Below are 922,746 nucleotides of genomic sequence, written 5' to 3'. Positions count from 1 at the left end.
TCGGCTCGCTCGCCGACGTCGGGATCCTGCACCCCTTCCCGATCCAGGCCCTGACGCTCCCGGTCGCGCTGCAGCGGCACGACATCATCGGCCAGGCGAAGACCGGAACGGGCAAGACGCTCGGCTTCGGCGTCCCGCTGCTCATGGACGTCGTCGCCCCCGGCGAGCCTGGCTGGGACGAGCTCGCCGCACCCGGCAAGCCGCAGGCCGTGGTCATCGTCCCCACGCGCGAGCTCGCCGTTCAGGTCGCGGGTGACCTCGCGACGGCCGCGCGCCGTCGGTCCGTGCGCATCGTGCAGGTCTACGGCGGGCGGGCCTACGAGCCGCAGATCGACCAGCTCACCAAGGGCGTCGAGGTCGTGGTCGGCACGCCGGGTCGCATGATCGACCTGCTCAAGCAGCGTCACCTCGACCTGTCGCAGGTGCGCACCGCGGTGCTCGACGAGGCCGACGAGATGCTCGACCTCGGCTTCCTGCCCGACGTCGAGACGCTCATGGCGGCCACGTCGCCGAACCGCCACACGATGCTGTTCTCGGCCACGATGCCGGGCGCCGTGGTCGCGCTCGCGCGGCGCTACATGAGCCACCCCACCCACATCCGCGCGCACGACCCCGACGACGACGGCGTCACGCTCAAGGCGATCACGCAGTTCGTCTACCGCGCGCACGCGCTCGACAAGGTCGAGATGCTCAGCCGCATCCTGCAGGCGCGCGGGCGCGGGCTCACGATCGTCTTCACGCGCACCAAGCGGACCGCGGCGAAGGTGGCCGACGAGCTCACCGAGCGCGGGTTCGCCGCCGCGGCGATCCACGGCGACCTCGGCCAGGGTGCGCGCGAGCAGGCGCTGCGCGCGTTCCGCCACGGCAAGGTCGACGTCCTGGTGGCGACCGACGTCGCCGCGCGCGGCATCGACGTCGACGACGTCACCCACGTCGTGAACTACCAGTGCCCCGAGGACGCCAAGATCTACCTGCACCGCGTCGGCCGCACCGGCCGCGCGGGCAACACCGGCACGGCCGTGACCTTCGTGGACTGGGACGACGTGCCGAAGTGGGCGCTCATCGACCGCGACCTCGGCCTGGACACGCCCAACCCGCCCGAGACCTACTCCTCCTCCCCGCAGCTCTACGCCGACCTCGACATCCCCGAGGGGACGAAGGGCCGCCTGCCGCGCTCCGAGCGCACGCGCGCCGGCCTCGAGGCCGAGCAGCTCGAGGACCTCGGCGAGACCGGCAAGCGCGGCGGTCGCGGCGGGGCGCACGACGGCGAGCACGGCTCCCGCGGCGGTCGCACCGGTGGTGCGGGTCGCGACGGCGAGCGCCGCTCAGGCGGCGGCCGCGCCGAGCGGTCCGAGCGCAGCGACCGCAGTGACCGAGCTGAGCGCCCGGCTCGCGCCGAGGGTGACTCCGACGGTGAGTCGGGCGGCGAGCGTCGGCCCCGCCGTCGTCGCCGCGGCGGTGGCGGTGGCGGTGGCGCCGAGGGCGCGCACGCGTCCGCGTCGAACGGCTCCGCCGCGCCGAGCCCGTCGACCGAGTCCGCCGGTGCGAGCAGCAGCGTCGAGGTCGGCGGCGTGAGCATCCAGCTCCCGGACCGCTCCGGTCCGGCGCCCGACGGCGAGCGCGCGCCGCGCCGTCGTCGTCGCCGTCGCGGGGGCTCGGGTCAAGGTGGCGACTCCACCGCCGCGAGCACGAGCGGGCCGGTCGCGACGCCGGCCGACTAGCCCGGGCCGCTCAGCGCCCGAGCCGCCACACGGCCAGCACGAACGGGGGACCGCCGCACCACGCGGCGGTCCCCCTTCGTTCGTGCAGCCGTTCGTTCGTGCAGCCGTTCGTTCGTGCAGCCGTTCGTCTCAGCGGCCGATCACCGCGCGGCTCACTCGAACGGCGTCGGGTCCCCCGCGCCCACGCGCACGACCTCGGGCGCGCCGCTGGAGAGGTCGACCACCGTGGTCGGCTGGGTGCCGCACTCGCCCGAGTCGAGCACGATGTCGACCACGTGCCCGAGCTCCTCGTTGATCTGCCACCCGTCGGTGAGCGGCTCCTCGTGCCCGGGCAGGATGAGGGTGGAGGACAGCAGCGGCTCGCCGAGCTCGCGCAGCAGCGCGCGCACGACCGCGTTGTCGGGGATGCGCACGCCCACCGTCTTCTTCTTCGGGTGGTGCAGGCGCCGCGGCACCTCCTTCGTCGCGGGCAGGATGAAGGTGTACGCGCCCGGCGTGGCCGCCTTGATCGCGCGGAACGCCGAGTTGTCCAGGTGAACGAGCGCCCCGAGCTGGTGGAAGTCCGAGCACACGAGCGTGAAGTCGTGCTTCGCGTCGAGGTGCCGGATCTCGCGGATGCGCTCGGGCCCGTGCACCGAGTCCAGGCGCGCGCCGAGCGCGTAGCAGGAGTCCGTCGGATAGGCGATGAGCGCGTCGTCGTCGCGGAGGGCGGCGACGGTCTGCGCGATCGCGCGCGCCTGCGGGTTGACCGGGTGGACCTCGAGGAACCGTGCCATCGCCCCAGCCTAGGCAGTGCGCCACGCGCTGCACCACGACGCCGCAGCCCCCGCCCGGACCCGGGCGGGGGCTGCGTACGTCGTGCGGTCGTGCTCGGTGCGGAGCGGGTCAGCGCGTGACGCGCACCTGCAGCGGCTGACTCGTGGTCTCACCCGCCGCGTTGGCGAGCACGGCCGTGTAGGTGTACGTCCCCGGCGCGCGACCCGTCAGCGTGCTGTGCACGATCTGGGCGTTGCGGCCGTTCGGGACGAGCGCCCGGGTGTCCACCAGGACGCCGTTCTCGTACAGCCGGTAGGACGTCGCGTTGGTGCCCCACCACATCGAGGTCGTGACGGTGTAGGAGCCGTCGCCGTCCCAGTTGTCGCTGCTGAGCACCGGTGCGCCCGGGTTGGCGGTGGTCACCTGGACCGTGAGCGGCGCCGTCGTGGTCTGACCGTGCTGGTTGGACAGCACCGCGGTGAACACGTACGTGCCGTTGCGCAGCCCCGCGATCGGGAACGTCGCCTGCTGGGCCGACGGCGTGGCGTCCGTGAGGTCCTTGCTCGCCACGAGCACGCCGTCCTGGAACAGGTCCACGGACCAGGCGTTCTGACCCCACCACATGTTCATGGTGAGGGCGAAGTCGCCGTCGCCGTCCCAGTTGTCGCTGCTGAGCACCCCGCGGGCGGGAGCGGCGGTCGCCGGGCCGGGGACGCGCGGTGCGGTGACCGTGAGCGCCTCCGTGTCCGAGCCGTTGCCCATGCCCTTGGAGCTGGCCGACACCTTGATCCGGTACTCCCCGACCGGCAGCGACGAGAGCGTGAACGTGGTGGTCCACGCGCCGTCGGTCACCGGCACGGACTGGCCGAGCACCTTCTTGCCGGCGGCGTTCTGCAGCTCGGCGTAGACGAGGGCCTTGTCCTCCTTCCAGCCGGTGTCACCCGGCTGCGCGGTGCCGGTCACGGTGACGGTGTCCGCCGTCGTGGCCGTGCCCCCGCCCGAGGTGATGACCACGGTCGGTGACGTGACCGGCGAAGGGGTGCCTGCGCCGTCGCCGACGTACGCGATCGACGGCGTCGGCGGGGTCGCCATGCCCTCACCGAGGAAGTAGGACGTCTGCGGCGGCTGGTTGTAGGCGGTGTTCTGCCACGCCACCGAGAGCCGGTAGACCGGGTCGGACTGCAGGGTGCGCAGGCGGTGGGACGTGAGGTCCACCGTCGTCGCGATCCGCAGCGCCGTCGAGTCGTCCGTGCGCGTGACGATCTCCTCGCGCCAGTCCCCGAACAGGTCCGCCTGGAGGGCCGGGTTGCCCTTGGTGTCGTTGCTCGTGAGCGTGCCCTCGGCGCGGTAGATCTCCACCGACTGCTCGTTCTCGTAGTCCCACTTGGAGATGGTCGGGACGCCCGTGCGGGTCGCCTCGTCCCAGTCGTGGTCGGTGATCTCGCGCAGCAGGTCGCCGTCCCACCAGGTGGTGAAGTTGGCGGCCGGGATCTCGTTCGAGATCAGCTCACCGTCGGCCGCGTGCAGGAACCCGGCGACGTCGTTCCACGCCCCGCCGTCGGAGATGTTCCACGCCTCGGCGCCCTCGTAGCGCGGGTCGATGTCCGCGGCGGTGCCGCGGCCGGTGTCCTTCGTCCCGGACACGGACCACAGGATCTCGCCCGTGGCGGCGTCGCGGAAGGAGGAGATGATCCCGCCGTTGCCGCTCGGGCCCTCGTGCACCGCGAAGACCTCCAGGCCCTCGCGCGAGGGGTCCAGGTCGGTCACCGTGAGCGCGTCACCGTGGCCGAGGCCGGTGCTGTAGAGCACCTCGCCGTCGTCGTCCACCGTGAGCGAGCCGTAGACGATCTCGTCCTTCTGGTCCCCGTCCACGTCCGCGACGGAGATCTGGTGGTTGCCCTGGTGCTCGTACTGCGAGCCGGCCTCGTCGGTGTCGAAGACCCACCGCTGCACGAGCTGCGAGCCGTCGAAGTCCCACGTCGCCACGACCATCCGGGTGTAGTACCCGCGGGCCATCACGAGCGAGGGGTGCTCGCCGTCGAGGTAGGCCGTCCCGGCGAGGAAGCGGTCCACGCGGTTGCCGTAGGTGTCACCCCAGGAGCCGACGTCCCCGCGGGCGGGCAAGTAGTCGACCGTGTCGATCGCCGCACCCGTGGCCCCGTCGAAGATCGTGAGGTACTCCGGGCCGGTGAGCACGTAGCCGGAGGAGTTGCGGTAGTCCGCCCGCGCGTCCCCGATGACCGTGCCCTGGCCGTCGACCGTGCCGTCGGCGGTCTTCATGGCCACCTCGGCCCGACCGTCGCCGTCGTAGTCGTACACCTGGAACTGCGTGTAGTGCGCGCCGGCCCGGATGTTCACCCCGAGGTCGATCCGCCACAGCCGGGTGCCGTCGAGCTCGTACGCGTCCACGTACACCGTGCCGGTGTAGCCGGCCTGGGAGTTGTCCTTGGAGTTGGACGGATCCCACTTGACGATGAGCTCGTAAGCACCGTCGCCGTCGACGTCACCGATCGAGGTGTCGTTGGCCCGGTAGGTGTAGGGCTGACCGTCCTTGGTGTAGGCGTCCGCGGGCTTGTCCAGCGCCACGTCGAGGGTCTGGGAGTCCCAGACGCCGAACGACTCGGTCACCCACGTCTGCACGCCGCCCGTGACGGACGCGATCCGGTAGGTGGAGTCCACCGTGCCGGCCGGGTCCAGGACGTTCGTGGTGTCGGTGACCGGGTCCTTCGTCACGCGCACACCGTCGCGGTAGACGTAGAAGCCGAGGTCGGCCGGGTCGAGGCCGAGCAGGCGCCAGCCCACGTACACGCCGTCGTCCGTGGCCACCGCGACCGGCGCCCGGTCGAGGTTCTCCGCCTGGCGCACGAGCGTCGTCGTGCCGGCCGAGGCGACCGTCGCCGACCGCTCGGAGACGCCGCCGGCGTTCACCGCCGCCACCGCGTAGTAGTACGGGATGGTGGTGAGCACGTCGGTGTCGTCGAAGGACGTGGCGCTCGCGCGGCCGACCAGCTCGAGCTCGCCGTCGGCGGACTCGGCGCGGTAGACCTGGTAGAACAGCGCGCCGTCCACCGGCTGCCACGCGAGGGAGACGAGGTTCTTCTCCTCCTTCGTCACCGCCAGGCCCGACGGCGTGGCCGCGGTCGGGATGCTCGGGTCCACCGTGGTCACGGCGAGGGTGTTCGTCGCGAGCGAGGCGTTGCCCGCGGCGTCGAGCGCGACCACCGAGTAGGTGTACTCGAGGCCGACGTCGGCCGAGGTGTCGGTGAACGACGCCTCGGTCGTCTCCCCCACCGTGACCGGCGCCGTCGCGCCGACCGACTGCCGCAGCACCCGGTAGCTCGCCGCACCCTCCGCGCCCTGCCAGGACAGGTCGACGGCCACCTGCGTGCCGTCCACGTGCACGCCGTCGAGCACGAGCGCGGTCGGCGCGTACTGCAGCGGCGTGATCTCCAGGCCGTTGAGCCAGCCGGTGGCGACCAGCGTGAGCTGGCCGTCGGTGACGGCGACCGGCTGCATCAGCTTGGTCGTCACCGCGTTGCGGCCCGTGCGGCCGGTGCCGTAGTCGACACCCTCGATGACGGCGCCGAGCTGTGCGGTGCCGATCATGTCGCCCGAGTAGGCGGTCACGGAGTACGTGCCCACGGGCAGGTCGACGACGAACGTGTTGCCCGTGCCCGGGAGCAGGAAGTCGCGCTCGAGCGCCGTGGGCACCGGCGTGAAGGCCACGCCCCGGTCACGTCCGCCCGGTCCGGGCAGGGCCGTCCAGCCGTAGCCGGTCGACGCGCTGTAGAGCGTGTTCTGGTTGACCTCGAGGTAGCCCGGCTGCACGACGTTGCCGGCGAGCTGGAAGTCGAAGGAGCGGATCGGCGCCTTCGTCGTCACGGCCACGACCCCCGAGCGCGGGGAGTCGCCCGCGCCGTTCGTCGCGACCACGACGAGCTCGTAGGACGTGCCGCGGGTCAGGCCCGCGACGAGCGCCTGCGGCAGCGTGGAAGTGGTGGCGAGGCGGTAGGCGTCGTCACCGGCGCCGGCCTCCCGCACGTACACCGAGTAGACGTCGGTGCCGGGCGATGCCGTCCACGTCAGCTGGGCGCTGGAGTCCGAGACGGCTCCGACGAGCACGCCGGCCGGAGCCAGGGGGGCCTCGCTGGGCGCCTCGGCCGCCACGACGTGGTCGGCGAGCGGGATGTCGAGCTCGGCGACGTCACCGGCCACGAGCCGGGCCATCTGGATAGCGCCGTACTCCTGGAAGTGCGTGTCGTCCGTGGTCCCGGTCGGCCGGCCCGGGTAGACCCCGGCCGGCACGTGCAGGAACACCGACTTCGCGCGCTCCGGGCCGATCTCGTCGAGGTAGGCCCGGCTGGTGGCGGACAGGTCCACCAGCGGGGTGTCCGTCTCCTGCGCGAGCGCCGTCGCGGCGTCGACGTAGGCGGGGAAGGACACGTTCGCCTTGCCCGTCGTCGCGTTGAAGTCGCGGCGCGAGACCGGCGTCACGACGATCGGCACGGCGCCGCGCTGGCGCGCGCCGTCCACGAACGTGCGCAGGTAGTTGGCGTAGTCCGCCGGGGCGGCCCAGCGGTCGTCCACGCCACGGGAGTTGTCGTTGTGGCCGAACTGGACGAAGAGGTAGTCCCCCGGCTTGATCTGCCGGAGCACCTCGTCCAGGCGGCCCTGGCTGATGAAGTTCTTCGAGGAGCGCCCGCCGATCGCCTTGTTCTCCACGGTCACGCCGTCGTCGAGGAACCGGTCGATCATCTGGCCCCAGCCGGCCTGCGGCGCGTAGTCGGCCGTGTAGGACTGGACCGTGGAGTCACCCGTGATCCACACGGTGGGCTCGGCACCGGCGGTGCGCGCGCTCTGCTGGCGCACCACGAGCTGGTTGAGCTTCGGCGCGGTGCCGGAGAGCTCGAGGTTGAGCTGGCCGTCGACGATCGCGATGTCGAACGACATCGCCAGGTACTCGCCGGCGTTCTTCGCCGTCGCCTGCACCTTGGCCATCTGCTCGGCCGTGATCGCGATGTTCGTGACGTCGGCGGCGTCGCCTGCGACGAGGTCGACCGTGTAGTCGCCGTTGGGCAGGTCGACCACGAGCTCGGTGTCGCCGACCGTGACGAAGTCGCTGCGCACGGCGTCGTCGGTGCCGCGGTCGGTCGCGCTCACCTGTGCGACGTCGACGAACCCGTAGCGCTGCTCGGCGCTGTACGCGGAGGTGGCGTCCAGGCGGATGCTGCCGGGCGCCGTCGCACCGCTGCCCAGGTCGAAGCTGAGGATGCCCGAGTCCGGGAGCTCGACGTCGGGCACGTCCGCGCCGGCGAGGGTCGCCACGGCGGCGGCCGACGGCGCGGACAGGCCGTCCGCGCCCTTGGCCTGGACGCGGTAGTAGTGCACGACGTCGGTCGCGACGGCGTCGGTGGCCCAGACCTGGTCACCGACCGAGGCGACCTCGGTGTACGGGCCGGCGACGTCGTCGCTGCGGCTGAGGACGTAGCCCGTCGCGCCGGTGATCTCGTTCCAGCGCAGCGTGATGCTGCCGTCGGTGACGTACGCGGTGCGCAGCGAGGTCGGGGCGGGCAGGCTGCCGTAGCCGGGGTCGGTCGGGGTGCCCGTGGGCTGCGCCGTCGGCTCGGTGGTGGGGGTGGCCGTCGGCTCGGTGGTGGGGGTCGCCGTCGGGCTCGTCGTCGGCTCGGGCGTCGGGGTGGACACCGCGACGACCTGGAGGCCGTTGAGGTAGGCGCCCGCGCCGGTGCCGGAGAGGTCCACCGTGAGCTGGCCGTCGGCCACCGTCGTGCGGTACGTCCCGGTCGCGACCGCAGCCTTGGCCGACAGCGTCCCCGCCGCCGCGCCCTCGAGGGTGATCGTGGTCTTCGTGGTGCCCGATCCGGTGGGGTCGCCGGACGTGGCCGTGACGTCGTACGTGCCGTTGGGCAGGTCGACGAGGAAGGTCCACGAGGTCGCGAGCAGGAAGTCGCGCGCGACGTCGTCGCCCACCGCCGCGCCGCGGTCGCGCGAGACCGGGCTCGAGCCCGCCGCGATGCCGAAGCCCGCGGCGGCGGTGTACGCCGTGGACTCGGAGACACGGGTCGAGCCCGCCGCCACCGGGCTCGTGGCGGTCCCGAAGTCGTACGACCAGGGCGCCGGCGCGTCGGCGACGGCCGGGAGTGCGGGTAGTGCGACGGCGCAGGCCGCCAGGGGGGCGACGAGCAGCGCGAGCCGCGGCCGTCGGGGGTGTCGACTGGTCATCCTCATCCTTCGCTTCGGCATTGAAACGATCTACTGACTCCCCAGACGCCGTTGAATCGATTTATGGGAGTCGGGCTCTATCTAAGCGGTCTGCCACGGGGAGCGCAACGTAGACAAAAGTCGATGCTCACGATGCGGGACGGTTTGGGGCCGGTAGCGGCGGGCGGGCGTGGGGCGGGCAGGCGCGGGCGGGTCCGGGCGGGCAGGCGTGCGGGCGGGCAGGCGTGCGGGCGGGCGTGGGGCGGGCAGGCGCGGGCGCGGGGGGCAGGTGCGGACGGGCCGCGGGCGGGCGCCGACCGCCCGTGCAGCCAACAATGGCGGCGGTTTCGGAGCCATACGCTCCGAAACCGCCGCCATTGTTGGTCGCCGGCGGACGGGGGCCCGCTCGATGCTACGCGGACGCTTTCGGATCGCAGCACTCCGGAAACGTCCGCACTCCGCCCGCGCCTCGTACGGCCACCGTCCGCACGCACGCTCGCAGAGCCGGAGGGCGGCGCTCGGGAAGCGTCCGCGGAAGCGCACGCGACCCGCGGCCCCGCGCCGAACCGTGGTCAGACGGTCCGGGCGAACGCGATGACGGCGTCGGCGATGAGCTGCACCGCGATCGCCGCGAGGAGCATGCCGGCCAGGCGGGTCACGACGGTCACGCCGCCGTCCTTGAGGATCCGGTGGATGATCCCGGCGAACCGCATCGCGAGGTAGAGACACGCGTGCACGAGCAGGATCGCGACCATGATGACGGCCCATGCGGCCGGACTGCGGTCGGAGTTCTCCACCGCGAGCATCGACGCGACGATCGCGCCGGGGCCCGCGAGCAGCGGAGTCCCGAGCGGCACGAGCGCCACGTTCACCCCCGTCGCCGACGGCGAGGGGTCCTCCGCCTTGCCGGTGAGCAGGTCGAGCGCGACGAGCAGGAGGAGCAGCCCGCCCGACGCCTGGAAGGCGGGCACCGAGACGTGCAGGAAGTCGAAGATGAGACGCCCGAACAGCGTGAACGCGATGATGACGCCGAGGGCGACGAGCACCGCCTGGCGTGCCGCGGAGATGCGCTGGGCGCGCTGCATGGAGGAGGTGAGCGCCAGGAACACCGGAACCGTGCCGGGGGGATCCATGATGACGACCAGCGTGAGGAAGGTCGTCACGCCGAGGGTGACCAGCTCGGGACTCATCGCACCACCGCCGTCCGGCCCAGCGCCTCGATCTGCGCGAGCACCTCGGGCGTAGTGAGGTTCTCCCCCAGCTCGTTCTTCTTGCCGGTGCCGTGGAAGTCGCTCGCGCCCGTCACGAGCAGGCCGAGGCTGCGGGCCACGGCGCGCATCCGACGGCGCTGCTGCGGCGTGTGGTCGCGGTGGTCGACCTCGAGGCCCACCAGGCCCGCGTCCGCGAGCCCGGCGATCTCCTCCCCCGTGAGCGTCGCGCCGCGCCTGCCCGCGGCGGGATGCGCGAGCACGGGCACGCCGCCCGCTGCCAGCACGAGGCGCACCGCCTCGAGCGACGTCGGAGCCTGGTAGGGGATGTCGTACGGGCCGTCGTTCGCGAGGATCGTCGCGAACAGCGCGTCACGGTGGGTGGCGACGCCGTTGGCGACCAGTGCGTCGGCGATGTGGGGCCGTCCGACGGTCGCGCCGGGCGGGGTGTGCGCGACGACGTCCGCCCAGGTCAGCGGGTAGTCCCGACCGATCAGCTCGGTCATCCGGCGCGCGCGGTGCTCCCGCGACGTGCGCGCCGCCGCCATGCTGTCGCGCAGCGGCGCGTCCTCGGGGTCGTGCAGGTACGACAGCAGGTGCACGCCGAGCGCGCCGTCCTGGCAGGACACCTCGGCACCGCGCACGAGCGCGATCCCGACGGCGAGCGCCGCCTCGGTCGCCTCGGCCCACCCCGCGGTGGTGTCGTGATCGGTGAGGGCGACGCCGTCCAGCCCGGCCTCGCTCGCGGCGCGCACGAGCGCCGCCGGGCTCAGCGTCCCGTCGGAGCAGGTGGAGTGGGTGTGCAGGTCCAGACGCACGAGGGTCTAGGCTACCGGCCGCCCCGCGGCGCCCCGCTCCGCGGATCTCGCCTCCTCCGGGTGCTCGGGCGCCCCCGGCGTGCCCCCTTCCCTCCCAGCAACGTCCAGAACGGCCTGTGGCGACGAGAACGGCCCGCTGCGGGCCGTTCTCGTCGCCACAGGCCGTTCTCGCTGCGACGGGACGGTCGGGGTCTTTCCCTGAAGACCGTTCTCGCCGCCACAGGCCGTTCTCGTTGCGCGTGGTGGTGGCCCGTCGGAGTGGGACCATGGAGGGCATGACGCAGGAGCACCCGGGGGCGTCCGCGAGCCACCACGCGCAGCCCCAGCCCGAGGACTTCACCTCCGACCAGCCGGTCGCCGATCGCGGCAGCAACCGCTCGCACCGACCCAGCTCGGACGCCTTCCGCGCGTTCATGCGCGAGTCGTGGGCACCGCGCGAGGCGACGTTGCCCGAACGCCACCCCGCGGCCGACCACGCCGCCGACCGACGCGCGCGCCTCGGTGCCGAGCTCGCCGGCAGCACCCTCGTCGTCCCCGCCGGCCCGCTCAAGGTCCGCTCCAACGACACCGACTACGCGTTCCGCCCGCACGCGGCGTTCGCGCACCTCACCGGGCTCGGCACCGACCTCGAGCCCGACGCCGTGCTCGTGCTCCACGCGCTGATCCCCGCCGAGTCAGACGAGTCCGACGAGACGGCAGACGACGCGACCGACGCGACGCCCACCGACTCCCACGCCGCGCCCACCCACGAAGCCGTCCTCTACACCCGCCCGATGGCCGGCCGCGACAGCGAGGAGTTCTACGGCGACGCCCGCTACGGGGAGTTCTGGGTCGGCCGGCGGTGGACGCTGGACGAGGCCGAGGCGCTCACCGGGCTGCGCGCGGCCCACATCGACGACCTGCGCGACGCGCTCGCCAAGGACGCGGGCAACCCCGAGATCACGGTGCGCGTCCTGCGTGGGGCGGACGACGCCGTCGCGAGCCTCGTCGACGTGGTGCTCGCCGAGCACGGGCGCTACGAGGAGGACCGCGAGCACGACGACGAGCTCGCGACCGCCGTCTCCGAGCTCCGCCTCGTCAAGGACGAGTGGGAGATCGACGAGCTCCGCGCGGCCGTGGCCGCCACCGTCGAGGGCTTCGAGAAGGTCGTGGCCGAGCTGCCGCGCGCCGTCGGGCACCACCGCGGCGAGCGCGTCGTGGAGGGGATCTTCGCGGCGAAGGCGCGCGAGGAGGGCAACGCCGTCGGGTACGACACGATCGCGGCCGGCGGCGACCACGCCACGACCCTGCACTGGATCCGCAACACGGGCGCGCTGCGCGAGGGCGAGCTGCTGCTGCTGGACGCGGGCGTCGAGGTCGACTCCCTCTACACGGCCGACGTCACGCGCACGATCCCGGTGGACGGCACGTTCACCGAGGTGCAGCGGCGGGTCTACGAGGCGGTGCGCGAGGCGGCGGACGCGGCGTTCGCCGTCGTGCGCCCCGGCGCGCACTTCCGCGACGTGCACGCCGCGGCCATGCGGGTGCTCGCGCACCGGCTCGAGGAGTGGGGCCTCCTGCCCGTCAGCGCCGAGGAGTCCCTCACGCCCGCGGGTCAGCAGCACCGCCGGTGGATGCCGCACGGCACGAGCCACCACCTCGGCCTCGACGTGCACGACTGCGCGCAGGCGCGCGCCGAGATGTACCTCGACGCCGTGCTCGAGCCGGGCATGGTCTTCACGATCGAGCCCGGCCTGTACTTCAAGGCCGACGACCTCGCCGTGCCGCCGGAGTACCGCGGCATCGGCGTGCGCATCGAGGACGACGTCCTCGTGACGGCGGACGGCTGGGAGAACCTCTCGGCGGCGCTGCCGCGCACGGCGGACGACGTCGAGGCCTGGCTCGCGCGTCTCCTCCCACCCGCGTGAGCCTCGGCGAGGCGCCGGGCGCGGCGTCCCGTGCGGTGACCACGCCCGACGGCGAGCCCGCCGTGGCGACGTCGGCTCGCCGTCGGGCGTGGGTCGCCGGGGCGGGTGCGGGCGCCGTCGTGACGGGCGTGCTGTGGCTGTTCTCCGCACGGCAGTGGGCCCTGTACCGCGTCCCGAGCTGGGACCTGGGGATCTTCACCCAGGTGCTGCGCGCCTACTCGGAGCTGCGCTCGCCCGTGGTCACCATCAAGGGCGAGGACTTCATGATCCTCGGCGACCACTTCCACCCCCTGCTCGTGGTGCTCGCGCCGTTCTACGCGCTGCACCCCTCGGGGTTCACCCTGCTCGCGGCACAGGCGGTGCTGTTCGGCCTCACCGCTGGGATCGTCACGTGGGCCGCCGTGAAGCACGTGGGGTGGTGGGGCGTCGCGATCGGGCTCGCGTGCGGCCTGAGCCACTTCGTGGTCGAGGCGCACGCCGCCCAGTTCCACGAGGTCGCGCTGGCGATGCCGCTCCTCGCGATGGCCATGGCGATGCTCGTCGACCGGCGCGGCGTCGCGGCGTGCGCCTGGGCCCTCCCGCTCGTCCTCGTGAAGGAGGACCTCGGGCTGACGGTCGCCGCGGTGGGCGTGGTGGTGGCGATCCGCGCGGCGTCCTCGCGCGAGCGCCGGGCGGGTCTCGCGACGGCGGCGTTCGGCGTGCTCGCGTTCGTGGTCATCACGCAGTGGGTGCTGCCGGCGCTCAACCCCGACGGCGTGTGGGACTACGCCGACGACTCGATCCTCTCGCTCGCGCTGTCCGACCCCGGGGCGGCCCTCACCCGCCTGGGCACGGGCTTCGGCGTCAAGGCCGGGACGGTGCTGCTGGCGCTCCTCGTGACCGGCGTCGTGTGCGTGCGCTCGCCGCTCGCGCTCGTCGCGCTCCCGACGCTGGCGTGGCGGGTGTCCTCCGACGTCGCCTACCACTGGGGCATGCACTTCCACTACGGCGCGGTGCTCGCGCCGATCCTCTACCTCGCGCTCGTGGACGCGCTGGGGCTGCTCACGCGCGACGGCTCCCGGGGCGTCCGACGGCGCTGGCTCGTGCCGGCCCTCGGCGCCGGCACGCTCGCGCTCACGCTCCTGCTGCAGCCCCGGTTCGCGCTGTGGACGCTGACGCAGTCCGACACCTGGGCGCCGAACGCGCGCGCTGCCACGCTGCGCGAGGCCGAAAACCAGGTGGCCGACGGCGAAGCCGTCGACATGGACATCACCCTCATGGCCTACCTCGCGCCGCGCGCCGAGGTGTACTGGATCGGCAACACCAACCCCGTGCCGGACGTCGTGGTCATCGACCGGTCCAGCGGGGTGCTGCACCCCCCGCCGGACGACGTCGCCGCGTATGCCGGGCAGCTGTTCCCCGGCACGACGTGGGAGACGGTCTGGGACACCTTCCCGGTCGGGGTCGCCCGGCCGGTCGGATAGGTCAGCGCTCGGGGCGCGGCTCGGGCTGGTCCGAGGTCTGCTCCGGCGTCTGCCCGGGCGCCTGCTGAGGCAAGCTCTCTGTCGGCGCCGCGTCCTCGATGCGCTGGCCGTAGCGCGGCGGCTCGGTCGCGGCCGCGGGCGGCACGACGGGCGCGCTCGGCGCGGCCGGACCGGTCGGCGCCGACGGGGCGCCCATCGACCCGAACTCGGGCTGGGACACCTGCGTCGGCCGCTGCGCGGCGGGCGGGTAGGCGGTCGCCCCGACAGGACCGGTGGGCCCGACCGGCGCGACCACGGCGGGCCGGGCGCCGTCCGACGTCGAGATGCCTGCCTGGCGCAGCCGGTTGCGGGCGTCCCCGGCGAGGTCGGGCAGGCACAGCACCGCGTACCGGCCGGCCACCACCTGTGACGAGGACGCGAAGTCCCGCCGCCCGCCGGTGAACGCGTACGACACCACGCCGAGCAGCATCCCGAACGCGCCGCCGATGAGGACGCAGGTGAGGATCGTGCCGAGGAGGTTGCTGCCGCCGAAGAGGCTGAACATTAGTCCCACGAAGAGGCCGAACCAGAGGCCGGACGCGGCCCCGGCGAGCGCGACGCGCGAGTACGTGAGGCGTCCGGTCACGCGCTCGACCATCTGCAGGTCGGACCCGACGATCGTGACGGCCTGGACCGTGAACGCACCGTCGGCAAGCACGTCCACCGCCTTCTGGGCCTCGAGGTAGGTGGCGAACGAGGCGATCTCGACACCCTGCGGCGGGGTCGGGACGCGCAGGGCACGGGAGTCGTTCATCGTCATGGCGCCCATTGTCCCCCGAAACACCGCCGCACGGCGGATCCACAGCCGATCCCGGCCGTTCGGGAGTGCCCGAGTAGGATCGCAGGGTCGACGAGAGGGGCTTGCGATGGCCACCACGGACACGAGAACGACGCGGCACACCGAGGCCGAGGCTGCCGACCGGCTGGCGTTCGCGGACGCCGCGCTGGGCGCCGCGGGCCACGAGGTCACCGACCCGGTGCTGAGAGAGCTGCTGGCGCAGCAGGCGAGCGGTGAGATCACCGGCGACGAGGCTCGCGAGCGAAGCCGTCGGCACATTCTCGGCCGCTGACCTCGTCGGTCGATGGCGCGCCGGAAGCCGCTCCACCGCACCTGGGACGACCGGGGATCACCCCGGCGCCGTCGACCGCGTGACGCACGGGCCTGCCGGGCGCGCACCGGCACCTAGGCTGGCCCCGTGAGCACTCCCTCCCGCGTCTTCGCGGCCCGCCTGGCGGGCACGGCGGTCTTCGACCCCAACCGCGACCGGGTGGGCAAGGTCCATGACGTCGTCGTGGTGGAGCGCACCAACGGTGCGCTGCGGGCGGTCGGGCTCGTCGTCGAGGTCGCCGGCCGGCGCCGGGTGTTCGTCCCGCTCTCCCGGGTCACGTCGATGGACCCCGGCGCGGTCATCACCACCGGCCTGCTCAACATGCGCCGCTTCGAGCAGCGCGGGAACGAGCGCCAAGTCGTCGCGGAGCTGCTCGACCGCACCATCACGCTCGCCGAGAAGGACGGCGGCGGGCAGGCGCGCCTGGAAGACATCGGTTTCGAGCTGCGCCGCGGTCGCGACTGGGACGCAACGAAGCTGTTCGTGCGCCGCACCGCCTCGCGCGGGCTGTTCCGCCGGGGCGAGACGCTCGTCGTCGAGGCCGACTCGGTGCTCGGCCTGCAGGGCACGCAGGAGAACCAGGGCGCGGCGTCGCTCATCGCGACGCTCGACGGCCTCAAGGCCGCCGACGTAGCCGAGGTGCTGCACGACCTCCCTGGCACGCGCCGGGTCGAGGTCGCCTCCGAGCTCGACGACGAACGCCTCGCGGACGTGCTCGAGGAGCTCTCCGAGGAGGACTCGGTGGAGATCCTCACCGCGCTGGAGTCCGACCGCGCGGCGCGCGTGCTCGACGCCATGCAGCCCGACGACGCCGCCGACCTCGTGGGCGAGCTGCCCGAGGACACCGCGCGCGAGCTGCTGGAGCTCATGGAGCCCGAGGAGGCCGACGACGTGCGCCGGCTGCTCGCCTACGGCGAGCACACCGCGGGTGGCCTCATGACGACCGAGCCCGTCATCCTCGGCCCGGAGGCGACGATCGCCTCCGCGCTCGCGCACGTGCGCCGTCGGGACCTCGCACCCGCGCTCGCGACGCTCGTCTTCGTCGCGCGGCCGCCGCTCGAGACGCCCACGGGGCGGTTCCTCGGCGTCGTGCACCTCCAAGCGATGCTGCGCGAACCGCCGCACGACGCCGTCGGGACGCTGCTGGACTCCGACGTCGAGTGGGTGCTGCCCACCGATCCGCTCGGCAAGGTGACCCGCCTCATGGCGACGTACAACATGACGGCACTGCCCGTGCTCGACGGCGAGCGCCGCCTGCTCGGCGCCGTGTCGGCGGACGACGTGCTCGACCGCCTGCTGCCGGACGACTGGCGCGACGCGGACGACGAGGTGACCGACGCGTCGCTGACCCCGGGGGTCACCCGTGGCCGGTGAGCGCGAACGCCTCGACACCCCGCTGGACCGGCGCGGCTCGATCCTGCGCTCGTTCCGGTCCTCCGACGGGGACTCGATGGGCCGGGTGTCGGAGAGCATCGCGCGCTTCCTCGGCACGCCGAGCTTCATCATCTGGCTCACGATGTTCTGCATCGTGTGGATCCTGTGGAACACCCTCGGTCCCGAGCTCATGCGGTTCGACTCCGCCTCCAACGGCTTCACCGCGCTCACGCTCATGCTCTCGCTGCAGGCGTCCTACGCGGCACCGCTGATCCTGCTCGCGCAGAACCGCCAGACCGACCGCGACCGCGTGGCCGCCGAGCAGGACCGCCAGCGCACCGAGCGCAACCTCGCCGACACCGAGTTCCTCGCCCGCGAGATGGCCGCGCTGCGCCTCGCGCTGCAGGACGTCGCGACCCGCGACTACCTGCGCGGCGAGCTGCGCGACCTGCTGGAGGAGGTGCGCGAGGAGATCCGCACCGAGGTGCGGGAGGAGATCCGCACCGAGGTGCGCGCAGACATCCGGGCGGCGCTGCGCGGCGAGGAGCCGGCGGAGCCCGAGGCGCCGCGCGAGCCCGACACCCGGCGCAAGAAGAAGCGCAAGCCGCGCCCGACGGCGGCGCCGGTCGTGGCGCCCGTCGAGCCGGCGACCGACGCCGCCGACGCACCCGCGCCCGACCCCGCGCCCTGAGCCACCCCACCCCACCGGTCTCCACCGGTCTCCACCGGTCTCCACCGATCGGTGGCTGCCCCCGCCGACACGGGGCGAGCACGCTGGGCCCATGACCAGCACACCACGCCACCCGAGCCCGACACCGCCCGCCGTCGTCGTCGCCGGGCTGCACAAGCACTACGGCGCCTTCCGCGCCGTCGACGGCCTCGACTTCACCGTGGCCGCCGGTGAGACGTTCGCCCTGCTCGGCCCGAACGGTGCGGGCAAGTCCACCACCGTGGAGATCCTCGAGGGCTTCCGCCGCCGCACGTCGGGCACCGTCTCGGTCCTCGGCGAGGACCCCGGTCAGGCCGGCCGGGGCTGGCGCGCCGACCTCGGCATGGTGCTACAGGAGCTGCCGGAGGGTGAGGTCTACGGCTCCTACACCGTGCGCGAGCAGCTCGCCCAGCAGGCGCGCTACTACCCGAACGCACGCGACGTCGACGAGGTGATCTCCGCCGTCGGGCTCACCGCCAAGGCGGGCACGCGCATCCGCACGCTCTCGGGCGGGCAGCGCCGCCGCGTGGACGTCGCGCTCGGGATCATCGGCCGCCCGCGCCTGCTGTTCCTCGACGAGCCGACCACCGGCTTCGACCCCGAGGCGCGCCGGGAGTTCTGGGACCTCATCCGGTCGCTGTCCTCCGACGGCACCACCATCCTGCTCACCACCCACTACCTCGACGAGGCGGCCGTGCTGGCCGACCGCGTCGGCGTCATCATCGGCGGGAAGATGCGGGCGCTTGGCCGCGTCGACGAGATCGGCGGCGAGGCCGCCCGTGTGCCCGTCGTCAGCTGGCGCGAGGACGACGGCGAGCACCGCTCCCAGCGCACCGAGACTCCCGCGGCGCTCGTCGCCGAGCTGCGGACGCGGCTCGGCGAGCCGCGCGACCTCGAGATCCGCCGGCCGACGCTCGAGGAGCTCTACCTCGACCTCGTCCGCGAGCACACCACCGCCACGAAGGAGCAGGCAGCATGAGCGCGAGCACCGGCACCACGACTAGCACCAACACCGGCACGGCACCCTCGCGCGGACGCACCGCGCACCCGGGCGGGCGTCCCGGCTCCCTCGCCACCGCGATCCGCCTGGCGCCGAGCCGCATCGGCTACGAGGTGCGCGGCTACTTCCGCCAGGGCGACACCGTCTTCTTCACGTTCCTCTTCCCGGTGCTCATGCTCGCGCTGTTCTCCTCGATCTTCTCCGGCGACCTCTCCCCCGCCGGCCTCACGGGCGACCCCGCGAACGGCACCGACACGGTCTCGATGTCCACGTACTACCTCGCGGGCATGGTCGCGGCCGGGCTGCTGCTGTCCGGGGTGCAGAACCTCGCGATCGACATCGCGCAGGAGAAGTACAACGGCCGCCTCAAGCGGCTCGGCGGCACCCCGATGAGCCCGGTCACCTACTTCCTCGGCAAGCTCGGCCAGGTCTTCGTGACCGGTGTGCTCCAGGCGGCGCTGACGATCTCGGTCGGCGTGCTCGCGTTCGGCGCGAGCCTGCCCACCGACGCCGGCAGCTGGCTCACGTTCGCGTGGGTGTTCGTGCTCGGGCTGACCGGCAGTGCGCTGCTCGGCGTCGCGCTCTCGTCCGTGCCCCGCTCGGGGCGCTCCGCGGGCGCCGTGGTGATCCCCGTGGTCCTCGCGCTGCAGTTCATCTCGGGCGTCTACGTGGCCTCGTTCCAGCTGCCCGAGTCGGTCCAGCACCTCGCGAACCTGTTCCCGCTGGCGTGGCTGGCCCGCGGGATGCGCTCGGTCTTCCTGCCGGACGACTTCGCCTCCCTCGAGCTCGGCGACTCGTGGAACCTCGGCCAGGGCGCGCTCGTGCTCGCGGCGTGGCTGATCGTCGGATTCGTCGCCTCGCGCCTGACGTTCCGGTGGAACCGACGCGACGCGTGAGGCGATGATCCCCCGCTCGCGGCGCCCGGCGCCGGCGGCAGAGTCGGGAACGACACTGCCGTCGGCGCCCGTGGCGCCGCACAATGGGCCCGTGCTCCTCATCTCGCGCTGGTGGGACGCCGGCGTGGTGGCCGCGGCCGTGCTGGTCGCGGCGCTCGCCGTCGCCACCACCGAGCCCACGCCCTGGGTGACCGTGACCGCGCTCGCCGCGCTCGCCGTCGCGCACGTGCTCCTCGGCCGGCGCGCAGTCCGCGCCGAGGGCACGGCGCTGGCCTACGGCTACGCCGCGATCGTGGTGGTGTGCGTGGGCGTCGCGTGCGCGGGCGCCCCGATCGCGGCGATGGTGCAGATGGTCGCCTACCCCGTGATCTGGATGGTCTCGCCGACCGTGCGGGTCGCGCTGGGCTGGAACGCCGCGATGGCGCTGGCCGTGTTCGTGGGCACAGGATGGACCGGGGACTGGACGGACGGCCTGCTCACGGCGCTGCTGTCGTGCGCGATGAGCGTCATGGTCGGGCTGTGGATCACCCGGATGGCGACCTACGGCGCCGAGCGGGACGCGCTCATCGCGGAGCTGCGCGCCACGCAGGACTCCGTCGCGGCGCTGGAGCGCCAGGCGGGTCAGGACGCCGAGCGCGAGCGGGTCGCCCGCGAGATCCACGACACGATCGCGCAGAGCCTCACCGGCCTGGTCATGGTGGCCCAGCGGGCGCAGCGCGAGGCCGCACAGCGCGAGGCCGGCGGGGAGGCCCCGGACGCCGCGCGCGGCGCCGAGAACCTCGCCGTCATCGCCGAGCTCGCCACGGAAGCGCTCGGCGAGGCGCGCGCGCTCGTCGCCGGGTACTCCCGCGGCGGCGCGCTGACCGAGTCGCTCGCGCGGCTGGCCGAGGGCTTCGAGCGCGAGACGGGCGTGCGCGTGACGCTGACCGACGAGCGCGTGGACCGCGCGCTGTCCCGCGAGCAGGAGGTCGTGCTGCTGCGGTGCGCCCAGGAGTCGCTCGCGAATGTCCGCAAGCACGCGCGCGCGAGCCATGTCCTCGTGCGCCTCACCGACACCCCGGCCGCGACGGCGCTGACCGTGACCGACGACGGCGTGGGGCTGGGTCCCGACGGCGCCGTGCCGTCGAGCTGCGCGCCGGGCGAGGGCCGCGGCCTGCCCGGCATGCGGCAGCGGCTCGCGCTCGCCGGCGGAACGCTCGAGATCGGCGCGGGCGACGGGGTGAGCCCGCGGGAGGGGACGCGCGTACGGGTGTCGCTGCCGCACGCCGTCGTGGCGCCGGCCGAGGCTCCCGGCGTCGCTGCACCACCGGTCGAACCACGCGCCGAGGCCGTCCGGTGACGGCGGGGCTGCGGGTGCTCGTCGTCGACGACCACCCGGTGGTGCGGTCGGGCATCGTCGGGCTGCTGCGCACCGAGCCGGGCATCGACGTCGTGGGCGAGGCGGGCGACGGCGCCAGCGCCGTGACCCTCGCGGCGCAGACGCGCCCCGACGTCGTGCTCATGGACCTGCGCATGCCCGTGCTCGACGGCGTGGCCGCCACGCGCCGGATCCTCGCCGACACCTCGGCCGGCCCACCGCCGCGGGTGCTCGTGCTCACGACGTACGAGTCCGACGAGCAGATTCTCGCCGCCATCGAGGCCGGCGCCAGCGGCTACCTGCTCAAGGCCGCGCCGCCGGAGGAGATCCTCGCGGGGCTGCGGGCCGTGGCCGCGGGCAGCGCCGCCCTCTCTCCGTCAGTCGCCGCGACGCTCGTGGCGCAGGTGCGGACCGCGCGCTCGAGTGCGGGTGAGGGCACCCCCGGGCGAGGCGGGCCGGAGGACCGGGGCGGGCTCGCCGTCGGGCTCACGCCACGGGAGCTGGAGGTGCTGGCGCTCGTGGCGCAGGGCCGGTCCAACCCGGCGGTCGGGCGTGCGCTGCACATCGGTGAGGCGACCGTGAAGTCGCACCTGCTGCGCGTCTTCGCGAAGCTCGAGGTCTCCGACCGCACCCGCGCGGTGACCCGCGCCCAGGAGCTGGGCCTCCTGTGACGCACCCGTGCGGCGTGATCGCGCCGATCGGGGCGCCCGGGCCAAGTACCGTGGGTCTATGAGCTCAGCAGCATCGCCCGGCCCGATCACCGTCGCAGTCGTCAACGACTTCGAGCTGGTAGTCCGGGGCGTCGCGGCGATGCTGCAGCCGTACGCCGACCGGGTCACCATCGCCGAGCTCGACGCGAACGTCGGCGTCTCGCAGGACGTCGACATCGCGCTGTACGACACGTTCTCCATGCCCAACCTCGAGGAGCCCGTGACCGGCAACGGCGTCGAGGACGTCACGCACGACCCCAAGGTCCGCCGTACGGTGCTCTACACGTGGGGCACGGACCCGGCGCTCGTCGCCAAGGCGCGCGCCCGCGGCTTCGACGCGACGCTCGCCAAGAACCTCGACGCCCTCGAGCTCGTCGAGGCCCTCGAGCGCGTGCACGCGGGCTTGCCGATGCTCGAGCCCAGCGGCGACCCGGCGGCGGAGCCGCACACCGGGGACTGGCCCGGACGCCGCGAGGGCCTCACGGCCCGTGAGGCGGAGATCGTCGTGCTTGTCACCGAGGGCCTGTCGAACAACGAGATCGCGGCCCGGACGTACCTGTCGATCAACTCGGTGAAGTCCTACATCCGCACGGCCTACCGCACGATGGGCGTGACCACACGGAGCCAGGCGATCCTGTGGGGCATCGACCACGGGTTCGCGCGCGACCGCGCGCGCGTCCGCCCGATGAGCGACGCGCACTGAGCCGGATCGCCTGAACGGCCTCGTCCGGGCCGACCTCGCCTACGCGAACGGGTTCGCGGTGAGCGTGTACTTGGTCTGCAGGTACTCGTGGATGCCCTCGGCACCGCCCTCGCGCCCGAGTCCGGAGAACTTCCAACCGCCGAAGGGCGCGGCCGCGTTCGACACGACTCCCACGTTGAGTCCCATCATCCCGGTCTCGAGCCGCTCGATCATGCGCTGACCGCGCTCCAGACGCTCGGTGTAGACGTAGGAGACGAGGCCGTACTCGGTGTCGTTCGCGAGCCGCACCGCCTCGTCCTCGGTGTCGAACGGCACGACGGCGAGCACCGGTCCGAAGATCTCCTCGCGCAGGATCTCGCTGCCCGGGCGGACGTCCCCGACGACCGTCGGGGCGAAGAACGTGCCCGGCCCCTCGATCGCGCTGCCGCCCGTGTGCAGCGTCGCGCCGCGCGAGACGGCGTCCTCGACGAGCTGCGTGGCCTTGGCGACCGCGCGGTCGTCGATGAGCGGACCGATCGCGACGCCGTCCTGCGTGCCGCGGCCCACCCTGAGCTCCCGCACCTTCGCCGTCACCCGCGCGGTGAACTCGGCCACCACGCTGCGGTGCACGAGGAACCGGTTGGCGGCGGTGCACGCCTGCCCAATGTTGCGGAACTTGGCCGCCATCGCGCCCGCGACCGCCTTGTCCAGGTCCGCGTCGTCGAACACCACGAACGGCGCGTTGCCGCCGAGCTCCATGGAGGTGCGCAGCACGCCGTCGGCGGCCTGGCGCAGCAGCGCCTGCCCGACGGGGGTCGAGCCCGTGAACGAGAGCTTGCGCAGCCGCGGGTCGCGGATGATCGGCTCGGAGACCGCACCCGACGTCGAGGTCGTGAGCACGTTGACGACGCCGACCGGGAGCCCGGCCTCCTCGAGCAGCGCGACGAACGCGAGCGTGGTGAGCGGCGTGAGTTCGGCAGGCTTGACCACGACGGTGCAGCCGGCCGCGAGCGCCGGGGCGATCTTGCGCGTGGCCATCGCGAGCGGGAAGTTCCACGGCGTGATGAGGTAGCACGGGCCGACTGGGTGCTGCGTGACGACCACGCGACCGGTGCCCTCGGGGTTGGCGCCGTACCGGCCCGCGATGCGCGGCGCCTCCTCGCTGAACCAGCGCAGGAACTCGGCGCCGTAGGTCACCTCGCCGCGGGCCTCGGCCAGCGGCTTGCCCATCTCGATCGTCATGAGCAGCGCGAAGTCGTCGGCCCGCGCGGTGAGGAGGTCGAACACGCGGCGCAGCAGCTCCCCGCGCTCGCGGGCCGGGGTGGCGGCCCAGTCCGCCGCGGCGGCGCACGCGGCGTCGAGGGCGGCGCCGCCGTCGGCGACCGAGGCGTCCGCGATCTCCTTGACGACCTCGCCGGTGGCCGGGTCTCGCACCTGGAGCGTCGCGCCGTTCTCGGCTGCGCGCCACTGCCCGCCGATGAAGAGGCCGTCCGGCACGTTCGCCAGGACTTTGGCCTCGCTGTCCTCGCGGGCCTCGCCGTTGATGCCGTTGTCGGTCATGGGACTCCCTCGTCGCAGTCGTCGGCGTTTCCCCGATCCTAAGCAGCATGCCCGCGAGGCGCAGACAGGGAGCCGCACGTCCCGGCTCCCCGTCCGGGCGTCTGCCTAGACTCGAGCAGTGAGCGTCCTCGTCGAGTCCGTCCGGTCCGCCCTCGACGGCGTCCTGGACCCCGAGATCCGCCGTCCGATCACCGAGCTGGACATGGTCAAGGACATCGCCGTCGACGACGGCGACGTCCGCGTCACCGTCGCCCTCACCACCGCGGGTTGTCCGCTCCGCGACACCATTACCGCGAACGTCACCGACGCCGTCGAGGCGCTCGACGGCGTGCGCACCGTCGCCGTGACCCTCACCGTCATGACGGACGAGGAGCGCAAGGCGCTGCGCACCACGCTGCGCGGCACCGACGCCGAGCCCGTCATCCCGTTCGCGCAGCCGGACTCCCTCACCCGCGTGATCGCCGTGTCCTCGGGCAAGGGCGGCGTCGGCAAGTCGACGGTGACGGCGAACCTCGCCGTCGCGATGGCGCGCGAGGGGCTGCGCGTCGGCGTGCTCGACGCCGACATCTACGGCTTCTCCCTGCCTCTCATGCTGGGCGTCACGCACACCCCGACCAAGGTCGAGGACATGATCCTGCCGCCCGTCTCGCACGGGGTGAAGGTCATCTCGATCGGCATGTTCGCGCCCCCGGGACAGCCCATCGTCTGGCGCGGGCCGATGCTGCACCGCGCGCTGCAGCAGTTCCTCGCGGACGTCTTCTGGGGCGACCTCGACGTGCTCCTGCTCGACCTGCCCCCCGGGACCGGCGACATCGCCATCTCGGTCGCGCAGCTCGTCCCCGGTGCGGACCTCCTCGTCGTGACCACGCCGCAGCAGGCCGCCTCCGACGTCGCCGCGCGCGCCGGCGCGATGGCGCAGCAGACGCGCCAGCGCGTCATCGGCGTCGTCGAGAACATGTCCTGGCTCACCCAGCCCGACGGCTCACGGCTGGAGCTCTTCGGCTCAGGCGGTGGGGCCGCCGTCGCCGGCACGCTCACCACGACGCTCGGCTATCGGGTACCGCTGCTCGCCCAGATCCCCCTCGACGTCTCGGTCCGCGAGGGCGGCGATACGGGCCACCCGGCCGCCGGGGCCGAGGATCCCGCGGACGACGGCGAAGGTGCGGCCGCGCTGCGCGAGCTCGCCCGTTCGCTGGCCGCGACGCCGCGCGGCCTCGCCGGGCGTCGCCTCGGCCTCAGCGTCGTCTGAGAACGCCCGCCCCATCCCGCCGGATCGGGACGCGCGCGCCGTCGACCCGACGCCCGACCCGGAGCCCGACGGCGTGCCCGCCGGAGCGCCCGCACCGTCCCGTCCGCGGTCGACCAGGTGAGCGACGGCCGTGCTCGCCGCCGGTCATCGTCCCCTCGCGCGGCGGCCTTTTCGTGTTCGTCCAGCCGAGCGCCGCGGCCCTGCCCGCCATCGGCGCGGTTCAGCAGCGGTGGTAGCGGTTGGAGTGGCTAGGAGGCGCCCAGGAGCGGTGGTAGGTCGGGGTGAGTTCCGGGCCGGGGGTGATGGTGGGTGTGGCGCCGGGTCGTGGGGTGGTGATGGTCCAGTCGCCGGTGTGGATGAGGTGGTGGTGGTAGCCGCACAGGAGGGCGGCGTTGTCGGTGCTGGTGGCGCCGCCCTGGTACCAGGGGATGATGTGGTGGGCGTCGCACCAGGTGGCGGGGATGTGGCAGCCGGGGAAGAGGCAGCCGCCGTCGCGAGCGGTCAGAGCGGTGCGCATCCAGGCGGGAACGAGGCGGTGGCTGCGGCCGAGGTCGAGGACACGCGAACCGGTCCCGAGAACGACGGGGACGAGGTCGGCGTCGCACGCCAGGCGCCGCACAGAACGTAGCGACACGGGCCCCTCGTGGATCAGCCACGCGACACCGTCCAGATCCCGCTCACTGAACACGGGCGCGTCGGTGTCCGCGGGCGCGTTCGTGTCCGCATTCGGCGGACGGCCGGATCTGACGAGACCGGATGCGGGTGGGACCGGGTCGGCTGCGCGGGTCGAACGGTTCATCCGGCTCTGGGGTGTCAGGTGTGGCCGACGGCGCCCTGTCCCGAGCGTTCGGAGCGTGCCGGGTGCCCTGCGCGTTCCGGGCGTTCGCCGTTTCAGCGGGGGTCGGGGTCTGGTGGCGCAGGGCCGCGAGCAGGTCAGCGCCGTCGAGGGTGACGATGAACTGGGTGGGTGCTCCACCGGTGGTGGGCAGGACACCGGTGCGCAGGATGCACATCGTGGCGGCGATGAGGGTGTCGAGCATGATCTGGGGGCGGGTGCGCCGCTCCGGCGGCGCGAGCACCACTGGCGGCACAGCATCTGCCGCGTCCAGGTTCAGACGGTCTGCGCCGTCGGCGCCCGGTGCGACTCCGTCACCATCGACGCGGCCGCTGACGGCTGCCCCGACGCCAGCCGCGTTCGTACCCACGCCCGTCGCCCCGACGCCAGCCGCGTTCGCGCCCGCGCTGGTCGAGGCGGTGTCGGGTGAGGCGTCGCGGGTAGTCGAGTCCGGGCCGGCTGCCTCGACGCCGGTGCTGCTCGGGTCGCCCGTTCTGCTCGGGTCGCACGTTCTGGTGGGGGTGGTGGTGTGGGGGTTGGTGCCGGTGTCGAAGACGGTCTGGAGGATCTCGAGCTGGACGGCGTCGACGACGAGGCGGATGGTGGTCAGGCCTTTGCGGGTGGGTCCTGGACGCCCTGCTGGATGTGCTTGAGGCTTTCGCTGGGCGCTGCCCCGTCGGGATCGGCCACGGCCACGGCGTGGGTGGCGATCCGGCGCAGCTGGTCGGGATCGAACGTGGTGGCATGGGTGGTGAGGACCTGTTCGAGCTCGGTGACGTCCCCCTGCTCCAGCACGGCGGCGACGCGTTCGAGGGCGCGCAGGACCCCGGTGGTGGCTTCCCGGTCCAGGTGCGGCAGCGCCGACGCAAGGACGGGGCGCTCGGCAGGAACGACCTCCCCGCTGAGAGTGGTGCGGGGGGTCAGGGCGTGGCCCAGGCGGATGCGGCGGCCGGCTTCGGCGCCGCTGATCCGTAGCCGCATCCGCAGCAGGTCCCGCGCCCGCGCGTACGGGGTGCGCGGCCCCGACCGGCCGGTCGGGGTGCAACCCGCGTCCACCGCCTCTCCCGTGCCGGTGCCGCGCGTGCCGACGTCTTCCGCCCCACCTGTGCCGGCCGGGTCGCCGGTTCCGGCAACGTCGCGGCCACGGGCGCCGATGCTGCTGCTGCTGGTGTCGGGCAGGAGGGTGGGGCGGGGCAGGGTGCCGCTGTGGTCGACGAGCACGCCGTGGCCGGCCTCGGGTGCGGTGGTGGCGTGCTCGAGGGCGGCGGCGAGGTGGAGCTGCAGGCGGGTCAGGCGTCGGGTGGAGGTCTCGATGAGCTCGGCGAGGTGGAGGGTGAGTTCGGTCGTGGAGCCGATCAGGGTCTCGTGCTCGACGATGCTTTCGAGGGCGGTCAGGGCAGCGTCCAGGTCGGCCTGCGCGTTGTGCGCGGGGTCGATCAGGACGGGTGCGGCCATGCCCCGAGTCTAAGATACGAATGTGCGACCTACAAGCCCTGACCTGCACGAACATATCCACAAAGCGACTCTCGGGGAGACATCAGAGCCACCTGGGGACAACCCACGAAAACCCCCGCGTGCCGGATCCCGGCACGCGTCAGGTCGCCTCGTCGTCGAACGGCGCCGGCGCACCCGGCCGCGGGACGGGGCTGACCCCACCCGGCCCGCCCGCGGACACCGGCTTGGCCGGCGGGTCGTCCGCGAGCGCCTCGCGGATGATCCGCCGCGGGTCGTACTGGCGCGGGTCGAGAGTGCGCAGCTCGTCGAGCTCGTCGCCCATCTCCGCGCGGACCTTCTCCCCCGCGCCCTTGGCAAGGGCGCGCAGCTCGCGCACGAGGCGCCCGAGCTGGGCGGCGTAGGAGGGCAGCCGCTCCGGACCGATGACCAGCAGGGCGATCACGGTGAGGAGGACGAGCTCGTAGCCGTTGATCGAGCCGGTCACGCCCCCGCCCCGCTCACTCCGATCGCTCCGAGCCGAGCGTCACCGCGACCTCGCGCTCCGTCCCGCCCTCGCGGACGGTCAGCGTCACGACGTCGCCGGGTGCGTGCGCGCGGATCGCCACGATGAGCTCCTCCGGCAGCGTCACCGGCTGGCCGTCGATCGCGAGGATGACGTCGCCGGGCTGCACCCCGGCCGTCTCGGCCGGGCCACCCGGCGTCAGGGGCGGCGTGCCGTTGGACTCGGTGGTGGCCACGCGGACGCCCTCGCCCGTGTAGCCGCTGTCCAGCAGCACGCCGACCACCGGGTAGGTCGCGTAGCCGAAAGCGATGAGCTCCTCGGCCGTGCGCCGCGCCTGGTTCGCGGGGATCGCGAAGCCGAGCCCGATGCTGCCGGTCGCAGCCTGCCCGGACGCCTGCGCGATCGCGGAGTTGATGCCGATCACGGCACCGGTCGCGTCCAGCAGCGGACCGCCGGAGTTGCCCGGGTTGATCGCCGCATCGGTCTGGATCGCGTTGATGAACGAGACCTGCCCGGTGTCGCCGGCTGTGACGGGCCGGTTCAGCGCGCTCACGATGCCCGAGGTCACGGTGCCCTGCAGCCCCAGCGGTGCACCCACCGCGACGACCGGCTGGCCCACGACGAGCGCGTCCGAGTCGCCCAGCGAGAGCGGCACGAGGTCGGTCCGCTCCACGCGGAGCACCGCGAGGTCGTAGTCGACCGTCTGCCCGACGATCTGCGCCCCCGACTGGCTCCCGTCGGAGAAGATCACGGTCAGGGTCGAGCCCGCGGTGCTCGCGAGCGACACCACGTGTGCGTTCGTCAGCACGTAGCCGTCGGCGCGCAGCACCATGCCCGAACCCGAGGACCCGGTCCCGTCCGGCAGCGTGACGTCGATCGCGACGGTGCTGGGCAGCGCCTCGGCCGCGATCGCCACGATGTCGACCGCGCCCGCGGACCGGGTCGCACCGCCTGCGGTCGCCGTCGGCAGCGTCGACGGCGCGGGCGTCACCACCACCGGGGCGCCCGACGGCGAGCCCTCCCCGGGCGCGGCCGTCTCGATCCCGAAGCGTGGCGCGAGCAGCAGGCCGGTCAGCGTCCCGACGAGCAGGGCGAGCACCGCGACGGCGGCGACGGCCGGCACGCCGACACTGCGACGTCGCACGTCGGTCGACCCGGCGACGCGGCGCGGCGCGACCCGGCGGGTGCGCACCCGTCGTCGGCGTGGAGTATCGGCGACCGGGGCGAGCGCGACCGTGTCGGCGTGCTCGCCGTCGGGCGGGGGCTGGTCGTCGTGGGGGTGCGGCTCGCCGTCGGGCTCGGGCCACGGCCACGCCGCACCCGGCTCCACAACGCCCGGCTCGACCGCGTCACCGGCCTCGGAGGGCGCGCCGGACTTCGCCGGGACGCGCTCGGGCGTCTCGGGTCGCGTGTCAGTCACCCGTCACCACCCGCCAGCCCGCACCCATGCGGTCCAGGACGGCGGCCGGGAAGGTGGGTGTCGACGTCGAGAAGGACCGCAGCACCGTGAGGCACGCGTCGTCCGAGCCGCGCACGGCGACGACGTCGGTGCCGGCCTGCGCGACCCACCACTGCCCGACCCGGTGCGCCTCGACGTCGCCCACCCGGACCGATCGCGAGACGGATCCGGCGTCCACGTCGAGCATGCCGTGACTCTCGAGGAGGGTGACGGTCTCGCCGTCGACGTCGAGCTCGACCTGCACGATGTCGCCGGCGTCGGTGTCGCTCGCCGTCGTGCCCGTCACGGTGAGGGCGGACGCGGAGAGGTTCGCGGGCGCGCTGAACCCCGCGGGCCACGCGGCGCCCGGGTCTGCGGAGCTGTCCGTGGCGCCCGAGAGCGCGACGGCGGAGGTCGCGTCCACACTGACCGCCGCCTGGGCGATTGCCTCGGGGGTATGCACGCGAGGTGCGCCGATGCCGTACAGCACGCCGGAGGCCACGACCCCGAGCCCGACCACGGAGGCGGCCGACACGAGGACGAACCGGCCCGCCGAGCGGCGGCGCACGTCGGGGGTCTGGGACCACGGCGCGACGCTCGCGCCCCCCGCCGCGCCCGCGCCCTCCGCGGCACCCAGCGCGAGGAGGCGGTCCGCCAGGCCCGTCGGCACGCTCACCTGACCGAGCGTGGCGGTGAGCCGGCGCTGGCGGCGCTGCTCCGCCACGAGGCGGTCGCAGTCCGCGCAGTGCTCGAGGTGCTCGAGCGCGCGCCGGCGCTCCTCGGGCGCGAGGGTGTCGTCGACCAGCCCGCTCGCGAGCGGGCCGAGGTGACCGAAGGGGCCGATCACGGCGCCGGCCGGGGGGCCAGGCCGCCGAGCAGCGGTGCGGCGGGCGTGCTGGGTGCCGACGGCGAGCGGTGCGCGAGCGCGGTGCGCAGCTTCGCGCGGCCGCGGTGGATGCGCGAGCGCACCGTGCCGAGCGAGATGCCGAGGACCTCGGCGATCTCCTCGTAGGTGAGGTCCTCGATGTCGCGCAGCACGACGGCGGCGCGGTACTCGGGGGCGAGCGCGGCCAGCGCGGTCTGGATGTCGACGTCGAGGTTGGTCATCTCGAAGTGTCGCTCGGGCTCGTCGCCACGCGCCGCGCGGGGCGCGTCGGAGTCGTACTCACCGAGGGCGGAGGTGCGCTGACGCTGCTTGCGGCGCACCTGGTCGAGGAAGAGGTTGGTGGTGATGCGGTGCAGCCAGCCCGAGAACGTGCCCGGCTGGTAGGAGTCCAGCGAGCGGAACACCCGGATGAAGACCTCCTGCGTGAGGTCCTCGGCGTCGGCACGCTGCCCGGTCAGCCGGTAGGCAAGCCGGTAGACCTGAGGCGAGTACTCGCGCACGAGCTCGTCCCAGGCGGGTGGCTGCCAGTCGGCTGCCGGCGCTTCGATCTCGGGCACCAGGTCACCTCACGTGCTACGGAGCGTCCAGTCTACGGCGGACGGGGCCGCCACCTAGCATGGGCCGCAGGACGAGCGAGGAGACGCACGATGGCGGGAGCCGCGGACAAGGCGCAGAGCTGGACGTACGCCGAGGAGGTCGTCGCCGAGCCACCCGCCGCCGCGGCCGCCCGTGAACGCGCGGCCGAGCTGGGCGTACCGGCCGTGTCGGTCGGCGTCGGCGCCCTGCTCCGCGCGGTCGCCGCGGCGTCGTCGGCCAGGCACGTCGTGGAGATCGGGACCGGCGCGGGCGTCAGCGGGGTCTGGCTGCTGGCCGGCATGCCGTCCGACGGCGTGCTGACCACGATCGACGTCGACGTCGAGTACCAGCGCTCCGCCCGGGCGGCGTTCACGCAGGCGGGCGTTCCGGCGTCGCGCACCCGCACGATCGCGGGTCGCGCGCTCGAGGTGCTGCCGCGGCTGGCGAACGGCTCCTACGATCTCGTGGTGCTCGACGGCGAGGTGGCCGAGCTCTCCGACCTGCTCGTGCAGGCGACGCGCCTGCTGCGCAGCGGCGGCACCCTCGCGATCCCGCACGCGCTGTGGTTCGACCGCGTCGCGGACCCGGCTCGGCGCGACCCCGAGACGGTCGCGATGCGCGAGGTGGTGCGCACGCTGGCGGAGGACGAGGGCTGGCTCACGGCGCTGGTGCCCTCCGGCACGGGCGTGCTGCTCGCGGTCCGCCGCTGACGGTCGGATCGCCGGGACGAGGACGGCGCCCCACGAGACCGTGGGGCGCCGTCCTCAGGTCAGGGTGTCAGCCGACGACGCCGGCCAGAGCGTCGCGCAGGGCTGCGGCCTCGGCCGCGTTCAACTCGACCACGAGCCGGCCACCGCCCTCGAGCGGGACGCGCATGACGAGACCGCGACCCTCCTTGGTGACCTCGAGCGGTCCGTCCCCGGTCCTCGGCTTCATCGCGGCCATCGCGGTCGATCCCTCCGTCGTCGTGGCCCGGGTCGATCTCCGACCAGGGCTTGTTCGCAGCCCGCACGTGGCCGGTCGAAGTAGTCCCGACCGCCCGGCGAGCCCGCTCCAGTGTAATCCACACGTGAGCAACGATGCCGGTCGGGATGCCGGTCGACGGCCCGTCAGTGGCCGGTCACGGCGGCCACCCGTAGGCCAGCCCCAGACGCCAGAGCACCATCACCCACGCGACCTGGCACACCGCCGAGAACGTCGCGAGGGCGGCCAGCCGGACCCGCGAGTCGCCGACGAGCACCACCGGGATCCCGACGGCGAGCACGAGCTGGCGGATCGTGGAGCTGTGCGGCTGCACCGCCACGAGCAGCCAGCCGAGGTAGGCCGCGGTCCACGCCCGCAGGTCGGTGCCGAGCCGCCGCGCGGCCGGCACCGCGACCACCGCGACGCCCGCCGCGACGGCGAGGAGCACGGCCGGCACGCCCCACCCGCCGAGGTACCCGATCGCGAACGAGAACCACGCGGCGACGGGAGCCACGGCGTCGCCGGACCGCCACGCCTCCTGCACCACGAGGTAGGCGTCCCAGCGGCCCGCCGCGATCCCGGTCACGGCCGGCCAGGCAAGTCCCGCGACGACGCTCGCGAGCCCGAGCGTCACCAGGGCGCGCCACTCCCTGCGCGACGGCGGGTCGCAGCGCCGGCGACGGTGGGCGTGCCACGCCACGACGAGCACGAACGGCAGCGCCACCGGCCGGGTGAGACCGAGCGCGAGCACGGGCAGCACCGCGAGCAGGTACCGCCGCCGCCCGAGCAGCAGCAGGGCGAGGACCACCCACACCAGCGCGAGGGCGTCCGCGTACGCGGCCTGCAGCACCGGCGCGGCGGGGAACAGACCCAGCAGGAGCACGACGGCGAGCCCACGCCTGCGCGCGGCCGCCGGGGACACCCCGGCTCGCTCGCCCTGCTCCCGCACCACCCGAGCGAGCAACGCCGCCGCGACCGTCCCTGCGACGAGCGACAGGGTCGGCGCGACGACCGCGAACCCCGCGCCCGTGACCCACATGAGGGCGCGCACGAGCACCGGGTACAGCGGGAAGAAGGCCCAGGAGCTCTGGGTGCCGAGCGGGACCGGGAGGGGGTAGCCGCCGTCGGCGATGCGCTCGTACCAGCCGGCGTCCCACCACAGCCCGGTGAACTGGACGTAGGTGGGCTCCTGCGCCCACGGGTTGGGCCCCTGGTGCGCGGCGGCGATCAGCAGCAGCACCGCCGAGAACACCCGCGTCAGCAGGTACACCGCGACCACCCGCACGCCCCACGTGCGCAGCCGCGCCAGGCCGCGCGGGCCTGGCAGGTCGGGCACGGTGGCGGGCGGCTCCGCGCTCGCGCTCACGCCTCGCGCGGGGGCTCCGCCCGCGCCGTGTTGCTCGTCGAGTGCGTCGTGCCGGTGGGATCCGTGAGGTCCGCACTGTCGGCGCTGCCCGCGTCAGGCCGCCCGTCCGCCGCGGCGGGAGCGTCGGCCGGCGCGTTAGCGCCCGGCTCGGGGGCGCGCAGCACCGAGGTGCGCCGGAAGACCGGGCGGCGCTCGCCGTCGGGCGTCCCGCGGGTCGGCGCCGCCCAGGCGAGCGGATCGGCGTCGGCCGGGAGCGCCGGGTAGGGCGTGTCCAGGCCGTCCAGCTCCTCCAGCCGGCCGCGCAGCGCGACCACCGCGACGGCGAGCACGAGGAGCAGCAGCGGCACCCACCAGAGCACCGCCGCGAGGGTCGCGCTCACTCCGCCCCCTCGGCCGCGGCGGCGCGCTCGGCCTCCTGCTCGCGGGCCGCGAGCTCGGCCGCGGCGGCCGCGACGAACTCGACGGCGTCGGCCGGGTCGTCGGTGACGTGCAGGAGGTCGACGTCGCGCGGTCCGATCAGGCCGCGCCCGCCCAGCTGGTCGAGCAGCCAGTCCACGAGGCCGCCCCAGAACTCCGAGCCGACCAGCACGATCGGGAAGCGCTTGACCTTGCCGGTCTGGACGAGCGTCACGGCCTCGAAGAGCTCGTCCAGCGTGCCGAAGCCGCCCGGCAGCACGATGAACCCGCTGGCGTACTTCACGAACATCGTCTTGCGGGCGAAGAAGTAGCGGAAGTTGACCCCGAGGTCGACCCACTGGTTCATGCCCTGCTCGAACGGCAGCTCGATGCCGAGGCCGACCGAGACGCCGCCCGCCTCGTGCGCGCCCTTGTTCGCGGCCTCCATGAGGCCCGGCCCGCCGCCGGTGATGACGGCGTAGCCGGCCTGCGCGAGCAGCCGGGCCACCTCCTCGCCGAGCGCGTACTCGGCGTCGCCGGGCCGCACGCGCGCGGACCCGAACACGCTGACCGCGGGGCCGAGCTCAGCCAGCGCACCGAAGCCCTCGACGAACTCGGACTGGATGCGCAGCACGCGCCACGGGTCCTTGTGCAGCCAGTCCGCACCGTCCGGGCCCGACAGGAGGCGCTCGTCCGACGTGCTCGCCGGGACCATCTGGCCCCGCAGCGTGACGGAGCCCTTGCGGTAGGTGGGGCGGTCGGTCGTGCGGTCGCTCATGCGGTGCGCTCCTCGGTCGTGGCGGTCTCGTTCACGGGCAGATCGGTCTCGGCGGCGGCAGTGCCGTCAACGCCCTCAGCACCGGCAGCGCCGTCGGGGGAGGCCGGCCCGACGCCACGCAACCACTCCCCCAGTGCCGTCGCGACCGAGGCGATCTGCGCCGTCGGGCAGTGCTCGTCGTCGGCGTGCGCGAGGTTGGGGTCGCCGGGGCCGAAGTTCACGGCGGGCACGCCGAGCGCGGAGAAGCGCGCCACGTCGGTCCAGCCGTACTTGGGGCCGACCCCGGCGCCGGTCGCGGCGGCCGCGTCGACGAACGCGCGCGCGACCGGGTGGTCCAGCCCGGGGCGGGCGCCGGCGGCCGAGTCGACCACCGTGATCGTGAGGTGGTCGATCCCGGCGAGGACGTCGCGCACGTACTGCTCGGCCTGCTCGGGCGTGCGCGAGGGCGCGAACCGGAAGTTCACGGTGACGCCTGCGCGGTCGGGGATCATGTTGGTCGCGATGCCGCCGGAGATGCCCACGGCGTTGAGCCCCTCGCGGTAGTCCAGCCCGTCCACGGTGACGGTCTCGCTCTCGTGCGCCGCGAGCGCCGAGAGCACCGGGGCCAGGTCGTGCACCGCGTTGTGGCCGCGCCAGGCCCGCGCCGAGTGCGCGGTGCGGCCGGTGGTCGTGACCTCGACGCGCAGCGTGCCGTTGCAGCCGCCCTCGACGTTGCCGGCGGTGGGCTCGGCAAGGATCGCGAAGTCCGCGGCGAGCCAGTCGGGGTGGGTGCGCGCAACCCGGCCGAGGCCGTTGAGGCTCGCGTCGACCTCCTCGTGGTCGTAGAACACCCAGGTCACGTCGACCACCGGGTCCGTCACGGTCGCGGCGAGGTGGAGCGCGACGGCGACTCCGCCCTTCATGTCGACCGTGCCCCGACCGCACAGCACCTCCTGCGCGGAGCCGTCCGCGCCGTCGCGCGTCTCCAGCCAGGTGGGGAGGTTGTCCTTGATCGGGACGGTGTCCAGGTGCCCGGCCACGACGACCCGGGAGGGCCGGCCGAGGTGGGTGCGGGCCACGACGGTTTCGCCGTCACGCAGCACCTCGAGGTGGTCCAGGGCGCGCAGCGCGGTCTCGACGGCGTCCGCGAGCGCCCGCTCGTCCCCGCTCACGGACGGCACGTCGCACACGGCGCGCGTGAGGTCGGCGGGCGACGTGGCAGCGAGGTCGGGCAGCGTGGGGGCGCTCACCCTGCGAACCCTACTTCGGCGGCCCGCTCGCTCCCCCTCACTCCTCGTCGGGCTCCGGCACCGGGGAGTGCAGCTGCCGGGCGGCCTCGGCGATCGTGCCCGAGAGCGACGGGTAGATCGTCATGGCGCTGGCGATCTGGTCGACCGTGCGCCGGTTCGCGATCGCGATGGTGATCGAGTGGATGAGCTCGGACGCGCGCGGCGAGACGATCACCCCGCCCAGCACGGTGCCGGAGTTGTTGCGGCAGATGAGCTTCACGAACCCCTCGGTGATGCCGAGCATCTTGGCCCGCGGGTTGCGCGCCAGCGGGATCGTCACGACCCGAGCGTCCCGTTCGGGGGCCTCGGCCTCGCTGATCCCGACCGAGGCGATCTCGGGCTCGGTGAAGATCGTCGAGGGCACCTTGCGCACGTCCAGCGGGGAGACCGCGTCACCGAGCGCGTGCCACATCGCGATCCGGCCCTGGGTGGCCGCGACCGATGCGAGCGGCATCACGCCCGTGACGTCGCCTGCCGCGTAGATCCCGCGCACCGTGGTGCGAGAGACGCGGTCGACGAGAACGTGCCCGGAGTGCGAGGTCGCCACCCCCGCCTCCGCCAGGCCGAGCTCAGCCGTGTTGGGCACGCCGCCGACGGCGAGCAGGCAGTGCGAGCCGGTCACGGTGCGCCCGTCCGACAGCGTCACGACCACCTCGTCGCCCTGCCGCACGGCGGACTCGGCGCGGGCCCGCGCGACGATCGTGATGTTCCGGCGGCGGAACACCTCCTCGATGAGGGCGGCCGCGTCGGAGTCGTAGCCGGGCAGGACCTGGTCGCGGCTGGAGACCAGCACGACCTCGCAGCCGAGGGCGCCGAACGCGCCGGCGAACTCGGCACCCGTGACGCCGGACCCCACGACGATCAGCCGCTCGGGCAGGGCGTCGAGGTTGTAGACCTGGGTCCAGGTGAGGATGCGCTCGCCGTCGGGCACGGCTGTCGGCAGCACGCGCGGGGACGCACCCGTCGCGAGGAGGATCACGTCCGCGGGGAGGTGCTCCTCGCCGTCGGGCGTGGTCGCGACGACGGTGCTCGCGTCCGCGAGGTGACCCACGCCGTCGACGATCCGGATGCCGTCGCGCTCGAGCTTGCCGCGGATGTCCCGCGACTGCTGGCGGGCGAGCGCCAGGACGCGCGTGTTGACCTCGCCGAGGTCGACGTTGAGGGCCGCGTGCCGCAGCTCGCCCACGTGGATGCCGAGCTCCTCGGCGTTCTCCACGAAGGCGCGCCACTCGGCGGTCGCGATGAGGGTCTTGGACGGCACGACGTCGGTGAGCACCGCGGAGCCGCCGAGTCCCGCGCGCTCGACGAGGGTCACGCTCGCGCCCAGCTGGCGGGCGACGAGCGCCGCCTCGTAGCCGCCGGGGCCGCCGCCGACGATCACGACGTCGCTGCCGTGCCGGGTGGCGGACGCGCCGGCCACACCCGCCGACGGCGAGCCGGGCCCCACGGCCTCGGGCGTCGGCGCGGCGCCACCGCGGACGGGCTCACCGCTGCTGGGGTTCCCCGGGGAGGTCGGGGACGTCGGGCTCGGGCTGCTCGGGGCCGTCATGCGGCCCATTCTGTCCCGAACCGCCGCGAGGCGACGCCCGGGGGCGTGGGAGTGGCACCCGGCGGCGCCCACCACGCGCGCGGGTCGACCCGGTTCCGCACCGGGCACTACCGTGCAGACGTGACCGACGACGCGCTCGACCTCGACGATCCGACCACCGACCCCTTCGCCGTCGCGCGAGCCGCGGCCGCCCAGCTGGCCGAGGCGACCGGTGTCGCCCGCCACGACGTGGCCCTCGTGCTCGGCTCCGGCTGGGGCGGCGCGGCCGACCTGCTCGGCGAGACCGTCGCGGAGGTCCCGGCGGCGCAGATCGTGGGCTTCACGGCCCCTGCGGTCCAGGGCCACGGCGCCACCATCCGCTCGATCCGGATCACCGGCGGCGATGGCGGCGCGAGCGGCGGCGGTGACACCCACGCCCTCGTGCTCGGCTCCCGGACGCACTTCTACGAGAACCGCGGAGTACGGCGCGTCGCGCACGGCGTGCGCACGGCGGCCGCCGCCGGCGCCCGCACCGTGGTGCTCACGAACGGCTGCGGTGGCCTCGTGCCCGAGTGGGCGCCCGGGACCCCGGTCCTCATCAGCGACCACCTCAACCTCACCGCGGCTTCGCCCCTGGAGGGCGCGACGTTCGTGGACCTCACCGACCTGTACTCCTCACGGCTGCGCACGCTCGCCCGCACGATCGACCCCGACCTGCCCGAGGGCGTGTACGTGCAGTTCCGCGGGCCGCACTACGAGACTCCCGCCGAGGTGCGGATGGCCGGGATCCTCGGCGGCCACCTCGTCGGCATGAGCACCACGCTCGAGGCGATCGCCGCGCGGCACGCCGGCCTGGAGGTGCTCGGCATCTCGCTCGTCACGAACCAGGCCGCCGGCATCTCCCCGGTGCCGCTCTCGCACGCCGAGGTCCTCGAGGCCGGCGCCGCGGCCGGACCGCGGATCAGCGCGCTGCTCGCCGACATCGTGCGAGCCCTCTGATGGCCTCGGGTCTCGGACCGGTCGACGACGGCGCGCTCCCCGACTGGGTCGTCTCGCGCGTGCGCGCGTGGGTCCGCGACGATCCCGACGAAGCGACCGTCGCCGAGGTCACGGCGCTCTTCCACGCCGCCGAGCAGGGCGACCCGGCGGCCGCGGCGGAGCTCACCGACCGCTTCTCGGGCACGCTGCAGTTCGGCACCGCCGGCCTGCGCGGCCCGATCGGCGGCGGGTCGAACCGGATGAACCGCGCGGTCGTCATCCGCGCGGCGGCCGGGCTCACCACGTACCTGCTCGAAGCACTCGCCGACGGCGAGCACGACGGCGGGCACGAGCCCGACGGCGAGCCCACCTCGGGCGCAACGCGCCCCCCGCGCGTGGTCATCGGCTACGACGCCCGGCACTACAGCCGGGTCTTCGCCCGGGACACCGCGGCGGTGGTCACCGCGGCCGGCGGCGAGGCCCTGCTGCTGCGGCAGGAGTGGCCCACCCCCGTGCTGGCGTTCGCGGTGCGCCACCTCGACGCCGACGCGGGCGTCATGGTGACCGCCTCGCACAACCCCGCCGCCGACAACGGCTACAAGGTGTACCTCGGCGGCCGGGTCGTCACCGACTCCGGCCAGGGCGCCCAGATCGTGCCACCCTACGACGCCGCGATCGCCGCGCACATCGCGGCGATCAAGCAGATCGCGGACGTGCCGCGGGCCGAGAACGGCTGGACCGTGCTGGGCGACGACGTCCACCGCGCCTACCTCGACGCGCTCACCGCGCGCCCCGCCCACCCGGGCGTCGGGTCGCTGCGCGTCGTGACCACGGCGATGCACGGCGTCGGCGGCCCCACGCTCACCTCCGCGCTCGTCGCCGCGGGCGTCACCGACCTGCACACGGTCGGCGCGCAGGCCGACCCCGACCCCACGTTCCCCACCGTCGCGTTCCCCAACCCCGAGGAGGCGGGCGCGATGGATCTCGCGTTCGCGCTCGCGCGGGACCTGGACGCCGACGTGGTGATCGCCGTCGACCCCGACGCGGACCGGTGCGCCGTCGCCGTCCCCGACCCGGCCGCGGAGGGCGGCTGGCGCCGGCTCACGGGTGACGAGACCGGCGCGCTGCTGGGCGAGGCGGCCGCGGGCGCGCTCACCGGCCCCGCTCTGCCGGATGCCCCGCCACCAGCGGCGGACTCCCCCGTGCTGGCCTGCTCGATCGTCTCCTCGCGCCACCTCGAGGCCATCGCCCGCGCCCACGGCCTGCGCCACCGCGCGACCCTCACCGGCTTCAAGTGGATCTCCCGGGTCCCGGACCTCGCGTTCGGCTACGAGGAGGCCCTGGGCTACTGCGTCGCCCCGGACGTGGTGCGGGACAAGGACGGCGTCTCGGCCGCCGTCGCCGTCGTGAATCTCCTCGCGCAGGCGAAGGCGGACGGGACGGACCTGCGCGGCGTGCTCGACGCGCTCGCCCGCCGCGACGGCCTGTTCGCGAGCGCGCCGGTGACCGTGCGGGTCGAGGACCTCGCGCTCATCGCCGAGACGATGACGCGCCTGCGCACCGCTCCCCCGGCCACGCTCGGCGGCAGCGCCGTCACACGCGTCGTCGACCTCGCCGACGGGCTCGACGTGCCCGATCCGGACGGCAGGACCGGGGGCGCCTACCGCGTCCCGCCCACCGACGGCGTGTGGCTGGAGACGGGCGACGGCGTGCGCGTCGTCGTGCGGCCCAGCGGCACCGAGCCGAAGCTCAAGGCCTACCTCGACGTGCACGTCCCGATCGGCGACGCGCCGACGCTCGCGCACGGCGACGTCGTGACGAGCGCCCGGTCGCTGGCCGCCCGGCGCCTGGCGGCGATCGGCGCGGACGTGCGTGCCGCTGTCGGGCTCTAGCCCTAGCACCGACCGCGGGCCGAGTGCCCGACAGCGTCGCTCGCCGTGACGGGAGAGCGACTGGCCGTGCCGGGAGAGCGACTCACCGGGCGGCCACGCCGGCCGGTCGCGCTCTGACCTGCGGCGATGCTGGCCGCAGGGCGCCCGCCGACCGTGTGAGTCGCTCTGACGTCAGGCAGAGTCGCTGTGGCGTCGCGGACGCGCGCGCCGCCGTCGAGCCCGTGCCCGACGGCGAACCGCGCCTCAGCGCAGCGACTCAGCCCGCGCGGACGGCCTCGTAGCCGGGCAGGATCTGCTCGGCCACGATCCGCATCAGGACGTCGCGGTGCGCGAAGCCGTTCCAGGCGGCCACCAGCGTCGCGGCCTCGAGGTCGTCCAGCGTCCAGTCCGCCTCGGCAACCAGGAGGCTGAACTCGCGCGACATCGAGGTGGCCGAGACGAGCCGGTTGTCGGTGTTGACCGTGACGGCGAAGCCGAGGTCGCGCAGCGTGGTGATCGGGTGGGTGGCGATCGAGGCCGCGCCCCCGGTCTGCAGGTTCGAGCTCGGCGCGACCTCGAGCGGGATCTGCCGGTCCAGCACCCACTGCGCGAGTCGCCCGGGACGGGCGTGGCTGAGCGGCTCGTGCTCGGGCAGCTCGACGTCCTCCAGCAGCCGGATGCCGTGGCCCAGGCGCAGCGCGCCCACCTGCAGCGCGCCCCAGATCGACTCGGCGCCGTCCGCCTCGCCCGCGTGCACCGTGACCGGGAAGCTCTCGGCGCGCAGGAGCTCGAACGCCTCGCGGTGGCGGCCGGCCGGGAAGCCCAGCTCGGGGCCGGCGATGTCGAACCCGACCACGCCGCGGTCGCGGTTCTCCAGCGCGAGCCGGGCGATCGCCGGCGCGTTGTCCGCCTGGCGCATCGCGCACAGCAGCGTGCCCACCGTGATCGTGCAGCCGTTGGACTCGGCCTCGGCGACGCCGTCGTCGAAGCCCTGCTGCACGGCGTCGACGACCTGCTGCAGCGTGAGGCCCTGCTCGAGGTGCTGCTCGGGGGCGAAGCGCTGCTCGGCGTAGACCACGCCGTCGGCCGCGAGGTCCATCACGGCGTCGCGCGCCACGCGCCGCAGCGCCTCCGGGGTCTGCATGACCGCCGTCGTATGCGCGAACGTCTCGAGATACCTCTCCAGGGAGCCGGAGTCGGCGGCCGTGACGAACCACGTGGCGAGCGCGTCCGGGTCGGTCTCCGGCAGCGTGTGGCCGGCGTCCTCGGCGAGCTCCACGAGCGTCGCGGGCCGCAGCCCGCCGTCGAGGTGGTCGTGCAGGACGACCTTCGGCAGCGCGCGGATCGTCGCGGGGGTGAGGTCGGGGCCGGGCTCGAAGACGTCGTCGGTCATGCCGCTCACGGTAGTGCGGCGGAGGACCCGCGCAGGATCTTCGCCATCGGCCTGCCCTTCGCGATCTCGTCGACGAGCTTGTCCAGCTGGCGCACCCGGCGCATGAGCGGATCCTCGATCTCCTCCACCCGCATGCCGCAGATGACGCCCGTGACGAGCGCGGCGTCCGGGTTGATCCGAGGCGCGCGGTCGAAGAACCCCCGCACGTCCGTGCCGTCGGCCAGCACCTGCGCCAGCCCGGCCTCGCCGTACCCGGTCAGCCACTCGATCACGGTGTCCACCTCGGCCCGCGTGCGCCCCTTGCGCTCCACCTTCGCGACGTAGAGCGGGTAGATCCGCGCGAACGGCATCCCGAAGATCCTGTGCTCGCTCGTCGACCCCGCCGGCTGGCCCGTCATGCGCGCCATTCTCCTCGTCAGCGCGGGTAGGCGGAGGCGGGGAGCACGGCCCAGACCACGTGCGACCAGCCGCCCAGCGCGGCGCTGGGGGCGACGCGCGCGAGCAGTCGGTCGGGGTGCACGCCGTAGGTCCGCCCCGCGCCCGGCTCGTAGATCCGCAGCTCCGGCCGCGGCGTGCGCCACGGCAGCGCGAGCACCACGTGCCGCGGCACGGCGGCGCTGACGGTGCGCACCGGGGAGCGCACGAGGGAGCCGCCGAGGTCCCCGCCCGTGTACAGCGGGACGGGGATCCCCTGCCGCGTCGCCTCCTTCACCGCGGCGAGCAGCGTGCGGGTGGCCGCGACGTCGTGATCGTGCGCGACGGCGTGGGTGTAGGTCACGTCGCGGAACCTCGCCACGCGCGCGGCGCCCCACGGCGGGGTGCCCAGCGCTCGCGGCCACGGCAGCGCCGACCCAGCCGACCCAGCCGGCCCACCGAGCCCACCCGCGACGCGCGCGCGGGTGTGCACCGCGCGCTCGGCTGCCGCGACGCGCTCCGCCACGCCGTCGGCCTCGAGCTCCGCACGGCTCAGGCGCGCGAGCTCGGGCGGCGGGGTGGACCCGATCCGGCGCCCCGACGTCAGCCACGCGGCGAGCACCGGGTCGCCGGCCGCCGCGAGCAGCAGCAGGCACAGCGCCCCGCAGGTCACCTCGCTGCTCTGGCGCACGTGCACGCCGTTCCACCGCAGGTCCCCGGTCCGCGCGCCGAGCAGCGGCGCAGTCGCCAGCCGGCGCTGAGCTCCGGTGAGGTCGTTGTCCCGCGGCAGCCCGGCCGCGCGCGCGGGCACCGCGATCGCGGACGGGTCAGGCAGCCCGCGCTCCCCCGGTGCGACGCCGCGCAGCGGGCCGGCGAGCAGCCCGCTCAGCGTCCAGCTGCGTCGGTCCACGTGGCGGCTCAGGACGCGACCACCCGGTCGAGCACCACCGAGTCCGGCAGGTCGGGACGTGACCCCTCGGGCGCGATGGTGAACGCGTCCGCGAGCGCCTCTCGGGCCCGTGCGAACCGCTCGGGGGTGTCGGTGTGCAGCGTGAGCAGCGGCTCGCCCGCGCGCACGAGCGCGCCCGGCTTGGCGTGCAGCTCCACGCCCGCGCCGGCCTGGACCTCGTCCTCGCGCCGGGCCCGCCCGGCGCCCAGGCGCCACGCCGCCACGCCGACGGCGAGCGCGTCCAGCCGCACGAGCACCCCGTCGGCGGGGGCGAGGACGAGCTCGCTCTCGCGCGCCGTCGGGAGCTCGGCGTCGGGGTCGCCGCCCTGCGCGGCGATCATCCGCCGCCACACGTCCATCGCGCGACCGTCGGCGAGCGCGGCCGCCGGGTCGGCGTCGGGGCGGCCGGCGGCGTCGAGCATCTCGCGGGCGAGCGCGAGGGTGAGGTCCACGACGTCGGCGGGGCCGCCGCCGGCGAGCACCTCCACGCTCTCGCGCACCTCCAGGGCGTTGCCCGCGGTGAGGCCGAGCGGGGTGGACATGTCGGTGAGCAGCGCGCGCGTGTCGACGCCGGCGTCGGTGCCCAGGTCGACCATGGTGCGCGCGAGCTCCCGCGCCGCGTCGAGGTCCTTCATGAACGCGCCCGAGCCGACCTTGACGTCGAGCACGAGCGAGGCCGTGCCCTCGGCGATCTTCTTGCTCATGATCGAGGACGCGATGAGCGGGATCGCCTCGACCGTGCCGGTGACGTCACGCAGCGCGTACAGGCGGCGGTCCGCGGGCGCGAGGCCCGAGCCGGCCTGGCAGATCACCGCGCCGACGTCGTCGAGCTGCGCGAGCATCTCGGCGTTGCTGAGCGCCGCGCGCCAGCCGGGGATCGACTCGAGCTTGTCGAGCGTCCCGCCCGTGTGGCCGAGCCCGCGGCCGGACAGCTGGGGCACGGCGACATCGAACACCGCCACGAGCGGCGCGAGCGGGAGCGTGATCTTGTCGCCGACGCCGCCGGTGGAGTGCTTGTCCGACGTCGGGTGGCGCAGCGCGGAGAAGTCCATCCGCTCCCCGCTCGCGATCATCGCCGCGGTCCACCGGGCGATCTCGCGGCGGGTCATGCCGCGCAGCAGGATGGCCATCGCCAGGGCGGCCATCTGCTCCTCGGCGACGACGCTGCGCACGTAGGCGTCGATCACCCAGTCGATCTGCGCGTCGGTGAGTTCCCCACCGTCACGCTTGGTGCGGATGACGTCGACGGCGTCGAACTGCTCGGTCATGACTCCTCCTGAGCGCGGGGGTCCCCGGTCACCTTGTCCAGATCGTGCGGGCCGAACGCGCCGGGCAGCACCTGCGTCATCGGCACGACGCCGGCCCACGCGGTCTCCACGAGCAGCGCCGGCCCGCCGTGCTCCCACAGGAGCTGGCGGCAGCGCCCGCACGGGGCGATGACGTCGCCGTCGGCGTCCACGCACGTGAACGCGACGAGCCGGCCGCCGCCGCCGCGCACGAGGTCGCTCACGAGGCCGCACTCGGCGCACAGCGTGACGCCGTAGCCCGCGTTCTCGACGTTGCACCCCGTCACGACGCGACCGTCGTCCACGAGCGCGGCCGCGCCCACCGGGTAGCGGGAGTACGGGACGTAGGCGAACGTCATCGCCTCGGTGGCGGCGGCGCGCAGCGCGGCCCAGTCGGGCTCGACGTCGGACGCCCGCCCCTGGCCGGCAGCCGTCTCACTTGACATACGGGATGCCCTCCGCGGCCGGGGCGCGCACCTTCCCGGCGAAGCCCGCGACGGCGAGGATCGTCACCACGTACGGGAGCATGAGCAGGAACTGCGACGGCACCGGCACGGCGAGCGTGGCCATGAGGATGCGCAGCTGGTCCGACAGGCCGAACACGACGGCCGCCGCGACCGCACCCGTGGGGCTCCACCGGCCCAGGATCATCGCGGCCAGCGCGATGAAGCCGCGGCCCGCTGTCATCTCCTTGCCGAACGCCAGGCCCGAGGCGACCGTGAAGAACGCGCCGCCCAGGCCCGCGACCGCCCCGCCCAGGAGCGTGTTGCGCCACCGGGTGCGGTTGACGTCGATGCCGACCGTGTCGGCCGCCTTGGGGTGCTCGCCGACGGCGCGCAGGCGCAGGCCCCAGCGGCTGCGGAAGATGAGGATCTGCAGCGCGATCACGATCGCGTACATGAGGTAGACGAGCAGGTTCTGCCGGAACAGCACCGGACCCACGAGCGGGATCTCCGACAGCAGCGGGATCGGCAGCGTCGGCAGCGCGGTGCGGCTGTTGAGCTGCGGGTTCTCCCGCAGCACGGTGGAGAACAGGAAGCTCGTCAGGCCCACCACGAGCACGTTGAGCACCACGCCCACGATGATCTGGTTGACCTGGTAGCGGATGGAGAAGAACGCCAGCAGCGCCCCCACCGCGACGCCGGCGAGCGGCGCCGCGATCAGGCCGACGTAGGCCGAGCCCGCCATCGAGGCGACCACCGCGGCGGCGAACGCACCGGCCAGCAGCTGCCCCTCGATCGCGATGTTCACGATGCCGACGCGCTCGCACACCACGCCGGACAGCGCGCCGAACACGAGCGGGGTGGCGAGGAAGAGCGTGCCGGCCAGCAGCCCCGTCACCGGGACCACCTGCGTCTTGCCCGCGCTGATGAGGACGAGCAGCGCCAGCAGCGCGCACACGCCCGCCACCACGATCACCCACACCGGGATGCGCCGCCGCCCGCGCGCGAGCACGAACGCGTACGCCGCGGCGGCGAGCACGAGCACGGTGAGCAGCCACGCCGTCGCGCGTCCCGGCACCGCGAACACGGGGATCTGGAAGAGGTCGGTGTTCGTGGAGATGCGCACGTTGGTGGCGCCCGCGGGTGTCGCCAGCGCCATCACCGCGGTCACGACGGCGAGCACCGCCAGCACGATCGGCGTGCGGTAGGCGGGGGGCGGGGCGGGCAGGGCGGCCGCGGCCGTCGCGGCGGCGGGCGTGGGGGCGTCGAGTGTCGCGGTCATGCCACCGCTCCTGCCTGCTCGGCCGGCGCGTCGCCGCGCGCCGGGCGCTTCCTCGAGGGCTTCTTCTCCGGATCGGGCAGCCGGAGGATCGTGCGCACCAGCGGCGGCGCCGCGATGAACAGCACGATGAAGGACTGCAGCACGAGCACGAGGTCGAGCGGCGTGCCGGTCCGGGTCTGCATGAGGCGGCCGCCGGCCGACAGCGCGCCGAACAGGAGGCCGGCCAGGACGGTGCCGAGCGGACGGGACCGCCCGAGCAGCGCCACTGTGATCGCGTCGAACCCGATCGAGCCCGCGACCGACGCCGTGAGCATGCCCTCGGTGCCGAGCACCTGCGACGCGCCCGCGAGTCCCGCGAGCGCCCCCGCGATGGCCATCGCCACGATCGTCATCCGCGCGACCGAGATGCCGGCGGTCCGCGCCGCGCGCGCGTTCGCGCCGACCGCGCGCAGGCGGAACCCGAGCGTCGAGCGCTCCATGAGCCACCACACCCCGACGGCGAGCACGATCGCGAGGACGAAGCCCCAGTGCAGCCGGAACGGGGCGGGCAGCAGCGCCGGGAGCCGCGCGGTGTCGTGCACCGCCTTGGACACGCCGGGCGTCCCGCTCGCGAACAGGGTGGTCGTGACGATCCAGAGCACGAGGTAGCCGGCGATGTTGTTGAGCATGATCGTGACGATCACCTCGTGCGCACCGGTGCGCGCCTTGAGCACGCCCGCGATCCCGGCCCACAGGGCGCCGCCGAGCGCCGCGCCGAGCACGGCCAGGAGGACGTGCAGCGCGGCGGGGAGCTGGAACTGGAAGCCGAGCCACGCGGCGACGATGCCGCCGAGGATCACCTGCCCCTGGCCACCGATGTTGAACAGGCCGGACCGGAACGCCAGGCCCACCGAGAGGCCCGCGAGGATCAGCGGCGTCGCGATCGTGAGGGTCTCGGTGAGCGGTCGGATCGCGCGCGCGGGGTCCGAGGCCGTCCAGTCGTACACGGCCCCCTGGAACAGCGCGACGTACGCCGACGACGCCGCGTCCCAGGCCGCGGCGAACAGGTCACCGGGCCGGGCGAAGAAGTAGACCGCCGCGGCCTGCACGTCGGGGTCGGTGACGATCACGAGGATCGCGCCGAGGATCACCGCCAGGAGGATCGCGCCGAGAGTGAGCAGCCAGGAGGAGGAGAGCACCTGGTGCACGAACGACTCGCTGCGCGTGGGGCCCTCGGGCTCCACCAGTGCCGGCGCGGTCGAGGGCTCGGGCCCGAGGCCGCCGGGTTCGGGTGCCGTCGTCATCGCTGCTCCTCGCTCTCGTGGCTCGCGTCCTGCGCGACCGCGACGTCCTGAACGACCGCACCGTCCTGCACGACGGCGGGCTCGCCGTCGGGCGCCTGGAGCTCCGCGGCGAGGTCCGCCTCGCCGAGCAGGGTGTGGTGCTCGGCGGCCTGCCTGGCCGCCTCCTCGGGCGGCATCCCGGTCATCATGAGGCCCAGCACGTCGCGGCTCACGCCGCCGGGGACGATGCCGACGAGCCGGCCCCCGCACATCACCGCGATCCGGTCGCCGAGCGCGAGGACCTCGTCCAGCTCGGTCGAGACGATGAGGACGGCGGCGCCCTTGTCCCGCTCGGCGACGATCCGGCGGTGCAGGAACTCGATCGAGCCGACGTCGACGCCGCGCGTGGGCTGGGAGGCGACGAGCACCGAGAGGTCGCGGGAGAGCTCGCGCGCGAGCACGACCTTCTGCTGGTTGCCGCCCGAGAGCGTGCCGACCTCGCGGTCGATGGACGTGGTGCGCACGTCGAACTCCGCGACCCGCTCGGCGGCGTTGCGCCGCAGGTAGGCGACGTCGAGCGCGCCGCCGCGCGAGACCGGCGCCGCGCCGACGCGGTCGAGCACGAGGTTCTCGACGATGGAGAACTCCCCCACCACGCCGTCGGTGGAGCGGTCCTCGGGGATGAAGGCGAGGCCCGCGTCGAGCCGGTCGCGCACGCCGAGGCCGTCGATGGGGCGGCCGGCGAGCTCGATCGACCCGTGCTCGGGGGTGGTCACGCCGAGGATGGCCTCGACGAGCTCGGTCTGGCCGTTGCCCTGCACGCCGGCGACGGCGACGATCTCCCCGCGCGCGACGTCGAAGGACACGTCGTCCACGACGGGCACGCCGTGCGCGTCACGGACCACGAGGCCACGCACGGCGAGGCCGGCCTCCCCCGGCTGGGCGGGCGCGCGGTCGACCCCGAGGCTCACCGAGCGGCCGACCATGAGCGAGGCGAGCTCGGTCTCGGGCGTCGTCGGCTCGGCCGTGCCGACGACCCTGCCGTGCCGGATGATCGTGATGGTGTCCGCGACGGCGCGGATCTCCCGGAGCTTGTGCGTGATGAAGAGGATCGAGGTGCCGCTCGCCGCCAGCGTGCGCATGATCTCGATGAGCTCGTCGGTCTCCTGCGGCGTGAGCACGGCGGTCGGCTCGTCGAGGATGAGGAGCTCGGCCTTGCGCGAGAGCGCCTTGACGATCTCCACGCGCTGCTGCACGCCGACCGGCAGGTCGCCGACCAGGGCGTTCGGGTCGATGTGGAAGCCGAGCGACTCGGCCGTCTCGCGCACTACGGTGGCCGCGGAGCCGGCGTCGATGAGGCCGCGGGCCATCGGCTCCTGGCCGAGCACCACGTTCTCGGCCACCGTGAAGACGGGCACGAGCATGAAGTGCTGGTGCACCATGCCGATGCCGGCGGCCATCGCGTCGCCCGGCCCGGCGAAGGTGCGCGGCACGCCGTCGACGACGATCTCGCCCTCCTCCGGCGTGTACAGCCCGTAGAGGACGTTCATCAGCGTGCTCTTGCCGGCGCCGTTCTCCCCGAGGATCGCGTGGATCTGGCCGGGCTCGACCACGAGGTCGATCGCGTCGTTGGCCGTGAACGTGCCGAACCGCTTGGTGATGCCCCGCAGCTCCAGCCGCATCGGCGTGTCTCCCTCGATCAGGTGGCTCAGTCAGGTGGCTCAGTGAGGTGCCTCGGTGCGCCGCACCGATCGTGCCACGGGACGAGGACGGGGCGGGCCATCGCTGGCCCGCCCCGCCCTCGGCTGCGCCGGTCGTGCCCGGCGGCGGTCAGATCACGGGGTGTTCTCGGACTCCACCGTGAACGTGCCGTCGATGATCTGCTGCTTGTAGTCGTCGATCTTCGCGCTCAGCTCGGCCGGGACCTTGCTCTCGAAGTCGTGCCACGGGGCCAGGCCCACGCCGCCGTTCTCGAGCGTGCCGACGTACGCCTCGTTGGAGAAGTTGCCCTCGGCGGCGTCCTTGATGGAGTCGTGCACCGCCTGCCCGATCTGCTTCATCACCGAGGTGAGGGTGATGTCGCCGAAGTCGGTGGAGAGGAAGCCGTCGGAGTCGACCCAGATGAGCGTGCCGCCGCCGGACTGCAGCGCGGTCGCCGCACCGAGGCCGACCGGGCCGGCCACCGGCATGACGATGTCGGCGCCCTGGTCGATGAAGCCCTGGGTCACCGTGGTGCCGTTGGCCTGGTTGTCGAAGTCACCGGTGAACGAGCCGGTCTGCGCCGCCTTGTCCCAGCCGAGCAGGGTCACGGACGCGCCGTTGTCCTCGTTGTACTGCGTGATGCCGTCGGAGAAGCCGTCCATGAAGATCTCGACCGAGTCGATCGGGAGGCCGCCGAACGTGCCGACCGTGCCCGACTGGGTCATGCCCGCGGCCGCGTAGCCTGCGAGGAACGCCGCCTCGGCCGTGTTGAACAGCAGCGGCTTGACGTTGTCCAGCACGAGCGGGGAGAAGTCGGGGTTGCTCAGCGCGGAGTCGATGAGTCCGAACTCGATGTCCGGGTTCGCCTGGGCCGCCTCGGCGATCGCCGGGGCCAGCAGGAAGCCGACGCCGATGATGTACGTGCAGCCGTCGTCGATGAGGCTGTCGATGTTGGGGCCGTAGTCGGCGTCCGACGTCGACTCCACGGCGTTCGTCGCGATGCCCCAGTCGGCCGCGGCCCGGTCCAGGCCCTCCTTGCCGGACTGGTTGAACGACTGGTCGTCGTAGCCGCCGGCGTCCGAGACCATGCAGGCCTTGAAGCCGTCGACGACGTCGATCGCCTCGGCGGTGGTGGCCTCGGCGCCGCCGGTGGCCTCACCGGTGGCGTCGGAGCCGGAGTCGGGCGCGGAGCCGCAGGCGGCCAGGGTGAGCGCGAGAGCGGTGGCGCCGGCCACCGTGACGAGCGACTTATTCACGTGTTCTCCTCTTGGGTCGACGTCCCGGGTCCCCCCGGACGCAGGCGTGCGCCACCTCGTGGGTGGTCTGCTGGCCAGGGTATGCAGGCAATGTGTCGGGCGTGTCACGGCTTCCGCCGCGAGGCGGGAATCGTGACCGAACCGTTGCGATCCGACGCGGGCGCCCGGGAGAGTGGCTCGCCGTCGGGCGATGGTCCTGCTGCCGGCGTCAGGGGGTGGGGCGGCGGCGCGGCGGGGCGGCGTCGCCCGCGAGCACCGCGGCACGGGCCAGCACCCGCGCGCCGATCCCGATGGCGCGCTCGTCGACCGCGAGGTCGGCCCGGTGCAGGTCGGTCATCGGGGCGCCCGGCGTGCGCGCGCCGAGGCGCACCATCGCCCCGGGCACCTGGCGCAGGTACCAGCCGAAGTCCTCCCCGCCGAGCGACTGCTCGGTCAGGTGCACCCCGTCGGGTCCGACGACCTCGCGCGCGGCCGCCTCGAGGTGCGCCACGGCGAACTCGTCGTTGACCGTCGGCGGCACCCCGCGGACGTGGTGGACGTCGACCTCGACCCCGTAGGGGGCGACGATCTGCGCGATCGCCGCGTCGAGGATGACGCCGGCGCGCTCCCACTCGGTGACGTCGAGGACGCGCAGCGTGCCCATCAGCGTGCCGACAGTGGGGATCGCGTTGGTGGTGTTGCCCGCGTGCACCGCGCCCCAGGTGAGGTTGACGCCGGAGCGCGGGTCCATCCGTCGCCCGAGCACGCCCGCGGCCTGCGCGATGACCTGCCCGAGCGCGTACACCACGTCGCCCGTCATGTGCGGGCGCGAGGTGTGCCCGCCGTGCGAGCGCAGGGTCACCGTGACCGGGTCGGAGGCGCTCGTGATCGAGCCGATCCGCGAGCCGATGGTGCCGACCTCGATCTTCGGGTCGCAGTGCAGCGCGTAGATCTGCTCGACGCCCTCGAGCACGCCGGCCTCGATCGCGAACTCGGCGCCGCCGGGCTGGACCTCCTCCGCCGCCTGGAAGATCAGTCGTACCCCGGCCGGCAGCTCACCGCGCCCCGCGACGTCGGCGAGCGCGAGCGCGGCGCCGAGCACCGCGGTGGTGTGCACGTCGTGCCCGCACGCGTGCGAGATGCCCGGCCGTCGCGAGGCGTACGGCAGCCCGCTCTCCTCGGGGATCGGCAGGGCGTCCAGGTCGGCGCGCAGCCCGATCCGACGGTGCGAGGCGGCGTTGCGCCCGCCGGGAATGTCGCACACCACGCCCGTCGCACCGAGCCGACGAGGCTTGAGCCCGGCCTCGGTGAGCACCCGCATGACCGTCTCGCTCGTGCGGTGCTCGGTCCACGCCGTCTCGGGGTTGGCGTGGATGTCGCGGCGGACGTCGCGCAGGCGGTCCTGCGCGGCCTCGACCACGGTGTCCAGGCGCGAGAGGGTGGTGGAGAGGTCGACGGGCACGACCTCGAGGCTACCGCCGTCGCTCAGAGAAGGTCGGGACGTCCGCCCGCCGCGAGGGCGTCGACCACCGCCTTGACCCGCTGCGCGTGGTCGCGGTGCACCACGAGGACGGCGTCCCCGGTGCGCACGACGACGACGCCGGGCAGGCCCAGGACGGCCACGGCGCCGCCGTCGGAGGCGATCACGGCGTCGGGCGAGTCGATCGCGAGGAGCGGGCCCGCCGTCGTGGGCCGTGCCGCCCCGTTGTCGCCCGCGGACGTCGCGGCGGCGAGCGTGTGCGCGCCCGCCTCGTCGGCGGGCAGCAGCCCGCCGAGCGCGTCCCAGTCCCCGACGTCGTCCCACGAGAACGCCCCGGGCACGACGGCGACGCCGCCCTCGGCCGCGACCGGCTCGGCGATCGCGTGGTCGATGGCGATCTTCGTCAGCCCCGGCCAGACGCGCGCGAGCACCTCCTCGCGCGCTGGCGTGTCCCACGCGGCCGCGATCTCGCGCAGCCCCGCCTCGAGCGTGGGCTGGTGCCGGGCGAGGTGCCCGAGCAGCACGTCGGTGCGCACCACGAACATGCCCGCGTTCCAGGAGTACTCCCCGGTCGCGAGGTAGCCGCGTGCGGTGTCCTCGTCGGGCTTCTCCACGAAGCTCGCGACGGCGTACGCGCCCGGCACGCCCTCCAGGGGCGCGCCGCGCCGGACGTACCCGAACGCCGTGGACGGGCCGGTCGCCGCGATCCCGATGGTGGTGACGTACCCCGCCCGCGCTGCCTCGACCGCGGTGCGCACGGCGTCGTGGAACCCGCCCGGCTCGGGCACGACGTGGTCGGCCGCGAACGAGCCGACCACCGTGGGCCCGTGCCGGTGCTCGACCACCGCGGCCGCGAGCCCGATCGCCGCCATCGAGTCGCGCGGCGAGGGTTCGGTGAGGAGGTTCGCGGCGCCGTCGCCCGCGAGCTGCGGGAGCTGGTCGGCCACCGCGGCGGCGTGCGCGGTCCCGGTCACCACGAGCAGGCCGTCCGGACCGGTCAGCGGGGCGAGCCGGTCGGCGGTGTCCTGCAGCAGCGTGCGGCCCGTGCCGAGCAGGTCGAGGAGGAACTTGGGGCGGCTGCGGCGCGACAGCGGCCACAGGCGGGTGCCCGCCCCACCGGCGGGGACGATCGCGACGAGCTCGGGGGCGGAGGTCATGTCCGGGACCGTAGCGGCTCGGCGCCGCCTGCGTGGCGCTCCGGGAGCACGGGGCGCCGAGCAGGTCGGCCGCGTACCACGCGAGTCGAAGCCGAGGATCGCGCTGCGGGCGCCGATCCGCACGCCGTCGCCGATCCGGACCAGGCCCCGCGCCTCGGTGCCGACGTTGAGGGAGCAGTCCGCGCCGATCTCGACCTCGCCGCGCACGTGCATGTGGGCGGCGAGGTAGGAGCACTCACCGAGGGCGAACCGGCGCGCGTCGACCACCGCGCCGCGGGCCACGAACGCGGACTCGGCGACGTCGTGGCCGCGCTCGCGCAGCGCCGCCACCCGCGTGGCGTTGGCCACACGCTCGGCGGGTGCGGCGTCGCCGTTCATGACGTGCCAGGGGGCGTACTCCACGACGTCGCCCTCGTGCCGCGTGCTCGACTCCACCTGCGCTCCCTCGCTGCGGGCCCGCGGGCGGACGCCGCAGCGGCGCCGAACGCGGAAGAACTCGCGATCACCCTAGCCATCTGGCGCGCTCCGACCGCGCCTGGACCGCTCCGCGCGGAACGTCCGCCGGTCTTCCGGGGCCCGCACGTCCGGGCGGTTGTGAGGGTTCCCTTCGTCTCGATGGCGTCAGATCGTCATTACAGTGGGGAGGCAACGTCCGTTCTCATCCCCGGAGGCACGAGCATCGTGGCCAGCGCCCCAGCAGCCCCGCCGTCACCGGCGCCCGTCCCCGCGCCGCGCTCCGGGCGCAGCACGCTGTACCGCGGCACCGAGGGCATGTGGTCGTGGGTGCTGCACCGCATCACGGGCGTCGGACTGTTCCTCTTCCTCCTCGTGCACGTGCTCGACACCGCGATGGTGCGGGTGTCCCCGGAGGTCTACAACGACGTCATCGGCACCTACAAGACGCCGATCATGGGCGTGATGGAGGCCGGGCTCGTGGCCGCGGTGATCTTCCACGCGTTCAACGGGATCCGGATCATCCTCGTCGACTTCCTCGCCAAGGGGCCCCGCTACCAGCGCGTGATGTTCTGGGTGGTGATCGGCCTGACCGTGGTGCTCATGGCCGGCTTCCTGCCTCGTCACCTCGGCAACGTGTTCGGAGGGGGGCACTGATGACGAAGCTCGACGCGACCGACCTGCCTGCACCGCGCGCACGCCGCACCACCGCGCTGCGCGGCGGCGCCAACACCGAGCTGATCGCGTGGCTCTTCATGCGCATCTCCGGCGTGATCCTGCTCGTGCTCGTCTTCGGGCACCTCTTCGTCAACCTCATGGTGGGCGACGGCGTGCACGCGATCGACTTCGCCTTCGTCGGCGGCAAGTGGTCCGAGCCGTTCTGGCAGGTCTGGGACTTGCTCATGCTCTGGCTCGCGATGATCCACGGCACCAACGGCGTGCGGACGATCATCAACGACTACGCCGAGCGCACCGGGACCCGGCTCGTCCTGAAGTCACTGCTGTACCTCGCGTTCGTCGTGACCGTGGTGATGGGCACCCTGGTGATCTTCACCTTCGACCCGTGCCCGCCCGGCTCCCCCGCCGACCTGCTGCCCTCCTTCTGCGCGGCCTGACCGGCGAGCTCGCCCCACCGCCCGACCCGCCGCCTCCCGCGGCACCCGAAAGGAAGCACACGTGCAGACGCACAGCTACGACGTCGTGATCGTCGGCGCCGGAGGCGCCGGGATGCGCGCCGCGCTCGAGGCGTCGCCCCGCGCGCGCACCGCCGTGGTGTCCAAGCTGTACCCGACCCGTTCGCACACGGGGGCGGCCCAGGGCGGGATGTGCGCCGCGCTCGCGAACGTCGAGGACGACAACTGGGAGTGGCACACCTTCGACACGGTCAAGGGCGGGGACTACCTCGTCGACCAGGACGCGGCGGAGATCATGGCCAAGGAGGCCATCGACGCCGTGCTCGACCTCGAGCGCATGGGACTGCCGTTCAACCGCACCCCCGAGGGCCGGATCGACCAGCGCCGGTTCGGCGGCCACACGCGCAACCACGGCGAGGCGCCGGTGCGCCGCGCCTGCTACGCCGCCGACCGCACCGGCCACATGATCCTGCAGACGCTGTACCAGCAGTGCGTCAAGCAGGACGTGGAGTTCTTCAACGAGTTCTACGTGCTGGACGTCGTCCTCACGGGCGACCCCGCGACCGACCCGGGGGCCCGCGCCGCCGGCGTGGTGGCCTACGAGCTCGCGACCGGTGAGCTGCACGTGATCCGCGCCAAGTCGGTCGTCTTCGCCACGGGCGGGGCGGGCAAGGTCTACAAGACGACGTCGAACGCGCACACGCTCACCGGGGACGGCATGGCCGTGGCCTACCGCCGCGGCATCCCGCTGGAGGACATGGAGTTCTTCCAGTTCCACCCCACCGGCCTCGCGGGCCTCGGCATCCTGCTGTCCGAGGCCGCCCGCGGCGAGGGCGCGATCCTGCGCAACGCCTCCGGCGAGCGCTTCATGGAGCGCTACGCGCCCACCATCAAGGACCTGGCCCCGCGCGACATCGTGGCGCGCTCGATGGCGAACGAGGTGCGCGAGGGCCGCGGCGCCGGGCCGAACAAGGACTACGTGCTGCTCGACCTCACGCACCTCGAGCCCGCGCACATCGACGCCAAGCTGCCGGACATCACCGAGTTCGCCCGCACCTACCTCGGCGTCGAGCCCTACACCGAGCCCGTCCCGGTGTACCCCACGGCCCACTACGCGATGGGCGGCATCCCGACCAACGTGCGCACCGAGGTGCTGCGCAACAACACCGACGTGGTGCCCGGCCTCTTCGCCGCCGGCGAGGTGGCCTGCGTGTCGGTGCACGGCTCCAACCGCCTCGGCACCAACTCGCTCCTGGACATCAACGTCTTCGGCAAGCGCGCGGGCATCGCGGCGGCGGAGTACGCACAGACGGCCACGCTCGAGGAGATGCCCGAGGACGCCGCGCACGACGTCGAGGTCGCGATCGCCTCGATCCGTGCCGGGGCCGGCACCGAGAACGTCGCCAAGATCCGGCGCGAGCTGCAGGAGACCATGGACGCGAACGCCCAGGTGTTCCGCACCAAGGAGTCGCTCACCACGGTGCTGGCCGACATCGAGGCGCTGCGCGAGCGCTACGCGCGCGTCGGGGTCTCCGACCGCGGCTCGGTCTACAACACCGAGCTCGTCGAGGCGCTCGAGCTGGGCTTCCTGCTCGAGCTCGCCGAGGTCGTGGTCGTCGGGGCGCTCGCCCGCGAGGAGTCCCGCGGCGGTCACTTCCGCGAGGACTTCCCGAGCCGCGACGACGAGAAGTTCATGCTGCACACCATGGCCTACCGGGTCCCGCCGACGGCGCGCGTCGCGGGCGAGGCGGGCGAGGTCGTCGGGGCAGGCGAGATCGTCGAGGCCGGCGCGTCCGCCGGCGAGGGCACGCCGCCGAGGCCGACCTTCGAGGGCACCTCCGTGCGCCTGGACTACAAGCCCGTGACCGTGACGCGGTACCAGCCGATGGAGAGGAAGTACTGATGACGGCCACGCTGGAGAACCCGCAGACCGAGATGGGTGCGATCCCCTCGTTCCAGGTGACGATGCGGGTCGAGCGGTTCGACCCGGAGTCCGGCTCCGGCTCGTACTGGCAGGAGTTCACGCTCACGATGCACGGCACGGACCGCGTGCTCGACGCCCTGCACCAGATCAAGTGGGACCTCGACGGCTCGCTGGCCTTCCGTCGCTCGTGCGCGCACGGCGTGTGCGGGTCGGACGCGATGCGCATCAACGGCCGCAACCGGCTCGCGTGCAAGACGCTGCTCAAGGACCTGGACCTGGACAAGCCGGTCGTCGTCGAGCCGATCAAGGGCCTGCCGGTCAAGAAGGACCTCATCGTCGACATGGAGCCGTTCTTCGCCTCCTACCGCGAGGTCATGCCGTTCCTCGTCACCACGGGCAACCAGCCCTCGCGCGAGCGGCTGCAGTCGGTCGAGCAGCGTGCGGTCTTCGACGACACCACCAAGTGCATCCTGTGCGCGGCGTGCACCACCTCGTGCCCCGTGTTCTGGTCCGACGGGCAGTACTTCGGGCCGGCGGCCATCGTCAACGCGCACCGCTTCATCTTCGACAGCCGCGACGAGGGCGCGCAGCAGCGTCTGCAGATCCTCAACGACAAGGAGGGCGTCTGGCGCTGCCGGACCACCTTCAACTGCACCGAGGCGTGCCCCCGCGGCATCGAGATCACCAAGGCGATCGCCGAGGTCAAGCGCGCGATCGTGACGCGCTCGTTCTGACCTACCGGTCGGCGTCGCCTCTCGACTCGTCGCTGCTCGACTCGTTCTGCGCCCGCTCGCGCTGCGCCCGGACGGCCTTGCGCGCCCGGCGCGCGGCCCGCCGTCGGGCGAACCAGCCGTCCGGCTCCTCGAGGGCGGCGCCGAGCGCGGCCCCCAGCTCGCGGCGCTGGGCGTCCTTCTCCCGCTCCATCTCCTCGCGCTCGAGCCGCAGTCCCTCCGAGGCGAGCACGAGGCCGGTGCGCGGGTCGTGGTCCCACGCCAGCGTGTGCGGTGCGGACTGCGTGACGTAGTTGGGGCTCTCCTTCGCGTGCAGCGCCTCGGGCGACGCCTGCTCCAGCAGCGGCGACGGGGGGTTCGCCGTCCACGCGGCCACGTAGAGCGCGATGCGCGCCGCGAGGTTGACCCACAGCAGCAGCGTGACGATCACGGCGAACGACTGCAGCAACGGGTTGGCGTCGGCGCCGCCCACCACGGAGGTGCCGAGGAGGCGGAGCACGCCGGTGCCGACCGCTCCGATCATCGCGCCGACCCACAGGTCCTTGCGCGGCGGCCGCGCGCCGCCGACGAACCGGATCAGCCCCGCGAAGACACAGGTGTCGACGGCGAACGCGCCGACGAGCGCGAGGCCCCGCACGAGCAGGGCCGCGAGGGAGGACTCCAGGCCGAGCTGGTCGGTGACCCAGCCGCCGGCGGCGCCGGCGCCGATCCCGAGGACCGCCGTCGCGAGCACCGCCAGCGCGAGGAGGACGAACCCGCCGAGGTCGCGCAGCTTGGCCACCACGACGTTCCCCGGCGGCGCGGCGATGCCGAACATCGCGCGGAGCGACCCGCCGAGCGCCCCCATCACCGCGAGCGCCGCGAGCAGCAGGGTCACGGAGGCGACCACGCTCGTCCAGCTCAGCGTGGTGCTCATCTGCAGGTCGTCGGGGCTGATGACGCCGTCGTCGCCCGGCCCGGTGTTGATGATGCCGGGGATCGCGCTGTCCACGGCGCTGACGAACGCGTCGCGCAGCTCCTCGTTGTCGCCCAGCAGGGCCATGAAGATGGTGAAGGCGATCGTGAGGGCGGCGAACACCGAGAACAGGCCCGCGTAGGCGATGCCGCCGGCGAGCTGGGCCCCGTGCGCGGCGCCGTAGCGCGCGTTCGTCCGACCGAGCCGCGTCTCCTGCGCGCGACGCACCAGCTCCTGCACCCGTTCCATCAGGCTCTGCTGCGCCATCGGTTCACGCCCTTCCGGCAAGCGGGAAGGTCCGCATCGTATGCCAGACGTCGTCCGGGCCGAGCTCGTAGAGCTGGAACCCCGTCACGGCGAACACCGCGTGGAAGGCCTCCAGCGCGGCCTCCGCGGAGTCGAGCAGGTCGGGGGCCGCGTCCTGGGCGACGGTGACGTGCGGGTGGTAGTCGAACCGCAGGTCCTGGGCCAGCGGGCCGCGCCGCGCCGCACGCTGCAGCGCGTCGCACTCCTGGGCGCCCTGCGCGAGCGCGGCGTACACGACCTGCGTGGTCGGCCGGAACGTCCCCGGCCCGGCGAGCTCGACCCGGAACGGCGCGACGGTGCGCGCCGCGCGCGCGAGGTGGCGCTCCACGTCGGTGAGGTCGTAGGTGGGCAGCGTCGTGGGCGGCACCAGCGTGATGTGCGGCGGGATGATCTCCTGCCCGGCGTGCCCCTCGACCCGCTCGCGCAGTCCGCGCAGCGCCGTCGACCAGGGCGCCGGCACCTCGATCGCGACGCCGACGCTCGTCCCGCCCGCGAACGGGGAGAGGAAAGAGAGCGTCTCGTCGGTCATCGGGACGCGACCCGCGAGCGCGCGGGTGGGACGAGCCCGACGGCGTCGTAGACCCGGGCGAGCGTCTCGCGCGCGATGACGCGGGCGCGGGCGGCGCCGTCGGCGAGGATCTCGTCGAGCTCGGCGGGGTCGGCCATGAGCTCGGCGACGCGCTCGCGCAGCGGACGCAGCGCGGTCACCACGACGTCCGCGACCGCAACCTTGAGGTGGCCGTACATCTTGCCCTCGAACTCGGCCTCGAGCTCGGCCACGGGCACCCCGGACAGCGCCGAGTGGATGGTGAGGAGGTTGGACACGCCGGGCTTGTGCACCGGGTCGGACCGGACGACGGTCTCGGTGTCCGTCACGGCGGACCGGATCCGCTTCGCGACCACCTTCTCGTCGTCGAGCAGCTCGATGAGGCCCGACGGGTTGCCCGACTTGCTCATCTTCGCCGTCGGCTCCGCGAGGTCGTAGATCTTCGCGGTGGCCTTGACGATGTGCGCCTCGGGCACGGTCACCAGCGGGCCGAACCGCGCGTTGAGGCGCTGCGCGAGGTCACGGGAGAGCTCGAGGTGCTGACGCTGGTCCTCCCCGACCGGCACGACGTCGGTGTCGTAGAGCAGGATGTCGGCCGCCATCAGCACGGGGTAGGTGAACAGCCCGACGGTGGTGCCCTCGGCGCCCTGCTTGGCGGACTTGTCCTTGAACTGGGTCATCCGCGACGCCTCGCCGAAGCCCGTGAGGCAGCCCAGCACCCACGCGAGCTCGGCGTGCTCGGCGACGTGCGACTGGACGAACAGCACCGAGCGCTCGGGGTCCACGCCGGCCGCGAGGTACTGCGCGGCCGTGACGCGGCTGCGGGTGCGCAGCGCCTGCGGGTCGGGCGCCACGGTGAGCGCGTGCAGGTCCACCACCGAGTAGATCGCGTCGTGCGTCTCCTGCAGCGCGACCCACTGGCGCAGGGCGCCGAGGTAGTTGCCGAGATGGAGCGAGTCCGCCGTCGGCTGCATCGCCGAGAAGACGCGGGGACGGGGGTCGGTCATTGGTGCATCTTCTCAGGTCGGTCGGTCGGGACGGCAAATCGCCCGACGGCGTGGTGTGCGCATCTGCGTGGACGTGTCGGTTCGTGGGGGTTACCCGCCCGAGATGGCACAATTTCCACCGTGGACGCCCCCCTCCTCGCCGACCAGCGCCGCGCGCTGATCCGTGCGCAGGTCGCGCGCGAGGGCGCCGTCCGCGTCGCCGATCTCACCGAGTCGCTCGGGGTGTCGGAGATGACGGTGCGCCGGGACATCGCCGCGCTGGCCGACGAGGGGGTGCTCGCCCGGGTGCACGGCGGCGCGGTCGCGACGCGGACCGCCGCCGAGCCGGCCTTCGCGGAGAAGGCCGAGCGCTCCTTCGCCGAGAAGGCCGCCATCGCCCAGGCCGTCGCCGCGCTGATCGAGCCGGGCACGTCGCTCGGCATCACGGCCGGCACCACGACGGCGGCCGCCGCCCGAGCGATCGCCGCGCTGCCCCACGTCGCGACGCTCAGCGTGCTCACCAACTCCCTGCCCGCGACCGAGGCGCTGCTCGCCGCGGACCCCCGGCCCGCCCTCACCGTCACGGGCGGCGAGCCCACGCCGTCGGCCGCGCTCGTCGGGCCGCTCGCCGAGGCGGCCTGCCGGGACTTCCACCTCGACGTGCTCGTGCTCGGCGTGAGCGGGATGTCGCTGGCCGCGGGGCTCACCTCCCCCAACACGCTCGAGGTCGCGACCCTGCAGGCGTTCGTCGCCGCGGCCGGACGCGTCGTCGTGGCGGCCGACTCCGCCAAGTGGGGTACCGCGGCCCTGCGCACGATCGCCCGCTGGGACGCGGTCGACGTCCTCGTGACCGACGACGCCCTGCCCGCCGACGCGATCGAGGCGCTCGGCGGCGTCGAGGTCCGCACCGTGTCCGCCCACCCCTGATCCGCCCGCCCCGCCCCAGCCCCCCCAGCCCGCCCCGCCCGACCCGAACCGAAGGAAGACCATGGCCCTCACCTGGCTGCCCGCCTGGACCACGCAGGAGGGTGCCGCCCGGGTGCGCACCCAGTTCGAGGCGACCTTCGAGACGGCGCCCGACGGCGTGTGGTCCGCCCCCGGTCGGGTGAACCTCATCGGCGAGCACACCGACTACAACGGCGGGCTCTGCCTCCCGATCGCGCTCGAGCACCGCTGCTTCGTGGCGTTCGCCGCGCGCTCGGACGACCGCGTCCGGCTCGTGTCGGCGCAGGGCGACGGCACGCTCTGGGAGGCCGACCTCGCGCAGGTCGCCCCGGGGGCCGTCGACGGCTGGGGCGCCTACGTCGTCGGCGTCGCGTGGGCGCTGCGGGAGGCGGGGCTCGCCGTCGGCGGCTTCGACGCGGCGGTGGACAGCTGCGTGCCGTTCGGCGCGGGCCTGTCCTCCTCCGCCTCGCTCGAGGCGGCGTTCGCCGTCGCGCTCGACCATGCGGGCGACCTCGGGCTCGCCGCGAGCGACGAGGGTCGCGCCGCACTCGCCGCGGCCTGCGTGCGCGCCGAGAACGAGATCGCGGGCGCCGCCACGGGCGGCATGGATCAGGCGGCGTCCCTGCGCGCACGCGACGGGTACGCGCTCGCGCTGGACTGCCTCGACGACTCCGTGCACCACGAGCCGTTCGACCCGACGGGCTACGAGCTGCTCGTCGTCGACACGCGCGCGCCGCACAGCCTCAACGACGGCCAGTACGCCTCGCGTCGGGCGACGTGCGACGCGGCGGCCGCGGCGCTCGGCGTGCCGACCCTGCGGCAGTGGCTCGACGCCGCGCCCGACGCGTCCACCGCCGTCGCCGACGCGCTCACGCGCCTGACCGACGACGTCGCGCGCCGCCGGGTGCGGCACGTGCTCACCGAGATCGCCCGGACCCAGGAGGCCTTCGCCGCGATGCAGGCCGGGGACTGGACCACGTTCGGCGCGCTGATGAACGCCTCGCACGACTCCCTGCGCGACGACTACGAGGTGACGGTGGTCGAGCTCGACGTCGCCGTCGACACCGCGCGGGCGAGCGGCGCGGTGGGCGCCCGGATGACGGGCGGCGGGTTCGGCGGGTCGGCCATCGCGCTGGTCCCGGCCGGCACGTCCGACGCCGTGGCCTCGGCGATCGCGGCGGCGTTCGCCGATCGCGGGCTCGCCGAGCCGGCGTTCCTCACCTCGCGGGCGGCCGGCCCCGCCGCCTGACCCAGTCTCCGCCCGGGGGGTGACGGCGGGGTCAGCCGGTGGGGGGATGGCTCCGACACCCGGTGTCGCGACACTTTCCCTGTGAGATGCCAGTGTGTCGTGTACGTTCGAAAAGCCGCGACCCGCACCCGTGATCCCAGGTAGAAGGAGACCGCCATGCCGCTGCCCGTCCGTCGTCTGTCCGCCCTTGTCGCGCTGCCGACGGCGCTCGTCCTGGCCGGGGCGCTCACCGCCTGCTCCTCCGACGGCGGGGGCGGTGGTGGCGGCGACGACCTCAGCTACGAGGACTCCCCGCTGAACAAGGTCTTCTCGGACATCAGCTCGTGGAGCGACATGTCCGAGGAGGAGATGCAGGCGCTCAACGAGGAGCAGAACCGCAAGGTCGAGGAGCTCGTGGCCGCGTGCATGGCCGAGCAGGGCTTCGACTACGAGCCCAACGTGCAGTCCGCCGGCGTGAGCTACTCCAGCGAGCAGTACGAGGGCATGGAACCGCTCGAGTACGCGCAGCAGTACGGCTACGGCATCACCACGTGGGAGGACACCCCGACCGGGCAGGAGATGTCCCAGCAGGAGCCCGACGAGTACGTCGACCCCAACGCCGACGTGTACGAGACCATGAGCGAGACCGAGCGGGCCGCGTGGGACGCGGCGCTGTGGGGTGCGCCGCAGGAGTACGACGAGGAGGCCGACGCCGAGTCCTACGAGTACGACTGGGAGTCGGCGGGCTGCTACGGCTCCGCGCAGCACCAGGTCTACGAGGTGGACTCACCCGACGCCGCGCTCATCGCGCTGCAGCAGGACCCGCAGTACGCCGAGCTGTTCGACGGGATGAACGACCTGTACACCAACCTCGCGAGCGACCCCAAGATGAGCGACCTCAACAGCAAGTGGTCCTCCTGCATGGCCGACGCCGGCTACCCGGGCTTCAGCACGGTCGACGACGCGATGAACAGCATCAACGAGGCGCAGAACGCGCTGTACGAGGACGTCGACGAGGACGCCTGGGCCGACCCGAGCTACACCGGCCCGGACCTCACCGAGCTCAAGACGCAGGAGATCGCGACCGCGACCGCCGACTTCACGTGCCGTGCGGAGATCGACTACGAGGACGAGTCGCTGCGCATCCAGTTCGAGCTCGAGCAGGAGTTCCTCGACCAGAACCGGGACGCCATCGACTCCTACGTCGCCGCGGCCCAGGCCGCCCGAGGGTGAGGCTCCCGGGACGGCGCCGCGAGAGCGGCGCGGACGACGGGTCGACGCCCGCCGAACGCGGCGAGCCGGGTGAGGCGAACGAGACCGACGTGCTGGCCGAGCTGCGGCCCGACGGCGCACCCGCCCTGTCCCCCGACGCGCGGCGCTCGGCGGCGCAGGCCCGCACCCCGGTGAACCGCACCGTGTGGGTGATGGCGATCGTCGCCGTCGTGAGCCTGGCCGCCGGCATCGTCCTGTCCCGGTTCGTCATCTCCCCCGCCCAGGCGGCCGCCGAGGTGGCGCCGCCGGAGGCGGGGCCGATCACGGTCGAGGTGGAGCGGCGCGCGCTGTCCAGCGACGTCGTGGCGCGCGGCGACGCGGTGTACGACGACGCCGTGAGCCTCACGATCGAGACCGGCGACCTGGGCGGCCCCGCCGTGGTGACCGGGGCCGTCCCCGAGGTCGGCGCCGAGGTCGCGGCGGGGCGGGTGCTCCTCGAGATCGCGGGGCGGCCGGTCGTCGTGCTCCCCGGCGACCTGCCGGTGTACCGCACGCTGCGCTCGGGGGTCTCCGGGCCCGACGTCGTCCAGCTCCAGGGCGCGCTGGCCTCGCTCGGCATCGACGGCGGCAGCTCGGGCACCTACGACGCGGCGACCGCGGACGCCGTGGCCCAGCTCTTCACCCAGGCGGGCTACCCGGCCCCGGAGCCGCCGGAGGGTTCGCGCGAGGCGCTCACCGCCGCCGAGGAGGGGGTGCGCTCGGCCGAGGACGCCCTCGCCCAGGCCCGGGCGGCCGTCACGCAGGTCGGCCGGGGCGCGACGAGCTCGGAGCGCATCGCCGCCGACAACGCGGTGAACGCCGCCCAGCGCACCCTCGACGACGCCACGAGCTGCGCGAACGCGGCCGCGCCGATCGACCCCGAGACCGGGCAGGCGCTGCCGAAGGAGCCCTGCGCGACGAGCGTGGCCGACGCGCAGGACGCGCTGCGGCTCGCGAAGGCGCAGCGCGACGAGGCGCTCGCGGCGCCGGACACCTCCGCGGAAATCGCCTCCCGCGACGCGGCCGAACGGGCGCTCGGCGATGCGCAGGCCGCGCTCGCCCAGGCACAGCAGGACGTGCTGACCCCGCTGCCGGCGAGCGAGGTCGCGTTCGTCGCGAACCTGCCGCGCCGCGTGGACTCGGTCGCGGTGCAGCGCGGGTCCACGATCAACGGCCCGGTGATGTCGATCTCGGGCGCGACGGTCGAGATCGTCGCGAACGTCGCGGACGCGGACGCGGCGCTGCTCGCCGTCGGGCAGGGTGCCTCGCTCGCCGTCGGGGAGGAGACCCTCCCGGCGACGATCGCCGAGATCAACGCCACGCCCACGCGGGGCGCCGCCGCGACGGGCGGCGGCGACGGTCAGGACAGCACGGCGTCAGGGCGGACCGAGGTGGTGCTGCACCCCACGGAGCTGACCGAGGAGCAGCGCACCGCGCTGGTCGGCACGAACGTCCGCGTCACGATCCCCGTGAGCTCGACCGCCGGCGAGGTGCTCGCCGTGCCGATCGCCGCGCTCACCGCGGGCGCGGGCGGGGAGACCCGCGTCGAGGTGCTGCGCGACGGCGCGACCACGCCCGAGCTCGTCGTCGTCACCCTCGGGCTGTCGGCCGAGGGCTACGCGGAGATCACGAGCAGCGAGGCGCCGCTGGCGGAGGGCGACCTCGTCGTCGTCGGGCAGAGCGACGGGGCGAGCGGGGGCACGAGCGACGACGCCTCGGGCGGGGCGGGATGACCCCGGTCATCGAGCTGCGCGGGCTGACGCGCGAGTTCCCCGGGACTCCCCCGGTGGTCGCGCTGCACCCCACCGACCTCGTGGTCGAGCGCGGTGACTACCTCTCGATCGTCGGGCCGTCGGGCTCGGGCAAGTCGACGCTGCTCAATCTCCTGGGCCTGCTCGACCGCCCGACCGGCGGGGAGTACCTGCTCGACGGCGAGCCGAGCCTCGGCATCTCCGAGACGCGCCGCACCCAGCTGCGCGCGGGTCGGATCGGCTTCGTGTTCCAGGCCTTCCACCTCCTGCCGCACCGGACGGTCCTGGAGAACGTGGTGCTCGCGACGATCTACGCGGGCATCGACCGCGCCGAGCGCGTCCCGCGCGCGGTCGCCGCGCTGGAGCGCGTGCACCTCGGCCACCGCCTCTCCTTCCGCCCGCCGACCCTCTCGGGGGGCGAGCGTCAGCGCGTGGCCGTGGCACGCGCCGTCGCCACCTCGCCGCGGCTGCTGCTCGCGGACGAGCCGACGGGCAACCTGGACTCCGTGACCTCGGGCGAGGTGCTCGACCTCTTCGACGAGCTGCACGCGGACGGCCTCACGCTCGCCGTCATCACCCACGACGAGCACGTCGCCGCCCGGGCGCACCGGCAGGTGCGGATCAGCGACGGCGTGCTGGAGGTCGTGCGGTGAGCTCCCTGTCGGCGCGCGACCTGCTCGTCGAGGCCTCGCACGGCATCGGCTCGCGACCCGGACGGCTCGTGCTCACCATCCTGGGCACGGTGCTCGGCATCGCCGCCGTGGTCGTCACGCTCGGGATGGCGCAGACCGGGGCGGGCCAGATCGCCAAGCAGTTCGACGCCGTCGCGGCCACGCAGGCGGTCGCACAGCCGGCGACGACCCAGACCATGGGCGGTGACACCCGCGCCCGGACCACGCTGCCGTGGAACTCCCCCGACCGCGTGCTGCGCCTCAACGGGATCGAGGCGGCGGCACTGCTGGCCGACGTCGACGTGGCGGGCGCGCGGATCTCCGCGGTGCCCGTCGTGGACCCGACGGCTCCGCAGCTCGCTGCGCCCGCCGTCGTCGCCGCGTCCTCCGGACTGCTCGACGCCGTGCGCGGGACGCTGAGCACGGGTCGCCTGTTCGACGCCGGGCACGACGCGCGCGGTGACCGCGTCGTGGTCCTCGGGGCGGGCGCCGCCGAGCGGCTCGGCGTCAACCGCGTGGACTCCCAGCCGTCGATCTTCATCGGCGAGCGCGCCTACACCGTCATCGGGATCCTGGGCGACACCGCCCGACGTCGTGACCTGCTCGACGCCGTGATCCTCCCGCTCGGCACGGCGCGGGCCGACTTCGGCCTCGCGGCTCCGGGCGAGCTCCAGATGCGGATCGACGTCGGCGCCGGCTCCCTCGTCTCGGAGCAGGTGCCGATCGCGCTGTCGCCCAACACGCCCGAGAACGTCGAGGTGAGCGCGCCGCCGACCGGCGGGGAGCTCGCGCGGAACGTGCGCGGCGACATCAACGTCGTCTTCCTCGCGCTCGGGGCCGTCGCGCTCATCGTCGGCGGGCTGGGGATCGCCAACGTCACGCTGCTGTCGGTGATGGAGCGCGTCGGGGAGATCGGCCTTCGACGCGCGCTCGGTGCGACCCGAGCGCAGGTCGCGGCGCAGTTCATCGTGGAGTCGGTGGTGGTCGGGCTGCTCGGCGGGCTGATCGGCTCGGCGCTGGGCGTGTTCGTCGTGGTCGGGGTGAGCGCGTGGCAGGACTGGACGCCCATCGTCGACCTGCCGCTCGCCTTCGGGTCGGCGCTCCTGGGCGGGGTGATCGGCCTGCTCGCCGGGGCGTACCCCGCGATCAAGGCGGCCTCGCTCGAGCCCGTGACCGCGCTGCGCGGGGGGCTCTGACGCGGTCCGCCGTGCCGCGGCGGGCCGCGTGTCGGACCTCGGTCCTAGCGTGAGGCCACGATCACCGACGACACGGACGGCGGCCCGGACATGGACACGAACGACGACACGAACAACGGCACGACGGCGAGCAGCACCTCCGGTGCGCCGAGCTCGCGCGAGCGTGAGGACCTCGTCGCGGCGCTCGACCGCCATCACGGCTTCCTCCTCCAGACCGTCCAGGGCCTGGACGAGGCGCAGCTGCGGACGCGCTCGAGCGTCTCGGAGTTCACGCTCGCGGCGCTGCTCAAGCACGTCGCCGAGACCGAGGAGGCGTGGGCCGTGTTCGCCCGCGACGGGGCGCTCCCGGGCGCGGAGGGGTGGGCCGCGTGGGAGGACGACGCCGGGGACGGATCGGGGGCGGCCGAACCTGGCGCGACCGCTCAGGACCAGGCCCGCGTGGCGTGGGACTGGGGCGTCACGGACGCGGACACGCTGCCCGTGCTCACGGCGCGGCTCGCGGAGGCTGCGGCCGGCACGCGTGAGCTGGTGCGCACGCTCGACCTCGACTGCTCCTTCCCGCTGCCGAGCGCCCCCTGGTTCGAGGCGGGCGCGTCGTGGACCGTGCGCCGGGTGCTTCTCCACATCCTCGCCGAGGTGTCCCAGCACGCCGGGCACGCCGACATCATCCGGGAGGGCATCGACGGCGCCCGCACGATGGGGTGAGCTCAGAGGTCGTAGCGCACGACGAACGGGGCGTGGTCGCTGAACCGCTCGGCGTAGCTCGCGGCGCGGTCGACCCTCGCGTCGACCGCGGCCGCCGCAACGTCCGGCGCCGCGATCTGGACGTCGATCCGCCAGCCGGCGTCGTTGTCGAACGCCTTGCCGCGCCACGACCACCACGTGTACGGGCCGTCAGCCTCCCCCGCGTGCGCCCGACCGACGTCGACCAGCCCGAGCCCGCCCGCGTCGGCGTCGCCGTACCAGCGGTCCAGGTAGGCCCGCTCCTGAGGCAGGAAGCCCGCCGACTTGAGGTTGCCCTTCCAGTTGCGGATGTCGAGCTCACGGTGCGCGATGTTGATGTCGCCGCCGACCACGAGGCGTCCCGCGGCCCGCAGCACGTCGAGCCGGTCGGACACCCGGTCCAGGTGCGCGTACTTCGCGTCCATCGACGGCGTGCCCACGGTCCCGGAGTACAGGTAGGTGCTCACGAGCGTGAGCCGCTCTTCCCCGACCGTGACGTCCGCCTCGACCCAGCGGCCGACGTCGCCCTCGGGCTCGGGCTCGCCGTCGATGGTGTGCAGCCCCTCGCGGACGTCGGAGAACGGGAGCAGCGACGCGACGGCGACGCCCGCCCGGCCCTTCGCGCTCGCCTCGACGTGGGTCACGTGCCACTGCGGGCCGAGCAGCTCGCGGACGGTCTCGTCGGGCGCGCGGAGCTCCTGCAGGAGCAGCACGTCCGGGTTGCGCTCGGCGAGCCAGGCGGGCATCCCGCGGCGGACGGCGGCACGCAGGCCGTTGACGTTGACGGAGGCGATGGTCAGCACGGCACGAGACTCTGCCAGCACGCACCGACAAGGCCACCGTCGTGTCCACCCTCGGCCGCGATGTGAGCGGGACCGGCCCGTCAGCCCTGCTCGGGCGCGGCGTACCAGGCCGAGACCGTCAGCTCGGTGCCGTCGCGCAGGTCCATCGGCTCGGGCAGCACGGTGCGCAGCGCCCCGGCCCACGGCGCGAGCCACACCTCCTGGACGTCGAACACCCCACCGGGCGCGTCGCCTCGCCACTGCAGGTCCGCCGTCGCGCTCTGCCCCGGCGCGAGGGTGAGCGGCACGGCCTCCGCGCCCTCCCCCGACCAGCCGGGCCCCTCGACGAGCTCGGGGCGCACGGCGTCTCCGTCCGCGTCGGCGAACGCGAGGTCCGGTCGCCCCGTCAGCGTGCAGGGCAGTGCCGTGTCGTTGGTCGCCGTCACGGCTGCGGCCCGCCGCCCGCTCGCGGCGTCGAACCCGCCGATCGCCATCGTGAGCGACTCCTGCGCGCAGCTTCCCGGGTCGACGGTGGCGGGCGGCGCCACGCTCGCCCGCACGGCGGGCGGGTCGGTGGGCGTGGCCACCGCCTCGGACGGCTGAGCGACCTCGGTCGCCGTCGAGATCGACGCCGCTCGGCTCGCCCCCGCGAGCAGCACGAGCGTGACGAGGGCCAGCGCGCCGAGGACTCCGGCGGCGCGGCCCGCGCGGGGGGCGCGCTCCGCGAGCAGCCGCACCGTGAGGGCGGTCACGAGCCCGCCCCAGAGCACGCCCCACCGCACCGCCGCACCGAGCGCGGGCAGCGCGAACATCCGGACGTGGGCGCCGCCGCGTCCGCCGAAGCGCTCGATCTCGAGCACCACCTGGCCGACCTCGAACGCTCCGACCACGCACACGGCGGCGAGCACGAGACCCACCCACAGCACGAGCGCGCGCACCGCGCGCCCTCGCGCGACGCGCACGGCCACGAGGGCCGCGAGCGCCGCGAGCAGGCCGGTCCCGACCGTCACCAGCGTGACCAGCACCGCCGGGTGCGGCGGCACCGCGTACCCGGCGACGGCGGGCACCAGCGTGGCCCGCCAGCCGTCCAGGGTCGTGGACACGTCCCACGGCGCGGCGCGCCGCACGACGTCGCGCACGAGCGCGGCGAGCAGCACCGCGAGCGCCGTGGCCACCCCGACGACGGCGACGCCTCGCCGGCCCGAGGGGCGGCGAGGCGGCGCGCCGGGGGTGTGCTCGCCGTCGGTCGTCGTCGCCGGAGCCTCCTGCGCGGGCGTCACGCCGCGCGGCGCTCCGCGGCCTCGACCGCGTTGCGGAAGAGCATGGCGATCGTGGTGGGCCCCACGCCGCCCAAGCGCGGCGTGACCGCCCCCGCGACCTCGGCGCAGGACTCGTCGACGTCCGGGAGCAGGCGCTTGCCCTCGTACCGCACGCCGCCGCCGACCACCGTGACGCCCGGCGTGAGGTGCTCCGGGCGCAGGATGCCGGGCACGCCGACCGCCGCGATGACGACGTCGGCCCGCCGGGTGTACTCCGGCCAGTCCGGCACTCCGGTGTGGACCACGGTGACGGCCGCGTTCGCCGTCGGGCGCTTCTGGCTGAGCAGCAGCGCGAGGGGCCGCCCGAGCGTGGTGCCGCGACCCAGGATGACCACGTGGCGGCCCGAGACCGGGATCTCGTGGTGCGCGAGCAGCGCCTCGATCCCCGCCGGCGTGCACGGCACGGGCCCCGGCATCCCCAGCGCGAGGCGCCCCATGTTCACCGGGTGCAGGCCGTCCACGTCCTTGTCCGGGTCGAGCTCGAGCAGCGCGGCGTCGAAGTCGATCTGGGGCGGGGTGGGGTGCTGGATGAGCACGGCGTCGACGTCGCCGGCCGCGTTGAACTCGCGCACGACGGCGAGCAGATCCGCCTGCGTGGCGTCCTGCGGCAGGTGCACGTGCGGCGAGGTGAGGCCCAGCGCCGTCGCCTTCTCCATCTTCATCCGGATGTACCCGGCGCTCGCGGAGTCGTCGCCGACGAGGATCGTGCCGAGGCCGGGCCGGTGCCCGGCCGCGACGAGCGCCTCGATCCTGGGTCCGAGGTCGGCGAGCACCGCCTCGGCGACCGGCCCGCCGGGCAGCAGGCGGGCCGTCACTGCTGCAGCCCGGGGTAGAGCGGGAACGCCGCGGTGAGGGCGTCGACCCGGGAGCGCAGGGCGTCGACGTCGGCGCCCGGCTGGAGTGCGAGCGCGATGACGTCGGCCACCTCGGTGAACTCGGCGTCACCGAGACCCCGGGTGGCCAGCGCCGGCGTGCCGATCCGCAGACCGGAGGTCACCATGGGCGGACGCGGGTCGTTCGGGACCGCGTTGCGGTTCACGGTGATGTGGATCTCGTGCAGCAGGTCCTCGGCCTGCTTGCCGTCGATCGCGGCGTGCCGCAGGTCCACGAGCACGAGGTGGACGTCGGTGCCGCCGGAGCGGACCGAGATCCCGGCGTCGGCCACGTCCGGCTGCCCCAGCCGGTCGGCCAGGATCGCCGCACCGCGGACGACCCGCTCCTGCCGCTCGCGGAACTCCGGCGTGCCGGCGAGCTTGAACGCCGTGGCCTTGGCCGCGATGACGTGCATGAGCGGTCCGCCCTGCTGGCCCGGGAACACCGCCGAGTTGATCTTCTTCGCGATGTCGGCGTCGTTGGTGAGGATGAAGCCGGAGCGCGGGCCGCCGATCGTCTTGTGCACGGTGGAGGAGACGACGTGCGCGTGCGGCACGGGGCTGGGGTGAAGGCCCGCCGCCACGAGACCGGCGAAGTGCGCCATGTCGACCCAGAGGTAGGCACCGACCTCGTCGGCGATCGCACGGAAGGCCGCGAAGTCGAGCTGACGCGGGTAGGCCGACCAGCCGGCGATGATCACCTTCGGGCGGTGCTCCAGCGCGAGGCGACGCACCTCGGCCATGTCGATGACCGACGTCTCCGGGTCCACGCCGTACGCCACGATGTCGTACAGCCGCCCGGAGAAGTTGATCTTCATGCCGTGCGTGAGGTGGCCGCCCTGGTCGAGCGAGAGGCCGAGCAGGGTGTCCCCCGGGCGGGCGATGGCGTGCAGCACGGCGGCGTTCGCTGTCGCGCCCGAGTGGGGCTGGACGTTGGCGAACTCCGCCCCGAACAGCTCCTTGGCACGGGCGATCGCGAGCCGCTCGGCGACGTCCACCTCCTCGCACCCGCCGTAGTACCGGCGGCCGGGGTAGCCCTCGGCGTACTTGTTCGTGAGCACCGAGCCCTGCGACTGGAGCACCGAGACGGGCACGAAGTTCTCGGAGGCGATCATCTCGAGGTAGGTGCGCTGGCGGTTCAGCTCACGCTCGAGGACCTCGGCGATCTCGGGGTCGACCTCGGCGAGCGGGGCGTTGAGGAAGGAGTCGGTCACAGTGGTCTCCTGCGTCGAAGCGGGCCAGGTCGCGACGAGACGCTGCGATCGCGACCGGGCATGTCGGGTTCGTCCGTGACCGTGGGACCCAGGCGGGCGACCCCGCGGTCGGAGTACCTCGTCGCTCCCCGGTGGTGAGATCCACCCGGCGCCAGTCGCGACGCGCCCACACTACCCGGTGCCGGCAGCCGGGTGGTGAGGTGCAGCAGGTCGATCGCGACTGCGGCCTCAGGCGCCGGGCAGCCCGTGGGCGAGCTCGCCGTCGCCGAGGATCTTGCGCAGGTAGGCGTACGTGAGCTCCCCGGTGTGCTGGTCGAACTGGTGCTCGTAGCCCTGCTTCGCGTAGAGCGCGAGATTCTGCTTGGAGTCCTGGCCGGTGAACACCCACACCTCCTGCGTCTGCTCGGGCAGGTACTGCAGCACCGCGAGCAGGAGCTGGGTCCCGATGCCGAGGCCCTGCAGGTCCGGCACCACGGCGAGCCGGCCGAGCGTGGCCTTGTCGCCCTCGAGCTCCACGCGGATCGAGCCCACGAGGCGATGACCCTGCCACCCGCCGATGGTCACGACGTCCGGCCGCTGGAGGTCTGCCACGAGCTCACCGAGGGTCTGCGTCAGGGCGGGCAGGTGGGGGTCGCCGTAGCGCTGCGCCTCGGTGACGAAGGCGGCACGCCGCACGGTGAGGAGCTCGCCCGCGTGGGGCGCGCCGACGACGTCGATGCGCAGCGGCTCGTCCTGCTCGCCGTAGTGCTGCTCGCCGTCGTGCTGCTCGCCGTCGGGCTGCGCCGCGCCGTCGGCGCGCTCGGGGCCCGCGTGCTCGGCCTGCTCGGTGCTCATGTGCCGATCATGGCAGACCCGGCGCGCGCGGGGACGGGTAGCCTGCCCCGGTGACGAGATGGGTTCTCACGCTCTCCTGCCCCGACCGGCCCGGCATCGTGGCAGCCGTCGCCGGGGCGCTCGCCGGGCTCGCGGGGAACATCACCGAGTCCCAGCAGTTCGGGGCCGCGGAGTCAGGGCGGTTCTACATGCGCGTCGAGGCCGAGATCGACGACGCCGTGGCCGACCGGGCCGCCGTCGAGGCGGCCCTCGGAGCCGTCTCGGAGCAGTTCGGGATGGACTGGTCGCTCGACGTCGTGGGCCGGCCCGTGCGCACGGTCGTCATGGTCTCCACCGCGTCGCACTGCCTGCACGACCTGGCCTACCAGCAGCGGTCCGGCCGGCTCGAGGTGGACATCGTCGCCGTCGTGTCGAACCACGAGGCGCTGCGGCCGATCGCCGACTTCTACGGGCTGCCGTTCCACCACGTCCCCGTCACGCGCGACACCAAGGCCGAGGCCGAGGCGGCGTTGCTGCGGCTGGTCGAGGAGACCGAGGCCGAGCTCGTGGTCCTCGCGCGGTACATGCAGATCCTGTCCGACGACCTCTGCCGGGCCCTCGCGGGCCGGGTGATCAACATCCACCACTCGTTCCTCCCCTCGTTCAAGGGCGCGCGCCCGTACGCGCAGGCGCACCAGCGGGGCGTGAAGCTCATCGGCGCGACGGCGCACTACGCCACCGCCGACCTGGACGAGGGCCCGATCATCGAGCAGGACGTCGAGCGGGTCGAGCACGGCGACACCGTGGCCGAGCTCCAGGCGATGGGCGAGGACGTGGAGCGGCGCGTGCTCGCGCGGGCCGTGCGCTGGCACGCGGAGCACCGCGTGCTGCTCGACGGCGGTCGCACGGTCGTCTTCCGCTAGCCGCGGGCCGTGCGCTCGGGCGACGCGCTCAGTGCGAGTGGCGGTACGCCTCGAGGTGCTCCTCGGCGCGCGTCGCACCCGTGATCGCGGCGATCAGCTCCTCGTTCGTCGCCGTCGCCCCTGCGAAGGTGCCGTTGTTGCGGCCGTGCCGCAGCACCTCGATCCGGTCGGCGACGGCGCGCACGTCGTTGAGGTTGTGGCTGATCAGCACGACGCCGAGCCCGAGCTCGCGGAGGTTCTCGATGTGCTCCAGCACTTCCGCGGTCTGCGCGACCGAGAGCGACGCCGTCGGCTCGTCGAGCACCACGATGCGTGGATCCCCGATGAGCGTCCGGGCGATGGCCACCGCTTGTCGCTGACCTCCCGACAGCTCTCCCACCTTGGTGCGCACCGACGGGATGCGCGCGCCGAGGTCCCGCAGGAGGCGACGGGCGGTGGCCTCCATCGCACCGTCCGCGAGGATGAACCCGTCGCGCAGCCGCTGCTCCCGACCCAGGAAGAGGTTGGAGGTCACGTCGAGGTTCTCGGCCAGGGCGAGATCCTGGAACACCGTCGCCACGCCAAGGCGCTGGGCGGCCCCCGGCGAGGGGATGCTGACCTCATCGCCGTCGACGGCGATGAGTCCGGCGTCCGGTTGCAGCACACCGGCGATGACCTTCGCGAGGGTGGACTTGCCGGCGGCGTTGTCCCCCACCAGCCCGACGACCTCGTGATGGTGCACCTGGAAGTTCACCCCGGCGAGCGCCTCGACCGCCCCGAAGTGCTTCTCGATGCCGCGCAGCGAGATCAGCGGGACGCGCGCCGTCGTCGGCTCTGTCATCGACGACCTCCCGTCTGTCCACCATCGGAGCTCTGGTGCACGCTGGTGCGCTCGAGCACGGTTGCGAGGGCGCCCTTGACCTCGGCGTGCCTGCCCAGTGCGGCGGGGACCACCTGGAGCGGGGCGATGAGGTTCGGGAGCATGCTACGGCTCAGCTCGCGCCGCATCGGGTCCAGCAAGGTCTCGCCCGCCTCGGCGAGCTCTCCCCCGACGACGATGAGCTGAGGGTTGAGCGACTGGCACGTCGCCGCAAGCACGGTGCCGATCGTCTCACCCGCGTCCGCGATCACGCGGGTGCACCCTGGGTCGCCCTCGGCCGATCGAGACAGGACGTCGCGCAGGGTGAGGTTGCCGTGACTGACGAGCAGGGGCGCCAGCAGCGCATCGGCCCCGACCACCGTGTCGAGGCAGCCGCGTGACCCGCACCGGCAGATCGCACCCGCGGGATCCACGCGGACGTGCCCGATCTCCCCGGCCGTGCCGGCGTAGCCCCGGTGCAGCTGCCCGCTGACGATCACGCCGGCGCCGATCCCGTGGGAGGCGCGCACGTAGAGCATGTCGGAGTACCCACGCCCCGCACCGAGAGTGAGCTCGGCCAGCGCACCCAGGTTCGCGTCGTTCTCGACGAAGACGGGCTTTCCGAGGCGCTTGGCCATCACGTGCGCGATGTGCTCGTCGTCCCAGCCCCGCAGCACGCCGCGCACGGAGATCATCCCGGTCGCCGAGTCGACCGGCGCGGGGACGGCGATGGCGATTCCGAGCAGCTCCTCCAGCGGGGCCTCGATGCGCTCCAGCATGTCGACCAGGAGAATCGCGACCCGGTCCAGCGTGGTGTCGACCCGGTGCTCGAACGGGAGGGGAAGGGTCTGCGCCGCCAGCTCCTCGCCGCCGAAGTCGCCGAGCACGACGCGGGCGAACCGAGGCCCGACCTGGACCCCGGCAGCGAGACCCACCCGGCGGGCGATCGTCACCAGCTGCGCACGTCGCCCGCTGCGGGACGTGCGGCGGACATCGACGATGCCGGCCGCGGCGAGCTCCTTGACGATCGTTGACACGGTCGCGGCGGAGAGGCCGGTCGCCGACGCAAGCTCCACCTGGGTCAGCCCGCCGTAACGCTTGACGGTGTCGACGATCGAGACACGGTTCGCCTCGCGCAGCGACGTCTGCGACCCGGGCGACCACGAACTCACGATGTCACCCTAGAGCGGGCCGGCGCGTGCGGTGGGCGGTGGCGCACGACTCCCCCTCTCCGCGGGCCGCGCCGAACGCGCGGCGGGCCGACCGACTCCGGATCGGCTGCCGCCGCGCGTTCGGCGAGTCCCGCACCACGCCGGGTGTCAGGAACCGCCGCGCCGCTTGTTGATCAGGTCGAACGCCACCGCCACGAGGAGGACGAGGCCCTTGATCGCCATCTGCCACGACGGGTCGACCGTGAGGATGGACAACCCCATGTTGAGCACGCCCATGATCAGCGCACCGACGATCGCCCCGGCCACGCGTCCGACGCCGCCGGTCACCGCAGCACCACCGATGAAGCAGGCGGCTATGGCGTCGAGCTCGTAGTTCTGCCCCGCGGCGGCGATCGCCGCCCCGGCGCGTGCCGTCGTCACGACCGCCGCCACACCGGCCAGAAGACCCATGTTCGCGAAGATCCAGAAGTCCACCCGGGCGTTGTCGACGCCCGAGAGGGCAGCCGCCTGACGGTTCCCGCCGATCGCGTAGATGTGTCGACCGAACACCGTGCGGCCCATGACGAACGAGTACAGGACGATCAGCACGCCGCAGATGACGAGCACGATCGGCGTGCCCCCGGCGGAGTACGACAGGATCACCGTGACGATCGCGATGGCCGCCGCGGTGGCCACGCACTTGATCACGAGCACGGCGAACGACTCCGTGCTCAGGCCGTGCTTGCGGCGCGAGCGGCGCGAGCGGACGAAGGAGTACACGGCGAACGCGATCGCGAGCGCGCCGATCAGCAGCGTGACGACGTCGGCATTGCCGATGAAGCCCAGCACGTTCGGCAGGGATCCCTTGGAGACGGCCACGAACCCGGCCGGCAGGCCGGATATCGTCTCGCCCACCACGACGAGAGCCAGGCCACGGAAGAGAAGCATCCCGGCGAGCGTGACGATGAAGGCCGGCACCTTGACATACGCGACCCAGAAGCCCTGCCACATGCCGACCAGGAGGCCGATCGCAAGGCCGACGACGACCGCTGCGAGCCACGGGAGTCCCCAGTCGCGGATGCTCACCGCGACCACGCCGCCGACGAACGCCACGACCGAACCGACGGACAGGTCGATGTGGCCGGCCACGATCACCATGACCATGCCGATCGCCAGGATCATCACGTAGGCGTTCTGCTGGAACAGCGCCGCGACGTTGTTCGGCATGAGCAGCCGGCCGTCGGTGAGGACCTGGAACAGGAGCACGATGACGATCAGCGCCCCGAAGATCCCGTACTGCCGGGCGTTCCCGGACATCCCGACGAGCCTGCGCATCCCGGAGGTCAGGCCGCCGGGTCCCTGCGGGCTCGGAGTAGTGGCGTCAGCAGTCATCGCGCGTTCACGTCCCTGTCCATGGTCATGAGTTCCATCAGTCGTTCCTGAGTCGCATCGGTGCGGTCCACGACGCCGGTGATGCGTCCCTCGGCGAAGGCGTAGATGCGGTCACACGTGCCGAGCAGCTCGGGCAGCTCGGAGGAGATCACCAGCACCGCCTTGCCCTCCTCGGCGAGGCGGTTGATGATCGTGTAGATCTCGAACTTGGCGCCGACGTCGATGCCGCGCGTCGGCTCGTCGAGGATCAGCACGTCGGGGTCGGCGAAGATCCACTTGCTGAGCACGACCTTCTGCTGATTCCCGCCGGAGAGCTTCCCGGCCAGCGCGTCGACGTTGGGCGTCCGGATCCGCAGGTCCTCGCGAAACCGCTCCGCCACGCCGGTCTCGGCGTCGCGGTCCACCACGCCCCGACTCGACACCTTTCCGAGCGCCGCCAGCGTGATGTTGTGCTGGATGCTGTCGATCAGGTTGAGCCCGTAGCGCTTGCGGTCCTCGGTCGCGTAGACGATCCCGTGCCCGATCGCGGCGCCGACGGTCCGGGTGTCGATCTCCACGCCGTCCTTGAGGACCCGACCGGAGGCGTCCACGCCGTACGACCGCCCGAACACGCTCATGACGAACTCGGTGCGTCCGGCTCCCATGAGCCCCGCGAGCCCGACCACCTCGCCCCGGTGCACGGTCACGCTGGCGTCGTCGACCACCTTGCGTGCGCGGTCGATCGGGTGGTGGACCGTCCAGTTCTCGATCCGGAGGATCTCCGACCCCACCACCGCGGTCCGCTCGGGGAAGCGGTTGTCGAGCGAGCGACCCACCATCCCGCGGATGATCCGGTCCTGCGTCACGGGCTCGTCGCCGTGCACCGCCATCATCTCGATCGTGTGACCGTCGCGCAGGATGGTCACGGTGTCCGCGATCTCCTCGATCTCGTTGAGCTTGTGACTGATGATGATCGAGGTGAGACCCTCCTGCTTGAGCTGCCGCAGGAGGGCCAGCAGGTGCTCGCTGTCCTCGTCGTTGAGCGCGGCCGTCGGCTCGTCGAGGATCAGCAGCCGGACCTCCTTGGAGATCGCCTTGGCAATCTCCACGAGCTGCTGCTTGCCGACACCGATGTCTGCGATCCGGGTCTCGGGCCGCTCCGGGAGGCCGACCCGACGGAGGTACTCGGCGGCCCGGGAGTTGGTGGTGTTCCAGTCGATCACTCCGTGCGTCGCCTGCTCGTTCCCGAGGAAGATGTTCTCGGCGATCGAGAGGTACGGGCTCAGGGCGAGCTCCTGATGGATGATGACCACGCCCAGCGCCTCGGAGTCGCGAATGCTGCGGAAGGCGACCTGTTCGCTGTCGATGACGATCTCGCCCTCGTACGTGCCGTGCGGGTACACGCCCGAGAGCACCTTCATGAGCGTCGACTTGCCTGCGCCGTTCTCCCCGCAGATCGCGTGCACCTCGCCACGCCGGACCTCGAGGTTGACGTCGCTGAGCGCCTTCACGCCCGGGAAGGTCTTGGTGATCCCCCGCATCTGCAGGATCGCGGTGCCAGAGGTGCCAGGGGTGCCAGGGGTGCCAGGGGTGCCAGGGGTGTCTGAGTTGTCCATGATTTCCTCACTGCGTCGTCTCGGCCCCGGTGTCGATCCTGGGAACCGGTGAGCGGGCGGGCGCTGCGACCGCAGCGCCCGCCCTGGTCTCACAGACCGAGGTCGGCCGCGGTGTAGAAGCCGGAGTCGACGAGGACGTTGACGGTGTCCGGCGTGATGACCTGCGGCGGCAGGAGATAGGTCGGGACGACCTTGTTGCCGTTGTCGTAGCTCTCGGTGTCGTTCACCGTGACCTCCTGGCCGGCAGCGATCTCGCTGACCATCGTGGCCACCTGGTCACCCAGCGTGCGGGTGTCCTTCCAGACCGTCATCGCCTGCTTGCCGGCGAGCATGTTGAGCACGTTCGCCTTGTCGGCGTCCTGGCCCGTGAGGATCGGGTAGCCGTCGCCGGGCGTGTAGCCCGCACCGGCGAGGGCCTGCGCGATGCCGAGCGCGAGCGAGTCGTTCGGCGACAGGACGACGTCGACCTTCTCCCCTCCGCTGTAGAAGGAGTTGAGCCGGTTCTCCATCTCGGACTGAGCGGTGTCGGAGCTCCAGCCCTGGATGCCGATGCTCTGCCAGTCGTCGTCCGAGGCGGGCGCCTTGCCGGACGGGACCACGAGCGTCCCGGACTCGACGTACGGCTGCAGCACGTCCCAGGCGCCGGCGAAGAAGAACTTCGCGTTGTTGTCGTCCGGCGAACCGGCGAACGGCTCGAGGTTGTAGGTCTCGGTGGTGTTCTCGAGGTCGAGCTGGTCCACGATGAACTCACCCTGCATCTGACCGACGCCGTAGTTGTCGAACGTGGCGTAGTAGTCCACGTTGTCGGTGCCGTTGATGAGGCGGTCGTAGGCGATCACCGTGATCCCCGCGTCAGCGGCGGTCTGCAGGACCGGCGCCAGAGCGGTGCCGTCGATAGACGCGACGACCAGGATGTCCGCGCCGTCGTTGATCATGTTCTCGACCTGCGAGATCTGCTGGTCGACCTTGTTGTCGGCGTACTGGAGGCTCGTGCTGAAACCGTCGTCCTTGAGCAGCTCCTCGAGGTGGGCACCGTCGCGGTTCCACCTCTCCAGGCTCTTGGTGGGCATGGCGATCCCGACCAGCACATCCCCCGGGTCGGCGCTCGCCGCCCCGCCATCGGCCGACGCGTCACCGGTCGAGCCCGAGTCCCCCCGCTCGGAGCTGCAAGCCGTGAGCGCCCCGAACGAGAGCGCCGCCACCGCCCCCATCGCGGCGACGCGTCGCCAGGTGAATGTCGTGTTCGACATCGTTGTCTCCTCCTGTGTTGCCCCCGGGGCTCGAGCTTCCTCTCGACGCGAGCCTCCGCGCTCGCCGTCGACCCCGAGGATCGTGGCTTGAGTTTAGTTCTCGAAGCCACTGGCTCCGCAACCCCGTACGTCGCTTCGAGTCGCAAACGAGACCGAATCGTTACCGATCGATGCGAGGGGGGTCGCGGGGGTAGGGCGAGACCTCGGCGCAGCCGCAGACGCGAGGCGCCGAGCGAGCCCCGAGCCGAGGGCCGAGGGGTCGAAGCGATCGAGACCCGCGTCAGCGCAGCAGCCCGAGCGCGCGCACCGCGTCGCGCTCGTCGATGAGCTCCGCCACGGAGGCGTCGATCCGCGCGCGCGAGAACGCGTCGATCTCGAGCCCCTGCACGATCTCCCACCGGCCGTCCACGGAGATCACCGGGAACGAGCAGACCAGCCCCTCGGGCACGCCGTAGGACCCGTCGGAGATGCGCGCGGCCGACGTCCAGTCCCCCTCCGGCACCCCGCGCCGGCGCAGGTGGCCGTGATCGATGATCGCGCTCACGGTCGACGCCACCGACGAGCCGCCGCGCGCAGCGATGATCGCGCCACCTCGGGCTGCGACGGTGTCGATGAACGGTCCCTCCGCCCAGGCCCGGTCCACCACCTCGAGGGCCGGCATGTCGGCGATCAGCGCGTGCCGCAGGTCGGGGTACTGCGTCCGGGAGTGGTTGCCCCACACGGTGACGCGGGAGATGTCGCCCACGCTGAGCCCGGTCCGCAGCGCGAGCTGGGCGAGCGCGCGGTTGTGGTCCAGCCGCGTGAGCGCGGTGAAGCGCTCCCCCGGCACGTCGGGCGCGTGCGCCGCCGCGATCATCGCGTTGGTGTTGGCCGGGTTGCCGATGACGAGCACGCGGATGTCCTGCGCCGCGACGTCGTTGATCGCCGCACCCTGCGGCCCGAAGATGCCCGCGTTGGCCTCGAGCAGGTCGGACCGCTCCATGCCCGCGGTGCGCGGCCGGGCGCCGACGAGGATCGCGATGTTCGCGCCGTCGAACCCGATCCGGGGATCGGCGGTGACGTCGACGTCGAGCAGCAGCGGCGACGCGGCGTCCTGCAGCTCCATCGCGACGCCCGCGGCCGCGGCCACGGCACGCGGGTGCTCGAGCATCCGGACCCGCACCGGGGTGTGCGGGCCGAACATCTCCCCGCTGGCGACGCGGAACAGCAGGGCGTAGCCGATCTGCCCCGCCGCTCCGGACAGCGTCAGCGTCACCGTCTGCCGCATGCTTCGGTCACGCACTCGAGGTCCTCCCGCCACTGGCCGACACCCGCGATGGCGCCTGGCGTCGGCCGCACCGCCGGGAGCCTCCCCGGCTCGTCGCGAGGAGGTCCGTCCCGAGGGTAGCGAGGATCGCCCGCCGCGTCCGCCCGACGGCGCACCCACCGCCCCCGAGCGAGGTTCGGTATCTTGACGTCGAGAGTTCTCATCCACCCCGAGCACCCCCGGGAGTCCTCACATGGCCACGATCATCTACACGCACACCGACGAGGCACCGCTGCTCGCGACCTACTCCCTCCTGCCGATCGTCGCGGCGTACGCCTCGACGGCCGGGGTGGAGGTGGACTCCCGCGACATCTCCCTGGCCGCGCGCATCCTCGCGAAGTTCCCCGACGCGCTGACCCCGGAGCAGCGGGTCGGCGACGCCCTCGCCGAGCTGGGCGAGCTCGCCACGACGCCCGAGGCGAACATCATCAAGCTGCCCAACATCTCCGCGTCGATCCCGCAGCTCAAGGCGGCGATCGCCGAGCTCCAGGGCCAGGGCTTCGCCGTCCCGGACTACCCCGAGAGCCCGGCCACCGACGACGAGCGCGCCGTCCGCGCCGCGTACGACAAGGTCAAGGGCTCCGCGGTGAACCCGGTGCTGCGCGAGGGCAACTCCGACCGCCGCGCACCCGCCTCGGTGAAGAGCTACGCCAAGGCCCACCCGCACCGCATGGGCGCGTGGAGCCCGGACTCGCGCACGCGCGTGGCGACCATGGGTCAGGACGACTTCTTCGCCAACGAGCGCTCGGTGGTCATCCCCGCCGACGACACCCTCACGATCACCCTCGTGGGCGCCGACGGCACGCGCACCGTGCTCAAGGAGAGTCTCCCGGTCCTCGCGGGCGAGGTCGTCGACGCCACGTTCATGAACGTCGCCGCGCTGGACCGCTTCCTGGCCGAGCAGATCGCCGCGGCCAAGGCCGAGGGCGTGCTGTTCTCCGCCCACCTCAAGGCCACGATGATGAAGGTCTCGGACCCGATCCTGTTCGGCCACGTCGTCAAGGCGTTCTTCCCCGCCCTTTTCGAGGAGTACGGCGACCAGCTCGCCGCCGCGGGCGTCTCCCCCAACGACGGCCTCGGCGCTCTGCTCGCCGCCGTCGACCGGCTGCCCGACGGCGAGGCCATCAAGGCGGCGGTCGCACAGGGACTCGCGGACGGCCCGGCCCTGGCGATGGTCGACTCCGACAAGGGCATCACCAACCTGCACGTCCCCAGCGACATCATCATCGACGCCTCGATGCCCGCGATGATCCGCGGCGGCGGCAAGATGTGGGGCCCGGACGGCAAGGAGGCGGACACGCTCGCCGTCATCCCGGACTCCTCCTACGCCGGCATCTACCAGGCGGCGATCGACGACTGCCGCACGCACGGCGCCCTCGACCCGGCGACGATGGGCTCGGTCCCGAACGTCGGCCTCATGGCGAAGGCAGCCGAGGAGTACGGCTCGCACGACAAGACGTTCGAGATCCCGGTGGCCGGCACCGTCGAGGTCACTGACAGCGCCGGTCACGTGCTGCTGCGCCACGACGTGCAGCCGGGCGACATCTGGCGCGCCTGCCAGACCAAGGACGCCCCGATCCGGGACTGGGTCAAGCTCGCCGTGACGCGCGCCCGGGCCACCGGGGCGCCGGCGGTCTTCTGGCTCGACGAGGCGCGCGCCCACGACGCGGTGCTCATCGCCAAGGTGCGCGAGTACCTGCCCGAGCACGACACGAGCGGCCTCCAGATCGAGATCATGGACCCCGCCAGCGCGTGCGCGCTGTCCCTGCAGCGTGCCCGCCGCGGCGAGGACACCATCTCGGTCACCGGGAACGTCCTGCGCGACTACAACACCGACCTGTTCCCTATCCTCGAGCTCGGCACGAGCGCGAAGATGCTGTCGGTCGTCCCGCTGATGAACGGCGGCGGCCTCTTCGAGACCGGAGCCGGCGGCTCGGCGCCCAAGCACGTCCAGCAGCTGCTCAAGGAGAACTACCTGCGCTGGGACAGCCTCGGGGAGTTCTTCGCGCTCGCGGCCTCGTTCGAGCACCTCGCGACGACGACGGGCAACGCCCGCGCGCAGATCCTCGCCGACACGCTCGACCGCGCCACGGGAACGTTCCTCGACCGCGACAAGTCGCCCACGCGCCGCCTCGGCGGCATCGACAACCGCGGCTCGCACTTCTACCTCGCCCTCTACTGGGCGCAGGAGCTCACCCGCCAGACGGCCGACGGCGAGCTCGCCGCCGCGTTCGCCGACCTGGCCGCGACGCTCGCGGCGCAGGAGGAGGCGATCGTGGCGGAGCTCGTCGCCGTGCAGGGCAGCCCCGTCGACCTCGGCGGCTACTACCGCCCCGATCCGGCGAAGGCCGAGGCGGTCATGCGTCCGAGCGCGACCCTCAACGAGGCGATCGACTCGCTCACCCGCTAGCCCGCCCGCAGGCCCCTGGGACGCGGGTCTCGCGACCCGGGACGCCTCGACTTCCAGGTTGCACACAGGCTGCGCGTGGAAGGATGTCCGACGGCGTCGCCGCGCGCCCACCCGATCTCTCCCGTCAGGAGCACCATGTCCACCACCCTTCCGCCCGAGTCCGACGCCGAGGCGTCGGCCGTCCTGATCGACGAGGTCGCCGTCGAGCCCGGCTACTCCCTCTTCGCCCGCGTGGGCGCCGAGGTGTTCGGCACGTTCGTCCTCGTCCTCGTCGGCGTCGGTACCGCGCTCTGGTCCGCCGTCAGCGGCGTCGCCGGTTCCGGCCTCGCCGTCCCGCTGGGCTTCGGCATCGCGGTGCTCGGCGCGGCGAGCGCCGTCGGCCACGTGTCCGGCGGCCACTTCAACCCGGCCGTGTCGCTCGGCGCCGCGATCGGCGGTCGCATCGGCTGGCTCGACATGCTCGTCTACTGGCTCGCCCAGATCGTCGGCGGGACGGCCGCCGCCGCGCTGCTGTTCTTCCTCATCCCGTCCGGCCTCGCGGACATCACGGGCAGCTCGAACCGGGCGTGGTTCTCCTCCACGAGCAACGGCTTCGGCGACCACTCCCCGTTCTCGACGGCGGCCCAGGGCGCTGCGACCTTCGGCCTCGGCGCCGCGATCATCATCGAGGTCGTGGCGACCGCGGTGTTCGTCGGCGTCATCATGGGCGTGACCGACAAGCGCGCCAACGTCACGAACGCACCCGTCGCGATCGGCTTCACGCTGTCGGCGCTCATCGCGCTCACCGTGCCGTTCACGAACGGCTCGCTCAACCCGGCCCGCTCGCTCGCCACCGCCCTGTTCTCCGAGGGCTGGGCCATCCAGCAGGTGTGGGTGTTCTGGCTCGCACCCCTGCTCGGCGGCGCGATCGCCGCGCTCGTCTACCGACTCGTGACGCCGGTCCCCGTGATCGCTGGCGAGTGGCCGGAGACCGAGATCACCGAGGAGGTCGTGCTGGCCGAGGAGAGCGACCCCGAGCCCGACGCGCTCGACGCCCTCCTGGCCCGTCAGGCCGCCGCGGTCCCCACGACCGAGGAGACGCCCGAGGTCGAGACGCCCGAGGTCGAGACGCCCGAGCAGCGCGACGGCGAGGCGCCCCGCGCGTAGCCCGCTCGGCACACCGAGCACCACGGCGAAGGGCCGCGGCGAGTCACCTCGCCGCGGCCCTTCGTCGTCCCGCGCCTCAGCCGAGCGGCACGAGGTCCGGCCCGAACGACAGGTAGCCGATCCCGACGGCGAGCAGCACCAGCGCCGTGACGTCCCACCAGCGCGCCCGCGCGATCACCCCGCGCCCCGGCGTGGCGAGCCGTGCGGCGGCCAGGACGAGGAGGCCGATCGCGAAGGTGCGCAACGCCGTCGGGACGTCCGCGACCACTGTGAGCGGCACGAGGAGCGCCGCGAGGAGCAGGCAGGCCCAGCCCAGGCGGTTGAGCCGACGCGACGCGGCGAGCGCGGCCGTCTCGGCCGCGGCGCGCTCGGCCGGATCGGTCGCCGCAGGCGTGGGGTCGGTCACGCCACCCACGGTATCCGTCTCGCTCAGTGCGCGAAGTGCCGCGTGCCGGTGAGGTACATCGTCACGCCGGCGGCCTGCGCCGCCGCGACCACCTCGGCGTCGCGCACCGACCCGCCCGGCTGCACGATCGCGCGCACCCCGGCGTCGATGAGGACCTGCGCGCCGTCGGCGAACGGGAAGAACGCGTCCGACGCCGCCACGGCGCCCCGCGCGCGCTCCTCACCGTGCCCGTTGGCGCGCTCGACGGCGAGGCGGCAGGAGTCGACGCGGTTCACCTGACCCATGCCCACCCCAACCGAGGCGACGACCGCGGAGTCCTCGCTCGCCGTCGCGAGCAGGATCGCGTTCGACTTCACGGCGCGCACCGCGGTCCACGCGAACTGGAGGGCGTGCAGGACACCCTCGTCGGCGGCCTCCCCCGCTACGAGCGTCCAGCGCTCGGCGGAGTCGGAGGCGCCGTCGAGCTCGGCATCGACCGTGTCGACGTCCTGCACGAGCAGGCCGCCGGAGATGGGCCGCAGCTCGCGCCCGCCACGGTGCGGCTGCGGCACCGTGAGCACGCGCACGTTCTTCTTCCGGGTGAGGACCTCGAGCGCGCCGTCGGCGTAGGAGGGCGCGAGCACCACCTCGGTGAACACCTCCGCGATCCGCTCGGCCATCGCGACGGTGACCTCGCGGTTGCTCGCGATCACGCCGCCGAACGCCGAGACGGGGTCGCACGCGTGCGCGGCGGTGTAGACGTCCTCGATCGCCGCGTCCGGCGCGCCGGTCGCGATGCCGCACGAGTTGGCGTGCTTGATGATCGCGACGGCGGGCCCGGCCTGGTCCCACGCGGCGCGCCACGCGGCGTCGGAGTCGACGTAGTTGTTGAAGCTCATCTCCTTGCCGTGCAGCTGCGTGGCCTGCGCGAGGCCAGGGGCGGCGGCGTCGGAGGTGTAGAGCGCGGCGCGCTGGTGCGGGTTCTCGCCGTAGCGCAGCACCGAGGCGCGCTCCCACGTCGCCCCCACCCACGCGGGCGAGTCGCCGTCGCCCGCGACCTGCGCGCCCATCCAGGTCGCGACGGCGACGTCGTAGCTCGCGGTGTGCCGGAAGGCCTGGGCGGCGAGCGTGCGGCGCTGGGCGAGCGTGAAGCCGCCGGCCTCGACCGCCGTCGCGACGTCGTCGTACGCCGCGGGGTCGACGACGACGGCGACGCTCGGGTGGTTCTTCGCGGCCGCGCGGACCATGGACGGCCCGCCGATGTCGATGAGCTCGATGCACTCGTCCTGGCTCGCGCCGGAGGCGACCGTCGCCGTGAACGGGTAGAGGTTGACGACCACGAGGTCGAACGGCTCGATGCCCTGCTCCGCGAGGGCCGCGACGTGGCTCTCGAGGCGGCGGTCGGCGAGGATCCCGGCGTGCACGCGGGGGTGCAGGGTCTTGACGCGGCCGTCGAGCATCTCGGGGAAGCCGGTGAGGTCCTCGACCTTCGTGACCGGCAGGCCGGCGCCGGCGATGGTGCTCGCCGTCGAGCCGGTGGACACGAGCTCGACGCCGGCGGCGACGAGCCGCGTGGCGAGCTCGACGAGCCCCGTCTTGTCGTAGACCGAGACGAGGGCGCGCGCTACCCGGACGACGTCGGGGGCGGTGGCGGTGAACGAGGCGTGCACAGGGACAGGCTGAGACATGGTGCTCCAGACGACCGGATCGGTGAGGTCGGGCTGCGGGCCCAGGCGATCGGCTCCGCAGGGTCTCGAGCCGCCGTGCGACTCACCCAGCACTGGGCCGCTCCCCGGTGGTGCTCCACCCGTTCGCCAGTCACGGCCCGGGGCAACTCTACCGGCCGAGTCGGACCCGGCGTCCCTCGACCCTCCAGCCCTCGCGCGCCATCCGCCCGACGACGTCGACCAGTTGGGCCCGCTCGGCGACCTTGATCCGCTCGGTGAGGGCGTCGACGTCGTCGTCGTCGAGCACCGGCACGACGGTCTGAGCGATGATCGGCCCGGTGTCCACGCCCGCGTCGACGATGAAGAGGGTGGCGCCCGCGACCTTGACGCCGTGCGCCAGGGCGTCGGCGGGGGCATGCATTCCCGGAAAGGCCGGGAGCAGCGCGTTGTGGGTGTTGAGATACCGCCCCGGGAACGCCTCGAGGAACGCGGCGCCGACCAGCTTGAGGAAGCCCGCCGAGATGACGAGGTCGGGCTGGTGCTGCGCGACCGCCGCCGTCAGCGCGCGGTCCCAGTCGGCCCGCTCGGCGTAGTCGGACACGCGCTCGACGAACGTGGGGATGCCGCGCTCGACGGCGAGCGCGAGTCCCGCAGCGGACGTGCGGTCCGCGCCCACCGCCACGATCTCGACGCCGTACCCGGGATCCTCCGCGGCGGTCAGCAGGGCCGCGAGGTTCGACCCGCCCCCGGAGATGAGAACGACGACGCGGGTGGGATTCACGCAGGCGAGGTTACCGCGAGCGCCTGCGGCGCAGCCGCGGGAGGCGCGGCCGAGGCACGGCGGCCAGCGCGGTGTCGATGATCGCCGCGACGTCGACCCCGCGGCGCTCCGCGACCATCAGGACTGCACCGACGCCCGCGACAGCGACGGCGACCACGGCCGCGACCGCGAGGCCGAGCGCCGCGGTGGTGCCGACGACGGCTAACGGGCCCACCGAACCCCCCGAGAGGCCGCCCAGGACGGCGGCGGCGAGGCCCGCCGTCGTGGCGGCGACGGCGCCGACGACGCCGCGCACACGCCAGTCGCGGGCCCGCGCGAGCGGCGCCACGAGGGCACCCGCCGCAACGAGGACCGCCAGGACGAGGATCCATCGCCCCGGGCCGGGCCCGGTGTCCGGCACGGCGGCGAGCACGGGCAGGGCGGGCAGGGGTCCGGCGGTCGCGGCGTCGCTGGTCACGACCACGGCGCCGATCGAGAACCCCGGCCCGACGAGCCACGAGAGCGCCCAGACCACGAGCGTGGGCAGGGCCAGCAGCTGGGTCGCCAGCAGCAGCAGGGTGCTCACGACGTCGGCGCCGAAGCTCTGCTGCACCGCGAGCACGGCGCTCGCCCGGACGACGAGCGCCAGGACGAGCGTGGCGGCGGCGGTGCCGAGCAGCGCGAGGAGCACGCGTCGACCGGCTCGCAGGCCCGCGAGACACCACGTGGGCCACCCCTCGCGGGCCGTGACCGGCGTGGACCGCAGCCACCCGGCGACCGCGCCGCCCACGAGCACGAGCGCCGTGGTGAGGACGGCGCCGAGGGTCGGGGTAACGCCCGCAAGGCGGTAGCCGCCGGCGACCACGCCGCCGGCCGCGAGCACGGTGGCCAGCAGCGACACGGGATTCGCGATCATCGCGCGGCGCACGGCACCCGCCAGGAGCGCTGCCGTGACGAGCGTGAGACCGATCGGCACGAGGGTGACCACGGTGCTGCTCGCGGGGGCGATCGCCGTGGCGGGGGTCGTCACCACCAGGGGCTGGCCGAAGGAGAGCAGCCAGCCCGAGGTCGCGTTGCGCGCCGCGTCGAACCAGCTCGCCTCACCCAGCACGGGGGCGGCGACGGTCGCGATGTACGCCGCGACCACGGGCACCACGAGCACGAGCCACGAGAGCACGCTCGCCTCGAGGCCGGCGCGCACGGCGCGCCCGATCTCGCGCGCGACGGCGCCGAGGTCGCGCCTCGCCCGGACGGCGGGACGCACGACCGAGCGGCCGTACTCCCCCGTGCCACCGACGGTCGCGAGCTCCTGGGTGCTCGTCGGGTCGGCTTGCTCTCCGTCGCCGTCGGCCCACTCGCCCTGGTCCGGCCACTCGCTCTCGTCGGCCCACTCGCCCTGGTCCGACCACTCGCTCTCGAGGTCGTCACCGCGTGACCAGGCGTCCGCACGCTCGGACCGGGTGAGCTCGCCGGTGTCGTCCGCCGAGGTCGCCGGCGCGCCGCCCGGCCCGGCGATGCGAGGCCGGGCGGGGCGGACACGGGGAGCGGGAGGTCTGGCCATCGCGACCATGCTGCAACCCCCATCCGGAAGCGGGCGGGTGCCACGCCGTCGGGCGCGCGGGTCGCCCACCCCACGAGCACGACGCAGAACGGCCCTCGCCACGAGGGCGAGGGCCGTTCTGCGCGTGCGGGGCGACTCAGCCGAGCAGCTCGCGTGCGAGCTGGGCGGTCTCGCTCGGCGTCGTGCCGACCTTGACCCCCGCGGCCTCGAGCGCGACCTTCTTCGCGGCGGCCGTGCCGGAGGAGCCGGACACGATCGCGCCCGCGTGCCCCATCGTCTTGCCCTCGGGTGCGGTGAAGCCGGCGACATACCCCACGACGGGCTTGGTCACGTGCTCCTTGATGTAGTCGGCGGCGCGCTCCTCGGCGTCGCCCCCGATCTCGCCGATCATCACGATGACCTCGGTCTCGGGGTCGGCCTCGAACGCCTCGAGGGCGTCGATGTGCGTGGTGCCGATGATCGGGTCGCCGCCGATGCCGATGGCGGTGGAGAACCCGTGCTCGCGCAGCTCGTACATCATCTGGTAGGTCAGGGTGCCGGACTTCGAGACGAGGCCGACCTTGCCGGGACCGGTGATGTTCGCCGGGATGATCCCGACGTTCGACTTGCCCGGGCTGATGATGCCGGGGCAGTTCGGGCCGATCAGCCGCACGCCCTTGGCCTGCGCGAGCGTGAAGAACTCGGCGGTGTCCGCGACGGGCACGCCCTCGGTGATGATCACGACGAGCGGGATGCCTGCCTCGATCGCCTCGACGACCGCGCCCTTGGTGTGCGCGGGCGGCACGAAGATCACGGAGACGTCGGCGCCCGTGGCGGCCATCGCCTCGGCGACCGACCCGAAGACCGGGACGTCGACGGACGAACCGCGGGAGTCGCCGTCGGGCAGGTCGAACGACACGGACGTGCCCGCCTTGCGCGGGTTCACCCCGCCCACGATCTGGGTGCCGGACGCGAGCATCCGGGTGGTGTGCTTGGTGCCCTCGGAGCCGGTCATGCCCTGGACGACGACGCGGGAGCTGGAGTCGATGAAGATCGCCATGGTGGTTCGGAAGTCCTTCTGTTCGGTCCGGTCGGCGGGGGTCAGGAGGCGTTGGCCAGCTCGGCAGCCTTGTCGGCGCCGCCGTCCATCGTGTCGGCGAGCGTGACGAGCGGGTGGGCGGCCTCGGCGAGGATCCGCCGGCCCTCCTCGACGTTGTTGCCGTCCAGGCGCACGACGAGCGGCTTGGTCGCCTCGTCGCCGAGGATGCCGAGCGCCGCGACGATGCCGTTCGCGACGGCGTCGCACGCCGTGATGCCGCCGAAGACGTTGACGAAGACGCTCTTGACCTGCGGGTCGCCGAGGATGACGTCGAGGCCCGCGGCCATCACCTCGGCGGACGCGCCGCCGCCGATGTCGAGGAAGTTCGCCGGCGTCACGTCGCCGTGCTTCTCACCCGCGAGGGCCACGACGTCGAGCGTGCTCATCACGAGGCCCGCACCGTTGCCGATCACGCCGACCGAGCCGTCCAGCTTGACGTAGTTGAGGTCGTTCTCCTTGGCCTTCGCCTCGAGCGGGTCGGCCGCGGCCTTGTCCTCCAGCTCGGCGTGGTCGGCGTGGCGGAAGTCAGCGTTCGCGTCGAGCGACACCTTGCCGTCCAGCGCGACGATGCGGCCGTCACCGGTCTTGACCAGCGGGTTCACCTCGACGAGGGTCGCGTCCTCGGCCTGGTAGACGCCCCAGAGCTTCTGCAGCACGTCGGCGACCTGGTCCGCGACGTCCGCGTCGAACCCCGCGGTCGCGACGATCTCCGCTGCCTTCGCCGCGTCGATGCCCACGGTCGGGTCGACCGGGACGCGCGCCAGCGCCTCGGGACGTTCGACGGCGAGCTGCTCGATCTCCATGCCGCCCTCCTTGCTGGCCATCGCCAGGTAAGAGCGGTTCGCGCGGTCCAGCAGGACCGAGAAGTAGTACTCCTCGGCGATGTCGGCGCCCTGCGCGATCATCACGCGGTGCACGGTGTGTCCCTTGATGTCCATGCCGAGGATCTCCGCGGCGCGGTCCGCGGCCTCCTGCGGCGAGCGTGCGAGCTTGACGCCGCCCGCCTTGCCGCGGCCGCCGGTCTTCACCTGCGCCTTCACGACGACGACGGCGGAGCCCAGCTTCTCCGCTGCGGCGCGCGCCTCCTCGGGCGTGGTGGCGACGATGCCGCCGAGCACGGGCACACCGTGCTTCTCGAACATGTCTCGCGCCTGGTACTCGAACAGGTCCACCGGGTTCCTTCCGTCGGGCGAACAACTCCGTCCGTCGAGGTCTCTCGACGTCAAGAGATTCCGCGTCCCAGCCTATCCCCTCGCCTGAGCCCGCCCCAGCCCGCGTCGATCCAGGGGGTGTGCCGTCCGCCACGTCGCGCCTACGGTGGTGGCACGCCGTGCGTGACCGAGCAACGACCCGAGCTGCGAGCGAGAGGGAGCGAGCATGTCCGAGAGCACACCCGAGGGCACCCACCAGCAGGCCGAGCCTTCGGTGTGGTGGGAGCTGCCCACCACGAACCTCGCCGAGTCCGCCGCGTTCTACGACGCCGTCTTCGGGTGGCGCACCGAGCCCTTCGGAGAGGGCTACCTGGTCCTCTACCTCGGCGAGCGGATGATCGGCGGGCTGTTCGAGGTCGCCGAGGGATCGATCGGGGACGGTGCGCGGGTCACCTTCGACGTCGTCGACCTCGAGGCCACGCTCGCCCGCGTCCAGGGCGAGGGCGGCACGGTCGTGACCGAGCGCGCCGAGATCGGCGGCGACATGGGCTGGTGGGCGACGTTCCGCGACCCCGTCGGCCTGCTTGTCGGCGTCTCGACGTCGAACCCTGCCTGACCCGCCCCCGCCCCGCGCCCCACCCCGCGCCTCACCGTTCGGGGTGGAACGCCGCTCGAGGGCGAGGGGTTACCCTCGCCCAGCACCGGGCGAACCCTGCCCGATCACCCGACCCCTCACGAAGGAGCCGTTCATGTCCATCATCGGTTCGATCATCGCCGGCATCATCGTCGGCGGTCTCGCCCGGCTCGTGATGCCCGGCAAGCAGAACATCTCCGTGCTCGTGACCATCCTGCTCGGCATCGTCGGCGCTCTGCTCGGCTGGCTCATCGCCGGCTGGCTCGGGGTGCAGCAGACCGACGGGCTCGACTGGATCCGCTGGATCATCTCCATCGTCGTGGCCGCGATCGCGATCAGCGTCTACCTCGGGATCCGGGGCCGCAGCAGCACCACCCGCTGAACCGCAGGACGACGGTGGCCCCGCGCCGACCTCACGGTCGGCGTGGGGCCTGCGGCGGACAGCCTCATGGCGCGAGGAGCTCTCCCACTCTCGCAACGAGTCGAGCGAAACTCGTAGAGTTCTCCCGGACCACACCGAGGTCGACCTGCGCTGTCATGGCCGGTTGGTGGCGGACCTCTGAGTACTTTCCGTTCATCGCCCGACCGACCGCGCCCTTGCAGTCACGAATAGACTCCACGTCATCCACCGACGTCACCGGACTCGCAATTCCGTACTTTCCGATAAGGGAAGGCAACCCGGCAAGAAACCACGCCTCGTACTCACGGACCGCACACGCAACGCGCACCGAGGCGCCGAACCCCGACAGTTCTCTCCCCAACCCCTGTTCGATCATCATCGGGTCGTCGTCGTCGGAGTCCAGTAGGACCAGGACTCCTCCGCCAACAGCCTTGCGCGACTGGAGTTCTACCGCCCGAACTAGCTCGACCGGGCGTTTCAGCATGGTCCCACGCGGCACTCGATGCCCAGGGGTGGCGACAATCGGGACGCCGAGTAGTTCGACCGCGATACGTCTGATCAGAATTGGCGCAGCTTGAACTTCTCCGTGCCCCTCGACTACGCACGCGACTGTCGGGAGTGTCACGTGAACAACTCGAGAGAAGGTTGATCGAATCGCGGCGTTAGTTGATTAGCGCGAAGCAACTCACCAGCCGTGTAGAGCGAATCCCGTAGGGCGCCTTCGGTCACCTCGTCGAGGTCAGAAATGCGGGTAACACCACCATCGGCACTGACCGCCCGGATCTGATCGGGCCTCACTGCCGGGTCGTCCAGGAGATCGGGGCTGTGACTGGTCGCGATCACTTGCCGACTCTCGCTTGCCGAGCGAAGCGCATCCATGAGGGCCCCCGAAGCGGCTGGGTGAAGGGCCGACTCTGGCTCCTCAATCGCGATGGGCGAGTACACCTGATCCGACGGAGCAAACAATGCGACAAGGACACCCAGCGCCCGCAGCGTGCCGTCGCTCATTGACGTGGCGGGAAAGGTCCATGGCGAGTCAGCGCCTTGGACTTCCTGCCTGAACTCTACTGTCTCCCAGGACCCAAACCCCTTCCGGTCCGCACTAACGACCCCTGGGACGATGACTCGAAGGTACTCCTCGATCTCCTCCTTGACCGACGCGTCCACGCGGCGGAGTCGCTCCAGTACGCTCGCGATGTTGGAACCATCCCGACGCAAGACATCTCCGGCATCAGGAGTCTGGAGGCGCCGCATGGCTTCGGGATTGAGATTGAATACATTGAGCGCACTGAGCCCGTCGAAAACAGGCCGGAAATCGGGCAGCGCCGATGCCAGAACCAAGTAGAGACGATCGGCGGACGGCGAAGGGAGCGGCGTCTTGAACGAAGAGTCGACGAGCCGCCCATCCCTTATCACGAACCTTGAGTCTTCTCCGCCGAACTCGACGGATCGGACGATGCACTCCTCGTGCGAGAGGCGATAGTCGCCACCTTTGACGGCTGCAACCTGAAATCCATACTCACCCGACATCCCATCCCCCTGGAAGTCCAGTCGAATTCCAAAGTGCGTCGGGTGCCCCGTTGATCGCCTTCGGACCTCCGCATGCCCGCCTCGCTCGCGGAGAGCATTGTCCAAATTCTCTCCCAAGGCCTGGGAAACAAATCGAAGACTATCTACGAAGTTGGACTTGCCTGACCCGTTTGGGCCAACCAGAAAGGTTAGTTCGGAGAGACGCACATCGCAGGCAGCGATACTCCGATAGTGACGCAAGCGAACGCGAGTGACGCGAAAGCTCGAGGTGCTGGGCATAGTGGACTGTACCGCGTCAGAGCCGCGTGACCGGTGAGTACCGCAGCAGCAGCCGCTTGGTCCCGGCGCCGCCGAAGTCGATCTTGGCCACGGAGCTCGCACCGGCGCCCTCGAGCGCGACGACGGTGCCCAGCCCGTAGGAGTCGTGCGTGACGCGGTCCCCGACGGCGAGACTCGGCACGTCGGCGGCCGCGCCGCCGCGTTCGCTCACCCCGCGCGCCCCGCCGCCGGTGCCGGCGCCCACCCCGCCGTCCGCACGCGTGCGGGGTCCGGTCCCACCACGCTCGCCGCGCGAACCGGACCCGAACGCGGGGGCGAAGTCGCCGTCGCCGTCGTGGTCGCCACCCCGGCTGCGCCCTCCGTGCCCGGCAGCCCACCCGCGCCGCATGGCCTCGGTGGCGGACTCCTCCCGGCGCCACTCGAGCGACTCGCGCGGGATGTCGTCGATGAACCGAGACGCCGGCAGCTGGTTCGGGACGCCGAAGGAGGTGCGCACGGCCGCGCGCGTGAGGTACAGCCTCTGCCGCGCGCGGGTGAGCGCGACGTACGCCAGGCGGCGCTCCTCGCTCAGCTCCTCGGGGTCGGCGAGCGAGCGCTGGTGCGGGAAGGTGCCGTCCTCCAGGCCGGTGACGAACACCACCGGGAACTCCAGGCCCTTCGCGGTGTGCACCGTCATGAGCGTGACCACGCCGCGCCCGCCGTCGTCGAGCGGGATCTGGTCCGCGTCGGCGACGAGCGACACCCGCTCGAGGAAGTCCACGAGCGTCCCGTCGGGGGCGGCGTCGCGGAACTCGGCCGCGACCGCGTGCAGCTCGGCGAGGTTCTCCACCCGCGAGGCGTCCTGCGGGTCGTCGGAGGCCCGCAGCTCGGCGAGGTAGCCGGACCGGTCGAGCGCGGCGTCGAGGATCTCGGCAGGCGAGCTGCCGCCGTCGACCATCGCCCGCAGACCGGCGAGCAGCTCCGCGAAGCCGGCGACCGCCGTCGCCGCCCGCGTCGGCAGGCCGACCTCCTCGTGGCGCTCCACCGCGGCGGCGAAGGAGATCCGCTCGCGCTCGGCGAACCAGGCGAGCTGGCCCTCGGTGCGGTCACCGAGTCCGCGCTTCGGCACGTTGAGGATGCGGCGCACGTTGACGGCGTCGTCCGGGTTGGCGACGGCGTGCAGGTACGCGATCGCGTCCTTGACCTCGCGGCGCTCGTAGAAGCGGGTGCCGCCGACCACCTTGTAGGGGATACCAGCCCGGATCAGCACCTCCTCGAGCGACCGGGACTGCGCGTTCGTGCGGTAGAAGACGGCGACGTCGCCGGGCTTGACGCCGTCGGAGTCGCCGAGCCGGTCGATCTCGTCGGCGACGAACCGCGACTCGTCGTGGTCGGAGTCCGCGACGTACCCCACGATGCGCGGGCCGGCGCCCTCCGCGGTCCACAGGTTCTTCGCCCGCCGCCCGCTGTTGCGCGCGATCACCGCGTTGGCGGCGTTGAGGATGTTCTGGGTCGAGCGGTAGTTCTGCTCGAGCAGGATCGTCCGGGCGTCGGGGTAGTCCTCCTCGAACTCGAGGATGTTGCGGATGGTCGCGCCGCGGAAGGCGTAGATGGACTGGTCGGCGTCGCCGACGACGGTGAGCTGCGCGGGCGGGAGCGCCGCGCCGGGCGCGCCGCCCTGCTCGCTCGTCTCGTCCACGGCGGCCCAGTCCGCCTGGGCGCGCTCGCGCACGTCCCAGCCCTCGCTCGCCACGCCGGCGAGCTCACGCACGAGCACGTACTGCGCGTGGTTGGTGTCCTGGTACTCGTCGACGAGCACGTGGCGGAAGCGTCGCCGGTAGCTCTCGCGGATGGCGGGGAAGGTACGCAGCAGATGCACGGTCCGACCGATGAGGTCGTCGAAGTCGAGGGCGTGCGCCTGCTGGAGGCGCTGCGTGTAGGAGCGGTAGGCCGAGGCGAGCGCCTGGTCGAAGGCGTTGGAGTCGCTCACCGTCGCCGCGAAGTCCTCGGCGTCGATGAGCTCGTTCTTGAGGTCGGACACCTTGTGGCTGAATGCCTTCGGCGGATACCTCTTCGGGTCGAGGTCGAGCGAGCGGCAGACGAGCTGCATGAGGCGCTGGGAGTCGGCGGCGTCGTAGATGGAGAAGCTCGACCGCATCCCGAGCGCCGCGTGCTCGCGCCGGAGGATGCGCACGCACGCGGAGTGGAAGGTCGACACCCACATCGTGCGCGCCGCGGGGCCCACGAGCTGCTCGACCCGCTCGCGCATCTCGGCAGCGGCCTTGTTGGTGAACGTGATGGCGAGGATCTCTCCGGGCCGCGCCTCGCGGGTGGCGAGCAGGTGCGCGATGCGGTGGGTCAGCACGCGGGTCTTGCCCGAGCCGGCGCCGGCGACGATGAGCAGGGGCTCGCCCCGGTGCTCCACCGCGGCTCGCTGCTGGGGGTTGAGCCCCTCGACCAGGTGCTCCGGAGACGGACGACGGCGAGCATCACCCGGGCGCGCAGGCTCACCCTCGCGGGCGCTTGCCACCGGGCGCCTGCCCGCCAGCTCGCCCGCGTGCTCCTCGGTCCCGTCCGGAGGGCTGGCGTCTCGGCCGGCGGGGACGATGCCGGGCAGGGCGGCGCCCGGCGCGGTCACGCCGCGTCCGCCGGGCAGGGGGAGGTTCTCGAAGAGCGTGGTCATGTCGGTCCCAGGGTAGGCGCCGCCGCCGACACCCGCGCTCCCCCGCCGCTCACTGCGCGCACAGGCTCAGCGGTGCCGCTCGCCGCTCGCACCAGACCCGCGGCGCCGCTCGCCGCGTGCACAGTCCCAGCACCGCCGCCGCTCGCCGCACGCACCAGCCCCGTGGCGCCGCTCGCGGCATGCACCAGCCAGACGACCATCCGGGAGACCGCTGAGACGACCCTCGTCATCAGCCGCTCCGATGACGAGGAGCCCACCTCCACCCCCTTCGTCGATGCGGTCGGTCGCGCTCTCACCACAGGGCAGGCTTGCCCCCGGGCAGTCCTCCGCCAGGAGCCGCGCCACCGCCGGTTCCGCCGCTGGGCGGGGCTCCGCCAGGAGTTGCGCCACCTCGTGCGCCACCACCGCTGGACCCGCTGCCACCGCCTCGTCCGCCGCCGGGTCCGTCGTCGCTCGATCCGTTGGTGGGCGGAGTTCTCCCCACGCCGGTGGGTCGGCGTTTCGGGACGAGGAGCTCGTCGTCCAAACGGGTGGTGGTGCCGATGCGCTGACCTTGGGCGGTGGTGAAGGTGAACCCGCCGCGGGTGGGGGTGATGGTGGTGTGGTCGCGGTGGAGGCGGTGGTGATGCTCGCGACACAACGTCACGGCGTTCACCAGGCTCGTGTCACCACCCTGGTTCCACTCGATGACGTGGTGCACCTCGCACCACGCCGCCCTCATCACGCATCCGGGCCACTGACAGTGCCGGTCCCGCACCAGCACCGCGCGGCGCAGGTCCCCCGTGTAGGTGCGCTGCGTGCGCCCCACGCCCAGTGGTTCACCCTCGGGGTCCAGGACGACGCGCTGCCACATCGCGTCACACGCCACCACGTCCAACGCCGCGAAGGGCACGAGGGTCCCGTCCATCAGCTCCGCCAACACCGGCTCACGTTCGAGCCCCGACCGCTCGTAGGCCACCGACAACCCCGACCCCGACCCCGCCGACCGCGACCCCGCCGAGCCAGTCGTCGCGCCAGGACCGCCGGAGCGGCCGAAGGCATCCGACCGTGATGCCGCTGCGGCAGCCTCACCGCCCGCCGCGCAGGAGTAGGTGCGGCGCAGACGGTGCAGGAGGAGCCAGGTGTCCTGGCGGACCAGGATGCTCAGGTGGGGTCGGACCTGCGCGCCGGCCTTGTCGACCCCGACGCCCAGGGCACGGTCGGCGAGCAGGACGAGCGCGTCCGCGTGTCGCGCGTCAGACTTTGTGGCAGGGCTGTTGGTTGTGTCCTGAGTGGAGGGTCCGACATGGGAAGACCACCCCAGATTCCGGTGGAGAAGAAGACGAGGATCGTGCTGAGCGTCCTTGCTGGTGAGATTACGATCGCGGAGGCCGCGAGGCGCGAGAAGGTGTCCGAGCAGTCGATCGGGCGGTGGAAGCTCGACTTCCTCGAGGGCGGGAAGACGGCTCTGGTCGCGGGGAAGTCCGGGCCTTCCAGCCGTGAGGAGCAGCTGGAGGCGGAGGTCGCGGAGCTGACCCAGGCGCTCGGTGAGGCGGCGGTCGAGATCCGCGTCTGGAAGAAGAGCGCGGAGGGCCGATTGGGCCCTTCGAGGACCTCGAGGTGATCCGCGTCGAGGCGGGCATGTCGACCGCGAGGTTCTGCCAGCTGATCGACATGCCCGAACGCACCTGGCGCCGTTGGCAGGCCAGGGCGAAGCAGGAGCGGCCGCCGAAGGGCCCGTGGCCGCGGCCGGCCCGGGACGCCGCCCGGCCACTTGTCACGAAGCACGCCTTGGCGAAGCCGGCGTGGGGTCACCGGAAGATCTGGGCGCTGACCCGCCACGACGGTCACGAGGTCTCGCAAGCGACCGTGCTGCGGCTGCTGCGCGATGACGGGCTGATCCTGCCCTCGGAGTATCAGAAGCAGCGCCGTGAGCTCGCGAGGAACCGCAAGGCGGCGTTCGCGACGAACCCGACCGGCCCGAACCAGGTCTGGCAGCTGGACTTCAGCGAGTTCGAGACCACGACCGGTGGGACGTGGCGGATCGCGGGGTGCCGGGACTGGTTCTCGAAGGTCGAGCACCCGTTCCACGTGTCACCGACCGCGAACCAGCACGATGCGATCGCGGCGATCGAGCTCGCCCTGGCCGAGTACGAGCGCCTGTTCGGGCACCCGCTCCTCCAGGAGTGTCAGGTCGATCCGGAGACGGGCGACCTGCTGCCCGTGGTGAGGATCGTCACCGATAACGGCGGCCCGTTCCGGTCACTGAACTTCGAGCTGTTCATCACGCGCCACCCCGAGCTGCGACACGTGCGCACCAAAGTGAAGTCGCCCGGGCAGAACGGGTCACGCGAACGCGGGTTCGGGACGCTGAAGTACGAGAGGCTGTTCCTCGACGAGATCCCCGACGCACTCACCCTGGTCGAGCGTGCCGAGGACTACCGGCTCGAGTACAACACCGAGCGGCCCCACGAGGCGATCGCCTGGAACCGGCCAATGGAGGTGCACCTGGGCCTGGCCGACCCGACCATCCCCAACTTCGAAAGAGAACAAACCCTGCCAACTACTTGACGCGGGACACGCGCGACGCTGATCCGGGTTGCGCTCATCCCCGTCCGCCGGCACCGGGGTCACGGCGTCCAGCGCGGTGCGCAGCGTCGCCGCCGACAACACATCCAACGCCCCCTCCACCCGCACGACCTCTCCCCGCGCGGTGAGGCGGAGGAACCGCGCCTTGCGCGCAGCCTCATAGGACGCGTCGGTCTTCTCCGCCTCCAGGGCGGCGGCCTGACCCTGCAGCTCCCGCCGCAGCACCGGCACCGCCACACTCTTGGCCCGTGCCACGATCTCCACCTCACGCCCCGCAAGGCGCTCCCGCGTCGAAGGGTCGACCCCGGCCAGGACGGTCGCAACGACCTGGATATGACCCTCGGTCACCTCACCCCGCCCCGCGGCGTCCCGCAACCGGGGCAGCAGCTCCAGAATCTCCCCGGCCTGCTCCTCACCCCGAGCCACCCCCACACCCTGACGGGAGGCCTCCGCCCGCCACCGCGTGAAGTCCCCCACCCGACGACCCGCCGGAGTCCGCCGCCACGACCCCGAGGACCGCACCACCCCCGCCACCTCAGCCCGCGCCACCCCCAGGACCGTGGCGACCTCATCCAGCACCCCGAGAACCTCCACAGCCGCCGCACCCACCGCTGCAGCGCCGACACCCGGATCAGCCGCCGCAGCCGCACGCGCCACACCAGCCGCGGCGACGACCTCACCCACCACCACCCGCAACCGCGACACACACTCCACCAACCCCGACACACCCGGCGCACCCGACGCGGCACCGAACGCCGACGACGCGGGCAACGGCAGCGCAGACGACGGCGACGGCGACGGCGACACCAGCGACGCAGACGCCACCGACGACTGCGGGAGCGTCTGCGGAACACCCGAGGCACGCCGGACTTCGGACGACTCCGGCGCGAGAGAGGGCCGAGGCGCACTCGCCAGCCTCGGCACGAGCGACGACGCCGACACTGCGGTGGGCCGCCCACCGTCCGGCGCCACAACCATCGACATCGACATCGACATCGACGCCCCCGCGGACGCCCGCGCGGGCGAACGGCGCGGCCCACGACCAGCACCAACCGGCTCTGCCGCCACCCCGCTCACCCCCTCGTCAGCCAACCCCACGCAAATCGAACGCGTGTACCGAGAGTAAATCCGAACACCGACAAACGCACCCCCCAACGTGCGCCTGAGGACACGGCGACACACCACCGGCCTGGGGACAACCGACCGCCGCTAGCTGCCGGGGTGCGGGACGCCGCGCCGCTGTCCTCCCTGCATGACGTGCCACGGATGTGACGCGATGGAACGCTCCCGAGTGGACAGAGCTGAACGCCTGGCCTACGGCCCGTTGACGCGATAGGGACCGGACGAGTCGTCGGGGTAGAGGGCCGCCCCGTGACGCGGTCGGGACCGGACCAGTGGCCGGGGTGGAGGACCGACCCGACCCGGGCGACGCCTGCGTCGCGCCACATGCTGGGGGCCGGAGCGAGATCACTCGCAACCCGTCGCGCACCGAACCGCCTCGCGACGCACCAGGACCGCCCACGAAGGTTCGCCGTCGTGCGCCCCGGCGCTCCCCGAGGACCACGCACCCGGCGCGTATCACCCACCCCCCACGGTGCTCCTCATCCACGACGGACGCGCCGCGAGCACCGCCCCGCGCCGGAGACAGCAGCGAAGGAGCACCCATGAGCACCACCGCACCCGCGCGCACCACCCGGACGCGCACCTCGGCGGCCAAGGCGGCCAAGGCGGCCACCGCCACCACCGCGACGACCACCAAGCCCCACAAGGCAGGCAAGGCCACGAGGCTCACGAAGCCCGACACGACGGTCAAGGCCACCGACCTCGAGCGGGTCCACCCCGGCGGCGTCCCGCGCATCCTCAACGTGGTCCCGTCCACCGGCACCGAGACCGACTGGAGCGCCGACGACGCGCTCGAGGCCGGCCTCCTCACCGCCGTCCGCCGCCCCGACGCCGTCGATCTGCGCCAGGACTGGTGGACCGTCGGCGACCAGGGCTCCACCGGCTCGTGCGTCGGCTGGGCCACGGCGGACGGCGTCGGGCGCTACCTCATGGTCACCGGCGGACGCCTCGCCTCCGACCAGCGCCTCTCGCCCCGGTTCATCTGGATGTCCTCGAAGGAGACGGACGAGTTCGACTCCCGTCCGACGTCCTTCGTCGAGGGCTCGGGCACCTCGCTCAAGTCCGCGATGGACGTGGCGCGCAAGTTCGGCTTCGCGCTCGAGACCGATCTCCCCTTCGCCATCGCCACGACCATGTACCTCGGTCAGGAGAACGCGTTCTACGCGGCCGCGGCGCAGCGCCGGGTCAGCTACGTCAACCTCGACCGCGACCTGGAGAAGTGGAAGGACTGGCTGCACCAGAACGGCCCGATCCTCGCCGGGCTCTCCGTGGACGAGAACTGGATGCGCCTGGGCGCCCGCGGCAAGCTCGACGCCTACGCCGGCTCCCACATCTACGGCGGGCACGCGGTGTGCATCGTCGGGTACCGCAAGGACGGCACGTTCGTCGTGCGCAACTCCTGGGGCACCGGCTGGGGCGCGCACGGCTTCGCCTACGTCACCCCGGCCTACCTCGAGGCGGCGTTCTACCCCGAGAGCTACGGCGCGAAGCTCTCCTAGCCGCACGACGGCGAGCCCGCCATCGCGAAGCCACTCACCTCCGCGGTGCGTCCGTCTCCTCCCCCGCGCGGCCGCCCCGGCCTCCGCCGCGCGGGGGAGGTCCCGCCCGCCGTCGGCTGGCTAGGTTGGGCTCGTGCCCACCGTCGACGCCCACGCCGCGCAGGCGGGGCCTGACGTGCGCAGCCCGGCCCCGACCCCGCCGCCCGCACGCCCGCGTCCCGCGACCGATCCCCCACCCGCCGCCGACCCGGAGTCAGCGGCGTGGCGCCGTCCGCCCGCGTCGCCCGAGGAGCGCCACAGCGACGCCCTCGCCGCGGGCCTGCTGTGCGCCGTCGGGATCCTCTCGCTCCTGCTCACCCGCACGTACGGGCTGTACGGGCAGGACGCCGCACCGCTCGCGCTCGCGGCCCCCCTCGTGCTGGCAGCGATCGCGCCGCTCGCGGTGCGCCGCCGGTGGCCGAGCGCCGTCGCGGTCGCCGTCGCGGCGGTGTTCATCGCGGCGGGCGAGCTCTCCGTCCCGGAGACCCTCATCCTCAACGTCGCGCTGTTCTGCGCGCTCTACACCGTGGGCGCGTGGGAGCCGGACCGCCGGCGCGCCACCTGGACGCGCGGCGGCATCGTCGCCGTCATGGCCGTGTGGTTGTTCCTCTCGTTCTTCCGGGCCACGACCCAGGACGTGGACCTCGGCCTGCCCGGCAGCGCCCTCGGCGCGCTGACTCCGACCGCGGCGTTCTGGCTCCAGCAGGTGCTCATCAACGTCCTGTACTTCGCCGGCGCGTGGTGGTTCGGCAACACCGCGTGGAGCTCCGCGCGGCAGCGCGCCCTCATCGAGCACCGCACCGAGCAGCTCGCGCAGGCCCAGGCCCGCGCGGCCCGTCAGGCCGTCACGATCGAACGGCTCCGGATCGCGCGCGAGCTGCACGACGCCGTCGCGCACCACGTCTCCCTCATGGGCGTCCAGGCTGCGGCGGCGCGTGCCCTGCTCCCCCGCGACGCCCCGGCGCAGTCGACGCAGGCCTCCAGAGACCAGCTCACGGCACTCGAGGACTCCGCGCGCTCTGCCGTCGCCGAGCTCTACCAGCTGCTCGGGACCCTGCGGGACGAGGAGGCCGAGCACGACGCCGCGGGCGACTCCGCCTCCGCCTCCCTCTCCCTGGCCGACCTCGCCCCGCTCGTCGCCGACGCCGAGGCCGCCGGCCTGCACGTGTCCGTGACCGAGGTCGGCGAGCCACGCCCGCTGCCGCCGCTCGTCGGTCTCAACCTCTTCCGCATCGCGCAGGAGTCGCTCACGAACGTCGCCAAGCACGCCGGCCCCGGCACCACGACGCGGATCGCGGTGCGCTACCTGCCCGGCGCGGTCGAGCTCGAGGTCAGCGACGACGGCCGCGGCCGCCCCGGTCCCCCGCCCGCCGGCGGCGGGCTCGGCCAGCGCGGCATGCGCGAACGCGTCGCCAGCATGCGCGGCGAGCTCCTCGCCGAGCCGCGCTCGGGCTCGGGCTACGTCGTGCGCGCCCGCGTCCCGCTCGAGGGGAGCCGGCCGTGACCACCGCCGCGACGCACGACGGCGAGCCCACCCCCCGCGATCGCGTCACCGTGGTCCTCGTCGACGACCACGCGCTCATGCGCGAGGGCATCCGCACGATCCTGCAGGCGCAGGGCGACCTCGACGTCGTGGGGCAGGCCGGCACCGGCGAGGAGGCCCTCGCGGTGGTGCGCCGCACCCGCCCCGACGTCGTCTGCATGGACGTGGAGATGCCCGGCATGGGCGGGCTCGAGGCGACCCGACGACTCGTCGCCGACCCCGACGTCGACGCCCGCATCCTCGTCCTGACCACCTTCGAGCGTGAGGACTACCTGCTCGCGGCCCTTCGGGCCGGGGCGAGCGGCTTCCTGCTCAAGAACTCCCGGCCGGAGCAGCTCGCCGACGGCATCCGCGCGGTCGCGGCGGGCGAGGCGCTGCTGTCCCCGGAGGTCACGCGCGCGGTGATCGAGCGCGCGGTCGCGGCCGAGCGCACGACGGCGAGCGCACCTCGGGAGGTCGGCTCGCCGTCGTCCGCGCTGCCGTCCGCGCTGAGCCCGCAGGCGCTGGTCGTCCCGCTCACCGAGCGCGAGCTCGAGGTGCTGCGCCTCGTGGCGCGCGGGCTGTCGAACGAGGAGATCGCCGCCGAGCTCGTGGTGGGCCGCGCGACGGTCAAGACACACGTGTCGAACCTGCTCGCCAAGCTCGGGCTGCGCGACCGCGTCCAGGCCGTGGCCTACGCGTTCCGCGCCGGCCTCGCCGACTGACCCGAGCCGCTCACTCCCGCGGCGCGTGCGCCTCGAGGAACTGGTACACCTCGGTCGTGTCGACGCCCGGGAACGACCCGGTCGGCAGCGCCGCGAGCAGGCTCGTCGGCGTGCGCGCCGAGGGCCAGGCCGCGTCGCGCCAGCGGCGCTCGAGCTGCTCGGGCGGGCGGCGGCAGCACGCCTCGTCCGGGCAGCGCGACTTCGTCCGGTGCGGCGTCTCACGGCCGCGGAACCACTTGACCTGGTCGAACGGCACCCCGACCGAGACCGAGTACTCCCCCTCCTTGGCCTTCTCCACCCGCGAGGTGCACCAGTAGGTGCCGGTCGGGGTGTCGGTGTACTGGTACCAGGGGCTGTACCGGTCGTCGACGTCGAACACCGTGCGCGCCGTCCAGAACCGGCACACCGTGGTGCCCTCGATCGCGCCGAGCGCGTCCGAGGGGAACCGGACGGCGTCGTTCTCGTACGCCTTGATGATCGTGCCGGACTCGTGGACCTTCATGAAGTGCACCGGGATGCCCAGGTGCGAGGTCGCGAGGTTGGTGAACCGGTGCGCGGCGGTCTCGTACGACACGGCGAAGTGGTCGCGCAGCTCCTCCATCGAGATGCGCCGCGCCGCCTTGGCCTCCGTGAGGTACCGCACCGTGACCGTCTCCGGCAGCAGGATCGCGGCCGTGAGGTAGTTCGTCTGGATGCGCTGGCGCAGGAACTCCGGGTAGTCGGCCGGCTCGGCGTGCTCGAGGATCCGGCTCGCGAGCGCCTGCAGGATCGGCGAGCGCGAGTCGCGCGCCGGCGAGTTCTCGGTCGGCAGGTAGATCCGCCCGTGCTCGCGGTCGGTCACCGACCGGGTGGAGTGCGGCAGGTCGCTCACGTAGTGCAGCGAGTAGCCGAGGTGGTGGGCGATGTCCGCGACGAGCTGGTGCGAGACGGGTCCTCCGGTGTGCCCCACGGCGTCGAGCAGCTCGCCCGCCACGCGCTCGAGGTCGGCGAAGTAGTTGCCCCGCTCGCGCATCTCCGCGCGCAGCACGGCGTTCGCGCGGCGCGCCTCCTCGGGCGTCGCCGCGCGCTCGGAGTGCAGGTGCACGATCTCGCGGTGCAGGGCGAGCATCGCGCGCAGCACCTCGTCGCTCGTGCCCTTGCCCACGCGGAACGGCCGCACCCCGAGCGCCGCGAACACGCCGCCGCGCTGCGCGCGCTCGACCTCGATCTCCAGGCGCGCCCGGGCGTTGGGGGCCTGGGGCTTCATGAGGTCGTCGACCGTGGTGCCGAGCGCCTGCGCGATGGACCGGAGCATCGAGAGCTTGGGCTCGCGGTGTCCGTTCTCGATCGCGGACAGCTGCGACGGCGCGCGGTCGACCGCCTCCGCGAGCTGGCTCAGCGTGAGACCGGCGCGGGTGCGCCGGTCCCGGATCCGAGCGCCGATCGTGAGGGCGTCGACGTCGTCGGGATCGGTGGCCGACGGCGAGGGCAGCGGACGCGGCAGGCCCGCCCGGGGGTTGGTGGCGGCGGGCGGGCGGCCCGAGCCGGTGCGTGCCGGCGCGGCTGTCGTCGCCGTCTGCGGCGGGGAAACTCTCGCGATCCTGCGGTCCACGGTGACCATGACTCGAGGATCACACGGGCCTCGGTTCCCGTCCAGCCGAAGAACCACGATTCTTCCCGCCGCCCGACCGCCTCGAGGCGCGCTTCGCCGTCGGGTGCGACGGAGGGCCGAGCAGGACCACGCTTCTTTGTCTCGCGAGAACCACGTCGAACCTTCCCCACCGCACCCCGGGCGTGACAGGCGTCACACGCTCGAGGCTGGAGCTCCCACCGATGAAGGAGGAGCCATGAGCACGAACCACCCCGGCGACCAGTCCCAGACCGCGGCCGAGCTCGAGCTGGAGTGGCGCGCCGACGCCCGCTGGGAGGGCATCCGCCGCGACTACACCGCGCAGGACGTCGTCGACCTGCGCGGGCCGGTCCGCGAGGAGCGCACGCTGGCGCGCCGCGGCGCCGAACGGCTCTGGCGGCAGCTGCGCCGCAACTCCGGCCAGGCGGCCTCCCCCATGGCCGAGCCGACCTGGACGGCCGCGCTCGGCGCGCTCACCGGCAACCAGGCGGTGCAGCAGGTCCGGGCCGGCCTGCAGGCGATCTACCTCTCCGGCTGGCAGGTCGCCGCCGATGCCAACCTGTCCGGCCAGACCTACCCCGACCAGTCCCTGTACCCCGCGAACTCGGTGCCCGCCGTCGTGCGCCGGATCAACAACGCGCTGCTGCGGGCCGGCCAGATCGAGGGCACCGACGGCGACGTCGCCGACTGGATGGCGCCGATCGTCGCCGACGCCGAGGCCGGCTTCGGCGGCCCGCTGAACGCCTACGAGCTCATGCACCAGATGATCGAGGCGGGCGCCGCGGGCGTGCACTTCGAGGACCAGCTCGCGAGCGAGAAGAAGTGCGGTCACATGGGCGGCAAGGTCCTCGTGCCGACGTCGCAGCACGTGCGCACGCTGAACGCGGCGCGCCTCGCGGCCGACGTCGCCGGCGTGCCAACCATCGTCATCGCTCGCACCGACGCGCTCGCCGCGACCCTGATCACGTCCGACCACGACGAGCGCGACGCGCCCTTCGTCACGGGCGAGCGCACGGCCGAGGGCTTCTACAAGGTGCGCAACGGGCTGGAGCCGGTGATCGCGCGCGGGCTCGCCTACGCCGAGTACGCCGACCTCATCTGGGTCGAGACCGGAACGCCCGACCTCGACGCCGCGCGCCAGTTCGCCGAGGCCATCCAGGCCCGCTTCCCGGGCAAGCAGATGGCGTACAACTGCTCGCCGTCGTTCAACTGGCGCGCGCACCTGGACGACGCGACGATCGCGCGGTTCCAGCGCGAGCTCGCCGCGATGGGCTACGCGTTCCAGTTCATCACCCTCGCGGGCTTCCACGCGCTCAACCACTCGATGTTCGAGCTCGCCCGCGGCTACCGGGACCGCCAGATGTCGGCGTACGTCGACCTGCAGGAGGCCGAGTTCGCCTCCGAGCCCTTCGGCTACACGGCCACGCGCCACCAGCGCGAGGTCGGCACGGGCTACTTCGACGCGATCGCGACGGCGCTCAACCCCGCCAGCGCCACGCTCGCGCTCGTCGGCTCGACCGAGGAGGAGCAGTTCCAGCACTGACCCGCACGGGACATCTCCTCCCCGACACTCCTGCCACCTTTGCCACCTCCGCCACCACTGCCACCACACCGCGAAGGACACCCACCATGACCACGACGATGACCCGCTCGGGCCCCGGCCCTGCGTCGGCAACCCGCCCGACGGCAAGCCCGACGACCCGCGCCGTCCCGCCGGAGTGCGAGGGCCTCACCCCGCCGGACGCGGACACCTACCGCGACCGGATCGAGATCGCCGGCGAGCTCGGCGAGCGCTACGAGGAGATCCTCACCCCGGCGGCGCTGGACTTCCTCGCCCTGCTGCACGCGCGGTTCGCCTACCGCCGGTGCGAGGTGCTCGGCGCCCGGCAGGCCCGGCGCGCCAAGATCGCCGGCGGCGCCAACCCGCACTTCGACCCCGCCACCGAGCACATCCGCACGGACCCGACGTGGCGCGTCGCGCCGCCCGCGCCCGGCCTGGGGGACCGCCGCGTGGAGATCACGGGCCCGACCGACCGGAAGATGGCCATCAACGCCCTCAACTCCGGCGCGAAGGTCTGGCTCGCGGACCAGGAGGACGCGACCAGCCCCACGTGGTCGGGCGTCGTCGAGGGTCAGCTCACGCTGCGCGACTTCCTGCGGGGCGACCTCGAGTACACCTAGCCCGAGGGCAAGGAGTACCGCGTCACCGTGCCGGCGGAGCAGACGCCCACGATCGTCATGCGGCCCCGCGGCTGGCACCTGGTCGAGAAGCACCTCGTCCACCTCGACGCGGACGGCGTGCGCCGCCCGGCCTCGGGCTCGCTCGTCGACTTCGGCCTGTACGCCTTCCACAACGCCCGCGCTCTCGTCGACGCCGGCCGCGGACCGTACTTCTACCTGCCCAAGCTCGAGTCCCCGGCCGAGGCGCGGCTGTGGAACGACGTCTTCGTCCTCGCGCAGGAGGAGCTCGGGCTGCCACGCGGCACGATCCGCGCCACGGTGCTCATCGAGACGATCCATGCCGCGTTCTGCATGGAGGAGATCCTCTACGAGCTGCGCGAGCACTGCTCGGGGCTCAACGCGGGGCGCTGGGACTACCTGTTCTCCATCATCAAGACCTTCCGCGACCGCGGTGGCCGGTGGATCCTGCCCGACCGGTCCGCCCTCACCATGACCGTGCCCTTCATGCGGGCCTACACCGAGCTGCTCGTGCAGACGTGCCACAAGCGCGGCGCGATGGCGATCGGCGGCATGAGCGCCTTCATCCCCAACCGGCGCGACCCCGAGGCGACCGCCCGCGCACTGGCCGCCGTCGCCGCGGACAAGCGGCGCGAGGCCGGCGACGGCTTCGACGGCACCTGGGTGGCGCACCCGGACCTCATCGAGACGGCGCGCGCCGAGCTCGACGCGGTGCTCGGCGACCGGCCCAACCAGCTGGACCGGCAGCGCCCCGACGTCCACGTGGGCGCGAGCGACCTGCTCTCCCTCGACTGCCCCGGCGCCATCACGGACGCGGGCGTGCGGGCGAACACCTCGGTCGCGCTGCGCTACCTGGCCGCCTGGCTGGGCGGGCTGGGCGCCGTCGCCATCGACGGGCTGATGGAGGACGCGGCCACCGCCGAGATCTCCCGCTCCCAGCTGTGGCAGTGGCGCACCCAGGGGTGCACGACGGCGGAGGGCACCCTGGTCGACGACGCGCACCTGGACGCGGTGCTCGACGACGTGCTCGCCGCTCTGCCGCGCACCGACGGCGACCGCCTGGACGACGCCGCGCGGCTGATGCGCGAGCTCGTCCACGCGGAGGACTTCCCGTCCTTCCTCACGCTGCCGGCGTACTCGCGCTACCTCGCCTGAGCCGGCGCGTTCACGCACGCGCTGCACCGATCCGCCGCGTGGCCGAGAGAAGATCTCGGCCACGCGGCGGATCCGCACCCGGGGGCGCCTGCGTAGCGTCGAGGCATGCTCCAGATCAGCGAGGTCACCAAGTCCTTCGGTCAACGGCGCGTCCTCACCGATGTGTCCTTCGACGTCGCCCGCGGCCGGCTCACGGGCTTCGTCGGCGGCAACGGCGCCGGCAAGACCACCACGATGCGGATCGTGCTGGGGGTGCTGCACGCCGACTCCGGCACGGTCTCGCTCGACGGTCACGCGATCGGGGGCGAGGACCTGCGCGGCGTCGGGTACATGCCCGAGGAGCGCGGCCTCTACCCGAAGATGAGCGTGCTGGACCAGCTCGTCTACCTCGCGCGCCTGCACGGCATCGACAAGGCCGGCGCCACCCGCCGCGCCGACGCCCTGCTGGACCGCCTCGGCCTCGCCGAGCGCCGCAAGGACGCGCTGGAGTCGCTCTCCCTCGGCAACCAGCAGCGCGTCCAGATCGCGGCCGCGCTCGTGCACGACCCGGACGTGCTCATCCTCGACGAGCCGTTCTCCGGCCTCGACCCGCTGGCCGTCGACGAGGTCGTGACCGTGGTCGCCGAGCACGCCGCCCGCGGCATCCCCGTGCTGTTCTCCTCCCACCAGCTCGACGTCGTCGAGCGCCTGTGCGACGACGTCGTCGTGATCGCGGGCGGGGCGATCCGCGCTCGCGGCACCCGCGAGGAGCTGCGCGAGCGGTACGCCGGGGACCGCTGGCGGATGACCGCGACGACCGACGCCGGCTGGGTGCGCACCGTGCCTGGCGTCCGCGTCGAGGAGCTCGCCGGCGTTGCCGTGACCTTCGGCGCACCCGAGGCGGCGGCGCAGGAGGTCCTGCGCGGCGCCGTCGAGCGCGGGGGTGTCACCGCCTTCGCCCCCGTGCGACCCACGCTCGGGGAGATCTTCCGCGACGTCGTCGTGGACCACGCCCGCAGCGAGAAGGAGACGGCAGCATGAGCACCCAGGTCAGCACGAACCGGCAGAGCGCGCCCCGCGGATCGACGACGCCGACCGACCAGGGCCGGCCCGAGCGCCCGCGTCCGCTCACGACCGCGCAGGCGACGACGCTCGTCGCCGAGCGCGAGATCCTCACGCAGGTGCGCTCGAGGTCCTTCATCATCTCCACGCTCATCACGGTGGTGCTCATCTTCGGTGGGATCGTGGCGGCCCAGCTCGTCGGCGGCTCCGGCTTCGGCGGCGGGGACACCCCGAGCGTCGCGGTGGTCGACGGCGTGCCCACCGACGCGTACGAGGCCGCGGCCGACGCGGGCGCTCTCACTCCCCAGGACGTGCCCGACCGCGCGGCAGCCGAGGAGCTCCTGCGCGACGGCGACGTCGACGCAGCGCTCGTGCCCTCGGCCCAGGCGCCCGGCGGCTTCGTGGTCCTCGGGCTGGACTCCGAGCCGGGCTCGGTCGTCACCGCGCTCACGGTGGCGCCGCAGGTCGAGCTGCTCGAGCCGCAGACCACCTCGGACGGCCTGCGCTACCTCGTGGCGCTGGCGTTCGGGCTCGTGTTCATGATCTCCGCGCTCGGCTCGGGCTCGATGATCATGCAGAACACGATCACGGAGAAGCAGTCCCGGATCGTCGAGATCCTGCTCGCCGCCGTGCCGGCCCGCGCGCTGCTGGCGGGCAAGATCCTGGGCAACTCCGTGATCGGGGTCGGCAACGCCGTCGTGATGGCGGCCGCCGCCGCGCTCGGGCTCGTCGTCACCGGTCAGACCGAGCTGCTGGACATGCTCACCGCGCCGATGGTCTGGTTCGTCGTGTTCTTCGTCTTCGGGTTCGTGCTGGTCGCGAGCATCTTCGCGGCGGGCGCCTCGCTCGTCTCGCGCCAGGAGGACGCCGGCTCGGTGATGACCCCGGCGATGATGCTCATCATGATCCCGTACTTCGGGGTCGCCTTCTTCGGTACCAACGCCACGGTGATGACCGTGCTCAGCTACGTCCCGTTCAGCGCCCCGGTGGCGATGCCGACCCGGCTGTTCTTCGGCGATGCCGTGTGGTGGGAGCCCCTGGCCTCCCTCGCGATTCTCGTGCTGTGCACGCTCGCCGTGGTCGCCGTCGCCGCGAGGATCTACACCGGGTCGCTGCTGCGGACCGGCGCGCGGGTCAAGGTGCGCGACGCCCTGCGCGGGGAGTGAGCCGGAGCGGACCGGAGGTGGCCGGGCGACTCAGCGCAGGAGGAGCCCGGCCACCCAGGCCGTCGCCACGATCAGCGAGGCGGCGAGCTCGACGAGGATCGTGAGGCCGCTGGCCTTCATGGACGCCACCGTCGAGCGCCACGCTGCGGCGTGCTGGCGCCGCCGGACCCGCTCGGCGAGGTACACACCGAGCGGGAAGCCGATGAACACCCCGACCACCGGGATGACGAAGAAGCCGACGACGCCGATAACTGCGCCGATCAGCGTCGAGGAGCTCGGCACCCCCTGGCGCTGCAGGTAGCGTCCCGCGACGACGAGCTTGACCACCATCGCCACGAGCGTGAGCACGACGGCGAGCACCGCCACGGTCCACCCGACCCGCCCACCCGTGACCACGCCCCAGACGGCGACGGCGCCGCCGACCATCGTGGCGCCGGGCAGCACCTGGACGACGACGCCCACCAGGCCGACGAGGATGACGATCCCGACGAGGACGTCACCCCAGACCGGCACCGTCAGCCCTCAGCTCTCACCCGACCACAGCACCGCGAGGAACACGTTGACGACGATGAGCCCGGCCATCCCGCCGAGCCAGCCCTTCGTCACGCGCTCGGGCTGGTTCTTCCCGACGATGCCGAGGGCGAGGACGACCACGGCGATCACGAGCTTGATCCCGAGCTTGACGTAGTTGAGGTCCCAGCCCTGGGCGCCGCCGATGCCCGTCACCGCGAGGCCCGTGGCCAGCGCGAGGTACAGCCCGTGCAGCACACCGCTCAGGATGCGCGGCTGCTTCATGGTGGCGAGGAGGGCGCCGAGGGAGATGGCCCAGCCGATCAGGTGGAGGGCGATGAGGATGCCGACGAGCACGTGCATGGGTTTCTCCTATGTCAAGCCGCGGCGGCGACGGTGGTCGTGGTGGGCTGGTGGAGGGGTTGGGTGGTGGTCTTGAGGGTGGTGAACACGACTCGGATGAGGTGCCGCTTCAAGCAGCGCAGGGCCTCTCGGTTCGACATGCCTTGGGCCTTCTTCTTGTCGTAGTACGCCCGCCCGAGAGAGCGGGGCAGCCTGATCTGGGTGACGGCAACGCGGTGGACCGCACAGTTGATCTGGCGGTTCCCGCTACGGGTCATGCGGACTCTGCCCTCGGTGCTTCCGGACCAGACCGGGATCGGCGCGATGCCGGCGTGGCGGGCGAGCTGGGCGTCGGTGCTGAAACGTGCGATGCCACCGATCTCCCCGACGAGCTTCGCGGCCGTCAGCTCCGCGCACCCAGGCACCGCGACCAGGGCCGGAGCCCGAACGCTCACCAACGCAGCGATCCGCTTCTCCAGGTCCTTGATCCGCACACTCACGGCGCAGATGTCGCTCAACTCATCCAGGGCGAGCTCGACCACCACACCCTCGCCTCGACCCTCCAACCACGCCTGCAACGCACGCTGATGCTTGATCCGGTCCATCGCCCCGGCCGGGATCTCGTGCTCGGGGTCGAGCTCGTGCACCCGCCACAACAGGCTGTTGATCGTTGCCGTGCGCTGCTTGACCAGCGTGTCGCGCCGATCCACCAGCAGCTTCAGCTCACGAGCCTGCTCATCGTGCACGGCCCGGGGAAGACCGGGCTCCGCCAACGCGGCACGAGCCACCGCCAGGGCGTCGATCGGGTCGGACTTGCCGCGGGTGCGCGCGCTCGCACGGGCGTGCGCCATCATCTTCGGCGGAACCCGCACCACGACCTGACCAGCCGCGAGAAGATCCATCTCCAGCCGGGTCGAGAGGTGACGGCAGTCCTCGATCGCCCACTCCAGCTCATCACCGAACTGGCGCCGCGCCCACCGCAACGCCTCCCGGTGACCAGGAGTGGTCGCCCTGACCGTGAACTGCCCGATCTTGCGGGCCCGCTCATCGACCGCGACGAACGTGTGGCTCTTCTTGTGTACATCGGCTCCAACGACAACCATGAGGGTTGCCTCCTTCCACCCGATCAGTGCAGGGACGGTTGGGCCGGCCGGCGGACACATCTCAGTGGGGGCGATGCCACGCTCCTATCAAGTCACGCCGGCCGGTCCGTCACACCAGACGCCGACAAAACCCATGCACGCCACGAAGGCAGCGACCCTACGAGTCAGACGACTGGTGATCAGGACCCAACCACCGCGAAGCGGCACTGTCACCCTGACACTGACTCGACCCTAACCGTCACAGCAGCCGCCGCTGCGCCGCCCACCGGGTGAGCTCGTGCCGCGAGGAGAGCTGCAGCTTGCGCAGCACCGCCGAGACGTGCGTCTCGACCGTCTTGACCGAGATGAACAGCTCCCCCGCCACCTCGCGGTAGGACCGCCCGCGCGCGATGAGCCGCATCACCTCGCGCTCGCGGGCGGTGAGGCGGTCGAGCTCGTGGTCGTCGACGGCCTCCTGCGCGCCCGCCCCGGTCGCGCCGAACGCGTCGAGCACGAAGCCCGCCAGGCGGGGAGAGAACACGGCGTCGCCGCCGGCCACCCGCACCACGGCGTCCGAGAGCGCCTCGGGGCTGATCGACTTCGTGACGTAGCCGCGTGCGCCGGCCCGGATGACGGCGACGACGTCCTCTGCCGCGTCGGACACGGACAGCGCGAGCATCCGCACGCGCGGCTCGGTGCGCACGAGGTCGGCGCAGGCCCGCGCCACCTCGGCCCCGCCCCCGCCGTCGCCGCCGGGCAGGTGCACGTCGAGGAGCACGACGGCGGGCCGCGCCTCGTGCACGACGCGCACCGCAGTCGGCACGTCGGCCGCCTCGCCGACCACCCGCACGCGCGAGTCCAGGCTCGCGCGTACCCCGGTGCGGAACATGTCGTGGTCGTCCACGAGCACGACGGTGACGGGCAGCGCCGGCCCGACCGGCTCGTCCGGTCCTGGTGCTGATCCTGGTCCTGGGGCCGTGCTCACGTCTCCTCCTGGTGCTGGGCTGGGGTGAGGTACAGGCGAACCTCCGTGCCGCCGTCGGGCACGCGCGTCACGCTCGCCTCGCCGCCGCGGCGGTGGAGTCGACCGAGGATCGACTCGCGGACGCCGAACCGGTCGGTCGGGACGTCGTCGAGCGCGAACCCCGCGCCGTGGTCGCGCACGAACACCTCGACGGCGCGCGGTGAGGCCTCGAGGTAGAGCGAGACGGGCGGGGCGCCGTGCGCGACGGCGTTGAGCAGGGCCTCACGCGTCGCGGCGAGCAGCGCGGTGGCCGCGTCCTCGGGGAGGTCGTCGGGGGCGACGTCGCCGACGACGACGGTCTCGATCTCGGGCGCGGTGCCGTCGGGGAAGGTCCGGGTGTCCTCGATGACGGCCACGACCTCGGCGATCGCGGCCGCCAGGGAGGTGGCGGCGGGGGCGCGGTCGTCGTAGAGCCAGGCGCGCAGGTCGCGCTCCTGGGCGCGCGCCAGCCGGACCACCTCGGGCTCGGTGGACCGGGCCTTGATGAGGGCGAGGGTCTGCAGCACGGAGTCGTGCAGGTGCGCGGCGATGTCGGCGCGCTCGGACTCGCGCTCGCGCTCGGCGCGCGCGTCGCCGAGCTCGCGGACCAGGCGCAGCCACCACGGCGCGAGCACGAGGCCGACGCCGCACAGCACCGCGACGGCCGCGAGCGCCGACTGCACGATGACGGCCGGGTCGGCGCGCTGGGTGACCAGGAGCACGGCGCCCGTGACCGCGATCGCGGCGCCGCCGACCAGCCGCAGCGTGCGCACGCGCCCGCTCGAGCCGCCGCGCCGCGCGTCGAGCTCGCTCCAGGCGAGCAGCGTGCCCGCCACCAGCAGCAGCACCGGGACGAGCCAGCTCTGGGTGCGGCCCTCGCCCATCCGCGAGGCGAGCAGCAGGGCCGCGACGGCGAGCAGGCCGAGCGCGACGACGACGTCGCTCAGGCGCAGGCCGCGTCGCCCGGGGGTCGCGGTGAGCGGCTTGGCGACGCGACTCCACACCGCGGGGCGCTCGGCGTGGCCGGTGCCCTCGGGAATCGTGACCCACCAGAAGACGTAGGCGAGGACGCCGACCCCGCCCAGCAGCGCGGCGCCGACGAACACCGCGCGCACGATCCGCACGTCGGCGCCGAGGTGCTCGGCGACTCCCGCGGCGACGCCGGCGACCCAGCGACCGCGCGCGGGTCGGCGCAGCGGCGGTCGGGTCGACGCCGGCGCCGCGGGGGCAGGCGTCGGGGCGGTGGTCACCCCTGGATCGTGTCATGCCGACCCACCGCGCGCAGGGGCGCGGGCGTGATCTCCGGTGCGATCCCAGGGTCGGCCTCAGGGACCTCCCCCACCCGCCACCGGCAGGGTCGGGTGCTCGCGGTGCCCGGCGGTCGGCCGATTTCCGGGGCATCCCCGATGGTCGGTCCCCGCGCGGCCCGGCAGGGTGGAGCCATGACCTCCACCGGCCCCTCCCCTGACTCGACCGGCACGTCTGGCGCGACCGGCGCGACCGGCGCGACCGGCCGCCCCGCCGTGACCGACGTCCACTCGTTCTTCGCGTGGGTGCGCAGCCTCGGGGTGACGCGAAGCCAGGAGCGCTGGATCGGCGGCGTCGCCGGCGGGCTCGCCGCCCGCTGGAACCTCGACCCGCTCGTGGTCCGCGGCGCGTTCGCCGCCTCGATCCTGCTCGGCGGCATCGGCTTCCTCGTCTACGGCCTGGCGTGGGCGCTGCTGCCCGAGCCCGACGGCCGCATCCACGCCCAGGGCGTCCTGCGCGGGAGCGTCGACCAGGCGGTCTGGGGCATCGCCGCGTTCGTGATCGCGGGCCTCGGCCCCGCGAACTGGTTCGGCCTCGCCGACGGCTGGTTCTGGGGCGTGCTCAAGGGCCTCGGCTGGGCGGCCCTGGCGCTCGGGGTGCTCTGGCTCGTCCAGCAGCACCGCGCCGGGACGCTCGGCACCACCGGCTGCTCGCCTGCCTCCACGCCCACCTCCGCTCCCCCCGCGAGCCCACCGCCCGGCTCGACCACGACCGGGCCGGCGCCGTTCGCGACGGCGAGCTCGCCGTCGGGCACGGTGTCCGACGGCGCACCTGCCGTTGCGACAACGTCGCCGACGTGGGGCTCGCCCGAGCCGCCGGTCGCCCTCGCCGGCGACGTCACGGACGCGCCCGCGCCGGCCTCGGCGCCCGCGCCGGCCTCGGCGCCCGCGCCGGCGTCGGTCCCGACGCCGGCGACGCGTCCGACGGCGCAGGCCCACCCGAAGAAGGCGCGCCCCGGCCCCGGCGGCGTCACCGTGGCCCTCGTGCTCGGCGCGGCGGGCCTCACCGCGGCGGCCCTGCTCATCGCCGACCGCACCGGCGCCCTCGACGTCACGCGCGCCGTCGTCATCGGTGCCGTGCTGGCGGTGCTCGGCCTCGGCATCGTCGTCTCGGGCATCCGCGGCCGCCGCGGAGGTGTGCTCAGCACGCTCGCGATCGTCGGCCTCGTCCTCGCCCCGGCGTCCCTGGCCCAGCAGAACGCACTGGGTGTCGACTGGGACGGCCCCACGTCGTTCTCGTCCACCGAGCTCACACCCACCACCCGCTCCGCGGCCGAGGACGGCGTGCGCGTCGTCGCCGGGAACGCCGTCGTCGACCTCACGCAGGTCCCGCTCACGGACGACCCCGTCGTGGTGCCCATCCGGGTGGGCGCGGGCGAGGCCGTCGTGACGATCCCCGAGGACGCCGCCGTCCGTGCCGACGTGTCCATCGGCGCCGGCGAGGTCGTCTGGGACGTCGAGGGAGCCCCGCGCACCGTCGACGACGACGGCGTGGGCCGCACCCTCACCTACCGCACCACCGCAGCCGGCGACGGCGAGGCCCAGCTGGTCCTCGACGTGCAGGTCGGCGCGGGTACCGTCACGATCCAGGGAGCCTCCTCATGACCTCGCCCCTCGAGCCCGACGCGGGCGCGGCGCCTGCGACCGCACCGACCCCGCCGACGTCTCAGCCGACGACCCCGGCCGTGCGGCCGGAACACCCGGCGCGCTCCGGCCCTCGCACGGGCACCGTCCTGTGGGGCGTGATCGTCCTCGGACTCGGACTCCTCGTGGTCGCGACCGCCGCGGGGTACGCGATCGACCTGCAGCTCGCGGCGATCGTCGGGCTCGTGGTCGCGGGCGTGGCGCTGCTGCTCGCGGCGGTGGTGGGGGCCGCGCGCGGCCGACGGTAGCCGCCCGCGGTCGGCTTCTTGTCGCCCCTTCTCCGCGAGGGACCTCTGCCGCTACGGTCATGGTCACGGCACGTACCGGTCGGGGGGCCCTGAGTCGTGAGCACCGGAAGGCAGCCCCCGCATGTCCGAGCACACCGCTACCCCAGCCACCCGCTCTCGCGCGCGCGCCGCCGTCGTGGTGACCGTGATCGCCGTCGTGATCGCCGGCGGTCTCTGGTTCCGCTCGACGCTGGCCGTGCCGCAGGCGGACGGCGAGGCAGCACCTGGCGTCCTGCGTCTCGATCCGGCGACGTCGGCAGGCGACGACCCGTTCACGGCGTCGGTGGTCAGCCCGGAGCACGACGCCGGGGCGGTGCTCACCGAGGTGATCGTCGCCCGCACCGTGGCGATCACGCAGGACACCGCGACCGACGGCACGACCGGGGCCGCGCAGGTGGCGGCGACGGCGCCCGGTCTGTACGGCGGTTCCGGTCGACTGAGCTCGTGCGAGCCGCAGGCGCTCACGGACTTCCTGGCGGCCGATGCCGCCAAGGCGGCCGCGTGGGCCGGCGTGCTCGGCATCTCGGTCGAGTCGATCCCGGCGTTCGTCGCCGGCCTCACGTCGGTGGTGCTCACGGTGGACACCCTGGTCACCAACCACGGGTTCGCGGCGGGGGTGGCCACGGCTCACCCGTCGCTGCTGCAGGCCGGGACGGCAGTCCTGATCGACGCACGCGGCAACCCCGTGGTGCGGTGCGCCTGCGGCAACCCGCTGCTCCCTTCGCAGCTCAACGCGGACGTGGGCGAGGTCGAGCTCGTCGGGACCGCGTGGGACGGTCTGGACCTGCAGCGCGTGGTCACGGTCGCGGCCGCGGCGAAGGACGTCTCCGTGTTCACGGTCGCCGACCTGTCGACCGGTGAGCTCGTCGATCTCCCGGTCGGCGCCGGTCTCGCCGCGGGGGTCTACGTCGCGACCTCGTCCAACCACGCGCAGGTCGCCTACGAGCCCGAGCCGTACCGCGGGACACTCCAGACGAGCCCCGACGGTGCGACCTGGACCGTCGCCCTGGAGACCACGCCGATGCTCGACGTCGCCACCGGGGGCGGGCTCGCCGTCGCCGTCGGGATGGACGCGCAGTCCGGCGGCGCGATCCACACCTCGACCGACGGCGAGACCTGGACGCCGGCCGTCGGCGTCATCGACCCCCTCACCGCCGTGACGTACGGCGACGGCACCTGGGTCGCGGTCGGGAACCGGTCCTTCACCGAGGAGGGCGGCGAAGGAGACGGCTCCAGCGGGGCGATCTACCGCAGTGACGATGCCGTCACGTGGGAGCGCGTCGCGACCACGGACCCGTACGAGAACAGCGAGCTCGCCGGGTCGGGCGAGATGCTCTACCAGAGCATGACCTCGGTGGCCTACGGGGACGGTCGGTGGATCGCCGGCGCGACCGAGTGTGCGTACCGGACGTGCATGCGGGTGCTGTTCACGAGCAGCGACGCGGTGACGTGGACCCGCACGGCCCTCGACGACCGGATCGTGCTCGTCGACCTCGCGCACGACGGCGAGGAGTGGGCCTTCGTGGGCGGCACACCCAAGCCGAACCCGGCGAACAACGCCGAGATCGACTTCCCGATCGGCGCTGCAGGCACCAGCCCGGACGGCGTCACCTGGGCGGTCGGCGCAACCTCACCGCAGGGCCTGGTGCTCACCGGCCTCAACCCCGGCGACGGGGCGTGGCTCGCCGTCGACGCCTACGTGCCCGCTTCCGCCGACGCGGCCCCGCCCGGGGGCGGCGTCTACCGCAGCACCGACCTCTTTGCCTGGGAGCGGATCGGGGCGGCCGACCCGTGGACGACGAGCGTGGCGCTGCTGGACGCCGGCGGGACGGCGCCGGCGGTCGATCCGGTCGACGACACCGGGGCCGAGAGCGTCCGGATCCGCACGGCCGGGCTCGAGGTCGTCTCCTCCGACGGGACGACCGTGCAGACGCTCCCCTTCCAGGAGTCAGCCGCTGCCGCGATCGAGGCGGTCACCGGCCTGCTCGGTGCCTCCGTCAGCGAGCTCACGCCCGGCGACGGCTACTGCTCGGCGGACCGCACCCGTGTGACGTGGGGCGCCCTGTGGCTCACGCACGAGGGCACCGACGTCGCCGCGAGCGGCTGGTGGGTGGGACTCGACAGCGACGTCGCCGGCGTGACCGGGCCCGACGGCGTCACCGTCGGGCAGAGCGTCGCCGACGTCCGCGCCGCCCACCCGGAGGCCCCGAGCGAGTCGTACGGCTACGAGGGGGTGCAGTACGACCTCGTCTACCTCGACGTGACGAGCACCGACGGCGGTACGGAAGACATGGCCGTCGAGGTGGTCGGCGAGGACGGCGTCGTGGTCGGGCTGCGCGCGCCGGTCTACGTCATGGGCGACTGCTGAGCTCACGCCGGCACCCCTCGGCCCGCGAGCCGGGTGCGGCACGGCGGGCGACACGCCGACGGGCGTTCCCGCGGGAACGCCTCGCGACCCTCGGGTGACGTTCCAGCGGGGGCGTCGTCCGCACGGCGCCGCGCGCGACGCACCGCGACCGGTCGAATCGCGCGGGCGTTGTCGGTGGTGGGGCTTACGGTTCGGACATCTGTTGGAGCAGGTGTCTGGATCGGGCGAAGGGGACCACCATGGCGGCGAGGTTCGGTGCTGTCAGGCGGGCGGACGGGCCTGCCGACGCCGTGGACGCCACGGTGGGTGTGGCGCCGGTGAGGCTGCCGCCCAGCGAGGCCGAGGAACGCGCCCGATGGCAGGAGCAGCAGACCCGCGAGGCCGGCGGCGACCACGCAGGTGAGACGCCGGTGTGGATGCTGCGTCGCGACCTCGGGATGCTCGCCGCGCGCCTGGCCGCGGGAGAGGCCGAGTTCCTCACCCTCCTGGCCGAGCTCGACCACCGAGGCGGGTGGGCCGAAGCCGGGATCGTGTCCTGCGCCCACTGGCTCAGCCTGCACTGCGCCATGACCACCGGCACCGCCCGCGAACACGTCCGCATCGCCCGCGCCCTCACCCAGCTGCCCCAGATCCGCGCCGCGTTCGCCGCCGGACGCCTGTCCTACTCCAAAGTCCGCGCCCTGACCCGCATCGCCACCCCCACCGACGAAGCAGACCTGCTCGGCGTAGCCCTATGCGCGACCGCGAACCAGCTCGACCGGTTCGTCGCCGGCGTCCGCACCGCCGAAACCCTCACCGACATCAACCTGCGCCACCAGCGCAGGTCGTTGACCTGGCGCACCGACACCGACGGATCCATCCTCATCAGCCTGCGCTGCAGCCCCGAAGACGGCGCCACCATCCTCGAAGCCATCCACCACACCCACGACCACCTCACCACCACCAGCGGCGGCACCGGCGCGAGCGGCACCGCGGCCGAGACCGACGCCGAGCCCACCGGCAAGTCAGCCGGCCCGGACGACTCCGGGGGCGAGGCCGGACGGCTGGCCGCCTCCCGGCTCGATGCCCTCGTGCTGCTGTGCGCCGAGGCGACCCTGCCCGGTGAGGAACCCGGCACCTGGAAACAAGCCCTCGGATCCCGCCGCAGCGAGACCATCCTGCACGTCACCCTCGACGACCTCGCCACCGCCGTACAACCCCGCACGCGCACACCGAACGCCCAGGCGCGCGACACGCCGGGCGACGTTCCCGCGGGAACGCCCAATACTCCCGCGGGGCTCGGAAGCGACGGGGCTGACGCGGCGGGCGACACGCCGAACAGCGTTCCCGCGGGAACGTCGAGCGCATCACGAGCGGGCGGCGCGAGCCGGCTGATCGGGCCAAGGCTCGAGCTGGGACCCGCACTCCACCCCGAGACCGCCCGACGCCTGACCTGCGGCACCGGCATCACCCTCATGCTCCACCAACCCGGACCCGACACCAGCGCCGGCGTCGGGTCCGGCGCCGCGGCAGCAGGCACTACAGGTGGTGCGGCGTTCACCGTCATGCCCGCCGCGAGGCCGGGCGCCACCATCGACGTCGGACGACGCCGCCGCCTGGCCACCCCCGCCCAGCTCAAAGCCCTCTGGGAACGAGACCACGGCTGCCGCGTCCCCGGCTGCGAACGCCGCCGCTACCTGCACGCCCACCACCTCATCCACTGGGCCGACGGCGGACCCACCACCCTGACCAACCTCGTCCTCGTCTGCAGCCAGCACCACCGCCTCCTCCACGAAGACACCTACGCCCTGCACCTGCACCACCAAGGCCGCGGCGTGACCCTCACCGACCCCAACGGCCGCGTCGTCGCCACCAGCGGACCCACCACCGCGACCGGCTGGGCCGGCGCCATGAGCGCAGCCGCCGCACGAGCCGAGCAGAACCAGGACGGCGAGCAGGGCCACCTCGCAGCGGCCCTGCCACCCGTCCCCCTGCCCACCCGACCCGGCGACCTGCCCCTCGACCCCGTCAACGGCGGGCCCCTCAACCTCGCCTGGGCCACCACCATCACAGCCACCAACCGCGACGTGACCCGAGCCACCCCCGGCGCCGCCTGAGGCCGCCCACCGCACGGGACCGGCACGGCAGCGCACTCACCGTCCCGCGCCGGAGGAGACCTTCAGCTCCGGCACCCCTCGACACCTCGCAGGAGCGCGTCCGGAGACGAGAGCGCATCCCGATCGAGCGCGCAGTGCTTCCACTCGTGGGTGTTCGTATGGGGGTTCTGCTGCACGAAGACCTCGACGTCGCCGCCGGGCAGTGCGCGGACGTGATAGATCACGGGGCCGTCCGTCTCCCCGAAGCTCGCGCGGAGCTCGGCGCCCGCGCCGGGCGCACCGTCGTCGAGGCAGTCGAGGCCCGCCTGGGAGAACGCGGGCAGCTCGGTCAGGTCGACCCGGATCTCCTCGCACTGGGGCAGAGGCTCACGGTCGTCGAAGTCGGCCTTCGCCGCGTTGAGCGGCACGGCCGCGCAGGACACGAGGAGCAGGACCACCGACAGCGACAGCCACGCCGGCCGCCGAGCCGCTCGCACCGCCCGATGAGTCGACGCGTGCACGCGCGCCGTCCCTCCCGGTCGCCGTCGACGCGCGCGCTCGACGGCGAGCGGCTGGCACGACGACGTCGCACCATCCTGGGGCAGCAACCGCGACGAGGACATCGGCACACAGTCAGGGCACGAACGGCAGCAGCCGGCGCGCGCGGGCGTACTCGCGCTCCGCGGCGGACAGCACGTCCGCCCAGTCCGCGGCGGGCGCCACGGTGCGGTTGTGGTCGCGGATCGCCTCGCGCAGCGCGTCGTCCCGCGCGAGGCGTACGACGGCGGCCGCGAGCCCCGCGTCGTCGTCGGCCAGGAGACCGTCGGTGCCGTCCGCGACGAACGAGGCGACCCCGGTCCCGGCTCGGGCCACGATCGGCAGGCCGGCGGTGCGCGCCTCGAGCGCGGCGATCCCGAACGCCTCCAGCCGCGCGGGCGAGACGAACACGTCGCGCCCGGCGTAGAGCTGCGGCAGCGAGGTGCGCGGCACGCGGCCCAGCAGCGTCGTCGCGTCCGCGACGCCGCGCCGCCGCGCGTGCCGACGAACTGCGCCTGCGTCGGGCCCGTCCCCCGCCACGGTGAGGGACACCGCGCCGCGGCCGAGCTCCGCCGTCGCGTCGGCGAGCACGTCGACCAGCACCCGGGTGCGCTTGCGCGGCGCGACCCGCTGCGTCGCGACCAGCCGGAGCACGCCGTCGGCCGCTCGCGGTGGACCGCTGGGACGCCAGTCGGAGATCGTGAGCCCGTTGGGCAGCACGCCCACCTCGGCGGGCGCACCCTCGACCGGGAACGACCGCGCCACGCGCTCGGCGGCGACCTCGCTCACCGCCGACAGCGCGGCGCTCTCACCGTCCCAGCCCAACGCGTCGGCGCCGCGGCGCACGAGGGGCTCCACGCCGTCGAGCATGCAGTGCCACGTGATCGCAAGGGGCCGGCGCAGCGCGCGCGCGACGCGGGCGCCCTGGTACGCGAAGGGTGAGACGACCCCGGCGTGCACGTGCACCACGTCGGGCGCGAGCTCCTCGATGACCTCGTGCAGCAACGTGGTTCCGCGCGGGTTGACGGGCAGGCCCCCGACCCAGCGCGACGCCAGCCGGTGCACCACGACCCCGCGCGAGTCCGTGCCCGTCCCGCTCCACCGCGCGGCGGCCCCGGGGCTCGCGGCCGTCGCGGTGAGCACGTGCACCTCGTGCCCGGCGGCCACCTGGTGCGCCGCGAGGTCCCCGACCTGCGTCTCGATGCCACCCACCCGGGGCGCGAAGCAGTCGCTGACGTGCGCGATCCTCATCGCCGCGCGCTCACTCCCACTCGATGGTCCCCGGCGGCTTGCTCGTGACGTCGAGGGTCACCCGGTTCACGTCCGCGACCTCGTTGGTCACGCGGGTGGAGATCCGGGCCAGCACGTCGTACGGCAGCCGGGTCCAGTCCGCGGTCATCGCGTCCTCGGACGAGACCGGCCGCAGCACCACGGGGTGGCCGTACGTGCGGCCGTCGCCCTGGACGCCCACCGAGCGGACGTCGGCGAGCAGCACCACGGGGCACTGCCAGATCTCGCGGTCCAGGCCCGCGAGCGTGAGCTCCTCGCGCGCGATCGCGTCCGCCGCACGCAGGGTGTCCAGCCGTTCGCGGGTGACCTCGCCGATGATCCGGATGCCGAGGCCGGGCCCGGGGAACGGCTGGCGCCACACGATCGCCTCGGGCACGCCGAGCTCGAGGCCGACGGCGCGCACCTCGTCCTTGAACAGCGTACGCAGCGGCTCGATGAGCGAGAACTGCAGGTCCTCGGGCAGCCCGCCGACGTTGTGATGGCTCTTGATGTTGGCCGCACCCTCGCCGCCGCCGGACTCCACGACGTCGGGGTAGAGCGTGCCCTGCACGAGGAACTCCACCTCCTCGCCGTGCGCACCCGCGGCGGTCACGACGTCGCGCGCGGCCTGCTCGAACACGCGGATGAACTCGCGCCCGATGATCTTGCGCTTGGTCTCCGGGTCGGTCACGCCCGCGAGCGCCTCGAGGAAGCGCTCCTGCGCGTCCACGACGACGAGGTTGACGCCTGTCGCGGCCACGAAGTCCTGCTCGACCTGCTCCGCCTCGCCGCTGCGCAGCAGCCCGTGATCGACGAAGACGCACGTGAGCTGGTCGCCGACGGCGCGCTGCACGAGGGCCGCCGCGACCGAGGAGTCCACGCCGCCGGACAGGCCGCAGATGACGCGCTTGTCCCCGACCTGCGCCCGGATCGCCTCGACCTGCTCGGCGATGACGTTGCCGGGCGTCCAGTCGGGAGCCAGCCCTGCGCCGTCGTACAGGAAGTGCTCGAGCACGGCCTGGCCGTGCGCGGAGTGCTTGACCTCGGGGTGCCACTGGACGCCGTAGAGGCGCCGCGTGGTGTCCTCGAACGCCGCGACCGGTGAGCCGGGCGAGGTGGCCAGGACGTCGAAGCCGTCGGGGGCGCGGTGCACGGCGTCGCCGTGGCTCATCCACGCCGTCTGGTGCTCGGGGGTGCCCGAGAGCAGCACGCCGGCCTCGCAGACGGCGACCTCGGTGCCGCCGTACTCGCGCAGGCCGGTCTGGGCGACCTCGCCGCCGAGCGCCTTGGCCATCGCCTGGAAGCCGTAGCAGATGCCGAGCACCGGGACCCCCGCCTCGAACAGCGCGGGGTCGACGAACGGTGCACCGTCGGCATACACCGAGGCGGGCCCGCCGGACAGGATGATCGCCGCCGGGTCCTTCGCGAGCATCGCCTCGGCCGAGGTGGAGTGCGGCACGATCTCGGAGTAGACCCGCGCCTCGCGCACCCGGCGGGCGATGAGCTGGGCGTACTGGGCGCCGAAGTCGACGACGAGGACGGGACGGTGCGCGGGGGGCGCGGGGGTCTGCGTCACGTCGTCCAGGATAGGCGCGGTCATGCGCGCCGGGTCGCGACGGGCCAGCGCGCGGCGCGGCCCTCGACGACGAACGACAGCACCGGAACGACGCCGCCCGCCACCATGACGACGAGGCGCCCGAACGACCACCGCGCCTGGCTCCACAGCTGCAGGCAGGTGACGGCGTAGATCAGGTAGATCCAGCCGTGCACGAACGGCACCCAGCCGAGTGCGGAGTCGACCCAGTCGACCTTGAGCACGTACTTGAGCAGCATCTCCACGCACAGCAGCAGGAGGAACGAGCCGGTCACGAACGCCATCACCTTGAACCGGGTGAACGCGCTGCGTGTGCTGGGGGCGGTCGAGGCGGGCTGAGGAGCGGGGCGGGTCGAGTCGGTCGAGTCGGCCGGCGCGGGCACTGCAGTCATCACGGTCCTTCCACGGGAGGTTCACCCATTGTCGCAAGATCCCGGCGCTCGCCTGTCAGGATGTCCGCGTGCCAGCACAGCCGACGCACGGCGTTCGCAAGCTCCGCTCCCGATGGACGTGGATCGCCGCCGGTGTGGCTGCTCTCCTCGTCGTGGTCCTCGCGGTCGTGCTCGTCGTCCGCAGCCGGGACCAGGCCGAGCAGCGCGACCTCGCGGCGCAGTGGCGCTCCGACGTGACCGCCTGGTCCGGCGACGTCGTGACCTCGCTGCCCGATCCCGCGGTGCGACTCGCGCCGCTCGCCACGGGCGCCGCGAACGAGACGGCCGACCAGGTCGCGGCGCTGCGCGCGGAGTGCGACCGCGCCGCGACGACGGCGAGCGACGTCGCCGCGCTCGCCGGTCCACCCGCCCCGCCCGCGGACCTGCGCGAGAGCACGCCGGGCTACGACGAGCTCGCGGCCGAGGTCACCTCCGACGCCGCGGCGCTGACCACCTACCAGGGCGCCGTGGCCGACGCGGCCGCGGCGCAGGCGACGTGGTGCGCCGGCCACCCCGACCTCGCCCAGGTCACCCTCGACCAGCAGGCCGGGCTCGCGACCTACCAGGCTCTTCTCGGGGCGTGCTCGGTCGCCGACACCGGGTGCCTGCCCGCCGACACCGCGCAGTGGGCCGCGGTCGCCGACGCGATCGGCCCCGCGTACGCCGAACCCGCGCGCTCGCGCGCCACGCTCTACGGCTCCGTCTGCCCGGTGCCCACGCTCGCCGACGTGTGCGCGCTGCTCGCGCAGCAGAACACCGAGCTCGGTGACCTCTACGACGCCTACGCGCAGGCGCTGCGCGGCGGCGTGCCGGCCGACGTCGACGCGGCCCGCTCCGCGATCCAGGCCGCCCGGACCGCCCAGGACGCGGCCCTGGGCGAGGCGCTGACCACGGCCGTGCCCGGCGCCACCGGCGCGCCGACGGCGGTCCTCGCCGCCGCGGTCGCGCAGGCCGCGATCGACGCGGACCTCGCCCGGGCGCAGGCGGAGGACCCGTTGCTCGTCGCGATCGGCTGAGCGAGTCACGGGCAGGTCAACGCCGGACCGTCCGCACGTGTGGCTCGCACCATCTCAAGACCAACGGGGCACCAGATCCTCGAATCGTTTCGAAATGGCTTGGTGAGGGGCCCCCGACCCACCTAGCGTGGTCACGTGCTCGAGCTCCACCGCCCCTTCCCCGACCGCGCCCCGACCCGCGGCGCCGGCCGCTACCTCGGCTGGGTCGCGGCCCGGCAACCCGCGCTGCTCGCGGCCTGCGTCGGGTTCGGCATCGTCAACGCGCTCACCCAGGCGATCGCCCCCTACATCCTCGGCCGGGCCATCGACGACGGCCTCGGTCACGGCTTCGGGCCGGAGCTGTGGACCTGGTGCGGCGTCCTGCTCGGCGTGTGGGTGATCCGCGCTGCCAACGGCGCGATCAGTCACCGCGCCGACGTCGCCGCCTGGCTGCGCGCGTGCCTGGGCACCGTCGGCCTCCTGGACCGCACCGTGACCCGCAGCGGAGAGTCCCTGCGGCGCACCGTCCCCACCGGCGAGGTGCTCGCGACCGTCGCGTCGGACGCGCCTCGGATCGCGGAGGTCTACGCCTTCGCGGGCCGGTTCGTCGGCAGCCTCGTCGCGTACGTCGTCGTGGCCGCGATCCTCATGTCCAGCTCCGTGCCGCTCGGCGTCGCGGTGCTGCTCGGCATCCCGCTCGTCGCGGGCCTGCTCGCGCTCGTCGTGCGACCGCTGCAGAAGCGCCAGGCGGAGCACCGCGAGCAGAACGGCCGGCTCACCACGCTCGGCTCCGACACCGTCGCGGGCCTGCGCGTTCTGCGCGGCATCGGCGGCGAGGACGTCTTCACCGCGCGGTACGCACAGCAGAGCCAGCGCGTGCGCGAGGCGGGCGTCCGAGTCGCGGGGACGCAGTCGATCCTCGACTCCCTCCAGACCCTCCTGCCCGGGCTCTTCCTCGCGGGCGTGATCTGGTACGGCGCGCGGCTCGCCGTCGCGGGCGAGATCCAGCCCGGCGAGCTCGTGGCGTTCTACGGCTACGCCGCGTACCTCACCAACCCGCTCAGCTCGGCCACGCAGGGGGTCTCGATCCTCACCCGCGCGCGGATCGCCGTCGCGCGCGTGCAGCGCGTCCTCACGGTCACGCCGCGCACGAGCGACGAGGGCACCACCGACCGGCCGCTGCCGCGCCGGGGCGATCTCGTCGACCCGGCGAGCGGTCTCGCCGTCGCACCCGGGACGTTCGTCGCGCTCGTGAGCGCCGACCCGGACGCGAGCGCCGAGGTGGCCACCCGCCTGGGCCGGTTCGACGACTCCGACCCCGCGCCGTCGCCCACGTTGGGCGGCGTGCGGCTGCGCGAGGTGCCGCTGTCCCGCGTGCGCGAGCGCGTCGTGGTCTCCGAGGCGACCCCGACGCTGTTCACCGGCGTGCTCGCCGAGGAGCTCGACGTGCGCGCCACCGGCGCACCCGACCTCGACCGCGTCGCGGCCGCGCTCGCGGTGGCAGACGCGGGCGACGTGCTCGACTCCGTGCCGGACGGCCTCGCCGGCCGGCTGGAGGAGAAGGGCCGGTCGCTGTCCGGCGGGCAGCGACAGCGCGTCGCGCTGGCCCGCGCCCTGCTCACCGAGGCGGACGTGCTCGTCCTCGTGGAGCCGACCTCCGCCGTCGACGCCCACACCGAGGAGCGCATCGCGGCCTCGCTGCACCAGGCGCGGGAGGGCCGCACCACGGTGGTCGTCACCGCGAGCCCGCTCGTGCTGGACAAGGCCGACGAGGTGGTCCTGCTCGACGGCGGTCGGGTGCGCGCCCGCGGCACCCACCACTCCCTCATGCACGACGCCGAACGCGCCGCCCGCGGTGACCTCACCGGGGAGCCCGCCGCTGCCGCGGTGGCCTACCGCCGGATCGTCAACCGCAGCGTCGACGACAGCCCGGCCGAGACGCCGGGCAACCGCGACGGCGCGACCGAACCCGACCCCGCGATGGCAGGTGAGACCCGATGAGCACGACGCTTCCCGTCGCCGACGCAGCCCAGCTGCGCACGCAGTCGGCGGCGCTGATGCGCCGCCACCTGCGCGGCTTCGTCGGCATGGCCGCGCTCCAGGCCGCCGCCGCGTGCGCCGGCCTGGCCGGCCCGTTCCTGCTCGGCCGGATCATCGACGGGGTCGTGGCGGGCAGCCCGGTGTCGGCGCTTGACCAGGCGGTGGCGATCCTCGTCGTCGCCGTCGTCGCCCAGTCCGTCACCGTGCGCTACGCCCAGCGCGCCTCGATGGTGCTCGGTGAGCGCGTCTTCGCCGAGCTGCGCGAGCAGTTCATCGAGACCGTGACGTCGCTGCCGCTGTCGACCGTGGAGAAGGCCGGCACGGGCGACCTCGTCAGCCGCACCACGAACGACGTCGACCGCGTGCAGCACACGATCCGGTTCGGCATCCCCCGGGTGCTCGTGGCCGTCTCGACCATCGCGCTCACCGTCGTCGCCACCGTGCTCGTCAGCTGGGTCACGGCGCTCGCGCTGCTCACCGCGCTGCCGCTGCTCATCGGCGCTGTGCGGTGGTACCTGCGCCGCGCGACCCCGCGCTACCTCGAGGAGTCGGCGGCCTGGGCCGCGATGAACGGCACGTTCACCGAGTCGGTCGAGGGGGCGCGCACCGTCGAGGCGCTCGCGCTCGCGGCCCGACGCCGGGCTCGCGGTGAGGCGGACATCGACCGCATCGTGGAGAAGGAGTCCCGGACGCTCACGCTGCGTCAGGTGCTTTTCCCCGCCGTCGACATGGCGTTCGGCATCCCGAGCGTCGTGGTGCTGCTGTGGGGCGGCTGGCTCGCGTCCCAGGGGCACGTCACGATCGGCGCCGTCACGACGGTGGCGATCTACACCGTGCAGCTCATGGGCCCGGTCTGGGAGCTCATCTTCTGGGTCGACGAGATCCAGGTCGCGACCGTCTCCCTCGCCCGCATCTTCGGCGTGAGCGACGTCGCGCCCGACCGCACGGCGACCGACGAGGAGCCGCACGACGAGCACATGGTCGCGCGCGACGTCGAGTACGCCTACCGCGAGGGCGTGCCGGTGCTGCACGGCATCGACCTCGACCTCGCGATCGGCGAGCGGCTCGCGATCGTCGGACCCTCGGGTGCCGGCAAGTCGACGTTCGGCCGGATGCTCGCCGGCGTGCACCCGCCCACCGCGGGGCGCGTGACGGTGGGCGGCGTGCCGCTCGTGCACCTGCCGCTGGAGGACCTGCGCGGCCACGTCGCGCTCGTCACGCAGGAGCACCACGTGTTCGTCGGCACCGTGGCGGACAACCTCCGCCTCGCCCGCGCCCAGGCGACCGAGCGCGAGATGGACGAGGCGCTGCTCGCCGTCGATGCTCTCGGCTGGGTCCGCGACCTGCCCGAGGGACTGGAGACGGCGGTGGGCTCGGGCGGCCTCGAGCTGACGCCCGCCCAGGCTCAGCAGGTGGCGCTCGCGCGGCTGGTGCTGCTCGACCCGCACACCCTCGTGCTGGACGAGGCGACCTCGCTCATCGACCCGCGCCAGGCGCGCGACCTGGAGTCCTCCCTCGCGGGGGTGCTCGAGGGCCGCACCGTGGTCGCGATCGCGCACCGCCTCTACACCGCGCACGACGCGGACCGGGTGGCCGTGGTCGACGGCGGGCGGATCACGGAGATCGGGTCGCACCACGAGCTCGTGGCGGCCGGGGGTGCGTACGCGCGGCTCTGGCACTCCTGGCAGAGCGAGTAGCGGCGCGCGGCGCGACGGCGAGCATCCAGGACGGCGGGGACGCACCGGCTACGGCCGGGCGTCCTCGCCGTCCTCGCGCCGCGCGAGCGCCTCGTCGCGCACCAGCCGGTACCAGACCACGAGCGCGAACAGGCCGAAGACGTACCACTCCACCGCGTAGGCGAGGTTGCGCAGGTCGACGCCGCCGCCGTCGTCCAGCGTCGGCCGCGGCACGGTCTCCATCGGGGCGTCGGCGTCGGTGAGCACGAGGTAGGCGTTGTAGATCGGCAGCCCCCACTCCCCCGCGAAGTAGGCGGGCGAGATCGAGCCGAGCTCGCCGGCCGCGAGGCCGGCCCTCGGCACGTACGCCTCGCCCGCGTCGAGCCCGCCCACGAGGGTGAGCTCGCCGTCGGGCGCCGCAGGCACGTCCGCGGGATCGGTGACGAACCCGCGCACGACGGCGAGCCACGGCGAGTCCGGATCGTCCGTCCGCAGGGGGGTCACCACGAGGTACCCCTCCTGGCCGTCGACCACCCGGCCGGGGACGAGGACCCCCTCCTGCGGCTCGTAGGTGCCGGTCACGGTGACGGGGACGCCGACGTGCACGCCCATGAGGTGGGCGCCGGGCTCGAAGACGGACGCGAGCGGCACGGGGTCGGCGCCGCTGGTCGCGGCCTCCTCCGACGCCCGGGCGGCCTCGGCGCGCTCGAACGCACGGTCGATCTGCCAGGCGCCGAGCCGCGCGCAGACCACGGCCGCCACGACGAGGAGGGCCAGCAGCCCGAGCATCCGCCGGGTGCCGGCGGCGGCGAGCAGCTCGCGCCACGAGGGGCGCGGTGGCTTGGGCGGCTGGGGTGAGCGCACCCCCGGTTCGCGCGACGGCGCGCCTGGCGGGGCTGGCTGACTCACCCCTCCAGCCTACGTTCCGGCCGGGCGCCGGGCGGCCCGGCGCTGTGAGGCGCGCCACGCCGTCGTGCCTCCGCTGGGCCGCAGCCACGCGACGGGATGTGAGCCGCGCCACCGTTCGCCTAGGAGCTACCGCATCGGCGGGTTTCGCGCGCGGGACGAACAACCCTCGCCCCGGGGAGCGAAACAGTGCAGGCTAGGCCCCATGGCTACGGTGCAGACGCCCCCCTCGGACACGACGACCTCTGGGTGGCACAGCCGCCCCGACTCCGAGCTCGACCCCGCGACGCTGGAACGCATCGACAAGTGGTGGCGCGCCGCCAACTACCTGTCGGTCGGTCAGATCTACCTCATCGCCAACCCGCTGCTGCGCACGCCGCTGACGCGTGACGACGTCAAGCCGCGTCTGCTGGGCCACTGGGGCACCACGCCCGGCCTGAACTTCCTCTACGCGCACATGAACCGCGCCATCGCGGAGCGGTCGCTGTCGACCGTCTACATCACCGGCCCCGGGCACGGCGGCCCCGGCCTGGTGGCGAACTCCTACCTCGAGGGCACGTACAGCGACACGTACACCCACATCACCCAGGACGAGGAGGGGCTGCAGCGGCTGTTCAAGCAGTTCTCCTTCCCCGGCGGCATCCCGAGCCACGTCGCGCCCGAGACGCCCGGGTCGATCCACGAGGGCGGTGAGCTCGGCTACGCGCTCTCGCACGCCTACGGCGCCGCCTTCGACAACCCGGACCTGCTGCTGTTCACCGTCGTCGGCGACGGCGAGGCCGAGACCGGCCCGCTCGCCACGAGCTGGCACTCCAACAAGTTCCTCAACCCCGCCACCGACGGCGTGGTGCTGCCGGTGCTGCACCTCAACGGCTACAAGATCGCCAACCCCACGGTGCTGGCGCGCATCTCCGACGACGAGCTGCACTCCCTCATGAAGGGCTACGGCCACAAGCCGCACGAGTTCGTCGCCGGGTTCGACGACGAGGACTTCGCCTCCATCCACGGCCGGTTCGCCGCGCTGCTGGACGAGGTGCTCGACGAGATCGTCGCGATCAAGGAGCGCGCGGCCGCGGGCGACGAGACGCGGCCCGAGTGGCCGATGATCATCTTCCGCACGCCCAAGGGCTGGACCTGCCCCGCCTACATCGACGGCAAGAAGGCGCAGGACTCCTGGCGCGCGCACCAGGTGCCGCTCGCGAGCGCCCGGGACACCCCCGAGCACCTCCAGGTGCTGGCCGACTGGCTGCAGTCCTACAAGGCCGAGGAGCTGTTCGACGAGAACGGCGTGCTCGATGAGGACATCGCCGCGCTCGCCCCGGCCGGCGAGCTGCGGATGAGCGCCAACCCGCACGCCAATGGTGGCCTGCTCACCAAGGACCTGCGCCTGCCGGACTTCCGCGACTTCGCCGTGCCGGTCCCCGTGCCCGGCTCCGGCATCCACGAGAACACCAAGGTGCTCGGCGAGTGGCTGCGCGAGGTGGTCCGCCTCAACCCGGACAACTTCCGCATCTTCGGCCCCGACGAGACCGCGTCCAACCGCCTGCAGAACGTGTTCGAGGTGACGAAGAAGGTCTGGAACGCGGACTACCACGAGGGCGACACCGACGACCTGCTCGCGCTGCGCGGCCGGGTCGTGGAGATGCTGTCCGAGCACCAGTGCCAGGGCTGGCTCGAGGGCTACCTGCTGACCGGTCGGCACGGCCTGTTCAGCTGCTACGAGGCCTTCATCCACATCATCGACGCGATGTTCAACCAGCACGCCAAGTGGCTCAAGGTCACGTCCGACATCCCGTGGCGCCGACCCATCCCGTCGCTGAACTACCTCCTGTCCAGCCACGTGTGGCGTCAGGACCACAACGGCTTCAGCCATCAGGACCCCGGCTTCATCGACCACGTCGTGAACAAGAAGCCCGAGGTGGTGCGCGTCTACCTGCCGGCGGACGCCAACACCCTGCTGTCCACCTACGACCACTGCCTGCGCAGCCGCGACTACGTCAACGTCGTCGTGGCGGGCAAGCAGCCCGCGCCGCAGTTCCTCACGATGGACCAGGCGATCGCGCACTGCACGCGCGGCCTCGGCATCTGGGAGTGGGCGGGCAGCGAGGTCGACGGCGAGCGGCCCGACGTCGTGCTCGGCTGCGCGGGCGACGTGCCCACGCTCGAGGTGCTCGCCGCGGCGGACCTGCTGCGCAAGAACATCCCCGACCTGAAGATCCGCGTGGTCAACGTCGTCGACCTCATGCGTCTCATGGACGACACCGAGCACCCGCACGGGCTGAACCACCGCGACTTCGACGCCGTGTTCGGTACGGACGTGCCCGTGATCTTCGCGTACCACGGCTACCCGTGGCTCATCCACCGCCTCACCTACCGCCGCACCACGCACGCGAACATCCACGTGCGCGGCTACAAGGAGGAGGGCACCACGACCACGCCCTTCGACATGGTCATGCTCAACGACCTCGACCGGTTCAAGCTCGTCATCGACGTCATCGACCGGGTGCCCGGTCTGGCCGACCGGCACGCCGCGCTGCGCCAGCGGATGGAGGACAAGCGGATCGAGGCTCGCGCCTACACCCGCACGCACGGCGAGGACCTGCCCGAGGTGTCCCAGTGGGTGTGGCCGGACGCCCAGGACCAGTCCGACTCCAGCGCCGTCGACGCCACCGTCGCGACCGGGGGTGACAACGAGTGAGCGCCCGTTCCGTCTACGTGCTCTCCCCGGAGGGCAACGTCGGCAAGTCGACCGTCGCGCTCGGCCTGCTCGACCTGTTCAGCACCCGCGTGCAGCGCGTCGGGGTGTTCCGCCCGATGGTCTCCTCCGACGACGACGCCGTGCTGCAGATGCTCCTGCGCCACGACGGCGTGGACTTCCCGTACTCCGACTGCGTGGGAGTGCGCTACGAGGACGTGCACGCCGACGCCGACGCCGCCATGGACACGATCCTCACCAAGGCGCGCGCCCTGAGCGAGCGGTGCGAGGTGCTCGTCGTGGTCGGGTCGGACTACACCGACGTCGCCGGGCCCACCGAGCTGGCGTTCAACGCCCGCATCGCGGCCAACCTCAGCGCACCCGTGCTGCTCGTCGTCGGGGGCCAGGGCCGCACGCCCGGCCAGGTCCGCCAGGTCGCCGAGGTCGCGAGCAGCGAGGTGCACGCGCACCACGCCCACGTCGCGGCGATCGTCGCGAACCGGTGCGAGCCGGACGAGCTCGCGCAGGTCGCGGACGAGCTGTCCGGCGACGTGCCGGTGTGGACGCTCCCGGAGATCCCGCTCCTGTCGGCGCCGTCGGTCCGCGACCTCATGGAGTCCCTGGACGGCACGCTCGTCTCGGGCGAGGAGGGCCTGCTGGACCGCGAGGCCGAGCACATGCTGGTCGGTGCCATGGGCATCGACCACCTGCTCGACCGGCTCAAGGAGGGCTCGTTCGTCCTCACCCCGGCCGACCGGTCCGACGCCATCGTGGCGCTGCTCGCCGCGCAGAGCGCCGGGGACTTCCCCACGCTGTCCGGGGTCGCGCTCAACGGCGGCTTCGAACTCGCGCCGCAGGTGGAGCGTCTGGTCGCCAGCCTCGGCCGGCGGCTGCCCATCATGCGGACCGAGCTCGGCACGTTCACAGCCGCCAAGCTGGTGGCCGGCACGCGTGGCCTCATCAGCTCGGGCTCGCAGCGCAAGGTCGACCTCGCGCGGCGCACGTTCGAGCAGAACGTGAACGGCGACGCCGTGCTCGAGGCGCTCGACGTCGAACCGTCCGACGTCGTCACGCCGCTCATGTTCGAGCACACGCTCTACGAGCGCGCCCGCGCCGAGCGCCGGCACATCGTCCTGCCGGAGGGCGGCGACGACCGCGTCCTGCGCGCGGCGTCCACCGTGCTGTCCCGCGGCGTGGCCGACCTGACGATCCTCGGCGTCGAGTCCGAGGTGCGCACGCGCGCCTCGGCCCTCGGCCTCGACATCTCCGCGGCCACGGTGCTCGACCCCGCGACGTCGGACCACCTCGAGCCGTTCGCCCAGGAGTACACCCGGCTGCGGGCCCACAAGGGCATGACGGTCGAGCGGGCGCGCGAGATCATCGTCGACGTCTCCTACTTCGGCACGCTCATGGTGCACCTCGGGCTCGCCGACGGCATGGTCTCGGGCGCGCAGCACACCACGGCGCACACGATCAAGCCGTCGTTCGAGACGATCAAGACCGCTCCCGGCGTCTCGATCGTGTCCTCGTGCTTCTTCATGTGCCTCGCGGACAAGGTGCTGGTCTACGCCGACTGCGCGGTCAACCCCGACCCGAACGCCGAGCAGCTCGCGGACATCGCGATCTCCTCGGCCCGCTCCGCGGTGCAGTTCGGCGTCGAGCCCCGGGTCGCGATGCTGTCCTACTCCACCGGGGAGTCCGGGCACGGCGCGGACGTGGACAAGGTGCGCCAGGCGACGGAGATCGTCCGCACGCGCTCACCCGAGCTCGTCGTCGAGGGGCCGATCCAGTACGACGCGGCGGTCGACCCGGGCGTCGCGGCCTCGAAGATGCCGGGCTCGCCCGTCGCCGGCAAGGCCACCGTGCTGATCTTCCCCGACCTCAACACCGGTAACAACACGTACAAGGCGGTGCAGCGCTCGGCCGGCGCCGTCGCCGTCGGACCGGTGCTCCAGGGCCTGAACAAGCCCGTCAACGACCTGTCCCGCGGGGCGACCGTCAAGGACATCATCACCACCGTCGCCATCACCGCGATCCAGGCCCAGGGATCCGGCGAACCTGCCGCGCAGGCAGCCGCCGACGCACCCGCCCTCCAGGAGGCCACCGCATGACCGCCCGTTCCGTTCTCGTCCTCAACTCCGGCTCCTCGTCGCTGAAGTACCAGCTCGTCGACGCCGACTCGGAAGAGGCGCTCGCCTCCGGCATCATCGACCGGGTCGGGGAGGAGTGGTCGAACGTCCAGCACGTCGTCGGCGACTACAAGGCGACCCGGACCCTGCCGGTGGCCGACCACACCGCCGCCCTCGAGACCGTGCTCGGCCTCTTCGCCGAGCTCGGACCGCACCTGGAGGACGCGGGGATCGTCGCCGTCGGGCACCGCGTGGTGCACGGCGGGACGTTCTTCACGAGGGCGACCGTGGTCGACGACGCCGTCGAGGCCGCCATCGAGTCCCTCGTGCCGCTCGCGCCGCTGCACAACTCGGCCAACCTCACCGGCGTGCGGGTGGCGCGCCGCCTGCTGCCCGGCGTGCCGCACGCGGTGGTCTGCGACACCGCGTTCTTCGCCGGCCTGCCGCCGGAGACGGCGACGTACGCGATCGACCGCGAAGTCGCGCGGGAGCACCAGGTCCGCCGCTACGGCGCGCACGGCACGTCGCACAAGTTCGTCTCGACCGAGGTGGCCGCGTTCCTGGGCCGCGACCTCGCCGAGCTGCGCACGATTGTGCTGCACCTGGGCAACGGCGCGTCCGCGTCCGCGGTCCGGGGCGGCGCGGCGATCGACACCTCGATGGGCCTGACGCCGCTCGAGGGGCTCGTCATGGGCACCCGCTCGGGCGACATCGACCCGGCGGTCGTGTTCCACCTGCACCGCAACGCCGGCATGTCGGTCGACGAGATCGACGACCTGCTCAACCGCCGCTCGGGCGTGCGCGGCCTGTCCGGCGTCACGGACATGCGCGAGCTGCACGCGCTGCGCGCGTCCGGCGACGCCGACGCCGAGCTCACGCTCGCCGTCTACGCGCAGCGCCTCAAGAAGTACATCGGGTCCTACCTCGCCGAGCTCGGCGGCCTCGACGTCGTCGTGTTCACGGCCGGCATCGGCGAGAACGACGACGTCGTGCGCGCGCGAGCGCTCGAGGGGCTCGAGCACCTCGGCATCGAACTGGACCCCGAGCGCAACGCCGGTCGCGTGAAGCAGCCGACCGTGATCTCGCGCGAGGGGTCTCCGGTGACGGTCGCCGTCGTGCCGACGAACGAGGAGCTCGAGATCACGCGGCAGGTGCTCGCGGTCGTGTAGCGGCGGTTCCGCTGCAGACGCACACGCGGACACAGACGTACGACGGCGAGGAGCGGGTTGCGCTCCTCGCCGTCGTACGTTCGTGGGTGCGTCCGCCGGGCGCGCGCCGGTCAGCCGAGGATGACGTCCTTGACCGGCCGACGCGGGGTCCGCACGTGGGCCAGCTCGCCGGCCGGGTGGCCGAGCCGCAGCACCTGGTGCACCACGACCGGCTCGGGCGAGGCGAGCGCCTCGGACACCGCGGCGTCCACCTTCTCGCGCGAGTCGGGCTCCTCGAGCGCCTGGCCCAGCACGCCGATGCCGAGCCCGAGCGCGGTCGCCTCGAGCATGACGCGCTGCATCGCGTAGCCGCCGAGCAGCTGGTCCACCGGGGCGTCCGAGGCCGAGGTCAGCACGAGCAGCGCGGCGGGGTCCTCGAAGAAGGTCGCCTCACCGCTCGCCGCCGAGCCCATCGGGGTCTGCGTGAAGTCCCGCAGCGGGATCTTGCCCTCCGCGTCGGGCAGTCCGATGGCCGCCGAGGGGATGCCCGTGTGGGACTCGTTGTCGACCCAGCGCTCGATCTCCTCGAGGTAGTCGGGGTCGTCCTGGCGTGCGACCTCCGCCTCGGCCGTGAGGGCGAGCAGGGTGCGCACGAGCGGCTCGGGTGCGGGCGTGCCGGTGACGAGCTCGGACGCGCCGGCCGCCGCGCTGAGCGCGGCCCACTCGGCCTGCGTCGGGGCGCCGCCGGTGAGCGGTGCGCGCGTCGTGAAGCGCTCGCGGACGGTCGGGGCGAGGCGCTCCGCCTGCGCCTTGACGGCCGCGGGGGCCGCGTCGTCGCCGACCTGCACGATGGCGAGCGGACGGCCACCGTACGCCTGGCCCCCGGCGAGCTCGCCGTCGCTCGGCGCGTCCCCCACCCGCAGCTCCGTGCTCGTCGCGAGCCCGGTGCGGGCGACGAGCGCGATCTCGAGCGTGGCGAGCACGGCCCCGATCGACGCGAGCGCCCAGCGGCCCGACGGGTCGACCGTGCGGGGGGTGGCGTCGGGGTCGAGGCTCACGGCCACGGCGTCGCCGAGCACCGTGAACCGCCACGGCTGGCTGTTGTGGATCGAGGACGCGTACGTGGCGTCCTCGATGGCGCTGATGATGCGGTCCTGCTCGACCATCGGTCCTCCGAACCTGGCTTGCCTGGGGGCGCCGGTCGCCCCTGTTCACCGTAGGGGTGGTGTGCACCCCTACTGTCCACCGTAGGGGCTGCGGACCCGAGGGGGTCGGGCACTAGGGCCCGGGTCCGCCGTGTCCCGGGGGGTGCGGGCGGCACGAGGGCTCGGGACGCACGAGGGTCCGGGTCCGCACCTGCGGACCCGGACCCTCCTCCCCCGGGGGCTGACGCGTCGACGCACCGACGCGACCGGGGGTCCGCCCCGACGGAGCAGGGGCGGCGTCGCGATGAGCGCTGGGCTCAGGCCGTGGCGGCGATCGGGTCGACGACCTCCTCCTCGGCGACCGCGCGGGCGTCGCGCATGCTCTTGAGCACGATGACGATCGCGGCCGTGACGAGGGTGCCGATCACCAGCGCGACGAGGAACCCGAACGCGTTCCCGATCAGCGGGAGGACCCAGATGCCGCCGTGCGGGGCGACGAGAGTGGACCCGAAGGCCATCGTGATCCCGCCGGTGACGGCCGAGCCGACGACCGAGGAGACGATGACGCGCCACGGGTCGGCCGCCGCGAACGGAATCGCGCCCTCGGAGATGAACGACGCACCGAGCAGCCAGGCCGCCTTGCCGTTCTCGCGCTCGATCTCGGTGAAGAGGTTCTTGCGCACGGTCGTGGCGAGCGCCATCGCGAGCGGGGCCACCATGCCGGCCGCCATGACCGCAGCCATGATCTTGTACTGCGTGGCGTCGGCCGCGAGGCCCTCGGTCGCCAGGCCGGTGACGGCGAACGCGTAGGCCACCTTGTTCACCGGGCCGCCGAGGTCGAAGCCCATCATGGCGCCGAGCAGCAGGCCGAGCAGCACGCTGCTGCCGCCGGACAGACCGGTGAGCCAGCTGGACAGTCCCTCCATCGCGGACGCGATCGGCCGCCCGATCACCACGAGCATGAGGATGCCGATGACGAACGAGGACAGCAGCGGGATGACGACCACCGGCATCACGCCGCGCAGGCCCTTCGGGACCTTCCAGCGGCTGATCCACAGCGCGAGGAAGCCGGCCGCGAAGCCCGTGACGAGACCGCCGAGGAAGCCGGCCCCGACGAATCCCGCCGCTGCGCCGCCGACGAAGCCGGGCACGAGGCCGGGCCGGTCCGCGATCGCGTAGGCGATGAAGCCCGACAGCACCGGCACGAGGAAGCCGAAGGCGAGCTGGCCGGTCTTGAGCAGCACCACCGACCACTCCTGCAGCGAGGTGGGGTCGAAGCTCGAGAACACGGTGGCGGCGTCGAGCTTGGTGACCTCGATGGCGCCCTCCGCACCACCCCACGCGACCTGGGCGAGCATGAAGCTGAGCGCGATGAGGATGCCGCCCGCGGCGACGAACGGAATCATGTAGGACACGCCCGTCATGAGCCACTGACGCACCTTGGTGAGCGTGCTGGCGTTCTTGTCGACCTTGGTGCCGGGGCCGCCCGAGACGGCGCCCGCGGCGGGCACGGTCACGACGCCGGACTCGACGGCGGCCACGGCCTCCGCGACGACCTTCGCCGGCTCGTGCACGGCGCGCTTGACGCCCACGTCGATCGTGGGCTTGCCGGCGAACCGCTCGCGACCCTTGACCTCGAGGTCGGCGGCGAAGATCACGCCGTCGGCCGCGTCGATGACCGCCTGGTCGATCGGGTCGGAGCCGATCGAGCCCTGGGTCTCGACGACGACCTCGTGGCCGGCCGCCTTCCCGGTCTGCTCGAGGGCCTCGGCCGCCATGTAGGTGTGGGCGATGCCCGTGGGGCAGGAGGTGACAGCAACGAACTTCATCAGGCGACCGCCTCGTTGACGATGTCGGACACGGACTGGGCGTCGCCGGCGTCGCGCAGCGACCCGGTGAACGTGGGGTTCACGAGCTTGCGGGCCAGCTTCGCCAGGATCTGCAGGTGCTCGTTGGCACCCTCGGCGGGCGCCGCGATGAGGAAGACCAGGGTGGCCGCGCCGTCGGGCCCGCCGAAGTCGACGCCGTTCGGGACGGTCGCGACGGCGAGGCTCGGGGCGAGCACAGCGGCGGACTTCGCGTGCGGGAGACCGATCTTCCCGGGCATGCCCGTGGCGGTCTGCGCCTCGCGCGCCTTGACGTCGGCCGCGAAGGCGGCGGCGTCGCTCACGCGCCCGGCGGCGGCGAGCTTGTCGGCGAGGACGGCGACGACGGCTTCCTTGTCGGTCGCGTCCAGGTCGACGGCCACGAGGTCGGCGGTGATCAGCGGCGTTGCCATGTCACATCTCCTTGATGGGGGTGGTGGGATCGGGGGTCGTGAGGATCCGGACCTCGTCGGCCCGGACGAGATCGGGGGTCGGCACCGCGGTGCCAGGAAGCTGGACGGCGGCCCGGCCCCACGCGACGGCGGTGCGCAGCGCGTGGGCGGAGTCGGCGGCCAGGTCGGTGCGCGAGTCGGCGCCGTGCCCGCTGGTGCAGGCCGCGAGGTAGCCCGCGAGCGTGGTGTCGCCCGCGCCGACCGTCGAGGCTGCGACGAGCGCGGGTCCGCCGGCCCACCACGAGCCGTCGGCGCTCACGAGGAGCGCGCCGTGCGCGCCGAGGCTCACGAGGACCCGGTCGGTGCCGGTGGCGACGAGCTCGCGAGCGGCGGTCACGACGTCCCCCACGGTGGGCAGCTCGCGGCCGACGAGCTCGGCGAGCTCTTCGTCGTTCGGCTTGATGAGCGCAAGCCCGCCGGCGGCGACCGCCTGCTGCAGCGCCGGCCCGGAGGTGTCCAGCACGAGGCCCGCGCCGCGCTCGCGCACGAGCCCGCCGAGGCGGACGTAGAGGTCGGGGGCCACGCCCGCGGGCAGGCTGCCCGCGGCGACGACTACGTCGCCCGGGGCGACGGCGTCCGCGACGGCGCGCAGGAGCCGGTCGCGAGCAGCGTCGTCGAGGTTCGGGCCAGGCGCGTTGACCTTCGTGGTGTCGCCGGCGACGAGCGTGATGTTGGAGCGGGTGGCGCCCTCGACGGGGACGGGGACGGTGGGCACGCGGAGCTGCGCGAGGAGCGCGAGGAGGAGCTCGCCGTCGGGCCCGCCCACGGGCAGGACCGCACGGGTCGGGATGCTCGCGGCGTGCAGCGCGCGGGAGACGTTGATGCCCTTGCCGCCCGCGTCCACGTGCACCGCGGCGGCGCGGTTGACCTCACCGACGAGCAGGTGGTCCAGGTCGTAGGCGCGGTCGATGCTCGGGTTGGGGGTGAGGGTGACGATCATCGCTGCTCGTCCATCGCTGGGCTCCTTCGGCTGGCGCTGCTTCGCGCCGATTCGGTCCGACTCTCGTTGTCGCGTGTCCGAGTCTGCCCGTATAGCGCACAGGCGTCAAGAGTCCCGGCGAAAGTGGGGTCGTCCGGTCCGTTTCGGACAGAAACGGGCAAGGCCAGGGTTCAGCGGTCGCGGAAGGGAACCGTGCTAGCGCCCCACGGTGTCGGGGGCGATCACTCCGTGAGCCGGCCAGTCAGCGGCCGTGGACCTCGACGTCCTGCCGTTCGTACCCCAGATGCCCGTAGCGCGTCGCCGCGGGGTGCCGGCGCGCACCATGAGCTGCACCTTCCGGGCACCCTGCGCCGCGAGTCACCCCTCGGCGGCCGTCACCAGGGCACGCGATCCCCGCGCCGCGTCGCCCGCGCGTCTCAGCGCGGGGAGTACGGCGAGACGACGACCTCGACCCGCTGGAACTCCTTGACGTCGGAGAAGCCCGTGGTCGCCATCGCCTTGCGCAGCGCGCCGATGAGGTTGAGGGTGCCGTCGGCCCGGCCGCCGGGGCCGTGCAGGATCTCCTCCATCGTGCCGACCGTGCCGACCCGCACCCGCTCGCCGCGCGGCAGGTCGGGGTGGTGGGCCTCGCTCCCCCAGTGCCAGCCGCGGCCGGGCGCCTCGGTCGAGCGCGCGAGCGCGGCGCCGAGCATCACGGCGTCGGCGCCGCAGGCGATGGCCTTGACGAGGTCGCCGGACCGGCCGACCGATCCGTCGGCGATCACGTGGACGTACCGGCCGCCGGACTCGTCGAGGTAGTCGCGGCGCGCGGCCGCGACGTCCGCGACGGCGGTGGCCATCGGCGCGTGGATGCCGAGGCTGAGTCGGGTCGTCATCGCGGCGCCGCCGCCGAACCCGACGAGGACGCCTGCGGCGCCGGTGCGCATCAGGTGCAGGGCGGCGGTGTACGTCGAGGCGCCGCCGACGATCACGGGGACGTCGAGCTCGTAGATGAAGCGCTTGAGGTTGAGCGGCTCGGCGGACGTCGACACGTGCTCCGCCGAGACGGTCGTGCCGCGGATGACGAACAGGTCCACGCCCGCCCCGACGACCGCGCGCCAGTGCTCCTGCGTGCGCTGCGGCGAGAGCGCACCCGCGACGGTGACGCCGGCGGCGCGAATCTCCCGGATCCGCTCGGTGACGAGCTCGGGCACGATCGGCGAGGAGTACAGCTCCTGCATCCGCCGGGTCGCGTCGCCCGCGGGAATGGTCGCGATCTCCTCGAGCAGCGGCTCGGGGTCCTCGTACCGGGTCCACAGGCCCTCGAGGTCGAGCACGCCGATGCCGCCGAGGCGACCGAGCTCGATCGCGGTGCTGGGGCTCATGACGGAGTCCATCGGGGCCGCCACGACGGGCAGATCCACCTGGTACGCGTCGATCTGCCACGAGACCGAGACGTCCGAGGGCGTCCGCGTGCGCCGGCTCGGGACGACGGCGATGTCGTCGAAGGTGTACGCGCGGCGTCCGCGCTTGCCGCGACCGATCTCGATCTCGTTGCTCACGGTGACCCAGGCTAGTGGGTCGCTCCGGCACGCACCGGGCGGGTCGTCCCCACGGTGTCGGTGGCCGGTGCGAGAGTGTGGGCATGACGGTGACGAGTGCAGCGCGCGAGGGCCGCGCGGTCGGCTGGGCGGCCGGCCGACTGGTCGGGTTCGACACGGAGACCACCGGGGTCGACGTGACGAACGACCGGATCGTCACCGCCGCGCTCGTCATCCGCGAGGGCCTGCACGGCCTGTCCCGCACGCGCACCTGGGTGATCGACCCCGGCGTGGAGATCCCCGAGGCCGCGAGCGCCATCCACGGCATCACCACCGAGTACGCACGCCGCCACGGCCGTCCGCCCGCGGAGGTGCTCGAGGAGCTCGCCGTCGCGATCTCGGGAGCGATGGCCGACGGCGTGCCCGTCGTCGCGTACAACGCCGCCTTCGATCTGACGATCCTCGAGTACGAGCTCGCGCGGCACGGCCTGCGCACCGTGACCGAGCGGCTGGGCCGGACGCCGGGACCCGCGATCGACCCGCTCGTGCTCGACCGCGCGCTGGACCGCTACCGGCCCGGCAAGCGGCGCCTGGAGAACCTCGCGCAGTTCTACGGCGTGGTCGCCTCGGGCGACCTGCACGCCGCTGACGTCGACGTCGAGGCGACGCTCGACGTGCTGGGCGCGCTCGTGGCCCGCTTCCCCGAGCTGGCCGAGGTGGACCTCGTCGCGATGCACGAGCGGCAGGTCCGCGCGCACTGGCGCTGGGCGCAGGGCTTCAACGCCTGGCTGCTGGAGAACGGGTTCGAGCGTCCGCCGGCGGACGGCAGCTGGCCGCTGCAGGGCGCGTACGCGCTGCCCGCCGACGTCGTCGCGGACATCGTGGCGCGGGCTCGCGCGGCCGCCGCGGCCCACCGCGTCGACCGGCCCGTGGCTGACCTGGTCGCGGGCTGAACCGCCCACCGCCCCGCCCTCAGCGCAGCACGACCTCGCTCACCGGCCGCCGCTGGGTGTGCCCCGGCGACAGCGGCTGGTCGGGGTGGCCGAGCCGCAGGATCTGGTGCACCACGGCGCGGTGCCCGAGCGACCCCGAGGCCGCGGCGTCCACCGCGGCGTGCGACGCGGGCTCCTCGAGCGCCTGGCCGAGCACGCCGGTGCCGAGACCGAGCGACGTCGCCGCGAGCATGGCCCGCAGCATCCCGTACCCGCCGAGAACCTGGTCCAGCGGACCGTCCTCGCTCGTGGTCACCAGCAGCAGCGACGGCGGGAACTCGAACTCCTTCTCCCCCGCCTCACCGGCCCGTCCGGACAGGCTCTGCGCGAAGTCGCGCCCCGGGTAGTGGTGGGCGGAGTCGGCCGGGCCCGCGGACTGGTGCGGGATCCCGACGCGGCCCTCGCGGTCGATCCAGGCCTGGACCTCGGCGAGGTACGCCGGGTCGTCGACGCGCTCGGCGTCCGCGCGTGCGGTGAGCTCCACCAGCGTGATCGTGAGCGCGCTCTCAGCGCGCTCGGCGCGGAGCCCCGACCGCGCGGTGGCCGCGGCCGGGCCGGCCGCGGACGCCAGCACGAACGCCCACTCCTCGTTCGTGGGTCCGCCGGCGCGCAGCGGCTCCCGGGTCGTGTGGCGCTGGGGCATCGCGGCGGCGAGCCGGCTCGCGTCGCCGGGCTCGCCGTCGCCCGTGCGCACGACGGCGAGCGTCGCGCCGTCCCACGCCTGACCCCCGGCGGTGGGTCCGCCGGGCGCCTCGGTGCCCTCGGGGAAGAAGGTGGTCTCGCTGGCGTGGCCGGTGCGCGCCGCGAGCGCGATCTCGAGACCGGCGACGACGGCGCCGATCGACGCGAGCGCCCAGCGGCCCGACGGGTCGACCAACCGGGGCGTCACCGACGCGTCCAGGCTGACGTGGACCTCCTCGCCCACGATCCGGAACCGCCACGGCTGGGAGTTGTGGATGGAGGGTGCGAGCACCGCGTCCTCCAGAGCCGCCATGATCCGGCGACGTTCGAACACGAGGGCCTCCTTGGGTCGCGGACGATGAGTCCGACGATATCGGTGCCGCGCCACGCCGGACGACGGCCGGAGGTCCCGGCGCACGCCGCCCGGCACCGCTGCGCGCAGGACGCGCCACCCGCGTCAGGACGTGGCGGCCTCGACGAGGAACAGCGAGTACCCGATCGCCGGCGCGAGCAGCGCGACGCCGTAGATCACCACGCGCACGATCTCCGGCGGGTGGATCTTGAGGTCGTGCAGGGAGTGGAAGAACCGGTGCGCGGCGTGCCACAGCACGAGCGCGAGCACGACGAACAGCACGAGCGCCACGAACCAGTTCGTCAGCACGCCGTGCATCGTCTCGTAGGTGCCCTCGGCGCCCCCGAACACCCCGAACGGCACGAGGAACGCGAAGATCACGATGAGCACCGGCATGAGGAAGACCGACACCATGCCGCCGCCGCCGAACAGACCCCAGAACAGCGGCTCGTTCGTCCGCCCCGCCCAGCGCCTCATGACCACGCACCTCCCAGCCAGGCCACCATGACCGCGGCGAAGATCACCAGCAGCAGCACCTGCTGCGCGATGATCCAGCCGTCCGCGAGGAACCGGGTGCCTCGCTGCACCTTGATGATCGACGGCGTGAGCTGGTCCCAGCTCACGGTGTGCAGCACGGCGGCGGCAAGCGCGAGCACGTTGAGCACGAGGACGAACGGGTTGCGCTGCAGCTCCACCCACCACGTCCAGGAGTCCAGTCCCGCGGCCATCGAGACCATGCCCAGCATGAGGTTGAGCACGAACAGGCCGACGACGACGGCGGCGCCCTCCCGCAGGAAGTACGCGCGGTACTCCTTGGTCGCGAGGAACCAGGTCCGCTTCATGGTCGGGCGGTAGGGGTTGCGCTGGCTCACCGTGCCGTCCCCCGCGCCGGTGCCCTCCTCGCGCCGCCGGGCCACGCGGTCCGCCTGCGCGAGCCGTCCGACGTCCAGGGTGCGCGCCGGCGCGGGTCGGGTGTCCTCGGGCCTCGGGCCGGTCGGGCCCGAGGTCGGTGTTCCGGTCATGCGTGACCACCGTCCTTCGCTCCGGGTGCGCCGTGGTGCGGCATCACGAACTCGGTGGCCCAGTCCATCGTCGCCGCGAACTTGGCCTGCTGGATGGCGGCGGCTGGGTCGACACCCTTGGGGCACGCCGTCGAGCACGCGCCGACGAACGTGCACGGCCACAGGCCGTCCTCCTGGTCCAGGAGCGGCAGCCGCTGCGCGTTGCCGAAGTCGCGGGAGTCCTTGTTGTAGCGGACCGCCGCGGTGATGGCCGCCGGGCCGAGGAAGTCCGTGGCGAGCCCGACCTGCGGGCACGCGGCGTAGCAGAGCATGCAGTTGATGCACGCCGCGAACTGGCCGTAGCGGGTCATCTGCTCGGGCGTCTGGAGGTTGCCCGGCTCGGGCGTCCCCGTCGGATCCGGGTGCAGGTACGGCTCGACGGCGGCGAGCTTCGTCATGAACGGCTCGAGGTCCACCACGAGGTCGCGCTCGACGGCGTGGTTCGCCAACGGCTCGATCCGCAGCGGGCCGGGCGCGTACGTGCGCAGGAACTGCTCGCAGCCGAGCTTCGGCTCGCCGTTGAGCATGAACCCGCACGAGCCGCAGATCGCCATCCGGCAGCTCCACCGGAACGTGATCGAGGAGTCCAGCTCGTCCTTGATGTAGTTGAGGGCGTCCAGCACGGACGTGTCCTGGGTCCAGGGGACCTCGTAGGACACGAGCCGCGGGGCGTCGTCGACGTCGGGGCGGTAACGCTGCACCTCCACGGTCATGACGCCGCCGGCCTCGCTGTGAGCCATCACGCCTCCTTCGGGATCGTCGGGGTCTCAGCGGTCGCCGCCTTGCCGGGCGCCTGCCCGGCCGCACCGTACGCGCGGGTGGCGGGCTGCGACGTCGTGATCACGACCGGTTCGTAGGACACGACCGGGTGGCCCTGCACGTCGCGGGTGGCGAGCGTGTGCGCGAGGAAGCGTTCGTCGTCGCGCTTGTCGAAGCCGTCGAGACGCTGGTGCGCGCCGCGCGACTCCTCGCGCGCCAGGGCGGAGGCGGCCATGGCGTGCGCGACGTCGAGCATGTGCCCGAGCTCGATCGCCTGCGTCCAGTCCGTGTTGTAGACGGGGCAGGTGTCCGACACGCGGACGTCGGCGTAGCGCTCCTGCAGCGCCGCGATCCGCGACACCGCCTCGCGCATCCCGTCGCCCGTGCGGTAGATGCCGAGCCCGGCGTCCATCGCGGCGTTCATCTCGCGGCGGATCGCCGCGGGGTCCTCGGTGCCGGCGCCCATCATCGCGACGTACCGGTCGGCGACGTCGGCCGCGCGCGAGCGCACGCCGATCGAGGGCCGCACCGGGTCGAGCACCGCGAACGCGCCCGCCTGCTCGCCCGCGACCTTGCCGAGCACGCACAGCTCGGCGAGGGAGTTGGAGCCGAGCCGGTTCGCCCCGTGCAGCCCCGAGGACGAGCACTCGCCCGCGGCGTAGAGGCCGGGCAGCGACGAGGAGGCGTCGAGCCCGACCCGGATGCCGCCCATCGTGTAGTGCACGGCGGGCCGGACGGGGATGACGTCCTTGACCGGGTCCAGGCCCAGGTACTGCTCGGCGAGCTCGACGATGAGCGGGAGCCGCTCGTGGATGTAGGCCGCACCGAGGTGGCGCAGGTCGAGCCCGACGGCGGGGCCGTGCGCGGTCTCGAGCGTGCGGCCCTTCTGCAGCTCGTGCCAGTAGGCCTGGGACACGCGGTCACGCGGCCCGAGCTCCATGAACTTGTTCTCGGGGTGGCCCAGCGGTGTCTCGGGGCCGAGGCCGTAGTCCTGCAGGTAGCGGTAGCCGTCCTTGTTCACGAGGATGCCGCCCTCGCCGCGGGCGCCCTCAGTGAGCAGGACGCCCGAGCCGGGCAGCGCCGTCGGGTGGTACTGCACGAACTCCATGTCGCGCAGCGGAACCCCGGCGCGGTAGGCCATGCCCATGCCGTCGGCGGTGCAGATCGCCCCGTTGGTGTTGCTGCCGTAGATCCGCCCCGCACCGCCGGTGGTGATGACCAGCGCACCCGCCTCGAACAGCACCGGGTAGCCGTCGCGCATCGTGTACGCGAGCACGCCGCGCGCCCGCTCGGTGCCGCCCTCGTCGTCCGTGACGACCTCGAGTGCGAAGAACTCGTCGTACCGCACGATCTGCGGGTACTTGAGCGAGGTCTGGAACATCGAGTGCAGCATGTAGAAGCCGGTCTTGTCCGCGGCGAACCACGTCCGCGGCTGGCTCATGCCGCCGAACCGGCGCACGTTGACGTGGCCGTCCGGACGCCGGCTCCACGGGATGCCCCACTTCTCCAGCTGGTACATCTCCTCGGTCGCGTGCTCCACGAAGTACTGCACGACGTCCTGGTCGCTCAGCCAGTCCCCGCCCGCCACCGTGTCGTTGAAGTGCTTCTCGAGGGAGTCGCCCTCTCCCACCACACCCGCGGAGCCACCCTCGGCGGCCACGGTGTGGGACCGCATCGGGTACACCTTCGAGATCAGGGCGATCGACAGGTCGGGGTAGCGCTCCGCCACCGCGATGGCGGCGCGCAGGCCCGCCCCACCACCTCCGACGATCGCGACGTCGACCCTGACGGTCTGCATGTGCTCTCCTCTTCGGGGGTGGGACGGTTGGTGCGCGGGGTGGGCGGTGCTAGTTGCGCGGTGCGGTCATCGCGGCGACGTCGAGCGCCGTCGCGAGCTGCTCCTCGGTGAGCTCGCCGCGCTCGACGTAGCCGAGCGCGCGTACGGCGTCGGCGATCGTCGAGTTGTCGGCGACCGACGTCTTCGCGATCTTCGCGGCCGCCTCATAGCCGATGAGGCGGTTGAGCGGCGTGACGATCGACGGCGAGGACTCCGCGAGCGCACGGCAGCGCTCGACGTGCGCGACGATCCCGTCGACGCAGCGCTCGGCGAGCACGCGCGAGGCGTTGCCGAGCAGCGTGATCGACTCGAGCAGGTTGCGCGCCATCATCGGGATCATGACGTTGAGCTCGAAGAGCCCGGACGCCCCGCCGTAGGTGATCGCGGTGTCGTTCCCGATGACCTGGGCGCAGACCTGCAGCGTGGCCTCGGGCAGGACCGGGTTCACCTTGCCGGGCATGATCGAGGAGCCCGGCTGGAGGTCGGGCAGCGCGATCTCGCCGAGGCCGGCGCGCGGTCCCGAGCCCATCCAGCGCAGGTCGTTGCACAGCTTGGTGAGGCTCACGGCGACCGTCTTGAGCGCGCCGGAGGTCTCCACGAACGCGTCCATCGCGCCCTGGGCCTCGAAGTGGTTCGTGGCCTCGACGACGGGCAGGCCCGTCTGCTCGGCCACGTAGGCGATGACCTTCTGCGGGAAGCCCGCGGGGGTGTTGATCCCGGTGCCCACCGCCGTCCCGCCCTGCGGCAGCTCGGCGAGGCGGCCGAGCGTCCCACGCACCCGCTCGACGCCGTAGCGCACCTGGGTGGCGTACCCGCCGAACTCCTGGCCGAGCATGACCGGCGTGGCGTCCATGAGGTGCGTGCGGCCGGACTTCACCACGTCGGCGAACTCCTCGGCCTTGGCCTCGAGCGAGGCCGCGAGGGTCTCCAGACCGGGCAGGAGCACCGTCGTCACGGCCTCGAGCGCCGCGATGTGCACCGAGGAGGGGAAGACGTCGTTGCTGGACTGCGAGGCGTTCACGTGGTCGTTGGGATGCACGGGGCGACCGAGCGAGCGCGTGGCGAGTGTCGCGATGACCTCGTTGGTGTTCATGTTCGAGGACGTGCCCGAGCCCGTCTGGAACACGTCGATCGGGAAGTCACGGTCGTAGCCGCCGGCGATGACCTCGTCGGCCGCGGCGGCGATCGCCCCCGCGACCTCGGCGTCCAGGACCCCGAGGTCGGCGTTGGCGCGGGCGGCCGCCTTCTTGATCTGCGCGAGGGCGGCGATGTGGTGCCGGGACAGGCCCGTCCCCGAGATCGGGAAGTTCTCCACCGCGCGCTGGGTCTGCGCGGCGTACGTCGCGTCCTTGGGGACACGCACCTCGCCCATGGTGTCGTGCTCGATGCGGTACTCGATCTCCGCCACTGTTCCTCTTCCTCTCCGTGTCCGGACGCCTCGTGGTCCGGGTCCGACTCGATCGTGTCAGGCGACGTGCGCCCGTGCCAGGCGTTCCAGGTGTGTCAGCCTCGGGCTCACAGGATCCCGATGAGGGCCATCCACCCCGTGCCGACCGAGGTCCAGATGACGATGAGCACGACGCTCATCACGAGGCCGTTCGTCCACCACCGGTTGAGCGGCACGTACCCGGTGCCGAACAGCACGGGCGCGGGGCCTGCGGCGTAGTGCGTGAGCGTCGCGAACAGGTTGGAGATGAAGGCGAAGACGAGAGCCGCGAACAGCGGCGGTGCCCCGGTGGCCACCGCGGTGGCGAGGAACGCCGCGTACATCGCCGAGATGTGGGCCGTGTTCGAGGCGAACAGGTAGTGGCTGTACCAGTAGACCATCGTGAGGATCGCGAAGGCCACCATCCACGGCAGCCCGCCGGTGAGCGCGCTCATCTCCGAACTCACCCACGGGATGAGGCCGAGGGTGTTGAGGAACGTGGCCATCATGACGAGCGCCGCGAACCACACGAGCGTGTCCCAGGCCTGCGTCTCCGTCTTGACGTCCTCCCAGGTGAGCACGTTCACCAGGAGCAGGACCGACAGGCCGATGAGGGCCGCCGTCGTGGCGCTCATGTCCATGAGCGGTCCGCCGAGGGTCCACAGCAGCAGGAGCACGACGATGGTGCCGGTCATGATCCACTCATTGCGGTGCAGCGGACCGAGCTCGGTGAGCTGGCGCTGCGCCTCGGCCGCGGCCTCGGGGGTCTCCTTGACCTCGGGCGGGAAGACCTTGAGCAGCACCCACGGCACGGCGATCAGCGAGACGAGCCCGGGCACGATCGCCGCGAGCGCCCAGTTGCCCCACGTGATCGTGATGTCCTGCCCGGCGGCCAGCTCCTGCGCCAGCGGGTTGCCCGCCATCGCGGTGAGGAACATCGCCGAGGTCACGCAGTTGACGATGTAGGCGGTCTGCATGAAGTAGGCGCCGACCTTGCGGGCCGAGGGCCCGTTCGGCTCCGAGCCGTACTGCTTAGAGATCGACGTGAGGATCGGCATGATGATGCCGCCCGCGCGGGCGGTGTTCGACGGGGTCGCCGGCGCGAGCACGAGGTCGGTGAGCGCCATGCCGTAGGCGACGCCGATCGGCCGCTTGCCGAGCCGCGCCACGAAGAACAGCGCGATGCGCCGGCCGAGGCCGGTCTTGACCACGCCGCGCGAGATGAAGAACGCCATCACGATGAGCCAGATCGTGGTGTTCGCGAAGCCCGACAGCGTGTCGCCGATGCTCAGCGTGCCGCCCGCGGCGATCACGGCCATGCCGATCATGCACAGGGCGCCCATGGGCAGCGGCTTGAGGATGATCGCGAGGATGGTGGCGACGAAGATCGCCAGCAGGGCCCAGGCGTGGGCCGCGGCGGCGGGGTCGTACTTCGGCTCACCGGTCGTGGAGTCCACGGCCTTCGCGACGAAGTCGACGAACCCGGCGGGTGCCCCGATGGCCCAGATGATCAGCCCGACCGCGACCGGGATGAGGAACAGCGCCCAGCGGGGCAGGCCGGTGCGGGCGGGTGGGGCGGCCTGCGCGGCCGGCGACGTTGCGGGAGCGCTCATGGATCCTCCTCGGTGAAGCGAGCTGACACCGGCAAGTCTCGTGACCGGCCGTCGAATGAGCCGAGGACCTACGTCCCGATTTGTGAGACCACAACGACCGCAACCCCATCCCTACTCCCTCTCGCTGCCCTCGGCAAGGGCTGGCGTCGATACTGGGCGCATGACGACGGCGTCCGCCTCCTCCGGCGACCCCCAGGGGCCCACCCGGTCGAGCCCGCCGACGCCGAGGGGCGGCTCGCTCGCTACGCGCGTGTTCCTCGCCCAGCTCGTCCTGCTCCTCGTCGCGCTCGTGCCGCTCGGCATCGCTGCGGTGCAGAACGCGCGCGAGGCCGAGCGCGCCCGCGCCGTGGAGGTCGCGCGCTCGGTCACGATGACCCTCGTCGACGACCCCTGGGTGCTCGAGAGCGTCACCGGCCCCGATCCCGTCGACGCGCTCGGCGCACGGATCGAGCAGATCCGCCGCGACACGGGCGTCGACTTCGTCGTCGTGATGGACACCGACGGCACGCGCTACACCCACCCTGACCCCGCGATGGTGGGGGGCACCTTCATCGGCGACATCGACGGCGCGCGCGCCGGTGAGGTCACGGTCGAGGACGCGCGCGGCACGCTCGGACCCTCGGTCCGCGTCGTCGCCCCCGTGCGCGACGCCGACGGCGAGATCGTCGCTCTCGTCTCCACCGGCGTCGTGCTGCGTGCGGTGCACGCACGGGTGATGGACTCCCTGGCCGACCTCGCCGTCGTGCTCGTGGTCGGGCTCGGTGTCTCCGTGGCCGCCGCGTGGTGGCTCTCGCGGACGGTGCGGCGGCAGACGTTCGGGCTCGGCGCGCAGGGCCTGGCCCGCCTGCACAGCTACTACGACGCGCTCATCGAGTCCGTGGGGTCGGGCCTGGTGCTCATGGCGAACGACGCCACGGTCGTGGTCGCCAACGACCAGGCCGTCACGCTGCTGGACCTCGCTCCTGTCCCGCCCGGCACCCCGGCCACCGCGCTGGCCGGCCTCGGGCTCGACGCCGAGCTCACCGAGCTGCTCGCCTCGGGCCGCCCGGCCGACGCCGAGCTCTTCGCGATCGGCGGGCGCACCCTCGTGGTGAGCCAGACCGAGGCGCTCAGCGAGGGGCGCCGGATGGGCTGGATCGCGACGATCGCCGACCGCACGGAGCTCGCCCGGGCGAGCGGCGAGCTGGACAACCTGCGCCAGTTCACCGACTCCCTGCGCGCCCGCTCGCACGAGGCGGACAACCGCCTGCACACCGTCGCGATGCTCGTGGAGCTCGGCCGCTACGACGACGCGATCGAGTTCGCGACGGCGAGCGCCCGGTCCTCCCAGGCCCTCACCGACACCGTGGTCGGCCAGGTCGCGGACTCGGCGCTCGCCGCGCTCGTGCTCGGCAAGTCGGCGCAGGGCGCGGAGCGCGGCGTGGCGGTCGTCGTCGCCGAGCTGGACGTGCCCGCCGGCGTCTTCGACTCGCAGGACCTCGTGACGATCGTGGGCAACCTGCTGGACAACGCGCTCGACGCCGCGTCCCACGCCCCGGCGCCGCGTCGCGTGAGCATCGCGGGGCACGTGGCCGGCGGCGAGCTCGTGCTGCGCGTGGCCGACTCGGGCCCCGGCGTGCCGACGGCGCTGCGCACCCGTATCTTCGAGCGGGGCTTCAGCACGAAGACCGGCTCGCCCGCCCGGCCGCACGGGCGCGGGATCGGCCTCTCGCTCGTCGAGCGGACGGTCCACCGGTGCGGTGGCACGATCGAGGTGACGGACGCCGTCGGGCACCTGAGCGCGGCCGAGGCCCCCTCGGAGCGGACCGGTCGAGACGCCGCGGCCCCCGGGCCCGCCGCCCGACCCGGCACGCTCATCGAGGTACGACTGCCCGTCCCGAGGGAGGACACGTGATCCGAACGCTGGTCGCCGACGACCAGGTCCTGGTGGCCCAGGCGCACGCGGCGCTGCTCGCGCGCGTGCCCGGGTTCGAGTGCATCGGCACCGTGCACGACGGCCGTGCGGTGCTGGCCCGGGTGGCGCGCGGCGACGTCGACCTCGTGCTCCTGGACCTGTCGATGCCTGCGGTGGGCGGGCTCGACGTGCTGCGCACGATGCGCTCGCAGCCCTCCTCCCCCGACGTCATCGTCATCTCCGCCGCGCGCGACGTCGACGCCGTGCGCGAGAGCGTCCGCTCCGGTGCCGTGCACTACCTCATCAAGCCGTTCACGTTCGCGGCGCTGCGCGAGAAGCTCGAGCACTACGCGTCCTACCGCGCGCTCGCCTCCCGTGAGGGCGCCGTGACGGACCAGGGCGAGATCGACGCCGCGCTCGCGACGCTGCGCGACACGGGCGCGTCCGTGCTGCCCAAGGGTCTCTCGCGCGAGACGCTCACCGTGGTGCGCCAGGCGCTCCGCGACGCGCCCGAGGGCGCAGGCGCCCAGGCGGTCGCGGACGCGGTCGGCGCTTCGCGCGTCACGGTGCGCCGCTACCTCGAGCACCTCGTGGAGATCGGGTCGGTGGAGCGCGTGCCGGTGTACGGCCGGGCAGGCCGGCCAGAGCTGGTCTACCGCCTGCGCTGACGCGAGCGCTGCGGTGCGGTCACGCGGGTCTCCCCGTGGCCGCACCGCAGCGCTCGCGGAGGCCTCGGCGGCCTCGCGGCCGCCCTCACCGGCGACTCAGAGCGTCATGACGAGGAGCGAGGACACCGCGATGACCGTGGTGACCCCGCCGAGCCGGGTCGAGATCTGCGCGAACGGCATGCGCACCATGCGCTGCGAGGCCGAGAGGATCGCGACGTCGCCGGTGCCGCCGAGCCCGGAGTGGCACACCGTCACGAGCGAGGCGTCCACGGGGTACATCCCGAGCCACCGGCCGACGAAGAAGCCGGTCGCGGCCATCGTGAGCACGACGGCCGCGCACGTCAGCACGTAGCCCGGCGTGAGGACGGAGAGCACGCCGTCGAGCGGGATGTAGAGCATGCCGAGGCCGACGAGTCGTCGGTGAGCACGGCGACCGCGTTGCGCTTGATCGCGTAGTCCCAGACGCGCTCGGGGTCGGTCGCGATCGCGGCGCTCACGCGGGCCACGCCCGGCGTATACGCGATGGACAGGTCGTCCCGCGTCTCTAGCGCGAACGACGGCGTGACCCGGATCTTGCCGCCCTCGTGCAGCGCGAACGTCTTGTCCGCGACGTCGAGCAGCGTGACGCCGCGCACCGCGCGGACCGCCTCGACGACCTCGGTGCCGTGCGCCTCGTCGCGGCACAGCACGTCGATCGTGCGGGTCACGGCGGGGCCGTTGCGATGGTGGGCGTCGATCCGGCCGAGGTTGGCGCCGGTCGTCCCGATCGCGGTGGTGAGCCGGCCGAGGGTGCCCGGGTCGAACGCGAGCTCCACGCGCAGCGTGAGCGTGTAGGCGGCCGACGGCGACGCGAGCGTCGGCGCAGCGGCGGATGTGGGTGTGCTGGTGCTGGCAGCGCCGACAGTGGCGCTGGTGATGGTGCTGGTCATTCCCCGGTCCTCTCCGACGGGTCCGACGTGTCGTCGGTCGTGACCAGCGTGGGCGCCGGCGTGAGCCAGGTCACCGGTCGTAAGGAGAGGCTGCGGAGCTTGTGGTCGCGGGTCAGCACCCGCCGCGGAGCGTCAGCGCCGCGCGTAGTTCGGCGAGTCGGCCACCATCTGCACGTCGTGCGGGTGGGACTCCTTGAGCCCGGCCGGGGTGATCCGGACGAACTTGCCGCGGCGCTGGAGCTCGGGCACGGTGCGCGCGCCGACGTAGAACATCGACTGGTGCAGTCCGCCGACGAGCTGGTGCGCGACGGCCGCGAGCGGGCCGCGGTAGGGCACCTGGCCCTCGATGCCCTCGGTGATGACCTCGTCGTCGGGCACGTCGCCCTGGAAGTAACGGTCCTTGGAGAAGCTGCGCCGGTCCCCGCGCGACTGCATCGCGCCCAGCGACGCCATCCCGCGGTAGCGCTTGTACTGCTTGCCGTTGACGAACACGAGGTCGCCCGGGCTCTCGTCGGTGCCGGCGAGCAGCCCGCCCAGCATCACCGACTCCGCGCCGGCGACCAGCGCCTTGGCGATGTCGCCCGAGTACTGCAGCCCGCCGTCGCCGATCACGGGGACGGCGGCCTCGCGGCAGGCGAGCCACGCCTGGTAGATCGCGGTGACCTGCGGGACGCCGACGCCCGCGACGACCCGGGTCGTGCAGATCGAGCCGGGCCCGACGCCAACCTTCACGGCGTCCACGCCGGCCGCCACGAGCGCCGCGGCGCCCTCGCGGGTCGCGACGTTGCCGCCGATCACCTGGACGTCGCGGGTGGCCGGGTCGGACTTGAGGCGGCGCACCATGTCGAGCATGAGGCGCGCGTGGCCGTTCGCCGTGTCGACGACGAGCACGTCCGCGCCGGCCTCGACGAGCGCCGTCGCGCGCTCCCAGGCGTCCCCGAAGAACCCGACCGCCGCACCGACGAGCAGGCGGCCGGCGGAGTCCTTCGACGCCATGGGGTACTGCTCGGACTTCACGAAGTCCTTGACCGTGATGAGGCCCGCGAGCAGGCCGTGCTCGTCGACGAGCGGGAGCTTCTCCACGCGGTGCTTGGCCAGCAGCGCGGCGGCATCCTCGCGCGCGATCCCGACGGGTGCGGTGACCAGCGGCGACGCCGTCATCACGCCCCGTACCCGAGTCCCCTCGAACCGGTCGCGGGGCACGAAGCGCAGGTCGCGGTTGGTGATGATGCCGACCAGCGTACCGTCGGGCTCCACGACGGGCAGGCCCGAGACGCGGTACTGGCCGCACAGCGTGTCGAGCTCGGCGAGCGTCGCGTCCGGGCCGACCGTGACGGGGTCGGTGATCATGCCGGACTCGGAGCGCTTGACGAGGTCGACCTGACCGGCCTGGTCGGCGATCGGCAGGTTGCGGTGCAGGATCCCGATGCCGCCCTGGCGCGCCATCGCGATGGCCATCCGGGACTCGGTCACCGTGTCCATCGCCGCAGACAGCAGCGGGATCCGGATCGAGATCTCGCGCGTGAGGCGCGTGGTGGTGTCGGCGTCGGACGGGATGACGTCCGTCTCGCCCGGGAGCAGCAGCACGTCGTCGTAGGTGAGGCCGACGAAGGAGAACTTGTCCTCGACGGACTCGGCGGCGGGGGCGCCGAGCGGCGCACTGGCGAGGGTGGACGAGGCGGGGGAAGCGTCGGTGACCGTCACCTGGTCATCCTAGTCGCCCGCGTGTCGGCGACCCTCGTACGCCCGGGTGGCGCGGGCCACACGGGGCGCACCCGGACGCGACGGGGCCCCGGACGCGCGATGCGTCCGGGGCCCCGTCGAGTGCGGGTCGAGCCCTACTTCTCCACGACGGCGAGCACGTCGCGCGCCGAGAGGATGAGGTACTCCTGGCCCGAGTACTTGACCTCGGTGCCGCCGTACTTGCTGTAGATGACGATGTCGCCGACGGCGACGTCGACCGGGATCCGGACGCCCTTGTCGTCGACGCGACCGGGGCCAACGGCCAGGACCTTGCCCTCCTGGGGCTTCTCCTTGGCGCTGTCCGGGATGACCAGACCGGACGCCGTGGTCTGCTCGGCCTCGAGCGTCTGGACGACGATCCGGTCCTCGAGCGGCTTGATGGAGACCGACACGTCGGACCTCCCCTTCCGTGATGAAAGATGACGATGGGTGAGGCGCGCCGCCCACGGCCCGTCCGCCGTCGCGGGGGTCGGCCGAGTGTGTCCGTCGCACCTGGTTCCACAACCTCGCGGTTGCGGTGCCGCCGTCCACTCTAGGAACGCGTTAGCACTCGGTCAAGGCGAGTGCCAGACGCGTGTCACACCGCGGGTGCCGCCGCGCGCCGGCGGTAGGGCAGGATCGCCCCGTGGACCCCGCGAGCATCGCCCCCCTGCTGGAGCCCGCGGGCTGGGCGCTGCTGGCGGAGCTGCCGCCGTACGACGCCTCCTCGAGCCTCGCGCTCGGCACCGCGCTGCGGGCCTCGGGCCTGGACGCCGACCTCGTCGCGGCCGCGCTGACCCAGTCCCGGCTGCGTGCGAAGGCACGGGCCAAGTTCGGCGACCTCGCCCGCGACATGCTCTTCACGCCCGAGGGACTCGAGCAGGCCACCCGGCTCCCCGTCGCGGCGCGGCACGCACACCGCTTCCGCACGGCCGGCGCGACGTACGTCGCCGACCTCGGCTGCGGCATCGGCGCCGACGCGATGGCGCTGGCGGGGATGGAGCTGCGCGTGCTCGCCGTCGAGCGGGACCCCGCGACGGCGCTGGTCGCCGGGATCAACCTGCGCGCCCTGCCCGAGGCGCGGGTCTGGCAGGGCGACGCGTTCGACGCCGACCTCACCGGCGTCGACGCCGTCTGGGCCGACCCGGCCCGGCGCACGACGAGCGGCGCCCGACTGCACCGGCTCGCGGACTACAGCCCCGCCGTCGAGCGCCTGCTGGCGCTGCGCACGACCGGGCCGCACCCGGTGGGCATGCTCGGCCTCAAGCTCTCCCCCGCGCTCGCGCACCGCGACATCCCGGTCGACGCGCGCGCGGAGTGGGTGAGCGTCGGGGGCGACGTCGTGGAGACCGGGCTGTGGTTCGGCGACCTCGCGCCCGAGGGGCCGGGGCGGACAGCGCTGCTGCTCGCCGTCGACGGCGTGCACGTGCTGGCCGAGCGAGGCGACCCGAGCGCGCCGGTCACGCCGGCGCCGACGGGTCCGCTCGGCGCCTACCTGTACGAGCCCGACGGCTCGGTGCTGCGCGCGGGCGTGGTGCACCGCGTGGCCGAGGAGACAGGCACGCACCTCATCGACCCGAGCATCGCGTTCCTCACCGGCGACCACCTGCGTCCCACGCCCTGGGCCACGGCGTTCCGGGTGCTCGACGCGATGCCGTTCTCGCTCAAGCGCCTGCGCGCCTACCTGCGCGAGCGCGACGTCGGGACGCTGGAGATCAAGAAGCGCGGCAGCGCGCTCGATCCCGCGAGACTGCGCGGCCAGCTCTCGCTTCGTGGCCGCGCATCCGCCACGATCGTGCTCACCCGGGTCGCGGGCGAGCAGCGCGTGCTGGTGGTGGAGCGCGTGGGTGATCGCCCCGAGCCGCTCGAACGGCCCGACATCCGACCCGACGACGAGAGAGGGGACGCCTGATGGCTCAGCCCGTGCGGATCCCGTTCGCGTCCTCACGCCGCGGCACGATCGGGCTGGAGTGGGAGCTCGCGCTCGTCGACGTCGACTCCGGCGACCTGCGCCAGGTCGCCTCGACCGTGCTCGACGCGCTCCGCCCGCCCGAGGCGAGCGAGCACCCCTACGTGAAGCAGGAGCTCCTGCTCAACACCGTCGAGGTGGTCTCGGGCGTCAACGAGACGGTCGACGGCGCGGCGCGCGACCTCGAGCGCGCGATCGGCGAGATCCGCGCGGTGACGGACCCGCTGCGCGTCGAGCTCATGTGCGCGGGCACCCACCCGTTCGCGCGCTGGAACCAGCAGAAGGTCACCGACAAGCAGCGCTACGCCACGCTCATCGACCGCACCCAGTGGTGGGGCCGGCAGATGCTCATCTACGGCGTGCACGTGCACGTCGGGATCGAGGACCGCGACAAGGTGCTGCCGATCATGCGCGCGCTGCTCACGGTGTTCGCGCACCTGCAGTCGCTCTCGGCGTCCTCGCCGTTCTGGGGCGGGGACACCACGGGCTACGCCTCGAACCGCGCGCTCATGTTCCAGCAGCTCCCGACGGCGGGCCTGCCCTTCCAGTTCCCGTCCTGGGCAGAGCTGGAGCAGTACGTGGGCGACATGCAGCACACCGGCGTGATCGACGACTTCACCGAGGTGCGCTGGGACATCCGGCCCTCGCCGCGGTTCGGCACGCTCGAGGTGCGGATCTGCGACGGGACCCCGACGATGCTGGAGCTGCGCGCGCTCGCGGCGCTGGTGCACTGCCTCGTCGAGCACTTCTCCAGCGAGCTCGACGCCGGGCGCGAGCTGCCCACGATGCCGACGTGGTTCGTCCAGGAGAACAAGTGGCGCTCGGCGCGCTACGGCATGGACGCGATCGTCATTCTCGACGCCGAGGGCAACGAGGAGCTCGTCACCGACTCCGTGGCGGGCTGGCTCACGGTGCTCGCACCGGTCGCGGAACGGCTCGGCTGCGCCGAGGACCTCGACGGCGTGCGCACCATCCTGCGCAAGGGCGCCTCCTACCAGCGGCAGCGGGCGGCCGCGCGGCGGGCCGGCGGGAGCCTCGGCGCGGTGGTGGACTCGCTCGTGCGCGAGATGCGCGCGGGCCGCCCCCTCTAGCTTCGCGAGAGGAAGTCCGTCCTTTCGCGAGAGGAAGTCCGTCCTTTCGCGAGAGGAAGTCCGTCCTTTCGCGAGAGGAAGTCCGTCCTTTCGCGAGAGGAAGTCCGTCCTTTCGCGAGAGGAAGTCCGTCCTTTCGCGAGAGGAAGTCCGTCCTTTCGCGAGAGGATCTCTGTTGCCCGCGAGCCCCTCGGCGCGGCCTCGTACGCCGCCTACTCCGCGAGCTGCTCGCGCAGGCGAGCGACGCCGTCGAGCACGATCGGGCCGGCGAGCAGCGCGAGGTTCGCCTCGCGCACCTGCTCCCACCGCGGCCGGGCCATCCGGTAGCCCTGGTTGATCGCGACGCCACCCTCGCGGACGAGCCGCCGCATGCCGTTGTCCTCGTACCCGACGCGGCGCGAGACCGCGTGGGACGCCGGGTTGTCGAGCCAGGCCGCCGACGTCACCTCCTCGGCGCCAAGTCCGTCGAAGAGCAGCGCGAGCATGAGCACGCGCATCCGCGTGCCGATGCCGCGTCCCTGGTGCTCGAGTCCGAGCCACGACCCGGTCTCCGCCGTGCGCATGACCGCCCAGTCGGCGCCGCCCGCGCCCTGGATGCCGACCGGCACGCCGTCGACGAGAACCGCGAGCTCGAGCCGAAGGTCGTCGGGACCGACGCGGCCGCGCGCGGCCCACTGGTAGGCGATCACGCTGCGCGCGACCTGCGTGGGAGTGCCGCGCGTCCACGGAACCGTGAACGGCATGGCGTCGGGCACGTGCACGCCGCGGGAGGCGAACTCGGCGAGGGCGACGAGCAGGTCGTCGTCGATCCACCGCAGCTCGAGGTCGCCGGCGCGGACGCGAACGCCCGCGGCCGGCCAGAGGTCGGTCAGCGACATGGCCCGATCGTGCCACCGGGGCCGCCTCGCTGACACATTGACTGGTCGCCTGCGCACACGGACTGGTCAGAGTTCTCCGCGGTCACCGCGACCTGGGGAAACACCGCCGTCGAGACGGCTCACGGCGATCTGGCCAGTCAATCCGTCGGGGCGACCAGTCAAAGCGTCGCGGAGGGCAGTCCTCAGCAGGCGGCTTCACTCCGCAGGCGGCAGCACCACCGGCACCGAGAGCGACATCTGCGAGTCGACCGCGAGGTCGAGCGGCGACGACGGCAGCCCCGCGCGCACGACGGCGGAGCCCAGCGCCGCGATCATCGCGCCGTTGTCGGTGCAGTAGCGGATCGGCGGGATCCGCAGCTCGACCCCCGCCTGCGCGCAGCGCTCCGCGGCGAGCTCGCGCAGCCGCGAGTTGGCGGAGAACCCGCCCCCGACGACGAGCGTGTCCGCCCCGTGCTCCTCGCACGCGCGCAGCGTCTTCGTCACGAGCACATCGGCCACCGCCTCGGAGAACGACGCCGCCACATCCGCCCGCGAGAACGGCTCACCCGACGCCTCGCGCGCCTCGAGGTAGCGCGCCACCGAGGTCTTCAGGCCCGAGAACGAGAAGTCGTACGGGTGGCGCAGCAGCTCGCGCCCCTTCGACAGGCCGCGCGGGAACGGGATCGCGGTCGGGTCGCCCTCGCGCGCCAGCCGGTCGACGTGCGGCCCGCCCGGATAGGGCAGACCCAGCAGCCGACCCACCTTGTCGAACGCCTCGCCCGCGGCGTCGTCCAGGGTCTGTCCGAGCTCGACGACGTCCGTCGCGATGTCCCGCACGAGCAGCAGCGAGGAGTGCCCTCCGGACACGACGAGTGCGAGGAACCGCTCGGGGAACGGGCCGTGCACGAGCTCGTCCACGGCGGCGTGGCCCACCACGTGGTTCACGCCGTACAGCGGCACCCCGAGGCCGAGCGCGAGCGCCTTCGCGCCCGCCGTCCCGACCGTCAGCGATCCCACGAGGCCAGGACCCGAGGCGACGGCGATCGCGTCCACGTCCGCGAGCGTCACCTCGGCGCTCGCGAGCGCCGCCTCCAGCGTCGGCAGCAGCGCCTCGAGGTGCGCGCGGGAGGCCACCTCGGGCACGATCCCGCCGTACCGGGCGTGCTCGTCCATGGACGACGCGGTCACGTCGGCGAGCAGCTCGCGACCCCGCACGAGGGCCACGCCCGTCTCGTCGCAGGTGGACTCGATGCCCAGGACCAACGGCGGTACCGAGGGGTCGACCAGAGGCTGGACCGGGGGCTGGCTCACGGCAGCCGAGCCTACCCGCGCCCCCTCGTGACCTCGCTCACAGCCCGAAATGACGTGCGCCCACGCGCGCGTTCCCCCGGCATGACCCTCGACCTCCTGGCGCCCGCCGCCCTCGACGACGACGCCCTCGCGCTCCTGTTCACCGACGCGCGCACCGTCAACACCTACGTCGACGGCGACGTCGACCCCGCCGAGATCCAGGCGGCCTACGAGGTCCTGCGCTGGGGCCCGACGGCGATGAATGTCTCGCCGCTGCGCCTCGCCGTCGTGCCTCAGGGCGAGTCCCGCGAGCGCCTCGCGGCCCACATGGCGGGCTTCAACCGCGACAAGACGCTCGCCGCCCCGCTCGTCGTGGTCGCCGTGGCGGACCCGGGCTTCCACCGCCACCTCGGCACGCTCGCCCCGCACCGCGTGGGGCTCGAGCAGGACCTGGAGCCGCAGGAGGAGCGCCGCCTCGAGATGGCGCGCACCAACACCCTCATCCAGATCGGCTACCTCATCGTCGCCCTGCGCGCCCGCGGCCTCAGCGTCGGCCCGATGGCCGGCTTCGACCGCGCCGGCCTGGACGCCGACCTCTTCGCCGGCAACGGCTGGCGCAGCGAGCTCGTGCTCACCGTCGGCTGGGCCGCCGCCGAGAACGGCACGCACCCGCGCGCGGCTCGCCTCGAGGTGAGCGACGCCGTCGTCGTCCTCTAGAGCCCGGTGGCGACCGGCCGCGTGGGGTCGCTGCTCCACTGCGAGAACGACCCCGGGTACAGCGCCGCGGTCACGCCGAGCGACGCGAGCACGGCGACCGTGTGCGACGCCGTCACGCCGGACCCGCAGTACACGGCGACCGGGCGCGAGCCGGGCTCGGGCGCACCCGCCGCCGGGACGTCGACCCCGAGCGCCGCGAACCGCTCGCGCAGCTCCTCGGCCTCCAGCAGCCACCCGCCTGCGGTGAGGTTCGCCAGGGTCGGCGCGCTCGTGGCGCCCGGAATGTGTCCGGGGCGCGGATCGACCGGCTCGACCTCGCCGCGGAACCGCTCCGCGGCCCGCGCGTCGAGCAGCACGCCGCCCCGCTCGGGCAGCACCGCGATGTCGTCGGCGGCCACCGTCGGCATCGCGCCGCTCGTCAGCGTGACGTCCCCCGGCCGCGGCCGCACGTGCCCGTCCTCGAGGTGGTGGCCCGCCTCGACCCAAGCGCGCAGGCCGCCGTCGAGCAGCACGACGTCGCGCACCCCCGCCCAGCGCAGCAGCCACCACGCGCGCGCCGCCGAGGTGCCGCCCGCGTCGTCGTAGACCAGGACGCGCGAGTCGCCGCGCACGCCCCACCGCCGCGCCGCGGCCTGCAGCACGTCCAGATCCGGCAGCGGGTGACGACCGGCCTCGGGCGACGCCGGACCGGCCAGCTCGGTGTCCAGGTCCACGAACACCGCGCCCGGCAGGTGCCCCTGCGCGTACTGCTCGCGCCCGTCGGTGCGCCCGAGCGCCCAGCGCACGTCGAGCACCACCGGCGCGTGCTCGCTCCACACCCAGGCGTACGCGGTGGCGACGTCGACGAATGGTCCGACTGCGGACCCGTCCCCTTCGACCGACCCGTCGTCCACCGCCTCCGCGCCGACCGGCCCGACCGGCCCGGCGTCCGTCGGGTCGAGCGCGAGTCGCATCACGACGGCGTCCGCGCCCTCCGGCTGGTAGTACCGCCGCCGCAGCCCCACCGGGGCGAACCCGGCGTTGCGGTAGAGCTGCTGCGCACCGCCGTCGTGCGCGCGCACCTCGAGGAACAGCTCGCGCCCGCCCGCGGACCGGGCCGCGTCGACGAGCGCCTCGACGAGCGCGGTGGCGACCCCACGCCGTCGTGCCTGCGGCGCGACGCCCACCGTCATGATGTCCCACTCCGGCTCCAGCGCGACGCCCGCATAGCCGGCGACCTCGCCGTCGAGCTCGGCCACGAGGTAGACCCGGTCGGTCCGCTCGATCTGGTCCTCGTACGTGCTGCGCGACCACGCGCCCGCCCCGAAGAGCTCCGGCTCGAGCGCGGCGACGACGTCCAGGTCGCGCGCCGTCATCGGGCGCAGCCTCGGCCCGCTCACCGCGCGGCCTCCGGGGCTCCGACGGCGAGCGCGTCCCCGAGCACGCCGTGCACGTCGGGCCGGCGCAGGTAGAGCGGCTCGACCGGCACGGGCTCGCCCGCCTGCGTCCGCAGCCAGGCGATCGCCGCGAGGTGGGCGACGTCGAACGGCACGTCCGCGACGTCGCCCAGCACGTCGGGGTACAGACCGGGGCCGACGACGGCGATCCCCGCCGCGCGCTCGCGCGTCACCTCGTCCGCGAGGTCGGCCGGGCGAACCACGCGCGGGCCGTCCACCGCGACCGGTCCGTGCTCGCCCGCGACGTAGCGCGCGGTGTAGACCTCGCGACGTCGCGCGTCGGTGGCGACGCGGACCTCGCCCGGGCCTGCGGCGGACGGGCCGGCAGCTCCGTCAGCGCAGCGTTCGAACCACCCCTGCGCCCATGCCTCGAGGCTCGGCACGCCGGCCACGGCCACCCCCGCGGCGCGGCCGAGGAGCTGGGCGCTGACGAGCCCGACCCGCAGCCCCGTGAAGGGCGCGGGTCCCGTGCCGACCGCGACGAGGTCGAGGTCGCGCGGCTCGAGTCCGCCCGCCGCGAGCACGTCGTGCACGAACGGCGTGGTGTGCTCGGCGTGGCCGCGTCCCTCGGGGGTGCCGGCCCGCGCCGCCACCACGCCGTCGACGACGAGCGCGACCTGCGTGCCCGCCGAGGTGTCGATCGCGAGGATCCTCACCGTTCTCCTTCGTCCACGACGGCGACGATCGCCGCCAGGTCCACGTCCGCCCAGCGCGGGCCGACCGCCCGCAGCCCGGCCCGACGACCCGAGTCCTCCTCGGCGCCGCGCGCCCGGTCGAGAGTCACCTCGAGCCTGTCCTCCGCGAGCGCCTCGGCAAGGCCGCCGCCCCACTCCACCACCGTGACCGACTCCTCGAGGGTGGAGTCCAGGTCCAGCGCGTCGAGCTCCGCCAGACCGCCGAGGCGGTAGGCGTCGACGTGCACGAGCGCCGGCCCGCCCACGGTGCTGGGGTGCTCCCGCGCGATGACGAACGTCGGCGAGGCGACCTGGCCGCGCACGCCCAGCGCCGCACCGAGGCCCTGCGTCAGGGTGGTCTTGCCGGCGCCAAGGTCGCCGACGAGCAGCACGAGGTCTCCCGCGCGCAGCTCGGCGGCGAGCGCCTCACCGAGCGCGCGGGTCGCGGCCGCCGAGGGCAGCTGCACGTGGACGGGCTCGCCGGCTGCCTGCTGCGTCGTGTCGCGCGTCGTCATGCCGGAAGCCCCGCCGTTCCCGTGTAGACGCGCGGGATGCGCGCGCCGAGCCTCGTGACGATCTCGTAGGAGATCGTGCCGGCCGCCTCCGCCCAGTCCTGGGCGGTGGGCTCGCCGTCGTCCCCCGGGCCGAACAGCACCGCGACGTCGCCCGCGCGCACTCCGCGGTCGCCCTCGAGGTCGACGACGACCTGGTCCATGCAGACCCGCCCCGCGATCCGGCGCACCCGCCCGCCCAGGAGCATCGGGCCCGCGTTCGAGGCGTGCCGCGGGATCCCGTCCGCGTAGCCCAGCGGGATGTCGGCGAGCACCGTGTCGGCGGCGGTCGTGTAGGTGTGGCCGTAGGAGACCCCCTGGCCGGCTCGCGCGTCCTTGACGAGCATCACCGCGGCCTCCACGCGCATCGCGGGCCGCAGTCCCAGCTCGGCGCTGGCGCGGCCTGGCACGGGGCTGAGCCCGAACACCGCGAGCCCGGGGCGGACGAGGTCGAACCGCATCGCCGGGTTCACGATCGTCGCGGCGGAGTTGGACAGGTGTCGCACCTCCAGGTGCGCCCCGCCCGCCTCGGCCCGCGCGACGGCCTCGGTGAACACCTCGAGCTGTGCGTCGGTGACCGGCGACGTGACGTCCTCGGCCGACGCGAGGTGCGACCACACGCCGACCACCTCGAGCACGCCCTCGGCCTGGGCGCGCAGCGCGTCCGCGAGCATGTCGCTCCAGGCCGGAAGGAACTGGCCGCCGCGGCCGAGCCCGGTGTCGACCTTGAGGTGCACGCGCGGCGTGCGACCCGTCGCCCGTGCGGCCGCTTCCACCTCCGCGAGCGCCCACGGCGCCCCGACCGAGAGGTCCAGGTCGAGCGCGAGGGCGCGGGCGAGATCCGCCCCCGGGGAGAAGATCCAGGTGAGGATGCGCCCCGCAACTCCGGCCTCGCGCAGGTCCATCGCCTCGGCGAGCTGGGCCACGCCCAGCCACGTCGCACCGCCCGCCTGCGCTGCCTGCGCCGCCGGCACCAGACCGTGCCCGTAGGCGTCCGCCTTCACCACCGCCATCACCTGCGCCCCGCGCGCGTAGCCGGCGAGCCTGGCCACGTTCCCTGCGATCGCGTCCAGGTCCACGACGGCGCGCGCCGGGAAGGAGTCGGGATGGCTCACCCGGGCATTCTCCCACCCGGGCCGGTGCGCAGCGGCGGCGCGAGCAGCGTGGCGACCACGCCGGGGACGGCTCGCGCGACGTCCAGCGCGACGAGCGGTCCGCCGGCCGACGCGGCGCGGGCCGCGCGGCCGTGCACGAGTGCGGCGGCCGCGGCGAGCCGCGCCGCGAGCGGCGGGTGCGCCATGACGTCCGCGCTCCGCCCGGCGAGCAGCGCGCCGAGCACGCCCGCCAGCACGTCGCCGGCGCCGGCGGTGGCCAGCCAGTCGGTCCCGTCGGCCTGCGCGTACACCGTGCCCGTTCCGTCCGATGAGCCCGCCACACCCTCCTCGGACGGCCCGACGACGAGCGTCGTGGCCCCCTTGAGCAGCACCGTCGCGCCGGTGAACGACACCGCGCGGCGCGCCGCACCCACCGGGTCCGCCTCGACGTCGGCGCGGCTCGTGGAGCGCCCCCACGCCGAGAGCAGGCGCGCGAGCTCGCCCGCATGCGGCGTGAGCACCGCGGTGGGCGCGACCCGCTCGGGCAGTGCGAGCAGCGCACCGGCGTCGACGACGACGGGCACGGTGCCGAGCCCTTCCGCGAGCGCCCGGCGCACGTCGCGCAGCCGCGCGGTGTCGTCGTCGCCCACTCCGGGGCCGACGACCCAGGCCTGCACCCGGCCCGACCCGACCACGACCTCCGGGCGCGCGTCGAGCACGTGCCGGGCTGCGCCGTCGGGCCCGACGTAGCGCACCATCCCGGCCAGCGGCGCGGCCGCCGACGTCGCGAGCACCGCGGCGCCCGGGTAGCGGTCCGACCCGGCCACGACCCCGAGGACGCCGCGGGAGTACTTGTGGTCCTCGCGGTGGGGCACGGGCCACAGGTCGGCCACGTCGGCGTCCGTGAGCCGCGCGGCCGCCGGCGTCCGACGCGTGAGGTCCAGGCCGAGGTCGACCACCTCGACGCGACCCGCGCAGACGGTCGCCGGCGGCAGCAGCAGGCCGGGCTTGGCGACCCCCATCGTCACGGTGACGTCGGCGGGCAGCACGTCACCGGGGAGCGCGCCGTCGTCCACCCCGATGCCGGAGGGGACGTCGACGGCGACGACGACCGGCGGCCGCGGAGCTGCCTCGACGGCCTCGCGCGTCGCGGCGACCACGGTCGCGGCCACGCCGCGCAGGCCGCCCGTCACGCCGGTGCCGGCGACCGCGTCCACCACGACGTCGGCCGGCCCGACCGCGTCGGCCACGGCCCGCAGCGCCTGCGCGGGCCACGCCTGCGCGAGCGGCACCAGGCGCGCGGTCCCGCCGCGCAGGGCGGCGAGCCCGCCGGCGTGCGGATGTTCCGACGTCGTGAGCACGTGCACGCCGACGCCGCGGCGCGCGAGCCCCGCGGCCGCGTACAGTCCGTCGCCGCCGTTGTTGCCGGCGCCGACGAGCACCACGACGCGTCCACCGGCCACGCCACCGGTGCGCTCACGCAGCGCGTGCACGACGGCGAGCTCCACCGCCCGCGCGGCCGTCGCCATGAGGGGAGCACCGGCCGCCAGGAGCGGCTCCTCGGCGGCCCGGACGTCCGCCGCGGGGTAGGCGCGCAGCACGGCTCAGCCCTCCGCGACCGCGACGGCCGAGGCGATCCCCGCGTCGTGGGAGAGCGAGAGGTGCCAGGCCGTGACCCCGAGCGCGTCGGCCCGGTCCGCGACGGTGCCGCGCAGCTCGACGGCAGGCGGGGCGCCGGGCGTGCGGCGCACGGTCGCGTCGTGCCAGCGCAGGCCCGGCGGGGCGCCGAGCGCCTTGGCGATCGCCTCCTTGGCGGCGAACCGCGCGGCGAGGGACGCGTCGGGCAGCTCGCGCTCGGGCGGGGTGAACAGCCGCTCGCGCAGCCGCGGGGTCCGGGCGAGCGCGGCGACGAACCGGCCCACGTCCACGACGTCGATGCCCACGCCGACGATCACGGCCGGGGCCGGCTCACTCGACCGTCACCGACTTGGCCAGGTTGCGCGGCTGGTCCACGTCCAAGCCCTTCGCCGTCGCGAGCGCGCACGCGAAGATCTGCAGCGGCACGACGGCGACGAGCGGCGCGAGCAGCGACGGCGTCTGCGGCACCCGGAACACGACGTCGGCGTAGGGCACGACCGCCTCGTCGCCGTCCTCGGCGATCACGAGCGTGCGGGCGCCGCGCGCGCGGACCTCCTGGATGTTGGAGACGACCTTGGCGTGCAGCTGGTCGCGCCCGCGCGGCGACGGCACGATGACGAAGACGGGCTGGCCCTCGTCGACGAGCGCGATCGGGCCGTGCTTGAGCTCGCCGGCGGCGAACCCCTCAGCGTGGATGTAGGCGATCTCCTTGAGCTTGAGCGCGCCCTCGAGCGCGACCGGGTAGCCCACGTGCCGGCCGAGGAACAGGAAGGACTCCTCGTCCGCCATCTTCTGCGCGACGTGCCGCACGGCCTCCTCGTCGTCGAGCACGCGCTGGATCTTGTCCGGCAGCGCGTGCAGGTCCTCGAGGATCTCGCGCAGCTCGTCGGGGAACTTCGTCCCGCGCAGCTGCGCGAGGTAGAGCCCGAGCAGGTAGCACGCGGCCACCTGCGCGAGGAACGCCTTGGTCGAGGCGACCGCGACCTCCGGGCCGGCGTGGGTGTAGAGGACCGCGTCGGACTCGCGCGGGATGGTCGAGCCGTGCGTGTTGCAGATCGCGAGCACGCTCGCGCCCTGCTCGCGGGCGTGCCGCACGGCCATGAGCGTGTCCATCGTCTCCCCCGACTGGGAGATCGCGACGACGAGCGTGCGCGGCCCGACGATCGGGTCGCGGTAGCGGAACTCGTGCGCGAGCTCGACCTCCACCGGGATGCGGCACCAGTGCTCGATCGCGTACTTCGCGACGTGCCCGGAGTAGGCGGCCGTGCCGCACGCGATGACGATGATCTTGTCGATGCTGCGCAGCGTGGCCTCGGGGATCCGCAGCTCGTCCAGCACGAGCGCGCCGCGCGGGTCGGTCCGGCCCAGCAGCGTGTCCGCGACCGCCTTGGGCTGGTCGTGGATCTCCTTGTCCATGAAGCTCGCGAAGCCGCCCTTGACGGCTGCGGTCGCGTCCCAGTCCACGGTGTAGGCGGTCGCGGTGGCGGGCTCGCCGTCGAACCCGATGACGTCGACCGAGTCGGCCGTGATCGTGACGATCTGGTCCTGGCCGAGCTCGAGCGCCTCCTTCGTCGAGGCGATGAAAGCGGCGACGTCGCTGCCGAGGAAGTTCTCCCCCTCCCCGAGCCCGACGACGAGCGGGGAGTTGCGCCGCGCGCCCACCACCCGCCCGGGTGCGTCCTCGTGCACGGCCAGGAGCGTGAACGCCCCCTCGAGCCGGGCGACGACAGCGCGCATCGCCTCGGTGAGATCGCCCTCGTACGCGCGGGCCAGGAGGTGCGCCACGACCTCGGTGTCGGTGTCGGAGAGGAACTCGGCGCCGTCCGCGAGCAGCTCGGCCTTGAGCGTCGCGAAGTTCTCGATGATGCCGTTGTGGATGACGGCGAGCCCGCCCACGCGGTGCGGGTGCGCGTTCCCGTCGGTCGGCCCGCCGTGCGTGGCCCACCGGGTGTGCCCGATCGCCGCCGAGCCCGGCGTGAGCGGGTGCTCGGCGAGGTCGTCGAGGAGGTTCGTGAGCTTGCCGGCGCGCTTCGCGGTCACCAGTCCGTCGGGGCAGACGACGGCGACGCCGGCCGAGTCGTAGCCGCGGTACTCCAGCCGGCCCAGCCCCGACAGCACCACCTCGAGCGGGCGCTGCGACGCCTGCGACCGGCCGACATAACCCACGATTCCACACATGGTGGCCACGATATCCCGGGGCCATGGGCCAGACTGTCCCGATGAGCAGCGAGGGCGTGGACGTCGTCGAGATCACCGACGCGACCGCGGGGACGCCGTTCGTCGAGCTCGACCGGGCCGACTGGAGCAGGCTCTCGGCGTCGACCCCGCTGCCCCTCACCGAGCAGGACGTGGTGCGGCTGCGGGGCATGACGGACCCCATCGACCTCGTCGAGGTGGACGAGGTGTACCGGCCGCTGTCCCGGCTCCTGGGCCTGTACGTGCAGGGCGTCGCGAGCGTGCACGACGCGACCTCGACGTTCCTCGGCGAGTGGGAGACCCGCACTCCCTTCGTCATCGGGATCGCCGGCTCGGTCGCGGTGGGCAAGTCGACCACGGCGCGCGTGCTCGTGGAGATGCTGCGCCGCTGGCCGGAGACGCCGCGGGTCGAGCTCGTCACGACCGACGGGTTCCTGCTGCCCAACGCCGAGCTCGCGCGGCGCGGGCTGATGGAGCGCAAGGGCTTCCCGGAGTCCTACGACCGCCGCGCGCTGCTGCGCTTCCTCGCGACGGTGAAGAGCGGCGCCCCGGTCGTCGAGGCGCCGGTGTACGACCACCTCACCTACGACGTCGTGCCGGACCGCCGCGTGGTGGTGCGGCGCCCGGACGTGCTCGTCGTGGAGGGCCTCAACGTGCTGCAGCCCGCCCGGGCCGGCGCGAGCACGACGCTGGCGGTGTCGGACTTCTTCGACTTCTCGATCTACGTCGACGCTCGCCCGCAGGACATCCGGCGCTGGTACGTCGAGCGGTTCCTGCGGCTGCGCCAGACGGCGTTCGCGCAGCCGGAGTCCTACTTCCACCGGTACGCGGGGCTCGACGACGAGGCAGCGCGCGCGACGGCGCAGGACATCTGGGCGCGGATCAACGAGCCGAACCTGCACCAGAACATCGCCTCGACCCGCTCGCGCGCGACCCTCGTGATGACGAAGGACGCCGACCACCGGATCCAGCGGATGCTGCTGCGCAAGCTCTGAGCGGCCACGGCGGCGGCTTGCTGTCAGGTCGTGCCGGGCTCTACGTGCTCTGCGGTGTCGCGTACCGGCCCGGTCTTCTCGGCCTCGATCGGTCCGGCGCCCTCGGTCTCGGCGTCCCTCCTGTCCGGCTCGCTGTCGGCCTGTGGCCCGCCGTCGCGCGGGTGCAGCTCGGCGGGCGCGATGCCGACGAGCTTGAGCACCTTGTCGAGCAGGAAGCCGATGAGGACGCCGCCGACGACGCCGACGCCGATCGACAGCAGCGAGTTGTCCTCGAAGATCGCCCCCGCGACCGTACCGATGAGCACGCCGTACACGGCCCACATGACGGCGGCCACCGCGTCGAACGCGATGAAGCGGCGCAGGGGGAACCCGACGGACCCGGCGGTCATGTTCACAGCGACGCGGCCCACGGGCACGTAGCGCGCGGAGAGGATGAAGACGCCGCCGCGCACGCGCAGCTGCTCCTCGGCCCAGTGGAGCATCGACCTCCCGCGGCCGCTGCGGAACCAGCGGACCCGGTGCAGCGGGATGCGGCGGCCGATCGCGAAGGCGATGAGGTCCCCCGTCATGGCGCCCGCCGCGGCGATCGGGACGACCCACCACAGCGAGACGGCGTCCCCGCTCACCGACAGGGAGGCAAGCGCGATGACGATGGACTCGCTCGGCAGGGGCGGGAAGAAGCCGTCGATGGTGCACAGCAGGTAGAGCACGAGAAGGATCCACCACTGGTCCGCGGCGTGCTCGATGGCGGCCGTGAGCGCGTCGAACAGGTGCACGGGTGGGACCTTCCGGGTCGGGGACGCCTCCCCACTCTCACACGGGCCGGCCAGGCCCCGGTTCCCCCCACGGGGGGATCCGCGCCGCCCCGACCCCGACCCGCGTCCCGGAGACGCCCTGGGGAGTCACCCTGACGTGCTCAGCAGAGGTCGTCAGAGCGAGAGCTGCTCCTTGACGACGGTCGCGAGGCGCTCCGCGGTGTCGGTGGCGCGGGCGGCCGTGTCGGCCTCGACCATGACCCGCACGAGCGGCTCGGTGCCCGAGGGCCGCAGCAGCACCCGCCCCGCGTCGCCCAGGTCGGCTGCCGCGGCGGCGACGGCCGCGGACAGCGTGGGGTCGGACTGCGCGCGCGTGCGGTCCACGCCGGAGACGTTGATGAGGACCTGCGGCAGGCGGCGCACGAACGAGGCCAGCTCGGCGAGCGGTCCCTCGCGCGCCACGAGCGCGGCGACCTGGAGCGCCGTGAGCGTCCCGTCCCCGGTGGTCGCGTGGTCGGACAGGATGATGTGCCCGGATTGCTCGCCGCCGAGGGAGTAGCCGCCGGCGCGCATCCGCTCGAGGACGTAGCGGTCCCCGACGGCCGTCTGCTCGACGGCGATGCCCTCGGCCCGCATCGCCTGCAGCAGCCCGAGGTTGCTCATCACGGTCACGACGAGGGTGTTGCGGGCGAGCCGGTCGCTGCGGTGCAGCGTCCGCGCCATGAGACCCATGATCTGGTCGCCGTCGACGAGGTTGCCGGACGCGTCCACCGCGAGGCAGCGGTCGGCGTCGCCGTCGAACGCGAATCCGAGGTCGGCGCCGGAGGCGACCACGGTCGCCTGGAGCTGCTCGGGGTGCGTGGAGCCGCACTTCTCGTTGATGTTGCGTCCGTCGGGCGAGGCGTTCACGACGACGACGTCGGCGCCCGCGTCACGCAGCGCGCGCGGCCCCACCTCGCTGGCTGCGCCGTTCGCGCAGTCCAGGGCGATCCGCAGGCCGTCCAGGGGGGTGTCGACGGTGTCGAGCAGGTGCTCGACGTACTCCTCACCGGACCGGCCCGAGTCGCGGCTGAGCCGCCCCACGGCCGGGCCGACCGGGCGCTCCCAGTCGGCGCCGAGCAGGCCGGCGATCTCGTCCTCGAGGTCGTCGGGCAGCTTGTGGCCGCCGCGGGACAGGAACTTGATCCCGTTGTCGGCCATCGGGTTGTGCGACGCCGAGACGACGACGCCGAGGTCGGCGTCACGCACGGCGGTCAGGTACGCGATCGCGGGGGTGGGCAGCACGCCCAGGTCGACCACGTCGACGCCGGCCGAGGCGAGCCCGGCCGCGAGCGCGGCGGACAGGAACTCCCCCGACGCGCGACCGTCGCGGCCGACCACGGCGCGCGCACGGTGGGACGGCGAGGACCCGGACCCCTCGAGGTCGCCTCGGTGCGCAGCCAGCACACGCGCCGCCGCGACGCCAAGCCCGAGCGCGAGCTCGGGCGTGACGTCGCGGTTCGCGAGCCCTCGGACGCCGTCGGTCCCGAAGATCCTCGCCACGTGCGAGATCAGCGCTTGCTGTACTGGGGGGCCTTGCGGGCCTTCTTGAGACCGGCCTTCTTGCGCTCGGTGACGCGGGCGTCACGGGTGAGGAAGCCGGCCTTCTTGAGCGCCGGGCGGTTCGCCTCGACGTCGATGCCGTTGAGCGCGCGGGCGATGCCCAGGCGCATGGCGCCGGCCTGACCGGACACGCCACCACCGTCGATGCGCGCGATCACGTCGAACCGGCCCTCGAGCTCGAGCAGCACGAACGGGCTGTTCACGAGCTGCTGGTGGAGCTTGTTCGGGAAGTAGTCCTCGAGCGTGCGCCCGTTCACGGTCACCTGGCCGGTGCCGGGGACGAGACGCACGCGGGCGACGGCCTCCTTGCGGCGACCCACGGCCTGACCCGGGGCGGTGATGCTCTGCCCGCGGTTCGAGGTCGCGAGCGGGGTCTCGGTGGTGTAGCTGCTGGGCGCGTTCTCGTCCAGCTCGTCGGTCAGAGGCTGAGCCACGATTCTCCTTGGATGTGTTTCTCTGGCGCTGCGGCGAAGTCGCGGGGCGACTACTGCGCGACCTGCGTCAGCTCGAAGGCCTGGGGCTGCTGAGCGGCGTGCGGGTGCTCGGCACCGGCGTACACCTTGAGCTTGCGCAGCTGCGCGCGCCCCAGCGAGTTCTTCGGGACCATCCCGGCCACGGCCTTCTCGACGGCGCGCTCGGGACGGGTGGCGAGGAGCTCGGCGTAGCTCGTCGCACGGAGGCCGCCCGGGTAGCCCGAGTGGCGGTAGGCGAACTTCTTCTCGGCCTTGGAGCCGGTGAGAGCCACCTTGTCGGCGTTGATCACGATGACGAAGTCACCGGTGTCGACGTGGTTGGCGAACGTCGCCTTGTGCTTGCCGCGCAGCAGGGACGCCACGTGGGTCGCGAGGCGCCCGAGGACGACGTCGGTCGCGTCCACGACGTACCAGGTGCGGTCGACGTCGGACGGCTTCGGGGTGAACGTACGCACAGTCGTAGCCTTCGTTTCGATGCAGGAGGCCCGAGGTCCGATGTACGCGGGCGTCGGCCTCGCGTGGCATCGCACCGGCGGAACCGATGGGTTGCGGCGTGTGCACCGGCGCCCGGGAACCTGGGCTCGGCCCTGGCTCTACTGAACTCCCCCCGCCCGACGGGCAGGGCTGTGCACAACGACGCTCCAGACTACCCCCGGCCGGCCGCGCGGTCAAAACCTCGGGAGGGCCGCCGGGGCGGCTGGCCGCCCCGTGTGTCCAGTGACACAGTAGGGACATGACCGAACGCACCGATCCCGAGCAGGCAGCCGAGCTCGACGGCGACCAGCTGGACGCCGCCGACACGCTGGAGCAGGTCGCCGTGGAGGACGTCCTCGACGAGGGCTACTCCCCCCAGGAGCGCGACACCCGCAGCCACTGGGGCGAGACGCCGCTGGAGGAGTCGCTCGGCGAACCCCTGGACTCCCGCCTCGCGCAGGAGGTCCCCGACACCTGGGACCACGCGCCGCGCGGACGCGAGAACGATCGCGCGGGCCGGCTCGAAGCGGTCGCGGAGGGCACGTGGGGCCAGGACTCCTACGCCCGCGACGCGGGTCTGGCCGGCGGCGCCGCGAGCGCCGAGGAGGCCGCGGTGCACACCGTGAGCCTGGACGACCTCGAGCGCATCGAGACCGCGGAGGCCGACGGCGAGGACCCGGTCTACGACGAGGCGGACTGACCCTCGCCCAGCGTGCGCACCGCCCGGGCGAGGCGGGCGCGCGCGGCGAGCTCGCCGTCGGGCGGGTAGCCCACCTCCTCCAGCACGAGGCCGTGCGCGGGGGCGACGGCGACCCCCGGGTCGCGCCGGACGGCGCGCAGCACGGCCAGTGGCCAGTCCACCTCGCGGCGCCCCTCCCCGACGGCGAGCAGCGCGCCCACGAGCGAGCGCACCATCGAGTGGCAGAACGCGTCCGCGCGCACGTGCACGACGGCGAGCCCGCCCTCGCGCACGACCCTCAGCTCCTGCAGCGTCCGGATCGTCGTGGCGCCCGCGCGGGGTTTGCAGTAGCCGAGGAAGTCGTGCTCGCCGAGCAGCGCGGCGCCGGCCCGTGCCATCGCGTCGACGTCGAGCGGGCGACGGTGCCGCAGGACCCAGGTGCGCCGCAGGGGGTCCGGGGCGACGCCGTCGTCGATCCGGTAGGCGTACCGCCGCCAGATCGCCGAGAACCGGGCGTCGAAGCCGGCCGGGGCGGGCGTCACCGCGCCGACGACGAGGTCCGTGGGCAGCACGCCGCCCAGGCGCGCGCGCAGGGCGTCGGGGGCGGTGCGGCTGCTGCGGCCGCGGACGGCGACGAGCGCCGCGGGGTCGACGTCGAGGTGCGCCACCTGGCCGCGCGCGTGCACGCCGGCGTCGGTGCGGCCCGCGACCGTGAGGCGGGCCGGCGTCCGCAGCACCGTCGCGAGGGCGTCCTCGAGGCAGCCCTGCACGGTGCGCAGGCCGGGCTGGGTGGCCCAGCCGGAGAAGGCGGTGCCGTCGTAGGCCACCGCGAGCCGCAGGCGCACGCCGGGCTGCGGCTCCGACGACGTCCCGGGCTCTGCGCCCGGCGCGCCCCCCGGCGTACTCCCCTCCTGGCTCACCCGGGCACCGTACCCTCATGGGTCATGGACGCCACGCTCGCGATCGACTGCGGCGGCGGCGGGATCAAGGCCTCCGTGCTGGACTCGGCCGGCACGCTGCGCGCGCCCGCCGTGCGCACGCCGACGCCCTACCCGCTCCCGCCGGACCGCCTCATCGGCGTCATCGTCGACCTCGCCGCGCAGCTCCCGCACGCCGACCGCGTGACGGTGGGCATGCCCGGGATGATCCGGCACGGCGTGGTGGTGAGGACGCCGCACTACGTGACCCGGTCCGGCCCGCGCACGCGCGTGCTGCCCGAGCTGGTCGAGGCGTGGTCGGGCTTCGACATCCAGGCGCACCTCGCGGACACGCTCGAGCGGCCCACCCTCGTGCTCAACGACGCCGAGGTGCATGGCGCCGGTGTGATCGCGGGCGCGGGGCTCGAGCTCGTCATCACGCTCGGCACCGGCCTCGGCAGCGCGCTGTTCGACGGCGGGCGCCTCGCGCCCCACCTTGAGCTCAGCCACGCCCCGGTCCGGTGGGGGCTGACGTACGACGGCTACATCGGCGAGCACGAGCGACTCCGGCTCGGCGACGCGCACTGGTCGCGGCGCGTGCGCACGGTGGTCGAGGCGCTCGAACCGGTGGTGCTGTGGGACCGGCTGTACATCGGCGGCGGCAACGGACGTCGGATCACCGCGACCACGCTCGCCCGGCTCGGCGACGACATCGTGGTGGTGCCGAACTCGGCGGGCATCGTGGGCGGCGTGCGGGCCTGGTCCCTGCAGCGCTGACCCCCGCGAGAGGGGTTCCGTCCTTTCGCGAGAGGATTTCCGTCCTTTCGCGAGAGGTTCTTCGCTAGAGCAGACTGCTGCCCGCCTCCCACGCCCGCCGCCCGGTCAGGGCGAGCAGGACCCGGCCCGCCACGTCGCCCCCGTCCTCCCCCGCCCGCACGGCGAGCTCGGTCAGCAGCCCGAGCGTCCTGCGCGCCGCCACGGCGGGCGGCGCCGGAGCGAGCCCCAGCGCGACGGCGAGGTCGCACCCGTGCACGGTCAGCTCCAGCGTGCGCGTGGGCAGGTAGTCCACCAGGCGAATGCCGCCCGCGATCGTCGTCGGCAGCTCCGAGCCGGTGCAGCGGTCGACGATCGTCCGGGCCTCGTCGGCCAGCGCCGCGAACGCGACGGCGGGGTCGGTCCCGAGCGCCCGGCCGGCCTCGACCCCGCGCTCGGCGACGCCGGCCTGCCGGGCGAGCTCCGCCGTCGCGCGGTAGTACGACGTCGCGTCCGGCACCGCGACCGACGCGGCGGGCCGAGCGAGGTACTCCGCCACGGTGCGGAACGAGCGCGAGAGGTGGCCGACGAGCGCACGGACGTCCCACACGCCCAGTCCGGGCTCCCCCCACCGGTCACCGACCTGGGCCACGAGGTCGACCGCCCACCCCGCCGCCGCCGCGTACGCGTCCCGTTCGCTGTCCCAGCCCGCCTCCGACGCCATGCTCGGACCCTAGGGCACCGGCCCCGGCTCATCCCCGGCGCGGTCGCCGTCGACCCGCCCGAGCGCGTCCAGCAGCGCCCGCGTGTACGCACGCGGCCGGTGCAGGCTCACGAGGTGGTGCGCGCGCCGCACGACCACCCACCGCGCGCGCCTCGCGGCCACCCGGCGGAAGGCGCGCTCGTCGATCCGGAAGTGGTCCCACTCCCCCTGCACGAACGTCACCGCGATGCCGCGGTCGAGCACCACCGCGAGGTCGGCGAGCGGGTCGAGCTCGCGCACCGCGAGCAGCGTCGGGACCTGGGCGGGCACGGCCACGCCGCCCGCGGCGATGTCGCGCGCACCGGCCACGCCGACGGCGAGCCGGGCGGCGACCTCGCTGACGCGGCGCGCACCGTCGCGCGGCAGCGCGGTGATCCCGCGCGAGAGTGCGACGAAACCCCCGTGCGCGAGCCCGCCGGTCAGTGCGGTGCACGAGGACAGCACGAGCGCCGCGGGCGGGTGCGTCGTGCGCGCCGCCCAGTGCAGCGCCACGTAGCCGCCCAGCGACAGGCCCACGACGGCGAGCCCACCCTCCCGCGCCACGCTCGCCTCAGCCGAGGCGCCGGTGAGGACCTCGTCGGCCGCCGCGAGCGTGAACGGGTCCCCCGCCCGGGTGCCGTGACCGGGAAGGTCGACGGCGACGGGACGGTAGCCCGCCGTCGTGAGCGCCGCGACCTGGTGGCGCCACATCGACGCGGAGGTGCGCACGCCGTGCACGAGAACCACCCGGGGCGAGCCGACCCGGGTGACCCGGGACGCGACGAGGCCCGGACCCCGAAGGGTCCGGGCCTCGTCGGCGGCCGTCATGCGGCCAGTGTGCCGCACGGGTCACTTGGTGTCGTCGGCGTCCTTCTCGGCGGGAACGTCCTCGGCGGGAACGTCCTGGGCCTCGGCCGGCGCGGCCTCGACCTCGGCGGTCTCCACGGGAGCCTCCTCGACGGGAGCGTCCTCGGCCTCGGCCGGAGCGGCCTCGACCGGAGCAGCAGCCTTCTTGGGCGCGTCCTTCTTGGCGGCGCGCTTGGTGGCGGCCGTCGCCTCGGCGACCGTGGCCTGCTTCGGGCTGAGCGGCTCGAGCACGAGCTCGATCACGGCCATGGGCGCGTTGTCGCCCTTGCGCGGACCGATCTTCGTGATCCGCGTGTAGCCGCCCGGGCGGTCGGCGACGAGCGGCGCGATCTCGGTGAAGAGCTCGTGCACGACGCCCTTGTCCTTCACGACCGTGAGGACGCGACGGCGAGCGGCGAGGTCACCGCGCTTGGCGAACGTCACGAGACGCTCGGCGAGCGGACGCAGGCGCTTGGCCTTGGCCTCCGTCGTGGTGATGCGACGGTGCTCGAACAGCGACGTGGCCAGGTTGCCGAGCAGCAGACGCTCGTGCGCCGGTCCGCCACCGAGGCGGGGGCCCTTGGTGGGCGTAGGCATGGTGTCTCCTTTGGTTCAGCGGGCGAGCGCCGTACCGGTTGCAGGGTGGGTCAGTTGTAGGTGTCGTCGCTGAAGTCGATGTCGCCGTCGTAGGCGTCGACGACCAGGGACGGGTCGAAGTCGATCGGGGAGTCCTTGAGCGCCAGGCCGAGGCTCGCGAGCCGCTCCTTGACCTCCACGATCGACTTCTGGCCGAAGTTGCGGATATCCAGGAGGTCCGCCTCGCTGCGCGCGACGAGCTCGCCCACCGTGTGGATGCCCTCTCGCTTGAGGCAGTTGTAGGACCGGATCGTGAGGTCGAGGTCCTCGATCGGCAGCGCGAGGTCCTGCGCCAGCTCGACGTCGGTCGGCGACGGGCCGATCTCGATGCCCTCGGCGGAGGAGTTCAGCTCACGGGCGAGGCCGAAGAGCTCCACGAGCGTCTTGCCGGCGGACGCCACGGCGTCGCGCGGGCTGATCGCGTGCTTGGTCTCGACGTCGACGATGAGGCGGTCGAAGTCGGTGCGCTGCTCGACGCGGGTCGCCTCGACCTTGTACGTCACCTTGAGCACCGGCGAGTAGATCGAGTCGATCGGGATGCGGCCGATCTCGGCGTCGAACGCCTTGTTCTGCGCCGCGGAGACGTAGCCGCGGCCACGCTCGACCGTGAGCTCGATCTCGAGCTTGCCCTTGCCGTTGACCGTGGCGAGGTGCAGGTCGGGGTTGTGGATCTCCACCCCGGCCGGCGGGGTGATGTCACCGGCGGTGACCGTCCCCGGGCCCTGCTTGCGCAGGTACATCACGACGGGCTCGTCGTTCTCCGAGGAGACGACGATGTTCTTGATGTTGAGGATGATCTCGGTGACGTCCTCCTTGACACCCTCGACGGTGGAGAACTCGTGCAGCACGCTGTCGAAGCGGATGCTGGTCACGGCGGCACCGGGGATCGAGGACAGCAGCGTGCGCCGCAGCGAGTTGCCGAGCGTGTAGCCGAAGCCGGGCTCGAGGGGCTCGATGACGAAGCGCGAGCGGAACTCGCTGACGACCTCTTCGGTCAGGGTGGGGCGCTGTGCGATGAGCACGGGCGGTCATTCCTTCCTTCGGCGTCCGCTATATGACGCCGTCCGGGAGCCGTCCGCGGGCGCGCGGACGGCGATGGGTCCGCCGGCCGGGCACGAGGCCCGGCCGGCGAGAGGATCAGACGCGGCGACGCTTCGGCGGCCGGACCCCGTTGTGCGCCTGCGGCGTCACGTCGGAGATCGAGCCGACCTCGAGGCCGGTGGCCTGGAGCGAGCGGATCGCGGTCTCGCGGCCCGAGCCCGGGCCCTTCACGAAGACGTCGACCTTCTTCATGCCGTGCTCCTGCGCGCGGCGGGCGGCGGCCTCGGCGGCGAGCTGGGCGGCGAAAGGGGTCGACTTGCGCGACCCCTTGAAGCCGACCTGGCCCGAGGAGGCCCACGCGATCACGGCACCCGTGGGGTCCGTGATCGACACGATCGTGTTGTTGAAGGTCGACTTGATGTAGGCGTGGCCGTGGGAGACGTTCTTCTTCTCCTTGCGGCGCGTCTTGCGAGCGCCGGACGCAGCGGCGCGAGTCTTGGGAGGCATGCTGTTCCTTCGTCGAGGTCGTCGGACCGGGTCCCGCCCGAGGGCGGGTCACCGGCTACTTGCGACCGGCCTTCTTCTTGCCGGCCACGGTCCGCTTGGGACCCTTGCGAGTACGCGCGTTGGTCTTCGTGCGCTGGCCGCGCACCGGGAGGCCGCGGCGGTGACGCAGACCCTCGTACGAACCGATCTCCACCTTGCGACGGATGTCAGCGGCGACCTCGCGGCGAAGGTCACCCTCGGTCTTGTAGCTGCCCTCGATGTGGTCACGAAGCGCGACGAGTTCGGCGTCACCGAGGTCGCGCACGCGCAGGTCCGGGCTCAGGCCGGTTGCGGCGAGGGTCTCGGCCGCGCGAGTACGGCCGATGCCGTAGATGTAGGTGAGTGCAACCTCGAGCCGCTTCTCGCGGGGGAGGTCGACTCCGACAAGACGTGCCATGTGCGGTGTTCTCCGTCACGGGAGTCCGGAGGTCGGTCGACGCACCGTCCCACGGGCCGTGGGCCCCGGCCTCCGGACCGGGGGGTCGCCCCTCGCGGGGCGGGTGGTGCATCGCTGGCGGCGTGACTGCCGCCGGTGCCGGCGTGGCCGGCGGGTGGATCGGGCGCAGCGGCCCGACCGGTCAGCGGGGGCTACTCAGCCCTGACGCTGCTTGTGGCGCAGGTTCTCGCAGATCACCATGACGCGACCGTGCCGGCGGATGACCTTGCACTTGTCGCAGATCGGCTTGACGCTGGGCTTGACCTTCATGATCGTTCCTTGCCGCCGCGCGCCCTGGCGGGCGACGGCTTGCTCGTTGCGGGGTGGCTTACTTGTAGCGGTAGACGATCCGGCCACGGGACAGGTCGTACGGCGTGAGCTCCACCACGACGCGGTCCTCCGGCAGGATCCGGATGTAGTTCTGGCGCATCTTGCCCGAGATCATCGCGAGCACCTTGTGCCCGTTGCTGAGCTCCACGCGAAACATCGCGTTCGGGAGCGCCTCGACCACGACGCCCTCGATCTCGATGACACCGTCCTTCTTCCCCATGTCCTCCGCTTACTCCTCGGGCTGGTCCTGCATGATGTGGCGACGAGGCGGAATCCCGCTCGACGCCGCCGCGTGCGCGGCTGCACCACGATCGGATGGTCGTGGGTGCGGTTCGCGTCGCGTCCAGCCGTTTACGGCACGCGAACCCAACGAGACATCATACGGCACGGGCCGAAATGCCCCAAACGACGCCGGCTCCGCGCACCCGAGTCACGAGGGGCCCGCGTGGAGTGCTCAGGCGGTCGCTCCCCCGTGCGCGCGCAGCGCGTCGAGGATCGCGTCCGTGATCGCGGCGACCTCGCCCGTCCCGGTGACCGGGACGTGCAGGCGGCGCTCGGCGTAGGTCGCCGCGAGCGGCGCGGTCTGCTCGTGGTACAGGTCGAGGCGACGACGGATCACCTCGGCCGTGTCGTCGGCGCGACCCTCCACCGCAGCCCGGTGGGCGAGCCGCTCGAGCAGCTCCTCGGTGGGCACCTCCAGCTCGATCACGGCGTCGAGCGCGACGCCGTGCTCGGCGAGGATCGCGTCCAGCTCGGTGACCTGCGCCGCGTTGCGGGGGTACCCGTCCAGCAGGAACCCGCCGGCGGCATCGGGCTGGGCGAGGCGGTCGCGCACCATCGCGTTGGTGACCTCGTCCGGCACGAGCTCACCGCGGTCGGAGTAGGAGCGGGCGAGCTGCCCGAGCTCCGTGCCGCCCTTGATGTTCGCGCGGAAGATGTCCCCCGTCGAGATCGCCGGGATGCCCAGCGCCTCGGCGATGCGCGCCGCCTGGGTGCCCTTGCCCGACCCCTGCGGGCCCATGATGACGAGACGGCTCACTTGAGGATCCCTTCGTAGTGGCGCTGCTGGAGCTGGGAGTCGATCTGCTTCACAGTCTCCAGGCCGACACCCACGATGATCAGCAGCGACGTGCCGCCGAACGGGATGTTCGAGATGCCGAGCAGCACGAAGGCGAGCGTCGGGATGAGCGCCACGAGCACGAGGTAGATCGAGCCTGCGGACGTGACGCGGTTGATCACGTAACGCAGGTACTCCGCCGTCGGGCGCCCGGCGCGGATGCCGGGGACGAAGCCGCCGTACCGCTTCATGTTGTCGGCGACCTCGTCCGGGTTGAACGTGATCGACGTGTAGAAGAACGCGAAGAACAGGATCAGCAGGGCGAACGTGATGAGGTAGAACGGCGAGGCCGGCGTGGCGAAGTGCCGCAGGATCCACTGCACCCAGCCCGCGTTCTGGTCCCCGAACTGCGCCAGCAGCGTGGGCAGCATGAGGATCGAGCTCGCGAAGATCACCGGGATCACGCCGGCCATGTTGATCTTGATCGGGATGTAGGTGCTGGTCCCGCCGTACACCCGACGCCCGACCATCCGCTTGGCGTACTGCACCGGGATCCGGCGCTGGGACTGCTCGACGAACACCACGACGGCGATGAGCAGCAGCGCGAGGAGCACCACGAGCAGGAAGGTCATGAACCCGCCCTGCGCGTTGGCCACGGTCCAGAGAGCGGCCGGGAACGACGCGGCGATCGAGATGAAGATGAGGAGCGACATGCCGTTGCCGACGCCGCGCTCGGTGATGAGCTCGGCGAGCCACATCACCAGGCCCGTGCCGGCCGTCATCGTGAGGATCGCCAGCAGGATCGTCACGGCCGAGTCGTCGGAGATCACGGGGATGGTTCCGCCGGCCTCACCGCACCCGCCGAAGAGCACACCGGTGCGCGCCGTCGTGATGATGGTGGTGGCCTGCAGGATCGCGAGGAAGATCGTGAGGTAGCGGGTGTACTGCGTGAGCTTCGCGGTACCCGCCTGGCCCTCCTTGTGCAGGGCCTCGAAGTGGGGGATCACCACGCGCAGGAGCTGCACGATGATGCTCGCCGTGATGTACGGCATGATCCCGAGCGCGAACACGGACAGCTGCAGCAGCGCACCGCCCGAGAAGAGGTTGATGAGGCCGAGGACGTCGTTGTCCGCGGACGCCGAGACACAGGTCTGGACGTTGGCGTAGTTCACTCCCGGGGTCGGCAGGAACGAGCCGATGCGGAAGATCACGATGATGCCCATCGTGAAGAGCAGCTTGCGCCGCAGGTCGGGCGTGCGGAACGCCTGAGCGAATGCCCTGAGCACACTTCCTCCAGGTCGCTGGACCGGGCACCTCCTGGCGCCCGGAGGGACGACGAACGGGTGGCGACGCTGCTGGAGCGTCGCCACCCGTGATCGTCAGGCCTGCGTCACCGAACCGCCGGCGGCCTCGATCTTCTCCTTGGCGGAGGCCGAGACCTTGTCGACCGTGACCTGGAGGGCCACGCCGCCCAGGTCGCCGTCGCCGAGGACCTTGACCGGGCGGTTGGCGCGCACGGCGCCCTTCGCCACGAGGTCCTCGACGCTCACGGCGCCACCCTGCGGGAACAGGGCGGCGAGCCGCTCGACGTTGACGACCTGGTACTCGGTCCGGAACGGGTTGGTGAACCCGCGGAGTTTGGGCAGCCGCATGTGCATCGGCATCTGCCCACCCTCGAACCCGGCAGGAACCTGGTAGCGCGCCTTGGTGCCCTTGGTACCGCGGCCCGCCGTCTTGCCCTTCGAGCCCTCACCACGACCGACGCGCGTCTTGGCCGTGTTCGAGCCGGGCGCGGGGCGCAGGTGGTGGAGCTTGAGCGTCGCGCCCGCCTGGGGAGCGTCGGCCGGAGCCTGCTCCTTGGCGGCCGCCTTCTTGGCCTCAGCCATCAGTCGACCTCCTCGACCTTCACCAGGTGGGAAACCACCTGGATCATGCCGCGCACCTGCGGGGAGTCCTCGTAGACGGCCGTGCGGCCGATCTTGCCGAGGCCCAGCGTGCGCAGCGTCTCACGCTGCTTGTGCTTGCCGCCGATGGCGGAGCGGGTCTGGGTGATCTCGAGCGAAGCCATCACGCCACCCCCACCTGCGTCTTGGCCGCAGCCTCGGCGCGCGCCTGGGCCTGGGCCCGCAGCAGCGGGGCCGGGACGACGTCCTCGACCGGCAGGCCACGACGGGCCGCGACGGCCTCGGGCTGCTCGAGCGAACGGAGCGCCGCGACGGTCGCGTGCACGATGTTGATCGCGTTCGACGAGCCGAGCGACTTGCTCAGCACGTCGTGGATGCCGGCGCAGTCCAGGACCGCGCGGACGGGACCGCCCGCGATGACCCCGGTACCCGGCGAGGCGGGACGCAGGAACACGACGCCCGCGGCGGCCTCACCCTGCACGATGTGCGGGATGGTGCGGCCGATGCGGGGCACGCGGAAGAAGTTCTTCTTGGCCTCCTCGACGCCCTTCGCGATCGCGGCGGGCACCTCCTTGGCCTTCCCGTAGCCGACACCGACGGTGCCGTCGCCGTCGCCCACGACCACGAGGGCCGTGAAGCTGAAGCGGCGTCCACCCTTGACGACCTTCGCGACGCGGTTGATCGTCACGACGCGCTCGACGAACTGGTTGCGCTCGGCCTCGCGGGCGTTGCGGTCGCCGCGACCACCACGGTCGTTGCGGCGCTCGCCGCGTCCACCGCGGTCGTTCGAGCGGTCGTTCTCGTTGCCGCCGGCCGCGCCGGCAGTCCTGCTGCGCTGCGGTGCAGCCATCAGACGTTCCTCTCCTGCTTCTGGGTCATCACAGCGTCAGGCCTCCCTCGCGGGCGCCGTCGGCGACGGCTGCGACGCGACCGTGGTAGGCGTTGCCACCCCGGTCGAACACCGCCACGGTGACGCCGGCGGCGGCAGCGCGCTTGGCCACCAGGCCGCCGACGACCTTCGCCTTGTCGACCTTGGCGTCGGTGTTGGCGCGCAGGTCGGCCTCGAGCGTCGAGGCCGAGGCGATCGTGGTGCCGGTGGAGTCGTCCACGAGCTGCGCGACGATGTGCCGCGCGCTGCGGGTGACGACCAGGCGCGGACGCTCGGACGTGCCGGCGATGCGCTTGCGCAGCCGGAGGTGGCGGCGCTGACGCGCCGTGGCCTTGGACTTCCCGGCCGACTTGATGGAGACAGCCATGGTCACTTACCAGCCTTTCCGACCTTGCGGCGGACCTGCTCGCCCGCGTACCGCACGCCCTTGCCCTTGTAGGGCTCCGGCTTGCGGATCTTCCTGATGTTGGCGGCGACCTCGCCCACCTGCTGCTTGTCGATGCCCACGACCGAGAACTTGGTCGGGGACTCGACGGCGAAGGTGATGCCCTCCGGCGCCTTGACGGTGACCGGGTGGCTGAAGCCGAGCGCGAACTCGAGGTCGCTGCCCTTGGCCGCCACGCGGTAACCGGTGCCGACGATCTCGAGCTTCTTCTCGTAGCCCTCGGTGACGCCCGTGACCAGGTTGGCCAGCAGCGTCCGGGTGAGGCCGTGGAGCGACCGCGCGGTGCGCTCGTCGTTCTCACGGGTCACCACGAGGGTGCCGTCGGTGTGCTCGACCGTAATGGTCGAGGGGATCGTGTGCGCCAGCGTGCCCTTGGGGCCCTTGACCGTCACGACGCCGTCGGCGAGCGTGACGTCGACGGCGGCGGGAACCACGACCGGGACCTTTCCGATGCGCGACATGGTTCTCCTCCTTTACCAGACGTAGGCGAGGACTTCCCCACCCACGCCCTTCGTTGCCGCCTGACGGTCCGTCAGCAGACCCGAGGAGGTGGACAGGATCGCCACCCCGAGGCCGCCGAGCACCTGGGGCAGGTTGGTCGACTTGGCGTACACCCGCAGACCGGGCTTGGACACCCGGCGCACGCCGGCGAGCGAGCGCTCGCGGTGCGGGCCGTACTTGAGGGACAGCACGAGGTTCTTGCCGACCTCGGCGTCCTCGACGCGCCACCCCGAGATGTAGCCCTCCGCCTGGAGGATCTCGGCGATGCGCGACTTGAGCTTCGAGTACGGCATGGTCACCGACTCGTGGTACGCGGAGTTCGCGTTGCGCAGACGCGTGAGCATGTCTGCGATCGGGTCTGTCATCGTCATCGGGCCTTCGCCCTTCCTCGCCGTGGTTTCCCCCACCTCAGCGGGTGGGGAACCTGCGGCGTAGTCGTGTTACCAGCTGCTCTTGGTGATGCCCGGGAGCTGACCCGCCAGGGCCATCTCGCGCAGGCAGATGCGGCACAGGCCGAACTTGCGGTACACCGAGCGGGGACGCCCGCAGCGGTTGCACCGCGTGTACGCGCGGACGCCGAACTTCGGCTTCGCGGCGGCCTTCTGCACCAGGGCGGTCTTCGCCATGTCAGTTCTCCTTGAACGGGAAGCCGAGGCGGCGCAGCAGCGACCGGCCCTCGTCGTCGGTCGTCGCGGTGGTCACCACGGTGATGTCCATGCCGCGCACGCGGTCGATCGAGTCCTGGTCGATCTCGTGGAACATCGACTGCTCGGTGAGCCCGAACGTGTAGTTCCCGCGACCGTCGAACTGCTTGGGCTCCAGCCCGCGGAAGTCACGGATGCGCGGGAGCGCGATCGACAGCAGCCGGTCCACGAACTCCCACATCCGGTCACCGCGCAGCGTGGTGTGCGCGCCGATCGGCTGACCCTCGCGCAGCTTGAACTGCGCGATGGACTTGCGGGCCTTGGTGACCTGCGGCTTCTGACCCGTGATGAGCGACAGGTCGCGCACGGCGCCGTCGATGAGCTTGGAGTCGCGCGCGGCGTCCCCCACACCCATGTTCACCACGACCTTGACGAGGCCGGGGACCTGCATGACGTTCGCGTACGCGAACTCCTCGCGCAGGGCGGGGACGATCTCCTCGCGGTAGCGGGTCTTCAGCCGCGGAGCGACCTTCTCCTCCGCGACCGTCTCCTGAAGCGTCTCGGTCATCTCACACGTCCTTACCGGAGCGCTTCGCGACGCGCACCCGAACGGTGCGCTTGCGGCCGTCGCGCTCGACTTCCTCGGTGCGGTAGCCCACCCGGGTGCCCTTCTTGGTCTCCGGGTCGACCAGCATCACGTTGCTGATGTGGATCGGGGCCTCGACGGTCTCGATGCCACCGGTGCGGGACCCGCGCTGGGTCTGCGACACCTTGGTGTGCTTCGTGACGCGGCGGACGCCCTCGACCACGATGCGGTTGCTCTCGGTGAGCACCTCGAGCACGCGGCCCTGCTTGCCACGGTCGTTACGGCTGCCGGAGATCACGACGACGAGGTCGCCCTTCTTGATCTTCGCCATCTCTCAGATCACCTCCGGGGCGAGCGACACGATGCGCATGAACTTCTTGTCACGCAGCTCGCGGCCCACCGGGCCGAAGATGCGGGTACCACGAGGCTCGCCGTCGGCCTTGAGGATGACGGCCGCGTTCTCGTCGAAGCGGATGTAGGAACCGTCGGCACGACGGCGCTCCTTGCGGGTACGAACCACCACGGCCTTGACGACGTCGCCCTTCTTGACGTTGCCGCCGGGGATGGCGTCCTTGACGGTGGCGACGATGACGTCACCGATGCCGGCGTAGCGACGGCCCGAACCGCCGAGAACGCGGATGCAGAGGATCTCCTTCGCACCCGTGTTGTCGGCGACCTTGAGTCGCGACTCCTGCTGGATCATGAAACTGCTCCTGTCGTCGTGCCGGTTCTCGGCAGCTGCTCGAGGCAACCACCAGCCTGGCCGAACGGATATTGACTGGTCAGCGGGCCTTCTCGAGGATCTCCACCACACGCCACCGCTTGGTGGCGGACAGCGGCCGCGTCTCCATGATGAGGACGAGGTCGCCGATGCCGGCCACCTGCTCCTCGTCGTGCGCCTTCACCTTGGTGGTGCGGCGGATGACCTTGCCGTAGAGCGGGTGCTTGACCCGGTCCTCGAGCTCGACCACGACGGTCTTGGTCATCTTGTCGCTGACGACGTAGCCCTGCCGCGTCTTGCGGTAGTTCCGGTCACCACCGTGCCCGAGGTGGTCCTCGGTGCTCTCGACGGCCTGAACCGTCTCGTCCTTCGCCATTGCTTCCTCGCTCACTTCACGCTCGTCGGAGCGGTACGGATGCCGAGCTCACGCTCGCGCAGGATCGTGTAGATCCGGGCGATGTCGCGACGGACCTCCTTGAGCCGGCCGTGGCTCTCCAGCTGACCGGTCGCCGAGGCGAACCGGAGGTGGAAGAGCTCGTCCTTGGCCTTGCGGAGCTCGGCGACGAGACGCTCGTCGTCCATGCCGTCCAGCTCGGATGCCTGCAGGTCCTTCGAACCCACTGCCATCACAGGTCACCACCCTCGCGCCGCACGAAGCGGGTCTTCATCGGGAGCTTGTGCTGGGCGCGGCGCATGGCCTCGCGAGCCAGCGGCTCAGGAACGCCGGCGAGCTCGAACAGCATCCGGCCGGGCTTGATGTTGGCGATCCACCACTCCACGGAGCCCTTGCCGGAACCCATGCGGGTCTCGGCCGGCTTCTTGGTGAGCGGGCGGTCGGGGTAGACGTTGATCCACACCTTTCCGCCACGCTTGATGTGACGGGTCATCGCGATACGAGCCGCCTCGATCTGGCGGTTCGTGAGGTACCCGCCCTCGACGGCCTGGATGCCGAAGTCGCCGAACGAGATCGCGGTGCCGCCCGTGGCGGCCCCCGTGCGACGGGGGTGGTGCTGCTTGCGGTGCTTGGTCCGCCGTGGGATAAGCATGGTGCTCAGCCCTCCGTTCCGGTGCCTGCCGAGGCCTCCGCAGCGGCCGGAGCCGCCTGGGCCTCGTCGCGACGGCCACGCGGGCGGTCGGAACCGCGCCGCGGACGGGGAGCCTGACCGGCCTGCTCGGCCGCGTACTCGCGCTCCGTCTGGTCGCCCTTGTAGATCCACACCTTCACGCCGATGCGGCCGAAGGTGGTACGAGCCTCGAAGAAGCCGTAGTCGATGTTCGCGCGCAGCGTGTGCAGCGGGACGCGACCCTCGCGGTAGAACTCCTTGCGGCTCATCTCGGCGCCGCCGAGACGGCCCGCGCACTGCACCCGGATGCCCTTGGCACCCGCGCGCTGCGCGGACTGGATGCCCTTGCGCATGGCGCGACGGAACGCGACACGGCTGGCGAGCTGCTCGGCGATGCCCTGCGCGACGAGCTGGGCGTTGAGCTCGGGGTTGGTGGCCTCGAGGATGTTGAGCGTGACCTGCTTGCCGGTGAGCTTCTCCAGCTCACCGCGCAGACGCTCGGCCTCGGCGCCACGGCGACCGATGACGATGCCAGGACGCGCGGTGTAGAGCGTCACGGACACGCGGTCACGCGTGCGCTCGATCTGCACCTTGGCGATGCCGGCGCGCTCGAGACCGGTGGTCAGGAGCTTGCGGATCTGCACGTCCTCGCGCACGAAGTCGCGGTAGCGCTGACCCGGCTTGGTCGAGTCCGCGAACCACTTGGAGCGGTGCTCGGTGGTGATGCCGAGCCGGAACCCGAGCGGGTTGACCTTCTGACCCATCAGCGAGCCCCTTCCTTCGACGCCACGATCACCGTGATGTGGCTGGTGCGCTTGAGGACGCGGTTGGCACGACCCTGAGCGCGCGGACGGATCCGCTTCAGGGTCGGGCCCTCGTCGACGAACGCCTCCGCGATGACGAGCTCGCTCGGGTCGAACCGCTCGCTGGCGGCATCGGCCTTCACGCGAGCGTTCGCGATCGCGCTCGAGACGAGCTTGCGCACGTCGACCGCCACCGCCTGCGGGGCGAACCCGAGCTGGGCCACGGCCTCCTCGGCTCGCTTGCCACGGATGGTGTCCACGACGCGGCGAGCCTTCTGGGGCGTGACGCGGACGTACCGCGCCTGCGCCTTGGCTTCCATGTGTCTGTCCTTCTTCTCTGGCCGTCAGGGCTCCGCGTGCTGACCGAGGTCAGCGGCGGCGCGCCTTCCGGTCGTCCTTGTCGTGTCCACGGTAGGTACGCGTCGGGGCGAACTCACCGAGCTTGTGCCCGACCATCGACTCGGTCACGAAGACCGGGACGTGCTTGCGGCCGTCGTGCACCGCGAACGTGTGGCCGAGGAAGTCCGGCGTGATCATCGAGCGGCGCGACCACGTCTTGATGACGTTCTTCGTGCCCTTCTCGTTCTGCACGTCCACCTTCTTCTGCAGGTGGCCGTCGACGAACGGGCCCTTCTTCAGGCTGCGAGGCATGCTCCGTACTCCCTATCAGCGCTTCTTGCCGGTACGCCGACGGCGCACGATGAGCTTGTCGCTCGGCTTGCCCGGGCGACGGGTGCGGCCCTCGGGCTGACCCCAGGGGCTGACCGGGTGGCGCCCACCGGAGGTCTTGCCCTCACCACCACCGTGCGGGTGGTCGACCGGGTTCATGGCGACACCACGGACGGTGGGGCGCTTGCCCTTCCAGCGCATGCGGCCGGCCTTGCCCCAGTTGATGTTCGACTGCTCGGCGTTGCCGACCTCGCCGACCGTCGCGCGGCAGCGCACGTCGACGTTGCGGATCTCGCCGGACGGCATGCGCAGCTGGGCGTAGGGGCCGTCCTTCGCGACGAGCTGCACCGAGACGCCGGCGGACCGGGCGATCTTGGCGCCGCCGCCGGGACGCAGCTCCACGGCGTGGATGACCGTACCGGTGGGAATGTTGCGCAGCGGCAGGTTGTTGCCGGGCTTGATGTCGGCCCCGGGCCCCTGCTCGATGCGGTCACCCTGCTGCAGACGGTTCGGCGCGATGATGTAGCGCTTCTCGCCGTCGGCGTAGTGCAGCAGCGCGATGCGCGCCGTGCGGTTCGGGTCGTACTCGATGTGCGCGACCTTGGCGGGCACGCCGTCCTTGTCGTGACGACGGAAGTCGATCACGCGGTAGGCGCGCTTGTGACCGCCACCCTTGTGGCGGGACGTCACGCGGCCGGTGGAGTTGCGGCCGCCGCTCTTGGAGAGCGGGCGGACCAGCGACTTCTCAGGCTCCGACCGGGTGATCTCGACGAAGTCGGCGACGGACGAACCGCGCCGGCCCGGCGTCGTCGGCTTGTACTTACGGATTCCCATGACTCAGCAGTCCTTCTTCCTCGGCCGGGGGCTCAGGCGCCGGTGCCGAAGATGTCGATCGAGCCCTCGCGCAGCGTGACGATCGCGCGCTTGGTGTCCTTGCGCTTGCCGAGGCCGTTACGCGTCCGACGGGTCTTGCCCGGTCGGTTCATCGTGTTGACGTCGGCGACCTTCACGCCGAACACCTGCTCGACCGCGATCTTGATCTCGGTCTTGTTGGCGTCCGGGTGGACGAGGAACGTGTACTTGCCCGCGTCGAGCAGGCCGTAGCTCTTCTCGGACACGACCGGCGCGAGCAGGATGTCGCGCGGGTCCTTCCCGACGGTGGCGCTCACTTGGCGTCCTCCTTCACGTCAGCGGGGCCCCCGGCGTTCGCGAGGAACGCCTCGAGCGCGGCCGAGGTGAACACGACGTCGTCGTTGACGAGGACGTCGTAGGTGTTCAGCTGGTCGGGCGTGATGAGGTGCACCTCGGGGGCGTTGCGCAGGCTCAGCCAGGCGAGGTCCTCCCCGCGCGACACGACCGTGAGGACGCGCGCCGAGGCGGTCGCGGAGCGGAGCGTGGCCAGCGCGTCCTTGGTGGACGCGACGTCGGTCACGAAGCCGGAGACCACGTGCACGCGGCCCGCGCGAGCGCGATCCGAGAGCGCGCCCCGCAGGGCGGCGGCCTTCATCTTCTTGGGGGTGCGCTGGCTGTAGTCGCGCGGCACGGGACCGTGCACGACGCCACCGCCGGCGAACTGAGGAGCGCGGGTCGAGCCCTGACGGGCGCGGCCGGTGCCCTTCTGCTTGTAGGGCTTCTTGCCGCCGCCGCGAACCTCGCCGCGCGTCTTGGTCTTGTGCGTGCCCTGGCGCGCCGCAGCGAGCTGGGCGACGACGACCTGGTGGATCAGCGGGACGTTGGTCGTCACGTCGAACACCTCGGCGGGCAGCTCGGCCGTGCCGGACTTCGCGCCCCCGGCGTCGATGACGTCGATGGTGGTCATCTCAGGCTCCCTTCACTGCGGAGCGGACGACGACGAGCGAGCCCTTGGCGCCGGGCACCGAGCCCGCGACCAGCAGCAGACCGGCCGCCGCGTCGACGGAGTGGATCGTGAGGTTGTGGACGGTCTTGCGGGCGTTGCCCATCCGACCGGCCATCCGAAGGCCACGGAACACGCGCGACGGCGTGGAGGCGCCACCGATCGAGCCCGGCTTGCGGTGGTTGCGGTGCGCACCGTGCGAGGCGCCGACACCGGAGAAGCCGTGGCGCTTCATGACGCCGGCGGTGCCCTTGCCCTTCGTGGTGCCGATGACGTCGACGCGCGCGCCGGCCTCGAACACCTCGGCGGTCAGCTCCTGACCGGGGGCGAAGTCGGCGGCGTCCGCCGTGCGGACCTCCGCGACGTGGCGACGCGGCGTGAGGCCGGCCTTGGCGAAGTGGCCCTTGACGGGCTGGGTGACCTTGCGCGGGTCGATCTGGCCGAAGGCCAGCTGGACGGCGGAGTACCCGTCCGTCTCCGGCGTGCGCACGGCCGAGACGACGTTGGTCCCGACCTGGACGACGGTGACGGGCACGAGCTTGCCGGCACCGTCCCAGACCTGGGTCATCCCGAGCTTCGTCCCGAGCAGCGCCGTCACGGCGGACGCGGCGGAAGTGGTGGAAGTCATGATCGGAACCTCAGAGCTTGATCTCGATGTTGACGTCGGCCGGCAGGTCGAGACGCATGAGCGAGTCGACGGCCTTGGGCGTCGGGTCGATGATGTCGATGAGGCGCTTGTGGGTGCGCATCTCGAAGTGGTCGCGGCTGTCCTTGTACTTGTGCGGAGAACGGATCACGCAGAACACGTTCTTCTCGGTCGGCAGCGGCACCGGGCCCACCACCGTCGCACCGGCCCGGGTCACCGTGTCGACGATCTTGCGCGCCGAGCTGTCGATGACCTCGTGGTCGTAGGACTTGAGCCGGATGCGGATCTTCTGTCCCGCCATGGCTGTCTGACTCTCTCTCGTCGTTACCGCTCGTTGAACTGCTTGACCGACCCCCGCGCTCGGGCGTGTCGCCGTTGCGACCTACCCCAGCGCCGCGCACTCGCGCAGCGAGTCGGTACTCGAGTCGGGGTCTGTGGCCCGTCGGCCCGGGGGCCGAGAACCGCGATGGCTGCCGGGTCGAGACCCGAGCGCACCGCGCGGACTGCTCCGACCGACTCTGTCGAGCCGCTCGTCGCGGTGCCCAGCGCGCACGCACGAGCCTCGTTCCCACGAGGCAACCTGGACAGTCTGCCACATCCCCCGGGATCGCGCCACTCGGGACGGGCCGGCGGCCGACCGTGCGCCGCCTCGCAGGGGTGAGATCGACCACGCCCCGGCGCGAGGGCCCCCCGCAGGGCCGGCCCGACACGGCGCGAGGGCCCGGCGGCAGTCGTGCCGCCGGGCCCTCGCCCGGTCGCGACGCTCAGTGCGCCGCACACCCCCTCGCGGGGGTCGGGGTCACTTGAGGATCTTGGTGACCGTGCCCGAACCGACCGTGCGGCCACCCTCGCGGATGGCGAAGCCCTGGCCCTCCTCGAGGGCGATCGGCTGGATGAGCTCGACCGTCATCTCGGTGGTGTCGCCGGGCAGGACCATCTCGGTGCCCTCGGGCAGCGAGATGACGCCGGTGACGTCGGTGGTGCGGATGTAGAACTGCGGACGGTAGTTCGTGTAGAAGGGGTTGTGGCGGCCGCCCTCCTCCTTCTTCAGGATGTAGGCCTGGCCCACGAACTGCGTGTGCGGGGTGACCGAGCCGGGCTTCACGACGACCTGGCCGCGCTCGACGTCGTCACGCTTGGTGCCGCGCAGGAGCAGACCGCAGTTCTCGCCGGCCCACGCCTCGTCCATCTGCTTGTGGAACATCTCGATGCCGGTGACAGTGGTCTTCTGCGGGGAACGCAGACCCACGATCTCGACCTCGGAGTTGATCGGCAGCTTGCCGCGCTCGACCTTGCCGGTCACGACGGTGCCGCGGCCGGTGATGGTGAAGACGTCCTCGATCGGCATGAGGAACGGCTTGTCCATGTCACGCACGGGCTCCGGGACGTTCTCGTCCACGGCGTCCATGAGCTCCTCGACGGTCTTGACCCACTCCGGGTCACCCTCGAGGGCCTTGAGGCCGGAGACGCGCACGACCGGCGCGTTGTCGCCGTCGAAGCCCTGCGCGGACAGCAGCTCACGGACCTCCATCTCGACGAGCTCGAGGATCTCCTCGTCGTCGACCATGTCGGACTTGTTGAGCGCGACGAGCAGGTACGGCACGCCGACCTGCTTGGCGAGCAGCACGTGCTCACGCGTCTGGGCCATCGGGCCGTCGGTCGCCGCGACCACCAGGATGGCGCCGTCCATCTGCGCCGCACCGGTGATCATGTTCTTGATGTAGTCGGCGTGACCGGGAGCGTCGACGTGCGCGTAGTGCCGCGCGGCCGTCTGGTACTCCACGTGCGCGATGTTGATCGTGATGCCGCGCTGCTTCTCCTCGGGCGCCTTGTCGATCTCGTCGAAAGGCGTGAAGGGGTTCAGGTCCGGGAACTTGTCGTGCAGGACCTTGGAGATGGCAGCGGTCAGCGTCGTCTTGCCGTGGTCGACGTGACCGATCGTGCCGATGTTGACGTGCGGCTTGGTCCGCTCGAACTTGGCCTTCGCCACTTCGTTCCTCCTGGAACTCGGGTAGTTGCTTCACCGGGCAGGTGTCCTGCTGGCGGTGTCCCTACGGGTCGGTTGGTGAATCGGGTGGAGCTGACGCCCCGTGGGACTACTCGCCCCGGGTCTTCTTGATGATCTCCTCGGCGACGTTCCGAGGAACCTCGGCGTAGCTGTCGAACTGCATCGAGTACACCGCGCGACCCTGGGTCTTCGACCGCAGGTCGCCGATGTAGCCGAACAGCTCCGACAGCGGCACCAGTGCGCGGACAACCTTAACGCCCGACGCGTCGCTCATCGACTGGATCTGGCCACGCCGGGAGTTCAGATCGCCGATGACGTCACCCATGTACTCCTCGGGCGTGCGCACCTCGACATCCATGAGCGGCTCGAGGAGCACGGGGTCCGCCTTGCGGACACCCTCCTTGAGCACCATCGAGCCGGCGATCTTGAAGGCCATCTCCGAGGAGTCGACCTCGTGGTAGGCGCCGTCGATCAGCGTCGCCTTGACCCCGACGAGCGGGTAGCCCGCGAGCACGCCGGCCTGCAGCGCGTCCTGGATGCCGGCGTCCACGCTGGGGATGTACTCGCGCGGCACGCGACCACCGGTCACGGCGTTGACGAACTCGTACATCTGGCCGTCGGTCGTGTCCAGCGGCTCGAAGGTCACCTGGACCTTGGCGAACTGGCCGGACCCACCGGTCTGCTTCTTGTGCGTGTAGTCGACCTTCTCCACCTTGCGGCGGATGGTCTCGCGGTAGGCGACCTGCGGCTTGCCGACGTTCGCCTCGACCTTGAACTCGCGCCGCATGCGGTCCACGAGGATGTCGAGGTGGAGCTCGCCCATGCCCTTGATCACGGTCTGGCCGGTGTCCTGGTCGAGCTGGACCTGGAACGTCGGGTCCTCCTCGGCCAGCTTCTGGATGGCCACGGAGAGCTTCTCCTGGTCACCCTTCGTCTTCGGCTCGATCGCGACCTCGATGACCGGGTCCGGGAACGTCATGGACTCGAGCACGATCGGGTTCGCGATGTCGCAGAGCGTGTCACCGGTGGTGACGTCCTTCAGCCCGATGAACGCGTAGATGTGACCGGCAGTCGCGCTGTCGATCGGGATCTCCTTGTTCGCGTGCATCTGGAACAGCTTGCCCACGCGCTCCTTCTTGCCCTTCGTCGCGTTGAGCACCTGCTGGCCCGGGGTGACCGAGCCGGAGTAGATGCGCACGAACGTGAGCTTGCCGAAGAACGGGTGCACGGCGATCTTGAACGCGAGCGCGGAGAACGGGTCGTCGACCGACGGGTGACGCTCGAGGATCTTCTCCTCGTCGCGCACGTCGTGGCCCTCGACGGCCGGCACGTCCAGCGGGGACGGCAGGTAGTCGACCACCGCGTCGAGCATGGGCTGGACGCCCTTGTTCTTGAACGCCGAACCGCACAGCACCGGGTAGGCCTGCGAGGAGACCGTGAGCTTGCGGATGCCGGCCTTGAGCTCCGCGACCGTCAGCTCCTCGCCGCCGAGGTACTTCTCGATGAGGTCCTCGGACGTCTCGGCGACGGCCTCGACGAGCGCGGCGCGGTACTCCTCGGCCTTGGCCTGGAGGTCGGCCGGGATCTCCTCGACCGTGTAGTTCGCACCCATGGCGGTCTCGCCGCGCCAGAGCAGCGCACGCATCTCGACCAGGTCGACGACGCCCTCGAAGTCGCTCTCGGACCCGATCGGCAGCTGGATGACCAGCGGCTTCGCGCCGAGGCGGGAGACGATGGTGTCGACGGTGAAGTAGAAGTCGGCGCCCAGCTTGTCCATCTTGTTGACGAAGCAGATGCGCGGCACGTCGTACTTGTCGGCCTGACGCCACACGGTCTCGGACTGGGGCTCGACACCCTCCTTGCCGTCGAAGACGGCGACGGCACCGTCGAGCACGCGCAGCGAGCGCTCGACCTCGACCGTGAAGTCGACGTGACCCGGCGTGTCGATGATGTTGATCTGGTTGTCGTTCCAGAAGCAGGTCACGGCGGCCGACGTGATCGTGATGCCGCGCTCCTTCTCCTGCTCCATCCAGTCGGTCGTCGAGGCGCCGTCGTGCGTCTCGCCGATCTTGTAGTTACGGCCGGTGTAGTACAGGATCCGCTCGGTCGTCGTCGTCTTGCCGGCGTCGATGTGCGCCATGATGCCGATGTTGCGGACCTTGTTCAGGTCGGTCAGCACGTCGAGTGCCACAGATGCTCTCTTCTTTCGTGACGAGCAGGGAGGGTGGCCGCGGCAGCGGCCCGGAGGGGTGGTCGGCGGCCCGGCGCCCCCGAGGAGGCGCCGGGCACCGAATCACCAGCGGTAGTGCGCGAAGGCCCGGTTCGACTCGGCCATCTTGTGCACGTCCTCGCGGCGCTTCACCGCGGCACCGAGGCCGTTGGAGGCGTCGAGGATCTCGTTCATGAGACGCTCGGTCATGGTCTTCTCGCGACGCTGGCGCGAGTAGTCCACGAGCCAGCGCATCGCGAGCGCGGTCGCGCGGGCGGGACGGACCTCGATCGGCACCTGGTAGGTCGAGCCACCGACGCGGCGGGACTTGACCTCGAGCGACGGGCGGACGTTGTCGAGCGCGCGCTTGAGCACGACGGCGGGGTCACCCTGCGTCTTCTCGCGCACACCCTCGAGGGCGTCGTAGACGATGCGCTCCGCGACGGACTTCTTGCCGTCGAGCAGGACGCGGTTGACGAGCTGCGTGACCGTCGGCGAGCCGTAGACCGGGTCGATGACGATGGGGCGCTTCGGAGCGGGACCCTTACGAGGCATTACTTCTTCTCCTTCTTGGCGCCGTAACGGCTGCGCGCCTGCTGACGCCCGCGCACGCCCTGCGTGTCGAGTGCGCCACGCACGATCTTGTAGCGGACACCGGGAAGGTCCTTCACACGGCCGCCGCGCACGAGCACGATCGAGTGCTCCTGGAGGTTGTGGCCGACGCCGGGAATGTACGCCGTGACCTCGATGCCCGAGGAGAGCTTCACGCGCGCCACCTTGCGGAGGGCGGAGTTCGGCTTCTTCGGGGTCGTGGTGTACACGCGCGTGCAGACACCGCGGCGCTGGGGCGAACCCTTGAGCGCCGGCGTCTTGGTCTTGCTGGCCTTCGCCGTCCGGCCCTTGCGGACCAGCTGCTGAATAGTGGGCACTGCGTCTCCGTCTTCGAAGGGGTGACTTCGTGGTCTGCCGTACGGACCGGCCCTCGCATCGAGCGCACGCCACCGCGCGCACACTCGTCCCCAGCCGTGGCTGGTCGAGGCAGCGCCGGTGGCAGAGCCACTCAGTGAGACCGGGCTCCGACCCCTGAGGGGAACCGTGATGAGCCGGTGTCACGCGCACGCAAAGGGCCCGAACGTGCGGGCACCGCAGGCGAGGTTACCCTCCAGCGCGCCCGAGGTCAACCGCGGCGCCCTGTGCGCCCGCCAGTCGGACGCCACCGCTCCCCCGCCGCGGCGGCAAAGGGCCCGACGGCGAACCTCGCCTCCGCGCACCGGCCACCGCTCCCCCGCCGTCAGCACGACGCACGACGCACGACGGCGGGCCGTCACCGTGAAGGTGACGGCCCGCCGTCGTGCGCTGGGTGCGGATCAGCGGTAGTCGTCGTACCCGCGGCCGAGATCGAGCTCCTCGAGGGCGATCGCCTCGCCCGAGCCCGAGCCGAGCGGCAGGTAGTCGATCTCGTCGTAGCCGAAGGCCGGGTACAGCTCGGCCTTCGCCTCCTCCGTCGGCTCCACCTGCACGTTGCGGTATCGGGCCAGGCCGGTGCCGGCCGGGATGAGCTTTCCGAGGATGACGTTCTCCTTCAGGCCGAGCAGCGAGTCGCTGCGACCGCTCATCGCCGCCTCGGTGAGCACCTTGGTGGTCTCCTGGAAGGAGGCCGCCGAGAGCCACGAGTCGGTCGCGAGCGAGGCCTTCGTGATCCCCATCAGCTCGGGGCGGCCGGAGGCGGGGGTACCGCCCTCGGACACCACGCGCCGGTTCTCGTCCTCGAACCGGCCGCGCTCGGCCAGCTCGCCGGGCAGAAGGTTGGAGTCACCCGAGTCGAGCACGGTCACGCGACGCAGCATCTGCCGCACGATGACCTCGATGTGCTTGTCGTGGATGTCCACGCCCTGGCTGCGGTAGGTCTCCTGGACCTGCTGCACCAGGTGCTTCTGCACGGACTGCGGACCGAGGATGCGCAGCACCTTCTTCGGGTCCACGGCGCCGGCCACGAGCTGCTGGCCGACCGTGACGTGCTGGCCGTCCTCGATCAGGAGGCGCGAGCGCTTCGAGATCGGGTAGGCGAGCTCCTCGGAGCCGTCGTCGGGCGTGACGATGAGGCGACGGGTGCGCTCGGTGTCGTCGATCCGGATGCGACCGGCGGCCTCGCTGATCGGGGCCTCACCCTTGGGGGTGCGTGCCTCGAACAGCTCCTGGACGCGCGGCAGACCCTGCGTGATGTCGTCGGCCGAGGCCACACCACCGGTGTGGAACGTCCGCATCGTCAGCTGGGTGCCGGGCTCACCGATCGACTGGGCCGCGATGATGCCCACGGCCTCGCCGACGTCGACGAGCTTGCCCGTCGCGAGGGACCGGCCGTAGCACTTCGCGCACGTGCCGACCCGCGAGGCGCAGGTGAGCACGGAGCGCACCTTGATCGTCTCGACGCCCGCCTCGACGAGGCGGTCGATGAGCACGTCGCCAACGTCGTCGCCCGCCGAGGCGAGCACCGTGCCGTCGTCGCCGAGCACGTCGGTCGCCATCGTGCGGGCGTAGGCCGAGGTCTCGACCGTCTCCGCACGCAGCGCCACGCCGTCGGCGCCCTTCTCGGCGATCACCGTGACGAGGCCACGCTCGCTGCCGCAGTCGTCCTCACGGATGATGACGTCCTGCGACACGTCGACGAGACGACGGGTCAGGTACCCGGAGTCCGCCGTCCGCAGCGCGGTGTCGGCCAGACCCTTGCGGGCGCCGTGGGTGGCGATGAAGTACTCGAGCACCGAGAGGCCCTCGCGGTAGTTCGAGGTGATCGGGCGCGGGATGATCTCGCCCTTCGGGTTCGCCACCAGACCACGCATACCGGCGATCTGACGCACCTGCATCCAGTTGCCTCGCGCACCCGAGCCGACCATCCGCTGGATGGTGTTGCGGGCGGGGAAGCTCTTGCGCATGGCGTCGGCGACCTCGTCGGTGGCCTTGGTCCACACGTCGATGAGCTCGCTGCGACGCTCCTCGTCCGTGATGAGACCACGCTCGTACTGGCTCTGGATCTTGGCGGCCTGACCCTCGTAGTTCTCGAGGATCTCGGCCTTGCCCTCCGGCGCGACGACGTCGGAGATCGCGATCGTGACGCCCGAGCGCGTGGCCCACTGGAAGCCGGCGGCCTTGAGCGCGTCCAGGCTCGCGGCCACCTCGACCTTCGGGTACCGCTCGGCGAGCTCGTTGACGATGCCCGACAGCTCGCGCTTGCCGACCACGCCGTTCACGAACGGGTAGTCCACCGGCAGCGTCTCGTTGAAGAGTGCGCGGCCCAGCGTGGTCTCGAACCGGATCGGCTGGCCGACCTCCCAGCCCTCGGGGGCCTCGAAGTCGACCGGCGGGACCAGGTCGTCCAGACGGATCGACACGACGGCGTTCAGGTCGAGCGTGCCGGAGTCGAACGCCATGATCGCCTCGGCGATCGAGCTGAACGCGCGGCCGGCGCCGAGTGCGTCGTCCTTGTCGCTCGTCAGGTGGTACAGGCCGATGATCATGTCCTGCGAGGGCATGGTCACCGGACGGCCGTCCGACGGCTTGAGGATGTTGTTGCTCGAGAGCATGAGGATGCGGGCCTCGGCCTGCGCCTCGGCGCTCAGGGGCAGGTGCACGGCCATCTGGTCGCCGTCGAAGTCGGCGTTGAACGCGCCGCAGACGAGCGGGTGCAGGTGGATCGCCTTGCCCTCGACGAGCTGCGGCTCGAACGCCTGGATGCCCAGGCGGTGCAGCGTGGGAGCGCGGTTGAGCAGCACGGGGTGCTCGGTGATGACCTCCTCGAGGACGTCCCACACGACCGACCGGGCGCGCTCGACCATCCGCTTGGCGCTCTTGATGTTCTGCGCGTGGTTGAGGTCCACGAGGCGCTTCATCACGAACGGCTTGAAGAGCTCCAGCGCCATCTGCTTGGGCAGACCGCACTGGTGCAGCTTCAGCTGCGGGCCGACCACGATGACGCTGCGGCCGGAGTAGTCCACGCGCTTGCCGAGCAGGTTCTGCCGGAACCGGCCCTGCTTGCCCTTGAGCATGTCGGAGATCGACTTGAGCGGGCGGTTGCCCGGGCCGGTCACCGGACGGCCACGGCGGCCGTTGTCGAACAGCGCGTCGACGGCCTCCTGGAGCATCCGCTTCTCGTTGTTCACGATGATCTCGGGCGCGCCGAGGTCGAGCAGCCGCTTGAGGCGGTTGTTGCGGTTGATGACGCGGCGGTACAGGTCGTTCAGGTCGGACGTGGCGAAGCGGCCACCGTCGAGCTGGACCATCGGACGCAGGTCCGGCGGGATCACCGGGATGCAGTCCAGGACCATGCCGAGCGGGCTGTTCGTCGTCGTCATGAACGCGTTGACGACCTTGAGGCGCTTGAGGGCACGCGTCTTGCGCTGGCCCTTGCCCGTGCGGATGATCTCGCGCAGGGTCTCGGCCTCGGCGTCCAGGTCGAAGGTCTCCAGGCGACGCTTGATCGCCTGCGCACCCATCGAGCCCGCGAAGTAGGCGCCGTAGCGGGTCTCGAGCTCGCGGTAGAGCATCTCGTCACCCTCGAGGTCGGCGACCTTGAGGTTCTTGAACCGGTCCCACACGCGCTGCAGGCGGTCCAGCTCGAGGTCACCGCGCTTGCGGATCTGAGCCATCTCGCGCTCGGCGGAGTCCTTGACCTTGCGGCGGGCGTCCGACTTCGCGCCCTCGGCCTCGAGCTCGGCGAGGTCCGCCTCGAGCTTCTTGGCGCGCGCGTCGATGTCGAGGTCGCGGCGGCGGGCGATCTGCTCGCGCTCGACGTCGATCTCGTTCTGCAGGCTCGGCAGGTCGTTGTGGCGCTGGTCCACGTCGACGTCCGTGATCATGTACGCGGCGAAGTAGATGACCTTCTCGAGGTCCTTCGGCGCGAGGTCGAGCAGGTAGCCCAGCCGCGACGGGACGCCCTTGAAGTACCAGATGTGGGTCACGGGCGCGGCGAGCTCGATGTGCCCCATGCGCTCACGGCGCACCTTGGAGCGGGTGACCTCGACGCCGCAGCGCTCGCAGATGATGCCCTTGAAGCGCACGCGCTTGTACTTGCCGCAGTTGCACTCCCAGTCCCGGGTGGGCCCGAAGATCTTCTCGCAGAAGAGCCCGTCCTTCTCCGGCTTGAGGGTGCGGTAGTTGATCGTCTCAGGCTTCTTGACCTCGCCGTGCGACCAGGTGCGCACGTCCTCGGCCGTCGCCAGGCCGATCCGCAGCTCGTCGAACAGGTTGACGTCGAGCAAGGTGTCCTACTTCCTTCGGTGTCTCACCGGTAAAGGTTCTTCGTGGGATCCGGGGCCGGCGCGCCCGGCCGTGGCCGGGCGCGCCGTCGTCCTCAGATCTCGTCGACGCTGCTCGCGTCGGGACGACGGGACAGGTCGATGCCGAGCTCCTCAGCCGCCCGGTAGACCTCCTCGTCGGTGTCGCGCATCTCGATGAGGGTGCCGTCCGCCGAGAGGACCTCGACGTTCAGGCAGAGCGACTGCATCTCCTTGATGAGCACCTTGAAGGACTCGGGGATGCCGGGCTCGGGGATGTTCTCCCCCTTCACGATGGCCTCGTAGACCTTCACGCGGCCCGGGACGTCGTCCGACTTGATGGTCAGGAGCTCCTGCAGCGCGTAGGCGGCGCCGTACGCCTCGAGGGCCCACACCTCCATCTCGCCGAACCGCTGGCCACCGAACTGGGCCTTACCGCCCAGGGGCTGCTGCGTGATCATCGAGTACGGGCCGGTCGAGCGCGCGTGGATCTTGTCGTCGACCAGGTGGTGGAGCTTGAGGATGTACATGTAGCCGACCGACACCGGCTCCGGGAACGGCTCGCCGGAGCGGCCGTCGAACAGCCGCGCCTTGCCGGTGGAGTCGATGAGCCGCTGGCCGTCGCGCGTGAGCAGCGTCGAGTCGAGCAGACCCGCAAGCTCCTCCTCGCGCACGCCGTCGAAGACGGGCGTGGCGACCGGCGTCCCGGGCGCACCCACGAGTGCGCTCTCGGGCAGCACCCGGGCCCACTCCGGCGTCCCGGCCTTCTCGTCCCGCGGACCCTCGTAGAGGGACGCGTCCCAGCCGGTCTTGGCGACCCAGCCGAGGTGCGTCTCGAGCACCTGGCCGACGTTCATGCGGCCGGGCACACCGAGCGGGTTGAGCACGACGTCCAGGGGCGTCCCGTCCTCGAGGAACGGCATGTCCTCGATCGGGAGGATCTTGGAGATGACGCCCTTGTTGCCGTGACGGCCGGCGAGCTTGTCGCCGTCGGTGATCTTGCGGCGCTGCGCCACGTACACCCGCACGAGCTGGTTCACGCCGGGGGGCAGCTCGTCGCCGTCCTCGCGGTTGAACTCGCGCACGCCGATGACCGTGCCGGACTCACCGTGCGGCACCTTGAGCGAGGTGTCGCGCACCTCGCGCGACTTCTCGCCGAAGATGGCGCGCAGCAGGCGCTCCTCCGGGGTCAGCTCGGTCTCACCCTTCGGCGTGACCTTGCCCACCAGCACGTCGCCGGCGCCGACCTCGGCACCGATCCGCACGATCCCGCGCTCGTCGAGGTCCGCGAGGACCTCGTCGGAGACGTTCGGGATGTCCCGGGTGATCTCCTCGGGGCCGAGCTTCGTGTCACGAGCGTCGACCTCGTGCTCCTCGATGTGGATCGAGGACAGGACGTCCTCGGACACCAGGCGCTGGCTGAGGATGATCGCGTCCTCGTAGTTGTGCCCCTCCCAGGACATGAAGCCCACGAGGAGGTTGCGGCCCAGGGCGAGCTCGCCCTCGTCCGTCGCCGGACCGTCCGCCAGCACCGAGCCGACCTCGACCCGCTGGCCCTCGTCGACCAGCACGCGCTGGTTGTAGGAGGTGCCCTGGTTCGAGCGCTGGAACTTGGCGACGCGGTACGTGTAGTACGTGCCGTCGTCGTGCGTGACGGTGATCGCGTCGGCCGAGACCTCGGAGACCACACCGGGCTTGGTCGCCACGATGACGTCCCCGGCGTCCACGGCCGCGCGCCGCTCCATGCCGGTGCCGACGAGGGGGGCCTCGCTGCGCACCAGCGGCACGGCCTGCCGCTGCATGTTCGCGCCCATGAGGGCGCGGTTGGCGTCGTCGTGCTCGAGGAACGGGATCATGGCCGTCGCGACGGACACCATCTGCCGCGGCGAGACGTCCATGTAGTCCACCTCGTCGGCGGGGACCAGGACGGCCTCCTCGCCACCGGCGCGGACGAGCACGTTCTTCTCCGCGAACGTGTTGTCCGCGGTGAGCGGGGCGTTCGCCTGCGCGATGACGTGACGGTCCTCGTCGTCGGCCGTCAGGTACTCGACGTCGTCGGACACCACACCGTCGACCACCTTGCGGTACGGCGTCTCGACGAACCCGAACGGGTTGATCCGCGCGTACGTCGCCAGCGAGCCGATGAGGCCGATGTTCGGACCCTCGGGGGTCTCGATCGGGCACATGCGGCCGTAGTGCGACGGGTGGACGTCACGGACCTCCATGCTCGCGCGGTCGCGGGAGAGACCACCCGGGCCGAGCGCCGACAGGCGACGCTTGTGCGTCAGGCCGGCGAGGGGGTTGTTCTGGTCCATGAACTGCGACAGCTGGCTCGTGCCGAAGAACTCCTTGATGGAGGCGACGACGGGCCGGATGTTGATGAGCGTCTGGGGCGTGATCGCCTCGACGTCCTGCGTGGTCATGCGCTCGCGCACGACGCGCTCCATCCGGGACAGGCCCGTGCGGACCTGGTTCTGGATGAGCTCGCCCACGGCGCGGATGCGCCGGTTGCCGAAGTGGTCGATGTCGTCGGTCTCGACGCGCACCACGACCGGCTCCTCGGGCGTGCCGAGCGTGAGCTCGTCGAGCCCGCGGTGCAGCGCCGCGAGGTACTTGACCGTCGCCACGATGTCGTCGACGCCGAGCACCGAGTCCGTGAGCGCGGCCTGCCGGCCCAGCTTCTTGTTCAGCTTGTAGCGGCCGACCTTCGCGAGGTCGTAGCGCTTGGGGTTGAAGTAGAAGTTGTCCAGCAGCGCGCCGCCGGCCTCGACCGTGGGCGGCTCGCCCGGACGGATCTTGCGGTAGATGTCCAGCAGCGCCTCGTCCTGGGTCTGGACGGAGTCCTTCTCCAGGGTCTCCAGCACGACCGGGAACTCGGCGAACTCCTCGCGGATCTGCGCCTCGGTGAGGCCGAGCGCCTTGAGGAAGACCGTGACCGACTGCTTGCGCTTGCGGTCGATGCGCACGCCGACGGCGTCACGCTTGTCGATCTCGAACTCGAGCCACGCGCCGCGGCTCGGGATCATCTTCGTGGTGAAGACGTCCTTGTCCGACGTCTTGTCCGCGAGGCGCTCGAAGTAGACGCCCGGGGAACGGACGAGCTGCGACACGACGACGCGCTCGGTGCCGTTGATGACGAACGTGCCGCGCTCGGTCATGAGCGGGAAGTCGCCCATGAACACGGTCTGCGACTTGATCTCACCGGTCGTGTAGTTGACGAACTCGGCGGTCACGTAGAGCGGCGCGGCGAAGGTGAAGTCCTTCTCCTTGCACTCCTCGGACGTGAACTTCGGCGACTCGAACCGGTGGTCCCGGAACGAGAGCGACATGGAGCCACCGAGGTCCTCGATCGGGGAGATCTCGGCGAAGATCTCCTCCAGGCCCGAGGTGGCGGGGACCGTCTGGTTGCGCTTGGCGGCCTCCTCCACGCGGGCCCGCCAGCGCTCGTTTCCGAGGAGCCAGTCGAAGCTGTCGGTCTGGAGACCGAGGAGGTCGGGGGCCTGAAGAGGCTCGGTGATCTTCGCGAACGAGACTCGTCGCGAGGCGGTGCGGTTAGCGATAGCGTCAGCGGTCGAGGAGGTGCTCGAGGCAGCCAAGAGGGATCCTTCCCTACGAAAAGGGTGTTCTCGCGCGCGGGCCTAGGCCCTCAGGGCACGACGACGAAGACCTGACCCACGCCGGGGTGGACGAGGGCAGCACAAGTCATCGAACGGGTTGGGGGGCACAGGACAGCGCAAAGCGCGAGCATACCGAAGTTGCCTAGCTCGGTCAACCCCGGGGCGGAGTGTGCGGGAAGCGGGTCGCCGGAGCCGGCAGCGACGCGCCGAGTCGTGCAGAATGGCGACACGGCCACGGGGCCCGCACCGGACGGTGCGGGCCCCGTGGGCTGCGGCCGAGGCCGCGGTGCTCAGCGAGCGGTCAGCGAGTGGTCGCTGAGGTCACTTGATCACGACGGTCGCGCCGGCGCCCTCGAGCTGCTCCTTGGCCTTGTCGGCAGCCTCCTTGGTGGCGGCCTCGAGAACCGGCTTGGGAGCGCCGTCAACGAGGTCCTTCGCCTCCTTCAGGCCGAGGCCGGTCAGGGTGCGCACCTCCTTGATGACGGCGATCTTCTGCGAGCCGACGGCCTCGAGGATGACGTCGAACTCCGTCTGCTCCTCGACCTCCTCGGCGGGAGCGGCGCCCGCGGGGGCGGCGACGGCGACGGCGGCCGGGGCGGCCGCGGTGACCTCGAAGACCTCCTCGAACTGCTTCACGAACTCGGAGAGCTCGATGAGGGTGAGCTCCTTGAAAGCGTCGATGAGCTCGTCGGTGGTGAGCTTCGCCATGGTCGGCGTTCCTTCCTGTGATGTGTCCTGCGCGTGGTGCGCGAGTACGGGGTGGTGGGATGACACCGCTGGTGCCTGAGGGCCGAGGCCCGCAGGTCTCAGGCGGCGTCGGCCTGCTTCTCGCGCAGGGCGTCGATGGTGCGGACCGCCTGCGATGCGGGAGCGGTGAAGAGGTACGCAGCCTGGTAGAGCTTCGCCTTCATCGCGCCGACCGCCTTGGCCAGCAGCACCTCACGGGACTCGAGGTCCGCGAGGGCAGTGATCTCGGCAGGAGTGATCTCCTTGCCGTCCAGCACTCCGGCCTTGACGACCAGTGCCGGGTTCGCCTTGGCGAAGTCACGCAGACCCTTGGCCGCGTTCACCGGGTCCCCGGTGACGAACGCGATGGCGGAGGGGCCGGCGAGCTTCTCGGCGAAGCCCTCCAGACCAGCCTCGCGCGCCGCGATCGCGGTCAGCGTGTTCTTCGCCACGGCGTAGTGCGCGTCGGCCCCGAGGGCCGTGCGCAGTGCCTTGAGCTGGGCGACCGTCAGCCCGCGGTACTCGGTGAGCACCGCCGCGCTGGAGCCGCGGAAGAGCTCGGTGAGCTCGGCGACGGCTGCCGCCTTGTCCGGCCTCGCCATGGCATTCCTTTCGAGTGACGACCCCCGGCTGCGTCGCCCACAGAGAAAGCCCCGTGCGCAGGCACGGGGCTCATCGGGTCATCGGCGCACGTGGCGCCGCACTCGCGAACTCGCACCTGCGCAGGCTTCCCTGAGGAACTTCGCTCCGGCGTGCTCGGGCGCTCGCGCGTCGAGGGCAGCCAGGATGACCGGCGGTCTGGGGTACGTCACCATCGTACACGACGGCGAGCACCGGTTCGTCCATCGCGTCCGGACGCCGCAGGGCCCGGACCGAGTCGGTCCGGGCCCTGCGAGCGTGGCGTGCGTGGCGCTGGAGCGCGTGGCTCAGGCGGCGTCCTCGGACGCGACGTTGCGCGTCTTGGTGACGTCGAGCGGGATGCCCGGGCCCATCGTCGTGGAGACCGTGCCCTTGGTGAGGTAGCGGCCCTTCGACGACGACGGCTTGAGACGCAGGATCTCCTCGAGCGCGGCGGCGTAGTTCTCGGCGAGCTGCTCGTCCGTGAAGGAGACCTTGCCGATGATGACGTGCAGGTTCGCGTGCTTGTCGACGCGGAACTCGATGCGGCCACCCTTGATCTCGGTGACGGCCTTGGCCACGTCCATCGTGACCGTGCCGGTGCGCGGGTTCGGCATGAGGCCGCGCGGGCCGAGCACGCGGCCGAGGCGGCCGACCTTGCCCATGAGGTCCGGCGTCGCGATCGCGGCGTCGAAGTCGGTGTAGCCGGCGGCGACCTTCTCGATCAGCTCGTCGCCGCCGACCTCGTCCGCGCCGGCCTCGAGGGCCTGCTGGGCGCGGTCGCCGACGGCGAACACGACGACGCGGGCGGTCTTGCCCGTGCCGTGGGGAAGGTTGACGGTGCCGCGCACCATCTGGTCCGCCTTGCGCGGGTCGACGCCGAGGCGGAAGGCGACCTCGACCGTGGAGTCGAACTTCGCCGTCGCCGTCTCCTTGGCGAGCCGGACGGCCGCGAGCGGGGCGTACGTGGTGGTGCGGTCGACCGCGGTCGCCGCCTTGCGGTAGCTCTTGCCGTGCGTGGCCATGCTGTCTGCTCCTTGGTTCGTCCGGGCGCTCGGCCCGGAACGGCAGTCGTGGTCCTCGGGCCCACGCGGGCCCTGCCACTCGTGACGGCCGGCGGCCGTCACGGTTGCGCCGACGGGTGTCAGCACGGATGTCTCACTCGGAGACGGTGATGCCCATCGAGCGCGCGGTGCCGGCGATGATCTTCTCGGCGGCGGCGAGATCGTTGGCGTTGAGGTCGGCGAGCTTGGTGGTGGCGATCTCGCGCACCTGCTCCTTGGTCAGCGACGCGACCTTCGTGGTGTGCGGCGTGGGCGAACCCTTGGCGACCCCGGCGGCCTTCTTGATGAGCTCGGCGGCCGGCGGCGTCTTGAGGATGAACGTGAACGAGCGGTCCTCGTAGACGGTGATCTCGACGGGGATCACGTTGCCGCGCTGCGACTCGGTCGCGGCGTTGTAGGCCTTGCAGAACTCCATGATGTTGACGCCGTGCTGACCGAGCGCGGGGCCGATCGGCGGGGCCGGGTTGGCGGCGCCCGCGTTGATCTGGAGCTTGATGAGGCCGGAGACCTTCTTCTTGGGAGGCATGCTGCGTTCCTTCGGTGTGATGGGCCGACGCCGTGGGCGATGACCCGGTTGCAGGGTGGCACGGCCGCCGCGAGGCGGTCGTGGCCGTCGGTCAGATCTTGGTGACCTGGCCGAACGACAGCTCGACCGGGGTGTCCCGGCCGAAGATGGAGACGAGCACCTTGAGCTTGGCCGACTCGGGCTGGATCTCCGAGATCGTGGCCGGCATGCCCTCGAAGGGGCCGTCGGTGACCGTGATGGACTCGCCCACCACGAAGTCGACCTCGATCGGCCGGCTCGCCTGGGTGGCGCCGCCACCGCCGCGCTGCGCGGCGGGCGTGCGCGCCTCGACCACGGGCGCCAGCATCGAGATGACCTCGGGGATCGTGAGCGGGACCGGGGAGTGGGTGTGCCCCACGAAGCCCGTGACGCCCGGGGTGTGCCGGACGGCGCCCCACGACTCGTCGGTGAGGTCCATCCGGACCAGGACGTAGCCGGGGATGCGGACGCGCTTGACGACCTTCTTCTGCGCGTTCGCCTTGATCTCGACGACCTCCTCCATCGGGACCTCGATCTGGAAGATGTACTCCTCCATGTTGAGGGTCGAGATGCGGGTCTCGAGGTTCGACTTCACGCGGTTCTCGTAGCCCGCGTAGGAGTGGATGACGTACCAGTCACCGGGCAGCGCGATGAGCTCGCGGCGGAAGGCCTCGACCGGGTCGACGTCCTCCTCGGACTCGGGCTCGGCGGCGTCTGCCGCGGCCTCGTCGGCGGTGGCGTCGTCGGACTCGGCCACCTCGACGGCGGACTCCTCGGGGGCGACGGTGTCGCCGCCGTCGATCGCGTCGGCCACCTCGGGGGCGTCGACGGCCTCGCTCGTGGCGACGTCGGTCTCCTCGACGTCCGTCGAGTGGGTCTCGGACACGTCCGGCCTGCTTTCTCTCGTGATCGTGCGGTCGTCGCGGTCCGTGGACCGCGCGGGGTCAGGCGCTCGGGGTGCCGAAGACCCACATGACGAGCTTGCCGATGCCGAAGTCGAGCACGAAGACGAACGCCATCACCAGGAGCACGAACACGAGCACCACGATGGTGTAGTTCACGAGCTCCGAGCGCGTCGGCGTGACGACCTTGCGCAGCTCGGCCACGACCTGACGGACGAAGAGGGCGATGCGGGCGAACAGCCCCGGCTGCTGCTCCTTGGAGCTCTTGCCCGGCCGGTTCGCCTCGGCGGTGCTGGACTCGCTCATGACCCCTCCTTCCGCGGTGCACGGACCGCGTTCGCGGCCCGGTGTGCAGGGCAGGCGGGACTCGAACCCACAACCGCCGGTTTTGGAGACCGGTGCGCTACCAATTGCGCCACTGCCCTACGGTGCCCGCGTTCGCCGTCGTCGCCGAACCGTAGCCGTCCCGCACCAGAAGGGGGGAAGGGGGCATGGTCGAGCATCGCGGCGGCAGGCACCGAGGAGACACTCTACGCGAGGTTGGCGGCCGGGTCGAACCGACCGGGGCCCGTCGATGCCACGATAGGACCGTGACCACCGCTTCGACCTCCGCGACCCCCGACCAGGCCCACGTCGAGCCCGCCGCCTCGTCCGCGACCGACTCGCCCACCGCCACCCCTCGCGCCCGCGTCTCCGCGCGCCTCGCCGCGATCGCCGAGTCGGCCACGCTCGCCGTCGACGCGAAGGCCAAGGCGCTCAAGGCCGCCGGCCGCCCCGTCATCGGGTTCGGTGCCGGCGAGCCGGACTTCCCGACGCCCGCGCACATCGTCGAGGCGGCCGCGGCGGCCTGCTACGACCCGGTCAACCACCGCTACAGCCCGGCCGCGGGCCTGCCCGCGCTGCGTGAGGCGATCGCGGCCGCGACGCTGCGCGACAGCGGGTACGAGGTCTCGCCGTCGAGCGTGCTGGTGACGAACGGCGGGAAGCAGGCCGTCTACCAGGCGTTCGCGGCCGTGGTCGACCCGGGCGACGAGGTGCTGCTGCCCGCGCCGTACTGGACCACCTACCCCGAGGCCATCCGGCTCGCGGGCGGCGTCCCGGTCGAGGTCTTCGCCGGTGCCGACGCGGGCTACCTCGTGACGGTCGACCAGCTCGAGGCGGCCCGCACCCCGGCGACGAAGGCGCTGCTGCTGTGCTCGCCGTCGAACCCCACCGGCGCGGTGTACGACGCGGCTCAGGTCGAGGCCATCGGGCGGTGGGCGCTCGAGCACGGCGTCTGGGTCATCACCGACGAGATCTACCAGCACCTCGTCTACGACGACGCGGTGTTCACGCCCGTGCTCGGCGTCGTGCCCGAGCTCGCCGACACCACCATCGTGCTCAACGGCGTCGCCAAGACGTACGCGATGACGGGCTGGCGGGTCGGCTGGATGCAGGGCCCGGCCGACGTCATCCGCGCCGCGACCAACCTGCAGTCGCACCTGACCTCGAACGTCAACAACGTGGCGCAGCGCGCGGCGATCGCCGCGCTCACCGGCGGGCTGGACGCCGTCGCGCAGATGCGCCAGGCCTTCGACCGTCGGCGACGGGCCATCGTGGCGGCCCTGGACGCGATCGACGGCGTGTCGTGCCCGACGCCGAAGGGCGCCTTCTACGTCTACCCCTCGGTCGAGGGGGTGCTGGGTCGGGAGATCCGCGGCGTGGTGCCCACGACGTCCGCCGCGCTGGCCGAGCTGATCCTCACGGAGGCGGAGGTCGCCGTCGTGCCCGGTGAGGCGTTCGGTCCGAGCGGCTACCTGCGGCTGTCCTACGCGCTCGGCGACGACGCGCTCGCCGAGGGCGTCGGACGGATCGCGGCGCTGCTCGGTGAGGCGCGCTGAGCCCACCGGGCGCCGCGGCCGGCGTCCCTAGACTCGGGACGATGCGCGACCTCACGACGCTTCCCAAGGCGCACCTGCACCTGCACTTCACGGGGTCGATGCGGCTCGCGACGCTCGTGGAGCTCGCCGAGGCGGCGGGCGTGCGCCTGCCGGCCGCGCTGCTGGACGGCGTGCCGGACGTGCCGGCCGACGTCCGCGGCTGGTTCCGGTTCCAGCGCCTGTACGACGCCGCGCGCGGGGTCGTACACAGCGAGCAGGCGATGCGCCGGGTGCTGCGCGAGGCGGTCGAGGACGACGCCGCCGAGGGTTCACGGCGCCTGGAGCTGCAGGTCGACCCGACCTCCTACGCGCCCCACGTCGGCGGCCTGACGCCCGCGCTGGAGATCGTGCTCGACGAGGCGCGCCGCGCCCAGGCCGCGACGGGCGTGTCGGTGGGGATCGTCGTCGCCTCCTCGCGCCTGCGCCACCCGCTCGAGGCACGCACGTTGGCGCGGCTCGCGGCGCGGCACGCGGGCGACGGGCCGGGCGAGGTGGTGGGGTTCGGGCTGTCCAACGACGAGCGCCGCGGCGTCACCGCGGAGTTCGCGCCCGCCTTCGCGATCGCCGCGCGGGCGGGTCTCGCGAGCGTGCCGCACGGCGGTGAGCTGCTCGGCCCGGAGCACGTGCGCGACGTCGTCACGCACCTGCGCCCGCGGCGTCTCGGACACGGCGTGCGCGCCGCCGAGGACCCCGCGCTGCTGGACGAGCTCGCAGCGGCCGGCATCGCGTGCGAGGTGTGCCCGGCGTCGAACGTCTCGCTCGGCGTGTTCCACGAGGCGCGGCACGTGCCGCTGCGCGCGCTGGTCGACGCGGGGGTTCCGGTGGCGCTCGGTGCCGACGACCCGCTGCTGTTCGGCTCGCGGCTCGTCGCGCAGTACGAGGCGGCCCGGCGGGTGCACGGCCTGTCCGACGGCGAGCTCGCCGCCCTCGCCCGGGACGCGATCGGCTCGAGCCTCGCGCCCGAGCGGGACCGGACCGCGTGGCTCGCCGAGGTCGCCGCGTGGGAGGCCGCGGCCCCGGCGTGAACTCGGCGCGCGCCTCTCTCCGTGACGGGAGAGCGACTCGCCGTGACGCGAGAGCGACTCCCGAGCCTGCTCGGACGACCGCCGCACGCGTCGGCGCAGGTCAGAGACACGCGTCCCGCGCGGAGGGCCGGCCGAGTCGCTGTGGCGTCACGGCGAGTCGCTGTGGCGTCACGGCGACCGGGCCTGCGATCGGGCTCAGGCCTCGTCGCCCGCGGTGATCGCGGCGGCCTCGTCCTGCGCGTCGGCGTGCGGACGCCCGATGCCCGCCAGGGTCCGGCCGCCGATCACGAGCACCAGCACGGCCACCACGAGCGCACCGACCGCGAACCAGTACGGCGCGCCGGCGCCGAAGGCGGTCGCGATCGAGCCGGCGACGGCGGGGGCGATCGCCCCGCCGAGGAAGCGCACCCCCGAGTAGGTCGAGGAGGCGACGCTGCGCGGCAGATCGGTCGCCTCCATGACGGTCTCGGTCAAGGCGGTGTTGAGCAAGCCGAGGAACAGACCGGCGACGACGACGGCCGTCACCAGCGCCGCGAACGACGTCACCGCCACCGCCATGACCGCCATCGTGACGCCGAGCAGCCCCAGCATCGCGAACAGCACCGGGCGCAGCCCGAACCGCCGGGTGAGCACCGGCGCGACGAACACCGAGGCGACGGCGAGCGCCAGCCCCCAGCCGAAGAACACCAGGCCGAGCTCGTGCGCACCGATCGCGAGGCCCTGGTCCGCGCCCGCGGCCTCGACCGGGTAGGGCGAGTAGGCCAGCAGCGTGAAGAACGCGTAGTTGTAGAACACCGCCGTCACCGCCAGCGTGCGCAGCGCGGGGTGGCGCAGTGCGGCGATCCCGGCGCCGAGGCCGACGTGCGCGGGCCGGGGCGTGTCGCGCAGCATCGCGACGATCGCGATGAACGCGATCGCCATGAGGCTCGCGGTGCCGAAGAACGGCGCGCGCCAGCTCACCTCGCCGAGCGCCCCGCCGAGCAGCGGTCCCACCGCCATGCCGACGCCGAGCGCGGCCTCGTAGAGGATGACCGCCTGGCCGCTGCCACCGGAGGCGGCACCGACGATCGCCGCGAGCGCCGTCGAGATGAACAGGGCGTTCCCCAGGCCCCAGCCACCGCGGAAGCCGATGATCGCCTCGACCGAGCCGGACGCGCCGGCCAGGGTGGCGAACACGACGACGAGCGCTAGCCCGACCAGCAGCGTGCGGCGCACGCCGAGCCGGCTCGAGACGAAGCCCGTGAAGAACATCGCGACGGCGGTGATGAGCAGGTAGCTGGTGAACAGCAGCATCGTCTGCGACGGTGTCGCGCCCAGCTCGGAGCTGATCGCCGGGAGGATCGGGTCGACGAGGCCGATGCCCATGAAGGACACGGCGCACGCGAAGGCGATCGCCCACACGGCGGCGGGCTGGTGCAGGATCGACGGCGCTCGCGTCGCCGCGGCCGGCGTCGCGGCGGACGACGCCGACTCGCGGGTCCGGGGAGCAGCGGGCGGCGCACTGGTCGTCTCGTCCGCGGTGGTCAGGGGCGGGTCGAGCCGGGTCACGGGTCCTCCTGAGTTGCTGATGGTGCTGAGAGTGCTCGCCGTCGGGCGGGCTGAGGCTCGCCGTCGGACGTGGTGCCGCTTAGGTGTGGGCGAGGCTCGCCGTCGGGCGGCCGTTAGCCGCGCGGGGCCGCACCGGCCACCGGTGCGCGGGCGTGCGCGACACCCGGGACCATGGCGTCGGTCATGTCCCGGAACAGCGCTCCGGCGCGACGCAGGACGTCGACGTCGTCAGGCCCGAGCGCGTCGAGCAGCGGGCGCACGTGGGCGGCCGCGCGGAGGCGGAAGTCCGCCACCTCCGCACGGCCTGCGTCCGTAAGCACGACGACGCTGGCACGCGCGTCCTCGGGGTCCGCCGTCCGGGCGACCAGCCCCTCCGCCTCGAGCCGGTTCACGGCCGAGGTCATCGCGGGCTGGGTGATCCCCTCGAGGTGCGTCAGCTCGCCGATGCGGAGCGGCCCCTCGTTGTGCAGGTTCCCGAGCACGCGGTGCGCGACGAGGGACCGGTGGGTCCCCGTGGCGCGGGAGGCGGTGCGGCCGAACCGGCTGGCGGAGACGACGAGGGTCGCGGCGAGGTCGTCGAGAGCGTCGGACACCCCTCAGTGTATCACTGCTCTATATATCTGATCTATGCGCAGGTCGTCGGGGCGGAGTGCTTCCGGGTGGGGTTTCCGCTCGGCGCGCCCCACGTCGACACCGCCGTCGCCACGTCCACCCCACACGCGGCACCACCCCGCCCAGGTCACGGGCAAGGTCGGAAGCGCGACCCGGGGCCCGGTCGCGTGGCCGGTCGTGCGACCGGCGAGGCGGCCGGCGCCGGGCACGGCGAGACGAGGCGATCCAGGACGGGGTGGTCCAGGACCAGGCGCGCGCGGCGTCAGAGCGTGAGGCCGACGAGCACCGGCTCCGGCTCCAGCACGACGCCGAAGGTGCGCGCCACGCCGTCGCGCACCTCACGAGCGAGCGCGACGATGTCGGCGGCGCGCGCTCCCCCGCGGTTGGTGAGCGCGAGCGAGTGCTTGGTCGACACCGCTGCCGGCCCCGGCAGCCCGTGCCCGCGTTCGAAGCCCGCGTGGCTGATGAGCCACGCGGCGGAGCTCTTGACCAGCCCGGTGTCCCCGATGGGGAACCGCGGGGCGTCGGCCGGAAGCGCGGCCGAGGCGCCGGCGTCGAGCACGGGATTGGTGAAGAACGAGCCGGCGCTCCAGGTGTCGTGGTCGGCCGCGTCGAGGACCATCCCCTTGCCGCGGCGCAGGCCGAGCACGGCCTCGCGGACCTCGCTCGAGGCGACGCGGGTGCCGACCGGCACGTCGAGGGTCCGCGCGAGCTCGGCGTACCTCACGGGTTGGGAGCGGTCGGCGAGCGGAAGCTGCAGGCCGACCTCGAGGACCACGTACCGCGGCGTCGGGCCCCAGGTCCGGCCGGAGTCGTCGGGCACCGTGAAGGTGCGCTTGAGGATCGAGGTGCGGTAGCCGAGCTCGAGCTGGGCGCGCGCGAACGTGCGGATCGCTCCCGCGCCGCGGTCCCAGGTCCGGACGAACGCGAGCGTGTCGCCGACCTCCTGGCCGTACGCGCCGACGTTCTGCACGGGCGTGGCGCCGACGCTGCCCGGGATGCCCGAGAGCGCCTCGACGCCGGACCACCCCTCGGCCACGGCGCGCACCACGACGTCGTCCCAGACCTCCCCCGCCGGGATCACGACGTCGGCGCCGCCGCACGCGGAGGACTCGCGGATCTGGATGCCACGCCGCCCGTCGCGGACCACCACGCCCGGGAAGGGGTCGTCGGAGGCGAGCACGTTCGACCCTCCGCCGAGCACCAGCACCGGGGTGCCGGCCTCGTCGGCCGTGCGCACGGCGTCGACGAGCTCGGCCTCGGTCTCGGCGGTGACGAGGGAGGCGACCTCGCCGCCGACGCGCAGCGTGGTGAGCTCAGCGAGGGTCGTCATGCGCTCGAGCCTACGGCTCCCGATCGGCGTCCGCCGGGTCGACGACCGCCCCGACCGACCCCGGCAGCGGACGCGTCGCGCCGGTGAGGAAGAGGCTGATGAGCAGCGGCACGGTGATCGCGAGCAGCGCGTTCGCGTAGCCGACGTGCTCGGCCAGCAGGCCGAGCAGCGGCGGGCCGGCGAGGAACGCCGTGTAGCCGATGGTCGAGACCACCGAGACGCGAGCGGCCGCGTGCTTCGGGTCGTCGGAGGCGGCCGACATGCCGACCGGGAACCCGAGCGCGGCGCCGAGGCCCCACAGCACGATGCCGACGATGCCGAGCGGCACCGAGGGCGCGAGCCCGAACAGCAGCAGCCCCGCGAGCGCCGACGCGATGCAGAACCGCAGGACCAACACGCGGCCGAAGACGTCGAGCAGCCGCGTGCCGATGAACCGCATCACCGTCATCGCGACGAGGAACACCGTGAGCATGAGCGCGGCGTCGGAGTTGGTGAGGTCGAACGACTCGATCGAGGCGAGGCTCAGCCAGTCGTTCGCGGCGCCCTCGGTGAGTGCGGCCGAGAGCACCACGAGGCCGATGAGCAGCGTGCGCGGCTCGAGCCACGCGGCGAAGGTCGCGCGGGCGCTCACCTTCTCCTCGCCGGTGCCGCCGTGGCCACCGACGGCGTCGGCGCCGACTCCCCCACCCTCGGGCGTGGTCGCCGCGTGCGGCGTCCCGCCCTCCTCGGGCAGGAACCACCGCACGGAGACCACGACGGCGAGCAGCGCCAGTCCCATCGCCACCGGCAGGTGCACCTGGAGCGGGACGTCGAGGCGCGCCATGAGCGCACCGATCGCGGCACCCAGCACGGTGCCGCCGGAGAACCCGGCGTGGTAGACGGGCATGATCGCGCGGCCGAGGCCCTGCTCGACCATCGCGCCCTCGATGTTCATCGCGACGTCCCACCCCGCGACGCCCACGTTGGCGATCGCCATCGCGACCGCCATCGCCGGGACGCTGCCGAGCAGGAAGCCCCCGACCACGAGGACGTACCCGATCGCGGCGATCGTGGCCGCAACCACGACGGTGCGTCGCGTCCCGAGCCGGGTCACCACGGCGCCCGTGAGGGGCAGTGCGCCCACCGACCCGATCGACCCGACGAGCAGGATCAGCCCGATCGTCGCGGGGCTCAGACTCAGGTCGTCGCGGACCGCGGGAATGCGCGACACCCACGAGGCGAACATGAAGCCGGAGAGCGCGAACACGGCCACGACCGACCAGGAGGCAGCGACGACGCGCGGCCGCCCGGGCACGCCAAGGGTCGAATCGATTCGAGGCATGGGTCTAGTCTGGGGCATCGATCGGGGTCCACGCGACCCCGACCACGAAGGAGGTCCTGTGTCCCGCGCCACGCTAGCCGACGTCGCACGCCTGGCCGGCGTGTCGCCGTCGACCGTGTCCCTGACGTTCTCCGGCTCCGGGCCCGTGTCCGCGGCCACCCGCGAGCGCGTGCTGACCGCAGCAGCCGAGCTCGGGTACTCCGGCCCGGACCCCCTCGCACGGTCGCTGCGGCGCGGGACCAGCGGCGTGGTCGGCGTCATCACCGGCGGCGAGCTCGCGGCCCACTTCCGCGATCCCGTCGCGATCCGCACCCTCGACGGCATCGCCGACACCCTCGGCGCGCACGACCTCGGCATGCTCCTCATCCGCGTCAACAACGGCGGCGAGGGCGTGGACCTGGCCACGCGCGCCGCGATGGACGCGGCCATCTTCCTGCGCAGCGTCGACGGCGCGGACGAGATCCTGCAGGCGCTCACCCGGCGCGGTACACCGGTCGTGCTCATGGAGTCGGCGCTGCCGGGCGCGGCCTCGGTCACCATGACCGACGAGGAGGGCATGGCCGAGCTCGGCGCCCGCGTGCTCGCCCTCGGCCACACGCGGGTCGCCGTCGTGACGCTGCCCTGGGGACGCGAGCGCCGCCGGGGCCCGCGGCACGGCCTCGACGCCGCGGCCGACGCCGCCACGTACCGCTTCACCCGCGACCGGATGACCGGCCTCGCCCGCGCCGGCGTGCGGCCGACGGCCGTCTACGAGACGTGCGGCTCACTCGTGGAGGAGGGTTTCGAGGCGGCGAAGGCGCTCCTCGACGTGCCCCCGAACGAGCGCCCGACGGCGATCATCGCCCTCTCCGACCTCCTCGCCGCGGGCGTCGTGCTCGCCGCCCGGGAGCTGGGACTGTCGATCCCCCACGACCTGTCGGTGACGGGGTTCGACGGCGTCGACCTGCCCTGGCTCGCGCCCGACGTCATCGACTCGGTCGAGCAGCCGGTGGCGCGCAAGGGGCAGCTGGCGGGCGAGATGGCGGTGGCGATGATGCGCGGCGAGCCGCCTGCGTCGGTCGAGCTCGGGGTGTGGCCGCGGGCGGGGACGACGCTCGGGCCGGTGCCTGAGTCGCGGTCGTCCGGCGAGGCGGGCTGAGCCCGCGCCCGACCGAGCCCAGGTCCGGCTGAGCCTTGGCGGCGCCAGGCCGACGGCCGGTCAGGGCTCAGACTCGGATGAACGCCTGAGCCTTGGCGAGCACCGTGACGCCCGCCGCCTCAGCCCGCAGGTCGACGCGGACGCAGGGCTCGCCGTCGGCGTCGGTCTGGTCCACGGCGCCGAGCGTGCCGGTGATCGTGAGCGTCACCGACCCGGTGGCCGGGACCTGGATGGGTCGGGAGAATCGCGTCGAGTATCGGGCGACCCGCGCGACGCCGCGGGGGTCGGACTCCTGCAGCCAGTCCGTGAGCGCTGAGCCGGCGAGGCCCATCGTGAGCATGCCGTGGGCGATGACCCCGGGGAGGCCGACCCGCTCGGCGACGGCGTCGTTGTAGTGGATCGCGTTGAAGTCGCGGCTCGCGCCGGCGTAGCGCACGAGGCGGTCGCGGGTCAGCTCGACCTCGCGGGTGAACAGCACGTCGCCGACTGCGGCGTCGGTCAGCGCTGACGGCGAGGTCGGCGCGCTCATGCGTCCGCCCCGCGCACGGCGAGGGTGGAGACCACGGTGGCCACGCCGTCGCCGGCGGCATCGGTGAGCTCGGTGCGGGTGGTGACCAGCGTCAGCGGGCCACGGGTGGTGACCGCGTCGACGTGCACCGCGGTGGTGACGCTCTCCCCCGCGACGAGCGGGCGGCGGTGCGCGAAGGACTCGTCGGCGTGCACGACGCGCGAGAAGTCGATGCCGGACGCGGGGTCCGCGATGTACTCGGACTCGGCCTCCTGGGCGACGACGACGGCGAACGTCACCGGCGCGACGAGGTCGGCGTACCCGGCGGCACGCGCGGCGTCGACGTCGCGGTGCACGGACGAGGTGGCCCCGACCGCGTCCGCGAACGCGACGACGTCCCGGCGCGTCACCTCGAAAGGCGGCGTGCCGGTGAACACGCTCCCGACGCGCGAGGCGTCGACGGCGCCGACCACCAGGGTCAGCGGGTCTCGCGGTGCGAGGTGGAGGCGTTGCAGCGCGAGCAGTACTTGTTCAGCTCGAGCCGGTCGGGGTTGTTCCGACGGTTCTTGCGCGTGATGTAGTTCCGCTCCTTGCACACCGAGCACGCGAGCGTGATCTTCGGGCGGATGTCAGAGGTCTTGCTGGCCACGGCCGTGTCCTTTGCTTGCGCGGTGCTGCGGTCTGGCACTCCTACCGTCGCTGCAGCGGGTCGACGGCACGCCGAAAGCGGCCCGAGGGCCGCTGGTGGTAGCGGGGGCGGGGATCGAACCCGCGACCTCACGATTATGAGTCGTGCGCTCTAACCGTCTGAGCTACCCCGCCTCGATCACCGGCACGCGTGACACGTGCGGTGATCAGAGCCCCGAAAGGGAATCGAACCCTTGACCTTCTCCTTACCATGGAGACGCTCTGCCGACTGAGCTATCGGGGCAGCCATGCGAGGGTACACGCTCGCGGCAGACATTGCGAAATCGGCGCCAGGATGCCGTTCGCGCTGCGCGAACCGTGTGTGATCCGGAGAGCTCATCGGCCCGGCGGGCAGCCCCGCGAGACGCGGATACCTGTGTCGGCGCGGGTCCGTACGCTGTCGGCGTGCCCCTCTTCCGCGACCGCGACCGCGCGTTCGGCGACGGCGCCACGGGGCTCGCCGCGGGCGCGGGCGCCTACCTGCTGTGGGGCGTCCTGCCGCTCTACATGGTCGCCCTCGCCCCGGCCAGCGCGCTGGAGATCGTCGCGCACCGCGTGCTGTGGAGCGCCCTGTTCTGCCTGCTGCTCCTCGCCGTGACGCGGACCATGCCCCAGCTGCTCCGCGTCCTGCGCAACCGTCGCGTGCTGGGCACGCTCGCCGTCGCCGCCGTGCTCATCGCGGCGAACTGGACCACGTACGTGCACGCGGTCTCCACGCAGCACGCGGCCGACGCGGCGCTGGGGTACTTCATCAACCCGATCGTCACGGCGCTGCTCGCGGTGCTCGTGCTGCGCGAGCGCCTCGCACCGGCCCAGTGGGTCGCGCTGGGGCTGACCGGCGTCGCGGTGGTGGTGATCGCCGTCGGGTACGGTCGCGTGCCGTGGATCGCGCTCGCGCTCGCGTTCTCGTTCGGGCTGTACGGGCTCATCAAGAACCGGGTGGGCGGCGAGGTGCCCGCGCTGCCGGGCCTCACCACCGAGACGCTCGTGCTCGCGCCGCTCGCGCTGGTCTACCTCGTCGTGCTCGCCGCCACCGGCGCGGGCGCGTTCGGCGGTCCGGGCGAGGTGGTGGGGCCGTTCTGGTTCGCTCTCCTGCTCGTGGCGGCGGGGCCGGTCACGGCCGTTCCGCTGCTGCTGTTCGCGTCGGCCGCGCGGCGACTGCCGCTGGCCACGCTGGGGTCGCTGCAGTACATCGCCCCGATCATGCAGCTGGGCGTGGCGGTGCTCGTGTTCCACGAGCCGATGCCGGTGGCGCGGTGGATCGGGTTCGGCCTGGTGTGGGTCGCGCTCGCGATCATCACGGTCGACGGCGTGCGCCGGCTTCGGCACGTACCCGCGCCGGAGGCGGTGGGTCGGGCCGGCGACGCCTGACCTCTCGTTCACCGCCCGCCCGGATTTCGTGGAACCGCTCCGGGGACGGTATGCTCGACCGGCCCTGCGGGGCACGGCGTCACACGGCAGGTTGCCCGAGCGGCCAAAGGGAGCTGACTGTAAATCAGCCGCGGAATGCTTCGGGGGTTCGAATCCCTCACCTGCCACCACGAAGGCCCGGAACCTGAAGAGGTTCCGGGCCTTCGCGTCGTGCCGGGACCTCGCCCCGGCGTCACGTCGGCGGCGGCGCGCGCTAGCGTGGATGCAGCCACCCACGGTCGCGTGACGCGACCCGCCCACCAAGGAGGACGCCATGGCCGACTCGTCGTTCGACGTCGTGAGCAAGGTCGACAAGCAGGAGGTCGACAACGCGCTGAACCAGGCGGCGAAGGAGATCGCGCAGCGCTACGACTTCAAGGGCGTGGGCGCGTCGATCGCGTGGAGCGGTGAGTCGATCGTGCTCGTGGCCAACTCCCCCGAGCGCGTGCTCGCGGTGCTGGACGTGTTCGAGACCAAGCTCGTCAAGCGCGGCGTCTCGCTCAAGTCGATCGACTTCGGTGAGGACAAGGAGCCGAAGCAGTCCGGCAAGGAGTACCGCCTGGCGGGCACCCTCAAGGAGGGCCTGAGCCAGGAGAACGCGAAGAAGATCACGAAGCTCATCCGCGACGAGGCGCCCAAGGCCGTCAAGACGCAGATCACGGGCGACGAGGTGCGCGTCTCGAGCAAGAGCCGCGACGACCTGCAGACGGTGATCGCGCTGCTCAAGGCCTCCGACATCGACGCCGCGCTGCAGTTCGTCAACTACCGCTGAAGTCAGGACTCGTCGCGTTCGTCAGTAGGGCGCGGACAGGCCGTCGAACATCGGAAAGTGCTTCACGTTCCGAGTCAGCACCCTGGCGTTCAGCACCATGGCGGTGGCAGCTATCGCGAGATCAGCGGAGTCGATGCCGCGGTTGCCCGGAAGCCATCGTCGACCGAGCTCGCCAGCGGTCTCGGCGACCTGCTCGTTCAGCGCGTGCCAGGTGAGGACACCGAGAAGGGCTCGGGTGGCCCCCTCCTCCCCCGCTCGCATGCCCGCAAGCACCTCGAGCCGCGTCACCTCGCTCGCGTGAAGCGGGCCCGCCACCCGGGCGTCCCGCAGCACGGCCGCGGCGGCGGCCTCTCCCCGCAGCACGTCGATGAGCACGGATGTGTCGACGAGCACGCTCACTGTGCGCCGAGGTCGCGGAGACGACCACCCGAGCGGAGCGCCTCGACGTAGGACTCACCGTCGACGTCGCGGTCCTTCCACGCACCGACCGCGTCGTCAATCGCTCGGACGTCCTCCTGGATGTCCCGCTTTCCGGCGTATGCCAGCGTCACGGCCTCGCGAATCAACGCGGAGACGGATCGACCGGTCCGTGCGGCCTCTTCGTCGAGGATGCGCCGGTCCTCTGCGGTGAGCGAGATCTGGGTGCGCAGCATGATGTAAGGCTACATCACCCAACCCCCAGGCGGGCACTCAGCGGTACTGCGCCACCAGCGGGCAGGTCCAGGTGTCGCGAACGCCGAGGCCGACCTCATTGAGGTGCCGGATGACCACGCCGTAGGAGCGCAGCAGCGACATCTCGGTGTACGTCACCCCGTGCTTCGCGCAGTACTCGCGCACCGTCGGCGCGACCTTGCGCAGATTCGGGCTCGGCATGCTCGGGAAGAGGTGGTGCTCCACCTGCAGGTTGAGCCCACCCATCGCGACGTCCATCAGGCGACCGCCCGTGACGTTGCGGCTCATCAGCACCTGACGGCTGAGGAAGTCGATCGAGACGTCCGGCGGCACGATCGGCATGCCCTTGTGGTTCGGCGCGAACGACGCGCCCATGTAGAAGCCGAACACCGCGAGCTCGACGGCGAGGAACGCCACCGCCTTCAGCGGCGACATCACCAGGAAGACGAGTGCGAGCGGCGCCAGCAGCCGGATCGCGAGGAAGGTGATCTCGATCCCGCGGCGCTTGACGGGCTCGCGGGACAACACCCGACGGGTGCTGGTGACGTGCAGGTCCAGGCCCTCGATGAGCAGCAGGGGGAAGAAGAACCAACCCTGGCGCTTCATGAACCACGCGGTGAAGCGGTTGCGCCGCTCGTCGGCCTGCGCGGAGGTGAACGTGATGACCGGGAGGTCGATGTCCGGGTCCACGCCGCGCTTGTTCGGGTTGGCGTGGTGCTTGGTGTGCTTGCCCTGCCACCAGCCGTAGCTCAGCCCCACGAGGAGGTTGGCGAGGACGAGGCTGGTCCAGTCGTTCCACCGGCCGGAGGCGAAGATCTGGCGGTGCGCGGCGTCGTGCCCGAGGAACGCGATCTGCGTCATCAGCACCCCGATGCCTGCCGCCAGCAGCAGCTGCCACCACGAGTCACCCACCCACACCACCGCGGCCACCGCCACGAGGACCGCGACGACCGACCCGACGAGGCGGGCCCAGTAGTGGCCGTACCGGCGACGCATGAGTCCGGTGCCCTGCACCGCCTTGCTCAGCTCGGTGAACAGGCTGAGCTGACGCTCGCGCGGGCGGGTCGAGGTGTGCTCCAAGGGGGGCTCCGATCGCCGTAGCGGCAGGGACGTGTCGTGCGGGCGTACAGCGGGCGGAGGCGCATGGGCACCTGTCCCGAACCGTACACGGGGAACCGGCTCGAGGCTACGGAACCGTAGGTTTCCCCGGCGCGGCGTGCCGCGGCGCGCCGCAGGTCGGCCGTCCACAGGCCGCCCTCGCTCAGCATCTGGACGGACGGCGACCTCTACCGTGGTGCCGTGACCCGAGACCGACGCCGCGGAGACCGCCACGCACGTGCCCAGGGCGAGGCACGCCGTCGGGCGCACGTCACGCCGGCGTCCGCACCGCCGCCCCCCGAGCCCGCTGACCTCCCGAGCCAGGAGATCGACCCGCCCGACCTGCCCGAGCTGCTCGCGAGCATCGACGGCGCGCTGCAGGAGCCCCACCCGATGGCCCTGCTCGAGCTCGTCAGCACGATGGTGGCGAGCCTCGAACCGGACGTCGACCCGATGGCCCGCGAGCAGGACGCCGACGGCCCGACGCTGGACGACATCGTCACGGCCCTGCGTGGGACCGCCCTGCGCCAGACCGACGCCGTGCTCCTGGTGCTCGCCGAGATGCTCCCCGACCCCGACCTGCGCACGCAGCTCCGCCGCGAGGTCGCGCAACGGCGGCATGCGCTGCCGGGCTGGCTGCTGCGCGCCGAGCGCATCCGACCGGTGCGCGCCGCGCTCTTCGCGGACGTGCTCGGCGACGGCGACGACGTCGTGCTCGAGATCGAGCTGCCGACGCGCCGGGCGCTCACGCTCGTCGTGTACATCGACACGAACCTCGGAACGATCGTCAAGACCGCATTCGCGATCGCGAGCTCGCTCGAGGACGTCATCGAGATCCACCACGAGAACGCGGTTGAGGGCCAGACGGTCGAGCCGCTCAGCCTCGCCGATGCGCGAGCGCGGATCGAGGAGGCGGTGGCGGCCGGGCGAGCAACGTTCCCGCCGGTCGAGGACGACGAGTGGCCCGCCCTGCGCCCGTTCACCGAGTGGATGGCACGGCTGCTGCCCGAGGGCGGGTCGGCGCCGCAGTGGGAGGAGCCGACGCAGGCGATCCTCGAGCGCTACCGCACGCAGTTCTTCGCCTCGCCGCACGCGCGTGGGCTCGACGGTTCGCCGGGCTCGGACGCCCGGTCGATCGTCGACATGCTCATGTCGTTCGGCTCCTCGCAGGGCACGGGCGACCCGCTGCGGGTCAGCCCGGTGACCACCGAGATCTTGCTGCTGGACTGGGTGCCGCGGAAGGTCGTCGCCGACGTGGCCTACCTCGACCAGGTCCCTACGGTGCACCGCGGGTTCGTCCGGTTCGCGCACGAGCAGCGGGGCGTGCCCGCGGAGCGGACCCGCGAGACGCTCGCCGCACTCGATCAGCTCGAGCCCGAGTACCGCACGATCATTCGGTCCCCGCGCCACCAGGGTCCGATGGCGCTGCTCGAACGCCTGGGCGCGATTCCGCCCGCAGGGCCCGACGGCGAGCCACCGGACCAGGCGACCTTCCTCGCCCAGCTCGCGGCGCAGCTGGGGCCGGAGGGCGCCGCGATGCTAGCGCAGCTCGGCATCGAGGACCCGGCCGAGCTCGACACCCCGACGTGGCTGCTGCGTCGACTCGCGAACGACGTCGGCGGCCGCGAGGCCCTCGACACACTCGACATCGAACGGCTGCCGCTCTCGGAACAGCTCGTGCTCGACGGCGTGCCGGCCGACATCCACGACCGCCTCCGGCGCATCGACGCGCTCCTCGCACCAGCGGCAGCGAGCCTCTACGGCGAGGAGCTGCGCACCGCGGCCCGCCGGGTCCTGGCGCGCGTCGCCGTCGGCGACCCCGCGATCTTCCGCCGCCGGAGCAAGGACGACACGACGGCGGCCGCCGTGCTCTGGATCGCCGCCAAGGTGAACCGCGAGGTCGCGTACGGCGAGACGGGACTGCTCGCCGAGGCGTTCGGCCTGACGGCCGTCCCCGTCCAGCGCGCGACCCCGATGCTCCGGGCGCTCGGGGTCGAGGACCGCACGTACTGGTCCTACGACGCCGCGCTCGGCGATCCCGACCTGCTCACCAGCGAGCGACGGCTCGCGATCGTGCAGCGGCGCGACGACCTGCTCGACTGGATCGAGGGCGACGAGGACGACTGACTCGACGGGCGAGACGGACGCGACCTGCGCCGGGCGAGTGGCCTACCCGCTGCTTCTCAGCGCAGCACGTTGCGGGCGAAGCCGTTCGAGGCGCGAGCGAGGCGCTCGTCGTTCGTCCAGAACTCACGGCAGCCCGAGAGCTGGGCGGCAGCAAGATGGAGAGCGTCGGGCGTCCGAACGCCGTGCAGCGCGCGGAGCTCGGCGGCGCGCACGAACGCCGACTGCTCCAGGTCGACGACGCTGAGCTCGCCGAACATGTGCTCATACCTCCCCCGCAGCGCGAAGTCGCCGGATCGCAGCGGGCCGACCAGACACTCCAGCATCACCAGCGGACTGATGGCCGGCCCGTCGGCCGACCGGATGGCTCGGCGCGCAGTCTCGCCTCGGTCACCTCGGTCCTCCGCCGCGTAGATGACGAGACAGGAGTCGAGGTAGATCACTCCCAGGCCTCTCGCTCCGCGCGAATCGCGGCCTCGATCTCCTCGGAGGACCGGCCGGCCCCTGCCGGAAGCGGGTTGCGCTCGAGCCAGTCGACGAGTCGCTCCCCCGCGTCGTCCGCAGCTCGTCCGAGGGGGACCACGCGAACCACCGGGACCCCGCGTCGCGCGATCGTGACGTCTTCGCCGGCCTCCGCCGCCGCGACGAGGCGCGAGAGCTGATCGCGCGCCTCGAGCATGTTGTAGGTCGCCATGGCCGTAGTCTAGCCAGGTATCTGGCTAGGAGGACCAGTTCTGCTGCTTGGCCCTCGTCCGGGGCGACGCCGGTGCCGCTCCCCGACTGAGCGGATGACGCTGCCGTCTCGATGGTGCTCGACGCCGATCGAGCGCCGTCGAGCACGTCGTCGAGGTGCGCTCGAGGTCGGTCTTGAGACGCACGCCCGCCGCGGCTCAGGCCTTCTCGTCCGAGCGGTGCTCGTTCGGTTCGGTGTACTCGAGAACCGCGCCCGATGCCGGCGGGAAGACCTCGACGACGACGTCCGCGAGCGGGATACCGACGGCGTTGCACAGGTTCAGCAGGACCGACAGGTGCGGGTTGAACGGCTTGCGTGACGCGCGGTCCGACAGACCGCTCTCGATGACCTGGAGGTGGTTCCGGCTGATACCGGCTGCGTGAGCGACCTGCTCCTGCGTCATTCCGGCGTCCTCACGAGCCATCCGGAGCCGGAGGCCGAGTCTCTGCGCGAGACGCGCATCGAGCGGCGGGACCTGCGGCATCCCAGCACGCTGTCGCTGGTCCGCGATAGTGTCAGCCAAGTGTTCATGGCCTTGTGTTCAAGGCCTCCTCTTGGCTGATCAGGAGTTCGCGTGCCCGCCCCGTCAACGTCGCCGTGGACGTCCGGCCAGTGGGGCACGGCGTGATGGATGCCTTCGCCGTCCATCGCCGACTGATCGAGGACTACCGGAGCTTCACCGAGGGGTTCGTCGACATCCGTGACGAACGGATCCGCGCGGCGGTGCGGACGCGGTCGAACGCCGGCTCGCAGTGGCCCGATCCGTGGTTGTCCCTGAACCCGTCGTTCGCCCCCGGGGGGACCGTCGACGATCTGGTGGCCGAGGGCCTGCTTCATCCGCTCGCCGCGGACATCTTCCGGCTGGGCAAGGGAGACGAAACTCCCACCCCTCTCGCCTTCCACAGGCATCAGCGCGACGCAATCGAGGCGGCTCGTACCGGTCGCTCATACGCCTTGACGACCGGGACGGGCTCGGGAAAGTCGCTCGCTTACATCGTGCCGATCGTCGACCACGTGCTACGGCAGGGAACCCGTGGGGGTGTCAGGGCGATCGTCGTCTACCCGATGAACGCGCTCGCGAACAGCCAGCGGGAAGAGCTCGCGAAGTTCCTCACAGAGGGCTTCGGCGACGGGAACGAACCGGTGACGTACGCGCGGTACACCGGCCAGGAATCGGAGGATGAGAGGGCCGCGATCCTCGCCGATCCGCCGGACATCCTGCTCACCAACTACGTCATGCTCGACCTCGTCCTCACCCGCCCACGCGAGCGACAGCGACTGCTCGGTGCGGCGCAGGGCCTGCGCTTCCTGGTCCTCGACGAGCTGCACACCTATCGGGGCCGTCAGGGCGCCGACGTCTCGATGCTCGTTCGGCGCGTCCGCGAGGCCACGGGTGCCGGTGCGGGCCTGCAGTGCATCGGCACCTCCGCCACCATGTCGACGGCGGACACCGTGGCCGAGCAGCGCGCGGAGGTCGCCCAGGTCGCATCCCGGATCTTCGGCGCGCAGGTCGCTCCCGAGCACGTCATCACCGAGACCCTCGTGCGGGCAACGACCGACCGCGCCCCCAGCACGCAGGCGCTGCGCCAGGCGGTTCGAAGTCGCGGCGAAGCCGAGTCAGTCGATCCTTCCCTGCAGGCCGGGTACGACGCGCTCCGCACCGACCCGCTCGCCTCGTGGATCGAGGACGTCTTCGGGCTGACCACCGAACCGGGCACCGGCACCCTGATCCGCAGCACGCCGACCACGATCGAGAAGGCCGGCGCCCTCCTGGCGGCACTGACCGGAACGGGGCCTGCCCGTGCCCGCTCTGCCATCCGGCAGACCCTCCTGGCCGGGTCCCGGACGAAGGGTCCGACCAACCGTCAGCTCTTCGCCTTCCGGCTGCACCAGTTCATCTCCAAGGGTGCCTCGGTCTACGTCACCGCCGAGCCGGAGGATCGCCGCGAGATCCGCGACGAGTACCAAGTAGTCGTCCCGGACCCCGAACGCCGCCTCTACCCGCTCGCGTTCTGCCGCGAGTGCGGCCAGGAGTACCTCATGGCCCGCTACGACGAGCGCCAGGGCGCGTTCGTCGTGCGCACCTCGCTCCAGATCAACGACGGCGGTGCCGGATACCTCTTCGTCGACTCCTCCGATCCGTGGCCGGCCGACCCGCTGGACCGCCTGCCAGCGTCCTGGCTCGAGGAGACGCCCTCCGGGACCAAGGTGATCCAGTCCCGCCGCAAGCGCGTGCCGCTCGCGGTCGTGGTGGGACCGCAGGGCGAGAAGCTCAGCGAGTCGGACGCGGAACCCCGGGATCTCCGCGCGGCCTGGATCCCCGGCGCGCTGCTGTTCTGCCTGCGCTGCGGGGTCACCTACAACCAGCCGCGCACCTCCGAGCTCACCAAAGTCGCGGCGCTCGATCAGGAGGGACGATCGAGCGCCCTGACCGTGCTCTCCACAAGCATCGTCCGCTCGCTCGACGCCGTCCCAGATCTCCCCAAGGAGGTCCGCAAGCTCCTGACGTTCGTCGACAACCGGCAGGACGCGAGCCTCCAGGCCGGCCACGTCAACGACTTCACCCTCGTGGGTCAGCTCCGCGCCGCCATCTACGCGGCCAGCCTCGCCAGCGGTGAGCAAGGGCTCGACCCGCTCGAGTTCGCCACCTCGCTGCCACCGGTCCTGGGGCTCGCACCCGCAGCCTTCGCCCAGCAGCCGGGAGCGTTCGACCTCGACCCGGCACGACGCGCACTGCGGCAGGTGATCGCGTACCGCGCCCTTCTCGACCTCAGGCGCGGCTGGCGCGTGACTCTTCCCGACCTGGAGCAGACGGGACTCATCCTCGTGCGGTACCCGACGGCGCAGCGCTTCACCGAGGCAGAGGACCGCTGGCAGGACGCCCACCCGCTGCTCCGCGCTGCAAGCCCCGAGCTGCGGTACGAGATCGTGCGCGTGCTCTTCGACGAGATGCGGCGCACCCTCGCGATCGACACCGACCTCTTCACCGCCGAACACGTCGACCGACTCAAGACGCTGAGTCGCGAGCACCTCACGGGTGTCTGGGCGGTCGAAGACAACGAGCAGGTGCCGTACACCGGTCTCCTCACGTTGGGCTCCCAGCCCCGGGGCACCGCGCGCAACGTCCTCACCGCGAACTCTCGAACCGCCTACGGGAGGTGGCTGTCCCGAGAGTTCCCCGGCCACGGGAAGCTCAGCACCGACGACGTGAACGACGTCCTCGCCTCCCTCGTTCCCCTGCTCGCTGAGAACGCGTTCCTGACGCCGGCTCGCGAGGGACAGGTCGACGGCTACCGGCTCAAAGCCCACCAGATCAGGCTCTTCCCTGGCGCGGGCGAGCACGGGGCACCCGACCCCGTCAGGCGAACCCTGGCGAACGAGACTGCACCGCGTGTGGTGCCGTTCTTCCGGGACCTGTACCGCGACGCCGGGAAGCAGCTGTCGGGCCTGGTCGCCCGCGAGCACACCGCGCAGGTCCCCGCAGCCGAGCGGGAGAAGCGCGAGCACGCCTTCCGCTCCGGGGACCTGAAGCTGCTCTACTGCTCTCCGACGATGGAGCTCGGGGTCGATATCGCCTCCCTCAACGCGGTCGCCATGCGCAACGTGCCACCCACACCCGCGAACTACGCCCAACGATCCGGGCGCGCCGGGCGGTCGGGTCAGCCCGCCCTCGTCGTGACCTACTGCGCAAGCGGTAACGCCCACGACTCCTACTACTTCGCCCGCAGCGACCAGATGGTCTCCGGGAGGGTGCTGCCTCCACGACTCGACCTCGCCAACGAGGACCTCATCCGCTCGCACGTTCACGCGATCTGGCTCGCCAGCACCTCTGTTGCCCTCGGCAGCTCGATGGCTGCGGTGCTCGACCTCTCGCAGGCCGAGTGCCCCGTCCGTCCCGGGATCGTCGCTGAGTTCGCCGACCCCGGCCTGGCCGAGCGCGCTGGATCCGCCGCCCGAGCGGTGCTGGACCCGATGGCCGAGGAGCTGGCCGAGGCTCCCTGGTGGACCCCGGACTGGGTCGACGAGGTCATGCGCGACGCCCCGGCAGCGTTCGCTGCGGCCTGCCTCAGGTGGCGTCAGCTCTACCGGACCGCCCTCACTGAGGCCGAGGCAGCTCAGGCACTCACGCGGGACGCCGCCCTGGCGAAGAAGGAACGCCAGAGCGCCGAGGCCCGGAGCCGAGACGCTCTGCGGCAGCGTGACCTGCTCCTGAACGACTCCGACGGGCAGGGCGGCGGCGACTTCTACCCCTACCGATACTTCGCCTCCGAGGGGTTCCTGCCCGGCTACTCCTTCCCGAGGCTGCCTCTCGCCGCCTACGTTCCGGGTCAGAAGGCAGCCGGAGCGACGTGGCTGCAGCGCCCCCGGTTCCTCGCACTGCGCGAGTTCGGCCCGCAGGCACTCGTCTACCACGAGGGTGCCCGCTACCAGGTCTATCGCGTCAACCTGCCGCGGACCGACGCCGTCGACGAGGCGGCCGGGGCCACGCTTGCCCTCACCGAGGCGAGGCTGTGCGAGTCGTGCGGGTACCACCACGACCGTGCCGCCGGTGTCGACGTGTGTGAGATGTGCGGTGTCGAGCTCGCCGAGGCGCTGCGCAACCTCCTGCCGATGACGACAGTCGTCACGCGCCGCCGCGACCGGATCAGCGCCGACGAGGAGGAACGGCAGCGAGCCGGGTTCGAGCTGACCACGTCCTACCGCTTCCTCCCGCACGGCACCTCCCCTGGCTACCTCGACGCGACGGCGACCCGGGCCGGCCGGACCCTCCTCGACCTCCGCTTCGGCGACGCCGCCGAGATTCGCGTGACGAACCTCGGCCCGCGCAAGCGGGCCGAGGGCTCGGCGAAGGGGTTCTGGCTCGACACCACCAAGGGCTCCTGGCTCTCGGACCAGAAGGCGAGTGAGCTCGAGTCGGACGACGAGACCCCCGCCGCCGACTCCGTGAACCGCAAGGCGCGAGTCATCCCGTTCGTCATCGACCGCCGCAACCTCGCCGTCGCGCGCTGGCCCGAGCGGCTCTCGGAGCACCAGAGCACCACCCTGAGGTACGCGCTGGAACGCGGGATCGAGGCGGTCTTCCAGCTGGAGGACTCCGAGCTCACGAGTGAGGCCCTGCCCGACCCCGACGACCGGGGCCGGTTCCTCCTGGTGGAGGCTGCGGAGGGTGGCGCCGGGGTGCTCCGGCGCCTCCACTCCGAACCGGACGCGCTCGCCCGGGTCGCTGCTGAGGCGCTGCGCATCATGCACGTGGATCCCGTATCGGGTATCGCGGACGACGCCGCATGCGTGCGTGGCTGCTACCGCTGCCTGCTCACCTACGGTAACCAGACCCACCACGAGCAGATCGATCGCCGCGTCGCGGTTCCGCTGCTGCTCGACCTCGCCCAGGCGGTCACGACACCCACCCAGGATGACGACCGCGGCGATTCCTCCACCGCCGCCAGCGACGCCGTCGACACCCCAGCCGTACCGCTCCCCCAGCACCCGCGCGCTGCGAGCCTGCTCGAGCACCTCGCGGCAGCAGGACTGCGAAGCCCGTCCCGAACCGACACGAGCGTCGAGGGAGTCCAGGTCGACCTCGCGTTCGATGCTCAACGCGCCGTCGTCGTCGTGACCTCAGCGACGAACGCGCGCGATGACGCCGACCTTCTCGCCTTCTCGGGCTGGCAGGTGATCCAGCTCGACGACGCCACCGACCTGGACCAGCTCGTCGCCCGCCACCCCAGCGTCTTCGGAAGGGCCTCATGACCACCTTCTCCGTTGGTACTCTCGTCCGCGCTCGCGGCCGGGAGTGGGTCGTCCTCCCCGACAGCACCGAGGACTTCCTCGTGCTGCGCCCGCTTGCCGGAGCAGACGCCGACATCGCAGGAGTGCTCCCCCAACTCGAGCCGGTGGTGCCAGCCTCGTTCCCCCCGCCGAGCGCCGACGACCTCGGCGACGCCCGCTCGGCCTCCCTGCTGCGCGACGCCTTGCGCATCGGGTTCCGCTCGACCGGCGGACCGTTCCGCTCGCTAGCCTCCCTCGCCGTGGACCCGCGGCCCTACCAGTACGTGCCGCTGATGCTCGCGCTGCGCCAGGAGACGGTCCGCCTGCTCATCGCCGACGACGTCGGCATCGGCAAGACGGTCGAGGCGGGTCTCGTGGCGGCCGAGCTGCTCGCCCAAGGCTCGGCCCGCGGCCTCACGGTGCTGTGCCCGCCGGCCCTCGCCGAGCAGTGGCAGGCCGAGCTGCGGGAGAAGTTCGGCCTGGAGGCGGAGCTGGTGCTGGGGTCCACCGTGCAGCGCCTGGAGCGGGGCCTCGAGTTCGGGCAGTCGATCTTCCAGCGCCACCCCTTCACGATCGTCTCGACCGACTTCATCAAGGCCGACCGTCGCCGCGACGACTTCCTCCGCGCTGCCCCTGACCTGGTCATCGTCGATGAGGCCCACGGTTGCGTGGTCGACGACGCCGCCTCGGGAGGCCGGTCGCGCACCCAGCGCTACCGGCTGCTCACCGACCTCGCCGCCGACGTCACCCGCCACCTGGTGCTCGTGACCGCCACGCCGCACTCCGGCAGCGAGGGGGCGTTCCGCAACATGCTCGGGCTGCTCGACCCGACGCTCCGCGAGGCGGACCTGGAGAGCTCAGCTGTCCGCGCTGACCTCGCTCGCCACCTCGTCCAGCGCCGTCGGGCCGACATCCGCAGCTACCTCGACCAGGACACCGTCTTCCCCAAGGACCGCCAGTCGCGAGAGGTCCCCTACCGGCTGACACCAAACTTCCGAGGTGTGTTCGACGACGCCGTCGCCTACGCTCGCGGTCAGGTCACCGACCGGACCGGCACCGCTCTCGAGCAGCGGGTGCGTTGGTGGTCGGCGCTCTCGCTGCTGCGGGCCATCTCCTCCTCGCCCGCGGCGGCCGCAGCGACCCTCGCAGCCCGTTCCGCCGCCGTCGCCGCCGACTCGGTCGAGTCAGCCGACCTGATCGGCCGGGCCACGGTGCTCGACCAGGGCGGTGACGACGTCGCCGAGGCCGACGACGCCTCCCCCGGCGCCATCACCACGCCGGTTGGTTCCGAGGCGCGGATCCTGGCCGACCTCGCCGTCCGTGCCCGCACGCTCGACACCGACGACGACGCCAAGCTCACCGCGCTGACGAAGCAGGTCACCATCCTCCTTCGCGAGGGCTTCTCGCCGATCGTGTTCTGCCGCTTCATTGCGACGGCGCACTACGTGGCCGAGCACCTGCGGGACAAACTGGTTCGGACCCCGGTCGAGGTGGTGACCGGCGAGCTCGCTCCGGAGGACCGCTCGCAGCGCGTGGCAGCGATGCTCGAGCTGGATTCCCCCAAGAGGGTGCTCGTCGCCACCGACTGCCTCTCCGAAGGCGTCAACCTCCAGGAGGGCTTCCAAGCCGTCGTCCACTACGACCTGGCCTGGAACCCCACCCGGCACGAGCAGCGTGAGGGCCGCGTGGACCGGTTCGGTCAGCGCGCCGACGTGGTGCGAGCCGTGACCCTGTACGGCGAGGACAACGGCATCGACGGGATCGTGCTCGACGTGCTACTGCGCAAGCACGCGCAGATCCGCAAGGACCTCGGCATCTCGGTGCCCGTCCCGTCCGAGACGAACGACCGCGTGATCGGCGCGCTGCTCGAGGGAGTGCTGCTGCGGGGCGGGCACGCCGAGCAGCTCTCCTTCGACCTCGGCCTGATCCCGGAGGCCGCGGCCTTCGAGGCGGAGTGGTCCTCTGCTGCAGAGCGTGAGAAGGCATCTCGCACGAGGTTCGCCCAGAACGCCCTGCGACCGGAGGAGGTGGCTCGCGAGGTCGAGGCCGCCCGGGCTCGGCTGGGCAGCCCGCGGGAGGTCGAGGCGTTCACCAAGGCCGCACTCACCGACCTCGGTGGCGCGATCGCCACCACGGGTACCGGCTTCACGCTGCCGCTGCACTCGCTCCCGCTCGCACTCCAACAGCCACTCGTCGGTGGCCGACGTGCGGAGGAGTCGGAAGAGTTGGCATGGTTCCGAGACCCGCCAGGTCCCCATCGGGCAGCGGTTCTTGTGCGATCGGACAACCACGTCGGCGCCGTCGCTCGTTTCGTGCTCGACGGCGCCCTAGACCCGAACCTTCCCGACGCCGTCCGCCCCGCCCGACGCACCGCCGTCGTGACGACGACCGACGTCCCCGTGGTGACGACGCTGCTGCTGGCTCGCTTCCGCGTGCACGTGACCCTCCCGGGACGACACGAGACCCGCACCGAAGTGGCCGAGGAGGCACGAGCCCTGGCGTTCACCGGCACGCCGGCCGCGGCCACCTGGCTCGACCCCGAGTCCGTCGAACGGCTGCTGGCCGCCCGCCCGACGGCGAACACCGCGCCAGATCGGGCGAGGGGGCTGGCAGCAGCCGTCCTGGGCGCTCTGCCTCAGCTTGAGTCGGCGCTGACGAGCGAGGCCGAGCGGGTCGCCGCCGACCTCCTCAACGCCCATACGCGGGTGCGTCAGTCGGCGCGAGGCCGAGACGGCGCCACCGGCCTCGGCGTCCGCGGTCTCGCCGTCCGACCAGAGCTGCCGGTCGATCTGCTCGGCGTCTTCGTCTACCTGCCAGGGAGCCCCTCGTGACCACGTGGCAGGCCGTCCGCCCCGAGGGCGGGATCGTTCCGCCGTCGCTCTTCCAGCACCTCGCGGCGCCACCGACCGACGGCGACGCGACCTGGCGGAGTTCGTTGGCACCGGAGTCTTACCACTTACCGCCCCAGACGACGCTGCGCGACGCCGCGAGCCGGTCCTGGACCTACCTCGTGGGGGCGTGGCAGTCCTGGCGCCGCGCGCAGGATCGCGAGCCTGGTGGCTTCGACGCCACGGCTGCAGCCCTGGTGCGCGAGCGCTGGCTGCTCGTACTGCTGCAGGAGCTCGGGTACGGACGACTCTCGCCGCACACCGGCGGAGTCCTCGTGGGTGAGCACACCTACCCGGTCTCACACCTGTGGCGGGACGTGCCGATCCACCTGCTCGGACCGGGGGTCGAGCTCGACAAGCGCAACTCCGGTGTGACCGGAGCGGTGCGCGCACCGCAGGCGATGGTCCAGGAGCTGCTGAACCGCTCCGACGACCACCTCTGGGCGATCCTGTCCAACGGGAAGCGACTGCGCCTGCTACGCGACTCGACGGCGCTGGCGGGGTCCGCGTACATCGAGTTCGACCTCGAGGCGATCTTCGAGGGTGAGCTCTTCGCCGACTTCCTCCTGCTCTGGCAGGTGTGCCACGAGTCCCGCTTCGAGCCGCGCACCTCGGGCAGCGGGGACCCGACGCTCGCCGAGAGCTGGCTCGAGGTGTGGCGTGCCGAGTCGGTGCGCTCGGGCGCCCGCGCGCTCGACCAGCTCCGCGGCGGTGTCGAGCGCGCGCTGGAGCATCTGGGCACCGGCTTCGTCTCGCACCCGGCCAACACGGACCTGCGGACCGCACTGGCCGCGGGCACTCTCAAGGCCGACGACGTACACCGCCACCTCCTGCGGCTTGTGTACCGACTGCTCTTCCTCTTCGTCACCGAGGACCGAGACCTGCTCCTGGATCGGGAGGCTCCGGAGGTCGCGACCCGTCGCTACCGCGACTACCTCTCCACAGCCAGGCTGCGCCGACACGCCCGCGAGCGGACGGGCTCGACCACCTACGGCGACCTGTGGCAGGGCCAGCGGCTCGTGCTCCACGCTCTCGGGGACGACGGCGAGGCGAGCCTCGGCCTTCCGGCTCTCGGCGGACTGTTCGACACGGACGACGGCACCGAGCCGCTGCTCGCCGCCGAGCTCACCAACCACGCCTTCCTTGAGGCGATCCGCGACCTCGCGTGGATCCGGCGCAGCGGCGAGCGGCTGCAGCCGGTCGACTACCGCAACCTCGGCGCCGAGGAGCTCGGCAGCGTGTACGAGGCGCTACTGGAACTCGTCCCGCAGGTCGACGTCGCCCGTGGCACCCTCACCTACCAGCGCCTGAGCGGAAACGAGCGCAAGACCACCGGTTCGTACTACACGCCTCCGGCGTTGGTCTCGGCCCTGCTCGACACGGCCCTCGACCCCGTCATCGACGAGGCGGTGGCGGGCGTCAGCACCGCCGCCGAAGCTGAGCAACGACTTCTCGACCTCAAGGTCTGCGACCCGGCCTGTGGTTCGGGGCACTTCCTTGTCGCTGCGGCCCGTCGGGTCGCTCAGCGACTGGCCGCTGTGCGGTCCGGGGAGAACCAGCCGACTCCGGCAGATGTGCGGCACGCCTTGCGCGACGTCATCGGGCGATGCGTCTACGGAGTCGACCTCAACCCCCTTGCGGCCGAGCTCGCGAAGGTCTCGCTGTGGCTCGAGGCGATGGAGCCCGGAAAGGCGCTGGGGTTCCTCGACGCACGGATCCGCATCGGCAACTCCCTGCTGGGAACGACGCCGACCCTGCTCGCGGGAGGTGTGCCCGACGGCGCGTTCAAGCCCCTGGAGGGCGACGACAAGGACGTGGTGCGCGAAGCGGCGAAGCGCAACAAGGCCGAGCGGGGCAAGACCACGGGCCTCGCGAGAGGCACGCGCGTGTCCGAGTGGATCGGACAGGACCAGCTCGATCTGTCCACAGATGCCGAGACATGGGAGGCGCTCGCCGAAGCGCGCGGATCCCTGCTCCAGCAGCAGGACAACGCGGATGCTGTCCGAGCGCAGGCCAAGCGGTGGCGCGAGTACGAGACGTCCGCCGACTACCTGGACCGGAGAGTGCAGGCCGACGCGTGGGTGGCGGCGTTCGTCTGGCCCTACACCCGCGTGACCAAGGTCGACGGCGCCTTCCGCACCACGCCGCAAGCGCCCACGAGCGCGGTGGTGCAGCGGCTCGGGCGCGAACCCCACGCAGCAGCCGTCGCGGCGACCCGTGCTCACGTTGAGAGACTTGCTACCGAGTACCGCTTCTTCCACTGGCACCTCGAGTTCCCTGAGGTGTTCACCCGTGGCACCGGTGCACCGGGTCCGCAGGGATGGACGGGCGGGTTCGATGCAGTACTGGGAAACCCGCCGTGGGAGCAACTCGAAATCGATGAAACCGAATACTTCTCGTCACGCGACCCGTCGATCTCACAAGAACAGGACGCCACGATCCGGGCCAAGCTCATCTCACGGCTAGAACTCGAAGATCCACAACTATGGAGGGAGTATGCCGAAGCGCGCGAAGAGTTGCAGAGGGTCGGGCGCTACGCTCGAGGGGCACTAACGCTCGCGCCGGGATCGAGGGGGCGAGTCAACTCATACAGGCTGTTCGCGGCACAGATCGATGCAATCGTTGCGGAATCTGGTCACGCGGGGTACATCTGTCCATCAGGCATGGTGACCGACGCCACGTCCTCTCTGCTTCTTCAGCGCTGGATCGAAAAAGGGACCCTTGGCTCGGTGGCTGAGTTCACAAATCGCAATCTCATATTCCCGGGGGTGCGTCGTCCCGTGCGATTCGCGCTTGTCACGATCGCGCCTCGCGGATCGCGTACGCAGGTGCTTGTCGCTTCACGACTGGAGTCGCTCACACAATATGCAGACAACAGCCGTTGGACCTTGCTGCCGTACGATACGCTCAAGCGGCTGAGCCCAGAGACCGGCGCAGTTCCGCTCTTTAGGTCACCCGTTGATGCGCGGACCACCACCACGGCCTACACCAAAGGCACATTGTTCGGGGCGACTACCCTCACCACTAAGCAAGGCTTCCTAAACCTCACCTCGGACGCCGCCGAGATGATACGCGACCCCGCAGCACTACCGGTGGGTGTCGCTCTGACGCCCGTGGTTGAATCCAAGATGACCGCCGCATTTGACTATGGCGCCTTCACCTTCGAAGACGTGCCCCCAGAGCGCATGTACAACCGCAAGGCCAGCCCCCTTCGATCTGCGAAAGGGCCAAACACTCCCACAAGACCTAGATACTGGGTCCGGAGCCGATGGTCGGACCCACAGTGGCCGTCAAAGCGTTCTTGGGTTCTAGCTGGCAAGGAACTGGCAAACGCGAACACAAGCGCCCGGACTTCTGTCTTCTGCGCACTGCCTAGGACGTGCCCGGCGTACACGCTGCAACTCGTTTATGACGATTCCATGTCCGCGTCCGATCTCACCGTAGCACTGGGAGTGCTCAACAGTTTGGCGTTCGACTACTTCGCGCGTCAGAAGCTGAGCGGTCCGCACCTAACAGCAACCGTCCTCCGCCAACTTCCGCTCCCTAGCCGCACCGCTGCGCCATTTCTGCGCGAAGTGGTGCTGCGCAACTCCGCTTTGCTCTCTTTCGACGTCTCTGAACTAGTGGCGGACCTCCTGCTCGAAGCCGTCGACGTGAGCGGTGCACCCGTCGACCGGATGGCCGCGCGTGACGAGATTGACGCTGCCGTGCTGCACCTGTACGGCTTCGACCGCGACAGTGCAGACCACGTAGTCGGGTCTTTCGACGTTCTCGCCCGAATGGAACTCAAGTCATTCGGCGAGTTTCGAACCGCGAGGCGCGTCCTCGAGATCTACGATGCGATGCAGCACGCCATCGACAGTGGCACCGAGTACCAGACGATCCTGGACCCGCCTCCCGGCGAAGGCCCGCGCCACCCTCCGAAGGAGTAGCCGATGTCCGCGACGGTTCCAGGTACTCGCCGCACCTTCGCAGGGTCCGCGTTTGACCTCGCCGACTCGCCGGACGGCTACCTCCTGAAGCGTGACTCCCGCATGCTGCACGTGCCGAACTGTCCCCACGAGCCCACCCTCGACGTCGAGCCGTGGACCGCCGAGCAGGTCGAGACAGCCTGGCGCAACGCGCCCGACCTCCCTCTCACAACCGTGACGGACCCTCGATTCTGCACCACGTGCGTGGCGAGGTCGGTGCCCGAGGATCTCCACAGCACCGCTCGCATCGCCAAGGTCTCCGCTGCCGCCAGGGTCGTGCTCGACCACCTGTTCGGCGACCGCCGCAGCGTCATAGACCCCATGGCCACCATCTGGACCGCAGAACTCGCCGAGACGGTCCGTGCGGCGCTCGAGGACAGTCCCGATGCAGGCGGGGGTTCGACCTTCGAACGACTCCACGCCCAACTCGCTCAGCAGCAGCGCGAGGTGGTCCTCCTGGCGGCCGAGCTCGTGTACCTCCGTGGCGTACCACTTGCGGGCGTCTCGGCGGCCAAGAAGCTGGAGCACGTCACGACCGTGCTTTCATGGCTGGCAGACCCGCCCCCGGTGCCCACGGTCATGGTCGAAGGCGCAAGCACCGGTGGCACGTTCAAGGGCGGCCAGGGCTACAACACGCAAATGTGGCAGCAGATCGCGTGGCTCGCTGCGTTCGTCGCGAGATGGGCCCGCCTCGATAAGGACGTACAGTCGGAGTTGCTCTCCGACCCGTGGACCTTCCGGGGCTTTCTCGGTGCCAACCCTCGCGAGCTGCCCTCGATGCGCAACGCGTTCGCGTTCATGGTCTTTCCGGGCGTGTTCGACGAGACGATCAACGAAGGACACAAGTACGCCATCCGGCGCGCGTTCGCCGACCTGATCGGTGGACCGTCGGGCAAGGACGCCATCTCGCTCGACCGCGATCTCCACGAGGTCCGCATGGCGATCGAGGCGCAGACCGGAGAGCGCATCAGCTGGTACCTCAAGCCGTGGCGTGACCACTGGTACCCGGAGGCGGACATTCTGGGTGACCGGGCGTGGGCGGTCCGGCCCCGCCCGGGCGGACGAGAGCTCGCCGAGCAGTGGGTCACCGAGGGCTTCGTCTCCCTCGCCGCGGCTCATCTGGGTGAGGTCCCCGCGGGGGCCGAGCTTGCCGAGGTGCGGAGTGCGGTCGGCGCCGGATACGACCATCAGGACTATGCGCAGCAGTACGAGCTGACCAACGACTACTTTGCCTTCCTCAGCCGGATGACCACTGGAGACATCGTGCTCGCACGGAGCGACGAAGACGTCTGGGTCGGCCGCATCACCGGTGAGCCCTCCTACTTCCCGGAAGCGCCGCGCCTGCGTCGCGAGGTCGAGTGGGACGACACGCCCCGTGCGCTCGCCGAACTGCCCCCGCCGGTACCTGCTCTGCTCGCCCAGACCGGCACCCTGCTCGATCTCACCGCCGGCCGAGGCGCGCTCGACGCCCTGATCGCGCAGCAGGCCGAGTCGTCCGAGACGCCCGTGCCCCCGCCACTCCCGCCGGCTCGCCTCACGCTCCCCCGAGCTACGCCCGAGCTCGCCGCCAGACTGCACATGCCGCAGCCGTGGCTGGGCGATCTGATCTCGACGCTCGATGCGCGGCGACAGGTCGTTCTCTACGGTCCCCCGGGAACGGGGAAGACCTTCACTGCGCGCGCGATCGCCCGGCACGTCGCGGGAGACGGCGTGCGTGTCGTGCAGTTCCACCCTTCGTACGCGTACGAGGACTTCTTCGAGGGCTTCCGACCAGCCGGTCAGGCTGACGGTCGGCTGTCGTTCGAGCTCCGACCCGGACCACTGCGGCAGATCGCCGCGCTCGCAGCCGACGATCCCACCGTGCCGTGGGTGCTCGTCATCGACGAGATCAACCGCGGCAACATCGCCAAGATCTTCGGGGAACTGTACTTCCTCCTGGAGTACCGCGACGCGGCGATCTCCCTGCAGTACTCCTCCGACCGGGAGTTCCGTCTGCCGGAGAACCTCTATCTCATCGGCACGATGAACACCGCCGACCGCTCCATCGCGATCGTCGACGCCGCCATCCGACGCCGGTTCGCGTTCCTCGAGATGCACCCCGATACCGAACCGGTCGGAGGCCTGCTCGAAAGGTGGCTCGAGGCGAACCTCAGGCCGCTCGAGCGGGCGGCGCTGTTGCGCAGCCTCAACGCCGAACTCGGGCAGGAGAACCGCGACTTCCAGATCGGGCCGTCCTACCTCATGCGGGCTGATGCCGAGACGGAAGAGGGGCTCCAGCGGATCTGGCGATACGACCTGCTCCCCCTGCTGGAGGAACAGTTCTACGGCCGCCTGTCGCCCGCCGAGATCGCAGAGCGGTTCGGTCTCGACGCGGTGCGTCGACGCACGCAGCCGACCGTCGACCGCACCATTCCGGATGCCGGGCTCGCTCTTGAGGTCGGCGACGGCGCACCGCACGCCCCGTCCTCCTGACCGATGGCGACGCGACTCGAGCTCGACGAGAACAGCGAGCCGGTTCCCGCTCGACTCGACCCCACGACCGCCTCCGACCTGGCCGCGCTCGACCTCGTCGAGGTCCGGCCCGGCATCGACGGCTCGTGGCTGCTGGTCCCTCGCCCCAACCGGGTCGGCGCGGTGCGCATCGGGGAGCTCGATCTCGTCGTCCGGCCCAAGGCATCGTTCGCCTCGATCCTGTTCATGCTGGGGTATGCCCGCGACCCGGGCTTCCGACCTGACATGTTCGACGGATCCGTTGACCGCGACCTCTGGCCGATGGTCGCTACAACGCTCACCCGCCTCGCGGAACGAGCGCTCCTGCGTGGCGTCATCCAGGGGTACGTCACGCGCGACGATGCCCTCTTCCTCCTTCGTGGCCGCATCCGTACGGCCGACCAGATGAACCGGCACCACGGGCTGCCGCTGCCGCTCGAGGTCACCTTCGATGAGTACGACGTGGACATCCCCGAGAACCGCCTGCTGCGCACGGCGCTCGTGCGCATGTCGCACGTCGCCCGGCTGCCGACCGCGCTGAGACGCCGACTGCTCCATCTCGTGGGCCGACTGGAGGGAGTGCAGGTCCTCGAGCGCGGTACGCCGCTGCCCGACTGGCGGCCGACTCGCCTGAACGCCGCGTACCACCCGGCGCTCCGGCTCGCCGACGTCGTGCTGCACCGGCTCGGTCTCGGCACCACCGAGGGCGGGCAACCCACGGCCTCGTTCATCGTCGACATGGCAGCAACGTTCGAGGACTTCGTGACCGCCGCCGTCCGCGAGTCACTCGTGCGGCACGCGGCCGGGGTGACGACCGGGCAGTTCCGCGACCACCTCGACGTCGGCCGTCGTGTCCCCATCCGACCCGACATCGTGCACAGTACGGGGAACCAGCCGGTGCTCGTGCTGGATGCGAAGTACAAGCTCGGCTCCGGCGTCGACGGCTACCCGAAGTCCGACGTGTACCAGATGCTCGCCTACTGCACCGCGCTGCGCCTGGGCCGCGGCTACCTCGTCTACGCCGGGTCACGCGCAGCCGACGCCCGACCCACGCGCCTGCCGATCCGGAACACGGACATCGAGGTGATCACCTGGCCGCTCGACGTCGAGGAGGCTCCGGTCGCGCTTCTCGGGCAGATCGACCAGCTCGCCTCTGTCGCTGCGGAGAGCATCGCGACCTGCTGACACCCGGTTCGGCGGCCCGACCACCCACCGGCGCTGGCTAGGCTCGAGGCGCACCCTCGCCGTCGACGTCGTGCACGCCCCCACGCCCGACGGCGTCCCGCCGGACGAAGGAGCCCGCATGCCCCGCACCAGCACCGCCGTCATCGCACGCGCCAAGAACGCGCCGGTAGAGCTCGCGACGATCCTCGTCCCCGATCCCGGCCCCGGCGAGGCCGTGGTCCGCGTGCAGGCGTGCGGTGTCTGCCACACCGACCTGCACTACCGCGAGGGCGGCATCGGCGAGGACTTCCCCTACCTGCTCGGCCACGAGGCCGCCGGCGTGGTCGAGGAGGTCGGCCCCGGCGTCACCGACGTCACGCCCGGCGACTACGTGGTCCTCAACTGGCGCGCCGTCTGCGGGCAGTGCCGCGCCTGCCGCCGCGGCCGCCCCTGGTACTGCTTCGCCACGCACAACGCGACTCAGAAGATGACCCTGGCGGACGGCGACCCGCAGGCCGGAACCGCCCTGTCTCCCGCCCTCGGCATCGGCGCGTTCACCGAGTTCACCCTCATCGCCGCCGGGCAGTGCACCAAGGTCGACCCGGCCGCCAAGCCCGAGGTGGCCGGCCTGCTCGGCTGCGGCGTCATGGCCGGCCTCGGCGCCGCGATCAACACCGGCGGCGTCACCCGCGGCGACTCCGTCGCCGTGATCGGCTGCGGCGGCGTCGGCGCGGCAGCGATCGCCGGGGCACGGCTCGCGGGCGCGAACCGGATCATCGCCGTCGACCTCGACGACCGCAAGCTCGCCACCGCCAAGCAGCTCGGCGCCACGCACGCGGTCAACGGCCGCAGCCAGGACGTCGTCGCCGCGATCCAGGCCCTCACCGACGGCCACGGCGCCGACGTGGTGATCGACGCCGTCGGGCGCCCCGAGACCTGGCAGCAGGCGTTCTACGCGCGCGACCTCGCCGGCACCGTCGTGCTCGTCGGCGTCCCGACGCCCGAGATGCGCATCCCCGACATCCCCCTCCTCGACGTGTTCGGCCGCGGCGGCGCCCTGAAGTCCTCCTGGTACGGCGACTGCCTGCCCTCGCGCGACTTCCCGCTGCTCATCGACCTCTACCTGCAGGGCCGCCTGCCGCTCGAGGCGTTCGTCACCGAGACCATCGGGATCGGCGACGTCGAGGCCGCCTTCGCGAAGATGCACGGCGGCGACGTCCTGCGCAGCGTGGTGACGCTCTGATGGCCGGCTCCTCCGTCGGTGGGGTCAGGATCGACCACGCCACGACATCGGGCACGTTCTCCCTGGACGGCCAGACGTTCGACGTCGAGAACAACGTGTGGGTCGTGGGTGACGACGACGAGTGCGTCGTCATCGACGCGCCGCACGACGTCGAGGGGATCCTCGCCGTCGTCGGCGATCGGCGGGTGCTGGCGATCGTGTGCACGCACGCGCACGACGACCACGTGCGCGTCGCGCCCGCCCTCGCCGGCGCGACCGGCGCGCCCGTGCTGCTGCACCCCGCGGACGCACCCGTCTGGGCGCTCACCCACCCTCTCGCCGCGCCCGACGGCGAGCTCGCCGACGGCCAGGAGCTCACCGTCGCGGGGACCACCCTCCGGGTGCTGCACACCCCCGGGCACGCCCCCGGCGCGGTGTGCCTCTACGCGCCCGAGCTCGGCGTCGTGTTCACCGGGGACACGCTGTTCCAGGGTGGGCCGGGCGCGACCGGCCGGTCGTTCTCCGACGCCGATCTCATCGTCGAGTCGATTCGCCGCGTGCTGTTCGCGCTGCCGGTGGAGACGGTGGTGCACACCGGGCACGGCGCGGACACCACGATCGGGGCAGAGGCGGACGCGCTGGGGCGGTGACGCTCCGGGGGTGACGCTTCGGAGGTGAGGCTCAGTCCGACCCCTCGCCCGTCGCCAGTCGGCTGTGCCGGCGCCCGTAGGTCAGGTAGATCGTCACCCCGATCAGGAGCCACACGGCGAACCGCACCCAGGTCAGCGTCGTGAGGTTGAGCATGAGCCAGAAGCACGCGAGCGCCGAGACGATCGGCAGCACCGGTGAGAACGGCATCCGGTAGGCGATCTGCCGGTTCGGGTACTTCCGGCGCAGCACCGGCACCGCGATGCTCACCAGCACGAACGCCGAGAGCGTGCCGATGTTGATCATCTCCTCGAGCACGCCCACGTCGGTGAGCCCGGCCAGCACGGCGACGACGATGCCGACGGCGATCTGCAGCCGCATCGGCGTCTTGCGCCGGTCGCTGGTGAGCGACCACTGCCGCGGGAACAGCCCGTCGCGGCTCATCGAGAACACCACGCGGGTGAGGCCGAGCAGCAGCACCATGATCACCGTGGTGAGGCCCAGCAGGATCGACAGCGAGATCACCTGCGCCGCCCAGTCGGCCCCGACCAGCGTGAACGCCGTTGCGAGCGAGGGGTTATCGGACGCCGCGAGGTCGGTGTAGGGCACCATCCCGGTCAGCACCACGCTCGTGGCGACGTAGAGGACCGTGACGAGCCCGAGGCCGGCGAAGATGCCGAGCGGGAGGTTGCGCTGCGGGTTGCGGACCTCCTCCGCGGAGGTCGCCACCACGTCGAACCCGATGAACGCGAAGAACACCAGCGAGGCGCCGGCGAGCAGGCCGAAGATGCCGTAGGTGGTCTGCGGCGCACCCGCGAGGAACTCCACGAGCGACTGGTGCCACACGGTCGCGTCCGCCTCGGCGACCGGCGTCGTCGGCGGGAGGAACGGGGTGTAGTTCGAGGCCCGCACGTAGAAGGCGCCCACCACGATGACGAAGACCACGGTCGCGACCTTGAGGACCGTGAACACCGCGCTCACCCGCGCGGACAGCTTCGTCCCGAGCACGAGCAGCGTGGTGAAGACCGCGACGATGAAGAACGGCCCCCACGTCACGCTGACCGGCCCGACGTCGAACGTCGCGGGCACGTCGAGCCCGCCGATCGCGAAGACCTCCTGCAGGTAGATGCCCCAGTACTTCGCGATCACGGCCGCGGCCGTCAGCGTCTCGAGGATGAGGTCCCAGCCGATGATCCACGCGAGGAACTCCCCGAGCGTGGCGTACGTGAACGTGTACGCCGACCCCGCCACGGGCACGGTGGAGGCGAACTCGGCGTAGGCCATCATCGCGAGCCCGCACGTGATCGCCGCGATGACGAAGCCGATCGAGATCGCGGGTCCGGCGTAGTTCGCCGCGGCCTTCGCGCCGACCGAGAAGATGCCGGCGCCCACCGCCACCGCGACGCCCATGATCGCGAGGTCCCACGGGCCGAGCGTGCGCTTGAGGGAGTGGTGGCGGGACTCGGCGTCGGCCAGCGACGCCTCGATGCTCTTGGTGCGGGTCATGAAGCTCATCGAGACGCCTTTCGCCGGACGCTTCAGGGGCGCACGAGTGCGCGCGCGCCACCCTAGCGGGGGCGGGTGCGCGCCGTCGGGCCCTAGGGCGTGTTGCTAAAGGCTTCGGCCGGAGCGATAGCTTGGTCGTGTGACTCGTAGTTCGGTGAGGGTGGTTGCGGACATTGATGCGTCCGTCGAGGTCGTCTGGCGATTCCTGACGACTGAACGAGGCGCATGGTGGCCCGAGATGCGCTTCGAGGCGGAGGTCGGCTCGCCGCTCGTCGAAACCTGGGTCGAGGAAGGCCAACAGGTAAGCGCGACGGGGAGCGTCACGCGATGCGACGAGCCGCATGTTCTCGGATTCGATTGGACCGAGCAGAGCTGGGACCATCCTCTCGACGTCGTGATAGAGCTCGTAGCGCACGGGCAGGGGACCTTAGTCACGCTCACCGAGTCAGGATTCTCCCGTGCTCGTGTTCCGCACTCTTTGCCTGCGGAACACGAAGAGGGGTGGCGATACCACCTGGCACGATTGAAGCGGACGAGCGAGGGTGAAGACGTCGACGTCGACGTCGATGTTCAGTGAACGCTGCTGGTGAGCCAGTGGAGTGTCGCGGCGAGGCAGAGACCGGCGTGGTAGTTGCGTGCGGTCTTGTCTGAGCGCATCGCGATCCCGCGCCACTGCTTGAGCTTGTTGAAGCATCGCTCGACGACGTTGCGGCCACGGTAGCGGACCCGCTGCTCCTGACCGAAGTCGATCGGTCGCCCGCGGCGCTTGCGGCGGTGAGCGATCTGATCGTCACGTTCAGGGATCGTCGCGGCAATCCCGCGCTCGCGCAGCCAGGCGCGATTCGCCTTCGACGGGTAACCCTTGTCCGCGAGCAGCCGATCCGGCCTCGACCGCGGCCTGCCTCTCGCGCCCGGGACGCGGATCTCGCTCAGCGTTGCGGTCAGCATGCTCGTGTCCGCCGCTTGTCCGGGCGTGAGGATGAACGCGAGAGCTCGTCCCTTGCCGTCGCAGACCAGGTGATTCTTCGTCGTCAACCCACCGCGGGAACGGCCGATCGCGTGATCGGGTGGCTCGTCACCGAATTTCTTGTAGTTCGCCAGAGCCCCCTGTGGCGCGGGGAAGGGTGGCGCCGTGCTGATGCACGCGCACGATCGTGGAGTCGATCGACGCGACCCAGTCCAGATCCCCGGACTGCTGCGCGAGAGCCTGCGTCTTCTCCAGCACCCGCGCCCACACGCCCAGCTCGGACCACCGGTTGAAGTTCTTATAGATCGTGTTCCAGTTCCCGAACCGCTCCGGCACGTCCCGCCACGGCGCACCAGTCCGGAACCGCCACGCCGTCGCCTCGACCACCGCGCGCCGATCCACCGGCGGCCGACCCGTCGACTTCGCAGTCGGGAACAGCGGACCGATCACAGCCCACGCTTCATCCGAGATCACGTCACGAAACACGCATCAAGACTCACCCACGAGGCAACCGCAGATGTTTAGCAACACGCCCTAGTGCCCACGCCGCTTGGCGCGTCGCGCGCGCTACTCGTACGAGACGGCGTCCAGCACGCGCAGCCGCGCGGCCCGCACGGCCGGCCACACCGCCGCCAGCACGCCGACCACGACGGCGAGCGCCAGCATCACCAGCAGCGTCGCCCAGGGCACGGCGAGCGTCGTGAGGCCGTCGGCCTCGAACACGGTCGGCATCGTCGCCGCCAGCCCGACGCCGACGGCCAGCCCGACCGCCGTGCCGAACACCGCGGTGAGCACCGACTCGATCGTCACCGTGCCCGCGAGCTGCAGCCGGCCCAGCCCGACGGCGCGCAGCAGCCCGATCTCCCTCGTCCGCTCGATCACCGACAGCGCGAGCGTGTTGACGATGCCGAGCACCGCGATGACCACCGACAGCCCGAGCAGCGCGTAGAGGATGACGAGGATCTGGTCGACCTGCGCCGACAGCTGCGAGACGAACTCCTCCTGCGTCAGCACCGAGACCACCACGTAGGGCGCGACGGCGGCGCTCACGTCGGTCTTGAGCGTCGCCGGGTCGGTGCCCGGCTCGGCCACCAGGAAGATCGTGTCGACCACCTGGGTCTGCCGCGGTGCGAGCGCGTCGAGCGCGTCGGTCGAGACCGTGACCGGCGTGCCGACCGCGGTCGAGCGGATGACGGCGCCGACCGTGACCTCCGCAGGCGCGCCGCTCGGCCCGGTGACCTCGAGCGCGTCACCCACGCCCACGCCGTCGAGCAGGCTCGCGTTGACCATCGCCTCGCCCGCCGCGAGCGCCTGCGTGGGATCGCCGTCCTCGACCGTGACGAGCAGCGTCCGCCCCACCATCTCCGGCGCGATGCCCGCGACGAGCGAGGAGCCAGGGCCGCCGCCGACCGCGGTGCCGTCGGACAGCGCCACGGTCGCCGGGGCGTACCGCACGACGTCGGCGACCTCGACGCCCGGGACCGCCTCGACGTCGGCGACGACGCCCTCGGGGATCGTGCCGCTGGCCGAGCGCAGGACGAGGTCGGCGTCGGTCTCGGCGGCCACGACGTCGGCCACCGACGCCCGTGTGGAGGCGGCGATCACCGTCGCGGCGCCCACCAGCGCCATGCCGATCATGAGCGCGCCGGCGGTGTTCGCCGTGCGACGCGGGCTGCGCACGACGTTGCCGCGCGCGAGCCGCCCGATCGGGCGCAGCAGCGCCACGAGCGGCCACGCGAGCGCGCCCACCACCGTGCGGGCGAGCACCGGCGCGACGACGAGCATCCCCACCAGCACCGCGCCGGCACCGACGCCGAGCCACGTCGGGGCGCGGTCCGCGCTCGGGCGCGCGACGGCGACCGCGAGCGCCGCCGCGCCCACCAGGAGCAGGGCGAGCCCGACCCAGCCGCGGGTGCGCAGCGACCGCTCGCGGACGGTGACCTCCTCGCGCATCGCCTCGACGGGTGGCACGAGCGCGGCCCGCCGGGCCGGGACGGCCGCCGCGGCCAGGCTCACCACGGTGCCCACCAGGACGGACAGGGCGAGCGTCTCGGGATCGGCCGGGATCTCGCCCGCGAGCTGCATGCCCATCCGGTCCAGGCCGGCGCGCAGCGCGACGACGAGCCCGACGCCGCCGAGCACGCCGATCGCGGCGCCGACCACCCCGACGATCCCCGCCTGGACGAGGATCGACACGAAGACCTGCACGGGCGAGGCGCCGACCGCGCGCAGCAGCGCGAACTCGCGCATCCGCTGGCGCACCGACATGGCGAACGTGTTGGCGATGATGAAGGCCCCGACGAACAGCGCGACGGCCGCGAACACGAGCAGGAACGTCGTGATGAACCCGAGCACGTCCGCGATCGCGTCCTTGCTCTCCTGCGCCACCTGCTCCCCGGTGACCGCCTCGAGCCCGTCGGTGCCGGAGTCGGCGAGCTCGCCGTCGACCTCCGCGAGCACGTCCTCTCTGCTCGCGCCGTCGGTGAGCGTGATCCCGAGCGAGGGGACGAGGCCGTCGGGAGCGAACGCCGCGAGCGCCACGTCCTCGGGCAGCAGGATGAGCGTCGCGCCGGCCATCGAGCCGCCCATGTCGGCCTCGCCGACCACGGTCACGTCACGCACCTCGCCCGCGACGACGATCCGGGTCGCGTCGCCGACGGCGAGCCCGGACCGCTCGAGCGCGCCGCGCTCGATCGCGATCTCGCCCGCGCCCTCGGGCGCGCGACCCGTCGGGAACGTGACGTCGGTGGAGTCGGGTGACCAGCCGAGCCCGATGCTCGGCGCCTGGCCGGTCTGCACGGCGGTGCCGTCGGCGCCCACCAGCACGATCGAGCCGGAGACGTCGGGCACGACGGCGGCCACGCCGTCGAGCGCGGCGATCGGCTCGGTGAGGTCGACGGGCACGACCGGTGACTGCGCGCCGAATGCGCCGCCCGAACCCTCGTCGTCGGTGCTCGCGCCGCGGACGTAGACGTCGGCGGTCGAGGTGGCGTCGACGATCTGGTCGAACGTGCCGCTCATCATCGTGCGCAACGAGAACGTGCCCGCCACGAACGCGACGCCGAGCGCGACAGCGAGCAGCGACATGACGAACCGCACGAGGTGCGCGCGGATGCCGCGCACGGCGACCCGCAGCATCAGGACTCCGGCGCGGCGTGCCGCGGGTGGTGCGCGTGGGCGTGGCGCTCCTGGTGCGGCGCGTGCTCGGCGTCGGCGGGGTCGGGCCGGGTGTCCAGAGCTGCTGCGGACCGGTCCTCGCGCGTGGCGTCCGGCCCGATCGCGCCGAGCGTGGCGAGGATCGACTCGGCCGTGGGGTCGTGCAGCTCGTCCACCACGCGCCCGTCGGCGAGGAACAGCACGCGGTGCGCGAACGACGCGGCCGTGGGGTCGTGCGTCACCATGACGACCGACTGCCCGAGGTCCTCGACGCTGCGGCGCAGGAACGCGAGCACCTCGCGCGAGGACACCGAGTCCAGGTTCCCGGTCGGCTCGTCGGCCAGCACGACGGCGGGGCGCGCCACGAGCGCGCGGGCGCAGGCCACGCGCTGCTGCTGCCCGCCCGAGAGCTCGGCGGGCTTGTGGTCCAGGCGATCGGCGAGCCCGACGGCGCGCACGACCGCGTCGAGGTGCTCGGCGTCGACCGGCCGACGGGCGATGTCGAGCGGGAGCGTGATGTTCTCCAGCGCCGTCAGCGTGGGGATGAGGTTGAACGCCTGGAACACGAAGCCGAGCCGGGTGCGGCGCAGGCGGGTCAGCCCACGCTCGCTCATCCGCGAGGTCTCCTCGCCGTCGACCACGACCGAGCCGGACGTGGGCCGGTCCAGGCCGGCGACGCAGTGCATGAGCGTGGACTTGCCCGACCCGGACGGCCCCATGATCGCGGTGAAGGCGCCGCGCGCGAAGTCGACGCTCACGCCGTCGAGCGCGCGCACCGCCGTGTCGCCCTCGCCGTAGACCTTGACGAGGTCGCGCGCCGAGACGATCGGGGTGCCCGCCGCGGTGCGGCCGGCCGTGTCGGTCGAGTCGGCTGCCGGGGTCGCGGTGGTCGTCTCGTCCGCCCTCGCTGCGTCGTCCACGCCGCAAGCCTCGCACCTCCCGGCGGCCATGCGCGCCACCGTGGACACGGCTGCCGCGACGTCCACCCCACACGCGCCACCACCAGCGCAGACACCCGTCCGGGGGCGGCGCGACGCGAGACACCGGTGCCAGACTCGGGACGTCCCCGCACGAGAAGCCCGGTCCCGACGTCGCGCATCCGGACGCCGGGTCGCACCGCAGCACCGAGGAGACCCGATGACCGACACCGCCCGCGCCACGGACGACGCCACCGCCCCACCGCCCCACCGACCCAGCTGCGCCGCGGGATCACCGGACCGCTGCTGTTCTTCTTCATCCTCGGCGACGTGCTCGGGGCGGGCATCTACGCCCTCGTGGGCGTGCTCGCGGGCGAGGTCGGCGGGATGCTCTGGGCGCCGCTCCTGCTGGCGCTGCTTCTCGCGATGCTCACCGCCGGCTCGTACGCGGAGCTGGTCACGAAGTACCCGCGGGCGGGCGGCGCCGCGGTGTTCGCCCAGCGGGCGTTCAAGCGGCCACTGATCTCGTTCCTCGTCGGCTTCAGCATGCTCGCCGCGGGCGTGACGAGCGCGGCCGGCCTGGCGCTCGCCTTCGCGGGCGAGTACTTCCGCACGTTCCTCGACGTCCCGACGACCCCGGTCGCGATCGTGTTCCTGCTGGTGGTCGCCGCACTGAACATGCGGGGCATCCGCGAGTCGCTCGGGGCCAACGTGGTGATGACGATCATCGAGGTGAGCGGGCTCGTGATCGTCGTGGCCGCCGTCGGGGTGCTGCTCGGGAACGGTGGCGGGGACGTCGGCCGCGTACTCGAGCCCGCCGAGGGCAGCGCCGCCGCCCTCACCGTGCTCGGCGGCGCGATCATCGCCTACTACTCGTTCGTGGGGTTCGAGACCTCAGCCAACGTCATCGAGGAGGTCAAGAACCCGCGCCGGGACTACCCCCGCGCGCTGTTCGGGGCGCTCCTCGCGGCAGGCGTCGTGTACGTGCTGGTCGGGCTCGCGAGCTCGATCGCGCTGCCGGCCTCGGAGCTGGCGGAGTCGAGCGGACCGCTGCTCGCCGTCGTCGAGGCCACGAGGGTGGCGGTGCCGTCCTGGCTGTTCAGCCTCATCGCACTCATCGCCGTCGCGAACGGCGCGCTGCTCACGATGATCATGGCGAGCCGGCTCGCGTACGGCATGGCCGAGCAGGGCCTGCTGCCGAGCGCGCTGGCGCGTGTGCTGCCCGAGCGCCGCACCCCGTGGGTGGCGATCCTCGTGACGACCGGCGTCGCGATCGTGCTCACGCTCGTCGGCGACCTCGCGACGCTGGCCGAGACCGTCGTCCTCCTGCTGCTGTTCGTGTTCCTCAGTACCAACATCGCGGTGCTGGTGCTGCGCCGGGACGTCGTGGCCGAGGAGCACTTCCGGGTCTGGACGATCGTGCCGGTGCTCGGGATCGCCTCGTGCGTGCTGCTGCTGAGCCAGCAGGAGCCGATCGTCTGGCTGTTCGGCGCCGTCCTGCTGGCCGTCGGCGTGGTGCTGCACCTGGTGGCGCAGTGGAACGAGCGGCGTGCGCCGCGGGACGGCGCGGCGCCCGAGCAGCACGACGGCGAGCAGCGCGACGGCGACGGCGTCACCCGCCCGTGAGGGCGTCGCGCAGCAGCTCGACCACCGCGGTCACGGTGCGGGCCCGCGCGGCGATCGGGCGCACGAGCACCTCGATGGTGCGGAAGGCGTCGTCGTCGGCGAGCGGCACGGCCACGACGGACTCGGACAGGTGCGGTCGGCCCATCCGCGGCAGGACCGTGACGGCGAGCCCGAGCTCGACGAACCGCACGAGCGAGGCGAGCTCGACGGCCTCGTAGGCCCGCTCGACGGCGCCCAGGAGGTCCGGGGAGTGCGACGCGATCCACGGCCCGTAGAGGTCCTCGTTCGGAGTGAGCGCAAGCCGCTCGCGGGCCAGCTCGGGGAGCGAGATCGTGTCGCGGCGCGCGAGCAGGTGCTGGGCGGGCACCACGGCGTCGAGCGGGTCGAGCCCGATCCGGATCCGGAGGTGGTCGGGGTCGCGGCCCGTGTGGTCGATCGGCCCGAGAGCCTTGGACAGCACGACGTCGAGCCGGCCGTTGCGCAGCAGGTCCAGGCCCGGGCCGGGCTCGATCTCGGTGGGCACGATCTCCAGGCGCGGGTAGCGCTCGCGCGCGACGGCCATCGCGGGCAGCACGATGCCCCGCAGCGACGTGGGGAACGCGGCGATCCGGAACGTGCCTGACGGCTCGGCCTCCTGCCGCGCGAGCAGCGGCAGCGCCTCGAGCCCCTCGACGATCGCGCGCGCGGGCTCGAGCACCGCGAGCGCCTCGGGCGTGAGCACCACCCCCCGCCCCGCGCGCACCACCATCGGGGCCTTGAGCGCCCGCTCCAGCTTGCGCAGGTGCTGCGTGAGGTTCGGCGCGCTGTAGCCGAGCAGGCGTGCCGCGCGCGTGACCGAGCCGGTGTCGTGGACGGCCAGCAGGACACGGAGACTGACGGGGTCGATCATGAAGCAGCACTTTAGATGAATCGAAACCACTACTAACTAGTTCTAAGGCATCAGTCTCCGGGAGGATGTGACCAGCGGGACAACGCCGCCCCGCTACCCACCCGCTCCACGCCGTTCGTCACCCGAAGAAGGAAGCCATGTTCGCCGTCGTCGCCCTCGTTCTCATCGTCGCCGCCGCTGCTGCGGGCACCTGGTACGAGCTCAAGCACGACGGCTCGCGTCGCCGCGCCTTCGACCCGATGTACAACAGCCGCTCTCCTCGCTGACCGCGGCTGACCTCCCCCTACGGGCACCGGTCGCCGGCTCGCTGACCGCGCGCCGGCACCCCGAGGGGTGACAACGCGACCCGACCCTGGCGCCGCCGCCGAACGCTTCCTACGCTGGTGACACCCGGCCGAGGGAGGTCGCCGTGCACCAACTCTGGGAGCGTCTCCTGCACCGCCGCGCGCCGGAGGAGGACCCGCTGGTCACGCTCGAGCTCCAGGCGAGCCTCGCGCGACTGCTCGCGGAGTGCTGGCGGATCCACCACCACAGCGGGTTTGCCGGCGCCCACCACGCGCGCGCGGCCGTCCAGGCCTACGAGATCACGCTGCGCAGCGCCGTGCGGCACGCGGGCGGGGACGACGCCGAGCACGCGCCGGGCGACATCGTCGCCCTCGAGCTCGACCTCGCCTCGCGCGGCTGGATCTGGTAGACCCCGCCGCACTCACCCCGCCCGCTCGACGTTCCGGCAGGAAGGGTCGGCGTTCCGGGAGAGCGACTCCGCGTGACGGGAGAGCGACTCGGCGTTTCGGCACAGCGACTCACCTGGCACGCTCGCCCGACGCGCACTCGCCGGTCGCTGTGGCGTCACGCGAAGTCACTGTGGCGTCACGCGAAGTCACTGTGGCGTCACGCCGGGGGTAGCCCGCGGTCAGTACCGGTACATCCCGCCCTGCGCGCCCGCCTGGCTCTCCAGCCGCGCGATGCGATCGGCCATCGGCGGGTGCGTCGCGAACAACTTGGCCACCCCGCCCCCACGGAACGGGTTGGCGATCATGAGGTGGGAGACGTTCTCCATCTGCTGGGTGGGCTGCATCGGCCTCGCCGCGACGCCGGTCTCGAGCTTGCGCAGCGCCGACGCCAGGGCGAGCGGGTCGCCGGTGAGCGCCGCACCGTCGTGGTCGGCGTCGTACTCGCGGGTGCGCGAGATCGCGAGCTGGATGAGGCTCGCGGCGAACGGCGCGAGGATGAGCCCGACGAGCGCACCGATCGCGGCGAGCGGGTTGCCACCCCCCTCCCGACCGCGGCCACCACCGCCGAAGATCAGCAGGAACTGCGCCACGGACGTGATGACACCCGCGACGGCGGCCGCGACCGAGGAGGTGAGGATGTCCCGGTTGTAGACGTGCATGAGCTCGTGGCCGAGCACGCCGCGCAGCTCGCGCTCGTCGAGGATCCGCAGGATCCCGACCGTGCAGCAGACCGCGGCCTTCTTCGGGCTGCGTCCGGTGGCGAACGCGTTCGGCGCCTCGGTGGGCGAGACGTACAGCCGTGGCATCGGCTGCCCCGCGCGCTCGGAGAGCTCGCGCACGATGCGGTACATCGCGGGTGCCTGCTCCTCCGTGACCGGCTGCGCGCGCATCGACGCGATCGCGATCTTGTCGGAGTTCCAGAAGCTGATCGCCGTGGAGAGCAGGCCGAGGCCGGCGAAGATCCAGATCCATCGCGGCTGGCCGGTGCCGCCCGCGATGAGCGCACCGATCCCCAGCAGCACCCCGAACAGGACGCCGAACAGCATCGTGGTCTTGAGCCCGTTGTGGTGGCTCCGGCTCGGCAGGACGGGTGCGCTCGTCATGTGCTCATTCTCCCCGACGCACCGGCTCGGCGCGTGAGGTCCGCTCGGACGCCAGGACGCCCGCCTCAGAACACGGGCCTCACGGCACCGACGTCAGGACACGAGGGCGCCGCGACTGATCGCGGTCATCTCCTCGCGCGGCACGACCTTGACCCGCTCGCGACCCTCGGCCTCGCCGAGCGCCCGCTCGTGCGCCTGGAGCAGCTCCCAGCCCGACCACGTGGTGACCGGGACACCGCGCTCCTCGAGCAGGTCGATCACGTCAACGCCGGAGTCGGCACCGGCACCGGCGCCGCCGGCCCGCAGACCGACGCCCGCGCCCACGTCCTCGGCCAGGTTGCGGATCGTCTCCTGCGCGTCGGACTTCGTGCTGCCGATGAGCCCGACCGGCCCGCGCTTGATCCACCCGGTCGCGTACAGGCCGGGGATCGGCGCGCCGTCCTCGCCGAGCACGCGGCCGCCGTCGTTCGGGATGACGCCCGCGACGTGGTCGAACGGCACGCCCGGGACGGGCGAGCCGAAGTAGCCCACCGCGCGGTAGACCGCCTGCACCGGGGTGTCCACGAGGACGCCGGTGCCGACGGCGCTGCCGTCGCCCGCGAGCGTGGTGCGCTCGGTGCGCAGCGCGCTCACGCGCGTCACGTCGTCGGGCCCGGCCTCGCCGAGCACCTCGACCGGCCGGTGCAGGAAGTGCAGGTGGAGGCGGCGCGAGGCGCGCGCCTCCTCGGGGTCCTTGAGCGCCCAGTCGGTGAGCGTCGCGACCACCTGGCGGGTCTGGTTGGAGGCCGCCATCGCGGCCTCGGAGCCGGCGTCGAACTCGAAGTCTTCGGGGTAGACGAGCACGTCGACGTCGGGCACGTGGCCGAGCTCGCGCAGCTCGAGCGGGGAGAACTTCGCCTGCGCCGGGCCGCGCCGCGCGAACACGTGGACGTCGGTGACGGGCGAGGCGGCCAGGCCCTCGGCGACGTTGGCCGGGATCTCGGTCGCGCTCAGGTCCTCGACGTGCTTGGCCAGCATGCGCGCGACGTCGAGCGCCACGTTCCCGGCGCCGATCACCGCGATCTGGCTCGCCTCGAGCGGCCAGGTGCGCGGGACGTCCGGGTGGCCGTCGAACCAGGAGACGAAGTCGGCGGCGCCGAACGAGCCGGGCAGGTCGATGCCCGGGATGTCGAGGTCGGCGTCGCGGATCGCGCCGGTCGCGAGGATGACGGCGTCGTAGAGCGTGCCCAGCTCCTGGATGGTGATCCCACCGATCTCGTCGCCGACGTCGACGTTGCCGATGAGGCGGACGTCGCCGCGCGCGAGGATCTTGTCCAGCGCAGCCACGATCGCCTTGATCCGCGGGTGATCGGGCGCGACGCCGTAGCGCACCAGCCCGTACGGCGCCGGCAGGCGGTCGAACAGGTCGATCGCGGTGCCCGGCAGGGTCCGGGACAGGATGTCGGAGGCGTAGATTCCGGCCGGGCCGGCGCCGACGACGGCGACGCGCAGGTTCACAGGTGACCTCATCGTGGTGGTGGGTCGCCGGGCGCACGGGCCGCGGGGCGGCGCGCGCCGCAGAGGGCGACGGACTCCCGCAGTCTACGCGTGGGTGAGGGTGACCTCACTTGCGACGTGTCCGGCGTCACGTCGCGGGGGCGGCGAGGCGCAGCACCACGGCGGAGTCGGGCGGCAGCTGGCGGGTCGCGCCGTCCCGAGCGCCGTCCCCCGCGAGCTCGGCCCGCGGCACGCTGGCGGCCACGGCCTCACCGGCCGGCAGCGGGACGGACGCGGCGCCCGTGTTGACCAGCACGAGGAGCGCGGCCGACCCGTCGGTCAGCCGGAAGGCCAGCACGTCCGGAGTCGATGTCAGGTCCCCGACCCACGTCAGCTCCCCGCGCCGCAGCAGCGGCTCCCGGCGACGCGCCGCGAGCAGCTCGCTATACAGCGCGAGCATCGAGTCCTCCGCCGCCTCCTGTGCCTCACGCGTGAGCGCGGCGAAGGAGTCGGGCTGCGGCAGCCACGGGCCGCGCGTGGCCGAGGGCGGTGAGAACCCGAACGGCGCCTGTGTCCCCGACCACGGCAGCGGCACCCGGCAGCCGTCCCGTCCCTTCGTCGCCCCGCCGGAACGGAAGAAGACCGGGTCCTCCCGCACGCCGTCGGGCAGGTCCTCCACCTCGGGCAGGCCGAGCTCCTGACCCTGGTAGACGTACACGGCGCCGGGCAGCGCGAGCAGCAGCACCGCGGCCGCACGCGCGCGCCGGGTGCCCCGGGCGAGGTCCGCGGCGGTGAGCCGGGTGACCGGGCGAGCGGCGCCGTCGTGCTCGGGGACGTACTCCCCCGCGAGCGCGAGGTCCGCCGCGTACCGCGTGACGGCGCGCGGCAGGTCGTGGTTCTCCAGCACCCACGTGGCCGGCGCGCCCGCGAGCCGCGCGACGGCGAGGCCCTCGACCACGGCCTCGTGCAGCTCCGCGGCAGACCACCGCACCCGGGTCAGCGCGAGGTCGAAGGCGAGGTGCATCTCGTCGGGGCGCACGAGCAGGGCCACCTCCTCGGGCGGCGCACCGGTCTCGATCACAGCCATCCGGTCGCCGTCGTAGGCGTCCATGACGCGGCGCAGCGCGCGGTAGTAGCCGTGCAGCGGCGAGTCGGCGCCCTTGGGGATGACGGGCGAGCCGTCGGGCGTGTCCCCGGCGTCGAGGTCCTTGACCAGGGCGTCCGACACGTCGATGCGGAAGCCGTCCACGCCGCGGTCCAGCCAGAACCGCAGCACGTCCTCGAACGCCGCGAGCACGCGCGGGTTCGCCCAGTTCAGGTCGGGCTGCTCGGGCGCGAAGAGGTGGTAGTACCACTGGCCGTCCGGAAGCCTGGTCCACGACGGCCCGCCGAACACGCTGCGCCAGTTCGTCGGCGGCAGGGCGCCGTCCGGCCCCCGCCCGTCCCGGACGAGGAACATCGCGCGCTCGGGGCTGCCGGGGGCGGCGTCGCGGGCCGCGCGGAACCAGGGGTGCTCGCTCGAGCAGTGGTTCGGGACCAGGTCGATCGTCACGCGCAGCCCGAGCTCGTGGGCCCGCGCGAGCAGCGCGTCGAACGCGGCGAGGTCGCCGTAGCGCGGGTCGACGCCCGTGTAGTCGGCCACGTCGTACCCGCCGTCGACCATCGGCGAGGGGTAGAACGGGGTCAGCCAGAGCGCGTCCACCCCCAGCGCGGCCAGCGCGGGCAGCCGCTGCGTCAGGCCTGCGAGGTCGCCCTCGCCGTCGCCGTCGGAGTCCGCGAACGAGCGCGGGTAGACCTGGTAGAAGACGGCGTCGCGCCACCACTCCTGTGTCACCACTCCAGCGTGCCAGCCGCAGCGACCGTCAGGGGGCGTCGGTGCGAGTCAGCGAGCGTCGGCGTCCGGCCGCCGCGCCAGCAGCACGGCCACGTCGCGCTCGTCGTCCACCGCGCACCCCGGCACGAGCCCGACGGCGTAAGCCGCCTCGAGCGCCGCGCCCACCTGGTGCGGGGCCACCTCGCTCAGCGCGACCCCGCCGGGGGCGAGCCACGTGACCGCGGCCGTCAGCACGCGGCGCAGCAGGTCGAGCCCGTCCGCCCCGCCGTCGTGGGTGAACCGCGGCTCGTGCTCGCGCACGTCGCGCGGGAGCAGGTCGAGCTCGCGGGTGGGCACGTACGGGACGTTCGCCGTGAGCACCGTGACCGTGCCGCGCAGGTCGGGCGGCACGCCGTCGACCACGTCCGCGACGCTCACCGTGCCCAGGCCCGCGAGGTTGACCGCGGCCACGGCGACGGCGGCGGCGTCCACGTCGCTCGCGTGCACGCGCGCGGGCCGGCAGCGCTCGGCGAGCACGCGCGCCACGGCGCCGCTGCCGCAGCACAGGTCCAGCAGCACACCGTCGGGGGTCAGCAGGCGCTGCGCCTGCGCGACCAGGGCCTCGGTCCGCCGCCGCGGCACGAACACACCGGGCCCGACGGCGACGCGCACCCCCGCGAGCTCGGCCCACCCGAGCACGTGCTCGAGCGGCTCACCGGCGACCCGGCGGCTCAGGGCCGCCGCTCGCTCGGGAGCCGGCAGCTCGGCCAGCAGGGCGGCCTCCTCCTCGGCGAACACGCAGCCGGCCCCGCGCAGGGCCGTGACGAGGGCCGCGAGGGCGGGGTCGGGGCCGACGTCGGGCTCGCCGTCGGGCGCCCGGGCCACGACCGGCTCAGGCCAGGCGCTCGACCACGACGTCCGCGAACTCGCGCAGCGCGTCCCGCGCCGGGGAGTCCGGGAGCACGTCGAGGTGGCGCACGGCGTCCTGCGACCAGGCGCGCGCCATGTCCCGCGCCTGCGCCATGACGGGGTGCGCGCGCAGGGCGGCCACGACGTCGGCGAGCGCGTCGGGCGAGGCGAGGTCGCCGTCGAGCGCGGTCACGATCGCGGCGCCCGCCGCGTCGGACTCGCCCGCCTCGACGGCGCGGCGCAGCAGCAGCACGGGCATCGTGGGGACGCCCTCGCGCAGGTCGGTGCCGGGCACCTTGCCGAGCACCTCGGCGCTGGAGGTGAGGTCGAGGACGTCGTCGGCGAGCTGGAACGCGATGCCGACCCGCTCGCCGTACTCGACCACGGCGGTCAGCTGCGCCCCCGTGAGGCCCGCGAACAGCGCGCCGTAGTGCGCGGACGCGGCGATGAGCGAGCCGGTCTTGCCCGCGAGCACGCCGAGGTGGTGCGCGACGGGGTCCTCGCCGTCGCGCGGCCCGAGGGTCTCGTGCAGCTGGCCCACGCACAGCCGCTCGAACGTCTCGGCCTGGATCCGCACGGCCTCGGGCCCGAGCCCGGCCACGGTCTGCGAGGCGCGCGCGAAGAGCAGGTCCCCCGCGAGGATGGCCACCGAGTTGCCCCACACCTCGTGCGCGCTCGGCGCCCCGCGCCGGGTGGGCGCGGAGTCCATGACGTCGTCGTGGTAGAGCGAGGCGAGGTGGGTGAGCTCGACGCCGACCGCGGCCTCGAGCACCTCCTCCGACGTGCCGGTGCCGAGCTGCGCGGCCAGCAGCGCGAGGGCGGGCCGCATCCGCTTGCCGCCGGCCACGAGCAGGTGCCGCGACGGCGCGTCCTCGAGCACGCTGGTGCGCCGCACCGCGAGGTCGAGGCGCCGCTCGATCTCGGCCAGTCCGGTGACCAGCGCCTCCTCGAGGCGCGCGTCGCTGACCGGCAGGGGTGCAGCACTCACAGGGCGACTCACACGACGAACTTAGCCGCCTGCGCGAGCAGGTCGAGCACCGGGGTCGGCCAGACCCCCAGCACGAGGGTCCCGAGCGCGCAGAGCACGAGCGAGGCGCGGGTGAGCGCGCCGGGCTCGACGGCGTCGGCGCCGGGGCGCTCGGACTCCTCCGGCCGGCTGAAGTACATGAGCACGATGATGCGGACGTAGAAGAACGCGGCCGCGGCCGACGCGATCACGGCGATGACCACGAGCGGCCAGGCTCCGCCGTCGGCGGCCGCCACGAACGCGACGAACTTGCCCACGAAGCCCGCGGTGAGCGGGATGCCGGCGAAGGAGAGCAGGAAGAGCGTCATGGTGGCCGCGAGCACGGGGTGGCGCCGGCCGAGGCCGGCCCACTGCGACAGGTGCGTCGCCTCGCCCGTGACGTTGCCGTCGGCGTCCCGCTCGCGCACCAGGGTCACGACGGCGAACGCGCCGACGGTCGCGAGGCCGTACGCGAGCAGGTAGAACAGCAGGGCGGACGGGCCCTGCTCCGACAGCGACACGATCGCCACCAGCGCGAACCCGGCGTGTGCCACCGAGGAGTACGCGAGCGTGCGCTTGATGTCGGTCTGGACGATCGCGGCCACGGTGCCCAGCAGCATCGAGGCGATCGCGACGGCCCAGAGCACGGGCTCGACGTCCCAGCCGAAGCCGGGCGCGGCCACGTAGAGCAGCCGCAGGATCGCGGCGAACGCGGCCGTCTTGGTCGCGGCGGCCATGAAGCCGGTCACGGGGGTCGGGGCGCCCTGGTAGACGTCCGGGACCCACGCGTGGAACGGCACCGCGCCCACCTTGAACAGCAGGCCGGTGAGGACGAGCACGAAGCCGACGACGGCCATGCCGTCCATCCCGACCGTGGTGGCCGCGGCGGTGCCGAGGTCCGGCAGGGAGATCGAGCCGGAGAACCCGAACAGCAGCGCGACGCCGAACAGGAACAGCGCCGAGGAGAACGCCCCGAGCAGGAAGTACTTCAGCGCGGCCTCGTGCGAGAGCACGCGCCGGCGGCGCGCCATGGCCGACAGGACGTACAGCGGCAGCGAGAGCACCTCGAGCGCCACGAACATGACGAGCAGGTCGTTCGCCATCGGGAACACGAGCATCCCGGCGAGGCTGAGCAGCGCGAGCGGGAAGACCTCGGTCTGCTCCAGGCCCGCCTTGCGGGCGGCCTCCTCGTACGCCGAGCCGGGCGCGGCCGCGCCCTGCGGCGCGAACGCCTCCTCGCCGTTCGGCAGGCGTGAGGCCATCACCGCGAAGCCCACGACGGCGAAGATCAGGATGGTCGCCTGCGCCGCCAGCGCGGGGCCGTCCTCGGCGAGCTGGCCGGCCACGAGCGTGCTCTCGCCGCCGCCGACCACGACGCTCCAGCGCCACGCGACGACGGCGAGCGCCGCCAGCGGTGCGACGAGGGCGAGCACGACCTGGACGGTGCGGCGCGAGGAGGCCGGGACGAACGCGGCGACGAGCACCCCGACGATGCCGGTGCCTGCGATGACGAGAATCGCGGACAGCGCGGCCCAGTCGATGACGGGGGCGACGAACGTGGTCACTGGACGCCTCCCATGGCGAGCACCTGCGAGATCGGGGTGAGCAGGTCGAGGACCGGCCCGGGCAGCACGCCGAGGACCACCATCGCGACCACGACGGGGACCATCGTCCAGCGCTCGCGCGCCGAGAGGTCGCGCAGCGTGCCCGCGTCGCGTGCCTCGCGCAGGGAGTCTCGCGGCTCACCGGTGAACACCCGCTGGTAGACCAGCAGGAAGTAGAGCGCCGCGAGCACCACGCCGAGCGTGGCCACGACGGCGGCCGGGATCGAGGACTGGAAGCTCCCGAGCAGCACGAGGTACTCCCCGATGAACCCGGACAGGCCCGGCAGGGCGATCGACGCGAGGCCCGCGACGAGGAAGAGGCCGGCCAGCACCGGGGTGAGGCGCTGCATGCCGCCGTAGGCGTCGATGCGCCGCGAGCCGCCGCGCCGCTCGAGGTACCCGGCGAGCAGGAACAGGCCGGCGATCGACAGGCCGTGGGCGACCATGTAGAACATCGCGCCCGTCATGGCGACCTGCGAGCCGACGAAGATGCCGAGCACGATGAACCCGAAGTGGGACACCGACGTGAACGCCACGAACCGCATGAGGTCCTGCTGGCCCATCGCGACCAGCGCGCCGTAGAGCAGCGAGACGATCGCGAGGACCACGATCCCCGGCGCCGCCCAGCGGGCCGCGTCCGGGAACAGCGGCAGGCACAGCGCGAGCATCCCGAACGTGCCGACCTTGTCCAGCACGCCGACCAGCAGCGTGGAGGTGCCGGGCGTGCCCTGTGCGGTGGCGTCCGGCAGCCAGGTGTGCACCGGCCACATCGGCGCCTTGACCGCGAACGCGATGAAGAACGCCGCGAACAGCCAGCGCTGCGTCACCGGGTCCGTCACCGCACCGGCAAGGGAGTCCAGGAGGAAGCCCTGGTCCCCGCGCGGCCCGTGCAGGTAGGTCACGACGACGCCGGCCAGCATCACGAGCCCGCCGGCGAGGGAGTACAGCAGGAACTTCACGGCGGCCGCGCGCCGCTGCGGCCCGCCGAACATCCCGATGAGGAAGTAGACCGGGAGCAGCATGACCTCGAACACGACGTAGAACAGGAACAGGTCGCGCGCCGCGAACACCGCGACCATGAGCGAGGTGAGCGCGAGGACGAGCGCCACGAAGGTGGCCCGTCGCCGCGCGACGTACGCGGCGTCCTCGTCCTCCCGCTCGGCGGGGTCGTCGGCCGCGTGCCAGTCCGCGGCGAGCACCACGGGCACGAGCCCGACGGCGAGCAGCACCATCACGAGGCCGAGCCCGTTGAGCCCGACGGCGTAGCTCACCCCGAGCGCGGGGATCCACGCGTGGGTCTCGGTGAGCTGGTAGCCGGCGGTGCCGGTGTCGAAGCCCGTCGCCATGGCGACGGCGAGGCCGAGCGTCACGAGGGACACGACGAGGCCGTAGGGCCGGGCGACGCGGTGCAGTCCGGGGACGAGCCAGAGCACAGCGGCGGCCAGGAGGGGGAGCACGATCAGGACGGTGATCCAGGGCAGCGAGTTCATGGTGTCTCCTCCTCTCACATCCGGACGAGGTGCAGGACGATGCCGGCGAGGACCACGCCGGCCAGGATCATCGCGGCGTAGCTGCGCACGTACCCGTTCTGCAGCTTCCGCGCCAGCTGCCCCAGGCCCACCGCACCCGAGGCGGTGCCGCGTACCGCGCCGTCGACCACCGCGGTGTCCGCGTAGACGAGCGTGCGCGTGAGGTGCTGGCCGGGGCGCATGACGAGCCCCTCATTGACGTCGTCGGCGTAGAAGTCCCGCCGCGCGGCGCGCGTGAGCGCCGAACCGGTCGGCGCCGTGAGCGGGACCGGGCTCATGCCGTACTGGCGCCAGGCCAGCGCGATGCCGAGCGCGACGAGCACGAGCGTCGTCACGGTGATCACCGGCACCGACAGGACGGGCTCGTGGTGCTCGGCGTGCCCGGTGACCGGCTCCAGCCAGCCCGTAATCCCGTTCCCGAGCGTGAGCACGAAGCCCAGCCCGAGGGCGCCGATCGCCAGGACGATGATCGGGACGGTCATGACGAGCGGCGACTCGTGCGGGTGTCGCACCGGCCGGGGGTCGTCCGGCGCCACCGTGGCACCGGCCTCGACCCAGCGGGCCTTGCCGTGGAAGGTGAGGAAGAACATCCGGGACATGTAGAAGGCGGTCACGCCGGCGCCGATGAGTGCGGCGCCACCGAACACCCACGGCTGCCAGCCCTCGCCGACGAACGCGGACTCGATGATCTTGTCCTTGGAGTAGAAGCCGGAGAAGGGCGGGACGCCCATGATGGCGAGCCAGCACGCACCGAAGGTGAGCCAGGTGACGAGCATGACCTTGCGCAGCGCGCCGTAGGTGCGCATGTCGGTGGAGTCGCCGTTCGCGTGCATCACCGAACCGGCGCCGAGGAACAGGCCGGCCTTGAAGAAGCCGTGCGTGACGAGGTGGAAGATCGCGAACGCGTAGCCGATCGGGCCGAGGCCGGCGGCGAGCACCATGTAGCCGATCTGCGACATCGTCGAGCCCGCGAGCGACTTCTTGATGTCGTCCTTGGCGCACGCGATCGCCGCCCCCAGCAGGAGGGTGAAGGCGCCGATGCACGCGACGACGAGCTGCGCCGTCGGGGACGCCTCGAAGATGAGGCGCGAGCGGACCACGAGGTACACGCCCGCGGTGACCATCGTGGCGGCGTGGATGAGCGCCGAGACCGGCGTCGGGCCTGCCATCGCGTCCCCGAGCCAGGCCTGCAGCGGGAACTGGGCGGACTTGCCGACGGCGCCGAGCAGGAGCATCAGGCCGACGGCGGTGACCTGCGCGGTCGAGAGCGCGCCGGCCGTGACGGCGGCGTCGACGTCGGTGAACGAGACCGAGCCGATCGCGGCGAACAGCAGACCCATCGCGATGATGAGCCCCATGTCGCCGACGCGGTTCATCACGAACGCCTTCTTGGCCGCGACCGCGTACTCGAGGTTGTGGTTCCAGAACCCGATGAGCAGGTAGGACGCGAGACCCACGCCCTCCCACCCGACGAACAGCAGGGCGTAGGAGTCCGCGAGCACCAGCAGGAGCATGGCCGCGACGAACAGGTTGAGGTAGGCGAAGAACCGGCGGCGCGCGGCGTCGTGCGCCATGTAGCCGATCGAGTAGATGTGGATGAGCGTCCCGACGAACGTGATGAGCAGGACGAACGTGAGCGAGAGCGGGTCGATCCGCAGCCCGGCGTCGATGTGCAGGTCGCCCGCGGGGATCCACGAGTAGAGGAAGACGTCGTGGATGCGGTCCTCGGACGGCTGCCCCATCACCTCGAGGAACACGAGCAGCCCGACGACGAACGCGCCTGCCGCGGCGAGCACGCCCAGGAGGTGGCCCCAGGCGTCGGCCCGGCGGCCGAGGAGGAGCAGCAGCGCCGCCGACGCCAGCGGGATGGCGACGAGGAGCCAGGAGTAGTCGATCATCGGTCCCTCAGTTCTTCAGCAGGCTCGGCTCGTCGACGGACACCGTCCGACGCGCGCGGTAGATCGACACGATGATCGCGAGGCCCACGACGACCTCGGCCGCGGCCACCACCATCACGAAGAAGGCCATCACCTGGCCGGTGAGGGTGCCGTGGATTCGGCTGAAGGTGACGAGCGCCAGGTTGCAGGAGTTGAGCATGAGCTCCACGCCCATGAACGCGAGGATCGCGTTGCGGCGGGTGAGCACGGTCGCGGCGCCGATGGTGAAGAGCACCCCGGACAGCACCAGGTAGTGCAGGAGGGTCACGACTGCGTCTCCTCGGCCGTGTTGCGGGTGGTCTCGTGCGCGGTGGGGCCGCTCGACGTCGGGTCGCTCGCCGTCGGGCCGCCCGCCGTCGGGTTGTCCGCGGCCGGGCCGCTCGCCGTCGACTGCGTCGGCGGGTCCTGCGACTCGCCGGCGAGCTCGCCGAACGACGTGGGCCGGGGCTGCAGGTAGGCGCCCTGCGCGATCTCGGCGACGTGGCCGTCGACGGCGCTCGGCGCGAGCTCCTGGCCGCGGATGCGCAGCACACGCGGCACGGACACGTCGATGGGGTTGCCCTGCGGGTCCAGCGCGGGCACGTCGGCCGCGTTGTGCGTGGCGTACACGCCGGGCGCGGGCAGCGGCGTGAGCACCTGGGAGCCCTCGCCGCGGGCGTAGGCGCGCTGGCGCAGCCGCACGGCGGCCTGCTGGTTCCGCGCGGGCGAGAGCGCCTCCTTGTGCGTGAGCGTGATCGCGCCGAGCGCGGCGATCACGAGCAGCACGCCGACCAGCTCGAGCGCGAACACGGTCTTTCCGAAGATCTCGTGCGCGACGCCCACGGGGTTCGTCCCGGCGTTGGCGTCGGTGAGCCCGACGGCGGTCGGCAGCGTCGCGGTGACGATCACGCCGATGAGCACCGCGGCGAGGCCGACGGCGAGCAGCACCGCGATCGCGCGCTGACCCGCGATCGTCTCGGCCACCGAGTCCGCGGCGTCGACGCCGACGAGCATGAGCACGAAGACGAACAGGATCATGATCGCGCCGGTGTAGACGACCACCTGGGCGACGCCGAGGAACGGCGCCTCGAGCGTGGTGTACAGGAACGCCATGCCGATCATCACGAAGATCAGGCCGACCGCGGCGTGCACGGGCTTGCGCGCGAACAGCAGCGCGAGCGCGGCTATCACCATGAGCGGGCCGATCACCCAGAAGATGACCGCCTCCGCGCCGGTCCCGACGGCGGTGTCCATCAGCGCACCGCCTTCGTCGCGGCGGCCTGACGCGCACCCTCGAGCGTGGGGTCCTCGGGACGCTCGCGCTCCACCCAGGCGATCTGGTCCGCCGTCGGGCCGGTGACCTCGCCGCGGTAGTAGTCGCGGTCCGTGGTGCCCTCGACCATCGGGTGCGGCACGCCGAGCATGCCCTGGGTCAGCGGTGCGAGCAGCTCCTCCTTGGTGAAGATGAGCCCCTCGCGCGTGGGTCCGGCGAGCTCGAAGTCGTTGCCCATCGTGAGCGCACGCGTCGGGCACGCCTCGATGCACAGCCCGCAGAAGATGCATCGCAGGTAGTTGATCTGGTAGACGGCGCCGTACCGCTCGCCCGGGGAGTGCTGATTCTCCGGGGTGTTGTCCGCGCCCTCGACGAAGATCGCATCCGCAGGGCACGCCCACGCGCACAGCTCGCACCCGATGCACTTCTCGAGCCCGTCGGGGTAGCGGTTGAGCTGGTGGCGGCCGTGGTAGCGCGGCGCCGTGGGGTGCCTCACGTATGGGTACTGCTCCGTGACCGTCGGCCGGAACATGTTCGAGAAGGTCACACCGAACCCGGCCACGGGGGCGAGCAGGTCGCCGATCGCGCCGCCGAGCCCGCGGCGCTTCTCCTCGGGCTGCCCGCCCGCGCGCTCGCTCGACTCACTCATCGCCGGTCTCCTTCGTCTCGGGTCCGGCCGTCGCGCCGGCCACCACCGACCCCGCGGACACGGTGCGCCGACGCGGGGCGGGCGGCAGCTGCTGGCCGGGCAGCGGCGGGACGGGGAAGCCGTCCGCCATCGGGTCGAACACCACCGGCCCTGCCGCGACCGGCTCGGGCTTCTTCTTCTCGGGCCAGAACACGAGCGCTAACAGCAGCACCGCGAGCGGTATCCCGATCCAGATCAGCATCTGGCGCAGGTCGACCTCGGCGAACTGGCGCACCGACTGCACCCCGATCACGGCGACGAGCCAGACGAGCGCGGTGGGGATGAGGATCTTCCAGCCGATGTTCATGAACTGGTCGTACCGGAACCGCAGCAGCGTGCCGCGGACCCAGAAGAAGAAGAACATCAGCGACCACATCTTGAGGAAGAACCACAGGAACGGCCACCAACCCTCGTTGAACATGCCGTCGCCGATGGCCGAGATGGGCCACGGGGCACGCCAGCCGCCGAGGAACAGCGTTGTCGCGACCGCCGAGACGTTGAACATGTTGATGTACTCCGCGAGGAAGAACCACGCGAACTTCATCGAGGAGTACTCGGTCATGTGGCCGGCCACGAGCTCGCCCTCGGCCTCGGGAAGGTCGAACGGCAGGCGGTTGGTCTCCCCCACCATCGAGACGACGTAGACGAGGAACGCGGGCAGCAGCGCGAGGCACCACCAGAACGGCGCCTGGGCCGCCACGATCGCCGAGGTGGACATCGAGCCGGACACCACGAAGACGCTGACGAGCGAGAGGCCCATCGCGAGCTCGTAGGAGATCACCTGCGCGGTGCCGCGGACCGACCCGAGCAGCGGGTAGGTCGAGCCGGACGCCCAGCCGCCGAGCATGATGCCGTACACGCCGAACGAGGTCACCGCGAGCACGTAGAGCACGGCCACGGGGGTGTCCGTGAGCTGCAGCGGGGTGACCACCCCGAACATGCTCACCTCGGGCCCGAACGGGATGACGGCGAACACGAGCAACGAGGCGAACACCGTGATGAGCGGCGCGAGCACGTAGACGAACTTGTCCGCGGCCTTGACCGTCATGTCCTCCTTGAGGAGGAGCTTCATGGCGTCGGCGAGGGACTGGAACAGCCCGAGCGGACCGTGCACGTTGGGTCCGGGCCGGATTTGCATCCGGCCCAGGATCCGGCGCTCGGCCCAGATCGCGATGAGGACGTTGAGCAGGAGGAACACGATGATGGCGACGGCCTTGATGACCCAGATCCACCACGTGTCGTTGCTGAAGTCGGCTACCACCTGGTGGTTCATGCCGTCACCTCCACGATGTCCCCGGACTGCGCGCCCAGCGCGGCCGCCCCGGCCCGCTCCCGCGGACTGAACGGCAGCCAGACCACGCCGTCGACCACACCGGCGAGCACGAGCGGGAGCGTGACGCTGCCGCGCGGCCCGCGGACCGTGACCTCGGCGGCGCCCTGCAGCCCGAGCCCGCGTGCGGTGGACTCCGCCATGAGCGCGACGGCGCGGCGCGCGGTCCCGGCCAGGTGCGGCTCGTCGTCCTGCCCGCGGCCGGCGTCCAGGAGCAGCCGCCAGGTGGCCAGCACGGCCTGCCCGGGGCCGGGCTCCGGCGGGGCCGGCGCGTCGAGCCGAGCCGCCGCCACGCGCTGTCCGCGCCAGGCGGGCATCGAGGCGTCCGGCAGCGGCGTGCCGATCTCCTCGGCGAGCAGCCCGAGCACCGCGGCGTCACCGAGCGCGGCCGTGTCGAACACCGCCGCGAACGCGCGCGGACGACCCTCCCACGTGAGGAACGTGCCCGCCTTCTCGGCCGGCGGCGCCACCGGGAGCACGACGTCGGCGAGCTCGGTGATCGCGGAGCGGCGCACCTCCAGCGAGACGACCACGCCGCCTGCGGCGCGGACCGCCTCGAGGGCGGCGAGCGCGGCAGCCGGGTCGGGCAGGTCCTCGAGCTCGACCCCGCCGACGACGACGCCCGCGAGCTCGCCCGCGCGCAGCGCGTCGAGGATGCCCGCGAGGTCGCGGCCGGGGGCGGCCGGGGGCGTGACGCCCCAGGCGGCGGCGACCTCGGCGCGCGCGGACTCGTCGGCGACGGGCCGACCGCCCGGGAGCAGGATCGGAAGCAGGCCGGCCTCGACGGCGGCACGATCGCCGGCGCGACGCGGCACCCAGGCCAGCCGGGCTCCGGTGCGCTCGGCGAGCGCGGCCGCCGCGGTCAGCCCACCGGGGGCGGCGGCGAGCCGCTCCCCCACGAGCACGATGCGGGGTCGGTCGCCGTCGGACGCGCCGAACGTGTCGGTCGCCTCGAGCACCTCGGCCTCGGTCCCGGGCGCGGCGGGCAGCAGCGTCGCCCGGAGCTTCGCCGACCCGCGCGTGAGGTACGGCCCGAGGACAGTGACGTGGGTCCGCGCGGCGAGCACGCCCTTGCGCAGCCGCAGGAAGATCGTCGCGGCCTCCTCCTCGGGCTCCAGGCCCGCGAGCAGCACGTCGGCGCCGTCGAGGTCGGCGTACGTCACGTCGAGGCCCGAACCCGCGACGCGCGCGGCCAGGTGGTCGGCCTCCTCCGCGCCGCCGTAGGCGCGGGAGCGGAAGTCGACGTCGTTCGTCCCGAGCACGACCCGGGTGAACGCGCTCCACGCGAGCGCGTCCTCGAGCGTGCCGCGTCCGCCCGGCAGGGCCGCCAGGGACCCACGGCGCTGCGCCAGGAGGGTCGCGGCGACGTCGAGGGCGTCCGCCCAGCTCGTCTCGACGAGCGGGCCGGAGCCGTCCTCGCCGTCGCGCACGAGCGGTGCGACGAGGCGGTCCGCGGCGACCTGCCAGCGGAAGGCGAACCGGTCCTTGTCGCTGATCCACTCCTCGTTCACCGCCGGGTCGTCCCCGGCCAGGCGGCGCAGGACCACGCCGCGGCGGTGGTCGATGCGGATCGCGGCGCCGCACGCGTCGTGCTCGGCGATCGAGGGCACCGAGACGAGGTCGAACGGGCGCGCCCGGAAGCGGTACGCGGCCGACGTGAGCGCGCCGACGGGGCAGATCTGGATCGTGTTGCCCGAGAAGTACGACGCGAACGGGCGCCCGGAGTCGTCGAGCTCGGCCGCGCCCACGGGGGCGTCGCCGGCGAAGCCGAGGACGCCGGAGTCGAACGTGCCGATCTGCTGACGCGCGCCGCGCATCTGCAGCTCGATGAACGGGTCGCCGGCGATCTCGTCGGAGAACCGAGTGCAGCGCTGGCACAGGATGCAGCGCTCGCGGTCCAGGAGGATCTGGGTCGAGATCGCGAGGGGCTTGGGGTAGGTCCGCTTGACGTCGACGAACCGGGTGGTGGCGCGGCCGTGCGCCATCGCCTGGTTCTGCAGCGGGCACTCCCCGCCCTTGTCGCAGATCGGGCAGTCCAGCGGGTGGTTGATGAGGAGGAACTCCATCACCCCGTGCTGGGCCTTGTCGGCGACCTCGCTCGTGAGTTGCGTGCTCACCACCATGCCGGGGCTGACCTCGAGCGTGCACGAGGCCTGCGGCTTCGGCATCGTGCGCAGCGTGCCCTCGCGGTCCGGCGTGGCCACCTCCACGAGGCACTGGCGGCACGCCCCGGCGGGCTTGAGCAGCGGGTGGTCGCAGAACCGCGGGATGGCGATCCCGATGTCCTCGGCCGCGCGGATGACCAGGGTGCCCTTGGGCACCTCGGTGCGCACGCCGTCGATCGTGACCTCGACGAGCGGCACGACCTGCCCGGTCGGGGCCGGCTGTGTGGTCGTCATGCCGTGACCTCCCTGCCGCCGCGTGCCGACGCGGTGCCCGCAGTCGCCAGCGCGGAGGCCTCGTACGGGAAGAGGTCGCGGGCGGGCGTGTGGCAGCCCGCCTCGAACTCCTCGCGGAAGTGCTCCAGTCCGCTCTGCACCGGGGTGGCGGCAGCGTCGCCCAGCGCGCAGAAGCTGCGGCCGAGGATGTTGCCGGCCACGTCCTCGAGCGTGCGGATGTCCTCGGGCGTGCCCCTGCCCTCCTCGAGCCGGTGCATCACCTGCTGGAGCCAGTACGTGCCCTCGCGGCAGGGGGTGCACTTGCCGCAGGACTCGTGCTTGTAGAAGTCGATCCAGCGGCTCACGGCGCGCACGACCGAGACGGTCTCGTCGAAGATCTGCAGCGCGCGGGTGCCGAGCATCGAGCCCGCACCGGCGACGCCCTCGTAGTCCAGGGGGATGTCGAGGTGGGCGTCGGTGAGGATCGGCGTGGAGGACCCGCCCGGGGTCCAGAACTTCAGGCGGTGTCCCTCGCGGATCCCACCGGCCAGCTCGAGCAGCTCACGCAGCGTGATGCCGAGCGGCGCCTCGTACTGGCCCGGCCGGCGCACGTGGCCCGAGAGCGAGAACAGGCCGTGTCCGGCGCTCTTCGGCGTGCCGAGTCCGGTGAACCACTCGGCGCCGCCGAGCACGATCCCGGGCACGGACGCGATCGACTCCACGTTGTTGACCACCGTCGGGCGCGCGTACAGGCCCGCGACGGCGGGGAACGGCGGCTTGAGCCGCGGCTGCCCGCGCCGACCCTCGAGGGAGTCCAGCAGCGCCGTCTCCTCACCGCAGATGTAGGCGCCCGCACCTGCGTGCACCGTGATCCGCAGGCCCTGGAGCAGGCCCGCCTCCTCGGCCTCGCGCACCGCCGCGAGCAGCCGGCGGTAGACGTGCACGACCTCGCCGCGCAGGTAGATGAAGGCGTGCTCGCAGCCGATCGCTGCGCTCGTGATCGCGACGCCCTCGATGAGCACGTGCGGGTTCGCGAGCATGACGGGGACGTCCTTGCACGTGCCCGGCTCGGACTCGTCCGCGTTCACCACGAGGTAGCGCGGTCCGCCGTCCGGCGGCGGCAGGAAGCTCCACTTGAGGCCGGTCGGGAAGCCTGCGCCACCGCGGCCACGCAGGCCGGACGCCTTGACGAGCTCGACGAGGTCGGCAGGCGCCAGCTCGCGGGCCCGGGCGAGCGCGCGGTAGCCGCCGTGCTCGCGGTAGGTGGCCAGCGTCCACGACCGGTCGGCGTCCCAGATGTCGCTGAGGACCGGGGTGAGCGTGTCGGTCATGACTGGGCCCCCTTCTCGCCGGACTCGGTGCGCTGCTTGGTCTGCTCGTGCTCGCCGGTCGCCTCGGCCTCGCCGATCGGGCCGGCGTGCTCGGCGCTGGACTGCTCCTCGCCGACCGCGGCCGCGCCCTCGGCGGCGCCGGGGACGGCGCCGGCGTCGGTGGTCGGCTCCGAGGTGGTCGGCTCACCGGTGGGCTCGGTGCCTGCTGCCGTGGCGCCATCGGCGCCGGTCTGCGCGGGCTGGTGCTCGCCGTCGGGCTCGTCGGTCTGGTGCTCGCCCGAGGCGCCCTCGTCGCCGGGGAACGCCGGCGCCTGCCAGCCGTGCTCGCGCGCGATCCGCAGGCCGACGAGCGTCGCGTCGCCGCCGGCGCCGCCCTCGTCGACGAGGCCGTCCTCGAACCCGGCCAGGACGCGCGAGACGGCGCGGAAGTCCTGGACCACGGGGCCGCGCGAGGAGGTGACCGGGATGCCCGCGGCGAGGTCGGCCACGAGCGACGTCGCGCGCTCGGGCGTGACGTTGTCGAAGAACTCCCAGTTCACCATCACGACGGGCGCGTAGTCGCACGCCGCGTTGCACTCGATGCGCTCGAGGGTGATGGCGCCGTCGGGCGTGGTCTCGTCGTTGCCGATCCCGAGGTGCTCGCTCACCGCGTCGTACACGGCGTCGCCGCCCATGACCGCGCACAGCGTGTTCGTGCACACGCCGACGGTGTACCGGCCGTTCGGCTTGCGCTTGTACTGGGAGTAGAACGTCGCGACGGCGGACACCTCCGCCCGCGAGAGGTCCAGCAGCTCGGCGCACAGCGCGATGCCGCGCGGGGAGACGAACGCGTCCACGGACTGCACGAGGTGCAGCAGCGGCAGGAGCGCGCTGCGCGGGTCCGGGTAGCGCGCGATGATCGTGGCCGCGTCCGCGCGCAGCTGCGCCGCGACGTCCTCGGGGTAGCCGTAGGTCTGCGTCGGGGTCGGCGCCTCCGGCTGGGTCGAGAGCTCGGTCATCGGTCCACACCTCCCAGCACGGGGTCGATCGAGGCGACGGCGACCACGACGTCGGCGATCTGCGCGCCCTCGCACATCGCGGCCAGGGCCTGCAGGTTGGTGAACGAGGGATCACGGAAGTGCGCGCGGTAGGGGCGCGTGCCGCCGTCGGACACGAGGTGCGCGCCGATGACGCCCTTGGCGTGCTCGATCTGGCTGAAGACCTGGCCCGCGGGGACCCGGAAGCCCTCCGTCACCAGCTTGAAGTGGTGGATGAGCGACTCCATCGAGTGGCCCATGATCTCGCGGATGTGCGCCGCGGAGTTGCCCTGCCCGTCGGGCCCGATGGCCAGCTGCGCCGGCCACGCGATCGAGGGGTCCGCGACCATCACGGGGTGCGACCCGCCGGCGCGGTCCTGGGCGTCCAGGCGGCTGATCACCTGCTCGACGATCCGCAGCGACTCGTCGATCTCGTCGAACCGCAGCATGACCCGGGCGAACGCGTCGGCGTCGGTGGAGGTCGGCACGTCGAACTCGTACGTCTCGTAGCCGCAGTACGGGTCGTCCTTGCGCAGGTCGAACGGCAGGCCCGCCGAGCGCAGGATCGGACCGGTCACTCCGAGCGCGAGCGCGGTCGAGAGCGGCAGGTAGCCCACGCCCTTGGCGCGCCCGTGGAAGATCGGGTTGGCGTCGATGAGCATGTGCAGGTGCTTCACGTGCTTGCGCAGCCGGGGCAGCATGTCCCGGATCGCCGCCGTGGTGCCCGGCGGGATGTCCTGGGCCAGGCCGCCCGGGCGGACGTACGCGTGGTTCATCCGCAGGCCCGAGACGAGCTCGAAGATCTTGAGGATCTCCTCGCGCGCCTGGAAGCCCTCGATCATGATCGTGGTGGCGCCGAGCTCGTTGCCGCCGGTCGCGATCGCGACGAGGTGGGACGCGGCGCGCTGGAGCTCCATCAGCAGGACCCGCACGAGCGTGGCCCGCTCGGGGACCTCGACCCCGAGCAGCTGCTCGACGCCGAGGCAGTACGCGACCTCCTGGAAGAAGGGGGCGACGTAGTCCATCCGGGTGCAGAAGGTCACGCCCTGGGTCCAGGTGCGGAACTCCATGTTCTTCTCGATGCCGGTGTGCAGGTAGCCGATGCCGACCCGCACCTCCCGGACCGTCTCGCCGTCGATCTCGATGACGAGACGCAGCACGCCGTGCGTGGACGGGTGCTGCGGACCCATGTTGACGACGATGCGCTCCTCGCCCAGGCGCGCGGCCTCCTCGGCGATGCTCTGCCAGTCCCCGCCGTGCGCGGTGAAGACGGCGGCGCCGTCGAGGTCCTCCTCCTCGCCGGCGAAGGAGAACGTGGACTCCCGGCGGGAGTCGACCCGGTCGGTGGTGCTCATCGGTAGGTCCTCCGCTCGTCCGCCGGGGGCACCGTGGCGCCCTTGTACTCCACCGGGATCCCGCCGAGCGGGTAGTCCTTGCGCTGCGGGTGGCCGACCCAGTCGTCCGGCATCTCGATGCGGGCGAGGGCCGGGTGACCGTCGAAGACGATCCCGAAGAAGTCCCACGTCTCGCGCTCGTGCCAGTCGTGCGTGGGGTACACCGCGGTGGTCGAGGGGATGTGCGGGTCCGCGTCGGGGACCGCGACCTCGAGGCGCAGCGAGCGCGGCCCGTGGGTGATCGAGCGCAGGTGGTAGACCGCGTGCAGCTCGCGGCCGGCGTCGGTCGGGTAGTGCACGCCGCTCACGCCGAGGCTGAGCTCGAACCGGAGGTCCTGCTCGTCACGCAGCGACTGGCAGACGGTGACGAGGTGCTCGCGGGCGATCTCCAGCGTGAGCTCGCCGCGGTCCACCACGACCTTGCGCACAGCGTCGTCGAAGGCGATGCCGGCGTCCTCGAGCACCTCGGCGAGGATGTCGACGACCTCGTCGAACCAGCCGCCGTAGGGCCGCTCGCTCGGCACGGAGAGCACGACGGCGGTGCGCAGCCCGCCGAAGCCGGACGTGTCACCCGTGCCCTCGACGCCGAACAGACCTTGGCGCTGGGCGATGAGGTCGTCCACCGTCTGGCCGCCGTCGCGCAGGCCGAGCTCGCGCCGACCCGCCGGGTCCGGCGCGCCCGCGGGGACCGGCGTCGTCATGCCAGCAGCCCCTTCTGCGCGTGCGTCGGGACCGCGGCGAGCGCGGCCGCCTCCGCGGCGCGGGCAGCCTTCTCCCGGTTGAGGCCGAGCGGCGTGGACTGGACCTGCTTGTGCAGCTCGAGGATCGCGTGCAGCAGCATCTCCGGACGCGGCGGGCAGCCGGGCAGGTAGATGTCGACCGGCACGATGTGGTCGCAGCCCTGCACGATCGCGTAGTTGTTGAACATGCCGCCGCTCGAGGCGCACGCGCCCATCGAGATGACCCACTTCGGGTCCGACATCTGGTCGTAGACCTGGCGCACGACGGGCGCCATCTTCTGCGACAGCCGGCCCGAGACGATCATCAGGTCGGCGTGCCGGGGGGACGCGCGGAACACCTCCATGCCGAACCGCGAGATGTCGAACCGGGCGCCGCCGGTCGCCATCATCTCGATCGCGCAGCACGCCAGGCCCATCGTGACGGGCCACATGGACGCCTTGCGGGCGAGCCCGACGAGATCGCCGATGGTGCCAAGGGCGAAGCCCGGGGCCTTCTCCTCGATACCGACCACGAGAGCCTCCTAGTCCCAGTTCAGCGCGCCGCGGCGCCACTCGTAGAGGTACGGGACCGTGATGAGCGCGAGGAACCCGAGCATCGCCACGACTCCGAAGACGGCCAGGTCGCTGAACGCGACGGCCCACGGGTAGAGGAAGACCACCTCGATGTCGAAGACGATGAACGTCATCGCGACGAGGTAGTACTTGATGTTGAACCGGCCGTGCCCGATGGCGTGCGGGGTCGGCTGGATGCCGCACTCGTACGCCTCGAGCTTGGCGCGGCTGTAGACCTTCGGTCCGATGACAGCGCTCGCGCCGATGCCGCCGAGGGCGAGCAGCGCGGCCACGCCCATGAGGACGAGTATCGGGACGTAGGGATTGGTCATGCCGAGGGCACCACCTTCGTCAGAGCCGTGATGATCCGGTCCATGGCGTCGCCGCCGGTCCGGTCGTAGGAGTCCGAGAGCAGCTTGTGGACGAACTTCATGAGCAGCGGTCGGGGCAGGCCGTACTTCGTGCAGACCCGCATCACCTTCGGGTGCTCGATGATCCGGACGAACTGCTTGCCCAGCGCGTAGTACCCGCCGAGCTCGGCCTTCATGAGGCGCGGGTAGGCGAGCATGGCGCGCTCCCGGCTCGCGGCGTCGGGCCGCGCGAGGGCCTGTGCGAGGACGTCGGCCGCGTACCGGCCGGCCTGCATCGCGTAGGCGATCCCCTCACCGTTGAACGGGCTCACCATGCCGCCGGAGTCGCCCACGAGGAGCAGGCCGTCGGCGTACAGCGGCTGGCGGTTGAACGCCATCGGGAGCGCCGCGCTGCGGATCGGGCCGACCTGATTCTCGGGCGTGAAGCCCCACTCCTCCGGCACGTTCGCCATCCACCGGGCGAAGATGTCCTTGTAGCTGATCGTGGTGGCCTTCGCGTTGGAGCTCACGCTGCCGAGGCCCACGTTGGCCAGGCCGTTGCCGAGCGCGAAGATCCAGCCGTAGCCGGGCAGCAGCGCGCTCTCGCCTCGCTTGCCGTCCCACAGCTCGAGGTGGGACTCCATCATGTCGTCGTCGTGCCGCGGGGTGCGGAAGTACGTCCGCACGGCGACGCCGAGCGGCCGGTCGTTGCGCTTCTCGCGTCCCACGGAGGTCGCCAGGCGGGCCGACACGCCACCGGCGTCGACGACGTAGGGGGCCCGGAACGTCACCGGCGCCTCACCGGTGGCGCGGCCGTTGCCGTCGACGCGCTTCGCGGTGACACCGACGACGCGGCCGTCGTCGCTGCGCACCGCACCGGTCACCGCGTGGCCCTCGAGCAACTTCGCCCCGCTCGCTGCGGCGTGCCGGGCGAGCGTCTCGTCGAGGTCGGCGCGGGCGCGGACGAGGCCGTAGCCGGGCACCGTCTCCAGGTCCGGCCAGGGCAGCTCGATCGTGTGGCCGCCGCCGATCACGCGCAGCCCGCGGTTGCGGATCCAGCCGTCGGACTCGCGCGTCGGCACGCCCATCGAGATCAGCTCGGCCACCGCACGCGGGGTCAGGCCGTCGCCGCAGACCTTGTCGCGCGGGAACGTGGCCTTCTCCAGGAGCACGACCTCCAGTCCCCGCTGGGCGAGGTAGTGGGCGGTCGCGGCGCCGCCGGGGCCCGCGCCGACGACGACGACGTCAGCCGTGGCCTCCGTGGTCATCGCCCTCACCTCGCCGCCGTGATCGCCGTCGTCACCCACGCCGCCGGCCCGTGAGGCCGGGCGCGCCCGGTTACGGACGCTTCCGCGCGTGCCCGTTCCTGACTATACGAACGCCCTTCGCGGGGTGTCTCCCAAGGCTCACCTAACTCCTCCGCGACGGCCGCGACCAAAGTCCCGGGCGCGGGCGCGGGCACCGTGCTCAGCGCCCGTCGTCGGGGAGGTCGAGGCTGCTGCGCGGCGGGTCGATCGGGCCCGACGGCGAGCCCTGGCTGGTGGCCGACGAGGTGCCCGACGGCGAGCCCCAGGTGGCGCCCGAGGCCGCGCCCGAGGTGGGCGTCGCACCCGGGGCGGTGCGCGCCGTCGTGCCCGCCGTGGAGCTGACGGGCCCGGGGTTCGCCAGCCGTGCCTCGCGCGCCGCGAGGTCCGCCTCGCGCGCCCTGAGGGTCGCTCGGCGCCGGCGCAGGTACGTGCCCGTGAACACAAGGAACAGCGAGATGACCACGCCCGCGGCCGCACCGACGGCGGTGCCGGCGCGGAAGCCCGGCGCGTCGACGTCGAGGATGCGCTCGCCTGCGTGCGCGGCGTCCGTGGTCCCGACGACGATCCAGAGCGTGAGCCAGTTGGGCAGCGCCAGCAGGAGGCCGACGGCCACGACGACGAGCTTCGTCTTCCAGCCCTTGAACACGGGGCGGCGCGCCTGCGCGATCACGAGGACGGGCAGGAACGTGAAGAGGAACCCGTAGAAGACGCCCCAGGCGGCGCCGCTGCTCATCGAGCCGTCGACCTGGCGGCCCACGACCTGCGCCCACCACCGCGGCAGGAACGCGGCGCCGATGAGGTAGAGCACGGCGACCACGGCCACGATCACGAGCGCGACGGCCGTGGTCTTGCCGGCGCGGACGAACCAGGAGGCGGTGCGGTCCTGCCAGCGGGGCTGGGCGCCGGGGGGCTGCGTCGGCGGCGTCGTGGCCGGCGTCGCGGCTGGGGGGACGGGCTGGTCCGCGGGGTCGCTCGTCATGGGTCGATCGTTGCACCCCGCGCGCCGCGCGTCACGGACCCTTCCGGGTGGTTGTCAGCGTGGGCGTGGAGCCAGCGAATCTGCGCCAGTTCCCGCCGGGCAGACGCCCGCGCTCAGGACTTGACGGCGCGGTGCAGCGCGACGATCCCGCCCGTGAGGTTGCGGTAGGACACCGAGCGCCAGCCCGCGTCGTGCAGCAGGTCGGCAACCCCGTGCTGGTCGGGCCAGTCGAGGATCGACTCCTCGAGGTAGTCGTAGGCCTCGGGGTTGGAGCTCACGGCCCGCGAGATCGGGGTGAGCACGCGGCGCAGGTAGAACCGGTAGAGCGCACCGAACGCCGCGAGCGGCGGGGTGGAGAACTCGCACACCACGAGGCGCCCGCCGGGCCGGGTGACGCGCCGCATCTCGGCGAGGCCCTCGGCGGCGGGGTTCACGTTGCGCAGGCCGAAGGAGATCGTCACGGCGTCGAAGGTGTCGTCCGCGAAGGGCAGCCGGGTGGCGTCGCCCGCCACGAACGCGAGATCGGGTCGACGCCGCTTGCCCTCGAACACCATGCCCTGGGAGAAGTCGCACGCGACGGTCGAGACGCCGCCGTCGGCCAGCGCCGCGCTCGAGGTCCCGGTGCCCGCCGCCAGGTCGAGCACCCGCTCGCCGGGTGCGGCGTCGATCGCGCGGACCGTGGCCCGCCGCCAGAACCGGTCCATGCCCAGGGAGAGGACGTCGTTGGTCACGTCGTAGCGGCGTGCGACGTCGTCGAACATCCCCGCGACGTCCTCGGGCTTCTTGTCCAGCTGCGCGCGGGCCATCCCCCGATCCTCCCAGACGTGCGGGGTTAGGCTGACGGGCGATGTCCCACGCCGCGCTCACCGACACCCAGCCCCGCACCATGCCGGCGCTCACGGTGACGACGACGGCGATCACCGACCCGGTCGACCTCCTCGCCCTCCTGCCCACGAGGCACGGCGTCGCCACGTGGCTGCGACGCGGCGAGGGGTTCGTCGCGTGGGGCGAGGCGGCGCGGTACGACGCGCGCGGGCCCGCCCGGATGCGCGGTGCGGACGTGTGGCTGCACGCGTTGGCGCGCACCGCCGTCGTGCACGACGCGGTGCGCCTGCCCGGGAGCGGGCTGCTCGCCGCCGGGTCCTTCGCGTTCGACGACGACGACCCGGCCGGCGGGGCGCTCGTGGTGCCCCGCGTGGTGGTCGGTCGCCGCACCACGCCCACAGGCGTACGCGCCTGGGTCACCACGATCGACCCCGACGGCGCACCACCCCTCCCACTGGACGCGCCCACCGAGCCCGTGGTCGCGCCGCGCGACGTGCGCTGGTCGGCCGGGACCACGTCGCCCGAGGAGTGGAAGGCGCGCGTGGCGGGCGCCGTCGCGCGCATCCGCGCGGGCGAGGTGGCCAAGCTCGTGCTGGCGCGCGACGCGTGGGCGACGAGCGCGGATCCGCTCGACGTGCGCTGCCTGCTCGACCGCTTCCAGGCCGCGTACCCGAGCACGTGGACGTTCGCCGTCGACGGACTGGTGGGCGCGACGCCCGAGCTGCTCGTGCGACGCGAGCGCGGCCTGGTCGCCTCGCGCGTGCTCGCGGGCACGATCCGCCGCACGGGCGACGACGCCTCCGACCTCCTGCGGGCCGCCGAGCTGGCGCGCTCCTCGAAGGACCTCGAGGAGCACGAGTTCGCCGTCGCCTCCCTCGCGGAGGCGCTCACGCCGTTCGTGGCGAGCGCCAACGTGCCGGACTCCCCCAGCGTGCTGCACCTGCCCAACGTGATGCACCTCGCGACCGACGTGACCGGCGCACTCGCGCACGACGGCGACGGGGTGCGCCCCTCGGCGCTCGTCCTCGCCGACGCGCTGCACCCCACCGCGGCGGTCGGTGGCACACCCACCGACGTCGCCGTCCGCCTGGTGCGCGAGGTCGAGGGGATGGACCGCGGACGCTACGCGGGACCGGTCGGCTGGCTCGGCGCGGACGGCGACGGTGAGTTCTGCATCGCGCTGCGGTGCGGGGCGATCGACCCCGCCGACGAGCGCCGGATCCGACTGTTCGCGGGCTGCGGGATCGTCGCCGCGTCCGACCCCGGGGCCGAGCTCGACGAGACCGAGGCGAAGCTCGAGCCCGTGCGGCAGGCGCTGCTCGGCTGAGGGCCGGGCTCGCGCCAGCCGCGCCGGCCCCCGCCCGCTCGTCCCGCGAGCATGCGCTCGGGTGCTCGACGGCGGCCCACGAGCACCCAGCCGCATTCTCGCCGGGAGTCACTCCCACGAGCATGCGTTCCGGTGCTCGACGGCGCCCCACGAGCAGCCAGCCGCATTCTCGGCATAGGCAGACGGCGAGGGTCGGAAGGACCCGGGGAGCGGCCGAGCGAACCGGAGACGCCGACGAGCCCGGGTGCGCGGCTGGGGAGGGATTCCGCCGCGGCACCCGGGCTCGTTCTCAGGGGCTTCACCACCCCCGGTGGGACCAGCGGCCTGACCTCCGCTGATCCGTCCGGACGGGGGCCTGACCTCCACCCGTCCGGAGCGCGGGGCGGGCGGCCTGACCTCCGCCGCCCCGCGAGCTGTGTGTCAGCCGTTGCCTCCCCCGCCGAAGCCCGGCAGCCCGGGGATCTGACCCGACTGGCCCTGGTCGGACTGACCCTGGTCGGTCGAGCCCGAGCCCGTCGAGCCCGACGCCGTGTCGGTCTCGGGGCGGACGGCGAGGGAGACGTTGACGTCGATCGCCTCGCCGCCTCGCACCACGGTGAGGGTGACCTCGTCGCCGGCGGAGAACTGCCGGACGAACCCGGTGAGCGACTCCGCGCCGCTGACGGCCTTGGAGTTGATGCCGACCACGACGTCGCCGGCCTTGAGGCCCGCGTCGGCCGCGGGCGTCCCGCTGGAGACCGACTCGATCTTGGCGCCGGCACGCGTGGTGCCGTCCGCCGTCGCGGTCGCGTCGGAGAGCGTCACGCCGAGGTAGGCGTGCTCCACGGTGCCGGACGAGATGAGCTGCTCGGCGACGTCCTTGGCCTGGTTGGCGGGGATCGCGAAGCCGAGGCCGATCGAGCCCGACTCGCTCGACGTGGTGGCGATCGAGGAGTTGATGCCGATCACCTCGCCGTTCGTGTTGAACAGCGGGCCGCCCGAGTTGCCGGGGTTGATCGCGGCGTCGATCTGGATCGCGTTGGTCACCACGGCGGTGCTCGTCGTAGTGCTGTCCTCGCCGGTGGTGGAGACGGGACGGTCGACGGCGGAGACGATGCCGGTCGTCACGGTGCTGGCAAGGCCGAGGGGGTTGCCGACCGCCATGACGTCCTCGCCCACGAGCACCTGGGAGGAGTCGCCCCACTGAGCGGCCTGGAGGTCGCTCGGCGGGTCGGTCAGCTGGACGACGGCGATGTCCGTGGTCGGGTCGGTGCCCACGATCGTCGCGTCGAAGATCCGGCCGTCGGCGAGGGTGACGGTGATTCCCCCGGACGTGGCGCCGGAGACGACGTGGTTGTTGGTGACGACGTACCCGTTGTCGGCGTCGATCACGACGCCGGAGCCGGCCGCGGTGCCGTCGCTCATCACGACGGTGATCGCGACGACGGAGTCACGCACCTGCGAGGCGAGGGACTGCCAGTCCACGTCGGTGGTCGTGGACGCGGCGACCTGGGTGGTGGTGCCGAGATCGGAGTACGCGCTCGGCGCGGCGCTCTGGTCGAACGCTCCGGTGGCCAGCGCCGTCCCGCCCGAGGCGAGGACGGCAGCGAGCAGGGCGGCCGCGGCGACGGCCGGCCACGAGCGACGCGGCTTCGGCGTGACGGCTCCCGAGGTGGCGGTGGCGACGGCGGGCGCGCCGCTTGCGGCGCCAGGCGCACCGGCAGCGCCAGGCGCACCGGCGGCGCCAGGGACGGTGGGGGACGCCGTGAACTCGGTGTACCCCGGCTCGGCCACGGACACGCCCGGCTGCCAGAACGCGGCGCCCTGCTGGGCCGGCACCGCCGAGGCGGCGGGGGCGGTCTGCGCGGGGGGAGTGGCGGCAGCGGCGGGGGTCGACGGCGTCTCAGCGGCGGGCGCCGCGGGGTAGGACCCGGCGACGTTCACGACACCCGGCACGGTGCGACCGGCCGATAGGCGCACCGGAACGGTGTGCTCGTCCACGCCCGCCGCCAGACCAGGCGCCTGCTCGCCGGGGCGCGCCGCCAGCGGGTAGCTGGGTGGCTGCGGGGTGTTCTGCTCGCTCATCGGGCTCTCCGTATCGTCCGTGCGCCGTTCGTGATGGAGACAGTGAAGCGAACGGACCTGGTGCGTCCCTGGAGCAAACCTGTGAGATCTCTGGAGGGGGTTCGGAGGCCGGACGTTCCCTCGCGCGCCCTCGCGCCGAAGCACGGGGCGCAGGCCGGCGGGCGTCAGCCCGCGAGCGTCAGCCCGCGGCGGTGCCCGCGGCGGTGCCCGCGGCGGACCGCAGCCGCTCGAGCAGCCCGGCCCGCCGGGCGGCGGCCCCCACCCGCGAGAGCCGCACCTCGACGATCCCGACCCCGCGCACGGGCGAGCCGAGCACGGTGAGGAGCTGGTGCGCCGTCGTGACCTCGGTGTACGCGGCGCCGACCGCGCGGGCGTACGCGCCGACGTCGAGCGCCTGCGGCGTCGCGAAGACGCGCTCGTGCGCCGCGGCGTGCTCCGGGCGGCCGTGCTCGAGCGTCGCGAAGATCGACCCGCCGTCGTCGGCGAGCACCACGACCTGCAGGTCGATCGGCCGCTCGCGGCGCCCGCGCGCCAGGCCGCCGAGGTCGTGCTGCAGCGTGAGGTCGCCGAGCAGCACGCGGACCGGCCCGATCGCCTCGGGCCGCGTGCCGGCGAGCGCGTGCCCGACGGCGGTGCTCACCGTCCCGTCGATGCCCGCCACCCCACGGCTCGCCACGACGCGGACGCCCGCCACGCCCGCGAGGTCGAGCTCACGGATCGCCATGGACGCACCGGCGACCAGCACGCCGTCGTCGGCGCGCACCGCGTCCGACACCAGCCGCGCCACGACCCAGCCCTCGAGCGGTCCGCCGGCCAGCGCGGCCGCGACCTCGGCGTCGAGGGCGGCGTCGACGGCGAGCCCGGCCGCCGCCCACCGCTCCCCCCACGCGCAGTCGTCCCCGTCCCCGTCCCCGAGGACAGCTCGTCCGCCGGCCCGCGGCGCCTCGCCGCCGGGCGTGACGTGCGTGGCGTCCGGCACGTCGAGCCACGCGCGGCCGGGGGGATCGACGATCGTGACCGCGACGTCGTCGCGCGCGAGCAGTCGCGTCACCTGCCGCGACAGCGTCGGTCGGCCGAGCACGACGGCGTGGCGCACCTGGGCGCCCAGCACGTCGAGCAGGACGGGGGTCGCCGGGAGCGGGCGCGCGGCGTCATCCCCCGGCCAGCCGGCGGCACGCGGCACACCGCCGAGCGGCCCCCGCGCGCCGGACGAGGGCTCGGCGAGCAGCGGCGCGCCGAGCGCGGCTGCGAGCTCGCGCGCCTGCGGACCGGCGCCGTCGCCCGCGACCACCACCGTGCCCGGCGCGGCGACGACCGGGGCGAGCGCCGAGACCGAGGCGGCGCTCGCCGTCGGGCGCTCGTGCGCAGTGCCGTCCCCGCGATGCGCCAAGAACGTCTCGACGACGGAAGCCCTCGGGACCAGGGGGTCGGAGAAGGGGACGTTGAGGTGCACCGGACCGGGCAGCGGGCCGAGGGCCCGCTCCAGCACGCGCCCGACGGCGAGCCCCGCCTCGCCCGGGTCGCTCACCTCGACCACGGCGCGGGGGCGCGAGACGCCGCCTGCGGCACCACCGGCGTCGCCGAACATCCCGACGTGCTCGGTGGTCTGGCTCGCGGCCTGCCGGACGAGCGCGGCCGGGCGGTCGCACGAGACGACGACGAGCGGCACACGCTGGTGGCCCGCCTCGACGAGCGCGGGGTGCAGGTTGGCCACCGCCGAGCCGGAGGTCACGACCACGGGGACCGGGCGCCGCGTCGCGACCGCGAGCCCGAGCGCCTGGAACCCGGCGCTGCGCTCGTCGACCACGACGTGCAGCCGCAGCGCGCCGGCCTCCTCCGCCGCGAGCAGCGCGTAGGCCATCGGAGCGCTGCGCGAGCCCGGCGCGAGAACGACGTCGCGGACGCCGCCGGCCACGAGTGCCGCGACCACCGTCTCGGCCAGGGCCTGCGCCACCGGGCGGTCCTCGGCGTGGCTCACCCGCCCACCGCCGCGAGGCGCGCCTCCCAGCGCGCGCGGGTCTCGCCGTCGGCCCCGAGGCTCGCGCCCGGGCGCGGCGCGACCTCGCCGGGTCGCGGCACCGGCAGCGCGCCGTCCACGGGCAGCAGCGGGTGCGCCGACACGTCGCGCGCGAACAGGTGCACGGTCGCGAGCCCGCACGCGTACGGCAGCTCGGGCAGCGCACCCGCGAGCGCCAGCCCCGCCGCGATGCCGACGCTGGACTCCAGCGCCGAGGACACCACCACCGGCAGCCCCACGGCCTCGGCGAGGTCGAGGCACGCCCGCACGCCGCCGAGCGGCTGCACCTTGAGCACCACGACGTCCGCCGCCTCCGCGCGCCGCACCGCCATCGGGTCCTCGGCGCGCCGGATCGACTCGTCGGCCGCGACCGGCACCGACTGCCGCCGCCGCACCCAGGCGAGGTCCTCGACGTCGGCGCACGGCTGCTCCGCGTACTCCAGCCCGCCAGCCGCGCGGTCCAGGCGCGCGAGCGCCGTCACGGCCTCCTCGCGGTCCCAGCCCGCGTTCGCGTCGACCCGGATGGCGCCGTGCGGGCCGAGCGCGTCGCGCACCGCCTCGAGCCGGGCCTCCTCCTCGCGCAGGGTCTGGCCGCGCTCGGCGACCTTGACCTTCGCCGTCGTGCACCCGCCCGAGGCGAGCACGATCGCGTGGGCGCGCTCCGGGTCGACCGCAGGCACGGTCACGTTCACGGGGACGCGCTCGCGCACGGGCTCGGGCCAGCCGCGGTCGGCGGCCTCGAGGGCCGCGGCGAGCCAGGGCCGGCTCGTGCGGTCGTCGTAGTCCCAGAACGGGGAGAACTCCCCCCAGCCCACCGCGCCGCGCAGCAGCACGCCGTCGCGCACGTCGAGGCCGCGGAAGCGCGACGTCAGCGCCGTCGCGTAGACCAGCACGTCCCGGGGCACCCGGCCACCTTAGGACGCCGTGCCCGACGGCGAGCCCGCCGCCTCGCCGTCGGCCGCCGGCGAGGCGGGGGTCGAGGTCGCGGGGGGCCGGGCCCCGGAGGCGGACGCCGCTGCGGCGGGCGCGGGCGCGGGCTCGGGCTCGGGCTCGGGCATCTCGCTGCCGTCCTCGACGGCAAGCAGCCGGACCTCCTCGATCCGGTGCCCGTCGACGGCGGTCACCTCGAGGTCGTGCTCGACGCCGTCGGGATCGGCGACGCGCACGACGTCCCCGACCACGGCCACCCGGTCGAGGCGGTCCATGACCAGGCCGCCGACCGTCTCGTACGGCCCGTCCGGCAGCACGACGCCGGTGCGGTCCTCGACGTCCTCGATGGTCAGCCCGCCGCGCACCGTCACCGGGCCGCCGGCGGCGTTCGCCGGCTCGACACGGGAGCGGTCGTGCTCGTCGTCGATCTCCCCGACGAGCTCCTCGACGAGGTCCTCGAGCGTCACGATCCCGTCGGTGCCGCCGTACTCGTCGATGACGACGGCGATGTGGATGCGCCGCCGGCGCAGCACCGAGATCGCCGGCAGGAGCGCGTTCGTGCCGGGCAGCACGACGATCTCGCGGGTGAGGTCGCGCACCGTGCGGGCGGGCTCGCCCGCGACGTCCGCGACGAGGACCGCTCCCGCGTCGTCGTCGCCGCTCGTGCGGACCGCCTCGAGCGCGGGCGACGCCGCGTCGACGGCCGCGAGGAAGAGGTCGCGCACGTGCACGAAGCCGAGGATGTCGTCGACCCCGCCATCGCGGACGGGGTAGCGCGAGAACGGCTCCTGCGCCACGACCGTGACCGCCTGCGCGATCGTGAGGTCGGCGTCGAGGAAGACGACCTCGTGCCGCGGGCGCATCACCTCCGTGAGCGAACGCTCCGACGCCTCGAAGACGTCGCGCAGGATGGCGCGCTCGACGTCGGGCAGCCCCTCGTGGGCCGTGACGATCGAGCGCAGCTCCTCCTCGCTCATCTCCTCCCCCGACCGGCTCGGGTCGCCCCCGAGCAGCCTCACGAGCGCGTTCGTCGAGACCGACAGCAGCCAGATCACCGGCCGCATCAGGGTCGCGAACGAGTCCAGCGGAGGCCCGACGGCGAGCGCCAGCTGGGAGGAGCGCTGCAGCGCGAGGCGCTTGGGCACGAGCTCGCCGAGCACGAGCGAGAGGTAGGCGATGACGAGCGTGCACAGGATGAGCGCGGTGGTGCTCGCGGCCCCCGCGCTCAGCCCGAGCGCCTCGAGCCCCGGCGCGAGGTCCGGCGCGATCGTCGAGGCGCCGTACGCCGCGGAGAAGAAGCCCGCGACGGTCACGCCGATCTGCACCGCGGCGAGAAACCGGTTGGGGTCCTCGGCGACGGCGGCGACGCGCTGCCCGCGGCGTCCCTTCCGCGCGAGCTGCTCGATCTGGCTCTCGCGCAGCGAGACGAGCGCGATCTCGGTGCCGGCGAAGATCCCGCCGACGAGGATGAAGATCAGGACGAGCCCGATGTTGGCCCAGGTCTCGGCGTCCATCAGCGGGCCGCCGCCGACGTCGACCTGGGCGGGTGATGTCGGGGGTTGTCCATCCCTCCATTCGACGGCATCGGCGGCACGCTGCGCAACCGCGCCGACCCGAGCGCGACCGGGCCGGGTGCGGCGCTGGGTAGGTTGGCCGCGTGACCGACCAGCTACCGACCCGCGTCTCCGACACCTTCGACCCGACCCGCTGGCGCGTCGTCGAGGGGTTCGACCTCACGGACGTCACCTACCACCGGGGCGTGGACCGCTCGGGCGGGACGGTGCGCGACCTGCCCGTCGTGCGGATCGCGTTCGACCGCCCCGAGGTGCGCAACGCGTTCCGCCCGCACACCGTCGATGAGCTGTACCGCGTCCTCGACCACGCCCGGATGACCTCCGACGTGGGCACCGTCATCCTCACCGGCAACGGCCCGTCGCCGAAGGACGGCGGCTACGCCTTCTGCTCGGGCGGGGACCAACGCGTGCGCGGCCGAGACGGCTACCGCTACGCCGTGACGGACGACGGCGGAGCGCCCGTGGGCGAGACGCGGGAGTCGGTCGACCCCGCCCGGGCCGGGCGCCTGCACATCCTCGAGGTGCAGCGACTGATGCGGACGATGCCCAAGGTGGTGCTCGCCGTCGTGAACGGGTGGGCCGCCGGCGGCGGGCACTCGCTGTTCGTCGTCGCGGACCTCGCGATCGCGAGCCGCGAGCACGCCGCGTTCATGCAGACCGACGCGAACGTCGGGTCGTTCGACGCGGGCTACGGCTCCGCGCTCCTGGCGCGGCAGGTGGGCCAGAAGCGCGCGCGGGAGATCTTCTTCCTCGCGCGGCGCTACAGCGCCGAGGACGCCGAGCGGTGGGGCGCGATCAACGAGGCCGTGAACCACGCGCGGTTGGAGGACGTGGCGCTGGAGTACGCCGCGACGATCGCGACCAAGTCACCGCAGGCGATCCGGATGCTCAAGTACGCGTTCAACCTCGCCGACGACGGCCTGGCCGGGCAGCAGGTCTTCGCGGGCGAGGCGACGCGGCTCGCTTACATGACGGACGAGGCCGCCGAGGGCCGCGACGCGTTCCTCGAGCGGCGCGACCCGGACTGGTCAGGCTTCCCGCACTACTACTGAGGCCCGCGGAGCCCCCACCGGGGCGCCACCAGGCCACCGCGCCGTCCTGCGCAGCGCCGGGCTCAGCTGATCGTGACGTTCCCGCCGGCGTTCGGCACGAGCTCCACCCAGCTGTTGCCCGGGGCCAGCAGGATCGGCGTGCCGTCCTCCGCGGTGAGGACCACGGGGTCCTTCGTCCCGCCCTTGGACCACGTGCCCTTGACCGCCTTGCCGCCGCCGAGGACCCAGACCTCACCGGTCCCCTCGAGCACCGTCTCGGGCACCGGGGCGCCGGCCGGGTCGACCGTGCCGGTGTCGCGCACGTCGACCCGCATGATCACGACGTTCGTCGCCGAGAGCCGGACGCCGTCGGCCGAGATCGCGGCGTCGCCGCTCTCGTTGCGCACCCACTTCCCGGTTCCGGCGTCCCAGTCCCAGCTCGGCTTCGCGGCCGGGAAGGTCGCGTCCACGTGGCTGGCGGGGGCGCCGGCGACCTCGGCGGAGGACTCGGCCGCGGTGGGCGCGAGCACGAACTGCTGTGGCGGCGGGGCGGTGCGCTGGCCGTCGTCGGCCGCGTAGAAGTCGGCCATCGTGCCGTAGACGTTGTGCGGCGCGCGGCGGTCGCTCGCGCGGTACATCCCGTCCGCGCCCTCGTCGTTGCTCAGCACCTGCAGCCCGGCGTCGCGCATCTCCTGGACGAAGCCGCCCTGCCCGCCGGAGAACACGATGATCCCGCCGAGCGGGCCGGCGATCGCCGCGTCCATCGGGCGCACGGAACGGATCGGGCCGACGGTCGTCGGGATCGTGGAGTGGAACACCGCGTTGAACCGCGTCTCGCCCCCCTCGACCATCTGCTCCCAGACGACGTCCGCCTGCTCGAGCCCGGTCTGGGGGCGCGCCTGGCGGGAGTTCTCGATCTTCACCGAGATCGCCGGCCGCACCTCCTGGCCGCCCTCGACACCGGTGAGCGGCCACGTGGGCGGGATCACGGGCGCGGGCGCCGCAGCCTTGTCGACCACGACGACCGGCGGCACGGTGGTCGCGGGGTCGGTCGGCCGCACCTGTTCCGCGGGGCCGCTGCACGCGGCCAGCAGAAGCGCGCCCACGGCGGCGAGGGCGCTGATCGGAAGTCTCACTCGCACGGCGCCCACTGTGCCACGGCGCTCGCGCCGCGCCTCCTAGGCTGGCCGCGTGCCTTCGTTCTCCGCGCCCGGTTCGGCGCACCCGCCGGACGGCCTGTCCGACGGCGAGCTCACGGCCGCGCTGGACGGGGACCGTCCGCTCGTGCTCGGGGACGCGGAGCTGGCCGCGCCCGGCACCGGTGCCCGTGGCCTCGCCCGCGCCCTCGGGGCCGCCGCGCTCGTGCCCACGTCGGGCTCGACGTCGGGCGTTCCCCGGGTCGTGGCGCTCACGACGGCGAACCTGCGCGCCTCCGCGAACGCGACGCACGAACGCCTCGGCGGCGCCGGGGCGTGGCTGCTCACGGTGCCGGACACGCACGTCGCGGGCCTCATGGTCCGGGTGCGCGCGCACCTGGCCGGGACGCCGGTCGTGCACGCCGACGGCCCGTTCCGCCCCGAGGGTCTCGTCGCGGGTGTCCGGCGGCTCGCGGCGGTGGCTCCGGGCGGGCGCCGCTACGTCTCCCTCGTGCCCACCCAGCTGCGCCGGGTGCTCGCCGACCCGGCCGCCACCGAGGCGCTCGCCACGTTCGACGCCGTCCTCGTCGGCGGCGCGGCCACGCCCCCGCCCCTGCTCGACGCCGCGCACGCGGCGGGCGTCCGCGCCGTCACCACCTACGGCATGACCGAGACCGCGGGCGGGTGCGTGTACGACGGCGAGCCCCTGCGCGGCGTTGACATCCGGCTCGGCGCCGACCAGCGCGTCCTCATCGACGCACCCCAGGTCGCGCTCGGCTACGTCGCGCGCGGCGCGCTGGAGCCGTTCGACGGCACGTTCGCGACGGCGGACCGCGGCCTCGTCACCGACGGTCGCCTCCGCGTGCTCGGCCGCCTGGACGACGTGCTCGTCTCGGGCGGCGTCAACGTGGACCCCGCCCAGGTCGAGGCCGTCGTGGCCGGGCTGGACGGCGTGGCCGAGGTCGCCGTCGTCGGCGTGCCCGACCCGGAGTGGGGGCAGGCGGTGGTGGCCGTGGTTGTCCCGACGACCCCGACCCCCGGGGACCGCAGCGACCTCGCGGAGGCGGTGCGCGCCGTCGTGCGCTCGTCGCTGCCGCCGGGCTGGGTGCCGCGCCGCGTCGTGGTGCGCGATTCGCTCCCCCTGCGCGGACCGGGCAAGATCGACCGCCGGGGCCTGGCGGCCGAGCTCGCCGACCCCGCCTGACGAGAGGGGACGCGGATGGCCACGGCCAAGGACTGGGTCGAGGGCGCGCGACCGAAGACGCTGCCGGCGGCGATCGCCCCGGTCCTCGCGGGGACCGGGGCCGCGGCGGGCGTCGGCGGGTTCGACGGCGTCGCCGCGGTGCTCTGCGCGCTGCTCGCGCTCGCGCTGCAGGTCGCCGTCAACTTCGCCAACGACTACTCCGACGGCGTGCGCGGCACCGACGACGTGCGCACCGGGCCGATGCGGCTCGTCGGCTCGGGCGCCGCGACGGCCGGGCAGGTCAAGCGCGCGGCGCTGCTCACCGGCGCCGTGGCGGCCCTGCTCGGGGTGGCGCTGTGCGCGTGGACGGGGCGGTGGTGGCTGCTCGCCGTCGGCGCGGCGTGCCTCGTGGCCGCGTGGGGCTACACCGGGGGCCGGCGTCCGTACGGCTACCTGGGCCTCGGCGAGGTCATGGTGTTCGTGTTCTTCGGGCTCGTCGCGACGGCGGGCACCACGTACGCCCAGGCCGGCACCGTGACGGTCGGCACCTGGTGCGCGGCCGTGGCGGTCGGGTCGCTCGCGTGCGCGCTGCTCATGGCCAACAACCTGCGCGACCGCGCGGAGGATGCGGTCGTGGGCAAGCGCACGCTCGCGGTGCGCCTCGGCGAGGACCGCTCGCGCCGCATGTTCGGCGCGATGGTGCTCCTGCCCTACCCCGCGGCCGCGGTCGCGGTGCTGGCCGGGCTCGGCACGCCGGGTCTGCCGATGGCGCTCGCGCCGCTGCTCGTGCTGACGTCCCTACCGGTCGCGCTCGCGCTCGCCCGGCTCGTCCGGCACGGCGTCGCCGGTCCTGCGCTCATCGGCGTGCTGCGCGACGTCGGTCGGCTCGAGCTCATGGTGGCCGTCGCGTTCGCGCTCGGGCTGTGGTGGGGCGGCAGCGGCGGCTTCGGCAGCGGGTTCGGGGTCGGCTGAGTCGGGGCCGGCCGAGACGGGGCCGACCGAGTCGGGGCCGGCCGAGTCGGGGCCGGCCGAGTCGGGGCCGGCCGAGTCGGGGCCGGCCGAGTCGACCACCGCGTCCTCGACCGACTCGTCCACCCCGGCGACCAACGGCTTCGCGGGACGGTTCGCCCGCTCGGCGAGCGCCCGGGCCGCCGCGTCGCGTGGACGCGCGAGCAGCAGGTAGGACACCGCCGCGGCCACAATCACCGACACGAGCAGCCACACCCAGCCACGCAGACCGACGAGGTACAGCACCGCGAGGCTGGCGACGAGGGTGAGCAGACGCAGCAGCGAGTAGCGCAGGAGGGGCACCGAGCCAGGGTAGTTCTCTGCCCGGCGACGTACCCTGAGGAGATGATCCGCCTGCTGATGTTCCTGGCTGTGACGGCGGCGGTGGTCTACGGCCTGGTGTGGCTCTCCCTCCGGCTCCGCGCCCGCGGCGCCGAGCCCACGCCGAGCCGCCCCGCACCGGACGACGACCCCGAGTTCCTCGCCGAGCTCGACCGTCGGCTGCGCCAGCAGCGCCGCGAACGGGCGCGCGCCGAGCAGGCTGCCGCCGAGCGCGGGTCCCGGACGGACGCGACGCACGACGGCGAGGCCGACCACGCGGGCACGGCCGGCACGACCGACGCGTCCGGCACCACCGGCACGGCGCGCGCGTCCGGGACGGCAGGCGCGACGGGCACGGCAGATGCGACGGGCACGACGGACCCCGGCGAGGCGGACCGCGCGGACCGCGCGGACCGCGCCGACCACCCGGGCCACCCCGGCCACCCGGGCCGGCCCGACGACGACGCCACCGGCACCGCCCCCGGCGCGACCGGCGGCGACCCCCGCCCCGGAGTGTCCTGACGGGCGGCATCGGGGAGCTCGCCGAGAGCCCGCTGCACGCCGCGCTCAAGCGCGAGCTCGCGGGTCCGGGGTCGCGGTTCGAGGTGCCCGTGCAGCGCTGGGTGATCGACCTGGTGCGCGCCGACGGCGAGCTCGTCGAGGTCCAGACCGGCGGCTTCGGTCCGCTCGGCGACAAGCTCGACGCCCTGCTCGACACGCACCGGATGCGCATCGTGCACCCCGTGCCGGCTCGGCGCTGGGTGGTGCGGACCGACGCCGACGGACGCGTCCTCTCCCGCCGCCGCTCACCCCGACCCGCGGCCGCCACCGACCTGTTCCACCCGCTCGTCGCGATCCCCACGCTCCTGGGCCACCCGCACCTCGTCGTCGAGGTGCTGCTCGTGGAGGAGGAGCACGTGCGCGGCCCCGCGCCGGTCCGCACCTGCCGGCGGCGCCGCGACCCCGGCGAGCGCCGGCTCGTCGGGATCCTGGACCGGCACGAGCTGCGCGAGCCCGAGGACGTCCTCGCCCTCCTCGGCCCTCGCCTGCCCGCCGGCGAGTTCACGACGGCGGAGCTCGCCGTCGCCCTGTCCGTCCCCCTGGTCCTCGCGCAGCGCATCGCGTTCTGCCTGCGCTACCTCGAGCTGGCCGAGCAGGTGGGGCGCCGCGGGCACGCGCCGCTGTACCGGCGCTCCAGGACGGCTCCCGCTGCGCGACCGCCCTTCTGACCGTCCGAACCGGCTGCTCGGAACCGGCGGGTCAGACTCCGGAGTAGCTGTGCAGCGAGCTGAAGAAGAAGTTCACGACGTAGTAGTTCACGAGGATCGAGACGAACCCGATGATCGAGAACCAGGCGGCCCGCCGGCCCTCCCAGCCGCGCGTGGAGCGGGCGTGCAGGTAGGCGGCGTAGACCACCCAGATCACAAAGCTCCAGACCTCCTTGGGGTCCCAGCCCCAGAAGCGGCCCCAGGCGTGCTCGGCCCAGATCGACCCGGAGATCAGCACGAAGGTCCACAGCACGAACCCCACGGCGTTGATCCGGTAGGACAGCCGCTCGAGCGAGTCCGCCGTCGGCAGCTTGGCCGCGAGACGTCCCGCGGTGCCGCGGTGCTCGGCCCGGTCCTTGACCAGCTGCAGGACCGAGGTCGTCGCGGCGACGGCGAACACACCCATCGCGCTGGAGGCGATCGACACGTGGATCGCGAGCCAGTAGCTCTGCAGGGCGGGCTGCACGGCGGCCGGGTCGGTGTAGAGCACCGTGAGCGCGAGGAAGAGCGCCAGCACCGCGAGCAGCGAGATGGAGGTCCCGAGGTAGCGCACGTCGCGGCGCCGCTGAATGCCGAGGAACAGTGCGCTCGCCACGAACACCGCGACCATCGTGAACTCGTACATGTTCGCCCACGGCACGCGCCCGGCGGCAATGCCGCGCAGCACGATCCCGATGAGCAGGAACAGCGCACCGAGCACGAAGGTCGACATCCCGATGGCGGCGGCCCGACGGCGAACCTGCGTCGGGCCCGCGGCGTCACCCGAGCCCGTGGCCGGCTCGGCCGCACCGCCCGCGGCCGTCCTCGCCGCGCCGTTCACCGGCGTCGCGGGAGGCAGCGCGGCCGCGTCGGCGGTCGCGCTCCCGGCTGCCTCGGCGGGCGCACCGGCCGCGACGAGCTGCGGCTCGCGGACCCGGGACGGCGCGCTCGCGACGCGACGCGAGAGGTCGATCGCGAAGGTGACCGTGGCGATGAGGTAGCACGTCATCGCTGCCGTGACGAGATAGAGGCTGAGCTGGCCGAGCTCGGTCATGCGGTGCTCCCAGGGGACTGCGTCGGCGGGGCGTCCCCCGAGCCGGGCCCGCTGCGCAGCGGCGTCAGCACGCGCTGCAGCTCACGGTCCAGGCCGGGGTCGTCGCCACGCGCGAGCGCGGCGGCGGTGACCACTGTACGGCCCGCGTCATCCGCGCCGACACGGACGAACACGCGCCGACGCGGCAGGAACAGCGAGCCCGCCAGCCCGCCCAGCGCGAGCAGCGCGAACGTGAGGACGAAGCCGAGCGTCGGGTCGTAGCGCAGGTCGAGCCCGACGTAGCGGGGCAGGTCCTCGAACGTGATCGTCCCGAGCCCGTCGGGCAGGTCCACGGTCTCCCCCGGGCGGACGACCACGCGCACGGGCTCGGTCGTCTCGGTGCCGTCGTCCGCCGTCGTCTGCTGCGTCACCTGGGTGAGTCCGTCGGTGTCGAGCTGGTAGACGTTCTGGGGCACGCCGTCGTCCAGGCCGAGGTCGCCGGACCAGACGTCGAGCACGAGCGCCGGGTCGTCGGGGTAGGGCGAGATCGAGAACGCGTTGGCGTCCGCGTCCACGACTGCCGTGGGCAGGAGCCAGCCGTTGAGGCCGATCTGCGTGCCCGTCGTCGTGTCCGCGACTTTGATGACGCCGCGGGACTCGTACGTCGCGTCGTTCTGCGGGATGAACGGGACGGCGCCGGAGAACGCAAGCGCGCCGCTGGCGTCGCGCACCTGCACCCGCGGCGCGAACCCGTTGCCCATGAGGTAGACGTTCGCGCCGCCGACCCGCAGCGGGTGGTTCACCTTGATCGTCGCGGCCGTGGGCTCGCCGTCGGGCTCGGTCACGGTGACGGACGCGGTGAAGTCCTTCGCGGCGCCGGTCGTCTCGTCGAACTCGGCGGTGAAAGAGTCCAGCTGCATCCGGAACGGGTCGAGGGAGTCCGCCGCGAACCACGTGCCGGCGTCGAAGGAGTCGTAGGCGATCCGTGAGTTCGCGAACGTCTCCCCCTCGACCACGATGACCTGCCCGCGGTAGTGCACGAGCGAGCCGTACGCCACCGAGACGAGCAGGCCCACGAGCGCGAGGTGGAACGTGATGTTGCCGGCCTCACGCAGGTAGCCGCGCTCGGCCGACAGCGTGACGACGCCCCTGGCCTCCTCGCGCCGCACGCGGTAGGGCTTCAGCGCCGTCGTCGCGGAGGCCACGATCTCCTCGCGCGTGCTCGTCGTGACGAACGCGTCCCGCACCGGGAACCGCGAGAAGCGGCGCGGCGCCCGGGGCGGCGGCTCCCGCAGGGTGCGCACGTGATCGATCGCCCGCGGCACGATGCAGCCCACGAGGCTCACGAACAGCAGCAGGTACACGGCCGCGAACCACGGCGAGGCGTAGACGTCGAAGAGGCCGAACCGCTCGAGCACGGGCGCGAGGTCGGGGTGGTCAAGGTAGTACTGCGCCACCTTCTCCGGCGTCTGCGGCCGCTGCGGGAAGAACGCACCGGGCAGGGCCGCGACGGCGAGCAGCAGCAGGAGCAGCAGCGCCACGCGCATCGACGTGAGCTGGCGCCACATCCACCGCAGCCACTCGCGGGCGCCCCACCGGGCGAGCTGGTCGCCCGTGGCGGTCGCGGTCGGGGTCAAGGTCGCGGTGGCGGTGTTGCTTGCAGGGGCAGACGGCGCTGCCGTGGCCGAGGCGCGCGCCGCCTCGCCGTCGCGAGCCTCGCCGTCGCGGGCTGCGCCGTCGGGCGTGCCGTCCTCGCCCGACTCCTCCACCTCCGGCTCGCCGGCCAGTCCCTCGGGGCGGTAGCGCATCACACCACCGTCCCGTACTGCGCCACCCACGAGCCCACGACGCCGATGAGTCGCCCCCACAGCCCGGTCACCAGCGCGAGACCCACCAGCACCAGCAGCGCGCCGCCGATCCGCATGATCGCGAGGCGGTGCTCGCGCAGGAACCGCATGGCCCGCGCCGAACGCCGGAACGCCAGTGCGATGAGGACGAACGGCAGCCCGAGACCCGCGCAGTAGGCCAGCGCGAGGATCGCACCGCGCGCGGGCGAGCCGGTGGGCAGCGCGAGGATCGTGATCGCCGCGAGCGTGGGGCCGATGCACGGCGCCCAGCCGAACCCGAACGTCACGCCGAGCAGCGCCGCGCCGCCGATGCCGGCGCGCGGGCCGACGTGCACGCGGGCCTCCCGCTGCAGCCACGGCAGCCAGCCGAGGAACGCCAGACCCATGAGGATCACGACGACGCCGAGCACGCGCATCACGACGTCGAGCCACGGCGTGAGCGCGGCGCCCACCTGCACGAAGACGAGTCCGAGCGCGACGAACACCACGGAGAAGCCCGCGACGAACGCCAGCACGCCGGCCAGCAGGCGGCCCCGCGCGGCGCCGGTGACCTGGCCGAGGTCCTGACCCGTCATCCCGCTCACGTACCCGAGGTAGCCGGGCACGAGCGGCAGCACGCACGGCGAGGCGAACGACACGAAGCCCGCGAGGAGCGCGACCGGGAGTGCCACGAGCAGCGGCCCGTTCAGCACGGTCTGGGCGAAGGCGTCGCCGATGCCGCTGAGGTCCATCAGCTCTCGGCGAGCGTGTCGTCGATGAGCCCGCGCAACGTCTTCCCGTCGGCGAGCCCCATGATCCGCGCGGCCGGCCGACCCTCGCGGTCGAGCACGACCGTGGTGGGGTAGGCGCTGAGCGGCACCACGCCCTCGAGCGCGGCGACGGCAGTGGCCGAGGAGTCCTGCAGGCTCGGGTACCCGACGCCGAAGCTCTCGTTGAAGGCCTCGACCCGGGCGGCGTCGTCGCGCGCGTTCACGCCGAGCACCTGCACGCCCTGGCCGGTGTAGTCGGTCGCGATCGCCGCGAGGTCGGGCGCCTCGACGCGGCACGGCGGGCAGTCGGCGTACCAGAAGTTGAGGACCACCACCTCCCCGCGCCAGTCGGCGAGGTCGACGGCCTGGCCGTCGAAGGTCTCCCCGGTCAGCTCGATCGCGTTCTGGCGGTCGGCCGGGGCCCAGGTGGTGAAGGAGCCGTCGCCCGCGTCGTAGCCCGCGTCCGCCACGGCCGGGGTGTCCGACCCCTGGGCCGAGCAGCCGACGAGGCCGCCGGCGAGGAGAGCGCCCACGGCAAGCGCGGCGAGCGCCGCCCCGCGCGGGTGTGCCGTTCGCCCGGCACGGGCCGTGCGGCTACGCACCGGGCACCGAGGAGGCACCGGGCAGGAGCGCGGCGGCGGGCTCGGCGTAGTCGTGCCCGACGAGGCGCGCGTCCTCGAACGTGAGGGAGGTGACGGACGCCAGCGAGCACTCCCGCGAGCGGGGGTCGTGCCACAGCGGCCGGCCCTGCAGCGAGCGTCGGACGGCCCAGATCGGCGACTGGTGCGAGACGAGCACGGCCTCGTGGCCGTCGGCCAGTCGGCGCGCGTCGGCGATCGCGGCGAACATGCGGTCGCGCTGCTCGGTGAACGGTTCGCCCCACGACGGCCGCAGCGGGTTCCACAGGTGCCGCAGCACCGACGGCGTCAGGAGCTCCCGGCCGCCCGCACCGGCGAGTCGGCGGCCCTCCAGCAGGTTGGCGGCCTCGATGAGGCGCTCGTCGGTCTCGACGTCGAGCGCGAGGGTCGCGGCGATCGGCGCCGCGGTCTCCTGCGCACGCTGAAGCGGGGAGGAGATGACGTGCGTCACGTCCGCGCCCGCGAACGCCTGGGCGACCGCATCGGCCATCTCGGCGCCCCGCTCGGACAGGCGGTAGCCGTCGAGCCTGCCGTAGAGCACGCCGTCCGGGTTGTGGACCTCCCCGTGGCGCACGAGATGGACGATGGTGCGGGACATGCTCCCTAGTGTCGCAGACGTCCCTGGGTGCTCCGGCCGGGTCGCTCCGGCCCGGTCGCTCACGGCTGCAGCACTCATGCCGAGCGCAGGGCGAAGCACCGAGCGAGGACCCGACCGGTGTCGTTCCCGAGCGCGGGCCACCCAGCCACCCGGGTGGTCCGGTGCGCTAGCAGCCGGCGTTCCTGCCACTCCCACCGTCGACGCCGGCACCCTCGGCCCAGGCACCCTCAGTCCCAGCACCCTCACCTCCAGCACCCTCGGCCCCACCCGGCAACGCGTCGATCCCCGCGGCCTCGAGCACGGCGCGCATCGCGCCGCCGAGGTCGCGCAGCTGCTGCGCCGAGAGCACGTCGACGAGCCGGGCCCGCACCGAGGCCACGTGACCGGGCGCCGCCTCCTCGAGGCGACGCATGCCGCGCTCGGTGAGAGCGGCCTCGACCCCGCGGCCGTCCTTCGCCGCGGGGCGGCGGGCCACGAGCCCGGCGCTCTCGAGCCGCGCGACGGTGTGCGTGACGCGGCTGCGAGAGTGCGCCACCGAGTCGGCGAGCTCGGACATCCGCACGCGGTGCTCCGGGGCCTCGGACAGCCGCACGAGCAGCTCGTACTCCGCCATCGACAGCCCGCTCGCCGTCTCCAGGTCGGCCGAGAGCGCGCGCATGAGGAACGAAGCCCCCACGATGGTCGCGCGCCAGTCGCGCTGCTGCTCGGCGGTGAGCCACCGCGGCTCACCCGCCGTTCCCGACGCGCTCACCGGCGCTTCCTCGCCGTCGCGCGGGGTGTTCATGAGCCGATGGTACGGAGGTGGCGAGCCGTCTCGGTGCGCGATCCGCTCGCCGCGATTACTTGTCGAGACAAGCACATCTGTGATAGAAGTTGAGTGTTCAACCAACCAGACGTCTCACCTTGGAGCACCTCATAGGCATCCCCACCGGCACGTACGCCATCGACGCCTCGCACAGCGAGGTGGCCTTCACCATCCGTCACGCGGGCATCGCCAAGGTGCGCGGGCGCTTCACCGAGTTCTCGGGCGCGGTCGTCGTGGCCGACAACCCGGCCGACTCCACCGCGAACGCGACCATCGTCGCGAGCAGCGTGGACACCGGCAACGCGCAGCGCGACGGCCACCTGCAGTCCTCGGACTTCTTCAGCGTCGAGACCAACCCCGAGTGGACCTTCACCTCGACCGGCTTCGCCGGCGCGGGCGAGGACTTCACGCTCAGCGGCGACCTCACGGTCAACGGCATCACCAAGCCGGTCGAGCTCGAGGTCGAGTACAACGGCGCCGGCGCCGACGCGTACGGCAACGAGCGCATCGGCTTCTCGGCCAGCACCGAGATCTCCCGGACCGACTTCGACATCACCTGGAACGCGCCGCTGGAGGCGGGCGGCGTGCTGCTCGGTGACAAGGTGAAGATCCTCATCGAGGTCTCGGCCGTCAAGCAGGCCTGACCGCGCCGCGCCTGAAGGCGCGACAGCACCGCCGTGAGGGGCGGGTCCCGCGGGACCCGCCCTTTACGCGTGTCCGGACGTTCGCCGTCGCGCACGACGGCGAACCGACGGCGCGGCACCGTGACCCGGCGTACGCCGTCACCGCGCGCGCACGACGGCGAGCTCCCCCGCCCGGCCGCCTCACCCCCGCAGGGCCGCCAGCACCCGGGTGGCGTCCAGGCGCCAGTGCCCGCGCTCCGCGCCGTCGACGAGCACGACGGGCACGAGCTCGCCCCACGCCTCCTGCAGCTGGGGTGACGCGTCGACGTCGACGCTCACCCACCGCTCGCCGCTCGCCTGCGCGACCTGGCCGAGCACCTCGTGGGCCTCGGCACAGAGGTGGCAGCCGGCGCGCTCCAGCAGGATGATCCGCACGTCGCTCATGACCACAGTCTGCGGCAGAAGGCAACCCCTGCCCGAGCCCGGCACGTGGTCGCATAGATCACCCGGCGCATGAACTTTCCCCGCGACACGCAGGATCTTCACATCCTGCCGCGCAGATATCTCACCCCGTGGTTACGATCGTCTCCATGACGACGACACTCGGCGACACCCCCCTCGTGGCGATCGGCACGCTCATCCGCGGCGCGCGCCAGAACAAGGGCCTCACGCAGGCCCAGCTCGCCGAACGCCTGTCCACCTCGCAGAGCGCGATCGCCCGCATCGAGCAGGGCAGCCAGAACCTCTCGGTCGACATGCTCGCCCGCATCAACGCGGCGCTCGAGGCCGACCTGCTCCCGATCTCCTCCTCCCCGCGCCCCACGCACCTGCGGGTGAGCGGCGGGCACCGGCTCTCGGGCACCATCACCGTCAACTCCTCCAAGAACGCGGCCGTCGCCCTGCTGTGCGCCTCGCTGCTCAACCGCGGTCGCACCGTCCTGCGCGGCGTCGCGCGGATCGTGGAGGTCGACCGGATCGTCGCGGTGCTGCAGTCGATCGGCGTCCAGGTGACGTGGTCCCAGGACGGTCGCGACCTCGAGATCATCCGCCCGGCGGACCTCGACCTCACGGGGATCGACGACGACGCCGCGCGCCGCACCCGCAGCATCATCATGTTCTTCGGCCCGCTGCTCGGCCAGGAGCCGACGTTCGAGCTCCCCTACGCCGGCGGCTGCGACCTCGGCACGCGCACGGTCGAGCCGCACATGATCGCGCTGCGCCCGTTCGGGCTGGACGTCACGGCCACCTCGGGCGAGTACCACGCTCGCGTGGCGAAGGACACGGGCGCGCCCGTCTACGTCGTGCTCACCGAACGCGGCGACACGGTCACGGAGAACGCGCTCATGGCGGCGGCCGGCCGGGACGGCGAGACCGTCATCCGCAACGCCTCGCCCAACTACATGGTCCAGGACCTGTGCTTCTACCTCGAGCTGCTCGGCGTCTCGATCGAGGGCATCGGCACCACGACGCTCCGGGTGCGCGGGCGCCGCGTGATCGAGGCGGACGTGGAGTACCACGTGAGCGAGGACCCGGTCGAGGCGATGAGCCTGCTCACCGCCGGCATCGTGACCGGCTCGGAGATCACCGTGGCGCGCGTCCCGATCGAGTTCATGGAGATCGAGCTCGCCGTGCTCGGCGAGATGGGGCTGCGCTTCACGCTCTCGCCCGAGTACACCGCACTCAACGGCCGCACGCGGCTCGTCGACATCACGGTCTCGCCGAGCGACCTCAAGGCGCCGATCGACAAGATCCACCCGATGCCGTTCCCCGGGCTCAACATCGACAACCTGCCGTTCTTCGCGCTGATCGCGGCGTGCGCCACGGGCCACACCACGATCCACGACTGGGTGTACGACAACCGTGCCATCCACCTCACCGACCTGACCCGGCTGGGCGCCGACGTGCGCCTGCTCGACCCGCACCGACTCGACGTCACGGGCCCGACCCGCTGGTCCGGCGCCGAGGTGAGCTGCCCGCCCGCGCTGCGGCCCGCCGTCGTGATCCTGCTCGCGATGATGGCCGCCAAGGGGACGAGCGTGCTGCGCGGGGTCGACATCATCGCGCGGGGCTACGAGCAGCTGGCCGACCGGCTCATCGAGCTGGGTGCGCACATCGAGACGTTCCGGGACTGAGGGCGGTGCCGGGGCGCCCACGGGCGTCCCGGCACTCCGGACGCACGAAGGGCCGCCACCCGATCGGGTGGCGGCCCTTCACCGCGTCAGCGGACGCGACTCACTTCTTGTTGCGACGCTGGTGGCGCGTCTTGCGCAGCAGCTTGCGGTGCTTCTTCTTGGCCATCCGCTTGCGGCGCTTCTTGATGACGGAACCCATGGTTCACCTCGCTCGTTGATCGGATCGGGTCTCCACCGCGACGTGGAGCCCATCGATGAGCGTCGCGTGGAACGAAATCCCGGACAGTCTACTCCCGCGCCGAGCCGCGCGCTCACCAGCTCGGGTCCAGGCCGTGCAGCGGAAACACCGCGGTCCGGGTGGCGAGGATCGTGCGGTCGACGTCGTCCGCCGGGTCGTACCCCTCGGCGAACCGCTTGAGCTCCACCGCGAGACCGTCGCTCCAGTGCTGCGGCGCCGCGATCCGCAGGCGACTCTCGACCTCCTCGACCCAGGCCCGTGGCAGCTCGGCGTCCAGATCGGGCGCGGCGCCGGCGGCGATCGCGGTGAGCCCCGCCCAGACCCGCGGCACCACCTCGACGACGGTGTAGCCCCCGCCGCCCGTCGCGATCCACCGGTTCCCGGCGTGCGCGGAGGCGAGGTCGCGCATGAGCACGGCGGCGCCGAGCTGGTGGTCCACGCTGACGCGCAGGTTCGTCATCGGGTCGCCCATGTGGGAGTCCGCGCCGTGCTGGCTGACGAGCACGTCGGGCGCGAACTCCGCGAGGAGCGGGGCCACGATCGCCTCGACGGCGCGCAGCCACGCGTTCCCCCGCGTGCGCGCCGGGAGCGCGACGTTCACGGCGTAGCCCTCCGCGCCGCTGCCGCCGACGTCGGAGGCGAACCCCGTGCCGGGGAACAGCGTGAGGCCCGACTCATGGACCGAGATCGTGAGGACCCGGGGGTCGTCCCAGAAGGCGCGCTCCACGCCGTCGCCGTGGTGCGCGTCGAGGTCGACGTAGGCCACCCGCTCGGCGCCCTGCGCGAGCAGCCAGCGGATCGAGACGGCGACGTCGTTGTAGACGCAGAACCCCGACGCGCGGTCCGGCATCGCGTGGTGCATCCCGCCCGCGACGCTCACGGCGTGCGGCCCGGCTCCCGACCACACCCAGCGCGCGGCCGCGAGCGTGGAGCCGACGGTCCGGGCCGCGGCGGCGTGCATCTCGGGGAACATCGGGGTGTCCTCGGTGCCGATGCCGCGGGCCTCGTCAGGCTCGCCGCGCGCCCCGGCCTTGACGGCCTCGACGAACGCGGGGTCGTGCACCAGCGTGAGCAGGTCGTCGTCGACGTCCTCGACGCCGATCTCGACGACGTCCGGCAGCGCGAGCGCGCGCACGAGGTCACGGGTGAGCTCGATCCGCACGGGCGCCATCGGGTGGCCGGGGCCGAAGTCGTACCAGAGGAGGTCGTCGGACCACACGAACGCGGTCGGCCCGTCGGGGGCACGGTGAGCGCGGGGGGCGTCCGTCACGTCCTCACCTCCCTGTCCGACGCGCTCACCCTAGTGCGCACGCAGGCCCGGGAAGGGCGCTTTGGCCGGCGGGAGCTCCGGCCCGGCGCAGGGTGCGCGATGCCAGCGATTCGTGCCGCAGCCACGCGCGATGCCAGCGACTCGTACCGCACCCAAGCGCGATGCCAGCGATCTGTATCGGTTCTCGACGCCGATCCGACACCAACCGCTGGGTCCGCGACGCCCGACCGGCACACATCGCTGGGTCCAGCGATCCGTGCCGCACCCACGCGCGATGCCACGATTCGTAGCGGTTCTTTCGACGCCCGCCCGGCACACATCGCTGGCTCCACAGCACCAACCGGCACACATCGCTGGGGTCGGCCGGCGTCGGCCGACCGGCCGCACCCGAACCGGCGTCAGACCGACCCGTGCGTCCCCACGCGGACGAGCTCCTCGCCGTCGGGCGTGCGCACGCTCGCGGTGACGCCACCCTCGCCGGTGAGCGTGAGCTCGACGTCGAGCGCGCCGCCGTCCGCCGCGCTACGGTAGACGAGCCGGTCGGCGGCAACGTCGAGCACCTGCGTGCGCGCACGCACGAGCCACGGGTGCCGCCGGCGCAGCGCGACGAGCGCGTGGTAGGCGCGCCAGAGCATCGGGTCGGAGCCCGCGACGCCCGGCAGGTAGGCCGGGTCGGCGGGCAGCGCGGGCCGCACCGCGTCGTCACCGCCGAGGCGGTCCTCCTTGACGCCGCGCCAGCCGAGCTCGTCGCCGTAGTACACGGTCGGCACGCCACCAAGCGTCATCAGCACGGCGGCCGCGACGGCGGCGCCGTCGGAACCGACCTGCGAGGCGATCCGCGTGACGTCGTGGTTGCCCACGAACGTCGCGGGGACGAAGGAGTCCAGCAGCGCGTCGTGCCGGCGCAGCGTCCAGTCCAGCTCGTGCGGGTTGCGCGAGGCGAGCGAGGACCAGGTCGCCTTCCACAGCTCGTACTCCGTGACGGAGTCGATGCCGGAGTCGCGCACGTACGCCGCGTAGTCGCCGTGGATCATCTCCCCGACGATCCACGCGTCCGGGTGCGCCGCGCGCACCCGGGGCAGCACCGCCGCCCAGAACGCGGGGTCGACGGCGTAGGCCGCGTCCAGCCGCCAGCCGTCGGCGCCCGCATCGAGCCAGTGCATCATGACCTCGGCGACGTAGTCCTGCACCGCCGGGCTGGAGTGGTCGAGCGCGACGAGCGAGCCGTGGCCCTCGAAGTCGGCGAACCTCGGGCCGTCCGGCGCGTCCCAGTCGATCCGGAACCAGCCGGCGACCTCGCCGTCGGGACCCTCGGCCAGCGCACGGCGGGCCAGCGGGTGCTCGCGCGAGACGTGGTTGAAGACGCCGTCGAGCAGGAGCCGCACACCGCGGTCGCGGCACGCCGCCACGAGCGCGTCGAAGTCGGCGCGGGTACCCAGCCGCGGGTCGATCGCGAGATGGTCGAGGGTGTCGTAGCCGTGCGTCGCGGAGGCGAACACGGGCCCGAGCGCGAGGCCGTTGAGCCCGAGCTCCACGACGTGGTCCAGGTACCGGGCGACGTGCGCGAGCCCCTCCCCCGGGCCCGCGGGCACGTGGGGCCCCCGCACGTCCCGTCCGTCGATCCCGAGCGGGTAGACCTGCCACCACAGGGCGTGATCGATCCACGACATCGCCTTCTCCTTACCGAGCGCTTACTGAGCCTGACTCAACGACACTCACGATACCCCGTTGAGCCAGACTCAACAAGGGGGTGGGAGCGCGCGCGACACACGGTCTATGGTGAGCGACGTGACGGACGGGCCCGGGGAACGCCGTCGGCGCCTCGCCCCCGAGGAACGACGCGCCGGCATCGTGGCAGCAGCAGCAGCGGCGTTCGACCAGGAGTCCTTCGACCGCGTCGCGGTCGCCGACGTCGCTCGGGCCGCGGGCACCTCCGAGGCGCTCGTCTACCACTACTTCCCCTCCAAGGCCGACCTGTACGCCGGCGCCGTCGGCGCACGGCTCGGGCACCTCGGCGACGCGGCCGAGGCCGCGGTGGCCGCACTCGGCCGCGACGCCTCCGCGCGCGACCAGGTGCGCGCCGTCGTGCTCGCCCACCTGGACCACGTCGCGAAATACCCCGCCGCGTGGGCGGGCGGCCTCGACGGCGTGGGCGCCGAGCCGCCGGGCGGCGTGGCCATCCGCGAGGCGGCGCGCCAGCGGCGGCTCGACCTCCTCGCCGAGCTGCTGCTCCCGGACCCCCGGCCCGAGCGGCACTACGCGCTCGCCGGGCACGTCGCGCAGGTCGACGGGCTCTCGCGCGACTGGGTGCGCCGCGGCCGCCCCGAGGAGGAGCGCGCCAGCATCGTCACCGTCGCGCTCGGCGCGCTGCAGGGCGCGCTCGGCGACTGGGGGCGGTGAGCCATGGAGCTGCCCACCCCCATGGTCGCCGCACGCGACCTCGTCGACCGCATCGCCCGGCGCTCGCCGGCGCGGCTCGCCGTCGCCGTCTTCGCCACCGTGGTCGCCGTCGTCACGCTGCTGCTGTTCCAACCGGCCGCGACCGCCTCGGGCGAGCGCCCGACGCTCGTCGAGGCGTTCTTCACCGCGACGTCCGCGGTGTGCGTCACGGGACTCACGGTGGTCGACACCGCGACGTTCTGGTCGCCGTTCGGGCAGGCGGTCATCCTCGTGGCGATCAAGGTGGGCGGCCTCGGCGTGATGACGCTCGCCTCGATCCTCGGCCTCGCCGTGTCGCGGCGGATCGGCCTGACCCAGCGGCTGCTCACCGCGAGCGAGACGAAGACGAACCGGCTCGGCGAGGTCGGGGGGCTCATCCGCGCCGTCATCGTCGCCTCGGTGACGCTCGAGGTGGCCCTCGCGCTCATCCTTTTCCCGCGGTTCCTCACGCTCGGCGTCCCGGTCGGTCGCTCGGCGTGGGAGGCCGTGTTCCTCGCGGTCTCGATCTTCAACAACGCCGGGTTCGTCATCATGCCGGAGGGCATGTACCCCTACGTGGGGGACTGGTGGATGTGCCTGCCGATCGTGGTCGGCACGTTCGTCGGGGCGATCGGCTTCCCCGTGATCCTCAACGTGTGGGTGAACCGCCACTCGCTGCACCGCGTCGCGCTGCACACGCGCCTCACCGTCGTCACCAGCGCGCTGCTGGTCGCGCTCGGCACCCTGTTCATCGGCGCGTTCGAGTGGTTCAACACGAAGACCTTCGGCCTCCTGCCCGTCGGCGACCGCATCCTCGCCTCGCTGGTCGCCGGGGTGACGCCGCGCTCGTCGGGGTTCTCCACCGTCCCGATCGGCGACATGCGCGAGGCGACCTGGTTCCTCACCGACGCCCTCATGTTCGTCGGCGGCGGCAGCGCGTCGACGGCGGGCGGCATCAAGGTGACGACGCTCGCCGTGATGGTGCTCGCGATCGTCGCCGAGGCCCGCGGCGATCGCGACGTCGAGGCGTTCGGCCGGCGCATCGACCCACCGACGCTGCGGCTCGCCGTCGCGGTCGCGTTCATCGGCGCGACGCTGGTCGGGATCGCGACCCTGCTCCTGCTCACGATGACCGACCTCACCCTCGACGTCATCCTGTTCGAGGTGATCTCCGCGTTCGCGACCTGCGGACTGTCCACCGGCATCACGCACACGCTCCCCGAGGGTGCCCAGGTCACCCTGGCAGTGTTGATGTTCTTCGGCCGCACCGGCACGATGACGCTCGCCGCCGCCCTCGCCCTGCGCAACCGCCGCCGGGTCATCCGGCTGCCCGAAGAGAGGCCGATCATTGGCTGACATGCCGTACCAGCCCGAGACCCCCCGCAAGCGCCAGGAGGTGGACCCCGAGGCGGTCCTCGTGGTGGGGCTGGGCCGGTTCGGCAGCGCCCTCGCCACGACGCTGGACTCCCTGGACCGCCGCGTGCTCGGCGTCGAGCGCGACCCCGACCTCATCCGCACCTGGTCGGGCCGGCTGCCGCTCGTCGAGGCCGACGCGACCAACCCCGAGGCGCTCGAGCAGCTCGGGGCGCGCGAGTTCCACACCGTCGTCGTCGGCGTCGGCACCGCACTCGAGGCGAGCGTCCTCATCACCGGCAACCTCGTGGACCTGGAGATCCCGCAGATCTGGGCCAAGGCGATCTCTGCCGAGCACGGGCGGATCCTGCGCCGCATCGGCGCGCACCACGTGGTCTACCCCGAGTACGACGCCGGGCAGCGCGTCGCGCACCTCGTCTCGGGCAACATGCTCGACTTCATCGAGATGGAGGACGGCTTCGCGATCGTCAAGATGCGCCCGCCGCGCGAGCTGCACGGGTTCACGGTGGCGCAGGCTGCGGTGCGCAAGCGCTACGGCGTGACGATCATCGGGGTCAAGGCGCCCGGCGTGCCGTTCCAGTACGCGCTCGACGACACCCGGATCGACGCCGAGGACGTGCTCATCGTCTCGGGCGACGCCACGCTGCTCGAACGGTTCGCCGCTCGCCCGTAGGCGGCGTGCGCGCCCGGGGCCCGACGGCGAGCAGCAGCTTCGCGTGCCCGCTCGCCCTCGCGGGCGGCACAGGCGCGAGGGCGCGCGCTACGGCTGCGGCGGGGTCGGCAGCGGCCACCAGCTCGCCGCACCGACCAGCCCGAGCACGAGCAGCACGACGACGGCGACGGCGAGCAGCGCCACCCACACCCGCGTCGCCGTGGGGCCCGGCGCCGCGACCCACCAGAACGCCCGCGCCCCGGTCCGCGTGGGCTGGGCCACGGGGACCCACCACGCCGCAGTCAGGCCCGCGGCAAGCGCGACCGGGGCGACGAACGGCCCGAGGTCGTCCGGCACGTTCCCGACGAGGTCCGTCGTCACGAGGGTCGTCCCGATCCACCACGTGCTCGACGTGACCACCGTGCCGATGAGCAGGGGCAGCAGCGCGGTGAGGGCACCGAGCGGGAGCAGCGGCAGCGCCCACCCGGCGGCCACCCAGCCGTCCGAGCGCCGCGGCCCCGCGGCCAGTCGCCGCCGTCGCGTGCGGCGCTCCATCAGTCCGAGCGTGGTGAGCAGCACGAACGCCCCGGCGGTGGTGACCACCGCGAGTCCCGGCCAGCGCGACGCGAGGGCCGCGGCCGCGGCACCCGAGAGCGTGACGAGTCCCGCGCGGGGCGGCGGTGGTGCGGCCCAGGGCGGCGGCGCCGCGGGCGCGAGCCCTGGCTGCGCGCCGTACCCGCCGGCGCGCGGGTCGGGCGCCAGCGGCAGCGTGGTCTCGGGCACGGACGACGGCGAGGCGGCCGCGGGCTCGGCGCGTCCGAGCGGACGGGGCGGATAGCTCACGGTCGCGGCCGTCGCCTGGCCCGCCACTCCGCCTCCCGTGCCTCCCGGGCCGCTCGCGCCCGGTGCCCCGCCCGTCGTGGCGCCGGCCGCGGTCCCGCCGGAGGCCGCGCCGGACCGTCGGGCCCGCACCCGGGCCCAGACCCCGCCGGCCGTGGGCTCGACCGGCGCAGCCGCTCCGGCCGCTCCGGTCGATCCGCGGGCCTCAGCCAGCTCGGCGGGCACAGCCGACCCCTGCGCAGGCGAGCCCGTCGGCCCGACCGCAAGCCTCGCCGTCGGGCGCGGCGGAACCGCCGGGACGACCACGGTGGCCTGCGGCGGCGGCGTGGGCAGCCCTTCCGCGCTGAGCTCGAGCACGTCGAGCAGCGCCTGGGGGTCCGGCCGTGCGGCGGGCTCGACCGCGAGCGCCGCGCGGAACGCCGCGGCCACCCCCGGGTCGAGCCCCTCGACGTCCGGGGCGCCGGAGGTCATCCGGGCGATCACCGCCTCCATCCGGCCGCGCCCGAACGGGGGCCGGCCGGTCGCCGCGAACAGCAGCACGGCCGCCCAGCCGTACCAGTCGCCCGCGCGGTCGGGGGCGCCGCCGGCGATGGAGGCGGGGTCGAGGTAGCCGGGCGTGCCGGTGACGAACCCGGTGTGGGTGAGCCGCGCGTCGTCGAGCAGCTGGGCGATCCCGAAGTCGATGAGCACGGGCCCGTCGTAGGTGACCATGACGTTGCCGGGCTTGATGTCGCGATGCAGCAGCCCGACGGCGTGCACGCCGCGCACCGCGTCGGCGAGGCCGACCGCGAGCGGGTGCAGGTCGACCGGGTCGAACGCGCCCTCGCTCGCCACGGACTCCTCGAGGCTGATGCCGTCGACGAGCTCGGTCGCGATGAACGCGACCTCGTCGTCGATCTCGGCGTCCAGCACGCGCGAGACGCGGGCGCCCTTGAGCCGGTGCAGGTTCGCGACCTCGCGCGCGAGCCGGGCGCGCGAGTCGGGGTCGGCGTTCACCCCGGGGTGCAGCAGCTTGAGCGCGACGACGACGCCCGCGCCGTCGCGCGCCTCCCACACCGTTCCCATGCCGCCCGAGCCGAGGCGGCGCACGAGGGTGTACCCCGCGACGACGTCTCCCTGGCCGGCCACGTCCGTCAACCTAACGCGGACCCGGCCGCGGGGCCGGGACCGCACGCCGTCGAGGCGATGCCCCGCGGTCACGGCGGGCACGCTTCCTCCCCCGATGCTCGCCCGCGCGACCGCCTGGGGACCGCCCGCGCGACCGCGCCGAGCGTTCACCCGGGCGTGTCTGCCGCCCGGCGGCAGGCTCCCGTACGGTGGAACGGTGAACTCCGCCGAGCCGACCGACCGCCCCGCCGCCCCGCCGACCGAGCCGGAGCACGACGCGCCGGACGACGGCGCGGACCTCGTCGTCGTCGCCAACCGGCTCCCGGTGGACATGACGGTGGAGAGCGACGGCACCCGCACGTTCACCCGCTCCCCCGGCGGCCTCGTGACGGCGCTCGCGCCGCTCATGCGCAAGGAGGACGGCGCCTGGGTCGGCTGGGTCGGGACGCCCGACGTCGAGCTCGAGCCGTTCGAGGAGGACAGCATCGACATCGTCCCGGTGACGCTGTCGGCCGACGAGGTGGAGCTGTACTACGAGGGCTTCGCCAACGGCACGCTCTGGCCGCTCCTGCACGACGCCGTCGTCGATCCCGAGTTCCACCGCACCTGGTGGAACGCCTACGTGGCCGTGAACCGGCGCTTCGCCCGCCGCGCGGCCGAGGTCGCCGCACCGGGCGCCACCGTGTGGGTGCAGGACTACCAGCTGCTGCTCGTGCCGAACCTCCTGCGCGCACTGCGGCCGGACCTGCGGATCGGCTTCTTCCTGCACATCCCGTTCCCCCCGGTGGAGATCTTCGCGCAGCTGCCGTGGCGCAAGCAGGTCCTCGAGGGCCTGCTGGGCGCCGATCTCATCGGGACCCAGCGCGCGAGCGACGCGGGCAACGTGCTGCGGGCCATCCGTCGCCTCACCGACGTCACCACGCGCGGCCAGGTCGTCACGGTCGGCTCGCGCTGGACGCGCCCCGAGCGGCACGTGCGCGTCGCGGCGTTCCCGATCTCGATCGACACGGCGGCGATCGCCGAGCTCGCCGCGACGCCGGAGATCGAGCAGCGCGCCCGGCAGATCCGCCACGACCTGGGTGACCCGGACGTCATGCTGCTCGGGGTGGACCGGCTCGACTACACCAAGGGCATCCGGCACCGCCTCAAGGCGTTCGGCGAGCTGCTCGCCGACGGCAAGGTCGCCGCGCCGGACGTCACGCTCGTCCAGGTCGCCTCGCCGTCGCGCGAGGCGGTCGAGCGCTACAAGGTGCTGCGGGACGAGGTCGAGGTGACCGTCGGGCGGATCAACGGCGACCACGGCGCCCTCGGCCGCGCCGCGATCCACTACCTGCACCACTCCTACCCGCTGGAGGAGATGGTCGCGATGTACCGCGCGGCGGACGTCATGCTCGTCACCGCGCTGCGCGACGGTATGAACCTCGTGGCCAAGGAGTACGTCGCGGCACGCGTGGACCTCGACGGGGTCCTCGTGCTCTCCGAGTTCGCCGGCGCGGCCGACGAGCTCACCCAGGCGGTCATCGTCAACCCGCACGACATCGACGGTATGAAGAGCGCCATCCTCGAGGCCATCGGGATGAACCCGCGCGAGCGGCGCCGTCGGATGCGCGCGCTCCGCCGCAAGGTCGTCGACTCCGACGTCCAGCACTGGGCCTCCTCCTTCCTCGGCACGCTGCAGGCGATGCCGCGTAGGGACACGCATGTCTGACGCATCCGGCGCGCCCGCCCCGCTCGAGGTGCACGACGGCGAGCAGGACGACGCGCTCGCGCTCGCCGTCGCGCGCCTCGCACCCGCGAGGCACGTGCTGGTGGCCCTCGACTTCGACGGCACCCTCGCCCCGTTCGCCGACGACCCGATGGCCGTGCGTCCCGTGGCGGGCGCCGCTCAGGTGCTCGACGGCGTCGCTAGCGGCGCGCGCAGCACGCTCGCGCTGGTCTCCGGCCGCCGGCTCGCGGACCTGGCGCGCCTCGCGTCCCCGCCGCCCGGCACGCTGCTCGCCGGCAGCCACGGCGCGCAGGTCGGCCGGCTCGACGCCGACGGCGCGCTCGTCACCGAGCCCGACGAGCGCACCGAGGCGGAGGAGCAGCTGCTCGCGACGCTGACCGCCGACCTCGAGGCGATCGTGGCCGGCGCGCCCGGCGCGTGGATCGAGGAGAAGGCGTTCGCCCGCGTGCTGCACACGCGTCGGTGCGACCCGGCCGACGCCGAGCGCGCGACCCGCGCCGCGGTCGACGGCCCCGCGGCCCGCCCGGGCGTACACCCCATCGTCGGCAAGGCGGTCGTCGAGCTCGGCGTGCGCGCCACGACGAAGGCCGACGCCGTCGCACGGCTCCGCGCCCAGGCCGCAGCCGACGCGGGCCTGCCCGAGGCGAGCATCGCCGTCGTGTTCGCGGGCGACGACACCACCGACGAGACCGCGCTCGCCTCGCTCGGCGCGGCCGACCTCGGGATCAAGGTGGGCGACGGCGAGACGGCCGCCGCGATCCGGGTCCCGGACGAAGCGGGTGTGGTCGCGCTGCTGCGGTCGCTCGTCTCGGCGCTCTGACCGACGACACGCGCGCGCTGCGTCAAGAGCCCGAGGTGTGAGAAGGACCACCTCGGCGGGTGCTTCCGTGTGTCACACTTGTCCCGTCCCGCGACCCTCGTGGCCGGGGCGTGTCAGCGCAGTCGCTGCTGTCACTCTTCACAACGGATCGTCCGGCACGTACCTGCCGGTGAAGGGATCGACCTACCCATGGCTACCGTCACCTACGACAACGCCACCCGGATCTACCCGGGCTCCACGCGCCCCTCGGTTGACCAGCTCAACCTCGAGATCGCCGACGGCGAGTTCCTCGTCCTCGTCGGCCCGTCCGGCTGCGGCAAGTCCACGTCGCTGCGCATGCTCGCCGGCCTGGAGGACGTCAACTCCGGCCGCATCCTCATCGGCGACCGCGACGTCACGGACGTCCAGCCGAAGGACCGCGACATCGCGATGGTGTTCCAGAACTACGCGCTGTACCCGCACATGTCGGTCGCCGACAACATGGGCTTCGCGCTGAAGATCGCCGGCAAGTCCAAGTCGGAGATCCGCGAGCGCGTCGAGGAGGCCGCCAAGATCCTCGACCTGACCCAGTACCTCGACCGCAAGCCGAAGGCCCTCTCCGGTGGTCAGCGTCAGCGCGTCGCCATGGGTCGTGCGATCGTGCGTCAGCCCCAGGTGTTCCTCATGGACGAGCCGCTGTCGAACCTCGACGCCAAGCTCCGCGTCCAGACGCGTACCCAGATCGCCTCGCTGCAGCGTCGTCTCGGCGTCACCACGGTCTACGTGACGCACGACCAGACCGAGGCCCTCACCATGGGTGACCGCATCGCGGTCCTCAAGGACGGCCTCCTCCAGCAGGTCGGCACGCCGCGCGAGATGTACGACACCCCGCAGAACGTGTTCGTCGCCGGCTTCATCGGCTCGCCCGCCATGAACATCGGCGAGTTCAACATCCAGGACGGCCACGCCCAGCTCGGCCGCGCGATCATCCCGCTCTCGCGCGAGACGCTCGCCGCGGTGACCGACGCCGACAACGGCAAGATCCAGGTCGGCTTCCGTCCCGAGTCGCTCGACCTCAGCTCCGAGGGCAGCGGCGGCGCGTTCCCGGTCGAGGTCAACCTCGTCGAGGAGCTCGGCTCCGACGCGTTCGTGTACGGCCAGCTCGCGGCCGGCACCGAGGGTGCGGCGAAGATCAGCTCCGGCGCCGGGGAGTCGCAGATCATCGTGCGCGTCGACCCGCGCCAGGTGCCCGAGAAGGGTTCGCACGTGTGGGTCACGATCCGCCCGGGCGAGCAGCACAACTTCTCCGCCTCGACCGGCGAGCGTCTGCCCAACTGACGTCCGCCACACGGCACAGACCAGCACGTCCCGCGAGGGCGGCCCCGTCCGGGGCCGCCCTCGCGGCGTTCTCCGGTCGTCGTCGTGGGGGAGAATGGGGACCATGGCAGCACCCGGTGACCCGATCCTCACAGCACGCGACCTCTGGGTCTCCTACGGCTCCGAGCCCGTGCTCCGCGGCATCGACCTCACGCTCGTCGAGGGCGGTGCACCGGTCGGCGTGATCGGCCCGTCCGGAGCAGGCAAGACGACGCTCGTGCACACGCTGCTCGGCACCGTCACCCCCAGCCGCGGCTCGGTGACGTTCCGCGGGCACGCGACGCACCGCCTGGGCCGGCGGGACAAGAAGGTGTTCCACGGCGCCGTCCGGCACGTCTCGCAGTACGGGGTGCCCACGCACGACCCGCGCCTCACGGCGCAGCGCTACCTCGACGGCGCGCTCAAGGACGCCCGCCGCGCGGGTCGCACCCACCCCACCACGGTGGACGGGCTGCTCACGTTCGTCGCGCTCGACCCGGCGTACGCAAGCCGCAGCGTGGTGACGATGTCCGGCGGTGAACGCCAGCGCCTCGCGCTCGCCCACGCCCTCGCGACCCGACCCGACCTCATCCTGCTGGACGAGCCGCTCACCGCGATCGACCCCGGCCTGCGAGCCGAGGTGCTGCGTCGCCTCGCCGGCCTCACCGCGGACCTCGGCATCGCCGTGCTCCTCGTCAGCCACGACCTGGAGTCGATCGAGCGACTCTGCTCCGAGGTCCACGTCCTGGCCGACGGCGAGCTCGTCGCCTCCGGTCGGCTGCGGGACGTGCTCGCGACGGCGAGCCACCCCGCCGTCGTCGACCTCGCCGAGGCCGCACCGCTCACGGCCCAGCGCCTACGCTGACCTCCGCCGACCGCCACGCACCCCACCGGACCGCCGGTCCCACAGCCCGTCATCGACCCGATCGGACGCAGTCCCATGGCCGAGCCGAACCGCCTCCAGATCACCGCCGCGTCGCCGGACCCGGCGCTGCTCACGCTGCCGTGGCACCTCCCGCTGGAGGAGTGGCCCGACTCGGTGCTCGCCGCGCTCCCGCGAGGCATCTCCCGGCACGTGGTGCGGTTCGTGCGACTGTCCGGCCGGGTGATCGCCGTCAAGGAGATCGGTGAGACCGTCGCGCACCGCGAGTACGAGCTGCTGCGTCAGCTCTCCCGGATCGACGTCCCCTCGGTCGAGCCCGTCGGGGTGATCACCGGGCGACGCTCGCTCGACGGCGAGCCACTCACCCCCGCGCTCGTCACCGAGCACCTGGCGTTCTCGCTGCCCTACCGCGCGCTCTTCAGCCAGTACCTGCGGCCCGACACCGCGACGCGCCTCATCGACGCGCTCGCGGTGCTGCTCGTCCGGCTGCACCTGCACGGCTTCTACTGGGGCGACGTCTCGCTGTCCAACACCCTGTTCCGCCGCGACGCGGGTGCCTTCGCCGCCTACCTGGTCGACGCCGAGACCGGCGACCTGCACCACCGGCTCTCCGACGGGCAGCGCGCCTACGACCTCGAGATCGCCCGGGTCAACGTCATCGGCGAGATGATGGACCTCGAGGCCGGCGAGATCCTCGACTCCCCCATCGACACCATCACGGTCGGCGAGATGCTCGTGGTGCGCTACGAGGAGCTGTGGCAGGAGCTCACCACGTCCGAGTGGTTTGAGCCCGGTGAGCTGTGGCGGGTCGAGGCGCGGATCAACCGCCTCAACGACCTCGGGTTCGACGTCGGCGAGCTCGACATGTCCACGGACATCGACGGGACGAGGATCCGGATCCAGCCCAAGGTCGTGGACGCCGGGCACCACCACCGGCGACTCATGCGGCTCACGGGCCTCGACGTGCAGGAGAACCAGGCCCGTCGGCTGCTCAACGACCTCGACTCCTACCGGGTGGAGTTCGACCGCCAGGGCGAGGACGAGGAGTTCGCGGCCCACGACTGGCTGACGAACGTGTTCGAGCCCGCGATCCGGGCCGTGCCGCGCGAGCTGCGCGGCAAGCTCGAGCCGGCCGAGATCTTCCACGAGCTGCTCGAGCACCGCTGGTTCAAGTCCCAGGAGGCCAACCGTGACCTCCCGATGAACGAGGTCGTGCGGACCTACGTCGACGAGGTGCTGCGGCACCGGCCGGACGAGGAGGCCGTGCTCGGCCTGGACACCATGACGCTGCAGGCCATCTCCGACGAGGACGACGAGCTCATCGGCTGAGCCGACGTTGTCGGGCGCGACCGCGGCGCGCGCCGTCGGGTGTGATGGCGAGCCACGCCGTCGGGCGCGACGCTCACCCACGCCGGGCGAACGCCGCGCGCGGCGTCAGAGCGTCGCGGTGATGCGCACCGTCGCGCCGGCGGGCGCGTACGGGACGCGGTTGCCCTCGACGGGCACGCCGTCGACCTCCAGGCGCGCGCGGACGCCCTCGGCGCCGGAGTTGCGCACCGTCACCTCGTAGGTCGCGCCGCGCAGCACCCGGCGGACCGTGAACTCCGGCACGTCAGGGCCGATCTGCGGGTCCACGACGAGCGCGTCGTAGTCCGGCCGCACCCCGAGCAGGTACTGCGAGACGGCCACGAAGTTCCACGCCGCGGTCCCCGTCAGCCACGAGTTCTTGGCCTCCCCGGCGCGCACCGCCTCCTTGCCGGCGATCATCTGGGCGTACACGTACGGCTCGAGCCGGTGCACGTCGCTGATCGCCTCGCGGTAGGCGGGCGTGATCCGGCGGTAGTAGTCAAACGCGCGCTCACCGCGACCCAGCACGGTCTCGGCGATGATCACCCACGGGTTGTTGTGGCAGAAGATGCCGCCGTTCTCCTTGTAGCCGGGCGGGTAGGTGGAGACCTCGCCCAGCTCGACCCGGTAGGTGGTGTAGGCCGGGCTCTGGAGCACGAGCCCGTGCGGGGTGCCGAGCATCTCGCCGACCGAGTCCAGCGCGAGCACGGCGCGCGAGTCGGGCAGGACGCTGCCGTCCTCGCCGCGCTCGACGCCGACGCCCGCCATGACGGCGAACCCCTGCGGCTCGATCCAGATCTTGCCCTCGTCGTCGGCGCCCGTGCCGACCGGGTTGCCGTAGTAGTCGTACGCCCGCAGGAACCAGCGCCCGTCCCAGCCGTGCTCGAGCAGGGCCACGCGCACGCCGTCGACGGCGGTCCTGGCCGCCTGCGCGACCTCGGTGAGCCCGCGACGCTCGGCGAGGGCCACGTAGTCGGCGCCGTACAGCACGAGCTGGGCCGCGATGAAGGTCGACTCGGCCGCGCCGCCGGTCTTGTTCTCGGTGGTCTGGAACGACTCCCCAGGCTCGGTGGAGAAGGCGTTGAGGTTGAGGCAGTCGTTCCAGTCGGCGCGGCCGATCAGGGGCAGGCCGTGCGGACCCAGGTGCGAGACGACGAAGTCGAACGAGCGCGTGAGGTGCTCGAAGAGCGGCACCTCGGTGCCCGGCGCGTTGTCGAACGGGACCGGCTCGTCGAGGATCGCGTAGTCGCCGGTCTCCTTGAGGTAGCCGGCGACGCCCGCCACGAGCCACATCGGATCGTCGTTGAAGCCGGAGCCGATGTCGTCGTTCCCACGCTTCGTGAGCGGCTGGTACTGGTGGTAGGCGCTGCCGTCGGGGAACTGGGTCGAGGCGATGTCGATGATGCGCTCGCGGGCGCGCTCGGGCACGAGGTGGACGAAGCCGAGGAGGTCCTGGTTGGAGTCCCGGAAGCCCATGCCGCGGCCGATACCGGTCTCGAAGTAGGACGCCGAGCGCGACATGTTGAACGTGACCATGCACTGGTACTGGTTCCAGACGTTGACCATCCGGTCCAGCTTCTCGTCGCTCGAGGACACGGTGTACGTGGCGAGCAGGCCGTTCCAGTGCTCGCGGAGCGCCTCGTGCGCGGCGTCGAACGCCGCCGGCGTGGCGAACCGCGCCAGCAGGGCGTGCGCGCCCTCCTTGTTCACGACCTGGTGGGCCTCGTCCGCCCACTTGTGCTCGACGTCGTTCTCCAGGTACCCGAGCACGTAGACGAGCTCGTGGCTCTCGCCGGGAGCGAGCTCGAGGTCCACCGAGTGCGAGCCGATCGGGTACCAGCCCGAGGCGACGGAGTTCGCCGACGCCCCGGACCTCGGCACCGCCGCGTCCGCGAACGACGCGAACGGCCCGCCGAGGAACGTCTCGCGGTCGGTGTCGAAGCCGGCCGCGCGCTCGTTGACGCCGAAGACGGCGTAGTGGTTGCGGCGCTCGCGGTACTCCGTGCGGTGGTAGATCGCCGAGCCGCCCGACGGCGTGGCCTCCTCCACCTCGACCTCGCCGATCGAGAGGTTGCGCTGGTAGTTCGTCTGGTCGTCCTGCGCGTTCCACAGCGCGAACTCGACGAACGAGAACAGCGAGACGCGCTTGGGGGCGTCCGAGACGTTCGTGACCGTGACCTTCTGGACCTCGGCGTCCTCGCCGAGCGGGACCAGGAACGTGGTGGCGACCCGCAGGCCACCCCGCTCGCCGGTGATCGTGGAGTAGCCCAGGCCGTGCCGCGCCTCGAAGTGGTCCAGCTCGGCGCGCACCGGCTGCCAGGTGGGGGTCCAGACGTCGCCGGCGTCGTGGACGAACAGGTACCGGCCGCCCTCGTCCGTGGGGATGTTGTTGTAGCGGTAGCGCGTGAGGCGGCGCATCTTGGCGTCGCGGTAGAAGGAGTAGCCCCCGCCGAGGTGGGACAGCAGCGAGAAGAACCGCTCCGAGCCGAGGTAGTTGATCCACGGGTACGGCGTGAGCGGCGTGGTGACGACGTACTCGCGCGCGTCGTCGTCGAAGTGGCCGAACTGCATGGCGGTGTCCTCCTGGCTGGCGTGGTCGGCGCGCGAGGGCACGGGTCGTTCCGCGTGTGCATGCCGGCCGGGTCAGCGTAGCGGGATCTGCGTGGAAGCGCTACCACGCGAGGCGCTCCGCCGGGTGCGGGGTGGTGCCAGCGGTTCGTGCCGCTCCCCCGCGCGATGCCAGCGATTCGTGCCATCTCCCCGGGCGATGCCAGCGATTCGTGCCGGCTTGGAGCGCCCTACCGGCACAGATCGCTGGGTCCACACGCCCAACCGGCACACATCGCTGGGTCCGCTACCGAACGGGTTGCGATGCCAGCGGTTCGTGCCGCCACCTCATCGACGCTTTACGGCAGAGCGACAGTCCCTCACGCCACAGCGACTCACCGCGCACGCGCCATCGGCCGCATGCCCCTGACCAGCACCGACGCTCCGCGGAGATCCGGCGTGGCGGCGGCGAGTCGCTCTCCCGTCACGCACAGTCGCTGTGGCGTCACGGGGGCGGCGCGCAATCGGCGAACCCGCTCCCCCCGGCGCCCCGATGCAGGGAACGAGGGCGGCACGCAATCCGCGTTTCCCGCTCCACCCCGGCGAAGCTCGCCAGGGCAGAGCGGGCGCGGGTTCAGCAGTCAGCGCGTGCGGTGCTGCGAGACCTCGTACAAGGCGAGCGAGGCGGCCACGGACGCGTTGAGGCTCTCGACCGACGACGCGATCGGGATCGCGGCGATGAGGTCGCAGGTCTGGCGCACGAGGCGGGACAGCCCCTTGCCCTCCGACCCCGCGACGAGGACCACGGGCCCGTCGGCCACCTCGAGGTCGCCGATCGCCGTCGGGCCGTCGCCGTCGAGGCCGACCACGAAGCAGCCCGCCTTCTTCAGCTCCTCCAGCGCGCGCACGAGGTTCGTCGCGCGGGCGACCGGAACCCGGGCGGCCGCGCCGGCCGACGTCTTCCACGCCGCGGCGTTGACGCCCGCCGACCGGCGCTCGGGCACCAGCACGCCGTGCGCACCGAACGCGCCCGCGGACCGGATGACCGCACCGAGGTTGCGGGGGTCCGTCACGCCGTCGAGCGCGACGACGAGGGCGGGCTCACCCGCGTCGAGCGCCGCGTCGAGCAGGTCGCCCGGCTCGGCGTAGACGTACTCGGACACCGTGAGGACCACGCCCTGGTGCACCGAGCGGTCCGAGAGCACGTCGAGGTCGGTCTTCGTGGTCTCCACGAGCGGAAGGCCGGCCTGGGTGGTGAGCCGTACGATCTCGCGCACGCGGTCGTCCGCCTCGATCCGCGAGGCGATGTGCAGCGAGCGTGCCGGCACACCCGCGCGCAGCGCCTCGACGACGGCGTTGCGCCCCACCACGACCTCGTCGCCCTTGGCGCGGGCGGACCCGGGCCGACGGTCCTGCCGGCCCTGTCCGCTCTTCGCGCCACCGGGTCGCTGCTGCTCGCGCTTGGTCGCGGCCGCCGCCCGGCGCGCGGCCGGGTGACCGGTGCGCGCCTCGGCGGGTGGCGTCGGCCCGCGCCCCTCGAGCCCGCGGCGGCGGTTGCCCCCGGACCCGACGGTCGCGCCCTTCTTCGACCCCGGCTTGCGCACCGCTCCGCGGCGCTGGCTGTTGCCTGCCATGTCAGCTCATCCCTTGATCGTCCAGCGGGCTCCGCCCGCACCGTCCTCGACGACGACGCCCGCGGCCGTCAGTCGGTCCCGCAGCGCGTCGGCGCGGGCCCAGTCCTTATTCGCCCGAGCGGCTGCTCGCTCCTCGAGCACGCCCGCCACGAGCACGCCGAGCGCGTCGTGGGTGGCGTCGGTGCCGGCGGCCGAGCGCCACGGCTCCGCGAGGGGGTCGAGGCCCAGCACGTCGAGCATGCCGCGCACGCGCAGCGCCGCGACGCCGGCTCCCGCGTCGTCGCCCGCGGCGAGGGCCGCGTTGCCGCGGCGCACCTCCTCGTGGACGCTCGCGAGGGCGGCCGCCACGTTGACGTCGTCGTCGAGCGCCGCGACGAAGGTGTCGGGGAGCTCGCCGTCGGACACCTCGCGGGCGTCGGCCTCGCCGGCGACCTCCGCGGCGCGCACCACGAAGCCGGACAGCCGCTCCCAGGTCGCGGCCGCCTCGGCGAGCGAGGCGTCGGAGAACTCCACGGTCGAGCGGTAGTGGGCACCGACGAGCGCGAGCCGCACCACGGGGGCCGACGCGCGCTCCAGCACCTGGTCCACCGCGAGGTAGTTGCCGAGCGACTTGCTCATCTTCTCGCCGTCGCTCGTCACCCACGCGTTGTGCAGCCAGTACCGCGCGAACGGGTAGCCGGCCGCGTGGCTCTGCGCCTGCTCGTTCTCGTGGTGCGGGAAGCGCAGGTCGATGCCGCCGGCGTGGATGTCGAACTCCTCGCCCAGGTAGCGGTGCGCCATGGCCGAGCACTCCAGGTGCCAGCCCGGCCGGCCGGGGCCGAACGGCGTGGCCCACGCGGCCGTGGCCGGCTCGCCGGGCTTGGCCGCCTTCCACAGCGCGAAGTCGTGCGGGTCGCGCTTGTCGGGGGCCGGATCGGGGTCCGCGAGCATGTTGTCCAGCGCCTGGTGGGTGAGCGAGCCGTAGTCGGGCAGCGACCGCACGTCGAACCACACGTTGCCGCGGTCGCCCGGGTAGGCGTGCCCGCGCGCCACGAGCCGCTCCATGAGCGCGACCATCTCGGGCACGTGCCCGGTCGCCCGGGGGGAGTACGTGGGCGGCAGCACGCCGACGGCCGCGTAGGCCTCGTCGAAGGCGCGTTCGAACCGGTACGCCCAGGCCCACCACGCGACGTCGGCCGCGGCGGCCTTGGCGAGGATCTTGTCGTCGACGTCGGTCACGTTCCGCACGAGAGTGACGTCGTGGCCGCTGCGGCGCAGCCAGCGGACGAGGACGTCGAACGCGAGCGCGGACCTCAGGTGACCCACGTGCGGCTCGCCCTGCACGGTGGCGCCGCACAGGTACATCCCGACCCGGCCGGGCTCGAGGGGCACGAACGCGCGCGGGGCGCGCGCAGCGGAGTCGTGGAGGTGCAGCGTCACCGGGTCAGCCTACCGACGCCCGCTCGGGGCGTCCGGCCCGCACGGGCCGCGGCCGGAGTTGCGCCCGCGGTCGCTCGGCGCGCTCCTTCGCACACCAGCGCACGACGGCGAAGCCTCCGACACCGGCGACGTCACCGGGGCGGCAGGAGAGTCGATCACGACCCGCCGTCGCCGACCAGGGCCGACGACAGCGGGAGTCGCGATCAGGAGGCGAGGACCTCGTCGAGGATGGCCTCGGCCTTGTCCTCCTCGGTCTTCTTCGCGAGGGCGAGCTCGGAGACGAGAATCTGCCGCGCACGCGCGAGCATCCTCTTCTCCCCCGCCGAAAGGCCACGGCCGGCGTCGCGACGGGACAGGTCGCGCACCACCTCGGCGACCTTGATCACGTCACCCGACGCAATCTTCTCGACATTTGCCTTGAACCGACGCGACCAGTTCGTGGGCTCCTCGGTGTACTCGGCGCGAAGCACCTCGAACACCTTGTCGAGCCCGTCCTGACCCACGACGTCGCGGACGCCCACGAGGTCGATGTTCTCGGCGGGAACCTCGATGATGAGGTCGCCCTGGGCCACTCGAAGGGTCAGATACACCTTCTCCTCCCCCCGCATCACGCGAGTGGAGATCTTCTCGATGAGGGCCGCACCGTGGTGCGGATAAACAACAGTCTCGCCGACCTCGAAGGACATGTAGGGCACTCCCCTTTCCAGAGGCAATCCTACCATGGCATTCACGCACACCCTGTTCACATCCCGTCCATTTGCGCAGGTCACCGCCACGCGGGCGGGCGCAGGGGGATCCGCGCGGGTTCGGGTCGGGGTGCGGGTCGGCGCGTGACGAAGCCCGTCGGGGTGTGGTCGCTGCTCGATCGGGTGCTCGTCCCTTCCTCGTGAGCCCTCGTGGGGCGCTCGCCGGGGACGTCGTCCGGTGCGGGAGATGACGCGGAGTCGGTACGGTGGGACCACTCACGCACTCCCGGAGGATGCATGTCCCGCACCGTCACCCGTGCCGCCGGCGCACTCCTCGCCGTCGCCGCGCTCACGGCCTGCTCACCGGTCCTCACCGACGAGCCCTACGCGTCGTCCGACGGCGTGCAGCTGCGCTGGGGCGAGAACGCCTCCGTCAAGGGCGAGAACATTCTCGTGATCGCCGACGCGGTGGGCGGGGACGCCCGCGTGGTCGGCGGCCTCACCAACAACGGCACCGAGGACGCGCAAATCACGTTCGGGTTCACCGACGGCGACACGACCCGGGTCACCGTGCCCGCGGGCGAGACCGTCCTGCTCGACCCGACCAGCGGCGAGGACGTCGTCCTCGCCGACGTCCCCGTGCAGCCCGGCGCCGTCGTCGACATGACGTTCGACACGCCCGGCCTCGGCACGCAGTCGATCGCCGTGCCCGTGCTCGACGGGACCCTCGCGGAGTACGCCGACCTCGTGCCGTGAGGCGCGCGTGAGGTGACGTCCGAGCGCGCCGCGGGGTGCGCCGTCGGGCCGGGTCGGTGCGGCGGATCCTGGCGGCGCCGTGCGCCGGACGACGAGGCCGGCGAGACTCAGCGCAGCCCAGCGCGCCTCAGCGCGCGGGTGAGACCAGCTTGTAGCCCAGCCCGCGCACCGTGACGATCGCCTCGGGCACGCCCGGGTCGCGCTCGACCTTCGCCCGCAGGCGCTTCACGTGCACGTCCAGCGTCTTGGTGTCGCCCACGTAGTTCGCGCCCCAGATCCGGTCGATGAGCTGCCCGCGGGTGAGCACGCGGTCGGCGTTGCGCAGGAGCATCTCGAGGAGCTCGAACTCGCGCAGCGGCACCGGCACGACCTCGCCGTCCACGCGCACCTCGTGCCGGTCCACGTCCATGGCGATGCGCCCCACCTCGAGCACGTCGGCGGTCACCTCGGCCTGCGGCTGGGCGCCCGCCTCGCCTCGCCGGCGCAGCACCGCGCGCACCCGGGCCAGGAGCTCGCGGTAGGAGTACGGCTTCGTCACGTAGTCGTCGGCGCCGAGCTCGAGACCCACGACCTTGTCGATCTCGTCGTCCTTCGCCGTGAGCATGATGACCGGCACGTCGCTCGTGCGGCGCAGCTCGCGGCACACCTCGGTGCCGTCCATCCCGGGCAGCATGAGGTCGAGCAGCACGAGGTCGGCCCCCTCGGCGTCGAAGACCGCCACCGCGTCCGGACCGGTCTCGGCCTGGAGCACCTCGAACCCCTCCTTCTCGAGGCGGTACGCCAGGGGGGCGCGGTAGGACTCCTCGTCCTCGACGATCAGGATGCGGGTCACGCGGTTCCTCCGGTGGGTGCGGCCGGTCCGCCGGAGGTGCTCTCCGGACGGGGGGTGGTCAGGGTGTCGGTGCGGCGCTCGCCGCGGGTCGAGGTGCTCGCGCCCGAGGCGCGCGTGGCGCCACCGGTGCTCGCGGCGGCGTTGCGGGCGCCCGATCCGGGACCGGCGCCGGGGGCGGGGCCGTTCTCCGGCGCGGCCGCCGGCGCGGCAGAACCTGGCCCTGCAGGGCCCGCCGCTGCGGCCGCCGGTGCTGGGGCGGCCGGCGCTGCGGCGGCCGGCGCGGCGGGGGCGGCGGCGGCTGAGTCACTGGTGGGAGAGTCGGCGCTGGGCAGGCGCAACGTGAAGGTGGATCCACGGCCCGGCTGCGACCACACGGTGACCTCGCCGCCGTGGTCAGCCGCGACGTGCTTGACGATCGCGAGCCCGAGCCCGGTACCGCCGGTCTGGCGCGAGCGGGCGGCGTCGACCCGGTAGAAGCGCTCGAAGACGCGCGGCAGGAGATCGGCGTCGATCCCGATGCCCTGGTCGATCACGGCGATCTCCACGAGCCCGTCCCGGCCCGAGCGTGCCGCGACCGTGACCCGGGTCCCGCCGTCGGAGTAGCGCAGGGCGTTGTCGACGAGGTTGCGCACGGCCGTCACCAGCAGGGCCTCGTCGCCGAACACCTGCAGGCCGCTGCCGCCGGGCGCGGCGATCGCGATGTCGCGGGCGCGCGCCTCGACCTCGTTGCGCGAGACGGCCTCGGTCACCACGGCGTCGACGTCGACGACGCGCGAGTCCAGCAGCGCGTCCGCGTCCTGCACCCGGGAGAGGTCGATGATGTCCTGGACCAGGGCGCTCAACCGGCGCGCCTCCTGGGCGAGCCGACGCGAGAACTCCCGGACGACGTCGGGCTCGTCCGCGGCGTCCTCGAGCGTCTCGGCGAGCAGCGCGATGGCGCCCACCGGGGTCTTGAGCTCGTGCGAGACGTTCGCGACGAAGTCCCGACGCACCTCGTCCAGCCGCACGGCGGCCGTGCGGTCCTCGGCGAGCAGCAGCACCCGCTGCCCACTCAGCGCGGCGATCTGGGCGTGCAGGATGAGGCGCCCGGCGCCGGCGACCGGGCCGCGCGGCAGCGTGAGCTGCACCTGCCGGATCCCGCCCTCGCGGCGCGCCTCCGTCACGAGCTCCACGAGCTCGGGGTGCACGAGGTGTCCGCCGCGGGCGAGTCCGAGCGCGTAGGCCGACGGGGTCGCGCGCACGACGGCGTCCTCGGCGTCCAGCACGACCGACGCGGTCCGCAGCACCGAGAGCAGGCGGACGAGGTCGCCGTCGAGCTCCTCGCCCGTCGTCGCGGGCGGCGTCGGGCGCTGCTGGCGCTCGCTGACGCGGAACGCCAGGACGGAGACCGCGATCACGAGGAGCCCGAGCAGCACGACCGACACGACCTGCACGTTGTCTCCCACGCGTCGAGCGTAGGCTGCTCGCCGAAGCGCACGGCACCGCAGCGGGGCGTCTCGCCGCCCGTCCGCGCCGAGTTCATCGGCGGCTCACCGGCCGTTCACCTCGTCGTGGAATCGTCGCCTCGAACACATGCCCGCCCGGCGGGCACCACGACCCAGATGGGGGAAAACGTTGCGAGAGATCTTCCAGCAGGAGCTGGAGCAGGTCGCGGACGACCTCGCCGCCATGGCATCGCTGGTTCGCACCGCGATGCAGGACGCGACGACCGCGCTGTTCACCCAGGACCTGGAGCTCGCCGAGACCGTCATCGAGCGCGACCGGCGGATCGACGCGCTCCAGGACGGCGTCGACCAGCAGTGTGTGACGCTGCTGGCCCGTCAGCAGCCGGTGGCCACCGACCTGCGGGTCGTCGTGAGCGCGATGCGGATGTCGAGCACGATCGAGCGGATGGGCGACCTCGCCCGGCACATCGCCTCGATCGCGCGCGGTCGGTTCCCGGACCCGGCCCTGCCCCCGCTCGCCGAGCCGCTCTTCCGCTCGATCGCGGACGCGGCCAACGCCGTCGCGAGCGACGTGGTGGACCTTCTGGAGTCGCGCGACGTCGAGCTGGCGCACCGCGTGATGGCGGACGACGACGAGCTCGACCGGCTGCACCAGGAGACGTTCCGCATCATCCTGTCGCCGTCGGCGGACGCCACCGCCTTCACGCCGCAGCAGATCGTCGACATCACGCTGCTGGGCCGGTACTTCGAGCGTTTCGGCGACCACGGCACCTCGGTGGCGCGCCGGATCCTGTTCCTCGTCACGGGCGAGACCGTGTCCTCGACCGCCGGGGTGCGCTGAACAACCCGCCCCGCACGCCCGCGGCCCCCGACCTGACCCGGTCGGGGGCCGCGTGCCGTCCGGGCCGGGCTTTGCGGGCGCGTAGGGCGGGACGAGCGCACCCCCCGACCTCGTGAGGTTGGGGGGTGCGGGGTGCTGCGGGCTTCTCGCGTCGCGGAGCGGCCGGTCTCAGCGCCCCTGGTTGGCGACCGCGGCGATCGCGTCCTTGGCCGCCTCGGGGTCGAGGTAGGTCCCGCCGGCCGTCACGGGCTTGAGGTTCTCGTCGAGCTCGTACACGAGCGGGATGCCGGTGGGCACGTTGAGGCCGGCGATGGTCGCGTCGTCGATGCCGTCGAGGTGCTTGATGATGGCGCGCAGCGAGTTGCCGTGCGCGGCCACGAGGACGGTCTTGCCCTCCTTGAGGTCCGGGACCACGGCGCTCTCCCAGTAGGGCAGCGCGCGCACGAGCACCTGCGCGAGGGCCTCGGCGCGCGGGATCGGCTCACCGGAGTAGCGCGGGTCGCCGTCCTGGGAGAACTCCGAGCCCAGCTCGATGTCCGGCGGCGGGACGTCGTAGGAGCGGCGCCAGAGCATGAACTGCTCCTCGCCGTACGTCTCGAGCGTCTGCTTCTTGTCCTTGCCCTGCAGCGCGCCGTAGTGACGCTCGTTGAGGCGCCAGGACCGCTTGACCGGGATCCAGTGCCGGTCCGCGGCGTCGAGCGCGAGGTTCGCCGTCGTGATCGCGCGGCGCAGGAGCGAGGTGTGCACGACGTCGGGCAGCACACCGTTCTCGGTGAGCAGCGTCCCGCCGCGCTTGGCCTCCTCGACGCCCTTCTCGGACAGGGCCACGTCGACCCAGCCGGTGAAGAGGTTCTTGGCGTTCCACTCGCTCTCGCCGTGGCGGAGCAGTACCAGGGTGTAGGTCATGTGCCCATCATGGCGCACCCGCGTGACGTGGTGGGGGCCGTTGGGCCCACGACCGGTGGCCGGGACACGGCGCGACGAAGGGCCCGGACCACGCGGTCCGGGCCCTTCGGGCGTGCGTCAGAGCGCGTGCGAACGCGTCAGTTCGCGGCCTCGTACGCGGCGCGCACCTCAGCCGGGATCCGGCCGCGGTCGCTCACCGTGTGACCGTTCTCGGCGGCCCACGCGCGGATCACCGAGGCGTCGGACGCCTTGCCCGAACCCGACGACGAGCCACGGCCCGAGCGGGCCGGGGTGGTGGTGCGGCGACCCCCGCTGCGCCTCGCGGCGCCGACCCAGCCGGCGAACTCCTCCCGCAGCTTGGCGGCGTTCTCCGCCGAAAGGTCGATCTCGTAGGTGACGCCGTCGAGCCCGAAGGTGACCGTCTCGGCCGCCTCCTTGCCGTCGAGGTCGTCGATGAGCAGCACGCTGACTCGCTGTGCCATGGAATTCCTCCTGGGTGTCGCCGTTGCTCGTGAAACATCAGAGCAGTGAGGCAAGAGTGAATGAGAGCGCGGGACATGTCAACAAAGAAGTGCCGCAGCCGGTTGTTCCGATGGCGACCGACCGCGTTCGATGACTTGCTCAACTCTCGTGAGGAATGTCTCACGAGACGGTGAGTTCGCCGTCGCGGGATCTTCAGGAAGAGGGCGGCCCCATTCGTTCGCGCCGCTGCGCCTCCTCGGCCAGACGCTTAGCGCGCTCGCGGCGATCCGCGAGAACGATCGCTCGCACCACCACCAGAAAGAGCGCCAGAACGCCGATCGAGGGCACGAGCGCGCCGAGGTTCTCCCACATCCTTCGACCCTACGCCTGCGGCCGGACGAGCGGGAACAGGATCGTCTCGCGGATGCCGAGACCCGTGAGCGCCATGAGCAGGCGGTCGATCCCCATCCCCATGCCCCCCATCGGCGGCAGCGCGTGCTCGACGGCGCGCAGGAAGTCCTCGTCCACCCGCATCGCCTCGGGGTCGCCCGCGGCCGCGAGCAGCGCCTGCGCCTCGAACCGCTCCCGCTGCACGACCGGGTCGACGAGCTCGGAGTAGCCCGTGCCCAGCTCGAACCCGCGCACGTACAGGTCCCACTTCTCCACGACGCCAGGGGTGGATCGGTGTGCGCGGACCAGTGGCGAGGTGTCGACCGGGTAGTCGTGGACAAATGTCGGGGCCACGAGATGGTCCCCCACGAGGTGCTCGAAGATCTCCTCGACCACCTTTCCGGGTGTGAGCGCACGCACACCGTCGAGATCGATATCGAGTCGCTGGGCGACGGCGAGCAGCGTCGCCATCGGGGTCTGGGCGGTGATCTCCTCACCCAGCGCGTCCGAGACCGATCCGTAGAGGGAGAGCCACGGCCACTCCCCGCCGATGTCGTAGGGAGAACCGTCGGCCAGGGTGAGTTCGGTGGTGTCGAACACCGACAGCGCGGCCTCCTGGATCAGCTCGCGCGTGAGGGTGGCAATCCCGCGATAGTCGGTCCACGCCTGATAAGCCTCGAGCGAGGAGAACTCGGGGCTGTGCGAGGAGTCGACACCCTCGTTGCGGAACTGCCGACCGATCTCGAACACGCGCTCGACGCCGCCGACCACGGCCTGCTTGAGATAGAGCTCGGTGGCGATCCGCAGCGAGAGGTCGGCGTCGAACGCGTTCATGTGCGTGCGGAACGGCCGCGCGCTGGCACCGCCCGGCTGGGACTGCAGGATGGGCGTCTCGACCTCGACGTACCCGCGGCGGTGGAAGGACTCCCGCAGCGAGCGCACGACGCCGGCACGCACCCGCACCATCCGGCGCGCCTCGGGCCGGGCGATGAGGTCGAGGTAGCGCCGCCGCACGCGCGTCTCCTCGCTCGTCTCCTTGTGCAGCGTGGGGAGCGGACGCAGTGCCTTCGCCGCGAGCTGCCACGAGTCGGCCATGATCGACAGCTCACCACGCCGCGACCGCACGACCCGGCCGTGCGCGAACAGGAAGTCGCCCAGGTCGACGTCGGCCTTGAAGTCCGCGAGGCGTTCCGCGCCCACCTCGGCGAGGGAGAGCATCACCTGGAGGGTCAGCCCGTCGCCGTCGGCGATCGAGACGAAGCACAGCTTGCCGGTGTTGCGCAGGTGCATGACGCGGCCCGCGACGCCCACCACGTCGTCGGTCTCGGCGCCGGTCTCCAGGTCCGCGTGCGTCGCGCGCACCTGCGTGATCGTCGTGGTGACGGGGACGGCGACCGGGTAGGGCTCACGGCCCGCCTCGAGGAGGCGCTCGCGCTTCTCCTTGCGGACCCGGACCTGCTCCGGGTCCGCCTCGAGCACCTCGGCGTCGAGCGCGTCCTGGTCGAGCGCGTCCTGGTCGACGGCGCTGGCCGCTGCGGTCTCGGGGGCGGCACCGGTGACGTCGGCGGTCACGTCACGCGCGGGGGTGGGGTCGATCGGTTCTGGCACCCGGCGAGTTTACCGGCGGGCGGCGAACGGCACCGCGCCGGTGTCGATGAGGCGCACGCCCTCGACGACGGCCGCGACGACGTAGCGCGGCTCGGCCGCGCCGGGTCCGGCGTTCGTGCCGACCTCGCCTGGCCCGCCGGTCGCGCTCGGCTCGCCGGTCTCGTCCGCGTCGCCGACTTCCCCGGGCTCCACCGGCTCGAACGTCACCGGCTCGAACGTCACCGCGTCGACGATCTCGGCGTAGTCCACCTCGACGCCCTCGACGTCGAGCTCGGCCCGCGCGGCCGCCAGCGCATCGGTCGGGCTCGCGCCCGCGGCGGCGAGCCGCGTCACCGCGGCCACCGAGCGCGACAGCGCGAGGGCGCGCTCGCGCCCGTCCGCGCTCAGCCGGGCGTTACGGCTGGACAGCGCGAGCCCGTCCGCCTCGCGCACGGTCGGCACCGACAGCACCCACAGCGGCACGTCCAGGTCGGCCACCATGAGGCGCACGAGCGCGAGCTGCTGCGCGTCCTTCTCCCCGAACACCGCGACGTCGGGCTGAACGAGGTGGAACAGCTTGCTCACCACGGTGAGGACTCCGGAGTAGTGGCCGGGTCGCGAGGCACCCTCGAGCCGGTCCGCGATCGGCCCGGGGTCGAGCGTGATGCTCGTACGGCCGCGCGGGTACATCTCCTGCACGGAGGGCGCGAACACGACGTCCGGCGCGTCGGCACCGAGCGCGGCCAGGGCTGCGACGTCGGCCTCGAGCGTGCGGGGGTAGACGGCGAGGTCGCCCGCGTCGCCGAACTGCGTCGGGTTGACGAACACCGACACCACGACATGCCGTGCGGCCTGCCGCGCCGCACGCACCAGCGCGAGGTGGCCGGCGTGCAGCGCGCCCATCGTCGGCACGATGGCGACCTCGCCGACCATCCCGCGGCGCGCGGCGCGCAGCTCGGCGACGGTGTGCACGACGGCGGGCCTCGCCCCGGTCGTCGCGGCCGGGACGGTCTCGGGCCGGGCCGCGAGGGCGCGCCGCAGGTCCGTCGCCGCGGCGTCGTCGATCCGCCGCGCGCGCTGCGCCAGCGCCGTGGTCGCCAGCGCCATCGCGCGGTAGGTGCCGCCGATCTCGCCCGCGCCGGCTCGGCCGTCCGCTGGGTCGACAGCAGCACCGAGCCCCGGCTCCACGTCGACGAGCCCGCCGGCGTCGAGCGCGTCGAGCGCCCGCAGGTGCGCCGCCACGGTCCCGACGTCGCCACGGCTCACCGGGCCGGTGAGCGCGGCCGGGCCGCGGGTCAGCGCACCCTCGAGCGCGGCACGGGTGACCGGGCCGAGCAGGCGGCCGGCCCCCTCGGTCGGCGACGTCCCGGGCTCCTCGCCCGAGGCGTCGGCGAGCACGGTCTGCGCCTGCGACACGAGCGTCACGAGGTGGTTCGCCGCGTGGCACAGGGCCGCGTGGTAGGCGGGCCGGGCGGCGTCGGCGAGGAGCACGGGCTCGCCACCGAGCTCGACGACGAGCGCCTGCCCGATCGGCTGCACGGGTGCGGGCGCGGTCACCGCGAAGGGCGTGCCCTCGAGCCGCGCGAGGTCGAGCGAGGTCCCGGTGAACGTCATCGCGGGGTGCACCGCGAGCGGGATGGCGCCTGCGGCGACGGCCGGCGCGAGCACGTCCGTGCCGTGGCTGCCCGAGGGGTGCAGCACGATCTGGCCGGGGCGCAAGCCGCCCTGCGCCGCGACCCAGCCGACGACGTCGGCGATCGCGTCGTCGGGCACGCCCACGATCACGAGATCCGCCGCGCGCGCGACGTCGACCATGTCGAGCACCGGCACCGCCGGCAGCAGCGTCTCGATCCGGCTCAGCGTCTCCGGCGAGCCGCCGCTCACGCCCACCACCTCGTGCCCGACGGCGCGCAGCGCGCTGCCCAGCACCGCGCCGACCCGGCCCGCCCCGATGATCCCGACGGCGAGCCGTCCCGGCTTTGCACTCACCGGTCCATCCTGCCCGACGCCGCTCCCCCTTCGGTCGGCAGCAGCACGGTGAAGGAGGTGCGGCCGGGGACGGAGTCGACGGCGATCCGGCCCCCGTGCGCGGAGACGATCGCCTCGGCGATCGCGAGCCCGAGCCCGGTCGAGGCGAGCTCGCCCTGACCGCGTCCGCGCGCGGTGTCGCCCCGGGAGAACCGGTCGAACAGCGTGGGCAGCAGCGCCGGGTCGATGCCCGGCCCGTCGTCGGTCACGGTGAGGACGACGACGTCGCCGAGCTCGCCGTCGTGCCCCGCGCGGACCGAGGTGGTGACCGTGGTGCCCGCCGGGGTGTGCACGCGGGCGTTGCCGAGCAGGTTGACGAGGACCTGACGCAGCCGGGGCTCGTCGCCCGGCACGGGCGGCACGCCGTCCTCGGGCACGTCGAGCCGCCAGCGGTGGTCACGGCCGGCGGCGTGCGCGTCCGAGGTCACGTCCACCGCGATCGCCACGAGGTCGACGTCGGCGTGCGTGAGCTCGCGGCCGGCGTCCAGGCGCGAGCAGCAGGAGGTCCTCGACGAGGGCCTGCATGCGCTTGCCCTCGGCCGCGACGCGTCCGACGGCGTGCTCCGTCTCGGGGCTCAGCTCGCCGGTCGAGACGCCGCGGCGCAGGACGAGCTCGGAGTAGCCGCGGATCGAGGCGAGCGGGGTGCGCAGCTCGTGGCTCGCGTCCGCGACGAAGGCGCGCACCGTCGTCTCGCTCTCGTGGCGCGCAGCGAGCGAGGACTCCACGTGCCCGAGCATGCGGTTGACCGCGGCGCCCACCTTGCCCACCTCGGTGCGCTCGTCGGTGTCGCGCGCCGGGACGCGCTCCGCGATCGCGACGTCGCCGCGGTCCAGGGGCAGCTCGGAGACGCGCGCGGCGGTCTGCGCGACGCGATCCAGGGGTCGCAGCGCGCGGCGCACGAGCACGGTCGCCGCAGCGGCGGCGAGCACGACGGCGAGCGCGCCCACCAGCAGCTCGACGACGAGGTAGCGCTGGAGCGTCTCGGCGCTGTCCGCCCACGGCAGGGCCGTGACGAATCGGGTGCCGTCGCTGCGCTCGGTGGCCATCGCGCGGTAGGTGCCCAGCCCGTCGAGCGTCACCCACTCCGGTGCGGTCCCGACGTCCTCCAGGTCCGCGACCTGCGCGTCGTCGAGCTGGACGACCTCGGCGTCCTCGTCGATGTAGGCCCCGGAGGCGACGCCGTCGGACACCTCCACGACGATCGTGCCGGCGGCCTGACCGAGAACGCCGAGGCCGAGCGGGGGCGTGTCGCCGCCGGCGCCGCTGCCCTGGCCGGAGCCGGCGCCAGTGCCGGAGCCGGAGCCGGAGCCGGCGCCGTCGGAGCCGTCGGTCGGGGGTGGGGTGGGCGCGGGGCCGTCGCCGCCCCACGAGCCGTCGCGGTCCGGCGCCATCCGGCCGCGCTCGGCCGATGCCTCGAGCGAGCGGTCCACGCCGCCCACGAGCTGCGCGCGCAGCGACAGCGAGGACACGGCGCCGAGCAGGACGGCGATCGCGAGCGCCACGCCACCGACGACGAGGATGAGCTGGGTGCGCAGGCGCAGCGGGCGGCGCGCGGCGTCCCCCCGGGACTCGGCGCGTCTCGACCGCCCGCCGACGTCGGCAGCCGAGCCGGCGGCTGCGGAGACGCTCCCGGAGCGCTCGGGCGTGCTCGGCTCGGGCGTGCTCGGCTCGGGCGTGCTCGGCCCGGTCACGACGCGGGCTTGAGCACGTACCCCGCGCCCCGCAGCGTGTGGATCATGGGCTCACGGCCCGCATCGATCTTGCGCCGCAGGTAGGAGATGTAGAGCTCGACGATGTTCGCCTGACCGCCGAAGTCGTACTGCCAGACGCGGTCGAGGATCTGCGCCTTGGACAGCACGCGGCGCGGGTTGCGCATGAGGTAGCGCAGGAGCTCGAACTCGGTGGCGGTCAGCTGGATCTCGTCGCCGCCGCGGCGCACCTCGTGGGAGTCCTCGTCGAGCGTGAGGTCGCCGACCTCGAGCACCGCGTCCGGCCGCTGGGCGAGCGCGCCCGAGCGCCGCATGAGGGCGCGGAGCCGGGCCACGACCTCCTCGAGGCTGAACGGCTTGGTCACGTAGTCGTCGCCGCCCGCCGTGAGGCCGTGCACGCGGTCGGCGAGGGAGTCGCGCGCGGTGAGGAACAGGACCGGGACGCGGTTGGTCGCGCGGATGCGGCGGAGCACCTCGAGGCCGTCGATGCCGGGCATCATGACGTCGAGGACGACCACGTCCGGGTCGAGCTCCTTGACGACCTTGAGCGCCTGGTGGCCGTCGGCCGCCGTCTCGACGCGCCAGCCCTCGTACCGCAGCACGGTCGCCAGGAGCTCGCGCAGGTTCTCCTCGTCGTCGACGACGAGGACGCGCAGGGGGGACCCGTCCGTGCGGGTCAGGACCTCGGGGGTGGCCGCAGCCGGGTTCGTCATGACGCTCATCATCCGCGCGCGCGATGTGTCGACGCTACGGCGTGGCTGTGACTTGTCTGTGAGTCCTCGATCAGCGCACCGAGCGCCCGCGGTGCGCCGGGCGGACTGCGTCAGGGCTCCGCGTGGCGCATCCACTGCTCGGGACCCGCCACGCGCCGCGCGGCACGTGCGCGCTCGGCCTGGTCCGCCATCAGCGCGGCCGCGACGGCGGCGTCCACGTGCGGCAGCGTCGGGGAGATCCCGCCCGACGTGTGGGCCGAGAACGTCACGACCCGCAGCCGACGGTCGATGGGGCCCTGGCTGACCCCGAGCGACTGCGTGCGCTCGTGCGGCACGAACGTCAGCTCGCGCCAGATCCGGCCCCGCCGCAGGGCCAGCGCGGCGCCGAGCACGCGGAAGGCGTTGCGCCGCCAGGCCAACGGGTCCACCCACCGGGCGCGACGTGGAGCGGGCACCCACCCCTCGGCGTCGCCCGAGCCGACGAGGCCCGCCACGACGGCGTCGTACTCCTCCGCGTGCAGGTCGGGCAGGACGAGGCGGAGCATGACCGCCACCTCCTCGCGGGTGCCCACCGGGAGCAGCGCGTCGGTGAGGGCGTCGCCGTCGGAGCCGATCCCCACGTTCGCCAGCGTCACGCGCAGCCGCCACCACCCGGCCAGGCGCCAGAGCGGACCCTGGTGGACCGCGACGGCCTGGACCCGCCCGGGCGGGATGGTCTTCGCCTTCGTCTCGAGCAGGCCGGCGCGCACCCGCAGACCGTCCGGGGACACCGCGACGCGCGTGTTGAACTCGCCGGAGAACCGGCCCCACACGAAGCCGACGACGCCGAGCAGCGCGAAGATGCTGCCGAACAGGGCCTCCCACGACCCGGTGAACACGCCGAACCCGACGACGCCCACGATCCACAGCAGGAGCACCACCGTCGCGCCGTGCAGGAGGAGCGACCCGACGAGCCGACCCGGCGCGAGCTGGAACACCTGGTGCTCGGGCGCCTCGGGCGCGAGCCGCCGGGCGAGCGCGGCCGGCAGTGGACGCGGCGTCGTGGCATCGGGGCTCGCCGAGGCGTCGGGGCGGCCGACGGGGCCGACTGCGCCGTCGCGCGCCGCACCGGGCGCACCGGGCGCACCGGGCGCGGTCACGACGCCGTCCTCGGCGTCCGGGCCGCCCACGCTCGCCGCGGCGTCGGCGCTCTCGCTCGCTCGCACGACGTCGGCGACCGAGTCCTGCCCGGCGTCGATGGCGGCGAGGTCGAGGTCGTCGACGTCGACCCCGGCCGCCCGCGCGAGGACCTCGTTGCGCACCGCCTGCGCCTCGTCCTGGGTGAGGTAGGCCAGCGAGAGCACGGCGTCCGCGCCGCCGGCGCTCTCGACCTTGACCGCGGCGAAGCCGAAGATGCGCCCGAGGATCGGCTGCCCCACCTCGACCGCCTGGATGCGGGTGAGCCGCGCGACGCGCTCGCGTCGGAACAGCACGCCGCTGCGCAGGACCACGGCCTCCGACGTGATCGCGTACTCCATCCGCCGCCACGCGAGGTAGCTGTAGCCGAGCGAGACGACGATCGCTAGCAGGATCACGCCGGCCACGAGGCCGATCACGGCGAGCACGGGCAGCGGGATCCGGGCGAGGTCGTCGAAGGACTGGAAGAGCGCGATCGCGACGAGTGCCGCGGCCATCTTCCAGGCGGTGAGCAGCGGGGTCACGCGGTGCACCCGCCGCCACTGCGTGGTCGGGCCGACGCCGTCGCTGCTTGCGGCGCCCGCGCTGGCAGCACCGCCCGCGCCGCTCGCGACGCCTGCCCCGGCCGGATCGCCCTGGCTCACAGGCCCGCCAGCGAGGACTCGCCGAGCTGGGTGAGCCGGTCCTTCAGGCGCGCCGCCTCGGCGGCCTCGAGGCCGGGGACGGTCGCGTCGGTACTCGCCGACGCGGTGTGCAGCTGCACCTCCGCTATCCCGAGCGCGCGGGTCAGCGGCCCGGAGGAGACGTCGGTGAACTGCATGCGCCCGTACGGCACGACGACGAGCGACCGGAACAGCACCCCCTTGCGCACGAGCAGGTCGTCCGCGCGCTCCGCGTAGCCGTACGCGCGCACCTGGCGCGGCACGAGCCACGCGATCCAGGCCATGAACGCCGCAACGGCGAGCGGCGCCGCCCACACCCAGCCGCCGAACACGATCGCGAGCACGAGGCCCGCGACGAAGGGAAGCGCAAGCCAGGCAGCGGCGGTGACGAGGCGCGCCCGGACGAGGCGAGGCGAGACGCTGCGCCAGGTCACGCCGTCGGGCGCGAACGGGTCGGTGCCGGACGTCGACTCACCGCCGACGGCGTGGCCCGGCTCCGGGAGCGGGGCGGGGCCGGGCTGTGCGAACGAGGCAGGGCCGGACGCGGGGTCGGTCATACGCCCATCGTGCCAGGGCGGCCCGTCCCGAGGGCCGAGAGTCAGGCCGGGTCGGCGGGCGGACCGCCGCGCCGGCCGGAGCCGCGGGGGTCGTCCGGGTCGTCCGGCACGCGGCACCAGTGCTGCACGAGCAGGCCGGCCGCCACGCACAGGAGCGCCGCCACCAGCGTCGCCGACCCGACGAGCAGGTCGCGCCGTGCCGCCGGGGCGTCCGCGACGGCGGCCACCGCGGCGATCTGCGCGGCGCCCGCGCCCACCATGGCGGCGCCGACGAGCGCAGCGGTCACGGCCAGCGCGGCGACCCGCGCCGCCGCGATCGCGTCCATCGTGCCGCGGCCACGCACGAGCTGGCGCACGCGCCAGCCGAGCGCGAGCACCACCACGGCGCCCACCAGGAGCAGGATCGGGACGACGAGGGGCGCCGGCACGCTGGTTCCGCGGCTCGAGGCCCACTGCAGCACCAGGAACACCACCGTGAACCCGATGAGCGCCGCGACGATCAGGCCCACCGGTCGAGCGCGGACCACGTCAGGTCAGCCAGTCGAGCGCGAGCCAGCGCACGGCGTCGCGGTCGGGCGCGGTCTCGGCCAGCACGACGACGCTGCCGCCGCCGAGCCCCTCGAGCACGGCACGCGGGTCGAGCTGCGCCCAGGGCACGAGCACGGCCGCGGACGACGCGGCGCCGGGCAGCGGCAGCTCGACCCCGTCGACCTCACCGATCAGGCCCTCGACGGCGAGCACCTCGGCCGTGACGCCGACCGCCGCCGCGCCCTCGGCCGCGTCCCGCAGCGCGTCGGGCGGGAGCGTCGTCGTGATGGCGACGACGGCGGTGTGCAGGTCCGCGCCCGACGTGGCGGTGCGGGCGAGGGGTGAGACGTCACGCACGTCGATCCCGGCCGCGGCTCGCAGGCCGTCGACGCTGCGTGCGAGGTCGCCGCGGGCGTCGTGGGTCGATGCCGAGAGCACGAGCAGTGCAGGCAGCGGCGCCTCCGCGCTGGGGCGGCGCACGGGCGGGCGGGCGGGCACGGCGGACGACGACGGCGTGGGCTGCGGCGCGACGACGGCCTCTCCGGCTGCGGCGACGGGAGCGGGTGCGGGGGGCACGGCGGGCGGGCCCCACTGTCCGGGTGCGGCGTCGGGCTCGGCGACGGCGTCGGAATCGGCCTCGGCGTCTGGCCCGGGCTCGACCTCGGCGTCGGGCTGCGACTGGCTGTCGTACGGCGCCTCGTCCGCGGGTTCGCCGGCGGGCTCCGGCTCGCCGTCGAAGAGCTCCTCGTCCGAGCGCTCGCCGGCGTCGGGCCGGTGGTCGGGTACCGCCTGGCCGTCGAACGGCGCCTCGCCGTCGAAGGGCTCGTCGTCGAACGGCGCCTCGCCGTCGAAGGGCTTGCCCGCGCGCGCACCGCCGGCCGGGCTGCCGGGCTGTGCCTCGCCGTCGAACGGCGCGTCACTCTCGGCCGGCGCGGCCTCGTCGTCGGCGACGCCGAGGCTGTGCCGTGGCTCGCCGTCGGGCGCCTCGTCCGCCACCGACTCGCCGGGGCTGTCGAACGGGTTGTCGCTGGGTCGACCGTCGCGGCCGGCCGCGGCTGCTGCGCCGGCGGCGGCCGCCGCCGCGGCGGCGAAGCCCGCAAGACCGGGCGGCACCGCGAGCCCGGGAACCGGGGGCGCTGCGGACTCGACCGCGGCGGGCAGCGCCGCCGGCGCCACGACGGGCGCGACCACGGGGCCGGCCGCAGGGTGCGCGACAGGCGGGACGGCGGCCGCCGCACCGGGGGCCGCCTGCGCAGCGGCGCGGTCCGCCGGACCGCCGGAGGCGTCCGCCCCCGCCGGCGCCGCGGCGCCGGCGGGCGCGGAGCTGGCTGCACCGCGCCGCAGCGTCACCTCGACGCCGGTCACCGGGACGCCGAGGGCGACCTCGGGCTGGTGCACGGTGACGCTCACCCAGGTGGCGCCGGCGTCGAGCACCGCCGAGGCGACGGCCTGCGCGCGTGCCGTGAGGCTCGCCGCGGGCCAGCCCAACGACTCCGCGGCGGCCTGGGCGAGGCCGGGAAGGTCGGGCTCGCCGTCGGCGCCGAGCTCGAGGTCGACCAGGAAGGGCTCGAACTGCTCGGAGCCGTCGACCGAGGCGACGGCGCCGCGACCAGCGAGCCCGAGGATCCGGTAGGTGTCGGTCACGGCGTCAGCCTACGGCGCGGGGTGCGCGAGCGCCCGAGCCGCGCGCGGCCGACGGCGAACGGTGCCGCCGGTCCGCGAGCTCGCGCACCGAGCCTCACGCGTGCGGGGTCTCCCCCGGCGGGACCTCCTCGACGACGACCGCGGGGTGCTCCGGGTTCGCGGCCGCCGCCTGGTCCTGCGGGGCGAGGACGGGCAGGTCCTGCGCCACCTCGAGCGGGGAGCGGACCGGCGGGCGGTTGCTCACCGGACGGGCCGGGGAGGAGTGCCAGACCGGGCGCGGCTCGCGCTTGACGACCGGCTCGAAGACCGCGGCGAGCTCGCTCTCGTTGAGCGTCTCCTTCTCGAGGAGCTCGAGCGCGAGCGCGTCCAGCACGTCGCGGTAGGTCGTGAGGATCTCCCACGCCTCGTCGTGCGCGGCCTCGATGAGGCGGCGCACCTCCTCGTCCACGATGCCCGCGATGTCCTCGGAGTAGTCCCGCTGGTGGCCGTAGTCGCGACCGAGGAAGACCTCGCCGTCGGCCTGGCCGAGCCGGATCGCGCCGACCCGCTCGCTCATGCCGAACTGCGTGACCATCTTGCGGGCCGTGGCGGTGGCCTTCTCGATGTCGTTGGAGGCGCCGGTGGTCGGGTCGTGGAACACGAGCTCCTCGGCCACCCGGCCGCCCATCGCGTAGGAGAGCTGGTCGAGCAGCTCGTTGCGGGTCGTGGAGTACTTGTCCTCGGCCGGCATCACCATCGTGTAGCCCAGCGCCCGACCACGCGGCAGGATCGTCACCTTCGTCACGGGGTCGGTGTAGCGCAGCGCCGCGGCGACGAGCGCGTGGCCCCCCTCGTGGTACGCGGTGAGCTTGCGCTCGGACTCGTTCATCACCCGGGTGCGCTTCTGCGGACCGGCGATGACGCGGTCGATCGCCTCGTCGAGCGCGCGGTTGTCGATGAGGTGGGCGTGCGAGCGCGCGGTGAGCAGCGCCGCCTCGTTGAGCACGTTCGCGAGGTCCGCGCCGGAGAAGCCGGGCGTGCGCTTGGCGACGGCCTTGAGGTCGACGTCCGCCGTCATGGGCTTGCCCCGCGCGTGCACGTTGAGGATCGCGAGCCGGCCCTTGAGGTCGGGCGCGTCCACGGTCACCTGACGGTCGAACCGGCCCGGGCGCAGCAGCGCGGGGTCGAGGATGTCGGGGCGGTTGGTGGCCGCGATGAGGATGACGCTCTGGTTCTTCTCGAACCCGTCCATCTCGACGAGGAGCTGGTTGAGGGTCTGCTCGCGCTCGTCGTGACCGCCGCCCAGACCGGCGCCGCGGTGGCGCCCGACGGCGTCGATCTCGTCCACGAAGATGATCGCCGGCGCGCTGGCCTTGGCCTGCTCGAACAGGTCGCGCACGCGGGAGGCGCCGACGCCGACGAACATCTCGACGAAGTCGGAGCCGGAGATCGAGAAGAACGGCACGCCCGCCTCGCCGGCGACCGCCTTGGCCAGCAGCGTCTTGCCGGTACCGGGGGCGCCGAAGAGCAGCACACCCTTCGGGATCTTCGCGCCGACCGCCTGATACCGCGCGGGGTCGGCGAGGAAGTCCTTGATCTCCTGCATCTCCTCGACAGCCTCGTCGACGCCCGCGACGTCGGCGAACGTGACGTCGGGGTTCTCCTTGTTGACCTGGCGCGCCTTGGACTTGCCGAAGCTCATCATCCGCGAGCCGCCGCCCTGCATGCGCGACATCACGAACCAGAACACGCCGACGAACAGCGCGAGGAGGAAGAAGGTCGACAGCAGCGAGGACCACCACGGCGTGGACGGGACCACGGAGTTGTAGCCGTCGGCGGGCGCCGCCGAGGCGACGAGGTCGACGACCTGCTCGCCCTGCGGCGCGACGTACACGAACTGCACGTCGGTGCCCTTGTTGACGCCCTCGCCGTCGGTGAACGGCTCGCTCAGGGTGAGCTCGACGCGCTGGTAGCCCTCGGTGATCTCGGCGGACGTCACCGTGTCGCCGCGGAGGAGCTCCATGCCCTCGGAGGTCTTGATGGTCGTGACGCCCCCGCCGCGCAGCAGGCTGAGGCCCAGCATGAGCACGAGGACCGGCAGGAGGATCCACAGCAGCGGGCCGCGGAGCAGCTTCTTGGCATTCATGTGCGGGGCCGCGCGGCCCACCCTTCTCGTCGAGACACCTGGGGCGACGGTATACGACCAAGGCGCCCCGTTAGCCCGCTGTTCGCCGACGGCAGGACGCCGCGGCGCTCGACGGGCCTCGTCGGTGCACCCGGAGGGACTGCACGAGCCTCCGACGCACCGACAGGTGACAACGCCGACGGCGCGGCGTCGGTTCCCGATCGCGTGCCCGACGGCGAGCTCCCGTGCGCGGTCGGCTCACCTCGCGCGTCGCGCGCCGTCGCGGGGCGACCGTTGCCACGACGGGCCCGCGCCGGCACCGCGCCGGCCGACGTCGGCCCACGCCGGCCCGCGCCGGTCCACGACGGCCCACGTCGGCCCACGCCGAGGCGCCGGCGGTCTCACGCCGGACGCTGGTCGAGGGCACAGGCGCGTCCCAGGCGCCGCGCCGAGGCTCGGCGCATGACGACCTCCACCGACACCCCGTTCGTCCCGTCGGCGCACCTGGGCTCGGCGCCGACCCCGCCGCAGGCCGACCCGGACGCGACGACGGCGCTCGAGCCCATCGCTCCGTCCGCGACCCTCGCGGCCGCCCAGGCCGACGACACCCGCCCGCTGCCGCCTCCGCCGTCGGGCGTCGAGCTGGCCGAGGGCGCTGTCCCCCCACCCCCGGCGCCCGGTGCCGAGACCGCTCAGGAGGTCCCGCCGTCGACCCCGTTCCTGCGCCGGACGTGGGTGCGCGTGGCGGGCGCGGTGCTCGCCGTCGTGCTCCTGTTCGGGTCGGGCTTCGCCACCGGCTACGCGGTCTCCTCGGCGCGACTGCCGCTGGGCGGTGCCGGGACGAGCGACGTCCAGCCCGGCGGCGCGGGCGGACCCGGCGGCGGGCCGGGCGGTGACCAGGGCGGGCTGCCCGGTCAGAACGGGCAGCAGAACCAGGGCCAGGGCGAGGACTCCGGCGACACCGGGTCGGGCACCTGAGTCGGCGCGGCGGCCGCCACGCCGACGGTTCGCTCGGCGGTCAGCCGCCGTAGACGTGCGGGGCGAGCACCGCGACGAACGGCAGCTGCCGGTAGCGCTCGGCGTAGTCGAGGCCGTACCCGACGACGAACTCGTTCGCCACGTCGAACCCCAGGTACCGCACGTCGACCTGGACCTTCGCGGCGTCCGGCTTGCGCAGCAGCGTGGCGACCTCGAGGCTCGCCGGCCCGCGCGAGCGCAGGTTCGACAGCAGCCACGAGAGCGTGAGGCCCGAGTCGATGATGTCCTCCACGATGAGCACGTGCCGCCCGGTGAGGTCGGTGTCGAGGTCCTTGAGGATCCGCACCACACCGGAGGACTGCGTGCCGGCACCGTAGGAGGACACCGCCATCCAGTCCATCGCCACGTCACCGTGCAGATGGCGCATGAGGTCCGACATGACGAACGCAGCGCCCTTGAGCACACCCACGAGCAGCAGCTCGCTCCCCGCGTAGTCCTCGTCGATCTGCGCGGCGATCTCGGCCAGCCGTCGCTGGATGTCCTCCTCGGACACCACGACACGTACCAGGTCCTGCCCCAGCTCGGGGTAGCGCCACTCGGTCACGGGTCAAGCCTGACACACGGCTCGGGCTGCGGGGTCACGCCGATCGGCAGGTCACGCGGGATCGACGGGTGCGTCCGCTGCGCCGTCCCCGGCCGGCTCGTCGTGAGGCGCCTCGCGGTGCACCGGCCGGGCGGGCGTGCGCTCGAGCACGAGCCGCTCGCCCTCCCGGCGCACCCTCAGCCCGCCGGGCACGTCCACGCCGACCTGGCCGCGCCAGCGCAGCAGCAGGTCGTCCACGCCGTCGACGTGCCGCGCGGCAAGCGACCCCGCGGGGGCGCCCGCCTCGACGAGCCAGTAGCGCACGGCGCGGCGCCGGATCGGCCCGGGCGCCGCGGCCAGGCCCGCGGCGTCGACGGCGGCGGGCCAGCCCGGCCGGCCGGGGACCTCCGCCGTGCCGACCACCGATCGCGCGAGCAGCGCCCACCCCTCGTCCTCCAGGTACCAGACGTCCTCGCGCAGCTGGTCGGCCGTGCGCGCGAGCGCGGGCACCGGGTCGACCCCGAGCGCCCGCGTGAGGGCGGGCAGCACGACGTCGCGCACCGCCGCGCGGGGCAGGGGCTCGCCGTCGGCCCGGCGCAGGGGTCCGTCGGCCGCGTTGCCGGGGTCCTCCCACCACTCCAGGTCGAGCGCGCGGCACGCGGCACGCAGCTGCGCGCGGCGCAGGCCGAGCAGCGGCCGCCGGATGATGTCGGCCACCGGTTCCATGCCGACGAGGGAGCGTGCGCCGCTGCCGCGCGCGAGGCGCAGCAGGACGGTCTCGGCCTGATCGTCCATCGTGTGCCCGAGCAGGACCGCGACCGCGCCGGTCTCCTCCCGCACGGACTCGAGCGCGCCGCGTCGGGCCGCACGCGCGGCGCCCTCGACGCCCCCGGTGTCCGCGACGGCGACCTGCCGCACCTCGACCGGGTCGAGCCCGAGGTCGCGGCACTGCTGCGCGGCGCGCGCGGCGATGCTCGCCGACGCGGGCAGCAGCGCGTGGTCGACGACGACGGCGCCCGCCCGCAGGTGCAGCCGAGGCGCCACGAAGGCGGTCGCCGCGGCGAGCGCGAGCGAGTCGGCGCCGCCTGAGCACGCGACGAGCACCAGCGAGCCCGGCGCGAGGTCGGCCAGCGCCGTGCGCACCGCGAGGCGCGTGCGGGCGACGTCGGGATGCGGTCCGCTCACGGTGCGCTCACCCGTGGACGCGGGTGACCCAGGCCGCCGGGTCGGCGATCTCCGCGGGCGTGGGCAGCGCCTCGGGGCCGGACCACACGGCGTTGAGGCCGGCGTGCCCGACCTGCTCGCGCACGCCCCGGACGAACGCCGCGCCGTTGCGGTACTGCAGCAGCTTGGCGTCCATGCCGAGCAGCCGCCGCATCACCAGCGTGCTCAGCGTGCGCTCGTCCCGGCGGCGCTCGAACGCCTCGCGGATGGAGCGCACGGTCGGGATTGCACGCGGGCCCACCTCGTCCATCACGACGTCGGCGTGCCCCTCGAGCAGGGACATCACGGCGATCGCGGCGGTCAACTGCTCCTGCTGCTCGCGCGGCAGGATCGCCGCGAGCAGGCCGGGCACCTCGGGGGTGCCCGAGCGCGTCGCGCCCGTGAGCCGGCTGAGCAGTCCGGCGAGGCCGCCGCCGGCGGCGTCGGCCTGGTCGTCGTCGTGGGGCTCGGCGCTGTCGGCACCGTCCGGGACGAGGCCGTGCTCGCCGTCGTGCTCGCCGTCGTCGTCCCCGCCGAGCTGGCTGCGCAGCACGTCCTGCAGGACGCCGACGAGGTGGTCCCCCAGCCAGGGCGCTGCGGCGAACTGGACGGCGTGCGTCTGCTCGTGCAGGCACACCCAGAGGTGGAAGTCGGCGGCGTCGGCGTCGAGCTGGCGCTGCACCGCGAGCACGTTCGGCGCCACGAGCAGGAGGCGGCCGTCGCCCACGTACGGGTCGTACTGGCCGAGGATCCGCGTGCTGAGCAGACCGAGCGCCCAGCCCAGCTGCTCCCCCGCCACGCGCGCGGCGCCGGGCACCCGCGGCGTGGGCAGCGCCTCGCCGGCCATCGCGCGGAAGGTGTCGGCGGCCGCGGCGGACCAGCGAGCGCGGTCCACCACGAGCACCCGACCGTCCGCGGCGCGCTCGGCGGCCTCGGTCAGGCCGGTGACGTCGGCGACGTAGGCGGGGGCGTCGACGGCGGAGGACCGCAGCGACCCGACCAGGGCCTCGAGCCCGGGACGGTCGATCGGCGGACCCGCCTTGACGACCCCGGCGGCACGGCGAGCGGCGTGCTCCCAGTCGACCGCGCCCTCGGTTCCCCGTGCCATCGCCCCAGCCTACGTCGGTCGGACGCGCGTTCCGGGCGGTTGCGCCGCCTGTGCGGACGGGGTCACGAGCAGCCGCACGCGGTCAGCGAGCGGACCCACGCGTCGATCTCGAGGCGGGCGGCGTAGCTGCCCGCGGTGGGCACGCCGTCGGCGATGACGGCGAACACGAGGAGGCGACCGTCCGCCGTGGGCGTGTAGCCGGCGAGGCTGACGACGCTCGGGAGCGTCCCGGTCTTCGCGCGGACGAGGCCGTCGTCGAGGCTGCGACCCGCGAGCGTGCCCTCGAGGCCTGCGACGGGCAGCGCGACGACGAGCGGACGCAGCTGCGGGTCGGTCGCGGCCTTGACGAGGACGTCGGCCAGCAGGCGGGGCGAGATCCGGTTGAGCGAGGACAGGCCCGAGGTGTCCGCGAGCGACGTCCCGGTCACGTCGATCCCGAGGTTCGCGACGGCGTTGAGCACGCCCGACGCCGCACCCTCGAACGTCGCCGGCAGGCCCGCGTCCACCGCGACGAGCCGCCCGAAGACCTCCGTCAGGGTGTTGGAGGAGTCGGCCATCGCGAGGTCGAGCAGGTCCACGAGCGGTGCCGACTCCACCCGCGCGACCTCGGTGGCGCCGTCCGGGACGAACGAGCGGGAGGGACCCTCGCGCACCTCGATCCCGCGGTCGCGCAGCGCCTGCGCGAACGTCTCGGCGGCGGTGTCCGACGGCGTGGAGTCGCGCCGGACCTGGCCGTCCACCACCCCGAGCATGATCCCCATCGCCTGGATCGGCGCGACGAAGCCGCCCGAGAGGTCGATCTCGGACCAGCCCTGCGCGCGGGGCGTGCGGTCGAAGAGTGTGTCGTCGAACCGCAGCGCCACCGACGTGGTGCCGGCGGCCTGCAGCGCGGCGACCGTGCGGTCCGCGAGGTCGCCGAGTCCCGCACGACCGAGCACGGCCGAGGGGTCGCCCGCGGCGGCGGCCAGCGCCATGTCGCCGCCGCCGACGAGGTAGAGCGTGTCGCCGTCCAGGCGCGCCGTGGTCGGCAGCGTGGCCCCGAGGTCGAGCGTGCTCACGGCGGCCGCCGCGGTGAGCACCTTGGTGGTGGAGGCGGGCAGGCGTGCGGCGTGGGCGTCGGCGTCCGCGAGCACGTCGCCGCTCGCGGCGTCGACGACGATCAGCCCGGGCGGGGTGCCCACCTCGGGCCGGGCGCGCAGCGCGGCGACGGCGTCGGCCAGGCCCGCCGCGGTCGGCACCGGCGCGGAGTCGTCGAGGGACGGCAGCACGGCGGCGGCGGGCAGGGGCGTCGAGATCGTCGGGGTGGGGAACGGCTCGGCCTCGGGCCAGGGTGCGTCGGTGGTGAACGGCCCGGGCACCAGCCCTCGCGCGTCCGCGGCCACGTACCCGGTCACCAGACCGACCGCGACGAGGGCGCCGACTCCGCCCACCAGCACCCGCCTGGTCCGCACGAGCGAGCTCCTCCTCCGGGTGTGACCACCCCGACACGTGTTCGGCCCTCCGGTGCGCCACACTGTGACCCAGTACTGCACGAGGTCTGGACCGGGGGTTCATCCGACGGTCACCTGACCGAGACCCACACAGTAGGTCACCGGGCACGCCGCCGTGGTGAGCGCACGCGAGAGGACACGACGTGAAGTTCGACGTGACGATCGAGATCCCCAAGGGCCACCGGAACAAGTACGAGGTGGATCACCTGAGCGGCCGGATCCGACTGGACCGGATGCTGTTCACCTCGACCCGGTACCCCGACGACTACGGGTTCATCGAGGGCACCCTCGGCGAGGACGGCGATCCCCTGGACGCGCTGGTGCTCCTGGAGGAGCCGACGTTCCCGGGCTGCCTCATCGAGTGCCGTGCGCTCGGGATGTTCCGGATGCGCGACGAGGCGGGCGGCGACGATAAGGTCCTCTGCGTGCCGGTCGGGGACCAGCGCGCGTCGTGGCGCGACGACATCGACGACGTGTCGGAGTTCCACCGCCTGGAGATCCAGCACTTCTTCGAGGTCTACAAGGACCTCGAGCCCGGCAAGTCCGTCGAGGGCGCGCACTGGGTGGGACGCGAGGAGGCCGAGGCCGAGATCGTGCGCTCCTTCCAGCGGGCCAAGGACGCGGGCCTCGAGCACGGGCACGGGTCCCACGGACCGGGGCACTGACGCCTGCCGGACTGGGCTGACCTGCGCTGACCGTGGCTGACCTGCGCTGACCTGCGCTGACCGAGGCTTGACCGCGGCTGACTCGCGCCGACCTGGCTTGCCCGCTGCTCGCGGACTCGGGCAGCCATCCCGGGTCACCGACGACGAACGCCCCCGCCGACACGGCGGGGGCGTTCGTGCGTCTCAGCGGTGGACCGCCCGAGTGGCGGTGCCGATGTCCGAGCCGGAGCGGTGGACCTGGCTCAGCCGGCGTGCTTCTGGACGAGCGCCGCGAGCTTGGGCAGCGCGCCCACCATCACCTTGGCGATCTGGCCCTTGAACTTGTCGAACATGGCCCGCTCCTTGCCGCCGGCGGTCACCTCCGACTCGATCTTCGCCTGGAGCGCGGCGCCGACCTCGTCCTGGTGCGCCGTCACGTAGGCGGGGAAGTCGCCGCCCTCGGCGTTGCTGCGCTGCCAGAAGGGGTCGAGGGCGTCGGCGAGGGTGCCGAGGTAGGCGGCGGAGCCGCGCTGGACGACGTCGGGCTTCTGCTTCTTCGCCGCCGAGAAGGCGGCCTTCGCGGCGATCCCCGTCAGGCCGCCCATCCCCGCGACCTCACCCTCGATGAGCGTGGTGAGGTCGGCGACGACGGCGGGCTTCTTGTCCGGGGCGGTCAGGGTCTCGCGCAGCGTGGTCATGGTCCGATGCTAGGCGCCGATGCCGACACGAGCGCCTCCCGCTCGGCACCGGGGCTCACCGGCCATGCTTCGGGACGGCCTTCCGGACGGCCATTCGGACGGCGCTCAGGACGTGCGCACGGCCGGCGCGACCTCGCCGAGGAACGCCGCGACGATCGGCCCGAGCGTGTCGAACTCGATGAGGAACCCGTCGTGCCCGTAGTCCGAGTGCATGACGTGCAGGTCCGCGTCGGGGATGCCCCGCGCGATCCGCGCCGAGTGGGCGGGCAGGAAGAGCCGGTCGGAGTCGACGGCGATGACGAGTGCGCGCGCCGTGACGCTCGCGAGCGCCGTCTCCACGCCGCCGCGGTCGCGGCCGATGTCGTGCGTGATCATCGACTGGGTGAGCGCCACGTAGGAGCCGGCGTCGAACCGCCGCGCGAGCTTGCTGCCGTGGTGGTCGAGGTAGGACTGCACGGCGTACCGGCCCGCGCCGTCGAGCGGGTTCTCGGCGCGCTGCGGGATCCGGCCGAACCGGGTGTCCAGCTCCCGTGCGGACCGGTAGGTGGTGTGGGCGATCTGGCGCGCGATGGCGAGCCCCGCCGTCGGGCCCTCGCCGTCGGGCGCGTCGTAGTAGTCCCCGCCGCGGAAGGCTGGGTCGGCGCGGATGGCGCCGAGCTGGGCGTGCGCCCAGGCGATCTGGTCGCCGCTGGTCTGAGCCGCCGTCGCAATCGCGGCGAGGCCACGGACCCGGTCGGGCGCCGTCACCGCCCACTCCAGCACGCGGTGGCCGCCCATCGACGCGCCGATCACGAGCGCCCACTGGGTCACGCCAATAGCGTCGGCGAGGCGGATCTCGGCCTCGACCTGGTCCCGCACGGTGAGGGCGGGGAAGCGCGAGCCCCACGGCGCGCCGTCGGGCGCCGGCGAGGCGGGACCGGTGCTGCCCTGGCAGCCGCCGAGGACGTTCGGGGCGACGACGAAGTAGCGGTTGATGTCGATCGGGCGACCCGGGCCGACCATCGCGGGCCACCAGCCGGGCGTGGGGTGCGCCGGCCCCGCCTCGCCGACGACGTGGGAGTCGCCCGTGAGCGCGTGGAGCACGAGCACGGCGTTGTCGCCCCGTGCGTTCAGCGTGCCCCACGTCTCGTACGCCATCCGCACGCCGGGCAGCTCGCCCCCGCCGTCGAGGTCGAGCGTGCCGACGTCGACGAACTTGCGGTCGCCCGCCGGTCGTCCGGGGCGCCACGCTGCGCTCGCGGGGAGCACGCTCACCTCGGTGGTGCGCACCTGGCCGCGCGCCGCGGGGGCGACGGTCCGGCGGGCGCGCCGAGGCTGGCTGGTCACCGGCACATCGTAGGGCTCGGGCACGACGCCCCCTCCTCTCGTCCCCGCGTGCCCGCCGTGACACCTGGCCGGGCGGCCGGGCGTCACCGGGGGCACGAGCAGCTCTCAGTCGGGCCCGTTCGGGCCAGTCGGGTCCCGTCAGGCCTCGGTCGGGGCTTGGTCGGCCAGACCCGATCAGGCCTCGACGGCGACCGGGACGTCCCCGGCGGCGTCCACCTCACCGGGCTCACCCGCGGCGACCCGGGCGGCGGCCGCGAAGCCGTGCTCGAGGTCGGCGAGGATGTCGTCGATGTGCTCGAGCCCGACGGCGAGGCGCACCAGCCCGGGCGTCACACCCGAGTAGAGCTGCTCCGCCGGGGTGAGCTGGCTGTGCGTCGTCGAGGCCGGGTGGATGACGAGGGAGCGCACGTCGCCGATGTTGGCGACGTTGGAGTGCAGCTCGAGCGCCGAGACGAACGCCTGCCCGGCCGCGGCCCCGCCGCCGAGCTCGAAGGCGAGCACCGCGCCGGCGCCCTTGGGCGCGTACTTGAGCTGGTTCGCGTGCCACGGCGAGGACTCGAGTCCGGCGTAGTGCACGCGGACCACGTCCTCGCGCGCCTCGAGCCACGCGGCGACCTTCTCGGCGTTCGCGACGTGCCGCTCCACGCGCAGCGACAGCGTCTCGATGCCCTGCGCGATGAGGAACGCGTTGAACGGGCTCACGGCGGCGCCCAGGTCGCGCAGCAGCTGCACGCGCGCCTTGAGGATGAACGACAGGTTGACGCCGAACGCGCCCCCGACGCCGAGGTCGCGCGCGTAGACGAGGCCGTTGTAGGACGGGTCCGGGGTGTTGAAGTTCGGGAAGCGCTCGGGGTGCTGCGCGTAGTCGAACGTGCCGCCGTCGACGATCACGCCCGCGATCGAGGTGCCATGGCCGCCGAGGTACTTGGTCGCCGAGTGCACCACGACGTCGGCGCCCCAGCGCAGCGGGTTGACGAGGTACGGCGTCGCGACCGTGTTGTCCACGATGAGCGGCACGCCGACCTCGTGGGCGACACCGGCGACGCCCTCGATGTCGAGCACGTCGGTGCGCGGGTTCGGGATCGTCTCGCCGAAGAACAGCTTGGTGTTCGGGCGCACCGCGTCGCGCCACTCCTGCAGGTCGTGCGGGTCGGAGACGAAGGTGGTCTCGATCCCGAGCTTCGGCAGCGTGTAGTGCAGCAGGTTGTAGGTCCCGCCGTAGAGCGAGGACGAGGCGACGACGTGGTCGCCCGCCTCGGCGACGTTGAGGATCGCGAGCGTCTCCGCGGCCTGCCCGGACGCGACGAGCAGCGCCCCCACGCCGCCCTCGAGCGCCGCGACGCGGTTCTCCACCGCCTCCTGCGTGGGGTTGGTGATGCGCGTGTAGATCGGGCCGAGCTCGGCAAGCGCGAACCGCGCCGCGGCCTGCTCCGCCGACTCGAACACGAACGACGTCGTCTGGTAGATCGGCAGCGCCCGCGCGCCGGTCGCCGGGTCCGGGACCTGGCCGGCGTGGATCTGCTGCGTCTCGAACTTCCAGTCGGTGCTGCTCATCGCGTACTCCTCGCATGTGTGGCGCGGCGCCCCGTCGACGTCGCCTGGTTCCCCGGGTCCGGCGCCCTGCGGCGCTGCCAGAACGGTAGGCAGGGCGCGCTGGAACCACCCCCCGTGGTCCCGCTCGTCTCAGCATCCGGACACTCCGTCCCGCCGGCGGAGCGACGCGGACACGACGGCGAACTACACCCGTGTGATTATTGGTCGGCCCCTTTCCCGCGTGTCGCGTTGACAAGACGAGGTGCGGAACTCTCAAGCCTCACGCTATGGTCGAGACCAGAACGTGACCTTCGCGGTCCGGACACCACTCGTCCACACCGCTTCACCACCTGATGGGAGAGCCCCGTGACATCGACGTCGAGAGGTCGTGCGCGCAACCGCGCCGGCGTGCTCGCGGGCTCGGCGCTCGCCGTCGTGGTGCTGGTGGTGCCGCAGTCCGGAGCTAGCCCGCTGCCCTCGCAGGCGGACCGCGACGCGGCGTCGGCCGCGGTGGACGGTGCGGAGGGGCGGGTCGCCGAGCTGGAGGCCGAGCTGGCCGCTGCGGACGCCAGCGCCGACCAGGCGGAGACCGACGCGCAGATCGCCGCCGAGCACGCACTCGAGGCCCAGGTCGCCGCCGACGACGCCCGGGCGGCGCTCACCGACGCGCAGGCCGCCGCGGACGCCGCGGAGGCCGAGGCGGCCACCGCGCTCGACGACCTCGCGGCCGTCGCGATGGACACCTACCGCAGCGGCGGTCGCGCCGCGAGCGCCGCGGAGGTCTTCGTCGGAGCGGACGGGTTCGAGGACGTGCTGCGGCGCTCCACCGCCTACACGATGGCGAGCAACGCGGCCGGCGACGCCGCGCGCACCGCCGAGGAGGCGCAGGACGCCGCCGATGCCGCACGGACGGCCGCGACGAACGCGCAGACCACGTACGACCGGCGCGAGAAGGACGCCACCGAGGCGGCGAGCGCCGCCGACGCCGCGGCCAAGGAGGCCATCGCCCAGCGTGACGCCCTGGCCGTGACCATGAGCTCCGCGGTCACCGAGCTCGCGCAGCTGCGGCAGACCAGCGAGGAGCTCGAGCGCCAGTACCAGGAAGGTCTCCTCGAGCAGCGTCGGGCGGCGCAGGAGGCGCAGGCCCGACGCGACGCCGAGGCCGCCTCGCGCTCGTCCGCCGCCTCGGGCGGGGGCCCGGCCGCGTCCACGACGGCGAGCGGCGGCTCCGGCGGATCGGGCACCTCGGGCGGATCTGCCGGCTCGTCGGGTGGGTCTGGTACGTCGGGCGCCTCGAGTGCGTCGGGCGGCTCGGGATCCTCGGGCGGCGCAGCCCCCGCACCCGCCCCCACGACGGCAGCCCCGGCGCCTGCGCCTGCGCCCGCTCCCGCGCCCACGACGGCGGCGCCCGCCCCCGCCCCGGCCCCAGCCCCCGATCCTGCCCCGGCACCGGCACCGAGCAATCCCCTCGGCCAGCGCGCCGTCGACCTCGCGCTCACGCAGACCGGCAAGCCGTACGTGCTCGGGGGCGCGGGCCCGGACACCTACGACTGCTCGGGTCTCGTGCAGTGGACCTACAAGCAGCTCGGCGTCAGCCTGCCGCGCACCACGAAGCAGCAGTGGGCCGCGACGACCCGGGTCAGCTCGTCCCAGCTGCAGCCGGGCGACCTCATCTTCTACTCGGACAACGGCGCCGCGAGCGGCATCTACCACGTCGCCATCTACACCGGACCGGGCATGCGGGTGCACGCTCCGAGCCCCGGCAAGAGCGTCGAGCACGTGAAGATCTGGAGCACCAACATCGTCGGCTACGGCCGGGTCTCCTGAGGCGCGGGCCCGCCGCGTCACCGGTGCGTCGTACGCTCGGGAGATGACCGACATCGCCGTCGACCCCGTCGTGCTGGACGCCGATCTCGCCGAGTCGTGGGACGCCGTCATCGACTGGCTGCGCTCGCTCGACGACGAGGTGTTCGACGCCGAGACCCCCCTGCCGGGCTGGCGCGTGCGCGACCTCGTGACCCACCTCGGGCTCTCCATGCGCGTCCTCGCGAACGCCGAGCCCGCGGACCCCGCCGACGGCACGACGCAGCGGCACGACCTGTGCTCCTACCTCGCGGCCTACTCCGCCGACGCCGACGGCATCCGTGAGGCCACGCGCACCGGCGAGGACGACACCGCCGACCCGGTCACCCTCGCCGAGGAGCGCGGCGCGGCCGCCCTGGCGACCCTCGCCCGGCTCCGCCGCGAGGGGGTGACCCGGGTGCTCACGCGCCGCGGGGTCATCGACCTCACGACGCTCGTGCTCACCCGCCTGGTGGAGGTCGTCGTGCACGGCGACGACCTCGCGCGCTCCGCGCACGTGCCCACGCCCGTCGACCCGACGGCGCGCACCACGGTGGCGCAGGCGTTCCTGTCGATGGTGAACCGGCGCTCGGGCTACGACCTCGAGGTCGGCGACGAGCGCACGTGGATCCGCCTCGCCGCCGGGCGCATCGGCTGGGACCAGCGAGGCGGAGCCCTGCGCTCGGGGAACCTGGCCGAGGGCCTGCCGGACCTGCGTGAGTGGCTCCCGGTGGTCGGCTGAACCCGGTCTCTGCGTCAGAGCGACGTCAGGGCGGCGTCAGAGCGGCGTCAGAGCGGTGTCGCGTGCAGCCAGACCACCCCGTGCGCCGGCAGGTCGACCCCGCGGCGCAGGTCCACGTCGGTAGAGCCGATCAGCTCGCGCGCGACGTGCTCCACCCCCGAGAACGTCATCGCGTCGACGTGCACCGCGTCGTCGCCGACGTTGGCCAGCACGATCACCCGCGGGAAGTCGTCGGTCCACCCCGGCCGCTGGAACGCGACCACCGCGCGCAGGCCGGTGCGGAACGGCAGCAGGCGTCCACCGCCCAGCTCGGGCGTGCGCCGTCGCACCTCGATGAGCTCGCGCAGGCGCGAGTACACCTGGCCCGACGCCGTCGTGACGTTCTCGCGGTTCGCGTAGGCCTCGGCGGGACGGAAGGGCCGGTGCACCCAGCGGGAGTCCCCGGCCTCGTCCGGGCGGTCGCGGTAGCCGTAGTCGTTGAGCTGCGCGACCTCGTCCCCGAGGTAGAGCAGCGGGATGCCACCGGTCGAGAGCGCGATGGCATGGGCCAGGACCACCCGGTCCACCCCGCCGGCATCCCCGGCCTCCACCCCGGCGAGCGACGCCGTCGTGCCCGCGATCCGGCAGTCCCCGGTCCGCGGGTTGTCCTGGAAGGGGACCCCGCGGGAGAACGAGCCGGGCACCCGCCCGACGTAGAAGTCGTTGAGGAACCGCCGGTGCGGGTAGCCCTCGATGCCGAGCTCGGCGGCGTCCTCGTCGGCGAACGTCCAGCCGATGTCGTCGTGGCTGCGCACGTAGTTCACCCACGCGGTGCCCTCCGGCAGCGCGTGCCGGCGCTCGAGGGCCTGGTTGAGCAGGCGTGCGTCGCGAGTCGCGAGCGCCTCCCACGTGAGCGCCATCTGCAGCGGGTTGTAGGAGACCTGGCACTCCTGCGGCGAGACGTAGCTGACCACCTCGTCGGGGTGCACGATCGCCTCCGACTTGAACAGCAGCGCGGGTGCCGCGATCCGGAGCACCGCGTTGAACGCCTGGAGCAGCAGGTGCGCCTGCGGCAGCGACTCGCACGTGGTGCCGAGCTGCTTCCAGATGAACGCGACGGCGTCCATCCGCAGGAGCTCCACGCCCTGGTTGGCGAGGAACAGCATCTCCCCCGCCATCGCGCGGAAGACCCACGGGTTGGCGTAGTTGAGGTCCCACTGGAAGTGGTAGAAGGTCGCCCAGATCCAGCGGCCGTCCGCGAGCTGCACGAACGAGCCGGGATGGTCGTCCGGGAAGATCTCGCGCGTGGTGCGCTCGTAGGCGTCCGGCATCGTGCGGTCGGGGAAGATGAGGTAGAAGTCCTCGTACGCGACGCCGTCGACGACCTCCCCCGCCACCGCGCGCCGGGCCCACTCGTGCTCGTTGCTCGTGTGGTTGAAGATGAAGTCGACGACGAGGCAGATGCCGTTGTCGCGCAGCTCCCGGGACAGTGCGGCCAGGTCGCGCATCGAGCCGAGCGCGGGGTTCACGTCCCGGTAGGACGACACCGCGTACCCGCCGTCGGAGTTGCCCTCCGGCGAGGCGAACAGCGGCATGAGGTGCAGGTAGGTGAGCCCCAGCTCGCGGAAGTAGGGGATCTGGCGCCGCACGCCGTCGAGGTTCCCGGCGTACCGGTCCACGTAGCAGACCCCGCCGAGCATGCCGTTCGAGCCGAACCAGAACGGGTCGCCCTCGCGCCGCGCGTCCAGCGCGCGCAGGTCCTCCGGACGCTCACGCCACGACGTCGCCGCGAGATCCACGACGGCGAGCAGCGCCTCGAGCGCGTCCGCTCGCGTCCCGTAGACCTCGCCGAAGAGCCGGTGCAGCGTGGGGAAGTGCTCCGCGAACCGGGCGGCGAGGACGGGGTCGTACCCCGCGTCACCGGGCCGGAGCGCGGCGATGCGCTCGCGGGCGGTGTCGGCGTCGACGAGGACCGAACGGCTCAGCGCGGTCATCTGGCTCTTCCCTTCGTGGCGGTACCGGCGCCGGTGGCTGGCCTGGCCTGCGCCGGTGCTGTCCGACGTCGGTCTGCGTCGGTCTGCGGCGCGACGTCGGTCGACGTCGGTCGACGTCGATCAGGGGCGCCGCGACCGGGCTGCGACGGGCGAGCCGGCCCAGCGTCAGTCGATGCTAGCGGGACCGATCGCGGCACGCGCGGGTTCTTCCGGAGATCTGGCCACGGGCACCGCCGTGGCGCCACACCGGCGCGATGTCAGAGGCGTCGTTCCAGGGGATCCTGCTCCGGACGGGGAACAACACGGGGATCGAGGTGCCCCCCGAGGTCATCGAGGCGCTGGGCGGCGGGAAGCGCCCGGCCGTGACGGTCACCGTCAACGGGTTCACCTTCACCTCGACCGTCGGGGTGATGGGCGGCCGGTCCCTCGTGCCGTTCTCCGCGGAGAAGCGGCGGGCGACCGGGCTCTCCGGCGGGGACCCCATCGAGGTGACCCTGGCGCTGGACACGGCGCCGCGCACCGCCGAGGTGCCCGACGACCTCGCGGCCGCGCTCGACGCCGCAGGCGCCCGGGCTGCGTTCGACGCCCTCTCCCCCAGTCGGCGCAAGGCGCACGTCGACGCGGTCACCGGCGCCAAGGCTGCCGCCACGCGGGAGCGGCGGGTGGCGGCCGTGGTGGCCGGGCTTGCCGGCTGAGCGCCCGGACGGCCGAACGCCGAGTCGTGGTCACACGGCACCACCGAACGCCGAGTCGTGGTCACCACGGCACCCCTCCATGACCACAATCCAGCGCTCGCGCTCGCCAGGACCCGGACTCGGCCCGATCATCGCGGGCCGAGCCGTGTCGGAGCCCGGCGCTAAGGTGCGGCCATGTTCGATCACGTCGGTGTTCAGGTGAACGACCCCGCGGCGACGACGACGGCGCTGCTGGCCGCGTTCGCCCCGATCGGTCTCGTGGAGATGGTGCGGCACGACAGCCCGAGCGGGCTCGTCGTCGGACTCGGCGACCGCCCGCTCGGCGACCGCCCCGGATCCGGCCCGTACCTCTGGCTCTCGGCAGCGCCCGAGGGCGGGGTGCGGCACGAGGCCCACATCGCGCTCTCGGCGCCGTCGCGCGAGGCGGTGGAGTCGGTGCACGAGGCCGCGACGGCGGCCGGGCTCGAGATCCTGCACGCACCGCGCGAGTGGCCGGAGTACCACCCGGGCTACTACGCGGTCTTCTTCCGCGACCTGGACGGCAACAACATCGAGGCGGTCCACGCCGGCAGCTGAGCGCCGCCCGGCGCGGGAGCGCGAGAAGGCCGGCGCCCCGACGCGGGGGCGCTCCGCCCACGGTGGCGCCGCAACGCGCTGCTGCGACTCGCGCGCGGGTTGGGCACGATGGGCGTATGAGACTCCCGGGGCGCGCGGTCCGCAGCACCGGTCCGCTGGCCGGGCTCCCGCCCCGCCCGGCGCTGCCCGCGCTGCCCACCATCCCCGCGCTCGCTGCGCTGGCGGCCGCCCCGCCCCGGGGTTTCGTGCCCGAGCACCAGCCCGACGCAGACGGCGTGAGCCCCTTCGATGCGATCCCCGCGCCGCCCCCGACCGACGCCTGGGCGCCCGACGTCCTGGGCAGCGGCCACGAGGCACGCACCCTTCCCCTGGCGGACGACTTCGAGGGCGAGGTCGTCGCGACCCTCGTGCGCTACCGGGCCGAGCTCGACCCGGCCGCGCCGGAGGGTGCGACGGACGCGGAGCCGCGATACGCCGTCGTGTACCTGCACGGCTGGAGCGACTACCTGCTCAACCCCGAGATCGGGCCGTTCTGGGCCGGGGTCGGCGGCGTGTTCTACGCCGTCGACCTGCGCAAGTACGGTCGCAGCCTGCGGCGGTACCAGACCCCGGGATACATCGACGATCTCGCGACCTACGACGAGGACATCGAGGCCGCGCTCGACGTCGTCGAGGAGGAGCACCCCGGGCTGCCGGTCGTGCTGATGGCGCACTCGACCGGCGGGCTCACGGCCAGCCTCTGGGCCGACCGCTTCCCCGGCCGAGCCGCCGCGCTCGTCCTCGTCGCGCCGTGGCTCGAGACGCAGGGCTCGACCCTGGTGCGCTCGGTGTCCACGCCCGTGGTGACGGAGGTCGCGAAGGCGTTCCCGCTCCGGGTGATGCCGAACGTCGACCTCGGGTTCTACAACCGCACGATCTCCGACGCCCACGACGGCGAGTGGCCGATCGTCGGCGTCTGGCGCCCCGAGCACTCCTTCCCCGTGCGCTACGGCTGGCTCGCCGCGATCCTGCGCGGCCACGGCCGCGTGGCCCAGGGGCTGGCGGTCGACGTCCCGGTGCTCGTGGTGCGCTCGGCGCGGACGTTGATCAGCCCCATGTGGGACGACGCGATGGCCTCGAGCGACATCGTGATCGACGTCGACGTCGTCGCCCAGCGCGCGCTGCGCATCGCCCCGACGGTCACGGTCGCCACCGTCGAGGGCGCGCTGCACGACGTGCTTCTCTCCCGCCCGGCGGTGCGGGCGCGGGCGTACGCGGAGATCGCGCACTGGGGCCGCGCGTACCTGCCCTGAGGGGCGATCGTTCGCGGCGCATGCCCGGAGAGAGTCGGGCGTTCGCGGCGTACGTCGGTGCCGCGGCGCGCGCGGGGTGTCAGCGGCGCACGGCGCGCCGTCCGCGGCCGCGTGGCCGCGGACCGCTGAGCGCCTCCTCGAGCGCCTCGCCGAGGTAGGGGCCCTCGGCCCCGAAGCGCCACGCCAGCCAGCCGTCGGGCACGTCCCGGCCGAGCGCGGTGGCCGCGGCGGCACCCGGATCGGCGAACTGCCTCCCCGCCGTCACGATGACGCCGTCCTCGGCGAGCAGCGCGGGCTCGGCGGCAGGGTCCTCGGTGAGGACCAGCTCCGCCTCGCCGACGAGGTCCACGACGGCGCGCAGCGCGCCCCGCGGATCGGGCGCCGGCGCCGGTCGGCGGCGACCTCGGCGGGACGCTCCGTCGAGGCGGGCCTCGGACTGCTCGGCAGGATCGGGGGCGTCCAGCTCCGTCGCTGACTCCTCGGGCCCCGCCGGAACCTCAGGCTCCTCGGACTCCGTCTGGGGCTCGGGCGCGGGCTCCGCCGGAAGTTCAGACTCCTCAGACTCCTCAGGCTCCTCGACCTCCGCCCAAGGCTCGGGCTCGGGCTCGGGCTGCACGCTCGCCGCCTCGACGAGCGCCGGCCCGACCCCGCCGACGAGTGTCACGCCGTCGGAGTCCGCCTCGAGCACGACGTGGCGCGGCAGGAGCCGCGCGCTCACCGGCTCGACGGACAGCATCGGCTGACCCTCGTGCTCGCCCAGGCCGACCTGGTGCACCGCGACCGTGGCGCCGTCGAGCACCTCGACCGCCGAACGCACGCCGTCCGCGAGCGCCGCGGACACGATCATGAGGCCGGGCGCCGCCTCGCCCCGCGGCGGGATGGACTCGCGGAAGTCGGCCCAGTCCTGGCGCAGCGCGTCGGGCCCGTCGGGGTACCAGGTCGCCACGTCCCGCCACGGCGCACGGCGCACGACGGCGGAGCGAGCCAGGGCGGCGACGAGGGCCTCGCCGTCGAGCGACTCCCGGACGACGACCACGACGGCCGCGCCCGTCGAGTCCAGCGCGACGAGGTAGTCGCCGAGCACCTCGTCGTCGTCACGCCAGGCGATCGGGAGCAGGGGGACACCGACGACGTCGAGCACCGCGTCACGCAGGTCCGTGGCCACCTGCTCGGACCAGGCGTCGACGGAACCGGTCGGCCGAACGGGGAGGGCGCGGCCGTCCGCGAGGGCGAAGAGCGGCATCGGTACTGCACCACCTGAAGGGGAAGGACGTGAGCGACGGCCGCCGAGCGCCCGGCCGGGGCCGGGCCGCGACCCGGTCTCCTATTCTGCCACGCGCACCTGGGCGTGCCCCGGGTCGTGGCCCTCCACCAGGACCTGCGCGAGCGACCGCCCGTGGACCCCCGCGAGCTGCTCCGCCTGGGTGCGGCAGGAGTACCCGTCGGCGAGGAACACGGCCCCCTCGGGGGCCTCGCGCAGCGCCGGCAGCAGGCCGTTCCCGGCGACGGCGACGCTCACCTCGTAGTGCCCCCTCTCCATCCCGAAGTTGCCCGCGAGGCCGCAGCAGCCCGCGAGCTGGCGCACCTGCGCCCCGGCGCGCCGCAGCAAGGCGGCGTCCGCCTCGTACCCCATGACGGAGTGCTGGTGGCAGTGCGGCTGCGCGATCACGGTCGTCCCGGTGAGGTCGGCCGACGGTCGCCAGTCCGCACCCGGCCCGAGGTCGGGGTCGGTGAGCAGCTCGGCAAGCGTCCGGGTCGCGGCTGCGACCTGCGCCGCGCGCGGGTCGTCGGGCAGCAGCTCGACGAGATCGCTGCGCAGCACCGCGGTGCACGAAGGCTCGACGCCGACGATCGGCACGCCCTTCGCGGCCGCCGGGCCGAGCACGTCGAGAACGCCGCGCAGCCGCGTCTTCGCCCCGTCGAGCTGGCCGGTGGAGATCCAGGTGAGCCCGCAGCACGCCGGCTGCTGCGGGATGCGGACCGTGTAGCCCGCGTCCTGCAGCAGCCGAACCATAGCCTGCGCGCCGCGCGGGTCCAGGTGCTCGGAGAACGAGTCGGCCCACAGCAGCACGTCGCGCACGGGCGTCGACCCGGCGTCGCGCGACTCGACCGACTCGACCGACGCCCCGGCCCGCCGGGAGAACCACCGCGAGAACCGCTGCGTGGTGAACGACGTCATCTCGCGTCGGGCGTCCATCCCCAGCAGCGGGAACAGCACCCGGCGCAGCGGGGCCCAGCCCAGGACGAGGTTCGCGAGACCCGCGACGGCGGGGATCGCCGTCGTGATCCTCGCCCACCGCGGGAGCCAGCCGAGCACGTAGTGCTGGACGGGGCGCACCTTGCCCTTGTACCGGCGGTAGGTGACCTCGGCCTTGTAGGCCGCCATGTCGACACCGGCGGGGCAGTCGTGACCGCACGCCTTGCACGAGAGGCACAGGTCGAGCGACTCCGCGACCTCGGGCGCGTCCCAGCCCTTGACGAGCGTCCCGTTCGCGAGCTCCTGCAGCACGCGGGCGCGGCCGCGGGTGACGTTGCGCTCGTCCTTGGTGGCCTGGTAGCTCGGGCACATGAAGCCGCCGGCGGCGGAGCTGTCGGCGCGGCACTTGCCCACCCCGACGCACCGGTGCACCGCCATGGTGAGGTCGCCGCCGTCGTGCGTGAACGCGAAGCCCTTCGCCCCGAGGGGGCGCGCCGCGGGCCGGCGCAGGTCGGTCGTCACCGCGGCCGGCCGCACGAGCACGCCGGGGTTGAGCGTGTCGGAGGGGTCGAAGAGGCCCTTGACCTGCTCGAACAGCTCGAGCACGGCGGGCGGGTACATGTGGTGCAGCAGCCCGCTGCGGGCCCGCCCGTCGCCGTGCTCGCCGGAGAGCGACCCGCCGTAGCGGCCCACGAGCCGCGCGGCGTCGTTCATGAAGCCCTCGAACTGCGGGACGTCCGCGCGACGGGTCAGCGGCAGGTCGATCCGGGCGTGGATGCACCCGTCGCCGAAGTGGCCGTACGCGAAGCCGTCGACGCCGTACTGCGCCAGCAGAGCGTCGAAGTCGCGCAGGTAGGCGCCGAGGCGCTCGGGCGGCACGGCCGCGTCCTCCCAGCCGGGCCACGCCTGGGTGCCGGCCGGCGTCCGCCCGGCCAGGCCCACGCCGTCGGCCCGGATGCGCCACAGCGCAGCCGCGGTGGCGCGGTCGGTGGTGACCATCGAGTCCACGCAGCCGCTCGCGGCCACGAGGGCGGCCGCGTTCGCGAGGGCCTCGGCCTCGTCGGCGCCGCCGACCTCGCAGAACAGCCAGCCCGCGCCGCGCGGCAGGTCCGGCACCGTGCCGTGGTGACGACGCACGACGTCGACGAGTCGGGCGTCCATGCCCTCGACGGCGAGCGGGCGCAGCGCGACGAGCGGCACCACCGCATCGGCCGCGCTGGGCATGTCCGGGTAGCCGAGCACGACGAGCACCGGCGTGGTGGGCAGCGGGACGAGCTCGACGGTCGCCTCGAGCAGCGTGACCAGCGTGCCCTCGGTGCCCACGAGCATCCGCGCGAGGTTGCTGCCGCGCTCGGGCAGGAGGTGCTCGAGCGAGTAGCCCGAGACCTGCCGGGTGAAGCGGCCGAGCTCCGTGCGGATCGTCGCGAGGTTCGCGGCGACGAGGCGCTCGAGCCCGTCGACCGCCTCGAGCGCGCCGCTCCCCGCACCGGCGGTGAAGCGCCGGCCGGCGCCGTCGACGACGTCGAGCGCGCGCACGTTGTCGGCCGTGCGGCCGTAGGCGAGCGCGTGCGGACCGCACGCGTTGTTCCCGATCATCCCGCCGAGGGTCGCGCGGTTCTGGGTGCTCGGATCGGGGCCGAACCACAGCCCGTGCGGCCGCGCCGCCTGCTGCAGGCTCGACATCACCACACCGGGCTGCACCACGGCGGTGCGCGCCACCGGGTCGATCTCGCCGATCGCGTTCAGGTGACGGGAGAAGTCGATGACCACGCCGGGCCCGACGGCGTTGCCCGCCACGCTCGTGCCCGCACCTCGCGCCGTGATCGGGCTGCGATGGCGGCGCGCGACGTCGAGGATCGCGAGCACCTCGTCGGTGTGCCGGGGGAACGTGACGACCTCGGGGACCACGCGGTAGTTGGACGCGTCCGAGGAGTACTCCGCGCGGCGGCGACGCGAGGCGTCCGCCTGGGTCACACGGCTGAGGTCGGCCAGGAGCGCCGCGGCCGCCTCCGCCGCGTCGTGGCCCGTCCCGGCGGGCGGCGCGAGAGTCGTCACCGGGGAAGTCTCGCACCCGGGTCACGGGGGGCGCCGGGACGTCCGGCCCGTGGCCGGGTCACGCGCGGGAACGACCGGGGCGAGCGGCGGGGGTGGCGCGGATGGTTCGAGGTACGGGCGTCCGAGAGGCGTCAGCCGGTGCTGACGATCCAGCCCATGGCCACGGGGCTCGCGGCGGCCGGCAGGCTCGCGGAGCCGAGCTCGCCGATGGTCACCGGGGTCTCGGCCGTGGTGCTCACGCCGCTCGGGGCGTCGAGCGTGGTCGTGGCGGGCGCGAGGTCCATCGTGCAGACGGCTCCGCCGGCCTGCGTCAGCTCGACCGTGACGCCGGTGCCGTCCGCCTCGAGCCCGGTGGCGACCAGCGGGCAGGTGCTCGAGCCGAAGGTCGTGACGAACAGCTGGGTGCCGTCGCTGCTCCAGCCGACACCGGCGACGGCGTCCGCGGGCTGGTCGGTGCCGTCGGGCAGGCCGCGGACGAACGTCACGCCGTCGGGCAGGTTGGTGATCCCGCTCGCGTCGGCGGTGCCGCTGCCACCGGCGGTGGCCGAACCCGTCGGCTCGGCGGAGGCGGTGGCCGAACTGGTCGGCTCGGCCGAGGCCGAGGCGGTGGGAGCGCCCGCGTCACCCTGCGGCGACGTGCACGCCGTGAGCGACAGCGCGGCGACGGCGGCGGCGAGGCTCGTGAGAACGAGCGGGCGGATCGAGCGTGGCATGCGGGCTCCTTCGGTCGGGCGCCAACGTACCGCGGACGGTCGGCGTCAGGACGCCGACGCGGCCGCGCGTGCGGCGATCCGCTGCTGCACCTCGGGACGCCGGAGCGGCGGCACGGTCTGCGGCGGCTGCCGACGCTCCGGCAGGTCCTCCAGCAGGTGGTGGGTGATGTGGGCGATCTCGGCGACCGCCTTCTCGAACGCGTCCGCGGTGCGGGCGCTGGGATGGGTGATCCCGGAGACCTTCCGCACGTACTGGCGGGCGGCGGCCTCGATCTCGTCGTCGGTGGCGGCGGGGGCGAGCCCGCGGAGCTCGGTGATGTTGCGGCACATGCGACCACGGTCCGCCCCGTGCGTCGTCCCGTCAACGCCTGCCCCCACGAGAGCGCGGGAGGTCCGTGCCGGTGACGGCACGGACCTCCCGCGTCGGGGCTCCATCCCCCCGGCGTCGCCGTCGGTCTGCTACGAGGCGGACGTGAAGTCCAGGTCGGAGTCCGCGACGGCGATCACCGAGTAGGTGACCCCGTTCGCGTCCGCGAACTCGTAGGCGGGCACGACGAGCACCGCGCCGTCGTCACGCCAGACCTGGGCGAGGCCGAGGCGGACCGACACCAGCTCGACGGTGGTGACCGGCCACGGGACTGCACCGGTCTCGGTCGGCGTCGCGGGAGCCTCGGTCGGCGTGGGAACACCCACCGTGACCGGAAGGTCAGCGCCTGCGGCGTCCCGCGCCGCCATCGGCCACATCACGTTCTGCGGGCCGAATCGAGGGTCGTTCAGTCGGTCGGCCGCTGCGTCGACGCTCACGATGGGGTACTCCCCCACTGCGACCGGGGTCGCGAGGGATCCGGAGGCGTAGGTCAGACCGTCGCCCGTGATCTCGACGGAGATCGCGAGCTGGGTGCTCTGCCCGTCGACGACCCTCGTCGCGGTGGCGCCGCGCGTGACCGCGCCCTCATAGGTCTCGGTCGGCGCGATCACGTAGTCGGCGGGATCCCGGCCGAGCGTGCCGAGCAGGTCGGTCAGGGTCGTCACCGCGGCGTCCTCGGCCGGCAGGGCGGCGGTGAGCCCGTCGATGCACGCCTGGTAGGCGTCGTTGTACTCGTTCCACGCCTCCTCGTCGGCGCCGTCCGAGGGGGCCGTCGGGACGTCCTGGCTGCACTGGGACCACGGGTCGAAGGCACCGTTCGCGTACCAGAAGTTTGCTGTGCCATCGAGGTTGACCCACAGCTGCAGCGCGGCACCGTCGTTCCCTCCGACCTGCCAGCTGCCGTTCTCGAGCGTCGGTGTCCCAGCCACGCCGAGCGCCGCCGCGAGTGCCGCGACCGCGTCCTGGCTCGTGGCCGACCGCGCGTCCAGGCCGTAGGCCGTCGCGGACTCGATGCCCAGGTCCGCCCCGGGCGGGGCGGTGAACACCATGCGCCCGAAGGCCGGGTAGATCGCGGCGTCCGAACCGCCAGCGCTGTCCGTCGCCGAGCCGGCAGAGTCCCTCGCCGCCTCGGCCCCGGGCGCTTGTGCGCCACCCAGGGAGATCGGGGCCGGGAGGGCGCTCGCGGGCGCCGCGGCATCGTTCGCGCTCGCGCCCCCACCGGCGCCGACGGCGTAGCCCGCGACGCCCACGAGGGCGGCGGCCGCGCCGGAGGCGACCCACGTGCGCACGCGGTGCCGACGGCGCGCACGCGCCGCGGCGAGGTCGAGGACGGCGGGGGGCTCGCCGTCGGGCGACGACGGCGACGCCGTCGGGGACGACAAGGGCGCGGCGACGTGCTCGCCGTCGGGCTCGTCCGTGCTCGGCGAGGCGGACGACTCGGGCTCGTTCCGGGCCGCGAGCACACGCGCGACGAAGCCGGGGGTGGGCTCGACGTCGTGCGCGGGGTCGGCGACGCGCAGGCGGGCCAGCAGCTCCTCCTGCACCGCGTCGGTCTCGTGGCTGACCTCGAGGTCGTCGGCGTCCGCCTCGTCAATGCGATCACCCGAGGCAGGCTCGGCGCCCGCGGCGGGCTCGTGCGTGGCGGCGTCGTGCGCCGTGTGCTGCACGGTGTCGCCCGGCACCCCCTGCTCCTGCCGGGTGTCGTCCGTGTCGTCGGTGTCGTGCTGGTTGATCTGGTCCTGCGGGTCCTGCGGGTCCTCGACCCGGTCCGCACGGTCGCGCTCGTCGTTCATGGCGACCTCCTCTCACCGCTGAAGTGTCTGGTCGGGGGCGGGTCTTGCAGCGGCGTGGCGTGCGCCACGGCCGCTGCGGCGCGTCTCAGACGCTCAGCCGCTCGCCCCACGCCTGCCGCAGCCGCTTGCGTGCGCGCGACAGCGCCGCGTCCGCTCCCGATCTGCTGATCCCCAGGACCTCGGCGAGCTCGGCGCCGTCGAGCCCCTCCCACGCGTGCAGGAGCAGGATCTCGCGGTCCCGCCCGGACACCGTGGCCAGGGCGCCGCGCAGCTCGGCGTCGAACAGGGCCGAGATCTCGGGATCGGTGCCCACCCGGGGGTCCGTCCCGCGGTCGGGCAGGTGCTCGACCGGCTGGTCGACACGCTTGCGGCGGTGGTTGGCGAGCACGTACCCGGCGGTCGTGTAGAGCCATGGCAGCACGGCCTCACGGGGCACCACGTCGCGCCGTCGCCAGCACGTGAGCAGCACCTCCGCGGCCAGGTCCTCGGCGTCCTGCACCGGCGCGCGCCGGGCGAAGTAGCGCACGAGGGCGCGCGCATGCGTGCGCGTCACGTCCTCGAACCACGCGTCGTCGTCGTCCATCCGCCCCTCCCGGCCCGTCCCGACAGTCTGCCCGGGCAGCCGCGGGCGCGGCGTGACCTCGGCATCACACCCCGGTCGTGTCGCGACGCGGCCCGATCTTGCACGTCGGTCCCGTACCCGCGCTCGCACGCACCACGCCGCCCCGTGCGCTTGACTGTGCCCATGGACGCGCACCGCCCCCGGCGACGGCCCGGCGCCGAGTTCGTGCTGCTCGCCACGCGCGCCGACGAGACGGTGGCGGACGCGGAGTACGAGGCGTTCGCGCGGTTCATGGGCATCGGGCAGGAGCGCCTGCGCCGCGTGCGCCTGGAGGCCGTCTCGATGCCCGCGCTGGACCTCGACGCGATCGCGGGCATCGTGGTCGGCGGCAGCCCGTTCACCTCGAGCGACGCGCCTGCCACGAAGTCGGACGTCCAGGTGCGGGTCGAGACGGAGATCGCGGCGCTGCTGACGGACGTGTGCGAGCGCGACGTCCCGTTCCTCGGCGCGTGCTACGGCGTCGGCACGCTCGGCACGTTCCTGGGCGGCACCGTCGACACCACGTACGGCGAACCGGTCGGCGCCGTGCCCGTCACGCTCACCGACGCGGGCCGCGCCGACCCCCTGCTCGCCGGCATCCCCGACACCTTCCAGGCCTACGTCGGCCACAAGGAGGCGCTGAGGGACGTCCCACCCGACTGCGTCCTGCTCGCCTCCTCCACGACGGCGCCCGTGCAGATGATGCGGTTCCGCGAGAACGTCTACGCCACGCAGTTCCACCCCGAGCTCGACCGCCAGGGCATCGTGGACCGGCTGCTCGCCTACCGCTACGAGGGCTACTACGACCCCGCGGAGGTGGACGAGGTCGTCGCCCGCGTCCGCGCCGCCGACGTGCGGCACACCGGCCAGGTCCTGGCGGCGTTCGCCGCGCGCTACGGGTAGCCGGCCGCGGATCGCTGGTCCGCCGTCGTGCCGGCCGCGGAACGCGCGCCCGACGGCGTGCCGCCCGCCGCGGCCGTGTCACCCGCCCGCAACGTGGGCCGGGCAGGATCGGCCCTCGTGACCGACTCCTCCGCTGCGCCGCTGCCGACCGCCCTCGTGCTGCGCCACGCCCCCGACATCGGCCTCGGGAACGTGGCCGGGACGCTCGCGGCGCACGGCTACGCCGTCACGACCCTCGACGCCCCGACCGCCGACCTCGACGGGCTCGACGTGCTCGCGCCGGACGTGCTCGTGGTGCTCGGCGGCACCGAGGGCGCCTACCAGGGCGAGATCTACCCCTACCTCACAGCCGAGACGGCGCTGCTGCGGCGGCGGGCCGACGCGCGGCGTCCGATCCTCGCGATCTGCCTCGGCGCGCAGCTGCTCGCGCAGGCGCTCGGCGCGAGGGCGTGGCGCGGCGAGGTGCACGAGGTCGGGTTCGTGCCGATCGACGTCACCGCGGCGGGCGTGAGCTCGCCCGTGCGGCACGTCGCGGGGGTGGCGATGGTGGAGTGGCACCACGACACGTTCGCGGTGCCCGACGGCGCGGAGCTGCTCGCGACCACGCCCGCCTACCCGCAGGCGTACCGGATCGGCCCCTGGCTGCTCGCGGTGCAGTTCCACCCCGAGGTCGACGAGGAGATCCACCGCGGCTGGGTACGGCAGTGGGCGGACGAGATCGAGGACGGCCCGACGGCGGAGCAGCTGACGGCCGACCGGGCGCGGTTCCTCGAGGGCGCGCAGGCGGCGTCGCGCGCGATGGTCGGGGAGTGGCTGGCGCAGCTGGGCTGACGGGGTTCGCCGGTGCGACCGGCGACGTGAGCGTGGGCCCCGCCTCGCCGGCCCCGCCTCGCCGGCCCCGCCGGCCGGCCGACACCCGCTCTGCCCGGAAGGGCAGCCGATGTGCACGGGCCGCCCTCTCCTGGCCGTCGGCGGATGACAGATGCTGGGGCATGCGGACCACGCGGCGCTGGGCGGACGCATGACCCGTGCAGCCGCGCGCGAGGAGACGCCCCGCCCGCGCCCGGACGCGCCGGCCCGCCGACTCGCACCGGTCGCGACGCGGGACCAGGTCGAGGCGGCACCTCGCCCGGCTGTGCTGCGCTCCCCCGCCGCCCTCGTCGCGCTCCAGCGCGCTGCGGGCAACCGCGCGACCGCGGGCCTGGTGGTGCAGCGGGCGCTCGTCAACGACGCCGCGTGGGACCCCGTCGACCCGGTGACCGGCCAGGGCACCCGGGTCGAGGCGATCGTCGGTCCGGGCTACACGTACGGCTCGGGTCCCGGCACGCAGGTCGGCTTCCGGCCCTACGACTACACCCACCTGTTCAGCTCCGCCACGGCGGGCGCGATGTACTGCCAGGGCCACCTGCTCAACGACAACCTCGGCGGGCCGGGCAACCCGGGCCACGCGAACGCCGCCCAGAACCTCACCGCGTTCCCGCAGCAGCCGACGAACGGCGACCACAAGAACCTCATCGAGAAGTTCGTCAAGACCGCGGCGAAGACCGCGTGGTTCCGCTACACCGTCCGCATCACCTACGGCACCGGGTCCGGACCGCGCCTGCGGCACCGGCTGCAGGGCAACCTCGCTCCCGCGACCGCCGCGGGCCTGGGCCCGACCGCCGCCACGTTCGGGTACGCCAACAGCCTCACGGCGACGTGGGAGGAGCTCCAGGACGGCCCCGGCGTGACCAACGCTGGCGCGACCGCCAAGGTCGGCGGCGCGTCGGGATCACTCGTGATCCAGATCCCCAGCCCGCTGTCCTACGTCGCGCCCGCCAAGCAGGCCGACGAGTATCCGGGCGGCAAGGGTGCGAGCTGGAGCCACCTGCCCACGTTCAAGGAGCACCAGCAGGGGGCGACGGGCGGCGCGCTGCCGGCGACCAGCGCCAAGACGCTCCCCCCGACGCTCGCGCGCCCGCACGTCATCCCGCAGCGCTGGCACGGGATCGAGGCCGCCCGGGCAGGCATGGGGATCGCGGGCGGGGCGAACGCCGCGTGGCAGGCCGGGCACCAGCACTACCTCGACGGCGTGACGGAGTCGCGGAACGGCCCTGCCTCGGCCACTCGGCTCGGGCGCGGCTACACCACCGGCTACGCCGACTTCGAGGCGGGTATCGCCCACGGGCGGGTCAACCCGCTCGCGTCGCCGCCCGCGAGTCCGCCTGCCGCGATCGCCTCGCACGGCGAGTACTGGACGGGCGTGGGCAAGGGCCGCACGATGCCCCAGGCCACGCCGCCGACGACGGGACGTGCGGAGATCGCGGGCCACTCGGACTTCTGGGCCGGTGTGACCCACGCGAAGAGCCATCCTCTCCTCGCCGCGCCCGCGGGCAACCTCGGTCAGGCGGAGGGACACCGCGACTACTGGGGCGGCGTCACGCACGCCCGGGCGAACCCGCCGGGCGCCGTCCCACCGGGCAACCTCGGTCAGGGCGGGGGGTACGACGACTACTGGGCGGGCGCAGGCGCGGCGCTCGCGGACCCCACCACAGCCAGTCCACTGGCGCTCGGCGCCGCCGCCGGCCACGCCGACGTGCTCGCCGCGCTCACCCACGCGCAGGGCAACCCGCGCGGGACGGCACCGGCCAACGCCACGTCGGTCCAGCAGCTGGCCGTCGCCGCGTACTGGGCGGGTGTGGACTTCGCCCGCAGTCGGCCCGTCGCCGACGCGTTCGTGGCGGCCCCGCCCGCGGCGGGGATCGGCGCCGCAGGCGTCCGCGCCTTCCGCGACGCCCTCACGCTCGTCGCCCACGACCTGCCGTCCCTCACAGCCGTCCCGGCGGGCGGCGGCGCGAGCGAGGCGGCCTCGGACTATCGAACGGGCGTGGAGGCGCACCTCAACGGGACGCCCGCGGACCCCGCGCGCACCGCTCACGTCCTGGGCTGGCAGGCCGCGGCGGACGGGGAGTCGGCCGGGCGAGCCGGCACGCCCGCCACGCGCACCGACGCCGGGTACCTCGCGGGCTTCCACCACGGCTCCGGTGAGGCGGACGCCCGGTCCGACCGCGCGGCGGACGCCTCCGTGGGCAGCGTCGGTGACCTGTCCCGCGCCGGCCACTCGGGCTACCTGGCCGGCGAGGCCGCGGCGCGCGCGGACCTGTCCTCGGCGGCGCCCGGCCGCCCGAGCGAGGCACGCGGGCACGCCGAGTACGTCGCCGGCGTCGAGCACGCGCGCGGGCACGCCCGGGGCGTCGCCGTCCCCGGCGGCGAGGCCGCGGCGGTGCGCGCCGTCGCCGAGTACTGGCAGGGCGTCGACCACGCCCGGACGGCGTCCGGCCCGTACCCGATGCCGGTGGCCGCAGCCCGCGCGGGCGCCGAGGACTACGAGGCGGGCGTCGCCGACGGCGAGACGACGTTGGCGGCGACGCTCGCCGTCGGGCCCGGCGGCGGTGGGCGCGGCGAGGGACTCGCCGACTACCGCGACGGCGCGGCGGCGTGCCGTGCCGGACGACCGGCCGATCCGGCGCGCTCCGGCGCGGCCAAGGCCTGGCAGGCGTGCCAGGAGGGACTGACCGCGGGAGCCGCGGCGCTGGACGCCACGGGCCAGCCACCCCGCACCGAGGGCGCCTACCTCGTCGGGTTCCTGCACGCCTACGGGGCGGTGCACGCGCGGGCCGGTCGGGCCGTGCCCACGCCGGGCGCGGGCGGCGACGGCGTGGCCGCCGAGGGGCACGGGGCGTACGGCGCGGGCGTCACGTCGGCGCGCACCGACCTCGCGGCGCCGCCCCCCGCGGGCCCGGTCGAGGGTCTGGGTCACACGGAGTACCTCGCCGGGGTCGCGGCCGCACGGAGCGCCGACCGGAGCAGCCCGCCTGCCGCGGACAGCCAGGCGCGCACGGCCGCGTGGTCGGAGTACTGGCTCGGAGCCGACGCGGCGCGGACGGTCTTCGACGACGCCGGGGCCGCGACGTCCGCCGGGCGCGCCGGGGCGACCGACTACCGCGCGGGCGCCGAGCACGCGGCGAGCACGCTCGACGCCCTCGCCGACGTCGAGCCTGCGGGAGGCGCTCGCCGCGAGGGGTTCGTCGACTACCGCGACGGCGTCGAGGCCTGCAAGGCGGGCGGTCCAGCCGTGCCGACCCGGTCCGGCCACCAGCGCGGCTGGCAGGCGTGTGCGGACGGGATGGCGGCGGGCGACGACGTCGCGGGCACCCCGGCCCCCCTGCGCACCGACGCGGGATACCTGAGCGGGTTCCACCACGCACGCGGCGGCGCGCTCGCCCGGTCGGGGCAGACCGACCCCGGCGGGGCCGGACGTTCGGAGCAGCTCGGCAGCGCCGGCCACGCCGAGTACCTCGGCGGCGCCGTGTCCGCGCGGTCGGACGCGGCCGGCGCTGCACCGGCGCGCGTGCTCGCCGCGCGCGGACACGGGGACTACCGCGCCGGCGTGACGGCCGCCGCGAGCCACCCCCGCGACGCCGACGCGCCGACGGACTCGACGGCGGCGGCGCAGGGCTGGCGGGACTACTGGGCGGGGGTCGACCTCGTGCGGGCGAACCCGACGACCGCCACCGCGACCGCCGCGACCCATGGCGCGGGCGGCGCCCAGGGCGCCGACGACTACCGGGCGGGCCTCGCCCACGGCGCTGCTCAGGCCGCGGGAGCGGTGCCCGCGCGCTCGGGTGCGGTCGAGGGGGCGCAGGACGTCTGGGCCGGCGAGCAGGCGGCCGTCGCCGCGCAGCCGGGAACCGCCGCACCGGCGTGGCTGACCGCCATCGGTCAGACGGTCTTCGCCGCGTACTGGACCGGCGTGGCCCAGGCCCGGTCGGGCCTCGCGGGGTTCAAGGGCGCTCCCCCCACGGGGCGGGTGACCCTGCTCGGGTTCGCGACCTACCGCGACGGCGCGCTCGCGGCCGCCCGTGAGGAGGCGAACGACCTCACGCGGCCGGCGTTCGCACTGGGCTGGGCCGACGGCGACGCGGGCCGCCTCGACGCCCGCAACGGCGTGGCGCCGGCGCAGGCGCACGGCGGGTACCTGCGCGCGCACGAGCTGACGCCTCGCGCCCCGGTCAAGCGGTCGGGCGACCCGCTCGAGAGCGATCGCCACGGGCCCGGCGACCAGTGAGATCCTCCGCGACCGGGCGAGAACGCGGAAGGCCCGGAATCACGTGGATTCCGGGCCTTCGGTGGAGCCGCCTAAGGGAATCGAACCCTTGACCTATTCATTACGAGTGAATCGCTCTGCCGACTGAGCTAAGGCGGCGACGCTGACCGAGGATCGCCCGGGCAGCGGCGTCCACTGTACCCGAGCCTCGGCGAGGCGCCCAATCGGCGTCAGCTCGCGGCTCGCGCGACCGCCTCGAGCACCGGGAGCACGCCGCCCACCACATCCCACTGCCGGCGCAGGGTCGCGGGCTGCGGCAGCACCGCGGCGATGACGGCGGCCACGTCGCCACGCGAGATCGGCGCGGGCTCGAGGTCGACGCCGAGCTGGACGTGCCCGGTGGGCTCGTCGTCGAGCAGCGCCGCGGGCCGCAGGATCGTCCAGTCCAGCTCGCTGCGGCGCACGGCGTGGTCGGAGACCTTCTTGGCGGCGACGTAGGCCTGCCAGACCGGTGAGGAGTCGGCGGCCGGCGGCTGATCCACGCCGATCGCCGAGACCTGGACATAGCGCCGGATGCCCAGCTCGGCGCACGCGGCGAGCGTGGCCAGCGTGCCGCCGAGGTCCACGGTGCGCTTGCGCTCGGCGTTCCCGTCCGGGCCGCCGCCGGCCGCGAACACGACCGCATCCACGCCGTCGAGCACGGGCAGGTAGTCCACGACGCCGGCGCGCTCGATGTCGAGCAGCCGCGGCTCGGCGCCGAGCGCCTCGAGCTCGCTCGCCTGCTCGGGTCGGCGGACGAGCGGCACCACGGTGCGGTCGTCGGCGAGCAGGAGCGGCAGGAGGCGTCGCGCGACCTTGCCGGCGCCGCCCACGATCGCGATGGTCCGGGGCCCCGCAGCTCGCTCCGTCATCCCCCCATCCTGCCTCGCGTCCTCGTGTGACGCACGTCACACCCCGGCCGGCGTCAGATCTGCCGTGCTCGTCCGTCGAGGTAGGTGTCAGGACATCGGGGGTTCGGGTCCGGCGCCGCAGGGGGGCGCAGGACCCGAACCCGATGACCCGGCCAGCCCGAGCTTCCAGAGTCCGGCGCCGCAGGGGGGCGCAGGACTCCGAACCACCAGGGTCCGGCGCCGCAGGGGGGCGCAGGACCTCGGGACCAGCGAGCTCGCGTGGGGGACGCGAACTCGCGAGAGACCAGCGGGACGGCGGCGCGGAGGGCGCGTCGCCGTCCCGCTGCCTTTTTGGGCCTCGGCGGCGGCGCACAGGCCGAGTGGACCCGCGCTCAGCCCTCCGTGACGGTCGGCACCGGCGCAACGGGCTGCAGCATCGGCGGTGAGTCGTCGCAGCCCGAGAGACCGACGGCGAGCAGCGCCCCCGCCAGCCCGGTGACGACCACGCGCACCGTCACGCGCACCGCAGTCCCGACCCTCATCGCCGGACCCCCTCGCCCTGCGGTCGCAGCGCGACCGTCATCGCCTCGACGGCCAGCAGCGGCGCGACGTTCCCGGCCAGCCGCGTGCGCGCCACACCGATCGCGTCCATCCGCGCGAGCGTCCCCTCGGGCGTGCTCGACGCGGCGACCGCGCGGACGTCCGCCGCCTGCGCCTCGTTCACGAGCGAGACCTCCGCGCCCAGCTGCACGACGAGCACGTCGCGGTAGAACGAGAGCAGGTCCGTCATCGCCCGGTCGAGCCCGTCGACCACGGCGCGTTTCGCCCGCCGCTTCTGGTCGTCCTCGAGCTGGCGCACCTGCGCCCGCACCGTCGGCGGAAGGGTGGCCTCGCCGTCGGCCCCGAGCGCCCGCAGCAGCGCGGCGCGCTCCGTGGCGTCACGCTCGGCCGCGCTCGCCGTCGCCTGAGCCGTGGCGACCTCGACGAGCTCGCCCGCGGCGAGGATCGCGTCCCCCACGCCGCGGACCCTGCTCGCGATCTCGAGCACCCTGGCCCGCCGCGCCCGTGCCTCGGGGCGCAGCGCGAGGCTCGTCGCAAGCCCGATGTGGCTCTGCGCCGCGCGCGCCGCCAGCAGCGCCTCACCGCCGTCCACGCCGTGCCGCCGCACGAGCAGCCCCGCCACCGCCTCGGCGGTCGGCACGCGCAGCGTGACGTGCCGGCACCGCGAGCGCACGGTGGTGATGACGTCCTGCTCGCTCGGCGCGCACAGCACCCAGACGGTGCGCGGCGGCGGCTCCTCGATGGCCTTGAGCAGCGCGTTCGCGCTGCGCTCGACGATCCGGTCCGCGTCCTCCACGACGATCACCCGCCAGCCCGACTCCGCCGGGGAGCGCTGCGCGAGCGTCACGAGGTCGCGCACCTCGGCGACCGTGATGACGGTCTTGTCCGTCGCGACGACGTGCAGGTCCGGGTGCACCCCGCGCAGCACCCGCTCCGCGGCCCCCGCACGCGCGACGGCGAGCTCACCGCCGGAGGTCGGCTCGCCGTCGGACCGGGGCGTGCTCGAGGCGATGAGGTCCGCGGCAAACGCGCGCGCGGCGACCGAGCGGCCCGATCCGGGCGGCCCGGTCAGCAGCCAGGCGTGCGTCATGGCCGTCGGGTCTGCCACGGCGTGGCGCAACACGGCGACGGCGTCCTCCTGGCCCACGACGTCGGCCCAGATGTCGAGCGGCGCCGCGGCCTCGGGGCTGGTGCCGGCACTCATGCCGGCACCACCGGGGACACGCGGCCGAGCAGGGGCGCGACGGCGAGCCGCACCTCGGTCTCGAGCTCACCGACGCTTCGCGAGGCGTCCAGCACGCGCCACCGCGCCGGCTCCTCGGCGGCGAGCGCGAGGTAGGCCGCGCGGGTGCGGCGGTGGAACTCCTCGCCGGCGCGCTCGAGCCGGTCCGGCGCACCCGTGAGCCGCTGCGGCAGGAGCGCCGGGTCGAGGTCGAGCAGGATCGTCATGGCGGGCAGTAGACCACCGACCGCCCACATCTGCAGGTCGCGCAGCTCGGCCATCCCCAGCTCGCGCCCCCCGGCCTGGTAGGCGAGGGAGGAGTCGAGGTAGCGGTCGGTGAGCACCACCGCGCCGCGCTCGAGCGCGGGCCGCACGAGCGTCGCGACGTGGTGCGCGCGGTCGGTCGCGTACAGGAGTGCCTCGGTGCGGGCGTCGACGTCGTCGCCGTGCAGGACGAGGGTGCGCAGCGTCCGGCCCAGGTCCGTGCCGCCCGGCTCGCGGGTGCGGACCACCTCGAGCCCGTGCTCCTGCTCGAGCCAGTCCGCGAGGTGCGTCAGCTGCGTCGACTTACCGGCGCCGTCGCCACCCTCGAAGGAGAGGAACAGCCCGCCGGGCAGGCGAGTCGCGGCACGGGTCACCGGCCCAGGGTAGACGGCGCGGCCGGTCACTCCCCCGGGAAGACCACCCCGAGCTGGGCGCGCGCCTCGTCCATGAGCTCCATGACCTCGACGCTCGCCTGCCACGACATGAGCGGCGAGCTCGTCTCCCCGGCCGCGACCCGACGCGCGACCTCGGCGGCCTGGAACTGGAACCCGCCCTCGTGCTGCACCGGCAGGCGCCAGGAGGCGCCGTCGTGCGTGGACAGCGCGACCTCGACCGGCGTGTAGAAGCTGCCAGCCAGGTCGATCCGGCCGTGGGTGCCCGCGATCGTCGCCTCGTTCGCCATCGCCGTCTCCAGCGAGGCCTGCGCCACGGCCACGGTGCGCTCGCCGTAGCGCAGCACGACCGTCTCCCCCGTGTCCACCCCGAGCTCCGACAGCGCGCCGAACGCGTGCACCTGGTCCGGGACGCCGAGCAGCGCGTGCGCGAACGACAGCGGGTACACCGTGAGGTCGAGCATCGCGCCGCCGGCGAGCGCCGGGTCCCAGAGCCGGTGCTCGGGTCCGAACACGAGGTGCTGACCGTGCTGGGCGGTGACGGTCAGGACCTCGCCGATCGCGCCGTCGTGCACCGCGTCGACCACCGCGCGGTAGTGCGGCAGGAACCGCGACCACATCGCCTCCATGGCGAACAGCCCGCGCGACGCGGCGAGGTCGAACAGCTCCCGCGCCTCGGCGGCGTTCCGGGTCAGCGACTTCTCCACGAGCACCGGGCGGCCCGCGGTCAGCGCGAGCGAGGCCAGCTCGAGGTGGGCGCTGTGCGGCGAGGCGACGTACACGGCGTCGACCTCGCCGTCGGCCATGAGCTCGGCGTACGAGCCGTAGGCCCGGGGGATGTCGTGGTCCGCCGCGAACGCCTCGGCCCGGCCGAGGTCACGGGACCCGACGGCGACCACCCGCGAGGCGGTGAAGCGCGGGATCTCGTGGGCGAACCGCCGCGCGATGCCGCCCGGCGCGAGGATGCCCCAGCGCAGCGCAGGAGCGCCGGCGGGATCGGGGTAGGCGTCCGCGGGACGCAGCGGGCTGGGGGCGGTCGACGCGTCGGGGTCGGTCACGCGGTCAGCCTACGGGCGGTGCGTACGCTGACCCGCGTGACCACGGTGCGCGCCGCGCTCGCCTCACCGCGCCGGCTGCGGGCCGAGGTGCTCGGCGGGCTCGTCGTCGCCCTCATCCTCATCCCCGAGTCGATCGCGTTCTCCGTGATCGTGGGCGTGGACCCGCGGGTCGGCCTCTTCACCACCGTCACGATGTCGATCGCGATCGCGTTCACGGGCGGCCGACCCGCGATGATCTCGGCGGCCACCGGCGCGGTGTCGCTCGTCGTCGCACCCCTGGCGCACGCGCACGGCGTCGACTACCTCGTGGCGACCGTACTCCTCGCGGGCGTCGTCCAGGTCGTGGTGGGCGTGCTCGGCGTCGCGCGCCTCATGCGGTTCATCCCGCGTTCGGTGATGGTCGGCTTCGTCAACGCGCTCGCCTCGCTCGTCTTCATCTCGCAGCTGCCGCAGCTCGTCGGCGTTCCGTGGCTCGTCTACCCGCTCGTCGTCGCGGGCGTCGTGATCATCTGGCTCACACCCCGCCTCACAACGGCGATCCCGCCGCCGCTCGTGGCCGTGGTGGTGCTGAGCGTCGTGGTGCTCGTCGGGCATCTCGCGGTGCCGACGGTCGGCGACCAGGGCGCGCTCCCGACCTCACTGCCCACCCTCGGGCTGCCCGACGTCCCCCTCACGTTCGAGACGCTGCGGATCATCGGGCCGACCGCCGTCGCGATGGCGCTCGTCGGACTCATGGAGTCGCTGCTCACCGCGAAGCTCGTCGACGACCTCACCGACACCCCCTCCTCCAAGACGCGTGAGGCGTGGGGTCAGGGCGTGGCGAACGTCGTGACCGGCCTGTTCGGCGGGATGGGCGGCTGCGCGGAGATCGGTCCCACGATCGTCAACGTCCGCCAGACCGGCGCGCGCAGCCGGGTGTCGACGTTCCTCGCCGGCGCGCTCCTGCTCGCGCTCGTCCTCCTGCTCGGCGACGCCGTGGCGCAGATCCCGATGGCGGCGCTCGTGGCGGTCATGCTCATGGTCGCGTTCACGACGTTCGAGTGGCGCTCGATCGCGCCGCGCACCCTGCGCCGGATGCCGAAGTCCGAGACCGCCGTGATGCTCACGACGCTCCTCACCACGATCGTCACCCACAACCTCGCGATCGGCGTGATCCTCGGGGTGCTCGTCGCGGGCGTGCTGTTCGCGAACCGGGTCGCGCAGGTCACGACCGTCACCCGGGTCGCTCGGGTGACCCGGCTCGGGGACACGGACGAGGCGCGCGACGGCGAGCACACCTCCGACGGCGAGCGCACCTGCGAGCACCCCTCCGGCAACGCGTCCGACGGCGAGCAGACGTACGCGATCGAGGGCGAGCTCTTCTTCGCCTCGGCGAACGCGGTGATCGAGTCCTTCGACTACACCGGCGACCCGGACCGGGTGGTGCTCGACCTCACCGGCGCGCAGGTCTGGGACGCGTCCGGCGTCGCGGCCCTCGACGCCGTCGTCGAGAAGTACGCCCGGCACGGCACCCGGGTGCGCATGGTGGGGCTCGACGAGCGCAGCGCGGCGCGGCTGGAGCGCCTGCGCGGGCACCTCGGCGGGCTCGGCCAGTAGCGGCCGTCGCTCCCCAGGCGGTCCACATGCGGCGGCGGCCGGGTTGCGCGGACGTCGGCGAGCCGAGGTATGGTCCGCCACGAACGACCGCGCCGATCCGGCCCGTACGGAGGCGACGCGGGCCCCCACTTTCGGAAGGCCGCTCGTGCCCACCAAGACCCCGACCAAGCTCGTCATCGTCGAGTCGCCGACGAAGGCGCGCACCATCACGCCGTTCCTCGGCGCGGGCTACGAGGTCGAGGCGAGCGTCGGGCACATCCGGGACCTGCCGCAGCCGAGCGAGCTGCCCGCGGAGATGAAGAAGGGCCCGTACCGCAAGTTCGCCGTCGACGTCGACAACGGGTTCGACCCCTACTACGTGGTCGACGCGGACAAGCGCAAGAAGGTCGCCGAGCTCAAGAAGAAGCTCAAGGATGCCGACGAGCTCTACCTCGCCACCGATGAGGACCGCGAGGGCGAGGCCATCGCGTGGCACCTGCTCGAGGTGCTGCAGCCGAAGGTGCCCGTCAAGCGCATGGTGTTCCACGAGATCACCCGCGAGGCGATCCAGCGCGCCCTGACCGCCACGCGCGACCTGGACACCCGCCTCGTCGACGCCCAGGAGACCCGCCGCATCCTCGACCGGCTCTACGGCTACGAGGTCTCCCCCGTGCTGTGGCGCAAGATCGGCCCCGGCCTGTCCGCGGGCCGCGTGCAGTCGGTCGCCACCCGCCTCGTGGTCGAGCGCGAGCGCGAGCGGATGGCGTTCGTCGCGGCGTCCTACTGGGACGTCACCGGCACGTTCACCGGCGGCGGAGACGCGGCCGAGCCCGGGTCCGGCACCACGTTCACCGCGCGGCTCAGCGCGCTCGGCGGCACGCGCGTGGCCACGGGTCGCGACTTCGACGACACCGGCGCCCTGCGCACGCGGGCCGGATCGGTCGTGCACCTGGACGAGGCGGCGACCACCGCGCTGGTGAGCGCGCTGGAGACGGCGAGCTTCGCCGTCGTGGGCGTGGACACCAAGCCGTACACGCGCCGCCCGGCGGCCCCGTTCACCACCTCGACGCTGCAGCAGGAGGCGAGCCGCAAGCTCCGGCTCAACTCCCGCGCGACCATGCGCACGGCGCAGGGGCTGTACGAGAACGGCTACATCACGTACATGCGCACCGACTCGGTGACGCTGTCCACCGAGGCGATCGCGGCGGCGCGGCGCCAGGCCGCGGACCTCTACGGCGCCGAGTTCGTGCCCGAGAAGCCGCGTGTCTACGCCAACAAGAGCAAGAACGCCCAGGAGGCGCACGAGGCCATCCGGCCCGCCGGCGACCACTTCCGCACGCCGGCGCAGGTCGCCGGGGAGCTCTCGGGCGATCAGTTCCGCCTCTACGAGCTCATCTGGAAGCGGACGGTCGCCTCGCAGATGGCCGATGCCCGCGGGTCGACCGCCACGCTGCGGATCGGCGCGCCGACGACGGCGGACGTCGCCTCCGAGCGCTCCGGCGCGCATCCCTCGGGCACGGTCGCGGAGTTCTCCGCGTCCGGCACCGTCATCACCTTCCGCGGGTTCCTCGCGGCGTACGAGGAGGGCCGCGACGCCGGCCGGTACGACGCCGAGGCCAGCGAGGCGCGCCTGCCCGACGTCAGCGAGGGCGACGCCGTGACGAAGGAGAACCTCGAGGCCGCGGGCCACGAGACCTCCCCGCCGCCGCGCTACACCGAGGCGTCGCTCACCGCGGCGCTGGAGGAGCGCGGGATCGGCCGCCCGTCCACCTACGCGGCCACGATCAGCGTCATCACCGACCGGGGCTACGTGCTGCGCCGCGGGCAGGCGCTGGTGCCGTCCTGGCTCGCGTTCTCCGTGGTCCGCCTCCTCGAGGACCACTTCGGCTCGCTCGTGGACTACGACTTCACGGCCGCGATGGAGTCCGACCTGGACCGCATCGCGAGCGGCGAGCAGGACCGCGTCGCCTGGCTGCAGGAGTTCTACTTCGGGCCGTGGACCTCGGGCTCGCCCGGGCTGCAGTCGCTCGTGGACGACCTCGGTGAGATCGACGCTCGCGACATCAACTCGATCCCGGTCGGCAACGGCATCACGCTGCGGGTGGGCCGATACGGCCCCTACCTCGAGGGCACCGGCCCCGACGGCGAGCCCCTGCGCGCCTCGGTCCCCGAGGACGTCGCGCCCGACGAGCTGACGCCCGAGCGGGCGCTGGAGCTGCTGACGACGCAGTCCGACGGCGACCGCGAGCTCGGCACCGACCCCGCCACGGGCTACCAGGTCGTCGCGCGCAACGGCCGGTACGGGCCGTACGTCACCGAGGTGATCCCGGACGACGCGCCGGCCGCCGCCGACGAGAAGGGCGCCGCGGCCGGGGAGACCGGCACGACGGCGACGGGTACGACGGCGACAACGGGTACGACGGTGAAGAGCACCGCGGCGAAGGGCCGCAAGAAGGCGCCGGCGAAGGTGAAGCCGCGCACCGGGTCGCTGCTGAAGTCGATGTCGCTGGACACCGTGACGCTCGAGCAGGCGCTGCAGCTCATGTCGCTGCCGCGTGTGGTCGGCACCGACCCGGAGTCCGGCGAGGAGATCACGGCGCAGAACGGCCGGTACGGGCCGTACCTCAAGAAGGGCACCGACTCGCGCTCGCTCGAGACCGAGGAGCAGATCTTCGACGTCACGCTCGAGGAGGCGCTCGCGATCTACGCGCAGCCCAAGCAGCGGCGCGGTCAGCGTGCGGCCGCCTCGGCGCTGCGCGAGCTCGGGAACGACCCGGTGAGCGAGAAGCCCGTGCTCGTCAAGGACGGCCGGTTCGGTCCGTACGTCACGGACGGCACCACGAACGTCACGATCCCGAAGGCAGAGTCCATCGAGTCGCTCACGCCCGAGCGCGCGTACGAGATGCTCGCCGAGAAGCGCGCCAAGGGGCCGGCGAAGCGCCCCGCGGCACGAGGTCGGGCGTCGACGACGTCGCGCAGCTCGACGACGCGCTCCCGCGCGGCGGCGCCCAAGGGCTGACCGAAGGCTGCTGCGCGGTGTGCTCACCGGCGGGCCGCCGCGCGCTCTGCTCCTCGCCGGGTCGCCGCCTGCGCGGTCCACGCCCCGGCGGGCCGCCGGCGGGATGCTGCCCGGCGGTCCGCCGCCCGGCACAGGATCTCCGCACGACCGCGACGCGGCGTCGACAGCACTCCCAGGTCCCGCTGAGCCGGCCGCCTACCGTAGGTTCATGACCATGGTGACGCCTCCGGGCGCCGGCGCGCAGCCGGGCAGCGCGCCCGGCGCCCTGCCGGGCCCGCCGGCCGGTCCGCCCGGTGCACCCGGCGCTCCCGCGCCCAACCCCTACGCCTCCGGTACGCACGCGCCCGGACCGCATGCCCCCGGCCCGTACGCGCCGGCACCCCGCCCCACCCGAGCCCAGACCCGCTGGGTCTGGTGCCTCGTCGGCTCGCTGCTCGCCGTTGCGAGCATCGTCTGGATCTGGGCGTTCTTCGAGGTCGACGCGCGCGGCCGCTACGCCGACCAGCTGGCGTTCCTCGGCTCCGAGCGCGGCCGCGAGCAGATCGCGGGCATCAGCCGCCTGATCCTCGGGGTCGTGTCCCCGTGGTTCCTCGTCGCGGCCGTGACGCTCGCCGTCGCCGTGGCGCTGATCCGACGCCGCTGGGGCGACGCCGTGCGCGCGGCCGGAATCGTCGCGGGCGCGAACCTCACCACCCAGATCCTCAAGGGTCTGCTCGAGCGGCCCGTCGACGACGGCCTGCTCGGCTGGGCCTCGGACAACTCGCTGCCGAGCGGGCACACCACGGTCGCCGCCTCGGTCGCCGCCGTGGCACTGCTCGTCGTCCCGCGCGCGGCACGACCGGTCACCGCGATCCTCGGCGCCGCCTACGCCGCCGCGACGGCCGTCGCCACGCTCGCGCTCGGCTGGCACCGGCCCGCCGACGTCGTCGCCGCGTTCGCGGTCGTGAGCGCCTGGACGCTGCTCGTGCTCGTGCCCAGCAGCGGACGCGCCGCCGACGGCGAGCCCGGCACCGCGGGCCGCATCCTCGCCGCGTGGCTGCTCGGGCTCACGGCCGTCGTCGGGATCGGCGTCGGGCTGGCCGTGCTCGTCATCCTGCTCGCGGGCGTGGACGCGAGTGCGATCCCGCAGGTCAACGGCACGATCACGACGGCGTCGACCACCGCCTACGTCGGGGCCTCGTTCGGCGTCGTCGGCAGTGCGGCGCTCGCGTCCTGGGCGCTGCTGCTCGCTCGCCGCTGACCTGCGGCTTCGCCGGGTGGCCCGGTCTGGTCAGTCGGCGGAGACCTGGCCGGACCAGCGCGCGGCGCGGAGCACGCCGTCGGGCGTCCAGGAGTCGAAGGTGACCTCGCCGACCACGGTCGGCTTCACCCACACCGCGACGCGCGCCTCCTCGCGCGGCACCGCGACGAACGGCGAGGTCGCACGCCGCAGGGGCGACAGCTCGGTGAGCAGCCGGTCCAGCTCGGCGTCGGAGAACCCGGTGCCGACCTTGCCGACGTAGCGCAGGTCGCCGTCGGGCTCGCGCACGCCGAGCAGCAGCGACCCGATGCCGCCCTCGCGGCGGCCCTGACCCGGCCGCCATCCGCCGATCACCACGCGAGCCTCGCCGTGGTGCTTGACCTTGACCCACGCCCCGGTGCGCTTGCCGGGCAGGTACGGGGAGTCCGCGCGCTTGGCGAGGACACCCTCGCCGTCGGCCGCCGCGTCGGCCGCGAGCGCCTGCGCCAGCGTGCCGTCGTGCACGGGCGAGACGAACCAGCCGCCCTCACCCTCACCGATCCCGGCGCGCGGGTCGGCGACCGGCAGGTCGAGCGCCGCGAGCACCGCGCGGCGCTCGGCCAGCGGCCGGGTGACGAGGTCGACGCCGTCGAGCGCGAGGATGTCGAACACCACGAGGCGCAGCGGCGGCTTCGGCGGACCAGCCCGGTTCTGCAGGCGGTGGAAGCTCGGCCGCCCGTCGTCGTCGAGGGCGATGATCTCGGCGTCGAGCACGGCGTCGTGATCCTGGAGCGCGTCCGGCGAGTGGGCGAGGTCGGCGAACTCGGGCGTGAGGTCGCGACCCGAGCGGGCGGTGAACCACACGTCGGCGACTGGATCACCCTGGGCGCCGTCGCCGTCGCCGTCGCCGTCGTCCGCCGCCAGCACGCTCACGACGGCGCGGTACCCGTCCCACTTCGTCTCGAACGTCCACCGCGGCGGCTCGAGGTCGCCGTGCGTGATCGGGTCGTAGGTGCTCGCGAGCATCGGCGGCACGGTCGGGGGCCGACGGCGAGCCCCCGCCCTCGTGGTCGCGCGCGGGGACGGCGCGGGCGGGGCCGGGGGCGCGGACCGTGCCGGCGTCGCGGACCGTGCCGGCGTCGCGGACCGTGCCGGCGACCCGGCCTTCCCCGCACGGGGGGTGTCGCCGTCGGCCTTGCCGTCCAGCGTGCCGTCATCCGAGGTGCCCGCCTCGCCCGACCCGTCCCCGACGTCGTCGCGCGCGACCTCGCCCGCCGCCTCACCGGGCGGCAGCAGCGCGGCGAACGCGTCGCCGTCGAGCACGCGCTCGAGCACCTCCGCCATCCGCAGGTGCCGCAGCGAACCGGACCCACCCTCGCCCCCGCCTGACGCCCCCTCCTCGATCTCCGCCCACGTGCGCGGCGCCGCGACCCACGGCTGGAGCCGTCCGCGCACGGAGTACGGCGACACGGTCGTCTTCGCGGGGTTGTTCTGCGTGTGGTCGACGAACACGCGGCCCTCCCGCAACGACCGCTTCATCTGCGTGATCGCGAGCGCGGGCAGCTCGGCGGCGAGCGACTCGGCGAGCTCGGCCGCAAACGCGCTCGCGCCCGCGGCGCCGACGCCTTCGAGCCGCGCGTACAGGTGCAGGCCCTTGCTGCCCGACGTCACCGGGACGCACGCCAGGCCCATCCCGTCGAGGAGCTCGCGTGCCGCGAGCGCCACCTCGCAGCACTGCGCCAGGCCCACGCCCGGGCCGGGGTCGAGGTCCACCACGAGCCGGTCGGGCGCCGCCGTCGCGGCGTCGAGGGAGTACGGCCGCCGCCCGGCGAGCACGTCAGCGGGCAGCCGCCACTGCGGCACGTGCAGCTCGATCGCGGCCATCTGCGCGCACCACACGAGCGTGGCGACCTCGTCCACGAGCGGGTAGTCGACGGTTCGCTCGTGGTGCACGACGGCGGCGCGCGGCACCCAGTCCGGCGTGCCGGAGTCGAGGTTCTTCGTGAAGAACGGCTCGGCGCCCTCGCCCGTTCCGTGTGGCCAGCGCTTGCGGGTCACCGGTCGGCCGGCCAGGTGCGGGAGCAGGACCGGCGCGATCCGCCAGTAGTACTCGACCAGCTCGGCCTTCGTGGTCGGGCCGACGCCGGCGTCCGGGTCGCCGGGAAAGAGCACCTTCTCCGGGTTGGTGAGCCGCACCGTGCGCTCGCCGACGCGCACGAGGCGCGCTACGCCGTCGGGCACTACGAGGCCTCGCGGGCCTTCTTGCGCGCCTCGACGCTCTTGCGCAACGCGGCGACGAGGTCGACGACGTCGGTGGGCTCCTCCTCCTTCTCCACCGCGGTGAAGGACTCGCCGCCGGAGAGCTTGTCGTCGATGAGCTGCTTGAGCTGCGCGGTGTACTCGTCGGTGAACGCGGTGGGGTCGAAGTCCTCGGCCATCGACTCCACCAGGCTCGCGCTCATCGCGAGCTCCTTCTTGCTGATGGTCGGCTGCTCCTCGAGCGCCGCGAACTCGGCCGCGCGCACCTCGTCCGGCCAGATCATCGTCTGCACCACGAGGACGTCACCGCGCACCCGCAGCGCCGCGAGGCGCGTCTTGCCGCGCAGCGCGAAGTGCACGACGGCGGTGCGGTCGGTCTCCTCGAGCGTGCGGCGCAGCAGGGCGTACGCCTTGGGCGAGCGGGAGTCGGGCTCGAGGTAGTAGCTGCGGTCGAGCAGGATCGGGTCGATCTGCTCGCTCGGCACGAACTGCAGGACCTCGATCTCGTGCTTGGCCTGCGCGGGCAGGGAGTCGAAGTCCTCGTCGGTGAGGATGACACGCTGGCCGTCCTCGGAGTCGTAGGCCTTGGCGATCTGGTCGTAGCTGACGACCTCGCCGCACACCTCGCAGCGACGCTGGTAGCGGATGCGGCCGCCGTCCTCGGCGTGCACCTGGTGGAAGGCGACGTCGTGATCCTCGGTCGCGGAGTACACCTTGACCGGCACGTTGACCAGGCCGAACGCGAGTGAGCCCTTCCAGATGGAGCGCATCTGGGCATCATCCCCTGATTGAAGGTTCCTGGGAACCCACGCCCGCCCACCCGTTCGCGAGAGGAAGTCCGTCCTTTCGCGAGAGGAAGTCCGTCCTTTCGCGAGAAGATCTCGGCCGGCGCGGGCCGGGTGATACCGTCGTGATACCACCCTGCACACCTCGGAGGACGCCATGGCCATGACCCTGCGACTCGACGACGACCAGCAGGAGGCTCTCGACCGCATCGCCACGGCTGAGGGCATCACGTCGGCGGAGGCCGTCCGACGCGCGATCCTCGAGTACGACGCGAAGCGTCGCAGCGTGCGGGACGCGCTGATCGCACGGATCGTCGAGGAGGACCGCCCGCTGCTCGACCGACTCGGATGACCGTCTACCTGGACGTCGACGACCTGCTCGCGAGCGCGAGGGCTTTCCTGGGCGCGGAACCGCAGGTCCGCGACGCGGCCCTGCTCTCGTCGGCGCTCGCTCGTCCGGCAGCGCAGATGTACGGCGTCGAGGCCTACCCCGAGCTCATCGACAAAGCCGCAGCGCTCCTCATCTCCGTGACGAACAACCACGCGCTCGTCGATGGCAACAAGCGCCTCGGCTGGGTCGCGACGCGGCTCTTCTTCCTGCTCAACGGCCCCGACCTCGCCATGCCGCACGACGACGCGTACGACCTGGTGATGGCGATCGCTGACAGTTCCCGCCGCGACGTGGTGGACGTCAGTGCCGCGCTGCGTCCCTGGGTGAACGACGTGGACTGAGAGGGCCGACGACCACTCGCGGGCGCCCGAGATCCTCTCGGGAAAGGACCAACTTCCTCTCGCGAAAGGACGGAGATCACCTCGCGAACGGGCGGGTGTCATGATCGAGTGCGTGACCACGCCGCCCGCCAGCCAGCCCACCTCGCCCGCACCCCGTTCGGCCGGCACCGCCGTCACCAACACCACCAGCGCCGACGCCACCGGCGACCTCACCCGCGACGAGGCGCGCACCCGGGCCGGCGTCGTGCGCGATGTGCGCTACGCCGTCGAGCTCGATCTCTCGGCCGCGGGCAGCGACCCGACCTTCGCCTCGCGCACCATCGTGCGCTTCGCCGCCACCCCCGGCGCGGCCACGTTCCTCGACCTCATCGCCGCGCAGGTCCACCGCGTCACCCTCAACGGCCGCGACGTCACGCCCGACGGCGAGCCCACCGCCCGCCTGCACCTCACCGACCTCGCAGCGACCAACGACGTCGTCGTCGAGGCGACCTGCGAATACGTCCGCACCGGCCAGGGCCTGCACCGCTTCGTCGACCCGGCCGACGGCGAGGTCTACCTCTACTCCCAGCTCGCCGAGATGGACGCGCGCCGCGTGTTCGCGTGCTTCGACCAGCCCGACGTGAAGGCCACGCTCGACCTCACGGTGCTCGCCCCGGACCACTGGGCCGTCATCTCCAACTCCGACGCGCCCGAGCCGACGACCCAGCCCGACGCCCGCACCCGCGAGGTCGCCAGCCGCGCCCACCGCGTCGCCCGCTGGACCTTCGCCACCACCCCGGTGATGTCGACCTACCTCATGGCAGTCGTCGCCGGCCCCTACGTCTGCGACGAGACCACCCTGAGCACCGCGAACGGCACGATCCCCGCCCGGGTCTGGGGCCGCCCCGCTCTGCGCGAGCACCTCGCCGCGCCGGAGGTCTTCCGCGCGACGCAGGCCGGCCTGGACTTCTACGAGCGCGCCTTCGACCTCGCGTTCCCCTACGACTCCTACGACCAGGTCTACGTGCCGGAGTACAACCTCGGCGCGATGGAGAACGTCGGCTGCGTGACGATCTCCGAGGACACGCTGCTGTTCCGCTCGCGGCCCACGCGCGCCGAGGAGGAGTTCCGCACGGTCGTGGTGCTGCACGAGCTCGCGCACATGTGGTTCGGCGACCTCGTGACGATGCGGTGGTGGGACGACCTCTGGCTCAACGAGTCGTTCGCCGAGTTCGCCGGCACGCTCACGGGCGAGCGCGTCACCGAGCACACCGACGCCTGGGTCTCCTTCGGCGTGCGCCGCAAGTCGGTCGCCTACCGCATCGACCAGCTGTCCACGTCCCACCCCGTCATCGGCGACGTGCCGAGCGTCGCCGCGACGACCGGCGCCTTCGACATGATCACCTACGCCAAGGGCGCGTCCGTGCTGCGCCAGCTCGCGCACACGCTCGGCGAGGACGCCTTCTTCCACGGCGTCGGCGCCTACCTGCGCGCGCACCGCGAGGGCAACGCGACGCTCACCGAGCTGCTGGTCGAGCTCGAGCGCGCCTCGGGCCGCGACCTGGCGGAGTGGGCGCGCGTGTGGCTCGCGCTGCCCGGCGTCACCACGCTGCGCGCCGAGGTCGAGACCGACGCCGACGGCGTGCTCACCTCCGTGCGCATCCTCGAGGACCTCCCGCAGATCCCGGACAGCGACGTCGCCCAGCCGCACCGCCCGCACCGCCTCCGCGTCGGCGGCTACGTCCTTCGGACGGACGACGACCAGCCCGCGCCCGACGGCGAGCACACCTCCCCCGCACGGCCCGCCCTGGTCCGTGCCTGGGTCGAGGACGTCGCGGTGCACGGTCCCACGACGCCGCTGCCCGGTCTGGTCGGCCGCGCCGCGCCCGACCTGCTGCTGGTCAACGACGACGACCTGACCTACGCCAAGGTCGTGCTCGACTCCCGCTCGCTCAAGACGGTGCTGCACCACCCCGAGGCCGTCGGCGAACCGATGCTCCAGCACCTCGTCCTCACCTCGCTCTGGCACGCCTGCCGCGACGGGCGCCTGGCCGCCCCCGCCTACGTGCGGGCCGCGCTCGGCGTGCTCGCCGTCGCGAGCAGCTCCACCACGATCGCGACGACGTGCGCGAACCTCGTCACGGCCGTGCAGCGGTACGCCGCGCCCGACGGCGCAGCCTCGCTCGGCGTCGACGTCGCCGATGCGCTGTGGCAGCTCGTGCGCGACGCCGAGCCCGGCTCGGATGCTCAGCTCCAGCTCCTGCGGGGCTACCTCGCGATCGCCGGCACCGCCGAGCAGGCCGAGCGGGCGCTCGCCGTCGTGCGCGACGAGGGTCCGGTACGGGGCGTGACGGTCGACGTCGACCTGCGGTGGGCCGTGCTGCGCACCGCGGTCGCGTGCGGCGTGGCGGGCGAGGCGGAGATCGCGGCCGAGCTGGCGCGCGACGACACCGCGGCCGGACGACGCCGTGCCGCCGGCGCGCGGGCGGCCGCACCCACACCCGAGGCGAAGCTCGCGGCCTGGCGCGACATCGCGGCGCCCGACGGCGAGCCGCTCGCCAACGCGACCATGTACGCGGTCGCGGACGGGCTGACCCGCGTGGTCGACCCGGCCGTGCTGGCGCCGCTCGTGCCCGAGTGGTTCGCGACGATCCGCGCCTTCTGGGACTCGACGTCGCCGAACGTGGCCAAGCGCGTGGTCGCGGCGACGTTCCCGGTCGAGGCGGCCGGCCGCGAGCCCGACCTCGTGGAGCAGGCCGAGGCGTGGCTCGCAGCGAACGCCGACGCGCCCCGCGTGCTGCGCTCGACCGTGCAGGAAGGACTGGAGGAGACGCGACGGGCGCTCGTCGCGCAGGGGGTGGCGTGAGTGGGGCGCGGGGGGCTCCCGGCGCACCCGCGCGCCGGCGCGACCGGGCGCGGGGTTGAGCACCGCACCTTGGCCCAGCGTGGCGCACGCGGCGCGGGGACTGGCTGCCTCGCGCCGTCCTGACAGCGCTGTTACTCGCTCGGCGCTCCGCAACGCGGACTGCTCCCGCCGAACCCGCGTGATTCCGCCGATCCTGGCGCCCCGGCTCGCCGGCGTCCGCGTGTTCCCCGCGACTACACAGCCACAGCGCTGTGGCTGTGTACTGCCGCGAACGACCCGATGTTCACGCTCCTCCGCAGCGCGCAAACCGCGGAACGGTGCGGAATGGTGTGCCCCGAAGCGGGCGATCCGAGCCGATCCGCAGTAACAGCGCTGTGGCTTCCGGCACCGCTCGCGCCACCACCCCACACCCGCCACGCATGCGCCGCCACCACCCCGCAGCCGTCATGCACGCGCACGACCACCGCAGCGTCGGCGGCCCAGCCGCCCGGTCCGCCTGCTGACCGGCCTCGGTAGGGTGACCCGACACCCGGCCGACCATCTGGAGAACCCCGTGCGCAACGGCGCCTACCGCCCGAGGGGCGCGCGCAACGGTGCCCACCGCCAGCGGCGTACACGCGGGGGTGCCGACCGCGCGAGGGGCGAGCTCGCCGTCGGGTTCGCGGTGGGTGCGCTGGGAGCGACGGGCGCACTGCTCGCCGGCTGCACCACGGATGACCCCGCGACGTCCGGCGACCCGGTGCCCGCGGCGACGAGCGCCGGAGCCGCCGCGACCGGCGCCCCGACCACGCTGCCGTTCGCGGAGCCGTCCCGCTCGGCGAAGCCCCGGCACACCGAGGACCCGTCCGCCACCGCCTCGGCGACGGTCGAGGTGTTCGAGGACGCGACGCTCAGCCCCCGCGGCTACCTCGAGAAGGACATCGGGCAGATCGCCGGGATCGGGCCCACGGGAGTCGACGAGGTCACGGCGCGGCTGTGGCTGCGCGAGGTCCGTTGGGACCCGACCTGCCAGGCGGGCACGGCCTCGCCGGAGAACGGGCGCTACCTCGGGCTGCGGTTCGACGTCGAGCTCGAGGACACGTGGCCGCAGGACGTCGACGGCGACCTCACGTTCACGCCCGACCAGTTCGAGACTTTCACCGCCGACGGCGGACGCAGCTCGGTCTCGAGCGCCGACACCGGGTGCCTGCCGGCGAGCGAAGGGATCTCGCCGGTGGGAGTCGGCGAGAGCGCGTCCGGCTGGGTGGTGCTCGACGTGTCGGACGACGCCGGCATCGTCGCCTACACCCCGTACCTGCTGTACGGCGGCGGGTGGGAGTGGTCGATCCCGGCGGCGCCGTGAGCGGCGACGTCGCGTCACGTGGCCGGATGAACCGCCGACTCACGATCCCCGCCCTCGCCTGTGCGCTCGTGCTCGTCGCCGCGTGCAGCAACGGCGCCCCGGACGTCGACCTGCGCTGGGACGGGCAGTGCGACGCCGTCGCGATCGAGGGCGTCGACCTCGACGTCGACCTCGAGCGAGCCACGGTCCAGTCCGTCACCGTCCGCGGCGACCGCAACGACGTGGACGCCGCCGACCTGGCGACGCTCGTGATCGAGGGTCAGGAGAACGACGTGCACGCGCAGTCGATCGGCTCGGCCGAGGTGCGGGGGGACCGCAACGAGGTCGACGTCGACGGGCGGCTCGGCGCCGTCGTGGTGCAGGGCAACGACAACGAGATCGAGGCTCGCGAGCTCGGCACGACGGACGACTCCGGGGACCGGAACGTCATCCGCACCGACTGAGCCGCTACCGCCCCACGCGCCGGTCCCGCGGCACCACGAGCGGCCGCCCGTTCTCCGGATCGGCGAGCACCACGGCGTCGAGCCCGAACGCCTCGCCGAGCAGCTCCGGCGTGACGACCTCTCCGGCCGACCCCTGCGCGACGATCCGCCCCTCGCTCATCACCACGATGTGCGAGGCGTAGCGCGCGGCCATGTTGAGGTCGTGCAGCACGGCGACGAGCGTGCGGCCCTGCGCGTGCAGCCGCGAGCACAGGTCGAGCACGTCGATCTGATGCACCACGTCGAGGTAGGTGGTCGGCTCGTCGAGCAGCAGGATCGGCGTCTCCTGCGCGAGCGTCATCGCGATCCACACCCGCTGCCGCTGCCCGCCGGAGAGCTCGTCGACCATCCGGTCGGCCTGATCGAGCATCCCGACCTCGGCGAGCGCGCCCGACACGGCCGCGGCGTCGGCCGGGGACCACTGCCGCAGCAGCCGCTGGTGCGGGTAGCGCCCGCGCGAGACGAGGTCGGCGACCGTGATCGCGTCGGGCGTCACGGGCGACTGCGGCAGCAGCCCGACGCGCCGCGCGACCTCCTTCGTCGAGTACCGCGAGATCTCCTGGCCGTCGAGGATCACCTGGCCCTGCGCCGTCGGGAGCATGCGTCCCAGGGCGCGCAGGAGCGTGGACTTGCCGCACGCGTTCGGCCCGACGATCACGGTGAACTCCCCCGCGAGCACGTCGAGCGAGAGGTCGCTGATCACGGTGCGCCCGGGATAGCCGATCTGCACGTCGCGCGCGGCGAGCGTGTGGACGGGTGGGCCGGTCGGCGCGTCGGTCGGTGGTGTTGTCGACAGGGTCATCGAAGTCCTCTCACGGTCCTCACGCCCGCCGGGCGAGCAGCCAGATCAGGTAGAGCCCACCGAGCACCGACGTCACGAGGCCCACGGGGGTGCGGAGCCCGACGTCGAGTCGCTGGCTGAGCAGGTCGGCGGCCGCGAGCAGCGTCGCGCCCATGAGGAACGACGGCAGCAGCAGCACCCCGCCACGCCGGGTGAGGCGCGCGACCACCTGCGGCGCCGCGAGCGCGACGAACGCGATCGGTCCGGTCGCGGCCACGGCCACCGCGGTGAGCGCGACGGCGAGCACGAGCGCCGCGAAGCGGTACCGCTCCACGGGGATGCCGAGGGCGTGCGCGGCGTCGTCGCCCATCTCGAGGTACGTGACCGCGCGCCGCAGCGCCATGAGCGCGGGCAGCAGGATCGCGACGGCGACGGCGACGCTCACCGCGTGCGGCCAGCCGCGCCCCACGAGCGACCCGGCCTCCCAGCGCTGGACGGACTCGGCGTCGGTGATGTCGGCGCGCACCATGAGGAAAGAGATGAGTGCCGCGAGGATGGCGCCGACCCCGATCCCGACGAGCACGAGCCGCAGCCCGCCGCTGATGCCATCCTTGCGCGCGAGCGCGTAGACGACGAGCGCGGTGAGCACGCCGCCGGCGATCGCGGCGAGCGCCGTCTCCACGACCCCGCCGCCGAACAGCACGATCTGCACGACGGCGCCTGCGGCCGCGCCCGTGGTGAAGCCGATGATGTCGGGCGAGCCGAGCGCGTTGCGCGAGATCGACTGGAACACCGCGCCGGCCACGCCGAGGCTGCCGCCGACGAGCAGCGCGGTGAGCAGCCGCGGCAGCCGGCGGCCCTGCACCGTGCGCACCACCCGCTCCTCGCCCTGCCCGCCGAGCGCCGCCACGACGTCGGCGAACGAGATCTCCAGGGTGCCGGTCAGCAGCGTGACGACCCCGACGGCGAGCGCGACCAGCGCGAGCACCCCGCCCACGGCGAGCACCCGCGGGTCCACCCGCATGGACACCGGCCCGGCCCGCAGGACCCGACCCCGCAGGAGAGGGTCACGGACGAGACCGAACCGGCGCTCGCCGTCGTGCATCTCGGCCGCGCCCCGCGAGGTCACAGCGACGCCATCCGGCGCGAGCGGACGAGCGCGACGAACAGCGGACCGCCCAGGACCGCGGCGGCGATGCCGGTCTGCAGCTCGCCGGGCGCGATGAGCCACCGGCCGAGCACGTCGGCGGTGAGCAGGAACGCGGGCGCGACGACGAGCGTCGCGGGCAGGACGAGGCGCTGGTCGGGGCCGACGACGCCGCGCACGATGTGCGGCGCCGCGAGGCCCACGAAGCCGATCGGGCCGGCGGCCGCGGTGGCCGCGCCGGCGAGCAGCACGACGGCGAGCGCGGACCCGCCGCGCGTGAGGACCGGGTTCACCCCGAGCGAGCGCGAGGCGTCCTCGCCGAGCGCGACGGCGTTGAGCGGCCGCGCGAGCACGAGCGCCAGCACGACGCCGACCAGCACGAAGGGCGCGATCACGGCCACGACGTCGAGCCCGCGGCCCTGCAGCGACCCGACGGCCCAGTAGCGGAACCGGTTGAACGCGCTCTGGTGGCTCATGAGCACGGCGCTGGTCATCGCGCCGATCACGATCGCGACCGCCGCGCCCGCGAGCGCCATCCGCGCGGGGGTCGCCTGGCTGCGGTGCGCCGAGCCGAGCGCGTAGACGCCGACCGCGGCCACGGCCGCGCCGGCGAAGGCGAAGGGGAGGTACCCGCCCACGTCGACCACGCCGAGGTAGGCGATCGCGAGCACGACGGCGAACGCGGCCCCCGCGTTCACCCCCAGCAGGCCGGGGTCGGCCAGGGGGTTGCGGGTGACCGCCTGCATCAGGGCACCCGCGAGGCCGAGCGCGGCCCCCACGACGACGCCGAGCACCGCGCGCGGCAGCCGCGAGGCGACGACGAGCAGGTGGTCGTTGTTCGTGGGGTCGTAGTGCAGGAGTGCGTCGAGAACGTCGGCGGGCGGGACGGGGTGCGAGCCGATGCCGAGGCCGAGCACCCCGACCACCGCGAGCACCGCGAGCGCGCCGGTCACGAGCAGCACGAAGCGGCGCCGAGTCGCGGTGCCGGAGTGCAGGCGCACGCGCACGCCGGACCGGGGCCCGCTCGTGGGAGCGGACCCCGGTCCGGGTGCCTGCGGTGGTGCGGCTGACGTCACCGAACGGTCAGCCGCCGTACGTCTGCGCGAGCAGCTCGACCAGGTCGGTCCCGGAGTAGTAGTCGATCCGGAACGAGGTCAGGCCGAGGGCCACCACGTTGCCGGAGGTCACCGACGGCGCGTTGGCGAGCAGCGGGTCGGCCGTGAACGTGGCCACGTCCTCGTCGGTGGCCGACACGAGGAAGGCCACCTGGGAGTCGGCGAGCACGGTCGGGAGGTTCTCGGCGGTGAAGTCGACGACGTCGGAGCGCTCCGCGGACGCGAGCTCGAGCGGCGGCTCGGCCAGCTCGAAGCCCAGGCCGGTCAGGATCCGCGCCTGCGGGCTCGTGGCCGTGAAGACGCGCGCGCCGTCGGGGCCGTTGTAGGACAGCGCCGTCACGGGCTGCTCGGGCAGCGTGATGGCGTCGGCGGTGTCGGCAAGCAGCGCGTCGAACTCCTCCACGACGGCGGTCGCGTCGGCCTCATGACCGGTCACCTCGCCGAGCGTGGCCGCGAGGTCCTCCCAGCTGGAGGAGCCGTAGTCGAGCAGGATCGTCGGGGCGATCGCGGAGAGCTGGTCGTAGGAGTCGACCGTCGCGTCGGCGCCCACGGTCGAGCCGACGATCAGGTCGGGCTCGAGCGCCTCGATAGCCTCGAGGTCCAGCTCGAGGTCGGGGTAGAGCACCTCGACGCCGCGCTCGGTGGCGACGTCGGCCCACTGGCTGAAGAAGCCCTGGTCGTCGGTGATGTCGCTGACGCTGGTCGCGGCGCTCGCGACCACCGGCGCGTCGATGGCCAGCAGTGTGCCGGTGAGCGTGATCGAGGTGGAGACGATGGTCAGCGGCTCCTCGGGAACCTCGGTGTCGCCGGCCTCGTGCGTGATGGTGCGGGGCCAGGTGCCGGTCTCGGCGTCGTCGGTGGCCGCGGCGTCGGTGGCGTCCGCGGTGGCGGCGGGGTCGCCGCTCGCCGTGGCATCGGCGTCGGCCGGGTCGGAGGAGCAGGCCGTGAGGGCGAGCGCGGCGGCAGCGACACCGGTCAGGGTGACGAGCGCACGACGGCGCAGGGTCGGGGCAGTCACGAAGGGGGAACCTTTCGTCGGGGTCGTCCGGGCGCGGCAGGGCGCCCATGACCAGGCGAGGCTTGCCTAAGTAAGGTGCACCTGCGCCCCCGGACACCCGGAGGGGCTCTCGACCCACGAACGCCGTCCCACCTGCGGCGACGTGGCGACTCGCCGTTCGCGGGGGAAACTGCGTGTGACGCACACCACGGATCCGGGCCCTGACGAACGCCGGCCGACGCCGACTTGCGCGAGCGGTCCGCGGAGGCCGGCGGTGAGTGGAGCCGATTGCGGCGCACGCGCGGACGCCCCCACGCACCTGCGGACGACTGCGCCATCAGCGGCTGCCCATCGGGCCCCTCTGCGCATCGCCGCACGTCAGGCGCCCGCGCGTCGCGCCCTGGCCAGCATCGCGCGGCACTCGTCCGCAGATGCGCACTAGTCGTCCGCAGAAGCGCGCGCCGCAAGACGAGCCGCCTGACGCGGGCGCGGAAGTCGGGCGCAGAAGACGTGCGCCCGGCCCGGCCGCGACGCACGCCCGGTAGGCTGACCCGGACGCCGCCAGCGGCGTCGCCACAACCGAACATCGGGCCACATCGCCGCGCGGGAGAGCCCGGTGACGCAGGCGGTCGGGAGCACCCCGGCCGAGCGCCGCCGGCACCGTAGGAGCAAGCTCCCCGCCAACCTCTCAGGTCCCAGCACCGCGCGGCGAGGCCACTGGCGGAAAGCAGCGCCCCGCCGAACCGCGCGAACGGTCGGCGTCGCGCTCGCCCACGGTGAAAGCCGCTCCACCCGACCCGCGGCGAATCTCTCATGCACCCATGGCAGAGGGGGAGTCCCGCCGCCAGGCACCACGAGAGGACTCCGCATGTCGCCCGACCAGTCCGCCGACCAGCCCGACCTCCACCGCACCCCGCTGCACGACGCGCACGTCGCGCTCGGGGCCACCATGGTCGGTTTCGCGGGCTGGTCGATGCCGGTGAAGTACACCTCCGACGTCGCCGAGCACACCGCCGTGCGCACCGCCGTCGGCCTGTTCGACATCTCCCACATGGCGCAGATCACCGTGACCGGCCCCGACGCCGCGGCGTTCCTCGACCACGCGCTCGCCGGCCGGATCAGCACGCTGGCGCCGCTGCAGTCGCGCTACACGATGATCCTCGCGGACTCCGGCGGCATCATCGACGACCTCATCGTCACGAACACGCACCTGCCGGCCGACGCCGGGACGCCGCCGAGCGACGCCGGGACCGGCCAGGCCACCGAGGCCGCGACCGACCCCGCCACCCACGGAGCCGCCGAGCCCGCGCCGCCGACCGAGTTCCTGGTCGTCGCCAACGCCGCGAACCGCGATCCGGTGCTCGCCGCGCTGCAGGAGCGCCTCCTGACGCGATCCGGTGCGGACGACTCGGCCCCCGGCGACACCGGCGCCGTCACGATCGCGGACACCCACCGCGCCCTCGTCGCCGTCCAGGGCCCGCACGCCGTCGCCGTCCTGCACGGCCTCGCGGCCGCCGGCGACCTCGTGGTCAACCCCGGCCACGCCCTCGCCCCCGACGGCACCGAGATCACCCTCGACACGCTCCGCTACTACCGCACCGTGCCCGCCACCTTCCGCGACGCCCCGGTCACGCTGTCGCGCACGGGGTACACGGGCGAGGACGGCTTCGAGCTGTCGATCGCCCCGCTTCAGGCGGGCGACCTGTGGGAGGCGCTGCTCGCCGTCGGGCAGGCGCACGGCATCGTGCCCGCGGGTCTCGCGGCGCGCGACACGCTGCGCCTCGAGGCGGGCATGCCGCTGTACGGGCACGAGCTCACGCTCGACACCCTCCCCGTGCAGGCCGGGCTGGGGCGCGTGGTCGCGACGGCGAAGGACGACTTCGTCGGCAAGGCCGGCGTCGAGGCCGGACCGGCCGCGGACGCGCCCGTCCTCGTCGGCCTCACGCTGCCGGGTCGCCGCGCCGGCCGCGCCGACTACCGCGTGCTCGACGGCGAGGGCACCGACGTCGGCGTCGTCACCTCGGGCGTCCTCTCCCCCACCCTCGGGCACCCGATCGCGATGGCGTACGTGCGGCCCGACCTGTCCGCCCCCGGCACCGTGCTCGCCGTCGACGTGCGCGGCACCGCGATCCCGGCGACCGTCGTCGAGCTCCCCTTCTACCGTCGCAGCAAGGAGTCCTGAGCGTGACCACCCCCCGCGAGCACACGTTCGTCGACCGCCACGTCGGCACGACCGCCGCCGACCAGGCCCTCATGCTCACGGCGGTCGGCTACCCCAGCCTGGCCGCGCTGATGGACGCGGCGGTGCCGCCCGCCGTCGCCGGCTCGAACGACGGACGCGCGTTCGCGCGAGCGCTGCCGGAGCCCGCGTCCGAGGCCGAGGCGCTGGCCGAGCTGCGCGAGATCGCCGGGCGCAACACCGTGACCCGCTCGCTCATCGGGCTGGGCTACTTCGGTACGCACACGCCGAGCGTGATCCAGCGCAACGTGCTGGAGAACCCGTCCTGGTACACCGCGTACACGCCGTACCAGCCGGAGATCAGCCAGGGTCGACTCGAGGCGCTGCTCAACTTCCAGACGATGGTCGAGGACCTCACCGCACTCGACATCGCGAACTCCTCGATGCTCGACGAGGGCACGGCCGTGGTCGAGGCGATGCTGCTCGCGCGGCGCGCGTCGAAGGTCAGGAACCCCGTGTTCCTCGTGGACCGGGACACCCTCCCGCAGACGAAGCGGCTGCTGGAGCACCGCGCGGAGGCGGTCGGGATCACGCTGCGCTACTCGGCGTACGGCACCGACCCCGCCGCTCCCCCGATCGACACCGACCTCGACGTGTTCGGCTGCTTCGTTCAGTACCCGGGCGCCTCCGGGCGCGTCTGGGACCCGAGCGAGGTGATCGCGGCGGTCAAGGCGGCGGGCGGGATCGCCGTCGTGGGTGCCGACCTGCTCGCGCTCACCGTGCTCAAGGCGCCGGGTGAGCTGGGGGCGGACATCGCCGTCGGGACGACGCAGCGGTTCGGCGTGCCGATGGGCTACGGCGGGCCGCACGCCGGGTACCTGGCCGTGCGCCAGGGCCTGGAGCGGCAGCTGCCGGGGCGGCTCGTCGGGGTGTCGAAGGACGCCGACGGCGCGCCCGCCTACCGCCTCGCGCTGCAGACCCGCGAGCAGCACATCCGCCGCGAGAAGGCGACGAGCAACATCTGCACCGCGCAGGTGCTGCTCGCCGTGATGGCCTCGATGTACGCGGTCTACCACGGGCCCGAGGGCCTGCGCGCGATCGCCCTGCGGGTGCACGCGGCGGCAACGACGCTCGCGTCTCAGCTGCGCCGGCACGGGCTCACCGTGCAGCACGAGGCGTTCTTCGACACGGTGCGCGTGACCGGCCTGGACGCCGCGGCCGCGTACGAGCGGCTGCGCGCCGCGGGCTACACCCCGTGGGTGGTCGACGACGAGATGCTGCACCTCGCGGTGGACGAGACGGTCGAGCTGCTCGACGCGGTCGGGATCGCGCTGCTCGTCGCAGGTCAGGACACGCAGGAGTACGGCTTTGACGCAGAGCACCCCCGCCCGCAGGTGAGCGCGTCCTACCCGGGCGACCTGCCGCCGTCGCTCGCGCGCACGACGGCGTACCTCACGCACCCCACGTTCCACGCCTACCGCTCCGAGACGGCGATGATGCGCTACCTCAAGCGCCTCGCCGACGCCGACTACGCGCTGGACCGCGGCATGATCCCGCTCGGCTCGTGCACGATGAAGCTCAACGCGGCCACCGAGATGGCGGCGGTCACGTGGCCCGAGCTCGCGACGCTGCACCCGTTCGCTCCCGAGGAGGACGCCGCCGGGTACCGCACGCTGATCGGCGACGTCGAGGGCTGGCTCGCGGCCGTCACGGGGTACGACGCCGTGTCGCTGCAGCCCAACGCCGGGTCCCAGGGGGAGCTCGCCGGGCTGCTCGCGATCCGCGGGTACCACCGCTCGCGCGGGGACCTGGGCCGCGAGGTGTGCCTCATCCCCGCCTCCGCGCACGGCACCAACGCCGCGTCGGCGGTGCTCGCGGGGATGCGCGTGGTCGTCGTGGCGTGCGACGAGGCGGGCAACGTCGACGTGGCGGACCTGCGCGCGAAGATCGCCGAGCACCGCGACGCGCTGTCGGCGCTCATGATCACGTACCCCTCGACGCACGGGGTCTACGAGCACGAGGTCCGCACGATCACGGACGCGGTGCACGACGCCGGCGGCCAGGTCTACATCGACGGCGCCAACCTCAACGCGCTCGTCGGGTACGGGCGGTTCGGCGACCTCGGCGGTGACGTGTCGCACCTGAACCTGCACAAGACGTTCTGCATCCCGCACGGCGGGGGCGGGCCGGGCGTCGGACCGGTGGCCGCGAAGGCGCACCTGGCGGAGTTCCTGCCGGGTCGCGGCGGCGTGCTCGTGGGCGACGACCCGCTCGCGAACCCGGTGTCGGCCGCGCCGCAGGGCTCGGCGTCGATCCTCCCGATCACGTGGGCGTACGTGCGGATGATGGGCGCCGACGGGCTGACCTCGGCGACGGCCGCCGCCGTGCTCGCGGCGAACTACGTGGCTGCCCGGCTCGAGTCGGCCTACCCCGTGCTGTACGCGGGCGAGGCCGGGCGGGTCGCGCACGAGTGCATCCTCGACCTGCGCCCGCTCAAGGCCGCGACGGGGGTGACGGTCGACGACGTCGCGAAGCGGCTCGTGGACTACGGCTTCCACGCGCCGACGATGTCCTTCCCCGTGGCGGGCACGCTCATGGTGGAGCCGACGGAGTCGGAGGACCTCGCCGAGCTCGAGCGGTTCGTGGACGCGATGCTGGCGATCCGGGCCGAGGCGGACGCCGTGGCGGCCGGGACCTGGCCCGCCGGGGACAACCCGCTGGTCAACGCGCCGCACACGGCCGCGTCCGCGCTCGTGGGCGAGTGGGAACACCCGTACTCGCGCGAGGTGGCGGTGTACCCGGCGGGGACGTCGGGCGAGGCGCTGCGGCGCAAGTACTGGCCGCCGGTGCGCCGGATCGACCAGGCGTACGGCGACCGGAATCTGGTGTGCTCCTGCCCGCCGGTCGAGGCGTTCGCGAGGTAGTTCCCGTCCTTTCGCGAGAGGAAGTCCGTCCTTTCGCGAGAGGAAGTCCGTCCTTTCGCGAGAGGAAGTCCGTCGCCCGCCGTAGGCGACCCGCGCCCGACGGCGAGCCGACCGACCGCGGCGCGCTCGCCGTCGTCCACAGGTCTTTCCACAGGTTTCTCGCGCAATCGGCCGGCAGCGCCCTCGCCGCGAGATCCTCGACCATGGGACTCGTCAACGACGGACACCCGTTCCGCCTTGAGACCGCCTGCGACGTGGGACTGCGCCCCTTCCAGATCCGGCACGCGCTCCGCAGCGGCGAGCTGCGGCGCGTCTTCACCGGGGTGGCGGTGGACGGTCGCGCGCCCGACACTCCCGAGCTGCGCCTCCGAGCGCTCGCGCAGGTCGTCCCGCCACATGCTCTGGTGGCCGACCACACCGCCGCGTGGGGCTACGGCGTCGACACCCGCCCGCCGCACATGCTGCACGACGACCGCCCGATGATCGTCGTGCCGCACGGCCGCGCGCGACCCGTGAACAGCCGAGCGATCGTGCGCCAGTCCACGGTGCCCGACGCGGACACCGTGGAGATCCTCGGGTTGCGCATGACGTCACCGCTCCGCACGGCCGGGGATCTGCTCAGACTCGCGTGGCGGCCCCACGCCCTGGCCGCCGCGGACGCGATGGTCCGCGCGAGGGTCGTCGCCGTCGACGAGGTCGGCGAGCTCGTCGCGACCTTCCGCCGCCTTCCCGGCACGCTTCAGGCACAGGAGCTCGCGCCGCGGATCGACGCGGCCGCCCAGAAGCACGGCGAGTCCTGGATGCGCTGCCGCATCATGGACGCCGGCCTCCCGCGCCCGACCCTGCAGCACGAGGTGGTCCTGCGCGACGGGCGGTGGAAGTACCTCGACGCTGCGTGGCCCGAGAAGCGCGCCGCCGCGGAGTACGACGGTCGCGAGCACCACACCGCCGACCCCGACGTCGAGCACGATCGCGCGCGGCGCGAGGAGGTGACGGAGCAGCTCTACTGGACGTTCGCCGTCGCGCGGTATGAGCGCATCTTCGGCACCGACGACTCGTTCGAGCGCGAGCTCGGCGAGACGCTCAAGGTCCAGGTGCGGCCGCGGCGGTGGTGAACGCGAGCACGTCGGCGAGCATCACCTCGCGAGCGCAAGGATCCTCTCGCGAAAGGACAGAAAGCACCTCGCGAAAGGACCAACTTCCTCTCGCGAAAGGACGGAGATCCTCTCGCGAAAGGACGGAAAGTACCTCGCGGACGCCTGGGGCGCGGCGGGGCCAACGAACAGAGCCGGCGAACGGAGCCAGCGAACCGGGTCAGACGCCGGGCGGCAGCAGCAGCCCGTCGACGACGAGCCCCCGCACCTGCGGCGCGAGCTCGGCCGCGAGCGCGTCCGCCGGCGCCTCGAGCAGCGCGGCGAGCGCCGCGACGATCTGCGCACCGGTGAGCTCGCCGTCGCTCGCCCCGACGAACGCCGCGAGCGCGGTGTCGGCGCGCACCGCCCGCGAGAACCCGCCACCGGAGCGCAGGAGGATGACCGACGGCGAGCCCTCCCCCGGCGTGTGGAAGCGCTCCTCGGTGACGTCCCCGGCCACCACCCACGCGCGCGCGAGCAGCTCCGCGTCGCTCAGCCCCCGGACAGCGTCGACCGCCGCGAGCACGTCCGCGATCGCTCCGCCGAGCGGCTGGTGCACCGTGCCGGTGACCTCCTCGACGCGAACCCACGGCGCGAGCCCCGGTCCTGCCCCCGGGTCAGCACCAGCGCCAGCTCGGGGTCGCCGCAGCGTCACGAACCCGAACCCGACCCCCTCCACGTCCCGCGACGCGAGGTCCGCGAGCCACGCCTCGTACGCCCGCGCGTAGGCGTCGCCCGACCGCTCGGGCGTCTGTCCGCCGTCGCGCAGCCACAGCTCGGCGTACTCCGCCGGGTCCTGCACCTCCCGCTGCACCACCCACGCGTCCAGCCCCAGCCCGGCCACCCACGAGCGCACCCGCTCGTCCCACGCCTCGCCGCGCCGGTGCTCCCAGTTCCCGAGCAGCTGCGCCACTCCGCCTGGCGCGAGCAGGTCGCCCACGCTGCGCACGAGGTCACGCACGAGGTCGTCGCCGGCCGCGCCGCCGTCGCGGTAGGTGAACTCCGTCAGCCCCGACCCGCGCGGCGTGATGACGAACGGCGGGTTGCTCACCACGAGGTCGAACCGCTCGCCCGCGACCGGCTCGAGCATCGACCCCCGCCGCAGCTCCACCACCGCGTCCGGCGTGTTCAGGGCCGCGTTGAACCGCGCGAACGCGAGCGCCCGCGCGTCGATGTCGGTCCCGACCACGCGCGACGCGTGCCGCGTCGCGTGCAGCGCCTGGATCCCGCACCCGGTCCCGACGTCGAGCACCGCCTCCCGCGGCGAGCGCACCGTGATCTGGGCGAGGGTCCGCGACGCCCCGCCGACGCCGAGCACGTGCTCCGCGGGCAGCGCGCCACTGTGCCCGGCGCCCGCCCGCGCGACCTCCGTCGGGTCCGAGGCGAGCCACCAGTCCAGCGCACCCTCGGCGTCGACCGCGGCGTACGGCGCGAGCTCGACGGCGGAGCGCACCTCGTCGCTCGCGTCCTCGCCCGCCGCGGTGGCCAGGCCGAGCGCGACCAGGCCGCGGCTCCCCAGGCGCGGCAGCGCACGGTCGAGGGCGGCCCGGGGCACGCGCCGTCCGAGCTGGAACAGGCGCAGCAGGGCGGCGGCTCTCTCGCGGCCGGCGGGCGTGTCGGGTGCGGTGGCGAGCAGCGCGGGCACGGCCTGCTCGCGGTCGAGCGCGTCGGCGGCGACGGGACCGAGGAGCTCCCGCACGCCGTCGACCGTCCAGCCGGACGCCTCGAGATCCTCGTGCAGCGCGGACATCAACGACGGATCGGCCAGCGGGGCCTCGGCCAGGGTCACCGCTCCAGGGTAGGGGCCGCCGCCGCGCCGGGACCCGCCGTCGCCGACGGGCCCCGGGCAGCGGCGACGCTCACCAGTTCTGGATCGACCGGGTGAGGATCCCGGCGACGTCCTCCTCGGTCGGAACACGTGAGCAGGTGGACAGCAGCCGCTGCTGCTTCATGGTGCCGGGGACGAGGTCGGGCACGTCGGCCTCGGTGTAGCCCACGCCGCCGATCCCGTTCGGGATGCCGATGTCGCGCATCAGGTCGATCAGCGCCGCCGGCAGCTGCTCCCGCGGGTCGGGCGTGGGCGAGGCGTCGGGTGCGAGCAGTCGCGCCACCGTGAGGTGGCGCTCCGGCGCACCCTCGAACGTGAACCGGAACGCCTCGGGGGCGGTGAGCGAGACGGAGATGCCGTGCGGCACCATCGGCTCCTCCTGCGGGTACCCGGCCGGGTGGTAGTCCTTGACCATCCCCGCGATCGGGTAGCCGTTGGCGTGCGGGATGTGCACGCCCGCGTTGCCGAACCCCATCCCCGCGAACGTCGCCGCGAGCATCATGTCGGCGCGCGCCGCGGCGTCGCCCGCACGCACGGCACGTCGGAACGAGGACGCGAGCAGCCCCAGGGCCTTCTCGGCCCACATGTCGGAGACGGGGTTCGAGCCGCAGTACGTGACGCGCTGCTCGGGCGTCTTGCGCTCGAAGTCCTCGTACCACCGCGCGGTGTAGGACTCGGCCGCGTGGCACAGGATGTCCATCCCGGCCGAGGCCGTGACGTTCGCCGGCAGGGTGAGGGTGACCGAAGGGTCCACGATCGCCATCGTCGGACGCATCCGCCAGTGGCTGATGCCCGTCTTCACCTTGAGCGAGAGCACGTCCATGATGCAGACGTTCGTGGACTCCGCACCCGTCCCGGCCGTCGTCGGCACCGCGAACAGCGGCTGCAGCGGCCCGGGCGGGACCTGTGCCCGACCGATCGGGGCGTTGAGGTAGTCCATCAGCTCGCCCGGGTAGGTGGTGAGCAGGTTGACGGCCTTGGCGGTGTCGATCGTGGACCCGCCGCCGACGGCGACGAACGCGTCCCACGGACCCTCCTGCGCCGCGTAGGCGATCGCGTCCTCCATCGAGGCGTCCGTCGGCTCGACGTGCACGCCGTCGTAGACCCGGGCCTCGACCCCGTACCGGGCGAGGGACTCCACCACGCGGTGCGGCACGCCGGTCTCGGCCACCCTCGGGTCGGTGAGGACGAGCACCCGGGACACGCCGTACTGCGCGACGTCGAACCCGATCTCGTCGACGGCGCCCGCACCCACCTTCAGCGGCGCGGCACCCCACGTGAAGACGCTCTCCCGGGTCACGACGGCGTTCCCCTCGTCGAGCGGACGGGCGCGGTCGGGCGGGGCACGGTTGGGCGGGGTGGGGTGGTGACGGGCACGGTTGGGCGGGCGGCGGCCGGGCGGGACACAGGTGGGAAGTCCGGCGCCGACGCGTCCACCGCTCCCGCGCCACCCGCGCCCGCGGCTCCTCGCACCTCGGCGATCGCCGCCGCGACGTCGTCCCCGGCCCGCAGCGGCCTCCCGGCGAAGATGCCCTCGTGCGCGAGCACGGGACGCCGGTCTCCGGCAAGCTCGGGGTGGCGCTCCTCGAGCTTCTGCCGACGTGAGGCCTCCCGGTGCCAGTACGCCACGGCGTCGGGGTGCCCGCCCGCGACGGACCGCCAGCTCCGCGGCATCTGCTCGCGCGGGGTGCCCGCGGAGGCACCCGTGGTGTTGACGCGTGAGGGCCGTCGCCGACTCTCGGCGCCGCACCGGCACGTCGGTGCCGGCGAGCCGGAGGAGGCCAGCCCTGCTTCGAAGACGTGCCCCTCGGCGCACGTGAAGTCGTACAGGATCATCGCCGCGCGCCCCTCAGCTGTAGTGCCCGTGCGGGGCGAGGCGGAGCGTCTCGCGCTGCTCGGCGTCGTGACCGAAGATGACCTCGGCGTCCGTCTCCTGCGCGATCCGGCGGAGCTTCTCCACGGACTCGAGCCACGCGAGGTTGTCCCACACGATCGCCGCACCCACGGCGGGCGGCCCCCAGGAGTCCGCGAGGTAGACCGCGTCGGAGGTGAAGATCTTCGTCCCGTCGTCCTCGAGGTCCAGCCGTAGCGACATCGTGCCCCAGGTGTGCCCCGGGGTCTCGATGACGCTGACGCCCGGGACGATCTCGGCGTCGCCGTCGAGCGCTTCGAGCGCGAGGTGCTCGTAGTCGCTCTTGAGATGAGCGCCCTTCGACACGCCCTCGATGGCCATCGCGCCCTCGATCTCCTTGCGGTTGGCGAGGATCCGCGCCTTCGGGAACATCGCGGCGTTCGCGGCGTGGTCGAAGTGGAGGTGGGAGAGCACGAGGACGTCGATGTCGTCCGGTGTCAGCTCGAGCTCGGCGAGTGAGGAGTCGAGGTAGCCCGGGCCGTCGATCGGCTCGCGCACCGGGAAGAACTCCTGGAACCCGGTCGGCGCCCATCGGGTCTCCCAGTCGCGCGGCACGCCGGTGTCCCACAGGACGCGGCCCTCGGGGTGCTCGATGAGCACGGCATGGGTGGGGCAGTCGCCCCACGGCACAGGATCGTTCTTGTGCGAGCGGTCGCGGATCGTGCGCCCGCCCTTGAGCAGCAGCCACGTGAGGTCGGTCTCCATGACGCCCGTGGACAGCACGTGCACCTTCATCTCGGTCACCGTCGGCTCCTTCGGTTCGGTGAGGGGCGTCGTTGCCCTACGGCCAGCGTCTCCCGCTCCCGGGCGCCCGGCCAATGGACCGAGCGTCCACAGATCGGCCTTGCCGATGTCCGAAGGACACACCCGGCGCTACCGTCGTGACGTGCCCGACGACGTGCCCTACCTTCTGCCCGACCCCTCCCCAGCGCGACTTCTCGCGGCGCTCGCCGAGTGCGCCGTCGACCTCGTCGAGCTGCGGGACCCGCGCCTCGTGCTGCAGGCACTCGTGCGCCGCACGCGGCTCCTGCTCGGCTCCGACCTCGCTTACCTCAGCCTCAACGACCTCGCAGCGGGCGAGACCCACATCGAGATCACCGACGGCGTGCGCACCGAGGCCTACCGCACGATCCGGATGCCGCTCGGCACCGGGGTGCTCGGCGCCGTCGCCGCCGGAGGCACCGACGTGCAGACCACGGACTACCTCGCCGACCCCGCCATGAACCACCTGGACCGGATCGATGCGATCGTGGCGGACGAGCAGGTCCGCGCCATCCACGGCTGCCCCGTGCGGGCTCGCGGCCGGGTGGTCGCCGCGCTGCTCGTGGCCCACCGCAGCCCGACGCGGTTCAGCCGGCGGCAGACGACGGCGCTGCGCCGGCTGGCCGAGCAGGCCGCGATCGCGCTGGAGCAGCTGCGTGAGCCCGGCAGCTCCGACCTGGACCACGACGAGGACGACCTCGTGCTTCGGGTCCCCGACGGCCCGCACGCCGTGCTCGACCTCCTCGGGGAGTGGCTCGCCCGCCCCGTCGAGCTCCACGGACCCGACGAGCCGCTCCCCTCCTCCGACGCCCCGGCCGCCGCCCAGGACGCCTACCGGACGGCCGTGGCCGCCTCACGCCACACGCACGAGGCGGTCCGGACCGGGACCGACGACGGCGCCCCCGGCACGCCCGGCACCGTGCTCGCGTGCTGCCGAGGGGACCAGCACCTCGCGACCGTGCTGGTGCACACCGGCACCGACGTGCTCGACGAGCGGTCGCGGCGCCTGCTCGCGCGCGCCGGGCCCGTGGTCGCCGCAGCGGTCGAGGTGCAGCGCCGACTCGTCGACGCCGAGCAGCGCACCCGCACCGACCTGGTCGACGAGCTGGTGCACGCCGAGCGCATCACCGCCGACCTGCGCGCCAGGCTGGCCGCGGTGGGGTTCGCCCGGCGCGGCACGATCGCGGTGTACGTCGTCACCACGCGGGACCGCCCCGTTCCCGGCGTCCCCGCCGTGGCGGAGTCCGTGGCGGGGTCCGTCGCGGAGTCCGCCGCAACGTCGGCGGCGGTGCTGGTCGCGGCGCACCGCGGGGCCCAGTGCGTGATCGCGCAGGTGACCGACCCCGCTCGGTTCGCCGCGCAGCTGCGGGACGCTCTCGCCCCGGCTGGCCCCGTGGTCGGCTGGGCGCTCGCGCCCGGCGGTCTCGCCGACGTCGCCCGCGCCCACGAGGTCGCGCACCGTGCGGCGGCGGCGCTGCACGCGATCGGCACGGTGCCGGCCAGCGCGGACCCGTCGACGCTCGGCCTGGCGGGCATGCTCGCGGCGGGCACCGACCCGGCCGTGGTCGCCGCACTGATCGAGCACCAGGTCGGGCCCCTGCTGTCCTACGACCGCCGGCACCGCACCGAGCTCACCCGAACGGCCCGCACCGTGCTGGAGTCCGGCAACCTGCGGGCGGCTGCCGCACAGCTGCACCTGCACGTCAACACCGTGCGTCAGCGGTGCGACCGGATCGCCGCACTGCTCGGTCCAGACTGGTCAAGTCCTGGGCACGCCGGCGACCGGCTGCTCGCACTGCGGCTCTGGGCAGTGCGCGGCGCCCTCGAGGAGGCAGGCTGAGCTCCGGCGCGCGGCGCCGGACTCGGGCGCCGACGCCACCGAAAGAGCCGTGCCCGACGGCGAGCACCCGGTCACGCGACCACCTCGCCGCGGGCGCGGCGCCGGTACGCCAGCAGGATCGTCACGGCGAAGCCGGCGACCGCTGCGACGGCGGCGGGGATGGCCGCGAGGATGGCGAGATAGATCGCGCCCTGCGCCACCTGCTCGAGCGCGAGGGCGATGAGCAGGACCGCACCCCACACCACCCCGCCGGCGACGACCGCGCCGACCAGGCCGAGCGCCACGGCCAGCACGGCGAAGCCGCGATCGCTGACGCGGGCGGAGAGTCCGCGCCGCGTCAGCAGGAAGGTCGTGAGCAGCACGAACACCGCGGCAGCGGGCACGAGCCCGACGACCGCGCCCGTCCAGCTCGGGACGTCCAGGTCCGCCTCCCGGCGGACGGCCGAGATGAGGACGGCCACGACGAACCACGTCGCGCCCGTGGCGAGGATGCCCACCAGCACGGGCCCGAGGGCGGCCGACCACGCCGCGCGGGGCGGCACGGCGGGTGAGGTGGGAGCCCCGGGGAGCCCGGGCAGACGGGTGGGGCCGGGGCGGTCGGGCGTGGTCACGGGCCCATCATGCCGTCGGCGTCGGCACCCGCACCGATGCCTGCGTCGGCGCCCGGCTCGGCACCGGTGCCCGCACCGGTGCTTGCGTCGGCACCCGCACCGGTGCCCGCGTCGGCGCCCCGCTCGGCACCGGCACCCGTCCGGGGCCCGAGCACGGCGAGCAGCAGCCCGTGCGCCAGGGCGTAGCCGGCTGGCCACTCGCTCGCACGCGGTCCGGCGACGTTGAGCACCACCCCGGCCGGCCGTCCTGCTGCGACGGTGCGCAGCCAGTCGCGCACACGTGCGACGACGTGGGGCGAGGCGCCCGTGACGCCCGCGCCAGGCTCGTGCGCACCGGGCCGAGCGGCGACCCCGGCACCCGCCCGGGCGCCGGCGGAGACTCCCGCCCGACAGTCGAGTCGACACACGAGCACGGGCCGGCCGGTCGCGGCCGCGAAGTGCAGGGTGAGCTGCGTCCCGGGCGAGCCGACGTCCCCGGCGCTCGCTCCGCCGTCGGGCACGAGGACGAGGGTGGCATCGCCGTCGCGCACGTTCGCGCGGGTGCGCTCCTCGGGGTCGGCCGACGGCGTCTCGCGCAGCCCGGGATAGTCCGCGCGGATCCCGGGCGGGACCGGGCGGTCCTCCGCCCAGCCACCGGCCGGGCACCAGCCGCCGTAGGGCAGGCCGAGACGAACGGCGACGTCGAGCGCGGCACGGTCGACGCCGGTCTGGCCGCCGGAGACGAGGCGAGCGACGAGCGGGTCCGGCGCTGTGGTGGTCGCGGGCGACGGGGTCGGCACCGGGCCGACGGTACGCCAGAGCCCGATGTCGGACCCCGGTGCGATGCTCCCGGCAGTCGGGTGACGAGGCCCGGAAGAGCCAGGGGGTGGCTGAGATGGACGAGTCGAGGCAGGCGTGGTCGGCGGACCCGACCGCGGAGGACGACGGGCCGGCGCCGCGACTGATGCGCGCGGGCGGGACCCAGGACGCGGTGAAGGACTACCTCCGACGCATCGGGCACGTGCCGCTCCTGCACGCCGAGCAGGAGGTCGAGCTTGCCAAGCGCATCGAGGCCGGCCTGTTCGCGCGAGAGCGGCTCGCAGCAACCACAGCGGCAGCGCTGTCGAGGCGCCAGCGGCGTGAGCTGGAGTGGGTCGCGGCAGACGGGCGGCGCGCGAGGAACCACCTGATCGAGGCGAACCTGCGCCTGGTGGTGTCGCTGGCCAAGCGGTACACCGGCCGCGGGATGCCGCTCCTCGACCTCATCCAGGAGGGCAACCTGGGGCTCATCCGCGCGGTGCAGAAGTTCGACTTCACCAGGGGTTTCAAGTTCTCCACGTACGCGACCTGGTGGATCCGCCAGTCCATCACGCGCGCGATGGCCGACCAGGCCCGCACCGTCCGGCTCCCCGTGCACCTCGTCGAGGACATCGCCGGCGCCTCCCGCGCGCGCCGCGAGCTGACGGACGCCCTCGGACGTGTTCCGAGCGACGGCGAGCTGGCGTCCGCGCTCGGCACCACGCCCGCTCGGGTCCGCGAGCTCCGACGCCACGAGCGCGAGCCGCTGTCGCTGGACGCGCTGATCCCCGAGCTCGAGGCCGGCGGCCCGGCCGTGCGTGATCACGACGGCGTGGCGTGGGTGCCGCTATCGGCGGCGGTCGTCGACAGCGACGCCGAGACGTGCGAGGACCTGTTCGATCGCGCGGAGCTGCGGCGCAGGGTGGTCGCGCTGCTCGGCGGACTGACCGAACGCGAGGCGGGGGTGCTCGCGATGCGGGTCGGGCTCGACGGCGGGGAGCCGCGCACGCTCGACGAGATCGGCCACGTCTACGGCGTCACCCGCGAGCGCATCCGGCAGATCGAGGCGGCGGTGCTGCAGCGGCTGCGCGCGAGCACGGGCGCGGCCGACCTCCTGGCGTTCGCGCCCGCCTTCGCGCCGCCGACCGGTGAACGTCCCGGCACACGGCCCGGCCGCACCGGGCGTGCCACGCGCTGCGCCACCCAGCACCCGCTCGCGTCGTGACCGCGCGAACTCGCGGTGAGCAGCAGATGACGCTCCGTCGCACGCCCGCCCGGCGTGCGTTCGTCGGTCCTGGCGCGCCGTACCCTGCGAGACGTGGACCACGACGGCGTCATTCTCCCGCCCCCGCACGTACCGCCGGGCGGACACCCGTCCCCCGAGCCGGGGCTCGCCGAGCGACCCGCCAGCCGGGGTGTGGTCGCCGCCTGGGGCCTGTGGGACTGGGGCCAGCAGACGTTCAACACGGTGATGCTGACGTTCGTCTTCTCCGTCTACATCACGAGCGGGATCGCCGCCGACGAGACCTCCGGCAGCGCCGCGTTCTCCTCCGCGCAGACCTGGGCCGGCCTGCTCATCGCGCTGCTGTGTCCCGTGATGGGCCGCTTCGCCGACCGGTACGGCCGCCGTCGCCGTCTCCTGGGCATCTCGACGTTCGCACTCGCCGCGGCGATGGCGTCGCTGTTCTGGGCCGCGCCCGACCCGTCCTACCTCACCTACGCCGTCGTGATGATGGCGGTGGCGAGCGTGCTGTCCGAGATCGCGAGCGTGTTCTACAACGGCATGCTGCTGCAGATCGCGACCCCCGCCACGTTCGGCCGCATCTCCGGCATGGGCTGGGGCCTGGGCTACCTGGGTGGTCTCGTGGCGCTCGTCGCGTGCCTGTTCCTCTTCGTGCTCGGTAAGGACTCCCCGAACCTCCAGCCCGTCGCGCTGTTCTCGGCGGCCTGGACGGCCGTCTTCTGCCTGCCACTCGTCGTCGCCGGTCCGGACACCCCGCACCCCGACGGCGGGGACCGGTTCTCCTTTCTCGGCGCCTACCGCGACATCGCCCGGCACATCGTCGGCCTCTGGCGCACCGACCGCGCGCTGCTGCACTTCTTCGTCGCCTCGGCTATCTTCCGGGACGGCCTGGGCGCGATCTTCGCCTTCGCCGGCATCATCGCGGGCGGAACGTTCGGGTTCACCTCGCAGGAGGTGATCTACCTCGGGATCGCCGCCAACCTCGTCGCGGGTGCCGCCACGTGGGGGCTCGGCCGGGTGGACGACCGCCTCGGCCCCCGCCTCGTGGTCGTCGCGGGCCTGGTGGCCCTCATCGTCGGCTGCGTCGCGATCTTCCTCAGCGACGGCAAGACCGCCTTCTGGATCTGCGCGATGGTCATCTCGCTCTGCGTGGGACCGGTGCAGTCCGCCTCGCGCTCGATGCTCGCTCGGATGACGCCGCTCGGCCGCGAGAACGAGAACTTCGGCCTGTACGCGACCACCGGCCGCGCCGTCAGCTTCCTCGCGCCGTTCGCGTTCACGGTGGCGATCGCGATCGGGGGGACGCAGCGCGCGGGAATCCTCGGGATCGTCGTCGTGCTCGCGCTCGGTCTCGTCGCGTTCCTGCCGCTGCGGGACCCCCGCACCGAGCCCGTGCGGGCCCTGCCGCTGGCGTGACGGACGCCGACCGGCCCGGGCCGGCCCTGACCGGCCCTGACCGGCCCTGCCCAGCACGTCGACCCACCGGGGCGCCGGCGCCGCGGCCGCACCTGTTGCCGCGGCCACGCGCCGAGGGCTAGGGTGCCAGGTTCGCCTGCCGACGGAGGAGCCATGACCGAACCCGACGGACCGCCGCCCCCGCAGCCCCCGCGGAGGCTCCCCGCCGACCCGTTCTGGCGTCGTTTTCGCGAGCTGAAGCCCGAGGTGACGCTCGTGCTGCTGCCCGAGGCTGCGCCGTCGGGCACCGACGGCCAGGGGCGCGACGAGGCGACCGCCCCGCCGCCCGTCGACTCCGCCACGGTGCTCGCCGAGGCCGAGCAGGCCGGCCGCCACCTGCGGGTCGCCGCCCGCTCGCTCATGCTCGACGGCGAGCCCACGGACACGTGGATCACGCCGGCGCGCGGCCTGATCGCCGCACGGCAGACCCTCGTCGCCACGACGCCGCCGGACCTCCCGGACGCCCGGACGATCGCGTTCCAGCTCTCGCGGCTGGGCTGGGACACCGTGGTGCGCGCATCCCGCCGGCCCCACACCACCTGGGTCGAGGGCACCGGCCGCGGCCGCACGCTGCGGTTCTCGGCGGTCGGGGACACCACCACGCTCGTCGTCACGTCGGCGCCGCTGCCCGTCGCGGCGGACACCGACGCCGAGCTGCGAGGTGAGCCGCGTGGATAGGTTCTCCGTCGACATCGGCATGGTGAACACCGCCAGCTACGCGTGGCGCGAGGAGGCGAACGTCCTCGCGGGTGGGGCCACCACCATGGGAGCCGTCTCGGCGACCGGCGTGGGCGACGGCGTCGAGGACGCGGTGTCGACCTTCCTCACCACCTGGGCCCAGTACGCGAGCGACCAGTCGACGCTCGCCGACTCCATGGCGGACCGGCTCGACGAGGCAGCCAAGGCGTACACCGACTCCGACTACGCGGCGCAGGACGCCTTCGCGCAGTGGTTGGAGGGCGAGAAGTGACGGTCATCGACCTCCCCCCGACCCTCGACCTCGTCCCGGTCGTCACGGGCGACCCCGAGGGTGTGGACGACATCGCCCGATCCCTGCGCGACGCCTCCGCCGTCTTCGACGACCTGGACTCGACGGCGAGCGCGAACGTCGCGCCGTCGGGGTGGGAGGGCGAGGCCGCGGAGTGCTACGGCGCCCGGGTGCGCGAGGTTGCGGCCGACGCCGGCACCACCTCCCTCACGCTGCGGGCGGCGGCGCTGGCGTTCGACACGTACGCCGACGAGCTCACGTCGATCCGGACCGAGCGCGAGCGGCTGGTCGACGACCGATACGCCTACCGCGCCGCGCTGGTCGACCTGCGCCAGGACATCGAGGCGACCGGCGGCCACACCCCCGCCACCCAGGAGCAGATCGCCGAGTTCCAGTCCCGGGCGAGCGACCTGCGCACCTGGTACGCCACGCACGTGGACGACGTCGAGGCGATGCTCGCGCGCGTGACGGCGAACGACGAGGCGCTGCGCTCGGTGCTCACGTCCTACGCGACCATGGCCGACGCGCGCGTGAACACCGCCGGCGGTGATCCGGCCGACGCGCTCATGCAGCGCCCCGGTGCGCCCGGCACCGGCGGGACCGCCGAGGACACGGCGGCCTGGTGGAACGGCCTCACCGAGGCCGAGCAGGCCGCCGTCATCGCGGCGTACCCCGACGTCATCGGGGCCGCCGACGGCCTGCCCACCGTCGCGCGCGACGAGGCCAACCGCCTCATGCTCGACAACGACCTCACGGCGCTCGGCCAGGCCGAGGCGAACGGCACGATCACGTACGAGCAGCAGCGCATCCTCGACAACGCGCGGGCCGCCCAGCGCGGCCTGGACGAGGCGGCCAGCACCGTCGACCCGATCACCGGCGAGACCCTGCCCGCGTTCCTGCACCTCTACCAGCCCGACGCGTTCGACTACGACGGTCGGGTGGCGATCGCGGTCGGGAACCCCGACACCGCCGACAACGTCACGACGCTCGTGCCAGGCATGACCACCACCGCTCAGGACGCGGCCGGGTACGCCGAGGACGCGGGGAACATGGTCCAGTCCGCGCGCCTTTCCGGCGCGGGCAGCACCGCGGCGATCGCGTGGATCGGGTACGACGCGCCCAGCGACTGGGACACCGGATCCGTCCTCTTCGAGGGCAAGGCCACCGAGGGTGGGGAGCTGCTCGCGAACCACGTCGCCGGGCTCCAGGCCGCGCGGGGGGACAACCCGCCCCACATGACGGTCGTCGGCCACAGCTACGGGTCGACGACGATGGCGCACGCCGCGACCGACCACGGAATGGGCAGCATCGTCGACGACCTCGTGTTCCTCGGCAGCCCCGGCGCGGGCAGCGCGGAGCACGCCTCGGACCTGGGGCCGGCGCAGGTGTGGGCCGGCAACGCGAGCCGGGACCCGGTGGCGCGGCTCGCGGACGACGGCTGGGTCAACGGCGGCACGTTCTTCGGCGCGGGCATGGGCCGGGACGTCGCCGAGGACACGTTCGGCGCCATCCGGTTCCAGGCGGAGGACGTCGACCGCAACGCGTGGCAGGACGACGGGTTCATCACGTCCATGCACTCCCACTCCAGCTACTGGGAGCCCGGCTCGGAGTCGCTGTACAACCTCGGTCTCATCGTCGGGGGGAACGACGCCGCGGTGGTGCAGGCCGGCCACACGTACGACCCCTGGTACGCCGGAGTTCAGGATCACGAGTACGACCGCACGCCGAACACCTACCCCGATCGCGTGGCCGCGGAGGGCGACGGATGACCGCGCGACGCGGCGCCGGCGACGACGGCGTGCGCCGGCGCCGCGGTCGGCGCGGCCCGGTCGCGGCCGCGGTCGCCGCGGTCGCCGCCCTCGTCGCCTCGTCCTGCCGGTCGGGCACGACGGCGAGCGACACCCTCGACGACCTCGTCGCCACCCGCGCCGCGGTGCTCGAGGCGGCCGAGCGCGACGTCCCTGCGGTGGCCGACGCCGTCGGCGGAACGGTCCGGCACGCCTACGGTGAGGCGTCGTTCGACGAGGCGGTCCTCGGCGGACCGTTCGACGTGTCGTACGCGGCCTCGGGCTGGATCGACGCCGATCCCGTCGCCACCGACGAGCTCGAACGCCTCGTCGCTCAGCTGGGGTACACGGTGTCCGAGCCGACGGCGACCCCGAGCCGCGTCTCCGCGCTCACCGTGGTCGGCAGCGCGAGCGGAGTCTCCGAGGACGGCGCGCTCGTCCTCACCGTGCGCTCGATCGACCGGGTCGAGACCGACAGCCCGACGACCGGGGACCCCGTGAGCGTGCCGCCGCGCGTGGAGGTGACGGTGGCCGCGACCCAGGTCCCGCGGATCTCCCGCGAGGACATGGACTCCTATCTCGACGAGTACGGCGACGCCGACCGGGACCTCGGGTGGGCTCCCCCGCCGTCGGCCGCTCCGAGCGGCGGCTGACCGGCGGCTGCTCGGAGACCGCCTCGCAGGCGGCCGACATCCTCTCGCGAAAGGACCAACTTCCTCTCGCGAAAGGACCGACTTCCTCTCGCGAGAGGACCAACTTCCTCTCGCCAACGGGGGCGCGCGCTCGGCGGGCGGTGCGGTCAGTGCACCGCGGCGCTCTCCGCCTCCGCGGTGTTCGCGCGGTCGGTGCGCGTGGCCCGCAGCCGCGAGGCGAGCACCGCACCGCCGGCGATGAGCGCGGCGACCACCGCGACGGCGACCCGCAGGGTGTGGTTCGCGTCCGCCGTCGCGCTCATGGTCACCACGGCCGGCGCGACGAGCACCGCGACGAGGTTCATCACCTTGATGAGCGGGTTGATCGCCGGGCCGGCGGTGTCCTTGAACGGGTCGCCCACGGTGTCACCGATGACCGCGGCGGCGTGCTCGGGCGAGCCCTTCCCGCCGTGCTGACCGTCCTCGATGATCTTCTTCGCGTTGTCCCACGTGCCGCCGGAGTTGGCGAGGAACACGGCCATGAGCACGCCCGACGCGATGGCCCCGGCGAGGAAGCCGGCCAGCGGCCCGACGCCGAGTCCGAAGCCCACGGCGATCGGCGCGAACGCCGCGAGCAGGCCCGGCGTGGCGAGCTCGCGGAGGGAGTCGCGGGTGCAGATGTCCACGACCCGGCCGTACTCGGGCCGCTGCTCGCCGGTCATGATGCCCGGCATCGTGCGGAACTGGCGCCGCACCTCCAGCACGATCGCGCCGGCGGCACGCGTCACGGCGTCGACGGCGAGCCCCGAGAACAGGAACACGGTCGCCGCCCCGAGGATCACCCCGACGAGGGTGATCGGCGAGATCACCTGGTACGTCATCATCGAGGCGACGAGGGCGTCGGAGGCGTCCGCGACGTTGTCGCCGAGCGACGTGAGCGAGTGGCTGACGGCGTCGGCGTAGGAGCCGAACAGCGCGGTCGCGGCGAGCACCGCCGTCGCGATCGCGATGCCCTTGGTGATCGCCTTGGTCGTGTTCCCGACGGCGTCGAGCTCGGTGAGGATCGCCGCGCCGTTCTCGCTGACCTCGCCGGACATCTCGGCGATGCCCTGCGCGTTGTCGCTCACCGGCCCGAACGTGTCCATCGCGACGATGACGCCGACCGTGGTCAGCAGGCCGCAGCCGGCCACCGCGATGAGGAAGAGCGAGAGCCAGATCGAGCCGCTCGCGAGCAGGAAGACCCCGCAGATCGCGGCCGCGATGACGCCCGCGGTGTAGACGGCCGACTCGAACCCGACGCCGATGCCGGACAGCACCACCGTGGCCGCACCGGTCCGGGTGGTGGCGGCGACGTGCTGGGTGGGCCTCGTCGTCGTGCCCGTGTAGTAGCCGGTGATCGCCAGGATCACGCCCGCGAGGACCACGCCGATCACGACGGCGCCGGCGATGACGAGCCGCGGGTCGCCGCTCACGTCGCCGATGTCCGCGGTGCCCTGCAGCGCGTCGAACGAGCTGGGCAGGTAGAGGAACGCGGCGATCGCGGCAAGCACCACGCCGGCGACGGCGGAGAGCGCGAACCCGCGGTAGATCGCGCGCAGGCCGTTCTCGTTCGCGCGCATCCGGGTGAGGTAGACGCCGACGACGGCGACGAGCGCGCCGATCGCGGTGACGATGAGCGGGAACACCATGCCCTGCTCGCCGAGGGCCGCCTTGCCCAGGATGAGCGCGGCGACGAGGGTCACGGCGTAGGACTCGAAGAGGTCCGCGGCCATCCCGGCGCAGTCGCCGACGTTGTCCCCGACGTTGTCGGCGATGGTCGCGGCGTTGCGCGGATCGTCCTCCGGGATGCCCTGCTCGACCTTGCCGACCAGGTCGGCGCCGACGTCGGCCGCCTTCGTGAAGATGCCGCCGCCGACCCGCATGAACATCGCGAGGAGCGCGGCGCCGAAGCCGAAGCCCTCGAGCACGGCGGGCGCGTTGGCGCGGAACACGAGCACCACGAGGCACGCGCCGAGCAGCCCGAGGCCGACCACGCTCATCCCCACGACGCCGCCGGTACGGAACGCGATCCGGGCGCCGGTCTCCTTGCCGCCCGGGCGGTCGGCCGAGGCGGCGACCCGCAGGTTCGCGCGCACCGCCAGCGACATGCCGAGGTAGCCGATCGCGGCGGAGAACGCCGCGCCGAGGAGGAAGGCGACCGAGCGGCCCACGCGCACCCCGCCGTCGCCCGGCAGAAGGAACAGAAGACAGAAGACGAGCGCCGCGAACAGGGCGAGCGTGCGCAGCTGGCGGGTGAGGTAGGCGCTCGCGCCCTCCTGGATGGCCGCGGCGATCTCGCGCATCCGGGTCGATCCCTCGTCGGCCTCCAGCACCTGGCTGCGCAGGCGTGCGGCGAGCAGGAGCGCGCCCACGGCGACGAGTGCGATGACGGCCACGATGACGAGGCTCGAGGTTCCCAGCTGGGGCATGTGCGGTGTCCTCCTCGACACGACCACGCGAAGCGCGTGCTGTCTCCCCCGATCCTCCACGACCGGGTGTCCGGCAACCATAGTCGAGCGTGAGATGCGCGACGCCGGCTTGACGCGCCACGTCCCCGTCCGGTGCCATGGACGCACGGCCGGGGGGCCACGAAGCACCAGAGGATCACGATGCGCACAGCCCTGATGCGCCGGACCGGTGCGGCGATCGTCATCGTCGCGGCCTCCGGCGCTCTGGTCGCGTGCACCTCGAGCGCCGAGCTGCCCAGCGAGCCCGCCGTGATGGAGCCGGCCTACCCCGCGTACACCCCGCCGGCCTCGGACCAGGACGCCACCGAGGCCGCCGCGCCCGGTCCGGCGCCGAGTGCGTCCTCCGCGCCCTCGCCGAGCGCATCGCCCACGCGGCGGCCCGTCGCCGGCGGTTCCCGGCCCGCGCCGGGCGCGCCGGCGTCGTCGTCGGCCCCGGAGGCCAGCGCCGCACCCTCCCCCGGTGCGCCGGTCGAGCCCGCGCCGACGACACCCACCGCATCGCCCCGGCCGACCACGCCCATGCCGGGTCCGACGGCGAGCCCCACCCCCGCGGTCACGCTCGCCTCCCGGTCGTGGTCGCCCCGGTGCGGGCAACCCGCGACGCCCCCGACGCCGAACGCGGTGCTGTCGCTCGCCGTCGACCCCCTGCCCGCCACGCCGAGCGGAACCGCACTGCGCGGGACCGCCGTGCTCACGACGACGGCGAGCATCGCCCCGGAGCAGTACTTCGCCACCGTCACGGTGCTCCAGAACGGCGTGGTCGTCTCCCGGCCGCCGGTCGGCACGGACGCCGGTCCGGTGCTCGCGCTGACGCCGGGTGAGAGCATCGTTGTTCCCCTGAGCCAGGACCTCGCGGCCGACTGCGGCACGGCGCTGCCGACCCCGGCTGCCACCGCCGCGGCGGGTGGCTCCCTGCTCACTCCTGCGGCTCCGGACGGTGCTGTGGAGGCGGCCTCGGACGAAGCCGAGGTGAGGGCCGCGGACGCCGCCGCGCCGGACACGGCCGGCGGGGTGGGCGGGGGTGACGGCGGCGGCGTCGGAGGTAGCGGCGGTGACGGCGGGGGCGACGGCGTCAGCACCCCGGGGACCGGCTCGGCGACGCCCGCCCCGAGCATCGGCGACCTGCCGCCCGGCGAGTACGTGGTCGTCGTCGCCGTGCACGTGGTGCGCGACGGCGGCCTCGTCGTCGCGGCCACCGCGCCGCTCACCATCACCGAGTAGCGCGCGCTCTCGACCGGTCGCCCACCGCGTCTCGGCGAGGACGGCACGCCCAGAACGGACTGAGGCGACGAGAACGGCCCCCCGCGAGCGACCCACCCGAACACGCCTCGCCGAGAACGGCCCGAGGCGACGAAAACGGCCCGCAGCGGGCCGTTTTGGTCGCCACGGGCCGTTCTCACGGTGAAGCGCCGACCAGGCCGGGCGCGCAGCCCTCGATCCCGGGCGCGCAGCTCCGACATCCGCCCGGGCGCGCAGCCGCCGATCCCGGGCGCGCCGCCCCTACATCCGCTCGGGCGAGGCGATCCCGAGCAGGTCGAGCCCGTGCACGAGGACGCGCAGCGTGGCCGCGGTGAGCGTGAGCCGCGAGGACCGGGTGGCCTCGTCGTCGGCCGTGAGCACGGGGCACGCGTCGTAGAAGCTGGTGAACGCCTGAGCCAGCTCGAAGAGGTAGCCCGCGAGCCGGTGCGGCGCCTGCTGGTCGCCGACGTCCGCGACGACCGCGCCGTAGCCGAGCAGCGCGAGCGCGAGCGCCCGCTCGGTGGGCTCACCGAGCACGACGGGCGCGGACTGGGTAGCGGGGTCGAGCTCCGCCTTGCGGAAGATCGACCGGATCCGCGCCGCGGCGTACTGCAGGTACGGCCCGGTGTTCCCGGTGAGCGCGAGCATGCGGTCGAAGTCGAAGATGTAGTCCGTGTCGTGCGCGACCGACAGGTCGGCGTACTTCACGGCGCCGACGCCCACCTGGCGCGCGATGTCGGCGCGCTCGGCCGGCGTGAGGTCCTCGCGGGACTCCTCGACCACGGCGCTCGCCCGGTCCACGCCCTCCTGCAGCAGCGCCGCGAGCCGGAGCGGCGCGCCGGAGCGGGTGCGCAGGATCTTGCCGTCCTCCCCCAGCACCGAACCGATCTGGACGTGCACGGGGACGGTGCGTTCGCCGTCGGGCCGGGTGAGCCACCCGGCCTTCTCCGCGGCGGCGAAGACCATCCGGAAGTGCAGCGCCTGCGAGGCGCCCACGACGTAGAGGATCTGGTCCGCGTGCAGCTGCTGCGCGCGGTAGCGGATCGCGGCGAGGTCGGTGGTGGCGTAGCCGAAGCCGCCGTCGGACTTGCGGATGATGAGCGGCAGCGGCTTCTCGTCGCGGCCGGTGAACCCCTCGGGGAAGACGCACAGCGCGCCGTCGCTCTCGACGGCGAGCCCGAGCCGCTCGAGCTCGTCGCACACGTCCTGCAGCATCGGGTCGTAGAAGGACTCCCCGGCGAGGTCGTCGTCGGTGAGCGTGACGGCCAGCGCGTCGTAGATCGCGTGGAAGTACTCGGTCGAGTGGCCGATCATGCCGCGCCAGATCTCGATCGACTGCGGGTCCTTCGCCTGCAGCAGCACCACCCGCTCGCGCGCGCGGGTGGCCCAGGCGCCGCCGTCGGAGTCGTCGTCGAACTTCGCGCGCGCGGCCTGGTAGAAAGCGTTCGGGTCGGTGCGCAGGAGATCGGCCTCGACCGACTCGCCGCCGACCTCGAGGTAGTGCTCGATGAGCATGCCGAAGGGCGTGCCCCAGTCGCCGATGTGGTTCTGCCGGATCACGCGGTGGCCGAGCGCCTCGAGCGTGCGGGCGAGCGCGTCGCCGACGATCGTGGTGCGCAGGTGGCCAACGTGCATCTCCTTGGCCACGTTCGGGGCGGAGTAGTCGATCGGGATCACGCGCGCCGGCTGCACCGGGACGCCGAGGCGGGGGTCGGCGACGAGCGCCGCGATCTGGCGCGCGATCCAATCCTCGCTCACGGTGACGTTGAGGAACCCCGGCCCGGAGACCTCGACGGTGCCGACGTCGGACAGGTCGAGCTCGGCGAGGATCGCCGCAGCGGTCTCGCGCGGGTTCCGGCCCACCTTCTTGGCCAGGGCGAGGGCGGCGTTGGCCTGCGTGTCGGCGAACTGCGACGGCCGCAGCACGGGGTCGACGTCGGTGAGGCCGAAGGCCGCCTCGATGGCGGCGGAGACACGGTCACCGAGGACCGAGGCGGCATCGAGCATGGGGTCCAACCTACCGTCGCGGGCTGGGGACCAGCCCCCGCGCACCATGCTCAGCGCGTGGCGTGCGGCACGCGGGGGCCCGACGGCGTCGCTCGCCGTCGGGCCCTCGGGTGCGGTGGGAGGTGGTGCGGTCGGAGGTGGTGTCGCGTCAGGCCGGCGGCGCCGCGTCAGGCGGCGACGAAGACCTGGCTCACGCCGTCGCCCGTGGTGAGGGTGAGGGTCGCACCGGCGACGTCGGCCTGCACGACGCCCTCGAGGAACATCAGGAACGCGTGCTCGGCGGCCATCACGTCGTTCGGGCCGCCCATGAGCGTCGTCATGAACGGGGCGAAGTCGACGGTGCCGTCGGCGTTCACGACCATCGTGGTGGCGTACCGGTTGAGACCGCCCGAGCCGCTCACGTGGCCGTCGGGCGCGACGTCGAGCGTGATGGCCGGGTTGCTCTCGAGCACCCACGACCCGACCGGGAGCTGAGCGGCGGGCGCGGCGTCGACGCGGCCAGCGACGCCGAACGTGAGGACCGTGGTGAGCAGCAGCAGCGCGACGGCGAACGCGGCAGCGATGCGGGGACGGACGACGGTCTGGGTGCGGGTCATGACGAGTCTCCTTGGTGAGATCGGGTCAGGGCCGGGCGGCTTCCTACTCTCTCTGTGTCGAGGGGCGGAGATCTCTTGCAGCGACAACGAAGTTCTTTCCGGCGCTTGGCCGGGGCTTGGTCACGGCTTTGCCGATCGGTGGTGTCGCACCCGCGGGGGAGGATGGGACGGTGACGGCGGGGAGTGTGGTGAACGACGTCCCGCGCGGTGGTGCCCCGAGCGCGCTGGACGCGCTGCTGACGACCCCCGCGCGCCGCGCGAGCCTCCTGCACGTGGCCGAGCTCCCGCCGCGCGAGGGCGAGCGCGCCCTCTGGCCTGACTGGGCGCCGTCGCGCCTCGTCGAGGCCTACCGCGCCAGCGGTGTGAGCGCGCCGTGGCGGCACCAGGTCGAGGCGGCGCAGGCGGTGCACGACGGCGCGCACACGGTTCTCGCGACGTCCACCGGTTCCGGCAAGTCGCTCGCGGCATGGCTGCCGGCGCTGACCGCGGTGCTCGCGGCGCCCGCCCCGACCGGCAGCGTGGCGTCGATCCGACGACGCGCGAGCGTGTTGTACCTGTCCCCCACCAAGGCGCTCGCCGCCGACCAGGCGTCCGCGCTCCACGCGCTGCTGGCCGCGGGCGGCCTGGATCGCGACGTTCGTGTCACCACGTGCGACGGCGACACCCCGCCCAACGAGCGCGACTGGGCCCGCGCGCATGCGGACGTCGTGCTGAGCAACCCCGACTTCCTGCACTTCACGCTGCTGCCGGGACACGAGCGGTGGTCGCGGTTCCTGCGCGGCCTCACGCACGTCGTGCTCGACGAGTGCCACGCGTACCGGGGCGTGCTCGGGGCCCACGTCGCGCTCGTGCTGCGCCGCCTGCTCCGGATCGCGGCTCACCTCGGCGCGACCCCGGTGGTCGTCGCCGCGTCCGCCACGGCGGGCGAGCCGGGCGAGACGCTCGCGCGACTCATCGGCGTGCGCGCCGAGGACGTCGTCGCGGTCACGCGCTCGACGGCGCCCCAGGGCCGCCGGCACGTCGCGCTCTGGGAGCCGCCGCCGGTCGATGCGCCCGACGGCGAGGACTGGGCCCTCGAGGCACCCGGCGGCACGCCCGCGAACGACGGCTACCCCGCCTCGCCGGGGTGGGCGTCGTCCCCGGGCTCGCCGTCCGATGCGGCGTGGGCGAGAGGTGGCGACCCCTCGGATCGGACGACGGACGACGCTCCGCCGGGTCCGCACCCGGTCGACGCACGGTCGTCGCCTCGCGAGCCCACGCGGTCGGGCGAGCCCACGCCGTCGAGCGCGCCCACGCCGTCGGGTGCGCCGCAGGACGTGGTGCGCCGCAGCGCGCTGCGGGAGACGACCGACCTGCTCGCCGACCTGGTGCTCGCCGACCGGCGCACGCTCGCGTTCGTCCGCTCGCGGGCGGGGGTGGAGTCGGTGGCGACGGAGACCGCCCGCACGCTCGCCCGGCGCACGGGCGGCGGGCTCGACGCGCTCAGCGCGCTGGCCGCCGACGACGTGGTCGACCCGGTCCCCACGCTGGAGGCTGGCGGGTCGGTCGCCGTCGCCGCCTACCGCGGCGGCTACCTGCCGGAGGAGCGGCGGGTGCTCGAGCGCGCGCTGCGCGAGGGGCGCCTGGGCGCGCTCGCGACCACCAACGCGCTCGAGCTCGGCATCGACGTCTCGGGCCTGGACGCGGTGCTCATGGCCGGCTGGCCGGGCACGCGCGTGTCGTTCTGGCAGCAGACCGGCCGGGCTGGGCGCGCCGGCGCCGACGGCGTCGCGGTGCTCGTCGCCGGCGCCAACCCGCTCGACACCTATCTCGTGCACCACCCCGAGGCGATCTTCGACGAGGCGGTCGAGGCGACCACGTTCGACCCGTGCAACCCCTACGTCCTCGCGCCGCACCTGTGCGCGGCGGCGGCCGAGCTGCCGCTCACCGCCTCCGACGTGGACCTGTTCGGCCTGTCGGACGACGCGCTGCTGGTGGAGCTCGGCCAGCGCGGTCTGCTGCGGCGCCGCCCGGGCGGCTGGTACTGGAACTTCGCGCGGCCGGAGTCGCCGTCGCGCCTCACGGACCTGCGCGGGGGCGGGGCTCCTGGCGTCGCGGTGGTCGAGACCGCCACCGGCACCGTCCTGGGCACGGTCGACGGCGGGCGGTCCGACGCCGTCGTCCACCCCGGCGCGGTGTACGTCCACCAGGGGCGGACGTACGTGGTGGACGAGCTGACCGAGGACGCCGCGCTCGTGCACGCGGAGGTCGCGGCCCACCGCACGGCGGCGCACGCCGCGCACCACGCGACGCTGCTCGACGTCCGCTCCCGTGCCGTGTGGGGACCCGTGACCTGGGCGTACGGGCCGGTCGAGGTCACCTCCCAGGTCCAGTCCTACGACGTGCGCCGGCCGCCGTCGATGGCCGTGATCGGCACGGTGCCGCTCGAGATGCCCGTGCGGACGCTGCCGACCACCGGTGTGTGGTGGTCCTGCCCCACCGACGTGCTGACGGCCGAGACTGGCATCGCCCCGGGCGAGGTCCCGGGGGCGCTGCACGCCGCGGAGCACGCCGCGATCGGCGTGCTGCCGCTGCTGGCGACGTGCGACCGGTGGGACATCGGGGGTGTCTCAACGGCGCTGCACCCCGACACCGGCGCGCCGACGGTGATCGTGCACGACGGCTACCCCGGCGGCGCGGGGTTCGCCGAGCGCGGGTTCCGCGCGGCGCAGCGCTGGATCGAGGCGACGTACGAGGCGGTGGCGTCGTGCGGGTGTCACCGCGGCTGCCCGCGGTGCGTGTTCTCGCCCAAGTGCGGCAACGGGAACCACCCGCTGGACAAGGGCGCCGCACTGCGCGTGCTCGCGTTCCTGCGGGCGGTCGCACCCTCGAGCTGACACGGCCGTCCGAACGCCCGACCCGGATCCGTCCCTCGCAGGCGCTGCGAGTGCCCGCGAGCGCCGGCGGTCGGCACGCGATCGTCGCCGCGATGCGGCCGGGCAGAGCGTGTGCCCGCGAGCACCTGCGTCAGCACGACGGACACCACCAGGACGTGTGCTCGCCGAGCAGCCGGTCAGCGGTCAGCCGGACCCGCCCGCGCCTGCGCGAACGCCGCTCCAAGCGGCGTCGGCACCGTCGCGGACACCGTTGCCTGGCCGTCGTTGACGGCACACGCGACGAGGGCCGCACCGCTCTCCGCAGCGACGCGACGGGCCAGCATGCACGGGTCGCCGCGCACCGGGTCGAACCACGCCGTGGCCGCCGCGACCGCGGCCAAGTCGGCGGCCGTCTGCGCCTGTGCGCGAGCGCGCACCACGCCGACGAGCAGCGCGATCATCACGAGCAGCACCAGACCGGCGCCCACCACGCCGAGGACGAGGACCGTCCCGGATCCGCGCTCCCGGTCCGCTCGCCCGCCGTTCCCCACGGCCGCCCCGACCCGCCGAAACGCACCCGTTAGGGTCTCGCAGGCCGCCGTGGCCGCCCCGACCCGCGGGGCCGCGCCGGACCTCACGGGTCCCCCGGCTCGTCCAGGGCGGCCGCTCGTCCGACCACCGTGACCTCGGCCCCGAACGGCAGGGCGACCTCGCGAGAAACGACCACGTGCACCCACCCGTCCGCGCTGCTCACGCTGACGTCGGCCCCCACACCCGCGACGGCGAGCGCGGCGGCGACCGGGTCGACCTCGCCGATCGCCGCCGCGCGGGCGGCCACGCGGGCGGCGTCTGAGCACCGCAGCTGCGCGACACCCGCCGAACCCGCGGAGAGCACCGCGACGAGCACGAGGACGACCGCGGGCAGCACGACGGCGGTCTCGGCCGTCACGCTGCCGCGCTCGCTCGAGCGCACGGCTACACCGACAGGGCGTCGCGGATGATCCCGAGCAGCAGGTCACGCACCTCCCCGCCCCGGAAGATCGCGAGCAGCAGACCGGCGAACGCCACGGCAGCCAGCGTGACGATGGCGTACTCGGCCGTCGCCATCCCCGCCTCGGCACGCGCCGTCACGAGCCGCCAGCGCCGCCCGAACCCGACCGTCACCAGCTCCTGCCAGCCGCGCAGGCGCCGGGCCACGCGCTTGGTCACATCGCTCATCGTCGAACCTCTTCCCGAGCCGTCCCTCGGCTCCTGCACCCGACCCTCCGCCTCACCGCCGAGGGCCGCCACGGGGGGTGTGCACGCTCCCGGGGCGGCGCGCGTGTCGGCACGGTGGGGACAACACGAGGGGGAGGCACGGCCCCTCGGAGAAGATCGGGTGACGACCGAGCGGGACGCTCCTGCGCCGGGTGCCGGCACGGCGGCGCCCGCCGCGGCCCGCTCGGGCGGCGCCGGCCACCACCGAAGGCACGCGCCCGGATCACCACGCGCCGAGCAGGTCCCCGCCCGTCGCGACCACGACCGGGACGAGTCCGAGGAGCACGAACGCCGGGAGCAGGCACAGCCCCAGCGGCAGCACGAGCCGCACCGCGAGCCGCTCGGCCTCCTCCCGCGCGCGAGCCGTACGCTGCGCGCGCCAGGCCGCGGCGGCCGCCGCGAGCGACGGGCCGGGGTCCACACCGTGCTCCCACGCCGTCGACAACGGCGCGAGCACCAGTCCCCAGGCCGAGGGCACCCGGTCGAACGCTTCCGTCCAGTCCGCACCGAGGCGCAGCATCCGCGCGCCGACGGCGAGCTCCTCCTCCCCCGCCGCCTCGCCGAGCGCCTCGAGGGCGGCGGGCACCGACGCGCCCGCCGCGAGCAGGCTCGCGACCAGGTCGCAGACGAGCGGCGGGTCGAGCATGAGCGCACGCCGCCGGCGAGGCGCGGCCACCACCGTCGACGGCGCGGGCTGCGGCAGGACGGCGAGCGCACACGCCACCGCGAGCAGTGCCGCAGCCAGCGCGATCACGTGCCCTCGCGGTGGACGACCCCGACGGTGCGCGGACGCACCGTCGGTTCTCGGGCAGCGGCCCGGACCAGCGCACGCGTCCACGCGTGCCCGAGGGCCAGCAGCACCGCACCGAGCCCGACGGCGAGCGCCGGCCACCCGCCGGCGCGCACCACGCCGACGACGTCGGCGCCGAGCAGGGCCCCGAGACCGAGCGCGGCGAGCGGGAGCCAGGCGAGCATGCGCGCCGTCGTCGCCGGCCCCGCTCGAGCTCGGCGACGTTCGGCGTCGGCGGCCGCGGCCTCCGCGACGCCGGCCGCACACGCGTCGAGCACGTGGGCCAGCGGTGCCCCGCATCGTGCGGCCACCGCGCACGCCACCGCGGCCCCGTCCGCCGCAGCCGAGCTCCCCACGAGCGCGAGCAGCGGCTCGGGCACGCCCTCCAGGCCCGCAGGCGCCGCGGGCGCCGCGCGGCCGGTCGGCCCCGGCCCGTCGAGACCGAGCCCGAGGCCGGAGCCGAGGCCGAAACCGCTGACGCCGTCGAGCGGCCGTCCCGCACCGGTGACGGTCCTCGACAGCGCGTGACCTGTCCGACCCGGCCAGCCAGCCGCGTCCCCGACGGTCGGCCGCTGGACGGGGCGGTCACCCGGCCCGAGCTCGGCCGCCCACGCGTCGGCGGGCGAGGCCCCGGCGCGGAGCCGGCTCGCCGCACCCGTGCACGCGAGCGCGAGCGCCGTCGCATCGAGCGGGCGCGCTCGACGGCGCCCGCGGGCTCGCCTCACCCACGAGGCCACACGATCTCCGCCGCCCCTCGCACGCGCCCGCGCCTTCTCCCGACCCGCCCCACCGCGGCGCCGCCGAGGGACGCCCCACACGGCGAGCGCACCACCCGCGCCCGCGAGCAGCGCCGCCAGCAGCACCGACCCGGTCACGTCGCGCCCCGCTCGAGCCGCCGCGCGAGCACGTCCCACGCCGCGGACGGCACCAGATCCCCCGCTCCGGTCGGCCGTACGAGCGCGAGCCGCGCGCGCAGGCGCCCCTCGTCGAGGTCGAGCACCGCGATCTGCTCCACGAGTCGCACGCCGCCACGCCGCACCACGTGGACCACGGCGTCGAACGCGCTCACCGCCTGCACCGCGACGGCCGCGGGGGTCATCCCCGCCAGCGACCCGAGCGCCTGCAACCGCGCCGGGACGTCGGGGGCCGCGTTCGCGTGCACGGTCGCCATGCCGCCGTCGTGCCCGGTGTTCAGCGCGAGCAGCACCTCGCGCACCTCGGCGCCGCGGCACTCCCCCAGCACGAGCCGGTCGGGTCGCATCCGCATCGCGGCCCGCACGAGGTCGGTCAGGCTCACGCCGCCCGCGCCCTGCACGTTCGCCGCGCGGGCCTGCAGGTGTACGACGTGCGGATGCCGGGGTGCGAGCTCGCGCGCCTCCTCGATGCACACGATCCGCTCGGTGCCGGGGGCTCGGGACAGCATCGCGGCGAGGAGCGTGGTCTTGCCGGTCCCGGTGCCACCGCTCACGAGCACGTTCGCGCGGCAGTCGACGAGGGCTCCGAGCACCTCGTGCGCCAGGGGTCCGAGCCCGCCCGACGCGTGCCACTCGGCCAGGCCGAGCGCCCGGGTCACGTGCCGCCGGAGCGACACGCACGCGCCGCCGGCGGCGATCGGCGCGAGCACGGCGTGCAGTCGGACGCCGTCGGGCAGCCTGCCGTCGGCGACCGGCGCCGCGTCGTCGAGCCGTTGGCCGGCAGCGGCCGCCAGGCGGGTCGCGAGGCGGCGCACGTCCCCGACGTCGAGCTCGACCCTGCGCAGCCCCTCGCCCCGGTCCACCCACACCTCCGTGGGGCCGTTCACGAGCACGTCCGTGGTGGCCGGATCCCGCCACAGCTCGCGCAGCGCCGCGCCGGAGCCGGCGAGGTCGGCGGTCACGTCGGCGAGACCCGCGACGGCGGAGCGCACCCCCAGCGCGTCGCCGGAGCCGACGATGACGTCGCGACAGGCGACGCGCAGCCGGTCTCCGCTCGCGCTCGCCGCCCGCGCGGCCTCACGGCGCACGAGCGCCACCCCGGCAGGGGTGTCCACCGCGGGCCGGGTCACGCGAACCCCAGCTCCCGGACGACGGCGCGAGCGAACCCCTGGTCCACCCTCGCCGGCGGGTCAGGAGTCGCCGACACTGGCCAGGTCACGCGAGCCCCAGCTCCCGGACGAGGCCGCGCACCGCGCGCGTGAGTCCCGCACGCCGACGGTCACCCGGCGTCACCCCGCGCGCGAGGTCGACGGCCATCCCCCGCGTGTGGGGCAGCACCGCGCGCACCGGGAGGCCGCACGCCTCCTCCACCTCGCCCCGCGGCAGGTCCAGCCCGCGCACGCTGCGCACCACGAGGTGCGGCCGGGGCCCGTCCACTCGGCCGTGCAGCTGGCCGACCTGCGCCCGCACCGCCGCCACCGCCCGGACCTCGGGGCTGGTGAGCAGCACGAGGTCGTCGCAAAGCGCCGCACTCGCGAGGTCGCCCGGCGCGGCCCCGAGATCGAGGACCACCAGCCGGACCACTCCCGCCAACGCTCCCGCCACCTGGTCGCGCACCCGCGGGTCGGCGCCACCGCGCGCGTCGGACGTGAGCACCCGCACGCGCTGCCAGGTCGGCAGCGCCGCGACGAGCTGCTCGCCCACGTACGGGCCGCCCGCCGCCGGCAGGTCCGCCCACCGCGGACCCGGCTCGTCCTCGAGCGAGAGCAGCAGGTCGATCCCCCCGGCCAGGTCGAGCAGCGCGGTGGACCGACCAGCGTCGGCGGCGCAGCGTGCCAGGAGCGCCGCCGTCACGGACGTCCCGAGTCCGCCGCACGCACCCAGCACGCCGACCGTGCGCGCGGTGCCGACCGAGAGCGCCAGCGCGACGGCGTCCGCGAGGTCCTCGGCCCCGGCCGGCAGCATGATCGCACCCGCCACGGGCTCGCGCGAGACCGCGATGCTCGTCCCGCGGCCCCACGACGGGTCTCCCGGCAGTCGCTCGGACGCGCTGTCGACATGGACGTGCGCGGGCGGCGGCGGCGTGCCCGGCGGCCGCACGAGCACCTGTGCGCCCCACCACGCCACCACGTCCCGCACCAGGTCGATCAGGACCTCGTCCGCGCTCCGAATCGCGACGAGCGTCTCGCCGCCCGCGACGACCGGCCCGCCGACCCGCCTGCGCACCATGTGCCTCACCTCCGCCACGAGCATGCGGCGATGCGCGCGCCAGGCGCTCGTGCCCTGGGGACGGCGCCGAGCAGACCCACCTCGCGCCGGGCTGGGGACAACCCGCCCGCTACCCAGCCGCGCACGCCAGGCACGCTGCCCGTCGGACACTCGCCCGCTACCCAGCCGCGCACGCCAGGCACGCTGCCCGTCCCCGCGTCGCGCGACGACACACCCGCCCGCAGCCGGACGTGCACGCCAGGGCACGATGCCGGGCCACGCGTCGCGCGAGGGCACCCGCCAGGGGGATACTCGAACGCGTCACCACCCGCCGAACGGATCGCGACGCCGCACCGACCCCGCGGGCGCCGCACCGCCCCACGCAGCGAAGGAGGACCGTTGACCACGACGCCGTCCGACCCTCCCGCCACGTCGGCGCTGCCGGCGGCGACCGCCACCGCAGCACCGACCGCCCCAGCGCCGGCAGCCGCGAGCACGGCCACGGCCACCACGCCCCCCGGGCCACCGACCACCCCGCGCGCGCCCGACGAGGCCGGTGCGCCGCTGCCTCGCCCCGTCCCGCCGCGCTCGCGCGCCCGCTGGCACCTCGGTGGCGTCGCCCTCGCCCTCGTCGGCGGGACGGCGGCGTTCCTCACGTTCGCCGTCGCGGCTCCCGACCTCGTCCAGGCGCCGGCGCGGGGCGGTGCTCCCGGGTGGGCCTGGGCCGCGCTCGCCGCGGCGATGCTGCTGCTGTCCGCACACGGCGGATGGGCGGCGCGCTCCTCGGCGGCCGCCGGAACGGCGGGCGGCATCTGGGCGGGCTCGGGCCTCGCCGGTCTGCTGTGGCCCGAGCTCGCGGCCCGGTTCGCCGAGCTCCTGCCCGGCCCGAGCGTCGAGGCGAGCGTCACGTCGGGTGCCGACGCCGGCGTCGACCTCGCGCTCGGCGCGCAGACGCTCCTGACGACGGGGGGCGTGCTCGCCGTCGGGGTCACGCTCCTCGGGGTGGCGATCGCGGCGACGATCGCACGACGCCGCGGGCGCCACAGCGAGCGCTCCGAGCAGGTCACCGAGGATGCCGGCGACGTCACGGTGCCGCCCCGCTCGAGGCTCGGCGCCCACATCACCTCGCTCGTGCTCGGCGTCGTGCTGGCGGTGCTCGGCGTCGCGCTCACGAACGGCCTGGAGCTCTGGGGGGCCAACCGGGACATGACCGACAGCTCGATCTGGCTCGCCGGCCTCGCCTTCGTCGTGGCCCTGCTCCTGCCCGCCGCGCTGGGAGCCACGTCCTCCCTCGGGCCCGGGATCGCGGGGCTCGTCTGGCTCGCGTCCGCCGTCCAGACGCTGCTCGCACACACGATGCCGTCCGCCGTGTCGGCGCTCGGCTCCCCGCTCGTCGCCCCGCTCCTGGACACCCTGGACACCTCGTTGTGGTGGTTCGCGGACGGCTTGGGCACGACGGCGGTCGTCGCCGCCGCGCTGCTCGGCGGCGCCCTCGGGGCACACCTCGCGCGACGTGACGGCCGTGCCGTGCAGCGCCGCGAGCGGCGCATCGCGCGTGGCGCCGCGCGACGCGCCTGACGTCCTCCTCGGCGCGTATCCCCCGATCCGCGGCCCCGTGCGCCTAGCGTGGGCCGGGACGCAAGGAGGACCGCCATGACCACGCCCGACCAGCCCGACGAGAGCACGCCTCGCCCCGCCGCGGACGAGACGCCCGAGTCGGCGTCGACCGGGTCGCACTCGGCGCCCCGCCCGGTGCCGCCGATCGACGACGGCAGCACGCCGCCCCCACCCTCCGGCCCGGCCGAGCCGGCCTTCGGCGGGGCGACCACACCCGAGGGCGCCGGAAGCGGCGCACACCCCACGTCCGACGGCGGACGTGGGCTCGGCGCGACCGACGCCACCGCGGCGGGCACGGCGCCCGCCCGGGTCAGCGCGTTCGGCGGCGCGGCACGCCCGTCCGCCGACGGCGCGTCCGCGGACACTCACTCAGGCGCCGGGGCGACGACGAAGCTCCCCGTCGCCGAGGCCGAGCCCACCGGGGCGACCGTCGGCGCGACCACCCCGATCGCGACGACGGGCTCGACGACCGCCGCCACGACGACGGACACGGAGACCCGGCCGGTGGAGACCTCCACCACGCAGGTCGTGCCGCCGGGCCGCACGGTCCCGCTGGCCGACGAGGCGGCGCTGGCCGGCTCGACGGGCGGGCGGCTGCGCGAGCAGGCCGCGGAGAAGGAGCCCTACCCCGAGGAGGAGTGGCACGAGCCGCCCGTGAAGCGCACGGCCGCGCACCTGTGGAGCGTGCTCGGCATCCTCGTCGCCGCGCCGATCGCCTGGTTCCTGCTCACCGACGGCGCCCTGCGCACCTTCTGGAGCCTGCAGGCGATCGACGACAAGGTGAACGTCGCGGGCCTGCTCAGCCTCGCGGGCGGACTGGTCACGCTGCTGGTCATCGCGCTCGTCACCCGCGCCTCGAGCCTGGGGACCTGGATCTGGGGCGGCGTCATCGCGCTCGCCGGCATCGGCTTCCTCGTCTTCCCGCGCGAGGCGATGCAGTGGCTGCGTGACCACCGGGACACGTTCACGGGCCTCAACGAGGGCTTCGGCACCAACGTGTACAACTACCTGCTCGACACGGGCCGGTCCGGGCTGCTGCTGACGTTCGGCGTCGTGCTTCTGCTGCTCGCGCTCGTCGCCCACACCACCCGGCGCAGCGGCCGGAACGAGGGCCGGATCAAGGCCGAGCGGGCGGCGCGCGGCCTGGACTGACCCGACCGATCGACGCCTGAGCAGTCGCGCGGCCGCCCACTTGCCACCCGCGAGGACCCGCAGCCGCATCCCGATGCACCACCCTGAGCCCCCCGAGCCTCGCTCGGGGGGCTCAGAACTTCTCGCGTTCTTCTCGCCGGACACCGGCCCGCGCGGCCGCGACGCGTGCGTAGAGTGACGGACGTCACCCATCGTCGACGCCGCCGGAGCTGACATGACCGACGTCCAGTCCACCCCGGACTCCCCTGCCCTCGAGAACCTGCTGCACGAGACGCGCACGTTCCCCCCGACCCCCGAGTTCGCCGCGCAGGCGAACGTCCAGGCCGAGGCGTACGAGCGCGCCGACGCCGACCGGCTCGGGTTCTGGGCCGACAACGCCCGCGCCCTCCTCGACTGGCAGACCCCGTTCGAGACCGTCCTGGACGACTCCGCCGCGCCGCGGTACGGCTGGTTCACCGACGGCCGGCTGAACGCCGCCTACAACGCCGTGGACCGGCACGTGGCGGCCGGGAACGGCGACCGCGTCGCGATCCTGTGGGAGGGCGAGGACGGCGAGCAGCGCCGGATCACCTACGGCGAACTCGCTGCCGACGTCGCCCGGGCCGCGAACGCGATCAGCGCGCTGGGCGTCGGCACCGGCGACCGGGTCGCCATCTACCTGCCGATGATCCCCGAGGCCGTCGTCGCGCTCCTGGCCTGCGCCCGGATCGGCGCCCCGCACTCGGTCGTGTTCGGCGGCTTCTCCGCCGAGGCGCTGCACAGCCGCATCCTCGACGCCGAGGCCAAGCTCGTCATCACGGCCGACGGCGGGTACCGCCGCGGCGGTGCGAGCCCGCTGAAGCCCGCGGTGGACGACGCGCTCGCGAAGGGTGGGACCGCCGTCGAGCACGTGCTCGTGGTGCGCCGCACCGGCGGCGACGTCGCGTGGACGCCACAGCGCGACGTGTGGTGGCACGACGTCGTGCCGCAGGCCTCCGCCGAGCACGAGCCGGTCTGGGTGGACGCGGAGCACCCGCTGTTCATCCTCTACACGTCCGGCACCACGGGGAAGCCGAAGGGCATCTTCCACACCACGGGCGGCTACCTCACGCAGGCCGCGTACACCCACCACGCGGTCTTCGACCTCAAGCCCGAGACCGACGTCTACTGGTGCACCGCGGACATCGGCTGGATCACCGGGCACAGCTACGTCGTCTACGGCCCGCTCGTCAACGGCGCGACCCAGGTCATCTACGAGGGCACGCCCGACACCCCGCACAAGGGCCGCTGGTGGGAGATCGTGCAGAAGTATGGCGTGACGATCCTCTACACCGCCCCGACGGCGATCCGCACCTGCATGAAGTGGGGCGAGGACATCCCGGCCGGGTTCGACCTGTCCTCGTTGCGCCTGCTCGGCAGCGTCGGCGAACCGATCAACCCCGAGGCGTGGATGTGGTACCGCCGGGTGATCGGCGGCGACCGCGCGCCGATCGTCGACACGTGGTGGCAGACCGAGACCGGCGCCATCATGATCAGCCCGCTGCCCGGCGTCACCGCGACCAAGCCCGGCTCGGCGCAGACCCCGCTGCCCGGAGTCGTCGCGGAGGTGCTCGACGACGCGGGTCACGCCGTCGGGAACGGCGAGGGTGGCTACCTCGCGCTCACCGAGCCGTGGCCCTCGATGCTGCGCGGCATCTGGGGCGACGAGAAGCGGTTCGCGGAGACGTACTGGTCCCGGTTCCCGGGCGTGTACTTCGCCGGCGACGGCGCGAAGAAGGACGAGGACGGCGACATCTGGCTGCTGGGCCGGGTGGACGACGTGATGAACGTGTCCGGGCATCGGCTCTCCACCACCGAGATCGAGTCGGCGCTGGTGTCCCACCCGTGGGTCGCCGAGGCCGCCGTCGTCGGCGCCGCGGACGAGACCACCGGTCAAGCGGTCGTCGCGTTCGTCATCCTGCGGGGCGGCGACGAGGCGGCGGACCGGCCCGACGACGACGCCGAGGTGGTCGCCACGCTGCGCGGCCACGTCGGACAGGCGATCGGACCCATCGCGAAGCCGCGGTCGATCCTCGTGGTGTCCGAGCTGCCGAAGACGCGGTCGGGCAAGATCATGCGCCGCCTGCTGCGCGACGTGGCCGAGAACCGCTCGGTCGGCGACGTCACGACGCTCGCGGACTCCGGCGTCATGAGCCTCATCCAGCAGGGGCTCGCCAAGCCCGCCGCCGACTGAGCGAGCTCGCCGGGGCGGACGTCGGATCGGTCCGGTCGGTGCCGCCGCATCGACCGGGCCGACGTCACTTGGGCCGAGGTGAGTCAGGCCGTCGTCGCTCGGGCTGACGTCGCCCGGGCCGAGGTGAGTCAGGCCGACGCGGCCTCGGTGGCGGTGTTGGCGGGACTTGCGCTGAGCAGCACGCACCCGCCGAGGGCGACGGCGATGCCCAGGACGAGCGGCACGCCCCACCCCGACCGGACGCCGTCGCCCAGCACCGCGATCCCGATCACGGACGGGATGACGACCTCGATCACCGAGACGACGGAGGCGGCGATCGCGACGCTGCCCCTCTCCAGGGCCCGGATGTTGCCCACCACGCCGACCGCGCCGCCGCCGAGCACCACGAGGGCGATCGGGCTCAGCACCATCTGCCAGAACGACGTCCCGTCCTCGGCCGCCCGCGCCCCCACCGCGACCAGGGAGAAGCCCAGTCCGGCGAGCACCGCCATGAGCCACGACGGCGCCCACCGGTAGCTCGCCGCGGTCGCCACGACGAGCACGCCGGTGAGCACCAGGAGCACGGTCACGAAGCCCGACGGGGGCTCGACGGAGGCGTCCGGACCCGCGGCGGCAGCCACGACGACGAGCCCCAGCACCACGACGGCCGCGCCGACCAGGTCGACGCGGCGCAGCGCGACGCCGGGCAGCACCCGCGGGGCGCCGAGCACCGAGACCACGACGGCCGCAGCGATGATCGTCTGCACCTCGAACAGCGGGGCCTTCTCGTACGCGAGGAGCGAGACGCCGAACGCGAGCCCGTCGATCACGAGTCCGACGACCACCAGCGGCTGGACGAACGCCCCCAGACCCTCGGCTCTTCTGGTCCCCGCGGCCTGCAGCAGCGTGGCCCCGCCGTACATCAGGCACGCGACGAGCGCGAGTGTCAGTCCGAGCATGTGCGCCCCTTCTCCGCCCGACGGTGGCTCGACGGTGACTCAACGGTGGCTCGACGACGCCCCGAGGTCGCGTCGAGCCGGCGAAAGCGGAGTCGGTCTCCGGATCCTACGGCCCGGTAGCCTCGTGGCGTGAAGGTGGACCCGGCAAGCCTGCTCGTCGCCGGACCGTGGGAGCACCGGTTCGTCTCCGCGAACGGAGCGCGCTTCCACGTCGCCGTCGCCGGGGACGAGGACGCGCCCCTGGTGGTGCTGCTGCACGGCTTCCCGCAGACCTGGTACGCGTGGCGTGCGCAGATCCCCGCACTCGCCGACGCGGGGTACCGCGTCGCCGCGATGGACCTGCGCGGCTTCGGCAGCTCCGACAAGCCGCCGCGCGGACACGACGCCCTTGCCCTGGCGACCGACGTCTCGGGTGTCATCCGCTCGCTCGGGGCGAGCTTCGCCGTCGTGGTCGGGCACGGCTACGGGGCCCAGATCGCCTGGTCGATGCCGGCGCTCGCACCGCGCGTGACGCGGGCGATCGCGACGCTGTCGAGCCCGCACCCGCTGCGGCTGCGGCAGTCCCGCAGCGTCCCGACCGGCACGCTCGCCGCCCTCGCGTTCGCGCAGCTGCCCTCCCTGCCCGAGCGCCGCCTGCGGGCGGACTGGGTCGGTCACCTGCTGCGCGCCTGGGGCGCCCCCGGCTGGCACTGCGAGGCGGCAGGTCTCTACGCCGACGCGATGCGCCAGCCCGCCGCGGCCCACCACGTCATGGAGCAGGCGCGGTGGCAGGTCCGCTCGAGCCCGCGTCCCGCCGGCCAGCGCTACCTCGCGGCGCTGCGCGAGGACATCACCGTCCCGGTGCTGGGGCTGCACGGCAGCGCCGACCGCTGCCTGCCGGCGTCGGGCCGGCGCTACGACGCCGCGTACGTGTCGGGGCCGCACGAGCTGCGCATCGCGCCGGGCGCCGGGCACTTCCTGCCCGAGGAGGCGCCGGAGGCCGTGACGCACCACCTGCTGGAGTTCCTCGCGCCGCTCTGAGGCGCCGTCGCCGCGTCCGGTTCGGATGTGGGCACACGGCTCACACGGCGAACGCCGACGGGCAGACGTCCGCGAGCACGCACTCCCCGCACGCGGGCCGCCGCGCGTGGCACACGCGCCGCCCGTGAAAGATCAGCCGGTGGCAGAGCATGACCCACTCCGACGGCGGCACGAGCGCCGCGATGTCGGCCTCCGCCCGCACGGGGTCGGTCTGCGTCGTCCACCCCAGCCGCCGCGCGAGGCGTCCCACGTGCGTGTCGACCGTGATGCCGGAGATGCCGAACGCGTTGCCGAGCACGACGTTCGCCGTCTTGCGCCCGACGCCCGGGAGCGCGACGAGCGCGTCTAGGTCGGGCGGCACCTCGCCGTCGTGGTCGCGCACGAGGCCCTGGGCGAGGCCGACCAGCGACCGCGCCTTCGCGCGGAAGAAGCCGAGCGGACGCAGCACGTCCTCGAGGGCGGCGAGGTCCGCCGTCGCGAGCGCCGCGGCGTCCGGCCAGCGGCCGAACACCTCGGGGGTGACGGTGTTGACGCGCTCGTCGGTGGTCTGGGCGGACAGCACGGTCGCGACGAGCAGCTGGAACGCGTCGGCGTGGTCGAGTGCGCAGCGTGCGTCGGGGTGCGCCAGCGCGAGTCGCGCGTTCACGACGGCGGGGTCCGCCATCCGCGTCTCCGGGCCGCCCGCCGCACCCTCGGCAGGACTCGTCGGCGGCGCGCTGGGCTTCACGCCCTCCACGCTACGACGTGGGTGGCAGACTGTCCGCGAAGGACAGGAGGCCATCAGTGACCGATGACGTCGTACGGACCGTCCCCCTCTTCGCCGACCTCGACGACGAGACCTATGCCGCCGTTCGTGCCGCCATGACCGCGACCAACGTGCGGCGTGGCGACGTGCTGTTCCGCGAGGGAGAGCAGGGCGACCGGTTCTGGGTCATCCTCGCGGGCAAGGTGAAGCTCGGCCACACCGCGGTGGACGGGCGCGAGAGCCTGCTCGCCGTGCTCGGGCCGGGTGAGATCGTGGGCGAGCTCTCGGTCTACGACCCGGGTCCGCGCACCGCGACGGCCACGATCCTCGCGCCGACCACGTTCCTCGAGCTCGAGCACACGCGGTTCGTCCGCCTGCTCGAGGAGCACCCGGCGCTCGGCCGGCAGCTCCTGCGCTCGCTCGCCCAGCGGCTGCGGCGGACCAACAGCGCGCTCGCGGACCTGGTGTTCTCCGACGTGCCCGGCCGCGTCGCCAAGGCGCTGCTCGACCTCGCGGCCCGCTTCGGCCGGCCCGTCTCCAACGGGGTGCGGGTCCCGCACGACCTCACGCAGGAGGAGCTGGCGCAGCTCGTCGGCGCCTCACGCGAGACCGTGAACAAGTCCCTCGCCGAGTTCTCCAGCCGCGGCTGGATCCAGCTCGACGGGCGCGCGGTCGTGCTCCTGGACCTGCAGCGCCTGGAGAAGCGCGCGCGCTGACGCGGCAGTTCGCCGTCGCGCCACGGTGCGCGACGGCGAACGAACCCTGGGCGCCCGGGTGCGCTGCGCCGTCGGGCGCCTCGCGCGTCAGGCGAGCTCGTCAGGCGAGCTCGACCGTGATCTCGACCTCGACGGGCGCGTCCAGCGGCAGCACCGCGACGCCGACGGCGGAGCGGGCGTGTCCGCCGGGCAGTACCGCGCCGAGAAGCTCGCTGGCGCCGTTCGCGACGGCCGGCTGGCCCGTGAACGTCGGCGCGGACGCGACGAAGACGACGACCTTCACGACGCGCGCGAGCCGGTCGAGCCCACCTGCGACGTCGGCGGCCGCGGCGAGCGCGTTGAGCGCCGCGACCTGCGCGAGCTCGGCGGCGAGCGCCGGGGAGACCAGACCGTCGCCGGTGCCCTGCCCAGCCCCGCGCTCGGCGGCGTCCCCGACCTTCCCGACGGCGAGCAGCGCGCCGGCGCGGAACGGCAGCTGGCCGGAGGTCTGCACGAGGTTCCCGCTGCGCACCGCGGGCACGTAGGCGGCGACGGGCGCGGCGACCGGGGGCAGCTCGAGGCCGAGTGCGGCGAGGCGCTCGGACGGCGACGCTGGAGACGCAGCCGACGCGTCGGAACCCATCACTTCTGACCGGTGGGGCGCTTGAGGTAGGCGACGAGTCCGTTGCCGCCGGGACCGGGGACGACCTGGACGAGCTCCCACCCGTCGGCGCCCCACTGGTCGAGGATCTGCTTCGTGCTGTGCACGATGAGCGGGATGGTCGCGTACTCCCAGGTCGTCATGGCGGCCATGCTACGCAGGACGAGGCCCCCTAGTCGGTGCCGGTGGCGCTCGCCCACTCCTCCTCGAACCGGGCGGCCAGCGCGGTGTCGGCCGCGACTCGAGCGCTCCAGTCGACCCCTATCGGGGCGGCGCGCACCATCGCGCGCCGCTCCCGCTCGGTGAGGCCTCCCCAGACCCCGAACTCCATGCCGGCCTCGAGCGCCTCGACGAGGCACGTCGTGCGCACCACGCACGCGAAGCACACCTGCCGGGCATCGCGCTGAGCCGCGCCACGGACGAACATCGCGTCGGGATCGACGCTGCGCCGCGCACCGCCGCACGCAGCGGCGGCGGTCCAGCTCTCGACCTCGCCGTGGGGTGTCGTCGTCGTCATCGCGGTCCTCCCGAACTCGGTTCGAGCCAACACCCTCCGAGCACCGCTCACCTGGGACCTCCGGCCCGTGCGCAGGCGCCAGGCGGGCTCCTCTCGAACACACGCCGGGCCCCGGCCGGACCCCGCTGCGGCCCACGTCACAGCGGGCTCGCATCGCCACAGGATCGCCACATCGCCGCACCCGCCGCGCCACAAGCGTGCGTGGCCCGCCACGTACCCTGGGAGCCATGCCGTCTGCCCCACGCGCACCCCGCCACCGTGTCAACGTGTTCCAGGCGATCGCCCTGCTCATGGCCTTCCTGCTGCTCGCCGCCGTCGGTGGAGTGCTCTCCGCCGGACTGCTGATGCCGGCGGTCGCCGCGATCGGGACCACGTCCAACGCGGCGCAGCAGCTGTTCGACGACCTCCCGACCGACCTGGAGATCCAGCCGCCGTCGGAGCAGTCGCGCGTCCTGGCCTCCGATGGCAGCACGCTGGCCACGTTCTTCGCGGAGAACCGCATCGTCGTGCCGCTCACGGAGATCTCGCCGTACATGCAGCACGCGGTGATCGCGACGGAGGACCAGCGGTTCTACGAGCACTCGGGGGTCGACCCGGAGGGTCTCATGCGGGCGGCGCTCCAGACGCTCCAGGGCAACATTCAGGGCGCGTCGACGCTGACGCAGCAGTACGTGAAGAACGTCCTCATCGAGGCCGGCGTGGTCTCGGGCGACGACGAGGCGATCGAGGCGGCCCGCGAGGCGGACGGCGCCGAGGGCATCAACCGCAAGCTGCGCGAGATGAAGCTCGCGATCTCGCTCGAGAAGGTCTACACCAAGGACGAGATCCTCCAGGGCTACCTCAACATCGCGCAGTTCGGCGCGAGCCGCCTGTACGGCGTCGAGGCCGCGTCGCAGTACTACTTCGGGCACAGCGCGAAGGACATGACGCCGGCCGAGGCCGCGCTCGTCGCGGGCGTCACCAAGAGCCCTGGCCTGTACGACCCCACGCGCGGCGCGGACGACGGCTACCTGCAGGCGACCAACCGCCGCGACACGGTGCTCGGCCAGATGCACGCCCAGGGCTACATCACCGACGACGAGTACGCGACGGCGCTCGCGACCCCCGTCGCCGACATGCTGCACGTGACGCCGACCCCCGTGGGGTGCGCCACCGCCGGCATCAGCGCCTACTTCTGCGAGTACGTGACGAAGGTCGTGCTGCTCGACGGCTACCTGTCCGACGACGTCGACGAGGCCCGCCAGCTGCTGCAGCGCGGCGGCTACACGATCACGACGACGATCGACCCGGTGCGTCAGCAGCAGGCGTTCGACTCGCTCACGGCCCAGATCCCGGAGAACGACCCCTCCTACATCAGCAAGAAGGGCGAGGAGGGCATCTCCGGCTCGATCGTGACGGTCGAGCCGGGGACGGGCAACGTCGTCGCGATGGTGCAGAACACCACCTACGGCGACGCCACGGCCGAGAACCCGAGAGCCACGAAGGTCAACTTCAACGTCGACGCCGCGTACGGCGGCGGCCAGGGATTCCAGACGGGATCGACGTTCAAGGCGTTCATCCTCACCCAGTGGCTCATCGACGGGCACTCGCTCAACGAGACGGTGAACGCCGCGAACGGCCAGACGTTCCCGGCCAACACCTGGAACATCTCGTGCTCCCCGGAGTCTGTCGCGACCTACGAGCCGAAGAACCTCGAGCCGGGCGGCGGTCAGATGACCGTGCTGCAGGCGACCGAGAACTCGGTGAACACGGCGTTCGCCTACATGGCGAACAAGCTCGACCTGTGCGCCGTCCGCAACACCACGAGCGCGATGGGCGTGCACGTCGGCGCCGGGACCATCGACCCGAATGACGTGCGTGGCACGGACGTCGAGTCGCTGTACGAGGCGCAGGCCGGCTCCGACATCCTCGCCATCCCCTCGATGGCGCTCGGCTCGAACACCATCGCGCCCCTCACGATGTCCGCGGCGTTCGCCACCTACGCCGCCAACGGCGTCTTCTGCGAGCCCCGGTCGATCACCTCGATCACCGATCGCGACGGGGCGCAGCTCGAGATCCCCGGCTCCCAGTGCTCGCAGGCGATCGACCCGACCATCGCGGCCGGCGTGACGTACGCGCTGCAGAACGTCGTCTCGAGCGGAACCGCCACAGGCGCACAGATCGGGCGTCCCGCGGCCGGCAAGACCGGAACCGCGAACGAGGACTACAACGCGTGGTTCGTCGGGTACACGCCGCAGCTGTCCACCGCCGTGTGGATGGGTCACAGCGAGGGCGACATCCCGATGACCCGCACCGTGCTCAACGGGCGCTACTACTCCCAGATCTACGGTGGCCGCATCCCGGCGCCGATCTGGGGCGACTACATGAAGAAGGCCATGGACGGCCTCGAGGTGAAGGGTTTCGCCGAGGCGCAGGAGAAGCAGATCTGGGGCGACCGGATCGCCGTCCCGAACGTGATCGGGCAGTCGATCGCGCGCGCCACCTCGATCCTCGAGGGCGCCGGGTTCACCGTCACGGTCGGCGAACAGCGTCCTAGCGACAACATCGCGGTGGGCAGCGTCGGTGCGCAGTCGAGCACGGGCCGGATGACCAAGGGCTCGGTGATCACGCTCTACCCGAGCTCCGGCCCCGCCCCCGTGGAGACCCCCACCACGGACCCGAACGCCCAGCAGACCGCACCCGCGGCCGACACCGGCGGCGGCAACGGTGGCGGCGGCAACGGTGGCGGTGGCGGCGGCGGTGGCGGCCGGGGGGACGGCTGAGCACGTCAGCGGCGCTGCGCACGACGGCGGTCCTCGCCGCGGGTGCGGCGGCCGGGTTCGCCTACGCCCTGCTGGAGGCGCACGCCTTCACGGTGCGTCACGCCGTCGTGCCGGTGCTCGACCCTGACGCCGAACCGGTGCGCATCCTGCACGTCTCCGACCTGCACCTCGTGCCGTCGCAGACGGACAAGATCGCGTTCGTCCGTGACCTCGCGACGCTCGAGCCCGACGTCGTGGTGGACACCGGCGACAACCTCGCGCACCGCGAGGCGCTGCCTCCCCTGCTGCACGCGCTCGAGCCGCTCCTGGCGCTGCCCGGGGCGTTCGTGCTCGGCTCGAACGACTACTACGCGCCCGTCGCCAAGTCGTGGTCGCGCTACCTGCGCAAGGACCCGCGCGACGCGGACACCCCCCGCGCGCTGCGCCGGCGCGACACCGAGTCGCGCGTGCTCCCGGCGGGTGAGCTCGCGGCCGAGCTGCGCCGGGCGGGCTGGAAGGACCTCACCAACCGGCGCGACGCCGTGATCACCCGGCACACCCACCTCGACCTCGTCGGGGTGGACGACCCGCACCTGGACCGCGACGAGTTCCCCGCCCGCGCTCCCCTGCCGCGGGGTGCGCTGCGGGTCGGCGTGGCGCACGCGCCGTACCGTCGGGTGCTCGAGGCGATGCGGCACGACGGCGCCGAGCTCGTCCTCGCGGGCCACACGCACGGCGGCCAGCTGGCCGTCCCCGGCTACGGCGCCCTGGTCACGAACTGCGACCTCGACCGCGGGCGCGCCAAGGGCCTGCACGGCTGGCCGGGGCCACGACCCGACGCGCGCGGCGGGCAGGGCTCGTACTGGCTGCACGTCAGCGCGGGCCTGGGCACCTCGCCGTTCGCGCCGGTGCGGTTCGCCTGCCGGCCCGAGGCGACGCTGCTGGAGCTCGTGCCCGCGGACTGACGCCGGGCGCGCAGGCGGCGCTCAGCCGACGACCTCGCCCGCCCACTCCCGCGCGGAGATCTCGGGGCGCGACGTCCACTCCTCCTCGAGCATCGGCGAGGAGATCAGCAGGTCGGCGGTGGCCACGTTGCAGGCCATCGGCACGTTCCAGACGGCGCCGAGCCGGAGCAGGGCCTTGACGTCCGGGTCGTGCGGCTGGGGCTCGAGCGGGTCCCAGAAGAAGATCAGCATGTCGATCTCGCCCTGCGCGATGCGCGCGCCGATCTGCTGATCCCCGCCGACGGGGCCGGACAGCAGCCGCGTGACCGGGAGGCCGAGCTCGTACTGGAGCATCGTGCCGGTGGTGCCGGTCGCGTACAGGAAGTGCCGGGCGAGCGTGCCCCGGTTGAACTCGGCCCAGCGCAGGAGCTCGACCTTCTTGTTGTCGTGGGCGACCATCGCGATGTGGTGCACGGCGGACATCTCTCACCTCGTTCCGTGGGGGATCTGGACCACTCCACCGTGCGGCCTCGACCTGGCTGTCGCCTGTGAGGGGCGTGAAGGCGACGTGACGATCGGGCGTGATGCCGGTCACCGCGCCGAAGGACGCGCCGATTCGTGATCCGGGCCGGAGTCGGGCTATTCTGGTCCGCGGCCCGTTCGCGGGCCGCGTCCCCCGTCGCAAGGCGGGTTCGGGGTGTGGCGCAGCTTGGTAGCGCGCTTCGTTCGGGACGAAGAGGTCGCAGGTTCAAATCCTGTCACCCCGACATGACGAGAGGCCCGTCGGCGTCAGCCGACGGGCCTTCGTCATGTCGACGGTGACGAGATGCCGGGAGGAGCCGCGCCCGGCGAGGAACGAGCCGGTCGCTGCGACGGTTCCTGTCACCCCGACAGCAGGAATGGCCCGCCGGCGTCAGCCGACCGGGCCGTTCTGCTGTCGGGGACGGCTGAGGCCGCGCCGCACGACGCCACAGCGACGGGCCGCTTCGTCACAGCGACTCAGCCGGATCACGCGAGCACGCGCATGTCCCAGACCTGCGCCGATGCTGTCGACGCCGATGGCCGCCGCTCGGTCGGTCGCTCTCCCGTCACGACCGGTCGCTCCTGCGTAACGGAGCTCGCGGCGCGAGGCGATGCGACGGAGCCGCTCAAGCGGCGTCGTCCGGCCCGACCTGCCGCCTCAGGTACCGCGCGTCGTCGTTCACGTACGCGTAGTACAGCCCGATGAGCAGGCCACCACCCACGAAGTTGCCCGCCAGCGCGATCGCGATGTTCCCCAGCGCGAGCCCCACGTCGATGCCCTCCCGCAGGCCCACGATGAGGAACAGCACCGTGTTCGCGACCGAGTGCTCGAACCCGAGGAACGCGAAGATGAAGACGCTCATGATCATCACGAGGCTCTTCATCACGTCCTCCTTGATGAGGCCGTTGTAGACCAGCAGCATCGCCAGGTTGATCATGAAGTTGCACAGCACGGCCCGCACGAACAGGTCGCCCCAGCCCGCCAAGCCCTCGGAGAGGTACGACAGCTTGTGGTCGACGGCGGCGCTCATCTGGTCCCCGACCGCACTCGAGGAGACGGTCGAGAACCGCAACAGGATCGCGACGAGCAGCCCGCCGAGCGCGTTCCCGAGGTAGCACAGGCCGAGGATCCGCAGGGCCTTCATCGTGCTGGTGCGGTGGTGGTAGGCGCCGATCGCGACGATCATCATGTTCGACGTCAGCAGCTCGGACTTGCTGTAGTAGATGAAGACGAGCGCGAACCCGAACAGCAGCGCCCCGACGATCCGCCCGATCGCGGTCCAGTCCCCCAGCCCGACGTTCCCGAAGGCCGCGATGACGGCGTAGTTCGTGCCGTACATGATCCCGATGACGATGCCCGCCATGCCCGCGCGCATGAGGTAGCGCCGGGCCATCTCGCCGCTCATCGCGGTCTTCGTGTCGAGCGCCTCGAGCACCGTGGAGATGAACTGCTTCCCCGGGAAGAGGCCAGCCGCGTCCGCCATGGCGCTCACGTTCCCACACCGTGCCCGGTTCGGGCAGGGTTCCGAACGGCCGGATCCGGCCCTCCCGGTTCGTACGATGGGGACCGAAGCCCGTCGGAAGGAACCGCTGTGCCCCTGCGCGCCCGCACGTCCACGTCCCACTCGATCGTCCCGGCCCGCAGGCGGCCGCTCACGCGCGCCGGCGCCGTCGCCGCTCTCGTCCTCCTGCTGGGCGCGATCGCGGGTCCGGCACTGGCGCACGACCGCCTCCTCACCTCCACCCCCGCCGACGGCGAGACCCTCACCACCGCGCCGACGCAGCTCGTCCTGTCCTACAGCGACGAGATCGCGCCGATCGGCGTCGAGGTCACGGTGACGGGTCCGGCCGGTGAGGCGCGCAGCGGTGACCCGCAGGTCTCGGGCACGGACCTGATCGTCCCGCTCGCCGCAGACCTCCCCTCAGGCAGCTACGCCGTCGCGTGGCGGGTGACGTCGTCCGACGGTCACCCCATCGACGGCACGTCCGCCTTCACGCTCGACGTCCCCGCGCCCTCGCCCACGCCCGAGCCGAGCGCGTCGCCCACGATCGAGCCGACGACGGCGGCGCCCACCACCGAGGCGCCCTCGCCTACCGCGTCAGCCGAGTCGTCGACCTCGTCCGAGTCGACGGCGAGCCCCGCGCCGTCGGGCGTCTCGGGCCTGCCGGGCTGGGCGATCGGCGTCATCGCGGTCGGGATCGTCGGGTCGATCGTCGCCGTCCTCATGCGCCTGCGCCGCGGCTCGCGGCTCGGCGAGTGACCGCTCCGGGCGAGGGAGCAACCTCGCAGACGTCAGAAACCCTCTCGCAGACGTCCGAAACCCTCTCGCAGAGCACGATCGACAGCCCGGCCTGGCAGCTCCGCTTCCGCGCCGCCACCGTCTCGCTGCCGGACTGGGCCGAGCACGCGCCCGGCCGCGCCGTCGCGATCGCGCCGGCCGACGGCGTGCGTCAGGTGCACTCGCTCGACGTCGCGACCGGCACGCTGACCCCGCTGACGGACCGGCCCGCCGGCACCACCGACGCGACCATCTCCCCTGACGGCGCCTGGGTCTGGTGGTTCGACGACTCCGACGGCGACGAGTGCGGCGTCTGGCGGCGCCAGCCGTTCGGCGCCGCACCCGGTGCGGGCCTCGAAACGCCCACCCCGCTGCCGCCCGCCTACTCCGCGGGCCTTCTCCTCGGCACGCTCGGCGGCCCCGGCGGGCGCGAGCGCGTCGTCGTCGGCTCGAGCGACGACGACGGCAGCCGCGTCCACGTCGTGCTCGACGGCGTCGCGCACGAGGTCTACGCGCACGCCGAGGACGCGAGTCCGGCCGCGCTGTCGCACGACGCGACCCTGCTCGCCGTCGAGCACTCCGAGCACGGCGACTCCCGCCACCCGGCGCTGCGCGTGCTGCGCCTGAAGGAGGAGTCGCGTCGGTACGGCGCGCACGGCCAGCGGATCGTCGGGGCGGACGCCGTCGCCGAGCTCTTCGACGGGCCGGGCCGTGGGCTCGGTGCGAACGCCTTCGCCCCCGTCGCGGGCGACCCGCGGCTGCTCGTCACGCACGAGCGCGAGGGCAGCCCGGCCCTGCTGGTCTGGGACGTGCGCACGGGCGAGGAGACCCGCATCGACCTCGGACTGCCGGGCGACGTCGCCGACGCCGACTGGTACCCCGACGCGAGCGCACTGCTCGTCGCCGTCGACCACGAGGCCCGCACCCGGCTGTACCGGGTCGAGCTGGCGAGCGGCGCCGTCGTGCCGGTCGGTCCCGCGAGCGGGACCGTGAGCGGCGCGACCGTGCGGCCCGACGGCGGCCTGTGGGCCGCGTGGTCCTCGGCGGCGCAGCCGCGCAGCATCCGGGCGTTCGCGCCGCAGGGCGCGTCAGCGGACGAGCGTGCCGACGACGTAGCCGCCCGGCCGGAGGGCGTCGTGCTCGTCACCCCGCCCGGTCCCGCCGCACCGCCGTCGGTCCCGGTCGAGGACGTCTGGGTGGACGGCCCCGGCGGCCGGATCCACGCGCTGCTGCGCCGGCCCGCCGACGCGCCCGAGGGCGAGCCGCTGCCCGTCGTCGTCGACGTGCACGGCGGGCCGACCTGGCACGAGTCGGACTCGTTCGCGCCCGACCTCGCCGCCTGGGTCGACCACGGCTTCGCGGTGCTGTGCGTGAACTACCGCGGCTCGACCGGCTACGGCTCCGCCTGGCGCGACGCGCTCGAGGAGCGCGTCGGGTTCACCGAGCTCGCCGACGTCGCCGCCGTGCACGCCGCACTCGTGGCCGACGGCGTGCTCGACCCCGCACGATCGGTGCTGTCGGGCGCGTCGTGGGGCGGGTACCTCACGCTGCTCGGCCTCGGCACGCAGCCCGAGCGGTGGACGCTCGGACTCGCCGGCGTGCCCGTCGCGGACTACGTGCAGGCGTACGAGGACGAGATGGAGGGCCTCAAGGCGTTCGACCGCTCGCTGTTCGGCGGGTCGCCGCAGGAGGTGCCGGACGCGTACCGGGTCTCCTCGCCGATCACCTACGTCGACCAGGTCCGCGCCCCCGTGCTCGTGCTCGCGGGCGAGAACGACCCGCGCTGCCCGATCCGCCAGATCGACACCTACCTCGCGGCGCTCGCCGCCCGCTCGGCCGCCGAGCCGGCCGCGCCCGCGCACGCCGTCTACCGGTTCGAGGCCGGGCACGGCTCCTACTCCGACGACGAGCGCATCGCCCAGGTGCGTGCGCAGCTGGCGTTCGTCGCCGAGCACCTGGCTGGGGCGCCCGAGGCGCTGACGGCGGGCTGAGGTCGGGCCTAGGGCGACTCAGCCTTCCTCGGCGCGAACCTCCCCCGCCCGGTGCAGCGCCCGCGCGGCCCAGAGCACGCCGAACGCCATGGCGCCGACCAGCCACGCCAGGTGGCCGAAGCCGGCCCACGCCATCAGCGGTCCGGACAGGCCGGCGGCGACCGCGGCGACGACGTTCATCACCGTGTCGGAGGCGCCCTGCACGAGGGTGCGCACGCCGTCGGGCGCCCCGTCCGAGACCTCGGCCGCGGCGGGGATGAGGACGCACGACCAGCCCACGCCGAGCAGGAACAGCGAGACGCTGATCCCGACGGTGGACCCCGAGGCGAGGATCGCGACGGCGGCGCTCGCCAGCAGAATCACCCCGCCGAGCGCGATGCTCACGGCGCGACCGAACCGGTCCGCGAGCATGCCGACCAGCGGCGAGAACGCGTACATCCCCAGCACGTGGCCGCTGATCACCAGGCCGACGAAGGTCACGGTCCACCCGTGGTCGTGCATGTGCACCGGCGTCATCGTCATGAGCAGCACCATCGCGGCGTGCGCCAGCACGAGCGCCACCAGGGCGTGACGCGAGCGCTCGACGGCGAGCATCTCCCGCACACCCTCCGGAACCCCGCGCCAGCCGCGCGCACCGGCCGCGGGCCGGACGCCGTTCGCCGCCGCGACGTGCATGGGGTCGGGCCGCAGACCGACGAGCACGACGGCGAGCGCGGCCACGAGCGCGACGGCGGCGATCACGAACGCGCCGACCAGGTGCGGGGTACCCAGCCGCTCCGACAGGAGCTCGCCCGGCCGGCCGAGGTTCGGGCCGAGCACCGAGCCCACCGTCCCGGCCCATACGACGAGCGCGAGCGCACGCGAGCGGTGCTCGGGCCGCTCGACGTCGGTGCCGGCGAACCGCGACTGGAGCCCGACCGCGCTGCCCACGCCGAACAGCAGCATGCCGAGCACGAGCAGCGGCACGTTGAGCCAGGTTCCGGCGCCGACCAGCGCCAGGGCACCGAGCGAGGCGAGGGCCCAGCCCGTCGCGAGCGCGGTGCGGCGTCCGGCCCGCACGGCGAGCATCGCGAGCGGGAGCGCGGCGAGCGCGGCGCCGACGGTCGAGGCCGTGCGGGCGACACCCGCCCACGTCGGTGAGGCCGTCACCTCCTCCGCGAGCAGCACGCCGACCGAGAGGCTCGCGCCGACGCCGATCGAGCCGACGACCTGGGCGAGGGAGAGGGCGATCAGGGTTCGCCGCTGGACCCGGCGGACGGCAGGGGCATCCGTCCAGGCGGTCACGTCCGTCACCCGGTCATTCTGCCCGCCCGCAACCTCTCGCCCCGGCAATGAGTTCGCCCGATGTCACAGGTCTACCGCACCATGGACCCCATGACCCGGCCCGACGGCACCGCCGACCTCGACGCCTCGTCGAGCCACGCGGACTGGCCGCAGTGGCGGCGCGACGTGACGTTCTTCCTGTCCGGCCAGACCGTGTCCCTGTTCGGCTCGATGCTCGTGCAGTACGCGGTCATGTGGTACATCACGCTCGAGACCAAGGACGGCACGCTGCTCGCGCTGTCGACCGTCTTCGGCTTCCTGCCGCAGGCGATCGTCTCGGTCTTCGGCGGGGTGTGGGCGGACCGGCACAACCGCAAGCTGCTCGCCATGGGAGCCGACGCCGGGATCGCGCTGGCCACGCTCGTCCTCGCGCTGCTCATGCTGAACGGCAGCACGAACATCTGGCTCATCTTCGTCGCCATGGCCGTGCGCTCCACGGGTGCCGGGATCCAGACGCCCGCCGTCGGCGCGCTGATCCCGCAGATCGTGCCGCCGGACCAGCTGCTGCGGATCAACGGCCTCAACCAGTCGATCCAGGCCGGGATGATGCTCGTCGCACCGGCCGTGGCTGCCCTGCTGTACGCCGCGATGCCCATCGAGCGGATCTTCTTCATCGACGTCGCGACCGCGATCATCGGCATTGGCCTGCTCGCGCTCGTGCCGGTCGGGAAGGTCGTCCGCAGCGCGGGCGACGAGCAGGTCAGCTACGTCGCGGACCTGGTCGCCGGGGTCCGCTACACCAACGGCCACCGGCTGGTGCGCTGGCTGCTCGGGCTCAACGCCGTCGTCATGGTGCTGGCCGCGGCGCCGTCGTTCCTCACGCCGCTGCTCATCGTGCGGACCTTCGGGGAGGAGCTGTGGAAGCTCACGGTGCTGGAGCTGTCCTTCTCGATCGGGATGATGCTCGCCGGCGCGACGATCGGCTTCTGGGGCAACAAGGTCGCGCGGGTGACCCTGGTGCTCGGCTCCTCCGTCGCGTTCGGCCTCCTGACGGTGGGGATGGGCCTCGCGCCGTCGTTGATCGTCTTCTACCTGTGCATGTTCCTCGTCGGCGTCGCGATCCCGGCCTTCACCACGCCCGTCATGACGGTGGTCCAGGAGACCGTGGAGCCGGAGTGGCAGGGCCGCGTGTTCGGCTTCCTCGGCGTCGTGATGGCGGTGGCGATGCCGCTGGGCATGGCGGTGTTCGGGCCGCTCGCCGACGTGTGGAGCGTGCAGACCGTGCTCGTGGTGGCCGGCGTCGGCACGCTCGTGGCGACTGTCGTGGCCGTGCTGGTGCCGACCGGGCGCGCCTCGCTCGGCGCGGCACGCGACCGCACCTCGGCGCTCGCGTTCGGGTCCGCCGGCTGACCTCCGGCTGAGCTCCGGTTCCGGTCAGCGCCGCGGCCCGACCGCGAGCTGCCCTCGGTCGGCAGGTGCTCGCGCGTCAGCGCCGCGGCCCGACCGCGAGCTGCCCTCGGTCGGCAGGTGCTCGCGCGTCAGCGCCATTTCTCGAACGCGAGCGGACCCTCGGTGGGCGGGTGCTCGACGTCGAAGAGCGGCGTGTAGCCCGCGCGGCGGTAGAGCGCGGCGGCCTCGGGCTGCCGCGGCCCCGTCGTGAGGTAGATGCGGGGGTAGCCCACCGCCCACGCGTCGCGCTCCAGCTCGGCCAGCACCCGACGAGCCAGGCCGCGGCGGCGGTGCTCCGGGTGCGTCCAGATGCGCTTGAGCTCGGCGGTGGCGACCGCCGGAGTGCCGTCCTCCCGGCGCGCCCCGGGGCGGGCCCTCGCGGCGTCGCCCGCCTCCGGCTCGGTGCGACGCCGGAACGCACCGCCCGCCACGACCGCGCGCCTGCCGGCACGCTCCTCCACGAGCACGAGAAGCACGCCGCCGGGAGCCAGGAATTGTTCGGGCGGATACTGCGCCATCTCCCCGCGCAGGTCGTTTTCGGTGAGCACGTCGCTGTACCGCGCGCGGTACTCCCGGGCCAGGTCGGCCAGCAGTGGCTCGACGAGCGGATCCGTCACCGATGTGCGCACCGCCACGAGGTCGTCCGCCGCGATTGCCGTCATGTCAGACCTCCACACCTCGAGCGGGGCCGAGCCCCGCGGTCGCCGGACCATCGGGATCCGACACGCTGCGGGGCACGGTAGGCAGCTCAGCCACCGGTCCCGCACGGCCGTGTGCACGTCTCACCATGTGGTCACCGGACGCCGGCGCCGTCGTCGCGCACCCCGCCGTCCGCCGGTGCCCGTCCCGCATGGCGAGACCCGGACGGCCCGCGGATCGGGCCGTCATGCCGGCTTTCTACCGTCCCGGCAGTCACGTTCCGCACGTGCCCCGCTCGCACGTCGACGCGGAGACCACGGCGGGACCCCACGAACCGGAGAACGACCATGTCGCTGATCGACGCCCTCACCCGGGCCCACCCCGCGCTCGAGGTGCTGCCCGCGTCCGCCGCCACCGCGCCGTACGCCTACGACGCGGGCACCCGGCGCACGCCGGTGGAGCACGGCCCGGTCGTCGCGCTCCCCGCCACGGCCGCCGAGGTGGCCGCCGTGGTGCGCACGGCCGCCGACCTCGGGGTGAGCGTCGTCCCACGGGGTGCCGGCACCGGCCTGTCGGGTGGTGCGTCCGCCGGAGCCGACCAGCTCGTCGTCTCCACCGAGCGCCTCACCCGGATCGTCGAGATCTCCCCCGCGGACGAGCTCGCCGTCGTCGAGCCCGGCGTCATCAACGCCGACCTCAACACGGCCCTCGCGCCGTACGGCCTCTTCTACGCGCCGGACCCCGCGAGCTACGCGATCTCGACGCTCGGCGGCAACATCGCGACCAACGCCGGCGGCCTGCGGTGCGCCAAGTACGGGGTGACGCGCGAGTCGGTCCTGGCGCTCGACGTCGTGCTCCCCGACGGCGCCCTCGTGCACGTCGGCCACCGCTCGATCAAGGGCGTCACCGGGCTGGACCTGGTCTCGCTGTTCGTCGGCTCCGAGGGTGTGCTCGGCATCGTCGTCGGCGCGACGCTGCGGCTGCGGCCGCTCCCGGTCGCCCGCCGCACCCTCACCGCGTTCTTCGACTCCACGGGCGAGGGGGCGCGCGCCCTGGGCGCGATCACCGCCTCGCGGGTCCGCCCCGCCGTCGTGGAGTTCCTCGACGAGCCCACGCTGCGCGACATCGACGCGCACTCCGGCTCCGACCTGCGCCGCCGGGGCGCGTCGCTCGCGCTCGTCGAGCTCGACGGCTTCGGCATCGACGAGCAGACCGCCGAGCTCATCACCGCGCTCACCGCAGCGGGCGGGCGCGTCGCCGTCGTGCCCGACGGCGAGGCTCCGCTCCTGTGGGAGCTGCGGCGGTCCGGGCGTGGGCTGGGCCAGGGCGCCCCGACCTGGTACGTCGGCGAGGACATCGCGGTGCCGCGATCGGCGCTGCCCGCGGTGTTCGACTACTTCCCGGTGCTCGAGGCGCGCTACGGCGTGCGCGTGTCCGCCGTCGCGCACGCGGGCGACGGCAACCTGCACCCGCTCTTGCAGCTCCCGATCCCGCCCGGCCTCGAGGGCACGCCCGCGCCGCCCGCGCTCGGCGCCGCCGCGACCGACCTCGTCGCGTTCGCGCTCTCACGCGGCGGCACCGTGTCCGGCGAGCACGGCATCGGCACGGTGAAGCTCGACTGGGCGGCGCTCGAGCTCGACGACCGCGTCCAGCGGCTCTCGCACGCGATCAAGGACGCCGTCGACCCCGACCACGTCCTCAACCCCGGCAAGGCGCTGCCCGCGCCCGTCCTCCAGCCCGCCTGAGAGTCCGTCCGACAGCCCGCCCGACCCAGCCCTTCCGCTCGTTCTCCCCGCCTCACCGTCACCCCCCGGAGCACCCCATGTCCCGCACCACCGCCAGCCCGACCCGCCTCACCGCCCTGCGACGACGCGCGCGCGGACTCGCCACGACCGCCGTCGCCGCGCTCGCCGCCACCGGCCTGCTCGCCGCGTGCGCCACCGCGTCCGGCGATGCCGGCGCCGCATCCTCCGGATCGGCCGGCGACGCGTCGGCCGACGCCGCCGGCGGCGAGCCGCAGCAGGGCGGCGACCTCGTCTTCCTCATCGACTCCCTCGGCGACACCTGGATCCCCAACAACAGCGCCATCTCCAGCTTCCAGGGCCAGGTCTGGGGGCACGTGACCGACAAGCTCGTCTACGTCGACGACGCCGGCCAGGTCAGCCCCTGGGTCGCGGAGAGCTGGGAGCAGAACGAGGACGCCACCCAGTTCACGCTGCACCTGCGGGACGGCGTCACGTTCTCCGACGGCACCCCCGTGGACGCGGCCGCCGTCGTCGCGAACCTCGACGTGTGGGCCAAGGGCGACCCCGACAAGGGCATCAACCCGATCGGCCTGTTCCCCAAGACCTACCAGAGCGCGACGGCGCAGGACGCCTCCACCGTCGTCGTCACCTTCTCCGCGCCGACCCTCGGGTTCATCCCGACGCTCGGTTACCACGGCTCGATCCTCATCTCGCCCACGACCCTCGCGCTGTCGGGCGAGGAGCAGGCCGACCTCGGCAACGACATCGGCTCCGGCCCGTTCGTCGTGAAGTCGTGGAAGGAGGGCGACAGCGTGGTCCTCGAGCGCCGCGACGACTACGACTGGGGCCCCGAGGCGCTCGAGCACACCGGGCCGGCCTACCTGGACACCATCACGTACAAGATCGTCGCCGAGTCCTCGCTGCGCACCTCCTCGGTCACCTCGGGCCAGGCGGACGTCGCCTACAACGCCCCGCCGCAGGAGCTCGACGGCCTCGCCGCGCAGGGCTTCGTCATCGCGACGCCGCGCTACCTCGGCTTCGTCAACGGGTACGCGATCGACGCGACCGTGGCGCCGTTCGACGATCCCAAGGTCCGCCAGGCGTTCCAGCACGCGATCGACCGGGACGAGATCCTCTCCACCGTGTACACCTCCGACTGGCTCCCGGCCGAGTCGTTCATCCAGTCCAACGTGCCCGAGGCGACCGACCACTCGGCCGACTTCGCCCACGACGCCGACCTCGCCGCCTCGCTGCTGGACGAGGCGGGCTGGACGCTCGGGTCGGACGGTGTGCGCAGCAAGGACGGCACACCGCTCGCGGTCACGCTCTACCCGAACCCGTACCTGGCGACCTCGAAGGCGGTGGACGAGCTCGTCGCGCAGCAGCTGACCGACCTCGGCTTCGCCGTCGACATCCAGGCGTACGACGTCGTGACGTACGGCGAGAAGGTCATCAAGAACACGACGCCGATCGCCCTGACGGAGATCACCCGCAGCTTCATCGACGTCGGCACCGTGGCGAGCATCCTCACGAGCGCCAACAAGGGCGAGGACTGGTTCGGCGTGGGCGAGACCGACACCGAGCTGAACCGGCTGCGCGACGAGGTGGCGGGCGCCGTCGACACCGACTCCCGCGCGGCGTCCGTCGACGAGCTGCAGGGCTACGTGCTGCAGCAGGGCTACTTCGTCCCGCTCACCCAGATCGTCCAGCGCATCTACGTCCGGAACCCGGCGCTGCACGGCGTGACCTACAACGGCATCGCCTACGCCAACTACTCGGCCGCGTGGCTCGAGCAGTGAGCGTGGCGGGACAGTGAGCGGACACCAGCCATGAGACATCCCTACCTCGCCTACGCGGGCCGACGCACCGGCCAGGCGATCGTCGTCGTGCTCCTCACGTACGTCGTGACCTTCCTCGCCATCAGCGTGCTGCCGGGCGACCCCGTGACGAGCACGCTGCGCAACCCGGAGAACGGGTTCAGCGAGGAGGAGATCGCCCGGATCGTCTCCTACTACGGCCTCGACCAGCCCGTGGCCGTGCAGCTGTGGCAGGCGCTGTCCCGGTTCCTCGTCGGCGACCTCGGAGTGTCGATGCGCACCAACCTGCCGGTCGCGCAGCTCGTCGGGGACGTCGTGGGCTCGACGCTGGTCCTCGCGGCCAGCGCGCTCGCCGTCGCGCTCGTGCTCGCCGGCGCGATCGCCTACGGCGCGCACCGCTTCCCCTGGGCGCCGGGGCGCAGCCTGCTGCGGTCGCTGCCGTCGTTCTTCCTGTCGGTCCCGACGTTCGTCATCGGGCTCGTGCTCATCTACGTGTTCGCGTTCGACCTCGGGCTATTCCGGGTGATCGAGCCCGACTCGGCGTGGGCCACGTTCTTCGCGGCGCTCACGCTCGGCATCCCGGTGTCGGCGCAGCTCGCGGAGGTCCTCATCGCGGGCCTGGATCACGAGGCCCAGCAGGAGTACACGTCCGTGGCCCGCTCGCGCGGGCTCGGCGAGGCGCGCCTCTACCTGCGGCACCTGCTCAAGCCGTCCTCGCTTCCGGTCGTCACGGTCCTCGCCCTCACGGTCGGGGAGCTGCTCGGCGGCGCGGTCATCACCGAGACGATCTTCGGTCGCACCGGGATCGGCTCGCTCGTGCAGCGCTCGGTGAGCACGCAGGACCTGCCCGTGCTGCAGGCGGTGGTGGCGCTAGCCGCCGTCGTGTTCGTCGTCGTGAACCTCGCGGCCGACCTTCTCTACCCGCTGCTCGACCCGCGGGTGCGCCGCGTCGGGTCGGCGCGTTCGGGCGCCGGGGTCGGCGCGGCCGCCGGCGCCGGCTCGGTCGGCCTCGCCGCCGGCACGCCCGACGGCGAGCTCGAGTCCGCCGACGTCCTCGCCGCGTTCGCGGCGGACGAGCAGCTAGCGGCGGTGGGCGACAGCGCCATCGAGGTACCGCTCGAGGAGAGGGTCCGGGTCTCATGACCGTCGTCTCGCTTCGTCTCCCGCGCCGCGCCGCGGCCGGGGACCGATCGCCCGCGTCGGCGAGCCTCGCCGTCGCCCGCCGGCGGCCCCCGGTCGACGTGCTGGTCTCGATCGCGGTGCTCGCCGTCGTCCTCGTGTGGTCGGTGGCGCCGGGCCTGGTGACGAGCCAGGACCCGGCCGACGGCGTGCCGGCCGACAAGCTGCTCGGCCCCTCGGCCGCGCACTGGTTCGGCACGGACCACCTCGGCCGCGACGTGTTCACACGCGTGGTCTACGGCTCGTCCTCCTCCGTGCTCAGCGCGCTCGTCGCGGTGGCGATCGGCCTGCTGGTGGGCGGGCTGATCGGCCTGATCGCCGGCTTCATCGGCGGCTGGGTGGACTCCACGCTCAGCCGGCTCGTCGACGTGCTGCTCGCGATACCCGGGTTCCTGCTCGCCGTCGTGATCGTCACGGCGCTCGGCTTCCAGACGATCAACGCGGCGATCGCGACCGGGGTGTCCGCCGTCGCGGTGTTCGCCCGGCTCATGCGTGCCGAGACGATCCGGACGCGTCAGTCCGTGTTCGTCGAGGCCGCGTACCTGCAGGGCGGGAGCGCGACGCACGTGCTCACGCGGCACGTGCTGCCGAACGCGTCGCGCTCGGTGGTCGCGCTCGCGGTGCTGCAGTTCGGCGTGTCGATCCTCGTCATCGCCTCGCTCGCGTTCCTCGGCTACGGCGACCCGCCACCCGCCTCGGACTGGGGGCTGCTCGTGTCCGCGGGCAAGGACTACCCGACGGCGCCGTGGCTCGTGTACACGCCTGCCGTCGTCATCATCGCGACCGTGCTCGCCCTCAACCGCGTCAGTCGCTGGCTGCGCAAGACCGACTGATCCCAGGAGCTCCGATGACCCTGCAAGCACTGCGATCCTCCGGCGCGGCCAGGGCCGGCGCCGACGCCGCCGTGGGTGGCGGCACGACGGCCACCACGGTCGCCGAGGCCACGGCCCCGCCGTCGCCCGCCCTCGACCAGCCCGCCCCCGACCAGCCCGCCCCGGTCCTCCAGGTGCACGACCTGTCGGTCGCCTACGGCGCGCGGCGCGTCGCCTCCGGGGTCGACCTCACGCTGCGCCGCGGGACGAGCCTCGCCCTCATCGGCGAGTCGGGATCGGGCAAGTCGACGATCGCCCGGTCGGTGCTGCGTCTGCTCCCCCGCGGGGCGTCGACGCCGCAGGGACGGATCGAGGTGGACGGGCGCGACCTGCTCGCGCTGTCCGACCGCGCCTTCCGGCCGCTGCGCGGGCGGACCCTCGCGTTCGTGCCGCAGGACCCCGCGAGCTCGCTCAACCCCGTCCGCCGGATCGGCGCCCAGGCGCAGGAGGCCGCGGCGCTGCTCGGCGAGCGTGACGCCGGGCGCCGGCGCGAGCTCGCGCTCGAGGCGTTCGCCGACGTCGGACTCCCCGACCCCGAGCGCGTCTACGACGCCTACCCGCACCAGCTCTCCGGCGGCATGCTGCAGCGCGTCCTCATCGCGCTCGCGGTGCTGCCCCAGCCGCGCGTGCTCGTCGCCGACGAGCCGACCTCCGCGCTCGACGTCACCGTCCAGCGCCGCATCCTCGACCTTCTCGAAGAGCTGCGCCGCACGCGCGAGCTGAGCCTGCTGCTCATCACGCACGACCTCGCCCTCGCCGCCGAGCGGGCCGAGGAGATCGTCGTGCTGCGGGACGGCCGGGTCCAGGAGGCCGGCCCGGCCCGCCAGGTGCTGCACGCCCCGACGTCGGACTACGCCCGCGCGCTGCGCGCCGACGTCCCCGCTCTCAACCCCGACCGGCTGCGGGAGCTGCGCGCCTCGATCGAGGTGCGCGACGCCGTCGTGCCTGCGCCCGAGGACCGGCCGGACCAGGCCGCGCCCGACGGCGAGCACCGGTCCAGCGGCGACGTCGCCTCGGCGGCGGCGTGGGCGAGCACCGCGCGCGCTGCGACGCCGCGGATCGCGTTCGAGGGCGTGCACCGCACGTTCGGCGGTGGCGCCGCGGGGCGGGCCGGAGTGGTCGCGGCCGAGGACGTGACGTTCACGGTCGCGCCCGGTACGACCCACGCGCTCGTGGGTGAGTCCGGCTCCGGCAAGACGACCGCCGTGCGGATGCTGCTCGGTCTCGAACGGCCCGACGCCGGGCGCATCCTCGTCGACGGCGAGCCCGTGCCGACCTCCCCGCGTGCGCTGCGCGGCCTGCGTCGCCAGCTGCAGCTCGTCTACCAGAACCCCTTCACGTCGCTCGACCCGACGTGGCGCGTGGGGCGGCTCGTCTGCGAGCCGCTCGACCGGTTCGGCGTCGGGCGGCGGTCCGAGCGGGCCGACCTCGTGGTCGCCGCGCTGAACGACGTCGGCCTCGGCGCCGCGTTCCTCGCGCGGTCGCCGCACGAGCTGTCCGGCGGGCAGCGCCAGCGCGTCGCGATCGCGCGGGCGCTCGTGACGCGGCCGGACACCGTGGTGCTCGACGAGCCGACCTCCGCGCTCGACGTCTCCGTGCAGGCCGACATCCTCGACGTCCTCGTGCGGCTGCAGGCCGAGCACGGGCTGACCTACCTGTTCGTGTCCCACGACCTGGGCCTCGTGCGGCAGCTCGCGGACACCGTCACGGTGCTGCGCAACGGCCGGGTCGTGGAGCAGAGCTCCGCGGCGGACCTGTTCGCCGGGCCGCGCGAGGCGTACACCCGCGCGCTGCTCGCCGCCGTTCCTCGGGCGGAGGAGCTGGCGTGAGCGCCACCGTGACCCGGGCTGCGACCGGAGTTGTGACCGGCCCTCTGGCCAGCAGTGCGACCGGTGCTGCGGCGGGCGCTCTTGCCGGCACTGCGACCGGTGCTGCGGCCGGCGCTCTTGCCGGCACTGCGACCGGTGCTGCGGCCGGCGCTCTGGCCGGCAGTGCTTCCGGTGCTGCGGCCGGCACTCTGGCCGGCAGTGCTTCCGGTGCTGCGGCCGGCGCTCTGGCCGGCAGTGCTTCCGGTGCTGCGGCCGGCGCTCTGGCCGGCAGTGCTTCCGGTGCTGCGGCGGGCGCCGCGACCGGCACTCTGGCCAGCGCTGCGACCGGCGCTGCGGCGGGCGCCGCGACCGGCACTCTGGCCAGCGCTGCGACCGGCGCTGCGGCGGGCGCCGCGACCGGCACTCTGGCCAGCGCTGCGGCGACGTCCGGCGGCGAGGCGAGCCACGCCGTCGGGGGCGCTCCCTCGCGCCCGGACCGTACGACGCTCGTGCGCGCGTTCACCGCGCCAAAGGGCTTCGGCGACGCGACGCTGCGCGATCGCGTCCCGGACGCGATCGAGCTGATGGGCGGGGTGCCGGACCCGTCGGTGCTGCCGGCGGCCGAGGTCACCGAGGCGACGGCGCGCGTACTGGCGCGACCCGGCCTGCCCGCACTGCAGTACTCGCGCACCGAGGGCGACCCGGCGCTGCGCGCCTGGATCGCGACGCGCGAGGGCGTGGACCCCGCGCGGATCGTCATCACGAACGGCGGCTTCCACGGGCTCGCCCTGACGATCCAGACGGTCCTCGAGCGCGGTGACCTCATCGCGGTGGACAACCCGATCTTCCCGCTCTTCCTGCGCGGTCTGGAGCTCGCGGACGCCCGCATCACGCCCGTCCCGGTGGGGCGCGAGGGCCTTCGGGTGGACGTCCTTGCGGACCAGCTGCGGCGCGGTCTCCGCCCGACGGCGCTCTACACGGTGCCCGACTTCCACAACCCGTCGCAGGGCACGCTGCCGCTGGAGCAGCGCCGCGAACTGGTGGCACTCGCCGAGCACTACGGGTTCGTGGTGCTCGCGGACAACCCGTACCGGGAGCTGCGGTTCCGGGCGCCGGACGGCGAACTGGAGCGGCCGAGGTCGGGGGCGGGGCTCGACGCCGGGCCGCGCGACGAGCCGTTCAACCACTCCCCGTGGGTGGTACACGTCAACACGTTCACCAAGACGCTCGGCCCCGGCTTGCGACTGGGCTGGCTCGTGCTGCCGGAGTGGCTCGTTCCGGACGTCGTGGCGCTGCGGGCGCGGCAGGACTCCCACTCCTCGACGTTCGTCCAGGCCGTGGTCGCGGAGCTGCTGACGTCGCGGCCTGGGCTGTTCGACGAGACGCTGACGAGGGCGCGGGCGCTGTACCGCGAGCGGTCCGACGCCCTCGCGGGTGCGCTGGCCGAGGCGGCACCCGGAGCGTTCGACGTCGACCTGCCTGAGGGCGGACTGTTCCTGTGGCCTCGGCTGCGCGACGACGCCGTGGACGCCGACCGGCTCGCGGAGGACGCCGCGCGGGCGGGCGTGCTCTACCAGCGCGGGTCGTTCTTCGCGTCCGGGCCGGGCACCGACGCCGACCGGCACCTGCGGCTGTCGTTCGGGGACACGTCCGCCGAGCGGCTGCGTGAGGCCGGCCACCGGCTGTCCGGCGCGCTGGCGCAGCAGCAGCGCTGACCGGCCGCCGCCGAGGGCACCGCGGTCGCGCGGTGGCGCTGACTCAGCAGCAGCGACGGGCCGCCGCCGTCGGGCGGCGCGAGCAGACCTGCGGACGACCGCGCACAACTGCGGACGACCGCCTGCACTCCTCGGCGCGTCGCACGCGACACGCCGGGCGCCAGGGTCGCGGGCGCCCGCCTGTCCGCAGTTGTGCACCAACCGTCCGCAACTGCGCACCGCCCGGGCCCGCTCGGAGGCCCAACGCGCGCCTGACACCCCGTCCTGTGGTCGCCGCCATTGGGCGCCGCCGTCGTCGGGCGCCGCCGTCGGGCGCCGTCGGAACTGCGGACAACCGGGCGCAGCCACGGACGACCGCCTGCACTCCTCGGCGCGTCGCACGCGACACGCCGGGCGCCAGGGTCGCGGGCGCCCGCCTGTCCGCAGTTGTGCACCAACCGTCCGCAACTGCGCACCGCCCGGGCCCGCTCGGAGGCCCAGCGCGCGCCGCGCAGCGCCGCCGCCGTCGGGTGGCGCGAGCACTGCGGCATTGCGGCGAGGCCGCGCGATCGCGCGGGCGCGCGCCTGACACCCCGTCCTTTGGCCGCCACCATCGGGTGGCGCCGTCGGAACTGCGGACGCCCGCGCACAACCGCGGACGACCGCCCCCGCTCCTCGGCGCGTCGCACGCGACACGCCGGGCGCCAGAGGCGCCGGCGCCCACCTGTCCGCAGCTGTGCACCAACGATCCGCAGCTGCGCACCGCCCGCGCCCGCGCGGAGGCCCCGCGCGCGCCGCGCGCCGCCGCGTCAGGCGGCGGCGACCGCCGCAGCCATCGCGCGGACCGCGTCGAGCAGGATCGGCTGCGGCAGCGCGATGTTGAGGCGCACGAACCCGGGTGCCCCGCACGCGGCGCCGTCCTGCAGCGCAACGCCGGCCCGCTCGCGGAAGAACGTCACCAGGTCCTCGGGGAGCTCCTCGCCGGAACCGGTGCGCACGCCGCGCAGGTCGACCCACGCGAGGTAGGTGCCCTCGGGCGGGGTGTGCCGCGCGCTCGGCAGCTCGCGAGCGAGCGCGTCCGCGAGCGCCGCCCGGTTCTTGTCGAGGTAGGCGAGGGTCTCGCGGAGGAACGGCTCGCCGTCGTCGTACGCCGCGGCCATCGCGACGACGCCGAGCGTGCCCGGATCGTCCGACAGCACCGGCGCGAGGTCGAGCAGCCGCTCGTGGACGTCGTCGTGCGTCGCGACGAGCGCCGAGCACTTGAGACCGGCGAGGTTCCAGGCCTTCGACGCCGCGGTCGCCGTGACCGAGTGCGCCGCGGTGGCGTCGGAGAGCGAGGCGTACGGCACGTGCCCCACGCCGTCGTACACGAGCGGCGCATGGATCTCGTCGGCGAACACGAGGGCGTCGTTCGCCTCGACCACCGCGGCCACCTCGCGCAGCTCCACCTCGGTCAGCACGCGTCCGACCGGGTTCCATGGGTTGCACAGCACGAGCAGCCGGCCGCCGCCGCGCAGCGCGCCGTCGAGCGCGTCGAGGTCGACGCGGTAGGTGCCATCCTCGTCCCGGCGCGCGGGCGCGGTGACGAACGGGCGCTCCAGCACGCGCGGACGGTAGAGGAACGGCATGTACGCCGGGGTCACGACAACCGTCTCGGTGCCCGCGGGCAGGACCTGGCCGAGCAGGAGGTCGAGGGAGTGCAGCACGTCTGTCATGAGGTGGATCCGTGCGGGATCGGGGCTCCAGCCGGTCGCGCGGGCGTACCAGGCGGCGCACGCCTCGCGCGCGGCGGCCTTCGCCTCGGCGGACAGGTATCCGATGAACGGCATGTCGACCGCGCGGTGCAGCGCCTGCGCGACCGGCGGCGCGAGCGGAAGGTCCATCTCGGCGACCCACAGCCCGAGCGCCTGCGGGAACCGCGTCCACTTGAGCGAGCCACGGGCGCGAAGCTCCTCGGCCGTCGTGGCGTCGAAGGCCGCCACGTCGAGCAGCGGGGGGCCTGCGATCGCGGGGTCCGAGCCTCCGGTGGCGGCGGTGGCGGGGGTGGCGGCGGTGGCGGGGGGTGCCGAGGCAGAGGTGGTCCACGTGGTGGTCGAGGTGGTGGTCGAGGTGGTGCTCACCCGGCCAGCGTAGATCGGCGGGCACCCTCGCTCGGTGTGTGGGCGCCCTGGTCCGCGGGCGTCACCGTCGCCCGCGAGCGCGCCCGATCCACCAGCACCCCCGGGTCGACCAGCACCCCCGGGTCGACCAGCGCCCCCGTGTCCACCGGCACCCCCGGTCCACCGGCACCCCCGGTCCACCAGCACCCCCGGTCCACCAGCACCCCCGCTCGACCAGCACCCCCGGTCCACCAACACCCCCGGGCTTCCGCCGGGCCCGCATCACCTCACAGCGCCAGCAGCAGCTCCCGCGCCGGCCGGTCCAACGCCCGCGCACGCGGCGAGACAGCGACGACCGCGGTCCCGCGCTCGCGGTCGAGCCCGAGGAACGAGCGGAACCCGCCCGTTCCCCCGTTGTGCCACGTGATCCGCCGCTCCTGCCCCTCGTGCCGCACCGGCACCGTCATCCACGCCGAGCCGACCCGCAGCGGTCCCGCGAACCGCACGCGCGGGTCGAGCGCCGCCATCCCGGGTGCGGCCTGGTCGAGCAGCGCGACGGCGAGCCTCGCCACGTCCGGCACGCTCGCGCGCACCCCGCCCGCCGGACCGAGGCCCTCGCCGACCCACGCCTCGCGCGGGCGACCGCGGGGGGAGAAGCCGGGCATCGCCGTCGGGCGCAGGTCGGCGGACGAGGCGGGGACGTAGACCGAGGCGAGCCCGAGCGGCTCGGCGAGCCGCGTGCGCATGAGCTCGGCGTACGGCAGTCCGGCGCGTGCGGCGACGGCGTGGCCGAGCAGCTCGTAGCCGAGGTTGGAGTACAGCGCGTTGACCTTACGGGTCAGGCGCGTGCGGGCCGCCTGCGCCAGGACCTCCGCGACCGACTCGCCGTAGGGGTTGCGGCCGTGCGCCACGAGGTCCCACTGCCGCCGCAGCGTCGCGCTCCCGCGCGGCAGCCGGGGCAGGCCCGAGCGGTGCGTCGCGAGCGCCTCGAGCGTGACCGCAGCGCACGGCGCGTCGCCGAGCACCGGGAGGGCGTCCGCGAGCGTCGTGGTGCGCGCGACCTCGCCGCGCTCGATCGCGTCCTCGAACAGCAGGCCCGTCAGTGCCTTCGAGACGGACCCGAGCTCGACGTCGAGCGCCGGGTCCGCGTCGACGCCCACCACGAGCGTGCGCGGGTCGCCGGCGGCGGGCGCCACGGTGGCCACGGTGGCCACGACGACCGGACCCACGCCCCAGCCGCGGACGACGCGCTCGAGGTGCGCTGCGCCGTCGTGCTCCGTCATCTCGACCGTCCTTGCGGGAGCCGACGCCGCCCGCGCGCGCGGCGACTCAGCCCGCGGGGCTGAGCGCCGGGGCGGCAGCCTGCGTCGCGGGCCCCGCGAGCAGCTCCGCCGCGACGAGCTCGGCGATCTGCACCGCGTTGAGCGCCGCACCCTTGCGCAGGTTGTCGTTGGAGACGAACAGGACGAGCCCGCGGCCCTCCGGCGCGGACTGGTCGCGCCGGATCCGGCCGACGTAGGCGGGGTCGTTCCCGGCCGCGCGCAGCGGCGTGGGCACGTCGGCGAGCTCGACGCCCGGCGCCTGCGCGAGCAGCTCGTGTGCCCGCTCGGGGCTGATCTCCCGTGCGAACTCGGCGTGCACCGCGATCGAGTGACCGGTGAACACCGGCACGCGCACGCACGTCCCGGCCACCCGAAGGTCGGGCAGCTCGAGGATCTTGCGCGACTCGTGCCGCAGCTTCTGCTCCTCGTCGGTCTCCGCCGAGCCGTCGTCCACGATCGACCCGGCGAGCGGGACGACGTCGAACGCGATCGGCGCGACGTACTTGACCGGCTCGGGCAACGGCACCGCGGAGCCGTCCAGCGCGAGCGTCTCCACCGGGACCTCGGAGGCGAGTGCGGCCCGCACCTGGCCGGCGAGCTCGGCGACGCCGGCCACCCCGCTGCCCGAGACAGCCTGGTACGTGGCGGCCACGACCCGCTCGAGCCCGGCCTCGGAGTCGAGCGGCTTGAGCACCGGCATGATCGCCATGGTCGTGCAGTTGGGGTTGGCGATGATGCCCTTGGGACGGTCGACGATCGCATGCGGGTTGACCTCGGAGACCACGAGCGGCACGTCGGGGTCGCGACGCCAGGCCGAGGAGTTGTCGATCACCACGGCGCCGGCCTCGGCGAACCGCGGCGCGAGCTCGAGGGAGGTGCCGCCGCCCGCGGAGAACAGCGCGATGTCGATGCCGCGCAGGTCCTCGACGGAGGCCGCGCCCGCGTCCTCGACCACGACCTCGGTGTCCCGCCACGGCAGGGTCCGCCCCGCCGAGCGCGCCGAGGAGAAGTAGCGCACGCGCGCCACCGGGAGGTCGCGCTCCTCGAGCAGGTGCCGCATCACGGCGCCGACCTGCCCGGTCGCGCCGACCACGGCGACGGTCAGGCCCGTCGTCCGCTCCCCCGCCGCCTGCCCAGCCGGCTGCCCGGCCGGCTGCCCCGCCGCCTGCCCGGCCGCCTGCTCCGCCGCCTGCTCCGCCTGCCCGGCCGCCTGCTCCGCCGCCTGCCCAGCCGCCTGCCCGGCCGGCTGCCCGGCCAGCTGCTCGGCCACGGTTGCCACCTGTGCCTCGCTCATCGTCCCGTCCCTCCGTACACCACGGCCTCCACCTCGGCGGCGTCCAGACCGAATGCCGTGTGCACCGCGCGGACCGCCGTGTCCAGGTCGTCGGAGCTCGTCACCACGGACAGGCGGATCTCCGACGTCGAGATCATCTCGATGTTCACCCCGGCGTCGCGCAGCGCGCCGAAGAGCTTGGCCGACACCCCGGGGTGCGAGCGCATGCCGGCGCCGATGAGCGAGAGCTTGCCGATGTTGTCGCGGTACTGCACCTCGCGGTACCCCAGCTCCTGCGCCAGCGCATCGAGCGCGGGGCGGACGACGGCGATGTCGGCGGCGGGCAGCGTGAACGAGATGTCGGTCTCCCCCGTGCCCTGGACCGAGACGTTCTGGACGATCATGTCGATGTTGGCGCCGGCGGCGGCCACCGTCTCGAAGATCCGAGCGGCGGCGCCGGGGACGTCGGGCACGCCGACGAGGGTGGCCTTCGCCTGGCTGCGGTCGTGCGCGACGCCGGAGATGATCGGGGCCTCCATGGCGTGCTCCTCTCCTGGTGCGGGGGTGATGACGCGGGTGCCCTCGAGCATCGAGAACGACGAGCGGACGTGGAGCGTGACGCCGTACCGACGCGCGTACTCCACGGCACGCAGGTGCAGGATCTTCGCGCCGTTGGCGGCGAGCTCGAGCATCTCCTCGCTCGTCACGACGTCGATCCGCCGCGCCGTCGGGACGATGCGGGGGTCGGCGGTGAACACGCCGTCGACGTCGGTGTAGATCTCGCAGACGTCGGCGTGCAGCGCGGCCGCGAGCGCCACCGCGGTCGTGTCGGACCCGCCGCGGCCGAGCGTCGTGACGTCATTGCTGTCCACGTTGACGCCCTGGAAGCCGGCGACGATCGCGACGTTCCCCTTGCCCACGCACTTGCTGATGCGCGACGGCGTGACGTCGATGATCCGCGCGTTGCCGTAGGCGGAGTCGGTGAGCACGCCGGCCTGCTGCCCCGTGAAGGACTGCGCCTTCACGCCGAAGGAGTGGATCGCGAGCGCGAGCAGCGCCATCGAGATGCGCTCGCCCGCCGTGAGCAGGATGTCCATCTCGCGGCGCGGCTGCTCGGCACCGTCGGACACCTGCTCCGCGAGCTCGATGAGCTCGTCGGTCGTGTCACCCATCGCGGAGACGACGACGACCACCTCGTGACCGTCGAGCCGCATCTGGGCGATCCGACCGGCCACGCGGCGGATGCTGGCGGCGTCGGAGACCGACGACCCGCCGAACTTGGCGACGATGAGCGACACGAGACTCCCGGGCTTGACAGGGCCCAGCGCGGGCCGTCCACCGGGAGATTCTAGGCGCAGGGGCCCGGTCGGCCGGGGCGTTCGCCCACAGGCCGGACACCGCGCGTCAGATCACCGCGCTCGGCGCCGCGGCGCTCGCGCGCCTCAGTCGAGCGCGCGTCGCCAGTCCTCGAGCAGCCCGGCGATCACGGCGCTCTCGGCCCACGGCATCTCCGGCGCCTGCCCGCGCCCCGCGGCGAGCGCCGCGGCGACGGCGTCCGCCTCCGCTGCCATCGGCTGCACCACGGGCACCTGGATCGGGAAGGGCGGCTCGCCGTCGGCGTGCACCACGAGCCGCGTGCCGGACTCCGTCCGCGACCCCCACACGTCGGGCAGGTCGATCCAGCCGGCGCTGCCGCGCAGCACGACGTCGCGCGGCAGGTCCGCGACGATCGCCGTCGCCACGCGCGCGTCGAGGCCGCCGACGGCGAGCACCGCCTCCGCGCGCTCGTCCACTCCGGTCTCGCCCACGTGCCCGACGGCGGAACGCACCCCGAGGCGACGAGGCTCGCCCTCGCCCTCGCCGTCGGCCGCGTCGAGCAAGCCGGCCCACGCCGCGATGGCGACGGCGAGCGAGACGGGGTAGCAGCCGACGTCGAGGATCGCCCCGCCCGCGAGCGCCGGGTCGAACAGGCGACCGGTCTTCGAGCCGGCCGTGAACCCCATCGCCGCGTGCAGCTCGAGCGGGCGCCCGACGACGTCCTCCTCCACGAGCCGGCGCAGCAGGTGCGCGTACGGGCCGAACCGGTACTTGAACGCCTCGACGAACGGGACGCCCGCCTGCGCTGCCGCCGCCAGGAGCTGCGCGGTGTCCGCGGCCGACGGCGTGAGCGGCTTCTCGCACAGCACGGCCTTGCCGGCCTCGAGCGCCGCGACCGCGAGCTCGAGGTGGGCCGGGTGCACGGTGCCGACGTAGACGGCGTCGACGTCGTCGCGCGCCAGTATCTCGTGCGCCTCGCCGGCGACCGGGGCGCCGTGCTCGGCCGCGAACGCCGCCGCTCGGCCCGCGTCGCGCGACCCGACGGCGTGCAGCACGCCGGTCGCCGACGCCTGGAGGCCCGTGACGAAGTCGCGGCTGATGGCGCCCGGGCCGAGCACCGCCCAGCGCACGTGCGCGGCGTCGGACGCCTCGCCGTCGGGCGCTGCGCCGCCGCCCACCCCGGCGCTCACCACGTCGTCACCACGTCCCAGCCGAGCCGCACGATCAGCACCGACACCACCCCCACGAGCACGATCCGGACGAAGGAGCTCCCCTTCGCGATGGCCATCCTGGCGCCCAGGTAGGCACCGGCGAGGTTGGCCGCGCCGACGACGAGGCCGAGCGTCCACAGCACGGCGCCGTGCGGGACGAAGAACAGCAGCGCACCGAAGTTGGTGGCCCAGTTGATCACCTTCGCGATCGCGGACGCGGGCAGGAACGCGTACCCGAGCACGGACACGAGTGCCAGTACGAGGAAGGTGCCCGTGCCGGGGCCGAGCAGGCCGTCGTACGCGCCGATCCCCAGGCCGACGAGCGCGGCCATCGCGCGGTGCCGGTTGCCCTCCCAGCGCAGCGCGGTGCGTGCCCCGAGCGTGGGGCGCGCCAGCACGAGCACGAGCACCCCGATGAGGACGACCACGATGATCGGCTTCATCGCCGCCGCCGGGATGAAGGACGCGAGCGCAGCCCCGCCGAACGCGCCGGCAAGGGCCGCGAGCGCAGCGGGCGCCGCCGTCGTCATGTCGGGGTGCACCCGCCGGTAGTACGTCACCGCGCTCACGGACGTGCCCATGATCGAGGCGAGCTTGTTGGTCGCGAGCGCCTGGACCGGCGTGATGCCGGGCGTGAGCAGGAGGGCGGGAAGCTGGATGAGCCCGCCCCCGCCGACGACCGCGTCGACCCAGCCCGCCGCGAAGCCGGCGAGCGCGAGCAGGACGAGGGTGGCGACGTCGAGCTCGACCGAGCCCGTCACGCGGGGGTTCCGGGCGCCTCGCGGCCGTCTCGACCAGCTCCGTGCTCGGGCCCGCCGCCGAGCACCTCGTCGCGCTGGGCGAGCCGACTGTCGCGGCGCCGGTCCAGCCACGCGCAGACCAGCAGCGCCGCGCCGTAGAGACCGCAGATCGGCACGGCCATGAGGAACATCGACACGGCATCGGGCGACGGCGTCGCGAACGCCGCGAAGACGAAGATGCCGATGATCGCCCAGCGCCAGCCCGAGCGCCACGTGCTCGCCCGGACCACGCCCACGGCGGTGAGCGCGACCATGACGAGCGGCAGGAGGAACGCGAACCCGAAGATGATCATGAACTGCATGACGAACGTGAGGTACGCCTGCGCGTCGATGAGGTTCCAGACGCCCTCGGGCGTCGCGGCGGTCAGCAGCTCCACGGCGTTGGGCAGCACCGTCCACGCGAGCCACGCCCCCGCGAGGAACAGCGGCACGCCGGCCCCGACGAACGCGAGCCCGATCCGCTTCTCCCGGCCCGTGAGGCCGGGCGCGACGAACGCCCAGAACTGGTAGAGCCACCACGGGCTGGAGACGAACGCGCCGAGGAAGAAGGAGACCCGGATCTTGGTGTCGAACGCCGCCATGACGTTCGGGAAGTTGAGGTCCGCCTCCACGCCGCCGCCCTGGATCGCGCGGATCGGCTCGAGCAGCAGCTCGAACATCGGCTCGTAGAGGAACCAGCCGGCGACGGCGCCGACGACCAGGCCGAGCACGGCCCACACGATCCGACGGCGAAGCTCCCGCAGGTGGTTCCCGAGACTCATCCGGGCCTCGGGATTGGCCTTCCGGGAGCCGGGTCGGGACGGCGCCACCACCGGGGTCAGGAGAGGGGGCGCCCGCCCGCGTCCTGCGGGGGCTGCTGCGGCTGCGTCGGCTGGTACGGCTGCGTCGGCTGGTACGGCTGCTGGACCGGCGGCACCTGGTCGGACGGGTACTGCTGGACCGGCTGGACGTACGGCTGCTGGACCGGCTGGACGTACGGCTGCTGCACGGGCTGCTGAGCGGGCGGCTGCGCGGCGGAGGGACCGGTCGACTCGGGCTTGTCGTCGTCCCGGAGGTCGCGGATCTCCTCCTTCATGACCTTCATCGACTTCCCGAGGTTGCGGGCGATGTCCGGGAGCTTGCTCGCCCCGAAGATCAGCAGCACCACCAGGAGCAGCAGCAGGATGTGCTGGATCTGGATGCCGTTGCGTAGCATGCCCTCTCCTTCGGCCGTGGACGTCTCCACTGTAGACGAGGGGCCTGATCCGCCCGACGACGTCGCGACCCGGTCCGGCAACGCGACGCGCGCGGACGGACTACGCCGGGGGGCGGTAGCGCAGGGCCACCACGCCGGACCGGAAGTCACGCCGCTCGACCAGCTCGAGCTGGAGGCGCTCGGGCAGGCCGGCGAGCAGCGTCGGCCCGTGACCGGCGACGATCGGATGGACGAGGAACTCGTACTCGTCGATCAGGTCCAGGCCGGCCAGTGTCGTCGGAAGCCGCACTCCGCCCACCGCCACGGGCCCGCCGGGCCCCTGCTTGAGCTCCCGCACCGCCTCGGCGAGGTCACCCCGCACCAGCTCGGCGTTCCAGTCGACGGAGGTCAGCGTGCTCGACACGACGTACTTCCTGGCCCGGTCGATGGCCTGGGCGAACGGGACGTCCCACTCCTGCATCCAGTCGGGCCAGGCCCCGTCGGCCGGAGCGCGCCACGCCGACTCCATCATCTCGTAGGTGACCCGCCCGTAGAGCAGGGCACTCGCCTTCTCCGTGCGGGCGGTCCAGAAGTCCATGAACTCCGCGTCCGGCACGAGGCCCGCCTCGTGGTGGACGCAGCCGTCGAGCGTGACGTTGATCCCGTAGTGCAGCTCTCTCATGGTGAGGAGGACTCCTTCGCGATCGTCCCAGGCGCCGGTGCCGGCCCACCGTACGCCGGGCCACGGAGGCAGGGAAGGCCCCGGGTCCCCGCCCTGTCCGCACCGGCGGCGCCGGCTCTAGGGTGGCTGGCATGGCCGCAGCAGCGCTGGCACCCGCCGACTCCGCCGCGCTCGTGGCCGAGCACCTGAGCCGAAGCTTCGGTCCCGTGCGTGCCGTCGTGGACGCGAGCATCAGCCTCGAGGCGGGTTCGGTCACGGCCCTCGTGGGTCCGAACGGGTCCGGCAAGACGACGCTCCTGCTCATGCTGACCGGGCTCCTCGCCCCCGACGCGGGGCGGGTCGAGGTGCGGGGGCTGGACGTCGCGACGTCGGGCGCCGCCGCGCGCCGGCTCATCGGCTGGATGCCGGACGTGTTCGGCACCTGGGAGACCCTCACCTGCCGCGAGGTCCTCGAGACGTTCGCGGCCGCCTACCGGCTCCCGCCCGCCGTCGCGAAGGAGCGTGCGACCACGCTGTTGGCGACCGTGCACCTGGCCGACCTGGCCGACGCACCCTCGCGTGTCCTCTCCCGGGGCCAGAAGCAGAGGCTGGGGCTGGCCCGCGCACTGGTGCACTCCCCCGCCGTGGTGCTGCTCGACGAGCCCGCCGCCGGGCTCGACCCCCGCTCCCGGATCGAGCTGCGCGGCATCGTGCGCGACCTCGCCGAGACCGGCGTCGCCGTCCTCGTCTCCTCGCACGAGCTCGCCGAGCTCGAGGAGATGGTCGACGCCGCCGTGTTCCTGCAGCGCGGCGTGTCCTCGTTCGCGCCGCCCACCGCAGCCCTCCAGCCGTGGCGCGTGCACGTGCTCGACGGCGCAGCCTTCCTCGCGTGGTCGGCCGCGGTCGGCCTGGGGGTCACGCAGGAGGCGGGCGGCGCAGGAGCCGCCTCGGCCGTCGATCCCGCCGTGAGCGCCGGACCCGCCGGACCCGCCGGACCCACTGGACCCGCAACGTTCCTCGTCTCGCTGACCGGGGAGCTCCAGGCAGCGCAGCTCGTGCGCGACGCCGTCACCGCCGGGGTGGCACTGACCCGGATCGGACCGGCGTACGGGCGGCTCGAGCAGGCCTACCTCGCGATGGACACGGACCGTCGATGAGCGCCTGGGGTGTGCGGACGGTCGCCGTCCTCGAGGTCCGGCAGCGGATCCGCTCGACGCGCTGGAAGGTCGCCCTGATCGCGTTCTTCGTCGTCGTCGGACTCATCGCGTGGGGCGTGGCGGCAGCCGTCTCCGGCGTCGGGGACAGCGAGTGGCTGAGTCGGCAGGATGCGGGGCGGGTCCTCTTCGGCGTCGTGCTCATGGTCGTGCTGTTCCTCGGGCTGCTGGTCTCGCCCACGCTGTCGGCGACGTCGGTGAACGGCGACCGCGCGGCCGGCACGCTCGCGGTGCTCCAGGCCACCACGCTGACGCCGCTCGACCTCGCGCTGGGCAAGCTGCTCGCGGCGTGGGGCGCGGCGCTCGCGTTCCTCGCGACCTCGCTGCCGTTCCTCGTCTGGGGCGCGGTGCTGGGGCGGATCTCGCCGGTGCGCGTGGTGGCGAGCGTGCTGACGCTCGCGTTCGTGCTCGCGGTGGTGTGCGCCGTCGGGCTCGCGCTGTCCGCGTCGGTGGCGCGCCCGGCGGGCTCGGCGCTGCTCACCTACGTCGTCGTGGCCGGCCTCGGCGTCGGCACCCTGATCGCGTTCGGACTCTCGGCGTTCTTCCTGCAGCGCACCGAGGTGGTGCAGGTGTACGGCGTGGACGTCGGAGGCTCCGGGGCGTGCAGCTGGTCGGAGCGGGAGGAGACGCAGACCCACACCGAGGACACCGCGTGGCTGCTCGGGCTGAACCCGTTCGTCCTCGTCGCGGACGTCGCCGCGGCGCCGGCCCCGTCGCTGAACAGCAGCGACCCGCTCGCCCTGATGGGCGCCGGTGTCCGGTTCGCCCAGGCGGGGGCGCGGGACGAGATCGACGAGTGCTGGCTGGACGACGGCGGGTTCGGCACCTCGACGCCCGCGGGCTCGGCCGTCTGGCCCTGGTCGATCCCCGTCTACGCGGCGTTCGGCGTCGGGAGCCTGTGGCTCACGGCGCGCCGGCTCCGGGTCCCTGCGGCCGCGCTGCCGCGCGGGATCCGGATCGCCTGAACCGCCCTGCGCTCAGGCGCCGTGCAGCGCGTCGTACTCCGCCTCGGCCGCGACGTCGTCGGGCACGTCGAGGCGCAGGTGCGCGAGCAGGGCGACGACGACGCGCAGCGCGCTGGCCGCGCGGTCGCCCCAGTCCTGCAGGTAGGAGTACTGCCACCACCACAGCGCCTCGGAGACGTGCCCGGCGTCGTAGTGCGCGAGGCCGTGGCCGAGAGCCGCCGCGACGAGCGCGATGTCGGCGGAGACGCTGGCGGAGGAGGGTTCGACGTCGAGCACGGGGTCGGCGACCTCGACGTACTCGTCGACGCCGTCGAGGACGTTCGCGAGCGCCACCCGCAGGGGGTCGACGTCGGGGTCGGGGCCGTCGTCGGGCTCGAACCGCTCGGCGGGCACGACGTCGACGATGGCGCCGAGGATCGCCCCGGCCGCCGAGAGGTCGGCGAGCGCGAGCAGGAGCAGCGGGAACGCGGCGTCGGGCGCGGTGCCGGCGCTCACCTCGGTCACCGTGTCGAGGAACGTGCGCGCCTCGCTCGCGGTGCGGTCGGCGATCCCGCGCAGGTCTTCGTCCAGCGGCGGGACGGACGAGGGGACGGACGCGTCGATCATGGTGTCAGGCATCGAGTCGAACCCTTCCCTCGAACGCTCTGCCGAGCGTGATCTCGTCGGCGTACTCCAGGTCGCCGCCGACCGGTAGCCCCGAGGCTAGCCGGGTCACCGCCACCCCCATCGACCCGAGCAGGCGGGAGAGGTAGGCGGCGGTGGCCTCGCCCTCGACGTTCGGGTCGGTCGCGATGATGACCTCGGTGACCACGCCCGACGCGAGGCGCGTCATCAGCTCCCGGATGCGCAGGTCGTCCGGGCCCACGCCGTCGATCGGGTTGATGGCGCCGCCGAGCACGTGGTACCGGCCGCGGAACTCGCGCGTGCGCTCGATCGCGACGACGTCGCGCGGCTCCTCCACCACGCAGATCTGCGTGTCGTTGCGGCGCGGGTCGGCGCAGATGCGGCACTGCTCGGACTCGGCGACGTTCCCGCAGATCGCGCAGAACCGCACCCGGGCCTTGACCTGGATGAGTGCGTCGGCGAGGCGCGCGACGTCGTCGGTGTCGGCCGAGAGGATGTGGAACGCGATCCGCTGCGCGCTCTTGGGCCCGACGCCGGGCAGGCGGCCCAGCTCGGCGATCAGGTCCGCGACGGCACCCTCGTACGCAGCGCTCATCGCGCGCTCACCTCCGTCCGTCCGGGCCGTCGACGATCTCGTCGATCACCACGCCGCCGAGCAGCCGCGCCACGAGCGGCGCGCCCACGATCCCCCCGGCCTCGCTCGCATCGACCGAGCCGTCCAGGTCCTCGAGGTCGTCGAGCTCCGGTGGGGTCGAACCCGCAGGGCCGTTCGGGTCGTCCTCCCACGGCGGCGGCCGCTCGCGGCGGTGCTGCCGGCTCGCCAGGTCGATCACCGGGGCCAGCGGGGCCTCGCGCTCGCTCGCTCGCGACGCAGGCACGACGGCGGGGCTCGCCCCGGTCGGCCGGCTCGCCGTGGTCGGTCGTGCCTGGGCGGCGGGTGCTGTCTGCGCGGACGCCGATGCGCCCGGCACGGTCGAGGTGCGGGGTGCGCCGGCTGGGCCGGCGTCGGCGGGAGCCTGGGCGTCGGCGGTGGGGATGCGGGCGACGGCGACCGGGGTCGGGTCGCCCCAGTCGGCCATGGCGCGAGCGACCGTCTCCGAGACCGGGATGGGCTCGACGTCGTCGGGCACGGCCTGGCGCGCGGGCTCGGGCTGGCGCACCTCGCGCGGCGCGGGGGCGGACTCGTTCCCGCCGCCGCTGCGGGGCGCGCGCTCGACCGGTCGGGCGCCGTCGTCCGACGAGGACGTCCCGCCTGCGGCGGCCGCCGGGCCGTCGAGCTCCGCGAGCGCTGCCGGGGCGTCGGCGGCCGCCCGACCGCCGACGGCGGTCGCTGTCCCCGCCCGTCGCCGGTCTGCGTCCGCACCCGGGGCGCGCCCGTCGCCCTGTCGCGGGCCGGGTGGCGTGGGGCCGCCCGGTCCGCCGGGACCGCCCTGCGGGCCCGGACCGCCGGTCTCGACGACGACCTGCACCGTGATGCCCAGCGTCTCGTAGACCGCCTGCGCGAGGACCGCGGCGCCGTCCCGGCCGGAGAAGGAGTGAGCCGGACCCGGGCCGTCGAAGACGAGCGTGAGCACGTCACCGGACAGGCCCGCCACCGTCGCGTTGTCGCGCGCGAGCATCCAGACCAGGCGATTGAGCGTGCCGGTGAGCTCGAGCACCTCGGGCCAGCGCCGACGCAGCTCCTCGGAGTCGACACCGCCGGCCGGCTGGCCGTCGCGCTGCGCCGGGGGGCGCACCGGGTCGGCCGGTGCCTCCGGCGCGTGCGGCGCGTCCGGCCCCGACGGGTCTGCGGCGGCAGGTGCGGGCGAGGGCGCAGCCGTGGTCCCTCTCTCGGCCGACTCCCGCCCGGCACGTCCACCCGTGTCGCGCGCCCGCTCGTCGCGGGCGACCGGCTGCGGCTCGTCGGTGGGGCCACGCTGCGCCTCCGATGCCTCCGAGGCCTCCGTCCCCTCGGCGGCTCGGGTCGCCGGCGCCTCAGCGCCGACAGCGGCCGTCCGCTCGGGCTCGGACACCGGACCCGCCGCGGGAGCCGCGGACTGCACGGGGCGAGCCGGCGCGCCCGAACCAGGCTGCGCCGTCGGGCCTCCCGCGGGAGCTGCGGACTGCGCCGGGCGAGCCGGCGCACCCGAGGCGGGCTGCGCCGTCGGGCCCCCCGCGGGACCGGACGCTGCCGGTGCCGGCGCGCCGACGGGCGACGCCACGGGCGCGGCGCCGAACGCGCCGAGCGCGAGCAGCGCGCGGGTGAGGACGAGCTCGAGCTGGAGCCGGGGCGAGGTCGCCCCGACCATCTCGGTCAGGCCGGTGTTGACGAGGTCCGCGACGACCGAGAGCCGGTGCGGGCCGAGCGTGCGGGCCTGGGGGCGCATGCGCTCGAGCTCGTCGGCCGGGACCGCGCGCAGCACGGCGTCGGCCTCGTCGCCCGAGGCGGCGATGACGATGAGGTCGCGCAGCCGGTCGAGCAGGTCCTCGACGAAGCGGCGCGGGTCGCGGCCGGACTCCACGACGGCGTCGACCACGCGGAACACCGACGCGCCGTCGCCGGCCGCGAGCGCACCCACCGCGTCGTCGAGCAGGGTCGCGGGGGTGTAGCCGAGGAGGGCGGACGCGAGGTGGTAGCCGACCGAGCCGTCCTGCGCGCCGGCCATGAGCTGGTCCAGCACGGAGAGGGAGTCGCGGACCGAGCCGCCGCCGGCCCGCACGACGAGCGGGAGGACGCCGGACTCGACCTGGATGTTCTCGGCCTCGCACAGGCGCGCGAGGTAGTCCTGCAGCACCGCGGGCGGAACGAGCCGGAACGGGTAGTGGTGGGTGCGCGACCGGATCGTGCCGATCACCTTGTCGGGCTCGGTGGTGGCGAACACGAACTTCACGTGTGCCGGCGGCTCCTCGACGAGCTTGAGCAGCGCGTTGAAGCCCTGCGGCGTCACCATGTGCGCCTCGTCGATGACGAACACCTTGTAGCGGTCCCGCGCGGGTGCGAACACGGCCCGCTCGCGCAGGTCGCGGGCGTCGTCGACACCACCGTGGCTGGCGGCGTCGATCTCCACGACGTCGAGGCTGCCGGGGCCGCCGCGGGCGAGCTCGACGCAGCTGTCGCAGACGCCGCACGGCGTGTCGGCCGGACCCTGCGCGCAGTTGAGGCAGCGCGCGAGGACGCGTGCGGAGGTCGTCTTGCCGCAGCCGCGCGGACCGGAGAAGAGATAGGCGTGGGTGGCGCGGTCGGCACGCAACGCGGCCCGCAGGGGGTCGGTCACGTGCTCCTGGCCGATCACGTCCGCGAACGAGTCCGGGCGGTACCGGCGGTACAGCGCTGTGGTCACCGACTCAGGGTAGTCGGGAGCCCCGACACGGCCGGGGGTGGGAGGGGGCTGTCCACAGGGGAAGCAAGGACCCCTCGCACACCCGCCAGAGCCCGCCTGCCCTTGCTGCCTTCCGGCCCTGGGGGGGTTCAGCGAGATGACGCCGCACGAGGGGTCGGCGTGAAGTCTACCTGTCCCGGCGCACTGTCCTACCGTGGGGGCATGACGGACGTCACGGACGGACTCGAGACCGCACTCCCCGCGCTGCACGACCTCTACCGCGATCTGCACGCGCATCCCGAGCTCTCGAACGCCGAGCACCGCACGGCCGGCATCGCCGCGTCCTGGCTGCGCGACGCGGGGTACGAGGTGCACGAGGGCGTCGGCGGCACGGGCGTCGTCGGACTCCTGCGCAACGGCGACGGTCCCACCGTGCTGCTGCGCGCGGACATGGACGGCCTGCCCCTGCGCGAGGAGTCAGGCCTGCCGTACGCCTCGACCGTCACGGCACCCGGGCCTGACGGCGTGGACGTCCCGGTCATGCACGGCTGCGGTCACGACTCCCACGTCACCGGGCTGCTGGGCGCGGCCGGCCAGCTCGCCGCGCACCGCGACCTGTGGCGCGGAACCGTCCTGGCCGTGTTCCAGCCCGCCGAGGAGCTCGGCACCGGCGCGCAGGCGATGATCGCGGACGACCTCTTCGCACGGTTCGGGACGCCCGACGTCTGTCTCGGCCAGCACGTCGCCCCGCTCCCGGCGGGCTTCGTGGCGATCCGGCCCGGGCCGACGATGGCGGCCTCGGACGGTCTGCGCATCACGCTGTTCGGCCGAGGCGGGCACGGCAGCTCCCCCGAGACGGCGTGCGACCCGGTGGTCATGGCCGCCTCGCTCGTCGTGCGCCTGCAGACCGTGGTCTCGCGCGAGGTCGGAGCGGCGGAGAACGCCGTGGTCACCGTCGGCTACCTGCACGCGGGGACGAAGGAGAACATCATCCCCGAGACCGCCGAGCTCGGGCTCAGCATCCGCACGTTCGACCCGGGCGTGCGAGCGCGCGTCCTTGCCGCGATCCGGCGGATCACGGCGGCCGAGGCCGCCGCGGCGGGTGCTCCCCGCGAGCCGCTCGTGGAGGTCACGACCGAGGTGCCGGTCACGGTGAACGACGCGGCCGCCGTCGAGCGCACGAAGGCTGCGCTCACGACGGCGTTGCCCGGCCGGGTGCACCACCTCCCCGTCCCGCTGCCCGGTAGCGAGGACTTCGGCCACTTCGCCGCGGCCGCGGGCGTGCCGTCCGTGTTCTGGTTCTACGGCGGGTACGACGCCGAGCTCTTCCGCGGGATCTCGACGGTCGGGCTGTCCCTCGCGGACCTCCCGCCGGGCATCGCCTTCAACCACTCCCCCGCGTTCGCGCCGGCGGTCGCGCCGACCACCGAGACGGCCGTGCGGGCGCTCGTGGCGGCCGCCGTGGCGTGGCTGGGCACCCCCTGACGTCGGGTAAACTCTTCCGGCCGGGAGGATTCGCCTAGTGGCCTATGGCGCACGCTTGGAAAGCGTGTTGGGGTAACACCCTCGGGGGTTCGAATCCCCCATCCTCCGCCAGCAGTCCTTGAGATCCGTCGAGAGTCGGGACTTTTCGTCTAGATGCCGCGGTTTCTGGGCCTCTGCCTGATCAGCTCCAGCGGGCACAGATCGGCAGGCTTGCCGCCGCCCGCGCAGCGCCGCGTGTCGACGTCGTCGTGATGCACGAGGCCGCCACGCCGCTTCGGACTCCTCTTTCGCTGACCACGACCGGCTACCGCCTCGGGCCGAGCCAAGCCAGCGCACGATCTGCGGCCGCAGCGAAGCGATCTGGGACGGCTCCCAAGCGTGTAGCGATGATGCCGTGGTCGACAAGGCCGCTCGAAAGGAGCGCGGCGACGAAGTTCTGGTCCTTCTCGCGCATGGCGCAGAGCTTCGCGACGCAGAGGTCCTCTTTGTCGAGGCACCAGCCGGTGAACCTCGGCTCACCTTCCGGAGCTGCCGTGTTCGCGTTCTGCACCTTGACCAGCCGCTGCCGCCATCCCTCGGGGAGAACAGCGGTCAGCAGGTCGACGCCGTCGATGCTGAAGCCGTGAAGCTGCTCGAACGGCGAGAACTCGCCCGCAACACCTTCGATCACGTCGGCCAGCCGCGCGATCTCGTCGTTGTCCTCTGCGATCGGGAGGATGTCGACCTCGAGCGACATCGTCGCGTCCGCTGGGAGTTGGTCCTCGGAGAAGGTGCCGAGGATGGACTGCGACCCGACGACGATGACCTCAGGCTGACCGATGATCTGGCACGCGGCCCGAATCGCATGCTCGAGCTGGTCGCGACGCATCAGGCCACCGACGCCAGCACGTCGCGACGCTCCTGATCCGTGAGCAAGCCGCTCATCGGCGAGACCTCGCGCATCTCGATGGAGTCCCGATCGAGGCCGGTCAGGACGCGCCGAAGCTTGATCACGTCCCCCTCTCGCACCAAGCGGTTCCACCGCTGCACGTTCGTTGTGTGGGGCTCTCCGCTCACCCCGTCGCGCAGACGTCGCAAGTTGCCTTCGATGGTCGGAGTCCAGTCCGACAGAGACTCGCGCGACAGCCGGCGGGAGAGCTGACGGTGCAAGAGCCATGAGCGCCGCTCCGAGCGGGTCAGCTCGGGAGACACCACCCGACGGATCACCTCGAGCTGGTACCCCATGCAGGAAAGGAGCCGTTCCAGCTGCTCGTCGCTGAGGTCGACCCTCCCGGACAGGAACTGGCTGATGCTCGGCTGGTGCACACCGCTCAGACGCGACAACTCCGACTGCGACGTGCTGGTAGAGAGCATCACGTCGCGGAGGAGGTCACCGCGTCTGGGCATGCAGCCAGTATAGCCTCTCGTGCTATAGGCCAGCGGCTGGCGGTAGGCGCCCAACTCGCTGTCACGCTGCTGTCACACCGCGTTTCACGGCCGCATCGATGCAGGCCAGCGGGCTTGGGGCGACTATCCCATCCTCCGCATCGAGAGCCCCGGAACGCATGGTTCCGGGGCTTTCGTCTACCTAGGGCTGACCCACGCGGCCAGCGCTCTCACCTTTGGCGCACCCCTGGGGCAGGATGGACGCATGGCAGAGACGACGAAGGACTCGATCCCCAGCGTGACCCTGCGACCCGGCGTCGAGGTGCCGCAGCTCGGCCTCGGCACGTGGCAGGCGGAGTCCGGCGAGGCCTACGACGCGGTCCGCGCCGCGCTCGACCTCGGCTACCGCCACATCGACACGGCGCGCGCGTACGGCAACGAGGAGGAGGTCGGCCGCGCGGTCGCCGACTCGGGAGTCGACCGCGACGAGATCGTCGTGACGACCAAGCTCCCGCCGGACGAGGCCGACGACGCCGCCCGCATCATCGACGAGTCGCTCGCGAAGCTCGGCTTCGACCAGGTGGACCTCTGGCTCGTGCACTGGCCGCCGAACAAGAAGGCCCGCCCCGACGTCTGGGAGCGCTTCATCGCGGCGCAGCAGGCCGGCAAGGTCCGCGCGATCGGCGTGAGCAACTACTCGATCGCGCAGATCGACGAGCTCACCGAGGCGACCGGCGTGACCCCGGCGATCAACCAGATCCCGTGGAGCCCGGCCGACTTCGACGCGGACCTCGTCGCCGCCCACCGGGAGCGCGGCGTCGTGCTGGAGGGCTACAGCCCGTTCAAGCGCACCGACCTCGACGACAAGGTGCTGGCCGAGATCGCCGCGGCGCACGGCGTCACGCCCGCGCAGGTCGTGCTGCGCTGGCACCTGGACACCGGCGTGGTGGTCATCCCGAAGTCGGTCCACCGCGACCGGATCGCGGCGAACTTCGACGTCGCCGGGTTCGTGCTCACCGACGACGAGGTCGCGCGGGTCAGCGGGCTCGCGGGCTGACGCGGGGCGGTCCGCCGGAGGGCATGAGCTCTTCGCAGAACCTGCACAGCGGGGCGTCCCGACCGGTCCTGCCGGTCGGGGCGCCCCGATAGTCTTTCTCCGTGATCTTCAAGGCCATCGGCGACAGCAAGCCGTACCCCGACCATGGCCTCGTCACCACCCGCGACTGGGCGCACCTCCCGCCCCGCCAGATCCGCCTCGACCAGCTCACGACAGTCCGCACCGAGCTCGATCTGCGGGTGCTGTTGAGCGAGGACTCCACGTTCTACGGCGACCTGTTCGCCCACGTCGTGGCCTGGCAGGGCGAGCTCTACCTCGAGGACGGCCTGCAGCGCGCGCTGCGCTCCGCGCTCCAGCAGCGCACCACGATCCACGCCCGCGTTCTCGAGCTCGGCTGAGCCGGCCGCGGTCGCGTTCGGCCCGAAAGGTACCCTCTCCCCGTGAGCAGCACCCAGCAGATCGACGAGGCCGCGCGCCGCAAGCAGCTGCGCCGTCGCCACCTGCTGCAGCGCCAGACGATCATCTTCGGCAGCATCACGGTGGTGCTCGTGGTGCTCGGGCTCGCGGCGCTGGGCGTGTTCCTCGGGCTCGTGCCGCCCCCGTTCGACCCCGACTTCACGGCCGACGAGGAGCCCACCGTCGCCGCCGAGGTCACCCCGTGCCCCGCCGACGGCGCACTCCCGGTCGCCTGGGACCAGATCACCGTCAACGTCTACAACGGCACCGCCCGCTCGGGCCTGGCCGCCGGCGTCGGCGCCACGCTCAACGGGCTGGGGGTCGCGACGGCGCAGGTCGCCAACTACACGGGTGGCACCTACCCGGAGACGACGGAGATCTCCACCGGGATCAACGGAGTCGCGGCGGCGTACACGGTCGGTGCCCTCTTCCCCGACTCGGTGATCCTGCTCGACCCTGCGCGGCAGGACGCCACCGTGGACGTCATCATCGGTGAGAAGTTCACGGCCACCAACGACCCCGCCACCTCCGCGCTCGACCCGGCGACGCCGATCACGGGTCGCGAGGGCTGCACGCCGCTCAGCAGCATCCAGCCGGCCGCCTGACAAGGAGACCTGCACGTGACCCAGTTCCCCGGCGCTCCCCTCGGACCGTCCGACCCGACGACGCCGATGCCCACCTCCAGCGCGACGAACCCGTACGGCACGCCGCCGACGGCGCCGCTCCCGACGTCCTGGGCCGCCGGCACCGCCGGCACGGCCGACGCCGCAGGCTCGCACGTCCAGGACCGCCCGGTCGCCGACGCCGTGCCCCTCGGCGGGTACAGCTACTCCTCGCCCGCAGGGACGCCGTACGCCGCTCCCGCGCCCTCGCCGTACGGCACCTCCTACAGCGCCCCGACGGCGCAGCAGCCGTACGTGACGCAGCCGGCGGTCCGGCCCACGAACCAGTACGCGATCATCGGGTTCATCTGCTCGCTCGCCGGCGTCGCCACCGGAATCTCGGTGATCGTCGGCATCGTGCTCGGCCACATCGCGCTGGGCCAGCTCCGCCGAGACCCCTACCAGGAGGGCCGCGGATTCGCGATCGCGGCGCTGGCGATCGGCTACGGGCTGCTCGCGCTCGGTCTCCTCTTCGTGCTCTTCTGGGTCGTCATCTGGGCGAGCATCGCCGGAGCGAGCAGCTACGGCTGAGCTCGCTCGGCGCGGTCCCGGATGCCGCGCAGCATCCGCTGCGACATGAGGAAGCTGACCGGCTGCACCGCTTCGACCATGACGCGGCCCGCCACGCTCAACGGCTGGTAGCGCTCGCGGACGATCAGCCGCGTCGTCGCTGCGCCGGCGCCTCCCCGTGGTGGGGCCTCGCGGACGCAGAACGCCCAGGGGCTCCCCGCAGAGCCGTGACGCTCCCACCTCAAGGGCTCCACCGGAGGAAAGTTTGGCCGCCCTCCGGGGTTGCCTCGCCCGGCCGGGGCGGGGCCTGCGGCCGATCGATGGCCCGCGCCCTCACGCGAAACCTGTCGGCGTTGTCGAGGACGCGGGATAGATACTCGGGTGCGCCTTGTCATGCCATCGGGTCGCGAGCTGCCCACCACCCCGCTCCTGCGTTGAGCAGGACGCCGCCCGACGGTCTCGAACGGCCGCCCTGCGCGGGACAACGTCGTTCGGCTGACCGCGCTCGGCGGCGCGCCGCGATACGATCTGGCAGCGTCGTCCGAAAATCGACGGGAAGAGCGGAGGCAGGATGTCCATGTCGTTCGAAACAGGATACGACGCCCTCGAGCAACTCATAGCGGACGAAAGCGGTGAGCGCGCCTCGGATGATCTACGCAACGAGGCGCAGACCCGGTTCGACGTAATCGATCGAGTCGTGAAGGAAGTTCTCGGATGGCCACTCGACCGGATCCATGTTGAGACTCACAACGACAGCGGCTACACAGACTACGAGCTCCGCGACCACGGCACACTGGCTATCCTGGAAGCCAAGCGCGAAGGACGAAGTTTTGAACTCCCAGTCGAACTGGCCGCCGGCACGTGCCTCATCCGCCCTTTGGTCTCAGATCCGAAAAATGGGCACCTGAAGAAGGCAATGCTTCAAGCGATGCAGTACGCCAGCATGCGTGGAGCCGCGACATGCATAATATCAAACGGGCACCAGTGGGTGGTCTTCCTGGGGAGCCGAAGCGATGGCATTCCCCCACTGGAGGGAAAGGCCATGGTGTTCCCCTCGCTGACGGCAATCAGAGACCGCTTCGTGATATTCCACAACTGTCTCTCCGAGCGCGGACTCATTAACCGACAGATCTTCTCGGAGCTCAGTCTCGGCGTCACAGCACCACCCGCGCCGTTGTCAGCCAGCTTGAGCCGCTACCCCGGGACCAAATTCCGGAACACCGTCCAGTCGAATCTTCAGATCTTGGGCCAAGTCCTATTAGAGGATATGCCGCAAGAAGAACGGTACAGCGAGCTGTTCTTGACTCAGTGCTACGCCACGAGCGGGGCGTTGTCGGCGTACGCTGAAGTATCCAAAGAACTTCTGAAGAGCCGAAATACGGAGTTTCTCGCTTCTCTCGGGGCGAGCGAGGTTCCAGCCACTTTACGTAGAGGACTGAACCCGGAATTGTCGGCCGAGTCACTCGCTGCTGCAGCTTCTCACCGCCCAATCGTTCTCCTAGGCGGCGTCGGAGTAGGCAAGAGCACGTTCATCAAGCACCTCGTCGCCGTGGACGCCAAGACAGTCTTCGAGAACGCGATCACAATCCTCGTGGACTACGGGCACGGAGCAACTTTTGCCAATCCGGCAGAGTTCGCGATCGATCAGATTTATCGCGCATTGCTTGACGACTACGAAATCAATGTCGACGACGCCTCGTTCGTCGAGGACCTGTACCGCAAAGAACTGCTCCTGTTCGACCGAGGAATATTCGGTGGACTGAAGAGCCAAGCGCCGACCGAGTATCTATTGAGGCGCGTCGGCCATCTCGACACATTAGTTTCCGACCGAAGTGCGCACCTCCAGCGATCAGTCTCTCGCATAAGTCGGAGCCACCATAGACAAGTAGTGGTATTCCTCGACAATGTCGACCAGCGCGACCACGCAGACCAGAACCGCGTATTTCTCGTTGCGAACGAAATTGCGGCAACATGGGATGCAACAGTGTTCGTCACCCTACGCCCCGAGACGTATTATGAGTCACTCCGTTACGGCGCAGTTTCGGGATATCATCCACGGGTGTTCTCAATATCACCCCCCAGGACGGATGTAATGCTCAAGAAGCGCGTCCAGTTCGCCCTCGAGGTGCTAAGCTCGAGGACCGACACTAGAACGACGGCGGGCGTCGGATTTCAGAGCGAAAGCCTCGAGTTATTCCTCCGCGTACTTAATGACAACTTCGCCCACAATGGACCCCTCTTGGCGCTAATTGACAACCTGGCTGGGGGAAATATGCGGCGGGCGCTGGACTTCGTCACGCAGTTCATAGGAAGCGGCCATGTCGACACTGCCAAAATTATCGGAGTTGAGACGCGGGACCCTGGATCGTACCGAATCCCGCTTCACGAGTTCCTGCGCTCCCTACTGCATGGGGACGGGGAATACTACGACCCGCAAGTCTCGCCGATCGCTAATCTTTTCACGCTCGACCGACAGCACCCCGCCTGCCACTTCCTGATACCAATCACACTGCAGTACGTGCGTTCCCGCGGAGACGCCGCTGATAGTTCCGGCTATATCGACCTCGACGACGTTTACCAGCATATGCAGGGGCAAGGATTCACACAGGATGCCGTCACCTTTGCCTTGGCGCAGATGGCGCGCCACCGGCTAGTGGAAGCTCCTCTCGATGACTTCGATCCCGCAACCTCCGATCGGGCCCGGATTACGACTGTTGGCGCCTACACACTTGCCAACTTGCCGCGCCTTTTTACCTACTGCGACGCAGTTGTCGTAGATACCCCTATTCTTGATCCCGAATTTCGCTCACACATTGTCGATGCGCGTCAACTTGCGGAACGCGTAACGCGCGTTGACGTCTTCAGAAAGTACCTGGATGCAAGTTGGGCGCGCGCTGGTCTACCCGAGGCGGGGTGGGCGTGGCCCGATGTCTCCGCGGCGCTAGACGCCGATATCCGCACCGTGTGCCATGGGGCTGCGCTGAATTATGGAGAACTATGTTCATACGGCCACGCGTGAGCCCCGGTTGAGACAAGACTAGTTGGCTCTTGCCGGGCGCCTGCATCGGGTGGCATGGACCCACGGCCCATGCCTTGAACTTTCTCGAAGTCACGCCACGGCCGTCTTCCGCAACTTCCTGTGCCATTGTCTCGTCTAGGACTGGAGCCGGCGCGCAGTCCCGAGCAGCTCGCATACTCCGGCGGTCGTAACTGAGCCCTGGTCGCTCGACCCCACCTGAACCGCGATCAGCCGGTCCAACGCCGAATATTCGCTCATCTACACCAACAGCGTCACTAGAAGCGAGACTCCAGCGTTAGCGCGCCTCTCCAAGCGCTCTGGGCTCGGACGCTACCGCACTCCGTCCGGGAGGACGCATATGGCTCCGCCCACGATGGCTTGCCGATCGCGCCGCGAGCGGACTGAACCGGCTCATCCGATTCCAGGGTGTAGTCGGGGCCTGAAGCCGCCGGTCTCGAGCAGGCTGCGGGCGATGTAGTTGGTGAGGTTGCGAAAGCCGAGGGCTGAGCCGCGCAGGTGCTCCAGGCGGCCGTTCATGGCCTCGGTCGGGCCGTTGCTGGTGCCGGGTCGGTCGAAGTAGGCGAGCACGTCCTCGGCGCGCTTCTTCAGCGTCCGGCCCAGCGTGCGGAGCTCGGTCAGCGCGGCCGGGACTCCGGCGGTGACCGACTCGATCAGCGCAGTCATGAGGTGCTTGCCGCGGGTGCGGTCGGGCTCTCGGTAGGCGCCGATCATGCGCTGGTAGATGCCCCAGGTGGCCTCGACCTGGACGTGGTCCTCGACCCCGAACAGCGCGGTAAGGCGCTGCCGTTGGCGGTCGGTGAGTAGGTCCGCGCCGGTGTGCAGGGTCCGTCGGGCGCGGTAGAGCGGGTCGTCCTTCCGGCCGCGGTGCCCGTGCAGGTCCTGCTGGACGCGGCGCCGACAGCGGTCCAGGGCGTCGCCGGCGAGACGGACCACGTGGAAGGGGTCCATCACCGCGACGGCCTCGGGGAGCTCTTCGGTGGTGGCGGTCTTGAACCCGGAGAAGCCGTCCATGGCGACGACCTCCAGGCCGTCGCGCCAGGCCTTGGGCCGTTCGGCGAGCCAGGTCTTGAAGGCCTGCTTGGAGCGGCCTTCGACCATGGCCAGCAGCCGCGACGGGCCGGTCTTGTCGCGGACCGGAGTGAGGTCGATGACGACGGTGACGAACTTGTCGCCGCGGCGGGTGTGACGCCAGACGTGTTCATCGACGCCGATGACCTTCACGTCGTCGAAGCGGGCCGGGTCATCAAGCAGGACGCGCTGGCCTTCGGCGAGGACGGCGTCGTTGGCGGTGTCCCAGGACACGGCCAGGGCCTCGGCGAGGCGGGCGACGGTGAGGTGCTGGCAGACGAGGCCGACCAGGGCCCAGCGCAGCGCAGTCCGGGACAGCTTCGCGCGAGGTTCGGCGGCGCGGCTGGTGTCCTGGCGCCAGACATGTCCGCAGCCGGTGCACTTGTAGCGGCGGATCGTGACCAGAAGCGTCGTCGGGCGCCAGCCCAACGGCTCGTGCGCCAAGCGCCGGGTCACGGTGTCCCGCGGGCTGCCTTCGCAGCCGCAACGCCGGCACCAGCGCGCCGCATCGTCCTCCTCGACACGGCAGGCAAGCACCGCCCGGTCCGGCTCCAGTTTCTGCCCCACGACGACGAGACCGAGCTCGTCGAGGCGGCAGAACGTCGTCACATCAGGGGTCGCGAAGGTAGCGTCAAGCACGTCGAGGTCTTCCTGGATGGCTGTGTGAGAACTCCCATCCTCGGGAGGCCTCGACCTCTACCCAGGCACCGACGCGCCGACCGACCCCGCGCCTGCCCGGCAGCCGGCTACACCCTCAACTGGGAAGAGCCACTGAACCGCCGCGGACTCGCGTGGGCTCGGCCGAGTCGGCGGACGACGAGGGGCCCCGCGCGCAGAGATCTGCGGGCGGGGCCCCTCGTTCGGTGCGGTAGCGGTGGGATTTGAACCCACGGTGGACTTTCACCCACACACGCTTTCGAGGCGTGCTCCTTAGGCCGCTCGGACACGCTACCTGGCCCGGAGAGTCTACCCACGGGCGGCCGGATCCACCGAATCGCGCGGGCCGCCGCCACCGAGCGCAGCCGAGCGCCCCCCGCCGCACGACCCGTTCGTCACGTCACGCGGCGGAATGGCGCGGCGGCCCGGGGCGTTGTCCGGGATGCCATGACCACACCCGCCCGCATGCTCCACTCCACCTGGTCGCCCAGCTATGCCGACCGCCGCGCGCCGGCAACGCGGGCCGACGTCGACGCCGCCGTCGAGCTGCTTCGCGGTCACCGCGTCCTCGCGATCACCGGCGCCGGCATCTCCACCGACTCGGGCATCCCGGACTACCGCGGCCCCGACGCCGTGCCCCGCTCCCCGATGACGTACCAGCAGTTCGTCGCCGACCCGGGCTTCCGCCGCCACTACTGGGCGCGCAACCACGTCGGCTGGCACCACATGCGCGCGACCCGGCCCAACGACGGCCACCGCGCCCTCGCCCGGCTGGAGCAGGCGGGCGTCGTCTCCGGTGTCATCACCCAGAACGTCGACCGCCTCCACCAGGCCGCGGGCGCCCGCAACGTGGTCGACCTGCACGGCCACTACGACGAGGTGATCTGCCTCGACTGCGGCCGCGTGATCTCGCGCCGCGAGCTCGACGCCCACCTCACGGCGCTGAACCCGGACTTCCTGGACACGCTCGACGTCGCCGACATCGAGGTCGCCCCCGACGCCGACGCCGTGATCGAGCGCACCGCACACTTCCGGGTCGCCTCGTGCGAGGCGTGCGGCGGCGTGCTCAAACCGAACATCGTCTACTTCGGCGAGAACGTGCCGCGCGAGCGCGTCGCCCGGGCCTACGAGATGGTCGACGACGCGACGGCGATCCTCACCGCCGGCACGTCCCTCGCCGTGCAGTCAGGGCTGCGCCTGGTGCGCCGGGCCGCGCGCGACGGCAAGCCGGTCGTCATCGTCAACCGCGGCGTCACCCGCGGCGACGAGCACGCCACGATGCGGCTCAACGCCGGCACCTCCGAGACGCTGACGCGGCTCGCCGAGGCGCTCGCGCCCTGATGCGCGGCTCAGGCAGCGCCGCGTCGACAGCCCTGCGCCACCCGCGCCCTCGCGACTACTCCACGGCGTCGGCGAACCGCGCGATCTCGGCGCGCCACGCCGTCGTGTCCCCGCCCGCGTCGCCCGCGTCGAGCTCACGCAGGCGCGGCAGCGCCGCGGCGAGCTCGGCGCGCGCCTCCTCGCCCGTGACGTCGCGGTGCGCGTCGAGCCACCCGAGCGCGGCCACCGCGGCGTCCGGGTCGGTCTCGCTTCCGAGCCGATCGAGCAGCGCGTCGGCGACCACCTCGAGGTCGCCCTCCCCCAGCGCCGCGCGGTCGACGAGCTCCAGCACCCCGCGCACCGCCCCGGCCGCCAGCGGCTCGACGGCGAGCACCCGCTCGATCAGCGCCGCCGCGCTCGCCGAGTCAGCGGCCGAGCGCAGCACCAGCTCCACGCCGGCGACGACGGCGACCGCGGGTGCCGAGGGAAGGTCGCCCAGGACGGTGGCCGAGTCCGCGCCGGAGGTGAGCCAGCCGCGGACGGTCGCGACCGCCGTCGGGAGGTCGTCGTCGCTCCCGACGAGTCCGCGCACCACGGGAGGCTCGACGACGAGCACGAGGACGTCGTCGCGCCCGTCCGGCCGCGCCTGGTCGGCGTAGGAGACGCGGCGCAGGAGGTCCGGAGGGAAGCGCAGCGCGCCCGGCGCCTCGCGCTGCCGCTCGGCCAGGGCCGTCTGGACCGTGAGCTCGACCGGGCCGTCGGGCGCGTCACCGAAGACGGCCGTGGCCGGTTCGACCTCGAGCGTGAGCGTGAACCCGCCGCCGCGGAACGCGGTCTCGCCGGCGCTCGCCGCGCGCTCGGTGAGCAGACGGGCCGAGCCGGTGTACGCCGTCGTCGCCTGCTCGACGAGCGTCAGCCAGGTCGAGGGGGCGGGGCTGCGTCGTGGCATCTCACCAGTTCCCGTTCACGATGGTGGCGACGTCGTTGGCGACGGGGTCGGTGTGCAGCGGCCACTTGCCTCCGCTGCCGTCGCCGGTCCCGGTCACCTTCGCGCCGGAGGTGGCGGCCGGCGTGACCACGCTCGCCGCGGGCGAGGCCGAGTTGAAGGTCACGGCGGTGGTGTAGTCGACCTCCCAGTCGGCCCAGTTGAGCATGATCGCGGAGGCGGTCGCCTTGTCCTTGACGGCGAGCCAGCTGCGGAAGCGGTCCTTGCCGTCCGTGCGGACGAGGTTCTGCTGGTTCGCGCCCGACCCCACGCTCCAGTCCTGGGTGCTGCTGGGGGTGTCGCTCATCGAGGTGGCCTTCGTGGAGGTGGCAGCGGCGTCGAAGGGCACCACGGTCTCGGGGCCGTACCAGGGCACGGCGCCCGCGTCGCCGTCGCGCACCGGCAGCACGGAGCAGGTGTCGGAGACGCTCTTGCGGTCGTCGAAGACCGTCGGCATGATCCGGGCGAGCAGGCCCGGGGAGTGGCCGGCGGGCTCGTAGTAGAAGTTGCGCGACGACCCGTAGACGGTCTGCAGGAAGCCGACCTCGTAGTTCCCCACGGCCGCTGCCGGACCCGTCGCCTTGACGCTGCCGCTGGCCGAGTAGGTCTGCGCGGACAGCTCGACCGTGGTCCCCGTCTTCGTGATCGCGAGCGCCTTGCCGACCGAGGCCCGGAAAGCGCTGGAGTCTAGCGTCACGGCGCCCGTGGCGGAGGCCGCCTTGCCCCCGAGGGTGGAGGACAGCATCCCCGCGACGTTGGCCAGGCCGCTGTCGGTGGTCGTGTACCGCGGGGCGGTGGCCGCGCGGGTGGCGCCCGAGGCACGTGCCGACGGCGAGCCGGACGAGGACGACGACCCCGATCGGGCCGAGCGGCGCGCGGCCAGCAGCGCGGACACCGCCTGGTTCCCGGCCCCGCGCTGCAGCGCGAGGAGGCCCCGCTCAGGGGCGTGAGCCTGGCCGTTCGCGGACGGTGCTCTCGTGACGCGCCCCGCCCCCGCGCGCTCGACCGGCTCCTCCTCGTGCGCGCGCTTCGTCGACATGGCGCCTCCCTCGTCCCCCCGATCCTCCACCCCCGCCCCCTCGGAGGGGTACCCGCGGGGTCGACCCGTTCGGGCAGGGCGTCCTGCCCCGACGGGTCGCGCTCACCCGAGCAGCCCAGTGCCCGGGCGGGCCGCACGCGGAAGGCGCCAGCTCGCCGTCGGGCACGCGCCCGAGCAGCCCGCGCGACGGCGAGACTCACGCGGAGGCGCCACCTCGCCGTCGGGCACGGAAGAACGCCCGCAGCTCCTCGCCGCACTCCTGCGCACGGACGCCGGTCACGACGTCGACGCGATGGTTGAGCCGCGGGTGCTGAACCACGTTCAGCACCGACCCGCACGCGCCTGCCTTGGGATCGCTCGCGCCGATCACGAGCGTGGGCAGCCGCGCGAGGACGAGGGCGCCGGCGCACATCGCGCACGGTTCGAGGGTCACGACGAGCGTGCAGCCCTCCAGCCGCCACTGCCCCAGGGTCGCGGCCGCCCCGCGCACCGCGAGGAGCTCGGCGTGGGCGGTGGGATCGCCGTCGGCCTCGCGCCGGTTGCGCCCGCGGCCGATCACGCGCCCGACGGCGTCCAGCACGATCGCGCCGACCGGCACGTCCTGCGTGGCGAGCGCCGCGCGCGCCTCGGCCAGCGCGAGTCCCATGAGCGCGTCACGGTCCGTGAGATCGGCGACACCGCTGCCGGGAATGAGCGCGGCGTCCGACGGCACGTGAGTCGCGGTCCGATCGCCCCCGGGGCGGTCATCCGCGGCAGCCCGGGGATCCGGCGACGGGGCGGCGCCGACGTGGGCCGACGAGGCGTCGGGGGGCTGCGCGGCGTGGTCCGGACTCACGCCGACCATCTTGCCGAACCCTCTTGCCGAATCGATACGAGTGCGGACTAGAATCGATTCGACCCCACCAGCGACGCCGTCTGCACGACCCGTGCGGCCGGCCTGGTGAACGCTCACATACGCAACGCGCCGCACCTCATCGACACCTGCACCACCACCCGAGATCTCCCCGGCCGGCACCCGACCCACACCCGAACCCGCACCGATACGGAACCCCAGGCACCACCGTGACGACGACGAACCTCACCTCAGGCTCCCCGCTCCGCCTCATCACCCTCTTCGCGCTCCCGCTGCTCGCGGGGCTCGTCCTGCAGCAGCTGTACTCCTTCGCCGACGCCGTCGTCGTGGGACGCACGCTGGGCATGGACGCGCTCGCCGCCGTCGGCGCGAGCGGCAGCATCATGTTCCTGCTCCTCGGCTTCACGATGGGGATGACGAACGGCTTCTCGATCCCGGTCGCGAAGGCGTTCGGGGCCGGGGACGCCGCGGGCGTGCGCCGCGCGGTCGCGACCGGCGCGGCGCTGTCGGCCGGGGCCGCGGTGCTGCTGACGCTCGTCGGCGTGCCGTTCTCCCGGCAGCTGCTCGTGTGGATGGCCACACCGGCATCGCTGCTCACCGACGCGACCACGTTCCTCACGGTGATCTTCGTGGGCTGCGCGTCGATGATCGCGTTCAACTTCCTCTCGGGCATCATCCGCGCGCTCGGCGACAGCCGCACGCCGCTGCTCTTCCTGACGATGTCGAGCCTGCTCAACATCGCGCTCGTCGTGGTGCTCATCCGGTTCGTCGGCATGGGGGTGGGCGGCGCGGCGCTGGCGACGGTGACGGCGCAGCTCGTCACGGTGTTCGCGTGCCTCGCCCTCATCGCGCGCCGGCTGCCGGCCCTGCGCCCGCAGCGCGCGGACTGGCGGCTGCGGCGCGGGCAGGTCGTGGAGTCGCTCCACCTGGGCCTGCCCATGGGCTTCAACATGTCGATCATCGCGATCGGTGCGCTCGTGCTGCAGTACGCGATCAACCGGCTCGGGTCGGAGGCAGTCGCCGCCTTCACCGCCGGCTCACGCGTGGACCAGCTCGCGATGACGGCGTTCCAGGCATTCGGCATGGCCACCGCGACGTACGTGGCCCAGAACCGCGGCGCCGCCCAGTGGTCGCGGATCCGCCAGGGCGTGCGCAGCACGCTATGGCTCGTGACCGGGATCTCGATCGCCGTCGGCCTCGCGTGCATGCTGTGGGGCCAGGAGATGGTCCGCGCCTTCGCGGGGGCCGACGCCCACGCGGACGCGATCGTGCACGACGCCCACACGCTGCTCCTCGTGAACGGCGGGCTCTACTGGATGCTCGCGCTGCTCTTCGTGCTCCGCTCCGCGCTCCAGGGCATGGGCCGCAGCGGCGTCCCGACCCTGTCGGGCGTCATGGAGCTCGTGCTGCGCTCGGCCGCGGCGCTCCTGCTCGTCGTGCCGCTGGGCTTCCTCGGCGCCTGCCTCGCCGCGCCCCTGGCGTGGCTCGGCGCGCTCGTGCCGCTCGCGATCGCCTGGCGCCTGCAGGTGCGTGACCTCGTCACGCGGACCGACGGCGAGCTCGTCTCCGCGGACGGCGCGCTCGCGCCCGTCGACGCGGAACGCGACGCCGAGCGCGACGCCGCGATCCCCGCTCTGGCGGCGCTCGCCGTCGAGGAGACCGGCGAGCCCGTGGTGGCGGCCGCTCGCGCCTGAGCGGCGGCTCGCGCCTGAGCGGCGGCTCGCGCCTGAGCGGCGCCCGCAACCAGCGGGGCGGCGGACGCCGGACCGATAGCCTGACGCCATGCGCGTCCACGTCGCCGACCACCCGCTCGTCGCCCACAAGCTCACCGTGCTCCGGCAGACGTCGACACCGTCCCCGGTGTTCCGTCAGCTGACGGAGGAGCTCGTCACGCTCCTCGCGTACGAGGCGACACGTGAGATCGCGGTCGAGCGCGTCGAGATCGACACGCCCGTGGCGCGCACCCTGGGCACCCACCTCACGCACCCGCGCCCGATGGTGGTGCCGATCCTGCGCGCGGGCCTCGGCATGCTCGAGGGGATGACGCGCCTGCTCCCGACGGCGGAGGTCGGCTTCCTCGGCCTGCAGCGCAACGAGGAGACGCTCGAGGCGATCACGTACGCCAACCGCCTGCCCGACGACCTCGCCGGCCGCCAGTGCTACGTGCTCGACCCGATGCTCGCCACCGGCGGCACGCTCGTCGCGGCGATCCAGTACCTCATCGAGCGCGGCGCGCGGCACGTCACGTGCATCACGCTGCTGTGCGCGCCGGAGGGCCTGGCCACGGTCGAGGCCGCCGTCGGCCACCACGCCGACGTCACGATCGTGACGGCCGCCGTCGACGAGCGGCTCAACGACAAGGGCTACATCGTGCCGGGACTCGGCGACGCGGGCGACCGGCTCTACGGCGTGGTCTGAGCCCGAGCCGGCCCTGGGCGGGGACTGAGCCCGAGCCGGCCCTCGACGGGGACTGAGCCCGAGCCGGCCCTCGGCGTGGGCGGCCATCGCTCCTCCGCACGCCGCCGTTCACTCCTGCGGCACCCCGGTCACACCTGCGGACGACCTCCCTCGCGGGCAGTCGGGCGCGACCGCCTCGTGCGCGTCATCGCAGGTCAGGGCGCTACGCCCGTAGCCGCCGCCAGCACTCATCCGCAGGTGTGCACCAGGCGTCCGCAGTTGTGCACCAGGGGTCCGCAGCTGTGCACCCGTCCGCCATCGGCGAGACCCGGCGTCGCACGACGTGCCCACCCTCCGGGCCCAGCGGGCCCGCGCAGCCCCGCAGCGCGCCCGGGGGCGGCGGCGCCACGCGCCACCGCCCCCGGGGTCGATGCGACCGACGGTCGCCTCCTGACCTGCGTCAGTTGGAGATGTACCCGTTCGGGTTGAGCACGTACTTCTTCGCCGCGCCGGCGTCGAAGTCGGCGTAGCCCTGCGGGGCGTCCTCGAGCGTGATCGGGGTGGCGTTGACGGCCTTCGCGATCTGCACCTTGTCGTGCAGGATCGCCATCATCAGCTGCCGGTTGTACTTCATCACCGGGCACTGGCCCGTGGTGAAGGACAGCGACTTAGCCCAGCCGAGCCCGAGCCGCAGCGACAGCGAGCCGGTCTTGGCGGCCTCGTCGATCCCGCCCGGATCGCCCGTCACGTAGAGCCCGGGGATGCCGAGCGCGCCACCGGCGGCCGTGATCGTCATGAGCGAGTTGAGCACCGTGGCGGGCGCTTCGTGGCTCGCGTCCGACCCGTGTCCGCCCGCCTCGAACCCGACGGCGTCGACGCCGGCGTCGACCTCGGGCACACCGAGGATCTGCTCGATCTGCTCACCCGGGTCGCCCTTGCTCACGTCGATCGTCTCGCAGCCGAACGAGCGCGCCTGCGCGAGCCGCTCCTCGTTGAGGTCGCCCACGCCCGCGGGGTCACCGCAGGCGTGTCGTCCCCGACGACGGGAAGCCGCGGCTGGAGCCGCGGCGGGTCGTCGGGGACGCTCCGACCCTAGGCATGCGGGTCAAGGAACCGCCAGGGCGGCCAAACGAATGTGCAACGGACGAGTCGCCGCGTGCACGCCCTCCCGCCCGCGTCGATCCCGGATCGGCCTTTCCCCCGACGGCGACGCATCGGCGCGCGGTTCGGCACACGTCGTGAGCGGCCGACTCGCCCACCACAATGGACCCATGAAGCAGGTGCTGCGGCTCGTCCTCAACGTGATCTGGCTCGTGCTGGCCGGGCTGCCGATGGCGCTCGGGTACGCCCTCGCCGGCGTGATCTGCTTCATCCTCGTCATCACGATCCCCTGGGGCATCGCCTCGTTCCGGATCGCGAGCTTCGTGCTCTGGCCCTTCGGCCGCACCGCCGTGGACCGCCCGACGGCGGGCGTCGCCTCCGCGGTCGGCAACGTCATCTGGATCGTCGTCGCGGGCATCTGGCTGGTGATCGGCCACATCGCCTCGGCGCTCGCGCTGGCCGTGACGATCATCGGCATCCCGCTCGCGATCGCCGAGATCAAGCTCATCCCGATCACGCTCACACCGCTGGGCAAGCAGATCGTGCCGAGCGACCGGCCGTTCGCCACCTACGGCGACACGCTCGCGGTCTGAGGGCGCCGAGACCATGAGCACGACCGACTTCGCCGCGCCCGCCGACCCCACCAGCGCGCCCGCGGGCGTCACGGTGTACCCCGCGCTCCAGTCCGACCCAGCGTCCTCCGCCGTCACCACCACCGCCGCCGTCACCACCACCGCCTCCGCCGCCGACGCCCCGCGCCCCGCCGTCCTCGTGCTCCCGGGCGGTGGCTACGGCCATTACGGCGAGCACGAGGCCGAGCCGGTCGCCCGCTGGCTGGCCGGCCTCGGGATGCACGCGTTCGTCCTGCGCTACCCCGTGCTCACCCCGCACCCCGCGCCGCTGAACGCCGCCCGCGCCGCGCTGGCGTGGGTGCGCGACGGCGAGCACGGCCTCGCCGTCGACGCCTCACGTGTCGCGGTGATCGGGTTCTCCGCGGGCGGCCACCTCGCGGCGCACCTCACCACCGACGCGGTGCGCGACGGCGTGGGGCCCGCCCGCCTCGTGCTCGGCTACCCCGTGATCTCGCTCGCGCACGAGACGCACGAGGGCTCGGCACGGAACCTGCTGGGGCCCGACGCGAGCGTCGCCGAGCGTCTGCGCCACTCCCCCGACCGCCTGGTCACGTCAGCGCACCCGCCGACCTTCGTCTGGCACACCGCGGACGACGGCGCGGTGCCGCTCTCGCACTCCCTGCGCTACACCGCCGCGCTGGCCGACGCGGACGTCCCGGTCGACCTGCACGTGTTCGCGCACGGGCGGCACGGCATCGGCCTGGCGCGGCCGGGCGTCGACCCCTCGCCGGCGGACCCGGCCGTCGTGCCGACCGACGACGCCGTGGAGTGGACCGGCCTGTGCGAGCGCTGGTTCGCCCGCGCCGGGTGGATCAGCGGCGAGCGCCTCGGCTGACGCAGCCGCTACCGCCTGGCGGCGGCCACGGCGGGCGACCACCCGTCGTCGTGGCGGCGCTGCACGCCGTCGAGCAGGAGGTCGAGCGCGAAGGCGAACTCGGCGTCCTCGTCACAGCCCGCGCCGGCGTGCTGCGCAGTTGTCGCCATCCGCACGATCGCGGGGTAGGTCACTGCGAAGGTTGCCATCGCGCGCGCGCGCTCGGTCGGATCGGCGGGAACCGCCGGCGTGGGCAGCACGTCTCGGGTGAAACCCCACATCCTGGTGGAGAGGGCGTGCATCGCGTGGTGGACGAGATCGGCCGACAGCCCGCCGTCGAACATCGTCGCCATGAGCGAGTCCAGGTAGGCGAGCACCGTGGGGCTCGCGAGCCGCCGCGTCTCGATCGCGTCCCGCGCCCAGGGGTGTGAGCGCAGCGCGGCGCGGGCGGTGAGGACGCGGTCGCGGGTCGCGTCGCGCCAGGACGCTCCGGACCGGGCCGGGGGGATCGACGCGACGACGCGGTCGAGCATCGCATCGATCAGCTCTTCCCGGCCGGTCACGTGCTTGTAGACCGCCATGGGCGTGACGTCGAGTCTGTCGCCGAGCCGTCGCATCGTGACGGCGTCGAGACCGTCACGGTCGGCGAGGGCGACGGCGGCGTCGACGATGCGGTCGCGATCGAGCGGTCGACGTCCGGGCGTTGACATGTGTACAGCGTAAACCTACGCTCGCCGAGTCGGGAGTTTACTGCGTACACCTCACGGAGGACGGCATGGCACACACCCCTCGGACCCACGCAGCAGCGGCCGGCGTCCTCTACCTCACGACCCACGTGACCTCGGTGCTCGCGGTTGCCGCCTACGGTTCCGGGCTGCTCGCGTGGGGGGTACTGCTGGAGCTCGGGCTCGCCGTCGGATGCGTGGGCACGGGCGTCCTGCTCTGGCTGCTCCTGCGTGGGACGGGGCCGGCGCGGGCCGCCACCTTCGCGCTCCTGCGCACCGTCGAGGCCGCCGTGATCCTCGCGGGGACGCTGCCGATGCTCGCGACGGCGTGGCTTCACGACGCGAGCGTCGGCAGCGCGCCGGACGGCCGCACGACTGCCAGCGACGGTGCGACGGCCGACCTGACCGCCGTCATCGGCGACGCCCTCGACCGTGTGCACACGGCGTCGTTCCTTGTCGGCCAGGGGCTGGTGATCAGCGTCAACACGATCGTCCTCGGCTGGCTACTGCTGGACTCGCGCGCCGTCCCCCGGGCGCTCGCGCTGCTCGGCCTCGCCGGCGGAGGCCTCGTGCTCACGAGCAACCTCGCGCAGCTGTTCGGCGCCATCCCGCTCAACGGTGCGGTCGCCGGGGCGTGCGCCGCCCCGGTGTTCGCGTTCGAGGTGTGGCTGGCGGTGCTCCTCATGGTGCGCGGGCTGCGCGTGGCACCCCCGCCCAGCACCATGCGCACCGACGATCCCGTGCCGCGGGAGCGTGCCGCCGATCCCGCATGACGGCGTCCACCCTGGGTGAGCGCTTCGTCATCGAGCCGCACTGTGCCACCATTGATCCAACCTTTGGGAGGGATCGTGCGCACTCGCCTGCTGCCCCGCACCGCCGTGGACCTCACCGAGATCGGCTTCGGAGCCGCCCAGCTCGGCAACCTCACCCGCGCCACCACGGCCGAGGACTCCACTGCCGCCGTTGATGCCGCGTGGCATGCTGGGATCCGCTACTTCGACACCGCGCCCCACTACGGCCTCGGCCTGTCCGAGCGACGCCTGGGTCGCGCCCTCGCCGCGTACCCACGCGACACCGTCGTGCTCTCGACAAAGGTCGGACGACTGCTCGAACCCAGCCCCGGGACGGCCGACGCCACGGACGACCAGGGCTTCGTGGTCCCGGCCACCACCCGCCGGCGCTGGGACTTCAGCCGTGATGGCGTGCTGCGCTCGCTCGAGGAGAGCCTGACCCGCCTCGGCACCGACCGCGTGGACGTCGTCTACCTCCACGACCCCGACGACCACGAGGCGTCCGCGTCGACCACGGGCGTCGAGACGCTCGCCGAGCTGCGTGACCAGGGCGTGGTGCGCGCGATCGGCGTCGGGATGAACCAGTCCGCGATGCCGACCCGGTTCGTGGAGCAGGGGCTCATCGACGCCGTGATGCTCGCCGGGCGCCTCACGGTGCTCGACCACGGCGCGCTCCTCGACCTCGTCCCCGCGGCGCGCGCGGCCGGCGTCGCGATCGTCGCCGCCGGCGTCTACAACTCCGGCATCCTCGCGCGGCCCGTGGTGCCCGAGCGTGCGTCGTTCGACTACCACGACGCGCCGCCGGAGCTGCTGGAGCGCGCCCGTGCGATCGCCGCCGTCGCCGCCCGGCACGACCTGACCCTGCCCCAGGTGGCGGTCCAGTACGCGCTCGCGTTCGACGTCGTGGCCTCCGTGGTGCTCGGCACGCGCACGGCCGAGCACGTCGCGGCCGCCGTCGCGAACCACGACGCCGCCGCACCGCCGCAGCTGTGGGCGGACCTCGTGGCCGCCGGCCTCCTCGACGCCCCACCCACCGGAGGGACCCCCGCATGAGCACCATCACCCGCGTCCGCGTGCACGACGTGCGCTTCCCCACCTCGCGCACGCTCGACGGCTCCGACGCCATGAACAAGGACGGCGACTACTCGGCCGCGTACGTCGTCCTCGGTACGGACGCCGCCGGGCCCGACGGCGAGCCCCTGACCGGCTACGGGTTCACCTTCACGATCGGTCGGGGCAACGACCTGTGCGTCGAGGCAGCGCGGCAGCGCGCACTCCCGCTCGTCGGGCGCGACGTCGATGAGGCGCTCGACGACCTCGGCGCCGTGTACCGCGAGCTCGCTGCCGACTCGCAGCTGCGCTGGCTCGGGCCCGAGAAGGGCGTGGTCCACCTGGCGATGGCCGCCGTGATGAACGCGCTGTGGGACATGGCCGCGCGTCGGGCCGGCAAACCGCTGTGGCGCATGCTCGTGGACATGACGCCGGAGCAGCTCGTCGATGTCGCTGACCTGCGCTACCTCTCCGACGCCCTCACCCGCGAGGAGGCGCTGGCGATCCTGCGCGCCGCTGAGCCGACCCGGGCGATGCGGATCGCCGACCTCGAGGCGCGTGGCGGCTATCCCTGCTACACCACGAGCGCGGGCTGGCTCGGCTACTCCGACGACAAGCTCCGCCGCCTCCTCGCCGAGGCGATCGACGAGGGCTACCGGCACGTCAAGCTCAAGGTCGGCGCGGACCTCGCCGAGGACGTCCGCCGGCTCACGATCGCGCGCGAGGTGATCGGCTGGGACGCCGCGCTCATGATCGACGCGAACCAGGTCTGGGACGTGCCGCAGGCCATCAAGTGGATGGAGCACCTCGCGCCATTCCGGCCGCTCTGGATCGAAGAGCCCACCAGCCCCGACGACGTGCTCGGCCACGCCGCGATCCGCCGCGCCGTCGCGCCCGTGGGCGTCGCGTCGGGCGAGCACGGCATGAACCGCGTGCTCTTCAAGCAGATGTTCCAGGCGCAGGCGCTCGACTTCTGCCAGCTCGACTCCGCGCGCCTCGCGTCGGTCAACGAGATCCTCGCCGTCTACCTCATGGCCGCGAAGTTCGGCGTGCCGGTCTGCCCGCACGCGGGCGGCGTGGGGCTGTGCGAGCTCGTCCAGCACCTGTCGATCCTCGACTACATCGCGATCTCGACCTCGCTGGAGAACCGCGTCACCGAGTTCGTCGACCACCTGCACGAGCACTTCACCGACCCGTGCGTCGTCGTCGACGGGCACTACACGCTCCCGACGGCGCCCGGCTACTCCGCCCGGATGCACCCGGACTCGGTAGCCGCCTTTTCCTACCCCGACGGCGCTGAGTGGCGAAGCTGATCGACGCGCACGCCCACGTCTGGTGAGAGGGCGCGCTCGACCACCCGTGCGTCCGCCGAAACTCGCGGCTCCAGCGGCTCAGCGGCTTCAGCCGGCTCAGCGGCTCCAACGCCTGCAACAGCTCCAGCTGCGTCTATGCCGGCTCGACGGCGTCGCGCGCCCGCCCGCGGGGGTCACCCCCGTCGAGCGCCACGCTGTAGGTGACCGGTGTGGTCGCGCGCCCGCCCGCGGGGGTCACCCAGCTCTCGCTCCGCGTAAGCGCAGGCCAGGTCACCGCCACAGCTCCGGGTGACAACAGGCCAGGTCCCCGCCACAGCTCCGGGAGAGCGCACGCCGGGCACGCGCCGCCACCCCCGGCCATGAGCTCGCAGCGCGTTGTGACAGCACTGCGACTGCCGGTCTGTCCCCGCATCGGTGGACGAACGTCCACGAGCGGCGATATCCCGCCACTCTCGCGCGATCTCATGGCCTTGCTACCGAGGTCCCCGCGCACTGCACAGCCACAGCGCTGTGGCTGTGCAGTGCGCGGATTGCCACTTCGTGCGTGGCGGCCGAGCCGTGAGAAGTGGCGAAGTGGTGCGGATCGCCGCTGCCTTCGCACGCACCGTGCACCGCGACCGCAGCCACAGGGCTGTCATCGCGTTCAATGGTCCGGCCGCCAGCGCCGCACCGCGGGCGGCAACCCAGGCCGTATGCGCGACGAGGCTCGCCATCGGACCCGTGCCTGCTTGGGTGCTGCTCGAGGTACTCCTTCACCCCGGCGAGTGGCCGGGACACCGGCCCCCTTAGTGGCCCGGGTGCTGCTCGAGGTACTCCTCCACCCCGGCGAGATGGCCGCCCATCCGCAGCCGGGCACGCTCCGGATTGTGGGCCACCAGCGCCGCGAGGATCGCGCGGTGCTCAGCATGGGCCAACCCCGTGGCGCCAGCTTCGTTCAGGCCGCGCCACACGCGCGCGCGGAACGTCTGGCCCACCAGGTGGTCGATGAGTGCGGCGAGCGGAGCGTTGCCGCTCGCCTCGGCGACGAGCCGGTGGAACTCCGAGTCGGCGGCCACGGCGGCCTCGACTCGCCTCTCGGCGATGCCATCGCCATCGCCATCGCCATCGACACCGCCGTCGCCTTCGGGCGGCGACGAGTCCCGCGCGAGCACGGCCTCGACCTCGGTGAGCACCTGCGCCATGCGCTCGAGCTGGGCTTCGCTCGCCCGCGCGGCCGCCAGCCCGACGGCCTCCACCTCGAGCGCACGTCGGACCGCCGCGAGGTGCACGTCGTGAGCGGAGGCGGGCAGGTCGGCGAGCACGTTGACCGAGCCGAGCACGCGGTGCGGCTCGAGGGACGTGACGTAGGTGCCGTCGCCCTGCCGGGTCTCCAGGATCCCGAGCGCGACGAGCGCCCGCACGCCCTCGCGCAGCGAACCGCGGGAGACGGCGAGCGAGGCGGCGAGGTCCTTCTCGACCGGGAGCCGGGCGCCGGCCACGAGGCGACCGTCGCGGATCATGGCACGGACGCCCTCGATCACCGCGTCGGTCTGGGTGCCCGGGCGCGCGGTGGGTTGAGCGGTGGTCTGGATGACGGGCGGGGTGGTGGTCTGGATGACGGGCGGAGCGGTGGTCTGAGTGGCGGCCGGCGCGGTGGTCTGAGCGGCGGGCGGAGCGGTGGTCTGAGCGATAGGGTGCGCGGTCGGTTGCGTGCTGGGGCCCGTCATGTCGGGATCCTAGCGAGCCCCTGGCAAATCATCTGATGACTGCTAGCGTCGAGTCTGTGACCGACGACGTGTCTCTCGCCGCTGCCTCCGCCTCCGAGACCAGCGCCGCCGCCTCCGACACCACGGCAGCCGCCCCTAACGTCGGGCTCGCCGCCAGCTCCTCCCCCGCCCTCCGCCTCCTCGCCGACCGCCCAGCCGAGGCCTGGACCGACGCCTACCCCGTGGGCAACGGGCGGATCGGCGCGATGGTGTTCGGCGGCGTCGCCCGCGACCGGCTCCAGGTCAACGACGGCACGCTCTGGTCGGGCTCGCCCGCCACGGCGGCCGGCTCGCCGCCGGCCCACGGCCCGCAGCTGCTCGAGTCGGCGCGCGAGGCGCTCGAGCGCGGCGACCTGCCCGCGGCCGACGCGGCGGTACGCGCGCTGCAGTCCGGGTTCGCGCAGGCGTACCAGCCGCTCGTGGACCTGTGGCTGGAGGTCGGCGGCGGGCGCGACGGCGAGACGCTGGGCACGTCGCGCCGAGGGCATGCCGCCGACTCGTCCGACGACTCCGCATCCACCCCTGCCGCCGAAGCACGCCCGCCCGACTACCGCCGCGAGCTGGACCTGGGGCACGCCGTCGTGCGCCACGGCTGGTCCACCGCGGACGGCGCGTGTGTCGTCGAGACGTTCGTCAGCGCGCCAGCGCAGGTGCTCGTCACCACCCGAGCCTTCGATCGGCTGACCGACCTCACGATCCGGCTGACGAGCGAGCACCCCGTCGCCGCGCCCGAGGCGACGGCCACCGGCGAGCATGCGGCCGCTCTCACGCTGACGACCGCGATGCCGTCCGAGGTGCGCCCGAACCGATGGGGCACGCCCGGGCACATCGAGTACGGCCCGGACATCGTGCGGTACGACGGCGAGTCGACGTCGGCCGCGGTCGCCGTCGCGCTGCGCACCGACGGCTCTGTGGAAGCCGACGGCACGGTCGCTGCAGGTGGCACGGTCGGTCCAGATGGTCAGGCGCTGCGCGTCCGGGGCGCCACCTGGGTGCGCGTGTTCCTCGCGACGGCGAGTGACGCCGTCGTGCCGGGCGGCGACGCCGCCGACCTGCTGACCAGGGCGAGCGAGAGGGCCGAGGCCGCAGCCGATGCCGACCCGGCGACCCTGCGCGCGGCGCACGAGGCGGACCACGCGGCGCTGTTCGACCGCGTCGCGCTCGACCTCGGTCCCGCACCGGACCCCGAGGCGACGACCGAGGCGCGCCTGCGCGCGCACTCCGAGGGCGTCGAGGATCCCGCGCTCACGGCGCTCGCGTTCCAGCTCGGGCGCTACCTTCTCGTCTCGGGGTCGCGCCCGGGCTCGGAGCCGCTCACGCTGCAGGGGCTGTGGAACGAGTCGGTGACGCCGCCGTGGAGCTGCGACTACACGGTCAACATCAACACCGAGATGAACTACTGGCCCGCGCACACCGCCAACCTGGCCGAGTGCGCCGAGCCGCTGCTGCCGTGGCTGGAGCGCGTCGCGGTGAGCGGGGCGGGCTGGGCGCGGACGCTGTACGACGCGCCGGGCTGGGTGGCGCACCACAACGTGGACCGGTGGGGCTTCGCGGGACCGGTCGGGGCGGGGGTCGACGACCCGTCGTGGTCGTTCTGGCCGATGGGCGGCGTGTGGCTGGCGCGGCACCTGCTCACGGACGCCGAGTTCACGGGCGACGTCGCGACGCTGCGCCGCGCGTGGCCGGTGGTCGCGGGCGCGGTCGAGTTCGCGCTCGCGTGGCTGCAGCCGCAGGCCGACGGCACGCTCGGAACGAGTCCGTCGACGAGTCCGGAGAACCTGTTCCTCGACGCCGGCGGCGCGCCCTGGGCGCTCTCGACCAGCACGACGAGCGACCTCGCGCTGGTACGCGACCTGTTCGACGGCGTGCTCGCCGTCGGGCCGCTGCTCGCTGCGGGCGACGGCGAGAGCGAGGGCGCCGATCCCGGGTTCCTCGCGCGCGTCCGCGACGCCCTCGACCGCCTCCCCGCGACACGCGTCACGGCGGACGGCCGGATCGCGGAGTGGTCGGACGACCCGCGCGAGCAGGACCCGCACCACCGCCACCAGTCCCACCTCATCGGGCTGTTCCCGGGGCGCGAGATCACGCCGTCGACGCCCGAGCTGATGGCCGCGGCACGGCGCACGCTCGAGGCGCGCGGGCCGGAGTCGACGGGCTGGTCGCTGGCGTGGCGGCTGTCGCTGTGGGCGCGGCTGCTCGACGCCGACCAGGTGGCGGCGACGGTGCGCCGGTTCCTCAACCCCGCGGACGACGCCGCGGCGTACACGGTGCTCGACGGCGGGGTCTATCGCAGCCTGCTGTGCGCGCACCCGCCGTTCCAGATCGACGGCAACTTCGGCTTCACGGCCGGAGTCGTGGAGGCGTTGCTGCAGTCGCACGAGGTGGGCGCGGACGACGTGCGCCTCCTGCGCCTGCTGCCCGCCTGCCCGTGGCCGACCGGGTCGGTGCGCGGACTCCGCGCGCGCGGCGGCATCACCGTCGACCTCGTCTGGCGCGACGGCGAGCTCACGACGGCGACGCTCACCGCCGACCGCGACGTCACCGTCCGCGTGCTCGCCCCCGGCGGGGAGGCGGCCGAGGCGGGCGAGACGGGGACGAGCGGCTGCGTGGTAGCACTCCCCGCCGGCGCTGCGACCACCCCGTTCGCGAGGTGATCTCCGTCCTTTCGCGAGAGGATTTCCGTCCTTTCGCGAGGTGATCTTCGTCCCGAGCGACAGGACAGTTCGCACCGACCCGCACCCGCGCCGCGCCGCGCCGAGCCGCGCGACGCGAAGGCATGACCCGCACCGTCTCGCGGTTCAGCTCACGTCGGGCCTGTCCGTCGGAACAAGCACGTCGCACCGCACTCCAGGAGCTCGCGCGAGGCGGCGGTCCATCGTGACAAGTCGGGCTCCGAGGTGTTCCGCGAGCGCCACATAGCTCGCGTCATAGGCGCCCATCACGTCCGCAAGAAGCCACACGCGAGAGCGAACCACCTCGAACGGCCACAGCTCGACGGGGAGTCTGGACAGGTTGGCGTCGACGCTGCGCGCCGCGTCAGCCGACAACAGCCCGGCGAGGCGTCGTCGGCGCAGCACGTTCGCGATCTCGAACGGCAGAATCGCGGGGGCGTGCAGGTCGGACTCGCTCAGAGAGGATGCGAGTTCGTCTGCGCGCGGACCCGGAACCAGCGCGATCGACAGCATGGCGGACGCATCGACGACGAGCCGACTCGCGGTGCTGGCTGGACCATCGGTGGAAGTCCCTGGCGGGTCGGTGCTGCGTCTCACCGACGGTCAGCGGCGATGTCGTCGATGAGCGCCCGGGGGTCCAGAGGCGGCAATGACGCCGCGTGGCGACGCAGGTCCGCGATGACCTCGACGGCGAGCGGCCGGTAGGCCAGGTCGACCAGCTGCAGCTTGAGGTACTCCTGCAGCGACCGCCCGGATCGTGCGGCGCGCGCCGCTAGCTCGTCGCGCACGTCGTTCGGGACATCGCGGATCGTCACATTGACTGACACGACCACATCGTACGTCGGGTGCATGCATTGTGCATGCACCCGATTTCCGATCGGCGCATCCCTCTCACCGCGGCCCGACGCCGACCCCCTGGTAGATCACGTGTCGCCTCAGGGCCGTGAACGAGAGGTCGGCGGTGGCCACGTCGCCGAGCGAGCGGGCGGACAGCCGGTAGGTCGATGACATTTGCTCCCCGGGGGCACGTCGGAACGTGCGGCGGGGGACATGTCGGGGATTGAAGTCCGTCGTTACCGCTGACGGGTCAGAACCTATCGAGTTCCGCACCCCCGCGCGGGCATGCCCCGCAGCGGTCGCCCTCGCGTGGCGTCTCGCGCGTGCGATCACCGCGCCGGTCCGGTAGACAGTGCCCGTGACCAGCGACGCACCCTCGCCCTACGGCACGCCCCCGCCCTACGGCACCCCGCCGCCGTACGGCACGCCCCCGGCCACCTCGCAGGGCCCGACGGCGAGCACGCCTCCCAGCGCGCCGTCGCCGTCGCCGTCGGACGGCCTGCCGTGCTCGGCGTGCGGCTTTGGCCCGCTGGAACAGGGGTTCATCGAGGACGGCGGCGAGAGTTCGCAGGGCTACTCGCGCTGGATCCCCGGCGTGCTGCAGCGCGGCTTCTTCGGCGGCGCGAAGCGGATGGGCCTGCCGCGGTTCGAGATCGTGGCGCTGCGCTGCACGCGGTGCAGCCACCTCGACCTCTACGTCGGCAGCCAGGTCTGACTCGACCCGCAGCCAGGTCTGACTCGACCCGCAGCCAGGTCTGAGGCGACGCGCGACCGAGGCGACCCGCGACGCGAACCGATCGCTCGCCGTCGGGCCCGCGCTGTCACACGATGGTGACGTCGCCATCTAGACTCGACCCATGAGCGACGACGCCGCCCCGACCGCCCCCGCGAAGACCGCGAATCCCGCGAGGACCGCCACCTCCCCCACGCCGCCCGCCTGGCCGATCGGCCTGGACGCGCTCGGCTACGGCGGCGACTACAACCCCGAGCAGTGGCCGGACGAGGTCCGCGTCGAGGACATCGCGCTCATGCAGGAGGCGGGCGTCACGATCGTCAGCCTCGCGATCTTCTCCTGGGCGCGGATCGAGCCGCGCGAGAAGGAGTACGACTGGGACTGGCTCGACGTCACGATGGACCGGTTGCACGCGGCCGGGATCCGCGTCGACCTGGCCACCGCCACGGCCAGCCCGCCCCCGTGGCTCACCGCGAAGCACCCGGAGATCCTCCCGGTCCTGGCCGACGGGACCGTGCTGCACCCCGGCGGCCGCCAGCAGTACCGCATCTCCTCGCCGATCTTCCGCGACTACGCGACCCGCATGACGCGCCTCATCGCCGAGCGGTACGCGACGCACCCGGCGCTGGCGATGTGGCACATCGACAACGAGATCGGCTGCCACGTCCCGCACGAGTACTCCGACGACGCCGCACACGCCTTCCGCCGCTGGCTCGAGCGCACCTACGGCACGATCGAGGCGCTCAACGACGCGTGGGGCACGGCCTTCTGGTCCCAGCGCTACGACAGCTTCGAGGAGATCCTGCCGCCGCGGTCGGCGCCCACGTTCCCCAACCCGACCCAGCAGCTGGACTTCCGCCGCTACTCCTCCGACGAGCTGCTCTCCTACTACCAGGACCTGCGCGAGGTGCTGGCCGAGGTCACCCCGGACGTGCCCCGCACCACGAACTTCATGGTGATGGCGAGCTCGGGCCCGATGGACTACAACGTCTGGGCGCCGGAGATGGACATCGTCTCCAACGACCACTACGTCATCGCCTCGGACCCGCACCCCGAGCGCGAGCTCGCCTTCTCCGCCGACTCGGTGCGCACGATGGCCGACGGCGCGCCGTGGATCCTCATGGAGCACTCCACCTCCGCGGTGAACTGGCAGGGCTACAACCGCACCCGCACGAGCGCCGAGTCGCTGCGCAACTCCCTCAGCCACCTCGCGCACGGCGCCGATGCGCTGCTGTTCTTCCAGTGGCGCCAGTCCCGCGCCGGCGCAGAGAAGTACCACTCCTCGATGTACCCGCACGCGGGCACCGACTCCGACGTCTGGCGCACCACCGTGCGCCTGGGCCAGATCCTCAAGGACGTCGCCGAGGTCCGTGGCTCGCGCGTCCAGGCCCGCGCCGCGGTGCTCTACGACTACCCCTCGACGTGGGCAGCCCGCCTCGACTCCCACCCGACCGACGGCATCGACCCGCGCACCGAGGCGATCCGCTGGCACCACGCGCTCAACCGGCGTGGGATCGCGACCGACGTCGTCGACACCCACGACGACCTCGCGCGCTACGACCTCCTCGTGATCCCCGAGCTCTACCTCGTCACGGACGAGGCCGCCGAGCGGATCGCCGCGGCGGCCGAGGCCGGCACCACCGTGCTCATCACCTACTTCTCGGGCATCGTCGACGAGCACGACCACGTCCGCCTCGGCGGCTACCCCGGCGCGTTCCGCGACCTGCTCGGCGTGCGCACCGAGGAGTTCTGGACGCTCCAGCCCGGCGAGCGCGTCACGCTCGACGACGGCACCACCGCCACGATCTGGTCGGAGAACGTCCGCGCAGCCGAGGGCACGCAGGTCGTGCGCAGCTTCGCCGGCGGGGTGCTCGACGGCGTGCCCGCCCTCACGCGTCGCGCCGTCGGCGCCGGCGAGGCCTGGTACCTCGCCACGCGACCGGAGGACAAGGGCCTGCAGCGCATCGCCGACGCGCTCATCGCCGCCTCGGGCGTCGCGCCGGTCGTGCCGGACCTGCCCGACGGCGTGGAGGTCACCCGCCGCACGGCGGCGGACGGCCGCTCGTGGCTGTTCGTCCTCAACCACACGGCCGAGGACGTGACGCTCGCGGCCTCCGGGCTCGACCTGGTCTCCGGCGGGCGGGCCGACGGCGAGCTCGCCGTCGCGGCCGGCGCGGTCGCGATCGTGCGGGACGCCTGAGGCGTCCGACGGCGAGCCTCGGGGATGCCTGCGGCCGGGCCGCGTGCGCAACGGCGGACGCGGCCCGGAGCGGGCTGGCAGAGTGGGCCCGTGACCGAGCCCCCGCCCGTCGAGAGCATCGACCGCGCGCTCCTGCTCCTGTCGGCCCTGGCGGACGCCGGCCCCGAGGGCCTGACGCTCGGCGCGCTCGCGGACCGGATCGGCGTGCACAAGACGACGCTGCACCGCGCGCTCGCCGCGCTGCGGTTCCGCGAGTTCGTCTCGCAGGACCCGGCGAGCGGGCGTTACCAGCTCGGCGCGACCGCCGTGACGCTCGGCGACGGCTTCTACGCGGGCGAAAACCTCGCCGTCGCGCTGCACCCCGCGCTCGTGGCGCTGTCGCACGACCTCGACGAGCTTGTCCACCTCGGCGTCCTCGCCGGCACGCAGATCGTCTACCTCGACAAGGTCGAGCCGGAGCGACCGCTGCGGGTGTGGTCCGCCGTCGGGCGCCGGATGCCCGCCGCCACCACCGCGCTCGGCCGCGCCCTGCTCGTGGACCGCGTTCCCGCGCGCGAGGCGCTGACGCCCTACCTCGCGGGGGCCGACGGCGAGCTCACCTCGCGCGTGTGGGGCATCGTCTCCGGGGCTCGCCGGGACGGATACACCTACGAGGTGGAGGAAAACGAGCCGGGCATCGCGTGCGTGGCCGTGCCGCTCGTGCGCGCGGGCGCCGTGGTCGCGGCCGTGAGCGTGACGGCGCCGCTGGAGCGGATGGGTGAGGACCGCCGGACCGAGGTCGCGCGGCGGATCCACGAGACCCTCCCGCCGATGCTCCCGCCGGGCATCGGAGTGCGACCGCTCGACGCGTGAGCGCTGTGGCCCGCACCACCCGCGCCGGGCGCCTCGATCCCTTCCCCCGGGACACACCCCTGTGCTTCAATAGATCCATTCAGCGCAACGGATGTTGCGCCTAGCGCAACCGACTACCACTGACGGAGTCGGAGGAGAGGAAGCACCCCCGATGGACGTTCTGTCCCAGCTCGCCGCCGCCACGCTCGTTCCCGTCGTCGTGCTCGACGACGCCCAGGACGCCGACGGCCTGGCCCAGGCGCTCGTCGCCGGCGGCCTGCCGGTCGCCGAGGTCACGTTCCGCACCGCCGCCGCCGAGGAGTCCATCCGCCGGATGTCCGCGCGCGGCGACATCCTCGTCGGCGCCGGCACGGTGCTCACGCCCGCCCAGGTCGACGTCGCCGTCGCCGCCGGTGCGCAGTACATCGTCTCCCCCGGCACGAGCAGGGCCGTCGTCGAGCGCGCGCAGGAGCACGGCGTCACCGTGCTGCCCGGCGCCGTGACCGCGAGCGAGATCCAGGCCGCGCTCGAGCTCGGCCTGTCCACCGTGAAGTTCTTCCCCGCCGGCACGTCCGGCGGCGCCAAGGCGATCGCCGCGCTCGCCGCGCCGTTCGGCGGCGTCTCCTTCGTGCCGACCGGCGGCGTGGGCCCCGCCAACCTCGGCGAGTACCTCGCGATCCCCGCGATCAAGGCCGTCGGCGGCTCGTGGATGGTGCCGGCCGGCCTCGTCCGCGCGCACGACTTCGACGGCGTGACCGACCTCGTGCGCGAGGCCGTCGAGCTGGCGCGCGGCCTGCGCCCGGCTGCCGCCTGAGCCGCAGCCTGCCGCTCGCCGAGCCCCTCTCGCACCCCGTCCCCTCGTTTCCCGCTTCCCGATCCAGGAGTAACCCGATGACGAACGACCTGCCGGCCGAGGTGGCCGCGCTCGACCTCCGCCCCGCGGCGCAGTGCCGCTACGACGCCGTCTCGCTCGGCGAGGTGATGCTCCGCCTCGACCCGGGCGAGGGCCGCATCCGCACCGCGCGCAGCTTCCGCGCCTGGGAGGGCGGCGGCGAGTACAACGTGACCCGCGGTCTGCGCCGGGCTTTCGGCCTGCGCGGCGCCATCGTGACGGCGCTGGCCGACAACGAGATCGGCCGCCTGGTGGAGGACTTCATCCTCACCGGCGGACTCGACACCGAGTTCGTCAACTGGGTGCCCTACGACGGCATCGGCCGCACCGTGCGCAACGGCCTCAACTTCACCGAGCGAGGCTTCGGCGTGCGCGGCGCCGTCGGCGTGTCCGACCGCGGCCTCACCGCCGCCTCGCAGCTGGGGGCCGAGGACGTCGACTGGGACAGGCTGTTCGGCGAGTACGGCGTGCGCTGGCTGCACACCGGCGGCATCTTCGCGGCGCTGTCGGAGACCGCCGCGGACACCGTGATCGCCGCGGTGAAGAAGGCCAAGGAGTACGGCACCGTCGTGTCCTACGACCTCAACTACCGCCCCTCGCTGTGGAAGGCGATCGGCGGCCAGGCGAAGGCGCAGGAGGTCAACAAGGAGATCGCGCCGTACATCGACGTCATGATCGGCAACGAGGAGGACTTCACCGCCTCGCTCGGCTTCGAGATCGAGGGCGCCGACATCCACGGCGGCGAGGCCCTGGAGACCGACGCGTTCGCCGGCATGATCCACCGCGCCGCCGGGGCGTACCCGAACTTCAAGGTCATCGCGACCACGATGCGCGGGGTCAAGAGCGCCACGGTCAACGACTGGGCCGCCATCGCGTGGTCGCCCGCGACCGGCGTCGTGGAGTCCGTCAAGCGCGACAACCTCGAGATCATGGACCGCGTGGGGGGCGGCGACTCCTTCGCCTCCGGCCTCATCTTCGGGCTCCTGGACGGCCAGAGCCTCGAGACGGCCGTGAACTACGGCGCCGCGCACGGCGCCCTCGCGATGACCACCCCCGGCGACACCACCATGGCCACCAAGGCCGAGGTCCTCAAGCTCGCGGGCGGCGGATCGGCGCGCGTCGACCGCTGACGCCCCGCAAGACCTGATCCGAGGCGCACGACGGCGAGCTCGCCGTCGTGCGCCTCCTACGCTGGGCGCATGCCCGGCTCGGCGCGGCGCGCGCTCGAACGCACGCTCGACGCCCTGCGCACCGACGCGGGCAGCGCGCTGCTGCTGGTCGCCGTCACGCTCGTCGCGCTCGTGTGGGCGAACTCCCCGCTGTCGCCGGCGTACGAGCGGCTGGTCGGCCTGCCGATCGGCCTCCAGGTCGGCGGGTTCCACCTCGACCTCGACCTGCACCACTGGGTCAACGACGGCCTCATGGTCGTGTTCTTCTTCCTCATCGGGCTCGAGGTGCGCCGCGAGCTCGCCGTGGGGTCGCTGCGCGAGCGCAGCCGCGCGTGGGTGCCGCTCGTCGCCGGCGTCTGCGGCGTGGTGCTGCCCGTGCTGCTCTACTTCGCGATCGCGGGCGGCACCGCGCCCGACGGCTGGGGGGTCGTGGTCGGCACCGACACCGCGTTCCTGCTCGGCGCGCTCGCGCTGGTCGGGCCCTCGATGTCGAGCCAGCTGCGCGTCTTCCTCCTCACGCTCACGGTGGTCGACGACCTCATCGCCGTCACGGTGATCGGCACCGTCTACACGGACGCGGTGCACCTGGTGCCGCTCGCCGTCGCCGTCGTCGCGCTGGTCGCGCTCGCGCTGCTCGGCCGCAGCCGGCAGTGGCGCTCGGCGCCGTACGTCGCCGTGACCGTGATCCTGTGGCTCGCGACGCTGGAGTCGGGCGTGCACCCCTCGCTCGCCGGGATGCTCGCCGGGCTCCTCGTGCCGGCCGCGGCGCCGGTGCGCGCCGACGTCGTCCGCGCCAAGCAGCTGTTCCGGGACTACTGGCAGTCGCCGGAGGCGGGCGTCGCGCGTTCGGCACGCGCCGGACTCGCGCGCTCGATCTCCGTGAACGAGCGCCTGCACGCCGAGCTCGCGACGCCGGTCGCGCTCGTCGTCGTGCCCGTGTTCGCGCTGGTCAACGCCGGCGTGGACCTGCGCGGTGGCGTCCTCGCCGACGCCCTCGCGTCGCCGGTCACGTGGGGCGTGGTGGTGGCGCTCGTGGTGGGCAAGGCCGTCGGCATCTCGGGCGGCGCCTGGCTGGCCGTGCGCCTGCGGCTCGGCCGCCTGCCCGACGGCGTGGGGCCGGGTGCCGTGCTCGGCGGTGCCGCGCTCTCGGGCATCGGGTTCACGATGGCGCTGCTCATCGCCTCGCTCGCGCTGCCGACGGAGCAGGCGCGCGAGGCCGTGGTCGGCGTGCTGCTCGGGATGGCGCTGTCGTGGGGGCTCGGCTGGCTCGTGTTCCGCGTCGCACGCGTGCGGTTCGGCGAGGAGGCCGCGGACCTGCCGGTCCGGCTCACGCCCGAGGTCGACGGCGAGCGCGACCACGTGCGCGGACCGGTGGACGCGCCGTCGACCGTCGTGGAGTACCTCGACTTCGAGTGCCCGTTCTGCGCCCGCGCGACCGGGATGTGGGCCGACCTCAAGGCTCAGCTGGGCGACGACGTCCGCTACGTGGTGCGCCACCTCCCGCTCACCGACGTCCACCCGCACGCGTGGGACGCCGCCGTGGCGGCCGAGGCCGCCGCGCGGCAGGACGCGTTCTGGCCCATGCACGACGTGCTGTTCCGCGAGCAGCACGCGCTCGAGCCCGAGGACCTGCGCCGCTACGCCGGAGAGCTCGGGCTCGACCTCGAGCGGTTCGACGCCGACGTCGCCGACCCGGCGCTGCACGACCTCGTAGCCGCGAACGCCGCGAGCGCCCGCGCGTCCGGCGCCCGGGGCACGCCCACGTTCTTCCTCGACGGCGAGCGGCACCGCGGGCCGCACGACGCACGCACGCTCGTGGCGGCGCTGCGGGCGCACGCGCGCTGAGGTGCGGCGCCGTCAGCGAGCGGCGAACCTCGTCACCAGCCGCCCGGACGCCGCTGTCGTCACGAGGTCCAGCCGCGTCACCAACTCCCCCCACGCCGCGCGCAGGTAGGCGTCGGTCAGCGCGCGCCGCGTGAGCGATGCGGTCACCTCGACGTCCGCCGACCACGTCACCTCCAGCATCCGCTCTCCCACGATGGGGCGCACGACGGCACCGCTCGCCGACAGCTCCACCTCACCCGCCAGCACCCACGTCACCCGCGTGGGCCCGGGCAGGTCCCCGGCCACGCTGTCGTCGCCGTCATCGGTGTCGTCGAGCTCCCATGCATCCACCGCCTCGACGCGATCGCCGGCCCCGAGGAGCCGCGCCGACCGACGCCACGCGTCCACGCCCGACCCGGGGTACGCCCCGGCGAGGTCGAGGGAGAGGCCGGCTCCGCCGTCGTGCACCTCGACGTCGCGCGCGCCGTACGCCGCACCCACCCCCTGCTCACGCCCGCGTGGCGCGGGCACCGGGTGCCAGGCCGACGTCACGTGCCACTCGGTGTAGCGGCGGTCGGAGAACGTGGCGGCCGTGTACGTGGCGCGGCCGGGGTCCACGACGGCGGGCACGCCGTCGAGCGCCACCGTCACCGACCCGACGTCCAGATGGTTGTGCGCCTCGCCGTTGTGACCGCCCTTGACCACGAGCGTGAGGCCGCGAGCGGTGGCCGGCCGGGCCAGCAGTACCTGCGTCGAGGGAAGCCAGACGCGCTCCGCGAGGTGCGGCTGCTCAGCGCCCCCGGCGCCCCCGGCGTCCCGCCAGGCGCGGTCCGTCAGCGCGGGCAGCAGCGCCCCGAGCCCGTTCCCGGGCACCGCGAGGTCCACGACGCCCTCGCCGCGGTGCGCCGCCGCGAGCGCCACCGCGGCGTCGTCGTCGACGAGCCGCCCCCAGCGGTGCAGCACGTGCCACGGCCGCGGCTGCGCGTCGACCCGCGGCGTCGCGTCCGCGTACGACGCGACGAAGTCCGGGCCGAGCAGCAGTTGGTGCGGAAAGGCGACGAGCGCGCGCACCACCGGCAGCGTCTCCGCGTCGAGCACGCCGCCGCTCGCGTGCCGCAGCACGTCCAGCGCGCCGAGCGCCCGCGCCGCACCCTCCCACCAGTACGACCAGCCCTCGTCGATCGCGCCGTCGTCGGGCACGACGGCGAGGAACCGGTCCAGCCCGGCCGTCGCCTCGGCCACGAGTCGGGTCCGTCGGGCGCCGTCGTCCTCCAGCGCGAGCGCGGCGACGAGCACGTTGCCGCAGATCCACGCCGTCCAGTTGTGCGCAGGGCCGTCCAGGCCGAGCCAGTGCCAGCGCGGCCGGTCCGGGACCAGCCTCCCGTCTAGCGCGCCGTCGGGCCCCGAGACGAACGCCGCGAGGAACGGGTCGAGCACCCGCGCGCGCACCTCGCGCCGCACGAGCGCGCGGACGCCCGGGTAGGCCTCCTCGAGCAGCTCGCCGAGCAGGGCGTCGGTCCAGGCGAGCGCGGCGGCGACCTCGCCGGCGCCGAGGTCGAGGTAGGGGGCGTCGCGGTCGGGCAGCACCCAGCCGCGACGGAGGTGGGCGTCGTCGTGCGCGGGCCAGCTCCAGGTGGACTGCTCGCACAGGAGCACGACGCCGTCGAGCACCTCCGCGAGCGCCGCGGGGCGGTCCGTGGGGTCGGGCTCGAGGGCCGCGGCGACGACGGCGTGGGCGAACCTCCCGGTCCGCGCGAAGAGGGGCGTCTCGTAGGCGACGCGGTCGCCGTCGAGCCAGAACCGCGCGAGGTCGCTCGCGCGGGGTGCGGGCCAGGGCTCGGCCCGGCGGGCCCGGGCGGCCGCGACGAGCGCAACCGCGGTGGCCCGGTCGGGTCCGTCGGGGCCCGACCAGGCCGTGCGATCGGTCGCCGGCGGAACGGGAAGCAGCGAGCTGCCCCCCGGACCACCGGACGTCGCCGACGCGTCGAGCAGGGCGGCGAGCCGCCCCGGCTCGAGCGCGTCGGCCCAGGATGCGAGCGGCCCGGTGAGCGTTCCCGCCACCAGCCCGCCCGCCACCCTCACCGAGACCGCTCCGCTCAGCGCAGCGACTGCGGGTTCACGCCCACGACGTCGGTGTAGTCGATGTTCTCCCCGGCCATCGCCCACACGAACGAGTACGCGCCCGTGCCGGACGCGGTGTGGATGGACCACGGCGGGGACACCACGACGTCGCGGTTGTGCAGGAGGAGCTGGCGCGTCTTCTCGGGCTCGCCCATGAGGTGCACGAGCACCTCCTCGCCCAGCCCGTCGTAGAGGTACACCTCGGTGCGACGCGCGTGGACGTGCGGCGGCATGGTGTTCCACACGGAGCCCGGCGCGAGGGTCGTGATGCCGAGGACGAGCTGGTTGGACTCGATCCCGTCGGCGTGGATGTACTTGCGGATCACGCGGTCGTTCGACGTCTCGAGCGCGCCCAGGTGGACGGCCTCGACCTCCTCCTTGCCGGCCTTCGCGGCGGCGGTGCGCCGGTGGGCGGGGGCCGAGGCGAGGTAGACCGCGCCGGCGCCGGACAGCGTGATGTCCCGCGTGCCGACCGGGAGGTAGACCACGTCCTGGTTCGCGAGCGTGAAGGTCTCGCCGTCGGCCGTGACGGTCACCTCGCCGTCGAGCCCTACGAGGCCGAGCTCGCGGCGCTCCAGGAGGTACTCCGCGGCCAGCAGCTCGGGCGCCTCGAGGGCGATCTCGCCGTCGACGATCACGCCGCCGATCAGCAGCCGGTCGTCGTGCGCGTAGCCCCAGGTCACGGTGCCAGGCGTGAACAGTCCGGACAGCACGAACCGCTCGCGCAGGGCCGCGCCGTCCAGGCCGGCCAGGTCGTCGGGATGCGTGCTCCACAGACGTGTGACGGACATCAAGACATTCCTCTCGTCGTTCGGGTCCGAGGTCCGGACCTCACCAGTAAGGCTGCCATCTCGGGCGCAGGACTCGCACCAGGGCCTCGAGGTAGAAGTAGTCCCCCCACAGTGTGCCCTCGTCCACGCCGATGGACTTGGGCCAGTCGTACACGCCGTGCAGGATCAGAGCGTTGCTGCCGGGGACGTCCGCGCCCGTGTAGTCGGCGGCGAGCGAGGCGAGCATCGCGTGCGCCTGCCGGCTGTACCGCTCGGCGGCCTCCGGATCCGTCCCGGCCACGAGCGGGGCGAGCTCGAGGAGCCCACTCGCCGCGATAGCGGCCGCCGAGGAGTCGCGCGGCTGGTCGCTGCCGTCGGTGAACACGAGGTCCCAGTAGGCCACGCCGTCGGCGGGCAGGTGGTCGAGGAAGTACTCCGCAACCCGCACCGCGGTGGCGAGCGAGTCGGCGTTGCCGGTCTCGCGGGCGTCGATCGCGAAGCCGTAGACGCCCCAGGCCTGGCCCCGGGCCCAGCACGAGTCGTCGGCGTACCCCTGCTGGGTGGTGCCGCGCAGGGGCTCGCCCGTGACCGGGTCCCAGTGGAACGTGTGGAAGGTCGTGTCGTCGGCGCGCACGATGTGCTGACGCAGCTGGGCGACGTGCCGGTCGGCCGCGTCCGCGTACCGCGCCTCACCGGTCCGCTCTCCGGCCCAGCGCAGCAGGGGCATGTTCATGAGCGAGTCGATGATGGTGCGGCCGCGTTCGGAGGGGTGCGTCAGGTCGCCCCAGGCCTGGATGATCCCGGCCGGTTCGAGGAACCGCGCCATGAGGTGGTCCGCGGCCGCGAGGGCGGCCCGCTCGGCGCGCCCGTCGCCCAGGAGGCGCGACGGCGCCACGCACGCCAGCGTGTAGAGGAACCCCAGGTCGTGGGTCGCCAGTCCGACCTCGCGCTCGACGCGGTCGGCGAAGCTCGCGACGTGCGCCAGACCAGGCGTCCTGCCGGTAGGGGATCGCGTACGTCGCGCCGTCGACCTCGTAGGCGGACACGCCGTTGACGTCGTCGGACAGGCCCTCGGCGACGTCCGAGACGTCGAGCAGCTGGTCGCCGTCCTGGTAGGTGAAGAAGTTCTTGAGGTTCTTCTGCACGTACATGTCGGGCGCGGTGCCCGCCGCCAGGTCGGCGATCATCTGGGTGTCGTACTGCGTGGCGTCGTACTCCTTGAGCTCCACGGTGATGTCCGGGTTCGCCTCGTGGAAGGCGTCGGCCAGGACCTGGAACTCCGGCGTGGTGGCGAGGCTCCAGCCCGCCAGGGTAATGGTGATCGGCTCGCCGCCGGCGGCCTCGGTGGCCGCGCCGTCGGAGGTGGCGCCGCCGGTGGCGTCGCCCGATCCGCCGTCGGAGGACCCACCGCTGCAGGCGGTGAGGACGAGCGTGAGCGCGGCGAGGCTCGCCGCGCCCGTCAGGATCCTGCGCTTCATCGCGTACTTCCTCTCCTTCGAGAAGGACGTGCCCGGCGGACCGGGCAGGTGGTGGTGTGACTAGATCTCTCCCGGCGCGCTGCCGGGCCGAGGCAGGTCCACCGCGGTGGTAGACCCGTCCGCCCACGCGACGAGCGCGCGGGAGTCGATGAGCTCGACGGCGGGGGCCGCCTCGAGCGTGTCGCGGGAGCCGGCGAGCGCGACTGCGCACGCGAGCCAGCCCGCGGGGACGCCACGCGAGGCCAGCACGCCCACGCGCGCGACGTCGCCGAGCGGCGAGGCGTCGCGCCGGGTCGCCACCCGTGCGTCCGGCAGTCCGCCGCGGTCGAGCACGACGGCGTGGCCGCCGTCCGTGGTGACGCGCACCTCGCCGTCGGCCACCTGGGCAGCCGGGCCCGCGCCGTCGGACGCCAGGGCCCAGCCGCCGACCTCGAGGGCGACCGCGTCCGGGGCGACGTCGTCGGCGCGGACCAGCCGGACCTCCCAGGACCCGCGCAGGAGCGATCGGACCGAGAGGACGCCGGCGCGCGTGGCGGTGCCGTCCAGGCCGCTGCCGTGCCGGTGCGTGGTGGGCTCGGCGTCGACCCAGTGCACGCTCGCCGTGGAGCCCGCGAGCAGCGCGCCGTCGACCTCGCGCGGCTCGACGTCGAGCGTCATCCCCGTGCGGTGGCTGCGCCGGCCGGCTGGGTCCACGAGGACCACCGACTGGTCGATCGGCGTCGTCCAGGCGTCCTCGTCGAGCAGCGGGAACGTCGAGGTGGCGTAGCCGAGCCGGGCGTAGAGCGGGGAGTCGGCGCTGACCGCGCCGGGGACGGCGTGGTCGGTGCCGTGGTTGACCACGCGCACCACGCCGTCGGCCTTCGTGCCCGAGACGAGCCAGCCGGGTGCCTGGATCGTGCGCCGCACGTCGGCGACCTCGACCGGCAGCGGCTCCTCCACCGCCGTCCACACGGGGTGGTCGGCCGGGAGCGCGAGGCCGAGCATGCCCTTGGCGGCCCAGTACGGCGAGGACGGGCCGGAGTAGCTCTGGGCGAGCCGCGGCCAGGTGCCGTGCCAGCCCAGGGTGAGCACGCCGTCGTCGTCGGGTGCGCCGTGGTCGGCGAAGTGCCGCACCACGCCGGACGCCGCGCGGCGCAGCGCACCGGGCGTGAGCGAGGGGACCTCGGCCATCGCACCCACCCAGAACGGCGCGGCCGCGGCGAAGCGGTAGACGAGGCTGCGGCCCTGGACGAGCGGGCCGCCGTCGGCGCCGACGAGGGCGATCGCGTCGGTGAGGAAGCGGTCCAGCTGCGCGCGGTTGCGCTCGGCGCGCTCGACGGCGAGGTCGGCCGCGCCGGACATCCGCGCCCACAGCGTGGGGTACAGGTGCAGCGCCCAGCCGGTGTAGTGGTCGAAGGCGCGCTCCGGGCCGTCGGCGAGCCAGCCGTCGGCGCGGACGAAGGAGTCGTGGGTGGCGAGGTCGGCGCGCATCTCGGCGAGGTCGTGCGGACCGCCGACCGATCGCAGGAACGTCTGCACCACGAGCCGGAACCAGACCCAGTTGATCTGCGGGTAGGTGTCGTCGCCGACGGCGGGCGCGAGGTAGTCCACGACGCGCGCCTGGACCGCGGGGTCGAGTCGGTCCCAGAGCCACGGCCGCGTGAGGTCGAGGATGAGGGCGATCGACGCCGCCTCCACCTTGGCCTGCGGCTTCTCGTCCAGCCGGACCCAGCGGTCCGGAGCGCTCGGGTCCGTGCCGGCGGCGATTCCTGCGGCGTACCAGTCGGCGAGGCCGAGCGGGTCGGCGCCGCGCTCCCCCGCAAGCCGGAAGCCGGCGAGCAGGAACGTGCGGGCGAAGCCCTCGAGGCCGTCGACGTCGCGGCCGTAGCCACCCTCCGGCCCAGGGAAGGTGATCCGCGCGTGACCGGCGGAGGCGTGCTCGCGGGCGGCGAGGAGCAGGCGGTCGGTGAGGACCGCCCAGTCCTCGCGCGTCCAGCCGGTGCACGGGGAGATCGCGGCGGCGGTCTCGTCCGTCCCAGGCTTGCCCTCGATCACAGCGCGCTCCTTCGTTGGTGCTCGGAAGCGGCATCACTTCCGATCGCTTTGTGATCGCTTGATCACAACCAGTCAGTGAAGCGCTCGAAAAGATCCATGTCAAGCGACGAACTCGGGCTGCTGGCGATCATTCATGAACACTTTGACTCTGATACGATCACGATCGGTCGACTGCAGGCCGATCAGCGACTGGCGCGCCAGCGCGCCGACACGACGGAGCAAGGACGCGACGGAGGGAGGGGCATGTCCACCACGGACGAGTCCGGGATGCTGCCGGCCACGCGGCGCAGCGAGCTGCTCGAGATCCTCCACCGGCAGGGCACCCTGCGGGTGCGCGACCTCGTCGACGTGCTCGGCGTCTCCGCGATCACGATCCGCCGCGACATCGCCCAGCTCGCCGACGAGGGCCTGGTCAAGCGGGTGCACGGTGGAGCGACCCTGCCCGACGGCGATGCCTCCTCCGCGTCCGGCGCGCCAGCGTCCGGTTCGTCCGGGACGCCCGGGGGCGCGTCGTCGGCCACCGCGGGCGCTCGGGGAGCCGGGGCCGCGGAGCTTGCCGGTCCCCCGCGCCGCATCGGGATGCTGGTCCCGTCGCTGGACTACTACTGGCCCGGCGTCGTGCGCGGCGCGGAGGAGGCGGCGCTCGATCACCACATGCGGATCGTGCTGCGCGGCTCCTCCTACGAGCAGGACACCGACCGTCGGCAGCTCGAGCGGCTGCTGGCCAAGGGCGTCGACGCCCTCGTGGTCGCGCCGCAGATGGACCTGCCTACCACCCCGGACACGCTCGCGTGGCTGGCGGGGCTGGGCATCCCGGTCGTGCTCGTGGAGCGCTCCGGAACGGCCGGTGCGCACCGCGAGGCGCTGGAGTCCGTCGTCACCGACCACGGGCTCGGCGCGGAGATGGCGGTGCGCCACCTGGCGTCGCTCGGGCACCGGCGGGTCGGGCTCGTCACGAGCCTGCACTCACCCCACTCGGCGGTGATCCGGCGAGCGTGGCAGGACGCGTCCGCGGAGTGCGGCCTGGTCTCCGAGGGCGCCGTCGACGTCGCGGTGCCGGACAAGGTCGACCCGGGCTGGGAGGCCGGGCTCGAGGCGGCGCTGGAGATGTGCCGCGCCTCGGGCACCACGGCGCTGCTCGTGCACGCGGATCCGGAGGCGATCGCGATCGCCCAGCACGCCGAGGACCACGGGCTCGTGGTGCCGCGGGACCTGTCGATCGTCGCCTACGACGACGAGGTGGCGAGCCTCTTCAGCCCGCCGATCAGCGCCGTCCGGCCGCCGCGCCGGTCCGTGGGCGAGACCGCGGTGACGCTGGTCGCCTCGCGGCTCGCGGATCCCGGGCGACCCACCCGGCGCGTCATCATCAGCCCGACGCTGCGGGTGCGCTCGACGTCGGTCCCGCCCGGCGGCGAGTGACGCCACAGCGACTCGGCGTGACGACACAGCGACTCTCAGCCACCCGTCAGGTCTCGGCATGTCTCTGACCTGCGCAGACGCGACCTGGGCAGCTCGAGAGTGCCAGCACAGTCGCTCTCCCGAAACGCAGAGTCGCTCTCCCGAAACGCAGAGTCGCTCTCCCGTCGCGCCGGCGGCTGTGCCCGCGACTCGAGGCGGCTCGGTCCTGCCCGGCGGCGAGTGACGCGTCAGCGGCCCTCGCGCCAGAGCACCAGCGCCGACGACGTCCCCGTCCGCACGAGGCGACGGTGCTCGGCGTCGTCGCGTCGCTCCTCCGCCCGCCGGGCGGCGCGCTGACCGCGGGGCACGGACTCGACGTCACCGGTCGGGGACGCGGCGAACACGCGCGAGCCGGGATCGATGACGGCCCGCAGCCCCTCGAGCGCGGCGCGCAGCGCGCGGTTCTCCCGCTCGATCGCGAGGATCCGCCGGATCCCCTCGAGGTTGACCCCCTCGGCCGAGAGTGCCTGGACCTGGCGCAGGGCGTCGACGTCCCGCAGCGAGTACCGCCGGCCCCGGCCCGCGGTGCGGTGCGGCACCACGAGGCCGAGGCGGTCGTACTGACGCAACGTCTGCGCGTGCATCCCGGCGAGCTCGGCCGCGGCGGACACCGTGAGGACGGGCGTGTCGTACGTCCGGATCATCGGTGCCTCCGCTCTCTCGCAGGTCTGCCGCAGGTCTGGCAGGTCAGGTGGTGGCCGCGCCGAACAGGCCGGCCCGGGGGTCGGCGCCGTCGGTCGCAGCGGCGAACGCCTCCACGGCCCGGCGCGCCTCGTCGGTCAGCCGCTCGGGCACCACGACCTCGATCGTCACGATGAGGTCGCCGGTCGCCTTGGGCGTGACGACGCCGCGGCCGCGCACACGCAGGCGCTTGCCCGACGGCGAACCCGCCGGCACCTTCACGCGCACCGTGCCGCCGTCGAACGTGGGCACGGCGATCGTGGCGCCGAGCGCCGCCTCCGCGAACGTGACCGGGACGGTCACGGTGAGGTTGTGCCCGTCGATGCCGAACACGGGGTGCGGCGAGACGGTCACGGTGACGACGAGGTCGCCGTTCTCCCCGCCGCCCGAACCGGGCCGGCCCTTGCCGCGCAGCTTGATCTTCTGGCCGTCGCGCACGCCGGCCGGGATGCGCACGGTCATCGACCGCCCCTCGGCGTTGACGCCCATCTCCCCGCCCTCGACGGCCGTGCGGAACGGCAGCGTGAGGGTCGCGGTGAGGTCGGCGCCCCGCTCGGGGCCGCCGAAGCCGGCGCGTCGGCCACCGCCGGCTCCGCCGAAGCCCTGCGCACCGCCGAACATGCCGGACAGGATGTCCTCGAACCCGCCCCCGCCACCGCCGGCGGTGGAGTAGCGCACGCGCTGGCCGCCAGCACCACCGGCGCCGCCGCCGAACATGCCCGAGAAGATGTCCTCGAACCCGCCGGCGCCGCCCGCGCCGCCCGCGCCCGCGGTGAACCGCGGGCCGCCGCCGGCCATGGCGCGCAGGCCGTCGTACTGCTTGCGCTGCTCGGGGTCGGAGAGCACGGAGTAAGCCTCACCGATCTCCTTGAACGTCGCCTCGGCCTTGGCATCCCCGGGGTTCTGGTCGGGGTGGTACTGCCGGGCGAGCTTGCGGTAGGCCTTCTTGATGGCGGCCTCGTCGGCGTCCTTCGCGACGCCGAGCGTGGCGTAGAAGTCCTTCTCCAGCCAGTCCTGGCCCGTCATGGTCGCCTCCTTCCGTCAAGCCGTCCGTTGCTGCTGCCCTCGCTCGTTCGCGAGGCCTCTTCTGTCCTTTCGCGAGGTGATGTCGGTCGTCCGACATCACCTCGCGAAAGGACGAACTTCCTCTCGCCGATCACTCGGGACCGACGACGCCCACGCGGGCCGGCCGGATCACCGTCTCACCCCGGCGGTAGCCGGGCTGCGCGACCATCGCGATCCGCGCCGTGTCGGCCTCGGGGTCGGCCTGGTGCATGAGCGCCTCGTGGTGGTTGGGGTCGAACTCCTCACCCTGCGCGCCGAACCGCTCGACGCCGAACCGCGTCGCGAGCAGCTGCTCGAGCTTGTCGGCGATCGCGAGGAACGGGCCGTCGAGCTCGCCGTGCTGGCGGGCCAGCTCGACGTCGTCGAGCACCGGGATCAGCGCCTCCACGACGTCCGCGCGACCGGTCTCCCGGGCCGCGGCCTCGAGCTCACGGCTGCGCTTGACGAACGCGTTGAAGCGCTGCTCGGTGTTGTAGACCTCGGCCTTGGCCCGCGCGAGCTGGTCGGCGAGGTCGAGCGCCTCGGCCCGCGCGGCGGCGAGCTCGTCACCCTCGCCCTGGGCGCCCGCGCCCGACGGCGGAACCTGGGTTCCGCCGTCGGGCTCGGCCTGGGAGTCCTCGCCCGGGGCGGGCGCGCCGGCCGCCGGCGCGTCGCGTCGCTCGCCGGTGGTCGGGTCGAACCGCCGCTTGTCGCGGATGATCGGCTCGCCGTACTCCTCGGAGGACGTCACTTCTTCTCGTCCTCCTCGTCCACGACCTCGGCGTCCACCACGTCCTCGTCCGCGGGCTGGGAGCCGGCGGCGGCGCCGTCGGCGGGAGCGCCGTCGGCCGCCTGCTGGGCGTAGATCGCCTGACCGATCTTCTGCGAGACCTCGGACAGCTTCGCCGTCGCGGTCTTCACGGCCTCGACGTCGGTGCCGCCGAGGGCGCCGTTCACCTCGCTGATGGCCTCGTTGACCTCGGTCGCGACGTCAGCGGGGACCTTGTCCTCGTTGTCCTTGAGGAGCTTCTGCGTGGAGTAGACGAGCTGCTCCGCGGTGTTGCGGGTCTCGGCCTCCTCGCGGCGCTTGTGGTCCTCGGCTGCGTGCGCCTCGGCCTCCTTGATCATCCGGTCGATCTCGTCCTTCGGCAGGGCCGAACCACCGGTGATCGTCATCGACTGCTCCTTGCCCGTGCCCCGGTCCTTCGCGGACACGTGCACGATGCCGTTGGCGTCGATGTCGAAGGTGACCTCGATCTGCGGCAGGCCGCGCGGCGCCGGCGCGATGCCGGTGAGCTCGAACGTGCCGAGCGCCTTGTTGTCGGACGCGAAGTCGCGCTCGCCCTGGTAGACCTGGATGAGCACCGAGGGCTGGTTGTCCTCGGCCGTGGAGAAGGTCTCGCTGCGCTTGGTCGGGATCGCGGTGTTGCGCTCGATGAGCTTGGTCATCACGCCACCCTTGGTCTCGATGCCGAGGGACAGCGGGGTGACGTCGATGAGCAGGACGTCCTTGCGGTCGCCCTTGATGACGCCGGCCTGGAGCGCGGCGCCGACGGCGACGACCTCGTCCGGGTTCACGCCCTTGTTGGGCTCGCGGCCACCGGTGAGCTCCTTGACGACGTCCGTGACGGCGGGCATGCGGGTCGAGCCGCCGACGAGGACCACGTGGTCGATGTCGGAGATCGAGATGCCGGCGTCCTTGATGACGTTGTGGAACGGCGCCTTGGTCCGCTCGAGGAGGTCGGCGGTCATCTGCTGGAACTGCGCTCGGGTGAGCTGCTTCTCCAGGTGGATGGGGCCGTTCTCGGTCATCGAGAGGTACTGCAGGCTGATCGTGGTCGAGGTGGCCGAGGACAGCTCCTTCTTGGCCTGCTCGGACGCCTCACGCAGCCGCTGCAGCGCGATCTTGTCCTTGGACAGGTCCACGCCGTAGGCGTTCTTGGTCTCCGTCACGAGCCAGTCCACGACGCGCTGGTCCCAGTCGTCACCACCGAGGCGGTTGTCGCCGTTGGTGGCGCGCACCTGGATCGTGGAGAAGTCGTCCTCGTCCTTGCCCACCTCGAGCAGGGAGACGTCGAACGTACCGCCGCCGAGGTCGAAGACGAGGATGAGCTCGTCCTCCTTGCCCTTCTCCAGGCCGTAGGCCAGGGCCGCCGCGGTGGGCTCGTTGACGATGCGCAGCACGTTGAGGCCGGCGATCTGGCCGGCGTCCTTCGTGGCCTGACGCTCGGCGTCGTTGAAGTAGGCGGGCACCGTGATGACGGCGTCCGTGACGGGCTCGCCGAGGTAGGACTCCGCGTCCTTCTTCAGCTTGCCCAGGATGCGCGCGGAGATCTCCTGCGCGGTGTAGCTCTTGCCGTCGATCTCGGTGCTCCAGTCGGTGCCCATGTGGCGCTTGACGGAGGAGATCGTGCGGTCCACGTTGGTGACGGCCTGGCGCTTGGCGACCTCACCGACGAGGACCTCGCCGGACTTGCTGAACGCGACGACGGACGGCGTGGTGCGCGCCCCCTCGGCGTTCGCGATGACGGTGGGCTCGCCGCCCTCCAGGACGGCCACCACCGAGTTGGTGGTTCCGAGGTCGATCCCGACTGCTCGTGACATGTGCGTGTACTCCTTCTCTGGCCCGCTGCCTTCGTGCAGCCGCAACCCCTTGAGTCTTCCTCGCTCAGGTCTACGCGGCGGGATGCGTCGCTGTCAACCTGAACTTGAGTCCATTAGGCTCAACCCTTGCGAAGCGCCATCTATTCCCTTGCGCCGGGGACCCGCGCGGAGGCGGTCGCGCGACTGGGCGCCCGGGGTACCCCAGCAGGGCCTCCCATCCCGGCCGGCCCTGGCCTAGCGTGAAACGACAGCGCGTCGACAGACGCCCGCATGGCGCACCCAGGAGACGAGATGCCCGACGGCGAGCTCGACCAGATCTTCCCGCGCGGGGACACGAACGACGCCTTTGCCGAGCACTTCACCGGCCAGAGCTATCTCGCCCCGCTGGTGGGCGGGAGCGTCCCGGTGAGCAGCGTGACGTTCGAGCCGGGCTGCCGCAACCACTGGCACGTGCACCACGGCACCGGGGGTGGCGGCGACCAGATCCTGCTGTGCACGGCGGGCAGCGGCTGGTACCAGGCCGAGGGCGAGGAGCCCGTCAGCCTGGAACCCGGATCCGTCGTCCGTGTGCCGGCCGGGACCAAGCACTGGCACGGCGCGAAGGCCGACTCGTGGTTCTCCCACGTCGCCTTCATCACGCCGGGCCAGGGCGTGAGCAACGAGTGGCTCGAGCCCGTCACCGACGCGGTGTACGGCGCGCTGACGACGAACGGAGAGCACGCATGACTGCCCTGACCGAGACCTACCCCCTCGCGAACGGCGTCCGGATCCCCACGCTGGGGCTGGGCACCTGGTTCATCGACGACGGCTCGGCCGCGGAAGCTGTGCGCCAGGCGATCGCGATCGGGTACCGCAACATCGACACCGCGCAGGCCTACGGCAACGAGCGCGGCGTCGGCGAGGGTGTGCGCACGTCCGGCGTCCCGCGGGAGGAGCTCTTCGTGTCCACGAAGCTCGCCGCCGAGATCAAGGACTACCCGGGCGCCACCGCCGCCATCGACGAGTCGCTGGCGAAGCTGGGCCTGGACTACGTGGACCTCATGCTCATCCACTCCCCGCAGCCGTGGAACGACTTCCGCTGTGGCGACTACGCGGAGGGCAACCTCGAGGCGTGGCGGGCGCTGGAGGAGGCGCACGCGGCGGGCAGGATCCGCGCGATCGGCGTGTCCAACTTCCTCCAGACGGACCTGGAGAACGTCCTCGAGCACGGAACGGTCGCCCCGCACGTGAACCAGATCCTGGTGCACGCCGGCAACACGCCCACCGAGCTCATCGACTACTGCCAGGCCCGGGACATCGTGGTCGAGGCGTACTCGCCCATCGCCCACGGCGAGATCGTCACGAACCCCGACGTCGCGGCGATCGCCGAGCGCTACGGCGTCAGCGTGCCGCAGCTGTGCATCCGGTACACCCTGCAGCTCGGGACGGTCTCGCTGCCCAAGACGGCGAACCCGGACCACATGCGCGCGAACGCCCAGGTCGACTTCGTGATCTCCGAGGACGACATGGACGCGCTGCGCGCCATGGCCGAGACGGACTACGGCGAGAACGCCGCGTTCCCCGTCTACTCCGGCAAGTGAGAGGGCACCACCATGGCTGAGAAGGTCACCGCCGGTCGGGACGCGCTCGGCCAGTTCGCGCCCACGTTCGCCGCGCTCAACGACGACGTCCTGTTCGGCCAGGTCTGGGCCCGCGAGGACGCCCTCTCACCGCGCCTGCGCAGCATCGTCACCGTGACGGCGCTGATGGCGAGCGGCGTGCTCGACTCCTCGCTCGAGCACCACATCGCCCGAGCGAAGGCGAACGGCGTCGCGGCCGAGGAGATGGCCGAGGTGCTCACGCACGCGGCGTTCTACGCCGGCTGGCCCAAGGCCTGGGCCGCGTTCCGGATCGCCAAGGAGGTCTACGCGGACTGACGACGCGGCGGCGCCGCCGCGTCGAGCCGACTAGATCAGCTCGACGCGGTCCGCCTGCGGTCCGCGGTCGCTCTGCCGGACCTCGTACCGGACGCGATCGTCCTCGTACAGCCGGTCCGTGCCGCGGACGACCGACACGTGCACGAACAGGTCGTCACCGCCCGCGTCGGGAACGATGAACCCGAAGCCGCGGTCCGCGTCGAAGCGTGCGACGACGCCCGTTCCGCCACGCACCGGCGCACCCGAGGACCGGGGCCCCGCGGAGCGGCCGCGGCCGGCCGTCGCGGGCGCGGACCTGCGGGCTCCGCCGCCCACCACGTCCACGTCGCGCGCCATCGGGCCGCGATCGCCGTCGACGACGGTGAAGGTCACGCGGTCGCCCTCGGCCGGTTCACGAACGCCCGAGCGCAGCGCCTTGACGTGCAGGAAGACGCCCTTGCCCCCGGCGTCCGGCTCGATGAACCCGAAGCCCTTGTCGGTGTCGAAGAACGTCACGGTGCCGTCGGCGCCGTCGGACGCGGCGGGCTGGGCCGCCTGCTCCCCGAGCGGCAGGAGGTGGTCCGCCTGCGGGCCCTTCTCGCCGTCGACCACGAGGAACGCGACACGCTGGCCCTCGCGGATCACCCCGCCCCCGACGATGGCGGAGCTGTGCGCGAAGATCTCGGCGCCGCCGCCGTCCGGGGTGACGAACCCGTAACCCTTGGTCGGCTCGTACCAGCTGACAGTGCCGAGCACGCCCAGGGCCGCGTCGGAGGCGACCTCACCCGTGACACGCACGCGGCGCGCCTGCGGACCGCGGTCACCCTCGCCGATCTCGAACTCCACCTCCTGGCCCTCGCGCAGCCCGCGGTGTGCGTCGTCCCCGACGATCTCGGAGGCGTGCACGAAGAGGTCTTCGGCGCCCTCCCCGAGGGCGAGAAAGCCGAAACCCCGATCGGCGTCGAACCAGCGGACTGTTCCCTGCGGCACCTGAACTCCTCGTCGAACGACTGTCGTTGCCCACCAGTGTCCCGCACCCCGGCCGTGGCGGACTCCACCCAGACGCTGACCTGCACATGTCTGCCCGCGGTGCTGCCGGCGGGCTGCCGCGCTTCTCGTTTGGACGTGCGTGAGGACGGCGGTTGAATCCTCCGGTGCCCCGCCCCCGGAACCCGATGGTGACGACCCTTCTCGGCCTGCGCGGGAACGGCCGCGCCTCGGTCTACACCGAGCCGATGTGGGGGCTCTCGATGCAGCTCGTGCTGCCCTACGCCTCGGTGTTCATGCTGGCGCTCGGCGTGCACGACGCCCAGATCGGGCTGCTGGCCACGATCTCGATGCTGTCGCAGGTCGTCCTCGGCCTTCTCAGCGGCGTGATCACCGACAAGCTCGGCCGCCGTGTGACGACCGCCGTGTTCGACATCGTCGCGTGGTGCGTGCCCTGTCTCGTCTGGGCGTTCGCGCAGAACTTCTGGTGGTTCCTCGTGGCCTCGGTGATCAACGGGGCGTGGCAGGTGACCCAGAACTCGTGGGACTGCCTGCTGGTGGAGGACGTGGACCGGGCCGAGATCCCCCGGGTGTACTCACTGATCAAGGTGGCCGCCGACTTCTCGGCGCTGTTCGCGCCGATCGCGGCCCTGCTGGTAGCGAACCTGGGCCTGGTGCCCGCGGTCCGGATCCTCTACCTCAACGCGTTCGTCATCATGTCGCTCAAGATCTGGCTGCTGTACCGCTTCACGACCGAGACGGCCACCGGGCTGGTCCGGATGGAGCAGACCCGCGGCGTCAGCATCTGGAGCTCGCTTCGAGGCTACCGACCGGTGCTCGGTCTCATCGTCCGGTCCCGGGGCACGATCTTCTCGCTGACGATCGCGGCCGTCGTGGCCGCGGTGGCCCTGATCAGCTCGACGTTCTGGCAAGTGGTGATCAGCCAGAGGCTCGGCGTTCCGGACGCCCTGCTGCCCTTCTTCCCGATGGTGCGCTCGCTGCTCTCGGTCCTCTTCCTCTTCACCGTGATATCGCGGATCACGCACTCGAGCAACCTCAAGGCGCCGACCCTGCTCGGATTCGCGGTCTACCTCGCCGGTCAGGTCCTGCTGGTGAGCATCCCCGCCACCGGAGAAGCGGCCGATGCGAGGACCTACCTCATGCTCGCCGGATGCCTCGTGCTCGACGCCTTTGGCGCAGGTGTGCTGTTCATGATCTCGGAGTCGCTCGTCGCGCTGCACGTCGACCGCCACGAGCGCTCTCGGGTGATGGCGGTCCAGCGCACCGCCGTCATGCTCGTGACCGCGCCGTTCGGTTGGATCAGCGGCTGGCTGTCAGCGATCGACCGCGTGTGGCCGTTCGTGCTGACCTCGGCCCTGCTGCTGCTCGGGCTCACCGTCGCGGCGCGGTTCTGGGTCACCACGCACGACGAGACGAGCGCGGCGACCTGAGCCGAGGTCCTCGGCGCTAGGCAGATGAGCGCCGTGCTGGGGCACTCCCACCCCGACATCGTCGCGACTGTGCGGCGCCAGGTCGGCGAGCTCGACCACCTGTTCTCCGGAATGCTGTCGCGGCCGGTCGTCGAGCTCGCGGAGCGGATCGTGGCGACGCTCCCCGACCCGCTGGGGAAGGTGCTGCTGCTGACCACGGGCGCGTAGTCCAACGAGGCCGCGATCCGGCTCGCGAAGCTCGTCACCGGCGGCCACGAGATCGTGTCGTTCGCGGCCTCCTGGCACGGCATGACGCAGGGCGCGGCCGCCGCGACGTACTCGAGCCGGCGCGCCAGCTACGGACCGGTCGAGCCGGGCAACCGTGCGATCCCGGGTCGTCCCGGACATCCTCACCCTGAGCAAGACCCTCGGCTCGGGCCTGCCGCTCGCCGCGGTCGTGACGACGGCCGAGATCGAGGAGCGCGCGCACGAGCGCGGCTTCCTCTTCTGCACCACCCACGTCTCCGACCCGCTGGTCGCGGCGGTCGGCCTGACCGTGCTCGACGTCGTGGCGCGCGACGACCTCGTGGACCGAGCCCGCGTCCTGGGCGAGCGCCTGCGGACGGGACTGCGCGAGATCGAGGCGCGGCACGCCGTCGTGGGCGACGTGAGCGGTCACGGGCTGCTGCAGGGCCTCGAGCTGGTGACCGACCGCGCCACCAAGGCGCTGACGGACGCGCTCGGCGCGGCCGTCACGCGCCGCTGCCTCGAGCTCGGCCTCCACATGAACGTGGTCCAGATCCCCGGCTGGGGCGGGACGTTCCGGATCGCGCCCCCGCTCACGGCGAGCGAGGCCGAGATCGACCTCGGGCTGGAGATGCTGGACCAGGCGATCGGCGAGGCGACCGGCGTCACAGCGTGAGCAGCACCTTGGTCGCGCGGCGCTCGTCCATCGCGCGGTAGCCCTCGGCCGCGTCCTCGATCGGGAGCGTGAGGTCGAAGACCGCGCCCGGGTCGATCTCGCGGTTCCAGATGAGCCGGATGAGCTCCGGCAGGAACCGGCGCACCGGCGCGGGTCCGCCGTGCAGGTGCACGCCCGAGTAGAACAGCTCGAGCCCGGGCAGCGCGACGTCGTGCGAGACCCCGACGTAGCCGACGTGACCGCCCGCGCGGGTGGCGTGGATGGCCTGCATCATCGACTCCTGGGTGCCGACCGCCTCGATGGTCGAGTGCGCCCCGAGCCCGCCGGTGAGCTCCCTGATCCGCTCCACCCCCGCGTCGCCGCGCTCCTCGACGATGTCGGTGGCGCCGAAGGAGCGCGCGAGCGCCTGGCGGTCGGCGTGCCGGGACATCGCGATGATGCGCTCGGCGCCGAGCTGCTTGGCGGCGAGCACGCCCATCAGCCCGACGGCGCCGTCACCCACCACCGCGACGGTCTTGCCCGGTCCGGCCTCGGCCGCTACGGCGGCGAACCAGCCGGTACCGAGCACGTCGGAGGCGGCCAGCAGCGAGGGGATCAGTTCCGGGTCGGGCACGCCGGGCGTCGCGACGAGCGTGCCGTCGGCGTTCGGGATCCGGGCGTAGTCGGCCTGGGCGCCGGGGTCGGCGCCGGGCCCGCGGTGGACGCAGTGCGTCTGGTAGCCGGCCTGGCAGATCTCGCAGGTGTTGTCGGAGGAGATGAACGTGCCGACGACGAAGTCGCCGACGGCGAGGGTCGTGACGGCGGAGCCGATCTCCGCCACGACACCCACGTACTCGTGGCCCATCGGCCGGTGGTCGACCGCGTCGGCTCCCCGGTAGGGCCACAGGTCGGACCCGCAGATGCAGGCCGCGGTGATCTTGAGGATCGCGTCGGTCGGCTCGACGATCCTCGGTCGCTCGGTCTCGTCGACCCGGACGTCGCCCGGGGCGACCATGACGACTGCGCGCATGGTGGTGATGCCTTTCGTTGGGGTACGGCCCTGTCGGGTACGGAACCAGACAACTCCGTCCCGGCGCCGCGTGGGAGGCCCTGTCGTGCGGTGTACTCGCAGTACACCCCACGCGGGGGACTCCCTCGCGGCGTCGGCGCGGCCTACGGTCGGCTGCATGGACAATCGGGCGGACGTACGCGAGTTCCTCATGTCGCGGCGCGCGAAGGTCACCCCCGAGGCGGCGGGCGTCATCGGCGCGGGCGACCCGAGCACGCGCCGCGTCCCGGGCCTGCGGCGCAGCGAGGTGGCCGCGCTCGCCGGGGTGAGCGTGGAGTACTACGCGAAGCTCGAGCGCGGCGCGATCGGCGGGGCGTCCGCGGCGGTGCTGGACGCCGTCGCACAGGCGCTGCAGCTCGACGACACCGAGCGCGCCCACCTGCTCGACCTCGCCCGCGCCGCCGACGGCATCCCGCCGTCGGGCCGCGCGCGTCGCCGCTCGACCCGCCCGGGAGCGCCCCGCTCGAGCCTGCAGTGGGCGCTGGCCGCGATCACCGACGGCGTGGCGTTCGTCCGCGACCAGCGCCAGGACCTGCTCGCGACCAACGCGCTGGGGCGCGCGTTCTACTCCCCCGTGATCGGCGACGGCGGACGCACCCCGAACCTCGCCCGGTTCCAGTTCCTCGACCCGGCCGCGCGCGACTTCTACCCCGACTGGGACCGGTTCGCGCAGATGTGCGTGGCGATCATGCGCGCCGAGGCCGGCCGGGACCCGCACGACAAGGGCCTGCAGGACCTCGTGGGCGAGCTGTCGACGCGCAGCGAGGTCTTCCGCCGCCTGTGGGGCGCGCACGACGTGCGCACCCACGGGTCGGGCACCAAGCGGTTCCACCACCCCGTCGTCGGCGAGCTCACGCTGGCGTACGAGGAGCTCGCGATCACCGCCGAGCCCGGCCAGGTGCTCATGGTCTACACGGCCAAGCCCGGCTCGCCGTCGGCCGAGCGGCTGCGACTGCTGGCGTCCTGGGGCGCCGAGCCGGCGACGTCCGCGAGCGTGGCGCAGGACCGGTGACGGACCTGCAGGAGTTCCTCGACCACGTCGCGCGCGGCGCCGTCATCACCGCCAGGTCCGAGCAGCACGCGTACCTGCACGGCGTGGCTCAGGCCGCGTTCCGGATCACGGCTGAGCTCAACACCGGCTACCACTCCCCCGAGCAGGTGCGCGCGCTGCTGACGCGACTGACCGGCCGCGCCGTCGACGAATCGGTGACGGTCTTCCCGCCGTTCCACTGCGAGTTCGGCCGCAACCTCACCTTCGGCCGGGACGTCTTCGTCAACATGGGCTGCCGGTTCCAGGACGCCGGCGGCATCACGATCGGCGACGGCACCCTGATCGGGCACGGCGCCACGATCGTGACGCTCGACCACGCCGTCGACCCCGCGCGCCGCGGCGACATGATCCCCGCGCCGGTCGTCATCGGCCGCCGGGTCTGGCTCGGCGCCTGCGTGACCGTCGTGCCCGGCGTGACGATCGGCGACGGCGCGATCGTCGGAGCCGGCGCGGTCGTGACGAAGGACGTACCCGCCGACACGATCGTGGCCGGCGTCCCCGCGCGGGTGCTGCGCGAGACCGGGTACCACTCCTGAGGACCGCGGAGGTCAGCGGCGCAGACGCGAGCGCGCCTCGCGGAGCGACGCTCGCCGTCGTGTGCCGCCTACGCCTCGGCGACCCGCACGCCCCCCTGCGCCGCGGCCATCGTCGCGGCCCACGACGCGAGCAGCGCGAGGCCGTCGGCCGAGGGGCTCCCGGGCGGGGCCGTGTAGACGTTGAGCTGCAGCCCGGGGTCGGCGGGCAGCACGAGCGCCTCGTAGTCGAGCTCGAGTACGCCGACGCCCGGGTGGTGGAACACCTTGGTCCCCGTGCGGTGGTAGCGCACGTCGTGCGAGGCCCACAGGCGGCGGAAGTCCTCGCTGCGGGTGGACAGCTCCCCGACCAGCTCGGTGAGGCGCTTGTCGTAGGGGTTGTGCCCGGCCTCGGCGCGCAGGATCGCGACGGCGTCGTGCGCGACGCGCTCGGACTTGGGTCCCCAGAACTGCCAGGCGCCCACCGGGTCGAGGAAGTGGAACCGCGCGCTGTTGACCGGCTTGCCCGGCACGTGGACGGGCGAGTCGTACAGCGGCGCGTAGAGCGCGCGGCCGAGCGCGTTGGTGTGCACGACGTCGAGCCGGCCGTTGCGTACGAACGCGGGCGCGTCGATCGCGTCGACGACGCGCGCCACCGCGGGACGCAGCACGGGCGCCGGCGCGCTGCGCGCCCGGGAGCGCGCAGCGCCGGAGGCGTTGGCCAGCCGCGCGAGGTCGAACAGGTGGCCGCGCTCGGCCTCGTCGAGCTGCAGCGCCTCGGCGAGGGACTCCAGGACCGCCTCGGACACCCCGCCGAGGTTCCCGCGCTCCATCCGCGTGTAGTAGTCGATGCTCACGCCCGCGAGCATCGCCACCTCCTCGCGGCGCAGCCCCGGCACGCGGCGGTTGCCGCCGTACGCCGCGAGGTTCGCCCGCTCGGGGGTGAGCCGCGCGCGACGGGTCGTGAGGAACTCGCGGGTCTCGGCTCTCAGGTCCACCCCGCGACGGTACGACGGCGCGGCCGCCCTGGGGAGGTACTGGCGCTACCCCGTGGGGCGGGCCGGCACCGGGGCGGGCGTGGGGGGTAGCACCAGGCCCTCCCGCGAGCGGCGCCACGTTCCTACCGTGGACGGCATGACGATCCCCACCCTCACCCTCAACAACGGCGTCACGCTCCCGGCCCTCGGGTACGGCGTGTTCCAGACCCCGCCCGACGAGACGGTCGCCGCGGTCCGCACGGCGCTCGAGGTCGGCTACCGCCACATCGACACCGCCGCCGCGTACGGCAACGAGCGTGAGGTCGGCCGCGCGATCCGCGAGTCCGACGTGCCGCGCGGGGACGTGTTCCTCGAGACCAAGGTCTGGGTGTCGGACTACGGCTACGACCAGACCCTGCACGCGTTCGAGAAGGCGACGGCGAAGCTCGGCGTCGAGCAGCTGGACCTGCTGATCCTGCACCAGCCCGCCCCCGACCGGTTCGACTCGACCGTCGCCGCCTACCGCGCCCTGGAGACGCTGCTCGCCGACGGCCGCGTCCGCGCGATCGGCGTCAGCAACTTCATGCCGCAGCAGCTCGAGGCGCTCCTGGAGCAGGTCGAGGTCGTCCCCGCGGTCAACCAGGTCGAGCTGCACCCCTACTTCACGCAGCCCGCCGTGCAGGCCGCCGACGCGCGCCACGGCGTGCTCACCCAGGCGTGGTCCCCCATCGGCGGGATCACGTTCTATCCCGGGTGGGGCGACGACACGCGGCGCAGCACCCTCGAGGACCCGACCATCGCCGAGATCGCTTCCGCCCACGACCGCACGCCCGCGCAGGTCATGCTGCGCTGGCACCTCCAGCAGGGCCGCTCCGCGATCCCGAAGTCGGTCACGCCGTCGCGCATCGCCGAGAACTTCGACGTCGCCGGCTTCGACCTCACCGACGCCGAGCTCGCCTCCATCGACGCCCTCGACACCGGGGTGCGCGGCGGCCCGGACCCCGAGGTCGCCCGGCCGGAGTTCTTCGCCCGCGCGATCCCCGAGGCGTGACGGTGGCCGAGCCGACGAGCACCTTCAGCCCCGCCGACCTCGCCGCGATCGACGGCGACGGCGAGCTCCACGTCGCCGCCCACCGCGCCGACGGCACCCTGCGCCCAGCCACGATCGTGTGGCACGTCGTCGTCGACGGCGCGCTCTTCGTCCGCTCCGTGCGCGGCGACGACGGCGCGTGGTACCGCGCGGTGCGCCGTGCCGGGACCGGCACCGTCGAGGCCGGCGGGGTGCGCGCCGTCGTGCGCTTCGTGCCCGACGGCGAGTACGAGGACGCGATCGACCGCGCCTATCGCGCTAAGTACGGCGGCGGCTCCGCCGTGCGTGCGATCACGAGCGCGACGGCACGCGGGACGACCCTGCGGGTCGAGCCGCTCAGCCGAGACGCAGCAGCTGCTCGAGGCTGAGCGGCGGGACGCCGGTGAGGCGCTCGACGTCGCCGCTGGGCCGTGCCATGACGTTCGAGGCGATCGCGGTGTAGGTGGAGACCCACGCGTCGACCTGCCAGTCGGGCGCACCGTAGGACGCGCGGGAGGCGTAGGCCTCCTCGATCGTCTCGTCGTGGAACGTCACGCTCGTCCCGCGCACCGCGCGGATGGTGGCGGCGACCTCCACGAGCGTGAGCGGCTCCGGGCCGGTGACGTCGTAGGTCGCACCGGCGTGCGCGGCCGGGTCGAGCAGCACCGCCGTGGCGACGCGGGCGACGTCCGCGCGGGCGACCGCCGCGACCCGTCCGGTGCCTGCGGGACCGCGGATGACGCCGTCGGGCCCGGCGAGCTGCTCCATGAAGTCGAGGTAGAGCGTGTCGCGCAGGAAGGTCCACGCCATCCCCGACGCACGCAGGTGCTCCTCGGTCGCGTGGTGGTCGCGGGCGAGGGTGAACGTGGCGTCGGGGGCAGCCCCGGCGAAGGAGGTGTAGACCACGTGCCGCACGCCCGCCTGCGCGGCGGCGTCGATCACCCGCGCGTGGTCGCGGACGCGAGTCGGGCTCTCGTGCGCGGACACGAGGAGCAGGACGTCGACGCCCGTCAGGGCCGCCCGGGATCGCTCGAGGTCGGCGTAGTCGACGGCGGCGACACCCTCGACGCTCGCCAGCTCGGGCACTCGCGGGCTCGAGGGATCGCGCACGAGCAGCCGCTGCCGGACGCCCGCGGCGTCGAGCCCGCGCGTGACGAGCCCGCCGATGTGGCCGGTCGCGCCGGTGACGCCCGTGACTCCTGGAGAAGCAGTGCTGCTCATGCCGTCATCCTGCCCCCGCCCCTCAGCCAGCGCTCGCGCGGGCCAGCACGAGCATCCGCTCCTCGATCGTCGCCGGCACCCGCTCGATCTCGGCCGCGAGCCCCGCGGCGTCCAGGACCGCCCGGACGGTCTCGGAGTCGGTGTCCGCGACGCGCACGGCGCGACTGTCCAGGATGACCGGCACCCGGGCGGCGTTGAGCGCCGCGAACGTGGCCGCCCAGTCGTCGGTGCGCACCGACAGCGCGCGGGTGTCCCCGATGACGTCGGCCTCGCTGCCCTGCGCCACGAGCTCGCCGTGGGACATCAGCAGGAGCCGGTCGCACTGCTGCGCCTCCTGCATGTAGTGCGTGGTCACGAGCACGCCGACGCTCGCGTCGGACTGCTCCCGGATCGTGTCCCACAGGCGGGCCCTGGCCAGGGCATCGACGCCCGAGGTCGGCTCGTCGAGCAGGAGGAGCTCGGGCCGGTGGCTGAGCGCGGCCAGGAACGCGGCCTGCCGCTGCGCGCCCAGCGGCATCGCCCCGACGAGCGTCGTCGCGTAGCCGGCGAGGTCGCCCGGGAGCACGGGCACCGGAGCGCCGTACGTGCCACTGATGAACTCGAGGTTCTCGGCGAGGGTGAGGTCGCGGTACAGGCCGAGGTTCTGTGGCAGGTACCCGACGCGACGGCGCCGCTCGCGGTTCGGTGGTCCGCCCAGCATCGTGACTCCTCCCTCGGTCGGGGGCAGCAGACCCAGGAGCATCCGCATGAGCGTCGTCTTGCCCGCGCCGTTGGCGCCGAGAAGTCCGACGACCTCGCCGTGGCCGACCTCGATGGAGACCCCCGATACGGCGGTGAACGCGCCGAACCGACGCGTCACCCGGTCGGCGCGCAGCGCGGTGGCGCGCACGGTGTCGGCGCGCAGCGCGACGCGCCCGTGTCGCCCGGTCAGCGCGTCGCGCCCGTGTCGCCCGGTCATCGAGCCACCCCCGCGAGCCGCCGCTCGAGCGAGAGCGCGATGACGATGTCCTCGAGGTCGGGGGCGACGACGTCGCTCCCGACCGGTGGCTCGCCGTCGGGCCAGAACTCGTGCCGCGCGTGCCCGCGCCGCCAGGACCACTCGGGTCGCACGGGGGTCGCGCCCGCGGTCACGGAGCGGGTGACCGCCCCGGCGAACGAGGCGCGCACGTCGTCGTAGGAGCCCTGGACGAGGACCTCGCCCGCGTCGAGCACCACGAGGTGCCCCGCGCGCTCCGCCTCGTCCAGGTACGTGGTCGACATGACAACCGCGGTACCGCTCGCTGCCTCCTCGGAGATCAGTCGCCACAGGTCGATGCGGCTCACCGGGTCGACGCCGGTGCTCGGCTCGTCGAGCACGACCAGGCGCGGGCGGTGCACGATCGCCATGAGGAAGCCGAGCTTGCGCCGCATGCCGCCGGACAGCTGCGACGCGAGGCGGTCCGACGCCGCCGTGAGGTCCGCGGCGGCGAGGAGCTCGGTGCGTCGCTGTTCGAGCGCAGCACCCGCGAGCCCGTAGGCGCCCGCGGCGAAGTCGAGGTTCTGCGCCACCGTCAGCGCCGCCCAGCTGCCCGAGGACGCGGGCAGGTACCCGAGGTCCGCCTTGCCGGGCGCGTCGACCGTGCCGCTGTCCGGCGCCACCTGGCGCACGAGCGTCCGCAGCAGGGTCGACTTGCCCGCGCCGTCGCCCCCGACGACGGCGATCACCGCTGCGTCCGGAACGTCCACGCTCACGTCACGCAACGCCGTCGTGCCGTCGAACGACACGCTCACGCCGCGCGCGCCGAAGGTCACGACGCCGTCCTCTCCCGGCGCTCGGGCGCGAGGTCGCGGCGGAACCGCAGCGTCGCGGCCGTGAAGATCGCCACCGCCATCACGGTGAGCACCACGAACGGCAGCCACAGCGAGTCGATCCCCGCGGCGCGGAGCATGACGCCCTGCGAGATCTTCGTGAAGTACGTGAGCGGTAGGAGGTAGCCGATCCAGCGCACGCCCGCCGCCATCGCCTCGAGCGGGAAGATCATCCCGGACAGCAGGATCTGCGGCATTAGGACGAAGAACGCGGTCTGGATCGCCTGACCCGCGGTCTGCGAGATCGTCGAGATGAACACCCCGATGCCGAGCACGACGAACAGGAAGATCGCCGCACCCAGGGCGAACGTGAGGACGTTCCCGTTGAACGGGACGTCGAACAGCAGCATGCCGAGCGCCGTGACGATCACCATGTCGATCGCCGCGAGCAGGAAGTACGGCGCGATCTTGCCGAGGATCACCGTGCCCGGCTTGATCGGCATCACGGCGAGCTGCTCGAGCGTGCCCGCCTCGCGCTCGCGGACGAGGCCGATGCTGGTCACGATCGTCCCGATGAACGTGAGGATGAGGCCGATGATCGCCGGAATCATCACCCACGCCGTCGTAAGGTCGGGGTTGTAGAGCACCTCGGGCGTGATCGCGCCTCCCGTCGCGTTGACCGCGGCCAGGATCGACTGCGCCGCGAAGAGGTTGGAGCCGTCGATGAGCGCGGTCGCGGTGCTCGAGGTTCCTCCTGCCGCGTCGCCGCCCGTGACGAGCGCGACGTCGACCACGTCGTCGCGCAGCATGTCCCGCGCGTCCTGCTCGGTCGCGGCGGTGTCGACGGTCTGGACCTCGAAGAGGTCGGGCAGCTGGGCGGCGACCTGCTCGGCCTGCGGCCCGACGACGGCCGCCGAGACGTGGTCGACGTAGAAGTTCGCGGCGTACCCGAACACCACCAGCAGGATCAGCGGCAGCCCGACCAGGAGCCCCACGGTGCGCCGGTCGCGGATGAGCTCCCGGAACTCCTTGACGATCATCGCCTTCACGCCGCGCGCCTCCGGTTCCGCGGTCCTGCGGTCCTGCGGTCCTCGTGGGGCGAGTCTTCCACTGCGCCGAGCGCTACGGTCGCCGTCATGCGAGACACGCACGACGGCGAGCCCACCCGGGCGCGCCGGCGCTGGTTCGCGCTGGGCGCGGTCGGCGCCACCACGGTGGCCGTCGTCTTCGCGACGGTCAGCGACGGCGTGGACGAGACCGCCGACGGCATCCGCGGCGTGCTCCTCGACCACGGCCACACCGCCGTCTGGGTGCTGCTCGCCGTCGCGCTCGCTGCGGCGGCGGCCGCGGGCCACTGGACCCGGGCCGCCGGGGGCGTCGCGACGGCCGCGCTCGTCCTCTACGTCGCGTTCCTGGCGGCGCTGCTCACCGCGGGCTGACGCCGCGCTACGCCCGCGCGGCGACCGCCGCCTGCTCGGCCGGCACCGACTCGTCCGACCCCGGGTCCCCCGTCGGCTGCCCCGTCCGCGAGCGCAGGCCCGAGATCACGAGGAGCACCGCGCCGAGCGCGGCCCAGCCCAGCAGGACGAGGATCGGCTGGGTGGTCGCGGCGCCGTCGAAGAACGCGACGTTGCGCAGCAGCGTCCCGGTGGCGCCGGGCGGCAGCAGCTGACCGATCGCGCCCCACGGCTGCGGCAGCATCTCCGGCGCGCTCGTGAGGCCCGACAGCGGGTTGCCGAGGAACACCACGAGCAGAGCCCCGACGGCGATGCCCGCCTTCCCGAGCAGGCTCTCCAGGCCGAGCACGGTCAGGCCTGTCGCGAGGATGCCCAGCACCGCCGCAGCCGCGGTGGCGGCGAAGTTCCCGCTCAGCGTGCCGAACCAGAACTCCAGGATCGCGGCCATCGCGACGCCCGCGACCACGGCGAACGTCCCCATAGCGGCGAGCCGGCGGCCGGTCCCGCGCACGAGCAGGGTGGTGGCGACACCGGCCATGAACCCCCCGAGCGCGATCGGCAGGGCGCCGGCGGACAGGCCGATCCCGCGCGGGTCGTCGACCGAGGTCGGCACGACGTCGGTCACGGTGGCCGTAACGCCCTGCTGGGTCGCCGCGGCGGTCCCGACCTGCGTGAGGAGCGGCGCGACGGTGGGGCTCGCCGCCGAGGCGACGTCGACGGTCAGCCCGTCGGCGGTCACGACGAACGCGCCGTAGACCTCGCGGTCGCGGATGAGCTGCAGCGCCGCGTCCTGGGACTCGGCGACCGTCACGTCGAACGCGCCGGGCTGGGCCCGCTCGAGGCCGGCGGTGAGCTGCTCGGCCACCGCGGGCGGAGCGACCACGGCGATCGGGAGGTCGCGCGGCGCGGTGTGGAGGGCCGGCAGGCCGAATGCGACGAGCATCGCGCTCACGACGAGCGCGAGGCCGACGGCGAGACCGAAGACGGGCCGCCAGCTCTCGTGCGTGGTGGCGTGCGTGGTGGCGGGCTCTGACATGGGACTCTCCAAAACCGAGAACTAGATACGGTACGTACCGTATCCTAGGGATCCGATACCGTCGAGACGCCCTCACCGGGCATGGAGCCAGCGGGAGGACGAGTGACCGCGCAACCCGGCCGACGACGGCGAGCGGACGAGCTGCGCGACGCGATCCGCGCCGCGGTGCTCGCCGAGCTCGACGAGCGCGGCTACCAGGGCCTCACGTTCGAGGGCGTGGCCCGGCGCGCGGGCACCAGCAAGCCCGTGCTGTACCGCCGCTACAGCAGCCGCGCCGAGATGACGATCGACGCCTTCCTGCCGTCCCGGATGGGCCGGCCGCCGGCCACGTCCACCGGTCCCCTGCGGTCCGACCTCATCGCGCTGCTCGACGGCCTGCTCGCTCGTGTCGGCCCCGACGGCGTCCGGATCTTCCGGGGGGTGATCGGCGAGGTCGAGGACGCGACCGTCGCCCGAGTGGCCGCGCAGGTCCTCGCGCAGTTCGCGGAGTGGCTCACCGACATCACCGACCGCGCGCGGGCCGCCGGCGAGCTCGGGCCCGGCACGATCCCTCCGCGCGTCAACGAGGCGATCGTCGCCCTCGTGCGCAACGAGATCCTCTTCGTCCACGGCGCAAGTCAGGAGCCCGACGTCGAGGGCCTCGTCGACGACGTGATCCTGCCCCTCCTGCGCACCACCACACGCGCGCCGGAAATCTCCTGGGGCCTACTGTCGGATTCGGCTGTCGAATTCGGGGCAGGCCGTTCGTCGTCAAGGTGAGCGGCCGTCCGAGTCGGCCGCCGGACAAGGAGCGATGCGATGACGCGGTACCTGATCTCGTTCGACGACGGCGCGATGGACCACATCCCCGACGGCGACTGGCCCGCCGTCGGCGAGGCGGCGCACGCCGTGACCCGCGAGGCGATCGACGCGGGCGTGTGGGTGTACGGCGGCGGCCTCGAGCGGCAGCGGGCGAGCATCGTCGCGACCGACGGCACCGTCACCGACGGGCCCTTCCCCGAGACCAAGGAGGTCGTCGGCGGGTTCTGCGTCGTCGACGTCCCCACCCGCGAGGATGCCCTCGCCTGGGCGGCGAGGACCGCTGCGGCCTGCCGCTGCGCGCAGCACGTGCGCGAGCTGATGACCGACCCCGAGACCGACGAGCTGCTGCGGCAGCACGCCACCGCCACCCATGCAACCGGCACACCGAAGGAGTCCTGACATGCCCCAGTACCTGCTGTCGGTCTACGGACCGGCCGAGCGCACCCCGTACGGCGCGTACGCGACGAAGGAGGCGATGCTCGAGGCGTTCGCCGACACCGGCGCGTTCAACGACCAGCTCGTGGCCGACGGCTACTTCGTCTACGCGAACGGCCTCGCGGAGGCCTCGACGGCGAGCGTCGTGGACGGCCAGGGCGACGAGCCGGTCGTGACCGACGGGCCCTACCTCGAGGCCAAGGAGCACCTCGGCGGCTTCTGGGTCATCGAGGCGCCCGACCTCGACGTCGCCCTCCGGCTCGCAGCCCAGGGCTCGAAGGCGTGCCGGGGCAAGGTCGAGGTCCGTCCGTTCCAGACGGCCGACGACTTCCAGGAGCACCTCGAGGGCTGAGCCCGACGTGACCCCGACCGCCGTCGACGACGCGCTCACCCGGGCCCTCCGCGAGGAGTGGGCCCGGGTGGTCGCGTCGCTCGCTCGACGGTTCCACGACCTCGACACCGCCGAGGACGCGGCCGCGGAGGCGTTCGCCGTCGCCGTCGAGCGCTGGCCGCACGACGGCGTGCCCGTCAACCCGGGCGCGTGGCTCACGACGACCGCGACCCGGAAGGCGATCGACCGCATCCGCCGGGAGGCCCGGCGGGAGGAGAAGTACGAGGAGGCGATCCGGTTGCGCGACGACGACCCGGCACCGCCGCGTGGCGCCGTCGAGGACGACCGGCTCCGGCTGATCTTCACGTGCTGCCACCCCGCCCTCTCCCCCGAGGCGCGGATCGGGCTCACGCTGCGCCTGGTGGGCGGGCTGACCGTCGCCGAGATCGCCCGCGCGTTCCTGGTCCAGGAGGCGACGATGGGCCAGCGCCTCACCCGCGCGAAGGCGAAGATCAAGGCGGCCGCGATCCCCTATCGCGTCCCTGCCGAGGCGGACCTGCCCGCCCGGATCGACGGCGTGCTCACCGTCCTCTTCCTCGTCTTCAACGAGGGCTACCTCGCGTCGGGCCCAAGCAGCGATCCCGTGCGCGCCGACCTCACGGGCGAGGCGATCCGTCTCGCCCGGCTCGTGCGCGACCTGTGCCCCACCGGCGAGACGACCGGTCTGCTCGCCCTCATGCTGCTCACCGAGGCGCGCCGTCCGGCGCGGGTCTCCGCCACCGGCGAGCTCGTCACCCTCGCCGAGCAGGACCGGGGCGCGTGGGACCGCGACCTGATCGCGGAGGGCCACGCCCTCGTCCGCGGGACGATCGCCGACGTCGCGGCCGGTGGCCCGCCGCCCGGGCGCTACCAGCTGCTCGCGGCGGTCAACGCGGTGCACACGTACGCCCGGGAGGCCGGCGAGACGGACTGGGCGCAGATCGCCACGCTGTACGACCGGCTGGTCCGCGTCGACCCCTCGCCCGTCGTCGCGCTCAACCGGGCCGTCGCCCTGGCCGAGGTCGTCGGACCGGAGGTGGCGCTCGCCGTCGTCGACGGGCTGCCGCTCGAGAGCTACCACGCGTTCCACGCGACGCGGGCGGAGCTGCTGCGCCGCCTAGGCCGCAGCGCACAGGCGCGCGAGGCCTACGACCGCGCGATCGCGCTGGCCGGCAACACGGCCGAGGCCGCGTACCTCGCGCGACGGCGCGCACAGCTGGGTCGTTGACAAGATCGGTCTTGTCGCCGACCGCGCCCGCCTGACGGCTGCGCCCTTGCGTCCACGGAGCGCAGGGGCGAGGCTGGCACCCGTCCGCCGCACCCGGAGCTCCGAGGAGCACGATGGACCGAGACCTCGAGGACGTCCGGCAACGAGCAGCCACCGGCCCGCTCCCGGCGCGCCTCCGGGTCGACGAGCTCGTCGAGCAGGCGTACCGCTGGGCGCTGCCCGACTCCTCCGGAGCCGTCGCGGACTACATCCCCGCCCTGGCCGACGCCGACCCCGACCGGTTCGGCCTCTGCGTCGTCGAGGTCGACGGCGCGTCGCACGCCGTGGGCGACGTCGACGTCGCGTTCTCGATCCAGTCGATCTCGAAGGCGTTCGTGTACGCCCTCGTCTGCGAGGAGCTCGGCCACGCGGGGGTGCTCGAGCGGATCGGCGTGGACAACACGGGGCTGGCGTTCAGCTCGGTCATGGCGATCGAGCTCCACGACGGACACCCGAGGAACCCCATGGTCAACGCGGGGGCGATCGCGACGACGGCGATGGTGCCGGCCGCCGACGCCGACGCACGCTGGGCGGCCGTGCGTACCGGCCTGTCACGCTTCGCCGGCCGCGACCTCGCGCTCGACGACGGCGTCTACGCCTCCGAGGCAGCGACGAACCAGCGCAACCGGGCGATCGCTCGCCTGCTGGAGTCCTACGGCCGGCTCGAGGACCCGCTCGAGGCCGTCGACGTCTACACCCGCCAGTGCAGCCTCCTCGTCACGACGCAGGACGTCGCCGTGATGGGCGCGACGCTCGCCGACGGCGGGGTCAACCCCGTGACCGGCGAGCGGGTCGTGTCGCCCGACGTGTGCCGCGACACCCTCGCGGTGCTCGCGTCCACGGGGATGTACGAGCGGTCCGGGACGTGGCTCTTCGAGATCGGGCTGCCCGGCAAGTCGGGGGTGGCGGGCGGCGTCGTCGCCGTCGCCCCCGGCAAGGCCGGAATCGGCGCGTTCTCGCCCCGCCTGGACGCCGCGGGCAACAGCGTGCGAGCGCAGGAGGCGATCGGCTACCTCTCGCGGGCGCTCGGCCTCAACCTGTTCGCCTCCGCGGTGCACGACGGCGGCGCGCACGACGGCGCAGCCTGGGGAGCTCGACCGTGACCGAGCAGGCGCGCGTGCCACCGCACCCCGACAGGTCCCGGTGTCGGTCCTCGCACACGCGTTCGAACCCATGTTCGAATAGGTGTGTGACAGGAGATGGACGGCACCCCGACCGGGTGCCACTGCGGGACGGTGCGAACTCGCTCCCGCTCGCCGCCTGCGGCCAGCCCACCACGCGACTGGATACCCCGATCCCCGTGCGGGTGTGGGTGCCGCGCGACCGCCCGCACGGGTGGAAGCAGCTCAACGGTCTCGCGACCGCCTACACCGCCGTGGCCGTCGCGGTGGATTACGTCGACGAGCACGGCCGCACCGGTCACGTTTGGGTGTGGGCCGGCGCCGTTACTCGCCTAAGTGATGCCGGCTCGCCCGTCACGCGGGGCTCTAGAGTCGAGCATGGCCGCGCTGATACGTCGACCGCTACGGGGTCGCATAGAGGTCCGAGGGCTCCGCGCGCCCCGGGGTAACGAACCTCCGAACAAGCAGATGTTCAAGACGGCTGCCGGCAAGGCGATTCGACCGACCTGGATCGACGCCCCGCCGGGCAGTCCGGGGTGGGCTGGCTACTGGACCATCAGTCGGCAACACCTGACGGTCGTTGCTGAGGCGGTCGCCATTCGTGACAGCCTGGTGAACGTCGAGATGCACTACAGCACGACCGAGCAGTGCGACCGGCGCTGCAAGAACGCCAAGGGCGACGACTGCACGTGTTCGTGCGAGGGGAAGAATCACGGCGACGGCGATCACGCGAGTTGGACGCCCGTCGGTGATACGACTCTCGTGAAGTCGTCAGGGACACGCATCGCGACGAGACAGCTCACTCGTGCCGAGGCCGAGGCTGCCCGGTTGCAGAGGTCGCTCAACGGGTCTCAGCCTTAGCCGTTAACGATCGCTTCTGGGGGGAGAGGCGCCAGAAACCCCTGAGGTGCGAGGATGGCTCAGATGAAGACTCCCCGGAGATCGAGACGACGCTTGGGCCTTCCAGGCCTAGTCGTTGTTGGTCTAGGTGCCCTCTGTGCGTTCGGCGGTTCGGTACCGTCCTTCTACGGCGCAGTGCGCGTGTGCGATGACCCTGAGTTCTCCCTGGCCATGGTCGGCGCGAGGCTGACGTCAGCCGAGGTTGCATCGGTGCTACCGGCACGAGTCGCCTGCGTCTGGGAGTTCGAGGGGTCGATCCTTCGTCAAGAGGTCGCCGTGAACCAGTGGGGCCAGTTCGTTGGGGCAGGTCTTGCTGGTGCTGGTGTGGCGTGGGTGGGCCTCGCGGCGTATTCGCGTCGCGAGGCCCACCGCTCACGCTAGGGGCAGGTCATCGGCTGTGCTGTCTCGTTCCAGTAGGTGTAGAAGCAGCCGGGGAAGCTGTACCCGTTCGATCGTCCGGAGATGATGTGGGCGCCGCCGAGGGGGAAGACACGGTTGGTGTTGAGCCCCATGCAATCGCTGGCGGGTCCGCGGCCAAGATCGTTGCAGTCGTTGGAGTTGGCCTGCATGTTGACCGACATCGGGCTGCTCGACTTCGTACCGCGCGCGGTGTGAATGACGGTCTGGAGGACGACGCTGCCGCCTGTGGTCTCGGAGTAGTTGCTCAGGCTCCGGGGGTAGCCGATTCCGATGGAGAGCGACTGGTCGGCGCACGCGTCGGTCGAGTCGACCCAGTCGTAGTAGGCGCCGAGGGTGGTCTTCGGGAGCTCAGAGCTCAGGTTGTAGATGTACCAGGAGGCGATCCCGCTGGGACCGCTGCCCTTGCTGCCCCAGAAGGCCGAGTAGACGCCTGAGGCGCAGGCCGGTCGAATACCGAGCATCTGGGAGTTGTACTGGTAGGTGTCCACCTCGATGCCCCAGTCCGTGGGGATCACGTCGGGGCTGTTGCTGCCGCCGTTCCAGATGCTGTAGACCGCCACGTTGGCCGCGTCGGCGCCCTCGACTCCAGTGAATGATTGCAGGGCGTAGATCTCGTTGTAGTGAGGGAACCACGTCGCAGAGGCGAGCCGGGCAGCAGCGTCCGTGGGTACAGTCTCGGCAGCTGCGGCGACCTTCGCGTCCACCTCGGCCGTGGGCACCGCCAGCGGTGCCGTGAACTCGGGGAGGTCGGCACTGACGTCGAGAATCACTTCGCCGACCTCTGCCTGGACTGCGTCGAGCGCACTGCTGGTGCTGCGCTCCGACTGTGACGTGGTCGCCTCCACCTCCGCGATGAGCGCGACGGCCTGGGGCTGGGTTCCGGTCTCGGTCTCGAAGGACTCCAGGAAGGCCTCCACGCTCTGTCCGTTGTTGATGAAGTACTCACCCTCGATACCCGGCTGCTCGTGCCGAACACCGACGACGTCGAGATCGACATCGTCGACCAGGGTGAGAGCGTCGTCCACCGTGACGGGGTGGCTCAGCGGCACCTCAACGCGAGCAATCTCGGACGGTGTTGGGGTCTCGGCCGGCTCGCCCACCGCAGCTGGCATCCCTGCCAATGCCGTCGCAGCGGCGACGGTGGCCACACCGACGATCATTCTTGTCTGGGTCTGCTGCACGGTGAGGTGACAGGGTGGGTCAGGCGGCGAGTGCTGCCTGGGTGGTGATGATGGTCTCGTACTCGATCGGGGTCAATCGGCCGAGTCGGGGTTGGCGTCGACGCCGGTGGTAGGTGCGCTCGATCCAGGTGATGATGGCCAGCCGGAGCTCCTCGCGGGTGGCCCATCGGCGGCGGTCCAGGACGTTCTTCTGCAGCAGGCTGAAGAAGGACTCCATCGCGGCGTTGTCGCCGGCGGAGGCGACCTGGCCCATCGAGCCGAGCAGGTCGTGCTCGGCCAGAGCGCGTAGGAACTTCCTGGATCGGAACTGACTACCTCGATCGCTGTGCACGATGCAGCCAGTGACCTCACCGGGTCCGCGTCGGGCGAGCGCGCAGGCCAGGGCGTCGTCCACGGCCAGACGGGCTTTCATGCGCTCGTCCATGGAGTAGCCCACGATCCGGCCCGAGCAGACGTCCTTGATCGCGCACAGGTAGAGCTTGCCCTCGCTCGTGTGGTGCTCGGTGATGTCGGTGAGCCACAGCTCGTTAAGCGTCTCGGCGGAGAAGTTGCGCTGTACCCGGTCCTCGTGCGCGGGCGGTCCGGGCTTCTTCCCGTTCCTGGCGCGCTTCTTGCCGAACACGCTCCACCAGCCGTTCTCCGAGCAGCGTCGCCACACCGTGCGGTCGCAGGCCTTCTCACCCGCCAGCACCGCCTCGTCGGCCAGGAGCCGGTGCCCGAACTCCGGGTCATCGCGGTGGGCGTCGAACAGGGCATTCGCGAGGTAGGCCTGGTGCAGGTCCCGAGCGGTCACGGGATCGGCCAGCCACCGGTAGTAGGCGGCTCTGGTGAGATTCAGCACCCGGCAGGTCACCGTGACGGGAATCCCGTCAGCGGCAAGGTCACGGACCAGCGGGTACATCATTTTCCCGGCAGATGAGCCTGAGCGAAGTACGCCGCAGCGCGGCGCAGAACCTCGTTCTCCTGCTCCAGCAGCCGGTTGCGACGCTTCAGGTCCCGCAGTTCCACCGACTCCAACTTCGTCACCCCCGGCCGGGCGCCGTCCTCCACGTCGGCCTGCTGCAGCCAGTTGCGTAGGCACGACTCGGAGATCCCGAAGTCCTTCGCGATCTGTGCGATCGGAGCATCCCCGCGGCGAGCCACGGCCACGACATCGTCGCGGAACTCCTTCGGATGAGGTCTGGGCACGATCGACATCCTTCCAGTGGCACCCCACGGCACCACACATCAGGTGTCACCCATCCGTGCAGCAGTCCCCCTAGCCCCACCTGAATCGCGTCAACTACCGCCAACAGTCACAGACGGCCGCCTCGACACGCCATGTCATTGCCGCCCGAAACCTAGTGCCGAAACCACTGACACCCGAAAGTCGGCTCTGACCGTTTCCGGGAGGAGTCGGGGCCGGTCTGTCTCAGACACCTGCGCGTGCGTCTGCTGCCCTGCCGGAGTTGGAGGGCGTCTGGGCCAGCAGCAGTGAGCAGAACGCGCAGGCCTGCACGACCAGATAGCGGGCGGTAGCCAGGTCGACGTGCGCACCCTTGGCGTGTTGCAACTCGTCGCCCCGGTAGCCGTAGAGCTTCTCCCAGGCGGAGTAGATCGTCTGGTGGAAGGGGTCGCCGTCCCTGTTCCTGAGTGCCCGCAGGCCGACGGAGAGAGTGTTCTTGCCCGTCAGGTGACGCACGAGCGCCTCGACGGCGTCGAGCGCTTCCTGAGCGCTCCTGAGGTAGTTGTCCTGCGGTCGGGCGCTGAGCGCCGACAACATTGATTCGAGCTGGTCGCGCACGCGCTCGATCTGGGCGGAGTCGCTCAGTGCCTCCTCAACGGCGGAGACCTCGCTGGCTGAGGTCATCGGCACAACCTTGCCGTCGATGATTCGATAGCCGCCGCCGTAGGTCTCCATCACGGTGTTCAGCTGAGCGGTGATGAATGTCTTCTCCTCACTGTCATGATCGCCCTCACTGTCATCGGCGGCGCGACCGAGCTCCGTCGGCAGGACTTCTATGCAGTCCAGCACCGCCCACCATGGATGCTCGCCGGTGCTGCCGAGCACCAGTCCGCGGACTTGGTGAACCGCGGCGGTGGTGTGGGTCTGACGGGCTACGTCGAGAGGGGTGCCGAAGACGTGTCGGAGGACTGCAATGAGAGCGCGCGAGGCTCGCCGCCGCCGCAGGGGTTGCGGCTGGCTCGCGAGGGCGACCGTGCCGAGGCGTTCGTCGGCATGCGGACCGAGCATGGTGTCGAGCACGATGTGCAGCACGTCCCACGTCTTCACCCGCAGGACGTCGTCTAGCTGTTCTAGTCGCATCGCAGCCCGGGCGGGCTGGTGGCCGTGACGTTCTGAGAACAAGACCATTCGGTGTGCTTCCTGTCTGCGTGATGGTTCGGATTCCCCACATGATGGAGGACGGCACCTCTGTCCGGCCCTTCTAGACGGCGCTTGGCCCGAAACTCCGATTTTGGGCGCTTGACTGGTAGAATGAGAGCGTCGACGAGAGGGGCGGTCCGATGGCCACCACGGGCACCAAGACCACGCGCTACACCGAGGCCGAGGCGGCCGACCGCCTGGCGTTCGCAGACGCAGCTCTGGGCGCCGCCGGCCACGAGGTCACCGACCCGGTGCTGAACGAGATCGCCGCCCGATTCGCTCGAGGCGAGATCTCGATCGAGGAGGCCGGCGAGCTGGGAGACTGGCACATTCTCGGCCGCTGATCGGCGTCGCTCGATGGCGCGCCAGCAGCCACCGCAACGTGCCTGGGATGACTACTTCATCCCGGGCACGTCTGTGTTGCGGAACAAGTTCACCGGACCGGGCCAGCCCTACGGCGAGACCGACCAGGCCAGGCTCACCGCGCGTGAGGAGCACCGGACCCGACTGCGGCTGATCGAGCTGCGATCGCACCCGATCCCGGGTCGGTTCGACTACGACCACATGAAGGCGATCCACCGGCACGTGTTCCAGGACGTCTACGAGTGGGCGGGGGAGGAGCGCACCGCTCCGAGCGGCCCGATGTTCAAGGAGGGCCACGCCTACTACCCGGCCGGCCCTGCGCTGACGCAGGCGGCCGAGGAGCAGTACGCGAAGATCGCCGGGGCGAACTACTTGCGCGGGATGGAGCGCGGCGCGTTCGTGGCCGAGCTGGGCGAGCGGTGGGGCGAGCTGAACGTGGTGCACTCCTTCCGCGAGGGCAACACCCGTACGCGTTCGCGTTCTTCTCCCAGCTCGCGACCCAGGCCGGCTACCGGCTGGACACCGAGGCATTCAAGGTCGGCAACCCGCTGCGCGCGGAGTTCGTCGCGGCACGGTTCGAGGGTCAGGACACCGGCAGCAACCGTCGCCTGGTCGCGGTGCTGGATCGGGCGATCACCGCGGCGCCGCCGCCGGGACCCGGGTCCGGTCCTCACCCCGAGCGAGGCCCGGTCGCGCCGACGTCGAGCGTGCACGCGGCGAGCTTCCCGAACCCACCGACCACCCGCAGCCCAGGCACCTCGTCGACGTCGACGAGCCGCGCCCGAGGCGGCCGAGGCCGCAGCGGCCCCGAGGTCGGGAGATGACCACCACCGAGCAGGAGGAGCGTGCCGTGAGCAACGTCGTCGGGTACGCCCGGGTGAGCACCCGGGAGCAGAACCCCCACGCCCAGGAGGCCGAGCTGCGCGCAGCCGGCGCCGCGCGGGTGTTCGTCGACCACGGGGAGTCGAGCCGGATCGCGGAGCGCCCGCAGTGGGGTGCGTGCCTGGACTACCTGCGCGCCGGTGACACGCTCGTGATCCGTGCCCTGGATCGGGTGGCCGGCACCGAGCAGATGGCTATCGAGCTGATCCGCGATCTAGGCCGTCGCGGCATCCGCCTGCGGAGCCTGACCGAACCGTTCCTCGACGTCGACACCTCGACGCCGATGGGTGAGGCCATCGTGGGGATCATGGCCGTGCTCGCGCAGCTCCGGGTAGCCACGATCCGAGAGAACACCCGCCGCGGTCTAGCGCACGCCAGGTCCCAGGGCAGGGTCGGTGGGCGCCCGTCGGTGATGACGCCCGAGCGCACCGCCGAGGCGCTGCGCATGCGCGCTGATGGCGCCAGCGTCTCCCACATCGCCAAGGTGCTCGGCGTGGGCAGTTCGTCGGTCTCCCGAGCGCTGTTGCGTCACGAGCCGGCCCCCGAGGCCGAGCCGTCGTTGCAGGACGCCACGAGCTGAGGACCGCCCCGCGGTGAGGACGTTCCACCGCAGTACCCCCATCCCCCGATAGATGCCGACCTGCACACCACAGACCCCCGCCTCGTGGGTGCCGATGGCCGCGCTGTTCCTCGCCCAGGTCCTCATGTCGTTCAACGTCTCCGCGCTCCCGGTGTCGATCGGCGGGATCGTCGACGACTTCGGCGTGCCGCCCACCCAGGTGAGCACGGCGATCGTGATGTACGGGCTCGCCGTCGCCGCGCTCGTGATGCTCGGCGCCAAGGTCGGTCGGCGGGTGGGGTGGACGAGGGCGTTCCGGCTGGTCATCGCGCTCTTCGGCGTCTCGGGCGTCATCATGATGAGCGCCCAGTCGGTGACCTGGATCATCGGGGCGCAGGCACTGGCCGGAGCGTCCGCCGCGATCATCGTGCCCTCGCTCGTGGCGCTCATCGCCGAGAACTACCAGGGCGCGCAGCAAACGACCGCGGTCGGCTCGCTCGGCTCCGCCCGTGCCATCTCCGGGGTCGCGGCGTTCTTCGTGGGCGGCGCGCTCGGCACGCTGGTGGGCTGGCGTCCGGTGTTCGGGATCGTCGTGGCGATCGCGGCCGTGGTGCTCGTCCTCAGCCTCCGCCTGCGGTCCGACCGCGGTGACGCCGCGGTCCGCATCGACGGCGTCGGGGCGCTGCTCGTCGGCTCAGCCGTCGTCCTGCTCACCCTCGGGTTCAACAACCTCAACGCCTGGGGCGTCGTGCTCGCCACGCCGGCCGCGCCGTTCAGCGTGGGCGGGGTCTCCCCCGCGCCGGTCCTCGTCGTCGTGGGCATCGTGCTCGGGCAGGGCTTCTTCGTCTGGACCCGGGCGCGGACGGCGGCGGGCCGTGACCCGCTGGTCAACCTCGCCGTGCTCGCATCGCCGCAGGAGCGCGCGGCGGTGTACGCGATGTTCGTCATCGTCTCGATGGAGGCTGCGCTCAACTTCACGGTGCCGCTCTACATCCAGATCGTGCAGGGTCGCACCCCGTTCGACACCTCCCTCGCGATGATGCCGTTCAACCTCACGGTATTCGTGACGGCGACGCTCATCGTGCGCTTCTACCCCCGGTTCGCACCGCGCGCGATCGGGGTGTTCTCGTTCGCCCTCACGACCGTCGCGCTCGTCTGGCTCTCGTTCGTCGTCACGAACAACTGGGAGACGCTGCCGACGATCCTGGGACTGATCGTGTTCGGCGTCGGGCAGGGAGCCCTCGTCACGCTCGTGTTCAACGTCCTCGTCACGGCTGTGCCCAAGCACCTGGCGGGCGACGTCGGCTCGATCCGCGGCACGACGCAGAACCTCGCCTCCGCCGTCGGGACCGCGGTGGCCGGGGCGATGCTCGTGACCGTGCTGGGCCTGACCGTCGGGCGCGCGATCCTCGAGAACACCGACCTCCCACCGTCCCTCGTCGCGCAGGTCGACCTCGACTCCGTCAACTTCGTGAGCAACGACCGCCTGCGCGAGGTGCTCTCGCAGACCGACGCGACTCCCGAGCAGGTCGACGCCGCCGTCGAGCTCAACGCCGACGCCCGGCTGCGCACACTGCGCACCGGCCTGCTCGCGCTGGCGGCGCTCAGCGCCGTGGCGCTCGCGCCCGCCAGTCGGCTCCCGCGCTACCGGCCCGGCGAGATCCCGAACCTGGACCCCGACCCTGGCCGCTGACCGCTGACCGCGTCAGCCGTCGAGTCGTGCGACCGCCGTCGAGAGCCGGTCCGACTCGTCGAACCCGACGTTCACCCGCGACTCGAGATCGACCCGGTCCTTGAGCACCCGGGCCGTCACCGTGCCGACGAACGGCGACTCCACGAACCGTGCGGTCACGACGTACGTGGTGGGGTCGGTCCACACGGCCGAGACCAGCACCCGCTCCGGCCGGCCGTGCCGGATCGCGAGCAGGTGCTCGTGCGGCTCGCCGTGCCCGGCGGTCACGGTGAGCGTGCCGAACCGCTCCGTCTCCATCGTGAGGACGTCGTGGTCGGCGCCGGGCTCGAGGGTCACGGACCGCACCGCCCACCTCGCGTTGTCGGGCACCAGCACCCGGCCCGCGAGCCGCTCGGCCGCCGGCGACGACGCCTCACCCGCCGGCGGGTCGAGGCGGAGCCCGGCGACGAGGTGCGCCAGGCGGGCGCGACCCGGCGGATCGTCCGGGAGCTCGCCGTCGTGCAGGGCGGGGAGAAGGTGCGTCCAGATCGCGTCCAGGGGTGGCTGCATCTCGGCGACGGCGGAGGTCGCCGCCACGACGACGTCCTGGTCCGGCAGCACCACGCAGAGCTGGCCGAAGGCGCCGTCGCCCCGGTAGCCGCCGTGCCGGCAGCGCCAGAACTGGTAGCCGTAGCCCTGCCACCAGTCCCCGCCCACCACGGGATCGCCGTTGGACACCTGCGCGCGGGTGGCCTCGGCGACCCAGCCTTCGGGCAGCAGTCGGGTCCCGTCCCAGACGCCGTCCTGCAGCAGGAGCTGGCCGAACGCGGCCACGTCGGCGGTGCGCAGCGACAGCCCGAACCCACCCGTGTCGACCCCCATCGGGCACTGCTCCCAGGTCGCACCCTCGATCCCGAGCGGATCGAGCAGCCGGGGCGTGAGGTAGTCCAGCAGTCGCTGACCGGTCACGCGCTGCACGACGGCGGAAAGCACGAACGTCGCCGCCGTGTTGTAGACGAAGTGTGTGCCCGGCTCGTGCGTGAGCGGCTGCGCGAGGAAGGCGGCCACCCAGTCCCGCTCGCCGAAGACTGCGCCGGACGGGTCGCCGTCGTGCCCGGTCGTCATGGTGAGCAGATGCCGCAGCCGCAGTCGGTGCCAGCGCGGATCGAGATTCGCGGGAGCTCGGTCGCCGAGGTGGTCGAGGAGCAGGTCGTCGACGTCGAGCAGCCCCTCGCCCGCGGCGAGTCCCACGGCGGTGGACGTGAACGACTTCGACAGCGAGAACAGCTCGTGCGGCATGTCCGGGCCGTACGGGTGCGCCCACGCCTCGGCGACGACGTGACCGTGCCGCAGCACCATGAGCGAGTGCAGCTCGGGCAGGTCCGCGAGCGCCTGCACCAGGTCCGCGAGCCCGCCGGAGTCGACGCCCTGGGTCTCGGGAGCGGACCGGGGCAGCGTCGACACGGGCGGCATCCCGCCAGCGTGGCACGACGCGCAACGCCGTGGGCGGGGTTCGGGCTCTGGGTTCGGGCTCGGAATTCGGCGAGCGTCAGGCTCCGTCGGCCGCCGCGGCCTCGTCGCGCTCGTCGTGCTCGTCCGCCTCGGTGATCGTGCGGATCACGCGCGCCGGGTTGCCGACGGCCACCACGTTCGCGGGCAGGTCGCGCGTCACCACCGACCCCGCGCCGACCACGGTGTTGTCGCCGATCCGCACCCCCGGGCAGACGATCACGCCGCCGCCGAGCCAGACGTTGTCGCCGAGCGTGATCGGCCGGGCGGCCTCGAGCTTGTCGCGGCGCGGCCGCGGGTCGATCGGGTGGGTGGGCGTGAGCAGCTGGACGTTCGGGCCGAGCAGGCAGTCCGCGCCGATGGTGATCGGCGCGACGTCGAGCGCCGTCAGCCCCGAGTTCACGCAGGTGCGCGCGCCGACGTGGATGTTCTCCCCGTAGTCGACGGCGAGCGGCGGCTTGATGAAGACGCCCTCGCCGACCGAGCCGAGCAGGTCCGCGAGGATCTCGCGCGCACCGGCGTCCTCGGCGGCGACCACGGCGCGCTGGTAGGCGTCGACCAGCACCGTGGCCCGGCGCGCGATCCGCTCACTCTCGGGGTCGTCCGCGACGTAGAGGTCACCGGCGAGCATCCGCTCCCGGTTCGTGCGCGGGTCTCCGGCGAAGTAGTCGCGCGTCGTCATGTGTACGAGCGTACACATGCGCGGTCCCGAGCGGCCAGGCCCGGCCCAGCCCGGCCCGGCCCGTCGAGCGGCCGCGCTACACCGAGGCGCGGCTCTCCGCGCGCAGCCGCGCGGCCGCGGGCACGCCACGGCGGGGCGCACCGCGTCCCAGCGAGTCCTGCCCGGGCGAGTCCTGCCGGGGTGAGCCGACCGCCTGGGGTGCGACCTCGCCGTCGGGCACCCCACGCGTGGCGAGGCCGACGCCCACGGCGCACACGACGGCGAGCGCGACCACCGCGCCGCTGACGCCCGCCCAGCCGACCGCCTGGAACAGCGGGCCCACGGCCCAGCCGAGCAGCGCGGATCCCGCGTAGGTGCTCACGTTGTAGAGCGCGGCGGCCTGGCTGCGCACGTCGCCGGCGCGCCGACCGACCCAGGAGGAGGCGGTCGAGTGGGCGGCGAAGTATCCGGCGGTCAGGAGCAGAAGACCGGGCACGACGGCGAACAAGGTCGCCGGCAGCATCGCCACGGCACCCAGAGCCATCGCCGCGGCGCCCGCGAGCACGACGCGGCGGCGGCCCCACCGCGCGGTCCACCGACCGGACACGCTGGACGTGAGCGTCCCGGCCCCGTACGCGAGGAAGCAGAGCGCGGCGAGGGCGGGCGCGAGGTCGAACGGGGGCGTCTCGAGGCGGAACGTGAGGTAGTTGTAGGTCGCGACGAACGCGCCCATGAGCAGGAACGGCTGCAGGCAGAGGGCGAGCAGGGGCCGGTCCGTGACGACGCGGCCGATCCGGTGCGCGGCCCCGCGCAGACCGAGGGGCGCCGCCTCCGAGCGAACCGGCGCGTGGCCGTCCTGTGCGGGCACGGCGCGCACGAAGACGACGGCGGCGATCACACAGACCACCGCGATGACGCCGAGGGCCGCGCGCCACCCCACGACGGCGGCCAGCGGGCCCGCGAGGAGACGTCCGGCGGCGCCGCCGACCGTCGTGCCGGCGATGTAGATGCCGGTCGCGGCTGCCGCCGCGCGAGGGGACAGCGTGTGGTGCAGGTACGCGACCGCGGTGGCGGGGACGGCGGCGAGCGCGAGGCCGGTGAGGAACCGCACCACGAGGATCGGCTCGAGGCCGGGCAGGACCGACGGAAGCAGGGGCACCACCAGGCCGAGTGCGGACGACGTGACGAGCGCGAACCGCATCACCCTGACGTGGCCGAGGCGGTCGGCACCGAAGGACCACGGCACGACGGCGAGCGCGAGACCGAGCGTCGCCACCGAGACGGTCAGGGCCGCGCCGCCCGGGCTCACGTCGAGATCGCGGGAGATCTCGGGCAGCAGCGCCTGGCACGCGTAGAGCTGGGCGAACGTCGCGACGCCGGCAGCTCCGAGGCCCACCATGACGCGACGCGGAGCGCGGGGGGATCCGGGGTCGACAGCCAAGGGAGATCAGGCTACGGATACGCTGCGTTCATGACTAATGCACGCTCGTCCGGTAACTCATACGCTGCGCGCATGTTTGGCGCGGAGCGCCGGGCGGTGATGGCGCTGCTCCCGCTGTTCGTCGCGGTTGCGGAGGCAGGTCAGGTCAGTGCCGGCGCCGACGACCTCGGTCTGCCTCAGCCGACGGTCACCCGTTCCCTGCAGCGGCTCGCGGCGCTCGTGGGAACGCCCCTGCTCGAGCGTCGGGGTCGCACGCTGCAGCTCACCGAGGCGGGGCGGACGTTCCTGCCGTTCGCGCGCGCAGCGCTCGAGCGCCTCGACGCCGGACTCGACGAGCTCGCGCGGGGCTCCGCCCTCGAGGGCGCGACGGTCTCGCTCGCGTTCCAGACGCTGCTCGGGGAGCGCGTGGTGCCCGATCTCATCCGCTCCTTCCGCGACCGGTTCCCGCGCACGCGGTTCCGGCTCACCCAAGGCTCACGAGCGCTCTGCCTCGAGGCCCTGGAGGCGGGCGACGCCGACATCGCGCTGGTCGCCGAACCGCCGCAGCTGGCGGGGACGCGGACGCTGCACCTCTTCCGGGAGCGGCTGTACGCGACGGTCGCACCCGATCATCCGCTCGCCACCGAGCGCGAGGTCTCCGTGGCGGCGCTGGCGCCGTACGACCTCGCGCTCCTCAAGCACGGGTTCGGGCTGCGCGCCATGGCGGAGGCGCTGTTCGCCGCGGCCGGGATCGTGCCGCGGGTCGCGTACGAGGCCGAGGACTTCCACACCGCCCGCGGTCTGGCGGCGGCCGGGCTCGCGGCGGCGATCCTGCCCGCCGACCCGATGGGGTCCCGACCGCAGGTGCGCGAGCTCGTGCTCGCCGACCGCGGCGCGGTCCGCACCGTCGGAGCGCTCGTGAGCACCCGGGAGGATCCCGCGCTCGCGGCGTTCGAGGAGACGCTGCAGCGGTTCGCGGCCGGGCACGCGGACGAGGTTTAGCGCGAGCGGTGCGCGGGTTGCGGGCGCGGGTGTTGCGGGAGCGAAGCCGGGGCAGACTGGGCCCATGCGTCTCACGAAGCTCGAACACTCCGCCCTGCTCCTCGAGAAGGACGGCGCCGTCCTCGTCATCGACCCGGGGGTCCTCACCACGGAGCTGCCCGAGGTCGACGGACTCGTCGGTGTCGTGCTCACGCACCAGCACCCCGATCACTGGACCCCCGACCACCTGGCGCACCTCGTCGGGGAGGCTCACGACGCCGTCGTGCTCGGTCCGCAGGGCGTCGTCGACGCCGCGCGTGAGGCCGGGCACGAGGTCACGGCCGTGTCGGCCGGCGACGAGGTGGCGGTCGGCCCGTTCACGCTGCGCTTCACCGGCGGGACGCACGCGCCGCTGCACTCCTCGATCCCGGCGGTGGACAACGTCGGCGTCGTGGTCGACGGCGTGCTCTACCACCCGGGCGACTCGTTCGCCCTGCCCGCGGGGGCGGGCGACGACGCCGCGGACGCCGATGCCGGCACTGGCTCTGGCTCTGGCTCTGGCTCTGGCACGGACGCGGGCATGGGCACGGGCACGGGCGGCATCGAGGTGCTGGCTGTCCCCGTCGGCGCGCCGTGGCTGACGATCGGCGACGCGATGGACTTCGTGGAGCAGATCGGGGCTCCGCGTGTGCTCGGGATCCACGACCTCTCGCTGTCCGACTTCGGCCGTACCGTGCACGTCCGCAACCTCCGCGCGGCCACCGAGCGAGCGGGCGGCGAGTACCTGGACCTCGCGCCGGGCGAGTCGCTGGAGCTCTGAGGCCAGGCAGAAGCGCGCGCTGGCACCGCTGGGCGCGCGTCACCGGGCACGGACCACCGAGCACGGTCCACCGGGCACGGGCCACCGGGCACGGGCCACCGGGCGCAGGTCACCGGCCGCGGCCACCGGGTGCAGGTCACCCGCCGCGAGCCACCGGGCACGGGCCACCGGGCACGGACCACCGGGCACGCGTCAGCGTCACGGGCGCCAGCCTCACGTGAGACCGACTGCCGAGGGATCGCGCCCCCAGACGGGTTCGCCTACGGGGGTTCGGCGCGGTGAGTTGAGCGGGTGAGGTGGCCGGCGGAGTCGCGCTGACGTGCGGTGCCGAAGGGTGTGGTCCAGGTGACGGAGCCGTCGGGCTGGGTGTCGAGGCGGAAGCCGGCGTGAGTGCGCAGCCGATGGTGGCGGCGGCACAGGGGCCGGAGATTCGCGGCGCTCGTCGGGCCTTGAGGCCAGACGACGATGTGGTCGAGGTCGCCGCGCCACGCGTCGACCGGACAGCCGGGCACCGCGCACGTCCGGTCCCGGGCCCGGACGTACCGGGCCAGCTCAGCGGTGGGGTGATATCCGGGCGCGTCGGGCGGCGCCGCCCCACCCGGCTCCGGCGGCAAGATCACCTGCACCCACGGCAGCGTCCCGAAGGTGGTGACGGTCTCGGGATCGATCGCGCCGTACCCCACGAGGTCCGGCACGTCCACGCCCGGAATGCTCGAGCGCGCGATTCGCGGGACCGGCGCCACCCCGTGCGCGTCAGCCACCCCGTGCGCGTCACCCACCCCGCTCGCGTCGCTCAGCCGCGAGACCGGCTCTCCCACGAGTTCGTCGCCGCCCTCGTCGGCCGCGCCAGGAACCTCGAACCGGGCCGGGTCCCGCCGATCCTCCCGAACCTGCGGACCTCGCGGGCCGGCGTCGGCAGCTCTCGCGTCCGCCTGCACGTCCGTCGGCGTAGACCCCCCAGCCAAACCCGTCACAACCGACGAATCGTCCGGCGCGACCGGATCGCCCTTCGCCACCGGATCGTCCGGCGCGATCAACGGCGTCGACGCCGTGGTCGCGGTCGGCGCGCTCGCCACCGACGATCCGGCAGTCACGGCCGTCGCAGCCGTCGCAACCGTCGTCTCGTCGGGTGCGGACTCGGGCGGTGCAAGCGGAGCCGTAACGACGCCTTGGGCTCCGCGGGCGCCGTTGTTGCTGGTGCAGTGCGAGGTGTCGGGGTTGATGTCCCAGCGGACGGCGTCGGCGAGGCTGGGCCCGTCGGTACGGCGCGACGCTGCGGAGGCGATGATGCGAACCTGGGACGGGGTGAACACGAATGTCTCCCCCGTCACCCCAGGCGCCCCGATCTGCCCCGTCACCAGCGCGTGCTCGGCCATCGTGCCCAACGCGTCCGCCCGTAGCTGCTCCAACGTCCGCTCGTCCCCCGCCGCACGGGACGCCTTCGCGGCCCGCTCACACGCCTGCTCCAACGCCGTCGCGCACGGCGCCGGCAGCACCGCACTGAACGACCCCAACCCCTCACCCACGGGGCGGACCGCGTTCACTCGACGCCGCTTCCGCGCGGTGGCCGCACGCGGTCCGGCACCGGCCGGGTCGACCTGCACCAACGCTCGCTGCAACCGGCGCCGCAGCTCACTCACCGTGACCTCGCCCGCGTCGGGAAGCACCCGCTCCACGACGGCGAACACCACCTCCGGGGACTGCTCACCCAGAGCGTCCACGAACGCCCCCACCCGAGACGCGTCCAGATCACCCCGCCGCGCCGCACCACCGACGTCGACCAGGAGACCCTGCACCGCCTCCCCCTCCCGGACCAGGGTGCCCGCGAACCGGGTCGAGCACGCCAGCGCCACCGCGATCGTCTCGACCATCGCGTCCAGGGCGATGTCGGGACGGAAGTTGAACCGCGCACCCCCCTGATGGGCCAGAACCGCCGCCCACTCCCGCACCCGCGCCTGCGCCGCCGCCACCTGCCGCGACCACCCGATGATCAGGTCAAGAATCGCGTCCGTTCCCAGGCCGCCCCCATCGACCTCCGACAACCCGTCGAATGCCGAGAGGACCTCGTGCTGACCGCTCCCCGCCACTTCGGCGGCGACCGCCGGCAGCCGCCGGGCCAGAGTCCGCAGCCGCGGCGACAAGCACGGCACGCCAACCACCGCCGCGTCGTCCCTCGCGACACCTTCCGCGTTCACCCCGCCTCGACCGGCCATGCGAACACCGTATGCCCGACCACCGACATCGACGCAGATCAGCCTACTTATCCACAGACGTGTTCGAGATGGTCACGGGGACCGGCCCGCACGTCCATGGCGGGCAGCCGGAGCGAATCCGCCCAGACGCGGAGCCATCACCAGGACGGGTCCATCGAACACGCGGGCAACCTGGCGAGGAGGACAGGCGCCAGAGAACCCTCGCCGGCGCCAGAGACCCCCTCGCGAACGGCTCGGGCGCGCAGAGCCGCGCCCGCTACCCCCGCCGCAGCGCGGGCGACACCAGCAGCCGCACCGCCGTCGCGACCGCCCTCGCGAGGTTCGCCTCGCCGTCGGCCAGCACCGCGGAGAGCGGCCCCACCTCGTGCACGATCGGCACCACGGCGGTGAACCCGTGATCGAGCAGCACCTCCGCCCCCGGCGCGACCCGCCCCGCGAACGCGACCACCGGCACCCCGTGCCGCGCCGCGACCTCGGCCACGCCCGCCGGGGTCTTGCCGGCGAGCGTCTGCTCGTCGATCGAGCCCTCGCCCGTCAGCACGAGATCGGCGCCGGCTACCGCGTCGTCGAGCCCGACGGCGTCGATCACCACGTCCACGCCGCGTCGCCGCCGCGCACCGAGCGCGAGGAACGCCGCGCCGAGCCCGCCCGCTGCGCCGGCGCCCGGCACGTCGCGCACCGACCGCCCGGTCGCCGCCTCGAGTGCGGTCACGAACGTCGCGAGCGCGCCGTCCAGCAGCGCGACGTCCGACGGCGAGGCCCCCTTCTGCGGGCCGAACACCGCGCTCGCGCCGGTCGGGCCGAGCAGCGGGTTGGTCACGTCGCACGCGAGCTCGATCGTCACCGCGGCGAGGCGAGGGTCGAGGCCGCCGAGGTCGACGTCGGCCACCTCGCCCAGGCGCGCGGGGACGGGCGGCACCACGGCGCCCGCGGCGTCGCGCAGCACGGCGCCGAGCCCGACGAGAAGGCCCGACCCGCCGTCGTTGGTCGCCGATCCGCCGAGCCCGACCACGAGGCGCGCCGCCCCCTCGTCAAGCACCGCGCGCACGAGGTCGGCGACGCCGACCGAGGTCGCCGCGAGCGGGTCGCGCTCCTCGCGCGCGATCATCCCGATCCCGACGGCGGAAGCCACCTCGAGCACACCGAGTCGGCTCCCGCCGCGCTCGCCCGAGGCGTGCGCGCCCGACGCGTGCTCGCCCTCGCCGTCGCGGCCCCCGGCGACCCCGATCTCCCCGACCGCCGCACGCCCGAGCGCATCACGGACCGCCACGGGCACGAGGCGCCCCCCGCGCGCGGCGACGAGCGCGCGGGTGGTGCCCTCTCCGCCGTCGGCCATCGGGATCTCGACGCACTCGGCTTCCGGGACGACGCGGCGCACGGCCGCGGCCATGACGGCCGCGGCCACGCCGGCATCCATGGACTCCTTGAAGGAGTCGGGTGCGCAGACGACCCTCATCGCGTCATCGCACCATCGAGGGGCGCTTGTTGTCGAACCTCCAGCCGGGGATGGGGTCCTGCATCCCGATCGCGTCGTCGCGCGCCGAGCCCCGTCTCGACGTACAGCCGGTGATTCGTCTCGAGCCGGTCGCGGTCGCGCCTGGCGAGGTCGCGGTCTGCGAGGTCACGCCGGGCGAGGTCGCGGTCGGCGACCCGGTGCCCGAGGGCGCCCGGCACCTTCTGGTACCCCGATCCAGGAGCCTCCGACGAAGAAGGGGGGCCGTGAGCCGCCGAGCGTGCCTACGATCGTCCGGCGGTGACCGTCGGTCCCGCACCCCTGGAGGAGCGGAGTTCCCGATGTCCGACAGCACGCCTGGCAAGACGGCCGACGACGGACCCACCACGTCGAGCACGACGGCGAGCTCGGGCGGGGTGCGCCGGGTACTCAAGGGGCTTGCCCAGGTCGGGCTCGGGGCGAGCCTCCTGTTCGCCGGCACCTCGCACCTCACCGTGGCGCGCGAGGAGTTCCAGGCGCAGGTGCCCGACTGGTTCCCGATCGACCATGACGTCGTCGTGCTCGTCTCCGGAGTGGTCGAGCTCGCGCTCGGCGCGGGTCTCGTGGCGACCTGGCAGCAGCCGTACCGGCGCCGCCTCGGAATCCTCGTCGCGCTGTTCTTCGTAGTGATCTTCCCGGGCAACGTCGCGCAGTACCTCGAGCACAAGGACGGGTTCGGGCTCGACACCGACGAGAAGCGCCTGCTGCGGCTGCCGTTCCAGGCCGTGCTCGTCGCGTGGGCACTCCTGGCCACGCGGCAGCCGCGCAGCGAGCGCTGACGCCTCCTCGCGCGGCCGCGTCACCGTAGGCGAGGCACCGTCGGACGTCGAGGCCGGTCCCGATGGGTGGGACGCCTTTCTCACGGACCGAGGCATTCTTGCGACGGGCGCCGGCGTCTGGTCGCGTGGACGGCGACGGACCACACGCCAACGAGAGGAGTCACCATGCTGACCCTGACCGAGAACGCCCAGACCGTCGTCGACGACCTCGCCGCCCGCGCCGACCTCCCCGAGGGCGGCGGACTGCGGATCTCGCAGTCGACCACCCAGCCGGGTGGGCTCGAGCTCGCACTCACGCGGGGACCGCAGACCTCCGACCGCGTCATCGAGACCGGCACGACGCCGGTGTTCGTCGAGCCGGCCGCGAGCGAGCAGCTCGACCAGCTCACGCTGGACACCGCGGCGAGCAGCGCACCGGGGGGCGACCCCGCGTTCGTACTCGCGCCGCAGCAGGACTGACGCGCGCCGCAGGACTGACGCGCGCCGGCGGCCGGGGACCTCGGGTCCCCGGCCGTCGGCATGTCCGGGCCACGAACCCGGAGGGCGCGGCCGCGCAGCGGGGAGCGCACAATGGAGCCATGGGACACGAATCGGGACACCGCGGGCACGGACATCACAAGAAGTGGTCGGAGATGAGCACGCCGAGCCGGGTCGCGGTCGTCGTCCTCGGGACCGGCCAGGTCCTCCTCCACGCGTACGCGTGGCAGGACCTCATCCGTCGCCCGGCCGCCGAGGTCAAGGGGCCGAAGCTGCCGTGGGGCCTCGCGCTCCTCATCAACTGGGCGGGGCCGATCGCCTACCTGTTCGCCGGTCGCACCGAGGACGCGAAGCCGCTCTCGTTCGAGCGCTGAACGCTTCGAGCGCTGAGCGCTAACGCCGGCCAGCCGGGGTCCGGCCGGCCCAGGCCTCGCGCATCGCCTGCCGGGACGCCGTGAGCGCGCGCCACTGCACCACCACGCCGACGACGCCGAGCACGAGCGCGCCCACCGCCCACCACCAGCCGAGGTCGTCCGGGAGCGCCCCCGAGGTCACGTCGTCCAGCGTGACCACCCCGACAAGCAGCATCACACCGGTCACCGCGGTGTTGGCGCCGCCGAACGCGGTGAGCCAGACGAGCAGGAAGGCCGGCAGGTCGGTCGCCAGCGACACCACGACGAGCAGCGCGGCGGCGACGGCGCCGATCACCCAGACCAGCCAGTCGGGCCGGACGCCGAGCGCGGCCGAGAGCCCCGACCCGATCGCGAACCCGATCGACGCCATCCCGAGCACCACCGCGACCTGGTAGAACGCGTACGCGAGCCCCCCGAGCAGCAGCGCGCCCACGATCGCGCCGATCCAGGCGAGCGTGGTGCCGAGGAAGCCGTCGGGCGTCACCTCCGCCACGATCGCGGCACCGAGCAGGAACCCGGCGAACGCGCCGACGACGGCGATCACCACCCGCAGCGCGACGTAGCCGCGGAAGCACATGAACAGCCCGACCAGCACGCTCAGGATCCCGACCACCCAGATCTCGCTCACGGCGCTCACCCTACGGCGACCGGCTTCGGCGCGCCCGACTGTCACACTCGAGCGATGACGACCACTCGCGCCCTCGCTGCCGACGCCCCACGCACCGTGCGCCGACTCGCCGTCGGCGTGCTCGCCGTCGGGCTTCTCGCACTCACGACGGCGTGCGGCGGCTCGGGCGACGACGACGCCGACGGCGGGGCGTCCGCGACGGCGGCGGCTCGCGTCCCGGCGTCCGCAGCGGCCGACGCGACCGCGGACGCGACGCAGGAGGTGACCGAGGAGCCGACCGAGGACGAGGCGACGGAGAGCCCGGAGCTCACGGCGCCGGCCACCGTCCTGGCCGCGGGCGCCGTGGCCGACGGGGCGCCCGCCGTCGTGAGCGGCGCTGGCCCCGCAACGGTGACCTACTCGCGGCAGGGCGAGATCGCCGTCACCGCGGCGCTGGACTGCTCGGCGTGCACGGGCGAGGTGGTGATCTCGGCCTCCGACCGCGGCGGGGAGCCGTGGGGCGAGGGGCCCGCGCCCTTCACCGGCACCTACCTGCTCGACATCATGACGAGCACGGCGGCCGACCGGGACGTGTGGGTCGTCGCGGAGGGGCCGTGGACGCTCACCCTGGCGAGCTGGAACGAGCTTCCGCCGATCACCGGGCCGCAGTCCGGCACCGGGTCGGCCGTGCTGTACCTGTCCGAGGCGGGCTCCGGCTTCGACGTCAGCTACACCCCTGTAGGCGAGGGCGACTCGGTGTCCATCCGGGCGTACTCGGACGTGGCCAGCACCGACAGCGGACCCGACAGCCGACTGCTCGGCGACACCGAGGCGTTCACGGAGTCGGTCGACCTCCCGCTGCCCGGCGTCGTGGCGATCACGACGAACGGGTCCTGGACGCTCACGCCGCGCCCGTAGGCTGCCCGTAGGCTGACCGGGTGCTGCGCCGACGCCTCGCCCGCCTGTACTGGCGCCTGTCCCGCTGGACGCTCCGCTCCGATCCGCAGCCGGCCCCGACCGTGCCTCGCATCCTCATCGGCGCTCCCCACACGTCGAACTGGGACTTCGTCCTCATGCTGGCGATCGCGTGGGAGGCGGAGATCCTGTTCCGCTGGCTCGGCAAGCACACGCTGTTCCGCGGCTGGCGCGGGCCGGTCATGCGGGCGCTCGGCGGCGTCCCGGTGGACCGGACGAACCCGGGCCGGGTCGTCGCGGAGATCCTCGTCGCCCAGGCCGAGGCGCCGTTCTCGCTGGTGGTGACGCCCGAGGGCACCCGCGGCGGGGTCACGCGGTGGAAGTCGGGGTTCTACCGGATCGCACGCGAGGCGGACCTCCCGGTCACCCTCGGCTACGTGGACCGCACCACAATGACCGCGGGCCTGGGCCCGACGATCACGCTCACGGGTGACGTCCGCGCCGACATGGACGTGATCCGCGCGTTCTACGCCGACAAGTGCGGGCTCCGGCCCGAACGCCGGACCGAGCCGCGGCTCGACTCCGAGGACGCACCGCCCGCCTGACGCGCCGCCCGCCGCCTGTTCGCTGCCCGACGCACGGGGGTAATCGCGCGGCAACACGCCACTCCTAGCGTCGAGCCGAACGGACGGCGATGCGCGAGAAGAGGCGGCATGAAGGCGATCGTGGTGGGCGCGGGGATGGGCGGCACGTCCGCGGCCCTCGGACTGCGCAAGATCGGCTGGGACGTGGAGATCCTCGAGCGCGTGCGCGAGGTCCGTCCCGTCGGGGCGGCGATCTCGATCTGGTCCAACGGCGTGAAGTGCCTCAACTACCTCGGGGTGGGCGAGCAGGTCGCGAAGCTCGGCGGTGACATGGCGTCGATGGCCTACTACGACGCGTTCACCGGCGCGACGATGACGCAGTTCTCGCTCGCCCCGCTCGTCGAGCACGTCGGGCAGCGGCCCTACCCCGTCGCGCGCGGTGACCTGCAGCGCATGCTGATGGACGCCGTCGGCGCCGACTCGATCCGCCTCGGCACTGAGGTCGTCGACGTGACCCAGGACGACGACGGCGTGGCCGCCCACCTCGCCGACGGCACCGAGGTGCACGGCGACCTCCTCATCGGGGCCGACGGCGCGCACTCGAAGATCCGCCAGTACGTCCTCGGCGGTCCGACGACGCGGCGCTACTCCGGTTACGTCAACTACAACGGCCTCGTTCCCGCGCTGCCCGAGATCGGGCCGGCCGACCAGTGGTCGCAGTGGGTGGGCAACGGCATGCGGGTCTCGGTCATGCCCGTGGCGGACGAGCGGTTCTACTTCTTCCTCGACGTCGTGCTGCCCGTCGGGCTGCCGTCCGAGCGCGCCACGCTGCGTGAGGAGCTCACCGGCTACTTCGCCGGCTGGGCGCCGCCGGTCCAAGCACTCATGGCCGCGATCGACGTCGAGCGCACCAACCGCGTCGAGATCCACGACATCGAGCCGTTCTTCACGTGGACCAAGGGCCGCGTGGCGCTGCTCGGCGACGCCGGGCACTCCACGACGCCGGACATCGGCCAGGGCGGCTGCGCCGCCTTCGAGGACGCGGTCGAGCTCTCGTGGCAGCTCGCCACGAACACGCTCGGCGTCGAGGACGCGCTGCGGCGCTACGAGGCGCGCCGGGCACCCCGCACGGCCGAGCTCGTGCTCCGCGCACGGGGTCGGTGCGACGTCACGCACGGCAAGGACCCCGACGCGACGGCCGCGTGGTACTCCGAGCTGCGCGCCTCCGACGGCACGGACATCATCCGCGGCATCGAGAAGAACATCGTCGGCGGGCCGTTCGGCTGACGGCCCACCTGACGACTCAGGACGCCGTGCGCGCGGGCTCGAGCCGGATGACCACCGACTTCGAGGTCGGCGTACGCGAGACGTCCGCGTAGGAGTCGAGCGGGACCAGCACGTTGGTCTCGGGGAAGTACGACGCCGCGCACCCGCGCGGGGTGTCGTACGCGACGGCGCGGAACGCCTCCGCACGACGCTCGCGCCCGTCGGGGTGCACGCCGACGAGGTCGACGAGCTCGCCGTCGGACATCCCGCGCTCGGCGAGGTCGGCCGGGTTGACGAGCACGACGCGCCGGCCGCCGCGGATGCCGCGGTAGCGGTCGTCCGGGCCGTAGATCGTGGTGTTGAACTGATCGTGGGTGCGGATGGTCTGCAAGAGCAGCGCGCCGTCGGGCACCACGGGGTACTCCAGCGGGTTCACCGTGAGCAGGGCGCGTCCCGTGGGCGTGGCGAAGGTGCGGGTGTCGCGCGGCGGGTGCGGCAGGACGAACCCGCCGGGCTGGTCCAGCCGTGACTCGTAGTCGTCGAACCCGGGCACGACGCGCTCGATCGACGCGCGGATGAGGCGGTAGTCCTCCGCCCAGGCGTCCCAGTCCACGTGCGGGGCGCCTCGAAGGGGAGCTCCGCCGTCGTCCGTGAGCAGGCGGCGGGCGAGGCCGCAGACGATCGCGACCTCGCTGCGCAGGTAGCGGCTGGCCGGCTCGAGCCGGCCGGTCGAGGCGTGGACCGCGCTCATCGAGTCCTCGACGCTCACGCGCTGCGGTCCGGTGCCGCGCTCGTCGCGCTCGGTGCGGCCCAGCGTCGGGAGGATGAGCGCGCGGCGGCCTGTCACGACGTGCGACCGGTTGAGCTTCGTGGAGATCTGGACCGAGAGCCGGGTGTTGCGCAGCGCGTCCTCGGTGACGGCGGAGTCGGGGGTGGCGCGCAGGAAGTTGCCGCCGAGGCCGAGGAAGACGTGGGCGCGACCGTCGCGCATCGCCTCGATCGCGGCGACCGTGTCGAAGCCGAACAGGCGCGGGGAGGTGAAGGCGAACTCGGCGTCGAGCGCGTCGTGGAAGCGCCCGGGCATCCGCTCGAAGATGCCCATCGTGCGGTCGCCCTGCACGTTGGAGTGGCCGCGGACGGGGCACACGCCCGCGCCGCGGCGGCCGATGTTGCCCTGCAGGAGCAGCACGTTGACGATGTCCTTGAGCGTGCGCACCGCGTGCTTGTGCTGCGTGAGGCCCATCGCCCAGCACACGATCGTGGCGCGCGAGGCGATCAGGCGGTCCGCGAGCGCCTCGATCTGCGCGCGTTCCAGTCCCGTCGCGGTCGCGACCTCGCCCCAGTCGAGCGCGGCGAGGTGGCCCGCGTACTCCTCGAACCCCTCGGTGCGCGTGGCGAGGAACTCCTCGTCGAGCACGCCGGGCTCCCCGCGCGCTGTGCGCTCGGCGTGCGCCCGCAGGAGCAGCGCGCCGAGCGCCTGGAAGAGCGCCTGGTCGCCGCCGAGGCGGATCTGCAGGTAGTCGTCGGCGAGGTCGGTGCCCCGGCCCACGAGGCCCGCGGGCTCCTGCGGGTTGTCGAAGTGCAGGAGGCCGGCCTCGCGCAGCGGGTTGATCGCCACGATCGACGCGCCGGCCTTCTTCGCGGCCTCGAGCGCGATGAGCATGCGCGGGTGGTTGGTGCCGGGGTTCTGCCCGGCGATGAGGATGAGGTCAGCCTCGGCGATGTCGGAGAGGTGGACGCTGCCCTTGCCGATGCCGATCGTGTCCGTCAGCGCGGCACCGCTGGACTCGTGGCACATGTTCGAGCAGTCCGGCAGGTTGTTCGTGCCGAAGCCGCGGACGAGGAGCTGGTAGGCGAACGCCGCCTCGTTGGACGTGCGGCCCGAGGTGTAGAAGATGGCTTCGTCCGGTGAGTCCAGTCCCCGGAGCTCCTCCGCGATCAGGTCGAGCGCGCGCCCCCAGCTGATCGGGCGGTAGTGCTCCTCGCCCTCCTCGAGCACCATCGGGTGCACGAGTCGGCCCTGCTGGCCCAGCGCGTAGTCGTCCCAGGTGGCGAGCTCCGCGATCGAGTGCCGCGCGAAGAACTCCGGGGTCACGCGACGTCGGGTGGCCTCCTCCGCGACGGCCTTGGCCCCGTTCTCGCAGAACTCCACCGGACCGCGGTGGCGGGCCTCGGGCCACGCGCAGCCCGGGCAGTCGAAGCCGTGCGTCTGGTTGATGCGCAGGAGCGTGCGGCCCGTGCGGACCGGCCCCATCTGGGTGAGCGCGATCTGCATCGCGTGCCCGACGCCGGGCAGGCCCGCCGCGTGCGTCGCCGGGTCGCTGACGCGCAGGCCGGTGACGTCGGCGTCGTCGATGTTCTGCTCGACGCGGTCGGCGTGGCCGCGCAGGGCCGGGTCGGTGCCGCGCTCGCTCGGTGGCGTCATCGTCCAGCTCCCGTCGTCGGGGTCCCGTGCGGCGTCGATCGTACGTTCGCGCGGCGCGGAGCGGGAGCGAGACGGCCTACGGCACCCAGACGATCGGGATCAGCACGATCGCGACGACGAACCACGCCACCGAGAGCGCCAGTCCGAGTCGCCAGTAGTCCGCGAACCGGTACCCCGCGGGGCCCATCACGATGAGGTTGGCGGGCGTCGCGATCGGGGTGAGGAACGACGTCGCGCCTGCCACCGCGACGAGCATGAGCACCGGCGCCAGGGAGATCCCGGCGTCGCTCGCGACGGCCACCGCGATCGGCACCACGATGAGCACGGTGGCCGCGTTGCTCACCACCTGGCCGAGCACGAGGGTGAGCACGAAGATCGCGGCGAGCAGCACCCGCACGTCCGCGCCCGAGACCAGGGACAGCAGACCCTTCGCGACGAGGTCGGCGGCGCCGGAGGACGCGATCGCCGTCGAGAGCGGGATGAGTCCGCCGATCAGGACCACGGTCTGCCACGAGACCGCGCGGTAGGCGTGCTGCGGCGTCACCACGCGCAGCGCGACCATGAGACCGGCGCCCACGAGCCCCGCGATCGCCGGGGTGGCGAACCCGCTGGCGAGCAGCGCGACGGTGACGGCGAGCGCGCCGAGCGCACGCCACGCCGTCGCGCCCAGGGGCACGCTCTGGCGACGCACCGCCTCGGGGTCGTCGACGACGAGCAGGTCCGGGTTCTCCGCGAGCGCCTCGACGTCCGCCCAGCGCCCGCGCACGAGCAGCATGTCGCCGACGGCGAGCTCCGTGCGCGCGAGGCCGAGCTCCTCCCCCAGGCGGCTCACCGCCAGCACCTCGACGCCGCCGAGCACGATGCCGGGAAACATGAGCTCGCCCTCGAGCCGAGACCGCGGCGGCACGACCACCTCGGCGAGCCCGTGGTCGCGCCCGTGCAGGGTCGCGAGGTCGCGCGTGCTCGGCCGGCTCACCACCTCGAGACCGCACTCCCGCACGACGGCGGCCACGCCGTCGTGCGAGCCGGCGACGACGAGCACGTCCTCCGCGTACAGCGTCCGGCGCTCCTTGGTCGGGAAGGCGTCGCCGCCCTGCACCCCGAGGAGCCGAACGCCGGACGCGCCCTCGACGAGGCGCAGGAGACCGCGGGGGGTGAAGCCGATCGCGTCGCCGGCGACCGGCACGCGCAGGCGATAGGTGCCCTCGGTCAGGCGATAGTGGCCCAGGATCGTGGCGGGGTGGTCGGAAAGGTCGGGGACCGCCTCGGCGGGCTGACGCGCGGGGACGAGGCGCCGTCCGAGCACCGCGACCACGATCGTCACGAGGACGAGCGGAAGGCCGACGACGGCGAACTCGGCGTACCCGAACGGCTCACCGGTGAGCTCGCGCAGCTCCCCGGAGACGATGACGTTCACCGGGCTGCCCGACAGCAGCAGCAGCGCCCCGGCGCTCGCGGCGAACGCGACCGGCATGAGCAGGTGCGCGGGCAGCAGGCCGGCGCGGCGGGCCGCGAGGACGACGACCGGCAGCACGGCGGCGGCCGCGCCGTTCGGCGTCACGACGGCCGCGAGCAGCGCCGTCACCGCCATGGCGGCGACCAGCAGGCGGGAGTGCGAGCGGCCGGAGCGCCGGACGAGCTGCTGGCCGGCCCACGCCGTCACGCCGGAGGAGTCCAGGCCCTCGCTGACCACGAACAGGGTCGCGATGAAGACGACGACCGGGTCGCCGAACCCCGCGACGGCCTCACCGGCCGTGACCTGGCCCGTGAGGTACAGCAGCACCGCCGTGATGATCGCGACGAGACCGACCGGGAGCCTGTTCCAGATGAAGAGCGCCAGCGAGACGGCAAGCACGAGCAGGCTGACCGCGGCGTCGGACACGCAGGCCAGTGTGGCCCAGTGCCCGACGCCGGGCCAGCCGAACGCGCTCCGCTCAGCCGATCGCCTGGTCGGCGAGCTGCTTGGCGGCGCCCGCGAGCGCCTCGCCGAGCGGGCCCTCGTACCGGCCGGCGAGGTCGTCCGCGGCGATCGCGGCACCGAGGAAGACGTCGAGCACGTCGAGCTTGCTCTTGGGCTTCGGCCACTTGCGCGGCCACCCGGTGCCGCACCAGTCGTCGATCTCGAACGAGACGAGCCTGGCCGCGGCACCCGCGTCCTCGCTGCCCGCGCCGGCGATCGCCGCCCGGGTCACCTCGTACAGCAGCGCCGCGCCGAGCGACAGCTCCGCCGGCGGCAGCGGCTGCGGGTTGAGGGCGACCCTGCTGCCCGCACGCTGCGCGAAGCCGTGCTTCGGGATGAGGGCGTCCGCCGCCCGCGGGTCGATCGCGATGATGAACGCCGCCTTGTCGTTGCGGGTGATCGCGTGGATGAGGTCGTACGCGCTGGCCATGGTGAGCTCCTTTGCCTGTCGGTCCCGGGCAGTTACCCGGATGCCACAGGTGAGGCCCGCGCCTCGGGCGTGATACCCGCCCGGCGTCGTGATCCGACTCGCTCGGCGACGGTACGTTCGGCGTCATGCCCGAGGACTCCTACCGCGCGGTCACCCGCCGCGCCTGGTGGCAGGAGACCAGCGCCCTGGTCACCTTCGCGGTCATCGCGGGCGTCGGGCTGCTGCTCGCGAGCGTCGCGCGGCGCACCACCCAGGCCATTGACGAGGACCTGCGCGCGCTGCTCGACGGCGTGCCGCACACGGTCATCGAGATCGCCCTCCTCTCGCTCCAGACGGCGTTCCTCGTCGGCCTCGTCGCGACGCCCGTGGCACTCCTCGTCCTGCGCCGACCGGGCCTGGTGGTGCGCGGCGCCGTCGCGGCCGTCGTGGCGAACGCCGCGTTCCTCGGGGTGAGCCGGCTCGACTTCGAGCACGCGGACGGCTCCTCGCTCGCGCCGGTCGCGACCGTCAGCCACGTCCCCTCGTCGCTGCTCATCGCGTCGGTCGCGGCCCTCACCGCGACCCTCCGCCCGGTCGCCCGCGGCGCGTGGCAACGGATTCTCTGGTCCGCCCTCGTGGCGTTGGCGCTCCTGCGCACGCTCTCCGCGCCGGACGCACCGCTCGACGTCGTGCTCGCGATCGGCGTCGGCGGCCTCGTCGGCACGCTCGTCCTGCTCGCCATGGGGCGCAGTGTGCGCGAGCTGACGCCCTCGGGCCTCGCGGCCGCCCTCGCCGCGGTCGACCTGCCCGTCACGGATGTCGAGCCGCTCGGCCACAACGACGAGTGGGGCGTCCCCGTGCGATCGGCCAGGACCGGCCACGGGATCCTCGTTCGGGTGGTCGACGACCGCGCGTGGCGCACCGACACGCTCGACCGCGCCTTCCGGCGCATCCGCCTGCGCGACACGGGCGACGAGACGGCGCACGCCTCGCCGTCGCGCGCGGTGTCCGCCGAGGCCATGGTGGCGATGCTCGCCGCCGACCGCGGCGTGCACGTGCCGGCCGTGCTCGCCGTCGCGACGGCGCCGCTCGGGGAGGCGATCCTCGCCGTCGAGCGTCTGGACGCCACGCCCCTGGACGAGGTGCCGGCCGACGCGCTGACGCACGACGTGCTCGCCTCCGCGTGGCACGAGGTGCGCCGGCTGCACGAGGTCCGGATCGCCCACCGCGACCTCACTGTCCGCCACCTCGTGCTCGACGGCGATGGCCAGGTCTGGATCACGAACCTCACCCGGGGCGAGGCCGGGGTCGCGGACGCGCCGCTCGCGGGCGACGACGCCGAGCTGCTTGCCTCGACCTACGCGCTCGTCGGGGCCGAGCGCGCCGTCGCCCCCGCGCTGGAGGTGCTCGGCACCGACCGGCTGGTGGCCGCCGTCGAGCGGATCGTGCCCGCCGCGCTCACGCCTCGCACGCGCGCGGCCGTGAAGAAGGTGCCCGACGCCCTCGCGCCGCTCGTGGCGGAGGCGGCCCGCGCGGCGGGGGTCGAGGTACCGACGCCGGTCGCGGTCGAGCGGTTCAAGCCGCGCACGCTCGTGATGGCGCTCGCGCTCGCCGTCGCCATCTACGTGCTCGCCCCGCAGCTGGCCAACGTGTCCACGATGGTGAGCTCGGTCCAGGACGCGGACTGGACCTGGATCGGACCGCTCCTGCTGGCCTCGGCGGCCACCTACGTGGGCGCCGCGCTCGGCCTCGCGGGCGGTACCCCGGGGCGCGTCCCGGTGGGCGAGGCGGCCGCCGTCGCGCTCGCCGGCTCGTTCGTCGCGACGTTCTCCCCGCCCGGGGTGAGCACCGTGGCGCTCAACGTGCGCTTCCTGCAGAAGCGCGGCTACCCCACGCCGGTCGCGGTGTCCGCGAGCGCCGCGAAGGAGGCTGCGGTCGGGATCGCCCACATCGCGCTGCTCGTCGTGTTCGCGTTCTGGGCGGGCTCGACCGGGGTGCTGGCGGACGAGCTCGACAAGCTGCCGCCCGCGCACGTGCTCATCCTCATCGGGGTCGGCGTGCTCGCCCTGGCGGGCGGCGCGTTCACGATCCCGAAGATCCGCGAGCTGCTGCGCAAGACCGTGGTCCCGGCGGTCCGGGAGGCCGCCGAGGCGATGCGGCCCGTCGTCTCGAGCCCCGCGAAGCTCGCCGAGCTGCTCGGTGGGGTGGTGCTGCTCCCCCTCGGGTACGGCGTCGCGCTCTGGTTCGCACTCCAGGCCTTCGACCACTCGGCGAGCTTCGTGGCGACCGTGCTGGTCTCGCTCACGGCCGGCGCCGTGGCCAACGCGGCCCCGACGCCGGGCGGGATCGGCGCCGTCGAGGCCGTGCTGACCGCCGCGCTCACGGCCATCGGCATTCCGTCGGCGACGGCGTTCGCGGCGGTCCTGCTCTACCGCCTCGCGACGTTCTGGGTGCCGATCCTGCCGGGCTTCGTGGCGTTCCGGACGCTCACCGCCAAGGACGTGCTGTAGCAGGCGGCTCGCCGCCCGCCCTCCCTGCCGTGCGCGCCGCCCGTCCCCGCCATCCTGCCGTGCACCGCTGTTGGCGACGGTTGCGGAGCCATACGCTCCGAGAGCGTCACCAACGGTGGCGACGACCGACGTCGACCCCCGACGCCCACCAGACCCAAGCCCAAGCCGTCACGTCGAACACGCCTCGCCGCACGCACGAAGCCGCCCGGCCCAGCCGCCCTTCTGCAGCGCCCGCTCCACCTGACGCGCGGTGCGGCACGGCGTCCCCGCGATGTGTCGCCAGCGATATCGCAGGGTCCGCTCGCCCCGCTCGAGAACCACGGCGTTGTCGCGCCAGACGTCTGCGTCGGTCTTGTCACGGTGCAGTCGACCGTCGAGCTCGAATCGCACAGCGAACTCCTCGCTGACGACGTCCGCTCGGATGAGCACCCCCTGCACGACCTGCCGCTGCTGGCGAGTCATCCGGGGCAGCCCATGAGCGCGGAGCACGTCGCGATCGAACCGATGCTCGAGAGCGGACTCGATCCCTTCTGCGGCGGGCGAGAGCAGATCGGTGAGCAGGTCGCGATGGCGAGTCCGGTGTCTCCGCTCGAGCTCGTTGCGCAACGCGAGCTGCCCGCCCTGCCTTCGCACGGCGGCGGTGACGGTCGAGACGACCTCGTCGGTGCTGCTTGCCCGCCCGACCAGGTCGAGCGTCGTCACGGCGATCGGCGTGCGCGGCGGGACGTCCACCGCGCGAACGCGGGCGCGCGTGCTGCGAACCCGTACGCCGGGCAGGCGTCCCCGCGCGCGGCGCGAGCGCGGGACGACGACCTCTATCTCCGCGGGCGGTACGGTCTGCAGTCGCTGCAGGTAGGCGGCCGTCTCTCCCGCCAGGGTCGAGCCGGGTCCGACGGCGAGCAGCGCCGCCCAGCACCGTGTCTCGAAGGAGACCGGACCGGCGTGCGTGACGTACGTGCCGCGGTAGAGCTGCTGCCACCGTCCGCTCTCGACCCGTGAGCGTCCGTAGCGCTCGGACCGCCCGGCCCGCACGAGCTGACCCATCGCGAGGACACGACCCTGGATGCGCTCGACCTCGGCGAGGTCGTCGTCGGTCAGGTGCGGGAACGTCTCGTACGGCAGCGACATGCCACCAGACTCACGCCGTGGCGTCGTCGACGGTCGGACGACTGTGGATGCCGGTGCGACGGCGTGCACGCCGTCGCGCAGTGGACAACCGACTGTCTCGACAGGTGGCCGTCCCACCCACCCCGGGTACCCCGCGCCCATCAATGGCGACGTCTCCGGAGCGTATGGCTCCGCAACTGTCGCCATTGACGGGCCACGGATGCCGGGCCGCCCGTCCCCAGCGCTCGCAGCCGTCCGAGCCGACGCGAGGCGGCCGCCAACTAGGCTCGTTCCGTGGCCATCCTCCCCATCGTCGTGTCCGGCGACCCCGTCCTGCACACCCCCGCCGCCCCCGTCGGCGAGATCACCGACGAGCTGCGCACGCTGGTCGCGGACATGGTCGAGACGATGGACGCGGCCCCCGGCGTCGGGCTCGCGGCGCCCCAGGTCGGCGTCGGGCTGCGGCTGTTCACCTACGCCTACGTCGACGACTCCGACCGCCCGTGGCGCGGCGTGGTCATCAACCCCGAGCTGTGGATGACGCCGCCGGCGCCGGGCGAGCCCGACGAGGAGGAGGAGGCCGAGGGGTGCCTCTCGTTCCCCGGCGAGCGCTTCCCCCTGCGGCGCTCCGACCACGTCGTGGTGACCGGCACCGACCTCGAGGGCGCGGACGTGCGCCTGGAGGTCACCGGCTGGCGCGCGCGCATCCTGCAGCACGAGTTCGACCATCTCGACGGCGTGCTCTACACCGACCGCCTCACTCGCAAGGAACGGCAGATCTGCCAGAAGATCAGCAAGAAGCGCGGCTGGGGCGTGCCCGGGGTGTCGTGGACGCCCGGGGTCGACGAGGTCGGCGAGGGCTAGTCCCTCGAGCCGGCCGACCGACGCGCGCTCACCAGCGGCAGGAACAGCTGCACGAGCGGACCGATCGCCAGCGCGTAGAGCACGGTGCCCACGCCCACACTCCCACCGAGCACGAACCCGATCGCGAGCACGCTCACCTCGATCACGGTGCGCACCGCGCGCACGCTCCAGCCGCTGCGCGCCGCGATCGCGACCCAGAGCCCGTCGCGCGGTCCCGGACCGAGGTGCGCGCCCACGTAGAGCGCGCCCGCCAGCGCGTTGAGCACGACGCCGAGCACCAGCAGCACGATCCGCGCCGCCCAGCCCGTGGCCGGGGGCAGCACCGCGAGCCCGGCGTCGGCGGCCACCCCGATCACGACGACGTTGCACAGCGTCCCGACGCCGACCCGTTGCCGCAGCGGGATCCAGGCCAGCAGCACCGCGGCCCCGACCAGGATCACGACGGTCCCGAACGACAGCCCCGTGCGCCGCGCGACGCCCTGGTGCAGCACGTCCCACGGGTCCAGGCCGAGACCCGCGCGCACCATCATCGCCATCGAGAACCCGTAGAGCACGAGCCCGGCGAGCAGCTGCGGCAGGCGGCGGCCCAGGCCGGGCTCGCGCAGCTGGTCGACCGGGTGGCGGACGAGGGCGAGGACCGTTCTCACCGGGACATCCTGCACCGGATTGGCCTTGCTTTCGATAGCCACTTGCGATGAAGTGGCCCCGTGGACCACGTGACCCCCGTGACGGACCCCCTGCGCGACGCCTTGCCCGTGACCGCCGGTCGGCTCGCCGCGCTCGTGGGCGAGCCGAGCACCCGCCCCGCCTACGCCGCGCTCGCGGCCGCGATCCGGACGCTCGCCGTCGACGGGCGACTCCCACCCCAGGTGAGGCTGCCGAGCGAACGGGAGCTCGCCGTCGCGCTCGGGCTGTCCCGGACCACGGTGACTCGCGCGTACGCGGAGCTCACGGCGGCCGGCTGGGCGCACCCGCGGGTGGGCTCGGGCACGTTCCTCGCGCTGCCGGGACGGCGCGAGGTGCTGCCGGGTGCGCTCGTGCCGCAGGAGGGCGTGGCGCTCGACCTCACGGCGGCGGCCGCGACGTGCGTGCCCGGCACGCAGGCGCTCGTCGAGCGCGCGGTCGCCCGGCTTCCCGCCCTGCTGCGCGGCCCCGGCTACGAGCCGGTCGGCCTGCCCGCGCTGCGCGCCGCGATCGCCGCACGGTACGCGGCGCGCGGGCTGCCGACCGACCCGGACCAGCTCGTCGTCACCTCGGGTGCGCTCGCGGGCATCGCGCTCGTGGCCCGCACCGTGCTGCGCCGCGGCGACCGCGCGCTGGTGGAGAACCCGACGTACCCGAGCGCGGTCGGCGCGCTCCGCGCGACCGGCGCGCGTCTCCTGCCCGTGCCGGTGGGGCCGCGCGACGGGCTCGACCTCGACGTCGCGCTCGCCGCCCTGCGCGCGGCTCGACCGCGGCTGGCCTACCTCGTGCCGGACCACCACAACCCCACCGGGCACGTGCTGCCGGACGGCTCGCGCGCCGCGCTGGCGGCCGGGATCGCCGCGGCGGGCGGCACCGCGCTCGTGGACGAGTCGCTCGCCGAGCTCGTGCTCGACGCCGCGCACGACGGCGAGCCGCCGGCCCCCTTCGCGGCCCACCTGCCCGGGGCGTACTCCGTGGGCAGCCTCTCGAAGCCGCTCTGGGGCGGCGTGCGGGTGGGCTGGGTGCGCTGCCCGACGGCGCAGGTCGCCGCGCTGCAGGCCGCGCGGCTCACGCTCGATCTCGGCGCCTCGGCGCTCGACCAGCTGATCGGGACCGAGTTCCTCGAGGCCGAGCTGCTCGCCGGCGACGGGCCCGGACCGCTGCTCACGGCGCGCCTGGCCGGGCTGCGCACCCTGCGGGACGGCTGGCTCGCCGCGCTCGCGGCGCACGCTCCGGGCTGGACGGCGCGAACGCCGCGGGGCGGGCTCGCCCTCTGGGTCGGGCTGCCCGATCCCGTGGGGCTCGAGCTGGCCGAGGCCGCGCTGCGGCGCGGTGTGGCGCTGGCCGCCGGGCCGCGGTTCACGTCCGACGGGTCGGCGCGGGACCGGATCCGGCTGCCGCTGACGGCCGACGTGGCCGACCCCGCGGCGACCGTGCGGCTGCTGGTCGAGGCGTACGCGGAGGTCGTCGCGGGCGGCGCAGCCGGGGGCGTCGCGGGCGCCGCCGGCGGCGCAGCGGGCGGCGGGCGTGGCGCCGGCGCTCCCGCGCAGGCGCCCCCACTCATCGCCTGAGACCGCGCGCTCCACACCGGCCGTGGCTCGCACGAGGCGACGCGCGTAGCCTCTCGGGAATGGCGCCGTCGCCCCCGCAGACCGACCAGCGCGCACGCGGTGCGCTGCTGGGCCTCGCGCTCGGCGACGCGCTCGGGATGCCGACCCAGGGACTGCCGTTCCAGGAGGTCCGCGCCCGCTACGGCCCGCTCCTCACGCAGCTGCACCCCGCGCCCGCCGACCACGAGATTGCCGCCGGCCTGCCCGCCGGCCGGGTCACCGACGACACGGATCAGGCGCTTCTCCTGGCCCGGCTGCTGCTCGCGGGGCGCGGCGAGGTCGACCAGCACCGGCTCGCGGCCGACCTGCTCGCCTGGGAGGACGCGATGCGCGCCGCCGGATCGCTCGACCTCCTCGGCCCGAGCACGCGCCGGGCGCTCGACGCCGTCGCGGCCGGCGCCCCCGTCGGGACCTCCGGGCGCTGGGGCGACACCGACGGCGCCGCGATGCGGATCGCGCCGTTCGGGATCGCACACCCCCTCGGTCAGCTCGACGCGTTCGTCCACGGCGTGCACCAAGCGGGCCGCGTCACGCACGACACGGGGATCGCCGTCGCCGGGGCGGCCGCCGTCGCCGCCGCGGTGAGCGCCGCGATCGACGGCGCGGACCTCGCCGAGGCGACCGACCTCGCGATCGAGGCGGCGCACCTCGGCGCCACGCTCGGCCACCACGTCGGCGGCGCGGACGTCGCGGCCCGGATCGGCTGGGCGCTCGACGTGGTCGCCGAGCACCGGCTCGACGGCGGACTCGAGCTGGTCGACGAGCTCGTGGGAACGGGGGTCGCCACGCAGGAGGCGGTGCCCGCCGCGTTCGCCGTGCTCGCCCTCACCCCCGACGACCCGTGGCTCACGGTCCGGGCCGCCGCGAGCCTGGGCGGGGACAGCGACACGATCGCCGCGATGGCCGGCGCGATCGCGGGAGCCCTGCACGGCGCGGACGCGTTCCCGGCCGACGCCACGCGGCAGCTGCTGGCGGCGAACCCCGCGCTCGCCGACCCCGGGACCGGCCTGACGGCCCTCGCGGACGACCTCCTCGCCCTGCGCCTCGGCGGGACGGCCCGGTGACGGCACGCGTGCTGTCGACGGTGTCGGTGCTCGTCGACCTGCCGTTCGCGGCGCCGCACCTGCCCGAGCGGGGCGGCGACGTGCTCGGCGTGGCGGGCGCGCCGACGCCCGGGGGCGGCTTCACGGTGGTTGCGGCCGCCGCGCGCCAGGACGTCGCGGCCGCCCTCGTCGGGCTCGTGGGCCCGGGGCCCTACGGCACGCTCGCGGCCCGCTGCCTCGCCCGGGAGGGCGTCGCCGTGCTCCTCACGCCGGAGGCGCCCGGGCCGGCTGACGCCAACGGCGCCACCGACACGGGCCTGTGCGTCACCATCACCGAGCCCGACGGCGAGCGCACCTTTCTCACGGCCCCCGGCCTCGAGGCCCACCTCACCCCGGGCATGCTGGCGGCCGTCCGGGTGCACCGCAAGGACGTCATGGTCGTCTCGGGCTACGACCTGGTCAACCCGGGCGGGCGCGCGCTCGCCGCCTGGGTGACCGCCGTGCCAGACGCGTGCGTGCTGCTGGATCCCGGCCCGCTCGTCGGCGAGATCGACCGCGACCTGCTGCTCGCCGTCGCGCATCGCGCCGACGTGCTGACGCTGAACGAGCGCGAGACGCGCCTGCTGGGCGGCGCCGCCGCCGTGCGCCACCTCGTGCGGCCCGAGGCGACGGTGCTGCGTCGTCGAGGCGCGGCCGGGTGCGTGCTCGACACCGGGACGTCGGCGCACACGGTGCCGGCACCTGCCGTCACGACCGTCGACAGCACCGGGGCCGGCGACGCGCACACCGGCGTGCTCGCGGCGGAGGTGCTGCGCGGGACGCCGCTGCCCGAGGCCGTCCGGCGGGCGAACGTCGCCGGGGCGCTCACCGCGAGCCGGCGCGGCCCGGCGACGGCGCCCACGCGCGGCGAGATCGACGCGCACCTCGCGCGGCACGGCGGTTGAGCGCGCTGAAAGCGGGAGGCGCGCTACGCCGTCGGGCGCCGGAGCCGGTCCGCCCCCGCGACGCCGAGCGCGTGCAGCGCGAGCCCCACGAGCACGCCGAGGGACACCGCGACCATCGTGGCGCCCGCGGTGAGGAGCGAGGTCGCGCCGCCGGTCGAGGTGGTGAAGGTCTCCGTGAGGCCGACCAGCGCGAGCGCCCCCGGCACGAGCACCCAGAACCCGGGCAGGAACGACACGAGCGCGGGCGGGCCGCCGCGGACCGACGCGGCGTAGAGCGCCACCGGCGTCATCGCCATGGCGCCGACGAGCGCGGACACCACGCCGCCGAAGAGCAGCCCGCCCACCACCTGGCCGGCGTAGGCCACGGTCACCACGAGCAGGACCCACGGCAGGGCACTGCGCCGCACGCAGTGGTAGAGCCCGACGCCCGCGGTGAACAGCACGACGCCGAGCCACGGTCCCAGCACGCCGACGCCGTGCGGCTCCTCGTCGAGCACGGTCGCTCTCACCCCGACGAGCGAGGCGGCCGCCGCGACCCCGACGGCGAGCAGCACCGTCTGCATCGCACCCGCCGCCAGGCGCGCCGCGCCCGCGATCATCTGCCGCGTGGCGAGGTCGATGACGCCCGTGGTGAGCAGCGCGCCGGGCAGGAACATCACGATCGGCGGCACGAGCGTGGGCAGCACCGCGACGCCGACGTCGAGTCGCGCGAGCCCGAGCGAGACCACCGACGTCCCGAACGCGCAGCTGAGCACCACGAGCGCCTCGAAGTAGGTCTGGCGGGCGCTCGTGAGCCGGCGCACGAGCGCAACCAGCACGCCGAGGCCGGCCACGACCAGGAGATCGAGACAGCCGCCGCCGAGGATGAGCGACAGCCCCACGCTGTAGACGGCATAGCCCGCCACCAGCACGGGCTCGGAGTACGGCGCCGGCGCGAGGCCGATCATCCGCAGCCGCGCCGTGGCCTCCGCCGTCCCGATCTCACCCGTGCGCGCGGCCTCGGCCAGCGTGACGACGTCCTCGACCTGGTCGAGCCGGAACGACCGCCCGCCCGCCGTCGCCGCGGCCGTCTGCGCCGACGTGCCGGGAAGCGTCACGAGCACCGCGGTCGGCAGCGCGATGATCTCGGCCTCGGGGAACCCGTGCACCTCGGCGACGTCGACGAGGACGCGCTGGACCTCGGCGATCGGGCTCGCACAGTCGATGAGCGCCTCGCCGAGCAGGACGAGGAATGCGACCTCGGAGGCCGGGTCGTGCGCGGGCGGCGTGGTCCCCGGCGGTGGGGTCGCCGCCGTGGGGGCGCCGGTCGGCGCGGCGGCGCCGGTCGGCGTGGCGGCGCCGGTCGGCGTGGCGGCGAGCGCGTCACCCGCGAGGACCGCTGTCACGGCCGTCGCCGGGTCGGCCGGGGTGCCCGGCGCGGTCTCCGGGGCCGCGGGTGCCGGCACGCCGGTCGCCCGCCCGGCCGCCCCCTCCTGCGCGAGCTCGCGACGGCGCAGCAGCGCGAGCACGACGGCCACCACGAGCAGCGCCGCGACGGCCACCCCGAACGCCAGGCCCGAGACCTGGGACGTCTCGACGGCCGGCCGCTGCTCCCACACGATCGTTGTCGTGGTGCCGCCCTGCGTCGTCGGCAGCTCCCCGCCGTCGGTGGTGCTCGGCGTCGACGGGGCGCCGGTGCCCTCGCTCGGCGCCTGGTCGGTGGCGTCCTCCCCCGCGGTGGTTGCGGTGGCGGGTGCGGACGGGGTGGGCGACGCCGTGGTCGGCTCGTCGGTCGGTGCCGAGGTCTGGTCCGTCGCCGAGGGCAAGGGCGAGGGCGTGAGCGTCGGGTCGACGGTCCTCACCTCGGCGGTGGGCGACGGCGCGATGAGGGTCGACACGAGCCGAACGTAACGCGCGGGGCGGGCCCACGAGAAGCGGGCGAGGAGCCGACGAGACGCCGACGTGGAGCCGTACCGATGGTGGGCAGCCTTCGCGCGGACTAGCGTCGAGGCGGACCCACGAGACGACGCAGGAGGACCCTGATGCCCACGGTGCACTACACGATCCCGGCCGCCCCCGCCGCGGCGCTCGCGCGCCTGCGCACGGCCGCCACGGCCTCGGACTGGCGGGTCGACCACGCGGCGAGCACGCACACCTCGCTCGTGCTCAAGCGGGACGCGGGCGAGAAGACGTGGGGCTGGTCGGCGACGATCAGCGTGCAGGACACCGACGGCGAGTCCACCTCGTTCGTGGCGACCACCGACGACGTGCAGCACGAGTCCGACTTCCGGCACACCCGGCACGCGCTCGCGGAGCTGTTCAAGGCGGCCGGCGCGCGCCGCGGCTGAGTCGCGACGTCGCGACCTCGATGTCGCGACGCGGCGCGTGGCGCGCCGACACGCCGCGCCACGCCCGCTTGCTGGACGCCAGATCACGGTTCGGTAACACTTGCGACGGACCCACATCGACGTGAGATCCCCGTGAGACAGCGAGGTGATGCGTGGCACTCGCAGGCGAGACCGGCCGGACCCCAGGGCATCGCACTCCCCCCGAGCACCGGTCGCACCGACGCGCCCCTGCGGCGGCACGCCCGCTCGCGCCTCGTCCCCGTCCCGCGCCTCGTACCGCACCGCACCACTCCGCACCGCACGCCCACCAGCCGACCCGCCAGCCGACCCGCCAGCCGACCCAGCACAGGGCGCCCGCCGCGCCGGTGCTGCGGCGCGGCGCGTGGCACTGGCTCTGGGCGGCGCTCGCGCTCGTCGTCGGGGAGTTCGTGGCGTCGGCGGGCTGGGTGGTCTGGCTCGCGGCCGCGGGAGTCGTCGTCACCGGCCTGACCGGGCTCGTGGCGCACCGCCCGTGGGCGCGGGTCGCGCTGTGGATCGGCCTCGGCCTCGCGCTCGGCGTGCTGCTGCACCTCGCGCTCGCTATCGTGCACCCCGACTCACCCGGGCTCGTCCCGCTCGCCCCCGTCCAGTGGTGAGCGCCGACGCCCGCGTCAACGTTTCCTTGACCTAGGATTGCGCCGTGGCCAGCAAGCACACCCAGCGTCTCGATCGCGCTGCCGAGTCCGTCAGCTCGATCAAGGACCCGCTGGCGCGCCTCGCCGCCGCCCGCGCCGCGCGGGAGCAGTTCGAGAAGCTCGAGATCGACCTCGTGCGCAGCCTCCGCAAGGAGGGCACCACGTGGCGCACGATCGGTGAGGTCTACGGCCTCACGAAGCAGGGCGCGCAGCAGCGCTTCCGGTCCGCCGACTCCTGAGAGCTCTCGGGGCGGGCGGTGAACGGCCGGTAGCGTCGCGGCCGTGCACGTCGCCTCCCTCCACCGCTACCCCGTGAAGAGCACCGCGCCGCACGACCTGCGCTCCGCCGTCGTCGAACGAGCCGGCCTCGTCGGTGACCGGCGGTGGATGGTGGTCGACCCGGACGGCGCCCAGATCACGTCCCGGACCGACTCGCGCCTGCTGCTCGTGCACGCCGCCCTCGCGCCGGACGATGCGCTCGAGCTGAGCGCGCCGGGGATGGCGACGCTCGCCGTCGGGCGTCCCGAGGGAGACGCGCGCGAGGTGACGGTGTGGGACGCGCCGGCGCTCGGCGTCGACGCGGGCGACGCGGCCGCCGCGTGGTTCGGGGAGGTGCTGCGGCGTGAGGGCGTGCGGCTCGTGCACTGCCCGGACCCGACGTGGCGGGCGGTCGGCGCCTCGGACCACACCGCGTACGCGGACGCGTACCCAATCCTGCTGACGAGCACGGCGTCGCTGGCGCGGGTGAACGAGTGGATCGCGGCGGACGAGCGCGGCTCCGACGCGGATCGTGTGCCCGTGCCGATGCGGCGGTTCCGGCCGAACGTGGTGGTCTCGGGCTCCGACCGCGAGCTCGCGCCGTTCGCAGAGGAGTCGTGGCGGCGGATCGTGATCGGCGGCGTGCCGATGCGCGTGATCGGGCCGTGCACGCGATGCGCGCTGACGACCGTCGACCCCGAGACCCTCGCGCGCGGGCGCCAGCCGCTGCGCGCGCTCGCGCGGCACCACCGGTCGGGTTCCGCGACGCTCTTCGGCGTCAACCTCGTGCCCGACGGCGAAGGAGCGATCGAGGTCAGCTCGCCCGTCGTCGTGGTCGAGTAGGCGGGGCCGGGGGGCTGGCGGCGCGAGGGGGGCGTGTCGGCGGCCGCAGCCGCGTGGTGTGCGGTGTCAAGCCCCGGGTTTGACACCGGCGGTGACGCCTCGCCGGGGACCATCCCTGCTCGCGCGGGGAGCACGCCCTCCCAACGGTTCGCGCTCTCCCCGAACCTGGGGCCATCCCCGCTCGCGCGGGGAGCACGCGCTGCTGATGCTTCCGTTCGGGCACTCACCGGGGCCATCCCCGCTCGCGCGGGGAGCACGCGCTGCTGATGCTTCCGTTCGGGCACTCACCGGGGCCATCCCCGCTCGCGCGGGAAGCATAGGCCGGAGCAGTCCAGCCCGCTGGCGCGGGACGGGCCATCCCCGCTCGCGCGGGGAGCACGTCGGCACGACCGTCGCGACCGCCGTCGGGAGCGGGCCATCCCCGCTCGCGCGGGGAGCACCGCGTGCTGCGGGTGCTCGCGCAGGGCGACGAGGGGCCATCCCCGCTCGCGCGGGAAGCATAGGCCGGAGCAGTCCAGCCCGCTGGCGCGGGACGGGCCATCCCCGCTCGCGCGGGGAGCACGTCGGCACGACCGTCGCGACCGCCGTCGGGAGCGGGCCATCCCCGCTCGCGCGGGGAGCACCCGATCCCACTGCCGGTGCACGCCCGCGTCGACGGGCCATCCCCGCTCGCGCGGGGAGCACCTCCGAGGACGGCCACGGTGCGCTCCCCGCCGGGGGCCATCCCCGCTCGCGCGGGGAGCACTCCGCGCCGTTGATGTACGGGCCGTGGAAGAAGGGGCCATCCCCGCTCGCGCGGGGAGCACACGCACAACCTGATCACCGCCGTCGGCGACCAGGGGCCATCCCCGCTCGCGCGGGGAGCACGTCGACTGCTTCCACCACGCGTACAGGCCGAGGGGGCCATCCCCGCTCGCGCGGGGAGCACGTCGGATGGGTGATCCCCGCGTCACCGAAGCCGGGGCCATCCCCGCTCGCGCGGGGAGCACTAGGACCCTGACCAGGCGTAGGGGCCGGTGGTGGGGCCATCCCCGCTCGCGCGGGGAGCACCGGCGCAGCCTGAACGCCAGCCTCAAGACCGTGGGGCCATCCCCGCTCGCGCGGGGAGCACGCCCTGGCCGCGAGTCGCTGCCACGGGGCCTTCGGGCCATCCCCGCTCGCGCGGGGAGCACCGCGTCCGTGCTCACGTCGATCGGCTCTGCGGAGGGCCATCCCCGCTCGCGCGGGGAGCACCGCGTCCGTGCTCACGTCGATCGGCTCTGCGGAGGGCCATCCCCGCTCGCGCGGGGAGCACGATCTGGACCAGAACGACACGGAGTTCGAGAAGGGGCCATCCCCGCTCGCGCGGGGAGCACCGACGGACGCGACGTCGCCGGCGGCGGACACGAGGGCCATCCCCGCTCGCGCGGGGAGCACACGCACAACCTGATCACCGCCGTCGGCGCCCAGGGGCCATCCCCGCTCGCGCGGGGAGCACGGGTGAGGAGGACGATAAGACGTGATCTGGTACGGGCCATCCCCGCTCGCGCGGGGAGCACTACCCGCTCGCTGGCGGCTACGTGACGTCCGCGGGGCCATCCCCGCTCGCGCGGGGAGCACCGACTACCAGCACCCAGGTGGCGGCGGGCCGAAGGGGCCATCCCCGCTCGCGCGGGGAGCACGTCCAGCTCGGCCACGTCGGCCGAGTACAGGGCGGGCCATCCCCGCTCGCGCGGGGAGCACCGGGGAGATGTTGGACGGCATGAAGCTGCCGCGGGGGCCATCCCCGCTCGCGCGGGGAGCACGGCATCGAGGACGCGCGAGCCCGGCTGAATGAGGGGCCATCCCCGCTCGCGCGGGGAGCACCGCTCGGGGGTGGCGAAGTCGGCCGATGAGGCGGGGCCATCCCCGCTCGCGCGGGGAGCACGTCACCTCCAGCGTGGATGCGTCGGTGGTGTGGGGGCCATCCCCGCTCGCGCGGGGAGCACAACACGGACCTGGTAGCGGACGCGCTCAAAGAGGGGCCATCCCCGCTCGCGCGGGGAGCACCCACCGGTCGTCACCGAGTAGACGACCGGGGTGGGGCCATCCCCGCTCGCGCGGGGAGCACGCGTCCGACCACCCATCCCTCGGGCGGTCGCTGGGGCCATCCCCGCTCGCGCGGGGAGCACCGCATCGTGTCCGCCGCGCCCGTTGCCGTCTCGGGGCCATCCCCGCTCGCGCGGGGAGCACTCCACGGCCCGTACATCAACGGCGCGGACCCGAAGGGCCATCCCCGCTCGCGCGGGGAGCACACGCACAACTTGATCACCGCCGTCGGCGACCAGGGGTCATCCCCGCTCGCGCGGGGAGCACTCCGCCTGCGGCACGTACTCCACCGCGAGGTCGGGGCCATCCCCGCTCGCGCGGGGAGCACGCTGGCCGCGCAGACGGCAGCCAGGCAGTGGGCGGGCCATCCCCGCTCGCGCGGGGAGCACCCAGGCGGCGCGGGGGCAGGTGGGCGCGAGCGGGGGCCATCCCCGCTCGCGCGGGGAGCACCGCTGACGGGATGAAGGGCGCGCTGGCGGCGGCGGGGCCATCCCCGCTCGCGCGGGGAGCACTTCCGCTGGGCCGTCTCCATCTTGGACGCGTCGGGGCCATCCCCGCTCGCGCGGGGAGCACCTGCTCGACACGTCCACCGAGTACCCGGCGCTCGGGCCATCCCCGCTCGCGCGGGGAGCACCTGCTCGTGGTGTGCGCGAAGGACCTCACGATGGGGCCATCCCCGCTCGCGCGGGGAGCACGTCTGGATGCCGTCGAAATGCGGGTCCGCGCCGGGGCCATCCCCGCTCGCGCGGGGAGCACGTCGACTGCTTCCACCACACGTACAGGCCGAGGGGGCCATCCCCGCTCGCGCGGGGAGCACGCGGTCACAGTGCCGCGGATCGCGGCAGCGCTGGGGCCATCCCCGCTCGCGCGGGGAGCACGGCATGGGCTCGCCCGGCGGCCCCGTCGGGCGGGGGCCATCCCCGCTCGCGCGGGGAGCACGACCCCGACGACGCCGACGAGCGGCAGGCCGCGGGGCCATCCCCGCTCGCGCGGGGAGCACCGCGGCCATCACGTCGGCGCCTCGCGGGTCGCCGGGCCATCCCCGCTCGCGCGGGGAGCACGGGTCGAGGTCGAGGTCGCGTGCGATGCGCGCGGGGCCATCCCCGCTCGCGCGGGGAGCACCAGGCCACCCAAGCCGCCGCGTCGGACTTCTTCGGGCCATCCCCGCTCGCGCGGGGAGCGCGTGCGGCAGGCGTGGAAGAAGGCGCGCTCGGGCGGGCCATCCCCGCTCGCGCGGGGAGCACGGTGCCGCGGGTGCGATGCCGCTGTGCCAGGCGGGGCCATCCCCGCTCGCGCGGGGAGCACTTCACGGCGGGGTCGCAGTAGAGGGTGACGCGCGGGCCATCCCCGCTCGCGCGGGGAGCACCGCGGGCGGTGAGGTGCATGGCTGGTCCCTTCGGGGCCATCCCCGCTCGCGCGGGGAGCACCGCCGAGCTCGACCACGAGCGCCCGCGCGCTCAGGGCCATCCCCGCTCGCGCGGGGAGCACCCTCGCGTGACGAGCAGCGGCACGCGCTGCGGCGGGCCATCCCCGCTCGCGCGGGGAGCACTCCTCGAGGGCGAGCGCCGCGTTCGCGATCTGCGGGCCATCCCCGCTCGCGCGGGGAGCACCTGTCGTTGGCGTTGGCACGCGAGCTCGAGCCGGGGCCATCCCCGCTCGCGCGGGGAGCACGCGAGGGCGTCCCGCAGTCCGTGCCGCACCGAGGGGCCATCCCCGCTCGCGCGGGGAGCACCGGGCTGCGAGTTCATCAACCGGGTCACCGGGCGGGCCATCCCCGCTCGCGCGGGGAGCACCGGCTTCGTCCAGTTCACGGTCAACTTGCCGAGGGGCCATCCCCGCTCGCGCGGGGAGCACGCGACCGACGCGAGCGAGACGAGCGCGGCCGGGGGGCCATCCCCGCTCGCGCGGGGAGCACGTCGTGGCTCGACGCGCGCACCGACGCCCAGCTGGGGCCATCCCCGCTCGCGCGGGGAGCACGCCATCTCCTCCGGCCCGCGAGCCGGCGCGCCCGGGCCATCCCCGCTCGCGCGGGGAGCACCGCCAGGTCCAGGGGGCTGGGGGAGGCCTCGGGGGGCCATCCCCGCTCGCGCGGGGAGCACCCTCCTCGACGCCCGAAGGCGCCTGAGGGGGCAGGGCCATCCCCGCTCGCGCGGGGAGCACCATGTGCGAACCGTAGCGGTGGGGGGTGACGTCTGCCATGAAGTTCTAGGGCCATCCCCGCTCGCGCGGGGAGCACGGCAGCCACACGGTCACATCGCCGTTGGTGACCGGGCCATCCCCGCTCGCGCGGGGAGCACCGCAAGAAGGGCGCGGTGCGGACTGCGCAGGTCGGGCCATCCCCGCTCGCGCGGGGGGAGCACATCGGTGGTCTCCTCCTCGTCGTCCTGCCAACCGGGCCATCCCCGCTCGCGCGGGGAGCACCACTCTCGTCCTGAGGAGGACACTCATGGCTGGGGGCCATCCCCGCTCGCGCGGGGAGCACGCCGCGGCTCGTGCGCCTGCTCGCCGGCGCATCGGGGCCATCCCCGCTCGCGCGGGGAGCACCTGACGGTGGTGGAGACGATGGAGGGGTCGAGGGGGCCATCCCCGCTCGCGCGGGGAGCACCTCTCGCTCACTTCCGTGCAGCAACTCACGTACGGGCCATCCCCGCTCGCGCGGGGAGCACGTGCGGCACTCGCGATGCACTCCGGTCGAGGTCGGGCCATCCCCGCTCGCGCGGGGAGCACGGCGAGGTCGTCGTCGATGACCTGCGTGAGGTCGGGCCATCCCCGCTCGCGCGGGGAGCACCGGTGGGGCGGGTCGGACGGACCGACAGACCTGGGGCCATCCCCGCTCGCGCGGGGAGCACAACGTGCAACGCGCCGACAGCGCCGTCACAGCCGGGCCATCCCCGCTCGCGCGGGGAGCACGGGTGGCTCGTGAACATGTGGCGGGCGATCCAAGGGCCATCCCCACTCGCGCGGGGAGCACCTGGTGGCGCGCGCTCTCGCTGGTGCGCTGCTGGGGCCATCCCCGCTCGCGCGGGGAGCACGAGCCTGTGCCGTAAGCGGGCTCCCCGTGGCGGGGGCCATCCCCGCTCGCGCGGGGAGCACGCGATCCACGCATCCTGACCCGACATCGGCCGAGGGCCATCCCCGCTCGCGCGGGGAGCACAGGTAGGGCGCGGGGTCGATGGCCGATGCAGGCGGGCCATCCCCGCTCGCGCGGGGAGCACATCGACTTCCCGTGCCCGCACGACGCACACGGCGGGCCATCCCCGCTCGCGCGGGGAGCACTAAGGGGAAGGGGGAAGGGGAGTTGCCTCACCCGGGCCATCCCCGCTCGCGCGGGGAGCACAGCACCCTTCGGAGCGGCTGACGGCCGCGACGCGGGCCATCCCCGCTCGCGCGGGGAGCACGCTGTGCGCGACGGGCACATGCCGATGGTCCCGGGGCCATCCCCGCTCGCGCGGGGAGCACGCGACGATCCCCGAGCTCGCGGCCGACGACGACGGGCCATCCCCGCTCGCGCGGGGAGCACCGCCACTCTGTGACGTGGCGGCCGCGTCCACCAGGGCCATCCCCGCTCGCGCGGGGAGCACCGCCACTCTGTGACGTGGCGGCCGCGTCCACCAGGGCCATCCCCGCTCGCGCGGGGAGCACGCGGAAGGGTTCCGGGAAGGGTTCTAGGAAGGGGGGCCATCCCCGCTCGCGCGGGGAGCACGCCAGCGCGGGACCCGCGCCCCCCGAGGAAACGGGGCCATCCCCGCTCGCGCGGGGAGCACCGTCACCTTCTGCTGGAGGTACGTCGAGTCGGCGGGCCATCCCCGCTCGCGCGGGGAGCACCGGTGGGGTCGCCATCGGCGCGCGACGAGCTGGGGGCCATCCCCGCTCGCGCGGGGAGCACCCCGCTCCTGCCCCGGCTGTGGAGGCGTCGATCGGGCCATCCCCGCTCGCGCGGGGAGCACACGGCGGACGCGAACCGGGCGCTCGGCGCGAACGGGCCATCCCCGCTCGCGCGGGGAGCACTCGAGGAGGCACACCCGGGAGACCCCCACGCGAGGGCCATCCCCGCTCGCGCGGGGAGCACGTGTTCGCGGTCGTCGCGCTCGCGCTCGCGGGGGGGCCATCCCCGCTCGCGCGGGGAGCACCGTCGTGGGGGTGCCTTCGCGGTGTGGCCGATCGGGCCATCCCCGCTCGCGCGGGGAGCACGGTCGTCGCCGCTCGGGGATGGCGGGGTGGGCGGGGCCATCCCCGCTCGCGCGGGGAGCCGTCGGGAACTCGGCGGGTAGCGCGTCGTTCGCGGGGCCATCCCCGCTCGCGCGGGGAGCACGACGTGTAGATCAGCGCGTCGTCAACGAACTGGGGGCCATCCCCGCTCGCGCGGGGAGCACTCGCGGCGACGGTGCCCGTTGGCGTTCCGGGGGGGGGGCATCCCCGCTCGCGCGGGGAGCACCCGACCGCCCTTGGCCAGGCTGATGAGCGAGGCGGGCCATCCCCGCTCGCGCGGGGAGCACGAGGCGCTCGCCCAGCGCATCCGACGAGGCGACGGGCCATCCCCGCTCGCGCGGGGAGCACAAGATTAACGACGACGCGCGACGCTCCGGAGTCGGGCCATCCCCGCTCGCGCGGGGAGCACTGAGCACCGGTCGGGCCAGTGATCGTGGGCGCGGGGCCATCCCCGCTCGCGCGGGGAGCACTCCTCGAGGGCGAGCGCCGCGTTCGCGATCTGCGGGCCATCCCCGCTCGCGCGGGGAGCACGGCGGTGGATGGGCCCAAGGTGTTCGACGCCGAGGGGCCATCCCCGCTCGCGCGGGGAGCACACACGGCGAGCGCACAGCAGTCGGTGTCGGCGGGGGCCATCCCCGCTCGCGCGGGGAGCACGTGTGGGGATCGGCCGGACCGATGCCCGTCGCCGGGCCATCCCCGCTCGCGCGGGGAGCACATCGACGCCTTCGGAGAAGCGAGCGTGCCCGGGGGGGCATCCCCGCTCGCGCGGGGAGCACAACACGGACCTCGCGGCGGACGCCCTGAAGGAGGGGCCATCCCCGCTCGCGCGGGGAGCACGTCCCCCCGAGGGTCGCGATCTGCGCCCACGCCGGGCCATCCCCGCTCGCGCGGGGAGCACGCCAGTAGCCAGGTGTCGCAGACGGCTGGCCCGGGGCCATCCCCGCTCGCGCGGGGAGCACGCATCCACGGTTCCCGGGGAGCGGCCCGAGCGGGGGCCATCCCCGCTCGCGCGGGGAGCACGCGATGCCTACACGGCCACGGCGGGCCTTGGGCGGGCCATCCCCGCTCGCGCGGGGAGCACCGCGTCGAGACCGACGAGCACGGCGAGCCGTGGGGGCCATCCCCGCTCGCGCGGGGAGCACGATGGGGCGCCGCCTGCCTGTGGGTCGGCTTCGGGGCCATCCCCGCTCGCGCGGGGAGCACGTACCCCGCGCCCGTAGCGCCGCATCCGACGCGGGGCCATCCCCGCTCGCGCGGGGAGCACGTGCCACGCGCCCGCAGCGCCGCATCCGACGCGGGGCCATCCCCGCTCGCGCGGGGAGCACGCACGATGCCCAGAAGTCCGAGCGAGGGATTGAGGGCCATCCCCGCTCGCGCGGGGAGCACGCTCGCTGGGAGGTGGTGGCCATGGGGTCCTCCGGGCCATCCCCGCTCGCGCGGGGAGCACCCCCCACCGGAGAGCGCGGCACCTACCGCCTCGGGGCCATCCCCGCTCGCGCGGGGAGCACCGGATGTCGGCGAGGGTGAAGGGGGCGCGGCCGGGGCCATCCCCGCTCGCGCGGGGAGCACTGGCCCGGCGCCCGCACCGCATGGGTGAGCGAGGGGCCATCCCCGCTCGCGCGGGGAGCACGCGTCCTGGCTGTCGAGGACGTCCAGGGCCCGCGGGCCATCCCCGCTCGCGCGGGGAGCACCGCAGATCCACGTTGCGCCGAGAGCGCGGCTGGGGGCCATCCCCGCTCGCGCGGGGAGCACCGCTTGTTGCCGTACGACAGGTCCGCGGGCGGCGGGCCATCCCCGCTCGCGCGGGGAGCACTCCGGGGGTAGGGATTGTGCTGGTTGGGTTGGAGGGCCATCCCCGCTCGCGCGGGGAGCACGGTGTCTCCTTTCATGGGTCGAGCTTTCGAGGGGGGCCATCCCCGCTCGCGCGGGGAGCACACGGCGCGTCACGGAATCAGTCCCTGGCGACGGGGGCCATCCCCGCTCGCGCGGGGAGCACCTACACGTCTGACATTCTCGACTACTGGGACGGGGGCCATCCCCGCTCGCGCGGGGAGCACTGACGATACGGACTCTCATCCGTAGCCACATGGGGGCCATCCCCGCTCGCGCGGGAGCACTCATTTACTTTTGTCAGTCCTTCACTGAAGTCGGGGCCATCCCCGCTCGCGCGGGGAGCACGTACGGCGCCCGACAGGTTCACGTCGGAGACGAGGGCCATCCCCGCTCGCGCGGGGAGCACCAGGTCGACGGGCAGCCCGAGCTGCTCGGTGAGGGGCCATCCCCGCTCGCGCGGGGAGCACTGGCACCCGTACCTAGAGGCGGCGGTCACGGCCGGGCCATCCCCGCTCGCGCGGGGAGCACGTGCTGACGGCGCTCCTGTACCTGCCGAAGCCGGGGCCATCCCCGCTCGCGCGGGGAGCACCTCGACCTCGAAGGCCTCGTCTCATGACCCCGCGGGCCATCCCCGCTCGCGCGGGGAGCACCAGGGATGACCCGACGGTGGCAGAGCTGGGCCGGGGCCATCCCCGCTCGCGCGGGGAGCACTCGGAGGCGCGGAAGGCGCGCGAGCGGACGTACGGGCCATCCCCGCTCGCGCGGGGAGCACGGCTGGGCGTGGGTGCAGGGTCTCGCGCACCGGGGGCCATCCCCGCTCGCGCGGGGAGCACCCCCTCTGCTATTCGTATCCTTCTGGGAGTCGGGGGCCATCCCCGCTCGCGCGGGGAGCACTTCGTGACCTCCGACTTCGTTGCCGCGCACGCCGGGCCATCCCCGCTCGCGCGGGGAGCACTGGGTCGCGGTTCATCGCCTCGTGCTCACGGCGGGGCCATCCCCGCTCGCGCGGGGAGCACTCCTCCGGCTTCCCTGAGCGGACAGGCAGCCCGGGGCCATCCCCGCTCGCGCGGGGAGCACCAGCGTCACCAGCGGCGAGGCGTCCCATACCCCGGGGCCATCCCCGCTCGCGCGGGGAGCACAATGGCCAAACAACCACCTGTGTAGGCATACGGGGGCCATCCCCGCTCGCGCGGGGAGCACGCCTTCGACGGCATCTCCGTCGTGGCCGGCTGGGGGCCATCCCCGCTCGCGCGGGGAGCACCGACGAGTTCAAGACGTCCCTGGTCGGCGGCGGGGGCCATCCCCGCTCGCGCGGGGAGCACCACACGTCGGTGACGGTCATCGCGTACTCGTTGGGGCCATCCCCGCTCGCGCGGGGAGCACACCACGCTCACCGACCTCACCGACATCTACCTGGGGCCATCCCCGCTCGCGCGGGGAGCACTCGGTGAAGGACTTGTCGAGCTCGACGGAGTCGGGGCCATCCCCGCTCGCGCGGGGAGCACCGGAACGTGCAGATGCACGTCTGTCCGTTGCAGGGGCCATCCCCGCTCGCGCGGGGAGCACGCCCCTTGCTGACCGCTGTCGACCCCTCGGTGGGGGCCATCCCCGCTCGCGCGGGGAGCACCAGGGCATGGGCCGCCCCCGGTACCTCGAGGAGGGGCCATCCCCGCTCGCGCGGGGAGCACATCGTGCCCCCGGCTGGCACTACAGCGAACGCCGGGCCATCCCCGCTCGCGCGGGGAGCACCGCGCGGCCCACCAGGCGTCGATGAGGCGGATGGGGCCATCCCCGCTCGCGCGGGGAGCACGTGGTGGGTGGAGCCGGTCGAGGACCCCGCCACGGGCCGGAGCACGCACGATGCCCAGAAGTCCGAGCGAGGGATTGAGGGCCATCCCCGCTCGCGCGGGGAGCACGCTCGCTGGGAGGTGGTGGCCATGGGGTCCTCCGGGCCATCCCCGCTCGCGCGGGGAGCACCCCCCACCGGAGAGCGCGGCACCTACCGCCTCGGGGCCATCCCCGCTCGCGCGGGGAGCACCGGATGTCGGCGAGGGTGAAGGGGGCGCGGCCGGGGCCATCCCCGCTCGCGCGGGGAGCACTGGCCCGGCGCCCGCACCGCATGGGTGAGCGAGGGGCCATCCCCGCTCGCGCGGGGAGCACGCGTCCTGGCTGTCGAGGACGTCCAGGGCCCGCGGGCCATCCCCGCTCGCGCGGGGAGCACCGCAGATCCACGTTGCGCCGAGAGCGCGGCTGGGGGCCATCCCCGCTCGCGCGGGGAGCACCGCTTGTTGCCGTACGACAGGTCCGCGGGCGGCGGGCCATCCCCGCTCGCGCGGGGAGCACTCCGGGGGTAGGGATTGTGCTGGTTGGGTTGGAGGGCCATCCCCGCTCGCGCGGGGAGCACGGTGTCTCCTTTCATGGGTCGAGCTTTCGAGGGGGGCCATCCCCGCTCGCGCGGGGAGCACACGGCGCGTCACGGAATCAGTCCCTGGCGACGGGGGCCATCCCCGCTCGCGCGGGGAGCACCTACACGTCTGACATTCTCGACTACTGGGACGGGGGCCATCCCCGCTCGCGCGGGGAGCACTGACGATACGGACTCTCATCCGTAGCCACATGGGGGCCATCCCCGCTCGCGCGGGGGAGCACTCATTTACTTTTGTCAGTCCTTCACTGAAGTCGGGGCCATCCCCGCTCGCGCGGGGAGCACGTACGGCGCCCGACAGGTTCACGTCGGAGACGAGGGCCATCCCCGCTCGCGCGGGGAGCACCAGGTCGACGGGCAGCCCGAGCTGCTCGGTGAGGGGCCATCCCCGCTCGCGCGGGGAGCACTGGCACCCGTACCTAGAGGCGGCGGTCACGGCCGGGCCATCCCCGCTCGCGCGGGGAGCACGTGCTGACGGCGCTCCTGTACCTGCCGAAGCCGGGGCCATCCCCGCTCGCGCGGGGAGCACCTCGACCTCGAAGGCCTCGTCTCATGACCCCGCGGGCCATCCCCGCTCGCGCGGGGAGCACCAGGGATGACCCGACGGTGGCAGAGCTGGGCCGGGGCCATCCCCGCTCGCGCGGGGAGCACTCGGAGGCGCGGAAGGCGCGCGAGCGGACGTACGGGCCATCCCCGCTCGCGCGGGGAGCACGGCTGGGCGTGGGTGCAGGGTCTCGCGCACCGGGGGCCATCCCCGCTCGCGCGGGGAGCACCCCCTCTGCTATTCGTATCCTTCTGGGAGTCGGGGGCCATCCCCGCTCGCGCGGGGAGCACTTCGTGACCTCCGACTTCGTTGCCGCGCACGCCGGGCCATCCCCGCTCGCGCGGGGAGCACTGGGTCGCGGTTCATCGCCTCGTGCTCACGGCGGGGCCATCCCCGCTCGCGCGGGGAGCACTCCTCCGGCTTCCCTGAGCGGACAGGCAGCCCGGGGCCATCCCCGCTCGCGCGGGGAGCACCAGCGTCACCAGCGGCGAGGCGTCCCATACCCCGGGGCCATCCCCGCTCGCGCGGGGAGCACAATGGCCAAACAACCACCTGTGTAGGCATACGGGGGCCATCCCCGCTCGCGCGGGGAGCACGCCTTCGACGGCATCTCCGTCGTGGCCGGCTGGGGGCCATCCCCGCTCGCGCGGGGAGCACCGACGAGTTCAAGACGTCCCTGGTCGGCGGCGGGGGCCATCCCCGCTCGCGCGGGGAGCACCACACGTCGGTGACGGTCATCGCGTACTCGTTGGGGCCATCCCCGCTCGCGCGGGGAGCACACCACGCTCACCGACCTCACCGACATCTACCTGGGGCCATCCCCGCTCGCGCGGGGAGCACTCGGTGAAGGACTTGTCGAGCTCGACGGAGTCGGGGCCATCCCCGCTCGCGCGGGGAGCACCGGAACGTGCAGATGCACGTCTGTCCGTTGCAGGGGCCATCCCCGCTCGCGCGGGGAGCACGCCCCTTGCTGACCGCTGTCGACCCCTCGGTGGGGGCCATCCCCGCTCGCGCGGGGAGCACCAGGGCATGGGCCGCCCCCGGTACCTCGAGGAGGGGCCATCCCCGCTCGCGCGGGGAGCACATCGTGCCCCCGGCTGGCACTACAGCGAACGCCGGGCCATCCCCGCTCGCGCGGGGAGCACCGCGCGGCCCACCAGGCGTCGATGAGGCGGATGGGGCCATCCCCGCTCGCGCGGGGAGCACGTGGTGGGTGGAGCCGGTCGAGGACCCCGCCACGGGCCATCCCCGCTCGCGCGGGGAGCACGCGTCGGAGACGACCTCCGCGATCATCGGCGGCGGGCCATCCCCGCTCGCGCGGGGAGCACCCGCGGGTTCACCCGGCCGATCCCCGACTCGAGGGGCCATCCCCGCTCGCGCGGGGAGCACCACCCCTGCCCCGACGCCTCCACCCGCTCCACAGGGCCATCCCCGCTCGCGCGGGGAGCACGTTCGGGAGACACCGAGCGGCCGGGCCGCTACGGGGCCATCCCCGCTCGCGCGGGGAGCACTTCACGGTCGTCATGGCCGGTTGCCTGTACTGGGGGCCATCCCCGCTCGCGCGGGGAGCACCAGCAAGGCACGCCGGCGTGGAGGCAATGTGGGGGGCCATCCCCGCTCGCGCGGGGAGCACTCGGAGAGGTCGCGCTGGCTCACGCCGGCGGCCGGGCCATCCCCGCTCGCGCGGGGAGCACCCTTTTCCCAGGCCCGGCCCGGGGACGGAGAAGGGGCCATCCCCGCTCGCGCGGGGAGCACTACTGCCCGTCGCGGTGCTTGACCGAGAGGGTGGGGCCATCCCCGCTCGCGCGGGGAGCACTCAGCCTGCTGAGTTCTCGCTGGCTGGTGCAGGGGGCCATCCCCGCTCGCGCGGGGAGCACGCCCTTCCCTGCGGACGGGTGGACCCCGGTCGGGGGCCATCCCCGCTCGCGCGGGGAGCACGCCTTGAACTGCATCGTCGCGCCGTTCGCGAACGGGCCATCCCCGCTCGCGCGGGGAGCACCGGGAGTGCATCGGGACGATCCTGCCGGTCGCGGGGCCATCCCCGCTCGCGCGGGGAGCACGCGTACGACCGAGGGTACTTGAGGGGAGGTTGAGGGCCATCCCCGCTCGCGCGGGGAGCACGAGATCGAGGAGTACGCCCGGATCGACCAGCAGGGGCCATCCCCGCTCGCGCGGGGAGCACATCGCGGACGTCGTCGACGCACTCCTGGACCTGGGGCCATCCCCGCTCGCGCGGGGAGCACGGAAGGGGAGTTGCCTCACCCTTCGCGGAAGGGGGGCCATCCCCGCTCGCGCGGGGAGCACCCTGGGTCGAGCGGGTGGTCGAACCGGCCCTGGGGGCCATCCCCGCTCGCGCGGGGAGCACCGCATCTTCCGCAGGGCCGCCAGCGCGTCGACCGGGCCATCCCCGCTCGCGCGGGGAGCACGCGACGAAGGTCGCAATCCGGGCCGCTCAGATGGGGCCATCCCCGCTCGCGCGGGGAGCACGGGTCTCCGATGCCGACGCTGGGCGCGTATCGGGGGCCATCCCCGCTCGCGCGGGGAGCACCGCGTGCGGCGGTGATGCTGGCGCGGATGTGATGGGCCATCCCCGCTCGCGCGGGGAGCACATCTGGGGCAACGTCGACTACGGGGTCCGCGAGGGGCCATCCCCGCTCGCGCGGGGAGCACACTTGCTGACCTGCGACCTTACTTCGCGGCCGCTCCGCGCGCGATCACTTCCCAGCGCGCGGACCCCGCAGTCGCCGCTCGGCGTAGCTCCAGTTTCGGGGGGCGGTCCCTGCAGCCGAAGAGTCGACGCGGACCGACGCTCGCGATGCAGGGCCCGATCTAGCGGCGTCCGCCCCGCGCCGTTCGTCGTGGGGCCGCAGCATCAGGCTGATCCCGTCGTAGTCGACCGTGTGCCACTCGTGGTTGTGGACACGGAAGTCGAGGCCTTGCTCGTTCCTCGCGGAGTGAACGAGGATCGCTCTTCCCCGCCCGACGCCGTCGACGACGCGCTCCCACAGCAGGTCGCGCACCCTCGCGGAGACCTTCCCCACGAAGACTCCGGGCGCGATCTCGATGAGCCACCGGGTGAGCACGCCACGCAAGGAAGGCGGGACAGCGGTGAGCACCAGCACGATCACCAGTCGACCAGCTCGTCCTCGATGCCCTGCCCATAGTTCGTGCCGCCGCTGACCGTTCCCGATCCCCCGTCCCACAGCGCCACCACGTTGCGCCACTCGTCGTCGATGGCCGCCTCAGCGTCGCTCAGGATCAACCGGCGAACGTCGGCAACGCACCGCTCGAGCACCTTCGCCTCGACCATCGCGTCACGCATGGATCGCCGAGCGTGCGCGGCGACGTCGCTCGGCTGGGCTGCCACGACGTCGAAAGCCACGGGGATGGACGTTTCCGCCTTGTAGAGATCCGCGACATCGTGGACGAGCGCGAGGTCACCGCCCGTGTGCACGAACCCCAGGCCGGGAGCGCATCCCAGCGCGACGAGCACGGCGTGCACGACGCCGTAGAGCGCGCTGTTGGCGGCCGAGAGAGCCTTGTTCACATCGTCGGAGGCGTCGAAGTCATCGGGGCGGTAGTCGCGACGGTTCCAGGGCACGCCGGTGCGCACAGACTCCTGGCGGTAGATGCGCCGCACGCGTGCCCCCTCACGTCCGCGGAGCTGCTGCATCGTGAGCTGAGAGACGTCTTCGTCCGGGAAGCGCATCTCGTACATCCGACGAGCGACGGCGAGGCGCAGTCGGGTGTTCGTCACGAGACGAGCCTGAGCCTCCACCATTCGACTCGACCGTGTGAGCCCACGCCCCGCTGCGTAGAACCGCACACCGCGCTCCCCCACCCACACCGCGCTGGTCCCCGAGTCCGCGATGAGCATCACCGCGTGATGTGTGACGCGACATCCCGGCCCGATGAGCAGGCACGTCAGCTGTGCTGCCGGCACGTGAACGACGCCGTGATCGCTCGTGAGCGTGATCGCAGAGTCCTTCCGACTGACCAGCGCGTGCTCGACGTACAAGAACGTGATGCGCTCCGCGACGCGAACGAGCTCCTGGGGCGTCGGCGGCCGCGCGCCCGGAATGTTCATGTCACGGACGGTGGGAGTCGGAGGGAGCCAGCGTCAGCAGCCCGCACCCGTACGCCTTCGCGTGGCCGAAGCCAGTCACCAGTCGCCGACGGAGCTCGCCCTCGTCCGTCACCGTGAGCTCACCCTCGAACACGGCGGTGCCAATCGTCACCTTGCGTCCCTGACGCCCGAATGTGAGCAAGGCCCGCTCGACGATCTCCACCGAGGGCGCGTCGTCGTCACCGACCGAGATGCCCCAACCCTGCGCGCGCTCCGTGAACCATTTCAGCTGCTGGGTCGCCGTCACGTGGGAGAGCCGCGTGGTCCGCTGCGGCTCGGGCTCACCCGAGCGACCCGGCATCCGGACGTTGTGCACGGGATTCGCAGTGAGCCGGAAGGCGAACTGACGTCCGTTCCGCACGGCGTCCAGCACGACAGCGTAGTCCCGAGTCTCCCACCCTCCCGCCAGCGGCCATCCGTACTCCTCGACGAACGACGTCGGGTCCGGCGCGACGTCACTCACGAGGTAGAGGAACACGCCCTGGGTGGTCCGGTCGACTCGCCACAGCGGACGCTCGGGAGGTGCCGTGGGCGCGAAGCAGCTTCCGACGGCACCGTGCATGAAGTGTGGAGAGCCCAGGACTCGGTGGGAGCCGCGGCGACGGGGGTTGATGGCGATCCTGGTGAAGTACGTGCTCATCGCGGCAGCCACCAGTCCGTAGGGGAGTGGGTGGTGACTCGCCGCTCACTGCTCCGGCCACCCGACCGGGCGCTCGGCGCGGGGTGGACGTCCGGAGGCGAAGTCTCCGCCCGCGCCGTGCCCCCGTCCGCACCACCCGCAACGCACCACTCGCGCACGACGGCGCGAGAGGTGAAACGTCGGTGGCTGGGGTCGTACGTGACCGGGGTGTCGGCAACGAACCCTGTGGCGGACTCGCCCTCCTCGGCGTCGCGCACGATCTCGACCCGGTGCTCGCCGTCGCGCAGCTTCCTGCGGTACCACGGCGACGCCTCCCACTCCGCGGCGACGAGCGCCTCCCGCAGCGGCAGCGCTGTCGTGCCGATCACGAGCGGGCGGCTCGGCGGGCACGAGCGTCGACCGAGGTAGAGCGGGAACGAGGGCTGCCTGACGACCTGGGCGAGCCGTCGGACGAGCGCGTCGGGACCCTCCACAGCAGCGACGAACACCGCGTCACCCAGGTAGAACCGGTAGGTGAGCGGGAGCGAGTAGCTCTCGTCGAACGCGCGTGCTGTCTGAAAGTCCCGTACCGCCGCTCCTGGCTGGTCGCAACGCACGCCGAACTTCAGCCCGAGCAGGTCCTCGATGTCGTCCGTGCGTCGTCGCCCGTCCGCAGCGGCCAGCAGCCCGAGGACTGCACTCTTCGACGGCTGTGGGTCGGTGAAGCGGTACGCGAACTTCGACGAGGTGCCCCATGCCTGGAGCGGCCCCGCGAGGCGGAGCAGGAGGGTCGTCACACGGACTCCCTGACCCGCGCGACGGCAGCGTGCGCGACGGCGTCCGGAAGCTGCGCGAACGGAAGTCGCTCGCCGAGCCCGGCCAGCGAGTCCCCGGCCGCGCCCACTCCGACCACCCACGTCGCCACCGGATCGACTCCGTAGGCCTCGGACGTGTCGGTGGCCCAGTCCCGCAACGCCGCGGCGGCCGGCACCACGTAGCCGGTCCTCGACTCGATCGGAGTCTCGAACGCGCCCACGTACGACACAGGCTGGTCTTCGCGGATGCTCACGACCACCGCCTCGGGCAACGTCCGGTTGCCGAACGTGTTGATCTTCCCGGTCGGCATCGACGTGACGAACGCCTGAAGGAACGCGGCGATCCCGCGCTCTGTCATCTCGGCGTCGCCCAGCGCCTCCGCGAGATGCACGGCGTCGATGCTCGCGTACCGGTACAGCGTCGCGGACGTGAACTCGACCGTCCCGATCATTCCTGCCCCGGCGTCGGCCGCTCCGTCCGGGTCATCGGCGCCGACCTTCAGGTCGTCCACCGCTGTGAAGTAGTCGAACTCCGAGTCCGCAGCGTGGACCGACAGGGCGTGCGCCACCTGGCAGGTGGCGTCCACGTTCAGGTCGGTGTCGTTGGCGACCATGCGGCCGAACAGAGCAAGGTCGAGGGAGTTGCCCTGCTGCAGGATCCTCTTGGCCGCACGCTTCCCCTCGGCCGACTTCAGGTCGGCCAGAGCGCCGGTGATCTCACCGCCGGCCGACTCGAGTGCGGCGCGAGCGAGACCGGCGAGAGCCTGCGCCTGCTGCCAGGACACCAGGACGAGGAACTCGGTCTCCTGACGTGTTCCCTTCCGGGCCTTGGTCAGCTTGAGCCCGGAGGACAGCACGGCCGCGGTCGCGAGGGGCTCCGCGTCCTCCGAGGAGACGCCCGACGCGACGAGGTCCTCGGTGACCATGTCCACCACTCTCTTGGTGCGGACCCCGAGATCACTCGCCTCGAGCAGGTCGTCGAACGCCTTCCGAGTGGCTCGCTTCCAGGCCTGCGAGGACACGCGGGCGCGCTTCACACCGCCGTAGCGCGCGCTCTTCGGGCTTCCTGTGTCGTCGCGGTTGACACAGCTCGGCGGAACGGTCTGCAGGATGTGCACGTCGATGAAGGTCCTGGTCATGTCACTCCTTGGTCGCGGTGGTCGAGAGAGCAGTCGGGGTGTCCTCGCCGGTGGCGGTCGAGCCGGGGAGCGTGATCTCGCCGAACCCAGCGGCAGCGCGATACTGCCGGGCCCACCGAAGCCGTGTCCTGTTCTGTCCGTGCACCGACCAGAGGTCGGCGAGGTCCTCGGCGAGCAGTCCGTAGTCCAGGCCGATGTCCTCAGCACGCAGCAGCTGAACAAGTCCTCGTAGATGGCCGGCCGACTCCGCGGAGGTCGGCGCCGTGACCATGGCGTCGAACCGGCGCCGCACGCCCTCGGACTCGCCGTCGGGGCCCCGCCGCGCCCACGCGGCACGCGCGAAGGCGATCCCGGGCGCCGTGCCGTCGACGTGTGCGCCTTCGACCCGGCCCTGCCGGTGCAGCGCGAACAGGGTCATGGCGTGGTGCGCGGCCAGCTCCGCTGCGCTCGGCTCGTCGCTGCGTGGGTCGAACGCACTGTCAGGGACGAGGCCCAGCGTGTCGCTCCAGACCTGCGGATCGGCGCCGGGTTCGGCACCGACGGCACGTCGCAGCACGGCGAGTGTCGCCACGGCGCTCGGCACGTTCTCGTTGCTGAGACGCTGGAGAAGGCGTGTCCGGTCGGCCACCGCGTGACCGAGCGCTGTGCGGCGGGGCGTGGGCTGCGGGGGGCGAGCGCCCTTCGGTGACTGCGTCACGCCGTCGGGCGTTCTCTCGGTCACGACTCCTCCTCGGTGAGTAGTGGGGCGGGCGCTGAGCCGACGTGTGCGTAGGTCTCGCCACGCGCCGGCCACGCATGAGGGAGCGCGGCGCCGAGTCCGCGTTGGAACCGCCGGTAGACGGCTCCGACGTCGTCACGCTTGCCCGCACCGCCGAACCCGAGCCAGGCCTTGTCGGGTGCGCTCGCCACAAGCGTGTGGCCGATCCCCGCGAGCGTCTGCCACGCAAGGCGGTGCCAAGCGCCTTGCGCAAGGAGAGGTTCGTCGACGGAGTGCGCGAGCGTCTCGACCAGCCATCGCCGGTACGGCTCGTCCAGCGCCGACCATCCGCTCTCGAATGCGCGCTCGCCTGGGCCGACGGCCTCGTCACGCCCGGCCCCGGCTGCCGTCGCCAGTCCACGCGCCAGCCGCGCGAGCGCGATCACGCCCTGGTTCGCGGCATGGACAGCGTCGAGTGCGACGCCGCGCAGCGCATGCGCCTGGCGATCGAGCACCGCGGCAGGCAGATCCAGAGAGTCTTCGACGACCTCGTCGATGACTGACTCCTGCGCCCCGTACACCGCTCCCACCGCTCGGTAGCGCACCACCCGATCCGGAAGCAGCCCCGACCCCACCAGACTCGCCGCATGCTCGACGAGGAGAGTTGGCTTATCCTCGTCGGCGCCGCGCATGTTCTCGCGAGGCACGACGGCGGCAAGGCCACGCCACAACGCAACCCCTTCTCGATGCTTACGGGGCATCTGCACCGAGTACTTGTACTTCGCTGTCTGCGGTTTGGAGTACCGCCACAGCGACATGGGCTCCAGATCGGTCACGCCTTGACGCTCCTGGATCAGGAATCGGTCACCGTACGTGACCAGAACCCCGGTCACCCCGTCGGGTCCGCCCCGCAGGAGGGCCCGGCGGGACTGCCACGTGTAGAGGTCCACCGGACCGGTCGGGCGCTGCAGAAGGTCAGGCGTCGGCTCCAGGGCGGCGACCGGACGCTCCCAGGGCGGCAGGTCTCGAGCTCGGGTCTCGGGATCGAGGCGCACGGCCCAGAGGTTCAGCAGGAGGGTCTGCTGGATCGTCCCACCCAGCAGGTGCACGAGACCCAGCTGGCCGGTCCAGGCCACGCCCTCCGGGTACACCCTTCCGCCGTTCGCGCGCGGGTGCCCCACGACGCCGGTCTTGATCCCGGACGGATCGAACGCCTGAAGGTGCACGAGCCAGCGAGCCGCCTCCGCGGGCGTGATGAGACGCGCGGCCGTGGCCGAACGCGAGGTGAGAAAAGGCTTGCCTGCCGGCATGTCGAGAATGAGCTTGTTCAGCTCGGAGAACTCGCCTTTCGTGGTGTGCATTCCGGCGACCTGGAAGAAGGGCGCGAACGGGTCGAACAGATCGAACCGGCTCGCGTGGCTCTCCAGGTAGCCCAGCACGGCAGGGACGACCGTCGAGTCCCATTCGTCGTCCAGCCTCTCGAGGACCTCGGGCACGTCGTCCGCGCGCTCGGGATACTCGTCGTCGAGTGCACGCTGAAGGATCGCCAGGCAGAGGCGGAGAACCGCGACGTCCTGCGTAGCCAGCTCTCCGGAGAGCGTGCGGAACGAACCGGCCTCCTCGAAAAGCTGCTGGAGCGAGACCTCCCGCGACCTGCCCCGGTTGTCGAGCACCGCCATCCACTGTTGCGTGACAAGGCTGAACGCGCCCCCGCCGCTCACCACTGAACCCCCAGCCCGACCTCGTCGTGGTACGTCACTTGGAATGGACCGAGTGTTCCACAATTGCTCTCGTCCAGCAGGAGAATGAGCTGCCCACCGAGCACCGCATCTCGCTGCCAGGCGCTGAAATAGTTCCGCGACAGATCGTTCAGCACCCGGTCCGTCCACTCCGGCCGCGACGTCACGACAGCTGGCACGCGCACCATGGAGCGAGCCAGCAGCCGCACGACGTCGCGCTCCGGCACCCGGTCGGTCGGGATCCGCCGCGTGTCGCCCAGGTGGGGCAGGAACGAGAGCCCGTCGACGGCGTAGCGCAGCAGGACCACCTCGAACCCACCGTCGGATCGCCGCACCTGGCGCGCGACGTCCGTTGACGTCTCCGCCTCGCCGACCGAGACCGAGAGCGTCCCGATCAGGCTCCGGCGCTTCCCCGGCCCGACCAGACGATAGACACCGGCGGCCGACACGAGGGCGGCCTGCTCGGTCTCTGCCCTCGACCTCGCGGCATCGAGTGCGAGCTGCCATACCGGGGGGCCCACCGGCTCGTCGCTGTAGCAGCGACGCACGAGGCTCGGCACGTCACTCGGAAGGGTGACGTGACCGCCCGCGGCGACGATCTCGTCGAGTAGCGCTGCACTGCGCAGCAGCCGGTACTCCCCGTAGACGTACGCGGAGCCGCGGTCGACCTCCGGGACATCCCCTCTCTCGCGCGGTGCGACGCCCGTGACGAGGCAACGGGGCGTCTGCGCCGCCGTCGGGCGCGTGCGCTCGAGGTGTCGATGCACCCGCCCCACCCGCTGCAGGATCAGGTCGATCGGCGCGAGATCGGTGACGAGGAGATCGAAGTCGATGTCGAGTGACTGCTCGGCCACCTGGGTAGCGACGACGATCCGACCCGAGCGATCGCCGTCGCCCCTCCCGAAGGTGCTCCGCAGCCAGTCGTCCTTGCGTAGCCGGTCGAACCCGATGAACCGCGAGTGGGCGAGGGTCACCGCCTCACCCCAGACCGGCTGCAGCGCGCGGTAGGTCTCCACCGCGCGACGCACCGTGTTGCGGATGACGAGCACGCAGCCCCCGGCCGTGACGACGGGCTCGATCTCGCGGACGAGATGGTCGACGTCGTCGGTGAGCCATGCCATCGACACCGGGCGCGGGGTTCCTGGGTCGGCCGACCGCTGCGTGACGCAGGCCGCGCTCAGCGCCGTGACGAGCGGGTACGCGTCGTGAACGGGCACCTGCGGAAGCTCGCCGAACGTCTCGCGCCGCTCGTGGGACGGCGGGACCCATCGACGGCCGTTCTCATACGCGTCCACGAGGCGCTGGCGCTGATCCGGGGGGAGCGTGGCAGACATCGCGATGACGGGGACGCCGTAGCGGCCCAGCCACTCGAGAGCGCGCTCGAGGTAGACGAACATCCAGGTGTCGGCCGCATGCACCTCGTCGAGGACCACTACTTGACGAGCGAGGCCGAGGTGCCGCAGCACCACGTGTCGCGACCGGAGCGCCGCGAGGAGCTCGTGGTCGATGGTTCCGACGACGGTGTCGGCGAACGCAGCCTTCTTGCGGCCGCTCGTCCAGTAGTGGGCGACGGCGGTGCCGTCCATGGTTCTGCGCCCGTCCCACAGCGGGGTGCTGGGCTCGTCGCGTCCGACGTCGAGGATGTGGGAGCCCTCGAGCGGCGCCTCCTCCGGGACGCTCGAGGCGATTGAGTTGGTCTCGTCGCGCCGGGATCGCCGCGGCAGACCCCGGTAGGTGTCGTTGAGGCCGGCGTTTCCGTGCCGCAGCGCGATGTTGCGGTCACCCCGGTCGAGTCCGGGCACGTTCTGCCACCAGACGAGGACGCGGTCCAGCATGGCGTCCGCGGTCGCCCGGGTGGGTAGACCGTAGAAGACTCCCGAACAGCCGAACTTCGCGGCGAAGACCTCCGCGGCGAGCAGGGAGGCCTCGGTCTTTCCGCCCCCCATGACGGCCTCGATGAGGAGGAGCCCGGGTTCCGCCATGCCGCGGGCCGCCTCCAGCACCGCCTGCTGCAGCCGGTTCGCCTCGTAGTCGACGCCGAACCGGGCGCGCAGCAGGGCGGTCGCGTCTGCGGTCAGCGCCTCGGTGGTGGGCAGCCACCGTTCTGGGAAACCAAACTCGCGCCAGGCACGAGCGGCCCGCTCGGTGGGATCGCCTTGGCAATGGGTGCCGATGGGGACGAGCGGGAAGAGGTCCGCGTTCGAGGCGATCCAGTCGGCCATCACGACGAGGGCGGTCAGCAGGATCTGGCTCGCGTCGGAGAGTCGAACGGTCGCCAGGGAGTCGAGAGCAGCCTCCAGACCTAGAGTCTGCACGACGTCCTCGACGAGCTCTACGCGAGCCTCCCGCCAGGCGCCGTCGCCCAGCAGATGGGCGCGATCGAAGACGTCGTTCAGTTCCGACTTGGTCGGCGGAACGCCGTGATGGCCTCCGATGATCACGGCGAAAGCCTCAGCGCTGACCTTGTCGACACCTCGCCCGATCAGCATCTGCTCGACGAGGTGATGGCCCGCGACGGAGTGTGGGAGATCGCGCGAGTGCGCGCTGTCGTAGCCGGCGGGCCAGCGATAGCCCTGGCGTTCGAGCTCGATCCGCAAGGGTTCGACCTGGCCCGCGAAGGCCGGTGTCCCCTTGCCGATGTCGTGAAGGCTCGCGGCAAGCACGGCGACCTCGCGCGCGGCCGTGTCATCGCCGGCGGCGTCGGCGGCGATGACACGGCGAACCGGTGCGCCCGCCCAGTCCCAGAGCAGGCGCATGACGGCGGCGGTGTCGGTGAGGTGCGTCCACAGTGACGACCACCGCCACGGGCCACCGTCCTCGGTCCTCAGCGACTTGGCCCAGAGGTGGTGATAGGCCCCCGCGCGTGCTGACGTCGTCGTCACGAGCGAGAGGCTAGTGGCGGACCGGGCCCGACGCGCGGCTAAGAGCGCCGCGCACAGTTCACGCACAAGCGTCGGGCATCACGCGACCGTGTGCAGCTCGAAGCGGAGCCCGAGGGCCCGGGTCACCTTGAGGATCGTCGACCAGGTGGGGATGCCGTCCCCAGTGAGTGCCTTGTACAGCCCGTCGCGACTCACGCCGACCCGACGAGCGAGCTCACTCATGTTCCGAGAGCGAGCGATGATTCCCAGAGCGTGGGGCAGCGCCGTGGGGTCCTCGTCGGAGTCCTCGAGGGCGGCCCGAAGGAACGCCGCCACGTCGTCGAGACTCTCGAGACAGTCCGCCGCGTCAAAGGCCCGGCTCTTCTCACGTGCGTTCACGTGCACTCCTCGGGCGCCTCGGCGGCACACACCATATCGACCGACTACCAGAGAATCGGCTGGCATCGCCGCGAGTCGCCGGACTGTCGGATCCGTGTCTTTCGGGAGCTCGCCCGCCTCGACCGCCCGGTGAGATGCCGACTGTAGTCGACACCTCATCGGGCGCTGCGGAGAAGATCTCGCGAACGACAGAAAACCCCTCGCAGGCTCCCGGGATCCTCTCGCGAACGACAGAAACCCTCTCGCGGACGACAGAAAGCACCTCGCGAACGGAGGACCGGAACCTCAGCACAGCCGGCAGGGCGATCCTGCCGAAATCCTGAGGGAACGCTGCTCCTTCGCCGGGTGGCCGCTGAGGGCCGCTCCCTAGCGTTCAGAGCACACCGCAGACACGAGCTCGTGGCTAGCGGGGGGGACCACCAGCACGCCGGGTCAGCCGGCCTACCGAAAGTGTCGTGATGATCAAGCTCCGCAAGAAGAACACCGTCGCCATCCTCGCCGGCGTGGCCGTCGCCGCCGCCGTCACCGCGTCCGCCGCATCGCTCGGTGGCCTCACCACGCAGTGGATCGGCGCCAACAGCAACGTCGTCGCCTCGCCCGTCACCGGCGGCGTCGACGTCACCTGGGACACCGCCTACGACGCGAGCCTCGGTGCCTACGTCGTCTCCGGCTTCGAGCTCACCACGGCCGACGCCACCGAGACGCTGCCCGTCGGCGCCGAGGTCAAGCTCACGCTCGACCTCACCGACGGCACGCCGCAGGAGTTCACGGGCGAGGTCACCGCCGACCACACGGTCGACCTGGACGCCACGCTGCCCGTCATCTCGGCGCACGACGTCGAGGGCGTCTCGGTGGTCGTGACCGGCGGCGGCACCGCCAACGGCGACACCGCGCGCGACTGACGCACCGCAGACACGCCAGCACCACCACGCCAGCACCACCACGCCAGCACCGCGACGGCACCGGGGAGGGACCGTGACCACGCAGCACACGCTCGAGACGCTCGACCCGGTCGACGCACTCGACGCGCCCGCTGACCCCGTCACGGACACGCACCACGCCGACCACTCCGCCGCCCCCGACACCACGGGGCGCGGCGGGGTGGCGCGGCGGCTGCGGTCGGCGGCCGGCTGGCTGCTGATCGCCGTCGCCGCGGTGCTGCTCTGGCCCGCGCAGTGGGGCGGCCTCACCGGCCTGACCGTCGTGAGCGGCCACTCGATGGAGCCGACCTTCCACACCGGCGACCTCGTCGTCACCTGGCGCGCCAGCGGCTACGAGGTCGGCGACATCGTCTCCTACACCGTGCCGGCGGACCAGGCCGGCGCAGGCGGCCGCGTGATCCACCGCGTGAGCTCCGTCGAGCTCGTCGACGGCGAGACCGTCTACACCACGCGCGGCGACAACAACCCCGCCGACGACCCGTGGCCCCTCACCTCCGCCGACGTCACCGGCACGGTCCTCGTGCACGTGCCCGGCGTCGGCGCCCTCGTCGGCACCAGCCTGCTGCCGCTGATCGCCGCCGGCGCGCTGGGCGGCGTCGTCACCGTCCTGCTCTGGCCCACGCGCCCCGAGGACGACGAGCCCGCCGCCGACGGCGAGCCCACCGACACCGACGGCGAGCCCACCGCATGACTCGCCCCGCCCGACGCGCCGCCGCGTTCGCGGCGGCGTTTGCCGTGGTCGGCGCGCTCTCCCTCGGCCTCGCCCTGCCGGCCTCCGCGGTCGCGAGCGTCTCGCCCGCCCCGTGCGCCGGGACGCCCCTGCGCTCGAGCTTCGCCAGCCACTAGGTCGACGGCCGCTACGAGCTTGCCTCGGTGACGCTCGACGGCCTGCAGGCGTGCGCCCAGGCGGACGCCCGCGTGACGATCACATCGGCGTCGGGCGACGAGTGGGTCGTCGAGACCGTGGTGCCCGCCGACGCCCTGGTGCTCGACGTCCGGACGCTCGAGGTTCCGACCGCCCAGGTGGACGGGCTCGGCGTCACCCTCACCGCCTTCACGACGACGGACCCGCCCGTCACGGCTCCCCCGGTCGGGGCCGACGCCGGCTCCGCCGCGGCCGACGCCGGCTCCGCCGCCACCGCCGGTGTCGCGGCCGCCCGCACCGGCCTCCTCGCGACCACGGGCGCCCCCACCCTCTCCTTCGCAGCCGCCGCCCTGGGGCTGCTCCTGCTCGGCGTGCTGCTGCGCCGCCGGGCCGACCGCGAGGACCGCAACAATGTCTGAGACCCGTCGCCCCACCCGCAGCCGGGCCGCCCTCGTCGGCGCGGCGGGGCTCGGGCTGCTCGGGCTGCTCGGCTCGCTCACGTTCTCCTCCGCGGCCGCCCTCGGCGGCCTCGCCACCGAGGACCTCGGTGCCGCCGACGGCGATCCTCACCTCCTCGACGACGTCACGCTGGCCTGGACGCCCGAGTGGACCGACGGCGCCTGGCGCCTCGCGGACCTCACCGTCACCGCCGACGCGGACCGCGGCTTCCACACCGGCGACATCGTCGAGGTGACCCTGGCCGGCGACGCGGACTGCGAGCTCGCGACCCAGGTGACCGGTGCCGAAGCCGACGTCCGGTTCGACCGCGCCACTCTCGCCGACGCGTGCGGCGCCCTGCCGGCACTGGCCGCGACCACGGGCGTCGCCGTCGCCGTCACCGGGACCGACGACGTCACGGAGGTCACCGACCTCGGCCCGCTGCGCGGATCCGTCGCGGGCTTCACCGGCGACGGCGTGCTCACGACCGACGCGACCGTCACCTCCGCGGACGACGGGATATCCGCCGTCGTCGCCGTGCTCCCGGCCGATGCCGGCCTGTCCGCCGCCGACCTCGACGGTGCGACCGTCACCGCCGTGCTGACGGACGAGGACGGGGCGGACCCGACCACGTACGCCACGACGGCGAGCGTGACGTCCGACGGCGAGCTCACCTCGGTCTCGGCCGACCTGTCGGGCGCGGGCTGGGTCGTGGACGAGCCGTCACTCGTGCACCTCGCCGTCAGCGTGCCGCAGGTGCTGGCCCCGACCGGCGCGGCCGGCGTGGTGCTGGCCGAGGCGACGGCGTCGCCCGAGGGCACGGATCCGGTGGACCCGACCGACCCCACCAGTCCGACCGACCCGGTCGACCCGACGGACCCCACCGACCCGGTGGACCCCACCGACCCGGTGGACCCCACCGTCCCGACCGACCCGAAGGGTCCCACCGTCCCGACCGGGACGACGGACGGCCTCGACGCCGTCGCCGTCAGCGCGGGCATCGCGTACTCGCGGCCCATGCCGTGGACCGGCGAGCAGACCAACAACCTCACCTTCTGCCACTCGTTCACCGTCACCAACACCACGGGTGCGGCGCTCGAGGACTGGACGGTCACGTTCGACACCGACCTCGCGCCGATGTGGGGCCTCAACCCCACCGCCGGCACCGTCTCGCTGAGCAACATCGCGACGCGCAGCTTCGACGCGTCCACCGGACTGTGGGTCGTCGGCGGGTCCAACGAGTGGGCCAAGCGGATCGAGGCCGGCGGGAGCCGCACGGTGCAGTTCTGCGCGACGTCGGTGCCCACCCCGGCCGCCAACCCGGACCTGTTCGACGTGGCCGTCCGCGTCGTCGCCCACAACGACTGGTACGTCACGTTCGAGGTCACGGTGACCTCGGCGAGCCAGTACTACGTGCCCTGGAAGGAGGAGGTCGACCTCGCCCAGCTCGTCTGCGGGACGAGCCTCACGAACCACCCGCTCTCCTTCCAGCAGGTGACGGCGACACCCGTGGCCGGAAGCGGAACGAGCTACGTCATCGAGGGCACGCGGGGCAACACCCAGCTCGTCTCGGTCAACCACCCGCGGACGTTCACGTTCGCCTCGTACAGCCCCGGAGCCGGCTGGCAGCTCCCCTGCGGTGGCTGACCACCGCCCGAGTGCCGGCGACGTACGGGACGCGGGCTCGCCGTCGTCCGCGTTCCGGACGGTGTTCTGGGATATCGTGACGGAGGCCCGGGACGGGCCGCGAGAACGTCTGCACCTGGAGGGCGACCCGATGCCCCTCACCGCCGAGACCGCCGTGGTGATCGAGGACGACGAGGACATCCGCAACCTCATCGCGCTCGTGCTCGAGCAGGCGGGCTACACCGTGCACACCGCCGGTAACGGCCCGGACGGGCTCGCGCTCGTCGCAGCGCACCAGCCGGTCGTCGCCACCGTCGACGTCAACATGCCCGGCATGGACGGCTTCGAGGCCGCCAAGCGGATCCGCGCGATCAGTCCGGCGTACGTCGTCATGATCACCGCCCGGACCGACGAGATCGACACGGTGCAGGGGCTGCAGTCCGGCGCCGACGATTACGTCACCAAGCCGTTCCGGCCACGCGAGCTGCGCGCCCGGATCGAGGCGATGCGTCGGCGCCCGCGGATGCCTGTGGCCACGGCGACGGTCGACGTGCCGCCGGCCGGCGCCCCGGCGCCCGACGTCCCGACGGCGAGCCCCGCCTCCGCAGCGCCGTCGGGACGTCGGAGCCGTGCAGCCCGGCCCAGCACCTGCCGCGCCAGCCGGTCCGCCACGCGCATCGCCGCAGCGCCGGTCGCCTGCGTGTGACAGATGAGCACGCGAGCGCCACCGTCGGCCCCGAGCAGCGTCGCCGCCGGCGCCGCCTCGCGCACGACGGCGTGCAGGTCGTCGACCAGCCGCCTCGCCTGCGCCCCGCCGAAGGCCGCCCCGACCTCGCCGAGGCCGTCGAGCTGCAGGGCGATCACGGCGGTGCTGCCGCGCTGCGGCTGCGCGCGCTCGATCACCGCGGCGACGACGCGCACGAACGAGGGGCGGTCGAGGAACCCGTCGTGGCTCAGGACGAGCACGGACGCGCTGCGCGCGGTCGAGGCCGACTGGTACTGGATCCGCAGCACGACCATCGAGGTGGCGGCCGCGATCGTGAGCACGATCGTCGCGATCGAGGTGCTCGCGGTGCCGAACCACTCGACGAACAGCGCCGAGCTCGGCCCGGCCACCACGAACACCATCGTGCGCATCGCGTAGTACAGCGCCACGGCACCGAAGACGAGCGTGAGCGTCGTCGCGGCCGGGAACTCGGCCATCGGCCGACGGCGCGCCTCGCGGCACGCGAGCCCGGCGAGCGCGGCCAAGCTCCCGAGCATCACGCTCGCACCCGCCCAGGCTCCGCCGTCGGGCCCGGGGACGATCGCGGCGACGAAGGTGCCGCCGACGGCGAGCACCAGCACCCAGATCGCTCGCGTGAGGTCCGGGCCGTTGAACCGACGGCAGCCCAGCCAGAGCAGGCCGATGCTGGCGACGAACGAGGCGTTGCCCACGGCCACCGCGATCCACCCGTCGGGGGTCACGGTCCAGACGAGGTAGGCGAACGCCGTGAGGGTGCCGCACGCGAACGCCACCGCCCACAGCCGGGCGGCCGCGTTGCCTGCGTACCCGACCGTGTCCACGAGGTAGAGCGCCGCGCACACCGTCACGACCAGGGCCGTGACCGCGCTCATGGTCTCCGGGTCGAGCACGTTCATGGCTGCTCTCCGTCCTCGGTCGGGTACTCGGGCTGGTACTCGGGCTGGTTCTTGGTCTGGGTATCGGTCTGGGTCTCTGCCGGGCCCTCGGTGGGGGCGCGCAGCGGCAGGCGCACCACGAAGGTCGCACCGGTGCCCGGGCTGCTGCTCGCGGTGATCTCGCCGCCGTGGGCTCGCACGATGTCTCGGCTGATCGCCAGCCCGAGGCCGCTGCCCGTGGTCGAGGACATCCGCACGCCGTCGGAACGGAAGAAGCGGTCGAACACCCGGGGCAGGTCGACGTCGGCGATGCCGGGGCCGTCGTCACGCACCACGACCCAGGCGTGCCCGCCCTCGGCGGTGCAACCCACCTCGACGTGGCCGCCCTCGCGCCCGTACTTGATCGCGTTGCCGAGGAGGTTGTCGACCACCTGCCGGATCCGGTGGGAGTCGACGACCGCCGTCGTGGGATCGACGCCGGAGGTGTCGACGGAGACCTCGCGGGCGGCGGCGCGGGGCTGCGCGGACTCGACGGCGGCGCGCACCACCTGAGCCAGGTCGGTCGACTCCGGACGGATCCGCAGGTCGAGGCCCATCCGCGACGTCGCGGACTCCGAGAGCACGTCGGTCACCAGCGCGAGCAGCCGTTCGGCGTTGCGCTCGGCGACGCCGAGACTGCGACGGGTGGAGTCGGAGAGCGCGGGGTCGCCGGACGCGAGGTCGAGGTAGCCGAGGATCGACGTCAGGGGCGTGCGCAGCTCGTGCGAGACCGAGCCGACGAGGTCCGCGCGCGAGCGCAGCGCGAGCATCTCGTCGGTGACGTCGCGCGTGACGACGATCCGGCCCTCGCCCGTCGCCCCGACCTCGCTGCGCGCCGTCGACATCAGCGCGCGCCGCTGCGGCGACCCCGGCTCGCCGTACCAGACCAGGGCGCCCTCGAAGGTCTCCCCGCGCAGTGCCCGCGCCGTGGGGAGGTCGTCGGGATCGAGCGCCGTGAAGCCGTCCGGCCCGTAGGCGTCCGGGCCGGCCTCCGCGCAGGCGGCCTCGAGCCGCTGCTGAGCGTCGTTGGACAGCGTGACCGTGCCCTCCCCGTCGAACCCCACCACGCCGAAGTCGACGGCGTCGAGCACGGCGGTGACGAGCGCCTCCTGACGGTGCGCGCGCGCCATCGCGGCACGCAGCGCGACGGACTGGCGTTCCAGCAGGGTGCGCTGCGAGCTCGTGAGGCGTCCGACGACGGTCGTGACGGCGGCGAGCACCGCGACGGTGGCCGGGAACACGAGCGCCAGGTCGAGGCTCACCGGGCCCGAGTTGACGACCCCCTGGCCCCAGTACGTGAGGCTCGCGAACGCGACCGACAGGCAGGCGCCCGCCGTGCCGAACACCCACGCCGCCCACATGACCGGGAACGTCCACAGCAGGCCGAGCCCGGCCGGCGGACTCGCCTCACGGAGGAACCCGACCGCGACGACGTCGAGCAGCTGGACGACGGCGAGCAGCACGACGGGCGCTCGACCCCAGGGCGCGAGCATCGCGAGGGCCGTGGCGACGGCACCGATCATCAGCCCCCACACGAGCATCGCCGGCTCGGGTGCGGTGCTGGCGACCGCCACGAGGCCCGCGCTCACGACCATCGCGCCGGCGAGGAGGAGCTGGATCGACCGGATCGTGCTCGGCAGGATGGTTCGGGCGCCGGCGCCCCCACCGGCGCGGTACCGCCGTCGGGGCGCTGATCGGGCTCGTGAGCGGGTCCGTGATCGGCCTCGTGATCGGGTCCGTGATCGGGTCCGGCGCGCTCGCGTTCGCGCGGGGACGGGCGGGGGCCATGCTGCGACGTTAGCGAGCCGGCGAGCGCCGCGCAGGATCATCGGGTTCGAGCACGGCCGCCACCGCCCGGCACGCGAGTGCGGCAGGATCGGACCATGACCGAGCCGGCCGCGACCCCCTCGACACCGAGCCCCGCAGCACGCGACTTCCGCAACCTCTACCGGCACGGGTTCGCGCGCGTCGCCGCCGCCACCGTGCCGGTCCGGATCGCCGACCCGGCCACCAACGCGACCGCCGTGATCGCCGAGGCGAGGCGCCTCGCGGACGAGGGCTGCGCCGTCGTGCTCTTCCCCGAGCTGTGCCTGACCGGCTACGCGATCGACGACCTCGTCCTCGCCGACGCCGTGCTGGACGCGACCGAGCGCGCCGTCGCCACGATCGCGCGGGCGTCGGCCGACCTGCTGCCTGTCCTCGTGGTCGGCGCGCCGCTGCGGAAGGGCAACCGGATCTACAACAGCGCCGTGGTGATCCACCGCGGTCGCGTGCTCGGCGTCGTGCCGAAGTCGGCGCTACCGAACTACCGCGAGTTCTACGAGCGCCGCTGGTACGCGCCCGGCGACGACCAGCGCGGCGGCACGATCTGGCTGCGCGGGCTCGCAGCGGGACCCGACGAGGCGCCCGACGGCGGGCCCGACCTCGGCACGCCCGTCCCGTTTGGTCCGGACCTCCTCTTCGACGTGCTCGACGTGCCCGGCCTGGTCGTGCACGTGGAGGTCTGCGAGGACATGTGGGTGCCGATCCCGCCGAGCGCCGAGGCGGCGCTCGCGGGCGCGACCGTGCTGCTCAACCTGTCCGGCTCCCCCATCACGATCGGCCGCGCCGACGACCGGCACCTGCTCTGCCGGGCCGCGTCCTTCCGCTGCATGGCCGCGTACGCGTACGCCGCCGCCGGCGTCGGGGAGTCGAGCAACGATCTGTCCTGGGACGGGCAGACGATGATCTACGAGAACGGCGACCTGCTCGCCGAGACCGAGCGCTTCCCCCACGGTGCGCGGGCCAGCGTGGCCGACGTCGACGTCGCGCGGCTGCGCACCGACCGGCTGCGGCAGGGCTCGTTCGACGACAACCGCCGCACCCACGCGGACCGCATCGCGCAGTTCCGCACGATCCCGCTCACGCTCGACCCGCCGTCGGGCGACCTGGGGCTGCGCCGCGCCGTCGACCGCTTCCCCTTCGTGCCCGACGACGCCGCGCGCCTCGCGCAGGACTGCTACGAGGCGTTCAACATCCAGGTCTCCGGGCTCGAGCAGCGGATGCGCGAGATCGGCCTGCCGACGCTCGTCATCGGCGTCTCCGGCGGCCTCGACTCCACGCATGCGCTCCTGGTCTGCGCGCAGGCGTGCGACCGGCTCGGCCTGCCGCGCAGCCACGTGCTCGCGTACACGCTGCCGGGGTTCGCGACGTCGGACCACACCAAGTCCAACGCGTGGGCCCTCGGGCGCGCGCTGGGGGTGACGTTCGACGAGCTCGACATCCGCCCCGCGGCCACCGAGATGCTGCGCCGGATGGGCCACCCGTTCGGCGCCGGCGAGCCCGTCTACGACGTCACCTTCGAGAACGTCCAGGCCGGCCTGCGCACCGACTACCTGTTCCGGATCGCGAACCAGCGCGGCGGGATCGTGGTCGGCACCGGCGACCTGTCCGAGCTCGCGCTCGGCTGGTGCACGTACGGCGTCGGGGACCAGATGTCGCACTACGCGGTCAACACCGGCGTGCCCAAGACCCTCATGCAGCACCTCATCCGCTGGGTCATCAGCACCGAGCAGTTCGACGGCGAGACCGACGCCGTGCTGCAGTCCGTGCTCGACACCGAGATCACCCCCGAGCTCGTCCCCACGGGCGAGGACGGCAAGGTCCAGTCGACCGAGTCGACCATCGGGCCGTACGCGCTGCACGACTTCGCGCTGTTCCACACGCTGCGCGCGGGCGCGCTGCCGTCCCGGATCGCGTTCCTCGCCGAGCAGGCCTGGGCCGACCCCGACCGCGGCGCCTGGCCGCCGGGGTTCCCCGAGGAGGGCCGACCCGCCTACGCGCTGCCGGAGATCGCGCGCTGGCTCGAGGTCTTCCTGCGCCGATACTTCGCGTTCGCGCAGTTCAAGCGGTCGGCGATCCCCAACGGGCCCAAGGTGTCCAAGGGCGGGTCGCTCTCGCCGCGCGGGGACTGGCGTGCGCCGTCGGACGGGAACGCCGACGTGTGGCTCGCCGAGCTGCGGGCGGCGCTCGAGGGCGTGATCGACGCGCCTCACGACTCCCCGGGCGCGTAGCGCGATGCCCGACGGCGAAGCCCGGGCCGGGCACGACGGCCTCGCCGAGGCGCTTCTCGCCTCGCCCGCGGGACGGCGCATGCTCGCGCGCTACGCCGAGGTCACGAGCGTGCCGGGGTGGTGGCAGCACCGGCCGGATCGACCTGGCACGTCGACCGTGTTCGCCGTGTTCGTGCCGACGTCCGAGGTGGACGACGACGGCGACGTCGCCGACGAGGGGAGACCGTTCGTCCCACCGCCGCCCGAGCCCTGGCCGACGATCGTCGAGGGGGTGGCTCGTCGTTGCCGCGACGTTGCCAGCCAGCCGGTCGACCAGGCGCGGCTGTGCGGGGCGATCGCCTACAGCGTCGACTTCACGATGCCGTGGCAGGAGGTCGACGCCGACGACGAGCTGACCGCGCGGGCCGAGGTCCGGGCCGCGCTGCGACCCGTCGCGGAGGTGATCGTCGCCTCACCGGCGGCCGAGGGGTGGACCCGGACGCTCGCCGTCGGCGACCAACGGGTGACGCTGTTCCACGACGATCAGGACGGCAGCGTGCCTGCGCTCGCGCTTTCCGGGCTGGACGCGTGGGCCCAGGCGTGGCACGCGGCCACCGCGGGCGCTCCGTCGGTGTCCGAGGACGCGCTCGCGGAGCTCGCGCGCTCGAACGAGAGCGGGATCTGGTGGTCCACGCCGACCGGGCCGTTCATGTGCGCGAGAGAGGAGCCCCCGCCGCACCCGACCGCAGCGCCGCGCACGACGCCGACGTCGCGCTGGGGCGAGCACCCGCTCGGGGCGAGCGAGCTCGCGTGGATCGAGGACTCGTTCAGCTGGCGCGAGGCGACACTCGTTCCTGTGACGCCGCGGCGCACCCCGCGGGTCTTCGAGGTGACCGGACCTGCCGCCTGGGCCGAGCTCGTGCGGCGCTTCCCGCTCGACGTCACCCTCGCCCGCGCCCCCGACTGGTACCGCTGCACGGGGCGGATCGGTCGCTGGGCAGTGCCCGACTGGCGCGCCGCTCGCCAGGAGTACGACGCCGTCCACGTCACGATCGCGGGATACCTCACCACGGTGGGGCTCGCCGTCGAGGTCGGCGACCGTGACGGTGACGGCGTCGGCGGGGACGGCGTCGCGAGCGTGCTGGCCGGGTGGGCGCCCGACCTGTGCGTATGGCTCACGGACGTGCTGGCGGAGTCGGGACCGCGCGAGCGGTGGGTCCGAGGCGACGTCGACGACGACGACCACGGCTGGCGGCGCGTCGAGGCGTGAGGCGAGCTCGCCGTCGGACGATCCGGAGCCCCGACCGTAGCGGAGCCACGCGCGACGGGCCTCCTGCGCATGTTCCTGCGTGAACGGCACGACGACGGCGCCGACGGCTGACAACCACGTCTCGAGCGGTCCTCCGGCTCGGACGCTGAGGACGATCCCGCACTCGACAGCGGTCGGCGCACCGATGAGCACCTCGTCGGCGGCCGCGATCACGTCCTCGAACGGCGCGGACTCGGGTTCACCGAGGGCGATCGCCACCACGGCCGAGGTGTCCAGCACTACCACGGCAGACCTGTCTCGGGGTCGTACAGCGCGTCGTCTGTCAGCGGTCGCGCGTCGCGGCGACCACGGCGCCGAGCACCGCCTGCAGCGCGGGCGAACCCGCCATGCTGCGCCGGTGCACGGCGGCGACGTCGCGCGTCGAGGCGGGCTGCGCCGTCGGGACCGCGACCAGGCCCTCCCCGAGCGGACCGCGGCCCAACCGCGGGACGAGCGCCACGCCGAGTCCCGCGCGCACGAGCTCGAGGTGACTCGCGAACTCCATCGACTCGTGCACGACCCGCGGCGCGTTCGCCACGCCGTCGAAGAGCCGGCGCAGCCACTGGCGGCAGATCGTCGAGTCGAACGTCGCGATCCAGTCCTCGTCCGCCAGATCGGCCGGGGTGAGCGCAGCACGGCCGGCGAGCCGGTGCCCCGCCGGCAGCACGACGTCCGCGACGTCCGTGAACAGCGGCGTCGCGACGAGGTCGTCCGGCATCGCGAGCGCCACCCCGCCCCACCGGTGCACGATCCCGAGGTCGCGCTGCCCGGAGGCGACGAGCGCGATCGTCTCCCACGGCTCGCTCTCGCGGACCGGCGTGCGCAGCCCGGGGTGGCGCGCCCTCAGGGCGGGCAGCGCCTCGACGAGCACGCCGCGGACCACCGTGGAGAACGCCCCGATCCGGACCTCGCCCGTGAGCCGGCGGACAGGCGCACCACCCGGAGCCGCGCCCGCCCCCGCGCCGACCTCCGACCCGGCCGCAAGCTGCAGGTCCGCCTCGATCCGTTCGAGGTCGGCGAGCACCACGGCCGATGCCGCGACGAGGTGCTGTCCCGCGTCCGTGAGCACCACCCCGCGCCCCGCGCGCTCGAGCAGCGCCACGCCGACGTTCCGCTCCAGTCTCTTGACCTGCTGTGACACGGCCGACGGGGTGAACCCCAGTGCCTCGGCCGCGCTCGCCACGCTGCCCCGGGTCGCCACCGCGCGCAGCGCCACCACGCCCTCGAGATCGATCATGAAGCAACGCTACTGAGTGAACGCGCGAAATGATCGCTGGTGCTACCGGGTCCGAGGTGGTCGGCTGGGCCCGTGAACCGACGCGACATGCAGCTCGCGGCCCTCGTGGCCACCCTGTGGGGCTTCAACTTCGTCGTCATCGACTGGGGGCTCGAGGGCATCCCGCCGCTGCTGTTCGTGGCGGTGCGGTTCGCCGTCGTCGGCCTCGCCGCGCTCGTCGTGCCACGCCCGACGGCGAGCCGGCGCACCGTCGTCGGCGTGGGGACGTTCATGTGCCTGGGTCAGTTCGGGCTGCTGTACACCTCGATGGCGCTCGGCCTGCAGCCCGGGCTCGCGGCGCTCCTGCTGCAGGCGCAGGTCGTCGCGACGATCGCCGTCGCCGCGCTCGTCCTGCGCGAGCGGCCGACCCGGGCGCAGCTCCTCGGCGTCATCCTCGGCACGGCCGGCCTGGCGATCGTCGCGCTCGGGCGAGGCGGCAGCGCACCGGCGCTCGCCGTCGTGCTCTGCCTGCTGGCGGCGCTGTCGTGGGCGATCGGCAACGTCATCGCGCGGCGGGCGGGGCAGGTCGCGCCGGACCGGCGCGGCGGCGCCCTCTCGCTCACCGTCTGGTCGGCGCTCGTGGTGCCGCTGCCGGCCCTGGGGCTCGCGCTCGCCGTCGAGGGCCCCGACGCCGTAACCGCCGGACTCGGCGCGCTCGTGGGTTGGCGGCCCGTGCTGTCGACGCTCTACACGGCCGGGCTGTGCACGCTCGTGGGGTACGCGGTGTTCAACGCGCTCCTCGCGCGGAACGCGTCGGCATCGGTGGTGCCATGGGTGCTGCTCGCGCCGGTGGTCGCGATGGCGTCGGCCGCTGCGCTGCTCAGGCAGGTGCCCAACGCGGCCGAGGTGATCGGCGGGGCGACCCTCGTGGCGGGGGTGCTCGTGGCGTCGGTGCGGTGGACCGCCCGCGGGGCGCCGCAGCTACGGTCGGCGGGCGAGCCAGAGAGTGCGGCCGCTGGTCAGCTCGAGGTCGGCGACGGCGAGCGGGCCGCGTCCGGCGGCGCCGTCGGCCAGGACCGCGTCGAGGTCCGCGACGAGGCGGTCCCGCTCGGCGGGCTCGGCCAGCGCTGAGGCGTGCCGACGCAGCCGAGTGAGCCACGCCGTCGCCCACGCGCGGGCAAGCTCGGGCGACGCACTGGTGTCGAGGATCGAGCGCTGCTCGAGGAGCTCGAAACCAGCCCCGCGCAGCGTCGGCGCCCAGTCCTGGTGCGAGCTCCAACCCGCGCTGAGCGCCGCGAGCCGCTCGGACAGACCGTCGGGGCCGGCGCCGGGCGGGAGTGGCTGGGGCAGGTCGTCCATCTCGAGCACCGCGAGCAGGCCGCCGGAGCGGAGCGCGGCGTGGACGCGCGCGAGCAGCGCCGCCGGGTCGGCCGCGTGGTGCAGCGTGCCGGAGGACCACATGACGTCCGCGGGTGCGGGCAGGGGCGGCTCGTCGGCGTCGAAGTCGCCTCGCTGTGCAACCACCCGCGCACCCAGACCGTGCTCGGTCGCCCGCTGCGCGACGGTCGCGAGCATCGCGGGATCGACGTCGACGGCGTGCACGGTTGCCTCGGGCATCGCCTCCGCCAGGGCGAACGTGCCGGCGCCGGTGCCCGCGCCGAGGTCGACGACCGTGCGGGCGTCCGGCGCGAGGCGGGCGAGGTCGGCGGCGACCGCCTCGAGGTAGCCGCCCATGGCGGCCGCGTCGAGGTCGAGCATCTCGGCGAGGTCGTCGGGGGCGGCGCCTGCGGCGTGTGCGTGGCCGGCGTGCGCGCCGGCGGCGCGCGCGTGGCCGGCGTGTCCGTCGGCGGCGTGGGCGTGGCCGTCCGGGCCGTGCTCGCCGTCGGGGCTGTGGTCGCCGTCCGGGCCGTGCTCGCCGTCGGCGCTGTGGTCGCCGTCGGGGCTGTGGTCGCCGTGTCCGTCGCGTGGCATGCCGCGACGCTAGCGCGGCCGGGCGGCCGGGCGGCCGGGCGGCCGGGCGGCCGGGCGGCTGGGCGGCTGAGCAGCCGAGCAGGCGGCGGGCGCAGGGCATCCCCCGCCGCACCGGTCCGACACGTGGCCATCACAGCGCTGTGACCGGGCCAGCCTCCCCGAACCGCGTCTGGCACCCGCTCCGAGCCGCGAGATGACGCGGAAGATGGGCCCGGGCAGAGAGAAGCGGGCTCGCGTGCGCCGATACTGCACAGCCACAGCGCTGTGGCTCTGTAGTGTCGGCGCACCTTCGCCAGGACGCACGGCAACGTCGCCCACGCGCACCGACGCATCCGCAGAATCACGGGGAAGACGCGCGCAGAGGCGCGGGTTGGCCCCGGCCGGGCGAGTCCGTGCAGGGCCGACGCCGGGCTCGGCGGAGCCACAGCGCTGTCAGCGGCGCGGAAATCCTCTCGCGACGAGGCACTCCCTCGAAGAGCATCGTGGCCATGACCACGACCGCCGACCCGCCCGCCGACCCGCCCGCCGACCCACCGCTCCCCGCCCTCCCCGACCACCCCCTGCTCACCATCGAGCGGCGCGATGCCCTGGCCACCGCCCTGCAGGAGGCGGCGGAGGAGCCGAGCGCCGGCGTCGTGCGCATCGACGAGGAGGGCGAGACCGTCCTCGAGCACGCGTGGGGCCTGGCCGACCGCCGCCACGGGATCGCGATGACGCCGGAGCACCGGATCGCCGTCGCGAGCGGGGCCAAGGGGTTCACCGCCCTCACCGTGATGAGCCTCGTCGCCGACGGCACCCTGACCCTCGACACGACGGCGCGCTCCCTCCTCGGCGACGACCTTCCGCTGATCGCCGGAGACGTCACGATCGAGCACCTGCTCGCCCACCGCTCCGGCATCGGGGACTACCTCGACGACGACGCGGACTCCGCCGAGTACCTGCTGCCCGGCGCAATGAGCGGCTACGTCGACCCCGAGGACTACCTCGACGTGCTCGGCGGGCACGACCCCGTGTTCGCCGCGGGGACCGACTTCCTGTACTGCAACGGCGGCTTCGTGGTGCTCGCGATCCTGGCGCAGCGCGCCTCGGGCGTGCCGTTCCACGACCTCGTGCGCACGCGCGTGATCGAGCCCGCCGGCCTCACCTCGACCGCCTATCTCCGTAGCGACGAGCTGCCTGGCGATGCCGCCGTCGGCTACGTCCTGGTCGACGGCGTGTGGCGCACCAACGTGCACCACCTCCCCGTGATCGGCGGCGGCGACGGCGGGATCTGGACCACGGCGGCCGACCTCGTGACGTTCTGGGACGCCCTGCTCGACGCGCGGATCGTCCCGCGCGAGCTCGTCGACGACATGCTGCGCGAGCGCTCCGCGGCGTCCGAGGACGAGAACGCCTACGGCCTCGGCTTCTGGCTCCCGGCTCCGGGGGTGGTGGAGCTCGAGGGGATGGACGCGGGCTCGTCGTTCGTGTCCCGCCACGAGATCGCGACGGGCCGCACGGCGAGCGTGCTGACGACGACGGCGGACGCGGCGTGGGAGGTGGCGCGGGCGATACGTTAGGGCGCCACTGCGTGCGGACCCGCCTGGCCCACCGCCGCCCGGCGCCGGCGCACGCCGCACCCACCGCGACGTCCGAATCCCGCTAGTGCTCCGCCGTCGGGCACCGCAGACTGGTGACCGTGCACCTCCCCCTCGACCCCACGTCCGCGTACGGCGCCGTCGCCGGCCGCGACGCCCGCTGGGACGGTCGGCTGTACCTGGGCGTGGTGACGACGGGGATCTATTGCCGGCCGTCGTGCCCGGCGCGGACCCCGCGGCCGGAGAACTGCCAGTACTTCCCGACGGCCGCGGCGGCGGTCGCGGCCGGGTTCCGGGCGTGCCGGCGCTGCCGCCCCGACTCGCTGCCGGGCAGCCGGCATTGGGACGCGCGCGGCGACCTCGTCTCCCGCGCCGTCCAGCTGATCTCGGGCGGTGCGCTCGACGACGGTGGGGTCCCCGGCCTGGCCCGACGCCTCGCGGTCTCCGAGCGCCACCTCACCCGGATGCTCGTCGCAGAGGTCGGCGCGGGGCCGCTCGCGCTCGGCCGGACGCGTCGCGCGCACACGGCCCGGCTCCTCATCGAGCAGACGACGATGCCGCTGGCCGACGTCGCGTTCGCGGCCGGGTTCGGCTCGATCCGGCAGTTCAACGACGTCATGCGGGCCGAGTTCGGCTGTGCGCCGCGCACGTTTCGCAGGCCGCAGGCCGAGGCGGGGAGCGGGCGCTCGCCGTCGTGCAGGGCGGTGGGCGCCGCCGTCGACCCGGGCGACCGCGTGGGCGTCGGCCCCGCCTCCCTCGTGCTGCGCCTCGCGTACCGACCGCCGCTCGCGCTCGCGCCGCTGCGGCGCACGCTGACGGCGCACGCCGTCGCCGGCGTCGAGGCCGTGGTGGGCACCGCCCACTGGCGGGTGGTCGACGCGCCGGGTGGGCCCGCCGTCGTGCGGCTGTCGCTCACCGGCGGCGACGACGCGCCGGACGCGCCGGACACCCCCGGCACGCCGGACGCTGCCGCGCACCACGCGCGCGACCTGCCGCACCACCTCACCGTCACCGTGCGGCCGGCCGACCTCGCGGACCTTATGCTCGTCGTCGCGCGGGTGCGGCGCTGGCTCGACCTCGACGCCGACCCCGTGCAGGTCGGCGAGCACCTGCGGGACGCGCCGCTCGTCGGCGACCTCGTCGCGCGGCGGCAAGGCCTGCGCGTCCCGGGCGTTCCCGACGGCGCCGAGCTTGCCGTCTGCGCGGTGCTGGGGCAGCAGGTGTCGCTCGCCGTCGCGCGGACGTTCCAGGGCCGCATCGCGCGGGCGTTCGGGACGCCGGTCACGGGGGGTGGCCCAGCGGACGTTGCGGCCGAGCGCGCGGCGCAGGGCGCGGCGAGCGAGCACGCGCAGGCGCTCGACGGCGAGCGTCCGCCCACGGACCTCGTCACCTTCCCGAGGGCGAGCGTCCTCGCGGAGGCCGGGCCGCAGGCAATCCGCGACGCCGCGAACCTCACGCAGGCGCGGGCCCGTGCCGTGCACGCCGTCGCGACGGCGCTGGCCGACGGGCTGACGCTCGAGCCGGGGGTCGACGTCGCGGCGACGCGCTCGGCGCTGCTCGCGCTGCCCGGGATCGGGCCGTGGACCACCGACTACCTCACGCTGCGGGCGCTGCGCGACCCGGACGCGTTCATGCCGAGCGACCTCGTGCTGCGCAAGGCGCTCGCCGCGCGGACCGGGGTCGAGCTCGGGAAGGTGACGTCCGCCGTCGCCGAGGGGCTCTCCGCGCCGTGGCGGCCGTGGCGCTCCTACGCGTTGCAGCACCTGTGGACGGCGGAGGTCTACGCGTGAGCGCGACGGAGAACCTCTCGCGAAAGGACGAAGAACCACTCGCGAAAGGACGAACATCACCTCGCGAGACGACGGACTTCCTCTCGCAGGCATCAGAAGCCCTCTCGGAGACAGCCATGACCACGACGACCGCCCCACCCGCCCCAGCGTCGGCGACGACCACCCAGCCGCTGCTCCTCATGACCCTGCCCACGCCGGCCGGGCCCGCGCACGCCGTCGTGACGCCCGAGGACGGCGTGCTGCACCTGTTCGGCTGGCACGACCCGGTCAACAACCTGCCGCGCCTCGCACCGCACCTGCGCGACCGCGGCGTGCAGACCGCGAGCGGACCGGAGCGGGTGCGCGACGCCGTCGCACGCTACGGCGACGGCGAGCTGGCCGCCCTGGACGAGCTCGCCGTCGGGCAGCCCGGCGGCGCGTTCTTTCAGGCCGCGTGGCTCGCGATGCGGCGCATCGCCCCCGGGCACCCCGTCACCTACACGACGCTCGCCGCCGACGCCGGGCGCCCCGCGGCCGTCCGAGCGGCCGCGAGCGCGTGCGCGCGCAACCTCGTCGCGCTCGTCGTCCCGTGCCACCGGGTGGTCCGGACCGACGGCGGGCTCGGCGGCTTCTACTACGGACTCGACGCCAAGCGCGCGCTGCAGGCGCACGAGGCACGCTTCGCCTGAGCAGGCGGGCCGCACCGCCCGCCGAGCCTGTCCTGCGGCTCGCGGAATCGCCGCCCCCAAGGCCAGCCGCGGGCTGGCACGCTAGCCCCATGACGGGGAGCAGGGGCGAGGCACGTCCTGCGCGCGACCGGCCGCGTCCGTCGCACCTGCCGCTCTCGGCGCACCACCTCTCGCCCGTCGTGCGCGAGGCGCGGCCGCTCGCCGTCGACCTGTGGGACGCCGTCGCGTCGCTCGCCGCGACCGTCCTCGGCCTGTCGGTGGCGATCGCGCTGCTCGACCCGATCAGCGTCACGTCGCTGTGGTCGATCCCGCTCGCGGCGCTCGTCGTCTCGCTCGTCACGTGGGTCGTGGCCGCTCCCCTGCGCATGGTTGCCGACCGCCTCGGCGGCATCGTCGCGTTCGTGCTCGGCCTCGCCGCCCAGATCACCGCGATGTGGGCGGCCCTGCGCTGGCTGCCGGGTCTGGTCGTGACGAGCTGGTGGGCCGCCGCGCTCGCGCTCCTCATCACGGCGCTCGTCGTGGCCGCCACGTCGTGGGTGGCCGGGGGCAGCGACGCGGGCTACGTCGTCGGCGACGTGCTGTGGCGCGGTCGACGGCGAGCTGCCCAGCGCCGCCGCGCCGACCGCGCCGGCACGCCGTTGGCCGACGACCGCGAGCCCGGCCTCCTCCTCGTGATCCTCGACGGCGTCGCCGAACCCGTGCTGCGCACCGCCGTCGAGGCCGGCATGGTGCCGACGATCTCGCGCTGGCTCACCGACGGCTCCTACCGGCTGGAGTCCTGGTGGGCTCAGGTGCCCAGCACCACCCCGGCCTCGACGGCCGGCCTCCTGCACGGCGCCGCCGACCACATCCCCGCGTTCCGCTGGTGGGACGAGGCGCAGGCGCGTCTCGTCGTGGCGAACCACCCGCGCGACGCGGCGGCGATCGAGTCGGCGATGTCCGACGGCGAGGGCCTCCTCGCGCACGGCGGCGCCGCCATCGGCACGATGTTCTCGGGCGACGCCCCGGCCACCCGCCTCGTGATGAGCCGCCCCGCCGGCGCGACCGGGCGACGCGACGGCGGCGTGTACGTGCGCTTCTTCCTCCAGCCGCTCGTGTTCGCGCGCACCCTCGTGCTGACGATCGGCGAGATGGTCAAGGAGCTGTACCAGGCGCGGCTCGCGCGGCTGCGCGGCGTCGAGCCGCGGATCTCCCGCGGCGGTTGGTACGTCGTGCTGCGCGCCATGAGCAACGTCACGCTCCGCGGTCTCAACACGGCGCTCGTCGCCGAGCACATGGAGCGCGGCACCCCGACGATCGCCGTGGACTACGTCGACTACGACGAGATCGCGCACCACGCCGGGCCGCTGCGCGCCGAGTCGCTGCGCTCGCTCGAGGGACTGGACGCGGTGCTCCGCGCGCTCGAGACGGTGAACGAGGTCGCGCGCCGGCGCTACCGCATCGTGTGCGTGTCTGACCACGGCCAGGCGCTCGGCCCCACGTTCGAGCAGGTCGCGGGCGTCAGCCTGGAGCACCTCGTCACGACGCTGATGGGCAAGGACCCGCGCAGCGCGCTCGCCTCCGGGGGCGGTGAGGAGTGGGGGCCGGTGAACGCCCTGCTCAACGAGCTCGTCCGACCGATCCGCAGCCCCCGCAGCCCCCGGGCGGCGCGCGGCTCGGGCTCGCGCGGATCGGGCGGATCGGGCGGCTCACGCGCAGCAGACGACGCCCGCACGGCGGGCGTCACCGTGACGGGGCCCGAGCGCGAACAGGTCGGCCTCGCTCCCGGGACGGCCGCGGAGGACTCGGTCGCCGTCATCGCGTCGGGCAACCTCGGCCTCGTCTGGTTCACCGGCCGCCCCGGGCGTCTCACGCTCGCCCAGACGCAGGAGGCGTGGCCCGACCTCGTCGCCGGGCTCGCGACCCACCCCGCGATCGCCGTGGTGGTGGTCGACTCGGCGCAGGGACTGCTCGCCGTCGGGCCCGCGGGGCTGCGCCGTCTCGAGCCCGAGCGCGCGGCGGGCCGTTCAGCCGACCCCGCGTCCGGGGGCGACCCCGGCCGTGCGCTCGTCGAGGGCGAGGACCCGCTCGCCACGTTCGAGGACCCGGACGCCGCGGCCCGTGACCTCGCCCGCGCCGGGCGCCTGCCGCACACTGGCGACCTCCTGCTGGTCTCCACCGTCCGGGACGGCCGGGTGTGCGCGTTCGAGCACCAGGTGGGCTCGCACGGCGGCCTCGGCGGGGACCAGAACCACGCGCTGCTGCTGCACCCCACGTCGCTCACGCGGCCGGACGACGCCGAGCCGCTCGTCGGCGCGAACGCGGTGTTCCACCAGCTGGTGGCGTGGCAGCGCGAGCTGGGGCTGCGACCGTGAGCGCGACGCCGCCGCCGGCCCGTCGTCGCGAGCGGCCGGAGCCGCCGCACCGGCGCGGGGCGCCGGTGCCGCCGGTCCGGCCCGGGAGGCTCGAGCCGCCGGCGCGCCCCGACGCCCTCGCCTGGCTCGGGCACGCGACGTGCGTGCTCGACGTCGGCGCCGTCCGGCTGGTCACCGACCCGCTGCTCGGCGCGCACGCCGGGATCCTGCGGCGGCTCGGCGGGATCGCGCCGTCAGCGGAGGACTGGTCGGGCGCGGACGCCGTCCTCGTCTCCCACCTGCACCACGACCACGCGCACGTGGCCTCGCTGAGGTCGACGCACGCCGTCGTGCTCTCCGCCCCCGCGAACGCGCGGTGGCTCGGCCAGCGCGGGCTGCCGACGCGCGGCCTCGGGCCCGAGGAGTGGTGGCGGCCGTCGTGGGCGCCGCAGGTCGCGGTGCGGGCCGTGCACGCGGTACACGGGCACCGGCCGATGCCGCACCGGCCGAACGCGACGGTGGGGTTCCTCGTCGTGCGCGACGCGCCCGGCGATGACGACGCCGCGAACGGTGGCTCGGCGTCGGGCACGAACGCGCCTGGCGCGGGCTCGCCGTCGGGCGCGTCGGGCGCCTCAGCCGACGGCGCGCTGCGGATCTGGTTCGCGGGCGACACCGAGCTGTACCCCGAGCTGGCCCACCTGCCCGACGTGGCGGGCGGCCCGATCGACCTCGCGCTCGTGCCGATCGGCGGCTGGGGGCCGCGGCTGTCCGGCGGCCACATGGACCCGACGCAGGCCGCGCACGCGTGCGCGCTGGTCGGGGCGCGGCGCGCGGTGCCCGTGCACTGGGGCACGCTGCACGCACCGCTCGGGCGAAACCTCCCGCGGGGGTGGATGGAGCACGGCGGAGCCGCGTTCGAGGCGGCCGTGCGACGTTTGGCTCCGGACTGCGAGCCGGTGGTCCTCGCGCCGGGCGAGCGTCTCGCGCTGTAGTCGGTGTGGCGCCCGCGCGTTCTCGTGACGCCGCAGCGAGTCGCTCTCCCGTCAGCCGTGACGCCACAGCGACTCGGCGTGACGCCACAGCGACCGAGACGCCCCGCGACGGCCTCACCCGGCGCATCGCCGCAGGTCAGCGCCTTGCGACCTGCTGAGAGGCTGCGACGAGTCGCTCTCCCGTCACGACGAGTCGCTCTCCCGTCAGCCGTGACGCCACAGCGACTCGTCCGCGCCGGCGGCGCCGCGGCGACGCCGGCGCCCCGCTCACACGGCGACGACGTGCAGCAGCACCGAGTGCTCGGGATGCTGCAGCGGCGCCTGCAGCCCCACCTCGGCCAGTACGCGGCCGCTCAGCGTCACGCCCTCGGCCCACCACGCGGGCTGCCACAGCGGCCCGGGCGCCACGATCGTGTCGCCCGGCGGCAGCGGCGTCACGCGGTACGCCCGTCCGGCGACCAGCCCCGGCAGTCGCACCCGGCCCGACGGCGAGCTCACCGGAGTGGTCCGCTGCACGATCGCGAAGATCGCCTCCCCGCCGTCGTGCGCCACCACGCCGTGCACCCGCAGCGCGGGATCGGGGTCGTCCGCCCGGACGACGCGGCCGTGGTGCAGCAGGTGCCGGTGCTCGCGGTAGGCGGCCACCCACCGGGCGAGCTCGTCGAGCTCGGTCTCGCTCGCCGTCGTGAGGTCCCACTCCACGCCGAGGTGACCGAACAGCGCCGTCGCGGCGCGGAAGCCCAGGTCGTGGCGCCGGCCCGTGGTGTGCGAGTGCGGCGAGGCGACGTGCGAGCCCATGAGCTCCGGCGGCACGAGCAGCCCGGTCCCGGCCTCGATCATCTGGCGCTCGAGCGGGTCGATGCAGTCCGAGGCCCAGATCCGGTCCGTCAGCGCGAGGATCCCGAGGTCGGCGCGCCCGCCGCCGCTCGAGCACGACTCGAACTCGACGTCCGGGTGCGCCGCACGCAGCGCCGCCAGCAGGCGGTAGCTCGCGAGCGTCTGCTCGTGCACGCCCGCGGTGCCGGTCGCCTGACGCCCGGCGTCGAGCAGGTCGCGGTTGAAGTCCCACTTCACGAAGGAGACCGCGTACTCCGACAGGATCGCGTCCATGCGCTCGAGGACGTACTGCCACGCCTGCGGCACCGTGAGGTCGAGGACCTGCTGGCGGCGGTACTCCAGCGGCATCCGGTCCGGCACGCGCAGGATCCACTCGGGGTGCGCGCGGGCGAGGTCGGAGTCGGGGTTGACCATCTCCGGCTCGAACCAGAGACCGAACTCCAGCCCGAGACCCGTGACGTGATCCACGAGCGGCGTGAGGCCGTCGGGCCACACCGTCTCGTCGACGTACCAATCGCCGAGGCCCGCGGTGTCGGTGCGGCGGTGCCGGAACCAGCCGTCGTCGAGCACGTAGCGCTCCAGGCCCACGCGCGCCGCGGCGTCCGCGAGCGCCGTGAGCCGGTCCAGCCGGTGGTCGAAGTACACCGCCTCCCACACGTTGATGAGCGCCTTGCGCGGGGTCTGCGGGTGGGTGGGCCGCGAGCGCAGGAAGTCGTGGAAGCGCGCCGAGAGCGCATCGAGCCCGTCGCCGTAGGAGAAGTAGACCCACGGGCTCTCGTAGCTCTCGCCGTTCGCCAGCCTGACCTCGCCCGCGAGCAGCAGCTCCCCGCCACCGAGCGTCGCGAGCCCCTCCGGCATCTCGCGCTCCACCAGCGTGCGCGTGTTGCCCGACCACGCCACGTGCGTGCCCCACACCTGCCCGTGCCGGTGCGCGAAGCCCGCCTCGCCCGCGAGCATGAGCAGCGTCCCGTCCAGCGTCCGGGCGCGACGCGTCTCCCGCAGGTGCAGCCCCGCGACCAGCGGGTGGCGCTGCGGGCTGCGCTCGCGCATGTGCCGCCCCGTGAAGTCGAGGATCTCGGTCGCCTCGCGCGGCAGCGGCAGCAGCGCGTCCACGCCCCCGACGGCGAAGCTCCCCTCGCGCGTGCTCGTCACCGTGGTCCTCGTCCGCACCAGGCCGCCGACGGCGAGCTCGAGCCGCCAGGTCAGCGCCAGCCCCGCGGCGTCGTCCGCCGCGGACACGGTGACCGCACCGGCGAGGGGGGCTGCGCCGTCGGGCGAGGTGAGGTGGACGGGCGTGTCGGCGACGACGGGTGCCGTGTCGTGGACGTCGACCGACGTGACGCGGAACGCCGTGGAGAACGCGCGACCGTCGCGGTGGCCGGTGACGCCGGGCGTGCCGAACCAGCCGGCCGACTGCTCGGGCAGCACGCTGAGGAGCACGCCGGAGTCCGGCGAGCTGCTGGTGACGGGGCGGACCGAGGCGCGGACGAGCTCGGCGACGGCGTGGTCGTCGAGCTCGCCGAGGTCGCGTCCCCAGTGCAGCACGCGGGGCAGGTGGGGGCCGGTGGTGTCGAGCAGCAGGCTCACGCCGGCGGAGCGCAGGTACGCGTACATGGTCGTCCTCGATCGGTGCGTGGGACTGGGGCTGGCTGGTGCTCGGTCGGGCGCTCGTGCTCGGTCGGGCGCTCGTGCTCGGCTCGGACGTGGCCGTGACTCGGACGGCGCTCGGGCTCGGGCGTGGTGACGTCGACATGTGACCCTACCGGCCCGGCCCGGGCCTGTCCGGAGCGCGGGCGCCGGGCGGGCGCCGGGCGGGTCGCGGCCGCGGTCGACCCCCACGTACGCACCAACGGAGCCCCAACCGAGATGTAGACGAATGTTTCTAGTGTGTTAACGCGCACGCTGGTTACGGTTCTCGGGTCCGGAAATGGAAGCGCTCTCACCGCGGAGGGGCGCCCATCCCCGGGCCGGCCACGACTCCGACGTCAGGCGATGCCCCCTGCCTTGACGCGGGTCGGACCGACCGAGCAGCGCGGTCCGCCGCGCCCGTCGAGAGGAGCACCCGGTGCCTGACACACCCCGCCCCCAGCCCCGCCCCACGCCCGACAGCATCGACACCCCGGCGACCACAGCCACGAAGCCCGCCGGCGACGCCGGCGCCACGGGCCGACCCGCTGGTCGACCCCTTGGCCGACCCGCGCGCCCCACACCGCGACCGGCCCGGGCGAGCCTCACCGCGGTGGCGGCGCTCGCCGTCGCCGGCCTGGTCGCGGGCGGCCTCGCCGTCGGTGCCGCCGCGGCGCCCGAGTCGCAGCACGCCCCCAGCACCCCTGGCGCCCCTGGCGCCCCTGGCGTCGCAGCCGCAGCCCTCACCGCGGCGGACCTGCCCGAGCTGCCCACCCGCGTGCCGCAGACCCCGCGCGTCGACGACGGCGTCGCACCGCCCACGAACTCGTGGATCTCCGGCGCCGTGTACGACATGGCCGACGTCGACGCGCCGACGTGGGTCGGCGGCGGGCTGGCGTTCCGCGCGCACGACACGAGCGTCGGCGTCGCCGTCCCGGACGTCACCGGGTATGGCGACTTCGCGATCATGCAGACCTGGGAGAACCGGGCCACGCCCGAGGACCCGGAGTCGCAGGTGATCGAGCTCGCCCCGCCCGGCGCGGTCACCTACCGCCTGTCCGCCTGGGACGACATCTCCGCGGACCTCACCTGGTACGCCGCCGACGGCACCGCCGTCGGCACGCTGCGCGCCGTCGAGGGCTGGCCCTACGTCCAGTACACGGCGGCCACGGACCAGACGCTCGGCGTGAACCGCGAGCTCGCGGCGAGCTCCACGCCGTCGCGCTACACCTGGACCGGCGCGACGGGTCAGGAGCTCAACGTCGTCACGGCGGGTTCGGTCTCCGGCACGGGCGTCGCGCTCGACGCCGGCCAGGCGGTCCACGTGTTCGGCACGCCCCAGGGCGCGACCGCGCAGGACCTCGCGACGCTCGTCGCGGGCGCCGTGGAGGTGAGCGGAACGCACACCGAGTGGTCGGTGAGCGGCGCGGCCGACGGTGGCACGGCGTCGGCCACGTTCGTCCTCGACACCGCGGGCGGGGCGGACACCGTCCTCGCGCAGATGCCGCACCAGGACTACGGCCTGCCCACGCTGACCGGCAGGTGGGAGAACGCCACGGGCTGGGCGACGGGCGCGGTCGGCACGAGCTTCACGACGACGGCCCCGACCTGGGACGTCTCCAGCGCCCTGGACCTGAGCGGACTCAGCGAGGCCGAGCTCTCGCTGCTGCGCGACCAGGTCCGCGCCGACCTGCCGAGCACTCTCACCTTCCCCGAGGACACCTACTTCGGCGGCAAGGCGCTCTACCGCGCCGCGAACCTCTACACGCTCGCGAACCAGCTCGGGCTGACCGACGAGGCCGCGACGATCGCCGAGGCGATGCGCGCGCAGCTCGCGCTGTGGTTCGACCCGGACGGCTGCGCGTCCGCCGTGCCCGCGCAGTGCTTCGGGTACGACGCCGTCAACCACACCGTGGTGCCCGACACCGACGGCTTCTTCGTCTCCTCGATGCTCAACGACCACCACTTCCACTACGGCTACCTGCTCTACGCGGCCGCCGTCCTCGCGCAGGACGACCCGAGCCTCGTAGCGCAGTACGCCCCGGTGGCCGACGTCCTGGCCGCGGACATCGCCGCCGAGCAGACCACGGACGACACGATCCAGCGCCGCAGCTTCGACGACTGGCGCGGGCACTCCTGGGCCAACGGCCTGGGCGGCGGGATGGACGGCAACGACCAGGAGTCGACGTCGGAGGCCATGAACGCGTGGGCCGGCCTCGAGCTGTGGTCACGCGTGCGCGGCGACGAGGCGATGGAGCAGCACGCCCGCTGGCTCTTCGCGTTCGAGGCCGAGACCGCGGCGCAGTACTGGTGGAACCCCTACCGGGGCACGCCGGCCACGAACACCGCACCGATCGCGTCGATGGTGTTCGCCGGCAAGATCACCTACGAGACGTGGTTCTCCCCCGAGGCGAGCGCCAAGACGGCGATCGAGGTCATCCCCATGGGCCCGAGCCAGCTCGCGTTCCTGCACTCCCTCGGCACCGAGCGGATCCTCGAGATCGCCGAGCCGCTCTTCGCGGGCGAGTACGCGACCAAGCCGCTCATCGACTGGAACACCGCGCTCCTCGGCGTGGCCGACCCCGACCGCGCCCTCACGATCGCCCAGGGCCTGCCCACCGTCGACGACGGCAACACCCGCGCCTACCTGTACGCGCTGATCCTGTCCGGGAAGGCCCTCCCGAGCGACGGCGGGACCTCGCCGACGCCCAGCCCGTCGCCCTCCCCGACGGCGAGCCCGAGCCCGACGGCGAGCCCGAGCCCGACGGCGAGCCCGAGCCCGACGGCGAGCCCGAGCCCGACGGCGAGCCCCAGCCCGACGGCGAGCCCCAGCCCGACGGCGAGCCCGAGCCCCAGCCCGACGCCCAGCCCGACGAGCGAGCCCACGCCGTCGGGGCTGGACCCCTTCCAGGCGGTGGCTGTGACGAGCGCGGTCGAGACCCACGGCCTCGTCGTGACCGACGGAGCGGCGAAGGTCGGCAACGGTGACTGGCTCGCCTTCGACGCGGACTTCGGCACCGGCGGCACGCGCGACGTGGTGCTGCGCTACGCGGGCGGGGCGGACGGGGCGATCTCGGGCCTCGTCGAGATCCGGCTCGACTCCCCGACCGCGCCGGTGATCGGTTCCGGTGCGGTGTCACACACCGGCGGCTGGGACGCGTTCCGTGAGGTGCCGTTCAACGTGGACCCGATCCGCGGGGTCCACCGGGTGTACGTGACGTTCACGTCGGGCGTCGGCGAGGACTTCACGCGGGTCGCGAGCCTGCGGTTCCGTCCGTGAGGCCCGACCTGCACTGCGGTCTGAGCCGCCCTCACCCCCACCGGACGGGCGTCGCCCGCGAACCTGCCTCGCGGGCGACGCCACCGGTGCGAGCCGGATCAGCGGGTGGCGGCGCGGATCCGCTTGGCCTCGCGCTTGCGGTCCCACCAACGGGTGAGGATGAGCCAGCCCAGCAGCCACCCGCCCAGGGCGAGGGTGAGCCAGACGACGAGGGTGGCGCCCGCCCAGCCGGCGGCGCCGGTGATCTCGAGCCCGCCGTCGAACAGGCTGGCGATCCAGAGGGCGAGCAGTGTGGAGATGAGTCCCACTCCCCCGAGCACGGCCGACGCGTACTTGCGGGCCATGTTGAAGACGAACGGCGCGAGCACCGCCTGAGCGACGGCCACGATGAGCACGGCCACGACGAAGCCCGAGGCGTGAACGGTGACGTCGTCGAAGAGCGCGTTGGCCAGCAGGAGGCCGAGCGCCGCGAGCACCAGGTTGATGGCGAAGTTCAGCAGAAAGCGGATCATGCCGCGAGTGTGCCACCGCCACCCTGGCGACGCACCGGAACGCGCGCGGCGCTCGAGGCGCAGATGCTGCGCGGATGCTGCGGCCCACGACGACCCGCATCGGACGACCCCGCCCGGCGCAGATCCGCTGTCACGGCAGCTCGCACCCCCGACTCGCGAGCCGTCAGCCGATCCGGCGGACGGGGTTGAGCGAGCTCGCGGGGTGCTGCGGCACGAACGCGAGGGTCCGCCCGATCAGTAGCCGAGGAACGTGTCCGTGCGCACCCGGGCGGCGCCGAGCGAGCGTGCCGCGGTCCGCAGGGCGTCCACCGAGGCGGGTGACCCGGACACGAGGACGGTCCGCGCGCCGAGGTCGGGCACGGCACGGCCGAGCACCGCGGCGTCGGTGACGGCGCCCTCGAGCACCTCCCAGCGCCCGTCGAGCCCGACGCCGTCGGGGCCGCCAGCCGTGCCGCCCGAAGCGCTGGCCGCCGTCCCACCCGCCACGCCGCCGGCCGTCCCCGGAGGCACCACGAGCACGAGCCGAACGCCGGCGGGAAGCGCGTCGCCCGCGGAACCGGGCAGCTCGAGGACGTCGGCGCGGGTGCGCACGCCGTGCACGAGCACGACGTCGCGCGCGGCGGCGAGCTCGCCGTCGTGCCCGTGGCGAACGCCCGAGGCGCCGCCGGGCGCCGCACCCGACCCGCGAACCAGCCCGTCCAGGTGCGCGAGGAACGGCGTCACGCCGATCCCCGCGCCGACCAGCGCGACCGGGCCGGACGGCAGCAGGAAGTCCCCGCCCACGGACGTGACGCGGAGCTCCTCCCCCGGCGCGAGCGCCGCGAGCGCCCGCTTGACCGGGCTCGGCTCGCTGCCCTCGGCACCGGACAGCCGGGTGACGAGCCGGACGTCGCCCGAGGCGGGGTCGCTCGCGAGGCTGAGCACCCGCCGTCGGCCCCGCGGGTCCCAGCGCGCTGCGGCGCCCGCCTGCGGGACGTCGATCTCCACGTACTGGCCCGGCAGCGCGCGCACGGGCGACGACGGCGCCAGGTGGAGGTCGAGCACGTCACCGGCGAGGGTCGCGCTGCTGAGCCGCAGCCGCACGCCACGGCGCAGCCCGAGGCCGAACGCGACCGCGTTGCCGACGATCAGGGCCAGCTCGGGCGAGAGCCAGCCCCACTCGAGGAACAGCGGCGCGGCCGCGAGCACCGCCACGAGCGCGCCGACGAGCAGACGCTGGGGGCGCCGCGGCGGGCTCGTGAGGGGTTCGGTGAGCATGAACAGCGCGAGGAACGCCACGGGACTCGCGGTCAGCGCCCACCAGAGCGCGTCGTTCGCGGCCACGCCGAGCGTGAGGTAGCCGACCGCGGTGAGCACGAACGCGGGCACCGCGTAGGCGAGCACGAACGCCACGCGCCGGGTCCGCCACGCGACCACGCCGCCCGCCACCGCGACGGCGGGCAGCAGCGCTGCGGTGCCGACCCACCAGCCGCTCGTCGCGAGCCCGGTCCAGCCCACCACGACGAGCCCGACGGCGGCCGGGTTGAGGACGTGTCGCCCGCGCCACGCGAGGAGGTACTTCGAGGCGCCCGCGGCGGCCCCCGCGACGGCCGCACCCGCGAGCGTGCGCCCGTCGGTGCCGGGCAGGAGGACGAGGGCGAGGATCGCGCCGGTCACGAGGCTGGACGCGACGTGCGGCCGGCTGCGGGTGACGAGGCCGCCGACCCACGTCGCGGCGAGCGTGCCGAGCGTCCCGACGGCGAGCACGGCCACGATCCCGAGCGCCGGGTACCCGAGCGTGCCGGTCGCGGCGAGCACGAGCGCGACGGCGAGCACCACCCCGAGCGCGGCGAGCACCAGGCGGTACATCGAGACGCGGCCGAGGCCGGCGTCGAGGCGGCGCAGGGGCGAGCGTGGCCGGGCGGGCGCGACGGGGCCGGCGGGTGAGGCGGCCGGCGAGGGGGTCGGACGCGTCATGGGGGGATCCTCAGTCGAAGAGCCGCGCGGACCGCAGCGCACTGGTCGGGGCGGTGTCCAGGCCGGCGGCGCGCAGGGGGCCGTGCGGACCCATCGACACGACGGCGTACACGCCGTCGAGCGCGTCGAGCACCGCCTGCGGGGCGAGGAAGAAGGCGGCCGTTGAAGCCGCGTCGGCGAGCATCGCGCTGCGCGCCACGGCCCAGGTGGCCACGATGTCGCGCACCGGCTCGCCGGTCCGCGCGTCGATCACGTGGTGCAGGCCGTCCGCCCAGGCGCGCCGGTTCGTGGCCGAGGCCGCGAGCCCCGCCTTGCCGAGCTCGAGGACGCCGACGGCACGGCTGGGGTCGAAGGGGTGCTCGAGCGCCACGCGCAGCACCTCGTCCCCGACGTGCCGCATGTCACCGCCCGCGTCGACGGTGAAGTCCGCGATCCGTGCGCGGCGCAGGATGCCGGTCACGATGTCGACCAGGCGGCCCTTGCCCACCGCGCCGACGTCGAGGACGGTGCCGCGCGGCAGGGTGAGCAACGCCGTCGTGCCCCGGAACCTGCCCTCCCAGTCGGGGATCGGGTCGGGGGCGCCGGGCGCCTCGGTGAGGCGGTAGGACCGGTCGTAGCCCAGGTGCTCGAGCCGCGCGCCGATGAGCGGGTTCACCGCGCCGTCGGTCGCCGCGGCGAGGCGCGTGTAGAGGCGCATCATGGCCTCGCCGTCGTCGCCGACGGGCACGGTGCCGCCCTCACGGCCGACCACCGAGACGAGCGAGTCCTCCCGGAACCGCGACCACTCGTGGTCGAACTCCTCCACCGCCGCCATGATCCGGGCCTCCACGCCGAGCGGCAGGTCCTCCGGGGTGTCGATGACCCAGCGGGTGCCGATCCCGTCGAACCGCATCCCCGGCCCGCCGTCGGCGGGGAGGGCGGCGTAGGAGCCCGGCGAAGTCACGAGGGTGACGGTAGTGGGCTCCGGGCCCGCGCGCGTGACGAGCGTGGCGCTCATCTCACGCCAGCGCCTCGGCCTTGATCTGCTCCACGGCATCGTCGAAGCCGCCGGAGGTGAGCGAGGAGCCAGCCACCTTGTCGACGTCGAGGTCGTCGATCGCGACGCCGACCACCTCGGCGGCGATGCCCGAGATGAACTTGTCCTGGTAGCCCTCGGACTGCGGGTCGCTGGCGCCGTTGACGATCTCGACGTCGGTCACGACGTCGGAGACGAGCGTGAGCGTGACCTCGACGCTCTGCTGGCCGCCCGGAGAGACGTACTCACCGGTCGCGGTGTAGGTGCCGTCGGCGTAGGTGCTGCCGGCGGCCGCGGCGCCGGAGTCCGAGGACGCCGCGTCGCTGGTGGCCGCGCCGTCGGAGGTCGCGCCGTCGGACGCGGCTGCGTCGGTGCTCTCCGACGCGGGCGCGCCCGTGTCCGACGCGTCGGGTTCCTGAGCCGCGGCCTCCTCCGTGCCGCCACACGCCGCGAGCGTGCCGACGACGGCGAGCGACGCCGTCGCGGTCGCGACGGTGCGGACCGTGCGGGCTCGGACGGACGGGCGGGCGGTCGTGGTGGCCATGGCGGTCTCCTCGGCTCGGAAATTGGTTGACGGGTCAACCTGCTTGATCCAGTGTCACCCATGCGCGCCCGTCTGCACCCGTCAGTGCGCTGTGACCTTTCTGAGAGCGGACTCGAGACCGGTCGTGGGGTCTAGGTTCTGGTCATGACGAAGAAGTCCGAGAAGCGCGACGACAAGCCGGCGAAGCGCAAGGCCGCCAAGATCCCGAACGCGATCTACGAGGCCGAGCTGTTCCGGCTGCAGACCGAGCTCGTGAAGCTGCAGGAGTGGGTCAAGCTCAACGGCGAGCGCGTCGTCGTGATCTTCGAGGGGCGGGACGCGGCCGGCAAGGGCGGCGCGATCAAGCGGGTCACCGAGTACCTGTCGCCCCGCGTCGCGCGCATCGCGGCCCTGCCCGCGCCCACCGAGCGCGAGAAGACGCAGTGGTACTACCAGCGCTACGTGCAGCACCTGCCCGCCGCGGGCGAGATCGTGCTGTTCGACCGGTCCTGGTACAACCGCGCCGGCGTCGAGCGGGTCATGGGGTTCTGCACGCCCGAGGAGCTCGCGCGGTTCATGCGGGAGACCCCGATCTTCGAGCAGATGCTCATCAACGACGGCATCCACCTGCGCAAGTACTGGTTCTCCGTCTCCGACGAGGAGCAGCTCAAGCGGTTCCGCTCGCGACTGGACGACCCGGTCCGGCGGTGGAAGCTGTCCCCGATGGACCTGGAGTCGATCAACCGCTGGGAGGAGTACTCCCGCGCGAAGGACGACATGTTCGTGCACACCGACGTGCCGATCTCGCCCTGGTACGTCGTGGAGTCCGACATCAAGAAGCACGCGCGGATCAACATGATCAGCCACCTGCTCTCCACGATCCCCTACGCCGACGTGCCGCACGACAAGGTCGAGCTGCCGACCCGGCCGACCGGCAGCGGGAACTACCGTCGCCCGCCGCGCGAGCTCAACAAGTACGTGCCCGACCACGTCGCCGAGCTCGCCGGTGACCCCGAGCGTGACCTGTAGCGCGCCCGGGCGCGTGGCGACGGGAACGCGCGGGCCACAATGAGCGCATGAGCGAGAACACCCGCCTGCACCAGGCCGTCGCGAGCGCGGCGAACCACGAGACGGCCCGCGCGGTCCTCGACCGGCTCGACCTCCGCGGGCCCAACGCCGCGTTCGCCCTCCTGGACGCCCTCACCCGGACCGTGGCGCGCCGCGTGACCAAGGCGGACTCCGCCGTCGTGCTCCGCGCCGGGGACGTGACGCTCGAGGACGAGATCGTCGACGGGGAGGCCGAGCGCGCCCGCGACGTCGACGCCGAGGAGGCGTTCCTCGACGTGCTCGCCGGCCCCGAAGGCGCCCGGGTGACCGCGGCGCGCGTGGGCGCGGACGGCACCGTGCACGAGGTGCTCGCGTGGGACCTGCTCGACGGCTGGCTGTGGCCCGCGCACACCGACCTCGACCACGCCACCCCCGGGCCGGAGGTGTGGCGCGTCGTCCTGGAGGACCAGCGCGAGGAGCAGCGCCGGACGAACCGCGCACTCGAGGTCGGCTCGGCGATCCTGCGCACGATCCTCTCCTCGCTTCCCGAGGGCGAGAGCACGCTGCGCGTCGTCGACGCCGGTCCGGACCGCACGTACACCGTGCTGCGCGACGCCGCGGGCGCGCACATCCCCGCGACGCCCGCGTCGCTGCAGGCCGAGGCCGCGCTCATCGGCGGGCCGATCGCGTACGGCGCGGGTGCCGTCACGCTCGTGCTGCACACCGGCGAGGAGCACGCCGGCGGCGCGCAGCTGCGCTCGTGGCGGGTGGGTCCCGAGCGGGTCGAGCCGCTCGACGCGCACGAGACGCGCTCGGAGTTCGGGCCGCGCTGGTTCGACCGGCACCACGGGCTGGAGTACGTGGACGCCGAGCCGATCGCCGTCCCGGGCGCCTGAGGCTCGGGGTACGGGCAGCTGGGGCAGGCAGACCGATGACCACGGTACGGATCCGGCTGCGGTTCCCGATCGCGTGCCCGACCGAGGTCGCCTGGCGCGCGCTGCACTCCCCGCGCGTGGCCGGCTCGCTGTACGCGCCGGTCGTCGTGCTGACGCCGGCCGACCCGGACGCAGCGCTCCCGCCGGCGTGGCGGCCCGGTGACAGCCTCGAGGTCACGGCCCGCATCCTGGGCGTCGTCCCGTTCGGTCGGTCGGTCATCCGGGTGCGGCGCGCGCACGTGACGCACGACGGCGTCACTCACCCCGTGTTCGTCGACGCCGGGTCGCCCGTGAGCGGGCCGCTCGCGCTGCTGGCGTCGTGGGACCACCGGATGTGGGTGGAGCCAGGGGACTCCGGACGAGCTGTGGGTGGCGCTGCCTCGACCGGTCAGGCCGAGGGCGCGATCTGGAACGACCGGCTCACTGTCGGCGGCTGGGCCGCGTGGCTGCTCGGCCCCGGTCTGTGGGTGGCGTGGCAGGTCCGGGGCTGGCGGCTGCGCCGCCTCGCCCGGACCTGGCCCGACCAGCCCGACCTCGCCGCCGGGTAGCGCCCGCCGCTGTCGCCCCGGCCGACGCCGAGCGCTGAGGTCTGGTCAGGCCGATGCAACCCAGCGCTCGGCGCGAGGCGAGACGCCTACGAGAGGTGATGCTCGCCGTCGGGCATGGCGCTACTGACGTGGACTCAGGTGACCGGGCCGCGTCGCGGGGATGAGCAGCGCGGTGAAGAAGCCGATGACGAGCACGGCCGTCACGACGATCATCGTGTCCGTGACGGCGCTGGCGAAGCCCTGGTGGATCACCGACGTCACGACGGCGTCGATCTGCTGCTTCACGGCGTCGGGCACGCCGTCAGGGAGCGGGAAGCTCGCCGCGCCGCCGCTCTCGCCGCTGAACGAGCCGGCGGACGCGGCCTGCGTGATGCCGTCGACGAACGACTGACGGTAGTCCGCGGGGAGCTGGCCGGACGCGGCCTCCGCCGCCTCGGGCAGCCGGGACGCGAGGCGCGAGGTGAGCGCCGAGACGATGACGGCCGAGCCGAGCACGCCGCCCACCTGACGCGTCGTGTTGAAGGCGCCCGCGCCGGCGCCGGCCGTGCGGCCGTCCAGGCCGGACGTCGCGAGGTTCGCCAGCGGCGAGAACACCGAGCCCGTCCCCGCTCCGAACAGCAGCATCGGGAAGATGAGGTGCCAGGCCACGAGGTCGGGCTGGATGAGCCACGCGATGACGCCCACGCTGATCGCGATCATCGCGAAGCCGGCCGAGACCACCCACTTGCCCGGGACCCGGTCCGAGAGCCGGCCCGCGAGCGGCGCCACGACGCCCGAGATGAGCGAGCTCGGCAGGTTGAGGAGCGCCGTCTCGATCGGGGAGAGCCCGAGGATCGACTGCAGGAAGATCGTGAGCGGGAAGAAGATGCCGATCATCGCGAACGAGATCGTCATCCCGGACACGTTCGCCAGGGTGAACGTGCGGTTGCGGAACAGGCGCAGCGGCAGCAGCGCGGCCTCGCCGAGCCGGGCCTGCCACCAGAGGAAGACGACGAGGATGAGCACGCCCAGCCCGATGACGCTCCACACGGAGATCGGACCGGCGATCGTGCCCCAGTCGTAGGTCGAGCCCTCCTGGATGCCGAACACGAAAGCGCCGAGGCCGAGGACCGACAGCACCACGCCGACGACGTCGAAGCTCGTCCGGTGCCGCTCGAGCTTCGGCAGGTTGCGCAGCGCGAACCACAGCGCCACCACGCCGACCGGCACGTTGATGAAGAAGATCCACTCCCAGGACATGTACTCGACGAACACCCCACCGAGCAGCGGGCCGGCGATCGTCGCGACGCCCGCCGTCGCGCCCCACAGGCCCATGGCCGCGCCGCGGCGCTCGGGCGGGAAGACGCGGGTGATCATCGCCATGGTCTGCGGCGTCATGAGCGCCGCGCCGATGCCCTGCACGGCGCGCGCCGCGATGAGCAGCGCGATGTGTCCGGCGAACCCGCAGGCGGCCGAGGCGACGGTGAAGACGACGAGGCCGCCGATGAAGACGCGGCGGGAGCCGAAACGGTCGCCCAGGCGGCCGGCGAGGAGCAGCAGCGTGGCGTACGACAGGAGGTACGCCGAGGTCACCCAGCCGACGGCGACGAGGCTCGCGTCGAGGTCCTGCACCAGCGTGGGGACCGCGATGTTCACGATCGTGGTGTCGAGCATGATCATGAAGAAGCCGAGGATCAGCGGCGGCAGGATGCTCCACGGGCTGCGTCCGTGGAGGTCCACCAGGGGGACGATCGGGGATCGCCGGGCCGTGGCGGCGTCGGTCTGGGCCGTGGCGTCGGTCTTGGCCGAGGCGTTCGTAGCGGGGGTCGGGGCGGGGGCGGGGGCGGGGAGAGGCTGCGACCGGAGGACGGCCCGCCGCCACCGCTCCCGTTCGCGAGAGACTTCCCGTCCTTTCCCGAGAGACTTTCCGTTGAGAAGCCCGTCCAGGATCCTCTCGCGAAAGGACCAACTTCCTCTCGCGAAGGGTTAGTGGGTGCCGTCGCGGCGGCGGCCGGGGGCGAGCAGGGCCATGCCCGTCAGCCACCAGGCCACGGCCGACACCGCGGCGGCGCCCAGCACGCCCCACCACCCGACGTCCGGGGCGCGCAGGAACGGGTACGGCATCGTGACCAGCCCCGTGGCCTCGGCGACGAGCGCGAGGGCGAGCCACGCCGTCGGCCACCCGAGCCACGCCGCCGCGACGCGCGCGGCGCGACCGAACCCTGCGCCCGAGTCGCCCGAGCCGCCCGCTCCGACCAGCACCACGCGGTCCCCGTCCGCCCGGCACGCGACCACGGCCAGCACGGGCGCCGCCACGTGCAGCAGCACGCTCGCCGCGAGCGCGCGCGGGCTGTCGAGCAGCCAGTACCCCTCGCCCTCCTGCGGCGCGATGAGCAGGAGGTAGCCGACGCCCGAGGCGAGCGACGCCGTGGTGAGCATCCCGCGCGCGAGCACGAACGCGCGGCGGCGCTGCGCCGTCGTGCCCCCCGCGCCCTGCGCGGACCCGCCACCCGCGAGCGCCCACCCGCTCACCGCGAGCAGCCCGAGCGCCGACAGCACCGTGAGGTAGCTGAGCGTGACGGGCGGGGCGGCGTCGTTGACGGCCTGGAGCGCGAGCCCGACGGCGAGGCACGGCACGAGCGCCCACGTCGCCCGCCGCGCGGCGGCGTTCACCGGGCCCCCCGGTAGGCTCTCCCCGACCCGAAGGGCGGACCATGGACAGAGCACACGTCGTGGCCGCGGTCGACGACCATCCCGTGATGCTGCGAGGCCTCGCGTCGTTCCTCGGCGAGGAGAGCGGCATCGAGCTGCGCCTCATCGCCGCGACGTGCGACGAGCTGCTGGCCCTCGACCTGGCTGATGTTGACGTGGTCCTGCTCGACGTGGACCTCGGCGACGGCTCCGACGTCGAGGACAACGTCACGCGCATCCTTGCCGCCGGACCGCGCGTCATCCTCTACACCAACGAGCACCGCCCGGTCGTGGTGCGGGCCGCGCTCCGCGCCGGGGCGCTCGGCCTCGTGCTCAAGGGCGATCCCGAGTCCCACGTGGTGGAGGCGATCGAGAGCGCGGCCGCGGGCGAGCACTACGTGTCCTCGCGCCTGGCGATGCAGCTCGTCAACGACCCCGCCGGCGCCGTGCACCTCTCCCAGCGCGAGCAGGAGGTGCTCGAGCGGCTCGCTCTGGGCCTGCCCTACCCGGCGCTGGCCGCGGATCTCGGCATCGCCGTGACGACCGCCCGCACCCACGTGCAGCGCGCCATGGACGCCTACGCCGAGGCGGGCATCACGCTGCGCGGCGGACCGCGCGAGGCTGTGGCCCGCAGCATCCGCGCGGGCCACATCGACCCGTTCCGGCCCTGACGCCGGGCCCGTCCCCCGCACCGACCCCGAGCCCGCCGGCCGATGACGACCACCCGCAGGACCCGCACCGACCGCGTCGACCTCGCGCTGCGGCGCGCGTTCGCCGCGTTCGCCCTGGTGGTGGCCGTCTTCCTCGCCGGCACGCTGCTGCCGGGCACCACGACCCCGCTGCGCGTGGCCGCGCTCGCGTTCGTGGTCGGCATCCTCGCGCTCGGCACCGTCTCCTGGCTGCGTCCCGCGAGCGGCTGGCTCGTGGCGGTGGTCGCCCTGACCGGCGGGGCGCTCCTGCTCGCGGGCCGGCTCGCCAGTCCCGAGGCGTTGCCCGAGGCCATGGCGATGGTGGTCGCGTACCTCGCCGGGCTCGTCGCGGTGTTCGCGCGCCGCGCCGTGGTGCTCGCGCTCGTCGGGCTCGTGGTGTGGGTCGTGGGTATCGGCGTGGTCCGGCCCTACGACATCGACACGCTCGCTGCCCTCGGCCCCGCGGTGGCGGCGGCCGTCGCGATGGTGCTCTGCGTGCGCCTCATGGAGCGCATGGACGAACGCTTCGAGCGCGCCCGCGCCGACCACCTCGCGGCGGTGCGCGACGCCGTCGAGCAGGAGGCCCGCCTCGCGGCGCACCACCGTGCGCAGGCGATCCTGCACGACGACGTGCTCGCCGCTCTGCGCGCGTGCGGCACCGCGGCGGTACCACGCGAGGACGCGGCCGCCTCGGCCGAGCGCGCCTGGTACGCGCTCGTCAGCGTCGACGACGAACGGCACGCCACGCGCGACCTGGTCGCCGACCTGCGCGAGGTCGAGGTGCCGGGGCTCGCCGTCGACCTCACGACGGCGCAGCCCGAGCTCGCGCTGCCCGCACCGGTCGCGCAGGCCGTGCGCGACGCCGTCGCCGAGGCCCTGCGCAACGCGCGCCGGCACGCGGGGGTCGAGACCGCGACGGTCCTCGTGCGCGGCGACCGCCGCGCGCTGCGGGTGGCCGTGGCCGACCGCGGACGCGGGTTCGACCCCGACCGCACGTCGCAGTCCTACGGGCTGGAGCAGTCGGTGCGGCGCCGGATGAGCGACGTCGGGGGACGCGCCATCGTGGTGTCCGCGCCGGGAGCGGGCACCCGGATCGAGCTCGACTGGCGCGAGCGGGACTGGGTGGCCGACGAGGAGGAGGCACTGCTCGCCGTCGAGGAGGGTGTGCTGGGCGGCGCCCCGCACACGCCGCTGGTCAGAACGGCCCTCCGCGACGAGAACGGCCCCCCGGGGGCCGTGCTCGGCGCCGGAGGCTGTTCTCGACGCGACGGGCGCGAGTCGGACGGTGCAGATTGGGGTACGGGCGGCGCCACCCCGCGTCCCCACCCGCATGCCCCCGAGACGACGCTCACGAGCGTCATCGGTGATCCCCGCCTCGCGGCCGTGTGCGCGATCGCGCCGTTCGCGGCACTCGCACTGATGTGGGCCGTGATCGGGTTGGCGGGGGGCCAGCCGTGGTGGCTCGGCGGGTGGGCGCTCGTGCTCACCGGCTACGGCGCGTACGTGCTGTGGCGCGGCGAGCCGGGTGCCGTGCCGCCCTGGCACGAGCTGCTGCACGTGCTCGGCCTGACCGGCGTCGTCGCGTTCCTCGCGCAGGCGCCGCCGGGCACGTTCGAGACGGAGCTGGGCTGGCCGGTGTCGTTGGCCGCGCTGGTCGCGGCACCGACGGCGATCTACCGCGGCGGCTGGTCGGTGGTGGGCGTGACGGGCGCGTTCGTGGGCGTCGTCACGCTCACCGCCGTGCTGACCTCGCCGGATCCCGCCGGGTCCGCCCTCGTCGCGGCCCTGCCCGCGATCCTCAGCACGTGCTGGCCGCTCGCCGTCGGGGCCACGCTGCGCGCCGTGGTCATCGCGCTCGGCGCCCGCGCCGAGGCGGAGGCCGCGCTGACGCGCGAGACCGTCGCGCGCGAGGGCCTGGCGCGCCGACGCACCGCGGCGCTCGACAATCGGCTCACCCACCTGCGCACGCTGCTCGACCCCACGCTGGGCCGGATCGCTCGCGGCGAGGCCGATCTGTCCGACCCGCGGGTGCAGCGGGAGGCGCTCGACGCCGAACGCACCGCGCGCGACGAGCTCACCCTGCCGTGGTCGCTCACCCCCGCGCTCATCCGCGTGATCCGCTCCGCGCGCGCGGCCGGCGTGGAGATCACGCTCACCACCACGAGCGACCTCGTGCGCACGCCGCCGGCCGCGAGGCTGCTGCTGCAGACCGTGCTCGAGGAGGCGCACCCGCGCCGGGTCACCCTCACGGTGGCCGCCGACGACGCCCCCGTCTCGCTCGTGGCCGAGGTGGCCGACGACGCCAATCGGGCCGCCGTGATCGACGCGTTGCGCTCGCGCGGCATCGACGTGCGCGACGTGGCGGGGACGGTGCTGGCGCAGGCCTGAGGGCGCCGTGGGCGCTGGGTGGCCGGGCGGTGGTGCCGGCGCAGACGGCGGTGACGGCGGCGCAGCCGGTATATGCGCACCAGCCGCTGTGCGCACAGCTCTCGGTGCCGGCGAGGCCGTCGACCCAGCTGTCGGTGCCGGCGAGGCCGTCGACCCAGCCATCGGTGCCGGCGAGGCCGTCGACCCAGCCATCGGTGCCGGCGAGGCCGTCGACCCAGCCGTCGGTGCCGGCGAGGCCGTCGACGTGGCGGGGTGCGGCGCGGCAGTCGGTGCCGGCGCGAGCCGCACGTCGGGCAGAGAGGGACGGGCCGGCGGCCGAGCACCACGATCGCGGGGATCGCACTCGCTCGCCGCCGGCCCGTCCATCGCCCTCCGCGCTCGTGCGGGCGAGCCCGGGATCCGCGCCTGCTGCAACGGTAGCCCCCCGCTCGCGGCATGCCCCGGGGCTCGCCCGCACGCTCCACGGTGCCAAACCCGGGCGACGTCCAACAGTCGTTGTTTTCGACCACGCCCTCAGCGCAGCTCGGGACGGCGCCGGCGACCGACCGCCCTTCGGACCGCGACCGACCTCGCCTTGGCCGGCAGGCGGGCCGGCAACCGCGGGCGCTCCGGACGCTTCGACTGGTCGCCCCGACGGATTGACTGTCCAGACCGCAGATCGCACCGGGCGCGCCCGCGCAGACGCTCCTGACCTGCAGCGACGCCGGGCGGCTGACGCACTCGCCGATCTGACCAGTCAACGTGCACGGCCCACCAGTCAAAGCGCACACCTGCGGGGCCGCTCGCCCTCCGCCCCCGCCGTCAGCCCGGGAACAGCACCACCGGCACGGGCGCATGCCGCAGGATCTTCGCGGCCGTCGATCCGAGGAAGACGCGGCGCAGCACGCCGCCCCCGTGCGACCCGACGGCGAGCAGGTCGCCCGGCTCCCAGTCCACGGCGTCGACGGCGTCGAGCCAGTCCTCCCCGAGCGCGAGCGACGCGTCGCCCTCGTCGAGGCCCGCGGCTCGGGCCGCCGCCTCGAGCGCCTCGCGCGCCTGCGTCTGCCACGCCTCGAACACCTCGTCCTCGACGTCGAGGCCCACCTCCGGCGGGTACATCCCGTGCGGCGCGCGGCCGAAGGTTACGGCTCGCACGCGCAGCCCCGCCTCGAGCGCGAACTCAGCCATCTCGGCCAGCAGCTCGGGCGGGTCGGCGGGCGACCAGGCCGCGACCACACGGTCGAGCGTGACGGTCCGGTGCCCGCGCGGGGCGACCAGCACCGGGACGGGAGACGAGTGCGCGAGGGCGTTCGCCGTCGAGCCCAAAGTCACCTGACCGAGCGCGCCGTGCGCACCCGACCCGAGCACGAGGGCGCTCGGGTGCAGCGCCTCGATCGCCTCGTGCAATGCGGCGACCGTCGAACGCGCCTCCACGGTGTGGGTCCGCGCGACGACGTCGGGCGCGAGCAGGGCGAGCTCCTCGAGCCCGCGCCGGGTCGACTCGTCGGCGCTCTCGCGCGCCCACTGCCGGAACTCCCCGTCGCCGGCGCCGGGCGTCGCGGGCCAGCTGCGCACGACGGCGTGCACCAGCTCGACCTCCTCGCCCCGCGCGCGGGCGAGCCCGGCCGCGAGCGCCAGCGCGTGCCGCCCGGACCGCTCGGGCGCGCAGCCGACGAGCACGCTCATCGTGCGTCCCTCCCGTCTCCCGCGCCGGGCGCGTCCGCCGGGTCGAGCTTGGCGTCGTAGGGATCGTCCTCGCCGGCAACGGTGCCCGCACCCTCGAGCAGCGTGCCGTCCGCCGCGAGCAGCGTGTTGAGCCGCGAGTGCCGCCGGCCCCACAGGAGGTAGAACGCGAGCACGACCGACAGCCACAGCAGGAACCACACGTACGTGTACCAGTGCAGCCCGGTGAGCACGTAGCCGCACGCGATGACCGACAGGATCGGGGTGACCGGGTAGCCCGGCACGCGGAAGCCGCGCGGCAGGTCGGGTCGGGTGCGGCGCAGCACGAGGACCCCGATGCTCACCACGATGAACGCGACGAGCGTGCCGATCGAGACGAGGTCCCACAGCGAGTCCAGCGGCACGAACCCGGCGAGCAGCCCGACGACGATCGCGACCACCACGGTGTTGCGCACCGGGGTGTGGGTCCGGGGGTTCACGACGGCGAACGATCGCGGGAGCAGCCCGTCGCGTCCGATCGCGAACAGGATCCGCGTCTGCCCGTACATGGTCACGAGCGTGACGGAGAAGATCGAGATCACCGCGCCGGCCGCGAGCACCGTGCCGGGCCAGGTCTGACCGGTGACCATCTCGAGGATCTTCGAGAGGCCGGCATCCCCCTGGTCGGCGTCGGAGAACGCCGTCCACGGCTGGGTGCCCAGGGCCGCGACGGCGACGAGCAGGTAGATCGAGATGACGATGAGCAGCGCGGAGATGATCGCGACGGGCAGGGCGCGCTGCGGGTTGCGCACCTCGTCCCCGGCGGTGGAGACGGCGTCGAGACCGATGAACGTGAAGAAGATCGACCCGGCCGCGAGCGTGATGCCGTGCACGCCGTTCGGCGCGAAGTCGGCGAAGTTGTCGGCGTTGAACGCGGTGAACGCGACCGCGGCGAAGAACACCAGCACCGCGAGCTTGATGAGCACCATGATCGCGTTGGCGCGCGCCGACTCGCTCGCTCCGCGGATGAGCAGGAGGCAGCACATCGCCACGAGGATCACCGCGGGCAGGTTGATCACGCCCGGGGTGTCGGCGAACGGGCCGGCCCGGACGACGTCCGGGATCGCCCAGCCGGTGAGGTTCTGGATGAGCAGCGCGAGGTAGTCCCCCCACCCGACGGACACGGCGGCCGTGGAGACGCCGTACTCCAGCAGGAGGCACGCGGCGACGCCCATCGCGACGATCTCGCCGAGCGTCGCGTACGCGTAGGAGTAGGTCGAGCCGGAGACCGGGACCGTCGAGGCCATCTCCGCGTAGCAGAGCGCCGAGAGGCCCGCCGCGACGCCCGCCAGGAGGAAGGCGACGATGACCGCGGGCCCGGCGTCGGGCACCGCCTCGTGCATCACGAAGAAGACACCGGTGCCCACCGTCGCCCCGACGCCGAACATCGTGAGCTGGAACGTGGAGAGGTTCCGGGCGAGACCGCCGCTGGAGCTCGCGGGGGGCGTGATCGGCTTGCGGCGCAGGAGCTGACCGGAGAACGACGCGGGACCTGCCACGGGGACCTCCGAGGGAGGGGCGGGCCGGCAGTCGCCGGGTGCGCACACGATAGCGCCTGCGGCGTTCGCCAGGCTCGACCTCCTGGCTCGAGTCGCGTCCGGCGGACCTCCGAGGCGGCCCAACGGCAAAGTTGGGACCAACGGCCCATCCCGCTCGTACCAAGCGGCCCGTAGCGTCGCCACGTCACCCCGATGAAGGAGCCCGCGATGACCGCTGCCGTCAGCCCCACCGCGCCCAGCCCCACGACCTCGGCCGGCCCGCGCGAGAGCGCGCGCCGCCCCCTCGACCTGCTCGCGCACGTCGCCCTCCCGCCCGAGGTGCGCGCCGCGATCGAGGCGAGCCCCGACGTCGTGATCCCCCGTTCGCGCGAGGAGCTCTACGCGCTCGCGCTGGGCCCGGCGAACGGCCCGACGTTCGTCGTCGCGTACGACGTGCCCACGCCCGACGGCGACCGGACCCGCCGCATCGTGGAGGCGACCGTGGTCCGCTGCCGCAACGGCATGGCGGTGAACTACCCCGAGGACTACATCCGTCGCCGCGACCCAGACTGCATGCGGATCGCCGACGACCTGCCGACCGACAAGCCGCGGTACGCCGACCGCGAGGGCGGCCCGTTCGATCCGGTGCGGACGCAGACGCTCGAGTGGCTCGCGACGCAACCCCTCGCCGTCGTGCCCTTCAAGGCCGGCGGCAAGGCGTACGGCTACCCGAGCGTCGCCGTCGTGCCGCAGAACGCGGCGTTCTTCGCGCTCGCACTCGTGGACCTGCAGGGCTGGGTGACGTTCGAGGAGCTCGGGGCGTTCACGCCGCGCAGCCTCATGTTCGTGGCGCCGCCGTTCCGGCACACGCACTTCGAGGGCCGCCAGGTCGTGGTGCACAACCGCTCCGACGAGCGGCACGAGGTGTGGGCCTACAACCTCTACCCGGGTCCGAGCGCCAAGAAGGGCGTGTTCTCGGTGCTGCTCGACATCGGCGAGCGCGAGGAGCGGCCCTGGTACACCGCGCACGCCTCGTCGGTGCTCGTGACGACCCCGTACGACAACGAGGTCGTCATCATGCACGAGGGCGCATCGGGGGGCGGGAAGTCCGAGATGACGCAGGAGCTGCGGCGCATGGAGGACGGCCGCATCCTGCTGGGCAGCAACGTCGTGACGAACGAGCCGTACATCATCACGCTCGCCGAGTCCTCGACGCTGCGGCCCGTCACCGACGACATGACGCTGTGCCACCCCGGGCTGCCGGCCGAGCAGGGCAAGCTCGGCATCGCCGACGCCGAGGACGGCTGGTTCATCCGGATCGACGGGCTCAAGGCGTACGGCGACGACCCGCAGCTCGAGCGGATCTGCATCCAGCCGGGTGAGCCGCTCGTCTTCTTCAACGTCCAGGGCGTGGCCGACGCGACCATCCTGCCCTGGGAGCACACGCCGGACTCGAACGGGAAGCCGTGCCCGAACCCGCGGGTCGTGGTGCCACGGCGCCTCGTGCCGCGCGTGGTCGACGAGCCCGACCAGGTGGACATCCGCACGTTCGGCGTGCGCATGCCGGCGTGCACCCGTGACAAGCCGACCTACGGGATCATGGGCATCGCGCACATCGTGCCGCCCTCGCTCGCGTGGGTCTGGCGCCTCATCGCGCCGCGCGGGGACAAGAACCCCTCGATCGGGGAGTCCGCGGCCGAGAAGAAGACGCTGCGCCACGGCGGCCTCGTGGCCGAGGGCGTCGGGTCGTACTGGCCGTTCTCGACCGGCACGAAGGTCGGGGCCGCGAACCTGCTGCTGCGCCAGATCGTCTCGGCGCCGCGCACCCGCTACGTGCTCACGCCGAACCAGCACATCGGCGCCTACCACGTGGGGTTCGCGGCCGAGTGGCTCACCCGGGAGTACCTCGCGCGCCGCGGTGTGGCCCGGCTGCGGCGCGATCGGCTCACCCCGGCTCGCTGCTCGCTGTTCGGCTACTCCCTCACGGAGTTCGTCATCGACGGCCAGACGATCCGACCGACGCTGCTGCGCCCGGAGTTCCAGTCGCAGGTCGGCGAGGAGGCCTACGACGCCGGCGCCAAGATCCTGCAGGACTTCTTCGCCGCCGAGCTGTCCGCGTTCCTCACCGACGAGCTCGACCCGCTCGGGCGCTCGATCATCGAGGCCGTGCTGCGCGGGGCGACCGTCGCCGAGTACGAGGAGCTCACCCCGATCGTGACGTGAGGCGGTCGCGGCTTCGGGGTGGTGCCCGACGGCGTGGCTCGCGTCGCACCGTCGGCCCCGTTCGCGAGAGTTTCTCCGTCCTTTCGCGAGAGGTTCTCCGTCCTTTCGCGAGAGGTTCTCCGTCCTTTCGCGAGAGGGTTTCCGTCCTTTCGCGAGAGGTTCTCCGTCCTTTCGCGAGAGGGTGGTGGGCACACGGCGTCCCCACCACCCTCTCGCGTTCGTGCGAGCAGACCGCGCCCGACGGCGAACGGTGCGTGACGCCGTCGGGCGCGGTGGGTGGGGCGGGTCGCCTCGCCCGCCCCACCACCGCCGAACCCGGCCGCTCGCGGTCTCGATCAGGAGGCGCCGCCGCGGGTCCTGCGCCGCCTGGAGAGCGCCACCGACGTGGCGCCCAGCACCAGGAGCACGGCCGCGAGGGTGACGAACAGCCCTGGGCCGTCGCCGCCGCGCTCGTCCCGCACGACGGCGGACCTCCCCCGGGTGACGAGGACGCGGCGCGGGTGGTCGACGCCGTCGTGGTCTCGTCCGCGATCGCCGAGCTCGGCGAGCCGCAGGCGACGATCATGGCCCTGGCGTTCTACGACGACCTCACCCAGCAGCAGATCGCCGCGCGCACCGGCCTGCCGCTCGGAACGGTCAAGAGCCACATGCGCCGCAGCCTGATCCGACTCCGATCCAGCCTGGAGGTGACCGATGGGACACCTTGACGAGGAGGACCTCGCGGGCGCAGCCCTCGGCGAGGAGCTCCGTCCGCCCGACGCCGAGCACCTCGTCGGGTGCGCCGCGTGCCAGGCCGAGGTGGCCGCGTTCCGCAGCGTGCTCGCGGCGGGGTCGGACGCCGGCGCTCGGTCTGGCGCGGGCGCGGGCCTCGAGGCCCCTCCCGCTCGGATCTGGGACCGCGTCGCTGCCGAGGCGGGGTTCGACGAGCCTGCGATCGCCGGGGCTGTAGCGGGCAGGGCTGGAGCGGGCGAGGAGGCCGGGGCTGCCGCCACACCCGCCCCGGCTCCGCCCGCCCCGACCGACTCGGCCGTCCCGAGCGCAGCCTCGCCGTCGTCCCCGCGTCGCTGGCGGACCCGCACGATCGTGTGGACGGCTGCCGCGTCGATCGCGGTCGGCGCGGGTGTGGGAGCCGCCGTCGCCCAGGTTCTGAATGGCGACGACGACGCGCGCCCGCTCGCGAGCGCCGTGCTGGAGCCGCTCCCGGGGTGGTCCGTGCCCGGCACCGCCGCCGTCACCGAGCGCGACGGACGCCTGAGCCTCACGGTCGACTTGCCCGACGACACCCAGGCCGGCTACCAGGAGGTCTGGCTCATCTCGACCGACCTCACGCGTCTCATCAGCGTCGGCGTGCTCGACGGCGACTCGGGCACCTTCACGCTGCCCGCCGGCATCGACCTCGCCGACTTCGCGATCGTCGACGTCTCGGACGAGGCGTTCGACGGCGACCCCGGCCACTCCGGCGTGAGCATCGTTCGGGGTGAGCTAGCACCCCCGGTCGTCTAGCCCCCCCCTTCGCGAGAGGATCTTCGTCCTTTCTCGAGAGGATCTTGGCGACGTCCAGTCAGCACGATTCTCTTGAGCAGGCGCAGAGATCCTCTCGCGAAAGGACGGAGATCCTCTCGCGAAAGGACGAAGATCCTCTCGCGAAAGGACGGGAATCCTCTCGCAGACGGGGGTCGACGGCGGGCTCACAGCGAGCGGTGAGTTCCGCCGTCGGGCGCGGTCTGTCCTCGTGAGCGGAGGCACCGGGCCGCCGCGCCAGGAGGATCCCCATGTCGACGACGTTCACCACGTGCCTGTGGTTCGAGGGCAACGCCGCGGAGGCGGTGGACTTCTACGTCTCGGTGTTCGCCGATCTGCCAGGCGGCACCCGCATCACCGACACCGACTACTACCCCGAGGGCAGCCACCTGCCGCCGGGCACCGTGCTCACCGTCTCCTTCGAGATCGGTGGCCAGAGCTTCGTCGCACTCAACGGTGATGCGTCGTTCCCGTTCACCGAGGCCGTCTCGCTCCAGATCCCGTGCCGCGACCAGGCCGAGATCGATCGCTACTGGGACGCCCTCACGGCCGACGGCGGCGAGGAGTCACAGTGCGGCTGGCTCAAGGACAGGTTCGGGTTCTCGTGGCAGGTCGTTCCGACCGAGCCGATCTTCCGCTCCGCGGACGGTCCCGAGGCGAATGCGCGCGTCAACGAGGCGCTCATGCAGATGAGCAAGCTCGACCTCGCCGCGCTCGAGGTCGCTCGGCGTGGAGACTGAGCGGGAGCCGACGCAGGCGCCAAGACCCAGGACCGGCGGACGGCCCGCGCCTCAGGCCTCGAGCGTCTCGGGCAGCCCCAGCGCGCGGAAGATCTCCGGTCCGAGAAAGACCGTCTCCTCGGCGACCTCGCCGTCGCGGACCACGACGGCGTGCACGCCCCACGCGCGAAAGCCCCCGCGCGGCTGGCGGCGCCACTGGGCGAACCCGGGGCCGCCGTTCACGTCGACGGCGCGCACGCGCGAGCCCTTGCACTCCGCCCCCGGTCCGGAGAACCACGCGATGAGGTCCTCGCGGCCGCGCAGGTGCAGCCGGAACGGCGGCATCGACATGAGCGCGTCCTCGGCGAGCATCGAGGCGAGCGCGGTCATGTCGTAGCGCTCGAACGCCGCGACGTACCGCGCCAGCAGGCGCTCCTCCTCCTCGCGCGACCCGCGCGGGCGCGCACTGCGTGAGGACTCACGCACCGCGCGCATCGTCTCCCGAGCCCGCTGCAGCTGGCTATTCGCCGCCGCGACGCTGATCTCGAGCAGCGCGGCGACGTCCGAGGCAGGCCACGCGAGCACGTCCCGCAGGATGAGCACCGCCCGCTGGGACGCCGGCAGGTGCTGCAGCGCGGACAGGAACGCGAGCCGCACGCTCTCGCGACCCACCACGACGTCGGCCGGGTCGACGACCAGGTCGTCCAGCACGGGCTCGACGAACGAGCCGGCCGGCAGCGGCGCGCCCAGCGACTCCACGACCGGGCGGGAGGCCTCGTCCTCGAGGTCGACCGGGAGGGCCCGGCGCTTGCGTGCGTTCAGCTCGTCGAGGCAGACGTTCGTGACGATGCGGTAGAGCCACGTACGCACCGAGGACCGGCCGTCGAAGCGGTCGGCCGAGCGCCAGGCGCGCACCATCGCGTTCTGCACCGCGTCCTCGGCGTCCTGCGGCGAGCCGAGCATGCGGTAGGCGAAGCCTCGCAGCTCCCTGCGGTAGCCCTCGAGCTGGTCGACGACGGTCGGCGCCTCGGCGGTCATGGCACGTGCCTACCAGCACCCTCCGACAACACGCCAGAGCCGGGGCTCGCCGACCTCAGGACCGACCGCGCAGCCGGTCGATCTCGCGTCGCTCACGCTTGGTCGGCCGCCCGGCGCCGCGGTCGCGGATCACCACCGGCGCCACCAGCTCGCGCGGTGGCGGGGGCGGGCTGTGGTCGATGTAGCACCGCTGCGCCTCGGGCGCCCCGACCCGCTTGACCAGCACGCCGGTCACCTCGAGCTCACGCACGCGGTCGCCGACCCGGGCCGTCACCCGCGACCCGATCCCGACGGTTGTGGCCGGCTTGGCGCGCTCGCCGTCGACCTCGACGTGCCCGCCGCGGCACGCCGCCCCGGCCGCCGACCGCGTCTTGTACATCCGCACGGCCCACAGCCAGCTGTCGACCCGGGCGGAGGCGCGTTCCATGCTCACGGAGGCTACGCCGTCGCGCGTCGTGCCCGATCGGGCAGCAACACGCGCCCGATCGCGTGCCCGCACACACGGCGCCCGACGGCGAGCCCAGGGTCACGCTGGGCCCCTGCGGTCCACGCGGGGAGGGTCGGCATGAGCGAGCGCCGTCGTCGATGAGTGTGAGGACGCACGCCCCGGCCGGCACCGCCGCGCACCGCACCGCCACGGCGCCGCGCGCGGTGGCGGCGCGGCCGCAGGTCCGCCCGAGCCCCGTGGTCCCCCGCGCGAACGCCCTTCCGCTGGGGGCCGCCGGGCTGGGTGCGCTGCAGCGCAGTGCGGGCAACGCCGCCGTCGCGGCGATGCTCGCGGGTCGCGTCGCGCCGGCGGCGCAACGGGAGCTCGTCGGCGTGCCGACGCGGCCGCCGATCGACGCGACGCGGCCACCGGGCGACGTCGGTGGCAGTCCCGTGAGCGGCGAGCACGAGTCCGAGGATCGCCCGCACGTCCGCCCGAACCCCCGGCCGACTCCCGGTCCCGTCACACGTCCGGAAGCCCCCACCGCCAAGGCGGCCCCGGACGCCAAGGCAGGCCCGGCCGGGGCCGCGCCTCCCGCGAAGGCAACGGGCGCACCCGCCACGCCCGCGTCGACGACGGCGCCCAGCGCCTCAACCGCGGAAACGGCCGTAGGCCCCCGCCCCTCCGCAGGCGCCGCCGGTCCTACCGCGGGCGCCGCCGCAGGCGCCGCCGGTCCCACCGCTTGCGCCGCCGCAGGCGCAGCCGCAGGCCTGACCGCCGGCGCGGCCCCGGGCCCGGTGGCCGGCCCAGCGGCGACGCCCGCCTGGCCCCCGCCCCGCCCGCAGCCCGCGAACCCGACCACCGATCCCGCGCTCGCCGGCGTCACCGCGCAGATCCACGCGGCCGGCCACGCCGCCGCCACGCACCCGACCCCGCAGGCGCAGGTCGGCCTCGCCCAGGCGGCCGCAGTCCCACCGGCTGGCGACGCGATGGCGCAGGCGCACGCAGCGCACGTCGAGGGCATGGCCGCCACCAAGCCCGGTGGGTTCGACAAGGCGGCGTTCGTCGCGGCGGTGCGTGCCGCCGTCGCGAAGGCCGCGCCCACGAACCTCGACGAGGCGGACACGTTCGCCACCTCCGGCCGCGCCGACGGCATCCGGAACGAGGTCAAGGGACAGGTCGCAGGCGGCAAGCAGGCCGCGGCCGGACCGGTCGAGGCCGCGGTGCGCACGCCGTCGGACCCCTCGGTGGCGACGCCGAAGGAGGTCACGCCCCTCCCGCCGGCGCGCGCCCCGCCGACCCCGCAGGTCGACGCAGCGGCGGGCATGCCGCGGCCGGCACCGGCCGAGCAGCTCGCCCTCACGGGCGGTCCCGCGCAGGCGGACCGCGCGATGACGGACGCCCAGGTGACCCCGGAGCACCTCGAGCGGTCGAACGAGCCTGCCCTCCAGGAGGCGGCCGCCGCGCGCAACGCCGCGCACGAGCACGCAGCGCAGGCGCCCGCGCAGGTCCGCGCGCAGGAGGCCGCGACCCGCGCCGGCGCGCGCACCGGTGCGGCCGGCCAGGCCAGCGCCGGCCTCGCGGGCCTCGTCGGTGCGGCCACGGCCGCGCACGGCGCGGTCGCGGGCACGACGGCGAGCACCACTTCGCGTGACGAGGCCGAGCGGGCGCGAATCACCGCCCAGATCACGGCCACGTTCGAGGCGACGAAGACCGAGGTCGAGGCGATCCTCGGCGGGATCGACGCCAAGGTCACGACGGCGTTCGACGCCGGCGAGGGTGAGGCGCGTCGCGAGTTCACCGCTCGGCACCAGGCCGACATGGCGGCCTACAAGGACGAGCGCTACTCCGGGATCACCGGTGCTGCGCGGTGGGCCGAGGACCTCTTCACCGGGCTGCCCCCGGAGGCGGACCGAATCTTCCAGCAGGCCCGGGCCGGGTACGAGGCGCGGATGACCGAGGTCATCGGCACGGTCGCCGACGTCGTGGCCGGCGAGCTGGAGACGGCGCGCACGCGCATCGAGGCGGGCCGGACCAAGGTCCGCGAGCTCGTCGCCGAAGCGCCGCGCGCCCTGCGGCAGGTCGCGCAGGACGCGGCCGCCGAGGTCGGGGGCCGCTTCGACGAGCTGACCTCCGCCGTCGACGCCAAGCAGCAGTCCCTCGTCGACGACCTGGCGGCCCGGTGGACCGAGGCGAGGAACGCCGTCGACGCCGAGATCACCGCCGCACAGGAGCAGAACCGCGGGCTGGTGGACAAGGCGATGGACGCCGTCGGCGGCGCGCTGCGCACGGTGCTCGAGCTCAAGGCGATGTTCGTCGGGATGCTGGCGCGGGCTGCGTCGGCGTTCACCCGGATCCTCGACGACCCGATCGGCTTCATCGGCTCGTTCATGACCGCGGTGAAACAGGGCTTCCTGCAGTTCGGCGACCACATCCTCACGCACCTGCAGAAGGGCCTGACCGGCTGGCTGTTCGGCGCGCTCGCGGAGGCCGGGATCGAGATTCCTGAGTCGTTCGACCTCAAGGGCATCCTCACGCTCGTCGGCTCGCTGATGGGGCTGACGTGGTCCGCCGTGAAGGCGCGCATCGCGAAGCTGGCGCCCGGCGTCGCTGCGGTGATCGACGCCGTCGAGAGCAAGATCGAGGTCTTCCAGCTGCTCGCCACGCAAGGGCTGGCCGGGGTGTGGGGCTGGATCAAGGAGAAGGTCACCGACCTGAAGTCGCTGATCATGGACCCGATCATGGACTTCGTCCGCGAGCGGATCGTGATGGCCGGGATCTCCTGGGTGATCGGCGCGCTCAACCCCGCGGGCGCGCTCGTCAAGATCGTCCAGGCGCTGGTCGGCGTCGTCACGTGGATCAGCGAGCGCGGGGCCGCCCTGGTGGACCTCGTCAACACGGTGATCGACGCCGTCGTGGACATCGCGGACGGCGGCGCGGGCGGCGTGCCGGGCAAGATCGAGGCCGCGCTCGGCAAGTCGGTGCCGCTGGTCATCTCCTTCCTCGCCAACCTGCTCGGACTCGGCGGGATCTCGGAGAAGATCCGCTCGATCGTCCAGCGCGTGCAGGCGCCGGTGACGCGAGCGCTCGACGCGGTGATCAAGGGGGCGCTGAAGTCCGCCGGGCCGATCATCCGGGCGGCGTCCGCCGTCGCGGGCACGGTGAAGGCGAAGGTCGCGGCGGGGAAGGCGTGGGTAGGCGAGAAGGTCGCTGCCGGCAAGGCTTGGGTCGGGGGGAAGGTCGCGGCGGGAAAGGCCTGGGTCGCACGGCTCCTGCGGAAGACCTTCACCGTCGGCGGCCAGTCCCACACGCTGAAGGCGGCGCAGCGGAGCCCCGGAGCACGAGTGGCGCTCACCGTGGCGAGCGAGGAGAAGAGCGTCGAGGCGCACCAGCAGGCGGCCGCAAAGGTCGCGACCGCAAGGAATCGGCCCGAGCTCGCACAGGAGGCGATCGCGCTCATCGTGCGCGCCGCTCAGGTGGAGGGACAGGTGGCCGCGGGGCAGGACGCAGCGGGCGCCCACCCGGCGCTCGCCGAGCTCGCCGCGATGATCCAGCGGGTCTGGGCACGCATCGGCTACCAGGGGGAGCCCCCGCGAGAGTCGTTCGCGGATGACGGACGGGCCGGCGTTCTCGGTGAGGTCGGTCGCCACGCGGACCAGGGCTCTCGCGGCTACCGCGGCAACGACACACGGGAGGAGAAGGACCGGCTCGAGAGCGAGCACGTAGTCCCACGGGCCTGGATCCTGGCCTTCGTCGACAACTTCCTCGGCCTCGTCCGACGCGGCTCGCGCGCCGATCGCAGTCTCTACCGCTCGATGACCACCGTGATGCTCTACAAGGGCGCTGCGGACTACAAGACGGAGCGGACCAAGCGCAGCGACAACACGGCCATCGCCAAGCTGAAGGCGCTCACCAGCACACAGGTCGGCACTAACCCTGGCAAGAACCCCGCGGCTGTCGCTGCCGCCGTCCGGTCGTGCTTCGACGGACCTATCGCGAGTCGGATCCAGCTGACGAAGCAGGCACGCGACGCCGATCACGCCCAGCACGCTCGGCCCGGTCCACCGGCGCCCGCCGACTCGGTGATCGAGGGGGCCGCGATGCGGCAGCTGCTCGACGTCCTCGAGTTCGTGGCTCGCAGCCTCGCTGCTGTTCCCCAGACGACGAGCGCGACCAGACCAGGCGGACGGAGCGGCGAATGAACCACGGCGGAGACTGAGCCGGAAGAGATGCGCCCTCGCAGGCGTCGCCCTCGAGTACCCCCGTCTCACATCCCGGCCGATTCGTGACGATTCGACCGGAGGGTCGAAACAGGGCGCACAGTGGAGAGCAACCCTGCCCACCCCGAAGGGACGAGCTGTGTCCTCCACCACACCCACGGAGCCGACGAGCGAACGCGTGACCGCGCCCGCCGCCTCCACCGCCAGCCCCAAGCGCTCCGGCTGGCACCGCCTCACCGGCTTCGGCACCCAGATCGTGATCGCACTCGTGCTCGGCGTCGCGCTCGGCTTCCTCGCTCGCGAGATGGGCCCGCTCGAGAGCGGCGACCCGAACTGGCTCACCGACCTGCTGTCCACGATCGGCGGCACCTACGTCTCGCTGCTGCGCGCGATCGTCCCGCCGCTGGTGTTCCTCGCGATCGTCGCCTCGATCGCGAACCTGCGGAACGTCACCAACGCGGCCCGCCTCGCGTGGCAGACGCTGCTCTGGTTCGCGATCACGGCGCTCGTCTCCGTCGCCATCGGCATCGGGCTCGGGCTCATCCTCCAGCCGGGCAACCACACGTCGGTCACCCCCGACGCGGCCGCGGCCCCCACCCACGGCGGCTCCTGGCAGGACTTCCTCCTGGGCCTGTTCCCGAGCAACATCCTCGGCATCGGCGGCAGCGCACCCGAGGGCGGCGGCGACATCTCGATCAGCTTCAACGTCCTGCAGATCGTCGTCATCTCGATCGTCGTCGGGCTCGCCGCGCTCAAGGTCGGCCGCCAGGCCGAGCCGTTCCTCACGTTCGCCCAGTCGGCGCTCTCGGTCATCCAGAAGGTGCTGTGGTGGATCATCCGCCTCGCACCGCTGGGCACCGTCGGCCTCGTCGGGCGCGCCGTCGCGACCTACGGCTGGGACCTCCTGCCGACGCTCGGCGTCTTCACGATCGCGATCTACACGGGCCTGGCCATCGTGCTCTTCGTGCTCTACCCGGTGATCCTGCGCACGAACGGGCTCGGCGTCGGGCACTTCTTCCGCGGCGCGTGGCCGGCGATCCAGCTCGCGTTCGTCTCGCGCTCCTCGATCGGCACGCTCCCCCTCACGCAGCGCGTGACCGAGCGCAACCTTGGCGTTCCGCGCGAGTACGCCTCGTTCGCCGTCCCGCTCGCCGCGACCACGAAGATGGACGGCTGCGCCGCGATCTACCCGGCGATCTCCGCGATCTTCGTCGCCGAGTTCTACGACATCCACCTGTCCGTCATGGACTACATCCTCATCGCGTTCGTGTCCGTCGTGGGCTCGGCGGCGACGGCGGGCCTCACCGGCGCGCTCGTCATGCTGACCCTCACGCTCACCACGCTCGGCCTGCCGCTCGAGGGCGTCGGCCTGCTCATCGCGATCGACGGGATCCTCGACATGGGCCGCACCGCGGTGAACGTCGCGGGCCAGGCCCTGGTGCCCACGATCGTCGCCAAGCGCGAGGGGATCCTCGACGTCGCGCAGTACAACGCGGCCTCGGCCGAGGACCTCTTCCGCGACGTGGACGACGTCACCACCGAGACCTCCAAGACGCCCGACGGCGAGCTCCAGCCCGCAGGCGCCCGCGCCTGACGCGTCGCTCCAGCACCCGAGAGGGCCGGTCCGATCGAACCGGCCCTCTCGTGCGTCGGGTGGGCGCCCTGTCCCCGCTCAGGGCGCGAGGTCGCCCATGGTGATCGACGGATCGATGAACTGGTTCGTGTAGAGGTCCTCGGGATCCACCGAGGCGTCGGCCGCGAGCGACCCCGTCGCCTGCAGCACCGGCGTGAACGTCGAGACGATCTCCGCCATCCGGTCCCCGTCCATCTGGCCGAACACCCCGGACGCGGGGTCGTCGAACACGAGCCCGTCGGACAGCTGGGTCGCCGCCGAGAACGCCGCGACGCCCGCCGAGTACGTCCACGAGGTCTGGTACTTCTCCACCAGCTCGACGATGAGGTCGTTGGTCGGGCCCGGGTCGGCGAGGTAGTCGATCTGCGACTGCTGCAGGATCGGCACGAGCTTGGCGAGGCAGTCCGCCTCGCCCTCGACGTCGGCCGCACGGACCGTGATCGGCTCCGGGTAGATCGAGTACCCCAGCTCGTGCAGGTACTGGAAGGCCACCGGCTTCATCCACTGCGGCACCTCGTTCTCGTACACGTACGGCTCGGAGGTGCCGAACCCCTGCTGCATGATCGACGGGTCCGTCACGAACCGCTGCGGCGTGCCCTCGTAGGACGGGTCGATCTGGTCCATCGACACGATGCTCTGCGACGCGAGCAGCGACGGGATGATCTCGCCCGACGTCACGATCGTGGCGCCCGTGGCGGCGACCTCGGCGATCGTCGTCGCGTCCGGGTACGTGGCCGGGTCCCACATGTAGATCTGCGGCGACCTCGTCATCTGGCTCGTCACCGCCACCACGGGGCGGCCGTCCGCCGCCGCGTTGATCGCCTGGTCGGAGTTCACCGCGCCGACGAGGATCGAGGTGTCCAGGTACATGAGGTCGCTCACCCGCTGGAACCCGACGTTCGCCCCACCTGGCCGCACCTCGACCTTCACCCCCGTGTCGACGCCGTGCGCCACGAGCGTCCCGGTCACCGACTTGGCGTCCTGGTCGACCGTGTAGTCGGGCCCGACCAGCGCGTACATCCCGCCGTGCTCGGCCTCCGGCTGCCAGTCCTGCTGCATCACCACGGTCGCGGGGCAGACGTCGGACAGGTCGAGCGGTCCGCCGGCTTCCGCGGCCGGCAGGCCGGTCGCATCGTTCGTGCCCGACGGCGAGCCCCCGTCTCCCGTCCCCCCGCCCGTGCAGGCGGCGAGGACGAGGCAGAGGGCGAGCGCCGCCGTCGTGCCTCCCGCTCGGGCGGACCGACGCCCGACGGCGAGGCGTCCGCGAGTGGAGAGAGCAGGGTCAGGGGTGCGCACGAGACGCGTGGGTCGCATGGGGATCCGTTTCGGGCTCTGGGGAGCCCGAGGCGGGCTCCTGGCAATTTCAGCGGGTAGCGGCAGTCTCAGGCGCGGGGTGCGGACACTCCGGGCGGCAGGTGCGCTCGGGTGAGCGTACCGCCGTCGCCCCCGGGGAGTTCTACGCTCGGAGCGTGAAGATCCTCTCGATCCAGTCCTCGGTCGCCTTCGGTCACGTCGGGAACTCGGCTGCGGTGTTCCCCCTCCAGCGGATCGGCGTGGAGGTGCTGCCCGTCTACACGGTGCACTTCTCCAACCACACGGGCTACGGCGCCTGGCGCGGCCCGCTCCTGAGCCCCGACGACGTGCGCGAGGTCATCACCGGCATCGAAGAGCGCGGCGTGCTCGGCCAGGTCGACGCGGTGCTCTCGGGCTACCAGGGCGGGGAGGGCATCGGCGACGTGATCCTCGACGCCGTCGCGCGGGTCAAGGCCGCGAACCCCGCCGCGATCTACGCGTGCGACCCCGTCATGGGCAACGCGAAGTCCGGCTGCTTCGTGGCACCCGCGATCCCCGTGCTGCTGCGTGACCGCGTGGTCCCGGCCGCCGACCTCATCACGCCGAACCAGTTCGAGCTCGGCTTCCTCACGCGCACCGAGCCGCGCACCCTCGAGGAGACGCTGGAGTCGGCCGACCTCGCGCGCGCGACCGGGCCGAGCTCCGTGCTCGTCACCTCGGTCGAGCGACCGGACCGCCCCGAGGGCACCATCGAGATGCTCGCCGTCACGCCCGACGGTGCGTGGATCGTCCAGACGCCGCTGCTGCCGTTCAAGGCGAACGGCTCCGGCGACGTCACGGCGGCGCTGTTCACCGCGCACTACGTCCGCACGGGCGACGCCGCGTTGGCGCTCGCCCGCACCACGTCGTCGGTGTTCGACCTGCTCACCACCACCTACTCCTCGGGCGAGCGTGAGCTGCAGCTCGTCGAGGCGCAGGACTTCTACGCCGAACCGCGGATGCAGTTCGAGGTGACGCAGGTCCGCTGACCGGGCCGGCGGGCGATCCGGGCGGGCGATCCGGGCGCGCGGGCGGGCGATCCGGGCGGGCGATCCGGGCGCGCGGGCGGGCGATCCGGGCGCGCTCACCGGGCGGCCGCCGGACGCTTTGACTGGTCGGCGTGACGCATTGACTGGCTAGATCGGCGCGGCCCGCACTCGCAGGGCTGTGACCTGCGGCGACGCTGAGCGGGACGCGCCGAGAAGGCATCTGACCAGTCAATGTGTCGCGGCCACCAGTCAGAGCGTCGGGCCGCGCGGCGCCGGGCGATGCCAGGCGGCGCCAGTGCGAGCGCTGACGCCGGGCAAACGGGCCTCGAACGGCCGGGCGAGGCCGTACCGCGGCCCGTTGGCGGTCAGGCCCAGCCGAGCGTCTCGGTCACGACGTCGAACGCCCGGCTCGGGAAGGCCGCCCACCCAGGCTCGAGCTCGGCCCTTGCCAGCGCGACCAGGCCGCGGGCACACGCCTCGGCGTCGCCGTCGAGCAGCGCGCCGATCCGCGCGGCGACGTCGGGCAGCACCCGCTCGATCCGTCGGAGCGGGTCGAACGGGCTGCGCCGCGCGTCGGGGGCGAGCCGCTGGCGCAACGCCTCGCACAGCGGGGTGAGCGCGTACGTGCGCACGAACACGCTGCCGGAGATTCGCTCCCCGCGCCGCAGGCGGCCGACGCCGATCGCCGTCTTCACGAGGAACACGCCGATCTGGTCGGCCGGGTCGGGCAGCGGGTCGGGGTCGGCGGTGACGACGTCGCCGCCGTCGAGCAGCACCTCGCGGTCGGGGTCGCGCACGACCCACGGCAGGCCGGCACCGAACTCGGCGACGAGCCCGTCGTCGTAGAGCGCGACGCCGCCGGCCCCACCCTCGACCGCACGCAGCACCAGCCGATCGGGGTCGGGCAGGAACGCCCAGCTCGCGCGGAGCTCGTCCGCCCGATCCGGTGCGAAGAAGACGTTGAAGTCGAGGTCGGACCACTCGTCCCGGCGCCCGGCCGCCGCGCGCGTCGTCGAGCCGAAGACGATCAGGCTCGTGACGCCGTCGGTCGCGGCGCACGCGTCTCGCAGTGCGGAGGTTCGGGGCTCGAGGTCACGGGGCGTCGGCACGCGGCGATCCTCCCGCATCGCGCGGCTACCTCCCTACCTGAGCCAGCCACGCGGCTCACGATCCCGGGCGGACGGCCCACTCCGACGGGAGAGCGACTCGTCGTTTCGCCAGAGCGACTCAGCACCTGCTCGCCGCCGGACTCAGGCCTGTGACCTGCGGTGACGCGCACCGCGCTGCCGGCGAGGGGCGAGTGAGTCGCTCTGGCGTCACGCGCAGTCGCTCCGCCGTATGGCACCGTCGCTCTAGCGTGACGCACGGTCGCTCTGGCGTCACGACCAGTCGCGGTTGACCAAGCGCGATCCCGCGGGCCGTCAGCCCGTCCCACCCGTCCCGCCGGCATCGGCCGCCTCGCCATCACCCGGCGCGATGCCGTCACCAGCAGCGGCACTGGTACCGCCCGGCGCCGAGGTCGAGCCAACACCCACCGGCGCACCCGCACCCGCACCAGCCCCTCCAGCCTCACCCCCACCAGCACCAGCACCGTCACCAGGACCCCCAGCACCACCAGCAGCACCAGAACCCGCCCCGGCCACGCGCGCGATCTGGTCCGCGAGCTCCAGCCCGGCAGCCGCGTACACGTTGAACGCGGTGTCCACCCCGTGCTCGCGTGCCCAGCGCACCTCGTCCTGGTAGCGGGCCACGGCGGCGACCTGCCCGGTGAAGCCGGACTCGCGCAGGCACTCGAGCGCGGTGACGTTGGCGCCGTGCCGCGGCATCGCGAGCACCGCCATCCGCACCGAGGAGTTGCGGCGCAGCCGGTTCCAGAAGTCCAGGTCGGTCGCGTCGCCCTCGATGACCCGCCGCCCCTCCCCGACGAGCGTCGCGACGCGCGGCCCGTCGTAGTCCACGCCGACCACGCGCAACCCGTAGGAGCTCACGAGCCGGTCGTACGCCGCGATGCCGACGCGGCCCATCCCGAGCACCACGACCTCGGCGTCGCCCGCGTCGCCGGGCCGCTCCTCGATCTGCAGCCGTGACTCGTCCTGCGCCGGCAACCGCAGCGCGATCTTCTCCACCATGAGGTGCCCGCGCCCGTTCACCAGCGCCGAGAACACGAACGACAGGGCGACGGCGATCGCGATCTCCACCAGCCAGCTCGGCTCGAGCAGCCCCGCCGTCACGCCGACCGACACCACGATGAGCCCGAACTCGGAGTAGTTCATGAGGCTCAGCCCGGCGAGCAGTGCCGTGCGGTACCGCAGCCGCGCCAGGACGAGCAGCCCGACGTAGCCCGCGCCCTTGAGCGGCAGCAGCGCAACCATGAGCAGCGCGACGCCGATCGTCGGCAGGTCCGGCAGCCCGGTGAGCCCGATCGAGACGAAGAACCCGACGAGCAGCAGCTCCTTGACGTGGAACAGCGAGCGCGCGAGCTCGGAGGACGCCGGGTGGGACGCGAGCAGCACGCCCATGACCAGCGCGCCGAGGTCGCCCTTGAGCCCGACGGCGGTGAACAGCACGTACCCCGGCACGATCGCCATGACGATGCCGAACAGCGACTGCATCTCGCCGTGCCCGAGGCGGCTCCACACCCGGCGCAGCAGCCGCGTCAGCGGCCAGAGCCCGACGAGCGCGAGCGCCCACGGGCTGGGCGGGTGGCCGCTCGTCGCGGTGAGGAACACGACCGCGGCGAGGTCCTGGACGACGAGGATGCCGATCGCGATCCGGCCGTACAGCGAGTGCGACTCGCCGCGCTCCTCGAGCACCTTGACCACGAACACCGTGCTGGAGAACGAGAGCGCGAGGGCGAGCAGCGCGACGGTCCGCACGTCCTGGCCCGCGAGCATCGCGATCCCGACGGCGCCGCCGCACCACAGCACCGCCCCCACCACCACGACGCTCGCCACCAGATGGGCCGACGCCGTCAGCCAGACCTCGCGCCGGACGAGCACGCGCAGGTCGAGCTTGAGCCCGATCGCGAACAGCAGCAGCGTCACCCCGAGGTCGGCGAACACGTCCAGCTGCGGCAGCTCGCCGACGTGCATCGCGTTGAGCGCGAAGCCCGCGGCGAGGAACCCCACGAGCGGCGGCAGCCGCAGCAGCATCGCCAGGCCGCCCAGCCCGAAGGTGACGACGAGGTAGATCGCCGCGGTTGTCACGGGCGGCCCCGCCCGTACCAGCGCCCGACGACCCAGCCCTCCAGCGCCGCGAACACCGAGAACACCACGACGCCGAACAGCGCCGTCAGCCCCACGGCCGTGAGCAGCGCGTCCATGTTGAGCCGCAGCGTGTAGATCCGCAGCAGCCCGCCGATCCCGGCCGCGCCCTGCTGGAAGAAGAAGTCCCCGACGATCGCGCCGATCACGCTCAGGCCCGCCGCGCTGCGCAGCCCGGTGAACACCGACGGCACCGCGGCCGGCACCTCGAGCCGGCTCAGCCGCTGCCAGCGGGTCGCGCGGGCGAGGGTGAACAGGTCGTGCGCGGCGCGGGTCGGGCCGGACGTCAGCCCGAAGAACGTCGTCGAGATGACCGGGAACACCGCGATGATGACCGCCACGACGATCCGCGCCGGGATCCCGTACCCGAACCAGATCCCGATGAGCGGCGTCAGGGCGAGGATCGGCACCGTCTGCAGGATCACGGCGTACGGGTAGAGGATCCGCTCGGCCCATCGCGACTGCGCCATGACCACCGCCCACCCCGTCCCGATGACGAACGCGAGCGCCAGTCCGGCCAGCGCCACCGTCGCGGTCCGCCAGAGCGCCTGGAGCATCGGCGTCATGATCGTGGCGTCGCCGAGCGTCGCGAGCACCTCCCACGGTGGCGGCAGCAGGAACCGCTTGCTCGGGTCCAGCACCACGAGGCTGACGAACGTCCACACCGCGAACAGCCCTGCCGCCGCGATCGCGACGGTGAGCAGCGTCGTGACGAGGCCGGAGCGGCGCCCGCCGGCGGGCCGCGCCCGGTGCGGACTCACGGCTCGCCCCTCGCGTCGGTCACGCCCGACGGCGAACCCTCGCTCGCCGTCGTCGGCTCGCCCCTCGCGTCGGTGACGCCCGACGGCGAAGGCTCGCTCGCCGTCGTCGGCTCGCCTCCCGCGCGCTCGAGGAGGCGCGAGACGTCCCCGGTGAGGGCCGCGAACTCGGGCGTGAAGCGCAGCTCGGGCGGGCGCGGGTGCGCGAAGGGGACCGCGACCTCGGTCTCGACGCGGCCGGGGCCCATGACGAGGACCCGGTCGGACAGGTAGACCGCCTCGGACACCGAGTGCGTGATGAAGAGGCCGGCGAAGCGGCGGCGCGCGAAGATGCCCTGGAGCAGGGTCTGCAGCGAGAGCCGGGTGATCTCGTCGAGGGCGCCGAACGGCTCGTCGAAGAGCGCGAGCTCGGGGTCCGCGACGAGCGCGCGGGCGATCGAGACGCGCATCCGCATGCCACCGGAGAGCTGTCGGGGGCGCTTGTCGAGCGCGTCGCCGAGGCCGACGTCCTCGAGCGCGCGGTGGGCACGCTCGGTGCGTTCGGCGCGGGTGACGCCGCGCAGCTCGGGCACGAGGGCGACGTTCGAGGTCGCGGTGCGCCACTCGAGCAGCGTCGGGTCCTGGAAGACGAAGCTCACGGCGGCAGGGTCGGTGTCGAGGTGGACCGACCCGCTCGTGGGGGGTTCGAGGCCGGCCGCGACCCGCAGCGCCGTCGTCTTGCCGCAGCCGGAGGGGCCCACGAGGGTGACGAGCTCGCCGCGTCCGACGGTGAGGCTCACGCCGTCGAGCGCTCGGGTGCCGTCGCCGAACACCTTGGTGACGCCGTCGAGCACGAGGGCGGGAGGCGTCACGGACGGGAGCCTATCGGCGCGCTGTTTCGCGGCGGTCACCGGGCGTGCTGGCGACCTCAGCGCAGGAACGCCGCCACGTCGTGGTCGAGCGCGACGTCGCCGGCCAGCTCCGCTGGCGTTGCGAGCGCGCGCAGCCGCCCGGCGATCATCACGCCCACGCGGTCGGCGACCGAGAACGCCTCGGCGTGGTCATGGGTCACGTACAGCGCGGTCGTCCCGGAGGCCGCGAGGACGCGGCGCACCTCCACGCTCAGCTCCTCGCGCAGCCGACGGTCCAGGGACGACAGCGGCTCGTCGAGCAGCAGCAGCCGCGGCGCAGGAGCCAGCGATCGCGCCAGAGCGACGCGCTGCTGCTGCCCGCCCGACAGCGACCCCACGGCCCGCGCGCCGTACCCCGCCAGGCCCACCAGCTCGAGCATCTCCGCCACGCGCTCGGCCCGGGTCGCGCGCGTCGCGCCGAACGGCGTCCCACGCAGCCCGTAGGCGACGTTGCCCGCGACGTCCCGGTGACCGAACAGCTGCCCGTCCTGGAACATGAGGCCGAACCCGCGCCGGTGCACCGGGACCGGCGCGACGTCCCCCCCGTCCCAGCGCACCTCGCCCGCGGCGAGCGGCTCGAGCCCGGCGATCGCCCGCAGCAGCGAGGACTTGCCGCACCCGCTCGGCCCGAGCAGCGCGACCACCTCCCCGGGTGCCACGTGCAGATCCACGCCCGCGACCGCCGTCGTCGGCTCCGAGCCCCTGCGCGAGGAGGGGTAGCGCACGACGGCGCCGCGCACCTCCAGCCCGCGGGCCTCGCCCGCACTCGGGCTCGGTCCGCGCTCGTCCGGTCGGCCCACGCTCACCACTCCCCCGCGTGCGGCGGGCGCAGTCGCTCCGCCGTCGTCATCACCAGCGCGACCACGACGGCGAGCAGCACCGACGCCGCGAGCGCCATGCCGTAGTTGCCCTCGCCCGGGCGCCCGAGCAGCCGGTAGATCACGACGGGCAGCGTCGGCCGGTCGGGCCGCGCGAGGAACGACGTCGCGCCGAACTCCCCGAGCGAGACCGCGAACGCGAACCCCGCGGCCAGCCCGATCGACCGCAGCGCCATCGGCAGCTCGACCGTCCAGAGCACGCGGCCCGGGCCCGCGCCGAGCATCGCGGCAGCCTGGCGCAGCCGGGGGTCGATCGCGCGCAGCACGGGCAGCACCGTACGCACCACGAGGGGGATCGAGACCATCGCCTGCGCGATCGGGATGAGCACGAGCGAGGAGCGCAGGTCCAGCGGCGGGCGGTCCAGCGCGATGAGGAACCCGAACCCGACCGTCACCGCGGACACGCCCAGCGGCAGCATGACGGCCGCGTCCAGCGCGCCGAGCGCACGGCGTGCGGTGCGGGGCCGGGGCCGGCGGGACAGCACGAGCGCGAGCACCACCCCGACGGCGAGCGCCAGCACCGTGGCGTCCGTCGCCGTGCGCAGCGAGATCGCCGCCGCGTCCCAGGCGGTGACGGTGAGCGCGCGGTCCCCGGTCGACCCCAGCGCCACGTAGTGCTCGAGCGTCCACCGCCCGTCCTGACGCAGCGACCGCACGAGCATCGAGCCGAGCGGCAGCGCGAGCGCGGCCACCGTCAGCGCGGTCACGCCCACGGCGACCCGGTCCACGGCGCAGGCGCGCGCACCCAGGCGCAGGGGCGCCGTCGCGCGTCGTGCCTCGACGAGGGCGAGCGACCGCTCGCGCCGCGTGCGCAGCCGACCGCTCACCACGAGCGTCGCCGCGACGATGACGAGCTGGAGCACGCTGAGCACGGCCGCGGTGCGCAGGTCGAGGAACTGCGTGGTCTGCAGCCAGATCTCCACCTCGACCGTGGCGTAGCGCTGCCCGCCGAGCACGAGGACGACGGCGAACGCCGTGGCGCAGAACAGGAAGACCAGCGCGGCGGCCGACGCGATCGCGGGTGCAAGCGCCGGGAGGGTCACGGTGGCGAACGCGCGCGCGGGCGACGCGCCGAGCGTGCGTGCGGCCTGCTCGGCGCGCGGGTCCAGCCGCTCCCAGACCGACCCGACGACGCGCACCACGAGGCCGTAGTTGAAGAAGACGAGCGCGGCGACGACGGCCACGAGGCTGCGGTCCCAGCCCAGCGCGCCGAGCGGTCCGCCCGCCGCGAGCAGCGAGCGGAACGCGACGCCGACCACCACGCTCGGCAGCACGAACGGCACCGCGACCAGTCCCCGGACGAGCGCGCGACCGGGGAACGTGCAGCGGTAGAGCACGTACGCACCCGGGATCGCGAGCCCGACGGCGAGCCCCGTGCCGAGCGCCGCCTGACCCAGGGTGTGCCCCACGACGCGCCAGGTGCGCGGGTCGGCGAGCACCTCGGCGAAGCCGCCGAGGTCGAGGTGGCCGTCCGTGACCACGCCGCGCGCGAGGATCGCCGCGACCGGGTAGGCGAAGAACGCGAGGAGGAACGCGAGCGGCAGCGCGACGGCGAGCGCCCACGCGCCCGCCCGCACCGCGGTCCAGCCGCGCTCGCGCGGCGCCGTCGTCAGTCGAGGACCGTCTGGGTCCACTGGTCGATCCAGGTCGAGCGGTTCGCGGCGATCTCGTCGGCCGGCACGGCGAACGGGGTGGTCGCGAGCGGGGCCCACTGCGCCCAGTCGTCCGGCAGCGCGACCGTGTCGTCGACCGGGTAGACGTACATCGAGCCGGGCACGTCGGCCTGCACCGCCGGCGAGAGGAGGAAGTCGATGAAGGCCTGCGCACCCTCGGGGTTCGCGGCGCCGGTGAGCACGCCGGCGAACTCCACCTGCCGGAAGCAGGTGTCCAGGAGCGCCGCGGTGGTGGGCTCGCCGTCGTCGCCCACGGTGTAGGGCGGCGAGGACGCGTACGAGAGGACGACGGGCCGCGTGCCGTCGCCGCCCCCGCCGCTGAAGTCGACGTAGTAGGCGTCGGACCAGCCGTCGACGACGAGCACGTCGTTGTCCCGCAGCCGCTCCCAGTAGGAGAGCCAGCCCGTCCCGTCCCCCGTCGTCGAGGACCCGTCCGCACCGCCGAACGCCGCCACCGTCGTGAGCAGGAACGCCAGGCCGGGCGAGGACGTCGCCGGGTTCGTCACCACGAGCTGGCTCGCGTACTCGGGCTGCGTGAGGTCCTCGAGCGACGCGGGCGGCGTCTGGCCGTTCTCCTCGTACCAGGCGAGGTCGACGTTGAGGCACACGTCGGAGACGTCGACCGGCGTGAGCGCGTCGCCCAGCAGGTACTGCTCGGCGCTCGCCGGCAGCGCCGGCGACGTGTACGGCGCGAAGACGCCCTCGTCCATCGCGCGGCTCGCGAACGTGGTGTCGACGCCGAACACGACGTCCCCGAGCGGGGAGTCCTTGGTCAGCACGAGCTGGTTGACCAGCGCACCGCCGTCGCCCGGCGCAACCACCGTGACCTCGATTCCGGTCTGCTCGGTGAACGACGCGAGCACGTCCTCGCTCAGCGCGAACGAGTCGTGCGTGACGAGCGTGATGGACGACGGCGACGCTCCCGTCCCGGCGCTCGCCTCGCCGTCGGCGGTGGTCGCCCCGTCGGAGGTCTGGTCGGCGGTGGCGCCCCCCTCGTCCGAGGCACCGCCCCCGCCCCCGACGAGCGAGCAGGCGGTGAGGCTCAGGACCGCGGCGAGCGCCGCCGTCGGGAGCAGGGTGCGGCGAACGCGAGCGCGACGCGAGGGACTGGTGCTGGTGACGGTGCTGCTGGACATGCGTGGCTCCTCCCGAGGGAGGGGCGGCGGACGGGTGCCCGCCGGGAGTTCCCGACTTCCTTCGCCGGTGCTAACCGGAGCAGGTTCGAGGGTCTGCGGCGAGCCGCACTCTCAGCGCCCGTCCCACCCGGTCGGGGTCGGTGGCGCTCCCCTGTCGTTTCGCGAGCGAGCCTACCGCGCCGGGGGCGGGCCGACGGTGGAGGGCGGGCTCGCCGTGCGCCGACGGACGGACGGGGCGCGAGATGTCACCCGGCGGTGTCGCCGTCGCCGTCGTCGGGCGGCTCCGCGGCGGACATCTGCACGTCGGGCCCGCCCCGATCCTCGCCCCCACCGCCGGCACCCGCGGCCATCAGCGTCGCGGCGCGGCGCTCGAGCCGGTCGGCGAGGGAGTCGATGTCGTCGAAGACCGCGGGGACGGAGGCCCAGACGTCGCGGAGGTCCTGGATCTTGAAGGCCGGCGCCCCCGTGAGCTGGGCCACCTGGCCGATGATCGCGTCCATCGCGCTCTCGAACCCGGTGGTCTGCGCCATCGCGGCACGCAGGCCGCCGACGAAGGCCTGCACCTGCGCAATCTGGCTGTCGGTCATCTCCGCGGCGAGGGCGAGGAAGTCGCCGACCTCCGTCGCGTTGTCGCGCACCGTCTCGACCGGGGCGCTCACGGCGCCCTTGGCCGTGTCGACGGCGCTGCGCACGCCCGCGACGGCGAGCTCGAGTCCGCTGTTCACCACGCCCGCACCGGTGTCGACCACGGACTCCGCGAGGTCGGCCAGGGCGCCGTCCCCGAGCTCCGTCCTCGGGATCTCGACGTCCGGAACGGTCAGCGCGTCCACCTCGGCCAGCACGTCCGCGGCGCCGGTGCGGACCGCGTCGGCGTTGGCCTTGCCGTCGCGCGCGGTGGCCTGGAACTGCTGGAGTGCGGCGATCCGGTCCTCCATCGAGGCCAGCGCGGTGTCCGTGGCCTCCTGGATGACCTGGAAGCTCGACTTCCCGTCGAACAGCTCGGCCGAGATCGCGTCCATGTTGGCCAAGGACTGCGCGGCGGTCGCGCTGGCCAGCCCCAGCTCGGCGTCGACCCCGGCCCACGCGACCCGGCCGGCCGCGGAGGTGGTGCGCAGGTTGGCGGCCTGGGCCAGCAGCACCGGCACCGCCGCGAGGCCCGCGAGGTCGCCCGCACCGATGGCGCCGGTGCCGCTGCCGTCGTCCGCATCGCTGTCGCCGCCCGCGGCGAGGCGCTGCACGGCGGGCTGACCGGCCGGCTGCGGCCCGGCCTCGTGGCCCGAGCCCAGCACGTCACCGCCCCACACGTTCCACAGCTTCTGCGCCCAGTCGAAGATGTGCTTGCTCGCCTCCTTGATGAAGGCCCACAGCGCCTTGAGCGCCCCCTGGTTGGCGCTGACGATGCCGGTCTGCGAGACGCCGGCCGAGGCGAGGGCGATGACGTCGAGGACCCAGGAGACCGTCGACCCGATCGCGTTGGCCGCATACCCGTCGGCGAGCGCGGCCCAGGCGGTGTGCTGCTCGGGGTTCTTGTCCGCGTTGTAGGCCGCCCCGACCATGAGGCCCGTGTCCAGGAAGACCAGCACGGTGGAGTTGTAGGCCTTGACCAGCGCGAACACCTGGTGCGCCGCGGCCGACACCGGGATGAACGGCGCGCCGATCACCGAGCCGACGAGACCGTCCTGGACGAGCTCGTTGACGTAGACCACGTGCCCGACGGCCCCGTTGAGCACGTTGACGCCGTTCCGGACCAGGAGGAAGGCCGAGAAGATCGGGTGGTCGCTGAGCTTGCCCGGCACCGCGTCCACGTCCTGCGCGAACTGGATCGAGTCGGCCGCCAGCCCGCTGTAGAGCCCGAGCCCGGGGATGAGCCGGCCGAACTCCAGCGGTGTCCGGATCGCGTTGCCGTGGTCGACCACCCAGCTGCCGAAGTCGAACGGCGGTGACGGTGCGGTCGAGCCGGCACCGGGCGCGCCGCCCGCTCCGCCGGACCCGTCGGTACCACCGCCCCCTCCACCGCCGCCGCTGCTGCCGTCCATCGAGGGGCCGGCCGGGCCTGCCGGCGTCTCCTGGGGTGCAGGCTCCTGGTCGGGCGTCGGCTCGGCGGGTGCCGACGGGCCCGACGTCGACGGTCCGGTCCCCGGGGAGGCCGGCTCGAACGAGGCCGGGACCTCCGGTCCGCTCTGGTTCGCCTCGGGTGCGGGGATCGAGACCGCGGGCTCGGGCTCCGACATCGGGCCGGGTGTCGAGGCACCGGCGCCCGACGGCGTCCCTCCCCCGGGCGCGTCGGGTGCGGCGGGCGGGGGCGCACCGTCGGAGGTCGGGCTGCTCGACGCCTCGGGCGAGGCCTCGGGCGCCGGCTCGGAGGTTAGCGTCTCCTCCGACTCCTCGAGCAGGCTCGCGGGCGCCTGACGCTGCAGGCTGTGCACGACGGCTCGGTTGCCCGCCAGCCGCTGCATCGAGACGAGCTGCGCGGGCGAGACCGGCGGCCGGCGGGTTTCCGGCGCGGTCTGGGTGCCCGCGACCGTCAGCAGAGACGGTGCTGCGCCGGACGCATGCGGACGCGGACCGACGAGCCGCTCGGGTGCGTCAGCCTCGTCCGCATGCAGCGTGCCCGTCATCAGCTCCCCTCCGCCGGCGGAGTGCCCGTGAGCGCGCCGGGTTCGGGCATCCACTGGCATCCTCCCCGGCCCGCGGACACGGCTCGAGCCCAGGCCCGCGGTCCGATCGGGCGGGGCCAGCTGCCCGATCGGGCAGGTCGCAGGGTTGGCGACTCGCTAGGCTCGCCACCGAACGCTGAGTTGCGGTCACGCCTCCCCACCGAATGCTGAGCTGCGGCCACTAGAGCGCCCGCTGGTGTGCATAACCCAGCGCTCGGCACACCCCCATGACCAGAACCCAGCGCTCGGCACACCCGCCCGACCACAACCCCGCGCCCAGCGGGGGCGGCCAGGCGTCAGCGCAGGTCGACTGGCACGAGCCGCGCTCGGAGCCCCGCCTGCACCGCGGGCCACTCCGGCGCGAGCACCGAGTAGACGGCGGTGTCGCGCCACGTCCCGTCGGCGCGCGGGTTCGTCCGACGCAGCACACCCTCGAACGTCCCCCCGAGACGCGAGATCGCCGCGCGGGACCGGTCGTTGCGCGCGTCCGCCTGGATCTGCACGCGGTGGAACCCGGAGGCGAACGCGTGCTCGAGCAGCATCAGCTTGCACGCGGGGTTCACGGTCGTGCCCCACACCGACGGCGCGTACGCCGTCCACCCGACGTGGAGCGACTCGCACGCGAGGTCGACGTGGCCGTAGCTCGTGGTGCCCACCACCTCGGGTACGGCGTCGAGCGCGACCGCGGGCTCGCCGTCGGGCACGCGCACGACGACGTAGGTGAGGCCCGCGCGATGCGGCACGTAGTCGAGGAACCAGGCGGCGAACGCGTCGGGGTCGGCGGCGCGCTCCGGCGTGAGCGCCGCGGCGCCGCCGCCCCAGCCGCCGGCGAACACCTCGGGGCGCGCGAGCGCGCGGTGCAGCGCGGGCAGGTGGTCCGGGCGCAGGGGCTCGAGGCGCAGCGCGCCGCGCGCGAGCGTCGTGCGCTCGAGGGGCTGCGCGGTCACGTGCGGCTCACGGCACACGCGGAAGGCCGAGGAAGCGCTCGAGCGCGCCCACGATCGGCAGGTCGGCGGCGAGCCAGGGCACGGACCGCCAGTCGCCGACGTCGAGCCAGCGCAGCTCGTCGTGGTCCTCCAGCGGGAGGGGCACGCCCTCGGAGACCACCGCGAGCCACACGAGCATGCGGTGGCCCTGGTGGATCGGCCAGGTCATGAGGGTGAGGTCGGAGCCGGTGCCGACGTCGTCGGAGTCGACGCCGGAGTCCTCGGCCCGTTCGCCGTCGGGGCCGGGCACGATGCGGCCGAGCTCGACCGTGACGCCGAGCTCCTCGCGCAGCTCACGGACGAGTGCGGCGCTGGGTTGTTCGCCCGGCTCGACCTTGCCGCCCGGGAACTCCCAGGCGCCGGCGAGCGTCTTCGGAGCGCTGCGGCGGGCCGCGAGCAGCCGCGTGGGCTGCTCGAGGTCATCGAGGATCGCAGCGGCGACGACGAGGGGCACACGCCGATCGTAGGCGGGCCGCCGTAGGCTGGGAGGCGTGATCGAGCTCAAGACCCCCACCGAGGTCGCGCAGATGCGCCCCGCCGGCCGCTTCGTGGCGTCCGTCCTCACCGCGCTGAAGGACAAGGCCGCCGTGGGCGTGAACCTCCTGGAGCTCGACGAGCTCGCCCACCAGATGATCCGCGACGCCGGCGCGACGTCCTGCTACATCGACTACCACCCGAGCTTCGGCGCGATGCCGTTCGGCAAGGTGCTGTGCACGAGCGTCAACGACGCCGTGCTGCACGGCCTGCCCTACGACTACGTCCTGCAGGACGGCGACCTGCTCTCGGTGGACTTCGCGGCCGACCTCGAGGGCTGGGTGAGCGACTCGGCGCTGTCGGTGATCGTGGGCACGGAGCGGCCCGAGGACCGCCGGCTCATCGAGGCGACCGAGGTCGCGCTCGCGGCCGGCATCGAGGAGGCTCGGGTCGGCAACAAGCTGGGCGACATCTCGTGGGCGATCGGCGAGGTCGCGCACCAGTACGGGTACCTCGTGAACACCGACTTCGGTGGCCACGGCGTCGGGCGCACGATGCACGGTGAGCCGCACGTGCCCAACGACGGTCGCGCGCACCGCGGGCTCAAGCTCAAGGCCGGCCTCGTCATCGCGATCGAGCCGTGGTTCCTCGCCACGACCGACGAGATCTACACCGACCCCGACGGGTGGACCCTGCGGTCCGCGGACTCCTCGCGTGGCGCACACTCCGAGCACACCGTGGCAATCACGCCGAGCGGGCCGCTCGTCCTGACCGCGCGGGACTGACGCGCACGGTCAGTGTCCGGAGCCGCTCCCGGGGCCGGTGGCTCCCGGCGGCCAAGGCCGGTTCACGACGGCGTCGCTCGCCTCGCAGCGTCCCTGTCGGTTCGCGGACCCTCGGTCAGGTCACGGGCGCTCGATCAGTTCACGACGGCGGGCAACCGGTCCAGCGTCGAGCCGTTCGCCCCGAGGTAGGCGCCGAGGTCGTCGTTGCGCCACGCCTCCATGAGCGGCGCCAGCGCGGCGTCGTCGAGCAGCACGATGCTCTGGCCGTCGTCGCTGCGCCCGGTTCCCGAGTAGGGCGCAGTGAAGAACGTGATGTCGCCGGTCGAGAGGCCGCGCAGGTCCAGCGCGAGGTTGCGCAGGACGTCGGACGTCAGGCCGTCGTCGGCAGAGATCGACGACGAGAGCGTCGTCAGGAGCGAGGTGAGCTGCACCGGGTTGGTGAGCACGCCGGAGTTGCGGACCTTGGCGGCGATCGCGCGCATCCACGCCTGCTGGCGCTGGACCCGGTCGAAGTCGCCGCGCGGGAGCGAGTACCGCTCACGCACCCACTTCAGCGCCTGCGCGCCGTCGAGCGTCTGCTGCTCCCCGGCCGGGATGGTCACGCCGTCGACCGTGAAGTCCTCCTTGAGATCGAGGACGACGCCGCCGAGGTCGTCGGTGATGTTCTTGAACGACTCGAAGTCCGTCACGACGAAGTGGTCGATGCGGACGCCCGTGAGGTCCTCGACCGTCTGGATGAGCAGCGGCGGACCGCCGTACGAGAACGCGGCATTGATCTTCGCCTCGCCGTGGTCCGGGATCGGAACCCACGAGTCACGCGGGATCGACATCACGTACACGTGCTTCCGGTCGGCGGGGATCTGCACGAGCATGATCGTGTCGGTGCGCTGCGCACCGTACGTCCACTGGGTGGGGTCGCCCGCCGAGATCCGCGAGTCCGAGCCGAGCACCAGGAAGTTGATCGTGGACGCGGCGTCGTCGGGGACGTCAGTGGAGGTGGTCGGGACCGGTCGATCGGTGACACCCGCGAACGGGTCACCGAGCGACTCGATGTTGTTCATCAGGCTGCGCTGGAACAGCCACACGGCCGACGCGCCGCCGACCCCGAGAACGAGGAGCACGCACAGGACACCGATCAGCGCCTTGCGGGCGCCCGAGCGGTTCGTGCGTCGCTCGTCCGCCGGGTCGGCCGTCCGGTCCTCGTCGAGGTCGAGCCGGCCCTCGTCGGGCTCGGACGGGACGTCGGCGGACGCGTCGTCGTCGAAGTCGTCACGCGGGTTCTCGGGCACCCCCGAACCCTAACGACGGCGCCGCGCGAGCGCCCGGTGTCCCCCGACGTGTGCGCCTTCCCTCCATGCTGTCCCCACGAGGTGCACGGCTCGTGCACACGCGGGCGGCGGACGGCGCGGGCCCGGGTGTGTCCGCGCCGTGCGTTCCAGGGGCAGGATCGGGACGCGGCCCACCCCCGCAGCCGCCACCTCGACGACGAGCGCACGCGGTCGGGCGGGCTACCGGCGCAGCGCCGACAGCCACGCGCGCGGCCCCGCGTGCTGCACCCGCTCGGCCGCCACCTCGACGCCGAGCCGCGCCGCCTCCACGGCACCGGCCCCGTGCGCGACGGCGAAGGCGTACGCGCCGTGGAACGCGTCGCCCGCCCCGAGGGTGTCCACCGCGGGGACGGTCGGCACCTCGACGAGAACCGCCATGTCGGCGAGGTCGAGGCCCGAGGCGGGCTCGCCGTCGGGCATCACGGACCACAGGCGGACGGGGCCGGCGCCCGCGGTGGCGACCACCACCGGGACCCCGCGTCGGCGCAGGTGGGCGGCGGTGTCCGCGGCGGAGGTGGCGCCCGGCGGGCGGACGCCGGCCGAGCAGACGGCGTGGGTGGTGAGCGGGGCGAGGTCGTCGAAGACCGGCTTCCAGCGACCGAGGTCGACGACGACGGGCACGCCCGCGTCGTGCGCGGCCCGGGCGATGCCGACCGCGAGGCGCGGGTGGTGCCCGTCGAGCAGCACGACGTCCGCTGCGCCCGGGCGCGCGAGCAGGTGGGCGGACGGCTCGACGTCGGGCGCACCGCGGGCGTCCGACCCGACGACGCTGCGCTCGCCCGTGCCCGCCGTCACCGTGATCGCCGAGACGGGTGGGGTGAGGGCCGTGCCGGGAAGGGCGAGGTCGAGGACCTCGACGCCATAGCGCAGCAGGTCCGCCCGGACGAGGTCGGCCACGGCACCGGACCCCAGCACGGTGGCGAGCACGGCCCGGCCACCCAGCGCCGCGAACGTGACGGCCGCGTTGGCCGCGGGTCCGCCCGCCGCGACGTAGGTCGCCGTCGCCGTGACCTTCTCGTCCGGGCCGGGCGGTCGGTGGACGTGGTGCACGACGTCGAGGGTCGCCAGACCGGCGAACAGTCCGAACGGGGTCGCGGCCACGGGGCCATCCTGCCGCGCACGCCACCTGCAGCGTGACGCCACAGCGACTCCGCGTGACGGGAGAGCGACTCAACGGCTCTTCGCGCGCGGTCCCATGGCAAAGCCACAGGTCAGCGCGTCGCGACCCGCGGTCACAACGTGTGGAGTCGCTGTGGCGTGAAGCAGAGTCGCTCTCCCGTCACGTGCCGGTTCGATCGACCTGACGCTCACACCGGCCACACGACAGCGGCCCGAGCTGCGCCGGTCAGGTGCCGGGCTCCCACCACCCGGTTCCGCGGCTCGACCGCAGCGCTCCTCAGCGCCTCGACGCCGGCACGCAGCTCGTCCGAGACGTGCTCGGCGAACGGCAACGGTCCCGTCATCGTCACGAGGCGACTTCTCGTGCGCGCGAGCACGGCAAGCGGGTCGCTGTCCTCCCACGCGTACCGATGCGTGAGCAGAGTCAGGTCCAGCGCCGTGCGGTCGCGCCGTCGGTCCTTCCGGTACGGCACGCGATCGCGGTGATACGCGAACCCGTCGATCTCCGTGATCAGCAGGCCGTCGACGAGCATGTCCACCTCACCGACGGTCGGGATCTCGATCTCGGGTGCGACGGCGAGCCCACCCCGCCGCAGCACGAGCCTCACCTCGGTCTCGCGCAAGGCGCGAGCGCGCCGGTCGATGTCGTCGTCGAGTGCCCGAGCCAGCGCGACCGACGTCCGGGCAACCTGCGCGAGAACGGAGCGCCGCACCGCGCCCACCTTGCCGGGCGGCACCCGACGGAGGCTCTGGTCGACGACTCCGACCGCGAGGTCGTACGTCCCGGAGTGCACGAGGCACAGCACCGCGCGAACGACGGCGTCCACGAACCTCGTGGCGCGGAGCTCGCCGTCACGCTGGGCCTCCTCGTGATGGCGCACCACGCCGTCGGGCAAGGCCTTGGCGTGACCCCGGTGCGTGGGCACGGAGACGTGGACGACGTCCGGATCGCCCGGAACCTGGACGCCGAGCAGGTGCAGCCGAGACACGCACGAGACGAGGCCGTTCTGCTGGGCGGCGAGCGCGAACGCGCGCGCGGCGTCGGGCAGCGCCACACAGCCGCGCTCGATGCGCACGAGGTCACCGCGCGCGACACACAGTCGGATCAGATGGGGCGTCGCCGCGAGCTCGTGCACGCGCGCGGCGCCCCCGCGTCGACGCAGCTCGCCGAGCACGCCCTGCTGTTCTGCGGAGTTCATGGCTTCAGCACACCCGCGACGCGCGCGGACCGCGGCGGCGAGCCTCAAGTCTGTGGATGACCGGTCCCGCTGCGGTTGTGGGGACAGTCTGTGAAGCACACGGGCCGACGGGAGCGCCTCCAGCCCGAGGCAGGCGGGGTGACAGATGCGTCTCCAGTCCGACGGCAGATGGGCCCGCGCGTGACGCCACAGCGACTGGCCGTGACGCCACAGCGACTGACCTGGCACTGCTGGGCGCACAGCGGGCATCGCCGCAGGTCACAGGCCTGAGCGATCGGACGGTCATCGCTTAAGTCGCTGTGACGGAACGCAGAGTCGCTCTCGCGTCACCGCGGTCGCACCCACGGCTACCGCCGCGCCACAACCCCAGCCCTACCGCCGCGCGCGCGCCGCCCCGACCCCCGCCGCAGCCGTCGCCGCGTGCGAGGACCGCACCTCCTCGAGCTCCTCCTGCGTGAGCTCCATGAGGTCGACCCCCACCGACAGCGACGACCCGCGCCCCTCCGTGAACACGATGCCGCGCAGCGGTGAGACGTCGCGGTAGTCCCGGCCCCAGCCGAGGACCACGTAGCGGTTGTCGATGAACTGGTCGTTCGTGGGGTCCACGTGCAGCCAGCCGCCGCCCGGCACCCACACCGAGGCCCACGCGTGCGAGGCGTCCACGCCGCGCAGCTTCGGCCGCCCGGGCGGCGGGTTCGTCTCGATGTACCCGGAGACGTAGCGCGCGGCGAGTCCCATCGACCGCATGCAGCCGATCATGAGGTGCGCGAAGTCCTGACAGACGCCCTGCCGCTGCGCGAGGAGCTCGGGCAGCGTGGTGCGCACGGTGGTCGAGCCGGACTTGTACTCCAACTCGTCGTGGATCCGCGTGCACAGGTCGGCGATCACGTGCGCGAGCGGGGTCCCCGGCCCGAACGACGGCGCAGCGAACTCCCGCACCTCCTCGGTGACGTCCACCATGTCCGAGGCGAGCGTCGCCTCCGACACCGCGATCACGGCGTTGCCCCCGATCCCGTGCGACGCCGCCGAGCTCCCCCGCCCGGGTGAGCCGAGCGTGTGCGTGACCTCCGCGGCCTGGGACCACGAGATCATCGGCATTCGGTCGACCTGCGCCTGCTTGCGCGTCACCGTCAGCACGGACTCCGCCAGCACCTCGAGCACGGTGTGCTCGGTGTCGACCACGAAGTAGGAGGACCTGTTGCCGTGGAAGTCCTTGTGCTCCCCGATCTCCGCCGCGGTCGGGGAGATGTGCAGCGCCGACGTCACGACGTGCTGCCCGCCGCCCTCGCGCGGCAGCATGACCGCCCGCCCGTACGAGCTCGTCACGACCTCGGGGTAGGTGTACGTCGTGCGGTGCGCCAGCCGGTAGTGCCGCGGGGTCTGCACGTCCTCGCGCCTGCGGATCACGACTCCCCCCTCCCGCGGCCGGGCTCGCTCCAGACGGCTTCGCCGTCGTGCCCGACGGCGGAGCTCGCCGTCGCGGGTCCGGCTCCGGCCGCGGTCGGCGCGCCCGCGCCGGCGGTGACCGTCCCCACCGAGGAGCCCGTCGCGCCGCCCGACCCAGCGCCGGCAGTGGCGCCGTCGGGCCCGACGGCGAGGCTCGCCGTCGTCCGTCCGTCGCCCGCCGCACCGGCACCCGGCAGACCGCCCGGAGAACCCCCCGCCGACCCGCCCGGGACCGGCGCGAACGTGCCGGACGCGTCGAGCCACGGCACGGGCACCGGGTGGGTGAAGTGCACCCGCGCGATCTCCTCGCCCAGCTCCCGCAGGCGCCACCGCATCGACTCCAGGCTCTCGGCCAGGCGCGTGCGGTGCCCCTCGCCGTCGGGCTCGGACGCCGCGCCCGTGTCCATCTCCTCGAGGAGGTCCTGGACGTCGGCGAGCAGGGAGTCGCGGGTCGACGTCGAGCGCGCAGACGCGGGGACCTGCGCCAGGGCGTCGGCCAGCTTGCGCAGCTGGAACCGCAGCGAGCGCGGGTTCGTCGCGTCCTTGAGGAGGAGGTCGAGCACCGTCTCGACCGAGGCCGTGGCCTGGTAGCGGCGGCGGTAGGTGATGACGCTCTCGTGCGCGATCAGCACGGACTCGAGCACGAGCGTGTCCACCGCCGCGTCGCGCTCGACCCGGAAGGTCGCGAGCAGCACGTCGAGGAGCTGCTGGGCGCGCTCGAGCCGGCGGCCGGCGTCCATGAGGCACCAGCCGACGTCGCGCACCATCGACTCCGCGAGGATGCCGGCGATCGCGAGCAGCCCCTCGAGCAGGCGGGCCGTGATCGCGGTGACGTCGGTGTCGGTGCCGAGCGTGCCCTCGCGCTCCTGCCGGCGCCGTTCGGTGGACAGCGCACGTTCGAGCGAGGACAGCGCGGTCCACGTGTCGGTCGACATCTGGTCGCGCACCGAGTTCGCGCACCGGGACATGCGCGCGACGGCGTGCCCCACCGACGGCGCGGCGCGCGCGTCGAGCACGAGGTCGGACAGCGAGTGCGGCCCGAGCACCTCGATGAGGGTGGTGGACAGGACCGCGAGCGCCGCCACGCCGTCGGAGGACTGACGCCCCGCGTGCCGTCCGCCGTGCGAGGCGGCCCACGCCGTCGCGCTCGGCTGCGAGGGTGCGGCGAAGTCGTTGAACCGGTCCCCGACGGCGCGCACCAGGCGCGTGACGCCCTCGGCCCGCTCGGTGTAGCGGCCGAACCAGAACAGGTCCTCGGCGGCACCGGGCGAGATCGACGTCGGCACGCGCGCAGGGCTCGGTCCGGCGTCCTCCGAGACCCACGGGTCGGTGACGGTGTACGGCTGGGAGGAGAGCACCCAGACGTCCTTCGCGGCGTCGGTGGGGCTGGGGTCCACGACGTCGCTGCCGGCACGCGCCACGCGCGCGACCCCGCCGGACATCACCTGGTAACCCTCGCCGCTCGCGACGGCGTAGGTGCGCAGCTGCGTCGGCCGCGCCTCGAGCGCCACGCCGTGCACCGCGGGGGTGGTCGACGCCTCGACGCGCTCCTGGCCCACCCACAGGTGGGGCTGGCCCGCGATCTGGACCGCGAGGTCGGCCCGCTGGGAGATCGTGAGCTCCCAGCCGCGGACCGCGGGCTGGGACCCGTCCGTGGAGCGCACCACGAGCCGGTCGAGGTTGGCGATGACGTGCGAGCACATCGACCGCTCGCCGCACCAGTACGTGACGGTCGAGGGGATGAGCAGCTCCTCGCCGAGCACCTGGCGCGCGATCCGGGGCAGGTAGGTGAGCAGCCCGGGGTTGTCCAGGACGCCCGAGCCGAGCGGGTTGACGATCGTCACCACGCCGTCGCGCGCCGCCTGGACGAGGCCGGCGACGCCGAGCCGGGAGTCCCCGCGCAGGTCCAGCGGGTCGCAGTACTCCGCGTCGAGGTGGCGCACGATGACGTCGACGGGCTCGAGCCGGCCGAGCGAGCGCATCCAGACGCGGCCGCGCTCGACCACGAGGTCCTCGCCCTCGACGAGGGGGTAGCCGAGCATCGTGGCGAGGTAGGCCTGGTCGAACGCGGCGGGCGAGAACGGACCGGGCGTGAGCAGCACGGAGCGCGGGTTGTGTCCCGCACCGGCGGGGGCGGCCTCGCGCACCGCGCGGCGCACGGCCTGGAAGAACGGACCGACGCGGCGGATCCGGGCTCGGCGGTAGAGCCCGGAGAGCACCTCGGCGATGATCCGGCGGTCCTGCATCGCGAAGCCCATGCCGATCGGGACCTGGGCGCGGTCGGCGAGGACCTGCCAGGTGCCGTCGGCGTTGCGCGCGAGGTCGGTGCCCACCATGAACAGCTGGTGCGGCCCCGGGTTGCGGATGTCGTTGACCGCCCGGACGAACCCGGGGTGCCCCAGCACGAGGGCGGGCGGCACCACGCCGCTCGTGAGCAGCGTCGCCTCGCCGTACAGGTCGGTGAGCAGGTGGTCCAGGAGCAGCGCCCGCTGCTCGAGACCGGCCTCGACGTGGGCCCACTCGTGCTCGTCGAAGAGCACGGGGATCGGGTCGAGGAGCCAGGGTCGCTCCTCAGGGCCGGCGCCCTGCCGCACACCGCTGTCCTGCAGCAGCCCGGCGACGTCGCGCGCCCGGTCCGCGAGCTGCACCCCGTCGCTGAGCCCGGCCAGCTCGGCCATGAGCGCCCACGCCTCGCGCGCGGCCCCCGTGGACTGGAGCATCTCGTCGTGACCCGGACCCGCGGCGCGATAGCTCGCGAGCAGATCGGTCATGGGGACCTCGCGGCTTCGTCAAGTGTGGCGACTGGCGCCGTCGCCTCGGGTCGGGCGACTTGGTGAGTGTATTACCGACGCGAGGGCGGACGTGGTTCATCGAGGCGGGGTCGGGCGGGCGTTCGCTCACCGCGCAGCACGCATCTGCGCCGGGCGGGAGGGCGGACGCCGAGAAGGCGGCGCCGCGAGGGCGTGCGCCGAGAGGGCCGTGTATCAGGAAAGGCCTGGCGCCCTCACCACTACCATGACGACAATGTCGACCGTGGGCGACGAGCGCGCGCCGAGCGGCCACCCGCCCTCCGTCTGGGAGCAGGCCGCCGACGCGTTCACCGCATGGCGCGACGGGACGGCGAGCGCCGACGAGCTCGTGCGCCTCATGACCCCCGTGCTGTGGCACGTGGCCCGCGCGTGCCGCCTCGACGAGGACACCGCGCGTGACGTCATCCAGGACGTGTGGGTGGCGCTGGTCCGCCGTCGGGCGGAGATCGAGAACCCCCGCGCCGTCGGGTCATGGCTGGTCACGAGCACCCGGAGGGAGTCGTGGCGGCTGCGCCGCGAGGCCGACCTGGCCCGCACGGCCGTCCCCGCCGACGACGCGGCGTGGGACGCCGTCCTGCCCGCGAGCGAGGCCGCCGAGGACCTCGCCGCCCAGCGCGAGGACCACCGCTCGCTGTGGTCCGCCGTCGCTTCCCTGCCGGAGCGCTGCCAGCGGCTGCTCCGCGTCGTCGCGTTCTCCGACCGACCCGACTACGCCGCGCTGTCGGAGCACCTCGGCATGCCGGTCGGCAGCATCGGGCCGACCCGCGCCCGCTGTCTCACCAAGCTCCGCGCCGCCCTCGAGGCCGGCGCCGGTTCCACCCAGGGAGGTGTCGCATGACCACGTACGAGAGCGACGAGGCGCTGTTCGCCCGGCTGGCCCTGATGTGGCAGGACCTCGATCCGATGCCCGAGGGCCTCGACCGCGAGATGGCCGCCGTCGTGGAGGCCGCCCGCGCCGCCGAGGACCTCGAGACCGAGTACGCGCTGCTCACGCTCGTCGCCGAGGCGGACGCGCAGGCTCTCGGGGTGCGCGCCGCGGGAGCCGAGCTCACGGTCATCGAGTTCACCGGCCGCGGGCTGGACGTCATGCTGCGGATCGCGCCCGGCCGGATCGACGGCTGGGTCGCCCCCGCCGCGGCCGGCACCGTGCGCCTCGTGGTGCCCGACGGCGAGCCCGCCCGGGGCGGTCGGCCGCAGGTCCCGCTCGCCACGGCCTCGGTGGATGCCGACGGCCGGTTCGCGCTGCACGACGTGCCGGCCGGCATCGCGCTCCTGCGCTTCGACCTCGAGGGCGGCCTGCGCCACGAGACGCCGGCCTTCTCCGTCTGAACGTGACGGCTGACCTCTGGTGGCTCTGGTGATCTCTCTCTGGTGAGCCGGACGCACGACGGTGTGCTCGCCGTCGTGCCAGAGTGAACCCCGTCGTTCCGCCCCGCTCTGTGCGCCCTCCGCCCTCCGGAAGGAACCGAGATGCCTGACGAGAAGCCCGACGAGAAGCCGGGCGACGAGCCGCTCCGGCCGAGCGTGCCGTGGGCCGTGCTGGACCCCGCCCAGGCGCGGACCGGTCGCGCCCTGCCCACGGTGTACGCCGCGGACCGGGTGCTCCTCATCGGCGCGGACGCGGAGCGGTATCGCGACGCGCTCAACGCGCGCGTCGAGCCGCTGGGCTGGTTCCTCGAGGTCGACCGCTCGTTCGGCGACGGCGGCCGGGTCGTCATCCCGCCGAACGACGGTGAGCAGGGCGGGGAGGAGGTGGTCACGCGGCTGAAGATCGTCCCGCTGCCGGGCATCGCAGGGATCACGACGCCCGACGCCTTCACCCTCGTCGAGGCCGTCCGCAGCGAGCGCGAGCCCGACCCACGCGTGCGGGACCGGCGCCGTCGGGGCCTGGACACCAGGGACGTGGACACCGGGGACCTCGGCAACGGGGGCCAGCCGGACGTTGAGGTGGGTGGCGACGCCTCGGCCCGCGCGGACGCCGACCTTCCACGCCTCGCGCTCGACCACGCCGTCTTCCTCACCACGCCCGTGCCGACGGCACCCGCGACCGGACCGACCGGCTCCTTCTCGGCCAATCCGAAGGGGTTCTACGGGACCAACGGCCTCGGCTTCTACGGCACCAACCCCAAGGGCTTCTACGGCACGAACGGCCTGGCCTCCCCCGCCGACAGCTACGTGCTGCCGGGAACCGGCGGACGCTCGCCGGTCGCCGTCGTGCTCCCGCGACCCTCGCGCGGCCCGGACCCGAAGCGCGGGCGCCGCCCCGTCGTCGCGATCGTGGACTCCGGCGTGGGCGACCACCCGTGGCTGCGCACCGGCGTCAAGGACATCACGCCGCTCACCATCGGCACGCTCTCTGCGGAGGCGGATCCCGGGCAGTACGAGCCGTTCGACGGCGTGCTCGACTCCGTCGCCGGCCACGGCACCTTCATCGCGGGAATCGTGCGGCAGGTCGCACCGCGCGCGGACATCCTGTCCTGGCGCGTCGTCGCGGGCGACGGCGCGGTCGCGGAGAGCGACCTGTACGACGCGCTGCACACGCTCGCCGTCGAGATCGAGAACGGGACCTACGCCGTCGACGTCCTGTCCCTGTCTCTCGGGTACTACCACGAGCGCCCCTGGGACGACGACGGCACGGTCGACCTGCTGCTGCGGCCGGCGATCGAGGCGTTCTCCCGCGCCGGGGTCGTCGTGGTGATGTCGGCGGGCAACGAGTCGACCAACCGCGAGCTGTCCCCTGCGCGCTTCGCCAAGGACCCCGCGCCGGGCGCGCCGTGGTTCTCCGTCGGCGCGCGCAACCCTAACGGCACGCTCGCGCTGTTCTCCAACTTCGGCGACTGGGTCACCACGTGGATGACCGGGGCGGCGATGGTGAGCGCGACACCGCCGTTCCGCGGCGGGCTCGAGCCGGTGGCGCGGGTCGACGAGGAGGACGACTGCGGCGGCGTGGTCAAGGGACGGCACCGCGAAACCCTCGACCCCGACGACTACCGCGGTCACTTCGCGATCTGGAGCGGGACCTCGTTCGCCGCGCCGCACCTCGCGGCGCGCCTGGTGCGGGCGTTCGACGATGCGCCCGAGGCGTGGGACGCCGGCTTCGGCACCGAGCGCGCCGCCAAGGTGTGGGCGAACCTGCAGGGGCACCTCATGCACGACCCCGCCGACTGCGAGGAGGGGCTGTGCCTGGGGCCCGAGGCGGACCCGGGTGTGGATCGGGGCGACGCCTAGCGTGCTGAGCACCCAGGAGCTCCTGGACCGCGCGGTCGGGCACGCGAACGCCGGCCGACTCGGCACGGCGTCGCGGCTGCTCGACCTCGCGGCCGCGCGCGATCCCGACGTCGACCAGGCTGCGCTCGTCGTCGGCACGCGTGCCTACGTGCTCGCCGCGCGAGGCGAGGCGGCTACGGCGGCGCAGCTGTGCCGCGACGCACTCGCCACCCCGGGGCTATCCTCGCGCACCACCGCGGTGCTCGCGGGCCAGCTGGGGCTCGTCCTCATCCACCTCGGCGACTTCGCCGAGGCCGCGCCGATGCTCGACGTCGCCGCGCGCGGCCTCGACCACGAGCCCGGCCGCCTCGCCAACGTGCTGCTCAACCGCGGCATGCTCGCGGACGAGTCCGAGGACCTCGCGCTCGCCGAGGCGTGCTTCTCCCGCGCCGCGGACGCGTTCCGCCGGGCCGGCAACGACGTCGGGGCGGCCAAGGCGCAGCACAACGCAGCGCTCGTCCTCCTGGCGCGCGGGGACCTGGTCGGCGCGCAGCGCGAGATGGCCGAGGCGCGCGCCGTGCTCGCGCCGCTGGGCCCCGAGCTCGCGGCGACGTGCGACCTCGCGCACGCCGAGCTACTCCTCTTCGCCGGGATGCCGCGCGAGGCGGTGGGGCTGCTGGAGGGGGCGGCCACGGCGTACGGCCGCGCCCGCTGGCGGCGGCAGCAGGCGGAGGCCGAGCTGTCGATCGCGAAGACCTACCGGTTGTACGACGTCGAGCGTGCGCTTCCGTACGCCCGCGCGGCGGCGCGCCGGTTCGCCCGGGTGGGCGACGCCGTCGGGAACCTGCGGGCGCAGGCGGCCATCGCGCGGCTCGAGCTGGCGGGGACCGCCGGCCCGTCCGGGCCGCCGACGCGTACGGCGCTGCGGCACGCCGTCGAGGTCCGCGACGCGCTCGCCGCCGGCGGTCTGCGCGACTCGGCGCGCCAGCTGGCGCGCTACCAGGCGTCGGCGCTCGCGCGGGGGGGTGACGTGGCGGGCGCGCGAGCGCGGCTCGCGACGGCCAGGCCGCGCGCGAACGAGAGCGTGGTGGACCGCGCGCACTACCAGGAGGTGAGCGCGGAGGTGGCCGCGGCGGACGGGCACCACCGCACTGCGCTGCGTCGGGCGCGCGCGGGCATGGACCTCGTCAAGGCGTGGCAGGAGCGGTACGAGGACGTCGACCTGCGCACCTCGATGTCGGTGCACCGGCTCCGGCTTCTCGTGACGGGCACGACGTCGGCGGTGGCCCTCGGCGACGCCGAGGCGGTGCTCGCGTGGTCGGAGCTGACGCGCGGCCTCGTCTCGCGGACCACGCCCGTGCAGCGGTCGGCGGAGCTCGACCTGGCGGCGGCGCGGCGCGGCGAGACCACCGACCGTCCGCTCGCGGCGCCGGGGTCGGACTGGCGCGAGCGTTCGCCCTGGTCGGGGCCGGCGTCGCAGGTCGGCGGCGGGCTCGACGTCGCGGGGCTGACCGCAACGCTCGCCGCGCAGGAGGCCGTGCTCGTCTCCTACCTGCGCACGGACCAGGAGATCGCGGCCGTGGTGCTGGACCCGGCCGCGGGTGGGCCGCGCCTGGTCCGGCTCGGGGCGTGGTCACCGATCGCCGCGGACGTCTCCGCGCTGCTCGCCGACCTCGACATGGCCGCCGCACGTCTGCGGCCCGCGATGGCCGGCGCGGTGCAGGCGTCGCTGCGGCGGCGGCTCGCGACCATAGCGGATGCGCTGCTCGCGCCGCTGGGGCTCGGGGGGGTCTCGTTCGGGCGCGGGCCGGTCTCGCTCGGGCTCGGGCTCGGCAAGCGCGGGCGCGGGCGGCTGCGGCGGCTCGTCGTGACGGCGCCGCCGGCGGTGTCGAGCCTGCCGTGGAACCTCATGCCCGGGCTGGAGTCGGTGGCGGTCTCGGTGCCCGAGACGCTCGAGGACTGGCTGCGGCGGGCGCGGGTGTGGGCCGGTGCTGGTGCTGACGGTGGTGGTGGTGTTGTTGGTGGTGTTGGTGCTGCGGGCAGTGCTGCCGAGGCCGGTGCCGGGGCTGCTAGTGCTGCTGGTGTGAGTGCTGCTGCTGTGAGTGCTGGTATCGGTCCTGCTGGGGGGCCGGCCGGCTCGCTGGCCCCACCCGCGTCGGCGGGGCTCGTGGCGGGCCCGAACCTGGCGGACGCGGCCGCCGAGGTCGAGGCGTGCGCCGCGGTCTGGCCAGTCGCGCAGACGCTCACCGGTGACGGCGCGACTGCGGCCGCCGTCACCGCCCTCGCGGACAGCCACGAGGTACTGCACATCGCCGCACACGGCCGGCACACCGCAGACAACCCGCTGTTCTCGGGCTTCGAGCTCGTCGACGGGCCGTGGTTCGGGTACGACATCGAGCTGCTCGCGCACGTGCCCCGCTACGTCGTGCTGTCCTCGTGCGAGCTCGGCCGCTCGTCCGCGGTGTGGGGTCAGGAGACGGTTGGGATGGCGCGCGCGTGGCTGCACGCGGGCGCGCGCTGCGTGGTCGCCGCGCCCGCACGGGTTCCGGACAGCGCGGGCGAGCTCGTCGTCGCGCTGCACCGGGCACTCGCCGACGGCATCGGGCCGGCCGACGCCCTCGCCGCACTGGGCGCGACGTCCGGCGCGCGGTCCGCAGGCCCCGACGGCGCACGCCCCCCGGGTGCATCGCCCGCGGCCGCCCTGGTCTGCTTCGGCAACGGCTGGTAGCCGCCGCGGCGCCGGTACTCGCGGGGTCCGAACCTCGCGAATGCCGAGCGTGCACCCAGCGATTTGCACCGGCTCAAGGCCCCAACCCGGCACAAATCGCTGGGCTCACGCTTCGGTGCGTGGCGATGCCAGCGATCTGTACCGGTCCCGACCCCGAACCCGGCACACATCACTGGGCTCACGTTCCAGTTCGTCGCGATGCCAGCGATCTGTACCGGTCCCGACTCCGAACCCGGCACAAATCATGGGTTGATCCGGGCTTGTGAGCCAAGCCAGCGATCCGTTCCGCGCTCGAGGTCCCGCTGTCGCGTCAGCGAGCGACGAACGCGCCCCCGCGCAGCACCGGCACGACGTCGGTCGCGTCGATCGCGGCGGCCGCACGCACCTCGTCCCCGAGCCCGCGCTCGGCGAGCTCGAGCCCCGACCCACTCGCAGTGAGCAGGTGCGCCACCGCGCGACCCAGCCCGACGTACGCCTCGCACGCCGCGGCGGCATCGGGCGACGTGTGGTCGGTGCCGAGTGCGCTGAGCGCCGCGACCACCGCGCCGGCCCCCAGCAGGTCCTCGACGGCGAACCGCAGCGTCGCTCCCGGCTCGCGGCCCGTGAGCTCACCGGCGGGAATCACCGCGACGCTCGTCCGAGCGGCGCGCTCGTGCTGGATGGCCAGGCACGCGCGCGCGACGGACGTCGCGTTGCGCACGCCGCCGAGCAGTACGACGGCGCCGCTCGCCTCCGCAGCGCGGGCCAGCGGGGCGCCGTTGGTCGACATGGCGTCGGCGTCGGCGTCCAGGGACACGGCATCGGCGGAATGCTCGAGGCGCCGCGTCACCGTGGTGGAGAACCGGAGCACGTCGACCACCACGACGACGTCGGCCGGCGCGAGCCGGGCGAGTCCGTCGACGCCCCAGTCGAGGCGCACCTGGTAGGAGCGCTGGTCGAACGGAGTCGGCTCTGGTGCTGAGCTCGTGCTTGCCTGCGCGGCGCGCACACCGGACGGGGCGGCAGGCACGGTCGGCGCAGAGCCGGACGACGGGTCGGCGGTCACGGCCCACACGGTAGGCGGTCCCGATGGGCGCTGCCTGCCGTCGTCCGCGCATCGAGCCTGGGAGACTGAGCCGGTGCCCGCCTCGATCGCCCTGCCGCGCGCGCTCGCTGTGGCGCTGGACGAGGCACTGAGCCAGGCCAGCCGCGGAGGAGCCAGGGGCAGCACCACACCCACCAGCACCACACCCACCAGCACCACACCCACCAGCACCACACCAGGCGGCACAACGACCGGCACCGCCGCTCGAGCCCAGCGGCTCTCCCGGCGCTACCTCGCCGACCACCCGGCGGACGCCCCGATCATCGCCGACGCGCCCGACGCCGCCGCCTACCTGACCACCCGCATGCCCGCCACGTACGCGGCCGCCCGGTTCGCGCTGGGCGAGCTCGCCGCCGCAGTGCCGAGCCTCGAGCCGGTGAGCCTGCTCGACGTCGGGGCCGGGACCGGCGCCGCGACGTGGGCGGCGTGGGACACCTGGCCGAGCCTCGAGCGTGCCGAGCTGCGCGACTACTCCGCGCCTGCGCTCGCCGCGGCCGAGCGGCTGCTGCGCGCGAGCGGGCTCGCCGTCGAGACCCACCTCGGCGACGCCGCGCGCCCAACCCCGACGCACGCGGCGCCTGCGCCTGAACGCCGGCCCGATGAGTCCGCAACACCCGGGCCTGCAACGCCGACATCCACGGCGTCCGAGCCCACGGCCCCCCGGCCCGCACCGCCAGCCCCCGCCCTCGACGTCGACGTCGACGTCGCCCTCACCGCCTACGTCCTGTCCGAGCTCACCGAAGCCCAACGGGCCGCCGTCGTGGCGACGCTGACGGCCAGGGCACGCGACGCCGTCGTGATCGTCGAACCCGGCACGCCCGCGGGCTACCGCCGGATCCTCGCGGTGCGCGACGCGCTGCTCGCCGCCGGCTGGACCCTCGCCGGCCCGTGCCCGCACGCCCTCGCCTGCCCGGTGGCCAGCCGCGAGAGCGACTGGTGCCACGCCGCCGTCCGGCTGCCGCGCACCCGGGAGCACCGCGTCGCCAAGGGCGGCGAGCTCTCCTACGAGGACGAGAAGCTCGCGTGGGTCGCCGCCGTCCGCGACCCCGCGCGCCATCCCGTGCGGCACGACGCCCGCGTCCTGCGCCACCCGGCCACGCACCCTGGTCACGTGCGGCTGGAGCTGTGCACGCCGTCGGGCGAGCGCGTCGAGCGCACCGTAAGCAAGCGCGACAAGGCGGCGTTCCGCGCGGCGCGCAAGGTCGAGTGGGGCGAGACCTGGGGCGAGACGCCCGCCGCCGTCCAGCCCGACGGCGAGCAGCCCACCACGGCGGCGCTCACCTCCACCGGGCAGGGCGTCGTCGGGACCACCACCGCCGTCCAGCCCGACGACGCGCAGCCCGCCACCGCGCACCCCGCGACCGCCCCCACCGCCTCGAGCCAGGTGCCCCCCGCGTGATCCGGCTGACCCTCCCGTGGGCCGACGCGCCCTGGTGGCGCGCCGTTGTCGAGCGCACGACGGCGGGCCCCACCGACCCGGTCACCCACGTGACCACCTGGGACCCGACGTGGCTGCCGTGGGCGGTGCTCGCCGTCGGGCTGGTGCTGGTCGCCGTGCCCGAGCTGTGGCGTGCGACCCGCATCCTCGTGACGTTCGTGCACGAGCTGGGGCACGCCGCCGTCGGGATCCTGGTGGGCCGCCGGTTCACGGGGTTCGTGGTGCGCGCGGACATGTCGGGGCACGCGATGACCGTCGGCAAGCCGCGTGGCCCCGGCCTCGAGCTCACCACCTGGGCGGGCTACCCCGCTCCCGCCGTCATCGGCGCGGGACTGGTCTGGACCGCGCTCACGGGCTGGGCGCCGGCGGCGCTCGGCGCCGTCGCGCTGATCTGCCTGCTGAGCCTGGTCTTCGTCCGGTCGTGGTCGACGGCGGGCACCACGCTGCTGGTCGGCGCGGTCGCCGGCGTGCTCTGGTGGTGGCGCGGTGACGCGCGCTCGGCCGGGGTGCTGCTCGCCGTCGCCGTGCTGCTCCTGCTGGGCGCCTGGCGGCACTGGTTCGCGGTGGCCGGCTCGCCCAAGGGCAGCGACCCCGCGGTGCTCGCGCGGCTGACCGGCTGGCCCGGCTGGTGGTGGGTGGGGACGTTCCTGCTCGTCATCGCCGGCGCGAGCGCGGCGGCCGGCTGGCTGATGTGGCCCGTGCTGCGGTGGTGATCGGCGCGCCCTCCGCTCCGAGCTGGCGCGCTTTGACTGGTCGCCCGTGCACATTGACTGGCTGGGTTGCGATCGCTCGCCGGACGCGTCGGACCATGGAGCGCTGACCTGCGGCGATGCGGAACGCCATCTGACGCGGAGCGATCCAACCAGTCAATCCGCACGCGCGACCAGTCAAAGTGCACGGCCCTCGTCTCCGTGGCCGGCGCGCGCGACCGGACCGGGCCGACGCAGGGCCGACGCCGGGCGGGAGCCGGGCCGACGCCGGGCCGACGCAGGGTGGGAGCCAGGCCGACGCCGGGCCGACGCAGGGTGGGAGCCAGGCCGACGCCGCGCGCGCTACGGCGCGCGCAGGAACGTCGTCTCGTGCATCACCTGGATCCACACCGTCCACACCCACGCGACCTGCGCGACGGCGAGCCCCACCAGCAGGACCGCGAGCCACGTCCGCGCGGCCCACCGCGGCCGGGTGACGAGCCCCACGAGCGCCGCCGCGAGCGGGAACGCGAGCAGCAGGAACCGGATCTGGCTCGAGATCAGGTCCCCGACGGCGGCCAGGTAAGCCACGTACGTCGCCGACCACGTCCACAGCTCCGGCCCCAGCCGCCGGCCCGCGGGCAGCACGAGCAGCGCCACGACGAGCCCGACCGACGCCACCGTGATGGCCACGCCGAGCGGGGAGAAGTCCTCCACCCGCACCCAGCCCGCGAACAGGCCGAGCCCGCGCGCCGGCCGCCACGCGGCCTGGGTGTCGAGGTAGGCGGTGGGCCGACCGGTCACCCAGCCGGCGATGAGCGGCCAGATCCCGCCGGACAGCCCCGAGACGCCGAGCAGCACGACGCCGAGCACCGCCTCGCGGCGCGGCCACGGCTCGCGCGCTGGCCCGCTCGCGCGCGAGGCGCGCCAGCGCAGCAGCAGGTGCACCGCCACGACGGCCGCCATCGGCAGCGCGACCGCGCGGCTGAAGCCGAGCAGCCCGACGGCGAGCATCGCCCAGGCGTAGCGCCGCCGCACGATCAGGAGCAGCGAGGTCGCCACGAGCAGCAGCGCGAGCGACTCGGTGTACGCAGTTTGGAACACGACGGCGGGCGGAAAGAACGCGACGACGGCCACCGTGGCCAGCGGCAGGCCTGGCCGCGCCTGGACCGCCCGGGGCGCCGCCACCTCGACGACCCGGTGCACCACCAGCAGCGCGGCCGCGCCGAGCACGAGGGCCACGAGCGGCGCGACGACGACCCACGTCCCGCCGGTGACCGCGGTGACGGCCTTGACGAGCATCGGGTAGAGCGGGAAGAACGCCCACTCGTTCAGGTCGACGACGCCCGCCGGGAGCGCAAGCGAGCCGTCCGAGATCGGCAGCGTCGAGGGGTAGCCGTGCGCCCAGATCTGCTCGTACCACCAGCCGTCCCACCACCGTGAGACGAACACCCCGTAGGGCGGCCGGGGGTGCCCGCCGAACCAGCTCTCGATCGCCTCGCCCTGGAAGTTCCGGGCGATGAGCAGCGCGGTGGTCGCGAGCACCCGGCTCGCGGCGTAGACCGCGAGCACGCGCCACGCCCAGACCGGGACGCGGAGCCAGGTGGGGCGAGGCGGTGCTGTCGTCGGCGCGGGAGCCGCTGCCGTCTCGGCCGTCACGGGCACACGGTAACCGGTGCCGGGTGCCGAGTGCGTCTCGCTACTGTGACGCTGTGACGAGCCCTGCGCCCGACCGCTCCGCCGCCCCCGAGACGGGACGGGTCGCACGCTCGCCGCTCTCCCCCACGATGACCGTCCTGCTCGGCACCGCCGCCGCGATCATCGTCTTCGCCGGCATGTCCGCGGCCCGCGAGGTGATCGGTCCCCTCGCCCTCGGCGCCGTCGTGGCGATCATCTGCCACCCTGTGCGCCACCCGCTCGAGCGCCGAGGCTGGCCGAGCTGGCTCGCCACGACCGCCGTCATCGTCACCGCCTACCTCGTGCTCGCGGCGCTCGCGCTCATGCTCGTCTTCGCGGGCGCGCGGTTCGTGGACCTGCTGCCCGAGTTCGGCGACGAGCTGGTCGGCACGGCCCAGAGTCTGCAGGACTGGCTCGTCCAGGTGGGTCTGGACGAGCCGGCGTCGGACGCGATTGCCTCGTTCCTCGATCCGGGCAGGATCGCCGGACTCGCGCAGTCGCTCGGCGGCACCGCGCTGTCCGTGCTCACGTCGTTCTTCTTCGTGCTCGCCTACGTCATCTTCATGGCGGCCGACGCCGCGCGGTACTCCCACGCCGAGCACACCTACGGCCCCGGCGCCCGCCGCCCGCTCGCCCGGTTCGGCGCCTACACCACCAACGTGCGGCGCTACTACGTGGTCAACGCCTCGTTCGGTGCGGTCGTCGCGATCCTCGACGGCATCGCGCTGTGGCTGCTCGACGTGCCCGCGGCGATGGTCTGGGCCATCCTCGCGTTCGTCACCAACTTCGTGCCGAACATCGGGTTCGTGCTCGGGCTCGTCCCACCCGCGCTGCTCGCGCTCGTCATCGGCGGGTGGCCGCTGGCCCTCGCCGTCGTGGCCATCTACTGCGTCGTGAACGTGGTGCTGCAGGTCCTCGTGCAGCCGAAGTTCGTCTCCGACGCGGTGAACCTGAGCCTGACGCTCAGCTTCATGTCGGTCATCTTCTGGTCGTTCGTGATCGGCCCGCTCGGCGCGATCCTGTCGATCCCGCTCACGCTCCTCGTCCGCGCCGTCGTCCTCGAGGGCGACCCCGGCGCGCGCTGGCTGCGGTGGCTCACGGGCGATCGCGACGCCGTCGAGGCGGGCGGCTGGGTGGGCGGCGCGAAGAACGCCGCGGGCGAGCCCTCGCCGTCGGGCACCACGAGCGAGGCGCACGACGGCGAGCACCCGCTCGCGCCGTCGGGTGCGGTCTCGCAGGGCGAGCCCCCGAAGGACGCGGCCCGCGAGGGCGCGGCGACCGCGGGCGAGCCGACCGCGCAGGGCGAGCCTTCGCCGTCGGGCACGCGCGAGGTCAGTGGCTGAACAGCGTCGTGTCGAACGTGTAGCGCGAGGCCCGGTAGACGTGCCGGCCGAACTCGATGACGGCGCCGGACTCGTCGTAGGCGGTGCGCTCCATCGTGAGGAGCGCGGCCTTGGCGGGCTCGTGCAGGGAGCGCGACTCCGCCGTGGTGGCGGCCCGCGCACCGATCCGCTGCCGCGCGACCTTGGCCTGGATCCCGCGCAGCCGCAGCGCGTCGTAGAGCCCCGACGTCGAGAGCTCCTCGGCCGACGGCGCGATGTCCGCGCGGAGCACGTTCGCCATCAATGCGAGGGGTTCGCCGTCCGCGCTGCGCAGCCGGTGCACCCACACGACGGGCGTGTGCACGGGCACGTCGAGCAGCCCGGCGACCTCGGCGTCCGCGTCGACCTGCTCCCACCCGAGCACCTCGGTGCTCGGTGCGCGACCGGCGCGCTGCAGGTCGGACTGGAGCGAGGTGAGCTCGACGAGGCGGCGGATGCGGTCGGGCGCGACCTGCGTGCCCACCCCGCGCTTGCGGATGAGCCGGCCCTGGTCCACGAGCTCCTGCAGCGCCTGGCGCGCCGTGGGGCGGGAGATCCCGAGCCGGGCGGCGAGCGCGATCTCGTTCTCCAGGAAGGCCCCGGGGCGCAGCGTGCCGTCCTCGATGTGCGCCTCGATGGCCGTCGCCACCTGGTGGTAGAGCGGCACCGGACTCGATCGGTCGAGATCGATGCGCAAAGGGTCGGCCACGGCAACCTCCGTCGGTCGTCGGTGTGGGGTCAGCGTAGAGCAATCGGACCTCAGGTTGAACACACGTCCTGACAAATCCGGGGAATCATCACGATACCGCTTCCCTTGCATGGATGTCCTGACATATGCTGTGCAGGCGCGCAGAACCGGCGCGCGCCCAGGAGCCTGGACGAAGGAGTGCCATGCAGGCGGACCTCGACGTGCTGACGATCGGACGCAGCAGTGTCGACATCTACCCCCTCGAGATCGGCGTCGGCCTCGAGGACGTCACGACCTTCGGCAAGTTCCTCGGCGGCAGCCCCACGAACGTCGCGGTCGCCGCAAGCAAGCTGGGCCGACGCTCCGGCGTGGTGACCGGAGTCGGCCAGGACCCGTTCGGCCGCTACGTCGCCCGCGCGCTGCGCGAGTTCGGCGTGGACGACGGCGGCGTCCTCGCCCTCCCGGACGTCGCCACGTCGCTGGCGTTCTGCGAGATCCACCCGCCGGACGACTTCCCGCTCTACTTCTACCGCGCCGAGCCCTCCCCCGAGCTGCGCATCGGCCCGGACGACCTCGATCTCGACGCCGTCCGCGGCGCCACGCTGCTCTGGGTGAGCGCGAGCGGGCTCAGCCGCGAGCCCAGCGCGACGATGCACCGGGTCGCGATGGCCGAGCGCGCCGGGCACCCCGGTCGCACGGTGCTCGACCTGGACTACCGGCCCACCTTCTGGGACTCCCCCGCTGCGGCGCACGACGGCGTGGGACGCGTCCTCGCGACGGCGAGCGTCGCCGTCGGGAACCGTGAGGAGTGCGAGGTCGCGGTCGGCGAGACCGATCCGGACCGCGCGGCCGACGCGCTGCTGTCGGCCGGCGTCGAGATCGCGATCGTCAAGCAGGGGCCGCGCGGCGTGCTCGGCAAGACCGCGCACGAGCGGGTCGAGGTCGAGGCCACCCCGTGCGAGGTCGTCAACGGCCTCGGCGCCGGGGACGCGTTCGGCGGCTCGCTCTGCCACGCGCTGCTGGCCGGCTGGTCGCTCGAGGAGACGCTGCGGTTCGCGAGCGCCGCGGGCGCGATCGTCGCGTCCCGCCTCGCGTGCTCGACCGCGATGCCCACCGAGTCCGAGGTGCGCGAGGTCCTCGCGCTCGGCCGCGTCCCGGCGGGGCTGCGATGACCGCCGCGCCCCGGACGCACCTGTCCACCCGCGACCTCACCGCCCTGCGCTTCGCCGACCCGGGCGCCTTCCGCGCGCTGCTCACCCAGCGCCGGCCCTTCGCGGGCGTGCCCGACGGCGAGAAGCTCCTCGTCATCGCGGCCGACCACCCCGGCCGGGGTGCCCTGGGCGCCGGCGGGGACCCGATGGCGATGGCCGACCGGCTCGACCTGCTGGACCGGATCGTCGTGGCGCTCGGCCGACCCGGCGTGCACGGGTTCCTCGGCACCGCCGACCTCGTCGAGGACCTCGCCGCGCTTGGCGCCCTGGACGGCCGGCTCGTGCTCGGCTCGATGAACCGCGGCGGCCTGCACGGCGCGACGTTCGAGCTCGACGACCGCTTCACGGGCTACGACGCGCCCGGCATCCTCGCGGCGGGCCTCGACGGCGGCAAGATGCTGCTCCGGCTCGACCTCGACGACCCGGGCAGCCTCGCCACGCTGCACGCGTGCGCGGACGCCGTCGACGCCCTCGCGGCCGAGCGGCGGATCGCGATGGTCGAGCCGTTCCTGTCCCGCCGCGTCGACGGCCGGGTGCGCAACGACCTCAGCACCGACGCCGTGCGCACCTCCACCGCGATCGCGTCGGCTCTCGGCAGCACGTCCGCGTACACCTGGCTCAAGCTGCCCTACGTGCCCGAGATGGAGCGCGTGATGGCGGCGACCACGCTGCCCGCGCTCATCCTCGGCGGCGAGGTCGGCGCGGACCAGGAGGCCACCCTGGCCGACTGGCAGGCGGCGCTCGCGCTGCCCGGGGTGCGCGGGCTCGTCGTCGGGCGCTCGCTGCTGTACCCGCCCGACGGCGACGTGGCGGCCGCGGTCGACGCGACCGTCGCGCTGCTGTAGCGAGCTACCGGCGGCATCAGGCAGATCCAGCAGCAACACCATCAGTGACCACCATCAGTGACGAGGTGAGGATGAACGACACCGACCGGTACGTCCGGCGGGCCGGCGACGGGCCGCAGGTCGTGGACGTCACGCCCGAGTCCGCGGGCTGGGCGTGGAGCGGGCTGCGCGTGGTCGAGCTCGGCCCCGACGCCCCGAGCGTCACGTGGGCCCTGGACCGCGACGAGGCGCTCGTGGTGCCGCTGCGCGGCGGGGTGATGCTCGCCGTCGAGCTCCCCGACCCGAGCGCCGCGGAGGCGGACCGGACCAGCAGCCGAACCGTCACGCTGACGGGCCGCGCGTCGGTGTTCGCCGGGCCGACGGACGTCGCGTACCTGCCGCTCGGGGCCGTCGTGACGGTGACGGCGGCGCCGGGGGCGTCAGTGCAGCACGAGTCGACCCAGGAGCCGCCGGCTGAGCCGAGAACAGTGCGGGTCGCCCTCGCGACGGCGCGCGCGAGCCGCGCGCTCCCGCTGCAGGTCCTCCCGGCCGCCTCGGCGCGGGTGGACCTGCGCGGCGCGGGGGACGCGAGCCGTCGGGTCACGAACTACACGCTCGACACCGAGGTGGCGATCGACCACCTCCTCGTCTGCGAGGTCGTCACGCCGGGCGGGAACTGGTCCTCCTACCCGCCGCACAAGCACGACGTGCACTCCGACGCCGACGGCTCCGCCGAGCGCGAGCTCGAGGAGATCTACTACTTCGAGGTCGCCGACGGTCCGGACGGCACGCCCGGCGTCGGGTACCACCGCACCTACGGGACGCCCGAGCGCCCGATCGACGTGCTCGCCGAGGTCCGCACCGGCGACACCGCGCTCGTGCCGCACGGCTTCCACGGCCCGTGCACCGCGCCGCCGGGCTTCGACCTGTACTACCTCAACGTCATGGCCGGCCCGGCCACGGACGGCCGCTGGCTCTCGACCGACGACCCCGCGCTCGCCTGGGTGCGCGCGACGTGGCCGGACCAGCCGGTCGACCCGCGGCTCACCCACCAGCCCACGTCCGATGTCAAGGAGTCGAGATGACCAGCGCCACCGTCCGCCTCACCACGGGCCAGGCGCTCGTGCGCTTCCTCGCGCACCAGTGGACCGAGCGCGACGGCGAGCGCCGCCGCCTCTTCGCCGGCGTCTTCGGGATCTTCGGCCACGGCAACGTCGCCGGTCTCGGGCAGGGCCTGCTCCAAGCGCACGTCGAGGCCGTCAAGGCCGGGTACGCCGGCGAGGAGCACGGGCCGGACGAGCTGCCCTACCTGATGGCGCGCAACGAGCAGGGCATGGTGCACGCTGCCGTCGCGTACGCGCGCACGACCAACCGGCTGCAGACGTTCGCGTGCACGGCGTCGATCGGCCCGGGCTCGACCAACATGGTCACGGGCGCGGCGCTCGCGACGATCGACCGCATCCCCGTGCTGCTGCTGCCCTCGGACGTCTTCGCGACCCGGCTGCCCGACCCCGTGCTCCAGCAGCTCGAGCACCCGCTCGGGCCGGACGTCACCGTCAACGACGCGTTCCGCCCCGTCTCGCGCTACTTCGACCGGATCTGGCGCCCCGAGATGCTCCTCGCGTCCGCGCCGCAGGCGATGCGGGTGCTCACCGACCCCGCGGAGACCGGCGCCGTGACGCTCGCGCTGCCGCAGGACGTGCAGGCCGAGGCCTACGACTGGCCGCGCGAGTTCTTTCGCGACCGCACGTGGCACGTCGCGCGGCCGGTGCCCGAGCCCGCGGCCCTGGCGCGCGCCGTCGCGACCATCCGCTCGGCCCGGCGTCCCCTGCTCGTGGCGGGCGGCGGCGTCGTGTACTCGCAGGCGAGCGACGCGCTGCGCGCCTTCGCCGAGGCGACCGGCATCCCCGTCGCGGACACGCAGGCCGGCAAGGGTGCTCTTCCCTGGGACCACCCGCTCGCCGTCGGCGGGGTGGGTGCGACCGGGAACGACGCGGCGAACGCGCTCGCGGCGAGCGCCGACGTCGTGATCGGCGTGGGCACCCGCTGGACGGACTTCACGACGGCGAGCCACACCGTCTTCGCGCACGAGGACGTCCGCTTCGTCAACCTCAACGTCGCGGCGTTCGACGCCGCGAAGCACGCCGCCGACATGGTGGTCACGGACGCCCGGACCGGGCTCACCGCGCTGGCCGACGCGCTGGCCGGGTACCGCCCGGAGGACGGCTACGGCGACGAGATCGCCGAGCGCGTCGCGGCGTGGCAGGGCGTGACGGACGCCTGCTACGACGGGACGTTCGAGGAGGCGGGCCAGGGCGAGGGCGGCGACGACGCTGTCGACGAGACCGGCGCGCCCCGCCGGGAGCGCACCGCGATGGCGCAGACTCAGGTGTTCGGCGTGCTCAACGAGCTCATGCGCCCCACGGACGTGCTCATCAACGCGGCCGGCTCGATGCCCGGGGACCTGCAGTGCCTGTGGCGCGCGAGCAGCCCCGAGCAGTACCACCTCGAGTACGGCTACTCCTGCATGGGGTACGAGATCCCCGCGGCGCTCGGCGTCAAGCTCGCGCGGCCGGACGCGACCGTCGTCGCGATCGTCGGCGACGGCACGTACCAGATGGCGCCGCAGGAGATCGCGACGATCGTGTCGGAGGGGCTCGCCGTCGTGCTCGTGCTGCTGGACAACGGCGGGTACGCCTCGATCGGCGCGCTGAGCGAGTCGCGCGGCTCGCAGCGGTTCGGCACGCGCTTCCGCACCCGGAACGCCGGGACGCGGGCGCTCGACGGCGCGCCCACCCCGGTCGACCTCGCCGCCAACGCCGCGTCGTTCGGCGTCCGGGTGATCCGGGTGACCACGCCCGAGGAGCTCCGCGCGGCGTACCTCGAGGCGGCCGCTGCCGACGAGACGACGATCGTCCACGCCGTCACCGACCTGTACGGCCCCAACCCGCCGGGCTCGGCCTGGTGGGACGTGCCGGTCGCCGAGACCTCCACCTTGCCCAGCACGCAGCGCGCCCGGGCGGAGTACACCGCAGCCCGCGCCGCGCAGCGCACCTACCTGTGACCCGTCCGAAGGAGCCCGCCATGACCGCGACCACGCCCACCACCTCCGCTCCCACTGACTCGACCGCGACTGCGAGCACGACCGTGACGCACTGGATCGACGGCGCCGAGCGCGCCTCGACCGGCGACGCCGAGCAGCCGGTCTTCGACCCCTCGACGGGTGAGGTGATCGGCGCAGTGGCGCTCGGCAACGTCGACGACGTCGACACCGCCGTCGCCTCCGCGGCCCGCGCGGCGGAGAGCTGGGGCCAGCTGTCGCTGGCCAAGCGAGCCGGCGTGCTGTTCCGGTTCCGCGAGCTGCTCGTGGCGCACACCGACGAGCTCGCGGCGCTCGTGAGCCGCGAGCACGGCAAGACGATCCCCGACGCCAAGGGTGAGATCGGCCGCGGGCTCGAGGTCGTGGAGTTCGCGTGCGGCATCCCGCAGCTGCTCAAGGGCGAGCTGTCCGACCAGGCCGCGACCGGCATCGACGTGTTCTCCTGGCGCGAGCCCCTGGGCGTCGTCGCCGGCATCACTCCGTTCAACTTCCCCGTCATGGTGCCGCTGTGGATGGCGCCCGTGGCGATCGCCACGGGCAACGCGTTCGTGCTCAAGCCGTCCGAGCGCGACCCGGGCGCCTCACTCTTCCTCGCGCGGCTGTGGCAGCGGGCCGGGCTGCCCGACGGCGTGTTCAGCGTGGTCCAGGGCGACAAGGTCGTCGTGGACGCGCTGCTGCACCACCCGGACGTCGCGGCCGTCTCGTTCGTGGGCTCGACGCCGATCGCCCGGTACGTGCACGACGTCGCCGCCGCGCAGGGCAAGCGCGTGCAGGCGCTCGGCGGCGCGAAGAACCACGGCGTCGTGCTCGCCGACGCCGACCTCGACGACGCCGCCGACCAGCTCGTCGCAGCGGGGTACGGCGCCGCGGGCGAGCGGTGCATGGCGCTGTCGGTCGCGGTGGTCGAGGAGTCCGTCGCGGACGCGCTCGTCGAGCGCCTCGCGGCGCGGGCCCGTTCCGTGAAGGTGTCGGCGGGCGACCAGCCGGGCGCCGAGATGGGCCCGGTGATCACGGCCGCCGCCAAGGCGCGGATCGAGGGGCTCATCGACTCGGCCGAGGCCGAGGGCGCGACGCTCGTCGTCGACGGCCGCGGGTACGTCGTGCCCGGCTACGAGAACGGCTTCTTCGTGGGGCCGACCCTCGTGGACCACGTCTCGCCCGAGCACACCGTGTACGAGGAGGAGGTCTTCGGACCGGTGCTCGACGTCGTGCGCGTGTCCGGCCTCGCCGAGGCGATCGAGGTCGTCAACGCGAACCCCTACGGCAACGGGACCGCGATCTTCACCGCCTCCGGCGAGGCGGCGCGGACGTTCCGGCGCGGCGTGAAGGTCGGCATGGTCGGCGTCAACGTGCCGATCCCGGTGCCTGTCGCGTGGCACAGCTTCGGCGGCTGGAAGGACTCGCTGTTCGGCGAGAGCCACGTGTACGGGCCCGAGGGGATCCGGTTCTACACGCGTGGCAAGGTGGTCACGCAGCGCTGGCCGCACCGGGACGCGGGGCCTGCGGCCGTGTCCTTCCACTTCTCGGGCGACGCGCAGAAGTAGCCGCGGCGCCGCGCCCTCGATCTTTCCAACCCCTGCCCACCCGTTCGACCAGCCTGGAGACCCTCATGCTGAGCTTCGCGATCATCGGCGCCGGCCGCATCGGCGCCGTGCACGCGCGGTCCGTCGCCGCCCACCCCGCGGCGCGCCTCGCGCTCGTCGCCGACCCCGACGGCGAGGCCGCCGCCCGGATTGCCGGCTCGGTCGGCTCGTCGGGCGTCCGGTCCACGACCGACGTGGCCGACGTCTTCGCCGCCACCGACGTGGACGCCGTCATCGTCGGCTCGCCCACCCGGTTCCACGTCCCGCAGATCGTGGCCGCCGTCGAGGCCGGCAAGGCCGTCCTCACGGAGAAGCCGGTCGACCTCGACCTCGCGCGGGTCGACGAGTGCCTGGCCGCGGTCGGCGACCGCGCCGACCGGGTGATGGTCGGCTTCAACCGGCGCTTCGACCCCGGGTTCGCGGAGATCGCGCGGCGCGTGGCCGACGGCGAGATCGGCGCGCTCGAGCAGCTCACCATCATCAGCCGCGACCCGGCGGCGGCACCCGCGCCGTACCTCGTCGGCTCGGGCGGGATCTTCCGGGACATGACGATCCACGACTTCGACATGGCGCGGTTCCTGCTCGGGGAGATCACCGAGGTGTCCGCCGTCGGGCAGAACCTCGACCCCGACATCGCGGCGATCGGCGACTTCGACGCGGCCGTCGTCACGCTGCGCGGCGCCAACGGCGGGGTCGCCACGATCATCAACTCGCGGCACTGCGCGGCGGGCTACGACCAGCGGCTCGAGGCGTTCGGTCCGCTCGGCTCGCTCGAGGCGGCCAACCACACGGCCACCGCGGTCCGGTTCAACGGGCGCGGGGTCTCCGGCTCGTCGGGCCCGTACCTGGACTTCTTCCTCCAGCGCTACGAGCACGCCTACTCCGCCGAGCTCGACCACTTCATCACGGCGATCGAGTCGGGCGTGGCGCCGAGCCCGTCGCTGCGGGACGGGCGCGAGGCGCTCGTGCTCGCGGACGCCGCGACCGTCTCGGCCACGACGGGCGAGCGGGTGCGCCTCGGCGCGCCAGTCTCCGCCTGACCCCCAACCCTTTCGCGAGAGGATCTTCGTCCTTTCTCGAGAGGAAGTTCGTCCTTTCTCGAGAGGAAGTTCGTCCTTTCTCGAGAGGAAGTTCGTCCTTTCTCGAGAGGATCTCCGTCGGCTCGGAGCCTCCGAGATCCTCTCGAGAAAGGACGGAGATCCTCTCGCGAACGGGGTGGCGGTACGCAGGTCCGACGGCACTAGTTCCACCCCTCACATGCAGGTCCACCACCGAACGACAACGAGAGAGAGACCATGAAGATTGCCGGTGCCCCGATCAGCTGGGGCGTGTGCGAGGTCCCGGGCTGGGGCTACCAGCTCGAGCCCGACCAGGTTCTCGCGGAGATGACCGAGCTCGGCCTTACCGCCACCGAGTTCGGCCCGCAGGGCTGGCTGCCCGAGGCTCCCGCCGACCGCGCCGCAGCCCTGAAGCCCTACGGCCTCGCCGCCGTCGGCGCGTTCGTCCCCGTCCTGCTGCACGACCCCGAGCACGACCCCCTGCCCGCCGTCGACGCCGAGCTCGACTCGTTCGAGGCCGCCGGCGGCGACGTACTGGTCCTCGCGGCGGCGTCGGGGCTCGACGGCTACGACGAGCGCCCCGAGCTCGACGACGCGCAGTGGGCCACCGTCTTCCGCAACCTCGACCGCCTCACGGCGCTCGCCGCCTCACGCGGCATCCGCGCATCGCTGCACCCGCACGTCGGCACGATGGTCGAGACGCGCGACGACGTGCTCCGCGTCCTCGAGGGCTCCTCGATCGCGCTCACGCTCGACACCGGCCACCTCCTCATCGGCGGCACCGACCCCGCGGCCCTCGTCGACGACTGGGCCGCGCGCGTGAACCACGTGCACGCCAAGGACGTCCGCGCCGACCTCGCCGCGAAGGTCCGCGCGGGCGAGCTCACCTACACCGAGGCCGTCCGCGAGGGCATCTACGTGCCGCTCGGCGAGGGCGACGTCGACCTCCCGCGGATCGTCTCGGCGCTCGGCGCGGCCGGCTTCGACGGCTGGTACGTCCTCGAGCAGGACACCATCCTCGACGGCGCCCCCGCGGGCGAGGGTCCCAAGGTCGACGTCCGGACCTCGAAGGCCTACCTCGAGTCCCTCGCCTGACACCCACCCTCGCGAGTGCCCGACGGCGAAGCCCACCCTCCGTACGGAGGGTGGGCTTCGCCGTCGGGCACGTGTGCGAGGTCTCGGGGCGCCGCGGCGCGGACCGGCACGAGACCGGCCGCGGCTACGGTCGTGCGATGGCGACGCCGTCGGGACCGTGCCCCCTCTGCGAGAAGCACCGCGGGGTCGGCGCGCTCGTGGGGCCGGTGCTGTGGGCGGACGAGCAGGTCGTGGTGAGCCACCGACCGCTCTCGCGCGAGACCGGCTCGGTCGTCGCCGGCTACCTGTTCGTGGAGACCCGCGACCACGTCGCGCGCTGGCAGGACCTCGACGCCCGACAGGCGGCCGCGGTCGCCCGCGCGAGCTGGACCGCGGCCCGCATCCTCGCCGACCGGTTCGCCAGCGAGCACGTCTTCACCGCGATCGTGGGGCTGGGCGTCGCGCACGTCCATCAGCACGTGTTCGTGCGGCATCCGGGCACGCCCGCGACGATGCCGTGGCACGACCCGGAGTCGTGGGACGACGCGCCACGCCTCGACGCACGCGGGCTCGACCACCTGGCCGACGCGTTGCGGGCCCGGTTCGACGCGTTGATGTAGCGGGTAGCGGGCGCCGCGCCGTGTCGGCCCGGCCCCGGGGTCAGCCCTGCGGACCCCGGTAGGCGATCCCCTCGACCATGACGAGGCAGTCGGCGTCGAAGAACTGCGTGGTCGCGGTCATCCGCGCGGGGTACTCACCGCCCGGGAAGTAGCGCTCGAACCGGTGCTCCATCGCGGGCAGGTCGGCGATGTCCCGCAGCCAGACGTTGACCTTGACGAGCGAGGTCAGGGGCACGCCGTAGCCGCTGAGCGTTGCGGTGACGCCCTCGATCGCACCGTCGAGCTGCGCCACGAGGTCGTCGCCGAAGCCGCGGTGCAGGCCGAGGAACACGAGGTCGCCCGCCGCGACGGCGGCGGAGTAGCTGAACGGCGTGGCGGTGCGCGTGATGTCGGTCATGGCTACTCGCAGACCCTTCCGTCGCCGTCGGCGTCGCGGTACCAGTCGTACTCGGGGTCCACGCCCTTGACGTAGGAGCCGTAGCCGTTGGCCTTCGCCTCCTTGCAGGTGCCGAACCGCGGGTTGGTGCTGCTCGCGGGCGCCGCGGCGGGGGCCTCAGCGGCGGGGGCGGCGGCGGCCGGTGCCGCGGCAGCCGGAGCGGCGGCGGCCGCTGCGGCGGCTGCCTCCTGCGCCGCGACGGCGTCCTCGCGGGTCTGCACGTCGGTCTCGCGCGTCTGCACCGCGGCCTCGCGCTCGGCGACCTGGGTCTCGCGGGCGGCGAGGTCGCCGGCGGTCGTCGCGGCCGCCTCGAGCTCCGTGATCCGGTCCTCGGCGGTGGTGAGCTCGTCGTTGGCCTCGTCGAGGTCCTCCTCGAGCCCGTCCCGCTCGGCCTCGGTCGAGGCGAGCGTCGCGGCGACGGCCTGGTACTCGGTGCTCTGCGTGGGGTCGGGGTCGGCGCCCGCAGCCGCGGCGCCGAAGCCCATCCCGACGAGCAGACACGTCACCCCGGTCGCGATCGGCAGCACCCACGCACGACGGCGTCGCCTCGGTTCGGCGGCCTGCCCGCCCTGGTCCTCGGTGACCTCGGGCGGGAGCGCGCCCCACGCCGGTTGCGCAGCGCCGGAGTCGGCGCCTCGGATCGCGGCCGTCTGGGCAACCGCGGTCTGCGCGGCCGCGGACTCGGCGGCGGCGCCGGACTGCGCGGCCGTGGCGGCCCGGGTGTGCTCGGTCCACTGCGTGCCGTCCCACCACCGCTGGATGCGTGCGTCGGTCGGATCTGGGTACCAGTTCGGTGCTGCGGTCATGGGAGCCCCCGTGCTCGAGTTCGATGCCCGTCCCCTGCGACGGACCGATCGACACTATCCGCGGGGACGCGGCCGCACGTGGGACGTTCGGCCCGCCGCCTCGGTGGCCAAGGCGGAACACCGGGCCGATCGGCGCGGCCGACCATCGTCGCGATCCGAGAGCCGCAGGCGTTACGCCGAGGCGCGCACGGAACGACCGAGATGGAACAACGCATACTCCACGACGTGGGTCGGCTCGTTCGGCACCCACTGATCGCGAATCTCGCCGGCCAGCTGCAGGTACTGGTCGTACTCCTTCGGGCTCCACCCGGTGCGGAGCCGAGATCCGATCGCGGTCGCCACCAGAGCGTCCAGGATCAAAGGCTGACGATCCAGGTCAGCCCCCGCGAAGTAGAGCCACTTCGTGAAGAACGCAGGTCCGAAATACTTGATGCGGTCCTGATTCCCGGGCAGAAGTCGGCGGTACCCCTCCACCGCGTCCTTGGCCGAACGGAGGTGCTCGACGGACTGCATCAGTCGCTCGGGAGCGCCGGGCTCGTGCAGCGGCCGTCGGGCGCGGGCAGTCGGTCGCGCCTTTGTTCCGGCACCCCAGGCGGCCATCATGACGTACAGCTCGATCGCATCCTCCTCAGAACGGATCGTGCGCGCCCTCTGGAAGACATCAGCACGCGTCACGTGTCCGCGCTCGAGATCGAGAAACGCAGGGCGCGGAAGGTGAGAGGGCCAACGCTGATCAGACGTCCACTGCCGACCGATGTAGTCGAACCCCTGACCACGCACCTGATGATCGGTGGGAGGTACGGGAAAGCGCTCGCCAAGTTCGCTGACGAGTTGGCCGACGTCCTTCATGAAGCACCTCTCGGATCCGTGGAAGAGCACTGGTACTGGGCCGCAGTGCTGGAACTGCTGTCAGTGCAGCCAAAGTCCGGGGTGGGCGGAGTCGTCAACAACGTCGATGGCGGCGATCGAATCGAACCACAGATCGATCGAGATGCGCAGCGAGACGTCTCGGGAGACCGATCTGTCGACACGAAAGTGTTTGCTGGCGGGGTGCCAACGCTCGACAGCGAGGGACGTCCCGCACCACTGATGGAGCATCGACTCGTTCACGAGCCAAGACACGGTGCCTGCAACCATCGCCGGAATGTGAGGCTCGCCGTCGGCACGGACGTAAGGCGTCTGCCACGACGGCACGAGCCGGAGATCCGACTCGAGGAGCGATCCGCCTCGTCGCGCTCCCTCATCTCGCAGGCGGGCCAGGAAGTGCGTCTCGATCCAGGCGTGCGTCAGATGGCCGAGATGCGCCGGGCTCGCTCGCGTGCTCCATGGAACTTCGGGAGTCTCGCACAACGGCTCCTGGGCCCTCGGCGAGGTATCGCACCGCCGGGTACTCGCAAAGAGCGTGACCGGGAAATGGGAACTGGGAGCAGCCCGCACGTCGAGGCCGACGTCCAGGAGCCCACGGCGATCGAGTGATGTGCTCATCGCGGCGAAGGTGCGAAAGATCTGCTGCGGCCATTCGCAGCCAAGACCAAACTCTGATGCCACCGCCCGAGCAAACTCCTCCACCGGGTGGTGTCCGTGGGCGAGGACGAAGGTGGCGTCGGCGGCCGTGACCATGCGCATTGCCTCACGGACAGCCGGCGTTCCCTCGCCGACGGCGAATGGCTGGGTTCCGGCCATGTGTTCCGTCACGTCCACACGTTCGCACCAGGGACCGACACGTCCCGGCCGGCCCCACCCGCACCAGGGCGGGCTGCGCAATCCATTCCTCAGCAGCGCCTGCGGTGACGCACCTCCGGTTCGGAGCCCTCGCTCGAACGGCCGGGTGCCACGAGCCGGTCGGCGTCCGACGTCTCGCGGCTCGGGGCTTCGCCGGCCATCGTGCTGCTCGTGGTGCGGTCGACCCGCGCAGCAGAACGCCGCGCGCGTTCCGCCAGGTGGGTGCCGTCCCACCGGCGCCGCAGCGGCGGCTCGGTCGAGTCCTGATACCAGCTCGGTGTTGCGGTCATGAGAGCCCCCCAGCTCCGTGAGACGCGCCGTCCCCCCAGACGACGGGCTCATCGTAGACCCGCGGACCGACTCGCTCGATCCGACGCTGTTCCGGTCCGAGCGCCGGTGGTCAGTCGTACGTGACGACGCTCGCGCGCCGCTCGACCCCCGCCGGCGCGAGGAGCTCCAACCGGGCCGGCCGCTCGACGTCGGGCTCCCCGTCGATCCGCTCGAACAGCACCCGCATCGCGAGCCGCGACAGCTCGCGCGGCTGCGGCGACACGTGCGTGACGGCGGGCTCGAGCGCCGCTGCGGTGACGTCGGTGCACAGGCTGACCAGCGACACGTCCTCGCCGACGCGCAGCCCGCGGGTGTGCGCGAGCTGCACGAGCCACTCGGTCACCTGGCCCGTCCGCGCGAGGAGCCCGAGGCGGTCACCGCGGTCGGCGAGGATCCGATCGGCCGCCGCCTCGACGCCGGCCCACCCCGCGCGCTCGCGCGACACGAGGTCGAAGCCCAGGCCGCGCCGGGCGGCCTCGGCGCGCGCGCCCTCGTGGAAGTCGCTGAGGAACCGCATCGTCTCGGCGTCGACGTCCGGCGTCTCCCCGACCGCGACGACGTGCCGGTGCCCCGTGTCGGCCAGCTCGCCGACGAGCAGCGCGGCCGCGGCGCGCGTGTCGAAGTCGACCGCGTCGAGTCCGTGCCGGTCCGCGGGCCGACCGACCAGCACGACCGGCAGCCCGAGCGACGCCGCCGTCGCGAGCCGGGGGTCCTCGGTGTGCACGTCCATCAGCACGAACGCGTCCGCCACGCGTCGTCCGGCCAGCCGCTCGAGCCCGCTCGGGCCGTCGTCGGTGGTGCTGAGCACGACGTCGTAGTCGCGCGCCCGCGCCTCCTCGACCACGGCGTCGATGTACGGGACGGACTCGGCGACCTCGGCGTCGTGACCCAGGCGCACCGCGAGCGCGATGACGTTCGTCCGGGCGCCGCGCAGCGCGCGAGCACCCGCGTTCGGGTGGTAGCCCAGCAGCGCCATCGCGTCCTCGACCTTGCGGCGCGTCTGTGCCGAGATGGCGCGCCTGCCCGTCATCACGTACGACACCGTGCTCTGCGAGACACCCGCGAGCGCCGCGACGTCCTTGCTGGTGGGAACGGGCTTCTGGGCGCGTCCGCGGGCCTGCTCCATTGCGGCACTCTAGTGACAGGGAGCGGTCACGGCGCGTTGCTACGAATCGCTCGCCCTTGTGCTGTGAACATCGAGGCCCAGCGGTCCGTGCACCGATGCACCGCGAAGGCCGGCATTCTCGCTGCGGATACGTATCGACAATCGCGGGAGTTCGCCGTAGCGTCTCCCGCGCACGACGGCGTCGCTCGCCGTCGTGCACGACCCAGCCTTCGCCGTCGCGCACGAGAGAACGGAAGCCCCTGTGACCACCGACGCGCACGCCGCGCCCCCGCTCGAGACCTCCCCCGACCCCGACCGCGCGGCGTCCTCGTCCGCGACCCGGCTCGAGCTGGAGCTCGAGCCGGGTGAGCGGTGGTGGGGCGGCGCCGTGGAGGACGGCCGGGCGATGCCGTTCGGCGCCTCGCCCTTCCGCCGCGACCTCGGCGCGACGTCGGACGAACGGGTGAGCGACGGTGACGCAGCGGGCGAGCCGTGGAACGCCCCGGCGAAGAACCAGGCCGCGCCGCTGCTCGTGTCGACCCGCGGGCGCGTCGTGTGGTCGGAACGACCGTTCGCGTTCGAGGTCACGGGCACGCACCTGGTCGTGATCGGATCGGACCTGACGGCTTTCCGGGCGGGCGAGACGCTGCGCGAGGCGTTCCTGGCGGCGTCGCGGCGCTTCTTCGCGCCGTCGGGTGTGCACCCGGCGCTCGAGCTGTTCACCGCACCGCAGGTCAACACGTGGATCGAGCAGCCCTACACGCCCACGCAGGAGTCGGTGCTGGCGTATGCGCGAGGCGTCCTGGACTCCGGGATGCAGCCCGGCGTGCTCATCATCGACGACTGCTGGTCGCCGGACTACGGCACGTGGGAGTTCGATCTCGGGCGCTTCCCCGACCCGGTGGGCATGGTGCGCACGCTCCACGACCAGGGCTTCCGCGTCATGCTCTGGCTCGTGCCGTGGGTGAGCCCCGACTCGGCGGTCTTCCGTCGGCTGGAGTCCGACGGGCTGCTCCTGCGCGACCGCGACGGCGAGACCGTGGTGCGGCGCTGGTGGAACGGCTTCAGCGCGCTGCTGGACATCTCGAACCCCGCGGCCGTCGCGTGGCTCACGGAGCGGCTCGACCGCCTCGTGCACGACGTCGGCATCGACGGGTTCAAGCTCGACGGCGGAGACGTGGGCGACTTCCGGACCGACGACCGCACGACCGGCGGGCTCGTTCCCGCGCAGATGTGCGAGGCGTGGGCCGCCGTCGGGCTGCGCTTTCCGCTCAACGAGTACCGCGCGTGCTGGCGGATGGGCGGACAGCCGCTCGGTCAGCGCCTCCACGACAAGCCGCCGAGCTGGGGTCCGGACGGGATCGGCTCGCTCGTGCCCGAGATGCTCGCGCAGGGCATGATCGGGCACCCGTTCGTCTGCCCGGACATGATCGGCGGCGGCGAGATCGGCGCCGTCTCGGGGCAGGCGGGCGTCGACCAGGAGTTCTTCGTGCGCTACGCCCAGGTCGCGGCGCTGTCGCCGATGATGCAGTTCTCCATCGCGCCAGCGCGCGTGCTCGACGGCGAGCACCGGTCCGCGGTCGACGAGGCACTGCGCGTGCGGGCCGAGATGATGCCGGTGATCGTCTCGCTCGTGACATCGGCCGCGCACACCGGGGAGCCGGTCATCCGCCCGATGGCCTATCACGCCCCGGAGCTGACGGACGTGCACGACCAGTTCTTCCTCGGGCCCGACGTCGTCGTCGCGCCCGTGCTCGAGCGGGGAGCGACGGTGCGGACGGTGGTTCTGCCCGAGGGGCGCTGGACCGATCCGGACGGGGCCACGGTGGTGGGGCCCGCCGTCGTGCACGTGCCGTGCACACTGGCGACGATCCCGCGGTTCGTGCGGGCCGGGGGCGCTGGAACGAGAGACACGGCGTGACCCCGCCCGGTTCCCGCGGCCTGCCCGACGTCCAGCGCCGCGACGAGGGCACGCGCGTCGTCGCGCTGCACTCGCAGTACCCGGCCGACCTCGTCGGCGTGCCCGGCGACGACGTGCGGCTGTCGTGGGCCGCGGAGTCGACGACGGCGACGGCGCAGGTCGCGTACCAGGTGAGGTGGCGGGACGACGGTGAGCCAGCCCCAAACGACCGCGGTGAGCCATGCCCAGACGGTGACCTCGGCGAAGGCGAGTGGCACGACGGCGAGCCCGTGCTCGACGACCGGTCGCTCGCCGTCGTGCCTCCCGGCGGCGCGATCCCGCCGGGCCGCGCGCGGTCGTTTCGCGTGCGGATCGCGACGGCGCACGGGTGGACGGCGTGGAGCGCACCGCTGCGCGTCGAGGCGTACGCGGGAGGCTTCACCGCGGGGCGGGTGATCGGCTCCCACGACGGCGTGCCGATCGGCGGGCCGGCGCTGTACCTGCGGCGCGAGGTGCACGTCGACCGACGGCCGGTCCGGGCGCGGCTGCGCATCAGCTCGCTCGGCGTCCACGACGTGCTGCTCAACGGCGAGCGCGTCGGCGCGGAGCACCTCAGCCCGGGCTGGACCTCCTACGAGCACCGGATCCTCGTCGCGACCCACGACGTGACCGCGCAGCTCGAGCGCGGGACGAACGTGCTCGCCGTCGTCGTCGGGGACGGCTGGTACCGCGGGCGGCTCGGCTGGACGGGGTCCGGGCTGTACGGCGCGGACCTCGGGCTCGTCGCCGAGCTCGTGCTGGAGCACGCCGACGGCGCACGCGAGGTCGTCGGGACGGACTCCTCCTGGCGGGTCGGGCTCGGCGGCGTGCAGTGCCACAGCCTCTACGACGGGTACGAGGTGGACCTGCGGGACGAGCCCGACGGCTGGAACCGCGCGGGCTTCGACGACTCGGGGTGGGCGCCGGCGCGCGTGCTCGACGTGCCGATGTCGCGCTTCGAGCCGCGGATCGCGTCGCCGGTGCGAACCGTGGCGGAGGTGCCGGGCGTGGTGTCGGTGGGTTCGCCGTCGGGCACTGGGTCGGGGGCGGCGGTGACGCGCGTCGACCTCCCGCAGAACATCACGGGCTGGCTCCGGCTGCGCGTGCGCGGCCGCGCGGGCGAGCGGATCGAGGTGCGCCACGCGGAGATCGTCGACGACGCGGGTGCGCTGCGCCTCGAGCCCCTGCGGACCGCGCGCGCCGTCGACGCGTACACGCTCGACCACGACGGCGAGCACGTCCTCGAGCCGCGGCTCACCTACCACGGGTTCCAGCACGCGGACGTGGTCGGCGGCGAGGTGCTCGCGGCGGTGGGCGTCGCGATCAGCTCGGCGCTGACGCCGCGCTCCGAGCTCGCGACCGGCCGCGCCGATCTGGACCGCTTCCACGAGAACGTCCGCTGGTCGCAGCGCGACAACTTCACCTCGCTGCCGACCGACTGCCCGCAGCGCGACGAGCGGCTGGGCTGGACCGGTGACGCGCGGGCGTTCGCGGCCACGGCGAGCACGCTGTTCGACTCGACGGCGTTCTGGCGCTCCTGGCTGCGTGACCTCGCCGCGGACCAGCGCCCCGACGGCGCGGTGACGACGGTCGTGCCGAACCACCTCCTCCTCGGCGGCGCCGCGCCCGAGACGTACATGCAGGGCCGCGCGGGCTGGGCGGATGCGACGCTCGTGGTGCCGTGGGCGGTGTACGAGTCGACGGGCGACGAGCAGGCCCTGCGCGAGCAGCTCACGACCGGCCGGGCCTGGGTGGGGTATCTCGCCGACCGGCTCGCCTCGACCGGCACCGGCTTCCTGCCCGAGGAGTTCCAGTACGGCGACTGGCTCGACCCCGCGGCGCCGCCCGACGAACCGCACCTCGCGACGACGTCCTCGGCGTTCGTCGCGCACGCGTTCCTGGTCTGGAGCGCACGGCTGCTGGGGCGCGTCGAGCGCGTGGTGGGCGACGTCGCGCTGGCCGTGGCCGCCGAGGCGCTGGCGGAGGAGGTCGCCGCGCGGACGTGGGCTCGGTGGCGCGATCACGCCCTGGGCACGCAGACCGGGTGCGCGCTGGCGATCGAGCTGGGCGTCGCGCCCGAGGCGGAGCACGCCGTCGTGGGCGACCGGCTCGGCGCGCTCGTCCGGGCGAGCGACGGGCGGATCGCGACCGGCTTCCTCGGCACGCCGCACGTGCTGCCCGCCCTCACGCGGACGGGGCACGACGCCGAGGCGTACCGCATGCTCCTGCGTGACGAGCCGCCGTCGTGGCTCTACCAGGTGCGCCAGGGCGCGACGACGGTGTGGGAGCGCTGGGACGCGATCCGCCCGGACGGCTCGATCCACGACGGCCGGATGGCGCAGGGCGACGTCATGCTCTCCTTCAACCACTACGCCTACGGCGCGGTGATCGACTGGGTGTATCGGCACGTCGCGGGCCTCGCCCCCGACCCCGCCGACCCCGGCTACCGGACGCTCGTGGTCGCGCCGCGGCCGGCGCGGGCGCTGGGGCGGGCGAGTGCGTCGGTGCTCACGTCGTTCGGGCGTGCTTCGGTCGCGTGGTGGGTCGACGGCGACGACCTGCTGCTCGACGTCGAGGTGCCGTTCAACGCGCGGGCGCGGCTCGATCTGGCGGTGGTCGAGGGGTCACGGGTGGAGGTCGTGTCCGGTCGCGGCGGCGCGGTCGACCGGCGGGCGATCGGCCCCGACGCCGTGCTTCCGGCCGGCGCGCACCGGATCGTGGTCCGGCGTGCGCGGTTCGCGGATGTGTCGGTGGGTGGGGGTGCGGGGGGCCGCGTCGTGAGCGGGGGCCGCGTCGTGAGCGGTGGGGCGCGCGACGGCGGGGCCTGAGTCCTGCGGCCAGCTCGCCTCGCGCGGAGGTCCGGACCGCGACGGATGGCACGGTCTGGCCCTCGGCAGCACGGCGGCGCAGGCGGAGCCTGAGTCCGCGGCCAGCTCGCCTCGCGCGGAGGTCCGGACCGCGACGGATGGCACGGTCTGGTTCTCGGGAGAACGGCGGCGCACGACGGCGCACCTGCGTGGGTGGCCCCTGGTGCGTCGCGAGGCGGTTCAGTCTGCGACGGGTCGCACCGGCTGGCTCTCGGGTGGCGCGGCGGCGGACGACGGCGAACCTTCGTGGGCAGCACCGGTGCGTCGCGAGGCGGTTCAGTGCGCGACGGCTTGCACCATCTGGGCCTCGGCGATCGCCGGAAGGGTGTCACTCGTGAGCGTCGGCGCAGGGAACGACTACGGGCATCCCGCGGACGACGTCGTCGCTCGGCTCTCGCAGATCGGGATGGTCGCGCGCACCGACCTCTGCGGGCGGATCTCGGTCAGCGCGCGGACTGATGGTGCGCTCGTGGTCACGGGTTGTCCGTGAGGAGGGTTGCTCGGGCATCGGTCATCCCTCCGACGGCGTCACGTGGCGCCTTCTTGTCGTGATCCAACGAGGCCCTCGCTCGTCGTCGGTCGCCTGTCCCACGGTCCTCGGTTGTCCCCAGGTGGGGTGGGGTGTCGCAGTGTCCACAGGCGCGTGTTGGGTGGTGCGTTTGTCGGTGCTCGGATTTACTCTAGGTACACGCGTTCGATTAGCGTGGGGTCGGCTGACGAGGGGGTGAGCGGGGTGGCGGCAGAGCCGGTTGGTGCTGGTCGTGGGCCGCGCCGTTCGCCCGCTCGGGCGTCGGCGCGGGCGTCGATGTCGATGTCGATGGCTGTGGCGCCCGACGGTGGGCGGCCCACCGCCGTGCCGGCCCCGTCCCTCGCGCCCGAGTCGTCCCGCGCCCAGCGGCCCTCGCTCGTCACAGCGACACCGCCGGTGTCGCCGTCGTCTGCGCTGCCGTTGCCCAGGTCGTCGGCGTCCGGTGCCGCGTCGGGTGCGCCGGGTGCGTCGGGGTTGTCTGAGTGTGTGTCGCGGTTGCGGGTGGTGGTGGGTGAGGTCGTCGCCGCGGCGGGTGCGGCGCGTTCGGCTGCGGCGGCTGATCCGGGTGTGGGTGCGGCGGCGGTGGAGGTTCTCGGGGTGCTGGATGAGGTCGCCACGGTCCTGGGGGTGGCGCGGGCTGAGGTGGCGGGGGTGGTGCGGGAGTCGGGGTCGTGGCGGCGGACGCCGGCGGGTCGTCGGGTGGGGGACTTCACGCGGTGGCGGGCGGAGGCCTCTCGTCAGGGCGTGGGGGTGGCTCGGGGTGAGGAGCAGGCCGGGGAGGTTCTGGAGCTGCTGCCCCGGTTGCGGGACGCCGCACAGCGGGGTGAGGTGACCGAGGGTCACATCCAGGTCGTCGCGACCGTCCTGGCCGGTGTCGATCCTTCGACGCGGGAGCGCCTTGCGGGGCGTGAGGTGGAGATCGTGGCTCGGGCCAAGAGTGTGGCGGTGCCGGTGCTGCGGCGGGAGCTGCAGGGTCAGGCCGCCGCCCTGGAGGCGGAGAAGACCGACGCGTCCTACGAGGCTGCCCGCAAGGCGCGGTTCCTCCGCCTGACCGCGCGGGGTGAGGTCGTGCGGGTCGAGGGCGCGTTGGATGTGTTGTCGGCGGCGACGCTGCGCACCGCCCTGGACGCGGTCACCCCGGTGCCGGCGGACGGGGATGAGCGCAACCCGGATCAGCGTCGCGCTGACGCGCTCGTCCTGCTCGCCGACCGTGCCCTGGGGGTCGGGGTCGACAAGGCCGGCGCCCAGGTCCGACCCCACCTGAGCATCCTGGTCCGCCAGGACACCTGGCTCCTCCTGCACCACCTGCGCCGCACCTACACCTGCGCAGCAGACGGCGGGGCTGCCGCAGCGGCATCACGGTCGGACGCCTTCGGCCGCTCCGGCGGTCCTGGCGCGACGACTGGCTCGACAGGGTCGGGGTCGGGGGCGGGGTCGCGGTTGTCGGAGGCCTACGCCCGGTCGGGGCTCGAACGTGAGCCGGTGTTGGCGGAGCTGCTGGACGGGACGCTGGTTCCGTTCGCGGCATTGGATGCGGTGGCGTGTGACGCGATGTGGCAGCGCGTCGTCCTCGACCCTGAGGGTGTGCCGTTGGATGTGGGGCAGACGGAGCGGACCTACACCCGGGACCTGCGGCGCGCGGTCCTGGTGCGGGACAGGCACTGCCAGTGGCCCGGCTGCGTCTTGCGGGCGGCGTGGTGCGAGGTGCACCACGTGATCGAGTGGAACCAGGGCGGCGACACCAGCCTGGTGAACGCGGTGACGCTGTGTCGTGAGCATCACCACCGCCTCCACCGCGACCACACCCGCATCACCCCGGTCCGGGGCGGGTTCACCTTCGCCACCGCCGACGGACAGCGCATCGGCGTCAGCACCCGCCTGGACGACGAGGTCCTCGTCCCCAAACGCCGACCCACCGGCGAGGGGAGAACTCTGCCCACCGCCGGACCCGGCGACGGACGCGGCGGTGGCGGCGGGTCCAGCGGAGGTGACGCACGAGGTGGCGCAGCTCCTGGCGGAGCCCTGCCCACCGATGACGGGGGTGCAGGTCTGCCCACGAGCGAGCCTCCGGCCGGGAAGGGCTCCACGCTCTGGTGACCCAGCGGCAACGGGCCGGACGAGTCGTCCGGTGACCGCGCGCGTGCGTCGCCTGTGCGAGCTCGCCTGAACGGCGCGCGGGCCGGCCAAACGACTCAGAGCCCCGACTGGGGCGCGCGACGCGGGTGGGCGACGCGGGTGGGCGACGCGGTTGGGCGAGCAAAGGTGAGCGACACGAGTGGCGACGAGGGAAAGCCAACGGCTGAAGGCGCGCGAGCGCTAGAGTCGTGACATGTCCGGACATTCGAACGAGGAGCGCGCCGTGGCGACCCAGACTCCGAGCGGGCGGACCGATGTGCGCGACCACGGCGCGGTGGGCGACGGCATGACCCTCGAGACGGCGGCCTTCCAGAGCGCCGTGGACGCCGTCGCGGCGGCCGGCGGCGGCACCGTGACGGTGTCGCCCGGGCGGTACCTGCTGGGCGGCCTCGTCCTGGCGAGCGACATCCACCTCCGGATCGAGGCCGGCGCGGTCGTCGTGGCGAGCCCGAGCTACGACGACTTCCGTACGCACGAGGCCGTGACGCCGGCCGAGGAGTCCTGGCACGCCCTCCTCTACGCGCGCGAGGCGACCCGCGTGACGATCACCGGACCCGGGCGGATCGAGGGGTCGGGTTATGCCTACGCCGTGGGCGAGGTCGACGAGAACGGCTACCGCGCTCCGGCGGACCGGCGCCCCCGGATGATCCTGCTCGAGGACTGCACCGACGTGAGGGTGGCCGGCCTCACCATCGTCGACGCCCCCATGTGGACCGTGCATCTCGCCGGCTGCCGGCGCGCGGCGCTGACCGACCTCGTGCTCGACGCCTCCATGACGCTGCCCAACACCGACGGCATCGACATCGACGGTTCGAGCGATGTGCGGGTCATCGGCTGCTCCATCACGGGCGCCGACGACGCGGTGTGCCTCAAGACGACCCGCAAGCGCGCCTACGCGGCGCCCACCGAGCGCGTCGTGATCTCCGGATGCACCCTCGAGTCCCGCTCGTGCGCTCTCAAGATCGGCACCGAGACCCACCTGCCCGTGCGCGACGTCGTGGCCACCGGGCTCGTGATCGGCCCGACCAACCGAGCGATCGGCATCGTCTCCCGGGACGGCGGTGGGATCCACGACGTGGTGGTGTCCGACGTCGTGCTGCGCACCACCATCGGCACTCCCGCCTACTGGGGCCGCGCCGAGCCGATCCACCTCTCGGCCCTCCCGCGCGTCCCCGGCCGCGAGCCGGGTGTCATCCACGACGTGCGCATCGCGGGCGTGCGGGGCGAGTGCGCGGGACCGGTGCACCTGCACGCGTGGCGCCGGGGCGCGGTGCGCGACGTGACCCTCAGCGACGTGCGACTGCGGCAGACCGTCGCAGGTGGGCCGTGGGACGGGCTCCAGGGCGAGCTCGACCTGCGACCCCCGGTGAACCCCGACGCGCCCGAGGGGATGGGACGCGACAACGCCTACCAGGTCAGTGAGGACGGGATCTACGGCGTCTCGCGCGTGCCCGGCGGGATGCCGGGGTTGTATGCAACGGGAGTGGAGGGACTCGAGCTGCGCGACGTCGTCGTGACCCGGCCCGACCCGCTGCCGCAGGGCTGGCACCCGGACGTGATCGTCACCGAGTGAGCGTGCCCAGCACCGCCGCGCCCGCGAGCACGGGCGCGGCCCGGTTGCTGGTGAACCGCACCTCGACCGCGTCGACCTCCCCCGAGACGGGCAGGATCCGCTGGTAGCCCACGCACGTCGTCCGCGCGAGCTCGCGCCACTCCCCCGCGGTGCGCCCGAGCACCACCACGTCCTCGACGCGCTGACCGTGCGCGATCGCCTCCTTGAGCACGACGGCATGCACGCGCGCGGGTGCCTCGAGCACCAGGCGCAGGGTCGGCTCGGGATCGGCGGGGTCGGCCGCCCACCAGGGCTCGGTGCCGGCGACGCCCGGTGACCAGCGCTCGCGCGTGTGGTGGGATGCACTCGCGACGGCGGGTACGCCGTCGGGCAGGGGTGTGAGCGCTCGACGACGCCGTGACGGACGCGGTGAGCACCGACGCGCGCAGCGCGCGGATCCGGCGACCGAGGTCGGCGAGCGCCTCGACGTCCGGAGCCGCGAGACGGCCGTGCCGGTCCGGCGGCACGTTGAGCAGCAGCGTCGCGTTGCCCCCGACGGCGGCGAGGTACAGCTCGAACAGCTCCGCGCCCGAGCGGACGAGCGCGTCCTCGGCCGGGTGGTGGAACCACCCTGGCCGGATCGAGGTGTTGACCTCCGCCGGGTACCAGACTAGGTCGGTGACGCCCTCGAGCGCGGCGCGCGAGCCGAGATCCTCCTCGTCCGAGCGCACGAGACGCGCGAACGTGCCGTCGTCGGCGGTCTGCGAGCGGCTCGCGGTGCGTTCGGCGTCGCGCAGCGCGGCGGACACCACGCTCCACTCCTGCGGCCGGGTGTGGCCCGCCTCGTTCCCGCACCAGCGCACGTCCGGCCCGCAGACGCTGATCACGGCGTCCGGCTGCAGCTCGCGCACGCGCGCGTAGTAACGGTCCCAGTCGTACGTCTGCGGCGTCCCGCCGTTCGCGCCGTCGAGCCACACGGCGAAGATCGGGCCGTACCCCGTCAGGAGCTCCGTGAGCTGCGCGAGGTACACGTCGTCGTACGCGGCGCCCTGGCCGTAGGTCGGGTGATGGCGGTCCCAGGGGGACAGGTACACCCCGAAGGCGAGGCCACGCCGTCAGGCCGCGTCGGCGACCTCCCGCACGAGGTCGCCCCGGCCCTCGCGCCAGGGCGAGGCGGCGACCGAGTGCGAGGTGGTGGGAGTGGGCCACAGGCAGAAGCCGTCGTGGTGCTTCGCGGTGAGGATGACGCCGGTCATCTCGGCGTCCGCGAGCGCGTCGATCCACGCGTCGGCGTCCAGGTCGTCGGGGTCGAACCACGCCGGGTCCTCCGCGCCGGTGCCCCACTCGGCGTCGGTCATCGTGTTCATCCCGACGTGCAGGAACGCGTACGTTTCGCGCGCCTGCCACGCGACCTGGCGCGGGTGCGGGCGGACGTCGACGAGACTCACGGGTGGGCGAACCGGAGCGCCACGCGCTGGGTGCCCGGGGAGCTCCACGTGACGTACAGCCGGGTCCCGCCCACCGCGTCCGTGCCGCCGAGGAACTCGTAGGCCTCGCCCGGGCTGTAGACCGCGGGAAGCGCGTCATCGCCGTCGGGCGAGGCGTGCACCGTCAGCACGGTCGCGCCCGTCGACACCGTGACGTCCGATCCGCTCAGGCGGAACGCGTCCGGCCCGGCCGGGGCCGCGCTGTCGATGCGTACGTCGCTCGAGAGAGCGAGCTCCAGCGCGTGCGGGGTGGCCGGACCCTCGGTGTCGATCACTAGGTCGACTCCGCCGAGGTCGGTCTCGGACGCGGGCACGACGGCGACGCTCACCCGGGTGGTGAGGTGCAGCAGGTCCACAGCACGGTCCGAGAACGCCATCGCGGCCGCGAACCGGCCCTCGAACTCCAGCCGGTAGTCGGCGTCTGCGCGGCGCAGGGCGGGCGGCAGTGGCTGGTAGTAGCCCGCCGCGAGCGACTCCTCCAGGGCGAGGCCGTGCTCGTTCGGGTGGGCGGCCTGCGCGCGGAACGGGCCGAGGCCGAAGAAGTCGCGCGCGAGTCGCACCGAGACCTCGAGGTCGCCCCGGGCGACGCGCAGGAACGTGGGGTTGCACGCGAGGCCCGACGCGACGCGGCCTGTCGCCGGGACGTCCGAGCCGCCGTAGGCCAGCGTCCAGCCCTCGGCCGACCACTCGCGCAGCAGGCGGGGGCCGGCCCACCAGCGCCGGCCCTCACCGAGGGCGCGGCGGGCGAGGTCGGTCGGAGTGGCGCCGGAGCGCGGCGCGGCGTCGGCGGCAAGGGCGAGCCCCGCGGCGACGTCCGCGTCCACGAGGGCGTGCGCGAGCACGTCCACCGGGTCGACGCCCGGGAGGTCGCGCACCCAGGCGGCCGCGGCACGGCAGCGCTCGCACGCCTCGGCGAAGACGGCGAAGTGGCCGAGGAACGGGCCGAGCGGGAACGGTCCTGACTTCTGGTCCTGCCGCCGGGAGTGCACCGTCTCGGTGCGTCCGTCGGGCGTGGCGAGGTCGAGCAGCGTGTGCAGGTTGGTGTGCACCACCTCGCGCAGGTCGGCCCGATCGAGCGTGCGGGCGAGCGTGAGCAGCGACGGGTTCGACACGTGCGCGGCGTAGTTCGGGCTGCGCTCGGAGTAGAGGCCGTCGGCGTCGGCGTCCACGCCCTCGGTCAACCACTCCTGGGCGCGCCCGAGCGCCGCCGCGCCCTCGGAGCCGCCGAGCAGCTCGCCCGCGCGCGCGAGCGCGCCGGAGATCTCCCACCGGTGGTTGGGGGTGTGCACGCCGCCGGTCGTGACGGCCGGGAGGGCGCGGCGCAGGACGCCCTCGAGCCGCTCGGGCAGGTCGTCCGGCCAGCGCCCGACGGCGCGCAGCACCGCGAGCGTGAGGCCGACGTCGGTCAGGGTGAAGGCCGAGTCGGGCGGCGACGCGAGGTTGTCGCCCGAGGAGAACAGGCCCGACGGCGCCTGGAGCTCCTCCAGGCGCGTGAGCCACCGCGACGCCGCCTCGACGGTGGCGACGGGGTCGCCGTCGGCGCGCGGGGCGGCCGAAGCACCTCCGCCGTCGGCGCGCGTGGCGGCGTAGGCAGCCTCGCCGTCGGGCACGAGCGTCGCGACCACCGCGGCCTTGACCGCCGCCATCACGCCCCGGTGACCGGTGAGCCCGCCTCCGCCGCCGACCGGGCCGTCGGCCTCGAGGTAGCGGGCGAGCACCGCGCGGGCCGCGGCCGGCAGACCGAGGCGATGCGCGCCGTCGAGCACTCCGTGGTGGGCAGTCGGCACGGCGTCAGTCCTTGAGCCCGGAGTTGATGTCCGCGCTCACGATCTGCCGCTGGAAGACGGCGAACAGGATGACCATCGGGACGAGCGAGATGATCGACGCGGAGAGCAGCACGGACCAGTCCACGTTGTCCGCGCCGACGATCGAGCGCAGGGCCACCTGGAGCGTGTACTGCTTCGGGTCGGTGAGGATGATCAACGGCCAGATGTAGTCGTTCCAACGCCACTGGAACGAGAAGATCGCGAGGACCACGGCGATGGGGCGGGCGAGCGGCAGCATGATGCTCCAGAAGAGCCGGAACTCCCCCACGCCGTCGATGCGGGCGGCCTCCATGAGCTCGTCCGGCACCGTGGAGAAGTACTGCCGGAACATGAAGATGCCGGTCGCCGTGATGATCGACGGGACGATGATGCCGGCGAGGGTGTTGTAGAGGCCGAGGTCGCGGACCACCACGAACGAGGACGGCATGATGACCTCGGTCGGCAGCATCGTCGTCGCGAGGATGCAGATGAAGAACACCCTGAGCCACCACGCCTTGTACTTCGCGAAGGCGTACCCCGTCATCGCGCTCACGATGACCGTGAGGATCGTGGTGACGACGGCGACGATCGCCGTGTTGCGGAAGTACCGCGCGAAGTCGAACCGGTTCCACGCGGTCTCGTACCCGCTGACGGTCCAGTTCTCCGGGAAGAGCCGCAGCGGGAGGCTGAACAGCTCCGAGCCCGGCTTGAACGAGCTGAGGAAGAACCATGCCACCGGGATGACGTAGAGCAGGGCGACGACCCAGAGGATGACAGTGCTGGGCATCCAGCGCACGGACTTCACGCGAGGTCCCGCTTCCGGTCGAACCGCATCTGGATGAGCGCGATGATCACGAGGATCACCATGAGCACCATCGACGCCGCGCTGGCGTAGCCGATGTTCGCCCGCTCGAAGCCCGTGCGGTAGATGTACTGGACGATGAACATGTTCTGCGTGCCCGGACCACCGCCGTTGAGGGCCTGGATCATGGCGAACTCCTTCATGCTCCCGATCGTGGTGAGCAGGATGACCATGAAGGAGGTCGGGGCGAGCAGCGGCAGTGTGATCCGCCGGAACCGCTGCCACGAGTTCGCGCCGTCGAGCTGCGCGGCCTCGAGGTAGGAGCGCGGCACGTTCCGGATCGCGGCGATGAACAGGAGCATGTTGAACGCGGTCGAGCCCCACGTGCCGACGATGACGATGAGGATGAGCGCCGCCGTCGCGTCGGTCTCCCAGTGGATGCCCTCACCGCCGAGCTGCCGCAGGAGGTAGTTGACCAGGCCGAAGTTCTCCCCGAACAGCCAGCGCCAGATGACACCGGCGACGATCGGGGAGATGAGCCACGGCAGGAAGAAGATGATCCGTGCCGACGTCTTGCCCTTCGCGAGCGAGGACGCGAGCAGCACGGCGATCGCGAGGCTCACCACGTAGTGCGCGGGAACGGACAGCAGCGCGTACAGGAACGTCCGGCTGAGCGAGGAGTAGAAGGTCTCGTCCGCGAAGAGCTTCTGATAGTTCTCGAGCCCGATGAACGTGAGCGAGTTGCCGACCCCGCGGTAGTTGGTGAACGAGTAGATCACCGCGAGCGCGCCGGGCCAGACGAAGAAGAGCAGGAAGAGCACGACGGCGACGGCGATGAACACGGCCGGCGCAATCGTCATCGCCCGGTTGCGGCGCGGCTTGCGCGGCGAGCCGGACGTACCGGGTGCGGTGGCGGCCGCGGCGGTGGTCGGCGACGTCGACGATGACGGGGCGCTCATGGGACCTCCGGGGGTGGGTGGGTGACCGGGCAGAGGCTCGCCCGCCCGGTGCCGAGGGCACCGAGCGGGCGAGCGTCGATCACGGCAGGGCGCCGAGCTGCTCGGAGAGCTGGCTGTTGATGTTGTCGATCGTGGTGTCGATGTCCTGCTCGTCGTTGAGGTACTTCACGGTCTCGTCGCGAACGGGGTCACCGTCGGTGGCCAGGCCGGCAACCTCGAACTTGAGGTCGTTGGCCTTGATGAGGCCCACCACGTCCGGGGAGGCCGCGATCTCCTGGTTGTAGAGGTCGAACGCCTCGGCGTGCTCGGCGTAGGTGATGTCCAGGCCGGTCACGGCCGGGAGGAACCCGGAGGTCTCGGCGAGCTCGGTGTAGTTCTCCGGCTCGTAGAGCCAGCTCACGAAGTCGAGCGCGACCTGGGACTGGTCGCCGTCGAACACGACGATGTTCGCCGCGTTGCCGTAGTTCGTGGCGCGGACCGGCTGCTTGGGCAGGTACACCGACGCCCACTCGAAGTCCGTGATGTTCGCGGAGAAGTCCGCGATCTGCCACGAGCCCGACATGTACGCGACGAGGTCGCCGGACTTGAACAGCGCGTTGCCGTCGCCGTCGGCCAGCCACACGGAGCGGGGCATGAACGAGTCGTCGTTGAGGCTCTTGAAGTACTCCAGGGCCGTCTTCGTCTCGTCGTTGGTCGCCCAGTCGCCGTCGTCGTTCGGCTGCCACCACTCGGAGCCGAACTCGTAGACGAACGCCTTGAGGCGGTGGCTGGAGCGGTCCATCGCCATCCCGTAGGTGGCCCCGGTCTTCTCCTTGACCTCGTTGACGGCAGCGACGAACTCGTCCCACGTCCAGATGTCGTCCTCGGACGTGGGGTAGGCCACGCCGGCCTGGTCGAACAGCGTCTTGTTGATGAACATGCCCACGGCGGTGACGTCGGTCGGGACCGAGAGCACCTTGCCGTCGGGGTCGACGGCGGACAGGTCCATCATGACGTTCTTGCCGTCCACCGCATCCGCGAGGTCGACCGTCTGGTCCTTCCACACCGGGTCCACGCCGCCGACGCGGGCGAGCGCCGGGAGGTCGTTGGCCTGGGCGGCGTTCTTCAGCTTGGTGGGGAGGTCGGCGTTCGCGATGTCGACGATCTCGACCGTGACGCCGGTCTCCTCCTTGTACTTCTCCGCCATGTGGGCGAACCCGCCACCCTGGTTGGCGTCGCCGGACAGGAAGAACTGGATCGTCTGACCGCTGGCGCCACCGCCGCCCGTGGCATCGCCGCCCGAGCCGTCGTCGGATCCGCCCGATCCGCATGCGGCCACCAGCGTGAGCGCGAGAGCGCCCGCAACTGCCGCTCCGAGTCGCTTGCGCGACACTGTCAGAGAGCGCTTCATCGTGTCTCCTTCGTGGGTCCTCGACCACGAGCGACCCCGTCGTCGTGCCTCCGCCCCTGCGAGCGGCCGTGTCCGTAAGGCTGGCATCCGGCCGACAGTTTGTCAACACAAACGGACATATGCTCCGCGGCCCGGAGGAGGCTGGAAGCACGACGGCGAGCGGCGCCGTCGGAGGGGCGCTTCGCGGTGGCGCATCGCGCACGACGGCGAGCGGCGCCTTCGGTGGGGAGCTCGCCGTTCGCGCGGCGTGCGCCGCCGGCGCGCCACCCACGACGGCGAGCGGCGCCTTGGGTAAATCGCGCGGCATCGAGAGTGGCGTGCGGCCCACGTGTCGCGGCCCGCGGCAGCGCGACGGGGCGGTCGTCGTTCGGGCGACCGCCCCGTCGTGCCAGGCAGTGGCGCGCTACGCGAGCAGCTTGGCCTTGGCGGCGGCGAACTCGGCGTCGTCAAGGAGCCCGGCCTCCTTGAGCTGACCGAGCTTCTGCAGCTCGGCGACCACGTCGACGCCGGCCGCCGGAGCAGCGGGCGGGACGGGGGCGGGAGCCACGGGCGCGGACTGTGCGTACTGCGCGGCCGCAGCCTGGGCCGCGGCGTCGATCTGCGCCTGCTGCTGCGCGGCGCGGTACTGCTCCTGCTCGTACTGGGACTGCGCGCGCTGCTGCTGCTTGCGAGCGGAGGCTCCGGTCACGGCACTCGCGGTTCCGGCGACGACGGCGGTGCGGGCCGCCAGGCCGATCAGGCCGGGGCGTCCGACGCGACGAATCGGTGGCATGGGCGTGCCGGCGTGCGGCCGCGGGGGCGGACCCCGCAGTTCCACGTGAACGGGCGCGAGACGTTCGTCGTGGGGATCGACTGGGTGGACGGCTGGCCGGTGGTCGACGAGGGGTGGTTCGCGGTGCCGCGGGTCGACACCGCGTTCGTGGACACCTTCTCGGGTGAGCTCGACCTGCGGTGGGTGTCGCCGGGTCGGACTCACTGGGATCTGGTGTCGGCTGCGGCGGGCGGCGTGGGTGGCGTGGTGGTGGCGCCCGCGATCATGGGTGCGTCGGGAGACGGCGTTCCGGGCGACGGCCAGGGCGGCGGCGACGGCGGGGTTCGACCGGCGCTGTGCGTGCGGGCGCGGGATGCCGGGTGGCGCGCGAGCGCGCGCTTCGCGGGGACGGATGCCGTGCACGGGACGTATCTCGACACCGATCACTGGGTCGAGCTCCGCGTCGCCGGCGGGCGCGCCGTGGCGGAGGTCGGCGTGGCCGGGCTGCGGCACGTGCTCGCGGACGTTGCGGTGGATGACGGCGCGGCCGGCGACGGCTCACCCGTCGACGGCGAGGCGGGCGTCAGCGAGGCGCGCGACGGCGAGCTCGACCTCTGGTGCGCGGCTATCCCGTTCTCGGACTCGCCCTACGCCCAGGGCGGGCCGGACCAGGTCGTGCTCGGGCTGCGCACGGGCGACGGCGTCGACGTCGAGATCGCGCGGATCGACGGTCGACTGCTGTCGACCGAGGTGGCCGGCGGGTTCACGGGCCGGATGATCGGCGTGCGCGCCGCGCCCGGCGGCGCCCCGGTGACGCTCACCCGATTCGCGTACGCCCCTGCCGACGACTGAGACCATCAGCGGACTGGTACCCACCGGCGCGCCCGGGCCAATCCCTGCTGCCATGGTCGACGCATGACCGACGCCCCCGTCTCCCACCTCAGCCGACCCGGCGACCCGTGGCGGCGCTTCTGAAAATGAGGCACTTGGTGGGAGGCCCTGATCGCTGCGGTGGGGTACCTCGTCCTGTACGACGGGTTCTCCGCGCTCGTGGTGGGACCGCCCTGGGGTGATCGGGTCAGCGAGGACCTGCTCGGCGACCCGTCGAGCGTGTTCGTCGTGCTCCTCGTGCCTATCCTCTTCGGAGCGTTGGTTCTCCTCGCCTTCACCGCGTGCCTGGGCTGGCTCGAGCAGCTGCTGGGTCGCCAGCCGATCGGCGGGCCACGCTGGATGTGGGTTGCCGTGGTGCTCACGGTCGTCCCGATCGCGCTGCGCCTGGTCGGCATCAACTACGCCGCGTTCGACCCATCGGTCATCGCGCTCACCTTCGCCTCCGGCCTGCTGATCGGGTTCACCGAGGAGCTGCTCACCCGCGGCATCGCGGTGCGCGTCCTGCGCAGCGCGGGCTACCGCGAGCGGGCGGTGGCCCTGATCTCCTCGGCACTGTTCGCGCTGCTGCACTCGTCGAACGTCTTCCTCGGCCAGGCGCCGCTCACGGTCGCCCTGACCGTGGTGTTCGCCTTCGGCTTCGGGATGATGATGTACCTCGTGCTCCGGGTGACCCGAAGCCTGGTCTGGCCGATCCTCATTCACGGCCTGACCGACCCCACCACATTCCTCGGCTCCGGCGGGGTCGACGTGGCGACCACCGACCCGAGTCCGTTGGTGGCGCTCGCCGGACCGTTCAACATCGTCTTCATCGCCGTCGCGCTGATCGCGTTGCTCCTCGTCCGCGGGCGGGTGGGTGCTCCCGCGCCGAGCGCGGAGCTCGGCCGCTGAGGCGGCACGACCGACGCGGGCCGAGTGCCGCGGGCGATGACCGGGAGCCGCAGGGGATTCGGAGAAAGAAGGTGGCTGGTCGACGCCGACCGGCTCATGGGAGCGGGTGACGGGAATCGAACCCGCGCTATCAGCTTGGGAAGCTGAAGTTCTACCATTGAACTACACCCGCGCTGCCGCCGTTCCGGGGCTGTGAGGCGTCCGGCCTGACGACGACGTCGATCCTACCTGCTCCTCGCCGTCGTGCGTGCCACCGCCCGATCCGCGCACGAGCGCGCCGCGCGCCCGCCGGGTCATGATGGACCCATGAGCAGCGACGGCAGCAACGACGGCGAGCACCGGACGAGCTACACCACGGCGGGCGCGGGCTACACCCGCGACGCGCGCTACATCACCACCCGCATCACCCGCGACGGCGAGGACGGGTATCCGGTCGAGCCGGGCCGCTACCGGCTGATCGCCGCGCGCGCGTGCCCGTGGGCGAACCGCACACTCATCGTGCGCCGGCTCCTCGGACTCGAGGACGCCTTGTCGGTGGGCCTGCCCGGCCCGACCCACGACGACCGATCCTGGACCTTCGACCTCGACCCGGGCGGCGTGGACCCCGTCCTCGGCATCCACTTCCTCCGGGACGCGTATCTGCGCCGGGATCCCGGGTATCCGCTCGGGATCACCGTGCCGGCCATCGTGGAGGTGAGCTCGGGCGCCGTCGTGACCAACGACTTCGCTCAGATCACCCTGGACTTCTCCACCGAGTGGACCGACTACCACCGCGACGGCGCGCCCGACCTCCTGCCCGAGGCGCACCGCGACGAGATGGACCAGGTGATGCGGCGGATCTACACCGAGGTCAACAACGGGGTCTACCGGTGCGGGTTCGCCGGCTCCCAGGCCTCCTACGACGAGGCTTACGACCGGCTCTGGATCGCACTCGACTGGCTCGAGGAGCGGCTCACCAGCCGGCGCTACCTCGTGGGCGACACGATCACCGAGGCCGACGTGCGCCTCTTCACCACGCTCGCGCGGTTCGACCCGGTCTACCACGGCCACTTCAAGTGCAACCGGCAGAAGCTCACCGAGCTCCCGGCGCTCTGGGCCTACGCGCGCGACCTGTTCCAGACCCCCGGCTTCGGCGACACCATCGACTTCGAGCAGATCAAGCAGCACTACTACGTGGTGCACCACGACGTGAACCCCACCGGCATCGTGCCCAAGGGGCCGAACCTCGCCGGCTGGCTCACTCCGCACCACCGCGAGCAGCTCGGCGGTCGCCCGTTCGGTGACGGCACCCCGCCAGGACCCGTGCGCGACGGCGAGCGCGTCACCGCGGGGCACTCGCCCTTGGCATGACTCGCCTCGGCGCGGCTGCGCCGGTGGGTGAGTTCGCCCAGAACGGCCCGTGGCGTCGAGAACGGCCCCCGGCGGACCGTTCTCGACGCCACGGGCCGTAGTCGGCGCAGCCCCTGCGGCCCGAGCGCCTCGGAAACCCGAGGCCCCCGGCGGCACTCAGGCGTCACCGGGGAAGAACAGCTCCTCGATCCGCGCCTCGAACACGGCGGCGATGCGGAACGCGAGCGGGAGTGAGGGATCGAAGCGTCCCCGCTCGATCGAGATCACGGTCTGACGCGAGACGCCGAGCTCGTCGGCGAGGCGCTGCTGGGACCAGCCGAGCCGAGTGCGCGCCTCGAGCACGGAGTTGCGCACGTCAGCCCTTTCGCCGAGCCACGAGGTAGCGCAACGCGCAGGACGCCGCTGCCACCCCGATGAGCACGACGAGCACCAGGCGCAACGGCAGGTCGGCGATCGCCGGCACGAAGGTCGCGACCACCAGAGTCAGCCCGGCGAGCACCACGATGTCGCCCAGCGCGCCCGCCGCCGCGCGCTCGTACCACCCCGACTCCACCGACTCCTCGGGACGACGCGTCGCCCCCGCGATCGTGTCGCGATCGACCACGAGGAGGTAGCCGAGCGCGGCGCACGGCCCCACCGTGCACACGGCGAACACCACGCCGCCGAGCAGCGGGTGGTCCGCCACGACTCCCGTCGCCGCCGCGAGCGCCCCGAACCCCGCCGCGAGGACCACCCCGATCAGGAGTGCGACGGCGAGTGCCGACCAGCGGCCACCACCCAGTCGCGATCGACCCCACCTGCTGCGTGCCACCCCATCGCCCATGGCCTGCTCCTCGTCCGAGTCCGTCGGCCGCGCGGCGCGCGACCCGCTGTAAAACGGACTTTACATGTCAAGCGCACTTCACACAACGGAGGGGGGCGACCTAGCCGTGACCCGCGCGACCGTGCGGTGGGAGTACACCGCGCGATGACGTGGCTGGCCGGACAGTCCATGAACGAGAGGAGCTCCTCGGCACCTCGCAAGGGTCCGTGTGCGACGGCGAGCGGGTCACTGCGGGGCACTCGCCGCACGCGGGCCGAGCGCAAGCCGGCCGTCGCTCAAGCCGGCGCACAGCAGGCTTTCAGCCGAGCGACACCCCCCGGACGTCCCGCGGTGGCCAGTTCGAGGCGTCGAGAACCGCGCGGCCCCCCAGAGGCTCGGCCAGGACGACGGTCCGCTCGACGATCGGATTGCTCGACCAGGTCCAGCGCGGCTCGTCCGCATCGGCTGGCGGTTCGCCCACGAAGTCGCCGCTCACCCACCAGATCGTGACGGAGTCGGCGGTCACGACCACCACGGGCTCGCGCAGGTACGGGGAGGGGTCGCGGCCGCCCGTGCACGCGGTCTCGGTGACCTGGAGCCGAAGGGTGGTGTCCTAGGCGGCTGCGTCGGGGGCGCCCAGGTGGGCCCAGAAGGTCCAGGGCTCCGGCGGCACCGGGGCGAGCGAGCACCCTCCCCAGCCCAACGCCTGCAGACCGTCGGGCGTCCTGGCGAAGGTCACGATTTCCGCCGCGTCGTCCAGCGGACCCACGGGACCCCAGGCGCCCAGCCCGACCAGCACCTCGTCGCCGGTCTCGCGCAGCACGATCCACCGCGCGTCAGCCACGGGCGCATCCTGCAGCTCCTGCGGCGCGTCGATGCCGCCCTCGACGGGCGAGCGTCTCCAGCGCCGCGAGAACCGCGTCCGGATCGCTCGGCTCGAGCCCGCCGTCGAACGCCGCTGGGGCGAACGGGAGGCCGCCCCAGCACGCGACGGATCGGCGCTCGCGCCCTGACCCGCGGGTGCGGCGCAACCGCCGAGCGCGAGGGCGGCCGCCGCGACGAGCAGTGCGGTCGGCACGCGGTCGACCTCGCGTGAAGCCATCATGACCCCATCGTGTCTCGAGCCGCGCGGGGCTTGCCCCCGACCCGAGTCTCGTGCCGCACTACGGTGGGCGGGTGCTGCTCTCCGACCGCGACATCCGCACCGAGATCGCCTCGCACCGCGTGGTGCTCGAGCCGTTCGACGACGCGATGGTCCAGCCGAGCTCGGTCGACGTGCGCCTGGACCGGTACTTCCGGCTCTTCGACAACCACAAGTACGCCGTCATCGACCCGGCGAAGGACCAGAGCGACCTCACCCGCCTCGTCGAGGTCGAGCCGGACGAGCCGTTCGTGCTCCACCCGGGCGAGTTCGTCCTGGGCGCCACGCACGAGCTCGTGACCCTGCCCGACGACGTCGCGGCCCGCCTCGAGGGCAAGTCCTCGCTCGGGCGCCTCGGCCTGCTCACGCACTCGACGGCGGGCTTCATCGACCCCGGGTTCACCGGCCACGTCACGCTCGAGCTGTCCAACGTCGCGACCCTGCCGATCACGCTCTGGCCCGGCATGAAGATCGGCCAGCTCTGCTTCTTCCGCCTCTCCAGCCCCGCCGAGAAGCCCTACGGCTCCGGCGCGCAGGGCTCGCGCTACCAGGGCCAGCGCGGTCCCACTGCGTCCCGGTCGCACCTCGGGTTCCACCGCACCCAGGTGCCGTGAGCGGTGCCGTGCCCGGTGCCGTGAGCAGGGTGAGGCGCCCTGGCATCGCCCCCGCCGTCGCGCACCACCACCACCTGCTGCTGCTGGCCGACGACGTCGAGAGCGACGAGGTCGCCTCACTCGTCCTCTCCCACGTCGCGGGCTCGCAGTGGACCGCGCTGCCCACGCCGCAGCTGCCCGGCGTGCTCGACCTGCTGCCCCGGCACCAGCGCGGCAGCACGCACGGGGCGGGCGACCTGCCCCCCGCCCTCACCGAGCGCGCCACGCTCACCGGTCCGTGGCGCGTGGACCTGCGCACCCGGCACGCCCTCGCCCTCCCGGCGTGGGTGACGCAGGCGTGGGTGGTCGACGTCGAGCCCGACCGGTCCGGTCCCGCGCCCGCGCTGCCCCACGGGTACGGCCCGCTGCTCGACGCGTTCGGCGCCCACCACCCCGACGGCGTCGAGCGACAGGTGCTCGACGTCGTGCACGCGTGCGCGCGACGGCTCGCCGGGATCCTGCGCACCACCACGGGCGTGCTGCTCGAGCCCGACCCGGACTCCGCCGTCGACCTCACGGTGCACGCCCCGGTGTGGCTCACCCCCGAGGCCATGGGCCACGTGCTCGGGCCCGTCCTGCCGGGGGTGACGGTCCTCGACGGCGCGGTCCCGACCGCCGAGCTCGACGGGTACCACGCGTTCTGGCGGCCGTCCGAGCGCGACGACGAGCCGGGCGTCCTCGTCGAGGCCGAGGGCGCCGAGGTGCTGCCCGCCCCCCTCGCGGACGCGGCGTGGACCGGTCAGGGGGTCGTGACCTACCGCCTGCGCTGGCTCGCGGAGGGCGCGGAACGAGAGCCGACGACACGAGGTGCGCTGCGCCGTCGTGCATCGGTGCGCGAGGCGATCGAACGCGCCGCCGCGGCGCTGCGCGCGGTGGTGGGCGGCGAGGTGCTCGACGAGGACGGGTTCCTCGTCGACCTCGCCTGACCGCTGCGCGTCGCTGAGCCGGCCGCCCGCTCAGGGCAGCGCGTAGAACGCCATCTCGTCGTAGCCGATGGACACCGCGCGGCGATCCCCGGCGGGTGTCGCGCCGTAGCCCTCCGGAATGGACCCCACCGGTGCACCCGTGGCCGCGTCGAGCACGTCCACGCGGTCGTCGGCGGCGGCGAGGATCCGGTCCCCAGCGACGCCGACCGCCCAGGGCCGGCCGTCCTTGAGGTCGTACTCCCAGATCAGCGCGTCCATCTCGGCCGAGATGCCGATGAGCCCGGTCTCGAGGGCGAGGAGCGGGTGCTCGGGGGACCCGACCACGTACGGGTACTCGTCCGTCGCGTACAGCGGGTCGCCCACGTCGCCCGTCGCGGGGTCGAACGGGGAGTAGACCGAGCCAGAGGACTCGTAGGAGCGGCCGAGCGGGATCGTCGTCCAGCGGCCCCAGCCGCCGGCGAGTGAGGTCATGTCGTCGTAGTCGATCGTCCAGAGCTCGTCCCCGGCCGCGTCGAACGCGGTGATCGGGTAGGAGTCGCACACGTACCCGGTCTCCCCCACGTACGCCGAGTAGCACTCCAGCGGACCGCCAGCCTCGGCCGCGGTGAGCGGGTAGGTCGACGAGCCGACGCCGAGCAGCACGCCGTCGGCGAACCGCCCCCAGGACGCGTCGTAGATGATCGCCTCGTCCTCGTAGGTCACGTCCTCGGCGAAGTCGGGGTCGAGGTCGACGAGGTCGGTCACCCAGGCCCGCGTGCCGTCGACGTCGTACCAGGCCAGCGACGTGCTGGCCGTGTCGATGTCCGTCTCGCCGAGCAGCGCCACGCCGGCCGTCGTCGCGGCGATGCTCGCCGTCGGGGTGTCGACCTCGACGTCGAGCACCTCCGCGCCCGAGGCGACGTCGAGCTGGACGAGGTGCTCGCCGCCGGCCCGCGCGCCCGCGCACACGACCACCTCGCCCGACGGCGCCGCGTCCGTGGCGATCACGTCCTGGGCGCACACGACGCTGTCCAGCGTGGCCGTCCACACCGTCGAACCGTCTGCCACGGACAGCGCGCGGACCTCGACGGGCTCGTCGCCGACGAAGTCCCGCGTCATCGCGGAGACGAGGACGTCCTGGGCCGCGACGACGCCGGCCTGGTAACCGCCGAGCCCGTAGATGTCGCGGTTCGTCGGGTACCCGGTCGAGTCGTCGAAGGCGAGCGTCCAGGTCGGGGCGAGCTCCGCCGTCGAGCCCGCGGGTGCGGCGGGGATCGACGGGTTCGCGATCGTCGGCTGCGGGTCGGAGCCGGTCGGGGCGTCGGGACGGCTGTTGTTGATCCCCGCGATGACGAAGCCGAGGACGACGATCGCGCCCACGACGATACCGACGCACCCGCCGTTCCGCTTCGGGGTCGGGCGGGCGGGGCGCCCGAACCCGACCGGGGCGGGGGTCGAGGGGCCGTAGCCGCCGGGCCGGGAGGGGGCCCGGGTCCCGCCGGGGGCGGCGGCGTAGCCGCTCGTGCCCTGCTGTGCCGGCCCGGCACCGGCCGGGGGCGCGCCGGCCGGAGTGCCCCAGGCGGGCACGCCCGACGGCGCGGCGTAGGGCGCGGCGCCGTAGCCCGGCGCGGAGGACGGCGCGGCGCCCGACGGCGAAGGTGGCGTCGCCTGCCACGGCTGCGGCAGGTAGGGGTTCGCGTGCGAGGGCGCCGTCTGGCTCGACGAGGCCGGCGACGCCGCCGCCGACCCGGCGCTCGACGCGGGCCACACGGGCGAGGTGGACTGGGGCGGCAGGCCGAGCTGCCCGGGCTGGCCCGGCTGGCCGGGCGCCAGCGGGTAGCCGCCCGTGCCCGACTGGTGGGCCGGATAGCCCGGTGCCGACGTCGCCGACGAGTACGGCGTGGCCGGGCCGCCAGGAGCGCTCGGCGCCCACGAGCCGGTGCCGGAGGCGGGCGCACCCGGCGCGGCCGACGGAATCGCCGGGGCTCCGGGAGCCCCCGGCGCCGGGGTCGCGGTGGACCGCTCGAAACCGAGCGTCAGGTCGTCGGACAGGTCGTACTCGGGTGGCTGCTCGCCGTCGCGCTGGTCACCGGGTCCGGGCATGGGCCGACGATACCCAACCGGTTCGGCCCCCTCCGGCCGCGTCCGGCGGACTCAGGGCAGCCGGACCAACGACACCGAGTGCGCCCCCCGCTCGAGCACGAGCCGGTCGCCGACCGGGATCGCGTCGTACAGGTCCAGGCGCGCCACCCGCTCACCCGTGGCCAGGTCGAACACCGCGGTGAGGTCCCACTGGACCACCGCGACTCGGTCGCCCGCGACCGACACCCGGGACACCCACTGGTCCCCGAGCGGCGCGCTCCAGCGCCGCGCGCCGTCCGGGGCGAGCGCCAGCAGGCGGTCGCCCACGACCACCAGGGGGTCCCCGGGCGTGCCGGCGAGCGCCGGCGACACGTCACTGTCGAGGTCGACCTCGCCCAGCGTCGCGCCGTCGTCGAGGCCGACCATCGCGTACGTGTCGTCACCCACGGCGTCGTGCCGCGTCACGAGCACCGGCACCGCCCAGCCCGCCTCGGCGCTCAGCGCGGCGTCCGGGACCGTCCACTCCACGGCACCGTCCGGTCCGTAGCGCACGGTCTCGGTACTCCCGGAGCAGACGAACGCGTCGCCGTCCACCAGCACCGACCAGCACCGGTCGAGGAGCGAGACGCCGTCGGCGTCGACGCGCATGCTCGCGTAGTAGGGCAGGTCCAGCAGCACCGCGTCGCCCGCTCGCAGCCAGTCCGCCTGCCGCAGGTCGGCCACGCCGTCGCTGTTGCGCAGGTCCTCCTCGAGCTCGGGCTCGACGTCGAGCAGGTCCGTCTCCCACGCCGGCTCGACGGCGAGCCCACCGTCGTCGAGCGCCCACCAGGCCAGCGGGGTCGCCGCCGTCGCCGGGTCGGTGGGGCCGACGAGCGCGACGCCGTCCGTGCCGGCGCCGATGCTCACCGGGTCCCAGGGGAGCGGTGCCTGCGCCCGTACGCTCCCGTCGGCGACGTCGACGACGAGAAGCTGCTGCTCGCCGTCGTGCACCCCGGCGCAGACGACGGCCGGCGCGCCTTCCCAGCTGATCGCCTCGTCCGCGCACACCCCGCCCGCGAGGTCGAGGCGCCAGGCGGGTGTGCCGTCCGCGAGCGCCAGGGCGGCGATCACGCGCGTGGTGTCGGGGTAGGTCGTCTCCCCGAGGCGCAGCACGACGAGGTCACCGGACACGAGCACGGCGTCGAGGTCGCCGAGCCCGGCGAGCGGCCCGGGGCTCGCGGCGAGGTCCTTGAGGTCGGTGCGCCACACGACGTCGAGCGCCGTGTCCGGCTGGACCGGCCGGTTGGCCTGCACGTACGTCAGCACGCCGCCGATCACCAGGAGGGTCAGGAGCGCGGCGGCGGCGACCACGAGGCGCGTGCGGCGCAGCCACGAGCGAGGACCGCGTCTCGAGCGTCCCGCGGCGGCGCGTCCCGCCGAGCGGCCGGGGGCGGGTCTGCGGCTCGGGGTGCGGGGGCGCGCCGGCTCGTCGTCGGGACGGGAACCGGCGTCCGTGGCGGGAGGGACGTCGACGGCGCGGACGCCGTGCGGCGTGGGCTCGTCGTCGGTGGGTGCGTCCTGCGGCACGGCGCCGGGCTCGGTATCGGGGGCGGAGTCGGGCCCGGCATCGGGGTCGCGCTCCGCCTTCCGCCGACCGAGGAGCGCGCCGAACCACGCACCCCAGGAGTGCGAGCGGCGACCGCCCGCGCGCTCGGCGGCTGCCCGGCGGGCGGCCAGGCGTCGCCGCGACCGTCGCTCGGCGTCGCGCGCCCGTCGCAGCTCACGCTGCGCGTCCGGGGGGAGGTAGGGGTTGGGCTCGTCGTCGGCCGGCTCCTCGCGATCGGGCACGGGCGGCCCGAGCCCCCACTGCCGACGCGCCACGGGGCGACCCTACCGGCGGGCACGGGGCCACCTGTGGCAGCCGGGGCACCGGGGGCCGCCGAGCGACCGGGACGGGTGCGCTACCCGAGCGCGCGCGCCACGTGCGCCGCGACCAGCGGATCCGCGAGGTAGTACTCGATGGCGTGCCGGCCGTCCTCGGGGTTGACCACGCCCGTCTCCTCGAGGACGTCCGGCAGGCCCGCGCCGACCGGCAGCAGCGACCCGACGAGGTCGCCCCCGATCGCGACGGCGTCCTGCGGGTCGCGCGCGTTCACCCAGTTCACGACCGGCCGCGGGAACTGCCGGATCTCGAGCCGGCCGAGCGCGGTGATGACCGCCTGCCAGGCGAGCGGCGCGCCGAGCGTCACCAGGAGCGGGATCCGCCACGACTCCCCCGCGGGGTGGGCACGCAGCACGTGGTAGGCGATGACGGCGCCCAGCGAGTGGGCGAGCACCACGGTGGGCTCGCCCGCGCGCACGACGCCCGCGACGCCGTCGTCGATCATCTGCCGCAGGCGAGTGTCGGTGAGGTAGCCGTAGCACTCCCGCGCGACGAAGGCGACGGTCGCGCCCGTCATCCCGGGGACGTAGCGGTCGACGGCGGCGAGCACCGTGCGCACGTAGCCCCACGACGGCGGGGCTGCGCCCTCGTCGTCAGGTGCGGCCACCGCGGCGAGCTGCGCCGCGGAGAAGTTGTACGCGCGTGCGACCTGGACCACGACGTCGAGCACGAACTCACGCTCACCCGCGTGCAGGTGCCCGCGCAGCGAGACCCGCTCCGCCTCGGCGCGCGTGACGCCACCGACGAGGTGCGTGAGCGAGTCCCCGTACCACGGCAGTCGGACGTCCTCGTCGGCGAAGGGGGCGTCGATGCCCGCCGCCTCGAACCCGGAGCGCAGCGCCACGAGCCATTGCTCACGCATCTGCGCGGGACCGAACAGCGGCCTGCTGCGGCCGTGGACCAGAAGGATGCTCGCCATCGAACGTACCTTTCGGGAGGAACTCCACGTGACGCTCCCATGGTGCCACGACCGCGCCCGGATGGCCGCCTGTTGACCTGTGCTTGACGGGGAGACCCGCGGGAGGCCGACGATGCGTTGCCCGCGGGCAGGCCGGCCCGGCGACGGCGCCCCGGGGCGGGGCCATCGGCGGACCACCGGCGGACCACCGGCGACCCACGGGACGCCGTTAAGATGGGCACGCCCGCCCTCCTGACGACGGGACCCCCATGCTCCAGATCCTCCTGCTGCACGTCGCGGCCGCCCTCGTGGCTCCCGTTCTCGTGCGCCGGTGGGGTCGTCGCATGTTTGCGGTCCTCGCTCTCGCGCCCGCCTCGGCCGCGGTCTGGGCGCTCACCCTCACCTCCGACGTGCTGGCCGGCCGCACGTGGGTGCAGTCGATCCCGTGGGTGCCGGGGCTGGATCTCACGATCGACTTCCGGATCGACACGCTCAGCTGGTTCATGGTGCTGATCGTCGGCGCCGTCGGGGCCCTCGTGCTGCTGTACTGCGCGTGGTACTTCGCCGAGAGCGCCACCGGCAAACCGCGCTTCGCGGGCGTCTTCGTCGCCTTCGCCGGCGCGATGCTCGGCCTCGTCAGCACCGACTCCACGCTCCTGCTCTACGTGTTCTGGGAGCTCACCACCGTCTTCTCCTACCTGCTGATCGGGCACTACTTCGAGCGCAAGGTGTCCCGCCGCGCCGCGATGCAGGCGATCATCGTGACGACGTTCGGCGGCCTGGTGATGCTCGCCGGGATCATCCTGCTCGGCGAGGCGCCAGGGGGGGCCTACTCACTCTCGGCCCTGGCCGCGGCGCCGCCCGAGCTGACCGGCGTGACCTCCACCGCGATCGTGTGCGTGCTCGTCGGCGCCGTGAGCAAGTCCGCCCTCGTCCCGTTCCACTTCTGGCTGCCCTCGGCGATGGCCGCGCCCACGCCGGTCAGCGCCTACCTGCACGCCGCGGCCATGGTGAAGGCCGGGGTGTATCTCGTGGCACGGCTCGCCCCCGGCTTCGCGACGTGGGACGCCTGGTCCTGGCCGCTGCTCGTGCTCGCGACGATCACGCTGCTCCTGGGGGGGTATCGCGCGCTGCGGCAGTGGGACCTCAAGCTCGTGCTCGCCTACGGCACGGTGAGCCAGCTCGGCCTGCTCATCCTCCTGGTCGGGCAGAGCGACCGCGCCGTCGCGCTCGCGGGCATCGCGATGCTCGGCGCGCACGCGATGTTCAAGGCGTCGCTGTTCCTCGTCGTCGGCATCGTCGACGCGGCCACCGGCACGCGTGACATCCACCAGCTCTCCGGCCTGCGCCGGACCATGCCGTTCCTCGCCGTCGTCGCCGCGCTCGCGATCGCCTCGATGATCGGCATCGCGCCGTTCGCCGGGTACGTCGCGAAGGAGGCCGCGCTCGAGGGCCTCTGGCACGGCGTGACGCTCGACGGCGCACCCACCTCGGTCGCACTGCTCGCCGTCGTGGTGCTCGGCTCGGTCCTGACGGTGGCCTACGGGCTGCGGTTCTGGTGGGGCGCGTTCTCGACGAAGCGGGGGCTGTCCGACAACGAGGTCGACCGCGAGGCGTGGCCGATGTTCCTCCCGCCGACGGTGCTTGCCCTCGGCGGCCTCGCGGCCGGGCTCGTCCCGGGCCTCGGCGAGCGACTGCTCGGCCCCTACGCGGAGACGTACCCCACGGGCTCCGCCGGGCACCTCGTGCTGTGGGGCGGGTTCGGCGTGCCGCTGCTGCTCACCGTGGTGATCCTCGCGTCGGGCGCCGCGCTGTTCTGGTTCGGCGGCCGCGACTCCCGCCTGCAGGCGCACGACGCCTTCGTGCTCGACGCCGAGGACACCTACCGCCGGTTCATGCGCCAGCTCGATCGGGGCGCCGGGTTCCTCACCTCGCTCACCCAGCGCGGGTCGATCCCCGTGTACCTCAGCGTCATTCTCGTCACCGCCACGGTCGCCACGGGCACCGCCATGCTGCTCGGGCACGGCGGCGGCGCGTCGATCGGCTCGGTCCGGTTGTGGGACAGCCCGGTCCAGCTCGTGGTGGGCGTGTTCGTGGTGGTGGCCGGCATCGCGGCGGCCCGCTCACGCCGCCGGCTCAAGGCCGTCCTGCTGCTGGGCATCTCCGGCTACGGCGTCGCGGTGCTCTACGAGCTCCACGGCGCCCCCGACCTCGCGCTCACCCAGGTGCTCGTCGAGACCGTGACGCTCGTCGTGTTCGTGCTCGTGCTGCGCCGCCTGCCCGCCTACTTCTCCAACCGCCCGCTCGCGTCGAGCCGCTGGTTCCGCGCGGCGCTCGGGATCGCCGTCGGGACGGTTATCAGCATCGGCGTCCTGGTCGCGGCGCAGGCGCGCGTGGCTCAGCCCGTGTCGGTGGACTTCCCCGACGAGGCCTACGCCTGGGGCAACGGCCGGAACATCGTCAACGTCACGCTCGTCGACATCCGCGCGTGGGACACCATGGGCGAGATCTCGGTGCTCCTCGTCGCGGCCACCGGCGTCGCGTCGATCGTCTTCCTCCGGGTCCGCACCGCCCGCGTGGAGCGCGCCGCCGACGCCGGTGACGCGCGCGGCGCCGTCTGGAGCGAGAGCGCACACGGCTCGCCCGCGCTGGCTCGCCTCGGCGAGGCCGGCGGGCAGGACCTCGTGGGCAACGCCGCGCCGCGGGCGCCCTACGGCGTGGGCAGCCCGGGTCGGCGAGGCAGCGGGTACGACGGCGAGCCCGCGTCGAGTGCACGCAGTCGCCACGGCGACGACCACGCGCACGACGGCGAGCACTGGTCGGACGCGCAGGTCGCGGGTGGCGGCGGCGCGGGACTCGTGGGTCCCCGGGGCGCGGACTCGCGCGCCGAGGACGAGCCCGGCGCAGCAGGTGGCCTCAACCCCGACGGTCTGCCGTCCGACGCCTCGGACGGTGCACGGTCCACCGCCGGCTCGCTCGGCGCCACCCTGCGCAACCAGCGCTGGCTGTCGGCTGGGGCGACCCTCGCGCCGCAGCGCCGCTCGGTCATCCTCGAGATCGCCACGCGCCTGCTCTTCCACACCATGGTCGTCTTCTCGGTGTTCCTGCTCTTCTCCGGCCACAACGCGCCGGGCGGCGGGTTCGCGGGCGGCCTGGTGGCCGGGATCGCGCTCGTGCTGCGGTACCTCGCCGGCGGTCGCTACGAGCTCGGCGAGGCCGCGCCCGTCAACGCCGGTTTCCTGCTCGGCTCGGGCCTGTTCCTCTCGGTGGGCGCCGGGCTCGTGCCCCTCCTGTTCGGCGGCTCGATGCTCGAGTCCGCGGTCGTGGAGCTCGACGCCGGACCGCTCGGCCACATCAAGCTCGTCACCACGCTCTTCTTCGACATCGGGGTGTACCTCGTCGTGATCGGTCTCGTGCTCGACGTCCTGCGCTCGCTCGGCGCCGAGATCGACCGGCAGGGCGAGCAGGAGGGCATCAGCGCCCCGGACATCGCCCACGACGCGATCCGCGACGGCGTCGCCGCGCGGGTCCCGGTCGCCGTCGGGGCGGGCGGGTCCGGGTCCGGGTCGGACGGGGGTCTCGACGACGGCCCCGGCCGGTCCGGCGGCTCCTCGGGACACGGCTCCGGGGGTGAGCGCGCGTGATCGTCACCGACAACAGCCCCAACCTCGTGCTCGTCGTGGTGATGGGCGCGCTCATCGCGACCGGCGTCTACCTGCTCCTGGAGCGCTCGCTCACCCGGGTGCTGCTCGGCGTCGCGCTGATCGGCAACGGCGTCAACCTTCTCATCCTCGTCGCGGGCGGCGCCGCGGGCGGGCCGCCGCTCATCGGCGACTCGGACGAGCCGATGAGCGACCCGCTCCCCCAGGCCCTCGTGCTGACGGCCATCGTCATCACGCTCGGGTTCACCGCGTTCATCCTCGCGATGGCCTACCGCTCGTGGCAGCTGCACGGCCACGACGAGATCCAGGACGACGTCGAGGACCGCCGCATCGCCCGGCGCGCCGAGCGCGGTGAGCTCGACACCCGCACCGACGAGGCCGGGCCGAACCGCGCCCTCGAGGCCGCGCAGGTGCGCGACGAGACCGAGGAGCTCGCCCCCGAGCTCGCCCCCGAGGCCCTTGGGACGAGCCCGGCCGAGGGGCACGAGGAGCACCCCGTGCCCGAGGCGCACGCGAACGACCCGAGGCACGCCTCGCCGTCGGGCACGGCTGACGACGACGAGGGCGAGGGCGAGGGCGACGCAGCGGGCGACGGCGAACCGACGCAGGGTGAGGCGCCCGGCGAGGCAGCCGACGGCGAGGCCGGCCACGAGACGACCGAGGGCGAGGCCCCGCACGAGGCAACCGACGGCGCGACCCGCCCGCACGAGGCGCCCGACCGCGAGACCGCCGACCGCGACGCGGCCGACCGCGGGGCGGTCGACGGCGAGACGCCCGACGGCGGGCCGCGCCCGGGCGGTGACACGCGATGACCTGGCTCGTCCCGCTCCCCGTCGCGATCCCGCTCGTGTGCGCGGGCCTCGCGCTCACGATGGCCCGCAGGCCCAGGCTCCAGGCCGCCATCTCGGTGACGGCGGTGTCGGCGATGCTCGCCGTCGCCATCGCGCTCCTGGTGCAGGCGAACAGCGGTCCGCTCGTGATGAACGTCGGCGACTGGGCGGCGCCGGTGGGCATCGCGCTGGTCGTGGACCGCCTCTCGGCGCTCATGCTCACGGTCTCGAGCGTCGTGCTGCTCGGCGTGCTCGCGTACTCGATCGCGCAGGGCGCGAACGACGAGACCGACTCGGACAAGACCCCGGTCTCGGTGTTCCACCCCACGTACCTCGTGCTCGCGGCGGGCGTCGCGAACGCCTTCATCTCGGGCGACCTGTTCAACCTGTACGTCGCGTTCGAGATCCTGCTGGGCGCGAGCTTCGTGCTCATCACGCTGGGTGCGACGGGCGACCGGATCCGGTCCGGGACGATCTACGTCATCGTCTCGCTGCTGTCGTCGGTGCTGTTCCTCGTGGCGATCGCGATGATCTACTCCGCCACCGGCACGCTCAACCTCGCCCAGCTGGGGCAGCGACTGCCCGAGCTCGACCCCGGCACGCAGCTGATCCTGCAGGTCATGCTGCTGCTCGGGTTCGGGATCAAGGCCGCGATCTTCCCGCTCTCGGCGTGGTTGCCGGACTCATACCCGACCGCGCCCGCACCGGTCACGGCGGTGTTCGCGGGCCTGCTCACCAAGGTCGGCATCTACGCGATCATCCGCACCCAGGTGCTGCTGTTCCCGTCCGGCGCCCTGAACGACGCGCTGCTCGTGCTCGCGCTGCTCACGATGGTCGTGGGCATCCTCGGCGCCGTGGCGCAGGACGACCTCAAACGTCTGCTGTCGTTCACGCTGGTCAGCCACATCGGGTACATGCTCTTCGGCATCGCCGTGGCGACCGACGTCGGGATCGCCGCGACGATCTTCTACGTGGTGCACCACATCACCGTGCAGACCGCGCTCTTCCTCGTCGCCGGCCTCATCGAGCAGCGCGGCGGGACCACGTCGCTGGACCGGCTCGGCAGCCTGGTCAAGGTGGCGCCCGCGCTCGCGATCGTGTTCTTCGTGCCGGCCATGAACCTCGCGGGGATCCCGCCGCTCTCGGGGTTCCTCGGCAAGGTCGGGCTGCTCCAGGCCGGCGTCCAGCTCGGCACGCCCCTGGCGTACGCCGTCGTCGCGGCAGGACTGCTCACGTCTCTGCTCACGCTGTACGCCATCGTGAAGGCGTGGAACAAGGCGTTCTGGCAGCCCGCGCCCGCGCCGCTGCCGGACGTGCGCACACCCCGGACCACCTTCGGCGCGGCGACGGCGATCGTCACCGTCTCGTGCGCGCTCACCTTCCTCGCCGGTCCGCTCTACGGCTACGCGCAGAACGCCGCGCACGACCTCACCGCCCGTTCGCCCTACATCGACGCGGTGCTCGTCAACGGCGACCGCGGCGAGGGCCGCTCGCCCGAGGTCGCCGACGAGACCGGCGGTGCGCCGGACGACGCCGACAGCGCCGGCGGCGCCGACGACGCGAGCGGCGACGATGGCACCGGCGGCAGCGACGCCCAGGGCACGACGGCGAGCGACGCGGTGGGAGCGCCGTCGAGCGTGGCCGCATCGCGGCACGGGAGCGCGGGATGAGCAAGCGACCGTCGAACGATGCCGTGCGGGCCGACGCCCCTCGGACTGACGCCGCTGCGACCAGCGGCGTCGCGGGGGGTGCCGCGCAGCCCGGCGTGACGCCGCGCCGGCGCCCCTCCGTCACCGCGGTGGTGTGGCTCGCCGTCGTGTGGGTGCTGCTGTGGGGCGACCTCACGATCGCGAACGTGCTCGCCGGACTGGTGGTCGCGCTCGCCGTCGCGTGGTTCCTCCCGCTGCCGCGCGTGCCGTTCGCCGGCCGCCCCTCCGGGTTCGGCCTGGTGCGTCTGTTCGGCCGGCTGGCCGGCGACATCGTCGTGGCGAGCGTGCACGTCGCGGCCGTCGCGCTGCGCTTCGGTCAGGAGCCGCGCGGGGGCGTGCTGCGGGTGCGGCTGCGCTCGCGCAGCGACCTGTACCTCACGCTCACGGCCGACCTGTGCTCGCTCGTGCCCGGGTCGATCATCGTCGAGGCGCACCGCGCCACCGGCACCCTGTACGTCCACACGCTGGACCTGAGCGGGCCGGGCGCCGTCGAGCACGCCCGCACCGTGGTGCTGGACCAGGAGGCGCGGGTGCTCTACGCGCTCGCCTCGGACGAGGAGATCGCTGCCGCCGGGCTCCCGCCGCGACGGTTCGGCGGGCCCTCCCGCGCGCGGGGCGGCGCGGCCGTCGCGTCGCGTGCGGTGCCCGACCAGGGTGCGCCCGGGTCGGGCATGTCGGGCTCGAGCTCCGGCTCGAGCTCAGGCTCGAGCTCAGGCTCGAGCTCAGGCTCGAGCGAGGTCTCGACCGCAGGTGGCCGCGGTACGCGGTCTCGGCGACGCGACGAGGGAGGCGACGCGCGATGACGCTCTGGGTGGCGGTGGCCTGCGGGATCATGCTCACGATCGGGGCGGTGTGCGCGTTCGTGCGCGCCGAACGCGGGCCGAGCATGCTCGACCGGGTGGTCGCCGTCGACGTCGTGGTGGCGAGCGTGCTCGCGACGGTGGCGCTCGTGTCCGCCTGGACGGGACGGGTGGACCTCGTGCCCGTGCTCGTGGTGCTCGCTCTCGTGGGGTTCACCGGCTCGGTGACCGTCGCGCGGTTCGCCGCGGCCGACAGTGACGACGACCGCCGCATCCTCTCCCGCGAGGAGGCCCGCGAGCTCGAACGCGCCCGGCGCGAGGCCGAGCTCGCCGAGGCAGAGGAGCGTCGCTCCGGATCGGGCGGGAGCTCGGCGACGGTGGGCCGCGAGCAGCAGGAGGGCGGATCGTGATCGCCGAGGGCAGCGTCCTGGACACCGTGCTGCACGTGCTCGCCGCCGTGCTCTTCCTGGCGGGGTCGTTCCTCGCGATGGTCGCCGGGCTCGGGATCGCGCGGTTCCCCGACCTGCTCGCACGCATGCACGCCGCGACGAAGCCGCAGGTGCTGGGCCTCGGCATGCTGCTCACGGGACTCGCGCTGGAGATCCGGACCGGGGTCGTGATCTGGACGCTCGTGCTGGTGCTGCTCTTCCAGCTCATCACCGCGCCGGTGTCGGCGCACATGGTGGGTCGCGCGGGCTACCGCACCGGACGGGTGCGCGACGACCTGCTCGTGGTGGACGAGCTCACGGACGACCTCGCCGCGGTGCGGCGGACCGAGCACGTTACCGACATCGACGATGCCGACGACGCGATGGTGCAGGCGCTCGCCGACACCGAGAAGCGCGGCACCGACGCCTGAGGAGGCGGTGCCGGGCAGGCCGGTCGGTCAGTCGCGCGACTCGGCGAGCGACTTGTCCGTGAAGCGCACGGCCGCCTTGGTGGCGCCGGCGCGAGCGAGGGCGGCGATCGCCCCGGAGACGGCCGCGAAGAGCACGATCTCGCGAAGGCTGGAGTCCTGCTCGTCGTCCACGGTGCCCGGCGGCTTGTGACCGAAGACGCGCTTCCAGACGAGGTTGAGGACCCGGGTCGCGACGAAGCCCGCAGCCATCACGGCGACCGTCTGGACGATCTTCTGCTGATTCACGGGTGCCTCCTCGTGTCGGCCGCGCCCCCGGCGACCACGTCACGACCCTACCCCGGCCCACCGCGCGCGAGACATACGCCACACGGCCGTCGATCTGACACGTGGGCGGGCCCAGTCAGATCCGTGGCATAGTGAGGAGGTGCCGAAGATCATCGGGGCCACGCTGGCCGAGCACCGCGAACAGGTGCGCCTCCGACTCTTCACCGCGCTGTCCACGCTCATGGAGCGCGAGGGGTTCGACGCCATCACGCTCGCCGACATCGCCGCCGAGGCCGGCGTCGGGCGTACCGCGGTCTACAACCACTTCCCCGACAAGGAGTCCCTCCTGCTCGGCTTCATCGAGCACGAGACGACCTCCTACATCGCGGCGCTCGAGGAGTCCCTGGCCGGCCTCGAGGACCCGGTGGAGCAGCTGCGCACGTACGTGCAGCAGCAGATCCACCTCAAGCGGGTCTACCACCTGGCGCCCGGCCCGGACCTGCGCACGGTCGTCTCGCGCGCCACGATGATGCGCCTGCGCGAGCACATCCAGCAGGTCGAGGCGCCCCTGCGACGCATCCTCGTGCTGGGCATCGCGACCGGGCGCTTCCCGCGTCAGGACCTCGACGCCGTCGTGCCCCTCATCAACTCGTGCCTGTCGGCGCGCAACGTGCCCGAGGACGGGCCCGGGCGTACCCGCGCGATCGACGAGACGGTGGCGTTCGTGATGCGCGCCGTCGGCGTCGACCCTCACCTCGTGGGACGCCGCACCGCCTGAGCGTCTCAGGCCGGGACGACCACGGGATCCGCGGCGGGGAACCGCGCGCCGAGCTCTCTCGAGGGGCGGGCCGCCGTCGTGCGCGGGTCGGGGCCGCGCAGGACGGTCGCGCCGACCGACCGTCCGGCGCGGCACGATGTCGCGGTGAGCACCCCCGCCGGCACGCCCGCGATCCTCGCCCTCACTGCGGCATCGATCCCGTTCACGCAGCACACCTACGTCCACGACCCGCGCGCTGCGGCGTACGGGCTCGAGGCCGCCGAGAAGCTCGGCATCGCGCCGGAGCGCGTGTTCAAGACGCTGATGGCCGACGTCGACGGCGAGCTCGTCGTCGCCGTCGTGCCCGTCGCCGCGCGCCTGGACCTCAAGCGGCTCGCCGCGGCCGTCGGCGGTCGGAAGGCTGAGATGGCCGACCCGGCCGTGGCGCAGCGGCGGACGGGGTACGTCGTGGGTGGGATCTCGCCCATCGGGCAGCGCACGGCGCACCGCACCGTGCTGGACTCCTCCGCGATCCTGTGCGAGCAGATCCTCGTCTCGGGCGGACGACGCGGGCTCGACGTCGAGCTCGCGCCCGACGACCTGCTCGCCGTCACCGGGGGCGAGTACGCGGACATCGCCCGCGGCTAGGTACGGTCAGGCCATGAGTCGCCACCCCCTGCGCGCCGTCGGAGTCACGGCCGGCATCGTGCTGCTCGCCGCCGGGGCCGCGATCGCGGCCGATCGCGTGGCCGCCGCCGTCGCCGCGATGCGGATCGCCGACGGGCTCGCGACCGAGGTCGCCGGCGAGGGCGTCGACGTGACCGTGGGTGGCTTCCCGTTCCTCACCCAGCTCGCCGCAGGCGCGATCGAGGACGTCTCGTACTCCCTCGACTCCGTGACGCTCGAGGGAATCGCGCTCACCGACGTGTCGGGCACGGCGTCCGGCGTCGCGATCGACGGGTCGGGCATCGACGCCCTCACCGTGTACGGCACGCTCCCGACGGCGAGCCTTCAGCAGGCGGTCGACGACCGCGTCGCCGGGCTCGGGTCCGTGGCGGACGCCCTCGGCGGGGTGACCGTCACGCCGCACGACGGCGGCATCACGGCCTCGGTCGACGTGCTCGGCCTCACCGCGGTGCAGGCCGAGATCACGCCCGAGCCCGCCGGGCGGGAGATCCTGCTGTCGGTCTCGGACCTGCGGGTCGCCGGGATGAGCGTCGACCCCGCGGACCTTCCGTTCGGTCTCGGCGACAGCATCCAGCAGGCGCTCGACGGCGCCACGGTGTCCCTCGAGGGACTGCCGGCGGGCACCGAGGTCACCGCGGTCACGCCGTCGGACGCGGGCGTCGAGCTGACGGTCGAGGGGACCGACGTCGTGCTCCCCTGACTCGGCGCGAGGCGCCGACGGCGGACGCGCTCCCTGCGTCGCGCCCGACGGTCACGACCACCTCACCGGCTGTTCGAGATCGCTCCGCCCGCGGGCTACCGGAGTGGGCCCCGTCCTCGAGGAAGGGGCCCACTCCGTCGGCCGGGTTCGACCTCTGCGCTCAGTCGCGCTCCGTCCGGCGGCGCCTGCTCGCCAGGACTGCGCCCCCACCAGCCAGCAGGAGCAGGAGCGCGATACCAGCGGCCCCGCCGACGGCCGCGCCGGTGCCCGGAAGCGGCTTCGCGCTCGCGCTCGCGCTCGGGCTCGGGCTCGGCGACACCGTCGGCGGCACCTCGTGGGTGGTGGTGCACGCGTTGGTGCACTCGCCGCCGCCACCCGACGGCGTCACCACATTGGTGATCGTGACTCCGGCGGCGGTCCCCACCTCGACCGTGTACGACACCGACACCGGGTCCGAGCCGGCCGGCATCGTCGGGATCTCCCACGTGAGGGTCGTCCCCGACAGCGTCAGGCCCGCCGGAAGGTCGCCCACGAGGCGGGCGTTCGCGAGCACCTTGCTCAGGTCGTCCACGGCCGTCGCACCGGTGATCTCGGCCTCGGAGGTGTTCGCGGCCGTGAGCGTGTACGTGATGTGCTGGCCCACTGCCACCGTGGCCCCGGTAGCGGGGTCGGAGTTCTTCTGCAGGGTCCACGCCGGTGTGTAGTGCTCGGTCGTCGTCGGGCAGAGCTCGGGATCCGCGACGGCCCCGGGCAGCGCCCGGCCCTCGGAGTCGGGCGCGACGCAGGGCGAGCTTCCCGGCGAGGTCACGACGTTGCGGAGGGTCGCTCCAAAGGCGCCGTCAGCAACGGTCACCGTGTAGGAGACGGTCGAGGGAGCCGAGCCGGCGGCCATCTCCGGAATCGCCCAGGTGAGCACACCGGTCTCCGCGTCGAACGTGAGGCCGTCGGCGAGGGGTTCGGTCAGCGTGGCGTCGTCGAGGACGTCGGACAGGTCGTCGACCGCGGTCCTGCCCGCGACCACCGCGTCGGACACGTTCGTCGCGGTGAGCGTGTACGTCACGCTCTGGCCCGGGAGCACGGTGCTGCCCGAGACCGGGTCCGAGGACTTCTCGATCGTCCATGCCGGTGTGGGGTGCTGCGTGGTGCAGCTCTCCACGCAGCTGCCACCGGTCGCGGGCGTCACCACGTTGCGAATCGTCGCGCCCGTGGCGTCGTCGTTCACCCGCACGCTGTAGCTCACGCTCACCGGCTCCCCGCCGGGCTCGATGGTCGGAATCGCCCACGTCAGCGTCGTGCCGTCCAGCGTCAGGCCGGCCGGGAGCTCACCGACGATCGCGGCGTCGTCGAGAACGTCGGACAGGTCGTCCACCGCGGATGCGCCGAGGACCGCCGCCTCCTCCGACTCGTTCGTGGCGGTCAGCGTGTACGTGATGGTGCTGCCCACGTCCACCGTCCTGCCCGAGGCCGGATCGGAGGTCTTGGCGAGCGACCAGACGGGCGTGTAGTGCGTCGTCGTGCAGTCACCCTCGACGCACTCGCCACCGGGACCCTGCGGCGTGACCACGTTCGTCAGCGTCGCACCGACCGCGTCCGGGTTCACGGTGACGGTGTAGCTCACGCTCGCCGGGGGTGCACCGGCGGCAATCTCCGGAATCGTCCACGTGAGCACGCCGGACTCGGCGTCGAACGCGAGACCCTCGGCCAGCGGCTCGACCAGGGCGGCATGCGCGAGCAGACCGGACAGGTCGTCCGTCGCGAGGGCCCCACGGACGACGGCATCGGAGGTGTTCGCCGCCGTGAGGGTGTAGGTCACCTGCTGCCCGGGCACCACGGTCGCGCCCGTGGCCGGATCGGAGGACTTCGCGAGAGTCCACGCGGGGGTCACGTGCGTCGTCGAGCACGCGCCGAGGCACGATCCGCCCGGGCTGTCGGTCGTGACGACGTTGAGGAGAGTGGCACCGTCCTCGCCCGCCCGGACCCGCACCGTGTACGAGACCGATGCGGGATCGGCCCCGGGTGCGAGCGTCGGAATGGACCAGGTGAGCGTCGAGCCCACGAGCGCGAGCTCCGGGGGCAGCGTGCCGACGATGTCGGCGTGCGACAGCACCTGGGTGAGGTCGTCCACCGCCGTCGCGCCCTCGACCACACCGTCGGAGGTGTTGGTCGCGGTGAGGGTGTACGTCACGACGTCGCCCGGAACCACGGTGGACCCGGAGGCGGGGTCGGACGCCTTCGACAGCGTGAACCCTGGGGTCGGGTGCTCGGTCGAGCACCCGCTCTCCTCGACGCAGGTGCCGCCAGGGCTCGACGGCGTCGCGACGTTCGCGAGGGTGACCCCGATCGCGTCGTCGTCCACGGTCACCGTGTAGGACACCGAGGCAGGTTCGCCACCCGCGAGGATCGTCGGGACGTCCCACGTCAGCGTCGACCCGTCCAGAGTCAGGCCCGCCGGCAGGGTGCCGGCGAGGCTCGCGTGGTCGAGGACGTCGGACAGGTCGTCCGTGACGACCGCGCCCGCGACCGTGGCCTCGGACGTGTTCGTCACGGTCAGCGTGTACGTCACGTCCTGCCCCGGAAGAACCGTCGAGCCCGTGGCGGGGTCAGCAGACTTCGCGAGTGTCCAGGCCGGCGTGACGTGGGTCGTCGAGCAGTCGCCCTGGCACTCCTGCGGCGGGTACTCGCCGGTGGCGGTGACGACGTTGGTGAGGCGAACGCCGAACGCCTCGTCGTTCACCTTGACCGTGTAGACCAACGTGAGCGGCCCGTTCGCAGCGTCGACGGTGCCGACGCTCCACACGATGTGGTTCGTGGCGTCGTCGAAGACCGCCGAACCCTGCGAGGGCTCGAGGTCCTCGGTCGACAGGGTCGCGTTCGCCAGCACGGCCGTGAGGTCGTCGGTGACGACGACGTCGTCCACGAAGCCGGCCCCACCCGGCGTCACGGTCATCGTATAGGTGATGGGGTCGCCGGGCAGCACCGTGGAGCCGGTCGGCGGATCGCTCGTCTTGCTCACCGAGTAGCTCCCCGGAGTCCGGGTGAGCGTGTTCGTGAACTCGGCGATGACGACGTCGCTCGGCCCGCCCGTCTGGAACGTCGCGGTTTCCGTCCCCGACCCGCTCTCGTCGCCGTTGGTGAGCACCGTGTTCGTGGTGCTCCACGCGAACGACGGGTGGTTCGGCGTCGGCAGCCCGGCCTCGATGACCGTGCAGGAGCTGTCGTCCGGAACCGCCGCCGGGGAGTCCCACGTCTCGCCGCTCGCGAGCGTGAATGTCCCGGGCCCGGCGTCCGGATACAGGTCGCCGTTCTCCGCCTCGCACTGCCACTCGAACGTGAAGCGGGCATCCGCGGGGACACCGCCCTGCTCGTCGAGCACCGTCTTGCTCACAGCGAACGACCCGAGCACGCGATCGACCGGGTTCGCCACGGTGACGACCGGCGCTGTCTGCACCGAGTCGACGCTCACCGGACCGTCGGAGGTCCACGGCAGCCAGACGAACGAGACGTCCTGCTCGACCGGATCGGCCGGCCTGGTCTCCGCGGTGACCTCGCACGAAGAACCCAGGAGCACACCCGGCACCGAAAACTCGGCCCCGTCGAGGACCGGACCCCACGTACCGGTGACGGGCTGAGGGACGTCGGTCTCGCCGTCGAGCGTGCACCGCCACGTGCCCGAGTAGGTGAGCGCTGCCATCGCGGACGCCGCCGTGGTGGCGTTCGCCGAGAGCTGTACGTCCTTCGTGATCGTGAAGGTGCCCGTCACGCGCTGCGTCGAGTTGGTCACGGTCACGCCGACCGCCTGGCCGGCAACGGTCGTGACGGCGCCCGAGGCGCCGTCGCTGCCAGCCGGGGCATAGGCCGGGGTGGTCCAGGCGTAGGAGGAGTTGACGAGGTTCGCCTGGTCCGGCGTGTTCTCCCGGATCTCGCACCGGGACTCAGCGGGGACGCTGTCGCCGTCGTCGCCGGCGTCGGCCGTTGCCAGCACCGCCGAGCCACCGCTCGCCGGAAGCGTCCACGTCCCGCCGGCCACCTGGGAGCCGGGATCGGTGGCGTCGGCGGGGTAGAAGCACGCCCAGGACCCGTCGACGGTGGCGCCGTCGACGAGCGCTGCCGAAGAACCGGTGAAGCTCTTCGTGACCTGGAGGTCCGTGAAGACCCGCGTGGCCGTGTTCGTCACGGTGACGGTGGGGGTGACGCCCGGCGCGATGGTCACCGCCTGGCCGAGGTCCGCCGGGGACCACGCCCACGAGGTGTCCGGCAGGAACTCGTTCGTTCCGAGCGCGGCCTCCGAGGTGACCGCGCAGCTCGTGCCGATCGGGAAGGTGGTCGGCCCGTCGTCGTCCGGCGTCAACGTCGCCGCGCCGGTGCCGTCGACAGCCCACGTGCCGGTGTACGTCTCCCCGGGGGTCTCGTCCCGGGTGTAGGTGCACTGGTAGCTGCCGGAGAACTGCGCGTCGTCGGAGAGCTCGGGCGTTCCGGCCCCGAGCGCCTTGACGATCTCGAAGCCCGAGCGGACGCGGACCACGCCGTTGGTCACCTCGACCTGAGCGGTCTCGTCCGCCGTGACGACCACGTCGACGGTGTCCACGCCGTCGACGCGGATCGTCGTGGCTCCCCACGCGTACGACGCGTCGTAGAGGGGCGGACCGTCGGGGTTGCTCGCGACCCCCTCGGACACCGTGCACGTCCAGCCGGCCGGCACGTCGGAGATCAACGCGACGGGGTCCGCGCCTGCCGTCACGTTCGCACTGCCAGTGAACGTGCCCTCGACGCCCTCGTACCCACACACCGCGGACACCGGGAACACGGTGCCTGAGGTGACGCCGTCGGTCTCGCCGGAGAGCAGCTTCGAGACCACCAGGTCGCCCGTAGTGCGCTCGAGCGTGTTGACCACCGTCATGGTGGAGAACTCCGGCGTCGCCGTGACCGTCACGGGGGTGACCACCGGATCCGCCCACACGAACGACGGATCGTTCGACGGGTCGTCGAGCGGATTCTCCGTCGGCGTGCACACGGAGCCGACGAGCACCTCGATTCTCGTCGCGGGCTCGCCGCCGGCAGGCGTGAGGGTCTGCAGCGAACCGGCGTCGTCGGTCGGGGTGGCGTCCGTCCCGGACCAGCTGCCCGTCACGGTCTCGTCGTCGCCTGCGCCGGAGTACGTGCACTGGAAGGAGCCGTCGTAGGTCGCAGCCGGGTCCACGACCCCGGTGTAGGTCCCGATCCGGACCTCCTTGGTCAGCTGAACCGGGGCGTAGACGCGGACGATCCGGTTGGTCACGGTGATTGTGCCCGACGGCGTCGAACCCTCGACGTCGACGGTCACGGATTCTCCGACGATCGGCGACGCCCAGGCGAACGACGCGTCGGCGAGACCACCGGAGAAGCCACTCTCGCTCGCGGTGCAGGCGGCACCGAGCGGAATCCCGGAGAAGACCAACGACTCGCCGTCGGCGACATCCTGCGTCCCGTAGGAGACGCCGTCGCAGGTGAGGCCGATCGGGAAGATCGCGTCGGAGCCCCCGGTGAAGCCTGCGGTCTCGCCCGTCACTGCCTTGGTCACCGACACCGATCCGGACCGTGCGCTGATCGCGTTCGTCGCGGTCACCGCGACCGGGGTGTCCGACGACGGGGTAGTGAAGGTCCAGGCGCCGGCCACGAGCTCACCGCCACCGCCGGAGAACGTCACGCCGTCCCAGCGGAACGGGTCGATCGGGTCGGCCGTACCGGTCTCGCGTACCGCGCAGGTGCTGCCGAACGGGATGTCGGCAACGGACTGCGACCCACCTGCCGACATCGTGAGCGTGCCGCTGATCGGATCGCCGGTCTGCGGCGTGCAGACGTAGGCGAACGTGAACGCCTCGTCCTCGAACGCCGTGCCGGCCGCGCCGCCTCGCACGCCCTTGGCGACGCTGAAGGAGCCAGTGGAGCGGTTGAGCGTGTTGGAGACGGTGGCCTGAGCCCCCGTCACGGCCGTCACGGACGTCGCGCCGGGAACGGTCTTGGTCCAGCTGTAGGAGGGGTCCGGCGGGTTGGTCGGGTCGGCCTCGGTCACGGTGCACGAGGAGCCGAGCAGAACGGACGCGACGGGCGACAGCGTGGCGGCTCCGCCTCCCGGCGGCGCCGTCCAGGTTCCCGAGATCGTCTCGGCCGAGGCGCCGACGCCGTAGGTGCACGAGTACGTCCCGTAGAAGATGGTGGCGCCCGGTGCGCCGTCCGGCTTCTGGACGTCCTTGACGATCGTGAAGGGAGCGCGCACGCGCGTGATGTCGTTCGTGACCGTGACCCCGACCGGGTCGAGGCTCGACGGCACCACGACCGTCTGCGCGCTCGGAACCGCGCCCCACGCGTAGCTGGCGTCCGGAAGCCCGCCCGTCGGCTGGTCCTCCGTCACGGTGCACGAGGTACCGACCGGAAGGAGTCCGGAGGTCCACGTGGAGGACGCGCCACCCGACCATGTGAGCGTCGCCGCGAAGGTGCCTGCCGTGCCACAGCTCACCTGGACGGCGAACGTGGTCCCGTTGGCGACCGCCGACCCGAAGTGGGCGATCGCCTTCGTCACCGAGACTCGGCCCAGGTCGATCACGGTGGTGTTCGTGACGCCCACCGTCGCGGAGGAGTTCGCCGCAACCGAGACGACGCCGTTGGTCAGCCCGGTGTAGGAGGGCGCCTGCCAGGCGTACTCGGCGGACAGGAGGGACTCGGACGGCGTCGTCTCGACGACGGTGCACGCGACGCCCGCCGGCACGCTGGCGGTCTTCGAGCCGGTCGAGCTCAGGGTCAGTGTCCGCACCACCTGGCTCTCACCGGAGCCGCACGTGACCACGACCTGGAACGGCTCGCCGGTGCCGATGTAGCCACCACCGACCACGGTCTTCGTGACGGTGAGGCTCGCATACACCCGCGTGAAGTAGTTCGTGATCGTGCCGCCCACGTTGCCGTTCGCGGGCACTGCGCCGAGGGTGAGCGCACCCGAGCTGCCGTCCCACGCGTACGAGGCGTCCACGAAGTCGCCGGACTGAGTGGTCGGCGCCGTCTCGGTGACGACACACACGGAGGTGGCCGGCACCCCCGTCACCGTCAGCGGTGTCCCCACGCTGATCACGCCGGTCCCCGAACGCGTCACGGTCCCAGCGATGGTGCACTGGTAGGTCACCGCGAACGTGCGCGCCGCGCCTCCCGCGTAGCCCGAGGCGGGCACACCGGAGCGCGGCGTGATCGCCTTGGCGATCGTGAACGAGCCGAACTGCTGCACGGTCGGGTTGGTCACCCCGGCGCTCGCGCTGCCATTGGCGGGCACCACGGCGGGGTTGGGTGAGTAGGTCGTGGTGGGCGTGCCCCAGATCCACGACGAGTTCACCAGACCGCCACTCGGTGCGGTCTCCGCCACGGTGCAGGTCGAGCCGGCCGGGACGTTGGACACGGTGATCGCCGACCCCGGCTGGCCGTTGGTCGCGTTGGGTGCAAGCGTGACCGTTCCGGTCACGGTGCGCGAGTCCGTGGTGGTGCAGACGTACTGCACGGTGAAGGACTTCGTCGTGCCGCCCGTATACCCGGCCCCCGTGACCGTCTTGGAGAGCACGAGACTGCCCGTCTGGTACACGTTGCGCACGGTGCACGTGGCGTTCTGACCCTGCGTGAGGGTCACCGAGGTGACGCCGTCCGTCGTCGACACGGTGCCGGCTGTGCACGTCCAGGCGCCGCTCTGCTGGTACCCGCCCGTGTTGGTACCGGAGGCGGTCTCGCTGAGGACGTAAGTGCCCGCGGCAACGCTCTGGTTGGTGATCGCGGCGGTGGCTCCAGCCGTCGCCTGACCCACGCCGGAGATCGAGGAGACCGGGGTCGCGACACCGGCAACGGGATTCCGCGTCGCCGTCAGCGTCCAGTTGCTGGCGACGGCCTGCGGGGCGGGCTGGCCGGTCGACGTCACGCTCTTGAGCAGAGTGAGCGTCGCGGTGGGCCGCACGGTGTTCGTGTAGGTGCAGGTGATGGGCACGGCTGCAGCGCTCGTGACGGCCGGCGCCGTCGTCTCGTTCAGCGTCACCGTCGCGCCGCTCTTGTACCCGGCGGGAAGCTCGACGCCGCTGCCGTCGCGGCAGACGACGTCAGTGAAGCCCCACGGGCTCGTCGGGGTGGTCTCGGTGATCGAGACTGTCTGCCCCGTCGTGTACGTGCGGGTCACGCTCGCCGTGCCCGATGCGCCGATCGCGGTGGGCGTGAGCGAGAAGCCGGTGGCCCACGGCGACCCCGCGAGCGAGCTGGACGAGGTGAACGTGGAAGCGGGAATCGTGGCGCCGTTGAGGCCGTAGGGCGCCTCGGCCTGCTTCACCACCGTCACGGTCCTCACCTGCTCGGCCGAGGCCCACAGGCACCCGTAGGTGCTCGTGCCCTCGACTGTGGAGAACTGGTTCACCGGAGTGGCGGCACCGCTGAGCGTGGCGAGGCAGGTGTTGTTGGTGCCGTTCGGTGCCGTGAACCCCTCGACGACGAGGGTGTAGACGAGCCCGCCGACGGTGAACGTCTGGTCGGTGGTCTGGTTGAGGAAGTCGAGGATGTCATTGTTCCGCGGATCGGACTGCGGAGAGTAGTTGTTCGGCGTCTCGTCCATCCGCCACCGGAACGTCATGTCCATACCCATGAACTGGAGCCCGATGTCGCCTCGGAACCACTCGTTCACGACGTTCACAGGGTTGTTGCGGTGCACCATCCGGCCGAGGTTGAACACCGCACCGGTGTCGAACGTGGAGACGTCGCGGGGAGAGAACCCGATCGCGCTCTGGTTCGAGAGGCTGACGCTTCCTACGTCTGTGCCGCTGATGGTGGAGCACGAGTTGTTGCCGTGCGCCGAATACGCGGTGGTACCGGCCGAGACCCAGGCGGTGGAACCGTCGGTGCGTGCGGCGGCGGCGGTGCCACCCGATCCGCCGGTGTTGGAGGCCGTGCCCGACGTCGTGGCGTCCGGCGCGATGCCGAACCTCGAGCAGTCGTTGCTCTGCGGGTTCGCGGTTCCGTTGGCGGCGGTCCACCCGATGTGGTTGATCATCCGCGCCTGCGGCCGCTGCGCGGCCGGGACGGTGACGGTCGCCGCCTCGGCGCTCGTCGCGGAGGCGACGAGCCCGGCGAGCGTCGCCACGGGCAGAGCTCCGAGCAGCAGCGCAAGCGTGACGAGAGCCGAGACGAGACGCGTACGTCGCTCCCGGATCGTCGCCCTGCGGCTCGCGTGACGCGGCGTGACACCCATGATCGATCTCCTCGGCCTCGCAGCGAGCGATCGAGGGTGCCCGACGTGCGGTCGGTGTCCCTGGAGCCCCCTGCTTCTGGTGCTCGGACGCCGCGGCCGCGACACCATGGTCGCGTACGCAGTCCGCCACACCCCCAGATGGTGGACACGTCCGTGCGAACGTACCTTGGCACAGAAGTGACCCTCTTGGGGAGGGTTCAGTGGAACGACAGTAGAGGTCGCGTGTTCTGCCCGGTCACTCGGCGTAACCGACCAGCGTGTGCACCACGTCGATGCCGTGCCGCGCGAGCAACGCGCGGGGCTCGAGAAACGCCAGCTCCATGACCACGTCGACCGCGACGAGGGCCCCCCCGAGCCGCCGGACCAGATCGGCCGTGGCGGCCACGGTGCCGCCCGTGGCGAGCACGTCGTCGACGATCAGCACGCGGTCGCCCTCGTCGATCGCGTCGGAGTGCACGGCCAGCGTCTGAGTGCCGTACTCGAGGTCGTACGTCGTCTCGACGGTGTCGCGCGGCAGCTTGCCCGACTTGCGCACCGGGACGAACGACGCGCCGAGCGCGAGCGCGACGGGCGCGCCGAAGATGAATCCGCGCGCCTCCATCCCGCACACGACGTCGATGTCGTCCGGCGCCGCCGCGACCAGCAGGTCCACCGTCTCCTGGAACGCCTGCGGTGACGCGAGGATCGGCGTGATGTCCTTGAACCCGACGCCGGGCTTGGGGAAGTCGGGCACGTCGCGGATGAGGGCACGCAGGTCGAGGGTCATAGGTCCACTTCCGTCGGGCTAGATGGGCGTTCGGTGTGGGATGTGCCGGCCATCCGCGCGAGCATCGCGTTGTACGCCGCGAGATCGGCGTCCCCCGAGCGGTCCGCGGCGCGGTCCAGGCGCCGCGCGGTGCGCTCGTCGTCGCGAATCCAGGCCAGCCCGAGTGCGATCGCGAGCACGAGTGACGGGATCTCGCCGAACCCCCACGCGAACGCACCGCCGAGCCGCTGGTCGGCGAGGGCGTCCACCCCCCAGGGCAGGCCGAGCGCGCCGAACCATCGCGCGGCCAGGAGCTGCGTGCCCTCCGTCAGCGCGAGGCCGAAGAACGCGTGGAACGCCATCGTGGCGAACAGCAGGAGGAGGCGCAGCGGGTAGGACGGTCGCCTCGGGCCGGGGTCGATCCCGATGAGCACGTTGACGAACAGGTAGCCCGCGAGCGTGAAGTGCACGATCATCCACAGGTGCACGAGGTGGTTCGTGAGTGACAGCTCGAACAGCGGTGAGTAGTAGAAGAGGATCATGCTGCCGGCCACGTTCACGGCCGCGACGATCGGGTGGCCGAAGAACGCGGCGACCTTCGAGTGCACCACGGCGAGCAGCAGCTCGCGCGGTCCCCGAGAGCCGTCGTCGCGGCTTGGCAGAGCGCGAAGACCGAGGGTCACCGGGGCGCCGAGCACGAGGAAGATCGGCGCGAGCATCACGAGCACCATGTGCTGGACCATGTGCCCGCTGAACAGCACGTGCCCGTACACGGCCGCGCCGCCGCTGCTCGCCCATGCCACGAGCAGGAGGCCGACGAGCATCGACGCTCCTCGCCCGGCGGGCCACGCGTCGCCGCGGCGGCGCAGCCGCAGCGTCCAGCCCACGATGACGACGGCGGCGCTCACCACTCCGGTCAGCACCAGGACGTCGGGCTGCACGAGGGTGAACCAGCCGGCCACGGTCGGCTCGGCCGGGGGCGGGTAGCCCGTGATCGCCTCGGCCGGCGAGGGAGCCGTCGGCGGGGTGTCGGGGACCGGAGGCGACGTGCTCGACAGCGCGACGGCGAGTCCCATGACGGCGCCGGCCAGCACCACCTCCGCTGCGACGAGGCGCCAGAACGGCGCGGTCCGACCGCTCGTGAGGCGGGGGATCGTGCGGCGGCGGTGCCACCAGCCGGCGACGCCGAGCAGCACCGCGCAGGCGACCTTGAGCAGGAGGATCGCGCCGTAGGGCGTCGCGAGCCCCGCGAGCGATCCGATCCGGACGTACGCGTTCACGACGCCGGACACCGCCACGAGCGCGTACGCCCAGATCGCGAGGTGGCTGTAGCGGGCGGCCACCGGCCGCAGGTCGCGGCCGAGCGCACCCGCGACGACGACGAGCACGGCGAGCCCGCCGATCCACACCGTGACGCCCGCGAGGTGCAGCCACAGGCTCCCGACGGCGAGCGTGTGGTTCGTGGCGCCGGCGGCGTGCCCTGTCTGTGCGACGGGCGCCAGCGCCGCGAGCGCGAGGACGGCGGCCCACGCCGCGCTCGCGTAACCGGTCGCGGCGACGGCGAGCAACGACGTCAGCGCCGTGAGCGCGAGCGCCCACAGGCCGGCCTGACCGAGCCCGATCTGCGTGAGGTAGACGCCCAGCTCGTCGCCGAACGTCGGGCCGCCGATCGGGCGTCCCGACACGCTGGCGTAGGTGAGCACCAGTTGGACCGCGACGGCGAGCGTCCACACGACGCTCGCGACGGCGGCGGTGCGCTGCGCGAGGACCCAGGCTCCGCCGTCGGGCGTCACGCGCGTTCGACGGCGAGCAGACGGCTGTGCGTCACCCGCCCGCGGCAGCACCACGGCGGCGAGGACCAGCGCGCCGATCGTCACGGCGCACGCGAGGTCGACGACGAGCTCGACGACCGGCAGTCCCCACCTGACGACGGCGCCGGGGTCCGCGAGGATCGTCGGGGTCGCGGCACCGGTGAGCGCGATCCCGGCCAGGGCGGCCACGGCCGCGAGCACGGCGCCGGCGCCGAGGGTGCGCCAGCGCGGTGGCTCCCACGCGGCGACGGACCTCACGGGTCCAGGGTAGGCGCGCTACGGGGCGGCCCGGGTCGGTCCAGCACCAGGCCGGGGTGCGGGATCACGCGTGGCGGCGACGGCGAGGGGCCGGGACGCGTCTGCGCCCCCGGCCCCTCGCCGTCGTGCGTGGTTGGGCCTACGTCAGGCGGCGTTCCTGCGACGGACCAGGAGATCACCGAGCCCGATCAGAGCGGCTGCGCCGGCCAGCACGCCACCGACCGCGGCCCCGGTCGACGGCAGGCTCCCGCCGCCACCAGCCGGGGCGCTCGCCGAGGCACTGGGGCCGGCCGTGGTCGGAGTCGGGGCAGGCGTGGGCGTCTGGGTGGCTGTCGGCGTCACCGTCGGCTCCGGCGTCGGCGTGGGCGTGACCGTCGGCTCCGGCGTCGGCGTGACCGTCGGCTCCGGCGTCGGCTCGGTGGCGCAGGGCGCCGCACCCTTGAAGAGGTTCGTGTGGATCTCCTCGCCACCCTGGAGCGCGGTCAGTCCCTCCGCGATGATCTGGCCCTCGAACTGGCTGCCTCCGGCCGGGAAGGTGACGTGCGCGTTCGGCGCGTACAGCGACCCGCGGACGCGGTTGGCCGTCGAGACCACCGTGACGTCCCCGTCGAGTGCACTGAGGTCCCAGAGGAGGTAGCTCGAACCCTCGTCAACGTTTCCTGCCCCGGCGTACGTCGGCAGGGTGAGCACACCGTTCACGACGTCGGACGGCGAGACCGTCACGACGAGGAACGACGTCTCCGAGTAGTCCTGGAGGAACAGCTTCTGCGCGCCGGCAAGGTCGGACAGCGTGATCCGGCTGGGACCGTCCACGCTCAGCACCACGCGGGCCTCCTGACCGTTCGTGACCACTGCATCCTGGTAGTCGATGCCCTCGAGGATCGCCTCGCCGTCGTCGGCCGGGAAGTAGGCCGCGGCCGAGGCGAGCTCGGTGCCCATCTCTGCCTGCGCCGTCGTGAGGTCGACCCAGGGGGTGACCTGCGACTCGATCTGCGGGCTCTGGTTGCTGCCGCCGACCGGGTAGAAGGTCGTGCCCGACCCGCCGAACTGCGGACCGAAGGTGTAGCCGTCGGGCGAGGTGGGGTCGGCGAGCTTGAAGCCCGCGGCCACGCCTGCGGGGTCGCCCTGGTTCTTGACCTGCACGACCTTCGTGGCGTCGGCGGGCGAGCCCGCGTACCGCTGGAGGAGCACCCGGGTGGGGTCGCCGTCGATGGTCGGCACGGAGTAGGCGCTGTTCCCCGCGATGCTGTGCACGATCGGGTACTGACCGCTGCTCTGTCCCCGCGAGTCGCCGAACGTGGCGGACCCCAGCACAGCGAACGAGCCCTCGAGCTCGCTGTTGGCGAGCACCGCGTCGCCCGTCACGAAGATCGTGAAGCCGTCAGCCGAGCCGACGGGCGTGGCGGCGCCCATCGGGTTAACGGTGCAGGTCGGCGCAGCGGCAGCGGGTGCCGCTCCACCGGCGGCGAGGACCGCGCCGCCGCCGAGCACCACGAGCGCCAGCGTGGCGATCGCGGCGCCGGCGCTCCGGACGGATCGCCGCGGTCAGATCGCACGCCTCGCGCGCTCACCGGGTGCTCCGTGCCCCTCGGGCCGCCCGGCGTCTTCCGGCGCAGCAACATCTACGGACGTGGTCATGAGCAGGCCCCGACTGAATGTCTTCCCACCACGAGAGGCCAGCGCCGATCCGGTCGGACGACCGTGGCGCACGAGTCACGCAACCTGCGCGGTACCTCCCAGTACCCTTCGACCCTACACGATCGTTGTGGAATCGCTGGAGGGACCTTGTATCTCGGGGCTCACGTGGTGACCACCCTCACAGCAGGCCCGACCGTCGTGCTCCGGTCGTTCGAGAGGCCCCTCACGAGGCGCGCGTCCGGCCAGCCGTCGCACGCCCGTCGCGCCGCTGTCACGCGTGACCCGACGCCCGGGATGGCAGAATGACCGGGTTCCGCGTGGACCGACCTGGTTCGGCCCGGCCCACCACCCCGGTAGGCCGCCGCCCAGACGCCACGACTGCCGAGCTGAAGCGGGGAAACCTTGACCACGCACCTGGCGCCGAAGACGAGCCCCATCTCCTACGACGACGGCGAGCGAGCGCGCGAGCTGCTCACCCGGATCGGGCGCGTCTTCGACCAGCGGATCGTGGGCCAGCAGGGCCTGCGGACCGCGCTCGTGACGTCGCTCCTGGCCGGCGGGCACGTCCTGCTGGAGTCGGTGCCAGGCCTGGCGAAGACGCTGTCCGCGCAGACCCTGGCCGCCGGCGTGAGCGGCACGTTCCACCGCATCCAGTGCACCCCGGACCTGATGCCGAACGACATCATCGGGACGCAGATCTACAACTACGCAACCGGTGAGTTCTCCACCCAGCTCGGCCCGGTGCACGCCAACCTCGTCCTGCTGGACGAGATCAACCGCTCCTCTGCGAAGACGCAGTCGGCGATGCTCGAGGCGATGCAGGAGAAGCAGACGTCCATCGGCGGCGACGTCTACCCGCTGCCCAAGCCGTTCATGGTGCTCGCGACGCAGAACCCGATCGAGGAGGAGGGCACCTACGTCCTTCCCGAGGCGCAGATGGACCGGTTCCTCATGAAGGAGGTTCTCACCTACCCCGCTCCGGACGAGGAGGTCGACATCCTCGACCGGATGGCGTCCGGCGCCCTCACCGCCCCGATCACGGCGCAGCCGATCGGCCTCGACGACACGCTGTTCCTGCAGCGCCTCGTCGACAAGGTGTACGTCGACACCGCGATCCGGCAGTACATCGTCGCGCTCATCAACACCACGCGCGGCGGCGGACCCCGCCCGCTGCCCGGGTTCAACCAGCACGTCCGAGTCGGGGCGAGCCCGCGTGGCTCGATCGCGCTCATGCGGGTGGCGCAGGCGCTCGCACTGCAGGCCGGCCGCGCGTACGTCGTTCCGGACGACGTGAAGGCGCTGCGCCACGCCGTCCTGCGTCACCGCCTCGTGCGCACGTACGACGCGCTCGCCAACAACGTGCAGCCGGAGTCCCTCATCGACGCGGTGTTCGCGGCGGTCCCCAGCCCGTGAGGCGCGATCGATGACGTCACCGCGCACGCCGTCAAGCGCGCCCGACCCGCAGGCCAGCCAGGCGCACTCCCGGCTGGCCGCGGTCCGTGCGCGCCTGGAGCTCCCGCTGGTGCGGCGCGCGTCCGGCATGCTCGACGGCCGGCACCGCTCCGTCTTCTCCGGCCACGGCCAGGACTTCGACGAGATGGCGCTCTACCTGCCCGGTGACGACGTCGGCGACATCGACTGGAAGGCGTCCGCGTCCTCCGGCCACCCCGTCATCCGCCGGTTCGAGCGCCAGTCGAACCTCGCGATGGTGCTCGCCGTCGACACCGGCCGCACCATGGCCGCGCTCGCGCCCGACGGCGGCACGAAGGCCGACATCGCCCGTTTCGTCTGCGACGTGATCGGGTACCTCGCGCGCGGGCGCGGGGACACGCTCGCTCTCGTGGCGGGCGACGCCGAGCGGATCGTGCAGGTCCCCGCGCGAGGCGGCACGGAGCACATGGAGATGCTGCTGCGCCGCATCGACACGATGCTCTCGCTGGAGGCCCCGCCGTCGAACATCACCCACGTGCTCGACCGGGTGCTCACGTGGTTCACCCGACGCAGCCTCGTCGTCGTGGTGACGGACGAGGTGCGGCCGCCGCTCGAGGCGGAGCTCACGATCAAGCGGCTGCGCACCCGGCACGAGCTGCTCGTGATCCAGGTCGCCGACGCCCTGCCCACCGACTTCGGGACGGACCCCGTCGAGGACGTCGAGACCCCGCTGGGCCTGCCCGAGTTCCTGCGCGCCCGAGGTGACATGGCCGCCGAGGCGCGCGACGCCGTCGCCCGCCGCCGCAGCGACGTCGCCGCGATGCTGCGCCGCTACAACGTGCCGACGGTGACCGTGGCGAGCGAGAGCGACGCCGTCGACCGCCTGGCCGACCTCCTCGCGAGGAGCCGCCGTGCGCGTCACTGAGACCGGCGGGTCGGCCGGCACGCTCTGGGCCGGCGGCACCGCCGACGGCGCCCTGCTCGCGCTGCCCGCCGAGGCCCAGCCGCCCACGCAGTACTCGTGGTGGGTGTGGGTGCTCGGCCTCGTGCTGCTCGCGCTCATCGCGGGCTGGTACTGGTGGGTGCTGCGGTCCACCCGCCCGCACGCGCCCGGCCGCAGCCGGCGCGGCGACCCGTACGCGGCGATCCGCACCCAGCACCTCGCGCTCCTGGACGAGGCGCAGCAGCGGTTCGAGTCCGGCGAGTCCGACCTGCGCGCCCTGCACCTCGACCTCAACCACGTGATCCGGCAGTTCGCCACCGCCCGCACCGGCATCGACACGTCCTCGCTCACCGTGGCCGAGTTCGGCCGGATCGAGCACGGGTCGGCGCTGTCGGTGCTGCTCGGGGACTACTCCGAGCCCGCGTTCGCCGCGGTGTCCGACGCCCAGGCGGCCTCCGCCGTCGACCAGGCGCGGGAGGTGGTGCGCGCGTGGTGACCGAGAGCGTGCTGCTGCACCCCTGGTTCATCGTCGGGGCGATCGTCGTGCTCGTGGCGGCGTTCGCCGTCGGGTACCTCACGCGCCGCGGTTCGCGGACGCCCGACGACGTGCGCTGGGTCGCGAATGCGTCCTACCTCACCGAGCTGCCCTCGTTCCGCAGCCGGCTCGCGCTGTTCCGCGGTGGCCTCGCCGCGGCCGCGGCGCTCGCGCTGGTGGGTGGCGTGGCGGCCGGCGTGCTGCTCGCCCGGCCGGTGGACCGGCAGACGCAGAGCGCGGAGCTGTCCACCCGCGACATCGTGCTGTGCCTGGACGTGTCCGGCTCGATGGTGGGGTACGACGCCGAGATCGTCGACCGCTTCCTCGAGCTCGTCGAGGGGTTCGACGGCGAGCGCATCGCCCTCTCGATCTGGAACCAGACCTCGCGTACGGTCTTCCCGCTCACCGACGACTACACGCTCGTCACCGAGCAGCTCACGGCCGCGCGCGACGCCCTCGATTTCGACGTCTCCTCGCTCGACAACGGGTCCTACGACCCGGCCGCGCTGGACCGCCTGCTCGCGTTCGTCGCGGGGACCGAGGGCGGCGACGAGAACTCCACGTCGCTCATCGGCGACGGGCTGGCCAGCTGCGGGCTGCTGTTCGACGAGAACGAGACCGAGCGGTCCCGCTCGATCGTGCTCGCGTCCGACAACCAGCTCATCGGCACCCCGATCTACACGCTGGCCGAGGCGGCCGACTTCGTGACCGCGCGGAACATCGGTCTCATCGGCATCTACTCCGGCGAGGTCACCGACACCTCGGCCGCGGAGCAGAAGGAGTTCGAGGACGTCATCGCCGCTCACGACGGCCTCTACTTCGAGGCGTCCGACCCCGCCGCGGTGGACGCGATCGTCGACCGGATCCAGTCCCAGCAGGCGGTGGACCTCGAGGCGAGCCCCGAGACCGTGGTGACCGACCGGCCCGCGGCCGCGCTGACCGTGCTCGGGCTCGCGTTCGCGCTGCTCGTCGTCGCCGTCTGGAGGTTGCGGACATGAGCCTCCACCCGGTGTGGCCGCTGTGGGCGGTCGTCCTGCTCCTCGTGCCGCTCCTCGTGTTCTGCGTCTGGCAGCTCGTGCGCCAGCGCTCCCGGCGCAGCGCCTGGGCGCGGCGCACAGGCATCGCGGCCGCCATCGCGCTCATCGCCATCGGCCCGTCGGTCACCGAGACGGCGGCCACCACGGTGCAGAGCAACGCCGAGATCTTCTTCGTCGTCGACCGCACCGGCTCGATGGCTGCGGAGGACTGGAACGGCGCGCAGCCTCGGCTCGACGGCGTGCGCGCCGACATGAACGCGATCGTCGACGCGTTCCCCGGTGCGCGCTACTCGGTCATCGCGTGGGACTCCCAGGCGACCCAGCAGCTCCCCCTCACCACGGACGCCCGGGCGGTGAAGTCGTGGGCCGAGACCGTGCGCACCGAGCTCACCTCGTTCTCGACCGGGTCGCAGGCCGACCGGCCGCTCGCGGCTCTCACCGAGGCGCTCACGGGCGCGGCCGAGCGCCGGCCCGCGAACGTGCGGGTGGTCTACTTCCTGTCCGACGGGGAGAACACCAACGGCGAGAACTCCTCGGTGAACGCGCAGCTGGAGTCCTACGCCGGGCTCGCACCCCTGGTCGACGGCGGCGCCGTGCTCGGCTACGGCACGCCCGAGGGCGGCCGGATGCGCGTGAACGACGGCGTCACCGCCGCCGCCGACGCGCCCTACATCCAGGATCCGGAGACCGGCACCGACGCGATCTCCCGGATCGACGAGGTGACGCTGCGGACCATCGCCGAGCAGCTCGGCGTGGAGTACGTCCACCGCATCACGCCCGACACGGTCGAGCCGTTCACGTCCACGGTCGACGTGGCGGACATCGCCGGCGACGGCCGGCGCGAGCAGGTCGTCCACCGGCCGATCGTCTGGCCCGGCGCCGCGATCGCGCTCGGGCTCCTCGCGTGGGAGGTCTTCTCCCTCGCCCGCACGTTCCCGACGCGACGGGAGGTCGCGCGATGACGTCCACGCTGACGCCGTCCGGCTCGCAGCCGGGCATGTTCGAGACCATCGAGCAGGCTCAGGAGGCGCGCGCCGTCGCCGAGGCCAAGGCTCGCCGTCGCCGGCTGCTCGTGTGGTCCTCCCCGGTGGTCGCCGTGGTGGGCCTCGCGGCGCTGTACCTGCTGACGATCACGGTCGTGACCGCGTTCGGCGGCCGGTCCTACGCGACCCAGGCCTACCCGACGGCGGTGCGCCAGTTCTCCGCGATCCAGCACCTCAACGCCGTGGAGACGTGGAAGGCGTACTACAACGCCGGCACCGCGGAGTACTCCCAGGGCGCCTTCTTCCGCGCGACCCAGGAGCTGGGCGAGGCCATGGAGCGCGTCCCGCGCGCCGCCGACGGCGAGCCCCGGACCGGCGAGGAGTGCCTCGTCGCGACGAACCTGTCCCTGGCCTACGAGGGGCTCGGCGACGAGGCCGCCCGGGGCGACGACCACGCCACCGCGGTCGACTACTACGCGCAGGCCCAGGCGACGATCGAGGGCTGCGGGAGCGCCGGCGGCGGTGGTGGCTCGGACGAGCAGCAGGAGAGCGCGGACCAGGCGCAGGACCGCCAGGAGCAGAAGCAGAACGAGCAGCAGGACCAGCAGGACCAGCAGGACCAGCAGCAGGGCGAGGGTGGCGAGGACCCGTCGCAGAACCCCTCCCAGGACCCGTCCGCCGACCCCTCCGCGTCGCCGTCGCAGGGCCCGTCCGCGGACGCCTCGGCCTCGCCGTCCGAGAACCCCTCGGGCGACCCGTCCGACGGCGGGCAGAACCCCTCGGAGTCCCCCTCGGTGAGCGACCAGCAGCGCGAGCTCGAGGAGCGCAACCGCGGGGCGCAGGAGGATCGCGACCGCGAGCAGCAGGAGTCCGGCGGCGGGTCCGGCGGCGGGCAGGGCTGGTAGTCGCAGGGCTGGTAGTCGCAGGGCTGCGCCGCGGGCGCCTGCCGAGCGGGCGCGCGTCCCTTCGCCCGCCCTCAGCGCGCAACTGCGGATGCTGCGTCGCACCTGCGGACGACCCAGCCGTGGGGCTCCGGGCAGCGCCGCAGCCACTCGCATCGTCGCAGGTCAGCGGCGCTCACCGGCAGTCGCTCTGCTGTCGAGCCGCCAGTCGTCCGCGGTTGCGTACATCTGGTCCGTAGTTGCGCGCTCGGCCTCGATCGAGCCGGCCACGAGTCGCGCCGGTCTACCGCACCAGAGACCTCAGGGCCTCGACCCGGCGCTTCGCCGTCTGCAGGTCGGCCCCCGTCAGGTGCCGCCACCCTTCAGCGCGCATCTCGGGCACGGAGCACCGCGTTCGGACGTCCGCAATCCTTTCGAGCACCTCGGCGGGCGTTCGCGGGTCGGCCGGCGCCGGCTTGCCCGCCATCGCGCGCAGCACGCTGAGCATCTCGTCGGCGACCCCAGGTCCCGCGTCCTCGTACGCGAACCGAACCGTCGGGACTCCCAGCCGCAGTGCCGCTCGATCGCGGCGCCGATCAGCGGCGAACTGCGGTCGAGGGTGATGGAACTCGTACCCGTCGATCTCGACGTCAAGCACACCGTCGACCAGCAGATCGACCTCGCCGACTCCCGGCACCGACACGTTGGGGGCGACAGCCAGCCCCACCCGGCGCAGGTCGAGACGGACCTGCGTCTCGACGGCCGACCTGCTGCTGGGGTCGACGTCGACGGCGAAAGCTCTCGCCCTGCTCGGACTCGTCCGCCGCACCATCGCGAGCACCTCGTCGCGCACGGTGTCGGGCCGCTGGTGCAGCGCACGGTCGAGAGTCGCGACCGCGGAGTCGTACGGCAGGCAGAGGGCGGCCCGAGCCGCCGCAGCGACGAAGGTGGTGACGGGGAGCACGGGGTGCCGAGCCGCGTCCTCGTAGTGCCGCCGGAGCTTCGCCGCGCGCACGGCTCCCGCGCGGGTCCCGCGGCCACGCGGTACGGAGACGTGGACGACGGACTCGCCGCCCGGCACGTCGACCTGCCAACGGCGCAGCGCCGACACGCACCCGAGAACCCCGCCTGCAGCGACAGCCGTCCGGACGTCGTGGTCGACGTCCGGCAGTGCGTACGCACCTCGCCCGATCCGCACGATCTCCCCGGTAGCCAACGCGCGATCGAGCTCCCGCCGCGACACCGACAGATCCCCCACCTGTGCCGCGCCACCGCGTCTACGGAGTTCACGACGTAGATCAGTCATGAGTGTCATCATGACATCGTTTGACCGTGTTTGGCCCGCTTGTGGACGGGTGGCGTCGCGGGGCCCTCAGTGCGCAGCCGCGGACAGCCGGTGCACAGCCGCGGACACCCGGTGCGCAACCGCGGACGACTGGGGGGTCAGACGAGACCCTCGGCCCCAGCGGCTCCGCGTCCGTGCAGGTCAGCGCCACATGCTGGCCTTCGGCCCAACGCCGAGCGAGCAGACGTCCGCAGATGCGCACCACCGGTCCGCAGCTACGTTCCGGACCGCGGACCGCGGACCGCTGACGGCGCGTCAGCCCCAGACGAGGCCGCGGCTGGGGTCCTCGAGCACCCGGGCGACGTCGGAGAGCACCCGCGCGCCGAGCTCGCCGTCGACGAGGCGGTGGTCGAAGGACAGCGCGAGCTGGGTGACCCAGCGCGGCTTGACCTTGCCGTGGTGCACCCACGGCTGCTGCGTGATCGCGCCGAACGCGAGGATCGCGGACTCCCCGGGGTTGAGGATCGGCGTCCCGGTGTCGATGCCGAACACGCCGACGTTGGTGATCGTCACCGTGCCGTCGGACATCTCGCCCGGCTGCGTGCGACCCTCGCGCGCCGTGCGGGTGAGCACGGCGAGGGCGTCCGCGAGCTCGCGCAGCGTGAGCGCGTGCGCGTTCTTCACGTTGGGCACCACGAGCCCGCGGGGCGTCGCCGCCGCGATGCCGAGGTTGATGTAGTGCTTGTAGACGATCTCCTGGCGCTCCTCGTCCCACGAGGCCGAGATCTCCGGGTGCCGACGGATCGCGAGGATGAGCGCCTTCGCAGCGATGAGCAGCGGCGTCACCCGGACGTCGGCGAACTCGCGGTCCTCGCGCAGCCGGGCGACCAGCTTCATCGTGTGCGTGACGTCGGCCGTGTGGAAGACGGTCACGTGCGGCGCGGTGAACGCCGACGCCACCATCGCCTCGGCCGTGCGCCGACGCACCGACTTCACGGGCACCCGGGTCTGGCGACCGTCCGCGGACACGACGCCGTCGGCGAGCCACGGCGAGTCGTCGCCAGGGTAGGTCGCCAGGGTGCGCGCCTCGCCCTGGCGCGCACGGGAGATCACGTCGTCGCGCGTCACGATGCCGCCCGGCCCGGACGGCGTCACCGTCTCCAGGTCGATGCCGAGGTCCTTCGCGAGCTTGCGCACGGGCGGCTTGGCCAGCACGTGCAGCCCGGACGACGTCGGGGTAGACACCAGGGCGGAGGGGCCGTGGCCGGCCGAGGCGAACCCGGCCGACGGCGCAGGTGCGGCGGGCGCGGGGGGTGCGGCGGGCGGCGGTGCGGCCGGGGCAGCGGGCGCGGGGGCTTGCGCGGCAGCGACCGGGACAGCGGGCCGGGCAGTGACGGGCGCGGGCCGGGGCGCGGCGACGGACGCTGCAGCCCCGGAGGCCGGCGACGCGGCGGAACCTGCGCCCTCGTGCCGACGCGGACGCCGCGCCGTGGGCGCGTGGGCCGTGCCGTACCCGACGAGGACGCCGCCGGAGGTCTCCTGCTCGCCGTCGGACGCTCCGTCGGACGTACCGCCGGACGCACCCGCCGCACCCGCGCCGGCGTCCCCGCCCGCCGCGCCGGGCGCGTCCTCGGTCTCGACGACGAGGATCGGCGTGCCGACGTCGACGGTCTGGCCCTCGGCGACGAGGAGCTCGCGCACGACGCCGTCCCAGGGACACGGCAGCTCGACGAGCGACTTGGCGGTCTCGATCTCGACGATCACGTCGTTGACCGCGACGGTGTCGCCGACGGCGACGCGCCACGTGACGATGTCGGCCTCGGTGAGGCCCTCACCGACGTCGGGCAGGGCGAAACGCTGGAGCTGGGGCACGGGTCTCTTCCTCGGTGCAGGTCAGGCGGTCGGACGTGTCAGAACGTGAACGTGCGGTCGACGGCATCGAGCAGCCGGTCCAGCGAGGGCAGGTACTCCGACTCGACGGCGGTGGGCGGGAACGGCGCGTGGAACGCCCCGACGCGCAGCACGGGCGCCTCGAGGTGGTGGAAGCACCGCTCGGTGACGCGCGCGGCGATCTCGGCGCTGGGACCGAAGAACGTCGGCGCCTCGTGCACGACGACGAGCCGGCCCGTGCGCTCGACCGACTCGACGATCGCGTCGACGTCTATCGGCGAGACAGAGCGCAGGTCGATCACCTCGACGCTGCGCCCCTCCTGCTCCGCGACCTGCGCGGCGGCGACGGCGACCGGCACCGTCGGGCCGTACGCGACGATCGTGACGTCCTCACCGGCGCGCACGGTGCGGGCGCGGTGCAGGTCGGCCCAGCCGTCGGGACCGAGGTCGGGGGCGGCGTCGTCGGAGAGGTCGACCTCGGCCTTGTCCCAGTAGCGGGCCTTGGGCTCGAGGAAGATCACGGGGTCGGGCGAGGCGATCGCCTGCTGGATCATCGTGTAGCCGTCCGCCGCCGTGGCGGGGCTGACGATGCGCAGGCCCGCGGTGTGCGCGAACAGCGCCTCCGGCGACTCGCTGTGGTGCTCGACGGCGCCGATGTGGCCGCCGTAGGGGATGCGGATGACCACGGGCATCGGCAGGCGGCCGAGGGTCCGCGCGTTCATCTTGGACAGCTGGGTCGTGATCTGGTCGAACGCGGGGAACACGAAGCCGTCGAACTGGATCTCCAGCACGGGCCGGTACCCGGCCATCGCCAGGCCGATCGCGGTACCGACGATGCCGGACTCCGCGAGCGGGGAGTCCACCACGCGCAGCGGACCGAACTCGGCCTGCAGGCCGTCGGTGACGCGGAACACACCCCCGAGCCGACCGATGTCCTCCCCCATCAGCAGGACGCGGTCGTTGGTCGCCAGGGCGCGCCGCAGGCCGGCGTTGATCGCCTTGGCGAGCGGCAGGCGCTGGGTGGTGCGCGCCGTCGTGCCCGACGGCGTGGGCAGGGTGGTCGTCATCGTTGCCTCGCTCTCGGGTGCTCAGTGCGCCGACGGCGAGGAGCTCGCCACCGGACCGTCGAAGGACGCCGCGTACTCCTCGTACCACGCGCGCTCCTCGGCCACTAGGGGGTGGGCGGCGGCGTACGCGTGGTCGAACATCACGGTCGCGGGCGGCTTGGTGAGCGCCCGGCAGTAGGTGCGGACGGCGGCCGCGAGCTCACGCGCCTCGCCGTCCACGCCGTCCAGGAACTCCTGGGTGGCGAGTCCCTCGGCGAGCAGCAGGGTGCGCAGACGGTCGATCGGGTCACGACGACGCCACGCCTCCTCCTCGGCACGCTCGCGGTAGCGGGTGGGGTCGTCGGACGTGGTGTGCGCGCCCATCCGGTAGGTGACCGCCTCGACGAGGACGGGCCCGGCACCCGAGCGGGCGTGCTCGAGTGCGACCTCGGTGACGGCGCGCACGGCCACGACGTCGTTCCCGTCGACGCGGAACGCACGGATGCCGAAACCGGCGCCACGGTCCACGAGCGGGACGGTGGTCTGCACAGTGGTGGGCGCGGAGATCGCCCACTGGTTGTTCTGGCAGAAGAAGACGACGGGTGCCGAGACCGTCGAGGCGAAGACGAACGCCTCGTTGACGTCGCCCTGGGCGGTGGCACCGTCGCCGAAGTAGGCGACGACGGCGCGGTCGCGCTCGGGGTCGCCGGTGCCGACGTCGCCGTCGCGCTGGATGCCCATCGCGTAGCCCGTGGCGTGCAGCGTGTGCGAGCCGATGACGAGCGTGTACAGGTGGAAACCGTGCGCAACGGGGTCCCAGCCGCCCTGCGCGATGCCGCGGAAGATCGGGAGCAGCTCGCGCAGGTCGACGCCGCGCACGTGCGCGACGCCGTGCTCGCGGTAGGACGGGAACACGTGGTCGCGGGGGCGCAGTGCGCTGCCGGACCCGATCTGGGCGGCCTCCTGGCCCCGGCACTCGGGCCACAGCCCGAGCTCACCCTGCCGCTGCAGGCTCGTGGCCTCACGGTCGAACTCGCGCACCAGCACCATGTCCCGGTACATCGCCCGCAGGTCCTCGCCCGTGAGGCGGTCGGCCTCGGCGCGGACGGCGGGATCGACGACGGCGAGCATCGCCTCCGGCACCCGGCTCCCCTCGGGTGCGACGAACCGGATGGTGCCGGCGACCTCGCAGGGATCGGGCCACGGGACGGCGGTGGTGGTCGGTGTCGCGGTCGTCCCGCGGCCGGCGGGGGTGGTGCCGCTCGAGGTGGTGGTCGCGCCTTCGGCGGGGGTGGTGCCGATGGGGCTGGGGCTCGTGCTGCCGACCGGGGTGGTGTCGGCGGGGAGCGCAGGGTCGACGGTGCTTGCGTCGACCTGCTCGACGTCGGTCTCCAACGGACTGGTCTCCTCTCGCGCCTACCGCCGTGGGGCGGGTGGGAGGGTGCGGCGCCGAACCTACGCTCCCGTAACCTACGTCATCGTAGCCTACGGCACCGTAACCACGGCCAGGACCTATGGTCAACGGCACACCCGGCGTGTCGGCCCGATCTTGTGGGCCGCGCTCGGGCCGCGAAGGCCGTCGGGGCACGCTCTCACTCCGAACGCCGACTTGCGGCCACGCGCCGCCACCGAACGCCGGGTTCGGGTCGGTGGTGGGCTGGTGCCAGCGATCTGTGTCGGCATCGGGCGCCAGACCGCGACAAATCGCTGGGTTCACGCCCGCAACAGGGACGAATCGCTGGGTCCGGCTCGGTGGTGGGCTGGTGCCAGCGATCTGTGTCGGCATCGGGCGCCAGACCGCGACAAATCGCTGGGTTCACGCCCGGAACCGGGACGAATCGCTGGGTCCGGCTCGGTGGTGAGCTGGTGCCAGCGATCTGTGTCGGCATCGGGCGCCAGACCGCGACAAATCGCTGGATTCACGCCCGGAACCGGGACGAATCGCTGGGTCCGGCTCGGTGGTGAGCTGGTGCCAGCGATCTGTGCCGGCATCGGGCGCCAGACCGCGACAAATCGCTGGATTCACGCCTGGAACCGGGACAGATCGCTGGGTTCCGGTCATGAGAGCGGCACTGCGTGCGCGACCGCAACCCAGCCCTCGGCGACACAGCGCGACCGCAGACCGGCACGTCCAACCGAGCCGGCCCGCCCAGCAAGCCGGGCCGCACCGCCCACGGAACGGGTCAGATCGCGGAGCCCCGGAACTCGGCGGCCACCGCGAGCACGATGTCGTTCGCCTCGCGCTCGCCGATGCTGACGCGGACGCCGTCGCCCGCGAACGGCCGCACCAGCACCCCAGACTCCGCGAACGCCCGCGCGAGCACCCCCGCCTCGTCGCCCACCGGGAACCACACGAAGTTGCCCTGCGCCTCGGGGATGTCCCAGCCCTGGGCACGCAGACCGGCCACGACGCGCTCGCGCTCGTCGACGATCGCGTCCACTCGCTCCATGAGCTGGTCGTGCGCCCGGAGCGACTCCAGCGCCGCGACCTGGGCCAGCGCGTTCACGCCGAACGGGGTCGAGGTCGCGCGGAACCCCGACACGAGCCGCGAGCGCCCGAGCGCGAACCCCACCCGCAGACCCGCCAGCCCGTAGGCCTTGGAGAAGGTGCGCAGCAGCACGAGGCGAGGGTCCTCGCGAAGGATCGCGACGCCGTCGGCGACGGGCTCGTCCTCGTCCTGCGTCCGGACGAACTCGATGTAGGCCTCGTCGAGCAGCACCATGACGTCCGGGGGCAGCGCGGCGAGGATCCGGCGCACCTCGGCATCGGTGAGAGCGGGTCCGGTCGGGTTGTTCGGCGAGCACAGCAGCACGGCCTTCGTGCGCGGCGTGATGGCGGCGATCATCGCGTCGACGTCGTGCCGCCCGTCGGGCAGCAACGGCACGGGCACACCGGTGGCGCCCGCCACCGCGACCGCGATCGGGTACGCCTCGAACGACCGCCACGGGTACACGACCTCGTCCCCGCGCTCGCAGAGCGCGGCGAGGATCGACTCCAGGACGGCCACCGACCCGTTGCCGACGACGACCTGGTCGACGTCGAGCCCGAACATCGCGGCGATCGCCTCGACGAGCTCGCCCGCGAGCATGTCCGGATAGCGGTTGAGGTCCGCGGCGGCATCGGACACGGCAGCCACCACCCGCGACAGCGGCGGGTACGGGTTCTCGTTCGACGACAGCTTCTCGTTCATCGTCCCGCGCGGGCGCGCGCCGGGGACGTAGGCGGGCAGCGAGATCACCTGGTCGCGCAGTCGGACCTTCTTGGCAGCCATGGAGCAAGGATGCCCGACGGCGAGCACGCCTCGGGCGGGTCTCTCGCCGCCCGGAGGGGCCGGGTGCGAGGATGGCTGGCATGAAGGAGTTCCTCTGGCGCGTCGGCGTCACCGCGGTCGCCGTCTGGGTCGCCGACCTCCTGGTCCGCGGCATCGCGGTGACGCAGGTCGAGGAGTGGTGGCAGCAGGTTCTCGTGTACGTCGTGGTCGGAGCCGTGCTCGCGATCGTGCAGATGATCGTCAAGCCGATCCTGCAGGTCCTGACGTTCCTCCTCTACATCCTCACGCTCGGCCTGTTCGGGATCGTGGTCAACGCCCTCATGCTCATGCTCTGCTCGTGGCTGACGCAGAGCTTCTCGTGGGGCATCACCGTCGACGGGTTCTGGCCCTCGGCCGTGCTCGGCGGCATCGTCATCTCGATCGCCACGATGATCCTCACCGCGGTGCTGCCGCGACCGCGCCGCGACAACCGCTGACACGAGCCGTACCAACCACGCGAGCCTTACCAACCACGCGAGCCACACCGGCCACGCCAACCACTCCAGCCACCGCACCCACACCGGCCCCCCAGCACCCGCACCTGCGCACCTCGGGAGCCGGTCACAGCCACCACGGCCACCAGATCGGGGAGAGCCACGAGTTCTGCGGCGCCCCGAGCTCGGCCCGTGAACCGCGATAGGTCGTCGCGGTGACGACATCGCCCTCCTGCGCCCACAGGCCCGCGGTGTCGCGCTCCCAGGCCAGGGTCGCGGGCTGGTCGGACTCCGTCGCGAACCGCGCCGTCTCGGCGTAGTCCTCGATCCGGTGCTCCGAGAGCAGACCCGCGCGCTCGCCGTCGGACCCGAGCTCGCGCACCACGATCACCTCCCCCGGCGCTGGGCCGCCCGGCCGGGCGCCGACCTGCCCGCTCAGCGCCGGGACACCGTCCTCGACGTGCTGGATCGTCATGGTGGGGACGTCGGGTGCCCGCAGGTGCGTGACCGGCGCGCCGTACGTGACGACGGCGGCGACCGAGAACCGCTCGCGGACGGCGGGGTCGAGCGCGAGGTTCGTCGCGACGATGCCGCCGAGCGAGTGCCCCGCCAGCACGACCGGCTGGCCCGGCCTGATGCCCGCCGAGGCCATGGCCGAGATGACCAGCGCGTCGACGGCGGTGGACGTGCCGACGAAGGCGGGCACCGTCGAGTCCCACGACATCGGCACGCCGTCGGGTCCCGCGCCGTGCACCCCGCCCTGCAGACCGGGGACGGCCACGGTCCAGCTCACGCTGCCGTCGGCGTGGTCGATGCGCTGCACCTCGACCGCCGCGTCGGACGGTCCCGAGGCGTCGTAGGCGATGCCGATCCGGTCGGCCAGGTCGGCGACACCGCCCGCGGCCGCCGGCGCGGTGGAGCGCTCGCCCGGGCCGACCGGGACCTCTCGCTCCGCCGTTGCGACGGGATCGTTCGGCCGCGCGTCGAGCACCGAGAAGAGCCCGAGCGCGCCGTCGAGAACCCCGGCCAGCGGTCCGGCGGCCGCAAGCCCGGGCGCCGCCGAGCGCACGGCTCGCACGGCGTCCTCCGCCTGGGCGGCGCCCGGCGTGGCGAACACCCGTGAGAGCGTGCCGCCGAGCGCACCCATCCTGCTGCTGTCGGAGAAGGCAGCGGCGAGCCAGCCCGGCAGCACCGACGTCCCGGTGATCGCGCCTGCCGCCGCGCCACCCAGCACGAACGGAGACGCGCCGAACGGACCCACCACCGACCCGGGGAGCGGCGTGGCGAGCAGGCGGCCCAGCACGTTCGACTCCGCCTCGTCGTACCCGCGGGTGGCCTGGCGCAGCGCGTCCGCGCGCCCGGCGACCCGGCCGACCGCGTCCTCGCACGACGCGCGTGCCGCCTCGATCGCGGCCGCCGCGATCGCCCCGGTCACCAGCGGCGGGTAGGCGCCCCCATCGCGCAGCGCCGCGGCCGCCGCCCGCAGCCGCAGCAACGCCAGATCGAGCTGCCGACGCGCCTCGTCGAACCCGGCCGCGATGCCCTCGATCTCCTCGGTGTCGGTGCTCACCCACAGCCCCGTGGTCATCCCCGCCCTCCCGTCGGTGCGAGGCCCGGGAACAGGTCGGGCCGTGCCGCCCACGCGGGCGGTGACGGCGGCCCGAGCAGCGGGTGCTGCCCGCTGGAGCCGAGGCCGCCCGTCGGGCCGAGCGCCGCCGTGCCCGACGGCGAGCCCAGCGCGAGCGCGAACGCTGCGGTCGCGCGGTGGTGCGCCGCAGCCGCGGACTGCGCCGACTCGACCTGGGTGAGGAGGGCGTCGAGCGCCGCAAGGTCCTCGGCGCGCGCCACGAGGAAGCTCGTGGCGCCACCGTCGGACCAGGCTCGCGGCTCGGCGCAGGCGAGCGCGGCGCGCGCGAACGTCACGGCGATCTCGGCGGCGGCGAGCGCGACAGCGACCGGGTCGGCGGGGAACAGGAGCGAGGGCATGGCGCGACGCTAGGTCGGCGGACCGCGGATTCTCGCGCCCCGTGTGCACGACGCCGAGCGCCCCCTCGCCCGGCCGGGCTGGGGACAGCCCGCGCCCCGTGTGCACGACGCCGTCGGCCGCCGTCGCACCCACCGTCCCACCACCAGCCGCACCGCGGACGCGACACACGCCGTCCGGCGCCGTCGCACCCACCACCCCACCACCAGCCGCACCACGGACGCGACACACGCCGTCGGGCGCTCGCCACGCACGCACGACCCGACCGCCGCCCGTCCCGCGGACGCGACGCCGCGCCGTCGGGCGCATGCGGGAGAATGCCGCCATGCCCGACGCGACCCGACCCTGGGTGACCCTCGCCGACGACTCCGCCATCGCCCTCGGCCCGCTGGACGGGCGCTACCGCGGCGACGTCTCGCCGCTGGTGGACCACCTCTCCGAGGCCGCGCTCAACCGGGCGCGGCTGCACGTCGAGGTCGAGTGGGTGATCCACCTGTGCGCCGCCGGCGCGATCCCGGGAGCGCCCACGCTGAGCGACGCCGAGGTCACGTACCTGCGCGACGTCGTCGCCACGTTCGGTCCCGCCCAGATCGCCGAGCTCGCCGCGATCGAGGCCGAGACCCGGCACGACGTCAAGGCGGTGGAGTACTTCCTCAAGCGCCGCCTGGGCCGCGCCGCCGACGCCCTCGGCGACGGCACCTCGCTACCCGCGGCGAGCGAGCTCGTGCACATCTTCTGCACGAGCGAGGACGTCAACAACCTCTCCTACGCCCTCACGATCCGCTCCGCGGTGCACGAGGTGTGGCTCCCGGCGGCCACGGCGCTCGCCGACGCCGTCGCCGACCTCGCGCGCGCCGAGGCCGCCACCCCGATGCTCGCCCGCACGCACGGCCAGCCGGCGACGCCGGTCACGCTCGGCAAGGAGCTCGCGGTCCTCGCGCACCGGCTGCGCCGCCAGCTCGCCCGGATCGAGAGCGACGAGACGCTCGGCAAGATCAACGGCGCGACGGGCACCTACGGCGCGCACGCGATCTCGGTGCCCGACACGGACTGGCAGGAGGTCGGGCGCACGTTCGTCGAGGGGCTCGGACTGACGTGGAACCCGCTCACCACGCAGATCGAGAGCCACGACTGGCAGGCCGAGCTGTACGCCGACGTCGCGCGGTTCAACCGCGTCCTGCACAACCTGGCCACGGACGTGTGGACCTACATCTCGCTCGGCTACTTCGCGCAGCGGCTGTCCGCCCAGGGCTCCACCGGGTCCTCGACCATGCCGCACAAGGTCAACCCGATCCGGTTCGAGAACGCCGAGGCGAACCTCGAGGTGAGCAACGCGCTGCTGGACAACCTGTCCGCGACGCTCGTCACCTCGCGCCTGCAGCGCGACCTCACCGACTCCTCCAGCCAGCGCACGATCGGCGTCGCCTTCGGCCACTCGCTCCTCGCGATCGCCAACGTCACGCGCGGCCTCGCGGGCCTGGACGTCGACGCCGCCGCGATGGCGCGCGACCTCGACGCCAACTGGGAGGTGCTCGGCGAGGCCGTCCAGTCCGCGATGCGCGCCGCCGGGATCGCCGGCGCGACTGGCATGGCCGACCCCTACGAGCGCCTCAAGGAGCTCACGCGCGGACGTCGCGTCGACGGCGCCGGGATGCGCGCCTTCATCGCCGACCTCGGCCTGCCGTCCGACGTCGAGCAGCGCCTCCTCGCGCTGACGCCCGCCTCGTACACGGGGTACGCCGAGCGCCTCGTCGCGCACCTGGACTGACGCCGGCGCGTCACGCCCGACGGCGAGCCTCGCCTCCGGGCGGTCGGCTCACGCCCGACGGCGCGCACCCCGGCGGGCGGTGGCCACCACGAGTGCGACGATGCCGCCCGCCAGGACGAGCAGTCCGACCACGACGAGCACCGGTCCGGCGTAGAACGGTCCGATCATCCGGTCCACCACGACCACGACGTGCTCGCGGTGGTCCCCCGCGCCGTCGGGCGGGGCGTACGTGAAGTCCTCGACGATCTCGGTCGCGGGATCGCCGAAGTACTGCTCCTCGGTCGTGACGTACGCCTGGTCGCCGAACGGCTCGGCCCAGGCCGCGAGCGCCGGGTAGCGCGCCGCGTCGAGCGGCCCCGCGAAGACGACCTCGGACCACAGCGCCGCCTCGTCCGTCCGGTCCATCCGCGTGTCGGCGACGACGTACGTGCGCGCCCGCTGCGGCTGCGCCGCGGCCGCCGACATCCGCATCGGGTAGACGAGCTCGTCCGAGGGGAACGTGAGCTCCAGGGGCGGGAGCTCGCCGTCGAGCGCGTCCTGCTCCGGGGCGAGGCGGACCGCGACGAACGCCCAGCCCTCCTCGACGTACTCCTGGACCGGCGCGGCGAGCGCGGTCGAGAGCTGGTACCCGTTCTCCGCCAGCCAGTCGGTGAGCGCCTCCGGGGTCGTCGGAGCGGATGCTCGCGGCCTGCAGCGGCCCGAGCGTGACCTCCTCGAACACCTCGACCGGCGAGGCACCGTCCGGTCCGGCACCCGCACCCGCCGAACCGGCGAGGATCGGCGGGAACCAGCGCGACTCCTGCGTGACCACGGGCGCCGAGAGCTCCTCGAGCGCGTCGAACACGTCCGTCGAGCCCAACGCGAGCGTCGCCGGCTCGGGCGTGGGCACGAGGAGCGCGGCGTCGGGAGCCTCGCTCACGGCGTCGAGCCCGATCAGCACGCGCTCGGTCCCGTCGGCGAGCGAGACGACGGCGCGCTCGCGCTGGACGTCCACCGCGTCCTGCGCGACGAACCCCCCGCAGCCGCACGCCGACGCGGGCGGCGCGACCACCAGTCCGACGGCGAGCACCAGCGTCGCGGTCGAGAGCGCGGCGGTCCGGGGCAACAGAGGGCGGGGCACGCGGCGGGACACGACGACCTCCGGGAGGTGAGGGACGGGTGCTACCCGAGGTCGAACGTGACGAGGCCCGGGTAGCCCACCGCGGCATGCCGGAGCGCGTCGATGAGCCCGGTGTAGGTCGACCAGGGGGTCTCCTCGTCGCTCCCGTTGCGGCCGAGCGACCAGCTGCGGGTGCCGCCGTCGCTCGCCCGCACGGTCAGCGTGCGGCGGTCGTACGCCGGGGGCGTGAGCTGGATGGAGCGCAGCGCGGCGAACGGGAACTGCTCGCCGTCCACGACCAGCAGACCCGCGGAGACGTCGATGCGCTCGGGGACCTTGCGCCCGGAGCCGCCGGCCCAGTCACGACGTGGCGCGAACGAGCTCGGGGTGGCACCCGCCGGCTGTCCCGCGCCGGGCTGGGGAAAGGCGGGCTGGCCGCCCGGCTGCTGCTGCGGCGTCGCGCCGGGGGCGGCCCACGGGGCCGCCGCGGGCGACTGGGACTGGGACTGCGACTGGAGCTGCGACTGGAGCTGCGACGCCGGAGCGCCCCCCGGCGCCGCCCACGGTGCGGCCGGCGCCTGCGCCTGCGACGGCGACGCCGGCACGCCACCCGGCGCGGCCCACGGGGCGGCCGGCGCCTGCGCCTGAGCGGGCGCATGCGGCACGTCGAGCGGCACGAGGCTCGCGTACAGCTCGTTGAAGTCGTTCTTCGACAGCCCGGGAACGGTGACCTGCACCGGCCTCGACGCGCCCTGCGGCATCGCCACGAGGCTGCGCACGGCGCCGGTCTTCATCCCGTAGGACCGCCGCTGCGTCACATGCGAGCCGAACCGGGTGGTGGCGCGGTCGAACTGCTGCCTCACCTTGCTCCCGCGCCGCACCTCGACCGCCGTCGGCGTCACCGCGAGCGAGCGGTTCTGCCACACGAGCGTCCACCAGGCGACCAGCGCAACCGGCACCAGTGCGATCAGCAGGGAGATCAGCCGGCGCTGGTTCAGCCCGCCGAGCGAGCGCGGCAGCTCCTGCGGCAGCGCATTCACGCAGATCAGGACGATGACGAACGCTCCCGCCACGAGAAGGATCAGCCGCGGCAGGAGCGGCGCCTTGTACACCTTGGTCATCGGGGCAGCGTAGGCCCTGTGGTCAGTCCGCCCGCCGGAGCACGAACAGGCGTGGCCGGTGGCCCTTGGCGAAGAACTGCGGCATCGCGACGACCCGCCAGCGCGGATCGTCGGCCAGCACCGCCTCGAAGCGCCGGATGTCGTGCGTGAGCACCCCGGCACGCACCTCGCGCGTCCCCAGGCGGTCGACGGCGTCCAGCAGGTCCGCGTACAGCGTCGCGTTGGTCGCGTGCTCGCCCCACAGCTCCCCCCACGGCGGGTTCGCGACGACCGTGGTGAACGCGCCCGCGAGGGTGGGCTCGCCGTCGGGCGTCCCACCGTCTCGAGCGAGCGCGGCGACGTCGCTCACGCGCGTCTCGACCCGGCCGCGCACGCGGGCGCCCCGCAGGTGCCGCTGCGTGGTGTCGATCGCGTGCGCCGAGGCGTCGGCGGCGAGCAGCCGAGCCGCGGGTCCGCGCGCCATCCGCTCGATGAGCAGGGTCCCGGAGCCGCACATGAGGTCGGCGAACGCGTCCGACGGCGAGACCCCCAGCTCGTCGACCGCCGCCGCCGCGATGGTCGCGTTGAGCGCGCCGGGGTAGGACTCGGTGCGCCAGGCGCGCGTCGCCAGCGGGCGGGGGGTCGTGCGCACGAGAAGCTCCCACCCTCGATCAGGCGCACGCCGGACGCGGACGACGAGGTCGCCGTCGTCGTCGTCGACGGGCACGTCGGCGAGCTCGGCGAGCTCGGTCGCCAGGCGCCCCATCTCGGGCGTGTGCGCGCCCGCGGCCTCGAGGCGCAGGCCGTGGAAGCGCACGCGGGGGCGCTGCCAAGCGATCGCCTCGAGGGCCTCGGCGAAGGCGCGAACCGCGGCGGTGGCGAGCAGGCCGGTGGGGCGGGGGGCGGGCGAGGTGACGACGAGGAACGCGGCGACCACGGTGCGCAGAGCCTGGAGCGCAGCCATCGTCTCGGCCGAGCGCGGGAGGGTGACGCGCAGCTCCTCGGCCGTCGCGACCGGTACGGCCGTCGCGACCGGTGTCCCGGTGGGCTGCGGCCCCCACCCGAGCCGCTCGAGCTCGCGCTGCGCGGCCGGGGCCACACCCGCGAGCACCGTGAGCACGACCTCGGTCACGGCGTCGGGACTACCGCTCGTCGTCGCGTGCCTGCAGGACGCGGGACACGACGATCCCGACGATCGCGAGCACGACCATGCCGCCGAACACGAGCACGGGACCGGCCGGCATGCCGAGGAGGATCTTGCGCTCGGCCACCGTGACCGGCTCGGGCGTGACGTCGCCGTAGCCCGAGGTGGCGAACCGGATGTCGGAGGAGATCCGGGAGGGGCTGGTGAAGGTCTGGTCCACGGCCGTGATGTAGCCGCTGCCGCCGAGCGGGTCGAGCCACGGCGCGAGCCCGGGCTCGACGGAGGTGCTCACGGCGCCCGCGAAGGAGACCTTGGACAGGCCACGCATCGGGTCGGTGCGGTCGAGCCGCTCGGCGCCGAGGACGTAGGTGCGCAGCTCGAGCGCGTCGCTGCTGTCGGCGGACAGCAGCATCGGGTAGACCAGCTCCCCCGTGGGGAAGACGAGCTCGACGGCGGGCAGACGCGCCTCGACCGTGCGGTCGTCCGCCTCGGCGCCGTCCGCGAGGTCGACCGCTCCGGTCGGGCTCGCCGTGAACCCGATCGCGGTGAAGTACCAGCCACCGGCCGCGTACGCGTTGATGGCGTTGAGCATCCCCTGCGAGACGGCGTAGCCCCGCGCGGTGAACCACTCGGCCACGTCGTTGCCGCCCGCGGGGCCCAGGCCGTACACCCCGCCCGTCTCGTCCGCGACGAGCGGGAGCACCGGCTGATCGCCCGGGTCGACCTCGTCGGCGGCTCCGGAGAAGCTCTCCAGGTCCGGCCACCACCGCTCCTCGACGATCTCCACCGGCGCCGTGGCGGACCGGAACGCGTCCAGCAGGGAGTCGTCGGCCAGCGGCGTCACGGTCGGCTGGGAGGGGGTCGCGACCAGCAGCATCCCGCCGGTGCCGGCGTCCAGCTCGCCCGTGACGTTGAGATCGATGACCAGGTGCTCGTTGCCGTCGACGAGGGCCATCGCGGCCTCCTGGCGGATCACGCCGAGCTCGCCGGCGGTGGTGGTGACGCCGCCCGCTGCCGCGGCGGGGCCGGCGAGCGAGCCGCCGAGGACGGCGACGGCGCCGGCGACGGCCGCCGCACGGGCGATCCCGTTCGGGCGCCGCGCGCGAGAGACACGGGCTGCAGCGGCGCGGCGGGCTGTCATGCGGACACGCTATTGGACGTCACAGGTGGGCCCGAACCGCAGCCGAGGCGGCCTCAGGATCTTCACCAAATCGTGACGGCTGCCGCCCGAGGACGCGGATCGGGCGCCGGCGGCCGGCCGTTCACGCCCGCCGTCGCCCTTGAACAATACCCCTGGGGGGTATATGGTGAGCGGGAGCGAAGGAGGTCCGATGCCCGGCTACAGCGGCACCAAGGACGAGTACACCCGCCGCATGCGTCGCATCGAGGGCCAGGTGCGCGGGATCGCCCGGATGATCGAGGAGGACGTGTACTGCATCGACGTGCTCACGCAGGTCGCCGCGGTGACGAAGGCGCTCCAGGCGGTGAGCCTCGGCCTCGTCGAGGACCACCTCGGTCACTGCGTCGTCGAGGCGGCGCGCCACTCCACCGCCGACGGCGAGGCGAAGGTCCGCGAGGCGGCCGACGCCATCGCGCGGCTCGTCCGGAGCTGACTCGGCCACCCCCCACCGGCACACCCGCACAGAACCATCCCCACGAACAGGAGCACATCGTGTCCACCACCCTCACCACCCTCGACGTCACCGGCATGACCTGCGGCCACTGCGTGAGCGCCGTGACCAAGGAGCTCGAGACGGTCGACGGCGTCACCCGCGTCAGCGTCGAGCTGCACAACGGGGGCACGTCCCGCGTCACCCTGCTGTCCTCCGAGCCGCTGCCGGAGGACGCCCTGCGCAGCGCGATCAACGAGGCCGGCTACGACGTGACCGGCGTGGACGTGCGCACCCCCGAGGAGGAGTTCGCGCAGCTCGCCGACGCGCGCGAGGAGGTCTACGGCACCGCCGACGGCGGCCAGGGACCGCAGCGCGTCGAGCTCACCACGCGCGAGGCGGTCGAGCGCGGCGAAGGGGCCGACGGGAGCGCGGTATGACGACCCACGCCGACCCGCACTCGTCCGCCGGTACCAGCTCCGCGACCGCCGCCGAGCCGGCGCCGGTCGCCGAGGTCGAGCTCGCCGTCGAGGGCATGACGTGCGCGAGCTGCGTCGCACGCGTCGAGCGCAAGCTGGGCCGCCTGCCCGGCGTGACCGCCGAGGTGAACCTCGCGCTCGAGACGGCGCACGTGGTGCTCACCGCGCCGACCGACGACGCCGCCCTCCTGCGCGCCGTCGAGTCCGCGGGCTACACCGCGCGCGTCACCGAGCGCACCGATCTCACGGGGGACGCCGACGGGGCCGGCGATCACCACCACACCCACCACGACCACCCGCACGACGGCGAGCCCTCCTCCGCCGCCGACGTCGAGCACGCGCTCTCGGGCCACGGCGACCACGCCGGCCACACGGGCGACGCCGACACCTCGGCCCCCACGCCCGACCGCGGCCACGTCCTGCGGCCCCGGCTGATCGCCTCGGCGATCCTCACGGTGCCGGTCGTCGCGCTCTCGATGGTGCCCGCCCTCCAGTTCGCCGGCTGGCAGTGGCTCGTCGCGGCACTCGCCCTGCCGGTCGTGACGTGGGGCGCCTGGCCGTTCCACACCGCCGCGTTCCGCGCGGCGCGCCACGGGTCCTCGACGATGGACACGCTGGTCTCGCTCGGCGTCGTGGCAGCGACGCTCTGGTCGCTCTGGGCCCTGCTGCTCGGCGGCGCCGGCGAGATCGGCATGCGCATGACGCCGACGCTGATCCCGCGGTTCAGCGACGCGCACGGCGCGGGCCCGGAGCTGTACTTCGAGGTCGCCGCCGTCGTGACGACGTTCCTGCTCGCGGGGCGGTACGCGGAGTTCCGCGCGCGCCGCGCCTCGGGCGACGCGCTGCGGTCGCTGCTCGAGCTCGGCGCGAAGGACGCGACGCTCGTCCTCGTCGGACCCGACGGCGCGCGGACGGAGCGCTCCGTGCCCGCGGCGTCGCTCGCCGTCGGCGACCTGTTCCTCGTCCGGCCGGGCGAGAAGGTCGCGACCGACGGCGAGGTGGTCGAGGGCACGTCCGCCGTCGACGCCTCGCTGCTCACGGGTGAGCCGGTGCCGGTGGACGTCGGGCCGGGCGACGCCGTGACCGGCGCGACCGTGAACACCGCGGGCGCGCTGCTGGTGCGCGCGACGCGCGTGGGCAAGGACACCGCCCTGGCGCGGATCGGCCGGCTCGTCACCCGTGCGCAGACCGGCAAGGCGCCGGTGCAGCGGCTCGCGGACCGCATCTCGGCCGTCTTCGTGCCGGTGGTGATCGCGATCGCGCTGGTCACGCTCGGGGTGTGGCTCGCCGTCGGGGCCGCGTCCGGCGGCCTGGACACGGGCGAGGTGCAGGCGGCGTTCACGGCCGCCGTGGCCGTCCTCATCATCGCGTGCCCGTGCGCGCTCGGCCTGGCGACGCCCACGGCGCTGCTGGTCGGCACGGGTCGGGGCGCCCAGCTCGGCGTCCTCATCAAGGGTCCGGAGATCCTCGAGGCGACCCGCCGGGTCGACGTCGCCGTGCTGGACAAGACGGGGACGCTCACGCAGGGCCGGATGAGCCTGACCGAGGTCGTGCCCACGGAGGGCGCCGAGCCCGAGGTGGTGCTCGCCGTCGCCGGCGCGGTCGAGGCCTCGTCCGAGCACCCGATCGCGCGTGCGATCACGGCGGCCGCGCGCTCGGCCGCGACGCAGTCGGGGTCCGCCTCGCGCGCGCTGCCCGAGGTCACCGACTTCCGCAACGAGGCCGGGTTCGGCGTGCGCGCGAGCGTCACGCTGGACGGCGTCGCGCTGCCCGTGGTGGTCGGGCGGCCCTCGTGGGTCGCCGCACAGGGCGGCGGGTCGGGTACGGACGCCGTGGCCGACGCGTCCCGTTCCGACGCGGTGCGCGACGCCGTCGCGCGCCTCGAGGCCACGGGCGCGACCACGGTGGTGGTCGCGTGGGCGGACGCCGCCTCCGGCGCGAGCGCCGGCGCGCCGATCGTGCGCGGCGTGCTCGCGCTGGCCGATGCGCTGAAGCCGACGTCGCGCGAGGCGGTCGAGGAGCTCCGGGCGCTCGGCATCACGCCGGTGCTGCTCACGGGCGACCAGGAGGCGGCCGCGCGTGCGGTCGCGGCGGAGGTCGGCATCGACGAGGTCGTCTCGGGCGTGCTGCCCGAGGGCAAGGTCGAGCAGGTGCAGCGGCTGCAGGCGCAGGGGCGCGTGGTGGCGATGGTGGGCGACGGCGTCAACGACGCCGCCGCCCTGGCGCAGGCCGACCTCGGGCTCGCGATGGGCACCGGGACGGACGTCGCGATCGAGGCCAGCGACCTCACGCTCGTGCGCGGCGACCTGCGCGCCGCGCCGACGGCGATCGCCCTGTCCCGCGCGACGTTGCGGATCATCCAGCAGAACCTCTTCTGGGCGTTCGCGTACAACGTCGCGGCGATCCCGCTCGCGGCGCTCGGACTGCTCAACCCGATGATCGCGGGTGCGGCGATGGCCGCCAGCTCGGTGATCGTGGTGGGCAACTCGCTGCGGCTGCGCCGCGCCCCCTGACGCCGGTCAGCCTTTCGCGAGAGGGTTTCCGTCCGTTCGCGAGAGGATCCTCGTCCTCTCGCGAGGGGTCGGGATCGGGGGGCGCATCCAGGCGACGTCGAGTCGACAGTGGTAGAACCCACGCATGACGACGGCGAGCCCACCCTCCCCCGACGGCGCGCCTGCGCGCGGGGTCGCCGTGCCACCGGGAGAGGCGCTCGCCGCGCTGGCACCAGGGCCGTCCACCGGGGCGCAGCGCCGCCGCTGGACCTACGAGGTCTGGCTCGTCCTCGGCGTCACGGTCCTGGGCAGCGCGACCTACGCGATCCTCAACCTCGTCGACCGTTACACGATCGACGTGCCCCTCGGCGAGCAGACCGCGGCGATCAACACCACGATCAACGCGCGCCCGTGGCTCGACCTCCTGTACCAGCTGCGCCGCATCGTCTTCCTCGCCCTGCCCGCCCTGCTGGCGCTCTACCTGCTGTCTGCGAACGGGCGCTCGGCGATGCGGCGCATCGGGCTCACGTTCGCGCAGCCGGGCCGTGACCTCCTGCACGGGATCGGCCTCGCCGCCGCCGTCGGCATCCCCGGACTCGGGGTCTACCTCGCCGGTCGCGCACTCGGCATCACCGTCGAGGTCCAGCCCGCGGCGCTCGGCGCGTTCTGGTGGACCGTGCCGGTGCTCGTCCTCGCGGCCCTCGCGAACGCCTTCCTCGAGGAGACGGTCGTGGTCGGCTACCTCGTCGAGCGGCTCAGGGACCTGCGCTGGGGCGTCGTGGCGATCATTGTCGCGAGCGCCCTGCTGCGCGGCAGCTACCACCTCTACCAGGGACCGGGGATGGCGATCGGGAACGTCGCGATGGGCGTCCTGTTCGCCTGGTACTACCTCGTGCCGTCCTGGGGCCGACGCGTGCTGCCGCTCGTGATCGCCCACACCCTCATCGACGTCGTCGCGTTCGTCGGCTACGCCCTCGCCCCGCACGCGTGGCTCGCCGCGCTCGGCCTCGCCTGAGTCCGCCGCGCACCGCGGTCCACGGTCGCCTCCGACGGCGCGAGGAGACGCCGACCTACACTCACCAGGGTGAGCCACGAGCCGGAGAGCGACCGGACCTCCGGCGTCCCCGGCTACCAGCCGACGGAACGGCTCGACCGCGCCGCCCTCGAGGCGTCGATCGGCGCCGCCGGTTCGCACCCCTCGGTCCGGCGCCCGACGGCGAGCGACCCGTCGGCGACCACGCCCACCTCTCCCGGAGCCGAGACCGAGCCGGACCCGCAGGACTCGCCCGAGCCCGAGCCCCAGGGCGGGGCGATCAGCGAGCCCGAGCCTGAGCCTGAGCCCGAGCCCCGGGGCGAGCCCGAACCCCAGGCCGACGCCGCCGGCGAGCGCTCGGAGCCCGACGCGGACGCCGACGCGGACCCCGACGCGCCCACCACCCCCGAACCCCCGCTCGAGCGCGAGACCGCCGAGATCGTGCGTCGCCTCCCGCAGCTCTCCACCGGCGCACCCGCGCCCGAGCGCGAGGTGACGATCCTCGACCTGCCCGTCTACCGCCTGCGACGACCCGGCGACCTGGTCGCGGCCGTCGTCGCGGTGGTGGGGATCGCCGTCGTGCTCCTGCTCGCGGTCTTCGCGCACGCGACGACCGAGGGCGTGACCCAGGACGTCCAGAACGCGCTGCCGGCGGCGCTGCGCGCCGTCCTGCTCGCCCCGGTCAACTTCCTCGAGGGCGTCGTGACGGTGCTGCTGCCGGCCGCGGTCGTCGTCGAGCGCCTGATCCGCCGCCAGCCGCGGCTCGTGCTCGAGGCGATCGTCGCCGCGACGATCGCGGCGCTGCTCACGGTCGCCGCGATGTGGGCCCTGACGACGTTCGGCTCGCAGGCGCTCATCGACGGCGTCACCACCGTCACGACGCCGCGCACCTCGTTCGTCCCGGGCATCGCGGCGCTCGCCGCGCTGCTCACCGTCACCGGCTCGACCGACCATCGCCGCCTCGTCGCGTGGACCTGGAACCTGCTCTGGGTCACGCTCGTGCTGCAGGTCCTGCGCAACGGCATGACGCTGCCGGGCGCCCTCACCTCGGTGCTGGTGGGCCGCACGGTCGGGATGGCGGCGCGGTACCTCACCGGCGTGCTCGGCGACCGCGCCTACGGCGAGCACCTCGTCGGTGCGCTGCGCCGCTGCGGCATCGACCCCGTGCGCGTCCTGCGCATCATCGACGGGCGCCCGATCGAGGGCGCCGAGCCCGTCGTCGTCGTCACCGACGACCCGATCGGGTACGTCACCGACAGCGGCGTGTCCGCCGACCTCGCGCCCGACGGCGAACCCGAGTCCGCGTCGTGGGCCGGCGGTGAGCAGCACGAGGACGCGCCCGACGGCGAGCGCGCCCCTGCGCACGACGCGACCCTGCGCGAGGCGAGCCACGGCACGGGCGACCCGACCGCGGCGGCGCGCCCCGCCGTCGTGGGCGCGCCGGCGAACGAGCCGCACGCCGCCGCGGCCGGCCCCACGACGGCAGCGAGCGCCCGCGAACGCCTCACCACGACGTGGGACTTCTCCTCCGAGATCCCCGTGATCACCGAGGAGATCCCGCCCGCCGCGACGCAGGCACAGACGACCCACGGCACCCGGTCCACGTCCGCCGAGCGCGGCCGCCCGCCGCTGCGCACCGCGACCGCCGTGATCGGCGAGGAGGAGGGGGAGAACCGGATCTACTCGGTGCGCGACTCCTCCGGCCGCGTCTGGGACGTCGGGGTGCTCGACGGCGACCGGCAGGTCGTCGGCGCGCTCGCCGCGTTCTGGTCCGCGATCCGCCTGCGCGGCCTGCGCACCCGCACGGTGGTGTCGCTGCGCGCCGCCGTCGAGCGCGCCGCACTGATGTCCTACGCCGCGGACGCCGCGGGCGTGCGGACGCCCACGCTGCGCGGGCTGACCACCGAGCAGGACTCCGCGATCCTCGTGTCCGAGCACGTCTCGGGCACGCGCACGTTCGCCGACGTGCAGACGCGCCACCTCACCGACGAGGTGCTGGACCGGATCTGGGCGCAGGTCCGGGCCGCGCACGCCGCCGGCCTCGCACACCGCAACCTCGACGACCAGGCGATCCTGCTCGACGCCGACGACGAGGTGCTCCTGACCGGCTGGACCCAGGGCGAGGTGTCCTCCCCCGAGCTCGCGCGGAGGCTCGACCTCGCGCACCTGCTGGCGCTGCTGGCCCTGCGGGTGGGCGCCGAGCGCGCCATGGCGAGCGCCGCGCGCACGCTGACGCGCGAGGACCTCATCGCGATCGCGCCGATCCTGCAGCCCGTCGCGCTCCCCGAGCGCACGCGCGCGGAGGCCCGCAAGAACAAGAAGGTGCTCGCGGAGGTCCAGGAGATCCTCGTCGGCGTCATCCCGACGGTCGCGGACGTCCAGCCGATGCAGATGCGCCGGTTCTCGGTGCGCACGATCGTCACGGTCACGGTGGCCGCCGTCGCCGGCTGGCTCGTCCTGACGTCGTTCAACCTGCAGCAGATGGTCGAGTACGTGCAGGAGGCGAACCCGGCCTGGCTGGCCGCGGCGTTCGTGCTCGGCCTGCTCACCTACGTCGGCTCGGCGATGGGCCTGGTGGCGTTCGCGCCGGTCCGGCTGTCGCTCTGGCGCACGTCGCTCGTCCAGATCGCGGCCTCGGTGGTCGCGCTGGTCGCGCCCGCCGGCGTGGGGCCGGCCGCGATGAACCTGCGGTTCCTGCAGAAGAACCGGCTCGACACCCCGATGGCGGTCGCCACGGTCGCGCTGGTGCAGGTCTCCCAGTTCGTCACGACGATCCTGCTGCTCATCGGGATCGCCCTGGTGACCGGCTCCTCCGGTGCGCTGGACACGCTGCCGTCGGGCGCCGTCGTGATCGGGGTCTCGGCGATCGCGGCCGCGGTGGGCGTCGGCCTGCTGCTGCCGCGCGTGCGCACGTGGGTGTTCGCGAAGATCCGGCCCACCCTGCAGCAGATCTGGCCGCGGCTCGTGTGGGTCGTGGGACAGCCCGGCCGCCTGCTCATGGGTCTGGGCGGCAACCTCGTGATGACCGTCGGCTACATCGCCGCGTTCGGCTGCACGCTCGCGGCGTTCGGCGAGAGCATCCCGCTCACGTCGCTCGCGATCGTCTACCTGGCCGGCAACGCGGCCGGGTCGGCCGTGCCGACCCCGGGCGGCATCGGCACCGTCGAGCTCGCGCTCAGCTCGGGCCTGCGGGCGGCCGGCGTGGGCGCGGCGGCCGCGCTCGCGAGCGCGTTCGTGTTCCGGCTGCTCACGTTCTGGATCCGCGTCCCGCTCGGCTGGCTCGCGCTGCGCTGGTTGCAGAAGCGCAACCTGGTGTAGGGGAGAATGGCGAGGATGTCCGTCTCCTTCCGCGCCGCCGCGGCCACCGACCTGGGGACCGTGCGGACCAACAACGAGGACTCCGCGCTCGTCAGCGCGCGCCTCGTCGCGCTCGCGGACGGGATGGGCGGGCACGCGGCGGGCGAGGTCGCCTCGGCGGTCGTGATGCGGGCCCTCACCGAGCTGGCGCGCAGCGGGCGGCTCGCCGCGGTCACTCTGACCGACGCGGTGCAGCACGCGCGCGACACCCTGCGCGCCATGTCGCACGCCGATCCCGAGATGTCCGGCATGGGCACCACGCTCGTCGCCCTCGCCGACACCCCCGCCGGCATCAAGCTCGTGCACATCGGCGACTCCCGGATCTACCGCCTGCGCGACGGCGTGCTCACGCAGCTCACCACCGACCACACGCACGTGCAGCGGCTCGTCGAGACCGGCCGGCTGAGCCCGGACCAGGTCCGCAACCACCCGTTCCGGTCGGTCATCCTGCGCTCCATCGACGACACCGGCGACGACCTGCCCGACGTCGGCCGGACCGCGGAGGTCGCCGTCGGGGACCGGATCCTGCTGTGCAGCGACGGGCTCTCGGACTACGTCACCGAGGAGGCGTTCGCCCCCGTGCTCGCGTCCGGGGACGCGCACGAGGCGGCGGAGGGGCTGGTGGCGCTCGCGCTCGAGGTCGGGACGCGGGACAACGTGACCGCGATCGTGCTGGACGTCGTCCCGCGGGACGAGGGCGAGCTCGCTGCTGCCGACGGCGCCTCCCCCCACATGCCCGACGGCGTGCTCACGCTCGGCGCGGACCTCACCCCCGAGCACCTCACCGACCAGGCGCGCGCGGTGCTCGAGGCGTCCTTCGCCGCGTGGCAGCCGGGGCAGGTTCCGGCGCCGCCGACGGCGACCGAGCCGGCCGGACGTCCGGTCGACGCCGCGCACGCGTCCGACGGCGGGGCGCAGCCAGGCGACGACGTCGCCGTCGCGTCGGCGTCGGCCGCGGCGCCGTCGGCTGACGTGGCGGGCGGTGCCGCCGAGGCGGGGGACACGCCGTCGGAGGACCCGGCCGCCGACGGGAAGCCTGACGTTGCCGCCCGCGAGCGCGATGGGGACGAGGGCGACGACGCGCGGGCCCCCGGGCCGATGACGATCCGCGAGCGGTTGTGGCTCGGCCTCGTGCTGGTCGCGTTCGCCGCGACGGCGGTCGGGGTCTGGGTCACGCAGTCCTGACCGGCGCGCCGCCGCGGCCGAGCCGATGCGCGGACGGGTGCTCGCCGTCGGGCACGGCCCACGCGTGCCGCGGCCGAACGTCCCTAGCATGTCGGGGTGGACGTCTTCCCTGCCTACACCCCTGCCCCCGACCGGTACCTCGCGATGGCGTACTCGCCTTCGGGGCGTTCGGGTCTCCGCCTGCCGCGCGTCTCGCTCGGCCTGTGGCACAACTTCGGCGACGCCAACGACCGCGTGACGCAGCGCGACATCCTGCGCACCGCGTTCGACCACGGGGTGACGCACTTCGACCTCGCGAACAACTACGGCCCGCCGTACGGCGCCGCGGAGGAGAACTTCGGCCAGCACCTCGCGCGCGACTGGCGCCCGTTCCGCGACGAGCTCGTCATCTCCTCGAAGGCGGGCTACGACATGTGGCCCGGTCCGTACGGGGACGGCGGGTCGCGCAAGTACCTCGTGGCGTCGCTGGACCAGTCGCTGCGCCGGATGGGCCTGGACTACGTCGACATCTTCTACAGCCACCGTCGCGACCCCGACACCCCGCTCGAGGAGACGATGGGCGCGCTGGACGCGATCGTGCGCGCGGGCAAGGCGCTGTACGTGGGGATCTCGTCCTACAACGCGGCCGACACCGCCCGCGCCGCCGCGATCCTGCGCGAGCTCGGCACGCCCCTGACGATCCACCAGCCGCGGTACTCGATGCTGGACCGCTGGATCGAGCAGCCCGGCGCGCACGACTCCGCCGACGAGCGCTCGCTGCTGGACGTGCTCGACGCCGAGGGGGTCGGCTCGATCGTGTTCTCGCCGCTCGAGCAGGGGCTGCTGACCAACCGATACCTCGACGGCGTGCCGGAGGACTCCCGCGCGGGCCACGACGGCCGGTACTTCCGCAGCGAGCACCTCACGCCCGAGCGGCTGGCGAAGGTCCGCGCGCTCGGGCCGATCGCCGAGGGGCGCGGGCAGACGATCGCGCAGCTCGCGATCTCGTGGGTGCTGCGCGGGGGCCGGGTGACGTCGGCGATCGTCGGGGCGTCCTCGAGCAAGCAGCTGCTCGGGACGGTGGCCGCGGCGTCGGCGCCGGACCTCTCCGCGGACGAGATCGCGGCGGTGGAGGCCGCCCTCTCCGCGAGGTGATCTTCGTCCTCTCGCGAGGGTGGCCCGGCGGGTCAGGCGGCGGTGAGCCCCGCCGTCGTGCCCGCGTCCCGCACCAGCCGCGCGTAGGCGCCGCCCCGCGCGAGCAGCTCGGCGTGCGAGCCGTGCTCGACGACGCGCCCGCCGTCCAGCACCGCGATCACGTCCGCGTCGCGCACCGTCGAGAGCCGGTGCGCGATCGTGATCGTCGTGCGCCCCGCCCGGGCCGCGTCCAGCGCGACCTGCACGGCCCGCTCGGTCGTGTTGTCCAACGCCGAGGTCGCCTCGTCGAGCACGAGCACCCGCGGGTCCCGCAGCAAGGTCCGGGCGATCGCGACCCGCTGCCGCTCGCCGCCCGAGAACCGGTGCCCGCGCGCGCCCACCACGGTGTCGTACCCCTGCGGAAGCGCAGCGATCACGTCGTGCAGCTGCGCCGCGAGCGCGGCCGCCACGAGCTCGGCGTCGGTCGCGTCGGGCTTGGCCATCCGCAGGTTCTCCGCGACCGTGGCGTGCAGCAGGTAGGACTCCTGCGACACGACGCCGACCACCGCGGCGACGTCTGCGAGCCGCACGGAGCGCACGTCCACGCCGTCGATCCGCACGGCGCCGGACGTGACGTCGTGCAACCGCGGGACGAGCGAGGACAGCGTGGTCTTGCCCGATCCCGTCGCCCCGACCAGCGCGAGGTGCCCGCCGGCCGGGACGGCCAGCGACACGTGGGACACGGCGTCGCGCTCGGCGCCCGGGTAGCGGAACGTGACGTCGTCGAACGTCACGGACCCGCGCACCCGGTCCGCGGGGAACGGCACCGGGTCGGCCGGGTCGTCGATCTCGACCGGCAGGTCGAGGTACTCGAACAGCCGCGAGAACAGCGCGGTGGAGGCGGTGAGCTGGACGCCGACGTCGAGCAGCCCCTGCAGCGGCCGGAACAGCCCGCCCTGCAGCGCGGTGAACGCGACGAGCGTGCCGATCGTCATGCCACCGGCAGTGGCGGGCAGCCCGGCGGCCAGGTAGAGCAGCGCCGGCATCGCGGCGAACACCACGGTCATCGTGGCCATCCGCCACCGACCCGCGAGCTGCGCCGCGACCTCGAGGCCGAGCATCCCGCGGCTCGCCTCCGTGAAGCGGGACGCGAGCGAGGGGCCCGAGCCGAGCGTCTTGGACAGCAGCACGCCCGAGACCGACAGCGACTCCTCGACCTGACCGTTGAGGTCGGCAAGCGCGGCCTGGCGCCGCGCGGTGACGTCACGGCGCAGCGCCGCGACCTTGCGGCTCACCACGATCGCGACGGGGAGCACGAGCAGCGAGATGAGCGTGAGGCGCCAACTCAGCGCGAGCATCGCGACGAGGGAGCCGATCACGGTGGTGACGTTGGCGGCGGCGGACGTCGCGCTGGAGGTCACCACGCCCTGCACGCCGGCGACGTCGTTGGTCAGCCGACTCGTCACTTCACCCGCACGCGTGCGGGTGAAGAAGTTGAGGTCCTGGCGCTGCAGGTGGCCGAAGAGGCGGGTGCGCAGGTCGTGCATGATGCGCTGCCCGACCCCGGTCGCGAGCCACGTCTGCAGCACCCCGATCACGGCGGTCACCGCGGCGACCGCCACGAGCGCGAGCACGCACCGCACCAGCAGCGCGAGGTCCTGGTGGGGCAGGGCGTCGTCGATGACGGCCTTGGTGAGGAACGGCGTCGCGAGCCCGATGAGCGACGACGCGACGATGAGGAGCACGACGACGGCGAGCCGCCCCCGGTGCGGAGCGAACAGTCTGGCGATCCGCCGGTAGGAGACGGGGTGCGCTCGGAGCTGCGCGAGGTCGGCGGGATCACGCCGGAGCGGCTCACGCGTCATCGGGTTGCCGCGGCCGGGGCCGCCGTGCGCGCCGCCGGAGCCGCCGGAGCGAGGGCCGGCCGAGACGCCGGGGGCGTGGGACGCGGGAGAGGAGGAGGTCGGGATCGTGGGCGCTGTCATGGCGCATCACCAGGCTTTCGAGTGTGGGAACGTGTCATCGTTCGGGAGATATATCCTGAGGTTACCTCACAATGAGGCAGAGTGTCAATGCTCTGACCCGTCCCGGCCAGGGTCCGCCGACCCTAGGCTCGGCTGCATGACGGTCCACGGCCACACCGGCGTCCCCGAGACGGACCTCGTGCTCGCCGTCGCCCGCGCCCTGCGCCGCTCCGCCGGTGACGGCCTCGCCGCGCTCGACCTCACACCGCACGAGGCGCGCGCCCTGCGCGCGGTCGCCGGTCACGGACACGGCGGCGGTCGCGGGCCCGGCCGGCACGCGCCCGACGGCGAGCTACAGCCAGCGCCCGACGCCGAGGCCCAGTCAGCGCCCGACGGCGCACCCTCCCCCGCCCCCCGCCTCGCCGACATCGCGGCCGCCCTGCGGATCGCGCCGCGCTCGGCGACCGAGGTGATCGACCGCCTGCAGGACCGCGGCCTCGTCCAGCGCCGCCCGAGCGCGACCGACCGCCGCGCCGTCGAGGTCGTCCCGACGCCCGAGGGCCGCGCGGTGCTCGTCGATGTCGAGCGGGTGTGGCGCACGTCGGCCGAGGCGTTCCTCGCGCCGCTGGACCGGGACGAGCGCACCACCCTGGCGGACCTGCTGCGGCGGCTGCTGCCGGAGGACCCGCGCCCGTAGGTCTCTCGACCCGGATCCGCCGGTGTGGTGGGTGGGTCGTGAGACGCGAATGCCCCTCTGGCCTGGGACGATGGGACTTGTCGACGGTCCTGTTCGTGCCTGGAGAAGGGCATTCGGTAAGTCAGAGTCTGTCATGTGAAGTCCGCGGTCTTCGGTGTCCGGTTGCGCGAGGGCAACTGCCCTTCGCAGTTGAGGGTGTAGTGGGCGCTGGCGTGGCGGTTCTCGCCCTCGTCGGCGCGAGCGACCCACGGTGCTTCAGGTTCGCTCCCCCGTCACCGTTGCCGAGCTGCGCGGCGAGATCGTGGGTGACCTCGCCTCCTTCGGCCGAGGTCTGCTCCTCCTCGTCCTCGGCGCCGGCACACTCCTCGTTGCGGTCGTCGTGCTCGCCGACACGCTCGTCCGCCGCACCGACATCGGACGCCGCCGCGCCCTCGGTGCCCCCCGCTGGGCCGTCGTCACGATCGTGGTCGGCCGCACTACGACCGCCGCGGTCCTGGGTGCTCTGGTGGGCACGGGCGTGACGTCGTTCTGGCTCCAGGTCACCGGCACGCACGTGAGCGTCGAGTTCACCTCGGCGATCGCGATACTCGCAGTCCTGGCAGCGACGGTGGGTGCGCTCGCACCCGCGATGTCGGCCGCCTGGCAGGACTCGGTCACAGTCCTGCGAACCCCGTGACGGCCGGCCCTCGACCGTGGTGGACGGGACGCCTCCCGCTGCGGACGACCCAGCATCGCACCTGCCGCCGCACCACCAGGCCCGCCCCGTAGGGTGGACGGCATGGTCGCGATGTCCGACGGGCGCCCCGCGCCCGCCCACCCCGACGCCGTCGTCACAGGCCCCACCTACCGCTTCACGGCGCTGACCAGCCGCCTCATCCGGATGGAGTGGCACCCGGACGGCGTGTTCGTCGACCGCCCGACGCAGGCCGTCGTGAGCCGCGCGTTCGACCCACCGTGGCTCGACGTCGACGACGACGGCGAGCGCCTCAGCATCCGCACCGAGCACGTGCAGCTCGTCTACGACAAGGAGCGGTTCTCCACGGCCGGCCTCTCGGTCGCGCTGCACCGCGGCGCCCCCGACGCGCACTACGCGACGTGGCGCTACGGCCAGGAGATCCCCGGCACGCTCCCGCTGCGCGGCAACCTCGGCGGCACGGCGCGCACGCTCGACGAGGTCGACGGCGCGTGCCCGCTCGAGCCCGGCGTGCTCGCCGCCCACGGCTTCACGGTGCTGGACGACTCCGGCTCGGTGCTCATGTCGCAGGACGGCTGGATCGAGCCGCGCACGGGCGGCGGCCTCGACCTGTACCTGTTCGCGTACGGTCGCGACTTCCGCGCCGCGCTCACGGACTACCACCGCCTCACCGGCCCGGTCCCGCTGGTGCCGCGGTTCACGCTCGGCAACTGGTGGAGCCGTTACTGGCCGTACTCCGAGCCCGAGTACGTCGCGCTGATGGACGACTTCCGCGACCGCGGCCTGCCGTTCTCGGTGGCCGTCATCGACATGGACTGGCACGTGGTGGACGTCGACCCCGAGCTGGGCACGGGCTGGACGGGCTACACGTGGAACCGCGACCTGTTCCCCGACCCCGCGCGCTTCCTCGGCGCGCTGCACGAGCGTGGCCTCGCCGTCACGCTCAACGTCCACCCGGCCGACGGCATCCGGCGGCACGAGGAGGCCTACCCCGCGGTGGCCCGCGCGCTCGGCCTCGATCCCGAGTCGGGCGTGCCGGTGCCGTTCGACATCACCGACCGCGCTTTCGTCGACGCCTACTTCACCCACGTGCACCACCCGCGTGAGGCCGAGGGCGTGGACTTCTGGTGGCTGGACTGGCAGTCCGGCGGCGTCACCAACATTCCCGGCCTCGACCCGCTGTGGATGCTCAACCACCTGCACTTCACCGACTCCGGCCGCTCGACCCCGCAGCACCCCGAGGGCCGCCGCCCCCTCACGTTCTCGCGCTACGGCGGCCTCGGCAGCCACCGCTACCCGGTCGGCTTCTCCGGCGACACGATCACCACGTGGGCCTCGCTCGCGTTCCAGCCCTACTTCACGGCCACGGCCGCGAACATCGGCTACACGTGGTGGAGCCACGACATCGGCGGCCACATGTTCGGCGTGCGCGACGTCGAACTCGCCGTGCGCTGGTACCAGTTCGGCGTGTTCTCGCCGATCAACCGGCTGCACTCCTCCGCGAGCGCCTTCAACACCAAGGAGCCGTGGCGGTTCGGCCCGCGCGCCGAGGCCGTGATGTCGCGGTTCCTGCGGCTGCGTCACCTGCTCGTCCCGGCCCTCTACTCGGCCGCATGGTCCGCGCACACGGACGGCGTCGCCGTCGTGCGCCCGATGTACCACGACGCCCCGAACGTCGGCGCGGCGCTCGAGGCCCGCGACCAGTACCTGCTCGGGCCCGACCTGCTCGTCGCGCCCGTCATCACGCCCGCCGATCCGTCGGCGCACCTCGCCGCGACGGGAGTCTGGCTGCCCGACGGCGAGTGGACCGACCTCTTCACCGGCGCCACCTACGCGGGCGGGCGCCGCGTGACGATGCACCGCGGGCTCGACACGATCCCCGTGCTCGCCCGGACCGGGACGGTGCTCCCGCTCGCGGCCGACCCCCTCGCGCCGGTCGACCGCAACCCCGAGGCGCTCGTGGTGCGCGTCTTCCCCGGCCGGGTCGGGACGTCGGGGCGCGGCACCTTCGTGCTCGTGGAGGACGACGGCGCGGGGTCGCCCACGGCGGACGACCGCCAGCAGACGCGGTTCGACCTCGCGTGGGAGACCGTCGACGACGCGCTCGACGTCACGCTGAGCATCCCGGCGCCGACCGGACCGGGCGTGCTGACCCGACGCCGGATCACGGTCGACCTCGTCGGCCCCGCCGGCGCGGACGCCGTCGAGCTGGCGCGCGCCGGGGGTGAGCGGATCGACGGACCGCTCGAGGGCACCGGCTCCGTGGTGGGCGGCGGCGCCGCGGTGGGCGCTCCCGCATCGCTCGCCGCCGAGGACCCGACGGCGATCCTCGGCCCCGCGCTCCGGCTCGACCTGGGCGAGCTCGACCTGGGCGACGGCGTACGCCTGCACGTGCGCGGCGTCCGCCCCCGGCGCAACTCGCTCGCCGACGACGCGTTCGCGCTGCTCGACGCCGCCGAGATCCCGTTCCACGCGAAGGAGCGGGCGTGGTCGGCGACGCAGCGGCTGTCGGGCGTGCCGCTCGTCGAGGAGCTCTCGACCGTGCCCGATCTTCCCGACGTGCTGCGCGCCGCGATCGTCGAGCTCGCGTCGGTGCACGCGGCGCACGCCGACTGACGCCCCTGGCGATCAGCCGAAGATCGCCTTCCCGGTCTCGAGCTCGATCGGCGCCGAGGTGTGCTCGTGCACGATGCGCCACACGCCGTCGTCGCCCTGGCGGACCACCCACGTCAGGCGGTTGATCATCGCGAAGGCGTCCTCGCCGTCGCCGGCCTCGCCACCCTCGACGGCGTAGCGCGCCCGGGCGTGCGCGGCCACGACCGGGCCGTCGCCGAGCACGGTGACATCGGTGATCTCGGCGATGTTCCGCTGCCCGGGCTCGAGCATGCCGAACCAGGACTCGACGCCGCGGCGCCAGGAGTCCAGGCCGACGCCCGACGCCGACATCGCGAGGTCGAAGACCACGACGTCCGGGTCGTAGAGCGTGAGGAACGCGTCGACGTCGAGCGCGCCGGCGCGCTCGGAGTAGGCACGGGCGAGCTGCACGACGGCGTCGCTCGCGGTGTCGGCGCGGATCACGTGGTCGGGTGCGGGGTGGTCGCTCATCGTGGCTCCTGCGTCTCGTCGGTGTCGGGTGCTCCCCCGGTTGACCGGCTCGCGCGCACGGACTCATCGGTCGAGCCGGCCGGGTTCGCCGAGAATGCGCCTGGCAGCTCGAACGCGCCCGTCGAGCACACCACCGCATGCTCGCGGAGGAGGGCTGGAAGCGGCCGGAAGGGGCCGGACGGGACCGAACGGGACGCCCGGAACGCGACGAACCCCGGCGCGCCGTGCGCCGGGGTTCGTGCTCTGCCGTGCGGCAGCGGGTGGTCGTCGGACCACCGGGGGTCTACTCGCCGAGCATCCGGTAGAGCTCGCGACGGAGCTCGTCCATCTTCTCGGCGGCGGCCTTGCGCTGCTCGGCCGTGCCGTCGGAGGCCACCTGGCGCAGCGCCGTCATGAGCTTGCGGCCCGAGACGAGGATGTCGCCCATCTCGGCCCAGTGCTCCTCGACCGGCGTCCACATCCGCTCGACCTCGGCGGCGTGCTCCGCGAGGTACGCGGTGCCCGCCTCGGTCACGGTGTACTGCGTGCCGCCGCCGCCGGAGCCGTTCTCGACCGGGGCGATGAGGCCCTCGTCGACCAGCTGGGCGAGCGTCGGGTAGACCGAGCCCGGGCTGGTGCGCCAGACGCCACCGCTGCGCTCCTCGATGCCCTTGATGAGGCCGTAGCCGTTGGACGGCGCCTCACCGAGCAGCGCGAGCAGCGCAAGCCGGACGTCACCCTTGCGGGCGCGGCCACGTCGGGAACCGGGTCCCCCGGGTCCGCCGTGCCCGCCCCGCCCACCGGGGCCGAAGCCGCGGTGCGCACCGGGGCCGAAGGCGGGGCCGAAGCCGGGACCGAACGGTCCCACGCCGGGGACGAACCCCGGGCCGAACGCCTCGGGGTCGAAGCCGAACGGGCCGCGGCGCCCGCCGCGGCCGGCCCGCTCACCGCGCTGGCCTCGGTCGCCTCGGTCGCCCCGGTCGCGCCCGCGACCACCGCGCTCGTCGGCGTCACGGACGTCCTCGAACCCCTCGCCGCCGGGCTCACCGTGCTCACCGGGGGTGCCCCAGTCCGTGTCGTCGGGTCCGAACCCGCCGCGCGGGTCGCCCGACTGCGGGCCGTACGCCCGCATCCCCGGGCCGCCGGCGAAGCCGCCGCGCCGTCCCGGTCGGCCCCCGCGTCGGGGGCCCTGTTCCGGGTGCTCACCCGGGTACTGACTCATCGTGTCGTGGTCACGCATCTCGTTCTCCTTGGATCGTCTGATCGGCTGTCCGATCGGTACCGACATATCGTGCGCCACCACTCACCCGACTGTCAACGATGTATCGCTATTGAGTCTCCGAGCGCGCGGAAGCCTCCTCCCCGCAGGAAAGCGGACCGCTCAGCGCGTCCGCACCACCTCGATGAGCTCCGGCAGCCGCGGCGCGTACCGCTGCGACCCCGGCAACCCAGCCGTCGCGTCCCGCCGCGCAAGAACCGACTCGTGGACGTCGTCGCCGTCGAGCACCACGCGCGTGCCCCAGCGGAACCCACCGAGCACCCACCAGACGGCGGAGTTCGCGTGCAGCGGCGCCGACCAGCGCTCGCGCGGCAACGGCGGCAGGTCGGGCCCGCCGCGCTCGCGGGCGACACCGATCGCCTCCCGGTACTTGCGCGCGTCGACAAGCAGCCCCGCCGCGACGGCCTCGCGCACCATCCAGTCCAGCGCGATGTCGGCGACCTCCGCGTCCCCGCCCACGTCGCCGTGCGTCCCCGCGAACCACACCTCCTGCAGCCGCGGCAGCGGGCCCGGGGCCACCACGGGCGTCCCGTCCTTGAGCACCGCGGGCGTGGGTGCGGAGTCTGCCGCGAACCGCGACACCGGGAAGTGGAACCGGCGCTCGCCGAGCGCCATGGCGTGCCGCGCCGTCGTGACGTTGACGAGGTCGCGCGTGTAGGGCCAGCGCGCCTGGACGAACCCCGGCCGCCAGCCCGCCCAGCCGAACACGCCGGCCGTCTTCACCGTGTCCCACACGCCGAGGAACCGCACCTGGCGCTCGACGGTCTCGAAACGCGTGGTGAACTCCGCCGTCGGGCGGCCGAAGGTCCGCGTGAACCGCCGCGTGGTGTCCCAGTACGCCTTGCGCTTCGGGCTCGCCTCGTCGGGCGGCGTCTTCGCCCACAGCTTGACCGCGTACGGCACGAGGTTGCGCGCCGACGGACGCAGCAGGCCGACCGTCGCGAGCATCCCCGTCACCGCCCGGGCCGTGTAGGCGCCGCGCGAGAACCCGAACACGAAGATCCGGTCGCCCGGCTCGTAGGTGTCCACGAGCCAGCCGTACGCCTCCTCGACGTTGTCCTTGATCCCGTGACCCATCGCCATCTGCCCGAGCTTGGAGAAGAACCGGCCGAGCCGCGTCCACGCGCCGCGCGAGCCCATCGTGCCCACGCCCGGGTCGTAGTGGATGAGCTGCCGATCGTCGCGCTGCAGCACCGAGTACAGCCGCACGACGTTCGTCCACGGCTTCTCCGGCTCGTTCGTCGTGCCGTCGAGGCACAGCACGAGGTTGCGGCCCGACGGCGAGCGCGCACCTCCCACGTTCGGCCCACCGACACCCACCGTCTCGCTCATCGCGTCCTCCCGCTGTTCTCGCGACCTCATCCGACCAGCACGAACGGCGCCCAGTAGCGCTCGGCGTCGCCGCCCAGCGCCTCGGGCTCGTCCTCGTCCCGCAGCGACGGGTCGTCGAGCAGGCCGCGCAGCAGCGCGGTCCCGGCACCGACCCCAGCACGGGTCCCGGTCCCGAGCCCGGCGCCCGCTCCCGCGCCGACCCCGGCGCCCGCTCCCGCGCCGACCCCCGCGCCGACCCCGCCACCCCGCCGGACGCCCCGCCGCTCCGCCACGTCGACGCCCAGCCCCTGGGCCGCCCCGCGCAGCGCATCGGCGTCGAGCGAGGCGACCTCACGCCCGGCGAGCGCGAGCGCGCGGGCGGGTGGCTCGCCGTCGGCCAGCCTGCGGTAGAGCGCGTGCACGAGGACGGGCGCGACGACGTCGTCGACCGGCCACATCGAGACGATCGCGCGGCGCACGCCCGAGCGCAGCAGCGCCCGCGTGAGCCCCACGAGGTCCCCCCCGAGCGTCGCGGTGCCGCGCGCGGTATCGCACCCGGTGAGCACCGCGAGGTCGGTGCCGAACCGCTCGCCCGCGATCTCGGACACCGTCAGCTCGTCCGGTCCGGCGAGCACGAGCGCGGACGCGAACGGCGAGAGCTCGTCAAGCCGGCCGTGGCTCGCGACGTGCAGGAGGTCGCTCGCGTCCAGACGCGCGGTGACGGCAGCCTCGGTGGCGGCGTCCCCGAGCAGCAGCGCGCCGGGCCCGAGCCCCAGCGCGGCGGCCACGGCGCGCGCCTCCGCCTCGGCGCCTGGCAGGCGCCGCAGCCCCGGCCGAGCGGCCGGGTCGAACGCGGGATCGCCGACGACGAGCGGCCGTCGCGCGCGGACCGGTGCCTCGGCGTCGGGCCCGAACGCATCGGTCGCGCGCAGCGCGTAGGACACCACGTGCGTCGCCGCGAGCGGCACGCCGCCCGTGCGCAGGACGTGGAACGGCACGACGGCGAGCGATCCGAACGGCACGACGACCACGCGTTCGTGCGTGTCCAGCTCCGCGCGCCAGGGCCCGAGCACGAGCTCGGAGACCTGCGCGAGCGCCGCCGGGTCGGCGTGCCCGGCCGCGCACGACGCGTGCAGCCGACGCGTGAGCTCGGCGAGCTCGCGCCGCGGACACGGGGTCGTCGTCGTGCGCACCCCCTCGCGCGTCACGGCCCACCCGAGGACCTCGTCGCTCGTGGTGAGGTACTCCAGCAGCACGGTGTCCGGCGGCATCCGCGCGCGGATCGCGTCGGGGTCCTCGGGCTGCCGCGGTGCCGCACGGCGCAGCAGGATGCCCGGACGACGCGCGTCCAGGTCGCGCTCGGCGCCGGCGAGCGCGGCGTCGGCGGCGTCGAGGTCGGCGAACGCGTCGTCCGCGACGCCGGCTCCGGCGACCCGCGCGAGGACGCGACCGGCCGCCACCGAGTAGTCGGCCGCCGCGCGCCGCCAGCGGTGCAGGGTCACGTCGGCGTCAGGAGCGCCGTCGGCATCGGCACCAGCGTCGGGAGCGCCGTCGGATCCGCCGCCGGGTGCGCGACCGTCGCCGTCGCCCTCGACGCCCACGCCGGCGCTGAGCAGCCGCAACCGCTCCACCGACATGAGCGCGAGCGACGGCGCCTGCGGTCCGCCCACGGCGAGCGCCGCCCGGGCCAGGACCCCGTACAGCGCGGCGACGTCGGGCTGGTCGCACGCGTCGAGACGGTCGGGGTCCCGGACGAGCTCGGCGACGAACGCCTCGAGCTGCGCGACCCCGGCGCGCGCGGTGTCCCACGCCTGCGCCACGCGACCGAGCGCGAGCTCGACCTCGGCCCGCGGCAGCGCGTCCTGCCACGTGAGCGGGCCGACAGCACCTGCGGCGTCCATCGCCTGGAGCGCGGCGGCGGCCCGCTGGTGGTCGCCGGCCGCCGCCGCGAGCGTGGCGACCACCGGGAGCGGCAGGCTGCCCGCCGTCGCCCGCTCGGCGATGACCTCGCGCGCCCGGTCCAGGCGGCGCGAGCGGACGAGCACCACGGGCAGCAGGTAGGCGGGCGCGTCGGGGTGTACCGCGGCCACCGCCGCGGCGTCGAGGTACTGCTCGGCGACGTCCGGCCGCCCCGACCCGAGCGCCACCTCGGCGCACGCGAGCGGCGTGAGCGCCTCGGCGAGCCGGGTCGCCTCGCGCGCCGAGCGCCGCACCATCCGCGCCGTGAACAGGCGCATCGCCGCGGGGTCCGCCGCCCCGACGCCGCCCGCGGTCAGCTCGGCCCAGCGCCGCTGCAGCTCCTCGGGCGTGGCCGGCAGGGGCGCGTCGTCGGGAGGCACGACGGCGTCGATCGCCTCGACCACGGCGCTCACCTGGTCGCGGAGCAGGGTCAGGCGGTCGGCGACCTGCGCGGCGGACGGCCCGCGCAGCCGGCGGTTGAGCGCGTCGACGAGCACGGTCGCGGCGCTGCTGCGCTCCTCGACGGCGGCGACGAACGCGTCGTCCAGCACGGGCGCCGTCGGCGGATCGGCACCTGGCGCCGCCGCGGCACCGCTCGCGGACGAGGCGCCGGCGGGCGCCGGCGTCCGGTCGCCGGCAGCCGACCCCGCAGCAGCGGACACGCGAGCCGCCGCGCCGGACGCCGGCGGCGCGGAGAGCATCGACCCGAACGCGCGCTCGAGCCGCAGCTGCGCGTTCACCGCGAGGTTGGATGCCGAGTCCGCCTGCGCCATCGCACCGAGCACCTGGCGCGGGGAGAAGTCCGGATCCACGGCGCGCACCACCGCAGCCGCGGTCGCCGCCACCCGGCCGCGCGCCGGGCTGCCTCCGGCATAGCAGGAGCCCGCGAACCGTTCCAGCAGCAGCGAGAGCCCCACGCACCAGCTGCGGCTGCCGACCGAGCCGCCCCACGCGACGACGTCGGCGATCGGCCCGGTGGTCGGCGGCCGCCAGCCACCACCGAGGTCGACGGCGTGCTGGGTGAGGCGCCCGGCGTCGACGTCGGCGATCACGCGGTGCACGAGGACGAGGCGTTCGAGCGCGCCGTCGCCCGCGGCCCGTGCGCACGACAGCGCGGTGTCGAGCTCGGCGAGGCGCTCGCCGTCGCGGCCCGCTGCCCGCGCGAGCAGCGCGTGCCGCAGCGCGATCGCGGCGGACAGCCGCGGGACGTCCTGGCGCGCACCGAGGAGCGCGCGGGCCGCTCCCCAGCACCGCGCTGAGCCCAGCAGGTCGAAGGCGGGCGGTGGGGTCGGCTGCGGGGCGAGGTCCCAGCCCATCGCCTCCGCGGACGACCCGGGTGTGCCGTACGCGTCGCCCTCGACGAGGAAGGTGAGCGAGGTCTGGACCGGGTCGACGGCCGACGAGCGCGCGACCTGGAGCCGGTCGAACCAGCCCGGGTCCCGGGCGCGGCGCAGGAGGTCGGCACCCGCGAGCGCCGCCCACCACGCCAGCGACTGCTCGCCGCGGCTCGACGCCCACGAGGCGAGGTCGTCGAGCTGTCCGAGCGCACTGCCGAGCACCTGGCCCAGGACCGGGTCGCCCGAGCGCACCGCGCCCTCGACGAGCACCCGCGCGGCGAGCAGGGCGGGCGGCCCCTGGGCGACGACGCGCTCGAGCAGCTCCTCCTCCGGAGTGCCCGGGGTGGGCACGACCACGCTGAGCTCGTCCAACCGTCGGAACACCCCTCCGACGTTGCCGGGGTACCAGTTGGCCTCGAGCTGCTGCGCCCACGCAGTGAGCGCCGCGACGACACGCGGGGAGAGCGACGAGCGCGCCGGCGCCCCCCAGCGCGGGGTGGTCGGTACCGCGTCCGCGCTCCCCGCGGACCGCAGCAGGGCGAGCGCACGGCGCGGTTCGCCGGCCAGGAGCGCGGCGACGACGGCGTCGCGCCGGGCGGCGGGGTCACGAGGCTCGACGGCGAGCCTCGCCAGTGCGGCCTGCAGCGTCGGCCCGGGCACGGCGCGCAGGTCCTCGCTGACGAGCGACGCCAAGGGGACCATCTGCATGGCGCCCCGCGGCGTCAGGCCCGGCGTGTGGTGAAGGTCCGTCGCAGCGGTCGGGCCCGCGGCCGCGCCGCCTGGCAACGGCCCCCACGCGCGGGCCGCGTCGGGCGCCCCGGACGGGTCGGCCGGGGGGATCGGTCCCCACCCGCGCGGGCTGGTCACGTGCGCTCCGGAAGCTCCACGACGATGCCGTGCTCGCCGTCGCCGGTGTGCTCGTCGTCCGCGCCTGCGGCGGGGAGATGCGCGGTGAACCCGTACCGCGCCTGCAGTGCGGGCTCGGCCCACCGCTGCGTGCGCGGCGTGCGGTAGTTGAACCACAGCTCGGCGCCGCGGGGCGCGCCGAGGACGACCCGTGCGAGCGCGGCATCGTCGGGGTGGTTGAACGTGTCGCCGTTGGTCGAGACGAGGTAGTGCCGGGCGGGCGCCGCCTGCACGAGCGCCGCGAGCACGTTGTTGACGCTGCCGTGGTGCGGCAGCTTGACCAGGTCCACGGGCACGTTCTCGCTCCCGCGCTCGACGGCGAGCATCGCCAGCGAGAGCGCCAGCACGTTCCCGAACGCGTCGCCGGACAGCACCGCGCTCGCGCCGCGGTGCTCGAGCAGGAACGCGATGCTGCTGCCGTTCGGGGCCGAGGGGTCGCGCGTGGTCGGGCCGGGCAGGAGGTCCTCGAGGTCGCCGAGCGGGGGCGGCGCCATCGGCGGGGCCACGCCGAGCTCGGGTCCGCGGTGCAGCTCCTCCTCGACCTCGTTCCACTTGCGACCGAGCACGCGCAGCCGCGTCGGGGTGGGCGAGAGGATCGTGAGGCGCGGGCCGCCGGGGACCTCGATCACCGGGAGGGGCGTGCCGGTGCGGCCGGCGTCGGGCGGGTCGGGGCAACGCACGGGTCCGCCGCCGAACGCCACGTTCCACGGCAGTGGCGCCGCGCGCAGCCCGGGGGTGGCGCCGGTGAGCGCGCTGACGACGGTGTCGCCCTGCGCGGTGCTGCGCATCTCCCCGGCCGGGACGAGGTGCCGCGCCCCGTTGAACCAGAAGTCGCCCACGTCGCGCGCGTGCGGGCTGAGCACGAACGGGATGAACCCGCCGATGTGGTCGGAGTCGATGTGGGTGACGACGGAGACGTCGATCGCCGGGTCCGGCAGCGCCTGCAGCCGCGCCTCGAGGCGCGGCCAGGTGTCGGGCGGGCCGCCGTCGACGAGCATCCGCCAGGGCCGCGTCCCCTCGCGCGGGCACTCCACGAGCAGGCAGTCGCCCAGCCGTGCGGGCAGCGCCTCGATGCGGATCGCGGTGGCCATGCGACCTCCCCCGGTGGCGGGCACGGCGACGTCGTGAGCACACCGTAGCGACGCACCCGCACGACGGCGAGGACCGGTCGGGCGGACCTTCTCGCCCGATCGGGTGGGTCGACCCGGCGGCCGGGCGCGCGCCCGCGTGGATCTGCCGTCAGGGGTGGGCCGCCAGGTGCGGGCCGTCAGGGGCCCGCCGTCACCAGCCGCGCAGGACCGGCTCCGCGTCGGTGTGGGCGGCGAGGACTGCACGCTCGTCCTCGGCGAACGGCTGCGGGCGACCGCTCGCGCGGTCGACCTGCACCATGCGGGACCGCGCCAGGAGGTAGGTGCGGGGCTCACGGGCGCGGGTTGCGCCGTCGGGGGCCGCGCCGTCGGGGGCCGCGGCGTCGGGCGCTGCGTCGTCAGAGCCCGCGCCGACGGGCGTCCCGCGATCGCTGGCGCCCCCGGTGACCTCGTACCCGAAGTCGACCGAGGACGAACCCACCCGGCTGACCCAGACCTCCACGGCGAGCGGGTCGGGTGTGAAGGGGACCGGAGCGAGGTAGTCGATCTCGTTCTTCACGACGACGAGCACGGCGTCCGTCACGGTGCCGGAGCCGTCGACGCCCATGAGCGGGAAGGCCGCGAACCGGGCGTCGTCGAGGAAGCGCAGGAAGGCGGCGTTGTTGACGTGGCCGAAGAGGTCGATGTCGGACCACCGCACGGGCAGCACGACGCGAGCGCGGGAGGTCATGGGCCATTGTGCGCCGCCGCGGGTGGCGGCCGGGTCATATCGGAGCGGCCGAGGTGGACGACCGGCTGCTCCGTCGCGACCTAGCCTGGCTAGACCCGGACGATTCCGGGACCCCCGACGGAGGCGATGACGTCGTAGTCCGAGTCGTGCGTCACGACGTCGAGTCCCTCCGCGAGAGCGATCGCGGCGATCCACAGATCGTTGACGTTCGCTCGGCGACCTTCCTCCGCCAACCGGACCCGCAGCGTCGCCCACGCGCGGGCGGCCTCGACCGTGATCGGCAGCGGGGTGACCTGGGACGCTGTCGCGAGCGTCGCCATCCGCCGGGCACGCACCTCGGTGTCCGGCGCCGAGAGCACGCCGACCTGGAGCTCCGCGATCGTCACCACGCTGACAGCGGACTCGGCCGGGAGAGCATCGACGTCGAGAGGTCGACCGTCCTCGCGGGCGATGAAGACGCTGGTGTCGAGGAGACCGGGCCTCGGCACGGGGCTACCGGGCAAGGGAGTCGTCGAGATCGTCGGTGCCGTCGCCGGCCAAGTGCCGGAGGGTCTCCCGGAGGGCAGAGTCGGCCTGGGTGGCGCCCAGGCCCTCGACCAGGTCGGCTCGGCTGAAGAACGTGGGACGAGAGGAACTCACGGGATGGAGCTCGGCCACTGCGGCGCCGTGCACCGTGATGGTGACCGACCCGCCCGATGTCACGCGTCGAAGGATGTCCGCCGTGTGGTTGCGCAGGTCTCGAGCCGTGGCCGTGGACATGTGCGCTACCGTAGCACCTTTGCCACACTCAGGAGCAACGCCTCCGCGCGGCTACGGTCGGATCCATGCCGATCGCCGGACTGCTGGTCTACCCGGGCGCGAGCGCGGGTCGGGACAACCGCACCCTCATCGCCCTCGAGCACGGCCTGGCGCCCCTGCCGGTGCGTCGGTCGGAGTTCGCCAATCGAGCTGCCGGCCGGGGCGGACCGGAGAAGCCGGAGCTCGCCGTCGCGCACGTGGTCTCCGAGGCGTACGCGTTCGCGGCCGAGCTGGGCGTCCCGCTCGGCCAGCTCGCGGTCGGCGGACGCAGCTTCGGCGGCCGGATGGCGTCCGTCGCGGTGGCGCAGGGCCTCGCAGTCGGGGCTCTCGTGCTGCTCTCCTACCCGCTGCACCCACCGGGCCGGCCGGAGCAGCTCCGGATCGCGCACCTGCCACAGGTCGCCGTCCCGACCCTTGCGGTGTCGGGCGCGGCCGACCCGTTCGGGACGCCCGAGGAGCTGCGCACGCGCCTGGGCGAGGCGCCCGGACCGGTGACGTTCGCCGTCGTGCCGGGCAACCACTCCCCCGCCGACGGCCGGGTGGTGGAGCTGGTTCGGGACTGGCTCGTCAGCCTCGAGTGAGCGACGGCTTCGACCGGGCGGAAGGGCGTGCTCAGCAGGACCCCGACCAACCGCGACGGTCGCTGAGCGACGCCCCCGACCGAGCCTCGACGGTCGCTCAGCGACGCCCGAACAGCGCGGTGCCGACGCGCACCGTGGTGGCGCCCTCTGCAATCGCAAGTGGGAAGTCCGCAGACATCCCCATCGAGAGCTCCGCAGAGTCGACGCCGTCGATCGCGGCGTCGCGCAGTCGCTCCCGCGTCTCGGCGAGCGCGCGGAAGCAGCGCCGGGTCTCCGCTTCGTCGCCACCGAGCGTCGCGATCGTCATGAGCCCGCGCACCCGCAGTCGGTCGTGCGCCGCCACGACGCGGGCGAGCGCCACGGCCTCGTCCGGCGCCACACCCGACTTGGCCTCCTCGCCCGAGGTGTTGACCTGCACGAGCACGTCGAGCGTGCGGTCGACGGCGTCGAGGCGGCGCTGCAGTGCGTCCGCGAGCTCGACGCGGTCCAGCGACTGCAGCTCGTGCGCGTAGCGGGCGACGTCGCGCGCCTTGTTCGACTGCAGCGGCCCGATGAAGACCCAGCGCGGGACAGGGTCCCGGTCCGCGAGCGCCTCGGCCTTCGCCACGAGTTCCTGCGCGCGCGACTCGCCGAGGTCGCGGCAGCCCGCCTCGAGCGCCGCACGCACGTCCTCGACCGGGAACGTCTTGCTCACCGCGACCAGCCGGATCTCCGCCGGATCGCGCCCGACGGCGAGCGCGGCCTCCGCGATCTGCGTGCGGACGAGGGCGAGCCGGGCGGCGAGGGACATGGCCCCAGGATCCCACCGGCTCAGTTGAGCCGCCCGCGGCCGACGCGCGGAGGCCGGCTACGTCCGTCGCGCCAGCGTGCGGTCGCGACCATCCGACGCGCGAACGCCGGCCACGTCCGACGCGCTGACGCGGGCTGGGGCGGACGCGCTGGCGCGGGCTGGGGCGGACGCGCTGACGCGGGCTGAGGCGGACGCGCTGGCGCCTCCTGCGGCCGGCGCGCCAACGCTCGCTGCATCCGTGGCGCCCGCCCGCGGCCGCGATTGTCCGACGCGCTCCCGCACGGACGCGCCTGACAGCCGCGCCTGAAAGCACTGTCACTGCCCTCCGCAGCCCTTCAGCACCCTTGACGGCTCACCAGTCGCATGATTCCGCCACTTGTGAGCGCCGAGGAGCGAAGTGCCCGAGCCGTTCGATCGACTACACAGCCACAGCGCTGTGGCTGTGCACTTCACGGGGAACGATCGCAGCTCGCACGGTTCGGGCGACAAAGTGGCGCGATCCTGCGGTTCCTGCGGCGGTCCGGCGGGCTCTCAGTCGACCCGTCGAGTAACAGCGCTGTCAGTCGCCCGGTGGTTGAGCGGCACCACCGCGGTTGTCCCCATCCGAACGGGGTGCGTCTGATCCAGGGCCCGTCCACAGCGGGGTCGCCCGGGCGGGTGGCGACTCCGTACGGTCGGCGCAGGCTGGACGCTCAGCGCAGGCTGGACGCTCAGCGCAGGCTGGACGCTCAGCGCAGGCTGGACGCTCAGCGCAGGCTCGCACGGTCGTCGCAGGCTCGCACGCTCAGCGCAGGCTCGCACGGTCGTCGCACCCGCGTCCCGCCGGAGCCACCGAAGATGGGAGGACCGATGACGACGAAGCCGGGACGGAGACCGCAACCGTCCGCCGCGCGAGGGCCGAGCGACGCCGAGAGCCCGCGCCACGCCGTCGGGCAGCTGGCGTGGACGCCCCTGTGGGAGCAGCTCGCGGCGCTCGAACGCTCCCTCGACGATCTGCGCGACGTGGTCGACCTCCCGGCACTCCGACCACGTTTCACGCGCGCCCTGATCGTCCTGCGCCACCACCCGGGAGCCGCCGTCCGAGACGTCGCGGCGGCGCTGGGTGCGACGCACTCCGCGACGTCGCAGACGCTCGCGGTGTTGCGCTCGCTAGGCCTGGTCGACGGCGAGCTCCGGACCAAGCCCGCGTGGATGCAGGGCGGGGTGAGACCTGACGGGACGCCGGAGTCGCTGTATCCGCGGCGCCGAGAGCACTACCTCACGGAGGCGGGCGTAGGGGCCGCCGAGCGCGTCGAGGAGGCGCTCACGGCCCGACTGTCCGCTCTGGCGGCCCTCTTCCACGAGGTGCGGGCGCCAGCGTTCGCAGCGCGACTGGACCACGCGCTGTGCGGGCGGACGCTGACGGATCGCACGTGGGACGCACTCCCCCGCCCGGAAACGGCCGCCTGAGCTCTCCCGACCCAGACGCTCCCAACGCAGACAACCCCGGCCCCGCCGCTCCCGACCCAGGCGTCCTCAGCGCCGCAGGCCGTATGTCGCTCGGGACTGACGTGGAAAGGCTCAGCCCGCGACGGTGAGCACCACGAGCGCGACGTTGAGAGCCACGACGAGCGCGACCACCACCCACGCCGCCGCGAGCAGCCAGCCGGTCACCCGCCACGCGCCCATGAGGTCGCGCGCGGCCACCAGGCGCAGCAGCGGGACCAGCGCGAACGGGATCCCGAGCGACAGCACGACCTGGGACAGCACGAGCGCCCACGTCGGGTCGATCCCGACGGCGAGCACCACCACCGCGGGCACGATCGTCACCGCGCGGCGCACCACCAGGGGGACCCGCACGTGCAGCAGGCCGCCCGCGATCGAACCTCCCGCGTACGCCCCGACGGCCGTCGACGCGAGTCCCGAGGCCAGCAGCCCGACGGCGAACGCGGTCCCGATCCCCGCGCCCAGCGCCTGCGCGATCACCGCGTGCGCGCCCTCGATCGTGTCCGTGCCGGGCTGCCCGGGCAGGCTGGCTGCGGCGAGCACGAGCATCGCGACGTTGACCGTGCCGGCGACGAGCAGCGCGACGAGCACGTCCCACCGGGTCGCCCGCAGGAGCTGGGCGAGTCGGCGGTCTCGGCCCGCGCCTCGGAGCGCGTCTCGCGGGACGTGACGGTCGCGGGCGAGCGCCGAGTGCGCGTAGATCGCGTGCGGCATCACGGTCGCGCCGAGCATCGACGCCGCGAGCAGGACGGTGTCGGGCCCCGCGAACCGCGGCACGAGCCCGGACGCGAGGTCGCCCGCGTCGATCGGCGCGACGAACAGCCCTGCGAGGAAGCCGACCGCCAGCACGGCGAGCAGCGCCACGATGACGCCCTCGAACGCGCGCTGCCCCCGACGGGTCTGCACCGCCAGCAGCCCCATCGACGCCAGCCCGACGATCACCCCGCCGAGCGGCAGCGGCACGCCGAACAGGAGCTGCAGTGCGATGGCGCCACCGATCACCTCGGCGAGGTCCGTCGCGACCGCCACGATCTCGGCCTGCAGCCACGCGGCGCGCCTCGGCCACCGGCGGTAGCGCTGCCCCATGAGCTCGGCGAGCGAGCGACCCGTCACCAGGCCGAGGCGTGCCGTGAGGTACTGCACGAGCACGGCCATCGCGCTGCCGGCCACGAGGACCCACAGCAGCAGGTAGCCGTAACGCGCACCCGCCGTGACGTTCGCGGCGACGTTGCCCGGATCGACGTACGCCACGGCCGCCACGAACGCGGGTCCGAGCAGCCGCGCCAGCGCGGCATACCCGCCGCGCGGGGTCCGACCGGGCGCGCCGTCGGGAGCAGACGCCTCGGCACCGCGGCTCACGCCGTCATCGGCACCGGCACCGAGGCCAGCACCGGCACCGAGGCCGGCATCGGGGCTGAGACCGGCCCCGCCGGACAGCGGTGCGGGCGCGGGTGAGGTCGAGCGCTCGGGCACGAGAGTTAGGCTAGCCGAACTCTCACTGTCCTATCCCCGAAGTCAGGTGCCGAGGACGCGAGCGAACGTCTCCAGGGCGCCAAGCCGGTCCTCGCCCACGGGCGTGAGGACGACGCTCGTCGCACCCGCGTCGTGCCGCGCCGCGACGCCCGCGCGGACCTGATCGGGCGTCCCGGCCAGTGCCAGGTCCGCCAGCCACTCCGACGGCAGCGCGGCCCCGAACGCCTGCGGCGACCCGGCGCGCTCGCGCAGCGCGGCGAGCTCAGCCGCGAACGGCAGGCGCGCGACGTGGGGCGTCCAGTCCGGCTCGCCGATCCACGCCAGAGCGGGACGCACGACGGCGTAGGCGGCCTCGGGTTCGTCGGCCACCGCCGCGACGTCGTACGCCATGACCTCACGCCGCACGCCGTCGGCGCCCACCGGACCGCCGAGCTGCTCGATCGCCGCGGCGACGTAGGACGGCGGGGACGGCTCGGCCAGCAGCACGCCGTCGGCGACCCGACCCGCGACGGCCATCGACCGCGGACCGCGCACGCCGAGCACGACCGGCGGCGCGACGTCCGGCACCTCGCCGATCTGCACGTCGTGCAGCGTGACGTACCGGCCCTGCGTGGCGACCCGCTCGCCTCGCAGCAGCGCCCGCAGGGCCGTCGTGTACTCCGTCAACAGGGTGACAGGGCTCGCGGGCCACGCGTCGACGTCGCGCATCCACCCCGGCATGCCGTGGCCGATGCCCGTGACGAGCCGCCCGGGGAAGAGGTGCGCGAGCGTCGCGAGCTCCATCGCTGCGAACGCGACGTTGCGCGCGCCGGTCGGCAGGATCCCGAGGCCGACCGTGATCCGCTCGGTCGCGGCCAGCACCGCGCCCGCCTGCGCGATCCCGCCGCGGAACCCGAGGTCCTCGACGACCCAGAGCTCCTCGAAGCCGAGCTCCTCCGCACGGCGGACGAACGGCAGCACCTGAGCGACGGGGAGGTCGCGCGGGAGCATCGCCCCGACGCGCCGGGGTGCGGCTGGAACGGGTGGCACGGCGGGGCGGGCTGAGCCGCCCGGAACGGTCGTGGCGCGCGCGTCGCTCGCCTCGTCGGTGTCGGTCATGTGGTCCTCTCCGGGTCGTCGAGTGCTGCGAGGTCCTGGGCCGCGCCGCCGGGCAGCCCACCACCGGGCAGCCCACCACCGGGCAGCCCACCACCGGGCAGCCCACCACCGGGCAGCCCACCGTCGGGCAGCTCGCCGTCGCGCGCCTCGCCGTCGGACAGCTCGCCGTCGGGCGCGGCGCCGTCGTCGGGCACGTCCTCCGGAGCCTCGCCGGTCTCCTCCTCGGCCTCGCGCACGTCCGCCTCGCGCTGCATCTCCAGCGCGATCTGCTGCGCGTCGAGCGCCGCGAGCGCGTGGGTCAGGGTGCCGGACGAGAAGGCTCCGGCGTCGCGCGCCTGCACGAGGCTCTCGCGCTGCGCCTCGATCATGTGCAGCCGCACCTCCTGCACCCGGGCGCGCGACGGCGCGGCGGACTCGGGCCGCGCGATGCGCCCGACCTGTCGGCGGATCTGCTCGGCGACCTCCGGGTCGGCCGCCTCGGTGAGCGCGGCGAACGCCGCGGCGCGCAGGTGCCGGTCCAGCCGCTCGTTCTCGGCCGCGAGGTCCTCGGGCGAGACGCGCGCGGGCCGCAGCAGCCGCACCACCAGCCCGAGCGTCCCGCCCTGAAGCAGCAGCGAGCTCGCCGCGACCACGAACGCGACGAAGACGAGCAGCGAGCGGTGCGGCACCGACGTCGGCAGCGTCTGCGCCGCCACCACCGTGACCACGCCGCGCATGCCGGCCCACGTGAGCACCCCGCCCTCGCGCCAGCCGAACGGCGCGGCGTCGAAGTAGTCCAGGTCGTACTGCTTGCGGGTGACCCGCAGCCGCATCGAGGCGAAGGACCGCGGTCCACGCCGGTGCCGGTCGTCCTCGTGCGGCTCGCGCGCGGCCGCCTCCTCCAGCTCGGTGAGCCGGGAGTCGATCGCCGTGAGCCGCTCGCGCAGGTCGCCGCTGCGCCGCTGACGCCGGTTGAGGGACACGAGCACCGCGGTCACGTACACGAGCCGCACCCCGAGCACGGCGACCAGGCCGACGAACGCCACCCACAGCCCGGTGACGGCGAGCGAGGAACCGCCCAGGTCGGCCACGATCGCCGTCATCTCCAGGCCCATGAGGAGGAAGACCGACCCCTCCAGCACGAGCGAGATCGTGCGCCACGACACCGCCTCTGCCGCGCGGTGCGCAGGCCGGATGTGGTGCACCGCGCCGTGCCCCGTCACGAGCCCGGCCACGACGGCGGCGACGAGCCCGGAGGAGTTCAGCAGGGTCGCCGGCACCGACGCGAGGAACGGCACGGCGAACGAGAGCACGGTGTTCGCCGAGGCGTCCGAGACGCGGGCGCGCACGAGCAGGTTGAGCCGTCCCACGACGGCGCCGATCACCACGGCCACCGCGACCGACCAGACGAAGTCGCCGAGCACCTGGCCCGCCTCCCGCTGGCCCACGAGCGCGACGGCGACGGCGGAGCGCAGCAGCACGAGCGCCGTCGCGTCGTTGAGCAGGGACTCGCCCTCCAGGACTGAGGTGATCCGAGGCGAGACGCCCACCTCCCGCACGATCGAGGTGGCGACGGCGTCGGTGGGGCTGACGATCGCGCCGAGCGCGATGCCCGCAGCCAGCGGCAGACCGGGGATGAGCGCGGTGAACAGGAACCCGAGCGCCACCGCGCTCACGGCCACGAGCAGCACCGACATCCCACCGATGAGGCGGAAGTCGCGGCGGAAGTCCATGGTCGGCGTCGAGACGGCGGTGGCGTACAGGAGCGGCGGGAGGATGCCCTCTAGCACGACGTCCGGGTTCAGCGTCACCTCGGGCACCGCGGGGATGAGGCTCACCGCGAGCCCGAGGATCACGAGCACGAGCGGCGCGGCGATCCGCAGCCGCGGCGCGAGCGAGGTGGTGAAGGCGATCGTCAGCAGGCCGACGACGGCGACGACGAGGATCTCCACCCCCTCACCCTGGCACGGGGGCGGGTGACGCGGGCCGCGGGCCGCGGGCTTGCGGGCGCGGGGGCGGGTGACGCGGGCCGCGGGCTTGAGGCCGGAGGGCACGGGGGCGGCGAGCACGGAGCCGGGGAGAATGGCCGGGTGACCCCCACCCCCGATCCCGCCGACATCCGACTCGTCGCCGTCGACCTCGACGGGACGCTGCTCGACCCGCACAAGCGCCTGGACCCCGACTTCCCCGCCGTCGAGCACGCCCTCGCGGAGCGGGGCATCACCCTCGTCCCCGCCAGCGGGCGTCAGCTCGAGAGCATCCGGCGCACGGTCTGGCCGGACGGTGCGGGTGGGGTCGACGACAGCCCGACCGGCGAGCAGCGCACGATCATCGCCGAGAACGGCGCCCTCGTGGCGCGCGGCACCCAGCCGATCGCCGTCGACCCCGTGCCGCGCCACGCCGTCGGGCACGTGCTGGCGGCGGCTCGTGACTACGCCCGCGCGGGCGGGCACCCCGGGATCGTGGTGTGCGGCCTGCGCAGCGCCTACGTCGCGCTCGACGCGGTGCACGACGACGAGGCGATGGCCGAGCAGTTCCTCGCCGCGTCGCGGCCGTACTACCCGCTGCTCGAGGAGGTCGCGGACCTCGCGGCCGTCGAGGACGACGTCCTCAAGGTCGCCGTGTGGGACCCGGCCGGCGCCGAGCGAGGCGTGGGGCGGAGCATCGGCGAGGTCCCCGGCGCGCGCGTGGTCGCGTCAGCGGGCGTCTGGGTCGACGTCATGAGCCCGACGGCGGACAAGGGTCGCGCGCTCGCCACGCTCCAGGCGGAGCTCGGGGTGTCGCCCGACCAGACCATGGCGTTCGGCGACTTCCCCAACGACCTCGGCATGCTGGCGCGCGCCACGTGGTCCTACGCGATGGCGGACGCGCACCCCGACGTGGCGGCCGCGGCGCGCTACCGTGCGCCGACGAACGCCGACCGCGGCGTCACGCGCGTGCTGCGCGCGCTCCTGGGTCGCTGAGCGAGCCGGCGCCTGCCCCCGCGGGACTGGTGGCGCGCAGCGGCGCGCCGACCACGGGGACGGACGGCTCGACGTCGTCGACCGCGGGGAGCTCCCGGGTGCGGGTGAGGCGCGCGTACCAGTGCGCGGAGTCCTTCCACGTCCGCTCCAGCGTGTCGTAGTCGACCCGGATGATCCCGAACCGGCGCGCGTAGCCCCAGGCCCACTCGAAGTTGTCCAGGAGCGACCAAGCGAAGTAGCCGCGCACGTCGGCGCCGCGCTCCCGCGCCGCCGCGACGGCGGCGATGTGGTCGTGCAGGTAGGACACCCGCCGCGGGTCGTGCACGCGACCGTCGGGCGAGACCTCGTCCTCGAACGCGGCCCCGTTCTCCGTCACGACGGTCGGCAGCGTCGGGTAGCGCCGGTGCAGGTCGAGCAGCAGCTCGGTGAGCGCCTCGGGCGCGATGTTCCAGCCCATCGCGGTGTAGGGGCCGGGCTCGCGGACGAACGCGACGCGGTCGGCGCCCACCCACGGGGAGGCGGCGGACTCGCGGTGGCCGGAGTTGTCCGACGTCGCATCCCCCTCGGGAGCGCGGCGCACCATCGTCGTGGAGTAGTAGTTCACCCCCAGCGCGGTGAGCGGCTGGTGCACGATGGCGAGGTCGCCGTCGCGCACGAAGGACCAGTCGGTGATCGCGGCGGTGTCGGCGATCAGGTCCTCGGGGTAGGCACCCTCGAGCATCGGACCCGTGAAGGCGCGGTTGGCGACGGCGTCGATCTGGCGCACGGCGTCGGCGTCCTCCGGGTCGGCCGGGTCGGCGGCGCGGAGCACGTGGAAGTTCAGGGTGACCGAGCAGCGGGCCTCCGGCAGGACCTCGCGGATCGCCTGGACCGCGAGGCCGTGCGCGAGGTTGAGGTGGTGCACGGCGGCCAGCGCGGTGGCCGGCTCGGTGCGGCCGGGGGCGTGCACGCCCGAGGCGTAGCCGAGGTAGGCGGTGCACCACGGCTCGTTGAGCGTGGTCCAGGTGTGCACGCGATCGCCGAGCTCCTGGGCCATCGCGCGCGCGTAGTCGGCGAAGGCGAACGCCGTGTCGCGGTTGGCCCAGCCACCCGCGTCCTCGAGCTCCTGCGGCAGGTCCCAGTGGTAGAGCGTGACGAGCGGCTGGACGCCGGCGGCCGTGAGCGCGTCGAGCAGGTCACGGTAGAACCGGACGCCGGCCGGGTTGAGCGGGCCGCGACCGGTGGGCTGCACGCGCGGCCACGCGATCGAGAGGCGGTAGGCGTCCAGGCCGAGCGCGGCGATGTGGCCCACGTCCTCGCGCCAGCGGTGGTAGTGGTCGCACGCGACGTCGCCCGTGTCGCCGTACTCGGTGGCACCGGGGGTGTGGGAGTAGGTGTCCCAGATCGACGGGCCGCGGCCGTCCTCGGCCACCGCCCCCTCGATCTGGTAGCTCGCCGTCGCCGAGCCGAAGAGGAAGTCGGGGCCGAACGTGGTCATCTGCGAACTCCTTCGTTCACCGGGTGGGGCCGGACGTCGACACCGTGGAAGCGCTGCCACGATAGCGGGTGCGGCGCGTGCGCAGGAAGCGGGGGCAAACGGCGAGCGGCACGGCCGCGACTCCTCGCGGATGTCGGCCCCACCGGGCACGATCGGGGTGGACGAGGGAGGCAGGCGATGGTCGGCTCGACGGGCGCGCACGCGCCGCGGCACTCCGAGACCAGCGAGGCGACGCTGGACACCTACCGCGCGCTGCGCGTCGCGCTCGTCGGCGCGGGGCTGCTGCTCATCTTCTCCGTCGTGCTGCAGTCGGTGCGGGTCGGCGCCGTCCCGTCCTCGATCTCCGCGACCTTCTACTCGCCCGTGCGAGGCGTCCTCGTGTCGGTGCTGCTCGCCGTCGGGCTCGCGCTCGTGGCGATCAAGGGCCGGCCGGGGCTCGAGAACGGACTGCTCGACCTCGCGGGACTGCTGGTGCCGCTCGTCGGGTTCGTGCCCACGCCGATCGTGCTCGCGACCCTGCCGGCGGTCGACGCGGCCGACTTCGTCTGCCCCGACCCCGGCGTGGCCTGCGTGCCGGCGGACGTCGTGCCGGGCGTGGAAAACAACGCGGCGGCGTACGGGCTGCTCGGCGTCGTAGCGCTCGGGTACGTGTGGCTGCGCCTGCTCGCGGCGGCGCGCGCCGGACAGGCGTGGCGCTCGCGCACGACGCGGGGCGTCGCGACCGCGACGCTGGCCTGGGCGGCGCTCGGCGCATGGTTCCTGTTCGGCCGGACGAGCTTCCTCATGCACGCGCACTACGTGTGCGCCGTCGGGTTCTTCGCCCTGCTGACCGCCGTGGTGTGGCTCAACGGCCGCAACACCCAGCCGGGGGCCGACCTGCTGCGGATGTCCGAGCGGGGCTACCGCCGGTGGTACTACGGGATCGCGGTGACGATGGCGGCCGCGGTGATCGTCGCGATCGTGGTGTTCCTCGTGCGCGGCGACGGCGCGGTCCCCGAGACGCTCCCCGTGACGTTCTGGCTCGAGATCGTGCTGCTGCTCGCGTTTGTCGCGTTCTGGGTGCTGCAGACCGCGGAGCACTGGAACCACACCGCGCCGCCGGCGGACGGGGCGGACGCGATCCCCTGGTCGTGAGTCCCGGCGTCCCTGAGCGCGCGGACCGTGGCGAGTCCCGCGAGCGCGCTCAGGGCACGGCGCGCCGCAGCAACGGGAACGCGACGAGCGCGACCACCACCGTGATCCCAGCGAGCACCGCGGTCAGCCCGCCCACGCCGCTCGTGAGCAGCCAGCCCATGACGTCCGACCACGCCCCGGCGCGCGTGACGAGCCACGCGGCCGCGATGAGGACGAGCACGAGCCCCACGGACACGACGACGAGCCAGAAGGCGCCGAAGCGCTTGTAGAGCGTCGCGCCCGTGAACCCCGCGACGAAGGACAGCATCGAGAGGACGAAGTAGAACGCCGCCGCGACCGGCGCGCCGGCGTCCCAGATCCACGGGAACGTGAAGAAGTACCCGTTCATCCCCCAGCCGTCCGTGGCCTGCTCGACGAACCCGCCGACGAGGAACACGACCGTGAGCACGGCCGCGGCCAGCGCCGCCGTCAGGAGCGTGCCCAGGTAGAACTCACGCCGCGTCACGCTCATCGCCTGGGAGAACGGGAACGTCAGCGTGAGGGCCTGCACCCCGATGACGGCGAAGTACCAGAACGGCGCCTGCGCGCCGCCGCTGTACAGCGCTCCCCCGTCCGGGACCATCGCCCAGATCGCGAGCGTGACCGCGAGGGCGCCCACGAGGATGGCCAGGGGCACCCAGCCGAACGTCTGCTTGTTGACGAGCTGCATGCGCACGACGTTCACGGTCCGACTCATCGGAGTGCTCCCTTCTCGGCGGTGCGGGTGGTGTCGGGTGTGGCGCCGCCGTCGGCGGCGCCCTCCGCGGCGGCGTCGCGTGCGCTCTCCATCCCCCAGGCGCCGGCCTCGGTGTCCCCGGCCGCTCGCCGTCGGGCCGCCGCCTGGGTCGTGCGCACCACGAGCTGCTGCAACGACACCGGGGCGACGTCGAGCCTCGCCTCGGCGAGCGCGCGGCGGTCGGCGTCGGTGAGCGTCCCCAGCACGGTGACCGAGGCGACCCGGCCGAGCGACTCGCGGTGCAGGACCTCGCGCCCGACGACGAAGCGCTCGACAGCGTCGGCGTCGCCGACCACCGTGCTCGCGAGGTCGCGCACGGCGTCGGTCTCGGCGTCCATCACGATCCGGCCGGCGTCGATCACGACGACGCGCTCGAGGAGGTTGGCGACCTCGTCGATGAGGTGGCTCGACAGCAGCACCGTGCGCGGGTGCTCGGCGTAGTCCTCGAGGAGGCGGTCGTAGAAGATCTGGCGCGCGACGGCGTCGAGGCCCAGGTAGGGCTCGTCGAAGAACGTGATCTCCGCGCGGGAGGCGAGGCCGATCACGACGCCGACGGCGGACAGCTGACCGCGCGAGAGCTTCTTGATCGTGCGGTTCATCGGGAGCTGGAACTGCGCGACGAGGGAGTCGCACACGTCCTGGTCCCAGTTCGGGAAGAAGAGGCGGGCCATCCGGAACGCGTGCCCGGGCTTGGCGTCGTCGGGGTACTTCTGGCCCTCGCGGACGAAGCACATGCGCTGCAGCACGGCGGCGTTCTCGTACGGCCGCTGCCCGAAGATGCTTACGCTGCCCGAGGTCGCGAAGCCCTGGGCCGTGAGGATGGACATCAGGGTGGTCTTGCCCGCGCCGTTGCGGCCCAGGAGGCCGTAGATCGCATCCTTCTCGATGGCGAGGGAGACGTCGTCGACGGCAAGGGTGTCGCCGTACCGCTTGGTGAGGTGCTCGACCTCGATCACGCTGGTCATCGCGCTCCTCCGAAGGAGTCGGGGGTGGTCTGGGCGGGGATGGTCTGGGCGGAGATGGTCTGGGCGGGGATGGTGGACGGCGTCGGACCACCTGCTGGCGTGGCGGCGGCCGCCGATGCCGCGCGGTCGCGGACGAGTGCCGCGAGCTCGTCCGGGCCGAGCCCGAGCGACCGCGCCTCGGCGAGCAGGGGGTCGACGAACCTGTCCGCGAAGGCCGCGCGGCGCTCGGCGAGGACCGCCGCGCGTGCTCCGGTCGCGACAAACATGCCGATGCCGCGCTGCTTGTAGATCACGCCCTTGTCCACGAGCAGACCCACTCCCTTCGCGGCCGTTGCGGGGTTGATCCGGTAGAACGCGGCGAGCTCGTTGGTCGAGGGTGCGCGTGTCTCCTCCGGCAGGCTGCCGTCCAGGATCGAGTCCTCGATCCCTTCGGCGATCTGCAGGAACAGCGCCCGGCCCTCTTCGATCACGAGTCCTCCGCGGTTCACCGGTTAGTTACCTGAGTAGGTAACCATAGAAGCCTGGCCTCGATCAAGGGGTTCGCATGACGTCGCCACCCATCGTCAGCGCTGTGGCCGCGACGAGCCCTGGGCTGTCGGGGGTGAGGAGCGCGGGAGCCGCACGAATCCGCGGATCACGACGCGGGTCGCGGTACGACGGGCGACGACGAGCCGGGAGGCGCGGACGCTGCACAGCCACAGCGCTGTGGCTGTGCAGCGTCAGAACCACCGTGTCCGTGCAAGGCGCCAGAGGCTGGGAATCCGCAGAATCACGCCGTTTCCGAGACGCCATCCGGGTCGCCGGCCGCGCCAGTGGGGCAACAGCGCTGTGGCTGTGCAGCATCGGCGCCACGGTGGCCGCGCAGGGCGCCAGGAGCTGGGAGCTGGGAGCTGGGAGAGCCCACGGGACACGCCGTTCTCGAGGCGTCATCCGGGTCGCTGACTGCGCCCGTCGAGCCAGAGCAGCTCGAGGTCCATCGGGGCGGCTGCGGGCGCTCGGGCAAGGGCAAGGTGCGTCGGGACGCCCCGGGACGAGCACCTGTGGTCGCCGCTAGGCAGGCCCGACCATCTCGGCCACGATCCGCGCCGACAGCATCACGAGCGGCAGCCCGCCGCCCGGGTGTGCGGACCCGCCCACGAGGTGCAGGCCCTCGACCGGGCCGCGGTTGGCCGGCCGCAGGAACGCCGCGAGCGGCCCGTTCGAGGACGTCCCGTAGATCGAGCCGCCGGGCGTGAGGGTCGCGCGCTCGAGGTCGGCGGGCGTGCGGACGAACCGCTTCACGAGGTACGGCCGCACGTCGAGCCCGCGCGAGGCGAGGACTGCCAGCACGTGGTCGGCGTAGGCGTCGGCGAGGCCGGGTGCGCGCCAGTCGCACCCGCGGGCCGGATCGTGCCGCGGCGCGTTCACGAGCACGAACCAGGCACCCGCACCCGCCACGCCGTCGGGCAGCACCGCAGGATCCTCGGGGGCCGTCACGTACACCGTCGGACGCCGCACCGGCCGCGGCCGCCCGATCGCCGCGACACCAACGCGAGCCCTCGGGCCGCGCGCGCCGCCAGGAGGCCCCGCGAGCCGTCCTCCGGCCCGCCCCAGCGCCCCCACCGCGCGCGCCCCGAGCGACGGGAAGATCGCGTCGAACTCCCCGTCGTAGTCCTCGGCGAACAGCACGCGGTGGTGCACCCCTCGCAGCTCCGCGGGCAGCCCTTCGAGGGCGAGCAGCAGCACGAACCCGCCGAGCGACGGGGTCGCGAGTCCCACCCGGACGCGCGCCGCGGCCGTGGCGAGCCGGGTGCGCAGGGGGGCCTCGCCGTCGAGCATCCCGTAGGCCGAGGCGGCGTCCGCGTTGGCGACGACGACGTCGGCGCGCATCCGCTCGCCGTCGGACGTCACCACGCCGCGCACCCGCCCGTCCGCCTGCTCGATCCGCGCGACCCGCACCCCCGTGTGCACCCGCGCACCGAGCGACTCGGCACGCTCGCGCACCGCGCGCGCGATCTCGCCGAGCCCGCCCGGCACGTACCAGGACCCGTACTCCTGCTCCGCGAAGGGCACCGTGACCAGCGGTGACGGCGCCTGTCGCGGATCGCTGCCGGTATAGGTCGCGTAGCGGTCGAGCAGCATCACCAGGCGCGGGTCTCGCAGGCTGCGCGCCCCGTAGGCGCGCAGCGAGAGCCAGGGCGCCACCTCCGCGAGCCCGACGCCGGAGCTCACCATCGCCGGCAGCGTCGCGGCCGTGATCGGCGAGGAGAGGAACGGCTCGCGCACCACGTGCCACATCCGCTCGGCGCGGGCGAGCAGGTCCGCCCACTGCGCGCCGCGGCCCGGCCCGAGCGCGGCGTCCAGCGCCGCGGGGATCTCCTCGCGCCGGCCGGGCAGGTCGAGCACGGTGCCGTCGCCGAACGTGTAGCGGCAGGCGGTCTCGAGCCGCTCCAGGCGCAGCCCGGCCGGCGGCCCGCCGGTCGCCTCGAACAGCTCGCTGAGCACGTCGGGCATCGTGAGCAGCGACGGTCCCGTGTCGAAGGAGTAGCCCCGCCAGCGCTCGACGGCGAGCTTGCCACCCACGCCGGGCGCCTGCTCCAGCACGGTCACCTCGTGGCCGCCCGCGGCGAGACGCGCAGCGGCGGCGAGGCCTCCGAGGCCGGCCCCGACCACGACGACGCGGCTCATCGGGGATCTCCGCCGCCCGGAGTGCCCCGGGTGTCTGGAGTGCCCGCGGTGTCTGGAGTGCGCTGGTTGCGCGGGGTGTCCGGGGCACGCGGCCCGAACCGCAGCCGCCCGCGCCACAACGTGACGAGCAGCGGCACGGCGATCACCCCCATCGCGAGGCCGCCCGCGAGCGCCACCGAGGGTCGCGGCCAGAACGTGAGGTTGCCCGCGACGCACGTGAGCCACGTCCACACGTAGACCGCGTAGGGGATGGCGTCCGGCCACTGCGTAGCGCGGGTGCCGACGTCGCCCGCCCCCGGGGTCGCCGCGCGCCGCGCCCAGGTGTAGGACGCGGAGATGAGCACCGCCATCGCGAACGACACCCCGAGCCAGCCCGCGTAGTTGGTGAGCGGGATGCCGGGTGTGCCGGGCAGCGACGGTTCCGGGTTGGCCCAGCCCCAGTTGCCGGCGTCGACCATCTGCGGGTCGAGAAACACGTCCCACGCCGTGAGCGCCCACGCCGCCACCAGGTGCCGCGCGACCCAGCGCCACCACGCTTCGCGTCCCGTGCCCGGCACTCGTCGGACCGGCACGAGCCGGCGCGCCACCACCCAGGCGGGGTACGCGAGCGTCGTCCAGGCGAGCAGCACCAGCGCCGAGACCCCGAGCACCGAGGGCCCGAGCCCGCCCGTGTAGGCATACTCGCCGAACGGGAAGCCGGTCGCGACCCCGACCGCCTCCGCGACCAGGCCGAGCGCCGCCACGCCGCCGCCGACGCCGAGCGCGAACCGCCAGCCGCCCACCGACGCGGCGTGCAGCACCGCGGTGAGCGCCATGAGGCACACGCTCGCCACGGTCTGGCGCAGCGTGCCGCCCCACGTGATCGCGAAGCTCGCCTGCACCGCGAGCGCGGCCAGCAGCGCGATCCACGCCACCTGGCCCGCGACCACGCGCCCCATCGGCACGCGGTGCGCGGCGGGCGGCCGGACCGCGGTCGACCTCAGCATGCGCGGCTCACGACGGCGGACCCGCGTCCGGCTCGACGCCCGCCTCGCGCGTCGGCTCGCTCGCGAGGCCCGGCGCCGGACGATCGCTCGACCCGGCCCCCGGCTCGCTGGACTGCGCGGGCGCCGGCTCGGGCAGCGGCCCGCCCGAGGCGTCCCCGCGCACCAGCTTGAGCACGAGCTCGGCCGAGATGAGGCACATCGGCACGCCGACCCCGGGCGAGGCCGTGCCGCCCGCGTAGTACAGCCCGCGCACGCGCCGCGAGCGCGGGCCACGCCGGAACATCGCGGACTGCGCGAGCGTGTGCGCGGGCCCGAGCATGCCGCCGCGCCAGGAGTGGTAGTCGTCGGCGAAGTCGGCGGGCCCGATCGTGTGCCGCACCACGACGCGTTCGGCGAGGTCGGTCACGCCCGTCCAGCGCGCGATCTGCTCGACGGCGAGGTCGGCGATCCGCTCGACGCGCGGGTCCGCGCGGCGAGCGCCGGTAGACCCGGCAGACCCGGCAGATCCGGCCGACCCGTCCGACGCGGTCGACTCGTCCGACCCGACCGACGCGTTCGGTGCGATGGTGGCGTCCGTGCGCTCGCCGTCGGGCGACTCGCTCTCGGAAGGCGCGCCGTCGCGCACGAACGGCGCCGGGTACCCGGTCCCGTGCCCCAGCCCGACGTCGCCCGAGACCGGGATGAGCACGAAGAGGTTCTCGTGCCCGGGGGGTGCGACGCCGTCGTCGGTCGCGGACGGCCGGCAGACGTACAGCGACGTCGGCGAGGGCAGCTCGCCCCCGCCGAACACGGCGTCGAGGCTGCGCTCCCAGTCCTGCGTGAACGCCAGGGTGTGGTGCGGCAGCTCGGGCAGCGCACCGCGCACGCCGAGCATCACGAGGACGGCGGAGGGCCCGGGCGTGACCCGCCGCCAGGAGCGCTCGGGGTAGGTGCGGTAGGTGGGCGGCACGAGCCGGGTCTCGGTGTGGTGCAGGTCGGCGGTCGAGACGACGACGTCGGCCGGCGTGCGGTGCGCGCGCCCGCGGACGTCGGTCCACTCCACGCCGCGCACGTGACCGCGGCGGCCGCGTCCGGTGACCGCGAGGGCGTCGACGGTCGCGTCGAGCGTGATCCGGACCCCGGCCGTGCGGGCGAGCCGCTCCAGCGCCGCCACGACCCCGGTGAACCCGCCGACCGGGTAGCGCACGCCGTCGGACAGGTCGACCTGGCTCATGAGGTGGTAGATGGCCGGGGCGCGCCGCGGGTCCACGCCGAGGAACACGGCGGGGTAGCTCAGCACCTCGCGCAGCACGGGATCGGCGAACCGCCGTCCGGCGTGCCCCGCGAGCGAGGTCACGAGCCACCGCGCGAGGGCCGGCGCCGCGCGCCGGACCTCGGGGTCGAGGAACGGCTGCACCGAGGTGAACGGGTTGTAGAGGAACGCGGCCAGCGACAGGTCGAGGGCCTGCCGCGCGGTGGCGAGGTACTCCGCGAGCGCCGCGCCGGCGCCGGGCTCGCGCGCCTCGAACGCGGCGCGAGCGGCCGGTTCGCCCCAGGGCACGTCGAAGGACTCGACGTCGTCGGGGCCGACGCGCGAGAGCGGCCCGCCCTGTGCGCCGGGCCCGTGCAGCACGCGGTAGCCCGGGTCGAGCGTGCGCAGGTCGAGCTCGGCCTCGGCGCTCGTGCCGAGCATCCGGAAGAAGTGGTCGTACTGCGCGGGCATGAGGTACCAGGACGGACCGGTGTCGAACACGAAGCCCGCGTCGTCGATCCGGCCCGCGCGTCCGCCCACGCGGGAGCCTCGCTCGAGCACGTGCACGTCGTGCCCGTCGCGCGCGAGCAGGGCGGCGGTCGCGAGGCCGGCGACACCCGCGCCGATCACGATCACGCGCGCCACGGGTGCCACCCCCCGTCCAGCAGCGCCGGGTCGGCGAGGACCGCGCGCGCCACGAGCCGCAGCTTGACCGGCGTGGGGACGCTCACCCGTTCGCGGTACAGCTCGCGCACCGGGGTGGCCGCGATCCGCGCGGTGAGCTCGCCGAACAGCAGGCGCGCCGCGCGCACGGCGGGGCGCACGTCGGCCGGCAGGAGCGCGAGGCCCTCGTCGGCGGTGCGCAGGTCGGCGCGGATCCGCCGCACCCACGCGCGCTTGCCCGCCTCGTCCAGCGGCGCGTCCTGCGGCGCGTCCAGCGGCGCGTCGAGCGGCCCGTCCGGCGGCTCGTCCGGCCGGCCGGCGCGGGCGCCACCCGCGCTCGGCGCGCCGCCGTGCGCAGCACCAGCACCAGCACCAGCACCGTTCCCCTCACCCACCGCCGGCAGATACCCCCGCCCCAGCCGCCCTGCGTCGTCGGCGAGGTCACGAAGGAAGTTGACGTTCTGAAAGGCCGCCCCCAGCGCCCGGGCACCCCGCACGAGAACCGCGTGCTCGCCGTCGGACACGCGATGCCCGTCGAGGTAGATCGGCAGGCACATGAGGCCGACCACCTCGGCCGAGCCGTACACGTACCGCGCCTGCTCGGCGGGCGTGAGGGAGCGCGGGTCGAGGTCCATCCGCATGGACGCGAAGAACGGCTCGACCACGTCGCGCGTGATGCCGCACGCGCGGGCCGTGGCGGCGAACGCGTGCAGCACCAGGTCGGCCGCGAACCCCGTGGCCATCGCCTCGTAGGTCGCGGCCTCGTAGGCGTCGAGGGCGGCGCGCTGGGCGTCAGCGTCGAGGCCGGCCTCGGCGGCCACGCCGTCGACGATCTCGTCCGCGACGCGGACCATCGCGTAGACGGCCCGCACGTGGTCGCGGCAACGGTCGGGCAGCAGCGCGGTCGCGAGGCCGAACGAGGTCGAGTAGCTGCGGATCACGCCGTCGGCGGCCACCCGTGCGGCACGCGTGTAGAGCGCGAGGCGGGCGGCGTCGGGGGCCGTCACGACCTCCGCTCCGCGATGGCGCGCGCGACGCCCTCGAGCACCGCGCCGAACGCTGCGTAGCCGGGCTGCTCGCCGATCCGGGCGGCCTGCGCGAGCGCGTCGGCCAGGTGCATCGCCGCGTCCTGCTCGACGGCGGCGCGTGCCCCGGAGGACTCGATGAGGTCGACCGCCTCCTGGGCCTCACGCGCCGTGAGGTCGCCCCGGCCGAGCAGCGACGCCAGCCGCGGCCAGTCCGCGCCGGCGCGCACCCACGCCACGAGCGCGGTGACCTTGCCCTCGCGGATGTCGGAGTAGGGGTCCTTGCCCACCTCCTCGGGGTCGCCGAACACCCCGAGGACGTCGTCCTGCAGCTGGAAGGCCAGGCCGAGGGACGTGCAGTACTCCTCCAGGCCGGTCGGCACCCGCGCGCCCGCGACGGCGAGCGCCAGCAGGAGCGGTAGCCGGACCGTGTAGACGCCCGTCTTGCGCGCCGACATCGCGAGCACGGCCTCGACGTCGGGCGAGGTCTCGGGCAGCGAGTACAGGACGTCCGCGAGCTCGCCGGCCACCGACTGCGCGAGCGTCTCGCCGAGCACGTCGAGCATCCGCAGCCGTACGTCGTGCGGCACGTCGAGCCGGGCGACGAGCTGGTGCGCGTCCGCGAGCAGCACGTCCGCGGCGAGGATGCCGGCGGCCTCGCCGAGCCGCCGGTGCGACGCGCGGCCCAGCTCCTGCCCGGCCACCTCGTGCGCGCGGCCGATGAGGTTCGGCTCGCCGCGGCGCAGCACGTCGTGGTCGATCACGTCGTCGTGCAGCAGGAAGGCGGAGTGCAGCAGCTCGACGGCGACGGCGAGGTCGAGCCTGGCGCCGGAGTCGACCGCGCGGTGCTCCTCGCCGTCGAGCGCCTCGGCGGCGACGAGGAGGATCGCGGGGCGGACGAGCTTCCCGCCGCGCAGGCTGTCCCCGGCCACGCGCCAGAGCCGCTCCGACTCCGGACCGCTCGCACCCGCGACGCAGCGCGCGACGTACTCCTCCAGCCGAGCGCGCACCTGGGCGAGCGCGCTCTCCGTCGACACCGGCAGGGGCAGTGTGGGCACGCAGTCCACCTCGCTAAGTTGATTAGCGAAAACCTACCCCGTCAGCGGCGCCCGCGCACGCGTCTTCCGCACGAGACCTCCCACAGCACGGGGAGCAGGAGCCCGACGGCGAGCACCGGCGTCGCGAGCAGGTGACCCACCGCGGCGAGCGCCACAGCGGCCAGCGCAGCCGACGGCGCGGCCGTGAAGCCGAACGCGGAGGTCTGCCGCCAGATCCCGACGGATTGACTGGTCGCCCCGCCGCATTGACTGGTCAGATCGGCGGAGCGCACGGCGACCTGCGTGAATGCACCCACAACAGGGCCCCGAGACGATCTGACCAGTCAATGCGGCGGGGCCACCAGTCAAAGCGCCCCGACGGAGCCCGGGAGGGCCCATCCGGGGTCGGGAGCGGCGCTCCCCCGGGCGTGGGAACCGGCGTTCCGAGCACCGCGCCGGGCGGCACGGCCGGCAGCGCGGTGGACCACACCCCCACTCACAGTGTCCTGACAGGTTCCGCTGAGAACCGCGCCAGAGCACGCCCCTAGCGTCCCGGCCCGTGAGACTCCACCTCCCCCGACCCCGCGTCCTGGTCGCCGCGGGCGCTGTGCTCGTGCTCGCCGTCGCCGCCGTGCTCTGGTTCGCCGTGATGCGGCCCGCACAGGCGGCCACGACGAGCGCGACGAGCCAGACGCTCACCGCCCAGGCCACGCTCACCACCTTCGAGCAGTCCGTCACCACCTCGGGCACGCTGACGCCGGCCGTCAACGAGACAGTCTCGTTCGCCGCCACGGGCACCGTGCAGACCGTCGACGTCGCCGAGGGCGACACCGTCACGGCCGGTCAGACGCTCGCGACCATCGACACCCTGCAGCTAGACGCCACCCGCACCGAGGCGCTCTACGACCTCGAGGTCGCGAAGGCGGCGCTCGAGGAGGCGCAGGACGCCGACGACGACAGCGACGGCGCGAACGCCCTCGTCGAGTCGCGCACCGCCGCGCTCGCCGTCGCGCAGAGCGCCTACGACGACGCCGAGGCCGCGATGGCCGACGCGACGCTCGTCGCACCCGTGGCGGGCCTGGTGACCAGCGTGGGCGTCGCCGTCGGGGACGCGGTGTCCGGCTCGTCCTCGGCGAGCGCCGGCGGCGGGACCACCGGCGCGACCGGCGCCGGCGGTTCGACGGGTTCGAGCACCACGACGACGGCGAGCGGCGCCTTCACGGTCGTCGGCACCGACGCGTGGACCGTGTCGGTCTCGGTGGGCGAGTCGGACGTCGCAGACCTGGCCGTCGGCAACCAGGTCGAGATGACCTCCGACGACGTGAGCGGCACGATCTTCGGCGTCGTCACCGAGATCGGGAAGCTGCCGAGCTCCTCCTCCGGATCGGTGACCTACCCGGTCACGATCGAGGTCACGGGCGACGGCGAGGGCCTCTACGACGGCGTCGCGGTCGACGTGAGCATCATCTACTCCCGCCGCACGGACGTCCTGGCGATCCCGTCGGCCGCAGTGACGCAGAACGCCGACGGCACGGCGACCGTCGAGCTCGTCACCTCGAGCGGGACGTCCGACGGCGCAGCGAGCGACGGCGCGACGCCCGGCGGTGACAGCACGGCCGGGTCCGCCGACGCCGACTCGGCGAACGCGGTCGAGACCATGACGACCACCGTGGAGCTCGGCGAGACGTCGGGCTCCACGGTCGAGATCACGTCGGGCCTGTCCGAGGGCGACACCGTGCAGTACACGGTCGCGATCGCGTCGCAGGACACGTCCGGCACCGGAACGCAGGACCAGCAGGGCCAGCTCCCCGGCGGCGGCGAGCTCCCCGGCGGAGACGGCCAGATGCCGGACTTCTCCGGCGGGTTCCCCGGCGGTCAGGGATGAGCGCGCTGCTGCTCGGCCACGACGACGAGCCGGCGCTCGCCGAGGAGGACGTCCCTGGTCCGGTCATCGACCTCGTCGACGCGCGGAAGACCTACACCACGGGCGCCATCACGTTCGAGGCGCTGCGCGGCGTCACGCTGCGGATCGACCGGGGCGAGTACGTCGCGATCATGGGCCCCTCGGGGTCGGGCAAGTCGACGCTCATGAACATCCTCGGGTGCCTCGACGTGCTGACCAGCGGGTCGTACGCGCTCGCCGGGCACGACGTCGCGGACCTGGACGAGGAGGACCTCGCCGACATCCGCAACCGCGAGGTGGGGTTCGTCTTCCAGCAGTTCCACCTGCTGCCGTCGCTCTCGGCCAAGGGCAACGTCATGCTGCCGCTGACCTACCGCCAGAACCCCGGGCAGAGTGCTCGCGCGGCCCGCCGGGCCCGCGAGGAGGCGGCGGTCAGGGCGCTGGACCGGGTCGGGCTCGCCGACAAGGCGCCCAACCGGCCGGGCCAGATGTCCGGCGGTCAGCAGCAGCGCGTGGCCGTCGCGCGTGCCCTGGTGGGCGAGCCCGCGCTGATCCTGGCGGACGAGCCCACGGGCAACCTCGACTCGTCCTCGACCGACGACGTGCTCGCGCTGTTCGACGAGCTGCACGCCTCCGGGCGCACCGTCGTGCTCATCACGCACGAGGACGAGGTGGCCTCGCGGGCCGCGCGCGTGGTGCGGGTGCGGGACGGGCTCATCGCCGAGGACACCGGGGCTCGCTCGTTCCCGACCGCGGTCACCGAGCGGGGGGCCACGGCATGAGCTGGCGCGAGACCCTCCTCACCGGCTGGAGCTCGATCCGCGCGCACTCGATGCGCTCGCTCCTGACCACGCTCGGGATCCTCATCGGCATCGCCGCGGTGATCCTCACGGTCGGGCTCGGCCTGGGCACCCAGAAGGACGTCAGCGCGCAGATCAGCTCGCTCGGCTCCAACCTCCTCATCGTCACGCCCGGCTCGAGCACCGACTCCTCCGGCATGCGCGGCGGGTTCGGCTCGGCCGCCACGCTCACCACGTCCGACGTCGAGGCGCTGGACTCCTCGGTCGCGACGCCGGACGTCGACGCCGTGGCCGCCGAGCGCTCCACGTCGCTGTCGGTCGAGGCCGGCGACACGAACTGGACCACCACGGTCACCGGCGTGACCGCCGACTGGCTCGAGGTGCGCTCACGGACGCTGTCCTCGGGCGAGTTCGTCGACCCCGACTCCACCTCGCAGGTGGTGCTCGGGTCCGAGGCCGCGACCGAGCTGTTCGGCAGCACCGACGTCGTCGGACGCAGCGTGACCATCTCCGACCTGCCGTTCACGGTAGTCGGCGTGCTGGACTCGGCCGGGTCCTCGAGCGAGACGAACCTGGACGACCTCGCGGTGCTGCCTCTCGCCGTCGTGGGCTCCGACCTCATCGGGACGAACCCGACCACGGTGTCGACGATCTACCTCAAGGCTGTGGACACGACCGTCATCTCGGCGGCGTACCAGGAGGCCGAGACGCTGCTGCTCAACCTGCACGGCATCACCAACGCCGACTCGGCGGACTTCTCGATCTCCAGCCAGGACGCCCTCGTGGAGACGGCGACGTCGGTCTACCGCACCCTGACGGTGCTGCTGACCGGAATCGCTGCCCTCTCCTTGCTGGTCGGTGGGATCGGCGTCATGAACATCATGCTCGTGTCGGTCACCGAGCGGACCCGGGAGATCGGCCTGCGCAAGGCGCTCGGCGCACCGCCCCGCGTGATCCGGCGGCAGTTCCTCACCGAGGCCTCGATCCTCGGGCTGGCGGGCGGCGTGCTCGGCGTCGGGCTCGGCGTGGTCGCGGCGCTCACGCTCCCGAGCGTGCTCGGCTCCTCGATCGTCGTCTCCGGCGTGGCGATCGCCGGATCGATCGCGGTGGCCCTCGGCATCGGCCTCCTCTTCGGCACCTACCCGGCAGCGCGGGCCGCACGGCTCGCCCCCATCGACGCACTCCGCAGCGAGTGACCCACCCGAAAGGCTCTTCATGCGTGCACTCACTCCCTCCCGCTCGCCACGGGCATCGCGGCGGGCATCCCTGCGGCCCTCCCGCCTCGTCGCCCTCACCGCGCTCGCGGCAGCCACCGCGCTCGTCGCGTCCTGCTCGACCGGCACGTCCGAGGCCGCGGGCAACTCCGACGCCTCCGCGGCGCCGTCCGTGGACGCCTCCGCGGCGCCCGACGGCGGGCAGGGCGCGCTCGGCGGCGGTGCGGGCGGCGACGCCGATCGCGGCGGCGTGTCCGGCGAGATCGTGCTCGTCACCGGCAGCACCGCGCAGGTGCAGGGCGACGACGAGCAGACGGCCGTGACCTGGACCGACGACACGAGCGTCACGCTCGCCGCCGACGGCACGATCGCCGACGTGGTCGCCGGTCTGTGCGCGACGGCGCAGCTCACCGACGACGTCGCCGTCTCGGTCGCGCTCACCCAGCCGGGCGACGACGGCACGTGCGCCGCCGGGTTCGGCGGCGGGATGGGCGGCGGGATGCCGGGCGGAGGGCAGCTGCCCGAGGGCGGCGAGACGCCGACCGACCTCCCGACCGACATGCCGAACGGCGGCGAGATGCCCACCGACATGCCGAACGGCGGCGAGATGCCGACCGATATGCCGCAGGGCGGCGGTGCGGGCGGCGGGTTCGCCGGCGGCATGCCGACCAGCGGCACCGTCACCGCCGTCGACGGGACGACGATCACCGTCACCACCTCCGACGGCGAGACCGCCACGATCGCGACCGACGACGCGACCACCTACACCGTGACCGCGACGGCCGCGACGAGCGACATCGCCACCGGGCTGTGCGCGACGGCCTTCGGCGACGCCGACTCCTCCGGAGCCGTCACGGCGAGCTCGATCGCGCTGTCCCAGCCCGGCGACGAGGGCTGCTCGACCGGTTTCGGGGGCGGCGGCTTCGGCGGCGGTGGCTTCGGCGGTGGCCCGGGCGGGCAGCGCGGCCAGAACGGTCAGAGCGGCGCCGGCGAGGAGAGCACGAGCGGGAGCGGGAGCGGGAATGCCTGACCAGCGCGCGGTGAAGGGCACGGGTCCAGCGGAGGAGGCGGGGACGTCGGGGACGTCGGGGACGTCGGGGACGTCCGGGCTCACCTCCGAGACGACGGGCCCGGAGGCGGCAGCCGCCACAGGGACGGGCACCACGGGGACGGTGGCCGCGCCCACGGCGAGGCCGACGACCACGGCGACCGCTCGCCGTCGGGCCCGGCGCCGCAGGCGCGTCGTGACGATCGCCGCCGGCACGGCCGTGGCGCTCGCGGTGGCGGGCGGCGCCGTCGCGCTGACCGTACGGCCGGCCGAGCACTACCGCACGGCCGAGGCGAGCACCGCCGACGTGAGCCAGAGCATCGCGGCCACCGGCACGCTCACGTCGGTCGACCGCGCGGACGCGGCGTTCTCGACGGCGGGCACCGTCGCGAGCGTCGACGTCGCCCTAGGCGACACGGTCACGGCCGGACAGCAGCTCGCGACGCTGGACGCGGACGAGCTGGCCGACGCCGTGGCCGACGCGCAGGACGCGCTCGCCACCGCGCAGGAGACGCTGTCCTCCGACCTCGAGGCGCAGACCGCAGGCGACACCGTCAGCTCGATCACGTCCTCGGGCGGATCGGGTGGTTCGAGCGGGACGTCCGGCGGGTCCGGCGGCGCACTCGTGGTGACCGGGCTGCTCCGGCCGCTCGTGGCGACCGTGCTCACGGTGGCCGAGGCGGTTGCCGACACCTCGGGCGACGACGACAGCTCGAGCGGCACATCCAGCGACGTCGAGGCGGCGTGGGCGGCGGTCGACGCCGCGCGCGCCGACGTGACCGTCGCGCAGGACGCGCTGCTCGCGCAGTACGACACCGTGAACGCGGCGCTGGCCGCGGCGACGGGCTCGGGGACGACGTCGACCGACACGTGCGCGCCCTTCCTCGCGGCCACCTACGACGGCACGGGCGAGGACCCGGGCGCCGACCTCGCCGCACTGCAGGCCGCGCTGGTCGCGTGCCAGGGCGCCGTGACGCTGTCGCTCGCGGACCAGGCGACGGTCGCGACCGAGCAGCAGGCGCTGCTGGATCGCGCGAGCGAGCTCGACACCGCCGTGGCCACGCTGAACGACGCGGTCGACGCCGCAAAGGCGGCCGACGAGGCGGCCGGCACGGACGACCCGACCACCGAGCCGACCTCTGAGCCGACAGACGAGCCCACCGCTGAGCCGACCACCGAGCCCACGACTCAGCCCACCGGCCAGCCCTCTCAGCCGACCGACCAGCCGACGAACGGGACCGGCGGCCAGACCGGGGGCACGGGCGGCACGGGTGGCTCGACGTCGGGCGGCATGTCCGGCGGTTCGACCACCGGGAGCGCTCCGTCGACGGGCGGCACGGGCGCCTCCGGTGCGACCGGAGGCACGGGTGGCGCCGCCACCACGGGCGGGACGGGCAGTGGCACGGCCGGTGCCACGGGCAGCACCGGCTCGTCCGGCGTCGAGGTCACGGCCCAGCGGATCCTCGCCGACCAGGCCGCGGTCGACGTCGCCCAGGCCGACCTCGCGATCGCCGAGGCCGCCGCGGCGTCGGGCACGCTCACGAGCCCGATCGACGGCACGGTCGCGCAGGTCGCGCTCGCCGTGGGCGACGAGGTGACGGCGTCCTCGACGACTGCGGTCGTCACGGTGCTCGGCGACGGCGGCTACGTCGTGACGTCGACGTTGGACCTGTCCGACGTCAAGCAGCTCGCCGTGGGCCAGACCGCGAGCGGGAGCGTGGGCGGGAGCGACGCCGTCGTGGCCGCACACGTCGCGAGCATCGGGGTGACCGACGTGTCCGAGACGACGACGCCGCAGTTCACCGTGGTGCTCGCGGTCACCGACCCGACGAGCGGGCTGCTCGAGGGCGCGACCGCGGACCTCGACGTCGACGTGGCGCAGCGCACCGGGGTGCTCACGGTGCCGACGTCCGCGGTGCACGTGTCCGGCTCGACGACCACCGTCGACGTGCTCGAGGGCGGCGAGGTGACGTCGCGCGAGGTGACGGTCGGCGCCGTCGGCGCGGAACTCACCGAGATCACCGACGGGCTGACGGCCGGCGACGAGGTGGTGCTCGCCGACCTCACTCAGGCCATCGACACCGGTGACGAGGACTCCACCTCCTCCGGTCTCACCGGCCTCTCCGGCGACTCGCAGCAGCAGGGCGGTGGCTTCCAGGGCGGCCCGCCGTCCGGCGGGGGCGGCTTCGGCGGCGGGGGTGGCCCACAGGGCTGACCGCCCGTGGCGGGGTCCGCGGCTGCAGCTGTGCGGCTGCGGACCCCGCCGACCGCGCGCCCCAGGTGGAGACCGCCACCGCCACGTCCACCCCACACGCGGCACACGCCCGTCCGGCGCGCCCCACGTGGAGACCGCCACCGCCACGTCCACCCAGACCGTGGCCGAGCTGGCCGACGACGCCGACCAGTCAGCGCAGCCCGGCCAGCAGGCTCGCCGCGACCGCGACCATCACGACGGCGATCACGGTGTCGAGCACGCGCCACGCGGACGGTCGCGCGAACACCGGGGCGAGCAGGCCGGCGCCGTACCCCAGCGCGGTGAACCACGTGATGCTCCCGATCCCCGCCCCGACGGCGAATAGCCACGGCTGCGCGTAGCTCGCCGACACCGAGCCGAGCAGCACCACCGTGTCGAGGTACACGTGCGGGTTCAGCCACGTGAGCGCGAGCGCCGTCAGGACCGCGACGCGCAGGCTGGGGCGGGCGGGCCGCGCGGCGGCAGGCCCCGAAGGCGTGAGAGGAACGGCAGCCACCGCGGCGACGGCGGAGCCAGTGACCGTGGAGCCGGTGACCGCGGAAGGAGCGGCGGACTCAGGAGCGGCGGAACCAGGAACCGCAGAACCACTGCCGGCACCGACTCCGGGTCCCGAGTCCAGCGCCGCACCGCGACCGCCGTCACCCGCACCCGGCGACGAGCCGTCGCCCTGGGCCGCCCCCAGCTCGAGCCCGTGCACAGCCGGCCGCCAGGCCCGCCGCGCGGCAAGCCACCCGTACCAGAGCAGCACCGCGGCGCCGAGGACCGTGACCACGGTGAGCACGCCGTCGTGCGCCGCGATCACGCGCCCCAGCCCGGCGGCGCCGATCCCGATGAGCACGAGGTCGCTCACCGCGCAGACGGCGACGACGACCCCGACGTGGGAGCGCGCCACCCCCTGCCGCAGGACGAACGCGTTCTGGGCGCCGATGGCGACGATGAGGCCCCATCCGAAGAGCAGGCCGGCAAGCACAGTGGTCACGCTGCGACGCTACGAACAGCCAGCAAGACAGTCCAACGAATGTTTCTTCGGTTTCCTTAGCAGCGCTTACGATGGCCGGATGTCCACGGACCCAGGTGCGGTCACTCAGCACCGCGCCCCCGACTGGGACCTGCCCCAGCTGCGCGCCCTCGCGGCCGTCGTCGACCACGGCAGCCTCGAGGCCGCCGCGCGAGCACTTTCCGTGACGCCGTCGGCGGTCAGCCAGCGCCTCAAGGCGCTCGAGCGCACCGTGGGTGCGGTGCTGCTGCGGCGCACCCGACCGGTGCGGGTGACCGCCCAGGGCGAGCCGGTGCTCCGGTTCGCCCGGCAGGTCGACCTGCTCGCCGCGGACGCGGAGCTCGCGGCACAGGACGCCGGCGCCGCAGGACCCGTCGGCGGCACCACCTCGCGCCCGACCCTCCGCCTCGCCGTCAACGCCGACTCGCTCGCCACCTGGGTGCTCCCGGCCCTCGCCCCCCTCTCCGCCGACGTCGATCTCGTCTTCGTGCGCGAGGACCAGGACCACACCGCCGAGGTCCTGCGCACGGGTGACGCCACCGCGGCCGTGACGTCCGTGAGCACGCCCGTCCAGGGCTGCACCGTCACCCCGCTCGGCGCGATGCGCTACCTCCCGATGGCCTCGCCCGCGTTCGCGCGCCGGCACTTCCCCGAGGGACTCACGACGGCGTCGCTCGCCGTCGCGCCCGTCGTCGTCTTCGACGATCGCGACCGCCTGCAGCACCGCCTGCTCGAGGACTGGGGCGTGCGGTCCGCGCCGCCGAGCCACGTCGTGCCCGCGTCCGCCGAGTTCGTCACCGCCGTCCGGCTCGGCTACGGCTGGGGCATGGTGCCCGAGCTGCAGGTGCCCACCTGGACGGCGGCCGACGCCGTCGTGCTCACGACGCCCGACGGCGCACCCTCCCCCGCGATCGACGTCACCCTGTTCTGGCAGCAGTGGTCGCTGCGGACCGCCACGCTCGACGCCGTCGCCTCGGCCGTGCGCACCGCCGCGGCGGACGCGCTTCGTCCGATGGCGACGTCACCGTCGGCGAAACGACGCGGATCGTCGGGACGCCGAGGCGGGCCCGCTCGGGTAGGGTCCGGGCCATGAGCGAGCAGCCGACCGCGCGGCCGACGCCGGTCCGGCGCGGCTCCTCGGCGCCCTCGATCGGGGACGTCGCCCGGCGCGCGGGCGTCTCGCAGCAGACAGTCTCGCGAGTGGCCAACGGGTCCGACGCCGTGCGCCCCGCCACGCGGGACAAGGTCCAGCTGGCGATGACGGAGCTGGGCTACACCCCGAACCGGGCGGCGCGTGCGCTGCGGTCGGGCTCCTTCACGACGATCGGACTCATCGCGCACCGGCTGTCCCGCACGGGTGAGTCCCGCACGGTCGAGGCGGTGGTCGCGGCGGCCCGAGCCGAGGGCTACACCGTCAACCTCGTCGACCTCGAGCAGGCGACGACGAGCGAGGTCACCGCCGCCGCCGTGCGGCTCGAGCACCAGGCCATCGACGGCCTCGTCATCATCCGCGCCGAGGACGCGACGCCCGAGACGCTCGCGCTCGCGCCCGGCTTCCCCGTCGTGGTCGCGGACTCCCGCTTCGTGGGTCACCTGCCCTCGGTCGGGATCGACCAGGCGGCGGGCTCGACCCTGGTGGTCGACCACCTGCTCGACCTCGGGCACCGCACGGTGCACCACGTGCGCGGCCCGCTGGACTCCGGGCCCGGCAACCAGCGCGCGGACGCCTGGCGCGAGGCGCTGCTCGCGCGCGGTGCGCCCGTGCCCGAGCCCGTCGTGGGCGACTGGACGATGGCGTCGGGCTACGCGGCCGGACGGGCGATCATCGCCGCGGGCGCCACGGCGGTGTACTGCGCCAACGACGAGATGGCCGGCGGCCTCCTGCGGGCCGTGCACGAGGCGGGGCTGCGGGTGCCGCAAGACCTCTCGGTGGCCGGCTTCGACGACATCCCGATGGCCGAGTACCTCTGGCCGCCCCTGACCACGGTGCACCAGAACTTCGCCGAGACGGGGCGCACCCTGGTGGCGCTGCTCATGCGACAGATCCGCGACCACGAGGCGCTCGAGCCACGCGCCCACCTCATCCCCGCCACCCTCGTGGTCCGCGCCAGCACGGGTGCGCCACCCGCCGCGCCGCGCGAGTGACCTGTCGCTGACGCGCGTGACCAGCGCTGACGCGCTCCTGACCCCCCTGTGACCCACGACTGACCGACGATTGACCCGCACCTGACAGCGACTTTCGTCTGACGTACCCACGCCCCCCTGCCGCTCGACGCCCCGCCGGGCCTACTGTGCGTACGTGGCCAGCGACGACGCACGGATCGACGACTCCATTCCCGAGAACACGTTCTCGATGAAGAGCCCGTACGGGCGCCGCGCGATCGGCCTGTCGGTCGCCGCCGCCGTCGGCGGGTTCCTGTTCGGGTTCGACTCCTCGGTGATCAACGGCGCCGTCGACTCGATCTCCGCCAACTTCGAGATCAACGACACGCTGACGGGCTTCGTCGTCGCCGTCGCGCTGCTCGGCTGCGCCGTCGGCGCCATGGTCGCGGGCCAGCTGTCGGACCGCTGGGGCCGCCTCAGGGTCATGATGCTCGGCGCCGCGATGTTCCTCATCAGCTCGATCGGGGCCGGCCTCACGTTCAGCGTGCCGGACCTGCTGCTGTGGCGCATCCTCGGCGGCATCGGCATCGGCATCGCGTCGGTCGTCGCACCGGCGTACATCGCCGAGATCGCGCCGCGTCAGGTGCGCGGCGCCCTCGCCTCGCTCCAGCAGCTCGCGATCACGCTCGGCATCTTCGTGGCCCTCCTCAGCGACGCGCTGCTGGCGTTCCAGGCAGGCAGCGCCTCGGACGACCTCTGGCTCGGCCTCGAGGCGTGGCGGTGGATGTTCCTCGTCGGCGTCATCCCGGCTGCGGTGTACGGCATCCTCGCCTTCACGCTGCCGGAGTCGCCGCGCTACCTCATCGCCAAGGGCCGCACCGAGGAAGCGCGGGAGATCTTCGCCCGACTGGTGCCCGAGGTCGATCTGCCCCAGACGATGCGCGAGCTCACCACCGCGATCGAGACGGACCGCAGGAACGCGAACGTCTCGCTCACGGGTCCGGTGCTCGGCCTGCAGAAGATCGTCTGGGTCGGCATCATCCTGTCGGTCTTCCAGCAGTTCGTGGGGATCAACGTGATCTTCTACTACTCCACGAGCCTGTGGAAGTCGGTGGGGTTCACCGAGGACGACTCCCTCACGATCAGCGTGTTCACGTCGGTGACCAACGTGCTGGTCACGCTCGTGGCCATCTGGCTCGTCGACCGGGTCGGCCGCAAGCCCATCCTGCTCACCGGCTCCGCGATCATGACCGTCTCGCTCGGCGCCATGGCGCTGTGCTTCATGTCGGCGACCGGGACGGGCGACAACGTGACGCTCGACGACCCCTGGGGCACCATCGCGCTGATCTCGGCGAACCTCTTCGTGATCGGGTTCGGGGCGTCGTGGGGCCCGCTCGTGTGGGTGCTGCTCGGCGAGATCTTCCCCAGTCGGATCCGCGCGAAGGCGCTCGGCGTGGCCGCCGCGGCCCAGTGGATCGCCAACTTCCTCATCACCGTGACGTTCCCGCCGATGTCGGCGTGGTCGCTGCCGATCACCTACGGCATGTACGCGGTGTTCGCCGCGCTGTCCTTCTTCTACGTGTGGGCCCGCATCCCCGAGACCAAGGGGATGGAGCTGGAGAAGACCGAGACGCTCTTCACCAACCCCGTGCAGCACGGCAGCGCCGCTCGGCAGTAGCCGCTGGCGCAACTCGCCACGAAGGCACGACGGCGTACGCGAGGTTCGCGTTCGCCGTCGCCCGGGTGCGCCTCGCCCCTACGCACGACGGCGTACGCGAGGTTCGCGTACGGCGTCGCCCGCTGCGAAGGACCGGACGTCAGGGCGCGGTGGCCGCCGCGTCCGCCGCCCCGCCCTCGACGATCGGCTTCTCGGCGTGGCCGCCGAACTGGCTGCGCTGCGCGGACTGCACCTTGTCCTGGAACTCGTTGAGGTCGCGCGAGGAGAACCGCGCGTTGAGCGCGGCCTGGATGACGTTGGCCGGCACGCCCTCCTCGACGGCGGCGATCACCGTCCACCGGCCCTCGCCTGAGTCGGACACCCGGCCGCCGAACGAGGACAGGTCGGGGTCGGCGGCGAGCGCCGCAGCCGTGAGGTCCATGAGCCACGAGCCGATGACCGACCCGCGCCGCCACACCTCGGCGACCTCGGCGATGTCGATCTCGTACTGGTAGAACTGCGGGTCGCGCAGGGGCGTGGTCTCGGCGTCGATCTCCTGCGTGTGCAGCCCGGCGTCGGCGTGCCGGATGATCGACAGGCCCTCGGCGATCGCGGCCATCACGCCGTACTCGATGCCGTTGTGCACCATCTTCACGAAGTGGCCGGCACCGTTGGGCCCGCAGTGCAGGTACCCCTCCTGCGCGGTGCCACCGGGGTGGCGCCCGGGCGTGGGCTCGGCGTCGCCCGCACCCGGCGCGATGGTGCGCCAGATCGGGTCGAGCCGCGCGACGACCTCGTCCTCGCCGCCGATCATGAGGCAGTAGCCGCGGTCGAGGCCCCACACGCCGCCGGACGTGCCGCAGTCGACGTAGTGGATCCCCTTCTCGCGCAGCTGGGCCGCACGCGCGATGTCGTCGCGGTAGTAGGAGTTGCCACCGTCGATGACGGCGTCGTCGGGCGAGAGCACCTCGGCGAGGCCGTCGACCGTGGACTGCACGTACCCGGCGGGCACCATGACCCAGATGTTCCGGGGTCCGGTCAGCCGCGCGGCGAGGTCCTCGAGGCTGGTGGCCGCCACCGCACCCTCGGCCGCGAGCGCCGCGATCGCGTCCGCGTTGACGTCCCACACCACGCACTCGTGCCCGGCGCGCATGAGGCGGCGCACGAGGTTGGCGCCCATCCGGCCCAGACCGATCATTCCCAGCTGCATGTCTCTCCTCGAGTCGGCCGACCGCAGGGGGTCGGCGGGGGGTCGTACCTGGCTACACCTGGTCCAGCAGCTCCTGGACGAGCCGCGGGAGCTCGACGTCGATCGGTCCGCGGCGCACGTCGGCGGCCAGCGGGTCGTAGGGGGTCGGGTCGCGGTTCACGACGACGAGCCGCGCCCCCGAGCGCACCGCCTCCACCGCAAGGCTCGCCACGGGCTGGACGGTGAGGGTGCTGCCCACCGCGACGAAGACGTCGCACGCGCGCGTCGCGCCGACCGCCCGCTCGAACGTCCCGCCCGGCAGCATCTCGCCGAAGTAGACGACGTCGACCTTGAGCACGCCGCCGCACGGGCAGTGCGGGTCGGGGTCCTGGCCGAGCCGGGCGAGCACCTCGGGAGTCTCCTGCGTCGCGCCACAGGCGAGGCACGACGTCGTGCGCAGGCTGCCGTGCACCTCCGCGACGAGATCGCTCGCCGTGCCGGCGAGCTGGTGCAGCCCGTCGAAGTTCTGCGTCACGACCCCGCGCAGCGCGTTCGCGCCCTCGAGCGCCAGCAGGGCGCGGTGGGCCGGCGACGGCGTCGCGCGCCAGGCGGGGTGGCTCGCCCAGGAGGCCCAGCCCGCTGTGCGGACGTCGACCTCGGCGACGTAGGCGTCGATGTCCAGCAGTCGCTCCGCCGTCGGGTCGCGCGTCCACACCCCGTCCGGTCCCCGGAAGTCCGGGATGCCGACGGAGGTGGAGATGCCGGCGCCGGTCAGCACCGTCACCCCGCCCACGTGCGATGTCCTCACGGGTGAAGGCTACGCAGCCTCGGCGGGCGGTCGGGGCCGTCCCGGCCACGAGTCTCGCCCGAACGGGCGGGGAAGACGCAGGCGACCGGGGGCGGCGTACCCCTAGGCTGCCCCCGTGCCCCGTCGCCCGAGCGGTCGTCGCGAGCGGATCGGCCAGACCGGCCTCACGATCATCGCGTCCTCCGGCCTGCACGCTCTCACCCACCGCAACGTCGACGCGGCGCTCGCGTTCCCGCCCGGCACCACCTCGTACTACGCGCGGTCGCGGCGGGAGCTCGTGGCGCTCGCCGTCGAACGACTGGCGGCGCGGCTCGACGCGCTGCCGCTCGGGGAGGCCTCCTCCGTGAGCACCGAGCCGGAGGCCGTGGCCGCGCTGACGTCGGCCGTCGAGCTGCTGCTCGCCGAGCACGGCACCGACCAGCTGGCGCGTCTCGTGCTGCTCATCGACCTGCGCGGGGACCCGGAGCTGCTCGACCTGCTCGCCGAGTCTCCGATCCAGGCGGCCGTCGTCGCTGCGGTCGAGACGCTGCTCAGCCAGATCGGAGCCGCCGACCCCACGACGGCTGCGGCAGGGCTCCTCGCGCTCATCGACGGCCTCATGCTCGCGAGCTTCGTCTCCGACCCGCCCGCCCCGGTCCGGCCCGCGATCGCGGCGTACGTCGCGGGGCTGCCGCGGGTCGGGGCCGGCGGGGTGGGCGGGCCGGACGTGGCGGGCGAGGTCGACGGCGCCTGACGAGCCCATCGCTACACGACGAGCCCGAGCAGGAGGACGCACGCCAGTCCGGTCACGGACAGCACGGTCTCCATGAGCGACCAGGTCTTGAAGGTCTGACCCACGGTCATGCCGAAGTACTCCTTCACCATCCAGAAGCCGGCGTCGTTGACGTGGCTGAGGAACACCGAGCCCGCGCCGATGGCGAGGACCAGCAGGGCGGTGTGGCTCGGCGAGAGACCCGCGGCGAGCGGCGCCATGATGCCGCCGGCCGTGATGGTGGCGACGGTCGCCGAACCGGTGGCGAGGCGGATCAGCACGGCCACGATCCAGCCGGCCAGCAGCGGTGGGATGGCCGCCTGGGCGATGCCGGACGCGATGGCGTCGGCGATGCCGGAGTCGACGAGAGTCTGCTTGAATCCGCCGCCGGCGGCCACGATGAGCAGGATGCCGGCGATGGGGGGCAGGGCGGAGCCGACGAGCGAGCCGACCTCGGCGCGCGACCGACCGACGTTGAAGCCCATGAGGAACATCGCCGTGACCACGGTGATGAGCAGCGCGATGAGCGGCGTGCCGAGGAAGACGACGGCGCGGCCGATCTGGCCCTCCTCCTGTCCGGCCATCTCGACGACCGTGCGGGCGAGCATGAGGATCACGGGGAGCAGGACGACGAGGATCGCGGCGCCGAACGACGGGCGGCGGTCCGACTGACGGGTGTTCTCGTCCGAGCCGAGCAGCTCGCGGGCCGGGATCGGAACCCACTTCGCCTGCACCTTGGCCAGGAGCGGGCCCGCGATGACCACGCAGGGGATCGCGACGATGAGGCCGAGGCCGAGCGTGAGGCCGAGGTTCGCGCCGAGCGCGTCGATCGCGATGAGCGGACCGGGGTGCGGCGGCACGAGACCGTGCAGCGCCGAGAGGCCGGCGAGGGCGGGGATGCCGAGCAGGATCACGGGGAGGTTGGCGCGGCGCGCCGCGTACATCACGACGGGGATGAGGATGACGACGCCGACCTCGAAGAACAGCGGGATGCCGACGACGAACGCGATGAGCGCCATCGCCCACGGCAGGCGTTGCAGGGGCGTCTTGTCCAGGATGGTGTCGACGATGACGTCGGCGCCGCCCGAGGAGATGAGCAGCGTTCCCACGATCGAGCCGAGCACGATCAGCAGGCCGACGCCCGCCACCGTCGTGCCGAACCCGGTGGTGAAGCTCGTGAAGAGCTCGGTGTACGGCATGCCGGCGGCGATCGCCATCACGCCCGCGCCCGCCATCAGCGAGAGGAACGGATGGACCTTGAGCCAGACGATGAGGGCGACGATCACGGCGATGCCCGCAAGGGCCGCCAGGACGAGCTGAGTGGTCATGGGTGACTCCGGTGTCGGTGGTGCATCAGGGGTGGGGTGCAGTGCGGGGTGGTGCGGGGTACGACGAGTGGTGCGGGCCGTGCGTCAGGCGGTGAGTCAGGCAGTGCGGTCAGGCAGTGCGGTCAGGCAGTGCGGTCAGGCAGTGACGGGCTCGAGCCGCAGCCGCCGGACGATCTCGCGGGCGACGTCCTCGGGCGTGCCGAGCACGTCCACGACGATCCCGTCCTCGTCGTCCTGCAGGGGCTCGAGCGTCGCGAACTGCGAGGGCAGCAGAGTCGTGGGCATGAAGTGGTCCGTGCGCGCGGTCATCCGCTCCTCGATGAGCCCGGTCGTGCCGGCGAGATGCGCAAAGATCGTGCGGCCCGGGGCCTGGCGCAGCCGGTCGCGGTAGGCGCGGCGCAGCGCCGAGCAGGTCACGAGCGTGTCCCGGCCTGCGGCGTCCTCGACGGCGGTCCAGGTCACGATCCGGTCCAGCCAGGGCCAGCGGTCCTCGTCCGTGAGCGGGGTGCCCTCGCTCATCTTCGCCACGTTCGCCTCGGGGTGGAACGCGTCGCCCTCGGCGACCGACCAGTCCAGCAGCTCGCCGAGCCGGTGCAACACGGTCGTCTTGCCCGAACCGGCCACTCCCATGATCACCAGATGTGTGTGCGTCATCATCGACCCTCTGTTCAGGAGCGCACCGCTGCGCTCGTGGGATGACCATAGAGCCCAATCGGAGTACGAATCAAGAGTCAGATCACAACTCACTTCTCGAACCGCATCCCTGATGGCTGACGCGTACGCTCAGTCGCACGACGTCACGGCGGGGAGGCTGGAGTGGTCGACGCAGGAACGGGGACACCAGAACCCGTGCGGCTGCACGAGGAGTGCGCGCGCACGCTCGGCATCGAGGTGATCGACGGGGAGTGGCCCGTCGGCGAGGCACGCACCCTCGAGGACGTGCAGACCCGGTTCGGGGTGTCCCGCACCGTGGCGCGCGAGGTCGCGCGTCAGCTCGAGGTCATGGGACTCGTCCTCACGCGACGCCGGCACGGGATGCTGCCCCAGCCGGTCGAGCGGTGGAGCGTGCTCGACCCGAAGCTCATCGACTGGCGACTGCGCTCGACCCGGCGCGCGGACCAGCTGCGCTCGCTCACCCAGCTGCGCCTCGTCGTCGAGCCCGAGGCCGCCGAGGGCGCGGCGCGGCACGCGTCGGTGCACACCCGCGCGCGCCTGCTCCCGCTCGCGGCCGAGATGCGCCGCACGGGCGAGGCCGGGGACCTGCAGGACTTCCTGCAGCACGACATCGAGTTCCACCGTCTGATCCTGCGCTCGAGCGGGAACGAGCTCTTCGCGGCGCTGAGCGACCTCGTCGCCGTCGTGCTGTCGGGCCGCACCGACCAGGGCCTCATGCCGGCGCAGCCGCAGCCCGAGGCGCTCGACGGACACGAGGCGGTCGCCCAGGCCGTCTTCCGGGGCGACCCGGCCGCGGCCCGCGCCGCGATGCAGCTCATCCTCGACGAGGTCCGCTCGGCCGTCTCGCCCCCCTAGCCCGCACCCGCCGCGGCCTCACCGCGCGAGGCGCGCTCCGCCGTCGTCCATCGGCGTGCCCGCGGCTTCACCACCGTGCCGGCGAGGAACGTCTCGAGCGCGGCGACCCGCGCCCCGAGCAGCTCGTGGTGCTCGCGGCCGAGCGCGCGCGGCAGCGCGAGGTCGAGGCCGACGGTGCCGTCGTCGCGCACCGCCCAGCCGCCCACGACGCGCCCGTCGACCCAGACGGTCGGGCCCGCGTTGCCCACGGTGTCGAACACGCGCGGGCCGAGGTCGCCGAGGTGGAAGCCACGCTCGCGCCAGCCCATGGCGGACGGATCGAGGCCGGGCAGGAGCGCGACGGTCGGCTCGACCTCGGGCGTGGGCTCGGCGTCGCCCTCGAGCACGAGTGCCGGCCCGCCTTCGGTCTCGACGCTCTCGGTTCCCACGCCCGCGAGCGCCGCCGTGGTCACGCCCTTGGTCCAGCCGGTCCACCACTGCAGGTCCGCGGGCGTCGCCGGCCCGTACCGGGCCAACCACCGGCGCGCGACGGCGGAGCTCGCCGTCGCGGCGTCCGGCACCGGGGGCAGTTCGGGCAGCCAGTGCGCGCGCCCGGCCCAGCGGAACCGCACCGAGGTCCAGTCACCGACGACGGACGCGCGCAGCACCGTCCCGTCCGCCGAGAGCATCGTGAGGAGGCGGCTCGCGACGGACTGGCTCGCACCGGCGCCCGCGGGGACGAGGGTGAACCGCGTGGCGAGGATCGGGTCGGCGGCTGCGAGGTCGGCGCTCGTGAACTCCCCGGCCTGGGCCACGAAGTCCAGCGCGGCCCGTTCGGCGCGCGCGAGGACGTCCTCGACGTCGCCCTCGATGCCGCCGTCGCGGAGCAGCTTGACCGTGACCCGGCGCTGGTTGGCGGCCATCGCCCGGGTCGCGCCGAGGACGTCCGGCACCTCGTCGACAGGGACGGCGAACACCGTGCGCCGCATCGCGAGCAGCCGCACGAGCGTCCGGTCGCGGTAGAGCGCCCGGTCCAGCGGCTCGGACGTCGCCGCTCCGGTGCGGGCTGCGACGGCGAGCGCCATCGCCACCGGGTCGGTGGAGTGCAGGGCGACGACGGCGAGCGCCGCCTCGTGCGGGGAGTGCGCGTCACCGCGGTGCGCGTGCCGCACCACGAGGCGACGGCGTCGCTCGGCGTCGTCGAGGTGCCTCACCGTCAGCACTCCACCACGTTCACCGCCAGCCCGCCCGTCGACGTCTCCTTGTACTTCGTCGACATGTCCAGGCCGGTCTGCCGCATGGTCTCGATGACGGTGTCGAGCGACACCACGTGCAGACCGTCGCCCTGGATCGCGAGCCGCGCGGCCGACACCGCCGTGCACGCGGCGATCGCGTTCCGCTCGATGCACGGCACCTGCACCAGACCACCGACCGGGTCGCAGGTCAGCCCGAGCGAGTGCTCCATCGCGATCTCGGCGGCGTTCTCGACCTGCCGCACGTCCGCGCCCTGCAGCGCCGCGAACGCACCCGCCGCCATCGAGCCGGCCGACCCGACCTCGCCCTGACACCCGGCCTCGGCGCCCGAGATCGACGCGTTGCGCTTGTACAGCGACCCGATCGCGCCGGCCGTGAGCAGGAACCGGCGCATCGCTCGACGGCGGGCCTCGCCGTCGAGCCCCGTCAGCCGCAGGTGGTGGCGCCCCACCGCCGGGATGATGCCGGCCGCCCCGTTCGTGGGCGCCGTCACCACCCGCCGCCCGTCGGCGTTCTCCTCGTTCACGGCCATCGCGAACGCCTGCAGCCACTCGATCCCGCGGTCCAGGATCGGCCGGCCCGTGGCGGCGTCCGTGCGTTCGAGCGCCTCGAGCCGCTCGCGCTGCGCCCGCGCGCGACGCCGCACGTGCAGCCGGCCGGGCAGCACGCCCAACCGCTCGAGCCCCGCGTCGACGCAGTCGCTCATCGCCTGCCAGATCCGGTCCAGCCCGGCGTCGACCGTCTCGGCCGGCCGCAGCGCGCACTCGTTGGCGTAGGCCACCTCGGCGATGTCGAGCCCCTCCCGCTCGCACGTGGCCAGCAGGTCGGCGGCCGTGGCGAAGGGGTGGGGCACGACGGCGAACGCACCCTCCGCCGTCGGGCTCGCCTGCGCCTCGGTCACCCCGAGCAGCTCGGCCTCCGTCACGACGAACCCGCCGCCGATCGAGTACGCGACCTCCTCGAGGACCACCTCGCCGGCGGCGTCGAGCGCCACGAACCGCATGCCGTTCGAGTGGCCGGGCATTCGCGTGAGCGGGGCGAGCCGGACGTCGGCGCTGGTCATCCGCACCGCGCGCCGGCCCAGCAGCAGCACGTCGACGCCGTCGCCGAGCTTCTCCCAGCCGCGCGGCACGTCGTCGCAGTCGCAGGTCTCCGGGTCCAGCCCACGCAGGCCGGCGACGACGGCGTCCGGCGTGCCGTGCCCCTCCCCGGTCGCGCCGAGGGACCCGCACAGGACGACCTGGACGCGCTCGACCTCCTCGAGCCGGTCCGCGGCCGCGATCCGCGCGACGAAGGCGCGGGCCGCGCGCATCGGCCCGACGGTGTGCGAGGAGGACGGTCCGATCCCGATCGAGAACAGGTCCAGCACGCTCACGTAGCCGCTCACTTCACCACTCCCCCTGCGCCTCCAGGCCGGCCGGCTCAGCGCAGCGGCGGGTAGGCCGCGGGCGGCGCGCCGTCCGGCGGGTCCTCGCCCACCACACCGTCGACCGCCTCGCGGATGAGGTCGGCGTGCCCCGTGTGCCGCGCGTACTCCTCGATGACGTCGGCCAGCAGCCGACGGACGCTGACGTCCTCGTCCCACTCGACCCGGGTGAGCGCGGCGGGTCCGCCGTCGGCCAGCACCTGCGCGTAGGCGGCACGGGACCGCAGCACGGCGCCCTGCCACAGTGCGATCAGCGACTCGGGGGTGTCCTCGTCCGTGATCCGCCAGGGGATGGAACGGTCCTCGCGGATCGCGTACCAGTCCCACGGCCCGCCGTACTCGCCGGTGAGGAACGTGGCGATCTTCTCGTCCTCGACGAATGCGAGGTGCTTGACGAGCGAGGCGAGCGTCAGCTCCGAGGCCCCGACACGCATGCGCATACCCGCGGCGTCGACACCGGAGGCCTTCCAGATGAACGTGGCGCGCTGACGCTCCAGCGAGCCGAGCAGCGTGTCCTCCTCGCTGCCGTTGAGCGCCGGTTCGGGCCACCCCTGCTCGCTGATCTCCATCATGGGCCGACCGTACGCCGCACCTGCGACACGGCGACAGGGCGCCGTCTGAGGTCTACCGTGCGGCCATGGCGCACGAGGGCAGCGACGGCACCGGCGACGTGCCTGGCGGCGCGCCCGGCAGCGACGCGACCGGCAGCGACGTCGCCGAGATGATCGTCGCCGTCGCCGCTCCCCTCGCCTCCGTGCGGGCGGCGTGGACGAGCGAGGGCATGGCCTCCTGGTGGTGGCCCATGTTCGGCGACACGACGTACGACTTCGCGCCCGCCGTCGGGCGCTCGTGGCGGATCGCGACCGCCGAGGGCGGGTTCGGCGCACGCGGGGAGTTCCTCGACGTCGACGAGGACCTGATCGTGCTCACGTGGTGGTGGGAGACGGACGAGGACCAGACCGAGGCGGACACGGTGACCGTGTCGTTCGCGCTCGGGGTCGGCGAGACGCAGGTGCACGTGGCGCACCGCGCTCGGCCTGCTGCGCTGGCGGACCTGCGCGAGGGCTGGCTGGACTGCCTGGAGCGGCTGGCCGCGCAGTACTGAGGCGGGCCCTCGGCGCCACCGCGCCGCACCGCGCCGCACACCGCCATCCTTCCGGGCGTAGCGCCGGCGGCGGGGCGGGCCGCATCATGGGAGACCCGACCCTCGGAGGCACCCGTGCTGCAGCGCATCGGCTTCGACATCCACCTGGCCGTGTCCAGCCCCACGATGCTCGTCGCGAACCTCCTCGTCCGGCCCGAGTTCCAGCGTGATCTGCGTGCTCTCGAGCACCTGTCGATCTCGCCGGAGCTCGTCTCCGAGGCCTACTCCGACCCGTTCGGCAATCGCGCCGTCCGGGTGGCGATCCCCGAGGGCGTCGACCTCGTCGAGCTCTCCCTCGACACGGTCGCCTACTACTCCGGCGAGCCCGACCCCGTCGTGCCCGACGCCGAGCAGCACCCCCTGCACGAGCTCCCCGTCGAGGTGCTCCAGTTCCTCCTGCCGAGCCGGTACTGCGAGGTCGACTCCGAGCTCATGGACTACGCGTGGCAGACTTTCGGCTCGGTCCCGCCCGGCTGGGCGCGCGTGCAGGCGGTGGTCGACGCCGTGCACGAGCGCATCCGGTTCGACTACGCCAACGCGCGTCCCACCCGCACGGCGCTCGAAGCGTTCCGCGAGGGCACGGGGGTGTGCCGAGACTTCGCGCACCTCGCCGTCACCCTGTGCCGCTGCCTCAACATCCCCGCGCGCTACGTCAACGGCTACCTCGGCGACATCGGCATCGAGCCGCTGCCGGACCCGATGGACTTCTCGGCCTGGTTCCACGTCTACCTCGGCGGACGCTGGTACGCCTTCGACGCGCGGCACAACGAACCTCGGATCGGCCGGATCGAGATCGCCTACGGCCGCGACGCCGCGGACGTCGCGATGACCACGGTCTTCGGCTCGCACGAGCTGCGGCGCTTCGAGGTCACGACCTACGAGCTTCCCGACGCCTAGGTGCCCGACGGCGAGCCCGCCCCCGGCGGTGCGGGCACCTCCGCGTCGGCCGCCTGAGCGAGGGTCCGCGCCGTTCCACGGACGGCTCCCGCTGCCCACGGGGGGGACGGCATGACCGCCGGCTCTGGCGAGCGGCGTGAGCAGGCTGCACCCCGCCCGACGCCAGCGACCCGTACCGGCAGCCCCCGCGATGCCAGCGATCCGTGCCGGCAGCCCGCCCGATGCCAGCGACCCGTACCGGCAGCCCCCGCGATGCCAGCGATCCGTACCGGCAGCCCGCCCGATGCCAGCGATCCGTACCGGCAGCCCGCCCGATGCCAGCGATCCGTACCGGCAGCCCCCGCGATGCCAGCGATCCGTGCCGGTTCGGGGCACCGGCCCGCGACAGATCGCTGGGTCCACCGTCGGATGCGCGACAGACCGCTGAGCTCGCCGGCCGACCGACTGCTCAGCCGAGCGATCGATCGCTGGTGACCGCGAGGTAGAACCACTCCTCGCCGGGGTCGGCGTCGTCGTCGGGGAACATGATCGCGCCGTCGACGCTCGCGCGAACCTCGGTGCCGTCGGCGCGCACCCCGATGAGGTCGCCGGTGCGGACCGGCTCGAACGGCTGCCACGGTCGCACGAATCGGTCGGCCGGGTCCTCCTTGTCCACCACCACAGCGGTGCGCAGCACGCGCGGCGCCGCGCCGGGCGCTGCAGGCGCCGTGGCATGCGGCCCCTGGGGCGCCGCGACCAGTCCGAGGTGCGCGAGCGCGCGGCGCGTCACGGTGAGCGCGACGGCAAAGGCCTCCGGGTCGTCGTGTCCGCCGCACTCGACGGTGAGCGCCCATCCGCCCCGCTCGCGCAGGTACTCGTTCGTCCCCGTCCCCACCGCCCGGTCCTCGGGGGTGACCGGGACCCCGGCGCGCTCGGCGTGCTCCTCGAGCCGAGCCTCGTAGACGTCCTGCCAGCCCTCGACCACCACGTCCAGGCCGAGCGCTCCCGCGAGGGCGGCCTCGTGCTCGGCGTGACGGAAGGGGACGCCGTCCGGCTCGGCGAGCTCGATCATCACGAAGGGCACGGTGTCGGAGGTCGCCGAGTGCAGGTCGAGCAGCACGTCGTGGGCTGCGAGGACCGGCGCCAGCGCGGCCACGACGTGGTCCTCGTAGTCCTGCCGAGCCTCGGCCGGGCGGGGCACGAAGGACCGGTTGAGGTTGCGCTCGCCCGCTCGGGTGCCCTGCGCGCACGCGAGCGGGTTGGCACGCGGCACGAGGGTGAGGACCCCACGCTCGAGCACGAGAGCCCCTGCGTCGATCTCGGCCTCGAGCGCCTCGAGGGCCCGGGTGCCGCACGTCTCGTCGCCGTGCACTCCGCCCAGGACGATGAGGCGGGGTCCGGGGCGCAGCGTGTCCCAGCTCCGGAAGCTCAGCGTCGAGGTCACCGGCCTACCGTGGCGCATCCCGGGCGCCGAGGCCAGAGACACGCGGAGCGGCCTGCGCCGATCGGCCGGCGCGAGCTCACCCCCGCCCGAGGTGCGTCGAGGCGCTCAGGCCGGGTGCTCGCCGTCGTGCGTCCCGCTCACGTCGAACGACGTGAGGGTGAGCCACACAGCGACGGCGACGTCGTCGGAGGTGTTCACCACGCGGTGCGGCCGCGTGGCCGCGAACGACAGGGAGCCGCCGGCCTGCAGCGTCACGGACCCCTCGGTGAACTCGAACGTGAGCTCACCGCGCAGCACGTGTCCCGACTCGTAGCCGGCGTGGACGAGCATCGCGCCGTCGACGGACGACGACGAGCCGGCCGGGTAGGTCGACTCGAACCAGTCGACGCCGGGCAGCGCGGCCGGTGAGAGGCGGCGGTAGGTCACCCCCTGACCGAGGTGGGCAGCGTCGGTGACGTCGGGCCGCGCGACGAGCACGCCCTCCACCGGCTCGTTCACCGCGCCCGCCTCCCCCTCGAAGTGCGGGGCGAAGGGCTCGTGGCCGTCGAAGATCGTCGACACCGGGACGCCGAGCACGCCGACCAGCTCGACCAGTCGGTTCACGGACGGCTGCATCGCCCCGGTCTCGATCTGCGAGAGCGCGCTGGAGGAGATCCCCATCGCCTGCGCGACGGAGGCGAGCGAACGACCCGAGGCCTGCCGCACGCTGCGCAGGCGCGCTCCGATCTGCGCGGACGGCGCTGCGTCGCTCATCGGACCTCGTCGTTCACTCGTTCTCCGGGTGGTGCCGCCCATCGTAGGCAGCGCGCTCCGACGAGGGACGCCCGCGCGGGGGTGTGCGGGGCGGCCGAGGCGGCGGCATCATGGGCGGATGATCCGGGTGCGCGCCGTGGTGTCGGGCCTCGTGCAGGGCGTGGGGTTCCGCTACTCCGCGCAAGAGCAGGCGGCGCGACTCGGCGTCGCCGGGTGGGTGCGCAACCTGCCCGACGACACCGTCGAGTGCGAGGTCGAAGGGCCCGCGGAGGCGGTCGGCACGATGGTCGACTGGCTCCGGCACGGACCGCGGCACGCCCGCGTGGGCGGCGTCCACGTGCAGGACGTGCCGGTGACCGGCGCCGAGGGTTTCCGGATCACCTGAGCAGGCCCGGCGCACTCACCTGACGGAGCGACTCGACCAGCGCTCCCGATCGCGGCGCCCGCCCTCACCACGCGAGCGCGCTCACCTCGTCGATCGGGCGCGGGGCGGCCGGTGCGGGGCCGGCGAGCGAACCGTCCGGCGGGACACCCTCGCCGCCCGCCACCAGCCCGTCGAGCCCCGGGAACGTCAGGCCGGTCCGTCCGGTCAACGTCGCGAGCGGCACCTGATACGTGCGGAACTCCTCGAGGAAGCCGCCGGCCAGCACGCCGCGCTCGAGGTTCTGGGTGAGGAGGAAGGCCTGGAAGCGGTGCTCGCCGTCGAGCTGGTAGACCACGACCTTCCAGTGCTCGCGCGGGACCTGGACGATCCCGCGGTAGGGCGGGTCGTCGTCGGCGAGCACCGGGCCGGCGAACACCGCGAGGCGCCGGTCCACCAGGCCCTCCTGCGCGAGCAGCGCGTTCTCCAGCAGCCCCCACACGCCGCCCTTGCTGGACTGGTTGAAGTCGTCGACCTGCGGGGTGATGTTCGTGAAGAAGAAGGAGTCCGCGTTGGCGTCCTGTGCCTCGGCGAGCGCGCCCCACAGCAGGTCCGCGCGGCGTGCGAGATGGCCGCGATCGAGCCGGTTGCTCCGGTAGACGGTGTCGTCGGTCTGCTCGTCGTCGGGCAGCCGGGGGTCGGTGCGGAAGGCGAGGCCGTCCCGGTCCAGGCCGTCGCCGGTGAGCAGCCGCAGGCCGTCGATGTTCCACGCGGACCACCAGGCGAGCCGCCGCGTGCGGTTCATCGCGACGGTGAAGTGCGTGTAGTCGAGCACCGGCACCTCGCCCGCCTCCGCGCCGGCCGAGCCGGCGGGCAGGCCGACGGCCGGCGGCGCGACGTCGATCCCGAGGAACCCGGGGTCGTAGGCGGGCCAGTCACCGGTCGGCATGCGCCCACCCTGTCCCGGTCACGGCTGCGGCGGAAGGGCCGGATGGGGAGGCCGAAGGGGCGGCGCCACCGCCACCTCGCCGTCGGCCAGCGGGATCGGCGGCGTCCCGGCGGCCACGACGTCCGCCCGCTCCCACGGCCGGTCGGCGCGCAGGTGCTCACGCTCGTGCGCCATCCAGGCGTGCCAGAACGCGATCGTCTCCTCGACGTCGCCGTTCTCCCCCGACGCGATGTCCCGCGCGATCCCGCGGCGCTCGGCCTCGGCGTCGTCGGACTGCACCCACACGACGGCGTCGAGCAGGTCGGCGACCTCCCGCTGCGCCGACCCGACCCCCTCGATCACCACGAGCTCGAGGTCTTCCGGCAGCTCGATCGCGCCCTCTCGCCCCCGCTCGGCCCAGGCGGGCGGCCGCAGCCGCACCGGGCCGCCGGCGCGCACCGCCTCGAGCAGCGCGCGCTCCACGGGCGCCCAGCCGAACATCGGCTCGTGCCAGGCCAGGTCGTCCGCATGCACGACGGCGGAGCGCCCCACCGCGTCGGCCACCCGTCCCGCGAGGGTCGTCTTCCCGCCGGCGGACCGTCCGTCGACGGCGATCACGACCGGGCCGGCCACTCGGCCGACCTGGCCCGCCCGACGCGCCCGCGCGAGCTCGAGCAGCTCCCGGGCCAGGTCGGCGACCGGTCGCGCCGTCCACGGCCCCGCCGGCGGCTCGCCCGGCCCGAGCGCGAACGCCCCGATGCCGTCGCCCCCGACGGGCTCGGCGCCGCTGCTCACGCGTCGACCACCGTGAGCGCGAGGGTCACGTCCGAGCGCAGCGAGTTGGCGATGTAGCACTGCCCGTGCGCCTCCTCCGCCAGGCGGTGCACGAGCGCGTGATGGGTGCCCGGCGCCACGGTGACCGTGACGTCGAGCGCGATCGCCCCGATCCGGATCGGCGCGTCCCGCAGGTCCATCGTGCCGACGGCGTGGTCCGCGTACCCCACGACGTCCACGCCGGCGCGCGCCGCGACCGCGAGGAAGGACAGCAGCTGGCACGAGCTCGCGGCGGCGACCACGAGCTGCTCGGGGTTGAGCCGCTCGGCCGCCCCGCGGAAGTGCGGGTCCGCGGACAGGTCGAGGCTCGCCGTCGCCGGGGGCGCCTCGACCCGGTGCTCCCGCGGGTAGGCCGCGTAGCCCACGCCGGTGGCGCCGGTCCAGGTGAGGTCGGTGCGGTAGGTGTGCGTCGTCACCGGGCCATCATGGCGCGCTCCGCCGACACGCTCACCCGGGAGCGGTCTGCGTCAGCGCAGATACTCCGCGAGCCGTCGCAGCGGAGGCTGGCTCGCGGGGTGCTGCACGGCGTCGGCACCCACCGCGCACGCCGCCGCGAGCGCCCACTCAGGGTCCACCCCGGCCGCGAGCGCCAGCGTCAGCGCCGTGCCGAACGCGTCGCCCGCGCCGACCGTGCTCACCACCGGCACGTGCAGCGCCGGCGCGCTCGCCACCTCACGCCCACCCGAGAGCAGCAGCGCGCCGTCCCCGCCGTACGTGACCGCGACCATCCGGACGTCCCGCAGCCACGGCTGCGCCGCGTACTCGACGGCGTTGACCACCACGAGGTCGACCCGCTCCACGAACGAGCGCGGCATCGAGCTCAACGGGCGCGGCGTTGACCGCGAGGAAGCCGGGCACCACGTCCGCGAGCCCGGCCACCACCTCGACCGGGATCTCGACCTGCGCGAGCACCACCTCGTCGGGCCCGAACTCCACACCGTCGGTCGTCACGAGCCGGTTGGCGCCGGGGCAGACGACGATCTGGTTCTCCCCCTCGGCGTCGACGGTGATGAGCGCCGTCCCCGTGTGGTCCGCCGCGCGCCGGACGTGCGCGACGTCCACACCGGCCGCCTGGAGCGTCGCGAGCATCCACGTGCCGTCCTCGTCGTCGCCGACGGCCCCGATCATCCGGGTTCGCGCGCCGAGCCGCGCCGCGGCAACCGCCTGGTTCGCGCCCTTTCCTCCCGGGTCGCGCCGCAGCCGCCCCGGCCCGACGGTCTCGCCGGCCCGCGGCAGGTGCTCCGTCATCGCCGTGATGTCGACGTTCGCGGAGCCCACGACGGCGAGCGCCGGCAGGGCGCTCAGCTCACCCCCGGCGAGGCTCACGCGAGGCGTGCGGGGAATCCGCCGGTCGCGACCGGACCCCACCGCCCGATCGTGAGCCGGATGAGGCACTTGCCCTGCGCGACCATCGCCGCGCGGTACTCGTCCCAGTCCGGGTGCTCCCCGCTGATGACGCGGAAGTACTCCACGAGCGGCTCGACGGCCTCGGGCAGCTCGATCAGCTCGGCCGCGCCGTCCACCTGCACCCACGGGTCGGAGAACTTCGGTCCGAGGGAGAGCAGCGAAGCGCGCTCGTCGCGACGCACGTTGGCGGCCTTCGCGCGCTCGGGGTAGGTCGACACGACGACGCGACCCTCGCCGTCGACCCCGTACGTCACCGGGCTGAGCTGTGGCGAGCCGTCGCGGCGGGTGGTGACGAGGATGCCGTCGTGCCGTGAGCGCAGGAGGTCCAGCAGCTCGGGGCGCTCGAGGCGCGTGCTCGTGGCGATCGTCCGTGCCATGGGTTTCTCCTATGTCAAGCCGCGGCGGCGACGGTGGTCGTGGTGGGCTGGTGGAGGGGTTGGGTGGTGGTCTTGAGGGTGGTGAACACGACTCGGATGAGGTGCCGCTTCAAGCAGCGCAGGGCCTCTCGGTTCGACATGCCTTGGGCCTTCTTCTTGTCGTAGTACGCCCGCCCGAGAGAGCGGGGCAGCCTGATCTGGGTGACGGCAACGCGGTGGACCGCACAGTTGATCTGGCGGTTCCCGCTACGGGTCATGCGGACTCTGCCCTCGGTGCTTCCGGACCAGACCGGGATCGGCGCGATGCCGGCGTGGCGGGCGAGCTGGGCGTCGGTGCTGAAACGTGCGATGCCACCGATCTCCCCGACGAGCTTCGCGGCCGTCAGCTCCGCGCACCCAGGCACCGCGACCAGGGCCGGAGCCCGAACGCTCACCAACGCAGCGATCCGCTTCTCCAGGTCCTTGATCCGCACACTCACGGCGCAGATGTCGCTCAACTCATCCAGGGCGAGCTCGACCACCACACCCTCGCCTCGACCCTCCAACCACGCCTGCAACGCACGCTGATGCTTGATCCGGTCCATCGCCCCGGCCGGGATCTCGTGCTCGGGGTCGAGCTCGTGCACCCGCCACAACAGGCTGTTGATCGTTGCCGTGCGCTGCTTGACCAGCGTGTCGCGCCGATCCACCAGCAGCTTCAGCTCACGAGCCTGCTCATCGTGCACGGCCCGGGGAAGACCGGGCTCCGCCAACGCGGCACGAGCCACCGCCAGGGCGTCGATCGGGTCGGACTTGCCGCGGGTGCGCGCGCTCGCACGGGCGTGCGCCATCATCTTCGGCGGAACCCGCACCACGACCTGACCAGCCGCGAGAAGATCCATCTCCAGCCGGGTCGAGAGGTGACGGCAGTCCTCGATCGCCCACTCCAGCTCATCACCGAACTGGCGCCGCGCCCACCGCAACGCCTCCCGGTGACCAGGAGTGGTCGCCCTGACCGTGAACTGCCCGATCTTGCGGGCCCGCTCATCGACCGCGACGAACGTGTGGCTCTTCTTGTGTACATCGGCTCCAACGACAACCATGAGGGTTGCCTCCTTCCACCCGATCAGTGCAGGGACGGTTGGGCCGGCCGGCGGACACATCTCAGTGGGGGCGATGCCACGCTCCTATCAAGTCACGCCGGCCGGTCCGTCACACCAGACGCCGACAAAACCCATGCACGCCACGAAGGCAGCGACCCTACGAGTCAGACGACTGGTGATCAGGACCCAACCACCGCGAAGCGGCACTGTCACCCTGACACTGAGACAACCGTAAGGCGCGCGGCGCGCCGCAAATACGATGGACGCCGTGACCCACGGCACGCTCGACCACCTGACCGCCGGCACGCTCGTGCCCTTCGGCGGGGACCGCTACGCCGTCGTCGACGAGGCCCTCGCCGCCGCCTTCGCCCCTGGCGACGCGCTGCACGTCGACCCCGGCACGGGCGCCCTGCTGCACGTGCCGGCCGCGGTGCGCCGGGTGGTCGCGGAGCAGATCAACGCCGCGGTGGCCGCGTTCGGCGTCGTCCGCGCGGCCCCCCGCGCCACGATCGAGGCGTTCTTCACCGCCTTCGCCGACCGCCTCGCCGACGACGCCGTCTGGGCGGGGATCCGGGCGGCGAACGCGGCCGACGTCGAGCGCGCACGGTCCGCCGGGCGCACCACGACCCGGCTGACCGTCTCGGACCGGATGCGCGCCGACATGGTCGACGGGCTGCGCGAGTGGGCGGGGATCCTCCTGTCCCGCGGCTCAAGCGTCTCCGCCGACGAGCGCGTGCGCCACGCGGACTGGGAGGTCGAGCTCCAGGCCGCGCCGCTCGGCGTCGTCGCGTTCGTGTTCGAGGGCCGGCCCAACGTGTTCGCGGACGCCGCGGGCGTGCTCGCGACCGGGAACACGGCCGTGCTGCGCATCGGCGGCGACGCGCTCGGCACGGCTGAGGCGATCCGCGACGGTGCGCTGCGGCCCGCGCTCGCCGCGGCCGGGCTGCCCCAGGGCGCGGTCAGCCTGCTCCCGGTGCGCGACCGCTCGGCGGGCTGGGCGCTGTTCAGCGACTCCCGCCTGGCGCTCGCCGTCGCGCGCGGCTCGGGGCCCGCCGTCGCGCAGCTGTCGGGGGTGGCGCGCTCGGCCGGCGTCCCCGTCAGCGCGCACGGGACCGGCGGGGCGTGGCTCGTCGCGGACTCCGCGGCCGACGTCGACCGGTTCGCCGGCGCAGTGCGGCACTCCCTGGACCGCAAGGTCTGCAACACGCTCAACGTCGCGGTGCTCGTGGCCGACCGCGCCCAGGAGCTCGTGCCCGTGCTGCTCGCGGCCGCCGACGAGGCGGCGGCGACGCGCTCGGGCACGGCCCGCGTGCACGTGGTGGAGGGCAGCGAGGGCGCGCTGCCCGACGGCGAGCTCACCCGCCAGATCCCGGTGCACCGAGCCGACGGCGTGCACACCGAGCCGCGCGCGTCGCTCCTTCCCGTGGAGCGCCTCGGGCAGGAGTGGGAGTGGGAGGACACCCCGGAGCTCACGCTCGTGGTGGTGCCCGACCTCGCGGCCGCGGCCGACCTGTTCAACCGCTGGAGCCCGCGCTTCGTGGCCTCGCTGATCAGCGAGGACGCCGCGGCGCACGCGTGGTTCCGCGACGCCGTGGACGCGCCGTTCGTGGGCGACGGGTTCACCCGGTGGGTCGACGGCCAGTACGCGCTCGCGCAGCCCGAGCTCGGGCTGTCGAACTGGGAGCACGGGCGGCTGCTCGCACGCGCCGGCATCCTCACGGGCGCCGACCTCACCACCCGGCGCGTGTTCGCCCACCACGACTCGGCGCAGCAGCACCGCTGAGGCGCACGCATCTGCTTGGCCGAGGCGCGCGGTCGGCGTGCCGACCGAAAGCGCCGGGCCGGCGGCCAGCAGCCGGGCAGCGCCGGTCAGGCGGCTCAGCCGCCGGGTGTGACCGGCGCGAGCGGCTGCCCGAGCGGGATCGGGCGCGGCAGCCGCTGCGCGAGCAGCCGCTCGGCCTCGGCGGGGTTCGGCGCTGTGGCGACGATGCCGAACGCCATCCGCCAGCTCACGAGCACGTCCTCGAGCGTGAGCGCGGGATCCGCGGTGCCCGCCGCCTGCGCACGCCCCAGCGCGAGGCTGACGAGCGCGGCGAGGCGAGCGTCGCCGTCGTACGTCACCTCGAGGCGCTGCGCCTCGACGGCCATCTCGACGAAGGCGGCCTCGCGCACGGTCTGCGCGAGGAGGAGGCGCCAGAGCCGGTCGAAGGCGTCCGGCGCGGGGTCGGCGGCGGCCGCCTCGAGCTCGAGGAAGTTGTCGTCGAAGACCTCGATCGCGAGGTCGAGGCGCGAGCGGAAGTGCCGGTACAGGACGCCCTGGCCGATGCCGGCCTCGCGCGCGATCGCGCTGAGCGGAACCTCGAAGCCCCGCTCGGCGAAGAGCCGGCGCGCCGCGGCGAGGATCGCGCGGCGGTTCTCCGCCGCGGCGGCGGGGCCCCGGTTCGTGCGCGCGGAGGCCGTCCGCCCCGAGGCCCGCCCCGAGGCCCGCCTCGAGGTCGGCTCCGAGGCTCGCGCCGGTGTCCGAGCGGCGCCGAGCGTTCCGCTTCCGATCTCGCTCACCGTCGCATACTATCGATCCGGACAAGGTTGTCCGGATGGAAGGGGAGCTCACATGAGCAGCACGACCACGGAACTCGCCTACGACGTCGTTGTCGTGGGGTCCGGGGGCGCCGGCCTGGCGACAGCGCTCGGCGCGATCGACGCGGGACTGTCGGTCCTGATCGTCGAGTCGACCGACAAGTGGGGCGGCAGCACCGCCATGTCCGGGGGCGGCATGTGGCTGCCGGACAATCCGCTGATGGCGCGCGACGGCGTCGGCGACTCGCGCGAGGAGGCCCTCACCTACCTCGACGCGTGCGTCGGCGAGGTCGGCGAGGCGGCCAACCGGGCGCGCAAGGAGGCGTTCGTCGACGGCGTCGACGACTTCGTCACGACCGCCGAGCGGTACGGGGTCGTGTTCGCGCGCGCGACCGACTACCCCGACTACTACCCCGAGCTGCCGGGCGGGAAGATCGGCCGCTCGATCGAGGTCAAGCCGCTGGACTCCAAGGTCCTCGGACCCTGGTGGGACACGCTGCGTGGCGCGATCCCGCTGCCCGCCATGACCAACGACGTGTGGCTCCTGGGCCGCTCGTGGTCGACGGTCGGCGGCATGGTCCGCGGCGCGCAGGTGGTCGGCCGGATCGCCGGCGGGGTCGTCACGGGCAAGCGTCTGGTCGGGATCGGCAACGCGTGGGCGACGGCGTTCGGCAAGGCCGTGATGGTCGACCACGCGACACCCGTCTGGCTCGACAGCCCGCTCGAGGACCTCGTCGTCGAGGACGGCCGCGTCGTCGGGGTGCGCGTCACGCACGAGGGCGCCTCCGTCACCGTCCGCGCGGACCGCGGCGTCATGCTCGCCGGCGGCGGGTTCGAGGGCAACCGCGAGTGGCGGCAGAAGTACCAGGGCATCGATGGCGACCCGTCGGGCAACCTCGGCAACCTCGGCCACCCGATCGACGTCGCCCGGCGCGCCGGTGCGGCCCTGGAGCTCATGGACGACGCGTGGTGGGGCGCCTCGCTCGCCGCTCCGCCGGGGGGGCGCCCGTCGTTCCTCGTGGGCGAGCGGTCGATGCCGTACTCGATCATGGTCGACGCCGCCGGGGAGCGGTTCGCCAACGAGTCCGAGTCCTACGTGGACCTCGGACACCACATGCTCGAGCGCGACCACGGCGAGGGCCCCTACTGGCTCATCCTCGACGGCCGGTACGCGAAACGGTACTTCCGCACGTTCGCCATGGACCCGCGCGCGATGAAGGCGATGAAGGAGGCCGGGATCGCCGTCAAGGCGAAGACCCTGCCCGAGCTCGCCCGCGCGATCGGGGTCGACGCGACCGTGCTGGGCGCGACCGTCGAGCGGTTCAACGGCTTCGCCCGCTCGGGCGTCGACGGCGACTTCGGCCGCGGCAACTCCGCGTACGACCGCTACTACGGCGACCCGACCGTGCGTCCGAACAACAACCTCGGCCCGATCGAGAAGGGTCCGTTCCTCGCGTACAAGGTGGTCCTCGGCGACCTCGGCACCAAGGGCGGCGTGGTCACCGACGCCGACGCCCGCGCGCTGCGCGAGGACGGCTCCGTGATCGAGGGCCTGTACGCGGCGGGCAACACGTCGGCGTCGGTCATGGGGCACACCTACCCCGGTCCGGGCTCGACGATCGGCCCCGCGGCCGTGTTCGGGCTCCGTGGCGCGCGACACATGGCGCGCGCGGGGGGCTGAGGCGCGCTCGTCGGCTCACTCGGCTCGACCAGCACGACCAGCACGACGCACCGCCCGCGCGGTGCACCCCACCCGGTGGGGCGCACCGCGCGGACCTTCCGCCCCGAGTCACCTCGGGGCCTCCGGCGCACAGCTCGAGGCGTTCTTCCGTCGGCGCCGCCGACGGGCAGGAGAAGGAGAAGGAGAAGGTGGGAACGATGACACTCACGGCGGACAGGACCGTGCAGGAGTGGCAGGAACGGATCACGCCGGACCGGTTCGCCGGTCGCACGGTGATCGTCACCGGGGCGGGGTCCGGGATCGGGCGCGCGACGGCGTCGCGCATCGCCCGCGAGGGCGGCCGGGTCGTGGCGGTCGACGTCGCCGCGGACCGGCTGGACGCGGTGGTGGGCGAGCTCGGGGAGGCGATCGTCGCCGTCGGGGGCGACATCACGTCCACCGAGGACGTGGCGCGGATCGTCGCCGCGGCCGGCGAGCAGATCGACGGACTGGCGAACGTGGCCGGGATCATGGACGACTTCGCACCGGTGCACGAGGTCACCGACGCGATGTGGCAGCGCGTGCTGGCGGTCAACCTCACGGGATCGTTCCAGCTGATGCGCGCCGTGCTGCCCGCGATGCTCGCGGCTGGGCACGGGTCGATCGTCAACGTGACGTCCGAGGCGGGGCTGCGCGGCAGCGCCGCCGGCACCGCGTACACGACGTCGAAGCACGCCGTGATCGGGCTGACGAAGAGCGCGGCCGTCATGTACGCACCGCACGGCATCCGGGTGAACGGCGTCGCGCCGGGTGGGGTGGCGACCAACATCGCGATCCCGGCGATCAACCCGACCGGCATGGGCCGGCTGCAGGCGTTCCACGCGATCCTGCCGCCGCCCGCGCAGGCCGAGCACCTCGCGGCCGCGATCACCTACCTGCTCAGCGACGACGCGATCAACGTCTCGGGCGCGATCCTGCCCTCGGACGGGGGGTGGTCGGCGCAGTAGGCGGGCGGCGCGCGGCTGGCCGGCCCAGCGGGCGGGCGGCGCGCGGCTGGCCGGCCCAGCAGCCCGGCCCAGCACGGCCGGCCGGCCCAATCGCCGGGCACCGCACGGCCGGCCGGCCCACTCGCCGGGCACCGCACGGCTCACGGGTCCCGCGCGGTGCCCGTGGGCCCGGGGAGCTGTGCGCTTTGACTGGAGGCCCCAACGAATTGACTGGCTGGATCCCCCGGCGCCGAAACGGCGTCCAGGCGCAAGCCTGTGACCTGCAGCGATGTCAACGCGGGCCACTCGCGCCGCGGCTCGGGCCGGTTCGACCAGTCAAAGCGCACGGGCCACCAGTCAATGCGCACGGCGACGGGCCGCCCGCAGCCGACCGAGGCGCCTTCCGGCCATGCAGGCGCGCACGAAGGCGGCCCTGAGGCGCGCGCGAGAGCGAGCCCGCGCTCCACGCGCGAACGGCGTCTCCCGCCACCCGGCGGGCGGGCAGTCGTCGTCGCTCCCGACAGTCGGCACCCGGCCGGCGGGCGCCTACCGGAGGACGCGTTCGGCGTCGAGCAGCTCCCACGACCCGTCGGCGCGGCGGCGCGTCACACCCTCGCGCTCCAGCCGGGCGAGGTACGCCGCCTGCCCGCGCTCGCCCCGACGCCGGAACAGCCGCATGAGGCGCGGCAGCGCGTTGGGCACGAGCAGCGCCGCCTTGACGAGCCACGCCTCGCTCGGCCGGGGGTAGACCTCGAGCCGCGGCGAGTCGAGCAGGCGCAGCATCGCGCGCGCGACGACGTCGGGCGACTGCGGAGGGTCCTGGAACTGCAGCGCGTTGCCGCCCTCGACCGCCTCCCGGCGCAGCATCCGGGTGTCCGTCGCCGACGGCAGCACCGACCCGGCGCGGATCCCCTTGTCCCGCAGGTCGAGGCCGATCGCGAGCATCGCGCCCCGCAGCCCGAACTTCGAGGCCGTGTAGATCGGGGTCTCGCCCAGGGGGAAGATGCCGCAGAGCGACACCGTCGTCACCACACGCGGATCCGCCGACGCCCGAAGCAGTGGCACGGCCAGCCGCGTGAGCACGAGCGGCGAGAGCAGGTTCACCTCGAGCTCGGTGCGGATGCTCGCGACCGACCGCTCGTCGAACCGTTCGCAGCTCGTCATCCCGACGTTGTTCACCAGCACGTCGATCCGGCCGTGGTCCTCCTCGATCCGGCCGATCAGCGCCCGCACCTGCGCCTCGTCGGTGAGGTCGCAGCCGTACCCGCGGTGCCCGACGCCGGGCAGCGCCTCGGCCGCGTCCTGCGCCGCCTCGCCGCGCACGTCGACCAGCACGAGCACCGCGCCGCGCTCGGCGGCGCGCGGCGCGAACGCCCGCGCGATCCCGCCCGCGCCACCGGTCACCACGATCACCCGGCCGCGGTGGTCGAACCCGCGCCGCGCGTTCACGCGCAGCCCGCCCTCGTCACCGCGCAGCCGGCCGCACGGCCCGCCGCGACCACCGCCGACGACGAGCCGACCTCGGCAGCCTCGCTCGCCGTCGGGCCCGCGTCGCCACGCGCGAAGCGCCCGCCGCGCCCGCTGGACGCCGCCGCACCCGCGGCCGGCGACGTGAGTGCCCAGCCCAGCATCCGGCTCACCCGGCGCAGGTAGCGCGTGTAGCCGTCGGAGTCGACGTACCCGGTGTGCCGTGGCGAGGAGTCGAACGTGAGGCCGGCGGACAGGTCGGGCCGGTCGGTGCGGATCATCGCGGCGAACCGCGCGGCCTGCGGCGTGCGGTGGGCGCGCCCGTCGAGGTAGGCGGCGATGAGGTGGGCCTGCTGGTCGTACAGCGTGAACGCGCCCGAGTTCGTCTCGATGTAGCCGACGCCGAACAGCCCCGTGTGCTCGCGCGAGGCGAAGTTGAGGTACAGCTCCGGGTGCTGCGCGTTGCCGAACAGGTCCTGCGCGACGGGCACCCGGTGCTCGTAGCCCGTGGCGAGCACCACGACGTCGAACTCCTCGCTCGTGCCGTCGGTGAACGTCACGGTGCGCCCGGCCGTGTCCGCGATGCCCGGTCGGGCCACGATGTCGCCGTGCTGGAGGTGGTGCAGCAGAAGCGAGTTCACGATCGGGTGGGTCGCGAACAGCTTGTGGTCCGGCTTCTGCAGGCCGAGCCGCTCGGTGTCCCCCACCAGCAGGCGCAGGAGCGGCTGGATCGCCGCGCGCTCCACCTGCTTGGGCAGGAACGAGCCCTTGCCGCCGACCACGTCCGAGGGCACCCCGAAGACGTGCTTGGGGATGAACCAGTAGCCGCGGCGCATCGAGATCGCGGCGTAGTCGGCGTTGCGCGCGGCGTCGCACGCGATGTCGCAGCCGGAGTTGCCGCCGCCGACGACGAGCACCAGCTGCCCCGCGAACTCCCGCGGGCTGCGGAACGTCTGGCTGTGCCGCACCTCGCCGTCGTACGTCCCGGGGAGCGCGGGCAGGCGCGGGTGCCACTGCGAGCCCGTCGACACCACCACGGCGCCATGCCGGGAGCTCGTGCCGTCGGTCCGCGTCACGACCCACGCGCTGCCGTCCCGCTCGACGCTCTCGACGCACACGCCGGTCTCCACGCGCTGGTCGAGGCCGTAGTGGGCCGCGAAGGCGCGCAGGTAGGCGAGCACGTGGTCGTGCCGCGGGTAGTCCGGGTAGCTCGCGGGCATCGGGCAGCCGCTGTAGCCCGACGTCGTGCGGCTGGAGATCAGGTGGGCCGACTCGTAGATCGGCCGCCCGGGTTGTCGATGTCCCAGACCCCGCCCACCCCCGTGTGCCGCTCGAGGTGGGTGTACTCGATGCCGCGCTCGGCGAGGGCTCGGGCCCCGGCGAGGCCGGCCGGACCGGCTCCGACGATGCAGACGGGAGACGACGTCACGGCGCTCCTTCGGCTCGCGAGGGCGCACCGGTGCGCCCTCATGCGTTCGGTCGGTGCCGCTTCCCCGCGGAACCGCTTCGATCCCCCCGCCAGCGATGCTAGGGGTCCGACGGCGAACCCGAGCGGTCCTGTCCTGCCAGGATCGGGGACCTCACCGGCCAGGGCGGCTGGCCGGTGTCCGATCTGAGCGGTCGCTGTGCGCGGGCTAGGTCACCCTGTGCGTCTGCTGGGCGCGCGACGACGAGCGCGGCATCCACGAGCGCGCACCTGCGAGCTCGCCCCCTACGAGCACGTCACCTCGCCGCCGGCAGGTAGCGCACCAGGTGGGGCGCGAGCGTCGCGGACGTCGGGCTGGGCGGAACGGCGGGGAGCATCCGGCCACTCTAGGTGGCTCACCATGTCCGGTCAGTGCACCCCGCGGACCCTCCCGAGCGCCACCGCTCCCCCCGCCGCGCACGCCGCGGCGAGCAGGAACAGCGGCCGGAAGCCGCCCGCCGCGGCCACGAGCAGCGCGCCGAGCAGCGGCGCCACGGCCTGCGGCACCGCGAGCGCGACGTTCATGATCCCCAGGTCCTTGCCGCGCGCGGCCGGGTCCCTGCGCCATCCAAACGCCGAGCCAGGCGAGGGCGAACGCGCCGATCCAGCCGCCGGTGACGCGGCGCGTGGGGTCGGCGAGCGACGCGACGCGGGCGCCGGCCACCGCCCCGACGACCACCATGTCCTTGCCGTCTGCGCCCATAGCGCCCCTTCGCCGTCGTGCACCGTGCTGTGCCGCCGTCGTGCACCCCCGTGCCGGCCCCACGCGCCGAGGCGTGCCCGGCGTCGCGCTGGGAGGACTGTAGGCGACCGCACGCCCCATCGGGCAGCGCCCCGACGCTGCCGTATCAGCGCGCCGGGCGGGCGCCTCATCGTCGTCGAGCTCGGATCGCCCGGGCGACGGCGACGCGGCCCGGGGAGGTCGCGCGTACGGAGGGAGCAGCGATGACGTGGTTGGGCTGGGAGAGCCTGGGCGGAGGCCTGAGCTCGGGACCGGCTGTCAGCTCGTGGTCGAGCGGACGGCTGGACGTGTTCGTGCGCGGGACGGACAACGCCCTGTGGCACAAGTGGTTCGCGGGCGGCTGGTCCGGCTGGGAGTCCCTCGGCGGAGTCCTCACCTCGGACCCCGCGGCCGTCTCGTGGAGCGACGGCCGCATCGACGTGTTCGTCCGGGGCACCGACAACGCCCTGTGGCACAAGTGGTTCGACGGCGGCTGGTCCGGCTGGGAGTCGCTCGGCGGGATCCTCACGTCAGGTCCCGCCGTCGCGTCGTGGGCGCACGGCCGGCTCGACGTGTTCGTCCGCGGGACAGACAACGCGCTGTGGCACAAGTGGTTCCGGCGTGGGACGTTCGGGATCGGCGGCGGCTGGAGCGGCTGGGAGTCGCTCGGCGGAGTCCTCACGTCCGACCCGGCGGCCGTCTCGTGGAGCGAGGGTCGGATCGACGTGTTCGTCCGCGGCACCGACAACGCCCTGTGGCACAAGTGGTTCGCGGGCGGCTGGAGCGGCTGGGAGTCCCTCGGCGGAGTTCTCACCTCAGGACCGGGCGTGTCCTCGTGGGCGCCGGGCCGGCTGGACGTCTTCGTCCGCGGGACCGACAACGCGATGTGGCACAAGTGGTTCCAGGCCGGCTGGTCCGGCTGGGAGTCGCTCGGCGGGGTCCTCACCTCCGACCCCGACGCCGTCTCGTGGGGGCCGAACCGGATCGACTCGTTCGTCCGGGGAACCGACGGTGCGCTGTGGCACAAGTGGTGGGCCCTCGTGCCCACGGTGCGGCTGCACGCGAAGATCGTCACGAACCCGAACGTGGCGCTCGCCACGAGCGTGGCCAACATGGTGAACGTGTATGCCACGCGCGGCATCCGCGTGCAGCTCGCCTCGGTGGAGTCGATCTCCGTGCCGGCGTCGCTCAACACGGTCGACGTCAACCCGTGCGTCCAGGGCAACGCGACGGCGGAGCAGCTCGCGCTCTTCGCGTTCCGCAACGGCGTGGGCTCGCTCGACGTCGCCGCGTACTTCGTGCAGGCGACGAACCCGCCGCTGAACGGTTGCGCGTCGCACCCGAACGGGCTGCCCAGCGTGGTCGTCGCCTCGGGGGCAAGCCAGTGGACGCTGGGGCACGAGGTCGGGCACGTGCTCGGCCTGCCGCACGTCAACGACAACAACCGGCTCATGACGGGCAACGGCACGTTCAACATCACCAACCCTCCGCCCGACCTCGTCGGGTCCGAAGGGGCGACGATGGACGCCAGCGCGTTCAGCCAGAACATCTGAGAATCCGGAGAGGTGGGAGAGATGACTGTGTCACTCCAGGACGTGCGGGCGCTGCTCGACGTCGACGAACCCGACTACGTGTTCGCGAGCCTGCTCGGCCCGGCCGCGCTGCCGCACCTGCACGAGCTCGTGACGACCGGGGAGCCCATGCTCGCCTCGAAGGCGGCCTACCTGGCCGGCCTCATCGAGGGGGGCGGCGAGGTGGTCGCGACCGCGGCCGCGAGCGAGGAACCGCTCGTGCGCATCGCGGCCGCTGGCACCGCGGTCAACCTGTCCGCGCACGAGGCCGAGCCGATCCTCGCCTCGCTCGTGGACGACGGCGAGCTCGGCGTCCGCGTCACGGCCGCCAAGGCGGTGCTCGCCGAGACCTCGGCGGTGTCGGCCGAGTCGGCACCGGCGCTCGTCGCGCGGGCCAACGAGGTCGGCGTCGAGCGCGAGCTCGAGCCGGTCGAGGTGCCCTCGCTCGAGGTCGCCTACCCGCACGGCGGGCCGCTCGGTGGTGCGCTCGGTGGCGCAGGCGACGGCGAGCCCGGTGGCGACGGCGCAGAGTCGTCGAGGGGTCCGGGTGGCATGCCCGAGGCCGCCGACGGCGTCGAGGACGTCTCGAGCGCGAGCAAGCTGTCGACGCAGGACGAGGAGGGCGGCGAGTCCGAGTGACTCCGACTGACTCGACTGATGCCGAGTGACTGGAGTGACTCCGAGTGACTCCGAAGCGGGAGGGGTCCGGTTCCGACCGGCCCCTCCCACTTCGCGAGGGCGTTACGACCCGTCCGCGAGGGCGTTGCGACGCGCGCGGCCCGCCCGCCCGCCCTACAGCCCGACCATCGCCATCCCGGCGTCGTTGTAGCGGTTCCCGGCGACGCCGACCGTGCGGGCGAGCGCGTTGAGGTCGGCGACCTCGTCCGCGGACAGGGCCAACGCCGTCGCCCCGTTGTTCTCCTCGATCCGGGCGAGTCGCCGCGTGCCGGGGATCGGCACGATCCACGGCTGCTGCGCGAGCAGCCATGCGAGGGCGACCTGCCCGGGCGAGGCGTCCTTCGCCGTCGCGAGCGTGCGGACGTGCTCGACGAGGCGCTCGTTGGCCGCGAGGTTCTCCGGCGCGAAGCGCGGCACGCGGGTGCGGATGTCACCCTCGGCGAAGGACGTCGAGGTGTCGACCGTGCCGGTCAGGAACCCCTTCCCGAGCGGGCTGAACGGGACGAACCCGATCCCGAGCTCGGCGAGCGTCGGCAGGATCTCGGCCTCGGGGTCGCGCGTCCACAGCGAGTACTCGCTCTGCAGCGCCGTGACGGGGTGCACGGCGTGCGCGCGACGGATCGTGCCGGCGCCCGCCTCCGAGAGCCCGAAGTGGCGGACCTTGCCTTCGGCAACGAGCTCGCCCACCGTCCCGGCGACGTCCTCGATCGGCACCTGCGGGTCGACGCGGTGCTGGTAGAAGAGGTCGATGACGTCGGTGCGCAGTCGCCGCAGCGACTCCTCCGCCACCGCACGGATCCGCTCGGGGCGGCTGTCCGGGCGGGGGAAGGAGCCGTCGGGCTGGATGTCCCAGCCGAACTTGGTGGCCAGCACGACCTGGTCGCGCAACGGCTCGAGCGCCTCGCCGACGAGCTCCTCGTTGACGTACGGGCCGTAGACCTCGGCGGTGTCGAAGAACGTGACGCCGCGCTCGACGGCGCCGCGCAGCACCGCGATCATCTCCTCGCGCGGTCCGGGGTTCGGTCCGTAGCTCATCGACATGCCCATGCAGCCGAGGCCGAGCGCCGAGACCTCCAGGCCGTTGCCGGGTCCGAGTCCGCGGCCGAGTGTGCGGGTGTGCATGGCGGGGCCTCCAGTCCTCGCCGCGCCGGTCGCGCGGCCCGCCGCCGACGCTACGACGCGCACCCTCGGCGAGACAGGGACGCTCAGTACACCCCAGCGACGGGTGACGCGCCCGCGCGTTCGACCCGTCGTCTCGGGGCCGACGGCGTGTGGGGCCGCTCGCCATGGGCCTGCGAGGGACGCGGCCCCGGCTCCGGCGCGGACGGCGTCTGGGCGGCCACTGCGTGACGAGGAAGCGACTCACCATCACGCCAGAGCGACTCACCATCACGCCAGAGCGACTCACCGTCACGCCAGAGCGACTCACCGTCACGCCAGAGCGACTCACCCACCCGCTCGCGCGACGCCCTCGCGCATCGACGCAGGTCAGAGACCTGCTGCCGGCGGACCAGTCGTGGCGAGTCGCTCTCGCGCCAAGCAGAGTCGCTCTCCCGTCCCGCAGAGTCGCTCTCGCGTCAGGCGGCGGGTACCCGACGCCGCAGTCGCCGGTCCCGTCAGCGACCCGGCGCCGCAGGCGGAGCGCCCAGCCGGCCCCAAGGCGGTCGACGCGCTGCTTCGTGCCCGGCCCGGGGACGCTCGGCGTAGCCTCGAGCCAGTCGGCCGACGCCCGAGGGCCGCCCCGATCACCGCGACGGCGCGACGGCGCGACCACGCCCGACCCGCCGCCCCGACCCACCTCGCCCACCGACCACGCCAGCACCGCCCCCGGACCGCACAAGGAGCCCCATGAACAGCACCGACGTCCTCGCCGACGCGTTCGGCCGGATCCCCGACCTGCTCGCCCGCGCGCTCGACGGGCTCGACGGCGAGGACGGTCACGCCGTCCTGACCCGACGCGTCGACCCGGCAGCCAACACGCTCGCGTGGCTCGCCTGGCACACCGGCCGTGAGCAGGACGCGCAGCTCGCCACGCTCGCCGGCACGCCCGAGGTGTGGGTGAGCGACGGCTGGGCCGCTCGCGCCGCGCTCCCCTTCCCCGACTCCGAGATGGGCTACGGCCACACCGCCGAGCAGGTCGCGCTCGTCGACGTGCCCGTCGACCTCCTGCTCGGCTACGCCGACGCCGTGCACCGCGCCGCGCGCACCTATCTCGACCTGCTCACCGACGAGGACCTCGACGTCGTGGTCGACGACTCCTGGGACCCGCCCGTGACGCTCGGGGTGCGCCTCGTGAGCGTCGTCGGCGACGCGCTCGAGCACGCCGGTCAGGCGGCGTTCCTGCGCGGCGTCCTCGACCGCACCGCCTGATCTGGCACCTCACCAGCCACCATGCGCCTGTTCGTCGCCCTCCGCGTCCCCGACGCCGCGCGCAAGCACCTCGAGGAGTTCCTCGAGCCGCGACTCGACGCGTTCCCCGTGCGGTGGACGCCACCCGAGCACTGGCACCTCACGCTCGCCTTCGTCGCCGACGCACCCGAGCGCACGCTCGACGCGCTGAGCGAGAACCTGCGCTCCGCCGTCGGGCGTCACCGCGCGCTGCCGACCCGCCTCGCCGGCGCGGGCGCGTTCCCCGACCCGTTCGCCGCCCGCGTCCTGTGGCTGGCACCCGAGCTGGACGACGGCGAGCGCCACGAGCTCCTTCGACTCGCCACCGCGTGCCGCACGGCGGCAGCGACGGCGGGGATCGCCGTCGACGGCGCCCGGTTCGTGCCTCACCTCACGCTCGCACGCACGCCGCGGCCGACGCCCGCGCACCGCTGGCTCCAGGTGATGGAGACCTACTCCGGCCCGGCGTGGACGGCGACCGAGGTCGAGCTGGTCGCCTCGCACCTGGGCGAGGCGCGGCGCAACGCCCGTCGACACGAGGTGCTGGAGCGCTTCCCGCTCGGGCCGTCGGCCGGCTGAGCCGGCACGACTCGTCCCAGCCGCCGCTACCCCCGAGCCAGCCCGACCCCACCGGGCGTCGAGCCACTCCCGACCCCCGCTGACCCCACCCGCGCCTGGGTCGGCCGCCGGCTGCTCGACCCGCTTCTTGACCCGCGTGCGGTTTCGCCTTGTGAGAAGTGCCGCACACCCTTGGAACAAGACACCCGGCCCTCTACGTTATGACGGGCGAAGGGAAGGTGAGGCATGCCTCAGAGGCGGCGTGGCAAGGTCGAGTTCGAGAACGAGCGCGGCGAGCTGGTCAGGTACCTGGAGCACGAGAACGGTGGCGGGTTCGTCTCGCCGCAGGCGCACGTGCCCGCGGACGCCGTGGTCGCTCGCGGTGCGTTCGTCGAGGCGGGCGCCGTGATGGCGCCCGGATCGCGGCTCGGGGTCGGCAGCTGGCTCGACTCCGGCGCGGTGCTCGGCGTCGGCGCGGAGGTCCGCGGCTCGGTGCACGTCGGACCCGGCGTGCGAGTCGGCGACGGCGCGCGGATCGGCAGCCGGGTGAAGATCGGCGCGAACGCGGTGATCGCCGCGGGCGTCCGGATCCCCGACGACGAGCGCATCGACGACGGGGCCCGCGTGGATCAGGAGTCCTTCACCACCGCTGCGTGATCCGCCGCGACCTCACGACAGCCGAGCGATGCTCGCTCAGTCGACGGCACCCAGCAGGGTCGCGCGCTCCTCGTCCGTGAGGTTCGTGGTCACGAGGTGCCCCCCGAGCCCGTGCACCCGCTCGACCAGCCGGTCCAGGTCCGCGCCGTCCGTCACCGCGAAGAGCGCCGACGACCCGGGCGTGATCGACTCCCGGATGCGTTCGAGGTCCTCCTTGCGGATCCCGACGCCGTTGAGCGCCCCGGCGCTGCCGCCGATCGCCGCACCGGCGGCCGCGCCCAGCAGCGGGGCGAAGAAGAGCAGGTCGAACAGGAAGCCCCAGGCGGCGCCCCAGCCGGCGCCGCGCCCGGCGTCCTGACGGCGGTGGTGGGTCTCGGGGCGCTCGTCGCCCTGGGCCCACGAGACGGTGGTGCTGTCGTGGATGGTCACGAGGCCCTCGCCGGCGGCGGAGCGCAGGATGTCCTCGGCCTCCTGGGCGCGGGCGGGGTCGTCGTACTTCCAGACGGTGAACGTGGTCACGGGCTCTACTCCTCCGACGGTGCAGGGGTGCGGGACGCCGCATGGTCCCGCCCGCCACCCACGCCCACGGCGGTGAACGTGCGAGGGCCCGACGGCGAGCGTCCGTCGGTCGGTACGCTCGCCGTCCCGCACGTGACCCCACGGGCAGGCCAGCGCCGGTCGGTCTTCGCCGGACCGGCTCACTCGCCTGGCCCGGCGGCATCGCTGGCCGGGCGGCCCGGTCAGGCGGGCTGCGCCGCCTCGGCGTCGGCGAGGCCGTCGAACCCCGCCAGCCGCACGGTCCACTCGACCGTGCGCTCGGTGAGGTTGCCGCCCGAGGCGCGCTCGCCGTCGACCATCGCGCGGTAGAGCGCGAAGGTGCGCGCGGAGTAGGTGCCGAGCTCGCCGCGCAGGTAGGTCTCGAACGAGGTGTCGGTGCGGGTGTCCTGCGAGGTGCGCAGCAGGCGCATCCCGGCGCCGAGGAGCGGATACCTCTCGCGGAACTCCGCGGCCCAGCGCACCTGCACCGCGATGACGGCTTCCTGCGTGGCGCGGCGGGCCTCGCTGAGCACGGGCAGGTGCGGCGCGAGGTCGCGGGCGTAGCGCGCGGGCGAGGTGGACGCCATCATCCGGGCGTACTTCTCGGTCACGAGGTTGCGGCCGACGGCGTCGGCGTCGTCGAGGTCGTCCGCGTAGCTGCGCTGCAGCGCCTCGGGCCACGTGAGCACCTGCGCCAGGCGCATCTCGCGGAACGTGCGCCAGTCGTCCTGGCACGAGGCGCGCCCGCCCTCGTTCTGGGTGCGCTGGAACTGGGCCCACTCGTGCGCGACGACGGCGTCGGCGAGCTCGCCACTCACGCCACTCACGCCACTCACGCCACTCACGCCACTCACGCCAGCCTCCGACACCGCTCGTCCACGATCAGCTCCTCGACGTACGGACGTTGCCACTCCAGGAACGGCGCGTCGCTGCGCGTGAGCCCGCGCGCGAGGAGCTCGGCCACGATCTCGCCGCACATCGCCTCGATCACCGCCACCAGGCGCTCGCGCGCCGCCGTCGAGCTGGTCGAACCGGTCGAGCCGGTCGTGCCGGCCGCCCCGGGGAAGCACGCCGCCGAGGCGAGGCGCAGCACCTCCTCGAGGTGGTCCACCGTCGCCGGCAGCCGCGACCCCAGCCGCGCGCGCAGGCGCCGCAGCGCCGCGAACTGCCACTTGTAGTACGGGAGATACCCCACGGACGTCGGCTTGTGCAGGAGGAAGACGAGCGACGCCGTCGCGCGCGTCAGCTCGCCGATCGCGAGCCAGGCGGCCGCGCCGTCGCCGCGCGCGAGCATCCGCGGGACGTTGTACTGCCCGGCCTGGGCGATCATCCCGAGCCGACGCGAGACGAGGGTGAGCCGGACGTCGTTCGGCATGCGCCGGAACCGCCCGCGCACCCCGCTGAAGGCGCCGAACGGATCGGCGAAGACCGCGCCGTTGGTCGCGGCGGCGAGCGTGGCCTCCTCGAGCAGGAGCCACTCGTGCGGGCGGTCGACGGCGGGCGCGTCCGGATACCCGGTCAGCGAGGCGTAGAAGGCGCCGATCTCGAAGACGCCCACGCGACGCCCGGCGCCCTGCGCGCGGCGGGTCTGCACGTCCGCGCGGGCCGGGAAGCCGGCGAACGCGCCGGGCAGGGCCTCGTAGTCCGCCTGCAGCGCGGCGCCGATCCGCGCGTGGTCCTCCGCGGTGAGCCAGAGGCAGAACCCCGGGCCGAAGTCGTGGTCGCGCGAGGCCTCGTCGTCAAACCCGTAGCACTCCGACCCGTGCCCCACGAGCCCGACCGCGATCCGGCCCCGCTCCTCGGGGTACCCGGCCAGCAGCTCCCGGCCGTACGCCTCCCAGTACGCGCGGGCGAGGTCGAGGCCGCGCGTCACCGGCGACGAGCCAGCCGACGACGGCGAACCCGCCCCCGCGGGCCGGCCCGCCCCGGGCGTGGGTCGGGTAGGCGGCGAGCTCGTCGACGAGCCCGTCCCTTCACCGGCAGCCGACCCAGCGGGTCGGCCCACCTCGCTCCCGGCCCCGGTCGGGACGTTGCCGACCGCCACATCCGCGGCGGCGCGCACCTTGGCACCGGGGTGGGTCGCGGCTCTGCTGGTGCGCCCTGTCCGGCGATCGCCGACGCCGGCGTCTGACCCGGCCTGCGTACCGCCTTCGTCCTGGGCGCCGGCGCGGGCGAGCAACGCCTCCGCCTCGGCAAGGTTTCCGGCCGTCACGACCGCGGCGTCCGACTGTGCCCCGAAGCACGCCCGCACGGTCGCGAGGGCTGTGCGATACCCGTCGACGGCCTCGGCGTAGCGCCCGGCGCGCACGTCGAGACCCGCGGCGGCCGCGAGGGCGGCGGCGTAGTGCGGGTCGTCGGTGCGCCCGAGGCGCTCGTAGGTCGCGACGGCGAGCCGGGCGTGCCGGACGGCCTCCTCGGCGTCGGCGGGGTCACCCGTCGCGGCGAGGGCCAGCGCGAGGTTCCCGTGCGTGGCGGCGAGCTCGCCGTCGGGCTCGGCGTCGGGCGCGGTTCCGTTCCCGGCCGCAAGCAGCGCGAGCGCGGCGCGCAGCTCGCGCACCGCCCCCGCGCGGTCGCCGGCGTCCCCGAGGGCCATCGAGAGGTTGTTGTGCAGCGCGGCGATGCGCCGGTCGCCGGGCGGATACGCGGCGCTCGCTGCTGCGAGTGCCTCACGGTAGGTCGCGAGCGCGGCCTCGGTGCGCCCTGCCGCGCGCTGCGCCGTCGCGACGTTGACGAGCGTCGTCGCGCGGGCCTCGGCGCCCGCCGGTCCGAGCCGGTCGGCCAGCTCGTCCGCGAGCAGGCGAGCCTCGTCCGCGACGGCGAGCGAGGCCTCGTGCGCGCTCGTCACCCGAAGCAGGCCGAGGAGCTCGTTGAGCACCGTGAGCCGCGCGGGATCGTCGCCGAGTCGCATCGCCTGGGCGAGCGCGTCCCGCAGGTGCGCCTCGGCGCGCTCGGGACCCGCCTGGGCTGCGAGCAGCGAGTCCAGGTCGCGCAGCACGCGGGCGACGTCGAGCGTCCCGGTCATGTCGTCCCCTCCCCACACGTCGCAGGTGCGGCGCGCGCCGTCCGGTCGCGCACGTCATGCCGGGTCGTGCTTGCCGTGCCGATCACGCCGTCCACGCCGGTCGTGCTGGCGGTGCCGATCACGCCGTCGTGCTTGCCGTGCCCGTCGTCCCGAGCGCGCCGGCCGTGCCCGATCGCGGACAGTCCGCGACATCTCGACCCTGCCGCACCGCGACCGCCACGGCACGGGACCTAGGTACCGCGAGGGCGTGACGAGGCGCACGCTCGGAGGCAGGATCGTGGCATGGCGAGCTACGAGGTGAACGACGCGGCCGTGACTCACTGCCGGAAGCTGATCGCGGCCCATCGGTACGTGGTCGACAGCGACTGGGGCGACGCCCAGCCCGACGCCGAGCGAGAGAACACCTACCTCGAACGTCACTCCTGGGTGGAGTACGGCGCGTGGCACCTCGGCCTCACCGAGGGTGCGAGCGACGAGACCAAGGCGCGGTACGCCTTCGTCCTCGGCGACTTCAGCCGCATCCACCGCTCGGCGCTCATCGCGTGCGTCTACCGAGCCGCCGAGTGGCAACACAAGGCGGTCGAGCTCGCCGCGCACGACCTTCTGCAGGAGCTGGACGCCGCGATCGAGGGCTGACCTCGGTCGCAGTGGCCGGCGCTCCGGCATCGGTCCCGCTGACCTCGGTCGCAGTGGCCGCCACCTCGGCATCGGCCGCGCTGACCTCGGTCGCCGTAGCCGCCACCCCGGCATCGGGCGCGCTGAACCCGGTCGCCGTAGCCGCCACCCCGCTGACGACCGCGCATCTCTTTGGCCCGCACCAGCGCCCTCGTCGCGTCGTGGCTGGCGCCCACCCGTCCCGTTCCCGGAGCGCGCACATCATCGTCACGCGCGCACGTGCCTTCAGCCGCGCTCTCACCACAGAGCAACAGGGCCGTTAGGAGAGGGTTCTTCGGGACGACCTCCGTCTCGTTCGCCGCTAGGAATGGCTCCGCCACGAGCCGCTCTACCGCCGGGCAGACCTGCACCCCGCTCACCGCCGGGCAGACCTCCACCCCGCTCACCGCCAGGCGAGCCTCCACCCGGAGCCGCGCCGCTGGGCAGACCTCGACCTCGATCATCGATGGGCAGGGCTCCGCCTGGAGCCGCGTCGCCACCGTCACCAGCGCCGCCACCGCCTCGACCGGCGCCGGGTCCTCGTGTGGGCAGAACTCTCCCCTCACCCGTCGGTCGGGGTCTGGGGACGAGGAGCTCGTCGTCCAGGCGGGTGGTGGTCCCGATCGTGTGCCCTTCGGCGGTGGTGAAGGTGAACCCGCCCCGGACCTTGGTGATGGTGGTGTGCTCGCGGTGGACGCGGTGGTGATGCTCGCGACACAACGTCACGGCGTTCACCAGGGACGTGTCACCACCCTGGTTCCACTCGATCACGTGATGCACCTCGCACCACGCCGCCCTCAGGGTGCATCCGGGCCACTGGCAGTGCCGGTCCCGCACCAGCACCGCGCGGCGCAGGTCCCCCGTGTAGGTGCGCTGCGTGCGCCCCACGTCCAGTGGTTCACCCTCGGGGTCGAGGACAACGCGCTGCCACATCGCGTCACACGCCACCACGTCCAACGCCGCGAACGGCACCAGCGTCCCGTCCATCAGCTCCGCCAACACCGGCTCACGTTCGAGCCCCGACCGGGCGTAGGCCTCCGACAACCCCGACCCCGACCCCGCCGACCGCGACCCCGCCGAGCCAGTCGTCGCGCCAGGACCGCCGGAGCGGCCGAAGGCATCCGACCGTGATGCCGCTGCGGCAGCATCGCCGTCTGCCGCGCAGGAGTAGGTGCGGCGCAGGTGGTGCAGGAGGAGCCAGGTGTCCTGACGGACCAGGATGCTCAGGTGGGGTCGGACCTGCGCGCCGGCCCTGTCCACCCCGACCCCCAGGGCACGGTCGGCGAGCAGGACGAGCGCGTCCGCGCGACGCTGATCCGGGTTGCGCTCATCCCCGTCCGCCGGCACCGGGGTGACCGCGTCCAGGGCGGTGCGCAGCGTCGCCGCCGACAACACATCCAACGCCCCCTCCACCCGCACGACCTCACCCCGCGCGGTCAGGCGGAGGAACCGCGCCTTGCGCGCAGCCTCATAGGACGCGTCGGTCTTCTCCGCCTCCAGGGCGGCGGCCTGACCCTGCAGCTCCCGCCGCAGCACCGGCACCGCCACACTCTTGGCCCGTGCCACGATCTCCACCTCACGCCCCGCAAGGCGCTCCCGCGTCGAAGGGTCGACCCCGGCCAGGACGGTCGCAACGACCTGGATATGCCCGTCGGTCACCTCACCCCGCCCCGCGGCGTCCCGCAACCGGGGCAGCAGCTCCAGAATCTCCCCGGCCTGCTCCTCACCCCGAGCCACCCCCACACCCTGGCGGGAGGCCTCCGCCCGCCACCGCGTGAAGTGTCCCGCGTCAAGTAGTTGGCAGGGTTTCTTCGATTTCGAAGTTGGGTGTGGTGGGGTCGGCGGTTCCGGCGTAGACCTCGGCGGGTCGGTTCCAGGCGATCGCTTCGTGCGGGCGGACGTGGTTGTAGTCGTGCCGGTAAGCGTTCACGTGCTCGACGAGCTGAAGGCCGTCGTCGATCTCTTCCCGGAACAGCCACTCGTATTTCATCGTCCCGAACCCGCGTTCGCGAGACCCGTTCTGCCCCGGCGTGCGGACCCTCGTGCGCACGTGCCGCAGCTCGGGGTGGGTGGCGATGAACGCTTCGAACGTGAACGACCGGAACGGGCCACCGTTATCGGTCACGATCGTCAAGACGGGCAAGATCTCCCCGGTCTGCTCCTCGACCTGGCAGTCGTCGATCAGCGGGTGGCCGAGCAGCGTCTCCGCCTCAGCGAGGGCGAGCTCGACCGCGGCGACGGCGTCGTGCATGTTCGCGGTCGGGGACACGTGCGCGTCGAACTCATACTTCGCCCAGTAGTCCCGGCACGACGCGATCCGCCACGTCCCGCCGGTCGTGGTCTCGTACTCGGAGAAGTCGAGCTGCCAGACCTGGTTCGGGCCCGTCGGTTCCTTCGCGAACGCGGCCTTGCGCCTCTCGGCGAGGCGGCGACGTTCCCGCTGGTAGTTCGCGCCCAGGATCAAGCCCTCGTCCCGCAGCAGCCGCAGCACGGTCGCCTGGGAAACCGGGTGCCCGTCGTGACGTGTCATCGCCCAGACCTTCCGGTGCCCCCACGCCGGATGCGCTTTCGCGTGGCCGACGACGGCGTCGCGGACCGCGTCACGGGTCGGCTGGGGCCACGGCCCCTTCGGCGGCCGATCAGTGCGAGCCTTGGCCTGCCAGCGCCGCCACGTCCGTTCGGGCATGTCGATGAGATCGCAGAACCTCGACGTCGACATGCCCGCCTCGGTGCGGATCACCTCGAGGTCCTCGAAGGGCCCAGACGACCCTCGGCGCTCTTCTTCCACACCCGGATCTCGACCGCGGCCTCACCGAGAGCCTGGGTGAGTTCGGCCACCTCATCCTCAAGCTGCTGCTCGCGGGACGTGGGCTTGGACTTGCCTGCCTCGATGCCGGCCTTGCCGCCCTCGAGGAACTGGCGTTTCCAGTTCCCGATCGCCTGCTCGGACACCTTCTCGCGACGGGCAGCCTCGGCGATCGAGATCTCGCCTTGGAGCACGCTCAACACGATGCGGATCTTCTTCTCCGCCGGAATCACCGGGGGACGACTCATAACTCTCAGACCTTCCAGTAGGGGCGTTGCCTCAGCAACTAACAACCCCTGCCACTAAGTCTGACGCGCGACAGAAGTCCCCCACCCGACGACCCGCCGGAGTCCGCCGCCACGACCCCGAGAACCGCACCACCCCCGCCACCTCAGCCCGCGCCACCCCCAGGACCGTGGCGACCTCATCCAGCACCCCGAGAACCTCCACCGCCGCCGCACCCACCGCTGCAGCGCCGACACCCGGATCAGCCGCCGCAGCCGCACGCGCCACACCAGCCGCGGCGACGACCTCACCCACCACCACCCGCAACCGCGACACACACTCAGACAGACCCGACGCACCCGGCACCGGCGTGGGCAGCGGCAGCGGGGACGCCGGCGACGGCACCGGCGGAGGCGTCGTGACGAGCGAGGGCCGCTGGGCGCGGGAGGACTCGGGCGCGAGGGACGGGGCCGGCACTGCGGTGGGCCGCCCACCGCTCGGCGCCACAACCATCGACATCGACGCCCCCGCCGACGCCCGCGCGGGCGAACGGCGCGGCCCACGACCAACACCAACCGGCTCTGCCGCCACTCCGCTCACCCCCTCGTCAGCCAACCCCACGCGAATCGAACGCGTGTACCTAGAGTAAATCCGAGCACCGACAAACGCACCCCCCACTACGCACCTGTGGACATGGCGACACCCCACCGGCCTGGGGACAGCTGAGCAAGGTCGACGCGACGACAAGCAGCGCCCTCACGCCCAGGACGAAACCAATCGAGGTCGCTTGCCGCACCCTTGCGGTGCCACGGGACGCACGAGGCGACGTCGTCGGGAGCCTCACCGTTCGCCGTCGTCCGTTTGCTTGCTCAGCCGGCCTCCCCGCTCAGCCGCCCTCCCCGCTCCGCCGGCCTCCCTGCTCAGCCTGCCTCCCCGCTCAGCCACTCTCGCTCAGCCCAGCCCTGCTCAGCCCCCCACCGCCCGCCGCACCAGTGCGCGGAGGCGCTGCTCGACGTCGTCCGTGATCTCGGGGACGGCGTACGACGCCGGCCACATCTCGCCGTCGTCCAGCGCCGCGACGTCGTTGAAGCCGATCGTCGAGTAGCGCGTGTCGAACTTGCTCGCCGGCTGCAGGAACGTGAGCACCTTGTCGTCCTTGGCGTAGGCGGGCATGCCGTACCAGGTGCGGGGCGCGAGGTCGGGCGCCTCGGACCTGACGATGTCGTGGAACCGCGTCGCGAGGGTGCGGTCGGGCTGCGGCAGCGCCTCGAGGGCGTCGATGAGGGCCTGCGCCTCGCGCTCGCGCTTGGCCGCACCCTTGCCGCCGGTGGCCTGGGCCTTCAGCTCGGCGGCGCGCTCCTTCATCGCGGCGCGCTCGGCAGCGCTGAACGTGTCACCGGATCCGGTGCGGGTGTCAGCCACGGTGCTCGTCTCCTTCGGCCGTGTCGGACGCTTCGCCCGTGGCGGCCGTGGCGGCCGTGTCGACGCCACCAGCCGCCCCAGCCGTGCCCACCTCCTGCAGCCGGATGAGGTTCCCGGCCGGGTCGCGGAACGCGGCGTCGCGCACGCCGTAGTCCTGGTCGATCGGCTCCTGGACCACGTCGGCCCCCGCGGCCACGATGCGCTCGAACGCGGCGTCGAGGTCGGGCGTCGCGAGGTTGACGCCGAAGTAGCTGCCCTTGGCGATGAGGCGGAGCAGGAGCTCCTTCTCCTCCTCGGTGACGTCGTAGCCGACGCCGGGCGGATGCAGCACGATCGCCGTGTCGGGCTGGTCGGGCGGCCCGACGGTGATCCAGCGCATGTCCCCGTACCCGACGTCGAGGCGCACCTCGAAGCCGAGCACGTCGCGGTAGAAGGCGAGCGAGGCCTCAGGGTCGAGCTGCGGCAGGAAGCTCGAGTGGATCGAGATGGTGGTCATGCGGACACGCTAGGTCTGCGCCTCGGCGGGGCGCTTCTCGATTCCTGACCGATCACCTGACCAACCACCCGACCGATCACCTCACCGGCCTCCGGACCGGCCTGGTGACCTGCCGCACCACGCACGGCGGCATCCCCGGCAGCGGGTCGGCGCCGCGCTCGCGGTACACACGCGGAGCCACCCCGACGAGCTCCTTGAACCGGGTGCTGAACGTGCCGAGAGACGAGCAGCCGACGGCGAAGCACACCTCGGTCACGGACAGCTCGGTCGTGCGCAGCAGCGTCATCGCCCGTTCGATCCGCCGAGTCATGAGATAGGAGTAGGGCGACTCCCCGTACGCCGCCTTGAACTGCCGGCTCAGGTGCCCGGCGGACAGGTGCACGTCGCGCGCGAGCGACACGGCGTCGAGCGGCTGGTCGAACTCCCGGTCCATCCGGTCCTTGACGCGGCGCAGCAGCACGAGCGTGCCGAGGTCGGGGCCGCGTGACACCAGATCGCCCTGGTCAGCCCAGCGCCGTCAGCAGGTCCGCGACGAGAGGCACCGAGCGGTCGTCCGCGGCCGGGGTGAACCCCATCCGCACCACCACGAGGTCGGCCGACGGCACCACGTAGACGGACTGCCCGTCGTGCCCGCTCATCCAGTACGCATCGGCGGGCAGCTCGGGGTAGCGCAGCGTGCCGTCGGCCAGCTGGTTCACCCACCAGCCGAGGCCGTACCCGTCCTCCTGGCCGTCGACGTCCGTGTCGACCACGGACTCCGCCACCCACCCCTCGGGCAGCAGCCGCTGGCCGTTCCACACGCCGTCGTCGAGCACGAGCTGCCCCACGGCGGCCCAGTCGCGCGGCGTGCCCCAGCCGTACGAGGCGCACACCGGTGTGCCCACGCCGTCGGGCTCGAGCACCATGGTGGACAGCCCGAGCGGCGCGAACAGCTCCTGGCGCGGGAAGTCGGCACCGCCGTGGTCCGGGGCGATCACTGAGCAGAGCAGCGTGATCGAGCCGCTCGAGTACTGCTGGTACGTCCCCGGCTCGTGCGCGAGCGGCAGCGACGCGACGTACGAGCCCATGTCCGGCTCGAGATACAGCATGCGCGTGATCGGCGTGCCGAGGTCGTACGTCTCGTCCCACCGCAGTCCGCTCGTCATGTCGAGCAGCTGACGCACCGTGATGTCGGCCCGCTCGTCCGTCCACTCCGGCCGGAGGTGATCCTGATCGAGGGTGAGCTCGCCGTCGTGCACGAGGCGCCCGACCAGGAGGTTGGTGAGGCTCTTCGACATCGACCAGCCCAGCTGCGGGGTGTCGGCGGTGAAGCCGTCGGCGTAGCGCTCGGCCACGAGCTCGCCGCCCTGCAGCACCACCACGCCGCGCGTGCCGAGCGCGGTGCGCGCCTCGCCGTCGAGGTCGACGCCGAACGCGGCGTCCAGCGCGACCGTCACCTCGGGCGAGGCGTCCGGCGCCGACGGGAGGGCCGACGTCGAGAACGGGTTCGCGGCGTCGCTCACCTCGGTCGGGGTCGGGAGGACGGGGGCCGCGTCGGCGAGCGTGCAGCCGAAGCCGGGCGTGAACCACGCGCGCTGGCGGGCCAGGACGCCGAGCACCGAGCCGGAGGCGCCGTCGTCGGTCACGCTCGAGCGCAGCACGGGTACGAGGGGGTTCGGCGGGAGGTCGGTCTCGGGATCGTCGCGGCCGGCGACATGCGTGACCGCGCACGCGTTGTGCGCGGCATACCCGGTCCCGGTCAGCAGCAGCGGTCGCTGCCACCAGTACGCGCCGACGACGGCGAGCACCACGACACCCAGCACCACCAGCACGATCCACCTCGACCTGCGCACGCGCAGACTCTAAGCGACGCCTCGACGTCGCCTGTCGGTGCCCCGGCGTAGCGTCTGCGGCGTTCGCACGTCCCCAGCGAAGGAGACCGCCATGCGCGTTCTACAGACCGTCGTCGCGTTCGACGCGCCGGACCTCGAGGCCGAGAGCACGTTCTGGGCCGCACTGCTCGGTGGGACCGCCGAGGTGGAGGACGAGAACTGGCACATCGTGTCGGTCGACGGCGAGGCGAAGGTCTGCTTCCAGCTCGCCCCGGACCACGTGCGCCCGCAGTGGCCCGACGGTCCGCAGCGGCAGCAAGCGCACCTCGACGTGTACGTCGACGACCTCGCCGAGGCGGATGCGTTCGTGCTCGCGCGCGGCGCCTCGTTGCTCAAGGCCAGCGACGATCCGACGGCGAGCGAGGGCTTCCAGGTCTACGCCGACCCCGCGGGGCACCCGTTCTGCCTCTGCTGGGGCTGAGCGACGCCGTGAGCACACCCGCCGCCGCGCTCCGCGCCGCCCTGGCCGGCGCGCTCCTCGTCAACGCAGTGCCGCACGGCGTCGCCGCCGTCCAGGGCAGACCGTTTCCGAGCCCGTTCGCCGATCCGCCCGGCGTCGGGCTGTCGCCGCCACCGGTCAACCTCGCCTGGAGCGCGGTCAACGCGTTGGCGGGCGCGACGCTCCTGCGCCGCTCGGCCGGCACGACGGCGGAGCGCACCTCCGCGGTCGTCGGCGGCCTCGCCATGGGTGCGGTTCTCGCGTTCCACTTCGGCAGCGTCCAGGCGGGCGGGACGGGTCTGCGCGGGCTGGGCCGCTGACCTCTGGGTCCGTTGTCGGCGCGGTTCGCGCGCTCGGGGCAGGAAGGGCACACCCCCTCGACCCGGGCGACGAGATCGAGCCTCGCCCCGCCGCTACACCGCCCATGTCACGTCGTGGAGCTCAAAGGGGGGCACTCGTCAGCCCAATCCCGAAAGTCCGCAAATGGTCCGTGGACGAGTGCGCCCCCCGCTCGGTAGTAGAGCGCACGACCCGGTTCGGGGATCGACTCGAACACCGCAGTCGCGATCATGCCGAGCTCCGGAGCGAAGTAGGCGCCGGCGAGCGGAGCATCCTCGAGGTCGGCTACGACCACGCCGTTCAGGTCGACGCTGAAACCGGGTGCTGGGTCACGTACCGGGACGAGCAGGACATCGCCGTTGAACGGCTCCAGCGGGGCAAAGGAGGCACCATCGAACACGTCTCTGAAGTCGTCGGACGGCGCAACACGCACCTTCTCGACGGTGTACCCGCAGGTCGCGACCGCGATCCACAGATCACCCGATCCGTCCGAGACGAGCGCGATCACAGGCGACTTGGGCTGCTCCCGGTACACCTCGGGGACACACGCGGTACACACGAGAACGGCGCACGCCGCCACGGCGAGCACCGCTCGTCGGCCCCCGGTCGACCAACTCTGCACGCGTCATCCCCCGTTCCCGGAGCCGGCCCGCTTCGCGAGGCAGGGCATCGTCGCCCGGGTCGGAGCGTCGCAGCATTCTGCGAATGCGTCCAGGGACCTGTCCGACCACGGTCAGCGCGGCAGGCGGGCGCGCACGCCGTCGACCACGAAGCCGAGTGCCGTGGCGAACCGCTCGTCGCCGGGGGCCAGCATCGGGGCGCTCGCGGCCGCGGTGAGCGGGTGCCGCTCGGCGTCGACGAAGGCGCGGCGCGCCTCCGGGTCGTACGCGCCCGACTCCCCCGAGTCGCGGTGCTGCTCCTCGATGACGAACCCGACGGTCAGGTCGGCGACGGCCTGCAGGGCGGTCACCGCCACGCCGAGATCCAGCCCCGCCGCCGTCATCGCCCGCAGGGGCGCCTCCATCGCGGTCGCCGGCCCGACGTCGCGCAGGCGGCGGCCCGCGTAGAGCCGGCCTCCGTCGCGGTGGGACAGCAGCACCGTGCGGATCCGATGGCCGGCCGCCGTCAGCATCGCCGGCCAGTTGGCGTCGAGCGCCAGCGATCCGGCGACGTCCGCGCCTCCCTCACCGTCCCCCTCGCCTCCGCCTTCGCCGGCCTCGCCGCCGCCGGCGGCCTCGCCGTCATGGAGGCCGGCGCCTGTCCCCGTACCCGCGGGCGACTCCGCCGGCAGGGCGATCTCACACGCCATCGCCGTCGCCATCTCGTCGTACAGCGTCGTCATGTCCTCGACGTGGTGGTAGAGCGCGCCGGCCCGCACGCCGAGCTCGTCCGCGACGGCCCGGGCCGTCACTCCTGCCAGGCCCGCCCGCTCGAGCACCACGAACGCGGCCTCGACGATCCGTGCCCGCGTGACCGTTCCCCGCACCCTTGCCTCCTGAACACTGTTCAACTACTCTCCTGAACATTGTTCAGCATACTCATCGACACCCAGACCAGGAGAACGACCATGAAGGCAGCAGTCGTCACGACGCCCGGCGAGACTCCGCAGTACGGCGACTTCCGTGAGCCCGAACCGCGGGAGGGCGAGGAGATCGTGTCCGTGCTCGCCGCCGCGGTGCACCGGATCGTGCGCAGCCGCGCCGCCGGCCAGCACTACTCCTCGGGCACCGAGCCCCCCCTCGTCCCCGGCGTCGACGCCATCGCGCTCACCGCGGACGGTCGACGGGTCTACACCGGCGGCAGCCCCGAGCCGTTCGGCACCCTGGCGGAGCGCGCACCCGTGCCCGCCGGCTGGGCCGTCCCGGTTCCCCACGCGCTCGACGACGCGCGCGCCGCCGCGGTCGTCAACCCCGGCACCTCCTCGTGGCTGCCGCTCGCGGACCTCCTCGGCGCGCGGAGCGCCGCCGGCGCCCCGCCCGCGACGGTGCTCGTGCACGGCGCGACGGGGATCTCCGGCCTGCTGGCCGTCCAGGTCGCACGGCTCCTCGGCGCCGGACGGGTCGTCGCCGCCGGACGCAACCCCGCGGCGCTGGCGACGGCGCAGGACCGCGGTGCGGACGCCGTCGTCCACCTCGACGACGACCTGCCCGCCCAGCTCGCGGACGCCGCGCCCGACGGCGTCGACGTCGTCGTGGACTACCTCTGGGGCGAGCGGACCGCCGCACTCCTCCCGGCGCTGCTGCGCGCGGAGCGCGGCCCGGACCGGCCGCTCGACGTCGTCGAGATCGGGACGCTCGCCGGGGCCGACCTCACGGTCCCGGGGGCGTGGCTGCGCAGTCGGCCGCTGCGCCTGCGCGGCAGCGGGCTCGGCAGCGTCGGACCGCGCGCGATGTTCGCGGCGGCCGCCGGTGTGCTCGAGGCGACGGCGCGCGGCGACCTCACGATCGACGTCGAGACGCACCCGCTCGCGGACGTCGCGGAGGTCTGGGACACCCCGCGACGGCTGGTGCTCGTGCCGTGACGGGGAGGAGTCGATGGTGACGCGTGGTCGGCCGGGCTCGGCCCGACGTCATACAGGAGCTACATCGACGCCGCGAGCCGCTCCTCGACGCGCGCCACCTTGCCGGTCAGCTCACCGGACCGGCCCGGCCGGATGTCGGCCTTGAGCACGAGGCTGACGCGGGAGCCGTACCGGCCCGCCGCCTCGGTCGCCGCCTTCACGACGGCGAGGCACTCGTCCCAGTCGCCCTCGAGCGTGGTGAACATCGAGTCGAGGCGGTAGGGCAGCCCGGAGGCGGCGACGACCGCGAGCGCCGCGGCGACGGCCTCGGACACTGAACCGTCGTCCCCGGTCAGGGGCAGCTCACCGGTTCCGGACGGGGCGACGGAGAAGGCCACGAGCATGCCCCCGACCCTACGCGCCCGACGCGCACCGCGGTCGGCACCGCGGCCGGCACCGCGCTCGGCACCGCGCTCGGCACCGCGCTCGGCACCGTGCGCCGCCGTCCGGTCGTCCGAGCGCTACCGCCCAGCGCCGCCGGTCCCCGCCTACGGCAGCGCGGCGATCCCGGCCGCGATGTGCTGCAGCGGCTCGCGCAGCGCCACGGGATCGAACCGCACCGGGGTCTGTCGCAGCCGGGACGCCAGACCCACGATGTCGCCGAGCCCGATGACCCGCTCCGTCAGCCCCTCCTTCGCGGCCTCGACCAGCCCGATCAGCTCGGGCCCGTCGTCGCCGAACCGGCCCTCCTCGACGGCCGCGAGCAGGCGCCTGGACCACCCGTCCGCGCGGATGAGCGTGAGGTCCACGCTGCGCACGGCCAGCTCGGTGAGCTCCGGCACGATCCGCAGCAGGTCGACCACGCGGGTGGTACCCAGCTCGGCGCGGTCCACCTCCTCCTCCAGCGCGGTGTGCAGCAGGCGCAGCTCGGTGCCGCGCGGTGCGCCGTCGGGGCCGGCCTCGATGACCTCGCTCGTGAACCGCGTGACCATCTGGTTGAGCAGCCCGACCGTCGCGATCCGCAGCACGAGGTCGCGGATCGCGACCTGCAGGCGGTCCAGCGGCAGGCTCTCGAGGCCGTCGAGCGCGTCCTCGCACGAGGCGTCCATCGCCCGGGTGAGGCTGACGAGCTCGGGGAGCTCGGCGTCGTCGGGGTGCTCGTGCGCGGCGGTCGAGATGATCCCGGCGATCCGCGCGAGCTCGATCCGCAGCGCCATGAGCTCGCCCATGGCGGGCGTGAGGGAGTCGTGCTCGAGCACGATGCGCTGCGCGGTCTCCTCGAACCCCTCGAGCAGGCCGATGAACGACGTCATCGACCGGCCGATCTCCTGCCCGGCCTGCAGCACCGAGCCGAGCGCGCCGGCCCGCGGTCCCGGTGCGACCGCCGGCGGAAGCGCCGCGACCAGCGCGTCCACCTCGCGCGGCAGCACGCTGCGGGTGAAGCTCACCATGGAGGCGAAGCCGAGCGCGTGCAGCGCTCCGCCGAGCAGGGACGCCCCGCGCTCGGCCGCGCTGTGCCGGCTCGCACCGGCGCGCCGCACGGCGGCCTCGCGCTCGGCGACGTCGTCGTAGGCCGCGAACACCTGGTCCTGCAGCTCGGTGAGGCTCGGGCGCAGGCGCACCGAGAGGTAGCCGCCGTCGATCGGGAGGATCGTCGCGAGAACGTCGTAGCGCACGCCGTCCTTCGCCTCGTTGGCGATGTAGAAGCAGACCGGCCGACCCGCCTCGAGCTCGTCCCACACCAGCCGGAACGCGCCGCCGGGCATGTCGGGGTGACGGATGAGGTTGTGCGGCGAGCCGACCGCCTCCTCCTCGGTCAGCGCGGCGAGGCGCAGGAACGTGTCGTTCGCGTGCCGGATCACGCCCTTGCGATCGGTCGTGGAGAAGAACACGTCGTCGGGCGCGAACGTGCGGCGCGCGGCCAGCGCGGCGGGATCGGTCAGGGCCATGGGCTCCTCCTTCGGGCGGTGCACGACGGCGACGCAACCTTGCGCGGCAGAGTCACCCGGGCACGGGTCGGCTCGATCATGGCAGGGCCGGTGCGGGGCGGGGCGGGACCTTCGGCTCGCACGCTGGCGCGGTCGCACCGGCCCTCCCCCGCGCGGCGGCCCGCGAGTAGCCTCGTGACCGCCCGCGCTCGCGGGGGCCGAGCGAAGGAGCCACCCGTGTCGTTCAACGCCTACCTGTTCTTCGGCAGGACGTGCCGCGAGGCGTTCACGTTCTACCGCGACGTCTTCGGCGGCGAGCTGGACCTCGTCACCGCCGCGGACATGACCGGGGTCCCGCCCGGGATCGACCCCGCCGCGATCATGCACGCGTCGCTCACCACGCCCCACGGGCAGCTCGTCGGGTCGGACGACCCGTTCGCCGACCCGTTCGGCCCCGTCTCCGGCATGCGCGTGTGCGCGACCCTGCCGGACGCCGACGCGGCCCGCGCCGCGTTCGACGCGCTCGCCGACGGCGGCGAGGTGCACCAGCCGTTCGCCGCCACGGAGTGGTCGGCCGGCTTCGGGATGCTGCTCGACCGCTTCGGCACGCCGTGGATGATCGACACCGCGCGGGGCGCGTAGCGCGGCTCGCGCCCAGCGATCAGGACCGCCAGAACGCCTCCGCGACGCGGCTCAGCGCGTCCAGGTCGCTCGTTCCCGCGAGCTCGCGCGCGGAGTGCATCGACAGGATCGGGATCCCGACGTCGACCGTCCGGATCCCCAGCCGGGTCGCCGTGATCGGGCCGATCGTCGACCCGCACGGCACCGCGTTGTTGCTCACGAACGCCTGGGTCACCACGCCCGCGCGCTCGCACCAGCCACGCCACGCAGCCTCTCCGACGCCGTCGGTGGCGTAGCGCTGGTTCGCGTTGATCTTGAGGATCGGCCCGGACCCGAGCACCGGCTGCACTACCGGGTCGTGCTTGCCGGGGTAGTTCGGGTGCACCGAGTGGCCGACGTCGCTGGACACGCACCACGAGTCCGCCAGCGCGCGCTGCTGCTCCTCGGGCGTCGCGCCGAGCGCCGCACCGATCCGCGCGAGGACGTCGGCGAGGAACGGCCCGGCCGCGCCGCTGCGCGTCGCCGAGCCGACCTCCTCGTGGTCGAACACCGCGAGGAGGGGGATGTGCGCGAGGTGAGCGGCGCCGTCGCGCTCGGCCCCACCGACTGCCACGAGGCGCTCCAGCGCGGTGAGGCCCGCGTGCACCGACGCGAGGTCGTCCAGGCGCCCGACGGCGAGGAACGCCTCGTCCTTGCCGAACACCGTGCCGCGGGCCGAGTCCGCGAGGACGAGGTCGTAGCCCCGCACGTCCTCGACTCGGACGTCCGCGGCGGCGGCGACCTCGGCGAGCAGGTCGGCGCTCGCAGCGTCGCCCAGTCCCCAGACGGGCTGGGTCTGGGTCTGCTTGTCCAGGGCGAGGCCGTCGTTGGCCGTGCGGTCGAGGTGGATCGCGAGCTGTGGCAGGCGCAGGAGCGGCGGCGTCGCGACGAGGTGCGTGGCGCCGTCGGACGTCACGAGGCGGCCGGCCAGGCGCAGCTCGCGGTCGAGCCAGGAGTTGAGCAGCGGGCCGCCGTAGATCTCGACGCCGGCCTGCAGCCAGCCGTAGCGGCCCGTGGTCGGCTCGGGCTTGAGCCGGAAGCCCGGGGAGTCGCTGTGGGCTCCGAGCACGTGCACGCCGGTCGTCGCGGTGGCGTCCGCCGGGATCACCCAGGCCAGCACGGCGCCGTCGCGCACCACGAGGTAGCGCCCGCCCGGCTCGAGGCCCCACGCCTCGGTCTCGCCGAGGCGGGTGAAGCCGGCCGCCGCGAGCCGGGTGGCAACCGCCTCGGCCGCGTGCAGGCTCGAGGGTGACGCGGCGACGAGGTCGACGAGGTCCTCGGCGTGGGCGCGGATGCTGGCAGGCGTGTTCTGCGGGCTGGTCACCCCTCGATCGTAGGGAGCGTCAGCGGGCGTGCAGCGCGGCGCGGACGAGCGGAAGCTGGACGGGCAGACGCACGACCGAGACGACGAAGGTCGCGATCGAGGCGGCGTCACCCTTCTCCAGCGCGCGACGGCCGAGGTCGACGCTCATCTGGACGTTCGCGGGCCAGACCGCGAGCAGCAGCGCCGCACTCGCCTTGCCGGCCACGCGCCGGGTCGTCGGCGCGAGCAGCCCGACGGCGCACGCGAGCTCCGCGACGCCCGACGCCACTACGACGCCTCGCTTCCAGGCGATCGTGCTCATGAACGACCCCAGCAAGCGCACGATGGCGGGCGCGCTGCAGAACTTCGTGGGGCAGTACACCACCGACGGCGTGCTGCTCAACGCCGGTTCGCTGCTCACCATGGCGCGGACGATCCTCGTGTTCCTCGTCTTCCAGCGGCACTTCGTCAAGGCGCTCATCGCCGGCGCCGTCAAGGGCTGACCGGCCCTCCGCACCGACAGAACGGACATCCGTGAACGAGGCACAGTGGTGGCGCGACGCCGTCGCCTACCAGGTCTACCCCCGCAGCTTCGCCGACGCCGACGGTGACGGGATCGGAGATCTGCGCGGGGTGATCGACCGGGTGAAGTACCTGGCGGACCTCGGCGTCGACGCCGTGTGGAGCCCGTTCTACCCCTCGGCCCTCGCCGACGGCGGGTACGACATCGACGACCACCGAGCCGTGGACCCGCGGCTGGGCACGCTCGACGACGTCGACGCGCTCGTCGCGTCGCTGGCCGAGCACGGCATGCGTCTCGTCGTCGACATCGTGCCCAACCACACCTCGGACCGGCACGTCTGGTTCCGCGAGGCGCTCGCCTCGCCGCCGGGCTCGCCCGCCCGAGCGCGCTACCACTTCCGCGACGGACGGGGTGCGAGCGGCGAGCTCCCGCCGGCCGACTGGCGCTCCGGCTTCGGCGGGTTGATGTGGACCCGCACGCCCGACGGACAGTGGTACCTGCACATCCACGCCGCCGAGCAGCCCGACCTCAACTGGGCGAACGAGGAGGTCCGTCAGGACTTCCTCACGACGCTCGCCTTCTGGGCCGACCGCGGTGTCGCAGGCTTCCGCATCGACGTCGCCCACCTGCTGGCCAAGGACCTGCCCGAGGTCCTGCCCGCCGAGGTGGAGCTGGCGGCGGCCGCACCCGGACGTCACCCGTTCATCGACCGTGACGAGGTGCACGACGTGTACGCCGAGTGGCGCGCGCTGTTCGACCGGTACTCCCCGCCCCGCACCGCCGTGGCGGAGGCCCCCAGGGTTCCTGCACCTCGAGCGCGGCGGCGGCTGGCACTGCCTCACCACCTTCTCGGAACCCGCGCCCGGTGGCACGGTCGTGCTCGCCAGCGCGCCCCTGGCCGACGACGGCACGGTGCCGCCGGGGGTCGCCGTCTGGTTCCGTCAGGGTTGAGCCGTCAGTCCTGCTCGCGGAAGGCGCGCGCCCGGGCGTAGGCGTGCAGGCGCTCGATCGTCTCGATCTGGTGGTCGGTCCGCTCGACGAGCGCGACGAACCGGTCGGGGTCGAGGCCGAGCTCCTCGGCGTGGTCTGCGATCGTCTGCCAACCGGCCTGCTTGCCGACCAGCGCCGACCGCATGAGCTCGGCCTCGAGCAGAACCGTGAGCGGCGAGCGCTCGACGACGCGGCCGTTCAGCTTGAGTCGGCCGATCCGCTCCGCGACCCCCGACAGCAGCTGCCGGTGGCGACGTCGGGGCAGGTGCAGGTAGTCCAGGAGGACGCGGTACAGGTCGCGCTCGCCCCGGACCTGCTCCGCGAGCTCGGCGAGCTCCCCGTGCAGGGGAAGGTCCTGGTAGGCCTCGGCCATCCGCTCGATGCGGCCCAGGCCCGCGGTGGCGCCCGTGAGGTGGTCGCTGAGGTAGAGGCCGAGCAGCTCGCTGTCCAGCGTCGGCGGGACCGAGACGTGCCGGGCACGGCGCGGCAGCGCCTCCTCCCCCAACGCAGGCGTGGACGCGGGGTGCAGCGGGCCGGACGGGACGCCCTGGCCCTGGCCCATCCCCTGGAGCAGCTCCTCGAGCGCCTCCGCGGACGTGCGCCGCGGCGTCCAGCCGAGCTCCTCGGTAGCCCGCGTCGTGTCGAGCAGCGGCGCACCCATCGCCATGTCCAGCCACCCGGGGTCGGCCACGACCAGGTGCGTGTCGTACGCGAGGGCGAGCGCGGCGCGCACGACGCCCGGCGGGACCTCGACGAGCCGGTCGTTGCCCACGATGCGCGCGAGGTCCTGCGCGCGCAGCACGTCCGGTGCCGCGACGTTGACCGCGCCACGGGGGCGGCGCAGCAGCGCGAGCCGGTAGGCGTCGGCGAGGTCGTCGGAGTGGACCGCCTGCAGCCGCAGGCCCGCGGGCACCGTCAGCGCCGGCAGCCGGCCGTGGCGCAGCAGCCGGACCGGGATCAGCGGGCCGAGGAACAGGCGGGGGATCTCCGCGCCGGCGTCGGCCTGGAACACGAGCGAGGGCCGCACGCGGGTGACGATCACGTCGGGCCGGTCGCGCTCGAGCTCGTCGAGCGCGGCCTCCTGCGCCGCCTTGTCGACGCTGTAGTGCGAGGTGGAGATGCCGTCGGTGGGCCAGGACTCGTCGCGGGGCTCGTCGTCGTCCACCGGGGCGTAGGCGCCCACCGACGAGGCGACGACGAGGTGCGGCACCCCGGCCTCGGCCACGGCGCGCGCCACCCGGCGCGTGCCCTCGACGTTGGCGGTCCGCAGCAGCTCGCGGTCGCGGTTGGGCTGGATCAGCCAGGCCAGGTGGACGACGGCGTCGGCGCCGCGGAACAGCCGCGTCAGCTCCTCGACGACGGCGTCCTCCTCGCCCGTGAGGTCCAGCGCCGCCCACTCGGCGGCACGGTAGGGCTCGGCCGTGCGGTCCGGCAGCCGTCGGGCGATGCCGAGCACCGAGCCGATCGCCGGTTCGGCGCGCAGGGCGCGCAGCAGTGCGGTGCCCGCGTTGCCGGACAGCCCGGTCACGACGACGCGCAGCGCGCCGCTCTCGGCCGTGCCCTCAGGGGTGGTGATCGATGTCATCGTCCGTCCTCTCTCATGGTCAGGCCCGAACCGCTCCCGGAGGTACCCCGCGTACCCACCCGGCGTCCGCCCGACCCGGCGGCCCGACGTGAGCACGTCGACCTCGTCCGAGGGCACCTCGCGGACGCCGCCGAGGCGCCGGGCGCGCGCCACGAGCTCGACGTCCTCATGCTCGCTCGCGGGCCCGAACCCGCCCGCGGCCAGGTAGACGCTCGCGCGCACGCCGAGGTTCGCGCCGTGCACGTGCCCGTTCGGCCGGCCGGCCACCCGCGTGGCAGCCCACGCCGCCAGCTGCTCGGACGTGAGATCGGCCGGGTCCGGCCGCACGGTGCCGATCACGAGGTCGGCACCGTCGTCGGCGAGTCGCGCGTGCGTGCGCAGCCAGGTCGCCGGGACCACCGAGTCGGCGTCGGTGCACGCGAGCCACGTCGCGGACGGGGGCGCGGGGCTGCGGCGCAGCGCCGCGGCCACGCCCTCGGCCCGCGCCCGCCCGACGTCGCCACGGGCGTCGGCGTCGAGCGCGAGCACCCGGACCCGCGGGTAGCGCGACGCGACGGCGGCGCTCCCGTCACGACACCGGTCCAGCACGAGCAGGAGCTCGACGCCCACGCCCGGTGGCTCCTGGGCGGCCACGAGCGCGTCGAGGCACCGCGCGAGCAGCGCCTCCTCGTCGCGCGCGGGCACCACCACGGCCACGTGCCGGATCGGCAGCGGCTCGGGGAACGCACGCACGACGGCGGGCGACGCCGACAGCGCGTCGCTCGCCTCGACGTCGGGCACGCGTTCGGCGCTCACGGAACCAGCCCCGTCCGCTGCGCGACGGACCGGGGGTCGGCGCACCACACCTCGAGCAGCAGGTCGTCCTCCTCGTGTCGGACCAGGCGGCGCAGGGAACCGGCGAGCTCCTCGGCGAGGATCCGGTGCACCTCGTCTCCGGTCAGGGGGTAGTCGGTCACCGGGTGGCGCCAGTGGCAGGCGAGCAGCGTGCCGCCGGGCTCGAGCGCCGCGAGCAGCCGCCGCACCGCGCCGCGCAGCGCGGGCCGGGACAGGTAGTAGCCGACCTCGGAGAGCACCACGAGGTCGAACGCACCCGGCGGCAGCGGGTCGCGCAGGTCGTGCTGGAGCACGTCGACGCGCGCCGAGGCGGGTCCGAGCCGCTGCTGGATCCGGTGCCGGGCGCGCTCCACGGCCGCGAGCGCCGTGTCGGTGGCCACGAGCTCGCCGCACCGCTGCGCCAGCTCGGCGGTGAGCACCCCGATCGAGGCGCCGAGCTCCAGCGCGCGGCGGTACCGCGCGGCGGGCAGGGCCGCGAGCGTGAGCGCGCGCTTGCGCTCCTCGTACCAGCGGTCGACGAAGCCCCACGGGTCCTCATGCCGGGAGTACGTGCCGTCGAAGTAGTCCGCGGGAAGGCCGGCGTCGGGCGCGGCGGTGGGCTCGCCGTCGGGCACGACGACGAGCGCGACGTCGCGGTCGAGGCCCGCCACGAACGCGGGGTGCAGCGGCGCGGCGTCGCGCGGGTCGGCCGACAGCGGGACGACCTGGCTGGCGTGCGCGCGCGTGGCGCGCACGGTGCGCAGGGCGGCGGACGCGCTCAGCGGCAGGGCCCGCAGCCGCGACCAGGGGACGAGCTCGTGCGCGGGGTCGGCCCAGTGCCACAGCCAGATCGGGTACTCCCACAGCGGCACGCCGCGCTGCTCGGCAAGCTCGGCGGCGACCTCGCCGACCACGCGGTGGTCGCGGTGCGCATCGCCGCGGTAGGGCGCGAGCACGAGCGCGAGGTCGCCGACGGCGTCGAGCGCGGCGGCGAGGTCGGTGCGGATCGCGTCGCGCACCTCGTCGGTCGCGCCGTCGGGGTGGCCGAGCAGGGTCACCGGGGAGTCCGGCGAGAGGTGCCCGACGGCGTCCCTCACCTCCGCTGCACGCCTCGCCACGAGCGCGGCGGGGGTCAGCGTGGGCGAGTCCGGGTGCGAGGCGGCGCCGTCGGTGACGACGACGACGTGCGCCGGTCGACCGGCGTCGGCGAGCGTGGCGACGAGGCCGCCGGCGCCGAGGGTCTCGTCGTCGGGGTGCGCGGCGATCACCACGACGGTGCCCGTCAGCGGCAGGCGCGGCGCGGGCAGGTCGGCCCAGCGCGGGTCGGTCTGCCACGCCTGCGCCGGCGTGCCGGGGGCGCGACCGTCGAAGGCGGGCGGCCGGGCGGCGCCGGCCGGGGCGGTCACCACGGCGCCGCCTCGGGTGCGGTCTGGGCCTCCGTGGCAGCCTCGGCGACGAGCTTGCGCCCCAGCGCGGCGTCGTCGCGCTCGGCGTGGTGCTGGCGCACGTAGAGCTGCAGGTCCGCGACGCGCTTGGCGTGCTCGGCGTCGGTCGCGAGCGGGGCCGGGCCGAGCGCGTGCCCGACGGCGGAGATCACGTCCTCGCAGACCTGCGCCACGGTGCCGCGCACCCGCAGGGCGAGGATCGGGCCGGCCGTGTCGGCTGCGCCCGCGTCCACGGCCGCGGCGGCCTCGGCGAGCACGGCCCTGGCGGCGTGCAAGCGCCGGTCGACGGCGCCGAGCGCGGCCGCGAGCAGCGCGTCGTCGAGCGACGTGCCGTCGCCACGCGCCGCGGTCTCGGCCGCCCGCCGCCACAGGGCGCGGGCGACGCCCACCGTTCCGCCGTACCAGCACGCGGCGACGCCGAGCCCACCCCACCAGAAGCCGGGTCGGCGCAGGTACCAGCCGGCCTCGCCCACGGCGGTCGCTGGGACGCCCTCGAATCGCAGGCCGGTCGAGCGGATCTCGGTGAGCCCGCGGGCGGCCCACTGCGTCCCGTCCGGGCTGACGCCCGGGTGGTGCAGGTCGACCGCGAACAGGCCGCGACGGTCCCCGTCCAGCCACGCGGTCACGAGTGCGGCGTCGAGCCGGTGCCCGAGCGAGCACCACGGCTTGGTGCCGTCGAGGCGGACGGCGTGCTCGCCGTCGGGCGTGGGCGTGGCGACCACACGCACGCCGGGGCCTTCGGCGGCGAACACTCCCCACGAGGCGTCGGCGCGCGCGGCGCCTCCGGGCAGGGTGTCGCGCGGGGTGCCGGCCTGGTCGAGGATCGCGGCGGCGTCCAGGTGCGGCTCGACGGCGCGCGCGACGGCGAGGTCGCGCGCCGCCAGGGTGGCGAGCAGCTCCCAGAGCGCGAGGGTGCGGCCCTCGCCGGGCCGCCAGCCCTCGCTCGCCCACGCCGGGACGAGGACGAGCGCGTCGTCGACGGTGTCGGGCAGGCGGTCGGGCAGGTCGGTCGGGAGGTCACCCGGATGGTGGCCGGGCTGGTCGGCGGACGTGCCGGCGCGGCTCGGAGCGAGCCGGACGACGGCGTGGCGTGGCATCGCGAACCTCCTGGCGCTCGTGGAGGGCCACCTCGTGCACTCCCGGTGGTGACGTCCCAGCGCACCGCGCGGACCTGTCGGCACGCTACCTCCACACGGGTGGCACGTGACAAGGGCCACCGGCGCGAGGTGCCGACCGGCCGCCGCCGGCGCGAGGTGCCGGCCGGCCGCCAGGCCGCTGGAGGCCGGGTCACAGGGCCCCTCGACCACCGGGTGGCTGTCGCTTTGACTGGTCGCTCCGACGGATTGACTGGTCCAGAGCCCCATGACTGCGCGCCTCACCGCGTCACCGCAGGTCACAGCCCTGGAGCTAGGAACAGCGGCCGTTCGCGAAGATCTGACCAGTCAACTCGTCGGGGCGACCAGTCAATCCGTCCGGAGCGCCTGACCTCCGCAGGTCAGTCGCCGTTGCGGGGGCGCCGGCGGTCGCGCTTGACCGAGCCGCGCAGCTTCTTCGCCTCGAGCCGGCGTGCCTGCGAGCCACGGGTCGGTCGGGTCGCGCGTCGAGCGCGCGGCGGCGGCGCGACGGCCTCGGCGACGAGCGCGGCCAGCCGGCGCCGCGCCGCCTCACGGTTGCGCAGCTGCGCGCGATCCTCGGACGCCACCACCGTGAGCACCCCGCGCACGAGCCGGCCCGCCAGCCGCTCGAGCGCTCGGTCGCGCTGGAGCTCGCTCAGCGCACTCGACGCGGCGACGTCCCAGGACAGCTCGACCCGCGAGTCGGTCGTGTTGACGCCCTGGCCGCCCGGACCCGAGGCGCGCGAGAAGCGCCACCGCAGCTCGCCGTCGGGAATCGTGAGCGCGGCCGTCACGCGGAGGCCGGGCGATCCGGCGGCGTCGGGCACGCCACCATGGTCCGCCATCGGGGCGCTTCCGCGGGAGCGCCCGACGTAGGCTCGCCGGGTGGAGCGCGCATGAAGGTCCTGGTCATCGGCGGCACCGGCGCGTTCGCCTCGCGGGTCACCGCGGCGTGCCTCGCCTCGGGCGACGACGTCATGGTGGTCTCGCGGGGGCAGCGGGCCACGCCGGCCGACCAGCAGGCCGGCCAGCGGGCGGACCGGACTTCGGATCGCACGGATGCCGGGGGACCCGGCACCCTCAGCTGGCTCCAGGCCGACCGCGCGACCCTCGCGAGTCACCAGCGCGAGATCGAGGCGTTCGCGCCGGACGCCGTCGTGGACGCGATCTGCTTCGACGCCGCGGGCGCTGACCTCCTCGCACAGGTCAGCGCGAGCGCGCGCCGCGTCGTGCTGATCAGCACCGTCGACGTCTACGGCGAGGAGGTCGGCGCCGCGCCGGTCACGGAGGAGCGCGAACCCGCGCCCGTCACGCCGTACGCCCGCGGCAAGCTCGCGGCCGAGCACGCGCTGCTGGACGCCGTCGGGTCGCGCGCGACCATCGTGCGCCCGAGCCACATGCTCGGCCGCGGGTTCCGCACCGCGGGGCTGTGGGGGCGGACCGAGCACGTGGTCGCCCGGCTGCGCGCCGGGCGCCCGGTCGCGGTGCTGGACGGCGGACGCGGCGTCATCACGCCGGTCTGGGCCGGCGACGTCGCCGCCTGGGTCCAGGCGAGTCTCACCGCACCGCGGGCGGACGGCGAGGTGTTCAACGCCGTCGGCGGCGAGATCACCACGATGCGGCGCTACCTCGAGGCGATCGCCGCGCACCTCGGCGTCACACCGCGGCTGCTCCCGGTGCCTTCGACCGTGGTCCGCGACGCCCTCGGGACCGCGGCACAGTTCGCGTTCCACCGGCCCTACTCCTGCGCCAAGGCGGTGCGGCTGCTCGGGCACGAGCCGGCCGGCACCCTCGCGTCCATGGTCGCCGAGACCGTCGACGCGATGCCCGTGCGGCGGCTCGGCGTCGACACCGACCTCCCGCCCGAGCTGCTCGCGGCCGATGCCGCCGAGGACGCGATCGCGGAGGTGGTGGACCGGCAGGCGCGGGAGCTCGCCGTCGTGCTCGCCGCGAACGACCCGCGCTGACCAGCGCCGACCATCGGGCGAGCGCCGCGCCCGCTACTCGTGGAACCCGACGAGCCAGCGGATGCCGAACCGGTCGGTCACCTGGCCGTCGTGGTCGCCCCAGGCGCGGCGCTGCAGCGGGTCGGTCACCGTGCCGCCCTCGGCCAGGGCGGCGAACCAGGCCCGCATGGTGGCGGGATCGGCGGTGCCGAGCAGCGCGAACAGCACGCCTGAGGGCACCTCGGCCGGCTCGTCGACCGCGGCGTCGGAGGCGAACAGCTCCACGGGGCCCTGGAGCATCCCGTGCGCGATCGCGTCCGGCGGACCGTCGGTGCGCCCGAAGTCCTCGTAGGTGTGCAGCACGAGCTCGCCCCCGAACACGTCGCGGTAGTGCTCGAGGGCGCCGCGGGCGGTGCCGGGCAGCGACAGGTAGGGCGTGAGGCCGGTCATGCGGGAGACGGTAGATGCTTGGTCGCCTCGCGACGCGACAGCGGGCTCAGCCCCGGGTGCGCCTCGACGAACGCCCGCACCCAGTCCGGGTCGGTCCTGGAGTACTGGCGCAGCGCCCAGCCGATCGCCTTGCGCAGGAAGAAGTCGGGGTCGGCCTCGTTCGCCTCGATCACGGCGGTGAGCAGGTCCGTGTCGGTCGCCGCCTTCTGCTCGAGCTGCGCGATCACGGCGCTGCGCCGCAGCCACCGGTTCTCATCCCGGCTCCACGCGAGCAGCACGGGCGTCATCTCGGCGCGGTGCGCCACCAGCAGCTCCCCGATCCGGTGCATCGCCTCGTCGGTGTGGTCCCACCAGTCCCCGGTCACGATGATCTCGCGGTGCAGGTCGAGCCAGTCCAGCCGCGCCCGCGCCACCGGCAGCGTGAGCAGCGCCTGCGCCGCGTAGCGCTCCTCGCGCCAGTCCGCGCCGCACCACAGATCGACGACGGCGTCGCGCGCCTCGTCCGCGTCGGGCGCCGGCTGCGCGGCTCGCGCGATCGCCAGGGTGATCTTCCGGGTGTCCCACAGTCCGACGCCGAGGAACGGCATCGTCGACTTCATGTACGCCTGCATGCCGGGTGCCTTCTCCGGGTTGCGCGCGTCGACCAGCGCGGCGCGGATCGTGTCAGCCAGCGAGGACGGCAGCGGCGACGGCGGGGTCATGACCGGACGGTAGGGCAGAGGCTGGGCCGCGCGGGCGGAAACGGCCACACTGGGCCGATGACCGAGGGCGACGTCGCGAGCGGGGGCGCGCTCGACGTCGCACGGGCGCTCGCCTGGCGGCTGGAGCGGCACGCCCTGGCGCCGGTCGCCGGGACGGACGCCGTCGACGTCGTGCGTCGCGTCGTCGCGCAGCGCGCCTGGCCGCGCGAGGCCGCCGAGGCGTCGGTCGCGGTGCGGCTGGCGGTGCGGCCGACGGTGCCCGCGGGCGATGACGACGGAGCGGCCGACGCCGGCACGCTCGATCGCGCCCTGCCCGCCGGCACGCTCGTGCGGGCGTACGCGTTCCGTGGCGGCTCCTACCTCATGGCGCCCGACGACGCGGCCGACCTCCTCACCGTCCGCTGCACCACGCGGGTCTGGGAGACCGCGCGCTACCAGGCCCAGGGCCACTTCGCCCTCGCGGACTGGGCGCCGCTGCGCGCGGCGGTGCGCGACGCGCTCGCCGACGGGCCGCTCACCCGGCCCGAGCTCGCCGACCACCTCGCGCGCACGCCTGACCTGGCGCATTTGGCGCAGGCCGCGGCGAGCGGGGCCGGCTCCGACGCCCTGATCAAGCCGCTGCACTGGTGGCGCGACGTCTGCTTCGGCCCCGACCGCGACGGCCTCACCACCTTCCGGCTCGCCGCGACGGCCGCGCCGGACCTCGAGGAGTCGCTGTCGGACGCGGCGATCGACGCCGCGGGCCGCCGCAGCGTGCTGCGCTACCTCGCCTCCTACGGCCCCGCCACCTGGGCAAACGTCGACTACTGGCTCACCGAGGGGCTGAGCGTGCCGCGCCGCCGGCTCCGCGCGTGGGTCGCCGAGCTCGGCGACCAGGTCACCGCGGTGATGCTCGACGGCGAGCCTCGCCTCGTGCGGTCGGCCGACCTTGAGCAGATGCGTGGGGTTGCGGGCGTGCGCCCCGCCGACTCGGGCGGCTGTGGCGGTACGACTGGCCCGGGCAGCAGGGCCGGCGGGGGCTGCACTACGGACCAGAGCTCCGCCGTCGTGCGTCTCCTGCCCGCGTACGACCCGTGGACCCTCGGGCCCGGGACCGCGGACGCCCTCGTCGTGCCTCCCGCCCGGCGCGCGCTGGCCACCCGCGGCAGTCCGCTCGTGATCCGCGACGGCGTCGTCGCGGGAGCGTGGCGCCGCGTCCGGGAGCGGGGTCGGACGCGGATCGCCGTGACCTGGTTCGCCGAGAGCGGCCGCTCTCCGGAGGCCGCGCTCGCGGCGGAGGTGGCGCGACTCGGCCGCGCCCTGGGCGAGACGTCGGAGCTCGAGCTGGAGCTCGCCGTCGAGCCCTGAGCGCGGACCGCCGCGCGTCGCGCGGCCTCAGCTCCCGTCGATCACCGGCGAGAGCGCCGCGACGTCGGCGAGCAGGTCGACGTCGGCCACCGTCTTGTCGTCGCGGTAGCGCAGCACCCGCGCGAACCGCAGCGCGACGCCGCCGGGGTAGCGCGTGGAGACCTGGACGCCGTCGATCGCGATCTCGGCGACGAGCGGCGGGTCGACGAACACCGTCGAGGCGGTCCGCCGCGACTCGCGCGCAAGCAGCTCGGCGGTCTGCCACGTCAGCATCGCGTCGGTGAGCCCCTTGAAGGTCTTGCCGAGCATCACGAGGTTCCCTGCGCCGTCGCGCGCCGCGAGGTGGAGGTTCGAGAGCCAGCCGGTGCGCCGCCCGTACCCCCACTCGGCGCCGACGACGGCGAGGTCGAACGTGTGCCGCGGCTTCACCTTGACCCAGGCCGAGTCGCGGCGACCGGCCGCGTACGGCGCGTCCCGGCGCTTGACGACCACGCCCTCCCAGCCGACCCCGACCGCGCGGGCGAAGACCTCCGCGGCGTGCTCCGCCGTCGTGACGACCTCGCGCGGCACGGTGAGCTCGGGCGGGACGAGGGCGGCGAGGGCCTCGGCGCGCACGTGCAGCGGCTCGTCGAGCAGGTCGCGGCCGGCCACGTGGAGCACGTCGAACGCGTAGAGCGCAACGGGCATGCCCGCGGCCGCCTCCGCGTCGGTCGTGGCGGTGCGCGCCGCGATGAGCTGGAAGGGCACGGGCCGACCGTCGGGCCGCAGGGCGATCACCTCGCCGTCGAGCACGAACGTCGACTCCGGCAGCGCCCGGGCCTGCGCCACGACCTCCGGCAACCGGTCGGTGATGTCGTCGAGGCTGCGGGTGAACAGCCGGACCTCGTCAGCGCCGGCTGCGCCAGTCGTGCCCTCCCCCGGCCAGCGGTGGACCTGCACGCGGATGCCGTCGAGCTTGGCGTCGACGAACGCGGGCAGGCCGGACTTCGCGACGGCGTCGCTCGGGTTCGGCGCGGCGGCGGCCAGCATGGGCTCGACCGGGACGCCGACGGTGAGCCCGATCGCCTCGAGCGCGGCCTGCCCGCCGGCCGCGACCGCCCGCGCGGCGCTCGCCGTCGAGCCGGCGAGCATGGCGGCGCGGCGCACGGCGGCGAGCGGCACCTCGAACGCGGCCGCGAGCGCGTCCTGGACGAGCGACGCCGAGGCGCCCTGGCGCACGTCGCCCAGCAGCAGCGAGCGCAGGTACTGCTGCTCCGCCGGGGTCGCAGCCGCGAGCAGGTCCGTCAGCGCGGCGTCGCGGCGGGCGCTCGAGCCCCCGCCGGACTCGGCGGCGATGCGCTCGAGCCGGGCGTCGACGTCGCGAATCTCGAGGGTGGGTTCGGGCGCGGGGTCCGGCAGCGCGGCGAGCGAGGCCCAGCCGACCCCGGTGCGGCGCTGCCGCAGCGACCCCGCGAGGTAGGTGGCGACGAGGTCGATCTCCTCGGGCTCGGCCTGGCGCAGGACGTCCGCGAGGATCGCGCGCTTGGCCAGGCGCGACCGCGTGGCGGCGACGGCGGTGGACGCCCGGACGATCGCGAGGAGGAGCACGCGCGCGAACGTACCCCGGGGCGGCGGGGCCGGGAAGGGCCGGGGTGGGTGGGCGCGCGTCCCCGGCCGCGAGCTCTGGTGCCCTACCGAGGCCCGACGGCGTGGATCGCCGCCGCGTACGGCGCTCGCCGCGCAGGCTCGTCGCTGAGCACGCGGAACACCAGCGCGCGCAGCATGGCCTGCCGGGGGCGGCCGGACCGCCACGCGCGCAGCGCCGCGACCGGGGCGCCGAGCCAGGTCACGGAGTCGAGCACGCAGATCGCGTCGGCCCACAGCGCGGGGCGCCAGGTGGGCGCGAGGTCGATGACGAGCGCGGATCCTCGGGCGTCGAGGAGGACGTTCGAGGCGAGGTCGCGGTGCACGAGCTGGTCGGGACCGAGGGACACGTCGGTCATCAGCGGCGCGAGGTCGGCCAGCGTCGCCGGGAGGAGGTCCGGGAGCGCGGCAGCCGGCGCGAACGCGACGGCCTCGGCGCGGTCCCACCGGCTCGCTCCCGACGCGGGGGGCAGGGACAGGGCGGGCAGCGGGGCGCCGTCGGGACGGGCCGGCACGGCCGAGGCGAGGTGCGCGTGGAGGAGGCGACCCGCGGCGAGGGCGACGTCGAGGTCGTGGCACGGCTCGGCGTCGGGCTCGAAGCGCGTGGCCGCCCAGCCCTGCACGACCCACTCCCCGTCCCGCGCCGGGACGGGCATGGCGAGGCGGAGCGGACGACGGCCGGGGGCCAGGTCGAGCTCGTAGGCCAGGCGTGCCTGGATCGGGCTGAGCCAGGACTGCAGGGCGGGATCGCGGTCCGGGCTGAGCGCGAGGTCGCCGGCCCGGACCGTGCCGCCCTGACCGCCGGGGAGGCGCTCGACGTCGTCGGGCACCGCGAACCGGTCCAGCACCTCCGGCGAGGGCAGCGCGGGCAGCGGGAGCGGGAGCGGTGCGGTCACCGTTCCAGCATCCCTCACCTGCGGGCGTGGGTCGTCGCGGATGGAAGACTGCAGAGGTCAACTCACCGTCCCCCCGACCGGAGGCCGCTCGTGCTCGCTGTCGCTCTCGTCCTGGGCGGTCTCGCCGCCGCGCTGCACGTGTTCATCTGGTACCTCGAGAGTGTCGCGTGGACCGGACCGCGCGCCCGCGCCACGTTCGGCACCACGCCCGAGCAGGCGGAGGCGAACCGCGAGATGGCGTACAACCAGGGCTTCTACAACCTCTTCCTCGCGGTGCTCGCCATCGTCGGCATCGTGCTCGCGGCCTCGGGACGCACGACGGCGGGCCTCACCCTCGTGCTCGCCGGCACCGGGTGCATGCTCGCCGCCGCGCTGGTGCTGCTGCTCTCCTCGCCCGACAAGCGCCGCGCCGCGGTGATGCAGGGGACGCTCCCGCTGCTCGCCGTCGTGGCGACCGTGGTGGCGCTGGCCGCCTGAGCGGACGGGCGAGCGGCTCGCGCGGTTCTTCGCCGGCCGCAGCGGGAACAAGCGGCGCTACGGGGAGCTGCTCGCCCGCGCCGTGCCGGCGGATGTGCCGGCGCCGCTCGCAGGGCTGCTCGCGGCCCTGTCGGGGCCGTCCGACGGCCGGCCTGGTGCTGACCGCCGTGCGTTCTGACTGGTCGCCTCGGCACATTGACTGGTCAGATCTCGCGCGCTCCGACGCCGTTCTCGCGACAGGCCCCTGACCTGCGGCGATGCTCGGGGCCGGAAACACCGTCGGCGCCCGGACCCCTCTGACCAGTCAATGTGCACGGGCCTCCAGTCAATCCGTACCGCACCGGCGGGGGAGGCGCCCGTCCGCTGCCTGACGAGGCACCCGAGCGTCCCCCGAGCACGCCGGAGCCGGGTCAGCCGAGCTCCTGAACCTCCGCGGTCCGCTCTCCTCCGGCGTCTCCGGTGTTCATGGTGCCGCGCGGCTCGATGAGGATCGCCTGCACCTCGCTCTCGGCCTTCGGGCAGTGCTCGACACCGCGCGGCACCACGAACACGTCGTTCGGGTTGAGGACGACGTCGCGGTCACGCAGCTGGATCGTCAATTGCCCGCTCATCACGAGGAACAGCTCGTCGGTCTCGGGGTGGCTGTGCCAGACGAACTCACCCAGCAGCTTGACCACCTTGACGTCGTAGTCGTTGACGCTGGTCAGCCGGTGCGGCTGCCACGGCTCGGTGAAGGCGGCGAGGGCGTCGTGCACGTTCCGGACATCACTGGTCACCGGCCCAACCTAGCCTCGCCGTCCGTTCCGACACGGCCCGCCCGGTTCGGGCGGGCCCACAGTGCCCGGCCCCGCAGCGCCCCACGCGCCCGGCGGGTCTCGCGGCTAGGCCGGCTCCCCCCGCGACGCGAGGCAACCCGCCACCGCCTCGACGCACTCCTCGAGCGACGCCTCGGACGTGTCGAGCCGCAGGTCGGCCGGCATCTCCTCGCGCACCCGATCCCACCGGTCGTACTCGCGGCGCAGGAACGCCGGGTCGCGCGAGATGCCGCGGGTCGGGTCGGCGAGCGCGCGCTCGAGGGCCGTGGCGTACGCGACGGTGAGGACGACCGAGAGGGTGGGTTCGCCGTCGGGCGGGGCACCGCGAGCGTCGGCGACCGCCGCGTGCAGGGCGGCGGCCTCCTCGGGGCTGCCGACCCCCTCGGCGACGACGACGTCCAGCGGCGTGCCGAGCCACTGCGCGACGACCGAGCAGAAGATGCGGTGCGCGTCCGCCCAGTCCGGGAGGGTCGGCAGCGCCATCTCCGCGATCTGGTCGAGCTCGACGAGCGCCACGCGGGCACCGTCTCGCCGCAGCCGCGCGGTCAGGGCGCGGGCGAGCGCGCTCTTCCCGACCGCGATCGGCCCCTGCACCAGGACCAGCCGGGCGGTCACGCCTGATCGTCGGGCGAGGCGTCGGGCCCTGCCTCGGGCTGCGCGTTGACCTGCGCGAGCTGGAGGAGGTTGCCGCAGGTGTCGTCGAGCACCGCGACCGTGACCGGGCCGAAGTCGGTGGGCGGCTGGGTGAAGACGACGCCGAGGGCGGTGAGCCGCTCGTGCTCGGCAGCGAGGTCGGCGACGCCGAGCTGGCAGCAGGGGATGCCGTCCTCCAGCAGCGCGGCGGCGTAGGCCGCGGCGGCGGGGTGCCCCTTGGGCTCGAGCGAGATGTTCGTGGCGCCGGGGTTGCCGGGCTCGGCGACCGTTAGCCAGCGTGCCTCCCCCAGCGGGACGTCGGCGGTGACCTCGAAGCCGAGAACGCGGGTGTAGAAGTCGGCGGCGTGGGCCTGGTCGTCGACGAAGATCGTCGCGGCCTGCAGTCTCATGGGTGCTCCTGGGGTGACGGGGGTGACGGGGGTGGTCCGGCTGAAGGCGGCGGCGGGCTTGCGGGACCCGTCGGCGGCCACCGCGCCGAGATCTCCCGGAGCGGTGCCGGCGTCAGCGTGTGCAGCTTGTACCGACCGCGCCGCTCGGTCCGGACGAGACCGGCGCGTTCGAGCGCGTCGAGGTGCTGGGACACGCCCTGACGGGAGATCGTCAGCGCGTGGTTCATGACGAGGCGCGAGCAGATCTCGAACAGGGTCTGATCGGGACGCTGGGCGAGCTCGTCCATGATCAGGCGACGCGTCGGGTCTGCCAGGGCCCGGAACAGCTCGGCGTCGTCGTCGACCACATCTCCACGATAGGCAAGTCCATGCTTGCCTGTCCAGCATCGGCGTGATCGTCGAGCGAACACGGGACGGGCGCCCGTCCGCGGTGCGAGACTCGAGCGGTGACGGGCGTCCCCCTGACGTGGTCGGAACGCGCGGAGCTCGCTTCGGACGTCGGGCCCGATCCTCGCCTCGTCGGCGCGGTTATGTCGCTGGCGGACGCCGTGCCCCTGGCTCGCCTGCGCGAGCGGGTGACGACGCGAGCGCTGGACGTGCCGAGCCTGCGACGCGTGCTCGTCGACCCGGGTGGTCGACCGCACTGGCTCCCGGCCGCGGGAGACCTCGGGTCGCACGTCGACCTCGCCCCTCTCGACGGCGGTCCCCTCGCCGCCACCGCGGGCCTGCTGTGCCGCGACCTCGATCCCCGCCGCCCGCTCTGGCAGCTCACCCTCGTCGCCGACCCGGACGACCCGCCGGGCGCGGGGCGGTGGCTCGTCGTGCGCGTCCACCACGCGGTGGCCGACGGCCCGACGGCGATCGCCGAGATCCTGCACCTCCTCGCCGACATTCCGGTCCGCGCCGTCGACGACGGCGGGGCGCTCTCCTCGAGGCACCTCGGCACAGCAGGCTTCGGACGCTCGGCACGGTGGATGCCGCCAGGCGTCGGACTCGTCGCCGCTCTCGCGCCACGCTCCCCCCGGACCTCGCTGCTGCGTCCCATCGCGCCCGGGTGTGAGCTCGTGGTGCTGCGCCTCGACCTCGAGGCCGTGCACGCCGCCGGACGCCGCGCGGGCGGCACCGTGAACGACGTCCTGCTCGCCGCCGTCGCGCTCCTGCACGGCGCACTAGCCCGGGAGCGCGGCGAGCGCCTTCGCCACGTCACGGTGTCGGTCCCGGTGATGTGGGGCGGGAGTCGGCGACGCCGCAACACGGTCGGGCTGCTGCGAGTCGCGGTACCGGCGCCGGCGACCGGCGAGACGGCCACGTCGTACATCTCGCGGATCGCGGCGCGGACGCGCCGGCGCAAGGCGCTGCTCGTCGACGACAGCCCCGCCCGGCTCACGGCGCCGGTGACGGTAGCGCTTGCGCGCCTTGGGCTGCTCCGGCCGCTGATGGCGCGTCAGCGGCAGATCACGACGCTGCTCACCAACGTCCACGGGCCGGTGGGCTCGGTGGAGGTGTGTGGCTCGCGCGTGCGGACGATCGTGCCCCTGACTCCCGCGGCAGGGAACATCCCGGTGGTCGCCGCGGCCCTCAGCTACGGGACGCAGCTCGTCCTCACCCTGCGGATCGACCCGACGGCGCTCTCCGCCGAGGGTGTGCGCCGCGTCGCCCGCGCGGCTGTCGAACGCGTCGCGCCGGGGAGCCTCCGCGACGACGACTGGTGAGCCGACCGCGCTGCGGTGGCTCGCCGTCGTGCGCGGTATGCGCCCGAAGAGGTGGTGCGTGACGCCGCTGGGGGTGGGGATCGCCTCGTGGTGGAGTCGGTCGTCGAGCTCGTCGGGCGAGGCCGACAGGCGTGAGCCGCCGCCGACCGCGACGTCGCAGACGGCGACAGCGCGACGGACGCACCGGCGTCATACTGCGCGGATGAGCGCACTCCCCGTCGCGTCCTCGGGCCGACGATGGCTGGTGCTCGCCGCGGCGTGCGGCCTGGTGCATGCCGCGTTCAGCGCGTACTGGGCCTTCGGCGGCACGTGGCTGGCCGAGACGGTCGGGCAGTGGGCTCTGGACTGGTACCGCGCGGCGCCGACGACGGCGATGGTGGCGCTGCTGGCGATCGCCCTGCTGAAGGCCACGGTCGCCGTCGGGCCACTGATCAACGAGTCGCACCCGCTGCCCGGATACCGCTGGTGGCGCGCGCTGTGCTGGCTCGGGGGCACGGTGCTGCTGCTCTACGGCCTGGCCAACATGGTCGGGGCATGGCTCGCCATGGCCGGCGTGGTCGACTCACCCGCCGCGTCCGACCGTGCGGCGCTGATCGGTCATGCAGCGCTGTGGGACCCACTCTTCGCGCTCTGGGGCGGGTTCCTGCTGGCGGGCTTGGTCGCGACGCGGGCGGCTCGTCGCCGCCCGGGCGCGCCGTAGCGGCCGACTCGTCCGGTCGCTCGCCGTCGTGCGCCGTCAGCGCCAGAAGAGGTGGTGCGTGACGCCGCTGGGGCTGGGGATCGCCTCGTGGTGGAAGCGGTCGTCGAGCTCGTCGGGCGAGGTCCACAGGCGCGAGCCGCCGCCGATCTCGACGTCGCAGACGGCGACGTGCATCGCGTCCACGAGGTCGGCGTCGAGGAACTCGCGGACGGTCTGGGCGCCGCCGCCGAGTCGGACGTCCCTGCCGTTCGCCGCCGCCTTGGCGAGCTCGAGGACGGCGGCGGGCTCGTCGTCGACGAAGTGGAACGTGGTCTCGCCGCGGCTGAACGAGGGTCGCAGGTGGTGGGTCAGGACGCAGACCGGGGTGTGGAACGGCGGCTCGTCGCCCCACCAGCCGCGCCACTCCTCGTCGGGCCAAGGACCGCGCAGGGGTGCGAACTCGTTGCGGCCCATAATCTCGGCGCCGATGTGGTTGCCGAAGTCGCGGGTGAAGTAGTCGTCGAGGCCGCGGCTGCCGCCCGGGTCGGTGCGGTTGGGCCAGCTGGCGGTCGCGCCGGCCCACGTGAAGAAGGCGGCGGGATCGGCGGTGCCGAAGGGGTGCTCGAGGCTCTGGCCCTCGCCGGCGCCGTAACCGTCGCGGGAGACGGTGAAGTTCTGGACTCGGAGCAGCTGCGTCATGGTGGGTGGACCTTCGCTCGGGGGCGGAGTCATCGGCTCGACGGCCATCATCGGCTCCTCGCGTTCTCCAGCGCGCACCGGAGGTAGTGCTCGACGGCGGAGATCATCTCGTGGGCAACCGAGCCGTCGGAGTGGCCTGCGTCGTCGAGCTCCCCGTCGAGGATCCCCTCCCCCTTTGCCCGCCGGCCGGCGCGCGGCTCGGCCACCGTTACGGGCGTGCGTCGGGGCAGCGCGAGTGCGGCTGGCCTCGGCTGGTCCACGGCGTCGCGCTTGGTCGGGGCCGCCGGGACTCGGCGCTCGGCGGCGACTGCGGTGTCGCACCGGGGGCCCGACAGGCCAGGCGGCTCCGGCTGCCGACCTGCTGGTTCGCGGTCGCGGTCGCGGTCGCGTTTGCGGCCAGTCGGACCACGCCGTTCAGCCCTGTCTCCCGGCTCGGCGTCCAGCCGCGGTCGAGCGTCAACCGTTCCCCCGGGCAGGGGTGGGGCGGTGGAGTAGTAGCGGTGGCCGGTGGGGGTGCGGGTCTCGACGGTGTGGCGGGTCGTCGTGTCGGGTGCGTCGCTGCGGCTGCGCATCGACGCTTCGCCGCTGTCGGGTGTGCTGCGGCTGTGCGCCGACGCTTCGCCGCTGTCGGGTGTGCTGCGGCTGTGCGTCGGAGCGTGGGCGGCGTCGGGCATGTTGGCGGCTCGGGGTGAGGCTCCGTCGCCGGCCGTGACGCGTTGGGTCCAGTCGGGTGCTTGTTTGGCGTGGTTGCAGTGTCCCGCGTCAAGTAGTTGGCAGGGTTTCTTCGATTTCGAAGTTGGGTGTGGTGGGGTCGGCGGTTCCGGCGTAGACCTCGGCGGGTCGGTTCCAGGCGATCGCTTCGTGCGGGCGGACGTGGTTGTAGTCGTGCCGGTAAGCGTTCACGTGCTCGACGAGCTGAAGGCCGTCGTCGATCTCTTCCCGGAACAGCCACTCGTATTTCATCGTCCCGAACCCGCGTTCGCGAGACCCGTTCTGCCCCGGCGTGCGGACCCTCGTGCGCACGTGCCGCAGCTCGGGGTGGGTGGCGATGAACGCTTCGAACGTGAACGACCGGAACGGGCCACCGTTATCGGTCACGATCGTCAAGACGGGCAAGATCTCCCCGGTCTGCTCCTCGACCTGGCAGTCGTCGATCAGCGGGTGGCCGAGCAGCGTCTCCGCCTCAGCGAGGGCGAGCTCGACCGCGGCGACGGCGTCGTGCATGTTCGCGGTCGGGGACACGTGCGCGTCGAACTCATACTTCGCCCAGTAGTCCCGGCACGACGCGATCCGCCACGTCCCGCCGGTCGTGGTCTCGTACTCGGAGAAGTCGAGCTGCCAGACCTGGTTCGGGCCCGTCGGTTCCTTCGCGAACGCGGCCTTGCGCCTCTCGGCGAGGCGGCGACGTTCCCGCTGGTAGTTCGCGCCCAGGATCAAGCCCTCGTCCCGCAGCAGCCGCAGCACGGTCGCCTGGGAAACCGGGTGCCCGTCGTGACGTGTCATCGCCCAGACCTTCCGGTGCCCCCACGCCGGATGCGCTTTCGCGTGGCCGACGACGGCGTCGCGGACCGCGTCACGGGTCGGCTGGGGCCACGGCCCCTTCGGCGGCCGATCAGTGCGAGCCTTGGCCTGCCAGCGCCGCCACGTCCGTTCGGGCATGTCGATGAGATCGCAGAACCTCGACGTCGACATGCCCGCCTCGGTGCGGATCACCTCGAGGTCCTCGAAGGGCCCAGACGACCCTCGGCGCTCTTCTTCCACACCCGGATCTCGACCGCGGCCTCACCGAGAGCCTGGGTGAGTTCGGCCACCTCATCCTCAAGCTGCTGCTCGCGGGACGTGGGCTTGGACTTGCCTGCCTCGATGCCGGCCTTGCCGCCCTCGAGGAACTGGCGTTTCCAGTTCCCGATCGCCTGCTCGGACACCTTCTCGCGACGGGCAGCCTCGGCGATCGAGATCTCGCCTTGGAGCACGCTCAACACGATGCGGATCTTCTTCTCCGCCGGAATCACCGGGGGACGACTCATAACTCTCAGACCTTCCAGTAGGGGCGTTGCCTCAGCAACTAACAACCCCTGCCACTAAGTCTGACGCGCGACAGCAGGCTTCGCAGAGGCCTTGGAGGTTGGTGGCGGTGGTGGGTCCGTCGACGTTGGCGGGGGTGATGTGGTCGATGTGGCGGATCGGGGCGTCGCACCAGGGCGTGCGGCAGGTCGTGTCGCGGTATCGGATGAAGCGGGCGAGGTTGGGTGGGGCGCAGCGGGATCGGGAGTCCATCGCGGCGAGCTCGCCGGTGCTGGGGTCGCGGAACAGGCGGCGTAGCCACACCCCGACCTCCCGGTCGTTGCAGCCGCCGTTGGCGGCCGCGGTGCTGCTCTCGGCGTCGCCGGTGCTGGTGCTGCTCTCGGCGTCGCTGGTGCCGTTGCTGCTCGAGCGTGGGCTGGTGAGGGTGGTGTGGATGAGGGTGCGGGCCCAAGGGGCGGGGACGGGTGTGCCGGCCAGGCCGGGGGTGGTCAGGGTGGCGGGTTCCTCGGCGCCGGGGGTGCCGTCGGGTGCGAGGAGGATGGTGTCGGTCATGACGAGTCCGACGTGCACGGGGACGGGGTCGGTGGGGGCGCGCCCGGTGAGGCGGGCGACGAGGGTGTCGGCCATGGCCTGGCCGCGGCTGGTGGCGTGTCCGGTGCTGACGGCGGTGTCGGCGGCGGCGCGCAGGGCGGTGTAGGCGGCGATGCCGTCCTTCATCGGCAGCAGGGCGGTGAGGTAGGTCATCAGGTCCGGGGCTGGGCGCAGGGTCACGGTGCGTTCGGTCTCGGCGCGGCGGGCGCGGCGGACCAGGGCGGCGGCGTCCAGGCGTTGCGCGAAGGTGCGGGCGCGGGCGACCAGGCGTCGGTCCCCGACGCCGCGTAGCGAGTGGTGGTCGCCGCTGATCTGCTGGTCCAGGAGGGCGCGGTCGGTGCGGGTGAGGCAGGCGCTCTCGCGGATCAGGAGCATGGCGCGCCACTCGTTGAGGCTGCCGTGGGCCAGGGCGGTGAGTGTGTGCGGCATCTCGGTGAGCAGCGCCTCGGCGGCGCCGAGGAGCTTGCCGCCGTGGTGGGGTGACTCACCCCTGGCCAGGGCGACCTGGGCTGCGACACCACGCCCGCACTGCTTCGCCGGGACGCCGGCGGCGCGCTGGTGGGCGCGTTGGGAGGAGGCCAGCTGCGCGGCCAACCTCGCTTGCGCGGCACAGATCACAGACTTCAGCGCCTCCAGCTCGGTCAGCATGCCCACCCGCCACGCATCCACCTCCTCCGCGTCGGGTCGGGTCGAGGCCGCCGCGCTCGTGGGCGCTGTGCCCGGCTTGTTCGTGGGTGCCGCGGTTGTGGTGGTGGCGTTGATCCCGGCGAGGGTGAACGCGCGCAGCCGCACCGTCAACGCCTGCACGCCGCCCTCGAGGACGCTCCGCTGCGCATCCACCCCAGCCGCGACAGTCCCCGCGGCGACCGACGCACCAATGCTCGCCCCGGTCGGGGCTGCGGTCGAGCCCACAGACGGCGTGATGGCGCCGCCACCAGCGGTTTCACCGCCTCGCGACACCCCGGAATCGAACATGCGTCTAGCGTCTCACCCACCACCGACATCGAGACTTCCGGGCGCTCCTGGGCGGCCGCATCCCGTCCGGCGTGGCCGGGCGTCGGCCGGGCGATCGGCCGCACGTGGGGCCGCCGATCGCCCGCACGAAAGCCGGGCGTCGGCCGCAAGCCAGCCGGGCGTCGGCCGCAAGCAAGCCGGGCAACGGTCCTGCGGCACCCGCACGTCGCCGTGGCGAGCGGACGGAGGTTCCCTAGCTCGCCGTCGGGCCTCGGGGCGAACGTCCTGACCGGGTCCCGCTCCGCGGAGAATCGCCGATCCGACCTACCATCGCGGCGTGACGCAGCTGATCCTCGTCGTGGGGCACGTCGGCGCGGGCAAGACCACCCGCGCGATCGAGCTCGCGAGCGCCACCGGCGCGGTCCGGCTCACCCCCGACGAGTGGATGATGCCGCTCTTCGGCGAATCCGACCCCGACGGCAAGCGCGACGTCCTAGAGGGGCGCCTGGTCTGGACCGCCGCCCAGATCCTCCGGTCCGGCGCGTCGGTCATCCTCGACTTCGGCCTGTGGGGCCGCGACGAGCGCGCTGCGCTGGCGTGGCTGGCCGGCACCGTGGGGGCGACGGCGCGCATCGAGTACGTCCCCGTCGACCGAGCCACGCAGTCGGCGCGCGTCGCTGCTCGCCGGCAGGAGAACCCGCACTCGACCTGGGCCGTCACGGACGCGCAGCTCGAGGAGTGGCGCCACCTGCTCCAGGAACCCGACGCGAGCGAGCTCGCGGGCACCTACCGCGCAGAACCTCCCGAACCGGGCGGCTGGGCGCCGTGGATCGCGCGGCGTTGGCCGACGGCGCTCGGCACCTGACGCGCTCGCGTGTCGCCCGCCACCGCCCGCACGACGGCGCACGACGGCGCACGACGGCGCACGTCGACGCGCGCGTCACACTGTGGCCGGTCCCTGGAGAAGCAGCGAAAGGACTCCCGTGTCCGACTCGATCCTTCGATCCCGGCTGCCGATCGTCGCCGCCCCGATGGCGGGCGGCCCGTCGACCGTGGCGCTCGGCCGCGCGGTCGCCTCCGCGGGCGGGTTCCCCTTCCTCGCCGGCGGCTACAAGACCCCGGGGGCGCTTGCTGCCGAGATCGCCGAGCTCCGCGCGAGCGCGCCCGAATTCGGCGTCAACCTCTTCGTCCCCTCGCACGACACGCCCGACGGCCAGGCGTTCGCCGCGTACGCCGCGGAGCTGGCCGACGAGGCGGCGGTCTACGGACTGACGCTCGACCCCGCCCCGACCAGCGACGACGACGCGTGGGACGCGAAGCTCGCGCTGCTGATCGCGCACCCCGTCCCCATCGTCTCGTTCACGTTCGGCCTCCCGGAGCCCGCCGTGATCGCCTCCCTGCAGGCCGTAGGCACCCGAGTGCTCGCGTCGGTGATCACGCCGGAGGAGGCCGTACTCGCGCGCGATGCCGGGGTCGACGCCCTGGTCGTGCAGGGCCCCGGCGCCGGCGGGCACAGCGCGACGTTCGATGCCGTACGTCCGATCGACGGCGTGTCCGCAGTCGACCTCGTCAGGGCGGTGCTCGCCGTCGTCGACCTTCCCGTGGTCGCCGCCGGGGGCGTCGACGGGCCCGACGGCGTGCGTCACCTTCTCGAGGCGGGCGCGGTAGGCGTCTCGGTCGGGACGATGCTGCTGCGCACCGACGAGGCCGGGACCTCACCCACGCACCGCGCGGCGCTGGGCGACCTGAGGTTCACCGAGACGGTCGTGACGAGCGTGTTCACGGGTCGGCCCGCCCGCGCGCTGCGGAACGGATTCGTCGACCGCCACCAGGGCACCGGCGTGCTCGCCTACCCGGCCGTCCATCACCTCACGCGCGCGCTGCGCCAGGCCGCCGGCCGCGCGGGCGACGCCGAGCGCCTCCACCTGTGGGCGGGCACCGGGTGGCGCACCGCGCCGACGGGCCCGGCGGCCGCCGTGATCGACTGGCTCGCCGGCGGGGTCTAGGTGGCGCGGCGTGCTACCCGACGGCGGTCGGCGGCGCGACCGATCACGAGGCTTGAGGTGGTTTGATAGGGTTTGTGGGTGCCCGACGCAGACGTGAGCGCTCCCTCGATCCTGGCGTTCTGGCGCATGCTCGAGCTCCTGAATCCCCAGCCTCTCCCGGCGCTCACTCCCAGGGCGACCTCGCGTGACAGCCGGGTCGTGGTCGAGCTGTCACCGCGAGGCCCTGTGCCCTGGGAAACACTCCGCCCTCCTACCCCGCTGAGGGGAAAGCGTCGGCTGTGGCGTCACACGGTCTACCTCGGGCTCTACTCCGTGCAGGACACCTACGAGTTCCTGCACCGCGCGTTCTACGACGAGCGCGACAGCTACGACGAGCGACCGGCCGGGCGGTCTGCGTGTGCTGCGCTCCTGCTGGACGAGCGCGGTCGCGTGATTCCCGAAGCGACCGTCCTCTCGTCGGCGGCGTGGGCCGTGGGACGTCTGCGAGATCCGGGTCCCTCTGACCCGAGCTGGTCGATCGGGTTCACGGACTCGCAGCGCCGTTTCGTCGACGAGGTGCAGCAGCTGGAGACCACTCGCCAGGAGCGGGCTGGTCAGGAGCACCCGCTATCCCTGGACCGGCCTGCCTTGTCGGCCCTCCTCCACACCGCCCACCGAGCGGCGGGCGTCTCCGGCATCAGCTCACTGGCAACAGCGCACGTGCTCGTCGCGTCGACGGTGATCACAGAGAACGCGGCGGCGAACCCGGGGATCGACTTTCTCAACAGCTTCCATCTCAGTGACCTCGAGGCCGTGCACGCGGACGTCGTCGCGCATGGCCCGCGGGGGCCACTGGCCGCGTACCTCACCCCGGACTCGGTGATCCGGGCATCGCAGCGAGTCGACGTCGTCGCCTCGCCGGAGGTCGTCGACCACGGGCTCCGTGTCGAGCGGCTCCCGAAGGGGAGGTGGCCGACCGATCCCAGGCATCACCTGGCACGAAGCCAGCAGTTCGCCGTCAACGAGGCCCTGGGCACGCTCGGGCCACAGGGAGGGCTCCTCGGCGTGAACGGCCCGCCGGGGACTGGCAAGACGACGATGCTGCGAGACGTCCTGGCCGGCAACGTGGTCGAGCGCGCCTGCGTCCTCGCTCGGCTCGAGAACCCTCACCAGGCGTTCCGGGCCGAACGTCACCAGTGGAACCAGGAGGGCCGTCCTCGGAGCGTCCGGCAGCTCATTCCTGAGCTCACCGGCTTCGAGATGGTGGTGGCGTCGTCCAACAACGCTGCTGTCGAGAACGTCTCGACGACGCTTCCGAGGAGAGGCGAGCTCGGTGAGCGTTGGCGAACCGACGCAGACTACTTCGGTGGCCTCGCCAGCCTCGCCCAGACGGTCGTCGGCAGCTCCGAGGACGAAGGGGCCAACGACACCCTCGCCGGCAAAGACGACCTGCTCGAGGCACCCGCCGCTCTGTCGTCCGCCTGGGGACTCGTCGCTGCTCGGCTCGGTCGGAGCGCGCACCGCGCCTCGTTCCGGTCGATCTTCTGGTTCGGGAGAGGCGATGGGGCGGACTCGGGCGAGGACGTCCAGAGCATGCAGCAGTGGCTGCAGGACAGGGTTGCTGAGCATGTTCCGCGGTCGTACTGGGCCGACGCGCGCACCCGCTTCACCTCGAGCCTGGAGACGGTAGAGGCCATGATGGCGGCCCGAGCGGCTGCGGAGGCAAGACCCGCCGAGCTCAGGAGCGCGACTCGGAGCTACCGAGAGCACTCGGACTGGATCGAGCACTCTGGCGCTTGGCTCACGCGGCTGCAGGCGGACGTGGCGGCCGCCCGGGCGAACGTCGACGGGGCGAATCACGACGTCGACCTGCTCACGCGACGCCGTTTGGACCACGTCGCAGTCCGCCCCGGATTCTGGGAGTCGCTGACGTCGTTCGGGCGTTCGCCTCGAGAGTGGCGCTCGGTGCTCACGGCACACGACGAGGCGATCGCGAGCGCCGTTGACCGCGCCTCTGCTGCCGCCGCTCGCGAGGAGGCGGCTGACCGCGAGCTGTCCAGGTATACGCATGAGGTAGAAGAGGCCAGGCTGCGACTGACTCGAGCTGGCGAACTGGTCGCCGAACTCGAGGTTAGCTGTGCACAGGACCGCGAGCGGTACGGGGACGCCTACCCGGACATCACGGCGTCTCCCGAGCAGCGCGAGCTACGAGCGTCGTGGCTGGACGAGGAGCTCGACACGGCGCGCAGCGACCTCTTCGTCGCGGCGATGAACCTCCACCGGGACTTCTTCGCATCCGTGGCCAAGGACATGCTCACCGGTCTACGCGCAGCGACGGAGGTGGTCGCGGGCAAGGCTCCGCCCGCACTGGAGCCGGAGAAGGTCCGCGCTGCCTGGCAGCTGTTCTTCCTCGTTGTTCCCCTGGTGTCCACGACCTTCTCCTCACTGGGCCGGATGTTCGACCGCATGGGCCGCGACTCGATTGGCTGGCTCATCGTCGACGAGGCCGGCCAGGCCTGCCCGCAGCACGCCGTCGGCGGGATCTGGCGGGCTAGGCGTGTCCTCGCCGTCGGAGACCCGCTGCAGCTCGAGCCGGTCGCCACTGCCCCACGCAAGCTCGTCGGCGACATTGCGGCCACGTGGGGGGTCTCGTCGGACTGGATCCCACCGCTCGCCTCGGTGCAGACGCTCGCCGACCGCGTGACACGGCACGGAACCACCCTGCCTCAGGGCGAGAACGACGTGTGGGTGGGAAGCCCGCTCCGGGTGCACCGGCGCTGCGACGACCCGATGTTCACCCTGTCGAACACGATGGCCTACGACGGCCTCATGATTCACGCCACGCCCAAACGTGGCAGAGCGGCTGCACCCGGTGGAGAGGCCGACCCCTTCGACGATGCGTTCGGGCCGGTCGTGGCACCGAGCTATTGGGCGGACGTCCCTGCCGTGACGAGTGGATCGCATCTCCAGCCCACGGAGATCGAACGGGTTCGGAGGGCGCTGGACTGGCTCGATGGTTGCGGTGTCCCTTCGTCCGAGGTGATCGCGATCTCCCCCTTCCGTGCTGTCGCCGACGCTCTTGAGCGGCTCTCGCACGAGACGCGCTACTCGCGACTCACAGCAGGAACGGTCCACACGGCGCAGGGCAAGGAGGCCCCCGTCGTACTGCTCGTGCTCGGCGGCGACCCGGGGCGCCCCGGCGCTCGCGCCTGGGCCACCTCGCGGGTCAATCTGTTCAACGTGGCGGTGAGTCGTGCGCAACGTCGGCTCTACGTCATCGGTGATCACGCCTTGTGGAAGAGGTTTCCCTATGCCGAACTCATAGCCCGGACGCTTCCCGTTCGACGTCTCGGCACGTTGGCAGGGGAGGAAGAAGAGCCGGCGCCGTGAGGACGTGCGTCGACTCGCAGGCGAGATGGTCCGCATCAAGACGGACGAGTCTCCACGCCCGACCGACGCCTCTCAGGTCCCGCAGTAGGTGATGTACGGCCCGGAGCCCTGCGGAGCCGGTGCCGCGTAGCGCTCGAGACCCGGTCGCTCGTCGTAGGGCGCGGAGACGACGTCAAGCAGTCGCCTCAGCGGGTCGAGGTCGCCGTCGCCGTCGGTTGCGGCCGCGAGCGCCTCCTCGACGAGGTGGTTGCGGGGGATGTACACGGGGTTGACGCCATCCATCACCTCGGCGTCCGGCATCAGCGCCAGCCACCGCGCCACCCACCGGTCGAACCCGTCGGGGTCCGCGACCATGCCGCGCGCCGGTTCGGCGTCGCCCCGTGCCGCGGCAACCAGCGCGCGGAAGAACGACGTGTGATCAGCCCGGCTCGCACGCATCAGGGCCAGCAGCTCGTCGGCGAGCGGCGTCAGCGCTGCGTCGTCGACGTCGCCGCTCACGCCCAGCTTGGCGCGCATCCCGGACGACCAGGCGGCCTCGTACCGCGGGCGGAACCCGTCGAGGGCCGCGACGGCGAGCTCGACTGCCCGCTCGCGGTCGTCATCGAGAAGCGGGAGGAGCGCCTCCGCGAGCCGGGTGAGGTTCCACTGCGCGACGACGGGCTGGTTGCCGTAGGCGTAGCGCCCGCCGGCGTCGATGGAGCTGTACACGGTTGCCGGGTCGAACGCCTCCATGAACGCGCACGGCCCGTAGTCGATGGTCTCGCCGGAAACGGTCATGTTGTCGGTGTTCATCACGCCGTGCACGAAGCCGACGAGCATCCACTTCGCGACGAGCGACGCCTGGACGTCGATGACCGCGCGCAG

The 922,746-nt window shown here is 73.6% G+C and carries 791 protein-coding genes, 9 tRNA genes, 1 other RNA gene, 14 pseudogenes, 3 CRISPR repeat arrays and 3 riboswitches (2 of these 821 only partly in view); of the genes and pseudogenes, 327 read left to right on the top strand and 488 right to left on the bottom strand.

The features are described 5' to 3' along the window. Positions 1-1,721: the 3' portion of a DEAD/DEAH box helicase gene (locus AC3AQ1_RS13115; RefSeq protein ID WP_108719348.1), read on the top strand. Its footprint begins 265 nt before the window's first position; only the last 1,721 of its 1,986 coding nucleotides appear in the window; the start codon falls outside the window, past its left edge; its stop codon occupies positions 1,719-1,721. A 152-nt stretch (positions 1,722-1,873) separates the two neighbouring features. On the opposite strand, the gene AC3AQ1_RS13110 is transcribed toward AC3AQ1_RS13115, so the two are convergent. From AC3AQ1_RS13110 to AC3AQ1_RS13095, 4 genes are all read right to left on the bottom strand, one after another. Continuing rightward, positions 1,874-2,497 (bottom strand): L-threonylcarbamoyladenylate synthase, encoded by a 624-nt coding sequence (locus AC3AQ1_RS13110; protein ID WP_108719347.1) that lies wholly within the window; start codon positions 2,495-2,497, stop codon positions 1,874-1,876. A 109-nt stretch (positions 2,498-2,606) separates the two neighbouring features. Further along, on the bottom strand, positions 2,607-8,717 hold the full coding sequence (locus tag AC3AQ1_RS13105) for a rhamnogalacturonan lyase family protein (protein WP_108719346.1): 6,111 nt from the start codon (positions 8,715-8,717) through the stop codon (positions 2,607-2,609). A 551-nt stretch (positions 8,718-9,268) separates the two neighbouring features. Further along, positions 9,269-9,886, bottom strand: coding sequence for a MarC family protein (locus tag AC3AQ1_RS13100; protein ID WP_108719345.1), 618 nt, complete (start codon positions 9,884-9,886; stop codon positions 9,269-9,271). Then, complete coding sequence (locus tag AC3AQ1_RS13095; RefSeq protein ID WP_108719344.1) at positions 9,883-10,722, bottom strand: PHP domain-containing protein; 840 nt, start codon at positions 10,720-10,722, stop codon at positions 9,883-9,885. Before AC3AQ1_RS13095 ends, AC3AQ1_RS13100 begins: the two co-directional genes overlap by 4 nt. A 275-nt stretch (positions 10,723-10,997) precedes the next feature. Here AC3AQ1_RS13095 and AC3AQ1_RS13090 point away from each other — a divergent pair, with 275 nt between their 5' ends. Both AC3AQ1_RS13090 and AC3AQ1_RS13085 read left to right on the top strand, forming a co-directional pair. Next, positions 10,998-12,629 (top strand): aminopeptidase P family protein, encoded by a 1,632-nt coding sequence (locus AC3AQ1_RS13090; protein WP_108719343.1) that lies wholly within the window; start codon positions 10,998-11,000, stop codon positions 12,627-12,629. Continuing rightward, complete coding sequence (locus tag AC3AQ1_RS13085; RefSeq protein ID WP_159096546.1) at positions 12,626-14,092, top strand: DUF2079 domain-containing protein; 1,467 nt, start codon at positions 12,626-12,628, stop codon at positions 14,090-14,092. The genes AC3AQ1_RS13090 and AC3AQ1_RS13085 overlap by 4 nt, the downstream gene beginning before the upstream one ends. Before the next feature lies 1 nt (position 14,093). Here AC3AQ1_RS13085 and AC3AQ1_RS13080 read toward each other — a convergent pair whose 3' ends face one another. Beyond that, positions 14,094-14,891 carry a YflT domain-containing protein gene (locus AC3AQ1_RS13080; RefSeq protein WP_108720216.1) on the bottom strand — a complete coding sequence of 266 codons (798 nt, stop codon included), beginning with the start codon at positions 14,889-14,891 and terminating at the stop codon, positions 14,094-14,096. Between the two features lie 106 nt (positions 14,892-14,997). On the opposite strand from AC3AQ1_RS13080, the gene AC3AQ1_RS13075 reads away from it, so the two are divergent. The 8 genes from AC3AQ1_RS13075 to AC3AQ1_RS13040 all read left to right on the top strand — a co-directional run bounded on the left by AC3AQ1_RS13075 (position 14,998) and on the right by AC3AQ1_RS13040 (position 21,989). Beyond that, positions 14,998-15,201 (top strand): hypothetical protein, encoded by a 204-nt coding sequence (locus AC3AQ1_RS13075; RefSeq protein ID WP_108719341.1) that lies wholly within the window; start codon positions 14,998-15,000, stop codon positions 15,199-15,201. Between the two features lie 126 nt (positions 15,202-15,327). Next, on the top strand, positions 15,328-16,614 hold the full coding sequence (locus AC3AQ1_RS13070; protein WP_108719340.1) for a magnesium transporter MgtE N-terminal domain-containing protein: 1,287 nt from the start codon (positions 15,328-15,330) through the stop codon (positions 16,612-16,614). Beyond that, complete coding sequence (locus AC3AQ1_RS13065) at positions 16,604-17,305, top strand: DUF1003 domain-containing protein (RefSeq protein ID WP_234417510.1); 702 nt, start codon at positions 16,604-16,606, stop codon at positions 17,303-17,305. Before AC3AQ1_RS13070 ends, AC3AQ1_RS13065 begins: the two co-directional genes overlap by 11 nt. Positions 17,306-17,396: 91 nt before the next feature. Next, the gene (locus AC3AQ1_RS13060) at positions 17,397-18,302 is read left to right on the top strand and encodes an ABC transporter ATP-binding protein (protein WP_108719339.1); all 906 of its coding nucleotides are present in this window, start codon (positions 17,397-17,399) and stop codon (positions 18,300-18,302) included. After that, a complete protein-coding gene (locus AC3AQ1_RS13055; RefSeq protein ID WP_108719338.1) occupies positions 18,299-19,219 on the top strand; it encodes an ABC transporter permease in 921 nt (306 codons plus the stop codon). Before AC3AQ1_RS13060 ends, AC3AQ1_RS13055 begins: the two co-directional genes overlap by 4 nt. 91 nt (positions 19,220-19,310) lie before the next feature. Further along, the gene (locus tag AC3AQ1_RS13050) at positions 19,311-20,558 is read left to right on the top strand and encodes a sensor histidine kinase (protein ID WP_159096545.1); all 1,248 of its coding nucleotides are present in this window, start codon (positions 19,311-19,313) and stop codon (positions 20,556-20,558) included. Beyond that, positions 20,555-21,247 carry a response regulator gene (locus AC3AQ1_RS13045; RefSeq protein WP_108719336.1) on the top strand — a complete coding sequence of 231 codons (693 nt, stop codon included), beginning with the start codon at positions 20,555-20,557 and terminating at the stop codon, positions 21,245-21,247. Before AC3AQ1_RS13050 ends, AC3AQ1_RS13045 begins: the two co-directional genes overlap by 4 nt. 58 nt (positions 21,248-21,305) lie before the next feature. Continuing rightward, on the top strand, positions 21,306-21,989 hold the full coding sequence (locus AC3AQ1_RS13040; protein WP_108719335.1) for a response regulator transcription factor: 684 nt from the start codon (positions 21,306-21,308) through the stop codon (positions 21,987-21,989). 39 nt (positions 21,990-22,028) lie between these two features. On the opposite strand, the gene AC3AQ1_RS13035 is transcribed toward AC3AQ1_RS13040, so the two are convergent. Continuing rightward, positions 22,029-23,528, bottom strand: coding sequence for an NAD-dependent succinate-semialdehyde dehydrogenase (locus AC3AQ1_RS13035; protein WP_108719334.1), 1,500 nt, complete (start codon positions 23,526-23,528; stop codon positions 22,029-22,031). Between the two features lie 118 nt (positions 23,529-23,646). On the opposite strand from AC3AQ1_RS13035, the gene AC3AQ1_RS13030 reads away from it, so the two are divergent. Then, on the top strand, positions 23,647-24,777 hold the full coding sequence (locus AC3AQ1_RS13030; RefSeq protein WP_108719333.1) for an Mrp/NBP35 family ATP-binding protein: 1,131 nt from the start codon (positions 23,647-23,649) through the stop codon (positions 24,775-24,777). A 220-nt stretch (positions 24,778-24,997) separates the two neighbouring features. Here the strand turns inward: AC3AQ1_RS13030 and AC3AQ1_RS13025 are convergent, their stop codons facing one another. The 7 genes from AC3AQ1_RS13025 to sigE form a co-directional block, all read right to left on the bottom strand. Further along, positions 24,998-25,411 (bottom strand): HNH endonuclease signature motif containing protein, encoded by a 414-nt coding sequence (locus AC3AQ1_RS13025; protein WP_304595666.1) that lies wholly within the window; start codon positions 25,409-25,411, stop codon positions 24,998-25,000. A gap of 43 nt (positions 25,412-25,454) precedes the next feature. After that, complete coding sequence (locus AC3AQ1_RS13020; RefSeq protein WP_234417509.1) at positions 25,455-25,982, bottom strand: hypothetical protein; 528 nt, start codon at positions 25,980-25,982, stop codon at positions 25,455-25,457. A gap of 236 nt (positions 25,983-26,218) precedes the next feature. After that, the gene (locus AC3AQ1_RS13015) at positions 26,219-27,067 is read right to left on the bottom strand and encodes a DUF222 domain-containing protein (protein WP_108719331.1); all 849 of its coding nucleotides are present in this window, start codon (positions 27,065-27,067) and stop codon (positions 26,219-26,221) included. A 139-nt stretch (positions 27,068-27,206) separates the two neighbouring features. Continuing rightward, complete coding sequence (locus tag AC3AQ1_RS13010; RefSeq protein WP_234417508.1) at positions 27,207-27,551, bottom strand: twin-arginine translocase TatA/TatE family subunit; 345 nt, start codon at positions 27,549-27,551, stop codon at positions 27,207-27,209. 13 nt (positions 27,552-27,564) lie between these two features. Further along, positions 27,565-28,989 carry a S1C family serine protease gene (locus AC3AQ1_RS13005; RefSeq protein WP_234417507.1) on the bottom strand — a complete coding sequence of 475 codons (1,425 nt, stop codon included), beginning with the start codon at positions 28,987-28,989 and terminating at the stop codon, positions 27,565-27,567. Further along, on the bottom strand, positions 28,982-29,854 hold the full coding sequence (locus AC3AQ1_RS13000) for a zf-HC2 domain-containing protein (protein ID WP_108719330.1): 873 nt from the start codon (positions 29,852-29,854) through the stop codon (positions 28,982-28,984). Before AC3AQ1_RS13000 ends, AC3AQ1_RS13005 begins: the two co-directional genes overlap by 8 nt. After that, entirely contained in the window at positions 29,851-30,450 is a 600-nt protein-coding gene (sigE, locus tag AC3AQ1_RS12995; RefSeq protein WP_108719329.1) for an RNA polymerase sigma factor SigE, read from the bottom strand. The genes AC3AQ1_RS13000 and sigE overlap by 4 nt, the downstream gene beginning before the upstream one ends. Positions 30,451-30,540: 90 nt before the next feature. Here sigE and AC3AQ1_RS12990 point away from each other — a divergent pair, with 90 nt between their 5' ends. Further along, positions 30,541-31,179, top strand: coding sequence for an O-methyltransferase (locus tag AC3AQ1_RS12990; RefSeq protein WP_108719328.1), 639 nt, complete (start codon positions 30,541-30,543; stop codon positions 31,177-31,179). Between the two features lie 67 nt (positions 31,180-31,246). Here AC3AQ1_RS12990 and AC3AQ1_RS12985 read toward each other — a convergent pair whose 3' ends face one another. The 6 genes from AC3AQ1_RS12985 to AC3AQ1_RS12960 all read right to left on the bottom strand — a co-directional run bounded on the left by AC3AQ1_RS12985 (position 31,247) and on the right by AC3AQ1_RS12960 (position 36,789). Next, a complete protein-coding gene (locus AC3AQ1_RS12985; protein WP_108719327.1) occupies positions 31,247-31,414 on the bottom strand; it encodes a DUF3117 domain-containing protein in 168 nt (55 codons plus the stop codon). Between the two features lie 175 nt (positions 31,415-31,589). Beyond that, positions 31,590-32,798 (bottom strand): hypothetical protein, encoded by a 1,209-nt coding sequence (locus tag AC3AQ1_RS12980; RefSeq protein ID WP_108719326.1) that lies wholly within the window; start codon positions 32,796-32,798, stop codon positions 31,590-31,592. Then, a complete protein-coding gene (locus AC3AQ1_RS12975) occupies positions 32,795-33,178 on the bottom strand; it encodes a hypothetical protein (protein ID WP_108719325.1) in 384 nt (127 codons plus the stop codon). Before AC3AQ1_RS12975 ends, AC3AQ1_RS12980 begins: the two co-directional genes overlap by 4 nt. After that, entirely contained in the window at positions 33,175-33,972 is a 798-nt protein-coding gene (locus AC3AQ1_RS12970) for an LOG family protein (RefSeq protein ID WP_108719324.1), read from the bottom strand. The genes AC3AQ1_RS12975 and AC3AQ1_RS12970 overlap by 4 nt, the downstream gene beginning before the upstream one ends. After that, positions 33,969-35,201: a succinyl-diaminopimelate desuccinylase gene (gene dapE, locus AC3AQ1_RS12965; RefSeq protein ID WP_108719323.1), complete on the bottom strand. Its 1,233-nt coding sequence runs from the start codon at positions 35,199-35,201 to the stop codon at positions 33,969-33,971. Before dapE ends, AC3AQ1_RS12970 begins: the two co-directional genes overlap by 4 nt. 37 nt (positions 35,202-35,238) lie before the next feature. After that, a complete protein-coding gene (locus AC3AQ1_RS12960; RefSeq protein ID WP_108720212.1) occupies positions 35,239-36,789 on the bottom strand; it encodes an NAD(P)H-quinone dehydrogenase in 1,551 nt (516 codons plus the stop codon). A gap of 120 nt (positions 36,790-36,909) precedes the next feature. Here AC3AQ1_RS12960 and AC3AQ1_RS12955 point away from each other — a divergent pair, with 120 nt between their 5' ends. Together AC3AQ1_RS12955 and AC3AQ1_RS12950 are read left to right on the top strand one after the other, a co-directional pair. Continuing rightward, the gene (locus AC3AQ1_RS12955) at positions 36,910-37,767 is read left to right on the top strand and encodes a purine-nucleoside phosphorylase (protein ID WP_108720211.1); all 858 of its coding nucleotides are present in this window, start codon (positions 36,910-36,912) and stop codon (positions 37,765-37,767) included. Continuing rightward, entirely contained in the window at positions 37,767-39,638 is a 1,872-nt protein-coding gene (locus tag AC3AQ1_RS12950) for a phospho-sugar mutase (protein WP_108719322.1), read from the top strand. Before AC3AQ1_RS12955 ends, AC3AQ1_RS12950 begins: the two co-directional genes overlap by 1 nt. Positions 39,639-39,894: 256 nt before the next feature. Here the strand turns inward: AC3AQ1_RS12950 and AC3AQ1_RS12945 are convergent, their stop codons facing one another. The 11 genes from AC3AQ1_RS12945 to AC3AQ1_RS12895 all read right to left on the bottom strand — a co-directional run bounded on the left by AC3AQ1_RS12945 (position 39,895) and on the right by AC3AQ1_RS12895 (position 52,654). Next, positions 39,895-41,010, bottom strand: coding sequence for an adenosine deaminase (locus tag AC3AQ1_RS12945; protein WP_108719321.1), 1,116 nt, complete (start codon positions 41,008-41,010; stop codon positions 39,895-39,897). A gap of 5 nt (positions 41,011-41,015) precedes the next feature. Continuing rightward, positions 41,016-41,408: a DUF2200 domain-containing protein gene (locus AC3AQ1_RS12940; protein ID WP_108720210.1), complete on the bottom strand. Its 393-nt coding sequence runs from the start codon at positions 41,406-41,408 to the stop codon at positions 41,016-41,018. A 17-nt stretch (positions 41,409-41,425) separates the two neighbouring features. Then, entirely contained in the window at positions 41,426-42,334 is a 909-nt protein-coding gene (locus AC3AQ1_RS12935) for a hypothetical protein (RefSeq protein ID WP_108719320.1), read from the bottom strand. Between the two features lie 8 nt (positions 42,335-42,342). Further along, entirely contained in the window at positions 42,343-43,641 is a 1,299-nt protein-coding gene (locus AC3AQ1_RS12930) for a thymidine phosphorylase (RefSeq protein WP_108719319.1), read from the bottom strand. After that, entirely contained in the window at positions 43,638-44,105 is a 468-nt protein-coding gene (locus tag AC3AQ1_RS12925; protein ID WP_108719318.1) for a cytidine deaminase, read from the bottom strand. Before AC3AQ1_RS12925 ends, AC3AQ1_RS12930 begins: the two co-directional genes overlap by 4 nt. Then, complete coding sequence (locus AC3AQ1_RS12920) at positions 44,095-45,384, bottom strand: ABC transporter permease (protein WP_108719317.1); 1,290 nt, start codon at positions 45,382-45,384, stop codon at positions 44,095-44,097. Before AC3AQ1_RS12920 ends, AC3AQ1_RS12925 begins: the two co-directional genes overlap by 11 nt. Next, complete coding sequence (locus AC3AQ1_RS12915) at positions 45,381-46,667, bottom strand: ABC transporter permease (RefSeq protein ID WP_108719316.1); 1,287 nt, start codon at positions 46,665-46,667, stop codon at positions 45,381-45,383. The genes AC3AQ1_RS12920 and AC3AQ1_RS12915 overlap by 4 nt, the downstream gene beginning before the upstream one ends. Then, the gene (locus tag AC3AQ1_RS12910; protein WP_108719315.1) at positions 46,664-48,328 is read right to left on the bottom strand and encodes an ABC transporter ATP-binding protein; all 1,665 of its coding nucleotides are present in this window, start codon (positions 48,326-48,328) and stop codon (positions 46,664-46,666) included. The genes AC3AQ1_RS12915 and AC3AQ1_RS12910 overlap by 4 nt, the downstream gene beginning before the upstream one ends. Before the next feature lie 153 nt (positions 48,329-48,481). Beyond that, positions 48,482-49,603, bottom strand: a complete 1,122-nt coding sequence (locus AC3AQ1_RS12905) for a BMP family lipoprotein (protein WP_159096544.1) — start codon at positions 49,601-49,603, stop codon at positions 48,482-48,484. 208 nt (positions 49,604-49,811) lie between these two features. Continuing rightward, a complete protein-coding gene (locus AC3AQ1_RS12900) occupies positions 49,812-51,044 on the bottom strand; it encodes an amidohydrolase (RefSeq protein WP_108719314.1) in 1,233 nt (410 codons plus the stop codon). A 23-nt stretch (positions 51,045-51,067) separates the two neighbouring features. After that, positions 51,068-52,654 (bottom strand): mannose-1-phosphate guanylyltransferase, encoded by a 1,587-nt coding sequence (locus AC3AQ1_RS12895; protein ID WP_370445287.1) that lies wholly within the window; start codon positions 52,652-52,654, stop codon positions 51,068-51,070. 246 nt (positions 52,655-52,900) lie between these two features. On the opposite strand from AC3AQ1_RS12895, the gene sdhC reads away from it, so the two are divergent. The 4 genes from sdhC (at position 52,901) to AC3AQ1_RS12875 (ending at position 56,463) form a co-directional block, all read left to right on the top strand. Then, positions 52,901-53,329, top strand: a complete 429-nt coding sequence (gene sdhC / locus AC3AQ1_RS12890; RefSeq protein ID WP_370445286.1) for a succinate dehydrogenase, cytochrome b556 subunit — start codon at positions 52,901-52,903, stop codon at positions 53,327-53,329. After that, entirely contained in the window at positions 53,329-53,787 is a 459-nt protein-coding gene (sdhD, locus tag AC3AQ1_RS12885) for a succinate dehydrogenase, hydrophobic membrane anchor protein (RefSeq protein ID WP_108719312.1), read from the top strand. The genes sdhC and sdhD overlap by 1 nt, the downstream gene beginning before the upstream one ends. 61 nt (positions 53,788-53,848) lie before the next feature. Continuing rightward, positions 53,849-55,708, top strand: a complete 1,860-nt coding sequence (gene sdhA / locus AC3AQ1_RS12880) for a succinate dehydrogenase flavoprotein subunit (RefSeq protein ID WP_108719311.1) — start codon at positions 53,849-53,851, stop codon at positions 55,706-55,708. Then, the gene (locus AC3AQ1_RS12875; RefSeq protein ID WP_108719310.1) at positions 55,708-56,463 is read left to right on the top strand and encodes a succinate dehydrogenase iron-sulfur subunit; all 756 of its coding nucleotides are present in this window, start codon (positions 55,708-55,710) and stop codon (positions 56,461-56,463) included. The genes sdhA and AC3AQ1_RS12875 overlap by 1 nt, the downstream gene beginning before the upstream one ends. 1 nt (position 56,464) lies before the next feature. Here AC3AQ1_RS12875 and AC3AQ1_RS12870 read toward each other — a convergent pair whose 3' ends face one another. From AC3AQ1_RS12870 to trpS, 3 genes are read right to left on the bottom strand one after another with little or no spacing between them, the layout of a single operon-like run. Further along, positions 56,465-57,682, bottom strand: a complete 1,218-nt coding sequence (locus AC3AQ1_RS12870; protein WP_108719309.1) for a YihY/virulence factor BrkB family protein — start codon at positions 57,680-57,682, stop codon at positions 56,465-56,467. Positions 57,683-57,686: 4 nt separating this feature from the next. Beyond that, a complete protein-coding gene (locus AC3AQ1_RS12865) occupies positions 57,687-58,250 on the bottom strand; it encodes a 2'-5' RNA ligase family protein (protein ID WP_108719308.1) in 564 nt (187 codons plus the stop codon). Then, positions 58,247-59,275 carry a tryptophan--tRNA ligase gene (gene trpS / locus AC3AQ1_RS12860; RefSeq protein ID WP_108719307.1) on the bottom strand — a complete coding sequence of 343 codons (1,029 nt, stop codon included), beginning with the start codon at positions 59,273-59,275 and terminating at the stop codon, positions 58,247-58,249. Before trpS ends, AC3AQ1_RS12865 begins: the two co-directional genes overlap by 4 nt. 120 nt (positions 59,276-59,395) lie before the next feature. Here trpS and AC3AQ1_RS12855 point away from each other — a divergent pair, with 120 nt between their 5' ends. From AC3AQ1_RS12855 to AC3AQ1_RS12825, 7 genes are all read left to right on the top strand, one after another. Beyond that, the gene (locus AC3AQ1_RS12855) at positions 59,396-60,181 is read left to right on the top strand and encodes a DeoR/GlpR family DNA-binding transcription regulator (protein ID WP_234417506.1); all 786 of its coding nucleotides are present in this window, start codon (positions 59,396-59,398) and stop codon (positions 60,179-60,181) included. A gap of 61 nt (positions 60,182-60,242) precedes the next feature. Further along, on the top strand, positions 60,243-61,448 hold the full coding sequence (gene galK / locus AC3AQ1_RS12850) for a galactokinase (protein ID WP_108719305.1): 1,206 nt from the start codon (positions 60,243-60,245) through the stop codon (positions 61,446-61,448). A 156-nt stretch (positions 61,449-61,604) separates the two neighbouring features. Further along, positions 61,605-62,660 carry a hypothetical protein gene (locus tag AC3AQ1_RS12845; protein ID WP_108719304.1) on the top strand — a complete coding sequence of 352 codons (1,056 nt, stop codon included), beginning with the start codon at positions 61,605-61,607 and terminating at the stop codon, positions 62,658-62,660. Beyond that, positions 62,657-64,411 (top strand): hypothetical protein, encoded by a 1,755-nt coding sequence (locus tag AC3AQ1_RS12840; RefSeq protein WP_234417505.1) that lies wholly within the window; start codon positions 62,657-62,659, stop codon positions 64,409-64,411. The genes AC3AQ1_RS12845 and AC3AQ1_RS12840 overlap by 4 nt, the downstream gene beginning before the upstream one ends. Next, positions 64,408-65,082 (top strand): ABC transporter ATP-binding protein, encoded by a 675-nt coding sequence (locus AC3AQ1_RS12835; RefSeq protein ID WP_108719303.1) that lies wholly within the window; start codon positions 64,408-64,410, stop codon positions 65,080-65,082. The genes AC3AQ1_RS12840 and AC3AQ1_RS12835 overlap by 4 nt, the downstream gene beginning before the upstream one ends. Next, the gene (locus AC3AQ1_RS12830) at positions 65,079-66,296 is read left to right on the top strand and encodes an ABC transporter permease (protein ID WP_370445285.1); all 1,218 of its coding nucleotides are present in this window, start codon (positions 65,079-65,081) and stop codon (positions 66,294-66,296) included. Before AC3AQ1_RS12835 ends, AC3AQ1_RS12830 begins: the two co-directional genes overlap by 4 nt. Positions 66,297-66,386: 90 nt before the next feature. Next, on the top strand, positions 66,387-67,001 hold the full coding sequence (locus AC3AQ1_RS12825; protein WP_108719302.1) for a mycothiol transferase: 615 nt from the start codon (positions 66,387-66,389) through the stop codon (positions 66,999-67,001). 2 nt (positions 67,002-67,003) lie between these two features. On the opposite strand, the gene AC3AQ1_RS12820 is transcribed toward AC3AQ1_RS12825, so the two are convergent. The 5 genes from AC3AQ1_RS12820 to AC3AQ1_RS12800 all read right to left on the bottom strand — a co-directional run bounded on the left by AC3AQ1_RS12820 (position 67,004) and on the right by AC3AQ1_RS12800 (position 72,040). Next, entirely contained in the window at positions 67,004-67,822 is an 819-nt protein-coding gene (locus tag AC3AQ1_RS12820; RefSeq protein ID WP_108719301.1) for an exodeoxyribonuclease III, read from the bottom strand. An 80-nt stretch (positions 67,823-67,902) separates the two neighbouring features. Further along, entirely contained in the window at positions 67,903-69,081 is a 1,179-nt protein-coding gene (locus AC3AQ1_RS12815) for a DUF4232 domain-containing protein (protein WP_108719300.1), read from the bottom strand. Continuing rightward, positions 69,078-69,935, bottom strand: coding sequence for a bifunctional 5,10-methylenetetrahydrofolate dehydrogenase/5,10-methenyltetrahydrofolate cyclohydrolase (locus tag AC3AQ1_RS12810; RefSeq protein WP_108719299.1), 858 nt, complete (start codon positions 69,933-69,935; stop codon positions 69,078-69,080). Before AC3AQ1_RS12810 ends, AC3AQ1_RS12815 begins: the two co-directional genes overlap by 4 nt. Then, positions 69,932-71,206 carry a serine hydroxymethyltransferase gene (gene glyA, locus AC3AQ1_RS12805; protein WP_108719298.1) on the bottom strand — a complete coding sequence of 425 codons (1,275 nt, stop codon included), beginning with the start codon at positions 71,204-71,206 and terminating at the stop codon, positions 69,932-69,934. Before glyA ends, AC3AQ1_RS12810 begins: the two co-directional genes overlap by 4 nt. Before the next feature lie 79 nt (positions 71,207-71,285). Next, positions 71,286-71,375: riboswitch (ZMP/ZTP riboswitch) on the bottom strand. A gap of 59 nt (positions 71,376-71,434) precedes the next feature. Further along, the gene (locus AC3AQ1_RS12800; protein ID WP_108719297.1) at positions 71,435-72,040 is read right to left on the bottom strand and encodes a GNAT family N-acetyltransferase; all 606 of its coding nucleotides are present in this window, start codon (positions 72,038-72,040) and stop codon (positions 71,435-71,437) included. Between the two features lie 50 nt (positions 72,041-72,090). Here AC3AQ1_RS12800 and purU point away from each other — a divergent pair, with 50 nt between their 5' ends. Then, positions 72,091-72,942, top strand: a complete 852-nt coding sequence (purU, locus tag AC3AQ1_RS12795) for a formyltetrahydrofolate deformylase (RefSeq protein WP_108719296.1) — start codon at positions 72,091-72,093, stop codon at positions 72,940-72,942. Positions 72,943-72,970: 28 nt separating this feature from the next. Here the strand turns inward: purU and AC3AQ1_RS12790 are convergent, their stop codons facing one another. The 6 genes from AC3AQ1_RS12790 to AC3AQ1_RS12765 all read right to left on the bottom strand — a co-directional run bounded on the left by AC3AQ1_RS12790 (position 72,971) and on the right by AC3AQ1_RS12765 (position 80,435). Further along, on the bottom strand, positions 72,971-73,762 hold the full coding sequence (locus AC3AQ1_RS12790; RefSeq protein WP_108719295.1) for an ATP-binding cassette domain-containing protein: 792 nt from the start codon (positions 73,760-73,762) through the stop codon (positions 72,971-72,973). Then, entirely contained in the window at positions 73,759-74,952 is a 1,194-nt protein-coding gene (locus tag AC3AQ1_RS12785; protein ID WP_108719294.1) for an ROK family transcriptional regulator, read from the bottom strand. The genes AC3AQ1_RS12790 and AC3AQ1_RS12785 overlap by 4 nt, the downstream gene beginning before the upstream one ends. A 147-nt stretch (positions 74,953-75,099) precedes the next feature. Next, positions 75,100-76,323, bottom strand: a complete 1,224-nt coding sequence (gene mmsB, locus AC3AQ1_RS12780) for a multiple monosaccharide ABC transporter permease (RefSeq protein WP_108719293.1) — start codon at positions 76,321-76,323, stop codon at positions 75,100-75,102. Next, positions 76,320-77,843 carry a multiple monosaccharide ABC transporter ATP-binding protein gene (gene mmsA / locus AC3AQ1_RS12775; RefSeq protein WP_234417969.1) on the bottom strand — a complete coding sequence of 508 codons (1,524 nt, stop codon included), beginning with the start codon at positions 77,841-77,843 and terminating at the stop codon, positions 76,320-76,322. The genes mmsB and mmsA overlap by 4 nt, the downstream gene beginning before the upstream one ends. 164 nt (positions 77,844-78,007) lie before the next feature. Continuing rightward, positions 78,008-79,168: a multiple monosaccharide ABC transporter substrate-binding protein gene (gene chvE / locus AC3AQ1_RS12770; RefSeq protein ID WP_199916477.1), complete on the bottom strand. Its 1,161-nt coding sequence runs from the start codon at positions 79,166-79,168 to the stop codon at positions 78,008-78,010. Positions 79,169-79,448: 280 nt separating this feature from the next. Further along, entirely contained in the window at positions 79,449-80,435 is a 987-nt protein-coding gene (locus tag AC3AQ1_RS12765; RefSeq protein WP_108719291.1) for a malate dehydrogenase, read from the bottom strand. A gap of 232 nt (positions 80,436-80,667) precedes the next feature. On the opposite strand from AC3AQ1_RS12765, the gene AC3AQ1_RS12760 reads away from it, so the two are divergent. Then, a complete protein-coding gene (locus AC3AQ1_RS12760) occupies positions 80,668-82,884 on the top strand; it encodes an NADP-dependent isocitrate dehydrogenase (RefSeq protein WP_108719290.1) in 2,217 nt (738 codons plus the stop codon). A 135-nt stretch (positions 82,885-83,019) separates the two neighbouring features. After that, a complete protein-coding gene (locus AC3AQ1_RS12755; protein ID WP_234417504.1) occupies positions 83,020-84,030 on the top strand; it encodes an aquaporin in 1,011 nt (336 codons plus the stop codon). 76 nt (positions 84,031-84,106) lie between these two features. On the opposite strand, the gene AC3AQ1_RS12750 is transcribed toward AC3AQ1_RS12755, so the two are convergent. From AC3AQ1_RS12750 to sucC, 6 genes are all read right to left on the bottom strand, one after another. Next, on the bottom strand, positions 84,107-84,436 hold the full coding sequence (locus AC3AQ1_RS12750) for a hypothetical protein (RefSeq protein WP_108719289.1): 330 nt from the start codon (positions 84,434-84,436) through the stop codon (positions 84,107-84,109). Between the two features lie 23 nt (positions 84,437-84,459). Next, positions 84,460-86,103 carry a bifunctional phosphoribosylaminoimidazolecarboxamide formyltransferase/IMP cyclohydrolase gene (gene purH / locus AC3AQ1_RS12745; protein WP_108720204.1) on the bottom strand — a complete coding sequence of 548 codons (1,644 nt, stop codon included), beginning with the start codon at positions 86,101-86,103 and terminating at the stop codon, positions 84,460-84,462. A gap of 62 nt (positions 86,104-86,165) precedes the next feature. After that, positions 86,166-86,247, bottom strand: a riboswitch (ZMP/ZTP riboswitch). 4 nt (positions 86,248-86,251) lie between these two features. Continuing rightward, positions 86,252-86,863, bottom strand: a complete 612-nt coding sequence (gene purN / locus AC3AQ1_RS12740; protein WP_108719288.1) for a phosphoribosylglycinamide formyltransferase — start codon at positions 86,861-86,863, stop codon at positions 86,252-86,254. A gap of 10 nt (positions 86,864-86,873) precedes the next feature. Next, positions 86,874-88,403: a cell division protein PerM gene (locus AC3AQ1_RS12735; RefSeq protein WP_159096543.1), complete on the bottom strand. Its 1,530-nt coding sequence runs from the start codon at positions 88,401-88,403 to the stop codon at positions 86,874-86,876. 136 nt (positions 88,404-88,539) lie between these two features. Beyond that, positions 88,540-89,442 (bottom strand): succinate--CoA ligase subunit alpha, encoded by a 903-nt coding sequence (sucD, locus tag AC3AQ1_RS12730; RefSeq protein WP_108719286.1) that lies wholly within the window; start codon positions 89,440-89,442, stop codon positions 88,540-88,542. A 41-nt stretch (positions 89,443-89,483) separates the two neighbouring features. After that, complete coding sequence (sucC, locus tag AC3AQ1_RS12725; RefSeq protein ID WP_108719285.1) at positions 89,484-90,653, bottom strand: ADP-forming succinate--CoA ligase subunit beta; 1,170 nt, start codon at positions 90,651-90,653, stop codon at positions 89,484-89,486. A gap of 205 nt (positions 90,654-90,858) precedes the next feature. On the opposite strand from sucC, the gene AC3AQ1_RS12720 reads away from it, so the two are divergent. Both AC3AQ1_RS12720 and AC3AQ1_RS12715 read left to right on the top strand, forming a co-directional pair. Next, positions 90,859-91,248, top strand: a complete 390-nt coding sequence (locus AC3AQ1_RS12720; RefSeq protein ID WP_108719284.1) for a VOC family protein — start codon at positions 90,859-90,861, stop codon at positions 91,246-91,248. Positions 91,249-91,381: 133 nt separating this feature from the next. Beyond that, positions 91,382-91,648: a GlsB/YeaQ/YmgE family stress response membrane protein gene (locus AC3AQ1_RS12715; RefSeq protein WP_108719283.1), complete on the top strand. Its 267-nt coding sequence runs from the start codon at positions 91,382-91,384 to the stop codon at positions 91,646-91,648. Positions 91,649-91,712: 64 nt separating this feature from the next. Here AC3AQ1_RS12715 and AC3AQ1_RS12710 read toward each other — a convergent pair whose 3' ends face one another. The 4 genes from AC3AQ1_RS12710 to AC3AQ1_RS12695 all read right to left on the bottom strand — a co-directional run bounded on the left by AC3AQ1_RS12710 (position 91,713) and on the right by AC3AQ1_RS12695 (position 97,044). Further along, on the bottom strand, positions 91,713-92,291 hold the full coding sequence (locus AC3AQ1_RS12710; RefSeq protein WP_159096542.1) for a DUF4276 family protein: 579 nt from the start codon (positions 92,289-92,291) through the stop codon (positions 91,713-91,715). Next, a complete protein-coding gene (locus AC3AQ1_RS12705; protein ID WP_108719281.1) occupies positions 92,288-93,475 on the bottom strand; it encodes an AAA family ATPase in 1,188 nt (395 codons plus the stop codon). Before AC3AQ1_RS12705 ends, AC3AQ1_RS12710 begins: the two co-directional genes overlap by 4 nt. 16 nt (positions 93,476-93,491) lie before the next feature. After that, the gene (gene pcrA / locus AC3AQ1_RS12700; RefSeq protein ID WP_108719280.1) at positions 93,492-96,137 is read right to left on the bottom strand and encodes a DNA helicase PcrA; all 2,646 of its coding nucleotides are present in this window, start codon (positions 96,135-96,137) and stop codon (positions 93,492-93,494) included. A 292-nt stretch (positions 96,138-96,429) separates the two neighbouring features. Beyond that, positions 96,430-97,044: an HNH endonuclease signature motif containing protein gene (locus AC3AQ1_RS12695; protein ID WP_370445284.1), complete on the bottom strand. Its 615-nt coding sequence runs from the start codon at positions 97,042-97,044 to the stop codon at positions 96,430-96,432. A 240-nt stretch (positions 97,045-97,284) separates the two neighbouring features. Here AC3AQ1_RS12695 and AC3AQ1_RS12690 point away from each other — a divergent pair, with 240 nt between their 5' ends. The 5 genes from AC3AQ1_RS12690 to AC3AQ1_RS12670 all read left to right on the top strand — a co-directional run bounded on the left by AC3AQ1_RS12690 (position 97,285) and on the right by AC3AQ1_RS12670 (position 103,612). Then, positions 97,285-97,740, top strand: coding sequence for a transposase (locus AC3AQ1_RS12690; protein ID WP_234417502.1), 456 nt, complete (start codon positions 97,285-97,287; stop codon positions 97,738-97,740). Then, on the top strand, positions 97,737-98,687 hold the full coding sequence (locus AC3AQ1_RS12685; protein ID WP_108719279.1) for an integrase core domain-containing protein: 951 nt from the start codon (positions 97,737-97,739) through the stop codon (positions 98,685-98,687). The genes AC3AQ1_RS12690 and AC3AQ1_RS12685 overlap by 4 nt, the downstream gene beginning before the upstream one ends. Before the next feature lie 1,682 nt (positions 98,688-100,369). Further along, positions 100,370-101,326: a C1 family peptidase gene (locus AC3AQ1_RS12680; RefSeq protein ID WP_108719277.1), complete on the top strand. Its 957-nt coding sequence runs from the start codon at positions 100,370-100,372 to the stop codon at positions 101,324-101,326. A 133-nt stretch (positions 101,327-101,459) separates the two neighbouring features. Further along, a complete protein-coding gene (locus AC3AQ1_RS12675; protein ID WP_234417501.1) occupies positions 101,460-102,869 on the top strand; it encodes a sensor histidine kinase in 1,410 nt (469 codons plus the stop codon). A gap of 77 nt (positions 102,870-102,946) precedes the next feature. Next, a complete protein-coding gene (locus AC3AQ1_RS12670; RefSeq protein ID WP_108720201.1) occupies positions 102,947-103,612 on the top strand; it encodes a response regulator in 666 nt (221 codons plus the stop codon). Between the two features lie 10 nt (positions 103,613-103,622). Here the strand turns inward: AC3AQ1_RS12670 and AC3AQ1_RS12665 are convergent, their stop codons facing one another. Next, complete coding sequence (locus AC3AQ1_RS12665; protein ID WP_108719276.1) at positions 103,623-105,212, bottom strand: helix-turn-helix transcriptional regulator; 1,590 nt, start codon at positions 105,210-105,212, stop codon at positions 103,623-103,625. Positions 105,213-105,438: 226 nt separating this feature from the next. On the opposite strand from AC3AQ1_RS12665, the gene aceA reads away from it, so the two are divergent. The 4 genes and pseudogenes from aceA (at position 105,439) to AC3AQ1_RS12645 (ending at position 110,782) form a co-directional block, all read left to right on the top strand. Further along, a complete protein-coding gene (gene aceA, locus AC3AQ1_RS12660) occupies positions 105,439-106,764 on the top strand; it encodes an isocitrate lyase (protein ID WP_108719275.1) in 1,326 nt (441 codons plus the stop codon). A gap of 86 nt (positions 106,765-106,850) precedes the next feature. Beyond that, positions 106,851-108,575: pseudogene (gene aceB, locus AC3AQ1_RS12655) on the top strand (malate synthase A). Between the two features lie 105 nt (positions 108,576-108,680). Next, the gene (locus tag AC3AQ1_RS12650) at positions 108,681-109,595 is read left to right on the top strand and encodes an ABC transporter ATP-binding protein (RefSeq protein WP_108719274.1); all 915 of its coding nucleotides are present in this window, start codon (positions 108,681-108,683) and stop codon (positions 109,593-109,595) included. Continuing rightward, positions 109,592-110,782, top strand: coding sequence for an ABC transporter permease (locus AC3AQ1_RS12645; protein ID WP_108719273.1), 1,191 nt, complete (start codon positions 109,592-109,594; stop codon positions 110,780-110,782). Before AC3AQ1_RS12650 ends, AC3AQ1_RS12645 begins: the two co-directional genes overlap by 4 nt. A 30-nt stretch (positions 110,783-110,812) precedes the next feature. Here AC3AQ1_RS12645 and AC3AQ1_RS12640 read toward each other — a convergent pair whose 3' ends face one another. The 5 genes from AC3AQ1_RS12640 to AC3AQ1_RS12620 form a co-directional block, all read right to left on the bottom strand. After that, on the bottom strand, positions 110,813-111,295 hold the full coding sequence (locus AC3AQ1_RS12640; protein WP_108719272.1) for a DUF456 domain-containing protein: 483 nt from the start codon (positions 111,293-111,295) through the stop codon (positions 110,813-110,815). 9 nt (positions 111,296-111,304) lie between these two features. Further along, a complete protein-coding gene (locus AC3AQ1_RS12635) occupies positions 111,305-111,655 on the bottom strand; it encodes a hypothetical protein (protein ID WP_108719271.1) in 351 nt (116 codons plus the stop codon). A gap of 14 nt (positions 111,656-111,669) precedes the next feature. Then, a complete protein-coding gene (locus tag AC3AQ1_RS12630; protein WP_108717602.1) occupies positions 111,670-112,737 on the bottom strand; it encodes an IS110 family RNA-guided transposase in 1,068 nt (355 codons plus the stop codon). Positions 112,738-112,975: 238 nt separating this feature from the next. Then, positions 112,976-113,605: a LuxR C-terminal-related transcriptional regulator gene (locus AC3AQ1_RS12625; protein ID WP_199916612.1), complete on the bottom strand. Its 630-nt coding sequence runs from the start codon at positions 113,603-113,605 to the stop codon at positions 112,976-112,978. Between the two features lie 92 nt (positions 113,606-113,697). Continuing rightward, positions 113,698-114,969, bottom strand: coding sequence for an ATP-binding protein (locus AC3AQ1_RS12620; RefSeq protein WP_108719269.1), 1,272 nt, complete (start codon positions 114,967-114,969; stop codon positions 113,698-113,700). A 192-nt stretch (positions 114,970-115,161) separates the two neighbouring features. Between AC3AQ1_RS12620 and AC3AQ1_RS12615 the strand changes: the two genes are divergently transcribed. From AC3AQ1_RS12615 to AC3AQ1_RS12600, 4 genes are all read left to right on the top strand, one after another. Next, positions 115,162-116,631 (top strand): PspC domain-containing protein, encoded by a 1,470-nt coding sequence (locus AC3AQ1_RS12615; protein WP_159096541.1) that lies wholly within the window; start codon positions 115,162-115,164, stop codon positions 116,629-116,631. Next, positions 116,628-116,918: a hypothetical protein gene (locus AC3AQ1_RS12610; protein ID WP_108719267.1), complete on the top strand. Its 291-nt coding sequence runs from the start codon at positions 116,628-116,630 to the stop codon at positions 116,916-116,918. Before AC3AQ1_RS12615 ends, AC3AQ1_RS12610 begins: the two co-directional genes overlap by 4 nt. 121 nt (positions 116,919-117,039) lie before the next feature. Continuing rightward, the gene (locus AC3AQ1_RS12605; RefSeq protein ID WP_108719266.1) at positions 117,040-119,325 is read left to right on the top strand and encodes a DUF6777 domain-containing protein; all 2,286 of its coding nucleotides are present in this window, start codon (positions 117,040-117,042) and stop codon (positions 119,323-119,325) included. A 239-nt stretch (positions 119,326-119,564) separates the two neighbouring features. Then, positions 119,565-121,421, top strand: a complete 1,857-nt coding sequence (locus tag AC3AQ1_RS12600) for an HNH endonuclease signature motif containing protein (RefSeq protein WP_108719265.1) — start codon at positions 119,565-119,567, stop codon at positions 121,419-121,421. 62 nt (positions 121,422-121,483) lie between these two features. On the opposite strand, the gene AC3AQ1_RS12595 is transcribed toward AC3AQ1_RS12600, so the two are convergent. The 4 genes from AC3AQ1_RS12595 to AC3AQ1_RS12580 all read right to left on the bottom strand — a co-directional run bounded on the left by AC3AQ1_RS12595 (position 121,484) and on the right by AC3AQ1_RS12580 (position 125,192). Beyond that, complete coding sequence (locus tag AC3AQ1_RS12595) at positions 121,484-121,897, bottom strand: hypothetical protein (protein WP_108719264.1); 414 nt, start codon at positions 121,895-121,897, stop codon at positions 121,484-121,486. Positions 121,898-122,033: 136 nt separating this feature from the next. Then, entirely contained in the window at positions 122,034-123,188 is a 1,155-nt protein-coding gene (locus tag AC3AQ1_RS12590) for a glycosyltransferase family 4 protein (protein WP_108719263.1), read from the bottom strand. A 10-nt stretch (positions 123,189-123,198) separates the two neighbouring features. Then, on the bottom strand, positions 123,199-124,806 hold the full coding sequence (guaA, locus tag AC3AQ1_RS12585; RefSeq protein WP_108719262.1) for a glutamine-hydrolyzing GMP synthase: 1,608 nt from the start codon (positions 124,804-124,806) through the stop codon (positions 123,199-123,201). Continuing rightward, entirely contained in the window at positions 124,803-125,192 is a 390-nt protein-coding gene (locus AC3AQ1_RS12580; protein WP_108719261.1) for a DUF3817 domain-containing protein, read from the bottom strand. The genes guaA and AC3AQ1_RS12580 overlap by 4 nt, the downstream gene beginning before the upstream one ends. 68 nt (positions 125,193-125,260) lie before the next feature. Between AC3AQ1_RS12580 and AC3AQ1_RS12575 the strand changes: the two genes are divergently transcribed. From AC3AQ1_RS12575 to AC3AQ1_RS12565, 3 genes are all read left to right on the top strand, one after another. Further along, complete coding sequence (locus AC3AQ1_RS12575) at positions 125,261-126,247, top strand: hypothetical protein (RefSeq protein WP_108719260.1); 987 nt, start codon at positions 125,261-125,263, stop codon at positions 126,245-126,247. A 135-nt stretch (positions 126,248-126,382) separates the two neighbouring features. Next, positions 126,383-128,227, top strand: coding sequence for an ABC transporter ATP-binding protein (locus AC3AQ1_RS12570; protein WP_108719259.1), 1,845 nt, complete (start codon positions 126,383-126,385; stop codon positions 128,225-128,227). Then, complete coding sequence (locus AC3AQ1_RS12565) at positions 128,224-129,963, top strand: ABC transporter ATP-binding protein (protein ID WP_108719258.1); 1,740 nt, start codon at positions 128,224-128,226, stop codon at positions 129,961-129,963. Before AC3AQ1_RS12570 ends, AC3AQ1_RS12565 begins: the two co-directional genes overlap by 4 nt. Before the next feature lie 48 nt (positions 129,964-130,011). On the opposite strand, the gene AC3AQ1_RS12560 is transcribed toward AC3AQ1_RS12565, so the two are convergent. Further along, entirely contained in the window at positions 130,012-130,851 is an 840-nt protein-coding gene (locus AC3AQ1_RS12560) for an SURF1 family protein (RefSeq protein ID WP_159096540.1), read from the bottom strand. 202 nt (positions 130,852-131,053) lie between these two features. Between AC3AQ1_RS12560 and AC3AQ1_RS12555 the strand changes: the two genes are divergently transcribed. From AC3AQ1_RS12555 to AC3AQ1_RS12545, 3 genes are read left to right on the top strand one after another with little or no spacing between them, the layout of a single operon-like run. Next, positions 131,054-133,546 (top strand): phosphoketolase family protein, encoded by a 2,493-nt coding sequence (locus AC3AQ1_RS12555; protein ID WP_108719256.1) that lies wholly within the window; start codon positions 131,054-131,056, stop codon positions 133,544-133,546. Next, positions 133,543-135,654 (top strand): phosphate acetyltransferase, encoded by a 2,112-nt coding sequence (pta, locus tag AC3AQ1_RS12550; protein ID WP_108719255.1) that lies wholly within the window; start codon positions 133,543-133,545, stop codon positions 135,652-135,654. The genes AC3AQ1_RS12555 and pta overlap by 4 nt, the downstream gene beginning before the upstream one ends. Beyond that, a complete protein-coding gene (locus AC3AQ1_RS12545) occupies positions 135,651-136,841 on the top strand; it encodes an acetate/propionate family kinase (RefSeq protein ID WP_108719254.1) in 1,191 nt (396 codons plus the stop codon). Before pta ends, AC3AQ1_RS12545 begins: the two co-directional genes overlap by 4 nt. A 110-nt stretch (positions 136,842-136,951) precedes the next feature. Here AC3AQ1_RS12545 and AC3AQ1_RS12540 read toward each other — a convergent pair whose 3' ends face one another. The 5 genes from AC3AQ1_RS12540 to AC3AQ1_RS12520 all read right to left on the bottom strand — a co-directional run bounded on the left by AC3AQ1_RS12540 (position 136,952) and on the right by AC3AQ1_RS12520 (position 142,763). Beyond that, entirely contained in the window at positions 136,952-137,986 is a 1,035-nt protein-coding gene (locus AC3AQ1_RS12540; protein ID WP_108719253.1) for an Acg family FMN-binding oxidoreductase, read from the bottom strand. Positions 137,987-138,282: 296 nt separating this feature from the next. Beyond that, on the bottom strand, positions 138,283-139,794 hold the full coding sequence (locus AC3AQ1_RS12535) for a PTS fructose transporter subunit IIC (protein ID WP_108719252.1): 1,512 nt from the start codon (positions 139,792-139,794) through the stop codon (positions 138,283-138,285). Next, positions 139,794-140,243 (bottom strand): PTS sugar transporter subunit IIA, encoded by a 450-nt coding sequence (locus tag AC3AQ1_RS12530; RefSeq protein ID WP_108719251.1) that lies wholly within the window; start codon positions 140,241-140,243, stop codon positions 139,794-139,796. Before AC3AQ1_RS12530 ends, AC3AQ1_RS12535 begins: the two co-directional genes overlap by 1 nt. A gap of 1 nt (position 140,244) precedes the next feature. Beyond that, positions 140,245-141,222 carry a 1-phosphofructokinase gene (gene pfkB, locus AC3AQ1_RS12525; RefSeq protein ID WP_108719250.1) on the bottom strand — a complete coding sequence of 326 codons (978 nt, stop codon included), beginning with the start codon at positions 141,220-141,222 and terminating at the stop codon, positions 140,245-140,247. A 416-nt stretch (positions 141,223-141,638) separates the two neighbouring features. Further along, positions 141,639-142,763: a GuaB3 family IMP dehydrogenase-related protein gene (locus tag AC3AQ1_RS12520; protein WP_108719249.1), complete on the bottom strand. Its 1,125-nt coding sequence runs from the start codon at positions 142,761-142,763 to the stop codon at positions 141,639-141,641. An 83-nt stretch (positions 142,764-142,846) separates the two neighbouring features. On the opposite strand from AC3AQ1_RS12520, the gene AC3AQ1_RS12515 reads away from it, so the two are divergent. Beyond that, positions 142,847-143,695, top strand: coding sequence for an exonuclease domain-containing protein (locus tag AC3AQ1_RS12515; protein ID WP_108720200.1), 849 nt, complete (start codon positions 142,847-142,849; stop codon positions 143,693-143,695). Between the two features lie 19 nt (positions 143,696-143,714). Here AC3AQ1_RS12515 and AC3AQ1_RS12510 read toward each other — a convergent pair whose 3' ends face one another. From AC3AQ1_RS12510 to AC3AQ1_RS12480, 7 genes are all read right to left on the bottom strand, one after another. After that, a complete protein-coding gene (locus AC3AQ1_RS12510) occupies positions 143,715-144,749 on the bottom strand; it encodes a hypothetical protein (protein ID WP_108719248.1) in 1,035 nt (344 codons plus the stop codon). Between the two features lie 123 nt (positions 144,750-144,872). Beyond that, the gene (frdD, locus tag AC3AQ1_RS12505; RefSeq protein ID WP_108719247.1) at positions 144,873-145,244 is read right to left on the bottom strand and encodes a fumarate reductase subunit FrdD; all 372 of its coding nucleotides are present in this window, start codon (positions 145,242-145,244) and stop codon (positions 144,873-144,875) included. Further along, on the bottom strand, positions 145,241-145,789 hold the full coding sequence (locus AC3AQ1_RS12500; RefSeq protein WP_108719246.1) for a fumarate reductase subunit C: 549 nt from the start codon (positions 145,787-145,789) through the stop codon (positions 145,241-145,243). Before AC3AQ1_RS12500 ends, frdD begins: the two co-directional genes overlap by 4 nt. Beyond that, positions 145,786-146,568: a succinate dehydrogenase/fumarate reductase iron-sulfur subunit gene (locus AC3AQ1_RS12495; protein WP_370445283.1), complete on the bottom strand. Its 783-nt coding sequence runs from the start codon at positions 146,566-146,568 to the stop codon at positions 145,786-145,788. Before AC3AQ1_RS12495 ends, AC3AQ1_RS12500 begins: the two co-directional genes overlap by 4 nt. Further along, positions 146,568-148,385: a fumarate reductase (quinol) flavoprotein subunit gene (gene frdA, locus AC3AQ1_RS12490; protein ID WP_108719245.1), complete on the bottom strand. Its 1,818-nt coding sequence runs from the start codon at positions 148,383-148,385 to the stop codon at positions 146,568-146,570. The genes AC3AQ1_RS12495 and frdA overlap by 1 nt, the downstream gene beginning before the upstream one ends. Before the next feature lie 49 nt (positions 148,386-148,434). Continuing rightward, on the bottom strand, positions 148,435-149,796 hold the full coding sequence (locus tag AC3AQ1_RS12485) for a class II fumarate hydratase (protein ID WP_199916611.1): 1,362 nt from the start codon (positions 149,794-149,796) through the stop codon (positions 148,435-148,437). 143 nt (positions 149,797-149,939) lie between these two features. Beyond that, positions 149,940-151,463 carry a DASS family sodium-coupled anion symporter gene (locus AC3AQ1_RS12480; protein ID WP_108719243.1) on the bottom strand — a complete coding sequence of 508 codons (1,524 nt, stop codon included), beginning with the start codon at positions 151,461-151,463 and terminating at the stop codon, positions 149,940-149,942. A gap of 160 nt (positions 151,464-151,623) precedes the next feature. On the opposite strand from AC3AQ1_RS12480, the gene AC3AQ1_RS12475 reads away from it, so the two are divergent. Together AC3AQ1_RS12475 and AC3AQ1_RS12470 are read left to right on the top strand one after the other, a co-directional pair. Beyond that, the gene (locus AC3AQ1_RS12475; protein ID WP_159096539.1) at positions 151,624-153,357 is read left to right on the top strand and encodes a sensor histidine kinase; all 1,734 of its coding nucleotides are present in this window, start codon (positions 151,624-151,626) and stop codon (positions 153,355-153,357) included. Then, complete coding sequence (locus AC3AQ1_RS12470) at positions 153,354-154,025, top strand: response regulator (RefSeq protein WP_108719241.1); 672 nt, start codon at positions 153,354-153,356, stop codon at positions 154,023-154,025. Before AC3AQ1_RS12475 ends, AC3AQ1_RS12470 begins: the two co-directional genes overlap by 4 nt. Positions 154,026-154,121: 96 nt before the next feature. On the opposite strand, the gene AC3AQ1_RS12465 is transcribed toward AC3AQ1_RS12470, so the two are convergent. The 4 genes from AC3AQ1_RS12465 to groES all read right to left on the bottom strand — a co-directional run bounded on the left by AC3AQ1_RS12465 (position 154,122) and on the right by groES (position 157,089). Beyond that, positions 154,122-154,424, bottom strand: coding sequence for a 2-hydroxycarboxylate transporter family protein (locus AC3AQ1_RS12465; protein ID WP_108719240.1), 303 nt, complete (start codon positions 154,422-154,424; stop codon positions 154,122-154,124). Continuing rightward, complete coding sequence (locus AC3AQ1_RS12460; protein WP_108719239.1) at positions 154,367-154,954, bottom strand: ACT domain-containing protein; 588 nt, start codon at positions 154,952-154,954, stop codon at positions 154,367-154,369. Before AC3AQ1_RS12460 ends, AC3AQ1_RS12465 begins: the two co-directional genes overlap by 58 nt. A 132-nt stretch (positions 154,955-155,086) precedes the next feature. Next, positions 155,087-156,541 (bottom strand): IMP dehydrogenase, encoded by a 1,455-nt coding sequence (gene guaB, locus AC3AQ1_RS12455; protein ID WP_234417967.1) that lies wholly within the window; start codon positions 156,539-156,541, stop codon positions 155,087-155,089. Between the two features lie 251 nt (positions 156,542-156,792). Next, a complete protein-coding gene (gene groES, locus AC3AQ1_RS12450) occupies positions 156,793-157,089 on the bottom strand; it encodes a co-chaperone GroES (RefSeq protein ID WP_108719237.1) in 297 nt (98 codons plus the stop codon). Between the two features lie 233 nt (positions 157,090-157,322). Between groES and AC3AQ1_RS12445 the strand changes: the two genes are divergently transcribed. Beyond that, the gene (locus AC3AQ1_RS12445) at positions 157,323-158,588 is read left to right on the top strand and encodes a THUMP-like domain-containing protein (RefSeq protein ID WP_159096538.1); all 1,266 of its coding nucleotides are present in this window, start codon (positions 157,323-157,325) and stop codon (positions 158,586-158,588) included. Next, a complete protein-coding gene (locus AC3AQ1_RS12440; RefSeq protein WP_108719236.1) occupies positions 158,588-159,736 on the top strand; it encodes a glutamate--cysteine ligase in 1,149 nt (382 codons plus the stop codon). The genes AC3AQ1_RS12445 and AC3AQ1_RS12440 overlap by 1 nt, the downstream gene beginning before the upstream one ends. 210 nt (positions 159,737-159,946) lie before the next feature. On the opposite strand, the gene AC3AQ1_RS12435 is transcribed toward AC3AQ1_RS12440, so the two are convergent. Together AC3AQ1_RS12435 and tsaD are read right to left on the bottom strand one after the other, a co-directional pair. Beyond that, positions 159,947-160,612 (bottom strand): GNAT family N-acetyltransferase, encoded by a 666-nt coding sequence (locus AC3AQ1_RS12435; RefSeq protein ID WP_108719235.1) that lies wholly within the window; start codon positions 160,610-160,612, stop codon positions 159,947-159,949. A gap of 195 nt (positions 160,613-160,807) precedes the next feature. Further along, positions 160,808-161,902 (bottom strand): tRNA (adenosine(37)-N6)-threonylcarbamoyltransferase complex transferase subunit TsaD, encoded by a 1,095-nt coding sequence (gene tsaD / locus AC3AQ1_RS12430; RefSeq protein WP_234417500.1) that lies wholly within the window; start codon positions 161,900-161,902, stop codon positions 160,808-160,810. 81 nt (positions 161,903-161,983) lie between these two features. On the opposite strand from tsaD, the gene AC3AQ1_RS12425 reads away from it, so the two are divergent. Next, positions 161,984-162,598, top strand: a complete 615-nt coding sequence (locus AC3AQ1_RS12425; protein WP_108719234.1) for a malonic semialdehyde reductase — start codon at positions 161,984-161,986, stop codon at positions 162,596-162,598. Here AC3AQ1_RS12425 and AC3AQ1_RS12420 read toward each other — a convergent pair. From AC3AQ1_RS12420 to glmS, 8 genes and pseudogenes are all read right to left on the bottom strand, one after another. Further along, on the bottom strand, positions 162,595-163,491 hold the full coding sequence (locus AC3AQ1_RS12420) for a sulfurtransferase (protein ID WP_370445357.1): 897 nt from the start codon (positions 163,489-163,491) through the stop codon (positions 162,595-162,597). The two genes, AC3AQ1_RS12425 and AC3AQ1_RS12420, sit on opposite strands and share 4 nt — an antisense overlap. A gap of 111 nt (positions 163,492-163,602) precedes the next feature. After that, positions 163,603-163,953, bottom strand: a pseudogene (locus tag AC3AQ1_RS12415) (GNAT family N-acetyltransferase); the annotation flags it as partial. A gap of 20 nt (positions 163,954-163,973) precedes the next feature. After that, positions 163,974-164,690: a tRNA (adenosine(37)-N6)-threonylcarbamoyltransferase complex dimerization subunit type 1 TsaB gene (gene tsaB / locus AC3AQ1_RS12410; RefSeq protein ID WP_108719232.1), complete on the bottom strand. Its 717-nt coding sequence runs from the start codon at positions 164,688-164,690 to the stop codon at positions 163,974-163,976. Then, positions 164,687-165,223, bottom strand: coding sequence for a tRNA (adenosine(37)-N6)-threonylcarbamoyltransferase complex ATPase subunit type 1 TsaE (tsaE, locus tag AC3AQ1_RS12405; protein WP_108719231.1), 537 nt, complete (start codon positions 165,221-165,223; stop codon positions 164,687-164,689). The genes tsaB and tsaE overlap by 4 nt, the downstream gene beginning before the upstream one ends. Further along, positions 165,220-166,374 (bottom strand): alanine racemase, encoded by a 1,155-nt coding sequence (gene alr / locus AC3AQ1_RS12400; protein WP_108719230.1) that lies wholly within the window; start codon positions 166,372-166,374, stop codon positions 165,220-165,222. The genes tsaE and alr overlap by 4 nt, the downstream gene beginning before the upstream one ends. Then, on the bottom strand, positions 166,371-167,954 hold the full coding sequence (locus AC3AQ1_RS12395) for an NAD(P)H-hydrate epimerase (RefSeq protein ID WP_199916476.1): 1,584 nt from the start codon (positions 167,952-167,954) through the stop codon (positions 166,371-166,373). The genes alr and AC3AQ1_RS12395 overlap by 4 nt, the downstream gene beginning before the upstream one ends. 3 nt (positions 167,955-167,957) lie before the next feature. Continuing rightward, positions 167,958-168,308 (bottom strand): holo-ACP synthase, encoded by a 351-nt coding sequence (locus tag AC3AQ1_RS12390; RefSeq protein ID WP_108719229.1) that lies wholly within the window; start codon positions 168,306-168,308, stop codon positions 167,958-167,960. Between the two features lie 13 nt (positions 168,309-168,321). Further along, positions 168,322-170,169: a glutamine--fructose-6-phosphate transaminase (isomerizing) gene (gene glmS / locus AC3AQ1_RS12385; protein ID WP_108719228.1), complete on the bottom strand. Its 1,848-nt coding sequence runs from the start codon at positions 170,167-170,169 to the stop codon at positions 168,322-168,324. A gap of 41 nt (positions 170,170-170,210) precedes the next feature. On the opposite strand from glmS, the gene coaA reads away from it, so the two are divergent. Further along, the gene (gene coaA / locus AC3AQ1_RS12380; protein WP_234417499.1) at positions 170,211-171,182 is read left to right on the top strand and encodes a type I pantothenate kinase; all 972 of its coding nucleotides are present in this window, start codon (positions 170,211-170,213) and stop codon (positions 171,180-171,182) included. Between the two features lie 23 nt (positions 171,183-171,205). Here the strand turns inward: coaA and AC3AQ1_RS12375 are convergent, their stop codons facing one another. The 4 genes from AC3AQ1_RS12375 to rplM form a co-directional block, all read right to left on the bottom strand. Then, on the bottom strand, positions 171,206-171,958 hold the full coding sequence (locus tag AC3AQ1_RS12375; RefSeq protein ID WP_108719226.1) for a DedA family protein: 753 nt from the start codon (positions 171,956-171,958) through the stop codon (positions 171,206-171,208). Positions 171,959-172,111: 153 nt separating this feature from the next. Continuing rightward, positions 172,112-173,479: a phosphoglucosamine mutase gene (glmM, locus tag AC3AQ1_RS12370; RefSeq protein ID WP_108719225.1), complete on the bottom strand. Its 1,368-nt coding sequence runs from the start codon at positions 173,477-173,479 to the stop codon at positions 172,112-172,114. Positions 173,480-173,487: 8 nt separating this feature from the next. Further along, entirely contained in the window at positions 173,488-173,973 is a 486-nt protein-coding gene (gene rpsI / locus AC3AQ1_RS12365; RefSeq protein ID WP_108719224.1) for a 30S ribosomal protein S9, read from the bottom strand. A 50-nt stretch (positions 173,974-174,023) separates the two neighbouring features. Further along, positions 174,024-174,467 (bottom strand): 50S ribosomal protein L13, encoded by a 444-nt coding sequence (rplM, locus tag AC3AQ1_RS12360; protein ID WP_108719223.1) that lies wholly within the window; start codon positions 174,465-174,467, stop codon positions 174,024-174,026. 278 nt (positions 174,468-174,745) lie between these two features. On the opposite strand from rplM, the gene AC3AQ1_RS12355 reads away from it, so the two are divergent. Next, positions 174,746-175,186, top strand: a complete 441-nt coding sequence (locus tag AC3AQ1_RS12355; protein ID WP_108719222.1) for a DUF5709 domain-containing protein — start codon at positions 174,746-174,748, stop codon at positions 175,184-175,186. Here AC3AQ1_RS12355 and truA read toward each other — a convergent pair. Next, a complete protein-coding gene (gene truA / locus AC3AQ1_RS12350) occupies positions 175,168-176,085 on the bottom strand; it encodes a tRNA pseudouridine(38-40) synthase TruA (RefSeq protein ID WP_370445282.1) in 918 nt (305 codons plus the stop codon). The two genes, AC3AQ1_RS12355 and truA, sit on opposite strands and share 19 nt — an antisense overlap. Before the next feature lie 24 nt (positions 176,086-176,109). Between truA and AC3AQ1_RS12345 the strand changes: the two genes are divergently transcribed. Beyond that, entirely contained in the window at positions 176,110-176,859 is a 750-nt protein-coding gene (locus AC3AQ1_RS12345; RefSeq protein WP_108719220.1) for an ROK family protein, read from the top strand. 64 nt (positions 176,860-176,923) lie between these two features. Here AC3AQ1_RS12345 and AC3AQ1_RS12340 read toward each other — a convergent pair whose 3' ends face one another. The 44 genes from AC3AQ1_RS12340 to AC3AQ1_RS12125 form a co-directional block, all read right to left on the bottom strand. Continuing rightward, positions 176,924-177,559 carry a maleylpyruvate isomerase N-terminal domain-containing protein gene (locus AC3AQ1_RS12340; protein WP_108719219.1) on the bottom strand — a complete coding sequence of 212 codons (636 nt, stop codon included), beginning with the start codon at positions 177,557-177,559 and terminating at the stop codon, positions 176,924-176,926. A gap of 9 nt (positions 177,560-177,568) precedes the next feature. Beyond that, positions 177,569-178,405: an alpha/beta hydrolase gene (locus AC3AQ1_RS12335; protein WP_108719218.1), complete on the bottom strand. Its 837-nt coding sequence runs from the start codon at positions 178,403-178,405 to the stop codon at positions 177,569-177,571. A gap of 21 nt (positions 178,406-178,426) precedes the next feature. Continuing rightward, positions 178,427-179,020, bottom strand: coding sequence for a 50S ribosomal protein L17 (rplQ, locus tag AC3AQ1_RS12330; RefSeq protein WP_108719217.1), 594 nt, complete (start codon positions 179,018-179,020; stop codon positions 178,427-178,429). Positions 179,021-179,070: 50 nt separating this feature from the next. Next, positions 179,071-180,081, bottom strand: a complete 1,011-nt coding sequence (locus AC3AQ1_RS12325) for a DNA-directed RNA polymerase subunit alpha (protein WP_108719216.1) — start codon at positions 180,079-180,081, stop codon at positions 179,071-179,073. Positions 180,082-180,196: 115 nt separating this feature from the next. Next, complete coding sequence (gene rpsK, locus AC3AQ1_RS12320; protein ID WP_108719215.1) at positions 180,197-180,607, bottom strand: 30S ribosomal protein S11; 411 nt, start codon at positions 180,605-180,607, stop codon at positions 180,197-180,199. Between the two features lie 55 nt (positions 180,608-180,662). Further along, complete coding sequence (gene rpsM, locus AC3AQ1_RS12315) at positions 180,663-181,043, bottom strand: 30S ribosomal protein S13 (RefSeq protein WP_108719214.1); 381 nt, start codon at positions 181,041-181,043, stop codon at positions 180,663-180,665. A gap of 195 nt (positions 181,044-181,238) precedes the next feature. Continuing rightward, positions 181,239-181,352 carry a 50S ribosomal protein L36 gene (rpmJ, locus tag AC3AQ1_RS12310; protein ID WP_015883600.1) on the bottom strand — a complete coding sequence of 38 codons (114 nt, stop codon included), beginning with the start codon at positions 181,350-181,352 and terminating at the stop codon, positions 181,239-181,241. A gap of 58 nt (positions 181,353-181,410) precedes the next feature. Then, the gene (infA, locus tag AC3AQ1_RS12305; protein WP_098468162.1) at positions 181,411-181,632 is read right to left on the bottom strand and encodes a translation initiation factor IF-1; all 222 of its coding nucleotides are present in this window, start codon (positions 181,630-181,632) and stop codon (positions 181,411-181,413) included. Positions 181,633-181,866: 234 nt separating this feature from the next. After that, positions 181,867-182,433 (bottom strand): adenylate kinase, encoded by a 567-nt coding sequence (locus tag AC3AQ1_RS12300; RefSeq protein WP_108720196.1) that lies wholly within the window; start codon positions 182,431-182,433, stop codon positions 181,867-181,869. A gap of 14 nt (positions 182,434-182,447) precedes the next feature. Continuing rightward, positions 182,448-183,755, bottom strand: coding sequence for a preprotein translocase subunit SecY (gene secY / locus AC3AQ1_RS12295; protein WP_108719213.1), 1,308 nt, complete (start codon positions 183,753-183,755; stop codon positions 182,448-182,450). Between the two features lie 93 nt (positions 183,756-183,848). Continuing rightward, a complete protein-coding gene (rplO, locus tag AC3AQ1_RS12290; protein ID WP_108719212.1) occupies positions 183,849-184,355 on the bottom strand; it encodes a 50S ribosomal protein L15 in 507 nt (168 codons plus the stop codon). Then, positions 184,355-184,537, bottom strand: a complete 183-nt coding sequence (rpmD, locus tag AC3AQ1_RS12285) for a 50S ribosomal protein L30 (RefSeq protein ID WP_108719211.1) — start codon at positions 184,535-184,537, stop codon at positions 184,355-184,357. The genes rplO and rpmD overlap by 1 nt, the downstream gene beginning before the upstream one ends. Further along, on the bottom strand, positions 184,537-185,223 hold the full coding sequence (gene rpsE, locus AC3AQ1_RS12280) for a 30S ribosomal protein S5 (protein ID WP_108719210.1): 687 nt from the start codon (positions 185,221-185,223) through the stop codon (positions 184,537-184,539). Before rpsE ends, rpmD begins: the two co-directional genes overlap by 1 nt. Before the next feature lie 28 nt (positions 185,224-185,251). Then, positions 185,252-185,629: a 50S ribosomal protein L18 gene (gene rplR, locus AC3AQ1_RS12275; protein ID WP_108719209.1), complete on the bottom strand. Its 378-nt coding sequence runs from the start codon at positions 185,627-185,629 to the stop codon at positions 185,252-185,254. A 2-nt stretch (positions 185,630-185,631) separates the two neighbouring features. Further along, entirely contained in the window at positions 185,632-186,168 is a 537-nt protein-coding gene (rplF, locus tag AC3AQ1_RS12270; protein WP_108719208.1) for a 50S ribosomal protein L6, read from the bottom strand. A gap of 12 nt (positions 186,169-186,180) precedes the next feature. Further along, on the bottom strand, positions 186,181-186,579 hold the full coding sequence (gene rpsH / locus AC3AQ1_RS12265) for a 30S ribosomal protein S8 (RefSeq protein WP_108719207.1): 399 nt from the start codon (positions 186,577-186,579) through the stop codon (positions 186,181-186,183). A gap of 69 nt (positions 186,580-186,648) precedes the next feature. Further along, positions 186,649-186,834 carry a type Z 30S ribosomal protein S14 gene (locus AC3AQ1_RS12260; protein ID WP_108719206.1) on the bottom strand — a complete coding sequence of 62 codons (186 nt, stop codon included), beginning with the start codon at positions 186,832-186,834 and terminating at the stop codon, positions 186,649-186,651. Between the two features lies 1 nt (position 186,835). Beyond that, positions 186,836-187,420 (bottom strand): 50S ribosomal protein L5, encoded by a 585-nt coding sequence (rplE, locus tag AC3AQ1_RS12255; RefSeq protein WP_108719205.1) that lies wholly within the window; start codon positions 187,418-187,420, stop codon positions 186,836-186,838. A gap of 1 nt (position 187,421) precedes the next feature. Then, positions 187,422-187,769 carry a 50S ribosomal protein L24 gene (gene rplX, locus AC3AQ1_RS12250; RefSeq protein ID WP_108719204.1) on the bottom strand — a complete coding sequence of 116 codons (348 nt, stop codon included), beginning with the start codon at positions 187,767-187,769 and terminating at the stop codon, positions 187,422-187,424. A gap of 3 nt (positions 187,770-187,772) precedes the next feature. Then, a complete protein-coding gene (gene rplN, locus AC3AQ1_RS12245) occupies positions 187,773-188,141 on the bottom strand; it encodes a 50S ribosomal protein L14 (RefSeq protein ID WP_108719203.1) in 369 nt (122 codons plus the stop codon). A 79-nt stretch (positions 188,142-188,220) separates the two neighbouring features. After that, on the bottom strand, positions 188,221-188,535 hold the full coding sequence (rpsQ, locus tag AC3AQ1_RS12240) for a 30S ribosomal protein S17 (protein WP_108719202.1): 315 nt from the start codon (positions 188,533-188,535) through the stop codon (positions 188,221-188,223). An 11-nt stretch (positions 188,536-188,546) separates the two neighbouring features. Then, positions 188,547-188,786 (bottom strand): 50S ribosomal protein L29, encoded by a 240-nt coding sequence (gene rpmC / locus AC3AQ1_RS12235; protein WP_108719201.1) that lies wholly within the window; start codon positions 188,784-188,786, stop codon positions 188,547-188,549. Next, positions 188,786-189,205 (bottom strand): 50S ribosomal protein L16, encoded by a 420-nt coding sequence (rplP, locus tag AC3AQ1_RS12230; protein WP_108719200.1) that lies wholly within the window; start codon positions 189,203-189,205, stop codon positions 188,786-188,788. The genes rpmC and rplP overlap by 1 nt, the downstream gene beginning before the upstream one ends. A 5-nt stretch (positions 189,206-189,210) precedes the next feature. Then, positions 189,211-189,987, bottom strand: coding sequence for a 30S ribosomal protein S3 (rpsC, locus tag AC3AQ1_RS12225; RefSeq protein ID WP_108719199.1), 777 nt, complete (start codon positions 189,985-189,987; stop codon positions 189,211-189,213). Continuing rightward, on the bottom strand, positions 189,987-190,346 hold the full coding sequence (gene rplV, locus AC3AQ1_RS12220) for a 50S ribosomal protein L22 (protein WP_108719198.1): 360 nt from the start codon (positions 190,344-190,346) through the stop codon (positions 189,987-189,989). The genes rpsC and rplV overlap by 1 nt, the downstream gene beginning before the upstream one ends. Positions 190,347-190,395: 49 nt before the next feature. Beyond that, positions 190,396-190,677, bottom strand: coding sequence for a 30S ribosomal protein S19 (rpsS, locus tag AC3AQ1_RS12215; RefSeq protein WP_108719197.1), 282 nt, complete (start codon positions 190,675-190,677; stop codon positions 190,396-190,398). A 15-nt stretch (positions 190,678-190,692) separates the two neighbouring features. Further along, a complete protein-coding gene (rplB, locus tag AC3AQ1_RS12210; RefSeq protein WP_108719196.1) occupies positions 190,693-191,529 on the bottom strand; it encodes a 50S ribosomal protein L2 in 837 nt (278 codons plus the stop codon). A 32-nt stretch (positions 191,530-191,561) separates the two neighbouring features. Next, on the bottom strand, positions 191,562-191,864 hold the full coding sequence (gene rplW, locus AC3AQ1_RS12205) for a 50S ribosomal protein L23 (protein ID WP_108719195.1): 303 nt from the start codon (positions 191,862-191,864) through the stop codon (positions 191,562-191,564). Next, entirely contained in the window at positions 191,861-192,514 is a 654-nt protein-coding gene (gene rplD, locus AC3AQ1_RS12200; RefSeq protein WP_108719194.1) for a 50S ribosomal protein L4, read from the bottom strand. Before rplD ends, rplW begins: the two co-directional genes overlap by 4 nt. Position 192,515: 1 nt before the next feature. Continuing rightward, entirely contained in the window at positions 192,516-193,178 is a 663-nt protein-coding gene (gene rplC / locus AC3AQ1_RS12195) for a 50S ribosomal protein L3 (RefSeq protein ID WP_108719193.1), read from the bottom strand. A 10-nt stretch (positions 193,179-193,188) separates the two neighbouring features. Next, a complete protein-coding gene (gene rpsJ, locus AC3AQ1_RS12190) occupies positions 193,189-193,497 on the bottom strand; it encodes a 30S ribosomal protein S10 (RefSeq protein WP_015883628.1) in 309 nt (102 codons plus the stop codon). A 498-nt stretch (positions 193,498-193,995) separates the two neighbouring features. Further along, on the bottom strand, positions 193,996-195,186 hold the full coding sequence (gene tuf / locus AC3AQ1_RS12185) for an elongation factor Tu (RefSeq protein WP_108719192.1): 1,191 nt from the start codon (positions 195,184-195,186) through the stop codon (positions 193,996-193,998). A 106-nt stretch (positions 195,187-195,292) separates the two neighbouring features. Further along, entirely contained in the window at positions 195,293-197,395 is a 2,103-nt protein-coding gene (gene fusA, locus AC3AQ1_RS12180) for an elongation factor G (protein WP_108719191.1), read from the bottom strand. Positions 197,396-197,497: 102 nt separating this feature from the next. After that, the gene (gene rpsG, locus AC3AQ1_RS12175; protein WP_108719190.1) at positions 197,498-197,968 is read right to left on the bottom strand and encodes a 30S ribosomal protein S7; all 471 of its coding nucleotides are present in this window, start codon (positions 197,966-197,968) and stop codon (positions 197,498-197,500) included. Then, entirely contained in the window at positions 197,968-198,342 is a 375-nt protein-coding gene (gene rpsL, locus AC3AQ1_RS12170; RefSeq protein WP_108719189.1) for a 30S ribosomal protein S12, read from the bottom strand. The genes rpsG and rpsL overlap by 1 nt, the downstream gene beginning before the upstream one ends. A gap of 438 nt (positions 198,343-198,780) precedes the next feature. Next, the gene (locus AC3AQ1_RS12165) at positions 198,781-202,668 is read right to left on the bottom strand and encodes a DNA-directed RNA polymerase subunit beta' (protein WP_108719188.1); all 3,888 of its coding nucleotides are present in this window, start codon (positions 202,666-202,668) and stop codon (positions 198,781-198,783) included. Between the two features lie 92 nt (positions 202,669-202,760). Further along, positions 202,761-206,279, bottom strand: coding sequence for a DNA-directed RNA polymerase subunit beta (rpoB, locus tag AC3AQ1_RS12160; RefSeq protein ID WP_108719187.1), 3,519 nt, complete (start codon positions 206,277-206,279; stop codon positions 202,761-202,763). Between the two features lie 342 nt (positions 206,280-206,621). Then, positions 206,622-207,008: a 50S ribosomal protein L7/L12 gene (gene rplL / locus AC3AQ1_RS12155; RefSeq protein WP_108719186.1), complete on the bottom strand. Its 387-nt coding sequence runs from the start codon at positions 207,006-207,008 to the stop codon at positions 206,622-206,624. Between the two features lie 98 nt (positions 207,009-207,106). Then, positions 207,107-207,628 carry a 50S ribosomal protein L10 gene (rplJ, locus tag AC3AQ1_RS12150; RefSeq protein WP_108719185.1) on the bottom strand — a complete coding sequence of 174 codons (522 nt, stop codon included), beginning with the start codon at positions 207,626-207,628 and terminating at the stop codon, positions 207,107-207,109. Positions 207,629-207,952: 324 nt separating this feature from the next. Next, positions 207,953-208,669: a 50S ribosomal protein L1 gene (rplA, locus tag AC3AQ1_RS12145; protein WP_108719184.1), complete on the bottom strand. Its 717-nt coding sequence runs from the start codon at positions 208,667-208,669 to the stop codon at positions 207,953-207,955. Positions 208,670-208,802: 133 nt separating this feature from the next. Continuing rightward, positions 208,803-209,234, bottom strand: a complete 432-nt coding sequence (rplK, locus tag AC3AQ1_RS12140) for a 50S ribosomal protein L11 (RefSeq protein ID WP_108719183.1) — start codon at positions 209,232-209,234, stop codon at positions 208,803-208,805. Between the two features lie 91 nt (positions 209,235-209,325). Next, positions 209,326-210,138 (bottom strand): transcription termination/antitermination protein NusG, encoded by an 813-nt coding sequence (gene nusG / locus AC3AQ1_RS12135; protein ID WP_370445281.1) that lies wholly within the window; start codon positions 210,136-210,138, stop codon positions 209,326-209,328. 58 nt (positions 210,139-210,196) lie between these two features. Next, positions 210,197-210,460 (bottom strand): preprotein translocase subunit SecE, encoded by a 264-nt coding sequence (gene secE, locus AC3AQ1_RS12130; protein ID WP_108719181.1) that lies wholly within the window; start codon positions 210,458-210,460, stop codon positions 210,197-210,199. A gap of 46 nt (positions 210,461-210,506) precedes the next feature. After that, a tRNA-Trp gene (locus tag AC3AQ1_RS12125) sits at positions 210,507-210,579 on the bottom strand. A gap of 285 nt (positions 210,580-210,864) precedes the next feature. Between AC3AQ1_RS12125 and AC3AQ1_RS12120 the strand changes: the two genes are divergently transcribed. Next, a complete protein-coding gene (locus tag AC3AQ1_RS12120) occupies positions 210,865-212,034 on the top strand; it encodes a pyridoxal phosphate-dependent aminotransferase (RefSeq protein WP_234417963.1) in 1,170 nt (389 codons plus the stop codon). A gap of 41 nt (positions 212,035-212,075) precedes the next feature. Next, positions 212,076-213,098, top strand: a complete 1,023-nt coding sequence (locus AC3AQ1_RS12115; RefSeq protein ID WP_108719179.1) for an adenosine deaminase — start codon at positions 212,076-212,078, stop codon at positions 213,096-213,098. Between the two features lie 195 nt (positions 213,099-213,293). Here AC3AQ1_RS12115 and AC3AQ1_RS12110 read toward each other — a convergent pair whose 3' ends face one another. From AC3AQ1_RS12110 to AC3AQ1_RS12095, 4 genes are all read right to left on the bottom strand, one after another. Beyond that, positions 213,294-214,646, bottom strand: coding sequence for an MFS transporter (locus AC3AQ1_RS12110; RefSeq protein WP_370445280.1), 1,353 nt, complete (start codon positions 214,644-214,646; stop codon positions 213,294-213,296). 113 nt (positions 214,647-214,759) lie between these two features. Next, positions 214,760-215,239, bottom strand: coding sequence for a MarR family winged helix-turn-helix transcriptional regulator (locus tag AC3AQ1_RS12105; RefSeq protein WP_108719178.1), 480 nt, complete (start codon positions 215,237-215,239; stop codon positions 214,760-214,762). Positions 215,240-215,520: 281 nt separating this feature from the next. Further along, positions 215,521-216,591: a UDP-N-acetylmuramate dehydrogenase gene (locus AC3AQ1_RS12100; protein ID WP_108719177.1), complete on the bottom strand. Its 1,071-nt coding sequence runs from the start codon at positions 216,589-216,591 to the stop codon at positions 215,521-215,523. Between the two features lie 10 nt (positions 216,592-216,601). After that, positions 216,602-217,912: an MFS transporter gene (locus AC3AQ1_RS12095; RefSeq protein ID WP_108719176.1), complete on the bottom strand. Its 1,311-nt coding sequence runs from the start codon at positions 217,910-217,912 to the stop codon at positions 216,602-216,604. 58 nt (positions 217,913-217,970) lie between these two features. On the opposite strand from AC3AQ1_RS12095, the gene AC3AQ1_RS12090 reads away from it, so the two are divergent. Continuing rightward, on the top strand, positions 217,971-219,050 hold the full coding sequence (locus AC3AQ1_RS12090) for a LacI family DNA-binding transcriptional regulator (protein ID WP_304595665.1): 1,080 nt from the start codon (positions 217,971-217,973) through the stop codon (positions 219,048-219,050). Positions 219,051-219,117: 67 nt separating this feature from the next. On the opposite strand, the gene AC3AQ1_RS12085 is transcribed toward AC3AQ1_RS12090, so the two are convergent. The 5 genes from AC3AQ1_RS12085 to AC3AQ1_RS12065 all read right to left on the bottom strand — a co-directional run bounded on the left by AC3AQ1_RS12085 (position 219,118) and on the right by AC3AQ1_RS12065 (position 220,489). Further along, entirely contained in the window at positions 219,118-219,579 is a 462-nt protein-coding gene (locus tag AC3AQ1_RS12085) for a MaoC/PaaZ C-terminal domain-containing protein (protein ID WP_108719174.1), read from the bottom strand. Beyond that, the gene (locus AC3AQ1_RS12080) at positions 219,576-220,031 is read right to left on the bottom strand and encodes an FAS1-like dehydratase domain-containing protein (RefSeq protein WP_108719173.1); all 456 of its coding nucleotides are present in this window, start codon (positions 220,029-220,031) and stop codon (positions 219,576-219,578) included. The genes AC3AQ1_RS12085 and AC3AQ1_RS12080 overlap by 4 nt, the downstream gene beginning before the upstream one ends. A gap of 5 nt (positions 220,032-220,036) precedes the next feature. Next, positions 220,037-220,207, bottom strand: a complete 171-nt coding sequence (gene rpmG / locus AC3AQ1_RS12075) for a 50S ribosomal protein L33 (protein ID WP_108719172.1) — start codon at positions 220,205-220,207, stop codon at positions 220,037-220,039. Between the two features lie 96 nt (positions 220,208-220,303). Continuing rightward, positions 220,304-220,380, bottom strand: a tRNA-Met gene (locus AC3AQ1_RS12070). 36 nt (positions 220,381-220,416) lie between these two features. Beyond that, a tRNA-Thr gene (locus AC3AQ1_RS12065) sits at positions 220,417-220,489 on the bottom strand. A gap of 161 nt (positions 220,490-220,650) precedes the next feature. Between AC3AQ1_RS12065 and rarD the strand changes: the two genes are divergently transcribed. The 3 genes from rarD (at position 220,651) to AC3AQ1_RS12050 (ending at position 222,427) form a co-directional block, all read left to right on the top strand. Then, the gene (rarD, locus tag AC3AQ1_RS12060; protein WP_234417498.1) at positions 220,651-221,616 is read left to right on the top strand and encodes an EamA family transporter RarD; all 966 of its coding nucleotides are present in this window, start codon (positions 220,651-220,653) and stop codon (positions 221,614-221,616) included. A gap of 85 nt (positions 221,617-221,701) precedes the next feature. Next, positions 221,702-221,786: transfer RNA gene (locus tag AC3AQ1_RS12055), tRNA-Tyr, on the top strand. Between the two features lie 143 nt (positions 221,787-221,929). Next, entirely contained in the window at positions 221,930-222,427 is a 498-nt protein-coding gene (locus tag AC3AQ1_RS12050; RefSeq protein WP_108719170.1) for a YajQ family cyclic di-GMP-binding protein, read from the top strand. Positions 222,428-222,448: 21 nt separating this feature from the next. On the opposite strand, the gene AC3AQ1_RS12045 is transcribed toward AC3AQ1_RS12050, so the two are convergent. From AC3AQ1_RS12045 to AC3AQ1_RS12035, 3 genes are read right to left on the bottom strand one after another with little or no spacing between them, the layout of a single operon-like run. Next, a complete protein-coding gene (locus AC3AQ1_RS12045) occupies positions 222,449-222,820 on the bottom strand; it encodes a type II toxin-antitoxin system VapC family toxin (protein WP_159096537.1) in 372 nt (123 codons plus the stop codon). Between the two features lie 2 nt (positions 222,821-222,822). Beyond that, positions 222,823-223,080 (bottom strand): ribbon-helix-helix protein, CopG family, encoded by a 258-nt coding sequence (locus tag AC3AQ1_RS12040; RefSeq protein WP_108719168.1) that lies wholly within the window; start codon positions 223,078-223,080, stop codon positions 222,823-222,825. A gap of 37 nt (positions 223,081-223,117) precedes the next feature. Continuing rightward, the gene (locus AC3AQ1_RS12035; RefSeq protein ID WP_234417497.1) at positions 223,118-224,179 is read right to left on the bottom strand and encodes a fatty acid desaturase family protein; all 1,062 of its coding nucleotides are present in this window, start codon (positions 224,177-224,179) and stop codon (positions 223,118-223,120) included. Between the two features lie 219 nt (positions 224,180-224,398). Between AC3AQ1_RS12035 and AC3AQ1_RS12030 the strand changes: the two genes are divergently transcribed. Then, positions 224,399-226,324, top strand: coding sequence for a hypothetical protein (locus tag AC3AQ1_RS12030; RefSeq protein WP_108719167.1), 1,926 nt, complete (start codon positions 224,399-224,401; stop codon positions 226,322-226,324). 56 nt (positions 226,325-226,380) lie between these two features. On the opposite strand, the gene AC3AQ1_RS12025 is transcribed toward AC3AQ1_RS12030, so the two are convergent. The 3 genes from AC3AQ1_RS12025 to AC3AQ1_RS12015 all read right to left on the bottom strand — a co-directional run bounded on the left by AC3AQ1_RS12025 (position 226,381) and on the right by AC3AQ1_RS12015 (position 227,457). Continuing rightward, complete coding sequence (locus tag AC3AQ1_RS12025; RefSeq protein WP_159096536.1) at positions 226,381-226,764, bottom strand: type II toxin-antitoxin system VapC family toxin; 384 nt, start codon at positions 226,762-226,764, stop codon at positions 226,381-226,383. Continuing rightward, on the bottom strand, positions 226,761-227,015 hold the full coding sequence (locus tag AC3AQ1_RS12020) for a type II toxin-antitoxin system prevent-host-death family antitoxin (protein WP_108719165.1): 255 nt from the start codon (positions 227,013-227,015) through the stop codon (positions 226,761-226,763). Before AC3AQ1_RS12020 ends, AC3AQ1_RS12025 begins: the two co-directional genes overlap by 4 nt. A gap of 196 nt (positions 227,016-227,211) precedes the next feature. Beyond that, a complete protein-coding gene (locus AC3AQ1_RS12015) occupies positions 227,212-227,457 on the bottom strand; it encodes a helix-turn-helix domain-containing protein (protein ID WP_234417496.1) in 246 nt (81 codons plus the stop codon). Between the two features lie 224 nt (positions 227,458-227,681). Here AC3AQ1_RS12015 and AC3AQ1_RS12010 point away from each other — a divergent pair, with 224 nt between their 5' ends. From AC3AQ1_RS12010 to AC3AQ1_RS11980, 7 genes are all read left to right on the top strand, one after another. Further along, positions 227,682-232,805: a DEAD/DEAH box helicase gene (locus AC3AQ1_RS12010; protein WP_108720193.1), complete on the top strand. Its 5,124-nt coding sequence runs from the start codon at positions 227,682-227,684 to the stop codon at positions 232,803-232,805. Further along, positions 232,802-235,654 (top strand): helicase-related protein, encoded by a 2,853-nt coding sequence (locus AC3AQ1_RS12005; RefSeq protein ID WP_108719163.1) that lies wholly within the window; start codon positions 232,802-232,804, stop codon positions 235,652-235,654. Before AC3AQ1_RS12010 ends, AC3AQ1_RS12005 begins: the two co-directional genes overlap by 4 nt. Beyond that, a complete protein-coding gene (locus AC3AQ1_RS12000; protein WP_108719162.1) occupies positions 235,651-239,643 on the top strand; it encodes an Eco57I restriction-modification methylase domain-containing protein in 3,993 nt (1,330 codons plus the stop codon). The genes AC3AQ1_RS12005 and AC3AQ1_RS12000 overlap by 4 nt, the downstream gene beginning before the upstream one ends. A gap of 3 nt (positions 239,644-239,646) precedes the next feature. Next, positions 239,647-242,154, top strand: a complete 2,508-nt coding sequence (locus AC3AQ1_RS11995; RefSeq protein WP_108719161.1) for an McrB family protein — start codon at positions 239,647-239,649, stop codon at positions 242,152-242,154. 3 nt (positions 242,155-242,157) lie between these two features. Then, the gene (locus AC3AQ1_RS11990; RefSeq protein ID WP_108719160.1) at positions 242,158-243,357 is read left to right on the top strand and encodes an McrC family protein; all 1,200 of its coding nucleotides are present in this window, start codon (positions 242,158-242,160) and stop codon (positions 243,355-243,357) included. A gap of 118 nt (positions 243,358-243,475) precedes the next feature. After that, entirely contained in the window at positions 243,476-244,579 is a 1,104-nt protein-coding gene (locus tag AC3AQ1_RS11985) for an S-(hydroxymethyl)mycothiol dehydrogenase (RefSeq protein WP_108719159.1), read from the top strand. After that, a complete protein-coding gene (locus AC3AQ1_RS11980) occupies positions 244,579-245,208 on the top strand; it encodes an MBL fold metallo-hydrolase (RefSeq protein ID WP_108719158.1) in 630 nt (209 codons plus the stop codon). Before AC3AQ1_RS11985 ends, AC3AQ1_RS11980 begins: the two co-directional genes overlap by 1 nt. Positions 245,209-245,239: 31 nt before the next feature. Here AC3AQ1_RS11980 and AC3AQ1_RS11975 read toward each other — a convergent pair whose 3' ends face one another. After that, entirely contained in the window at positions 245,240-246,721 is a 1,482-nt protein-coding gene (locus AC3AQ1_RS11975) for an APC family permease (RefSeq protein ID WP_108719157.1), read from the bottom strand. Positions 246,722-246,872: 151 nt separating this feature from the next. Between AC3AQ1_RS11975 and AC3AQ1_RS11970 the strand changes: the two genes are divergently transcribed. Then, entirely contained in the window at positions 246,873-247,289 is a 417-nt protein-coding gene (locus AC3AQ1_RS11970; protein ID WP_108720192.1) for an SRPBCC family protein, read from the top strand. On the opposite strand, the pseudogene AC3AQ1_RS11965 reads toward AC3AQ1_RS11970, so the two are convergent. From AC3AQ1_RS11965 to AC3AQ1_RS11955, 3 genes and pseudogenes are all read right to left on the bottom strand, one after another. Continuing rightward, positions 247,283-248,165: pseudogene (locus AC3AQ1_RS11965) on the bottom strand (IS5 family transposase). The gene AC3AQ1_RS11970 and the pseudogene AC3AQ1_RS11965 overlap by 7 nt on opposite strands. An 81-nt stretch (positions 248,166-248,246) precedes the next feature. Continuing rightward, on the bottom strand, positions 248,247-250,817 hold the full coding sequence (locus AC3AQ1_RS11960) for an ABC transporter permease (RefSeq protein WP_108719155.1): 2,571 nt from the start codon (positions 250,815-250,817) through the stop codon (positions 248,247-248,249). Continuing rightward, entirely contained in the window at positions 250,817-251,662 is an 846-nt protein-coding gene (locus AC3AQ1_RS11955; RefSeq protein ID WP_234417961.1) for an ABC transporter ATP-binding protein, read from the bottom strand. The genes AC3AQ1_RS11960 and AC3AQ1_RS11955 overlap by 1 nt, the downstream gene beginning before the upstream one ends. Positions 251,663-252,031: 369 nt before the next feature. Here AC3AQ1_RS11955 and AC3AQ1_RS11950 point away from each other — a divergent pair, with 369 nt between their 5' ends. Further along, complete coding sequence (locus tag AC3AQ1_RS11950) at positions 252,032-253,378, top strand: APC family permease (protein ID WP_370445356.1); 1,347 nt, start codon at positions 252,032-252,034, stop codon at positions 253,376-253,378. On the opposite strand, the gene AC3AQ1_RS11945 is transcribed toward AC3AQ1_RS11950, so the two are convergent. Further along, a complete protein-coding gene (locus tag AC3AQ1_RS11945) occupies positions 253,365-254,267 on the bottom strand; it encodes a LysR family transcriptional regulator (protein ID WP_108719154.1) in 903 nt (300 codons plus the stop codon). The two genes, AC3AQ1_RS11950 and AC3AQ1_RS11945, sit on opposite strands and share 14 nt — an antisense overlap. A 137-nt stretch (positions 254,268-254,404) precedes the next feature. On the opposite strand from AC3AQ1_RS11945, the gene AC3AQ1_RS11940 reads away from it, so the two are divergent. Both AC3AQ1_RS11940 and AC3AQ1_RS11935 read left to right on the top strand, forming a co-directional pair. Continuing rightward, positions 254,405-254,533, top strand: coding sequence for a hypothetical protein (locus tag AC3AQ1_RS11940; protein WP_255421197.1), 129 nt, complete (start codon positions 254,405-254,407; stop codon positions 254,531-254,533). Between the two features lie 143 nt (positions 254,534-254,676). Next, positions 254,677-254,961 carry a hypothetical protein gene (locus AC3AQ1_RS11935; RefSeq protein WP_108719153.1) on the top strand — a complete coding sequence of 95 codons (285 nt, stop codon included), beginning with the start codon at positions 254,677-254,679 and terminating at the stop codon, positions 254,959-254,961. A 219-nt stretch (positions 254,962-255,180) separates the two neighbouring features. On the opposite strand, the gene htpX is transcribed toward AC3AQ1_RS11935, so the two are convergent. The 22 genes from htpX to AC3AQ1_RS11825 form a co-directional block, all read right to left on the bottom strand. Beyond that, positions 255,181-256,104, bottom strand: coding sequence for a zinc metalloprotease HtpX (gene htpX / locus AC3AQ1_RS11930; RefSeq protein ID WP_108719152.1), 924 nt, complete (start codon positions 256,102-256,104; stop codon positions 255,181-255,183). Between the two features lie 93 nt (positions 256,105-256,197). After that, positions 256,198-257,613 carry an FAD-dependent oxidoreductase gene (locus AC3AQ1_RS11925; RefSeq protein WP_108719151.1) on the bottom strand — a complete coding sequence of 472 codons (1,416 nt, stop codon included), beginning with the start codon at positions 257,611-257,613 and terminating at the stop codon, positions 256,198-256,200. 115 nt (positions 257,614-257,728) lie between these two features. Then, positions 257,729-259,414 carry an alpha-amylase family glycosyl hydrolase gene (locus AC3AQ1_RS11920; protein WP_234417494.1) on the bottom strand — a complete coding sequence of 562 codons (1,686 nt, stop codon included), beginning with the start codon at positions 259,412-259,414 and terminating at the stop codon, positions 257,729-257,731. 48 nt (positions 259,415-259,462) lie between these two features. Continuing rightward, positions 259,463-260,278, bottom strand: a complete 816-nt coding sequence (locus AC3AQ1_RS11915) for a putative protein N(5)-glutamine methyltransferase (RefSeq protein WP_108719149.1) — start codon at positions 260,276-260,278, stop codon at positions 259,463-259,465. Positions 260,279-260,285: 7 nt separating this feature from the next. After that, positions 260,286-261,290, bottom strand: a complete 1,005-nt coding sequence (locus AC3AQ1_RS11910; RefSeq protein WP_108719148.1) for a polyprenyl synthetase family protein — start codon at positions 261,288-261,290, stop codon at positions 260,286-260,288. A gap of 8 nt (positions 261,291-261,298) precedes the next feature. Beyond that, the gene (gene nuoN, locus AC3AQ1_RS11905) at positions 261,299-262,873 is read right to left on the bottom strand and encodes an NADH-quinone oxidoreductase subunit NuoN (RefSeq protein WP_108719147.1); all 1,575 of its coding nucleotides are present in this window, start codon (positions 262,871-262,873) and stop codon (positions 261,299-261,301) included. Next, entirely contained in the window at positions 262,870-264,402 is a 1,533-nt protein-coding gene (locus tag AC3AQ1_RS11900; RefSeq protein ID WP_108719146.1) for an NADH-quinone oxidoreductase subunit M, read from the bottom strand. The genes nuoN and AC3AQ1_RS11900 overlap by 4 nt, the downstream gene beginning before the upstream one ends. 14 nt (positions 264,403-264,416) lie before the next feature. Then, positions 264,417-266,339, bottom strand: coding sequence for an NADH-quinone oxidoreductase subunit L (gene nuoL, locus AC3AQ1_RS11895; RefSeq protein ID WP_108719145.1), 1,923 nt, complete (start codon positions 266,337-266,339; stop codon positions 264,417-264,419). 7 nt (positions 266,340-266,346) lie between these two features. Beyond that, on the bottom strand, positions 266,347-266,646 hold the full coding sequence (nuoK, locus tag AC3AQ1_RS11890; protein WP_108719144.1) for an NADH-quinone oxidoreductase subunit NuoK: 300 nt from the start codon (positions 266,644-266,646) through the stop codon (positions 266,347-266,349). After that, positions 266,643-267,611, bottom strand: a complete 969-nt coding sequence (locus AC3AQ1_RS11885) for an NADH-quinone oxidoreductase subunit J (RefSeq protein WP_108719143.1) — start codon at positions 267,609-267,611, stop codon at positions 266,643-266,645. The genes nuoK and AC3AQ1_RS11885 overlap by 4 nt, the downstream gene beginning before the upstream one ends. Beyond that, entirely contained in the window at positions 267,611-268,279 is a 669-nt protein-coding gene (gene nuoI, locus AC3AQ1_RS11880) for an NADH-quinone oxidoreductase subunit NuoI (RefSeq protein WP_108719142.1), read from the bottom strand. The genes AC3AQ1_RS11885 and nuoI overlap by 1 nt, the downstream gene beginning before the upstream one ends. Next, complete coding sequence (gene nuoH, locus AC3AQ1_RS11875) at positions 268,272-269,591, bottom strand: NADH-quinone oxidoreductase subunit NuoH (protein ID WP_108719141.1); 1,320 nt, start codon at positions 269,589-269,591, stop codon at positions 268,272-268,274. Before nuoH ends, nuoI begins: the two co-directional genes overlap by 8 nt. Next, positions 269,588-272,047: an NADH-quinone oxidoreductase subunit G gene (locus AC3AQ1_RS11870; protein ID WP_108719140.1), complete on the bottom strand. Its 2,460-nt coding sequence runs from the start codon at positions 272,045-272,047 to the stop codon at positions 269,588-269,590. Before AC3AQ1_RS11870 ends, nuoH begins: the two co-directional genes overlap by 4 nt. Continuing rightward, positions 272,044-273,357 (bottom strand): NADH-quinone oxidoreductase subunit NuoF, encoded by a 1,314-nt coding sequence (gene nuoF, locus AC3AQ1_RS11865; RefSeq protein WP_108719139.1) that lies wholly within the window; start codon positions 273,355-273,357, stop codon positions 272,044-272,046. The genes AC3AQ1_RS11870 and nuoF overlap by 4 nt, the downstream gene beginning before the upstream one ends. Further along, entirely contained in the window at positions 273,354-274,355 is a 1,002-nt protein-coding gene (gene nuoE / locus AC3AQ1_RS11860) for an NADH-quinone oxidoreductase subunit NuoE (RefSeq protein WP_108719138.1), read from the bottom strand. Before nuoE ends, nuoF begins: the two co-directional genes overlap by 4 nt. Then, complete coding sequence (locus tag AC3AQ1_RS11855) at positions 274,352-275,728, bottom strand: NADH-quinone oxidoreductase subunit D (RefSeq protein WP_108719137.1); 1,377 nt, start codon at positions 275,726-275,728, stop codon at positions 274,352-274,354. Before AC3AQ1_RS11855 ends, nuoE begins: the two co-directional genes overlap by 4 nt. Next, entirely contained in the window at positions 275,725-276,468 is a 744-nt protein-coding gene (locus AC3AQ1_RS11850) for an NADH-quinone oxidoreductase subunit C (RefSeq protein WP_108719136.1), read from the bottom strand. Before AC3AQ1_RS11850 ends, AC3AQ1_RS11855 begins: the two co-directional genes overlap by 4 nt. Next, positions 276,465-277,019 (bottom strand): NADH-quinone oxidoreductase subunit B, encoded by a 555-nt coding sequence (locus AC3AQ1_RS11845; RefSeq protein WP_108719135.1) that lies wholly within the window; start codon positions 277,017-277,019, stop codon positions 276,465-276,467. The genes AC3AQ1_RS11850 and AC3AQ1_RS11845 overlap by 4 nt, the downstream gene beginning before the upstream one ends. Before the next feature lie 9 nt (positions 277,020-277,028). Next, positions 277,029-277,391: an NADH-quinone oxidoreductase subunit A gene (locus tag AC3AQ1_RS11840; RefSeq protein WP_108719134.1), complete on the bottom strand. Its 363-nt coding sequence runs from the start codon at positions 277,389-277,391 to the stop codon at positions 277,029-277,031. Further along, positions 277,388-278,677, bottom strand: a complete 1,290-nt coding sequence (locus tag AC3AQ1_RS11835; protein WP_108719133.1) for a geranylgeranyl reductase family protein — start codon at positions 278,675-278,677, stop codon at positions 277,388-277,390. Before AC3AQ1_RS11835 ends, AC3AQ1_RS11840 begins: the two co-directional genes overlap by 4 nt. A 199-nt stretch (positions 278,678-278,876) precedes the next feature. Further along, the gene (locus AC3AQ1_RS11830) at positions 278,877-279,695 is read right to left on the bottom strand and encodes a hypothetical protein (protein ID WP_108719132.1); all 819 of its coding nucleotides are present in this window, start codon (positions 279,693-279,695) and stop codon (positions 278,877-278,879) included. A gap of 113 nt (positions 279,696-279,808) precedes the next feature. Continuing rightward, the gene (locus tag AC3AQ1_RS11825) at positions 279,809-280,501 is read right to left on the bottom strand and encodes a demethylmenaquinone methyltransferase (RefSeq protein ID WP_108719131.1); all 693 of its coding nucleotides are present in this window, start codon (positions 280,499-280,501) and stop codon (positions 279,809-279,811) included. 41 nt (positions 280,502-280,542) lie between these two features. Between AC3AQ1_RS11825 and AC3AQ1_RS11820 the strand changes: the two genes are divergently transcribed. Next, positions 280,543-281,847, top strand: coding sequence for an isochorismate synthase (locus AC3AQ1_RS11820; protein ID WP_108719130.1), 1,305 nt, complete (start codon positions 280,543-280,545; stop codon positions 281,845-281,847). A 420-nt stretch (positions 281,848-282,267) separates the two neighbouring features. On the opposite strand, the gene AC3AQ1_RS11815 is transcribed toward AC3AQ1_RS11820, so the two are convergent. From AC3AQ1_RS11815 to AC3AQ1_RS11800, 4 genes are all read right to left on the bottom strand, one after another. After that, positions 282,268-283,911 carry a S1C family serine protease gene (locus AC3AQ1_RS11815; protein WP_108719129.1) on the bottom strand — a complete coding sequence of 548 codons (1,644 nt, stop codon included), beginning with the start codon at positions 283,909-283,911 and terminating at the stop codon, positions 282,268-282,270. Between the two features lie 178 nt (positions 283,912-284,089). Next, positions 284,090-285,865, bottom strand: a complete 1,776-nt coding sequence (gene menD / locus AC3AQ1_RS11810; protein WP_199916475.1) for a 2-succinyl-5-enolpyruvyl-6-hydroxy-3-cyclohexene-1-carboxylic-acid synthase — start codon at positions 285,863-285,865, stop codon at positions 284,090-284,092. A gap of 20 nt (positions 285,866-285,885) precedes the next feature. Beyond that, positions 285,886-286,833, bottom strand: a complete 948-nt coding sequence (locus AC3AQ1_RS11805; RefSeq protein ID WP_108719128.1) for an o-succinylbenzoate synthase — start codon at positions 286,831-286,833, stop codon at positions 285,886-285,888. Positions 286,834-286,842: 9 nt separating this feature from the next. After that, positions 286,843-288,372, bottom strand: a complete 1,530-nt coding sequence (locus AC3AQ1_RS11800) for a hemolysin family protein (protein WP_108719127.1) — start codon at positions 288,370-288,372, stop codon at positions 286,843-286,845. A gap of 143 nt (positions 288,373-288,515) precedes the next feature. On the opposite strand from AC3AQ1_RS11800, the gene AC3AQ1_RS11795 reads away from it, so the two are divergent. After that, positions 288,516-289,484 carry a 1,4-dihydroxy-2-naphthoyl-CoA synthase gene (locus AC3AQ1_RS11795; protein WP_108719126.1) on the top strand — a complete coding sequence of 323 codons (969 nt, stop codon included), beginning with the start codon at positions 288,516-288,518 and terminating at the stop codon, positions 289,482-289,484. Between the two features lie 62 nt (positions 289,485-289,546). Here AC3AQ1_RS11795 and AC3AQ1_RS11790 read toward each other — a convergent pair whose 3' ends face one another. Further along, the gene (locus AC3AQ1_RS11790; RefSeq protein WP_234417493.1) at positions 289,547-290,599 is read right to left on the bottom strand and encodes a DUF3048 domain-containing protein; all 1,053 of its coding nucleotides are present in this window, start codon (positions 290,597-290,599) and stop codon (positions 289,547-289,549) included. Positions 290,600-290,654: 55 nt separating this feature from the next. On the opposite strand from AC3AQ1_RS11790, the gene AC3AQ1_RS11785 reads away from it, so the two are divergent. Both AC3AQ1_RS11785 and AC3AQ1_RS11780 read left to right on the top strand, forming a co-directional pair. After that, positions 290,655-291,803, top strand: coding sequence for an AMP-binding enzyme (locus AC3AQ1_RS11785; protein ID WP_108719125.1), 1,149 nt, complete (start codon positions 290,655-290,657; stop codon positions 291,801-291,803). 15 nt (positions 291,804-291,818) lie between these two features. Then, the gene (locus AC3AQ1_RS11780; RefSeq protein WP_108719124.1) at positions 291,819-292,754 is read left to right on the top strand and encodes a 1,4-dihydroxy-2-naphthoate polyprenyltransferase; all 936 of its coding nucleotides are present in this window, start codon (positions 291,819-291,821) and stop codon (positions 292,752-292,754) included. A gap of 207 nt (positions 292,755-292,961) precedes the next feature. Here the strand turns inward: AC3AQ1_RS11780 and AC3AQ1_RS11775 are convergent. After that, positions 292,962-293,036, bottom strand: a pseudogene (locus tag AC3AQ1_RS11775) (DUF4229 domain-containing protein); the annotation flags it as partial. A gap of 99 nt (positions 293,037-293,135) precedes the next feature. Between AC3AQ1_RS11775 and AC3AQ1_RS11770 the strand changes: the two are divergent. Continuing rightward, on the top strand, positions 293,136-293,633 hold the full coding sequence (locus AC3AQ1_RS11770; protein ID WP_108719123.1) for a hypothetical protein: 498 nt from the start codon (positions 293,136-293,138) through the stop codon (positions 293,631-293,633). Positions 293,634-293,722: 89 nt separating this feature from the next. Beyond that, positions 293,723-294,340 carry a DUF8091 domain-containing protein gene (locus AC3AQ1_RS11765; protein ID WP_108719122.1) on the top strand — a complete coding sequence of 206 codons (618 nt, stop codon included), beginning with the start codon at positions 293,723-293,725 and terminating at the stop codon, positions 294,338-294,340. 31 nt (positions 294,341-294,371) lie between these two features. On the opposite strand, the gene ccsB is transcribed toward AC3AQ1_RS11765, so the two are convergent. The 6 genes from ccsB to AC3AQ1_RS11735 form a co-directional block, all read right to left on the bottom strand. Continuing rightward, positions 294,372-295,412 (bottom strand): c-type cytochrome biogenesis protein CcsB, encoded by a 1,041-nt coding sequence (ccsB, locus tag AC3AQ1_RS11760; RefSeq protein WP_108719121.1) that lies wholly within the window; start codon positions 295,410-295,412, stop codon positions 294,372-294,374. Beyond that, positions 295,409-297,199: a cytochrome c biogenesis protein ResB gene (gene resB / locus AC3AQ1_RS11755; RefSeq protein ID WP_108719120.1), complete on the bottom strand. Its 1,791-nt coding sequence runs from the start codon at positions 297,197-297,199 to the stop codon at positions 295,409-295,411. Before resB ends, ccsB begins: the two co-directional genes overlap by 4 nt. Beyond that, the gene (locus tag AC3AQ1_RS11750) at positions 297,199-297,969 is read right to left on the bottom strand and encodes a cytochrome c biogenesis CcdA family protein (protein WP_108719119.1); all 771 of its coding nucleotides are present in this window, start codon (positions 297,967-297,969) and stop codon (positions 297,199-297,201) included. Before AC3AQ1_RS11750 ends, resB begins: the two co-directional genes overlap by 1 nt. Beyond that, positions 297,969-298,520, bottom strand: a complete 552-nt coding sequence (locus AC3AQ1_RS11745) for a TlpA family protein disulfide reductase (RefSeq protein ID WP_108720187.1) — start codon at positions 298,518-298,520, stop codon at positions 297,969-297,971. The genes AC3AQ1_RS11750 and AC3AQ1_RS11745 overlap by 1 nt, the downstream gene beginning before the upstream one ends. 61 nt (positions 298,521-298,581) lie before the next feature. Further along, on the bottom strand, positions 298,582-299,223 hold the full coding sequence (locus tag AC3AQ1_RS11740; RefSeq protein ID WP_108719118.1) for a histidine phosphatase family protein: 642 nt from the start codon (positions 299,221-299,223) through the stop codon (positions 298,582-298,584). A gap of 166 nt (positions 299,224-299,389) precedes the next feature. Continuing rightward, positions 299,390-300,007, bottom strand: coding sequence for a MarR family winged helix-turn-helix transcriptional regulator (locus AC3AQ1_RS11735; RefSeq protein WP_108719117.1), 618 nt, complete (start codon positions 300,005-300,007; stop codon positions 299,390-299,392). A gap of 119 nt (positions 300,008-300,126) precedes the next feature. On the opposite strand from AC3AQ1_RS11735, the gene AC3AQ1_RS11730 reads away from it, so the two are divergent. Then, positions 300,127-300,672 (top strand): YceI family protein, encoded by a 546-nt coding sequence (locus AC3AQ1_RS11730; protein ID WP_108719116.1) that lies wholly within the window; start codon positions 300,127-300,129, stop codon positions 300,670-300,672. Positions 300,673-300,852: 180 nt separating this feature from the next. Here the strand turns inward: AC3AQ1_RS11730 and AC3AQ1_RS11725 are convergent, their stop codons facing one another. After that, a complete protein-coding gene (locus AC3AQ1_RS11725; protein WP_108719115.1) occupies positions 300,853-301,095 on the bottom strand; it encodes a glutaredoxin family protein in 243 nt (80 codons plus the stop codon). A 146-nt stretch (positions 301,096-301,241) separates the two neighbouring features. On the opposite strand from AC3AQ1_RS11725, the gene AC3AQ1_RS11720 reads away from it, so the two are divergent. Beyond that, the gene (locus AC3AQ1_RS11720; RefSeq protein WP_108719114.1) at positions 301,242-302,783 is read left to right on the top strand and encodes a UDP-N-acetylglucosamine 1-carboxyvinyltransferase; all 1,542 of its coding nucleotides are present in this window, start codon (positions 301,242-301,244) and stop codon (positions 302,781-302,783) included. A gap of 100 nt (positions 302,784-302,883) precedes the next feature. On the opposite strand, the gene AC3AQ1_RS11715 is transcribed toward AC3AQ1_RS11720, so the two are convergent. From AC3AQ1_RS11715 to AC3AQ1_RS11705, 3 genes are all read right to left on the bottom strand, one after another. After that, positions 302,884-302,982: a 30S ribosomal protein bS22 gene (locus AC3AQ1_RS11715; RefSeq protein ID WP_003792170.1), complete on the bottom strand. Its 99-nt coding sequence runs from the start codon at positions 302,980-302,982 to the stop codon at positions 302,884-302,886. 112 nt (positions 302,983-303,094) lie between these two features. Beyond that, positions 303,095-304,291, bottom strand: coding sequence for an acetoin utilization protein AcuC (locus AC3AQ1_RS11710; protein ID WP_234417492.1), 1,197 nt, complete (start codon positions 304,289-304,291; stop codon positions 303,095-303,097). 398 nt (positions 304,292-304,689) lie between these two features. Continuing rightward, positions 304,690-305,961 carry an alpha-amylase family protein gene (locus tag AC3AQ1_RS11705; RefSeq protein WP_108719113.1) on the bottom strand — a complete coding sequence of 424 codons (1,272 nt, stop codon included), beginning with the start codon at positions 305,959-305,961 and terminating at the stop codon, positions 304,690-304,692. A gap of 118 nt (positions 305,962-306,079) precedes the next feature. Between AC3AQ1_RS11705 and AC3AQ1_RS11700 the strand changes: the two genes are divergently transcribed. The 3 genes from AC3AQ1_RS11700 to AC3AQ1_RS11690 are packed head-to-tail and all read left to right on the top strand — an operon-like array spanning position 306,080 to position 308,756. After that, on the top strand, positions 306,080-306,691 hold the full coding sequence (locus tag AC3AQ1_RS11700) for a TetR/AcrR family transcriptional regulator (protein ID WP_159096535.1): 612 nt from the start codon (positions 306,080-306,082) through the stop codon (positions 306,689-306,691). A gap of 3 nt (positions 306,692-306,694) precedes the next feature. Further along, positions 306,695-308,065, top strand: coding sequence for a TrkH family potassium uptake protein (locus AC3AQ1_RS11695; RefSeq protein ID WP_108719111.1), 1,371 nt, complete (start codon positions 306,695-306,697; stop codon positions 308,063-308,065). Position 308,066: 1 nt separating this feature from the next. Next, positions 308,067-308,756 (top strand): potassium channel family protein, encoded by a 690-nt coding sequence (locus AC3AQ1_RS11690; protein ID WP_108719110.1) that lies wholly within the window; start codon positions 308,067-308,069, stop codon positions 308,754-308,756. Positions 308,757-308,843: 87 nt separating this feature from the next. On the opposite strand, the gene AC3AQ1_RS11685 is transcribed toward AC3AQ1_RS11690, so the two are convergent. Further along, the gene (locus tag AC3AQ1_RS11685; protein WP_159096534.1) at positions 308,844-310,703 is read right to left on the bottom strand and encodes a protein kinase domain-containing protein; all 1,860 of its coding nucleotides are present in this window, start codon (positions 310,701-310,703) and stop codon (positions 308,844-308,846) included. A 310-nt stretch (positions 310,704-311,013) separates the two neighbouring features. Between AC3AQ1_RS11685 and AC3AQ1_RS11680 the strand changes: the two genes are divergently transcribed. The 5 genes from AC3AQ1_RS11680 to AC3AQ1_RS11660 all read left to right on the top strand — a co-directional run bounded on the left by AC3AQ1_RS11680 (position 311,014) and on the right by AC3AQ1_RS11660 (position 316,775). Further along, the gene (locus AC3AQ1_RS11680; protein ID WP_180359631.1) at positions 311,014-312,390 is read left to right on the top strand and encodes an alpha,alpha-trehalose-phosphate synthase (UDP-forming); all 1,377 of its coding nucleotides are present in this window, start codon (positions 311,014-311,016) and stop codon (positions 312,388-312,390) included. Next, a complete protein-coding gene (gene otsB / locus AC3AQ1_RS11675) occupies positions 312,383-313,228 on the top strand; it encodes a trehalose-phosphatase (protein ID WP_108719107.1) in 846 nt (281 codons plus the stop codon). The genes AC3AQ1_RS11680 and otsB overlap by 8 nt, the downstream gene beginning before the upstream one ends. A 189-nt stretch (positions 313,229-313,417) precedes the next feature. Beyond that, positions 313,418-314,545 (top strand): ABC transporter ATP-binding protein, encoded by a 1,128-nt coding sequence (locus AC3AQ1_RS11670; RefSeq protein WP_108719106.1) that lies wholly within the window; start codon positions 313,418-313,420, stop codon positions 314,543-314,545. A 103-nt stretch (positions 314,546-314,648) separates the two neighbouring features. Further along, entirely contained in the window at positions 314,649-315,428 is a 780-nt protein-coding gene (locus tag AC3AQ1_RS11665; protein WP_108720185.1) for an ABC transporter ATP-binding protein, read from the top strand. Between the two features lie 75 nt (positions 315,429-315,503). Continuing rightward, complete coding sequence (locus AC3AQ1_RS11660) at positions 315,504-316,775, top strand: DUF4032 domain-containing protein (RefSeq protein ID WP_108719105.1); 1,272 nt, start codon at positions 315,504-315,506, stop codon at positions 316,773-316,775. 105 nt (positions 316,776-316,880) lie between these two features. On the opposite strand, the gene AC3AQ1_RS11655 is transcribed toward AC3AQ1_RS11660, so the two are convergent. From AC3AQ1_RS11655 to AC3AQ1_RS11640, 4 genes are all read right to left on the bottom strand, one after another. Beyond that, positions 316,881-319,364 (bottom strand): glycoside hydrolase family 94 protein, encoded by a 2,484-nt coding sequence (locus AC3AQ1_RS11655; RefSeq protein ID WP_108720184.1) that lies wholly within the window; start codon positions 319,362-319,364, stop codon positions 316,881-316,883. 617 nt (positions 319,365-319,981) lie between these two features. Beyond that, positions 319,982-320,974 carry a 23S rRNA (guanosine(2251)-2'-O)-methyltransferase RlmB gene (gene rlmB / locus AC3AQ1_RS11650; protein ID WP_108719104.1) on the bottom strand — a complete coding sequence of 331 codons (993 nt, stop codon included), beginning with the start codon at positions 320,972-320,974 and terminating at the stop codon, positions 319,982-319,984. Between the two features lie 6 nt (positions 320,975-320,980). Next, positions 320,981-322,393 carry a cysteine--tRNA ligase gene (gene cysS / locus AC3AQ1_RS11645; protein ID WP_108719103.1) on the bottom strand — a complete coding sequence of 471 codons (1,413 nt, stop codon included), beginning with the start codon at positions 322,391-322,393 and terminating at the stop codon, positions 320,981-320,983. 203 nt (positions 322,394-322,596) lie between these two features. After that, positions 322,597-323,079 carry a CarD family transcriptional regulator gene (locus AC3AQ1_RS11640; RefSeq protein ID WP_108720183.1) on the bottom strand — a complete coding sequence of 161 codons (483 nt, stop codon included), beginning with the start codon at positions 323,077-323,079 and terminating at the stop codon, positions 322,597-322,599. 297 nt (positions 323,080-323,376) lie between these two features. Here AC3AQ1_RS11640 and AC3AQ1_RS11635 point away from each other — a divergent pair, with 297 nt between their 5' ends. Then, positions 323,377-323,835, top strand: coding sequence for a hypothetical protein (locus AC3AQ1_RS11635; protein WP_108719102.1), 459 nt, complete (start codon positions 323,377-323,379; stop codon positions 323,833-323,835). A gap of 127 nt (positions 323,836-323,962) precedes the next feature. Here the strand turns inward: AC3AQ1_RS11635 and AC3AQ1_RS11630 are convergent, their stop codons facing one another. Continuing rightward, positions 323,963-324,667 carry a response regulator transcription factor gene (locus AC3AQ1_RS11630; RefSeq protein WP_108719101.1) on the bottom strand — a complete coding sequence of 235 codons (705 nt, stop codon included), beginning with the start codon at positions 324,665-324,667 and terminating at the stop codon, positions 323,963-323,965. Continuing rightward, entirely contained in the window at positions 324,664-326,112 is a 1,449-nt protein-coding gene (locus tag AC3AQ1_RS11625; protein WP_108719100.1) for a sensor histidine kinase, read from the bottom strand. The genes AC3AQ1_RS11630 and AC3AQ1_RS11625 overlap by 4 nt, the downstream gene beginning before the upstream one ends. 169 nt (positions 326,113-326,281) lie before the next feature. Between AC3AQ1_RS11625 and phoU the strand changes: the two genes are divergently transcribed. Next, complete coding sequence (phoU, locus tag AC3AQ1_RS11620; RefSeq protein ID WP_108719099.1) at positions 326,282-326,953, top strand: phosphate signaling complex protein PhoU; 672 nt, start codon at positions 326,282-326,284, stop codon at positions 326,951-326,953. 168 nt (positions 326,954-327,121) lie between these two features. Here the strand turns inward: phoU and AC3AQ1_RS11615 are convergent, their stop codons facing one another. The 13 genes from AC3AQ1_RS11615 to ftsH all read right to left on the bottom strand — a co-directional run bounded on the left by AC3AQ1_RS11615 (position 327,122) and on the right by ftsH (position 341,441). Further along, on the bottom strand, positions 327,122-327,859 hold the full coding sequence (locus AC3AQ1_RS11615) for a phosphoglyceromutase (protein ID WP_108719098.1): 738 nt from the start codon (positions 327,857-327,859) through the stop codon (positions 327,122-327,124). A 137-nt stretch (positions 327,860-327,996) separates the two neighbouring features. Then, positions 327,997-328,341, bottom strand: coding sequence for a histone-like nucleoid-structuring protein Lsr2 (locus tag AC3AQ1_RS11610; RefSeq protein ID WP_108719097.1), 345 nt, complete (start codon positions 328,339-328,341; stop codon positions 327,997-327,999). 193 nt (positions 328,342-328,534) lie between these two features. Continuing rightward, a complete protein-coding gene (locus AC3AQ1_RS11605; RefSeq protein ID WP_180359629.1) occupies positions 328,535-328,693 on the bottom strand; it encodes a hypothetical protein in 159 nt (52 codons plus the stop codon). 9 nt (positions 328,694-328,702) lie between these two features. Then, positions 328,703-330,190 (bottom strand): lysine--tRNA ligase, encoded by a 1,488-nt coding sequence (gene lysS / locus AC3AQ1_RS11600; RefSeq protein ID WP_199916608.1) that lies wholly within the window; start codon positions 330,188-330,190, stop codon positions 328,703-328,705. Positions 330,191-330,328: 138 nt separating this feature from the next. Further along, complete coding sequence (gene panC / locus AC3AQ1_RS11595) at positions 330,329-332,287, bottom strand: pantoate--beta-alanine ligase (protein ID WP_159096533.1); 1,959 nt, start codon at positions 332,285-332,287, stop codon at positions 330,329-330,331. Then, positions 332,284-332,772: a sensor histidine kinase gene (locus tag AC3AQ1_RS11590; protein ID WP_234417490.1), complete on the bottom strand. Its 489-nt coding sequence runs from the start codon at positions 332,770-332,772 to the stop codon at positions 332,284-332,286. The genes panC and AC3AQ1_RS11590 overlap by 4 nt, the downstream gene beginning before the upstream one ends. Then, positions 332,723-334,018, bottom strand: coding sequence for a histidine kinase dimerization/phospho-acceptor domain-containing protein (locus AC3AQ1_RS11585; RefSeq protein WP_234417489.1), 1,296 nt, complete (start codon positions 334,016-334,018; stop codon positions 332,723-332,725). The genes AC3AQ1_RS11590 and AC3AQ1_RS11585 overlap by 50 nt, the downstream gene beginning before the upstream one ends. Further along, positions 334,015-334,758: a response regulator transcription factor gene (locus AC3AQ1_RS11580; RefSeq protein WP_199916606.1), complete on the bottom strand. Its 744-nt coding sequence runs from the start codon at positions 334,756-334,758 to the stop codon at positions 334,015-334,017. Before AC3AQ1_RS11580 ends, AC3AQ1_RS11585 begins: the two co-directional genes overlap by 4 nt. Before the next feature lie 101 nt (positions 334,759-334,859). Then, complete coding sequence (locus tag AC3AQ1_RS11575; RefSeq protein WP_108719095.1) at positions 334,860-336,569, bottom strand: PH domain-containing protein; 1,710 nt, start codon at positions 336,567-336,569, stop codon at positions 334,860-334,862. After that, a complete protein-coding gene (locus tag AC3AQ1_RS11570) occupies positions 336,566-337,144 on the bottom strand; it encodes a PH domain-containing protein (RefSeq protein ID WP_108719094.1) in 579 nt (192 codons plus the stop codon). Before AC3AQ1_RS11570 ends, AC3AQ1_RS11575 begins: the two co-directional genes overlap by 4 nt. 41 nt (positions 337,145-337,185) lie before the next feature. Next, entirely contained in the window at positions 337,186-337,653 is a 468-nt protein-coding gene (locus tag AC3AQ1_RS11565) for a DUF3180 family protein (protein ID WP_159096532.1), read from the bottom strand. A 19-nt stretch (positions 337,654-337,672) separates the two neighbouring features. After that, positions 337,673-339,316 (bottom strand): hypothetical protein, encoded by a 1,644-nt coding sequence (locus AC3AQ1_RS11560; protein WP_108719092.1) that lies wholly within the window; start codon positions 339,314-339,316, stop codon positions 337,673-337,675. A 94-nt stretch (positions 339,317-339,410) separates the two neighbouring features. After that, entirely contained in the window at positions 339,411-341,441 is a 2,031-nt protein-coding gene (gene ftsH / locus AC3AQ1_RS11555) for an ATP-dependent zinc metalloprotease FtsH (RefSeq protein ID WP_108719091.1), read from the bottom strand. A gap of 441 nt (positions 341,442-341,882) precedes the next feature. Between ftsH and AC3AQ1_RS11550 the strand changes: the two genes are divergently transcribed. Beyond that, the gene (locus AC3AQ1_RS11550; RefSeq protein WP_108719090.1) at positions 341,883-342,398 is read left to right on the top strand and encodes a hypothetical protein; all 516 of its coding nucleotides are present in this window, start codon (positions 341,883-341,885) and stop codon (positions 342,396-342,398) included. A gap of 40 nt (positions 342,399-342,438) precedes the next feature. Here AC3AQ1_RS11550 and hpt read toward each other — a convergent pair whose 3' ends face one another. From hpt to dacB, 4 genes are all read right to left on the bottom strand, one after another. Beyond that, complete coding sequence (gene hpt / locus AC3AQ1_RS11545; RefSeq protein WP_199916605.1) at positions 342,439-342,978, bottom strand: hypoxanthine phosphoribosyltransferase; 540 nt, start codon at positions 342,976-342,978, stop codon at positions 342,439-342,441. 75 nt (positions 342,979-343,053) lie between these two features. Continuing rightward, positions 343,054-344,166 (bottom strand): tRNA lysidine(34) synthetase TilS, encoded by a 1,113-nt coding sequence (gene tilS, locus AC3AQ1_RS11540; protein WP_108719088.1) that lies wholly within the window; start codon positions 344,164-344,166, stop codon positions 343,054-343,056. Between the two features lie 7 nt (positions 344,167-344,173). Continuing rightward, a complete protein-coding gene (locus AC3AQ1_RS11535) occupies positions 344,174-345,292 on the bottom strand; it encodes a zinc-dependent metalloprotease (RefSeq protein ID WP_108719087.1) in 1,119 nt (372 codons plus the stop codon). 62 nt (positions 345,293-345,354) lie between these two features. Beyond that, positions 345,355-346,743, bottom strand: coding sequence for a D-alanyl-D-alanine carboxypeptidase/D-alanyl-D-alanine endopeptidase (gene dacB, locus AC3AQ1_RS11530; protein WP_159096531.1), 1,389 nt, complete (start codon positions 346,741-346,743; stop codon positions 345,355-345,357). Between the two features lie 182 nt (positions 346,744-346,925). On the opposite strand from dacB, the gene AC3AQ1_RS11525 reads away from it, so the two are divergent. Beyond that, entirely contained in the window at positions 346,926-347,447 is a 522-nt protein-coding gene (locus tag AC3AQ1_RS11525) for an inorganic diphosphatase (RefSeq protein ID WP_108719085.1), read from the top strand. 242 nt (positions 347,448-347,689) lie between these two features. Here the strand turns inward: AC3AQ1_RS11525 and AC3AQ1_RS11520 are convergent, their stop codons facing one another. From AC3AQ1_RS11520 to AC3AQ1_RS11510, 3 genes are all read right to left on the bottom strand, one after another. Beyond that, positions 347,690-348,124 (bottom strand): DUF6918 family protein, encoded by a 435-nt coding sequence (locus AC3AQ1_RS11520; RefSeq protein ID WP_108719084.1) that lies wholly within the window; start codon positions 348,122-348,124, stop codon positions 347,690-347,692. Positions 348,125-348,229: 105 nt separating this feature from the next. Next, positions 348,230-349,450, bottom strand: coding sequence for a homoserine O-acetyltransferase MetX (gene metX / locus AC3AQ1_RS11515; RefSeq protein WP_370445279.1), 1,221 nt, complete (start codon positions 349,448-349,450; stop codon positions 348,230-348,232). A gap of 174 nt (positions 349,451-349,624) precedes the next feature. After that, complete coding sequence (locus tag AC3AQ1_RS11510; RefSeq protein ID WP_108719082.1) at positions 349,625-351,004, bottom strand: bifunctional o-acetylhomoserine/o-acetylserine sulfhydrylase; 1,380 nt, start codon at positions 351,002-351,004, stop codon at positions 349,625-349,627. A gap of 345 nt (positions 351,005-351,349) precedes the next feature. Between AC3AQ1_RS11510 and AC3AQ1_RS11505 the strand changes: the two genes are divergently transcribed. Together AC3AQ1_RS11505 and AC3AQ1_RS11500 are read left to right on the top strand one after the other, a co-directional pair. After that, complete coding sequence (locus AC3AQ1_RS11505) at positions 351,350-352,810, top strand: C40 family peptidase (protein ID WP_159096530.1); 1,461 nt, start codon at positions 351,350-351,352, stop codon at positions 352,808-352,810. Positions 352,811-352,853: 43 nt separating this feature from the next. Beyond that, a complete protein-coding gene (locus tag AC3AQ1_RS11500; protein ID WP_108719080.1) occupies positions 352,854-353,567 on the top strand; it encodes a maleylpyruvate isomerase N-terminal domain-containing protein in 714 nt (237 codons plus the stop codon). Positions 353,568-353,614: 47 nt separating this feature from the next. Here AC3AQ1_RS11500 and AC3AQ1_RS11495 read toward each other — a convergent pair whose 3' ends face one another. Beyond that, positions 353,615-355,540 (bottom strand): amylosucrase, encoded by a 1,926-nt coding sequence (locus tag AC3AQ1_RS11495; protein ID WP_108719079.1) that lies wholly within the window; start codon positions 355,538-355,540, stop codon positions 353,615-353,617. 254 nt (positions 355,541-355,794) lie between these two features. Between AC3AQ1_RS11495 and AC3AQ1_RS11490 the strand changes: the two genes are divergently transcribed. From AC3AQ1_RS11490 to AC3AQ1_RS11480, 3 genes are all read left to right on the top strand, one after another. Then, entirely contained in the window at positions 355,795-356,235 is a 441-nt protein-coding gene (locus AC3AQ1_RS11490; protein WP_108719078.1) for a YdeI/OmpD-associated family protein, read from the top strand. A gap of 174 nt (positions 356,236-356,409) precedes the next feature. Further along, positions 356,410-356,811 (top strand): VOC family protein, encoded by a 402-nt coding sequence (locus tag AC3AQ1_RS11485; protein ID WP_108719077.1) that lies wholly within the window; start codon positions 356,410-356,412, stop codon positions 356,809-356,811. Between the two features lie 116 nt (positions 356,812-356,927). Next, positions 356,928-358,103, top strand: a complete 1,176-nt coding sequence (locus AC3AQ1_RS11480; RefSeq protein WP_108719076.1) for an alpha/beta hydrolase — start codon at positions 356,928-356,930, stop codon at positions 358,101-358,103. A 79-nt stretch (positions 358,104-358,182) separates the two neighbouring features. Here the strand turns inward: AC3AQ1_RS11480 and AC3AQ1_RS11475 are convergent, their stop codons facing one another. From AC3AQ1_RS11475 to AC3AQ1_RS11450, 6 genes are all read right to left on the bottom strand, one after another. Then, a complete protein-coding gene (locus AC3AQ1_RS11475) occupies positions 358,183-359,346 on the bottom strand; it encodes a hypothetical protein (RefSeq protein WP_108719075.1) in 1,164 nt (387 codons plus the stop codon). 81 nt (positions 359,347-359,427) lie between these two features. After that, on the bottom strand, positions 359,428-362,355 hold the full coding sequence (locus tag AC3AQ1_RS11470; protein WP_108719074.1) for an FAD-binding and (Fe-S)-binding domain-containing protein: 2,928 nt from the start codon (positions 362,353-362,355) through the stop codon (positions 359,428-359,430). Between the two features lie 131 nt (positions 362,356-362,486). Next, entirely contained in the window at positions 362,487-363,068 is a 582-nt protein-coding gene (locus tag AC3AQ1_RS11465; RefSeq protein WP_108719073.1) for a hypothetical protein, read from the bottom strand. Positions 363,069-363,113: 45 nt separating this feature from the next. Then, positions 363,114-363,398 (bottom strand): DUF2277 domain-containing protein, encoded by a 285-nt coding sequence (locus AC3AQ1_RS11460; protein ID WP_108719072.1) that lies wholly within the window; start codon positions 363,396-363,398, stop codon positions 363,114-363,116. 129 nt (positions 363,399-363,527) lie between these two features. Next, positions 363,528-365,228, bottom strand: coding sequence for a hypothetical protein (locus AC3AQ1_RS11455; RefSeq protein WP_108719071.1), 1,701 nt, complete (start codon positions 365,226-365,228; stop codon positions 363,528-363,530). Between the two features lie 85 nt (positions 365,229-365,313). Beyond that, positions 365,314-365,811: an RNA polymerase sigma factor gene (locus AC3AQ1_RS11450; protein WP_108719070.1), complete on the bottom strand. Its 498-nt coding sequence runs from the start codon at positions 365,809-365,811 to the stop codon at positions 365,314-365,316. Between the two features lie 162 nt (positions 365,812-365,973). Between AC3AQ1_RS11450 and AC3AQ1_RS11445 the strand changes: the two genes are divergently transcribed. The 3 genes from AC3AQ1_RS11445 to AC3AQ1_RS11435 all read left to right on the top strand — a co-directional run bounded on the left by AC3AQ1_RS11445 (position 365,974) and on the right by AC3AQ1_RS11435 (position 371,839). After that, on the top strand, positions 365,974-366,732 hold the full coding sequence (locus tag AC3AQ1_RS11445; RefSeq protein ID WP_108719069.1) for a glutamine amidotransferase: 759 nt from the start codon (positions 365,974-365,976) through the stop codon (positions 366,730-366,732). Positions 366,733-366,849: 117 nt separating this feature from the next. Beyond that, complete coding sequence (locus AC3AQ1_RS11440) at positions 366,850-367,563, top strand: glutamine amidotransferase-related protein (protein WP_159096529.1); 714 nt, start codon at positions 366,850-366,852, stop codon at positions 367,561-367,563. A gap of 190 nt (positions 367,564-367,753) precedes the next feature. Beyond that, positions 367,754-371,839 (top strand): hypothetical protein, encoded by a 4,086-nt coding sequence (locus tag AC3AQ1_RS11435; protein ID WP_159096528.1) that lies wholly within the window; start codon positions 367,754-367,756, stop codon positions 371,837-371,839. Between the two features lie 62 nt (positions 371,840-371,901). Here AC3AQ1_RS11435 and AC3AQ1_RS11430 read toward each other — a convergent pair. The 6 genes from AC3AQ1_RS11430 to AC3AQ1_RS11405 all read right to left on the bottom strand — a co-directional run bounded on the left by AC3AQ1_RS11430 (position 371,902) and on the right by AC3AQ1_RS11405 (position 376,205). Next, positions 371,902-371,977, bottom strand: a tRNA-Thr gene (locus tag AC3AQ1_RS11430). A gap of 71 nt (positions 371,978-372,048) precedes the next feature. Beyond that, entirely contained in the window at positions 372,049-372,729 is a 681-nt protein-coding gene (locus tag AC3AQ1_RS11425; protein WP_108719066.1) for an NAD(P)H-binding protein, read from the bottom strand. 371 nt (positions 372,730-373,100) lie between these two features. Next, on the bottom strand, positions 373,101-373,250 hold the full coding sequence (locus AC3AQ1_RS11420) for a hypothetical protein (protein WP_159096527.1): 150 nt from the start codon (positions 373,248-373,250) through the stop codon (positions 373,101-373,103). Further along, positions 373,247-374,473, bottom strand: coding sequence for a DNA polymerase III subunit delta' (locus AC3AQ1_RS11415; protein ID WP_108719065.1), 1,227 nt, complete (start codon positions 374,471-374,473; stop codon positions 373,247-373,249). Before AC3AQ1_RS11415 ends, AC3AQ1_RS11420 begins: the two co-directional genes overlap by 4 nt. Continuing rightward, entirely contained in the window at positions 374,470-375,129 is a 660-nt protein-coding gene (gene tmk, locus AC3AQ1_RS11410; protein ID WP_108720181.1) for a dTMP kinase, read from the bottom strand. The genes AC3AQ1_RS11415 and tmk overlap by 4 nt, the downstream gene beginning before the upstream one ends. 26 nt (positions 375,130-375,155) lie before the next feature. Continuing rightward, a complete protein-coding gene (locus tag AC3AQ1_RS11405) occupies positions 375,156-376,205 on the bottom strand; it encodes a Gfo/Idh/MocA family protein (protein ID WP_234417488.1) in 1,050 nt (349 codons plus the stop codon). A gap of 36 nt (positions 376,206-376,241) precedes the next feature. On the opposite strand from AC3AQ1_RS11405, the gene AC3AQ1_RS11400 reads away from it, so the two are divergent. The 3 genes from AC3AQ1_RS11400 to AC3AQ1_RS11390 all read left to right on the top strand — a co-directional run bounded on the left by AC3AQ1_RS11400 (position 376,242) and on the right by AC3AQ1_RS11390 (position 382,039). Continuing rightward, positions 376,242-377,801, top strand: a complete 1,560-nt coding sequence (locus tag AC3AQ1_RS11400; RefSeq protein ID WP_370445278.1) for a SulP family inorganic anion transporter — start codon at positions 376,242-376,244, stop codon at positions 377,799-377,801. Between the two features lie 145 nt (positions 377,802-377,946). Then, positions 377,947-380,799 carry a type I DNA topoisomerase gene (topA, locus tag AC3AQ1_RS11395; protein WP_108719063.1) on the top strand — a complete coding sequence of 951 codons (2,853 nt, stop codon included), beginning with the start codon at positions 377,947-377,949 and terminating at the stop codon, positions 380,797-380,799. Between the two features lie 208 nt (positions 380,800-381,007). After that, the gene (locus AC3AQ1_RS11390; protein ID WP_108719062.1) at positions 381,008-382,039 is read left to right on the top strand and encodes a phosphatase PAP2 family protein; all 1,032 of its coding nucleotides are present in this window, start codon (positions 381,008-381,010) and stop codon (positions 382,037-382,039) included. Between the two features lie 30 nt (positions 382,040-382,069). Here the strand turns inward: AC3AQ1_RS11390 and ligD are convergent, their stop codons facing one another. Both ligD and ku read right to left on the bottom strand, forming a co-directional pair. Beyond that, entirely contained in the window at positions 382,070-384,259 is a 2,190-nt protein-coding gene (gene ligD / locus AC3AQ1_RS11385; RefSeq protein WP_199916474.1) for a non-homologous end-joining DNA ligase, read from the bottom strand. Continuing rightward, positions 384,259-385,047, bottom strand: a complete 789-nt coding sequence (gene ku, locus AC3AQ1_RS11380) for a non-homologous end joining protein Ku (protein WP_108719061.1) — start codon at positions 385,045-385,047, stop codon at positions 384,259-384,261. Before ku ends, ligD begins: the two co-directional genes overlap by 1 nt. A 172-nt stretch (positions 385,048-385,219) precedes the next feature. Here ku and AC3AQ1_RS11375 point away from each other — a divergent pair, with 172 nt between their 5' ends. The 5 genes from AC3AQ1_RS11375 (at position 385,220) to AC3AQ1_RS11355 (ending at position 390,424) form a co-directional block, all read left to right on the top strand. Then, positions 385,220-385,414 (top strand): ribbon-helix-helix domain-containing protein, encoded by a 195-nt coding sequence (locus AC3AQ1_RS11375; RefSeq protein WP_108719060.1) that lies wholly within the window; start codon positions 385,220-385,222, stop codon positions 385,412-385,414. Further along, positions 385,411-385,794, top strand: coding sequence for a type II toxin-antitoxin system death-on-curing family toxin (locus tag AC3AQ1_RS11370; protein WP_108719059.1), 384 nt, complete (start codon positions 385,411-385,413; stop codon positions 385,792-385,794). The genes AC3AQ1_RS11375 and AC3AQ1_RS11370 overlap by 4 nt, the downstream gene beginning before the upstream one ends. A gap of 112 nt (positions 385,795-385,906) precedes the next feature. Beyond that, entirely contained in the window at positions 385,907-388,639 is a 2,733-nt protein-coding gene (pepN, locus tag AC3AQ1_RS11365; RefSeq protein WP_159096526.1) for an aminopeptidase N, read from the top strand. Positions 388,640-389,156: 517 nt separating this feature from the next. Beyond that, positions 389,157-389,981 carry a hypothetical protein gene (locus tag AC3AQ1_RS11360; RefSeq protein ID WP_139987651.1) on the top strand — a complete coding sequence of 275 codons (825 nt, stop codon included), beginning with the start codon at positions 389,157-389,159 and terminating at the stop codon, positions 389,979-389,981. A gap of 26 nt (positions 389,982-390,007) precedes the next feature. Further along, complete coding sequence (locus tag AC3AQ1_RS11355) at positions 390,008-390,424, top strand: DUF3060 domain-containing protein (RefSeq protein ID WP_159096525.1); 417 nt, start codon at positions 390,008-390,010, stop codon at positions 390,422-390,424. Positions 390,425-390,428: 4 nt separating this feature from the next. Here AC3AQ1_RS11355 and AC3AQ1_RS11350 read toward each other — a convergent pair whose 3' ends face one another. The 4 genes from AC3AQ1_RS11350 to fepB all read right to left on the bottom strand — a co-directional run bounded on the left by AC3AQ1_RS11350 (position 390,429) and on the right by fepB (position 394,524). Beyond that, positions 390,429-391,265, bottom strand: a complete 837-nt coding sequence (locus tag AC3AQ1_RS11350; protein ID WP_108719055.1) for an ABC transporter ATP-binding protein — start codon at positions 391,263-391,265, stop codon at positions 390,429-390,431. A 19-nt stretch (positions 391,266-391,284) separates the two neighbouring features. Beyond that, positions 391,285-392,373 (bottom strand): FecCD family ABC transporter permease, encoded by a 1,089-nt coding sequence (locus AC3AQ1_RS11345; protein ID WP_234417487.1) that lies wholly within the window; start codon positions 392,371-392,373, stop codon positions 391,285-391,287. Further along, positions 392,370-393,392: a FecCD family ABC transporter permease gene (locus AC3AQ1_RS11340; protein ID WP_234417486.1), complete on the bottom strand. Its 1,023-nt coding sequence runs from the start codon at positions 393,390-393,392 to the stop codon at positions 392,370-392,372. Before AC3AQ1_RS11340 ends, AC3AQ1_RS11345 begins: the two co-directional genes overlap by 4 nt. An 82-nt stretch (positions 393,393-393,474) precedes the next feature. Then, the gene (gene fepB / locus AC3AQ1_RS11335) at positions 393,475-394,524 is read right to left on the bottom strand and encodes a Fe2+-enterobactin ABC transporter substrate-binding protein (protein ID WP_234417485.1); all 1,050 of its coding nucleotides are present in this window, start codon (positions 394,522-394,524) and stop codon (positions 393,475-393,477) included. A 573-nt stretch (positions 394,525-395,097) separates the two neighbouring features. Beyond that, positions 395,098-395,217: riboswitch (glycine riboswitch) on the top strand. A 154-nt stretch (positions 395,218-395,371) separates the two neighbouring features. Here fepB and AC3AQ1_RS11330 point away from each other — a divergent pair. The 3 genes from AC3AQ1_RS11330 (at position 395,372) to AC3AQ1_RS11320 (ending at position 400,721) form a co-directional block, all read left to right on the top strand. Beyond that, a complete protein-coding gene (locus tag AC3AQ1_RS11330; RefSeq protein ID WP_108719053.1) occupies positions 395,372-396,685 on the top strand; it encodes an aminomethyl transferase family protein in 1,314 nt (437 codons plus the stop codon). A 71-nt stretch (positions 396,686-396,756) separates the two neighbouring features. After that, entirely contained in the window at positions 396,757-399,606 is a 2,850-nt protein-coding gene (gcvP, locus tag AC3AQ1_RS11325; RefSeq protein ID WP_234417958.1) for an aminomethyl-transferring glycine dehydrogenase, read from the top strand. Between the two features lie 203 nt (positions 399,607-399,809). Then, positions 399,810-400,721, top strand: a complete 912-nt coding sequence (locus tag AC3AQ1_RS11320; RefSeq protein ID WP_108719052.1) for a type IV toxin-antitoxin system AbiEi family antitoxin — start codon at positions 399,810-399,812, stop codon at positions 400,719-400,721. Positions 400,722-400,920: 199 nt separating this feature from the next. On the opposite strand, the gene AC3AQ1_RS11315 is transcribed toward AC3AQ1_RS11320, so the two are convergent. The 4 genes from AC3AQ1_RS11315 to AC3AQ1_RS11300 form a co-directional block, all read right to left on the bottom strand. Continuing rightward, positions 400,921-402,489, bottom strand: coding sequence for a DUF7059 domain-containing protein (locus tag AC3AQ1_RS11315; protein WP_108720175.1), 1,569 nt, complete (start codon positions 402,487-402,489; stop codon positions 400,921-400,923). Between the two features lie 109 nt (positions 402,490-402,598). Beyond that, on the bottom strand, positions 402,599-403,867 hold the full coding sequence (locus tag AC3AQ1_RS11310) for a hydroxyacid-oxoacid transhydrogenase (protein ID WP_108719051.1): 1,269 nt from the start codon (positions 403,865-403,867) through the stop codon (positions 402,599-402,601). Then, positions 403,864-404,403 (bottom strand): zinc ribbon domain-containing protein, encoded by a 540-nt coding sequence (locus tag AC3AQ1_RS11305; protein WP_199916472.1) that lies wholly within the window; start codon positions 404,401-404,403, stop codon positions 403,864-403,866. Before AC3AQ1_RS11305 ends, AC3AQ1_RS11310 begins: the two co-directional genes overlap by 4 nt. Before the next feature lie 13 nt (positions 404,404-404,416). After that, positions 404,417-405,214 (bottom strand): N-acyl homoserine lactonase family protein, encoded by a 798-nt coding sequence (locus AC3AQ1_RS11300; RefSeq protein WP_108720174.1) that lies wholly within the window; start codon positions 405,212-405,214, stop codon positions 404,417-404,419. 151 nt (positions 405,215-405,365) lie between these two features. Between AC3AQ1_RS11300 and AC3AQ1_RS11295 the strand changes: the two genes are divergently transcribed. Continuing rightward, positions 405,366-407,081 (top strand): helix-turn-helix domain-containing protein, encoded by a 1,716-nt coding sequence (locus tag AC3AQ1_RS11295; RefSeq protein ID WP_159096524.1) that lies wholly within the window; start codon positions 405,366-405,368, stop codon positions 407,079-407,081. A 71-nt stretch (positions 407,082-407,152) separates the two neighbouring features. Here AC3AQ1_RS11295 and AC3AQ1_RS11290 read toward each other — a convergent pair whose 3' ends face one another. Beyond that, positions 407,153-407,692, bottom strand: coding sequence for a hypothetical protein (locus tag AC3AQ1_RS11290; RefSeq protein ID WP_108719049.1), 540 nt, complete (start codon positions 407,690-407,692; stop codon positions 407,153-407,155). Continuing rightward, on the bottom strand, positions 407,689-408,471 hold the full coding sequence (locus AC3AQ1_RS11285) for a YpsA SLOG family protein (protein ID WP_108719048.1): 783 nt from the start codon (positions 408,469-408,471) through the stop codon (positions 407,689-407,691). Before AC3AQ1_RS11285 ends, AC3AQ1_RS11290 begins: the two co-directional genes overlap by 4 nt. A gap of 137 nt (positions 408,472-408,608) precedes the next feature. Between AC3AQ1_RS11285 and AC3AQ1_RS11280 the strand changes: the two are divergent. The 6 genes and pseudogenes from AC3AQ1_RS11280 to AC3AQ1_RS11255 all read left to right on the top strand — a co-directional run. Next, a pseudogene (locus tag AC3AQ1_RS11280) lies at positions 408,609-409,559 on the top strand (sigma-70 family RNA polymerase sigma factor); the annotation flags it as partial. A 228-nt stretch (positions 409,560-409,787) separates the two neighbouring features. After that, a complete protein-coding gene (locus AC3AQ1_RS11275) occupies positions 409,788-411,128 on the top strand; it encodes an MFS transporter (protein WP_234417484.1) in 1,341 nt (446 codons plus the stop codon). A 153-nt stretch (positions 411,129-411,281) separates the two neighbouring features. Further along, complete coding sequence (locus AC3AQ1_RS11270; RefSeq protein WP_108719046.1) at positions 411,282-411,845, top strand: hypothetical protein; 564 nt, start codon at positions 411,282-411,284, stop codon at positions 411,843-411,845. Beyond that, positions 411,838-412,137, top strand: coding sequence for a hypothetical protein (locus AC3AQ1_RS11265; protein WP_108719045.1), 300 nt, complete (start codon positions 411,838-411,840; stop codon positions 412,135-412,137). The genes AC3AQ1_RS11270 and AC3AQ1_RS11265 overlap by 8 nt, the downstream gene beginning before the upstream one ends. Then, positions 412,134-413,924 carry an alpha/beta hydrolase gene (locus AC3AQ1_RS11260; protein ID WP_108719044.1) on the top strand — a complete coding sequence of 597 codons (1,791 nt, stop codon included), beginning with the start codon at positions 412,134-412,136 and terminating at the stop codon, positions 413,922-413,924. The genes AC3AQ1_RS11265 and AC3AQ1_RS11260 overlap by 4 nt, the downstream gene beginning before the upstream one ends. Continuing rightward, on the top strand, positions 413,921-414,595 hold the full coding sequence (locus AC3AQ1_RS11255) for a hypothetical protein (RefSeq protein ID WP_108719043.1): 675 nt from the start codon (positions 413,921-413,923) through the stop codon (positions 414,593-414,595). Before AC3AQ1_RS11260 ends, AC3AQ1_RS11255 begins: the two co-directional genes overlap by 4 nt. Before the next feature lie 146 nt (positions 414,596-414,741). On the opposite strand, the gene AC3AQ1_RS11250 is transcribed toward AC3AQ1_RS11255, so the two are convergent. After that, a complete protein-coding gene (locus AC3AQ1_RS11250; protein ID WP_108719042.1) occupies positions 414,742-417,042 on the bottom strand; it encodes a sodium-translocating pyrophosphatase in 2,301 nt (766 codons plus the stop codon). A 180-nt stretch (positions 417,043-417,222) separates the two neighbouring features. On the opposite strand from AC3AQ1_RS11250, the gene AC3AQ1_RS11245 reads away from it, so the two are divergent. Next, a complete protein-coding gene (locus AC3AQ1_RS11245) occupies positions 417,223-418,302 on the top strand; it encodes a hypothetical protein (RefSeq protein ID WP_159096523.1) in 1,080 nt (359 codons plus the stop codon). A 279-nt stretch (positions 418,303-418,581) separates the two neighbouring features. On the opposite strand, the gene argS is transcribed toward AC3AQ1_RS11245, so the two are convergent. Both argS and AC3AQ1_RS11235 read right to left on the bottom strand, forming a co-directional pair. Next, the gene (gene argS / locus AC3AQ1_RS11240) at positions 418,582-420,327 is read right to left on the bottom strand and encodes an arginine--tRNA ligase (RefSeq protein WP_108719039.1); all 1,746 of its coding nucleotides are present in this window, start codon (positions 420,325-420,327) and stop codon (positions 418,582-418,584) included. Positions 420,328-420,494: 167 nt separating this feature from the next. Then, positions 420,495-420,923 (bottom strand): META domain-containing protein, encoded by a 429-nt coding sequence (locus AC3AQ1_RS11235; protein ID WP_108719038.1) that lies wholly within the window; start codon positions 420,921-420,923, stop codon positions 420,495-420,497. A gap of 170 nt (positions 420,924-421,093) precedes the next feature. On the opposite strand from AC3AQ1_RS11235, the gene AC3AQ1_RS11230 reads away from it, so the two are divergent. Beyond that, positions 421,094-423,799 (top strand): DEAD/DEAH box helicase, encoded by a 2,706-nt coding sequence (locus AC3AQ1_RS11230; protein WP_234417483.1) that lies wholly within the window; start codon positions 421,094-421,096, stop codon positions 423,797-423,799. Between the two features lie 176 nt (positions 423,800-423,975). Here the strand turns inward: AC3AQ1_RS11230 and AC3AQ1_RS11225 are convergent, their stop codons facing one another. From AC3AQ1_RS11225 to AC3AQ1_RS11195, 7 genes are all read right to left on the bottom strand, one after another. Continuing rightward, the gene (locus AC3AQ1_RS11225; RefSeq protein ID WP_108719037.1) at positions 423,976-424,329 is read right to left on the bottom strand and encodes an Rv3654c family TadE-like protein; all 354 of its coding nucleotides are present in this window, start codon (positions 424,327-424,329) and stop codon (positions 423,976-423,978) included. Positions 424,330-424,412: 83 nt separating this feature from the next. Continuing rightward, on the bottom strand, positions 424,413-424,727 hold the full coding sequence (locus AC3AQ1_RS11220; protein ID WP_108720171.1) for a TadE family type IV pilus minor pilin: 315 nt from the start codon (positions 424,725-424,727) through the stop codon (positions 424,413-424,415). A gap of 26 nt (positions 424,728-424,753) precedes the next feature. After that, positions 424,754-424,996 carry a DUF4244 domain-containing protein gene (locus tag AC3AQ1_RS11215; protein ID WP_108719036.1) on the bottom strand — a complete coding sequence of 81 codons (243 nt, stop codon included), beginning with the start codon at positions 424,994-424,996 and terminating at the stop codon, positions 424,754-424,756. Positions 424,997-425,258: 262 nt separating this feature from the next. Continuing rightward, positions 425,259-425,789: a type II secretion system F family protein gene (locus AC3AQ1_RS11210; protein ID WP_159096522.1), complete on the bottom strand. Its 531-nt coding sequence runs from the start codon at positions 425,787-425,789 to the stop codon at positions 425,259-425,261. Next, complete coding sequence (locus tag AC3AQ1_RS11205) at positions 425,786-426,700, bottom strand: hypothetical protein (protein ID WP_159096521.1); 915 nt, start codon at positions 426,698-426,700, stop codon at positions 425,786-425,788. The genes AC3AQ1_RS11210 and AC3AQ1_RS11205 overlap by 4 nt, the downstream gene beginning before the upstream one ends. After that, positions 426,697-427,869, bottom strand: a complete 1,173-nt coding sequence (locus AC3AQ1_RS11200) for a TadA family conjugal transfer-associated ATPase (protein ID WP_234417482.1) — start codon at positions 427,867-427,869, stop codon at positions 426,697-426,699. The genes AC3AQ1_RS11205 and AC3AQ1_RS11200 overlap by 4 nt, the downstream gene beginning before the upstream one ends. A gap of 85 nt (positions 427,870-427,954) precedes the next feature. Beyond that, complete coding sequence (locus AC3AQ1_RS11195) at positions 427,955-428,968, bottom strand: CpaE-like family protein (RefSeq protein WP_159096520.1); 1,014 nt, start codon at positions 428,966-428,968, stop codon at positions 427,955-427,957. Positions 428,969-429,346: 378 nt separating this feature from the next. On the opposite strand from AC3AQ1_RS11195, the gene AC3AQ1_RS11190 reads away from it, so the two are divergent. The 3 genes from AC3AQ1_RS11190 to acs all read left to right on the top strand — a co-directional run bounded on the left by AC3AQ1_RS11190 (position 429,347) and on the right by acs (position 433,928). Further along, positions 429,347-430,525, top strand: a complete 1,179-nt coding sequence (locus tag AC3AQ1_RS11190) for a hypothetical protein (protein WP_108719032.1) — start codon at positions 429,347-429,349, stop codon at positions 430,523-430,525. 75 nt (positions 430,526-430,600) lie between these two features. Continuing rightward, positions 430,601-431,716: a hypothetical protein gene (locus tag AC3AQ1_RS11185; RefSeq protein ID WP_108719031.1), complete on the top strand. Its 1,116-nt coding sequence runs from the start codon at positions 430,601-430,603 to the stop codon at positions 431,714-431,716. A gap of 214 nt (positions 431,717-431,930) precedes the next feature. After that, the gene (gene acs, locus AC3AQ1_RS11180; protein WP_108719030.1) at positions 431,931-433,928 is read left to right on the top strand and encodes an acetate--CoA ligase; all 1,998 of its coding nucleotides are present in this window, start codon (positions 431,931-431,933) and stop codon (positions 433,926-433,928) included. Between the two features lie 128 nt (positions 433,929-434,056). On the opposite strand, the gene AC3AQ1_RS11175 is transcribed toward acs, so the two are convergent. Next, positions 434,057-434,866 carry a hypothetical protein gene (locus AC3AQ1_RS11175; protein ID WP_108719029.1) on the bottom strand — a complete coding sequence of 270 codons (810 nt, stop codon included), beginning with the start codon at positions 434,864-434,866 and terminating at the stop codon, positions 434,057-434,059. A 129-nt stretch (positions 434,867-434,995) separates the two neighbouring features. Here AC3AQ1_RS11175 and AC3AQ1_RS11170 point away from each other — a divergent pair, with 129 nt between their 5' ends. Continuing rightward, on the top strand, positions 434,996-435,886 hold the full coding sequence (locus tag AC3AQ1_RS11170) for an alpha/beta fold hydrolase (protein WP_108719028.1): 891 nt from the start codon (positions 434,996-434,998) through the stop codon (positions 435,884-435,886). Positions 435,887-435,926: 40 nt separating this feature from the next. Here the strand turns inward: AC3AQ1_RS11170 and nth are convergent, their stop codons facing one another. Continuing rightward, positions 435,927-436,550, bottom strand: a complete 624-nt coding sequence (gene nth, locus AC3AQ1_RS11165) for an endonuclease III (RefSeq protein ID WP_108719027.1) — start codon at positions 436,548-436,550, stop codon at positions 435,927-435,929. 119 nt (positions 436,551-436,669) lie between these two features. On the opposite strand from nth, the gene AC3AQ1_RS11160 reads away from it, so the two are divergent. Then, positions 436,670-437,347 carry a Crp/Fnr family transcriptional regulator gene (locus AC3AQ1_RS11160; RefSeq protein ID WP_199916470.1) on the top strand — a complete coding sequence of 226 codons (678 nt, stop codon included), beginning with the start codon at positions 436,670-436,672 and terminating at the stop codon, positions 437,345-437,347. A 100-nt stretch (positions 437,348-437,447) separates the two neighbouring features. Here the strand turns inward: AC3AQ1_RS11160 and AC3AQ1_RS11155 are convergent, their stop codons facing one another. Genes AC3AQ1_RS11155 through AC3AQ1_RS11145 form a run of 3 tightly spaced genes read right to left on the bottom strand, consistent with a single transcriptional unit; the run spans position 437,448 to position 438,504 of the window. Further along, positions 437,448-437,969, bottom strand: coding sequence for a RidA family protein (locus tag AC3AQ1_RS11155; RefSeq protein ID WP_108719026.1), 522 nt, complete (start codon positions 437,967-437,969; stop codon positions 437,448-437,450). Further along, on the bottom strand, positions 437,969-438,130 hold the full coding sequence (gene sp36, locus AC3AQ1_RS11150; protein WP_139986575.1) for a Sp36 family protein: 162 nt from the start codon (positions 438,128-438,130) through the stop codon (positions 437,969-437,971). Before sp36 ends, AC3AQ1_RS11155 begins: the two co-directional genes overlap by 1 nt. Positions 438,131-438,159: 29 nt before the next feature. Then, complete coding sequence (locus AC3AQ1_RS11145) at positions 438,160-438,504, bottom strand: WhiB family transcriptional regulator (RefSeq protein WP_108719025.1); 345 nt, start codon at positions 438,502-438,504, stop codon at positions 438,160-438,162. Positions 438,505-438,731: 227 nt separating this feature from the next. Between AC3AQ1_RS11145 and AC3AQ1_RS11140 the strand changes: the two genes are divergently transcribed. Both AC3AQ1_RS11140 and AC3AQ1_RS11135 read left to right on the top strand, forming a co-directional pair. Beyond that, on the top strand, positions 438,732-441,266 hold the full coding sequence (locus AC3AQ1_RS11140; RefSeq protein WP_108719024.1) for a transglycosylase domain-containing protein: 2,535 nt from the start codon (positions 438,732-438,734) through the stop codon (positions 441,264-441,266). Then, positions 441,263-442,210, top strand: a complete 948-nt coding sequence (locus AC3AQ1_RS11135) for a metallophosphoesterase (protein ID WP_370445355.1) — start codon at positions 441,263-441,265, stop codon at positions 442,208-442,210. Before AC3AQ1_RS11140 ends, AC3AQ1_RS11135 begins: the two co-directional genes overlap by 4 nt. A gap of 21 nt (positions 442,211-442,231) precedes the next feature. On the opposite strand, the gene AC3AQ1_RS11130 is transcribed toward AC3AQ1_RS11135, so the two are convergent. Beyond that, complete coding sequence (locus AC3AQ1_RS11130; RefSeq protein WP_108719022.1) at positions 442,232-442,672, bottom strand: methylglyoxal synthase; 441 nt, start codon at positions 442,670-442,672, stop codon at positions 442,232-442,234. A 210-nt stretch (positions 442,673-442,882) separates the two neighbouring features. On the opposite strand from AC3AQ1_RS11130, the gene AC3AQ1_RS11125 reads away from it, so the two are divergent. Continuing rightward, positions 442,883-442,956, top strand: a tRNA-Pro gene (locus tag AC3AQ1_RS11125). Positions 442,957-443,337: 381 nt separating this feature from the next. On the opposite strand, the gene AC3AQ1_RS11120 is transcribed toward AC3AQ1_RS11125, so the two are convergent. Continuing rightward, on the bottom strand, positions 443,338-444,195 hold the full coding sequence (locus AC3AQ1_RS11120; RefSeq protein ID WP_108719021.1) for a formate/nitrite transporter family protein: 858 nt from the start codon (positions 444,193-444,195) through the stop codon (positions 443,338-443,340). Positions 444,196-444,303: 108 nt separating this feature from the next. Between AC3AQ1_RS11120 and AC3AQ1_RS11115 the strand changes: the two genes are divergently transcribed. Both AC3AQ1_RS11115 and AC3AQ1_RS11110 read left to right on the top strand, forming a co-directional pair. Beyond that, positions 444,304-444,972 (top strand): copper resistance CopC family protein, encoded by a 669-nt coding sequence (locus AC3AQ1_RS11115; RefSeq protein ID WP_159096519.1) that lies wholly within the window; start codon positions 444,304-444,306, stop codon positions 444,970-444,972. Continuing rightward, on the top strand, positions 444,969-446,981 hold the full coding sequence (locus tag AC3AQ1_RS11110; RefSeq protein WP_108719020.1) for a S9 family peptidase: 2,013 nt from the start codon (positions 444,969-444,971) through the stop codon (positions 446,979-446,981). The genes AC3AQ1_RS11115 and AC3AQ1_RS11110 overlap by 4 nt, the downstream gene beginning before the upstream one ends. 18 nt (positions 446,982-446,999) lie before the next feature. On the opposite strand, the gene AC3AQ1_RS11105 is transcribed toward AC3AQ1_RS11110, so the two are convergent. Next, a complete protein-coding gene (locus tag AC3AQ1_RS11105; protein ID WP_199916469.1) occupies positions 447,000-448,274 on the bottom strand; it encodes an MFS transporter in 1,275 nt (424 codons plus the stop codon). A gap of 51 nt (positions 448,275-448,325) precedes the next feature. Between AC3AQ1_RS11105 and AC3AQ1_RS11100 the strand changes: the two genes are divergently transcribed. After that, positions 448,326-449,654, top strand: a complete 1,329-nt coding sequence (locus tag AC3AQ1_RS11100) for an MFS transporter (protein ID WP_199916468.1) — start codon at positions 448,326-448,328, stop codon at positions 449,652-449,654. Between the two features lie 128 nt (positions 449,655-449,782). Here AC3AQ1_RS11100 and AC3AQ1_RS11095 read toward each other — a convergent pair whose 3' ends face one another. Next, positions 449,783-450,355 (bottom strand): GNAT family N-acetyltransferase, encoded by a 573-nt coding sequence (locus AC3AQ1_RS11095; RefSeq protein ID WP_108719019.1) that lies wholly within the window; start codon positions 450,353-450,355, stop codon positions 449,783-449,785. A 324-nt stretch (positions 450,356-450,679) separates the two neighbouring features. On the opposite strand from AC3AQ1_RS11095, the gene AC3AQ1_RS11090 reads away from it, so the two are divergent. From AC3AQ1_RS11090 to AC3AQ1_RS11065, 6 genes are all read left to right on the top strand, one after another. Further along, positions 450,680-452,077 carry an FAD-binding oxidoreductase gene (locus tag AC3AQ1_RS11090; protein WP_108719018.1) on the top strand — a complete coding sequence of 466 codons (1,398 nt, stop codon included), beginning with the start codon at positions 450,680-450,682 and terminating at the stop codon, positions 452,075-452,077. Between the two features lie 77 nt (positions 452,078-452,154). After that, positions 452,155-453,876 carry an ABC transporter substrate-binding protein gene (locus AC3AQ1_RS11085; RefSeq protein ID WP_108719017.1) on the top strand — a complete coding sequence of 574 codons (1,722 nt, stop codon included), beginning with the start codon at positions 452,155-452,157 and terminating at the stop codon, positions 453,874-453,876. A gap of 30 nt (positions 453,877-453,906) precedes the next feature. Continuing rightward, on the top strand, positions 453,907-455,037 hold the full coding sequence (locus AC3AQ1_RS11080; RefSeq protein WP_108719016.1) for an ABC transporter permease: 1,131 nt from the start codon (positions 453,907-453,909) through the stop codon (positions 455,035-455,037). Continuing rightward, positions 455,034-455,906, top strand: a complete 873-nt coding sequence (locus AC3AQ1_RS11075; protein ID WP_108719015.1) for an ABC transporter permease — start codon at positions 455,034-455,036, stop codon at positions 455,904-455,906. Before AC3AQ1_RS11080 ends, AC3AQ1_RS11075 begins: the two co-directional genes overlap by 4 nt. Before the next feature lie 14 nt (positions 455,907-455,920). Beyond that, entirely contained in the window at positions 455,921-457,774 is a 1,854-nt protein-coding gene (locus tag AC3AQ1_RS11070; protein WP_108719014.1) for a dipeptide ABC transporter ATP-binding protein, read from the top strand. Next, positions 457,771-459,468: an aminotransferase-like domain-containing protein gene (locus AC3AQ1_RS11065; RefSeq protein WP_234417481.1), complete on the top strand. Its 1,698-nt coding sequence runs from the start codon at positions 457,771-457,773 to the stop codon at positions 459,466-459,468. Before AC3AQ1_RS11070 ends, AC3AQ1_RS11065 begins: the two co-directional genes overlap by 4 nt. Positions 459,469-460,256: 788 nt before the next feature. Here AC3AQ1_RS11065 and AC3AQ1_RS11060 read toward each other — a convergent pair. From AC3AQ1_RS11060 to AC3AQ1_RS11020, 9 genes are all read right to left on the bottom strand, one after another. After that, on the bottom strand, positions 460,257-461,567 hold the full coding sequence (locus AC3AQ1_RS11060) for a MalY/PatB family protein (protein ID WP_234417480.1): 1,311 nt from the start codon (positions 461,565-461,567) through the stop codon (positions 460,257-460,259). A 266-nt stretch (positions 461,568-461,833) separates the two neighbouring features. Next, positions 461,834-462,829: a serine hydrolase domain-containing protein gene (locus tag AC3AQ1_RS11055; protein WP_108719013.1), complete on the bottom strand. Its 996-nt coding sequence runs from the start codon at positions 462,827-462,829 to the stop codon at positions 461,834-461,836. Positions 462,830-462,875: 46 nt separating this feature from the next. Next, positions 462,876-463,928: an aspartate-semialdehyde dehydrogenase gene (locus tag AC3AQ1_RS11050; protein ID WP_234417957.1), complete on the bottom strand. Its 1,053-nt coding sequence runs from the start codon at positions 463,926-463,928 to the stop codon at positions 462,876-462,878. Between the two features lie 230 nt (positions 463,929-464,158). Continuing rightward, positions 464,159-465,439 (bottom strand): aspartate kinase, encoded by a 1,281-nt coding sequence (locus tag AC3AQ1_RS11045; RefSeq protein ID WP_108719011.1) that lies wholly within the window; start codon positions 465,437-465,439, stop codon positions 464,159-464,161. Positions 465,440-465,583: 144 nt separating this feature from the next. Next, positions 465,584-466,648 (bottom strand): Gfo/Idh/MocA family protein, encoded by a 1,065-nt coding sequence (locus tag AC3AQ1_RS11040; protein WP_234417479.1) that lies wholly within the window; start codon positions 466,646-466,648, stop codon positions 465,584-465,586. Continuing rightward, positions 466,645-467,430: a TSUP family transporter gene (locus AC3AQ1_RS11035; RefSeq protein WP_108719010.1), complete on the bottom strand. Its 786-nt coding sequence runs from the start codon at positions 467,428-467,430 to the stop codon at positions 466,645-466,647. The genes AC3AQ1_RS11040 and AC3AQ1_RS11035 overlap by 4 nt, the downstream gene beginning before the upstream one ends. Continuing rightward, the gene (tatC, locus tag AC3AQ1_RS11030; protein ID WP_108719009.1) at positions 467,427-468,230 is read right to left on the bottom strand and encodes a twin-arginine translocase subunit TatC; all 804 of its coding nucleotides are present in this window, start codon (positions 468,228-468,230) and stop codon (positions 467,427-467,429) included. Before tatC ends, AC3AQ1_RS11035 begins: the two co-directional genes overlap by 4 nt. A 56-nt stretch (positions 468,231-468,286) precedes the next feature. Beyond that, positions 468,287-468,664, bottom strand: a complete 378-nt coding sequence (gene tatA / locus AC3AQ1_RS11025; RefSeq protein WP_108719008.1) for a Sec-independent protein translocase subunit TatA — start codon at positions 468,662-468,664, stop codon at positions 468,287-468,289. Positions 468,665-468,764: 100 nt separating this feature from the next. Then, positions 468,765-469,325, bottom strand: a complete 561-nt coding sequence (locus AC3AQ1_RS11020; protein ID WP_108719007.1) for a dihydrofolate reductase family protein — start codon at positions 469,323-469,325, stop codon at positions 468,765-468,767. 131 nt (positions 469,326-469,456) lie between these two features. Between AC3AQ1_RS11020 and AC3AQ1_RS11015 the strand changes: the two genes are divergently transcribed. Both AC3AQ1_RS11015 and AC3AQ1_RS11010 read left to right on the top strand, forming a co-directional pair. Continuing rightward, positions 469,457-470,461: an ABC transporter ATP-binding protein gene (locus tag AC3AQ1_RS11015; RefSeq protein WP_108719006.1), complete on the top strand. Its 1,005-nt coding sequence runs from the start codon at positions 469,457-469,459 to the stop codon at positions 470,459-470,461. Further along, entirely contained in the window at positions 470,458-471,483 is a 1,026-nt protein-coding gene (locus AC3AQ1_RS11010) for an ABC transporter permease (protein WP_108719005.1), read from the top strand. The genes AC3AQ1_RS11015 and AC3AQ1_RS11010 overlap by 4 nt, the downstream gene beginning before the upstream one ends. A gap of 12 nt (positions 471,484-471,495) precedes the next feature. On the opposite strand, the gene AC3AQ1_RS11005 is transcribed toward AC3AQ1_RS11010, so the two are convergent. From AC3AQ1_RS11005 to ffs, 4 genes are all read right to left on the bottom strand, one after another. Then, entirely contained in the window at positions 471,496-472,101 is a 606-nt protein-coding gene (locus AC3AQ1_RS11005) for a DUF5063 domain-containing protein (protein WP_108719004.1), read from the bottom strand. Beyond that, positions 472,094-472,702 (bottom strand): recombination mediator RecR, encoded by a 609-nt coding sequence (gene recR / locus AC3AQ1_RS11000; RefSeq protein ID WP_108719003.1) that lies wholly within the window; start codon positions 472,700-472,702, stop codon positions 472,094-472,096. The genes AC3AQ1_RS11005 and recR overlap by 8 nt, the downstream gene beginning before the upstream one ends. Before the next feature lie 7 nt (positions 472,703-472,709). Then, complete coding sequence (locus tag AC3AQ1_RS10995; RefSeq protein WP_108719002.1) at positions 472,710-475,427, bottom strand: DNA polymerase III subunit gamma and tau; 2,718 nt, start codon at positions 475,425-475,427, stop codon at positions 472,710-472,712. A gap of 62 nt (positions 475,428-475,489) precedes the next feature. Further along, positions 475,490-475,586, bottom strand: an RNA gene (gene ffs / locus AC3AQ1_RS10990) — signal recognition particle sRNA small type. A 42-nt stretch (positions 475,587-475,628) separates the two neighbouring features. Here ffs and AC3AQ1_RS10985 point away from each other — a divergent pair. Both AC3AQ1_RS10985 and AC3AQ1_RS10980 read left to right on the top strand, forming a co-directional pair. Further along, on the top strand, positions 475,629-476,891 hold the full coding sequence (locus tag AC3AQ1_RS10985; protein ID WP_108719001.1) for an amidohydrolase: 1,263 nt from the start codon (positions 475,629-475,631) through the stop codon (positions 476,889-476,891). 23 nt (positions 476,892-476,914) lie between these two features. Beyond that, a tRNA-Ser gene (locus AC3AQ1_RS10980) sits at positions 476,915-477,002 on the top strand. A gap of 193 nt (positions 477,003-477,195) precedes the next feature. Here AC3AQ1_RS10980 and AC3AQ1_RS10975 read toward each other — a convergent pair. Further along, positions 477,196-477,759 carry a DUF6036 family nucleotidyltransferase gene (locus tag AC3AQ1_RS10975; protein WP_108719000.1) on the bottom strand — a complete coding sequence of 188 codons (564 nt, stop codon included), beginning with the start codon at positions 477,757-477,759 and terminating at the stop codon, positions 477,196-477,198. After that, entirely contained in the window at positions 477,759-478,277 is a 519-nt protein-coding gene (locus AC3AQ1_RS10970; RefSeq protein WP_234417478.1) for a helix-turn-helix domain-containing protein, read from the bottom strand. Before AC3AQ1_RS10970 ends, AC3AQ1_RS10975 begins: the two co-directional genes overlap by 1 nt. Before the next feature lie 244 nt (positions 478,278-478,521). On the opposite strand from AC3AQ1_RS10970, the gene AC3AQ1_RS10965 reads away from it, so the two are divergent. The 4 genes from AC3AQ1_RS10965 to AC3AQ1_RS10950 all read left to right on the top strand — a co-directional run bounded on the left by AC3AQ1_RS10965 (position 478,522) and on the right by AC3AQ1_RS10950 (position 480,962). Then, complete coding sequence (locus AC3AQ1_RS10965; RefSeq protein WP_108718999.1) at positions 478,522-479,313, top strand: aldo/keto reductase; 792 nt, start codon at positions 478,522-478,524, stop codon at positions 479,311-479,313. Positions 479,314-479,414: 101 nt separating this feature from the next. Continuing rightward, positions 479,415-479,711, top strand: a complete 297-nt coding sequence (locus AC3AQ1_RS10960) for a type II toxin-antitoxin system VapB family antitoxin (RefSeq protein WP_108718998.1) — start codon at positions 479,415-479,417, stop codon at positions 479,709-479,711. A 42-nt stretch (positions 479,712-479,753) separates the two neighbouring features. Next, positions 479,754-480,374 carry a LytR C-terminal domain-containing protein gene (locus tag AC3AQ1_RS10955; RefSeq protein WP_108718997.1) on the top strand — a complete coding sequence of 207 codons (621 nt, stop codon included), beginning with the start codon at positions 479,754-479,756 and terminating at the stop codon, positions 480,372-480,374. A 15-nt stretch (positions 480,375-480,389) separates the two neighbouring features. Next, positions 480,390-480,962, top strand: a complete 573-nt coding sequence (locus AC3AQ1_RS10950; RefSeq protein ID WP_108718996.1) for a DUF4190 domain-containing protein — start codon at positions 480,390-480,392, stop codon at positions 480,960-480,962. Here the strand turns inward: AC3AQ1_RS10950 and AC3AQ1_RS10945 are convergent. After that, positions 480,953-481,186 (bottom strand): hypothetical protein, encoded by a 234-nt coding sequence (locus AC3AQ1_RS10945; RefSeq protein WP_159096518.1) that lies wholly within the window; start codon positions 481,184-481,186, stop codon positions 480,953-480,955. The two genes, AC3AQ1_RS10950 and AC3AQ1_RS10945, sit on opposite strands and share 10 nt — an antisense overlap. Positions 481,187-481,512: 326 nt before the next feature. Here AC3AQ1_RS10945 and AC3AQ1_RS10940 point away from each other — a divergent pair, with 326 nt between their 5' ends. Then, positions 481,513-483,960: a hypothetical protein gene (locus AC3AQ1_RS10940; RefSeq protein ID WP_159096517.1), complete on the top strand. Its 2,448-nt coding sequence runs from the start codon at positions 481,513-481,515 to the stop codon at positions 483,958-483,960. Positions 483,961-484,371: 411 nt separating this feature from the next. On the opposite strand, the gene AC3AQ1_RS10935 is transcribed toward AC3AQ1_RS10940, so the two are convergent. After that, positions 484,372-485,688 (bottom strand): ISL3 family transposase, encoded by a 1,317-nt coding sequence (locus AC3AQ1_RS10935; protein ID WP_108717733.1) that lies wholly within the window; start codon positions 485,686-485,688, stop codon positions 484,372-484,374. 227 nt (positions 485,689-485,915) lie between these two features. Next, a tRNA-Ser gene (locus tag AC3AQ1_RS10930) sits at positions 485,916-486,002 on the bottom strand. Between the two features lie 151 nt (positions 486,003-486,153). Between AC3AQ1_RS10930 and AC3AQ1_RS10925 the strand changes: the two genes are divergently transcribed. After that, on the top strand, positions 486,154-487,047 hold the full coding sequence (locus tag AC3AQ1_RS10925) for an NAD-dependent protein deacetylase (protein ID WP_488301216.1): 894 nt from the start codon (positions 486,154-486,156) through the stop codon (positions 487,045-487,047). Between the two features lie 55 nt (positions 487,048-487,102). Here AC3AQ1_RS10925 and AC3AQ1_RS10920 read toward each other — a convergent pair whose 3' ends face one another. From AC3AQ1_RS10920 to tadA, 3 genes are all read right to left on the bottom strand, one after another. Next, positions 487,103-487,975 (bottom strand): hypothetical protein, encoded by an 873-nt coding sequence (locus AC3AQ1_RS10920; protein ID WP_108718992.1) that lies wholly within the window; start codon positions 487,973-487,975, stop codon positions 487,103-487,105. 1 nt (position 487,976) lies between these two features. Next, positions 487,977-489,050, bottom strand: a complete 1,074-nt coding sequence (locus AC3AQ1_RS10915) for a hypothetical protein (RefSeq protein ID WP_108718991.1) — start codon at positions 489,048-489,050, stop codon at positions 487,977-487,979. A 196-nt stretch (positions 489,051-489,246) separates the two neighbouring features. Further along, positions 489,247-489,696 (bottom strand): tRNA adenosine(34) deaminase TadA, encoded by a 450-nt coding sequence (gene tadA / locus AC3AQ1_RS10910; RefSeq protein ID WP_108720162.1) that lies wholly within the window; start codon positions 489,694-489,696, stop codon positions 489,247-489,249. A 416-nt stretch (positions 489,697-490,112) separates the two neighbouring features. On the opposite strand from tadA, the gene AC3AQ1_RS10905 reads away from it, so the two are divergent. Beyond that, entirely contained in the window at positions 490,113-491,597 is a 1,485-nt protein-coding gene (locus AC3AQ1_RS10905) for an MATE family efflux transporter (protein ID WP_108718990.1), read from the top strand. Positions 491,598-491,685: 88 nt separating this feature from the next. Then, positions 491,686-492,321 (top strand): uracil phosphoribosyltransferase, encoded by a 636-nt coding sequence (gene upp, locus AC3AQ1_RS10900; protein ID WP_108718989.1) that lies wholly within the window; start codon positions 491,686-491,688, stop codon positions 492,319-492,321. Positions 492,322-492,760: 439 nt separating this feature from the next. Here upp and AC3AQ1_RS10895 read toward each other — a convergent pair. Further along, positions 492,761-493,306, bottom strand: a pseudogene (locus tag AC3AQ1_RS10895) (formaldehyde dehydrogenase, glutathione-independent); the annotation flags it as partial. 265 nt (positions 493,307-493,571) lie between these two features. Between AC3AQ1_RS10895 and AC3AQ1_RS10890 the strand changes: the two are divergent. Together AC3AQ1_RS10890 and AC3AQ1_RS10885 are read left to right on the top strand one after the other, a co-directional pair. Continuing rightward, the gene (locus tag AC3AQ1_RS10890) at positions 493,572-493,994 is read left to right on the top strand and encodes a YccF domain-containing protein (protein ID WP_370445277.1); all 423 of its coding nucleotides are present in this window, start codon (positions 493,572-493,574) and stop codon (positions 493,992-493,994) included. Positions 493,995-494,007: 13 nt separating this feature from the next. Then, the gene (locus AC3AQ1_RS10885) at positions 494,008-494,868 is read left to right on the top strand and encodes an alpha/beta hydrolase (RefSeq protein ID WP_108718988.1); all 861 of its coding nucleotides are present in this window, start codon (positions 494,008-494,010) and stop codon (positions 494,866-494,868) included. Between the two features lie 8 nt (positions 494,869-494,876). Here the strand turns inward: AC3AQ1_RS10885 and AC3AQ1_RS10880 are convergent, their stop codons facing one another. After that, complete coding sequence (locus AC3AQ1_RS10880; RefSeq protein WP_108718987.1) at positions 494,877-495,557, bottom strand: TetR/AcrR family transcriptional regulator C-terminal domain-containing protein; 681 nt, start codon at positions 495,555-495,557, stop codon at positions 494,877-494,879. A 65-nt stretch (positions 495,558-495,622) separates the two neighbouring features. Here AC3AQ1_RS10880 and AC3AQ1_RS10875 point away from each other — a divergent pair, with 65 nt between their 5' ends. The 3 genes from AC3AQ1_RS10875 (at position 495,623) to AC3AQ1_RS10865 (ending at position 498,726) form a co-directional block, all read left to right on the top strand. Then, positions 495,623-496,345, top strand: a complete 723-nt coding sequence (locus AC3AQ1_RS10875) for a DUF4386 domain-containing protein (RefSeq protein WP_108718986.1) — start codon at positions 495,623-495,625, stop codon at positions 496,343-496,345. A gap of 75 nt (positions 496,346-496,420) precedes the next feature. Continuing rightward, positions 496,421-497,416 (top strand): aldo/keto reductase, encoded by a 996-nt coding sequence (locus AC3AQ1_RS10870; RefSeq protein WP_108718985.1) that lies wholly within the window; start codon positions 496,421-496,423, stop codon positions 497,414-497,416. After that, entirely contained in the window at positions 497,413-498,726 is a 1,314-nt protein-coding gene (locus AC3AQ1_RS10865; protein ID WP_108718984.1) for an L-fuconate dehydratase, read from the top strand. Before AC3AQ1_RS10870 ends, AC3AQ1_RS10865 begins: the two co-directional genes overlap by 4 nt. 785 nt (positions 498,727-499,511) lie before the next feature. Here the strand turns inward: AC3AQ1_RS10865 and AC3AQ1_RS10860 are convergent. After that, entirely contained in the window at positions 499,512-500,432 is a 921-nt protein-coding gene (locus tag AC3AQ1_RS10860) for a FadR/GntR family transcriptional regulator (RefSeq protein WP_199916467.1), read from the bottom strand. 56 nt (positions 500,433-500,488) lie between these two features. On the opposite strand from AC3AQ1_RS10860, the gene AC3AQ1_RS10855 reads away from it, so the two are divergent. After that, entirely contained in the window at positions 500,489-503,125 is a 2,637-nt protein-coding gene (locus tag AC3AQ1_RS10855; RefSeq protein ID WP_159096516.1) for a glycosyl hydrolase family 95 catalytic domain-containing protein, read from the top strand. A gap of 144 nt (positions 503,126-503,269) precedes the next feature. On the opposite strand, the gene AC3AQ1_RS10850 is transcribed toward AC3AQ1_RS10855, so the two are convergent. Together AC3AQ1_RS10850 and AC3AQ1_RS10845 are read right to left on the bottom strand one after the other, a co-directional pair. Then, entirely contained in the window at positions 503,270-503,656 is a 387-nt protein-coding gene (locus AC3AQ1_RS10850) for a type II toxin-antitoxin system VapC family toxin (RefSeq protein ID WP_108718982.1), read from the bottom strand. A gap of 80 nt (positions 503,657-503,736) precedes the next feature. Next, a complete protein-coding gene (locus AC3AQ1_RS10845; protein WP_199916466.1) occupies positions 503,737-503,970 on the bottom strand; it encodes a FitA-like ribbon-helix-helix domain-containing protein in 234 nt (77 codons plus the stop codon). Positions 503,971-504,338: 368 nt separating this feature from the next. Between AC3AQ1_RS10845 and AC3AQ1_RS10840 the strand changes: the two genes are divergently transcribed. The 6 genes from AC3AQ1_RS10840 (at position 504,339) to nhaA (ending at position 511,650) form a co-directional block, all read left to right on the top strand. Further along, on the top strand, positions 504,339-504,695 hold the full coding sequence (locus tag AC3AQ1_RS10840; protein WP_234417477.1) for a hypothetical protein: 357 nt from the start codon (positions 504,339-504,341) through the stop codon (positions 504,693-504,695). Positions 504,696-504,837: 142 nt separating this feature from the next. Further along, positions 504,838-506,913 carry a beta-galactosidase gene (locus tag AC3AQ1_RS10835; protein WP_108718980.1) on the top strand — a complete coding sequence of 692 codons (2,076 nt, stop codon included), beginning with the start codon at positions 504,838-504,840 and terminating at the stop codon, positions 506,911-506,913. A 90-nt stretch (positions 506,914-507,003) separates the two neighbouring features. Continuing rightward, the gene (locus tag AC3AQ1_RS10830; protein ID WP_234417476.1) at positions 507,004-507,765 is read left to right on the top strand and encodes an IclR family transcriptional regulator; all 762 of its coding nucleotides are present in this window, start codon (positions 507,004-507,006) and stop codon (positions 507,763-507,765) included. Between the two features lie 151 nt (positions 507,766-507,916). Beyond that, positions 507,917-508,558 carry a bifunctional 4-hydroxy-2-oxoglutarate aldolase/2-dehydro-3-deoxy-phosphogluconate aldolase gene (gene eda, locus AC3AQ1_RS10825; RefSeq protein ID WP_108718978.1) on the top strand — a complete coding sequence of 214 codons (642 nt, stop codon included), beginning with the start codon at positions 507,917-507,919 and terminating at the stop codon, positions 508,556-508,558. A 77-nt stretch (positions 508,559-508,635) separates the two neighbouring features. Beyond that, on the top strand, positions 508,636-509,766 hold the full coding sequence (locus AC3AQ1_RS10820) for a sugar kinase (protein WP_199916465.1): 1,131 nt from the start codon (positions 508,636-508,638) through the stop codon (positions 509,764-509,766). Between the two features lie 69 nt (positions 509,767-509,835). Continuing rightward, positions 509,836-511,650 carry a Na+/H+ antiporter NhaA gene (gene nhaA, locus AC3AQ1_RS10815; RefSeq protein WP_108718977.1) on the top strand — a complete coding sequence of 605 codons (1,815 nt, stop codon included), beginning with the start codon at positions 509,836-509,838 and terminating at the stop codon, positions 511,648-511,650. Positions 511,651-511,662: 12 nt separating this feature from the next. Here the strand turns inward: nhaA and AC3AQ1_RS10810 are convergent, their stop codons facing one another. From AC3AQ1_RS10810 to AC3AQ1_RS10795, 4 genes are read right to left on the bottom strand one after another with little or no spacing between them, the layout of a single operon-like run. Continuing rightward, positions 511,663-513,711 carry a heparinase II/III family protein gene (locus AC3AQ1_RS10810; RefSeq protein ID WP_159096515.1) on the bottom strand — a complete coding sequence of 683 codons (2,049 nt, stop codon included), beginning with the start codon at positions 513,709-513,711 and terminating at the stop codon, positions 511,663-511,665. Positions 513,712-513,725: 14 nt separating this feature from the next. After that, the gene (gene kduI, locus AC3AQ1_RS10805) at positions 513,726-514,541 is read right to left on the bottom strand and encodes a 5-dehydro-4-deoxy-D-glucuronate isomerase (protein WP_108718975.1); all 816 of its coding nucleotides are present in this window, start codon (positions 514,539-514,541) and stop codon (positions 513,726-513,728) included. Positions 514,542-514,581: 40 nt separating this feature from the next. Further along, positions 514,582-515,253 (bottom strand): glycoside hydrolase family 88 protein, encoded by a 672-nt coding sequence (locus AC3AQ1_RS10800; RefSeq protein ID WP_234417956.1) that lies wholly within the window; start codon positions 515,251-515,253, stop codon positions 514,582-514,584. Beyond that, positions 515,210-515,749, bottom strand: a complete 540-nt coding sequence (locus AC3AQ1_RS10795; RefSeq protein ID WP_234417955.1) for a type 2 periplasmic-binding domain-containing protein — start codon at positions 515,747-515,749, stop codon at positions 515,210-515,212. Before AC3AQ1_RS10795 ends, AC3AQ1_RS10800 begins: the two co-directional genes overlap by 44 nt. Between AC3AQ1_RS10795 and AC3AQ1_RS10790 the strand changes: the two genes are divergently transcribed. Then, positions 515,637-516,062 carry a hypothetical protein gene (locus AC3AQ1_RS10790; RefSeq protein ID WP_234418004.1) on the top strand — a complete coding sequence of 142 codons (426 nt, stop codon included), beginning with the start codon at positions 515,637-515,639 and terminating at the stop codon, positions 516,060-516,062. The genes AC3AQ1_RS10795 and AC3AQ1_RS10790 overlap by 113 nt on opposite strands. Here the strand turns inward: AC3AQ1_RS10790 and AC3AQ1_RS10785 are convergent. Next, positions 516,059-518,032, bottom strand: a complete 1,974-nt coding sequence (locus tag AC3AQ1_RS10785) for a DUF2264 domain-containing protein (RefSeq protein ID WP_234417475.1) — start codon at positions 518,030-518,032, stop codon at positions 516,059-516,061. The two genes, AC3AQ1_RS10790 and AC3AQ1_RS10785, sit on opposite strands and share 4 nt — an antisense overlap. 243 nt (positions 518,033-518,275) lie before the next feature. On the opposite strand from AC3AQ1_RS10785, the gene AC3AQ1_RS10780 reads away from it, so the two are divergent. Beyond that, positions 518,276-519,451 (top strand): substrate-binding domain-containing protein, encoded by a 1,176-nt coding sequence (locus AC3AQ1_RS10780; protein ID WP_199916464.1) that lies wholly within the window; start codon positions 518,276-518,278, stop codon positions 519,449-519,451. A gap of 227 nt (positions 519,452-519,678) precedes the next feature. Here the strand turns inward: AC3AQ1_RS10780 and AC3AQ1_RS10775 are convergent, their stop codons facing one another. From AC3AQ1_RS10775 to dnaK, 4 genes are all read right to left on the bottom strand, one after another. Then, positions 519,679-520,134 carry a heat shock protein transcriptional repressor HspR gene (locus AC3AQ1_RS10775; protein WP_108718973.1) on the bottom strand — a complete coding sequence of 152 codons (456 nt, stop codon included), beginning with the start codon at positions 520,132-520,134 and terminating at the stop codon, positions 519,679-519,681. Between the two features lie 43 nt (positions 520,135-520,177). Further along, positions 520,178-521,197, bottom strand: coding sequence for a DnaJ C-terminal domain-containing protein (locus tag AC3AQ1_RS10770; RefSeq protein ID WP_108718972.1), 1,020 nt, complete (start codon positions 521,195-521,197; stop codon positions 520,178-520,180). 130 nt (positions 521,198-521,327) lie between these two features. Then, positions 521,328-521,966 (bottom strand): nucleotide exchange factor GrpE, encoded by a 639-nt coding sequence (locus AC3AQ1_RS10765; protein WP_108718971.1) that lies wholly within the window; start codon positions 521,964-521,966, stop codon positions 521,328-521,330. Further along, the gene (gene dnaK / locus AC3AQ1_RS10760) at positions 521,963-523,819 is read right to left on the bottom strand and encodes a molecular chaperone DnaK (protein WP_108718970.1); all 1,857 of its coding nucleotides are present in this window, start codon (positions 523,817-523,819) and stop codon (positions 521,963-521,965) included. Before dnaK ends, AC3AQ1_RS10765 begins: the two co-directional genes overlap by 4 nt. Before the next feature lie 270 nt (positions 523,820-524,089). On the opposite strand from dnaK, the gene AC3AQ1_RS10755 reads away from it, so the two are divergent. The 3 genes from AC3AQ1_RS10755 to AC3AQ1_RS10745 are packed head-to-tail and all read left to right on the top strand — an operon-like array spanning position 524,090 to position 525,735. Further along, entirely contained in the window at positions 524,090-524,545 is a 456-nt protein-coding gene (locus AC3AQ1_RS10755) for a cupin domain-containing protein (RefSeq protein ID WP_234417474.1), read from the top strand. Beyond that, entirely contained in the window at positions 524,542-525,399 is an 858-nt protein-coding gene (locus AC3AQ1_RS10750) for an aldo/keto reductase (protein ID WP_108718968.1), read from the top strand. The genes AC3AQ1_RS10755 and AC3AQ1_RS10750 overlap by 4 nt, the downstream gene beginning before the upstream one ends. A 12-nt stretch (positions 525,400-525,411) precedes the next feature. Further along, the gene (locus tag AC3AQ1_RS10745; protein WP_108718967.1) at positions 525,412-525,735 is read left to right on the top strand and encodes a carboxymuconolactone decarboxylase family protein; all 324 of its coding nucleotides are present in this window, start codon (positions 525,412-525,414) and stop codon (positions 525,733-525,735) included. Positions 525,736-525,765: 30 nt separating this feature from the next. Here AC3AQ1_RS10745 and AC3AQ1_RS10740 read toward each other — a convergent pair whose 3' ends face one another. Further along, positions 525,766-526,704, bottom strand: coding sequence for a cold-shock protein (locus tag AC3AQ1_RS10740; protein WP_108718966.1), 939 nt, complete (start codon positions 526,702-526,704; stop codon positions 525,766-525,768). Between the two features lie 164 nt (positions 526,705-526,868). On the opposite strand from AC3AQ1_RS10740, the gene AC3AQ1_RS10735 reads away from it, so the two are divergent. The 3 genes from AC3AQ1_RS10735 to AC3AQ1_RS10725 all read left to right on the top strand — a co-directional run bounded on the left by AC3AQ1_RS10735 (position 526,869) and on the right by AC3AQ1_RS10725 (position 529,053). Next, complete coding sequence (locus AC3AQ1_RS10735; RefSeq protein WP_108718965.1) at positions 526,869-528,152, top strand: MFS transporter; 1,284 nt, start codon at positions 526,869-526,871, stop codon at positions 528,150-528,152. A 24-nt stretch (positions 528,153-528,176) separates the two neighbouring features. Further along, positions 528,177-528,359: a hypothetical protein gene (locus AC3AQ1_RS10730; RefSeq protein ID WP_234417473.1), complete on the top strand. Its 183-nt coding sequence runs from the start codon at positions 528,177-528,179 to the stop codon at positions 528,357-528,359. Positions 528,360-528,513: 154 nt separating this feature from the next. After that, positions 528,514-529,053, top strand: coding sequence for an aminotransferase class III-fold pyridoxal phosphate-dependent enzyme (locus tag AC3AQ1_RS10725; protein ID WP_234417472.1), 540 nt, complete (start codon positions 528,514-528,516; stop codon positions 529,051-529,053). Here AC3AQ1_RS10725 and AC3AQ1_RS10720 read toward each other — a convergent pair. Continuing rightward, a complete protein-coding gene (locus AC3AQ1_RS10720) occupies positions 529,043-530,062 on the bottom strand; it encodes a zinc-dependent alcohol dehydrogenase family protein (RefSeq protein WP_108718964.1) in 1,020 nt (339 codons plus the stop codon). The two genes, AC3AQ1_RS10725 and AC3AQ1_RS10720, sit on opposite strands and share 11 nt — an antisense overlap. Before the next feature lie 157 nt (positions 530,063-530,219). Between AC3AQ1_RS10720 and AC3AQ1_RS10715 the strand changes: the two genes are divergently transcribed. Both AC3AQ1_RS10715 and AC3AQ1_RS10710 read left to right on the top strand, forming a co-directional pair. Continuing rightward, on the top strand, positions 530,220-531,113 hold the full coding sequence (locus tag AC3AQ1_RS10715; protein WP_108718963.1) for a helix-turn-helix transcriptional regulator: 894 nt from the start codon (positions 530,220-530,222) through the stop codon (positions 531,111-531,113). Further along, positions 531,110-531,688, top strand: coding sequence for a sugar O-acetyltransferase (locus AC3AQ1_RS10710; RefSeq protein ID WP_108718962.1), 579 nt, complete (start codon positions 531,110-531,112; stop codon positions 531,686-531,688). The genes AC3AQ1_RS10715 and AC3AQ1_RS10710 overlap by 4 nt, the downstream gene beginning before the upstream one ends. Before the next feature lie 68 nt (positions 531,689-531,756). Here AC3AQ1_RS10710 and AC3AQ1_RS10705 read toward each other — a convergent pair whose 3' ends face one another. Then, complete coding sequence (locus AC3AQ1_RS10705; RefSeq protein ID WP_108718961.1) at positions 531,757-532,662, bottom strand: helix-turn-helix transcriptional regulator; 906 nt, start codon at positions 532,660-532,662, stop codon at positions 531,757-531,759. Between the two features lie 136 nt (positions 532,663-532,798). On the opposite strand from AC3AQ1_RS10705, the gene AC3AQ1_RS10700 reads away from it, so the two are divergent. Further along, entirely contained in the window at positions 532,799-533,692 is an 894-nt protein-coding gene (locus AC3AQ1_RS10700; RefSeq protein WP_108720155.1) for an aldo/keto reductase, read from the top strand. Between the two features lie 2 nt (positions 533,693-533,694). Beyond that, complete coding sequence (locus tag AC3AQ1_RS10695) at positions 533,695-534,099, top strand: DUF2255 family protein (RefSeq protein ID WP_159096514.1); 405 nt, start codon at positions 533,695-533,697, stop codon at positions 534,097-534,099. Here the strand turns inward: AC3AQ1_RS10695 and AC3AQ1_RS10690 are convergent. From AC3AQ1_RS10690 to AC3AQ1_RS10675, 4 genes are read right to left on the bottom strand one after another with little or no spacing between them, the layout of a single operon-like run. Further along, a complete protein-coding gene (locus AC3AQ1_RS10690; RefSeq protein ID WP_108718959.1) occupies positions 534,068-534,931 on the bottom strand; it encodes an SDR family oxidoreductase in 864 nt (287 codons plus the stop codon). The two genes, AC3AQ1_RS10695 and AC3AQ1_RS10690, sit on opposite strands and share 32 nt — an antisense overlap. 22 nt (positions 534,932-534,953) lie before the next feature. Beyond that, positions 534,954-535,889 (bottom strand): ABC transporter ATP-binding protein, encoded by a 936-nt coding sequence (locus AC3AQ1_RS10685; RefSeq protein ID WP_108718958.1) that lies wholly within the window; start codon positions 535,887-535,889, stop codon positions 534,954-534,956. After that, complete coding sequence (locus AC3AQ1_RS10680) at positions 535,886-536,722, bottom strand: ABC transporter ATP-binding protein (RefSeq protein ID WP_108718957.1); 837 nt, start codon at positions 536,720-536,722, stop codon at positions 535,886-535,888. Before AC3AQ1_RS10680 ends, AC3AQ1_RS10685 begins: the two co-directional genes overlap by 4 nt. Continuing rightward, positions 536,719-537,759: an ABC transporter permease gene (locus tag AC3AQ1_RS10675; protein ID WP_234417953.1), complete on the bottom strand. Its 1,041-nt coding sequence runs from the start codon at positions 537,757-537,759 to the stop codon at positions 536,719-536,721. Before AC3AQ1_RS10675 ends, AC3AQ1_RS10680 begins: the two co-directional genes overlap by 4 nt. Before the next feature lie 96 nt (positions 537,760-537,855). Here AC3AQ1_RS10675 and AC3AQ1_RS10670 point away from each other — a divergent pair, with 96 nt between their 5' ends. Further along, complete coding sequence (locus tag AC3AQ1_RS10670) at positions 537,856-538,158, top strand: hypothetical protein (protein WP_108718955.1); 303 nt, start codon at positions 537,856-537,858, stop codon at positions 538,156-538,158. 7 nt (positions 538,159-538,165) lie between these two features. Here the strand turns inward: AC3AQ1_RS10670 and AC3AQ1_RS10665 are convergent, their stop codons facing one another. Further along, a complete protein-coding gene (locus tag AC3AQ1_RS10665; RefSeq protein ID WP_199916463.1) occupies positions 538,166-539,212 on the bottom strand; it encodes an ABC transporter permease in 1,047 nt (348 codons plus the stop codon). A 102-nt stretch (positions 539,213-539,314) separates the two neighbouring features. Between AC3AQ1_RS10665 and AC3AQ1_RS10660 the strand changes: the two genes are divergently transcribed. The 6 genes from AC3AQ1_RS10660 (at position 539,315) to AC3AQ1_RS10635 (ending at position 544,067) form a co-directional block, all read left to right on the top strand. After that, positions 539,315-539,971 carry a TetR/AcrR family transcriptional regulator gene (locus AC3AQ1_RS10660; RefSeq protein WP_159096513.1) on the top strand — a complete coding sequence of 219 codons (657 nt, stop codon included), beginning with the start codon at positions 539,315-539,317 and terminating at the stop codon, positions 539,969-539,971. Between the two features lie 39 nt (positions 539,972-540,010). Beyond that, complete coding sequence (locus tag AC3AQ1_RS10655; protein ID WP_108718953.1) at positions 540,011-540,412, top strand: YciI family protein; 402 nt, start codon at positions 540,011-540,013, stop codon at positions 540,410-540,412. Position 540,413: 1 nt separating this feature from the next. After that, positions 540,414-540,800 (top strand): YciI family protein, encoded by a 387-nt coding sequence (locus AC3AQ1_RS10650; RefSeq protein ID WP_108718952.1) that lies wholly within the window; start codon positions 540,414-540,416, stop codon positions 540,798-540,800. A 7-nt stretch (positions 540,801-540,807) separates the two neighbouring features. Continuing rightward, a complete protein-coding gene (locus AC3AQ1_RS10645) occupies positions 540,808-542,046 on the top strand; it encodes an RNA polymerase sigma factor (protein WP_108718951.1) in 1,239 nt (412 codons plus the stop codon). A gap of 113 nt (positions 542,047-542,159) precedes the next feature. Beyond that, on the top strand, positions 542,160-543,188 hold the full coding sequence (gene glsA, locus AC3AQ1_RS10640) for a glutaminase A (protein ID WP_108718950.1): 1,029 nt from the start codon (positions 542,160-542,162) through the stop codon (positions 543,186-543,188). Positions 543,189-543,674: 486 nt separating this feature from the next. After that, positions 543,675-544,067 carry a hypothetical protein gene (locus tag AC3AQ1_RS10635; protein ID WP_108718949.1) on the top strand — a complete coding sequence of 131 codons (393 nt, stop codon included), beginning with the start codon at positions 543,675-543,677 and terminating at the stop codon, positions 544,065-544,067. A gap of 416 nt (positions 544,068-544,483) precedes the next feature. Here AC3AQ1_RS10635 and AC3AQ1_RS10630 read toward each other — a convergent pair whose 3' ends face one another. The 3 genes from AC3AQ1_RS10630 to AC3AQ1_RS10620 form a co-directional block, all read right to left on the bottom strand. After that, complete coding sequence (locus tag AC3AQ1_RS10630) at positions 544,484-545,707, bottom strand: hypothetical protein (RefSeq protein WP_159096512.1); 1,224 nt, start codon at positions 545,705-545,707, stop codon at positions 544,484-544,486. A gap of 19 nt (positions 545,708-545,726) precedes the next feature. Next, positions 545,727-546,895 (bottom strand): IS3 family transposase gene (locus tag AC3AQ1_RS10625; RefSeq protein ID WP_199916596.1). Its coding sequence is split into 2 segments (ribosomal slippage): positions 545,727-546,614 and positions 546,617-546,895, totalling 1,167 coding nucleotides; the frame shifts between segments, so codons are not numbered across the junction. Between the two features lie 223 nt (positions 546,896-547,118). Then, positions 547,119-548,012 (bottom strand): AbiJ-NTD4 domain-containing protein, encoded by an 894-nt coding sequence (locus AC3AQ1_RS10620; protein ID WP_234417952.1) that lies wholly within the window; start codon positions 548,010-548,012, stop codon positions 547,119-547,121. Between the two features lie 200 nt (positions 548,013-548,212). Between AC3AQ1_RS10620 and AC3AQ1_RS10615 the strand changes: the two genes are divergently transcribed. From AC3AQ1_RS10615 to AC3AQ1_RS10595, 5 genes and pseudogenes are all read left to right on the top strand, one after another. Continuing rightward, a complete protein-coding gene (locus tag AC3AQ1_RS10615; protein WP_108718945.1) occupies positions 548,213-548,416 on the top strand; it encodes a hypothetical protein in 204 nt (67 codons plus the stop codon). A 13-nt stretch (positions 548,417-548,429) separates the two neighbouring features. Next, a pseudogene (locus AC3AQ1_RS10610) lies at positions 548,430-548,846 on the top strand (Fic/DOC family protein); the annotation flags it as partial. Positions 548,847-548,854: 8 nt separating this feature from the next. Then, a complete protein-coding gene (locus AC3AQ1_RS10605; RefSeq protein ID WP_234418003.1) occupies positions 548,855-549,259 on the top strand; it encodes a hypothetical protein in 405 nt (134 codons plus the stop codon). After that, positions 549,256-549,897 (top strand): recombinase family protein, encoded by a 642-nt coding sequence (locus AC3AQ1_RS10600; protein WP_234417471.1) that lies wholly within the window; start codon positions 549,256-549,258, stop codon positions 549,895-549,897. The genes AC3AQ1_RS10605 and AC3AQ1_RS10600 overlap by 4 nt, the downstream gene beginning before the upstream one ends. Before the next feature lie 52 nt (positions 549,898-549,949). Then, entirely contained in the window at positions 549,950-551,569 is a 1,620-nt protein-coding gene (locus AC3AQ1_RS10595) for an MFS transporter (protein ID WP_234417470.1), read from the top strand. A 12-nt stretch (positions 551,570-551,581) separates the two neighbouring features. Here AC3AQ1_RS10595 and AC3AQ1_RS10590 read toward each other — a convergent pair whose 3' ends face one another. The 3 genes from AC3AQ1_RS10590 to AC3AQ1_RS10580 all read right to left on the bottom strand — a co-directional run bounded on the left by AC3AQ1_RS10590 (position 551,582) and on the right by AC3AQ1_RS10580 (position 555,117). Beyond that, positions 551,582-553,021 carry a serine hydrolase domain-containing protein gene (locus tag AC3AQ1_RS10590; RefSeq protein WP_108718943.1) on the bottom strand — a complete coding sequence of 480 codons (1,440 nt, stop codon included), beginning with the start codon at positions 553,019-553,021 and terminating at the stop codon, positions 551,582-551,584. A gap of 76 nt (positions 553,022-553,097) precedes the next feature. Further along, positions 553,098-553,739, bottom strand: a complete 642-nt coding sequence (locus AC3AQ1_RS10585; protein WP_108718942.1) for a sugar O-acetyltransferase — start codon at positions 553,737-553,739, stop codon at positions 553,098-553,100. A 76-nt stretch (positions 553,740-553,815) separates the two neighbouring features. Then, on the bottom strand, positions 553,816-555,117 hold the full coding sequence (locus tag AC3AQ1_RS10580; protein WP_108718941.1) for an MFS transporter: 1,302 nt from the start codon (positions 555,115-555,117) through the stop codon (positions 553,816-553,818). A gap of 114 nt (positions 555,118-555,231) precedes the next feature. Here AC3AQ1_RS10580 and AC3AQ1_RS10575 point away from each other — a divergent pair, with 114 nt between their 5' ends. Together AC3AQ1_RS10575 and AC3AQ1_RS10570 are read left to right on the top strand one after the other, a co-directional pair. After that, the gene (locus tag AC3AQ1_RS10575) at positions 555,232-556,140 is read left to right on the top strand and encodes a LysR substrate-binding domain-containing protein (RefSeq protein WP_159096510.1); all 909 of its coding nucleotides are present in this window, start codon (positions 555,232-555,234) and stop codon (positions 556,138-556,140) included. A 64-nt stretch (positions 556,141-556,204) separates the two neighbouring features. Continuing rightward, positions 556,205-556,939: an MBL fold metallo-hydrolase gene (locus AC3AQ1_RS10570; protein ID WP_108718939.1), complete on the top strand. Its 735-nt coding sequence runs from the start codon at positions 556,205-556,207 to the stop codon at positions 556,937-556,939. Positions 556,940-557,199: 260 nt separating this feature from the next. Here AC3AQ1_RS10570 and AC3AQ1_RS10565 read toward each other — a convergent pair whose 3' ends face one another. Beyond that, the gene (locus AC3AQ1_RS10565) at positions 557,200-559,098 is read right to left on the bottom strand and encodes an HNH endonuclease signature motif containing protein (protein ID WP_159096509.1); all 1,899 of its coding nucleotides are present in this window, start codon (positions 559,096-559,098) and stop codon (positions 557,200-557,202) included. Between the two features lie 310 nt (positions 559,099-559,408). Further along, positions 559,409-560,608, bottom strand: a complete 1,200-nt coding sequence (locus AC3AQ1_RS10560) for a glycerate kinase (protein WP_108718937.1) — start codon at positions 560,606-560,608, stop codon at positions 559,409-559,411. Between the two features lie 338 nt (positions 560,609-560,946). Between AC3AQ1_RS10560 and AC3AQ1_RS10555 the strand changes: the two genes are divergently transcribed. From AC3AQ1_RS10555 to AC3AQ1_RS10545, 3 genes are all read left to right on the top strand, one after another. Beyond that, positions 560,947-561,423, top strand: coding sequence for a DoxX family protein (locus AC3AQ1_RS10555; RefSeq protein WP_234417469.1), 477 nt, complete (start codon positions 560,947-560,949; stop codon positions 561,421-561,423). A gap of 165 nt (positions 561,424-561,588) precedes the next feature. Then, positions 561,589-561,882 carry a Fe-S cluster assembly protein HesB gene (locus AC3AQ1_RS10550; protein ID WP_108718936.1) on the top strand — a complete coding sequence of 98 codons (294 nt, stop codon included), beginning with the start codon at positions 561,589-561,591 and terminating at the stop codon, positions 561,880-561,882. A 173-nt stretch (positions 561,883-562,055) separates the two neighbouring features. Next, positions 562,056-562,274, top strand: coding sequence for a PLDc N-terminal domain-containing protein (locus tag AC3AQ1_RS10545; protein ID WP_234417468.1), 219 nt, complete (start codon positions 562,056-562,058; stop codon positions 562,272-562,274). A gap of 19 nt (positions 562,275-562,293) precedes the next feature. Here the strand turns inward: AC3AQ1_RS10545 and AC3AQ1_RS10540 are convergent, their stop codons facing one another. Beyond that, positions 562,294-562,941 (bottom strand): TM7S3/TM198-like domain-containing protein, encoded by a 648-nt coding sequence (locus tag AC3AQ1_RS10540; protein ID WP_108718934.1) that lies wholly within the window; start codon positions 562,939-562,941, stop codon positions 562,294-562,296. A 54-nt stretch (positions 562,942-562,995) separates the two neighbouring features. Here AC3AQ1_RS10540 and AC3AQ1_RS10535 point away from each other — a divergent pair, with 54 nt between their 5' ends. The 3 genes from AC3AQ1_RS10535 to hpxO all read left to right on the top strand — a co-directional run bounded on the left by AC3AQ1_RS10535 (position 562,996) and on the right by hpxO (position 565,706). Next, complete coding sequence (locus AC3AQ1_RS10535; RefSeq protein ID WP_108718933.1) at positions 562,996-563,838, top strand: hypothetical protein; 843 nt, start codon at positions 562,996-562,998, stop codon at positions 563,836-563,838. 20 nt (positions 563,839-563,858) lie between these two features. Beyond that, entirely contained in the window at positions 563,859-564,440 is a 582-nt protein-coding gene (locus AC3AQ1_RS10530) for a 1-acyl-sn-glycerol-3-phosphate acyltransferase (RefSeq protein ID WP_199916462.1), read from the top strand. A 108-nt stretch (positions 564,441-564,548) separates the two neighbouring features. Then, positions 564,549-565,706 carry an FAD-dependent urate hydroxylase HpxO gene (hpxO, locus tag AC3AQ1_RS10525; protein ID WP_108718932.1) on the top strand — a complete coding sequence of 386 codons (1,158 nt, stop codon included), beginning with the start codon at positions 564,549-564,551 and terminating at the stop codon, positions 565,704-565,706. Positions 565,707-565,722: 16 nt separating this feature from the next. Here hpxO and AC3AQ1_RS10520 read toward each other — a convergent pair whose 3' ends face one another. The 3 genes from AC3AQ1_RS10520 to AC3AQ1_RS10510 form a co-directional block, all read right to left on the bottom strand. After that, positions 565,723-568,110: an FdhF/YdeP family oxidoreductase gene (locus tag AC3AQ1_RS10520; protein ID WP_108718931.1), complete on the bottom strand. Its 2,388-nt coding sequence runs from the start codon at positions 568,108-568,110 to the stop codon at positions 565,723-565,725. A gap of 76 nt (positions 568,111-568,186) precedes the next feature. Further along, on the bottom strand, positions 568,187-569,992 hold the full coding sequence (locus AC3AQ1_RS10515; RefSeq protein ID WP_108718930.1) for an SLC13 family permease: 1,806 nt from the start codon (positions 569,990-569,992) through the stop codon (positions 568,187-568,189). Positions 569,993-570,044: 52 nt separating this feature from the next. Continuing rightward, positions 570,045-570,500, bottom strand: a complete 456-nt coding sequence (locus AC3AQ1_RS10510; protein ID WP_108718929.1) for a hypothetical protein — start codon at positions 570,498-570,500, stop codon at positions 570,045-570,047. Between the two features lie 125 nt (positions 570,501-570,625). Here AC3AQ1_RS10510 and AC3AQ1_RS10505 point away from each other — a divergent pair, with 125 nt between their 5' ends. After that, entirely contained in the window at positions 570,626-572,989 is a 2,364-nt protein-coding gene (locus AC3AQ1_RS10505; RefSeq protein ID WP_108718928.1) for a lysylphosphatidylglycerol synthase transmembrane domain-containing protein, read from the top strand. Positions 572,990-573,157: 168 nt separating this feature from the next. Here AC3AQ1_RS10505 and AC3AQ1_RS10500 read toward each other — a convergent pair whose 3' ends face one another. Then, positions 573,158-574,117, bottom strand: coding sequence for a hypothetical protein (locus AC3AQ1_RS10500; protein ID WP_108718927.1), 960 nt, complete (start codon positions 574,115-574,117; stop codon positions 573,158-573,160). Between the two features lie 273 nt (positions 574,118-574,390). Here AC3AQ1_RS10500 and def point away from each other — a divergent pair, with 273 nt between their 5' ends. Continuing rightward, the gene (def, locus tag AC3AQ1_RS10495; RefSeq protein WP_108718926.1) at positions 574,391-574,960 is read left to right on the top strand and encodes a peptide deformylase; all 570 of its coding nucleotides are present in this window, start codon (positions 574,391-574,393) and stop codon (positions 574,958-574,960) included. Here def and yczE read toward each other — a convergent pair. After that, on the bottom strand, positions 574,957-575,607 hold the full coding sequence (gene yczE, locus AC3AQ1_RS10490) for a membrane protein YczE (RefSeq protein ID WP_234417467.1): 651 nt from the start codon (positions 575,605-575,607) through the stop codon (positions 574,957-574,959). The two genes, def and yczE, sit on opposite strands and share 4 nt — an antisense overlap. Before the next feature lie 78 nt (positions 575,608-575,685). Here yczE and yczR point away from each other — a divergent pair, with 78 nt between their 5' ends. Genes yczR through AC3AQ1_RS10475 form a run of 3 tightly spaced genes read left to right on the top strand, consistent with a single transcriptional unit; the run spans position 575,686 to position 579,241 of the window. After that, the gene (yczR, locus tag AC3AQ1_RS10485; RefSeq protein ID WP_159096507.1) at positions 575,686-577,215 is read left to right on the top strand and encodes a MocR-like transcription factor YczR; all 1,530 of its coding nucleotides are present in this window, start codon (positions 575,686-575,688) and stop codon (positions 577,213-577,215) included. A gap of 59 nt (positions 577,216-577,274) precedes the next feature. Then, positions 577,275-578,318, top strand: coding sequence for an ADP-ribosylglycohydrolase family protein (locus AC3AQ1_RS10480; RefSeq protein ID WP_108718924.1), 1,044 nt, complete (start codon positions 577,275-577,277; stop codon positions 578,316-578,318). Beyond that, the gene (locus AC3AQ1_RS10475; RefSeq protein ID WP_108718923.1) at positions 578,315-579,241 is read left to right on the top strand and encodes a PfkB family carbohydrate kinase; all 927 of its coding nucleotides are present in this window, start codon (positions 578,315-578,317) and stop codon (positions 579,239-579,241) included. Before AC3AQ1_RS10480 ends, AC3AQ1_RS10475 begins: the two co-directional genes overlap by 4 nt. Before the next feature lie 23 nt (positions 579,242-579,264). Here AC3AQ1_RS10475 and AC3AQ1_RS10470 read toward each other — a convergent pair whose 3' ends face one another. Continuing rightward, complete coding sequence (locus AC3AQ1_RS10470) at positions 579,265-581,118, bottom strand: threonine/serine exporter family protein (protein ID WP_159096506.1); 1,854 nt, start codon at positions 581,116-581,118, stop codon at positions 579,265-579,267. Between the two features lie 144 nt (positions 581,119-581,262). Here AC3AQ1_RS10470 and AC3AQ1_RS10465 point away from each other — a divergent pair, with 144 nt between their 5' ends. The 4 genes from AC3AQ1_RS10465 to AC3AQ1_RS10450 all read left to right on the top strand — a co-directional run bounded on the left by AC3AQ1_RS10465 (position 581,263) and on the right by AC3AQ1_RS10450 (position 583,343). Continuing rightward, positions 581,263-581,568 (top strand): hypothetical protein, encoded by a 306-nt coding sequence (locus AC3AQ1_RS10465; protein ID WP_108718920.1) that lies wholly within the window; start codon positions 581,263-581,265, stop codon positions 581,566-581,568. Positions 581,569-581,933: 365 nt separating this feature from the next. After that, a complete protein-coding gene (locus AC3AQ1_RS10460; RefSeq protein WP_108718919.1) occupies positions 581,934-582,203 on the top strand; it encodes a hypothetical protein in 270 nt (89 codons plus the stop codon). Positions 582,204-582,247: 44 nt separating this feature from the next. Continuing rightward, complete coding sequence (locus tag AC3AQ1_RS10455; protein ID WP_108718918.1) at positions 582,248-582,481, top strand: hypothetical protein; 234 nt, start codon at positions 582,248-582,250, stop codon at positions 582,479-582,481. Between the two features lie 43 nt (positions 582,482-582,524). Continuing rightward, complete coding sequence (locus AC3AQ1_RS10450; protein ID WP_199916461.1) at positions 582,525-583,343, top strand: MOSC domain-containing protein; 819 nt, start codon at positions 582,525-582,527, stop codon at positions 583,341-583,343. A gap of 106 nt (positions 583,344-583,449) precedes the next feature. After that, a CRISPR array of direct repeats spans positions 583,450-591,676; the repeat unit is 28 nt; unit sequence GGGCCATCCCCGCTCGCGCGGGGAGCAC. Between the two features lie 92 nt (positions 591,677-591,768). Then, a CRISPR array of direct repeats spans positions 591,769-593,262; the repeat unit is 28 nt; unit sequence GGGCCATCCCCGCTCGCGCGGGGAGCAC. 77 nt (positions 593,263-593,339) lie between these two features. After that, positions 593,340-597,091: a CRISPR direct-repeat array (repeat unit 28 nt; unit sequence GGGCCATCCCCGCTCGCGCGGGGAGCAC). Between the two features lie 44 nt (positions 597,092-597,135). Here AC3AQ1_RS10450 and cas2e read toward each other — a convergent pair. The 9 genes from cas2e to AC3AQ1_RS10405 all read right to left on the bottom strand — a co-directional run bounded on the left by cas2e (position 597,136) and on the right by AC3AQ1_RS10405 (position 606,816). Continuing rightward, positions 597,136-597,543 carry a type I-E CRISPR-associated endoribonuclease Cas2e gene (gene cas2e / locus AC3AQ1_RS10445; protein ID WP_234417466.1) on the bottom strand — a complete coding sequence of 136 codons (408 nt, stop codon included), beginning with the start codon at positions 597,541-597,543 and terminating at the stop codon, positions 597,136-597,138. A gap of 2 nt (positions 597,544-597,545) precedes the next feature. Then, positions 597,546-598,508 carry a type I-E CRISPR-associated endonuclease Cas1e gene (cas1e, locus tag AC3AQ1_RS10440; protein ID WP_108718916.1) on the bottom strand — a complete coding sequence of 321 codons (963 nt, stop codon included), beginning with the start codon at positions 598,506-598,508 and terminating at the stop codon, positions 597,546-597,548. Between the two features lies 1 nt (position 598,509). Then, positions 598,510-599,187 carry a type I-E CRISPR-associated protein Cas6/Cse3/CasE gene (gene cas6e / locus AC3AQ1_RS10435; RefSeq protein WP_159096505.1) on the bottom strand — a complete coding sequence of 226 codons (678 nt, stop codon included), beginning with the start codon at positions 599,185-599,187 and terminating at the stop codon, positions 598,510-598,512. Beyond that, positions 599,184-599,963 carry a type I-E CRISPR-associated protein Cas5/CasD gene (cas5e, locus tag AC3AQ1_RS10430; RefSeq protein WP_159096504.1) on the bottom strand — a complete coding sequence of 260 codons (780 nt, stop codon included), beginning with the start codon at positions 599,961-599,963 and terminating at the stop codon, positions 599,184-599,186. The genes cas6e and cas5e overlap by 4 nt, the downstream gene beginning before the upstream one ends. Then, a complete protein-coding gene (cas7e, locus tag AC3AQ1_RS10425) occupies positions 599,960-601,120 on the bottom strand; it encodes a type I-E CRISPR-associated protein Cas7/Cse4/CasC (protein WP_108718913.1) in 1,161 nt (386 codons plus the stop codon). The genes cas5e and cas7e overlap by 4 nt, the downstream gene beginning before the upstream one ends. Position 601,121: 1 nt before the next feature. Further along, positions 601,122-601,841, bottom strand: coding sequence for a type I-E CRISPR-associated protein Cse2/CasB (gene casB, locus AC3AQ1_RS10420; protein WP_159096503.1), 720 nt, complete (start codon positions 601,839-601,841; stop codon positions 601,122-601,124). Then, complete coding sequence (gene casA / locus AC3AQ1_RS10415) at positions 601,838-603,496, bottom strand: type I-E CRISPR-associated protein Cse1/CasA (RefSeq protein ID WP_159096502.1); 1,659 nt, start codon at positions 603,494-603,496, stop codon at positions 601,838-601,840. The genes casB and casA overlap by 4 nt, the downstream gene beginning before the upstream one ends. Positions 603,497-603,534: 38 nt before the next feature. Further along, entirely contained in the window at positions 603,535-606,438 is a 2,904-nt protein-coding gene (locus AC3AQ1_RS10410) for a CRISPR-associated helicase/endonuclease Cas3 (protein ID WP_108718911.1), read from the bottom strand. A gap of 78 nt (positions 606,439-606,516) precedes the next feature. Beyond that, on the bottom strand, positions 606,517-606,816 hold the full coding sequence (locus AC3AQ1_RS10405; RefSeq protein WP_234417465.1) for an addiction module antidote protein: 300 nt from the start codon (positions 606,814-606,816) through the stop codon (positions 606,517-606,519). A gap of 455 nt (positions 606,817-607,271) precedes the next feature. On the opposite strand from AC3AQ1_RS10405, the gene AC3AQ1_RS10400 reads away from it, so the two are divergent. The 6 genes and pseudogenes from AC3AQ1_RS10400 to AC3AQ1_RS10375 all read left to right on the top strand — a co-directional run. Beyond that, entirely contained in the window at positions 607,272-607,718 is a 447-nt protein-coding gene (locus tag AC3AQ1_RS10400) for a hypothetical protein (RefSeq protein WP_108718909.1), read from the top strand. A gap of 73 nt (positions 607,719-607,791) precedes the next feature. Next, positions 607,792-608,448: a signal peptidase I gene (locus tag AC3AQ1_RS10395; protein WP_108718908.1), complete on the top strand. Its 657-nt coding sequence runs from the start codon at positions 607,792-607,794 to the stop codon at positions 608,446-608,448. Next, positions 608,445-608,603, top strand: a complete 159-nt coding sequence (locus AC3AQ1_RS10390) for a hypothetical protein (RefSeq protein ID WP_159096501.1) — start codon at positions 608,445-608,447, stop codon at positions 608,601-608,603. Before AC3AQ1_RS10395 ends, AC3AQ1_RS10390 begins: the two co-directional genes overlap by 4 nt. Before the next feature lie 27 nt (positions 608,604-608,630). Beyond that, a complete protein-coding gene (locus tag AC3AQ1_RS10385) occupies positions 608,631-609,041 on the top strand; it encodes a hypothetical protein (RefSeq protein WP_108718907.1) in 411 nt (136 codons plus the stop codon). Further along, the gene (locus tag AC3AQ1_RS10380) at positions 609,034-610,707 is read left to right on the top strand and encodes a hypothetical protein (protein ID WP_108718906.1); all 1,674 of its coding nucleotides are present in this window, start codon (positions 609,034-609,036) and stop codon (positions 610,705-610,707) included. Before AC3AQ1_RS10385 ends, AC3AQ1_RS10380 begins: the two co-directional genes overlap by 8 nt. Positions 610,708-610,837: 130 nt before the next feature. Beyond that, positions 610,838-611,128 (top strand): annotated as a pseudogene (locus tag AC3AQ1_RS10375) (response regulator); the annotation flags it as partial. 11 nt (positions 611,129-611,139) lie between these two features. Here AC3AQ1_RS10375 and AC3AQ1_RS10370 read toward each other — a convergent pair. Together AC3AQ1_RS10370 and AC3AQ1_RS10365 are read right to left on the bottom strand one after the other, a co-directional pair. Beyond that, positions 611,140-612,327, bottom strand: coding sequence for a hypothetical protein (locus tag AC3AQ1_RS10370; protein ID WP_199916460.1), 1,188 nt, complete (start codon positions 612,325-612,327; stop codon positions 611,140-611,142). After that, positions 612,324-613,934 carry a sensor histidine kinase gene (locus AC3AQ1_RS10365; RefSeq protein WP_159096500.1) on the bottom strand — a complete coding sequence of 537 codons (1,611 nt, stop codon included), beginning with the start codon at positions 613,932-613,934 and terminating at the stop codon, positions 612,324-612,326. The genes AC3AQ1_RS10370 and AC3AQ1_RS10365 overlap by 4 nt, the downstream gene beginning before the upstream one ends. Before the next feature lie 294 nt (positions 613,935-614,228). Between AC3AQ1_RS10365 and AC3AQ1_RS10360 the strand changes: the two genes are divergently transcribed. Together AC3AQ1_RS10360 and AC3AQ1_RS10355 are read left to right on the top strand one after the other, a co-directional pair. Continuing rightward, entirely contained in the window at positions 614,229-616,397 is a 2,169-nt protein-coding gene (locus tag AC3AQ1_RS10360) for an NAD(+) synthase (protein ID WP_108718904.1), read from the top strand. Between the two features lie 4 nt (positions 616,398-616,401). Further along, on the top strand, positions 616,402-617,646 hold the full coding sequence (locus AC3AQ1_RS10355; protein ID WP_108718903.1) for a hypothetical protein: 1,245 nt from the start codon (positions 616,402-616,404) through the stop codon (positions 617,644-617,646). Between the two features lie 87 nt (positions 617,647-617,733). On the opposite strand, the pseudogene AC3AQ1_RS10350 reads toward AC3AQ1_RS10355, so the two are convergent. Both AC3AQ1_RS10350 and AC3AQ1_RS10345 read right to left on the bottom strand, forming a co-directional pair. Beyond that, positions 617,734-617,904, bottom strand: a pseudogene (locus AC3AQ1_RS10350) (type II toxin-antitoxin system VapC family toxin); the annotation flags it as partial. A 64-nt stretch (positions 617,905-617,968) separates the two neighbouring features. Next, positions 617,969-618,922 (bottom strand): LysR family transcriptional regulator, encoded by a 954-nt coding sequence (locus AC3AQ1_RS10345; protein WP_108718902.1) that lies wholly within the window; start codon positions 618,920-618,922, stop codon positions 617,969-617,971. Between the two features lie 72 nt (positions 618,923-618,994). Between AC3AQ1_RS10345 and AC3AQ1_RS10340 the strand changes: the two genes are divergently transcribed. After that, positions 618,995-620,032 carry an EamA family transporter gene (locus tag AC3AQ1_RS10340; protein ID WP_199916459.1) on the top strand — a complete coding sequence of 346 codons (1,038 nt, stop codon included), beginning with the start codon at positions 618,995-618,997 and terminating at the stop codon, positions 620,030-620,032. 273 nt (positions 620,033-620,305) lie between these two features. On the opposite strand, the pseudogene AC3AQ1_RS10335 reads toward AC3AQ1_RS10340, so the two are convergent. Further along, positions 620,306-620,635, bottom strand: a pseudogene (locus tag AC3AQ1_RS10335) (class I SAM-dependent methyltransferase); the annotation flags it as partial. Positions 620,636-621,360: 725 nt separating this feature from the next. Here AC3AQ1_RS10335 and AC3AQ1_RS10330 point away from each other — a divergent pair. The 5 genes from AC3AQ1_RS10330 to AC3AQ1_RS10310 all read left to right on the top strand — a co-directional run bounded on the left by AC3AQ1_RS10330 (position 621,361) and on the right by AC3AQ1_RS10310 (position 628,232). Continuing rightward, a complete protein-coding gene (locus tag AC3AQ1_RS10330) occupies positions 621,361-622,431 on the top strand; it encodes a serine hydrolase domain-containing protein (protein ID WP_108718901.1) in 1,071 nt (356 codons plus the stop codon). Positions 622,432-622,550: 119 nt separating this feature from the next. Beyond that, positions 622,551-624,239 carry a DNA-3-methyladenine glycosylase 2 family protein gene (locus AC3AQ1_RS10325; protein WP_108720147.1) on the top strand — a complete coding sequence of 563 codons (1,689 nt, stop codon included), beginning with the start codon at positions 622,551-622,553 and terminating at the stop codon, positions 624,237-624,239. Positions 624,240-624,355: 116 nt separating this feature from the next. Next, on the top strand, positions 624,356-624,907 hold the full coding sequence (locus tag AC3AQ1_RS10320; RefSeq protein ID WP_234417464.1) for a methylated-DNA--[protein]-cysteine S-methyltransferase: 552 nt from the start codon (positions 624,356-624,358) through the stop codon (positions 624,905-624,907). A gap of 89 nt (positions 624,908-624,996) precedes the next feature. Next, entirely contained in the window at positions 624,997-627,261 is a 2,265-nt protein-coding gene (locus AC3AQ1_RS10315; RefSeq protein ID WP_234417463.1) for a phosphodiesterase, read from the top strand. After that, positions 627,258-628,232, top strand: a complete 975-nt coding sequence (locus tag AC3AQ1_RS10310) for an MBL fold metallo-hydrolase (RefSeq protein ID WP_234417462.1) — start codon at positions 627,258-627,260, stop codon at positions 628,230-628,232. The genes AC3AQ1_RS10315 and AC3AQ1_RS10310 overlap by 4 nt, the downstream gene beginning before the upstream one ends. A 267-nt stretch (positions 628,233-628,499) precedes the next feature. Here the strand turns inward: AC3AQ1_RS10310 and AC3AQ1_RS10305 are convergent, their stop codons facing one another. Continuing rightward, a complete protein-coding gene (locus AC3AQ1_RS10305; protein ID WP_108718900.1) occupies positions 628,500-630,683 on the bottom strand; it encodes an alpha-galactosidase in 2,184 nt (727 codons plus the stop codon). A 451-nt stretch (positions 630,684-631,134) separates the two neighbouring features. Here AC3AQ1_RS10305 and AC3AQ1_RS10300 point away from each other — a divergent pair, with 451 nt between their 5' ends. Then, positions 631,135-633,975 carry a glycosyl hydrolase gene (locus AC3AQ1_RS10300; protein ID WP_159096499.1) on the top strand — a complete coding sequence of 947 codons (2,841 nt, stop codon included), beginning with the start codon at positions 631,135-631,137 and terminating at the stop codon, positions 633,973-633,975. A gap of 98 nt (positions 633,976-634,073) precedes the next feature. On the opposite strand, the gene AC3AQ1_RS10295 is transcribed toward AC3AQ1_RS10300, so the two are convergent. The 4 genes from AC3AQ1_RS10295 to AC3AQ1_RS10280 form a co-directional block, all read right to left on the bottom strand. Beyond that, entirely contained in the window at positions 634,074-634,487 is a 414-nt protein-coding gene (locus AC3AQ1_RS10295; RefSeq protein ID WP_108718898.1) for a phage holin family protein, read from the bottom strand. Positions 634,488-634,721: 234 nt separating this feature from the next. Next, positions 634,722-636,443 (bottom strand): FAD-dependent oxidoreductase, encoded by a 1,722-nt coding sequence (locus tag AC3AQ1_RS10290; RefSeq protein WP_108718897.1) that lies wholly within the window; start codon positions 636,441-636,443, stop codon positions 634,722-634,724. 10 nt (positions 636,444-636,453) lie between these two features. Continuing rightward, positions 636,454-637,386, bottom strand: a complete 933-nt coding sequence (locus tag AC3AQ1_RS10285) for an FAD:protein FMN transferase (protein WP_159096498.1) — start codon at positions 637,384-637,386, stop codon at positions 636,454-636,456. A 55-nt stretch (positions 637,387-637,441) separates the two neighbouring features. After that, positions 637,442-638,002, bottom strand: coding sequence for an FMN-binding protein (locus AC3AQ1_RS10280; RefSeq protein WP_108718895.1), 561 nt, complete (start codon positions 638,000-638,002; stop codon positions 637,442-637,444). 144 nt (positions 638,003-638,146) lie between these two features. On the opposite strand from AC3AQ1_RS10280, the gene ppk2 reads away from it, so the two are divergent. Genes ppk2 through AC3AQ1_RS10265 form a run of 3 tightly spaced genes read left to right on the top strand, consistent with a single transcriptional unit; the run spans position 638,147 to position 640,511 of the window. Then, positions 638,147-639,010 (top strand): polyphosphate kinase 2, encoded by an 864-nt coding sequence (ppk2, locus tag AC3AQ1_RS10275; RefSeq protein ID WP_108718894.1) that lies wholly within the window; start codon positions 638,147-638,149, stop codon positions 639,008-639,010. 47 nt (positions 639,011-639,057) lie between these two features. Further along, positions 639,058-639,924, top strand: a complete 867-nt coding sequence (locus AC3AQ1_RS10270; protein WP_108718893.1) for a hypothetical protein — start codon at positions 639,058-639,060, stop codon at positions 639,922-639,924. A gap of 35 nt (positions 639,925-639,959) precedes the next feature. Continuing rightward, positions 639,960-640,511, top strand: coding sequence for a hypothetical protein (locus tag AC3AQ1_RS10265; protein ID WP_159096497.1), 552 nt, complete (start codon positions 639,960-639,962; stop codon positions 640,509-640,511). Between the two features lie 120 nt (positions 640,512-640,631). Here the strand turns inward: AC3AQ1_RS10265 and AC3AQ1_RS10260 are convergent, their stop codons facing one another. Together AC3AQ1_RS10260 and AC3AQ1_RS10255 are read right to left on the bottom strand one after the other, a co-directional pair. Beyond that, positions 640,632-642,230 carry an MDR family MFS transporter gene (locus AC3AQ1_RS10260; protein ID WP_370445276.1) on the bottom strand — a complete coding sequence of 533 codons (1,599 nt, stop codon included), beginning with the start codon at positions 642,228-642,230 and terminating at the stop codon, positions 640,632-640,634. Positions 642,231-642,476: 246 nt separating this feature from the next. After that, positions 642,477-643,163, bottom strand: a complete 687-nt coding sequence (locus AC3AQ1_RS10255) for a hypothetical protein (protein WP_108718891.1) — start codon at positions 643,161-643,163, stop codon at positions 642,477-642,479. Positions 643,164-643,204: 41 nt separating this feature from the next. On the opposite strand from AC3AQ1_RS10255, the gene AC3AQ1_RS10250 reads away from it, so the two are divergent. Together AC3AQ1_RS10250 and AC3AQ1_RS10245 are read left to right on the top strand one after the other, a co-directional pair. Next, on the top strand, positions 643,205-643,852 hold the full coding sequence (locus AC3AQ1_RS10250; protein ID WP_108718890.1) for a response regulator: 648 nt from the start codon (positions 643,205-643,207) through the stop codon (positions 643,850-643,852). A 42-nt stretch (positions 643,853-643,894) separates the two neighbouring features. Further along, the gene (locus AC3AQ1_RS10245; protein WP_108718889.1) at positions 643,895-646,258 is read left to right on the top strand and encodes an ATP-binding protein; all 2,364 of its coding nucleotides are present in this window, start codon (positions 643,895-643,897) and stop codon (positions 646,256-646,258) included. An 801-nt stretch (positions 646,259-647,059) separates the two neighbouring features. Here the strand turns inward: AC3AQ1_RS10245 and AC3AQ1_RS10240 are convergent. Continuing rightward, entirely contained in the window at positions 647,060-647,923 is an 864-nt protein-coding gene (locus tag AC3AQ1_RS10240) for a universal stress protein (protein ID WP_108718888.1), read from the bottom strand. Next, complete coding sequence (locus AC3AQ1_RS10235; protein WP_108718887.1) at positions 647,920-649,458, bottom strand: APC family permease; 1,539 nt, start codon at positions 649,456-649,458, stop codon at positions 647,920-647,922. Before AC3AQ1_RS10235 ends, AC3AQ1_RS10240 begins: the two co-directional genes overlap by 4 nt. Positions 649,459-649,665: 207 nt before the next feature. Between AC3AQ1_RS10235 and AC3AQ1_RS10230 the strand changes: the two genes are divergently transcribed. Beyond that, the gene (locus AC3AQ1_RS10230) at positions 649,666-651,660 is read left to right on the top strand and encodes a DUF4914 family protein (RefSeq protein ID WP_108720143.1); all 1,995 of its coding nucleotides are present in this window, start codon (positions 649,666-649,668) and stop codon (positions 651,658-651,660) included. Positions 651,661-651,995: 335 nt separating this feature from the next. Here AC3AQ1_RS10230 and AC3AQ1_RS10225 read toward each other — a convergent pair whose 3' ends face one another. After that, positions 651,996-652,121, bottom strand: a complete 126-nt coding sequence (locus tag AC3AQ1_RS10225; protein ID WP_255421195.1) for a hypothetical protein — start codon at positions 652,119-652,121, stop codon at positions 651,996-651,998. A 39-nt stretch (positions 652,122-652,160) separates the two neighbouring features. Here AC3AQ1_RS10225 and AC3AQ1_RS10220 point away from each other — a divergent pair, with 39 nt between their 5' ends. From AC3AQ1_RS10220 to AC3AQ1_RS10210, 3 genes are all read left to right on the top strand, one after another. Continuing rightward, positions 652,161-652,367, top strand: coding sequence for a sigma factor-like helix-turn-helix DNA-binding protein (locus AC3AQ1_RS10220; protein ID WP_370445275.1), 207 nt, complete (start codon positions 652,161-652,163; stop codon positions 652,365-652,367). Beyond that, entirely contained in the window at positions 652,354-653,163 is an 810-nt protein-coding gene (locus AC3AQ1_RS10215; RefSeq protein ID WP_108718885.1) for an anti-sigma factor, read from the top strand. Before AC3AQ1_RS10220 ends, AC3AQ1_RS10215 begins: the two co-directional genes overlap by 14 nt. A gap of 269 nt (positions 653,164-653,432) precedes the next feature. Beyond that, positions 653,433-653,921: a VOC family protein gene (locus tag AC3AQ1_RS10210; protein ID WP_108718884.1), complete on the top strand. Its 489-nt coding sequence runs from the start codon at positions 653,433-653,435 to the stop codon at positions 653,919-653,921. 51 nt (positions 653,922-653,972) lie between these two features. Here the strand turns inward: AC3AQ1_RS10210 and AC3AQ1_RS10205 are convergent, their stop codons facing one another. Then, a complete protein-coding gene (locus tag AC3AQ1_RS10205; RefSeq protein ID WP_108718883.1) occupies positions 653,973-654,938 on the bottom strand; it encodes an RNA polymerase subunit sigma-70 in 966 nt (321 codons plus the stop codon). Positions 654,939-654,993: 55 nt separating this feature from the next. After that, positions 654,994-655,365 (bottom strand): RNA-binding S4 domain-containing protein, encoded by a 372-nt coding sequence (locus AC3AQ1_RS10200; protein WP_108718882.1) that lies wholly within the window; start codon positions 655,363-655,365, stop codon positions 654,994-654,996. Between the two features lie 797 nt (positions 655,366-656,162). Between AC3AQ1_RS10200 and AC3AQ1_RS10195 the strand changes: the two genes are divergently transcribed. Both AC3AQ1_RS10195 and AC3AQ1_RS10190 read left to right on the top strand, forming a co-directional pair. Further along, the gene (locus AC3AQ1_RS10195) at positions 656,163-659,567 is read left to right on the top strand and encodes a phage tail protein (RefSeq protein ID WP_159096496.1); all 3,405 of its coding nucleotides are present in this window, start codon (positions 656,163-656,165) and stop codon (positions 659,565-659,567) included. Positions 659,568-659,763: 196 nt separating this feature from the next. Beyond that, positions 659,764-661,179 carry a dicarboxylate/amino acid:cation symporter gene (locus tag AC3AQ1_RS10190; protein ID WP_108718880.1) on the top strand — a complete coding sequence of 472 codons (1,416 nt, stop codon included), beginning with the start codon at positions 659,764-659,766 and terminating at the stop codon, positions 661,177-661,179. A gap of 78 nt (positions 661,180-661,257) precedes the next feature. Here AC3AQ1_RS10190 and AC3AQ1_RS10185 read toward each other — a convergent pair whose 3' ends face one another. Beyond that, positions 661,258-662,532 carry a hypothetical protein gene (locus tag AC3AQ1_RS10185; protein WP_199916458.1) on the bottom strand — a complete coding sequence of 425 codons (1,275 nt, stop codon included), beginning with the start codon at positions 662,530-662,532 and terminating at the stop codon, positions 661,258-661,260. Positions 662,533-662,687: 155 nt separating this feature from the next. Here AC3AQ1_RS10185 and pdxY point away from each other — a divergent pair, with 155 nt between their 5' ends. Next, complete coding sequence (pdxY, locus tag AC3AQ1_RS10180) at positions 662,688-663,539, top strand: pyridoxal kinase PdxY (RefSeq protein ID WP_108720142.1); 852 nt, start codon at positions 662,688-662,690, stop codon at positions 663,537-663,539. Positions 663,540-663,904: 365 nt separating this feature from the next. Here the strand turns inward: pdxY and AC3AQ1_RS10175 are convergent, their stop codons facing one another. The 10 genes from AC3AQ1_RS10175 to AC3AQ1_RS10130 all read right to left on the bottom strand — a co-directional run bounded on the left by AC3AQ1_RS10175 (position 663,905) and on the right by AC3AQ1_RS10130 (position 676,234). Beyond that, positions 663,905-664,648, bottom strand: coding sequence for a hypothetical protein (locus tag AC3AQ1_RS10175; protein WP_159096495.1), 744 nt, complete (start codon positions 664,646-664,648; stop codon positions 663,905-663,907). A gap of 312 nt (positions 664,649-664,960) precedes the next feature. Beyond that, entirely contained in the window at positions 664,961-666,745 is a 1,785-nt protein-coding gene (locus AC3AQ1_RS10170; protein ID WP_234417461.1) for a cation:proton antiporter family protein, read from the bottom strand. Further along, on the bottom strand, positions 666,742-667,563 hold the full coding sequence (locus AC3AQ1_RS10165) for an ABC transporter permease (RefSeq protein WP_108718879.1): 822 nt from the start codon (positions 667,561-667,563) through the stop codon (positions 666,742-666,744). Before AC3AQ1_RS10165 ends, AC3AQ1_RS10170 begins: the two co-directional genes overlap by 4 nt. Continuing rightward, a complete protein-coding gene (locus AC3AQ1_RS10160) occupies positions 667,560-668,411 on the bottom strand; it encodes an ABC transporter ATP-binding protein (RefSeq protein ID WP_234417460.1) in 852 nt (283 codons plus the stop codon). The genes AC3AQ1_RS10165 and AC3AQ1_RS10160 overlap by 4 nt, the downstream gene beginning before the upstream one ends. Before the next feature lie 56 nt (positions 668,412-668,467). Continuing rightward, positions 668,468-669,250 (bottom strand): ABC transporter ATP-binding protein, encoded by a 783-nt coding sequence (locus AC3AQ1_RS10155; RefSeq protein ID WP_108720141.1) that lies wholly within the window; start codon positions 669,248-669,250, stop codon positions 668,468-668,470. A gap of 2 nt (positions 669,251-669,252) precedes the next feature. After that, the gene (locus AC3AQ1_RS10150) at positions 669,253-670,962 is read right to left on the bottom strand and encodes an ABC transporter permease (protein ID WP_370445274.1); all 1,710 of its coding nucleotides are present in this window, start codon (positions 670,960-670,962) and stop codon (positions 669,253-669,255) included. After that, positions 670,938-672,137, bottom strand: a complete 1,200-nt coding sequence (locus AC3AQ1_RS10145; RefSeq protein WP_108718877.1) for a thiamine ABC transporter substrate-binding protein — start codon at positions 672,135-672,137, stop codon at positions 670,938-670,940. Before AC3AQ1_RS10145 ends, AC3AQ1_RS10150 begins: the two co-directional genes overlap by 25 nt. A gap of 245 nt (positions 672,138-672,382) precedes the next feature. Beyond that, complete coding sequence (locus tag AC3AQ1_RS10140; protein ID WP_108718876.1) at positions 672,383-674,755, bottom strand: hypothetical protein; 2,373 nt, start codon at positions 674,753-674,755, stop codon at positions 672,383-672,385. A 335-nt stretch (positions 674,756-675,090) separates the two neighbouring features. After that, positions 675,091-675,741, bottom strand: coding sequence for a GNAT family N-acetyltransferase (locus AC3AQ1_RS10135; protein ID WP_108720139.1), 651 nt, complete (start codon positions 675,739-675,741; stop codon positions 675,091-675,093). A gap of 7 nt (positions 675,742-675,748) precedes the next feature. Then, positions 675,749-676,234, bottom strand: coding sequence for a (deoxy)nucleoside triphosphate pyrophosphohydrolase (locus tag AC3AQ1_RS10130; RefSeq protein ID WP_108718875.1), 486 nt, complete (start codon positions 676,232-676,234; stop codon positions 675,749-675,751). 37 nt (positions 676,235-676,271) lie between these two features. Here AC3AQ1_RS10130 and map point away from each other — a divergent pair, with 37 nt between their 5' ends. Then, positions 676,272-677,039 (top strand): type I methionyl aminopeptidase, encoded by a 768-nt coding sequence (gene map, locus AC3AQ1_RS10125; RefSeq protein WP_108718874.1) that lies wholly within the window; start codon positions 676,272-676,274, stop codon positions 677,037-677,039. 134 nt (positions 677,040-677,173) lie between these two features. Here map and AC3AQ1_RS10120 read toward each other — a convergent pair whose 3' ends face one another. From AC3AQ1_RS10120 to AC3AQ1_RS10100, 5 genes are all read right to left on the bottom strand, one after another. Then, positions 677,174-678,328 carry an LCP family protein gene (locus AC3AQ1_RS10120; RefSeq protein WP_234417459.1) on the bottom strand — a complete coding sequence of 385 codons (1,155 nt, stop codon included), beginning with the start codon at positions 678,326-678,328 and terminating at the stop codon, positions 677,174-677,176. Between the two features lie 219 nt (positions 678,329-678,547). Next, positions 678,548-679,468 (bottom strand): PfkB family carbohydrate kinase, encoded by a 921-nt coding sequence (locus AC3AQ1_RS10115; RefSeq protein ID WP_199916457.1) that lies wholly within the window; start codon positions 679,466-679,468, stop codon positions 678,548-678,550. A 206-nt stretch (positions 679,469-679,674) separates the two neighbouring features. Beyond that, the gene (locus tag AC3AQ1_RS10110) at positions 679,675-680,685 is read right to left on the bottom strand and encodes a hypothetical protein (RefSeq protein ID WP_108718873.1); all 1,011 of its coding nucleotides are present in this window, start codon (positions 680,683-680,685) and stop codon (positions 679,675-679,677) included. A gap of 372 nt (positions 680,686-681,057) precedes the next feature. Continuing rightward, positions 681,058-682,092 (bottom strand): transglutaminase family protein, encoded by a 1,035-nt coding sequence (locus tag AC3AQ1_RS10105; protein WP_234417458.1) that lies wholly within the window; start codon positions 682,090-682,092, stop codon positions 681,058-681,060. Further along, positions 682,089-684,902, bottom strand: coding sequence for a circularly permuted type 2 ATP-grasp protein (locus AC3AQ1_RS10100; protein WP_108718872.1), 2,814 nt, complete (start codon positions 684,900-684,902; stop codon positions 682,089-682,091). Before AC3AQ1_RS10100 ends, AC3AQ1_RS10105 begins: the two co-directional genes overlap by 4 nt. 253 nt (positions 684,903-685,155) lie before the next feature. Here AC3AQ1_RS10100 and AC3AQ1_RS10095 point away from each other — a divergent pair, with 253 nt between their 5' ends. From AC3AQ1_RS10095 to AC3AQ1_RS10080, 4 genes are all read left to right on the top strand, one after another. Further along, positions 685,156-685,779, top strand: coding sequence for an RNA polymerase sigma factor (locus AC3AQ1_RS10095; RefSeq protein ID WP_108718871.1), 624 nt, complete (start codon positions 685,156-685,158; stop codon positions 685,777-685,779). Then, complete coding sequence (locus tag AC3AQ1_RS10090; RefSeq protein WP_108718870.1) at positions 685,776-686,270, top strand: hypothetical protein; 495 nt, start codon at positions 685,776-685,778, stop codon at positions 686,268-686,270. Before AC3AQ1_RS10095 ends, AC3AQ1_RS10090 begins: the two co-directional genes overlap by 4 nt. Before the next feature lie 141 nt (positions 686,271-686,411). Further along, on the top strand, positions 686,412-688,169 hold the full coding sequence (locus AC3AQ1_RS10085; RefSeq protein WP_108718869.1) for a S8/S53 family peptidase: 1,758 nt from the start codon (positions 686,412-686,414) through the stop codon (positions 688,167-688,169). Between the two features lies 1 nt (position 688,170). After that, the gene (locus tag AC3AQ1_RS10080; RefSeq protein WP_234417457.1) at positions 688,171-690,876 is read left to right on the top strand and encodes a CHAT domain-containing protein; all 2,706 of its coding nucleotides are present in this window, start codon (positions 688,171-688,173) and stop codon (positions 690,874-690,876) included. A 310-nt stretch (positions 690,877-691,186) separates the two neighbouring features. Here the strand turns inward: AC3AQ1_RS10080 and AC3AQ1_RS10075 are convergent, their stop codons facing one another. Further along, the gene (locus tag AC3AQ1_RS10075; RefSeq protein ID WP_108720135.1) at positions 691,187-691,864 is read right to left on the bottom strand and encodes a 2-phosphosulfolactate phosphatase; all 678 of its coding nucleotides are present in this window, start codon (positions 691,862-691,864) and stop codon (positions 691,187-691,189) included. A 130-nt stretch (positions 691,865-691,994) separates the two neighbouring features. On the opposite strand from AC3AQ1_RS10075, the gene AC3AQ1_RS10070 reads away from it, so the two are divergent. Then, positions 691,995-693,359 carry a small ribosomal subunit Rsm22 family protein gene (locus AC3AQ1_RS10070; RefSeq protein WP_108718868.1) on the top strand — a complete coding sequence of 455 codons (1,365 nt, stop codon included), beginning with the start codon at positions 691,995-691,997 and terminating at the stop codon, positions 693,357-693,359. Continuing rightward, the gene (locus AC3AQ1_RS10065) at positions 693,356-694,111 is read left to right on the top strand and encodes a M50 family metallopeptidase (protein WP_234417456.1); all 756 of its coding nucleotides are present in this window, start codon (positions 693,356-693,358) and stop codon (positions 694,109-694,111) included. The genes AC3AQ1_RS10070 and AC3AQ1_RS10065 overlap by 4 nt, the downstream gene beginning before the upstream one ends. Positions 694,112-694,450: 339 nt before the next feature. On the opposite strand, the gene AC3AQ1_RS10060 is transcribed toward AC3AQ1_RS10065, so the two are convergent. Further along, a complete protein-coding gene (locus AC3AQ1_RS10060; protein ID WP_108718867.1) occupies positions 694,451-695,746 on the bottom strand; it encodes a hypothetical protein in 1,296 nt (431 codons plus the stop codon). A gap of 53 nt (positions 695,747-695,799) precedes the next feature. On the opposite strand from AC3AQ1_RS10060, the gene AC3AQ1_RS10055 reads away from it, so the two are divergent. Next, a complete protein-coding gene (locus tag AC3AQ1_RS10055) occupies positions 695,800-697,107 on the top strand; it encodes an AI-2E family transporter (RefSeq protein WP_234417455.1) in 1,308 nt (435 codons plus the stop codon). On the opposite strand, the gene AC3AQ1_RS10050 is transcribed toward AC3AQ1_RS10055, so the two are convergent. Further along, entirely contained in the window at positions 697,097-697,792 is a 696-nt protein-coding gene (locus AC3AQ1_RS10050; protein WP_281285363.1) for a GntR family transcriptional regulator, read from the bottom strand. The two genes, AC3AQ1_RS10055 and AC3AQ1_RS10050, sit on opposite strands and share 11 nt — an antisense overlap. A gap of 224 nt (positions 697,793-698,016) precedes the next feature. Here AC3AQ1_RS10050 and iolC point away from each other — a divergent pair, with 224 nt between their 5' ends. The 8 genes from iolC (at position 698,017) to AC3AQ1_RS10010 (ending at position 707,283) form a co-directional block, all read left to right on the top strand. Next, positions 698,017-698,985, top strand: coding sequence for a 5-dehydro-2-deoxygluconokinase (iolC, locus tag AC3AQ1_RS10045; RefSeq protein WP_108718865.1), 969 nt, complete (start codon positions 698,017-698,019; stop codon positions 698,983-698,985). Beyond that, positions 698,982-699,869 carry a Cgl0159 family (beta/alpha)8-fold protein gene (locus tag AC3AQ1_RS10040; protein WP_199916456.1) on the top strand — a complete coding sequence of 296 codons (888 nt, stop codon included), beginning with the start codon at positions 698,982-698,984 and terminating at the stop codon, positions 699,867-699,869. The genes iolC and AC3AQ1_RS10040 overlap by 4 nt, the downstream gene beginning before the upstream one ends. 71 nt (positions 699,870-699,940) lie before the next feature. Next, positions 699,941-700,933, top strand: coding sequence for a 5-deoxy-glucuronate isomerase (gene iolB / locus AC3AQ1_RS10035; RefSeq protein ID WP_108718864.1), 993 nt, complete (start codon positions 699,941-699,943; stop codon positions 700,931-700,933). Next, positions 700,930-702,912, top strand: a complete 1,983-nt coding sequence (gene iolD, locus AC3AQ1_RS10030) for a 3D-(3,5/4)-trihydroxycyclohexane-1,2-dione acylhydrolase (decyclizing) (protein ID WP_108718863.1) — start codon at positions 700,930-700,932, stop codon at positions 702,910-702,912. The genes iolB and iolD overlap by 4 nt, the downstream gene beginning before the upstream one ends. A gap of 20 nt (positions 702,913-702,932) precedes the next feature. Next, positions 702,933-704,492 carry a CoA-acylating methylmalonate-semialdehyde dehydrogenase gene (locus tag AC3AQ1_RS10025; protein ID WP_108718862.1) on the top strand — a complete coding sequence of 520 codons (1,560 nt, stop codon included), beginning with the start codon at positions 702,933-702,935 and terminating at the stop codon, positions 704,490-704,492. A 65-nt stretch (positions 704,493-704,557) separates the two neighbouring features. Beyond that, positions 704,558-705,571 (top strand): inositol 2-dehydrogenase, encoded by a 1,014-nt coding sequence (gene iolG / locus AC3AQ1_RS10020; RefSeq protein ID WP_108718861.1) that lies wholly within the window; start codon positions 704,558-704,560, stop codon positions 705,569-705,571. 255 nt (positions 705,572-705,826) lie between these two features. After that, entirely contained in the window at positions 705,827-706,684 is an 858-nt protein-coding gene (locus tag AC3AQ1_RS10015; RefSeq protein ID WP_108718860.1) for a TIM barrel protein, read from the top strand. A gap of 137 nt (positions 706,685-706,821) precedes the next feature. After that, the gene (locus AC3AQ1_RS10010) at positions 706,822-707,283 is read left to right on the top strand and encodes an HIT family protein (RefSeq protein ID WP_199916455.1); all 462 of its coding nucleotides are present in this window, start codon (positions 706,822-706,824) and stop codon (positions 707,281-707,283) included. Positions 707,284-707,323: 40 nt separating this feature from the next. Here AC3AQ1_RS10010 and AC3AQ1_RS10005 read toward each other — a convergent pair whose 3' ends face one another. The 5 genes from AC3AQ1_RS10005 to AC3AQ1_RS09985 all read right to left on the bottom strand — a co-directional run bounded on the left by AC3AQ1_RS10005 (position 707,324) and on the right by AC3AQ1_RS09985 (position 711,703). Then, a complete protein-coding gene (locus AC3AQ1_RS10005) occupies positions 707,324-707,680 on the bottom strand; it encodes a RidA family protein (RefSeq protein ID WP_108718859.1) in 357 nt (118 codons plus the stop codon). Between the two features lie 2 nt (positions 707,681-707,682). Next, positions 707,683-708,525, bottom strand: coding sequence for a DUF2510 domain-containing protein (locus AC3AQ1_RS10000; RefSeq protein WP_108718858.1), 843 nt, complete (start codon positions 708,523-708,525; stop codon positions 707,683-707,685). Between the two features lie 171 nt (positions 708,526-708,696). Further along, entirely contained in the window at positions 708,697-709,374 is a 678-nt protein-coding gene (locus AC3AQ1_RS09995) for an 8-oxoguanine DNA glycosylase OGG fold protein (RefSeq protein WP_159096494.1), read from the bottom strand. 60 nt (positions 709,375-709,434) lie between these two features. Next, a complete protein-coding gene (locus tag AC3AQ1_RS09990) occupies positions 709,435-710,220 on the bottom strand; it encodes a hypothetical protein (protein ID WP_159096493.1) in 786 nt (261 codons plus the stop codon). 427 nt (positions 710,221-710,647) lie between these two features. Then, positions 710,648-711,703: a LacI family DNA-binding transcriptional regulator gene (locus AC3AQ1_RS09985; protein WP_108718854.1), complete on the bottom strand. Its 1,056-nt coding sequence runs from the start codon at positions 711,701-711,703 to the stop codon at positions 710,648-710,650. A gap of 241 nt (positions 711,704-711,944) precedes the next feature. On the opposite strand from AC3AQ1_RS09985, the gene AC3AQ1_RS09980 reads away from it, so the two are divergent. The 5 genes from AC3AQ1_RS09980 (at position 711,945) to AC3AQ1_RS09960 (ending at position 720,726) form a co-directional block, all read left to right on the top strand. After that, the gene (locus tag AC3AQ1_RS09980) at positions 711,945-713,603 is read left to right on the top strand and encodes a glycoside hydrolase family 31 protein (protein ID WP_199916454.1); all 1,659 of its coding nucleotides are present in this window, start codon (positions 711,945-711,947) and stop codon (positions 713,601-713,603) included. After that, on the top strand, positions 713,600-716,449 hold the full coding sequence (locus AC3AQ1_RS09975) for a family 78 glycoside hydrolase catalytic domain (RefSeq protein WP_159096492.1): 2,850 nt from the start codon (positions 713,600-713,602) through the stop codon (positions 716,447-716,449). Before AC3AQ1_RS09980 ends, AC3AQ1_RS09975 begins: the two co-directional genes overlap by 4 nt. Before the next feature lie 373 nt (positions 716,450-716,822). Then, a complete protein-coding gene (locus AC3AQ1_RS09970; RefSeq protein ID WP_159096491.1) occupies positions 716,823-716,978 on the top strand; it encodes a hypothetical protein in 156 nt (51 codons plus the stop codon). A gap of 636 nt (positions 716,979-717,614) precedes the next feature. Further along, a complete protein-coding gene (locus AC3AQ1_RS09965; protein WP_159096490.1) occupies positions 717,615-719,114 on the top strand; it encodes an HNH endonuclease signature motif containing protein in 1,500 nt (499 codons plus the stop codon). A gap of 232 nt (positions 719,115-719,346) precedes the next feature. Then, positions 719,347-720,726, top strand: a complete 1,380-nt coding sequence (locus AC3AQ1_RS09960) for a glycoside hydrolase family 28 protein (RefSeq protein ID WP_108718850.1) — start codon at positions 719,347-719,349, stop codon at positions 720,724-720,726. Here the strand turns inward: AC3AQ1_RS09960 and AC3AQ1_RS09955 are convergent. The 7 genes and pseudogenes from AC3AQ1_RS09955 to AC3AQ1_RS09925 form a co-directional block, all read right to left on the bottom strand. Then, a complete protein-coding gene (locus AC3AQ1_RS09955; protein WP_199916633.1) occupies positions 720,716-720,970 on the bottom strand; it encodes a hypothetical protein in 255 nt (84 codons plus the stop codon). The two genes, AC3AQ1_RS09960 and AC3AQ1_RS09955, sit on opposite strands and share 11 nt — an antisense overlap. A gap of 256 nt (positions 720,971-721,226) precedes the next feature. Next, a pseudogene (locus AC3AQ1_RS09950) lies at positions 721,227-721,961 on the bottom strand (alpha-L-fucosidase); the annotation flags it as partial. A 188-nt stretch (positions 721,962-722,149) separates the two neighbouring features. Beyond that, positions 722,150-723,979 (bottom strand): hypothetical protein, encoded by a 1,830-nt coding sequence (locus AC3AQ1_RS09945; RefSeq protein ID WP_159096489.1) that lies wholly within the window; start codon positions 723,977-723,979, stop codon positions 722,150-722,152. 4 nt (positions 723,980-723,983) lie between these two features. Further along, entirely contained in the window at positions 723,984-724,784 is an 801-nt protein-coding gene (locus AC3AQ1_RS09940; RefSeq protein WP_108720128.1) for a carbohydrate ABC transporter permease, read from the bottom strand. A gap of 14 nt (positions 724,785-724,798) precedes the next feature. Further along, positions 724,799-725,758 carry a carbohydrate ABC transporter permease gene (locus AC3AQ1_RS09935; protein ID WP_234417453.1) on the bottom strand — a complete coding sequence of 320 codons (960 nt, stop codon included), beginning with the start codon at positions 725,756-725,758 and terminating at the stop codon, positions 724,799-724,801. A 79-nt stretch (positions 725,759-725,837) separates the two neighbouring features. Then, a complete protein-coding gene (locus AC3AQ1_RS09930; protein WP_159096488.1) occupies positions 725,838-727,148 on the bottom strand; it encodes an ABC transporter substrate-binding protein in 1,311 nt (436 codons plus the stop codon). Between the two features lie 403 nt (positions 727,149-727,551). Beyond that, the gene (locus AC3AQ1_RS09925) at positions 727,552-727,920 is read right to left on the bottom strand and encodes an SHOCT domain-containing protein (RefSeq protein WP_108720127.1); all 369 of its coding nucleotides are present in this window, start codon (positions 727,918-727,920) and stop codon (positions 727,552-727,554) included. A 45-nt stretch (positions 727,921-727,965) separates the two neighbouring features. On the opposite strand from AC3AQ1_RS09925, the gene AC3AQ1_RS09920 reads away from it, so the two are divergent. Together AC3AQ1_RS09920 and AC3AQ1_RS09915 are read left to right on the top strand one after the other, a co-directional pair. Further along, positions 727,966-728,751 (top strand): hypothetical protein, encoded by a 786-nt coding sequence (locus tag AC3AQ1_RS09920; RefSeq protein ID WP_199916452.1) that lies wholly within the window; start codon positions 727,966-727,968, stop codon positions 728,749-728,751. A 159-nt stretch (positions 728,752-728,910) separates the two neighbouring features. Next, positions 728,911-729,678, top strand: a complete 768-nt coding sequence (locus AC3AQ1_RS09915; RefSeq protein ID WP_234417452.1) for a CPBP family intramembrane glutamic endopeptidase — start codon at positions 728,911-728,913, stop codon at positions 729,676-729,678. Positions 729,679-729,779: 101 nt separating this feature from the next. Here AC3AQ1_RS09915 and AC3AQ1_RS09910 read toward each other — a convergent pair. Further along, a tRNA-Gly gene (locus AC3AQ1_RS09910) sits at positions 729,780-729,850 on the bottom strand. A gap of 134 nt (positions 729,851-729,984) precedes the next feature. On the opposite strand from AC3AQ1_RS09910, the gene AC3AQ1_RS09905 reads away from it, so the two are divergent. After that, on the top strand, positions 729,985-731,028 hold the full coding sequence (locus AC3AQ1_RS09905) for a glutathione S-transferase family protein (RefSeq protein WP_108718846.1): 1,044 nt from the start codon (positions 729,985-729,987) through the stop codon (positions 731,026-731,028). Positions 731,029-731,184: 156 nt separating this feature from the next. Here the strand turns inward: AC3AQ1_RS09905 and AC3AQ1_RS09900 are convergent, their stop codons facing one another. From AC3AQ1_RS09900 to AC3AQ1_RS09885, 4 genes are all read right to left on the bottom strand, one after another. After that, positions 731,185-731,382: a helix-turn-helix transcriptional regulator gene (locus AC3AQ1_RS09900; protein WP_108718845.1), complete on the bottom strand. Its 198-nt coding sequence runs from the start codon at positions 731,380-731,382 to the stop codon at positions 731,185-731,187. A gap of 1 nt (position 731,383) precedes the next feature. After that, positions 731,384-731,851: a hypothetical protein gene (locus AC3AQ1_RS09895; RefSeq protein WP_108718844.1), complete on the bottom strand. Its 468-nt coding sequence runs from the start codon at positions 731,849-731,851 to the stop codon at positions 731,384-731,386. A 298-nt stretch (positions 731,852-732,149) separates the two neighbouring features. After that, positions 732,150-732,356, bottom strand: coding sequence for a hypothetical protein (locus AC3AQ1_RS09890; RefSeq protein WP_159096487.1), 207 nt, complete (start codon positions 732,354-732,356; stop codon positions 732,150-732,152). 87 nt (positions 732,357-732,443) lie between these two features. Continuing rightward, entirely contained in the window at positions 732,444-732,935 is a 492-nt protein-coding gene (locus AC3AQ1_RS09885) for a hypothetical protein (protein ID WP_108718842.1), read from the bottom strand. 71 nt (positions 732,936-733,006) lie between these two features. Between AC3AQ1_RS09885 and dcd the strand changes: the two genes are divergently transcribed. After that, complete coding sequence (gene dcd / locus AC3AQ1_RS09880) at positions 733,007-733,585, top strand: dCTP deaminase (RefSeq protein ID WP_108720126.1); 579 nt, start codon at positions 733,007-733,009, stop codon at positions 733,583-733,585. A 29-nt stretch (positions 733,586-733,614) separates the two neighbouring features. Continuing rightward, the gene (locus AC3AQ1_RS09875) at positions 733,615-734,550 is read left to right on the top strand and encodes a hypothetical protein (protein WP_159096486.1); all 936 of its coding nucleotides are present in this window, start codon (positions 733,615-733,617) and stop codon (positions 734,548-734,550) included. Positions 734,551-734,580: 30 nt separating this feature from the next. Here the strand turns inward: AC3AQ1_RS09875 and AC3AQ1_RS09870 are convergent, their stop codons facing one another. From AC3AQ1_RS09870 to AC3AQ1_RS09860, 3 genes are all read right to left on the bottom strand, one after another. Continuing rightward, on the bottom strand, positions 734,581-736,632 hold the full coding sequence (locus AC3AQ1_RS09870) for a PQQ-binding-like beta-propeller repeat protein (RefSeq protein ID WP_108718840.1): 2,052 nt from the start codon (positions 736,630-736,632) through the stop codon (positions 734,581-734,583). A gap of 51 nt (positions 736,633-736,683) precedes the next feature. Continuing rightward, positions 736,684-738,471, bottom strand: coding sequence for an outer membrane protein assembly factor BamB family protein (locus AC3AQ1_RS09865; protein ID WP_108718839.1), 1,788 nt, complete (start codon positions 738,469-738,471; stop codon positions 736,684-736,686). A gap of 80 nt (positions 738,472-738,551) precedes the next feature. Further along, positions 738,552-739,451, bottom strand: a complete 900-nt coding sequence (locus tag AC3AQ1_RS09860) for a hypothetical protein (protein ID WP_108718838.1) — start codon at positions 739,449-739,451, stop codon at positions 738,552-738,554. Positions 739,452-739,699: 248 nt separating this feature from the next. Here AC3AQ1_RS09860 and AC3AQ1_RS09855 point away from each other — a divergent pair, with 248 nt between their 5' ends. The 6 genes and pseudogenes from AC3AQ1_RS09855 (at position 739,700) to mnhG (ending at position 747,290) form a co-directional block, all read left to right on the top strand. Beyond that, positions 739,700-743,074 carry a Na+/H+ antiporter subunit A gene (locus tag AC3AQ1_RS09855; protein ID WP_108718837.1) on the top strand — a complete coding sequence of 1,125 codons (3,375 nt, stop codon included), beginning with the start codon at positions 739,700-739,702 and terminating at the stop codon, positions 743,072-743,074. A 41-nt stretch (positions 743,075-743,115) separates the two neighbouring features. Then, positions 743,116-743,550, top strand: a pseudogene (locus AC3AQ1_RS09850) (Na(+)/H(+) antiporter subunit C); the annotation flags it as partial. Positions 743,551-743,900: 350 nt separating this feature from the next. Continuing rightward, positions 743,901-745,592 carry a Na+/H+ antiporter subunit D gene (locus AC3AQ1_RS09845; RefSeq protein WP_108718836.1) on the top strand — a complete coding sequence of 564 codons (1,692 nt, stop codon included), beginning with the start codon at positions 743,901-743,903 and terminating at the stop codon, positions 745,590-745,592. Next, on the top strand, positions 745,589-746,434 hold the full coding sequence (locus tag AC3AQ1_RS09840; protein WP_108718835.1) for a Na+/H+ antiporter subunit E: 846 nt from the start codon (positions 745,589-745,591) through the stop codon (positions 746,432-746,434). Before AC3AQ1_RS09845 ends, AC3AQ1_RS09840 begins: the two co-directional genes overlap by 4 nt. Next, complete coding sequence (locus AC3AQ1_RS09835; protein ID WP_108718834.1) at positions 746,431-746,841, top strand: MrpF/PhaF family protein; 411 nt, start codon at positions 746,431-746,433, stop codon at positions 746,839-746,841. The genes AC3AQ1_RS09840 and AC3AQ1_RS09835 overlap by 4 nt, the downstream gene beginning before the upstream one ends. Further along, on the top strand, positions 746,838-747,290 hold the full coding sequence (gene mnhG / locus AC3AQ1_RS09830) for a monovalent cation/H(+) antiporter subunit G (protein WP_370445273.1): 453 nt from the start codon (positions 746,838-746,840) through the stop codon (positions 747,288-747,290). The genes AC3AQ1_RS09835 and mnhG overlap by 4 nt, the downstream gene beginning before the upstream one ends. Before the next feature lie 27 nt (positions 747,291-747,317). Here mnhG and AC3AQ1_RS09825 read toward each other — a convergent pair whose 3' ends face one another. Next, on the bottom strand, positions 747,318-747,575 hold the full coding sequence (locus tag AC3AQ1_RS09825) for a DUF4235 domain-containing protein (protein WP_108718833.1): 258 nt from the start codon (positions 747,573-747,575) through the stop codon (positions 747,318-747,320). Positions 747,576-747,714: 139 nt separating this feature from the next. Here AC3AQ1_RS09825 and AC3AQ1_RS09820 point away from each other — a divergent pair, with 139 nt between their 5' ends. The 3 genes from AC3AQ1_RS09820 (at position 747,715) to AC3AQ1_RS09810 (ending at position 749,698) form a co-directional block, all read left to right on the top strand. Next, positions 747,715-748,332, top strand: a complete 618-nt coding sequence (locus AC3AQ1_RS09820) for a TetR/AcrR family transcriptional regulator (protein WP_108718832.1) — start codon at positions 747,715-747,717, stop codon at positions 748,330-748,332. A 144-nt stretch (positions 748,333-748,476) separates the two neighbouring features. Beyond that, entirely contained in the window at positions 748,477-748,959 is a 483-nt protein-coding gene (ybaK, locus tag AC3AQ1_RS09815; protein ID WP_108718831.1) for a Cys-tRNA(Pro) deacylase, read from the top strand. A 13-nt stretch (positions 748,960-748,972) separates the two neighbouring features. After that, entirely contained in the window at positions 748,973-749,698 is a 726-nt protein-coding gene (locus tag AC3AQ1_RS09810; RefSeq protein ID WP_108718830.1) for an LmeA family phospholipid-binding protein, read from the top strand. A gap of 160 nt (positions 749,699-749,858) precedes the next feature. On the opposite strand, the gene AC3AQ1_RS09805 is transcribed toward AC3AQ1_RS09810, so the two are convergent. The 4 genes from AC3AQ1_RS09805 to AC3AQ1_RS09790 form a co-directional block, all read right to left on the bottom strand. Continuing rightward, a complete protein-coding gene (locus AC3AQ1_RS09805; protein WP_108718829.1) occupies positions 749,859-758,933 on the bottom strand; it encodes a DUF7927 domain-containing protein in 9,075 nt (3,024 codons plus the stop codon). A 235-nt stretch (positions 758,934-759,168) separates the two neighbouring features. Continuing rightward, positions 759,169-759,699: an adenine phosphoribosyltransferase gene (locus AC3AQ1_RS09800; RefSeq protein ID WP_108718828.1), complete on the bottom strand. Its 531-nt coding sequence runs from the start codon at positions 759,697-759,699 to the stop codon at positions 759,169-759,171. Then, positions 759,696-761,747: a bifunctional copper resistance protein CopD/cytochrome c oxidase assembly protein gene (locus AC3AQ1_RS09795; RefSeq protein ID WP_108718827.1), complete on the bottom strand. Its 2,052-nt coding sequence runs from the start codon at positions 761,745-761,747 to the stop codon at positions 759,696-759,698. The genes AC3AQ1_RS09800 and AC3AQ1_RS09795 overlap by 4 nt, the downstream gene beginning before the upstream one ends. Positions 761,748-761,891: 144 nt before the next feature. Continuing rightward, positions 761,892-763,160 (bottom strand): collagen-binding domain-containing protein, encoded by a 1,269-nt coding sequence (locus AC3AQ1_RS09790; RefSeq protein ID WP_159096485.1) that lies wholly within the window; start codon positions 763,158-763,160, stop codon positions 761,892-761,894. 627 nt (positions 763,161-763,787) lie between these two features. Between AC3AQ1_RS09790 and AC3AQ1_RS09785 the strand changes: the two genes are divergently transcribed. The 6 genes from AC3AQ1_RS09785 to AC3AQ1_RS09760 are packed head-to-tail and all read left to right on the top strand — an operon-like array spanning position 763,788 to position 769,219. Continuing rightward, the gene (locus AC3AQ1_RS09785; protein WP_234417451.1) at positions 763,788-764,798 is read left to right on the top strand and encodes an AAA family ATPase; all 1,011 of its coding nucleotides are present in this window, start codon (positions 763,788-763,790) and stop codon (positions 764,796-764,798) included. 10 nt (positions 764,799-764,808) lie between these two features. Then, complete coding sequence (locus AC3AQ1_RS09780; RefSeq protein ID WP_108718825.1) at positions 764,809-765,741, top strand: DUF58 domain-containing protein; 933 nt, start codon at positions 764,809-764,811, stop codon at positions 765,739-765,741. Next, positions 765,728-766,255, top strand: a complete 528-nt coding sequence (locus AC3AQ1_RS09775) for a hypothetical protein (protein ID WP_108718824.1) — start codon at positions 765,728-765,730, stop codon at positions 766,253-766,255. Before AC3AQ1_RS09780 ends, AC3AQ1_RS09775 begins: the two co-directional genes overlap by 14 nt. Next, positions 766,249-767,292 carry a vWA domain-containing protein gene (locus AC3AQ1_RS09770; protein ID WP_108718823.1) on the top strand — a complete coding sequence of 348 codons (1,044 nt, stop codon included), beginning with the start codon at positions 766,249-766,251 and terminating at the stop codon, positions 767,290-767,292. Before AC3AQ1_RS09775 ends, AC3AQ1_RS09770 begins: the two co-directional genes overlap by 7 nt. Further along, entirely contained in the window at positions 767,289-768,293 is a 1,005-nt protein-coding gene (locus AC3AQ1_RS09765) for a vWA domain-containing protein (RefSeq protein ID WP_108718822.1), read from the top strand. Before AC3AQ1_RS09770 ends, AC3AQ1_RS09765 begins: the two co-directional genes overlap by 4 nt. After that, entirely contained in the window at positions 768,290-769,219 is a 930-nt protein-coding gene (locus AC3AQ1_RS09760; protein WP_108718821.1) for a hypothetical protein, read from the top strand. Before AC3AQ1_RS09765 ends, AC3AQ1_RS09760 begins: the two co-directional genes overlap by 4 nt. A gap of 280 nt (positions 769,220-769,499) precedes the next feature. Here the strand turns inward: AC3AQ1_RS09760 and AC3AQ1_RS09755 are convergent, their stop codons facing one another. From AC3AQ1_RS09755 to hisC, 5 genes are all read right to left on the bottom strand, one after another. After that, positions 769,500-770,510, bottom strand: a complete 1,011-nt coding sequence (locus tag AC3AQ1_RS09755; RefSeq protein ID WP_159096484.1) for a type IV toxin-antitoxin system AbiEi family antitoxin domain-containing protein — start codon at positions 770,508-770,510, stop codon at positions 769,500-769,502. A 285-nt stretch (positions 770,511-770,795) separates the two neighbouring features. Beyond that, positions 770,796-772,352: a dihydrolipoamide acetyltransferase family protein gene (locus AC3AQ1_RS09750; protein ID WP_108718819.1), complete on the bottom strand. Its 1,557-nt coding sequence runs from the start codon at positions 772,350-772,352 to the stop codon at positions 770,796-770,798. A 38-nt stretch (positions 772,353-772,390) separates the two neighbouring features. Next, complete coding sequence (locus AC3AQ1_RS09745; protein WP_108718818.1) at positions 772,391-773,437, bottom strand: alpha-ketoacid dehydrogenase subunit beta; 1,047 nt, start codon at positions 773,435-773,437, stop codon at positions 772,391-772,393. 21 nt (positions 773,438-773,458) lie between these two features. Continuing rightward, positions 773,459-774,811, bottom strand: coding sequence for a thiamine pyrophosphate-dependent dehydrogenase E1 component subunit alpha (locus AC3AQ1_RS09740; protein WP_370445272.1), 1,353 nt, complete (start codon positions 774,809-774,811; stop codon positions 773,459-773,461). A 788-nt stretch (positions 774,812-775,599) separates the two neighbouring features. Continuing rightward, on the bottom strand, positions 775,600-776,688 hold the full coding sequence (gene hisC / locus AC3AQ1_RS09735) for a histidinol-phosphate transaminase (protein WP_108718817.1): 1,089 nt from the start codon (positions 776,686-776,688) through the stop codon (positions 775,600-775,602). A gap of 80 nt (positions 776,689-776,768) precedes the next feature. On the opposite strand from hisC, the gene AC3AQ1_RS09730 reads away from it, so the two are divergent. Then, positions 776,769-777,164, top strand: coding sequence for a phage holin family protein (locus AC3AQ1_RS09730; RefSeq protein ID WP_108718816.1), 396 nt, complete (start codon positions 776,769-776,771; stop codon positions 777,162-777,164). Positions 777,165-777,288: 124 nt separating this feature from the next. Here AC3AQ1_RS09730 and AC3AQ1_RS09725 read toward each other — a convergent pair whose 3' ends face one another. Both AC3AQ1_RS09725 and AC3AQ1_RS09720 read right to left on the bottom strand, forming a co-directional pair. Next, entirely contained in the window at positions 777,289-778,749 is a 1,461-nt protein-coding gene (locus tag AC3AQ1_RS09725; protein ID WP_108718815.1) for an alpha/beta hydrolase family protein, read from the bottom strand. Next, positions 778,746-779,147, bottom strand: coding sequence for a hypothetical protein (locus tag AC3AQ1_RS09720; protein ID WP_108718814.1), 402 nt, complete (start codon positions 779,145-779,147; stop codon positions 778,746-778,748). Before AC3AQ1_RS09720 ends, AC3AQ1_RS09725 begins: the two co-directional genes overlap by 4 nt. 305 nt (positions 779,148-779,452) lie before the next feature. On the opposite strand from AC3AQ1_RS09720, the gene purB reads away from it, so the two are divergent. Beyond that, positions 779,453-780,913 carry an adenylosuccinate lyase gene (gene purB, locus AC3AQ1_RS09715; protein WP_108718813.1) on the top strand — a complete coding sequence of 487 codons (1,461 nt, stop codon included), beginning with the start codon at positions 779,453-779,455 and terminating at the stop codon, positions 780,911-780,913. Between the two features lie 48 nt (positions 780,914-780,961). On the opposite strand, the gene AC3AQ1_RS09710 is transcribed toward purB, so the two are convergent. The 5 genes and pseudogenes from AC3AQ1_RS09710 to AC3AQ1_RS09690 all read right to left on the bottom strand — a co-directional run bounded on the left by AC3AQ1_RS09710 (position 780,962) and on the right by AC3AQ1_RS09690 (position 785,397). Next, a complete protein-coding gene (locus AC3AQ1_RS09710) occupies positions 780,962-781,651 on the bottom strand; it encodes a DUF2330 domain-containing protein (protein WP_159096483.1) in 690 nt (229 codons plus the stop codon). Then, positions 781,644-781,907: pseudogene (locus AC3AQ1_RS09705) on the bottom strand (DUF2330 domain-containing protein); the annotation flags it as partial. The gene AC3AQ1_RS09710 and the pseudogene AC3AQ1_RS09705, both read right to left, overlap by 8 nt. Before the next feature lie 167 nt (positions 781,908-782,074). Beyond that, positions 782,075-783,133 (bottom strand): hypothetical protein, encoded by a 1,059-nt coding sequence (locus AC3AQ1_RS09700; RefSeq protein ID WP_234417448.1) that lies wholly within the window; start codon positions 783,131-783,133, stop codon positions 782,075-782,077. Positions 783,134-783,155: 22 nt separating this feature from the next. Then, entirely contained in the window at positions 783,156-784,244 is a 1,089-nt protein-coding gene (locus AC3AQ1_RS09695; protein WP_108718812.1) for a class I SAM-dependent methyltransferase, read from the bottom strand. A gap of 10 nt (positions 784,245-784,254) precedes the next feature. After that, entirely contained in the window at positions 784,255-785,397 is a 1,143-nt protein-coding gene (locus tag AC3AQ1_RS09690) for a DUF2330 domain-containing protein (protein WP_108718811.1), read from the bottom strand. Between the two features lie 190 nt (positions 785,398-785,587). Here AC3AQ1_RS09690 and AC3AQ1_RS09685 point away from each other — a divergent pair, with 190 nt between their 5' ends. The 7 genes from AC3AQ1_RS09685 to AC3AQ1_RS09655 all read left to right on the top strand — a co-directional run bounded on the left by AC3AQ1_RS09685 (position 785,588) and on the right by AC3AQ1_RS09655 (position 795,546). Beyond that, the gene (locus tag AC3AQ1_RS09685; RefSeq protein WP_108718810.1) at positions 785,588-785,869 is read left to right on the top strand and encodes a metal-sensitive transcriptional regulator; all 282 of its coding nucleotides are present in this window, start codon (positions 785,588-785,590) and stop codon (positions 785,867-785,869) included. Positions 785,870-785,928: 59 nt separating this feature from the next. Continuing rightward, positions 785,929-786,306, top strand: a complete 378-nt coding sequence (locus AC3AQ1_RS09680; RefSeq protein WP_234417447.1) for a heavy-metal-associated domain-containing protein — start codon at positions 785,929-785,931, stop codon at positions 786,304-786,306. Next, complete coding sequence (locus AC3AQ1_RS09675) at positions 786,303-788,858, top strand: heavy metal translocating P-type ATPase (RefSeq protein WP_108718809.1); 2,556 nt, start codon at positions 786,303-786,305, stop codon at positions 788,856-788,858. The genes AC3AQ1_RS09680 and AC3AQ1_RS09675 overlap by 4 nt, the downstream gene beginning before the upstream one ends. 124 nt (positions 788,859-788,982) lie before the next feature. After that, positions 788,983-789,852: a CPBP family intramembrane glutamic endopeptidase gene (locus AC3AQ1_RS09670; protein ID WP_108718808.1), complete on the top strand. Its 870-nt coding sequence runs from the start codon at positions 788,983-788,985 to the stop codon at positions 789,850-789,852. Between the two features lie 69 nt (positions 789,853-789,921). Continuing rightward, a complete protein-coding gene (locus AC3AQ1_RS09665; protein WP_108718807.1) occupies positions 789,922-793,188 on the top strand; it encodes a lysylphosphatidylglycerol synthase domain-containing protein in 3,267 nt (1,088 codons plus the stop codon). A 15-nt stretch (positions 793,189-793,203) separates the two neighbouring features. Next, on the top strand, positions 793,204-794,412 hold the full coding sequence (locus tag AC3AQ1_RS09660) for a PP2C family protein-serine/threonine phosphatase (protein ID WP_159096482.1): 1,209 nt from the start codon (positions 793,204-793,206) through the stop codon (positions 794,410-794,412). 144 nt (positions 794,413-794,556) lie between these two features. After that, positions 794,557-795,546, top strand: a complete 990-nt coding sequence (locus AC3AQ1_RS09655; RefSeq protein WP_108720120.1) for an aldo/keto reductase — start codon at positions 794,557-794,559, stop codon at positions 795,544-795,546. Positions 795,547-795,578: 32 nt separating this feature from the next. Here AC3AQ1_RS09655 and AC3AQ1_RS09650 read toward each other — a convergent pair whose 3' ends face one another. Beyond that, positions 795,579-797,510, bottom strand: coding sequence for an ABC transporter ATP-binding protein (locus AC3AQ1_RS09650; RefSeq protein WP_108718805.1), 1,932 nt, complete (start codon positions 797,508-797,510; stop codon positions 795,579-795,581). 136 nt (positions 797,511-797,646) lie between these two features. Between AC3AQ1_RS09650 and AC3AQ1_RS09645 the strand changes: the two genes are divergently transcribed. The 3 genes from AC3AQ1_RS09645 to AC3AQ1_RS09635 all read left to right on the top strand — a co-directional run bounded on the left by AC3AQ1_RS09645 (position 797,647) and on the right by AC3AQ1_RS09635 (position 801,496). Beyond that, on the top strand, positions 797,647-798,186 hold the full coding sequence (locus tag AC3AQ1_RS09645) for a MarR family winged helix-turn-helix transcriptional regulator (protein ID WP_108718804.1): 540 nt from the start codon (positions 797,647-797,649) through the stop codon (positions 798,184-798,186). Between the two features lie 250 nt (positions 798,187-798,436). Next, a complete protein-coding gene (locus AC3AQ1_RS09640) occupies positions 798,437-798,862 on the top strand; it encodes an FtsX-like permease family protein (protein WP_108718803.1) in 426 nt (141 codons plus the stop codon). A gap of 102 nt (positions 798,863-798,964) precedes the next feature. Next, positions 798,965-801,496: a glycoside hydrolase family 31 protein gene (locus AC3AQ1_RS09635; RefSeq protein WP_108718802.1), complete on the top strand. Its 2,532-nt coding sequence runs from the start codon at positions 798,965-798,967 to the stop codon at positions 801,494-801,496. Between the two features lie 12 nt (positions 801,497-801,508). Here the strand turns inward: AC3AQ1_RS09635 and AC3AQ1_RS09630 are convergent, their stop codons facing one another. The 8 genes from AC3AQ1_RS09630 to AC3AQ1_RS09595 form a co-directional block, all read right to left on the bottom strand. Then, a complete protein-coding gene (locus AC3AQ1_RS09630) occupies positions 801,509-801,985 on the bottom strand; it encodes a YybH family protein (RefSeq protein WP_108718801.1) in 477 nt (158 codons plus the stop codon). Positions 801,986-802,268: 283 nt separating this feature from the next. Further along, the gene (locus tag AC3AQ1_RS09625) at positions 802,269-803,204 is read right to left on the bottom strand and encodes a PadR family transcriptional regulator (RefSeq protein WP_234417446.1); all 936 of its coding nucleotides are present in this window, start codon (positions 803,202-803,204) and stop codon (positions 802,269-802,271) included. A 141-nt stretch (positions 803,205-803,345) separates the two neighbouring features. Further along, positions 803,346-804,575, bottom strand: coding sequence for a T6SS phospholipase effector Tle1-like catalytic domain-containing protein (locus AC3AQ1_RS09620; protein WP_108718800.1), 1,230 nt, complete (start codon positions 804,573-804,575; stop codon positions 803,346-803,348). A gap of 26 nt (positions 804,576-804,601) precedes the next feature. Then, positions 804,602-808,543, bottom strand: a complete 3,942-nt coding sequence (locus tag AC3AQ1_RS09615) for a CHAT domain-containing protein (RefSeq protein WP_159096481.1) — start codon at positions 808,541-808,543, stop codon at positions 804,602-804,604. 170 nt (positions 808,544-808,713) lie between these two features. Beyond that, positions 808,714-809,847, bottom strand: coding sequence for an MBL fold metallo-hydrolase (locus tag AC3AQ1_RS09610; RefSeq protein WP_108718798.1), 1,134 nt, complete (start codon positions 809,845-809,847; stop codon positions 808,714-808,716). A 190-nt stretch (positions 809,848-810,037) separates the two neighbouring features. Beyond that, a complete protein-coding gene (locus AC3AQ1_RS09605) occupies positions 810,038-810,574 on the bottom strand; it encodes an acyl-CoA thioesterase (RefSeq protein ID WP_108718797.1) in 537 nt (178 codons plus the stop codon). A gap of 89 nt (positions 810,575-810,663) precedes the next feature. Continuing rightward, complete coding sequence (locus tag AC3AQ1_RS09600; RefSeq protein WP_108718796.1) at positions 810,664-811,062, bottom strand: type II toxin-antitoxin system VapC family toxin; 399 nt, start codon at positions 811,060-811,062, stop codon at positions 810,664-810,666. 4 nt (positions 811,063-811,066) lie between these two features. Beyond that, positions 811,067-811,333 (bottom strand): type II toxin-antitoxin system Phd/YefM family antitoxin, encoded by a 267-nt coding sequence (locus tag AC3AQ1_RS09595; RefSeq protein WP_108718795.1) that lies wholly within the window; start codon positions 811,331-811,333, stop codon positions 811,067-811,069. A 65-nt stretch (positions 811,334-811,398) separates the two neighbouring features. Here AC3AQ1_RS09595 and AC3AQ1_RS09590 point away from each other — a divergent pair, with 65 nt between their 5' ends. Continuing rightward, positions 811,399-811,953: an alpha/beta hydrolase family protein gene (locus AC3AQ1_RS09590; protein ID WP_108718794.1), complete on the top strand. Its 555-nt coding sequence runs from the start codon at positions 811,399-811,401 to the stop codon at positions 811,951-811,953. Positions 811,954-812,050: 97 nt separating this feature from the next. Here the strand turns inward: AC3AQ1_RS09590 and AC3AQ1_RS09585 are convergent, their stop codons facing one another. Further along, positions 812,051-812,743 carry a YggS family pyridoxal phosphate-dependent enzyme gene (locus AC3AQ1_RS09585; RefSeq protein WP_108718793.1) on the bottom strand — a complete coding sequence of 231 codons (693 nt, stop codon included), beginning with the start codon at positions 812,741-812,743 and terminating at the stop codon, positions 812,051-812,053. Between the two features lie 849 nt (positions 812,744-813,592). Between AC3AQ1_RS09585 and AC3AQ1_RS09580 the strand changes: the two genes are divergently transcribed. After that, the gene (locus AC3AQ1_RS09580; RefSeq protein WP_159096480.1) at positions 813,593-814,192 is read left to right on the top strand and encodes a MarR family transcriptional regulator; all 600 of its coding nucleotides are present in this window, start codon (positions 813,593-813,595) and stop codon (positions 814,190-814,192) included. A gap of 111 nt (positions 814,193-814,303) precedes the next feature. Here AC3AQ1_RS09580 and AC3AQ1_RS09575 read toward each other — a convergent pair whose 3' ends face one another. From AC3AQ1_RS09575 to AC3AQ1_RS09565, 3 genes are all read right to left on the bottom strand, one after another. Next, positions 814,304-815,515, bottom strand: a complete 1,212-nt coding sequence (locus tag AC3AQ1_RS09575) for an Nramp family divalent metal transporter (protein WP_108720118.1) — start codon at positions 815,513-815,515, stop codon at positions 814,304-814,306. Between the two features lie 228 nt (positions 815,516-815,743). Then, entirely contained in the window at positions 815,744-816,799 is a 1,056-nt protein-coding gene (locus AC3AQ1_RS09570; protein ID WP_108718791.1) for an LLM class flavin-dependent oxidoreductase, read from the bottom strand. After that, positions 816,796-818,847, bottom strand: coding sequence for a cation:proton antiporter (locus AC3AQ1_RS09565; RefSeq protein WP_488301215.1), 2,052 nt, complete (start codon positions 818,845-818,847; stop codon positions 816,796-816,798). The genes AC3AQ1_RS09570 and AC3AQ1_RS09565 overlap by 4 nt, the downstream gene beginning before the upstream one ends. Before the next feature lie 21 nt (positions 818,848-818,868). Here AC3AQ1_RS09565 and AC3AQ1_RS09560 point away from each other — a divergent pair, with 21 nt between their 5' ends. Beyond that, positions 818,869-819,741, top strand: a complete 873-nt coding sequence (locus AC3AQ1_RS09560; RefSeq protein ID WP_108718790.1) for an HAD family hydrolase — start codon at positions 818,869-818,871, stop codon at positions 819,739-819,741. Here the strand turns inward: AC3AQ1_RS09560 and AC3AQ1_RS09555 are convergent. Next, positions 819,707-821,218 (bottom strand): GH1 family beta-glucosidase, encoded by a 1,512-nt coding sequence (locus AC3AQ1_RS09555; RefSeq protein WP_108718789.1) that lies wholly within the window; start codon positions 821,216-821,218, stop codon positions 819,707-819,709. The two genes, AC3AQ1_RS09560 and AC3AQ1_RS09555, sit on opposite strands and share 35 nt — an antisense overlap. 177 nt (positions 821,219-821,395) lie before the next feature. Between AC3AQ1_RS09555 and AC3AQ1_RS09550 the strand changes: the two genes are divergently transcribed. Further along, positions 821,396-822,352 carry a hypothetical protein gene (locus AC3AQ1_RS09550; protein WP_159096479.1) on the top strand — a complete coding sequence of 319 codons (957 nt, stop codon included), beginning with the start codon at positions 821,396-821,398 and terminating at the stop codon, positions 822,350-822,352. A 49-nt stretch (positions 822,353-822,401) separates the two neighbouring features. Here the strand turns inward: AC3AQ1_RS09550 and AC3AQ1_RS09545 are convergent, their stop codons facing one another. The 9 genes from AC3AQ1_RS09545 to AC3AQ1_RS09505 all read right to left on the bottom strand — a co-directional run bounded on the left by AC3AQ1_RS09545 (position 822,402) and on the right by AC3AQ1_RS09505 (position 832,018). Beyond that, positions 822,402-823,088: a hypothetical protein gene (locus AC3AQ1_RS09545; protein WP_108718788.1), complete on the bottom strand. Its 687-nt coding sequence runs from the start codon at positions 823,086-823,088 to the stop codon at positions 822,402-822,404. Continuing rightward, entirely contained in the window at positions 823,085-824,092 is a 1,008-nt protein-coding gene (locus tag AC3AQ1_RS09540; protein WP_108718787.1) for an ABC transporter ATP-binding protein, read from the bottom strand. Before AC3AQ1_RS09540 ends, AC3AQ1_RS09545 begins: the two co-directional genes overlap by 4 nt. Then, entirely contained in the window at positions 824,089-824,562 is a 474-nt protein-coding gene (locus AC3AQ1_RS09535) for a GntR family transcriptional regulator (protein WP_108718786.1), read from the bottom strand. The genes AC3AQ1_RS09540 and AC3AQ1_RS09535 overlap by 4 nt, the downstream gene beginning before the upstream one ends. A 580-nt stretch (positions 824,563-825,142) precedes the next feature. After that, a complete protein-coding gene (locus AC3AQ1_RS09530) occupies positions 825,143-826,759 on the bottom strand; it encodes a phytoene desaturase family protein (protein ID WP_108718785.1) in 1,617 nt (538 codons plus the stop codon). Next, the gene (locus tag AC3AQ1_RS09525; RefSeq protein WP_108718784.1) at positions 826,756-827,745 is read right to left on the bottom strand and encodes a carotenoid biosynthesis protein; all 990 of its coding nucleotides are present in this window, start codon (positions 827,743-827,745) and stop codon (positions 826,756-826,758) included. Before AC3AQ1_RS09525 ends, AC3AQ1_RS09530 begins: the two co-directional genes overlap by 4 nt. A gap of 7 nt (positions 827,746-827,752) precedes the next feature. Next, positions 827,753-829,621 carry a phytoene desaturase family protein gene (crtI, locus tag AC3AQ1_RS09520; RefSeq protein ID WP_159096478.1) on the bottom strand — a complete coding sequence of 623 codons (1,869 nt, stop codon included), beginning with the start codon at positions 829,619-829,621 and terminating at the stop codon, positions 827,753-827,755. Next, positions 829,609-830,646, bottom strand: a complete 1,038-nt coding sequence (locus AC3AQ1_RS09515) for a phytoene/squalene synthase family protein (protein WP_108718782.1) — start codon at positions 830,644-830,646, stop codon at positions 829,609-829,611. Before AC3AQ1_RS09515 ends, crtI begins: the two co-directional genes overlap by 13 nt. Beyond that, positions 830,643-831,722 (bottom strand): polyprenyl synthetase family protein, encoded by a 1,080-nt coding sequence (locus AC3AQ1_RS09510; protein ID WP_159096477.1) that lies wholly within the window; start codon positions 831,720-831,722, stop codon positions 830,643-830,645. Before AC3AQ1_RS09510 ends, AC3AQ1_RS09515 begins: the two co-directional genes overlap by 4 nt. Before the next feature lie 41 nt (positions 831,723-831,763). After that, positions 831,764-832,018, bottom strand: a complete 255-nt coding sequence (locus AC3AQ1_RS09505; protein ID WP_108718780.1) for a hypothetical protein — start codon at positions 832,016-832,018, stop codon at positions 831,764-831,766. A 242-nt stretch (positions 832,019-832,260) separates the two neighbouring features. Here AC3AQ1_RS09505 and AC3AQ1_RS09500 point away from each other — a divergent pair, with 242 nt between their 5' ends. The 5 genes from AC3AQ1_RS09500 to AC3AQ1_RS09480 are packed head-to-tail and all read left to right on the top strand — an operon-like array spanning position 832,261 to position 838,881. Then, positions 832,261-833,586 carry an efflux RND transporter periplasmic adaptor subunit gene (locus tag AC3AQ1_RS09500; RefSeq protein WP_159096476.1) on the top strand — a complete coding sequence of 442 codons (1,326 nt, stop codon included), beginning with the start codon at positions 832,261-832,263 and terminating at the stop codon, positions 833,584-833,586. Then, a complete protein-coding gene (locus AC3AQ1_RS09495; RefSeq protein WP_108718778.1) occupies positions 833,583-834,386 on the top strand; it encodes an ABC transporter ATP-binding protein in 804 nt (267 codons plus the stop codon). The genes AC3AQ1_RS09500 and AC3AQ1_RS09495 overlap by 4 nt, the downstream gene beginning before the upstream one ends. Then, positions 834,383-835,600 (top strand): ABC transporter permease, encoded by a 1,218-nt coding sequence (locus AC3AQ1_RS09490; RefSeq protein WP_108718777.1) that lies wholly within the window; start codon positions 834,383-834,385, stop codon positions 835,598-835,600. Before AC3AQ1_RS09495 ends, AC3AQ1_RS09490 begins: the two co-directional genes overlap by 4 nt. Positions 835,601-835,619: 19 nt before the next feature. Beyond that, a complete protein-coding gene (locus AC3AQ1_RS09485) occupies positions 835,620-836,648 on the top strand; it encodes a hypothetical protein (RefSeq protein ID WP_108718776.1) in 1,029 nt (342 codons plus the stop codon). Beyond that, positions 836,641-838,881, top strand: a complete 2,241-nt coding sequence (locus AC3AQ1_RS09480) for an efflux RND transporter periplasmic adaptor subunit (RefSeq protein WP_108718775.1) — start codon at positions 836,641-836,643, stop codon at positions 838,879-838,881. Before AC3AQ1_RS09485 ends, AC3AQ1_RS09480 begins: the two co-directional genes overlap by 8 nt. Before the next feature lie 190 nt (positions 838,882-839,071). Here the strand turns inward: AC3AQ1_RS09480 and AC3AQ1_RS09475 are convergent, their stop codons facing one another. Then, on the bottom strand, positions 839,072-839,899 hold the full coding sequence (locus AC3AQ1_RS09475) for a LysE/ArgO family amino acid transporter (protein ID WP_108718774.1): 828 nt from the start codon (positions 839,897-839,899) through the stop codon (positions 839,072-839,074). Between the two features lie 79 nt (positions 839,900-839,978). On the opposite strand from AC3AQ1_RS09475, the gene AC3AQ1_RS09470 reads away from it, so the two are divergent. The 3 genes from AC3AQ1_RS09470 to AC3AQ1_RS09460 all read left to right on the top strand — a co-directional run bounded on the left by AC3AQ1_RS09470 (position 839,979) and on the right by AC3AQ1_RS09460 (position 843,698). Continuing rightward, positions 839,979-841,010: a LysR family transcriptional regulator ArgP gene (locus AC3AQ1_RS09470; RefSeq protein ID WP_108718773.1), complete on the top strand. Its 1,032-nt coding sequence runs from the start codon at positions 839,979-839,981 to the stop codon at positions 841,008-841,010. Continuing rightward, positions 841,007-842,062, top strand: a complete 1,056-nt coding sequence (locus AC3AQ1_RS09465) for a LacI family DNA-binding transcriptional regulator (protein WP_108718772.1) — start codon at positions 841,007-841,009, stop codon at positions 842,060-842,062. The genes AC3AQ1_RS09470 and AC3AQ1_RS09465 overlap by 4 nt, the downstream gene beginning before the upstream one ends. Positions 842,063-842,270: 208 nt before the next feature. Beyond that, positions 842,271-843,698: a sugar porter family MFS transporter gene (locus tag AC3AQ1_RS09460; protein ID WP_108720116.1), complete on the top strand. Its 1,428-nt coding sequence runs from the start codon at positions 842,271-842,273 to the stop codon at positions 843,696-843,698. Between the two features lie 139 nt (positions 843,699-843,837). Here AC3AQ1_RS09460 and gnd read toward each other — a convergent pair whose 3' ends face one another. Together gnd and AC3AQ1_RS09450 are read right to left on the bottom strand one after the other, a co-directional pair. Then, on the bottom strand, positions 843,838-844,887 hold the full coding sequence (gene gnd / locus AC3AQ1_RS09455) for a phosphogluconate dehydrogenase (NAD(+)-dependent, decarboxylating) (RefSeq protein WP_108718771.1): 1,050 nt from the start codon (positions 844,885-844,887) through the stop codon (positions 843,838-843,840). 52 nt (positions 844,888-844,939) lie between these two features. Beyond that, positions 844,940-845,674 carry an SIR2 family NAD-dependent protein deacylase gene (locus AC3AQ1_RS09450; protein WP_234417445.1) on the bottom strand — a complete coding sequence of 245 codons (735 nt, stop codon included), beginning with the start codon at positions 845,672-845,674 and terminating at the stop codon, positions 844,940-844,942. A 115-nt stretch (positions 845,675-845,789) separates the two neighbouring features. Between AC3AQ1_RS09450 and AC3AQ1_RS09445 the strand changes: the two genes are divergently transcribed. Further along, the gene (locus AC3AQ1_RS09445) at positions 845,790-846,407 is read left to right on the top strand and encodes a TetR/AcrR family transcriptional regulator (RefSeq protein ID WP_108718770.1); all 618 of its coding nucleotides are present in this window, start codon (positions 845,790-845,792) and stop codon (positions 846,405-846,407) included. A gap of 11 nt (positions 846,408-846,418) precedes the next feature. Here AC3AQ1_RS09445 and AC3AQ1_RS09440 read toward each other — a convergent pair whose 3' ends face one another. Next, positions 846,419-847,753, bottom strand: coding sequence for a GntP family permease (locus AC3AQ1_RS09440; RefSeq protein WP_108718769.1), 1,335 nt, complete (start codon positions 847,751-847,753; stop codon positions 846,419-846,421). 135 nt (positions 847,754-847,888) lie between these two features. Beyond that, positions 847,889-848,407, bottom strand: coding sequence for a gluconokinase (locus AC3AQ1_RS09435; protein WP_234417444.1), 519 nt, complete (start codon positions 848,405-848,407; stop codon positions 847,889-847,891). A gap of 162 nt (positions 848,408-848,569) precedes the next feature. Here AC3AQ1_RS09435 and AC3AQ1_RS09430 point away from each other — a divergent pair, with 162 nt between their 5' ends. Then, positions 848,570-849,283, top strand: a complete 714-nt coding sequence (locus tag AC3AQ1_RS09430) for a FadR/GntR family transcriptional regulator (RefSeq protein ID WP_234417443.1) — start codon at positions 848,570-848,572, stop codon at positions 849,281-849,283. On the opposite strand, the gene AC3AQ1_RS09425 is transcribed toward AC3AQ1_RS09430, so the two are convergent. From AC3AQ1_RS09425 to AC3AQ1_RS09415, 3 genes are read right to left on the bottom strand one after another with little or no spacing between them, the layout of a single operon-like run. After that, a complete protein-coding gene (locus AC3AQ1_RS09425; protein WP_159096475.1) occupies positions 849,280-850,476 on the bottom strand; it encodes a winged helix DNA-binding domain-containing protein in 1,197 nt (398 codons plus the stop codon). The genes AC3AQ1_RS09430 and AC3AQ1_RS09425 overlap by 4 nt on opposite strands. Before the next feature lie 2 nt (positions 850,477-850,478). Then, complete coding sequence (locus AC3AQ1_RS09420) at positions 850,479-851,903, bottom strand: L-serine ammonia-lyase (protein WP_108718765.1); 1,425 nt, start codon at positions 851,901-851,903, stop codon at positions 850,479-850,481. A 35-nt stretch (positions 851,904-851,938) separates the two neighbouring features. After that, a complete protein-coding gene (locus AC3AQ1_RS09415) occupies positions 851,939-852,514 on the bottom strand; it encodes a mycothiol transferase (RefSeq protein ID WP_108718764.1) in 576 nt (191 codons plus the stop codon). A 65-nt stretch (positions 852,515-852,579) separates the two neighbouring features. Between AC3AQ1_RS09415 and AC3AQ1_RS09410 the strand changes: the two genes are divergently transcribed. Then, positions 852,580-853,047, top strand: a complete 468-nt coding sequence (locus tag AC3AQ1_RS09410) for an SRPBCC family protein (RefSeq protein WP_108718763.1) — start codon at positions 852,580-852,582, stop codon at positions 853,045-853,047. A 114-nt stretch (positions 853,048-853,161) separates the two neighbouring features. Further along, positions 853,162-853,983, top strand: a complete 822-nt coding sequence (locus tag AC3AQ1_RS09405) for a transglutaminase-like domain-containing protein (protein WP_108718762.1) — start codon at positions 853,162-853,164, stop codon at positions 853,981-853,983. A 448-nt stretch (positions 853,984-854,431) separates the two neighbouring features. On the opposite strand, the gene AC3AQ1_RS09400 is transcribed toward AC3AQ1_RS09405, so the two are convergent. After that, on the bottom strand, positions 854,432-855,406 hold the full coding sequence (locus AC3AQ1_RS09400; RefSeq protein ID WP_199916451.1) for a succinylglutamate desuccinylase/aspartoacylase family protein: 975 nt from the start codon (positions 855,404-855,406) through the stop codon (positions 854,432-854,434). A 105-nt stretch (positions 855,407-855,511) separates the two neighbouring features. Beyond that, the gene (locus AC3AQ1_RS09395; protein WP_159096474.1) at positions 855,512-856,159 is read right to left on the bottom strand and encodes a helix-turn-helix domain-containing protein; all 648 of its coding nucleotides are present in this window, start codon (positions 856,157-856,159) and stop codon (positions 855,512-855,514) included. A 118-nt stretch (positions 856,160-856,277) separates the two neighbouring features. On the opposite strand from AC3AQ1_RS09395, the gene AC3AQ1_RS09390 reads away from it, so the two are divergent. Further along, positions 856,278-856,544 carry an acylphosphatase gene (locus AC3AQ1_RS09390; RefSeq protein ID WP_108718759.1) on the top strand — a complete coding sequence of 89 codons (267 nt, stop codon included), beginning with the start codon at positions 856,278-856,280 and terminating at the stop codon, positions 856,542-856,544. A gap of 64 nt (positions 856,545-856,608) precedes the next feature. Here AC3AQ1_RS09390 and AC3AQ1_RS09385 read toward each other — a convergent pair whose 3' ends face one another. From AC3AQ1_RS09385 to AC3AQ1_RS09355, 7 genes are read right to left on the bottom strand one after another with little or no spacing between them, the layout of a single operon-like run. Continuing rightward, the gene (locus tag AC3AQ1_RS09385) at positions 856,609-857,469 is read right to left on the bottom strand and encodes a DNA/RNA non-specific endonuclease (RefSeq protein WP_108718758.1); all 861 of its coding nucleotides are present in this window, start codon (positions 857,467-857,469) and stop codon (positions 856,609-856,611) included. Positions 857,470-857,487: 18 nt separating this feature from the next. After that, entirely contained in the window at positions 857,488-858,243 is a 756-nt protein-coding gene (locus tag AC3AQ1_RS09380) for a uridine kinase family protein (protein WP_199916450.1), read from the bottom strand. Next, the gene (locus AC3AQ1_RS09375) at positions 858,240-858,698 is read right to left on the bottom strand and encodes an OsmC family protein (protein WP_108718757.1); all 459 of its coding nucleotides are present in this window, start codon (positions 858,696-858,698) and stop codon (positions 858,240-858,242) included. Before AC3AQ1_RS09375 ends, AC3AQ1_RS09380 begins: the two co-directional genes overlap by 4 nt. Before the next feature lie 51 nt (positions 858,699-858,749). Next, entirely contained in the window at positions 858,750-859,010 is a 261-nt protein-coding gene (locus tag AC3AQ1_RS09370) for a PfkB family carbohydrate kinase (protein ID WP_342776994.1), read from the bottom strand. Next, positions 858,955-859,608 (bottom strand): PfkB family carbohydrate kinase, encoded by a 654-nt coding sequence (locus AC3AQ1_RS09365; RefSeq protein ID WP_342776995.1) that lies wholly within the window; start codon positions 859,606-859,608, stop codon positions 858,955-858,957. Before AC3AQ1_RS09365 ends, AC3AQ1_RS09370 begins: the two co-directional genes overlap by 56 nt. Further along, positions 859,605-860,066, bottom strand: coding sequence for a PPOX class F420-dependent oxidoreductase (locus AC3AQ1_RS09360; protein ID WP_108718756.1), 462 nt, complete (start codon positions 860,064-860,066; stop codon positions 859,605-859,607). The genes AC3AQ1_RS09365 and AC3AQ1_RS09360 overlap by 4 nt, the downstream gene beginning before the upstream one ends. 14 nt (positions 860,067-860,080) lie before the next feature. Continuing rightward, complete coding sequence (locus AC3AQ1_RS09355) at positions 860,081-861,148, bottom strand: IS110 family RNA-guided transposase (protein WP_108717602.1); 1,068 nt, start codon at positions 861,146-861,148, stop codon at positions 860,081-860,083. Positions 861,149-861,416: 268 nt separating this feature from the next. On the opposite strand from AC3AQ1_RS09355, the gene AC3AQ1_RS09350 reads away from it, so the two are divergent. Continuing rightward, complete coding sequence (locus AC3AQ1_RS09350) at positions 861,417-862,931, top strand: aldehyde dehydrogenase family protein (protein ID WP_199916448.1); 1,515 nt, start codon at positions 861,417-861,419, stop codon at positions 862,929-862,931. 95 nt (positions 862,932-863,026) lie between these two features. Here AC3AQ1_RS09350 and AC3AQ1_RS09345 read toward each other — a convergent pair whose 3' ends face one another. Beyond that, a complete protein-coding gene (locus AC3AQ1_RS09345) occupies positions 863,027-863,707 on the bottom strand; it encodes a TetR/AcrR family transcriptional regulator (protein WP_234417442.1) in 681 nt (226 codons plus the stop codon). Positions 863,708-863,759: 52 nt separating this feature from the next. On the opposite strand from AC3AQ1_RS09345, the gene AC3AQ1_RS09340 reads away from it, so the two are divergent. Together AC3AQ1_RS09340 and AC3AQ1_RS09335 are read left to right on the top strand one after the other, a co-directional pair. After that, a complete protein-coding gene (locus tag AC3AQ1_RS09340; RefSeq protein WP_108718754.1) occupies positions 863,760-865,406 on the top strand; it encodes an FAD-binding protein in 1,647 nt (548 codons plus the stop codon). A gap of 197 nt (positions 865,407-865,603) precedes the next feature. After that, on the top strand, positions 865,604-866,392 hold the full coding sequence (locus tag AC3AQ1_RS09335) for an SDR family NAD(P)-dependent oxidoreductase (RefSeq protein WP_108718753.1): 789 nt from the start codon (positions 865,604-865,606) through the stop codon (positions 866,390-866,392). A gap of 525 nt (positions 866,393-866,917) precedes the next feature. On the opposite strand, the gene AC3AQ1_RS09330 is transcribed toward AC3AQ1_RS09335, so the two are convergent. The 4 genes from AC3AQ1_RS09330 to AC3AQ1_RS09315 form a co-directional block, all read right to left on the bottom strand. Further along, entirely contained in the window at positions 866,918-867,820 is a 903-nt protein-coding gene (locus tag AC3AQ1_RS09330; protein ID WP_108718752.1) for an SDR family NAD(P)-dependent oxidoreductase, read from the bottom strand. Then, complete coding sequence (locus AC3AQ1_RS09325) at positions 867,817-869,097, bottom strand: flavin-containing monooxygenase (RefSeq protein WP_234417947.1); 1,281 nt, start codon at positions 869,095-869,097, stop codon at positions 867,817-867,819. The genes AC3AQ1_RS09330 and AC3AQ1_RS09325 overlap by 4 nt, the downstream gene beginning before the upstream one ends. Further along, complete coding sequence (locus tag AC3AQ1_RS09320) at positions 869,097-869,267, bottom strand: NAD(P)-binding protein (protein ID WP_234417946.1); 171 nt, start codon at positions 869,265-869,267, stop codon at positions 869,097-869,099. The genes AC3AQ1_RS09325 and AC3AQ1_RS09320 overlap by 1 nt, the downstream gene beginning before the upstream one ends. Before the next feature lie 405 nt (positions 869,268-869,672). Beyond that, complete coding sequence (locus tag AC3AQ1_RS09315) at positions 869,673-869,828, bottom strand: hypothetical protein (RefSeq protein ID WP_180359692.1); 156 nt, start codon at positions 869,826-869,828, stop codon at positions 869,673-869,675. Between the two features lie 420 nt (positions 869,829-870,248). On the opposite strand from AC3AQ1_RS09315, the gene AC3AQ1_RS09310 reads away from it, so the two are divergent. Together AC3AQ1_RS09310 and AC3AQ1_RS09305 are read left to right on the top strand one after the other, a co-directional pair. Further along, positions 870,249-871,577, top strand: a complete 1,329-nt coding sequence (locus tag AC3AQ1_RS09310) for a DUF8189 domain-containing protein (RefSeq protein ID WP_108718751.1) — start codon at positions 870,249-870,251, stop codon at positions 871,575-871,577. A gap of 21 nt (positions 871,578-871,598) precedes the next feature. Continuing rightward, complete coding sequence (locus tag AC3AQ1_RS09305; protein ID WP_108718750.1) at positions 871,599-872,234, top strand: HEAT repeat domain-containing protein; 636 nt, start codon at positions 871,599-871,601, stop codon at positions 872,232-872,234. Between the two features lie 153 nt (positions 872,235-872,387). Here AC3AQ1_RS09305 and AC3AQ1_RS09300 read toward each other — a convergent pair whose 3' ends face one another. After that, positions 872,388-873,395, bottom strand: a complete 1,008-nt coding sequence (locus AC3AQ1_RS09300) for an aldo/keto reductase (RefSeq protein ID WP_108718749.1) — start codon at positions 873,393-873,395, stop codon at positions 872,388-872,390. 726 nt (positions 873,396-874,121) lie between these two features. On the opposite strand from AC3AQ1_RS09300, the gene AC3AQ1_RS09295 reads away from it, so the two are divergent. From AC3AQ1_RS09295 to AC3AQ1_RS09285, 3 genes are all read left to right on the top strand, one after another. Then, positions 874,122-874,643 carry a mycothiol transferase gene (locus AC3AQ1_RS09295; protein ID WP_108718748.1) on the top strand — a complete coding sequence of 174 codons (522 nt, stop codon included), beginning with the start codon at positions 874,122-874,124 and terminating at the stop codon, positions 874,641-874,643. Positions 874,644-874,664: 21 nt separating this feature from the next. Continuing rightward, positions 874,665-875,240 (top strand): RNA 2',3'-cyclic phosphodiesterase, encoded by a 576-nt coding sequence (thpR, locus tag AC3AQ1_RS09290; protein WP_108718747.1) that lies wholly within the window; start codon positions 874,665-874,667, stop codon positions 875,238-875,240. Between the two features lie 225 nt (positions 875,241-875,465). After that, entirely contained in the window at positions 875,466-875,876 is a 411-nt protein-coding gene (locus tag AC3AQ1_RS09285; RefSeq protein WP_108718746.1) for an LbetaH domain-containing protein, read from the top strand. Positions 875,877-875,912: 36 nt separating this feature from the next. Here AC3AQ1_RS09285 and AC3AQ1_RS09280 read toward each other — a convergent pair whose 3' ends face one another. From AC3AQ1_RS09280 to AC3AQ1_RS09270, 3 genes are all read right to left on the bottom strand, one after another. After that, the gene (locus AC3AQ1_RS09280) at positions 875,913-876,395 is read right to left on the bottom strand and encodes a DUF1269 domain-containing protein (RefSeq protein WP_108718745.1); all 483 of its coding nucleotides are present in this window, start codon (positions 876,393-876,395) and stop codon (positions 875,913-875,915) included. A gap of 221 nt (positions 876,396-876,616) precedes the next feature. Continuing rightward, positions 876,617-877,240 carry a DUF4125 family protein gene (locus tag AC3AQ1_RS09275; protein ID WP_199916447.1) on the bottom strand — a complete coding sequence of 208 codons (624 nt, stop codon included), beginning with the start codon at positions 877,238-877,240 and terminating at the stop codon, positions 876,617-876,619. Between the two features lie 23 nt (positions 877,241-877,263). Further along, a complete protein-coding gene (locus tag AC3AQ1_RS09270; RefSeq protein WP_108718743.1) occupies positions 877,264-879,435 on the bottom strand; it encodes a DUF4037 domain-containing protein in 2,172 nt (723 codons plus the stop codon). A gap of 282 nt (positions 879,436-879,717) precedes the next feature. Between AC3AQ1_RS09270 and AC3AQ1_RS09265 the strand changes: the two genes are divergently transcribed. Further along, positions 879,718-880,071, top strand: coding sequence for a hypothetical protein (locus tag AC3AQ1_RS09265; protein WP_108718742.1), 354 nt, complete (start codon positions 879,718-879,720; stop codon positions 880,069-880,071). Positions 880,072-880,347: 276 nt separating this feature from the next. Here the strand turns inward: AC3AQ1_RS09265 and AC3AQ1_RS09260 are convergent, their stop codons facing one another. The 7 genes from AC3AQ1_RS09260 to AC3AQ1_RS09230 form a co-directional block, all read right to left on the bottom strand. Beyond that, a complete protein-coding gene (locus AC3AQ1_RS09260; protein ID WP_159096473.1) occupies positions 880,348-881,826 on the bottom strand; it encodes an HNH endonuclease in 1,479 nt (492 codons plus the stop codon). 52 nt (positions 881,827-881,878) lie between these two features. Then, the gene (locus tag AC3AQ1_RS09255; protein WP_488301214.1) at positions 881,879-882,619 is read right to left on the bottom strand and encodes a transposase; all 741 of its coding nucleotides are present in this window, start codon (positions 882,617-882,619) and stop codon (positions 881,879-881,881) included. A 206-nt stretch (positions 882,620-882,825) separates the two neighbouring features. After that, entirely contained in the window at positions 882,826-883,143 is a 318-nt protein-coding gene (locus tag AC3AQ1_RS09250) for a transposase (RefSeq protein ID WP_108718713.1), read from the bottom strand. Between the two features lie 943 nt (positions 883,144-884,086). Next, a complete protein-coding gene (locus tag AC3AQ1_RS09245; protein ID WP_199916446.1) occupies positions 884,087-884,542 on the bottom strand; it encodes an iron chaperone in 456 nt (151 codons plus the stop codon). Next, entirely contained in the window at positions 884,535-885,038 is a 504-nt protein-coding gene (locus tag AC3AQ1_RS09240) for a VOC family protein (protein ID WP_108718740.1), read from the bottom strand. The genes AC3AQ1_RS09245 and AC3AQ1_RS09240 overlap by 8 nt, the downstream gene beginning before the upstream one ends. 76 nt (positions 885,039-885,114) lie before the next feature. Continuing rightward, positions 885,115-885,471: a helix-turn-helix transcriptional regulator gene (locus tag AC3AQ1_RS09235; protein WP_108720111.1), complete on the bottom strand. Its 357-nt coding sequence runs from the start codon at positions 885,469-885,471 to the stop codon at positions 885,115-885,117. Positions 885,472-885,541: 70 nt separating this feature from the next. Beyond that, positions 885,542-886,870 (bottom strand): serine hydrolase domain-containing protein, encoded by a 1,329-nt coding sequence (locus AC3AQ1_RS09230; RefSeq protein WP_108718739.1) that lies wholly within the window; start codon positions 886,868-886,870, stop codon positions 885,542-885,544. 91 nt (positions 886,871-886,961) lie between these two features. Between AC3AQ1_RS09230 and AC3AQ1_RS09225 the strand changes: the two genes are divergently transcribed. Together AC3AQ1_RS09225 and AC3AQ1_RS09220 are read left to right on the top strand one after the other, a co-directional pair. Then, positions 886,962-887,330, top strand: coding sequence for a VOC family protein (locus AC3AQ1_RS09225; RefSeq protein WP_108718738.1), 369 nt, complete (start codon positions 886,962-886,964; stop codon positions 887,328-887,330). 8 nt (positions 887,331-887,338) lie between these two features. Continuing rightward, complete coding sequence (locus tag AC3AQ1_RS09220) at positions 887,339-887,668, top strand: hypothetical protein (protein WP_108718737.1); 330 nt, start codon at positions 887,339-887,341, stop codon at positions 887,666-887,668. Between the two features lie 107 nt (positions 887,669-887,775). Here the strand turns inward: AC3AQ1_RS09220 and AC3AQ1_RS09215 are convergent, their stop codons facing one another. Then, on the bottom strand, positions 887,776-888,276 hold the full coding sequence (locus AC3AQ1_RS09215; RefSeq protein ID WP_108718736.1) for a hypothetical protein: 501 nt from the start codon (positions 888,274-888,276) through the stop codon (positions 887,776-887,778). Between the two features lie 144 nt (positions 888,277-888,420). Then, entirely contained in the window at positions 888,421-889,173 is a 753-nt protein-coding gene (locus tag AC3AQ1_RS09210) for a TetR/AcrR family transcriptional regulator (RefSeq protein WP_108718735.1), read from the bottom strand. 81 nt (positions 889,174-889,254) lie between these two features. On the opposite strand from AC3AQ1_RS09210, the gene AC3AQ1_RS09205 reads away from it, so the two are divergent. Then, complete coding sequence (locus tag AC3AQ1_RS09205) at positions 889,255-890,208, top strand: quinone oxidoreductase family protein (protein ID WP_108718734.1); 954 nt, start codon at positions 889,255-889,257, stop codon at positions 890,206-890,208. A gap of 59 nt (positions 890,209-890,267) precedes the next feature. On the opposite strand, the gene AC3AQ1_RS09200 is transcribed toward AC3AQ1_RS09205, so the two are convergent. Both AC3AQ1_RS09200 and AC3AQ1_RS09195 read right to left on the bottom strand, forming a co-directional pair. Next, entirely contained in the window at positions 890,268-890,591 is a 324-nt protein-coding gene (locus AC3AQ1_RS09200; RefSeq protein ID WP_108718733.1) for a thiamine-binding protein, read from the bottom strand. A gap of 144 nt (positions 890,592-890,735) precedes the next feature. Then, positions 890,736-892,136, bottom strand: a complete 1,401-nt coding sequence (locus tag AC3AQ1_RS09195; RefSeq protein ID WP_108718732.1) for a PAS domain-containing protein — start codon at positions 892,134-892,136, stop codon at positions 890,736-890,738. Between the two features lie 216 nt (positions 892,137-892,352). On the opposite strand from AC3AQ1_RS09195, the gene AC3AQ1_RS09190 reads away from it, so the two are divergent. Beyond that, entirely contained in the window at positions 892,353-892,757 is a 405-nt protein-coding gene (locus tag AC3AQ1_RS09190; protein ID WP_108718731.1) for a VOC family protein, read from the top strand. A 19-nt stretch (positions 892,758-892,776) separates the two neighbouring features. On the opposite strand, the gene AC3AQ1_RS09185 is transcribed toward AC3AQ1_RS09190, so the two are convergent. Both AC3AQ1_RS09185 and AC3AQ1_RS09180 read right to left on the bottom strand, forming a co-directional pair. Then, on the bottom strand, positions 892,777-894,099 hold the full coding sequence (locus AC3AQ1_RS09185) for a M18 family aminopeptidase (RefSeq protein ID WP_108718730.1): 1,323 nt from the start codon (positions 894,097-894,099) through the stop codon (positions 892,777-892,779). Positions 894,100-894,118: 19 nt separating this feature from the next. Further along, on the bottom strand, positions 894,119-894,400 hold the full coding sequence (locus AC3AQ1_RS09180) for a DoxX family protein (RefSeq protein ID WP_199916445.1): 282 nt from the start codon (positions 894,398-894,400) through the stop codon (positions 894,119-894,121). On the opposite strand from AC3AQ1_RS09180, the gene AC3AQ1_RS09175 reads away from it, so the two are divergent. Both AC3AQ1_RS09175 and AC3AQ1_RS09170 read left to right on the top strand, forming a co-directional pair. After that, positions 894,399-894,581: an ABC transporter permease family protein gene (locus AC3AQ1_RS09175; protein ID WP_199916444.1), complete on the top strand. Its 183-nt coding sequence runs from the start codon at positions 894,399-894,401 to the stop codon at positions 894,579-894,581. The two genes, AC3AQ1_RS09180 and AC3AQ1_RS09175, sit on opposite strands and share 2 nt — an antisense overlap. 31 nt (positions 894,582-894,612) lie before the next feature. Next, a pseudogene (locus tag AC3AQ1_RS09170) lies at positions 894,613-895,422 on the top strand (alpha-amylase family glycosyl hydrolase); the annotation flags it as partial. Positions 895,423-895,556: 134 nt separating this feature from the next. Here the strand turns inward: AC3AQ1_RS09170 and AC3AQ1_RS09165 are convergent. The 4 genes from AC3AQ1_RS09165 to arfB form a co-directional block, all read right to left on the bottom strand. Next, positions 895,557-897,971: an NAD-dependent epimerase/dehydratase family protein gene (locus AC3AQ1_RS09165; RefSeq protein ID WP_159096471.1), complete on the bottom strand. Its 2,415-nt coding sequence runs from the start codon at positions 897,969-897,971 to the stop codon at positions 895,557-895,559. Beyond that, positions 897,968-899,398: a PIG-L family deacetylase gene (locus tag AC3AQ1_RS09160; protein WP_108718726.1), complete on the bottom strand. Its 1,431-nt coding sequence runs from the start codon at positions 899,396-899,398 to the stop codon at positions 897,968-897,970. Before AC3AQ1_RS09160 ends, AC3AQ1_RS09165 begins: the two co-directional genes overlap by 4 nt. Further along, a complete protein-coding gene (locus tag AC3AQ1_RS09155) occupies positions 899,392-900,531 on the bottom strand; it encodes an acyl-CoA dehydrogenase (protein WP_199916443.1) in 1,140 nt (379 codons plus the stop codon). The genes AC3AQ1_RS09160 and AC3AQ1_RS09155 overlap by 7 nt, the downstream gene beginning before the upstream one ends. A 398-nt stretch (positions 900,532-900,929) precedes the next feature. After that, positions 900,930-901,394, bottom strand: a complete 465-nt coding sequence (gene arfB, locus AC3AQ1_RS09150; RefSeq protein ID WP_108718725.1) for an alternative ribosome rescue aminoacyl-tRNA hydrolase ArfB — start codon at positions 901,392-901,394, stop codon at positions 900,930-900,932. Between the two features lie 51 nt (positions 901,395-901,445). On the opposite strand from arfB, the gene AC3AQ1_RS09145 reads away from it, so the two are divergent. Beyond that, positions 901,446-902,516 carry an NAD-dependent epimerase/dehydratase family protein gene (locus tag AC3AQ1_RS09145; RefSeq protein WP_159096470.1) on the top strand — a complete coding sequence of 357 codons (1,071 nt, stop codon included), beginning with the start codon at positions 901,446-901,448 and terminating at the stop codon, positions 902,514-902,516. Between the two features lie 33 nt (positions 902,517-902,549). Here AC3AQ1_RS09145 and AC3AQ1_RS09140 read toward each other — a convergent pair whose 3' ends face one another. After that, a complete protein-coding gene (locus AC3AQ1_RS09140; protein ID WP_108718723.1) occupies positions 902,550-902,945 on the bottom strand; it encodes a VOC family protein in 396 nt (131 codons plus the stop codon). Next, on the bottom strand, positions 902,942-903,646 hold the full coding sequence (locus AC3AQ1_RS09135; protein ID WP_108718722.1) for a DNA alkylation repair protein: 705 nt from the start codon (positions 903,644-903,646) through the stop codon (positions 902,942-902,944). Before AC3AQ1_RS09135 ends, AC3AQ1_RS09140 begins: the two co-directional genes overlap by 4 nt. 57 nt (positions 903,647-903,703) lie before the next feature. Here AC3AQ1_RS09135 and AC3AQ1_RS09130 point away from each other — a divergent pair, with 57 nt between their 5' ends. Next, positions 903,704-904,993 carry a DNA glycosylase AlkZ-like family protein gene (locus AC3AQ1_RS09130; RefSeq protein WP_108718721.1) on the top strand — a complete coding sequence of 430 codons (1,290 nt, stop codon included), beginning with the start codon at positions 903,704-903,706 and terminating at the stop codon, positions 904,991-904,993. A gap of 27 nt (positions 904,994-905,020) precedes the next feature. On the opposite strand, the gene AC3AQ1_RS09125 is transcribed toward AC3AQ1_RS09130, so the two are convergent. Together AC3AQ1_RS09125 and AC3AQ1_RS09120 are read right to left on the bottom strand one after the other, a co-directional pair. After that, positions 905,021-906,580, bottom strand: a complete 1,560-nt coding sequence (locus AC3AQ1_RS09125) for an ATP-dependent DNA ligase (protein ID WP_108718720.1) — start codon at positions 906,578-906,580, stop codon at positions 905,021-905,023. Between the two features lie 83 nt (positions 906,581-906,663). Next, positions 906,664-907,512, bottom strand: coding sequence for an aminoglycoside phosphotransferase (locus AC3AQ1_RS09120; protein WP_234417440.1), 849 nt, complete (start codon positions 907,510-907,512; stop codon positions 906,664-906,666). Positions 907,513-907,602: 90 nt separating this feature from the next. On the opposite strand from AC3AQ1_RS09120, the gene AC3AQ1_RS09115 reads away from it, so the two are divergent. Next, positions 907,603-907,989 carry a DUF1304 domain-containing protein gene (locus AC3AQ1_RS09115; RefSeq protein ID WP_108718719.1) on the top strand — a complete coding sequence of 129 codons (387 nt, stop codon included), beginning with the start codon at positions 907,603-907,605 and terminating at the stop codon, positions 907,987-907,989. A 410-nt stretch (positions 907,990-908,399) separates the two neighbouring features. On the opposite strand, the gene AC3AQ1_RS09110 is transcribed toward AC3AQ1_RS09115, so the two are convergent. The 4 genes from AC3AQ1_RS09110 to AC3AQ1_RS09095 all read right to left on the bottom strand — a co-directional run bounded on the left by AC3AQ1_RS09110 (position 908,400) and on the right by AC3AQ1_RS09095 (position 910,134). Then, positions 908,400-908,765 carry a cupin domain-containing protein gene (locus AC3AQ1_RS09110; protein WP_108718718.1) on the bottom strand — a complete coding sequence of 122 codons (366 nt, stop codon included), beginning with the start codon at positions 908,763-908,765 and terminating at the stop codon, positions 908,400-908,402. Between the two features lie 105 nt (positions 908,766-908,870). Then, positions 908,871-909,419 carry an AAA family ATPase gene (locus AC3AQ1_RS09105; RefSeq protein ID WP_159096469.1) on the bottom strand — a complete coding sequence of 183 codons (549 nt, stop codon included), beginning with the start codon at positions 909,417-909,419 and terminating at the stop codon, positions 908,871-908,873. Next, entirely contained in the window at positions 909,416-909,847 is a 432-nt protein-coding gene (locus tag AC3AQ1_RS09100) for a VOC family protein (RefSeq protein WP_108718716.1), read from the bottom strand. Before AC3AQ1_RS09100 ends, AC3AQ1_RS09105 begins: the two co-directional genes overlap by 4 nt. Then, on the bottom strand, positions 909,844-910,134 hold the full coding sequence (locus AC3AQ1_RS09095) for an ArsR/SmtB family transcription factor (RefSeq protein ID WP_108720109.1): 291 nt from the start codon (positions 910,132-910,134) through the stop codon (positions 909,844-909,846). Before AC3AQ1_RS09095 ends, AC3AQ1_RS09100 begins: the two co-directional genes overlap by 4 nt. A 243-nt stretch (positions 910,135-910,377) precedes the next feature. On the opposite strand from AC3AQ1_RS09095, the gene AC3AQ1_RS09090 reads away from it, so the two are divergent. Both AC3AQ1_RS09090 and AC3AQ1_RS09085 read left to right on the top strand, forming a co-directional pair. Next, positions 910,378-911,559 carry a WS/DGAT domain-containing protein gene (locus tag AC3AQ1_RS09090; protein ID WP_159096468.1) on the top strand — a complete coding sequence of 394 codons (1,182 nt, stop codon included), beginning with the start codon at positions 910,378-910,380 and terminating at the stop codon, positions 911,557-911,559. Between the two features lie 202 nt (positions 911,560-911,761). Continuing rightward, on the top strand, positions 911,762-912,259 hold the full coding sequence (locus tag AC3AQ1_RS09085; RefSeq protein WP_108720108.1) for a DUF3995 domain-containing protein: 498 nt from the start codon (positions 911,762-911,764) through the stop codon (positions 912,257-912,259). A 36-nt stretch (positions 912,260-912,295) separates the two neighbouring features. On the opposite strand, the gene AC3AQ1_RS09080 is transcribed toward AC3AQ1_RS09085, so the two are convergent. The 4 genes from AC3AQ1_RS09080 to AC3AQ1_RS09065 form a co-directional block, all read right to left on the bottom strand. Then, the gene (locus AC3AQ1_RS09080) at positions 912,296-912,937 is read right to left on the bottom strand and encodes a dihydrofolate reductase family protein (protein ID WP_108720107.1); all 642 of its coding nucleotides are present in this window, start codon (positions 912,935-912,937) and stop codon (positions 912,296-912,298) included. Between the two features lie 762 nt (positions 912,938-913,699). After that, entirely contained in the window at positions 913,700-914,440 is a 741-nt protein-coding gene (locus AC3AQ1_RS09075) for a transposase (protein WP_488301214.1), read from the bottom strand. Positions 914,441-914,646: 206 nt separating this feature from the next. After that, on the bottom strand, positions 914,647-914,964 hold the full coding sequence (locus AC3AQ1_RS09070; RefSeq protein WP_108718713.1) for a transposase: 318 nt from the start codon (positions 914,962-914,964) through the stop codon (positions 914,647-914,649). 31 nt (positions 914,965-914,995) lie between these two features. After that, positions 914,996-916,393: an HNH endonuclease gene (locus tag AC3AQ1_RS09065; RefSeq protein ID WP_159096467.1), complete on the bottom strand. Its 1,398-nt coding sequence runs from the start codon at positions 916,391-916,393 to the stop codon at positions 914,996-914,998. A gap of 451 nt (positions 916,394-916,844) precedes the next feature. On the opposite strand from AC3AQ1_RS09065, the gene AC3AQ1_RS09060 reads away from it, so the two are divergent. From AC3AQ1_RS09060 to AC3AQ1_RS09050, 3 genes are all read left to right on the top strand, one after another. Next, a complete protein-coding gene (locus AC3AQ1_RS09060) occupies positions 916,845-917,372 on the top strand; it encodes a P-loop nucleotide/nucleoside kinase family protein (RefSeq protein WP_108718711.1) in 528 nt (175 codons plus the stop codon). A gap of 118 nt (positions 917,373-917,490) precedes the next feature. Beyond that, on the top strand, positions 917,491-918,513 hold the full coding sequence (locus AC3AQ1_RS09055; RefSeq protein WP_313557659.1) for an NAD(P)H-dependent flavin oxidoreductase: 1,023 nt from the start codon (positions 917,491-917,493) through the stop codon (positions 918,511-918,513). Positions 918,514-918,591: 78 nt separating this feature from the next. After that, positions 918,592-921,882 (top strand): DEAD/DEAH box helicase, encoded by a 3,291-nt coding sequence (locus tag AC3AQ1_RS09050; RefSeq protein WP_234417439.1) that lies wholly within the window; start codon positions 918,592-918,594, stop codon positions 921,880-921,882. 72 nt (positions 921,883-921,954) lie between these two features. Here the strand turns inward: AC3AQ1_RS09050 and AC3AQ1_RS09045 are convergent, their stop codons facing one another. Then, a protein-coding gene (locus AC3AQ1_RS09045; RefSeq protein ID WP_108718710.1) for a protein adenylyltransferase SelO crosses the window boundary here: on the bottom strand, positions 921,955-922,746 show its 3' portion. The gene runs 678 nt beyond the window's last position; 792 of the gene's 1,470 nt are visible here — the last part of the coding sequence; its start codon lies off the right edge, out of view; it ends in the stop codon at positions 921,955-921,957.

It is taken from the genome of Miniimonas sp. S16 (genome assembly GCF_057748195.1).
This window is presented reverse-complemented; position numbering and strand designations above follow the sequence as displayed.

Bases quoted from the DNA above. Each gene is read 5' to 3' on its own strand.
- AC3AQ1_RS10250 (WP_108718890.1), top strand. From the start codon at position 643,205: ATGGACAGAGCACACGTCGTGGCCGCGGTCGACGACCATCCCGTGATG.
- AC3AQ1_RS10775 (WP_108718973.1), bottom strand. From the start codon at position 520,134: ATGATCCGGACGTACGACACGCCCGTCCTCACGGTGTCCGCCGCGGCC.
- AC3AQ1_RS09415 (WP_108718764.1), bottom strand. From the start codon at position 852,514: ATGATGGAGATCAGCGAGCAGGGGTGGCCCGAACCGGCGCTCAACGGC.
- AC3AQ1_RS09075 (WP_488301214.1), bottom strand. From the start codon at position 914,440: ATGACACGTCACGACGGGCACCCGGTTTCCCAGGCGACCGTGCTGCGG.
- secE (WP_108719181.1), bottom strand. From the start codon at position 210,460: ATGAGCGAGTCCAGCACCGCCGAGGCGAACCGGCCGGGCAAGAGCTCC.
- AC3AQ1_RS11850 (WP_108719136.1), bottom strand. From the start codon at position 276,468: ATGACGACGCCGGTCCCCGCGGGCGCGCCGGACCCGGCGGGTCGGCGC.
- rplB (WP_108719196.1), bottom strand. From the start codon at position 191,529: ATGGGAATCCGTAAGTACAAGCCGACGACGCCGGGCCGGCGCGGTTCG.
- AC3AQ1_RS09410 (WP_108718763.1), top strand. From the start codon at position 852,580: ATGGCGCACGAGGGCAGCGACGGCACCGGCGACGTGCCTGGCGGCGCG.
- AC3AQ1_RS11195 (WP_159096520.1), bottom strand. From the start codon at position 428,968: ATGGTGCGCAGGCGGGTCGGCGGGCCGGTCGTCGCGGGCGGCGAGACG.
- AC3AQ1_RS10520 (WP_108718931.1), bottom strand. From the start codon at position 568,110: ATGACGCCACCGAGCGAGCGCGGCACCGACCCGGCCCTGCGCGGCCAC.
- AC3AQ1_RS12735 (WP_159096543.1), bottom strand. From the start codon at position 88,403: ATGGCCAGACCTCCCGCTCCCCGTGTCCGCCCCGCCCGGCCTCGCATC.
- AC3AQ1_RS09310 (WP_108718751.1), top strand. From the start codon at position 870,249: ATGACGTGGTTGGGCTGGGAGAGCCTGGGCGGAGGCCTGAGCTCGGGA.
- AC3AQ1_RS10965 (WP_108718999.1), top strand. From the start codon at position 478,522: ATGGCAGAGACGACGAAGGACTCGATCCCCAGCGTGACCCTGCGACCC.
- AC3AQ1_RS12755 (WP_234417504.1), top strand. From the start codon at position 83,020: ATGTCCACCACCCTTCCGCCCGAGTCCGACGCCGAGGCGTCGGCCGTC.
- AC3AQ1_RS11725 (WP_108719115.1), bottom strand. From the start codon at position 301,095: ATGAGCGACGTGCGGATCATCCTGCTGGAGCGCGCCGGCTGCCACCTC.
- AC3AQ1_RS12495 (WP_370445283.1), bottom strand. From the start codon at position 146,568: ATGGCTCACAGCGAGGCCGGCGGCGTCATGACCGTGGAGGTGCAGCGT.
- AC3AQ1_RS12095 (WP_108719176.1), bottom strand. From the start codon at position 217,912: ATGCCTCGAATCGATTCGACCCTTGGCGTGCCCGGGCGGCCGCGCGTC.
- rpsQ (WP_108719202.1), bottom strand. From the start codon at position 188,535: ATGGCGAAGGACGAGACGGTTCAGGCCGTCGAGAGCACCGAGGACCAC.
- AC3AQ1_RS13035 (WP_108719334.1), bottom strand. From the start codon at position 23,528: ATGACCGACAACGGCATCAACGGCGAGGCCCGCGAGGACAGCGAGGCC.
- AC3AQ1_RS11070 (WP_108719014.1), top strand. From the start codon at position 455,921: ATGACCCTGCAAGCACTGCGATCCTCCGGCGCGGCCAGGGCCGGCGCC.
- AC3AQ1_RS11605 (WP_180359629.1), bottom strand. From the start codon at position 328,693: ATGTGGGAGAACCTCGGCGCGCTCGTGCCCTCGATCGGCGTTCTGGCG.
- AC3AQ1_RS10595 (WP_234417470.1), top strand. From the start codon at position 549,950: ATGCCGACCTGCACACCACAGACCCCCGCCTCGTGGGTGCCGATGGCC.
- glmS (WP_108719228.1), bottom strand. From the start codon at position 170,169: ATGTGTGGAATCGTGGGTTATGTCGGCCGGTCGCAGGCGTCGCAGCGC.
- pfkB (WP_108719250.1), bottom strand. From the start codon at position 141,222: ATGATCGTCACCCTCACCCCCAACCCGAGCATCGACCGCGCCTACGAC.
- AC3AQ1_RS09490 (WP_108718777.1), top strand. From the start codon at position 834,383: ATGAGCTGGCGCGAGACCCTCCTCACCGGCTGGAGCTCGATCCGCGCG.
- nuoH (WP_108719141.1), bottom strand. From the start codon at position 269,591: ATGAACCACCAGGTGGTAGCCGACTTCAGCAACGACACGTGGTGGATC.
- AC3AQ1_RS09725 (WP_108718815.1), bottom strand. From the start codon at position 778,749: ATGACCACGGGGCTGTGGGTGAGCACCGACACCGAGGAGATCGAGGGC.
- AC3AQ1_RS11490 (WP_108719078.1), top strand. From the start codon at position 355,795: ATGTCAGAGGCGTCGTTCCAGGGGATCCTGCTCCGGACGGGGAACAAC.
- rplP (WP_108719200.1), bottom strand. From the start codon at position 189,205: ATGCTTATCCCACGGCGGACCAAGCACCGCAAGCAGCACCACCCCCGT.
- AC3AQ1_RS12485 (WP_199916611.1), bottom strand. From the start codon at position 149,796: ATGGGCGAGGTGCGTGTCCCCAAGGACGCGACGTACGCCGCGCAGACC.
- AC3AQ1_RS11535 (WP_108719087.1), bottom strand. From the start codon at position 345,292: ATGGCACGGGGAACCGAGGGCGCGGTCGACTGGGAGCACGCCGCTCGC.
- AC3AQ1_RS12460 (WP_108719239.1), bottom strand. From the start codon at position 154,954: ATGACCAGCACCATCACCAGCGCCACTGTCGGCGCTGCCAGCACCAGC.
- sucD (WP_108719286.1), bottom strand. From the start codon at position 89,442: ATGGCGATCTTCATCGACTCCAGCTCCCGCGTCGTCGTCCAGGGCATG.
- rplX (WP_108719204.1), bottom strand. From the start codon at position 187,769: ATGGCGAAGATCAAGAAGGGCGACCTCGTCGTCGTGATCTCCGGCAGC.
- AC3AQ1_RS09605 (WP_108718797.1), bottom strand. From the start codon at position 810,574: ATGACCTCCCGCGCTCGCGTCGTGCTGCCCGTGCGGTGGTCCGACATC.
- AC3AQ1_RS11215 (WP_108719036.1), bottom strand. From the start codon at position 424,996: ATGAGCGATGTGACCAAGCGCGTGGCCCGGCGCCTGCGCGGCTGGCAG.
- AC3AQ1_RS10575 (WP_159096510.1), top strand. From the start codon at position 555,232: ATGTTTGGCGCGGAGCGCCGGGCGGTGATGGCGCTGCTCCCGCTGTTC.
- iolG (WP_108718861.1), top strand. From the start codon at position 704,558: ATGCTGAGCTTCGCGATCATCGGCGCCGGCCGCATCGGCGCCGTGCAC.
- AC3AQ1_RS09180 (WP_199916445.1), bottom strand. From the start codon at position 894,400: ATGAGCACGATCGCCTGGAAGCGAGGCGTCGTAGTGGCGTCGGGCGTC.
- AC3AQ1_RS10380 (WP_108718906.1), top strand. From the start codon at position 609,034: ATGTCTGAGACCCGTCGCCCCACCCGCAGCCGGGCCGCCCTCGTCGGC.
- sdhD (WP_108719312.1), top strand. From the start codon at position 53,329: ATGACGAAGCTCGACGCGACCGACCTGCCTGCACCGCGCGCACGCCGC.
- AC3AQ1_RS11640 (WP_108720183.1), bottom strand. From the start codon at position 323,079: ATGTCCTTCGAGGTCGGCGAGACTGTTGTTTATCCGCACCACGGTGCG.
- AC3AQ1_RS13015 (WP_108719331.1), bottom strand. From the start codon at position 27,067: ATGGCCGCACCCGTCCTGATCGACCCCGCGCACAACGCGCAGGCCGAC.
- AC3AQ1_RS10265 (WP_159096497.1), top strand. From the start codon at position 639,960: ATGACCACGGTACGGATCCGGCTGCGGTTCCCGATCGCGTGCCCGACC.
- AC3AQ1_RS09985 (WP_108718854.1), bottom strand. From the start codon at position 711,703: ATGGAGCAGGCCCGCGGACGCGCCCAGAAGCCCGTTCCCACCAGCAAG.
- AC3AQ1_RS11235 (WP_108719038.1), bottom strand. From the start codon at position 420,923: ATGACCCGCACCCAGACCGTCGTCCGTCCCCGCATCGCTGCCGCGTTC.
- AC3AQ1_RS09090 (WP_159096468.1), top strand. From the start codon at position 910,378: ATGTCGCTGGCGGACGCCGTGCCCCTGGCTCGCCTGCGCGAGCGGGTG.
- AC3AQ1_RS09960 (WP_108718850.1), top strand. From the start codon at position 719,347: ATGTCCGGACATTCGAACGAGGAGCGCGCCGTGGCGACCCAGACTCCG.
- AC3AQ1_RS09360 (WP_108718756.1), bottom strand. From the start codon at position 860,066: ATGGCACGGACGATCGCCACGAGCACGCGCCTCGAGCGCCCCGAGCTG.
- AC3AQ1_RS11665 (WP_108720185.1), top strand. From the start codon at position 314,649: ATGGCAGCACCCGGTGACCCGATCCTCACAGCACGCGACCTCTGGGTC.
- AC3AQ1_RS09480 (WP_108718775.1), top strand. From the start codon at position 836,641: ATGCCTGACCAGCGCGCGGTGAAGGGCACGGGTCCAGCGGAGGAGGCG.
- AC3AQ1_RS11445 (WP_108719069.1), top strand. From the start codon at position 365,974: ATGGACGCGCACCGCCCCCGGCGACGGCCCGGCGCCGAGTTCGTGCTG.
- arfB (WP_108718725.1), bottom strand. From the start codon at position 901,394: ATGGCGGACCATGGTGGCGTGCCCGACGCCGCCGGATCGCCCGGCCTC.
- AC3AQ1_RS09100 (WP_108718716.1), bottom strand. From the start codon at position 909,847: ATGAGACTGCAGGCCGCGACGATCTTCGTCGACGACCAGGCCCACGCC.
- nth (WP_108719027.1), bottom strand. From the start codon at position 436,550: ATGGCGGACCCCGCCGTCGTGAACGCGCGACTCGCGCTGGCGCACCCC.
- purH (WP_108720204.1), bottom strand. From the start codon at position 86,103: ATGTCTCAGCCTGTCCCTGTGCACGCCTCGTTCACCGCCACCGCCCCC.
- nuoL (WP_108719145.1), bottom strand. From the start codon at position 266,339: ATGATCGACTACTCCTGGCTCCTCGTCGCCATCCCGCTGGCGTCGGCG.
- AC3AQ1_RS09545 (WP_108718788.1), bottom strand. From the start codon at position 823,088: ATGAGTCGGACCGTGAACGTCGTGCGCATGCAGCTCGTCAACAAGCAG.
- AC3AQ1_RS09250 (WP_108718713.1), bottom strand. From the start codon at position 883,143: ATGAGTCGTCCCCCGGTGATTCCGGCGGAGAAGAAGATCCGCATCGTG.
- AC3AQ1_RS09645 (WP_108718804.1), top strand. From the start codon at position 797,647: ATGACGGTCCACGGCCACACCGGCGTCCCCGAGACGGACCTCGTGCTC.
- sp36 (WP_139986575.1), bottom strand. From the start codon at position 438,130: ATGACGACCTGGGAGTACGCGACCATCCCGCTCATCGTGCACAGCACG.
- AC3AQ1_RS12715 (WP_108719283.1), top strand. From the start codon at position 91,382: ATGTCCATCATCGGTTCGATCATCGCCGGCATCATCGTCGGCGGTCTC.
- AC3AQ1_RS10140 (WP_108718876.1), bottom strand. From the start codon at position 674,755: ATGACGGGCACGCTGCATGCGGACGAGGCTGACGCACCCGAGCGGCTC.
- AC3AQ1_RS10720 (WP_108718964.1), bottom strand. From the start codon at position 530,062: ATGCGCGCAGTCGTCATGGTCGCCCCGGGCGACGTCCGGGTCGACGAG.
- AC3AQ1_RS11580 (WP_199916606.1), bottom strand. From the start codon at position 334,758: ATGAGCGTCATGACGAACCCGGCTGCGGCCACCCCCGAGGTCCTGACC.
- AC3AQ1_RS12705 (WP_108719281.1), bottom strand. From the start codon at position 93,475: ATGCCCAGCACCTCGAGCTTTCGCGTCACTCGCGTTCGCTTGCGTCAC.
- AC3AQ1_RS11330 (WP_108719053.1), top strand. From the start codon at position 395,372: ATGTCGCCCGACCAGTCCGCCGACCAGCCCGACCTCCACCGCACCCCG.
- AC3AQ1_RS11155 (WP_108719026.1), bottom strand. From the start codon at position 437,969: ATGGGTTCCGACGCGTCGGCTGCGTCTCCAGCGTCGCCGTCCGAGCGC.
- AC3AQ1_RS10545 (WP_234417468.1), top strand. From the start codon at position 562,056: ATGAGCACGCCGAGCCGGGTCGCGGTCGTCGTCCTCGGGACCGGCCAG.
- AC3AQ1_RS11450 (WP_108719070.1), bottom strand. From the start codon at position 365,811: ATGGACGACGACGACGCGTGGTTCGAGGACGTGACGCGCACGCATGCG.
- AC3AQ1_RS12435 (WP_108719235.1), bottom strand. From the start codon at position 160,612: ATGTCGCTGACCGACCTCTGGCCGGCCGCGGGCGTTCGCGTCCGCGCC.
- AC3AQ1_RS10685 (WP_108718958.1), bottom strand. From the start codon at position 535,889: ATGACCGGGCGACACGGGCGCGACGCGCTGACCGGGCGACACGGGCGC.
- AC3AQ1_RS10885 (WP_108718988.1), top strand. From the start codon at position 494,008: ATGAGCACGACCGACTTCGCCGCGCCCGCCGACCCCACCAGCGCGCCC.
- AC3AQ1_RS10915 (WP_108718991.1), bottom strand. From the start codon at position 489,050: ATGTCGACGAAGCGCGCGCACGAGGAGGAGCCGGTCGAGCGCGCGGGG.
- AC3AQ1_RS10245 (WP_108718889.1), top strand. From the start codon at position 643,895: ATGACGACCACCCGCAGGACCCGCACCGACCGCGTCGACCTCGCGCTG.
- AC3AQ1_RS10650 (WP_108718952.1), top strand. From the start codon at position 540,414: ATGCCCCAGTACCTGCTGTCGGTCTACGGACCGGCCGAGCGCACCCCG.
- AC3AQ1_RS09670 (WP_108718808.1), top strand. From the start codon at position 788,983: ATGACGACGGCGAGCCCACCCTCCCCCGACGGCGCGCCTGCGCGCGGG.
- AC3AQ1_RS13080 (WP_108720216.1), bottom strand. From the start codon at position 14,891: ATGACGATGAACGACTCCCGTGCCCTGCGCGTCCCGACCCCGCCGCAG.
- AC3AQ1_RS12765 (WP_108719291.1), bottom strand. From the start codon at position 80,435: ATGCGGCAGACGGTGACGCTGACGCTGTCCGGAGCGGCGGGGCAGATC.
- AC3AQ1_RS12825 (WP_108719302.1), top strand. From the start codon at position 66,387: ATGGACACGAACGACGACACGAACAACGGCACGACGGCGAGCAGCACC.
- AC3AQ1_RS11255 (WP_108719043.1), top strand. From the start codon at position 413,921: ATGACCGCGCGACGCGGCGCCGGCGACGACGGCGTGCGCCGGCGCCGC.
- AC3AQ1_RS10390 (WP_159096501.1), top strand. From the start codon at position 608,445: ATGACTCGCCCCGCCCGACGCGCCGCCGCGTTCGCGGCGGCGTTTGCC.
- AC3AQ1_RS11305 (WP_199916472.1), bottom strand. From the start codon at position 404,403: ATGATCCTGTACGACTTCACGTGCGCCGAGGGGCACGTCTTCGAAGCA.
- AC3AQ1_RS11975 (WP_108719157.1), bottom strand. From the start codon at position 246,721: ATGAGCTTCATGACCCGCACCAAGAGCATCGAGGCGTCGCTGGCCGAC.
- rplF (WP_108719208.1), bottom strand. From the start codon at position 186,168: ATGTCGCGCATCGGAAAGGTCCCGGTCGTGGTTCCCGCCGCCGTCGAC.
- AC3AQ1_RS09810 (WP_108718830.1), top strand. From the start codon at position 748,973: ATGAGTCGCCACCCCCTGCGCGCCGTCGGAGTCACGGCCGGCATCGTG.
- casA (WP_159096502.1), bottom strand. From the start codon at position 603,496: ATGGCGGTGCTCGACAACCGGGGCAGGTCGCGGGAGGTCTCGCTCCAG.
- AC3AQ1_RS11705 (WP_108719113.1), bottom strand. From the start codon at position 305,961: ATGTCGTGGATCGATCACGCCCTGTGGTGGCAGGTCTACCCGCTCGGG.
- AC3AQ1_RS09195 (WP_108718732.1), bottom strand. From the start codon at position 892,136: ATGGCCCTGACCGATCCCGCCGCGCTGGCCGCGCGCCGCACGTTCGCG.
- AC3AQ1_RS12500 (WP_108719246.1), bottom strand. From the start codon at position 145,789: ATGACCGGAACACCGACCTCGGGCCCGACCGGCCCGAGGCCCGAGGAC.
- AC3AQ1_RS09140 (WP_108718723.1), bottom strand. From the start codon at position 902,945: ATGACCGGCCTCACGCCCTACCTGTCGCTGCCCGGCACCGCCCGCGGC.
- AC3AQ1_RS11835 (WP_108719133.1), bottom strand. From the start codon at position 278,677: ATGACCACGGAGGCCACGGCTGACGTCGTCGTCGTCGGCGCGGGCCCC.
- AC3AQ1_RS09525 (WP_108718784.1), bottom strand. From the start codon at position 827,745: ATGCTGAGGTCGACCGCGGTCCGGCCGCCCGCCGCGCACCGCGTGCCG.
- AC3AQ1_RS09300 (WP_108718749.1), bottom strand. From the start codon at position 873,395: ATGCACACCCGCACACTCGGCCGCGGACTCGGACCCGGCAACGGCCTG.
- nuoF (WP_108719139.1), bottom strand. From the start codon at position 273,357: ATGACCGACACGCTCACCCCGGTCCTCAGCGACATCTGGGACGCCGAC.
- AC3AQ1_RS10535 (WP_108718933.1), top strand. From the start codon at position 562,996: ATGACGACCACTCGCGCCCTCGCTGCCGACGCCCCACGCACCGTGCGC.
- AC3AQ1_RS09630 (WP_108718801.1), bottom strand. From the start codon at position 801,985: ATGAGCGACCACCCCGCACCCGACCACGTGATCCGCGCCGACACCGCG.
- AC3AQ1_RS10280 (WP_108718895.1), bottom strand. From the start codon at position 638,002: ATGGCCACCACGACCGCCCGCCCGTCCGTCCGAGCCCGCACGGTCCGC.
- AC3AQ1_RS12625 (WP_199916612.1), bottom strand. From the start codon at position 113,605: ATGTTCCGCACCGGGGTACGCGCGAGCCTGGACTCGCGCGTGCGGGTG.
- cas6e (WP_159096505.1), bottom strand. From the start codon at position 599,187: ATGAGCACGTACTTCACCAGGATCGCCATCAACCCCCGTCGCCGCGGC.
- AC3AQ1_RS10145 (WP_108718877.1), bottom strand. From the start codon at position 672,137: ATGTCCAGCAGCACCGTCACCAGCACCAGTCCCTCGCGTCGCGCTCGC.
- AC3AQ1_RS10770 (WP_108718972.1), bottom strand. From the start codon at position 521,197: ATGACGGGCCAGGACTGGCTGGAGAAGGACTTCTACGCCACGCTCGGC.
- mmsB (WP_108719293.1), bottom strand. From the start codon at position 76,323: ATGACTGCTGACGCCACTACTCCGAGCCCGCAGGGACCCGGCGGCCTG.
- AC3AQ1_RS09870 (WP_108718840.1), bottom strand. From the start codon at position 736,632: ATGCCCGGACCCGGTGACCAGCGCGACGGCGAGCAGCCACCCGAGTAC.
- AC3AQ1_RS13100 (WP_108719345.1), bottom strand. From the start codon at position 9,886: ATGAGTCCCGAGCTGGTCACCCTCGGCGTGACGACCTTCCTCACGCTG.
- AC3AQ1_RS10940 (WP_159096517.1), top strand. From the start codon at position 481,513: ATGTCCATGTCGTTCGAAACAGGATACGACGCCCTCGAGCAACTCATA.
- AC3AQ1_RS11870 (WP_108719140.1), bottom strand. From the start codon at position 272,047: ATGACGACCACACAGCCGGCCCCGACCGGGCAGGTCGTGCCGCTCGTC.
- AC3AQ1_RS11390 (WP_108719062.1), top strand. From the start codon at position 381,008: ATGACCATGGTGACGCCTCCGGGCGCCGGCGCGCAGCCGGGCAGCGCG.
- AC3AQ1_RS10755 (WP_234417474.1), top strand. From the start codon at position 524,090: ATGGCGCACCCAGGAGACGAGATGCCCGACGGCGAGCTCGACCAGATC.
- AC3AQ1_RS11550 (WP_108719090.1), top strand. From the start codon at position 341,883: ATGACGACCTCCACCGACACCCCGTTCGTCCCGTCGGCGCACCTGGGC.
- AC3AQ1_RS10890 (WP_370445277.1), top strand. From the start codon at position 493,572: ATGAAGCAGGTGCTGCGGCTCGTCCTCAACGTGATCTGGCTCGTGCTG.
- rpsK (WP_108719215.1), bottom strand. From the start codon at position 180,607: ATGCCTCCCAAGACTCGCGCCGCTGCGTCCGGCGCTCGCAAGACGCGC.
- AC3AQ1_RS11830 (WP_108719132.1), bottom strand. From the start codon at position 279,695: ATGACGAGCGACCCCGCGGACCAGCCCGTCCCCCCAGCCGCGACGCCG.
- ku (WP_108719061.1), bottom strand. From the start codon at position 385,047: ATGCGCTCCATCTGGAAGGGCTCACTCGCGTTCGGCCTGGTCAACGTG.
- AC3AQ1_RS12670 (WP_108720201.1), top strand. From the start codon at position 102,947: ATGCGCGAGGGCATCCGCACGATCCTGCAGGCGCAGGGCGACCTCGAC.
- AC3AQ1_RS12555 (WP_108719256.1), top strand. From the start codon at position 131,054: ATGGCTACGGTGCAGACGCCCCCCTCGGACACGACGACCTCTGGGTGG.
- AC3AQ1_RS09385 (WP_108718758.1), bottom strand. From the start codon at position 857,469: ATGCCGACCGGTGACTGGCCCGCCTACGACCCCGGGTTCCTCGGGATC.
- AC3AQ1_RS10100 (WP_108718872.1), bottom strand. From the start codon at position 684,902: ATGACCGATCTGCTCGCGAGCTATCGCGCCGCGGGTCCGGGTCACGAC.
- AC3AQ1_RS10835 (WP_108718980.1), top strand. From the start codon at position 504,838: ATGAGCGACGACGCCGCCCCGACCGCCCCCGCGAAGACCGCGAATCCC.
- AC3AQ1_RS09720 (WP_108718814.1), bottom strand. From the start codon at position 779,147: ATGCCCTCGCTCCTGTTCCCCGCCGACCCGGTCGCTGTCGCGCTCGCC.
- AC3AQ1_RS09745 (WP_108718818.1), bottom strand. From the start codon at position 773,437: ATGACGACCACCCTGCCCACGCCGTCGGGCACGACGGCGCGCACCACC.
- AC3AQ1_RS10510 (WP_108718929.1), bottom strand. From the start codon at position 570,500: ATGGCCAGCGCGTACGACCTCATCCACGCGATCACCCGCAACGACAAG.
- AC3AQ1_RS10750 (WP_108718968.1), top strand. From the start codon at position 524,542: ATGACTGCCCTGACCGAGACCTACCCCCTCGCGAACGGCGTCCGGATC.
- AC3AQ1_RS11355 (WP_159096525.1), top strand. From the start codon at position 390,008: ATGAACCGCCGACTCACGATCCCCGCCCTCGCCTGTGCGCTCGTGCTC.
- AC3AQ1_RS11140 (WP_108719024.1), top strand. From the start codon at position 438,732: ATGCCGTCTGCCCCACGCGCACCCCGCCACCGTGTCAACGTGTTCCAG.
- AC3AQ1_RS09145 (WP_159096470.1), top strand. From the start codon at position 901,446: ATGAAGGTCCTGGTCATCGGCGGCACCGGCGCGTTCGCCTCGCGGGTC.
- AC3AQ1_RS10585 (WP_108718942.1), bottom strand. From the start codon at position 553,739: ATGACGACGCGCGACTACTTCGCCGGAGACCCGCGCACGAACCGGGAG.
- rplN (WP_108719203.1), bottom strand. From the start codon at position 188,141: ATGATCCAGCAGGAGTCGCGACTCAAGGTCGCCGACAACACGGGTGCG.
- AC3AQ1_RS12680 (WP_108719277.1), top strand. From the start codon at position 100,370: ATGAGCACCACCGCACCCGCGCGCACCACCCGGACGCGCACCTCGGCG.
- AC3AQ1_RS10745 (WP_108718967.1), top strand. From the start codon at position 525,412: ATGGCTGAGAAGGTCACCGCCGGTCGGGACGCGCTCGGCCAGTTCGCG.
- AC3AQ1_RS11415 (WP_108719065.1), bottom strand. From the start codon at position 374,473: ATGAGTGCCGGCACCAGCCCCGAGGCCGCGGCGCCGCTCGACATCTGG.
- AC3AQ1_RS11175 (WP_108719029.1), bottom strand. From the start codon at position 434,866: ATGCTCGGACTGACACTCGCGCTCGTCGCGTGCCTGATGTACGGCGGG.
- mmsA (WP_234417969.1), bottom strand. From the start codon at position 77,843: ATGCGGGGGATCACCAAGACCTTCCCGGGCGTGAAGGCGCTCAGCGAC.
- AC3AQ1_RS09155 (WP_199916443.1), bottom strand. From the start codon at position 900,531: ATGCCACGCCACGCCGTCGTCCGGCTCGCTCCGAGCCGCGCCGGCACG.
- rpsG (WP_108719190.1), bottom strand. From the start codon at position 197,968: ATGCCTCGTAAGGGTCCCGCTCCGAAGCGCCCCATCGTCATCGACCCG.
- AC3AQ1_RS10360 (WP_108718904.1), top strand. From the start codon at position 614,229: ATGACCGAGCCGGCCGCGACCCCCTCGACACCGAGCCCCGCAGCACGC.
- AC3AQ1_RS09175 (WP_199916444.1), top strand. From the start codon at position 894,399: ATGAACGACCCCAGCAAGCGCACGATGGCGGGCGCGCTGCAGAACTTC.
- AC3AQ1_RS10620 (WP_234417952.1), bottom strand. From the start codon at position 548,012: ATGCGACTAGAACAGCTAGACGACGTCCTGCGGGTGAAGACGTGGGAC.
- AC3AQ1_RS12665 (WP_108719276.1), bottom strand. From the start codon at position 105,212: ATGGTCACCGTGGACCGCAGGATCGCGAGAGTTTCCCCGCCGCAGACG.
- ccsB (WP_108719121.1), bottom strand. From the start codon at position 295,412: ATGACCGAGCTCGGCCAGCTCAGCCTCTATCTCGTCACGGCAGCGATG.
- AC3AQ1_RS11315 (WP_108720175.1), bottom strand. From the start codon at position 402,489: ATGTCCGCGCTGCACGAGGATCTCGAGGCGTCCGGCTGGACGGTCGAC.
- AC3AQ1_RS10355 (WP_108718903.1), top strand. From the start codon at position 616,402: ATGCCCGACGGCGAAGCCCGGGCCGGGCACGACGGCCTCGCCGAGGCG.
- rplC (WP_108719193.1), bottom strand. From the start codon at position 193,178: ATGACTTCCACCACTTCCGCCGCGTCCGCCGTGACGGCGCTGCTCGGG.
- AC3AQ1_RS10865 (WP_108718984.1), top strand. From the start codon at position 497,413: ATGAGCACCATCACCCGCGTCCGCGTGCACGACGTGCGCTTCCCCACC.
- AC3AQ1_RS12835 (WP_108719303.1), top strand. From the start codon at position 64,408: ATGACCCCGGTCATCGAGCTGCGCGGGCTGACGCGCGAGTTCCCCGGG.
- AC3AQ1_RS12645 (WP_108719273.1), top strand. From the start codon at position 109,592: ATGAGCACCCAGGTCAGCACGAACCGGCAGAGCGCGCCCCGCGGATCG.
- AC3AQ1_RS11945 (WP_108719154.1), bottom strand. From the start codon at position 254,267: ATGATCGACCCCGTCAGTCTCCGTGTCCTGCTGGCCGTCCACGACACC.
- AC3AQ1_RS09295 (WP_108718748.1), top strand. From the start codon at position 874,122: ATGAACAGCACCGACGTCCTCGCCGACGCGTTCGGCCGGATCCCCGAC.
- AC3AQ1_RS12610 (WP_108719267.1), top strand. From the start codon at position 116,628: ATGACCTCGCCCCTCGAGCCCGACGCGGGCGCGGCGCCTGCGACCGCA.
- AC3AQ1_RS12970 (WP_108719324.1), bottom strand. From the start codon at position 33,972: ATGAGCGACCGCACGACCGACCGCCCCACCTACCGCAAGGGCTCCGTC.
- AC3AQ1_RS12020 (WP_108719165.1), bottom strand. From the start codon at position 227,015: ATGGCGACCTACAACATGCTCGAGGCGCGCGATCAGCTCTCGCGCCTC.
- AC3AQ1_RS09895 (WP_108718844.1), bottom strand. From the start codon at position 731,851: ATGGGCGATGGGGTGGCACGCAGCAGGTGGGGTCGATCGCGACTGGGT.
- AC3AQ1_RS09485 (WP_108718776.1), top strand. From the start codon at position 835,620: ATGCGTGCACTCACTCCCTCCCGCTCGCCACGGGCATCGCGGCGGGCA.
- nuoE (WP_108719138.1), bottom strand. From the start codon at position 274,355: ATGACCGAGCTCTCGACCCAGCCGGAGGCGCCGACCCCGACGCAGACC.
- AC3AQ1_RS11435 (WP_159096528.1), top strand. From the start codon at position 367,754: ATGACCCGTGCAGCCGCGCGCGAGGAGACGCCCCGCCCGCGCCCGGAC.
- AC3AQ1_RS09395 (WP_159096474.1), bottom strand. From the start codon at position 856,159: ATGAGCGACGCAGCGCCGTCCGCGCAGATCGGAGCGCGCCTGCGCAGC.
- rplR (WP_108719209.1), bottom strand. From the start codon at position 185,629: ATGGCTGTCTCCATCAAGTCGGCCGGGAAGTCCAAGGCCACGGCGCGT.
- AC3AQ1_RS09225 (WP_108718738.1), top strand. From the start codon at position 886,962: ATGCGCGTTCTACAGACCGTCGTCGCGTTCGACGCGCCGGACCTCGAG.
- rplK (WP_108719183.1), bottom strand. From the start codon at position 209,234: ATGCCTCCCAAGAAGAAGGTCTCCGGCCTCATCAAGCTCCAGATCAAC.
- AC3AQ1_RS10090 (WP_108718870.1), top strand. From the start codon at position 685,776: ATGACCACGTACGAGAGCGACGAGGCGCTGTTCGCCCGGCTGGCCCTG.
- AC3AQ1_RS11020 (WP_108719007.1), bottom strand. From the start codon at position 469,325: ATGAGAGAGCTGCACTACGGGATCAACGTCACGCTCGACGGCTGCGTC.
- AC3AQ1_RS11425 (WP_108719066.1), bottom strand. From the start codon at position 372,729: ATGACGGAGCGAGCTGCGGGGCCCCGGACCATCGCGATCGTGGGCGGC.
- AC3AQ1_RS09205 (WP_108718734.1), top strand. From the start codon at position 889,255: ATGAAGGCAGCAGTCGTCACGACGCCCGGCGAGACTCCGCAGTACGGC.
- AC3AQ1_RS11815 (WP_108719129.1), bottom strand. From the start codon at position 283,911: ATGAGCGAGCAGAACACCCCGCAGCCACCCAGCTACCCGCTGGCGGCG.
- AC3AQ1_RS09800 (WP_108718828.1), bottom strand. From the start codon at position 759,699: ATGACCCTCGACCTGCGTGCCCTCATCCGCGACGTGCCCGACTTCCCC.
- AC3AQ1_RS10095 (WP_108718871.1), top strand. From the start codon at position 685,156: ATGTCGACCGTGGGCGACGAGCGCGCGCCGAGCGGCCACCCGCCCTCC.
- AC3AQ1_RS10505 (WP_108718928.1), top strand. From the start codon at position 570,626: ATGCCCGAGGACTCCTACCGCGCGGTCACCCGCCGCGCCTGGTGGCAG.
- AC3AQ1_RS09355 (WP_108717602.1), bottom strand. From the start codon at position 861,148: ATGGTTGTCGTTGGAGCCGATGTACACAAGAAGAGCCACACGTTCGTC.
- AC3AQ1_RS11245 (WP_159096523.1), top strand. From the start codon at position 417,223: ATGCGCACAGCCCTGATGCGCCGGACCGGTGCGGCGATCGTCATCGTC.
- AC3AQ1_RS10560 (WP_108718937.1), bottom strand. From the start codon at position 560,608: ATGAGGGTCGTCTGCGCACCCGACTCCTTCAAGGAGTCCATGGATGCC.
- AC3AQ1_RS09625 (WP_234417446.1), bottom strand. From the start codon at position 803,204: ATGCGTGACCACGACACGATGAGTCAGTACCCGGGTGAGCACCCGGAA.
- rplE (WP_108719205.1), bottom strand. From the start codon at position 187,420: ATGACCGAGACGCTTCAGGAGACGGTCGCGGAGGAGAAGGTCGCTCCG.
- AC3AQ1_RS10200 (WP_108718882.1), bottom strand. From the start codon at position 655,365: ATGGAACGCGCCTCCGCCCGGGTCGACAGCTGGCTGTGGGCCGTGCGG.
- AC3AQ1_RS11095 (WP_108719019.1), bottom strand. From the start codon at position 450,355: ATGACGGCAATCGCGGCGGACGACCTCGTGGCGGTGCGCACATCGGTG.
- AC3AQ1_RS09555 (WP_108718789.1), bottom strand. From the start codon at position 821,218: ATGACCACGTTCGGCCCCGACTTCCTCTTCGGCTCGGCGACGGCGAGC.
- AC3AQ1_RS10730 (WP_234417473.1), top strand. From the start codon at position 528,177: ATGAGCGCCGTGCTGGGGCACTCCCACCCCGACATCGTCGCGACTGTG.
- AC3AQ1_RS09265 (WP_108718742.1), top strand. From the start codon at position 879,718: ATGGCGAGCTACGAGGTGAACGACGCGGCCGTGACTCACTGCCGGAAG.
- AC3AQ1_RS12260 (WP_108719206.1), bottom strand. From the start codon at position 186,834: ATGGCGAAGACCGCCCTGGTGCAGAAGGCCGCCGCGAAGCCGAAGTTC.
- ppk2 (WP_108718894.1), top strand. From the start codon at position 638,147: ATGACGAAGAAGTCCGAGAAGCGCGACGACAAGCCGGCGAAGCGCAAG.
- AC3AQ1_RS10315 (WP_234417463.1), top strand. From the start codon at position 624,997: ATGACGGGGAGCAGGGGCGAGGCACGTCCTGCGCGCGACCGGCCGCGT.
- AC3AQ1_RS09590 (WP_108718794.1), top strand. From the start codon at position 811,399: ATGCCGATCGCCGGACTGCTGGTCTACCCGGGCGCGAGCGCGGGTCGG.
- nuoI (WP_108719142.1), bottom strand. From the start codon at position 268,279: ATGAGTGAGTCGAGCGAGCGCGCGGGCGGGCAGCCCGAGGAGAAGCGC.
- AC3AQ1_RS11250 (WP_108719042.1), bottom strand. From the start codon at position 417,042: ATGCCCCAGCTGGGAACCTCGAGCCTCGTCATCGTGGCCGTCATCGCA.
- AC3AQ1_RS10880 (WP_108718987.1), bottom strand. From the start codon at position 495,557: ATGTCAACGCCCGGACGTCGACCGCTCGATCGCGACCGCATCGTCGAC.
- AC3AQ1_RS11270 (WP_108719046.1), top strand. From the start codon at position 411,282: ATGACCGAACCCGACGGACCGCCGCCCCCGCAGCCCCCGCGGAGGCTC.
- acs (WP_108719030.1), top strand. From the start codon at position 431,931: ATGACCGACGTCCAGTCCACCCCGGACTCCCCTGCCCTCGAGAACCTG.
- AC3AQ1_RS12100 (WP_108719177.1), bottom strand. From the start codon at position 216,591: ATGACGACCCTCGCTGAGCTCACCACGCTGCGCGTCGGCGGCGAGGTC.
- tatA (WP_108719008.1), bottom strand. From the start codon at position 468,664: ATGCTACGCAACGGCATCCAGATCCAGCACATCCTGCTGCTGCTCCTG.
- AC3AQ1_RS10345 (WP_108718902.1), bottom strand. From the start codon at position 618,922: ATGATCGATCTCGAGGGCGTGGTGGCGCTGCGCGCGGTGGCGACCCGG.
- AC3AQ1_RS11735 (WP_108719117.1), bottom strand. From the start codon at position 300,007: ATGAACACCCCGCGCGACGGCGAGGAAGCGCCGGTGAGCGCGTCGGGA.
- AC3AQ1_RS09580 (WP_159096480.1), top strand. From the start codon at position 813,593: ATGACGACGAAGCCGGGACGGAGACCGCAACCGTCCGCCGCGCGAGGG.
- AC3AQ1_RS10210 (WP_108718884.1), top strand. From the start codon at position 653,433: ATGTCGACGACGTTCACCACGTGCCTGTGGTTCGAGGGCAACGCCGCG.
- AC3AQ1_RS10975 (WP_108719000.1), bottom strand. From the start codon at position 477,759: ATGCGTCGCGACCAGCTCGAGCATGCGATTCGGGCCGCGTGCCAGATC.
- AC3AQ1_RS10240 (WP_108718888.1), bottom strand. From the start codon at position 647,923: ATGAGCGTGCTCGTCGGCTGCGCGCCCGAGCGGTCCGGGCGGCACGCG.
- rpsS (WP_108719197.1), bottom strand. From the start codon at position 190,677: ATGCCTCGCAGCCTGAAGAAGGGCCCGTTCGTCGACGGCCACCTGCAG.
- AC3AQ1_RS11475 (WP_108719075.1), bottom strand. From the start codon at position 359,346: ATGCCGCTCTTCGCCCTCGCGGACGGCCGCGCCCTCCCCGTTCGGCCG.
- AC3AQ1_RS09540 (WP_108718787.1), bottom strand. From the start codon at position 824,092: ATGACCAGCGTGATCGAGGTCGAGCACCTCACCAAGCGGTACGGCGAC.
- AC3AQ1_RS11750 (WP_108719119.1), bottom strand. From the start codon at position 297,969: ATGGACCTCAGCGGCATCGGCGACGCCTTCGCCCAGACCGTGCTGAAC.
- AC3AQ1_RS11990 (WP_108719160.1), top strand. From the start codon at position 242,158: ATGGCGACGCGACTCGAGCTCGACGAGAACAGCGAGCCGGTTCCCGCT.
- AC3AQ1_RS09610 (WP_108718798.1), bottom strand. From the start codon at position 809,847: ATGGCCACCGCGATCCGCATCGAGGCGCTGCCCGCACGGCTGGGCGAC.
- AC3AQ1_RS10820 (WP_199916465.1), top strand. From the start codon at position 508,636: ATGACGAACGACCTGCCGGCCGAGGTGGCCGCGCTCGACCTCCGCCCC.
- AC3AQ1_RS09700 (WP_234417448.1), bottom strand. From the start codon at position 783,133: ATGACCAAGGTGTACAAGGCGCCGCTCCTGCCGCGGCTGATCCTTCTC.
- AC3AQ1_RS09585 (WP_108718793.1), bottom strand. From the start codon at position 812,743: ATGTCCCTCGCCGCCCGGCTCGCCCTCGTCCGCACGCAGATCGCGGAG.
- AC3AQ1_RS09660 (WP_159096482.1), top strand. From the start codon at position 793,204: ATGTCCGTCTCCTTCCGCGCCGCCGCGGCCACCGACCTGGGGACCGTG.
- AC3AQ1_RS12345 (WP_108719220.1), top strand. From the start codon at position 176,110: ATGGACGCCACGCTCGCGATCGACTGCGGCGGCGGCGGGATCAAGGCC.
- AC3AQ1_RS10570 (WP_108718939.1), top strand. From the start codon at position 556,205: ATGCGTCTCACGAAGCTCGAACACTCCGCCCTGCTCCTCGAGAAGGAC.
- AC3AQ1_RS10920 (WP_108718992.1), bottom strand. From the start codon at position 487,975: ATGCCACGACGCAGCCCCGCCCCCTCGACCTGGCTGACGCTCGTCGAG.
- cas1e (WP_108718916.1), bottom strand. From the start codon at position 598,508: ATGAACATTCCGGGCGCGCGGCCGCCGACGCCCCAGGAGCTCGTTCGC.
- AC3AQ1_RS10290 (WP_108718897.1), bottom strand. From the start codon at position 636,443: ATGACGCGTCCGACCCCCTCGCCGGCCGCCTCACCCGCCGGCCCCGTC.
- AC3AQ1_RS12720 (WP_108719284.1), top strand. From the start codon at position 90,859: ATGTCCGAGAGCACACCCGAGGGCACCCACCAGCAGGCCGAGCCTTCG.
- rpsJ (WP_015883628.1), bottom strand. From the start codon at position 193,497: ATGGCGGGACAGAAGATCCGCATCCGGCTCAAGTCCTACGACCACGAG.
- rpmJ (WP_015883600.1), bottom strand. From the start codon at position 181,352: ATGAAGGTCAAGCCCAGCGTCAAGCCGATCTGCGACAAGTGCAAGGTC.
- AC3AQ1_RS12930 (WP_108719319.1), bottom strand. From the start codon at position 43,641: ATGACCGAGCAGTTCGACGCCGTCGACGTCATCCGCACCAAGCGTGAC.
- AC3AQ1_RS10970 (WP_234417478.1), bottom strand. From the start codon at position 478,277: ATGCCCAGACGCGGTGACCTCCTCCGCGACGTGATGCTCTCTACCAGC.
- AC3AQ1_RS12940 (WP_108720210.1), bottom strand. From the start codon at position 41,408: ATGACGGGCCAGCCGGCGGGGTCGACGAGCGAGCACAGGATCTTCGGG.
- AC3AQ1_RS11420 (WP_159096527.1), bottom strand. From the start codon at position 373,250: ATGAGGGTCGGGACTGCGGTGCGCGTGACGGTGCGCGTGGTCGTCACC.
- AC3AQ1_RS12085 (WP_108719174.1), bottom strand. From the start codon at position 219,579: ATGAGCGCGCCGACCTCGCCGTCAGCGCTGACCGACGCCGCAGTCGGC.
- AC3AQ1_RS09855 (WP_108718837.1), top strand. From the start codon at position 739,700: ATGCTCCAGATCCTCCTGCTGCACGTCGCGGCCGCCCTCGTGGCTCCC.
- AC3AQ1_RS10875 (WP_108718986.1), top strand. From the start codon at position 495,623: ATGGCACACACCCCTCGGACCCACGCAGCAGCGGCCGGCGTCCTCTAC.
- AC3AQ1_RS13055 (WP_108719338.1), top strand. From the start codon at position 18,299: ATGAGCGCGAGCACCGGCACCACGACTAGCACCAACACCGGCACGGCA.
- AC3AQ1_RS11660 (WP_108719105.1), top strand. From the start codon at position 315,504: ATGGCCGAGCCGAACCGCCTCCAGATCACCGCCGCGTCGCCGGACCCG.
- AC3AQ1_RS13040 (WP_108719335.1), top strand. From the start codon at position 21,306: ATGAGCTCAGCAGCATCGCCCGGCCCGATCACCGTCGCAGTCGTCAAC.
- AC3AQ1_RS11885 (WP_108719143.1), bottom strand. From the start codon at position 267,611: ATGGACACCGCCGTCGGGACCGGCGCGGAGGCGGTCATCTTCTGGGTG.
- AC3AQ1_RS11985 (WP_108719159.1), top strand. From the start codon at position 243,476: ATGCCCCGCACCAGCACCGCCGTCATCGCACGCGCCAAGAACGCGCCG.
- AC3AQ1_RS11840 (WP_108719134.1), bottom strand. From the start codon at position 277,391: ATGACCAATCCCTACGTCCCGATACTCGTCCTCATGGGCGTGGCCGCG.
- AC3AQ1_RS11460 (WP_108719072.1), bottom strand. From the start codon at position 363,398: ATGTGCCGCAACATCACCGAGCTCCGCGGGCTCGCCCCCGCCGCCACC.
- AC3AQ1_RS11720 (WP_108719114.1), top strand. From the start codon at position 301,242: ATGACGACGACACTCGGCGACACCCCCCTCGTGGCGATCGGCACGCTC.
- pcrA (WP_108719280.1), bottom strand. From the start codon at position 96,137: ATGACCACGCTCTTCGAGAACCTCCCCCTGCCCGGCGGACGCGGCGTG.
- AC3AQ1_RS11510 (WP_108719082.1), bottom strand. From the start codon at position 351,004: ATGAGCAGCACCGACTGGAAGTTCGAGACGCAGCAGATCCACGCCGGC.
- AC3AQ1_RS10655 (WP_108718953.1), top strand. From the start codon at position 540,011: ATGACGCGGTACCTGATCTCGTTCGACGACGGCGCGATGGACCACATC.
- AC3AQ1_RS09390 (WP_108718759.1), top strand. From the start codon at position 856,278: ATGATCCGGGTGCGCGCCGTGGTGTCGGGCCTCGTGCAGGGCGTGGGG.
- galK (WP_108719305.1), top strand. From the start codon at position 60,243: ATGGCCCTCACCTGGCTGCCCGCCTGGACCACGCAGGAGGGTGCCGCC.
- AC3AQ1_RS12990 (WP_108719328.1), top strand. From the start codon at position 30,541: ATGGCGGGAGCCGCGGACAAGGCGCAGAGCTGGACGTACGCCGAGGAG.
- AC3AQ1_RS09270 (WP_108718743.1), bottom strand. From the start codon at position 879,435: ATGACCGGGACGCTCGACGTCGCCCGCGTGCTGCGCGACCTGGACTCG.
- AC3AQ1_RS12355 (WP_108719222.1), top strand. From the start codon at position 174,746: ATGACCGAACGCACCGATCCCGAGCAGGCAGCCGAGCTCGACGGCGAC.
- AC3AQ1_RS10110 (WP_108718873.1), bottom strand. From the start codon at position 680,685: ATGAACTCCGCAGAACAGCAGGGCGTGCTCGGCGAGCTGCGTCGACGC.
- AC3AQ1_RS09860 (WP_108718838.1), bottom strand. From the start codon at position 739,451: ATGGCGAGCATCCTTCTGGTCCACGGCCGCAGCAGGCCGCTGTTCGGT.
- gcvP (WP_234417958.1), top strand. From the start codon at position 396,757: ATGCTCACGGCGGTCGGCTACCCCAGCCTGGCCGCGCTGATGGACGCG.
- AC3AQ1_RS10085 (WP_108718869.1), top strand. From the start codon at position 686,412: ATGCCTGACGAGAAGCCCGACGAGAAGCCGGGCGACGAGCCGCTCCGG.
- rpsE (WP_108719210.1), bottom strand. From the start codon at position 185,223: ATGGCTGCACCGCAGCGCAGCAGGACTGCCGGCGCGGCCGGCGGCAAC.
- AC3AQ1_RS11145 (WP_108719025.1), bottom strand. From the start codon at position 438,504: ATGACGACGACGACACCCCACGGCGAGGTCGAGAGCTGGACCGCCGCC.
- AC3AQ1_RS12600 (WP_108719265.1), top strand. From the start codon at position 119,565: ATGGCGGCGAGGTTCGGTGCTGTCAGGCGGGCGGACGGGCCTGCCGAC.
- AC3AQ1_RS09370 (WP_342776994.1), bottom strand. From the start codon at position 859,010: ATGGTCGCGGTCACGTACGGCGGGGACGGCGCGCTGCTGCTCTCGGGT.
- AC3AQ1_RS10215 (WP_108718885.1), top strand. From the start codon at position 652,354: ATGGGACACCTTGACGAGGAGGACCTCGCGGGCGCAGCCCTCGGCGAG.
- tatC (WP_108719009.1), bottom strand. From the start codon at position 468,230: ATGAGTCTCGGGAACCACCTGCGGGAGCTTCGCCGTCGGATCGTGTGG.
- infA (WP_098468162.1), bottom strand. From the start codon at position 181,632: ATGGGGAAGAAGGACGGTGTCATCGAGATCGAGGGCGTCGTGGTCGAG.
- htpX (WP_108719152.1), bottom strand. From the start codon at position 256,104: ATGACGAGCGCACCCGTCCTGCCGAGCCGGAGCCACCACAACGGGCTC.
- hisC (WP_108718817.1), bottom strand. From the start codon at position 776,688: ATGGCTGCCAAGAAGGTCCGACTGCGCGACCAGGTGATCTCGCTGCCC.
- AC3AQ1_RS11300 (WP_108720174.1), bottom strand. From the start codon at position 405,214: ATGAAGGTGCACGTGCTGTCCACGGGCGTCATGGAGACCGACCTCACG.
- AC3AQ1_RS10550 (WP_108718936.1), top strand. From the start codon at position 561,589: ATGCTGACCCTGACCGAGAACGCCCAGACCGTCGTCGACGACCTCGCC.
- AC3AQ1_RS09780 (WP_108718825.1), top strand. From the start codon at position 764,809: ATGACGTCACCGCGCACGCCGTCAAGCGCGCCCGACCCGCAGGCCAGC.
- AC3AQ1_RS12945 (WP_108719321.1), bottom strand. From the start codon at position 41,010: ATGACCGACGACGTCTTCGAGCCCGGCCCCGACCTCACCCCCGCGACG.
- rpsM (WP_108719214.1), bottom strand. From the start codon at position 181,043: ATGGCACGTCTTGTCGGAGTCGACCTCCCCCGCGAGAAGCGGCTCGAG.
- iolC (WP_108718865.1), top strand. From the start codon at position 698,017: ATGCAGGCGGACCTCGACGTGCTGACGATCGGACGCAGCAGTGTCGAC.
- AC3AQ1_RS12565 (WP_108719258.1), top strand. From the start codon at position 128,224: ATGAGCACGACGCTTCCCGTCGCCGACGCAGCCCAGCTGCGCACGCAG.
- AC3AQ1_RS09620 (WP_108718800.1), bottom strand. From the start codon at position 804,575: ATGAGCGAGACGGTGGGTGTCGGTGGGCCGAACGTGGGAGGTGCGCGC.
- glsA (WP_108718950.1), top strand. From the start codon at position 542,160: ATGGACCGAGACCTCGAGGACGTCCGGCAACGAGCAGCCACCGGCCCG.
- AC3AQ1_RS12800 (WP_108719297.1), bottom strand. From the start codon at position 72,040: ATGAGCACCGAGCAGGCCGAGCACGCGGGCCCCGAGCGCGCCGACGGC.
- AC3AQ1_RS09685 (WP_108718810.1), top strand. From the start codon at position 785,588: ATGCCCGGCTACAGCGGCACCAAGGACGAGTACACCCGCCGCATGCGT.
- AC3AQ1_RS10230 (WP_108720143.1), top strand. From the start codon at position 649,666: ATGACCGCTGCCGTCAGCCCCACCGCGCCCAGCCCCACGACCTCGGCC.
- AC3AQ1_RS10675 (WP_234417953.1), bottom strand. From the start codon at position 537,759: ATGATCGTCAAGGAGTTCCGGGAGCTCATCCGCGACCGGCGCACCGTG.
- AC3AQ1_RS09805 (WP_108718829.1), bottom strand. From the start codon at position 758,933: ATGGGTGTCACGCCGCGTCACGCGAGCCGCAGGGCGACGATCCGGGAG.
- AC3AQ1_RS11740 (WP_108719118.1), bottom strand. From the start codon at position 299,223: ATGTCCCGCACCATCGTCCATCTCGTGCGCCACGGGGAGGTCCACAAC.
- AC3AQ1_RS10985 (WP_108719001.1), top strand. From the start codon at position 475,629: ATGACGGACGTCACGGACGGACTCGAGACCGCACTCCCCGCGCTGCAC.
- AC3AQ1_RS09255 (WP_488301214.1), bottom strand. From the start codon at position 882,619: ATGACACGTCACGACGGGCACCCGGTTTCCCAGGCGACCGTGCTGCGG.
- AC3AQ1_RS11610 (WP_108719097.1), bottom strand. From the start codon at position 328,341: ATGGCACAGCGAGTCAGCGTGCTGCTCATCGACGACCTCGACGGCAAG.
- AC3AQ1_RS11455 (WP_108719071.1), bottom strand. From the start codon at position 365,228: ATGAACGACGAGCGCGACCGTGCGGACCGGGTCGAGGACCCGCAGGAC.
- AC3AQ1_RS12870 (WP_108719309.1), bottom strand. From the start codon at position 57,682: ATGGCGCAGCAGAGCCTGATGGAACGGGTGCAGGAGCTGGTGCGTCGC.
- AC3AQ1_RS11130 (WP_108719022.1), bottom strand. From the start codon at position 442,672: ATGTCCGCCGTGCACCACATCGCGATGGTCGCCCACGACAACAAGAAG.
- iolD (WP_108718863.1), top strand. From the start codon at position 700,930: ATGACCAGCGCCACCGTCCGCCTCACCACGGGCCAGGCGCTCGTGCGC.
- AC3AQ1_RS10670 (WP_108718955.1), top strand. From the start codon at position 537,856: ATGCGAGACACGCACGACGGCGAGCCCACCCGGGCGCGCCGGCGCTGG.
- rpsH (WP_108719207.1), bottom strand. From the start codon at position 186,579: ATGACGATGACAGACCCGATCGCAGACATGCTCACGCGTCTGCGCAAC.
- AC3AQ1_RS09495 (WP_108718778.1), top strand. From the start codon at position 833,583: ATGAGCGCGCTGCTGCTCGGCCACGACGACGAGCCGGCGCTCGCCGAG.
- AC3AQ1_RS12465 (WP_108719240.1), bottom strand. From the start codon at position 154,424: ATGCTCTACATCCCGCTCGACGGCGTGCTCTCCGTCCTCACGCCGGGC.
- AC3AQ1_RS10500 (WP_108718927.1), bottom strand. From the start codon at position 574,117: ATGTCGCTGCCGTACGAGACGTTCCCGCACCTGACCGACGACGACCTC.
- AC3AQ1_RS11800 (WP_108719127.1), bottom strand. From the start codon at position 288,372: ATGGACGCCGAGACCTGGGCCAACATCGGGCTCGTCCTGATCTTCATC.
- AC3AQ1_RS09435 (WP_234417444.1), bottom strand. From the start codon at position 848,407: ATGACGCACACACATCTGGTGATCATGGGAGTGGCCGGTTCGGGCAAG.
- AC3AQ1_RS12530 (WP_108719251.1), bottom strand. From the start codon at position 140,243: ATGGCAACGCCGCTGATCACCGCCGACCTCGTGGCCGTCGACCTGGAC.
- rpmD (WP_108719211.1), bottom strand. From the start codon at position 184,537: ATGGCTTCGCTCGAGATCACCCAGACCCGCTCCGCCATCGGCGGCAAG.
- AC3AQ1_RS11925 (WP_108719151.1), bottom strand. From the start codon at position 257,613: ATGAGGTCACCTGTGAACCTGCGCGTCGCCGTCGTCGGCGCCGGCCCG.
- AC3AQ1_RS10590 (WP_108718943.1), bottom strand. From the start codon at position 553,021: ATGCCGCCCGTGTCGACGCTGCCCCGGTCCGCTCCCGAGACCCAGGGC.
- AC3AQ1_RS09440 (WP_108718769.1), bottom strand. From the start codon at position 847,753: ATGACCACTCAGCTCGTCCTGGCGGCCCTTGCGGGCATCGCCGTGATC.
- AC3AQ1_RS09070 (WP_108718713.1), bottom strand. From the start codon at position 914,964: ATGAGTCGTCCCCCGGTGATTCCGGCGGAGAAGAAGATCCGCATCGTG.
- AC3AQ1_RS11615 (WP_108719098.1), bottom strand. From the start codon at position 327,859: ATGACCTACACCCTGGTACTGCTCCGCCACGGCGAGAGCGAGTGGAAC.
- AC3AQ1_RS09730 (WP_108718816.1), top strand. From the start codon at position 776,769: ATGAAGGAGTTCCTCTGGCGCGTCGGCGTCACCGCGGTCGCCGTCTGG.
- AC3AQ1_RS12925 (WP_108719318.1), bottom strand. From the start codon at position 44,105: ATGTCAAGTGAGACGGCTGCCGGCCAGGGGCGGGCGTCCGACGTCGAG.
- AC3AQ1_RS09930 (WP_159096488.1), bottom strand. From the start codon at position 727,148: ATGAAGCGCTCTCTGACAGTGTCGCGCAAGCGACTCGGAGCGGCAGTT.
- AC3AQ1_RS12920 (WP_108719317.1), bottom strand. From the start codon at position 45,384: ATGACCGCGACACTCGACGCCCCCACGCCCGCCGCCGCGACGGCCGCG.
- eda (WP_108718978.1), top strand. From the start codon at position 507,917: ATGGACGTTCTGTCCCAGCTCGCCGCCGCCACGCTCGTTCCCGTCGTC.
- AC3AQ1_RS10580 (WP_108718941.1), bottom strand. From the start codon at position 555,117: ATGGTGGGCCTCGGAGCTGCCGGCGTCGCGACGTTCGCCCAGCTCTAC.
- AC3AQ1_RS11320 (WP_108719052.1), top strand. From the start codon at position 399,810: ATGGGACTCGTCAACGACGGACACCCGTTCCGCCTTGAGACCGCCTGC.
- AC3AQ1_RS11900 (WP_108719146.1), bottom strand. From the start codon at position 264,402: ATGAACTCGCTGCCCTGGATCACCGTCCTGATCGTGCTCCCCCTCCTG.
- AC3AQ1_RS11370 (WP_108719059.1), top strand. From the start codon at position 385,411: ATGACCGTCTACCTGGACGTCGACGACCTGCTCGCGAGCGCGAGGGCT.
- AC3AQ1_RS13105 (WP_108719346.1), bottom strand. From the start codon at position 8,717: ATGACCAGTCGACACCCCCGACGGCCGCGGCTCGCGCTGCTCGTCGCC.
- AC3AQ1_RS09135 (WP_108718722.1), bottom strand. From the start codon at position 903,646: ATGACCCCGCCGTCGCCGCTGCCGTCCTCGCTGGCTGACACGATCCGC.
- AC3AQ1_RS12040 (WP_108719168.1), bottom strand. From the start codon at position 223,080: ATGCTGCGCACCCAGATCTCGCTCACCGCAGAGGACCGGCGCATCCTC.
- AC3AQ1_RS09925 (WP_108720127.1), bottom strand. From the start codon at position 727,920: ATGCCACCGATTCGTCGCGTCGGACGCCCCGGCCTGATCGGCCTGGCG.
- AC3AQ1_RS09085 (WP_108720108.1), top strand. From the start codon at position 911,762: ATGAGCGCACTCCCCGTCGCGTCCTCGGGCCGACGATGGCTGGTGCTC.
- AC3AQ1_RS11995 (WP_108719161.1), top strand. From the start codon at position 239,647: ATGTCCGCGACGGTTCCAGGTACTCGCCGCACCTTCGCAGGGTCCGCG.
- kduI (WP_108718975.1), bottom strand. From the start codon at position 514,541: ATGTCCGTCACACGTCTGTGGAGCACGCATCCCGACGACCTGGCCGGC.
- AC3AQ1_RS09095 (WP_108720109.1), bottom strand. From the start codon at position 910,134: ATGGACGAGCTCGCCCAGCGTCCCGATCAGACCCTGTTCGAGATCTGC.
- AC3AQ1_RS09285 (WP_108718746.1), top strand. From the start codon at position 875,466: ATGCCTCAGAGGCGGCGTGGCAAGGTCGAGTTCGAGAACGAGCGCGGC.
- chvE (WP_199916477.1), bottom strand. From the start codon at position 79,168: ATGTCGAACACGACATTCACCTGGCGACGCGTCGCCGCGATGGGGGCG.
- nhaA (WP_108718977.1), top strand. From the start codon at position 509,836: ATGCCCGGCTCGGCGCGGCGCGCGCTCGAACGCACGCTCGACGCCCTG.
- AC3AQ1_RS12790 (WP_108719295.1), bottom strand. From the start codon at position 73,762: ATGACAGAGCCGACGACGGCGCGCGTCCCGCTGATCTCGCTGCGCGGC.
- AC3AQ1_RS12425 (WP_108719234.1), top strand. From the start codon at position 161,984: ATGACCCTCGACCTCCTGGCGCCCGCCGCCCTCGACGACGACGCCCTC.
- rplO (WP_108719212.1), bottom strand. From the start codon at position 184,355: ATGGCTGAGGCCAAGAAGGCGGCCGCCAAGGAGCAGGCTCCGGCCGAC.
- AC3AQ1_RS11350 (WP_108719055.1), bottom strand. From the start codon at position 391,265: ATGACCCTGTCGACAACACCACCGACCGACGCGCCGACCGGCCCACCC.
- AC3AQ1_RS10015 (WP_108718860.1), top strand. From the start codon at position 705,827: ATGAAGATTGCCGGTGCCCCGATCAGCTGGGGCGTGTGCGAGGTCCCG.
- AC3AQ1_RS09080 (WP_108720107.1), bottom strand. From the start codon at position 912,937: ATGACGCAGCTGCTCCGAGTCCAGAACTTCACCGTCTCCCGCGACGGT.
- AC3AQ1_RS11635 (WP_108719102.1), top strand. From the start codon at position 323,377: ATGTCCCGCACCGTCACCCGTGCCGCCGGCGCACTCCTCGCCGTCGCC.
- AC3AQ1_RS11670 (WP_108719106.1), top strand. From the start codon at position 313,418: ATGGCTACCGTCACCTACGACAACGCCACCCGGATCTACCCGGGCTCC.
- otsB (WP_108719107.1), top strand. From the start codon at position 312,383: ATGTCTGACGCATCCGGCGCGCCCGCCCCGCTCGAGGTGCACGACGGC.
- AC3AQ1_RS09570 (WP_108718791.1), bottom strand. From the start codon at position 816,799: ATGACCGACACCGACGAGGCGAGCGACGCGCGCGCCACGACCGTTCCG.
- AC3AQ1_RS12650 (WP_108719274.1), top strand. From the start codon at position 108,681: ATGCTCCAGATCAGCGAGGTCACCAAGTCCTTCGGTCAACGGCGCGTC.
- AC3AQ1_RS09595 (WP_108718795.1), bottom strand. From the start codon at position 811,333: ATGTCCACGGCCACGGCTCGAGACCTGCGCAACCACACGGCGGACATC.
- AC3AQ1_RS10040 (WP_199916456.1), top strand. From the start codon at position 698,982: ATGACCGCCGCGCCCCGGACGCACCTGTCCACCCGCGACCTCACCGCC.
- AC3AQ1_RS09905 (WP_108718846.1), top strand. From the start codon at position 729,985: ATGAGCAGCGACGGCAGCAACGACGGCGAGCACCGGACGAGCTACACC.
- AC3AQ1_RS11080 (WP_108719016.1), top strand. From the start codon at position 453,907: ATGAGACATCCCTACCTCGCCTACGCGGGCCGACGCACCGGCCAGGCG.
- AC3AQ1_RS11480 (WP_108719076.1), top strand. From the start codon at position 356,928: ATGAGACTCCCGGGGCGCGCGGTCCGCAGCACCGGTCCGCTGGCCGGG.
- tadA (WP_108720162.1), bottom strand. From the start codon at position 489,696: ATGGGACTCGCGCTGGCCGAGGCGCGCGCGGCGCTCGCCACGCAGGAC.
- AC3AQ1_RS10305 (WP_108718900.1), bottom strand. From the start codon at position 630,683: ATGTACGCGTACCTGCGCTCCGCCGGCGTGAGCCTGCTGCTCGACACC.
- AC3AQ1_RS09755 (WP_159096484.1), bottom strand. From the start codon at position 770,510: ATGACACTCATGACTGATCTACGTCGTGAACTCCGTAGACGCGGTGGC.
- AC3AQ1_RS12300 (WP_108720196.1), bottom strand. From the start codon at position 182,433: ATGGGCCCGCAGGGGTCGGGCAAGGGCACCCAGGCGGCGCGCATCGCC.
- AC3AQ1_RS12545 (WP_108719254.1), top strand. From the start codon at position 135,651: ATGACCGCCCGTTCCGTTCTCGTCCTCAACTCCGGCTCCTCGTCGCTG.
- AC3AQ1_RS10700 (WP_108720155.1), top strand. From the start codon at position 532,799: ATGACGATCCCCACCCTCACCCTCAACAACGGCGTCACGCTCCCGGCC.
- AC3AQ1_RS11010 (WP_108719005.1), top strand. From the start codon at position 470,458: ATGAGCGCCTGGGGTGTGCGGACGGTCGCCGTCCTCGAGGTCCGGCAG.
- AC3AQ1_RS09335 (WP_108718753.1), top strand. From the start codon at position 865,604: ATGACACTCACGGCGGACAGGACCGTGCAGGAGTGGCAGGAACGGATC.
- upp (WP_108718989.1), top strand. From the start codon at position 491,686: ATGCGCGTCCACGTCGCCGACCACCCGCTCGTCGCCCACAAGCTCACC.
- AC3AQ1_RS11820 (WP_108719130.1), top strand. From the start codon at position 280,543: ATGTCCCACGCCGCGCTCACCGACACCCAGCCCCGCACCATGCCGGCG.
- hpxO (WP_108718932.1), top strand. From the start codon at position 564,549: ATGAAGGCGATCGTGGTGGGCGCGGGGATGGGCGGCACGTCCGCGGCC.
- AC3AQ1_RS09845 (WP_108718836.1), top strand. From the start codon at position 743,901: ATGACCTGGCTCGTCCCGCTCCCCGTCGCGATCCCGCTCGTGTGCGCG.
- AC3AQ1_RS12845 (WP_108719304.1), top strand. From the start codon at position 61,605: ATGCCGCTGCCCGTCCGTCGTCTGTCCGCCCTTGTCGCGCTGCCGACG.
- cas7e (WP_108718913.1), bottom strand. From the start codon at position 601,120: ATGACCAGGACCTTCATCGACGTGCACATCCTGCAGACCGTTCCGCCG.
- AC3AQ1_RS12535 (WP_108719252.1), bottom strand. From the start codon at position 139,794: ATGAAGTTCGTTGCTGTCACCTCCTGCCCCACGGGCATCGCCCACACC.
- AC3AQ1_RS09790 (WP_159096485.1), bottom strand. From the start codon at position 763,160: ATGGGCGCCGCCACGCCCGTCGGCTCGGCTGACGGCTTCACGATCTTC.
- AC3AQ1_RS09935 (WP_234417453.1), bottom strand. From the start codon at position 725,758: ATGAGCGCCCCGTCATCGTCGACGTCGCCGACCACCGCCGCGGCCGCC.
- AC3AQ1_RS09340 (WP_108718754.1), top strand. From the start codon at position 863,760: ATGAGCAGCACGACCACGGAACTCGCCTACGACGTCGTTGTCGTGGGG.
- AC3AQ1_RS09835 (WP_108718834.1), top strand. From the start codon at position 746,431: ATGACGCTCTGGGTGGCGGTGGCCTGCGGGATCATGCTCACGATCGGG.
- AC3AQ1_RS12635 (WP_108719271.1), bottom strand. From the start codon at position 111,655: ATGCACGTGCTCGTCGGCATCCTCATCGCCCTCCACCTGATCGGCTGG.
- AC3AQ1_RS09130 (WP_108718721.1), top strand. From the start codon at position 903,704: ATGACCGAGGGCGACGTCGCGAGCGGGGGCGCGCTCGACGTCGCACGG.
- AC3AQ1_RS09305 (WP_108718750.1), top strand. From the start codon at position 871,599: ATGACTGTGTCACTCCAGGACGTGCGGGCGCTGCTCGACGTCGACGAA.
- aceA (WP_108719275.1), top strand. From the start codon at position 105,439: ATGAGCACGAACCACCCCGGCGACCAGTCCCAGACCGCGGCCGAGCTC.
- AC3AQ1_RS09235 (WP_108720111.1), bottom strand. From the start codon at position 885,471: ATGGACCGGGAGTTCGACCAGCCGCTCGACGCCGTGTCGCTCGCGCGC.
- AC3AQ1_RS09840 (WP_108718835.1), top strand. From the start codon at position 745,589: ATGAGCAAGCGACCGTCGAACGATGCCGTGCGGGCCGACGCCCCTCGG.
- AC3AQ1_RS10600 (WP_234417471.1), top strand. From the start codon at position 549,256: ATGACCACCACCGAGCAGGAGGAGCGTGCCGTGAGCAACGTCGTCGGG.
- resB (WP_108719120.1), bottom strand. From the start codon at position 297,199: ATGCGCTACCGCCCCGAGGGACTGGCCGGCGAGCCGGAGGTGGAGGAG.
- AC3AQ1_RS12865 (WP_108719308.1), bottom strand. From the start codon at position 58,250: ATGACCGACGAGACGCTCTCTTTCCTCTCCCCGTTCGCGGGCGGGACG.
- trpS (WP_108719307.1), bottom strand. From the start codon at position 59,275: ATGACCGACCCCCGTCCCCGCGTCTTCTCGGCGATGCAGCCGACGGCG.
- AC3AQ1_RS11100 (WP_199916468.1), top strand. From the start codon at position 448,326: ATGTCACAGGTCTACCGCACCATGGACCCCATGACCCGGCCCGACGGC.
- AC3AQ1_RS12475 (WP_159096539.1), top strand. From the start codon at position 151,624: ATGACGACGGCGTCCGCCTCCTCCGGCGACCCCCAGGGGCCCACCCGG.
- AC3AQ1_RS11500 (WP_108719080.1), top strand. From the start codon at position 352,854: ATGACCGACATCGCCGTCGACCCCGTCGTGCTGGACGCCGATCTCGCC.
- recR (WP_108719003.1), bottom strand. From the start codon at position 472,702: ATGAGCGCTGCGTACGAGGGTGCCGTCGCGGACCTGATCGCCGAGCTG.
- AC3AQ1_RS10025 (WP_108718862.1), top strand. From the start codon at position 702,933: ATGACCGCGACCACGCCCACCACCTCCGCTCCCACTGACTCGACCGCG.
- AC3AQ1_RS12630 (WP_108717602.1), bottom strand. From the start codon at position 112,737: ATGGTTGTCGTTGGAGCCGATGTACACAAGAAGAGCCACACGTTCGTC.
- AC3AQ1_RS10330 (WP_108718901.1), top strand. From the start codon at position 621,361: ATGACCACGACCGCCGACCCGCCCGCCGACCCGCCCGCCGACCCACCG.
- rplL (WP_108719186.1), bottom strand. From the start codon at position 207,008: ATGGCGAAGCTCACCACCGACGAGCTCATCGACGCTTTCAAGGAGCTC.
- AC3AQ1_RS12910 (WP_108719315.1), bottom strand. From the start codon at position 48,328: ATGCGGCTGGAGCTGCGGGGCATCACCAAGCGGTTCGGCACGTTCACG.
- AC3AQ1_RS10295 (WP_108718898.1), bottom strand. From the start codon at position 634,487: ATGATCCGCTTTCTGCTGAACTTCGCCATCAACCTGGTGCTCGCGGCG.
- AC3AQ1_RS11570 (WP_108719094.1), bottom strand. From the start codon at position 337,144: ATGACCGACCCCGCGTCCGGCCCTGCCTCGTTCGCACAGCCCGGCCCC.
- AC3AQ1_RS12515 (WP_108720200.1), top strand. From the start codon at position 142,847: ATGACGGTGACGAGTGCAGCGCGCGAGGGCCGCGCGGTCGGCTGGGCG.
- AC3AQ1_RS09765 (WP_108718822.1), top strand. From the start codon at position 767,289: ATGAGCCTCCACCCGGTGTGGCCGCTGTGGGCGGTCGTCCTGCTCCTC.
- AC3AQ1_RS09465 (WP_108718772.1), top strand. From the start codon at position 841,007: ATGAGCGAGCAGCCGACCGCGCGGCCGACGCCGGTCCGGCGCGGCTCC.
- AC3AQ1_RS09650 (WP_108718805.1), bottom strand. From the start codon at position 797,510: ATGACAGCGCCCACGATCCCGACCTCCTCCTCTCCCGCGTCCCACGCC.
- AC3AQ1_RS10270 (WP_108718893.1), top strand. From the start codon at position 639,058: ATGAGCGAGAACACCCGCCTGCACCAGGCCGTCGCGAGCGCGGCGAAC.
- guaA (WP_108719262.1), bottom strand. From the start codon at position 124,806: ATGACCGCGCCTATCCTGGACGACGTGACGCAGACCCCCGCGCCCCCC.
- AC3AQ1_RS10615 (WP_108718945.1), top strand. From the start codon at position 548,213: ATGGCCACCACGGGCACCAAGACCACGCGCTACACCGAGGCCGAGGCG.
- AC3AQ1_RS12605 (WP_108719266.1), top strand. From the start codon at position 117,040: ATGTCCGAGCACACCGCTACCCCAGCCACCCGCTCTCGCGCGCGCGCC.
- AC3AQ1_RS12960 (WP_108720212.1), bottom strand. From the start codon at position 36,789: ATGACGGCCCCGAGCAGCCCGAGCCCGACGTCCCCGACCTCCCCGGGG.
- AC3AQ1_RS09675 (WP_108718809.1), top strand. From the start codon at position 786,303: ATGACGACCCACGCCGACCCGCACTCGTCCGCCGGTACCAGCTCCGCG.
- AC3AQ1_RS10690 (WP_108718959.1), bottom strand. From the start codon at position 534,931: ATGAGCAGCACTGCTTCTCCAGGAGTCACGGGCGTCACCGGCGCGACC.
- AC3AQ1_RS09200 (WP_108718733.1), bottom strand. From the start codon at position 890,591: ATGCTCGTGGCCTTCTCCGTCGCCCCGTCCGGAACCGGTGAGCTGCCC.
- AC3AQ1_RS11465 (WP_108719073.1), bottom strand. From the start codon at position 363,068: ATGCCACGCTCGATCCGCCCGCTCGTTCTCACGAGCCTCGCCGCCGCC.
- AC3AQ1_RS11495 (WP_108719079.1), bottom strand. From the start codon at position 355,540: ATGACCGCGCTGAGCCGTTCGGTCCTCGTCGACGCCGACACCGCCCGC.
- AC3AQ1_RS10000 (WP_108718858.1), bottom strand. From the start codon at position 708,525: ATGACCGCAGCACCGAACTGGTACCCAGATCCGACCGACGCACGCATC.
- AC3AQ1_RS11375 (WP_108719060.1), top strand. From the start codon at position 385,220: ATGGCCATGACCCTGCGACTCGACGACGACCAGCAGGAGGCTCTCGAC.
- AC3AQ1_RS09550 (WP_159096479.1), top strand. From the start codon at position 821,396: ATGGTCGGCTCGACGGGCGCGCACGCGCCGCGGCACTCCGAGACCAGC.
- AC3AQ1_RS13110 (WP_108719347.1), bottom strand. From the start codon at position 2,497: ATGGCACGGTTCCTCGAGGTCCACCCGGTCAACCCGCAGGCGCGCGCG.
- AC3AQ1_RS13060 (WP_108719339.1), top strand. From the start codon at position 17,397: ATGACCAGCACACCACGCCACCCGAGCCCGACACCGCCCGCCGTCGTC.
- tsaE (WP_108719231.1), bottom strand. From the start codon at position 165,223: ATGACGACGCGCGACACGACGCAGCAGGCAGCCGGCGAGCCCGTCCAC.
- AC3AQ1_RS09655 (WP_108720120.1), top strand. From the start codon at position 794,557: ATGGCGTACTCGCCTTCGGGGCGTTCGGGTCTCCGCCTGCCGCGCGTC.
- AC3AQ1_RS09460 (WP_108720116.1), top strand. From the start codon at position 842,271: ATGAAGAGCCCGTACGGGCGCCGCGCGATCGGCCTGTCGGTCGCCGCC.
- AC3AQ1_RS10665 (WP_199916463.1), bottom strand. From the start codon at position 539,212: ATGTCAGAGCCCGCCACCACGCACGCCACCACGCACGAGAGCTGGCGG.
- AC3AQ1_RS12340 (WP_108719219.1), bottom strand. From the start codon at position 177,559: ATGGCGTCGGAGGCGGGCTGGGACAGCGAACGGGACGCGTACGCGGCG.
- AC3AQ1_RS11980 (WP_108719158.1), top strand. From the start codon at position 244,579: ATGGCCGGCTCCTCCGTCGGTGGGGTCAGGATCGACCACGCCACGACA.
- AC3AQ1_RS11695 (WP_108719111.1), top strand. From the start codon at position 306,695: ATGGAGCTGCCCACCCCCATGGTCGCCGCACGCGACCTCGTCGACCGC.
- AC3AQ1_RS11715 (WP_003792170.1), bottom strand. From the start codon at position 302,982: ATGGGTTCCGTCATCAAGAAGCGCCGCAAGCGGATGGCCAAGAAGAAG.
- AC3AQ1_RS12010 (WP_108720193.1), top strand. From the start codon at position 227,682: ATGGATGCCTTCGCCGTCCATCGCCGACTGATCGAGGACTACCGGAGC.
- AC3AQ1_RS11940 (WP_255421197.1), top strand. From the start codon at position 254,405: ATGTTCGCCGTCGTCGCCCTCGTTCTCATCGTCGCCGCCGCTGCTGCG.
- rpmC (WP_108719201.1), bottom strand. From the start codon at position 188,786: ATGGCAGTGGGTTCGAAGGACCTGCAGGCATCCGAGCTGGACGGCATG.
- frdD (WP_108719247.1), bottom strand. From the start codon at position 145,244: ATGAGGCGCTGGGCGGGGCGGACGAACGAGCCGCTGTTCTGGGGTCTG.
- AC3AQ1_RS11050 (WP_234417957.1), bottom strand. From the start codon at position 463,928: ATGCGGCACCTGCTCGAGGAGCGCGACCTCCCGGTGGCGCGCGTGCGC.
- AC3AQ1_RS11120 (WP_108719021.1), bottom strand. From the start codon at position 444,195: ATGGCGGACGCGGCTGGCCTCTTCCCGGGGAAGCAGTTCATCTCCACG.
- AC3AQ1_RS10320 (WP_234417464.1), top strand. From the start codon at position 624,356: ATGACCACGACGACCGCCCCACCCGCCCCAGCGTCGGCGACGACCACC.
- AC3AQ1_RS09635 (WP_108718802.1), top strand. From the start codon at position 798,965: ATGGTCGCGATGTCCGACGGGCGCCCCGCGCCCGCCCACCCCGACGCC.
- AC3AQ1_RS10555 (WP_234417469.1), top strand. From the start codon at position 560,947: ATGTCCGACAGCACGCCTGGCAAGACGGCCGACGACGGACCCACCACG.
- AC3AQ1_RS10635 (WP_108718949.1), top strand. From the start codon at position 543,675: ATGTTCAAGACGGCTGCCGGCAAGGCGATTCGACCGACCTGGATCGAC.
- AC3AQ1_RS12335 (WP_108719218.1), bottom strand. From the start codon at position 178,405: ATGACGGCCGCCGACGAGGCCCGGACCCTTCGGGGTCCGGGCCTCGTC.
- AC3AQ1_RS10480 (WP_108718924.1), top strand. From the start codon at position 577,275: ATGGCGCCGTCGCCCCCGCAGACCGACCAGCGCGCACGCGGTGCGCTG.
- AC3AQ1_RS12050 (WP_108719170.1), top strand. From the start codon at position 221,930: ATGGCCGACTCGTCGTTCGACGTCGTGAGCAAGGTCGACAAGCAGGAG.
- AC3AQ1_RS13075 (WP_108719341.1), top strand. From the start codon at position 14,998: ATGGCCACCACGGACACGAGAACGACGCGGCACACCGAGGCCGAGGCT.
- AC3AQ1_RS09315 (WP_180359692.1), bottom strand. From the start codon at position 869,828: ATGAACGTCGCGCTCGCGGTGCCGCAGGCCGTGGCGCCGCTGCTCGGC.
- AC3AQ1_RS11780 (WP_108719124.1), top strand. From the start codon at position 291,819: ATGGCCACGGCCAAGGACTGGGTCGAGGGCGCGCGACCGAAGACGCTG.
- AC3AQ1_RS11825 (WP_108719131.1), bottom strand. From the start codon at position 280,501: ATGGCCCGCGCGCAGCTGGACAAGAAGCCCGAGGACGTCGCGGGGATG.
- AC3AQ1_RS10010 (WP_199916455.1), top strand. From the start codon at position 706,822: ATGGCGACGCCGTCGGGACCGTGCCCCCTCTGCGAGAAGCACCGCGGG.
- AC3AQ1_RS10005 (WP_108718859.1), bottom strand. From the start codon at position 707,680: ATGACCGACATCACGCGCACCGCCACGCCGTTCAGCTACTCCGCCGCC.
- AC3AQ1_RS10800 (WP_234417956.1), bottom strand. From the start codon at position 515,253: ATGAACATGCCCCTGCTGCGCTGGGCCGGAGAGCGGACCGGTGAGGCG.
- AC3AQ1_RS10860 (WP_199916467.1), bottom strand. From the start codon at position 500,432: ATGACGGGCCCCAGCACGCAACCGACCGCGCACCCTATCGCTCAGACC.
- rplV (WP_108719198.1), bottom strand. From the start codon at position 190,346: ATGGAAGCCAAGGCGCAGGCGCGGTACGTCCGCGTCACGCCCCAGAAG.
- frdA (WP_108719245.1), bottom strand. From the start codon at position 148,385: ATGCAGACCGTCAGGGTCGACGTCGCGATCGTCGGAGGTGGTGGGGCG.
- AC3AQ1_RS09530 (WP_108718785.1), bottom strand. From the start codon at position 826,759: ATGAGCCGCGTCGTCGTGGTCGGGGCCGGCCTCGGAGGCCTCGCCGCC.
- AC3AQ1_RS09885 (WP_108718842.1), bottom strand. From the start codon at position 732,935: ATGATGGCTTCACGCGAGGTCGACCGCGTGCCGACCGCACTGCTCGTC.
- AC3AQ1_RS11005 (WP_108719004.1), bottom strand. From the start codon at position 472,101: ATGCCTGACACCATGATCGACGCGTCCGTCCCCTCGTCCGTCCCGCCG.
- AC3AQ1_RS11655 (WP_108720184.1), bottom strand. From the start codon at position 319,364: ATGCAGTTCGGCCACTTCGACGACGACGCGCGCGAGTACGTCGTCACC.
- AC3AQ1_RS09940 (WP_108720128.1), bottom strand. From the start codon at position 724,784: ATGCCCAGCACTGTCATCCTCTGGGTCGTCGCCCTGCTCTACGTCATC.
- AC3AQ1_RS12950 (WP_108719322.1), top strand. From the start codon at position 37,767: ATGGCCTCGGGTCTCGGACCGGTCGACGACGGCGCGCTCCCCGACTGG.
- AC3AQ1_RS11055 (WP_108719013.1), bottom strand. From the start codon at position 462,829: ATGACGGAGCACGACGGCGCAGCGCACCTCGAGCGCGTCGTCCGCGGC.
- AC3AQ1_RS09760 (WP_108718821.1), top strand. From the start codon at position 768,290: ATGACGTCCACGCTGACGCCGTCCGGCTCGCAGCCGGGCATGTTCGAG.
- gnd (WP_108718771.1), bottom strand. From the start codon at position 844,887: ATGCAGCTGGGAATGATCGGTCTGGGCCGGATGGGCGCCAACCTCGTG.
- AC3AQ1_RS10185 (WP_199916458.1), bottom strand. From the start codon at position 662,532: ATGCGACCCACGCGTCTCGTGCGCACCCCTGACCCTGCTCTCTCCACT.
- AC3AQ1_RS10780 (WP_199916464.1), top strand. From the start codon at position 518,276: ATGTCCACCACGGACGAGTCCGGGATGCTGCCGGCCACGCGGCGCAGC.
- AC3AQ1_RS11960 (WP_108719155.1), bottom strand. From the start codon at position 250,817: ATGCTGCGGGTCGCCGTGCGCGGCATCCGCGCGCACCTCGTGCGGTTC.
- AC3AQ1_RS10850 (WP_108718982.1), bottom strand. From the start codon at position 503,656: ATGCTGTCGATCGCGCTGGTTCCGGGTCCGCGCGCAGACGAACTCGCA.
- AC3AQ1_RS09995 (WP_159096494.1), bottom strand. From the start codon at position 709,374: ATGAAGGACGTCGGCCAACTCGTCAGCGAACTTGGCGAGCGCTTTCCC.
- rpsC (WP_108719199.1), bottom strand. From the start codon at position 189,987: ATGGGTCAGAAGGTCAACCCGCTCGGGTTCCGGCTCGGCATCACCACC.
- rplD (WP_108719194.1), bottom strand. From the start codon at position 192,514: ATGACCACCATCGACGTCATCGACGCCGGGGGCGCGAAGTCCGGCACG.
- AC3AQ1_RS11485 (WP_108719077.1), top strand. From the start codon at position 356,410: ATGTTCGATCACGTCGGTGTTCAGGTGAACGACCCCGCGGCGACGACG.
- dnaK (WP_108718970.1), bottom strand. From the start codon at position 523,819: ATGTCACGAGCAGTCGGGATCGACCTCGGAACCACCAACTCGGTGGTG.
- AC3AQ1_RS11085 (WP_108719017.1), top strand. From the start codon at position 452,155: ATGTCCCGCACCACCGCCAGCCCGACCCGCCTCACCGCCCTGCGACGA.
- AC3AQ1_RS11690 (WP_108719110.1), top strand. From the start codon at position 308,067: ATGCCGTACCAGCCCGAGACCCCCCGCAAGCGCCAGGAGGTGGACCCC.
- AC3AQ1_RS11855 (WP_108719137.1), bottom strand. From the start codon at position 275,728: ATGAGCACCACCGACCGGGTCGACTCCCGCCGGGAGTCCACGTTCTCC.
- AC3AQ1_RS12875 (WP_108719310.1), top strand. From the start codon at position 55,708: ATGACGGCCACGCTGGAGAACCCGCAGACCGAGATGGGTGCGATCCCC.
- iolB (WP_108718864.1), top strand. From the start codon at position 699,941: ATGAACGACACCGACCGGTACGTCCGGCGGGCCGGCGACGGGCCGCAG.
- AC3AQ1_RS11680 (WP_180359631.1), top strand. From the start codon at position 311,014: ATGACGGTGGAGAGCGACGGCACCCGCACGTTCACCCGCTCCCCCGGC.
- AC3AQ1_RS12015 (WP_234417496.1), bottom strand. From the start codon at position 227,457: ATGACGCAGGAGCAGGTCGCTCACGCAGCCGGTATCAGCCGGAACCAC.
- AC3AQ1_RS12440 (WP_108719236.1), top strand. From the start codon at position 158,588: ATGGCTCAGCCCGTGCGGATCCCGTTCGCGTCCTCACGCCGCGGCACG.
- AC3AQ1_RS11075 (WP_108719015.1), top strand. From the start codon at position 455,034: ATGACCGTCGTCTCGCTTCGTCTCCCGCGCCGCGCCGCGGCCGGGGAC.
- argS (WP_108719039.1), bottom strand. From the start codon at position 420,327: ATGCTCGATGCCGCCTCGGTCCTCGGTGACCGTGTCTCCGCCGCCATC.
- AC3AQ1_RS12915 (WP_108719316.1), bottom strand. From the start codon at position 46,667: ATGACGACGGCACCCGAACCCGGCGGCCTCGGGCCCGAGCCCTCGACC.
- AC3AQ1_RS11090 (WP_108719018.1), top strand. From the start codon at position 450,680: ATGTCGCTGATCGACGCCCTCACCCGGGCCCACCCCGCGCTCGAGGTG.
- AC3AQ1_RS09240 (WP_108718740.1), bottom strand. From the start codon at position 885,038: ATGACCACCATCTCGATCCACTCGAGCTTCCTGCCGCAGCTCGACCCT.
- AC3AQ1_RS12005 (WP_108719163.1), top strand. From the start codon at position 232,802: ATGACCACCTTCTCCGTTGGTACTCTCGTCCGCGCTCGCGGCCGGGAG.
- AC3AQ1_RS10370 (WP_199916460.1), bottom strand. From the start codon at position 612,327: ATGAACGTGCTCGACCCGGAGACCATGAGCGCGGTCACGGCCCTGGTC.
- AC3AQ1_RS12115 (WP_108719179.1), top strand. From the start codon at position 212,076: ATGCGCGACCTCACGACGCTTCCCAAGGCGCACCTGCACCTGCACTTC.
- AC3AQ1_RS12695 (WP_370445284.1), bottom strand. From the start codon at position 97,044: ATGGACGGGACCCTCGTGCCCTTCGCGGCGTTGGACGTGGTGGCGTGT.
- rplJ (WP_108719185.1), bottom strand. From the start codon at position 207,628: ATGGCGAGGCCGGACAAGGCGGCAGCCGTCGCCGAGCTCACCGAGCTC.
- AC3AQ1_RS12985 (WP_108719327.1), bottom strand. From the start codon at position 31,414: ATGGCCGCGATGAAGCCGAGGACCGGGGACGGACCGCTCGAGGTCACC.
- AC3AQ1_RS12760 (WP_108719290.1), top strand. From the start codon at position 80,668: ATGGCCACGATCATCTACACGCACACCGACGAGGCACCGCTGCTCGCG.
- AC3AQ1_RS09470 (WP_108718773.1), top strand. From the start codon at position 839,979: ATGTCCACGGACCCAGGTGCGGTCACTCAGCACCGCGCCCCCGACTGG.
- purB (WP_108718813.1), top strand. From the start codon at position 779,453: ATGCGGGAGAATGCCGCCATGCCCGACGCGACCCGACCCTGGGTGACC.
- AC3AQ1_RS12580 (WP_108719261.1), bottom strand. From the start codon at position 125,192: ATGACTGCAGTGCCCGCGCCGGCCGACTCGACCGACTCGACCCGCCCC.
- rlmB (WP_108719104.1), bottom strand. From the start codon at position 320,974: ATGGCAGGCAACAGCCAGCGCCGCGGAGCGGTGCGCAAGCCGGGGTCG.
- AC3AQ1_RS12540 (WP_108719253.1), bottom strand. From the start codon at position 137,986: ATGGTCGAGCAGGACCGCATCATCAGCGCCATCGAGGACGCCACGTAC.
- AC3AQ1_RS11520 (WP_108719084.1), bottom strand. From the start codon at position 348,124: ATGACCACGCTGCGCGAGACCCTGACCGCCCCGGACAAGAAGCCCGCC.
- rplA (WP_108719184.1), bottom strand. From the start codon at position 208,669: ATGGCCACGCACGGCAAGAGCTACCGCAAGGCGGCGACCGCGGTCGAC.
- coaA (WP_234417499.1), top strand. From the start codon at position 170,211: ATGAGCAGCGAGGGCGTGGACGTCGTCGAGATCACCGACGCGACCGCG.
- AC3AQ1_RS10925 (WP_488301216.1), top strand. From the start codon at position 486,154: ATGACCACACCCGCCCGCATGCTCCACTCCACCTGGTCGCCCAGCTAT.
- AC3AQ1_RS10465 (WP_108718920.1), top strand. From the start codon at position 581,263: ATGCCCACGGTGCACTACACGATCCCGGCCGCCCCCGCCGCGGCGCTC.
- AC3AQ1_RS12590 (WP_108719263.1), bottom strand. From the start codon at position 123,188: ATGAGGATCGCGCACGTCAGCGACTGCTTCGCGCCCCGGGTGGGTGGC.
- rplQ (WP_108719217.1), bottom strand. From the start codon at position 179,020: ATGCCTACGCCCACCAAGGGCCCCCGCCTCGGTGGCGGACCGGCGCAC.
- AC3AQ1_RS11770 (WP_108719123.1), top strand. From the start codon at position 293,136: ATGATCCGCCTGCTGATGTTCCTGGCTGTGACGGCGGCGGTGGTCTAC.
- AC3AQ1_RS09690 (WP_108718811.1), bottom strand. From the start codon at position 785,397: ATGACAGCCCGCCGCGCCGCTGCAGCCCGTGTCTCTCGCGCGCGGCGC.
- AC3AQ1_RS12615 (WP_159096541.1), top strand. From the start codon at position 115,162: ATGACCTCCACCGGCCCCTCCCCTGACTCGACCGGCACGTCTGGCGCG.
- AC3AQ1_RS11185 (WP_108719031.1), top strand. From the start codon at position 430,601: ATGACCACGCCCGACCAGCCCGACGAGAGCACGCCTCGCCCCGCCGCG.
- AC3AQ1_RS13090 (WP_108719343.1), top strand. From the start codon at position 10,998: ATGACGCAGGAGCACCCGGGGGCGTCCGCGAGCCACCACGCGCAGCCC.
- AC3AQ1_RS12480 (WP_108719243.1), bottom strand. From the start codon at position 151,463: ATGAGCGCTCCCGCAACGTCGCCGGCCGCGCAGGCCGCCCCACCCGCC.
- AC3AQ1_RS10205 (WP_108718883.1), bottom strand. From the start codon at position 654,938: ATGACCGCCGAGGCGCCGACCGTCGTCGACCAGCTCGAGGGCTACCGC.
- AC3AQ1_RS10715 (WP_108718963.1), top strand. From the start codon at position 530,220: ATGGACAATCGGGCGGACGTACGCGAGTTCCTCATGTCGCGGCGCGCG.
- ftsH (WP_108719091.1), bottom strand. From the start codon at position 341,441: ATGAATGCCAAGAAGCTGCTCCGCGGCCCGCTGCTGTGGATCCTCCTG.
- thpR (WP_108718747.1), top strand. From the start codon at position 874,665: ATGCGCCTGTTCGTCGCCCTCCGCGTCCCCGACGCCGCGCGCAAGCAC.
- AC3AQ1_RS11015 (WP_108719006.1), top strand. From the start codon at position 469,457: ATGGCCGCAGCAGCGCTGGCACCCGCCGACTCCGCCGCGCTCGTGGCC.